586 protein-coding genes, 5 tRNA genes, 6 rRNA genes, 38 pseudogenes and 7 riboswitches (2 of these 642 only partly in view) are annotated in these 654,173 nt (G+C 39.9%); of the genes and pseudogenes, 175 read left to right on the top strand and 460 right to left on the bottom strand.

The genetic code is table 11. From position 1 onward, the window contains the following. Positions 1-1,082 carry the 3' portion of an acetyl-CoA hydrolase/transferase family protein gene (locus RCG17_RS10035; protein ID WP_308175032.1) on the top strand. Its footprint begins 232 nt before the window's first position, so 1,082 of the gene's 1,314 nt are visible here — the last part of the coding sequence; its start codon lies beyond the left edge, outside the window; its stop codon occupies positions 1,080-1,082. 122 nt (positions 1,083-1,204) lie between these two features. Here the strand turns inward: RCG17_RS10035 and RCG17_RS10040 are convergent, their stop codons facing one another. Next, on the bottom strand, positions 1,205-2,071 hold the full coding sequence (locus RCG17_RS10040) for an ADP-ribosylglycohydrolase family protein (RefSeq protein ID WP_308175033.1): 867 nt from the start codon (positions 2,069-2,071) through the stop codon (positions 1,205-1,207). Positions 2,072-2,289: 218 nt separating this feature from the next. Between RCG17_RS10040 and RCG17_RS10045 the strand changes: the two are divergent. From RCG17_RS10045 to speD, 4 genes and pseudogenes are all read left to right on the top strand, one after another. After that, positions 2,290-3,248, top strand: a pseudogene (locus RCG17_RS10045) (bile acid:sodium symporter family protein). A gap of 65 nt (positions 3,249-3,313) precedes the next feature. Beyond that, positions 3,314-3,637: an ArsR/SmtB family transcription factor gene (locus RCG17_RS10050; protein ID WP_308175034.1), complete on the top strand. Its 324-nt coding sequence runs from the start codon at positions 3,314-3,316 to the stop codon at positions 3,635-3,637. A 34-nt stretch (positions 3,638-3,671) separates the two neighbouring features. Beyond that, on the top strand, positions 3,672-3,887 hold the full coding sequence (locus tag RCG17_RS10055) for a hypothetical protein (protein WP_308175035.1): 216 nt from the start codon (positions 3,672-3,674) through the stop codon (positions 3,885-3,887). A gap of 369 nt (positions 3,888-4,256) precedes the next feature. Beyond that, the gene (gene speD / locus RCG17_RS10060; protein ID WP_308175036.1) at positions 4,257-5,513 is read left to right on the top strand and encodes an adenosylmethionine decarboxylase; all 1,257 of its coding nucleotides are present in this window, start codon (positions 4,257-4,259) and stop codon (positions 5,511-5,513) included. Between the two features lie 129 nt (positions 5,514-5,642). Here the strand turns inward: speD and RCG17_RS10065 are convergent, their stop codons facing one another. Continuing rightward, complete coding sequence (locus RCG17_RS10065) at positions 5,643-6,608, bottom strand: quinone oxidoreductase family protein (RefSeq protein ID WP_308175037.1); 966 nt, start codon at positions 6,606-6,608, stop codon at positions 5,643-5,645. A 126-nt stretch (positions 6,609-6,734) separates the two neighbouring features. Between RCG17_RS10065 and RCG17_RS10070 the strand changes: the two genes are divergently transcribed. Further along, positions 6,735-7,199 carry a GNAT family N-acetyltransferase gene (locus RCG17_RS10070; protein WP_308175038.1) on the top strand — a complete coding sequence of 155 codons (465 nt, stop codon included), beginning with the start codon at positions 6,735-6,737 and terminating at the stop codon, positions 7,197-7,199. 75 nt (positions 7,200-7,274) lie between these two features. On the opposite strand, the gene RCG17_RS10075 is transcribed toward RCG17_RS10070, so the two are convergent. After that, on the bottom strand, positions 7,275-7,982 hold the full coding sequence (locus RCG17_RS10075) for a DNA alkylation repair protein (RefSeq protein WP_308175039.1): 708 nt from the start codon (positions 7,980-7,982) through the stop codon (positions 7,275-7,277). 18 nt (positions 7,983-8,000) lie between these two features. After that, a complete protein-coding gene (locus tag RCG17_RS10080) occupies positions 8,001-8,561 on the bottom strand; it encodes a GNAT family N-acetyltransferase (RefSeq protein ID WP_308175040.1) in 561 nt (186 codons plus the stop codon). A 392-nt stretch (positions 8,562-8,953) separates the two neighbouring features. On the opposite strand from RCG17_RS10080, the gene RCG17_RS10085 reads away from it, so the two are divergent. Next, positions 8,954-9,751 carry a formate/nitrite transporter family protein gene (locus tag RCG17_RS10085; RefSeq protein WP_308175041.1) on the top strand — a complete coding sequence of 266 codons (798 nt, stop codon included), beginning with the start codon at positions 8,954-8,956 and terminating at the stop codon, positions 9,749-9,751. 29 nt (positions 9,752-9,780) lie between these two features. Here the strand turns inward: RCG17_RS10085 and RCG17_RS10090 are convergent, their stop codons facing one another. The 13 genes from RCG17_RS10090 to RCG17_RS28305 all read right to left on the bottom strand — a co-directional run bounded on the left by RCG17_RS10090 (position 9,781) and on the right by RCG17_RS28305 (position 24,263). Continuing rightward, on the bottom strand, positions 9,781-11,454 hold the full coding sequence (locus RCG17_RS10090; RefSeq protein ID WP_308175042.1) for an ABC1 kinase family protein: 1,674 nt from the start codon (positions 11,452-11,454) through the stop codon (positions 9,781-9,783). Positions 11,455-11,520: 66 nt separating this feature from the next. Next, complete coding sequence (locus RCG17_RS10095; protein WP_308175043.1) at positions 11,521-11,790, bottom strand: AbrB/MazE/SpoVT family DNA-binding domain-containing protein; 270 nt, start codon at positions 11,788-11,790, stop codon at positions 11,521-11,523. A 159-nt stretch (positions 11,791-11,949) separates the two neighbouring features. Beyond that, the gene (locus RCG17_RS10100; protein ID WP_308175044.1) at positions 11,950-12,135 is read right to left on the bottom strand and encodes a hypothetical protein; all 186 of its coding nucleotides are present in this window, start codon (positions 12,133-12,135) and stop codon (positions 11,950-11,952) included. Positions 12,136-12,692: 557 nt separating this feature from the next. Further along, complete coding sequence (locus tag RCG17_RS10105) at positions 12,693-12,926, bottom strand: hypothetical protein (protein ID WP_308175045.1); 234 nt, start codon at positions 12,924-12,926, stop codon at positions 12,693-12,695. 13 nt (positions 12,927-12,939) lie between these two features. After that, entirely contained in the window at positions 12,940-17,304 is a 4,365-nt protein-coding gene (locus tag RCG17_RS10110) for an Ig-like domain repeat protein (protein ID WP_308175046.1), read from the bottom strand. Positions 17,305-17,334: 30 nt separating this feature from the next. Further along, positions 17,335-17,973 carry a hypothetical protein gene (locus tag RCG17_RS10115; RefSeq protein WP_308175047.1) on the bottom strand — a complete coding sequence of 213 codons (639 nt, stop codon included), beginning with the start codon at positions 17,971-17,973 and terminating at the stop codon, positions 17,335-17,337. Between the two features lie 11 nt (positions 17,974-17,984). Next, on the bottom strand, positions 17,985-19,049 hold the full coding sequence (locus RCG17_RS10120) for a hypothetical protein (RefSeq protein ID WP_308175048.1): 1,065 nt from the start codon (positions 19,047-19,049) through the stop codon (positions 17,985-17,987). Next, complete coding sequence (locus tag RCG17_RS10125; RefSeq protein ID WP_308175049.1) at positions 19,046-19,672, bottom strand: serine/threonine protein kinase; 627 nt, start codon at positions 19,670-19,672, stop codon at positions 19,046-19,048. The genes RCG17_RS10120 and RCG17_RS10125 overlap by 4 nt, the downstream gene beginning before the upstream one ends. 15 nt (positions 19,673-19,687) lie before the next feature. Beyond that, a complete protein-coding gene (locus RCG17_RS10130) occupies positions 19,688-20,455 on the bottom strand; it encodes a PP2C family protein-serine/threonine phosphatase (protein ID WP_308175050.1) in 768 nt (255 codons plus the stop codon). Positions 20,456-20,473: 18 nt separating this feature from the next. Further along, positions 20,474-21,613 (bottom strand): FHA domain-containing protein, encoded by a 1,140-nt coding sequence (locus RCG17_RS10135; RefSeq protein WP_308175051.1) that lies wholly within the window; start codon positions 21,611-21,613, stop codon positions 20,474-20,476. 316 nt (positions 21,614-21,929) lie between these two features. Beyond that, positions 21,930-22,145, bottom strand: coding sequence for a hypothetical protein (locus RCG17_RS10140; protein WP_308175052.1), 216 nt, complete (start codon positions 22,143-22,145; stop codon positions 21,930-21,932). Positions 22,146-22,508: 363 nt separating this feature from the next. Continuing rightward, positions 22,509-23,633, bottom strand: a complete 1,125-nt coding sequence (locus RCG17_RS10145) for a 5-methyltetrahydropteroyltriglutamate--homocysteine S-methyltransferase (RefSeq protein ID WP_308175053.1) — start codon at positions 23,631-23,633, stop codon at positions 22,509-22,511. A gap of 82 nt (positions 23,634-23,715) precedes the next feature. Then, positions 23,716-23,818: riboswitch (SAM riboswitch) on the bottom strand. Positions 23,819-23,903: 85 nt separating this feature from the next. After that, a complete protein-coding gene (locus RCG17_RS28305; RefSeq protein ID WP_374120913.1) occupies positions 23,904-24,263 on the bottom strand; it encodes a DnaJ domain-containing protein in 360 nt (119 codons plus the stop codon). Positions 24,264-24,716: 453 nt separating this feature from the next. Here RCG17_RS28305 and RCG17_RS10155 point away from each other — a divergent pair, with 453 nt between their 5' ends. The 3 genes and pseudogenes from RCG17_RS10155 (at position 24,717) to ald (ending at position 29,139) form a co-directional block, all read left to right on the top strand. Further along, positions 24,717-26,141 carry a tagaturonate reductase gene (locus RCG17_RS10155; protein WP_308175054.1) on the top strand — a complete coding sequence of 475 codons (1,425 nt, stop codon included), beginning with the start codon at positions 24,717-24,719 and terminating at the stop codon, positions 26,139-26,141. Positions 26,142-26,717: 576 nt separating this feature from the next. Next, a pseudogene (locus tag RCG17_RS10160) lies at positions 26,718-27,913 on the top strand (PucR family transcriptional regulator). Between the two features lie 92 nt (positions 27,914-28,005). After that, on the top strand, positions 28,006-29,139 hold the full coding sequence (ald, locus tag RCG17_RS10165) for an alanine dehydrogenase (RefSeq protein WP_308175055.1): 1,134 nt from the start codon (positions 28,006-28,008) through the stop codon (positions 29,137-29,139). Between the two features lie 47 nt (positions 29,140-29,186). Here ald and RCG17_RS10170 read toward each other — a convergent pair whose 3' ends face one another. The 21 genes from RCG17_RS10170 to RCG17_RS10275 form a co-directional block, all read right to left on the bottom strand. After that, positions 29,187-29,990: a formate/nitrite transporter family protein gene (locus RCG17_RS10170; protein WP_308175056.1), complete on the bottom strand. Its 804-nt coding sequence runs from the start codon at positions 29,988-29,990 to the stop codon at positions 29,187-29,189. Positions 29,991-30,190: 200 nt separating this feature from the next. Next, positions 30,191-30,709, bottom strand: coding sequence for a DoxX family protein (locus RCG17_RS10175; protein ID WP_308175057.1), 519 nt, complete (start codon positions 30,707-30,709; stop codon positions 30,191-30,193). Positions 30,710-31,087: 378 nt separating this feature from the next. Then, the gene (locus RCG17_RS10180; protein WP_308175058.1) at positions 31,088-31,540 is read right to left on the bottom strand and encodes a hypothetical protein; all 453 of its coding nucleotides are present in this window, start codon (positions 31,538-31,540) and stop codon (positions 31,088-31,090) included. A 277-nt stretch (positions 31,541-31,817) separates the two neighbouring features. After that, entirely contained in the window at positions 31,818-32,429 is a 612-nt protein-coding gene (gene wrbA / locus RCG17_RS10185; RefSeq protein ID WP_308175059.1) for an NAD(P)H:quinone oxidoreductase, read from the bottom strand. Positions 32,430-32,518: 89 nt separating this feature from the next. Further along, a complete protein-coding gene (locus RCG17_RS10190) occupies positions 32,519-33,223 on the bottom strand; it encodes a pirin family protein (protein ID WP_308175060.1) in 705 nt (234 codons plus the stop codon). A gap of 48 nt (positions 33,224-33,271) precedes the next feature. After that, complete coding sequence (locus tag RCG17_RS10195) at positions 33,272-33,670, bottom strand: DoxX family protein (RefSeq protein ID WP_308175061.1); 399 nt, start codon at positions 33,668-33,670, stop codon at positions 33,272-33,274. A gap of 58 nt (positions 33,671-33,728) precedes the next feature. Next, complete coding sequence (locus RCG17_RS10200; protein WP_308175062.1) at positions 33,729-34,148, bottom strand: MarR family winged helix-turn-helix transcriptional regulator; 420 nt, start codon at positions 34,146-34,148, stop codon at positions 33,729-33,731. A gap of 131 nt (positions 34,149-34,279) precedes the next feature. Continuing rightward, positions 34,280-34,936, bottom strand: a complete 657-nt coding sequence (locus RCG17_RS10205) for a hypothetical protein (RefSeq protein WP_308175063.1) — start codon at positions 34,934-34,936, stop codon at positions 34,280-34,282. Beyond that, a complete protein-coding gene (locus RCG17_RS10210) occupies positions 34,929-35,477 on the bottom strand; it encodes a GNAT family N-acetyltransferase (RefSeq protein ID WP_308175064.1) in 549 nt (182 codons plus the stop codon). Before RCG17_RS10210 ends, RCG17_RS10205 begins: the two co-directional genes overlap by 8 nt. Before the next feature lie 466 nt (positions 35,478-35,943). Beyond that, on the bottom strand, positions 35,944-36,339 hold the full coding sequence (locus RCG17_RS10215; RefSeq protein WP_308175065.1) for a hypothetical protein: 396 nt from the start codon (positions 36,337-36,339) through the stop codon (positions 35,944-35,946). A 334-nt stretch (positions 36,340-36,673) separates the two neighbouring features. After that, the gene (locus RCG17_RS10220; RefSeq protein WP_308175066.1) at positions 36,674-37,843 is read right to left on the bottom strand and encodes an ABC transporter substrate-binding protein; all 1,170 of its coding nucleotides are present in this window, start codon (positions 37,841-37,843) and stop codon (positions 36,674-36,676) included. Positions 37,844-38,073: 230 nt separating this feature from the next. Further along, a complete protein-coding gene (locus tag RCG17_RS10225) occupies positions 38,074-39,234 on the bottom strand; it encodes a Gfo/Idh/MocA family protein (RefSeq protein ID WP_308175067.1) in 1,161 nt (386 codons plus the stop codon). A gap of 52 nt (positions 39,235-39,286) precedes the next feature. Then, positions 39,287-40,294 carry a Gfo/Idh/MocA family protein gene (locus RCG17_RS10230; RefSeq protein ID WP_308175068.1) on the bottom strand — a complete coding sequence of 336 codons (1,008 nt, stop codon included), beginning with the start codon at positions 40,292-40,294 and terminating at the stop codon, positions 39,287-39,289. Between the two features lie 58 nt (positions 40,295-40,352). Next, positions 40,353-41,246, bottom strand: a complete 894-nt coding sequence (locus RCG17_RS10235; protein ID WP_308175069.1) for an ABC transporter permease — start codon at positions 41,244-41,246, stop codon at positions 40,353-40,355. Between the two features lie 13 nt (positions 41,247-41,259). Next, positions 41,260-42,126, bottom strand: a complete 867-nt coding sequence (locus tag RCG17_RS10240) for an ABC transporter permease (protein WP_308175070.1) — start codon at positions 42,124-42,126, stop codon at positions 41,260-41,262. A gap of 5 nt (positions 42,127-42,131) precedes the next feature. After that, complete coding sequence (locus tag RCG17_RS10245; protein WP_308175071.1) at positions 42,132-43,217, bottom strand: ABC transporter ATP-binding protein; 1,086 nt, start codon at positions 43,215-43,217, stop codon at positions 42,132-42,134. Positions 43,218-43,252: 35 nt separating this feature from the next. Next, positions 43,253-44,083 carry a sugar phosphate isomerase/epimerase family protein gene (locus RCG17_RS10250; protein ID WP_308175072.1) on the bottom strand — a complete coding sequence of 277 codons (831 nt, stop codon included), beginning with the start codon at positions 44,081-44,083 and terminating at the stop codon, positions 43,253-43,255. Positions 44,084-44,223: 140 nt separating this feature from the next. Beyond that, positions 44,224-44,955, bottom strand: coding sequence for an AraC family transcriptional regulator (locus tag RCG17_RS28310; RefSeq protein ID WP_374120914.1), 732 nt, complete (start codon positions 44,953-44,955; stop codon positions 44,224-44,226). Positions 44,956-45,416: 461 nt separating this feature from the next. Further along, entirely contained in the window at positions 45,417-45,893 is a 477-nt protein-coding gene (locus RCG17_RS10265; RefSeq protein WP_308175073.1) for a hypothetical protein, read from the bottom strand. An 83-nt stretch (positions 45,894-45,976) separates the two neighbouring features. After that, positions 45,977-46,957 carry an alpha/beta fold hydrolase gene (locus tag RCG17_RS10270; protein WP_308175074.1) on the bottom strand — a complete coding sequence of 327 codons (981 nt, stop codon included), beginning with the start codon at positions 46,955-46,957 and terminating at the stop codon, positions 45,977-45,979. A gap of 305 nt (positions 46,958-47,262) precedes the next feature. After that, positions 47,263-47,841 (bottom strand): competence protein ComK, encoded by a 579-nt coding sequence (locus RCG17_RS10275; protein WP_308175075.1) that lies wholly within the window; start codon positions 47,839-47,841, stop codon positions 47,263-47,265. Between the two features lie 570 nt (positions 47,842-48,411). On the opposite strand from RCG17_RS10275, the gene RCG17_RS10280 reads away from it, so the two are divergent. Both RCG17_RS10280 and RCG17_RS10285 read left to right on the top strand, forming a co-directional pair. After that, entirely contained in the window at positions 48,412-48,726 is a 315-nt protein-coding gene (locus tag RCG17_RS10280; RefSeq protein WP_308175076.1) for a hypothetical protein, read from the top strand. 67 nt (positions 48,727-48,793) lie between these two features. Continuing rightward, on the top strand, positions 48,794-48,928 hold the full coding sequence (locus tag RCG17_RS10285; RefSeq protein ID WP_308175077.1) for a BA3454 family stress response protein: 135 nt from the start codon (positions 48,794-48,796) through the stop codon (positions 48,926-48,928). A 294-nt stretch (positions 48,929-49,222) separates the two neighbouring features. Here the strand turns inward: RCG17_RS10285 and helD are convergent, their stop codons facing one another. Further along, complete coding sequence (gene helD, locus RCG17_RS10290) at positions 49,223-51,523, bottom strand: RNA polymerase recycling motor HelD (RefSeq protein WP_308175078.1); 2,301 nt, start codon at positions 51,521-51,523, stop codon at positions 49,223-49,225. Positions 51,524-52,095: 572 nt separating this feature from the next. On the opposite strand from helD, the gene RCG17_RS10295 reads away from it, so the two are divergent. Further along, complete coding sequence (locus tag RCG17_RS10295; protein WP_308175079.1) at positions 52,096-53,757, top strand: ATP-binding protein; 1,662 nt, start codon at positions 52,096-52,098, stop codon at positions 53,755-53,757. 123 nt (positions 53,758-53,880) lie between these two features. Then, positions 53,881-54,333 carry a hypothetical protein gene (locus tag RCG17_RS10300; RefSeq protein WP_308175080.1) on the top strand — a complete coding sequence of 151 codons (453 nt, stop codon included), beginning with the start codon at positions 53,881-53,883 and terminating at the stop codon, positions 54,331-54,333. 76 nt (positions 54,334-54,409) lie between these two features. Here the strand turns inward: RCG17_RS10300 and RCG17_RS10305 are convergent, their stop codons facing one another. The 9 genes from RCG17_RS10305 to RCG17_RS10345 form a co-directional block, all read right to left on the bottom strand. Beyond that, a complete protein-coding gene (locus tag RCG17_RS10305) occupies positions 54,410-55,246 on the bottom strand; it encodes a sulfurtransferase (protein WP_308175081.1) in 837 nt (278 codons plus the stop codon). A 20-nt stretch (positions 55,247-55,266) separates the two neighbouring features. After that, positions 55,267-55,653, bottom strand: coding sequence for a nuclear transport factor 2 family protein (locus RCG17_RS10310; RefSeq protein WP_308175082.1), 387 nt, complete (start codon positions 55,651-55,653; stop codon positions 55,267-55,269). A gap of 180 nt (positions 55,654-55,833) precedes the next feature. Continuing rightward, complete coding sequence (locus RCG17_RS10315; RefSeq protein WP_308175083.1) at positions 55,834-56,499, bottom strand: SDR family NAD(P)-dependent oxidoreductase; 666 nt, start codon at positions 56,497-56,499, stop codon at positions 55,834-55,836. Between the two features lie 17 nt (positions 56,500-56,516). Continuing rightward, positions 56,517-57,719, bottom strand: coding sequence for a phosphopentomutase (deoB, locus tag RCG17_RS10320; RefSeq protein WP_308175084.1), 1,203 nt, complete (start codon positions 57,717-57,719; stop codon positions 56,517-56,519). A 36-nt stretch (positions 57,720-57,755) separates the two neighbouring features. Beyond that, positions 57,756-58,373, bottom strand: coding sequence for an AmiS/UreI family transporter (locus RCG17_RS10325; RefSeq protein WP_308175085.1), 618 nt, complete (start codon positions 58,371-58,373; stop codon positions 57,756-57,758). A gap of 103 nt (positions 58,374-58,476) precedes the next feature. Beyond that, the gene (locus RCG17_RS10330; RefSeq protein ID WP_308175086.1) at positions 58,477-59,658 is read right to left on the bottom strand and encodes a NupC/NupG family nucleoside CNT transporter; all 1,182 of its coding nucleotides are present in this window, start codon (positions 59,656-59,658) and stop codon (positions 58,477-58,479) included. A 74-nt stretch (positions 59,659-59,732) separates the two neighbouring features. Continuing rightward, entirely contained in the window at positions 59,733-60,128 is a 396-nt protein-coding gene (locus RCG17_RS10335; protein WP_308175087.1) for a cytidine deaminase, read from the bottom strand. A gap of 68 nt (positions 60,129-60,196) precedes the next feature. Then, entirely contained in the window at positions 60,197-60,871 is a 675-nt protein-coding gene (deoC, locus tag RCG17_RS10340) for a deoxyribose-phosphate aldolase (RefSeq protein WP_308175088.1), read from the bottom strand. A gap of 19 nt (positions 60,872-60,890) precedes the next feature. Continuing rightward, positions 60,891-62,192, bottom strand: a complete 1,302-nt coding sequence (locus tag RCG17_RS10345) for a pyrimidine-nucleoside phosphorylase (protein ID WP_308175089.1) — start codon at positions 62,190-62,192, stop codon at positions 60,891-60,893. Positions 62,193-62,659: 467 nt separating this feature from the next. On the opposite strand from RCG17_RS10345, the gene RCG17_RS10350 reads away from it, so the two are divergent. Then, a complete protein-coding gene (locus RCG17_RS10350) occupies positions 62,660-63,424 on the top strand; it encodes a TrmB family transcriptional regulator (protein ID WP_308175090.1) in 765 nt (254 codons plus the stop codon). A gap of 122 nt (positions 63,425-63,546) precedes the next feature. Here RCG17_RS10350 and deoD read toward each other — a convergent pair whose 3' ends face one another. From deoD to RCG17_RS10370, 4 genes are all read right to left on the bottom strand, one after another. Further along, positions 63,547-64,251: a purine-nucleoside phosphorylase gene (gene deoD / locus RCG17_RS10355; protein ID WP_308175091.1), complete on the bottom strand. Its 705-nt coding sequence runs from the start codon at positions 64,249-64,251 to the stop codon at positions 63,547-63,549. Between the two features lie 10 nt (positions 64,252-64,261). Then, positions 64,262-65,464: an MFS transporter gene (locus RCG17_RS10360; protein WP_308175092.1), complete on the bottom strand. Its 1,203-nt coding sequence runs from the start codon at positions 65,462-65,464 to the stop codon at positions 64,262-64,264. Positions 65,465-65,625: 161 nt separating this feature from the next. Beyond that, positions 65,626-66,960: a branched-chain amino acid transport system II carrier protein gene (gene brnQ / locus RCG17_RS10365; protein ID WP_308175093.1), complete on the bottom strand. Its 1,335-nt coding sequence runs from the start codon at positions 66,958-66,960 to the stop codon at positions 65,626-65,628. Between the two features lie 114 nt (positions 66,961-67,074). After that, complete coding sequence (locus RCG17_RS10370; protein ID WP_308175094.1) at positions 67,075-67,974, bottom strand: selenium metabolism-associated LysR family transcriptional regulator; 900 nt, start codon at positions 67,972-67,974, stop codon at positions 67,075-67,077. A 161-nt stretch (positions 67,975-68,135) separates the two neighbouring features. Here RCG17_RS10370 and yedE point away from each other — a divergent pair, with 161 nt between their 5' ends. Both yedE and yedF read left to right on the top strand, forming a co-directional pair. After that, positions 68,136-69,371, top strand: coding sequence for a selenium metabolism membrane protein YedE/FdhT (gene yedE / locus RCG17_RS10375; protein WP_308175095.1), 1,236 nt, complete (start codon positions 68,136-68,138; stop codon positions 69,369-69,371). A gap of 20 nt (positions 69,372-69,391) precedes the next feature. Then, on the top strand, positions 69,392-69,643 hold the full coding sequence (yedF, locus tag RCG17_RS10380) for a sulfurtransferase-like selenium metabolism protein YedF (protein WP_308175096.1): 252 nt from the start codon (positions 69,392-69,394) through the stop codon (positions 69,641-69,643). 50 nt (positions 69,644-69,693) lie between these two features. Here yedF and RCG17_RS10385 read toward each other — a convergent pair whose 3' ends face one another. The 10 genes from RCG17_RS10385 to RCG17_RS10430 form a co-directional block, all read right to left on the bottom strand. Then, a complete protein-coding gene (locus RCG17_RS10385; RefSeq protein ID WP_308175097.1) occupies positions 69,694-71,937 on the bottom strand; it encodes an alpha-galactosidase in 2,244 nt (747 codons plus the stop codon). A 67-nt stretch (positions 71,938-72,004) separates the two neighbouring features. Beyond that, positions 72,005-75,046 (bottom strand): beta-galactosidase, LacZ type, encoded by a 3,042-nt coding sequence (locus tag RCG17_RS10390; RefSeq protein WP_308175098.1) that lies wholly within the window; start codon positions 75,044-75,046, stop codon positions 72,005-72,007. A gap of 26 nt (positions 75,047-75,072) precedes the next feature. Further along, positions 75,073-75,897 (bottom strand): carbohydrate ABC transporter permease, encoded by an 825-nt coding sequence (locus tag RCG17_RS10395; RefSeq protein ID WP_308175099.1) that lies wholly within the window; start codon positions 75,895-75,897, stop codon positions 75,073-75,075. Next, positions 75,894-76,817 carry a carbohydrate ABC transporter permease gene (locus RCG17_RS10400; protein WP_374120950.1) on the bottom strand — a complete coding sequence of 308 codons (924 nt, stop codon included), beginning with the start codon at positions 76,815-76,817 and terminating at the stop codon, positions 75,894-75,896. The genes RCG17_RS10395 and RCG17_RS10400 overlap by 4 nt, the downstream gene beginning before the upstream one ends. Before the next feature lie 142 nt (positions 76,818-76,959). Continuing rightward, positions 76,960-78,246: an ABC transporter substrate-binding protein gene (locus RCG17_RS10405; protein WP_308175101.1), complete on the bottom strand. Its 1,287-nt coding sequence runs from the start codon at positions 78,244-78,246 to the stop codon at positions 76,960-76,962. A gap of 174 nt (positions 78,247-78,420) precedes the next feature. Next, positions 78,421-80,187, bottom strand: coding sequence for a sensor histidine kinase (locus tag RCG17_RS10410; RefSeq protein WP_308175102.1), 1,767 nt, complete (start codon positions 80,185-80,187; stop codon positions 78,421-78,423). A gap of 20 nt (positions 80,188-80,207) precedes the next feature. Beyond that, positions 80,208-81,746, bottom strand: coding sequence for a response regulator transcription factor (locus tag RCG17_RS10415; RefSeq protein ID WP_308175103.1), 1,539 nt, complete (start codon positions 81,744-81,746; stop codon positions 80,208-80,210). Positions 81,747-82,083: 337 nt separating this feature from the next. Beyond that, on the bottom strand, positions 82,084-83,466 hold the full coding sequence (locus RCG17_RS10420) for an amino acid permease (RefSeq protein ID WP_308175104.1): 1,383 nt from the start codon (positions 83,464-83,466) through the stop codon (positions 82,084-82,086). A 374-nt stretch (positions 83,467-83,840) separates the two neighbouring features. Next, entirely contained in the window at positions 83,841-84,203 is a 363-nt protein-coding gene (locus tag RCG17_RS10425; RefSeq protein ID WP_308175105.1) for an FBP domain-containing protein, read from the bottom strand. Positions 84,204-84,266: 63 nt separating this feature from the next. Next, the gene (locus RCG17_RS10430) at positions 84,267-84,611 is read right to left on the bottom strand and encodes a Na-translocating system protein MpsC family protein (RefSeq protein ID WP_308175106.1); all 345 of its coding nucleotides are present in this window, start codon (positions 84,609-84,611) and stop codon (positions 84,267-84,269) included. Positions 84,612-84,954: 343 nt separating this feature from the next. Here RCG17_RS10430 and RCG17_RS10435 point away from each other — a divergent pair, with 343 nt between their 5' ends. Together RCG17_RS10435 and RCG17_RS10440 are read left to right on the top strand one after the other, a co-directional pair. After that, on the top strand, positions 84,955-85,638 hold the full coding sequence (locus RCG17_RS10435) for a trimeric intracellular cation channel family protein (RefSeq protein WP_308175107.1): 684 nt from the start codon (positions 84,955-84,957) through the stop codon (positions 85,636-85,638). Between the two features lie 131 nt (positions 85,639-85,769). Continuing rightward, positions 85,770-86,156, top strand: a complete 387-nt coding sequence (locus tag RCG17_RS10440; RefSeq protein WP_308175108.1) for a hypothetical protein — start codon at positions 85,770-85,772, stop codon at positions 86,154-86,156. Positions 86,157-86,246: 90 nt separating this feature from the next. On the opposite strand, the gene RCG17_RS10445 is transcribed toward RCG17_RS10440, so the two are convergent. From RCG17_RS10445 to RCG17_RS10495, 11 genes are all read right to left on the bottom strand, one after another. Beyond that, positions 86,247-86,693, bottom strand: coding sequence for a hypothetical protein (locus RCG17_RS10445; RefSeq protein WP_308175109.1), 447 nt, complete (start codon positions 86,691-86,693; stop codon positions 86,247-86,249). Between the two features lie 411 nt (positions 86,694-87,104). Continuing rightward, the gene (locus RCG17_RS10450) at positions 87,105-87,995 is read right to left on the bottom strand and encodes a fumarylacetoacetate hydrolase family protein (RefSeq protein WP_308175110.1); all 891 of its coding nucleotides are present in this window, start codon (positions 87,993-87,995) and stop codon (positions 87,105-87,107) included. 189 nt (positions 87,996-88,184) lie between these two features. Further along, entirely contained in the window at positions 88,185-89,516 is a 1,332-nt protein-coding gene (locus RCG17_RS10455; protein WP_308175111.1) for an MFS transporter, read from the bottom strand. Positions 89,517-89,640: 124 nt separating this feature from the next. Beyond that, positions 89,641-91,074, bottom strand: coding sequence for an aldehyde dehydrogenase family protein (locus RCG17_RS10460; protein WP_308175112.1), 1,434 nt, complete (start codon positions 91,072-91,074; stop codon positions 89,641-89,643). Between the two features lie 163 nt (positions 91,075-91,237). Further along, a complete protein-coding gene (locus RCG17_RS10465) occupies positions 91,238-92,134 on the bottom strand; it encodes a dihydrodipicolinate synthase family protein (protein ID WP_308175113.1) in 897 nt (298 codons plus the stop codon). 96 nt (positions 92,135-92,230) lie between these two features. Next, entirely contained in the window at positions 92,231-93,697 is a 1,467-nt protein-coding gene (locus RCG17_RS10470; RefSeq protein WP_308175114.1) for a dihydrodipicolinate synthase family protein, read from the bottom strand. 24 nt (positions 93,698-93,721) lie between these two features. Beyond that, positions 93,722-94,723, bottom strand: a complete 1,002-nt coding sequence (locus tag RCG17_RS10475) for a dihydroxyacetone kinase subunit DhaK (RefSeq protein WP_308175115.1) — start codon at positions 94,721-94,723, stop codon at positions 93,722-93,724. After that, positions 94,720-95,454, bottom strand: coding sequence for a FadR/GntR family transcriptional regulator (locus RCG17_RS10480; RefSeq protein WP_308175116.1), 735 nt, complete (start codon positions 95,452-95,454; stop codon positions 94,720-94,722). Before RCG17_RS10480 ends, RCG17_RS10475 begins: the two co-directional genes overlap by 4 nt. A gap of 394 nt (positions 95,455-95,848) precedes the next feature. Then, on the bottom strand, positions 95,849-97,921 hold the full coding sequence (locus RCG17_RS10485) for a sensor histidine kinase (RefSeq protein WP_308175117.1): 2,073 nt from the start codon (positions 97,919-97,921) through the stop codon (positions 95,849-95,851). After that, positions 97,896-98,582, bottom strand: a complete 687-nt coding sequence (locus RCG17_RS10490; protein WP_308175118.1) for a response regulator transcription factor — start codon at positions 98,580-98,582, stop codon at positions 97,896-97,898. The genes RCG17_RS10485 and RCG17_RS10490 overlap by 26 nt, the downstream gene beginning before the upstream one ends. A 559-nt stretch (positions 98,583-99,141) precedes the next feature. Beyond that, the gene (locus RCG17_RS10495; RefSeq protein ID WP_308175119.1) at positions 99,142-100,056 is read right to left on the bottom strand and encodes a LysR family transcriptional regulator; all 915 of its coding nucleotides are present in this window, start codon (positions 100,054-100,056) and stop codon (positions 99,142-99,144) included. A 122-nt stretch (positions 100,057-100,178) separates the two neighbouring features. Here RCG17_RS10495 and RCG17_RS10500 point away from each other — a divergent pair, with 122 nt between their 5' ends. From RCG17_RS10500 to RCG17_RS10525, 6 genes and pseudogenes are all read left to right on the top strand, one after another. Continuing rightward, the gene (locus RCG17_RS10500) at positions 100,179-100,499 is read left to right on the top strand and encodes a thioredoxin family protein (protein ID WP_308175120.1); all 321 of its coding nucleotides are present in this window, start codon (positions 100,179-100,181) and stop codon (positions 100,497-100,499) included. 360 nt (positions 100,500-100,859) lie between these two features. Beyond that, the gene (locus tag RCG17_RS10505) at positions 100,860-101,117 is read left to right on the top strand and encodes a hypothetical protein (protein WP_308175121.1); all 258 of its coding nucleotides are present in this window, start codon (positions 100,860-100,862) and stop codon (positions 101,115-101,117) included. Then, the gene (locus RCG17_RS10510) at positions 101,108-101,431 is read left to right on the top strand and encodes a hypothetical protein (protein WP_308175122.1); all 324 of its coding nucleotides are present in this window, start codon (positions 101,108-101,110) and stop codon (positions 101,429-101,431) included. The genes RCG17_RS10505 and RCG17_RS10510 overlap by 10 nt, the downstream gene beginning before the upstream one ends. A 316-nt stretch (positions 101,432-101,747) precedes the next feature. Further along, positions 101,748-103,408, top strand: a pseudogene (locus RCG17_RS10515) (LytS/YhcK type 5TM receptor domain-containing protein). Further along, positions 103,405-104,169 carry a LytR/AlgR family response regulator transcription factor gene (locus RCG17_RS10520; RefSeq protein WP_308175123.1) on the top strand — a complete coding sequence of 255 codons (765 nt, stop codon included), beginning with the start codon at positions 103,405-103,407 and terminating at the stop codon, positions 104,167-104,169. The pseudogene RCG17_RS10515 and the gene RCG17_RS10520 overlap by 4 nt, the downstream one beginning before the upstream one ends. Positions 104,170-104,305: 136 nt before the next feature. Continuing rightward, positions 104,306-105,529 (top strand): L-lactate MFS transporter, encoded by a 1,224-nt coding sequence (locus RCG17_RS10525; protein ID WP_308175124.1) that lies wholly within the window; start codon positions 104,306-104,308, stop codon positions 105,527-105,529. Between the two features lie 450 nt (positions 105,530-105,979). Here the strand turns inward: RCG17_RS10525 and mmsB are convergent, their stop codons facing one another. From mmsB to RCG17_RS10540, 3 genes are all read right to left on the bottom strand, one after another. Beyond that, positions 105,980-107,227, bottom strand: a complete 1,248-nt coding sequence (mmsB, locus tag RCG17_RS10530; RefSeq protein WP_308175125.1) for a multiple monosaccharide ABC transporter permease — start codon at positions 107,225-107,227, stop codon at positions 105,980-105,982. Continuing rightward, positions 107,227-108,789: an ATP-binding cassette domain-containing protein gene (locus RCG17_RS10535; RefSeq protein ID WP_308175126.1), complete on the bottom strand. Its 1,563-nt coding sequence runs from the start codon at positions 108,787-108,789 to the stop codon at positions 107,227-107,229. Before RCG17_RS10535 ends, mmsB begins: the two co-directional genes overlap by 1 nt. Before the next feature lie 127 nt (positions 108,790-108,916). After that, entirely contained in the window at positions 108,917-110,128 is a 1,212-nt protein-coding gene (locus RCG17_RS10540) for a substrate-binding domain-containing protein (RefSeq protein WP_308175127.1), read from the bottom strand. A 1,538-nt stretch (positions 110,129-111,666) separates the two neighbouring features. Between RCG17_RS10540 and RCG17_RS10545 the strand changes: the two genes are divergently transcribed. Further along, a complete protein-coding gene (locus RCG17_RS10545) occupies positions 111,667-112,143 on the top strand; it encodes a metal-dependent hydrolase (RefSeq protein WP_308175128.1) in 477 nt (158 codons plus the stop codon). A 171-nt stretch (positions 112,144-112,314) separates the two neighbouring features. On the opposite strand, the gene RCG17_RS10550 is transcribed toward RCG17_RS10545, so the two are convergent. The 16 genes from RCG17_RS10550 to RCG17_RS10625 form a co-directional block, all read right to left on the bottom strand. Then, on the bottom strand, positions 112,315-112,740 hold the full coding sequence (locus tag RCG17_RS10550) for a hypothetical protein (protein ID WP_308175129.1): 426 nt from the start codon (positions 112,738-112,740) through the stop codon (positions 112,315-112,317). Between the two features lie 376 nt (positions 112,741-113,116). Further along, positions 113,117-114,673: an IS66 family transposase gene (locus RCG17_RS10555; RefSeq protein ID WP_308175808.1), complete on the bottom strand. Its 1,557-nt coding sequence runs from the start codon at positions 114,671-114,673 to the stop codon at positions 113,117-113,119. Positions 114,674-114,786: 113 nt separating this feature from the next. Continuing rightward, positions 114,787-115,143: an IS66 family insertion sequence element accessory protein TnpB gene (gene tnpB / locus RCG17_RS10560; protein WP_308171377.1), complete on the bottom strand. Its 357-nt coding sequence runs from the start codon at positions 115,141-115,143 to the stop codon at positions 114,787-114,789. Further along, positions 115,137-115,463, bottom strand: coding sequence for an IS66 family insertion sequence element accessory protein TnpA (locus RCG17_RS10565; RefSeq protein ID WP_308171378.1), 327 nt, complete (start codon positions 115,461-115,463; stop codon positions 115,137-115,139). The genes tnpB (RCG17_RS10560) and RCG17_RS10565 overlap by 7 nt, the downstream gene beginning before the upstream one ends. A 304-nt stretch (positions 115,464-115,767) precedes the next feature. Next, positions 115,768-115,838, bottom strand: a tRNA-Glu gene (locus RCG17_RS10570). Positions 115,839-115,880: 42 nt separating this feature from the next. Next, a 5S ribosomal RNA gene (gene rrf, locus RCG17_RS10575) occupies positions 115,881-115,997 on the bottom strand. 70 nt (positions 115,998-116,067) lie between these two features. Next, a 23S ribosomal RNA gene (locus RCG17_RS10580) occupies positions 116,068-119,003 on the bottom strand. A 195-nt stretch (positions 119,004-119,198) separates the two neighbouring features. Beyond that, a 16S ribosomal RNA gene (locus RCG17_RS10585) occupies positions 119,199-120,748 on the bottom strand. Together the 16S, 23S and 5S rRNA genes with 1 tRNA gene alongside form the textbook arrangement of a ribosomal RNA operon. Before the next feature lie 421 nt (positions 120,749-121,169). Beyond that, positions 121,170-121,814, bottom strand: coding sequence for a 3-oxoacid CoA-transferase subunit B (locus tag RCG17_RS10590; RefSeq protein ID WP_308175130.1), 645 nt, complete (start codon positions 121,812-121,814; stop codon positions 121,170-121,172). Between the two features lie 26 nt (positions 121,815-121,840). Further along, entirely contained in the window at positions 121,841-122,542 is a 702-nt protein-coding gene (locus RCG17_RS10595; protein WP_308175131.1) for a CoA transferase subunit A, read from the bottom strand. Between the two features lie 135 nt (positions 122,543-122,677). Next, positions 122,678-123,730 carry a hydroxyacid dehydrogenase gene (locus RCG17_RS10600; RefSeq protein ID WP_308175132.1) on the bottom strand — a complete coding sequence of 351 codons (1,053 nt, stop codon included), beginning with the start codon at positions 123,728-123,730 and terminating at the stop codon, positions 122,678-122,680. A 52-nt stretch (positions 123,731-123,782) separates the two neighbouring features. Beyond that, entirely contained in the window at positions 123,783-124,673 is an 891-nt protein-coding gene (locus tag RCG17_RS10605) for a DUF6282 family protein (RefSeq protein ID WP_308175133.1), read from the bottom strand. A gap of 16 nt (positions 124,674-124,689) precedes the next feature. Next, a complete protein-coding gene (locus tag RCG17_RS10610) occupies positions 124,690-125,598 on the bottom strand; it encodes a cupin domain-containing protein (RefSeq protein WP_308175134.1) in 909 nt (302 codons plus the stop codon). A 248-nt stretch (positions 125,599-125,846) separates the two neighbouring features. After that, positions 125,847-127,121: an MFS transporter gene (locus RCG17_RS10615; protein WP_308175135.1), complete on the bottom strand. Its 1,275-nt coding sequence runs from the start codon at positions 127,119-127,121 to the stop codon at positions 125,847-125,849. A 20-nt stretch (positions 127,122-127,141) separates the two neighbouring features. Further along, a complete protein-coding gene (locus RCG17_RS10620; RefSeq protein WP_308175136.1) occupies positions 127,142-127,909 on the bottom strand; it encodes an HpcH/HpaI aldolase family protein in 768 nt (255 codons plus the stop codon). A gap of 249 nt (positions 127,910-128,158) precedes the next feature. Further along, positions 128,159-128,839, bottom strand: a complete 681-nt coding sequence (locus RCG17_RS10625; protein ID WP_308175137.1) for a GntR family transcriptional regulator — start codon at positions 128,837-128,839, stop codon at positions 128,159-128,161. Between the two features lie 456 nt (positions 128,840-129,295). Here RCG17_RS10625 and RCG17_RS10630 point away from each other — a divergent pair, with 456 nt between their 5' ends. Beyond that, entirely contained in the window at positions 129,296-129,448 is a 153-nt protein-coding gene (locus tag RCG17_RS10630; RefSeq protein WP_308175138.1) for a YuzK family famiily protein, read from the top strand. A gap of 189 nt (positions 129,449-129,637) precedes the next feature. Here RCG17_RS10630 and rrf (RCG17_RS10635) read toward each other — a convergent pair. From rrf (RCG17_RS10635) to RCG17_RS10650, 4 genes are all read right to left on the bottom strand, one after another. Beyond that, a 5S ribosomal RNA gene (rrf, locus tag RCG17_RS10635) occupies positions 129,638-129,754 on the bottom strand. Between the two features lie 70 nt (positions 129,755-129,824). Next, positions 129,825-132,761 (bottom strand): 23S ribosomal RNA (locus tag RCG17_RS10640). Positions 132,762-132,956: 195 nt separating this feature from the next. Continuing rightward, positions 132,957-134,506: ribosomal RNA gene (locus RCG17_RS10645) — 16S ribosomal RNA — on the bottom strand. Between the two features lie 405 nt (positions 134,507-134,911). Beyond that, positions 134,912-135,283, bottom strand: coding sequence for a winged helix-turn-helix transcriptional regulator (locus tag RCG17_RS10650; protein ID WP_308175139.1), 372 nt, complete (start codon positions 135,281-135,283; stop codon positions 134,912-134,914). Positions 135,284-135,478: 195 nt separating this feature from the next. On the opposite strand from RCG17_RS10650, the gene RCG17_RS10655 reads away from it, so the two are divergent. Then, on the top strand, positions 135,479-136,699 hold the full coding sequence (locus RCG17_RS10655) for an MFS transporter (protein WP_308175140.1): 1,221 nt from the start codon (positions 135,479-135,481) through the stop codon (positions 136,697-136,699). Positions 136,700-136,886: 187 nt separating this feature from the next. On the opposite strand, the gene RCG17_RS10660 is transcribed toward RCG17_RS10655, so the two are convergent. The 3 genes from RCG17_RS10660 to RCG17_RS10670 all read right to left on the bottom strand — a co-directional run bounded on the left by RCG17_RS10660 (position 136,887) and on the right by RCG17_RS10670 (position 137,883). Continuing rightward, a complete protein-coding gene (locus RCG17_RS10660) occupies positions 136,887-137,201 on the bottom strand; it encodes a hypothetical protein (RefSeq protein ID WP_308175141.1) in 315 nt (104 codons plus the stop codon). A 64-nt stretch (positions 137,202-137,265) separates the two neighbouring features. Next, the gene (locus tag RCG17_RS10665; RefSeq protein ID WP_308175142.1) at positions 137,266-137,499 is read right to left on the bottom strand and encodes a DUF2249 domain-containing protein; all 234 of its coding nucleotides are present in this window, start codon (positions 137,497-137,499) and stop codon (positions 137,266-137,268) included. Positions 137,500-137,568: 69 nt separating this feature from the next. After that, positions 137,569-137,883: a hypothetical protein gene (locus RCG17_RS10670; RefSeq protein WP_308175143.1), complete on the bottom strand. Its 315-nt coding sequence runs from the start codon at positions 137,881-137,883 to the stop codon at positions 137,569-137,571. A 266-nt stretch (positions 137,884-138,149) separates the two neighbouring features. On the opposite strand from RCG17_RS10670, the gene RCG17_RS10675 reads away from it, so the two are divergent. The 3 genes from RCG17_RS10675 to RCG17_RS10685 all read left to right on the top strand — a co-directional run bounded on the left by RCG17_RS10675 (position 138,150) and on the right by RCG17_RS10685 (position 139,719). Further along, entirely contained in the window at positions 138,150-138,839 is a 690-nt protein-coding gene (locus RCG17_RS10675) for a Crp/Fnr family transcriptional regulator (RefSeq protein WP_308175144.1), read from the top strand. A 179-nt stretch (positions 138,840-139,018) separates the two neighbouring features. After that, a complete protein-coding gene (locus RCG17_RS10680) occupies positions 139,019-139,372 on the top strand; it encodes a hypothetical protein (RefSeq protein ID WP_308175145.1) in 354 nt (117 codons plus the stop codon). Further along, on the top strand, positions 139,261-139,719 hold the full coding sequence (locus tag RCG17_RS10685) for an aspartate/glutamate racemase family protein (protein ID WP_308175809.1): 459 nt from the start codon (positions 139,261-139,263) through the stop codon (positions 139,717-139,719). The genes RCG17_RS10680 and RCG17_RS10685 overlap by 112 nt, the downstream gene beginning before the upstream one ends. Before the next feature lie 57 nt (positions 139,720-139,776). Here RCG17_RS10685 and RCG17_RS10690 read toward each other — a convergent pair. After that, positions 139,777-140,385: pseudogene (locus tag RCG17_RS10690) on the bottom strand (C39 family peptidase); the annotation flags it as partial. After that, positions 140,354-140,659 (bottom strand): hypothetical protein, encoded by a 306-nt coding sequence (locus RCG17_RS28315; RefSeq protein WP_374120917.1) that lies wholly within the window; start codon positions 140,657-140,659, stop codon positions 140,354-140,356. The gene RCG17_RS28315 and the pseudogene RCG17_RS10690, both read right to left, overlap by 32 nt. Positions 140,660-141,005: 346 nt before the next feature. On the opposite strand from RCG17_RS28315, the gene RCG17_RS10695 reads away from it, so the two are divergent. Then, on the top strand, positions 141,006-141,872 hold the full coding sequence (locus RCG17_RS10695) for an aldose epimerase family protein (protein WP_308175146.1): 867 nt from the start codon (positions 141,006-141,008) through the stop codon (positions 141,870-141,872). A gap of 10 nt (positions 141,873-141,882) precedes the next feature. Here RCG17_RS10695 and RCG17_RS10700 read toward each other — a convergent pair whose 3' ends face one another. Further along, positions 141,883-142,347, bottom strand: coding sequence for a hypothetical protein (locus tag RCG17_RS10700; RefSeq protein ID WP_308175147.1), 465 nt, complete (start codon positions 142,345-142,347; stop codon positions 141,883-141,885). Positions 142,348-142,585: 238 nt separating this feature from the next. Between RCG17_RS10700 and RCG17_RS10705 the strand changes: the two genes are divergently transcribed. Continuing rightward, the gene (locus tag RCG17_RS10705; RefSeq protein WP_308175148.1) at positions 142,586-143,173 is read left to right on the top strand and encodes a YdcF family protein; all 588 of its coding nucleotides are present in this window, start codon (positions 142,586-142,588) and stop codon (positions 143,171-143,173) included. 246 nt (positions 143,174-143,419) lie between these two features. Next, a complete protein-coding gene (locus RCG17_RS10710) occupies positions 143,420-144,622 on the top strand; it encodes a macrolide family glycosyltransferase (protein ID WP_308175149.1) in 1,203 nt (400 codons plus the stop codon). Between the two features lie 55 nt (positions 144,623-144,677). Here RCG17_RS10710 and RCG17_RS10715 read toward each other — a convergent pair whose 3' ends face one another. The 11 genes and pseudogenes from RCG17_RS10715 to RCG17_RS10765 form a co-directional block, all read right to left on the bottom strand. Next, the gene (locus tag RCG17_RS10715; RefSeq protein WP_308175811.1) at positions 144,678-144,962 is read right to left on the bottom strand and encodes a helix-turn-helix domain-containing protein; all 285 of its coding nucleotides are present in this window, start codon (positions 144,960-144,962) and stop codon (positions 144,678-144,680) included. Positions 144,963-145,052: 90 nt separating this feature from the next. Next, positions 145,053-145,259: pseudogene (locus tag RCG17_RS10720) on the bottom strand (cyclic nucleotide-binding domain-containing protein); the annotation flags it as partial. A gap of 262 nt (positions 145,260-145,521) precedes the next feature. Then, positions 145,522-146,961: an ammonia-forming cytochrome c nitrite reductase subunit c552 gene (locus RCG17_RS10725; RefSeq protein WP_308175150.1), complete on the bottom strand. Its 1,440-nt coding sequence runs from the start codon at positions 146,959-146,961 to the stop codon at positions 145,522-145,524. A 2-nt stretch (positions 146,962-146,963) separates the two neighbouring features. Beyond that, complete coding sequence (locus RCG17_RS10730; RefSeq protein WP_308175151.1) at positions 146,964-147,476, bottom strand: NapC/NirT family cytochrome c; 513 nt, start codon at positions 147,474-147,476, stop codon at positions 146,964-146,966. A gap of 52 nt (positions 147,477-147,528) precedes the next feature. After that, on the bottom strand, positions 147,529-148,329 hold the full coding sequence (locus RCG17_RS10735) for a hypothetical protein (protein ID WP_308175152.1): 801 nt from the start codon (positions 148,327-148,329) through the stop codon (positions 147,529-147,531). A gap of 254 nt (positions 148,330-148,583) precedes the next feature. After that, positions 148,584-148,886, bottom strand: coding sequence for a hypothetical protein (locus RCG17_RS10740; RefSeq protein ID WP_308175153.1), 303 nt, complete (start codon positions 148,884-148,886; stop codon positions 148,584-148,586). Positions 148,887-149,385: 499 nt separating this feature from the next. Beyond that, positions 149,386-149,907, bottom strand: coding sequence for a DoxX family protein (locus tag RCG17_RS10745; protein WP_308175154.1), 522 nt, complete (start codon positions 149,905-149,907; stop codon positions 149,386-149,388). Between the two features lie 479 nt (positions 149,908-150,386). After that, the gene (locus tag RCG17_RS10750) at positions 150,387-150,635 is read right to left on the bottom strand and encodes a hypothetical protein (protein ID WP_308175155.1); all 249 of its coding nucleotides are present in this window, start codon (positions 150,633-150,635) and stop codon (positions 150,387-150,389) included. 44 nt (positions 150,636-150,679) lie between these two features. Next, the gene (locus tag RCG17_RS10755) at positions 150,680-150,937 is read right to left on the bottom strand and encodes a hypothetical protein (RefSeq protein ID WP_308175156.1); all 258 of its coding nucleotides are present in this window, start codon (positions 150,935-150,937) and stop codon (positions 150,680-150,682) included. A gap of 309 nt (positions 150,938-151,246) precedes the next feature. Continuing rightward, entirely contained in the window at positions 151,247-151,603 is a 357-nt protein-coding gene (locus tag RCG17_RS10760) for a nuclear transport factor 2 family protein (RefSeq protein WP_308175157.1), read from the bottom strand. A gap of 331 nt (positions 151,604-151,934) precedes the next feature. Then, positions 151,935-153,269, bottom strand: coding sequence for a glycoside hydrolase family 25 protein (locus RCG17_RS10765; RefSeq protein WP_308175158.1), 1,335 nt, complete (start codon positions 153,267-153,269; stop codon positions 151,935-151,937). A gap of 265 nt (positions 153,270-153,534) precedes the next feature. Between RCG17_RS10765 and RCG17_RS10770 the strand changes: the two genes are divergently transcribed. After that, positions 153,535-154,050 (top strand): hypothetical protein, encoded by a 516-nt coding sequence (locus RCG17_RS10770; RefSeq protein ID WP_308175812.1) that lies wholly within the window; start codon positions 153,535-153,537, stop codon positions 154,048-154,050. A 159-nt stretch (positions 154,051-154,209) separates the two neighbouring features. Here RCG17_RS10770 and RCG17_RS10775 read toward each other — a convergent pair whose 3' ends face one another. The 3 genes and pseudogenes from RCG17_RS10775 to RCG17_RS10785 all read right to left on the bottom strand — a co-directional run bounded on the left by RCG17_RS10775 (position 154,210) and on the right by RCG17_RS10785 (position 157,234). Continuing rightward, positions 154,210-154,725 (bottom strand): DoxX family protein, encoded by a 516-nt coding sequence (locus RCG17_RS10775; protein WP_308175159.1) that lies wholly within the window; start codon positions 154,723-154,725, stop codon positions 154,210-154,212. Positions 154,726-155,072: 347 nt separating this feature from the next. After that, positions 155,073-155,636, bottom strand: a complete 564-nt coding sequence (locus tag RCG17_RS10780) for a VanZ family protein (RefSeq protein WP_308175160.1) — start codon at positions 155,634-155,636, stop codon at positions 155,073-155,075. Between the two features lie 195 nt (positions 155,637-155,831). Continuing rightward, a pseudogene (locus RCG17_RS10785) lies at positions 155,832-157,234 on the bottom strand (amino acid permease). A 273-nt stretch (positions 157,235-157,507) separates the two neighbouring features. On the opposite strand from RCG17_RS10785, the pseudogene RCG17_RS10790 reads away from it, so the two are divergent. Together RCG17_RS10790 and RCG17_RS10795 are read left to right on the top strand one after the other, a co-directional pair. Next, positions 157,508-157,666: pseudogene (locus RCG17_RS10790) on the top strand (alanine racemase C-terminal domain-containing protein); the annotation flags it as partial. Positions 157,667-157,693: 27 nt separating this feature from the next. Then, the gene (locus RCG17_RS10795) at positions 157,694-158,860 is read left to right on the top strand and encodes an ADP-dependent glucokinase/phosphofructokinase (RefSeq protein WP_308175813.1); all 1,167 of its coding nucleotides are present in this window, start codon (positions 157,694-157,696) and stop codon (positions 158,858-158,860) included. 87 nt (positions 158,861-158,947) lie between these two features. Here the strand turns inward: RCG17_RS10795 and RCG17_RS10800 are convergent, their stop codons facing one another. Further along, a complete protein-coding gene (locus tag RCG17_RS10800) occupies positions 158,948-159,790 on the bottom strand; it encodes a cupredoxin domain-containing protein (RefSeq protein WP_308175161.1) in 843 nt (280 codons plus the stop codon). A 242-nt stretch (positions 159,791-160,032) separates the two neighbouring features. Beyond that, positions 160,033-160,740 carry a hypothetical protein gene (locus tag RCG17_RS10805; protein WP_308175162.1) on the bottom strand — a complete coding sequence of 236 codons (708 nt, stop codon included), beginning with the start codon at positions 160,738-160,740 and terminating at the stop codon, positions 160,033-160,035. Positions 160,741-161,493: 753 nt separating this feature from the next. Here RCG17_RS10805 and RCG17_RS10810 point away from each other — a divergent pair. Beyond that, positions 161,494-161,934: a YaiI/YqxD family protein gene (locus tag RCG17_RS10810; protein WP_308175163.1), complete on the top strand. Its 441-nt coding sequence runs from the start codon at positions 161,494-161,496 to the stop codon at positions 161,932-161,934. 60 nt (positions 161,935-161,994) lie between these two features. Here the strand turns inward: RCG17_RS10810 and RCG17_RS10815 are convergent, their stop codons facing one another. Further along, the gene (locus tag RCG17_RS10815; protein ID WP_308175164.1) at positions 161,995-163,581 is read right to left on the bottom strand and encodes a glutamate/serine transporter AimA; all 1,587 of its coding nucleotides are present in this window, start codon (positions 163,579-163,581) and stop codon (positions 161,995-161,997) included. 56 nt (positions 163,582-163,637) lie between these two features. After that, positions 163,638-163,715: riboswitch (ZMP/ZTP riboswitch) on the bottom strand. A gap of 351 nt (positions 163,716-164,066) precedes the next feature. Here RCG17_RS10815 and RCG17_RS10820 point away from each other — a divergent pair. Together RCG17_RS10820 and RCG17_RS10825 are read left to right on the top strand one after the other, a co-directional pair. Further along, on the top strand, positions 164,067-165,992 hold the full coding sequence (locus RCG17_RS10820; protein ID WP_308175165.1) for a S53 family peptidase: 1,926 nt from the start codon (positions 164,067-164,069) through the stop codon (positions 165,990-165,992). Between the two features lie 308 nt (positions 165,993-166,300). Further along, on the top strand, positions 166,301-167,209 hold the full coding sequence (locus RCG17_RS10825) for a nuclease-related domain-containing protein (RefSeq protein WP_308175166.1): 909 nt from the start codon (positions 166,301-166,303) through the stop codon (positions 167,207-167,209). A gap of 637 nt (positions 167,210-167,846) precedes the next feature. Here the strand turns inward: RCG17_RS10825 and RCG17_RS10830 are convergent. From RCG17_RS10830 to RCG17_RS10875, 10 genes are all read right to left on the bottom strand, one after another. Then, positions 167,847-169,358, bottom strand: a complete 1,512-nt coding sequence (locus RCG17_RS10830) for an SPFH domain-containing protein (protein WP_308175167.1) — start codon at positions 169,356-169,358, stop codon at positions 167,847-167,849. Positions 169,359-169,376: 18 nt separating this feature from the next. Then, entirely contained in the window at positions 169,377-169,940 is a 564-nt protein-coding gene (locus RCG17_RS10835; protein WP_308175168.1) for an NfeD family membrane protein, read from the bottom strand. Positions 169,941-170,491: 551 nt separating this feature from the next. Then, the gene (locus RCG17_RS10840; protein ID WP_308175169.1) at positions 170,492-171,013 is read right to left on the bottom strand and encodes a DoxX family protein; all 522 of its coding nucleotides are present in this window, start codon (positions 171,011-171,013) and stop codon (positions 170,492-170,494) included. A 347-nt stretch (positions 171,014-171,360) separates the two neighbouring features. Then, the gene (locus RCG17_RS10845; protein ID WP_308175170.1) at positions 171,361-172,236 is read right to left on the bottom strand and encodes a DMT family transporter; all 876 of its coding nucleotides are present in this window, start codon (positions 172,234-172,236) and stop codon (positions 171,361-171,363) included. A 464-nt stretch (positions 172,237-172,700) separates the two neighbouring features. Further along, a complete protein-coding gene (locus RCG17_RS10850; RefSeq protein ID WP_308175171.1) occupies positions 172,701-173,972 on the bottom strand; it encodes an ATP-binding protein in 1,272 nt (423 codons plus the stop codon). 300 nt (positions 173,973-174,272) lie between these two features. Next, complete coding sequence (locus tag RCG17_RS10855) at positions 174,273-174,746, bottom strand: hypothetical protein (protein WP_308175172.1); 474 nt, start codon at positions 174,744-174,746, stop codon at positions 174,273-174,275. Continuing rightward, positions 174,739-175,908, bottom strand: coding sequence for a cobalamin-independent methionine synthase II family protein (locus tag RCG17_RS10860; protein WP_308175173.1), 1,170 nt, complete (start codon positions 175,906-175,908; stop codon positions 174,739-174,741). The genes RCG17_RS10855 and RCG17_RS10860 overlap by 8 nt, the downstream gene beginning before the upstream one ends. A gap of 442 nt (positions 175,909-176,350) precedes the next feature. Next, positions 176,351-177,175: a phosphate/phosphite/phosphonate ABC transporter substrate-binding protein gene (locus RCG17_RS10865; protein WP_308175174.1), complete on the bottom strand. Its 825-nt coding sequence runs from the start codon at positions 177,173-177,175 to the stop codon at positions 176,351-176,353. 15 nt (positions 177,176-177,190) lie between these two features. Continuing rightward, complete coding sequence (locus tag RCG17_RS10870; RefSeq protein ID WP_308175175.1) at positions 177,191-178,318, bottom strand: acyl-CoA dehydrogenase family protein; 1,128 nt, start codon at positions 178,316-178,318, stop codon at positions 177,191-177,193. A 422-nt stretch (positions 178,319-178,740) separates the two neighbouring features. Beyond that, positions 178,741-179,928: a two-component system sensor histidine kinase NtrB gene (locus RCG17_RS10875; protein WP_308175176.1), complete on the bottom strand. Its 1,188-nt coding sequence runs from the start codon at positions 179,926-179,928 to the stop codon at positions 178,741-178,743. A gap of 460 nt (positions 179,929-180,388) precedes the next feature. Between RCG17_RS10875 and RCG17_RS10880 the strand changes: the two genes are divergently transcribed. Continuing rightward, the gene (locus RCG17_RS10880; RefSeq protein WP_308175177.1) at positions 180,389-181,186 is read left to right on the top strand and encodes an AIM24 family protein; all 798 of its coding nucleotides are present in this window, start codon (positions 180,389-180,391) and stop codon (positions 181,184-181,186) included. 281 nt (positions 181,187-181,467) lie between these two features. On the opposite strand, the gene RCG17_RS10885 is transcribed toward RCG17_RS10880, so the two are convergent. The 4 genes and pseudogenes from RCG17_RS10885 to RCG17_RS10900 all read right to left on the bottom strand — a co-directional run bounded on the left by RCG17_RS10885 (position 181,468) and on the right by RCG17_RS10900 (position 183,287). Next, the gene (locus RCG17_RS10885; protein ID WP_308175814.1) at positions 181,468-181,944 is read right to left on the bottom strand and encodes an EcsC family protein; all 477 of its coding nucleotides are present in this window, start codon (positions 181,942-181,944) and stop codon (positions 181,468-181,470) included. Continuing rightward, positions 181,932-182,093, bottom strand: a complete 162-nt coding sequence (locus RCG17_RS10890) for a hypothetical protein (protein WP_308175178.1) — start codon at positions 182,091-182,093, stop codon at positions 181,932-181,934. The genes RCG17_RS10885 and RCG17_RS10890 overlap by 13 nt, the downstream gene beginning before the upstream one ends. 266 nt (positions 182,094-182,359) lie before the next feature. Continuing rightward, a pseudogene (locus RCG17_RS10895) lies at positions 182,360-182,886 on the bottom strand (N-acetyltransferase family protein). A gap of 35 nt (positions 182,887-182,921) precedes the next feature. Then, a complete protein-coding gene (locus tag RCG17_RS10900; protein WP_308175179.1) occupies positions 182,922-183,287 on the bottom strand; it encodes a MerR family transcriptional regulator in 366 nt (121 codons plus the stop codon). Between the two features lie 91 nt (positions 183,288-183,378). Here RCG17_RS10900 and RCG17_RS10905 point away from each other — a divergent pair, with 91 nt between their 5' ends. Next, the gene (locus tag RCG17_RS10905; protein ID WP_308175180.1) at positions 183,379-183,504 is read left to right on the top strand and encodes a hypothetical protein; all 126 of its coding nucleotides are present in this window, start codon (positions 183,379-183,381) and stop codon (positions 183,502-183,504) included. Between the two features lie 209 nt (positions 183,505-183,713). Here RCG17_RS10905 and RCG17_RS10910 read toward each other — a convergent pair whose 3' ends face one another. The 22 genes and pseudogenes from RCG17_RS10910 to RCG17_RS11015 all read right to left on the bottom strand — a co-directional run bounded on the left by RCG17_RS10910 (position 183,714) and on the right by RCG17_RS11015 (position 204,979). Further along, entirely contained in the window at positions 183,714-184,388 is a 675-nt protein-coding gene (locus RCG17_RS10910) for an amino acid ABC transporter permease (protein WP_308175181.1), read from the bottom strand. An 18-nt stretch (positions 184,389-184,406) separates the two neighbouring features. Then, positions 184,407-185,255, bottom strand: a complete 849-nt coding sequence (locus RCG17_RS10915; protein WP_308175182.1) for a transporter substrate-binding domain-containing protein — start codon at positions 185,253-185,255, stop codon at positions 184,407-184,409. A 219-nt stretch (positions 185,256-185,474) separates the two neighbouring features. After that, the gene (locus RCG17_RS10920) at positions 185,475-187,421 is read right to left on the bottom strand and encodes an FtsX-like permease family protein (protein WP_308175183.1); all 1,947 of its coding nucleotides are present in this window, start codon (positions 187,419-187,421) and stop codon (positions 185,475-185,477) included. After that, the gene (locus tag RCG17_RS10925) at positions 187,411-188,172 is read right to left on the bottom strand and encodes an ABC transporter ATP-binding protein (protein ID WP_308175184.1); all 762 of its coding nucleotides are present in this window, start codon (positions 188,170-188,172) and stop codon (positions 187,411-187,413) included. Before RCG17_RS10925 ends, RCG17_RS10920 begins: the two co-directional genes overlap by 11 nt. 116 nt (positions 188,173-188,288) lie before the next feature. Next, positions 188,289-189,293 (bottom strand): sensor histidine kinase, encoded by a 1,005-nt coding sequence (locus RCG17_RS10930; RefSeq protein WP_308175815.1) that lies wholly within the window; start codon positions 189,291-189,293, stop codon positions 188,289-188,291. A 23-nt stretch (positions 189,294-189,316) separates the two neighbouring features. Further along, on the bottom strand, positions 189,317-190,009 hold the full coding sequence (locus tag RCG17_RS10935; protein WP_308175185.1) for a response regulator transcription factor: 693 nt from the start codon (positions 190,007-190,009) through the stop codon (positions 189,317-189,319). Positions 190,010-190,369: 360 nt separating this feature from the next. Further along, positions 190,370-190,603 carry an HAD family hydrolase gene (locus tag RCG17_RS28320; protein WP_374120918.1) on the bottom strand — a complete coding sequence of 78 codons (234 nt, stop codon included), beginning with the start codon at positions 190,601-190,603 and terminating at the stop codon, positions 190,370-190,372. Further along, positions 190,551-191,012, bottom strand: a complete 462-nt coding sequence (locus RCG17_RS10940; RefSeq protein WP_308175186.1) for an HAD family hydrolase — start codon at positions 191,010-191,012, stop codon at positions 190,551-190,553. The genes RCG17_RS28320 and RCG17_RS10940 overlap by 53 nt, the downstream gene beginning before the upstream one ends. A 75-nt stretch (positions 191,013-191,087) precedes the next feature. Next, a pseudogene (locus RCG17_RS28325) lies at positions 191,088-191,866 on the bottom strand (KDGP aldolase). Then, on the bottom strand, positions 191,808-192,914 hold the full coding sequence (locus RCG17_RS10955; protein WP_308175188.1) for a DgaE family pyridoxal phosphate-dependent ammonia lyase: 1,107 nt from the start codon (positions 192,912-192,914) through the stop codon (positions 191,808-191,810). Before RCG17_RS10955 ends, RCG17_RS28325 begins: the two are co-directional and overlap by 59 nt. A gap of 12 nt (positions 192,915-192,926) precedes the next feature. Beyond that, entirely contained in the window at positions 192,927-193,622 is a 696-nt protein-coding gene (locus RCG17_RS10960) for a DUF4310 family protein (RefSeq protein WP_308175189.1), read from the bottom strand. Further along, the gene (locus RCG17_RS10965; protein ID WP_308175190.1) at positions 193,622-194,410 is read right to left on the bottom strand and encodes a DUF4311 domain-containing protein; all 789 of its coding nucleotides are present in this window, start codon (positions 194,408-194,410) and stop codon (positions 193,622-193,624) included. Before RCG17_RS10965 ends, RCG17_RS10960 begins: the two co-directional genes overlap by 1 nt. A gap of 15 nt (positions 194,411-194,425) precedes the next feature. Continuing rightward, on the bottom strand, positions 194,426-194,770 hold the full coding sequence (locus RCG17_RS10970) for a DUF4312 family protein (protein WP_308175191.1): 345 nt from the start codon (positions 194,768-194,770) through the stop codon (positions 194,426-194,428). 7 nt (positions 194,771-194,777) lie between these two features. Beyond that, positions 194,778-195,137, bottom strand: a complete 360-nt coding sequence (locus tag RCG17_RS10975) for an SFCGS family glycine-rich protein (protein WP_308175192.1) — start codon at positions 195,135-195,137, stop codon at positions 194,778-194,780. 19 nt (positions 195,138-195,156) lie between these two features. Beyond that, the gene (locus RCG17_RS10980; RefSeq protein WP_308175193.1) at positions 195,157-195,498 is read right to left on the bottom strand and encodes a PRD domain-containing protein; all 342 of its coding nucleotides are present in this window, start codon (positions 195,496-195,498) and stop codon (positions 195,157-195,159) included. Then, positions 195,491-196,606, bottom strand: a complete 1,116-nt coding sequence (locus RCG17_RS10985; protein ID WP_308175194.1) for an amidohydrolase/deacetylase family metallohydrolase — start codon at positions 196,604-196,606, stop codon at positions 195,491-195,493. The genes RCG17_RS10980 and RCG17_RS10985 overlap by 8 nt, the downstream gene beginning before the upstream one ends. A 14-nt stretch (positions 196,607-196,620) precedes the next feature. Next, positions 196,621-198,459, bottom strand: coding sequence for a BglG family transcription antiterminator (locus tag RCG17_RS10990; RefSeq protein WP_308175195.1), 1,839 nt, complete (start codon positions 198,457-198,459; stop codon positions 196,621-196,623). A 420-nt stretch (positions 198,460-198,879) separates the two neighbouring features. Further along, positions 198,880-199,634 (bottom strand): annotated as a pseudogene (sdhB, locus tag RCG17_RS10995) (succinate dehydrogenase iron-sulfur subunit). A gap of 2 nt (positions 199,635-199,636) precedes the next feature. Continuing rightward, positions 199,637-201,399 (bottom strand): annotated as a pseudogene (gene sdhA, locus RCG17_RS11000) (succinate dehydrogenase flavoprotein subunit). Positions 201,400-201,419: 20 nt separating this feature from the next. Continuing rightward, the gene (locus RCG17_RS11005) at positions 201,420-202,034 is read right to left on the bottom strand and encodes a succinate dehydrogenase cytochrome b558 subunit (RefSeq protein ID WP_308175196.1); all 615 of its coding nucleotides are present in this window, start codon (positions 202,032-202,034) and stop codon (positions 201,420-201,422) included. 83 nt (positions 202,035-202,117) lie between these two features. Continuing rightward, a pseudogene (aspA, locus tag RCG17_RS11010) lies at positions 202,118-203,573 on the bottom strand (aspartate ammonia-lyase). 92 nt (positions 203,574-203,665) lie between these two features. After that, entirely contained in the window at positions 203,666-204,979 is a 1,314-nt protein-coding gene (locus RCG17_RS11015) for an anaerobic C4-dicarboxylate transporter family protein (protein ID WP_308175197.1), read from the bottom strand. Between the two features lie 279 nt (positions 204,980-205,258). Between RCG17_RS11015 and RCG17_RS11020 the strand changes: the two genes are divergently transcribed. Together RCG17_RS11020 and RCG17_RS11025 are read left to right on the top strand one after the other, a co-directional pair. Then, positions 205,259-206,578: a sensor histidine kinase gene (locus RCG17_RS11020; protein ID WP_308175198.1), complete on the top strand. Its 1,320-nt coding sequence runs from the start codon at positions 205,259-205,261 to the stop codon at positions 206,576-206,578. Between the two features lie 5 nt (positions 206,579-206,583). Next, complete coding sequence (locus tag RCG17_RS11025) at positions 206,584-207,498, top strand: response regulator (protein ID WP_308175199.1); 915 nt, start codon at positions 206,584-206,586, stop codon at positions 207,496-207,498. Positions 207,499-207,740: 242 nt separating this feature from the next. Here RCG17_RS11025 and RCG17_RS11030 read toward each other — a convergent pair whose 3' ends face one another. From RCG17_RS11030 to xylA, 4 genes are all read right to left on the bottom strand, one after another. Continuing rightward, positions 207,741-208,766 (bottom strand): aldose epimerase family protein, encoded by a 1,026-nt coding sequence (locus RCG17_RS11030; RefSeq protein WP_308175200.1) that lies wholly within the window; start codon positions 208,764-208,766, stop codon positions 207,741-207,743. A gap of 312 nt (positions 208,767-209,078) precedes the next feature. After that, on the bottom strand, positions 209,079-210,581 hold the full coding sequence (gene xylB / locus RCG17_RS11035) for a xylulokinase (RefSeq protein ID WP_308175201.1): 1,503 nt from the start codon (positions 210,579-210,581) through the stop codon (positions 209,079-209,081). An 85-nt stretch (positions 210,582-210,666) separates the two neighbouring features. Next, on the bottom strand, positions 210,667-212,124 hold the full coding sequence (gene xylE / locus RCG17_RS11040) for a D-xylose transporter XylE (RefSeq protein ID WP_308175817.1): 1,458 nt from the start codon (positions 212,122-212,124) through the stop codon (positions 210,667-210,669). 21 nt (positions 212,125-212,145) lie between these two features. Then, on the bottom strand, positions 212,146-213,477 hold the full coding sequence (gene xylA, locus RCG17_RS11045; protein WP_308175202.1) for a xylose isomerase: 1,332 nt from the start codon (positions 213,475-213,477) through the stop codon (positions 212,146-212,148). 251 nt (positions 213,478-213,728) lie between these two features. Between xylA and RCG17_RS11050 the strand changes: the two genes are divergently transcribed. Continuing rightward, on the top strand, positions 213,729-214,868 hold the full coding sequence (locus RCG17_RS11050) for an ROK family protein (RefSeq protein WP_374120951.1): 1,140 nt from the start codon (positions 213,729-213,731) through the stop codon (positions 214,866-214,868). Positions 214,869-215,274: 406 nt separating this feature from the next. On the opposite strand, the gene RCG17_RS11055 is transcribed toward RCG17_RS11050, so the two are convergent. The 13 genes from RCG17_RS11055 to hemH form a co-directional block, all read right to left on the bottom strand. Continuing rightward, entirely contained in the window at positions 215,275-216,078 is an 804-nt protein-coding gene (locus tag RCG17_RS11055; RefSeq protein WP_308175204.1) for an ElyC/SanA/YdcF family protein, read from the bottom strand. A 752-nt stretch (positions 216,079-216,830) separates the two neighbouring features. Further along, on the bottom strand, positions 216,831-217,067 hold the full coding sequence (locus RCG17_RS11060) for a hypothetical protein (protein WP_308175205.1): 237 nt from the start codon (positions 217,065-217,067) through the stop codon (positions 216,831-216,833). Between the two features lie 137 nt (positions 217,068-217,204). After that, the gene (locus tag RCG17_RS11065) at positions 217,205-219,568 is read right to left on the bottom strand and encodes a nitric-oxide reductase large subunit (protein WP_308175206.1); all 2,364 of its coding nucleotides are present in this window, start codon (positions 219,566-219,568) and stop codon (positions 217,205-217,207) included. Positions 219,569-220,214: 646 nt separating this feature from the next. Continuing rightward, on the bottom strand, positions 220,215-221,165 hold the full coding sequence (locus RCG17_RS11070) for a D-ribose ABC transporter substrate-binding protein (protein ID WP_308175207.1): 951 nt from the start codon (positions 221,163-221,165) through the stop codon (positions 220,215-220,217). A gap of 69 nt (positions 221,166-221,234) precedes the next feature. After that, positions 221,235-222,092 carry an ABC transporter permease gene (locus tag RCG17_RS11075; RefSeq protein WP_308175818.1) on the bottom strand — a complete coding sequence of 286 codons (858 nt, stop codon included), beginning with the start codon at positions 222,090-222,092 and terminating at the stop codon, positions 221,235-221,237. A gap of 65 nt (positions 222,093-222,157) precedes the next feature. After that, a complete protein-coding gene (locus tag RCG17_RS11080) occupies positions 222,158-222,583 on the bottom strand; it encodes an ATP-binding cassette domain-containing protein (RefSeq protein ID WP_308175208.1) in 426 nt (141 codons plus the stop codon). Beyond that, entirely contained in the window at positions 222,517-223,650 is a 1,134-nt protein-coding gene (locus tag RCG17_RS11085) for a sugar ABC transporter ATP-binding protein (protein WP_308175209.1), read from the bottom strand. The genes RCG17_RS11080 and RCG17_RS11085 overlap by 67 nt, the downstream gene beginning before the upstream one ends. Before the next feature lie 11 nt (positions 223,651-223,661). Further along, the gene (gene rbsD, locus RCG17_RS11090; protein WP_308175210.1) at positions 223,662-224,054 is read right to left on the bottom strand and encodes a D-ribose pyranase; all 393 of its coding nucleotides are present in this window, start codon (positions 224,052-224,054) and stop codon (positions 223,662-223,664) included. Further along, positions 224,051-224,962 (bottom strand): ribokinase, encoded by a 912-nt coding sequence (rbsK, locus tag RCG17_RS11095; RefSeq protein WP_308175211.1) that lies wholly within the window; start codon positions 224,960-224,962, stop codon positions 224,051-224,053. Before rbsK ends, rbsD begins: the two co-directional genes overlap by 4 nt. Before the next feature lie 216 nt (positions 224,963-225,178). Beyond that, complete coding sequence (locus RCG17_RS11100; protein ID WP_308175212.1) at positions 225,179-226,180, bottom strand: LacI family DNA-binding transcriptional regulator; 1,002 nt, start codon at positions 226,178-226,180, stop codon at positions 225,179-225,181. A gap of 165 nt (positions 226,181-226,345) precedes the next feature. Next, complete coding sequence (locus RCG17_RS11105) at positions 226,346-226,714, bottom strand: arsenate reductase family protein (protein WP_308175213.1); 369 nt, start codon at positions 226,712-226,714, stop codon at positions 226,346-226,348. Positions 226,715-226,733: 19 nt separating this feature from the next. Further along, positions 226,734-227,042, bottom strand: coding sequence for a cupin domain-containing protein (locus tag RCG17_RS11110; protein ID WP_308175819.1), 309 nt, complete (start codon positions 227,040-227,042; stop codon positions 226,734-226,736). Between the two features lie 104 nt (positions 227,043-227,146). Beyond that, entirely contained in the window at positions 227,147-228,085 is a 939-nt protein-coding gene (hemH, locus tag RCG17_RS11115; protein WP_308175214.1) for a ferrochelatase, read from the bottom strand. A 356-nt stretch (positions 228,086-228,441) separates the two neighbouring features. On the opposite strand from hemH, the gene RCG17_RS11120 reads away from it, so the two are divergent. Beyond that, positions 228,442-229,140, top strand: a complete 699-nt coding sequence (locus RCG17_RS11120; protein WP_308175215.1) for a DUF542 domain-containing protein — start codon at positions 228,442-228,444, stop codon at positions 229,138-229,140. Positions 229,141-229,196: 56 nt separating this feature from the next. On the opposite strand, the gene RCG17_RS11125 is transcribed toward RCG17_RS11120, so the two are convergent. Further along, positions 229,197-229,682 carry a QueT transporter family protein gene (locus RCG17_RS11125; RefSeq protein WP_308175216.1) on the bottom strand — a complete coding sequence of 162 codons (486 nt, stop codon included), beginning with the start codon at positions 229,680-229,682 and terminating at the stop codon, positions 229,197-229,199. 6 nt (positions 229,683-229,688) lie between these two features. Then, positions 229,689-229,733: riboswitch (PreQ1 riboswitch) on the bottom strand. Positions 229,734-230,075: 342 nt separating this feature from the next. Between RCG17_RS11125 and RCG17_RS11130 the strand changes: the two genes are divergently transcribed. Next, entirely contained in the window at positions 230,076-231,017 is a 942-nt protein-coding gene (locus RCG17_RS11130) for an NAD(P)H-dependent flavin oxidoreductase (RefSeq protein WP_308175820.1), read from the top strand. A gap of 335 nt (positions 231,018-231,352) precedes the next feature. On the opposite strand, the gene RCG17_RS11135 is transcribed toward RCG17_RS11130, so the two are convergent. From RCG17_RS11135 to RCG17_RS11160, 5 genes and pseudogenes are all read right to left on the bottom strand, one after another. After that, a complete protein-coding gene (locus tag RCG17_RS11135; protein WP_308175217.1) occupies positions 231,353-232,612 on the bottom strand; it encodes a S1C family serine protease in 1,260 nt (419 codons plus the stop codon). A 187-nt stretch (positions 232,613-232,799) separates the two neighbouring features. Continuing rightward, on the bottom strand, positions 232,800-233,561 hold the full coding sequence (locus tag RCG17_RS11140) for a CPBP family intramembrane glutamic endopeptidase (RefSeq protein WP_308175218.1): 762 nt from the start codon (positions 233,559-233,561) through the stop codon (positions 232,800-232,802). A gap of 916 nt (positions 233,562-234,477) precedes the next feature. Then, positions 234,478-234,678 (bottom strand): hypothetical protein, encoded by a 201-nt coding sequence (locus RCG17_RS11145; RefSeq protein WP_308175219.1) that lies wholly within the window; start codon positions 234,676-234,678, stop codon positions 234,478-234,480. Positions 234,679-234,856: 178 nt separating this feature from the next. Continuing rightward, the gene (locus RCG17_RS11150) at positions 234,857-236,632 is read right to left on the bottom strand and encodes a methyl-accepting chemotaxis protein (protein WP_308175220.1); all 1,776 of its coding nucleotides are present in this window, start codon (positions 236,630-236,632) and stop codon (positions 234,857-234,859) included. 170 nt (positions 236,633-236,802) lie between these two features. Next, a pseudogene (locus tag RCG17_RS11160) lies at positions 236,803-238,994 on the bottom strand (EAL domain-containing protein). Positions 238,995-239,568: 574 nt separating this feature from the next. Here RCG17_RS11160 and RCG17_RS11165 point away from each other — a divergent pair. Together RCG17_RS11165 and RCG17_RS11170 are read left to right on the top strand one after the other, a co-directional pair. Next, positions 239,569-240,726 carry an iron-containing alcohol dehydrogenase gene (locus tag RCG17_RS11165; RefSeq protein ID WP_308175223.1) on the top strand — a complete coding sequence of 386 codons (1,158 nt, stop codon included), beginning with the start codon at positions 239,569-239,571 and terminating at the stop codon, positions 240,724-240,726. Positions 240,727-241,048: 322 nt separating this feature from the next. Further along, on the top strand, positions 241,049-242,059 hold the full coding sequence (locus RCG17_RS11170; protein WP_308175224.1) for a DUF3231 family protein: 1,011 nt from the start codon (positions 241,049-241,051) through the stop codon (positions 242,057-242,059). 104 nt (positions 242,060-242,163) lie between these two features. Here the strand turns inward: RCG17_RS11170 and RCG17_RS11175 are convergent, their stop codons facing one another. The 5 genes from RCG17_RS11175 to vanR all read right to left on the bottom strand — a co-directional run bounded on the left by RCG17_RS11175 (position 242,164) and on the right by vanR (position 246,218). Continuing rightward, positions 242,164-242,643: a peptide-methionine (S)-S-oxide reductase gene (locus RCG17_RS11175; RefSeq protein WP_308175225.1), complete on the bottom strand. Its 480-nt coding sequence runs from the start codon at positions 242,641-242,643 to the stop codon at positions 242,164-242,166. Next, positions 242,630-242,745, bottom strand: a riboswitch (SAM riboswitch). It overlaps the preceding gene by 14 nt. Before the next feature lie 125 nt (positions 242,746-242,870). Further along, positions 242,871-243,347, bottom strand: a complete 477-nt coding sequence (locus RCG17_RS11180) for a VanZ family protein (RefSeq protein WP_308175226.1) — start codon at positions 243,345-243,347, stop codon at positions 242,871-242,873. A gap of 80 nt (positions 243,348-243,427) precedes the next feature. Further along, positions 243,428-244,306, bottom strand: a complete 879-nt coding sequence (gene vanY / locus RCG17_RS11185; RefSeq protein ID WP_308175227.1) for a VanY-A/VanY-F/VanY-M family D-Ala-D-Ala carboxypeptidase — start codon at positions 244,304-244,306, stop codon at positions 243,428-243,430. Positions 244,307-244,411: 105 nt separating this feature from the next. Beyond that, a complete protein-coding gene (locus RCG17_RS11190) occupies positions 244,412-245,524 on the bottom strand; it encodes a sensor histidine kinase (RefSeq protein ID WP_308175228.1) in 1,113 nt (370 codons plus the stop codon). Beyond that, entirely contained in the window at positions 245,517-246,218 is a 702-nt protein-coding gene (vanR, locus tag RCG17_RS11195) for a vancomycin resistance response regulator transcription factor, VanR-F/VanR-M family (RefSeq protein WP_308175229.1), read from the bottom strand. The genes RCG17_RS11190 and vanR overlap by 8 nt, the downstream gene beginning before the upstream one ends. Positions 246,219-246,540: 322 nt before the next feature. Here vanR and RCG17_RS11200 point away from each other — a divergent pair, with 322 nt between their 5' ends. Then, positions 246,541-246,795 (top strand): VanZ family protein, encoded by a 255-nt coding sequence (locus RCG17_RS11200; RefSeq protein ID WP_374120952.1) that lies wholly within the window; start codon positions 246,541-246,543, stop codon positions 246,793-246,795. Here the strand turns inward: RCG17_RS11200 and RCG17_RS11205 are convergent. The 20 genes and pseudogenes from RCG17_RS11205 to RCG17_RS11300 all read right to left on the bottom strand — a co-directional run bounded on the left by RCG17_RS11205 (position 246,782) and on the right by RCG17_RS11300 (position 268,457). Beyond that, positions 246,782-247,656: pseudogene (locus tag RCG17_RS11205) on the bottom strand (ROK family protein). The gene RCG17_RS11200 and the pseudogene RCG17_RS11205 overlap by 14 nt on opposite strands. A 66-nt stretch (positions 247,657-247,722) precedes the next feature. Further along, positions 247,723-248,952 (bottom strand): glycoside hydrolase family 88 protein, encoded by a 1,230-nt coding sequence (locus RCG17_RS11210; protein ID WP_308175230.1) that lies wholly within the window; start codon positions 248,950-248,952, stop codon positions 247,723-247,725. A gap of 60 nt (positions 248,953-249,012) precedes the next feature. Then, positions 249,013-249,888 (bottom strand): N-acetylneuraminate lyase, encoded by an 876-nt coding sequence (locus tag RCG17_RS11215; protein WP_308175231.1) that lies wholly within the window; start codon positions 249,886-249,888, stop codon positions 249,013-249,015. Between the two features lie 32 nt (positions 249,889-249,920). Next, positions 249,921-250,763 carry a carbohydrate ABC transporter permease gene (locus RCG17_RS11220; RefSeq protein ID WP_308175232.1) on the bottom strand — a complete coding sequence of 281 codons (843 nt, stop codon included), beginning with the start codon at positions 250,761-250,763 and terminating at the stop codon, positions 249,921-249,923. A 13-nt stretch (positions 250,764-250,776) separates the two neighbouring features. Then, complete coding sequence (locus RCG17_RS11225) at positions 250,777-251,712, bottom strand: carbohydrate ABC transporter permease (protein WP_308175233.1); 936 nt, start codon at positions 251,710-251,712, stop codon at positions 250,777-250,779. 97 nt (positions 251,713-251,809) lie between these two features. Next, positions 251,810-253,135: an ABC transporter substrate-binding protein gene (locus tag RCG17_RS11230; RefSeq protein ID WP_308175234.1), complete on the bottom strand. Its 1,326-nt coding sequence runs from the start codon at positions 253,133-253,135 to the stop codon at positions 251,810-251,812. Positions 253,136-253,152: 17 nt separating this feature from the next. Then, positions 253,153-253,281, bottom strand: a complete 129-nt coding sequence (locus tag RCG17_RS11235; RefSeq protein WP_308175235.1) for a hypothetical protein — start codon at positions 253,279-253,281, stop codon at positions 253,153-253,155. A gap of 50 nt (positions 253,282-253,331) precedes the next feature. Further along, positions 253,332-254,297 carry a GntR family transcriptional regulator gene (locus RCG17_RS11240; protein ID WP_308175236.1) on the bottom strand — a complete coding sequence of 322 codons (966 nt, stop codon included), beginning with the start codon at positions 254,295-254,297 and terminating at the stop codon, positions 253,332-253,334. 225 nt (positions 254,298-254,522) lie between these two features. After that, positions 254,523-255,050 (bottom strand): NUDIX hydrolase, encoded by a 528-nt coding sequence (locus RCG17_RS11245; protein WP_308175237.1) that lies wholly within the window; start codon positions 255,048-255,050, stop codon positions 254,523-254,525. A gap of 48 nt (positions 255,051-255,098) precedes the next feature. Beyond that, on the bottom strand, positions 255,099-256,043 hold the full coding sequence (manA, locus tag RCG17_RS11250; RefSeq protein ID WP_308175238.1) for a mannose-6-phosphate isomerase, class I: 945 nt from the start codon (positions 256,041-256,043) through the stop codon (positions 255,099-255,101). Positions 256,044-256,069: 26 nt separating this feature from the next. Beyond that, positions 256,070-256,933, bottom strand: coding sequence for an ROK family protein (locus tag RCG17_RS11255; protein WP_308175239.1), 864 nt, complete (start codon positions 256,931-256,933; stop codon positions 256,070-256,072). A 23-nt stretch (positions 256,934-256,956) separates the two neighbouring features. After that, positions 256,957-258,180 (bottom strand): MFS transporter, encoded by a 1,224-nt coding sequence (locus RCG17_RS11260; protein WP_308175240.1) that lies wholly within the window; start codon positions 258,178-258,180, stop codon positions 256,957-256,959. A gap of 69 nt (positions 258,181-258,249) precedes the next feature. After that, on the bottom strand, positions 258,250-259,242 hold the full coding sequence (locus RCG17_RS11265; protein WP_308175241.1) for a zinc-dependent alcohol dehydrogenase family protein: 993 nt from the start codon (positions 259,240-259,242) through the stop codon (positions 258,250-258,252). Continuing rightward, positions 259,243-261,738 (bottom strand): beta-mannosidase, encoded by a 2,496-nt coding sequence (locus tag RCG17_RS11270; RefSeq protein ID WP_308175242.1) that lies wholly within the window; start codon positions 261,736-261,738, stop codon positions 259,243-259,245. A 69-nt stretch (positions 261,739-261,807) separates the two neighbouring features. Continuing rightward, entirely contained in the window at positions 261,808-262,872 is a 1,065-nt protein-coding gene (locus RCG17_RS11275) for a BtaManbiosPhlase (RefSeq protein WP_308175243.1), read from the bottom strand. Between the two features lie 15 nt (positions 262,873-262,887). Continuing rightward, on the bottom strand, positions 262,888-263,826 hold the full coding sequence (locus tag RCG17_RS11280; protein WP_308175244.1) for an MTP-1 family protein: 939 nt from the start codon (positions 263,824-263,826) through the stop codon (positions 262,888-262,890). Further along, positions 263,823-265,415 carry an alpha-glucosidase gene (locus tag RCG17_RS11285; RefSeq protein ID WP_308175245.1) on the bottom strand — a complete coding sequence of 531 codons (1,593 nt, stop codon included), beginning with the start codon at positions 265,413-265,415 and terminating at the stop codon, positions 263,823-263,825. The genes RCG17_RS11280 and RCG17_RS11285 overlap by 4 nt, the downstream gene beginning before the upstream one ends. Before the next feature lie 22 nt (positions 265,416-265,437). Beyond that, positions 265,438-266,241, bottom strand: a complete 804-nt coding sequence (locus tag RCG17_RS11290) for a carbohydrate ABC transporter permease (RefSeq protein WP_308175246.1) — start codon at positions 266,239-266,241, stop codon at positions 265,438-265,440. A 12-nt stretch (positions 266,242-266,253) separates the two neighbouring features. Continuing rightward, positions 266,254-267,132, bottom strand: a complete 879-nt coding sequence (locus RCG17_RS11295; RefSeq protein WP_308175247.1) for a carbohydrate ABC transporter permease — start codon at positions 267,130-267,132, stop codon at positions 266,254-266,256. Continuing rightward, positions 267,132-268,457: pseudogene (locus tag RCG17_RS11300) on the bottom strand (extracellular solute-binding protein). Before RCG17_RS11300 ends, RCG17_RS11295 begins: the two are co-directional and overlap by 1 nt. Positions 268,458-268,841: 384 nt before the next feature. Here RCG17_RS11300 and RCG17_RS11305 point away from each other — a divergent pair. Continuing rightward, positions 268,842-269,861: a LacI family DNA-binding transcriptional regulator gene (locus RCG17_RS11305; protein ID WP_308175248.1), complete on the top strand. Its 1,020-nt coding sequence runs from the start codon at positions 268,842-268,844 to the stop codon at positions 269,859-269,861. 175 nt (positions 269,862-270,036) lie between these two features. On the opposite strand, the pseudogene manA (RCG17_RS11310) reads toward RCG17_RS11305, so the two are convergent. Further along, positions 270,037-270,980, bottom strand: a pseudogene (gene manA / locus RCG17_RS11310) (mannose-6-phosphate isomerase, class I). Positions 270,981-271,716: 736 nt separating this feature from the next. On the opposite strand from manA (RCG17_RS11310), the gene pxpB reads away from it, so the two are divergent. From pxpB to mngB, 10 genes and pseudogenes are all read left to right on the top strand, one after another. After that, positions 271,717-272,397, top strand: coding sequence for a 5-oxoprolinase subunit PxpB (gene pxpB, locus RCG17_RS11315; protein ID WP_308175249.1), 681 nt, complete (start codon positions 271,717-271,719; stop codon positions 272,395-272,397). Then, a pseudogene (locus tag RCG17_RS11320) lies at positions 272,394-273,409 on the top strand (biotin-dependent carboxyltransferase family protein). Before pxpB ends, RCG17_RS11320 begins: the two are co-directional and overlap by 4 nt. Positions 273,410-273,411: 2 nt before the next feature. Then, complete coding sequence (locus tag RCG17_RS11325; protein ID WP_308175250.1) at positions 273,412-274,173, top strand: LamB/YcsF family protein; 762 nt, start codon at positions 273,412-273,414, stop codon at positions 274,171-274,173. Positions 274,174-274,244: 71 nt separating this feature from the next. Further along, complete coding sequence (locus RCG17_RS11330; RefSeq protein ID WP_308175251.1) at positions 274,245-274,940, top strand: DUF969 domain-containing protein; 696 nt, start codon at positions 274,245-274,247, stop codon at positions 274,938-274,940. 14 nt (positions 274,941-274,954) lie between these two features. Next, the gene (locus RCG17_RS11335) at positions 274,955-275,923 is read left to right on the top strand and encodes a DUF979 domain-containing protein (protein ID WP_308175252.1); all 969 of its coding nucleotides are present in this window, start codon (positions 274,955-274,957) and stop codon (positions 275,921-275,923) included. A gap of 30 nt (positions 275,924-275,953) precedes the next feature. Next, positions 275,954-276,601: a pyroglutamyl-peptidase I gene (gene pcp, locus RCG17_RS11340; protein WP_308175253.1), complete on the top strand. Its 648-nt coding sequence runs from the start codon at positions 275,954-275,956 to the stop codon at positions 276,599-276,601. A gap of 179 nt (positions 276,602-276,780) precedes the next feature. Further along, positions 276,781-276,926 (top strand): annotated as a pseudogene (locus tag RCG17_RS11345) (PTS sugar transporter subunit IIA); the annotation flags it as partial. A gap of 241 nt (positions 276,927-277,167) precedes the next feature. Further along, positions 277,168-277,896: a MurR/RpiR family transcriptional regulator gene (locus tag RCG17_RS11350; RefSeq protein WP_308175254.1), complete on the top strand. Its 729-nt coding sequence runs from the start codon at positions 277,168-277,170 to the stop codon at positions 277,894-277,896. A gap of 139 nt (positions 277,897-278,035) precedes the next feature. Further along, positions 278,036-279,982 carry a PTS 2-O-a-mannosyl-D-glycerate transporter subunit IIABC gene (gene mngA / locus RCG17_RS11355; RefSeq protein ID WP_308175255.1) on the top strand — a complete coding sequence of 649 codons (1,947 nt, stop codon included), beginning with the start codon at positions 278,036-278,038 and terminating at the stop codon, positions 279,980-279,982. 54 nt (positions 279,983-280,036) lie between these two features. Then, positions 280,037-282,646 carry a mannosylglycerate hydrolase gene (gene mngB, locus RCG17_RS11360; protein WP_308175256.1) on the top strand — a complete coding sequence of 870 codons (2,610 nt, stop codon included), beginning with the start codon at positions 280,037-280,039 and terminating at the stop codon, positions 282,644-282,646. 92 nt (positions 282,647-282,738) lie between these two features. On the opposite strand, the gene RCG17_RS11365 is transcribed toward mngB, so the two are convergent. Then, positions 282,739-283,671 carry a hypothetical protein gene (locus RCG17_RS11365; RefSeq protein ID WP_308175257.1) on the bottom strand — a complete coding sequence of 311 codons (933 nt, stop codon included), beginning with the start codon at positions 283,669-283,671 and terminating at the stop codon, positions 282,739-282,741. A gap of 74 nt (positions 283,672-283,745) precedes the next feature. Between RCG17_RS11365 and RCG17_RS11370 the strand changes: the two genes are divergently transcribed. After that, positions 283,746-283,976, top strand: coding sequence for a hypothetical protein (locus tag RCG17_RS11370; RefSeq protein ID WP_308175258.1), 231 nt, complete (start codon positions 283,746-283,748; stop codon positions 283,974-283,976). 39 nt (positions 283,977-284,015) lie between these two features. Here RCG17_RS11370 and rfbB read toward each other — a convergent pair. The 4 genes and pseudogenes from rfbB to rfbA form a co-directional block, all read right to left on the bottom strand. After that, positions 284,016-285,000 (bottom strand): annotated as a pseudogene (gene rfbB, locus RCG17_RS11375) (dTDP-glucose 4,6-dehydratase). Then, the gene (rfbD, locus tag RCG17_RS11380; protein ID WP_308175259.1) at positions 284,997-285,851 is read right to left on the bottom strand and encodes a dTDP-4-dehydrorhamnose reductase; all 855 of its coding nucleotides are present in this window, start codon (positions 285,849-285,851) and stop codon (positions 284,997-284,999) included. Before rfbD ends, rfbB begins: the two are co-directional and overlap by 4 nt. Next, entirely contained in the window at positions 285,848-286,414 is a 567-nt protein-coding gene (rfbC, locus tag RCG17_RS11385) for a dTDP-4-dehydrorhamnose 3,5-epimerase (RefSeq protein WP_308175260.1), read from the bottom strand. Before rfbC ends, rfbD begins: the two co-directional genes overlap by 4 nt. 16 nt (positions 286,415-286,430) lie before the next feature. After that, positions 286,431-287,308 (bottom strand): annotated as a pseudogene (rfbA, locus tag RCG17_RS11390) (glucose-1-phosphate thymidylyltransferase RfbA). Positions 287,309-287,818: 510 nt separating this feature from the next. Here rfbA and RCG17_RS11395 point away from each other — a divergent pair. The 5 genes from RCG17_RS11395 to RCG17_RS11415 all read left to right on the top strand — a co-directional run bounded on the left by RCG17_RS11395 (position 287,819) and on the right by RCG17_RS11415 (position 293,178). After that, positions 287,819-288,499, top strand: coding sequence for a hypothetical protein (locus tag RCG17_RS11395; protein WP_308175261.1), 681 nt, complete (start codon positions 287,819-287,821; stop codon positions 288,497-288,499). Between the two features lie 229 nt (positions 288,500-288,728). Next, positions 288,729-289,703 (top strand): LCP family protein, encoded by a 975-nt coding sequence (locus RCG17_RS11400; protein ID WP_308175262.1) that lies wholly within the window; start codon positions 288,729-288,731, stop codon positions 289,701-289,703. Positions 289,704-290,219: 516 nt separating this feature from the next. After that, positions 290,220-291,569, top strand: coding sequence for a L,D-transpeptidase family protein (locus RCG17_RS11405; protein WP_308175263.1), 1,350 nt, complete (start codon positions 290,220-290,222; stop codon positions 291,567-291,569). Positions 291,570-291,898: 329 nt separating this feature from the next. Beyond that, complete coding sequence (locus RCG17_RS11410) at positions 291,899-292,375, top strand: sigma-70 family RNA polymerase sigma factor (protein WP_308175264.1); 477 nt, start codon at positions 291,899-291,901, stop codon at positions 292,373-292,375. 572 nt (positions 292,376-292,947) lie between these two features. Then, a complete protein-coding gene (locus RCG17_RS11415) occupies positions 292,948-293,178 on the top strand; it encodes a hypothetical protein (protein ID WP_308175265.1) in 231 nt (76 codons plus the stop codon). Positions 293,179-293,927: 749 nt separating this feature from the next. Here the strand turns inward: RCG17_RS11415 and RCG17_RS11420 are convergent. Next, entirely contained in the window at positions 293,928-294,071 is a 144-nt protein-coding gene (locus tag RCG17_RS11420; protein ID WP_308175266.1) for a DUF3789 domain-containing protein, read from the bottom strand. 240 nt (positions 294,072-294,311) lie between these two features. On the opposite strand from RCG17_RS11420, the gene RCG17_RS11425 reads away from it, so the two are divergent. From RCG17_RS11425 to RCG17_RS11435, 3 genes are all read left to right on the top strand, one after another. After that, entirely contained in the window at positions 294,312-294,881 is a 570-nt protein-coding gene (locus RCG17_RS11425; RefSeq protein ID WP_308175267.1) for a Uma2 family endonuclease, read from the top strand. A gap of 514 nt (positions 294,882-295,395) precedes the next feature. Then, entirely contained in the window at positions 295,396-295,560 is a 165-nt protein-coding gene (locus RCG17_RS11430) for an ATP-binding protein (protein ID WP_374120953.1), read from the top strand. A gap of 118 nt (positions 295,561-295,678) precedes the next feature. After that, complete coding sequence (locus RCG17_RS11435) at positions 295,679-296,368, top strand: PepSY domain-containing protein (protein ID WP_308175268.1); 690 nt, start codon at positions 295,679-295,681, stop codon at positions 296,366-296,368. A gap of 262 nt (positions 296,369-296,630) precedes the next feature. Here RCG17_RS11435 and RCG17_RS11440 read toward each other — a convergent pair whose 3' ends face one another. From RCG17_RS11440 to codY, 4 genes and pseudogenes are all read right to left on the bottom strand, one after another. After that, positions 296,631-298,604 (bottom strand): methyl-accepting chemotaxis protein, encoded by a 1,974-nt coding sequence (locus RCG17_RS11440; protein ID WP_308175269.1) that lies wholly within the window; start codon positions 298,602-298,604, stop codon positions 296,631-296,633. Between the two features lie 477 nt (positions 298,605-299,081). Next, positions 299,082-299,315, bottom strand: a complete 234-nt coding sequence (locus RCG17_RS11445) for a tyrosine-type recombinase/integrase (protein ID WP_308175270.1) — start codon at positions 299,313-299,315, stop codon at positions 299,082-299,084. Between the two features lie 122 nt (positions 299,316-299,437). Continuing rightward, complete coding sequence (locus RCG17_RS11450; RefSeq protein WP_308175271.1) at positions 299,438-300,775, bottom strand: ATP-binding protein; 1,338 nt, start codon at positions 300,773-300,775, stop codon at positions 299,438-299,440. A 213-nt stretch (positions 300,776-300,988) separates the two neighbouring features. Then, positions 300,989-301,778, bottom strand: a pseudogene (gene codY / locus RCG17_RS11455) (GTP-sensing pleiotropic transcriptional regulator CodY). A 317-nt stretch (positions 301,779-302,095) separates the two neighbouring features. Here codY and RCG17_RS11460 point away from each other — a divergent pair. Together RCG17_RS11460 and RCG17_RS11465 are read left to right on the top strand one after the other, a co-directional pair. After that, on the top strand, positions 302,096-303,130 hold the full coding sequence (locus tag RCG17_RS11460) for a tellurite resistance/C4-dicarboxylate transporter family protein (protein ID WP_308175272.1): 1,035 nt from the start codon (positions 302,096-302,098) through the stop codon (positions 303,128-303,130). Between the two features lie 355 nt (positions 303,131-303,485). Continuing rightward, positions 303,486-304,124: a PARP domain-containing protein gene (locus RCG17_RS11465; protein ID WP_308175273.1), complete on the top strand. Its 639-nt coding sequence runs from the start codon at positions 303,486-303,488 to the stop codon at positions 304,122-304,124. Positions 304,125-304,428: 304 nt separating this feature from the next. On the opposite strand, the gene RCG17_RS11470 is transcribed toward RCG17_RS11465, so the two are convergent. The 6 genes from RCG17_RS11470 to RCG17_RS11495 are packed head-to-tail and all read right to left on the bottom strand — an operon-like array spanning position 304,429 to position 307,584. Further along, positions 304,429-304,827 carry a MaoC family dehydratase gene (locus RCG17_RS11470; RefSeq protein ID WP_308175822.1) on the bottom strand — a complete coding sequence of 133 codons (399 nt, stop codon included), beginning with the start codon at positions 304,825-304,827 and terminating at the stop codon, positions 304,429-304,431. After that, complete coding sequence (locus RCG17_RS11475) at positions 304,794-305,045, bottom strand: hypothetical protein (RefSeq protein WP_308175274.1); 252 nt, start codon at positions 305,043-305,045, stop codon at positions 304,794-304,796. The genes RCG17_RS11470 and RCG17_RS11475 overlap by 34 nt, the downstream gene beginning before the upstream one ends. Further along, on the bottom strand, positions 305,042-306,136 hold the full coding sequence (locus tag RCG17_RS11480; RefSeq protein WP_308175275.1) for an acetyl-CoA C-acyltransferase: 1,095 nt from the start codon (positions 306,134-306,136) through the stop codon (positions 305,042-305,044). Before RCG17_RS11480 ends, RCG17_RS11475 begins: the two co-directional genes overlap by 4 nt. Beyond that, the gene (locus tag RCG17_RS11485; RefSeq protein ID WP_308175276.1) at positions 306,133-306,480 is read right to left on the bottom strand and encodes an AMP-binding enzyme; all 348 of its coding nucleotides are present in this window, start codon (positions 306,478-306,480) and stop codon (positions 306,133-306,135) included. Before RCG17_RS11485 ends, RCG17_RS11480 begins: the two co-directional genes overlap by 4 nt. Positions 306,481-306,508: 28 nt before the next feature. Beyond that, on the bottom strand, positions 306,509-306,868 hold the full coding sequence (locus RCG17_RS11490; RefSeq protein ID WP_374120919.1) for an AMP-binding protein: 360 nt from the start codon (positions 306,866-306,868) through the stop codon (positions 306,509-306,511). Further along, on the bottom strand, positions 306,865-307,584 hold the full coding sequence (locus tag RCG17_RS11495) for an AMP-binding protein (RefSeq protein WP_374120920.1): 720 nt from the start codon (positions 307,582-307,584) through the stop codon (positions 306,865-306,867). The genes RCG17_RS11490 and RCG17_RS11495 overlap by 4 nt, the downstream gene beginning before the upstream one ends. A 353-nt stretch (positions 307,585-307,937) precedes the next feature. On the opposite strand from RCG17_RS11495, the gene RCG17_RS11500 reads away from it, so the two are divergent. The 4 genes from RCG17_RS11500 (at position 307,938) to RCG17_RS11515 (ending at position 311,469) form a co-directional block, all read left to right on the top strand. Then, a complete protein-coding gene (locus RCG17_RS11500) occupies positions 307,938-308,588 on the top strand; it encodes a GntR family transcriptional regulator (RefSeq protein ID WP_308175277.1) in 651 nt (216 codons plus the stop codon). 91 nt (positions 308,589-308,679) lie between these two features. Continuing rightward, the gene (locus tag RCG17_RS11505; protein WP_308175278.1) at positions 308,680-309,357 is read left to right on the top strand and encodes a DUF2848 family protein; all 678 of its coding nucleotides are present in this window, start codon (positions 308,680-308,682) and stop codon (positions 309,355-309,357) included. Between the two features lie 25 nt (positions 309,358-309,382). Beyond that, complete coding sequence (locus RCG17_RS11510; protein ID WP_308175279.1) at positions 309,383-310,165, top strand: carbon-nitrogen family hydrolase; 783 nt, start codon at positions 309,383-309,385, stop codon at positions 310,163-310,165. Between the two features lie 14 nt (positions 310,166-310,179). Then, on the top strand, positions 310,180-311,469 hold the full coding sequence (locus RCG17_RS11515; protein WP_308175280.1) for an MFS transporter: 1,290 nt from the start codon (positions 310,180-310,182) through the stop codon (positions 311,467-311,469). Positions 311,470-312,136: 667 nt separating this feature from the next. On the opposite strand, the gene RCG17_RS11520 is transcribed toward RCG17_RS11515, so the two are convergent. From RCG17_RS11520 to RCG17_RS11535, 4 genes are read right to left on the bottom strand one after another with little or no spacing between them, the layout of a single operon-like run. Next, positions 312,137-314,521 carry a HAMP domain-containing sensor histidine kinase gene (locus tag RCG17_RS11520; RefSeq protein ID WP_308175281.1) on the bottom strand — a complete coding sequence of 795 codons (2,385 nt, stop codon included), beginning with the start codon at positions 314,519-314,521 and terminating at the stop codon, positions 312,137-312,139. Next, positions 314,511-314,873 (bottom strand): response regulator transcription factor, encoded by a 363-nt coding sequence (locus tag RCG17_RS11525; protein ID WP_308175282.1) that lies wholly within the window; start codon positions 314,871-314,873, stop codon positions 314,511-314,513. The genes RCG17_RS11520 and RCG17_RS11525 overlap by 11 nt, the downstream gene beginning before the upstream one ends. 10 nt (positions 314,874-314,883) lie before the next feature. Then, entirely contained in the window at positions 314,884-316,551 is a 1,668-nt protein-coding gene (locus RCG17_RS11530; protein WP_308175283.1) for a GGDEF domain-containing response regulator, read from the bottom strand. Positions 316,552-316,611: 60 nt separating this feature from the next. Further along, positions 316,612-319,245 carry an EAL domain-containing protein gene (locus RCG17_RS11535; RefSeq protein WP_308175284.1) on the bottom strand — a complete coding sequence of 878 codons (2,634 nt, stop codon included), beginning with the start codon at positions 319,243-319,245 and terminating at the stop codon, positions 316,612-316,614. 233 nt (positions 319,246-319,478) lie between these two features. Beyond that, positions 319,479-319,561, bottom strand: a riboswitch (cyclic di-GMP riboswitch). Positions 319,562-320,369: 808 nt separating this feature from the next. On the opposite strand from RCG17_RS11535, the gene RCG17_RS11540 reads away from it, so the two are divergent. Continuing rightward, a complete protein-coding gene (locus tag RCG17_RS11540; RefSeq protein WP_308175285.1) occupies positions 320,370-321,050 on the top strand; it encodes a competence protein ComK in 681 nt (226 codons plus the stop codon). A 381-nt stretch (positions 321,051-321,431) separates the two neighbouring features. On the opposite strand, the gene RCG17_RS11545 is transcribed toward RCG17_RS11540, so the two are convergent. Beyond that, a complete protein-coding gene (locus tag RCG17_RS11545) occupies positions 321,432-321,599 on the bottom strand; it encodes a hypothetical protein (protein ID WP_308175286.1) in 168 nt (55 codons plus the stop codon). A 446-nt stretch (positions 321,600-322,045) separates the two neighbouring features. On the opposite strand from RCG17_RS11545, the gene RCG17_RS11550 reads away from it, so the two are divergent. The 5 genes from RCG17_RS11550 to RCG17_RS11570 all read left to right on the top strand — a co-directional run bounded on the left by RCG17_RS11550 (position 322,046) and on the right by RCG17_RS11570 (position 324,976). After that, on the top strand, positions 322,046-322,348 hold the full coding sequence (locus tag RCG17_RS11550) for a helix-turn-helix domain-containing protein (protein WP_308175287.1): 303 nt from the start codon (positions 322,046-322,048) through the stop codon (positions 322,346-322,348). Between the two features lie 26 nt (positions 322,349-322,374). Further along, a complete protein-coding gene (locus RCG17_RS11555; protein ID WP_308175288.1) occupies positions 322,375-323,220 on the top strand; it encodes an IS3 family transposase in 846 nt (281 codons plus the stop codon). A 330-nt stretch (positions 323,221-323,550) separates the two neighbouring features. After that, on the top strand, positions 323,551-323,799 hold the full coding sequence (locus RCG17_RS11560) for a hypothetical protein (RefSeq protein ID WP_308175289.1): 249 nt from the start codon (positions 323,551-323,553) through the stop codon (positions 323,797-323,799). Between the two features lie 408 nt (positions 323,800-324,207). Continuing rightward, the gene (locus RCG17_RS11565) at positions 324,208-324,561 is read left to right on the top strand and encodes a hypothetical protein (protein ID WP_308175290.1); all 354 of its coding nucleotides are present in this window, start codon (positions 324,208-324,210) and stop codon (positions 324,559-324,561) included. Further along, on the top strand, positions 324,509-324,976 hold the full coding sequence (locus tag RCG17_RS11570) for a hypothetical protein (RefSeq protein WP_308175291.1): 468 nt from the start codon (positions 324,509-324,511) through the stop codon (positions 324,974-324,976). The genes RCG17_RS11565 and RCG17_RS11570 overlap by 53 nt, the downstream gene beginning before the upstream one ends. Positions 324,977-324,991: 15 nt before the next feature. Here RCG17_RS11570 and RCG17_RS11575 read toward each other — a convergent pair whose 3' ends face one another. The 5 genes from RCG17_RS11575 to RCG17_RS11595 all read right to left on the bottom strand — a co-directional run bounded on the left by RCG17_RS11575 (position 324,992) and on the right by RCG17_RS11595 (position 327,903). After that, positions 324,992-326,188, bottom strand: coding sequence for a YifB family Mg chelatase-like AAA ATPase (locus RCG17_RS11575; RefSeq protein WP_308175292.1), 1,197 nt, complete (start codon positions 326,186-326,188; stop codon positions 324,992-324,994). After that, positions 326,176-326,523 carry a magnesium chelatase domain-containing protein gene (locus RCG17_RS11580; protein WP_308175293.1) on the bottom strand — a complete coding sequence of 116 codons (348 nt, stop codon included), beginning with the start codon at positions 326,521-326,523 and terminating at the stop codon, positions 326,176-326,178. Before RCG17_RS11580 ends, RCG17_RS11575 begins: the two co-directional genes overlap by 13 nt. Then, complete coding sequence (locus tag RCG17_RS11585; RefSeq protein ID WP_308175294.1) at positions 326,520-326,897, bottom strand: hypothetical protein; 378 nt, start codon at positions 326,895-326,897, stop codon at positions 326,520-326,522. The genes RCG17_RS11580 and RCG17_RS11585 overlap by 4 nt, the downstream gene beginning before the upstream one ends. Further along, positions 326,897-327,121 (bottom strand): transposase, encoded by a 225-nt coding sequence (locus RCG17_RS11590; RefSeq protein WP_308175295.1) that lies wholly within the window; start codon positions 327,119-327,121, stop codon positions 326,897-326,899. Before RCG17_RS11590 ends, RCG17_RS11585 begins: the two co-directional genes overlap by 1 nt. A gap of 626 nt (positions 327,122-327,747) precedes the next feature. Beyond that, the gene (locus RCG17_RS11595) at positions 327,748-327,903 is read right to left on the bottom strand and encodes a hypothetical protein (RefSeq protein WP_308175296.1); all 156 of its coding nucleotides are present in this window, start codon (positions 327,901-327,903) and stop codon (positions 327,748-327,750) included. 400 nt (positions 327,904-328,303) lie between these two features. Between RCG17_RS11595 and istA the strand changes: the two genes are divergently transcribed. The 11 genes from istA (at position 328,304) to istB (ending at position 336,343) form a co-directional block, all read left to right on the top strand. Then, positions 328,304-329,068: an IS21 family transposase gene (gene istA, locus RCG17_RS11600; protein WP_308175297.1), complete on the top strand. Its 765-nt coding sequence runs from the start codon at positions 328,304-328,306 to the stop codon at positions 329,066-329,068. 80 nt (positions 329,069-329,148) lie between these two features. Further along, positions 329,149-329,475: an IS66 family insertion sequence element accessory protein TnpA gene (locus RCG17_RS11605; protein ID WP_308175298.1), complete on the top strand. Its 327-nt coding sequence runs from the start codon at positions 329,149-329,151 to the stop codon at positions 329,473-329,475. Next, a complete protein-coding gene (gene tnpB / locus RCG17_RS11610; RefSeq protein ID WP_308175299.1) occupies positions 329,469-329,810 on the top strand; it encodes an IS66 family insertion sequence element accessory protein TnpB in 342 nt (113 codons plus the stop codon). The genes RCG17_RS11605 and tnpB (RCG17_RS11610) overlap by 7 nt, the downstream gene beginning before the upstream one ends. A gap of 80 nt (positions 329,811-329,890) precedes the next feature. Further along, complete coding sequence (locus RCG17_RS11615) at positions 329,891-330,217, top strand: IS66 family insertion sequence element accessory protein TnpA (protein ID WP_308171378.1); 327 nt, start codon at positions 329,891-329,893, stop codon at positions 330,215-330,217. Continuing rightward, positions 330,211-330,567: an IS66 family insertion sequence element accessory protein TnpB gene (gene tnpB / locus RCG17_RS11620; protein WP_308171377.1), complete on the top strand. Its 357-nt coding sequence runs from the start codon at positions 330,211-330,213 to the stop codon at positions 330,565-330,567. The genes RCG17_RS11615 and tnpB (RCG17_RS11620) overlap by 7 nt, the downstream gene beginning before the upstream one ends. Before the next feature lie 113 nt (positions 330,568-330,680). Then, a complete protein-coding gene (locus tag RCG17_RS11625; RefSeq protein ID WP_308175824.1) occupies positions 330,681-332,237 on the top strand; it encodes an IS66 family transposase in 1,557 nt (518 codons plus the stop codon). A gap of 215 nt (positions 332,238-332,452) precedes the next feature. Then, on the top strand, positions 332,453-332,779 hold the full coding sequence (locus RCG17_RS11630) for an IS66 family insertion sequence element accessory protein TnpA (protein WP_308171378.1): 327 nt from the start codon (positions 332,453-332,455) through the stop codon (positions 332,777-332,779). Then, the gene (tnpB, locus tag RCG17_RS11635) at positions 332,773-333,129 is read left to right on the top strand and encodes an IS66 family insertion sequence element accessory protein TnpB (protein ID WP_308171377.1); all 357 of its coding nucleotides are present in this window, start codon (positions 332,773-332,775) and stop codon (positions 333,127-333,129) included. Before RCG17_RS11630 ends, tnpB (RCG17_RS11635) begins: the two co-directional genes overlap by 7 nt. 113 nt (positions 333,130-333,242) lie before the next feature. Further along, entirely contained in the window at positions 333,243-334,799 is a 1,557-nt protein-coding gene (locus RCG17_RS11640; protein ID WP_308175808.1) for an IS66 family transposase, read from the top strand. A 201-nt stretch (positions 334,800-335,000) separates the two neighbouring features. Then, positions 335,001-335,579, top strand: coding sequence for a hypothetical protein (locus tag RCG17_RS11645; RefSeq protein ID WP_308175300.1), 579 nt, complete (start codon positions 335,001-335,003; stop codon positions 335,577-335,579). After that, positions 335,576-336,343, top strand: coding sequence for an IS21-like element helper ATPase IstB (istB, locus tag RCG17_RS11650; protein WP_308175301.1), 768 nt, complete (start codon positions 335,576-335,578; stop codon positions 336,341-336,343). Before RCG17_RS11645 ends, istB begins: the two co-directional genes overlap by 4 nt. A gap of 64 nt (positions 336,344-336,407) precedes the next feature. On the opposite strand, the gene RCG17_RS11655 is transcribed toward istB, so the two are convergent. Then, positions 336,408-337,784: an MATE family efflux transporter gene (locus RCG17_RS11655; RefSeq protein ID WP_308175302.1), complete on the bottom strand. Its 1,377-nt coding sequence runs from the start codon at positions 337,782-337,784 to the stop codon at positions 336,408-336,410. A gap of 227 nt (positions 337,785-338,011) precedes the next feature. On the opposite strand from RCG17_RS11655, the gene RCG17_RS11660 reads away from it, so the two are divergent. Beyond that, on the top strand, positions 338,012-338,152 hold the full coding sequence (locus RCG17_RS11660) for a hypothetical protein (RefSeq protein WP_308175303.1): 141 nt from the start codon (positions 338,012-338,014) through the stop codon (positions 338,150-338,152). Positions 338,153-339,502: 1,350 nt separating this feature from the next. Here the strand turns inward: RCG17_RS11660 and RCG17_RS11665 are convergent. The 15 genes and pseudogenes from RCG17_RS11665 to RCG17_RS11740 form a co-directional block, all read right to left on the bottom strand. Further along, complete coding sequence (locus tag RCG17_RS11665) at positions 339,503-340,516, bottom strand: hypothetical protein (protein WP_308175304.1); 1,014 nt, start codon at positions 340,514-340,516, stop codon at positions 339,503-339,505. 816 nt (positions 340,517-341,332) lie between these two features. After that, positions 341,333-342,631: a glycosyltransferase family protein gene (locus RCG17_RS11670; RefSeq protein WP_308175305.1), complete on the bottom strand. Its 1,299-nt coding sequence runs from the start codon at positions 342,629-342,631 to the stop codon at positions 341,333-341,335. After that, on the bottom strand, positions 342,631-343,758 hold the full coding sequence (wecB, locus tag RCG17_RS11675; protein WP_308175306.1) for a non-hydrolyzing UDP-N-acetylglucosamine 2-epimerase: 1,128 nt from the start codon (positions 343,756-343,758) through the stop codon (positions 342,631-342,633). The genes RCG17_RS11670 and wecB overlap by 1 nt, the downstream gene beginning before the upstream one ends. A gap of 3 nt (positions 343,759-343,761) precedes the next feature. Then, positions 343,762-344,871, bottom strand: a complete 1,110-nt coding sequence (locus RCG17_RS11680) for a capsular polysaccharide biosynthesis protein CapF (protein WP_308175307.1) — start codon at positions 344,869-344,871, stop codon at positions 343,762-343,764. A 16-nt stretch (positions 344,872-344,887) separates the two neighbouring features. Beyond that, positions 344,888-345,945: pseudogene (locus RCG17_RS28330) on the bottom strand (polysaccharide biosynthesis protein). A 155-nt stretch (positions 345,946-346,100) separates the two neighbouring features. Further along, positions 346,101-347,297: an O-antigen ligase family protein gene (locus RCG17_RS11695; RefSeq protein WP_308175309.1), complete on the bottom strand. Its 1,197-nt coding sequence runs from the start codon at positions 347,295-347,297 to the stop codon at positions 346,101-346,103. Positions 347,298-347,534: 237 nt separating this feature from the next. After that, positions 347,535-348,572 carry a polysaccharide biosynthesis protein gene (locus RCG17_RS11700; protein WP_308175310.1) on the bottom strand — a complete coding sequence of 346 codons (1,038 nt, stop codon included), beginning with the start codon at positions 348,570-348,572 and terminating at the stop codon, positions 347,535-347,537. 5 nt (positions 348,573-348,577) lie between these two features. Then, positions 348,578-349,783, bottom strand: a complete 1,206-nt coding sequence (locus tag RCG17_RS11705) for a glycosyltransferase family 4 protein (RefSeq protein ID WP_308175311.1) — start codon at positions 349,781-349,783, stop codon at positions 348,578-348,580. A gap of 56 nt (positions 349,784-349,839) precedes the next feature. Then, a complete protein-coding gene (locus RCG17_RS11710; RefSeq protein WP_308175312.1) occupies positions 349,840-350,562 on the bottom strand; it encodes a GNAT family N-acetyltransferase in 723 nt (240 codons plus the stop codon). Positions 350,563-350,576: 14 nt separating this feature from the next. Further along, positions 350,577-351,206: a sugar transferase gene (locus RCG17_RS11715; protein WP_308175313.1), complete on the bottom strand. Its 630-nt coding sequence runs from the start codon at positions 351,204-351,206 to the stop codon at positions 350,577-350,579. Positions 351,207-351,220: 14 nt separating this feature from the next. Continuing rightward, positions 351,221-352,438, bottom strand: coding sequence for a DegT/DnrJ/EryC1/StrS family aminotransferase (locus tag RCG17_RS11720; protein WP_308175314.1), 1,218 nt, complete (start codon positions 352,436-352,438; stop codon positions 351,221-351,223). Positions 352,439-352,636: 198 nt separating this feature from the next. Beyond that, complete coding sequence (locus RCG17_RS11725; RefSeq protein ID WP_308175315.1) at positions 352,637-354,463, bottom strand: polysaccharide biosynthesis protein; 1,827 nt, start codon at positions 354,461-354,463, stop codon at positions 352,637-352,639. Between the two features lie 313 nt (positions 354,464-354,776). Further along, positions 354,777-355,541 (bottom strand): tyrosine-protein phosphatase, encoded by a 765-nt coding sequence (locus RCG17_RS11730; RefSeq protein WP_308175316.1) that lies wholly within the window; start codon positions 355,539-355,541, stop codon positions 354,777-354,779. 99 nt (positions 355,542-355,640) lie between these two features. Beyond that, positions 355,641-356,345, bottom strand: a complete 705-nt coding sequence (locus RCG17_RS11735) for a CpsD/CapB family tyrosine-protein kinase (protein ID WP_308175317.1) — start codon at positions 356,343-356,345, stop codon at positions 355,641-355,643. Further along, entirely contained in the window at positions 356,335-357,081 is a 747-nt protein-coding gene (locus RCG17_RS11740) for a YveK family protein (protein WP_308175318.1), read from the bottom strand. Before RCG17_RS11740 ends, RCG17_RS11735 begins: the two co-directional genes overlap by 11 nt. Positions 357,082-357,305: 224 nt before the next feature. Between RCG17_RS11740 and RCG17_RS11745 the strand changes: the two genes are divergently transcribed. Continuing rightward, a complete protein-coding gene (locus RCG17_RS11745; protein ID WP_308175319.1) occupies positions 357,306-358,094 on the top strand; it encodes an SGNH/GDSL hydrolase family protein in 789 nt (262 codons plus the stop codon). A 61-nt stretch (positions 358,095-358,155) separates the two neighbouring features. Here RCG17_RS11745 and RCG17_RS11750 read toward each other — a convergent pair whose 3' ends face one another. Next, positions 358,156-358,317, bottom strand: coding sequence for a hypothetical protein (locus tag RCG17_RS11750; protein WP_308175320.1), 162 nt, complete (start codon positions 358,315-358,317; stop codon positions 358,156-358,158). A 46-nt stretch (positions 358,318-358,363) separates the two neighbouring features. Next, a riboswitch (cyclic di-GMP riboswitch) is annotated at positions 358,364-358,452 on the bottom strand. A gap of 141 nt (positions 358,453-358,593) precedes the next feature. Beyond that, positions 358,594-358,749, bottom strand: a complete 156-nt coding sequence (locus RCG17_RS11755) for a YwzD family small protein (protein ID WP_308175321.1) — start codon at positions 358,747-358,749, stop codon at positions 358,594-358,596. Positions 358,750-358,975: 226 nt separating this feature from the next. Here RCG17_RS11755 and RCG17_RS11760 point away from each other — a divergent pair, with 226 nt between their 5' ends. Then, positions 358,976-360,175, top strand: coding sequence for a C40 family peptidase (locus RCG17_RS11760; protein WP_308175825.1), 1,200 nt, complete (start codon positions 358,976-358,978; stop codon positions 360,173-360,175). A 419-nt stretch (positions 360,176-360,594) separates the two neighbouring features. Here the strand turns inward: RCG17_RS11760 and RCG17_RS11765 are convergent, their stop codons facing one another. After that, entirely contained in the window at positions 360,595-360,945 is a 351-nt protein-coding gene (locus tag RCG17_RS11765; RefSeq protein ID WP_308175322.1) for a DUF805 domain-containing protein, read from the bottom strand. Between the two features lie 257 nt (positions 360,946-361,202). On the opposite strand from RCG17_RS11765, the gene RCG17_RS11770 reads away from it, so the two are divergent. Together RCG17_RS11770 and RCG17_RS11775 are read left to right on the top strand one after the other, a co-directional pair. Then, entirely contained in the window at positions 361,203-362,831 is a 1,629-nt protein-coding gene (locus RCG17_RS11770) for an SWIM zinc finger family protein (RefSeq protein ID WP_308175323.1), read from the top strand. Next, entirely contained in the window at positions 362,824-365,982 is a 3,159-nt protein-coding gene (locus RCG17_RS11775) for a DEAD/DEAH box helicase (RefSeq protein ID WP_308175324.1), read from the top strand. The genes RCG17_RS11770 and RCG17_RS11775 overlap by 8 nt, the downstream gene beginning before the upstream one ends. 300 nt (positions 365,983-366,282) lie before the next feature. Here the strand turns inward: RCG17_RS11775 and RCG17_RS11780 are convergent, their stop codons facing one another. The 8 genes from RCG17_RS11780 to RCG17_RS11810 all read right to left on the bottom strand — a co-directional run bounded on the left by RCG17_RS11780 (position 366,283) and on the right by RCG17_RS11810 (position 372,125). After that, the gene (locus tag RCG17_RS11780) at positions 366,283-366,441 is read right to left on the bottom strand and encodes a hypothetical protein (RefSeq protein ID WP_308175325.1); all 159 of its coding nucleotides are present in this window, start codon (positions 366,439-366,441) and stop codon (positions 366,283-366,285) included. 69 nt (positions 366,442-366,510) lie between these two features. After that, on the bottom strand, positions 366,511-367,704 hold the full coding sequence (locus tag RCG17_RS11785; RefSeq protein WP_308175326.1) for a Ger(x)C family spore germination protein: 1,194 nt from the start codon (positions 367,702-367,704) through the stop codon (positions 366,511-366,513). A gap of 12 nt (positions 367,705-367,716) precedes the next feature. After that, the gene (locus RCG17_RS28335) at positions 367,717-368,052 is read right to left on the bottom strand and encodes a spore germination protein (protein WP_374120921.1); all 336 of its coding nucleotides are present in this window, start codon (positions 368,050-368,052) and stop codon (positions 367,717-367,719) included. Beyond that, on the bottom strand, positions 368,003-369,298 hold the full coding sequence (locus tag RCG17_RS11790; RefSeq protein ID WP_308175327.1) for a spore germination protein: 1,296 nt from the start codon (positions 369,296-369,298) through the stop codon (positions 368,003-368,005). The genes RCG17_RS28335 and RCG17_RS11790 overlap by 50 nt, the downstream gene beginning before the upstream one ends. Next, on the bottom strand, positions 369,285-370,400 hold the full coding sequence (locus tag RCG17_RS11795) for a GerAB/ArcD/ProY family transporter (protein WP_308175328.1): 1,116 nt from the start codon (positions 370,398-370,400) through the stop codon (positions 369,285-369,287). Before RCG17_RS11795 ends, RCG17_RS11790 begins: the two co-directional genes overlap by 14 nt. Beyond that, entirely contained in the window at positions 370,400-370,627 is a 228-nt protein-coding gene (locus RCG17_RS11800; RefSeq protein ID WP_308175329.1) for a hypothetical protein, read from the bottom strand. The genes RCG17_RS11795 and RCG17_RS11800 overlap by 1 nt, the downstream gene beginning before the upstream one ends. Before the next feature lie 506 nt (positions 370,628-371,133). Continuing rightward, positions 371,134-371,475 (bottom strand): hypothetical protein, encoded by a 342-nt coding sequence (locus tag RCG17_RS11805; RefSeq protein WP_308175330.1) that lies wholly within the window; start codon positions 371,473-371,475, stop codon positions 371,134-371,136. Between the two features lie 206 nt (positions 371,476-371,681). Next, entirely contained in the window at positions 371,682-372,125 is a 444-nt protein-coding gene (locus RCG17_RS11810; protein ID WP_308175331.1) for an Rrf2 family transcriptional regulator, read from the bottom strand. Positions 372,126-372,259: 134 nt separating this feature from the next. Between RCG17_RS11810 and RCG17_RS11815 the strand changes: the two genes are divergently transcribed. Further along, a complete protein-coding gene (locus tag RCG17_RS11815; protein ID WP_308175332.1) occupies positions 372,260-373,120 on the top strand; it encodes an SDR family oxidoreductase in 861 nt (286 codons plus the stop codon). Positions 373,121-373,708: 588 nt separating this feature from the next. Here RCG17_RS11815 and RCG17_RS11820 read toward each other — a convergent pair. Together RCG17_RS11820 and RCG17_RS11825 are read right to left on the bottom strand one after the other, a co-directional pair. Then, entirely contained in the window at positions 373,709-374,176 is a 468-nt protein-coding gene (locus RCG17_RS11820; protein ID WP_308175333.1) for a UPF0158 family protein, read from the bottom strand. Positions 374,177-374,699: 523 nt separating this feature from the next. Beyond that, positions 374,700-375,722 carry a sugar kinase gene (locus RCG17_RS11825; RefSeq protein WP_308175334.1) on the bottom strand — a complete coding sequence of 341 codons (1,023 nt, stop codon included), beginning with the start codon at positions 375,720-375,722 and terminating at the stop codon, positions 374,700-374,702. An 834-nt stretch (positions 375,723-376,556) separates the two neighbouring features. Between RCG17_RS11825 and RCG17_RS11830 the strand changes: the two genes are divergently transcribed. Beyond that, positions 376,557-377,222, top strand: a complete 666-nt coding sequence (locus RCG17_RS11830) for an LbetaH domain-containing protein (RefSeq protein ID WP_308175335.1) — start codon at positions 376,557-376,559, stop codon at positions 377,220-377,222. A 63-nt stretch (positions 377,223-377,285) separates the two neighbouring features. Here RCG17_RS11830 and RCG17_RS11835 read toward each other — a convergent pair whose 3' ends face one another. Next, positions 377,286-377,885 carry a hypothetical protein gene (locus RCG17_RS11835; protein WP_308175336.1) on the bottom strand — a complete coding sequence of 200 codons (600 nt, stop codon included), beginning with the start codon at positions 377,883-377,885 and terminating at the stop codon, positions 377,286-377,288. Positions 377,886-378,070: 185 nt separating this feature from the next. On the opposite strand from RCG17_RS11835, the gene RCG17_RS11840 reads away from it, so the two are divergent. The 3 genes from RCG17_RS11840 (at position 378,071) to RCG17_RS11850 (ending at position 381,073) form a co-directional block, all read left to right on the top strand. Beyond that, entirely contained in the window at positions 378,071-378,967 is an 897-nt protein-coding gene (locus tag RCG17_RS11840) for a CPBP family intramembrane glutamic endopeptidase (RefSeq protein WP_308175337.1), read from the top strand. Positions 378,968-379,450: 483 nt separating this feature from the next. Beyond that, on the top strand, positions 379,451-380,299 hold the full coding sequence (locus tag RCG17_RS11845) for a hypothetical protein (protein ID WP_308175338.1): 849 nt from the start codon (positions 379,451-379,453) through the stop codon (positions 380,297-380,299). Positions 380,300-380,338: 39 nt separating this feature from the next. Next, complete coding sequence (locus RCG17_RS11850) at positions 380,339-381,073, top strand: SH3 domain-containing protein (RefSeq protein ID WP_308175339.1); 735 nt, start codon at positions 380,339-380,341, stop codon at positions 381,071-381,073. Positions 381,074-381,498: 425 nt separating this feature from the next. On the opposite strand, the gene RCG17_RS11855 is transcribed toward RCG17_RS11850, so the two are convergent. From RCG17_RS11855 to feoB, 3 genes are read right to left on the bottom strand one after another with little or no spacing between them, the layout of a single operon-like run. Continuing rightward, positions 381,499-381,825 (bottom strand): YnfA family protein, encoded by a 327-nt coding sequence (locus RCG17_RS11855; RefSeq protein ID WP_308175340.1) that lies wholly within the window; start codon positions 381,823-381,825, stop codon positions 381,499-381,501. Continuing rightward, on the bottom strand, positions 381,822-381,983 hold the full coding sequence (locus tag RCG17_RS11860) for a FeoB-associated Cys-rich membrane protein (RefSeq protein ID WP_308175341.1): 162 nt from the start codon (positions 381,981-381,983) through the stop codon (positions 381,822-381,824). Before RCG17_RS11860 ends, RCG17_RS11855 begins: the two co-directional genes overlap by 4 nt. Positions 381,984-381,989: 6 nt before the next feature. Then, positions 381,990-383,984 carry a ferrous iron transport protein B gene (gene feoB, locus RCG17_RS11865; protein WP_308175342.1) on the bottom strand — a complete coding sequence of 665 codons (1,995 nt, stop codon included), beginning with the start codon at positions 383,982-383,984 and terminating at the stop codon, positions 381,990-381,992. A 284-nt stretch (positions 383,985-384,268) separates the two neighbouring features. On the opposite strand from feoB, the gene yppF reads away from it, so the two are divergent. Then, positions 384,269-384,499 (top strand): YppF family protein, encoded by a 231-nt coding sequence (gene yppF, locus RCG17_RS11870; protein WP_308175343.1) that lies wholly within the window; start codon positions 384,269-384,271, stop codon positions 384,497-384,499. 72 nt (positions 384,500-384,571) lie between these two features. Here yppF and RCG17_RS11875 read toward each other — a convergent pair whose 3' ends face one another. From RCG17_RS11875 to ssb (RCG17_RS11885), 3 genes are all read right to left on the bottom strand, one after another. Then, positions 384,572-385,531 carry an HD-GYP domain-containing protein gene (locus RCG17_RS11875; protein ID WP_308175344.1) on the bottom strand — a complete coding sequence of 320 codons (960 nt, stop codon included), beginning with the start codon at positions 385,529-385,531 and terminating at the stop codon, positions 384,572-384,574. 423 nt (positions 385,532-385,954) lie between these two features. Continuing rightward, positions 385,955-386,134, bottom strand: a complete 180-nt coding sequence (locus RCG17_RS11880; protein ID WP_308175345.1) for a hypothetical protein — start codon at positions 386,132-386,134, stop codon at positions 385,955-385,957. Continuing rightward, positions 386,131-386,499 (bottom strand): single-stranded DNA-binding protein, encoded by a 369-nt coding sequence (gene ssb / locus RCG17_RS11885; protein ID WP_308175346.1) that lies wholly within the window; start codon positions 386,497-386,499, stop codon positions 386,131-386,133. The genes RCG17_RS11880 and ssb (RCG17_RS11885) overlap by 4 nt, the downstream gene beginning before the upstream one ends. 281 nt (positions 386,500-386,780) lie before the next feature. Between ssb (RCG17_RS11885) and RCG17_RS11890 the strand changes: the two genes are divergently transcribed. The 3 genes from RCG17_RS11890 to RCG17_RS11900 all read left to right on the top strand — a co-directional run bounded on the left by RCG17_RS11890 (position 386,781) and on the right by RCG17_RS11900 (position 388,405). Next, positions 386,781-387,203, top strand: coding sequence for a YwpF family protein (locus tag RCG17_RS11890; protein WP_308175347.1), 423 nt, complete (start codon positions 386,781-386,783; stop codon positions 387,201-387,203). A gap of 83 nt (positions 387,204-387,286) precedes the next feature. Further along, positions 387,287-387,574: a YciI family protein gene (locus RCG17_RS11895; protein ID WP_308175348.1), complete on the top strand. Its 288-nt coding sequence runs from the start codon at positions 387,287-387,289 to the stop codon at positions 387,572-387,574. A gap of 99 nt (positions 387,575-387,673) precedes the next feature. After that, the gene (locus RCG17_RS11900; RefSeq protein WP_308175349.1) at positions 387,674-388,405 is read left to right on the top strand and encodes a GntR family transcriptional regulator; all 732 of its coding nucleotides are present in this window, start codon (positions 387,674-387,676) and stop codon (positions 388,403-388,405) included. 192 nt (positions 388,406-388,597) lie between these two features. Here RCG17_RS11900 and RCG17_RS11905 read toward each other — a convergent pair whose 3' ends face one another. The 7 genes and pseudogenes from RCG17_RS11905 to fabZ form a co-directional block, all read right to left on the bottom strand. After that, a complete protein-coding gene (locus RCG17_RS11905) occupies positions 388,598-389,569 on the bottom strand; it encodes an SIS domain-containing protein (RefSeq protein ID WP_308175350.1) in 972 nt (323 codons plus the stop codon). A gap of 29 nt (positions 389,570-389,598) precedes the next feature. Next, positions 389,599-390,429, bottom strand: coding sequence for a sugar phosphate isomerase/epimerase family protein (locus RCG17_RS11910; RefSeq protein ID WP_308175351.1), 831 nt, complete (start codon positions 390,427-390,429; stop codon positions 389,599-389,601). A gap of 13 nt (positions 390,430-390,442) precedes the next feature. After that, complete coding sequence (locus RCG17_RS11915) at positions 390,443-391,255, bottom strand: fructoselysine 6-kinase (protein ID WP_308175352.1); 813 nt, start codon at positions 391,253-391,255, stop codon at positions 390,443-390,445. A 12-nt stretch (positions 391,256-391,267) separates the two neighbouring features. Beyond that, positions 391,268-391,989 (bottom strand): annotated as a pseudogene (locus tag RCG17_RS11920) (amino acid ABC transporter ATP-binding protein). Beyond that, a complete protein-coding gene (locus RCG17_RS11925) occupies positions 391,976-392,638 on the bottom strand; it encodes an amino acid ABC transporter permease (protein WP_308175353.1) in 663 nt (220 codons plus the stop codon). Before RCG17_RS11925 ends, RCG17_RS11920 begins: the two are co-directional and overlap by 14 nt. A 57-nt stretch (positions 392,639-392,695) precedes the next feature. Continuing rightward, a complete protein-coding gene (locus RCG17_RS11930) occupies positions 392,696-393,532 on the bottom strand; it encodes a transporter substrate-binding domain-containing protein (RefSeq protein WP_308175354.1) in 837 nt (278 codons plus the stop codon). Between the two features lie 498 nt (positions 393,533-394,030). Next, positions 394,031-394,469, bottom strand: a pseudogene (gene fabZ / locus RCG17_RS11935) (3-hydroxyacyl-ACP dehydratase FabZ). 171 nt (positions 394,470-394,640) lie between these two features. Between fabZ and RCG17_RS28340 the strand changes: the two are divergent. Next, complete coding sequence (locus tag RCG17_RS28340) at positions 394,641-395,546, top strand: lytic transglycosylase domain-containing protein (protein ID WP_374120922.1); 906 nt, start codon at positions 394,641-394,643, stop codon at positions 395,544-395,546. 28 nt (positions 395,547-395,574) lie between these two features. On the opposite strand, the gene RCG17_RS11945 is transcribed toward RCG17_RS28340, so the two are convergent. The 5 genes and pseudogenes from RCG17_RS11945 to spoIIID all read right to left on the bottom strand — a co-directional run bounded on the left by RCG17_RS11945 (position 395,575) and on the right by spoIIID (position 399,550). Then, on the bottom strand, positions 395,575-395,826 hold the full coding sequence (locus RCG17_RS11945) for a DNA-directed RNA polymerase subunit beta (RefSeq protein WP_308175355.1): 252 nt from the start codon (positions 395,824-395,826) through the stop codon (positions 395,575-395,577). 17 nt (positions 395,827-395,843) lie between these two features. After that, a complete protein-coding gene (locus RCG17_RS11950; protein WP_308175356.1) occupies positions 395,844-396,653 on the bottom strand; it encodes a flagellar hook-basal body protein in 810 nt (269 codons plus the stop codon). 25 nt (positions 396,654-396,678) lie between these two features. After that, on the bottom strand, positions 396,679-397,458 hold the full coding sequence (locus RCG17_RS11955) for a flagellar hook-basal body protein (RefSeq protein ID WP_308175357.1): 780 nt from the start codon (positions 397,456-397,458) through the stop codon (positions 396,679-396,681). 676 nt (positions 397,459-398,134) lie between these two features. Beyond that, positions 398,135-399,135, bottom strand: a pseudogene (locus tag RCG17_RS11960) (rod shape-determining protein). 142 nt (positions 399,136-399,277) lie between these two features. After that, entirely contained in the window at positions 399,278-399,550 is a 273-nt protein-coding gene (gene spoIIID / locus RCG17_RS11965) for a sporulation transcriptional regulator SpoIIID (protein ID WP_308175358.1), read from the bottom strand. Between the two features lie 379 nt (positions 399,551-399,929). Here spoIIID and RCG17_RS11970 point away from each other — a divergent pair, with 379 nt between their 5' ends. Then, a complete protein-coding gene (locus RCG17_RS11970; protein ID WP_308175359.1) occupies positions 399,930-400,238 on the top strand; it encodes an MGMT family protein in 309 nt (102 codons plus the stop codon). Between the two features lie 106 nt (positions 400,239-400,344). On the opposite strand, the gene RCG17_RS11975 is transcribed toward RCG17_RS11970, so the two are convergent. Next, complete coding sequence (locus RCG17_RS11975; RefSeq protein ID WP_308175360.1) at positions 400,345-401,967, bottom strand: mannitol dehydrogenase family protein; 1,623 nt, start codon at positions 401,965-401,967, stop codon at positions 400,345-400,347. A 69-nt stretch (positions 401,968-402,036) separates the two neighbouring features. Between RCG17_RS11975 and RCG17_RS11980 the strand changes: the two genes are divergently transcribed. Beyond that, positions 402,037-402,234, top strand: coding sequence for a hypothetical protein (locus RCG17_RS11980; RefSeq protein WP_308175361.1), 198 nt, complete (start codon positions 402,037-402,039; stop codon positions 402,232-402,234). Between the two features lie 395 nt (positions 402,235-402,629). On the opposite strand, the gene RCG17_RS11985 is transcribed toward RCG17_RS11980, so the two are convergent. From RCG17_RS11985 to RCG17_RS12140, 32 genes and pseudogenes are all read right to left on the bottom strand, one after another. Further along, complete coding sequence (locus tag RCG17_RS11985) at positions 402,630-404,597, bottom strand: penicillin-binding transpeptidase domain-containing protein (RefSeq protein WP_308175362.1); 1,968 nt, start codon at positions 404,595-404,597, stop codon at positions 402,630-402,632. Positions 404,598-404,946: 349 nt separating this feature from the next. Then, complete coding sequence (locus RCG17_RS11990; protein ID WP_308175363.1) at positions 404,947-405,735, bottom strand: stage II sporulation protein SpoIIQ; 789 nt, start codon at positions 405,733-405,735, stop codon at positions 404,947-404,949. A 152-nt stretch (positions 405,736-405,887) separates the two neighbouring features. Beyond that, positions 405,888-406,883: a nuclease-related domain-containing protein gene (locus RCG17_RS11995; RefSeq protein WP_308175364.1), complete on the bottom strand. Its 996-nt coding sequence runs from the start codon at positions 406,881-406,883 to the stop codon at positions 405,888-405,890. A gap of 479 nt (positions 406,884-407,362) precedes the next feature. Continuing rightward, on the bottom strand, positions 407,363-407,557 hold the full coding sequence (locus RCG17_RS12000; protein ID WP_308175365.1) for a hypothetical protein: 195 nt from the start codon (positions 407,555-407,557) through the stop codon (positions 407,363-407,365). A gap of 44 nt (positions 407,558-407,601) precedes the next feature. Then, positions 407,602-408,636: a stage II sporulation protein D gene (gene spoIID / locus RCG17_RS12005; RefSeq protein ID WP_308175366.1), complete on the bottom strand. Its 1,035-nt coding sequence runs from the start codon at positions 408,634-408,636 to the stop codon at positions 407,602-407,604. A 217-nt stretch (positions 408,637-408,853) separates the two neighbouring features. Then, positions 408,854-410,164, bottom strand: coding sequence for a UDP-N-acetylglucosamine 1-carboxyvinyltransferase (murA, locus tag RCG17_RS12010; RefSeq protein ID WP_308175367.1), 1,311 nt, complete (start codon positions 410,162-410,164; stop codon positions 408,854-408,856). A gap of 32 nt (positions 410,165-410,196) precedes the next feature. Next, entirely contained in the window at positions 410,197-410,940 is a 744-nt protein-coding gene (locus tag RCG17_RS12015; RefSeq protein WP_308175368.1) for a YwmB family TATA-box binding protein, read from the bottom strand. Positions 410,941-411,110: 170 nt separating this feature from the next. Next, entirely contained in the window at positions 411,111-411,359 is a 249-nt protein-coding gene (locus RCG17_RS12020) for a DUF1146 family protein (protein WP_308175369.1), read from the bottom strand. Between the two features lie 355 nt (positions 411,360-411,714). Next, on the bottom strand, positions 411,715-413,232 hold the full coding sequence (nuoN, locus tag RCG17_RS12025; protein ID WP_308175370.1) for an NADH-quinone oxidoreductase subunit NuoN: 1,518 nt from the start codon (positions 413,230-413,232) through the stop codon (positions 411,715-411,717). Between the two features lie 6 nt (positions 413,233-413,238). Beyond that, positions 413,239-414,750: a complex I subunit 4 family protein gene (locus tag RCG17_RS12030; protein WP_308175371.1), complete on the bottom strand. Its 1,512-nt coding sequence runs from the start codon at positions 414,748-414,750 to the stop codon at positions 413,239-413,241. Beyond that, complete coding sequence (gene nuoL / locus RCG17_RS12035; protein WP_308175372.1) at positions 414,747-416,621, bottom strand: NADH-quinone oxidoreductase subunit L; 1,875 nt, start codon at positions 416,619-416,621, stop codon at positions 414,747-414,749. Before nuoL ends, RCG17_RS12030 begins: the two co-directional genes overlap by 4 nt. Positions 416,622-416,732: 111 nt before the next feature. Further along, complete coding sequence (nuoK, locus tag RCG17_RS12040) at positions 416,733-417,047, bottom strand: NADH-quinone oxidoreductase subunit NuoK (protein WP_308175373.1); 315 nt, start codon at positions 417,045-417,047, stop codon at positions 416,733-416,735. Continuing rightward, the gene (locus RCG17_RS12045; RefSeq protein ID WP_308175374.1) at positions 417,047-417,556 is read right to left on the bottom strand and encodes an NADH-quinone oxidoreductase subunit J; all 510 of its coding nucleotides are present in this window, start codon (positions 417,554-417,556) and stop codon (positions 417,047-417,049) included. The genes nuoK and RCG17_RS12045 overlap by 1 nt, the downstream gene beginning before the upstream one ends. Continuing rightward, positions 417,553-417,972, bottom strand: a complete 420-nt coding sequence (gene nuoI, locus RCG17_RS12050) for an NADH-quinone oxidoreductase subunit NuoI (protein WP_308175375.1) — start codon at positions 417,970-417,972, stop codon at positions 417,553-417,555. The genes RCG17_RS12045 and nuoI overlap by 4 nt, the downstream gene beginning before the upstream one ends. A gap of 202 nt (positions 417,973-418,174) precedes the next feature. Further along, positions 418,175-419,182, bottom strand: a complete 1,008-nt coding sequence (gene nuoH, locus RCG17_RS12055) for an NADH-quinone oxidoreductase subunit NuoH (RefSeq protein ID WP_308175376.1) — start codon at positions 419,180-419,182, stop codon at positions 418,175-418,177. Then, positions 419,182-420,281 (bottom strand): annotated as a pseudogene (locus RCG17_RS12060) (NADH-quinone oxidoreductase subunit D). The gene nuoH and the pseudogene RCG17_RS12060 overlap by 1 nt, the downstream one beginning before the upstream one ends. A gap of 3 nt (positions 420,282-420,284) precedes the next feature. Then, on the bottom strand, positions 420,285-421,433 hold the full coding sequence (locus RCG17_RS12065; RefSeq protein WP_308175377.1) for an NADH-quinone oxidoreductase subunit C: 1,149 nt from the start codon (positions 421,431-421,433) through the stop codon (positions 420,285-420,287). A gap of 3 nt (positions 421,434-421,436) precedes the next feature. Further along, positions 421,437-421,949, bottom strand: coding sequence for a NuoB/complex I 20 kDa subunit family protein (locus RCG17_RS12070; RefSeq protein WP_308175378.1), 513 nt, complete (start codon positions 421,947-421,949; stop codon positions 421,437-421,439). Beyond that, the gene (locus RCG17_RS12075) at positions 421,940-422,314 is read right to left on the bottom strand and encodes an NADH-quinone oxidoreductase subunit A (protein WP_308175379.1); all 375 of its coding nucleotides are present in this window, start codon (positions 422,312-422,314) and stop codon (positions 421,940-421,942) included. The genes RCG17_RS12070 and RCG17_RS12075 overlap by 10 nt, the downstream gene beginning before the upstream one ends. Positions 422,315-422,961: 647 nt before the next feature. Continuing rightward, the gene (locus tag RCG17_RS12080) at positions 422,962-423,366 is read right to left on the bottom strand and encodes a F0F1 ATP synthase subunit epsilon (RefSeq protein ID WP_308175380.1); all 405 of its coding nucleotides are present in this window, start codon (positions 423,364-423,366) and stop codon (positions 422,962-422,964) included. A gap of 21 nt (positions 423,367-423,387) precedes the next feature. Beyond that, the gene (gene atpD / locus RCG17_RS12085; RefSeq protein ID WP_308175381.1) at positions 423,388-424,809 is read right to left on the bottom strand and encodes a F0F1 ATP synthase subunit beta; all 1,422 of its coding nucleotides are present in this window, start codon (positions 424,807-424,809) and stop codon (positions 423,388-423,390) included. A gap of 82 nt (positions 424,810-424,891) precedes the next feature. Continuing rightward, on the bottom strand, positions 424,892-425,749 hold the full coding sequence (gene atpG / locus RCG17_RS12090) for an ATP synthase F1 subunit gamma (RefSeq protein WP_308175382.1): 858 nt from the start codon (positions 425,747-425,749) through the stop codon (positions 424,892-424,894). Between the two features lie 90 nt (positions 425,750-425,839). Beyond that, the gene (gene atpA / locus RCG17_RS12095) at positions 425,840-427,351 is read right to left on the bottom strand and encodes a F0F1 ATP synthase subunit alpha (RefSeq protein WP_308175383.1); all 1,512 of its coding nucleotides are present in this window, start codon (positions 427,349-427,351) and stop codon (positions 425,840-425,842) included. A gap of 24 nt (positions 427,352-427,375) precedes the next feature. Further along, positions 427,376-427,912 carry a F0F1 ATP synthase subunit delta gene (locus RCG17_RS12100; RefSeq protein ID WP_308175384.1) on the bottom strand — a complete coding sequence of 179 codons (537 nt, stop codon included), beginning with the start codon at positions 427,910-427,912 and terminating at the stop codon, positions 427,376-427,378. Next, a complete protein-coding gene (gene atpF / locus RCG17_RS12105) occupies positions 427,909-428,433 on the bottom strand; it encodes a F0F1 ATP synthase subunit B (RefSeq protein WP_308175385.1) in 525 nt (174 codons plus the stop codon). The genes RCG17_RS12100 and atpF overlap by 4 nt, the downstream gene beginning before the upstream one ends. 116 nt (positions 428,434-428,549) lie before the next feature. Continuing rightward, on the bottom strand, positions 428,550-428,762 hold the full coding sequence (atpE, locus tag RCG17_RS12110; RefSeq protein WP_308175386.1) for a F0F1 ATP synthase subunit C: 213 nt from the start codon (positions 428,760-428,762) through the stop codon (positions 428,550-428,552). A 73-nt stretch (positions 428,763-428,835) separates the two neighbouring features. After that, complete coding sequence (gene atpB / locus RCG17_RS12115) at positions 428,836-429,534, bottom strand: F0F1 ATP synthase subunit A (RefSeq protein ID WP_308175387.1); 699 nt, start codon at positions 429,532-429,534, stop codon at positions 428,836-428,838. A gap of 13 nt (positions 429,535-429,547) precedes the next feature. Then, positions 429,548-429,931: an ATP synthase subunit I gene (locus RCG17_RS12120; RefSeq protein ID WP_308175388.1), complete on the bottom strand. Its 384-nt coding sequence runs from the start codon at positions 429,929-429,931 to the stop codon at positions 429,548-429,550. 6 nt (positions 429,932-429,937) lie between these two features. Next, positions 429,938-430,168 carry an AtpZ/AtpI family protein gene (locus RCG17_RS12125; protein WP_308175389.1) on the bottom strand — a complete coding sequence of 77 codons (231 nt, stop codon included), beginning with the start codon at positions 430,166-430,168 and terminating at the stop codon, positions 429,938-429,940. A gap of 328 nt (positions 430,169-430,496) precedes the next feature. After that, positions 430,497-431,303, bottom strand: a complete 807-nt coding sequence (locus tag RCG17_RS12130) for a S8 family serine peptidase (RefSeq protein WP_308175390.1) — start codon at positions 431,301-431,303, stop codon at positions 430,497-430,499. A 94-nt stretch (positions 431,304-431,397) separates the two neighbouring features. Beyond that, entirely contained in the window at positions 431,398-432,771 is a 1,374-nt protein-coding gene (locus tag RCG17_RS12135; protein WP_308175391.1) for a S8 family serine peptidase, read from the bottom strand. 17 nt (positions 432,772-432,788) lie between these two features. Then, positions 432,789-433,835 (bottom strand): nuclease-related domain-containing protein, encoded by a 1,047-nt coding sequence (locus RCG17_RS12140; protein WP_308175392.1) that lies wholly within the window; start codon positions 433,833-433,835, stop codon positions 432,789-432,791. A gap of 475 nt (positions 433,836-434,310) precedes the next feature. On the opposite strand from RCG17_RS12140, the gene RCG17_RS12145 reads away from it, so the two are divergent. Then, positions 434,311-435,309, top strand: a complete 999-nt coding sequence (locus tag RCG17_RS12145) for a CdaR family transcriptional regulator (protein WP_308175393.1) — start codon at positions 434,311-434,313, stop codon at positions 435,307-435,309. A gap of 12 nt (positions 435,310-435,321) precedes the next feature. Here RCG17_RS12145 and RCG17_RS12150 read toward each other — a convergent pair whose 3' ends face one another. The 8 genes and pseudogenes from RCG17_RS12150 to RCG17_RS12185 form a co-directional block, all read right to left on the bottom strand. After that, positions 435,322-436,473 carry a glycerate kinase family protein gene (locus RCG17_RS12150; RefSeq protein WP_308175394.1) on the bottom strand — a complete coding sequence of 384 codons (1,152 nt, stop codon included), beginning with the start codon at positions 436,471-436,473 and terminating at the stop codon, positions 435,322-435,324. A gap of 12 nt (positions 436,474-436,485) precedes the next feature. Next, positions 436,486-437,805 carry a GntP family permease gene (locus RCG17_RS12155; protein WP_374120954.1) on the bottom strand — a complete coding sequence of 440 codons (1,320 nt, stop codon included), beginning with the start codon at positions 437,803-437,805 and terminating at the stop codon, positions 436,486-436,488. A 228-nt stretch (positions 437,806-438,033) separates the two neighbouring features. Next, a complete protein-coding gene (upp, locus tag RCG17_RS12160) occupies positions 438,034-438,663 on the bottom strand; it encodes a uracil phosphoribosyltransferase (RefSeq protein ID WP_308175395.1) in 630 nt (209 codons plus the stop codon). Between the two features lie 159 nt (positions 438,664-438,822). Beyond that, the gene (glyA, locus tag RCG17_RS12165; RefSeq protein ID WP_308175396.1) at positions 438,823-440,064 is read right to left on the bottom strand and encodes a serine hydroxymethyltransferase; all 1,242 of its coding nucleotides are present in this window, start codon (positions 440,062-440,064) and stop codon (positions 438,823-438,825) included. 252 nt (positions 440,065-440,316) lie between these two features. Continuing rightward, positions 440,317-440,884 (bottom strand): annotated as a pseudogene (locus RCG17_RS12170) (TIGR01440 family protein). A gap of 43 nt (positions 440,885-440,927) precedes the next feature. Further along, positions 440,928-441,374: a ribose 5-phosphate isomerase B gene (rpiB, locus tag RCG17_RS12175; protein WP_308175397.1), complete on the bottom strand. Its 447-nt coding sequence runs from the start codon at positions 441,372-441,374 to the stop codon at positions 440,928-440,930. 759 nt (positions 441,375-442,133) lie between these two features. Next, positions 442,134-443,407, bottom strand: a pseudogene (locus tag RCG17_RS12180) (methyl-accepting chemotaxis protein). An 89-nt stretch (positions 443,408-443,496) separates the two neighbouring features. Continuing rightward, positions 443,497-443,910 carry a low molecular weight protein arginine phosphatase gene (locus tag RCG17_RS12185; RefSeq protein ID WP_308175398.1) on the bottom strand — a complete coding sequence of 138 codons (414 nt, stop codon included), beginning with the start codon at positions 443,908-443,910 and terminating at the stop codon, positions 443,497-443,499. 236 nt (positions 443,911-444,146) lie between these two features. On the opposite strand from RCG17_RS12185, the gene RCG17_RS12190 reads away from it, so the two are divergent. Genes RCG17_RS12190 through RCG17_RS12200 form a run of 3 tightly spaced genes read left to right on the top strand, consistent with a single transcriptional unit; the run spans position 444,147 to position 446,962 of the window. Next, positions 444,147-445,094 carry a glycosyltransferase gene (locus RCG17_RS12190; RefSeq protein WP_308175399.1) on the top strand — a complete coding sequence of 316 codons (948 nt, stop codon included), beginning with the start codon at positions 444,147-444,149 and terminating at the stop codon, positions 445,092-445,094. Positions 445,095-445,111: 17 nt separating this feature from the next. Further along, complete coding sequence (locus tag RCG17_RS12195) at positions 445,112-445,243, top strand: hypothetical protein (RefSeq protein WP_308175400.1); 132 nt, start codon at positions 445,112-445,114, stop codon at positions 445,241-445,243. A 27-nt stretch (positions 445,244-445,270) separates the two neighbouring features. Continuing rightward, positions 445,271-446,962 (top strand): DUF6044 family protein, encoded by a 1,692-nt coding sequence (locus RCG17_RS12200; RefSeq protein WP_308175401.1) that lies wholly within the window; start codon positions 445,271-445,273, stop codon positions 446,960-446,962. 128 nt (positions 446,963-447,090) lie between these two features. Here the strand turns inward: RCG17_RS12200 and RCG17_RS12205 are convergent, their stop codons facing one another. The 4 genes from RCG17_RS12205 to spoIIR form a co-directional block, all read right to left on the bottom strand. Next, a complete protein-coding gene (locus tag RCG17_RS12205) occupies positions 447,091-447,645 on the bottom strand; it encodes a manganese efflux pump MntP (RefSeq protein WP_308175402.1) in 555 nt (184 codons plus the stop codon). A gap of 61 nt (positions 447,646-447,706) precedes the next feature. Then, positions 447,707-448,750: an L-threonylcarbamoyladenylate synthase gene (locus tag RCG17_RS12210; protein WP_308175403.1), complete on the bottom strand. Its 1,044-nt coding sequence runs from the start codon at positions 448,748-448,750 to the stop codon at positions 447,707-447,709. Between the two features lie 185 nt (positions 448,751-448,935). Further along, positions 448,936-449,373 carry a GNAT family N-acetyltransferase gene (locus RCG17_RS12215; protein WP_308175404.1) on the bottom strand — a complete coding sequence of 146 codons (438 nt, stop codon included), beginning with the start codon at positions 449,371-449,373 and terminating at the stop codon, positions 448,936-448,938. 98 nt (positions 449,374-449,471) lie between these two features. Next, positions 449,472-450,416, bottom strand: a complete 945-nt coding sequence (gene spoIIR / locus RCG17_RS12220; RefSeq protein ID WP_374120923.1) for a stage II sporulation protein R — start codon at positions 450,414-450,416, stop codon at positions 449,472-449,474. A 128-nt stretch (positions 450,417-450,544) separates the two neighbouring features. Here spoIIR and RCG17_RS12225 point away from each other — a divergent pair, with 128 nt between their 5' ends. Beyond that, positions 450,545-451,003: a CBO0543 family protein gene (locus RCG17_RS12225; RefSeq protein WP_308175406.1), complete on the top strand. Its 459-nt coding sequence runs from the start codon at positions 450,545-450,547 to the stop codon at positions 451,001-451,003. Here the strand turns inward: RCG17_RS12225 and prmC are convergent. The 16 genes and pseudogenes from prmC to pduA form a co-directional block, all read right to left on the bottom strand. Next, positions 451,000-451,845 (bottom strand): peptide chain release factor N(5)-glutamine methyltransferase, encoded by an 846-nt coding sequence (gene prmC / locus RCG17_RS12230; protein ID WP_308175407.1) that lies wholly within the window; start codon positions 451,843-451,845, stop codon positions 451,000-451,002. The genes RCG17_RS12225 and prmC overlap by 4 nt on opposite strands. Then, positions 451,838-452,911: a peptide chain release factor 1 gene (prfA, locus tag RCG17_RS12235; RefSeq protein ID WP_308175408.1), complete on the bottom strand. Its 1,074-nt coding sequence runs from the start codon at positions 452,909-452,911 to the stop codon at positions 451,838-451,840. The genes prmC and prfA overlap by 8 nt, the downstream gene beginning before the upstream one ends. 537 nt (positions 452,912-453,448) lie before the next feature. After that, on the bottom strand, positions 453,449-453,709 hold the full coding sequence (locus RCG17_RS12240) for a hypothetical protein (RefSeq protein ID WP_308175409.1): 261 nt from the start codon (positions 453,707-453,709) through the stop codon (positions 453,449-453,451). 126 nt (positions 453,710-453,835) lie between these two features. After that, positions 453,836-454,753, bottom strand: a complete 918-nt coding sequence (locus RCG17_RS12245) for a glycyl-radical enzyme activating protein (protein ID WP_308175410.1) — start codon at positions 454,751-454,753, stop codon at positions 453,836-453,838. Positions 454,754-454,818: 65 nt separating this feature from the next. Further along, positions 454,819-457,365: a glycyl radical protein gene (locus RCG17_RS12250; protein WP_308175411.1), complete on the bottom strand. Its 2,547-nt coding sequence runs from the start codon at positions 457,363-457,365 to the stop codon at positions 454,819-454,821. Between the two features lie 178 nt (positions 457,366-457,543). After that, positions 457,544-458,362, bottom strand: a complete 819-nt coding sequence (locus tag RCG17_RS12255; RefSeq protein WP_308175412.1) for an MIP/aquaporin family protein — start codon at positions 458,360-458,362, stop codon at positions 457,544-457,546. 37 nt (positions 458,363-458,399) lie between these two features. Beyond that, positions 458,400-459,545: a 1-propanol dehydrogenase PduQ gene (locus RCG17_RS12260; protein WP_308175413.1), complete on the bottom strand. Its 1,146-nt coding sequence runs from the start codon at positions 459,543-459,545 to the stop codon at positions 458,400-458,402. Between the two features lie 32 nt (positions 459,546-459,577). Further along, positions 459,578-459,841, bottom strand: coding sequence for a EutN/CcmL family microcompartment protein (locus RCG17_RS12265; protein ID WP_308175414.1), 264 nt, complete (start codon positions 459,839-459,841; stop codon positions 459,578-459,580). A gap of 20 nt (positions 459,842-459,861) precedes the next feature. After that, positions 459,862-461,319 carry an acetaldehyde dehydrogenase (acetylating) gene (locus RCG17_RS12270; RefSeq protein WP_308175415.1) on the bottom strand — a complete coding sequence of 486 codons (1,458 nt, stop codon included), beginning with the start codon at positions 461,317-461,319 and terminating at the stop codon, positions 459,862-459,864. A 45-nt stretch (positions 461,320-461,364) separates the two neighbouring features. Further along, positions 461,365-462,144, bottom strand: coding sequence for a flavoprotein (locus RCG17_RS12275; protein ID WP_308175416.1), 780 nt, complete (start codon positions 462,142-462,144; stop codon positions 461,365-461,367). A gap of 16 nt (positions 462,145-462,160) precedes the next feature. Beyond that, positions 462,161-462,451 (bottom strand): hypothetical protein, encoded by a 291-nt coding sequence (locus RCG17_RS12280; RefSeq protein ID WP_308175417.1) that lies wholly within the window; start codon positions 462,449-462,451, stop codon positions 462,161-462,163. 2 nt (positions 462,452-462,453) lie between these two features. After that, on the bottom strand, positions 462,454-462,978 hold the full coding sequence (gene eutJ / locus RCG17_RS12285) for an ethanolamine utilization protein EutJ (RefSeq protein ID WP_308175418.1): 525 nt from the start codon (positions 462,976-462,978) through the stop codon (positions 462,454-462,456). A 5-nt stretch (positions 462,979-462,983) separates the two neighbouring features. Beyond that, positions 462,984-463,634 carry a phosphate propanoyltransferase gene (locus RCG17_RS12290; protein ID WP_308175419.1) on the bottom strand — a complete coding sequence of 217 codons (651 nt, stop codon included), beginning with the start codon at positions 463,632-463,634 and terminating at the stop codon, positions 462,984-462,986. 351 nt (positions 463,635-463,985) lie between these two features. After that, a pseudogene (locus RCG17_RS12295) lies at positions 463,986-464,249 on the bottom strand (BMC domain-containing protein); the annotation flags it as partial. Between the two features lie 193 nt (positions 464,250-464,442). Further along, positions 464,443-465,273 (bottom strand): propanediol utilization microcompartment protein PduB, encoded by an 831-nt coding sequence (gene pduB / locus RCG17_RS12300; RefSeq protein ID WP_308175420.1) that lies wholly within the window; start codon positions 465,271-465,273, stop codon positions 464,443-464,445. Between the two features lie 6 nt (positions 465,274-465,279). After that, positions 465,280-465,576 (bottom strand): propanediol utilization microcompartment protein PduA, encoded by a 297-nt coding sequence (pduA, locus tag RCG17_RS12305; protein ID WP_374120924.1) that lies wholly within the window; start codon positions 465,574-465,576, stop codon positions 465,280-465,282. Positions 465,577-465,938: 362 nt separating this feature from the next. Between pduA and RCG17_RS12310 the strand changes: the two genes are divergently transcribed. Both RCG17_RS12310 and RCG17_RS12315 read left to right on the top strand, forming a co-directional pair. Further along, positions 465,939-467,159, top strand: a complete 1,221-nt coding sequence (locus RCG17_RS12310) for a sensor histidine kinase (protein WP_308175421.1) — start codon at positions 465,939-465,941, stop codon at positions 467,157-467,159. A 12-nt stretch (positions 467,160-467,171) separates the two neighbouring features. Further along, positions 467,172-467,912: a response regulator transcription factor gene (locus RCG17_RS12315; protein ID WP_308175422.1), complete on the top strand. Its 741-nt coding sequence runs from the start codon at positions 467,172-467,174 to the stop codon at positions 467,910-467,912. Between the two features lie 142 nt (positions 467,913-468,054). Here the strand turns inward: RCG17_RS12315 and RCG17_RS12320 are convergent, their stop codons facing one another. From RCG17_RS12320 to RCG17_RS12355, 8 genes and pseudogenes are all read right to left on the bottom strand, one after another. Continuing rightward, positions 468,055-468,663, bottom strand: coding sequence for a thymidine kinase (locus RCG17_RS12320; RefSeq protein WP_308175828.1), 609 nt, complete (start codon positions 468,661-468,663; stop codon positions 468,055-468,057). 108 nt (positions 468,664-468,771) lie between these two features. Then, positions 468,772-468,981 carry a 50S ribosomal protein L31 gene (rpmE, locus tag RCG17_RS12325; RefSeq protein WP_308175423.1) on the bottom strand — a complete coding sequence of 70 codons (210 nt, stop codon included), beginning with the start codon at positions 468,979-468,981 and terminating at the stop codon, positions 468,772-468,774. Between the two features lie 197 nt (positions 468,982-469,178). After that, positions 469,179-470,443 (bottom strand): annotated as a pseudogene (gene rho, locus RCG17_RS12330) (transcription termination factor Rho). A 259-nt stretch (positions 470,444-470,702) separates the two neighbouring features. Continuing rightward, positions 470,703-471,665, bottom strand: coding sequence for a class II fructose-bisphosphatase (gene glpX, locus RCG17_RS12335; protein WP_308175424.1), 963 nt, complete (start codon positions 471,663-471,665; stop codon positions 470,703-470,705). A gap of 49 nt (positions 471,666-471,714) precedes the next feature. Then, positions 471,715-473,004 (bottom strand): UDP-N-acetylglucosamine 1-carboxyvinyltransferase, encoded by a 1,290-nt coding sequence (locus RCG17_RS12340; protein ID WP_308175425.1) that lies wholly within the window; start codon positions 473,002-473,004, stop codon positions 471,715-471,717. Between the two features lie 499 nt (positions 473,005-473,503). Then, a complete protein-coding gene (gene fsa / locus RCG17_RS12345; RefSeq protein ID WP_308175426.1) occupies positions 473,504-474,154 on the bottom strand; it encodes a fructose-6-phosphate aldolase in 651 nt (216 codons plus the stop codon). A 109-nt stretch (positions 474,155-474,263) separates the two neighbouring features. Continuing rightward, the gene (locus tag RCG17_RS12350) at positions 474,264-475,121 is read right to left on the bottom strand and encodes a class II fructose-bisphosphate aldolase (protein WP_308175427.1); all 858 of its coding nucleotides are present in this window, start codon (positions 475,119-475,121) and stop codon (positions 474,264-474,266) included. A 213-nt stretch (positions 475,122-475,334) separates the two neighbouring features. Further along, on the bottom strand, positions 475,335-475,706 hold the full coding sequence (locus RCG17_RS12355) for a response regulator (protein WP_308175428.1): 372 nt from the start codon (positions 475,704-475,706) through the stop codon (positions 475,335-475,337). Positions 475,707-475,850: 144 nt separating this feature from the next. On the opposite strand from RCG17_RS12355, the gene RCG17_RS12360 reads away from it, so the two are divergent. Further along, entirely contained in the window at positions 475,851-476,381 is a 531-nt protein-coding gene (locus RCG17_RS12360; protein WP_308175429.1) for a DUF2529 domain-containing protein, read from the top strand. A gap of 241 nt (positions 476,382-476,622) precedes the next feature. Here the strand turns inward: RCG17_RS12360 and RCG17_RS12365 are convergent, their stop codons facing one another. The 10 genes and pseudogenes from RCG17_RS12365 to RCG17_RS12410 all read right to left on the bottom strand — a co-directional run bounded on the left by RCG17_RS12365 (position 476,623) and on the right by RCG17_RS12410 (position 490,754). Beyond that, positions 476,623-478,218, bottom strand: coding sequence for a CTP synthase (locus tag RCG17_RS12365; protein ID WP_308175430.1), 1,596 nt, complete (start codon positions 478,216-478,218; stop codon positions 476,623-476,625). Positions 478,219-478,579: 361 nt separating this feature from the next. Continuing rightward, positions 478,580-479,206, bottom strand: a complete 627-nt coding sequence (gene rpoE / locus RCG17_RS12370) for a DNA-directed RNA polymerase subunit delta (protein WP_374120925.1) — start codon at positions 479,204-479,206, stop codon at positions 478,580-478,582. Between the two features lie 113 nt (positions 479,207-479,319). Continuing rightward, a complete protein-coding gene (locus RCG17_RS12375; protein WP_308175432.1) occupies positions 479,320-479,535 on the bottom strand; it encodes a hypothetical protein in 216 nt (71 codons plus the stop codon). A gap of 83 nt (positions 479,536-479,618) precedes the next feature. Next, on the bottom strand, positions 479,619-482,867 hold the full coding sequence (icmF, locus tag RCG17_RS12380; RefSeq protein WP_308175433.1) for a fused isobutyryl-CoA mutase/GTPase IcmF: 3,249 nt from the start codon (positions 482,865-482,867) through the stop codon (positions 479,619-479,621). A 20-nt stretch (positions 482,868-482,887) separates the two neighbouring features. Beyond that, complete coding sequence (locus RCG17_RS12385) at positions 482,888-483,505, bottom strand: TetR/AcrR family transcriptional regulator (protein WP_308175829.1); 618 nt, start codon at positions 483,503-483,505, stop codon at positions 482,888-482,890. Positions 483,506-483,810: 305 nt separating this feature from the next. Next, positions 483,811-484,950 carry an acyl-CoA dehydrogenase gene (locus tag RCG17_RS12390; protein ID WP_308175434.1) on the bottom strand — a complete coding sequence of 380 codons (1,140 nt, stop codon included), beginning with the start codon at positions 484,948-484,950 and terminating at the stop codon, positions 483,811-483,813. A gap of 72 nt (positions 484,951-485,022) precedes the next feature. Further along, a complete protein-coding gene (locus RCG17_RS12395; RefSeq protein ID WP_308175435.1) occupies positions 485,023-486,159 on the bottom strand; it encodes an acyl-CoA dehydrogenase in 1,137 nt (378 codons plus the stop codon). Between the two features lie 20 nt (positions 486,160-486,179). Next, positions 486,180-487,034, bottom strand: a complete 855-nt coding sequence (locus tag RCG17_RS12400; RefSeq protein ID WP_308175436.1) for a 3-hydroxybutyryl-CoA dehydrogenase — start codon at positions 487,032-487,034, stop codon at positions 486,180-486,182. Between the two features lie 192 nt (positions 487,035-487,226). Further along, on the bottom strand, positions 487,227-488,414 hold the full coding sequence (locus RCG17_RS12405; protein ID WP_308175830.1) for an acetyl-CoA C-acetyltransferase: 1,188 nt from the start codon (positions 488,412-488,414) through the stop codon (positions 487,227-487,229). 254 nt (positions 488,415-488,668) lie between these two features. Further along, positions 488,669-490,754: pseudogene (locus RCG17_RS12410) on the bottom strand (heterodisulfide reductase-related iron-sulfur binding cluster). A 149-nt stretch (positions 490,755-490,903) separates the two neighbouring features. On the opposite strand from RCG17_RS12410, the gene cls reads away from it, so the two are divergent. Both cls and uvsE read left to right on the top strand, forming a co-directional pair. Further along, the gene (gene cls / locus RCG17_RS12415; RefSeq protein ID WP_308175437.1) at positions 490,904-492,097 is read left to right on the top strand and encodes a cardiolipin synthase; all 1,194 of its coding nucleotides are present in this window, start codon (positions 490,904-490,906) and stop codon (positions 492,095-492,097) included. A gap of 11 nt (positions 492,098-492,108) precedes the next feature. Further along, positions 492,109-493,065 (top strand): UV DNA damage repair endonuclease UvsE, encoded by a 957-nt coding sequence (gene uvsE, locus RCG17_RS12420; protein ID WP_308175438.1) that lies wholly within the window; start codon positions 492,109-492,111, stop codon positions 493,063-493,065. A gap of 125 nt (positions 493,066-493,190) precedes the next feature. On the opposite strand, the gene RCG17_RS12425 is transcribed toward uvsE, so the two are convergent. From RCG17_RS12425 to speE, 5 genes are all read right to left on the bottom strand, one after another. Beyond that, positions 493,191-493,373, bottom strand: a complete 183-nt coding sequence (locus tag RCG17_RS12425) for an H-type small acid-soluble spore protein (RefSeq protein WP_308175439.1) — start codon at positions 493,371-493,373, stop codon at positions 493,191-493,193. Between the two features lie 91 nt (positions 493,374-493,464). Continuing rightward, entirely contained in the window at positions 493,465-495,135 is a 1,671-nt protein-coding gene (gene argS / locus RCG17_RS12430; RefSeq protein ID WP_308175440.1) for an arginine--tRNA ligase, read from the bottom strand. Further along, positions 495,135-495,548, bottom strand: a complete 414-nt coding sequence (locus RCG17_RS12435) for a YwiB family protein (RefSeq protein WP_308175441.1) — start codon at positions 495,546-495,548, stop codon at positions 495,135-495,137. The genes argS and RCG17_RS12435 overlap by 1 nt, the downstream gene beginning before the upstream one ends. Positions 495,549-495,648: 100 nt before the next feature. Next, positions 495,649-496,521 (bottom strand): agmatinase, encoded by an 873-nt coding sequence (gene speB, locus RCG17_RS12440; protein ID WP_308175442.1) that lies wholly within the window; start codon positions 496,519-496,521, stop codon positions 495,649-495,651. 68 nt (positions 496,522-496,589) lie between these two features. Beyond that, positions 496,590-497,417 (bottom strand): spermidine synthase, encoded by an 828-nt coding sequence (gene speE / locus RCG17_RS12445; RefSeq protein WP_374120926.1) that lies wholly within the window; start codon positions 497,415-497,417, stop codon positions 496,590-496,592. 343 nt (positions 497,418-497,760) lie between these two features. Here speE and RCG17_RS12450 point away from each other — a divergent pair, with 343 nt between their 5' ends. After that, on the top strand, positions 497,761-499,830 hold the full coding sequence (locus RCG17_RS12450) for a transglycosylase domain-containing protein (protein WP_308175443.1): 2,070 nt from the start codon (positions 497,761-497,763) through the stop codon (positions 499,828-499,830). Between the two features lie 272 nt (positions 499,831-500,102). On the opposite strand, the gene RCG17_RS12455 is transcribed toward RCG17_RS12450, so the two are convergent. Together RCG17_RS12455 and RCG17_RS12460 are read right to left on the bottom strand one after the other, a co-directional pair. Beyond that, positions 500,103-500,609: a YwhD family protein gene (locus RCG17_RS12455; RefSeq protein ID WP_308175444.1), complete on the bottom strand. Its 507-nt coding sequence runs from the start codon at positions 500,607-500,609 to the stop codon at positions 500,103-500,105. A 33-nt stretch (positions 500,610-500,642) separates the two neighbouring features. After that, on the bottom strand, positions 500,643-501,320 hold the full coding sequence (locus tag RCG17_RS12460; protein ID WP_308175445.1) for a site-2 protease family protein: 678 nt from the start codon (positions 501,318-501,320) through the stop codon (positions 500,643-500,645). 162 nt (positions 501,321-501,482) lie between these two features. Between RCG17_RS12460 and RCG17_RS12465 the strand changes: the two genes are divergently transcribed. After that, positions 501,483-501,668 carry a 2-hydroxymuconate tautomerase gene (locus tag RCG17_RS12465; protein WP_308175446.1) on the top strand — a complete coding sequence of 62 codons (186 nt, stop codon included), beginning with the start codon at positions 501,483-501,485 and terminating at the stop codon, positions 501,666-501,668. A gap of 24 nt (positions 501,669-501,692) precedes the next feature. Here RCG17_RS12465 and RCG17_RS12470 read toward each other — a convergent pair whose 3' ends face one another. Both RCG17_RS12470 and RCG17_RS12475 read right to left on the bottom strand, forming a co-directional pair. Further along, a complete protein-coding gene (locus RCG17_RS12470) occupies positions 501,693-502,202 on the bottom strand; it encodes a YwgA family protein (RefSeq protein ID WP_308175447.1) in 510 nt (169 codons plus the stop codon). A 33-nt stretch (positions 502,203-502,235) separates the two neighbouring features. Then, positions 502,236-503,534, bottom strand: a complete 1,299-nt coding sequence (locus tag RCG17_RS12475) for an HD domain-containing protein (protein ID WP_308175448.1) — start codon at positions 503,532-503,534, stop codon at positions 502,236-502,238. A 203-nt stretch (positions 503,535-503,737) separates the two neighbouring features. Here RCG17_RS12475 and RCG17_RS12480 point away from each other — a divergent pair, with 203 nt between their 5' ends. Next, positions 503,738-504,112, top strand: coding sequence for an SET domain-containing protein (locus RCG17_RS12480; RefSeq protein ID WP_308175449.1), 375 nt, complete (start codon positions 503,738-503,740; stop codon positions 504,110-504,112). A gap of 48 nt (positions 504,113-504,160) precedes the next feature. Here the strand turns inward: RCG17_RS12480 and RCG17_RS12485 are convergent, their stop codons facing one another. Then, entirely contained in the window at positions 504,161-504,382 is a 222-nt protein-coding gene (locus RCG17_RS12485; RefSeq protein ID WP_308175450.1) for a YuzB family protein, read from the bottom strand. A gap of 247 nt (positions 504,383-504,629) precedes the next feature. Between RCG17_RS12485 and RCG17_RS12490 the strand changes: the two genes are divergently transcribed. Further along, on the top strand, positions 504,630-505,364 hold the full coding sequence (locus RCG17_RS12490; RefSeq protein ID WP_308175451.1) for an RsfA family transcriptional regulator: 735 nt from the start codon (positions 504,630-504,632) through the stop codon (positions 505,362-505,364). Between the two features lie 59 nt (positions 505,365-505,423). Here the strand turns inward: RCG17_RS12490 and RCG17_RS12495 are convergent, their stop codons facing one another. Both RCG17_RS12495 and pta read right to left on the bottom strand, forming a co-directional pair. Further along, positions 505,424-506,248, bottom strand: a complete 825-nt coding sequence (locus RCG17_RS12495; RefSeq protein ID WP_308175452.1) for an octanoyl-[GcvH]:protein N-octanoyltransferase — start codon at positions 506,246-506,248, stop codon at positions 505,424-505,426. Between the two features lie 540 nt (positions 506,249-506,788). Then, positions 506,789-507,760, bottom strand: a complete 972-nt coding sequence (pta, locus tag RCG17_RS12500) for a phosphate acetyltransferase (RefSeq protein ID WP_308175453.1) — start codon at positions 507,758-507,760, stop codon at positions 506,789-506,791. A gap of 238 nt (positions 507,761-507,998) precedes the next feature. On the opposite strand from pta, the gene hemQ reads away from it, so the two are divergent. Both hemQ and gerQ read left to right on the top strand, forming a co-directional pair. Continuing rightward, a complete protein-coding gene (gene hemQ, locus RCG17_RS12505; protein WP_308175454.1) occupies positions 507,999-508,742 on the top strand; it encodes a hydrogen peroxide-dependent heme synthase in 744 nt (247 codons plus the stop codon). Between the two features lie 235 nt (positions 508,743-508,977). After that, positions 508,978-509,457 (top strand): spore coat protein GerQ, encoded by a 480-nt coding sequence (gene gerQ, locus RCG17_RS12510; protein ID WP_308175455.1) that lies wholly within the window; start codon positions 508,978-508,980, stop codon positions 509,455-509,457. Between the two features lie 38 nt (positions 509,458-509,495). Here gerQ and RCG17_RS12515 read toward each other — a convergent pair whose 3' ends face one another. From RCG17_RS12515 to RCG17_RS12590, 16 genes and pseudogenes are all read right to left on the bottom strand, one after another. Then, positions 509,496-509,867, bottom strand: a complete 372-nt coding sequence (locus tag RCG17_RS12515) for a DUF423 domain-containing protein (RefSeq protein ID WP_308175456.1) — start codon at positions 509,865-509,867, stop codon at positions 509,496-509,498. An 18-nt stretch (positions 509,868-509,885) separates the two neighbouring features. Beyond that, complete coding sequence (locus tag RCG17_RS12520) at positions 509,886-510,137, bottom strand: YwdI family protein (RefSeq protein WP_308175457.1); 252 nt, start codon at positions 510,135-510,137, stop codon at positions 509,886-509,888. A gap of 157 nt (positions 510,138-510,294) precedes the next feature. Continuing rightward, the gene (gene fumC / locus RCG17_RS12525) at positions 510,295-511,686 is read right to left on the bottom strand and encodes a class II fumarate hydratase (protein ID WP_308175458.1); all 1,392 of its coding nucleotides are present in this window, start codon (positions 511,684-511,686) and stop codon (positions 510,295-510,297) included. A gap of 75 nt (positions 511,687-511,761) precedes the next feature. Beyond that, positions 511,762-512,780 (bottom strand): annotated as a pseudogene (locus RCG17_RS12530) (MoeB/ThiF family adenylyltransferase). A 1-nt stretch (position 512,781) separates the two neighbouring features. Beyond that, positions 512,782-513,015 carry a molybdopterin converting factor subunit 1 gene (gene moaD / locus RCG17_RS12535; protein ID WP_308175459.1) on the bottom strand — a complete coding sequence of 78 codons (234 nt, stop codon included), beginning with the start codon at positions 513,013-513,015 and terminating at the stop codon, positions 512,782-512,784. After that, positions 513,008-513,472, bottom strand: coding sequence for a molybdenum cofactor biosynthesis protein MoaE (locus RCG17_RS12540; RefSeq protein WP_308175460.1), 465 nt, complete (start codon positions 513,470-513,472; stop codon positions 513,008-513,010). Before RCG17_RS12540 ends, moaD begins: the two co-directional genes overlap by 8 nt. Before the next feature lie 29 nt (positions 513,473-513,501). Continuing rightward, positions 513,502-515,421 carry a molybdopterin biosynthesis protein gene (locus RCG17_RS12545; RefSeq protein ID WP_308175461.1) on the bottom strand — a complete coding sequence of 640 codons (1,920 nt, stop codon included), beginning with the start codon at positions 515,419-515,421 and terminating at the stop codon, positions 513,502-513,504. Between the two features lie 11 nt (positions 515,422-515,432). Then, positions 515,433-516,665, bottom strand: a complete 1,233-nt coding sequence (gene glp, locus RCG17_RS12550; protein ID WP_308175462.1) for a molybdopterin molybdotransferase MoeA — start codon at positions 516,663-516,665, stop codon at positions 515,433-515,435. After that, positions 516,647-517,270: a molybdenum cofactor guanylyltransferase gene (locus RCG17_RS12555; protein ID WP_308175463.1), complete on the bottom strand. Its 624-nt coding sequence runs from the start codon at positions 517,268-517,270 to the stop codon at positions 516,647-516,649. The genes glp and RCG17_RS12555 overlap by 19 nt, the downstream gene beginning before the upstream one ends. 90 nt (positions 517,271-517,360) lie before the next feature. Then, positions 517,361-518,119, bottom strand: coding sequence for a twin-arginine translocase subunit TatC (gene tatC / locus RCG17_RS12560; protein ID WP_308175464.1), 759 nt, complete (start codon positions 518,117-518,119; stop codon positions 517,361-517,363). 44 nt (positions 518,120-518,163) lie between these two features. Then, the gene (locus RCG17_RS12565) at positions 518,164-518,370 is read right to left on the bottom strand and encodes a twin-arginine translocase TatA/TatE family subunit (RefSeq protein ID WP_308175465.1); all 207 of its coding nucleotides are present in this window, start codon (positions 518,368-518,370) and stop codon (positions 518,164-518,166) included. Between the two features lie 132 nt (positions 518,371-518,502). Then, positions 518,503-519,318: a formate dehydrogenase accessory protein FdhE gene (locus RCG17_RS12570; RefSeq protein ID WP_308175466.1), complete on the bottom strand. Its 816-nt coding sequence runs from the start codon at positions 519,316-519,318 to the stop codon at positions 518,503-518,505. A gap of 270 nt (positions 519,319-519,588) precedes the next feature. After that, positions 519,589-520,293 (bottom strand): formate dehydrogenase subunit gamma, encoded by a 705-nt coding sequence (locus RCG17_RS12575; protein WP_308175467.1) that lies wholly within the window; start codon positions 520,291-520,293, stop codon positions 519,589-519,591. Next, positions 520,286-521,113 (bottom strand): 4Fe-4S dicluster domain-containing protein, encoded by an 828-nt coding sequence (locus RCG17_RS12580; protein ID WP_308175468.1) that lies wholly within the window; start codon positions 521,111-521,113, stop codon positions 520,286-520,288. The genes RCG17_RS12575 and RCG17_RS12580 overlap by 8 nt, the downstream gene beginning before the upstream one ends. 2 nt (positions 521,114-521,115) lie before the next feature. Then, positions 521,116-524,094, bottom strand: a complete 2,979-nt coding sequence (gene fdnG / locus RCG17_RS12585; RefSeq protein ID WP_308175832.1) for a formate dehydrogenase-N subunit alpha — start codon at positions 524,092-524,094, stop codon at positions 521,116-521,118. A gap of 78 nt (positions 524,095-524,172) precedes the next feature. Continuing rightward, complete coding sequence (locus RCG17_RS12590) at positions 524,173-524,526, bottom strand: formate dehydrogenase accessory sulfurtransferase FdhD (protein ID WP_308175469.1); 354 nt, start codon at positions 524,524-524,526, stop codon at positions 524,173-524,175. Positions 524,527-524,942: 416 nt separating this feature from the next. Between RCG17_RS12590 and RCG17_RS12595 the strand changes: the two genes are divergently transcribed. After that, complete coding sequence (locus RCG17_RS12595; protein ID WP_374120927.1) at positions 524,943-525,293, top strand: YojF family protein; 351 nt, start codon at positions 524,943-524,945, stop codon at positions 525,291-525,293. 40 nt (positions 525,294-525,333) lie between these two features. After that, positions 525,334-525,999: a bacillithiol biosynthesis deacetylase BshB2 gene (gene bshB2, locus RCG17_RS12600; protein ID WP_308175470.1), complete on the top strand. Its 666-nt coding sequence runs from the start codon at positions 525,334-525,336 to the stop codon at positions 525,997-525,999. A 157-nt stretch (positions 526,000-526,156) separates the two neighbouring features. Here bshB2 and RCG17_RS12605 read toward each other — a convergent pair whose 3' ends face one another. Beyond that, positions 526,157-526,897, bottom strand: coding sequence for a Crp/Fnr family transcriptional regulator (locus RCG17_RS12605; RefSeq protein WP_308175471.1), 741 nt, complete (start codon positions 526,895-526,897; stop codon positions 526,157-526,159). A gap of 237 nt (positions 526,898-527,134) precedes the next feature. On the opposite strand from RCG17_RS12605, the gene RCG17_RS12610 reads away from it, so the two are divergent. The 10 genes from RCG17_RS12610 (at position 527,135) to RCG17_RS12655 (ending at position 536,815) form a co-directional block, all read left to right on the top strand. Then, positions 527,135-527,626: a cytochrome C gene (locus tag RCG17_RS12610; protein ID WP_308175472.1), complete on the top strand. Its 492-nt coding sequence runs from the start codon at positions 527,135-527,137 to the stop codon at positions 527,624-527,626. A 63-nt stretch (positions 527,627-527,689) separates the two neighbouring features. After that, on the top strand, positions 527,690-529,552 hold the full coding sequence (nosZ, locus tag RCG17_RS12615; protein WP_308175834.1) for a Sec-dependent nitrous-oxide reductase: 1,863 nt from the start codon (positions 527,690-527,692) through the stop codon (positions 529,550-529,552). 211 nt (positions 529,553-529,763) lie between these two features. Next, on the top strand, positions 529,764-530,339 hold the full coding sequence (locus tag RCG17_RS12620) for a hypothetical protein (RefSeq protein WP_308175473.1): 576 nt from the start codon (positions 529,764-529,766) through the stop codon (positions 530,337-530,339). Further along, positions 530,284-531,678 carry a nitrous oxide reductase family maturation protein NosD gene (gene nosD / locus RCG17_RS12625; RefSeq protein WP_308175474.1) on the top strand — a complete coding sequence of 465 codons (1,395 nt, stop codon included), beginning with the start codon at positions 530,284-530,286 and terminating at the stop codon, positions 531,676-531,678. The genes RCG17_RS12620 and nosD overlap by 56 nt, the downstream gene beginning before the upstream one ends. Further along, the gene (locus RCG17_RS12630) at positions 531,642-532,439 is read left to right on the top strand and encodes an ABC transporter permease (protein WP_308175475.1); all 798 of its coding nucleotides are present in this window, start codon (positions 531,642-531,644) and stop codon (positions 532,437-532,439) included. The genes nosD and RCG17_RS12630 overlap by 37 nt, the downstream gene beginning before the upstream one ends. Continuing rightward, the gene (locus RCG17_RS12635; protein ID WP_308175476.1) at positions 532,436-533,113 is read left to right on the top strand and encodes an ABC transporter ATP-binding protein; all 678 of its coding nucleotides are present in this window, start codon (positions 532,436-532,438) and stop codon (positions 533,111-533,113) included. The genes RCG17_RS12630 and RCG17_RS12635 overlap by 4 nt, the downstream gene beginning before the upstream one ends. Continuing rightward, entirely contained in the window at positions 533,110-534,012 is a 903-nt protein-coding gene (locus RCG17_RS12640; RefSeq protein WP_308175477.1) for a FixH family protein, read from the top strand. Before RCG17_RS12635 ends, RCG17_RS12640 begins: the two co-directional genes overlap by 4 nt. Positions 534,013-534,277: 265 nt before the next feature. Then, a complete protein-coding gene (locus tag RCG17_RS12645; RefSeq protein ID WP_308175478.1) occupies positions 534,278-535,000 on the top strand; it encodes an ABC transporter ATP-binding protein in 723 nt (240 codons plus the stop codon). Continuing rightward, positions 534,997-536,106: an ABC transporter permease gene (locus tag RCG17_RS12650; protein ID WP_308175479.1), complete on the top strand. Its 1,110-nt coding sequence runs from the start codon at positions 534,997-534,999 to the stop codon at positions 536,104-536,106. The genes RCG17_RS12645 and RCG17_RS12650 overlap by 4 nt, the downstream gene beginning before the upstream one ends. A gap of 52 nt (positions 536,107-536,158) precedes the next feature. After that, positions 536,159-536,815: a TetR/AcrR family transcriptional regulator gene (locus tag RCG17_RS12655; RefSeq protein ID WP_308175480.1), complete on the top strand. Its 657-nt coding sequence runs from the start codon at positions 536,159-536,161 to the stop codon at positions 536,813-536,815. Between the two features lie 180 nt (positions 536,816-536,995). Here RCG17_RS12655 and RCG17_RS12660 read toward each other — a convergent pair whose 3' ends face one another. Both RCG17_RS12660 and RCG17_RS12665 read right to left on the bottom strand, forming a co-directional pair. Further along, on the bottom strand, positions 536,996-537,853 hold the full coding sequence (locus RCG17_RS12660) for a Cof-type HAD-IIB family hydrolase (RefSeq protein ID WP_308175481.1): 858 nt from the start codon (positions 537,851-537,853) through the stop codon (positions 536,996-536,998). A gap of 54 nt (positions 537,854-537,907) precedes the next feature. Beyond that, the gene (locus tag RCG17_RS12665; RefSeq protein ID WP_308175482.1) at positions 537,908-538,573 is read right to left on the bottom strand and encodes a DNA alkylation repair protein; all 666 of its coding nucleotides are present in this window, start codon (positions 538,571-538,573) and stop codon (positions 537,908-537,910) included. A 78-nt stretch (positions 538,574-538,651) separates the two neighbouring features. Here RCG17_RS12665 and RCG17_RS12670 point away from each other — a divergent pair, with 78 nt between their 5' ends. Continuing rightward, entirely contained in the window at positions 538,652-538,807 is a 156-nt protein-coding gene (locus RCG17_RS12670; protein WP_308175483.1) for a hypothetical protein, read from the top strand. Positions 538,808-539,078: 271 nt separating this feature from the next. Here the strand turns inward: RCG17_RS12670 and RCG17_RS12675 are convergent, their stop codons facing one another. Together RCG17_RS12675 and ybaK are read right to left on the bottom strand one after the other, a co-directional pair. Further along, the gene (locus RCG17_RS12675; RefSeq protein ID WP_308175484.1) at positions 539,079-540,182 is read right to left on the bottom strand and encodes a PRK06851 family protein; all 1,104 of its coding nucleotides are present in this window, start codon (positions 540,180-540,182) and stop codon (positions 539,079-539,081) included. A gap of 132 nt (positions 540,183-540,314) precedes the next feature. Next, positions 540,315-540,800 (bottom strand): Cys-tRNA(Pro) deacylase, encoded by a 486-nt coding sequence (gene ybaK, locus RCG17_RS12680; RefSeq protein WP_308175485.1) that lies wholly within the window; start codon positions 540,798-540,800, stop codon positions 540,315-540,317. Positions 540,801-541,010: 210 nt separating this feature from the next. Here ybaK and RCG17_RS12685 point away from each other — a divergent pair, with 210 nt between their 5' ends. After that, positions 541,011-542,810, top strand: coding sequence for a TIGR04190 family B12-binding domain/radical SAM domain protein (locus RCG17_RS12685; RefSeq protein ID WP_308175486.1), 1,800 nt, complete (start codon positions 541,011-541,013; stop codon positions 542,808-542,810). A gap of 88 nt (positions 542,811-542,898) precedes the next feature. Here the strand turns inward: RCG17_RS12685 and RCG17_RS12690 are convergent, their stop codons facing one another. The 6 genes from RCG17_RS12690 to RCG17_RS12715 all read right to left on the bottom strand — a co-directional run bounded on the left by RCG17_RS12690 (position 542,899) and on the right by RCG17_RS12715 (position 548,983). Next, positions 542,899-543,606, bottom strand: coding sequence for an ABC transporter ATP-binding protein (locus RCG17_RS12690; protein ID WP_308175487.1), 708 nt, complete (start codon positions 543,604-543,606; stop codon positions 542,899-542,901). Between the two features lies 1 nt (position 543,607). Next, complete coding sequence (locus RCG17_RS12695) at positions 543,608-544,387, bottom strand: ABC transporter ATP-binding protein (RefSeq protein ID WP_308175488.1); 780 nt, start codon at positions 544,385-544,387, stop codon at positions 543,608-543,610. Further along, positions 544,384-545,337, bottom strand: a complete 954-nt coding sequence (locus tag RCG17_RS12700) for a branched-chain amino acid ABC transporter permease (RefSeq protein WP_308175489.1) — start codon at positions 545,335-545,337, stop codon at positions 544,384-544,386. The genes RCG17_RS12695 and RCG17_RS12700 overlap by 4 nt, the downstream gene beginning before the upstream one ends. 14 nt (positions 545,338-545,351) lie before the next feature. Beyond that, positions 545,352-546,230, bottom strand: coding sequence for a branched-chain amino acid ABC transporter permease (locus tag RCG17_RS12705; RefSeq protein WP_308175490.1), 879 nt, complete (start codon positions 546,228-546,230; stop codon positions 545,352-545,354). A 155-nt stretch (positions 546,231-546,385) separates the two neighbouring features. Then, positions 546,386-547,567 (bottom strand): ABC transporter substrate-binding protein, encoded by a 1,182-nt coding sequence (locus RCG17_RS12710; protein WP_308175491.1) that lies wholly within the window; start codon positions 547,565-547,567, stop codon positions 546,386-546,388. A 270-nt stretch (positions 547,568-547,837) separates the two neighbouring features. Further along, the gene (locus RCG17_RS12715; protein WP_374120955.1) at positions 547,838-548,983 is read right to left on the bottom strand and encodes an MFS transporter; all 1,146 of its coding nucleotides are present in this window, start codon (positions 548,981-548,983) and stop codon (positions 547,838-547,840) included. A 382-nt stretch (positions 548,984-549,365) separates the two neighbouring features. Here RCG17_RS12715 and RCG17_RS12720 point away from each other — a divergent pair, with 382 nt between their 5' ends. From RCG17_RS12720 to RCG17_RS12730, 3 genes are all read left to right on the top strand, one after another. Beyond that, a complete protein-coding gene (locus RCG17_RS12720; RefSeq protein ID WP_308175492.1) occupies positions 549,366-549,716 on the top strand; it encodes a DUF485 domain-containing protein in 351 nt (116 codons plus the stop codon). Between the two features lie 3 nt (positions 549,717-549,719). Continuing rightward, the gene (locus RCG17_RS12725) at positions 549,720-551,246 is read left to right on the top strand and encodes a solute symporter family protein (protein ID WP_308175493.1); all 1,527 of its coding nucleotides are present in this window, start codon (positions 549,720-549,722) and stop codon (positions 551,244-551,246) included. A gap of 170 nt (positions 551,247-551,416) precedes the next feature. Next, the gene (locus RCG17_RS12730; RefSeq protein ID WP_308175494.1) at positions 551,417-553,186 is read left to right on the top strand and encodes a DUF4153 domain-containing protein; all 1,770 of its coding nucleotides are present in this window, start codon (positions 551,417-551,419) and stop codon (positions 553,184-553,186) included. A gap of 38 nt (positions 553,187-553,224) precedes the next feature. Here the strand turns inward: RCG17_RS12730 and RCG17_RS12735 are convergent, their stop codons facing one another. The 3 genes from RCG17_RS12735 to RCG17_RS12745 form a co-directional block, all read right to left on the bottom strand. Continuing rightward, entirely contained in the window at positions 553,225-555,090 is a 1,866-nt protein-coding gene (locus RCG17_RS12735) for an ABC transporter ATP-binding protein (protein WP_308175495.1), read from the bottom strand. Position 555,091: 1 nt separating this feature from the next. Next, positions 555,092-556,819 carry an ABC transporter ATP-binding protein gene (locus RCG17_RS12740; RefSeq protein WP_308175496.1) on the bottom strand — a complete coding sequence of 576 codons (1,728 nt, stop codon included), beginning with the start codon at positions 556,817-556,819 and terminating at the stop codon, positions 555,092-555,094. Between the two features lie 172 nt (positions 556,820-556,991). Further along, on the bottom strand, positions 556,992-557,336 hold the full coding sequence (locus tag RCG17_RS12745) for an ASCH domain-containing protein (protein ID WP_308175497.1): 345 nt from the start codon (positions 557,334-557,336) through the stop codon (positions 556,992-556,994). A gap of 147 nt (positions 557,337-557,483) precedes the next feature. Between RCG17_RS12745 and RCG17_RS12750 the strand changes: the two genes are divergently transcribed. Further along, complete coding sequence (locus RCG17_RS12750; RefSeq protein WP_308175498.1) at positions 557,484-557,882, top strand: DoxX family protein; 399 nt, start codon at positions 557,484-557,486, stop codon at positions 557,880-557,882. Positions 557,883-557,921: 39 nt separating this feature from the next. Here the strand turns inward: RCG17_RS12750 and RCG17_RS12755 are convergent, their stop codons facing one another. Genes RCG17_RS12755 through RCG17_RS12770 form a run of 4 tightly spaced genes read right to left on the bottom strand, consistent with a single transcriptional unit; the run spans position 557,922 to position 561,065 of the window. Continuing rightward, positions 557,922-558,719, bottom strand: coding sequence for an ABC transporter permease subunit (locus RCG17_RS12755; protein WP_308175499.1), 798 nt, complete (start codon positions 558,717-558,719; stop codon positions 557,922-557,924). Positions 558,720-558,740: 21 nt separating this feature from the next. Then, complete coding sequence (locus RCG17_RS12760; RefSeq protein ID WP_308175500.1) at positions 558,741-559,538, bottom strand: ABC transporter permease subunit; 798 nt, start codon at positions 559,536-559,538, stop codon at positions 558,741-558,743. Between the two features lie 6 nt (positions 559,539-559,544). Beyond that, complete coding sequence (locus RCG17_RS12765) at positions 559,545-560,429, bottom strand: ABC transporter ATP-binding protein (protein WP_308175501.1); 885 nt, start codon at positions 560,427-560,429, stop codon at positions 559,545-559,547. 12 nt (positions 560,430-560,441) lie between these two features. Then, a complete protein-coding gene (locus RCG17_RS12770) occupies positions 560,442-561,065 on the bottom strand; it encodes a TetR/AcrR family transcriptional regulator (protein ID WP_308175502.1) in 624 nt (207 codons plus the stop codon). A 140-nt stretch (positions 561,066-561,205) separates the two neighbouring features. Between RCG17_RS12770 and pepT the strand changes: the two genes are divergently transcribed. The 3 genes from pepT to RCG17_RS12785 all read left to right on the top strand — a co-directional run bounded on the left by pepT (position 561,206) and on the right by RCG17_RS12785 (position 567,230). After that, entirely contained in the window at positions 561,206-562,438 is a 1,233-nt protein-coding gene (gene pepT, locus RCG17_RS12775; RefSeq protein ID WP_308175503.1) for a peptidase T, read from the top strand. A gap of 3,538 nt (positions 562,439-565,976) precedes the next feature. Beyond that, the gene (locus RCG17_RS28345; protein ID WP_374120956.1) at positions 565,977-566,594 is read left to right on the top strand and encodes a fibronectin type III domain-containing protein; all 618 of its coding nucleotides are present in this window, start codon (positions 565,977-565,979) and stop codon (positions 566,592-566,594) included. Positions 566,595-566,729: 135 nt separating this feature from the next. Next, the gene (locus tag RCG17_RS12785) at positions 566,730-567,230 is read left to right on the top strand and encodes a hypothetical protein (RefSeq protein WP_308175505.1); all 501 of its coding nucleotides are present in this window, start codon (positions 566,730-566,732) and stop codon (positions 567,228-567,230) included. A 46-nt stretch (positions 567,231-567,276) separates the two neighbouring features. Here the strand turns inward: RCG17_RS12785 and RCG17_RS12790 are convergent, their stop codons facing one another. Then, on the bottom strand, positions 567,277-567,876 hold the full coding sequence (locus tag RCG17_RS12790; protein WP_308175506.1) for a hypothetical protein: 600 nt from the start codon (positions 567,874-567,876) through the stop codon (positions 567,277-567,279). Positions 567,877-567,889: 13 nt separating this feature from the next. After that, positions 567,890-569,068, bottom strand: a complete 1,179-nt coding sequence (locus RCG17_RS12795; protein WP_308175507.1) for an Alp7A family actin-like protein — start codon at positions 569,066-569,068, stop codon at positions 567,890-567,892. Between the two features lie 983 nt (positions 569,069-570,051). Here RCG17_RS12795 and RCG17_RS12800 point away from each other — a divergent pair. Continuing rightward, positions 570,052-571,209, top strand: a complete 1,158-nt coding sequence (locus tag RCG17_RS12800) for a M20 metallopeptidase family protein (RefSeq protein ID WP_308175508.1) — start codon at positions 570,052-570,054, stop codon at positions 571,207-571,209. 84 nt (positions 571,210-571,293) lie between these two features. Here the strand turns inward: RCG17_RS12800 and RCG17_RS12805 are convergent, their stop codons facing one another. The 6 genes and pseudogenes from RCG17_RS12805 to RCG17_RS12830 form a co-directional block, all read right to left on the bottom strand. Continuing rightward, positions 571,294-572,496: a phosphoglycerate dehydrogenase gene (locus tag RCG17_RS12805; protein WP_308175509.1), complete on the bottom strand. Its 1,203-nt coding sequence runs from the start codon at positions 572,494-572,496 to the stop codon at positions 571,294-571,296. 387 nt (positions 572,497-572,883) lie between these two features. Further along, on the bottom strand, positions 572,884-573,900 hold the full coding sequence (gene iscB / locus RCG17_RS12810) for an RNA-guided endonuclease IscB (protein WP_308175510.1): 1,017 nt from the start codon (positions 573,898-573,900) through the stop codon (positions 572,884-572,886). 351 nt (positions 573,901-574,251) lie between these two features. Continuing rightward, a riboswitch (ZMP/ZTP riboswitch) is annotated at positions 574,252-574,331 on the bottom strand. A 118-nt stretch (positions 574,332-574,449) separates the two neighbouring features. Continuing rightward, positions 574,450-575,124, bottom strand: a pseudogene (locus RCG17_RS12815) (response regulator). A gap of 13 nt (positions 575,125-575,137) precedes the next feature. Further along, positions 575,138-576,280, bottom strand: coding sequence for a sensor histidine kinase (locus RCG17_RS12820; RefSeq protein WP_308175511.1), 1,143 nt, complete (start codon positions 576,278-576,280; stop codon positions 575,138-575,140). A gap of 14 nt (positions 576,281-576,294) precedes the next feature. Beyond that, a complete protein-coding gene (locus tag RCG17_RS12825) occupies positions 576,295-576,828 on the bottom strand; it encodes a CcdC protein domain-containing protein (RefSeq protein ID WP_308175512.1) in 534 nt (177 codons plus the stop codon). 523 nt (positions 576,829-577,351) lie between these two features. Further along, entirely contained in the window at positions 577,352-579,583 is a 2,232-nt protein-coding gene (locus RCG17_RS12830; RefSeq protein WP_308175513.1) for an MMPL family transporter, read from the bottom strand. Positions 579,584-579,696: 113 nt separating this feature from the next. On the opposite strand from RCG17_RS12830, the gene RCG17_RS12835 reads away from it, so the two are divergent. From RCG17_RS12835 to RCG17_RS12870, 8 genes are all read left to right on the top strand, one after another. Next, positions 579,697-580,323: a TetR/AcrR family transcriptional regulator gene (locus RCG17_RS12835; protein ID WP_308175514.1), complete on the top strand. Its 627-nt coding sequence runs from the start codon at positions 579,697-579,699 to the stop codon at positions 580,321-580,323. Positions 580,324-580,442: 119 nt separating this feature from the next. Continuing rightward, on the top strand, positions 580,443-581,972 hold the full coding sequence (locus RCG17_RS12840; RefSeq protein ID WP_308175515.1) for a vanadium-dependent haloperoxidase: 1,530 nt from the start codon (positions 580,443-580,445) through the stop codon (positions 581,970-581,972). Positions 581,973-582,191: 219 nt separating this feature from the next. Continuing rightward, complete coding sequence (locus RCG17_RS12845) at positions 582,192-582,605, top strand: hypothetical protein (RefSeq protein ID WP_308175516.1); 414 nt, start codon at positions 582,192-582,194, stop codon at positions 582,603-582,605. Continuing rightward, positions 582,562-582,909 carry a DUF2653 family protein gene (locus tag RCG17_RS12850; RefSeq protein ID WP_308175517.1) on the top strand — a complete coding sequence of 116 codons (348 nt, stop codon included), beginning with the start codon at positions 582,562-582,564 and terminating at the stop codon, positions 582,907-582,909. Before RCG17_RS12845 ends, RCG17_RS12850 begins: the two co-directional genes overlap by 44 nt. A gap of 186 nt (positions 582,910-583,095) precedes the next feature. Next, positions 583,096-584,643 (top strand): spore germination protein, encoded by a 1,548-nt coding sequence (locus RCG17_RS12855; RefSeq protein WP_308175836.1) that lies wholly within the window; start codon positions 583,096-583,098, stop codon positions 584,641-584,643. Beyond that, on the top strand, positions 584,640-585,749 hold the full coding sequence (locus RCG17_RS12860; RefSeq protein ID WP_308175518.1) for a GerAB/ArcD/ProY family transporter: 1,110 nt from the start codon (positions 584,640-584,642) through the stop codon (positions 585,747-585,749). Before RCG17_RS12855 ends, RCG17_RS12860 begins: the two co-directional genes overlap by 4 nt. Continuing rightward, the gene (locus tag RCG17_RS12865) at positions 585,746-586,948 is read left to right on the top strand and encodes a Ger(x)C family spore germination protein (protein ID WP_308175519.1); all 1,203 of its coding nucleotides are present in this window, start codon (positions 585,746-585,748) and stop codon (positions 586,946-586,948) included. The genes RCG17_RS12860 and RCG17_RS12865 overlap by 4 nt, the downstream gene beginning before the upstream one ends. Next, entirely contained in the window at positions 586,945-587,169 is a 225-nt protein-coding gene (locus RCG17_RS12870; RefSeq protein ID WP_308175520.1) for a hypothetical protein, read from the top strand. The genes RCG17_RS12865 and RCG17_RS12870 overlap by 4 nt, the downstream gene beginning before the upstream one ends. Positions 587,170-587,302: 133 nt before the next feature. Here RCG17_RS12870 and RCG17_RS12875 read toward each other — a convergent pair whose 3' ends face one another. Continuing rightward, positions 587,303-587,758: a DUF2269 family protein gene (locus RCG17_RS12875; protein ID WP_308175521.1), complete on the bottom strand. Its 456-nt coding sequence runs from the start codon at positions 587,756-587,758 to the stop codon at positions 587,303-587,305. Between the two features lie 223 nt (positions 587,759-587,981). Between RCG17_RS12875 and RCG17_RS12880 the strand changes: the two genes are divergently transcribed. Beyond that, on the top strand, positions 587,982-588,602 hold the full coding sequence (locus RCG17_RS12880; RefSeq protein ID WP_308175522.1) for an RraA family protein: 621 nt from the start codon (positions 587,982-587,984) through the stop codon (positions 588,600-588,602). Between the two features lie 91 nt (positions 588,603-588,693). Here the strand turns inward: RCG17_RS12880 and aspA (RCG17_RS12885) are convergent, their stop codons facing one another. Then, positions 588,694-590,124, bottom strand: a complete 1,431-nt coding sequence (gene aspA, locus RCG17_RS12885; protein WP_308175523.1) for an aspartate ammonia-lyase — start codon at positions 590,122-590,124, stop codon at positions 588,694-588,696. Positions 590,125-590,614: 490 nt separating this feature from the next. On the opposite strand from aspA (RCG17_RS12885), the gene RCG17_RS12890 reads away from it, so the two are divergent. Beyond that, entirely contained in the window at positions 590,615-592,060 is a 1,446-nt protein-coding gene (locus RCG17_RS12890; protein ID WP_308175524.1) for a L,D-transpeptidase family protein, read from the top strand. 119 nt (positions 592,061-592,179) lie between these two features. Here RCG17_RS12890 and RCG17_RS12895 read toward each other — a convergent pair whose 3' ends face one another. Next, on the bottom strand, positions 592,180-593,064 hold the full coding sequence (locus RCG17_RS12895) for a LysR family transcriptional regulator (RefSeq protein WP_308175525.1): 885 nt from the start codon (positions 593,062-593,064) through the stop codon (positions 592,180-592,182). Positions 593,065-593,253: 189 nt separating this feature from the next. Between RCG17_RS12895 and RCG17_RS12900 the strand changes: the two genes are divergently transcribed. Further along, positions 593,254-593,412 carry a hypothetical protein gene (locus RCG17_RS12900; protein WP_308175526.1) on the top strand — a complete coding sequence of 53 codons (159 nt, stop codon included), beginning with the start codon at positions 593,254-593,256 and terminating at the stop codon, positions 593,410-593,412. Positions 593,413-593,533: 121 nt separating this feature from the next. Here RCG17_RS12900 and RCG17_RS12905 read toward each other — a convergent pair whose 3' ends face one another. The 7 genes and pseudogenes from RCG17_RS12905 to RCG17_RS12935 all read right to left on the bottom strand — a co-directional run bounded on the left by RCG17_RS12905 (position 593,534) and on the right by RCG17_RS12935 (position 600,269). Beyond that, a complete protein-coding gene (locus RCG17_RS12905; protein ID WP_308175527.1) occupies positions 593,534-595,060 on the bottom strand; it encodes a malate:quinone oxidoreductase in 1,527 nt (508 codons plus the stop codon). 554 nt (positions 595,061-595,614) lie between these two features. After that, positions 595,615-596,631 (bottom strand): oxidoreductase, encoded by a 1,017-nt coding sequence (locus RCG17_RS12910; RefSeq protein ID WP_308175528.1) that lies wholly within the window; start codon positions 596,629-596,631, stop codon positions 595,615-595,617. 86 nt (positions 596,632-596,717) lie between these two features. Next, complete coding sequence (locus tag RCG17_RS12915; protein ID WP_308175529.1) at positions 596,718-597,629, bottom strand: PTS system mannose/fructose/sorbose family transporter subunit IID; 912 nt, start codon at positions 597,627-597,629, stop codon at positions 596,718-596,720. Between the two features lie 18 nt (positions 597,630-597,647). Then, a complete protein-coding gene (locus RCG17_RS12920) occupies positions 597,648-598,454 on the bottom strand; it encodes a PTS mannose/fructose/sorbose transporter subunit IIC (RefSeq protein WP_308175530.1) in 807 nt (268 codons plus the stop codon). 28 nt (positions 598,455-598,482) lie between these two features. Further along, the gene (locus RCG17_RS12925; RefSeq protein ID WP_308175531.1) at positions 598,483-599,457 is read right to left on the bottom strand and encodes a mannose/fructose/sorbose PTS transporter subunit IIA; all 975 of its coding nucleotides are present in this window, start codon (positions 599,455-599,457) and stop codon (positions 598,483-598,485) included. Positions 599,458-599,708: 251 nt separating this feature from the next. Beyond that, positions 599,709-599,812, bottom strand: a pseudogene (locus RCG17_RS12930) (transcriptional antiterminator); the annotation flags it as partial. Positions 599,813-599,897: 85 nt separating this feature from the next. After that, complete coding sequence (locus tag RCG17_RS12935; RefSeq protein ID WP_308175532.1) at positions 599,898-600,269, bottom strand: DUF956 family protein; 372 nt, start codon at positions 600,267-600,269, stop codon at positions 599,898-599,900. A gap of 257 nt (positions 600,270-600,526) precedes the next feature. Between RCG17_RS12935 and nagA the strand changes: the two genes are divergently transcribed. The 4 genes and pseudogenes from nagA (at position 600,527) to RCG17_RS12955 (ending at position 604,553) form a co-directional block, all read left to right on the top strand. Then, on the top strand, positions 600,527-601,726 hold the full coding sequence (gene nagA / locus RCG17_RS12940; protein WP_308175533.1) for an N-acetylglucosamine-6-phosphate deacetylase: 1,200 nt from the start codon (positions 600,527-600,529) through the stop codon (positions 601,724-601,726). After that, positions 601,723-602,459: pseudogene (gene nagB / locus RCG17_RS12945) on the top strand (glucosamine-6-phosphate deaminase). Before nagA ends, nagB begins: the two are co-directional and overlap by 4 nt. Positions 602,460-602,774: 315 nt before the next feature. Beyond that, complete coding sequence (locus tag RCG17_RS12950; RefSeq protein ID WP_308175534.1) at positions 602,775-603,497, top strand: GntR family transcriptional regulator; 723 nt, start codon at positions 602,775-602,777, stop codon at positions 603,495-603,497. 139 nt (positions 603,498-603,636) lie between these two features. Then, positions 603,637-604,553: pseudogene (locus tag RCG17_RS12955) on the top strand (Gfo/Idh/MocA family protein). A 50-nt stretch (positions 604,554-604,603) separates the two neighbouring features. Here the strand turns inward: RCG17_RS12955 and RCG17_RS12960 are convergent. Both RCG17_RS12960 and RCG17_RS12965 read right to left on the bottom strand, forming a co-directional pair. Then, positions 604,604-606,706: a GAF domain-containing protein gene (locus tag RCG17_RS12960; protein WP_308175535.1), complete on the bottom strand. Its 2,103-nt coding sequence runs from the start codon at positions 606,704-606,706 to the stop codon at positions 604,604-604,606. A 293-nt stretch (positions 606,707-606,999) separates the two neighbouring features. Beyond that, positions 607,000-607,197 (bottom strand): annotated as a pseudogene (locus tag RCG17_RS12965) (tRNA-dihydrouridine synthase); the annotation flags it as partial. Between the two features lie 170 nt (positions 607,198-607,367). Here RCG17_RS12965 and RCG17_RS12970 point away from each other — a divergent pair. The 4 genes from RCG17_RS12970 to RCG17_RS12985 all read left to right on the top strand — a co-directional run bounded on the left by RCG17_RS12970 (position 607,368) and on the right by RCG17_RS12985 (position 610,455). Continuing rightward, the gene (locus tag RCG17_RS12970; protein WP_166260834.1) at positions 607,368-607,886 is read left to right on the top strand and encodes a PadR family transcriptional regulator; all 519 of its coding nucleotides are present in this window, start codon (positions 607,368-607,370) and stop codon (positions 607,884-607,886) included. Between the two features lie 376 nt (positions 607,887-608,262). Then, positions 608,263-609,384: an ABC transporter permease gene (locus RCG17_RS12975; RefSeq protein ID WP_308175536.1), complete on the top strand. Its 1,122-nt coding sequence runs from the start codon at positions 608,263-608,265 to the stop codon at positions 609,382-609,384. Continuing rightward, positions 609,384-610,097 (top strand): ABC transporter ATP-binding protein, encoded by a 714-nt coding sequence (locus RCG17_RS12980; RefSeq protein WP_308175537.1) that lies wholly within the window; start codon positions 609,384-609,386, stop codon positions 610,095-610,097. The genes RCG17_RS12975 and RCG17_RS12980 overlap by 1 nt, the downstream gene beginning before the upstream one ends. Before the next feature lie 37 nt (positions 610,098-610,134). After that, entirely contained in the window at positions 610,135-610,455 is a 321-nt protein-coding gene (locus RCG17_RS12985; protein ID WP_308175538.1) for a heme oxygenase, read from the top strand. A gap of 223 nt (positions 610,456-610,678) precedes the next feature. On the opposite strand, the gene rlmH is transcribed toward RCG17_RS12985, so the two are convergent. The 26 genes from rlmH to RCG17_RS13115 all read right to left on the bottom strand — a co-directional run bounded on the left by rlmH (position 610,679) and on the right by RCG17_RS13115 (position 633,098). Further along, positions 610,679-611,158: a 23S rRNA (pseudouridine(1915)-N(3))-methyltransferase RlmH gene (gene rlmH / locus RCG17_RS12990; RefSeq protein WP_308175539.1), complete on the bottom strand. Its 480-nt coding sequence runs from the start codon at positions 611,156-611,158 to the stop codon at positions 610,679-610,681. 101 nt (positions 611,159-611,259) lie between these two features. Next, the gene (locus RCG17_RS12995) at positions 611,260-611,421 is read right to left on the bottom strand and encodes a CxxH/CxxC protein (protein ID WP_308175540.1); all 162 of its coding nucleotides are present in this window, start codon (positions 611,419-611,421) and stop codon (positions 611,260-611,262) included. Between the two features lie 94 nt (positions 611,422-611,515). Further along, complete coding sequence (locus tag RCG17_RS13000; protein ID WP_308175541.1) at positions 611,516-612,781, bottom strand: S1C family serine protease; 1,266 nt, start codon at positions 612,779-612,781, stop codon at positions 611,516-611,518. Between the two features lie 144 nt (positions 612,782-612,925). After that, positions 612,926-613,720: an MBL fold metallo-hydrolase gene (locus RCG17_RS13005; protein ID WP_308175542.1), complete on the bottom strand. Its 795-nt coding sequence runs from the start codon at positions 613,718-613,720 to the stop codon at positions 612,926-612,928. A 5-nt stretch (positions 613,721-613,725) separates the two neighbouring features. Next, positions 613,726-614,325, bottom strand: coding sequence for a two-component system regulatory protein YycI (locus tag RCG17_RS13010; RefSeq protein ID WP_308175837.1), 600 nt, complete (start codon positions 614,323-614,325; stop codon positions 613,726-613,728). Beyond that, positions 614,277-614,519 carry a two-component system regulatory protein YycI gene (locus RCG17_RS13015; RefSeq protein ID WP_308175543.1) on the bottom strand — a complete coding sequence of 81 codons (243 nt, stop codon included), beginning with the start codon at positions 614,517-614,519 and terminating at the stop codon, positions 614,277-614,279. The genes RCG17_RS13010 and RCG17_RS13015 overlap by 49 nt, the downstream gene beginning before the upstream one ends. Then, on the bottom strand, positions 614,519-615,829 hold the full coding sequence (locus RCG17_RS13020; RefSeq protein WP_308175544.1) for a YycH family regulatory protein: 1,311 nt from the start codon (positions 615,827-615,829) through the stop codon (positions 614,519-614,521). The genes RCG17_RS13015 and RCG17_RS13020 overlap by 1 nt, the downstream gene beginning before the upstream one ends. Further along, positions 615,826-617,649: a cell wall metabolism sensor histidine kinase WalK gene (gene walK, locus RCG17_RS13025; RefSeq protein WP_308175545.1), complete on the bottom strand. Its 1,824-nt coding sequence runs from the start codon at positions 617,647-617,649 to the stop codon at positions 615,826-615,828. Before walK ends, RCG17_RS13020 begins: the two co-directional genes overlap by 4 nt. A gap of 6 nt (positions 617,650-617,655) precedes the next feature. Next, positions 617,656-618,369 carry a response regulator YycF gene (yycF, locus tag RCG17_RS13030; RefSeq protein ID WP_308175546.1) on the bottom strand — a complete coding sequence of 238 codons (714 nt, stop codon included), beginning with the start codon at positions 618,367-618,369 and terminating at the stop codon, positions 617,656-617,658. 184 nt (positions 618,370-618,553) lie between these two features. Then, positions 618,554-619,831 (bottom strand): M23 family metallopeptidase, encoded by a 1,278-nt coding sequence (locus RCG17_RS13035; protein WP_308175547.1) that lies wholly within the window; start codon positions 619,829-619,831, stop codon positions 618,554-618,556. Positions 619,832-620,198: 367 nt separating this feature from the next. Then, a tRNA-Phe gene (locus tag RCG17_RS13040) sits at positions 620,199-620,271 on the bottom strand. A gap of 40 nt (positions 620,272-620,311) precedes the next feature. Beyond that, a tRNA-Asp gene (locus RCG17_RS13045) sits at positions 620,312-620,389 on the bottom strand. 71 nt (positions 620,390-620,460) lie between these two features. Then, a tRNA-Glu gene (locus tag RCG17_RS13050) sits at positions 620,461-620,532 on the bottom strand. 13 nt (positions 620,533-620,545) lie between these two features. Beyond that, a tRNA-Lys gene (locus RCG17_RS13055) sits at positions 620,546-620,621 on the bottom strand. A 165-nt stretch (positions 620,622-620,786) separates the two neighbouring features. Next, positions 620,787-622,076 (bottom strand): adenylosuccinate synthase, encoded by a 1,290-nt coding sequence (locus RCG17_RS13060; protein WP_308175548.1) that lies wholly within the window; start codon positions 622,074-622,076, stop codon positions 620,787-620,789. A gap of 192 nt (positions 622,077-622,268) precedes the next feature. Continuing rightward, complete coding sequence (gene dnaB, locus RCG17_RS13065; protein WP_308175549.1) at positions 622,269-623,633, bottom strand: replicative DNA helicase; 1,365 nt, start codon at positions 623,631-623,633, stop codon at positions 622,269-622,271. A 234-nt stretch (positions 623,634-623,867) separates the two neighbouring features. Next, the gene (rplI, locus tag RCG17_RS13070; RefSeq protein WP_308175550.1) at positions 623,868-624,317 is read right to left on the bottom strand and encodes a 50S ribosomal protein L9; all 450 of its coding nucleotides are present in this window, start codon (positions 624,315-624,317) and stop codon (positions 623,868-623,870) included. Further along, on the bottom strand, positions 624,314-626,287 hold the full coding sequence (locus tag RCG17_RS13075) for a DHH family phosphoesterase (protein WP_308175551.1): 1,974 nt from the start codon (positions 626,285-626,287) through the stop codon (positions 624,314-624,316). Before RCG17_RS13075 ends, rplI begins: the two co-directional genes overlap by 4 nt. Positions 626,288-626,305: 18 nt before the next feature. Then, the gene (locus RCG17_RS13080) at positions 626,306-627,250 is read right to left on the bottom strand and encodes a YybS family protein (protein ID WP_308175552.1); all 945 of its coding nucleotides are present in this window, start codon (positions 627,248-627,250) and stop codon (positions 626,306-626,308) included. A gap of 119 nt (positions 627,251-627,369) precedes the next feature. Then, entirely contained in the window at positions 627,370-627,612 is a 243-nt protein-coding gene (gene rpsR / locus RCG17_RS13085; protein ID WP_308175553.1) for a 30S ribosomal protein S18, read from the bottom strand. Positions 627,613-627,648: 36 nt separating this feature from the next. Beyond that, entirely contained in the window at positions 627,649-628,167 is a 519-nt protein-coding gene (ssb, locus tag RCG17_RS13090) for a single-stranded DNA-binding protein (RefSeq protein ID WP_308175554.1), read from the bottom strand. 71 nt (positions 628,168-628,238) lie between these two features. Then, positions 628,239-628,526 (bottom strand): 30S ribosomal protein S6, encoded by a 288-nt coding sequence (gene rpsF, locus RCG17_RS13095; protein WP_308175555.1) that lies wholly within the window; start codon positions 628,524-628,526, stop codon positions 628,239-628,241. Between the two features lie 170 nt (positions 628,527-628,696). Then, positions 628,697-629,797, bottom strand: a complete 1,101-nt coding sequence (ychF, locus tag RCG17_RS13100) for a redox-regulated ATPase YchF (RefSeq protein WP_308175556.1) — start codon at positions 629,795-629,797, stop codon at positions 628,697-628,699. Between the two features lie 137 nt (positions 629,798-629,934). Then, positions 629,935-631,920, bottom strand: coding sequence for a molybdopterin-dependent oxidoreductase (locus RCG17_RS13105; protein WP_308175557.1), 1,986 nt, complete (start codon positions 631,918-631,920; stop codon positions 629,935-629,937). 75 nt (positions 631,921-631,995) lie between these two features. After that, positions 631,996-632,196: a DUF951 domain-containing protein gene (locus RCG17_RS13110; RefSeq protein ID WP_308175558.1), complete on the bottom strand. Its 201-nt coding sequence runs from the start codon at positions 632,194-632,196 to the stop codon at positions 631,996-631,998. A gap of 14 nt (positions 632,197-632,210) precedes the next feature. Then, positions 632,211-633,098: a mechanosensitive ion channel family protein gene (locus tag RCG17_RS13115; RefSeq protein WP_308175559.1), complete on the bottom strand. Its 888-nt coding sequence runs from the start codon at positions 633,096-633,098 to the stop codon at positions 632,211-632,213. A gap of 182 nt (positions 633,099-633,280) precedes the next feature. Here RCG17_RS13115 and yyaC point away from each other — a divergent pair, with 182 nt between their 5' ends. Further along, positions 633,281-633,850 (top strand): spore protease YyaC, encoded by a 570-nt coding sequence (gene yyaC / locus RCG17_RS13120; RefSeq protein ID WP_308175838.1) that lies wholly within the window; start codon positions 633,281-633,283, stop codon positions 633,848-633,850. A 66-nt stretch (positions 633,851-633,916) separates the two neighbouring features. Here the strand turns inward: yyaC and RCG17_RS13125 are convergent, their stop codons facing one another. From RCG17_RS13125 to rpmH, 11 genes and pseudogenes are all read right to left on the bottom strand, one after another. Continuing rightward, complete coding sequence (locus RCG17_RS13125; protein WP_308175560.1) at positions 633,917-634,630, bottom strand: DUF554 domain-containing protein; 714 nt, start codon at positions 634,628-634,630, stop codon at positions 633,917-633,919. Positions 634,631-634,816: 186 nt separating this feature from the next. Continuing rightward, entirely contained in the window at positions 634,817-635,683 is an 867-nt protein-coding gene (locus tag RCG17_RS13130) for a ParB/RepB/Spo0J family partition protein (RefSeq protein ID WP_308175561.1), read from the bottom strand. Next, entirely contained in the window at positions 635,676-636,437 is a 762-nt protein-coding gene (locus tag RCG17_RS13135) for a ParA family protein (protein ID WP_308175562.1), read from the bottom strand. Before RCG17_RS13135 ends, RCG17_RS13130 begins: the two co-directional genes overlap by 8 nt. A gap of 180 nt (positions 636,438-636,617) precedes the next feature. After that, entirely contained in the window at positions 636,618-637,505 is an 888-nt protein-coding gene (noc, locus tag RCG17_RS13140) for a nucleoid occlusion protein (RefSeq protein ID WP_308175563.1), read from the bottom strand. Positions 637,506-637,602: 97 nt separating this feature from the next. Next, positions 637,603-638,319: a 16S rRNA (guanine(527)-N(7))-methyltransferase RsmG gene (gene rsmG, locus RCG17_RS13145; RefSeq protein ID WP_308175564.1), complete on the bottom strand. Its 717-nt coding sequence runs from the start codon at positions 638,317-638,319 to the stop codon at positions 637,603-637,605. A 13-nt stretch (positions 638,320-638,332) separates the two neighbouring features. Next, positions 638,333-640,220 (bottom strand): annotated as a pseudogene (gene mnmG / locus RCG17_RS13150) (tRNA uridine-5-carboxymethylaminomethyl(34) synthesis enzyme MnmG). A 48-nt stretch (positions 640,221-640,268) separates the two neighbouring features. Continuing rightward, positions 640,269-641,654: a tRNA uridine-5-carboxymethylaminomethyl(34) synthesis GTPase MnmE gene (mnmE, locus tag RCG17_RS13155; protein ID WP_308175565.1), complete on the bottom strand. Its 1,386-nt coding sequence runs from the start codon at positions 641,652-641,654 to the stop codon at positions 640,269-640,271. Between the two features lie 301 nt (positions 641,655-641,955). Further along, on the bottom strand, positions 641,956-642,582 hold the full coding sequence (gene jag / locus RCG17_RS13160; RefSeq protein WP_308175566.1) for an RNA-binding cell elongation regulator Jag/EloR: 627 nt from the start codon (positions 642,580-642,582) through the stop codon (positions 641,956-641,958). After that, on the bottom strand, positions 642,579-643,355 hold the full coding sequence (gene spoIIIJ, locus RCG17_RS13165; RefSeq protein ID WP_308175567.1) for a YidC family membrane integrase SpoIIIJ: 777 nt from the start codon (positions 643,353-643,355) through the stop codon (positions 642,579-642,581). The genes jag and spoIIIJ overlap by 4 nt, the downstream gene beginning before the upstream one ends. Before the next feature lie 118 nt (positions 643,356-643,473). Continuing rightward, positions 643,474-643,842 (bottom strand): ribonuclease P protein component, encoded by a 369-nt coding sequence (gene rnpA, locus RCG17_RS13170; protein WP_308175568.1) that lies wholly within the window; start codon positions 643,840-643,842, stop codon positions 643,474-643,476. A 357-nt stretch (positions 643,843-644,199) separates the two neighbouring features. Next, a complete protein-coding gene (rpmH, locus tag RCG17_RS13175; RefSeq protein WP_066059809.1) occupies positions 644,200-644,334 on the bottom strand; it encodes a 50S ribosomal protein L34 in 135 nt (44 codons plus the stop codon). Between the two features lie 656 nt (positions 644,335-644,990). On the opposite strand from rpmH, the gene dnaA reads away from it, so the two are divergent. The 7 genes from dnaA to gyrA all read left to right on the top strand — a co-directional run. Then, a complete protein-coding gene (dnaA, locus tag RCG17_RS13180; RefSeq protein ID WP_308175569.1) occupies positions 644,991-646,337 on the top strand; it encodes a chromosomal replication initiator protein DnaA in 1,347 nt (448 codons plus the stop codon). Positions 646,338-646,522: 185 nt separating this feature from the next. Next, positions 646,523-647,659 carry a DNA polymerase III subunit beta gene (gene dnaN, locus RCG17_RS13185; RefSeq protein WP_308175570.1) on the top strand — a complete coding sequence of 379 codons (1,137 nt, stop codon included), beginning with the start codon at positions 646,523-646,525 and terminating at the stop codon, positions 647,657-647,659. A 137-nt stretch (positions 647,660-647,796) separates the two neighbouring features. Then, a complete protein-coding gene (gene yaaA, locus RCG17_RS13190) occupies positions 647,797-648,009 on the top strand; it encodes a S4 domain-containing protein YaaA (RefSeq protein ID WP_308175571.1) in 213 nt (70 codons plus the stop codon). Positions 648,010-648,096: 87 nt separating this feature from the next. Then, a complete protein-coding gene (gene recF, locus RCG17_RS13195) occupies positions 648,097-649,215 on the top strand; it encodes a DNA replication/repair protein RecF (RefSeq protein WP_308175572.1) in 1,119 nt (372 codons plus the stop codon). 9 nt (positions 649,216-649,224) lie between these two features. Then, entirely contained in the window at positions 649,225-649,470 is a 246-nt protein-coding gene (remB, locus tag RCG17_RS13200) for an extracellular matrix regulator RemB (protein ID WP_308175573.1), read from the top strand. A gap of 120 nt (positions 649,471-649,590) precedes the next feature. Further along, positions 649,591-651,513, top strand: coding sequence for a DNA topoisomerase (ATP-hydrolyzing) subunit B (gene gyrB, locus RCG17_RS13205; RefSeq protein WP_308175839.1), 1,923 nt, complete (start codon positions 649,591-649,593; stop codon positions 651,511-651,513). Between the two features lie 188 nt (positions 651,514-651,701). Further along, positions 651,702-654,173, top strand: the 5' portion of a protein-coding gene (gyrA, locus tag RCG17_RS13210) for a DNA gyrase subunit A (protein ID WP_308175574.1). It continues 66 nt past the right edge of the window; only the first 2,472 of its 2,538 coding nucleotides appear in the window; it begins with the start codon at positions 651,702-651,704; its stop codon lies off the right edge, out of view.

Raw genomic sequence — 654,173 nt, forward strand, 5'->3', positions numbered from 1 at the left:
TTAGCGGGTATGACCGTAAAGCTTTTGCTGAGGGAAAAACGGACCTTCTCCCTAACCATTTTTCAGATATCCCATCCTTAATCAAAATTGGTACATCACATACGGAACGTGTCCTGATGGCCACTGTTTCACCGATGGATGATGAAGGTTATTTTTCTTTGGGAACAAGCGTCAGTTATCTCGGGGATTTATTGGATAGCGCTAAAACCATTATTCTCGAAGTCAATCACAATATGCCGCTTACTTTGGGGGAACAGAATAAAATCCATATCAGCCAAGTCAAGGCACTGGTTGAACATGATTTTGACTTACCTTCTGTTGCCAATCCTGTTCTCACTGAAAAAGATATGAAAATTGGCCAGACGATCGCAGACTTAATTCATAATGGCGACACGGTTCAAATCGGTTTTGGCTCCATGCCAAATGCTGTTATTGAATATTTAAGCGGGCACCGTGACCTTGGCATTCATACCGAAATGCTGCCTGACAAGTTCGTAGATTTATATGAACAAGGCGTCATCACAAATGCCCACAAGAACATTTTCAAAGGCAAATCAACGGCAACCTTTGCCTATGGCTCGAAGCGTTTATACGATTTTATGAATAATAACGAAGACATTCTCATGCTCCCTTGTAATATCACCAACGACCTTCGTAATCTCGCACAACTAGATAATCTAGTATCGGTCAACTCTACGGTTGAAGTCGATTTCTTGGGCCAATGTAACTCTGAAACCATTAATGGAACCTACTATTCTTCTACCGGAGGCCAGGCGGATTTTGCCAAGGGTGTCCGTATGGCTAAAAATGGCCGTGGGATTATTTGCCTTTATTCAACAGCTAAAAATGATACGATCTCCAAAATCGTGCCAATGCTACCAGCTGGTGCAGTGGTATCCACCCATAAAAATGATGTGGATATGATTGTTACGGAGTACGGAAAAGCGGATTTAAAAGGAAAAACGGTTCAAGGCCGAACTGAAGCCCTTATTAAAATTGCTCATCCTAACTTTAGGGAACAGCTCACATTTGATGCAGTGAAACGCGGATTCCTGCCGCAGAAGAACTTTTTTATGGCTTAACTTGGTAAGCCCGGGTCCAGTTTTGGATCCGGGCTTTTTTAATGGATATGATGCGGATATATCGGCCTTCCGTGCGGATATATACCTTGAACTCACGGATATCCCGCTCAAATAGAAATCCATCACCTCTTACTTAATTCAATGGCAATTCTCTCGATTTCCTCTTTCTCAGCAAGAACATCGACATATTCTTTTGGCAGCCCATCAAAACCGCAAGCAAGCCCCGCTAATCCGCCGGCAATTGCAGCAACCGTATCCGAATCGTGCCCTTCATTCGCTGCCCCCACGACTACTTCTAAATAAGAGTCACAGGTAAGCAGCCAATATAAAACCCAGTACATCGTATGAACCACAAAGCCATCGGGATCGAAAGCCGGCTTTTCACCTTTTAGGGCGGACTCATACATGCTGCCTTTAAGTACATCTTTGATAGCTTCTTTTAGGTTTTTTCCTCGCAAGACATGGTAAGCGATCCGATTGTAAATCGCACAGGTTTCATCCGCTAAAAAATCATAGTGAGTCATTTTTGATTGTCTTCTGGTGATGGCTTCCATTTCTTCGATATCCTTATAGACCAAAGCCACTGGCAGACAGCGCATCAACGAGCCGTTACCTGCTGATTTCTCATCAAGGTATTGATAATGGGCTTTTTGAGCCGTTTCAAACCAGTTTCCATTGTAGCTTCCCAGGACTGTGCTGATAATGATGCCAACGTCCTTTGGCCGAGAGGCATACCATTTTAAAAATTCTTCCCCAATCGGCTCTACAGGATCTTTGGGATTTTTCAAAATCCCTCTTGCTACCTGCAGTGTCATGTCGGTGTCATCTGTTGTTTCCCCTCTTGCAAGGTTCAACCAGCCCCCACCAACAATTTCCTTTACCTGACCAAACTTTTGCTTAATTTCTTCTTTTGTTAAAAATTCCGTCGTTGCCCCTAACGCATCACCAATCGCAAATCCAAATAAAGCACCTTTAATTTTATTTAACATTCTAGTCATCTCCTAAAGGCATAATACGGGGTGTGAAAAACATTTTGTAGTATCTATCAATTATTATATAAATATTTTAAATCAAGTAATAGCGGTTATGAATGTGCTTTCTGAATTTTATATAAAAACTAAATATATTGATTTTTTAAAATATTAGTTTTAATATATAAAAATATATTAAAGAATAGTTAGAAAATATTTTTTGGGGGTTTGTTGTCATGAGAGTCATCGAGAAAATCAGCACCTTTGCTGGTAAAACTTTTACGTTGTGGGTTCTGGTCTTTGCAGTTGTTGCATATCTGCTGCCAGCACATTTCACTTGGCTTAGTGCCTATATTGTTCCTTTATTAGGGATTGTTATGTTTGGAATGGGTTTAACACTCGAACTATCCGATTTTAAAGAAGTCCTTAAAAGACCTAAAGAAGTAGCTCTTGGGGTAATCGGACACTTTATCATCATGCCGCTTATTGCCTTTTTACTAGCTGTCGGCTTGCATTTACCTAAAGATGTGGCAGTCGGAGTTATTTTAGTCGGCTGCTGCCCAAGCGGTACTGCTTCTAACGTCATGGTGTTCTTAGCTAGAGGAAATGTGGCCCTTGCGGTTGCGATCGCTTCTGTTTCTACGATTCTTGCACCAATTGTCACACCGCTGCTCATTCTACTGTTTGCAAGTAAATGGGTTAATGTCAGCGTATTGTCTTTATTCATTTCGATTTTACAAGTAATCATTGTGCCATTAGCATTGGGCTTCATTATTAAAAAATTCTTTGGCAAACAAGCCAAAGCCGGGCAAAAGCAATGCCGCTCGTCTCTGTTATTGCCATCGTATTAATCGTTGCTGGCGTCGTTGCAGGAAGTGCAGCAAAACTTGCCTCGACAGGTTTACTTATTTTTGGAGTTGTCATTCTTCACAATCTTTTAGGATTCTTAATTGGCTTCTTCTTTGCTCGTCTATGCGGAATGGACTTGGCGAAGCAAAAAGCGGTCTCCATGGAAGTTGGAATGCAGAATTCCGGTTTGGGTGTTGCCATCGCGACCGCCCACTTTTCACCATTAGCCGCTGTACCAAGCGCCATTTTCAGTGTTTGGCATAACCTTTCCGGCTCGGTGCTTGCAAATATTTATAGCCGAATGAAGGATAAAAAGGAACAAAGCAATCAAGAAATTCAAATGTAATTTTCCAAGCCATCCTAAACAGGGTGGCTTGATATTTTGTTCCACCTGTAATAAAATTATTACATATGAAAGATATAAAAAATGGTGACGAACTATTAAAGTTTTTAGAGGCAATGTCCAATCCTTATCGATTAAAAATTATTGCCGTTCTTCAAAAAGAAAAGCAATATGTCAGCCAGCTTGCCAGAGAATTAGGCATCAGCAGACCTTTACTTTATTTACATTTGCAGAAGTTAGAAGATGCCAACCTAATTACTGGCCATCACGAAGTTTCTGAAAGCGGTAAAGCAATGAAATTTTATGAACTAAACCCATTTAGCCTGACCGTGGATAAGGAGCTCATTGCCGAATTAGCAAGCAGTTTAACGATAAAAAGCAGAAAGGAGTAGTTTTTTTTACTTAAAAAAGAAGGGGGATAAAAAATTGGGAGAGGCCATTTTTTCATTAATACCTTTAATTCCTGTCCTACTTATTTTGTGTATTTTCATTTTCGGAATTGGTGTCGTTCGCAGAATGGAACGCCGTGCAGAGGAACGCCTAAAATTGGATAAAGAAAATGCAGCCTTGCAGCAGCAGCAGATTCAAGAAATAAACAATCGTTTAACAAACATCGAAAAGATTTTGAAAGAAGTAGATTAATCTCATAAAAAGCGAGATGTCTGATTATGAATCCTATACTAGGGCTACTACAAACTATTATTATTGTCGCTTTCATGTTTATCTTTATCTATAAATACACAGATATCCGAACAAAAAATACTCATTTTGTCTGCCCTTGCTGTCATAGTTGCTTTAAATTAACGAAATTTAATTTTGCTTTTGCATTGAAGACTGGCGTCATCAACGAACGGGTTGTGACCTGTCCCGTTTGCGGCTACAAAGGCAGAATGACTTTTTTGAATGACTAGAAAGGCGTTACCGAAATCAACGGTAATGCTTTTTTCTTTTTCTAAGGCTGAATTTTTCCAAAAAACACTCATAAGGTTAAATAAAAAGGGGTGACCCAATTTGAATACGGATGGAAAACATGTCATCATTGATGCATTTCAATGCAATCGTGACTTTTTAAATAATAAGTCGTATTTAGAATCATTAATGATTCAAGTGGCAAAACACTTGAATATAAAGGTTTTATCCTCCTATTTCTATCCTTTTCAGCCGCAGGGGGTGACAGGAATGCTGGCATTGGCCAGTTCACATATGTCCATCCATACGTGGCCTGAAAATGGGTATGCCTCATTAGACATTTATACCTGTGGTGAACGAAATCCTCTGGAACAAGCAGAATATCTTCTAAGAGGAATTTCTGCAAAAAAGGCAAGAATTTATCGCCTTTCTCGCGGAGATACAAACCCTGGTAATTTTCAGGAATATCAGTGGCAATATCCTTCTGATCGGAATGAAACAGATCTTGAAAAAAATTTGGATGCTATTGGGCTGAATGTGATTTTAAATGGAGAGCATCGAAAAGTATTCATCGGCAATAGTGATCTTCACCATATTCAAGTGATCGAGGCCCCTGATTTAAGAATGTACCTCAATGGGCAGCTTCAATTTAGTTCTTTAGATGAACGGATCTATCATGAAGCACTTGTCCACCCAGCCCTTACGCTTGCCTCAAGCAAAGAACATATCCTTATTTTAGGAGGCGGAGACGGTCTTGCATTAAGGGAAATCCTAAAGTACCCGAACGTACATCATGTTACGCTTGTTGATGCAGATCCCTTGGTATTGGACGCAGCCAAATATGTACCAAACCTGGTAAGATTGAACCAGCACTCCCTTCACAATCCGCAGGTAACAATTCTTCAACAGGATGCTGCCGACTTCCTGGTATCTAATCGCTTTTACTTCGATGCAATCATTGTTGACCTGCCCGATCCAACCACCAGAATCTTAAGCAACCTATATACCGTAGAGTTTTATTCCCTGCTGAAACGTTCTCTTACAGATGACGGACTATTCGTCTGCCAAGCACACTCACTAGAGCTAACGCCGCTTGTCTATTGGAGTATCGGAAAAACGATCGAAACTGCTGGCTATCAAACACTTAGCTATCACACGATTGTTCCATCTTTTGGGGATTGGGGATTTCATATCGCATCGAAAAAACCTATAGTATGGGGGAATCAGCAGGTTCAGGTTCCAACGCAAACCTTACCGACTAAACTTGAAAGTTTATCTTATTTCACACCTCATATGTTAGCAAAGAAAAAATTAGCCATCGTGAATTCAATGAAAAACTCCATTCTACATATGATCTAAAAGGATAAAGTGGAAAAGGCATCCGAACTGGCTTATTCAGTAGGATGCCTTGGGTCTCAATCTAGGACGAACACCATAAGATGTTCGTAGGGAGGAATTATTTTTCTAAAAAAGTCACTAGGGCGAACTTCAGGGTATCAGTAGAATTTTACCTACACTTTGTCTGCTTTCCAGTAAAATATGGGCTTTGGCTCCATCCTTTAAAGGAAATATCGTAAGCTTTGGTACATTTATTTTTCCTTCATTTATCCAATCGAATAGTTGCTTTGAACGTTTTTTTCTTTCCCCTAAGGAAGTCAAAACATTCCACAGGTCTCCTCCAGTTAGTGTTTTAGAAGTATCCATCAGCATTCGCGGGTCCACTGGATCAGGGTCTCCTCCTGACATTCCAAAAAATACAACTGTTCCTCCAATTTTAGCGGCTTCAAAACTTTTCTCTAAAGTAGAACCCACTGATTCATAAACAACATCCACACCACTGCCGTTTGTAACTTCCTTTACTTTTTCACTCCATTCCTCTTCGTATAAAAAGACATAATCGGCTCCTGATACATAAGCAGCTTTTGATTTTTCCAAGGAAGAGGTAAGACCAATTACTTGCCCGCCCAGCAATTTACAAATCTGAATAAGATTCTGACCTACACCTCCAGCTGCTGCATGAACGAGAATCGTGTCTCCTTCTTTAATTTCATAACTGTCCTTGGTTAAATACTGTGCAGTTAGACCTTGCAATAGAATTGAAGATGCTGCTTCAAAGGAAATGTCATCGGGTAACGGAATCACTTTTTCCTCGGGAACGGCGACTAACTCTGCGTTGGCAAATGGGACATCAGCAAATGCAACGCGGTCTCCAATTTTTATGCTCGTTACACCAGTACCAACTTGCTCCACTATACCGGAGCCTTCATAACCTAATATGTAAGGTGGTTCACCAGCCAGATGGTAATTTCCCTTTCTTCTGTAAATATCAGCAAAATTCAACCCAATTGCTTTCATCTTCACCAGTATTTCGTTTTCTTTAATTGCTGGGTCAGGGATTTCTTTATATTGCAGCACATCAGGTCCGCCAAACGATTCAAAAATGAGTGCTTTCATTTAATTCTCCTTTTCTCTTAAAGAAATTTAGATAAATTTATATGATATACTCTCCAAAATACTGCGAGAAGGTTTTCCAACTATTATTATAAAAGAAACATATAGTATAAAAAAGGAAATGATATCATGATTAAATTAATTGATTTTAAAGATGATCGTCTTGTTAAGGAATTATATGAATTGCAAAGGGCAGCTTATTTGATTGAAGCGAGGCTAATTCATTTTTATGATATCCCCCCGTTGAAAGAAACAATCGATGAATTAACAGAATGCGATGAGATCTTTTTTGGATACTTTGAAAAAAATGAACTGGCAGGTGCCCTATCGTATACCATTGATGGGCATGAATTGTCGATCTGTCGGATGATTGTCCATCCTAATTATTTTCGAAAAGGGATTGCGCACGAGCTCTTGCATGCTGCTGAGAAAAGGAATGTGGATATATCTACTATTAAAGTATCAACCGGTAAAGAAAACCTTCCTGCCAGGGCCCTTTATCTGAAAAATGGTTTTCACCACATAGAAGATATTGAAATCGTTCCTGGATTTTTGCTCAGCAGCTTTATTAAAGATGATCTGTCCCAAAAATGAAAAATGAGCGCTGATCCATGTTCCAGGATTGCGCCCTTTGGGTAATCTTTTTCCCACTTCATTAGTCAAACAAAGCTAGCACCTGACATATTTGCGTTTGAAACCAAGTCTTCCTCTATCTACTTCCTTTTGGATACTTTCGGAAGCTAGCAGAATACTGCTTTTCTTCTTGTCCCTTTTGATTTCGACTGGGCCTACTTTCTTTGCGGTTTCAACCGCCTTTTCATGAAGGGGCAAATAGGAAAGCCCGACTGTGTAAATAAAATTATTCATAGAGGATTTTGTTCGATCAGGAGAATGATGAATCGTATTTTCTACCTGATCAAGCATACTGGCAATTTTATTTGTATTGAATTCGCTGTCAGGGCGTCTACCCAAAAGCCAGCAGTAGCAGCTCCAGCCTGCCGACATTTTAAGTTCTTCCCCGCTTGCGATCCATTTGTCCGCAACTGCCTTCGCAATATCGGCTTCAGACAAAGTGACTGCAACCACATAATCCGATAGCATATAAAAATAAGCCCCATCTATCCAAAGCTCAAAATCCGCCTCCATCATTGTCATTGGGTCCGCAATAATACCAGCAAAATACATGGCATCATAGTTTCCGGTGGCGTATAGCTGCTCAGCTAAAGGCTGATTTTTCTTGATTTTCTTTGCGATTGGCTTCATTGCCCCTGTAGCTACGCCAAAAAGAGGCTCGTGTGCACCATTGCTTAAGTAAGTCTTTTTCGTTCGTTCCTTACCGAGCGCTTCTAATTCCTGCATAACCATTTCGAAATCCATCGGTTTGCACTTCCTTCTTTAATTGATTTTGGCATATATACAGGTATCACGGGTTTCTTTCCGATCTACAGAAAGGCCGTCATTTTTTAAGATTCCTTCCAAGGTAAAACCTAATTTCTCCGCTATCGCCCGACTTTTGCTGTTTTTGCTATCACAACGGATTTCTACTCGTTTTGCATGTAATTCGCTAAAAGCAAATTCTGTGAGTGCCTGAGTAGATTCCGTAATATAACCCTTGCCACTATGTCTGGTATCAATCCAGTAACCTATTTCGAACTTTGGCACATCCCAGTTCATCCGATGCAAGCCTGTCCCCCCGATGAATTCGCCAGTTTCTCGATTAAATATATGAAGCCTTAGATCCTCTCTAGTTAAAAATTTAGCGTGTGCCTCACGTATAATTGTCTCGACATCCTCTTCAGTCTGTTCTCTATTTGCCCAAGGCATCCAAGGCTTCAACTCATTTAATGATGCCTTCATTGCTTCATATACCACTTTTCCATCCCCAGGCATCGGCTTACGAATTAAAAGCCTCTGGGTATAAATTTCTTCTGGAAAATCGATTAATATTGGTTTCATGCAAGTTGTACCCCTCTCTGGCTTAAATGCTTGTCCTATATTCACATCCTATTACAAAAAAACATCCTAACACAATAATTAAAAGCTAACAAAAGCCGCTTTCTGTCTTCGGACAGGGGGCTGATATTTTCGATTTCTTCTGTCCGAAGTTGACTTGACTTCGGACACGCCCCTGCTAATTTTGCGATCCACTGTCCGAAGTTGCCTTGACTTCGGACACGCCTCGGCCAATTTCGCTTTCTCCTGTCCGAAGTGGCTCACATAAACCTTTTTAAGCATGCGACTCAGTCCAATTTCAAACTGGGCCTATTTCACATATAAAGTTATACATAACACTACTATTTTTTGTAAAAAATATAATGGAACCTTTTAATATGATTGGTGGTAAATAAATGGAAACGGGTTTTTTAATTGAAGTGGAAAAGCTGGCTGCGAAAAAATTTAAAATCTTTAAGAAAAGTCTGTTCCGATACATTCTTAGAGCCATGCTAGCCAGTATGTTTATCGGGTTCGGGGTCATCGTTGCTTTTAAATCAGGGAACTTTTTTTATTTGGTACACTCCCCATTGACCTATCCAATGGCGGCCATAACCTTTGGAGCAGCTATCATTTTAATTGCCTATGGAGGGGGAGATTTATTTACAGGAAATACCTTTTACTACACCTATGCAGCACTCCGAAAAAAAATGGCCTGGATCGATGTTATGAAATTATGGGTATTTAGTTATATCGGTAATATGCTGGGTGCCGCAGCTTTTGCTTTGCTGATCTATTTAACGAATCTTTTTGCGGAGACAACAGTAAATGGCTTTTTGTTAAGTGTTGTCGAAAAGAAAATGGAAACACCAATGTTCGAGCTGTTTTTTCGAGCAATCCTTTGTAACTGGCTGGTTTGTCTCGCATTTTTTATTCCCATGGGCCTAAAAGGTGATGGACCCAAAATGTTTTCGATGATGTTATTCGTGTTTTGCTTTTTTGTTTCAGGGTATGAGCACAGCATTGCCAATATGTGTACCTTTGCCATTGCATTAGTCATACCCCATCCCGAAACCATTTCAATGGCTGGGGTCATACATAACCTGATCCCGGTGACGTTAGGAAATCTGGTTGGGGGCGTTGGGATGATGGGCTTCATGTATTACCATGCGAATAAGCCCTTTTTTGATGAAGCAGATAATCCAAGCGATTAAACCCAGGCGGCCCCCCATATACGGGTCTCTTAACGATTCTTATGAACAAACGGGTGCCTTCTCGGACCCCTTCTTCTTCCTGAACCTGTCCTGACTGCTTGAAAAAGCGTAATAAGTCCGCCAACAATCATAAATGAAATACCAACACCATTATGTTGGTTCATAATTTGTGAGCCTGCGATTAACAGCCCCGTCCCAAAGACAGCGAAAACAATCCTTCTAGTTTGATAAATTTGCATATCTGCCAAATTCTTTTCAAATGATTTTGGCGGAGCCATTCGAATTTCTCCTGATTCAAATTGATCTATTAAATTGACGGCTTTTCTGAATGTAGGAATTACATTTAAGAAAGTACTCTTTACCTGGTCAAAAACCTTTTCTTTCGTTGGACTAGCTTCCGCACTGCCCATCATCTCTTCCACATAAGGCTTTGTCAGAGCAACTAAGTCAAAGTCAGGGTCCAAACCATTGCAAATACTAAAGACCGTCATAATGGCCTTGCCTAAAAAGGTTGTTTGTGATGGGATTTGGAATGGCTGCTGGTATAAAAATTCACGCAGTTCATCAAGAAAATCTTCATTTTGGATTTTTTTAATATTAAATCCACCATCTGAAAAACTAGAAAGAATCACTTTTACATTCTTTGTAAGAGCCGCTTTATCCGTTTGTTTCCTTAAGAACCCAAGATCGTCAAGAGCTGCAACAATTCCTCCAGGATCTTTCAAATAAATGGAAAGCGATAGCTTCACGATATTTTCCTTCATTTGGTCGGACACCATGCCAACCATGCCAAAGTCAATATAAACCAATGTTCCATCGTTTTTTACCAACAAGTTTCCCGGATGTGGATCGGCATGGAAAAAGCCATCCTCCATCAATTGTTTTAAATAGGATAAGTAAAGGATTTTTGCCAGCTTTTTCTGATTGACCTTCCCTTCAAGCCTGTCAATCTCGTTTATTTTCACGCCTTCGACAAACTCCATGACAAGCACCTTGCTCGTTGAAAACTCCTTATATACTGTTGGAACCGAAACACCTGGGAAATCCGCAAACTGATCTCGAAAAGTCTCCAGATTTTTCACTTCTTTTTTATAATCCAATTCTTCGTTAATCACTTCATCAAATTCTTGGTAAACATCATCCAAGTCTACAAACTTTTCTACTTTGGTGAATCTTTGGGCAAACCGAATCAGCATTTTAAGTGTAGATAAGTCAAGAGCGACAATATCCTCAATCCCTGGCCGCATCACCTTAATCGCCACCGTGTCACCATTCTTTAGGATGGCTTTATGGACCTGCCCCAGCGATGCTGCCGCAACCGGTGTGTAATTGAAGCTTTCAAACAGGACATCAATGGATGCGGATAGCTCTTGTTCGATTCTTTTCACAACAATCTTCGTCTCAACAGGAGCTACCGAATCCTGAAGCTCTGATAAAATGTCTGTATATTCTTTTGGTAAAATATCGACTCTCGAACTGACAAATTGACCGAGCTTGATGATCAACCCACCTAATTCAACAGCTGTTGCCGCAAACTTTTTTGCCTGCCTCGTATATGCCTTTTTATACTTGGCTTCCTTTTTTTCCTTGCTTAAAAACTTTTTTCTTTTTCCAAGCCACCAGAATTGCATAAAAAAGCCAATAAACATAAAAAAGGTGATGCGAAATCTTTTATTGCGTAATAACCGTACCAACTCCCGCATTCTTGTCCACTCCTTCTGCTGCCATTTTCATTGGACAAGCCTGCGTGCTGTCCTTTTGATTATGTATTACTCTTCTTCCTCTGGGTCACTATCGGTCTTATCCAGGATTTCTTTGGCGATTTTTTCGAATTTCTTTGATTTTGCAAAGAAAAAGTTTGCAAATTTATTGAGGATTTCTGATTTCACAAGAATGACAGCACCTTTTCTGGCATCGCCAAACACGACAAACTTTTCACCTGGCTGGATATCCAACTCTTCCCTTGCATCTGATGGAATAACAACTTGTCCTCTTTCTCCCATACTGGTCGTTCCAAAAAATTTTCCATGATTCATCATCACTATGCACCTCCTGCATACATGTATGATAAATCATACTTTTCATACCTACTATACTATTCACAGAATCTACATATGGCAACTTTTTGTCTAAACCAAAAACCATCTGCTTGTACTCAGATCGCTTTTGGTTTAGCTTTCTCTTTTAATCATATGTTATTACTCTTGCATCTTTTTCTTGATGGCATCAATCACTCGTTGATCGCCCATATCCATTGCAACCTGCAAAAGTTCATTTAAACTATGGAATGAACTGTTTCGAGATTGCTTCTTGGGCGAGCTTTGTTCTGCCTGTTCAGCTTGTTTTGTTTCTTCAGTAGTCTTTTCCACTTCGTCTTTTGCCATTGTTTTCCCCCTATAAAAGAGCACTCAAGCTTAATTAATATGACTATACCTATGATTCTATGATAGTAGAAATAGAAGTAAGCGGATAGATTATTTTTGAAAATTTAAAGAATTTCACCTAAGCCTTTTGCCGTAACTTCATTTAAGTGAATACTACTCCTCACTAATTACTGATTATTAATTGAAGAATGAATAAACATAATATAACTCTATTGAAGGAGAACCCTAAATGGAATATAATCCAACCCCAATTAATACTGAAAATATAAGCTCTTTCCCATCATCACCGAGTCAGACATAGAAACCGATCACGCCATTGAAACATATAGGAAGGCAGTCCTCCATTTTTTTTAAAGGACCGAAATCCTTTGGTGCCACTTCTCTTATATTTGTTATGAGATTCGGCATCATAAGGACTCCATGGTGCCACTTCTCTTACCTTTTTTATTAGATCCGGCATCATCATATGACCTCTATCGTTCCTGGGTTACCCAAATCGAACGTAAAAGGCGGTTCCTCCCCTTTCACTAGGAAAGAGCAGAACCGCCTTCTTATAGTTATCGAGTTGTCTTGCAATGTGGACATACGTCCAATGTTGAATCAAATTGGTTTCCGCAGTTGCGGCAAAATACAATCCCTTGTACCGGACTTAGGGCTGCCGCAACTTGTAACTTTGCATCCTGCTCATCTCCCCTTCTCCTGTTGTGAGACAAGATCACTACAGCCAAAGTAATGAGGTTCACAAGCAAACAAGTGGAAACGAGCACAATGATCAATGTTTCGTGATGCATACCTGCCACCCCCCTATTCTTCTTCTTCTTTTCGCAAATTCCTAACAACCAGGTAGATCGCCAAGGCCCCCACTGCACCAACCCCGCCAATCGACCCCATAAATAAAGGAGTATCGTTATACCAGCGAACGATTGGATTTGTGGATACCAAGAAGTCATTTATATTTTTCACATATTCATTCCCTGCTGCGTCGACAGCTACAATTATTACATTCTGCTTGGAATTGGAGCTTGGTATGGTGAAGGTGTAATTCTCGCCGTCCACCTTATTGGCGAGTTTCTTACCATTCAAGTAAATTTTTGCACCCTTCAGAACAAGATTATCCTTAATCGAAACACTGACTAATTTTTTATCAACCGGGTATTCCTTTCCACTTTGAAAATCCACTGGAAGGACTACAGGCGCAGTCTTATCAATACCAAATGAAATTTCAGCTTTTTTGCTTTCATCAATATTTTCATTAATATTGCCCGCCGCATCCTCCGAATAAAGGGAAACAGAATATTTGCCATCGTCAGCAAACAGTTCCTTCTTCACGACATATTTGTACTGACTCCACATACCGTCCCCGCCAGAATGTGTAATCGTATAATCTTTTCCCTCCGTCAAATCAGATGGCGTGCCATTCTTTGTTAACTTAACCTTAACCGTTTCAGGCTTCAACGTATCAACATTGGTTTCAGTCACTACCACATCTTTTTCATGTTTGACATATTTTCCTTCGATTTGTTTCAAGGAATCATCGAAAGCATAAACAGAACCAAATCGGTTGACCGAGAACCTAATCGTTTGGGTGGTCTGGTTTCCGGCAAGGTCCACCAGATTGGCTGTCAATGTATAAATATCATCAAACTTCTTGTCCTTCACAAAATTCTTGAAGGTATAGACACCGCCGTTTGGTGCATCAGCAAAACTTCCCTCAGTCACCACCGTGCCCCGATTGGCACCAGTCAACTTTATCGATACCTCATTTTTATTAAAGTTCGTATCAGAATAATTGACAACCGGAATGACATCCCCATTATTTGCCGATTTGTCTGCCACACCTGAAATCGTAATTTTTGGTGCTGTTTGGTCAACAATGAATTGATCAGGTTTGTAATCCGCTGAAATATTACCTGCCTTATCCATGAAATCAATGTCAAAGCTGTACCTTGCATCTGCTGCATATTGGATTGTTGCGGTGTGAATATCACCGTTTGTCGTCCAGCCGCTAATCGACGGGAAGGCCACCACATTTCCATTATCATTTGCCGTACCTTCCACCTTTACACGAGCTGGGTCAAAATTATGCTCATTAATTTGAATCGTTGCGGTTCTGGCCGCTTTAAAATAATCACCATTGCTAACCGAATTGTTGTTATAGGTAACATTCACAACAGGAATCGTTTTATCAATTGTAAACTTTTGCTCATTAAATGGCGCTGCTGCATTCTCGGCATTATCTTTAACCTTAATAGTAAATCGATAATCACCATCGGAACTATATTTTACCGTTGCGATATGCTTTGTTTGGTTCGGATCCTCAGCATTTTCGACGGTTGACCAGCCAACTAATTTCGGTACGCCGCCATCCTGATTGGTGATCTCATATTGGACATCTTCAGGTCTGAAATTGCGCTCTGAAACAACGATCGTCGCCGTGCGATCAGCTTTATAGTAATCGGTATACTGACTATCTGGCGAGTTGTTATCATAAGTAACACTGATCGTTGGAACTGTTTTATCAATACTAAACGTCATATCCTGTTCCGAAGTGTTGCCTGCCCGATCGGTCAATTTTACATGTACAACAATATTGTTGCTGTCATTGTTGACAAGAACCGTCTTGGTCATTTCCGTCACCAGGTTTTGATCCGTTTTTGTTGCATTCCAGCCCGAATCCCCCGATATATTTTTCGCATTGTCGATAACAGCTGTGCCGCTTTGATTTTCGGCTGTATCATAAGGCGCAACAACCGACCATTCAATTTTTCCAATTCCTGAATACGGATCAGAAACCTTTATATTCACAGGAACATTTTTGCCATAAAGATCTAATCCATTGTTGTCTTTATAACTTGTTGGCTCTTTTTCAAAAGAAATCGAAGCCGATTTTGCATGCTGCGCCTCATTTTCGACAATCACAGAGGGTGGTGATTGATAGTTACCAGTATTTTTGACATGGTCCGTAGCTTTTACAAAAATTTGCCCTTTAAAGTTCTCCGGAACATCGAACGTTACATCAGTAGAAGTCGGAACCGCCGCAATCTTGCCGATATCGGACGCCGCAATTTCGATCAACTTGCCGTCCTCGCCTATCGCAAAGTATTTGCCATTTTCATTGTCTTTTAAATAAATCGTTTCCGATTGAACGGTACTTGCCGCATCTCCCCCCGGATCGACGGCGGTAACGGTCACCTTCGTCGGCTTTTTGAAAAAGAAGCCATAATCCGTTGGTTCAACGGAAACTCCAGAATCTCCACTGCTGCCATCTTCACTGGAAAAATGAACCTTGGTAATGGCTGGACTGGTTTTATCCAAATATATGGTTTTTTCGGATGTAAACGTATTTCCTGCATTATCAATCACATATACCTTCAAAACATAGGATCCATCGTCATTCAATTTAATTCCGCCAAGGTTATCGGTAGAAATTGAATCGATTGCTGGACTCGTTTGCAGCCCGTCGGAAAAATCGTATACCTTATAAGGAGTACCGTTCACATCAATTTTGACAGTATTGACACCAGAGTCTGGATCGGCAATTTTAACATGAAAGGTTGCGTCGCCACTATAAATGGAAATGGTTTTCCCATTTTCATCCCGCTCATACGAAGAAACCTCAGTTCCATTCGCTGTGGTGCTAATATCAGCTGTAGGTTGGTTATTCTCGATCTTAACTAAGCCGCTATCATGATCCGTAATATTAGAATTACCGTCTGTAACAGGAATGGTTTGGCTGTTCCCGACTTGATCAGTAAGTTTTACATCGAATGTTCCCGTAAAATGATCCGTATCAAGACTAAATGTTTCTGCCGCTGTTGATCCATCCGTACTGAAGGTTTTACTAACATCTTGCGGATCAAGATTTGATTGGTCGGTACTCTTTGGAATCAACAAAATCTCTTTTACCCCGAACCCTGCATCTGCAGCGTGAACCGTCACTTGAACTCCCGTTTTGAAAAAGGTGCCAAAGGTAAGAGTGTTGATGGCTTTAGCAAAAAAGTTATTATTTGTCTGTGTAAAGGTAACGGCATCATTTCCTGCAAGATTCGGTGCTGTTTTATCGATGTTTATTTTCACCGTTTTAACATCTGAGCGGTTTCCCGCCTTATCCAAAGCCCAAATACTGTATTCACCATTGTAATTTTCATCAGTTGGTGTGAAAGAATAATGAACAGGATCTGTATTGCCCCCAACAATATTTTTAGGGTCGTTTGAATCATAGGCTACTTTGGCGTTAGTTGGCGAGTATCCGCCTTTTGAATAATACACTTTATCAATGTCCGTTTTATAGGAAACGCCCTGATAGGACTGGGGATCATTGTTGATCGTCCCGGAGACGGTAACATTGCCGCTGTACCAATTTGAACCACTAACGGCGGCCAAGTTGTCACCATTTACCGCAGGATCATTGACATCAGGTTTTTGAGTATCAAATAAAAAAAGCAAATTGCCGCCATTTAAGTTCACTTCACCCTGGCTTGTGTTCCCCTGTTGTTTCACTTGTAAATCGGAAATAGCCGTAGATGAAGTGATATCTTTATACACTGCCGTCCAGTCTTGAAAACTGGAAGACCCGGATAATCGCATTCTAAGCTCGCTATATGGCGATAAGGGTGTAACACTTAGATTCGCATCCTTTGAAAATACGATGACCTGATTATTGCCGTCTGTATAAAGAGCCTTTGCTACAGACCCGGCAGTAGGCTGCACACTCACATCATTCGTCCACGGACCAGTCAAGGCTGGAATCGGTTCAAACACGACCTCGACTGACCTATCTTTCGTTATGTTGGAAACCGTGTATTTGAACGTTCCATCCCCATTATCAGTAAGCTGTTCAACATCGATCGGGGTTCCATTAATCGTAAAAGCTGAAACCCGGTAGTGATCATCCGGTTTTAAGGTGACTTCGATGTTACCATTTTGATTGACGGTCGCTTGCTCGGGTGAAATCGTTCCGTGACCGCCATTAACAGCAGCCGTAAATTGAACAGAAGCTGTCGTGCCGGACACAGCTTGTCCCGACACTGGAGTACCACCTGATGTATAGGAAACTTGGGGATTGTTTGCAGCAAACCCGGCCGTTGCTGGCATATTGTAGACAACCATTAAAACGACCAGAAAAACAGCCAATATCCTTGTTAGCTTGGATTTCTTCTTTTTAGACAACTTCCTCTCCCCTTTTTTCGTGAAAAAGGATTAAATCATTTCATTTGTATGAACGATTTTGATATCTTTCACGATCTTAAAATCAACCGTCGGGATCACTCTTTCATGTTCATCTAACTCCTCAGTCAGATATAACACGGTCTTTTGTGGTAAAACTTCCGTACCATCTACCACTATAGCATCTTCTTGTGCCTCAGTTCTGTCCAAAAGTACTTCTGTTTGTTCGTTTAGTAACGGCAGTACTTCCGTTACACTTGCCTGATCAGATGCTTCTGAAAAAAGAATGGTTGTTGGCTCAATTGAGGATAAATCTACTATTCTTTCTTTCATTGGCTTTGATGTTTCGTCGGTCTTCGCTTTTAGGTCAAGCCGCTTTGATGCATGGGCAAGGGCTTGTGCTGTTTTGCCAACTTTTCTGCCCGTCCGATTACCGCCAGTCCCCCACGTTCCCCGCTCCAATTGAAAAGCAGCAGGCTTGTAGCGCTGATGGCCTGTCATTAAATTCCGTTCACGAATTTCCTGGATCTGCCGTGCTGCTGTTTTACCAGTCAGGTCACCGATAATGGTCCGAATGTTCATTTTAAAAAACAGAATGATAGCTGCAACGAAAAATACACCCGCCAGGAAATATCCAATGAGGGAAATCATTCGCCATACTGTTGCATCCATACTAATCACTCCTACTCTTGTCTGTATGCCAGCTCAATGGCCCGCTCTGTTTCACCGAAGCGTTTGACGATTACACTTTTCATCGCTCGGGTTTTATCGGTGGTTACCGCTACATTCTTGGTACTTTTTTTAACAGATTGATAAACAGAGCGAAGGTCGCTTTCTTTGATCCCATCCAATTTAAACTTCCTTGAGTAGGTTTCAAGCGCATCCATTGTCAATTTATAGAGTTCCAATTTCACAATTTCATTTTCATTGGGGGTTTTTTCAATCATTTTGTTAAGCCTTTTGATGTTTTCCCAATATGGACGATAGAGACCATTATCCGAAGCCTCATCTATATGGAGAGTAATATCACGGTTAAATATCCCGATATCTCTATACACTGTGGCCATTTCATAAAAACTATTGCTTTTAGAACCATACTGTACAGCATCAGCAAACCATTGAATCGAACTTTTCATTCTCGTGATCTGGTTGTCGCTATTCTTGGTTCGGCCATAATCATAGTAATACCAATAGGTTTTTCCGATTTCAAAGGCAAGGTTAGCATAGTCGGGGTTTTGGCGGAAATCCATGAGATGGGGAGTAATTTTATTTTTAAACTTCGCTTCTTCGCCAACCGTAAAAGAAGCATCGCTTTTAAAAGCAGATAGCATCCCAACATAAGCTTCATTCGCAGTTGGTTTAATATCAATTGCCTGCAAATAATAGTCGATTTTTTTCGTATCATCATTCGTTTTTTCGGCCGTTTGGATGATTTGACTGTAATGATCATTGTTCGTATGGGTTTCCATTGCCTGTCCCGTAATTCCCATTAGTAAAAAGAACAAGGCTGATGCGGCCACGATACCAAAGTTGCGAAGCTTCGCTTTTTGTTTGGCCCGATACGTATCATCCACTTCTTCATAATGATGAAGGGCATATAAAACCTCTGCACATGATTGAAATCTGTCATCAGGGTTCAACTGGGTACATTTTTGAATGATTTTTTCTAAACCGCCGGATAATTGCGGATTCCAATGGCGGATTGGATATAACTTATAAGGCGGTTCGCAAGGATTTTGTCCTGTCACCAGGTGATATAACGTAACCCCAAGGCAATAGACATCGGTTCGTGCATCCGTCTGGCCTTTCCCCCGAACTGTTCTGGGGCAGCATATCCTTTTGTTCCCAGACTTACCGTGTCAGCCAGATTTTGTTCTTTGTATTCTCTGGCAATCCCAAAATCAATCAGTTTCACATTACCGTCAGGCCTTAGCATCACATTTGCAGGCTTCATATCCCGATAGATAATCGAAGGTGCACGTGTATGCAAGTAGTCAAGTACATCACAAAGCTGCTTCGCCCAATCAATCACTAAATCTTGGTGCTGGGCACCGTACTCGTCGATGATCTTACTGAGCGGTTCCCCTTCAATATAGTCCATGATGACATAAATGACTTGGCCATTGTCGATAATATCCACAATCCGCGGCAATGCAGGATGGTCAAGCTTCTTAATCAGGTTCGCTTCGGCAATCGCACTCTGAATAATGACATCCTTATGTTGATCTCTACCTCTTTTTTCAATTTCTTTTACTGCCCACTGCTTGTTAAGGCGTTTATCCATCGCCAGATAAACCTTCGACATTCCGCCTTGTCCAATCAGCTTTAAGATTTCATATTTACCTTCTATAACAGAGCCAATTGCTGCCAAAGGGAATCCCCATCCTTACAAAATTTTAATAAGCACCGCAGTGATATTATCCTTTTCCTGTCTTTGCTTATTAAGCTCAATCATCGCTTTTACCTGTTGTTCCATCACTGTTTCATTTGTTAACAGCTGCGGTGAGAATGCTTGAAAAATCTCATCTTCAGTAATCTCATGACGAAAACCATCGGAACAAAGCAGATAAACCTCACCTGGTATAGGTTTTCCATAAACAAATTGCGGCTCAACGATTTTTGAAGCCCCAATACACTGCAAAAGAACATTTCTTCGTGGATCCTTTTTCGCCTGCTCTGGAGTTAAGGTGCCGCTTCTAATCTCCCTGCCGACCACTGTTTGGTCTTCCGTTAAAATTTCTAATTGCTGGTGTATCCGATAGACTCGTGAGTCACCGACATGGCCAATCAATAGAAAATGTGAATCGATTAAGAGCAGGGCCGTTAAGGTTGTCCCAAGCTGTGCCCTTATTTTTCTTCCATAATCAGCAATTCGCTGGTTTTGTTCTTTCATCAGCCGTCCCCAGCGATACTGAATATCATCCCAATCCTTCTTTGCCAGCTGTGCCGAAAGCTCTGTTTCAAACCACTCAGAAAAAGCATGGACCACACTTGCACTGGCCACTTCCCCTTTGGAAAGTCCCCCCATACCGTCACAAATCACGGCCAAAACGACCTTTCCGACAGAGGTATCCGCAATCTTTAAACACAAGCTGTCTTGATTGGTTGATTTTCGATTCCCAACATCAGTGCATACTGCAGACAATACGTCCATTTTGGAACCTTCCTTAGGTTATAGATAAAATACGAATTCTTCATTGGCGAGCCGTAATTTTGTCCCTGAAAAAATCTCTATCTCTTTATTCGCTGGTATCGCGCGATTTTCTACATACGTTTTATTGGTTGAATGATTATCGATAATATAATAGCGCTGATCCCTTGTGATAATATCAGCATGATTGCGGCTAACCGCATTATTATATGAAACAACATAATCGCAGTGCTGCGCCTCTTTTCCAATTCGAAACGATTGTCTGTCCACAAAGATTTTTTCCTGTGTTTTTTCTCTTACCAAAAAAGGAAAGGCTGGTTCTTCAACCGCATCCGCACCAAGCACTGTTGTCCCGCTATCAGATTCTTTCGTACCTAATACAGCGGTATCACTCGTACTTTGGTTTCCTCCTATTCCCAACACCTCTGAAATGTCTAAATATTTAACTTGTGAGGTTTCAGCATCCTCCAAAGAAGAACCGCAAGCAGCGCAAAAATTAGCTGCTTCCCAAAATTCATTTCCGCAGTTTCGGCAATACAATGCTTGTTTGAGGCTTGCTTCATTCGTTGGAATCGGCCAAATGTCCCCAAGCACAGTAGAATCAGGTCTGTTTTCCTTTATTGCAGCTATTAATCTTTCAAAACGATTAATTGATAAAGGAATACTGTGTTTAAAATAGTTTAAGTAGTGTGCGACATAATCATGACTTTCATCTTTCGAAAATACAGCGTGGTATGGAAGATCTTGAAAAAATTCAGACCACACATAGGATTGTTGATTGTTGATAATTGGCCAGAATACGCAATTCACTTTTTTCGTTTCAGGATTAAAGAAGATATATCGGCAATCTAGCAAGAGATTTCCAATATTCAGCAAATTATTTTCACATTCCCTTATAATCCTGATCAATTGAGTGACCACATTCAAAAACTCGCTCTTACTGACAATACGACTCAGATAGGATTCTAATGACACCATTCCAACTAGTGTACTTTGCAATACAACCTCAGCCTTACTTTTTTCAGTACGTAATGGAATAAGACCTTCGATTAATCCATCAGAAATGGCCTTGTATTCACGTTCATTGATCGTTTCAGGATATTGTAACCGGCTCTTCACAACACATTGGCCGGTACTTTGTTCGATTATTGTTTTCATCATTGTTTTCTCCCCTATCTTGTAGGTTTGATTATTTTATATAGAAGAAACTCGTCTTAAACGGTAAAGTTGGACTATTCACTTTATACCTAATTATTAATGTCTATTTCGTTATAACCTTTTTTCTGTAACCTTCTAAATATGGCTTAATTTTACCCCATTCTCCTACAATATGTCGATGTCAGCAAAGAAATTGGGAGTATTTTCCTTGATTTTTAGACAAAACTCCAACATCACTAGTTGTCGTTCTAGTAGAATTATACTAGAAGGCAGTTAAAAGAAAGAGAAGTGCTGAAAGCACTTCTCTAAAAACGATCCATTATTGTGAAACGTAAGGTGTCATCAATACATTAGAATCATTTACAGATTGTTGGATTTCGTCTCCAAAATAAACTGCTGTACTTAAAAGAACAAGACAAATACCAATGGCGATCAACCAAAATTTATTCCGTTGCACTAATTTTTTTCGTCTGTAAGCTGCTAAGTTTGTAATTTTAACATTACCATTTAGTGTCATTTTTACGTTACTTCCCATGTTTACCGTACCAACCTTTTCTTCATATTATTACCTTAATTATGAAAATCTTAGCAGAAACGACAAAAATCACAGTAATTGGTTTAATTATACACAATTTTCCGGAATTTTTTCAATATTTTTCAGTTCGTTCTTCCTATCAAAATTTTTTATAGTTAGGTAAAAAGTTGGGTGACGCCGTTTTTGGGTATGATGCACGTTTTTTGAAGTTCTATGCAGGTATTTGGGGGTGCTTTGCATGTTTTTTATGAGGGCTTGCACGTTTTTCAGGGGGCTTTGCACATTTTGCCTTTTACTGGGAATTTTTTAAAAACTCATACGAAAAAACCTCCTTCCGCACAGGAAGGAGGTTTGCATTGCATATTAGAGAGTACCCCATACATCTTTAGCAATTTTAACGATGTGTTTGATTTTATTCCATTGGTCCTCTTCGGTTAAGACGTTGCCTTCTTCCGTGCTGGCAAATCCACATTGAGGGCTTAATGCTAGGTTTTCTAATGGAATCGATTCGCTTGCTTCTTTGATTCTAGCCTTGATGCTTTCAGAATCTTCAAGTTCAGGGAATTTAGAAGTAACTAATCCCAATACAACTGTTTTGCCATCTTTAAAGCTCTTTAATGGTTCAAAGTCACCTGAACGGTTATCATCATACTCCAAGAAAAGTCCGTCTACATTTAAGTTAGCAAAAATTGCATCGGAAATTTTATCGTATCCGCCGCTTGTAATATAAGTAGAACGGAAGTTTCCGCGGCAAATATGCATCGTGATTAATAAGTCCTCAGGCTTTTTAGAAATTGCCTCATTTAAGCAACGCACTCTTGTTTCGATGATGTCTTGTACATCCTTGCCTTCTTTTTCAACGACTACTTGGATGCGCTCATCAGATACGAAGTCAATCCATGATGTATCATCCAATTGTAAATAGCGGCAGCCGGCATCATAGAATGCTTGAATTGCTTTTTGGTATGCTGCTACTGTATCCGCAACAAGCTGCTCGGTGTTTCCATTATAATACTCATCACCTTGAATCCGAGTGAATAACATGTTAGGGCTTGGAATCGAGAACTTCGCCACTTGAGTGCCATCGCCATATTTTTCAACGGCTTGTTTTAAGAACTTGAAGTGTTCGAGCATATAATGATCATTGAAGTCCACTTTTCCGACTACTTTAATGGCTGTATTTTTTGTTTTGGCACCTTGGAAATGACTGATATATTCAGATTCAAACCAATCAACACCTTCTAAACCTGCAAGAAAATCTAAGTGCCACCATCCCCGTCTAAATTCACCATCCGTGATCGATTTAAGGCCTGATTCAATTTCGTTTTGGACAAGCTTCTCAATTTCTTGATCCTCTACATGGTTTAGGGCAGCTTGGTCAATTTCGCCGTTCGCAAATGCTTCTCTTGCTTCTTTAATTGCCTGTGTTCTTAGAAAACTACCTACAATGTCTGCTTTAAATGGTGCTTTTACGAGTGTTGTTGCCATAGATATTTTCCTACTTTCTGTTTAATTTAAAAAACCCTCTTCTAAAAAATAAGAAGAGGGGTCGTTTACGTACCAAATTCTCTTCTTATCTCCAAGCAAAACGCGCTACTGGAATTGGCACAGTACTTAATAAGTCTGCTGCCGAGGTTTCAAAGGGCCAGTCCCTCCACCTCTCTGGATAAGAATAATTCTCATATATTTAACTAAAAACAACGTTACACCTGTTCGGCAAAACTGTCAACAAATTTTCACAAAACTCTTAATTGTTGCTCACCTTTTCTTCGCAAGTATTCCAATTAAGATAATGGCAGCATTAATCGTTAAGGATGAAAGGAAAACCTTTTTGCGGCTTCTTCCCTTTATTGTTATAACAGTTGTGTTAGACGGTGGTTGTGGTTGTTGTGGGCGATTATACGTTTTGGAAAAAAGTAAATCATCATACGCTTTTCTTTTTTCACTATTTCGAAGGACTTCATATGCCTCTTTTATTCTTTTAAAAAGCTCAGCATTTCCATTTTCTTTATCCGGATGATAGGATTTTACTTTTTTTCGATATGCTTCCTTAATTTCATCAGAAGTTGCATGATATGATACGTCTAAAATATGGTAGTAATTCACAATGTTCGCCATTATTATCTACCTCTTCTGGTTTCATGTTTTCAATCCTTCCAAAATAGTATTCATCTACATATTAAACTATTCTCACTATGTATAGTATGATAATTTTATTGTTTCGTATAGAGGTATCCTTTTTCCAAAAAAAAGAGACATGAAATTTTTCACGTCCAAAATATTGTTTATCTTCTTCTTGCCGCTTTTTTTCCACAAGTAATACATGTATCAGTATAGTAGTCATACTTATGATGCCTGCGCAAAAAGCAAATAATAGCTTTTAATCTCTTCATTTTGTGATGACTCCTCTAGAACTTTAAGATATATACATCCTGAATATACCAATTAATTATTAAAAAACGATGAAAAAAACATTAATTCTATCTTTCTCTGAAAAACTCTGATCGTGCATGATGTAAGACCTGAAGGTAAATGATATAACTAAAATCAAGATCATTGGAGGCATAGCAAGTGGAGAAAATAACAAAAGCATATGTGAAGGATTTTCCAGCATATCCAACAAAGTGTATTCAGGTTGGTGAAGGTAACTTTCTGCGTGCCTTTATTGATTGGCAAATACAGCAAATGAACAAACAGGGACTATTTCAGGGCGGCGTAACAGTTATTCAACCGTTGCCTGGAGGAATGGTCCATAAATTAGCAGAGCAGGATTATTTATTCACTGTGATCCTCGAGGGAATTGTGAATGGTGAAAATGTCCAATCGCATGAAATTATTTCTTCTGTAAACAACGGAATCAATCCATATGAAGATTATGATGCCTTTTTGAAATTGGCCGAAGACGATAATCTCCGGTTCATTTTTTCAAATACAACCGAAGCAGGAATTGCCTATCATGAGGGAGATCAATTAAACGATCGGCCTCATGTAAGCTATCCGGCAAAAGTAACCGCTTTACTTTACCACCGTTTTAAAGCAGGTAAAAAAGGTTTTTATATCATCCCATGTGAATTGATCGAAAATAACGGAAAAGAATTGAAGAAAATTGTAGATCGTTATGCAAGCGAATGGAATCTGGGCCAAGACTTCATTAATTGGCTAGAATCAGAGAATACCTTCTGCTCAAGCCTTGTTGACCGCATTGTTCCTGGTTATCCAAGAGATCGAGCTCAAGGCTTGTGCCAGGAGTGGGGGTATGAAGATAACCTGATTGTAACGACCGAGCCCTTCTTAATTTGGGTCATCGAAGGACCGAAGCAGCTGGAGGACGAACTGCCTCTTAAGAAAGCCGGCCTCAATGTTGTGGTAACAGAAAACTTGAAGCCATACCGCGATCGCAAGGTGTATTTATTAAATGGCCCCCACACGACAATGGCTTGTTTGGCACGGTTGGCAGGCATCAAAACGGTTGGCGAATTAATGAACGATCCAGATTTTTATCCGCTTATTGATCATGAAATGGTCGATGAAATTGTCCCATCCCTCGATCTGCCTAGAGATGAGCTAATCAGTTACACTGGAGGCATTCAAGAGCGATTTAGGAATCCATATATCGAACATCATCTTGATTCCATTGCTTTGAACAGTGTTTCAAAGTATAAAGCCCGCCTCCTTCCGATATTGCTAAAACATGCGGAGCGTTTTAATAAGTTTCCACAAAGGATTACGTTGGCATTGTTCGGTCTCTTGGTAATCTACGGAAAGCAGGATCATGCGGACGCAAAAGTATTTGATATGCCAGAGATTTTAACAACCTTTTCAGATGCCTACAATTCTTCCAACTATGCACAAGCCATATTGTCCAATCAATCTTTATGGGGGATGGATTTGACGACTGTACCTGGGCTGTTGGATCAAGTTGTAAAAGGGATGAGATTGATTGAGTCGGAAGGTTCAAGGAAAGCTGTTCAGATGGTGAATAATGGGGAGTTCTAGAACTTGTTCAAGTGAGATTGGCAGCAATCCCACTTATTTTTTCGAAAAATTTCCCATACCTGTGATTCGATATATCTGTAAGATTGATCAGATATCCGTAACCCCCGATTTATCCGTAAACTTCATCTTTTTATCCGAACAAATCCTACTTTTATCCGTAACTTATTACCATTTATCCGCAAACCCCGATTTATCCGTAAACTTCATCTTTTTATCCGAACAAATCTTACTTTTATCCGTAACTTATTACCATTTATCCGCAAACCCCGATTTATCCGTAAACTTCATCTTTTTATCCGAACAAATCTTACTTTTATCCGTAACTTATTACCATTTATCCGCAAACCCCGATTTATCCGTAAACTTCATCTTTTTATCCGAACAAATCTTACTTTTATCCGTAACTTATTACCATTTATCCGCAAACCCCGATTTATCCGTAAACTTCATCTTTTTATCCGAACAAATCTTACTTTTATCCGTAACTTCGCATCTCTCCTCCACCACCTTAAATTAATCTTTAAATATACTCCAAATGGTTTAAAATTATAATAGAACACATCGGAGGGATCACCGTTGAATAATCCTTTTAAACGATCTTTTGAAAGCCTTGAGGAGTTTGCCGAGGCCATTAGCCAAGAACTTCAGTGCCCGATTACCATTGAGGATGCCAATCATCGGCTTCTTGCCTACAGTGAACATGATGAAAAAACGGACCCGCGCGGATTGCCACAATCATTCGCCGACGTGTACCCGAAAACGTCATCAATCAACTTTGGAAGGAAGGGGCCATTCCCGCCCTCTTGTGCACGACCGAACCCATTCGCATCAAATCCATTGGTGAAGTCGGTCTCGATAATCGAGTCGCTATTTCCATTTGGAAGCAAAAGGAACTCATTGGATTCATCTGGGCAGTGGACAACGAAAAAGAGTTCGATGAGAAGCAAATGTTCATTTTAAAAAAAGCGGCAGAGGCGGCGACAAATGAACTGCAGCAGCTTCAGGTCCGCTATCGAAAAAAGGAAGACCGTGTGCAGGAATTTCTCTGGCAGCTGCTTACTGGGCATTTGAAGGACACGCCCGAAATAGCGGAGCACTTCAAAAATTTAAACATGATCCCTTCTCATGCCTTTGTAGTGTTGGTGTTCCAGATGCCGCAAAAGATTACCAGAAAAGAAGAACAGCAAATTTCCTATCTTTTGCAAACCAACCAGCAATTAAAAACGATGCTCTATACGTTTGACGGGAATCAGCTCATTTTGCTGGGGACTCCGCCCAATACGTACAGTAGGTTGGATCATTTTATCGATACGTTAAAAAGCAATCTACATGATCGCTATCAAATATCAAACGTCCAACCGGGCGTCAGCTCGATCTATCATGATTATCGAAAAATAAAAAACGCCTACCAAGAGGCATTGACGGTGTTATCAACAAAAGAGAAATTCCCATTTTGTTCCTACTATTATCAGAAACTTGGGATCTACCAGCTTTTTGAGACGATTCGGGAAAAACACCAAAAAGACGGCTATGAAAACCAGGCGTTGAAAAAGCTTCAGGATTATGACCAAAAGCATCATTCTAATCTCGTTGAAACGCTGGAGGTCTTTCTGGACCATGATGCCAATATGGCCGAAACAGCAAAAGCTTTGGTGGTCCATCCAAATACGCTCACATATCGCCTCAAGCGAATCAGTGAGCTTAGCGAAATTGACCTCAAGGATCCCAGCCAGAAAATGATGTTATTTATTGATATTAAGCTTGGTTTGTGAAATTCCCCAAAAAGGAACAGCATCTTTCTATTTTCCTAACAAAGAATTTTTCCAATAAACATTCTATACTTAACCAAAAAGGGGGAACTAGAATGTTTATTGGTGTTCCTAAAGAGATAAAAAACAATGAAAATCGTGTAGCCCTTACACCATCAGGAGTTGTTTCGTTTGTAAAAGCCGGGCATGCTGTTTTAGTTGAAAAAGGCGCTGGAATCGGAAGCGGTTTCACTGATGAGCAGTATTCAGATGTCGGTGCACTTATCATCAACAATGCTGAGCAGGTTTGGGCCGATTCACAAATGATTTTAAAAGTAAAAGAACCGCTTGAAAGCGAATATAAATACTTCCGCCCAGGATTAATTTTATTTACTTACCTGCACCTTGCAGCGGACCCTGAACTTACAAAAGCTTTGAAAAATAGCGGCGTTACCGCTATAGGTTATGAAACGGTCACTGTGAACAGAACGCTGCCGCTTCTTACCCCAATGAGTGAAGTGGCCGGCAGAATGTCGGTGCAAACCGGGGCCCAATTTTTGCAAAAAACAAACGGCGGAATGGGAATTCTTCTTGCCGGCGTACCTGGTGTCGGCCGTGGAAAAGTAACGATTATCGGCGGCGGCGTAGTTGGGACAAACGCTGCAAAGATGGCCGTTGGGTTAGGTGCGGATGTCACGATGATCGATGTCAGCGCCGACCGTTTGCGCCAGCTTGATGATATTTTTGGCCATCAAATTACCACGCTAATGTCAAATCCCATGAATATTGCCGAGGCGGTGGCTGAAGCGGATTTATTGGTGGGGGCGGTATTAATTCCTGGGGCAAAAGCTCCGAAACTAGTAACCGAAGCCATGGTTAAAACGATGAAGCCCGGTTCCGTGATCGTGGATGTGGCGATTGACCAAGGCGGGATTGTAGAAACATGCGATCATGTTACGACACACGATAACCCAACTTTTGTCAAACATGGCGTCGTCCATTATTCGGTTGCGAATATGCCTGGAGCCGTTCCAAGGACCTCGACGATTGCGTTAACAAATGTAACCATTCCATACGCAGTTGAAATTGCCAATAAAGGAGTAAGAAAAGTAATTACTGAGAATCCTGCTTTAAAATGCGGTGTCAATGTTCTGAATGGCGAAATTACTTTTGAGGCTGTCGCCAAAGATCTTGGTTATGCTTACGTTTCTGTAGAAGAGGCACTTGAAAAATCCACGGTCATTTTATAAGAAAATGTGAAGGGGACAGCATCTTAGATACTGTCCCCTTCTTCACATTAAGCTGCTTTTTTGATTTTTTCTTTGTGAATTGTGCTTGTACCCTTATATGAGTGCCAGTAGGCCATGGCGATGAATACCGAGCCTCCTACTGCATTTCCTAAAAACACTGGTACAAAGTTGTGAAGGTATTCGATCCAAGTAAAGTGACCTGCAAAGATGGCTGCCGGAATGACAAACATGTTGGCCACAACGTGCTGAAATCCGATTGCCACAAAGGCCATGGTTGGGAACCAAATGCCGGCAATTTTCCCCATAAAGTCATCTGCCCCATATGAAAGCCATACAGCTGAAGCCACTAGCCAGTTACAGCCAATCCCGGAAAGAAAGGCCTGCAGGAATGATGCCTCTAGTTTATGCTGTGCCACACTGACTGTTTTTGCTAAAAATGGCGCTGTTTCGGTTAGGCCAACAAGATGACCAAAAACGTATGCTACAAAAATGGCTCCTATAAAATTACTGACAGTAACAAGAAACCAATTGATTAGCAATTGCTTTGTGGAAATCTTGTTTGCCATTCTTGCAAGAGGCACAGCCATCATGTTCCCTGTTAATAATTCTCCGCCTGCAAGTAACGTTAAGACTAAGCCTACAGGGAAAACAGATGCCCCTATTAAACTGCTAAGTCCGTCCAAGTTTGCTGGCAGGGCTGCTGTTACACGGATAAACAGCAAATATCCAAGAGCAATAAATGCCCCTGCTTCAAAACCTAAGATTAACGTCTGCATACAAGGATAATTTACTTTCTTCTTTCCGTACTCTACAGTGAGTTCCATAATTTTATCTGGTTTGCTATATGCCATGGTTGTCTGCTCCTACTTTAGGGTATGTGAATCTATTCACATGTTACTACGATTTCTACCTGATTTACCCCCTATCTTGTGAACCTTTCGTTACTGTTTTTAGAACGCTTTCAATCAAATAAAAAAAATAACCCACTGGCTTTATTATGGGGGGATTTTAGCCAATGGATTTTTATTTTATTAGTATAAATAGAGCCTGTTTAAGCGCTGTGTTTCATTTGGTTAACAACTTGATCTTTTCCTGCAAATTTGCGAACGAATGGGATTACCCAATGGTCCAAACCGATACGGCCTGCGTTTAAGCCAGCAGCGAGAATAATCACACCAAGTAAGATGTCTAATGGGTTACTAGAAACAACACCAGCCATTACATAGCTGAAGTTCATTACTAAACCAAAGAATGCAGCAGCAGTTGTTAAACATCCAATGATTAAGCCAAGACCTACTAAGAATTCACCATAAGGAACAAGAACGTTGAAAAGGTGTGCGTTTGGTAAGGCAAAGTGTTGTAAGAAAGAAACATATGTTGGATACTCAACTGCTTTTGCTGGGCTAAGTACTGGATTATGAATAGCCCCTGCTAAAAATCCACTTGCATCAAATTTTCCGCCAGATATTTTTTCAAATCCAGCCAGCATAAATTCATATCCAAGATAAAGACGAATGACGGTTAGAATGTAAGACGCAATTTTGTTTTCTCTTAAAAATTTGTTAAACATATAAAAGACTCCTTTCTGAAAGCAAAGTTATTATTAATGATTACACTGTAATTATAGGACTTTCATTTGAGATTTGGGGCCTTTTTTAGGACAGTTCACATACTATTCAAAAAGGATTGAACATTTATTGACAGTGGTTATCATAAAAATTTGTTGATCATAGAAACTGCCCAAATTTGTCTAGGATCATCGCTATTGGACTATCCAGATCTTTGGACATGAGGAGGTATAATTTTCACGGTCGTGTCCGAAGATAAAGCATCTTCGGACACGAGGAACTAAAATTCTCTTGGTTGTGTCCAAAGTCAATGCATCATCGGACAGGGGTAGCTAAAATTAGCAGTGTTTTGTCCGAAGTAAGCGGACGGAAAACTCTTCCTATATAAAAAAGCTGCTAGAATTAGCAACTTTATTCACTAGACAACTTTGGGAGGGTGCTTCCTCAGTAACAGGGTTTAAGAATAATTTTTTCAATTCTCGGCCCGCACCATGAATGATGATGTTTTCTTTTGGAAATTTTGTCTGGATGGAAACCGATTGCCCTAAGGCTTCATTAGTTAAAATGTCTACAACATTTTTCAAAAGTTCTTGCAAATCAACCCCATGATCATCTATTTTTAAATAATATACGGCATCTGAAATGTTATTAAACAGCTGTTCAAACTTTTCCTCACTTTCATTATGGTTCGTACTGGTTGCTCTCAAAGCATTGAGATCTGACCGTAATTTATCGTTTTCCTTTTTTAATCGAGCAAGTTCTTCAAGTATCTTCATCTTTTCATAGTCGTATCCTAAGTTGAAGGCATCCAAGCTGATCACCGACTTCTGCATTACTGCTATTTCTTATAGAAAAAATTCAGTACTTTATTATTTTTCCAGTTCTGTATTAAATTATTATTCTTTCCGCTTCCTTTGGGTTTTCTGTGCGAAAAGGAATGATTAGCTCTTATTCTTTCCTCTTCTCCCTAGCTTTCAACGAGAAGTGGAACGATTAGTCCTTATTCATTCCTCTTCACTCGGGTTTCCAGCAAGAAGTGGAATGATTGACCCAGTCCCCTTTAGGACGAAAAAAAGCTAATCGAGCGTTGTCGATTAGCTTTTGTTTTTCTTATTGATTCGCTTTCTTAACCCATTCAGCAACTGTAACGGTGCGTTTTGCTTGATGCTTGACTGCTGCTTGCACATCTTCAATCATTTTGCCGTTTTGGTCAACCGTCACACTTGTTCCATATGGATTTCCTCCAGCCGCAAATGTAACTGGGTCCGTATAGCCAGGAGCAGCGACAATCGCACCCCAATGGTACATGGTGGTATAGAGTGATAAAATCGTTGCTTCCTGTCCGCCGTGTGGATTTTGTGCAGAAGACATGGCACTAACAACTTTATTCACTAGTTTGCCGTTAAACCAAAGTCCCCCAGTTGTATCAAGGAATTGTTTCATTTGAGCTGGCATATTACCAAATCTCGTTGGTACACTAAAAATAATCGCATCTGCCCATTCCAAGTCGTTTAATGTAACTTCTGGAACATCTTTTGTTGCTTCAACATGAGCTTTCCAAGTAGGATTTCCCTCAATCACAGATTGTGGTGCAAGTTCAGGCACCTTGAGAACTTTTACCTCAGCACCCGCTTCTTTTGCACCCTCAGCAGCCCATTGTGATAATTGATGATTTGTTCCGCCCATACTGTAATAGATCACTGCTAAATTAACATTTGCCATTGTTTCCGTCTCCTTTTCGGTTGAATTCCCAAATAATTTAGATAAAAAACCCACTTTGTACACCACCTATTATTTCTTTCAGTCTCCGTTTATATCCCTTGCTTTTCCATTTCAATCAACAAGATGTGTGACGTCTCTTTTGCTTTAATAGTAATTTCTTCTTCGACAATTTCCATTCCATCCCGGTCGGATAGCTCAATGTCGTTAATGAAAGAAGTTCCTTCTATTTGAACTAAATAAGCCTGCCGACCCTCTTTAACTGGGAATTGAATGTCTTTTCCTTTTTCCAGTTCCAATGAATAAATGTTCGCATCTTGATAAATTTTAATTGGAGCATCTCCGTTTATTCCCGAAACCATATGCAACCAATGATTCTTACGGTCTTCCCAGTTGAATCGATAATCACCGTAGTTTGGCTGTAGTCCATTTTTTTCAGGGAAAATCCAAATCTGCAATAACCTGAGGAGATCTTTTCCTAGATTATGCTCACTATGAAGCACACCTGTTCCTGCACTCATATATTGGACATGTCCGCGTGTTACGGTGTTTTCATTACCCATACTATCTCGATGGGTTAAATCGCCATTTACTACATAGGAGATAATTTCCATATTTTTATGTGGATGTGTGCCAAATCCTGTGTTCGGTTCAATCAAATCATCATTGATTACTCGCAAAACACCGAACTGAATATTGTTTGGATTATAATATTCTGCAAAGGAAAAGTGAAATTTACTTTTTAACCAGCCAAGGTTGCTTGAACCCATATTTTTACTTTCTAGTTTTCTTAACATCCTAATTCCCTCCTGTCTTTAATTTAAGTATCTCCAATTCGAGATATATTAAAATAAAAATGCATCAAGAGCATATTTACCTGGACCAACTAAAGCAATACCAATTGTAACTGCCAATAAAACAAGGTTGTATTCATATCCGTTTGAAGTTGACCATAAGCCGTTGGCACCGTGAACTTTAGCGATCGCGATAACCATTGTCGCTGCAATCAAAATGCCGCCAAGTGGTGTTACTAATCCTAAAGCAAACAAAACGCCGCCAACAAGCTCTGTTAAACCTGCCATCAAGGCCATCGTTACACCTGGTTTCATGCCAATTGATTCGAACCAGCCTCCGGTTCCTTTTAAACCATAACCGCCAAACCAGCCAAACAATTTTTGCGCACCATGACCAATAAATAAAACACCAATCACTAAACGAATTAATAATAAACCAATATTTAACATTTTAAAAATCCTCCTGTTATTTTATCTCGAAATTGAGATATTATTTTTAAAAAAAGCTTTATTTTTTAATCTTATTTAATAATTTCACCAATGTATCTGCTTCATCGTTACTTAAAGCACCCAGCATGTAGTCAACTAATTCATGATGTTTCGGCATAATTGACTCCATCAACTCTTTGCCATTTTCAGTAAGTGTAACATAGATGGCTCTGCGATCTTCGGGACATGCACTTCGATGCAACAAACCCCGCTGTTCCAATTTATCAATCACATACGTCATCGAACCGCTCGATATAAGGATGCTATGACCAACCTGTTGAATCGTTTGTTTTCCTTTAAGATAAAGAACCTCCAAAACGGAAAACTCCGTGATTGTCAGATTATTTTCGCTCATTTCTAGCCTTATACGCTCTTGGACAGCTTTAGACGTTTGCATTAAAACCAAATAAGGCATATTCCTGCATTTATTCTCCATCATCTCTCCCTCCTTTTAATTAATCTCGAATTAAAATATCTTGAATACAAGATAATTGTAATGCGAATAAAGTTTTATGTCAACACTTTTTATTTAAAACATAAAAAAACGCCTCTACGATTGTAGAAACGTACCTAGTTGTTGATTTTTAATCGATTAACAACGGTAGATATAAGTGTGTCCAGTGGATTAATAATTGATCTGTCTTCAACTTTTCTGGCTGCATCGACCATGGATAATTGGGCAACAGAGATCAATCTCTTTTCCTTTTTGACGATTTGATCCAGGAAATGGGTGATTGCTTGATCATATTCTTCTTTTTTCCCCTTCATGAAAATATCAAAAGTATTGTCGATGACCATAACATCAAAATCTATAGATATCTGATAGCTATGTGCATAATGATTGAGTCGATCGATGGTCCCTTCCACCGTCGCTGGATTTGTAAAAAGGATGAGCTGAGGTTCTTTTACCCGACAAATGGATGCAAAGTACGGCTCATCAATTTTTATTATTGGCACCGAAACGGAGAGTTGCTCTTCCTGTAAAATAGCAATATAGTTTGTGCATGTAAGAAGGATGGCATCCACATTACATTGGGCAATCCACTCTATTTGTTCTTTCACTTTATTTTCCGCATCTGCTAGGTGGAAATTTTCATCGGATGTTACTCGATGCATCAACCCAGGGTCAACGAAATGGATACATTCTATGTCATAGGGAGAAAATGCTTTTTCAATATAATCGATATTCGAATAATGGGCATGCAGGCAGCCTAATCTTTTACTCAATTGATCTCCCCCCTGTTCCTTTCAACCACTCATCCTCTAAGATGCTCATTTCCCATAAATTCCAGTATTCATCACCAATTTTATTTGTATCTCTAAGTAAACCTTCTTTGACAAAACCTGCTTTTTCATAACACCTAATCGCAGGAGCGTTAAAGTCAAATACTCCAAGTGTGACCCGATGTAAGTGTAGTTCATCAAAAGCAATCTTTAGAATTTCCTTGATCATTTGCTGGCCGATCCCTTTACTTCTCGCCTTTGACTCGCCGATTAATACTTTCCCAACTCTGGCTGATTTGTTTTTGCGATTAATTTTCCCCAGGGAGATATGACCGACAACTTCTTCCGATTCGGTATCAATTACTTTATAAACCAACCTTTCGGAGTCATCGTGATTGGCATTTTCGATGTACTGCTCTAACTGAGCTTCATTTAAGGGATAGTCGAATTGAGATCCGCTCCATTGCAGTAAAAACTCTGGCGAAGCAACCCATTTAATAAGCTGATCGAAATCCGAACGATCAAAATACTTTAGTTCAACCATAACCTAAGTCTCCTTTACTACTTTAATTAATTAAAGCGTAACATAATCATTACCTTTTGTTCAACACCTGAGATCTTTTGTAAAAAATTGTAAAAACAGATTCTTACCGTGCTCCGTAAAAGTGAGTGCGCATTGGAAGAATAAGCGGTGGATTCTTCCCGTCCTCCAGAAAAGTGAATGAACACGGGAAGAATAAGCAAGGAATTCTTCCTCTCCTCTAGAAAGGTGTATGCCGCTTGGAGAGAATGATAAAACTGACTATAAGAAAGAGGCTTGATTTAGAACCAAGCCTCTTTTCTACAATCTAAGTTTTTTCAAAGCATCTAAAAATTAACGGTCTTATTTCTAATAGCGGCCGTCGGATTAAATTTGTTTGCCAAGTGTAATATGATTTTGGCGTATAACAAACCAACGATCAATGCGAACGCAAGGGTAATGAGTGAACCCGCGGTCCCAAGTTTTTCAATCATGATATGAATAATCGCTGCAACCTCCATTGCCATAATGGATACAGAATTCCAGAGAACATGGTCCCGCTCTTTGCCATCAAATCGAATGATGGCGTGCTTGTCGCCTCTTCTTTTACTACTCTGTTAATCGCTTTAAGTCTTGGGAGGTCGATCGTAATACTCGTAACCGTCATAATAATGAGCATTACGAATGAGGCATCGATCCAAGGTAGCTCCCAGCCCCATTCCGTGAAGACCATATAAAAAGAAGAAATAAGCAGCAGGATAATGCTAAACGGCAGAAACTTGCCCATTCTTACTGCCCAAGTAGAACAAAGACGCACCACTATTGTTTCCTTGGATAAAACCATCCCAATCATACTTAGTAAGTTGATCCCCACCGCCGTAAACATCAAAATGGCCCCTAAAAAATGTAAAAGGAAAAAAGTTTTATACATTGGAATTTCGACCTCCCCTTACTATTCACAGTTAAATAGAAAAACTGACACAAGCAAATGATTTTCATGTAAATATCTTGTCTATAGGAAGATAGTACCATGATAATCACTGTGATGAGCTTGCTATCTATGAATCTTATTTGACATTTTAAGAAGCTACACATATGGAAGCCAGGTGCAGCCAATGAAACCCGATAAGGTAAGGGGAGTTTTTTTAAAAATTTAAACGATCTTAACTCAAAGAGCTAAGATCGTTTAGAAAATCTGCTAGGTTAAATCTCATGAAAACCTATTTTAATGATTGGATGTTCTTTTGCCATAATTGATAATTTTGATTTACTGCATTTGTATCAGGGAATAGTATCCAGTTTCCATCAGGAACAGAAATGGCACCATTTTGGATAAATTCTTTAGGATAACCGGCAACACCTTTTTTATAGGTATCTTTATATTCTGGAAGCAATTGATCAACTGTTGCATTTTTATTTGTTGGTATTGTAATATGGGCAAAAACTTGAGATTGCGCTTTTTTATCCATTGCAAAATTAATAAAATCTAATGCAGCTTTTTTATGGTCACTAGGCAAGCCTTTTGGCATTACATACGAATGAGCATCCATAATCTGCTTGGCACCACTCATCATTACTACTCCAACATTTGGCGGTACTGTACCTGCAGCATAGTTCTGAGCATAGAACCCTGGAGTTTGTGGGACAATTTCCAATGTTCCATCATAAAGATATTTAAATGTATCATTTGTATTGGAAGGATAGTTTTGAATATCTTTATTGATTGTTTTTAAATAATCCCATGTTTTGGTTGCAGCATCAGGCTTCGTCATGTTTTCCCCTAAGTTTTGCATTAGGCCGAAGTAAAATCCGCGTGCAGGACCACTTGTTGGTACTGTTGCATACATGAATTTATTTGGATTTGCTGTAATCCAAGTTTTTAAATCTGCATAAGTCGTTGGTGGATTTTTCACTTTATCTTTATTGTACATAAGCATTGGTCCACCTGGTGAAACAAATAATGGTACCCCGTATCCATTGAAAGCTTTCACATAGGCTTGTCCAATTGTTGTTAAATCATTATAATGGATTTCATTTTTGTATTTAGGATATAGCTGCTCCCAAACACCTTCTTTTGCACCGCCAGGAACTCCGTCAACACCAGAGATCACCACATCAATATTTACATGAGATCCTTCTGCCTTAATCTTATTCACAACATCTTGCCATGTTCCACGAGCATACTGAACTTTGTATTTACCTGCATATTGTTTTTCAAACATTGGAATTAGTTTATCTTTATAGTAATCATCTCCGCCAGCGACACTATAAATTGTTAAGGTTACTGGTGAATTAGTTGCTTTAGCACCTGTATTACTTGAAGATCCACAGCCTGCTAGCATACCAATTAACAAAATACAAACAGCCAAAAATGGTAAAAACTTTTTCATAATATGCCCTCCCAAAAGATTTTCTTTTAGCATGGTTTTATCTATCAAAACCAATATTCGCAACCATGATAACTTGATGTGTAGGCGCTTTCACATAATTATTATATCAAGTATTTTATTAACTTTACTTTACGTTTATTGTTTAGTTTTTAACATATCTTGCGCGTTTTTTTATGAAGTAATTTTCACAATCTGCTAAAGATATGATAAATACGATACTATTATTTTATTTAATAGGTACCGTCAACATTTAATGTGGAACTAGTTACAGTTTGCTTTCGAAATGTGGATCTGTTAATTTTTTCTTGTAATTTTTCATAAAATAGATCTTCATCAATTGGTAGTTCTACCCATTGATCGGTCCATGATGACAAGTGCATGGCATTTGATATTGCTAAACTTTTTATCCCTTCTTCTCCAGGAGCTATAAGGGGTTCATCAAATAGGATCGTATTAACCCAGTTTTGGATGATACCATTATGGGCGGTTGCTTCACCTTTAATGGGAACCTCACACTTCCATACCTCCGGTTCTCCAAAACCACCCGTATACTCACGATTAAATTGCCTTTCTGAAATGGTTAATCTCCAAAAAGTCAACTTATTATCCTCAATCACAATTTTCCCACGGTCACCTGTCACTTCAAGGCGATTTGTACCGGGCGCATCACCAGTTGAGGTAACAAATACCCCAGTTGCGCCATTCTCATATTCAACATAAGCTGTAACATCATCTTCCACTTCAATATCATGAAATTTACCGTTAGAACAAAACGCCCGTACCCTTTTTGGAAGTCCACATGTCCATTGCCATAAATCTAAAATATGTGGATCCTGGTTGAGCAGAACTCCACCACCTTCTCCTTCCCACGTTGCTCTCCAACCACCTGAGTTATAATAGCTTTGCGGACGATACCATGCTGTCATAATCCAATTAGTTCTTTTTATTTCTCCTAATTCACCCGTTTCGATGAGCTCCTTAAGTTTTTTGAAAACAGGCGTAGTCCTCTGATTCAGCATCAAACTAAAAATTTTATTACTTTTTGCAGCAACCTCATTCATTTCTTTCACTTGTTTTGTATAAACACCCGCAGGTTTTTCTAATAGAACATGGATATTATACCCAAGGGCTTCTATTGCTAGCCTTGGGTGGTCATAATGTGGTGTCGCAATAATAACACCATCGATTAAGTTTGATTCAAATAAATCAACAGGTTCTGAAAAACAGTGAACATCCTCACCTAATGTCTCTTTTGCCCATGAAAGACGGTCGGGATTTGTATCGCAAACAGCAACTAATTCAGCATGCTCTATTTTCCCTTGAGCAATATTCAAGGCATGTTTACTCCCCATATTTCCTATTCCTATAATACCCACCCGTACTTTACTCATATCAATCACTCCAAATTTCATAAACGATTTTAATAGATTAACTTTCAATAAGCTATAAATCTTCCATTTTTATTTCTTTCTTTACCTCTGAGGATCTCCTAATCGCATCAATCATTTTAATAGAGGTTAGTGCATCCTCCACATGAACATAATTCTGTGTATTGTTTGAAATGCATGAATAGAAAAGATTGATTAATTTCGCATGGCTTGCACCATAATAGAATTTAGTTCCTAAGACTTTTTTGTCTACTAATAGTTCTTCTTTCAAACCATTTTCATCTATTCTGCTTAAAATACCATCTTTTATTGTGAATGTTTCTTTTTCGAAAATAACCTTAAGTTCTACACTGGAATTTTCAACATTTGCAACGGTTGCAAAAAAAAGTCCTTTCGCTCCATTTTTAAACTTGATATGGGCTGTTGCTGTGTCTTCAACATCAATTCCATAATCCAATAATTGGTCAATGGACCCTCTGATCGATTCAATTTCACCACCCAAGAGCTGCATTAAATCTACAGTATGAAGAGCTTGGTTAATCATGACACCGCCGCCAGCATACTTCATGCTGCCCCGCCAAGGCTTACGATCATAATACGATTTCGGTCTAAACCAAGTTACGAGCCCCTTTATTCCAATTAAATTGCCAAATTGACCGCTTTGAGCAAATTCCTTGAGCATTTCAAAGGTTTCATTATATCGGTTTTGAAAACACACACAGATTTTGATATCCTGATGTTTTTTCTCCAGCCTTACCAGCTTTATTCCCTCAATCGTATTCAATGATATTGGCTTTTCCAGAAATACATTCACACCTTTTTCGATGCATGCTTTCGTCGCAGGATAATGCAGATAGTGTGGTAAACAAATATGAACACAATCCAATGCTTCCTTTTTCAACATATCATGAAAATCACGATAAAAATTTACATGAGGTACGGATTCTCTCAACAATTCATCGCTATCACACACCGCTACTAAATCAACATTTGGATTATCTTGTATTGCAGAAATATGAGTTTTTGAAATATCTCCCAATCCAATAACGGCTATTTTTAGCATAAACAGGTCCCCTTACATCCAATAATGTTTGACCAATAGGTTAGATCAATCATACATTCTATTTTCCAGTTTTGCGTTTTGCATAGGCAGAGATCCACAGGCTAATAAATGTAAACAATAGCAGTGGAAACATGAGTGAAACTGTTACAGCATCAATCATCTGTGGCGGTTGATTACCCGCACTTGTTAGTACACTAAACACCATAACTGGTAATGTCTGTGTTTCAGGACCGGCAATCAGCAATATAATTAAAAAGGTACTAAACATCCTGATGAAGATATTAATCGCTGCGGCTGTGATCCCTGGAATTAACTGAGGGATAATAATTCTTGTAAACAGGTTCAATTTATTAGCACCCAGCGTTTGGGCCGCAACTTCCAATCTAGGATCAAGTGCTTCAATATAAGGCATCAAAATAAATATAGAAAATGGAATACCAATTAACATTTGAGCAATGACTAATCCGGGTATCGTTTCCGCTAATCCTATTGAATAAAAGATACTAGCTAGTGGGATAGCATAGGCAATTTCCGGTAACATAAATGGTAAGTTGTAAAAGCTGATTAACGCACTTTTAAAACGAAAATTCTTCCGAGCCAATACATAGGCTCCTGGAATACTTAAGATTAATGAAAGTAACGTTGAAGTGATCGTTATTTTCATACTAATCATATAGTACATACCAATTTGGTATTGATCCCACGCCTTTTTAAACCAGTCAAATGATAAATGCTGCGGCAAAATCGTTCCAAACCATTGAGTAGAAAAAGCATTTAATAAAACAGATAGTGTCATTCCAAGAATGATGATGATAAACCCAATAATTAATACCCAGAATGGCAACACTTTTAAAAATTTATAGAACTTAAGCTTTTGTTTATATTTTTTTGCAATGAGGTCTTGATTAGAAGGTCCATCCATTACTTTCGTTTTCGATACTTCACTTGCCATTTGTCGCCCCTCCTTACTTAAACGTTGATGCTGAACCAACATAGCCCAGTTTACGGATAAAGAAGATGATCCCTAAGCTTATAGCTTGTGTTAACGCCATAATCATTGCGATCGTGCTCGCCATATTATAATCAAAGTTTTTCATCGCTTCATCAAATGCTGCAACTGTCATTACACGAGTTGTTGAAGCCGGGTTTCCAACTAAGATTGCCGTTGAGAATACAGCTAGCTGCATAATAAAATTAAGAGCAAATACAGTTAATACTCCTGAACGGATCAACGGAAAGAATACTTTTCTAAATGTTGTAAAATCGTTTGCCCCAAGCGTTCTTGCCGCCTGCTCAAAACTAGGATCAATTCCTTCCATTAATCCTGTTAAGTTCGAAAACATAAAGGAAATACCCAAAATGGTAAGGCCAATAAAAGCACCCCAATAATTGTATAAAAGGTGGACTGGTTGATGGATGATTCCCATTGCCAGCAACCCACTATTCAACCATCCTGCAGGTTTAAAGAAATCTACCATTCCCACAGCAATAATCAGTGCGCCTAGTGTAAGTGGGAAAATAATTAAACTGCTTATGATTGCTTTTCCTTTTATATTTTTTCGTAAATAATATGCCATTGCAAAAGCAACAACCATCTCAAGGACAGAAGAAGGAAATACAAGTAAAAATGTTTTATAAATTGTCGTATAAAAATCGCTCTGTGTAAAAAAGCGGATATAATTAGCTAATGACCATGCTGTTTCATCTTTCTTATGAAAGGTAAGCAATATTCCCTTGATAAATGGATAAACAAAAACCAAAAGTAACGGAATCAAGGATGGCAAAAGTAATAGATAATCTGCGAATTTAGATAGGGAAGATTTCCGATTCACCACGATCACTCCTGATTGATAATTAATAGATTTTTAGGGTCAAGGAAAAGGTTGATTTCATGGCCTGCCAGATAGGATTCCAATCCAAGTACATTCACTTTTACTTTTTCTTTATACTCAGATTCGATCTCATACCCTGTCGTATTACCAACATAATCACTCACAATAACTTTCCCCTTCATGGAGTTAAATTCAGCTTGCTCTTCCATGATCTTAATATTTTCAGGTTTAATAGTTAACAAAACTTCGTCACCAATTTGATGTATTCCGTCATCTTCAACCTTTAACTTATATTTCTGTTCAGATTCAAATACTAAATAATCTCCATCCTTGCTAACAAACTTACCCTTAAAGAAATTTGTATACCCGATAAAATTAGCAACAAAATGATTTTTAGGATGAAGGAAAATTTCCTTCGGAGTTCCAATTTGTTGAACAACACCAAATGACATGACGGCAACCTTTGTTGACAGTGAGAGTGCTTCTTCTTGGTCATGGGTTACATAAATGGTTGTAATCCCTAAATCTTGGTGGAGCTTTTTTAACTGGATACGCATATCTTTCCTTAACTTTGCATCAAGGTTGCTTAAAGGCTCATCCAACAACAAAACCTTTGGTCTGACAACAATGGCCCGTGCTAAGGCAACACGCTGCTGTTGCCCACCACTTAATTCTTTTGGAAAACGGTGTGCAAGGTGCCCAAGTTGAACAAGTTCAAGTGCTTCCGCTACTCTTTTTTTCCTCTCTTCCTTTGGAACTTTACGCATTTCTAAGCCAAATTCAACATTTTTTTCAACTGTCATATGGGGGAAAAGTGCATAGTTTTGAAATACCATGCCTACATCCCGTTTATGCATTGGAATATAGTCAATTCTTGTACTATTAAAATAAATTTCACCATCACTTACATCAAGGATCCCCAAAATCATCGAAAGAAGAGTAGTTTTACCGCAACCACTTGGTCCAAGAAGGGTCATAAATTCTCCAGATGAAATATCAATATTAGTAGAATCAACAGCAGTTGTTTCTCCAAATTTTCTTGTGACATTTTTAATTAATACCCTTGTGTTTTCGGCTATAGCTTGAGCCATTTTCATGTCCTCCTCATATCAATAACAATGAACAATTATTTCAATGTAACAGTTTTAATATTTGTTGCTAAGTCCTTGAATGCCTTGACCGACAACGCAAACTTCTCTACTCCGCCACCCGGTTCACTTTTTGAAGTTAAATGTGGTTCAAACGAAAAGAAACCTTGAAAGTTATCTAAATCTAGCTGCTCTAGTAAATCAGAAAAGTTTCCATCTCCCTGTCCAGCCGGCATGACCTTGCCATCCTCTAATCGTGCATCCTTAATATGAATATATTCGATATAATCTTTCAATAAATGATACCCTTTTGGGAAAGGTTCATCTTTTACTTGAACAAAATTAGCTGTATCAAAAGTTGCCCGTAATGAAGGTGAATTCACTGATTGTAAGATATCTAAACATCTTTCAGCGGTATCACCATAAATTTCTTTTTCATTTTCATGAAGTAAAATAATTCCCTCTTGTTCTGCAAGTTCTGTGAACAAGCTTAAACGACGAATAACTTCTTCACGATATTCCGCCGTTTCCTCTTGCTTCATAAAGAAGGAAAAGATACGAATATACTTTGTGTTTAATTGCTTAGCAGTATACAGAGCCCGCTTGAATCTTTCTAAATGTTCGTCAAAAGAATCTGTCATCTTAATTTTTCCAATCGGAGAACCAATTGCAGACACGTTAAAATTGTACTTTTCGAGTGTTTCTTTAACTTGATCTAATTCGTCATCCGTTAAATCCAAGATATTTTTCCCGTCAACCATACGGATTTCAATATGAGAAATACCATTTTCACCCATTACCTCAAGCTGCGTTGCTAAATCAGCAGAAATTTCATCTCCAAAACCACTTAAAACCCAATTTTTATTCATTTTTATAATCTCCTTTTCATTAGTTCATTTATTTTAGGTTTACTATAGTAGTTTAAATTCCTACTATATTATTAAAATCGTATACTAGTATTCTGTCCTTCTGTTAAGTAGTTATAAAAAATTACTATATTGAAGGTTACTTACAGATCATTTTTATTTCTGCCATTTGAACCACTTAAATAATCAAGAATATTACCAGGATTATTAAACTTTTTTCGATACAACTGCGGAGAAATACAAACATATTGCTTAAATAATCGACTAAAATGAATTGCACTATTAAAGCCTAAGTTTTCTGAAATGTCCCCTACAGAATCGTTTGTCGTAACCAACAGGTTTTTCGCCTCTTCAATTCTGCGGTTAGCTAAATATTTATTGATTGTAAATCCTGTTACCTCTTTAAAACAATGACACATATAATGCTTGTTCACATGTAAATCTTTAGCTACTTGATCAAGTGTCAAATTTTCTCTGAAATGATTATTAATAAAATTAAGAATATACTTGGCATGTCTTTCCTTTTGTGAATACTGAATATCATGACTAGGCTGAATCGTTTCGATCGATTTTCGATAAATTCTGATTAGAAGCTGCGACAAACATGCTTTTGTCAATGATATATACCCTACATCTTTTCTTTCATATTCAATAACCATTTCCTTTAAGAGTTTCTCAATTTGTTCACGCTCTTGACCTTCCCAGTGAATACGCTGTCCATAAGGTGCATTAAATATCCCAATGATCTTGTTTAAGATATCCTCAGGTAAGTAGTTATCAAAAAGCGATGGAATAAAATTAATAAAACTCCTCTCATAATTTTCTCGATCGGTTGGATTTACTCGATGGAGGACCTTTCCGTTGAAAATAAGCATATCTCCGGGGACAATTGGTAAATTCCTTCTCCAATAATATAATTGGCTTCACCTTTAAAAAAATATAAAATTTCAAAGCCATTATGGGAGTGAAGAATCCATTTACTTCCGTGATCTCCCTTTCGATGACGCATATAAAAGAGATGCTTATCTAACTCCTGATTCGTATTAATATCAGTATAATCAACCATACAAATCAAACCCTATGCAGCAAAAATGGTTAAACAAGCCAAACAACTCCAATCAAACGCAATATTCTTTACACTAATAATTGTTAAGTTTATGCAATTTTTTTCAGAACGTTTCATTAAAACCTTGTAAAACGTTCGAATGTAAACCCTTTCTTCCGTTATTATAAACAAATCTGACTATTTTTACTTAACTTTTCTTGCTTGATATTTAACATATATTGCTTATCTTTACTTTAACCAAAAACCCCCCAGCTCGTGGGGGGTTGTTTGCTAATAGAAAAGCGTGTATCTTTTTATTTTTTCATACAAATATTGTATTCCATATAAGATATAGGCTTTATAGTGCAGATAAGCAAAAAATTGAAGGTGATTGATCCGATTTAGACTGATGATTTTAAATTTCTTAAGAATATCAATGAAAAGAAACGCAAAGAGGCCGTCAGAAACCACATTCAGTAACACATACTTTTTAAAGTTTCCGTACGAGTATTTAAGTATCCACATAGATAAAGGCATATAGGGGCCAACACTAAAAGGAAGCTCGTCTCTTATAAAAGACTTTCGCTTATCGTAAAATTTCCACCAATGCCTCTTATGTCCATATAAATGGTTGATGATTTCAAAAATAACAATAAAGATACCTGCTAAAGAATAGCGCCTTAAACTGCGCTTTCCGATAAATAACAATGATAGCCATGGAATCAATATAATCGATAGATTAAATACTTTGTGCCTTCTGGTTGCCATGAACGAGGTTCACCTCATCCTGATATTTTTATACCCTTTTATGATATCCAGATTTTAGCAATCTAACCGCTCATTTTGAGCGGTTAGATTGCTAATGTGTTCTCCTTAATTTTTATGCATTCCTCATTAAACTTTTCAACTTCTTCGTAGTTGAGGAGGTGTCCTGAATTTTCAAACCAAATGAGTTCTTTATGGGGACATTCTAAAGTATGAAAGTATTGTTCCGCTAATGGAAATGGGGTTTGATAATCATGTTTGCCTGCGAATATATAAACAGGAGTTTCAAGCCGTGGTGCTGTTTCTATTAAATTAACATCCACAATTTGCTCCCATAAAGAATCCAAAGAAAACTTTCCAGCTTTTAAATAGCGCATCCAATCTTTCATCGTATACTCAGATTGAAATAGCATAGTTGAATAAACAAGATTATACATAGTTACTCCGATGAAGGAACCGCCAAACTTGGTCAGCCACTTCCGTTGCACCTTTAAAAAGTTCATATCGGTTGGATTAAATTCTTTGCTCATTAATTCTTTTTGTGCCTTTTTATTGTCCAAATCTTTAGCTTTTCTGATCGTATAATCGAACGAAACTTTTTCGCCTTCCCTCATATTCACGACTTGGCCGATCCCTATGTATCCATAAATCAATTCGGGAACTTTTTGGGATGTTTTTACACCAAGGACCGTTCCCCAGGAATGGCCGACTAAAAAAAGTTTGGGCTGATTGAAGCGTGTTAAGAGGTGTTGAATCAGTTCAACAGTATCATTTACCATATTTTCGATCGTAAGGTCTTCCTTTTTTAAATCCTTTGAGTAGGATAAACCTGCTCCTCTTTGGTCCCAGTTCACCACGGTAAAGTATTTTTCTAATTCACGTTGAAATTTTGGGGCAAAGCCAATCTGGGCTGTTCCAGGTCCCCCGTGCAAAAAGAGCATTAACGGATTGTTGATATTTTCTCCCCTAATCAGAATGGACTGTTTAAGCCCGCCCAGCTTTACTTCTTCTAAAACTGTTATGGACTCGAATTGACTATCGATCTCCTTTGTCTTTCTACTGAACATAACCTCTCCCCCATCAAATTCCTTAAAACAGGTGAAATTATTGGCATTCCTGTTGTATATATATGTGTATTTCTGTTTTTACATTCAACCTTGAAATTCAAAAGTCCTTTAATAATTCACAGACAATTTACCTTTTCTTAATATTCACTCCACATTATTTGGTTAAGATATTATTAGTCAAGACTTAACACTCCATATAGTCTTTTGGATCCGGACCTTAGTCCGGATATTTTTTTATTTTAAAACACAAAAGAAGCAGCAGCATGTGATTCTAAAATGCTCCTGCTTCCTTTCAATCGATGAACCTATTTATCCTCTTCCGGTTCTTCATCGGAATCTTCTTTTTTAAAAACTAGTTCTTGCTCGGATTCACGTATGTAAAATCCCCTTATCTGCTCGGCGATGAAGCTTTCCGCACCCAGGCTATTTTTTGTGATATTTTCCTTTAGCTGTGCTGCCTTCTGCCGTTTATGATTGAAGGAAATTTCTTTCATCATGAGTTCATATGTATGTCCAAAACTTAAGTGCACTTCTGTTTTTTTACGGCCAACCGCTTTCGTATCTTTGATATGGGAATGAGAAAACCAGACACAGCTTTGCAGTTTAGAAGACCTGGTAGGAATCAGCCAAATATCTAGTTTGGCATTTACATGAATAGGCGGTGTCTTAACCTCTCCAAGAATATGTTTGGAACTATTGACCGCTCCCTGGAAATCAGAGCCATACTTTAACAAGGTATGGTTGATCAATTTTACTGGAGATAACATTACAACTAGCAGTTCTTCCTTATCCAAAACCTTTGACCATAGATTTGCAAACTCATCATAAATACCTTCTACTAAAACAGTATTCTCATTAATTAGATATTCCGGTACAATCCTCATCCATTCTCATCCCCTTTTAATTTGAAATTTCTTTTAAAAGGGTATACCATTTAAGTGTTGGTATACCCAACCGCTTGCCCTCGGGTACGTCTGGCCAGACTTCCGCCCGAGGGTATTGTTGTGTTCATATCCTTTTCTCCGCTAAAAAGGTTTTTCTCGCAGATTTACTCCTAAAATGTTCATGGTTAGAATAGATGAGATTCATAGGCTGGATTAACGGTGCAGGCTCTTGGCAATTAAACCCATTGCATGGTGTGATGTGGAAGTTTTGGTTAAAGGGTAAATGGTGATATTTTGGAGCAGGAAGATCTGTGTTCGCATTTTATCAGAACGGATATTCTGCAATTTAATCATACCGAAAAATGAAAGCCCTTTCAATAAAACTATTTGAAAATAATATGAACTTTCCCAAGATTCGACATATTTTACAGTTTCCATAATGATAGAATTGTTTTTTAAGGAAACTTTCAGCTAAGCTTCATGTTCAATTCAGGTTGAGAGTAGATAATACAAACATGAACAGGAAAGAAATTAAAAAAATTGATATATAAATTGAAAGGAGTTTTTAAAATGAATAAAAAGAAATGGACCTCTTGGGGTGTGAGCTTTTCCAGTATTGCTCTCGTTGCAGGAATGATAGGATATCTGGGAATCACAAATAAAGATACTTCAAGCAAAACAAATACAGTAGCACAATCGCAAGCCACAACACAAAGTTCGACTCAAACGTCTCAAAGCGGATCAACAATCAGCTATAAAATTCCTAGTCAAACTACTAGCAGTAGCAATAACTCGGCTTCGCAAACAAATTCCCAATCTTCTTCAACAAGTCAGTCATTTGAGGGCCAGCATGGAGGTTTCGATACTACTACAGGTGGAACCTGATTTTAATGATAAGTTAAGAATATAGTCATAGTATTAATATTGTAAGTTTGAAAGGAGAAAGTACATTATGTGCAACTATACAATCTATGTAACCTATAAGGGACATATCTACCAAACCAATGTAATAGCGAACAAAAACCAATCACAAGAAGAAATTTATCATATAGCAAAAGAACAAGTAGAGAAACAATGGGCAAATTAATTAATATCCAGAAATTTAAAAAATGCTCAGAGCATAAAATGTTCTGAGCATTTTTTGTGTCAAGTAACCTTTTTCATGAATATTCCTAGGCTTCGGACACAACCACGATTATCTTGCTTTTCTGTGTCTGAAGATTAGCTTTGGACAAAATCACGGTAATTTTGCTCTTCTCTGTCCGAAGAGACCCAGACTTCGGACAGAACTGCGCTAATTCTGCTTTCCTTTGTCCGAAGATGCCATGACTTCGGACACAGCCGCAGCTATTTTACCTTCTTGTGTCCGAAGATCAGATTACTAACTAATTAATCCCGAGGCACAGGAGATAAAGCCGCTCGGTTCGCCGACACTGAAAAGCTGCAGGTAATGCATCGCTCTGGTGCAGGCTGTGTAAAATAACCTGCGCAGGCTCTCATCCCCATACACACCCTCCGATGCGTCGTATATGATAACGGCGTCGAATTCAATGCCTTTTGCCAAATACGCTGGGATCACGACCACACCTTGCTCATATTCAATCGAGCCGCTTTTGACAAGCTTGATATCTTCAATACCACTCAAGGCTTCAAAAGCTGTGCTGCTTTCTGCTGCGGATTTACATAGGATTGCGATCGTCTCAAACTTCTGCGCACGCAAGTCCGCAACCTGAGAAGCAATGCGTTGGTGCAGTTCAGCATGGTCTTTTACTATCGTCAGCACAGGCTTCTCGCCGTCACGTTCAAACGGGATAATCCGCTCCCCCCTTGACACAAGGCCACGTGTAAACTCAACGAGCGGTTTGGTAGATCTGTAGCTGCGCGTCAGGTTGATGACCTCCGTTTCATCCGCTCCATATAAACTAGTAAGTATATCGAAGTCATCAGTTTCGCTGGCATGAGCGAAGATCGCCTGGTTAAAGTCTCCGAGCACAGTCATTTTTGCTGATGGAAACAACCGTTTCAAAAACTCAAATTGAAAGGGAGAATAATCTTGGGCTTCATCGATCAGCACATGTTTAATATCGTTGTTCGTCTGAAAACCTTGAATCAACTCTTTCAAAAACAAAAACGGTGTAGCATCTTCGTAAAAAAGTTTGCCATCTTCCAGCATCTTCAAGGTTAAAAGGCCGATTTCCTTCCACTTTTCCGAAGTTTCTCCCTTGATCACCAAAGAATCGGCAAATAGATGCTTATATAAACCCGCGATGTCCACGAATTGAAGCCTCCGAATCCGTTTGCGCAGCGGCTTCAACTTCCGCTGAACAATGTAACGGCCAAGATCTTTGCGATTAATCTCATAATCCTCAGAGCCACGCTTTTTCCGTAAGTAGGTATAGGCCTCATTGTACTCCTCATTTGAAAACAACTCGATTTCTTCCTCTACCCACGGTTTTGACCATTCGCGCTTCCCGAATTCCGCTACTTGCTTGTTTAGCCACTCCGCTAGCTTTTCAAGTCTACTGTAAAAACGGATCGATGTGTCATTCCCGTAAAACCTCTCAGTCATTTGCTCGGCAGTGACGATTGGTTTTTCCCTAAAAAAAATGCCCTTAAACAGCATGCCAGATGATTCCAACATCTGTCTGTAAGCTTTAATTGTTTCAAAAAATGGAACTGATGTCTTAAATCTGATGCCTGCAAGCCTAGTCTCGTATGATGGGTCCTTCCCAGCAGTCAATACATATTCCAATTGCTCATAAGGCCCCTCAACCTGAAACGTCTTTCCAAGCCGATGGTCCAAATATTCCTGAAATGTGACCTGCTGCATATTCTCCTCGCCAAGTTCGGGCAATACATTTGAAACGTAACTGTTAAACATGCGATTAGGAGAGAACAGGATAATTTGATCAGCTTTTATCCTATCCCGATACTTGTAAAGCAAGAAGGCGATCCGCTGCAGAGCGGCCGATGTCTTACCACTGCCAGCTGCACCTTGTACAATCAAGAGCCTTCCCGTGTCATGCCGAATAATCATGTTTTGCTCCCTTTGAATGGTCGCCACGATACTGTGCATATATTTGTCAGTAACTTTTCCCAGAACCTGCTGTAAAATCTCGTCCCCAATAGTGAGACTGGTATCAAACATCGATTGAAGTGTGCCGCCGCGGATGATGTATTGCCACTTCTTCTCCAATATTCCCCTGATCAATCCTTCGGGTGTCATATATTCTGCCGCCCCAGGCGGAAAATCGTAGTAAACACTCGAAATTGGCGCCCGCCAGTCATAAATAAGAATGTCCTCTCCACTTGCATCCATCAGCGTGGAGATCCCTATATAAACATTTTCAGGAGCTGAATCCCCTTCTTCAGTGAAGTCGATTCGTCCAAAATATGGAACGTCCTTCATTCGGCGAAGCGCAGATAATTTATTATAGGCATGTCTGTGAGTGCTTTGACTTACGGACAGTTCTTGAGTTTGCTGCCTTAAGCCAATGATTGTTTCAAGATAATCATCGAAAGTATCTGTGTTGACCTTGATCTCATCCCAAAAGTGCTTTCGGATATGAACCACTTCATCCCGACGGCGGCCAGTTTCCTCCTCCAACCTGCCGATTTGCTCCATGATGGTCTCCATGGTGCTATCCAATCGTCTTTGCTCCTGACTAAGCTCCGCATTCATATTTAAAGCACTCCTTTAAAAAAATAAAATTAGGGGGTTGACTCCTGATGAATCTTTGTGGTATAATTAAAATAGGGATATAATAGAATGATTTAAAAATTTGTCCACTTCTTATCTAATTTACCATAGTTTTTGATCTTTATCAATGTGCAAAATACATAACACAGGCAGAAGGACGAATGTTCTTCTGCTTTTTTATTGAAAAAAAGCTCCAAAATAAGCAACATGCAAACGCAACCAGAATACCAAAGTTCATATGCGTGACAAGCACCGAAACACCTAGTAAAATATATCTATATCAAGTAATAAGGGTACTAGTATCCTTATTGCTTTTATTTTTTTAGTTGTGTTAAAGGAAATTGTTGATTTTTTAACCCTGTTGATTGAAGCGGAGGGCACTCGACTCCTGCGGGATATAGAGGCGTCTTCCGACCCCACAGGCGCCAAGGCGCCGAGGAGGCTCCAGGACCTCCCCGCGGAAAGCGAGTGCCCGTAGCGGAAATCAACAGCCAAATTTAACACAACCATTTTTTTAAACCCCTTCATGAAAAATACGATTATGAGGTGCATCAATGAACGAACAGATCGCACAACTAACCCAAATATTAGATGTTACAAACCATGGACATATTTTATATATCTACGATAAATTGGATAGATATGTTAGAAATGCAGTTTCCTTTATTAAAACAGGTATTAAATTTGGCGGCCACGTTTTTATTATCGATAACAAGGACAGGTACGATCGCATTTATCAAGAACTCCAAAAAACACTAACATGTGGAGAATGGAGCTGTATTCATTATAATGATAATGATGATTTCTATGGCCTAAATGGAGAGTTCCATAGTGAAAACATTTTTCACTACCTTGAAAATATAATAAAACCATTTCAAGAAAAACAAATACCGATCAGAATATGGTCACATGTGGAATGGAACGAGCAAGATGAAAAATTAATCAACTTCGAAAATAAAGCAGATGAATGTGTATATTCCAATAAGGTGGTCTCTGTTTGCGCCTATAACGGCAAGCAAATTTCAGCCTCTCTTGAAAATCACTTATGCAGAAATCACGACTACTTTATGACCGACTATCAGTTGGTGAAATCCATTCTTTATAAAAAAAGACCATTACTCACCCCTTCCCTGTTGGAACAAACAGAACACAAAAAAATAGTAGAGCAATTAAGAGCAACCAAACATCAACTGAATTCCTTTATTATGCATAATCTTGATCCTATTTTAATCATTGATATGGAAGATAAGATTATCACGGTCAACCAAGCCTTCGAAAAAACCTTTGGCTGGTCTGCAGCCGAAGTATTAGGTTTAAACGCGAATGAAATGCCCCATATTCCTGATGACAGAAAGTTTGAAGTCAACCGGAATCGAAGCTTTATTTTATTAGGGGAAAACCTTGATGGATATGAATCGATTAGAAAAACGAAGGCCGGCGATATCGTCAATGTGATGGTGTCCTGTTTCCCTTTATGGGAAGAGGAAGACAAGGTTGCTGGCTGGGCTGTTATGACCAAAGATATTACTGAACAAAAGCAGGCACAAGAAGTCCTGATTAGGACTGAAAAACTATCAATCGCAGGTGAATTAGCTGCAAGTATTGCTCATGAAATTCGCAATCCGATTACAACCGTAAAAGGCTTTTTGCAGCTCTTGCAGACTGGAACGACGGAAAAGTGGAATTACTATAGCCTGATGAGTTCAGAAATCGATCGGATTGAACTCATTCTGAGTGAGCTTTTGATGCTTGCTAAACCTCAGGTGAGTCATTTTCAACAAAAGAATGTCTCGTTATTGATTCAGGATGTCGTGTCATTATTGATACCTCAGGCAAATATGAATAATGTTTTGATCGTAACTGAATTTGATTCCGACGAAGTCATTATCAATTGTGAAGAAAATCAATTAAAGCAAGCATTCATTAACTTTATTAAAAACGCCATTGACTCGATGCCTGCAGGGGGAAAAGTAGTCATCCAAATGGAAAGTAGCGATAAAGCGGAAGTACTTATCCGCATTATCGATCAAGGTTACGGGATACCGGAACATATTCTTCCAAAGCTGGGGCAGCCCTTTTACACGACAAAGGAAAAAGGAACAGGTCTAGGTTTAATGGTAAGCAAAAAAATTATTGAAAATCACCAAGGGTCGATTGCCATATACAGTAAGGAAACTATCGGGACAATCATTGAGGTGAAAATTCCCCTGGACTAGCAATAGTCCTATTTTTTTGTGCTAAAAATATATGCTTGTCCTAGTCAACTTGTCCATTGCAAAAAAGGTTCATCTAGCATCTATTATATTGTAAGACAAATATGATAGAAGGAGGTGCTCAGTGTGAGCCATCACGATGATTTTGAGAGATTTAGATACTATGTGTTACCATTCAACCAAAGTGGCAAACTTTCAATTCCACTAGTTGTTGGTACCCCAACAACCATCGCACAAATTCGAATCCACTCTGACTGCAATGATGTTGTATCATTACTTGCAAACGTAGGCTGGACAGCTCTTACAAACGGAACAGGATTATCTAGCTTGAATGTATTGTTTAAAATTTGGCGTGGACCTGCTCTTACAGGGCTACTCGTATATAGCGCCATTGATAGTTCTGAACGTGGATTTGATAATAATAAATTAACGACATTAGCTCATGTAGATAAGAACTTTCCGTTCTCTGAACATTACACCTACACTCTTACTGCAGAGCTGGTTGACGCAGGCAGCGCTGCTACTGTTATTGGACCTATCACTTTTACAGCTACAGAAATCGGCCTTGGTGAAGGTTAATTTGAAAAAAAATGACTTGGGCGTTCTTCTCGAAGAACGCCCCAAGTCATTTTCTCGTTAGTTTAAATAGTTCAACTTAAGACTCTGTCCCTTTCGCCACTGGATTCTCTTCGTATGAGACCCAATCGCTATAGCTTCCTGCATATAGTTTTACGTTTTTGTAACCTGCCATTTTTAATGCAATGTAATTAGGCGCAGCTGTGACACCCGAGCCGCAATACACGATAATCGGTTCTTCAAGATCCAGCTCAGCGAATCTATTTTTCTGTTCTTCGTTATTTAAAAATGAACCTTGTTTCAGGCCTTCTGCCCAAAATTTATTAATCGCACCTGGGATATGTCCTGGTATCCGATCGATTGGTTCCATTTCCCCTAAATAACGGGCTTTATCTCTTGAATCGATTAAGAATGGAGATTCTTTCTTATTAGCGACAATTTCCTTCACTTCGTCGTAGGAAGCCAGCATCTCTTTTTGAAGATTCACTTCAAATCTAGCTGATTCAAATTCAGGTACTTCCGTTGTCGTTGGATATCCAGCCGCCTTCCATCCTTTAAAACCCTCATTTAACACAAAGACATTTTCATGCCCTATATATGTCAAGAGCCACCAAAAGCGGGATGCAAACTGCCCATCCCCATCGTCATAGGCGACAACCGTTTTCGTATGATCAATTCCTGCTTTTTCGATTTCAAGTTTAAATTGATCAAGATCTGGAAGCGGGTGCCTTCCTCCATGTATTGAAACAGGAGATGATAATTGTTTTTCTAAATCAAAATAAAAAGCTCCAGGGATGTGGCTTTCTCGATATAGCTTTTCGCCTTTATCCGGATTTCCTAATTCAAAGCGGCAATCCACTATCTTAACGTTATTTAATTGTTCAACAAGCCATTCCTTATTCACAACATAATTCACGCCGAACAGCCCCCATTCATTTAAAACATGCCATTTTCGTTTGGAGAATTTTCCGGTATTGGTTGACCCAAATCCCATAGTTCCACAATCTTGTCATCTTGGAAGCGGCAGATATGGATTACAGCCATCCCAAGGTCCTCAGGATTCTGTTTCAGATGGGAGTGAACGACAACAAGATCATTTTCTTCGATCACACGTTTAATCTCAAATGTCTTGTTAGGACTCATGTCCTCACTCTCTTCCATTGCAAGCATCAGCGATTCTGCATCACCGCGGAAGTAGGCATTATGATGAAAAAAGCCAGGCCCTATGTGCTTTTCGTAAGCCTCGCGTACTTTTCCTGACGCTACGAGCTGCAGAAATGACATCGCTTGTTCTTTGTGAGAAAGCTTTTGTTCTGGGTTCATTTTAAACTTCCTTTCATTGTGGATCTTACTTTAAATATATCAGCTTTTTTAACACGGGGAAATGTCTGGCCTGACTGAGGATTGGAATTCCTTCAGATTATTAAAAAAAATAAAGTCATGGGCCCATCCCCCATTACGTTTTGCAGCGGGGGACAGACTCCATGACTCAGGATGAAACAATCAACCAATAATCAATTCGGCTTCATTTTCTCTTTCAAGTATATCCAATGCCACTTCTTTTGCTGATTTTAATCTTGAGCGGTCAGTCACATGGTGATTCTCATCCCAAAAAGGAGTATCCATCCCACCCATATAAACACCAGAAACAGAAATCGAAGTATTCGCTAACTCTTTCGCTAGGGCTTCAGTGAATCCCCGAATCGCAAACTTACTTGCACAATAGGCGGTTTCATGAACTTTCCCGCGCAATCCAGCTGTTGAAATAATGTTCATGATTTTTCCGGCATTTCTTTCAAGGAAGGTCGGCAAGATTGCTTTTGTTACATAAATCGTTCCTTTTACATTCGTATCGATCATGTGACTGATTCGATCAGCTGGGATTTCTTGTAGGGGACCGAAGTAACCGACCCCTGCATTATTAATCACTTGATCAATTTTTTCCGCTTCATTCAAATGGGAGAGCAATTGTTCAACACTTTTAGAATCTGCAATATCACAGGTCGCTGATATAGCACTTCCATCTGTCTTCTCTATCATTGTTCTAACTTCTTCCAGAAAGAAGCGTGTTCTTCCAACTAGAATGATCCGATTTCCTTCTTGTGCATATGCGAGGGCAAGTTCTTTTCCTAGCCCTGTACCCGCCCCTGTAATGAGGATTGTTTTCAAGCTTCACACCTCCGATTTCAGTTGTGTCCCATGATTGCTTTCAAATCTTTTAAAAAGCTTATGCCATACTCAGGCATGTTCACATTGAAATTTTCAGCTACTGTTGCACCAAGATCTGAAAATGTTTGTCGAACTTCCAATTCCACACCTTCATTCAAACGCTTGGAATAAACAAGCAACGGAACATATTCACGGGTATGGTCGGTCCCAGAATGAACGGGGTCATTTCCATGATCGGCTGTGATCATTAATAAATCATCGTCCTGCATTTTGGCAAATACTTCAGGCAATCTGGCATCAAACTCTTCAAGTGCTTTTCCGTAGCCGATTGGGTCGCGGCGATGGCCATACAAGGCATCAAAATCAACAAGATTTAAAAAGCTCAAACCAGTAAAACCCACCCCGAAAGTGTCAATAAGTTTATCCATTCCATCTTGATTGGAAACGGTCCTAATGGACTTTGTTACACCTTCACCATTATAGATATCTGAAATTTTTCCAATTGCAATCACATCAAAACTGGAATCCTTTAGCTCATTCATCACAGTCCGCCCAAATGGCTTCAAGGCATAGTCATGACGATTAGCGGTTCGTTTAAAGTTTCCTGGCTGCCCGACAAATGGTCTGGCAATCACGCGCCCAATCATATACTTTTCATCAAGCGTTAATTCACGTGCTATTTGACAAATCTTATATAGCTCATCAAGGGGAACAATTTCTTCATGGGCAGCAATCTGCAGAACAGAATCAGCAGATGTATAGACGATGATTGATCCCGTCTTCATGTGTTCTTCACCAAGTTCATCAAGAATGGCCGTCCCGCTAGCTGGTTTATTTCCAATTACTTTTCTGCCAGTGCGTTTTTCCAATTCCTGAATCAGTTCATCCGGAAAACCCTCAGGAAATACCCGAAATGGGATCTCAATATTTAACCCCATCATCTCCCAGTGACCAGTCATCGTATCTTTTCCGGCAGATGCTTCCTTCATTTTGGTGTAAACGGCCCAAGGCTTATTTGCTTTCTCGATGCCGTTCAGCTGACGAATATTGCTTAGACCAAGCTTAGCCATATTTGGCATATGAAGCCCATTCATTTTTTCAGCAATATGTCCTAGTGTATCAGAGCCTTTATCGCCAAAGGCCTCTGCATCAGGTGCTTCCCCAATGCCAACTGAATCCATAACAATTATAAAGATCCTTTTAAATAAATTTTTCTCCATTTTAAATCCCCCTCAAATCCGTCTCTTCCCAATACTTCATTGCTTTTCTGTATGGACAAACGGTATAAATAACCTTAATTTAAATAAGCTTATACAAAAATAAACGATGGATGCGATTAAAACAGTTAACCATATTTGATTGACTGCAGGTGTATTCCAGGCTCCTAAAAAATACAACAATGATGGGATCGTTAATGTTACCCAAGATTGAATAAAAGCAACCATCCCAAGATAATGGTCAATCTTCATTTTTAGTGAGTTGGATAAAAAGAATAAAAACCACAGAAATGCCCACATTCCCCATGTGATCGCACTGACAGCATCATGGAAGTGGATCACAGCTGTCAACGTATAGACAACCGCTATGATTGCCACCCAAAGTGAAAACCAGCCTAGCCCACTGCCATCAAGTCCCTTTAATGTGGTGACCCCAACATATAAATAGGTTAAACCAAATAAAAAGATAGCAGCATAATTATATAGCGACCAATGACCTTGATCAGATACCATGGTTAAATAAAATGGAATAATCACTTGAATGATTCCTACAAAAAGATTGAAGACACCGACACTTTTTGCTTCAGCTTTTCCCATTAACATCAAACTATTAAGAAATAACACGGCGCCTGAAAGAAATAAACCGATGAAACTCATGTCCTTTGTTGCGAGAAGACTTTTTCCACAACATTCCCTCCTTTAAAAGAGGAAAAAGCAGTTTTTCACCCGTTAACAGATGAAAAAATGCTTTTTCTGCAAATTATAAAACAATACTTACAATCACCGCTGATAAAACACTTACTAAAGTTGCTCCATATAAAAGTTTTAAACCAAATTTAGCGACAACGTTACCCTTTTTCTCGTTAAGACTTTTTACTGCGCCGGCAATAATTCCGATCGATGAAAAATTGGCAAAGGATACAAGGAAAACAGAAATAATTCCTAATGTACGCGGGCTAAAGGATTTCCCTACTTTTGCTAGGTCCATCATAGCCACAAACTCATTCGTTACAAGCTTCTCAGCCATAATGCCTCCTGCTTTGACAGCCTCTGAAAATGGAATTCCCATGATAAAGGCAATCGGTGCAAAGATGTATCCTAAAATCTCCTGGAATGAAATGTGGAAAATTAAATCAAAAATGTTGTTAATGGCTGCCATTAAGGCAACAAAGCCAATTAACATTGCACCAACAATGACTGCTACTTTAAAACCATCAAGGATGTATTCTCCTAACATTTCGAAGAAGCTTTGCTTTTCTACTTCTTGAATATCAAGAATATCTTCACTCGGATCCACCCTGTAAGGATTAATAATGGAAGTGATGATAAATCCGCCAAATAAATTAAGGACAAGGGCGGTGACCACATATCTCGGCTGAACCATCGTCATATAGGCACCGACAATCGACATGGATACGGTTGACATGGCTGACGCACAAAGTGTATATAAACGATTAGCTGGCAAGAGACCAAGCTGCTTTTTCACTGTAATAAATACTTCAGACTGTCCAATCATGGCAGAAGCCACTGCATTGTACGATTCCAACTTACCCATGCCATTCACTTTGCTAAGCAATAAACCAATGACTTTCATAATAAATGGAAGAATTTTTAAATACTGAAAGATTCCAATTAGTACGGAAATAAACACAATCGGCAGTAAGACATTGATGAAGAATGGCATTTCTCCTTTATTGGCAAGGCCACCAAATACGAAGGACACCCCTGCACCGGCATATTCCAATAACTTACTAAAAACACCTGCAAAGCCTTTAATTAATACCAAACCAAGTGTGGTATTCAGTAATAAGAATGATAAGATAACTTGAATAATGACCATAAGAATAATTGGTTTTATTTTGATATTCTTCCGATTATTACTCGCTAAGTAACCAAGTCCAAAAACAACAAGTAATCCGATGATCGCAATGATGTATTTCATTGTTAATCCTCCAATGGGTGTAATCTTTCTAAGTTGATGTATTCGTTTCCAATCCTTGCAAAAAATTTATTTTGTTACATCCATATCCTTCGAAGAAAAAAGCCGGGCAGCAGTTCATCAATGGTGGTCTCTACCTTTTCACCATTTAAATTTGCTAAAATAATTTTCGTGTCTTGATCACAGAATTCAGCCATTACCTGGCGACAGGCACCACAAGGAGAAACAGGACCCTCCGTGTCAGCAACAATAACGATGGTATCTATTTCTTTTTTTCCTTCAGAAACCGCTTTAAAAATAGCCGTTCTTTCAGCGCAATTGGTCAATCCATAGGAGGCGTTTTCAATATTGCATCCTTGAAAGACATGATGATCTTTTGTCAATACTGCTGCACCTACTTGGAATTTTGAATAGGGTGTATACGCTTTCTTCCTGGCTTCGATCGCTTGATCAAGCAATGTTTGCATGTCCATTGTGTCGTCATCCTTCCCAAATATTTTGAGGATCCAGGCTGGTCATGTGACCAGCCTTTAGCCTTTTTCTAGTAAGCAGATGATGATGTTTCTCCATTTACAATCTTTACACCTGAACTGGCTCCGATTCGAGTGGCCCCAGCTTTGATCATGGCTTCTGTGTCTTCAAGGCTTCTGACACCGCCAGAGGCTTTAACGCCAATTTTCGGTCCGACTGATTTCCTCATCAGTGCGACATCCTCTGCCGTCGCGCCTCCGGTGGAAAAACCAGTAGAAGTTTTGACAAAGTCAGCTCCAGCTTTTACCGCTAATTCGCTGGCTTTTACTTTTTCTTCATCTGTTAAAAGACATGTTTCAATAATCACTTTTGTCAATGCTTTCCCTTTCGCTGCATCAACCACTGCTTTGATGTCCTTTTCGACCAAATCATATTGTTTATCTTTTAATGCGCCGATATTGATGACCATATCTACTTCTGTTGCGCCATTTTCAATCGCATTTGTTGTTTCAAATGCTTTTACTTCAGACGTTGTTGCCCCGAGCGGAAAGCCAATAACCGTGCAGACCTTAACTTCCGGGGTATCCCTTAGAAATTCTGCTGCTATTTTTACCCACGTTGGATTAATACAAACGGAGGCAAATTTAAATTGTTTTGCTTCTTCAAGCAATACCATGATTTCAGCCTTTGTAGCATCCGCTTTTAATAAGGTATGATCAATCAATTGTGCGATATTTTTTGTCATGCTTCTCTTCCTTTACCGATTATTGAATTTCTGTATAGATGAGTGTAGGTTTAGCTACTTTTTCATCTGTAACTTTATAAGCCGAGTAAATTTTTTCGATTACTTCTTGAACGTTTTCTGTATTACTATGAATCGTAACCAGGGACTCTCCTGCCTTGACTTGATCCCCAACTTTCTTATGAAGGACGACGCCTACTGCCAAATCGATGACAGATTCTTTTGTAGCTCGTCCAGCGCCCAACATCATAGCGGCAGTTCCAATTGTTTCCGCCGTAATTTCAGCCACATAACCTGATGTTTTAGCCGGAACATCAATCATATAGGAAGCAGTTGGAAGTTTAGTAGGATCGTCAACAACAGATGCATCTCCACCTTGTGCCGCTAGGAAGGTTTTAAAGGTTTGTAATGCCTGTCCGTTGTGAATGGATTCGATTAGCATTTCACGCGCCTGGTTGAAATCATTAGCTTTTTCAGCCAGTACAACCATATGGCTTCCAAGGGTCAAACAGAGTTCATGCAAATCTTCAGGTCCTTGTCCTTTCAGCGTGTCAATCGCTTCTTTTACTTCAAGAGCATTGCCGACTGCAAATCCAAGCGGCTGGCTCATATCGGATATGATTGCCTTCGTTTTGCGGCCGACACCATTGCCGATCCCTACCATCGTCTGGGCTAAATCTTTCGCATCGTCAAGGTTCTTCATGAATGCTCCGCTGCCTGTTTTGACATCCAGAACAATCGCATCTGCTCCCGCTGCAATTTTCTTGCTCATGATGGAGCTGGCAATCAACGGAATGGAGTCAACCGTTGCCGTTACATCCCTGAGTGCATACAATTTTTTATCCGCAGGTGTTAAATTCCCGCTCTGACCAATTACAGCTACTTTATTTTGATTCACTAATTGGATAAATTCATCGTTTGATATTTCAACATGAAATCCTTTAACGGATTCCAATTTGTCAATGGTACCTCCAGTATGGCCTAAGCCTCTTCCTGACATCTTTGCTACTGGTACGCCGACAGAGGCAACAAGCGGTGCCAGCACAAGTGTTGTTGTGTCGCCAACTCCGCCGGTACTGTGCTTATCTACTTTGATCCCTTCAATCCCTGAGAGGTCGATTTGATCACCCGATTGAACCATTGCCTCCGTTAAGTAAACACGTTCTTCTTTTGTCATGCCCTGAAAAAACACAGCCATCGCAAAAGCTGACATTTGATAATCAGGAATATCACCTTTTGTAAACCCGTTTATCAAGAATTGAATTTCTTCTTTGGTTAATTCGTTACCATCACGTTTTTTTTCAATTACATCAACCATTCTCATTGAAGAGCACCTCTTTTTTGAAATATATTTCGTTGAGATTAGCATACGATGTTCAAAGGTAAGATGTCAGACGTCTTACGAACAACTTCATTTTACTCCTATGATACTAAAGATGTAAACCTTTTCTTTTTTGAAATTAATGGTAAGGATAATTAAAAATTTTTTCAAAAAATTAGACTAATTTCCTAATGAATTATTTAAAAATTTCCAACTCGCTCTAGCAGTTCATTCCCATACCGTCAACGCTTTCATTTCTCTTTATACTCCATCTTCGATAAAGGTCTATTTAGTTTTACACGATTACTATAACAGTGGTAATCTTCCTTGTGAATGAGTAAATAATTGGGGCTCGGTTTATGTTTTTTAACAAGTAAGTGAAAGAAAGATTGGTTTTACAAAACGTCTTATATCCAATATGATTATTCTATCCTGTAATTTTTTTATACTTTAAAAATGAGGTTGAAATCATGCTGCAAAAGTTTGGATTTTCACAATATGAAAGCAAAGTTTACGAGGTCCTATCCTCCAGCGATGAACCTCTAGATGCTACATTGATTGTAAAATACTCTGGAGTGCCTAAGGCAAAAGTATACGAAGTAATATCCCGAATGATCGAAAAAGGGCTAGTATTGGATTCCGTATCTGAAAAGAAAAAACTCTATACAGCACTGCCCCTACACCTTGTCATAGAAAAGCTGACGAAGGAATTTCAGGTCAATATCGGCCAATTGAAAAACAATCCCAGCAAAAATATCATCATGGATGATCGGGTTTGGAGTTTAAAAGTGGACTCCTCCATTCAACTGCAATGTAAACAACTTCTCGAAGAAGCAGAACATTCCATTCATATTTCGCTATGGAAAGACGAATTTTACAATTATTTGCCAATATTAATCGAAAAAGAACAAGCAGGTGTAAAAGTGGAGGCGCTAGTTGTCGGAGATGTGGAAGAGGAAGTACCGTTAACTACCTTGTATACATTATCTCCGAATCAAGAGCATCAGGCATTGGAGAAAAACCGCCTAATCATTATTGATGAGGAAACGATTCTGTTTGCAGGTGTAGAAAATAGTGCATGGCAGGCCATGGTGACCAAATCGAAACCATTTGTTAAATTTTTTGCGGAATTTTTCTATCATGACGTCGCCTTAACCACCATCACCAAGAAATATGAGGAGCAGCTAATGAAGGACGTTGAAATCAAACGTCTTTTATTGCGGCTACGTTATTAAAAAACAGGCATGGGATATTTCCCTAGCCTGTTTTTATTATTTGGCTGTGTTAAATTTGGCTGTTGATTTCCGCTCCAATCAACAGCGTTAAAAAATCAACAATTTCCATTTTACACAGCCTATTATTTTATAAGCGTCTCAAGTGCAATAACAGCCATTTCATTGAAGGTCGTTTGCCTTTCCTCTGCCGTTGTATCTTCCCCAGTAAAGATGTGGTCGCTAACTGTAAGAATGGATAATGCCTTTGCACCGTACTTCGCAGCTAGTGTGTATAATGCCGTTGTTTCCATTTCTACAGCCAGCACCCCATAGTCGCCTAATTTTTTGACGAGATCCATGTTGTCACGGTAAAAGACATCCGCCGACAAGACATTTCCGGCCTTGATGTTGATTCCTTGCTGAGATCCTATTTGATAAGCCTTATTTAACAAATCAAAATTGGCACAGGGTGAATAATCAATCCCTGAAAAAGCGAGGTGGTTCATATTTGAATCAGTCGAGGCCGTCATGGCAAGGATCACATCTCGTACATGCATATCCTTTTGAATCGCTCCACAGGAACCAACCCGAATTAAATTTTTCACCCCATACTCACGAATCAATTCGTTCACATAGATGGAGATAGATGGAATTCCCATACCGGTTCCTTGAACGGATACTTTTTTTCCTTTATACGTTCCTGTATATCCCAGCATTCCACGTACTTCGTTATAGCATGTGGCATCTTCTAAAAAGGTTTCAGCAATATACTTGGCCCGTAAAGGATCCCCTGGCAACAAAATATTCTCAGCGATTTCTCCTTGATTTGCATGAATATGAACACTCATTTAATCATGACTAATAAAGTTTATTAGTCATGTTCACCTCCCTGGTTATGGTTTTGTAAATCTCTTTATTTACAGCCTGTTTCCGTGTTATGGAAAAAATGGCACAAATCAACGCAAGAAAAACAAAAATTCCACCAATAGTTGCATTATAGAGAACAGAATACTGATTAATCACCACGCCGCCAAGGACAGAGCCTGCAGCAATCCCCAAATGCATAGCCGAATTATTCAAACTTTGTTGTATTTCAGCTGTCTCTGGTGATGTTTCAATTAAGTAATTTTGCTGTGCTGGTGTAATGGCCCAACTTAACATGCTCCAAACCATCATAACAACCACAAAAAGTATATTGAAGGTCGTTGTCTTTGGAAGGATAAAGAGAACAAGACAAAAAACAGCAACAATGGTCAGTACGCTCTTTTGGGAACCCCATTTGTCTGCCATGAACCCCCCAAGCCCGCCGCCAAAGACGGCTGAAACACCAAAAATAAAGTAAAAAATACTAATCCATGTTGAATTCAAATGCAATGACGTTTGCAAAAAAGGTGTGAGATAGGCATATAAAGTCAAATGCCCCGTTAAAAACAGCAAAGATGTTAACTGCGCAAACAAAATTTTGGGTCTCTTTAAAGTCTCCAATTGTTTTCTTATCGAAATAATCGGTCTTGGCTCTATTTTGTCCAGAAATAGCATGACACCCATCATGGAAACTAGGCTAAGGATCGCAATAAACAGAAATGGTGAACGCCAGCCAAACGTATGTCCAATAACAAGGCCAATGGGTACACCAATGACCAATGATCCGCTAACCCCCATAAAGATGATGCCAATAGCTCGGGCGCGGAATTCTTCCTTGACAATCGTGGATGCAATCGTGACTGACAAAACAACTAAAAGCGAGCCGGTCGCTGCCGAAATGATCCTTGTTAGAAGAAGAACTAGGAAATTGGGGCTGAAGAAGGCCAGAATATTTCCGCTAAAAAATATCAATAAAGTCCATAAGAATAGCTTTTTCCTTTCAACCTTGGCAGTCAAGGTCAACAATATCGGTGAGAAAATAGCAAAAACAAGGGAAAAAATCGAAATCAATTCGCCAGCTTTACTAACTGATACCCCCAAACTATCAGCAACGATATCAAGGATTCCACCAACAATTAATTCCGCCATCCCCACTACAAACGAAACAAGCGCTAATAAATAAACTTTAAAATTCAAGCAACCCAACCTCCCTTCGATACATTATCAAATTTGGTTACTACTAATATAGTAACTAAAATAACAACTTATTGCAAACTATAAAATTTTTCCTTTACAAAATAAATCCCAGCTTCTCAAAGTAAAAAAAGTGCCAGGCATTGTAATGCCTGACACTTTCTTTATGCTACTTCCTTTATAGATGTATCCTGAGTGCGTGTTCTTTTTTCATAAAAACTTCCTATTGCAAAACCAATTAACCCAGGAATTACCCAGCCAAATCCGTTATTTTGCAAAGGAACATCAGCTAATAATTTGGAAAGTGAACCGTGTAAAAATGTTGAATTCGTCACATCAATTAAGCTAAATAATCCAACTAGACCAATTGTCATGACATAAACAGGGCGATTACGATAAGGTAATCGATCATGGAGAAGACCTAAAATAATTAACGTAATAGCGATTGGATAAACTAAACTTAATATTGGGACAGAAACTTTTAATATTTGCGATAATCCTAGATTTGCGACAATACCACTGATCATACATAAAAGGATTGCCCATTTAACATACGATAATTTTGGAACAATGCTTGAAAAGTATTGGGCACACGATGTGATTAATCCGATACATACACTTAGACAAGCTAATGTAAAAATTAAGCCTAAAACAATTGCACCGCTCTCTCCAAACAATTGATGCATGGCAGCCGATAATACAATGGCTCCATTATCAACTTTCCCTGCTACCGAAGCGGTAGCACCAAGGTAGGCAATAACGAAATAACAGATTGATAAAAGCAAACCGGATATAAGGCCAAATATGGCTAAATATTTAATTCGTAAAGTTTGATTGTGTATTTTTTTACTCTTAAAAAGATTGGTAAAGATAATTCCGTATATTAATGCGCCAATGGCATCCATTGTTTGATAGCCATCCAAAAATCCTTGTGAGATGGGATTCTGTTTATAGGATAAAGTAGCTTCTTTTAAACCTGGTAAGTCTATTGATAAAGCCCTGATCAAAACAAAGATAATTAATACCAATAATAAAGGTGTTAAAACCTTCCCAAATCTGTCGATCAATTTGGATGGGGATTTTGCAAACCAAAAGACAATACTAAAAAATAGGACTGTATAAATCAAAAGTCCAATCGGTGAAGACTGAATTGTATGAGGTAAAAAAGGCTTGACTCCCATTTCATAAGCAAGGCTGCCCGCTCTTGGGATCGCAAGTCCAGGGCCTATTGACAAATAAATGGCCATCGGAAAAATTAAAGCAAAAATAGGATGAACCCGATTGACTAAATTATCGAATGTTCCTGATTTTGCGATCGCAATGAAAGCTAATACCGCAAGACCCGCATCTGAAATAATAAAGCCAATAACCGCCTGCCATACATTGTGGCCAGCCGCATGTCCCAAATATGCCGGGAAAATTAAATTTCCTGCACCGAACAACATGGAAAATAACATAAAACCAATAAATAGTATTTCTCTATTGGTTAATTTATTCAAATGGTTCACCCCTACTAAATTACTATATTAAAATACCTTAATATTGTATCAGATATTTGTTCAACATAGTATGAAATACGGAAAATCCCTCTAAATTCCACAAGATATTGTTTTTTAATTTTCGGCACTTGAAACCATATCCGTCCCATGTTTAATGAATAATTTAGAAACTAATGATTGTGTTTTGTTCTTGTTATAAGCTAGATAAAAATATCTTTCATCGTCGAAATCGTCGATTTCATACATGTTAAGTAATTGTTTTTGGGCATATCCCTTAGCAGCAATTTCTGAGATAATGGCAATCCCCATGTCTTCGATGACAAACTGGATTAAATTTTGCCCGCTTTCTGTATAGGCAATAATCTTCATTTGTTCTTTCGAGATGTTATTTTTTTTCAAAAATTGCTCAAGAATAGCGTTTGTTCCTGACCCAGAATTTCTCATAATGAATGGATATTTCATAAGCTCCCGAATCTTCACCGGTCCGTTTAGCTTTGTTTGATTCGAAGTAATGAGGACCAGTTTTTCTTTTAACAGCGCAAGATAACAAAGTTTATCGTTTTCAAATTTCTCTCCCAAAAATCCCACATCAACCGAACCATTTAGCACCTTATCGTTCACGACTTTTGAAGGAGATTGTTCAATTTGAAACACCACATTCGGATATTGATTTCTAAAGTGCTTGATCATTTTTGGAAGGATAAATTGTCCAGGAACAGAACTTGCTGCGACCCGAATCTTTCCCTGCAGTTCATTCATCCCTTCTTTTAAGTCAAGCATGGCTTCATCTTTTAAAACAAGTAATTTTAGTGCCCACTGATACAAACGGCTTCCATAAGGCGTAAGAATAATTTCCCGCCCAACCCGATCAAACAGTCTCATATTCAAGGTTCTTTCTAAAGCTTGGATATGTGAACTTACGGTCGATTGACTCAAAAATATATCCTCTGCTGCCTTAGAAAAGCTTTTATGCTCCACCACTTTTGTAAAGACAAAGAGCTGGTGTAAATCCATCCGATCATCTCCATTATTTGAATCGATTTATCGCTATAATCGATAGATAGTCATTGATAGAATCGATAAATTGAATTTATCTTCATCATACCATTTTTCTATAATGAAAAAGACGGATTTTTTTATTCTGTTCTTAACCAATTACAACAGGGAGGTCATCAATGATTTCATTTTTAGAAAAAATCCAGGAAAAATATTTTAATCGCTTTTGGAATCCATACATCGTCCTGATTTTCGCCGGCGTATTCGCCGCATTTTATTTTGGGCTTACTGGTACACTATGGGCGGTTACTGGAGAGTTTACGCGTTGGGGCGGAAATTTACTGCAATTATTTGGTGTGGATACTTCCCATTGGGCATATTTCCAAGCTATTAAACTAAAAGGTGAACCCATCAACAGAACCGATGGCTGGATTGTTATCGGGATGCTATTGGGCGGCTTATTCAGCGCTCTGATGAGTCAAAATTTCAAATGGAAAGCACCAAGGCAAAAACGCCGTTGGGTTTGGGGGTTTGTAGGCGGAATCTTAGCCGGGTTTGGGACTCGTCTTGCAATGGGCTGTAACCTTGCTGCTTTTTTTACAGGCGTGCCTCAATTTTCACTCCATTCCTGGTTCTTTATTGCTGGAACCGCATTGGGAACTTATATTGGAGTCAAATTAGCAGTTTTGCCTATTTTTAAAGGGAAAGCAAAAGTGGAATTTGGCGTTCGTCCAGCTAAAATTGGCTCCACCACTGCTCATACTCAAAATCGGCAGCTTTACACAGCTTCAGCCGTTTTTGTGATCGTAGCATTGATTGCGATCTATTATATTTCAGCAGGGCAGCCCTTGCTAGGCATTGCTGAACTGTTTGGCGCTGTTTTCGGGATGTTAATCCAGCGAGGACAAATCTGCTTTACATCAGGACTTCGGGACCTGTGGCTTACAGGCAGAGGAAAGTTGGCAAAAGCCATAATTCTCGGAATGGCGATTCAAACGGTCGGCACAGCGATTTTTATTTTTAAAGGAGCCCAGCCCGTTATCCACTGGGCAAGTCTCGGATCACTCCTTGGCGGCATCATGTTTGGTGTAGGTATTGTGATCGCTGGCGGATGTGAAACTGGCTGGATGTACCGACTGATGGAAGGCCAGGTCCAATTTGTAGCAGTTGGAATCGGAAATATTGTTGGTGCCACTGTTCTCGCTTACGGTTGGGACCATTGGGGAATATTTAATGGGCTCGTTAAAGGAGCCCCTGAAGTCAACTTAATCACTTCACTAGGGTGGAGCGGTGCCTTGCTCGTAACAGGCGCCTTCCTAGTTATTCTCTATCTGCTTGTCGTCTGGAAAGAAACCTCTTATATGAAAAAGGTCAAACGTGAGAGCATTCCTTCATCCAAAACGACTAGCGCATAACAGATCGGAGGTTCTTATTCATGGATAGAAACAAAAATGAACAGATATTGGTAGATGGTACTCTGGATGTTCGGGGAGAATCTTGTCCATATCCTGAACTATACACACTTGATGCGATTAAAAATCTGGAGTCCGGTAAAATTTTAGAAGTAATCGCTGATTGCCCGCAGTCCTTTATCAACGTACCTGAGTCAGCAACAAGACACGGCCATAAAGTGATTTCCACTTTTAAAGACGGTTCAACCTTATATTTTTATATACAAGTTTCCTAAAAAAGGAGAAGGAATGCTCAATAAAGCATTCCTTTTCTGTTTAAACACTGCTATATATTTACCCCATCTGTTCTTTTTAAATAAAAGATTTGCGATTGATAGTCCCCGCCGCGTTCGGCTATCCTACCATTTGCCCCATTAAACTCAGTCGGGAGTTGGATCCCAACCTGCATTAGTTCGTCTCCAAAGTAAAATTGCCCCTCGTTGTTCACTTCGTAAACAGTCGATGCATCCAATCCAGTTAACTTCAATGTTTGCTGTTTTGGAGGATTTGGTGTAGCAAGAACCTTATACCAACCTACCAGTGCCTCTGATTGATCCTTGCTTACGACCATCCAAGCCGTTTCATTACTGAAAAAAGGACTTAAAATACGATAAAAATTTCCATCTCGAATTAAGCAGCGATGCTTTTTATAAAATTCTACCTGTTCTTTAATCTCACTAATCTCAAGAGAAGAAAGTTTTCCGGGATCCAATTCATAGCCAAATGTTCCAAAGTAAGCCGTATTAGCCCGAGTTGATAAAGGTGTGATTCGATATGTTTGATGATTCGGAACTGTAGACACATGCGACCCCATACTGTAAATGGGAAAAACATAAGATGTTCCGTACTGGATTTTCAATCGTTCAACAGCATCTGTATCATCACTTGTCCAAGCCTGGGGCGCATAATACATCATTCCCGGGTCAAAACGGCCGCCGCCGCCCGCACATGACTCAAATAAAACATCAGGAAATTCACTTGTTAACCGCTCATAAAGCTGGTATACCCCTAAAATATAACGGTGGAAAAATTCACCTTGCCGCTCAGTACTTAGTTTTTGCGAAAACGGTTCGGTAATATTGCGATTCATATCCCATTTGATATAAGACAAACCGGTTCTTTTAATAATATCAGCCATTTTTTCATAGAGATAATCAACAACATCTGACCTTGAAAAATCAAGTACCAGCTGATTTCGCCCTAATGTATGAGGAAGATGCGGCAAGCCTACTGCCCAATCAGGATGCTCTTGGTATAAGTTACTCTTAGGACTAACCATTTCCGGTTCAAACCATAGCCCGAATTTCAGCCCAAGTGCATTAATTTTTCCAGCCAAGCCTGCTAAGCCCTCGTGCAGCTTCGTTACATTTTCATACCAATCACCCAAAGAGGTGGTATCATCATTGCGCTTTCCAAACCAGCCATCATCAAGGACAAACAGTTCGACCCCTAATTCCTTTGCTGATTTTGCGATATCCAAAAGTTTTTCTTCATTAAAATCAAAATAAGTTGCTTCCCAGTTATTAATTAAAATTGGACGCTCTTTTTTTCGCCATTGTGCAGGTATAAGGTTTTCCCTATAAAGATTGTGGAGGGCTTGGCTCATCCCATTAAGGCCTTGATCAGAATATACGAGCACGACTTCAGGAGTTTGAAAGCTGTCATCAGTGTTTAGCTCCCAACTGAAGTCATATGGATGAATACCGGCGAGGACTCGGGAGGTATCATAATGATCGACTTCTACCTGCATCAGGAAATTGCCGCTATAAATATGATTAACTGCAAAAACTGAACCACTATGCTCCGTTGTATCAGGCCGCTTTAATGCCAAAAACGGATTATGATGGTGTGAGCTCGCCCCGCGCAAACTTGAAATCGACTGGATTCCCGATTCCAATTTTCTTTCCTTTACATGCCTTTCCCGCGACCAGGTACCTGCCAAATGCGTGAAAATAAAATCCTTATCGGGAAGGTCGAGTGATGCTCCCATCATCCTGTCAATGATCAACTTTTCTTCACCGCCATTTTTCAAAGAAGCGCTTCTTGTGATCACAGGTTTATCCCGAAAAATGGTGTAATTTAAAGTTAATTCTGCTTGCAGGAATGGATCCTTTAAAATAACCTGAACGGTTTTTGCCTCGTCCTTTTCACTCGTGAATGTAGCTGGCAGCCCCTCAAGTGACGGCTTTCCTTCCAATAGTTGAAATGAATCATATTGGAAATGAGGAATATGGCGCAAATGTTCTTTCCTTAGACTGATGGCAGGTTCGCGAAAATCCGAATTTCCGTATACAGGATACTCTTGCCGCAATGTTTCCAAACAAAAGGCTGGATCATCTTCATATGGATGACAGCTGGCTGGTGTTGGCAGATCATACCGTTGCAAATGAGAAAAATCAGCCCGATGCTGCAATGCCTTTCCAAAATATAAATGGCCCAGCTGTCCATTTTTCATAACGTGGAAAATATAGCTAATCCTACCGTTTGTTAAATGAAATTGTTTTTTTTCGGAATCAACATGAATTTGCATAATTTTCTCCTTATATTTGAAAAAGAAAGAGCCCCACTATGTGAAAGACTCTTTCTCATTATCCAAGTTAATTTTTTCGAATGATAAACTCGAAGCTTAAATCTTCGTCAGCATGGAGCAGATATTTGTCGTGGACAGGTGCACCCCAACTGTCATCACCACCGACTCCCATTTGTTTGTCCGCAATGGTTACGACTGTATAGTGGACATTCGGGAGTTCATAATGATGTCTAGCCTGTTCAAGCTCAAATGCTGTATAGGGTGAAATCGTGCACTCCAGCGGTTCTGCCGTAGCGGAAATCGTGATCCCCTGTGCATTGGCATCATTAATACTAACCCTGCGGACTCCTGTGATGCCGCCGGATTCCTGCGGCATCACATAACCTGAAAGAGTTTCTGAGACACGATTTTGAAAGATACCAAGCCTTGCTCCCTTGGAACGGTCTGCGTAGTTTTCTTCTGGCCCCATCGCATACCATTCCAATTTGTCATAATCAGCGGGAATCTTAAAGGAAACGGCAAAAACTGGCAGCTGCGGCAGATTCTTTGCACCGTGATAATCAGACTTTACTCGGATACTGCCATCAGGATAGACCGTGTAGCAAATGGTCACACTAACCTCATTACTAATGGAAAAAATATAACGGAATGTAACGCTCACTGAGCCGATATCTTCTTTCACTTCAAAGCCAACACATTTCCGTGCAAGGCTCGCCGCAAACCACACTCCGGAATGGAAATCCTGGCTAAATCCTCGATCATTATCTGTAGTTGCTCTCCAAAATAATGGTGCAGGGGGAAGAGAAATCATTTCTTTTCCTGCATAGTTTAAGGATACAAGGCTGCCTACCTGTTTTGAAAAAATTGCAGAAAAGTCGCGGCCATGAACACCAATATTGACATCACCGTGCGCAACCCTTAAGTCTCCCGTAGCGCCATTTCCATCCGTCAGCACTTGCTTCTTGTTCATAAAGACAAATTGCCCAAAAGCTATTTCATAACCGGCATCTGCCCAAAGTGTTTTTTCTTTTAACTTCAATCTTGTATGAATACAATATTCTCCTGGCTCAACAACTAGATCATCCATGGAAGCAATCTCTACTCGTGCCTCACTGCCAGGCGCAACGGTCACCTGAAGTTGGTTGCGAGATACTTCCCTGCCTTCATAAAACAAAATATATTCTAGCTCATAATCATCAGCATAGGAAAACAGGCTTTCATTCGAAATCAGAACCCCATCACGGTCAGGCACGAGCTTAAAGTTTTGATACAAATACTTTACTTCCTGCATTTTCGGAGAGAGTTCCCTGTTTGCATAAACAATTCCGTCTGTACAAAAGCCATAATCAGTAGGGCGGTCATCAAAATCGCCGCCATATGCTAAAAATTCCTGACCATAACGATCTTTTTTCATAATCGCCTGATCAATATAATCCCAGATAAAGCCGCCCTGGTACATGTCATATTTCCGTTCTAAATCTGTATATTCGTCCATACCGCCTAGCGAATTGCCCATTGCATGCATGTACTCACAGCTGATATAAGGCTTCTTAGGGTTTTCCGACAGATACTTCTCAATATCTGCAGGTTTCGCATACATTCGGCTTTCCATATCGCTTGTCTCATCGTAATCGCGGTTATGGAATACACCCTCGTAATGAACGAGTCGGCCTGGATCCATTTTTTTAAAATACTTGGAAACATTCAGAATCACTTCACCCGCATATGACTCATTGCCGCAGGACCAAATCAGGATGGATGGGTGATTCTTGTCCCGTTCAAACATCGATATTGCCCGATCCATAACGATATTCTGCCATTCAGGCTTATTTCCAGGTATATTCCAGGAAGGATCGACAGCCCCCATCTTTTGCCATGAACCATGCGTTTCCAAATTCATTTCATCAATCACATAAATTCCGTACTCATCACATAACTCATACCAATAAGTCTGATTGGGGTAATGGGATGTGCGGACAGCGTTAATGTTATGGCGTTTCAGGGTTTTAATGTCAAATAGCATGTCTTCTTTCGTAATGGCACGGCCACTTCGGCAATTAAATTCATGACGGTTTACGCCCTTAAAAACAATCCGCTTTCCATTAAGGCACATTATTTTATCGACAAGTTCAAATCTTCTAAAGCCAACCTTTTGCGGAATGACCTCAACTAAACTTCCTTGCTCGTTATAGATCGAAATGAATAATCGATATAAGTATGGATCCTCTGCACTCCACAGTTTTGGTTGATCTGCTTCAAGTGCCAGAGTCCACTGGCTGCCAAGAACATTGATTGATTTTTCCGTGATCAGATTGCCATTTGCATCATAGAGCACAGCCATGACTTTTGCAGGAGCTTTTAGAGAATTCATCAACTTGGCTTTGACTTGCACCATTCCTTTTGAAAAAGAATCATCCAATTCAGTGCGGAAATAAAGGTCATTGATATGGATCTCTGGGACTGTGTATAAATAAACATCACGGAAAATACCGGAAAGCCTCCAGAAATCCTGATCCTCAAGCCAACTACCGGTGCTTCTCTGGTATACCTCTACTGCCAGTTTATTTTCTCCTTCCGTGATAAAGGGAGAGAGATCAAACTCTGCCGACGTGAAGGAGTCTTCACTGTAGCCAACAAACTCACCGTTCAGCCATACATAGAAGGCTGACTCCACCCCTTGAAAGGAAATAAAAGCAGGCTTATTTTTCATATTTTCAGGCAAAGTAAAGTACTTGATATAGCTTCCTACTGGATTATGATCCATTGGAATTTCCGGCGGACGAATTTCATTATGTCCATCCCACGGATACATGGTATTCACATATTGAGGTTTTCCATACCCCTGAAGCTGTATATGGCCAGGAACATGAATGTTCCCCCAACCTGAACACGGATAATCAAGCTGATAAAAAGACAGTGGACGACTGTCCGGATTAACCGCATAGTTAAATTTCCAATTTCCATTCAACGAATATCTCATTGCCATTGGACCAGCAATGTTTGCCTCATCCATCGTCACATAATAACGGTGGTCGGAGTGTGCTGGGAGCCGATTCACAGCAAATTTATTCAAATCGGTTAACCAGTTTAAATCAGGGACAATGGTCATTGTTCAAACTTCCTTTCAGACATTTATTACTTCACCGATCCAAGCATTCCGGCGACAAAATGTTTTTGCATAATGAAGAAGATCGCCGCTGCCGGAAGTGTTGCGATCGTAATTGCGGTCATAATCACTCCAAAGTCGGGAGAATAACTTGATCCAAGATTGGAAATGAGCAGCGGTACGGTTATATTTTCAGGAGACTGCAAGACAACTAAAGGCCATAAATAACTGTTCCAGCTGCTCATGAAGGTAATAATAGCTGCTGCTGCATAGGTAGTTTTCATGGTTGGAACGTAAATTTTAAAGAAAATACCTAGCTTGGTTTCACCATCAATCCGCGCTGCTTCAAGTATTTCTTTTGGGAACATTTTAGTGCTTTGCCTAAAGAAAAAGATGAGAAAGGCTGTTGTCACAGTCGGTAAAATAACAGCTGTTATGGTATCAATACCAATTCCTGGGGCTGCCTCTGAAATAGATGCAAACATCCTAAATAACGGCACCATTAATGCAGCAAAAGGAATCATCATCGAAAGCAAGAGAATGTTAAAAACAATGTCTTTTGCCTTGCTTTTATAGATTTCAAATCCATAACCGGCTAAAGATGCAATTAACATCGAAAGCAACGTAGTAATAATCGATATTTTTGCTGAGTTCCATAAAGCTGTGCCAAGAGGATTAGTGCTTAAAAGGTGCTGAAAGTTTTGCATAAAAAAGCTGCCTGGCATCATTGCACCCTTTGTAACGTCAACTGACTTATTTGTTGAGCTTATAATCATCCACAAAAATGGGAAAATAGAGATAATCGAAGCAACAAAAAGGAAAAGATAGCTCAATGTACTCTTTAGCTTACTCATTTTTCATCACCTGCCACTTTAAATTGAATGATTGAGAAGAACACGATTAATATGACAATGGCATATGAAACAGTCGCTGCATACCCAAAATCAGGAGTATATTTAAATGAAAGGTTGTAGATATACTGTGAGATTGTCATTGTGGCATTTCCCGGACCGCCATTTGTAATATTCTTTACTTCATCAAATAATTGAAGTGTACCAATTGTTGAAGTAATCGTTGTAAACAAGATGATAGGTTTCAATAGTGGAACGGTAATTTTGAAAAATTGCTGAATCGAGGAAGCCCCATCAATTCTTGCTGCTTCATAAATTGATTCATCGATGTTTTGCAGACCAGATAAAAAGAAAATCATATTATAGCCAGTCCAACGCCATGTAATCGCACAAATAATAACGATCTTAGCCCAAAATGGGTCTGTTAACCAAGGAATCGGATGAGAGATAAGGGAAAGTTTCATAAACATCATGTTGATCATTCCGTCTTGGGCAAACAAGTATTTAAAAATAACCGAGTATGCGACCAGGGAAGTCACACATGGCAGAAAGATCGCAGTCCGAAACACGCCCTTTAGCTTTAATTTTCTATTGTTCAGCAAGACAGAAATAAAGATAGCAAGAAGAATCATAACTGGTACTTGAATAATAAGGTAGATCACCGTATTTTTTACTGTTTCAAGGAATACAGGATCTTTAAAAAGCCGTAAATAATTGTTTATACCAACAAATGAAAGATTGGTTCCTGTTCCCGATTGAAGAGACAATAGTAACGCCTTAATCATCGGATAAAAGTAAAACAAGCAAATCATGATGATGGCGATCGCAGTAAAAGACCAGCCAATGACTGCATTTTTTGCTTTCAGGCGGCTTAACTTTGCTGGACCTGCTGGTTGTACACCTTGCGTAGCTTTTGCTTCCATCATTAACTCAACTCCTTACCCTTTTTACTTTCCTAAATAGACAGCCTCGGAACATCGCAGCGGATACTAAGTTAAGAGCTAGTATCCAATAGGAGATGGCGATTTCCGAGGCTTAATGGCTAATTCACTTATGAATTTTATCTTACTTAATTTGTTCCGCTTGTGTTTGTGCGTCTTTTAGAACTTGGTCAAGGTTTTTCCCCTTGAGATAATCTTGTGCACTAACTGCCAAAATGTCCTCTATTGCATACGTATTTAAGCCATAATTCACCTGAGGGATATTGTTGGTCCAGTTTGCAAAATCAGAAATGGTCTTTTGACCGCCAAAGAAATCATCACTGGCTTTATATGCTTCTGAATCAGCTGCTGGCTTATAAGTACCGATTGCACCAATTTGTTTTACAATATCTTGATAGAAGCTAACGTTAGAGCCAAATGTTTTTGCCAAAAAATCAGTGGCTTGGTCCTTGCCTGGAATATTAAGAACGTACCAAGAACTTCCGCCTAAGTTAGATGCATTGACCGAACCAGAAACGCCTGATAGTTTTGGAAATGGTACAACTGCCCATTTTCCAGATTGAGATGCTTGAGATTTAATCGAAGGAGTAATCCAGTTACCAGTTGGAACAGTTGCAACATCTCCATTATTAAATGCAGCTACAAATGTATTCCAATCAGAAACAGGTTTGACGATATTTGCATCCATTAATGCTTTGTAAGTTTGAAATGCTTCTTTAAGTGCTGCGTTGTTAGCTAAATCTGGTGTAGACCCATCTTTTTTCGAGTACCATGCACCAGCTGATTGAACCATCATGCGGATTAAGCCAAGATCTTTCGGATCCTGTGTCAGCATGTCTTTACCAGTAGCAGCTTTAACTTTTTTAGCAATTTCAATGTATTTATTCCAATCAATATTTTGCAGATCAGCTACAGTGTAGCCTGCTTGTTTTAAATAATCAGTTCTTACGTATAATCCAGTTACACCTGAATCAAATGGAACGCCATAGTTTTTGCCATTATATGTACCGGCAGCCACTTTATATTTAGCAAAATCACTTGCTTTAAATGAACCTGAAACATCCTTAAACTTATCTGGATATGCTTTTAGGAAACTTTGAGAACGATAGTCTTCAATCAGGACAATGTTCGGTAGTCCTTTTGTTGAACCAGAGCTTAAAGTTGTGTTTAGCTTCTGCACAATGTCGGCTTGCGCCATATTGACAACATTAATCTTAAGGTTAGAATCAGTTGATTTATAAATCTTTTTCGCAATATCCATCGCTTTAATATTAAAGTTAGGATCCCATGCCCAAACCGTTATTTCTTTTACTTTTTGATTACTACTAGAAGATTTATTCGTTCCTCCGGAAGAAGAACAGCCTGCTAATGCAAGAATGGCTACCAACAATAATGCTAATATTTTTTTCATTCTTGTCCCCCCAAACATCATATTTGTAAGCGCTATCCCCTTACAAATATGATGTTAACACTTTAGCATTACTATTCGTTAGGATTATATTTTCTTATTTTTGTAGTATTTTTAGAAAATAAAAACGCTTTCATATTTACCGATTTGTACTTTCTTTAGATTCTATAACAAATTTTAGATACCATTAATTGGGATTGTTATCCGAATCTTCGTCCCTTCACCCAGCTCACTGGAAATGGCTACACCATACAAATCTCCATAGATTAGTTGAATTCGTTCATGTACATTCTTTACACCAATTCCTGAAAATAAGTGCTGTTTCCGTTTCGTATCAGGAAGTTTTCCTCCCGTACTTACTTCCATTCCATCACCATTGTCGACCACTTCACAAATCATGTGGTTACCATCCTGCCAAATGAGAATATGGATAGATCCCTCGGGTTTATGGTTAAAACCGTGAAAAAAGGAATTCTCGACAAAGGGCTGAAGGATTAACTTTGGAATGGAATATTCCATGCAATTTGGGTCTACAAAATAGTCTACCTTAATTCGGTCACCATATCGTTTTTGATTAATGAATACATAGCTTTTCAGATTTTCAAGCTCCTGCCTTACCGTTACCGTTTCTTTGACATTGCCAATCGTATTTTGCAGGAGGGAAATCAACGCATTAATTGTTGAATCAGCGTCTTTTTTTTCACCTTGAAGTACCATAAATTTAATGGAGGCGAGCGTGTTATATAAAAAGTGCGGGTTAATTTGCTGCTGCAAAGCTTCAAGTTCGGCGTTGCGCTGTTTCTTTTGTGCCAATACCAGTCGATCTACATATTCATGAAGCTCTTCAAGCATGGAATTAAAAGCCTGGCCAATTTGTCTCGTTTCATAGGTACCAGCAACCGAAACGTAGTGGAAATCATTTTTCGAGGCATTTTCTATTTGCTTGACAAGCCGGGTTAAAGAATTTGTCAATCTTCGTGAAGCCAGAAAAACAAATACCAGGGCAAAAAACACGATTCCTACCACAATCAAGGCGATTTCCTTTGTATTAATCAAATCACCAATTGCTTCCTGCTTGTTGATTATATTGAACAAATACATATCAAAAAATGGAATATATTCCACAAGCATAATTTGATCTTTGCCCCTAAATTTTTTAATCATATATTTTTGAGGGCTCTTTTCCATCTCCTTCGCATAGCTAAGAAGCTTTGTGTCCTGCTGTCCGACGAGACTGTCCGTATTGCTGGAAACAATCGTTCCATTTCGATCAACAAGAAAGAGAGTATTACCTAACCCTGCATTGTCTGTAAAAAGACTTTTAAATTGTTTTTTTGAAATGGAAAAGTACATCGAGCCAAAGACCTTTCCAGAAAGAGGATCCATTATCCCTCTGGAAGCAATCATGTAATCTTCCCTGTTAAAAGGGTTAACCGAAAAATTATAATCATATTGATACATCAGCCTCTTGGGGTCCTTTAACGTATTAAGGGCAATAGTGCTATTTTTTAACATTCCCTCATTGATTGGCCAATTTGAATTGCCATCGGTATAAATGGTCCCGTCAGTCCCCATGATGGTAATCCCAATCTGATTGGACCCGAGAATGGAACTAATATATTCTACTTTTTTATCCCAATTATAATAGGCGTTCATTTTTTCTGTTCCAGTTGCCTTCTCCGTCAGAATACTTTTAACAACGATGCTTTGAAGGAGATTGTTTGAAGCATTGACGATTGAGTTATCAAATGTTTCAAAGTTTCCTGCTATTTTCGCCATGACCTTTGAATTCATGATGCTGAACTTTTCGATAAAAAACTTTTCGGACATGTTAATCGTTGTCCAAGTAATTGCGACGGATACAACAACAATGCTCGTTACCGTTATAAGAAACATAAAAATAAAAAAGCCGTTATGTTTAATACGTTTAAGAAGAGTATTCAATGTGCTGCCATCCCTTTATTTCATGTATTTTTTCTTTTAAATTGGCTTGGCGATAATCCTTTAACTTTTTTAAACACCTTGCAAAAATAACTATGGTCAGAATAGCCAACCATCTCACTTATTTCTGAGATCGGAATCTTATCCTTTATTAACAATTTTGATGCTTCCTCAATTCGAATCTTATTTAAATATTCGATAAACCCTTCATGCATATGGGTTGAAAAATAATTTGAAAGATAGGATGGATTAAAATGAAAATGTTTTGCCGTTTCTGTTAACGTAAGCGGCTCCGCATAATGTTCCATCATAAAATTGATTAATTTTTTCATATTAAAGTGGTCTTGAAGTTCAGGCGCAGGTGATAAATACTTTTTTACTTCTTCAATAAAAGAATCTAGTATAGCAACTGCCTCTTGGGCTGTCGCAACTTCATCAATCGATTTGAAATACGAGTATTTAGCCGTGTCTAGCTCCCTCACATCATACTCCGTGTTACTTAGAAGAATAATGATATTGAAAATAACTTTGCTGTAAAATGCTTTGTATTCAAAAGGATCAACCGTGTAACACTGTGAAAATTGGGCAGAACATTCTTTTAAATAGCCAAATGCGGAATCGAATTGTTTATCTTTTATCTCTTTAGTAAACAGATCAAGATGAAACGGTTCTTTAAGTGATGGAGGTTCTGGTAAATTTCCACTCATTAGGAGTGGCATCTCAGAAAGAAAAAACTGATAGTTCAGCAATTTTGATAGCTTGTCTTTATATACGTTTCCCATTTGTAAAAAGTCAGAGAATTCATCTGTCAAAGAAAATCTTATGTTAGGTTCAAGTACTAAAAATTGGGTTACAGCTTTAATTACATTCTCAATATTAACTTTTTCTATATTTATAAGAAGAATACTCATGTTTTTATTTGGACTGCAGGAATAATAGACTCCATCTTTAACATTTTCACGAAGTTTCTCTACGATTCTTTCTTTTACGATCGTTTGCAGATCGGTTGTTTCACTCTTACCGGAAACTCCTAGTAGGTAAAAACTCTGAAAAGGAAAAATAGTAGTTGTCTCATGTTCATTCCATGTAACTTCGTATCCAGAAATCAAATTATTCATGATTTGTTCAATGGGAGGATGCCCATCAGAATTTTGGTTACTTGCTTTGAGAGCTGGTAATCTACTTGCTGCTTTTTTCAACCCATTTAATAGATTTTCTGCATCTAACTTTGGCTTTAAAATATAGTCAACAACGCCATTTTGAAATGAAGACCTTACGTAGTCATACTCACTAAAACTACTTAAGATAATGATTTCAATATGGGGATAGCGTTCCTTTACAACTCTTGTTAGTTCTTCACCATCCATAATGGGCATGACGATATCGGTAATGATAATTTGCGGATGAACAATTTCAATTAACTCAAGTGCCTCTTGACCATTAGAAGCTTCACCAGCGACAATAAAGCCCTCCTGCTCCCAATCAATGTAGTGGATAATCCCTTTCCTTATTAATTGTTCATCATCTACAATAAGAATTCGACAAAGTTCCTCCGCTTTCAAAAAAATTCCTCCCATGCCGCATACAGAATATATACTATAATAATATATAATTTTGCATCCAATCTGAATACATATCTATGATTTCCCAAGATTCAACAATACTTCATAATGGATTTTCCTTGCTTTGACTTGTCCGAAGTTAGCTCGACTTTGGACAAGAGCCCGCTGTTTTAGCTTTGCATTGTCCGAAGTTACCTCGACTTCGGACACGGCCATGCTTTTTTAGCTTTGACTTGTCCGAAGTTGAAGTCCGCCTGCTCTATCACAAAAAAGTGCCAGGCACCGCAAAAAGACACGTCTTTTTGTGATGCCTGGCACTCAATTTTTTCAAAAAGTCTTAAGAAACCTGCTCGTTTTTGATTGCTCCCGTTTCACGCTTTCCAATACCAAAGGCGTAATAACTGATCGAAACCAAGGCCAGAAAAATAATCCCAACAACAAGCGATACACGTGTATCTTGATTGAACCACATAGCGATTAATACTAGAACCAGGAATGCGATGGTCAGATAGTTTGAAACAGGGGCAAAAGGCATTTTGAATGGATGCTTGTCCATTTGGTCACCTTTCACTTTTCTGAATTGAATTTGGCTGATCAGAATCACAAACCACGGAATCATTCCCGGAAGTACACTAGCACTATAGACATAGACAAATAAATTTTTTGGTGCAATGAAACTTAAAATAATGCCAACTACCAAACCAACTAATACACCAATCGTACTGAAAAGGGGTACCCCATTTGAAGATAATTTCGTAAAGATTTTTGGTGCTTGCCCATTTACACCCAATGTGTAAAGCATCCGGCCTGCACTGTAAATCCCGCTGTTACATCCTGACATGGCTGAAGTGATAACAACAAAGTTAATAATTCCCGCTGCTGCTGTAATTCCAAATTTTGCGAATGTGGCAACGAACGGACTACCAATGGAATGCAGCTGGTTCCATGGATAAACGGTCACAATCACAAAGATTGCTCCGATGTAAAAAATTAAAATCCGCCAAATAATGCTTTGAGTTGCTTTTGTTAATGTTTTTTGCGGATCCTTTGCTTCTCCCGCTGTAATCCCAATTAATTCGACACCTTGATAGGCCCCAATAACAAGTGATAAGGCAAAAAAGAATCCTGACCAGCCGCCTGTAAAGAAGCCGCCATGTTTCCACAGGTTTGAAAGCCCTGTTGGGATGCCTCCATTACCTATTCCGAAGAAAATGAGCCCAAATCCGGCCACGATCATCACTAAAATCGTGACGACTTTTATCAACGAAAACCAAAACTCAAATTCACCAAATGATTTAACCGAAATTAAGTTGGCTGCCCCAAGAATCACAAAAGCAACTACCCCCGGAATCCAAGCCGGGAGATGCGGGAACCAATACTGCATGTAGGCCCCAACGGCAATAATTTCGGACATTCCAACGATCACCCATTGAAACCAGTTGCTCCACGCCGTTAAATACCCTGCTAACGGATGGATATACTTATAGCCGAATGTTGCAAATGAGCCTGTGCTTGGCTCCATATATAACATTTCTCCCATTGCCCGCATAATAAAAAAGATAAAAATCCCTGCAAGGATATAGGCAAGCAATACAGACGGACCCGTCCATTGAATCGTACTTGCTGAACCCATAAATAATCCGACACCAATAGTGCCGCCCAACGCAATCATCTGAATATGACGCGATTTCAAGCCTCTCTTTAACTCTTCCTTTTCCACTTTGCTCCCCTACTCTCTCTAATGTTGGTTTTCTACCTGTCTGAATTATTATTCAATTATAATATCACTCTCCAAAAAAGACAATTGTATTTTTCAGGAAAACACTTATTTATCTAGATTTTTTAAATTAAAAACTTAAGAATATTTGTTTTTTTAAAAAATTTTAAAATAATTTTGATAGCTCAATTTTTTACTAATAACTAATTAAGGGGCAGTTTTTGGTTAAAAAAATAACACCCTACAAAAGGTGTTGGGTGAAATAATATGAAGACGCCACTATGTTAGGTTTTCATATCCCTTGTGAGTCTTTTAGAAAAGCAGTTAAATAGTCAACATTTGTTATTTTTTATTGCATTCGCTGCTGTCGGCGCAAATTAGATTGCCGATTGCTTTGTAATAATCCGCTTTTTTGGTTTTTTCGCTTTTGTTACCGTGGAAAAATAGGCCACCTCTCCAAAACTATTACAGAAGGAACAAAGGTTTTTTTTACTTGTCGGTGTAAATTCACATTCAATACCGACCATTTTTCCATCCAGCTCGTATACAATAAATTTTTTATTCGACCTGAGGTCGTTCCAGCTTAAATAGGTCAGTCGGCTGTGGTCTATATTTTCTAGATCAGGCAGCTTTAATTTTTTCTGTTTCGGAAACATTTTTTTCAGTTGCTGATCGGTGATTTTTGGAAAATCCTGCAAAGCCCCCAGCGTAAAATACTGTTTGATTGAATCGTTTTTCAAAATAAGTGCCTCTATTTATGATACGGTTCACCGTAACACAACTAAGTGAGGCTTTTCGAATTTCTACACGATCGGTTTATCGAAAATGAATACGGATACCGCCATATCCTCTTCAATCTTTGCATCCGAAAATAAATGAAGAAGTTTGGAACCGACGAGCTCCTCCATTCCTTCAGGCACTTTCTGCTTATATATTTCCCGTATCATTTCGGTTCTGGCACTATGAATAACTTTTTTACCTTCTTGGGATTGTGCGATAAATTTTTCCGTCGGCGTTAAAATACCATACATAGTGGTGACAGCCATATTCTCCACGAAATGAGTAAAAATTCGCTCTGGTCCCTTTCCAAAAATATCTTTTCGCATTTTCCGTACAATATCATTAAAGGCTGTTTCCTTTTTCCCCATGTTCTTGCCTCCTAACAATCGGATTAATTACAGCAAAGTCTGTAAAAATTTCAATGGGCAAAATTTTGTCTTGTTTTTTTTGATTAGAGGAGTATAATCAGGGCTGCTAGACACAATTTAGACAAATTTAATCAATGGAGTACTAATAAAGCATTTTGTTAGAACTCTATTACTATTCCCAATGGAATGATTCATTAGTAGGGATTGCTAATTGATTACTCCATCACAAGAAAACATCTTATCTGATGTGGCTTTGTGATGGGGTTTTTTGTTTTTACATGGCAAAAAATTATGGTGAGATTAGGAAAATAAAGCATATTTAATCAGGAGGTTTTTTACAGGAATGTCTTGGACGGTCTTACATTTTATCGGAATTATTTCATATGCAGCAAGTGGGGCATTTGTTGCTCTTGAAGCAGAATATTCCTTTATTGGGGTATACGCTTTGGGATTAACCACATCCTTCGGGGGAGCGCTGGTTCGAAATTTGATTATTGGTGTCCCCGTTTCTGAACTATGGGAGCATTCGATCATTTTAACGGTTTTACTGACGCTGACATTCATCGTTTTATTACCGCTAAAGTGGATTAATAAATGGCGACGGTGGAGTTTATTTTTTGATTCCATTGGACTTGCTTCCTTTGCTCTCCAAGGAGCAATATCGGCCAAAGAGGTTTCTTCTGGTGATTTAGGTGTGATGATTTTGGCATCGATGTTTACCGGCGTTGGAGGAGGGATGATTCGTGATGTCATTGCGGCTCGAAAACCTCTTGCTTTAAAAGAAGAAATTCATGCGATTTTAACGATTTTATGTGCTATATGTATTTGGCTGGGTTGGAACACCCCGCTACAGTTGACTCTAATTGTCCTTGTTGTTATAGCTTTACGTATGTCTGCTATTCGCTATCAGTGGAGGTTGCACCTACCCTGCAATCTTAAAAAGGATCATAAAACACAGATGCATTTTAAAATACTCCCCCTAGGTAAGAAAACGATAGGAAAAACAATTTTTGAAAAAAGTAAATAAAGGTTTAGCAGCACCATCCTTTAAACGGTCAACTTTCTACTTACTACAACCCAGTTCTGTTTCAAACTCCGCCTTGTTTCTCGTAGAAAAAGTGGAAAGCCATATGTATGTTACATATGGAGGGATGCAAAATGAACCGATGCAAAGTTTGCCGCAAAAAGCCAAAATTAGAGCGACGGGTGAATTGCGAAGGGATTGTGTTTTGTTCAGACGAATGCTACGAGAACTACGAGCATTCGCTATACGATGATAGTCATCCATATATTGATGATTATGATGCTGTTCGTTTTGAATACATGGAATGGATGAGGAGTTACGAAGCGGATCTATACAAATATGGTCCTTCCAAAAAAGAAGACTTAGTAGAAGGTATCGAGAGCGTAATTGAAGAATTTTCTGATTATATCCGATTAGAGGGAAGCGACGGGGTGTTTTCAAAAGAAATCTACCATTACTTATTGGCTCTTGAGGAATTAATAGATATCATCAATAATTGGGAACCATCGAAAAGTTTTTAATCACTTTTCTCGTCCAAAATATGGCCCAAGTATTCTCCTAGCATTTAGAAAAATGTGCCTAATTGTTCTCACAATTAGGCACTTAGGTTCTTAACGAATAATGTTATCTTGCTTTAATAATTTAAGAGCTGTTTGGTTATTGGAGACATTCAGGATGATGGAATTCGCACCACTGTAAGCAGCGAACACTACCACGTGATGGTATAATGCTTGTAAAATACGGCTTAAGACTCCTGGGGCAGGTGTTACAATAATTTGAATGACTTCCTCCTGATGGTATCTTACGCCTGCAGAACGAAGAGCATCCCGAGCTACCGAGTTAGCACGGGAACTATTCGAACTGAGAGGGCCGACAACCATTCGGACAAAGTTAACGTTACCCATGTCCAACTTATTTATTGTAAAGGCAATAATCGTTACTCCCTGAGCTGCGATATTTCTTAGAATCGTGTTGAGAGTTCCATCATTGGCATAAAAAGAAAACTCCTGTCTTAACGTGGCAGTAGTGGAATTAGGTTGGTTAGTTTTGTTGCTCATCGATTTCACTTCCTTTCTATCGGACTATAATAGTTTATTCGGGTAATCCTTAAGAGGACACGCTAATTTGTCCATCATTTAGTATTTAATTTTAAAAAAATCCGTTGGCACAACAACTAAACTATTAAGAAGAACCGATAAACGAGAAAGGTTGAAATACGGCCTATTGTTTTTCTTTATATTCGTTAATTCGATCAATTGTTTTTTCACTTTAATTTTATGCTTTGTAACTTGGATATTTTTCAAATCACAGGAATAATACGTTCTACTATTTAGTTCGAATAGAGATAATAGGCATCTTCCAAACGGAAGCACCTATTTTTGATGTATTCGGTGTTTGTTCAAAAAAATAGAGCCAGGAGAACCCTAGCTCTATTCCAATTCCAAACTAAATAAATCACAGCACTTATTTCATTCTTCAACAAATTTATTCGTTAATTTCCCAAGTTTCTCTATCTCCACTGTCACTACATCACCAGGTTTTAAATAAACCCGCTTATTTTCTGGAAGTCCGAGAACAACGCCTGCCGGGTTCCTGGTTAAAATTATATCTCCAGGTGTTAATGTCATATGATGTGAAATATAACTTACAAGTTCATCGCAATAAAAAATCATGTCCGATGTATTGGAATTTTGACGGACCTCACCGTTAACAGTCGTTTTTAAGCTTAAATTATTAGGATTCCCCACCACATCGGCTGTAATTAAATATGGTCCAAGCGGGCAAAAGTCATCGCATGTTTTTCCAAGAAGCCATTGATTCGTTCTCAACTGTAAATCTCTGGCAGAAAGGTCATTCCCCACACAATAGCCAAATACATAATCCAGTGCGTTTTCCTTGCTGATGTATTTCGCCCTTTTTCCGATCACGATGGCAAGTTCAACTTCATAATCCAGCTTATTCGTTATCTTTGGCACAGCAATATCCTTCTTATGGCCCGTAAGAGTATTGTTAAATTTGCTAAAAAGGATAGGCACATCTGGGTATGGCGCATTGGTTTCATCTGCATGTTTGCGATAATTCAAACCTACACAGATAATCTTACCTGGGTTTGTTACACATGGCCCCCACTCAAGATGGTGTTCATTTAGTACATAGTCTGAATCATTTAAATCTAATTCCTGAATAAATGTCATCAGTTGATATACTTTTTCTTGGCCGCCCTGAATAACAGACATAACATCTGTCGGAATGTCTTCTTGTGACTTAACAGCCGCAGCGGCTTTCACATCAATAATTGTCTGGTCAATTTTTACACCAAGCCTGGTTTCACCATTTTTAAAAAAAGTTAATAGTTCCATAGATTAATACCCTTCTTTATTTTTTTGTTAGTCTTCTTTATGACTCCTCCGTCAATATATAGGGAAACATCGTAAACATTGATTTATTAAAGTTTCTTAATATATAAAAAGACAGAACAAACAATGTTTAGAAAAGAAAGAGTGTGAGCCGTAATAACACTCACACTCTTTCACTATTTAAAGCAAGCATCACACCGGAATATTTTTTCTTAAAACAAACCCATACATTACAGCAGAAACTAATGAAAGGATACCTGTAACAATAAGAGCAAGCGTGAATCCGCCTTGGGTAGAAATCATAAATCCTGTGATGATTGGCGCAAATGCTCCTCCTAAGAATCCGCCAAAGTTCTGGATGCTGCCGACGGAGGCAACAAATTTAGGTGTTTCAACAACATCTGTGGCCAGTGCCCAAATTGGGGCAGAACATAGGCTGTACGTAAACATTCCGATCGTTAGTAAAGTAACAGCAACGCCAGGGCTGTGAGCAAAAGCGGTAATAAGCAGAGCAATCGCAGTCAGAAAAGCACCAAGAGAAATCGTCAACCTACGGCCGTCAAGACGACTTCTGCCACTTTTAATGATCATATCTGAAATTCTTCCACCTAAAAGAACACCTAAAGCACCCGCAATAAATGGCAAGGAAGCAAGGATACCCGTTCTGGAAATGGAAAATCCCTGGGCTTTCACGAGATACGTAGGAAGCCAAGTAATATAAAACCAAAACAAATATTGTAAAGCAAAGTTACCGACCATCATGGCCCAAATTGGAAAATGTCTGAACAATTTAAACCATTGTCCCCATGTAACAACCTCTTTTTTGGCTGCAGCTTGTTCCGCTTTCTCCTCATCGCGGTCTTTCGAAATGTAAGCCAACTCTGCTTCCGATACCCATTTATGTTTTTCAGGATCATTATAAACGATCACCCAACCTAATAGGGCAAGGAAACCTATGGACCCGATAACGAAGAACATAGCAACCCAGCCAAATGCCAGCATAAGTGCAGTACAAATTGGTGGAGAAATGGCCAAACCAACTTGTGTTCCAGCTATAAAAATACTTGTAGCAGTTCCCTTTTCATTCTTTGGAAACCAGGCATTTGTAGCTTTAATGGCGGCCGGGAACATAACTGACTCACCCATTCCCAATACAACACGAATAATGATAAAAGATGTGATGGCACGAGCAAAGCCGGTAAGAACCGATACAATTGACCAGACAGCAACCGAAATTGACATTAAAAGCTTGGTTCCAAAACGGTCGACTGCCCATCCGGCAGGTAGATTCATAATGGCATATGGCCATACAAAGGAAGAAAGTATAAATCCCATTTCAGTCGTGCTAATATGCAAATCTTTCATGATAAGCGGCGCAGCAATCGATAAATTTCCCCGATCCAGGTAATTGACTATCGAAAGCAGCGTCAAGACGGCGACAACCATCCAGCGTACATTTTTTCCCCGTGGTCTTATAATTGGTTTCTCAATTTTTGTTATTGTTTCAGCAGTTTCTAGTTTCATTGGATTCACTCCTGCACTTTAATATTGTCAAAACAATTTTATTGGCTTTTTCATACAGGGGGATGACCACTTACCAATCCTTATTTTTATTATAAAAACTGGCGTTATTTTCTAACCCTTCGAACTATTCATAGCTGATCGCACAGGTTTTAACTTGGGTGTAAAATTGAAGTGCTGCTGTTCCCTGTTCACGCGTATGGGAGCTGGACATTTTCATTCCTCCGAAAGGCGCCTGGTATTCCACACCGGCAGTTTCTAAGTTAACCCTAACCATTCCGGCCTCTGCTTCATCCAAAAAGCGAAGACCATTTTGTAAATTGCTCGTAAAAATAGATGCAGTCAGACCAAAGATTGTATTGTTGCATGCTTCCACAGCTTCCTCAAAGGAATGTACACGAATTAAAGCAGCAACCGGGCCAAAAACTTCTTCCTGAATCAACGGGTGATCAACACCAAACCCTTCGGCAAGCAGCGGTGCAATAAAATACCCCTGATTCGGATTTGCTGTAATCGTTCCTTCGGCAACTATTGCACCTTGCCTGGCCATCTCAACATATTTGGAAACGGTTTCAAATTGTTTACGAGAAGCAACCGGGCCCAGGTAGTTGGCAGAATCAAATGGATCCCCAGTTTTTAGGGTTGAAACCGCTCGGCTTAATTCCCGCTTAACATCTTCATATATTGCATCTTCGACGATAATTCTACTTGTTGCCGTGCATTTTTGCCCTGCAGAACTATACGCTCCCGATACAATTGCCGGAATTGTTTTTGACAAATCGGCATCAGCCAAAATCACAGCAACATTCTTTCCGCCCATTTCCGTTTGGAACTTAATATTTCGTTTCGCACAAGCGGAGGCGATCCACTGGCCCGTTGAGGTAGATCCAGTAAAACTGACTGCTTTGACGCCTTCTTCCTCCAAAAGGGTATTACCGATGACACTTCCCTTTCCAATAACGAGGTTTACGACCCCTGCAGGCAGCCCTGCCTCCACAAAAATTTCCACCAGTCGTGTTGCTGTAAGAGAAGCATTTTCAGCTGGTTTCCAAACAATAGTATTTCCACAGATTAGTGCCGGAGCAATTTTCCAAATAGGAATCGCAACTGGAAAATTCCATGGCGTAATCACGCCAACTACCCCCAGAGGAACGCGTTTGCTGTACTGCAGGACGTTTTTTTGAGATGCAGGGATCACATCACCGATTTCCCTCATTCCTTCTCCGGCATAATACCTTAATATATTTATTCCGCGTGTAACCTCGCCCAACATTTCATGGAGAGGTTTTCCCACTTCACTACTGGAAAGTTTTGCCAACTCTTTACGATGTGTCTCCAGCAGCGATGATATTTTATATAAAAAGTCTGCCCGTCCGACACCGGTGCGCCGGCTCCAATCCTTGAAGGCCAAACGTGCAGCATCTACCGCATGCTTGACATGATCGGGACCTGAACAATGGAGGGTGCCCACCTTACCAGTCATGTTAGCCGGATTCCAAACATCTTTTGTTGTCCCTTCGGGAATCACCCATTCGCCGTTAATCAAATTTCGCGAGTCCATGTTTAAACCTCCCTGTGAATTCTCTTTAACACGGCAAGGAACAAAATTCCTCGCCGTGAAAATAATCATGCAATCAAAATGGTAATATGATAAAATTTAAATGATAAATTTATTTTTCTTTAGCGTTTTTGTTCAGATCGGCTTCTGACAAAAACGTTTTTTTTTACACAGTTACAGTAATGCCAGCCTCAACCAATCTCTGCTGAATTAAAGCTTTTTTCTCTTCGGATGGTCCCAAAATCGGGCTTCTTGCTGGTCCAACTTTACGGCCCATTAGCTCAATTGCTATTTTTGCAAGGTATGGCATATTTGGACCTTCAATTTCTCTCCACAATGGAAGTAAGCGGTTATGAATTGCTAAAGCTCCCTGATGATCTCCGGCCTGAACTTTGTTCCATAACTCAATGCATAACTCTGGAACAACAGCAAGCATGCAGGTAATGGCACCATCAACACCAAGTGCGAATGCAGGATACAGCAGGTCATCAATTCCGGTGATAATCGTAACGTCTTCTTTCAGGACATACAGCATGTCGGCAATCTTATGCATATCTCCGCCACTTTGTTTTACACCTGCCATCCACGGAACATGATCAATGATTTGTTTCATTGCATGGACATTGATATCAACCCAAGGAACGACGTTGTAAATCAAGATAGGAAGTTGTGCTTTTTCACCAATTGCACCGAAGTGTTTTACCAAACCTTCCGTAGTAGGAGTCCATAAATAGTGCGGTGGTGTTACTTGTAAGGAAGAAACCCCTGCTTCTTTGGCAGCCAATGATTTACGGATTGCTTCAGCTGTTGAGTCGGCAATCACTCCGCCAATAACGGGAACACGGTCTTTTGCCTGATCGACGACTGCTTTGTTAAGCGTATAAACTTCCTGCTCGGATAAGCCTGCTCCTTCACCAGTGCTGCCGCCGACACAAATTCCAGTTACACCTGCCTGGATTAAATACTCTACCTCTTCATAAATGGCCTTAACATCAATCTCCTCTGTATCATGTGTGAAAGGTGTTACCATTGGAGGAATAATACCGCGAACATCAAGTTTCATTTTTCTATACCGCCTCTTCTAGTAGATTTTTATTTTGTTGCAGCTGCTGCTTCTACAAGTCCTGCATCAATTAAAGCTTGTTTAATGGTGTCGCTTTCACTTTCGGTAACCTTTTGCAGCGGGCTTCTTGGAATTCGCTGGTCTACCTTGCAAGCGAATCGCTTCCTTAATTTTTGATGGGAAGTTTGCTCCTTGGACTGATTTAAAAATATACATAAGCTTGTTATGGATGGCCAAAGCAGTTTTGGAATCGCCATCCAAATAGGCATGCCATTGCTGAACTAATAGTTCAGGAGCAATCGCAGATAATGCGACAATTGAACCTTTCGCCCCAAGCTCATATGTAGAATAGAGCAGGTTGTCAACAGCACTCATCACTTTGATTTTTTCGCCTGATTCGTGCACCATCGCTGCTAGGGCATGCATATCCCCGCCGCTTTGTTTGATTCCGTATACATTTGGGATTTCGGCAAGACGCTTAAGCAAAGCAGGGCTGATCGAGTTGGCAGGGACAACGTTGTATATAATGATTGGCAGGTTTACTGTATCTGAAATCCGCTGATAAAATTCAAAATTCCCTTCATCGCCAGGATAGTTGACATGGTAGTGAACAGGTGTAATCATAAGAGCGCTTACACCAATTGCCTCAAGTTGTTGTGCTACTTTGATGACCTGTCTTGTTGAGTTGCGGATAATTCCACCTACAATCGGCACTCGTCCGTTTACTTCCTTGACAGCAATCCCGCACAGAAGCTCCAATTCATCATCCGTTAAAACTGCTCCTTCGCCGGTGGAACCGCCGACAGAGATTCCATCCACACCAGTTTCAAGCAAATAATGAATCTCTTTAATAAATGCTTCTATATCAACATCCTCGTTTTCTTTAAATGGCGTAATCATAGTGGCAATAATGCCTTCGATATTTCCCTTCACCATACTTTCCCTTCTTCCTTTGTTTGAAAAATTATAAGATTCAAAAAATTTTTGATAGACGTTATAGCATAACCATGCTCCGCCATCCACCTCACCCAGGCCGCGAGTCCCTGTCCAGCTAGCTCGTCCCGTTTTGGGAACCAGATTTCTTGTTGCTTCGGCGCCGGCTTGTGCAGCAAGTGTTGCTTCTTTTAATGCTTCAAATGTTGTTCCGCCATCCGTAACTGCAGCCTGAAAGGCTTCAGTGGCTGGAACAAAGGCATCTAAAATTGTTCTGTCACCGACTTCGGCTTCACCGCGCTTTTTCAATTCCCTGATCATCACATCTTGGATTAAGCTGAGCGTTTCCGATGTCGCAGCGGCATCATCTGTGAGAGAGCGTCCGGCAGCACTTAATGCAAAGGAAACGAGAATTCCCATTGTTGACAGTGCCTTTTTACGGACCTTCTCACCACCTTTGGCAAACAGCTCCTTTAAGGTAACAGCTTCAGCTGTGGCTTCTTCAAGTGCAGCCGCAATCAGCTCAACGGTTACCCCAAGGTCGCCATCTCCCTGCACTCCATCAAGACGATTAAACTCCTCTTTCAGATCCTTTGCCATGTCAAATAACGGTTTCAGTTCTACAAACATGTTTTCACCTCCTTTCAAGTTTGGTTAACCTTGCTGAAAAAATGGCGTACGCACAGGTGCATCAAGGTATCCTTTTAATTCTTCATCAAGTTTTAAAAAGCTGATTGAAAACCCAGATGCGTCTAAGGAAGTTCCATAATTTCCAACATACGGTTTATAAATACGAATCTCTTTTTCTAGTAAACAGTTATATACCTCACGATAAGCAACATACAGTTCTTTAAGCGGGGTGGCGCCCATCCCGTTTACCAGTACGGAGATTTCATCATTTGGCTGAATATTCAAATCCCCCATTAAATGGTTGACCAGGTCAACAACAAGTTCCTTTGCCGATTTGACCGGAGTCCGCTCAATCCCGGGTTCACCGTGAATGCCAATCCCAATTTCAATTTCATCGTTCGGTATCATAAAAGTAGGCTTCCCTGACGCTGGAATCGTCGTTGGCGTAAAACCAACACCGATCGTCCCGACATTTTCAACTACCTTTTCAGCTGCCTGCTTGACTTCCTGGAGACCTTTCCCTTCATTTGCAGCTGCACCAGCAATTTTATAAGCGTAAAAAATTCCAGCGACACCGCGGCGTTTTTTACGGTTTTCATGCGGCTGTGAGGCAACATCATCCGTAACTCGGACGGTCTCCACTTGAATTCCCGACTCTTCAGCCACTTCCTGAGCAAGGTCAAAATTCATTTTGTCGCCAAAGTAGTTACCGTACAGGAAAAGAACCCCTTTTCCAGCGTCAATCGCCTTTGTAACCGCTAACATTGCATCGGAGCTTGGAGAACTAAAAACGTTCCCGACACATACCCCATCCGCTAGGCCTTCACCGACATAGCCAAGAAAGACAGGCAAGTGGCCATACCCACCGCCCGTGGCGATGGCAACCTTTCCCTGAATCGGCGCATCTTTACGAACCAGCAAGCGCAGGTCTTCATTTACCATTTTTAACTGGTCTGCGTGGGCGAGGACAATCCCATGCAATGATTCGTCAACAAAGTCATTTGGATTGTTTAAAATTTTCTTCACCGTAATGTCTCCTTTTCAACAGAAGTGTTATTTTTCTTTTCCAGTTCAACTGTCTCAAGCAGGCCCCGTTTGGAAATAGTTAAATGTTGAATCATGTTCTCTCTGGCCGCTTCACTGTTGTGTTCCCTTATATGCCGAAGAATCTCATCATGCTGACTCACAGCTTTCATAGCCTCTTTCGGAATCGAAAAAACTTTGCGCCGATAACTGATCAGCATTGAGTCAATAAAGGAGTGTAAATTCTCAATCAGCGGATTTTGCGCCGCTACAAAAATCAGCTTATGAAACTTTTCGTCACCAAGTGTGATTTTCACAGGGTCATTTTGCAAAATAAACTTGATAAAATCTTCATGGGCTTCTTCCAGTTTTTTAATATGCTCATCCGTCGCCCGCTCCGCGGCCAAAAATGCTGCCATTGGTTCCAGACTTAACCGAGCTTCGACCAAATGAAGAATTTCAGGTTCATACGACGTGAACCAATGCATTAAGGTGGAAGCATTATAATCTTCTTGTTGAACAATATAAGATCCTTTTGTCGGTTTGATTTCAATAATCCCGGAAGCTTCAAGAATTTTTAGTGCTTCACGAACCGTCGAACGGCTTACGTTTAACATAGCCGCAAAATCTCTTTCGGTAGGAAGTTTGCGATTAATATTTGATTCACACTTTTTTATAAATTCTTTAATATCTTCCACTGTATTTAGTACAACCGACTCTTTGTCCTCAGCCATCTATTCCACCCATTTCTTCTATTTGGTCGGACCACCAATTAAGTTATCTCTATTTTAACTCTCAATTTTAAGAAAAGTAAATAAATATTTGCTAAAAAAAACAATATTTTTTTAATTTATCAAATATTACCCACGAAGTAATGCCTTTCTTGGTCGGACCACCGACTTATACATTTATCAAAACTGCTTGATCCCCCCTGATTGCCCTAAGAAGGACATTAAATTCACCTACAGAGTTAAATAAAATTAGCAAAAAAAGTGCCAGGTACCGTAAAAGACAAATATGTGTAAATGTCTTTTCGTAGTGCCTGACACTCAATACTAAAAAATGAATACTAGCATTGTAAGTTCTATTTTTCTAACCGTAGCTTTCATTTTTATACACCCCATTTAACTAGGGTTTAGGCATATAGATCATAGATTTAAACAAATCCCCATCAATCTCAATCATAAATTTCCCCTTTTGTAAGTCAATCAGGCTTTTGGCAATGGACAGACCTAATCCGCTACCTTGACTTGCTCTGGATTCATCGCCTCTTTTAAAACGCTCCATTAACTCGTCTGCTGGAATATTCAACTCATAAGCTGAGATATTCTTGAAAGTAAGAAGGACTTCGTTCCCTAAATCTTCTATATTTACATAGACTCTTGACCCTTTAAGGGCATATTTAAAAATATTGGATAAGACATTTTCAATGGAGCGCCACAGTAATTTTCCATCGGCCATAATATATGTCTTTTCCTTAGGAACATTAAATCTAAAATCTAATTCCATTTCTTCAATCTTTTCACTTACTTCCCCAAGTCCTTGTGTGATCAATGATCCAATATCGATTTGCTCAAGTTGGACTGGGATATTCCCGCTGGAAGCTTTTGCTGCGTCAAACAAATCATCGGTCAGCATTTTTAGCCTATTCGACTTCTGATCGAGCACTTCGATATATTCTTCCATCTTTGCTGGATCCTTTTCTCTTTTTAACAAATCAACATAAGTAATAATGGAAGTTAATGGCGTTCGGATATCATGTGATACATTTGTAATCAGTTCTGTCTTTAACCGCTCACTTTGCAGTTTGCTGTCCACTGCTTTTTCCAGTCCATCAGTAATGCTGTTAATATTCGATGCCAGTTTTGCAAACTCTCCCTCTCCTGCCACCTCGATGTTGTGGTGAAGTTCTCCATTCTTGATCCTCTCAACACCGTCTTTTATGGCGTTAAATGACTGGATTTTTTTAAAAGAAAACCATGCGGCTATCCCTATGGTGATGGGAAACATAAAAAATGTTGCAAGAATTAGCAGCGGATAGCCAATCACGATGAGGATAGTCTTGACCCCAACACTTCCGCTTTCATAGACATTTCTGACAAAACCCGCTATTCCATGAATGATTAGATAAAGCAAGCTATGCTTAAATAAAGTTCTATTCTTAAAATGCCTAACCAGTGATAGAATCAGCACCAAAACAACCGCAGAAGCAGGAATGGTGATTTGATACACCCAATCAGAGATAAGATGGGAACGCACTAAAAAACCCATAATCGAAATCCAAAGCCCAAAAAGTCCTATGCAAATCACAATGTTTACATCAACAAACAATTTATCGACTGGATGCATGTGCACTTTTTCATCCTTAAATGACTTCCTGCCACTCACAATTACCAAATAGAGAAAAAGAAGAATAAATCCAGCGAAAAATCCCAGTGATCGATATAAATTTTTGGTGGCCTGTGCTTTATTTTCCTGCCACTCTTTCACTTTGGAATTTAAAAATTTATCCGTGAAAGCAATATAAACGGCCTGGCTTTTCGGATCCAATTCATTTTTTTGCTCGGTTATCAGGCTCAAATTTTTATTCGCTTCTATTTCCTTTGGATAAATTTCTTGTTTATATCCATCAAAAATCATGTAGACTGGATAGGTTTTAAATTGATTTTTGTCTGTCTTTGTACTGTTTGTATAAACAGTTGAACCGTCACTCGCATAATACAATGGATTTTTTACATCTTTTATATTTTGCAATAGCAAATGATATTCTCTCAAATCCCTATTAATCAGCCTTTCCTTTACCTTTGCAATCTCATCAGCATATTCCACATTAAACTTTTCACGGTTTGCCTCGTCCGTTAATTTGGGGTTAAAACCTGGGGAATTCCTATAATCTGAATATAAGCTCTCTTCTTCGTTTCTTAATTCATCCGCACTGATTGTATTGCCATTTAAAATATTTTCTTCACTCTTATATGTTCCCATCAGACTAGTAAGATTGCCTACTAGCTGGTCACTTTCTCTCACAAAGGACATACTGTGAAAGTAGTCATCCTCAAAGACAATCTTTACATCCCCATCCTTCACGGTAATCAGATCCGCCAATGCTTTTACGGCGCTTGAAAGAAGGACAATCATAATGAAAAAAACGATTAATTTTGTTGCCAAAGAATGGCTAAATTTTTTCGACCTTGTATCCAATTCCCCATACCACCTTTAAATATTTTGGCTCTTTCGGATTGATTTCTATTTTCTCTCTGATTTTTCTTATATGAACAGAAACGGTATTTTCCGGACTAAAGGCCGCCTCATTCCATACCTTCTCATAGATGTCCTCTATGGAGAACACTCTGCCGGCGTTAACGGTCAAAAGTCTTAAAATTTTATATTGTACGGGGGTCAGGTGTACATCCTCCCCATCGACCGTGATGGTCTTGCTTTCATCATCGATCACTAGTCCCCCCGTCTGATAGACATGGTTCTTGGTTTCAAGACTCCCCAATGTTGTATATCTTCTCAGCTGTGACTTCACTCTTGCGACCAGTTCCAAGGGATTAAAGGGCTTGGTAATGTAATCATCTGCGCCTATGTTTAATCCTAATATTTTGTCATAATCCTCCGATTTGGCAGACAGCATGATCACTGGAATGTTCTTCTCTTCTCTAATTTTCATCGTCGCTTTTATTCCATCCATCTTCGGCATCATAATATCCATGATCACTAGATGAATTTCCTGACTTTCAATTATTTCAACTGCCTCAATTCCGTTTGCAGCTTTGAAAATAGAATAGCCTTCATTTTCTAAGTAAATTCCGATTGCATCAACAATTTCCTTCTCATCATCACAAACCAATATGTTCATTAAGGTCACTCCTACTATGTATTGGATATCCGATCTACTTTTTATTATTCATTCATGCTTCAATGATACCCAACACCCTGGCTCTTTTCACCACGTTTCATTTTTATTTCTTATGAGGTTAATAGTAAAGGATAGATCTTACGAATTTACGGATAGATTTCTTAAGAAATTCTTAAGATTTAGTGCAGCTTTACGAATTCTTGAATTTAGCACAAAAAAACAGCCACAAAGGCTGCTTATATATTTAAATCATTTAATTAACCTTATACTTTACTAGTACTTTGTATAAGTATTCATAGGTGTAGAATTCCGACTAATGTATAATAGGGAGGCTTAAGAAGCAGATATAAGCGGAGGAATTCCGATTAACCTTTCTAAATAAGACAAAATCCAAAGCTTTGGATCAAATAAACGGAAAAACTCCCCCTATTCTTTAGGAAATATGGTTATTTCCCAATTTAAGCGGAATTTTTCCTTTTATTTTTCAAACACCGTAAAATTAACATTCAGTTTTAACAGGACCAGTTTACAACCTATACTATTGACTGACGGATAATCTCTATCTTTTTCTCACAATAACAGATTGGTAGCTTTTAAATAATTTGATTGAAAAATTCTTTGTGAATTCCTGCGCCTCGTGAATCAATGCATTTAGGGCAGGATTCGTGAACTCTGTAGGTCGCACCTCCAGGCCTAAATTCTGGTATACTTGCGGGCTTAAATAAGAAGCCTTGACTCTGGATAAGACTGAAGGTATGGAAAGCTCCGGGAGTATTGTATTTCCTACCCCTTCCTGAACCATTGCGATAATAGTGGCAATGTCACTGACTTCAAATTGAACATTCGGAGAGAGCCCTTGTTCCTTAAAAATTGACCGAATAACATGATTGCATTCCTTTGGCATGATGAAGGGATCACCTGCGATATCCTTTACCTGAATCGATGATTGATGGCTCATTGGATGGTTTTCCGGGACAAAAACGACCATTTTATCCTGGAGCAAAGGGATAAATTCAAATTCCCGCTTTTCCTCAGTAACCACTACAACATCCACTACGGATAATTTAAGCCAATTTTTTATCTCTTCCACATTTCCTTCATAGAGAACCACTTCTACCCCTGGAAACCGTTTCTTAAAAGAACTGATCATTCCCGGCAATAATTTTGCCGACATACCTGATATACTTCCGATTCTGATTGTTCCTGATTCAAGTTCCGTAATTCCAGTCGCTTCATTGATAATCTTGGTTTTAATCGCAATTAACTCCCGAATCAGACCCGTGATGCGTTCGCCGACTTTGGTTAAGGTAATCCCATTTCTGCTTCGGTTCAATAATTTTACATTTAATTCTGATTCCAGCGATGCCACAGCTTGACTGACAGCGGATTGCGAGAGACCAATTTGTTCACCAGCTTTGGTAAAGCTTTTTGTTTCCACTACCTTTAAGAAAACCTCTAATTGAAATAGGGTCATGGAGCACCTCAGTTTTAAATATTAGTTTTAACTTATATATATTATTCAAAGTATTAATTTTACTTATAGTATAACCCATCATATACTACATAAAAAAGACAAAGGGAAAGGTGAAGAAAATTATGAGTTTATTACAAGCCGAGGGACAGCAAATATATAAGGAAATTCAAACAAGTCAGTCTGTTCTGGTCGATTGCTGGGCCCCATGGTGTCCACCTTGCAGGTTGATTGGTTCCGTTTTGGAGGAAATTGATGTAGAATTTGATTTAAAAATTGTAAAAGTAAATGCGGATGAAAATCCGGAGTTTATCAGTGAGTTTCAGGTAATGGGATTACCAACATTATTACTATTTCAAGATGGCCAGTTGGTGAAAAGAATCACTGGTTTTCAACCTAAGGCTCTGCTTATTGAAACCCTTAAAAGTTCTGGAATAATTGAATAAGTGGGCCTCCCGAAAATCAGTTGAAACGATTCTTAAAGGGAAATTATCACTATTAATGCAGAGAATCAGCAAATTTGTTATATAGGATACTTTAAGCAATCCAGACAAAAAAATAAGCTGGCAAGATATCTTCTTACAAAAAGTGTCTTGGCCAGCTTATTTTTTTGTATCTGAAAGATTTTACATTTTTTTAATATGCTATATGACATTTTTTTATTTGTTTTTCGTAAACTTTATTGAACTCCTTTTTCTTTTTTATTCAGAAAATAAAGGATGTGATGAATTCAGAATTTAGTACTGAATTTGCCAGGCAAACGAAAGTATAGGGCCAAAAATACGCTAAAAAGAGGTGTATTCATTATGAACAAGGCATCATTTATGAAGTTTTTAGGGATATGTTCTGTGATTACCGGGATTCTTTTTCTTTCGATGGCTATTTGGGAGAGTACTTCATCAAATGAACTAGGTTCTTTTGTTAGCTTGGTTGGAACGGTTCTCCTTGTTTTCGGGCTCTTTGGGATTTATCTTCGCCAACAGACTGAATTTGGCGTATTTGGATTTATTGTTTTTGTTATTTCAATAATCGGAACAGTTTTATTGCAGGATTTATGTGGGTAGGTGCATTTGTCGTACCTGTTCTGCAAGAACGGGCACCAGAGCTTGCCAATAACGCTCCCCCTGGCCTTGCAAATGTTGGACTGCAAATTTCTTTATATATCTTTTTCATAGGCATATTTTTATTTAGCATTATGACTGCCATAAAAGGAATCCTTCCGCGGTGGGCAGCCATTCTTCTGATCCTTGTTCCCATTTTAAACTTTATACCGTATGCGGAAGCCGTTTCACAACCTCTGGCAGGAATTAGTTTTATCTGGCTGGGTATTTCGGTTTATAAAGGTGTAAATAAGGAAAGCCAGGATGTTGTTTCATAAAAATCACAAAATAGCAATTATTTTGGTACTCAATTCATAAAATTATAAATCCAAGAATGGGAAAGGATGAATGACTCCTTTCCCATTTTTCAGTCTGCATAAATATGAAACGTTTGTGCAGGTGCTCGGAAATGAATTTTTTACCAGGATTCATATTACACGATTACATATAACAAATATCATAAATGGTTTTTTGTGTGCCTGACACTCATAACTTAATATAGGTATCCCCCCCAATAACCTTAAAATAGAAACATAAGCTTTCTTGTTTTAGTATAGTACTATACTAAATAGATCATTTGGAAAGGAACGTAAGATGAATCCATCATTAGAAATGCTCATCCATATTTTTGAACGGGCAGCACTGCTGTTGATTTGCCTGTTTTTTTTAACAAGGGTTCCCAAGTTTAAGGAGTCTCTCCATAAAGGACAACATTCCCTATCAGAAAGAATGGTTATCACTCTGATCTTTTCTTTATTTGCCATTTTTGGAACCTACTCCGGGATACCAGTAGAAGGTGCTCTCGTCAATGTAAGAGTTATTGCGGTTATGTCGGGGGAATCTTATTTGGGCCTTGGGTAGGGATTATCACTGGAATTGTTTCAGGTATCCATCGTTATGTCATTGATATTGGAGGAGTTACATCCGTTCCATGCTTGATTACAAGTATTATTGCCGGGATAGCATCCGGGTTTATTCACATTAAAGTAAAAAAATCACAGCGTTGGATTTACGGGATTGTCGCAGGTATGTGCTGTGAAGCCCTTACCATGCTATTGATTCTCGCCACGGCAGAACCTTTTAAACTTGGCCTGGATATTGTGTCAAAAATCAGTTTTCCAATGATTGTAGGAGAAGTCAATGTCGGCTTGATTGTTTTATTGGTAATGAGTGTGGAAGATGAAAAAGAAATGATTGCTGCCAGACAAGCAAAGTTGGCCTTAGACATTGCCAATAAAACATTGCCTTATTTTCGGTCGGTTAATACAGAATCATTGAAAAAGATTTGCACGATTATCAAGGATGAAATAAATGCCGATGCCGTGGCAATAACTGATACAGAAAACGTTCTTGCTTATGTCGGCTTTGGCGAAGAACGTTATAAAACTGGACAAGAAATCATCAGCGATCTGACAAAAACAGCAATCCGCAGTGGTGAAATCATGATTCGAAACCGTGTCGCTGATCAACAAACTCCGGAAATTCAGTCACTCTTGATCATGCCGTTTGAGGAGCGGGGCGAAGTCACGGGATCGCTCAAAATTTATTACCGCAAAGCCTACAAAATGACGTATCCTTTGCAAACGATGGCAATCGGTTTGTCGCAAATCATTTCCACCCTCATGGAAATATCCCGTGTCGAGCAGATTAAGGAGGCTGCTAACAAAGCAGAACTTAAGGCGCTGCAAACTAAAATTAACCCACATTTTCTTTTCAATGCCTTGAATGCGATAGCGTCAACAACCCGGCGCAATCCAGAAAAAGCCCGCGAGCTGATCATTACTTTATCAAGCTATATGCGCTACAATCTGGAGCTAAGTGATGATTTCATTGATATTCATGACGAATTACAACAGGTACACGATTATGTGGAAATTGAAAAGGCGCGATTTGGCTCTAAGCTTCAGGTGGAATATGATATTGAAGAAGTAAATGTTAAAGTTCCTAGTCTCTTGATTCAGCCGCTAGTAGAAAACGCCATTATTCATGGCATATTAAAAACAAAAGGACCTGGGTCGGTCACAATTGCTGTCAAGGATTTAGGTGATAGAGTCCGGGTCAGCGTAATGGATACAGGAGCTGGAATCGCAGATGAGGTGGTAGAGAATTTGTACCACGATAATGTCCCTGCCAATAAAATCGGGTTATATAATGTACATCAGCGTGTCAAATTGATTTATGGCAAAGGGCTGATCATCAAAAGGCTGTCTCCGGGTACTGAAGTTTATTTTGATATTGTAAAGGAGAAAAAATGAAAGCAATCATTGTTGAGGACGAATTTCCCGCACGAGAAGAATTAAAATATCTGATAGAAACACATAGCAGCATTCAAGTAATGAATTGCTTTGAAGATGGATTAGATGTCCTAAAATTTTTACAAGAAAATGATACAGATGCTATTTTTCTTGATATCAACATTCCATCTCTTGATGGGATGCTCTTAGCAGGTAATATAAGTAAGTTTGCAAAAAAACCCTATATTATTTTTACAACAGCATACAAAGAGCATGCAGCCCAGGCATTTGCACTTGAAGCCTTTGATTATATCCTCAAGCCCTATGATGAAAAACGGATTGCTGCCATGTTGCATAAGCTCGAGGCTGCTTTTTTGCGTGATCAAAATCAAACGGATGGCAAAGAGGAATTGTTTTTCCAAAGAAGTGATACCATCACAGGTCTGGGAACGGATGCCCGAATTAACTTGCGGAAAAATGATAAAATCATCGTCACAGCTGTGAATGATATTTATTACGCAATGGCGAGTGAAAAGGTAACACTGGTCTATACATTGCCAGAAGAATATACCATGCCAATGAGCATAACAGAATTCCATTCCACTCTGCCACAGAACCTTTTTTTCCGCTGCCATCGCTCTTTTACTGTGAATTTATCCAAAATCAGTGAAATCGTCCCATGGTTTAACCAAACATATATGATTCGTCTTAAAGACTTTAATGCCGAGATTCCCGTAAGCCGCAGCAAGGTAAAAGAGTTTCGACAAATTATGCGATTTTGACTGCAGTTCATTCCGTTCTTTAAGCATTTGATTCTGGATACGATTTCATCTTTTTTTTTAGTGTTATGATCTTCTTGTAAACACAATCTACCAAGAGACCTGCATTGGTCTCGTACGTTAGAAGGGAAGATTTAACATGAATTCACAAACAAGTAATCGCTGGCTGATTGTTCTGGGAACTATTATTGTTCAAATGGGTTTAGGAACTATTTATACATGGAGCTTATTTAACCAACCATTGGTTGATCACTTTGGCTGGCAATTAAACTCTGTCGCAATCACTTTTTCAATTACAAGCTTTGCTTTAGCCATTTCAACACTGTTTGCCGGCAAACTCCAGGATAGGTGGGGAATTCGCCGTTTAATCGCAACTGCTGGTATCGTCCTTGGAGCAGGATTAATCATCAGCTCACAAGTTTCAGCATTATGGATGCTTTACATCATGGCTGGTGTTGTAGTGGGCTTTGCTGATGGTACTGCTTACATTACATCATTATCAAATATCATTAAGTGGTTTCCCGAGAAAAAAGGGCTTATTTCTGGAATCTCTGTCGGTGCGTACGGAACAGGGAGTTTACTATTCAAATACATCAATGGATCGCTGATTCAACATGTTGGCGTTTCTCATACATTTTTATACTGGGGTATCATCGTAATGATTATGGTTGTGGGCGGTTCATTCTTAGTCCGCGAGGCTAAGGTAACAAATCAAGCCGTGACTGTTCAAGGAATACAGACAAAAGACTACACAGTCAAAGAAATGCTCAAAACAAAAGAGGTTTACTTATTGTTTGTCATGTTCTTTACTGCATGTATGAGCGGTTTATACCTAATCGGAATTGTAAAAGATATCGGTGTACGTTTAGCTGGATTGGATGTGGCATCAGCCGCCAATGCCGTAGCATTAGTAGCGATTTTCAATACTGTCGGCCGAATTATCCTTGGTGCATTATCCGATAAAGTTGGCCGTTTAAAAGTGGTAGCAGGGGCTTTGTTAGTTACGGCAGCAGCTGTATCAGTTTTAAGTTTTGTACAACTGAATTATGGATTGTTCTTCGCATGTGTTGCAGGAATTGCTTTCTGTTTCGGTGGAAATATCACCATCTTCCCTGCCATTGTGGCCGATTTCTTTGGCTTGAAAAACCAAAGTAAAAACTACGGAATTGTTTATCAAGGGTTTGGGATCGGTGCATTGTCCGGTTCATTTATTGCCGCAGCACTCGGCGGCTTCGCGCCAACCTTCACATTTATTGCAGTGTTGAGCATTATCTCAGTGGTTATTGCCCTGTTTATCAAGGCACCAGGCCAAGGAGCTGTTCAGAGAAAAGAAAAAGGATTCGAAAAAACTCGCGCCGCATGATTCCGGCAGCAAAGATCGGTTAAACAGTTCACTGTATCAGAATGATAATGTGCTAAAAAGGTATCTCTAAAAATAGAGGTACCTTTTATTTGCATAGACCTCATTTACTTATGGTACGGTTCACCGTAACGTATCTAAATGAGGCTTCTCCTATTCCTGATTCGTTCTATCGTCGTTATTTACAGGTTTCTCTTTCATCTTCCACATTTGCACTGCAGAGTATGCGGTGTACAGAATTACAATAATAATGCACCCATAAAAAATGAGACTATACAACGACCACATTTGACCTTTTTGTCTATCTTGAAGCATTGCTTGAACTAGCCATGCGAAACACGTAATAGAGGTCAAGGCATATAAGCGCGATTTTGCTTTATCGTTCATTCTTCTCCCTCTTCAAACCCCAAATTTCTTCATTACAGGGGAAATCAAGCCCCATTCGCTAATATATTAGCGTTTTTTTCGCTTGGACATAATGTCTACCGCAACTGCTAGGAGTAGCACAAGACCTTTAATGGTTTGAATTAATGCGGAATCCACACCCATAATTGACAGTCCCTGGTTAATAACCCCCATTACAACTGCACCAACAACAACACCTGGTACAGTTCCAATACCACCTGTAACAGCTGTGCCACCAACAAAGCAAGCCGCTATAGCATCGAGTTCAAAAGAATTACCAGTTGCAGCTGATGCGGAACTCAAACGCGAGAGCATCGCAATAGCTGCAACAGCTGAAAGAAGTCCCATGTGAATGAAGAGTGAAAAATCGACACGACGAGTGTTAATACCCGAAAGAAGCGCTGCTCGACGATTTCCACCAACTGCATAGATGCGACGCCCAAAAACCGTACGAGTCAAAATAAAGTTATAAGTAAAAACAAGAACTCCAACGATAACCAACATAATTGGGATACCGCCTTGAGTGGCATTCCCAGAAGATGCAAATTCAAATGTAAGAGCAGCGATTACTACTGTTGCAATAGCAATCTTGATGTAGGTTACAGTGATAGGCTCTGGAACCAGTCCCACCTTAGATACTTTGGTACGCTTACGAAGTTGAGTCCACGCAAAAGCGACAATAGCAAGGATTCCAACAACAATACTCAAACCATCAAATGGTCCCCACCACCCAAAAATATTGGGGAGATAGTTTGCAGCAATGGCATTAAATGATGTATTGTTGACTGGGATAGATGCATTAATCATCGTGGTTGCAAGACCTCGGAAGATTAGCATACCCGCTAAAGTGGTAATGAAACCTGGAATTCCAACAAAAGCAACCCAGAACCCTTGCCACACTCCCACGAGAAGGCCAATAAGCAAACCTACAATAATTGCTAAGAACCAATTAAGGTGTGCATCCTGCATAAGCAAAGCTACGCAACCACCGATAAATCCTACTAAGGAACCAACTGACAAATCAATATGGGTTGCAATGATGACCATAACCATACCAACTGCAAGGATGATGACGTAAGCATTCTGCTGAATTAATTGAACAATGGTATTCGGCTGGAGTAAAAGTCCTCCAGTCAAAATTTCAAATACGATAATAATGACGACGAGTGCACCAACAATTCCGTATTGGCGAGCATTTGAAGCAAAAGCTGCTAACACTGCCCCTTTTTTTATATTTTCATTTTTCTGATGTGTTAAATTTTCTTTTTTCTGATGTGATAAAGATTCTGAACTCATTATTCTCCTACCTTCCTTAAATGAGTCTTTTCTTGAGTCATACCCTTCATGAGGTACTCCTGAGTAAATTTTGTCTTCGGAACGTCGTCCGTGATGACGCCCTGACTGACCGTATAAATACGATCACAAATACCAATAAGCTCAGGAAGTTCAGATGAAATAACAATGACTGCCTTGCCTTCATCAGCAAGTTGATCAATGATTTCGTAAATTTCGTATTTAGCACCAACATCGATACCACGTGTAGGCTCATCAAGGATCAAAATATCTGGATTAGAAATAACCCATTTTGCTAAAACGACCTTTTGTTGATTTCCACCTGAAAGATTAGATACCTGTTCTTCAATGCTTGGTGTTTTGATATTGAAGTCCTTGCGATACTTTTCAACGGCAATACGCTCAATGCCATCATCCATGACACCATGCTTTGAGTGCTTGGTAAGGGATGCCAACAAAGCATTTTCACGAATATTCTGCAAGAGATTGAGACCATACCCCTTGCGATCTTCAGTTGCGTATGCAATGCCTGCTTCAATTGCCTTCTGGACTGTCGATGTGTCAGTCTCTTTGCCATGCACATAGACTTTTCCAGACACACCTGAACCATAAGTATGACCAAAGATGCTCATCGCCATCTCTGTGCGACCAGCTCCCATGAGTCCCGCAAGTCCAACAATCTCACCTGCACGCACATTAATATTTGCATGATCGACAATCACACGCTGCTGATCAAGTGGATGATGGACTGTCCAATTTTCCACACGAAAGATTTCGTCCCCCATATGGGAAACATGGTCGGGGTAAAGATTGGTAAGTTCGCGACCGACCATTTTATGAATAAGTTCATCCTGATCAAGTGGATGCTCTTTTGAATTCGTCAACCAACCAACCGTAGAACCATCGCGAATAATCGTCACATTGTTTGCAATGGCTGCAATTTCATTCAACTTGTGAGAAATAATAACCGAAGTAACGCCTTGGTTATCACGCAAATCACGAATGATTTGCAGTAAATGAGACGAATCTTCGTCATTCAAAGCTGCGGTGGGCTCATCGAGTAACAGAAGTTTAACTTCTTTCGATAAAGCTTTCGCAATTTCCACGAGCTGCTGCTTACCCACACCAATATCCATAATCTTAGTGTCAGGATTTTCTTGAAGACCAACTTGCTGCATCACCTTAATGGCATCGGCGCGAGTTGCTTCCCAATCAATCACGCCATTCTTTTGGCGCTCATTACCGAGATATATATTTTCAGCAATTGAAAGGAATGGGCTCAATGCCAACTCCTGCTGAATCACTACAATACCTAGTTCTTCAGAATCCTTGATTTTTTTAAAGTTGCATTCTTTACCATCATATAAAATAGTGCCCGAGTATGAACCACTCGGATACACTCCTGAGAGTACATTCATCAATGTCGACTTTCCAGCACCGTTCTCACCACAAATTGCATGGATTTCACCACGAGCAATCTCCAAATTCACATTTGTAAGAGCTTTAACAGGACCGAAAGTTTTAGTGATGTTTTGCATCTGTAATATCATTTGGGAATTTGACATATTACACACCTCGTTTGCGTTTGCTCCTCGCCTGATAATATCTCAAGATTTAAACAAACACCTACTATTAATCTTATAGCGACTTTGCTACTCCTGTTCGCAAAGTCGCTATAGAATCTTCCATTTACTACTTAATAATAGGAGCAGCGATATCTTTCTGATATTGAGCTTCGCTGATGAATCCAACCTCAACTTCATAGTGTAAACCTTTTTGTTCACCTGTTGGGTTCTTAACTAATTCATCTGACTTCAACAGCCAAGTTGGAACTTCTGTCTTACCATTGTTCATAGAAGCATCGGTTGATTTCGGCTTCTTGCCGTCAGCAATTTGAGTCAAGATTGACGTTGTCTGATCTGCGAGTAGGGCAACATTCTTGAAAACAGTCTGTCCCTGTGCACCGTACGTGATGTTGCTGATAGCGATATCCATACCATCTTGGCCGGTGATGACTGGCCACGCAGATTTGTTCTGTTGGTTTGAAGCAGAGAATGGAATAGATGGAGTCATATCAGGACGTGCATTCTTGATTGACTTCATAATACCAAGTGAGATTGCATCATATGGAGAAAGGACAGCGGCAAGTGGCTTATCTCCAAGCTTGGTCATAAATGCATCCATTTGCTTTTGTGCTTGGGTTTGATCCCATGCGTGAACAGAAATCTTCTTCCAATCTGCATCTGTAGTGTCTTTGGTTACAAGACCTGATGGATCAACCAATTGACCTGACTGGAAGTAAGGCTTTAACAAATCCCAAGCCCCCTTAAAGAAGTAAGGTGCATTGTTATCATCATCTGAACCAGCAAAAAGTGCAATGTTCAGTGGTGTAGTCTTACCGCCGTTACCCTTTAAATCAAGCTTATCTATAATGGTATTTGCCTCGAGGATTCCAGTGCGTTCAAGATTGAAAGTCACATAATAATTAACGGCTTTGGTATTCATAACTAAGCGATCATAAGCAATGACAACGTCACCCTGTGATTCTGCCTGCTCAACAGCCGGACCAACAGCAGTGCCATCAACGGATGCAACGACAATCGCTTTTGCACCAGCAGAAACCAGATTGTTGATATCATTTGACTGCTGTGATGGGCTGTTATTTGCATACTCGAGCTTAGTCTTGAATCCTGCTTTTTTGAGATCCTTAACCAAATTGGCACCATCAACGTTCCAACGCTGATCAGCTTTGGTAGGCATTGAGATACCAACCAAATCACCTTTTTTAAGCGAGGTACTTGTTGCTGCTGAAGAACCACGGTTAGTAGTACTGCTACAAGCTGCCAACACTGCAACACTAGTAATAGTTATAAGAGCCGTATTTGCTAACTTTTTATAATTCATTTTAAATTTCCCCTTTTTTATTTAAATTTTAATATTTGAGAAATAAAAATACGTTCTAAAATTGATATGTATCTTGAAAACGTTTTAAAAAGATAATAACACTTCAGAATACGCTCAAAGTGAATGTATTCTGTCAATCTATGTTACATGTTCCTTATGGTTTAAAATTACTTGATAAAGGCTACGAATCTACTAACTTGGCTTTTATTCGGGTTGATATTTATCCGTACATATTTAGGAGCTGAATTCGGTAATCTGAAGTTATAGTTGTCCTAATTTTCTCCATATTTTATATTCTCCTTTTTTTAAAAAATTAGTAGCGCTTACAATTAATGTAGTATTTATGTACGTACATGTCAATAAAAAAATAATTTTTTCTTTTTTAGATGTACGCATAAATATTATTATACAAGAATAATGAATCTATATTACTCGCTTTAAATTTAGATTATGTAGCAAATTTTACAGAGGAATTGAACCCGAATCCACACTAGATTACTACCAAACCATCATTTCGAAGTTTCTGGAAAGGATCGGCAGTAAAGAGATCCTACCAGAGCTTATGATTAACAGTATGAAATTCCCCCAAGGAGCATTTTATAATTTAAACAGAAAAACAGAAATTTTTTTATAAATCTGCAGGTAAATTAAAAATATTACTAGAATATATTAAACCTATTGATGCACAATCATGGTTTTAAAAAAACTCGAGGGGGAATGGTGTGAAACAATTGGATAAGAGTGATAACGTTTATAAGTTTCTAATGCCCTTATTTTTTTCCAGGAGTCGTCTTCTGTTTAAGCTTTTACTTCTGCATATTAGGCGTGAACCTTTTTATGTATTCCCTTCCCATCTATGCATTTTTACTGCTCATTTCCTTGTTTCTATTTTATCAAACGGATAAAAATTTGAATGATTTGATAAAAAATGGAATAACGACCTTTTCTCAATATAGCTTTTATCATCTCTGCATTGGCATTTATATTGCATTATCATTCGTATTATTCGGGGTTTCCGCTGCATATGTACCTTTTTATTCTAACGGAGGATCTATCTTTGTTTGGTACTGCGCCCCAATGTCCTTACTTTGCTTCATTAGTTTTATACAATCCAAAAAACGAATAGACGTTCTAAATAAGAAATATCAAAATAATAATCAGAAAAAAAACGAACAATTTGCACGATAATTTCAATAGTTCAATGCTTCCATTTAAAGATATTGAATGAAACAAGCCCTATCTGAGACAGAATCGGATAGGGCTTGTTCTATTTTTTCACCATACATTTTATAAACAGTTTAGATGAATTAAAGATAAATTAAGCATATTTAGGGAATTTGGTCCGAATTCCTCTTACTTCTCTTTTTGGTTTCTGTATAATGTGTGAATGTAGCTGATCAGTTAGTTGGATTTGTGGATGAAAAGATTGAGATAACGAAACTGAAAAAATCCTTCGGTGACATATGTGGTTGATGAAGGAAGACTTCAGTCTTGTATTTTAGTATTTGAAAAAACGTTAAAAAGTATAGGGGAGAAACATGGAAGGTAAAACACATATTGTTGGGGGCTTAGCAGCTGGCGCCCTATATTTAAACTTTGGAGGAGCCGTTGGCCATGAAGCTCTTTTCTTTGGTAGTTTAGTACTTGGCGCTTTAATACCGGATATCGACCATACCGGTTCATCGATTGGCCGAAAGGTACCGTTGATTGATAATATAATCAGCTCGGTATTCGGTCATCGTTCCTTTACTCATAGTCTATTGTTTTTATTGTTAGCATTCTTCTTATTTCAGCAGACATCCTGGCCTAAAGATATTGAATTGGGTATCTTACTGGGGATGTTCAGTCACATGGTCCTGGATATGCTCACAAAAAAGGGAATTAAGTTATTATGGCCATTAAAAATTAATATAGGTATACCTGGAGGAATTCGAACCGGCGGTGCGATTGAACAAGGTTTTTTCACCGTTTTAGTCGTATATCTTTTTTATGCAGGTTACCATATTTATTTTTAAATCAAGGCACTGATTAACATATTATGCAGGGATAGCGTCAGGAAATGCAGTTTACAACGTTAAGACAATTTCAATATAAAAAGCCTAATTTCTCAATTTAATGCTGAAAAATTAGGCTTTTTTCAAAGTAACTATTAGTGAGGAAACGAAAGAACTGGCCCTTTAATCTTTTCAGACTTTTAACAGAAGTTTATCCATTTCACGTACTTGATCATATGCTTTTAATAGATATTCAGGGACCAGTGATCTGCCTAGTTCCCAAGCATTCTCTTCGATTTCTGCTAACAACTGCTCCTTTTCTTCTTTTTTACCATAAATAAGAGTCTTCATAACTCGTGTATTTTTCCTAAATTCTAAATAATAACCGAGCACATGATAAAGAATAATTTTAACAAAGTTTTCATCTGTTTCTCTAATTTTAAAGTTAATTTTTGCGTTATATCCGTTAATTTGTATATAGTTAAACTTTATCGTATTTGTCGATACGTTATAAATCATCGGTGCTTTGAGTTTATCGCTGAATTCAACATTTATATTTAGTTTAAGCCCTTGTAATGTATTTTTAATTATCATCTCAATATCCCAAATATAAAGCATTTTTCTCTATCCTTCCTAAAAAACACTTTCATCAATCGCAAGAAAACCTTTACTTGTTTCAATTTATTTTTCCTCACGCAAAAGTAGTTTAATATATAAAACATTTTATCTTTTTTTGTAATTTCTTAAGGGAGTATTTACGTAAGTTGCTGCAAATCCACACAATATGTAATTCTGATTTTAATTTTCCATATGTAATCCTCCTGATGAATTACTACATAAACCAAGAAATTATAAAATTGTCACGTTGAAGTATTTTAACATTACAATACGCTGCATAATGTAACAAGAGCCATTTATCTTAATATAATATTGAGCTAAAGGTTACGTAAGCGTAAAATAATCCCCACCTGGTTGACAGGTGGGGATCGCGTTATTATTTAGGTAAGTTTTTAAAATCTATACAAACGGTTGGGAGTGTTTTTGACCAAGGAAGTACTTTATCTAGGTCATTTTTATCTGTCAGATCAATGTTGGGTAACTTCTCAAACAGATAACGAAGATAATAATATGGATTTAAACCATTTTCCTTAGCTGTCTCCACGATACTATAGATGATTGCACTGGCCTTTGCACCTCGTGGTGTATTTGAGAATAGCCAGTTTTTCCTTCCAATCACAAAGGGCTTGATTGAGCGTTCACTGCGATTATTGTCAATCTCTAAACGCCCATCCTCGAGAAATACCACTAATTTATCCCATTGATTGAGACAGTAGGTTATTGCCTGACCTAAAGCACTTTTTGGTAACACTTTTTGCTCCTGTATTTTTAGCCATGCCAAAAAAGCATTCAAGACTGGCTTGCTGCGTTCTATACGTTGTTCATAACGTTCTTTAGGAGATACCTCTTTTAGGTTGCGCTCAATGCGAAATAGTTGGTTACAGTAATGGAGACCTTCGTTTGCTGCTGCCCCAGATGTCATTCGCTTCGAAGAAGGCAATACTTTTAATGCCTCATCGAACTTACGACGTGCATGTGCCCAACAACCGACAAGTTTTACATCAGGTACCTTATGGTACCCAGCGTATCCGTCTACCTGTAAATATCCTTTAAATCCTGATAGGAATTTCTCTGCGTTTTTGCCGGATCTAGTTTCCTGATAATCATAAAGGATGGTTGGCGGTCCTTCTTTTCCAGATCGGTAAAGCCAGAGATAAGATTTTGATGTGGCTGGTCGTTCAGGTTCATGAAGCACCTGTAAGGTTGTTTCATCCGCATGTAATACATCATTTTCCAAAAGAATTTGATGCATACGATCGTAAAGCAAAATCAGCCATTGGTTTGCTCCGTGAATCATCCAGTTGGCAAGGGTTTGGCGTGATAATATCACTCCAAGTCTGGTAAACTGCCGTTCTTGTCGATATAATGGCAACCCATCTACATATTTTTGGTTCATAATATGAGCCATTAAAGAAGGAGATGCTAAACTCCCAGACTGGACAGGTTTAGGCATTGGTGCTGTGACAATGGGCGTTTCAATTTCTTCACGCTCACAATGACGACAAGAGTAAATATACTGAACATGCTTAACCACTTTCAATTCCGCAGGAATGAATTTTAGTTCTTGGCGCATTTGCGTGCTCATCTCATGTAATTTTCCACCGCAACACGAACAAACTTGCTCACTAGAGGATAAACGATATTCAATCGTCTCTACAGGCAAGTTTTCTAACATCGTTTCACGATGTCCGCGTTTTTTACGGCGTCGTTGATAGGTGATAGATTCTAAAGTAGGTTCTGGCAATTCAGGATTTGCTTCTTTTTCAATTTCATTGAAAAGTTCCAATTGATCGGGGTTGGTTTTTTCACTGGAAAAGCTGAATCTTTTTTGCTGCAGAAGGCGAAACTGTTCTTCAAACCATTTTACTTTTGCCTCTAATTCGTTCTGCTTTTTTAGCTTCGCCTCTAATTCTGCATTATGCTTCTCCAGCATTTCCAAGCGTTGTAGAAGATCTTCAATTGTAGGGGTTGTGGTAGTTGAATTCGCTGACTTTTTCATAATTTTATTATACGACAAAACAGGCTAATTCTACGATTTTTCATTATTTAAATAACAGTTCTTGCTGTTACTACAGGGTGTGCTTGTTTTTGATCTAATGATAATCCATCAAGAAGCCATCGTAGTTGTCGTGGGCTAATTTTCAAAGGAACTGTACTACTGTCGGATGGCCAATGAAATTTTCCTCGTTCCAGTCGGCGATAATATAGCCAAAAACCATTGTGTTCCCAATGAAGGATTTTCAATTTATCTCTCCCACGATTACAAAATACAAATAGACTTGAAGAAAAGGGATCTAAATCAAATTCTTCCTTAACAAGAACAGCCAATCCATCAATAGATTTCCGTAAATCTGTACTACCTCGTGCGAGGTAGACTCGATCTACAGTTGCTTCATTTAACATAAAGATTTCAGCTTCATTACTACATCAAGAAAAAGCATCGGGTCATAACCTGGCTTCACTTCAATTGTAACTCCCGCCACCTTTACAGATAAGGAGTTCCCAGTTCCTGTTTGATCATCAATATCATCAATTGATAGCCAGTTTGAATTTGATGATACCCTAGCTTTATTTAATTCAGATGGGTTAAATTTTCTTAACCAGTACCTAAACTGGTGGATATTTAGTTCGTGATCTGCACACCACTTAGTTTGGGTTTGACCACTAGCTTTAAAATCAGTAATTCGAAGCTCCCATTCCTTACGTAAATTTAACTTATCCAATTAAAAACCTCCCCAAATTATTATTTGAGGAGATTATCTCATAGAGGTTCTTCTGTTAATAGGTGGGAGCTATTTGACGCTTACAAGGTTACAGTTTCCTCATAAAAAAAAGTTGATAGAATAGCCCTTTTAAATTGCACACGTTTGTATAGAAAGTGAAAGGAAAAGTTTTTATTATTAATTGGAAAGTTTTATTCAAATTAGATATTTTTTTATGTAAATGGATTGAAGGTATCTATGAAAGATTGTTTGGATTGGTATGCTTCTGAGGGCAATATGGTAGTAGCACTTTTTTATCATTTTATGCGCCTTAGAGGGTTCGAACCCGTGTTACCGCCGTGAAAGGGCGGTGTCTTAACCGCTCGACCAAGAGGCCATATATAATTAGGCAAAAAAAATAGCCCTTATATGGGCTTAGCCTGGCAACGTCCTACTCTCACAGGGACTTTCGTCCCAACTACCATCGGCGCTGAGAAGCTTAACTTCCGTGTTCGGTATGGGAACGGGTGTGACCTTCTCGCTATCATTACCAGACTTATTTGAGGTTCATTCCCTCAAAACTAGATAATCAAAAAGAAGTGTAAAGAACGAATAATCATTAATATTGGTTAAGTCCTCGATCGATTAGTATCAGTCAGCTCCACACGTCACCGCGCTTCCACCTCTGACCTATCAACCTGATCATCTTTCAGGGATCTTACTAGCTTGACGCTATGGGAAATCTCATCTCGAGGGGGGCTTCATGCTTAGATGCTTTCAGCACTTATCCCGTCCGCACATAGCTACCCAGCGATGCCTTTGGCAAGACAACTGGTACACCAGCGGTGCGTCCATCCCGGTCCTCTCGTACTAAGGACAGCTCCTCTCAAATTTCCTGCGCCCACGACGGATAGGGACCGAACTGTCTCACGACGTTCTGAACCCAGCTCGCGTACCGCTTTAATGGGCGAACAGCCCAACCCTTGGGACCGACTACAGCCCCAGGATGCGATGAGCCGACATCGAGGTGCCAAACCTCCCCGTCGATGTGGACTCTTGGGGGAGATAAGCCTGTTATCCCCAGGGTAGCTTTTATCCGTTGAGCGATGGCCCTTCCATGCGGAACCACCGGATCACTAAGCCCGACTTTCGTCCCTGCTCGACTTGTAGGTCTCGCAGTCAAGCTCCCTTGTGCCTTTACACTCTGCGAATGATTTCCAACCATTCTGAGGGAACCTTTGGGCGCCTCCGTTACTCTTTAGGAGGCGACCGCCCCAGTCAAACTGCCCACCTGACACTGTCTCCCACCCCGATAAGGGGTGCGGGTTAGAATTTCAATACAGCCAGGGTAGTATCCCACCAATGCCTCCACCGAAGCTGGCGCTCCGGCTTCAAAGGCTCCTACCTATCCTGTACAAGCTGTACCAAAATTCAATATCAGGCTACAGTAAAGCTCCATGGGGTCTTTCCGTCCTGTCGCGGGTAACCTGCATCTTCACAGGTACTATAATTTCACCGAGTCTCTCGTTGAGACAGTGTCCAGATCGTTACGCCTTTCGTGCGGGTCGGAACTTACCCGACAAGGAATTTCGCTACCTTAGGACCGTTATAGTTACGGCCGCCGTTTACTGGGGCTTCGATTCAGAGCTTTGCTTGCGCTAACCCCTCCTCTTAACCTTCCAGCACCGGGCAGGCGTCAGCCCCTATACTTCGCCTTGCGGCTTCGCAGAGACCTGTGTTTTTGCTAAACAGTCGCCTGGACCTATTCACTGCGGCTCTTCAGGGCGATTAACCCCAAAGAGCACCCCTTCTCCCGAAGTTACGGGGTCATTTTGCCGAGTTCCTTAACGAGAGTTCTCTCGCTCACCTTAGGATTCTCTCCTCGCCTACCTGTGTCGGTTTGCGGTACGGGCACCTTTTATCTCGCTAGAGGCTTTTCTTGGCAGTGTGGAATCAGGAACTTCGGTACTATATTTCCCTCGGCATCACAGCTCAGCCTTCACGGTGAACGGATTTTCCTATTCACCAGCCTAACTGCTTACACGCACATATCCAGCAGTGCGCTTACCCTATCCTCCTGCGTCCCCCCGTTGCTCAAACGATAAAGAGGTGGTACAGGAATATCAACCTGTTATCCATCGCCTACGCCTTTCGGCCTCGGCTTAGGTCCCGACTAACCCTGAGCGGACGAGCCTTCCTCAGGAAACCTTAGGCATTCGGTGGATGAGATTCTCACTCATCTTTCGCTACTCATACCGGCATTCTCACTTCTAAGCGCTCCACCAGTCCTTACGGTCTAGCTTCAACGCCCTTAGAACGCTCTCCTACCGCGGACACCTAATGGTGTCCACCCACAGCTTCGGTGATACGTTTAGCCCCGGTACATTTTCGGCGCAGAGTCACTCGACCAGTGAGCTATTACGCACTCTTTAAATGGTGGCTGCTTCTGAGCCAACATCCTGGTTGTCTAAGCAACTCCACATCCTTTTCCACTTAACGTATACTTTGGGACCTTAGCTGGTGGTCTGGGCTGTTTCCCTTTTGACTACGGATCTTATCACTCGCAGTCTGACTCCCACGGATAAGTCTTTGGCATTCGGAGTTTGTCTGAATTCGGTAACCCGATGAGGGCCCCTAGTCCAAACAGTGCTCTACCTCCAAGACTCTTACAACGTGAGGCTAGCCCTAAAGCTATTTCGGAGAGAACCAGCTATCTCCAAGTTCGATTGGAATTTCTCCGCTACCCACACCTCATCCGCGCACTTTTCAACGTGCGTCGGTTCGGGCCTCCAGTAGGTGTTACCCTACCTTCACCCTGGACATGGGTAGATCACCTGGTTTCGGGTCTACGACCACATACTAAAATCGCCCTATTCAGACTCGCTTTCGCTGCGGCTCCGTTTCATCAACTTAACCTTGCATGGGATCGTAACTCGCCGGTTCATTCTACAAAAGGCACGCCATTACCCATAAAAGGGCTTTGACTACTTGTAGGCACACGGTTTCAGGAACTGTTTCACTCCCCTTCCGGGTGCTTTTCACCTTTCCCTCACGGTACTGGTTCACTATCGGTCACTAGGGAGTATTTAGCCTTGGGAGATGGTCCTCCCAGCTTCCGACCGGATTTCACGTGTCCGGCCGTACTCAGGATCCACTCAGGAGGGAACGAAGTTTCAACTACAGGGTTTTTACCTTCTATGACGGACCTTTCCAGATCGCTTCATTTACCCCGTTCCTTTGTAACTCCATGTAGAGTGTCCTACAACCCCGAAAGGCAAGCCTTTCGGTTTGGGCTGTTCCCATTTCGCTCGCCGCTACTTAGGGAATCGCAATTGCTTTCTCTTCCTCCGGGTACTTAGATGTTTCAGTTCCCCGGGTCTGCCTTCATTATCCTATGTATTCAGATAAAGATACTGCTCCATTACGAGCAGTGGGTTCCCCCATTTGGAAATCTCCGGATCAAAGCTTACTTACAGCTCCCCGAAGCATATCGGTGTTAGTACCGTCCTTCATCGGCTCCTAGTGCCAAGGCATCCACCGTGCGCCCTTTCTAACTTAACCTAAAAGGTTTTTTCTTCTTAATTAAATAAGAGAGAAAACTAAAATGGCGATTACTCGGTTCTTTCTTGACTTCTTCTTATACGATTATCTAGTTTTCAAGGAACAAAAATAAACTTTGAGAGAATTATTCCCTCAAAACTAAACAAACAAAATCCGTCAAACAATCTGTGATGTCCGTTAGGACATTTTCCTTAGAAAGGAGGTGATCCAGCCGCACCTTCCGATACGGCTACCTTGTTACGACTTCACCCCAATCATCTGTCCCACCTTAGGCGGCTGGCTCCTTACGGTTACCCCACCGACTTCGGGTGTTACAAACTCTCGTGGTGTGACGGGCGGTGTGTACAAGGCCCGGGAACGTATTCACCGCGGCATGCTGATCCGCGATTACTAGCGATTCCGGCTTCATGTAGGCGAGTTGCAGCCTACAATCCGAACTGAGAATGGTTTTATGGGATTGGCTCCACCTCGCGGCTTCGCTGCCCTTTGTACCATCCATTGTAGCACGTGTGTAGCCCAGGTCATAAGGGGCATGATGATTTGACGTCATCCCCACCTTCCTCCGGTTTGTCACCGGCAGTCACCTTAGAGTGCCCAACTAAATGCTGGCAACTAAGATCAAGGGTTGCGCTCGTTGCGGGACTTAACCCAACATCTCACGACACGAGCTGACGACAACCATGCACCACCTGTCACTCTGTCCCCCGAAGGGGAACGTCCTATCTCTAGGAGTGTCAGAGGATGTCAAGACCTGGTAAGGTTCTTCGCGTTGCTTCGAATTAAACCACATGCTCCACCGCTTGTGCGGGCCCCCGTCAATTCCTTTGAGTTTCAGCCTTGCGGCCGTACTCCCCAGGCGGAGTGCTTAATGCGTTAGCTGCAGCACTAAAGGGCGGAAACCCTCTAACACTTAGCACTCATCGTTTACGGCGTGGACTACCAGGGTATCTAATCCTGTTTGCTCCCCACGCTTTCGCGCCTCAGCGTCAGTTACAGACCAGAAAGCCGCCTTCGCCACTGGTGTTCCTCCACATCTCTACGCATTTCACCGCTACACGTGGAATTCCGCTTTCCTCTTCTGCACTCAAGTCCCCCAGTTTCCAATGACCCTCCACGGTTGAGCCGTGGGCTTTCACATCAGACTTAAAGGACCGCCTGCGCGCGCTTTACGCCCAATAATTCCGGACAACGCTTGCCACCTACGTATTACCGCGGCTGCTGGCACGTAGTTAGCCGTGGCTTTCTGGTTAGGTACCGTCAAGGTACCGGCAGTTACTCCGATACTTGTTCTTCCCTAACAACAGAGTTTTACGACCCGAAGGCCTTCATCACTCACGCGGCGTTGCTCCGTCAGACTTTCGTCCATTGCGGAAGATTCCCTACTGCTGCCTCCCGTAGGAGTCTGGGCCGTGTCTCAGTCCCAGTGTGGCCGATCACCCTCTCAGGTCGGCTACGCATCGTCGCCTTGGTGAGCCGTTACCTCACCAACTAGCTAATGCGCCGCGGGCCCATCTGTAAGTGTCAGCCGAAACCGACTTTCAGCTTCACCTCATGAGAGGTAAAGAATTATCCGGTATTAGCACCGGTTTCCCGATGTTATCCCAGTCTTACAGGCAGGTTGCCCACGTGTTACTCACCCGTCCGCCGCTAACCATCAGGAGCAAGCTCCTAATGATTCGCTCGACTTGCATGTATTAGGCACGCCGCCAGCGTTCGTCCTGAGCCAGGATCAAACTCTCCATTAAAGAGTATGAGTTAGCTCATAAATGTTACGTTGGCTAGTGAATACTAGATTCACTATATTTTTATTGTTGACGTTTTTGTTTGTTTAGTTTTCAAAGAACAATCATTTGTCTTAGCGACATTTATTATCCTATCACACTAATTCGTCCTTGTCAACTTCTACGAAAAATATTTGTTTTAAATAATTTCCATTGGAAGTTGTTCACGAGTCAGCTTTAATACTATAACACTATCAATCATATACATGCAATAGTTTTCTTAAATAAATCGTCTTTTATACTGTTTTTCAATGAATAAAACTAAACTAATGCCGGAAATTTCAACATTTTTAAGCCATTTCCCTTTTTTAATAATAGAGAAGGGAATCTGGTGAGGGTCCCTTCTCTGGATCAATTGATAAAACTCGTAGTGCCAGGAACCTCTTTAACAGGCACTCGTAGCAACTTTAAACTCCGCATCTGTCTTTTCCATTATTTCTTCAACAGACACTCCTTCCTGTGCTTCAATAAGGACCATACCTTCAGGTGTAAAATCAAAAACAGCCAGATCTGTTATTAACCGGTCCACAACCCGCTGTCCAGTGAGCGGCAACGTACAGTTCTTCTTAATTTTCGATTCTCCGTGCTTATTCACATGTTCCATGATAACGACTACTCTTTTGGCTCCATTTACCAAATCCATGGCGCCACCCATGCCTTTTACCATTTTCCCAGGGATCATCCAATTTGCCAGATCACCTTGTTCCGAAACTTCCATTCCCCCGAGAATAGCGAGATCAATATGGCCGTCCCGAATCATAGCAAACGATTCAGCGCTATCAAAAAAAGAAGATCCCGCAACGGTTGTTACCGTTTCTTTGCCCGCATTGATTAAATCCGGATCCTCTTCACCATCTACAGGATAAGGGCCAATGCCTAATAAGCCATTTTCTGACTGAAGCAAGACATTAAAATCTGCAGGGATCTCATTTGCTACAAGTGTAGGCATCCCAATCCCCAGATTGACGTTCATTCCATCTTCGATTTCCTTAACGGCTCTTTTTACAATTGCAAGACGTTTATCTATCATATTGGTAATCTCCCTTCTTTAAAGAATTAAGCCTGGACAACGGTCCGACGCTCAATTCTTTTTTGATAACCTGTTCCAAGCAGCAAACGCTGCACGTAAACACCAGGTGTATGGATTTGATCAGGATCAAGTTCACCAGGTTCAACAATTTCTTCTACTTCCGCAATCGTGATCTTTCCAGCCATCGCTGCTAATGGGTTAAAATTACGGGCCGTCTTTCGGAAAACAAGATTTCCAAGTGTATCTGCTTTCCATGCCTTAACAAGCGCAAAGTCACCCATAATCCCTTCCTCAAGTAAGTAGTTCTTACCATTAAACTCTTTTGTTTCCTTGCCCTCAGCGATTGGCGTACCGACACCTGTTGCTGTATAAAACCCCGGGATGCCTGCACCGCCTGCCCGAATTCGCTCCGCAAGCGTACCTTGCGGCGTTAACTCAACTTCTAATTCGCCACTTAAAAACTGTTGTTCGAAAATTTTATTTTCACCCACATACGAAGATACCATTTTCTTAATCTGACGATTCGCAAGTAGCAGGCCTAGCCCCCAGTCATCCACACCACAATTGTTACTGACAATCGTTAAATCTTTTGACCCTTTTTCTTTCAGCGCCTGGATGAGAAACTCTGGAATTCCAGAAAGTCCAAATCCCCCAACAATGATCGTTGAGCCGTCTTTAATATCGGAAACAGCTTCTGAGAATGAAGTTATCACTTTGCTGCCTTTCATGTAACACTCCTCCTTCATATTCATAAGGTCCAAGACCTTATCAGATTTATTTAATACTAGTATTCTATTTCTTAAAAAACTGACCTAAAGGGACCCTAGTAAAGAATCTTACTCGAGGCACTGATCATGAACCCTTCACTTGGGTAGGTAGAATTTATCAATTAAAACCTGTTTATTTACAATCTCAGGTATATTTTCATTATTTAGGGCACGGATTAAATTTTTGGCAATCACGACAGTAGAATCCCTTGCGGCTCTACTGCTAATACCACCCATATGCGGGCTGACGACCACATTCTTTAGTTGAAAAAAAGGATGATCCTTTGGCGGAGGTTCTACAGTAAAAACATCGATACCTGCACCTGCAAAAAGACAGTTTTTCAATGAAACTTCTAAATCGACCTCATTGACAAGTCCACCTCTTGCTGTATTAATCAGAACGGCTGTTTTTTTCATCCGTTTAAATAAGGTGTAATCAATAAGTTTCTCTGTTTCCCTCGTTAAAGGCAGATGTAAGCTCACAGCGTCACTTTCAGAAAATACTCGCTCTAGAGAAGTGGTTAGCTCCAGACCATAGAGATCTGCGATCTGCTGCTTCTCATCTGTAATCCGCCTTACATAGGCAAGGGCCTTCATGCCAAATCCATGCACCAATATTTTTGCTGTTTTTTGAGCAACTAAACCAAAGCCAAGAAGTCCCACTGTTTTTCCGTGAAGCTCCGTCGTATAGGTTTGATTACGAATCGCAAAATTTCCTGCGCGGGTTTCTTGATTAAGCATGGGGATTTTCTTCATTACTGCCAACAGCAAGGCAACTGTATGTTCGGCTGTTGCTTGGCTGTTTATATTGGGAGCATGGAGGATCGCAATTCCTTTTTTAGTGGCATATTCAACATCAATGTTATCCAATCCGGTTCCGGCTCCTGAAATCGCTTTGACATTCTGGCAGTGATCCAATATCTCCCTGGTAATTTTGGCCGGTGAACGAAGAATAATCCCATCCACTTTATGATTTTTTAAATAATCGATTATCTTCGGCTCGTTAAATTCAGGGAGTTTCTTCACCGTTGCCAGCTCATTTAATACATGCTCCCCATCAGGGTGAATCATAGAGAAAATCTGCAGAATATGATATTTTTTCATTCCTGCCACATCCTTAAATCGGGGTTCCTGAGCTATTTTTGCCATTAACATCTTCCATCATCTCAAGAAGCCGCTTCTGCCAGGATTGAAGATTTTATCATCCTTCGGCCAGGTATGTCGTGTTTTCAACCGTCATTCTTTTAATTTCTGACTCTGTGAACCCATTCTCTGCTAAATTTTTAACAAAGGTGATCATTCCTTCATCTGGGAACGGATTTGTTTTCTGTCCGAGGTCGGAAGATAAAATCACTTTTTCAACTCCTAAATAACGAATATGCTCATAGATTTCTTCCCAGGTAATTCCATAATCTGGAGTAATGCAGCCAAAACACTCTTCCATGTATGCACCCATATCAATTAATTCTTTTTGTTCTTCTTTCGTAAAGGCGATCGATGAGAAGGTTGGATGGGTACAGACGATTTTTTTCACCTTATGATCTCTTGCAGCAGAAACTAGAGCGAAAATTTCTGTTTTGCTTAAATGGCCTGTAGCCAAAATAAGATTGTTTTCGGCAATTAAATCCAATACCTCATGTACCGGCTCTTTAAGTTTTCCTTCTTCAAGAATGGTAATCCCCGTTTGTGTCTTTCCTTGTTTTCTGCGATCAAATTGCACCTGTGCCCATGGCGGCAATTCATCATAGCCTGCCTGACCAAACGTATACTGAATCTCGTTTTCAGCATCAAAAGTTGGCATCCAGACAATCTTAGCACCATCTTTAGCCGCCATCTCTACCGCTGTTGGATTGATCCCTCCCACGGAATTGTTCAATGTGATGGCACCGATTGGGTTAATCGCCGGATAGAGTTTCTTTACAAGGCGTGCTCTTTCCGCTGTACAAAAATAGTGTGATTTGATCCCAAATCCCTTCATGCCAATTTTCAAAAGACGTTCAGCGTAGTCAAAATCATCAAGACTCCTTTGCGGGATATCCGGACCTGTATGAACATGTAAATCGTAAGCACCTTCAAGTAATTTTTCGTACATAAAACATTCCCCTCTCCTATTTATGTTTTGGCATTGGATATTCTTCTTCGTTCAGCACCCATCCATCTTTCAATGAAAAATCAACCCGCGGCGGACAAAAGATATCCACTAATTGATTACTCCCGGCCCCAACAGACTGTGATGTGTGAATAGCTCCCGGCGGGATCACCGCAACGGAAGGGCTGGCACAATGCTCATGATCATCCGAGCGCCATTTATTCATGTCTGGTAACCATGGCCAGCGAAGATGGTGAACAAATTCCCCTTCAATTGCCAGAGAGCTTTGTTCAAAGTCATCATGTGAATGCGGCGACATTTTAGACGGATCACGGGGTCCCTCAAACGGTTCCAAAAAGTTCACCATGAACGTGGAGCATCTAAAAATACGGCCAAATCTCCCTTCCTCTTTTGGAACATCAAGACTGTACACTCTTACTTTGTAACCGGATGCCGCCTCTGGCCATGGTTTAAATAAGGCGACATTCGGATGTGGTTCAGCATAGGATGATTGATTAACTGGAAGATTCTCCAAGTCGGCATTCGCTGAACTGAATAAGCGAATTACTTTACCGCCCTTGATCAGCTTAATCTCGCTTTCCCCCAGAGGAATGATTGCCAGACTAAATCCAGCTACCTCCGTTTCACTTCCATTCCAAGTGACTACAGCTTTACTTTCCTTATCAGGTAAAAGTAAAACATATTCATCTACTTGATCTTTCCGTGTAAAAACTCCGCCTTCTTCTGCCTCTGAATAGGCAATGAAGAAATTCTGTCCCCTCATCCACCATGTTTTTGACAATGGGTTTGTTTCATTTGGCGGCTGCTCATAAAACTTTTCATACTCAGCTCCGGCAAACTCAGAAAAACCAGCCTGCGAATCTTTCGGTTTTTCCAATGTTGCACGCGGATCACTTTTATCAAACATACGTACACCTCCGAGTTGTTTAGAAATAATGGTATTCCTCTATCTATATATCTCTTAGTCCCTTTTTAATAAACCGCTTACAAAAAGTCCCTGAAACACTCACAATCTCAAGGACTTTTGGTCAATTCTTTAACAATATTTCCTAGCCCTTGAAAGGTCAAATCATTTATTGTATTTTTATAATAGAGTTGTTTTATCTTTGTACCTGAAGAAATTTTTTTATTAAAAATTTTTCTTTGGGTATTTTTTTATTCCAAATCTTTACCAATTGTTTCCGGAATGATGAGTGTTGCTACAACAGCCAAGATAAACAACGCTACCGAGGAATATAATAGTGCATTTCCAACCCCGACTGTCATGGCGATTGCACCTGAACCGGTGATCGCAAATGCTGACACACCGCGCCCAACATTGTAGCATAGCCCCTGGCCTGAGCTGCGTAATTTTGTTGGATACATTTCAGCCAGAATGGTACCAAAACCACCGTAGTATCCTACTGCAAACATTCCCACGAATGCCATAAGGATTAAGAAAACCGTCAAATGACTAGCACCTGATAAGATAAAAGCTGGAATCACAATAACTGCGCCTAGGAAATAGATAGCAAAACTTTTTTTCCGCCCAATTCTATCACTGAAGAAGCCGAACAAAATATAGCCTATGATACTTCCAATATAGTAAGGAATAGTAAGTAAAGATGCTTGAACGATTGAGAAGCCGGCGCCGCCATGATCCTTTGCTGTTCCTAAATAGGTAGGAAGCCATGAAGCTATTGGATAACTAGCACCCAAACCAATCACACAGAAAATCACTCCGACAAGGGTAACTTTTAATAGATTACCGCGGAACAGATCGAGCCATGATGTCTTAACAATCTCTTTTACCTTTGTCTCTTGTTCTTTCCAAATTTCAGGCTCTTCCACATTCTTACGAATCCAGAATACAAGAATAGCAGGAATGATCCCAATAAAGAATAATGGACGCCATCCAAATGCTTGGATAATAGGACCTGCAATAAAGGAGGCAGCTAATCCGCCGACAGCGTATCCTGATTGCATAATGGACATTGCCTTCCCACGATGTTTCTTTGGCCAAGTTTCAGAGATGAGTGCAGCCCCTGCTGACCATTCCCCGCCCATTCCTAAACCAACAAGAACACGGAAGAACATCAACTGCCAAATCCCTTGGGATAAACCACTTAAGGCTGTAGCAACTGCATAGATGAGTACGGTAAGCGTCAATGCCCTCATTCGGCCAAAACGATCGGCTACCCGTCCAAAAACCATTCCACCAAGGGCAGATGCAACAACGGTAACCGAGGCTACTAACCCTGTACTAGCGGTTGTTAACCCCCACTCCTTAATTAACGTGACAATAGTGAAATTATAAAGTAAGAAATCAAAAGCATCGAGAGTCCATCCTAAAAATGCGGCAACAAGAGCTTTCCATTGTTTTTTATTAATTTCTTTATACCATGACTGCTGCCTAACTCCAGCTTCAATACTTGGTTGTATTGCAGGCATTCCATTAACCTCCATTCGATTTATACTAAGTGTAAACTCAGTTCTTCAAGAACCGACTTTGCTCCCTTTACGAAAAAGGCCACATCATTGTCGTATACTAGGTAACGTACTCCCATTTCAATTGCTCGATTTGCCTGTTCTTGGTTCGCGACAAACGTTCCCGCTACCTTCCCATTCTCCTTTGCCGCCATACATAGTCTTTTCAAGGCCTCCTGTACAAGCGGGTGATTCGTTTGTCCAGGGATTCCCAGTGAATTGCTTAGATCAGAAGGTCCCAAAAACAAGACATCTACACCCTCAACCGCTGCAATCTCTTCAACATTTTCTAATGCTTCTTTACTTTCGATTTGAACGACTACAAGTTGTTTGGAAAGTGAGTCGGCAAAATGCTCATTTTTATTTTTGAGTGTATACTTTGCAGCACGAGTAGAAAGCGATAATCCCCGCATTCCTAAAGGGCTGTATCTTGATGCATCTACCACCTTTTTCGCCATGTCTAAACTGCCTACTTCAGGAGCTTGTACACCTTGGCTCCCTGCTTCCAGCATGCGCAGGATCGGGCTTTCTTCAACTCCAGGGACTCGAATAACAGTTGATATTCCTGCAGCTTCCCCCGCCCTGATTAACACCTCTGCTTGGTTAAAATCCAAAGCGGAATGTTCCATATCAAGAATCAAGAAGTCAAAACCCAAGTAACCAAGAATTTCAGATGAGACTGGACTTGAGAACTTACTAAAGGTTCCAACAACTGTCTTTCCAGCTGATAGTTTTTCTTTTACCGTAATCATGGAAGATCACATCCTTTCTTCTTCGTATATAAATAGTGTTGTTCTCTGTTTCTTCCACTGTTCTCGTGCGAACTACCCAATTGGACGGGCAAAAGTTCTCCCGCCAATCGGAATTCCTTTTTTTGAAAACGTTTACCCATTTTGTCAAAAAAATAATGCGGTCCCAAGTGCTTGGTCATTTGAAATCTCATTATTCTTGCATGAAGAGAATAAAAGGATAATTGCTGAAACCATTTATCAGCTAAAAGATTATCGACTCTCCTCTCCACTAACAAATTTTAATTTATCTAAAAGCGCTTTAAAGGCATATTCTTTTTGCGCTCTCAAAGCCTCTTCTGCCTCTTCAGGATTTCCTTGCCTCAGGGCATCAACAATTTGTTGATGTTCCTTATTTGATTTTTCTCGGCGATCGCCAACGAGGGCAAACACGGATTTTGAGTATTGTGATCGATCCATAAGGGAAAGAATCATTTCAAATAACATTTCATTCCCTGATAATTGATAGAGCTTTTGATGGAAGGCTGTGTTCAAACGACTGATTTGTTTCACATCGTCTTCTACCAAATATTTATCAATCTCATCCACAATCTTTTGCAACTCGTCTATTCCTTTGGCATCTGCATTTGTTGCCGCCAGCCTGGTGGCAAATGCCTCCATTTCCAACCGAATGGCAAAAATCTCGCCTGCTTTTTTAATATTAATTAAACTTACACGTGATCCCACATGTGGAATATTTTCAACCAGTCCATCAGCTTCTAGTTTTTTTAATGCTTCACGAACTGGAATATCACTTACTCCAAACTTATTGGCAACTTCTCTGGCAACAATCTTTTGGCCTTGACCTAAAAGTCCATTGATGATATCTTCTTTTAAGCTTTCATAAACCATTTCCATTTTTGTACTATATTTCCTACCTGTGGATACTGCCATAACCATTCACCCCCTTTTTAAAAATATATTATATATAATATATAATATATTATATATTTTCAGTCAATATATATTTTTTAGAAAATTTTTTAAATTATTTTTATTATGGCTTTTTATTCAGGTTCCTGGACTGCTGCTTTACGATCTAGTTGATGAATATATTCAAAGCCTCTCAGCACATACTGAAGGGGTTTTTTGTTTTTGACAACTTTCAGGGCGTGACATGCACAATATGAAAGATATCCGTCAGAATTTTGCGAATAATCGAGTTGACGACTTCAGTTCGTATGTGAGACGTGTATATGGCTGAATTTACGTGTTTATCGACTTTGTGCGGACGAGAGCTAGAATGTTAACATTTTTACTGTAAAGAAGAAACATAACAGGACTCTGCAAGTAAATAAGGGAAAGGAATGATTTGTTATCAGTCATTTACGACTAACTTATACAGGTGAAATGGAAAAAGCCATGCATGGGGCCCATGGTGTGGGTTATGAGGTATATCGAAGAAGGCATGATGTGAGAATGGTGGTCGAAAAGCGCCGAGATGAGGATTACCGTAAAAGCTACATGATCATTGAGCAAATCAAGAGGCTGACCCACCGCTAAACTCTAGAGATTATTAGTGTAAAAAATACCTGATTTTAGACACAATTCTGATTTTCTTGCATTCTTCTGTTCAAAGATGCACCGACTTCAGTCTCAGTTGTGGTTATTTTGCATTCCTTTGTCCGGAGGCCCGTTCCCTTCTCCACAACGTAAAAAAAAGACAACCTCAATCAAGGTTGTCTTTTTCTTGCCTGGCAACGTCCTACTCTCACAGGGACTTTCGTCCCAACTACCATCGGCGCTGAGAAGCTTAACTTCCGTGTTCGGTATGGGAACGGGTGTGACCTTCTCGCTATCATTACCAGACTTATTTGAGGTTCATTCCCTCAAAACTAGATAATCAAAAAGAAGTGTAAAGAACGAATAATCATTAATATTGGTTAAGTCCTCGATCGATTAGTATCAGTCAGCTCCACACGTCACCGCGCTTCCACCTCTGACCTATCAACCTGATCATCTTTCAGGGATCTTACTAGCTTGACGCTATGGGAAATCTCATCTCGAGGGGGGCTTCATGCTTAGATGCTTTCAGCACTTATCCCGTCCGCACATAGCTACCCAGCGATGCCTTTGGCAAGACAACTGGTACACCAGCGGTGCGTCCATCCCGGTCCTCTCGTACTAAGGACAGCTCCTCTCAAATTTCCTGCGCCCACGACGGATAGGGACCGAACTGTCTCACGACGTTCTGAACCCAGCTCGCGTACCGCTTTAATGGGCGAACAGCCCAACCCTTGGGACCGACTACAGCCCCAGGATGCGATGAGCCGACATCGAGGTGCCAAACCTCCCCGTCGATGTGGACTCTTGGGGGAGATAAGCCTGTTATCCCCAGGGTAGCTTTTATCCGTTGAGCGATGGCCCTTCCATGCGGAACCACCGGATCACTAAGCCCGACTTTCGTCCCTGCTCGACTTGTAGGTCTCGCAGTCAAGCTCCCTTGTGCCTTTACACTCTGCGAATGATTTCCAACCATTCTGAGGGAACCTTTGGGCGCCTCCGTTACTCTTTAGGAGGCGACCGCCCCAGTCAAACTGCCCACCTGACACTGTCTCCCACCCCGATAAGGGGTGCGGGTTAGAATTTCAATACAGCCAGGGTAGTATCCCACCAATGCCTCCACCGAAGCTGGCGCTCCGGCTTCAAAGGCTCCTACCTATCCTGTACAAGCTGTACCAAAATTCAATATCAGGCTACAGTAAAGCTCCATGGGGTCTTTCCGTCCTGTCGCGGGTAACCTGCATCTTCACAGGTACTATAATTTCACCGAGTCTCTCGTTGAGACAGTGTCCAGATCGTTACGCCTTTCGTGCGGGTCGGAACTTACCCGACAAGGAATTTCGCTACCTTAGGACCGTTATAGTTACGGCCGCCGTTTACTGGGGCTTCGATTCAGAGCTTCGCTTGCGCTAACCCCTCCTCTTAACCTTCCAGCACCGGGCAGGCGTCAGCCCCTATACTTCGCCTTGCGGCTTCGCAGAGACCTGTGTTTTTGCTAAACAGTCGCCTGGACCTATTCACTGCGGCTCTTCAGGGCGATTAACCCCAAAGAGCACCCCTTCTCCCGAAGTTACGGGGTCATTTTGCCGAGTTCCTTAACGAGAGTTCTCTCGCTCACCTTAGGATTCTCTCCTCGCCTACCTGTGTCGGTTTGCGGTACGGGCACCTTTTATCTCGCTAGAGGCTTTTCTTGGCAGTGTGGAATCAGGAACTTCGGTACTATATTTCCCTCGGCATCACAGCTCAGCCTTTGCGGTGAACGGATTTTCCTATTCACCAGCCTAACTGCTTACACGCACATATCCAGCAGTGCGCTTACCCTATCCTCCTGCGTCCCCCCGTTGCTCAAACGATAAAGAGGTGGTACAGGAATATCAACCTGTTATCCATCGCCTACGCCTTTCGGCCTCGGCTTAGGTCCCGACTAACCCTGAGCGGACGAGCCTTCCTCAGGAAACCTTAGGCATTCGGTGGATGAGATTCTCACTCATCTTTCGCTACTCATACCGGCATTCTCACTTCTAAGCGCTCCACCAGTCCTTACGGTCTAGCTTCAACGCCCTTAGAACGCTCTCCTACCGCGGACACCTAATGGTGTCCACCCACAGCTTCGGTGATACGTTTAGCCCCGGTACATTTTCGGCGCAGAGTCACTCGACCAGTGAGCTATTACGCACTCTTTAAATGGTGGCTGCTTCTGAGCCAACATCCTGGTTGTCTAAGCAACTCCACATCCTTTTCCACTTAACGTATACTTTGGGACCTTAGCTGGTGGTCTGGGCTGTTTCCCTTTTGACTACGGATCTTATCACTCGCAGTCTGACTCCCACGGATAAGTCTTTGGCATTCGGAGTTTGTCTGAATTCGGTAACCCGATGAGGGCCCCTAGTCCAAACAGTGCTCTACCTCCAAGACTCTTACAACGTGAGGCTAGCCCTAAAGCTATTTCGGAGAGAACCAGCTATCTCCAAGTTCGATTGGAATTTCTCCGCTACCCACACCTCATCCGCGCACTTTTCAACGTGCGTCGGTTCGGGCCTCCAGTAGGTGTTACCCTACCTTCACCCTGGACATGGGTAGATCACCTGGTTTCGGGTCTACGACCACATACTAAAATCGCCCTATTCAGACTCGCTTTCGCTGCGGCTCCGTTTCATCAACTTAACCTTGCATGGGATCGTAACTCGCCGGTTCATTCTACAAAAGGCACGCCATTACCCATAAAAGGGCTTTGACTACTTGTAGGCACACGGTTTCAGGAACTGTTTCACTCCCCTTCCGGGGTGCTTTTCACCTTTCCCTCACGGTACTGGTTCACTATCGGTCACTAGGGAGTATTTAGCCTTGGGAGATGGTCCTCCCAGCTTCCGACCGGATTTCACGTGTCCGGCCGTACTCAGGATCCACTCAGGAGGGAACGAAGTTTCAACTACAGGGTTTTTACCTTCTATGACGGACCTTTCCAGATCGCTTCATTTACCCCGTTCCTTTGTAACTCCATGTAGAGTGTCCTACAACCCCGAAAGGCAAGCCTTTCGGTTTGGGCTGTTCCCATTTCGCTCGCCGCTACTTAGGGAATCGCAATTGCTTTCTCTTCCTCCGGGTACTTAGATGTTTCAGTTCCCCGGGTCTGCCTTCATTATCCTATGTATTCAGATAAAGATACTGCTCCATTACGAGCAGTGGGTTCCCCCATTCGGAAATCTCCGGATCAAAGCTTACTTACAGCTCCCCGAAGCATATCGGTGTTAGTACCGTCCTTCATCGGCTCCTAGTGCCAAGGCATCCACCGTGCGCCCTTTCTAACTTAACCTAAAAGGTTTTTTCTTCTTAATTAAATAAGAGAGAAAACTAAAATGGCGATTACTCGGTTCTTTCTTGACTTCTTCTTATACGATTATCTAGTTTTCAAGGAACAAAAATAAACTTTGAGAGAATTATTCCCTCAAAACTAAACAAACAAAATCCGTCAAACAATCTGTGATGTCCGTTAGGACATTTTCCTTAGAAAGGAGGTGATCCAGCCGCACCTTCCGATACGGCTACCTTGTTACGACTTCACCCCAATCATCTGTCCCACCTTAGGCGGCTGGCTCCTTACGGTTACCCCACCGACTTCGGGTGTTACAAACTCTCGTGGTGTGACGGGCGGTGTGTACAAGGCCCGGGAACGTATTCACCGCGGCATGCTGATCCGCGATTACTAGCGATTCCGGCTTCATGTAGGCGAGTTGCAGCCTACAATCCGAACTGAGAATGGTTTTATGGGATTGGCTCCACCTCGCGGCTTCGCTGCCCTTTGTACCATCCATTGTAGCACGTGTGTAGCCCAGGTCATAAGGGGCATGATGATTTGACGTCATCCCCACCTTCCTCCGGTTTGTCACCGGCAGTCACCTTAGAGTGCCCAACTAAATGCTGGCAACTAAGATCAAGGGTTGCGCTCGTTGCGGGACTTAACCCAACATCTCACGACACGAGCTGACGACAACCATGCACCACCTGTCACTCTGTCCCCCGAAGGGGAACGTCCTATCTCTAGGAGTGTCAGAGGATGTCAAGACCTGGTAAGGTTCTTCGCGTTGCTTCGAATTAAACCACATGCTCCACCGCTTGTGCGGGCCCCCGTCAATTCCTTTGAGTTTCAGCCTTGCGGCCGTACTCCCCAGGCGGAGTGCTTAATGCGTTAGCTGCAGCACTAAAGGGCGGAAACCCTCTAACACTTAGCACTCATCGTTTACGGCGTGGACTACCAGGGTATCTAATCCTGTTTGCTCCCCACGCTTTCGCGCCTCAGCGTCAGTTACAGACCAGAAAGCCGCCTTCGCCACTGGTGTTCCTCCACATCTCTACGCATTTCACCGCTACACGTGGAATTCCGCTTTCCTCTTCTGCACTCAAGTCCCCCAGTTTCCAATGACCCTCCACGGTTGAGCCGTGGGCTTTCACATCAGACTTAAAGGACCGCCTGCGCGCGCTTTACGCCCAATAATTCCGGACAACGCTTGCCACCTACGTATTACCGCGGCTGCTGGCACGTAGTTAGCCGTGGCTTTCTGGTTAGGTACCGTCAAGGTACCGGCAGTTACTCCGATACTTGTTCTTCCCTAACAACAGAGTTTTACGACCCGAAGGCCTTCATCACTCACGCGGCGTTGCTCCGTCAGACTTTCGTCCATTGCGGAAGATTCCCTACTGCTGCCTCCCGTAGGAGTCTGGGCCGTGTCTCAGTCCCAGTGTGGCCGATCACCCTCTCAGGTCGGCTACGCATCGTCGCCTTGGTGAGCCGTTACCTCACCAACTAGCTAATGCGCCGCGGGCCCATCTGTAAGTGTCAGCCGAAACCGACTTTCAGCTTCACCTCATGAGAGGTAAAGAATTATCCGGTATTAGCGCCAGACTTCCGGTGTTATCCCAGTCTTACAGGCAGGTTGCCCACGTGTTACTCACCCGTCCGCCGCTAACCATCAGGAGCAAGCTCCTAATGATTCGCTCGACTTGCATGTATTAGGCACGCCGCCAGCGTTCGTCCTGAGCCAGGATCAAACTCTCCATTAAAGAGTATGAGTTAGCTCATAAATGTTACGTTGGCTAGTGAATACTAGATTCACTATATTTTTATTGTTGACGTTTTTGTTTGTTTAGTTTTCAAAGAACAATTTCTAAAAAACAACTTTCTTAGTATACCCTCAACCGAATACTTCGTCAATCTTTTTTTAAGATTAATTTTTCATCAGCGACAAGAAAGATTGTCTCACACATTTTCGTTAATGTCAACTTCTCCGAAATATTTTTGATTTAAAAAAATTCGTTTTTTGAAGCTTTGTAACGAATCAGCTTTACTAGAATAACATCATCGGTGTTAAATGGCAATAGAAAAGTTTTTTAGTTACAAAGTTTTTATTCTTTTTTGTTTAGAGGTAACTTGATACATCGTTCTCCTTATAGAAATCTAAGATAGAATTACTTCAGATGTTCATTTAAAACATTATCTTCTAAAACGGCAAACTTATCACCATATACTCTCGTAATATGTTTTTCTCCCCAAGCACATAGCGAGTCTAAAATATCTTTTAGGCTCCATCCATACTCACTGAGTTCATACTCCACTTTTGGAGGAATTTGATTATATACAATTCTGTTAATAACCCCATCTTCCTCTAATTCACGTAATTGCTGGGTTAACATCTTTTGAGTGATATCTGGCATAAGACGTTTCAATTCACTTGTGCGTCTCTTACCGTGGGTTAGATGGCATAGAATCACGCATTTCCACTTTCCCCCGATCACTTCCAGTGTTGCTTCAACTGATATATTGTATTTCTTTTTCTTCATTTTCTATCGCCTCCATAGATAGGTACAAAAAAGTGCCTATATTACTAAAAGGTATCTATATCACTTTTAAGTGCGTACTACCCAATTATCCCTATATATCTCATAATAACACTTGCCGGTTGAAATTGCTGTATGAATTCATTTATATAATTTAAGCACTTCATTAATACAATCTCAAAATTCAGGAGGAAAAAAATGCCTACCGATAAAAAACGAAGTACATTTGCACTTCTAGCTTTAGCAATGAGTGCATTTGCAATAGGAACCACAGAATTTATTAGTGTGGGGTTATTACCACTAATAGCTAAAGATTTACACATATCTATTACAACAGCAGGCTTAACGGTTTCTCTTTATGCTTTAGGAGTAACAGTTGGGGCCCCAATCTTGACATCCATTACTTCCAGTATGTCACGTAGGTCTTTATTACTTTGGATTATGATTGTTTTTATAATCGGTAATAGTTTGGCTGCAAGTGCAGTAAGCGTCAGTGTTTTACTTGTAGCCCGTGTGATTTCTGCCTTTTCACATGGTGTTTTCATGTCCATTGGCTCAAGAATCGCAGCTGATTTAGTACCTGAGAGTCGGAGAGCCAGTGCCATATCCATTATGTTTTCAGGATTAACGGTAGCTACCGTTACAGGCGTACCACTTGGAACATTCATTGGACAACAATTCGGCTGGAGAATGGCTTTTATCCTCATTATTGCAGTTGGGGTTATTGCACTAATTGCAAACAGTATCCTTGTTCCATCTGACTTATCAAGAGGTACTCGAACAACCTTTCGCGATCAGTTCAAATTAGTGACAAACGGCCGTTTATTACTATTATTTATTATTACTGCCTTAGGATATGGAGGAACATTCGTTGTCTTCACTTATCTATCACCCATCTTACAGAATATTACCGGATTTAAAGAAGGTACAGTAGCTGTTATTTTACTCGTATATGGTATTGCAATTGCTTTTGGTAATATGCTTGGGGGCAAGCTATCGAATAACAACCCCATAAAATCATTATTTTATATGTTCATTTTTCAAGCAGTTGTTCTTTTGATTCTCATGTTTACAGCACCTTTTAAAATAGCAGGTGTCATAACTGTCTTCTTCATGGGTCTTCTCGCATTTATGAATGTACCTGGATTACAAGTATATGTGCTAATGTTAGCCGAGCGGTTTGTACCCTCTGCGATCGATGTAGCTTCAGCCATTAATATTGCCGCTTTTAACGCAGGGATTGCACTTGGAGCCTACTTAGGAGGCATGATCACAGATTCAATCGGACTCATTCACACCACTTGGATCGGATCACTAATGGTTTTAGCAGCCGTTATCCTAACGGGCTGGAGCCGAATTCTTGAAAAAAAGGATCAAAAAGAAGTTGGAATGATAGATCAAAAAATGTCCTTAAATTAATTTGATTAAAGAATTTGACCTGAATATCAAATCAACTAGAAACTATACTCTTGGAAGTACAAATAACAAAACAAACAGACGCTTTCCTTCAATTAGGTAGTGTCTGTTTGTTTTTAAAACAGCCCGAATCAATCAAGATAAAAATAAAAAAGCCTGTAGATGGTCCACAGACTTTTCAATATTCATATTAATTTTGCTCCAACATTTTCTTTCTATTCACTGATTCAACATAAAACTCCCCGTCTTCTGCAGCTTTCAGAAATACGTCGATGGGTAAAAGTCCATCCTCAGGTATCGGCTTAGGTCGGATACTTAAATATCCATCCTCTGATTCTAACAAAGCCTCCGTACCAATGAGAGAATTCACAACTGAAAGTCCCCATAACAGGGAAGGATCCTGAATATCATGTGTTTTTACCTTCTGTTTGATGTTGTACACATCCTCATAACCCATAAAAGATAATACAATCACAGATTGTACCTGATGATTAGTAGATAGCAAAAAAACTCTTCGATATCCATGAGGTATATGACAAACAGGCAGCCATCTTACAACAAGCGTTTCTTTAAACACGTGCAATTTTTACACGGAATGTTTCCGGTCCTTGTTCAAGATAATCCCATGTGAATTGATTAGGATGTTCAATTTGAAATTGGAAAAATAACGGTTTGGGATCATGATCATTGATTAATAGCATCGCTTCTCCTGGATTTAACGCATCAAAGGTTTCAAAAATAACCTTATGTTTAATTTGTGGTGGGTACTCTGTTGCATTTACTGTGGATTTAAAATTTTCCATTACATTTCCTCCTAAAATTATAATTTATACTCTATTTTCCATTCGCCTTTCGGAAATATTGCCAAACACTTATTTTGCACAGTGTTCATGATACAGTGTCGAGATGATGCCGAAGAAGGCATAATAAAATTCTTCAGGTGCAATTAATCGGAAATGACCCACCTCATCACAAGAAAAGTTAAGAGCCTTTTCTAGTAAGTGATACGTTGAGTATGCATAGAAACAAAAGTATTTATATTCAAATTTTGGCATTTTGTCATAGATGACGGCAATTTCCTCTTTATATTGTTCAATATTATTTACAGCTTCCTTAACGATTTTTTCAATATCCTCAAGGTTTGCTTCAAGTAACAATTCATTTTTTTCTATGCGCGTATTTGCCATTTATATCACCTCCATCGTTCTTATTATTATGCTTTGGCCGTATCTAACTTATAGCCGAGTATCAATGGTTGGGAGCAAACAATGTTTTGTGAACGTTTGCACCATATTAACTATCTTTAACTTGTTTCTTCTTTTTTATTGTAAAGAAAATTTTTTAGAAAATTAGTGGTCTATATCACACTTTATAGATGATTTTATGCATATAATTAATTTTAACAAATTCTACTGTTTCAATTATGAATACAGTAAATAGAGGTGATCTTGAAATGAGAAATGAGGATATTCTCAAATTGTCGGAAGTCCCCTTATTTAAAGAGTTGTCCGAAGAGGAGATGGCGCTATTCACCAAGATTGCTCAGGTACGTTTTTATAAACATAAAATGTATGTTTTTATGCAGGACGACCCTCTCGACAGAGTTTTTCTTATCCATTCAGGAAAGATAAAAATATTTAAGACCGATTATTCTGGAAGAGAGCAGATTATTTCTGTTTTCGAACAGGGTGATTTATTTCCGCTGGCAGGTTTTTTTAGGAAGGGAACGTTCCCGGCCAGCGCAGAAGTAATGGAAGATGCCAAGCTTATTGTCATCCCGCTTGATCAATTCGAGCAAGTACTACTTTCCAACCCAGAAATTTGTATTAAATTATTTAAAGTATTAGGTGAAACAATTATTGATCTGCAAAGTAGATTAGAGTCCCAGATGCTTCATAATACTTATGAACAAATCATCACGCTATTGGTGAGGCTGTGTAAATCAAATGGGGTAGAAGTGAACGGAAAGTATAAACTTACAACACATTTTACAAATCGCGAGTTGGCCAGCATGATTGGGACAACACGGGAAACAATCAGCCGTACAATCACCCAATTAAAAAAGAAAAATTACATAATCCAAGATGAGGACGGCTTTTATCTAATTGAACGTGAAGCACTTCAGCAAGAACTGATTTATTAGGGATAGATGCTTCAAATACAATTGTTTTCGATTTCCTCGAATCAGCTTTTCAATTAATTGATTTACTAATAGTAAGCCGTTATTTAACCAAAAATCTCTCCCCTAGTACCTGACAATACTATCATTCCGAATGTGATAAAATTGTAATAAGGATAGTTTCAGCGAAGGCGGAGGTCATTTTGAATATTGTCGGAATTATTGGAGGAATCGGGCCTGAATCAACGGTCGATTACTACCAAACCATCATTACCAAGTTTCAAGAAAGGCTCGGCAGTAAAGAGATCCTGCCAGAGCTTGTGATTAACAGTATCAATATGTACAAAATTTTTGAGTTGATTAGTAATGGAAAAATTACGGAGTTGGTTGAGTACATAGCAGAATCAGTTCAGAAATTAGCAAGGGCCGGGCGGATTTTGCGGCGATTTCCGGAAATACTCCACATCTTGTTTTTGAACAGGTTCAAGCAAGGGTGGACATCCCGATTATCAGCATTGTTGAGGCCACATTTGTACAAACCAAGGAGTTGGGCATAGAGCGAATCGGCCTCATCGGAACCAAGTTTACGATGGAGCACGATTTTTTCAAAAAACCCTTTGTTTCGGATCATAAAGAAATATTCGTGCCTACCCCAAACGAACAAGACTATATCCATCGAAAAATTGTGGAGGAATTGGAAAAAGGGATTGTTAAGGAAGAAACAAAAGCTAGATTTTTAGAGATCATTCAGCAGATGGTTCACCGTGATCAGCTTGAAGGAATGATCCTCGGATGTACAGAACTGCCAATGATTATCAAGAAGAACGATTTAGAGCTTCCGATATTAAACACGACAGAAATTCATGTGAATAAGATTGTTGATACGATTTTTTTGAATCAATAACAAGGATTGACGACTAGAAATTCGATTCTGGCCGTCAATCCTTTTTTTGGCTACGAATTACTTTTCAATAACAATTGCCTGACTTCCCATTTGTACCCAAGCTTTTTCAAAACTGCTGCGGTTCACCCTTTGATTTTTTTGACCATAAGGATTATTGATATAGATGTAGTTTGCGTCATAGCCTGTAATGACTACGCTATGCTCACTAAAGGTAATGCGGATGGTTCCTTGAGGAGTTTTCCACGTTTTAAAATCAGATACAGGGGCAAACGAACTGGTGGTGATAACCCATACCGGCTCTCCTTGATCCACTCTCGCCAGTAAATCAGTAAACGGATGGTTTGTAAGATTAACCACTTCATCCCCACCATACTTTCTGGCCAAATTGTAGATCGGGCCATTGTATACCGCATATCCTGGCCCGACTTCCATATTTCCTACAAATCCTACATTTGGATTTCCTTTTAGTCCGTTTTGATAGGTCAATGGGACCCTTGCAATATTATTGGCTAAATCAGTTTTCGTGACATGATATCCGCTGTAATTAAGAATCATGGCTAGACTTGTGACCTCACAGCCATTGTAGAGATTTGGGGCACTCATTTGCGTAATAAGTGGTACATCTAGGATTTTGCTAGCTTGTAGTTTTGCAGCTGCTTGGGCAGCCTGTTGTTTTGCTGCGGCCTCTTTTGCTGCTTGTTCTTTGGCAGCGGCCTCTTTTGCTGCCTGCTCCTTTGCCGCTTGTTCTTTCGCTGCTGCTTTTTTGGCTGCTTGTTCCTTTGCGGCTTGTTCTTTCGCTGCCCTTTTCTTTTGCAGTCTGCTCCTTTGATGTCACTTCTTTTACCCCAGCAACTTTTACTCGTTGTTTTTCTGTTAAAGTCGTTTGCAGTTTTTTAACAAATGAAGGTTTAATAGCTAATGGAGAATTGATGTAAATCAAAACGATATCTCCTGCGATAAAAAGTAATACTATCATCACTAAAATGAAAATTTTCTTTAGGAAAGTCTTCAAAAAAACACATCCAATTATCATGTTATCTATCTTTCTATCAATCACCCTATCTGAAATAGCTTAATTTTTACTTAACAAAACCACAGATTAAGCGCCTGCAGATTGATCAATGAGTTTCTCTGAAATATCCGTAAACTCCCCCCATTTTTCCGTAACTTTTAGCCATATATCCGTATCCTTCGGTCCATGCACCCAGAATCTTTGGAATGACCTGCAATTTAAAGTAAATGTTGGGGAATTAATAAATGATGTAAAACATTATTGGAGGATGCTAATGTATATTTACGAAAAAAATAGTGATGTCTTTGAAACTCATCGATTGTCCAATTCAAAAAATGATACGTTCATTGAGGTTGTCCCCGAGCGCGGCGGAATCATTGCCAGTTTTGTTGTAAAGGGCAAGTCTGTTTTTTACCTGGATCGGGCTACCTTGATCGATCCTAATAAAAATATCAGAGGCGGCAATCCGATTCTTTTTCCAATATGCAGCTATTTGAAAAATGACACGTATTCTCTTAATGGTCATCCATACACAATGAAGCAGCATGGTTTTGCCAGGAATTGCGCTTGGAACATTGCTGACGTGTCAACAGAAGAAGATTCAGCATCAATAAAAATAGAACTCCAGGACAATGAAAAAACCTATTCTCAGTATCCTTTTAAATTTAAACTAATTTATGAATACAAACTCAGCGGGTCGACCCTTTCGGTGAATGCGACATACATCAATCAAGACGAACAGCCAATGCCTTTCTATGCCGGATACCATCCTTACTTTCAGGTCGAGGATAAGAATCAGCTTGAGATTGAGATCCCTTCTAAAACTCACACGGAATCAATCAACAACAGCTTGGTTAATAATCGATTTAATTTTGAGCAGGAGGAAATCAATGTGTTTTTTCAGGACTTGACCGCACAAAGCTTACATATCACAGATCCTGTACAGAAGCGGAAGATTTATGTTCGCTTTGATCCCATCTACAAACATATCGTTGTCTGGGCATTGAAGGGAAAGAATTTCATCTGTGTTGAGCCTTGGATGGCTAGTACGGATGCATTAAATACAAAGGAAGACCTCGTTTATATTCAACCTGGTCAAGAAATGAAGAGCCAAGTGGCTTATGAAGTTGAAGGTTTATAAAAGAAGGCGCCTATTCAAGCATATTATCGACTGCCTTTTTCATCGCATAGATCACTGTTTTCTTATAATGTGCTGCGATTAGCAGCACTCTTATTTGATCTGCGCGCGATAAATTTTGAAAACGTGGTTCTTGTTTGAGAAAGGCACGAAAGATGGACCAGCTCGCTGGCATTAAAGGAAAATCATCCAGAGGTTGTTTTTTTCGTAAACGGTGAAACCACGGCATTATACCGGTGGAGCTAGTTTTATCTACAATACAGGGAGCATAAATACTTTTCGTGTGTTTTTTCAGGGAATCGAATCGCTCTTGCCCGCTAACAATGGTGTAGGTGCCATTCTTCCGATTTTTTTTCACAACCAAAACAAACATGCAATCCCACATTAATCTTTCAAGTTTTTTCATGTGCTCGGTGATTTTCTGCGATAAACCAGGCTTGATTTTGCTTAGTGGAATATACTGGATTGTAAATTTCATTATACTCAGCCCCCCTGTTCAGGTGCGTTGTACCCTTTATAGAATATTTTTATGAATAACAGGCATGTCACATACACAGAAAAGAATTCAATCAAACGTTTGATTAAAAAAACAAAACTGGTGGACGGGCAAGCTCCGTCTCCCAATTTTACCTCTGCCATACGATTTTGGGAAAAGTACACGATGAGGTGCGTAGTGTATAATAGGATGACAATAAGAAATAATTGGAAGTGACACTATGCGCAGGTTTTTTTACCATAAAAAGCTCCTATTGATTTTGGGTATTTTGTCTGGAACCGTCCTTGTCTATTTTGGAGTGTTACAATGGAAAATTGCTCAATACAGTCATTTGAAAGCTCCGAATCATGCGGATTACTTAATTATTCTTGGAGCCAATGTAAAAGGAACGATTCCTTCATCCACACTGCAAAGCCGCATCGATACAGCTGCCATTTATTTGCAGAAAAATCCAAAGACAATGGTCATTGCTTCAGGAGGAAAAGGTTCTGGCGAGGATATTTCAGAAGCTGAAGCGATTAAACGGGAACTGCTCAAAAAAGGGATCAATCAATCTCAAATTCTTTTGGAGAGTCAGTCTACGAATACCTATGAGAATATCAAGTTTTCAAAAAAATTACTTCCTAGGAATGCAAAGACTGGGGTAGTTGTCACAAACCGCTTTCACCTTTACCGTGCCTTAATGATCGCAAGGGATCAACATTTGAATATACATGGGCTTGCAGCAAGCACTCCGCTTCTCACCATTCCAAGATCTTATCTTCGAGAATATTTGGCGATTACAAAGTATTATTTGTTCAAAATATAAATGGAAACTTAATCGTGCCCGTGCCCGACTGTTTTCCTTGAGCACGGGCACGATTAACTCCTTTTCGTTCCCTTGCTCGCCCATTTTCCTTGAGCATCGGCACGATTAACTCCTTTTCGTGCCCTTGCTCGCCCATTTTCCTTAAACACGGGCACGATTAGCAGACAGTGCCGGGGCATCTCCAAATTTGTATTAGGATAAATTTACTTTTATTATTTTAGTTAAGAAGATCAAAGGGGTGTTTTCATGGCACGTGTTTTATTTATTAATGGAGGATCAGAAGGACATATCAATCCAACGATCGGTGTTGTGCAAGAGCTTATTTCACGTGGCGAAGAGGTAGTGTACTTTGCGGTCGAAGATTTTCGGGAACGTATTGAGAAGACGGGAGCGACGGTCCGAACATTCGACGGTCAAAAATTTATAAAAGCCTTTATTGCGGGTGGAAGAAACTATTTAACCGAAAGAATCAATGGTCTATTACATACGGCAGATACCGTCATACCAAGTGTTCTTGAGCAAATCGAAGAGGAACACTTTGATTACATTATCCATGATTCCATGTTTGGCTGCGGCTTTTTGCTCGCACAAATCCTTAAACTTCCCGCCATTAGTTCTTGTACCTCTTTTGCGCAGAAAAAAGAAGACTTCGATCAAATGTTAGAATATCTTTCAAAAAAAATTCCTGCAGAAACAGCTGCTGTCATACACGATGAATATCAGCGCCTGACAGGAGCAGTAATGGAAAAATACGGTGTAGACATTCGCTCACCTTACGAAGTTTTTTGCAATCCAGCACCACTTACGATTGTTTATACAACCAGGGCGTTCCAGCCATCGGGTGAGGAATTTGACCAATCATACAAATTTGTTGGTCCATCTATCTCTTCCCCAGCAACGAAAGATAACATCGACCTTGCTGCGATCAAGGGAAAAAGCCCGATTTACATATCACTGGGTACCGTCTTTAACCAAGCAATTGATTTCTATCAACTTTGTTTTAAGGCATTTGGGAATACGGAACATACCGTGATCATGTCGATTGGGGAAAAAGTACAACTAGCTGATTTGGGAGAAATTCCGCAAAACTTCATTGTAAAAAATTATGTTCCGCAAACTGAGGTGCTGAAACACACTAAATTATTTATCACCCATGGAGGAATGAACAGTACCAATGAAGCTCTCTATTACGGGGTTCCGCTTATTGTCATTCCGCAAGGTGCGGACCAGCCGATCATTGGTGGACAAGTTGCCAAAATCGGAGCTGGTATTACCTTACAAATGCAAAGCTTGACGGCCAATCAACTACGTGAAGCCGCAGACCACGTGTTAAACGAGCCCTCTTTCCATCAAGCAATTGCAACGATTCGGGAAGTGTTTCAAAAATCAGGCGGATCTCGCCAAGCTGCTGCTGAGATTTTTGAATTTAAAAATCAATATGATATCTAAGCAGCTATATCATGCATCAGGAGGTGAACCTAACCGGTCCGCCTCCTGTTAATGTCTAAAAAATACAATTCTGGACCCCGCATTTATCACAATTCAGCAAATTCCTGAAGTAGGTCATATCTTTAATAAGCAATGTATTGCGATGAAATTCGATAATATCTTTTTTCCGCAAGTCATTCAGAACCCTTGTCACCGTTTCTCTGGAACTTCCAATATAGGTAGCAATTTGATAATGTGTCACTTGATCGTTAATGAGAATTCCCCCAGGCACTTGAATTCCCTGTGAATTGGCGATACGAATGAGAAAAGAAGCGACAGCACCCTCTGTCCCGAACATCATAAAATCCTTAATTTTTGAACTGCTAGTTTCCAGCTTTTCCGCTACCCATTTTAGAAAAACTGATGAAATCCTGCCATTTTCCGTTAATAATTTATCGAGTAATAGCGGGTCAATTGCATAGATTTCGCAATCTGTTTCTGCGCTTGATGAACAAGAGTAAGTCTTACCACTAAAGGGGCCGATTTCTCCAAATCCATCATTCTTATCTCTTACAAAAATGGTAATCTCTTTTCCATCCTGCAAGATTTTATGAACGCGTACAATTCCTTCCTTAATCAAAAAGAAATGTGTCGGGGATCCCCCTCGATAAAAATATAGGAACCTTTTGGTTTAAATAAAACTTTTGCATGCTGAAGCAATAAATTCTGCTCTTCTTTGCTTAATCTCTCTAATAATCGCAGCCCCAACTTTTAACCCCCATAATAAAATTTTTTCTCTCTAATTTAATTTTAATCTAGCATGATCCGATTTGTTCTCAGACTTTTCTACAAAATTAGTAACTTAATCATTGTGACAAAAATAGTAAAAAGCGGTTCCAACGATGGAACCGCCCTTTGGGTTATTTTTTTACAGGCGCTGCAGCAGCAACGGGTGCTTGTGGAGGGAAATAGCTATTTACAGCATGGTCTTTTTTCTTCTCATTCACTTTCTCGCTCTCAACGGCTTGTTTCACTTTTTCAATTTGATTGTTTAACTCTTCGATATTGACACCTTTCTTGACCAGTTCTTCGGTTGCAAGCTCAATTGCTTTGTTCGAGTTCTCTGTTGAAATTCGTAACGAATCCATCGAACCTTGCGGGTTGTGGAAGCCTGCTGAGCTTTCCGCTGCAACAATATCCCAGAACCACTGACCTTTTCGTACGAATTCTTGCGCTTCCTTAATTTTTGTCTGGTCGGCACCTGAGGTAATCATCTTGTTTACATAATAATGCGACTTCACTGAGATGTCTTGAGCATCATGCAAGGCAAGCATATGTGTATCTTGAATGTCCGTTACCGTATTTTTTAACTCATCCAAGTCCCTGTCGGCATGACATTGTCCGCACGATGTTTGCATTGTCTTAAGTGGAGAAGTCCACCAGTGTGAAGAAATTTTTCTTTTTCCATCAACGCGTTCATATGGCATATGGCAGTCGGCACATGATACGCCAGCTTTCGCATGAGGGCCAGAACTAAACGTTTCAAAGTCTGGATGCTGCGCTTTTAAGATCGGTGTCCCTGAAATATTGCTAATATAGTCTTTTTCGAACCCCTGATTTTTCGCAATCGTATCATAGTATTGATACATGTCTTCAGGCTTAAATCCTTTGCTCCATGGGAAGGTGACTTCGCTTGAGCCGGAAGCAAAATAATATTCCACATGGCACTGGCCGCAGACATAACTGCGCATTTGGTTTTTCGTTGGATTGGAAACATCTACACCTTTTGCCTGCAGTGCTTTGAAAAAGCTAGGGCGGGTTACGCGTAAATCCATGGTTTGCGGGTCATGGCAGTCGGAACAGCCGATGGAATTGTGCCCCATCGCCTCGCCTTTTTTCCAAACTTCATCGAAGCTGGTATTCCAATATTTGTCGCCCAACTGCTTAATCAATTGCGGAGCAGCCGTTGATTTACATGTATAGCAGGAACCAACCGATTTATCGGTGATCCGTTTTGTGCTGCGAACATCTTCAAGTGCATAGATATGGCCGCGGTCTTCATTATACATAGTCGCAAATGAGTAACCATTGAAAAGGATCGGCAGCAGCGGTTCTTTATCCGGATCGAATTTGCTTCGGTTGATCGAGCCACCATATTTGGTGTCTTCCATTTTTTTATTTTTCAAATAGCTGTTGTATTGGAGCGGAAATAATTTTCCGAACGCAACGTTGCTGATTTCATTTTTCGATAGTCCGGTTGTGCTTTTGCTTTCTGCTGTCGTCGTTTGATTGCTGCAGCCGCTGATCAGCAAAAAGGCTGCTAACAGCAGAAGGTATATTCCGTAGCGGAACCTAGCCATGATTAATATCCTCCTTTATTTTTCAAAAGCTCGCCTGTTTGAGGCTGCTCATTAAATTGCTTCGTTTTAAACCCTTTTCCATGCGGTACAAATCGATGGCAGGACGTACAATCGTCCTTGGCATTATGCGACACATTGGTCAATGTACTCTTGTGACAGGAAATGCAGTTTTCATTGATGACTTCTTTTGTCCGGTCACTAGCATGGATCACATTTGGAATTTTGCTTGTCGCAAATGTGTTGTAATATACATGCGTCATCCCAGCTCTGCCTTTAAAAAATAAATGTCTCACAATGTTGTCGTTGGGCAGATGGCAATTATTACACGACAATTCGGAGTGAGTGGAAGCCGTAAATGTTTGATACTCGGATTCCATGTTATGGCAGGTTTTGCAAAAACCAGGCGAATCTGTGTACTCCATCGTTTTTACGGCCAGTAAGGATAGAAAAATTCCCGCTATCACGCCGATGAGAACGATTACTTTTTTATTCATTTTGAAGAATTGTTTCACCATTTTCACCTCCTGTAAAAAACTTCCCATTTTATGTATTAAAGTACTTGGTACTCTAATTCCTAGTTCTTTTTCTTATCAAAATGATAATGGTGCCAGCTGCCAACAGGCTTACTGCGCTGATCGATGCAATCATTGGATAAGAATTCTTTTTAGGTGTACTCGTGCTTTTTTCATTGATGAGTTCCATTAACGGCTTTGAATCGTTTCGGTTATAGGAAAGGGTAAAACTTTTTTCATCCCCTGCTTTTACATTTTGGAAAAAGTAGGTGGAAGTGTTGGCATCCTCATCATGACTTGTTTCCTTTGGAGCTGGAGTCAACTTTAGGTTCATTGCTTTATATGGCTGGGTAATTGTCATACTGAGCAACCCGGTATCAGCGAAACTTTTAAAATGATAATCTAGGAGTCTTTTGTTCTCTGATACTTTTAAGCTGTCAGTGTAGTACTCAATCGTAAATTTATAGCGACCCTGCGGCTTTATTTTTTCGCTGGTTGTCCAGGAAATCGTTCCTTTGGCGCTGTCGACGGTATATTCGATTTCATGTGTTTTTGACAAATCGCTAGAGTAATCAGCCACGTACCCGATTCGGAAGTTTTTTTCATTCATGGGAAGCGGAATTTCAATTCTTCCTTGGGTTGAATGATCGAGCGTATTAACAAGTGTGCCCTGGTAACCAATCAATAACGGCGGATGTGTCTTCTTATGATCTAATGGATGGAAAGCAAATTCCGGCAATATTTTAATCGAGAGTTCTTCCATTATTAGTGGATTTTTGGATGTTTCGGCCAAGCTAACGGATGGCAATAAAAGCAAGCTGATTATGCTGATGAGTGTCAGAAATAGTTTTTTCATCTTTGCTTCCTTTCAGGATTTTATTGGAATTGAAATTGGAATTGGAAGTGAATAAACTGCATTACCATAGTGTGAAAATGTATTTTATGGTGTAAAAAGGAAATTCTGCATCTTTATTTTAAAAGCTGGTAAAACCCTAAGTATGTGACAGCCATCACAAAAAAGGCAGGGACGATTTCCCTGCCTTTTTTGTCATGTTATTCATGTCATAATCTCCTAATTAACATCGCAGCATGCCAAGGCACCGAAAACGGTCATTGTCTTCCATTTTTAAAGAATATCAAAGGCTTAATGTGATCTCTGCTATGTACTAAATTTTCTTTTATATATGTAATGGCGTCATTATTGGTGATCGAGGAACAGTTATTTACCGTTATCTCCACCCCCCTCCCTCCTCGTTTATTCGAGGATAATTTACAGCCAATCTTCTCTAAGTTCGTTCCAATATCACTTTGAGTATAGTTATTCACCATTTTTGCATCCTGACTGACCGCATTCATTCCACAGCCCGCCAATAATCCGACGGCTGATAGGATAATTCCAAAAACCTTTTTCATTCTGCTCACATCTCCAGTTAGTATTTTGGTAAGACATTTTTACTATTTTTTTCTGAAGTTTATACTTTATTCACTGTGAGTGGAGAAACATTATATATGACATAAAGCTGGCTTAATTCTTCCTGTTCTCTGAAAAAGTGGATGAGCAAGGCAAATAAAGTTTTTCTTGCTCTGAAATGGGTTTCATACATTATTCTAATTTTAAAGACAGAGAATAATTTTGGTTGGCGTGACGCAAATGGCAGCGTAACAACCTTTTATTGAGTATTCCTTGGGGAGCGCTTCTTTTTTGCATTTTAAACGTAAAAAGCCCCGCAGGCGATGGGGGATTTAGCCTGCGGGGCTTTGATTAATCAATATCCTGCATTTCACTTAACAATTCAGAAATTTGATAGTGAATTGCGATATAATCGACATACTCGTATGGGTTTTCTGTTTCAACTTCAACATCTAGAATGGCTTCCATAGCATTCTACCTCTTTTATAATGAATTTTTGCATTACGCACTATGTTTAACGGAATTGATAGGATCATTTCCTTTAGCGCCAAATTTATGAACAAATGGGATCACCCAGCGGTCTAAACCGATGCGGCCTGCATTGAAACCAGCAGCAAGAATGATTACACCAAGTAAAATATCTAATGGGTTGCTAGAAACTACTCCAGCAAACACATAAGAGAAGTTCATGACTAGTCCAAAAAATGCAGCAGCTGTTGTTAAGCATCCAAGGATTAAACCTACACCAACTAAAAACTCACCATAAGGAACAAGGACGTTAAAAAGGTGTGCATTTGGGATAGCAAAGTGTTTTAAGAAACTAACATATGTTGGATATTCAACTGCTTTTGTTGGACTTAGAACTGGATGCGCAGCAACTCCTGTTAAAAATCCAGTTACATCAAATTTACCGCCTGATATTTTTTCAAAGCCCGCCAACATGAATTCATATCCAACATAAAGTCGAATGACGGTAAGAATGTAAGATGCAATTTTGTTTTCTCTTAAAAATTTGTTAAACATATAAAAGACTCCTTTCAAAAGTCAGTAAATATTATTAATGATTACACCGTTATTATAGAACTTTCGGTTGGCATTTTGTTCCGTTCCTAGGACTATTCACATAGTATTCAAAAAGAATTGAACAAATATTGACAATGATTCTCGATTAGATAGATTAGATAGATTAGATAGGTCGACAGACGCTGGGAATTACTAGGGAAATTGACTCTTTTCATTATGATTAGTTTTGCTAAGCTTAGAGCCATGGAAGAAAATATAATTATGAAAAGTAAATGGAAGATCGTAGGATATAGTTTTTTGGGATTTATTATGTGTCATTTCTCAATGCTTTTTAAGTTAATAAACATACAAAAGGTACATCACTCTCTATGTGATGTACCTTTTGTATGCCATATATCCGTGAATTTTGGTATTATATCCTCACGTTTCCTCGATATCCGCAAGTTTCGGTATTATATCCGTATCTCGCCTAAAGCATTTCATAGAAAAAAATTCTTCGGATACATTAATTGATCCCAATGGCCAAGTTGATTGGACGATGGGTCGTTACCATCAGCTGCTAAAATATCGATTTTTTCAAGTAACATTCCCGTTACTATTCTCTTTTGAGTTAGCAATCCTACAAATTTTTCAATATCTTTAGTGGTACCTAATGCAGTGACAGTTTCCAATGCCTCTGCTAAAGCTTGTTCCAAGCTTGTAAAGGCGTCACGTAATGAATCTGCCATATTCCTATCACCTTCTAATGATATGGATTCCAAGTAAGACTAGACTATTTGGGTTGGGGATTGTTGGCCAATTCCGCTGCTTGAATAATGTCTTGAAGGATAATATCAATTGCGAGTTCTTTTCTAATGGATAATGCAACTAATTTAATTAAATTGTCCGTGAAGGTTTCCAATTGTTCGGCCTTGAAATTTCCTTTACTAAGGATTCTAGTTTGAACAGTTATTGCATCTGCTAATGCATTTTCTATGTGGGCAACGGAGGAAAGAACTTCAAGAATTGTTTCTCGAGAAGATGGAGACATTCAATATCACCTTTATTTTAGACTTGTATTCTAATGTATGTACGCTCTTTACAAGTGGTGTATATCCCCTTTTATACTCGAGGAACGTTTAAAAAGTTGTCGCAGCAACATCGACAAACTTCTTCCTATATATGTGTAAAAAAGATTGTATTCTAAAGGATAAATAAAAATTCAATCAATCGATTGATTAAAATTGAAATAGTCGAATGGGGTCATAAGAATACCTTGTGAAACGGCGCAAAAGAACTTTTCCTTAAGCACGGGCAAAATAAAATACAAGTAGTTATTAGAGAATGGATGACGACCATGTTACGACTGCGTAATCGTTCCTTGATGGAAAAACATTTGCCATCTTCCGTCAATAAATTTCCAAATGGAACTTCGTAAGGTATTCTGCATGCTTGTTTCGTCTTTTATGTGATATGTCGCCAATACCGCCTCTTCTGATAAAGGATATATTTCAAAATCAGAAAGGCTCATTTTCCTTACACTAAGTCCTCCGCCAACACAATCTTTCTTATACCAAACTCTCCCTGAACTACCGAATTCAAAGAAGTCGTCTGCAAGTAACTTGTCTAACTCAGCCGGCGTTGTTCTAGTATTAGGCTCCAACAATTGCTGCTCTAATTCAAGTAAATGCTTTTTTAACACAGACAAATTTTCCATTTTAATCATCCTTTTTATGTTAATTATTGCATTAATAATGGAAGGCTGGAAGATGTACCGTTGACACCAGACCGAAAAAACTAACGATGTGTTAAATATAGAGCTGAGAGAGTTACACGCCGCTATGATGCTGCTTCTCTAACTTTTTTCATGAGATCGGGCATCATACAGATGCTATGGTGCCGTTTCTCACGCCTTTTTCATAAGATCCGACATCATACGGTCGCTATGGTGCCACTTCTCCCCCCTTTTTAGGAGATCCAGCATCATACGAAGTCTCCCCATATATATAAAAAAAGAAGCGTGATGTACACACGCTTCGGCAAAAAACTTACTTCACAACGTTGAACGTTGTGCTTGCATTGCTTGAATTGTAGTTTGCTAATGTAGTAGTTGCGGACACAGTAAATGTTCCACGCAAATTTTTGGCGATGAAGTAACTATAAGTATAATTACCATTTACATCAGTTTTACCGGTAACCGATGTAACGCTGCCTCTTGGATTTTTCACGGTCAATGCTACCGTTGCCCCGCTTAATGGGTTACCGTTAGAATCTTTAACAGTCGTGGTTAATTTGGCAGTATTGCCGCTATTATATTGGCTGCTGCCAGCTGTCACAGTGGTCACGGTTTGGGCAGTAGTTTTCGTTGTTGCTGATAGATTCACCACACTGCTTTGTCCCTGATCATTTACTGCGGTCAGAGTGTAAGAATAAGTAGTATTCTCTGAGAGTCCTGTATCTGTAAAGGTTGTTGCTGTGCCTGTATATACGATATTTCCATTACGCTGCAGCTGATAAGAAGTCGCATTAGCGGATGCGCTCCAGCTTAATTGGATCGAATTAGCCGTTGAATTAGCAGTAAAGTTACTTGGTGCAGCTGGCACAGTAGGTGCAGGAGCAGTCAGGTAACCCCTTAATGCATCGATGGATGTTGGACCATAATCTAAATCTACCGCTCCCGTTACTCCTGGGACTGACCCTTGGTCACTGTACTGCCAGGCTGTCCATTGGGTCCAGCCGCCAACTGCTGGTGGCTGCGTATTGCCATAGCGTGTCCATGCGGCGATCCAAACGGGAATATCTGAAAGCTGACCACCAAAATCGTTGTACTGCTCGACAAACCAATCACCTGTATAGATCATTACCTGACGATTCGTCAGTGACTTTACCGTATCGACAAAAACTCTTCCCCAGCTGGCTATTTCATCGGAAGTTAACGTACCAGTTGAAGCGGGTTCCTCTAAATCAAGAACAGGCATAATATCCCCAAAATCGCCCATTCCTGCATTCTGCATGACATTGACAAAATTCTGTGCTTCGGCTATTGCTTGGTCAGAGCTATAGGGTGCAGTCGGATTTGCATAGTGGTATGCACCAATAGGAAGTCCCGCTGCCCTTGCTCCCTGAACATTCGTAGCAAACATAGGGTCGGTAATGGTTGTCCCTTGGGAAGCCTTTGCATAGGCGAAGGCTATACCGGAGTTTTTAACCTGATTCCAGTCAATGGTTCCTTGCCAATGCGATACATCGATTCCATTTATATTGGCGCTTGTCGCTGGCTGCATTAATCCTGTTGCGCCAGCTACCGAATGACTCGTTAAGAAAATGCTAAACAGAAGAACTACTGAAAAAAACGGACGAATCAACTTTGCTGCATGTTTCAAAAAAATCCTCTCTCCCTTTTTACGAAACTGAAATACTAGCAATCCTTCTGTAATATACTAGTTATATTTCTATCATAATAAGGAATAACTTTGTTGTATACATGGAATTACTGGTAAAAATACACTATGAATCTTGCTTATATCGGAGCCTACGAAGTATTCAAGACTTGAGGTTCCCAATTTTAAATATCCTCTCTTTACTAATTTATAAGCCTCTACAAGATCAATCCTCCAACATACCATATTAGAAATCGAACGTTTGGAGGTGATTGCAATTTCTGATGTACATGAACATAAAATGGACCGAAATTTAAAAGAAACAATCATTGTTCCAGATCACGAAAAACGTGCGGAATCAGCAGAGTTTCGCCGATCTAAACATCGGTTAAAAGAGGATGGCCATTATAAATGCTGGGTGTGCGGAGGAACAGAGAATCTTCACGTCCACCATTTTGGCATTGAATGGTCATTAGCAACTATAGCAGATTGGGATAAAGTGAAATCATTTTGTGAGGAATGGGATCCATATGGGTATGGTCGTTTGCTTCGCAATGTTCCGATGACATCACCGGATGATGTCCGAAATATGCTTGTGCTTTGTCAAGAACACCATACAGGGGTCGATCATGAAAACAGCGGAAGCGGAACCGGGATTCACCAAATTACCTTTCCAGTATGGCTGATTCAAAAACTCGCAAAAACCGGGATTGATGCTGTTCCACAATCCGGCGAAACACTTGAGCAGGCAGAACAAACAGTTAAAGAGCATGAAGCAAATTAATATAGAATTTTCACTATTGATAGATTAAAAATTAGAAAGCCAGTTAAACTAATAAATTGATAATTTCTATAGAAAAAGGCCTGAATCCCTATATGGATTCAGGCCTTAAGCATTCCCCTGCCAGGCTAATATTGCCTGCAGGATTGTTGATTAATTTCCTTATGCACTGTGTTTAATAGATTTGACTTCTTCTTTTGCACCAAATTTATGAATGAATGGAATCACCCAGCGGTCTAGACCAATACGGCCTGCATTGAAGCCAGCAGCAAGAATAATCACACCAAGTAAGATGTCTAATGGGTTACTAGAAACAACACCAGCCATTACATAACTGAAGTTCATTACTAAGCCAAAGAATGCTGCTGCAGTTGTTAAGCAGCCAAGGATTAAGCCAAGACCTACTAGGAATTCACCATAAGGAACAAGAACGTTGAACAGGTGTGCGTTTGGCAAGGCAAAGTGTTGTAAGAAAGAAACATATCCAGGGTATTCTACAGCTTTTGCAGGGCTTAGTACTGGATTATGAATGGCGCCTGCTAAGAACCCGCTGGCATCAAACTTGCCGCCTGAAATTTTTTCAAAACCAGCCATCATGAATTCATATCCAAGATAAAGACGAATGACTGTAAGAATGTAAGAAGCAATTTTATTTTCTCTTAAAAATTTATTAAACATATATAAGACCCCTTTTCTTAAAAACATCATTAATAACTTGTTTACACTGTTATTATAGTTCGTTTTTCTTGAATTGGGAGTCGTTTGTTCATTATTTCACATATCATTCAAAAAGAGTTGAAAAAATGTTGACAACGATTATCGATTAGCCAGTTTCCAAAAGATCACACCAATCTAAAGGCTTTTGAAATGGATATGTTCCCTTCTGCAAGGTCCGTTTCGGATTTCGGGCACATAGAAAGGTTCTACGTTTCCTTCTGCAATGCTCTATTGAACTTTTGGTCACATAGAGCAGTTCTATGTGACTTCCTGCCTGATCCTATTCGGTTTTAGGTCACATAGAACAGTTAGGCTTCTCTGGTATCCAGTTTCCTGAACAATAGAAAATAAATAAGATATCCTAAAACAGCACCGACTGCATTACAAATCACATCATCAATATCAACCGAGCGCCAAAGAACGATTCCAGATAATAGTTCAAAAAGCTGAATGCATTCAATGCAAATAGACGAAAACAAACCAAGTAAGAACACATTTTTAAAACTAGTAAACTTTTTAAACAATAGTGGTGCGCAAAATCCTAAAGGCATCAAGAGCAAAAGATTGCCGCCTATATTTTTTGCAATTAATTCAATCATAAATCCAACATCACCATCATAAGCAGTACCAATATGACTAAAGTACTTGTAGATGGTTACAAGCGGTATAAGATTTAAGGAACGATATTCATTTTGAATTGTAGGATTTTGTCCGATTATGATTGGAAATAAAGTTATAGCCACAACCAAACTTAAGTAAAGAACAAATAAAAATTTAATACCTTCCCACATCCAAGTGACTGGTTTCTTATCCCTCATCCTGGCTACGATCTGCCAAGCTAAATAAACAATGACCACAAAAACGATTAACATCCTTCCACTAAGAAGAAACATTGAATCACCGCACACATATCTGTTTGATTTTTAAAAATTACTTTTCATCCATATTAATCATTTTATTTTTACTTAACTCATTCATTCCTTTTTCAAAAAATAAAAGGACAAAGTAGTAAACTCTGTCCTCTTCAAACAAGCTTAAATAGTAATGCAACAGGCTCGAACGACTACTTACTGTGCCTTTTTCCCCTCTGCTGCTGGTATAACTGCATCCCTTTTATTTAAACCTTTGATATAGTAAAAAGCAATTAAAAAAACGATGAATAGTGGCCCAATATACAAGGCAATCCTTGTATCCGGATCAAATGCCATAACAACAATGACCAGGGCTAAAAATGCAAGAGATAAGTAAGAAGAAAATGGAAATAAAGGTACTTTGAATTTTAGTGTATTCCTTTCCTCTGGCATTAAACTCTTACGATAACGAATTTGAGATAGAAGAATGATTGCCCAAGTCCAAATGGCTCCAAACGTTGAAATACTTGTGATCCAGGTAAATACTTTTGCCGGGACAATATAATTTAAAAGAACGCCAATCAGCAAAACGGCGGCAGAAACGATAACGGCTAAACCCGGCACGCCGCTTTTTGTTACTTTTCCAAATTTTGGGGTGCATTTCCATTTTGTGCAAGATTAAATAACATCCTTGCCGTGCTAAAGATCCCACTATTGCAGGAGGATAGAGCAGCAGTTAGAACAACAAAATTGATGATACCCGCAGCCCCAGGTATTCCAATTTGCTCAAAAGTAAGAACAAATGGACTTCCCTTTGAACCAAGCTCATTCCATGGATAAATGGACATGATAACGGTTAGTGCTCCTATGTAAAAAATAAGAATACGCCAAAACACATTATCAATGGCTTTTGCCAGATTTTTCTCTGGATTTTTAGTCTCACCAGCTGTTACTCCAATCACTTCAATCCCAAGGTAAGCAAACATAACCATTTGCAGGGACATTAAAATCCCCTTTATTCCATGTGGGAAGAATCCGCCATGCTGCCATAAATGATGGATCCCTGTGGCAATACCTCCATTACCAAGCCCAAAGAAAATGACTCCAGCCCCAACCACGATCATACAAACAATCGTAACAATTTTGATAAGGGCAAACCAAAACTCCAATTCACCATAAGCCTTTACAGCAAGAATGTTAACTAAGGCCATAATGACAAGTGCAGCAAGTGACCAAATCCAGCGTGGAACCGATGGAAACCAGTATTCCATATAAATACCAACAGCAGTAATTTCCGCCATACAGGTAACAACCCATAAAAACCAGTAATTCCAACCGGTTATATAACCGGCAAGCGGTCCTAAATAATCATGCGCATATTGACTAAATGAACCAGCAACAGGTTTTTGAATCGCCATCTCCCCAAGGGCCCGCATAATAAAAAACATGATAAGACCTGCTACGGCATAGCCGACCAAAATACCTGGTCCAGCGAGCTTTATGGCTGATGCTGACCCAAGAAACAAACCGACCCCAATAGCAGCTCCCAAAGACATCAAAGTAATATGTCTTTCCTCTAAACCGCGATGAAGCTCTTTTTCTAGGGTGTTTTTACTCATAATGAATTCCTCCCTGCTTGACCCACTTCTGATTTTTCATCCCATCTGAAAAAATAGTTTAAAACATTCAATGCTATTAAACCATCTTTTTCCCTTTAAATTATTTGTAAAATAGTTTTAAAACATAATAGCTAAGATTAACCTCTTCTTGCAATGATAGTACTTGATAGATTGTCATAAATCTAACTTTATATATTGTAACATTTTTTTGATTTTTCTTTCCCTTAATTTTTGGTAGTGATCTCAAAACTGGTCTAATTACATGGACAGAAATCTCCCATTAGAGGACGAATGTGCATGGACCTGACAATAGTCGGTTTTACAGAAGTTCCAAAGTCCCAAACTGGTAATGCAGTAACCATCTTTGGATACAACAAATCTTCTTTTCAATCCACTGATACCAACGCAGAATTATTGGGCAAAATGAATGATGAAGTCGTTTTATGCGAGGAGCGGGAAATGTTGAGACCCATTGCATGTGGATTTACTGCGGATATTGATGTCATTGCCAACCTTTCACAAAAGTTTTATGAAGAGATCAAGGAACATGCCCGCGGCGGGACACCAAAGGCTGTCATTCATTCGTGGGAGGATTTTTGTTCAGCCGTTGACTGGAATGTTCAAAAGGGCAGCGGAGCAGAGTATATTGTTGCGGATCAGACCATTCTGAACCGTTTAGAAAAAAATTTAATATGGAAGAATGCGATCGGCGGCGGCGGCCTACAGGCTGGTTGTGTGGCAAGCTTTGCAGGCTATCGTGCACTGGTGAATGTTCCGATACAATCGACGGAATTAACCGCATTAGTTTCAGAATATAAAGGACTGACCCTGTTATCGGACCAGGAAGGTGAAGTACCCAGGCATTATATTCTTGAATACGAAGACAGTGGTTCGCTTAACCGAATTATTTTTCGCAAGGAGCATGAATATCCATGCGATATGATTGCAACGAAGTTTATTGAAAAATTAAGGGAACAGGATATCTCCTGGATGTTAGTGGCTGGATATAATGCCGTTGATGGCAGTAAAGGAGTTAATTCTCTTTTACAAAAGACGATTCAAATGCTGGACACCCTGGGAAATAACAAGCCAAACGTTCATCTTGAACTTGCTTCAATTTGGTCTTTGGATGAACAGTGGAAAATCATCCGTACACTTGGGAGCTATGTTGATACGATTGGGCTAAATGAAGACGAATATCAAGAATTACTCGGAATAAAGGACCCGCTGTTAAGCTATGAAGATGAGGTCTTACTTAATTTCATCGGAAATGCTTGCGAAGTACTCAGTGTTTCCCATGTGATTCTACATACAAAGGAGTTTTCAGCCATTCAATCGGCTCAATATGATACATCACCGTGGGCAAAAGCATTATTAAATGGAAATCGATTTGCCTATTCCCGGGCTGTAACGGGTAAAATTTGCAACGAGGAGACCATCCGGAAAGTAACGGCTGATGCCAGCCTAAACACAAGAGGCAAGAAGCTGCACGAATTAACACGTGATCGGAGAGATATCACGATCGCCCCTGCCTATATCGGAGTAACCGTCAGTACCACCGGCTTAGGAGATACCTTTACTTCTGGAGTATTGGTGGAAGCACCAGTAATAGTCCCTTGGGGCTAAGGTATGCTGTTTTTTATTTCCCCTATGAATATATTATCCTTATTACTTTAAATAACAAAAAACCGGCAATGATCTGTCGGTTCTTTGTTATTTAACTATATTGAAATAACCCATCATATAATTATCATGTGACATTGCCCAGCCATCGGCTACCTTATCGCATGGGACCGTACAATTCCACATGAACTTCCCTTCTTTTTGTGGAGTAAAAGTGAAAGTGGAGACAGCGGGAACACCGTCTTTCTTACTCGCTTTCGCTACGAAATTGAGTCCAAGGTCTTTAGCTGTAATGGAATGCTCGTTCTGATCAAGACTATAAACTGTCACCTCTACCGCCTGTCCAGCTTTCACAGTGATGTCGCCAGTCGCAAAGGAATCATGTTTTTTTCCATCCGAGCCCAATTTATAACTATGGTTCACCACCATAGATACATGTTGAACTTGGTTACTAGCTGGAAGAACCGTAATCTTTCCTGTCATATAACCTTGCTGCGACATTGACCATTCTTCAGTATCATCGCAGGCATCCGTACAATTCCATGGGAACGTGCCTGATTTGGAAGGGGTAAAGGTATAGGTGGTCTCTTTGGGCTGACCTTTCTTAGTGGATTCTTTGATTTTTACCCCAAGTCCAAGTTTAGGTGAAACATAGGTATGTTCCGCATCATCATAATTCAAAAAGTGAAGAGTGACTGGTTGGTTTTGTGTAATTTGTATATCACCATTGATAAAGGCATCGTGCTTCTTCCCATCAGGACCGAGTTTTGCACCCGCTTCTACAACGATATACTGATTGAAAGCCGTTTTTGTCTGAGGTGTAGCAGCCTTAATTGATTTTGTCGATTGGCTTGTCCCACATCCTGCTAAAGAGAGGAAGACAAGAGAAGCCAGAGCGACTGCGATAGCACCTTTATTCGCTTTTTTGAACATGAAAAAACCTCCTCAGAAAAATTTGAACATGGAAATCATATGAAGTTTCCTGGGAATCATAAGGCAATTTTAAATTTCCTAAACTATTCCAAAATATTCCGTTTTCCCAGCCATGAGTGCGATTCCAGTTAGCAGAATTTGTTGTTATTTCCAGGGAAACATTGAAATTTGAAAAATAGTGAATCCGATAGTCGTAGTCGCCTTAGCTCTAATTAGTAATGAAAATCATTTACAGCATCATGTTACTTTCGGAATATGAAAAAAAGTCTCTCCCATCTTCCTTTTGGTTTTTGTATCGCTTCTTCTAAACGTTGATTAAAATCATTCTGTGAACGCCATACTTTTTGCTGTTCGTCCCTCAAATTTTGTATTTCATTTGATAAGAATTCGTTTACTTGTTTTTCTTGTCGCTGCAACGTTTCAAAATGAGTCTTTTGTTGTTCCGCTAATTTTTCAATTTTAGTATTCGTTTTTTGCGCTGAATTTCCAATATTGGAACTTATAGCATGATGATCTTGCTGGAGTCGGGAAACCGTTGTTTTAAGCTCCGACATATCGTTTTTCAATTGGACATTCATTTCACGTGTGGCTGCGAGTTCATTGACTAAAAACATAAATATCTCTCTTAATTGATTGGGATCTTGGGGTAAATTGGCCAATGTATCGGGTATGGCAATCACTTTTTCATTGGATCCTTCTAATTTTTCTTTTTGTTCATTCACGAGATCTTTAGCTGTATCGTCTAGAGGCTTGTCTGTATCGCGTAGCGCAATGAGCACTTTGATGTCGGATTGAACAAAGATGCGGCGATCACCATCTTTTACAAACTCATATCCATTTCGCTCTAATATTTGGCCATACTTTCGAACAGTGGGTGTTGCAATCCCCACTTCTTCTGCCACTTCCTTGGAAGAGAAAGCTCGTTCATTCGGTTGTATATCACTTCGCATATCGCTCATCCTTTTTCTCATTTCAAGTTATGTATCTTGTTTTAATGTATATCGCGTACCGTATCGTCTTGAGGCTTGTTCGTATCGCCTTCAGACAATTAGATATCATATCGTATTTTTACCTCTTTCTCTATTAAATGTGAAGGCTTTTATATGAAATTACAAGAGTCATATCACCTAGCGATACGTAATAAAACACATCCTTTTCTTGTAGAACTTCATTAAGGATGAGCCTATTCAAAAAACCGCAATAATGCGGTCTTTTTTTCAATCCATTTGAGCTCTAATTCCAATCGCTGCCAGAATTGCAATCACCGAAATAAGGACTGCTACTAATAGATTCATATAAGTTCCTCCTCCATATTTTGAATTTCTATTATACCACTTATTTCTAATATCCTTACCTTTAAAATCCAGATTGAATTTGTTTTACTGGCTTTATGCCTTTTTGCAACTTTTTCTTCCATGCCCGCTCTGGCTTCATACAGTCGCTACGGTGCCACTTCTCCTACTTTTTTTATGAGATCCGACATCATACAGCCACTATGGTGCCGCTTCTTCTGCTTTTCTTATAAGATCTGGCATCATACAGCCACTATGGTGCCACTTCTCCTACTTTTTTTATGAGATCCGGCATCATAGGCCGCAGCCGCCTCTCCTACTTTTCAATGTTATTGATTAATCGATTTGACAAAATCCTGATCTGCCGTTAATATCACTATCAATTCGAACTTATTTATGGGAGAGATAAAGATGAAGATCTATGTTGATGCAGATGCTTGTCCGGTAAAAGATATTATTATCTCTGAGGGTACGAATGCGAAAATCCCTGTGATCCTTGTTACTAGCTTTTCTCATTTTTCCAGTGCAGAACAGCCATCAGGAGTGGACACCATTTATGTTGATTCTGGCGCCGATGCTGCGGATTATCGGATTATGAAGTTGGTGGAAAAAGGAGATATAATCGTTACGCAGGATTACGGTCTTGCTTCACTAGGTTTAGCAAAAGGCTGCACAGTCCTACACCATAAAGGCTTTAGCTATACGAATGAAAACATTGACCAATTATTGCAAACACGTTATTTTAGTGCAATGGCTCGAAAAAGCGGAAAGCGTACAAAGGGGCCAAAACCATTTACAACAGAAGACAGGGAGAACTTTAGGATACTTTTTAAAAAAGTGATTTCACAATAACGCAAAAAAACATGGTCATAAACAACCATGTTTTTTCCAGCGCTGCGCAAATCGCTAGATCTACGCTACAAATTTATTAATTTCTTCCGCCTCATCCATGTATTCTGTTTTAATCCCGCTTTTCACTCCCCAATAATAGAAGCCAAGTGCCAGACAAGCGATGACCGCCATATCCCAGCCAAATGGAATGATATTTTTTCCGCCGAACTTCTCACTTCCAATATAAGAAATCAAAATCATACATCCTAAGTAAAGAAGCATCCAAACACCTGAAGTAAATTGTTTTTTGAATCCAATCCATTTATTTTTCGCTTGATAATAAAAGTAAATCGGAAGTCCAATGGCCATGATGAACACGACTTCTCCGGTTAACGGCCAGCGCGCCCAGTATAAAGTCAAGGATGCAAAAACAAATCCCAATGGTGCAATAACGGAAGCACCTTTTAAGCGAAACGGCCGATTAAATTGAGCAGCAGTACGTCTTAATGTGGTTAACGCAACAGGTCCCATGATGTACGAAATAAGAGTTGCAACTGAAATGATTTCAGCCAGAACGCCCCATCCACGGAATAAAAATAAAAAGAGATAACATACGCCTAAGTTTAAAAACATCGCAGGACGAGGTACACCGTATAGTGGATGCAAAGTACCAAAGATTTTCGGCAAGTACCCATTTTTTTGCATCCCATAAATCATCCGCGATGTTGTAGCGGTATAAGTAGACCCTGTACCAGAAGGTGATATAAATGCATCAGCATATAATACAATGGATAACCAGTTAAGCCCAAGAGCCAAGGCCAAATCGGCAAAAGGGGAATTAAAATTCAGATGATTCCAGCCGTTCACAATCATCGACGGCTCAACAGCACCGATAAACACAACTTGTAAAATAATATAGACAAAACCTGCGATTAAAATAGAGCCGATAACAGCAATCGGAATCGATTTATTCGGTGACTTCGCTTCCCCTGCCATGTTAACAGGACTTTGAAATCCGTTAAAGGCAAACACGATACCAGAAGTGGCGACTGCTGTTAACACACTTGCCCCGCCGTATGGCGCCATTCCTTGAGCACTTGTAAAGTTCCCGCTATGGAATCCAGCAAAAAACAACGCTCCCACCACGACTCCTGGAACAATTAATTTCAAAACAGTAATAAATGAATTCGCCTTCGCAAAAAGATTGACCGTCCAATAGTTGACGAAGAAATAGACTAATAGTAGTACAGCAGCGATGAACACTCCTTTGATCGTTAAGATATTGTTATGAACGAGAGAATGAGTCCATACTGCCCATTTCCAAGGCCACGTACTCATATATTGTACCGAGGCAATGGCCTCCACCGTAATCGTCGACGCAATTGAGATCCAGTTCGCCCACGCCGCTAAAAATCCAATAAAAGAGCCATGTGAATATTGAGGATACTTAACCATCCCTCCAGCTTCCGGAAACATAGCCCCAAGCTCTGCGTAAGATAAAGCAATGAATAAAATAACAACCATACCGATTATCCAAGAAAAAATAGCTGCTGGCCCAGCAATTTGAGCAGCCTTCCACGCTCCAAACAACCAGCCTGATCCGATAATCGAACCAATACCAGTCATCGTTAAAGCAAATGTCCCCATTTTTCTTTGCAAATTACCCATCCCTGCCTGCACCTCTCCCTAGAAAAATAAAAAACACTCGATCTATATATAAATCAAGTGTTTGCCCAGGCGTACGACGAATAGTCTATATGCTCCCTCATGGTAATCCATGTGCGCCAGTTACATATAGAAGTATAGTTTTTTTATTAGTATAAAGGATTTTTACACTATTCACAATACATATATTCGTTATAATAAAAACTTTATATTTCGGATTTTGGCGCAAACTTCCTAATAAAAATTCATAAATTAGGTAACTTAAGTTCAAAAAACAAACATTCCCATACATTTCTACGTATTGTAAAAACAGAATAAGTCCCATTTAAAATTATATTGACCAACCTTTAGGATTTATAATTAAATACGAAAAATTATGTCAGAAAAATAAGAATATTTTATATTGTTATTCAATGCTAGTTTGTTACATAATTTAGGTTGTACAAGAGAATTTGTACATAACTATTCCAAAAGAAAGAAGGGGTTAAATGAAAAAACTTTGGAAAAAATTTTCTGCCGTTTCAACCTTCAGTTCAATGATGCTTTTGACAGCTGTACCTTCTCTCACAAATGCAGCAACACCAACAAATGTAGCTGTCCAGCAAGGAATTAATCCTCAAGTTTTACAAAACGCCAGTGTATTTGGAAATGTTCCTGGTGATACCCCGGTTACAGTCGACATCGTGATGAAAATCAACAACAAAAATGATCTTGCAGAATTTATCAAAAATACAACTACACCTGGAAACAGAAATTACCGTCACTATCTTTCTGTTGATCAATTCAAGAAAAACTTTGGAGCCGATCCGGAATCGATTAACAGAGCCACCAGTTACCTAAATGCATTCGGCATCAAAACAAGTGTCTATCCGAACAATTTAATCATCACAGCCAATGGTACAGCCGATCAGTTTAACAAGGCCTTTTCTGTTAAATTAAAAAAAGAAAAGTATAAAGAAAAGGAATTTCACGGCACAGAAGACAATCCAAAAGTACCCGCCACGTTCGGAAAAGATATTCTTTGTATCTTAGGATTAAGCAACTATTCCAATTACACTTCCCATGCGGTTAAACAGGTGGTTCCGTTGGAGGAAAACGGGAGCACCCCAGTAGGCCCCCTAAGTCTTGATCCTAAAGATTTAATCAAGCAATACAATGTACAACCTTTATACGATAAAGGCGCCACGGGTTCAGGTCAGACAATTGGAGTCGTTAGCCTGGCTGATTTTAACCCCGAAGATGCCTATCAATTCTGGGCTAATGCAGGAATACCAGCAAAAGAAAACCGAATCACGAAAACTAATGTAGACGGCGGGTCAGGCTGGGATGGCTATGATGAGACGACCTTGGATGTTCAACAATCAGGATCGTTAGCACCACAGGCAAATATTAATGTGTATGTCGGGCCAAACAGTGACACTGGTTTTGCTGATGCTTTCGCCCAGGCCATTAATGATAATAAAGCACAACAAATTTCAGTAAGCTGGGGAGAAAGCGAGCCGACCATAAATTACCTTGTTGGCTTGCAACAGGAAACACCTCAATACGCAGAGGTGTTCAATCAACTGTTTATGCAGGCAGCTGCTCAAGGCATCTCCATGTTTGCCGCATCGGGAGACGAAGGGGCGTATGATGCCGCAAGAGAATGGGGGATTGGCTCCGGAGTTCCGAATGCTGATTCACTATCAGTCGATAGTCCGGCAGACAGCCCCTATATTACGGCTGCAGGTGGTACAACCTTACCGTTCCACTTCCATTCAACTACTTATAATGTCGATGTAAGCAATGACCAGGAACGTGCTTGGGGCTGGGATTATTTATATAATTATTTCGATGCGAGAGGATTAAATACGCCTCAAGGCTGGGGTGACAGATACCTCGTTGGGGGTGGCGGCGGTTTCAGCCAGCTGTTCAGCACACCTCTCTACCAAAAAGGGGTTAAAGGAGTCAATACCTTCACAGCAGTAAAACAATGGACTCCAAATGCAGACCAATCTTCCTTAACAAGAGATGCCGCTGCAACCATTGTGAAAGGAAAAGGAACAGGCCGGAACGTACCGGATCTTTCCATGAATGCCGATCCATATACTGGATATAAAGTATGGTTCAGCGACCCAGGTGCTCCTGGAACAAATTCAGGATATGCTGTCTACGGTGGAACCTCGTTCGTGTCTCCACAATTATGCGGCCTGTCTGCCCTAATCAACAGCGCTGACCATACGCAAGTTGGATTCTGGAATACACAAATCTACCGCTTTGCCCAGCAAAAGACTTCACCGTTACATCCATTAAACACGACAGGTGCTACTAACGATAACGGTTACTATACAGGAACTCCTGGTACCGTTTATAACCAGGCTACAGGACTTGGTGTTCCTGATATCGCAGCACTGGCAGATAAGTTCTCACGATAATTTTTAACCAAAGCCCGTCCCCATTTTTTTGCAGGATGGGTTTTGGCTTTTTTTTTGAAAAAAATGATGATGTCGGTTTAATGGGAGTTTTTAGTGCCTTCCCTGATATTGAATCCTCTTAGATGAAATATATGGTGCTGCTTATCATGCCTTTTTCCTGAAAGGTTTTCGTTGTTGCTGATCAGGTTCTGGTGCATTTATTATGGGGGGAAGAAATTGAAGGTCTGTAAAAATTTAACGGAATATTCACATTTATCTTTCTTGTATTTTTATAAAATAGGCTTAGATAGGAAGAAAGGAAGTGGCTTATGTTACTGAAAAGCAGAACTGAATCTGATGAATTACTGAAAATGCGATCATTAAACAACAGGATGGAGTTATCACTAGAAGACAAGTCCCATTATTTCAACCTCGAAAAAGGGTATGAAGGTGAGGTGAAATTTGACAGGATGGCAGAAAGTCATCAAGAAGAAAGATATCTCATTAATGACTTGCTGCTAAGAGTAGGTAATTCTTATTTTCAAATTGATACCACAATGATTTCACAGGAAATCATTCGACTACTGGATATTAAAAATTTCGAAGGTGATTTTTGCCTGGAGAATGACAGATTTTACTCCGTTAAAACCGGCCGTGAATATAAAAATCCTATCAGACAATTACAGAATAGTGCCTCCCAATTCCGCCAACTGCTCCAAATCCTCAAGCTACATTACCTCGTTGAAGCCTCTGTTATTTTTATAAACCCAGAATTCGCCTTATACAATGCCTCTAGGGACTTGCCAATTATTCTTCCCAATCAAGTTGATCGGTTTTTAAAAGGCATCAATCAAACACCTTCCAAGTTGAATGATGGGCAAAAAAAACTGGCCCACCGATTAATTTCATTGCATCAAACTAAAAATCCATTTTCGTTAGTTCCAAAATATAATTATGAGCAGCTGCAAAAGAATCTCTTTTGTAAATTTTGTTATTCCTTTTTAGTCACTTTTCAAAATCATACTTTAGTTTGCGGAAAGTGTGGAGGTCATGAAACGGTTGAAGAAGGGATTTTGCGGAATGTGAGGGAGTTTCAGCTGCTGTTCCCTGAAAGGAAGGTTACGACTTCGGGCATCTACGAGTGGTGCAACATTGGTCTATCAAAAAAGACTTTTCGTAGGGTTTTAAACAAGAACTTTGCGGCTTTTGGAAAAACGAGCGACTGTTTTTTTAAATAATTCCCGGGTCTGGTGTTGGTGTATGGTGTGATATTCAGACAATGTTCCGAAGTTATCTTGAACTTGAACTAAAACTTCGGACATGGCCACGCCTTTTTGCGTTTGCTTTGTCCGAAGTTAGCCCGTCTTCGGACACGTCCACCCTTTTTTCGCCTTGCTTTGTCCGAAGCTAGCCCGACTTCGGACACGTCCACCCTTTTTTTACCTTACTTTGTCCGAAGTTATCTTGAACTTAAACTTCGGACATGGCCACGCCTTTTTGCCTTGGCTTTGTCCGAAGTTAGCCCGTCTTCGGACACGTCCACCCTTTTTTCGCCTTGCTTTGTCCGAAGCTAGCCCGACTTCGGACACGTCCACCCTTTTTTTACCTTACTTTGTCCGAAGTTATCTTGAACTTAAACTTCGGACATGGCCACGCCTTTTTGCCTTTGCTTTGTCCGAAGTTAACCCGACTTCGGACACGATCACCCTTTTTTCGCCTTGCTTTGTCCGAAGTTTACCCGTCTTCGGACACGACCACCCTTTTTTTGCTTTGCCTTGTCCGAAGTTATCTTGTCACCGACCTTATTGAACCAATGACTCCGACTGTTTTTTTTAAAAAAGGGATCCATTTTCATAATAGATCCCAGCAAAAAAATTATTCACCATCTTTACTAATTTCTTTAATACCCTGAGCAATCGCCCCAAGTTCACCTTTTAAGTTATGTTTCCCTGAATAGTTTTCTATCAGTTCTTTCAAGTCCAATCCTGTTGTCTCTTTCAGAGATTCCTGCAGGCCGGCCATTAAACTGGTTATATTACCACTGACAGTTGAAATTCCGCTGCCATTTCCAGAGTCAATAACGGTTACCTTATCAATATTACCAATCGGTTCAGCAACGGCTTTTGCGTATTCCGGTAACATTTTAATGATCATATCCATAATGGCAGCATTGCCAAATTCTTCGAATGCCCTTGCTTTTTCTCTCAATACATTTGCTTCCGCCATCCCCTGTTTTTCAATGGCTGATGCGGTCGCTTCCCCTTCAGCAGCAATAGCCTTTGCATTAGCAAGACCTTCTAATTCTACTTTCCTCGCCTCAGCTTCGGCCTTGTTAATTTCCTGGATTTTTAAAGCTTCCGATTGATTTTGAATGCGAATCTTTTCAGCTTCTGATTCTTTAACCTTTTTATAATATTCAGCATCGGCCAATTTCACAACAGTGGCCGTGTACTCTTTTTCTTTTCTTTGAATCTCTTTTTCTTCCAACTCAATTTTCTTTTCACGTTCGACAATTTCTACTTGAATCTCTTGTTGCTTTAATTCTTGATTACGTTGCGTCGTTTGTAGTTCAAAGGCAATCGCAGCATTCGCTTTTGCTGTATCTTCGACGATTTTAAATTCGGCAAGTCTTAATTCATTATTTTTCTTCGCTTCTGCGATTTCAGCCGCTCTTTCATACTCAGCAGAAGTCGCCTCTTTTTTTGCCTGAGCAACTTGAATTCTCTGCTCCTTCTCGGCATTCGCACGAGCAACCTCTGCATCCCGTTTTACCTCTGCCGTACGCCTTTGCGCCAAACTGCTAATGTAGTCATGGTCATCCGTAACGTGGGTAATATTAAACGTAACAATTTCAATCCCGAGTTTCTGTAAATCGGTTTCACTGGTTCTTTTGACAGAGGAAGAAAAGCTATCCCGATTCTTATTCGCTTCCTCAACGGTTAATGTTGCGATGATCGCCTTTAAATGTCCCTCTAAAATCTGGCGGATTTGTTGTTCACGATGTTCCGTCTGCACGCCTAAAAAGTTTTCCGCCGCACTAATCAGATTTTTTGTATCGTTATAAAATTTCACCGTTGCCACAGCCGTAACGTTAATGGGGACATCCTCTCTAGTTACAATCCCTTTTGCTTCAACGGTTAAGTTTGAAGGCTGCAGGCTCACTGTCCCCATTTTATGAATAATTGGTAAAACTACAGCTCCTCCACCGACAACAACTTTAATTTTTTTCCCTTGTTCATCTGTTTCTACGTTTCTGTTGCCCAAAGCACTCCCTGTAATCACCATCGCCGTGTCTCTTCCTACAACCTTATACCGGCTAATGGCATAAAGGATTACGCCCAATATGACGACTACTAATACGCCGCCTATACCAATTGTTGAAGCCATGAAATCTCCTCATTCCTATTAGAATTTAAAAATATCTATTTCAGCAGTGTTTCTTTGAAAAACAACAAATCGGTTATCTTTTACTTCCCATACAATTACTTCTGCATCTAACGGAATGGCATTTCCATCCCTGCTGATGGCTGTTCGAAAAATAAATCCTAAGTCATGTTCAACTTTTACTTCACCTAATGAATCCGTTCCTTCCCCTATTCCCATTGTAATAATTCCTTTTCTGCCCACCATATCTTCTAAATCAATAGCAGAAGAATTCTCCATATGTTTTAAAGGTCGTAAGAAGAAATAAGAAATAAGAAACGTAAAGACAAGAGCTCCTAGTGCAGAAATCATTAATATTCCATTTGACGGAAACACGGAATGGATCATTTTTTGAAGAATCAACCCAACTCCGCCTAGAAAACTTGCAAACAATACGACTTCGCTCGGTCCAAAGGGCAATACATCTAGATGGCCCGTTATTGCATCCATGAGGTCGCCTAATAGTAAAACAACGATTAATAATATGACGCCTCCAATCAACAGATACCAATAAATGTGTTCCATTGTGGCTCCATCGACGTGCAAAGTCATCACCGCCTTTTCAGTTATATGAGCTTGCTTTACGGATCGTTCTTTGACTTTCCCTAAACTGAAAGCACTCTATAAACATATTTTACCAGAGCTAACAGTATTAAAGGCACCAAATATTTTAAAAAAACAGAAAGCACTCAAGTACCAGTTCACAAAAATTTCACTAAATCTCACCTGTCCTTTTGCCCCCTTTCTTCCTATATAGAAGGTGAAAGGGTGGTGTTTATGGGGGTTTTCATGGAGGAGTTGGAGCAATTGGTTGAATAATGTTGCCTTACAAGCGCTTTTAATAACTATTTATGAGCTTAGTTAAGTCAAAAAGCAGAGTTTCTCGGGGGCACAAAACGTGGAAAACCCACAGGCTCTTGGGGGATTTCACCTGTGGGTTAATCTGAATTTTTTATTCCTGGATTGCACTTAACAATTCTGAAATCTGATAGGGAATGGCAATGTAATTCACATACTCGAATGGGTTTTCTGTTTCAACTTCAACATCTAGAATGGCTTCCATAGCATTCTAACCTCTTTTATATTGAATTTTTGCATTACGCACTGTGTTTAACAGAATGGGTAGTATCATTTCCTTTGGCAGCAAATTTACGAACGAATGGGATTACCCAACGGTCTAAACCGATACGTCCTGCATTGAAACCAGCAGCAAGGATGATCACACCAAGTAAAATATCTAATGGGTTACTAGAAACTACTCCAGCAAACACATAAGAGAAGTTCATGACTAGTCCAAAAAATGCCGCTACTGTTGTTAAGCATCCAAGGATTAAACCTACACCAACTAAAAACTCACCATAAGGAACAAGGACGTTGAAAAGGTGTGCATTTGGTATGGCAAAGTGTTTTAAGAAACTAACATATGTTGGATATTCAACTGCTTTTGTTGGACTAAGAACTGGATGCGCAGCTACTCCTGTTAAAAATCCAGTTACATCAAACTTGCCGCCAGATATTTTTTCAAATCCCGCCAGCATGAATTCATAACCAACATAAAGTCGAATGACAGTTAGAATGTAAGCAGCAATTTTATTTTCTCTTAAAAATTTGTTAAACATATAAAAGACTCCTTTTTTATAAACATAATTATTAACTTGATTACACTGTTATTATAAATAATTTATCTCGAATTAAGGGCTTTTTGTTCAATAATTCACATATAGTTCAAAAAGAATTGAACAAAAATTGACAACGATTATCAATTAGCCAACCCTAAGGTTTCATGAAAAAACCGTCTCAACGGAGGCAGTCTTTACATCGAACGGTTCTATATTACCTTCTACTTCATTCTTTTCGGCTTTCGGTCATATAGATGGTTCTATGTTACCTTCTACCTCATTCACCAACGCAATCACCTAAATTTTAGCAAAACCCCTTCAGGTATAGTTGAAGGGGTTTAAAGTAACTATTTTTTCTCTTTGATAACAAATAAAACACCAGTAAGAATGAGGATAGATCCTATCCAAAACGTTACACCAATGCTCTCTCCTAAAATAAGCCATCCGAGTAATGTCCCCACCACGGGTTGAAAGAAGAAAAACAGCCCACCGCTTGAGGCGTTTAGCATTTGTAATCCACGATTCCAAAGTAGAAAGCCACCTGCTGTTGATACAATCCCCAAATACAAGATTCCTCCCCAAATGGCCGGGTGAGTCAGTTGCGAGATATGAATTGAATGTAACCTTGGCAAGACAAATGGGGTCAACACGATAAGGGCTACCAGGATGGAATAGGTTGTAACCACAATTTGTGAATATTCACTCGGCACACGCTTTACAAGTACAGACATGAGCGCCCATGTTAACGCAGCAATCAAGAGTGCAATACCACCAAGTTTACTGGACAAATTCACATGACCGACTCCAACAATGAGAAAAACCCCAATTGTCGCTAAACAAACGGAAAGTGCCTTTTTTAACGTGAATCGTTCTTTAAGAAGCAGCCGAGCAAAAATAACCATAAATGCTGGTGTTGCCGAGGTGATAATCGCACCCGTTTGTGCTGACGATAGCATGGTACCCGTTTCCTGCGTCACAATTGAAATGGCGTTACCAATGATCCCAATGGCTATGATGATTAAGAAATGCCGTTTATCAATTTGCCATTTTTGCCGTGAGATAAAGCCGATAACTAGAAGTGCGACAATAGCCACTAAATAGCGCATCCACACAAGTTCCAGCGGAGGTATGACCATTACTGTAACTTTAACAACGACGTACATACCGCCCCAAATACTGGATGCTAAGGCTAAATATATCGAACCTAATAATGTGTTTTTCATTTTTTATACCCTCCGTCTTTTTTTAGGTCGAAAATGCCCCTAACGGAGAGAGGTAGTCACCCACACTCCACTAAGAGCAGAAGTGTGCTACTGGTACGTCGTTTTCAAATAATGGGGTCCAATACATTTTGATTCACCTCTAGTCAATTTGTTTTTTATTGTAGCAGAATATTGAGATTTTTTATATCATTCCATACCAGACTCTATAATGCCGTATCTCTCTTCTTTTTTATGAGATCGGGCATCATAGAAACCTCAAAACTGAGTGAGGGTCCGCCCTCTTTTTCAAGAAAAAAACCCAATTCAAACCTTCTGAATTGGGCTCCTCATACAAGCTTTTTAAATATCACCTCAAGGTCCATTGATCTTTTTAACGTATTGTAAATAGGCCCTAAAAGCAAAAACCATCAAAATCATTGTCCTGAAGATCAGCAAATAAATAAAGGTTACGGTTATTTTTCTGATTAACGGTTCATCGGGTCGTGACGGGTACCATTCAAAGGGAGGATAATATCAACGGTTGTCCCCTTATTTATTCCACTTTCTATCATTATGGTTCCCTGATGTTCTTCGATAATTTTATAGCTGACCATTAAACCCAAACCAGTTCCTTTTTCTTTTGTTGTATAGAAGGGTTCGCCTAATTTGGGTAATAAGTCGCTAGGGATCCCGCGCCCATTATCGGTAAATTGAATCCGTACTTTATCTTCTTCCCATTTTGTGATCTTAATATCGATTTTTCCGTTTTCCCGAACAGCCTCTATCGCATTTTTAAAGATATTGATAAATACCTGCTTTATTTGATTTCCTTCACATTTAACCATCATATCCGGTTCAAGCTCTTTTGTGACCTCTATGTTCTTTACAATGGCGATAGTCTCAAGCAATGTGATGACATCTGTTAATAAAGATGTAATATTTTCAATTCGATAAGTCACCGCCTGAGGCTTGGAAAGGACCATAAACTCACTTACAATTAAATTGATGCGCTCAATTTCTGATAACATAATGTCATAATATTGTTTATCCTCCGTCTCCTTGCCTTCAAGTAATTGGAGAAAACCCTTTATTGAAGTTAGCGGATTTCGAATTTCATGTGCGACAGCCGCAGCTAATTCCCCTACAATGGAAAGCTTCTCCGATCTCCTGATCAGTTCCTCTCTATCTTTTGAATTTGTAAGATCCCTAAGTATGACGAATGTCCCAACCATCCTTTCCTCTATTACAATCGGTACACTTTTTAGACTTACAATGATACAATTTCCATTTTTGGTCAAACACCTGCACTCAATCATGAAAGACGTTTCTTTTCCTATTTCATGAAAGTGCTTTTGAACTTTATCTAAATCCTTTTCGCAAATAAGATCTTTAAAAGAAATTTCCCTTAGCTCTCCTGTACTAAATCCCGTGACTTTCGCGGTTACATCATTAACAGATAGGATGTTTCCGGTTAAATCCAATTGCAGGATGGCATCCATATTATTTTCAATAAGACTTTTTAACTGCCGCTCCCGATCTTCAATATTTTTAATATTTCTTTTAATTAATTTGTATAAAAAAATGGCCGTTATCGTAACAAACACACATGCTTTTACCGTACTTGCCCAAACAATTTGGAGATCATGAAACAAGGATAATATCCAATCGGTCGAGTAAATCCAGAGAAAACTAGATAAAATATAGAGCATCGTTATTTTAAAAGAGATTTTTTTACTAGAACTTGCATTACTCTGCATTACGGGCTCCCTTTCACATACAATCATTCATTTTTTTCTAATTAAATTTTAAATGATTACAAGCAAGTAATGAAATGGGAAAATGAACCATCTGAAACATGGGGACGGTTCGCGTGTTTCATTTTGGCGAAAAACCCATAAAAATTCAGAATGGGTTTTAACACGGTTTGGTGAATAATGCATGTGGTTGTCATTAAGCCATGATGCGAAGATTTTTGGTGATTCCCTGAGTCTTATATATGAAGGATTGAAACACTAGGTAGATTAGACTGAAACGTTGGAACCGTCCCGTTGTTTCCCTCATACAAGTTTTTTAAATATGACTTCAAGGTGCATTGATCTTTTTAACGTATTGTAAATAGGGGAATGTTTAAGCGCCCCGAAGCAAAAATCATTAAAATCATCGTCCTCAAGTTCAACATATAAAAAAGCGGTTACGGTTATTTTTCTGATAAACGGTTCTTCCTCATACCCTTTTACACCAACCAAGGATAGCGGGTTTTCCAGTGAAAGGTTCAAAACTCCTTCAATTTCTTCAATCATTGAACCTCTTTTTTTCGACTGTTCCAAGAGCGTCAATAGGATGCTGCTTAACACAGAGCCTGCGAAGTATTCGAGACTGCTGATTGGTTGGTATTCTGAATCAAAACTAATTTGCTTTTCGATCTGAAAGCTGTTTTTGTTTGTAAAAATTTTCACAGATGATAGATCATTCGACGTTCCCCTAAAGTTCATTTCGAAAATCCTGGATTCATCTAGTGGCCGCTTATTCATACTTGCTCCTTAGTATGGAAGCCGCTTCTGTTAATGCGCCTATTTTTCCAGAGATATTTTCAAGGATGTTCACTGGGCTATTTGCGAAGGTGGCAAAACCGCAGTCAGGATTGAGCCATAATTTTTCCTTTGGAAGATACGACAGGGCCTCCTCAACTCTTGAAAGGATGGAGTCCACCTTCTCCATTTCATCCGTACGTGGATTGATTACTCCTAAGCCAAGTGCTGTATGGTCTGATATCCTTAATGAACTTAGCTCCCCTGCCCTTGGCGTTGAGAATTCAAGTGTTAAAAGGTTCGGATTCACACTAGAAAATAACTCAAGCAGCGGCGTATAGGGGCCTGTCAATAATATACTTTCATCCTTGCTCCAGTTTCCTCTGCAGACATGAAGCGAAGCAACCGTCTTTTTCCTATCGATATGCTCCATAATCTGCCCAATCAACGAACTGGCAAATTCGAGTTCTTCTTTAGGATCCTTTCTCTCGGAAAGAGCGGCGCACATAAAGGACCGTGGCTTTCCCTCTGTAAAAACAACCTCGGTCAGAACGGGTTCATCAAATTGAATCACATCCACCCCAATGCTCATAAGATGGTCGATCTCATCCTTCATGATTTTGATGACATCATGCCCAAGTTCTTCCTTACTCCCATAAGCTTTACCAGAGAGATTGGGAAGCCACATCGATCTGGTCAAAAGATAGGGACCCGGCATGGTGATTTTAACGGGCTTGTTGGTGAACTTTTTCATCATCAATAGCTCATTTGCGACAATATCACCATTGTAGGTCAACTTATCCACACAAATGGCATTTTTAATACTGACGGCCGGAACATCAAGCGCAGTCAAAATGTTCTCAAAAGCCTGTTTATCATCAATATAATCAAGCATTTCACTCATGCTCATCATGCGCACACCGCCAATTCTATCGGAGACGAAGGACACATAGTTATCCCGTCCGAGTTCTCCGCTTGTGATGATATCTATCCCTAGATTCTCCTGGAGCTTAATGACCTTTTGCGTTTCACTCTCAATAAGCTTGTTGAAGTCGCTTAGTTCCATCGTTCCTCTTCTAATCATTCTGAGGGCCTTGAGAACCTCTTTTGATCTTGGCATGCTTCCTATTAAGGAAGTGGGAAAAAGCGGTAATGAGGTTTTCATGTTTGTCATCTCCCAAAGGTTAGGCTGTGTGAAATTTGCTTGTTGATTGGAGTGGAAGGACCGCTTCCACGGGTGTGCCGAGGGGGGGGCCGCTTCAATCTATGGACTACCTTCTGAGCTGTTCTTTCTTCTTCTCGGTCGTCAATAAATTTTATTGGCTACCGTGACGCCTGTTTTTTTGGCATTCTCGGTCGTCTATTAGCCCTATTGGCTACCGTGAAGCCTACTTTTCCACCATCTCGGTCGTCAATTAGCTCTATTGGCTACCGTGAAGCCTATTTTTTCCGCCTCCTCGGTCGTCTATAAGCTCTATTGGCTACCGTGAAGCCTATTTTTTCCGCCTCCTCGGTCGTCAATAAGTTTGTGAAAAAATCAACAATGTCCTTTAATAAAGCCAAAGAGAAGCATGGAAAAAACCACGCTTCTCTACTTAATTGCCCCCTTAGAATAAACTAGTCTTATGAAAAAATCTCAAATATTCATTAGCCTCACGCAACTGCTGAAATCCTGTGATTCTACCATCCACCCATTCCTTCAAACCTTCCATATCCATCATCTTTTTATGGGACTCATTGGTATAATCCATTCTATGAAGCACTTTCTGCCATTCTCTGAATCTTTCAGTTGAAAAATCAGAATGAGCCACGAAAATACAGTGGTCAAAAGAGTCCGTTGTATCGATGCATACCAATTGATTTTCATCAATGGTGCCATCCTTCTTCCAAGCGTCCCAGTTCAAATCCAGCGTGACAGAGGCATCTACCGTTCCCGCCATTAATGCCCGAATGGCATCCAGCTCTCCCCCGATGTGGTCTCCATGGAGGCCGACGCCAATATCAAATCTTTTCTCCTTGTAATCCCCACCGTACTCAAGTCCATTTTTATGCAAATGGTTGATAGGGATCAATCTTGCTTGAGGAGAGTCGATCGCTCCAAAGCCAATCGTCTTGCCCCTTAGCCCCTCGAGACCCTTGATACCGCTATTTTTTCTTACAATGAAGCAGGTCTTTCTGTCTCTGTCCGTATCTCTCATGGAACCCATCTGGCATTTTCCATCAGTTCGCAAATAAGCGTCCAGCCAGGCCAGAGGCGAATTCCAAGCGATGTCAATTTCCCTATTCATTAAACCATCAACCTGTCGTTCATAATCCTTATAGAAGGTACATTCAATTTCGAGCCCTTCTTTTTTAAAAAAATCAGCGATGATCCCCCAGATTACCGTAACCTTTGGATCATAAATAACAGCTCCCACTTTAATTCTACTCATTGAACTCCCTCCTTTTTATGGAATCATTTGACCTGTTAATGCTTTTCCAAGCCAAACAGCCAAAACGTCGGCACTCGGAGCCATAATTTGACCTGCATAGGCATCTCGCAAAAGCCTTTCCGTAGGAAGGGACTTATTGTAAGCTTTCCCGCCGCCAACTCTCATCGCCAGCCTTCCACATTCGATTGCTGCTTCTGAGGCAACGATCCTTGCCGTTAAAATTTTTGCAAGGGCATCCGCTTCGCCGTTCGCACCTGCTCTCGCAGCTTCCAAAGTGATCGCTCTAGCGGCTGCCGCATGTTTATAGATATTTCCAATATGCACCTGGATGGTTTCAATATTCGCCAAGGTAGTTCCATCAGGATATTGCCGGTCCACAGCATGGTTGCTGGCAACTTCAAACATATGCATGGCTGTACCGCTGTAAACGGCTCCCAGCCCTGTGACGAAGAATGGAGCGACCACGTTGAATACCTGCTCTTGGCCCGAGCCTTCTACGCCAATGCGGAAAGATGAATCCAAAGTGACATGATCAATATGCATTGGACCTGACGAATTCCCCCTCATTCCCAGGCCATTCCATTTAGACATGTCGAAGGATAGACCTCTTGTTTCCAGCGGGAATACCCAATTGTTTATTTTTCCTTCTTCAACAGATGGTGCCAGAACAAGATAGTAGGAAGCATAGGTGGCGGATGTTACCATGCTCTTTGTTCCAGTAAAAGTTGTGTAGTCCCCGTTCACCTTAGCTGTCATTTCGGGAATATAAAAGTGGGTTCCACTACCGAATTCGCTGTAGGCTAACGCCAGGAATTTCCCATCCTCTATAACATCTGTAAAAATCCTCCGCTTAAGTTCGTCACTTCCATGGGTTTGAATGCACATCAATGCAACGTTGTGCATCATATAGCAAAGAGCTGTTGTGGAGCAGGCCTCCGCAAATGCCAGACAAGCCTGGGCATGCTCTTCAAGACCTTTGCCAAGTCCACCATATTCTTTAGGAATCAAGAGTTTTAAAAAGCCCTTTTCACCCAGCTTCTTGAAGGATTCTTCAGGAAATCTCGACTCCTTATCAGTCATTTCAGTGAAAGGCAGTATGTAGGACTTCGCAAAATCCTTGCCCTCTTGATAAACATTGTTCAAAATATGCGCCTCCTTGTATTAGCTTTTTTTATACTTCCTATAAAAATCTATTATGCTAATTTGATATTATGTGTACTGGCGGATTATTTTTTAAAAATACAGGCCAAAAGAAAAGGAAGCCCGTAACTTACTCGGGCTTCCCAGTGAAAAATATTAAACTGATAGGTTTCGTCAGATTTTACCTTACCGCTTTTATGTTGAATTTCCTGCAGTTCCACTCATCCGTTCAGATTTACCCATGCACTACTGAAGTCCGCCGCAAGAAAAGGGGAATATATATGAACATACGGAAATGAACGGTCATCATTAAATGAAGAACTGAAAAAAATGGTTATTTTCACAAAGAGTGGCCAGTCTATACAAGCGCGCTATATTATTTTTGCAGCGGGTTATAAAGGAAGGCCCTATAGACTAAACATCTACTAATCTTTGGCAAAATCCAGAGCGTAACTTGCACCAGCATCTAAAGGAAGACTAATAGTAAATATAGATCCATATTTCGGAGTACTACTCACCTCAATCGTTCCCCCATGGTCCTGAATAATTTTCTGACATATGGGTAGCCCCAGACCCGTTCCTTCAGATTTCGTTGTAAAGAAGGGATTAAAGATTTTTTTCAAGTCTGCGCCTTCTATACCCACACCCGTATCGCGAACCTCACAAACTGCTAAGTTCCCCACTTTGAACAATCGAATCGTAATATGTCCACTTTCAACCATAGACTGAATGGCATTGTTAATTAAATTTACAAAAACCTGTACCATTTTATTGAAGTCCATTTTCACCAAAAGATCAGGATTATACTCCGTGTATACGATTTGATGTCCTAAACAGTGGGCTTCGGATTTGGTTAAGGAAATGACTCTCTTTAAACACTCGTGGATGGAATACGCTTGGTATTGAGTGACATCTGGTTTTGAAAATTGTAGGAATTCAACCGTTAATTTATTCATCCTGCTCACTTCACTAAAGATTAAATCATACCAAGGCTGTATATTATAATTAGCCTCTTTGGAATATTGCAGAAACCCTTGAATGATCGTCAACGGGTTTCTAATTTCATGGGCAAGTCCAGCAGCCATTTCTGCTATTAGCTTCCCTTTTTCCTCTTTGTGCTGTATTTCTTCACGTTTCTTCTCTTCAATAAGGGTATTTTTTTTCGTCTCCATTTCAATAATGTACTGAATGATCAGTACTACAGCTATTGAAGTTAAGAAGTCCGATCCAACCCCAAATATGCTATAGGAATTTACAGGGGAATACGTAGCTCGAATAGCGGTGTAAAAAATCATGAAAACAAAACCAAGAAAAATCCCCTTGACGGCTCCCTTGACTTGGAATAAAAATTTACTAAGTAAAATGATATAGATGGAGTAACACCAATTCAGTTGGCTGGTGAAATGAAACAATAGTAACGAAATGATTTCACTAGATGCGATTAACAAAAATAAGCGGGTATAAATTCTTTCCAAAAAAATGCTGGTTATAAAAAGAAGGCCAATTACAATCATAAAAAAAGTATTTTGAGTCTTCTCTAACGAAATCGAGGCAAAAATGACAAATACTACATAAATAGGCAAGACAATATAATACATTAAGCGATAAAACATTATTTCTCTCCATTTCATCTTTCATGGTAATCCAAGTAATTATACACAAATTTCTGCTTAAACTATTAGTTAAAGTTTACCTTAAAATAAGGAAAGCGCCTACCCGAATATACCATGTCTTTTTTCGATGTCTGACTACAAGTTAATAATTTGTTAAGGTTAATGGGGTATGATACTAGCATGGAAAATGAAACTTTTTCATTGACCCCCTTTAATAATATTAATCTTTAGCCTTCGAAAATTTTTCGAGGGTAATTTTTTGTCTAGGTGTACTTCTCACAGTCAAAAAGGAAAATCGTTTCTTATCTAGAAAGTAATTATAGAGGGATTAATTCATGTAGTTCGTTACATTCTTATCCTGACCATTGTCCGTTTCTACTACGGGCGATGTGATTGATGTAACTGGAGGAATATGGAACGCTGTTCAGTATTAAAAGGTTTGTGATAAGGAGAAAATGCGATGTCTGAAGGAAGTAAAGTGGTTAGTTTCGTTGAAAATCCAAATATTAAAATTGAGGTTTTGGAGTATCAAAATTTAGGCGGGAATGATAATTTTTCTGTTGCAGAAAAGTTATTTTTTGCTCAAAGGTCAAACATAAAATTAAGACAAGTAAGAATCACACTTAACAACAGCTCCCTTACCGCTGAATCCGGTGCCTTGCAGTTTATGAAAGGGAATATTGCATTAAAAAGTTTAGGAGGAAATGGGGCAAAGGGTTTTTTCAAAGGAATTGCCTCTAGTGTGCTAGCAAATGAATCCATGATTAAGCCACAATACCAAGGCACCGGGATCATTTACTTGGAACCAAGTTTCAAACACTATATGATCGTTGAACTAAATAATGAAGAAATCATTGCGGATAAAGGACTTTTTTACTGCTGTGAATCAAGTGTTTCTGTTTCTGTTCAGGCAATGAAAAACATTTCCTCTGCTATTGCAGGTGGAGAAGGATTATTTCAAACAAAAGTATCTGGAAGCGGTTTTTGCGTATTTGAAATTCCTGTTCCGGAAGAAGAACTTGTGGAGTTTGAACTTCAAAATGAAATGGTTCAAGTAGACGGGAATTTCACCCTTTTCCGACTCGGAAACATTGACTTTACAGTTGAGAAATCAACAAAAAGCATCTTCGGTTCTGTTGCATCCGGCGAAGGTCTACTTCAAACATTTAGAGGTACGGGGAAAGTCATTATCGCCCCAACATTGCCTGTTTATGAAAAGTTAGGTCATATCCTAAGCCCAACGCCACCATCAAAATAAAATGTAAAATTAAAATGGGGTCTGTCCCCCATTACGATAGAGTAACGGGGGACAGACCCTTGAACGCTAGTGCCCACCCCGCCGCTCAATCGTCAAAGGATTATCACATAACCACTGACTATAAACATGACGTACGGATAAGAATGAATATCTCGCGGATATATGGCTTATCAGCAGAAAGAATCTATGGATTTTAAATTGGTGCCTGACACTCAAACTAATGTTGTTACTATTGATGGATATGGCATAAAACTCCACTTCCCATGCAACTTAGATTTATGTCAACTAAATACCTTCTTAGCTGTCTTCCCAATGGTATTAGTCCCTATTCCATCAACAGCCCCTCCAATTACTCCACCTATTAGAGGAACAGCCTTTCCTAAATTTACAATGCCCTTTTGTCCAAATTTCGTTACAAGTTTAACTCCTACTGCTTTATTAATCGCCTTTATTACCTCTCCAGGTATTTTTTTTATAACTTGTATAGCTAGTGAAGTCCCTAATTTAATGCCAGCTTGTTTTAATATGTCTGAAGCAGCCTGTCCAGTCAAACACACAAATACGAAGGTTTTAACTTGATCATCTTTTAAATCATAGCCTCTCATGTTGGCAATAGTAGCTATCATTCTAATTTGAACGTACATAACAGATGCAACATTTGCCGGAATAGCCACAGGTAATGTAATTAAACCACCTAATACTGTTAGAAAACCACTTGTTATACCTTTAGCATTTTGCCATCGTATTAAGCTATCAATGGCTTTTCCTCAACAGAAGAATGCTTACTTAAATAGTTTTCCGCTAACTTTGCTGCTGTATCAGTCCCAGGTAATCCATTAACTGCCTTTTCGTAAGCCCAATCCAATACTTGAGTCATTTTACTTTCGGTTAAACTATTGGTTGACAAGATAATCTCCCCTAAGATGAAATTAATAGGTTATTTGAAAAATATGAGTAATATATACTATAATTTTACCACTAACGATAAATATCCCAATCATTTTCCACGAATTTATCCGACCTAATTCCTATAAATTGGCAATGGAGGATAAAGGATCAATTACTTTCAGTCTTTTCAACAAATAATCCGAACAATTACACCGACACGAGGGGCGAGGGCCGATGCCCTTAGTAGGTGATGAAGACAGGTTGTATTTTGCCTGGTAGCGATATTTATGTTGCCTGCCGCGAATCTTTCAGTTTTTTATAATAAATAATAGTAGCATCCAATTTTCCATTTTGAGATTTTGCATAGTCAGGGATCCGTCGGCCTGGATGTAGCCTAATGAGGTATAAAGGGAATTGGAAGGGTCCCCTTCTCTTGTATCAAGAAGCAGCAGTGACCTGCCCTCGAGGACCGCTTGCTCCTCCACCTTTTGCATGAGGGATCTACCAATCCCCTTTTTTCGGTGTAGTGGATGCGTCATTAATTTGGCGATTTCAGCTCGATGAATTCCATTTTCTTTTGTGCATAAATGCAACTGGACACTACCTACTAGTTTGTTGTTGAGCCTGGCAGCAAATAGAATCACTTCTTGTTTTAGTATGTTTCCCCAGTATTTTTTAGCCTCTGAAAGGTCCAATGGAGGTAAAAATCCAATCGATGCACCGTCCTCTACTACCTGTTTGAGCAGTTCTGAAAATTCATCCAGATGTTCATCTATTTTGTATATTTGTTCGATTTGCACTTCATCCGCCATCACAATCCCCCCCCCATTTATTTTTTAATATCTATTTATTCCTCCATCTCTTTATAGTAATCAATCTTTTTTTCAATCTCCGACAAGTTATCCTTCAACGCTTTAATTTCTTCAAGGACTTTATGTTGATGCACTTCTAATAATTCTCGTCTTGCGCTTATTGTGGATTCACCTTGACTGCGCAGGTCGGAAAATCGTTTCATGTCTGTGACCGACATCCCTGTTACCCTTAGACGGATTAAAAAATGGATCCAGGAAATATCAGCTTCCGAAAACTGGCGATAGCCATTTTTATCTCGGTTTACCTCATTAAGTAAGCCAACTTTTTCGTAATAACGCAAGGTGTGCACGGTTAGCCCTGTCATCTTTGAAATTTGCTGAATAGTAAATATATTTTCCATAAAATTCATTATATCACAAAAAATGGGGTTGCTTTCGAGTGCACTCTAAAGTGTAGCATTGGTTCAAGATCATTTTTAGGAGGTAGATGAGATGAGTAACGAACGTTACCAGCGTGGTTGGGAAAAACTTATGGAAGTAGATGGTGAAGGCGGTCAGCTTGTAGCAAAGGGAATTTTTGAAGAGCGTAAACTGATTTTGGGGAGAGATCTTGATTAGGTGAGAGTAGCTCTGATCATGTGGAAAAAGTTTCATCACTATAAGAAAGAGGCCTGGTTTCTGCCAGCCTCTTTCTTATAGTCAGCTATATGATTCTTCTCGAACTCGTTCACTTTTTCGGAGAACAGGCAGAATACACTACTTATTCTACCCGTGCCCATTCATTTTTCCAGAGAACGGGAAGAATCGCAATTCTCCTGCAATGACACTCACAACCTATTAAATTGCGAAAACCGTTTTTCCACTTGCTCTGTGATCATGGAAATGAGTATACAAATCCCCCAGTAAATGAGAGCCGCTAATAAATATAAGGTAATAGAGTCATAGGTTCTTCCTGCAACAATCTGCGCATTATACAGGACCTCTGGAACAGAAATGACAGCTGCTAATGATGAAGCTTTCACCAGATCTAAAAAAATATTTAATAAGGGAGGAATGGCAATCCTTGCTGCTTGCGGAATGATGATTCGATATAGATTCTGCCAATAGGTTAACCCGATCGCATAGCCTGCATCCCATTGGCCTTTCGAAATACTATTCAGTGATGCTCGCTGGACCTCAGCAATATAAGCCGCACTATTAATACTAAAGCCAATCATGGCTGATGTTAAGGCCGATAGTTGGATTCCAATAACAGGTAATCCAAAATATAAAATAAAAAGTAATGCAAGCATAGGGATTCCCCGCATAAACGAAATATACAGCCTTGCAGGCCATCTTAGGAATTTAGCTGAAGAACTGCGGGCAAGACAAAGGAAAAAACCAATAATTAATCCTGCCCCCATGCTTACGATTGAAATGAATAAGGTATAGCCAATGCCCCGAATCACAAACGGGAAGCTATCAATGGCTAGATGTAGGTTAAAGAAATGTTTCCAATCCAAGGTTCGATCACCTTTTGCTTATTTTACATTCACATTGACAAACTTCACATTCGGTTTTTTAGTTACATCCATGCCTACAAAGAACTCTTTAGAAAGTTTCGACAGTGTACCATCTTTTTTCATCTCATCAAGAGCACTATTAACTTTACTGATTAGTTCATTATTCCCCTTCTTTGTGACAAGGGCTGAATAGCTTGGCATATAAAATAGATTTGGATTAATTTCTAAGTTGAACTGCGGCATCATTTTTACAGCAATGGATTGTAAATAATAGTCATTTAAAATAACATCTGTACGGCCTAGTGCAACATCACGAAGATAAACATCATTTGCGACATTACCGTAAGTCACAATTTGAGCTCCATTTTGTTTCGCAATTTCGCTAAAAATAGAGGTTGCTGCCCCAGCTGCCTTTTTCCCTTTTAAATCTGCAAAACTATGAATTCCAGACTGGTCCGCTTTCCTCACAAGCATCGAGCCAAAAGAAAATTTATAGGGTTTACTAAAATCAAAAGATTTCTCTCTTTCCTTCGTCACACCAATGTCATTGGCAGCAAGATCGACCATACCGGATTCAAGGCTTGGAAGCATACCATCAAAACCCATTTCTTTAAATTGAACCTTCAGATGTAATCGTTTTGCCACCTCTTTTGCGACCTCTACATCATACCCTGTTAAGTTATTGGTTTTATCTTCATGATAGGAAGTTGGATATAATGTACCTGAAGTAGCGACCACAAGTGTGCCTTTATTTTTAATTTTGTCCCAGGCGGTTGTTGTCTTTTTTTTCGTTGTTGTTTGACCGCATCCTGCCAGGGCCACGAGTAATATGAAACTTAAAAGATAAATGAAACCATATTTTTTCATGTTTCTTCTCCTAAATGAAAGTAATTGGGAACATAACCAGGGGGGGCTATGTTCCTCTATGATAATGTTTAATTCTTTACCTAAAGGAGTCGGGGAACTCTTATCGGGCATCTTTACTTTATCCCATTATCCCTTTCGAAAAATTGATAATGGTCAATAATTGCTTTTTTTCTTTGAGCTAAAAAATCGGAGAGGTCAACTCTGTCCTCTCCGATTTTTCTAAAGCGCTTCTTCTATTAATTTTTTATAGTAACGAATGGAGAGGAGACCGAAGATGGAATAGAGTGCTGTGTATACGATCATGACAGCAATCATCGGTGTCCAAAGTTCTGCGCCGAAGAAGAACCATCCGGATTGGACGGCGAAATAGCTGTGGGACAGTCCGACAACCAGCGGGATGCCGAAGCTAAACAGCTGTTTTGCCTGGATTCCTCTCAGAAGATCTCCCTGCGTGAAACCAAGTTTCCTCAGGATGGTGTAGTTTGGCTTCTCCTCTTCGCCTTCACCCATTTGTTTAAAATAGAGAATGCAACCTGAGGTCACCAAAAAGGTTAATCCTAGAAAACCGACGATAAACATCAAAAGTCCAATATTTTTCTTTTGCTTGGTGCTCAGTGCCAGCTGTGAATCTTGGACATTGTCCCGATTAAACTTCACCTTTTTAAAAATAGCATTTGCTTTTTCTACATCTGCATCCTTATTGATATTAATCCCGATATACAATGAAGAACCCCGCTGCAGCTTTGGATCTTTATCCTTTTTCAAGCGGTCGAACGTGGTTTCATCCACAATAGCTGCCGGAAAACTTCCATTGGTAAAATACCAGGAAAGAATGTACACCTTTCTTTGTCCTGCAAAGGAAAGCGGAAATCGCTCCTTCTTCCCTGATAATTCCATACTCCCAGAACTTTTCAGCGGCATAAACTTTTCCTGACTATTACTTAAACCTGTAAAGAGTGCTTCTCCCGGACGAACATCTACCCCTTCAACGTCTTTGTCACTGATAACGGCCATCGTCGTCGCATTCTGCAGGGCTTTTTGTGCTAACTTACTTGGAACCGCAATGTGCTGTAAGTTGGCCTTTGCTTGAACCACATCAATTATTTTTTCACTGTAACCAATTTGCTTGGCCTTCAAGGCTTGTTCAAATTTCGCTGCATCATGTGTGTCCATGAAGGAAAAATGGTCGGGCACCTCTTGCTCCGCTGTTTTTTCCGCAGAATAGTAGGCGATATAGCTCAGCGACAATAATCCAATCGCCAAAGCGGACACGGTCGTAATGATGGTCAATAATAACGCATTGGATTTAATCCGAAACATGATCGAAGAAAGGGATAAAACCTCTTTAATCGTTAGATACCCATCCTTCTTTTTTCGGATCATAAAAAAGAGAAATTGAACCGATCCTTTGTAAAATAAATAGGTTCCAATGATGACCGATGCCAAGATAAAGATCATTGAACCCAGTAATACAGAGTTTGTGGTGATGTCACCTGCAAACAATTTTGACGAGATATAGTAGCCAAGGGCGATCAGTACAATGCCGGCAATCCCGATGGCGATTTCCAACCATGATATTTTTTTCGCCTTACTCTCCGTTGATGACAAGACGCGAAATAACGCTAAAATGCTTTGCTTTTTCATAAAAATATAATTTACTGCCAGGATCAAAACAAAGATCGCACCAAAAACAACAAGCGTTTGAACGAGTGCCTTCGCAGAAAAATGTAATGTGGCAATCGCATTCACGGTTGTAATTTTATACAGAATCATAATCAAGAGCTTCGAAACGGAGAATCCAATCAAGATTCCGACCAGTAGTGAACCGAAATAAAGAATAAAGTTTTCGGTGCTGAGGATGCGGAAAATCCGATTTTTCGTCATCCCGATTAGCTGAAATAAACCAAACTCTTTGCTGCGCCGCTTGAGAAAAATGCTATTGGCATAAAGCAAAAAGATGGTAACAATGGCGACCAGCAGGATGGAGCCTGCTTTCATTGCGGCAGCTCCTTTGATTGTCCCTTTCACCGCATCCATGGATGGGTCATATTGCAAGGTCACGAACGCAAAATAAAGCGCGGTGCTAAAGATTAACGCAAACACATAGAGATAATAGTTTGTTACATTCTTTTTCAGGTTGCGGAGGATAAGCTGATTAATGCTCATACTGCACCCCGCTCAGCACACCCTGCGTTTTCATGATGTCATTGAAAAATGTCTGCCTCGATTGCTCGCCCTTTGTCAGCTGGGTATAAACTTGGCCGTCTTTAATAAAAATAACCCGGCTGCAAAAGCTGGCGGCAACGGGATCATGGGTAACCATGACAATGGTGGAGTTGCGGTTTTGATTTAATTGGCCCAACTTGTTTAACAAATCAGCTGCCGACTTGGAATCGAGTGCCCCGGTTGGTTCATCAGCAAAAATAATGCTTGGTTCATGGATAAACGCACGTGCGGCAGAAGTCCGCTGTTTTTGGCCGCCTGATATTTCGTTCGGATACTTGTCTGCTATGTCAGAGATGCCGAGTTCGTCAGCGACTACCTGGAATTTCTGCAGTGCTGCCTGCTTTGGCATTTTTGAAATCGACAACGGCAGGATGATATTTTCCTTCACCGTCAGGGTGTCCAAGAGGTTATATTCCTGAAAAATAAAGCCTAAATGGTTTTTCCGAAATTCAGCGAGCTGCTTCTCCTTCATTGTGGTCATTTCATTTCCCTCGATCTTGATCGAGCCGTTGCTGACTTTATCAATGGAAGAAAGAACGTTGAGCAAGGTCGTTTTTCCAGAACCAGATGCCCCCATGATCCCAACAAACTCACCTTTTTCAATCGTTATATCAATGCCCTTAAGCACTTCTTGTCTATTAAATTTATTTCCATAGGATTTATGAATCTTTGCCGCTTCTAAAATTGGCATTTTTCGCACACTCCTTACTTTTGCATTTTAGCATTTCGTCTTCTTTATTATAAAAACAGGTAGCGGCTTTTTCCTTCGATTATCCGAACAAAAAAGAAACGCATGTGACATTTTTGTCACATGCGTGTGATCCTGGTGAAGTCATTTCTTTTTGGAAAAATTAAGGTGAAGGTTGTTCCTTCTCCTAGTGTAGAGGAAACATCGATCTTGATGAGCAGTGGCTTTGCAGCTTTTTTTGCTAAAAATAGCCCCATGCCTGTTGCTGAATGGTCCTGGTGGTTCGCTGTAGAGGTAAAGCCTTTGTCAAAAATACGCGGCAAATCCTTGGGGTCGATGCCTCTGCCAAAATCCTCAATGGTCAGTTTTGTTTGATCACTTTGAGTGTCACTTTTGATCAGGATATCGGATACTTCGCTGTATTTGACCGCATTTGTCAATAGCTGCCTGATGATAAACGCAAGCCATTTGCCGTCACTTAACACCGAATCTCCCTCTAAATCTACATCAAAACCAATGTTTTTCTGGATGCACCAGGATTGCAAATCCTTGATTTCCTTGAAGACAACGGCTTTTAAATCCACTTTTTCAATAAAAAGGTCATTCTCCATAAACGGCAGGCGCTTTTGATGAAGCTGCTGGTCAAGAAGATGGTGAATTCGCAGCCACTCCACCGTTAATTTATTTTTCAGCGTCACATCGTTCATGCTTTCAATCATTAAGTGCATCGATGTCAATGGCGTTTTTACTTCATGGATCCAAGTGAGCAGATCATCTTTTTCCTCTTCCAGGGCAATCTGGCTTTTCGATGTATCCTGTTTCAGCCTTATTGTCTGGTTGGTGATGATGGTTTCGATTAATTTTCCAAAGGGTCTTTCAGCGTGGGATAGGCTTGTTAAATCCAGGGTATTGTCCCATTCTGACAGGCTCCGATAGAATTTCGTTTCCTTATGATAACGGATGAATAGGAAAAAGATGAAAATAATCATTGATAGAAAAACGATGTAAACGATCGGACCCAAAGGGATGGCGTCATCAAGATAGGCGACAAATATCAGCAGGCCCTGCAGGCCGATAAAAAGCAGAATCCAGCTGCGCCTTTCGATTAAAAAGTTCTTGATCATATTTTCTTTGCGAACATGTTCAATCATAAAGAGTTTCCTTCTTCAACAGCGATGTAACCTTGGCCGACCTTTGTTTCGATAAAGCGGCCCAATCCAATTTCATCGAGCTTCTTCCTAAGCCGATTGACATTGACGGTTAAGGTATTATCGCTGACAAAACGTTCGTCGTCCCAGAGACTTTTGATCAGCTCTTCACGGCTGACAATCTTATTTTTCTGTTCGATCAATTTTTTTAAGATAAATATTTCATTTTTGGTCAATTCAATGGATCCAAGGTCATTCGTTACCGTATTTTGCTGATAATCGACCGTCGCACTGCACCATGTTTTCAGCAGAGGCTGCTCAGAATTGTAATTATAGACGCGTCGAAGAATCGCCTGGATTTTGGCAATCAGTACATCGGTATGGAACGGCTTTTGAACAAAATCATCTGCCCCAAGCTGCATAGCCATCACCATATCAGTGGGGTGGTCGCGGGATGAAAGAAACAGAATCGGCACATTGGAATGGGCGCGGATCATCCGACACCAATGAAACCCATCGAACTTCGGCAGCTGGATATCAATGATCACCAAATCCGGATTGATTTCGGCAAACTCCTGCAAAACCCTGCTAAAGTCCGTAATCCCAAACACCTCATACGACCAGCCCTCCAGCCGCTCCTTTAACTCACTAAACAGCGTAACATCATCCTCAACCAGCAAAAACTTAAACAACCCGTTCACCCTCTTTTAACGGTAAGCTAGATACGATATGATCATATCATTTTTTTCCTGCTATTGGGTAAATGGTTCTGATTTTTGGGATGTGGATATATTAAGGGAAGTTGCGGATATATATCAAGTAAAAAAGTAGGCACAGGCACCAGCATTTATTTGAAAAATGGCTCCTCATAAAAAATAAAAGATTGCCCAAAAAGCATAAAACTTTTTAAGGCCCCCTCCTAATGGTTGAATCTTTTTAAATTTCATAAATATATTAGTTAAATCTCCATACTAGAATTCCCATAAATCATAGAACCTATCAAACTTCTCAAATTTCGGGTGGTCTTTTAATCAACTTCCTTTTTGAATTATTCAACAGTTTTCCAACTTAATTTCCGCCAGCGAATTTACCACCTGATCTGCGATGGAAAGATCTAACCTGGTATGTTGATGCCTGATGCCGATTCCATACATGTTGGCCCTTTTGGCTGCTACCATTCCATTATAGGAATCTTCCACCACCAAACAATGTTCAGGCGGAAGATTGAGTTTTTTAGCTGCAGTCAGAAAAATCTCCGGAATTCGGCTTCCCTGAATCAATTTCATCTCCTGCAATGGTCACTATAAAATAACTTTTTAGGCCGCATTGTTCCAGGACCTCATTAACTCTTAATCTTTCAGATGATGACGCTAATGCACACGGGACCCCCAATTCCTGAAGTTTACCGAGGAACGGAATGACCTCCGAAAACAGAATACTTTTAAAGTTCCATTCATAATTGTGAAAAATACCATTTTGAAATTGAATCAACTCATCAATGCTTTGCTCCAAATGGTAATGCTCTTTTAAAATCTGCCATTTGGTCCTCTTTGTGACCCCTACGTATTGGAGTTGTACATCCTCCTCAACCGTAAGCCCCAACTGCCTGAATATTTTTTTATTCAGCATCTTGTATATCGGTTCGCTGTCAATAATGACTCCGTCCATATCGAAAATGACCCCAAATTTTTGCACCTGCTACTTTACCTCCTTACAATAAAAAGAGACTACTGCAAACATGTCATTGCAGCAGTCCCTATTTTCAGTCGATTACTCCCAACTCATTTCCAATAACTGCTTTATTTTAGAAATTTCTGTCTTGCCTGTTTGTTTGTCAATCAATGAAGTATATAAGTGAGGAATCACCGTTTCCACTCCATTGTCGAAACAAGTTTGAACAATATTATGAACATTCTCCACTGTGATTCCACCGGTTGGTTCAAAGTACTTTAATCCGGCATTGGCAGCAGCTTTAGCCATAGCAGCAACTTCGTCAAGTTTTTGTTCTCCTTTGATCGGATAAAATTTCACCGATTGAACGCCGATCTCAGCGAGCATGGCAGCAGCCATTTTGCAGGATACTTTTTCTTTATAGTCAGTACTTACAGGGCCTGTAGAGATGAATACTTGCCCCGGGTTCTGGAAGGTTCAATAACTCCGTTAATGATTGGGCTTTCCCCGAGCTCTTTTAAACGGCCCAACGTTAAACCTGCCGCAGTAAAGACCTGATTGATGTGGGCCGGCTTGGTTTGCGCCGCAACATTAGCCACTTTCTCCCACATAGCAGGATCGGCTGCACCAAGTCCCACTGATACACGAACACCATTCTCCTGATAGGTTTTGACTTGTTGAACAGCAGATTCCTCAGTTGGGAAGTTTTTCACCATCACGCCGATTAATACCCGGTCGCCACCTACTTCCGTAACTTCTTTGGCGTTTTCTACATCTTTTGCCAGTACGTTAAAAATCACATTGCGTTTCATAATATATTTACTTCTCCTTTGTAATGATTTTGATGATCTCATCGGAAATAATATCCTCTTGTCCATTTAAGAGTGGACGCGGATCCACTGATAAAATGCCGATATTTGCATAGTGATCGCGCAGGAAGATGGCCAGATTCCCGGATTTAAGCATATGGAGCAGCTCCATAGCTGAATAACCGATCTTCATCTTATCCACCTGGATTTGGGCACGATAGATTTCTCTTCCCGCTTCATCTTGTTTAATGGAGCAAGTTAACCCGTCATATTCATTCAATCGATTGCATAGTTTTGTCATCCGTTCCAATTGAAGCTCAGCTGTGCTTGTTTTGGAGGAATACAGCTTTAATGCGGTGATGAGGCCGGCCATTCCTTCCTTGCCGATCTTCATTGGGCGTCCTACACCTTTGTACTGCTTTCTGCAGGCTTCCATCAGTTCTTTTTTGCCGCAAATCAGCCCTGAGGTTGGTCCTTCCAGTGCTTTACCACCGCTGTAGATGACGATATCTGCACCCATTTTGATATATTTTTGGAAGTCCTCTTCTGCAGCCGCATCGATAATGAGCGGCAGATTGTGGCGATGGGCAACATCCAGCATCGCTTCGATCGATTGCATCCCTTTTTGCACGGCATGATGCGATTTAATATAGAAAATCGCAGCCGTTTTTTCATTAACAGCCTCTTCGATATGATCTTTTTGTACCTTATTGGCCTGTCCGACTTCGACGACTTTACCGCCGCCAATTCGAATCATTTGGGCAATGCTTGCACCAAAATTTACAACATGCCCTTTTTGAACAATAATTTCATTTTGGAGGCCTTCCGTATCCGGAATGCGTTCAATCAGGGAAAGATTTTTCCCTGCAATGACCGCGGCGGTTGCAATGGCAATGCCGGCAGATGCGCCGCAGGTCGGGCAGCCATCCTCGGCTCTTGTTATTTCTGCAATCACTTGTCCTGCGTATTCATAAAGTTCTTCAATATCGACATAATCCTGTGATGCGTCTTTCAATGCCTGCCCAATCTCATCCCTCACGGCAGATGCACCAAGAGCAGTCATTTTTCCGCTTGCATTGATAATTTCTCTTAATCCTTGCTGTTTAAAAAATCCCATTTTATATTAACCTCACTTTACTATTGGTGGAATTGGAATCGGGAAGAATGCTCCAAAAATCATGGCTCCTAAAATAGCTCCCCCAGCAATCGGCTTTTTCCAGGCATAGAAGATCGCTGCACCGATCACGGAACCAACGCCGACCGGTATAGATGCTGTACAAGCAGAAAGAATGATTAGTGGTCCAAGGAAACGGCCGGATGTATTTCCTGCACCCATCATAATATCGGCTCCGAAAGTGGAATCGGATTGTCCGACGGTAAATTTACGAATTCCAATAATGATATAACCAGTGATCAGACCTAATAACGCTCCTGTGATTAAAGCAAGAGGGAAAGATTGAATCGGGGCCGTAATCCCAGCTCCGAGCATCAATGCCGGAATACCAATCCCAATACCTGTCTGGATGGAACCACCGATATCGAGGATCCCGACAAGAGATCCTTCCAAAATACGGGCAAATAAGAAGCTAGCGCCAAATGCTGCAGCTGCACCATACCCGCCGCCTTTCATTCCTGCCGCAAGCATTGCCACAATGGCAACGTCGTTAAAAGCACCTACATGGAATGTGTAATACATATGGGTCCCAGCAAAAATACCTGCTGAAATAAAGGCCACAAAAATCGGAAAGGCCCAGTCTCCATACCAAAAACTTTTTAAATTAAGTTGATTTTGATCCGGACTTTCTACAAATTGTCTATCTATCATTACTTTTTCACCTCTAGACCCATCATTTTATGAAGTTCAACTAACCATCCTGGAATTCCCATATGGAAACCTTTAACCAGGCTGACATCAAAGCCACGGAAGAAACCGCTCAAGACAAACAGCAGAATGACAGATGTAAATAGAATCTTGGTTACCTTAGACCATCCGGCCTCATCGACACCTTTACCAATTAAAATACCAAGTACAACCCCAGGTACGGCATTTCCCATGATGAGATGAGCAGCACCGCCGAAAATGGTTCCCCAAAGACCGGACCGTTTTCCTGCATCAAGTGCAGCCAGCCAGAAAATAACCGGCATGACAGGGTTAATTAACAAGTTGGCAGCAGGAACAAGAACTTGAATGGCGACATCCTGCAAAGATTTTGGAATCGCTGCAGCAGTAGAGTTCAGGAAAGCAACCACAATTGCGCCAATAATAGCACCGGCGATTGCCATCTTTTTCGGATCGTGCAGCGTGTCTTCAGGACGTTTGCCTTTTCTTAAAAGAACAGCAGCCGACCAGTTTGGAATAATCCGATGATCCACATCCTGTGTAAATGCACCGGCACCAACCACTGATGCCCAGGCGTTAAAGAAGAAACCAAGACCGAAAGAAAAGTGGGAAGCAGCGTCACCTGCGCAGGCGTTCAATTCCCCAAGTGTACGGAATGCGCCCATCCCTTGAACGGTTGGAGCGTGGAACATTCTCGCGGCACCTGCGCCTACGGCAAAGCCGACCAAAGCCCCAATTATGATGGATTCAAATAAAATTTCTACAAAATGCATAAGGCCACCACCTAACTATTTAGTCTGATTGCCCAGAATCATCGTTTTGAACGTTTCGGGCTGCTCAGTTTTTTCAAATTGAATTTGATCTGTTTCCAGCAGAAAAACGTTAACATCAATTTCCATGACAACCTTGTATGTGGTTCTTTTCCTTGGGAAAAAGAAAAATAGAAAGCGCTCGGTGTACGTTGTTTCTTTTGCTTCGACAACTCGGATATCCTCGGGTTCAATCCGGAGAATCAAGCCTTTATAGGAGGACATGACCTTCTGTTGAATCTTGCCCAATGCCTTGTTAATCGCTTGTTCCTTTGAATTGCCAATCCCGTCAATCTCAACGGTTGTTTGAAAAGTTTTCTTCATATTCGCCTCACCCTTTTATTTTTGCGTATGCTTCGGTGATCCTCTTTCCTAACTCCTCTTTATCCATAAATCCAAATCCAAGTGCCCGCTTTCCTGCGCGAAGAGCCGTCAGGCCTTCCTCAATGGAGCGCATGCCATACTGGCAAGGATAACCGTATTTGGATTGAGCGGTAATAGCTCCAGCACCGCCGCTTCCGCAGAAGGAAATTCCGATATCGGCATTTTCCGTTTTCATAACATCTCCAAGTTTCATATCGGCGCCCATGCCTTTGATCAGAATAGCTTTCCCGCCGGCTGCTTCTACTCCTTTCGCTACATTCTGGCCTTTGCCCAAACGGTCGCCAATCACTACCACTACTTGACTCATTTAAATTCCTCCTTGTTTATTAACACATCTTTGCTGACTCAAAATGAATGGATAACAGGTATTTCTCATCATCCTGTAAGCCCTTAAGCCTGCCGCAAATTTTGGCTGCCAATTCGATGGACTCTTCTGATACCTCGGAAAACAGAACTTTATCAATCGGTGCCAACTGTTCATTGTTAATGGAACGGTAGACCATCGCGGAAAGGTGCGATGTAAGGGATAATAACTGGGAGTCGCTCAAGTGGATCTCTTGTTCCTCCAAAAGCTCCCGAGTGAATTGGATCAGTTCCTTACATGTTTCCGCGTCCCGCTCCTTTCTAGTAATCTTTCTATATCTGTGGTATTCAATTGTTTTACACAACCCTTCCATCCTTAATCGTCATTTTTGGCTGAAGTACTCGATCTGCCAGAATCGAAACACCTTCTGAATCAGTCAGCGTTGTTGGTTCCTCCACGATTCGGAATATGGTCAGATCGGCACGGGTTCCGGATTTCAGCGTACCTTGTTCCGTAAGCCCGATTCTCTGTGCAGCCCTGATGGTGACAGCCTGGACCACCTCTTCAAGTGAAAATCCTAGTTGCATGAATTTGGACATGGTCAGCATTAGGCTGCCAACTGGTTTTTGATAATTCCCCAAATAAATATCGGTACTAATAGAAAACGGTGTCGAGTATCGTTCTTTGAATTTTCGAATGGTGTCAAAGCTGAAACTGGACGTTCCGTGGCCGACATCAAAGAGTACTCCTCGTGCCAATGCATCTTCTGCTTCAGGAATTAAGGTGCGATCCTCGTTTAAAATGCCATGCTTTTTCCCGTGAAAGGCATGGGTGACAATATCCCCTTTTCGAAGCAGCGGAAACACTTCCTGTAAATAAGGAGGCGGGTTTCCGATATGGACCATAATCGGTACATCAATGGCATTTGCGAGCATCCTGGCATGTTTAAGCGGTGCAATCCCCTGCTCTTTCACAACCGATGAACTCATTCGCGCCTTGAACCCAACCAGGTTGGGTTCACGAGCAAAAATGTCCGCTGCCTCTTCCACTGTCATCAGGTTGGAGGGATCCGCCAGTTCTGATTTCCAGGTGCTTAAGCCCACATGAGAAATATTCAAGAAGCACAGAACTTCCGTTTTGCTCTTGCTAACAACGTTTTCCTTAAAAACACCATAGTTGCTATATCCCGCACTGCCGGCATCGACAATGGTGGTGACGCCCTGTTCGACTCCAACGCGGTCTGCTTCTATCCCGAGGTATGTTACATCTTTAAAAACATGGACATGAAGATCGATAAACCCCGGAGCAACATAGCACCCGTAAGCGTCAATACGCTGGATATTTTCTCCTTTCGCAAGCACTTCCTCAATCGCAGCAAGTTTGCCATCGATGATTCCAATGTCTTGCTTTTCAATCCTGCCTTTCTCAGGATCAATCACAAGACCATTTTCTACTATTGCATAGTCAGACATCTTCCCACTTCCCTTTACTTAAAATATTGTAATAAGGCGATAAGCTCTGATTCATGAACAGGCAATTCCTTTTCGTCAAGAATCTTTTTGATTTCCCTCAAGTGTTGCTTATTTTTCTCCGAGATTGAATGGCCGTTAAACATGAAGTCGTCATATTGCTTATCAAAGTAGTATCGGTGAACCATTAAGAATATGTGAAGTTGCAGGGCCTGCAGCCTTGCTTCCATAATGTCTTCCCGAAACTCCGAGAGGATTTCCTGTTGCACTTCAAATCCTTTTAAAATAATCTCCTGGCTGATATCCTCACTATCTTCATCCAACGGGTTCTGCTCCTCAAAAAGTGAATTGGACTGAGACCGTGGATGTTTTTTCATCAACCTGTCTACCGTTTCACGAATCTTTTGAATATCATGTTTGGACGGAATGGCATCCACCACGATGACCTGTATTTCCGCTTTTATCGGAAAAACACTGATAATCAGGTCGACGTTCTCTTTTTTGCATAATTCTTCTACCTTCATCATGGAGCAATGGCCCACCAGGTCGATTTCACGGATTTCTTTTTCCACCCGGCTTTTAATCAGCCTTGCAACCCCTCTGCCTGTGGAGCAGACATATAAGGCCCGAACTTTTGCCCATTTGGTAAACGTATTTTCAAACGATGCCAAAAAATGCAGGGTAATAAAGGATACAAAATATTCCTGATTAGCCATTACGGATGCTCCCAAGAATTTCTCGCATGCTTTCAAAACATGTTCAAAAAGTTTCGGGTAATGATGCTTGATCTCATCGGCAAACGGATTATCTTCCACCATATTAAACATGCCTCTTTGCAGACGGAGTGACAGATGGGCAAACAAGTTGCTGAAAAGTCTCGGGTCTCTCCGATATTCAATGCCTTCCAGTTCTCCAACATAGCCGATAATACCGTTTGTAACCTGAATTAAATCAATTCCGTTTTTCTCCGTCTTAATTTCCCCAGAGATATAAAGGAACTCGTTTTCCAATAGCGGCAATTCCAATTCGGAAAAGACACCCTCCATAAAGGAAAGAACAAACAGCGAAATATTGTCTGTATAATGTTTCTTATTCAAAACCCGGTAACCTTTTAATGCCTCTCCCAAAATTAACCGCTTAATCGAAACCGTAACCCGGATTAAAAGTGCGATCAGATCTGATTGCTGAAACAGATCGGAAACCTCAGTCCGATATAATTGACTTAAATGTTTGACGGCAACGGTATAGAAGGGAAGCAAGGAATGTTCGATCAAAAGTCCCTGTCCGTCCACCTGCTCATGATTGGTAATCATGGTCATCATTTGATAGATATCGTAATTCGTCAGGCCTGAATAAATCAGGTGTTCAAGCAATAATCGGAGATGAAGTTCCTCCCCGACAAGCCTGTACCCTCTGCGCCTTGCCCTCTCGAGCTTGATTTTCCAGGGAGCAACAAACTCATCCACCAGGTTCATATCATTTAAAATGGTATTCCGGCTCACCAGGAGACTGTCGGCGAATTCCGCCGCCGTCAGATATTCATCTTTCAGCAACAGCATCAACAAAATTTTCCTCAGACGAAAATTCGGATCGGGAATCTGATTTTGACGCTCGTTTCCCAAAATTTCATTTAAGGCCTGACTCCGTGTCTCTTCATCGCCATTTACCCAAATCCCTTTGCCTGGTTGTGAGTCAACCTCCATTTGATGGGCTTTGAACCAATCTCTTACTTGGCTGAGATCATTTTTAATCGTTCTGGTACTAATATTAAAATCCTCTGACAACTCTTTAGTTGTAATAGGCACCCTTGATTCCAAAAGTTTGGTTGCAATCTTAAGTTCTCTTTCAGTTAGCATAAACTCACCGCTCTACATGTAGTTGGAGTTGAAATCGTTTACATATTTATTGTAGTAATAAATGAATATCCTTTAAAGACCAAATACCTTCCCTCGACTTAGGGAAGTATTTTATTGTTTAACTTCAAATATTTTAAATTTTCACCCACTGTCTTTTTTGTGGAGCACACCGCCTCCACTCAATCGTTAAATGATTATTACATAACCGACAACTTTAAACGCTTTTCCGCTTTCCGTCACATAGAAGAGTTCTACATCCTTCTAAGGAAAAAAAGTGCCAGGTAGTACAAAAAGACAAATATGTCTTTTGTACTACCTGGCACTCAAACTTAAACTAAAGCAGGAGAACACGGGGGCGGTTCGCGTGTTTCGAAACAGAGGGACGGGGGTGAAACGTTGGAACCGTCGCCCTGTTCCCTTTTAGAAACTGCCGAAGAAGTTTTTAAACGATTGTACCGTTGTTTGCCTGTTTAAATGGGCAATGGAGGTTGTAAGCGGAATTCCTTTCGGGCATACCTGAACGCAGTTTTGAGAACCGCCGCAGGAGGTAATTCCTCCTTCTCCCATGATCCCTGCCAGTCGTTCTTCCTTGTTCATTTTTCCTGTTGGGTGAGAATTAAACAGGCTAACCTGTGAAATTGGAGCTGGCCCGATAAAATTGGAAGAGCTATTGACATTTGGACAGGCTTCCAGGCAACAGCCGCATGTCATACATTTTGATAATTCATATGCCCACTGCCGCGTTTTTCCGGCATTCTCGGACCAGGACCTAAATCATATGTTCCATCAATGGGAATCCAAGCCTTTACTCTTTTTAAAGCATCAAACATCCGCGAGCGGTCCACTTTTAAATCACGAATAACTGGAAACGTTGACAGCGGTGCAATTCGAATTGGCTGATCAAGCAGATCAATTAAAGAAGAACAGGCCTGACGTGGTTTTCCATTAATAACCATGGAGCATGCACCGCAGACCTCCTCTAAGCACGATGATTCCCAATTAACCGGTATGACTTTTTCCCCATTCGCATTAACCGGATGCCTTTGAATTTCTATTAATGCAGAAATAATATTCATGTTCGGCCGATATGGAATGAAAAACTCCTCGGTGTATGGAGAGGAATTGACATCTTTTTGTCTTTTAATGATTAAATGAATTTTCTTATCCTTTTCCATGATCATTTCCCTCCTTTTTTTGTTTTGGTATAATCACGTTTTCGCGGTTTAATGAGGGAAATATCAACGTCTTGGTAGGAAAGCTCAGGCTGTTTGGTTTCAGAATGATAATGGGCAATAGTTGTTTTTAGCCAGTCATCATCATTCCGGTCTGGAAACTCGGCTTATAGTGGGCACCACGGCTTTCATTACGGTTGTAGGCCCCGAGAGTAATGACTTGAGCAAGATTGATCATTCCTTCTAGCTGGCGGACAAACACAGCACTCGAATTGCTCCATTTTGCCGAATCTTCGATATTGATATTTTTATAGCGTTCAACAAACTCCTGAAGCTTATCATAGGTCGCTTTTAGTTTTTTATTTTCTCTGACGACCGTCACGTTAGCCGTCATCAACTCACCCATCTCTTTATGAAGCAGATAGGCATTTTCCGTTCCGTTCATTTTTAAAATAGATTCATATTTATGAGCATCTTCCCGTGTTTGCTTTTCAAAAACAGCCCCTGGAAGACTGTCCGTCGGCACTGCAAGTCCTTCCATATACTCCAATGCTTTCGGACCGGCTACCATTCCACCATAGACTGCGGATAATAATGAATTGGCTCCAAGCCGGTTGGCCCCATGCTGGGAAAAATCACATTCTCCTGCAGCAAATAAACCTGGAATATTGGTTTGCTGATTAAGATCCACCCATAATCCGCCCATTGAATAATGAACACCTGGAAAGATTTTCATAGGTACTCTTCGCGGATCTTCGCCGACAAATTTTTCATAGATTTCCATAATTCCTCCGAGGCGAATATCCAATTGCCTAGCATCGATATGGCTTAAATCAAGGTACACTTTGTTTTCACCATTAATCCCGAGCTTTTGATTGATGCAAACATCAAAGATTTCCCTGGTTGCAATATCCCTTGGCACAAGGTTTCCGTACGCAGGATATTTTTCTTCTAAAAAGTACCATGGTTTGCCATCTTTATAGGTCCAGATTCTGCCGCCTTCACCTCGTGCCGATTCACTCATCAGCCGATTTTTATCATCACCCGGAATCGCCGTCGGATGAATTTGAATAAATTCTCCATTTGCAAAGAACGCACCTTGCTGGTAAACCCTAGCTGCTGCACAGCCGGTATTGATGGATGAATTAGTTGATCTCCCAAATATGACTCCTAAGCCGCCGGTAGCCAATATCACCGCATCAGCTGGAAATGCCTTGATTTCCATTGTCCGTAAATCCTGAGCCGTAATCCCTCGACATACTTCGGCATCGTCGATAATTGCGGAAACAAATTCACAATACTCATACTTTTCCACCAATCCCTCGACTTCAAAGCGGCGTACCTGTTCATCAAGTGCGTACAATAGCTGCTGACCAGTTGTTGCCCCGGCAAATGCTGTTCGATGATACTGCGTCCCTCCAAAACGACGGAAGTCGAGTAGTCCTTCAGGTGTACGGTTAAACATGACTCCCATTCGATCAAACATATGAATAATTTTCGGCGCAGCTTCGCACATTGCTTTGACTGGCGGCTGGTTTGCCAGAAAGTCTCCTCCGTAAACGGTGTCATCGAAATGTTCCCATGGGGAGTCATTTTCACCCTTTGTATTCACCGCACCATTGATGCCGCCTTGAGCACAAACGGAGTGGGAACGTTTCACTGGAATAACGGAAAATAATTGAACTTTTGTCCCGGCTTCCGCAATTTTAATCGCCGCCATCAGGCCCGCAAGACCGCCCCCGACAATAATGATTTTTCCTTTATTCATTTCTTATTCCTCCTACTCTCTTATGCAAATGCCATGATGGCGCGGATTCCAACAAAAGCCAAAACGATAAACAAACAGACGGCTATGTACTCTGCTATTTTCTGAGATTTAACCGAGACGGTAATTCCCCAAGTAATCAGGAATGTCCACATGCCGTTAACAAAATGATAAATACAAGCAAGAATGCCAATCATATAGAGTACTAGTGTATAGCCATTATGTACAATGTTCCTCATAAAATCATAACCTGCTTCAGCACCGTTAAACTGGATCTGTACTTTTGTTTCCCAAACGTGCCAAGCAATAAAGATAAGGGCAATGAGACCCGCAATCCGCTGCAAGGTAAACTTCCAATTACGTACATAAGAATATTGTCTAATGTTGCTTCGAGCCTGAAATGTAATGGCAATCCCGTATATTGCATGGAATAGCAATGGTAAGAAAATGATGAAAAGCTCAAGAACATATTTAAACGGTAAATTGACCATAAATGTTGCGGCTTTGTTATATGATGCGGCTCCCCAAACCGCTGAATAGTTGATGAGCAGATGAGCGGTCATAAACACGCCGACTGGAATGATCCCTGCCAATGAATGCAGTTTTCGCAAAAAGTACTGATTGCTTTTTTGTTCCATATAGACTGAACTCCTTTGTGAGGCAAATGTTCTTTTTTTTAAAAATAAGGCGCCATGCCCTTAAGCTAGGCGCCTGCAAATGGTTAAGATAAAACTAGTTCTCTTTCTTGATGCTTTTTCGTGAGTAACTCTTTACCGGCAATACCGGGGTTTGTCATTTCAAATGGATGGAGAATAATATCAAGTTCCTCAGACGTTAGAACCCCTCTTTCAAGGACAATTTCCCGTACAGGTCTGCCAGTTACAATTGCTTCTCTGGCAATAGATGCTGCGGTTTCATAGCCGACATGCGGATTAATAGCCGTGATGACACCCACACTATTATTCACATAAGACTCCATTCTCTCTTTGTTTGCCGTAATGCCGCTGAGACAATGGGTGCGAAATACTGTGAATACATTGGTCATGACTCTGATTGATTGTAATAGATTGTAAGCAATGACAGGTTCCATGACATTCAGCTCAAACTGCCCGGCTTCAGATGCCATGCTGATGGTTAAATCATTGCCCACCACTTGGAAGGCACTTTGATTAAGAACTTCCGCCATAACCGGATTCACTTTCCCAGGCATAATAGAGGACCCGGGTTGGCGCGGCGGAAGATTAATTTCTCCTAAACCACAGCGAGGTCCAGGAGGTCATCATCCGTAAGTCATTGGCTACTTTAGACATATTCAACATACAAACCTTAAGGGCTGCTGATACTTCGATATAAACATCCGTATTTTGGGTTCCATCTACAAGGTTTTCCGATCCTCTAATAGGCAATCCGGTTCTTTGCGCCAAGTATTGAACGGCCTTTTCAATGTAATCAGGTTCTGCATTTAACCCCGTACCGACAGCTGTTGCTCCAAGGTTTACTTCATATAAGTTTTTAAAGGTACTCTTAATTCGATTGATATCTCTATTAAGTACCCTTGCATAGGCTTCAAACTCTTGGCTGAGAAGAATTGGCACAGCATCCTGTAAATGCGTTCTTCCCATTTTTAACAAGCCGTCAAACTCAAAGGCCTTTTTCAAAAACTCTCCGTGAAGCTCCTCCATTACGTTGATTAACTCTGTTAACGTCATCAAGGCAGATACATGGATAGCAGTAGGAAAAGAGTCATTGGTGGATTGGGCCATGTTCACATGAGAGTTAGGGCTAATCACTTTATAATTTCCTTTTTGTTCGCCGCAAATTTCCAATGCCCTGTTCGCTATGACTTCATTGGTATTCATATTAATGGATGTCCCCGCACCGCCTTGGATCGGGTCAACAATAAACTGGTCATTCAGCTTGCCGTCAATTACTTCATCTGCAGCTTCCATAATGGCAGCTGCAATCTTCTGATCTAATTGACCAATTTGTAAATTAGCATAGGCAGCAGCTTTTTTAACCATTGCCATTGCCTTTATTAAGGCTGGATCAAGTTTACTGCCTGTAATCGGGAAATTTTCAACAGCCCGCATCGTTTGAACACCATAATAGGCATTTGAAGGAATCTGCTTTTCTCCAAGGAAATCTTTTTCAATCCGATAATTTTCTGAAAAACTCATTTTAGTCAGCTCCAATCTATTTTTAAAAGGCTGCCTGCCTTATGAGGGGCAAGCCTTTCCTAGCAATCTTGGAATTATATTGAACAAAATGGTTACAAAACGACAAAACTTAACAAAATCCCAATAGCAACCGCTCCGAATGTTGCAATTAATCCAGGAACCATGAAACTGTGATTTAAAATATACTTGCCAATTCTTGTCGTCCAGGTCTGGTCGAAGTTAATGGCCGCGACAACAGTTGGATAGTTTGGAATAAAGAAATACCCATTTACAGCAGGAAACATAGCAATCAAGAGTGCTGGATGAATTCCAAGTGCAATGCCAAGCGGCATTAAAGTGCGAACTGTAGCTGCCTGACTGTATAGCAAGATGGATAAAGCAAATAGGGCTATGGCGAATAACCATGGAGCAGTAGTAACTAAATCAGATATCGATCCAGAAATTAATTTCAGGTTACCTTGGAAAAAAGTATCGCCCATCCAGGCAATTCCAAAAATCGCTACCACAGCCGTTGCCCCAGCTTTAAAAACACTGCCAGAGACGATGGAATCGACATTTGGTTTACAAAAAATCATCATAAGTGCAGCAATCGTTAACATGACAATTTCAATCGCCATAGGCATCGTCATTCTGGTAAAAGTACCCGCGACCATCCATCCAGGTCGTAATGCTTCGAAAGAACCTAATAAAACGACCAATACTGCGGCAATCAAAAAGAGAACGACTGAGAATTTAGCCTGTTTTGTAGCCTTGAACACCTTTTTATCCTTTTTAATCGGTGCTAACCCTTCTTCCAATCGTCTTAAATATTCGGGATCCTCATTTAACTCTTTGCCCATTTTACTTGAAACAAATGCAGCAATCATACAAGCGATAAATGTTGAGGGAATACTAATCAATAAAATATCTAGCAAATTGATCTTGAAATTGGTTAATAAAGCGAGTAAAGCAACCGTTGCTGCCGATATAGGACTGGCAGTAATCGCTTGCTGTGAGGCAATAACAGCAATGGACATTGGCCGTTCCGGTCTTACACCAGATTCACGGGAAACCTCAGCGATTACAGGCAAAACGGAATAAGCAACATGGCCTGTCCCCGCGCAAAGGGTAAATACATATGTAACAATTGGGGCAATAAACGTAATTCTCTTCGGATTTTTTCTAAGGGCCTTTTCAGCGATATAAACGAGATAATCCATTCCTCCTGATGCTTGCAATGTTCCAGCAGCTGTCACAACTGCTAAAATCATCAACATGACATCGATTGGCGCGGTAGTCGGCTGCAAGTGAAAAACGAAAACAAGAATAGCAAGTCCCACTCCGCCCATGACTCCAAGCCCAACACCACCTAGCCGAGCCCCAATAAATATACAGGCAAGAACAATGACAAATTGAATCCAAAACATGGGTGCTACCTCCCAACAATTAAGGTAATTTTTTCAAAGCTCAGTGATAGAAAAGATTAATTTTCACCTTCTCTCCATTTTTTATTGTGAAATCATTCACATAAATATTTATAATGAAATGTGAGTGATCCATTTTGCTGATTAAACTTTTGAATAATTTCTTTTTACAGGTGGATCATATCGCTGGTGCTACAAAAAAATACAAAAAACATTTCGTTACTACGGAATCTTACTGAATTTGTCATTTTTCTCAACGCAAAAATGTGGATGAATATGTTTATGATAAAAGTGGTAACAGATAGTTGGAATTTGATTGGAAGTGGTCTTATTCAAAATAAATTTATTTCCTACCTATTCATGATTTTTGCGGTACCAATTGCTGGGGAGCTGAAATTCTTCCCGATTCAAGCAGTGGATCTTCGAGTAAGTTTAGGAACACCCGTTTTTTTCTTTATCTTGTTATGGTCCCGTAAAATCCAACCAATCTTTGCGGGAATTGTAACTGGAACTTCAGTTGTTTTTTTCCGGGTTCTCTTGGACAGCTTCAAAGGGGACAGTTTTCAGTTTAAAGACTCTTTTGGGTTAAACTTTCCTGTCTTTTTTTATTATGTAGTTTTTTCAGTCCTTTTTTATCTATTTCGGATCAACCACTTTTACAACCGTCCTATTTTCATTGGTATTTTTGGAATGATCATGGAAACGGCCGCCAGTTTAACGGAATTTTTCATCCGCGATTTTACAACACATACAGGAATTACCGCAAATACCCTCTCTCTCATTGGAGGGATTGCCATTATTCGCAGTTTTTTTGTTCTGGGTTTTTTCAATATCCTGCTCCTGAGAGAAACAAGGCTTGCTGAGGAGCAGCAACGAAAGAAAACAGAGCAAATTTTATTATTCATTTCAAATTTATATATTGAAATGTTTCAATTGAAAAAAACAACGAAGAATGCGGAGATCTTAACAAATTCCTGTTACTTACTTTACCGCCGATTGAAAGAGCTCAACGAACCCGAACGGGCAAATGATGCTCTTAAAATTGCAGGGGAATTACATGAAATTAAAAAAGATAATCAGCGTATTTATGCGGGACTGTCGAAATTAATGGTGAAAGAAAAACTTAGTGATTTTATGAAGATCGAGGAAATGGTCGGAATCATTACTCGTTCCAACCAAAACTATGGAGAGATGCTTGGCAAGACAATTAATTTTGAGATTAAGATTTTAGGGGAACATCCACCCTATCACACTTTTATCCTTTTCTCGTTGATTAATAATCTTGTAGCCAATTCCGTTGAAGCAATTGATAAAGCTGGGCATGTTATTTTAACAATTGAAAGAATCAATGATACGGTAAAAATAAACATCGAAGATAATGGCAGCGGAATAGCTCCAAAAAATAAATTGTTCATTTTTGAGCCAGGCTTTACAACAAAATTTGATCATAACGGTATTGCTTCCAATGGGATCGGATTATCTTTTATAAAAAATATCATTGAAAACAACGGCGGAACCATAACACTCATCGATTCAACAAAAAGTGCTGGAGCGATCTTTGAAATTTTGTTTCCGCTTGCCAGTTTAACTGAGAAGGGATGATTACAATGAAGTTTTTTATTGTCGATGATTCAGCCACTATTCGAGGGATGCTTTCAAATATTATCGAAGAGGAAGGATTGGGGGTTATTGCCGGTGAAAGAGAGGACGGTTCGGAAGTTTACGCTGATCGTCTTGCAGTCCAAGAAATTGATATCTTGATCATCGACTTACTTATGCCAAATCGGGATGGCATTGAGACGATTAGAGAAATAGCTCCATCGTTTAATGGAAAAATTATCATGATCTCCCAAGTAGAATCGAAGGATTTGATTAGTGAAGCATACTCACTTGGAATTGAGCATTTTATTACAAAACCCATTAACAGATTGGAAGTTGTGAGTATCATTAAGCTCGTATGTGATCATGTGCTGTTGGAAAGATCACTCCGTTATATTCAAAATTCCCTACGTTTCTTGGAATCTCATACAAAAAATGATTTACCTAAAAACGAATCTCAAGGTAGTCACATTCCCATTATCACTTCTGGAAAAAGTATTCTCTTGGAGCTCGGAATAATCGGTGACAACGGTGCCAAGGATTTGCTTGATCTCTTGTTGATTTTATCAAAATTGGAGGAAGAGGGCATTCGTGAGATTCCCTCTTTTAAGGAATTGTACAGGATGGTTATTGAAAAACGGCTCGGAACCATTGTTCCCCCGCAAGAACTAACAAAAGAAATAAGAACTGGAGAACAGCGAGTTCGCCGAACCATTCATCAAGTGCTGGAGCATCTTGCTTCCCTTGGGTTAACTGACTACACAAACCCCATATTTGAAAATTATTCAGCCAAACTATTCGACTATGGGCAAGTACGGATGAAAATGCTGGAATTGGAAGGAAAACAACACCCAGATAATACGCGAATTAACATCAGAAGATTCATCCGCGCATTATTCATGGAAGCAAAAAAAGAAGTTTAATCTGCGAGGAACACGGGGACGGTTGGTGCGGGGAACACGGGAAGGAACACGGGGACGGTTCGCATGTTTCATTGGTGAATGAAGGAACCGTCCCTCTGTTCCTAGAAGAGTTCTATATTCCCTTCTAACTGCTTCTTTTCCGCATTCGGTCACATAGAAGGGTTCTACATCCTTCTAAGGAAAAAAGTGCCAGGTACTACAAAAAGACAAATATGTCCTTTTGTAGTACCTGGCACTCAAACTTAAACTAAAGCAAATCTATATTTTGTCTTCGATAAATAAACTTGATTTTTTTCCAAAAATAAAGCATCCATCATACCCGGTGGTTTCTGTGTCTCTAAGCATAGCCCCAAATGCTTTTGAGATTGCACCCCTCTTATCGAAAAATCGTCAGGCAACATATTTCCAGAATAAAACACAACGGCAGGCTCTTCGGTTTCGATTTCAAGCTTCCTTCCGCTCTCATGGTCAAACAAACAAATTGGCCTCTTTTGATTCAAAAGGAATGGGTGATCGAAACCGCCGCCAACCATGATCGTCTGTGGATCTCCTGACTCAATCCCTTCGGAAATCCTTCGACCTTTTTGAAAATCAAAAACCGTTCCTTCCACTGGGATCATTCTTCCGGTTGGCAAAAGAGCATCATCAAGCTCCAAAAAGCGATCGCTTGGCAACGTCAGCTCATGCTCCAGTATAGTTCGTTTCAAATTTCCGCTTAAATTAAAATAACTATGGTTCGTTAAATTCACAATTGTTTTTTGATCCGAAACAGCCTTGTATGTAATCAATAACTCATTTTGATCGTTGAAAGCATAGATGACGCTAACATCCAGATTGCCTGGAAAGCCCTCTTCCCCATTCGGGCTTAAGTAGGAAAAAATAATTTTCACTTCACTGTCTGTCTTTTCAACAGCTGAATCCCAAATAACTTGATGAAAACCATTCGGTCCGCCGTGCAGGTTATTTTCCCCATCATTTTTAGATAATTTGTAGGTAACGCCCTCAATTTCAAATGCTGCATTTTTGATTCGGCCCGCACTTCTGCCAACCACACAGCCAAAGTAGGGAGAGTGGTTAAGATATTCCTCTAACGTGTCGAAACCAAGAACAATATTTTCTGTATTCCCATAACGGTCAGGAAGATTGATTTTTGTAATAATGCAGCCATATTCCATACAAGTCAGCTCGGCTCCACCCGCACTTTTTAAATTATATGCTTTTACCTCTTTGCCATCCAGAGTACCCAATATCGTCTCAATGAACTCCATCGTTTTCCCTCTCTCTTGATTATTGGCTGTTGCTTTCCGCCCCAAGGACTCACTTTCCGCAGGATTGAAGCACCCTCTATGATGCCACTTCTTCGATCTTTTTAATGGGATTCGTCATCATATTGACTCTATGATGCCACTTCTCTTATCTTTTTTGTGAGATTCGGCACCATACGCCCTCTATGATGCCACTTCTAGTACCTTTTTTAAAAGATCTGGCATCATAGAGCCCCATACTCCCGCAGGACATTGAACCGAAGAACGCTAACATTTTCGAAGAGTCCAGTTTATCCGCCCCATCAATACACAGCCTTACTTTTTATTGCGCAAATCGAACAGCTGGTGATTGATAGCGACGGTATGCGGGTAGATATCTTTATATACTTGATAGTATTCCTTATAACGCTGCACGTTTTCCGGCTTTGGCTCATATACTTGCCCCGTTTGAATAAACCTATCGGCACATTCTTTTAAGCCAGTGAACCACTCCAAGCCTACTGCTGCAATCATGGCTGCACCCAGGCCGGGGCCCTGTTCACTTTGCAACTTGACCACTTTGGCATTAAAGATATCGGCTTGAATTTGGAGCCACAAATCGCTTTTGGCACCGCCTCCGATGGAAATCACGGTATCAATGGTTTTTCCATAATTGCGGAAAATTCCAACACTCTCATTGATGGAAAAAACAATGCCTTCCATGACCGCGCGGGTAAAGTCACCTTTTTTATGAGAGCTGTCAATCCCCGTAAAGGTCGCTCTAATTTTTGCATCTGCATATGGGGTCCGCTCGCCCACAAGGAACGGAGTAAACACAAGCCCGTTTGCCCCAATTTCCGAAGAAGCCGCTTCCTCTAAAAGCTCATTAAAAGATTGCCCGTCGGCGAAAGTGTCCTTAAACCAGCTCAGGCTGTAACCAGCTGCCAGGGTAACGCCCATTGTATAATAGGAATCCCTTTGTCCATGGTTGAAAAGGTGAACTTTCCCGCCAAAATTTTTATTTTTATCATTTTCGTAAGATAGGAATACGCCCGATGTTCCGATGCTGCAAAGTGCTGTTCCTTCTGATAAAATTCCGGCGCCAATCGCACCGCATGCATTGTCAGCACCACCGGCAAACACTTTCGTTGCGGGAGAAAGTCCGGTACGTTCTGCAATCTCCGCTAAAATCGTCCCAACGAAATCAGCTGTTTCCACTAAAGGTGGACAAATGGAAGCAGGCAACTCAAACGTGCGCAAAATATCGGTGCTCCACGATTTGTTAACTACATCTAGTAAAAGTGTACCTGCGGCATCGGAATAATCCATATGGATGGCACCCGTTAAGCGATAACGTAGATAATCCTTTGGAAGCAGGAAGACACTTGTTTTTTGCAAATTCTCCGGTTCGTTCTCCTTTACCCAGAGAATTTTTGGCAAGGTGAAGCCCTCGAGTGCAGGGTTTTTGGTGATTTCGAGCAGTTTTCCGCCCAATTGCTGATCAAGCTTCTTACATTGCGGGGTGGTTCTCGTGTCATTCCAAAGAATCGCATTTCGAATGACCTGATGGTGTTCATCCAGCAAAACGAGTCCATGCATTTGTCCAGAAAAACTAAGGCCCTCAATATCATCAGGAACCACGCCAGATTCGTCCACCAACCGTTTTAAGGCAACGATCGTTTTTTCAACCCATTCCTCGGGATTTTGCTCACTGTATCCTGGCTGAGGCTGAATGAGCGGATAATCCTCTGAAACGGTTGATAGTACAGTCCCTTTTTGATCAACTAAAATCACTTTCACTGAACTTGTACCAAGGTCGACCCCAATTACATATTTCATCACGATTCCCTCACTTTTTTTTTCAAAGTTGTTTGTGAAAAAACGCTACCCTTCATACTTTTTAAAGGATAGCGTTTTCATTGAATTAAGCAATCTTATTCCAAGTTCCTTCCATTTCCTCCAGCGTCTTCCCTTTTGTTTCAGGCACGAACTTCCAAACAAAAATGGCCGAAAGAACACTCATCAAACCATAAAAACCATAGGTGACCGCACCGCTATAATCCATCATCGCAGGATACGTGGAAGAAATCAGGTAGTTTGCCGCCCACTGTGCCGCAACGGCAATCGCAACAGCACGTCCGCGGATTTTATTCGGGAAGATTTCTGAAATCAAGACCCAGCAAATCGGGCCCCAAGACATCATAAACGAAGCAGTATAGACGATGATAAAAATTAATGTCCCCATGCCGATTACTTCTTTAAAAGCCATCCCTGCAACACCAAACATACCGATCGCCATTCCAATCGAGCCAACGATTAATAATGGTTTGCGTCCCCATTTATCAACCGTCACGATCGCAACAACAGTAAAGACAACGTTGACCAATCCCATGATGGTTGTCTGCATCATCGAAGCATCTTTTCCTGCTCCCATGCTTTCAAAAATCCTTGGAGCATAGTACAACGCCACATTGATTCCGACAAACTGCTGGAAGACAGAGAGAAGAATCCCGATCACAATCACTGTTTTTCCATATGTAAACAGTTTCCCTGATGAATCATTCACCGTTTGTTTAATCTGTCCCAGGATTAATTTTGCTGCCTTGGTCCCATTAATTTTTGTCAAAATACGTAACGCTTTATCATCCTGATTTTTCAATGATAAATAACGCGGTGTTTCAGGCACCGTCAACAGCAACAGCCCAAATAATAAAGCCGGAACGCCACATGAAGCAAACATATATCTCCAGCCTACATCATTCACCCAGCTTTGTGTTTGTCCATGGGAGATGGAAAAGTTAACAAAGTAAGCAACTAGCATACCAAGAATAATCATGAATTGGTTAAAGGATACGAGCCGGCCACGAACATCTGCCGGCGCCACTTCCCCAATATACATCGGGCAAACGGCTGAAGCCAGACCAACACCAATTCCGCCGATAATTCGGTAGATGTTAAAAGCAATCAATAAGCCAATGGTCGGATGTCCCTTTGAAAAAAATAAAAACTCCGGATAAGCGGCTCCCAGTGAGGAGATTAAGAATAAAATGGCAGCCATAATCAGCGAATTTTTGCGTCCAAATTTGGAGGCAAAATAACCGGAGATGATCCCGCCAATAATACAGCCAATTAAGGCACTCGAAATGGTGGCTCCATGAATAAATGGTCCCAAGTGCAAGCTATCAATCAAATAAGCCTTTAATGATTCTTCTGCCCCCGAAATGACAGCGGTATCATAACCAAACAGCAAACCGCCGATTGCGGCTACAAGCGTGATTCCAAAAAGATAAAGCGAGTTTCGTTTTTGCTCCATCGTTCTTCTCCTTTTCTTGTGTTTGGATTTTATAAAAAAAGGACCCGTTTCAGCCTTATGATTTTTCAGTTGACGGGTCCACTATGATGGTTACACTTCTAAAAGGTATTGATTTAAGGTAGCTTTTAATTGCTCTGTCCGACCGGAAACATTTTTAATATGGTCTTTATCCAGAATATAAGCCTCAAGGGTATGGAAGTTGGTGCGTCCTTCAACGATATCTTGGCCGATTCCGCTAGCAAAACTGCTGTAACGCTGCTCAATGAAATCATCAAAGACACGATCTTCGATTAGTTTATGAGCAACCTTTAAGCCTCTTGCAAAAGCATCCATTCCGGCCACATGGGCATAGAATAAATCCTCTGGTTCAAAGGAAGTTCTTCTTACCTTCGCATCAAAGTTTAATCCGCCGTGTCCAAGTCCGCCGTTTTTCAAAATTTCATACATGGCCAGAGTAGTTGAATACAAATCTGTCGGGAATTCATCTGTATCCCAGCCAAGAAGAGGGTTACCCTGATTGGCATCAACAGAGCCTAGGAAGCCACTTGTTCTTGCCACACGCAATTCATGTTCAAATGTATGTCCAGCAAGCGTTGCATGGTTTGCTTCAAGATTTAATTTGAAATAGTCCTCCAAGCCATATTGTCTTAAGAAGGAAATGGTTGTTGCAGCATCTGTGTCATACTGATGTGTAGTTGGCTCTTTTGGTTTTGGTTCGATTAAAAATTGACCGTCAAAGCCGATTTCCTTCGCATAGTCAACGGCCATATGCATAAATCTTGCCAGGTTATCAAGTTCAAGCTTTAAATCTGTATTTAATAAAGTTTCATAACCCTCGCGGCCGCCCCAGAAAACATAGTTCTCTGCGCCAAGTTCTTTCGCTGTTTCCAAGCCTTTTTTCACTTGTGCTGCAGCGTAGGCAAATACATCAGCATTGCTAGTTGTTGCGGCACCATGGACAAAGCGAGGATTACTAAACATATTGGCCGTGTTCCATAAAAGTTTTGTATTAGATGTTTTCATATACTCTTTGATCATTTCAATAATAACATACAAATTTTTGTTCGTTTCTCTTAAAGTGCTTCCTTCAGGAGCAACATCGCGGTCATGGAAGGCGAAAAATGGTACGCCTAGTTTTTCAAAAAGTTCAAATGCAGCTTCTACTCTTGCTTTTGCTAAATCCATACCAGAAAAGCGATTCCAAGGTCTTTGCATCGTCGCAACGCCAAATGGGTCTGTTCCATCTGCTGTAAACGTATGCCAGTAAGCAACGGAAAAACGTAATTGATCCTTCATTGTCTTGCCGCCGATTACTTCCTCTGGATTATAGTATTTGAATGCCAATGGATTTTTTGAATCCTTTCCTTCATAAGCTACCTTGTTTACGCTTTCAAAATAAGTACGCAATGTTGATTGAACCATGTCAATTCCCTCCTAATTTATAAATAAAAATGTTTATTGATGAGTTTTGTTAGTTAGTTTATTGCTTGGATAAACTAACTTGATTACATCTTATAAAATTAAAGCGCTTTTATCAATAGTTTTTTTAAAAATTTTTTTTACATTTATGCTATCAGTTGGCTTATAATATAAATATATTCATAACTGAAGGGTTCAACTTAATTTGTCGGGGAAACAAACGAGGTGTATAAAACTTGGTAACTGCAGATCAAATGTTAGTCAAAAAAATTAATCAAAAAGTACTTTTAGATGAAATCGTTTCCAACTCCCCTATTTCTCGGGCCAGCTTATCGGAAATAACCGGATTGAATAAATCAACGGTTTCTTCGCAAATCAGCACATTAATAGAGAAAAATCTTATTTTTGAAATCGGCCAGGGACAATCAAGCGGAGGAAGAAAACCGGTCATGCTTGTATTTAATAAAAATGCCGGCTTTTCAATCGGAATTGATATTGGTGTGGATGATCTAAATGGTATTTTAACCGATTTGAAAGGAAATATTGTCCTCGAGGATCATCAGCAGCTTGATCACCCTGATGCGGAGACCATTAAAGATCGGCTTTTTTCCATGATTAACGGCTTTATTGGCCAAATGCCGGAGTCACCTTACGGACTTATCGGCATCGGCTTAGGGGTACCGGGACTTGTCAATAATGAACACCAAATCATACTTGCTCCAAATCTCAACTGGTATAAGGATATTGACTTAAAGAAATCGCTCGAACAAGAATTTCATGTACCCGTATTTATTGAAAATGAAGCGAATGCCGGAGCCCATGGCGAGAAAGAATTTGGGGCTGCCAAAAATTTTGAAAACCTGGTATTTGTGAGTGTTGGGACAGGAATTGGGACAGGGATTATCATCCATAACGAATTATATAGAGGGGACATAGGTTTTGCCGGAGAAATGGGACATTTAACGATCGACCTAAATGGACCTAAATGCAGGTGCGGTAACCGAGGTTGCTGGGAATTGTATGCCTCTGAAAAAGCGCTGCTGAAATTCCAGCCTGATCATCTTCAAAAAATAACCAAACAGGAATTAATCAATCTCGCCAACCAAAACGACCCTGAAATCCTAAGCGCCTTGCAAAACTTTGGCTACTACTTGGGAGTTGGGCTGGTAAATGTTTTAAATACATTTAACCCGCAGGCGGTTGTGATCCGCAACGATATCATTGAGGCGCTGCCAATCGTCTTAAACTCGCTGCGAAACTCCATTTCATCAAGAATCATCGATCAATTAGCAAGCAGATATGAGTTGTTGGTGTCATCATTAGGAAAAAATGCAACTGCACTGGGAGCCTCCTCCCTTGTAATCGAACACTTTTTAGAAAACGTGAGTGCTTGAACACTGTATATTAACAGGATTACGGACAGAATTGCTGGTGAAATTGGCAATTTTGTCTGTAATAACGGTGATGACGGACAAAATCCACGGTGGAATAAGCTAAACTGTCCGCAAGAAAACCGATTACAGACAAAATTGTCGGCGGAGCTCGATGAATTGTCCGTAAGACTATAGAAAATGTATATGTTACCTTTTGCCGGGTTCTTATCAGCTTTCGGGCATATAGATCCATTCTATGTTACCTTTTGACATGTTCTATTTAACTTTAGGTCACATAGGGAGGTTCTATATTACTTTCAACCTAATCCAATTCGGTTTTCGGGCGTATAGAACGATTCTCAATGCTAATCCATTTGTTTAAAAAAGCCAATATATACAAAAATCGCAGTGGACTTTTTCATAAAAATTATTGCTTTGAAGCATACAAAGGATTGGCAACTCTCACCAAATCTGCATATTCCACTTTTAACTCTTCAAATGCTTTCAATACATTCATAGGAATATCAACGTGGGCAATATAATTTTTTCCGTTAGGACCGTATCCATTTGCATCATCTAATAATCTTGGAATCTCTCCCATCAATAAAGAAATATACCTTTCGATATCCCACATCCCCCAAATACCTGAAGGTTCAATCATTAACTTTCCATTTTTCACTTCAACTCTAACCTTATACGAAGCAAAATTTATGACTTTAACCTTTGAATCTTGGAGATATTTACGAAAACCAGCATCCATCCTACACTGCATTGTTGAGTCTTGGACAATAATCATATTGTTTGGGAAAAGGTTATTTTGTTTCATAACATCTAACGCATAAGTAATATTATTTCCGCAATTCGTTGAATGACGCTCTAGCAAAATATTGTCAATATCATATTTCCGCTTTAGATACTCACTCATCACATCTGCTTCCGTTTTCCCCGTAGTTACTATTTCGGGATAAGCATGATGTATTTCTCTTCGCAAACTCTCTGTTGTATGTCCTTCTCCACCAACAATCATAAAATTCTTGGCAATATTGTTTGAAATAGCTTTACCAACTACGTCACAGCCATATGCTATACTACCGCCGAATAAAATCAGTAAATCCGTTTGCGAAACTTGGCATTTTTCTTTTAAAGCATTACTCGACAAAGTATCAATATCTCTTTTTCCAAGAAAGTCACCTAATATATTTATGTTTTCAGCAATTTTATATAAATCCATTTAACCCGACCTCCATACATTAAAATACAAGGATTCCATTCCTTTCGCAACTTTAGATCAGCTTTCTAGAATGAAGATTGAAAAAGCGAATGAAAGACAAACAGGAACATAACCAGGGGGGGCTATGTTCCTCAATCTATTTGCTATTATTCTTTACCTAAAGGAGTCAGGGAACTCTTATCGGGTATCTTTACTTTAACCCATTATCCCTTATAAAAAATTGATATAGGTCAATAATGGCCTTTTTTCATGGCCGTGTTAAATTTTCCTGTTGATTGGAGCGAAAGGCTATTTTAATACTTTAATAGTTTACTAGTATTGATGTACATAATACAAAGTATGGAGAGAGCCAAAATTTTTTTGCGGTTCATTTTTTTATACATTTTCTATTATTATTCAATCTGTAAAAGGTAAATGAGAATCTAAAACTTCTTCAGAATCAGCTTCTTTTCTTCTGGGGATAAATAATTCGCCTTTTTGTGATGCCAGATACCAATAATAGATAGACATAATAAAAAACATACATGGGATGCTAGTCCGAACTCGCCATGACAAATAATTACTTCTGACCATTTGTTAGTGACACATGCATTATTTAAGGTTGTGGCTTTTTATGGTTGCGTTGACCCTATAAATAAAAACTGTTTGAATGGATTTGGTGTTAAAACTGCTCCTATAGTGGGACTTAAAGAGGTTTTTGATGAGGATGTCTTACTAAATATATCTCAACTCGATTGTTGGTGAAACTACTCTCATTTTTGATCTCCAAGTAATCTGTTGATTTCGTCATCATCTAATATTGGATTCTCTTCATGCAGTGCGTTCAAGAGCTGCTTTTCTTCATCCGGATCCGTTACCACATATCCATTAGGCTCTTTCACTTGGTCAATCTCAAATAAAAGAAATTTCCGATTATCAACCTGGATATACGCATCACCAGAGCAAATTGCCCTTTTAATCTCTTCGCTTTCAACTTTAATTGGCTTCATAACTCAACCCTCCTGTCTTTGGAATTACCACTATTTTAGCACTTTCACTTTCTATTGGAAACAAAATACAAAAAACAGGTGCCTGACCCCCATTGCATTAAAGTATTACCGCATTGGGGGTCAGGCACCTCAGCTATTTATTTATCATCTTTCAAAGTAAAGACCTCTGAAGGCAACTGCTCCTCTTCACCCTTCGTTGGTTTGCGAAGATGGAAGAATACCTTGATACAGAAAACGACTAAAAGGATGACACCAATTAAAAAGATTGTATCCGGTACGGCTCTGATTAATAACAAGTTATGAACGATACTCTGTCCAAAAAATAGTTTCGGATCACGTGATGCCCAATATCCTTGATTATAAGCCATTTTTAATTGGATAAAACCAATAGGCAGCAGCGAGATAAATACCATTCCTGCGAGCCCGATATTTAGCAGCCAGCAAACCCATTTTAATAATCTATCATTCCATGCCTTCGGTTCCACAATGTTTCTCAATGAGAATAGAAGCAACGAAATAGCGAACATCCCGTAAACCCCCATCATCGATGCATGGGCGTGTGCCGGTGTTAACTGCTGACCGTGCTCAAAGTAGTTGACAGCCGGAAGATTAATCAAGAACCCCATTACCCCGGCGCCGACTAAATTCCAAATAGCTGTTGAAATGAGAAACCAGAATGTTGATTTATAAGGAAAATCAATTCCGCCGTTGCGAAGCATTTTGTAATGTTCATAGGCCTCCAAAATTAACAAAGTAAGAGGGATAATTTCTAAGGCTGAGAAGACAGAACCTAGCCCAATCCAAACCTCTGCCGATCCATTATAGTAATAATGATGGCCGATCCCAATAACTCCGCTTCCTAAAATAAGGGCAATTTGAAAATATAAAGCTTTCACAGTCGAGCTCTTTGTGACAAGCTTCAGCTGCACGAGCAGGAAGCCAATGACGACAACGGCAAAGACTTCGAAAACGCCCTCCACCCATAAATGAACAATCCACCAACGCCAATAATCCGCCATCGTATAATCTGAATCTGGTTGAATGAAAAAGGCAAAGAAATAAAAGGCCGGAACAGCGATCGCTGCATAGAACAAGAGATGGACAAGACCACCTTTATCGGTTTCCCGCTTTAAGGCATTCCTAATTCCTCTAAACATAATATAGAGCCAAATCACCATTCCAATCGCAAAGATAATTTGCCAGAATCGGCCCAGCTCCAGGTATTCCCAGCCCTGGTTACCAAGTAAAAACCACTCGTTGCCTAAATACCCTTTCATACCTAGCCATTGCCCGATTAAACTTCCAAATACTAAAACAACAAGAGCCCAGAAGAGGATGTCCACCCATAAGCCTTGGCGTTTTGGTTCATGGCCGCCAACAAGTGGGGCAATATAAATACCCAATCCGAGCCAGGCAGTTGCAATCCAGAAAATGGCTAACTGCAAGTGCGCTCCTTTGGAAAAACTAAATGGGAACAGTTTCACAATCCACTTCATGCCAAAGAAACTTTCCGGTTCCGTGTAATAGTGAGCTAACAAGGCCCCAAACATGACTTGAATAAAAAAGAGAATCACGACGATGACAAAGAATTTACCTGATTTAACCTGCGAGGATGTAACCGGCATTTTACGCAGGTTGAACTTCGGAAAATTCCCAGGCGTATACGCCTCTTGCATCCCTAAATGATAACGGTAGAACAAAAATAGAATGACGGCCATAAATAATGATAAAAGAGTGATACTGACCCCGCTCCATAAAACAGAACTATAGGTTAACGTATTTCCAGCATCTTGATAATAAGGCCAGTTATTAGTATAGGAGATTTTTTTATCATTTGGACGATCTGTACTCGACAACCAGGCTGTCCAGAAGAAGAAATCGGCGACTTGCGTGATTTGACTCCCATTATCCACCCAGGCACGATTTTTCTTTGGCATATCCGTTTCTTTAATAAGATGTGGCTGTAATCCCCAGCCATCCCCCTTCGTAAAGACATTCCGATAATAGTTTCTGACCTGGTCTAAACCATAAACCTGTGCAGCCGTTAAGACCAATGTATCTGTCTTTTTTGCATAGCGGTTTTGACGTATTTCAGCGACAACTTGGTCACGTATGACCGATTGCTTATCTTTCGTGAGCTTAGCAAATGAGGTGTTCCATTGTTTGTCAGCGTAGAAATTCTGCATTCCTTCTGTATAGATTTTCAACGCCTCTGCCGTGTAATCCGGACCCATGTAGGAACCATTCCCAAGCACGGTTCCATAGTCCATTAAGGCATATTTTTGAAAAACAGCCTGCCCGCCTTCGATGGATTTCTTTGTAAATAACACTTTTCCACTTTGATCCTTAACAAGCGGCCGCGGCGCCTCTGATTTAAAAATCCAATACCCGCCTGCTAGTAATACCGTAAAAGCCAGCAGCAATACACCGATCAGGATGGATTTGATAAAACCATTTTTCGTATGGTTCTTCGAACTAATCTTTGATTGCTTCATTTCCATTCTTGTACCCTCCATTAACTTTAATTATATTTGTGAAACAAATCACAATTGTATACACAGGAATTTCTTGAGGTATCCTTCTAACGCCGTTTACCTCATCGGTCATTCACATACATTGCGCTCATGCTTCCACTCATTCAAAACGGCCTCAGCATTTAATTGCGCTTTTTTCCTCCATATTGATTCCGTTCCACCAACCTCACTACGGAGTGACCTGTAAATTGTTCGATCATAAAAGCTCCTCCTAATTATTTAATTGATAATCATTCTCATTAAAGATTATACTTGTGAGATGATTCACATATGATCACATGGTTTTTTATTTATTGGCTATGCTAATGGCCTCTATTGATTTTTTTAAGCTGATTGACGACCAAGAAGTCCAATAAAGTGAAGGCCCCTCCCCCCAGCACACCTGCAGAAATCAAGTGTCTCGAGTAAAAATCAACAGCCAAATTTTACACAGCCTATTTATTTGTTCATGATAACCAATATAACTCGAACAACATCAAGTTTACCTTTTAATAGGTAGAATAAACCTTGATTTCCATCAACCTTTTAAACTATTTGATATCAAAAAAAAGAGAAGGAAAACTGGTTAAGTTCCCTTCTCTCTATTTGATCCACAGTATATAATAATCAGATATTAGAATCCAGCGAAATCCGTTCCTTTATTTACTAATTGTAATGGAGATGGAATGGAGGCCTTTACAGTTTCCTTATTAATCAATTTTAAGGAGTTGTCCACGCCTAACACACCTTCTTGGGCTGGCTGTTGTGCAATGTCAGCATACATTGTACCATTTTGAACATTGCTGATCGCCTCTTTTTCACCATCAATTCCAATGATAGAGATATCTTTTTTATTGGAAGCTTGAACGGCTTTTAATGCACCAAGTGCCATCTCATCATTTTGTGCAAAAATTCCTTTCACATCCGGTTGGGATTGCAGAATGTTCTGCATAACATTTAACGCTTTACTGCGGTCAAAGTCGGCAGGTTGTTTAGCAACAATCTGAATTCCTTTGGCGGTTGCAATTTCCTTATCAAATCCCTGTTCACGATCTCTTTCTGCAGAAGTTCCGATTACTCCTTGAAGCTCAACTACTTTACCATTACCGTTTAATGCTTTAATTAATTGGTCAGCCGCCATCTTACCAGCCGCTACGTTATCAGATGCAATGAATGTAGCAATCTTGCCTCCTTCTACACTACGGTCAAGTGTAATCACAGGAATATTTGCCTTATTAGCCATTTGTACTGCACTTGTCAGCGATTGACTGGAAACTGGATTTAGAATGATCGCCTCTACCTTTTGTTGAATAAGATCTTGAATTTGAGATAATTGTTTTGCTGCATCATTATTGCCGTCATTAACAATTAGATTTACACCCTTGCTATCTGCTTCTTTTTGGGCTCCATCACGCATTGCTACGAAAAACGGATTGTTCAATGTTGAAACCGCAAACCCAATTGCATGCTTTGCACTACCATTACTTGAAGAAGTACTGGATTTTCCAGATTGTGAACTACAGCCAACTAGTAAACTCGTACCTAACAAACCGATTGCAACAGCTTTTACAATACTTTTTTTCATAAGATTTTCCTCCTAAGGAAATAGAATATAATAGTATTAGTTTGCAAGTTTTATATTAAAATCCTATTGCTACTTTTTCTTACGGTCCAACATAATAGCAATCAGGATAATAACACCTTTAACAGCATCTTGATAGAATGCATTTACATTCAAAAGGTTTAACCCATTATTAATGACTCCCAAAACCAGAGCACCAATAATTGTTCCAATCAATGTTCCTTCTCCGCCCATCAAGCTGGTTCCACCAAGCACTACAGCCGTAATAGCGTCCAATTCATACCCGGTGCCGGCAGTTGGTTCAGCGGATCCAAGTCGTGACGTCAAAATAACTCCCGCCAATGCTGCAAGAAAACCACTGATGACATAAACGACAACTAAATAACGTTTTACCGGGACACCTGCTAAAAATGCAGCACCTTCATTTCCACCTACCGCATAAATTTTTCGTCCTGCAGTCATTCGGTTTAAAAAGATCCATCCAAGAACGATTGCGATGATCATAATCCAAACAGGATTAGGTATGCCCGCCGTTGTACCTGTTCCCAAGTTCATGAAGGAAGCTGGCAAACCAAAAATAGGTGTGCCATGTGTGTAAATTTCCGTAAAGCCGCGGAACAATGTCATCGTACCCAATGTAACGATAAAAGCAGCAAGTTTCCCATATCCAACTAATACACCATTGAAAAATCCTGCTACAACACCGATAAGTAAACCAATAAGGGCAGCAGTCACTGGCGAAAACCCATGAGTCATTAACCCGGCAGTAACTGCACCGGATAGTGCCAGAGTGGCGCCCACAGATAAGTCAATACCACTTGTTAAAATAACAAAGGTCATCCCAATCGCCAGTAGCGCATTAATGGAAGTTTGCAAGGCAATATTGGATAAGTTACCAAATGATAAAAAGCGATTTGACGCGATTGACATAATGATCGATAAAATAATTAACCCAATCAGCGGTCCTAAATGATATTTTTTAAATAATGAAGAAATCAATGGAGTTCCCCTCCTGTCGCAATTTTCATAAATACATCCTGATCGAATGAATCTCGCTGTAATTCTCCGGCAATCGTATGATCCCGCATCACATACACACGATCACTCATTCCCAATAGTTCAGGTAAATCGGAGGAAATTAACAGTATGGCATTTCCATCGGCAACAATTTGATTCATCAGGCGATAGATCTCTTGCTTTGCCCCGACATCGATTCCCCGAGTTGGTTCATCCAGAATAAAGAGCGATGGTTCCGTTGCCATCCACTTGGAAAGAACGACCTTTTGCTGATTTCCTCCACTTAATCTGCCAGCCTGCTGTTCCATTGAATGCGATTTTATTTTTAATTTTGCAATCATTGAACTCGCCAGATTTTTCTCTTTGCCCCGAGCGATAAAACCAAGATTTGAACGCTGTTCCAATGTTGGTAATGCAATATTTTCGCCAATTTGGCAGATAAAACCAATCCTTCTTGTTTGCGGTCTTCAGTTGCAAAGGCAATTCCCTTTTTGATCGCTTCAACCGGGCTCCTGAAGTTGGACTCTTGTTGCTTCCACTTTAAGCTCCCTTTTGTTTTCCGATCCACTCCGAAGATGATACGGGCAACTTCTGTGCGGCCCGATCCCATAAGGCCCCCAATTCCAACAATCTCACCTGCACGGATATGGAGGGAAATATCCTGAACAGCTGATGACGATACTTTTTCAAGCCGAAGTATTTCCTTGCCAATAGAGGCTTCTTCTTTCGGATACCTTTCTGTGACGCTTCGTCCGACCATCAAAGATACCAATTGATCCTCAGTGGATTCTTTAATCAACCGTGTGTCTATGTACTGGCCATCTCGCAGTACCGTTACCCGATCAACTATGGCAAATAGTTCTTCCATTCGGTGTGAGATATAGATAATCCCTACATTGGACGACTTTAATGTTTGGATAATTTCAAACAGACGCTCTGTTTCACGATCTGTTAGTGCTGCCGTCGGCTCATCCATGATCAAATAACGAACATCCATCAATAAGGCTTTCGCAATTTCCACCAATTGTTGTTCACCGACACTTAATTCTTTTACGATCGTATTCGGATCTTTATTTAGCATTAACCGTTGCAGAACTTCTTTTGTGAGTTCACGAAGTTGCTTTCTGTCGATAAATCCCTTTTTAGAAAAAAGCTTTTCGTGGCCAATCAATAGGTTTTCCGCAATGCTCAAGCTTGGAAATAAACTGATTTCCTGATGGATCATTTCAATCCCATATTTGCGTGCATCATGGATGGAATGAAGGGAAAGCGGCTGGCCATCAATTTTAGCAGTCCCGCTATCAGGTGCATAAACACCCGTCAATATTTTCATTAGTGTCGATTTCCCGGCACCATTTTCACCTAATAATGCATGTACTTCTCCTGGGTAAATATCCAATTTTACATTTTTTAATACGGATACACCCGAAAATGATTTATTTATACCTTCCAGTTGTAGTAAACCACTCATTTGAATCCCTCCTAAAAGGGTACACCTGCAACCAAGATAACGTTGGCGTAAGGTGTCCATTCTCCTGTTCGAATAACCGTGACAGCCCGTTCACTCATTTTTTTAAAATCTGTATGCAGAACAAATTCATAAGGCTTGTCAACAATTTGCTGAACACGGTTCAACAACGTTGAATTTGTTTCCTTCAATTCTGTTGCCACAACATATGATTCGATGACAAGTTCCTCTGCAATGGTCTGAAGCGTATCTTCAAATGAAACAGTTCCAGGCCTCAATGCGAGGTCAATCAGGTTCACTCCTGGCGGTATTGGCAATCCATTATCAGCAATGACCAACATATCGCCATGCCCCATTGCCGAAATCACTTTGTTCAATTCACTGTGTAATAAACCTGTCTTTTTCATGGTAAATTCACCCCGATTTCAGCTAGTTCCTCACTATTTGGAAAAGAAGACTGAGCACCTTTTCGTGTTGTAGTGAAAGCAGCTGCCTGATTAGCAAAGCGGACAGCATCTAAAAGATCTGTGCCTGAGCAATAGGCGACTGCAAATGCAGCAACAAATGTATCACCCGCACCAACAGTATCAATTGCATTTACTTTCACAGCTTCAACATGACGGGAGGCATCCTGTGTATGTACCCAAACACCGCTCGCACCGCGTGTTTCTAAAATCATTTTAATCCCCAGGGTAAACAGTTTTTCCAGTGGTAATCCGTTTTCCTGTAACTTCTTTAATTCAGTTTGATTCGGTACTAAAATATCAACATGCTGCAGGAACTCAATTGGCAATTCACAAACGGGTGCAGGATTTAAAATCACTGGAACACCTGCTTTATGAGCAATTTGAGCAGCCTTTGCGACGGACTCCAGCGGAATTTCAAGCTGAAGCAACAATGCATCCGCCTGCTCAATTTTTTCAATGTGAACTTTCTCCAATACATCTGGGCTGAACCTCGCATTAGCACCCGGAATGACAACAATTTCATTCTCACTTGAATCCTCTACCAGGATAATGGCAGCACCTGTAGGTGAATCTTCTATGGTAACAAGATTAGAGGTCAATACCCCGACATTTTCTAACGATTCTCTTAACATGCCGCTATAAGAATCAGAACCTAAACAACCAAACATCGTTACCTTCGCACCAAGTTTCGCAGCAGCAACTGCTTGATTTGCACCTTTTCCTCCGGGATATACAACAAAATCATGAGACATTATCGTTTGTCCTGGTTGTGGTAACGTTTCCACATAGGCTGTTAAATCTGCATTTAAGCTCCCGACCACTGCAATATTAGGAATTTTATCTGTCATTTCTCAAATGCTCCTTTATTATCAGTCGTAACCATTTACCTAAATTGTGGTAACGTTTCCATATTGTTCATGAATCAGCTTTAAGGCTCTAAAATCTTTGTATATTCCTGATTTCATTCCTTAATGCTGCATGATTAATGTTGATTATTTGGATTAACATCTACATTTATGGTAACGTTTCCACAATGCTTAAAAAATATGTTATGAGATTCTTAATTATTCTTCTGTCATTCGTTGTGTAGACGAACGAACCAGTAATTCAAAATTAAATACCTCTTTAATACGTCGTTTGCTCGGATTTACAATCTCCTCCAATAGCAACTGACAGGCTCTTCTTCCCATTTCATAACCTGGTTGAAAAATAGTTGTTAAAGTTGGTGATGTATATGCGCCTGATCCAATTCCATCATAGCCGACAACACCTAAGTCTGTCCCACATTTGATGCCTAATTTTTCACAAGCTTGTAAAACACCAATCGCCATTAGATCATTAGCTGCAAAAATAGCATCCGGCCGATGGCTGCCTTCCTGTTCGAGAATTTTCCATGCAGCTTCATAGCCCCCGCTTCTCCTGAAATCTGATTCCACGATTTGTGGTTCGTGATGCCCAAATTCTTCAACGGCTTGCATATATCCAGCCAAACGTGCCTTTGCAGTCCTTGCACTTGTTGGTCCACTTATGTGTACTACTCTCCTATATCCCATTTCATATAAATGTTTAGTTGCAGTATAAGCCCCCAATTCATTATCAACCCATACTGAATGGCCTGCTTGAACCATTTCACGATCCACCGAAACAAACGGCATCTTGCCAATTATTTTCAGCAAATCACTTTCCAAACTGCGGCTCCCGACTAGAACAACACCTTCACATCTTTTTTCAATTAATAAAGAAATGTACATGTCTTCACGTTCAATTTTCCAATCGGAATTGCAAAGGATAAGATTATAATTGTTTTCAATTGCCTCATCCTCTACTCCCCGTGCAATATTCGGGAAAAATGGATTGGAAATATCGGGTATCACAAGACCAAGCGTATAAGTCTTACCACTAACCAGCCCTCGGGCTATATTACTAGGACGAAATCCAAGAATATCCATGGCGTTCAAAACATTTTTTCTTTTGTCATCGCTTACATAACCATTATCATTAATTACACGCGAAACAGTGCTAACAGAAACACCTGCTTCTCGTGCTACATCCTTTATAGTTGCCATGGTTTCCACTCCTAATGTGGTAACGTTTTCATAAGTATTTTAAACCTTACCTGGAATTCCTGTCAATAGTTTTTTATTTATTGGCTATGCTATTGTTTACAAGCCTATTGACGACCAAGAAGGCAAAAAAAAGCATCAAACCCCAAGGATTTGACGCACGATCTTTTACATTTTGGACGTCGTTGTGTATTTCTCGAGTTCTTCTTCTTTGAATCCAATAATGACTTTTTCTCCATCTGTTAATATTGGTTTTTTCAGTAACATTCCATCAGATGATAGCAAATCTAGTAATTCTTGATCGGTTGCTGTCTTTAATTGATCCTTGATTCCTAACTCGCGGTATTTTTTCGTGCTAGTACTGAAAAAATTCTTTAATTTCAACCCGCTTTTTTCATACAGTTCCTGTAATTTTTCTCGAGATGGAGGGGTTTTTACAATATGAAATGGCTCATATGTTACTTGATGTTCATCTAACCACTTCTTTGTTTTTCTACAGGTTTGGCATTGTGGATGCCAATATAAAGTTAATCCCATCTTATACTCCCTCCCTTGTTTATTCTTCTGTTAAGCAGCGTATTACATATATATTGGTTTCCTCATTTGCATTCACAAAACCAATCTTCTCAGTTCCCAGAACATGAATGATATTACCTTCTTTTATTTCTGTTTCTTTCCCATCAGAAATGAACGTTCCTCCACCTTTAAGAACGTGAAAAAACATCAATGAATGTGGATGATAATGTTCAGGCATCATTTGTTTTGGTAAGAAATTCAACAGAAAACCGTTGGTAACTCCATTCTTGTAAAAATCTACTTTTGCAAATCCTCTGTCTCTAAATCTCTTAAATTCCGAAATTTCCATGTTTTCCAATCCGATCCACCCCTGTGTGAGATATTGAACTGCTTTTAGTATTTTTCATTTGGTAGAAAATCATTATAAAAAGGAAGCCAATATTACCGTCTTTCCTAAATTAACTCTGCCAACTTTTTAAGTACAACCGTTGATAGGACATCAATAAATTCTTCATTTGCATTAGGCATTTTTGGGCGATAATAGGCTGTTCCCAAATCATCTGTTACTGCATAGCATTCAATATCATTATCATAAAGTACCTCAAGATGGTTACAAACAAACCCAACTGGTGCATAGACAAATGCCTTATATGGATGTTCTTTGAACAATTCTCTTGTTAAGTCCTGCACATCTGGGCCAAGCCATGGATCCGGCGTTTTCCCAGCACTCTGCCAACCAACCGTATAGTTTAGAATACCGGCACTTTCTGCAATTAAGTCCGCTGTTTCCTGCAACTGCTCGGGATAAGGATCCTGAAATTGGAGAATTTTTTCTGGCAGGCTATGTGCTGAAAAAATAAGCATCGAATCTGCTCTTTCTTCTGCCGGCATTCTGTCATAGACTTGTTGGATCATTTTACTCCAGAACGAAATAAATTTAGGCTCTTTATACCAGCTATCAATTGTAATTATGTTAGGTCCGCCTATTTTTTCCGCTGCTGCTTTTGCCCTTTCGTTATACACTTTCACACTAAAGGTTGAAAAATGTGGAGCAAGGACTAAACTTACAGCTTCCTCCATTCCATCTTCATGCATCTTTGTAACAGCATCTTCTATAAAAGGTTCTATATGTTTTAACCCCAGATACATCTTAAATTCAATTTCATCCTGGGTTTCATTTAAGTGTTTTTCAAGTTTTGCAGCTTGCTCCCTCGTAATTTTTGCTAGCGGAGAAATTCTGCCAATTGCCTCGTATCGATCTCTTAAATCCGTCAGCAGTTCAGCCGATGGCTTTTGTCCGTGTCGTATATCTGTATAATACCGTTCTAAATCCTCTTCTTTTTCCGGAGTGCCATAGGCCATGATGAGCAGGCCCATTTTCTTTTTCACCATTTTTCCCGCACCTCTTTTATATATATACTCTTTGAATTAGAGTTGATTTCCCTCGGCTTACTTTGAGCCTTAATAGAATGCCCTTGAGACATTTCTCAAGGGCAACAGGTAAACTGGGGAAGTTTACTTCTATAAAAGGGATGTAAGTCAGTAATGATCATAACTTATGATTCCTAAAAAAGTATTGACGGCCGTCAATTTTTTCTATAATTTCGTCCAAATAGAAGTTGGTTATAAATTTCCAAAAAAAATTGATCTTGGTCAAGGGAGCAATCCTCGGTATGAACTAGAATGAAGGCATAGCAAGAAGGAGCCTAAACAAATAACTTTTTAAAAATACCGAGGAGGATTTTATCATGAAACAAATTATCGCTATCAACAGCCAAACAAAACTGGGTGAACTAGTCACGTATTTCCCTGCCATTACTTCACGCCTGAATGAACTCCACATTGACTATTGTTGTCAAGGTGATCGTACACTTGAAGCTGCCATTGAAGCCGCAGGGATCACATCAGATTTCATTACTGAAGTACAGAATGGATACGACGAATTTTTAGCTAGACCTGACAAAGAAATACCTGTAACAGAGCTTTCAGATGAAGAGCTTATCGATCTCATCCTTGATACCCACCATCAACCGGAGCGTGTTCTGTTAAAGGAATTGGAACAGCTCATGAATAAGATTTTGCTTGCTCACTATGATCATGATAAAAATCTGGTTTTGATGCTGCACCGAAGCTTTAACGAATTAAAAATGGAGTTAGAGGAGCATTTCGTTAAGGAAGAAAGAGAAATTTTTCCAGCAATGCGAAAACCTAATAAAACTTCGGAAGACAGGTTGGCAATCGGTTCAATCATTCATGAATTGGAAGCTGAACACGATGGTGCCGGGGATATTATTAAACATTTAATGAAAGAAACCGACGATTTCACACCGCCAGAGTTCGCTTGCCCCACTATGATGGCTGTGTATGCGAAACTCCATGAATTGGCAGATGATATTTTCCTTCATATTGCAAAAGAAAACAGCGTTCTTTTCAAGCGTTACGAATAAAATTCCTTTATAGTAAAAATGACTGCATCCAACCTGATGCAGTCATTTTTTATCTATTAAACCATTTTTTCAAAGTGAACTCGTTTGTTGACCACGTACATGACCAGCATCCCAGCTGCCATGACGACGAATTCTCCGATCGCGGTAGTGAGCCAAGTGAACAGGAATGGCAAGTGAAAAGCCAAATTCAACTCCAAGGCAATGAAGAACATGGTAACCGTGAAGACGAGCGTATTGACGATCATTCTGGCCCACATCCCTTTGACAAAATGGGAAACAGAAATGGTAATCAGCAGGGCAATCAAGGATTGGCCGACACCGAAAATGAGGTCATAAGCTTTCATCGGCGAAAAGAATAAGTTCGTTAAAAATACACCCAGAATGATGCCGTAGAGGTATTTTTTATTAAAAACAATGAGGTGATTGAACATTTCGGAAACCCGAAACTGGATTTGTGTAAACCCAAACGGCTGAATCAGAGCCGAGACGGCAATGTACAGAGCTGCCAAAACACCATTGGTGACAATTGATTTAACTTTCATCTAAAAATCTCCTTAGTTTTTTTTCGTGGGAGGTTCTCGAACCACGTTTTCACAGATTAAAATTTTAGTATAAAGAAAGAAATAAAGCAATAACCCCCCGAGGGAAGAATCCGCTGCTTATTTTGCTTGTGCTCATTCACTTTCCCCAAGAACGGGCAGAACCGAAACTTCCCGTTTTTCCAATGCTTTTATATGTGGCATCCCCTCTCAGCTTTCCATATCTTGTATACTCTATAAACTACGTGTAAATAGGGTAATCATTCAACTTGAAAAACTAATGACAAACGTAACTATCGGAACCTTAATTATCTTGTTAAACTTCAAATGGATTGATAAATAATCATTTGAAATGGAGGAATTTCCTTGAATTTTCCACAGTTAAAAATTGGACATATGACTCCAAAAGTACCCATTCTCCAGGGAGGTATGGGTGTAGGTATATCATTGAGCAAACTTGCTTCAGCAGTTGCAAACGCTGGGGGAATTGGAATTATATCTGGTACAGGAATTTCCGTTGATGAAATGCGTACCCATATTCGCAAAGCTAAAAACTCGATCAAACAAGGATACATTGGTGTAAATGTTTTATTTGCCATGAATGATTTTGCTGAAAAAATGAAAGCCGCTCTCGAGGAAAAAGTAGATTTCATTATTTCCGGAGCAGGAATTTCAAGAGATATGTACGCATGGGGCAAACAAGCCGGGATTCCAGTTTTATCTATTGTTTCTTCTGCTAAACTAGCCAAAATTTCCGAAAGACTTGGAGCAGCTGCTGTTGTCGTTGAAGGATTCGAAGCTGGTGGACATCTTGGAACAGACAGGCCTATGTTTGATATTCTTCCAGAAGTAGTCGAAGCTGTTTCCATACCTGTCATTGCTGCAGGTGGGATTTTGACTGGCGAGGATATTGCGAAAGCTCTTGAAATGGGGGCATCTGGTGTACAAATGGGCACAAGATTTGTCGCAAGTCACGAATGTGATGCTCCTTTGGCCTTCAAGCAAAAATATGTCGATGCAAAAAAAGAAGATATTCGTCTAATTAAAACATCCGTAGGTCTGCCAGGAAGAGCGATATCGAACTCTTTCCTTGATAAGATCACTGGTCCTGACAAAGTAAAAATAAAATCATGCCAAGATTGCCTCAAAAATTGTTCATACAGCTTCTGCACAATGGATTCTTTGTTAAACGTTGTAAATGGTGATGTGGAAAATGGACTGGTCTTTGCGGGAGCGAGAGTCCACGAAATAAAAGAAATTCTTTCTGTCCAACAAATCATTGATAACCTTACTGCAGAATATCGTGAAGCAGCTGGGTTGATGCTGGCCCATGCATGACTTGAAATAGGCCGACACTATTGCCGAGTGAACTACCCACCTTTGATAGCTCAAATCATTGAAAAATAATCAATGATTTGAGCTTTCACAAGGCAATATTATTAAAAAAAGTGGGGTCTGACCCACTTTTTTTAATAATATTGAGAAATGAATAGCTTCGGACAAATGAAGGTAAAATTACCGCAGTGATGTCCGAAGTTTGGGCAACTTCGGACTAAGAAAAGCAAAATTACCACAGCCGTGTCCGAAGTTAGGGAAACTTCAGACAGAGAAAAGCAAAATTACCGCAGCCGTGTCCGAAGTAAAGCATCTTCTTACTGAGAGTTTCGTACTGCTTAGTTTACCGCTTTCGCATCAAGCTTTACCAAAATATGTAAAAACCTGCCGTTGTGGTAAAAGCCGATATTTACCTCTTCCCCGATTTTGACTTTTGTATATAAATATTTCCTTAAAACCGATGAACTGGTCATTCTTGTTCCATTCATGGATACGATAATATCTTCCTTTTTCAATCCTTTGACGGCCGCAGCAGATTGCGGGTCGAGATCAATAATCACAACGCCCTTCGTCACTTTTTTCGGGAGGTTTTTCAAATATGCTCGTGGAAAATCACTTACATCCAAAAAGTCTGCACCAAGATATGGCCGTTCGATTTTGCCATTTTGGATTAATTGGTTGATGATGGGAACCGCATCATTGCTTGGAATCGCGAAGCCTATACCTTCAACACCGAGTTTAGCAATTTTTAACGTATTGATTCCCATGACCAAGCCTTGATCGTTGAGCAAGGCACCCCCGCTGTTACCAGGGCTAATGGCAGCATCCGTCTGAATCACATTCATGCCCCAATTACCATCCAATGTTGTCTCGGAAACGGTTCGATTGGTCCCACTCACAATTCCCGATGTGACGGTTCTTGATAAGTTGAGTCCAAGCGGATCACCGATTGCAAATACCAGATCCCCGGGATGGATAGTAGATGAATCGCCAAATTGGGCAATACGGGTAATACCCTTGGAGTGAATTGCCAGAACGGCGAGATCCGATAAATCGTCCGCCCCCACCAATGTTGCATCCGTCTTTGTTCCATTATAGAGCGAGACGACAATTCTGGAACTATTCTCAATCACATGATGATTGGTTACAATGTAAACGGTATTTTCCTTTGTTTGAAAAATAATGCCTGATCCGGTCTCATCTGGCTGGGCGTTCGCTTTTATTCCATTAAAATTGCCCAAACGACCAAAGAGAGAATTTTCACTAGTTGGCTGTTGATAATTTTCAATGCTAACAATCGCTTTTGAAACATCGGCAACCATATCAGTAACCGAACCTGATGACCTGGCAAAAGCCACTGACTGCTCGCTTGCAGTGCTGCTAAGCTTATTCCCATAGCCTATATAAGGAAGAACGGTTAAGGTGACAACAGAACCAATAACCCCAGCTGCAATGATGGAAACAATAGGTTTAAAATGAAATCGTTTCAACCCACCATTATTCTTATCTCGATCTAAGTGGTTCTCCGATGGGTTTGGTGCATGCAATCCTGTTACAGTGGATAAATGTTCCTTTTTTATTGTATTGAAATCCATCATGCCACTTCTCTCTTTTTGAACACGGGGACGGTTCCTGTGTTTCATTTTTGGCGAAAAACCCATAAAAATTCAGAATGGTTTTAACACGGTTTGTTGAATACTGCATGTGGTTGTCATTAAGCCATGATGCGAAGATTTTTGGTGTATCCCCGAGTCTTATATATGAAGAATTGAAACACTGGGAAGGTTAGACTGAAACGTGGGAACCGTCCCGATGTTTCAAAAATATTTTTATATTTTTCCCACGGAGAGTCAAATACACAAAATAGAATCCAGTGATCATTATGTTAAAAGTAATAATTTCTGTGTGTGTATATCCAACCATTGATATGTTGGCAACGAAGTTATACAAAATATGAGTAATAATACAGACTGTCAGATTTCCACTAGCTAAAATGACGATCATAAACATAAAGCCTACAACAAATGCATTAACGATTTGAAGGAGTGTATCCCCTCCAGATTGGGCAATTGCTACCATACTAACGATGTGCCCGATGGCAAAGGTAAAACTAATGAAAGCAACGACTAAATAATGGTTCCACTTCTTTTCCAGTGCTTTGAACATGAGGCCGCGAAAGATGACTTCCTCCATAAACCCCACGCCTATATACATCATGGCCAAAGATGCAATTGCCGTTGCGGATAATGATGTGTTGATCCCGTAAAGTAAATTTAAAAAGGGTAATATGAGCAAAGGAATATAAAACAACATGACAGATGACTTTTCTGTAGACTTTGTCAAAAGCCCTATATTCTCAGAAATATGAGTCCTTTTTAAATAAATAAAGCAAACAACGCCTAATATCAAATTAGGAATAGCACTTACCAAGTGAAATTCTATATTCATTGCACTAGCTATATTGTCTGTAATGGTGTTAAGGACCAGATAAATTCCTAACCAAACAAGTGAATGTAAAACGGCATTTCTTTCATAAAGTTTTTTCAAGATAATTTCCTCCTTTAACGTCCTTTTTTACAAATTCAAATACCACAGACCTTCACATGGCTGAATTAATAAGGCACTCTAAGGTGGACTAAGAATCTGAAAACTCTTATGTCAAGTTTATATTACATCTAAATACCTATGATATTAATTGGAAAAATTACAAATTCGTGAAAGGATCCATTTTTAACCAATATCTGAATTTTAAAATGGACTAATTGGTGCGTTTGGCGTTTTTCAAGAATAGAGACCTAAAATGGTTATGTTCTTATTCTTCACACACACTTGATCGGTTCTTTAAAAGTTAGTTCATCCACCTCTGAAACGACCTTTTACCTATGGGTATAGATAATTTTGTTGAGAAAAAAGGAGTGTTACTTTTAAATGATTTGGGAATGTCTATTTCCTATTGAGGATATTTTTAACAGACGAAGTACAAAAAAACAAGAATATTGTCGAATAATATAAGCGTTAAGCAAAAAGTCCGATCACACTTAACTTAATAAGCAAGACATCGAGGTAATAAAGACCCACTGAAAGAGGTAAAAAGTAAACTTTCTTACGCCCCAATACGATTTCTCTATATGCCTTCAACTTACCCATACATATGTCATTACTAATAAAATGGCAAATTTTAAATTTTTTGAGGTGCGAATATGTCAAAAAATCATAAAAATAAAGTGTTAGAGAAGAAAAAAAGAAGGAAATACTTGTTCGTAGATTAGATTTGCTGTTGAAACAAAACAGAAAATTGAGAATTCATGAAAAAGAATCTAAGATGATAGATATCTTGAGCTAGATTAATGGGCTGAATTTTACTTCCAATCTTTTATGGTTTGAAACTCAAACCACCTTAATATGCAGTTCTTTTTTGCTACAAAAAGAACTGCTGGTGACAGAGGGGGGAACACGGGGAAGGTTAGACTGAAACGTCGGAACCGTCCCGATATTTCCTGTTTAGTTCACTATATCTCTTAAGATATAAATCAATTCTTTTGCAAATTTCGATTGATCTTTCATTTGAAAATCCTTTTATTGAAGCAATATCAAATAAGTTTCTCCTAAGTAATATAATCGATTCTTCAAGCTCATTAGGGGACATTAAATTTAAAAGTAACACGTTCTACACTCCATAAAAATTGTTATATTGGAAAATCAAAAAAAATATAGAAAGGTAGTTATAAAGTATTAATTAATCGTGTCTCACCTTGAGAATTTGGGAAAATCCCTGGATTTAAGAAAAAAAATAATGAATGTTAAAGAAGGAACGATGTCTCGTTCCCTCAGAATATAACAATTTAAAAACGATATTTTTTAATCAATCCATCAAGTTCTTCACTTAATTCGCTTAAATTTTCTGCTGCTCTGCTGATATTTAGAACAGCTTTTACTTGTTCCTCAACAGAAGCAGTAATTTCTTCTGAAGCCGCGGCTGTTTGCTGAGAAAAAGATGAAATGTGTTGAATTGTTTCCATTATAATGTCATTTTGTGCAGTTACTGTACTTATCTTATTATTTAGATTCTCTACTGTAGAAAACGTCAAATCTACAGCTTTCTCTATTTCAACAAAATCTTCTTCTGTCTTTGTAACTGCTTCTTTTAACTCTTTGGCAGAATTAGTTGTATTCGCCATATGTAGAACTGTTGTTTCTGTTTCCTTTTCAATTCCCTCAATCATCTCTTGAATCTTTTTCGTGGCATCATTGGACTCTTCAGCTAGTTTTCTTACCTCGTTTGCCACTACCGCAAAACCTTTCCCATGCTCACCTGCTCTTGCAGCTTCAATACTGGCATTTAAGGCCAAAAGATTTGTTTGCTGGGTTATATGTTGAATTGTATCGGTAATATGAGAAATGTTCTTTACTTTGGAATAAAGATTGGTCATACCTATACTGATACTATCGGAAGCTGTTTCAGTATCCTCATTGGCCTTTTTCAGAATAGTAACAATGTCCCTTCCATGAGCAGTCGCTTCCTTAGAAGTTTGGGTAATTTCTAATATTTCATGATTTTTTTTGTTCATCTTTTGAATGGATTCTGTTAATTGTTCCATTTGTTTAAATGCATTGTCGACATCCTCTGATTGGGCCACTGCGCTCGTCGCAATTTCACCCATCGCAACTCCAATTTCTTCACTGGTGGCGGTAGTTTCTTCTGAAACAGCGGCTAGGTCTGTAGCAGCCTCAAGCAATTGGGAGCTTGTCTTCTGTAATTTAGCCATCATTGTCCTTAACTCCAGTGACATTTCGTTAAAAGAAGATCCTAATTGGCCAATTTCGTCTTTTCCTTCCTGTAGCTTTGGTAAATTTAAATCACCATCAGCTATTTGTAATGATGCCTTTGTTGCGTGGGCTAATAATTTCATTTTTGATTTTGACATAAAATAAAAAGCAATTAAACTGATCAAAGCAATCCCAATTGAAATAAAGGTAATTAATAGTTTTAAATACTGTAAATCAGCATAGAATTCATCTGTATAGGCGCCAATTCCAATACTCCAGCCCCAAGGCTTGTAGTATAAGATATATGAAACTTTCTCTCTTTCCTTGGCTTCTCCGGGATTTTTCCAACTATATGTGAAGTAGTGTCCTTCTAAACTATCTGCATGTGAAGCTGCTAAAATCTCGCGGATAACATAAACGCCCTCATTATTTTGTGCATCATACTTATTTTCTCCAACAGCAATAGTCGGATGCATTTCTATCCTTCCTTTTTGATCATAGGCAAAAACGTATCCTTGTGTTTTGTATAAGAAAGGTGATTGAGAGAAGTCATAGCTCCTACTTTTTCCTTGTCCAGAAACTGGTCCAAGGATTTGAATACGAGCCATCTCTTGTGCCTGTTTCAAAGAGATTTGTCCATTTTGGACTTGTTTATTTAACTGGTCAAGTGTAGGAATTACTCCTTTTACAATATGCTGCAGGTCTAGTTTTCCACTATTGACCAATTCTTTTTTGGCTAAGTTATAGCTTAATGTTCCAATGACACTACTCATCAAAATAATGGTTATTGTAATAGATAATAGTAGTTTAAAAGAAATAGTGCTTGTAAAGGTTGAAGATTTACTTTTCATTAATCTTGAGCTCCTCTCAAAGGTGTACTTTAAAATTTTTTCGTATCAATTTAACTATCTTTATTTAATTTGACAAATTCAAGTTTGCTTGCTGTGCTCTTTCTCCTATATCGTCTCATTTACTTGAAAGACTTCGATTCTCCTTACCTGTCATGCGTTAATTTTAATATTTAACTGTAGATTTTCCATTTTAAACATTGGTTTCTTAAGTTTTTTTCAAATTCGATTCTTGGCAAAGGATAACTAACAAAATACCCTTGAATTTCATCACATCCTAATTGAATAAGACATTCAAAAACATCTTGATCTTCTACTCCTTCGGCAACCACTTTTAACTGCAATTCATGTGCTAGAGCAATAATTGTTTTGACAATCGCCATATCTTCTTTCTTCTTAAGTATTTCTCTAACATATGATTGGTCAATCTTTATACAATCAAAAGGAAATCGCTTTAAATAATTAAGGGAAGTGAAACCTGTTCCAAAATCATCAATAGACACTACAATACCGAATTCCCTCAATTTTTTCACATTATTTAGACATTCTTCTGTATTTTCAATAATTGTAGTTTCGGTTATTTCTAATTCAAGCAATTCAGGTGATAGACCGGTTTCATTAAGAACTTTTTCAACCATCTTCACAAAATTCGGATGACTAAATTGAATTGCTGATATATTAACAGCTATTCTTAAAGGATTGACTTGTTCTAATTCATTCCATTTTTTGTTTTGCAAGCATGCATTATTTAATACCCATTCATCTATTTGCCAAATGATCCCGTTTCTTCCGCAATTGGAATAAATTCATTTGGAGGTACATTGCCTAAAATAGGATTGTTCCAGCGAAGCAGGGCTTCCATACTTTTGATTTTATTATCTTTAACACTCAATTTCGGTTGAAAAAACAACTTTAATTCTTCATTCTCAATAGCAGTCCTCAAGAAATTTTCAATATGAAGATATTTTTGATTAGCTTGTTTCATCGTTTGATCATATATTTTATAAGAATTCTTTCTCATGCTTTTAGCTGAATACATCGCAGTATCAGCCCTCTTTATTAGGATATCAATATCCCCCCCATGATCTGGAAATATACTTATTCCAATGCTACCAGTGGTATAAAGTTCTATTCTATTGCTAAATGTAATCTTCTCTTTAAAAACATCTAAAAGATTATTGGTGAAATCAGTGAATATTTTATTATCTATAATATCTGGAAGAAGTATTATAAATTCATCTCCCGCAAATCTATATATATTACCTTTAAGGTTAATGACCTTCTGTAAACGCATCGACACAATCTTTAATAATTCATCTCCAAAGGTATGTCCCAAAGAATCATTAATAAATTTGAACCGATCTAAATCTAGAATAAAAAGTGCGAACCTATTTCCACATCCTATTAATTTTTTTATATCTTCTACAAATTTTCTTCGATTAGGCAGGCTTGTTAGAGAATCATGATAGGCCAAATACTCAACTTCTTCTTTTGCACTTATTAAATCCGAAACATCATTGCTACATCCAATCAAATTTATAATTTTTCCATTTTCATATATTGGAGATAACGTCGTTAGAATATGATGGTCTTTAAACGAATAATCATATGTCAACGTTTGTCCCATGTAAGATTTTTCATAATTTGCTTCTAATATATCAACAATTTCGCTTGGGAAAACTTCCTTAGGGCTTTTTTGATAAATATTAGGTGTATCTACCCCTAATTTATGAGCTAATTTTCCTTCCCCGAATTGATAGTTAAACTGGCCAGAGTCATCTCTCGTTACCTTAAAAACAAAATTATGCATTGTACTAATAACCGAATTGAAATCATTTTTTAAGACTTTGACTAATTTTTCTTCACTTTCTTTTCCCTTTGTGATATCCGTTCTTAGAGCAAAAAACATATAAGGCAAATTATTTTCATTACAAAATGGGACAATAGTCGATTTTACCCAATATAAGGAGCCATCTTTTGCCCTATTTTTTATATTTCCCTCCCAGATTTCCCCTTTTAGAATCGTTTTCCACATATTTTGATAAAAGCTTTTATCATGGTATCCTGAGTTTAAAATTCTATGTGTCTTCCCAATGATTTCGTTTCGACTATACTTAGAAATCTCAAAGAATTTTTTATTTGCATATAAGATTTTTCCACTTACATCTGTTACAGCCAAAATGATTGATTTATCAATTGCATATTTAACTCTTGAAAAAGTATTTAGGGTTTTATCAATAATATTAATTAATTGATTTAGTTGAACTTCTCTTTCCCTTTTTTGATTATCATTTTTCTTTATTGCAAGATCCCTTAAAGAGTTTATTAATTCATTGTAATCTTCATTATCAAATGAGTTCAACATGTCGATTTATCCCCGTTTTCTCGATGAAATATGTAAGAAAGTTATGGTTGAAAATACTAACCAAGAAGACTCGTAAATTATGTAAAATTTGTATCTAGTGGTTACAAGTGGTTCTCTCCTGAAGAATCCCCCTCAAGAGATCCATATTAGCTGATTTAATAAATGATCAGTATTTTACTTAGTTTAACAGTTTCTTTAGAAGGAAAATCAATTAAAATCCTGACGCTGAAATCATTTTTTGCTTTAACTTTTCAAATCACTTAATTAAGTCATCATCATTCACGTTAAACGCACCAAATTAATTAGAGTAATAGGACTATTTTACCAATAGAAAACGGATTCATAAAGTAGTTATATATCGACACATTTCGACAAATAAGAAAAATCTTAGCAAAAAAAAGAGCTAAGAAACCTCCTCCTGAGCGATAAGCTTCTTTCCATCCAAAAAACCTCTCTTTGTTTAATGCTATGAATAATCACATAGTGTATATGATGTTAATCACTCCAGTTAATTCCAACTATAAATATAATTGAATTGGAATTTAATAATTTAAGCTTTAAGGAGTGTTTACAAATGGAGCCTCAGGTATACGGATTTTTTATGCCAAATGAAAATTTAATTGGCATTGGAGCAGCAAAACAAGTTGGGCAAAAAGTCAAAGAACTTGGTGGAACAAATGTATTGATTGTCACCGGAAAAGTGGTTGAAAAATTGGATTTCACCCAATCGATTGCCGATTCCATTCAAAAAGAAAACATACCTGTAAGCTTTTTTTCGGATGTAGAACCAAATCCAACAGATAAAAATGTGGAAGATGGGGTCAACCTCCTAAAAAAGGAGAACTGTGACTTGGTTGTGGCAATAGGCGGGGGGAGTTCACTTGATTGCGCAAAAGCCATTTGTCTAGTTGCTGCAAATGGAGGAACCATCCATGACTATGCTGGAATCGACTTATCCTCTTCACCTATGGTTCCTCTCATCACAGTTAATACAACAGCAGGAACAGCAAGTGAAATGACAAGAATCGCTGTTATTACCAATACGCAAAGCTCGCAGAAAATGGTCATTGTCGATAAGCATATTACACCTAATCTTTCTATTAATGACCCACAACTTACAGAAAAATTACCCACCGATTTAACAGCAGGAACGGGAATGGATGCGTTAACACATGCAGTTGAAGCATTTATGTCCATTTTAGCGACTCCAGTGACCGATGCATGTGCCATACAAGCTATTCGATTAGTTGGCCAACATCTAAGAAACGCAGTGAAAAATGGGGGAAATTTAGTTGCACGTGAAGGAATGACAAATGCCCAATTTTTAGCTGGAATGGCCTTCAACAACGCCCTTCTTGGTTATGCACATGCGATTGCACATCAACTTGGAGGAGTTTATAATTTGCCTCATGGTCTTTGCAATGCCATTCTTTTACCACATATCGTAAAGTTTAACTTGGATGCAAAACCAGAAAAAGCAGCTGAGATCGCAGTTGCACTGGGCGAAAAAGTTAATGATTTATCGCCAATGGAATCAGCAGAAAAAGCGGTATCAGCAATTAAAAAACTGGCCCAGGATGTTGGGATTCCCAATGGATTATCTGAAATTGGCGTAAAAGAAGAAGATCTTCTAATGTTAGCTGAACTATCTATGAAAGACCCATGTGCATTATTTAACCCGAAAAAAGCAACACTAGATGACGTCGTTTCTATATTAAAGGCCGCATTCTAATTAAGGCAACACGGGGGCAACATGGGGACGGTTCCCATGTTGCAATTTTGGCGAAAAACCCATAAAAATTCGGAATGGTTTTAACTCGGTTTGGTGAATAATGCATGTGGTTTTCATTAAGCCATGCTGCGAAGCTTTTTGGTGTTTCCCTGAGTCTTATATATAAAGGATTGAAACACTGGGATGGTTAGACTGAAACGTCGAACCGTCCCGTGTTTTTCGATGTTTTTTCCCCCCGATGTTTTCTATTATCTGCATATTTTTGTATTCTAAGAGAAGAATAAGAATGCTAAATAATTTCGGATATACTGGAGGATGTACCTTGAAGACAAATGACTCCATTCGATTAACTGCCCCAGAAATTTCGAGTCTTTGGACTCAATACATTTTTGATACAATGTCTATTGGTTTTTTTCGTTATGCACTTGAGCATATCGATGATCAAGATATTAAATCACTCTACCAATCAGCCCTTAAATTAGCAAAAATACATGTTCAAAAAATATCTGAATTCATGCAAAAAGAAAATTACCTGATCCCACATGGGTTTACCGAAAAAGAAGATGTAAACATTCATGCACCTCGTCTTTTTCAAGACCAATTCTACATACATTATCTTTATGTCATGACTATGCAAGGGATGACCGGCTACTCGCTATCAGTTAGTAACTCTATACGCACTGACTTACGGAAGTATTACATCACCTGCATGAACGAAACGATGAAACTTTTCGATCAAACCATTGATACAATGCTTACAAAAGGACTTTACACACGCCCTCCAATTATTTCACCACCCGATTCTATCGATTTTGTCAAAGACCAAAGTTTTTTAACTGGATGGTTGGGAAAACGTCGACCGTTGAATGTTATGGAAATTGGAGATATTACTTTCAACATGGTTAAAATGCATTTACATGCTGGTTTAAAAATGGGATTTGGCCAAGTTGCTCAATCAAAAGAGGTTCGGGAACATATTAAAAGGGGGCTGGGCATTGCCAATAAACATATAGAGATATTTGAAACGGTATATCATGAAGAGCATTTAAATTTTCCCAACTCTTTGCAATCGATGATTACGAACTCTACTACTTCACCCTTTTCAGATAAATATTTGTTGTATCAAATTCAATTATCTACACAATTAACCATTTCATATTACGGATCTGCTTTAAGTGTCAACGCTAGGAGAGATCTGGGAGCTCATTACCTTCGACTTACTTTAGAACTTTTGCAATTTGCCGAAGACGGCGGAAAACTGATGATAAAAAATGGCTGGCTAGAGCAGCCTCCAACCGCAAGCGACAGGGATTCTCTTAGAAATGATAAATAATATCTCCGAAATTAAATATGGACCGATACAAATAAAGAGCGCATCTCTAGAAATGCGCCCTTTTGTTGAAGAAACTATTTTACTTATAACGCTGTTCTGAAGTTTTAAGATATTAATTTTATCTCTTCTAAGCCATTAATATGTTCATTTGCTGGAGCAATTTTTGTTATAATTCTATCTTTAAAAACTTGTTTAAGATCGTTTTTCTTTTGTATTGCCAATCTTAATTGATTTTTATTAGAGAAGAAAATCAATGATTGATTTTTAAATTTCTGATCCTCTCTAGAGGTTGGGTCATGTAGGTCAAAAAACAAGTCTAATAATTCTTTATAAGATACTTTCCAAGGATTAAACCATATTTCTACTATATCTACATTTGTCCCTGTTAGATGTCCTATTCGAACATTTTCAATACCACGAAAACCTGTTAAAAAAGCTTTTTGACTAAAAAAACCATTTGCACCAAACACTGCTCTTTCCATCCTTTTCGCTCCTTTTGAGCGATAAGCTTCTTTCCATCCAAAAAACCTCTCTTTGTTTAAAGAGAGGTTCGTATGATTACATACTTTCCTCTCATCTTTCAAAGGTTAACACCTTTGCAGGAATTAGCACCGTTCAAGACAATATTTTGACTTGATGGTTGCCGGGTTTCATAGGGCCTGTCCCTCTACCACTCTGGATAAGAAGTTATCGCTATTCATTTTTTTAATTACTTTATTATTACTGATATTAACATTCAGTTATCTAAAATTCAAGTAAAATCAGAAAAATAAATAAATGGCATAACTAAAAAGGTCCATTCCATACATACCTACCTGTGCCTTCTAAATATAAAGATAATGAAAAACATTGCACAAAAAGTTAACACCAAAGCAAATAGATTTATAAATTTATTCGTCCTGTGTTTTAGAATCTTGAAGAATAGCTCATAAATACCAATACCGCTTGCACCTCCAAGTGTATTGGCCAGTATATCAGTAATATCACTTCTTCCGATTGCAAAAACAAATTGTAAAATCTCAAATGCCAGAGTAAAACTAAGAATGGAAAGAAGTTTTTTCAAAAAAGACCACTTACTTTTCAACATGCATATATAGATACCCAATGGTACAAAAATCCTTATATTGTCATCTACCTCAGAAAAGACAGACTTATTAAGTGGAATCAGATTAATTACTCGCACTCTTTCTATATGATCAAAAGAAAACTGTAACTTAAAAAGAACTAACCAAATAAGTGCTAATACATAGATTATGAATAAAACGAATGTCAATTTTTTATTTCCCACTGTTTCTCCCCCACTTTCTTGTCACTCCAACCTGAGCCGAACAAGCCAATTCTTCAACCTGCTTCCATCGGAACTCAGTCTCACTTACCAGAATAAACGGTCACAATCACGCCACCCATATTATTTCCTGAAATTTCATACCGGCCATTCGCAGGCACAGGGATCGTTGTATTTTTAGAGATAGGATAGTAAAAGATTTTATAGACTTGGTTGTCTATTGTCGTCGTAATGGACTTCTGTTCCTTCAAAAAATCCATATATTCTTCTAGAGCGAAATTCTTTTCTTTCATAATCGCACTGTGAGGGAAACCAACATAACGGATATGCCATGGTTCATATCGAATTCCAGTAACATCCATTTTATCCTTTGGATAGCGTAATATAAAGCCGTATCTCCAGGCATTATCTTTCAGCCACGCTCCTTCAGGTGCCCGCTCCATTTTCGTTAAGCTTGATCCTACATCAAGTGATAGGCCTGAATTATGTTCACTATAACCTGCTGGCAAGGCGTAAGAAGGACCCATTTCTTCATACAACCTTTTTTGCTCACTAAATGTACGATATCCACTATCAATTAAAAAATGATTTACACCTTCCTTTTCAGCATCATTGACCATCTCTGAAAATTTTTGTGCTATTTCTTTTGACAGGTAAATGTTTTTATCAAGTAACCCGTATCCCTTTGCCAATTCATTATGTATGGATAAATTGACGATATCTAATTTCACACTCTCTTGGCGAACAGGATATTTACTGTTGATTAAGAGCAGACTTCCTTGATAAATCTGTCCCTTTGTAATGATTTGTGTTTGGGTACTCTCTGAAGTCAATCTTTTGTGATCTTTATTACTTTGAGCATAGTTTTGACTCTCTATTTTATCCTGAAAAAACAGTGCTTTATTAATGAAGGCAAAACCTAAGCACAATGAAAATAACAATAAAAAACCCCACTTCTTCATTCATCCGTTTCCTCCTTCATCTTATTTGCTTATAAGTGTAGGAAAAACTATTTAAAAAAAGAGTGGGGTAAAGTTTAAATTTTTCTTAAATCCTTTATGAAATTTTTAAACTTGGTCAATTGGAACGCTATCCTGCGGTAAGCGCACTTCAAAAATGGTACGGATTATACTACTTTCGGCCGTAATCGTTCCATTATGCTGCTCCACAATATTCTTGGCAATGAACAGGCCAATTCCGGTGCCGCCACCTTGATGTGTTCGTGCTTTGTCACCGGTATAAAACATGTCAAAGAGATGGGGCAGCTCATTCTGTGGAATGGGATCTCCATAATTCACAATCTGAACAACCACATTCCCAGAATCAATAAAGCCATTAATATCCACAAACTGGCCATCGTTACCATAGCGATTCGAATTGATTAGAAGATTTTCAAACACACGTGCTAATAGCTCTCCATCACCCAAAATAGGTAAATGTGGTGTCACATTCATTCTAGCGATCAAATCATTTTTCTCAAAAACAGGATACAATTCCTCCTTTAATTGATTAAGGAGATCACTTAAATTTATATGACTTTTTTTAATTGGCAATATGCCATAGTTCATTCGTGTTATTTCAAATAATTCATCAATCAGTCTTTCTAAGCGCTGAGATTTCGTAAAGGCAATCGTTAAAAAATGTTTGACTTGTTCTTGCGTCAAATTTTCATCCTTTAGGATTAAATCTAAATAACCCAAAACGGAGGTGAGTGGTGTACGGAGATCATGAGCTAAATTTACGACTAGCTGATCTTTACTACTTTCCGAAAAATCACCTCTTTCTATAGCTTCTTTTAACTTTTCGCTTGCCTGATTAATATCTTGAGCAATATTTTCAAATTCATCATTTGATTTTATTTGAACACGATAGGAGAAATCCCCATGAGCAAGATAACGAATGCCAGTGGAGATCTCCTTGAAATACATCGAATAGCGCTTCGTAAGTAAATAAAAAAACAAGAAAGAAAGTGGAATAAATATCAGTAAAAAGAAATTAATATCGCCATAATAGCTCAAAATTTGACGATAAAAAAACAGTGTTTCACCGAATTTAACATATGTATGATAATAAAATTTAAGTCCCTTAAAAATGGAATAGGTGATGATTCCAGACAGCAACATACTTAAACCAAATAATACGACTATTTTGGAGCGAAAACTGCGTATAATTTTAGCCATTGAATGTATACCCAACTCCCCAAACGGTTTTGATCAAATTGTTTTTCCGTTTATCTTCTCCAAGTTTTTTCCGTAAGGTACGTATATGCACCATTACCGTATTACCACCCTCAAAGTAGGCATCACCCCACACCTGTTGAAAAATATTTTCTACACTAAAAACTTTCTTTGGATGACTGGCTAATAAATACAAAATATCAAACTCTTTCGGCGTTAGCTCGATGTTTTCACCATAGAGCAAAACTGTACGTTGATCAGGAGAAATAGCTAAGCCGCCATTTTCCACGCAGGTTTTATTTCCTGTATTCGTTTTGGGTTGATTTAGCTTCATAAAACGTCGGAGCTGAGCATTTACACGAGCAACCAATTCTATTGGGGCGAATGGTTTCGTCATATAATCATCTGCACCGATTATCAGGCCCTGTACTTTATCAAATTCCGATGTTTTGGCACTCAAAAATATAATTGGCATATTATGCTGTTCCCGAATGCGGCGGGTGACTTCATATCCATCCATTTTCGGCATCATTATATCCAATATCAGCAAATCAACCGATTGAGTCTCGACAACTCGAACAGCCTCTTGTCCATCCGCTGCTTTAATCACATGGTATCCTTCTTTTTCTAAATGGATGGCAATCAGATCCGCAATCTCCTCCTCATCATCAGCAATTAAAATGGATATACGTTTCATCTATTCCACTCCTATATTAAGTTACATTCAGTATCATCAAACCTTACAAAGTTGCACGCTTAAAGAAACTCGATGTTTTTGCTGGGTATCCCTTATCAGCAGAGTCCTAACTAACGTGGTAAAATTTAGAGTTTGTATTTTATTTTCTATTATTTCCTTTTTTTATTCAAGAATGGGCCGATTGCTAAAATTTAGAGTCAGTTAGGGTTTAGCATATTCATTATACTTTAGCTAATCTTCTATTTTGTTAAATTCTATTAGGAAGGTTTTGGCGAATTGAAGGATTATATATAATTATTTATCGTTTTTTAATTTTACGGATATTACTAGAATTCATCACGATTTTGTGGTTGTGAAAACGGGGCATTTTATTGGTTTTGCTATATTTGACTTACTTCTATTCAATTGGAAAAAAAACCATAAAGTCGCCATCGCCATCGCAGTCATTTTTGCCCTCACTACCGAGGTACTGCAACTGTTTATGGGAAGAGACGGGCGACTCTATGATTTAATGATCGATTCTCTGGGTGTCATGACCGTTTACTTTTTATTAACCAAAAAATTTATTCGTGTATAGGTCCGTTGTTCAACTCTTGCTCTGCCAGAATAAAACCACCAATAACCCCGGCATTGTCCCCTAACTGTGGCAAACAAAGATATTGATCGATTGGCGGAATCTCGATGTAGTCTTTGATTGAAGCGATTAATCGTTTTTTCGTTTTAGCTAGAAGTCCCGGGCTTTTCATTACCCCTCCGCCTAAGATAATGATATTAGGACGTAACATCAGTGTATAAGTATGTAATGCCTGGGCCAGGTAATCAGCTACAAAGTCCCACACCTCATAGTTAATATCAACCTCGCTACCTTTTTTCTTCAATCTTGCTTCAATAGATGGTCCCGAAGCCATTCCTTCTAAACAGTTACCATGAAAAGGACAATTTCCTTTAAATGTGTCCATCAGATGCTGTTGAACTTTTATGTGGCCCATTTCGGGATGACTGAACCCTTCTAGAATCCGTCCACTAATAATATCACCGCCACCGATTCCAGTTCCAACCGTTAAATATAGAACACTATTTAATCCCTTACCCGCACCAATCGTTGCTTCACTTAATGCCGCAACATTGACATCTGTCGTCCATCCAATCGGAATACTGTACCTTTTTTCATTTCCCCCCAAAAATCAAAGTCCTGCCATAATTGTTTGGGCGTATTTTTTATATACCCATAGGTCTTCGAGTTGCGATCAATATCAATCGGGCCAAATGAGCCAATTCCAATTGCTTTAAGTTCATACTGATCAAAAAAATCAAATACTTGTTTTAACGTTTCATACGGTGTGGTAGTTGGAAAAGAAATTCTCTCAATTACTTGGAAATGTTCATTTCCGATTGAACAAACAAATTTTGTTCCTCCAGCTTCAATTGAACCCATCATTTGTACCTTCTCCTTTTAAAGGCTTTAACCTTTTATTAAAACAAAATAAAAAATCCGGTTGCTTGATTACCAATACTTTTGCCAATTTAATTTACACCTGGTCAAAGCTTCAAGATAAAAATAATCACCGTATAAACAAGCTTCGTTGACTCCTTTATTTTGCTTTTTAAAGTAAACACCATGCAAAAGTAAAGCATTGGTGACAGAATCATCAATTGTTGAGTAATGATCAATTAAAGAATTTAGAATATGTTGTGCTGCATTCTGATAATAATTCTTTTCCTCTTTATCGTAAAGCTCTTGTGACAGCTCCATTAATCCACATACAGCAATAGCTGAAGCAGAACTATCTTTTTCTTGGTTACTATTATCAGTGAAAATTAAATCCCAATAAACAACTAAATCCTTGGGGAGGCGGTTTAAGAAATAATTTGCTACCTTTTTTCCTGCCTCTATAAGTCGTTTATCCTTTGTATAAGCATAACTAAGTGGGAAACCATAAATTCCCCAAGCTTGCCCTCTTGCCCAACAGGAGTCATCTGAATATCCTTGAAGCGTCTCACCGTATTTTGCCTCTCCGGTTTCAGTATTAAAGTAGTATGTATGGAACGTAGAAGCATCGGGTCTGATGATATAAGTTTGCGTTTTAACGGCATGATTGAACGCTACTTTTGCATATTTTTTATTTCCTGTAATATCTGATGCCCAATATAACAATGGTAAATTCATTAGGCAATCAATAATCATCCTGCCCCTTAGCTTAGGATCATTTAGATCTCCATGTGCTTGAATAATTTCAGCTTTTGGAAAATATCTGGTCATTAGGTGGTCTGCCGCTTTTAAGGCAGCTTCCTTTGCCCGTTCGTTAGCTTGTAATTTATAAGCTGGTATACAGGAAAGACTATATAAAAATCCTAAGTCATGTGTATCTATATCTCTTTTTTTCTCGATTCTTTCAATAAAACTGTCTAAGTGAATTTCTGCAACCTTCTTGTATTTTTCATTGCCTGTTAATTCATAGGCTAACCAAAGCATCCCTGTCCAAAAGCTGGTTGTCCAGTCAAAATTATCTCCATCGTTAAAATGCTCTTTCGTAGGATTCTCATCTAATGGAGTGCGGTAATAGTATTGATTGTTTCTTGTACATGTTCCAGGAAACTTATAGGTAAACATCTCTATATTTCGATCAATTTTCTTTAAGGCATCTTCAATTGCATTATCTATCTTTTTTTCATCCAAATTTGCAGGTTCTTTAAATAAGGATATCCTCATTCCCTCATCAACAATTTTCTTCATTGATCCTCCCCGCTTCACCTGAAGTATTTTAAAAAAGAAAGGGATAATCCCTTTCTTCTTTTAAATGACATGATTCTCTACTAACACACGGTCCAGTAATACTTTTTCGTCAGCACTTAAACCTTTAAAAGGCTTTCTACAGCCATTGCATTCAATTCCCATCTTTTCTAATCCGTATTTTATTCCCTGGTTAACTCCGACTTTTATGAATGCATCAATTACATTATTCGCTTCCCTTTGGATTGCAAATGCCTCTTCTAAACTACCCTCTTGGAATAATTGATAGATTTTAACGAATTTATCAGCCATAAGGTTATAGGTGCTTCCAACTGCCCCAATTGCTCCCATATTCAACCCGCCTAGGAAAACTTCATCATGGCCATTTAATAGAAATTTTCCAGTTTCATATTGAAGTCTTTCGAGGTCATATAAATTCATCGACGTATGTTTAATCCCAATTATTCGGTCATCACTCAGTAACTCTTTGAAATGATCTAATGAAAATTGCACACCGGAATTAGCAGGGAAATTATAAACAATCATAGGTAAGTTAACACTGTTCAAAATATCTTGATAATATTCCTTTATTTCTTCAAAGCTAAATTTATAGTAGAATGGCGGTATTGCCGAGATGGCATCAACACCCACCTTTTCTCCATACTTTGCTAGCTCAATAGCATCACCTGTACTGATATTACCTACATGATAAATCAAAGTGCTGCGGCCTTTAACTTCATCTGCCACAATATCGATTAGTCGTTTCCTTTCTTCCATATTCAAAACGAATGTTTCCGCTGTACTTCCGTTTATATAAAATCCGGTTACACCTCTATCAATATTTAATTGCACAATTTTCCGAAGTGACTTTTCATTCATTTCCCCATTTTCATCATACGGCGTAACTAAAGCAGGAAAGATACCTTTAAACTTTTCCATTTAAAATTCTCCTCTTTTCGTAAAGATAAAAATTAACCTTTGACTGATCCAGCAGTCAGACCTTCTATTAAGTGTTTTTGTATTAAAGAAAATAGTATGATAATTGGTATCGTTGTTGCCACGCCTGCTGCCATAATACCGCCCCAATTGGCCTTACCCATACTATCCATCAGCTCTGCAATCCCTACCTGAATCGTTTTCGCATCAATAGAGCTAGTTAAAATCAGTGCATATTGATAATCATTCCAACCTAATATGAAAGAATACAATAGAACGGCAACTAACCCTGGTCTTACAAGAGGAAAATAAATCTTTGTAAATATCTGTAATTTATTACAACCATCTATCATAGCTGATTCTTCCAGTTCTTTTGGCAATGCTTTAAAAAATCCCATCATTAGCCATACTCCAATCGGAATGGTAGCGGTACCATAAATAAGAATAAGCACTAGTTTTGTATTCAAAATCCCCCAATTAGAAGCCATTTGATACCACGGAATCATAATTAATGGACCTTGAAACATTTGGGATAATAATAGTAAAAAGCCAATCACTTTGGAGCCTGGAAAGTTAAATCGTCCCAACGCATATCCACCAGTTGCTGAAAATGCACAAGTAATGATGGCAGTTACTCCAGAAACAAATAATGAATTATACATTAACTTTCCAATATCCAAACCATTAGAACTAAATAGCCACTTATAATGATCCAACGTAAAGGTTTTTGGAATCCAGTGTGGTACGATATTAAAAATTTCCTTGTCTGGTTTTAAACTGCTCGAAATAAGCCATAAATTAGGGAGCAAAGTAAATAACATGAGAACAATAAGGCATATGTAAATCATGATCTGGTTTGGCACTTTCTTTGAAAACATGAATTCCCCTCCCTTAATCCTGTAATCTTTTAAGTAGAATAAAATAAAAAGCAATAAAAATAATCATGACAAGCATTGAAATGACTGCTACCGCTGATCCCATTCCCATACTATAGTACTGGAATGATTTGGTATAAATGTAGGTTGGAAGAATACTAGTTTTAACACCTGGACCGCCAGCTGTCAGGACCCAGATCATTTCAAACTTCGTCCACGTTATAACTACACTAATCATGGCGGAAACAGCCAAAATAGGAGTTAATAAAGGTAATGTTACTTTAAAGAATGATTGTACTTTAGAACAGCCATCAATACTTGCGGCTTCTAATAAAGATTTATCAATACCTTGAAGCCCTGCAAGCATCATAAGAGTCGCATAGGGAAACCCTTTCCAAGTAGAAGCTAATAAAATGGCAGGCCAAACAGTCATTGAATTTCCTAACCATACGAACTTTGTTCCTAAATAATGATTGAGCAAGCCGTAGTCTCCATCATATATCCATTTCCAAATTAAACCCATAATAACAATAGGCGTAACCCAAGGGACCATCATTAAACCTCTCCATAAAGAACGAAGCTTTATTTTTTGGTTTAGAATGATCGCGGCTGGAACAGCTATTAAATATTGCAAAACGGTTGATAAAATAACCCAAATTAAACTCTTGCCTACGATCCCCCAGAAATTAGGATCATTAAAAAGCAGTTCTTTATAATTTTTCAATCCAACAAACTTCCCGCTTGTTGGAATTAAAAAGTTTAAGTTCGTAAAGCTAAGTCGAATGGATTCGATTAAAGGGTATAATTGAAACACAGCAAGATAGAGAAGTGTTGGAAAAATGAACCAGTAAGCAATACTATACTTTTGATAATTGTCCTTCATTCTTGTAAAAATGTTTATGTTTTGTTTTTGCTTTAGAGCAGTGCTATTGTAAGTTACATTCGGCTTCATTCCTTGTTTCTCACCTCTTTACTCAAAGTTCCTTCAAATGTAATGAAAAACTGGGTGTTAGGTCTGTAACCATCACACCCAGTCTTGAAAATTTTCCTTATTGTTTAAATTGCTCTTTGACTTTTTCAATACCTGACTTTATTTCATCATATGCCTGTTCAGGAGTGGCATCTCCATTAGTAAGTTTGACAAGAGCGTCTTGAACCACTTTTTCCATTGGCTGTTGTCCTAATATAGATGGTACAGGAGTACCGTATTCACTAGCCAACTTAGTCCACTTTTCATTTAAAGCCAAATGCTGCTTATATACTTCAGGATAAACAGTTTTTGCAGCATCTTCTAATATAGCTGGACTTACATAAGTTCCTGCACTAGCATTAATTGATCCGCCCCAAAGTCCCAGTACATCTGGACTCATTAATTCTTCTATTACCTTCCATGCTGCTTCTTTATTTTTGGATCCCTTAAGCATAGAAACACCAACAGTCCCAACCATGATTTTCGTTTTATCAACAGATGGACCTGCAGGGAAAGCAAATGGTTCTGTCCAATTCATAGACTTAGTTCCATTAGCTATCACATTTGGTGTAAAATAGTTACCAGTATGCATAAAACCGATATCTCCAGCTTCCCAAGCTTTAAATAGTTCAGGATATAACCATGTAACTTGAGATTTAGGCATATCACTAGATAAATCTTTGAACTCTTTTAATACTTCCAAATACTGTTTTTTGTGTTTTGGATCAACTTGATCTGGTGTAATTCCATTACTTAATGAAACCATCATCAAGTCTCTAAAAGAAAAGCGGCCTTCTCCGCCATTCGCCATGGCATATCCTGATTTCCCCAATGCCTTAATAGCATGACTTGCTTTATTAAAATCATCCCATGTTTTAAGATCATCTACCTTATAGCCAGCCTTAGCTAAAAGGTCTGTATTCGCTACATGTGAATAGATGATTGCTAGACCTGGAATACCATATTGTTTTCCGTCTTTTCCCATTGACTTCCATGAAGCCGGAAGATAGTTACTTTTCTTCACTTTATCATTTAAATTGCTATCTAAAGGCTCCAATGCCCCCATAGCTACTGGATTTGTAATATCCTGAATCAACATTAAATCCGGTGCATCACCTGACTTAACCATAACAGTCATTTTTTTCTCAATATCTGTCCAGTTGAGATACACAAATTCTATGTTAATACCTGGATAATCCTTTTTAACTTTTTCTTGTAACTTTAAAGCTACTTTCTTTTCTGGTTCACTTGTTCCAGGCCAAAGAAATCTTAAGTTTGCTTTAATGTCTTTACTTGTTGAAGCAGATTTTGGTTTTTCAGTTGAAGTTTTTTGAGTTCCACAACCAGTTAAAGCTAGAGTTAAAATTAATAAGAGTCCCAAAAACAATGCTGAAAGCTTTTTCATATGTTTTCCCCCTAGTATTAATTATTTTTTTCTATTGCGGCAGAAATAACTTTTTCTTTCTGACTACTACCTCTGACTTTCATTTCTGGTTGAATGACAACTGTTCTACTCTTAAGAACTTTTTCACCATTCATAATATCCAACAAGATATTTGCTGCTGTAAATCCTACTTCATAAGCTTTAAAGTCAATCGAAGTTAATGCTCCTGGAGGCTGTTACATATATAAAAATTATCATTATACCCTACTAAACCAATTTCAGTTCCTACCTGAAATCCAGAATTACTAATCGCATAATAAGCCCCTTGAGCAATTAGATCATCGAAGCAAAAAAAGGCATCAGGCCGATTGTCTTTAGCCAACATTTCTTTTACCCGTTCGTAACCTATCTTATTAACTTTATCGAGATTAACAGACAAGGAAGAATAATCTTCAAAATTAACAAATTCCTCATTCGCTTCAAGTCCATAATCTGAAAGAGCAGCTAAGTATCCTTGATACCTCTCAATTGAAACGGAGTAGCTAATACTGGCAATAAATGCAATATTTCGATAGCCATTTTCAATCAAATGCTTTGCTGCTAAATATCCACCATGATAGTTATTAGAAATGACTTTAGGTGATTGTATTCCTGAAATACCTCTGTTACAGGCAACTAAAGGGATACTCTTTTCCCCAATTTCATTAAAAACGCTTACATTTCCATCCTCGATAATGGAAGGAACAATAATGACCCCGCTAACCCCATAACTTATCATATTTGAAATGTACTGGCTTTGCTTTACAGGATCGTTATCCGTGTTGCAAACCTGGGTAACAATATTATTATTGCTCGCTACATCCTCTATACCTCTTAAAATACCAGGATATGTATCTTCTAAAATATTAGGAAGAATAACACCCCATTGTTTGTGACTCTGTGTGTTAGGTTCACCTTTTTCAGCAATCATTGAACCGCTAACATAAGTGCCGCTTCCATCTTTTGAATATAAACATCCTTCTCCCACCAACTCAGAGATTGCTCGTTCAATAGTGGTTCTAGTAACACCGTACTCTTTTGCTAACTGGATTCTGGATGGAATTCTCTGATCAACATCTAATGTTTTAATGTCTTCTAATATTTTCATCTTTACTTTTTCATATAAATTAATTTCTTCTCTCATTAGCCACCACCCTTATTGTTTCGTCTAACCTGACTGACCAGTTATTGAAATTTTGATAACCAGACGGTCTGATTTACTTATAATTTATAATTTTCTTAAAATATTGTCAATATATTTTGCCAAATTATTCTTGTTTGTCCAAATCTGACGGTCTGGTTTTTCCCAAGAATGCTTTTAAATTAAAAAAAGGGACGGTAGCCCATCCCTTTGTCATTTACCATTCAATTATTTTTCCAATGCCATGTACCTTAAAATTGCCGCCATACCACCGCCATGCTGAAATTCCCCTGAAGAGATCATTTTTTTGAGCTGATCCCATTCTACTCTATGAACTTCAATTTGCTCACTGCTTTCCAGTGATTGCACCGATTTTACTAAATCCATAGCTAAAAACAAATAAATTTCCTCATTTGTAGAGCCTGGTGAAGGATAAAAGCTCCCTAGTGAGGTCCACGAATTGGCCTTATAACCGGTTTCTTCTTCGAGCTCACGCTTTGCCGTCTCCAAAGGCTCACCATCCTCAGGATCAATCATGCCCGCCGGTAATTCCCATTGCCAGCTTTTTATGGCATGGCGATATTGCTGTAAACAAAGGACCTGTCTGTCTTCGGTCAATGCTAATACACAAACACCTTTTGCAAAGTCAATAAAAGCAAATGTCTTTTCTTCCTTATTTGGCAGAATGACTTCATCTTTGATAATGGTATAGCGGTCGAATTTATGAGTAGCACTCTTCTTCACTTTCCAAGCCATAACGATCTCCCATCCAATTTAATCAAACGTTTGATTAATAGATTCTGACTATGTATGTGACACGATCACATCACAGTTCCCCTCAATTTCAAAATTCCCAAACCCATAAGGAATAATGAGATGGTTGCCTTTCTCCAGCTTATACTGCTCTCCATTATGAGCAACCTTGCCCTTCCCCTTAAGAACACTAAGAAGCAGGTATTGATCATCAAATGAGAAATTTGCCTTTCCATTGATCTCCCACTTATAAACCGTGAAAAACTCCTCATCTACAAAAGTAATCACATTGACCCCTTCCCGTTGTTGAACCTTTGGACTCACATGGTAATCCTGATGAGGAACGGTCGTCACATCAATGGCTTTTTCTAGATGCAGCTCCCGTAGGTTTCCTTCGGCATCCTTGCGGTCATAGTCATACACCCGATAAGTAGTATCCGAGCTTTGCTGCGTTTCCAAAACCAATGTCCCTTCACATAAAGCATGAATCGTCCCGCTAGGTACATAGAAAAAATCACCTGGCTTAATTTTTACACGGCGAAGCAGCTCATTCCATTTTCCGTTTTGAATTTGCTCGATGAGTTCCTCTTTTGTTCCGGCATTGTGACCGAAAATCATGTCTGCATCTTCTTTACAGTCAATAATATACCAGCATTCTGTCTTTCCTAATTCACCGTTTTCATGGACCAGGGCATAAGCGTCATCTGGATGAACCTGTACCGATAGATCCATATTCGCATCTAAGATTTTGGTTAATAGTGGAAAAACCTTTTCCTTCGGATTTCCAAAAACCTCTGGATGCTCGCTCCACAATTTATCCAAAGTCACCCCGGCAAATGGGCCGTTTTCAATCACTGACGGTCCATTTGAGTGTGCTGAAATCGCCCAGCATTCACCCGTTTGTTCGGATGTAATTTCATATCCAAACTCTTTTTCCAGAGTGGTCCCACCCCAAATTCTCTCTTTAAAAACTGGCTCTAAAAATAATGGTTGCATGGTTGGCACCTCCCGCTGTTTCTATATTAATATTCTTTAAGAGTCCGGTTTGCAAGGATTAGAGCCCCAGTTATTCCGGCAGCATCTCCCAAACCAGGGCTAACAATATACTCAGAGAGTTTTGGTAAAGAAACATATTGTTGCATCAATACATTCAAATACTTATAAATAGAAGTAAAGACCTTTTGTTGGTGTGGAACCCCTCCGCCGAGGATAATTTTTTTAGGAGAAAGGATTAAGATATACTGCATAAGGGCTTGAGCAATATAATATCCTTCCAAATCCCAAACTTCTTCTTTGTTAACCAGGTTTTCTCCCTTTTCTCCCCAGCGGTCTTCAATGGCAGGACCCGAGGCCAGACCTTCTAAACAATCATGATGATACGGGCACTTTCCCTGATATGGATCATTCGGGTGCCTTCTAACGAGAATATGTCCCATTTCAGGATGGGAAAGCCCCTGTAAAAGCTTGCCTTGGATCATGGCCCCTGCCCCAATTCCCGTTCCTACTGTGATGTACAAGCAACTGTCCAAGCCTTTAGCAGCACCAAGGGCAGCCTCTCCCAGTGCAGCTACATTTACATCCGTATGAAAACCCATCGGAATCGAAAAAGCATCCTTTAATGAGTGTACAAGAGGAAAATCCCTCCATCCGTGTTTTGGCGTTGAAGTAATATTTCCATATGTCGGGCTTTCCTGATTTATATCAATAGGTCCAAAGGAACCGATTCCCATTGCTTTTATATCATATTGTTTAAAAAATGCGATCACCTGTTGAATTGTTTCCTCAGGTAAGGTTGTGGGAATCCTGATTTGATCAATGATCGTACCAAACTCATCACCAACTGCACAAACAAACTTCGTCCCACCTGCTTCAATTCCACCTAACATCTTTTCCTACCTCCAATTCATAATCAAATGATCTTTGACTGATATCCATGCTTTGGTTTTTTCCAAATAAAATACAAAGAAGGAATCATAACAAGATAAACGAGCGGAAAAATACTAAATGAAACGGGCAATAACCGCTCAAGATCAAAGTATTGCCTCATCGCCAAAAACATCGCCACCCCAAGGATTCGGCCAATTCCAAGCGGAATCTCTCTAATAATAATATAATCCAGCCGTTTTTCTTTATATTCTGGATCCTTTTCAATCGATGCATAAATCATAGCATTCATTGAAGTAGAAATCATATTCATTGAAACTGGCTGGATAATCGCAAAAAGCACCAATGTTACGATCATTGGGAAAGCAGAGATGAATACGGATCCTAATAGAATGCCAACAGCTCCAATCGCAAATATACGGATGCGATAATCTGGACCTGAATATTTGGCCAATGCGTAGAATGCCAGCAGGGAGATAATTTCTGCTGCTGTATTAAAGACGCCTAAACTGAACTCCCCGCCTGCCACTTTAAATGTCATCATCGTAATTAAAAAGGTCGTATACACTCCTGATACAATACCATCTGCGAACATGACTTTATACATTTTTCTCCATTCAGCAGACGGATGTTTGACAACTTCCCAAAAATAGCTTTTGGATGCAACAGGCTTTACTTTTACCTTTAAAGAAACAATAAAGGCTAAGATAAAAAATACACAGGTGGCAATAAAAACTACATAGTAGCCTATCATACCATCCAATTGGGAGATGATGATTCCAGATAGAAGCGGCGCTACCATTCCCCCAACCGTAAACAGAATACCTTGAACATATAAAAACTGATCCCGCTTATCATTGGTTGTTAAATCCAATACAGCCATATGCATTCCGACATAATAGAGGCTCATGGCCAACCCATTCACAACCCCTAACAGAAAAATATGCTCATTTAGGCTTTGATGAAAAATAAGCATGATCAGGTAGGTGATTAAGTAACAAACAAATCCTAAACGCATCGTAATCAATGGGCTTGTTTTCCTGGCTACCCACGCACAAATTCCGAAAAAAATAATGATCGAAAGTGACCAATACATACTAAAGTACGCCAGCAGGGAATAGGTTTTATCTAACTTCCATAAAAAGACACTTTGAAACACACCAGATAAATTCCCCCCAAATGAAAAAAGGGCATTCATCATTAAATAAAACTTTAACTCTGAAGAAAAAGACTTAAAAATAGAGTACATCTATTTATTCTCCCTTTATGAAAGGTTCCGCCATTACTCGGCAAAGGCGCTCATGGATCCTTTGCCGTTTTAGTGATTCAGAATCCCCTTTGAAACCCCAAGACGCGGATAGTCAGCCATTGTCTCAGGAAGCTCACCCAGTAAAAAGCGATGTGAGATTAATGATTGAACATCTACCACATGTTTTGCAATTAAAGAAATGGCCTCTTCATGCGTATATGGGTTAATAAACGATCCTTTGATCGAAAGTTCTTTTGAAAAAATCTCAAATGGCGAAACGGAAATGACGGTTTCTGGGGAAGCGACTCCGAAAAGAAGCACTTGTCCTCCTTTTGCAGCTGATTTCACTGCCAATTCCATACTTTCCTTCCGTCCCACACATTCAATAACGACATCTGCTTCCAATTCGGAACTGTTCAGCAAATGCACCACTTCATCAGCACCTAACCGCTCAAGAAGCTCTTTCTTATGCTCAGCCGGTTCAATAACCGTAATCGACTTAACATTCTGATGTTTGACCAATTGTAAAAACAACTGGCCGATAAAGCCGCCGCCAATGATGAGCACATGACTCAATGCGTTCAACTGAAGTTTTTTAAACCCATGTAACACACAGCCCAATGGTTCAACAAGCGCCGCCTCTTCAAAACTCATTTCATCCGGGATCTGATAGCAATTTGATTCTGGTGCCGAACAATACTCACCCATCCCTCCATCTCTTGTTACTCCGACGGCTTGAAGGTTTACACATAAATGGGCTTGATTATTTCGGCAGTACTTGCATGTTCCGCAATAAATATTCGGATCGATCGATACCCGATCCCCCGTTTGCAGACCAGATACCACCGAACCTACTTCCACGACCTCACCCGCTAGCTCATGACCAAGAACGATCGGGGGATGAACATCCGCAGAACCCGGATGGCCATGATAAATATGTTGATCCGTCCCGCAAATCCCACAGCTTTTTACTTTCACAACCACTTCAAATGGTCCTGGTACTGGTTTTTTCCAATCCAACACATCCATTTGTTTTGTTCCTTGCAACACCGCTGCTTTCATTTAAATCATCCCTTCACTATTGATCGCCTTGATTCTTAACGTCTCCCAAGGAATCTCTTTTCCTTGTGCCTGCTCAACCTTAATCACTTTCGTCTCATTCGCCAATAAATCAAAGAAATTGTCTTCGAAAATCAGCTGCTCCATATCGATTTCAATCGTGACCATGCGCGCTAGGGACTTCGTCAAGATGGTGATTTCATTCTCCCTCACATCAACCTTTAACTCCGCTTTTTCCAATCTCAAGTCCTTTTGGTCGCGGAAATAATAGATATTTTCAAAGGTTTTGGAACGGAGCACCATAACCGCCTCTTCAGGTTCCAAACCCGAGAGTGCTTCCTCTTCCAAAACGAAACCGATTTGGCTTGAAGCATTCGCCTCAATCACTACGGACCACTCTTTTGAAAAAACTTGCCGCCCATAAAAATCGTAAACTGCTAATTCAATCTCATCCTGATACGACTCTAAGCTGTCGTTCACAACCCAGACGTTAAGAGCTTCTCCTGGCTCATGATCAATCGACAGCAGAATCGGACTGTAAAATTTCCGAGCATAATGATAGGCAGCCTTTGGCAGTAAATAGTAGTCAATCACAGACCAGCTCGTTCCGGGCCAGCAATCATTTAACTGCCAAAATAACGCACCGCTTGTGTGTGGCTTATTGCGGCGGTAATGCTCAATTCCATATTTCAACCCTTCTGCTTGGGTGAGCATCGAAAAAGAAATATATTCTTCGAGATTAGTAGGAACCCCCGTGCACCCTTCCATTAACAAAATACCTTTTGGATGATGAATATCCTTGTTCCGATATGCCATCTCTTCACTTCCCCAGAAGAATTGATCCTTGGGAATATTCCGCTCCAATGTATAGCGGTTGGAGGAGGCATGCATGCCAAATTCACTCGCAAAAAGCGTTGTATCTTTTTTGAAATTTTTAAACGAAAGTCCTTCGACACTGTAATTGACCCGCTGAGTTTCCCCAAACATGCGTGGTTCCATATTTCCATGCCACACCTGCCAGTTATGGGAATCACCCTGTTCCCTAGAGTTATGGTCATTGCCGCCGAATGGGGAACTTGGCCAAAAGAGCCGTGTCGGGTCAAGCTCCGCCAAGAGTTCCGGCATTAATTCATGATAAATTTTTTCGCCATAAAACGGATGAGGAATTTCCCCTGAAGCGGACAAAGCCTCATACAACCAATCATTTTCATTGTTTCCGCACCAAATCGCCAAGCAAGGATGATTGCGCAAGCGTTTCACCACATGGACAATTTCTTCACGGACATTATTCATGAAGTTCTTATTGTAATCAGGATAAAGGGCGCAAGCGAACATAAAATCCTGCCAGACCAAAATTCCAAGCCGATCACATTCCTCATAAAACACATCTTTTTCATAGATACCGCCGCCCCACACACGGAGCATATTCATATTCGCATCCTTTGCCATCCTGATCAGATGCTTATACCGAGCATCAGGAACCGCCCCGATGAAGCTATCAATTGGAATCCAATTAGCCCCTTTGGCAAATATCTTTTCGCCGTTTAAGACAAAAGTAAAGCTGTAGTTACCTTCTTCGTCTTTCTGCTGCACTTCAATCGTACGAAGCCCGAAACTTTGCATTTTTTGATCAATTCTTTCGCCATCCACATATAATTCAATTTTTAACTGATACAGATTCGGCGTTCCGAGATCGTGGGTCCACCATAGCTTTGGATCGGCTACTTCCAATTGCACTTTAGCTTTACTGCCTTCCACCTTCACCGACCCAGAAAAATTTTCATCTCCATACGTAAGGTTTGCTTCAATGGTATATTCTTTTCCTTTCGCAAAGGAATCGATTTTCACGTCAATTTCTACACATGCTGAATCGGGTGTCATCGACGTGGTTCTGGCAAAAACATGATCGATTTTTGCAAAAGTCCTTTTCTCTAAATGGACATCCTTCCAAATCCCCGCAGCAACTAAACGAGGACCCCAATCCCAGCCATAATGGCTTTGTGCCTTCCTCGTCCAAATTCTTTTTTTGCTAAAACCGGACCAATAATACTGCACCTTGTCTTTCACATGGACATGGACAGGGTCAAATTTTACCGCTAAGATATTTTTCCCTGGCCTCAGTTCACGGGTTACATCAAATGGATGGCTGATAAACATATTCTCCGTTGAACCAAGCTCAATTCCATTTAGGTAAACCGTAGCGAAGGTATCCAGTCCTTCAAAAATCAACTCATAGCGATTTTCTTTCCCCACGTTTTCAACGAATTCAAATGTATTTCGATACCACCAAACCTTTTCTTCCACCCATTGGCATTTAAAATCGTTATGTCCATAAAAAGGATCGTCGATTAGCTTCCGTTGAATGAGGGTGGAATGAACATCCCCAGGGACAGAAGCTGTCATCCAAAAATAATCAATATATTCAGGTGAAGCGACTTCAAGGTCACGAGCAGCACCAACATCGAAATGTCGTATTTTCCAGTTATCATTTAGTTTCATAGAAGTGGCACCTTCCTGTGCAGGCAAATAACAGGCCAAAATCGAGAGAACAATTTTGGCCTGTTAATCCTATTTGATATAGATCAGTGAAGCTAAGATTTCTTGCAGGCTTAATTCAGCACAAGCCATCGAGGTATCAGCGACACCGTAGAACATTTTCACCACATCGCCTTCAACAATGGCACCGCATGAGAAGACGACATTCCCAAAGAACCCATCCACCTCATAAGGGGCTTTCGGCTCTAAAATCGGTTGATCGGTTCGGGCTAGTACCTTTGTTGGATCCTCTAAATCTAGCAAAACAGCTCCCATACAATAGCGGTCATCCTTTGATGCCCCGTGGTAAAGCTCAAGCCAGCCTTTTTCGGTTTTAATCGGCACAGCTCCGCCGCCCATACGACCGCTGTCCCACATTCCTTCGCGTAAGCCCAGTAAATATTTGTGATTTCCCCAGTGTAAAAGATTGGTGGACTCTGAAATCCAAATTTCTGGTTGACCCACACTTTTTGGTACTGGACGATTCAATGCGTAATACTTTCCATTTATTTTTTCTGGAAAAATTAACACATCTTTGTTTTCAGGTGCAAAAATCATGCCATGGTGCTCCGTTGTGACAAAATCCTTCGTAGAAACTAATGATTCACCCACACCCACAGGTGAGACCGCGCTAAAATAGATATAATAGATATCGTCGATCTTCGTGATCCTTGGATCCTCCACACCAAAAGTCTCTAATTCATTCGAAGGGTAAACAAATGGCTGATCATCAATCGTAAAATGATGGCCATCTTTGCTTCTGGCAATTCGTAAGTAAGACAAAGATGTTAAGTACTTGAATCCTTGAGTTGATCCATTTTCACGAATCACACGAGGATCGGAAAAATCATAGGTTGGATCGTCTAGATGAAATTCTAAAATCTCCAATTCTTTTGTTTTCGGATTATAAACCGGCGCTTTTACAATAGCAGGATCCTCACTAATCGGACGCTCCGCGACACGAAGCAGCATAATCGTTTCATCGAGATAGGTGGTTACGCCAGCATTAAAAGCACCAATGACCTCAAAATGATCATGGTACGGCTTTACACTTTCAGGAGTTACCAACGGGTTTTCTTCATATCTATATACATTCATTACTAACCTCTCCCTTTAACGCTCATATGGTAAAAACGGATCATCTATCACTATTTTTTGGGCTTCGGCATCACTAATACCTGCATATAAAACAGCCTTACCCTCATCAACGTTGCGAACTAAGCCTCCGCTGAAAACGACATCCACTAAATCTGGACGCTTAGCCGGCCCAGGCTGGAAATATTTTCGTGCACAAATTATTCGGATATCCGAAACTTCGGCTGTTTCGGGATCTAGCGCAAAAGCCATTGGATAATAGTGACGGTTTCCATCCTGATCGAAGGAGGCAATATGTCCTAAGACGCCCACAAGACCATTCGTTAACAAATGCGGTTCATTCGCTCCGCCCCATTCCTCATCCATAAATTGACCTGCTAATAACGGTGCATCATGGATGGCATCAATGGTTAGCTCATCTAATGAAGCGATTCGCGTCCAGCCAATTTTTCCACGGCCGCCTTTTTCCCCTTGAGGTCTCGTTAACACCCCAACGCTGCCATCTTTCAGCTCAATCAGGCGAAGGTCCTTCATTCCGTCTGGCCCTTTGGAAAATTCCTTTAACTGGTTGATGGATGTGCCTTTGTAAAAAACTGTCCGCCAGCCAAGTGCCCCTTCCTTCGTTGGATGAGGGAAAGTTTGCACTCCCCCTAGAACAAGGTCGCCTGCTATTTTTGTAAAAAAAGGATCCTGCAATTCCAAAACAGGGCTATTCTCACGCGGAACCCACTCGCCATTTCTCTCAACAAAAAAGTAGACATGGGAATGTTCACTGTCCCTCAACTCTGTCCGCCCCGCAATCACAAGTTCACCTTCATCCTCAAAGGGTGCGGTAATATTGTAAACATCCTTGTCACCAATTCCAGTGAACACAATTTTTTCAGGATTCATCAGTTTAGCGGTCATTTCTTTTAAAAGCTCTCGACAGGTTTTGACATCGCCTTTTATTAAGGTCATTTTCCTGTTTCCTCCTTTACGATTAACACTTCATTTGCAAGAATTTCTTTCCTGTTAAATGATTTCCGCTTGTTTGAAAGCAGCAAAGTTGAAAAACCATTGTCGATTTCAATTGCTTTTGCATGGTCAGCGAAGTTGAACATCACTAAAATTCTTTGGGTTTGATCGTTTCTTATGAAAGTAAGTAAGCCGTCCTCATTATTTAAATACTCATACACCCCTCTAGTGAGGCATGAGTGTTGTTTTCTAATTTTTAAAAGGTTTTTATAAAAGCTCAGCATCGAATCGGGATCATCCTGCTGGTCTTCTACATTCACCTTATTGGCATCATCTGGAATCGTCATCCATGGCTCATGCTCGGAGAAACCAACATTAAGCCCTGCATTCCATTGCATCGGGGTACGGGATTTGTCACGTGACTTTCCATTCGCAATCGCTATCGCCTCTTCATGTGACTTTCCAGCTTTACATGCCAATTGATATCCCATAATCCCTTGGACATCCTTCATTTTGTTGATGTCAGTTGTAATCCAATCCCCCATCCCAATTTCATCGCCATAGTAGAGGAATGGAATCCCTTTTGCGGTTAGCAGCAAAGCCGCTACCAGTTTAGCTCTGTCTTCATCATTTCCAAATCGAGATATGTGCCTTGACATATCATGGCTGGAGAAAAACAAAGTGGGGATTTGATAGGAATCATAGGCTTGTTCTGTCGCAAACAATTGTTGATAAAGCATAGTAAGGTCAAATCTAGCAATACTGCCAATATTAAAGTTAAACACAACATCCAGCTTATCCTGGCCCGAATACCGTTTCAGAATCTCCAGATCCTCGGAACCAACTTCACCAACAAGGAATTTATCAGGATATTGATGAACAAAGCCGGCAATTTCTTCGATAACAGCCAGAATCCCTTGTTGATCTTTATCATACAAATGGACTTGTTCTTGTTTTCCTTCATCATATGGGTTGTCTTGAAACTGATCCTGCACTTTTAAGAAATTGATGACATCCAGACGGAAACCATCAACCCCTTTTTCAAGCCAAAATTTCATCACATGGAACATGGCTTTTTTCACGTCGGGATTCGCCCAATTTAAATCAACCTGCTCTTTGGCAAATGCATGATAATAATACTGATTGGTCAACACATCATATTCCCATGCCGACCCGCCAAAAAAAGATTCCCAATTATTCGGTTGATCTCTCCAAATAAACCAATCCCGTTTTGGATGATCCTTGGCCGATCTTGATTTTTTGAACCATGGATGTTCAGAAGAGGTATGATTGAGCACTAAATCAACAATTACTCGGATCTTTCGCAGATGTGCTTCCTCTATGAATCTTTCAAAATCCTCCATCGTTCCATACGCCGGATCAATGGATTCATAATCGGAAATATCATAGCCATTATCGACCTTTGGCGATGGGTAAAAGGGAGTCAGCCACAAGCCTTCGATCCCCAAATCTTTTATATAATCGAGCTTTTCCGTAATACCAGCAAAGTCGCCCATTCCATCTCCATTGCCATCTTTAAAACTTGGCATATAAATTTGATAAAAAACCGATTGTTTCCACCATACAGCCATGACACAGAACTCCCATCTTCTACTACTTAAGCGTAAACTGCATACCTTCTTGGAACTTTTTCGAGAAAATTAAGAAAATGATAATAATCGGAAGTGTCAGCAAAACAGATGCGGCATACATTGGACCCGGGTAGCCGCCATATGGTCCAAACATTTGCGATAAAAGAACGTTCAAGGTCAACATGTTATCGCTCTTGGCAACTAACATATCCCATAATAGCTCTGTCCATCTTTCCATAAACAAGAACAAAAAGATGACGGTTGTAATCGATTTGGACATTGGCATCACGACTTTAAACATAATTTGCAGTTCACTTGCACCGTCCAATTTGGCAGCCTCAATAAATGTATCCGGTATAGCCCTGAAGAAGTTTGTATACATAAACACGGCCCATAGGCTCACTGCCTTTGGTAAAATCATGCCCCAGTAAGAGTTGTACATACCGACCTTCTGAATGACCAGGAAGGTTGGAATCAGCAAAATAATCGCTGGGAAAAACATTTGAAAAAGAATAATATTATTAATAGCATTTCTGCCTTTAAACGGGATTTTCGCTAAGGCATAAGCAACCATAATCCCCGTTACCATCATGAACAGAGTTGAAGATGCCGAGACAACAAAGCTATTGAAGAAAGCATGTAGCCAAGGACGGGGAATAACCGATTGGCCTCCACCTAAAAGCCACTGATACGATTTCAGGGTAAAATGTGTCGGAAACATCTTTTTATCCACTTGATCCCAAGTAGCAAATGAACTAAACACCATATAAAGATAAGGAAAAATCATAATGAGCAATAAAATCACGGCAATAAGGTAGCGAAACATTAATCCGCTTTTTCAGGTCCAACCATTTCGTTTACCCCACAATTCTAAAAGTTTTCGAATGATAAAAATGGAAACAAAGGTCACAACAGACGCAATAATGGCAACGGCTGAAGCATAACCTGCCTGAAGATTTGAGAATGCTCTTGTAAAGATCTCCATTTGCCAAGTATTGGTTGCAAAGTTTGGTCCTCCACCTGTTAACTGATAAACTTCTGTAAAAATACCAAAAGTTACCCCAATTGAGAGAATTAAGACCGTGTATAAAGCCGGGTAAAGCAGCGGGAAGGTAATTTTCCAAAAGCGCTGCCAAGGATTTACACCATCAATTAAGGCGGCCTCATAAACTTCCTTACTAATACTTTCAAATCCAGATGTTAAAATCAGTGCATAATAGCCAGTGAATTTCCAAGCAATAATCAACGCTACTACAAACAACGCTGCAAACGGCGTTCCTAGCCAGTTAATATCCAAGCCCAACGATTTGCGTAAAAATTCATTGAGTGGACTGTTGTAGGATAAAACTCCTTTTACAATTAGGGATGAAACAACCCCTGACGCTAAATAAGGAAGGAAAAAGCCAATCAAAAATAAGCCTTTAAATCTAGGTAAGCCATGGACAATCATGGCAACGACGATCGAAAATGCAATAACCATGGGTACAAACACAGCCATAAATTTAAAGGTGACAAAAAAGGCAGCCTGCACCCCTGGACTATGGAAAGCATCCAGATAATTTTTGAAGCCTTTGAAATTAAAGGTTGGCGAAATTAAATTCCAATCGGTAAATGATAAGTAAATGGACCAAACAAGTGGTATGGCGAAAAAAACAATGGCATATACAAGATAAGGACTGGCAAAAAGCCAGCCCAACCTCCCTTGTCTTGTTCTCATTATTTGAGAGCCCCCTCAATGGCGTTCTGCATATCCTTCCATGCAGTTTTTGGATCTTTTTCTCCTTTTACTACTGGATTGAAGGCTTGTTGTCCAATAAATGTTTGGAGATCGTTATACTTCGCATTATCCATTGGTGGAATGGCATTTGGAACTGCTGCTGCATATGGCTGTAATGCAGGGTTTTTATCAAAGAACGATTTAAAGGTGTCATTTGTTGTTAAATCATCACGAGCAGGTGGCAAACTTGTTTTTTCAAGCCATTTTCAGTCATTTTCAGGTTTCGAGTATACCCAGCTGATGAATTTCATCGCTGCCTCTTGCTGTTCTTTTGTTGCAGAAGCATAAATGACCAAGCCTTTTGTATCAGCAAATGTTTTCACTTTCGATGTATCAGCACCATCTGGAACTGGAGGCAATGCTAACGTATATGTTTGATTAAATTTCATATTTGGATATTTATCTGCCCAGTAAGGGATTGTCCAAGGACCAACGTCAATAAATACGCCAAGACCGCTTTCGAATGGATCTGTTACTTGTCTTGTTAACAAGGCATTATTTTTGCGAAGGTCATCCATGAATTGAAGTACTTTCTCGCCTGCTGTTTTATTCGCAGTAAATTTGGTTCCTTCCACAAACTTGTTACCATTGGAAGCAGCATCATATAACATGAAGAAATCAAACCATCTTTTCCATGCTGTCGGATCTGCAAGATCTGCTTTCGCCCATAGATATTTATCAGGATATTTTGCTTTCAATTTTTTGGCTACATCTATCATTTCGCTGTAGGTTTTTGGTGGTTCATTGTATCCAAGTTCTTTTAAGATATCGATTCTCCAGCCAAATAACATCGCGTTTGAATAGATTGGCAATACATATTGATGGCCATCGGCGAACTTCCAGCCTTTCATTGTATTATCCATATTCCGTTCTTTTTTAACCTGATCAAATCCTGTGATTGTATCTAATGGAACAAGCGCTTTACTGTCTGATAATTGAGCAGCAAATCCGCGGTTAATATTTTCAGACATCGTTGGTGCACTTCCACCCGCAATCGCGGATTGGATACTTGCTTCAGATGTCGGACTTTCTTTCATTGGGCTGACATTTACTTTGATTTTAGGGTTTGCCTTTGAAAATTCAGCGGCAATTTCTTTCCAATATACTTGCTGCGTTGGGTTTGGTGCTGCCCAGAATTCAATCGTTGTTACACCGTTTTTGGCAGTATCACTTTTGGTTCCCCCGCTGCCGCTCGAGCACGCTGCAAGCCCAGATACTGTTAAAGAGGCCGCAAACAATACAGATGCTACTTTTCTTATCCTCATCCTAAATACCCCCGTTTATGAAAAAATGTAAGGCAGAAATTAAAAATCCAAAATAATTGGTAACGCTATCATTAGCATTTAAAAAAGTAGTAAAATAGAGGTAATTGCGTATGAAAGTTCAGTGAGATAATCCCTCATTTCTAATGATTTCATAATTACAAATTATTTTTTCTGTTTTGTAACGCTTTCAATAACGTTACAAACCCATTATTACACCTTATTTTTAGGTTGTCAATTGATTTTTTGGATGAAATCATGAAAAAAAATACTTTATAAGTAAATTACAAAACTATTGTAATTTATTATTCCGTAACGTTACAATATAATTACAAAATGACAGTCATTAAAATGACTTTTACACCAAGTAAGGAGCGATTGATCAGAATGGCAAAAAAGGTGACAATGCAAGATATTGCCGATAAACTAAATATCTCTAAAAACTCCGTTTCACAAGCATTGTCTGGAAAAGCAGGAGTTAGCGAGGAAACCAGAAGGCTTGTGCAAAATGCAGCGGATGAATTAGGGTACTCCTACTCTAAAAACAGTAAAACCCTACAGGTTGAAAGACATACACCAAGTAACATTGCCTTGATTGCTTCTGAATATGCTTTTTCACTTAAAAGCTTTTTTGGGGCGATTTATTTAAGTATCGAAAAAGAGGTTCGAGAGCGAGGCATGAATTTACTGATTGAATCCATTGATCAAGCAGCAAAAGATCATTTAACTCTTCCTTCCTTGTTATCGAATCATGAGATTGGCGGAATAATAATTCTCTCTCATATCAGTACGGATTACATCGCAAACATCATTAAAACAGGGATTCCTACTGTTTTAATTGATCATCATGATCCACACTTGCATGTGGATGCGATTTTAACCAATAACCGTTTTGGAGCATACACAGCAGTCGAGCATTTAATCGAATTAGGACATCGTGACATTGCCTTTGTTGGGAATGTCAACTATTCCCCAAGCTATCAAGAAAGATTTGAAGGATACTTACTAGCGTTAAAAAAAGGTGGAATAGAACCAAATCAAGATTTTATCTTCGATCACGCTCATGAGGACCAAGTTGAAATGACGCAGTTCTTTGACCAGCTTTCTCAAAAACCCACTGCCTGGTTTTGTGTGAATGATGGCCATGGTTTCCTCATTTCATCCATATTGCAGCAAAATGGCTTCAAGGTGCCTGGGGACGTATCCGTCTGCAGTTTTGATAATGGACTATTGTCTCAAATATCCACACCGAAGATTACCACGATGGATATTGATTTAAATTACTATGGTAAAAAAGCCGTAGAACAGCTTTGTTGGAGAATCGACCATCAAGATGGACCGATACATGAAATCCTGCTGCCAACCAAATTAGTGATCAGAGAGTCTACTGCGGAAAGAAAAAAATGAAGTCAAAGCCAGCTTGTTTTGTGTACAAGCTGGCTTTTTCACTTGCTTCATTCCGCAAAGGCTAAAAAGCAAGATGTGCTTCACCATTACACATCCTGCCAATACGATACACTATTCAAGTTGTTCCATGGCAAGGTATCTAAATTTAATCAAACGTTTGATTAATAGATTCTGACTATGTATGTGAAACGATTACATCACAGTTCCCCTCAATTTCAAAATCCCCAAACCCATAAGGAATGATGAGATGGTTGCCTTTCTCCAGCTTATACTGCTCTCCATTATGAGCAAGCTTGCCATTCCCCTTAAGAACACTAAGAAGCAGGTATTGGTCATCAAACGAGAAGTTTGCTTTTCCGTTGATCTCCCACTTATAAACCGTGAAAAACTCTTCATCTACAAAAGTAATCACATTGACCCCTTCCCGTTTTTGAACCTTTGGACTCACATGGTAATTCTGATGAGGAACGGTCGTCACCTCAATGGCTTTTTCTAGATGCAGCTCCCGTAGGTTTCCTCCGGCATCTCGGCGGTCATAGTCATACACTCGGTAAGTAGTATCCGAGCTTTGCTGCGTTTCCAAAACCAGTGTCCCTTCACATAAGGCATGAATCGTCCCACTTGGAACATAGAAAAAATCACCCGGCTTAATTTTTACTCGGCGAAGCAAGTCATTCCATTTTCCGCTTTGAATTTGCTCGATGAGTTCCTCTTTTGTTCCGGCATTGTGACCGAAAATCATGTCCGCATCTTCTTTACAGTCAATAATGTACCAGCATTCGGTCTTTCCTAATTCACCGTTTTCATGGACCATGGCATAAGCGTCATCTGGATGAACCTGTACCGATAAATCCATATTCGCATCTAAAATTTTGGTTAACAGTGGAAAAATCTTTTCCTTTGGATTTCCGAACACTTCAGGATGTTCACTCCACAATTTATCCAAAGTCACCCGGAAAATGGGCCGTTTTCAACCACTGACGGTCCATTTGGGTGTGCTGAAATCGCCCAGCATTCTCCCGTCTGCTCGCATGGAATCTCATAACCAAATTCAGTATTTAGAGTGGTTCCTCCCCAAATTCGTTCTTTAAAAACTGGCTTTAAAAATAAAGGATGCATTCTGTTCCCTCCATCTATTTGATTGTATAAGTATCCAATACCAAGCATTATCTTTTTTGCAGAGTGGTGAGAACTCCTTTTTTAAGAAGATAGATACGCTAACTTCGGACACAACTGGGTTACTTTTGCTTTCTTCTGTCCGAAGGTGATCTTCGGACACAACTGGGTTACTTTTGCTTTCCTCTGTCCGAAGGTGGCCTTACTTCGGACACCACTTCGGTAATTTTACCTTCCTCTGTCCGAAGATACCCTGTCGTCAAACAAGTTTTTTGTACCTACCTTCTCAACAACCCGAAGAAAGACTTTTTCTTTACCAAGAATAATCGTTTTTGTAAAAAGAATCAAAAAAGTTTTTCTTCATAACTATATCTTCTTAATAATTTGTCCTTTCGTGATGCCTAACGCCAATAATTCATCTCAAAGTGAGATGGATTTCATCTAAATAATATATTGTTAGCATAATAAATTAATATTAAAATAACTTTATAAAAATATATGGGGCAATTTTATAAGTCCTTTTAATCATTTTTTTGATTATCTGACACATTCAAACAGTACTGATTGTTGTAAAAATACACGCACATCCCGAAAAGACAGAAATTTCCGTTGAATTTTAATGCATAGAAATTTATAATAATATATTATTGTGGAAATTTTCAAAATTATAGCAACTCATTTGGCCAGCCTTCGGATGACCACACCTTAATCAATTCCGAAAGGAGGCAGCTTTCCGAAAATGCAAATAGTTCCATTGGGAGATTCTGCTGTTATTATTCAATTTGGCAACCAAATTACACCAGATATACATCGTTTGGTGAGTGCTTGTGCCACCCGTCTAGAGAAAGAACCGTTTTCGGGGATGGTTGAATGCGTTCCGGCATTTACCACCATTACTGTATTTTATAATCCTTTACAACTTTCCTTTAAAGAAGTGTGTTCGGCTTTGGAACAAACGATAACCGATATGGGAGATACCAAGGTTAACACACCTCGTATTGTTGAGATTCCTGTTTGCTATGGCGGCGAATTCGGTCCGGATCTTATGTTCGTGGCCGAACATAACGGACTCACTGCAGATGAAGTGATTCAAATCCATTCAAGTGGTGAGTATCTTGTTTATATGATCGGTTTTGCTCCTGGCTTCCCTTATCTTGGAGGCATGTCCGAACGGATTAGTACACCAAGGCGTCAAGTTCCCCGATTGTCTATTCCGGCAGGGACGGTTGGAATAGCGGGGATGCAAACAGGAATGTATCCAATTGAAACACCTGGAGGCTGGCAGATGATTGGACGGACACCTGTATCTCTTTTCCGCCCAACCCACAGTACTCCGAGTTTGTTGCAGTCAGGCGATATGATCCATTTCCGTCCGATATCACCAAAGGAATTTCAGGAATGGAAGGAGGAAACCCAATGAGTATTCGGGTAATTCGTCCAGGACTTCTCACCACCATTCAGGATTTGGGAAGACATGGTTTTCAAAATCAGGGTGTTGTTGTGAGCGGCGCTATGGATCCATTCTCCCTACGGATTGCCAATCTTTTAGTTGGCAACGATGAGGCGGAAGGAACACTTGAAATCACAATGATTGGCCCTAAGCTTCAGTTTGAGGAAGATTCATTGATTGCCATTTGCGGTGGTAATTTGTCACCTGACATTGACGGGAAGCGCATTCCCGCATGGCGCCCCGTGTTAATTAAAAAAGGATGTGTATTATCATTTGGATCGGCCAAGTCTGGGTGTCGGGCTTACTTGGCTGTGGCAGGTGGGTTCGATATTCCGATCATTATGGGAAGCCGCAGCACCTATCTAAGGGCAGGGTTCGGCGGATTTCATGGACGGTCACTGAAGAAAGGGGATATCTTGCAGACACGCCCACCTTCAGACTTGTCTATAGGCAAAACTCGTTTTCTTTATAAGAAATTGGGTTCCAATCCTTATGCTGTAAGCAAGTGGTCTGTAGGTTCGAATATAAGGCCTGTCTACAACAATCCGCTGATCCGTGTAACAAAAGGCGGGGAATTTGATTGGTTCACTGAAAGCGGCAAGGAGCAATTTTTTTCGAATGAATTTCAGGTTACATCCCAATCGGACCGCATGGGGTACCAGCTTTGGGACCACAACTAGAGCTTTCCAAGCCGCAGGAACTAATCTCGGAGGCGGTGACAGTCGGGACTGTTCAGGTGCCTTCAGATGGCAATCCCATCGTACTCATGGCAGACCGCCAAACAACAGGCGGTTACCCTAAAATAGCCCAGGTTGTTACAGTGGATCTCCCTGTTCTGGCTCAGGTAAAGCCAGGAGAGAAAATACGATTCAAAGAAGTTTCATTGGAAGATGCTCAAAAGCTTTTACGGCTGCGTGAACAAAAAATTCAATTATTTAAACAAGGGGTTTATTTAAAAGAAAAAAGATATTTGGGGGGATAACGATGTTTCGGATTGATTTGAACTGTGATTTGGGAGAGAGCTTCGGTGCATATAAGATGGGGACAGATGAAGAAATTTTGAAATTCGTCACTTCGGCCAATATTGCCTGCGGTTTTCATGCAGGGGATCCAGCCACAATGCGCCAAACGGTAAAACTGGCGCTGCAAAATGGGGTTGCGATCGGAGCACATCCCGGGCTGCCTGATTTGGTTGGCTTTGGAAGGAGAAATATGGATATTTCTCCACAGGAAGCATTTGATATGGTTGTTTACCAAATTGGCGCACTTTATGGATTCGTCAAGGCAGAAGGCGGAAAACTGCAGCATGTGAAGCCGCACGGGGCCCTTTATAATATGGCCGCAAAGAGCCGTGAGTTATCAGATGCGATCGCTAAGGCCGTTTACAAAATAGATCCTGAACTTATTCTTTTCGGTCTTTCTGGCGGTGAACTAGTGAAAGCGGGAGAAATGATCGGATTGCAAACGGCAAATGAGGTATTTGCCGATAGAACTTATCAACTGGACGGTTCGCTGACACCAAGGTGTCAGCCAGATGCCTTAATTACAGATGACCAGAAAGCAGTCGAGCAAGTAATCCGTATGATTAAAGAAAGAAAAGTCGAATCACAACAAGGGGTAGAAATAGCGATTCAGGCGGATACGGTTTGCATTCACGGTGACGGGCAACATGCTTTACTGTTTGCAAGTCAAATTAGGCAGCTTCTTGCCGATTCCGATATAGCCGTACAGCCTGTAGGCAAGTAAACAAAAAAAGCAATCTTACTATTTTTTAAAGGAACTTTACAGCTTACTTCATTTACAAAGGGGATCACACTGTGATTAAACTAATTGGAATCTTAATTGTTGCGCTTGGATTTGGCTTCCGTCTGAACACCTTGCTGGTTGTAATGGCATCGGGTGTAGCAACGGGCTTGGTTTCACATATGTCTTTTAACGAGATTATGGCAAAATTCGGTGAGATTTTTGTCACCAATCGGTATATGTCTCTTCCAATCATTCTTAGTCTTCCAGTGATTGGTTTGCTTGAACGTTATGGCCTGAAGGAAGTGGCAGCGTCATTGATTAAAAAAACAAAGGGAGCTACTTCGGGAAGGGTGATCCTATCCTATCAGCTCATCCGTGAAATAAGTGCATCGCTTGGTCTGAACATCGGAGGGCATGCCCAAACGGTTCGCCCGCTTGTTGCCCCAATGGCAGAAGGCGCTGCAACAGCAAAGCACGGGGAGCTTCCAGAAAAACTGCAGGAAGATATTAAAGCCCATGCTGCCGCATCTGAAAACATCGGCTGGTTTTTCGGTGAGGACATCTTCATTGCTACCGGAGCGATTCTTTTGATGAAAGGATTCTTCGATTCAGTCGGTTTGCACGTTGGGGTTTGGAATATGGCACTTTGGGGAATCCCTACCGCCATCAGCGCCTTTTTACTCTCATGGTGGCGCCTCCATACTTTGGACAAGCGTATTGAACGGGAAATGACCAAAAATAAAAATGCGAAAAGCAAGACTGCCTAAAGGAGGAGATCCATATGAATTTCATTACACTTGATTACATCTATTATCTGCTTGGAATTATTGTTGCATTGGTTGCGATCAAAATAGCCATGGACAAAAACCACCCAACCCGTATCGGATCATCCTTGTTTTGGGGAATTTTCGCTTTCACATTCCTTTTTGGAAAAGTTGTTCCTCCGACTGTCATCGGGTATCTTGTTTTGATTATGGTGATTTTAGCTTCATTGGGAAAAGTAAAGAACGGAAACCATGCCGAGGCGCCGAAAGAAGAAAGAGAAGCACATGCGTCAAAATTGAAAGGCAAGATTTTCATCCCAGCTTTAGTCATTCCGGTTTTTACTGTCATTGGTTCTCTCACACTTGGTAAAATCCACTTTGGAAAAAATAATTTGGTTGACCCTACCAATACAGCATTAATTGCGCTTGGTATTGCTACGATTCTAGCATTTTTGGCCGCTCAAGTGCTGACAAAAGCAAAGCCTTCTGCTGCTGTGCATGAAAATACCCGATTGATGGATTCCGTTGGTTGGGCGATCATTTTGCCGCAAATGCTTGCAGCACTCGGAGCCATCTTTGCCGCAGCAGGTGTCGGCGATGTGGTATCAAAGATGGTGGGAAATGTACTGCCAACGCAAATTCCATTTGTGGCAGTAGCCGCTTATTGTATCGGTATGGCTCTCTTTACAATGGTCATGGGGAATGCATTTGCCGCATTTGCCGTCATTACAGGCGGAATTGGTTTGCCGCTGATTGTGCACATGCATGGAGGGAATCCCGCCATCATGGCCGCCCTTGGAATGTTTGCCGAATATTGCGGAACCTTAATGACGCCTATGGCTGCAAACTTCAATATTGTGCCACCAATGCTTTTGGAATTAAAAGATAAAAATGCAGTTATTAAAGCTCAGATTCCCGTAGCCATACCATTGTTCGTCATTAATATGCTTTTAATGTACTTTTTGGTGTACCATTTTAAATTATAGAAAACGAATTTGATAAAAAAGGTGATTAAGATGAAAAAAGTCCTTGTCACAGGTTTTGACCCTTTTGGCGGTGATTCAGTCAATCCCGCCCTGGAGGCAGTGAAACAGCTAAATGGAAAAGTGATTTTCGGTTCGGTGATTGTAACCAAAGAAATTCCAACCGTTTTTGGAAAAGCGATTACTTTCCTTGAAGAAGCAATTGAGGAAATTCAACCTTATATGGTGGTCTGTGTCGGCCAGGCAGGAGGACGCCCGGTGATTACGCCGGAGAGAGTGGCAATTAATTTAAATGATGCCCGCATCCCTGATAACGATCACAATCAACCGATCGACAAGGAAATTGTTCCGGGTGGCCCAGTTGGATACTGGTCTACCCTTCCAATCAAGGCAATGGTAAAGAAAATGAACGACAACGGAATCCCTGCCACTGTTTCACATACAGCTGGAACCTTTGTCTGCAACAATATTTTCTATGGATTAATGCATTTTCTTGATTCCATTGGCAATTCCATTCGCGGAGGCTTCATCCATATTCCTTTTCTCCCGGAACAAGTTATCCACAACCCTGGCCAGCCAAGTATGGGGCTCGATACGATTGTAAAAGGACTTGAATTGGCCATTGAAGCCGCCCTGATGAATGAAAAAGATATTATTGCCGTCGGGGGAGAAATCAGCTAGTTTTGGTTTCAGATAATGCTAAGGGTAAAAAAAGATCCTGAACGTAATAGATCTAACATAGTTTTTTTCGTTGTATACATCGGGTAAGAAACCGGGCAAAAAACGCCCGTTTTTTTGTTCTCTATCATCCATTAAGCCTCATCCAGATCGTGTCATGGCAGAACAAGTGGAATTACGCTCCAGAGGAAGCAGCCGGAAACAAACACCTCAAAGTTCTACAAATGCTTTCACGCAAGCTCATGAATGAGGAATATTGCGAACAATTACTTGCGATTACACAAAAGAAGAAGCAATTGAACTATTAAGTCAAATCGAACAGAACTAACAGTAAAGGCTGAAAGGACAAAAATTGTTCTTTCAGCTTTTCTGCTTAATATACAAAATGCGATGGTGCATCTTACAAACATCCTGTCATCTTCAAATGAACAATCCTCTATTTTGTCTTTTCATGGTACCGAACGCCTTATTACCTGCCAGAAGAACTTCCCCATTTGCCCTTCTTTCAAAAAAACCACTCCTTTGCTATGATAATGGACAAGAGAACCGTCCCCTATAGAGGTGAAACCATGCAATTTGAAGAACGCATACATAAGTTTGAATACAAATTAAATGACACAGATGACCAAATTATTGACTATATCTTAAAAAATAAGCAGGATTTTGTTCACCAATCGATTCAAAGCCTTGCTGCCAATTTTTTTACCGTTCCAAATACGATTACAAGGCTTTCCAAGAAACTGGGATATGATGGTTTTTCCCAGTTAAAAAACAGCATGAAAGAAGAACTCAAGCCTTCACTGCCTCCCCAAGAGGAGGGAATTTATCATCATATCCAAAAAACCTTTGAACTAATTGATATGGAACGAATCGAAACAACGGCTAAATTGATTCATGATGCCAAGCGCGCCTTGTTTTTTGCCGTTGGCGACACAACCGTTTTCTGTGAAATGATGGTTCGAAATTTACGTGTTGCAGGAAAAACCGCTGAATTTTCGGTTCATCGCCATGAAATGATTCATATGATTGATCAAATGAATCAACATGATGTGCTGTTTTTAATCAGCTTCTCCGGTGAAACCAAACAAATCCTGGAAATGGCAGAGCTGGCCAAACAAAAGGAAAGCAATATCATTTCCTTAACCCATTTTTCACGTAACTCCCTTCAAGAAACAGCGGCGATTAACCTTTTTTGCTATGCACCGAAAAAAATAAAGAACGGCTACAATATCACCGATCGGACACCAGCTATGATTGTTTTACAAACTTTATCCCAATATTATTGGGACCATTACTAAATATGTGTAAAAATACACACCAAATCGGATAGCACTAATTCCTCTGTGTAAAAATAAGAAGAATTCATTTCTTCTTATTTTTTTTGATACGATAAATCCGTAAGATGAAAACACTTACAAAACGATTACGGAGGTATAAATGATGCAGCTACAAACACTTACCTCACCAAGACTAGTCAGCACTGGAAACACATTCGATTCTAAAGCAGAAGCGATCCAGTACTTAGTCAAACAACTCGGTGAAGCTGGAAAATTATATTCTGAAGATGAATTTCTTCAATCTGTATATGATCGGGAAAAACTTTCTCCTACTGGATTTGAAGGCGGACTTGCCATTCCGCACGGAAAATCGAAAGCGGTTAAAGAAGCAGCTTTTGCAGTGGCAACACTCAAAAGTCCGCTAACAGATTGGGAAAGTATCGATCCAAACAATAGAGTACAACTTGTTATTTTGCTTGCCATTCCAGAAAGTGAAGCAGGTTCAACACACCTTACACTACTTTCGGAATTTGTCACAAGACTCGCAAACGAATCGTATAAAAATGGTTTGTTAAACGCCAAAACAAATACGGAACTATTTGAGCAGCTGGACAAGACAGAATCCGCAGCGGAAACAAAAGCTGCAGCGAAACTCAATAAAACGATCTTAGCGATTACTGCTTGTCCTGCGGGGATTGCCCACACCTATATGGCAGCAGAGGCACTCAAGCAAGCTGGAAACGAACTAGGTGTTGATGTCTTTGTTGAAAAACAAGGGGCGAACGGGATTGAAGACCGTCATACAACTGCCCTTCTAAAAAAAGCAGATGCGATTATTTTTGCAAATGATGTAGCGATAAAAGAGGAAGAACGTTTCGCCCACTTACCAGCGGTGAAAACATCCGTTGCTGCACCATTGCGTAATGCAAAAGACTTGATTAAGCAGGCGCTCGAAAAAGCGGAAAGAATTCCAAAGAAGGCCTACAATCCTTCCCAAACCGCTGCGTCTTCTTCAGAAGACAATGACAAAAAATCATTTAAAACAGAAATTAAGGACTCATTATTAACCGGTATTTCCTATATTATCCCTGTTATTATTGCCGGCGGTATGACATTAGCAGTAGCAGTATTGATCTCTCAAACGTTTGGCCTTCAAGCCGTTTACAACAAAGAAGGTTCATGGCTTTGGTTACTAAGACAATTGGGCGGCGGAATGCTTGGACAATTGATGGTCCCAATCCTGGCAGCCTACATGGCCTATTCGATCGCTGATAAGCCTGCACTCGGACCTGGTTTTGCAGCCGGTATTGCAGCGAACCTAATTGGCAGCGGTTTCCTTGGAGGGATGCTTGGCGGTTTTCTAGCCGGTTTCTTCTTAAAGTTTTTAAAGAAAAAAGTAAAGCCAAAAGGAACTTTCGCAGGATTTGTTAGCTTCTGGGTGTACCCTGTTGTTGGAACACTGGTCGTTGGTTCTATCATGTTATTTGTGATCGGAAAACCACTTGCTTTTATCAACCAAGGCTTAATCAGCTGGCTAAATGGACTTTCAGGCGGCAACGCCCTTTTATTAGGTGCCATTATTGGCGCAATGGTTTCATTTGACTTAGGTGGTCCTGTAAACAAAGCGGCCTATACATTCTGTATTGGGGCAATGGCAAACGGAAACTTTATTCCTTACGCAGCTTTCGCTTCTGTAAAAATGGTTTCAGCTTTCTCCGTTACATTTGCGACTATTATTGGTAAGAAATATTTTGACAAACAAGAGCAGGAAGTCGGTAAACAAACATGGCTGCTTGGTCTGGCTGGTATTACCGAAGGAGCCATTCCATTTATGATCAATGACCCATTCCGTGTAATTCCATCCTTGATCGCGGGTTCAGCAGTAACAGGTTCGATTGTGGCCTACTTCCATATCGGATTAAATGTTCCTGGCGCAGGAATTTTCTCCTTAGCATTAGTAAAAGGACAGCCAATCCTAGTAGCAGCAAGCATCTGGCTTGGTGCAGCATTACTTGGAGCAGTTATTTCTACATTCCTATTAATCGTAACGAGAAAAAGTAAGCTTAAAAAAAACAGTAATGACCAAATGACACAAAAAGTAGCATAAAAAATAAAGTGCCAAAGGGTCTATTCTTTTGGCACTTTCAGTTTGGAGGACATCATGAAAAAGGTTCATATCGTACCACATATGCATTGGGACAAAGAATGGTACTTTTCAACAGAAGAATCACGTATTTTACTTGTTAACAATATGGAAGAGATAATGGAAATGCTCGAGAATAATCCAGAGTATCCATACTATGTATTAGATGGTCAAACTTCGATCCTTGAAGATTATTTTGCGGTTAAGCCAGAAAATAAAGAGCGTGTCAAAAAACTTGTCCAAGAGGGAAAGCTCATCATTGGACCATGGTATACGCAAACAGATGAAATGGTAGTTGGCGGGGAATCAATTGTTCGAAATTTACTTTACGGACTAAAAGATTGTGAGGAATTTGGATCACCAATGATGATTGGCTACTTACCGGATTCGTTTGGCCAATCTTCGCAAATGCCCCAAATCTTAAATGGCTTTGATATCAAATATTCGATTTTTTGGCGTGGTACATCAGAGCGCCATGGTACAGACAAAACAGAATTTTATTGGGAAAGTACCGATGGATCTAAGGTTCTTGTTCAACTCTTGCCTCTTGGTTACGCGATCGGAAAATACCTTCCAGAGGATGAAGAAAAACTGAAAGAAAGAATCGATAAATACTTTACCGTTTTGGACAAAGGTGCGACAACGGAAAACCTGGTTCTCCCTAATGGCCATGATCAAATGCCGATCCAAAAAAATATTTTTACGATCATGGAAAAACTGCAGCATTTATATCCAGACCGTGAATTTTTCTTAAGCAAATATGAAAATGTCTTTGCCGAAATTGAAAAAAATCAAGCATTGCCAACCATTCAAGGTGAATTTTTAGATGGTAAATACATGCGTGTTCACAGAAGTATCTATTCTACCCGTATGGATATTAAAGCAGCCAATGCCCGGATTGAAAATAAAATCACGAATATCCTTGAACCATTGGCTTCCATTGCCTATTCATTAGGCTTCGATTACCATCATGGGTTGATCGAGCACATATGGAAGGAAATCATGAAAAATCATGCCCATGACAGCATCGGATGCTGCTGCTCCGATAAAGTTCATCTTGAAATCATGAACCGCTTCTTTATCGCCGAGGAAAAAACAGACCGTCTGATTGATTTCTATAAGCGTAAAATCACCGATTCAATTGAAACCGACCGGACAGAGGATCGTTTAACTGCGTTCAACCTCTTGCCATATGAACGGACTGAGGTCGTGACAACTACGGTGATTACAAAGCTGCCTTCCTTCTCTTTAGAGGATGAAGCAGGCAATATGATTCCATTTGAAGTCTTAACCAAAGAGGAATTGGACCCAGGATTGATTGACAGGCAAATTGTTCACTACGGCAACTATGATCCATTTTACAAATATACAATTCAATTAAAGGACTCCATTCCAGCGATGGGCTATAAAACGTATTTTGTTGTCGGTACAAAAAAATCGATGACCAATACCCTGGTTTCAAAGGACAGCGTTGAAACAGATTATTACACGGTAACAGTTAATCCAAATGGAACATTGAACATTTGGGACAAGAGGTTAGAAAAAGAATTTTCAAATGTACTTTTATTAGAAAACGGCGGCGATGATGGAGACGAATACGACTTCTCCCCGCTTCCTGATGAAAAGCTGATCTATAGTGATGCTGTAAACGCAGACGTCAAGATCGCTCAAAATCAGGACGAAGCCCAAATTGACATTCAATTAAAACTTGATGTACCTGGAAATCTCGAAAATAGACGCGTGCATCATGTTGACGGTTTTGTTGAAGTTCATTGGAAGGTAACGATTCCAAATCATCAGCCGATTGTAAAGGTTGAAGCGGAAATGAACAATCAAGCAAAAGATCACCGCCTGCGCACCTTGATTCCAACCGGAATAGCTTCCAGCTTCTCGGTATCTGATAATCAATTCGGACTGATTAAACGAGACGTATATGATTCAGCGATGGATGTCTGGGAAAAAGAAAACTGGGATGAGCGCCCTGATTCGATTTATCCAATGCTTTCTTTTGTTGGCTTATCAGATGAGGAACATGGTGTCAGTGTGTTAACCAATAGCACGAGGGAGTATGAAATTGTTGGGGATAATCACGATACGATTGCCTTAACCCTATTCCGCTGTGTGGGCTTTCTTGGAAAAGAAGAGATGTTAAGAAGGCCAGGACGCCCATCTGGTATCAAACTGCCTACGCCTGATTCGCAAATGATTGGGAAACTAAAGCTTAATTTTGCAGTTACAACCCATAAAGGTTCAACCATCAACGCAAATCTTGCACGAACAGCAAAAGAATACAATACACCAATCCAGACATATAATAAAATACCGTTTAATGCAATGAAACTAAATCCATCAGGGATTATGGTACCAATGCATTATAGTTTGCTGCAAGAAACTAGCCATGACACAGTCCTAAGCACACTGAAAAAAGCAGAAAAAGAAGATCGATTTGTTCTCCGTTTCTTTAACCCAACTGAAACAGAACGTCAGGGATCTTTTACCCTTAATCTTACAGTGGACAATATAAATGAAGGAAACTTAAACGAAAAGGAAATTAGTCCATTGCAAATAGAGAACAATCACTTCTCCATTCCGCTTAAACAAAACCAAGTGAAGACAGTATTATTTTAATGGAAGTTAGCAAAAAAAGCCTAATCTTTATTTTTGAAGATTAGGCTTTTTGGTTAGATCAAACAATTAGAACCGTCCCGATGTTTCTTAAACTACTTTTTATCTTTCAAGCATTTTTCAGGGTCAATTTTAATTGGTTCCCATTTATCCTCACGAGTCTTTTTATATTGAGCAAACAAAATATCTGTATCATTCGTTAATTCAATAAAGACAAAACGATATTCGTTACCATCAGTACCCACAAAATCAATGTTCTTAAAGTAGCCATCTTTCTTTGTTGGCCATCTTTTTTTCACTAGCTTACACCAACCACCATACTCAACATCTACGACTGCTTCTGCATCATGCTGCCAAAGGTGATAGGCGGCGCAGAGAAAGTCCTCTCCCGTTAAGGTAATATCCTCAATTTTATACATATTTTTTTCCTTCTTAATAGAGACATATCCATAATAATAGGCAAAATAAGTAAGGTTCTTGGAGGACCCCTCAATGGTTTCCAGCTCAATAAAAAACTGGATGGTTTGTGGATGGCCCTTAACAGGTGATTTATTTAATTTGATTAGATTCGTATGTCCGATTCCTTTGAAAGAGTGAAGATAAGAAGGATAAGATACCTTTTTCTGATATTCCTTTGTTAAAAAATTATAGGCGACAGGATAAGGCGTTCTAGCCATGCCCACTGTTCCGCAACCACCCATTTGATTTTTGGTAAGATTTTCAGCCTCTCGAAGGATACTGAAGTAATGAATAATGGTATTTTCCGGCGTATTCATAAGTGAAGCTGGAAGTACAATTTCATCATGTGGTTTTTCATCATATAGATCAAAAAACTGAAAATCCATGACTCGATTATTTAAAATAGAAAGGCAAGAAGGGCGAAAATACTTTTCAATATCCCTCATTCTATATTCACTTTTAGGTTCCTTTGCACGTGTTTTAGCAGTCTGGCTTTGAAATTTTGCTCCCATAACAAGCTTATCCTTCTTTTTGCGATGCCCCATTGTAAACTTATTAAACAACTTCACTGCTTCTCCCCATCTCGTTAACAAAGAAGAACGTTTTTAACTAAGGTATGAGGAAATTCGGTGGAAGTGCATATTTGGAAAATACCAAATTTACAATGGTTGAAATTACAGTATTCCTTTTAAACATGTTGGAAGTAGATAAAGCCGTTTTTGATGGGAAAAAGGAAGAGTCTTTTTGTGTGACTACGCTGATAACAAAGATGAAACAACAACTTGACTGCAATAGATTTCAAATACAATCTTTACTTAATTCTTGTAAAAATAAAAGGGATAGAAAGCTTTCTGATTTGATCCCAATAAAGTAGGAAAGACAAAACCTGGCTAGGAAATACAGGAAATGTCCTTCATGAGTAACCGAATTGCCCCCACCACCACTCATTGTCAAGATACCACCGAACAGTCTGAGCGATTCCTGTCTCAAATGTATAAGTAGGTTTCCATCCTAGCTTTTCCAACTTAGTAGGATCAATGGCATAGCGCTTGTCATGGCCCAAACGGTCTGCGACAAATTCAATAAGATCTTCGGACTTTCCTAAAGCACTTAAAATAGTTTTAACAACTTCTAAATTGGTACGTTCATTGTGTCCACCGACATTATAAACTTCTCCATTAACGCCTTCATGTAAAACTAAATCAATCGCTGTACAATGATCAAGTACATGTAACCAATCTCGAATATTTTTCCCATCACCGTATACTGGAACTTTCTCATCATTTAGGACACGAGAAATAGTCAATGGTATCAGTTTTTCTGGAAAATGGAACGGACCATAGTTATTGGAGCAACGAGTAATATTAATGGGAAGACCATATGTCTCATGATAGGCTCGAACCAATAAATCAGACGATGCTTTACTTGCACTATACGGACTATTTGGCTGCAACGGGGTTTCTTCCGTAAAGAATGTCGACGGATCAAAATCTAATTCACCATACACTTCATCTGTAGATACATGAAGAAACTTTGCGACCCCTATTTCTTTAGAAGCATCAAGTAACACTTGAGTCCCCATCACATTTGTTCGTACAAAAATTCCCTGATCCGTAATGGAGCAGGTCCACATGACTCTCTGCCGCAAAGTGGACAACAAAATCGAAACTTTCCTTTTGAAAAAGAGAAAAAATAGCTTCACGGTTAGCAATATCTGCTTTTACAAAATGATAATTTTCTTTATGCTCTATATCTTTATGCTTCGTTAAATCTCCAGCATACGTGAGCAAATCTAAATTAAATATTTCATATTGTGGATATTTATTCACCATGTATTGTACAAAGTTTCCTCCGATGAACCCTGCGCCACCTGTGACAAGAATCTTTTTCTGTGTCATTGTTCCACCTCATGTAATTGTTTCAAATAGTGATGTAATGAATCTTGCCAATTAGGCAATGGCTTAAACCCATTGTCAATCAACTTCTGCTTAGACAATCGAGAATTTTTTGGTCGTGCTGCTCTTGTTGGATACTCTTCAGTTGGTATTGAATTGACCTTAACCCCTTTTCCTGACAAACGAAAAATTCCTCTCGCAAATTCAGCCCAACTGCAAAATCCTTCATTCGTTGCGTGATAAATTCCATACTTTTCTGTCTGGATCATATCGACTAACAATCTAGCTAATTCATACGTATACGTAGGCGAACCAACCTGGCCTCCAACCACATTCAACACAGCTCTAGTTTCTGCCAAACGTAGCATGGTTTTAACAAAGTTGTTTCCATTCATGCCGAATACCCATGATGTCCGCACAATAAACCAATCATTTAAAATACTGTGGACAGCTTTTTCACCTTCAAGCTTTGTAAGTCCATAGTATCCTTTTGGTTCTGATTGATCCTTTTCAACAAAAGGAATATCTCCTTCTCCATTAAACACATAATCCGTACTTATATACATAAATTTTGAGTTTACATTTCTGGCTGCAATGGAAAGATTCTTTGTACCCTCAACATTCACTTTCCAACAATTATCCCTGTCTTCTTCTGCCTGATCTACTGCTGTATAAGCCGCACAATGGATGATTGCATCTGGTTTCACATTTCCAATATATTGATAGACGAAAGCTTCATCCGTAATGTTCAAATCTTTTGAACCTACACCTATCATATCAAATCCTCTGTTTAAGCCTTCACGAACAACGTCATAGCCAAGTTGTCCCGAATACCCTGTAACTAATATTTTCATAGCTTACCCTCATAAATAAAATTGTTATCTGCTTCTTCGAGAAAAGGTGCCTTTTCATCCTTACCTGATAACACTGGTTTCATATCAATGGGCCACTCGATTCCAATGGATGGGTCATTCCAAATAATACCTCTATCACACTCTGGCGCATACAGTTCATCTACCTTATACTGAACCTCCACATCGTCAGTTAATGTGATAAAGCCATGAGCAAAGCCTTTTGGAATGAATAGTTGTTTCTTATTCTCTGCAGTTAATTCTATTCCAAACCACTTTCCAAAGGTAGGACTTCCCTTGCGAATATCGACAGCAACATCAAAAATGGATCCTCTTGTACATCTAACCAATTTTGTTTGTGACTTTGGGTGCAATTGATAATGTAGTCCTCTTAAAGTACCTTTCACTGCAGAAAATGAATGATTATCTTGAACAAAATTTAGATCAATTCCAGTTTCTTTAAAAATAGCATCATTATATATTTCCATAAACCAGCCGCGATGATCACCAAATACTTTAGGCTCTATAACCTTCACTCCAGGTATACTTGTATCTAAAATATTCAACTTTAAGCACCCCAAATCAATACTTGATTTCCCCAATTGCTACTTTTAACAGATACTGTCCATATCCTGTTTTAGAGAATTTTTTAGCGGACTCAATGAGCTCTTCTTTATCAATCCACCCATTTATATAGGCGATTTCTTCCGGTGCAGCAATTTTTATCCCTTGGTGTTCCTCAACCGTTTTAACAAAGTTTGTTGCCTCTACTAAACTCTGATGCGTCCCTGTATCTAACCATGTAAATCCACGTCCAAGCAGTTCAACTTCTAATTCCCCCATATTTAAATACGCTTCAATAATCGAGGTGATTTCCAATTCTCCTCGAGCAGAAGGCTTAACATTTTTGGCAATTTCCACAACCTGATTATCGAAAAAATATAAACCAGTGATCGCGTAATTTGATTTAGGAACTTTAGGCTTCTCCTCAACACTAAGCACTTTTCCATGATGATCAAATTCAACAACCCCATACCGTTCCGGGTCTTGCACATGGTATCCAAATACGGTAGCCCCCTTTCTTTTTGAGCAGCTCTTTGAAGAATTTTTCTCATACCGCTACCATAATAAATGTTATCGCCTAATATCATTGATACTGAATCGTTACCGATAAACTCTTCACCAATTAAAAAGGCCTGACCTAGTCCATCCGGGCTTGGTTGAACTTTATATTGAAGATGAATGCCAAACTGAGACCCGTCACCTAATAACGACTTAAATCTTGGGGTATCTTCTGGAGTTGAAATAATCAATATCTCCTTAATACCTGCTAGCATTAAGGTTGAAAGCGGATAATAAATCATTGGTTTATCATAAATCGGTAATAGCTGTTTACTAGTTACCATCGTTAATGGATATAGTCGCGTACCACTACCTCCGGCTAAGATAATACCTTTCACCTTTTTTTACCTCCTATGATTATATCTAGTTAGCAATATCTTCCTTGTGAAAAGGACACGTAAGATTTGCCCCACTGTGGCCTCTACATTACATATTTAATAAACTGTCTTTTTATGTGTTTACGCTGCCAGAGCCTATATAACTAAAAAGGGATGTATATGATACTGCGATGGAGGTCTGGGAAAAAGAAAACTGGATGAGCGCTCGGATTCGATTTATCCAATGCCTTCCTTTGCTGGTTTATCATATGAAGAACATGGTGTTAGTGTTTTAAACAATTACACAAGAGCACAAAAAAGAAACAAGATCAATATTTGTAAGGTTTAACAGGGGCACTCTTTCAAAGAGTGCTTTTTTATGTTGTTTTCAACTCTTTATACCAAAAAAGCCAATTAGAATAGCCAAAATGATTAATCTCCGCAAATGTGCAGATTTTTTAAAAATTTTGTAAGTAAAAAATATGGAAATAATAGTGAATGATGTAAAATTGGAATAGAGCATGTAAACTGATGGGGGGGCATATCATGGGGTTTAAAAAGTTTAATAAAATAAATACATGGTTACTCATAGTAGAATTTGTCGTCGCTTTAGCAGTGATTCTAATAGGGCAACACACATTCAGTTCTAATAGACCTGTAAACAAGAATGATACCTTTGAGGTTAAAAAAGATAAAAAGGCTGTTGAAAATTCACAAAATGGAAAAAGCAGTGAAACTGAAGTCTTAAACAATTTAAAGGCTGACAATACAGGAAATAATCAAGACCAACAACAAAGTCCAAATGTAGCACCAAGCACTGCCAACTCAACATCTGCTATACAAAATACTGAAAAATCAACGGCTAAAACTTCATCGAAGCTTACAAGCTCTACAGGTTCGGTACATACTATTACTAAAGGAACAAAAACACCAACAGCTAAAACTTCAACTAAATCGACAACAAATGCGATTGCTTTACCAACGGAGACAACAAAACCGACAACAGAAGCACAACCAACCAAGTCACAGACTACTACCTTAGAACAACCAACACCAGAGCCGTCCGCAGCAACAAGTGATTCTAGTGTACCAAGTGACTCGAATGTATCAAGTGACTTAAATGTACCAAGTGACTCAAGTGTACCTGCGGACAAGCAATCAACAATTAACGATTCAGCCACGGTAACAACGGATCCTGCCCCAAGTAAGTAATCCTGGCCAGGGTCCTTCCCCCTCTCCTTTAATCTCATTTCCAATATTTTATCTGTTTTTCATCAAACAAAAAAAGTTTGTTTGCTATTCTGTCTCTAAATATATTAATATTTTTTATACCAAATTTTGTTTGTGTGGTGACATGCAGGAATTTTGAAGTTACACTAGGTTTAGTGCAAAAAAACTATTTTTTTGTAAAAAAATGCTAGGATTTCGTGGAGGAAGATGTATGAGGTCAGAGAAAAAACGTAAGGGTAAAGGGAAGGTAATTGGTTTTAGTCTTTTAGGAATTGTTATCCTAGCAGCGGCTGCTATAGGATTTGAATACAACCAGCTTCAACCAAAGAATCATTTTAAAACGATTCCTGTTGCTTCCAACCCAAGTGGAAAAGGTAAGACAAAATCAGAACCACAAAGCAAAACGGATAGCGTTCCGCCGTTTAATATTTTATTGATGGGGTCTGACCAGAGACCTGGCCAAACGATCGGACACTCCGATACAATGATGCTGATGCATGTGGATTTAAGCAAAAATGAGATAAATGCTGTTAGTATCCCTCGTGATACCCGTGTCCATTTAGATGGTTATGGATATACAAAATTAACAAGTGTACAATACATTTTACAAGCAAAAAAAGGAACCAAACAAGGGATCGAAGAGGCCGTTCAAGCGATTAGTAATTTAACAGGAGTGCCGATTAATTACTATGCTGAAACCAATTTTGAAGGTTTTAAATCGATGGTCGATATATTGGGCGGTATCCAAATGGATGTACCAATGGATGTCAATATTGGCTCGCAAACCATTAATACTGGCAGTCATTTTCTTGATGGAAATACGGTATTAGCACTAGTCCGTGAACGACATTCCCTTGCAAATGGGGATTATGGCAGACAGCTGCTTCAATTGGAGGCACTAAAAGGGATTGCCAAAGGCGCATTAAGCAAGGATAAAATTTCAAAATTGCCTTCTTTAGCAAGTTCCGCTTCAAGTTATATTATTGATACTAATATTTCAACTTCTGATATGGTTAGTCTGGGTCTTGCTGCCAAAAACTATGATTTTAGCAAACAAGTAAATTACCAGCAGCTTACCGGCGTTGGTGAGAAGTTGTATGATGACATTCTTAAAGCAAAAAATGATGAAATCGTGATTGACCCGCAGCAGATAAAAGATGTTATTGCAAAGGATTTCCAAAACTAAGAAAAAGAATTAAAAAACTCAATTAAAATGATAGAATCCCTTTTGTGCAGATCGCTAGCCTATACGCACAAGAGGGATTACCTTTGATTTTATTAAGTAAAAAGCCTAATCTTCTATTTGTTTTGAAGGTTAGGCTTTTTGGTGTTTACCTATTTACTTATCAACTGTACGAGTTTCTCTCAATTTTTACTATGATTAAATTAGAAAATAGATTTTCATAGAATCAGGAAAGGCAGGTTATTTGATACATGTTGAACCAAATAAATCTACTTCAACAAAAGATAACCATAAACAAATCTATAAATTTCCTGATTTTAGCGTTCTTCCATTTATCCCATGGCTTTTATAAAGTATGATAATACTAAAATAAAACGAAACTTGGTAACACATCTCGTTTGCCAAAAAGCAAATGGCTGTCAAAAGGTTAATCTTTCGAGACGCACCCTTTTGCTTATCGCAACGAATGGTTTCCTTGTTCTTTAGAGATCAAACTGACACCTATGGGAGGAGAAGAAGATGAAGAAAAGACCCTGGATCGTAACATTGGCAGGCGTGATTGTTTTAAGCGGCTGTTTCGGAGGTTATAAAGTTTATGCCAGCCATATGGAGCAAAAACACTTCCAAGAAGCACAAGCCACCATCAATGATCTATTTAAGGATAAAGAGCACAAAATTCTTGCTGCAAATGTTAAACCATCTTTAATAAAAAAAGATCAAAAGAAAATTTCACTCTTGAAAGATAAAAACGACAAAAATAAATTAATAAAAGAATTAGAGAAAGCTAGCGTTCTTTTAGACAATGAAACAACAGCAAAGAAGAACGTCAACGAATGTTTAAAGGATGGCATACTGGCTGATGGGGTAACAGAGAGCCAGTTAGACGAAGCTCAGAAATTGGTTTTAGTGCTAACAGACCCTACGCTGAAAGCCAATTTACAAAAGAAACTGGATGCAGCAAAAACACAATATACTGCTCAAGTAAACGCGGTAAAATCGGTCTTTGCTTTGTTTACCGATGGTACTCATTCTGCTTTAGCGGATCAAGTTAATAGAGATTCCTACAACGCTTCAAAAAAGCTGGCAGAAGCAGTTCAAAATCAAGCAAAGAAGAAAGAACTAACGGATCTTTTAGCAAATGTTGACACCTTGCTAACGCAAAAAGAAAAAACAGAGGCAGATGCTGAAATAAAGGCTAAAGCTGCTGCAGCCCAAACCAGCACGGCACCTAGTACTTCTTCCGCAAGCACTTCGAAGCCAACAGCACAAGCCCAACCAACGGGGTTTGCGGGAATCGTGGCGAATTCGAAAACTGCGCAGAAAACGGACCAAATTGTAACGGTTGTTGGAAGCGGCACAACAGCAAATGTAACCTTATGGGAAAAAAGCAATAATCAGTGGGGAGAAGCTTTTTCAACAAGTGGGATGGTCGGTTCCCAAGGCATTGGACAAGCCACTGAAGGCTCCGAACATACTCCAAAGGGAGCCTATACATTAGGCTTTGCATTTGGCCAATCCAATCCAGGGACCAAATTACCGTTCCGGCATATTACACCGAATAGCTATTGGATCAGCGATGTAAATAGCAATCTTTATAATACTTGGCAGGAAGGGAATTTTTCCGGCAACGGAAATGAGCATTTGGCGGATTATGAGAATCTACAATACTATTATGCGATTGTGATTAATTACAACATGAATGCGGTAAAAGGAGCCGGTTCTGGATTTTTCCTACATGTCAGCAACGGTCAGCCCACAGCCGGCTGCGTAGCGGTTCCTAAAAGTTATATGGAACAATTCATGACACGGATTCTTTCAGGCGCCTATATCATCAATGTCACAAGTGAAAATGAAGTAGCAAACTATTAAAGGTACTTATAAATGCGTTAACTTCCATAATCTATTTTTTAGTCGGCTAATGGCCGACTTTTTTTATTAATTGTTAGATTTTTTCGTTATTTTGGGATGTTTATAGTAACGTCTCCTTTTTTTTTGCCCTTTTCCGAAATTCAGCTACTTTTTGATGAAAAACGTGATTTTCTTTTCCCAAGTTCACTTTTCATCATGATTTTCTTACTGTTACTTGTTTTTTTGGCTTCAAAAGTGGTTTTGGTGAAGTCGCTGCCTTTTTCCATTCCATGTATGGTAGAGATACCCGGGAATACATTGGAAGCGCGCGATCCAGAAGGAATTCACACATGGAAAGCTTTGAGCAATTAGCAGTCCAATATCAGCCAATGATCCACAAAATTATCAACTCCTTAAATATCTATAAAAATATTGATGAATTCTATCAAACTGGTTTAATCGCACTTTGGGAAGCACAGCAATCCTTTAAAGAAGAAAAAGGCAGCTTTTCCGGCTTTGCCTACTCTACGATCAAAGGCAGAATCCTTAACCAATTAACAATGGAAAAAAAGCAAGAGGAAAGAATGGTCTATCCGGAAGAAGCTTATTGGGAAATGGTTGAAGATCACCCCACTGACCTGATTTCTGATTTAATTATGACTTATGGAAAAAACCTCTCAGAAAGGGAAACAAAGTGGTTAATTAAAGCCTGTTTCAACGGACTATCTATCAAGGAAATCGCCAAAAGTGAACATATCTCCATATCTGCCGTTAAAAATTGGCGTTCAGATGCCAGAAATAAACTGCGGGAACAGCTTTTAATATAATTCAACCCTATATAGTGTCAGATATATGGAATGAAAAATGAAGGGATAGATGAGCAGATTAGATGTTGCTACATCTATCCTTTTTTGCACTACAAATGACCTCATTTACAACAAAAACAGCTTAAAAAGATGATTGCTGCTAGTGTTTACCCTGGTCTGCGTGTGGTGCCGCCGGCCATAGGCATTCCACCTCTTATATACAGACATTGTCATTAAAAGGACATGGTTTATGTAAAAAAAAATTCAATCAAACGTTTGATTAAAAAAATTTAGTGGAGTATATATAATCTTTTATGAAGTGGTCTCTGTAGTAATCTCTGGTATTGCTCGGGTCAGCAGTGTACATTGGATCGTTCAGTTGGATACCATGGATGGAACTTCTAGATCCAATCGTCCCAAATATCAAAATCACATCCTTTTTTTAGAAATAGAAAAATTTTCATGAATGAACATGTCTTTTTTACCTTTCCAAATGTATATAAACGGTGAATGGGTGGTGCCATTTTATTCTAGCAATACAGAACACTGTGAGGCAAAATAGACTTTTGAAATCGGACTAGGAGGAGATATTTTTGGAAATTGGAAGTCTACAAGTGGAGTTTCCCGAGGAGTTTCGGCCTTGCGTCCATAGTTTAGTAGGGGCTACACTGCAGGAAAAAATAAGAATTGCCTTAACTATGGAACTATTTTTACGATCAAAGATAAATATTGAAACGGCTGTTGAGTTATCCGGTCAATCACCTGCCCATTTTGTTGAACTATCTCGCTCTATGTTGGCCCCTTGGATGAAGGAATTTTTATAATTTTAAAAGACAGTAAGGGCCCCTTACTGTCTGTCTAATCGTTCAATATCTGTTTCTACTTTGTAAACTCTTTTATTTAATACTTCAGTTTTATCATCGATATGATCAACAATTTTATCTGTGTATAATCCTAAACTATCGACAAGGTTCTTTGTAATTTTTCTTGCCCAACTTCCAGTCTGTTCTGTCCTTGTTTCAATTCATTTATGTCTACGCACATTTCTTTTAATTCATTCAAAATTTGTTTTAAGATTTCCTCTACAAATTTCTCTCCCGCCCATTTGCCTTTGGGATCCCTAAATACTCCTTCAAAGCTAAACGTACATTCTCACCCCATATTAAAAAACAATTCAAATATTGTCGAGAACTTATTTAATATAGATGACAATATCCATCAACCTTTTAATAACTTTTTTGATATAGTTATTAAAACTAGTTTGCGAACGCATTTATTTATATATTCAAGACCATCCATGAATCAACAAATTATACTCTACCACTAATATTGGGAGTTGATATGAATGGAGAGGGAAGAGAATTTCTTAGGTGGATTACTTTGGGGCATATCACTGAGTGTTCCGTTATGGATTGCGTTTATTGGCTGGTTAAAATTGATTATGGATCACATCTAAAGTTAATTGAAATACATGTATAAAGGCGCCAAAGTTCTCGAATAAAGAGGACTTTAGCGCCTTTTATTTATCTAGGAAAGGTAGATTAATCTTAGTACCCGTTCAATAATGTTTCAGCTATTTCTTATCATCTTGTTCAATGTAATTGTCTTCTAGATACTCTTCCAAATGTTGATCACCTTTTTTTGCAGCAAACATGAGACTCATGATGATAATCGTAACAAAGGAACCGCAAAATAGACCAGCTAAAAATAAGAGCATCTCCTCTCCCCCAATGCCAATTCGGTTTCACCAAGTACTCTCCTATATACTTGTATATCCAAATTCTACTTAGTTATAACCAAAACAATTGTCAAAGTTTGTTTAATGATTCTACACTACTCTGTCCCCTCCAAATTAACAAATCTAATAATTTGTCTTTTTGCGGTGCCTGACACTGATATTCCTCTACTTTTCTTTTTTCTGTTAAGATAAAAATAAAATAAAAGGGGGTGATTGATCATGGATATCCAAAGAAATGAAAGCGAACGATACACCTTTCAAGACTATCTCCAATGGGACGATGGAAAACGATATGAAATCATTGATGGCGAACCGATCCTTCTTGCTGCTCCAGGCAGGAAACATCAAGGAATTGTTTCTTTTTTAACAACCGAATTTAATCTTTATCTAAGAGATAAGAATTGCAAGGTGTACCCTTCTCCATTCTCCGTTCGTTTCTCCGAAACGGATGATTTTAATGAAGCAGACAATGTGTTTGAACCTGATTTTTCAATTGTACGCAATCCAAGTCAATTGGATGAATATGGATGCAAGGGAGCACCTGATCTTGTCGTTGAAGTCTTATCCCCTTCTACTTCCAGAAATGATCGAGTGAAAAAATACAATACGTATCAGCGTTACGGGGTGAAAGAATATTGGATCATTGATCCTTATAATGAAACGGTTGAAATTTATTCATGGCACGAGGGGACCTATCAACGATGGAATGCCTATGGACGTGAAGATACCATTACATCCCGTCAATTTAGCGATTTGAGCATTATAGCTGAAGATATGTTTTCTTATTAGAGCTGGGACGTTCCCGGCTCTATTTCTTTTTAGTGCCCTCGGCCATGGGGGATGGGGTGGGCAGGCACAACCGTGTCTGGCGTCAGCATAAACAACGTTCGGTAAATATATAATCTCACTTTTAACCTACATTATGAAGTAAAGGTTATCTAACTAACCAAGTTCTTATGTTTCATAGGCTTACGCCAAAAACCGCAAACATCCCGGATTTAGCGCAAAAGCCTTATGCAACAAACTGGCAGTTATCCTGCAAGATAACTGATTCCCTGACGTTAATATTGATCGGGGTTTACACCCCATACTATTCAGTTGCACTTCTATACAATACTATCACTTCATTCATCACTATTTATTAATCTAACAATCTTCGACTAATCTCGGGTTGTGACAGGCACGGGAATTATGAAAAAATTTATTATGAATCATTGGATTATATTTACAATGAAGGAAAACGGTTAGAGGCTCTTTCCTTCAAGCTGATGGATTTGATTCTTCTAAAAAAACAGGAGTTTAAATATTTGATCCGTTTTTTATGGTGGACAAAGCCAGATCAAGATCAAATGGAGGAGCGGGCATAGGACTAGCCATTTGCGCAGAAATTGTGAACCTTCATAATGGCCAAATAAGCGTAAGCAGTGAAGTAGGAATAGGTTCCATTTTTGAAGTAAGTCTCCCTTAAACTTTACAACTTGTTTACATGTAATCGATACTTCTAAGATATCTGTTTTCTATTATTACAAATGTAAGGTTGGAGATGGCCAGATCCAAAAAAATAACCATGGGAGGTTCCATAATTCATGATAAATTTAAAAAACAAACGAATGATTGGTGCGGCAGTTTCTACTTTGTTATTAGCTGGAAGCTTAGGAGGAACAGTTTTTGCCGCACAGAAAATGGACGTCGTAAAAAAAGATGTTCTTATGACGGAAAAGGTTGCGACTAATAATTCTATTGAAAAAACGATTAACGAGAACGAGGGGAACACTGCTTCCGTAACGGAGCAGCAGGCGGTGGATATCACTCAAAAGGCGCTTAAAACTATTTTTGATGTTGAGGTAAAAGATGGAGGGTATACACTGGAAACAGAATATTTTGATCAGTCTAAGAATAATGCGTCTTATAAGGGCAGATCTATTTGGTCAGTTTACTTCACAAAGGTACAGTCGGACAGAGGCCCTTTTGATATTAAATCTGCTTTCATAGATGCTAAGACTGGAGAAATACTCAGTATGTCCAGTCAAAACTCAACTGATGCAAAAGCTACTCAAGTATTAAGTCAAGAGGCTGCAAAGTCCATGGTTACTGATTTTGTTCAAGCAAAGGAATTAACTAAAGGTACAGCTATTAAAGACATTCAGGTAAACACTAAAAATGCCAAAAAAGTAATTGTTGTTGAAGTAAATCTGGAAAACGGAAAAGGAATAACAGTATTAATAAACAGTACAACTAATAAAATTATGGCTTGGCAAAACCGGATAGGAGAGTAATGTAAACACTGCATTGGAAGATTCAATTCTAATGCAGTGTTTTTTTTGTTATCTTATTACTATCTTTCAAATCACTCTTGAAAAACCTCATTTACTTATGATACGGTTCACCGTAACATAGCTAAATGAGGTTTTTAAAGTAACAAACAACCTTGCTAGACTATTTTTACTTTTGGCCTGCGCCCAAATATTTCGCTTAGCTCCAAATCCTATTTTTCCATTTACCTAACAGGTTATGAAGTAAATAATCCTCTATCTACTTTTAATATGAAAATTGATTGATTTCTAATTTTAATTCGTCTGCCATTTTTGAAAGGGAGCTGACAGATGCCGAAACTTCCTCAATGGAAGCTTGCTGTTCCTGGGTTGATGCCGCCACTTCTTCAGAAATAGCTGCATTGTCTCTTGCAATATTTGCAAGTTCATTTGCGGTTGCTGTCACTTCTTGAATCCCAGCAGATATTTGCTGAACGGTAGCTGAAATAGACTCAATTTGCGGAGTCATTTCCTGCATACTTTTCATAATCTGATCAAACTTACTAATTGTTTCTGCTGAAACCTTAATCCCATTGTCCACTTCTTCTGTTATTTTCCCCATAACTTGAACCGAATTATTTGTATCATTTTGTATTCCCTTGATTAATTCAGTTATTTGTTTTGCTGAGTTCTGTGATTGTTCAGCTAATTTACGAACCTCAGCAGCTACTACCGCAAAACCTTTTCCATGTTCACCGGCCCTTGCAGCTTCAATGGCAGCATTTAATGCCAGCAGATTGGTCTGATTGGCAATTTCACTAATAATATCCAATATTGAACCGATTTCGATTGAGCGTTCATATAATGAATTAATCATCTGATTAGATTTTTCTACGGAATTAGAAATAGAATTCATCTGGTTCATTGTACGATGAACAGATTTTCCCCCTTCCACTGCTTGTTCAGAAGTTTTAACGGAAAGTTCCGACACCAAACTGGAATTATCAACAATTTGAATAACTCCCTTTGAGATTTCCTCTAGGATTCTGGCATTTCCGTCCAAACCACTTGTCTGGTTCTCAGCACCACTTGCCACTTCCTGTATTACTTTTGTTACCTCTCCTGTAGAAATACTGGTTTGTTCAGTACTAGCTGCCAACTGTTCCGTATGTGAAGCAACTTGCTCAGCACTTATTTCTATTTTTTCAATAAGGGTGCGCAAACTGGACTGCATACTATTAAAAGCCTTGCTTACTTCGCCAATTTCATCATTGGATGTTATATCAATCTGTTCAGTTAAATCTCCATTACTTACTTTTAATACTTTATCCCTCAGGATTAGAATTGGTTTTATAAACGAGCCTACCAGTAGAAAAATTATTATCCCACCTAGAATAAAGGAAATAACGATCACTAATAGTGTTCGATTAAAAATAGGTTTTGCAGCATTGGCAGAATCAGATAATAGCGTAGTTCCTGCCAATTTCCATCCCGTTAATTTATTGGTTGTAAACTCCATTACATTATTTTGTCCATTTAAATTGTATTGGAACTCACCATTATCGCTTTTAAATACTTGATCAAAAAATGACTCTTTCGCTTGAGTGCCAATTTTTGCAGTTGGATGGGTTATATATAGCCGATCCTCGCTTAAAAGAAAGGCATATCCGCTTTCACCAATTTTTATACTGTTTGTCAGTTTACTAATTGAATTAAGGTTCAAATCAATCCCAATGACCCCTGAGCTATCATCTAATGTTTTGGCAATCGTAACTGTCATTTTTCCAGTAGAAGCTGCAATATATGGAGGAGTTATAACGACTTTGCCACTGTTTTGCATTGCCTGCTGATACCAACCTCTTTTTCTAGGATCATAACCGCTAGCTAACTGCCTTCTTGGGGATTCAACCATTAATCCTGTATTTGTTCCAACGTATATACCCTCTATTTCCGGATGGAGAGCAGCATATTTATCAAAATATTTTCTGACTTCCGGACTGTCTTCTCCATTATATTGCTGGGAATTCACGATGCTTGAAAAATAATCAGCATCATTCATTTTTGGGCTTATAAAGTTATCAATGGTTGAATTAAGCAAATTAATATTTGTGGATGCTGTATGCAGTATTTCACTTCTAACTTCTGACTCCGCACTATTATATCCAATAATTCCAATCGTAACGGATGGAATAATGAGAATGATAAAAAAAGCAATCATTATTTTTAATTTCAAACTAATGTTTCCCCATTTAAATTTCATAATGTCTTTATCCTCCTATAATGCCTCTTGCTAGATTAATGTATTTTTCTATATTTTTGATATCGTCTTTTTTCTCTAAGTATTGAGTTAATAATAAATTCATACTCTTTAGACTACTCTAAGCGATCCTATCCATGCAAAATTGCTTCATCAAAATATAGCCTTTTATACTTGTAAAAGACAGCAGTACAGTTCTGGGGAAATAGATATATCTTTTTGTGGTAGAAAGTATTATAAGTTTTCCGACCAACTGTAAAACAAAATAAAGGACTTACCTTAAGTCCCGATAAGTCCTTCTTTCATAAAATAAAAATCTCATTACTTATGGTACGGTTCACCCCGATTAATCCCAAATAACTTTAAATGAATTACCAATAAATTTCTTGAACTCTTCTTCAGCAATATGGCCCTATTGCTAAAAGACATGCATCAATATAAACGCATGTCAAATCCGATTAAAATCATTTTAAGCAGCTTTCAAAAATATTTGCTATAAAAATCGTGCCTCAACTTTCCACTTAGCTGCGCATATATTTTTGTGGTCTCACTCTTCTCATGACCAAGCAAACTCTGGATAACTTCAAGAGGTGTCCCGTTATTAATCATGTGGGTTGCATAACTATGTCGTAATTGATGAGGATGGATCCTCTTCTTAATTCCTGCACGACTTGAAATTCGCTTAATGATATATCTTTTAAGATCGATACTCATTTTCTTCCGATTAAGTGTGTACACCTGCCGAAGTCAACAATGAACAATAACAGAGCCAAGAAGAAAAAGGGTGTATTCGGGTTGTGACAGGCACGGGATATTTGCATGTTGATTGGCTTCCTTTACTTTGATTTCATGGGTAAGTATACCTGAGAATCTAGAAATTCAATACTACCTTCAACAAGCCGGCTGTTGGGAATACGTTTTTGTGTTAAATTTGCAATAGGGAAGTGAATCAGGAATGTCGATCCTTTACCAATCATACTTTTAATTTTTATTTTTCCATACATAGCCTTAATAATATTAAAAGCAACCATCATTCCCAGACCCGTCCCTTTTGAACCTTTTGTCGTAAAATAAGGCTCACCGAGTTTTTGAATTTGTTCATTCGTCATACCTACTCCAGTATCTGCAATAACGATTTGAACTGAATCGTTTTTGTCAATGGTGTTGATCAATAATATTCCTCCTTGTGGCATGGCTTCAATACAGTTCTTCATAATGTTCAAGAAACTTTGATGAAATTCTGATTTATCACCCAAAATTTTTGCAGTACTGTTAAGATTTTTTTCAATGACTACAGAATTCATATTTGATAGCGGTTCCAAGATAGAAATTAATTGATTTATTTCAAGATTAACATCAAGAGGTGCTACTTTTTTAACAGATGGTTTTGAGTATGAAAGATATTCATTGATAATCTTCTCTGCACGATTTAATTCGGAAATGGAAATTTGAATAAACTCCTTTCGCTTTTCCTCTTCAAAGTCGCTATAATTCATTAATTGTAAAAATCCTCTGATGGAGGTCAAAGGATTACGCACCTCATGGGATATGGACGCAGCCATGGTCGAAATAGCTTGGACTTTTTCTGATAAAATTATCTTTTCTCTTAAAATAAGGTTTTTTCTCAACGACTCAATTACATATGTACAAATTAATGTTCCAATAGTCGGAATGACGATAAGACTTAACCACAATTCGGGAGAAGTTACAGATTCCTCATTAATCATCATTATTAATATCCATAAGATAGAATTCAAGATTGATAATAGCGTACAGCAAGCAACTTTTTTCCTCGTTGTTTGATTTAAAAACCACTTATGTAAACCGATATAAATGAAGGTTTGAATTCCAAAAACAATGAAGGTAACCAATAAACCGTAATTAATTCCGAAAAAAGCCCTCAATACCATTGTAATGGAAAATAAGAAAACACCTATACCCATGCCACTATACAAGCTTCCAATAATCAAAGGAATCGACCTTAAATCAAACCTTGCATACTCACCTATTTTGATAGATAAACTTAAACTAATAATAAGGGCAATTGTGCAAAGTAATAAAATGGTCCATTTTGGAATACCTAGACTCCTGCGTCTTTCATTAAAGATCTGAAAGAAAAAAATTTGGACCAAAAAGAGAGATAAATTTAATAATAATTGTTTTGTAATTTCCAAATCCTTCACCACCTGTTAATTATGGTTTTATAATGCTCTTTGATCCATTTTAATTATTAAAAACATTAAGCTACGCTTAATGCTCTGGAAAAAAGATAAAATTATTTTGTAGATAAATTGAGTCTTGATACTGATAGGATTGCCCATCTTTAAACAGAATAAAGATTGATCGAAATGTGATTACAGTTCAGGAAACATTTTTTCTATTATTTTCTAGGCTAAAAGATTATTGCTAGATTTTAATTTTTCAAGTTTAAATAAAAATTTATCATTTAACACTTTAATATGGGTTCCCTTCTTGCCTAAGGAATGTGATTCAACAACATTTGCACTCTCTAATTTACGTAGGGCATTGACAATGACTGAACGGTTAATTCCAGCTCGATCTGCAACTTTTGAAGCAACCAATAGACCTTCTTTTCCATTAAGTTCTTCAAAGATATGTGTAATGGCTTCCATTTCACTATATGATAATTTACTAATTACCATTTGTACGATAGCTTTGCTTCGTGCTTCCTCTGCCGTCTCTTCAGATTTTTCACGAAGGATCTCCATCCCAATGACTGCAGAACCGTATTCTGCGAGAATAAGGTCTTCATCATAAAACGGCTTTTTAAATCTTGTAATAATTAATGTTCCTAAATGTTCTCCCCCACCAAGGAATAATGGTAGTTAATTCCTTTTTGGATAAATCCATATTTTCTATTGAGAATACAGAAGATTCATTGATTAAATCGAGGTTTAGATAAGTTTCTTTCATATTTAATATCTTTTTTGTATATTCTTCAGGAAATTGATGATCCTCAAGCGCTTGTTTTATTTGCTCATTTTCAATTTGATTGTTAACAGAAAATCCTAACAACTTACCTCGGAGACTAATAATAAATATATTTGCTTCCATTACATCACTTAATGTCTTAGACATATTCTTAAAATTAACCGACTTACCCACAATATCTTGTAAGAGAGCATTAATCTTTCTAGTTTTAGATAATAAATTCATTTATTTTTCCTCCTCGTATAAGGTAATTCGTTTTTGCACATCAACATTTTACATAAATTGTAATTTTCTCAAGGGTTTTGAACTCCTATAATTAACATCCATTTTAAGACAACTAGTAAAAAAGGTTAATGAAAAAAATCACATTCACTTAAATATTTTTCAATATTCAAAATATGTATAACTTTTCTGTTTCAATATTTCACTTTTACAATTGTCCAATTTACTTTCAATTTAAAAATTTTTATTTTTAGAATAATGTGAATATTATCACCTCCCTGTTAATGGAAATGTTTTAAAATTATTTTGGAGGCGATCATATGGTTTATTTTATAAAGCAAACAGCAGTTCATCTTTTTCCTGGATATTTTGCACTAGTCATGGCTACGGGAGCATTATCAACAGGAACATTTTTACTTGGTATGATGTTCATTTCAAAGATATTATTGTTTATTAATGTGATTGCTTATCTTTCTTTATGGTTTTTTACTCTTGTCCGTCTTTTTTTCTTTTTCCCTAATATATTGGCGGATTTAACAAGTCATACACTCGGACCTGGATTTTTTACATTAGTTGCAGGAACCTGTGTATTTGGTAGTCAATTAATTATTGTTTCAAACAACTATTCTGTATCAATTTATTTATGGGCACTTGCAATCTTTTTATGGGTAATAATTATGTATACTTTTTTTGCAGCAGTTACAGTAAGGAAGAATAAGCCTACAATGTCTGAAGGGATTAATGGAGCTTGGCTGATTGCAGCTGTTGCGACACAATCTATTTCGATACTTGGCACACTTATTTCATCAAAAGTAGATGCTGGACAGGGAGTCATCTTGTTTTTTTCTTTATGTATGTACTTTTTAGGTTGCATGTTATATTTAAACATCATTACTCTTATATTTTATAGATTCACTTTTCTAAGGTTAAAATACTCTGCTCTTACCCCCCCTTATTGGATAAATATGGGGGCAGTTGCCATCACTACGCTTGCAGGATCAACATTAATACTACATTCAAAGTCATTGTCTATTCTTGCTGAAATTACTCCATTCTTAAAAGGTTTTACTTTATTTTTCTGGGTAACGGGTACATGGTGGATTCCATTGTTATTTATTCTCATGATATGGCGACATCTCTATCATCGTTATCCACTTTCGTATGACCCGCAATTTTGGGGAATGGCATTTCCACTAGCCATGTATTCCACAAGTACATACCAATTGTCTCAGGCACTGGAAACCCCCTTTTTAGTAATAATCCCTAAAATTATGGTATATATTGCTATGGCTGCTTGGATATCCGTATTTATTGGGCTTATGCGTCATCTATATGCCAATTTTTCTAAATCATAAAAAGCACCAACTACATTTAGTAATGCCCCCCTAATTAATCGCAGCTATGATTCTGTGCGCTGGGTTAGTTTTCCGTTTTTACAATCAAACGATAAATGTTCGTTTTTATAACACGGCCATTAAATTTCTCTTTCCAATAGTCTTTGGTCACTATCTTCGATCGCAACAGCTGTATTGGGTTGTGCGCTGATGAATTTCCAATCTCCCGTATATATACAAATATGAACATCTCTTTTATAGATATTGAAGAATACAAGGATTTCTGGCTTAGGTGTGTTTCCTATCAGGTGCTTATGTAATTTTGAGAATATGCGAGTATTTAGAAGAAATTTGCTTTTTTGAGGGAGGAAAGTAAATGACGGAATTAAAAAGTTCCCAAGAAGAGGGACAGTTAACTTTATTTCATGCTACATCAAGTCAGGTATTGACTTGCATTATGGCTCAAGGTAAATTGGTTCCTTCTGTGGAAACTGGCATCACCAGCAACGGATTAGGGTTACAGAATTCTGGGATTCAAAAGGGAATATATTTAGCAGGAAGTGCAAGTCGTGCAGAGATTTATTATTACGGGGCAGTTGATGCTACAATGTTCGACCCCAGCATACCAAATGTAGGAGTCTTATTAAAACTTAAAGTCGATACAAAAAATTTGGTTGCAGATTATGATGATTGGGAAGGAATAAATATTGAAGGACTCCCATCTTGGCAAAAAAGCTTGGAAGATATTGAACAAGTTGTACATAGCGGTTCAATTTCAACCAATAATATTTCATCCGTTAAATTCGCGAGTATTAGGAAATCAGGAGAAACTTTACAGTATGCTAATTTGAAGGTATCACAACAACAAAAACTATTTAGTGAAACCTTAACCTTCGGGAAGGAAATGTCATTAGAAGAAGCAAATGAGGCAATCATTAAATTAAATATTAAGGTTCAAAATATTGGTCTTAAAACAGCCGTAGAAAATTTAGAAATGGATAAAGTAGACTTTTAACTAAAATTTTTTTTATAGTTTGTCCTTTTGTGGTGCCTAGACTTAGTAAGATACGAAAATGATTCAAAAAGTGATGGCTGCTCATTTTACTTTGATTCAAATGAGGTTGATTTATTCATTTCTTGCCTAACTGTATTCAAAAATAAATTATTAAATCCTAAAGAAAAAAGAAGATTGAAGAAAAGGACAGGAAACATGTAAAGTTCCTGCCTCCTCCATCAAATCTATTGAACTAGTATCTAAAAGAGATAGGATAAAATCTGATTCTGTGCTGTGTTGTTCTGTCCTCTCCAAATAAACAAAACTATTGATTTGTCTTTTTGCGGTACCTGACGCTGGTATCTTCTTCGCATATTTTCCCACGGAGGACTAGTTCCTTTCCCTTTAATCCTTGGACGATCAGGCTTGAGGCACCATTGTTCTGTTTTTTTACTGCAAAGATGTGAAGTGTATCATTTCGGAAAACTGGTTTTAAAAATTGCATTTCATATGTGGAGATCATAATCCCTTTTTCCGTAATAACGGAGGCTATATCGAGGGCCAGGCCCATGGTTAACATTCCGTGGGCAATAGGTGTAGGGAACCCAGCACTCTCTGCTTCCTTTTGATTGAGATGAATCGGATTGAAATCCCCAGATAGGAGGGCATACTCGTTAATTTTTTCCTCCGTTATTGTGAACGTGCAGTTATATCGGACACACATCGAAAACACTCGCTTCCTTCCAAGTCATAGCCAACTAGGGTTTGGGTATAAAAGGTATATATTCCTTTACTTATTTTTTTGTCAAGCGTGACGGTGCAGCGAAAACGATCCCCAACAGACAACGTCTTTAAACAGGTACATGTCTGTTTCCCGAAAATCCTTTCATAACCTTGGATCATTTCTTTTGTGATGGTCACGATCACATCTTCTGTTTTCATGCTATCGTCTCCCATAGAACAGCCATCCCGATACCTCCACCGATCCCAATCGTTGAAATCATATAGTTTACTTGATACCGCTGGACTTCATAAAATAATCTCGTCACTAAAATCGCTCCGGATGCTCCATAAGGATGACCAAAGGCAATGGCACCACCCTCCACGTTTAGCTTTTCATATGGAATGGATAATCCCCTTGCACAAGCGACAACCTTTGAAGCAAAGGCTTCGTTTAATTCGATGAGGTCAATGTCAAATATTGACAAGGAATTTCTCGACAATAGTTTTGAAACAGCTGGAATCGGACCAATGCCTGGGTAGTTTGGATCCACCCCCGTTACAATACTATCCACAAACCTTAGAATGGGTTTATACCCAAGTTCCCTTGCCTTATCCTCCGACATCACAAGGACTGCCGCTGCTCCATCATTGATGCCGCAGCAATTTCCCGATGTTACCGTACCATTTTTTTTAAAACAAGGTGATAAACGACGCAGCAGCCGTTCATAATTCATCTTTAGATTGATCCCTTCATCATTTAAAGGAAGATTTGAAATAGGCACAATTTCCTCTGAAAAATAGCCCTTTTTGACTGATTCGACAGCACGTTTATAACTAAGCAGGGCAAACTCATCCTGCATGGACCGAGAAATCCTGTATTTTTTGGCCACATTCTCAGCAGCCACACCCATATCGGGGTCACCAATCCGTTCTGGTGAAAAACGGGACCGCTGGTCAAACGGCGACAGGCTTGAACTTTCGACCCCGCCCGCTATATAGATTTCCCCTGCCCCTCCTTGAATGAGGTAGCAGGCAAGGCGGATTGCCTCCAATCCCGAACCGCACTGGCGGTCAATTGTTATACCTGGAACGGACACTGGTAGATCACTTTCCAAGGCTGACAACCTGCCCAAATTCCCTCCAGGTCCTACGGCATTTCCTAAAAGAACTTCGTCTGGTTCCTCGTGGAGATCTTTTGAAAGCTCTTCAATGACAAAAGCTGCCAATTGTTCTGGGAAATACTCCTTCAAAATGCCACCTTTCTTTCCAATTACCGTCCGTTTGGCTTTAACGATCACTGCCCGGTTCATATGAGTACTCCCTGTTCGAACATCCTTCTTATCTCCCGACGAGAAATCTTCCCGCCAGTGGTATAAGGGAAGTTCTTTACCTTTCGGAAAATTCGGGGAATTTTATAGGCAGATAAAGTTTCAAGACAGTAATGCTTTAAAACAGGGATTGACACATTTCCTATAATGCAAGCAACTGCTTTTTCTCCCCAATGCCCGTCTTTAATGCCAAATACAACCACCTCTTCCACCCCGGGACATTTTTTCAAAGCCTCTTCGATTTCCTGGGGGTAAATATTTGTTCCACCATAGAGGATCATGTCATTTTGCCGTCCTAGTATGTAAAGGTAGCCTTTCTCATCCATTTTGGCTATATCATATACCGTTGCCCAATCATCTTGTCAGTACCTTTCTCGTTTCTTCTTCATTATCTATATAACCGTCAAAAAGCATTTTACTTTTTACGTATAATATGCCTTCTTCACCGATCGGGACAGGTCCATTTTCTCCACGTATACAGATTTCAACATTATGAAAAGGCCGCCCAACAGATGCAGCATATTGCTTTTGCTGACTACTTTTTAAAACTGTGACATAACTGAGCTCTGATGTTCCGTAGAACTCATAAAGCTCAGCACTGGGAAAATGCCGTCGCATTTGTTCCTTTGATTGCGGCAGCCACTTAGCCCCGGTAGAAATAAAGGAAACAGACTTTTCACTCTTACAGCCTTCTTTTAGTAATCCCTGGATCATAGTTGGTACGACATAGGCCGTAGTAATCGGGTACTGATCCAGATTATCCATAAACCGGGTCGGGAAAACTTGGAAAGCAAATAAATGGTACCCCCTAAGAACAGCGTACTTAAAGCCCCATATAAAAAGGTCGAATTCACAAAGGAACCCGGAATTAATACATGTTCCTTGTCTGTCATCCCAAGATCTACTTGATTGCATCGAAAGCTTTCGATCCAAGAAGTATGAGATCGTACGAAGGCTTTTGGTTTGCCTGTCGATCCGGAAGTAAACCCGATATAAAATGTAGCCTCCGTATCATCCTGGATTGTTGGCAATGACAAGCCGGGATGAATCCACTTTTCGATTTCATCTGAATAAAGAACCCGTCTAGAGAACCTTTGAAACGTCAATTTCATCTTATCGTCGGCAATAATCAGATCGGGATTTGTTTGCTCAAGACGTTCTTTTATTTCTTGATCCTTCCATCTAATATCTCCAACAATACTAGCCCAACCGGCTGCACTGGCTCCGGCAAATAATTGTAAGAATAAACTTCCATTAGGTAAAAATAAGGCCACACGTTTATGAATAGAAGCCTCTTTAAAAAAGGCAACGGCCGTCCTCTCCACCAATTCTTGCCACTCTATATAGAAGACTATTTCATTTTCTGTAACGATAGCAGGTTTATATGGATACTTTTTTACAGATATGTTATACGTGCTAGTGATTCTCAACTCATACTTCAACTCCTTTTGTCAATCGGATCGATTTTTGATTTTTATATTCTAATGGCTAGAATCTTCATCAATTCTATAGTTTTATGTTAACTTATTTCTCAAAAAGTTAACACAATTATAAAACCTATCCCCGTCTCCTGTAAAGAATCAGGAGGTTCATTCGTATGACTGCATTTTGCCGTAAATGGAACAGGGGAAACTCAGGAATATAACAAATCTCGAGGAGTGCCTGAAATTCCATATCACGACCACAAAAATTAATTGACAATTCTAAAATAAAAAACTACTATAAAATCAAAACAACTGGCATGCCACATGCCAGGCTTTTTAAAATGAATTTAGGAGAAATTATGAACCTTTCAAAAGTAAAACCCATATCTCTGAAACAACAAGCATTTGAGTCAATTAAAAATGCCATTATCGAACAGTCAATTCTTCCTGGTGAAATATTATATGAGCGTCAATTAAGTGAAATGCTGGGTATAAGCAGAACCCCTGTTAGGGAGTCAATCCCACTATTAGAGCTAGAAGGGTGGGTAAAATCCGTTCCAAGAAAAGGGACTTTCGTTTGCAATATATCCGAAAAAGATGTAGAAGAAGTGATTCAAATTAGAAGGGCTATTGAATCTTTAGTCGTAGAACTATTAATTCCAGCCATATCGGATAAAGAAATTGAACACATTGAAGAAATATATGGAATACAAGCCCAATTAATACAAGATAAAAATAAGTTTATTAATACCGATAAAGATTTTCACATTTATTTAGCCCAATTGAGCGGTAATGTTCGTTTATCGAATTTAATGCAAACCATAAGTGACCAATTGCGCTGGTTTGGAGTTCGGGCCCTTGGTGCCCCCGATCGAAATGAACATACGTTAAAAGAGCACGCTGCGCTTATTGATGCTATTAAAATGAGGGATATTGAGGAGGCAAAAAAAGCCGTCATTACTCATATTAATCGTACACGTGAAGCTATACTTAAAAATTTACAATTATAGAATCTATTCATTTATGATCCTTGAAGGAGGTGGTTGCAGAATAAGAAGCCAAAATAAAAGTTTACTACTAATACTAAAGGAGTGACAAAAAATGTATCTTATGAAGTATGCTTTACAAAATGGTGAAGAGGTTACGTTTCCTGTAAAAAATTCTGCATGCATTGGCTATTCAGGGCGTAACCAGGAGATGGTAAAAAAACATATTGAAGAATTAGCATTAGAGGGAATTGCACCTCCCCCATCCATTCCAATGGTTTATCCTGCAAGCAATATTTTAGTAACTCAAGATGAAGAGATCCATGTTTTAGGTAAAAAGACTTCTGGTGAAGTGGAATTTGTTCTATTAATCCATAACGGAAAAAAATACGTTACGGTAGGTTCTGACCATACGGATCGCGAGTTGGAAGCATACAGCATCCCATATGCGAAACAAGCAACACCCAAACCGGTAGCTAAGGAAGCTTGGTTGCTGGATGAAGTGATTGATCATTGGGATGAACTGCAACTAAAATGTGAAATTTTTAAAGATCATAATTGGATCGCTTACCAAGATGGACATGTTACTGCTAATTTGGCTGTCGATGATATCCTGAAGTTTGCGGATAGTAAACAAGCGATTGATCCTGAAGGAACGATTTTATTTTGCGGAACGGTTCCGATCTTGGGCGGACAATTCATATTCGGTGATGGATTCCGTCTAACCTTAACAGATCCCGTTCTTGGACGTACGATTAAACATGAATATTGGGTTAAAGACATTACTATCTAATATTGCAGTAAGGGGATGAACGGAAATGAAAATCGCCGTCTGTCAAATGGAGATTATTCAAGGGGATAAGAATATTAATCGCGTGACAGCAGAACGAATGATTACAGAGGCTGCCCAAAATGGCGCCCAAGTTGTAGTATTACCGGAGATGTGGACATCTGGATACGATTTTGCACAACTGGATCAGCATAAAGAACCGCTTGAGGGTTCTACATATCAATTTCTTTCAGAGATAGCTGGCAAACAAAATGTTTGGGTTGTTGGCGGGTCACATCCCGTTGAATTTCCTGAAGGAGTCCGTAATACCACCCTCACCTTTAACCCTAAGGGAGAGTTACAAAATATCTATAGCAAAGTCCATCTTATCGGCTTAATGGCTGAAGATCAATATTTGGTCCCTGGAACGGACTGTCATGTATTTGATCTAGACGGCCACTTGGCAGCAGTAGAAATTTGTTATGATATTCGTTTTCCAGAGCTTGCCCGGAGTTATGCAGTTGAAGGAGCAAAAATTCTTTTTATTCCTGCTGAATGGCCCATTCAACGTGAAGATCATTGGGTAGCATTGCTCAGAGCAAGAGCCATTGAGAATCAAATGTTTGTTGTAGGGGTAAATACGTCAGGAAAGAATGAAAATGATGTATTTAATGGTCATTCCATGATCATAGATCCATGGGGGAAAACGATTGCCGAAGCTGGATCTGATTCTACTATTTTATATTGTGATGTTGATTTAGATTTGGTTACTAGTGTAAGAGAAAGAATGCCAGTTTTTAAAGATAGAAGACCATCTGTTTATAAACTTTAAAGGGGGATGATCAAATGGCTAAGCGCTCAGGTTTACGGTGGTTTTTTGCATTTTTATTCTTTATTATCGGATTAGTTGCCTATATGGATCGGTCAAACATTGCAGTTGTTGCCACTCCAATGATGAAAGATTTCGGAATGGATAAGGTTCAATTTGGATTTCTGAATTCATTATTTTCCTTAGGGTATGCTGCTTCTCAAATACCTGCAGGTTTATTAAGTGAAAAATTTGGTGCAAGATTTATTGTTACCTTTGCACTTATTTGGTGGTCGGCATTTACAATGTTAACAGCAGCAGCCAGATCCTATGGACTTTTAGGGGCTGTTCGCTTCCTATTTGGTATAGGAGAAGGTCCTATGTATCCAGGAAATGCAGTTTTTAATACCTATTGGTTTTCAAAGAAAGAAAAAGGACGTGCATCCAGTGCCCTTCTTGCAGGATCTTATTTTGGTCCAGTAATCGGCCCAGCCATTACTGTTGGAATCTTTCAAGCATTTGGCTGGCAAGCTGCATTCTATACTTTCGGTATTGTCGGAATTATAATCGCTATCATTTGGTTAATTCTTGGTAGAAACAAGCCTGAGGATCACCCTAAAATCTCTAAGGAAGAATTGGAATATATTCTTAAGGAACGCTCCGTTTCAAAAGAGGTTAAAAAAGCAGCCCCTTGGAAGCAGCTTTTAAAGAATGTTCGTTTCTGGATTTTTGGTCTAACTTATTTTGTCACCATATATATTGTTACTATTTATTTAGTCTGGCTCCCAACGTATCTTCAAGAAGCACGTCATTTAACTTTGGCAAAGTCAGGACTGTCTGCTAGTTTACCATGGTTAGCTATTTTTATTACGGTTATGTCGGGTGGAGCTATCTCTGATAAACTTTTAAGTAAAGGAAAATCAAGAATGGTAGCACGAGGTGGACTTGCCATTGGCGGACTTGTTGCTTTTGCCATCACCATGTTTTTGGCATCTAGGGCAGAAAGTACGACAATGAGTGTTCTTTGGCTAACATTATCACTTGGTTCTTTAGGATTTCCAGTAGTAACATCTTGGGCAGTTGCTAATGATTTAGGGAAAGAGTTCGCTGGCTCTGTTTCCGGTTGGATGAACATGTGGGGCAACATTGGTGCTTTTTTATCACCACTTGTATGCGGATGGTTAGCACAAACCATCGGATGGAATGCAGCACTTCTAATTAATATTATTCCTATAATAGTAACAGCCATTTTATGGTTTGGTGTTCGCCCAGATCACCCTCTTTTCAAAGATCAAAATGACAGCGCTACATTAGTTAAAAACGCATAAATGATGGTGGGATAAAGGATGAAGATATCTATAAAGTTAAAACCTAAAGCGAAAAAACCACCTCTGCCCTCGGAAGCACTAGGTGGTCCACAAGAATTCTGTTAAATACCCACCAGGCTAATGGTGAATATTTAGGGAGAAGAAAAAACTTCTCCCTTTTTCATTATACCTACACAAGAAAAAAATAACGATGATAATTCTTACTCTTGTTGTTTACTTGAGGGGGACTGCCCCCACTGACCGATTCTTTTCTCCAAAATTCCTGATAATCCTCAAGTGGTTAGCAGGTAAGCCTATAGGCTTTTATTTTAGCCAAACTTCATTTATACCAACACACGGACAAAAGCAAAGTCAATGGTGGCTGATAATGGAGTGGTTCTCTATCCGAGATTCTGGTTCAATATGTCCGTGACGATGGCTCTATTCAAGTAAAATATTCATTGTAAGATGTCCATGAAATACTTATATATCAAAATTTTAGTCCTCTTCAAATAAACAAATCTAATTAATAATTTGTCTTTTTACAGTGACTGATGCTGATAGTCGTACTATTCAGTTGCACTTCCATAATATCATTTCATCCAACTCTTTTTACCTATCACTCTTCGACAAATATCGGGTCGTGACAGTGGCACTGGAATTAATTTTGACCTTAATCTTAACCTCCCTAGAAAACTGGGAAAGTTGCTATAAAAGTACTACCACGGCCATATTCTGACTCGACTTGAATTTCTCCATTATGTGCATGTACAATTTCTTGTACGATTGATAAACCTAAACCCGTACCTCCAATTTTTCTCCGATCGGAGTTATCTACCCGATAGAACTTTGTAAATAACTTATTTATGGCATCTTTAGGAATCCCTAGACCCGTATCAATGATTGCTATTTTCACTTGGTCTTCTTCATGTATTATCCTTACTTTAATGATCCCACCATCTGGTGAATATTTAATAGCATTATTAATTAAATTCGTAAAAACCTGCTTAATTTTGCATTCATCACCTAAAATGACTGGGTCGGAATCATCAATTTCCAGGATTATTTCATGTAGTTTTGTGCTGACCTGCTGAGCCTCTATTACACTGTCTAAAATAGGAAGTAATTTAATCGGGTTTTTCTCATAGGTTTGTGCACCTGTTTCCATTCTTTGTATATCAAGAAAATCATTTATCAAATTGGTAAGTCGCTTGCTTTCACTTAAAATATTGCTCAAATATTGTTTCTGCTTTTCTGGCTTTATTTCACGTCTTAACAATAGTTCAGTAAACCCAAGAATACTGGAAAGCGGGGTTCTTAATTCGTGGCTGACAGTACTGACCAATTCGGACTTCATTTGATCAACCTCGTAATTTTTCGTTATATCACGATGAATCAGTACTTTGCCGAGCATGGTATCTGCGTGATACAGTTCTTCACAAAAGACTTTTATCATTCTCTTTGAATGAGCTAATGTATAAATAAACGAATCCTCAGATGAATCCAATATTTTAGTTAAATTTTCAACAAATTCACCTTCAATTACCTGCGATTTCATAAAGCTTGTCCATTCTCCCCATGTTCTGCCTATAAAGTAGGAGTATGAGCATTGAAATAATTCACATAAATAATGATTTACTTGTAAAACTACACCACTTTGGTCTATTAATTGAACACCTTCTTTTAGAGTATTTAAGATATCCTGATTTCTCTTTCGTTCGGCTTCAGATTTTTGATAGAGAGAGATTTTTTCCAAACTAATTCCAATACTTTTAGCAAGGGAAATGAATTCATCCATCTCTGAAACTCGGTAATGTGAAGAAAAACTCGAAAACATCATGACCGCAATCACTTCTTCAGTTGAAGATATAACTGGCAAAAAAAGGTCATTACAGTAAATTTTATCTTCGTGGTATCCTTTATCAGCAATTTCCTGCTGCCTTCTCACCGAAAAAGGCTTCTTCGTTGCTGTCAATTGTTCAAACAAGGGAATTTTCATATGGGTCAAGAATTGATTTACCCCCGAGAGCGGTACCCCATATGAGGCATAGGCTTCATCAAAGGTCATTGTAATGATCCCTTTATCTGCATCAATGATTTTGCACATATTGACAACAATGCTATCAAGTACCTCCTGTAAGTTTAATGTGTTGGAAATTTGATTGATAATTTGATTGTGGCGTTTTAATTTTTCCTTATTTTCCATAAGCTTGGTTAGTGTATCTTCCAATTCAGTCTGTTGGGCAATCAATTCTTCGTTATGGGCCAATAAATCCTGCTCCTTCTCCTGAACCTTTTCGGCCATTCTTTTAAATGTAGCAGATAACTGGCCAATTTCATCTTCCTTTGATGTGTCAAGATCAATGGTCGTGTTTTCTCCACTTGCAATTTCATCCGCAGCCATAGCCAATTTTGCCAGAGGCCGACCCAATTGTTTAAACAAATAACCTAAAATAGTCAAAAGAATAATGAAACTTAATAGCATAATAATGACAAATACTACCTGTATCTCTGTTTGCAAATCAATGAGCTTTTGAAGGTGATTTTCATTTTCCATGTCAACTTTTTGGAGTTGATTATTCATTAACTTTTGGAATGAATCAATTTTGGGAGTCACTTCTTCTTTTGCAAGTTTTACAACTTTAGCCTGATCTCCGGATTCAAAGATAGAGTTAATAGCTGGCAATTTATCATTAAAATAATAGCTGGTGAATTCTTCTACAGATTGGATGAAATCCTGATTATTTATCGGAGAATTTATTTTTTTATATTTGCTTATTAGTTTTCTTACGTTTGCTTCCTGCGCAATAGCGTTATTTTTTAAACCAACATTGTTAAATGCCAGATATCCACGCTCATTAAAAAAGGTATCATCAAAACAATTATCTAAATCCTTTGTAATTTTCTCCTCCTTGGTAAGCTGATAGCTTTCGGTTAGGTATGAATGATTTAACATATTGAGCGTTGTCAAAAAAGCCGCAGCTCCCAATGCAAAAAGGAAAAAATAGATACCCATTAATAGGACAAACCGTCTTGAGATACTTTTCTTTCTGATGTATGTGTTAATTCTCATTGAAGATCACCTTAATTTTTTCAAGCAACTCATTAGGACTAAATGGCTTGGCCATAAAATAATCTGCCCCGGTATCAAATGCTTTTTCTTGATCAGATAATTGGCTCTTAGCTGAAAGCATCAGAATTTTTACATCCTGTTTTTCTAACCTAACGATTTTAATTACATCAAGCCCTGTTAAAACTGGCATCATATAATCTAGAATAATTAGGTCATACTGATTTTCTTTGATGTAATGAAGTGCTTCCTGGCCATCCTCAGCTTCATCAATAAGATAAATTTCATCCTCAAGCGTATCCACAATCAACATTCTTAAAATTTCTTCATCTTCAGCCAATAAAATTCTTTTCATTAAAATCATCCTAAGCTTTATTTTCGACAAGGGGGGATTCAGACTCAAAATCTTGATTTTTGATGCGTTGAATTAATTTTTTCATCCTTGAATGGAGATTTTCAATATTAAAGGGCTTGGTCATATAATCATCTGCCCCAAGTTTTAGTGCTCTTTTTATATCCTCTTTGCTGTTTCTTCCGGTTAGCATCATCACAAGAACATGATTAGAAACCTTGGCTTGTTTTACTTTTTCCAAAACCTCAAAGCCGTCCATTTCAGGCATAACCCCGTCGAGAATTAAAAAGTGATCTCCACGTTGTTTAAGACGCTGGGAGGAAAGGAAAGTTGGTCCATCTTTAAATTCCTGTAAGTCAATATCATAATGGTCAATTTTAAGCGTCCGTAACTCCTGCATTAACATAGTTCTTATAATCGCAATATCATCGATAATTGAAATAAATAGCCTTCTATTCTCATAGTCTTCCCCGGGGCTTTTCATGTACTCCACTCTTGCTCTTCCGGATTCCTTTGCCCTATATAATGCCTGATCAGCAAAGTTCAAAGCATCTTTAATGGTTGTTTCAGGGCGATTGATCATATGAATTCCGGCGGAAAAGGAAACTGAAAATTCCTGACCATTTGATTCAAAACGAATTTTTGAGAAATCATCCAATAGCCTTGTGATAATTTCATATGTTTGATGATCACTTGTATTTGGAAACAAGATAATAAACTCTTCCCCGCCATACCTAAAAGCGATGTCTGTATTTCGCATACCTTCCTCCAAAAAAGTAGCAAACGCAGACAGAACCATGTCTCCTGTTGGATGTCCAAAGTTATCATTGACCTTTTTAAAAAAATCAATGTCCAGCATGGCTAAACAAAATGGCTGGCCATTACGCTTTAAATCGTTCAAACTGCGATTATAAGTAACATGTAAATAACGTCGATTATACAGTTTCGTAAGCTCGTCGATTAAGGCAGACTGTTCGAACAGTTTTTTTCTTTCCAGATGATGTTCAATACGAACAGTCAATTCCTCTAAATCAAGCGGTTTCTCTAAGAAATCATCTGCTCCAATTTTGAGAGCGTGTAACCGTGTTTCTTTGTCGCACATTTTACTAATCATGATGATTGACACAAATTGCTTGCGGCTATAAGGCCGTAACGCTTGGATGGTTTCGAGCCCAAGCAGACTGGGGGAATTCTCATTAATGATTACACAATCAGGGTTTAAATCGAGATATTGCGAAATTACTTTCTCTTCGGATGAATTCGTAACGACAATCCAACCTTTTTTTTCAAGAAATTCCTTTAAAAAAATGAGGTTTGAGATATCATTCCCGATTACCTGAATAAGTGGGGTATGATCTGTTTGTGAGAGATTCCTGCCATGAATCTCTCCAGACTCAAATGTTTCATAGTTTTCAGTAAGAATAATTAATTTATTGAGAAGTAACTTTAATTCTTCTCTTTCCCAGATTTCCTTTTTTGCCCTATTAATCTCTTCCATCAAATTATTTGATATCATATATATATCCATTAGTTCCACAGTTCCTGAAGTTCCTTTAATTGAATGGAGAAACCTGTACACTTCCGAATTGGCAATAGGCTCCTGCTCCCCCTTTTCAAACCAAAGAGAAAATTGCTTTTTTAATTTTTCCAATAATAAGTTTTTATACGTAGTTAAATTCACTTTTACCACCTTTTTCTAGTTTGTGAGCAAGCAGGTATGAAAAAAATTGAAATTAGTCGTTTATAAATCTTTTACCGTCACAAAGCTACTCCCTGGTAGGATAGGGTTTTTCTTAAGCTTAACTCCAATGGAGTTCAATAACTTTATAAGTTCTTCTTGTTCTCTTTTCTTTACTTGAAATTCTACACCATACTTATATAAACCATTATTCTGTTCTTTGGACCAAACAATGTGTCCAATTACCTTTAATTCCTTAAAAGCTATCTCTGTTAAAAATAAAAGCTGAATTTCTTCCTTTACCGGGAGATGCAGGCTGGAGAAAAAGCATAATCCACCTGGACCGATATTTTCAATAAATACTTGGGAACTTCCTAGATTTAGCTTTTTATTGCCAACTTTATCAATAGTCATATTAGCCGCCAGCAGATGCGTCTTAAATTTAATCCTGAAGTATTTCCTTTGATTTATTTTTTCTCGAGAATTTACATCATTTATTTTCTCCCATGTGTTATTCCTAAAATACTCTCTGAATTTATGTTCAGATATGGGTTTGCTATAGAGATATCCTTGAATTTCATCACAATTTAATTGCTTTAGTAAAGAAAGCTGTTCATTTGTTTCTACCCCTTCTGCCACAACTGTTTTTTTCAACTTATGGCAAAGATGTATAATCGACGAAGTAATTTCAAAGCTATCTGGGTCCTTGTGAATATTGTCTATTAGGCTTTTATCTATTTTAATTACTTGACAAGGAAACTTGCTTAAATAATTAAGCGAGGAATATCCCGTCCCAAAGTCATCCAATGCTATTGTTATGCCCGAACTTCTCAACTCATTTAATGTCTTTAAAACTTGCTCTTCCTTTTGAATGATTACCGTCTCAGTTATTTCAAATTCAATCCATTTTGGATGAACGGCTGACTCTGTTAAAGATGATAAGACCATGTCGACAAAATTAGGCTGCAGCAGCTGTAAAGCAGATAAGTTTATTGATATTTTTTTTACCGCTAAACCTTCACTTTGCCATTCTTTTATTTGATTGCATATTCTTTTTATCATCCATTCCCCAATTTGAACAATTAATCCGGAATCCTCCGCCATAGAAATAAACTCAGTCGGTGAAACAATTCCCCATTTTGGGTGGCTCCAGCGAATGAGAGCTTCTGCAGACACAATTTGATTCGTTGTAGGATCAAAGCGAGGCTGAAAGTCAATAATATACTCATTATTTATTAATGCCTTTTTTGAGTCATTTCTTAAGGTAAATTGTTTAAAGTTATATAAACTCATAGTTGGTGAAAAAATTAGGAACTGATTTTTTCCACTCTTTTTAGCACGATACATGGCAACTTCCGCATTTTTCAATAGCTTATCTTTCGTTTCCCCGGAATATGGAAAGATGCTTACCCCCATACTTGCAGAAAGATGCACTTCTTCTCCTTTAATGTTGTATGGTTCATTGTTAATTTTTGAATGGAGTTTAGATAAAACTTGAACAACTTCCTCATAGTCGTCCAGACCTTTCACAACCAAAATAAACTCATCACCGCCAGGCCTAAACATACAGACTTCGCTTTTAAGTTCATCATTTATTTTGGAAGAAAAGTCTATCAGAAGTTGATTGGCATTTTGCCGGCCAAACATATTATTCACATATTTAAAATCATCTAAATCAAGGTAGACAACAGCTATGAGAGCATTATTTTCCTTGGCGATATCTATCTCTTTACTTAAACAGACATCAAGCTGTTTATAATTAGGCAATCCTGTTAACATATCACAGTATTCCATTTTCTCATATAAAAGTTTTTGCTCAGTTATTTCTCTATGAATAAAAACAATTCCGTTTATATCAGGATCGTGTAGCATATTTTTAGCTGTCATTGCACATGAAACCCATGAACCACTTTTGCTTCTAAACTCAATTTCAAGGGTATCTGGACTTTCAAAGTTACTCTTTAGTTTTTTAAACCATAATTTAAGCTGAGGGTGACTTTCCTCCCTAACGTAATCATATCCATTTTTTCCTATTAGCTCTGAAGGACTGTAACCAAAGACTTTTTTAATTGCATAACTTACATACTTAAAGTTTCCATATTGATCAACGATGCCAACTACCTCATCCGGTGGGGCTGCCAATAGTTTTTCTTGCAGAAGTACTTGTTTTTCCTTTTCTTTCTCTTCTGTTATATCTTTTCTAATTGTTAAAAAACAAAAAGGTTTGTTACTTTGATCAGTTATAGGAAAAATAGACATGAAGTACCAAACAACTGTGCCATCCTTTCTTTTGGCGGCAATTTCCCCCTCCCATATATCCCCCATAAGGAGCGTTTCCCAAAGATTTTGATAGAATTCTTCCGAATGGAGTCCAGTTTTAAAGATTCTTGTGTGTTGACCAATTAATTCCCAATGTTCATATCCAAGCGCAGCACAGCATTTATCATTTACGTAATTAATAAAACCATTTAAGTCCGTTATAAGAATCTGTGTTTCCTTGTAAACAACATCATTTATTTTCTTAATCTTTAAATTAAGTCCTTCAGTTTCCGGAGGATTTAATTCATTTAAAACATTTACCTCTTCTTGATTCACTCGAACATTTCTATTCGAAGAATAATCGTTGCTATTTTCTTTTGTATTTACCAAATCCCAAATTTTATCTGTTTTATTATTTTTCCTGGTAAAGTTAAACAACTAAATAGCCCCCTTTTTTGATGAATAAAAAACTAGTAAGAGTCTGCAGGTTTTAAAGTGTAAATTGATTAATCTCTATTTCTCTCTACCTCTTGCATTATGGTATTTACACCATGACAATAATGAAAAATAAAAATGCAGAATCATATTGTTCTAAAACATCTTTCATCATATTTACAAAATAAAAAAAGTAAAATCACAAAAAATGGGATTTTACTTTTTTTCCCACTTCCTTCGGTAGTTCAGCCACCATAGCCATTGCTTTAGGTCTGGAACTTTGCGTCCTTATCTTTCGATAAGTTTGCTATTATCAGTAAAGTGATATATTCCGTTGTTTTTCTAATCAAATTTTAATATAAAATAGGTGAAAAGTCCGCACAATCAGACAATATTCACCAAATTTTTGATTTTTGTTCAAACTTATGTCGAAGTATTGTGTTGATTAAATATCAATTAGTTATATTTTAATAGGATTATTGTCATGTGATACTTTTAAATTATTCACGGATAACTAGTAATAAGCGCTCTTTCTAGAAGAATTTAAGTCCGATGTTTGTTAACGTCAATTAGAGGATCTCTGTCCTGCACTTACGGGCTCTGATATCCGCAGACAGGGCTTGTTGGAGCTGAAACTTTTTGAATAATTTATGAAAAAATTGTAGAATTTTGCGAAAATACAAATTATCTAGGTATAGTTATATTGAAAACGGTTACATTTTTGGGTAATATAAGTTGTGTCAGAATACTAGGGACACATCTTACATCTCCAGAACTTTAAGAAATGTTTAATACGTTGTACTGCGCCGTACCTCTTTACATTTCTTATATGCTAACAAACATACATGTAACCATCTTTGTTCAATACTTCAGATTCTCTCCATCTCTGTTTATGCCAATCAGGGCTCCATAGATTCGAAAATGCTTTAATCTACTATTTGAAAAACAACCTACCATGAATAGCGACAAACAATTACTTAAAATGAACTTCAGCCAAAGGTGGTGATGATATTTCGAGATTTAAATGTTTATGATTTCATTTCATTTCTATGGACGAAGCCTATTTACGAGCCTATTTATTGGAATCCTATTATATCAATCCTATCAAGGAGCTGAGGAATTATTTTATGAATAAACGACAAGATCGATTTAATATAATCGTTTCCAAAATGAAAAAAGCATCTTCAGTCAAAAAATCCAGAAGATATTGTGTTTCAGAAATGAAAAAGCAACAGAATCCATTGTTTGAAGAACATTATGCGGTTAATCAATTCTTCATGTATATGGCAGGCTTTTATGATCGCCGTAACAAAGCATGTACGATCGTTAGAGAAACAAACAGAATGTTTGTGGTTGAGAAGTCCCCACTGGAAATCTTGGATTATAGCATTAAAAAAGTAGGTTATACCCTAAAAGGAGCGATGGAAACATCTAGAGAACATAATGGGAAAACAATGTGTCCAATTATGGTTAATCTATTATTGGAACTTGTTCTTTTTCCTACTCAGTCAGCAAAGCATGTTGAAACGATATGGTTAAATCCAAACCAAATTCATCGAACAGATTACGCTAAATACATAGATCGAAAAACAAATATTGAGTTTAAAAATGGGAATATCATTACTGTTGATTCTAGATTATCATCCTTAAACAATAAACTAAAGAGAGCCGAACAATATCGCGATTCAACAGTCGCAGCCGCAAAACCCCCATTATCATTAATCAAGAATTCGAATATGGGAAAGTTCTTCCTACTTACTTTGGTAACAATAAAATGGTTACCAAGTATATTTGAAATAATGTATTAGTCATTCAAGGATCATACTGTTACTTTTATATACTTTTAAAGTTACCTAGAAAAAAAATTTACACATCATTGATAGATTAAATCGTTATTGCTAGCAGCAGTTTGCCTTCACACGGCACTATAGCTGTAAATGCAAGTGATAAAAACAAGAACAAATGTGTCAAAAAGGCGATTCAAAATTTGTATCAATTAATTAATGTTTAATTGGAAAAAAATGTGAGCTAAATCGTTCAAAGGTTGTCCAGATTGGCTCTAATTTTTGTCTTAAGTGGCTCTTAAATATGTCAGCGCTGTCACATTTCCATGTCTTTTTCATCTGTATGAATCGATTAAAGAATAATGTGAATCTGACTTTCCTGGGCGTTCCATATGACGCCCCTTTTTATTTTTGGCTGTCCCCCTGGATAGGAATAGTGGCTCTCAACTTTGGATATAAGTGTAATAAAAAATCTAGTTCCTTTATTGGAGTATACTCATCAGGGCGTACCTCAACTTGTACACGATAGCCCTCCAGTCCTTTTAATCCAATACTAGATACTTTTACAGTCATTGAATGACCTCCTATCATAGGACAAATATTTTGTGGGTGGCAAATCAAATCATTGGAATGAGAAGATAAATAGATACATTAAATAGGGATTTTAAATAATAGATAGTGGAGTTGAAACATGAATAGTTTGAAGACGGAATGAAGGAATACCAAATCGATTTGAATAAGAGGATTTAAAATAAATTTTCTACACATACTCTTTTCTCCAAAATTCCTGATAATCCTCCAATGGATGAAAAAATTGTTATAAAATTTTTAGTTTCACAACTACGACTGACACAAAAGATTAACCTGCCACCCTTACTATTCTGTCATTTCATCCCATCTCTATTAACCTATCAAGCTTCGACAAATCTCGTGGCGTGACAGCTGGTTGACCCCCTTATAATGGACATATAACATAGAGAAAAACACGACATATCTGGATTCTTGGGGGGATAACTGGAATGGCCAAAAAACAAACAAGTGTCGAAATTAAGATAGAAGCTGCACTACAGATTTTAGATGGGAAAAAATCAGTTATAGAAGTGGCGGACGATTTAGGACTACATCGTGATACTGTGAATCGTTGGGTTAATTCATATAAAGAGAATGGAGAGGATGGACTTAGAAATCCAAATTCACACCGATTATCTCAATCAAAAAATAATAGTCAAAAAGTTAGAGAATTAGAGAAAAAACTAAAAGAAATAGAATTGGAGAATGAGATATTAAAAAAGTTCCAAACCTTTCTCAAGGAGAACGAATAAGCAAGAAATTTGAAGCTATTTCGTACTTGAGAAAGGAATATTCAGTTCGCCTTCTTTGTTCTGTTCTTGGAGTTTCTACAAGTGGTTATTATGCTTATATTAAAAGACCAAACGTACAAGTATCAGTTGAAGATCGTGAGTTATTAACAAAAATAAAAAAGGCATACTCTCTTCACAAAGGCACCTACGGAGCAAAACGAATTGCCAAATATTTATCTGCCAAAGGGACGCTTGTTAATCATAAAAAAGTAGCTCGCATCATGAAAGAGGCCAATCTTAAAGCAACAGTACGCCGTCCAAAGACTACCAAAGAATCCAAAGGAAAAGCTGCTGGTTATGTCTATGAAAACCTCCTGAACAGAGACTTCCATGCCACTTATCCGAATCAAAAATGGGTAACGGATATGACTGAAGTTTGGGTGGAAGATAAGAAGTTTTATGTTTCAGCGTTGATGGATTTATTTAATCGGGAATTACTTGCATTACAAGTTAGCTCCAGTCCAAACAAGGAGCTTATTAAAGCTACAATCGAAACTACTCAAAAAAGGAGAAAATTAAAATCATTAGAGGGCGTTATAATCCATAGTGACCAGGGAAGTGTTTACCGATCTTTTGATCACAATAAATTGGCGAAGACACTAAAGTTTACACCTAGTATGTCACGCAAAGCTAACTGTTGGGATAACGCTGTTATTGAAAGCTTCTTTTCTCATTTTAAAACGGAGTTTCCTTGCTTCTTTGAGGTAAAACTTTGTTCCTTTATGCAAAACATAAAAGGATTTGTTCACTATTACAACGAGAAACGAATCCAACAAAAACTTGGATTCGTCTCTCCAAAAGATTATTATAAAAATTACCAAAAATTATCTTAATGTCGTATTTTAAAAGTGTCTATTTAATAGGGGCTTGACCACAGGCACGGGAATATTGAGTTTAAAAATGGAAATATCATTACTGTTGATTCTAGATTATCTTCCTTAAACGATAAACTAAAGAGAGCCGAACAATATCGCGATACAACAGTCGCAGCCGCAAAACCATCATTATCATTAATCAAACATTAAGATATTGGAAAGCTCTTCCTCAATTCTTTTGTAACAATAAATTGGTTACCAAGTATATTAGATATACTGTATTAGTCATTCAAGGAACATGCTGCTATTTCCATATACTTGTTAGGTTTACCTAGCAAAAAATATAAATTGAAAAGAGGTGTTGCTACCCTGAGCAAATCTAGAAAAAAATTTAAAAAAATAGAAATTTATTATCTGGTCGTAAAGAAAGGTTTTATCATTAATATAGAAATTTACACATCATCAATAGATTATATCGTTAAGGCTAGTAGTAGTTTGCCTTCACACGGCACGGTAGCTGTATATGCAAATGATAAAAACAAAAACAAATGTGTAAATCAGGCGATTCAAAATTTATATCAATTAATTAATGTTTAATTGAAGTATATAAAGTGTGAACTAAATTGTACAGGAGATGGCTCAAAGCATGTCCAGATTGGCTCTATATTTTGTCTTAAGTGGCTCTTAAATATGGCAGAGCTATCACATTACCATGCCTTTATTCATCTGTATGAACCGATTAAAGAATAATGTAAATCTGACTTTCTTGGGCGTTCCTTATTTCGCCCCTTTTTCATTTTTGGTTATCCCGCTAGATACGTATAGTGGCTCTCAACTTTGGATATAAGTGTTATAAAAAATCTGTTTCCTTTATTGGAGTATATTAAATCAAACTTTTCAGGGCGTGACAGGGACTGAATTCAGTTCACAAAAATTTCACATTATCCTACCTGTCCTTTTGCCCCCTTTCTTTTTATATAGAAGGTGAAAGGGAGGTTCAAAATTATGACGATAAAAGCAGGTAGGATTGAAGATTTCATTGGTTTTTCACAGTTTGATTCCTTGAAGGAATTTAATGGTCATATCGAGCAGTGGATGGTTAAACACAAGGGGGCATTTTCAAAAGGTGAACTTGTTGCATTAAAGCGGCTGGTTCGCTATTCAGCTAAAATTCCAGGTGTTTGTAATGCTAAAATTGGAACACTGCTAAAGGTGATCCACGAAGAGTACAATGGCAACGGTATTTCCCGCTCTACCTTCAAGCGGATGACACTCAAGGCAAAAGAATTAGGTATCCTCACTATCTATGAAACAGGAAGAAAAAAATGGCTCTCAGACAGCCAATCTTTATGTGTTTAATCGTTTACCTGCATATGAACTACCCAAAGCAGAAAAAATGAACCACCCAGAAACTACTAATCCTTCAGAAACTAAAAATAAAGATATAAAAAAACGTTACGAAAGATCGGTTACGTTAGACCACACCTTTACGAGTGATCGTGTGCCAAAACCTTTTGTTCAATTAGTCCATTACTTTTTTGGAGATCCCAAAACCATTGAAGAATACTGGAAAATGGTCCAGATCGCTGCCTACAAAAATACTTGTGAAGAAGACCAAGACCAAGTACTGGAAGTCGGAATTCAAGCATTTAAACAGCTAATTCGCAAGATAAAATCAATGAAAATCAGAAATCCATTTGCATACTTTTACGGAATCCTGGATCGAAAGTTCATGGGGATTTTCATGGATGAGTTAGAGCAATTAATTGAATAATGCTCCCTGGCAAGATCAACACACACCAGGCACAATTCCACCGTTTTCTTTTAACAAGGCACGATTGTTCAATTTAACAGCTTCCCAAATGCTTTGATCGGTGATTCTATCCTTTCCTTGGAGATCAGTTATAGTTCTAGCAAGACGAAGGATTTTGATATGTGTTCGATTGCTCCAGTTTTTCTTTGCTGAAAATTGATCAAGCATCCGTTGCTGTTCAAATGTCAATGGGCTTAATTTTACTAGAGTATCATAATCTATTCTCGAATTGGTTATTTCTTTTCCATAACGATCATATTGCCTTTTTCGGGCTTCCTCCACTCTTTTGCGAATAATATGTGATGGTTCACCCTCTCTTTTCTCAGTTTTAAAATCAACTGAGCTTAAAGATAGATTAATATCAAAACGATCTCTTAACGGGCCGGATAATTTATTTTGATAAGAAAGAATTTGCTTTGGAGTGCAAGTACAATAGTGGGAGTTAGAACCTGCGTAGCCACAAGGGCATGGGTTCATGGCAGAAACTAAAATAAATGATGCAGGATATTTGATGGTTGCTTGCGTGCGGCTAATCGTCACAGTACCACTTTCTAAAGGCTGTCGAAGCATATCAAGGGTTTTCTTCGAAAATTCTGCAATTTCGTCTAAAAATAATACACCACGATGTGCTAATGACACCTCTCCTGGTTTAGGATATTGTCCGCCGCCAATGATCGAGATGGCTGATGCCGAATGATGTGGATTGCGAAATGGAGGCATATTTACTTGGGGGTAAGAATTTCCGCTTAAGCTATATAAACTCATCATTTCTAATTGGGCTTCCTTTGTTAATGGGGGTAAAATGGATGGAAAGCTTTCCGCCAACATACTTTTTCCACAGCCTGGTGGTCCCGTCATAAAAACATGATGCTCCCCAGCAGCAGCGACTTCCAAAGCACTTTTAGCATAGGAATGACCAATAATTTGTTGAAAATCAATATAATTCAAAGGGACAATTTCTTCTTTCTGTTGTTGTGAGAAAAACGGTAGAATATTCTGCCCTGAAAGATGTTGAACGACTTCATGCAAGGAGGACACATAAACAATTTCAAGTTCATCAAACTCTAATAATGGAAGTCTTTCATCAAAGGGCATGTACAATCGTTTTATTCCTAATCTTTTGGCAGCCAGCACCGTTGGCAGCATTCCTTTCAACCGGCTCAATCTCGCCATACAAATGATAATGCTCCAATAAAACCTGTATGATCAGGGATCTTAACCTTGAGTTCCTTAATGCTTAATAACACACAGATGGCCATTGCTAGATCAAACATTGGTCCATTTTTCTTTTGTTCGGATGGGGAAAGGCTAATAATGATTTTTTTATCTGCCAGTGAATGGCCAAATGAGTGGAGTGCTGCCATGATTCGGTCTTTTGATTCCTTAACAGAAGCATCCGGCAACCCGACAATGACAATCGATTCCACGCCAGCAAACGCCTTTACCGCAACATTCACAAAGTATCCTTCCATGCCTTTTAAACCAATACTCGTAACCTTAATGCTCACAATGACACCCCACATTCGTTTTTATTTAGTAGGAGTTTTCCAGTATCCGAAAAAGATAATTTAGTATAGCCAGACTTTAGATATTGCTCGTAATGTTGGGATTGCGGTTCAGGAAAATAAGAAAGGAGTTGTTTCGTATAGACGAGTGAAGATTTTTCAAGGAAGATGTATACACGGTAACTGCTCCAACGGTAATCTTCTAATGCTGTTACCATATTTGCTTTCAGAGGATTTAAGTGGATATATTTGCTTAATTCTAATTCATACTCTGATGAATCTATTAGCTCACTACCATAACGTTTATCAAAAACATGTCCTATATGGTGGTATTTCGCATTAAAATACCTAGCATATTTTGTATGAATGTACTTCATTACCTCTCCCTGGGAACTTTCCTCGTTTCAATCTGTAAATGAATATGATTGGTCATTAAACAATACGCATGAAGATTAAAATTATAACGATGTTTTGCCTCTTCAACCAATGATAAATACTTATCGCGATCATCATCATGGTGAAACAGAGTCGTTCTTCTTACTCCTCTGCTTGTAATATGATATTTTGCACCAGGAAACCACGGCCGACCTTTTCTGGCCAATAGCGATCACTCCTTTTATTAATTTGTATCTTGAAGAAAATAGGAAACTTAATAAATGAAGATGCAACAAAAGGATTTTTGAGAAGAAGGATTGGGGCAAAAAATTACTTAAAATAACTATACTCCAAAAATTCGACAACATCTTAAATATTCCTGCCCCTTTTTAACAAAATAAAGAGGACAAAGCTCTGTCCCCTCCAAATTAACAAATCTGAATGTTTGTCTTTTTGCGGTGCCTGACACCGATTGTCATGGGGAGAACCCATTTCCATACTCATGGTCGGAACAGGACATCTATGAAGGAGCACGTAAAATCATAAATGAATACTTCAAGGATTAACCAGTATTTTGCACAAAACTCCTCTAATCAACGAAATAGTGAATTAGAGGAGTTTTTATTGGTTAGTTGGCTGGAAAAATATAAGAGTTCTTTGTCAGAGAACTACAATGTTGTTGTAAACTAATCTTCAGTGGTCCTCCACCCCGTTAGAATGGTTCATTTCTTCCGTGAAAAGTGCTCAATTTGTCCGAGAAAGCTGCTCTTTTCAAACGAAATATTCAGGCAGTTATCCTGCAAGATAATTGGTTCCCTGACATTAATATTTATCGGGGTGTACACACCCTTACTATTCAGTTGCACTTCTGTACAATACTACCATTTCATCCATCACTATTAACCTAACAATCTTCGACAAATCTCGGGGCGTGCCGAAATAACTTCCATGGTCAACAACACTTCCAGTTACTTGCATTGCCTTTAACAAGTTATCTAAATAATACAAGCCCCCGCCTTCTTGAAGGTGGGGGCTATTTGACGCTTACTTGCAAACTGTATTCCTTCACTATTCTTCCCATACTGACATAGGTGCCAATTAAAACTGCCACCATTTCTATTCAGTTGCGCTTCTATAATATCATTTCATCCATCACTAATATCCTATCAATCTTCGACAAATATCGGGGCGTATCGGGGCGTGACAGGCACCGCAATTAAAAACGCATGAATTAAAGGTGGATTGTTGCTATTTGATGCATACCTTACAAATCCCCCTAACCCTTTGTAAGTGCTAGACTAAAGTGAACAGTTTACGACAAATAATTTTGAACACTTATTTACTAAAATGATTCTCCACTTTATGATAGATTTTTATACTTCTATGATTAGGCGGAGGATTTGAAAAGGTGGATAAGTTTGATATGTATATAGAAATTAGAGGGATGCTAAATCAGAAATATAGTATCTCATCTATCGCTAAGAAACTAAATATTTCGAGAAATACTGTTTACAAGTATATTCGTAAATCTCCTGAGGAAATGGCAGAATGGACGGCATCAACAATGATAAGAAGTAAGAAGTTAGACATTCATAAAGAATTAATACTTCATTGGTTAAGAGAATATCCAGATCTAACTGCAGCTCAAATCCAAGACTGGCTTAAGGAAAAATATCCAGAGTTCCAGGTTGGAGAAAGTACAGTAAGAAGTTATGTAAGATCCCTTCGGGAAGATTTTCAAATTCCAAAGGAATCCAGTGCTAGAGATTATCAAGCAGTTCCTGATCCTCCAATGGGCGAACAAATACAAGCAGACTTTGGTTTTAAAACAGTAAAAAACCAATATGGTAAACCAGTTAAGTTAGTGTTCATTGTCTTTGTCTTGGCCCATTCAAGATATAAATATATTGAATTTCAAAATCGCCCTTTCACGACAAAAGATGTTATTTCAGCTCACAGGAATGCATTTAAGGAATTTGGAGGGGTATCAAAAGAAATCCTGTATGATCAGGACCGACTAATAGTAGTATCTGAGAATGAAGGCGATATTTTACTTACGGAAGAGTTTCAACAGTTTGTAAATGAAATCAAATTTGAAGTTAAACTTTGTAGAAAGGCTGATCCGGAAAGTAAAGGGAAAGTAGAAAACGCGGTCAAGTTTATTAAGAAGTAAGCGTCAAATAGCTCCCACCTATTAACAGAAGAACCTCTATGAGATAATCTCCTCAAATAATAATTTGGGGAGGTTTTTAATTGGATAAGTTAAATTTACGTAAGGAATGGGAGCTTCGAATTACTGATTTTAAAGCTAGTGGTCAAACCCAAACTAAGTGGTGTGCAGATCACGAACTAAATATCCACCAGTTTAGGTACTGGTTAAGAAAATTTAACCCATCTGAATTAAATGAAGCTAGGGTATCATCAAATTCAAACTGGCTATCAATTGATGATATTGATGATCAAACAGGAACTGGGAACTCCTTATCTGTAAAGGTGGCGGGAGTTACAATTGAAGTGAAGCCAGGTTATGACCCGATGCTTTTTCTTGATGTAGTAATGAAGCTGAAATCTTTATGTTAAATGAAGCAACTGTAGATCGAGTCTACCTCGCACGAGGTAGTACAGATTTACGGAAATCTATTGATGGATTGGCTGTTCTTGTTAAGGAAGAATTTGATTTAGATCCCTTTTCTTCAAGTCTATTTGTATTTTGTAATCGTGGGAGAGATAAATTGAAAATCCTTCATTGGGAACACAATGGTTTTTGGCTATATTATCGCCGACTGGAACGAGGAAAATTTCATTGGCCATCCGACAGTAGTACAGTTCCTTTGAAAATTAGCCCACGACAACTACGATGGCTTCTTGATGGATTATCATTAGATCAAAAACAAGCACACCCTGTAGTAACGTAAGCGTCAAATAGCTCCCACCTATTAACAGAAGAACCTCTATGAGATAATCTCCTCAAATAATAATTTGGGGAGGTTTTTAATTGGATAAGTTAAATTTACGTAAGGAATGGGAGCTTCGAATTACTGATTTTAAAGCTAGTGGTCAAACCCAAACTAAGTGGTGTGCAGATCACGAACTAAATATCCACCAGTTTAGGTACTGGTTAAGAAAATTTAACCCATCTGAATTAAATAAAGCTAGGGTATCATCAAATTCAAACTGGCTATCAATTGATGATATTGATGATCAAACAGGAACTGGGAACTCCTTATCTGTAAAGGTGGCGGGAGTTACAATTGAAGTGAAGCCAGGTTATGACCCGATGCTTTTTCTTGATGTAGTAATGAAGCTGAAATCTTTATGTTAAATGAAGCAACTGTAGATCGAGTCTACCTCGCACGAGGTAGTACAGATTTACGGAAATCTATTGATGGATTGGCTGTTCTTGTTAAGGAAGAATTTGATTTAGATCCCTTTTCTTCAAGTCTATTTGTATTTTGTAATCGTGGGAGAGATAAATTGAAAATCCTTCATTGGGAACACAATGGTTTTTGGCTATATTATCGCCGACTGGAACGAGGAAAATTTCATTGGCCATCCGACAGTAGTACAGTTCCTTTGAAAATTAGCCCACGACAACTACGATGGCTTCTTGATGGATTATCATTAGATCAAAAACAAGCACACCCTGTAGTAACAGCAAGAACTGTTATTTAAATAATGAAAAATCGTAGAATTAGCCTGTTTTGTCGTATAATAAAATTATGAAAAAGTCAGCGAATTCAACTACCACAACCCCTACAATTGAAGATCTTCTACAACGCTTGGAAATGCTGGAGAAGCATAATGCAGAATTAGAGGCGAAGCTAAAAAAGCAGAACGAATTAGAGGCAAAAGTAAAATGGTTTGAAGAACAGTTTCGCCTTCTGCAGCAAAAAAGATTCAGCTTTTCCAGTGAAAAAACCAACCCCGATCAATTGGAACTTTTCAATGAAATTGAAAAAGAAGCAAATCCTGAATTGCCAGAACCTACTTTAGAATCTATCACCTATCAACGACGCCGTAAAAAACGCGGACATCGTGAAACGATGTTAGAAAACTTGCCTGTAGAGACGATTGAATATCGTTTATCCTCTAGTGAGCAAGTTTGTTCGTGTTGCGGTGGAAAATTACATGAGATGAGCACGCAAATGCGCCAAGAACTAAAATTCATTCCTGCGGAATTGAAAGTGGTTAAGCATGTTCAGTATATTTACTCTTGTCGTCATTGTGAGCGTGAAGAAATTGAAACGCCCATTGTCACAGCACCAATGCCTAAACCTGTCCAGTCTGGGAGTTTAGCATCTCCTTCTTTAATGGCTCATATTATGAACCAAAAATATGTAGATGGGTTGCCATTATATCGACAAGAACGGCAGTTTACCAGACTTGGAGTGATATTATCACGCCAAACCCTTGCCAACTGGATGATTCACGGAGCAAACCAATGGCTGATTTTGCTTTACGATCGTATGCATCAAATTCTTTTGGAAAATGATGTATTACATGCGGATGAAACAACCTTACAGGTGCTTCATGAACCTGAACGACCAGCCACATCAAAATCTTATCTCTGGCTTTACCGATCTGGAAAAGAAGGACCGCCAACCATCCTTTATGATTATCAGGAAACTAGATCCGGCAAAAACGCAGAGAAATTCCTATCAGGATTTAAAGGATATTTACAGGTAGACGGATACGCTGGGTACCATAAGGTACCTGATGTAAAACTTGTCGGTTGTTGGGCACATGCACGTCGTAAGTTCGATGAGGCATTAAAAGTATTGCCTTCTTCGAAGCGAATGACATCTGGGGCAGCAGCAAACGAAGGTCTCCATTACTGTAACCAACTATTTCGCATTGAGCGCAACCTAAAAGAGGTATCTCCTAAAGAACGTTATGAACAACGTATAGAACGCAGCAAGCCAGTCTTGAATGCTTTTTTGGCATGGCTAAAAATACAGGAGCAAAAAGTGTTACCAAAAAGTGCTTTAGGTCAGGCAATAACCTACTGTCTCAATCAATGGGATAAATTAGTGGTATTTCTCGAGGATGGGCGTTTAGAGATTGACAATAATCGCAGTGAACGCTCAATCAAGCCCTTTGTGATTGGAAGGAAAAACTGGCTATTCTCAAATACACCACGAAGTGCAAAGGCCAGTGCAATCATCTATAGTATCGTGGAGACAGCTAAGGAAAATGGTTTAAATCCATATTATTATCTTCGTTATCTGTTTGAGAAGTTACCCAACATTGATCTGACAGATAAAAATGACCTAGATAAAGTACTTCCTTGGTCAAAAACACTCCCAACCGTTTGTATAGATTTTAAAAACTTACCTAAATAATAACGCGATCCCCACCTGTCAACCAGGTGGGGATTATTTTACGCTTACATTAAGAATAACTTCATTAATAACAGAGTATTTCATAATATCGATACGTGGAATGAGCAGTCACTGAAATGGTTAAAAAGAACGTAAGCGTCAAATAGCTCCCACCTATTAACAGAAGAACCTCTATGAGATAATCTCCTCAAATAATAATTTGGGGAGGTTTTTAATTGGATAAGTTAAATTTACGTAAGGAATGGGAGCTTCGAATTACTGATTTTAAAGCTAGTGGTCAAACCCAAACTAAGTGGTGTGCAGATCACGAACTAAATATCCACCAGTTTAGGTACTGGTTAAGAAAATTTAACCCATCTGAATTAAATAAAGCTAGGGTATCATCAAATTCAAACTGGCTATCAATTGATGATATTGATGATCAAACAGGAACTGGGAACTCCTTATCTGTAAAGGTGGCGGGAGTTACAATTGAAGTGAAGCCAGGTTATGACCCGATGCTTTTTCTTGATGTAGTAATGAAGCTGAAATCTTTATGTTAAATGAAGCAACTGTAGATCGAGTCTACCTCGCACGAGGTAGTACAGATTTACGGAAATCTATTGATGGATTGGCTGTTCTTGTTAAGGAAGAATTTGATTTAGATCCCTTTTCTTCAAGTCTATTTGTATTTTGTAATCGTGGGAGAGATAAATTGAAAATCCTTCATTGGGAACACAATGGTTTTTGGCTATATTATCGCCGACTGGAACGAGGAAAATTTCATTGGCCATCCGACAGTAGTACAGTTCCTTTGAAAATTAGCCCACGACAACTACGATGGCTTCTTGATGGATTATCATTAGATCAAAAACAAGCACACCCTGTAGTAACAGCAAGAACTGTTATTTAAATAATGAAAAATCGTAGAATTAGCCTGTTTTGTCGTATAATAAAATTATGAAAAAGTCAGCGAATTCAACTACCACAACCCCTACAATTGAAGATCTTCTACAACGCTTGGAAATGCTGGAGAAGCATAATGCAGAATTAGAGGCGAAGCTAAAAAAGCAGAACGAATTAGAGGCAAAAGTAAAATGGTTTGAAGAACAGTTTCGCCTTCTGCAGCAAAAAAGATTCAGCTTTTCCAGTGAAAAAACCAACCCCGATCAATTGGAACTTTTCAATGAAATTGAAAAAGAAGCAAATCCTGAATTGCCAGAACCTACTTTAGAATCTATCACCTATCAACGACGCCGTAAAAAACGCGGACATCGTGAAACGATGTTAGAAAACTTGCCTGTAGAGACGATTGAATATCGTTTATCCTCTAGTGAGCAAGTTTGTTCGTGTTGCGGTGGAAAATTACATGAGATGAGCACGCAAATGCGCCAAGAACTAAAATTCATTCCTGCGGAATTGAAAGTGGTTAAGCATGTTCAGTATATTTACTCTTGTCGTCATTGTGAGCGTGAAGAAATTGAAACGCCCATTGTCACAGCACCAATGCCTAAACCTGTCCAGTCTGGGAGTTTAGCATCTCCTTCTTTAATGGCTCATATTATGAACCAAAAATATGTAGATGGGTTGCCATTATATCGACAAGAACGGCAGTTTACCAGACTTGGAGTGATATTATCACGCCAAACCCTTGCCAACTGGATGATTCACGGAGCAAACCAATGGCTGATTTTGCTTTACGATCGTATGCATCAAATTCTTTTGGAAAATGATGTATTACATGCGGATGAAACAACCTTACAGGTGCTTCATGAACCTGAACGACCAGCCACATCAAAATCTTATCTCTGGCTTTACCGATCTGGAAAAGAAGGACCGCCAACCATCCTTTATGATTATCAGGAAACTAGATCCGGCAAAAACGCAGAGAAATTCCTATCAGGATTTAAAGGATATTTACAGGTAGACGGATACGCTGGGTACCATAAGGTACCTGATGTAAAACTTGTCGGTTGTTGGGCACATGCACGTCGTAAGTTCGATGAGGCATTAAAAGTATTGCCTTCTTCGAAGCGAATGACATCTGGGGCAGCAGCAAACGAAGGTCTCCATTACTGTAACCAACTATTTCGCATTGAGCGCAACCTAAAAGAGGTATCTCCTAAAGAACGTTATGAACAACGTATAGAACGCAGCAAGCCAGTCTTGAATGCTTTTTTGGCATGGCTAAAAATACAGGAGCAAAAAGTGTTACCAAAAAGTGCTTTAGGTCAGGCAATAACCTACTGTCTCAATCAATGGGATAAATTAGTGGTATTTCTCGAGGATGGGCGTTTAGAGATTGACAATAATCGCAGTGAACGCTCAATCAAGCCCTTTGTGATTGGAAGGAAAAACTGGCTATTCTCAAATACACCACGAGGTGCAAAGGCCAGTGCAATCATCTATAGTATCGTGGAGACAGCTAAGGAAAATGGTTTAAATCCATATTATTATCTTCGTTATCTGTTTGAGAAGTTACCCAACATTGATCTGACAGATAAAAATGACCTAGATAAAGTACTTCCTTGGTCAAAAACACTCCCAACCGTTTGTATAGATTTTAAAAACTTACCTAAATAATAACGCGATCCCCACCTGTCAACCAGGTGGGGATTATTTTACGCTTACAAAAGAACAGGCAATGGCAAAATTCATAATGGCACAAAAAGAAGACCCGCCGATGTGTTTCTCGTCGAAAAGCAACACATGCGACAGGTCAACTTAATAAGCAATATTAACAAACCTAGTATAACAAGAAGTGTTCGAAAGGACAATACAATCATGTATCTTTTGAACCGGTACTCTGTTCCGTTAGGAACATTTCAAAAGTATCCAGATGTTCTTATCTATGAGACTGAAGATAATAAATTAATAATCTATGTACAAGATTCAGGGGAAATACTAGCTACACATATCATTAGCACAGATAAAGGGAAACTCATTCAGAATAGATCCCATCAACGAGATAAATCTAAGGGAATAAAAGAACTTATTGAGGTCATTAGTGAGCATTTTACAAATAAAGAACAAGCAACCATGTACTTAAATGAGTTGCGAAATAAATACCCACGCTACATTCGAGACCAACTAAGCCTAATTAAAAAGTGTACCGAAATAGGATCATTAGAAGTTATAGATGAGGCACTTGCACTTTGTTTGGAGAGACAGCTCTTTAGTGCGAATGACTTTCAGGATGTCGTATCCCTCTTTAAACGACAACGCCTGGTGAACAGTGTAATCGCCAGCGACCAACAGTTTGATTCAGATTATAACGACATCGCTGAGTTAACACTCGCAAAAACTGAGGCAAATCAACGACCATTAGAAGATTACTTCACGATCATGGAGAGTGCAAAATGAAGCAAATTAAATATTTACAAGACTCACTTGTCTCACTAAGGCTGGTCGAAACCTCAAAAAAGCTACCTTCTCTACTGGAAGAGGCCGAAAAGGAGCAGCATAGTTATATTGCTTTCCTGAATAATGTAGTGGAATTTGAACGAAAAATGAGAGAAGAAAAAAACATGGAAAAGCGATTGAAACTCGCATCTTTCCCTTGTATCACTCCACTGGAGGAATTTAACTTAGATGAACAGGAATCGTTAAGTTTAAAGCAGTTCAATCAATTAAAAGAATTAGCATGGATTGAACAATTATTTAATCTTATTCTATTGGGACCGCCAGGTGTGGGAAAAACACACATGGCGGTTGGATTAGGATTAGAAGCCATTAAACGTGGTTACAAGGTCTCATTTATATCAATGGGAGACTTGGTTCATACCTTGAAAACAATGGACATAACAAGGAAGTCCCAAACTAGGATTAAGAGAATAAAAGAATCACATTTAGTTATTATTGATGACCTGATGTACGCAGCGATGGACCCACGGGAGGCTAATTTATTTTTCCAATTGATTAATGACTTGTATAACAATTCATCGATTATCTTAACTTCCAATCGTTCTCCAAAAGAATGGACTGAGCTCCTAGGTGACGTTGGTGTAGCAACTGCTATATTAGACCGGCTCATCCATAGGGCCGAAATTGTTCATTTCAATGATTCTAGTTACAGAATGAAACATCGTGAAACAATTTTTAAAGAAGAAAGTGTTCAAAATAAATAAGCGAAATTGTTCAAATGTACTTGACGGTTACACCCTTTCCCTCTTTTATTACATTATCACCAATTTAACTATTTATAACTAGGGAATCTAATTGCTTTTTTAACATTTGACTTCTGTAAAACTTCCTCAATACCCTCGGCTGTATAATTGCGTATGGAAGCAGAATTACGGCATTAACAACAACTACACTTATCCAATCCTTAAAAAAGTATGAAAATACAATAACAATAGGTATTTTTACAATTGCTGCAATTGAATAACAGATGACCTGACATCTCAAAATACCAATTCCATTTGCAAAACATGATGAGGCAATATTATACATACTAATTGCAGAAAAAAGCACGAAAATAGATGCATACCCATAATTTATATTAATTGCTTCTCTTCTAAGCCAGATGTTTATTATTGTTTGAGAAACTACCAATACTAAAACATTCCCCACTGATATAAGCAAAACTAACAAATTAATTTTTTTGTTAAGATTGATGATCCAATCATATTGTTTGTCTGCATAAGCCTTTGCAATTGCAGACCAAACAGGATTCGTAATTAATGAAAATAATGTAACAACTAAATAAAACAGTCTAAAATAGACTTGATAATCAACAACATTTTCAGGTCCGTATAACCGAGTTATTAGAACTTCATTAGTTGAATTGATAAACAAAAGAGCTATTTGTATCCAAAAAAACTCCCCACCTAATTTGAGAATGCTAAACGCAAATTTCTTTTCATAGGATCTTATATTTGGCTTGGAATCTTTCAATATAGTCGAAAAAACAATAACAGTAGCAACAAGAAGTGGAACATTAACAGTTAATATGTTTACTATTGCTAGGTTGATTAAATCAGTCTCTATATTACCTGTCTTGAAAAAAACTACATATAGTAAAATCAAAACAGAGGAAACCAATGAAATAAAATTAGATAATGCTGTTTTTTGCATAGCAAATAGTATGGACGAAATAAGATTAAGAAAAAACTGAGATACAATTCCAGTAAAAATTAGTATTAGAACCAATTTCAAAACATCATTGGAAACGACGTTAGTTGATATTTTTAATATATTATTCCAATTCAAGAAAGCTATCGAAACACTACCTAAAATCATAGTCAGTAATGAAATAATGCCTATAATAGCATATGCTGATGAAATATACTTTTTTATAATAAATCTTTCATTATTTACCAATAAAGGCACTAATTTATTTCTAAGCCCATTTCCAATCCCTAAATCAAATGTTAAGATCCATTGTAAAACCGACAGTATTGTAAACCATACGCCTAAAACGTTCTGGTCTGAAAAATACTTTAGATAGGCAGGTAAAGTAAATAAACTGATAAAAAGGGATAGCCCTTTGATAAAATATGTTCCTAAAATATTATTAATTAATAATGAATTTTTTAAATATGAACCCTTTATTTTTGTAATGAACATTATACTTTCCCCATTTGCAAATATGTCTTTATATTATATTCCAAAGTTATTTGAATATTGCCATTGATAAGTGACACACTTGCCATAATTTAGAGCCACTTAGGACAAAAATGAGGGACTCTAAGAACATTTACAGAGCCAGTATATTAAAGCCACAGCGAAGCTGCCTGCCATTTACTGAGGCGCTCGATTCTTAGCAGGCAATGGCAGGGGACTGGGACCCACCAGTGAATGCTTGGAATCAATTTGTCCGTTTTACATTTGTTGCATGTGAGCTTCAAGGCTTTAATTTAGCAAATCCGCTTTTATACCCTACACGAGCAAAAGCAAAGTCAATGGTGGCGGAATATGCGGTGATCAATATGTAGTGGCTCTCTCCGTGGCAGACCTGTCCCTAAAATTTGTCTTAAATGTCCCTATTTTATGTCATAGCTGGTCTTTTCTAATGTCTTTATTCAGTTGTTCAACTTTAAATTTGACCTTTTATTTTATTATCCTCACATTACCTTAAATAATAAGTTAAAAGCTTATTTAAATGGAAACATATTTAATAAGATGTAGAAAACTTATTTTTTGTTTTAACAGCATCCTTTAAATAATAAAACATAAAACACCAAAATCTCAATTAAAGAAGGTTCTTTATTAATCATTAAAATAATTACAACCATTATTTTCATAAGCCAATTATCATTTTTTGTGGATTTAGAAAATTCCTAATTTCCCATAAAAAGAATATTTTATCCAAAACACCAAACAAACTCAATGAAAAAGTGTTTGTTGATGTGTCAGCTACATACTTAATGTTTGCAAAAACATCAATAAAACCAATGCAAAAATAATACTGAACGAATATTATTTTTTATAGATCCAGCCTTATTAATGACAAACGAAACATAAAAAATAATAGCCCATAACAAGCAGAAGAATCAGTGGCTACTATACTTATAATATATATAAAAGGTCTAAGTGTACTTGGTCTATTTTCTATATAAATCAACTCGAAGATCATAGCTATAATTAAAAAAGTAGCAAATTTTCCACCACCCCAAAAACCCCACAATTTCTTTCGGATTTCCAAGGCAGATAAAAGAATATATAGTCTATCCCACAAGAAATTTAGTTAATGTTATCCACTATAGGGGTTTAATCAGCACATTTCCACTATTAACCATAAAATATCCAATTAAAGAAAATACTGAAACCAGGTCATTATCTTCAAAAAAATATTAATGAAATTTTCAAATCTATAAATTATAATAATTCCAAAGGCAATTGTCATCTTTAAAATGAAGGATAAAGAAATATGATAAGCTGTCATTCCTGTGGAAACAAAAGTACTAACTACCATAACTAATAATAATTGCGAAGCACTAAATAATAATATATGCAAACCTTTTGAAATTACTCTACTAATTACTTAATTCCTAATTTAATGCATTTTAACAAATATAAAACGCAAAAGGCTCTATTATTATAAATTCAAAATCAAAATAATTGAATATACTTATAGAAACATCCTTATTTTTTATTCTGATTATATTATTGTATATTATAAAAAGTAATAATATGCAAAATTCCAAAGCAATATTTTTGTCCCATCTGAGGAAATAACAGCTTTATATAAAATACATATATGATAAAAAGATATCAACTACAAATTCTCTATATTTTTTACCTTTGATGACAAATCGAACTACTTTGTACCAATGTACTTCTAATTATTTTCTAACCACCTTCAAATGGTTTTTAATTGTCTTTGTAATAGATGCATTGGATTCCATGCCTAAAATATTTTTGATCAATTTTGCAATTTTAATCTTTATTCGTAGTGAAAGTGGATAAAGGATTATATTTCCAACCTTACTTTCATACATTCTATCAAGCATTACAGTTTTAGGATGAGTAAGAGGGAATTTTAAAGGAATTGATTCCATTCCACAAAATCGTTTTGTCATAACGTTATCTAAAGAAACTCCTCCATGCTCTGAATAATTATCTACACCGATATTTTTAATTTGGTTGAATTTTGGGGAAATCCCGTAAAGGTTGTGTACACGAATAGAGTAGGCCATATGATAATCCCATGAAACATAACGCTCTCCTTTTAGCTTTCTCTCGTATTCTTGCCTCACACATTCAATTTGCTGTTTATATAATCTCTTATCCTCATACTCATATTTTACCCTCTTAACTAACCGCGTATCATTATATAGTGCTAAATCAGCATCATAATATTTTATAAATTTACCTGCCCATGAAGCCCACCCACACGGTAATAAATGCTTAGTAAATACGTAACTCGAACCATCTTCTGGTTTATAATTTTCTAGGTAATTTGTACCACAAATCCAAAGAATACGGTTATCATCTTTATATTTTTCAAGAAGTTCTTTACAAAAATAAAAAAAGCTTAGTTCTGGTAAATTATCATCTTCCAAAAAAATAGCTACAGGTTCCATAGAAAATACCCACTTAGCCCCTAACCCGATTCGATCATATACTCCACAATTTTTTTCTGCATAATTTTTAATTACTTTACAATCCCAATTAATATGTTCCTCAACTGCATTTCTACACTCATTGACTAAAATCTCTTCTTCTTCAGTTCTTCCAAAGTCAGATATTAAGTATAACTTCTTGGGTTTAATTTGTGAAACTCTATTTAAAATTTGTAATGTTGCATCCTTTCGTTTAAAAATAAACAATACAACTGGAATATCAAAGGAACCCATAATCTACCATCTACCTTCTGAAATATACTAAAAAACTCTAAATATAGTCTTTAATACAACTTTTTTTCATTACCTATTATTTTACTGAACCCTTGCATTTTTTGAATCTAGACAAGAAATTTAACACTTCAGTAAGTGATTTTACTTTTTTATTCCAATTCCCAAGTGTATACAGTATACGGATTGTTCCAATAAAATTTATCCTAATCCTTTGAACAAAATCTCCAATTGAATTGATAGTCTCCATTTCACATCACGTTAGTGTTTAAAAAGAACATACTAACTTTGATGATAGGAGTTAGTTGATATTCATAAGACCCCAATAATCCCCATAAACATAAATATCAGTTTCAAATATAAACCTCTCCTCCCACCGCTAATGCAATTTTAGAATATTACGAGATCAAAAGTACTGTCTTTAAAGAGGTTACAAAGGGGCTGTTTCTTTGATTCATTCTTTTTCCAAGGGTGCCAAGGTTTCGAATCCTTCAGAACCAATAATGGGAAATGAGTAGATTCACGTAACTGAAAAAAGATGAAACAATTGCAGCTACTTTTCAATTGGATACGGAATAAACATCCAATTAATTACATCCTAGATGATGTGCAATCTTCTATTACCTTTCCGAACAATTTAGTTATCTACTTTCCATCGATATCTCCCAAACATATATCAGCCCTCTCTTTAAAGGTGGGTAGTTTCACTTCACTCACCTTTAAAAATCACTTTTACCATCAGCACTAAAACGTGTAAGCCGAACATGATTTCCAAAAATAAAACCATAATCTATTCCTACATATTTTCATAAATAATAATTATTTAAGATTTTTTAAATTTAAAATGTCTTGTTGAAATTCTTTTCTTCTAACTTCAATGTCATGGTTTTTCTTAGCTATTAGTAGAGCATTCTCCATGTATTTAACTCTTTTATCAGGATTTTGAAAAATGTTGATTATCTTATTGTCTAAATCTTCATTTTCCATAGAGTTCATTACAAAACCTGATTCTGTTTCTAGTAAATACTCAATTGAAGCAACATCTTCAGGTCCAACAGCTAATATACAATTTGCGGATGCCATATATTCTGATATTTTAGTTGAAACTGATAGACATGTGATTTTTTTACTACTACGGTCAAATGATTCCACATGAACTAAAACATCCGATTCTTCTAAAACCTTTTTGACACCCTCTGAATCTAAAGAACCACAATATCTAGAATATTCCTTATTATTTATTTCCCTTAGTATTTTTTCATTTGGTTGGTGCTGTGAATATACTTTTAATGTGCCTTTGAAACCTTTTTTCTCTATTCTTTCTAAACTTTTTCCTATAAACGATAATACTTTCCACCTATTGCTATGCAATCCACCAACATAAACAAATTGTAAATCATTATTTTTTAATTCATTATTTAATATAATCTTTTCCTTAATTTGAACTAGATTCATTATTTTTTTAGATACTAATCCATATCTTTCTTTATACACATCAGACATTTTATCCCCTATTGTCAATATCAAGCTACTGTTCTTACACATTTTTTTAAAAACACTTTGTGTCCAATGCCGATTTATTAGGTCAAAAATATTTAATGAGAAATAAGGTAGAACATAATCATCAGTAATATAGTATACAATTTTGGCATTATATTTTTTAGATAACATCAACACATTATTATATAAATAATTTGCATTACCACCACAAAAAAATATTATTTCTGGATCAAATTTATCTAACCAGTTTTTAACACCATTTTTTTCAAAATCAAGGGACAGCCAAAATAACGATCTTATAAAACGAACTATAGCTGACTTTTTCATCTTATTATTTATTTTTTCTGGAATTAATCGTTCTTCTTTGTCTGCTCTATAGACTTTTCTACCTAAATTTTCACTTCTACTTAAAAACTGTTTAATTATATCTTCATCTGAAATTTTATAATAATTTTCACAAACATCAGAAGTAGGAATTTCTCTATGAAAGTATAATTGTGCAATACGTTCTTTAGGATAACCTTTAAAAAATGAGTCATATGTCTTGCCGTTATTAGATGTAGTTGATAATGGATTTACCGTAACTATAAGTACCCTTGGATATTTTTCTAAATCCATTATTCCCTACCCCACACCACTCTATTTACATAATGCGTATATGACAATATTATCCTGAGTACCTTATCTGATACATTTGGCACACTATAATCTTCTACCATTCTTAATGTATCGTTTTCTTGGGTTTCTAGTATCTCTAATCCTTGTAATATTCTTTCTTTTTCAAGCCCTACCATCATAACTGTTGCTTCCTCCATCGCCTCTGGTCTTTCATGAGCTTGTCTAATATTTAGTGCTCTAAATCCAAGAATAGAAGATTCCTCACTGATAGTTCCGCTGTCACTAAGAACAGCTTTTGCATTAATTTGAAGTTTTACATAATCATTAAACCCTAAAGGTTTCAATGTTTTTATTAATGGATTAAATTCTATTTTTTTAGATTTTATCATATTTCTAGTTCTAGGGTGTGTACTTAAAATTAAAGGGTTATTATATTTTTTTGCAATCTCGTTTAAACTATCAACTAAATCTAAAAAATTGGTTTCTGAATTAATATTTTCTTCCCTGTGAGCTGATACTACAAAATATTTACCTTCCTCAAGTTCCAATCTCTTTATAACGTCTGATTTCTCTATGTCATTTTTCCTAGAGTTGAGCACTTCAAACATAGGGCTTCCTGTTTTAATGATTCTATCTGATGGAAATCCTTCTCTAAGGAGATACTCTCTTGCAATATCACTATAGGTTAAGTTAATATCAGCTGTATGATCAACTATCTTTCTATTCGTTTCTTCTGGTACTCTCTGGTCAAAGCATCTATTCCCCGCTTCCATGTGGAATATTGGAATATGTCTCCTCTTAGCTGCAATAGCACATAAACAGCTATTAGTGTCTCCAAGTACCAAAAACGCATCTGGTTTTACCTCTTCCATAATAGGATCTATTTTAACTAAAATATTACCGATAGTTTCTACAGCAGTACCGGTAGCTGCATTAAGGAAGTAATTGGGCTTTTTCAGTTTGAAATCTTTAAAAAACACTTCATTTAATTCATAATCGTAATTTTGACCAGTATGGACAAGTGCATGCTCTATTGCATTTGATTCTTCTAATTTATTAATAACAGCTGACAATCTTATAATCTCTGGTCTAGTACCAACGACTGTCATGACTTTTAATTTCCTCATAAATTATACCTCCAAAAAGTAAGTGTCAGGCTTGTTTAAATCAAAGCATTCATTGGCCCACATTACTGTTACTAGATCTTTTTCTCCAACGTTAACAATTGAGTGAGTATATCCAGTAGGAATATCTACAACTTGTAGCTTTTCACCACTTACCCTATATTCAATAATTTCTTCCGAATCAATCTTTCTAAATCGAATTAAACCATCACCACTCACTACTAAAAATTTTTCATTTTTTGTGTGGTGCCAATGGTTTCCTTTCGTAATTCCTGGTTTTGACACATTTATTGAAACCTGACCTCTTTCAGGTGTCCTCATAAATTCCGTAAAAGATCCTCTATGATCACAATTCATTTTAAGATCATAGGAAAATTTATTTTCCAGTAAAAAACTTAAATAAGTACTGTAAAGCTTTTTCGTTAGAGCATCTCCCATATTAGGAATACTTAAATTGGTCCTACTTTCTTTGAAGCTTTTGATAATATTAGCCAATTCTACAAGTTTAATATTATGTGTTACAGGCACAATGCAGTAATCATCTTGCATAGTTGGATTGCCATCTAGAGCTCTAAAAAATTCTTCTAATACATCATCTATATAGCAAAGAGTAAGATCTGCTTCTGGATTATTGACCTCAATATCTAAATGTCTAGCTATGCTATGGCAGTAAGTAGCCACTACTGTATTATAGTTAGGTTTACTCCACTTTCCAAACAAATTTGGAAGTCTATAAATATAAACTTTCGCATCAGTTTCTAAATAATAATTAAATAATAAATCCTCTCCAGCCTTCTTACTTTTCCCATAAGGATTATCCTTTTCTGCCTGAATTGAGGAAGTATAAAGAATAGTAGCTTTATTACCATGCTTCTTAAGTAATTCTAGTAACTGCGAAGTTAAACAATAATTGCCTTCCATAAATTCTTTTTCATCTTTTGGCCTGTTTACACCAGCCAAGTGAAAGACAAAATCGCATTCCTTTGTATATTTTTCAAGTAATGAAATATCACTTTCTTTAGTAAACTCAAATAAATCATTATAACCTCTATTTTTTAACTCGGCGATTAGATTTTTACCTACAAAACCCTTTGATCCTGTAATTAGAATATTCATTATTACTTTCCACCTTTTAGTTCATTATATGGATTTTTTTCCGTCCTTTAAGCTCACCTTTGAACATAGTCTAATTCAGTAATTTTTATTTTATTTGTTCTATGTTAAGATATTATCCAAATTATATTCTTCATCAGCAGAAAACTTTGTATCTCCATTTCAAAATACTTATTATAGTTAAAATTCTAGGTCAGCCGAAACTCTCTAGAATCCACCTAAATCCTCTGCACCATAAATTCTTCTTTAGTAAACAGTGTTTCATACCGTTTGTCATCCTGACGTGTACTAATTAATTTAATTTCATTATCAGCATTAAAAAGTTTCTTTACAGCTTATAGCAAGGTCCCCAATAGTACAAGCAGGGGATCTTTTGCACCATAATATCTCTGCTTCAGCATTATAAAAATCAAATACCACTAACTCTACTGCTTCTTCTAAACTAATAAGAAATCTTGTCATATTAGGGACGGTGCCTGTTTGAGGATCTCCACTTTTAATCTGTGTAATAAATGGCTCAGTTAAACTTGCCTGTTCATTCCTGCTACAGGCGCTCACCTTCCGTTCCAATCAACAAAGTGTATAAGATCAACAATCAGCTTTAACACAGCCTAATAAATAATAGAATTACCGATCCACCTGGGCCCAGCAAGTTTCCATATTTTTTACCACAAATAAGAGTTCTGTCTGGTAATACCATTTTTCATTTTGCAACAAATGCATTTTCCATCATCGCTTTTGAAATTCCCATTGCATTATTTGAATATCCTGCTTTAAGGTTTGATAGACGGAATACATTTTTTACATCATAATCTATGGAAGCAGTCAGCGCATTGTCCGTTACTAATATATTAGTTTTTAAAGCTTCAAGAGAAAAAAGCTCACATGATAGAACTCGTTTAAATACCGCAACATGAAAAATATAATACACACCTTTCATAGTATTTTTAACACTGGCCAAGTTTCTTATAAATATAAAACTTAAGCTTGATCCTTTTATAATGCTTTCTCATATCATCTTGTAATTTTATCAGGTGGAAAAATTTGTATTTTTATATTATCTAGGAATCTTTTCATAACTGCATTCCCAAAAGAACCTAATCACCTAAAATTCATAATTTTTTATCTTTAAACAACCTCTCCTTTCAGAAGTGGTTCTCTGATATTTGAAAAGAAAATATCAAAACTAATTATATTTACTAAATACTTTCGTCTGTCGATTCTCACCAAAGTCATTTAGAGGTACTAAATTTTTTCTTCACAGTTGACTGTAAAAAGTAAAAGATTATACACCAACTGGTTAATATCATATAATGCGGTTCAGTATTAATGATTAGCAAAAAAACAATAGCGATCATCGTGTTTACAAGCCAATGATTGTTTTTAGAATTAATTATTCCAACTACCCAGTAAAACGTATATTGAATTCCAAAAATACCAAACACACTTAGTAAAAATGTGCTTGTTGATGTATCAGCTACGTATTTCACATTTCTAAACGCTTCAATAAAACCTACACCAAAAATAGGCTCTTTCAAAAACATACTAATGTTATAATTAATTGCTAATACCCTACTTTGATCCTTTAACTGATCTCCAAATAACTTTGCTACAATTGGGTTATCCGCTAACCCAATTAATTCAAAAATATTTGAGTAGTTCGTTATACAAATTATTGATAGAAATATGGTTAACAAAGAAAGTGCTGTTCGTATGTACTTGTTTCTAATAGAACAAGCTTTATTAACAGCAATCAAACAAAACACAAATAGTAGTAATCCATAACCTGCAGAAGAATTAGTAGTTATCAAACAAATTACAAACAAAATAATTTTTAAAATACTAGGTTTATTTTTTTTATAAAACAGTTCAAAAATCATTGCAATAATTAAAAACGTAGCAAAAAGACCTGGTTCCCAAAAAATTCCGCAATTTCTTGCAGATACAATAGGTATATAAAAGAAAATATATCCCACGCCATATAGAACAGAGTTTGCGTTTTCTACAGTTGGAAAGTTAAATAACATATTACCGCTATTGGTCATAAAGTACCCAATTAAAGAAAAAACTGAAACTAAGACCATAATTTTTAAATAAACCTTAACAAAATCGTCAAATTTATATACTATAACAATCCCAAATGCAATTATTATTTTGAAAATAAAAGTTAAATAAGTTTTATAACCTGTCATTCCTGTTGTAATAAAAGTGGAGACTAGCATTAATATTAAAAGTAAGAAGGCTGATGACGGAATATTTAACCGCTTTTTATATAGTAATTTGACAATTGGAAACATAAACAAATACGCAAGTGCTGCCTCAATATAAAAACCAAGTTTAATATATACAGTGGAAAGAGCATATCCACTGTCATAAATTACTCCAATTAAGCAAATAATTTTGAAAACTTTTGATTGAAAAATATTCAAAGGACAAATTTTCACCTTTCATAATCTATTTTTTAAGGATTAAATTTCTTTATATATTATACTTATACAGTATTTAACGTAACGCCACTCTTATTTTCATTTTATTGCCTATTTACTCTCCTAAATGAAATACAGAATCACATTCTTTTGTATACTTTTCAAGCTCTGCGGATAAGGTTTTTTCCTACGAAGCCCTAATCTCCTGTACCAAAAATATTCATCAATCTATTCAACCCTTTAGTTCATTACGTGAATTTTTTCATTCCATTCCTTTAGTTCGTTTTGAACATAGTCTAATTCAAGTAATTTTGCTTTAATTTGTTCTATATTAAGGATCTGTGTATTATCAGAGTTATATTCTTCTATAGTCGTCAGCTTTTGATCTCCTTCTGCAAAGTACTTATTATAGTTAAGATCTCTTTTGTCAGATGGTACTCTAAAGAAACCACCTAAATCCTCGGCCACTACATATTCCTCTTTAGTCAGAAGAGTTTCATACCGCTTTTCCCCATGCCGTGTTCCAATTATTTTAATTTCATTATCAGCATTAAATAGTTCCTTTAAAGCCTGAGCAAGGTCACCAATTGTACTAGAAGGAGATTTTTGAACCATAATATCTCCTGCCTCAGCATTTTGAAAAGCAAATACTACTAACTCTACTGCCTCTTCTAAACTCATAAGAAATCTAGTCATATTAGGGTTGGTGATTGTTAGAGGCTGTCCATTTTTTATTTGTTCAATAAATAAAGGAATTACTGACCCACGTGAAGCCATCACGTTACCATAACGTGTACCACAGATAAGTGTTTTTTCTGAAGACACAGTATTGGATTTTGCTACGAAGACCTTCTCCATCATCGCTTTTGATATACCCATCGCATTAATTGGATATGCCGCTTTATCAGTTGATAGACAAATTACCTTTTTAACACCATATTCTATGGCTGCAGTCAATACATTGTCAGTACCTAAGATATTGGTTTTTACAGCTTCCAGCGGAAAAAATTCACAAGAGGGAACTTGTTTTAATGCAGCTGCATGAAAAATATAATCTACCCCATGCATTGCATTTTTAACACTCGAAAGATCTCTTACATCACCTAGATAAAACTTAAGCTTGTCATTTTTATAATGTTTTCTCATATCATCTTGCTTCTTTTCGTCACGTGAGAAAATCCGAATTTCTTTTATATCAGTATCTAGGAACCTTTTCATTACAGCATTACCAAAAGAACCTGTACCACCTGTAATCAGTAACTTTTTATTTTTAAACATATCCTCTACCTCGCTCCTCTAAAATGTTTTTCAAGTATTTTAACAGAATGCTTTAATTTAAAATTATCTTCTAAATATCTACGACCATTTGCTCCCATTACAGACAATCTTTCTGATTTACCCATTTCTTTAGCCTTATCTATAAAGCTTTTTATATCACCTGACCACACCCACTCTCCACAATTGGCTTCCTCAATTAGTCCTTTAATATCAGTTACCTTATCTGTCGCTGCTAACACAGGCTTTGCATACTCCATATAGGATAGTATACGTGATGGATAATTTGGCATGGTAAATCGTGGGTCTAACAATATTAGTCCGACATCACATTCACTTGTTATCTGTTCGTACTCATTTCTTGGTAGGTTCTCAATCAAAAGGGCATTGTTGATACCATATTCTTTTATTGCCTGCTCTAACTTGTATCGATCAGTTCCCCTACCAATAAAGAGGAAAAACATATCTTCTTCATTCTTGCATCCTTTAACAACTTCGCATAAAAAATCAATATACTGTGGTTTGCCCATGTTTCCACCAAATAGAAAGACACAGGACTTTTCAGGAATTCCATACTTTTCTCTCATTGGAAACTCATCTAGGTTTATTTTATTTGTCAATTTTTTAGTATTAGGAAAAATTTCAACTTTCTCTGGATTAATCCATACATTATGTTCTAATACATACTTCTTATTAGCAAGAGACATACAACCAATAAAATCTGCGGTTTGTAATAACCTCTTTTCCTTTGCTGCGAAATATCTGTGTAAAATACTGTTTTCTTTTATAATTCCTAAATCTACTGCGTTTTGAGGGAAAATATCTTTGAGCATTAAATAAGACGGACAATTAAATTGGTTTTTTGCCCATACTACTAATCCAGCATTAGTCACTGGGGGTGATTCAAATAAGACAAAATCAAACTTTCTATTTCCCAAATACTCCTTTATACCTTTTTTCATAAGGATTGGTATTTTTAAAGTGGTTATCCCTTTTTCAATAAAACCTACATCGTAATAATTTCCTGTAACAATACGTAATACATCAAAGCCTCGTTCTTTCTTAATTTCTGTATTTTTTTTATTTCTTGCTTGTTCAGATACAGCGACTGTAATCCTATGACCAGCTTCATGTAATGCTTCAGCTAAATCAGTATATATTGTACCTCCCCTATCTGGCTCAGGAAACGAAGTAGCAATGTAAAGTACATTCAAAAATATCTCTCCTCATTTTTTTGCCACCCTATCATATCTTATTATGGTTAACACAACTAATTCCATAAATGATAAACTTGATGGCATCCTACTTGTTCACACCCAACTTTATGATAAAAGTTAATTGCACCTATATTCCTTATTTGTGTGCCAACTCTAACTTCGTTAAAACCTTGTTGATGTGTAGCATACTCTACTGCTTTGAATAACTTAGAACCAATACCGCAATTATTAAATTTTGGAGATACGGCAATTAACTCAATTACACTTGCATTATCTGCAAAAGAATAAAGTACAAAACCATTTAAATTATCATTTTCATCTTTAGATAAAGCAAAAAACTTATCTGGCATTTTAAAAGCATTTATAAGCCACTGATGATATACTTGATCTCCTCCACGCTTGGCTAATTCAAGATCCTCAGTAAACTTTGAGAATTTAAAATCTGCTAACTCAATGATTTTGTCATTTCTCTCTAATGATTGATGTATTGTAACATTTGTTGGAATCTCAGATGAGCCAACCAATTTCTTTATAAACTGAACATTAACATCTGCTAGGAAAGCCAAAGTATCCTTTCCAATTAATTGTGTGTTAACAGGATCTGAATTCTGATTTGTGATTGAGATAAATTGGTAGTCAGTAAATTTAGCCTGTAGTTTATGCCACTCATTTAATGAAAGCGGCTTGTGCAATATAGCTTTGGCACTACTCACATCAAAAAACTCTGTATCCCACTTCAGTTCGTAAAAGGATACTGCTTTTTCAATATTTTCCATGTACACTTCCTACCTTACATTCCTATACCAGTGTTATTATGTGATTTAGTACTTTTTTCAGTTATAAATACATCCTCACGTTTCAATACCGATACAGCAGTTTTAAAAAATATTTTTATATCAAGGCACAAGGAAAGGTTATCAATATAGTAAATATCATTTTGGATTCTTTCTTTCCAGGGCACAGTGTTCCTAAAATAAGCTTGGTTATAACCAGTAATGCCAGGTCTAATTTCTAACTTACGTTCTTCATTGCCCTCATATAATTCATGATGTTCAGGTAAGTCAGGTCTAGGCCCAATTATGCTCATATCACCTTTAATGATGTTTAACAGTTGGGGTGTCTCATCCAGACTTGTTTTACGTATAAACTTCCCAATCCTAGTTAATCTCGGGTCATCTTCTGCATTAAAAGTCGAGCCATCCTCATTTCTAAGGTCTGGAGCATTCATTTTCATCGAACGGAATTTACACATTTTAAATACTTTGCCGTCCTTGCCCAGCCGAGGTGCATTATAAAATATGGAACCTCGATCTTGAAAATAAATGATCGGTCCTATAATCACTAAAATAATAAACCAAAATGGTAGGGCTGTTAGAGCTAAGATTAAATCAAAAATTCTTTTAATGAAATTCTTATACATTCCCTAGCCCCACCTTAAACTTCACTCAATATCACTTTTAAATTTTTAATAACATACTCCACATCATCATCACTCAACAATGTATGAAGTGGAAGTGTAATCTCATTTTTATATACATCAAATGCATTTGGATAGTCTTTAATATCAAATTCCAAGTTCTTATAAGCCGTAAACATCGGTAATGGCATGTAATGTACGTTACATGCAATTCCAACCTTAGCCATATTAATAATTAATTCATTTCTTTCTTTTTCACTAACCCCTGGAATTCTAGCTAAATAAAGATGACCAGTCGAAGCAAAATCCCCGCCATAATGCTGCAAGCTCTGAATTCCTAACGGAAGTAATGCATTATCATACATTTCAATAATTTCTCTACGTCTTCGTAATAAAGATTCATATCTTTCTATCTGAATTAAACCAATGCTAGCCATAATATCCGTCATATTACACTTGTAAGCGGGGTAAACAATATCATACTCCCATGCACCTTTTTGTGTTTTGGCTAGCGCATCTTTCGATTGGCCATGAAGGCTATATAACATAAATTGCTTATAAACCCACTCATCATCTAAATCAAGGTCACTCCTCCAAACAACTGCCCCACCTTCTGCCGTCGTTAGATTCTTTACTGCGTGAAAAGAAAAGGAGGTAAAATCAGCAACTTGACCACATTTTTCCCCTTTTCTATCTGCTCCGAAGGCATGAGCAGCATCAGCCAATACGATTACTCTATTAAATAAACTTTGAATTTCATTATTTGCCTTAAATAAGTCTTTTTTATTTTCAACTATTTCATATATAACATCGTAATTGCACATCTTTCCTGCTATATCAACAGGAATAATAACCTTGGTCCTCTCCGTAATAGCATCAGCTAATTGTGAATAATCCATTTCAAAGGAATCTGGTGCTGTATCAACTAGAACTATCTTAGCCCCGACATGATCAATTACTGAGGCTGATGCTGTATAGGTATAGGCTGAAGTAATGACTTCGTCACCAGGTCCAACACCTAAGATCCGTAAAGTAAGTTCCATAGCTGCAGTAGCTGAATTTAAACAAACCGCTTTTTTAGTACCAACATATTCGGCTATTCTCTTTTCAAATTCCTTTGTTCTTGGTCCAGTTGTGATCCAACCAGACTTCATAGCTTTTATAACTTCTTCAATCTCACTATCTGTTATATCTGGAGGGGAAAATGATACATTTCTTAATTCGGTAGCAATCATATTTTTTTCCTCACTTTTTATTCAATTTGAAAAATTTAACTTCTCAAAATTTTTCAAGTAGCTTGCTGTTTAATTGGATTTTATGTTTTTTATTAGCTACTTTAATTCTAATTCTCTATAGTACTTTCATTAACATATAACTTCTCCTGATCGCTAAGTATACATACAGTGAGTAGGTGTCACTTAATTTCTTAGTTTTTATCCATTACTGACTAAAGAATAAATTTTATTCTCTCTCCGATTCGCCAAATTTACAACAAATTCTTTTATTTCCTCAGGAGAAAAGTTCTCAAATCGATCTAATAAAAACTCAATCTCATCTTCCTGATCTAAAACAGCCTTCCCAATAAAAATCTTAGGATAAACAGGTTCAGGATATATCTCCTTCTCATTCAAAAGCTCTTCATACATCTTCTCCCCAGGACGCAACCCAGAATACCTAATCCCGATTTCTTCTATTGTATATCCAGATAACTTAATCAAGTTCTTAGCAAGGTCCACAATCTTAACAGGCTCACCCATATCAAGCACAAAGATCTCTCCACCCTTTGCCAATGAACCAGCCTGTATAACTAACCGAGAAGCCTCAGGTATCGTCATAAAATAACGAGTAATATCAGGATGTGTAACCGTAATTGGCCCTCCAGCTTGAATCTGTTTCTTAAACAACGGAATAACACTACCACGGCTTCCGAGCACATTCCCAAACCGTACAGCAACAAACTTTGTTTTACTTTGCTGTGCCAACCGCTGAATAATCATCTCAGCAATCCGTTTTGTTGATCCCATCACATTCGTAGGGTTCACAGCCTTATCAGTAGAAATCATCACAAACGTATGAACACGGAAGGTGTCTGCTGCCTCCGCAACATTTTTCGTCCCGAAAACATTATTCTTAACAGCCTCTTGCGGATTATATTCCATCAACGGAACATGCTTATGTGCCGCAGCATGATAAATCACATGGGGACGGTGACTGTCCATCACTTCAAAAACTCGTTCTCGGTCCTGAACATCTGCAATGACTGGCACAATCTCTATTTCACTTCGATAAAGATTCTTAAGCTCCATATCTATTTGATAGATACTATTCTCACCATGACCCACCAACAAAATTTTACTAGGGGAAAATTTACAAATTTGCCGGCAGATTTCAGAACCAATGGAACCACCAGCCCCTGTAACTAGGACTGTTTTCCCTGCAACATACTCTGAAATGCTAGTAATATCTAACTCTACTGGTTCTCTTCCTAATAAATCTTCAACCTCAACATCACGGAATGTATTAACGGAAACTTTACCTGTCATTATGTCTTCTAACTTTGGAATAATTTGTGTTTTAACTTTTGTCTTCGCACACTCATCAAATATTCGATTCAATTCCTTTTGGCTTAAAGACGGAATCGCAATGACGATATGTTCAATCTTATAATCTGCAACTGTTTGTGGGATGAAGCTTGAGTCGCCAACTACTGGGATTCCTAGTATATTTAATTTAAACTTTTTGGAATCATCATCAATAAACGCTACAGGTTTTAAATCCGTGTCATTATTATGAAGCAACTGTCTCGCTACCATTGTCCCACCAGAACCAGCACCAATGATTAATGTCCTTTTGACATCTTCCTGCTTGTTCATGTAGTTATCACGAAACATTCTCCATGAAAAACGCGAACCACCAATGAGAAGAAAGTGAATCATCCACGTGATCATTAACGCTCTCACGTATGTATTACCAAAAACTGATTTTTGCATGAGCATCGTAATGATGGTTGAAATGGTTACCACCTTCGCAATTGCAACCAACTCTCCTACACTCGCATATTGCCATGCTCGGTGATAGAGTTTATAAATCGAAGCAAAAATATGATAGCATATTAAAAGCGTTACAGAGGTGATCAAAAGCATGGGGATTTTCCAAATATACCAAGTTGGATTTAGCGTCCAATAACTTATGTAGATCCCTAACAATACAATAACCGAATCAAGCAAAGCAAGTGCCGTAAGCCTTTTTCCGTATGTCAATGCGCATTCCCCCTTTTATTTATTATTGCGCTGCCTTAATAAAGTAATTTTCCCAAAAATAAATATCTAACGAAAATGCAAGTGTTTTCACACTCATCCTTTCATTAGATATTTATTGTTTTATTTTTAAATTGGGCATCTAACCCATCCTCACATCATGCTTTTGACGACAGGCGTCTAAGGAGTCAGTTCTCCTCTCCCACAGCATAACCGAGTGCCCCCATGGATAACGGACAGGAAGGCATCGCCGATAAAATCTTGTTGACTAGTTGTTCAATACATCTATCGTTGTAATCTCTATCGGTTTAGTCGGTTAGAATAGTTTAAATAGTTTTTTCTTTTTTATTCTTTCCGGCATTTCTTTATATACATTTTTTCCTTCTATTAATAACTCAGCATTTTCTTGAAACATATATTCATAGTCAGTACCAAACTTCATTGAAACCTGTTTGAATGCTTCTTGCATTCTAAAGCGTCGTTTTGTTGTATTATGGGCATCACAGGCTATGAAATGGGTCAGATTATATTCTACTAATTGCAATGAAAAACTTTTAATCTTTTTGCCAAAATCACCACAAAGACTTGCTGCAGTCACCTGTGTGAGTGCACCATTGTTCACAAAGTGATACAAAATCTCAGGGTGTTCAATGACTTCCTGGTTTCGCTCGGGATGGACAATAATTGGCGTGTATCCAAATTGTTGCAGATCATATAATAGCTTCTCAGTATACCGTGGCACATGTGCTGACGGGAATTCAATAAACAAATAGGTGGATCCTGCAAGGGTGATGGCTTTACTTTCTTCTAAATCTACTAGTAAATCGCCATCGATCCTTGGTTCTTGTCCAGGTAAAATTCGGAGGTTAATCCCTTCCGTTTTCAATGCCTCATTTAGTTCATTTGTTTTAGACAAGATTGTAGGTTTTGTATTTTCATAGACCGTTTTATGGTAATGGGGGGTTGCTACAATGGTTGTAATTCCTTCTTCAACAGCCTGTTTGGCCATTGCTAAACTATCAGACATATTTTGTGCTCCATCATCAATTCCAGGCAATATATGACAATGTAAATCCACCATTGTGCCTACCCCATTTCCAAAATCTATAAATTTTCAGGTCCTTTCTACTGTACCACCGTGAATAGAATCGGTAAATAGCAGAAAATGTCGAATCTTGTCTTATTTATTTCCATAATAATAGTAATAATTGGAACCCTGAATTTCCTTATAATTCAAGACGACTCCAAGCAGTTTCGCTTTTGCCGCAACAAGTAATTCCTTTGCCTTTACGATCAGCTCTTTCTCCGTCTTGTGGCTGTATACTACAAGAACAGTTCCATCACACTTATTGGCAAGAATTTGCGCATCTGTTACTGCAATTACTGGCGGTGTATCAAAAAGAACTATATCATACGCATTCGTTACGTCACGAAAAAACTGGTCCATTGCCTTTGATGCCAATAACTCAGCAGGATTTGGCGGAATCGGACCGCTTGTTAACACCATTAAGTTTTCCACTTCAGTTTCCCTTACAGCTTTTTCAAGACTCATTTGTCTTGTTAAGACGCTGGTAAAACCATAAGTATTTGTTGTATTAAACGTATAATGAGCTGTCGGTTTCCTCAAGTCAGCATCCACCAATAGAACTTGCTTTCCTTGTTGCGCAAAGGCTACTGCCAAGTTCGATACTGTCGTTGATTTTCCTTCTGAAGGTCCAGACGAAGTAACCATTATGGAGCGAATTTCTCGGTCCACGGATGAGAATTGAATATTGGTACGGATGGTCCGGTATTGTTCTGAAATAGAAGATTTCGGATCAATTGCTGTAATTAACTTTCTTCTATGGTCTGATGCAGTTGCTTTAAGTGTTCTCTTAAGAGCCAAGTGATTCACTCCTTACATGCTTTTTGCTATGTGTATTTCTTGATTTTGCTTCCATCTTTGAATCGGAAATCGCAGCGATTACCCCTAATACAGGAAGTTCAAGCAAGCGCTCAATATCTTGTTCATTTTTCACAGTATTATCAAAGTACTCAAGCAAGAATGCTAGACCAACACCCACCATTAAACCAACAACTAGTCCAATTGCGATGTTTAACATTGGTCTTGGTTTAATTGGTGATTGGTGGTCTGCAACAGTTGCTTTTGCAAGTATGCTAACGTTATCTACCTTCATGATGTTAACAATTTCAGTTTGGAAAACTTCCGCAGTTTTATTAGCAATTTTCGCTGCACGATCTGGATTAGGATCCTGAACAGACAAGTTAATAACCTGTGAATTAGTTTGACTGGCCACAGTTATTTCACCGTTTATTTGTTGTGCAGTTAATCCAAGCTTAAGATCTTCTGCTACTTTATCAAGAATAGCTGGACTCTTAATGATAACATTGTATGTGTTGATCAACTGCAGGTTGGTTTGCACATCACTATTGTTATATATATTTTGATCATTCTTCTTTTGGTTTACTAGAATCTGTGTTGACGCCTGATAAATTGGGGTTATCAAAAAATAACTAACCACTCCGCTGACTAGTACAGCTGTTATGGTTATGAGAACGATCAACATTAGTCGTTTTCGTATGGTTTCTAGTAGTTCTTTTAAACTAATTGTTTCTTCCATGAGATCCTCCTGATATGCATATGTAAAAACATAGGTTATTATAGCATGAAATTCTGTAAAAAATTGTAGAATTTCAAAAAAAATTGTACAATCAGTGCAGTTCTATTACATTTTAACAGGAATATTGTAGGTACATGTAGAACTTTTTTATTAATGGAATATATTACACTTTTGGGAATGAAGCACTAATTCTAAAAGTCTATTTTTGGAGGTTTACTAAAGTCATGAAGGTATTTTTTACAGCCGTTTGGGCCATCATTTGCCTAGTTATCCTTTTCTACGGGCATTCCTATTGGAGTGATCGCACTGCTGTTAAAGCAGAGATCGAAAAGAAAGCTGCGAGTCCAGCTAATAAGGCCTCGAAGCAGACAAATGAACCAAACTATGATGAGTTCCTGGCAAAAGCACAAAATTGGCCGGAAGCTGCCCGACAACAGTTTCAGCAAAAACTAAAGCAAAAAAAATCATTTAAAATCCTTTTTGTCGGCTCTACTGCATTAGGCAATAAAGATCAGGGCATGCTAAAAGATGTTATCCAGCAGCTAAACGATTCCTATGGCAGCGATCATCTTTCCATTGCCGTACATACCTATGATGTCACCTCAAGTGACTTCATAGCGAAAAACGACCAACTCGAAGTCGCAGCCGAAAAAGCACAGTTGATTGTGTTCGAACCATTTCTGCTGAATGATAATAATAAAGGAAACGTTCGTGATTCATTGAACAATCTCATCAAGGTAATCGGAGATGTGACAAGAACCAACCCTGATACTACCTTTATTTTGCAGCCATCGTATCCGTTATTTGCTGCAAAATACTATCCGATACAGGTAGCTAAATTAAAGCAATACGCTGCACAGAATCAAATTACTTATTTGGATCACTGGACATCATGGCCTGCTTCTACAGATAAAACTCTCAATGATTATCTTTTACCTGGTGGATCCGGACCAAATGATAAAGGAAACCAAGTTTGGAGCCAATATTTGATCAACTTTCTTATTCATAAGTAAAGCAAGCCAGCTGGCTTGCTTTTTATTGCAAAAAAGCAAAAGCATCCGTCGGATGCTTTTGCTAAATCAAGTCTCTTAATTTCATTGTATGATAAGTAACTTTTTGCTGTAATTTTGTTTTCATAATTGAATCCAGACAGCACTCTAGTAGTTGTTCATAATAGACGCGCATGCCCGCATGCCATCTGACCATTGCTTTTGCAAAGACCTGGTTATTGCCCATAAATATCACTCCTTCAAGATTTAGCATAAATCGTAAGAAGGTTGTATTCGGAAACTGGCGAGCATAGTTAACTAGTTAACCTTAGCCCCTATAGTTTTGCGTCACCACTTTTCAATGGCTTTGCCTTTATCGTACGATTTATGGAATATACCTCTATTATAGGTTAATTTATCCTATTTGTATATATTTTCGCATGCCAAAAGATTCAAACCTATAGATATAAAGATGTGAAAAGGGGGAAGACAACAGGCCCTCCCCTTTTATGTATTATTCTATCTAATTTGCTTTCAGTTTCAGTAAATCTAATTTAAGCTCTTCAATCATTTTTTCGACAGTAATCGTTCCATCACTAATTCCTTTTTCATACGCTCTTCGGATGATTTCGGAAAAATCAGACTGCAACTTGTATGCTTCGGCAAGTTTCCCTCCCATTTGTGATAGATCCCCTCTCATATTCTCTGATTTTCTCATTCTATTAAACATTCGAAAATTTGTAAATAGATTCCCATATGAAAATTTTGTTAATTTTTCACTGTTGGGCTTATCGAATTATATAATTCTACGGATAATTATGGTAAAATAAGAGAAACGTGCGCTTTTTCACATTAAATTCTATCAACAGAGGTGATAAAAATTGAAGAAAAAAGTCGTAACCACCATGGCTTTGGCCGCGGTTGCATCGGGAGCGTATGCGGCAAGTGCTTCCGCTAGTACATATACCGTCCAAAAGGGCGATACTCTTTCCGCTATTGCTTCCAAATATCAAACTAGTGTCGTAGATTTGAAGACGCTTAATAACCTGGCATCTGATTTAATCCGCATCAGTCAAACCTTGCAGATTCCTGATGGCGCCGCCGCACCGTCCGTTCAAGCTTCGGCACCCGCACAAGTATCCACGTACACTGTTGTCAAGGGCGACACTTTAAGTGCCATTGCCCGCCGCAATAATATCTCGCTCACTGAACTAAGGCAATGGAACAACCTGAGCGGTGATTTGATCATCCCTGGCCAGCAATTGAAGGTCGCAGGCGGAACAAGCACACAGCCTGCTGCCCAGCCGCAAGCCGCTGCTGCACCTAGTTCAACATCTGATTACGTGATCCAAAGCGGTGATACGCTTAGTAAGATTGCCATACAATTCGGCACATCTGTCACTACGTTACAGCAATTAAACGGATTAAGTTCAGATCGGATCTATGCAGGACAAACCTTAAAGGTTTCTGGGTCTGCACCGGCACCTACAGTGGCGGCCGCTCCTGCTCCAACACCGATCGTTCAAGCAAAAAGCAGTACATACACTGTTCAAAGCGGTGATACGTTAAGCGGAATCGCCAGACAGTTTAGTACAACAGTAGATACGATTTCGCAGCTTAACGGTTTATCTTCGACCCGTATTTATGTCGGACAAACATTGAAAGTTACAGGACAACCAGCAGCAGCGGCAGCACCCATACAGAAAGTCTCTACCAGCGCCGACACATCTAACTCGGCAGACGCCGCACAGGTAACATTGATTGCTAAGAGTCTTGTCGGTTCTTCATATGTATGGGGCGGCAATACAACTGCAGGGTTTGACTGCAGCGGATTGATTTATTATGTCTATAACAAAGCTGGCCTTTCGCTCGCCCGCTATTCAGCTGACGGCTATGCTAATCGCTCCTATGAAGTCGACAAGCCTGTCCCAGGCGATCTTGTATTCTTTAGCAATACATACACAACCGGTATCTCTCACGTAGGCATTTATCTTGGCGGCGACAGTTTCGTGCAGGCCGCTGATGAAAAACATGGAGTTATTATCTCAAGTTTATCCAATACTTACTATAAACAGCATTTCGATCATTTTGCGAGATTCTATTAATAGTTATTCCACCAGTCCTCTTTGGGACTGGTTTTTTATCTATATGAAACTAGCAAACGGTTTCTTTTTGATGAGTTTCTTCTATTAATAAAGTAAAAATGCTCAAAACAAGAAATATTATATTCATAAACCGCAAGGTTTCCCAGACAGCCAGAGTGTCGAGAAACAGACTTCGGACTCAGCTACGGTAATTTTGCTACTCTTTGTCCGAAGTTGTCTTGACTTCGGACAAACCTTTGAAAATTTTGCTGTCTCTGTCCGAAGTTGTCTTTACTTCGGACAGAGGCAGCGTTCATTTTGTCTTCTTTGTCCGAAGATCAGCTCAAAAACTAAATACAGTCAACTATGTAAACACGTTTATTACAGACATTTTTCAAATTAACAACAATAGACCGCCTGGTTTCCCAGACGGCCCGCTTCTACTCTATTAGTTTTGGATTTGGTCCATATTGGTTGTCGCCTTCTTGACTGTCGAGGAACATATACACGAGGAGGATAATGGTTCCAATAATCGGAATGAGCCCGATGAGGATCCACCAGCCAGTTCTTCCTGTGTCGTGCAGTCTGCGCATGCTGACGGCTAATGATGGCAGGAGGACTGCGAGTGAATAGAGGCTTGTTAAGATCTGCCCCAAATGAAGAACTCTCTGGATAACCTCAAGGATCACCGACACTACGAAACTGATGACAACAAACGTCCAGTATTCTTTTCTTCTTGCTCTCCCCTGAAAACCTACATAATTTTGGATAACTTTAATATACCATTCCATAAACGGATCCCCCTTTTCTTTTAAAAAAGGCTTTGGACTTCTTCTGTCATGTATATGAGCCAAGTGTCTTTTGTATTCATGAAACCTTATTGATTGCGGTGGGGATTGGTTTGGGGGCTGTGGCAGAGGTTGGAAACGGAGAATTTGTGGGAGGTTGGAGCCTGGGTTGATTTTTCAAAAAGGTATGTGATTCTCGAAGTTGACTTAATTGGGTATAATAAAGGAATATGGATTTTTTTGATGGGCGGGTGAGTTTGGTGGCTGTTGAGGATTTGCTTGTGAGTGTGGCGGATGGTTTGAAGGAGCAGCTGGAGCCGAATGAGACGGAGGATGTTCGGTTGTTGCAGAAGGCGATGATGTTGTATCGGCAGGGTGCGGTGCAGCAGCTGCGGATTGATGAGGAGTCACGGATGCTGCGGGCGGTGGTGCAGGATGTGATGCCGGTGAAGGTAGAGTTTGATTTGGATTTTCCGCAGATGAGTAAGTGCGGCTGTCCAGGTGATTGGCCGTGCCGTCATGTGCTGGCGGTGTTTTTGGCGGGTTATGCACAATATTATAGTGTGGCGAATTGGATGGAGGAGTGGCGCGAGCCTGCACGGGAGATGAAGCAGGTGACGCGCTTGGGGATGCAGACGGCGAAGGATTTGGTGAAGGCCAATGCGATTTTGAAGCCGGATTATGAGCGCTGGGTAGAATCGATGGCGACGAGTTTTGATGCTATTTTGCGTTCGAAGCAGTATTCGAGCCCGTATGTGGTGGCGGAGCTGTTTCCGATCTATGAGCGGCGGGTGCAGGCCGGGCGCCTGGTTGATCTGGAGTGGCGGCCCTTGTATACGTTGATCGCTAATGTCGTGGCGTTTCGGTTACTGGCTGCCCTTAGTGCAGATTTGGGGCATACCGAGGAGATGATCAAGCGGGCGTATCTTCATTTGCTGAATGGGCTGGTGGATGATGCGGAGGAGTTGACGGAGAAGATTTCGCAGCGGACGGTCCCGTTTGATTTTGATGAGTTTGTCGAGAAGTTTTCGCACGATACGACGGAGTTGCTCGTGTGTGCTCAGGGGCTTGAATATGAACGGATATATTTGTATCGGATGCTGTGGACGAATTTGTTTAAAAAGAAGGCTTGGCGTGAGGAAGAAAATGAACGGGTTGGCGGCCGGCTGAAGGGGCTGGAGGATTGGCAGAACCCACTGCCATTGTTGATTGGCGGCATTCATCAAAACTTGATGCTCGAAGAGGAAGAACGGGCCTTGGGGAAGATGAATTCGATTGAGGAACGATATTTGCTCCCCTATTTGCTTTATTGGATTGATCTGTTTACGGGGATGAAGGCGTGGAAGCGTGCAGAGCCGCTGGTTGAGGTGCTGGTAGTGCGGATGCGGCGGTATTTGGAGTTTTTGGGATCTTATCATGCTTGTACGAGTTTTACTCGGCTGGCGGTGCGGGCGATTTCACCGTATTGTGTGGAGTCGGGTCGGTTTGAACTTTATGAGAAGATGCTGTTGCAGACGCTGCCGTACAGTTTTTATGAATATGAGCAGATTTTGTTTCAGCGCGGCCAGTATGACCGCTGGGGTGAACTCTATTCGTTTGTCGGGATTCCGTTTGGCGATTTGCCGAAGGACCGTGTGAAGGTGGTCGAGAAGGAGCAGCCTGAGGCCTTGTTTGGATTGCTCCATCAGACGGTGCAGCATGAGATTGATGTGAAGAATCGTTCGAGCTATAAGGCGGCAGTGAGGCATTTGAAAAAGCTGCGGACGTTGTATAAGAAGACGAAGCGTGTAGATGAGTGGCAGTTCTTTTTGGATACGCTGTTGGAAAAAACAAAGCGGTTGCGCGCATTTCATGAGGAATGCAAAAGGAGCAAGTTGATCGATGCTTAAAACGAGGTTTATTAAATTATTTGTGTTTGGCTGGTCGGAAGGACGCTACCGGGTGGCGGTTCAGGATGAGCGTGGGCGGTTTTTGAGTGTGGCCGAGTGGAAGGATATTGTCTTTAGCCGCCATGAGGAGAGTTTTTTTGGGACGATGCTCGAGGAAGTGACCGTTGACGGGGTCGAGAGCGTTGTCTTGAGCGGCTGGGGTTTGGTGTCGTTGTTTGGCCGTGAGGCGTTTAACCGCTTCATTGAGTGGGATTGGAGCGAGGACACCGAGATTGTGCTGGCTGCTTCAGGGGCCTTGTATGAAGGGATTGTCGAGAAGGACTGGCATCCTGATTTTTCGGCCTGGGAGCATGAAGGCTTTCGCTGGAGGCTGCCAGAGCGGGTTGTGAGTGAGTTTGATCCGTCGTTTTGGGAGCAAGAGGTTGAAGGTTTGGTGCGTGTGGATGACGTTGGTGGTGCTTCGGCGGATTTGGGGCTCCGGGAAGATGGGGATGGCGATGGGGATGGCGTCGGCAAGGCCTCGTCGGCTATCTCCCAATTGTATAATGATGCACTTGATACATATTTAACACGGAATCCGTCGATGAAGGAACTGTTCGGTCCAAAGCTTGATTTTTTGAAAAAGCAGAACTTGTCGGGCCGCGAATTGGCTCGTTATTTTGATGAGGATCGCTGGCTGGAGTGGGTTGGCATTCGGGAAAGCGATGCGCCTTTCACGATTGGGTTGCGGCTGGATGAACCCGAAGACGGTGAAGGCGATTGGACGCTTGAAGTGTTTTTGCGGGATAAGAAGAACGTCGATAACATGTACGTTCTGGCGGAGGCACCTGGGCGTTGGAGGCCGCATTTGGGGCTGGTTGCTGACGAAGAGAAGCGTTGGGTAAGGTTGATCCCGTGGTTGGGTGATGAGGATGAGGCTGGTTTGGCGGCGGCTGGCGGTGGTTCGAGTTTGGGCGCGGCTGAGGAGTTGTCGGCGGCGGGACCTGGTGAGTCTGGCGCAGTTGCGGGTTTGATGGCGGAACCTGTTGAGTCGGGCGCTGCAGCAAGTTTAGCGGCGGGGCCTGGTGAACCCGACACTGCACCATTGAAGTCGGGACTTTCTGAAGAAGAGGCGTGGATGTTTTTAACAGAAGCCAGTGAAACGTTGGTGGCCTTGAATGTAGAGATCCTCCTCCCTTCTTGGTGGCAGGCGATGAAAAATGCCAACCTGAAAGTGAAGGCGGCGTTGAAAGGTACTGGGAGCCATCGGCCGTCATTTGTTGGCTTGCAGGCGATGCTTGACTTTAACTGGCGCTTTTCAATGAATGGCGTGGATTTTTCGGAAGATGAATTTAATCAGTTGGTGGAGGAAAAGCGGCGCCTCGTTTATATTCGCGGCCGCTGGGTAAAGCTCGATCCGCAGTTTATCCGCCAAATTCAGGATTTGATGAAGCGGGCTGAAAAAGAAGGCCTCCATGTCAGGGATTTACTCGAGCAGGAATTGGTTGCTGAGCCGGCGTCCGAAGAAGAGCTGGAAAATCCAGGAGCCTTTGCGCGAATCCAGATTGAGTTGAACCGCCAGTGGAAGCAAATGATTAAACAGTTGTCTGAAGTGAAGGAAATTCCTTCAGAGTCGGTGCCTGGCGGGCTGAACGGCGAGCTGCGGCCATACCAGCAGCTGGGGATGAGCTGGCTGTGGTTTTTGCGGCAGTATGGCTTTGGCGCTTGTTTGGCTGATGATATGGGTCTTGGGAAGACCGTGCAGTTGATTTCTTATTTGTTGATGGTCAAGGACCGTGAAGATGTTGAAGCTGCCGAGGTGGAGATGGCCTCGGGTGCTGAAGAAGGCTCGAGTAAGAAGCGCCGCAGCCAAAAGGTTTCGGAGGACACTCCTAAAAAGGTCCCTGTTAAAGCTTCGCTGATCATCTGCCCTACTTCGGTTCTTGGCAACTGGCAAAAAGAGTTGGAGCGCTTCGCCCCTGAGATGAACGTGTATCTGCATTATGGCTCTAGCCGCTTAAAGGGTGACGATTTTGGCGAAAAGGTTCGTAATGCGGATGTTGTGTTGACTTCCTACGGGTTGAGTCATATGGATACGGAAGAATTTGATCGCTTTTTCTGGAGCACGATTGCGATTGATGAAGCGCAGAATATTAAGAATCCCGGCACGAAGCAGAGTCGGGCCGTTCGACGGCTGCGTGGCCGCCATCACATTGCCTTGACGGGGACGCCGATGGAAAACCGCTTATCCGAGCTATGGTCGATCTTTGATTTTACCAATCACGGCTATTTGGGCAGCATCGGCCAGTTTCAGAAGAAGTTTGTGATTCCGATTGAGAAGGATGAAAGCAAGGATAAAGTGCGTGACCTGCAGGCCTTGATTCGACCCTTCCTCTTGAGGCGGACGAAAAAGGATGAAGAGGTCGCCTTGAATCTTCCTGATAAGCAGGAGCAAAAAGAGTACTGCCCGCTGACCGCTGAGCAGGCTTCGTTATACGAGCAGCTCGTGAAGGATACGTTTGCCCAGATCGAAACGCTTAGTGGGTTTGAGCGCAAGGGCTTGATTTTGCAGTTGTTAAGCCGACTGAAGCAGCTGTGCAACCACCCTGCCTTGTATTTGAAGGAAAAAGCGATGACGCATTTATTAGAGCGCTCGAATAAGATGGAGAAGCTTGTGGAGTTAATCGGTGCGGTCTTGGATCAGGAGGAAAGTGCGCTGATTTTTACCCAGTATATTGGGATGGGTGAAATGATTCGAGCTCTTGTGAAGCGGAAGTTTGGTGTTGATGTGCCATTCTTGAATGGTTCGGTGCCAAAAGCGCAGCGCGATACGATGATTGACCGCTTCCAGAATCGGGAGTTTCCCGTGTTCCTGCTGTCATTGAAAGCGGGCGGAACGGGTCTGAATTTGACCGCTGCGAACCATGTCATTCACTACGATCGCTGGTGGAATCCCGCTGTTGAGAACCAAGCAACGGACCGCGCCTACCGAATCGGACAGCAGCGCTTTGTCCACGTGCATAAGCTCATATGCACCGGCACACTTGAGGAAAAAATTGATGCGATGCTCGAAAAGAAGCAATTTTTAAATGACCAAATCATCCAGAGCGAAAACTGGATTACCGAGCTATCTACGGATGAGCTGCGGGATTTGGTGTTTTTGGGAAGGTAACCTTGCGGGGTGCCTTCCTTTTTTTGTTGGGTGATGGGTTGGCAGCGGTTGTCGGCTGGCGGGTTCGGGGTTTGCACGATTTTTGGGGTGGGTTGCTCGAATTCGGAGGTGAGTTGCACCTTTTTAGGGGTGCTTTGCAGGTTTTTGGGCAGGGTTTGCACGTTTTGCCATTTTATGGAACAAATTCACCGACCCTCTGGTTTTGGGGTGGTAACGTTATGGGCCACTTTTGCAGGATTATGAACCATTCGTGAGGGTTTTTGAACCATTTTGAGATGGTTATGAACCATTTTCAAGAAGTTATGTTCCTTTTGCCATCTTATGGAAACTATGTTCCAGTCCCCCACTGCTTTGAGCCTTTGCACGTCTTTTGAAGGGGTTTGCAGCTTTTTCGGGGTAGCTTGCACGTTTCTGGAGTGGGCTTGCACCTTTTTCAAAGCAGTTTGCACGTTTTGCCATTTAAAGGAAACCCTCACCCGCAGTCTCAGGCATCAAAAAAGACGCTTCCACAAAAAGAAACGTCTCTTGTTATTTAATCTCCGATAAGAAGCTTTTGGTGCGAATTCCTGATCGACGGAGTGTGACCGATGCCTTCACATCAATGGTTGCTCTTGAAAATTCCTGGTCCCAATGGCCTCTTACCTTTTTGTAGTACTGGTAATCGCCATGTTTCATTTCGTCACCGAAGCCAAATATATCTGACTTATAGGTTGTTTGGACTTTTTTGATGGTCGAGGCCACTATGTTTTCGATGTATTTTTGCGTTACTTTCTCTAATTCATCATACGTCTTTGTTTTGTCCATATCCTCTGCACACTGTGATCCGGTCAGCTGCGCTTCCGTATCAATGTGGATCGAAAAATGGGGTATTTGACGTTGGACTCTTGCTTTCACTTTTGTATTGGATCGAAAAACACGAACACTGACCGATTTGTTTTTTTCACAAGGAATCGAAAGCTCTGTCACTTTTATTTTGTTTTGCGTCCATAGATAATTTCTTGTATCATAGACCGAAAGATTACCAATTAATTTTTCATTCTTAAATACACCCATACCGACCAGTTCTACGATTGCAGCAGGTGCCAATAGTTTCATATTATCTACACTGTTTCCCTTTTTAGGGTTTCCCCTAATGGTGACAAGTGCCACCACCGGCTGGCGACCTTCGGATGTCCATGAAGCGATGATATCCTTTTTTCGTACATCTGGATCGGAGCCCCATTCATCGTAGGCATTTCCTAATTGCATGTGCAATTTAAGTGTAGAAGCTTTTTGAATCGGATAGGATACTTTTAGTATGTCAGAAGCCGGAACATCTTTCGCAATGACCACATTGAAATCTTCCCTTATTTCTCGATATCGCTCCAGATAATCAAAAAATTGCATGATCCCTTTTTTGGCGACTTTGTCACTGATCACCGCAGTTCTCATATGGGAGAAGATCATTTTTTTGGACAAACCCACATTCATTCGTTGCGCAATCTCTGGAATGGAATCACCTTCCAAACTATGGACCACAGTCGGTGTATTTCCTGATGACTGCTGTGGACTTAATTCCATGGAATCCAATTTTTCAACTGTCAATCGGTACCTTCTTTTTTCTCCTTTATCGATGGCCATTCCTGTAATAATGGCAACCTGGTTCAATTCTTTATAGTCCCAGCATCCGCACAATGAAAAAAGAAAAACAAAACAACATAGAAGTAAAAGACTCTTTCTCATGTCTTTCCCCCTTTATTTGAAGGGGATGGATTGACGATATCGGGTTGGGCAACCGGTGATTTCCGGATTCAAAAATTTAGGCCGCCTCTTCATATCAAATAGTGGAAGGCGAATGAGCACATCTTTCTGATCTTCAAGAATAAAGGGAGCCATTGGCGCTAGATAAGGCACACCAAAAGATCGTAAACTAACAAGATGTGTAAAAATGGCACATAACCCCAGGAATACGCCGTATAGTCCAAATACTCCTCCTAATAAAGTAAGGAAAAAGCGTAATAATCTTGTTGAATTACCAAAGCTATAAATCGGAGAAACGAAGCTCGCAATCGCGGTGATCGTCGACCACAATCACCATCATATTCGAAATAATTCCCGCTTCAACTGCTGCCTGCCCAATGACAAGCGCACCGACAATGGATACTGTTTGCCCAACCGCCCTTGGCATTCTTGTCCCCGCTTCCCGCAAAATTTCAAAGGTTAAATCCATCATCAGCAGTTCCACAATGGCGGGAAAGGGAACGAGTTCCCTTTGTGAGGCAATGCTGACAATCAAAGGGGTCGGAATTAATTCAAAATGATAGGTAATAAGCGACACAAATATGGCTGGTAACAGAAGAGCCATTAAAAACGATATATATCGGATCCAGCGGATAAAGGTACTCATAAAAAAGGGTTCGTAATAGTCTTCTGATACGGCAAAAAAGTTGGTTAAAACAACTGGCACAGAAAGAACAAATGGACTTCCATCGACAAAAATAGCAATTTTTCCAGATGTCACATGTGCAGCAATCGTGTCTGGCCGTTCCGTATTGTAAATGAGAGGAAAAGGAGTATATGTCTTGTCCGCAATCAATTCTTCGATATTGCCGGAATCTAAAATCACACTGATTTCGATACGAGCAATTCTTTTTCGTACCTCATCCAGTATTTTTTTATTTGTCACCCCTTCCATGTAGGCTATGGCTATGGATGTTTGCGAATCCTTTCCAATCGTATACCCTTCAAACCGTAAGGAAGGACTTTTAATCCTTCTACGGACCAAACTGATATTGGTACTTAAGGATTCATTAAACGAATCCTTCGGTCCTCTGATAATGGTTTGAGTCGTTGACTCGCTGATTGACCTATTTTCCAGCCCTTCAATTTGAATCGCCAGTGCTCCAGCAATTCCTTCCACAATCAAAACAGCATACCCTGTTAATAGATCGTAGGCAACTTGATGGAAGGTGTCGGAAAATGAATAGACAAGTCCCCGAAAAACATCCTTTCCAAAATCCTCCAATGCCTGCTTATTTATAATTTGGTGATCATGAATCGACGAATTTCCTAACGGATTCATGATTTTTTCTGTAATGTTTTTTGCATCTGACATGCTATTTAAGTAACAAATGAGGCCTTCCTGACGGCCAATATGAATGGAGATCAATTTTAGGTCCACCGTATTACCGAAAATACACTCCAACTCTGTTCGGTTCTGTTCTAAGATTCTCGAAATATTTTTACTCTCCCCATCTGGAACAATTTCTGGATTCGTTGTTTGATCAGGATGAGTGAATTTCTTTTTCGGTGAAAATAATTTTTTAGAAATGCGCATTAGTACCCCCCTTTCTTTGTTTCCATAAAAGAAGAATGAGAGTGAGGGCAGGAAATCCAATTTGAAACGGTAAATGCAAATACAATGGAACAAACTTTACTCCTTCTTCGATGTGTTCCGCGAAATTTTCAGAAATGGCAATCGAAAAAACCGCAACAAGCATACCCATCGGAAAAACGAGGGGACGATAGGGAATACGAAATACATGTTCTATCCCTTTAAGACCCGTAAAGAAAAAGAGACCTACTTTCACAATAATGCCCAGCATCAATAGAAAAACCACAATCGCTTCTAACCTTTCAATAAACGTGGCAATGGAGACATTCCTGATCGCACTTAAAAGCGGAAAATTAGACCTTACTCTCTGGTCAACCCCAAGCGATCCAATTTGCAAAAGGGTCGCAATGGTTAAAATAAACCCGGATATGCCAACGGCGATCATCCCTACTTTCCCGGCATATTTCTGTTTGCTTGTGTAAGCGATCACCACTGTAAACACAACCATTTCTCCAAACGGAAAACCCATTAAAGTGGGGAATATGGCTTTTACGATCGGTGCCGCTCCATCTTGGAAAGGAATTTGCAAGTTTTTGAATGTAAATTCTCCTCCCACAATAAGAAGAAAGCAAGTGATTCCAATAAATAATAGGATATAAGGTGTAAAAAGTTCGGTTAATCGGCCCAAATTCTCCAATCCCAAATAAATCATATAAGTAATCAGAAGCATAAAGGTCAGAGAAATCACTTCTAATGGTGTTTTCGGTAATATGGCTGACGTCATCAATTCTCCAAAATCCCGAAGCACACGGGATGTGATATAAAAAAAATAAATCACATAGCATATCGTAATGACGGATGAAAAGATTTTTCCAATGGCCATTTCCATGATTTCAAAAAGGTTCTTCCCAGATCCTTTTTCAAGAAGAAAAGTATATCCCCATACAAGCAAGATTCCATAAATGGTTGCAATCAAGATGGCTACCCATGCATCCTGTTTCGCTTCGTTTCCCAATCCGACAATAATGGCACTGCCCAACTCAAAATTAAGGATCAACACGAATAATTGCCATAAAGATAGATTTTCTTTTGGCTGACTCGTCATTAGGAACCACTCACAGACCTATTCTTTTTCAGACGAATATCCGCCACTATACTCATCACTAGACCACTCAGCCACATGAGCATAATCATCCATTTTCCCGACGCCACAGAGGTTTTATATAAATGAAAAAATTCACCCATTATAGTTGAATGAAGGATGATCAGATCAATGACAAAGATCAACCCAAAAATCAGCATCATAATAAAGAAGTAAAGAAAAGTAACCATATTAACCCCCCATGTTATTTCTAACATATAGGTAGTTTCCCAAATATTCCCGAACATAATCATAAGTTAAAAAAATTATCCCAGGCGCTAAGGCGGCACATCGGAACGGCCGCCTTTTTTGGGGATGGGTTGCACTGTTCTGCCATCTTATGGAAAGCAAACACTTTGGCCTCGGCCCAGCCTTCTGGGGTCTTTGCAGGTTTTTGAGGATGGTTGCATGTTTTTTGGATTGGGTTGCACGGTTTTGGTGGAGTTTTGCACGTTTTTGGGCGGGGTTTGCATGTTTTGCCATTTAGTGGAATTAATTAGCCACTCGGGCGAACAGAATCCTGAAAGGAGTTTTAGGCCTGGCTGAGGGTTATGAACCATTTTTGCAAGGTTATGAGCCATTCTAGAGGGTTTATGAACCATTTTGATATCGTTATGAACCATTTTTGAGGAGTTACGTTCCCTTTACCATTTAATGGAAACTAACGGTTATGGTGTTATCTCCTTTCCTCCGATCGTCATTTATTTAAAAAGACAGTCCCTATTGCAATAAGAAGTAGACCAATAACGGAATACATCGAAATCTTCTGCTGTAAAACTAAAATCGATAAAATGGTAACAAGTACTGCATAGACCCCGATTTGAATGCCGCCAAGCATGACCGTATTGCCAAAAATTTTACTGCCTTGAATGAAACCCCACGATAGTATAATGTTTCCCACAAAAGAAAGAGGAAGAAAATATACGTTAAATTTAACGCTGTCTTTTAATGTTGGCTGGAAATAGGATGCTGATAAAATGGGTAATAATGAAAACACAATAGAACCCACTATAATGGCACCAATGACAAGAAACTTCATACATACACCTCTTTTTGTATACTTTCTCCTAAGATGAAATGGCTAATTCTAGAGGTCTAAATTTACATCCTTTTGCTTTGTATTTTGAAAAAAGGCGATGATGACAAGTATGATCGGGATAATGACACAATTCGCACCAATATATGCCAGTCATTAATCCCATATCTGGAATGGCAGCGAAATTAAATTTTACAACCAACTCCGGATCAAACAGGCCCCTTACATTTTTCCTTTTCTTGTATACCCTTCACAATATCTTCAATCGTTACATTTCCGAGCACTTTTTCTAATGCTATTTGGGCAGTGGACAAGATTGGAATGATTGTCTCTTGAATGTTCCTGCCTACTGGGCATTGTGGATTTGGATTTTCGTGGACACTAAACAATTCATTGTCCTGGACGACATCCACCGCTTTATAGACGTCCAGCAAGGTAATGTCCGATAGTTCCCTGGCGAGCTTCGTTCCAGCAATACCTGGATGTACTTCCACTAAACCGGCTTTTTTCAGCATTCCGATGATTTTTCTGATTAAGGCAGGATTGGTATTGACACTTCCCGCTAAGAACTCCGAAGAGCTCACCCCGTCTTTATTCATTTCAATAAGAGATAAAATATGAACGCCTACAGCAAATCGACTGCTGATGGACATAATGAATCACCTTTCTTGTCATAATAATGGTCTAATTATACATCAAAAAATGATTGACAACAGCACTAATTGTAACTAATATAATTACATGTAATCAAATTAATTACAACTCATCCTAATGGAGGGATTTTTCAATGAAAATATTAGTAACGGGAGCAACAGGTAAATTAGGAAGTAAAGTGGTTGAAACATTATTAAAAACTGTACCAGCAAGCGAGCTTGCTGTCAGTGTTCGTAATCCAGAGAAGGCAGAAGCTTTACGTGCACGTGGTGTAGAAGTTCGCCATGGTGATTTTGACCTGCCGGAAACATTGGATTCAGCTTTTTCAGGAATTGATCGTTTGTTGATTATCTCTGCAGATGGGGACAATGAGACAAGAATTCGCCAGCATGCCAACGCAGTTGCAGCCGCACAGCGGGCTAGTGTGAAATTCATTGCGTATACCAGCCTCGTGAATGCAACCGAGAGCCAAAACCTATTCGCCCCTACTCATAAGGCAACGGAAGCAGCGATTGTGAATACAGGTATTCCATATTCCTTCTTGCGCAATAACTGGTACTTGGAAAATGAAATTCCAAGCATTCAAGGTGTCCAGGCTGGAGCTCCTTGGGTGACATCCGCAGAAGACGGCAAAGTTGGCTGGGCGCCTCAGCAAGATTATGCAGAAGCTGCCGCAGCGGTCCTAACTGGTGACGGTCACGAAAATTCCGTTTACGAGCTTTCCGGTCGGCTATTGAAACAGGAAGAAATTGCTGCCGCCCTTGGCGAAGTGATTGGTAAAGAGGTAGCTGTCCAGCAGGTTGATGATGCAACATATGCGGACATTATGAAAGGCGTCGGCGTACCAGATTTCCTTATTCCGTTGGTGGTCGACATCCAAAAGAGCATTCGTGAAAACACACTAGCAGTTGAGAGCAATGATTTTGAAAAACTTCTTGGCCGTCCGGCTACACCGATTAAGGAAGCTTTGAAACAAATTGTTACCCAAAACTGAGCTCCCGATCGCTAAAAAAGCTGCCAGCAATGTGCAGCTTTTTTTTGCTGGTTGTTGGGAAATGAGCTTCGGCCACAAGAAGGTAAAATTACCCTGTTAGTGTCCGAAGTCAGGTTATCTTCGGACAAAGAATGGCAAAATGACCACATGCATGTCCGAAGCCTGAGCAAATTCGGACAAAGGAAAGCAAAATGATCGCAGGTATGTCCGAAGCGTGGGCATACTCGTGCAAAGGAAAGCAAATCACCGTATTCATGAAGGACATTTCCCTTATTTCCTAACCTGATTTTATCCTTCATCGTACTCATGATGATTGTATTTTAAAATAAATCTCATTGGTCTGTGTCCACTTTTAGACTAACTTAAAAAATGATCGTGGGTATGTCCGAAGCGTGGGCATACTCGTACAAAGGAGTCTTCCGACACTCTTGAAAAAATAGCAGATGTATTAGTTCAAATTAAAAGAGTTAACGACTAAAAACATTGCATTTGTGGTGTGGTTTAGTAGAAATTCCCTGCGTAGAAGTCAAGCTCTGTACCGAAAATAAGAAAAGGTAGTTGCCATTTGTTTAAGCAATCACCTTAGTTCTATTCAACATAGTCTATTTTATTTTCCAGGCACCACTCTATCGCAATTTCCTTAAACCACTCATTTCGGTATGAATACCATTGCTTTTCGATTCCAAAATCGATAACTTTGTCCTTAAATCTTCTAAAGGCCCCTTTTCCCTTTATTGCCTTAAATAAAGATTCCTGTTTTCGTTGATCACTTACCGTCAGGCAAAAACTTTCCATGATCTCATATTCATTCAAATCAAATTTAGTAGGTAATTCTATATAATCTTCTTCGTTTTCGACCACAGCCAAAGCTGCCATCCTATTTTCTTGTTGCCATTCAGGCAAATCATCAATTGGTTCTTCATCTTCAGCCGCATCCAAGTCCTCAGATGTCAAAAAAACGAATTCACCCGTTTTCCTATTTAGAAATGAAAATGACCCTTCAAACGGTATATCCATTTCCTCGATAATATTATTCAATTTGACTGGTATACTCATTTAAAAGACTCCTTTCATATCGAACTAATAGTGGGTAAAAAAATTATTGCTTAATTTAATTCGAGACTATTTTACAATTCCCTTTTATAACTCCGAAGACCAGATTTGTAAAACAACGAGTGCCTCTTCCAATTGATGTGCCTGATCCTATCGTCTTTGACCGATTTTGAGGATGGGTTACACGAATTTAGTGGATGTTTGCACGTTTTTGTTAGCAGTATGCACGTTTTTCATGGAAAGATATACTTTTTCCAATTTGTGGAATATAAGAGCCGATCAAGTCGGCGAATCATTGGTTCTTTTAATAGAGTTTTGGGTCCGATCGGAGACGATGAGCTATTTTTCCGAGACTATGAACCATTCTAGCGTGTTTATAAACCATTTTGGACCTGGTATGAACCATTTTCGAGGAGTTATGTTCCTTTTACCTACTAATGGAAATTGGTAATTCTGTAAACAACAAAAGGGAAGCTGGCTCCAAACCACGCTTCCCGAAATCTGTTAAGAGTTAATCATAAAGCATTTATCTAGCCACTCGCGCACCGTTACTGCTTTTCATCAAATTTCTGATCTCCGCTTCTGACACTAAGTTTAGATCTCCGGAGATTGTCAGTTTTAGGACACTGGCTGCCAAACCAAACTGTACGAGTTCAGTAGGTGTGTAGTTATGTAATAATCCGTGCATCAACCCTGCACCAAAAGCATCCCCAGCGGCTACACCTTCCATCACATGCATCTTGTAAGTGGAGGTTTCGTAAAAAGTACCGTCCGTTAATAATAAGGCGGTCCATTCACTGTTTTCTACTGAATAGATGTTGCGTAGAATGCTGGCAACCATCTTACAGTTTGGATAACGCTCTTGGACTTTTTTCATCGCCACTTTGAAAGATTCCTTTTGTTCAATTCCATTGGAATCATCCCCATCAAAGGCTTTGATCCCCAACGCCGCTTCAAAATCTTCATCATGAGCGATACAAACGGTGACATACTCCATGATCTTACTCATAGCGGTTTGGGCTTGTTCTGGTGTCCACATTTTGCCCCGATAGTTCAAATCACAAACGACTGGAATCTCATGTGCCTCACAATATTGACAAGCTGTTAAAATGGCCTGTTGCAATTCATCAGAAATAGCGGGAGTGATCCCTGAAAAATAGAAATAATCCACATCTTTAAAGATCTCTTCCCAGTTAAATTCAGTAGCCTTCGCTTGTGAAAAAGCGCTGTATGCCCGATCATAGACAACATTGGTAGAACGAACACTGGCCCCTTTTTCGAAAAAATAGATACCCAGACGCCCAGGTCCAGTCAAAATCTTACTCGTATCAACACCGTATTTTCGCAATGTGCCTACCGCACTTTGACCCAAGAGGTTATCAGGAAATTTCGATAAATAAGCCACTTCATTTCCTAGCAGTGCTAAGGATACGGCTACATTGGCTTCGGCTCCTCCATAAGCTGCCTCAAATGTTTGTGTTTGTAAGATTCGTTCATTCGCTAATGGTTTCAACCGCAACATCATTTCACCAAAAGTTAGTACTTTCATGATTGTCTCCGCTTCTTTCATGACTAATTTTTATATATTGTTTGGCAATTTCAGTGACTTATTCAAAGTCTCCGGTTGCTGCTGGTGCAAGTAGATTGCCGCCAACGCCGATTTTGAACCAATCCTCCATTGCCTAAACTTACCCCACCGGTTGGCATAAATAATAAAATGAGAAATCGACGTTATGAAAAATTTGTCGATATTTGCTGTAAAGCACTACCTAAAAACATTTTGATAATGTTCCCCCCATAAGTCAAGGCCGTTTACGGATGTTAGCGGTTTCTTTAATAAAATAAGTAAGTACTGGTGCCAGGCACGGCCCGATTGCCTAATTAGCAAAGAAACAGATCGTTTAGCGCTTCTACAATTTTCGACAAAAGGTTTAAAAACAGTGTCGGATTTTATCAAAAATTCACATTTTGTACAACTTATTGTCTTGAAAACTCCTTTAAGTGCTTTTATTATAAAAGTGTAGAAAGCATTTCAATACAGCAAGAGATCCTAGATTCCAAAGTTTCACCAAATACTTATACCGATTCCCAAAATCTCATTCACTCCATGTAACGGTTTAAGTCATAAGAACTACTTCTGTTTATTCAACCAAAGAACATAGCATAGAAGAATTTTTGGAAATATCAACTTCATGGTACAGACTGACATCAATGATGGTTGTTTTCTACCTTCACAACTAGATATACATAAAATCAATTACCACCCGTTTCTTTCGGGTGGTTTATTTATTTTGCACCGAGGTTTTTTGGAAAAATTGTTCATTCCACATGCCATCTTTTTGCATAATATATTCCTGCGACATTAGATTGTAAAGGAGATGTAATGGTGGGAGGAAAAAAAGAATCTAAGCATGACTGCTGTTTTGAACCATTTATTAGCCCTAACCCTGTTACTTCATTTAATCCCGTTCAGCACTATCCAAAAATTGATAAAACGTCATTTATAAGCCAGTTTTCTAGTGTAATAGGTGATGTTATCATTCGAAATAATGTTTATGTAGCCCCAAACGTAAGCATACGTGCTGATGAAGGTACCCCTTTTTATATTGGTACAAATACCAATCTCCAGGATGGAGTCATTTTACATGGTTTGTTAAACAGAAGAGTTTCGTTTGGAGATAAAAGCTATTCCATTTATCTTGGAAACGAAGTGACGATTGCTCATAAGGCACTTGTCCACGGTCCTTGTTTTATTGGAGACAAGACGTTTGTTGGCTTCGATGCAATTGTTTATAATGCCATTGTCGGGAAAGGCTCATTCATTTCTAATAATGCGGTAATCACAAATGGGGTTCGGATCGCACCAAATCGATTTGTGCCGCCCGGAGCTCATATTGATTCCCAAGAAAAAGCGGATGCCCTATCAAAGGTACCAAGGGATAGCAAGGAATTTGCCTATGAAGTTCAAAGAGTCAATCAAGAGTTCCCTGCATCCTATCACATTTTGTTTGGGAAAAATCGCTGCTCTTGTGGATTTGCTTGTGACTAATGAGAAGCTGCTATTGATGCAGCTTTTTATTAGTCACAAAAAAAACACCGCATTTGCGGTGCATCATTGAGGAGTTCGTTTTACCCCAAGTATTGGTTTTCTTTCGAAATAGGAAGTGAGGAAATAGACGAACAACAACCCTGCGGCTGTGGCAATGACAAATCCCCCGCCATGAATCAGGATCGCTACAATCCATACATAGCTTAAATAGTAATGAACCTTTTTGAGTACTTTATTTTTCGAACGTTTAAAAATATAACCATATGCCGCAAGACAGGCTAAAATCAAGAATGCGGCAATCCCGGTGAAGGTATTGCGGTTGGAAAAGTCAGTGATGAGATAGTAGCCACCATGAATGATAACAAGAATTAAGCCAATAAATCCAAAAGTGGTATGAAAGCTATATGATTTTTTGGCAGCTATTTTAACTAGTTTCAATGGACTTTTTAATTTTTTCTTTAATAGAAACCACGAAAAACTTAGGCCCCCAAAGAGGATCGAAACGTTTCCTAGTAATTTAAAGATTCCTCCGCCCTCTTCCTCTTGTGGCGGCGGTCCTGGGTGATGTGCTGCGGACTTAGTGAAATATGAGTATCCAATTAATACGATAGCGATTAAGATCATTCCTATAGCAGGAAGATACTTCCTTACATTTGTTTTCATTTCAAAAATTTTCCTCCAAATATTTTTACTCCCTATTAGTATTGTGCACGATGAACCTAAAGTTAATATGAAGAAAACCTTAATTTTCCATTAAAATAATAGGTTAATATTGGAATTATTGTTGTAATTTTCAATTATTGTCCTATATAGTATAAAAGAAACCAACAATAGATGGGAGATTTTTCATGAAAAAGTGGTTTAAAAATGCAGATGGCCAGGTCAGGAGCGGTTGGAAAATCATTCTGGCGTTTGGGCTTATGAACATTCTTGCGGGAATCTTTATGCTTCCGGTCATCATTTTTATGTTTGCTAAGTTCGGTACGAATGAAGTTTCCGTAGATGTCTCAATGGACCGCCCTATTCCCAGCTTGCTCCTGATGCTGGCGCAGCTTCTTGGCGTCACTTTGACCGTCATGATCTTTTTGAAAAAAGAAAAGAAGAAATGGAGCGATGTTGGGGTCACATCCCTTCACTCACAGGGGAAAAACCTCTTGCTCGGCCTGTTTTTAGGGGCGGCTTCAATTGTTTTCGTGACTTTGATCATGATGGCAACGAAGCAGATCACGTTAACCCCGGCAAAGGTTCATTTAACTGATCTTGGAATCTATTTTATTAGTTTTATTTTTGTCGCTGCTAATGAGGAACTTTTTTTTCGCGGCTATGTGATTTCGGCCTTAAAGCAGACGAAATCCTTTCCCCTAATTTATCTCGTTTCTTGTTTAGTTTTTGGGGCGGTACATATTCCGAATCCCCATGTCCATCCACTAGGAATTATCAACGTATTCATGATTGGTTTATTGTTTGCCTACATGTTTATTCAGACCAAATCACTATGGATGTCAGCGGGTTATCATCTGACTTGGAATTTCATTCAGGGGAGCATTCTGGGGTTCAATGTCAGCGGAAATGCTGGAAATGGTTTTTTTCACATCAAAGGTGCCGATAATATTTGGACGGGCGGCAGCTTTGGCGCCGAGGCAAGTATATGGACGACAGTGGTTATTCTGCTTGGCCTTTTTATTACGAAAAAATTCACTCAGTTTGCTGGTGGGAGTAACATTGACATTGGGGAAAAGTTGTAATTCTGGTGTTTGTGTCCGAAGATCAGGTGTTTTCGGACACAGGAACCGCTTTTTATCCGTAAACTATCCCCTTTTATCTGTACTTTCCAGTCATCTATCCGCAACTCTTCATTTATCCGTAAATTCACACCTTTTTTCCGTAAACTATCCCCTTTTATCCGCACTTTTCAGTCATCTATCCGCAACTCTTCATTTATCCGTAAATTCACACCTTTTTTCCGTAAACTATCCCCTTTTATCCGCACTTTTCAGTCATCTATCCGCAACTCTTCATTTATCCGTAAATTCACACCCTTTTTCCGTAAACTATCCCCTTTTATCCGCACTTTTCAGTCATCTATCCGCAACTCTTCATTTATCCGTAAGTTCACACTTTTTTTCCGCACGAATGACCCATTTATCCGCAAATCCCCCATAAAATCATTTTATTCTGGGTGGCTGCATAGAATGGAGAAAAGTACAAGCTACTAGGGGGAAAAAGCGATGCAATTTATTGAAGAGGTAAAGGATGTAAAATTTAGTTTCCTGGAGAAGCAGCCGGCGTCGTCGATGAAACAAGCCTTTGTTTATGTGAATCATAACAATCAATACGTTGCGGTTAAAAATGGCGATCGTTTGTCACGAAGTGAGCTTCGGATTGGAAAATATAAACGCATTTATACCGTCAATATGCAGCAGCATACCATCGAATACAAAGAAGAGGTGCCTTCCGCTACCAGAGGGAGACGGTTTTCGGTTCATTTGTATATCGATATTGCAGTCGATCGGCCGGAACTGCTGGTTCAGCAAAATGCAGGTGAATTTGGAACCGTTGTTAACAACAATCTGCCCATGTGGGTGGAGGCGGAAGCTAGATTTTTTCCGATTGAAGAAGAACTGCGATTTGCGCGGCATATTGAGGAATTTTTTCAAACATCGGCTTTAGTCAGGGTGCTGCGCGATGCCGGCATTGCCGTAAGGGCTGTGCGTGTCTTGGTTAGGCAGGGCTTTCGGGACCAGCGCCATGATGAGGCGATTGCCGATTTGGACCGTCATGCGGAGTTGTCCTCCTATCAAGAGGCGCTGGACTTGGAGGAAGCACGCCGGATTTCCGCCACGATTAAAGAGGCCTTGGAAGATGGAGACTTTATTACGGCTGGAAAGCTTGGCGAAAAGAATGAAATGGCTAAGAGATTAGTAGAATCCGAGTTCAACCAGAATCAGACTTTCAAACACGAGGTTAACAAACAGTTGCTGAATTTGATCAACGATCACTCGATTGACCTGGGCCGAGGCCGAACAACGATTAGCCAAATTGAAGCGACTTTTTCCTTATCTCCCAGTTCAAATTGAAAAGCGCCCTACTTATTTAAATAAAGGAGAATAGCCATAGTGGAATCTATCTTCGATCAACTTTTCTGGCTCTGGGTCCCTCTTTCATTTTTGCCTGAATGGCTCCGTCTATTTGTTGTTCTCTTTGTGGTTCTTCAAGTGCTTTTAAAAATTGCTCCTGTCTTTATTCGCTTATTGTGCCTTCTTTTGAGGAAGCTTCTGTACTTATTTACTTATCCAATTATGTGGTTGATCAGCTCTCTGTTACGGAGTCGTAGAGAAGAGGAAAATGGGGACATCCCCCGCTGGATTGATGCCATTGAAGGACTTTTGGGCTGGTGCGAGAGATTTTTCAACAAAATGATTCAACTTTTTGCCAAAAAGAAACGATACAGAAGGAAATGGTCCTTTTATGCCGGCACTGCATTAGCTGTCTTGGTTACGGCTGCGGTCGTGAACAATCCTGGTGAATGGTATGCACATGATTGGAAAAAAACAGAAGATTGGCTGGCACAAGAAAAGCCGAGTGGTTATGATCGTGCGGAACCTGTGAAGATTAGTGCGGCGCCTGCGCAGAAGGAATTCGTTTTGAATCGGCAATATAAAGATGGCGGCAATATTCGCGAGGCCCCCACACTGTCGGCGAGGCGTCTATATACCATTGCTCGTGGTGAGTTCGTGCGGTTTTTAAATGAGGAGCAAGTGGATTCAAAAGGCATTAAGTGGTTAAAGGTACAAACAGCGAACGGGCGGGTCGCAGGCTGGGTTTCCGCAAATATCGTTCGGGAAAAATGAGAGTTCGCTTGATGAATTGGTTGTGAGGTGGTTATGGGCGATTTTCAATTTACAGAGTAATAGCCAGTTCCAGGACCGAGACTGCTGAACTTGGTTTGGTGCGATGCACGTTTTTGGGGGTACGTTACACGTTTTTCGCGGCGGCTTGCACGTTTTCGAGTGAGCCTTGCACCTTTTTCGGAGAGCTTTGCACATTTTGCCATTTTCAGGAAACGAAAACCAGTCGGCGGGCGGTGCGTTTGAACAATTAGGCCTACTGGAACGACTGAACTTGGTTTGGTGCGATGCACGTTTTTGGGGCGCGTTACACGTTTTTTGCGGTGGCTTGCACGTTTTCGAGTGAGCCTTGCACCTTTTTCGGGGAGCTTTGCACGTTTTGCCATTTTCAGGAAACGAAAAGCCAGTCATCCAGACTGGCTTCGAAATTAGTGGCGTGGTGCAAATAAGATAATGGCAGCACCAACCAAACAAATGGCGGCACCGATCCAATCGTATAGATCAGGGGACTTCCGATCAATCCCCCAGCCCCAGAGCAAGGATAGGATGATGAACACACCGCCGTATGCGGCATATACCCTGCCGAAGGAGGGAAAGGTTTGGAATGTGGCCATCACACCGTATATGGCTAAAATAACGCCGCCTGCAACACCCCAATACCACGGGTAACTTTCACGCAGGCACTGCCAAATGAGGTAGCCGCCGCCGATTTCTGCTAGGCCCGCCAATATGAACAAAACGACTGCCTGGATCATTTCGGCTCCCGAGGCTCCATTGTCGTACAATTGGTCTTGCACACTTTAGACAGTTCACAGGCCGCACATTTTCCCTGGCGGCTCTTTTTGATCGAGCGGTACAAAGCCCAACCTGCATAGCCGAATATTAACACGCCAATGGTGACATTAAAAATCACGATCCCTCAACCTCCAATTCCAAGCAGTTGTCCGCCTTGGTAGATAACGAAAGAAACGATATACGCAACAACCAAGCCGTACCCAATTGAAAAATACATCCATTTCCGCCAACTGGTTTCTTTTTGGATGGTTGCCACTGTAGCAAGACATGGTACGTACAATAAAATAAAGGCCATGAAGCTGTAGGCAGATAGTGGTGTAAAAACGTGTGAGATCACTTGTTGCAAGCTTCCGCCATTTGGGACAAAGTAAATCACATTCATAGATGACACGACGATTTCTTTTGCCAAAAAGCCGGTAATTAGACTTGCAGCGGCCTGCCATGTACCAAAGCCTAGCGGTATAAAAATTGGCGCAATCCAGCGGCATACAATCGACAAAAAGCTATGGTCCGCTGATACATTGAATCCGCCTGGTCCAAGGTTAGACAAGAGCCAAATCATGATCGTTCCGCCAAGGATAAACGTACCCGCCTTTCTCACAAAGCCCTTTCCCTTGTCCCATGTACTTCTCATTAAGGTTCGGAACTGTGGTACACGGTATGGCGGTAATTCAACGACAAAGAGGGAACCTTCACTTTTAATAAAGAAGGAAAAGATTTTTGCTAAAATGATTGCTACTACAACGCCAAGCACGTAAAAGGACAAGACGATCAGTGCTTGGTGGCTTTTAAAAAATGCGGCCACGAACAAGCTGTAAACGGTCAGACGTGCTGAGCAGGACATTAATGGTGTTAAAAGAATCGTCAAGAGTCTTTCTTTTGGCTGTTCAATGGTGCGTGCGCTCATGATCGCTGGAACGTTACAGCCAAAGCCGATAATCAATGGGATGAACGCCTTCCCGTTTAGGCCGACAAGTTCCATGATTCGGTCCATAACCATCGCGATTCTAGACATATAGCCTGAGTCTTCCAGCAAGGAGATGAAGAAAAACAAGATAAAGATTTGCGGCACGAAAACCAGTACTCCGCCGACGCCGCCGATGATTCCTTGAACAACGACATCCTTGATGAAGGTCGAGGCACCGACAAGCGTTAGCCCTTTTTCAGTCCAGTCTGTCAAGGGTCCTGAGAAAAATTTGTCCAGTAAATCCGATATTGGCGTTCCTAGCCAGTCAAAGGTTAATTTAAAAATCAAGAACATAAACCCTAGAAAAATAAGCAGGCCTAAATATCGATTTGTTACGATTGGGTCGATGAATTCGGTCAGTGTTTTATGATGTTTGTCTTTTATGGTGATACATTCATCAAGAATCGATTGGATCAATGCCTGCCGCTGCTTAAAAATATATTGGCGTAGCGATTTTTCTTGAATAATGGATTCTGTTCTATTGATGATTTTTTCAATTTGTTCATGATTGCCTACTTTATTTTTAACGACGAAGTTGCCTTCCAATAATTGAATGGCTAGCCAGCGGGGGTTAATGTTATTTTCCTTCGGTAGCAATTTGCTCATCTCTTGAATGGCTGCTTCGACCTCTGGGCCGTAATCAATCGTGATGGCGGATGGCTTTAGTTTCGGGTGAGCCAAGAAGTCGCCTAACTCCTGGCACCCTTTCCCTGTTCTTGCGACAATCTCTTGAACAGGTACTCCCAGACGCTTGGATAGCGTCTCATGATTAATATGTATTCCCTGTGAGCGTGCGACATCCATCATATTTAAGCCGATAACCACTGGAGCGCCAAATTCTAGCAACTGAATGGTAAGCTGAAGGTTTCTGAGCATTTGCGAGGCATCAACAATATTCAAGATTGCTTGAAAGGAACCGTTTAATAGGTATTCTGTTGCCACTGCTTCGTCTTTCGATAGCGGATTGAGCGTGTAGATTCCGGGCAGGTCGATCAGTAAATCTTCCTTATGTTTTCTCATTGCTCCTACCTTTTTCTCAACCGTGACACCGCTCCAGTTCCCTACATACTCGTATGAGCCTGTTAACATGTTAAAAAGGGAGGTTTTTCCTGTGTTTGGATTTCCAAATAATCCGATCTCCATATTGTTCATCTTCTCCCCTCCACAGCAATTCGACATTCATATATTTTAATAGATTACTTTTTCACTACGTTAATGAGAATCTTTCTCAATTAACATTTTTAGTGTATGGCAATTCCTTTTAGTAGTCAAGTGATTTTTGGGCTATACAGAATATGGTGAGCGCAGCGTCAGTTGTGATATTACGGCGAATGCTGTCGCAAGTTTGAATTTTCTAATAATATGTTCACAGAATGTTCATATGTTATACTCTATGTAAGCGAATTCAATTCTTTTAGTGAAAAGGTGGTTTAATAATGTTAATTGAGAATTTGGTACAACGTTTTACTGAAGCGAAAAACTATACACCGTCACACGCGAATGAATTACTTGATTTTCTTCAAAAGTCTTATATCTCTGGAGAACTGTCTATTGTTGAATATAAAAAGCTATTTTGTGAACTAACTACTCAGCATGATGCCGAAAAGCCTAGCGAATTTTTCATGAAAACCAAACTATTCAACTTTGAATACGAAATTGCTTTTTAAAAAGTACCTAAGGGGACGGATGAATCCGTCCCCTCTTTTATTTCGCAAGCTATGTATTTTATAGTAGCGATCCTATTTCGCAAGCCAAAGGTGGCTTGTATTGAATTGAATTTTCTCTTCTTCGATCAGGGCGATCAGTGCCTTGGCGGCGTCGGGATCGAATTGGGTGCCGCTGTTCTGCTTAATTTCATTGATGACGTAATCCGTGGTTAAAGGCCTGCTCCGATAGACGCGCTTGGAAGTCATTGCGTCGAAGGAGTCTGCTACTGAGACAATCCTGGCGGCGAGCGGGATACTGCGTTCCTTTAACCCAAAAGGATAGCCGCTTCCATCGTAACGTTCGTGATGATAACGGATGATGTCGAGGAGGCCGTTTTTTTTGAATTTGGTGATGTGATTGACCATTTCGTAGCCCCTTTGGGGGTGCTCTTTGATGCGTTCGAATTCAGCTTCGGTTAGTTGTGACGGTTTGTTTAGGATGTTTTCGGGTATGCCGATTTTTCCGATATCATGGAGGAGCGCGCCGATGTAGATGTTATGGCATGTCCTTGGTGATAGACGCATTTTTTCTGCGATCAGGGCCGCATAGTGTGCGACGTTTTCGGAATGTGAAGCGGTGTATGCATCTCGGGCGTCGAGTGTTTTTGATAGTGTGATGACGAGTGATAATGTGTCCTCTTGTTCGGTTTGGTAGCGTTCGATTAATAGTTTAATCATGAGGGTTAGTAAAAAATATACGCCCCAGTGAAATAGGTAGAAGATCAGGCCCATACCTTGAAAGGCCATCATGCCGATGTAACCGCTTAAGAATGATAGGACGCCGGTGCCGATTAAGTGGATGAAAATGCTAAAGTGGCGGAAGCCGATTCCCATAAAAATGCAGACGACAACAAAGGTTCCTTCCAGGAACAGACGTGGGTCCATTTTGAAAAAGACATGCAGCAGGATGGCTGCAAGGAGGGAAATGTAAAATAATCCCTGATAGGTTGCACGTTTCTCCAGGATGGAGGCCCTTTTTTGGAATTCGTTCATTGGGTCAGTCACCTTTCTTGATTCGCTACGGAGAAATTATAACGTAGAATCAAGGCGAATTCTTAATGGAGTTATGAACAATCTGTGAGAGCGGCGAACGAATTAAAGGGATATAAATGTTCCGTCGATTTTTTCTTTAACGAGCGATATATCCGTAAGTTCTTCGATTATAACCGTAAACTCCCACTATATATCCGTAACTTTTGACCAGATATCCGTATCTCCAGATAAAACAAAGAGACCGCTGAATCGGGTTCAGCGGCCTCATTTAAAAAAACAGGGGGTTTTGTTAAAAGTATATCCTTAAGATGGATTTTTATACATAATTGCAAAAAAATTCCGACGCGTGGCGGCGCCGGATCATAAATGAAGGTTTGTGTTCGAGGAGAGGATTGATTTTTTCTAGAGGAAATGAGGAATGTATTAGGAATTTTGGCGGGTTGCTTCAAAGAGGTTTTGACGGTTTGCTTCAAATTGGAGTTCGCGGATTAGCCATTCTAGCTGGGAGACACGTTTTTGGAGGCTGTCGACGGTTTGATTGGCTCTGCCGACCATTCGGATTAGGCTTTCAAGCAAGTGGGAGACTTCTTCGTCATGACTCAAAATGGCAATTCCTCCTCGATTTTTTGTTTCTTCGTTTCGATGTGCGGTTTGCTGCTCAAAAAGCGAACGGTATCGGCGATCACTTCGGTGATGTATATCCGTTTGCCTTCCTGCGTGTCATAATGGCGGGTTTGGATTCTCCCGGTAATTCCGACAACGGACCCCTTTCGGCAGTATTGTGCTGTGTTTTGAGCGGCTTTGCGCCAAAGCGTGCAAGAGATAAAATCCGCTTCCTGTTCACCGTTTTGATTTCGGTATTGGCGGTTGACGGCCAAGGTTACATGGGCGAAGGGGATCCCTTCTGACGTCACTTTGGCTTCGGGATCACGTGTCAATCTTCCGACAATGGTCACTTGATTGATCATTCCTATTGCTCCTTTCAGCTTGATGGCTCTATCATATCCCCCGAGAGCAGGCTTGTAAAAAAGCGAAAATCTTGTTTTCGAGCATACAACCACATTGAAAAATCGATTTTCCCTTAACACAAAATGAAGTTTCCGCACCCATTTTCGACAATATTTCTTGATTTTTCATCTTTCGGCCAATATTTTTCGACAAAATGACTTGGCCTATTTTCGAAAATAGGGCTTTCAGGTTGTCTTATGTTATAATCTTAGTAATCATTAATAAACCGAGGGGGAATGAGATGAAAACTTTTAAGTTGGTTTCATTGGCGGTAATGGAGGATGAAAAAAGTATCGATGTCCCGTTGGATCATGGACTGATTATTAATAAAGAAGACGAGCACTCAACCTGGCTGCTTGAGGCCTACACAAGAGACCTCACCCTTTACGATTATTTTAAAAAAATCAACGACGAAGATCGGGATATCATTGTGCAGGTCGTAATTACGAAGTCGGACAACGATCCTGTTTTCTTACAAACGAAGATTAGCTGTCTGCAGCTTTTTGAGGAGCATATTAGTGTGTTGCTTCAAGGACAATTGCGAAGAACAACCAAAAATCACAGTCAAATGTTGCTTCAAAGCCTCCTGCAGCAAGGATTTGCGGGCGACGCCCTGCTCTCGGAATTTATTAAGAAAAAGAACACTGTACCTCGGGTGAAGTGAATATCATGAATAACTTGTATATAAAATAAACGTTAGTCTGAGGATAAGGACTAACGTTTATTTTTTAATTTGGAGTGATTAAGATGGAATTTATCGGAACGGCAAGGCCGAAGCGTGAAAATTGGGTAGTAACGATGACATCAGATGAGCAGGCCATCATGGGACAGCATTTTGAATACATAAATAAGCTGTTTTCTGAAGGAAAAATCACTTTTTCTGGTGCGTGTACAGACGGGGCGATGGGGCTGATCGTATACAATGCTGAGTCGGCGGAGGAAGCCAAGGTTCTTTTTGAAAATGATCCTTTAACAAAGTCAGGGATTACGAATACGGAGTTGCATCCTTTTAGGGTTGGTCACGTTAACAAGTAATTTTTAAAATTAATGGGAAATATACGGAAATTGACTATACAAAGAAAGCCTATTCATTATATAATATTATATAATGACTTATAGTTTGCGAGGAATAATATGATGAAACTGGATAGCTCAATTTCAACGCCGTTATATGACCAATTGAAGCAGAAGCTACGAGAAGCGATTGTTCATGGTGAATATAAGCAAGGTGAGAAGCTTCCAAATGAAGCGGAATTATGCGATCTTTACGGTGTCAGTCGGATCACCGTGAGAAAAGCGATTCAAGAGTTGTGCGATGAAGGCTTTTTAGAGCGTAAGCAAGGTAAGGGCACCTTTGTCATGAGGAAGAAAGTTAAAAGAGAAATGGTTACGGTGGATGGATTCACGGACTTTGTCAGGCTGCTCGGGAAAAAACCGACCAAAAAGATTCTGGTTTGTGAAGAAATTAAAGCATCGCAAAAATTGGCTGAATCGCTTCAAATCGAGGCTGATGCACCAGTATTAAGGCTGCTGCGCTTAATGTATGTGGATGGACAACCGTTTACCATTGATGAAACGCACTATTCTTTGGATCGGTTCCCTAACTTGGCTACTCACTTTCTAGAGAACGTTTCTACCTATGATGTTTTGAAGAATATTTATCATGTGAATATCCATGCAGGTTCTACTCATAAAGTTATTACGGTCGATCCTGCCACAAGTCTTGAAGCTGAGTATTTAGAGTGTAAAACTGGTGAAACCTTGTTTAATATTGATAAAATTGTTTATGATGAAAACAAGGTGCCGATTCACACTTCTCATTTTAAGACACCGACGGCGGCAATTGCATTGACGATTACAACTTAAGTATTAAATGGGCTAGCTGCGAATTGCAGCTAGTTTTTTTGGGTTTGCGGGATAAGGTCAATTTTATCCGTACACTTCACTCTTTTTTTCGTAACTTTTCCCCATTTTTCCGTAAGTTTAGGTATGATATCTGGGCCCCCACTATATAGATAAAAAGGTATCATCCCAAAGGACGATACCTTTTCTATTAGATTAGTATTCTAGTTTCCACATGTATCTTCTTTTTGTAAGAGGATGGTTGCGGGCGATAGATAGTTGTTCTGCGTATGCACGGATAACGCCTGAGATTAGCATTGGGTTGAAGTAGTCTACTACTTCGCTGGCAATGACTGAGCCTAGGCCGAAATCTTTTGCGTCAACAACTGTTGTTTTTGCATCAAAGCGATTTAAGAATTCAAGGGCACGAGAATCCATTGCACGTGTACGGCCATCGTTCATTAACAATAGGAATGGTACATCTTTGTCCACGATTTCGAATGGTCCATGGAAGAATTCGCCGTCATGGAAGCTTCCAGAGTTGATCCATTGCATTTCCATTAGCAAGCAGATAGAGAATGAGTAAGCTACTTCGTGAGTTGCGCCGCTAGACATTACATAGATGACTGGCTCATCTTTGTAGCTTTCTGCGAATGCTTTCGCTTGAGGGCCTACAGTTGCTACTGATTGCTCGATTAGGTCGTAGATTTTTGCAAATCCGTCTTGCATTTTATTGTAGTGCTCATAGCCTTCGAATTCGTTTAGGATTTCAACAGCAAGGCCTAGAACGTTTGTCATTTTTTCCATTTTCGCTGCGTAATTTGCTTCGAAGCCGTGGTAGATAACATAGTCCGCATCTTTTGTGATCGCAGAATCTTCAACATGAGTTACTGCGACAACGTGTGCGCCTAGTTCTTTTGCTTTTGCAGTAGCTGTTACGGTTTCTGGAGTTGCTCCACCAAGAGAGCATGTTACAACGATACTTGTTTCATCAACAGAAACTGGAGTTGCATAGTTGAATTCATTTGCTGTATAAAGACTAGTACGAAGTTGTTTTGCGTTTCCTTCTAAGAAATATTTTGCAGGGTATAATTCAGCTTTGGATGCGCCGCAGCCTACAAAAAGGACACTCTTGATGTTTGGTTGTTTCTCTTTGATTTGTCTAACGATGTGATTTAATTGTTGCATTTTATTTCTCCTCCAAAATTCTATTTTTTTTACATGAATGCTTTAAAAGCATGCATATTGCGAATATCGTGGCTCTTTGGATCCTGAAAATATCTGGAATCCGTTATTTCTTGACCTAAAAGGCCGGTGTACCCATTTTTCTGTAAAACGGTTAAAAACTCTTCTAGGTTATGATGGCCATCGCCCCAAATCAGGTGGCCATATGGATTGCCATCGACGAAATGGGTGTGGATGATATCTTCCCCGAATACATCAAACCAATCCTGCAATGTTTCCCCAGCGACACCCATTGCGGTCGTATCCACAAGGATTTTCAGATTCGGGTGGTTGATTTCATCAAACATTCTTTTCGCACCAGAGACATTGATGACCAAATTGGATTCCTCAGGCCTTAATGCTTCCATTGCTAGGGTAACCCCTTCTTTTTGGGCAACATCGGCAAGTTTAGACAGCATTTCACGGGATCGTTTCCATGCTTCTTCCCTGTCTTCATCGTAATATCCCCAGCCTGAATTGCACTGCATGATTTCGCAGCCCAGCTCGGCTGTTGCCTTGATGCCATTGGAGAAATACTGAAAGCTTTTTTCAAAAATTTCTGGTTTGGTCGCTGCAAACTGGTATTGATACATGCAGTTTTCAGGGGTGAATACTCGGACTTCAAGGCCACGAGACTGAATTTTATCCTTTAAGACTTTACAATCCGAATAGGTCATCGGATCCAAATAATAGTGGGGAACGCCTGTCCAAAATTCGATGGATTGGATTCCTGCCGCCACTTGGGCATCCAGGAAATACTCCAACGAGTAGCGCATATAATGGATATTCATTCCCGCCACTTGTTCTCGCTTAATCAGCGCCAATGAATCTTCCTCCTTACACGTACCTTTTTCCAAAGCCGAAAGAGCCTTCGACTAAAACTTGTTTTGCCGCAAAGTCTGCAGCTATTTCTAAGCACGTTTTAATATCTTTTGTTCCATCAATATAATTCACTAGGAAACAGGTAATAAATGAATCACCGGCACCCATCGTATCAATCGCTTTTACTAGCTTTGGTTTTTGGGCGTAAAACTCCTTGCCATCAAACAGCAGCGCTCCATCTTCTCCCAGCGTGCATAAAACCAATTCAGGGCCGAGAACCGAAACCTTGATCATCAGGTCACGAACTTCGTCTTGAGTCATATGGCTGCATGAGAAAAACGCATAGTTGACAAGCGGTGCAACTTGGTTGATTTTTTCACCAGTAAAATCTGATGAAAAATCAAAGCTGATTGGTGCCTCAATCTTAGCTAGTTCGGATTCGGTATAGCCATAAAGGCCTGCATGGACAACATCGAATCTGTTGATGTATTCCAGATCGGCTGCGGTTAAATTTAGGCCAAATTCGCGCAAGACGCCGCCTTTGTTGCTTCCCAGAAATACACGGTCACCGTCTTTTAAGGTAACGCGGGCAGCACCGTTTTCGCCTTCGTAATGCTTGCAGTGACTGATGTCTAAGCCGATTTTTTCAATGCTGTCGATGACGTGGGCTGCTGCTTCATCTGAGCCGAAGACACCGAGATAGGCTGCCTCAACGCCGAGGCGCTTCGCATAGACCGCGAAGTTTAATGCGTTTCCACCAGGATACATGGTATGGATATGTTCATATTTATCGACGACGTTGTCGCCTAAACCGAGTACTTTTACCATAATCAAACCTCACTATAAAACTTTTGATAAGAAATCGATGGTGCGTGGGTGTTTCGGATTTTTAAAGAATTCTTCCGTGAATTTTGTTCTAAGATTCTTCCTTGGTCGATGAACAAAATCCGGTCGCCCACTTCTCTGGCAAAGCCCATTTCGTGGGTAACGACGACCATAGTCATCCCTTCTTTGGCAAGATCCTTCATAACTGCTAATACTTCGCCAACCATTTCCGGGTCAAGTGCGGATGTTGGTTCGTCAAACAGCATTACTTCAGGCTGCATCGCCAAGGCCCTGGCAATCGCAATCCGCTGCTGCTGTCCGCCAGATAACGAGGACGGATAGGCATCGATTTTTTCCAATAAGCCGACCTTTTTCAACAGATCAACGGCCAGTTGCTTGGCCGCATCCGGCTTCAAGCCTCTTACTTTAATCGGAGCATGCGTGATATTTTGGCAAACCTTTTTATGCGGGAATAGGTTGAACTGCTGGAACACCATTCCCATTTTTTCACGGACTTTATCGATGTTCACTTTTTTCTCGGTGATATCTTGGTTATTGACGATAATTTGGCCGCCTGTTGGCATTTCTAATAAATTCAAGCATCGTAAAAATGTACTTTTACCAGAACCGGACGGTCCGATGACAACGACTACTTCCCCTTTGGAGATTTCTACATCGATTCCATTGAGGACATTGTTTTTTCCAAAGCTTTTGTGCAAATCTTTAACGGTGATCACTTTGCTTCAACCTCCTTTCAACAACCGCTAGTATTCTCGACAAAGCGTATGTCAACACTAGGTAAATCAGGGAGGCAACTAAAATTGGCTCTATTCCTAAAGCAGTATTTCCTCTAACAATCGTTGTTTTATACATCAGTTCGGCAATCCCGATTACCGATACAATGGATGAATCTTTGATGCTGCCAATAAATTGGTTTCCTAGTGCCGGTAAAATATTTTTGAAAGCTTGCGGCAAGATGATATCGAACATCGCAATGCGCTGATTCATCCCTAAACTTCTCGCTGCTTCCATTTGTCCTCTGCTAACAGCTTCAATTCCAGAGCGAATCGTTTCTGAAATGTATGCGGCAGCGTTGAGTGACAGGGCAATGATTCCGACAACTAAATCCGGTATGTCCGATCCATTAAAGAGCATCGGGACACCGATATAAATGATGTAAACCTGGGCAAGAAGCGGTGTTCCCCTTACAAATTCGACGTAGATATCGCCTAAGAGTTTGATTATTTTAAAGCGGGACCGTCTTAAAAGGGTTAATACTACTCCCAAAATACTACCAAGTACAACCGCAGCTGCTGCCAGTACTATGGTGTAATAGGTTCCAATTAAGAAAAATTGGTAATATTGTCCAATGAATGAGAAGTTCAAATGTGTCACCCCAATGCAACAGACCCCCTATCTGGAAGACCAGATAGGAATGTCTACTTAGATGTCTTTCACGTTGTTTGTTGCTTTCTTTAACCACTCTTCGTATTGTGGTTTGGATTCTTTGATCACTTTATTAATTGCTTTCATTATTTCAGGATCTGTTCCTTTTGGCATCGCAATGGCAGCACCGGCAGATGGGTCTTCGAAGTAAACTTTACTTAAAGCAATGTTTGGATTTCCTCTTGTCAGAAGAATCGCTGTTGGAATGTCAACAAGGGCGCCGTCTACTTTATTGTTAGCTAAGTCAATGGCTTCTTCTGTTGATTTTCCTAGTAATTTAAGTTGTGCATTTGGAAGTTCTTTTTCAATAATTCCTTCTTGTACAGATGTTTTGATGGTTGTCAGTCTCGCATTAGCAAAATCTTTTGCAGTCTTATACTTGTTGACATCTCCTTTACGAACTAGCATGACGTTACGTCCTTTGTAGTAAACATCTGTGAAGTCTGCGTTCTTTGCACGTTCTGCTGTTGGGCTCATTGCCGAGATAATCATGTCAATTTTCTTGCCTTGAAGGGCCACTAGTAATCCATCGAAATCCATATCCTTGATTTCATACTTCACGCCTAATTCTTTTGCTACTTTATCTAGTAATTGGATATCAGATCCAACGATTTGATCTTTACCGCCTTGTACTAAGTGGTACTCGTATGGAGGTGTAGCTGCCATCATCCCTACGGTTATCGTTCCTTTTTCTTTTAATGCGGCAAGGCCTGTTTTTGTATCCGCTTTCTTCGTGGATGAAGCTGAACTTGATCCACATGCCGCTAATGAAAGTGCTAACGCTCCAACCAATGCTACCCCAGTAACCTTCTTCCATAATCCTGTTTTCATCATGTTTCTCCTCCGTTTTCTTTATATTTGATTATTTTGATAATTTACGATAAAAGGGCTTGTACATATTGTTTGTAGAAAAATGAAAATTAATTTTTAGGGATACAATCATTAGATGACTTTTATAAAAGCCTTTCACCCGCCCTTACCATTTTATGGGTAATACATTCCATAACGTTTAGTAATGTTATATAACATTATATTAATTGGTAGACTGAAATCTGTCAACGGAAATCTGAAAATTATCAATAATAAATTATGTGGGCGATTTCACATAAAAAAACAGTGCAGGAACCAAGTCCCTTCCTAATAAAACAGCATGCCTTGTGTTGCATGCTGTTTCGGGTAATCTTACGGACTGTTTGGCTAGTCCCGAGAGGAACTTTGTCCGTCATCGGCGGTATTACGGACAGTTTGTCCTGTTTTACCTCTGATCTTGTCCGTAATATTGCTTACTTCCTCAATAGAAAACAGCACGCCTGATTTGGCATGCTGGGTTTCTTAGTCTTCCTTTTTATCTCCAAGTGCAAAAGTAATTTCTGCTTCACAAGCAACTTCCCCGTCAACCGTGGCAACGGCTTTCCCTTTGCCGATCGGTCCGCCGCATGCGGGTCATTTCGACTTCCAGACGAAGCTGGTCGCCTGGTCGGACTTGGCGCTTAAAGCGACAGCTGTCAATGCCTGCAAAAAATGCTAAGCGGCCGCGGTTTTCTTCTTTAATGAGAACGGCTACGGCGCCAACCTGTGCGAGTGCTTCAACAATCAGGACGCCAGGCATAACCGGATAGTCCGGAAAATGTCCATTGAAAAATTCTTCATTGGCCGATACATTTTTGATTCCAACCGCTCTCTTACCTTCTTCAACCTCTAAAATTCGGTCCACCAGCAAAAATGGATAACGGTGGGGAATGATTTCTTTAATCTGGGTAACATCAAGCATAGTATTAGTACCTCCTACTAAGATTAGGTTCTTATTTTTATTATACACAAAAATTACTCCTTAAAGAAAAAAATTCTATAAATTGACATATATATTTATTTTTTCAAAAAAATAAACCTGCGAAAATATGCTAGATTGGAAGTGTAAACTAATATTTGCGAGGTATAGACCTTGAATAAAGAAAATAGTCGCAAGATCTTAATTTTATTAGGAAAATTCATCATTCTCATCGGAATGATTTTTGCGCTCGGAAAACTGAATTGGGCACCTCTGGAAAATTGGGCGATTGACCGCTTGGCCCATGCACAGCCCAGGGATCAGCAGCCGACTTTGTTATTTCAGGATAAGGTAGACATCCCTGATACTATTGCCTATAAAAAGGAAAAATATTTAATTTTTAAGACTGACATCAAAAATACCGTGCAATTGTTAGTATCCAAGATCGGGATTCAAACGAGTGCCCCTATGAAGAAGGAGCTTTCTAAAAAATTTAAGACCTTTGAGAGTAGCGATTCAAAGGTCGTGGCAATGTCTGATTGGGATATTATGAAAAACAACCTGAAGGACGGGTTTAATGCATTAAAAGACGTGGCCACGGTAAGGATCATGACTGAAGATGGCAAACCAATGATCGTTGACAGCAAAACGGTTGTCGGCGATTACGATTCCTCCGATAAAGTCATGCGATGGGGCAAGGAAATTCAAGCCGCTTCAGCAAAATATGACGTCGATCCAGCTTTAATTGCGGCTGTGATCGAACAAGAATCTGGCGGCAAGCCCGACATCATGAGTCCGGCTGGAGCGATCGGCTTGATGCAGCTGATGCCGAGAACGGCTAAAGAATTGGGAGTCAACCCTTATGACTCTACGCAGAACATTGAAGGCGGCACCAAATATTTAGCCACGCAGCTTCATCGTTTTGGCAGTGTTGAAATGGCGTTGGCCGCTTATAACGCCGGGCCCGAAAATGTGTTCAATTTCCGCTATATGTATATCGCAGAGACGCAGAACTATATCCGCAATGTCCCCGCATTGATGAATAAGTACCAGCAGAAGTTTGCGACCGCACTAAAGTAAGAAGGCTGACCCCCCGTGGCCAGCTTGTCTATTTTTTCTCAACAAGATCATAAATATGGGAAAAAGCGGACCCCTTCAGGAATTCGCTCGGTTTTCCATGGCCGATGCCACTGTATCCGACTAAGGCCCCCGCCGACGCAAAAACAATGATCAAAACGAATAAGATAACAAAACGAAGGTAAATGGGAATTGCTTGCTTTTGTTGAACAGGCTTCGCCGTCTCTCCGGCTTCTTTGAGCTTTTTAAACTCCTCGCGGGTTAGAGCGAGTTTTTCCGCCATTCGAATCATCCCCTTTGTTAACGAATTCCATTAATCAGACCCATCATTTGATCCGCCATCGTCACCGCCCGTGACGAAAATTGATACGAACGCTGCACATTCAAGAGATCCGTCATTTCTTTTGACATATCCACGTTTGATTGCTCGAGCATCCGCTGGCCAATCGAAATCTGATCCCTCGGCAGTTCGGTCAAAACCCCGTTCGGTGCGGGCACATTGTCAGGAATCCCGATCAAACTGCCGCCTTTTTGCTCAAGAAATTGCGGCTTGTTGATTTGGACAACGCCAAGGTTGAACGATTCCATCGAACCATCCGTCATCGCCACATTCATAACCCCGTTTTGGGTGATATCAAATTTTTGCGCATCCCCCGTAATAATAATCGGATTATTGTTATCATCCAAAATCGGATCGCCGTCGCTCGTTGTGAGCATCGTCTCGTTTGGCGCCACAGGTGATAAGGCGAGCGCACCATTTCGAGTATACTGAACCGAGTTTTTCACAAGCACCTTGTAGTACTGGCCCGGCACCTGAAAAGCGGTATCAAGATCCCTGTCGGTCGGCTTGAAACTTCCCTGACTCATGTTCATTTGCGACTGGCTGAGCCTGGCCCCCGTTCCTTGACGAACGCCGTTTGGCGTCTGCCGCCCTACTTCTTTTGAGGCATCAGGCTGATTATTCAGCTGCTGTGCGAGCAGGTCCGTGAACGTGGCCTGCTTGCTTTTAAACCCTGTTGTATCTAGATTGGCCAAATTATTGCTTATTATGTCCATTTGTTTTTGCAACTGACTCAGCGTGTTCGTCGCCGTAATCATCGATGTATTCATGGTTCCGACCTCCTTTTTTTAAAAATTACCCTATTTTCCCGACCTGATTGGCTGCTAAGTCCATACTCTTGTCGTACGCCTGCAATATTTTTTGGTTCGCTTCAAAAGAACGATATGCGGTTAACATGTCAGTCATCGCCTTGCTCATATCGACATTTGATTGCTCCAGATAACCTTGCTGAAGCTTAAATTGCCCATTGGCCGCTTGTGCGAGCGGTGTTCCATTTTCCGTTCGATACAGACCGTTGCCTTCTTTAATAAGCTGCTGATCAGCGTTGGCGGTGTAGGCAATTCCTAACTGCCGCTGTTCGCCATTTGGCCCGGTGATCAGGCCGGTGTCACTCACGGTGAACTGGTCGCTCGCAAGCTGAATAGGCTGGTTGTTGTTATCCAGTATGTATTGGCCGTCGCCTGTCGTTAAGTATCCTGCTGCATCAAGTGTGAAGTTGCCATTCCTTGTGTAGCGTAGCTTCCCGCTCGGGTCTTGAACTGTGAAGAAGGCGGAACCCTGGTTCAAGTTTACTAATGCCATATCGGTTTTATTATCAGTTTCTTTCGTATCACCCTGGATAAAGCGTGGGATCGCTTCCTGCATATAGACACCCGTGGAGAGTGAGCCAACTTGCGGACCGCCGCTTTTTTGCGCATTCATCCGCTCTAATAACATCTCAGGAAATGACCGCAATGTCGATTGATCTTCTTTAAATCCAGGTGTATTGGCATTCGCCATATTGTTTGTCAGCATATCCGTTCTGCGCTGCTGCGCAATCATTCCCGCCGCAGCCGTGTAAAAACCCTTAAACATCCATTCCACCTCATTTGGAATACATAGATACTCTTATTATAAAAGACTTTCGTAAATTCCACATCAACTAAACGTCGAATCCTGTGAAAAAAAATCGAAATAATGGATTTGCGGATATATTGGGGTGTTCGGATAAAGGATGAAAAAGTTCGGATAAATGGTGGATATGTTCGGAAAAGAAGGTGAAGTTTGCGGATATATCGGGGTGTTCGGATAAAGGATGAAAAAGTTCGGATAAAAGTTGGATATGTTCGGAAAAGAAGGTGAAGTTTGCGGATATATCGGGGTGTTCGGATAAAGGATGAAAAAGTTCGGATAAATGGTGGATATGTTCGGAAAAGAAGGTGAAGTTTGCGGATATATCGGGGTGTTCGGATAAAGGATGAAAAAGTTCGGATAAATAGTGGATATGTTCGGAAAAGAAGGTGAAGTTTGCGGATATATCAAGGTGTTCGGATAAAGGATGAAAAAGTTCGGATAAATGGTGGATATGTTCGGAAAAGAAGGTGAAGTTTGCGGATATATCAAGGTGTTCGGATAAAGGATGAAAAAGTTCGGAAAAGGAGCTGAAGTTTACGGATATTTCGTAGGTTCGTGCGGATATATTTTTCCAAACCAAAAATAAAAAAGCCTAACGCCTCGGAGCTTGTCCATCAGCATTAGACTTTTATTTATATCAACCAAGTCTTTTTTTAGGTAGACGATCAATGTTGTCGAGCATAACGCCTGTTCCGATGGCAACGCAATCCATTGGATTTTCCGCAACCAGTACAGGTACTTTCAACTCTTCAGCTAAAAGCATGTCGATACCATGCAGCAATGCTCCGCCGCCTGTTAGGATTACGCCGCGGTCGATGATATCTGCGGATAATTCTGGCGGTGTGCGCTCAAGAACCGTTTTAGCGGCCTGAACAATAACAGCCACATGTTCGCGTAATGCTGCTTCAACCTCTTCAGAACGAACCGAAATGGTGCGTGGAAGACCGCTGACCATGTCACGGCCGCGAATTTCCATTTCCTCGGAACGGGATCCTGGGAAGCAGGTTCCAATCTGAATTTTGATGTTTTCAGCTGTGCGTTCACCGATGAGAAGCTTGTACTCACGTTTAATGTAGTTTAAGATTTCTGCATCAAATTTGTCGCCAGCCATTTTGATAGAGGAAGAAGTAACGATGTCGCCCATTGATAATACTGCGACGTCCGTTGTTCCTCCTCCGATGTCAACTACCATATTTCCGCTTGGCTGGAATATGTCCATTCCGGCGCCAATAGCGGCTACCTTTGGTTCTTCTTCTAAGTAAATCTTCTTTCCGCCGCTTTTTTCAGCAGCTTCACGGATTGCTTTTTGCTCAACGCTTGTAATATTCGTTGGGCAGCAAATCAAGATGCGCGGTTTGGATAAAAAGCCTTTTACATTCAGCTTGTTAATAAAATGCTTCAACATTGCTTCTGTTACGTCAAAGTCTGCAATTACGCCGTCTTTCAATGGGCGGATCGCAACGATATTTCCTGGCGTACGGCCGACCATTTTGCGAGCTTCTTCACCAACAGCAAGAACACGGTTTGTATTTTTATCGATTGCCACGACAGAAGGTTCATTCAAAACAATTCCCGGCCTTTAACGTGAATAAGCACATTAGCCGTTCCTAAATCAATACCAATATCCCTAGCAAACATTCTCTTTTCTTTCCTCCTTGATAAGGAATCCACATACTGTCCTAATTGTATATTGTAACACACAACATGTAATTTTCATACAGGAAGTTGTAAATTATTGTAGAAAGATGTCTGTTCAAGGAAAAAAGAATAGATTGAAAAATTACTTTACTGTTTCGCCTTCTCTTTCTTCTTTTTGATACTTCATTTTTGTCGCTTCCCCGCCTCTGAGGTGGCGGATCGATTTATGGTAATCTAAGATTTCTTTTACTTCATTTGCCAGGTCAGGGTTAATTTCAGGAAGTCTCTCAGTTAAATCCTTATGGACTGTACTTTTGGATACGCCAAACTCCTTCGCTATGACGCGAACCGTTTTTCTCGTCTCCACGATATACTTTCCAATCTTGATAGTTCTCTCTTTGATGTAATCGTGCACACCACTCGCCCTCCCTAAATTGGATGTGAGAAGTGTGAAATGAGACCCGCTTATCACTCCGATGAAATAGTGCTTACCTCATGCTGAATAATCATGTCCCCAACTGAAACCCCATTGTCCTCAAACGACTCCTCACCTCAAACACTCTCTTTATAAAGGTTTTTTACAGTTTATTAGCTTGGATAGTGGATTATGCAATAAATACAAGGTTTTTCTAAACTTTTTTTGAAAATTCAGCAATTAATTTTATGCATGATTATGCATTGTTCATGGTTCGACATGCTCTAAGCCGCGCCATTCCTGGATTTCTAAATTATTTCCTGAGAAATTTGTCAAATGGAATTATAATGATAATAGATACGATGGAAGGACCAACAAGATGACAGATTTTACTAAAAAGGTGATTTCAATTATTAAAAATATTCCAGCGGGCCAAGTGATGACTTACGGACAGGTTGCCGGAATGGCAGGCAGTCCGCGTGCTGCCCGTCAGGTTGTTCGGATTCTTCATTCGCTGAGCCGCAAACATCAGCTTCCCTGGCACCGTGTGATTAATGCAAAGGGGGAAATTGGCTTGAAGGACATCGGTGAACAAAAGTTTCTTCTTGAAGCGGAAGGTGTGGAGGTGAGCCAATCAGGCAGCATCTCCCTTGAAAAATATCAATTTAAAAAGTCGGAGAATGACTAGCAGTTTATTTAGCGAGGAATGATCTGCTTTACCATTTCGTAGACGTTTTGAACAATTTTCCCGAGGTTAATTCGTACAAAAAAGGAGAGTGATTCCACTCTCCAATCTACTCTCCTAATTGTTGATGCAATGTGGCTCTCACTGCACCTTTTTCTTTAATTAACCTTTTGAAAAACTCTTCTATTTTTTCGCCTAAACCAGCTTCATACAAATCAACACCGAAGATTTTTTTATTTGAGAGAATCGGCCGGAGGTTGTCGCCAACCGAGTCTGGCCTGCCAAACTTTATGTTTTTCATATATTCCTGTAATTCTTGTAAAAGTGGGTCCGGACTGAGCTTCATCTCTTCACCCTGATCATTGACGCCCAGCAAATATCGGCACCAAGCGGCAATGGTTAAGGGAATAAACGTCAAATCGTTCACGTCCAGGTCAGCTCTTTGCATATAAGCTTTGATCGTTTCCCCAAAGCGAATCGCTAGTTTTTGTGATGTATCAGATGCAATCCGCTGCGGCGTATCAGGATTATTCGGATTTGGAAAACGCACTTCGATGACTTCTTTAATAAATTCAGACGGCTTAATGATACCAGGGTCGGTCACCGTTTTCATGCCTTCCACATAACCAATTTTTTCAATCAATGCTTTTAAATCTTCATCCTGCATTTCAGCGGCAATCGACCGATAATCGAGCAAGCAGCCAAAGACGGCTAATGCGGTATGAAGCGGGTTCAAGCAGGTGCATACCTTCATTCTTTCAACCTGGTCAACGACTTCCCGATCGGTAAAATAAACACCGACCTTTTCCAAAGCTGGCCGCCCATTTGGAAAACGGTCTTCAATCACGAGGTATTCGGCCTCTTCCCCATTTACAAACGGAGCAATCGGCGCACGATTTGGTTTCGTGCGGATTAATTCGGCGCTGCCATAACCTAGTGTTTTTAGCCGCTCTGAAACTTGTTCCGAAGGCACTGGCACAATTTTATCGATCATACTCCATGGAAAGCTGAGTTTGACTTCATTTTTCAAATAATCAAGAAAACCTCTTGCAACAAAGCCAAGTTCGTTCCAAGCCGTAGCCACTGTTAAGACGGCAGCTTTCAGCTTATCGCCGTTATGTGAAAAATTATCTGTGCTGACTAGCGCTAAAGGAGCCTGTCCCGTTAGATAGCGATTATGTAAAAGCGCAGCGAGCATGACCATTGTGTGTTTTGGATGGTCGAGCCCCTGCTCAATTTCTTCTTTCACAGCTGTGCGGATTTCGCCATCCAGATCTTTTAGGTCGTAACCTTTTTCCGTGATCGTAAAAGTGACGAGCTGAAGCGACGGTTCCGCAACGATTTCTTTTAGGCGCTCCCATGCATCGGGACCGCTGCCTGTGGCAATACTTTCGGCCACACTAGCAATGACCTCCATATCCAGAGTGCCATCTGTTTTCATCACGACACTCAGACTTAAGTTATCATGCGGGTGATAGACTTTTTCCACCAAATCCACATTGTTGGTAGAGACAACAATAATCCCTCTATCTGTTTCGGTTTTTTCGATTAAATGCTGCTGGAGTACTGAGTGGTGGGCCCTAAACAAATTTCCTCCCCCGAAATGCAGCCAGATGGGAGATTTCTTGGTCGCTTCCCAAACCTTTTCAAAGTCATATTCTGGTGTTTTGATCCCCAATGCTGTAAATTGATCTTTCTTTCCTTTGAGTTCTTCTTTATTTAATTGCAGCAATTTTTTTACCCCTTTTCCTTTCTTAATGCATTTTCCATTATAAATTATAATAGGAGGAATTTCTCAAGTTTGAACCATTTACTGCATAGTTTGAACTACTTTTCAGTTGTTATGTTTCGTGCGGATAAAAGGGAGATTTGTTCGGAAAAGAAGGGATTTGTTCCGTTATATCGAGGAGTTCGGATAAAGGATGAAAAAGTTCGGATAAAAGGGGGATTTGTTCCGAAAAAAAGGGATTTGTTCCGTTATATCGAGGAGTTCGGATAAAGGATGAAAAAGTTCGGATAAAAGGGGGATTTGTTCCGAAAAAAAGGGATTTGTTCCGATATATCGAGGAGTTCGGATAAAGGATGAAAAAGTTCGGATAAAAGGGGGATTTGTTCCGAAAAAAAAGGATTTGTTCCGTTATATCGAGGAGTTCGGATAAAGGATGAAAAAGTTCGGATAAAAGGGGGATTTGTTCCGAAAAAAAGGGATTTGTTCCGTTATATCGAGGAGTTCGGATAAAGGATGAAAAGGTTCGGATAAAAGGGGGATTTGTTCGAAAAAAAAGGGATTTGTTCCGTTATATCGAGGAGTTCTAATAAAGAATGAAAATTCCCAGAAATATAGAGCATTACCCCTTTTTCTGTAAATAAAAAGCCAGGGTTAGAAAACCCTGGCTACTTCATTCCCTCAATAATCCCTTTTACAAGTTTAACAGGAATGGACGATCCGCCGCGATTCTGGACATTTTCCACCATCATCGCAACCATTAGATTCGGCGAATTCACATTATACGTAACAAACCAGCCATTTTCCGTCCAGGTTTCGCCCTGTTTCTGCTTGATTTCCGCCGTACCCGTTTTTCCTGCCAGCGGATAATTCGCCATATCAGCGGCATGCGCCGTCCCATCCGCATCACCAACAACCTTGCGAAGGTCCGCAGCAATCAACGCTGCATCTGCGCTAGATACGACCTGCTGCTTCCAAACTTGACTTTTAGCGTCGGACATCAGCAACACTGGTTTAATCATATTGCCACTATTCACAAACGGCGTATAGGCAGACATCAAATGAACAATGCTCATTTGGACCTGACCTTGCCCATAGCCCGAATCTGCAAGCGAAATATCGGTATCCAATTTGCCAAATGTCGATTTGGTTAATGGGAATGGATACTTCATATCCTCCTCAAAACCAAACTTTTTCAGACCATCACTAAATGCCTGCTTGCCAATTTTCAACGCTGTTTGCGCAAAATAAATATTATCCGACAAGACTAATCCCCGTTCAAGGTTGACCGGACTTGACTCATGCACCCTTGTCACAAAATAATTGCCCCACGATTGATCCTTCTGCCATTTCGGGCCGCTAATCGCAATTCCCTCATTCGGATCAAACGCCTTTGCCGCAAGCCCTATAGCGGCCGTAATCGGCTTCATCGTTGAGCCTGGAGCATAGGTTTTATTAAAACGTGTTGCTAACGGCTCTTGAGGGTTACTTTGCAGCTGGTTCCAGGTATCTGAAGAAAAGCCTAGTACAGCCTGGTTCGGGTCAAACGACGGCGAACTGACAAGTGCGAGCGTTTCCCCTGTCATCGGGTTCATCGCCGCAGCCGTCCCTGCTTCTCCGTTCATGCCCGCAAACACTTTTTGCTGTGCATTCGCATCAATCGTCAACGAAACGTCCTTCCCATTTTCCACTTGTTTTTCGGCTAACACCTTCTCGGTACCGTCGGCCTTCTTAATCGTGACCTTCACGCCCGATGTGCCGCGCAGCTGGTCCTCATACACCTGCTCAAGGCCTCTTTTTCCAATTACGTCACTGGCCGAATATCCTTTATGCTTTGACAGTTCATCGGCTGTAATCGTGCCCACATAGCCGATCAGCTGGGCTGCTGCATCCTTGTACGGATAAATGCGGGCTGGCACCTTCTTCGTCTGCACGGGTGCCAGGGCAATTAACTGCTGAATCCGCGCCTGGTCATCCAAAGCAACCTTCTTGAGCGGAACAAAATAATCAGGCTTCACCCAGCTTGCTGTAATCGCTTTGTTGATTTGGTCAGGCGTCATTTGCAGCAGGCTCGATAGCTGCGAAATCACTAAATCCTTCTGGTCGCCCATTTTTCCAGGAACAACGCCCACCTCGTAGGCCTGGCCATTCACCGCCATGCCGTTACCATTGCGGTCCACGATCTGCCCACGCACTGGATCTGTTGTTGCGAAGCTGATCTTGTTACCCTTTTTTAGGTCAGGAAAAATATACGTCGAGTTCCAATCCAAGTACCAATTTTTGTCTTCCTGCACCATATGAGCCGTCTTAGAAAACTGAATCGGCCCGGCAATCGAGTTCATTTTTACCGAAAACGGCAGCTGTGCGGTTTCCTTCTCCGACTTCTTATAACTTAACTTAAGGTCGGAAACCTCCAAATCACCGTAAATCTTCTTATACCGGTCCACAAACTCGGTCTTGGTGATCGACTTCTTCGCATCCTTCGATAAATACCCATACATGCTCGAAAACTTTTGCTGCTTCCACAAATCTATGTATTCCGAAAATCTATCCTGCGCCGTCGGTCCCCGATTGCATCCCGCAATCACGAAAGTTAAAACCACTGCTGTAAAAAGGAACCCAATCCATTTTTTCAACTAGTATCCCCCCTAAACCTTATTTATCTTTATTTTTACAGTTTTCCACCGGAATGGCAAAGAATAACATCACTTTATTGTGTTTCGACTCACAATTGTTGATTTTTCAAAGGATGATCCTGGGCAGAAGTTAACTTTTTCACGAACTTATTTTTCTGCGGAAGTTATCTTTTACACGAACCTGTTTTCCCGTGGAAGTTATCTTTTACACGAATCCTTTTTTCCACAGAAGTTATCTTTTGCACGAACCTATTTTTCCACAGAAGTTAACTTTTACACGAACCTACTTTCCCGCGGAAGTTATCTTTTACGCAAAAAAAGAGGAAGGTTACCCCTCCTCCTTGATTCATTATGAGTTTGTATCGCTAGAAGAGCTGTCAGGTGTTGTGCTCTTCGTTTTTGAATCGTTTGTCGTTTTATCTTTAGTCGTATTAGTCGTTTTATCTTTAGTCGTTGAATCTGACTTTTGGTCACTAGTAACACTATCTGTTTTTTGTGTGGCAGAAGATTTCGTTTGCTCATCGGTCACTGCGTTTAACGGTTTGTTAAAGTAGTTTTGCGGATTGACTGCAACGCCATCTTTGCGGATTTCAAAATGTACATGTGTTCCAGCTTTTTCATTGAACAAGCTTTGTCCAGCCTCTGCAATAACTTGTCCTTGATCAATTTGGTCGCCAACCTTGACCTTCATATCTTTAACAGATTCATATTGAGTGACAACACCATTTCCATGATCAATTTCAATAACATTACCCAATAGAGAATCTTCTTGAACTTTTGTTACATTACCACCCATAGCAGCCACAACATCAAAGGATTTACCATCTTTCATGCCAATGTCGATACCAGTGTTTGGAACATACGTATTTTTGTAAACAACTAACGCAGCTTCCTGATCGGCCTTTTTACCAGAGAAATCATAGAATTTCTTTTCGATCACGACTTGCTCGGCATCTTTTACAGGCATTTGGAAGTTTTCCATTTGCTTGTTAACTTCAACTGCTGGATTATCTTTCCCTGCAATATCACTAGAATTATAAGTGTATTTTTTCGTGTCGTTGTTGTGACTAGCTTGATACCAAAGGACCCGGTCAAAATGATTGCTGCACTTGCGATATAAATGGCTGGAAATACCCAACGCTTTTTCATAAAGCGTCTAAAACGAGAAGATTGTTTGTTTTCTTCCTCTCTCATGATCATCACCTCAGCAATCATTCTGAACAGATCGGTAGAATAATATACACACCCTCAAAAAATTTTTTGGTTTATTTTTCGACAAAGTGATTTATTTTATTCATCAAATGGGAAATTTTTTTCAGGTCTATAATAAATACGACCTTTCTTGGATCCGGTGAAAGGCAAATTTAGGGATTTGAGGATGTAATTTGCAGCATCAGAGGAGGATATTTGGAGAAACCAGCGCAATTCTGCGTTTGTGATTGTCGGCTTGATTAGTAGGAAATAGTCGTTGATCGTTGGGATATAAGCTGTTTTTGATTGATAATTACAATGAAGGCAAATCCATAGACCGTACTTATTAAATTGCATTGCTAGCAAATTACATTTGGGACAATGAACACCTGTACTGACGTCTTTTGGAGGGATTTCATACATTTTCTGGATATTGTACTTTAGAGGAGTATGTGCCGCTAACAAGGCATCTTCTATATTTTTTAAACTAGATTTTGTGAGGGAATTGGGGAGTGGAGCAATCTGGTTGATTTTTTCAATTAAGGTTTCACCAGTACACACCTTTTTAAAAATATGTTCATATCCAGGATCAGCAGTAATAATCGATTTTTCATTACTGTTTGCGAATAAATACTCAATTGGGAAATGACCAAAACCATTTTGCGCTAACCACATTCCTAATTGCAGTGCCTGTTCTCGAGCTTGTAATACTGGATTTTGCGTACGCTCCCGTTTATTTTTATCGGGATATATTTTTATAACTTGGTCAAGGTGTTTATCAAAATGAATATCACATTTCCAGTTTTTCACTTCAATGTTTAATGGGAGAATGAAAGTGGATAGGACTAGTTTATCAATTTGAAAAAAATTGTCACTATTGGGGCATGGTAATCGAAGTCCATGTATAATATCGAATTGATCAGGGGCCAGCTTGTCCAAAAAATAAGAGATTTCCTTCTCACCGCGGTATCCAGTCATTCTACGATGGTAGTCTTCTTCAATCTCACCTCGTTTCGGGTGGAATCTTTTGATTCTCCTTTTGTATGCTTCGTCAATTAGGACTCTTTCTGGAATTTTGAGGTGGTTCAAATCCACAAGCATCACTCCTTTTTTACTTTCACGTAGATATTCTATTTTTTCTTTTCTCTTCCTTCTCTTATTTCAAGATATTTGTTACTAAATTATGAATTTACTCCGAATGCTTTGTGGTATTTCCGAACATATCCACCTTTTATCCAAACTTTTTCCTCCTTTATCCGTACAACCCGGTATATCCGCAAACTCTCCTTCTTTTCCGAACATATCCACCTTTTATCCGAACTTTTTCCTCCTTTATCCGCACAACCCGATATATCCGCAAACTCCACCTTCTTTTCCGAACATATCCACCTTTTATCCGAACTTTTTCATCCTTTATCCGTACAACCCGGTATATCCGCAAACTCCTCTTTCTTTTCCGAACATATCCACCTTTTATCCGAACTTTTTCATCCTTTATCCGTACAACCCGGTATATCCGCAAACTCTCCTTCTTTTCCGAACATATCCACCTTTTATCCAAACTTTTTCCTCCTTTATCCGTACAACCCGGTATATCCGCAAACTCTCCTTCTTTTCCGAACATATCCACCTTTTATCCGAACTTTTTCATCCTTTATCCGTACAACCCGGTATATCCGCAAACTCCTCTTTCTTTTCCGAACATATCCACCTTTTATCCGAACTTTTTCATCCTTTATCCGTACACCCCAATATTTTCGTAACTCCACACCATCTCCTCCAAAAAAATAACCAGTCCCCCCACGGGGACTGGTTATTTTTTCGCCGTAATCATCGCGAGCATGTTGTCGGTAGAAGTGATGGCGACGCCGGTATAATAGTGTTCCACGATATCCTTGTATGTTTTACCTGCGGCGGCCATTCCATTCGCACCATATTGGCTCATGCCGACGCCGTGACCGTAACCCTTTGTACTAATAACGATGTTACCGCCTTTACGTACCCAACTGAAGTCGGACGATTTCAATCCGAGTTTCTCGCGAATGTCCTTCCCCGTCAACGTTTTACTTCCGAACTTCACAACCCCGACACGCTTGCCAGCTGTTCGCTCAGTGATTTGTCCGATCTGTGAACCATTCCCCAAACGGACCCCAAGTTTCGCCTCAATATCCGCAACCGTAAATGTCTGCTGGTTACTGAATTTGGGTGAGCTTTTATCCCATGGGCTCGTGACACTCCGTAGATAAGGAAGTTTACTTGGCCAGTAATCCTCGGAATTTTCGGTGTAGCCATTGCTGGTGGAGAAGAAGGTAGCCTGGATGGGCTCACCGTTGTAGGTTAAAATTTGGCCGCTCGTGGCCCTTACGGCATCGAGGACCTTTTTCCTTTTCCAGCTGTAATCCGCTCCCCACTCCTTGCGCAGCTGATCGTCACTGGAGTAGACCTGATCCATGGTCGTGTCACCGACTTGGGCACCCTTTGGCAATCCGAGATGATTCTGCTTGCTCATTAATTGTTTGACGATATAGGTTCTCGCTGTTAACGCCTGTGCTTTTAGGGCCTCTTCATTAAAATCAGCCGGCATTTCCGATGCCACGACACCAACGAGGTAATCTTCTAGGGGAACTTCCTCAATCTTGGATTTGGAAAAACGGTACACACCCACTTCCACACCTGCGTCTGCCGTTACGGTTGATGTTTTCGTTTTTTTCGAAGTCTGGTTGAGACTTTCACCTAATTTTCCGCTAACCTTTCCTTCTGAAAAAGGTATGACCAGGATGGCTGGAACGATTAAGGTTACGGCAAACAAGAGTGATAAGAGTACGATGAGTGGTTTGTATTTTTTCATGAATGGGCCCTCCCGTATGAAGTTTTACCATTCATACATATGGGAGAGGACAAGCATTTATGACTAAACTTTTGGAGAAATTCGGGGATAAAAAAGTAGTATAAATTAACAAAATCTTTCATATTAAAAAAATGTGGAGATCCCACACGCTGAAAAAAAATAAAACCGAAGAACGCAAGTATGCTACACTCTTCGCAGGCTCTTAATATAAAATTAATTAGGCATTTAAATCAGATACAAGTGGTTCTACGACTGTAAATGTTTCTTCTTCTTCTTTAACGCGTTCAATATCAGCGCCGAGCATTGCTAACTTTTCATGGAAATTTACATAACCACGATCCAAATGCTTCAATTCTGTTACACGCGTTACGCCATCAGCAACTAATCCAGCAAGAATAAGTGCCGCTGCGGCACGAAGATCCGTTGCAGCTACTTCTGCGCCTTGAAGATTTGATAAGCCATTAAGGATGACTGAACGTCCTTCAATTTTGATGTCAGCATTCATGCGGCGAAATTCTTCGACATGCATGAAGCGATTTTCAAAAACTGTCTCGGTAATCATGCTTGTTCCTTCGGCGCGAAGTAAAAGAGCCATCATTTGTGATTGCATATCCGTTGGGAAACCAGGATGTGGCATCGTTTTAATATCAGCTGCTTTTAGCTTTTCAGGGCCAATTACACGAACACCGTCATTTTCTTCGATAATTGTGACACCCATTTCCTCCATTTTGGCAATGAGGGAAGATATGTGTTCTGGCACTGCGTTTTTTACAAGGACATTACCACCTGTAATCGCTGCAGCTACCATAAAGGTACCAGCTTCAATTCGGTCAGGAATAATCGTATGGTCTGCACCAAATAATTGCCTTACTCCTTCAATTCGAATTGTACCTGTACCGGCGCCTTTAACATTTGCGCCCATTTTATTAAGGAAATTAGCAAGGTCGACGATTTCAGGTTCTTTTGCGACGTTTTCAATAACGGTAGTTCCTTCTGCAAGTGAAGCAGCCATCATGATATTTTCGGTTGCTCCTACACTTGGAAAATCTAGATATATCTTGGCCCCTTTCAAGCGGCCGTCTACTTCCGCTTCAATGAAGCCATTCCCTACCTTAACCTTTGCACCCATTGCTTCAAAACCTTTAAGGTGCTGGTCGATAGGGCGGGATCCAATAGCACATCCTCCGGGAAGCGCAACCCGAGCTCGCCCATTGCGAGCGAGCAGTGATCCCATTACAAGGACGGAAGCACGCATTTTTCGAACGTATTCGAATGGCGCTTCTTCTTTCAACTCTCTGGATGCATTAACGGTAACTGTATTATTTTCAAAAACCACTTCTGCGTTTAAGGTTCGTAATACTTCATTAATTGTGTATACATCGGAGAGAGTTGGCACATCTCTTAATACACTTTTTCCATCACTTGCTAATAATGTTGCAGCGATAACCGGCAGCACGGAATTTTTTGCGCCTTCAACTCTAACCGTACCATATAGCCTTTGTCCGCCGCGGACGATAATCTTTTCCAAGAGTATTCCCCTCCGCGTCCATATTCTCTATATTAATATTCAATCGTTATGATTGGTGTGCCAACTACAACGGTAGTCTTAGCGCCCAATCCTTCTGAGCGAACACCGATTTGCAAATTACGATTTTTGATCGAATCCGCAAAACTTGGTGACTCTGCCGTAACCGACATGAAATTATCCTCTTTTAAGGCTTCTATCTCTTTCGCATTAAAAATTTTCAATAAATGATTCATTGCTTTTGGCAAAGACGTATACATCTTATCACCGAATTCACCTTTTATACAAGAGAAAATTGTTGGTATACCGTGAAATATGTCGTTTAGCCTATTTTTGTACTGATCCGATGTAAAAAAGGACTCTGACGCTTCATTCCACTTATCCCCGCTGACCCGATAAACGATATAGGCATCGACAGGTTTGTTTGTGTGGGTTGCCATAATTTGAAGTAATTCCTGGTGGTGTTTAGAAGTTGGAGATTTTGCTGATACTTCCCATTTTTGGCTGGTATTTGACTCGGACCATTCCCAGTTGGGATATCTTTGCTTAAGCTTTTGCGCATATTCCTTTACTTCATCCGCACTCTTTAGGTTTACCAAATGCTCTCTTGCATAGAAAGACCATTCTGTGAGTAAAATATTCTCGTTTTTCAATGCCGTGACTAATTTTTTTAGGTCAGTATCTCGCTCTCCCGCTGAGACTACTGTCCGATTCCCAATTTGGAAAATAATAAAACCAACCATTAAAAAAAGAACAATATACATTGTTTTATTTTTCATCTCTACACTCCCCTTATCTTCATTGTTACCAAGAAGAGGGAGAGCATACTTGGGAAAAGTCGTCACTATTTGACAATTGCTATTTTCCTAATTTATTCATCCGTTATGTTCAATACCACACAAATTGAATTTTACTCAAAATCCTAATAAATAGAAACATGTACAAGGACCTATATTTGTATGTATTGTAAAATTAACGGCAGCTGTTTTGACCACTGATAGTAATCCAGGAAAAAATTACTGACGGATGAACCGATGATAATCGCTAATATTATATACAGCAACCTAGCTTGAAAAACATGGTTTGGTTTTATTAGCTTGTCTAAGCGAACTGCCTGCAATGCCCACCAAGATATGGCAATAAATACCAAATGGGATAATAGGCTTAACAAGGCATCCTGCCCAAAATCATTTACCATCCTGTCACCTCACTTTTTTAACCATGATTATAGTAACACATTGAACGCAAAAAAGCAGAAAAGATTGTCCCTTTTTTGAAAAAAATTTGACATATTATTTTAATCAAATATATTGATATAACAAGGTTTTCGAGGAATTTGATTTGTTAACGTTTACATTAATTTCAGGTTTTACAGATGTTTATTAGATAGCACACGTTTCTTTTAGAAATTAACATGTTATTCATAAATATATCCTTAAATAATGTCATAGATTACAAAATTTTGTAATTTTTGTCGCATTTTTTGTTAAAAACTTTCCACATATAAAAAAAAGCCAAGTACCCAAATCGGGCACTTGGCTTTTTACGTTCCATTACTTTAAGAAGTCCTGGAATTGATTGAAATGGTTGTGCAGGAAGTCTAATGCTGTGTTTGGCATGATGCCAAGCCAGATTGACCCGACCACACCGATGATGATGACTAACAAGATTCCAAATGGAATGTTGCCCAATTTTGAATCGTCTCCAGTTTGGCGGAAGAACATTTGCTTCATTATGCCAAAATAGTAGAAGTACGAAACAACGGTTGTGGCAATCATCACGGAAGCTAAAACATAATGCGGGCTTTGATCAACGAATGCACCCATGAAAATGTTAAGCTTTCCGATAAATCCTGCGGTACCAGGGAAACCTGCCAATGAAAGAATTAAGATTCCCATTGAAACGGCCAAGACTGGTGACCGTTTGTAAAGACCTGCATAATCTTCAATTTCTTCTGAACCTGTTTTTTCTGCAATTAACTGAATGACTGCAAAGGCACCAAGGTTCATGAATAAGTAAGCAGCTAAGTAAAACCAAATCGTATCAAACATGAAGTAGTTCATTGTAGTAAGAGCAACTAAAATGTAACCTGCATGTGAAATACTTGAATAGGCGAACAATCTTTTGATGTTCTTTTGCTTTAAGGCTACCAGGTTTCCGATAATCATTGTTGCGCCGGCAACCACGGCAAGGTAATTCTGCATATTCAAGAGTATTGGTGTTGAGCCAGGACCTTGGGTGGCAGCAACGCCAAACACGGAAATAAGAACGCGAATGACGATGATGAAACCGGCTGTTTTTGAAACAACACTCAAGAATGCTGTTACAGGTGTTGGCGCTCCTTGGTAAACGTCCGGTGTCCACATATGGAATGGCGCAGCGGAAAGCTTGAAGGCCAAACCAATAAATACCATTAAGAATGACAAACCAAGCATATAGACATGCTGTGGGTCTGATGTTGCCTGCAGTTTTGCAGCAATCTCTAATAAATTCGTTGAACCTGTTAAACCGTAAACATAGCTCATCCCAAATAGTGTGATTGCTGTTGCAATTGAGCCATTAATGACGTATTTCATTGCTGATTCATTGGATAGTTTATTCTTTTTGCGTAAACCAGCCAAAATATAAGAAGAAATTGATAACGTTTCAAGGCCAACGAATAATGTAATCAAGTCGCCGCTTGAAGCCATCATCATCGCACCTAGCAAGGCCGTTAAGAATAAGTAATAAAATTCACCTGTATATTTTTCAAGTCCCTCTTTCGCTTCGTAGCTGACAGCTAAGAGAAGAACTAATACTGAGCCGCCAAGCAACAGGAACTTAAAGGCTTTGCCAAATGAATCAAGGCGGAATGTATCATACAGGATTGATGTTGTTCCACGATCGACTAAGCCAAAAAGCGAAACAAGTGCAGCTAATACGCCGACAATGGCGATCCAGCCTAAAATTTTTCGGTCTTGCTTATTTGGCATAAATAAATCAACCACAGTTAGTATTGCAGCAACCCCAAGGATGATAAATTCCGGCGCCATTGTGCTCCAGCTATATGATAGTAATGTATGAAGACTCATCCTTGATCACCCTCCTAACCCAAGCAATGTGGCATGAAGCGGTGAGCTTAGAACACTTGGGCAAACACCGATTAAAACAATTAGAAGCATAAGTACAAGAACTGGCACGTACTCTCTTCCTTTTAAATCTGTTACACCAGTAAATTCACGATTCGCCTGCCCGAAGGTCATAGCGAGTACGGCGCGCAGCATGTAAGCAGCAGTCATGATAATACCAAGTGTACCTACAGCAGCAATGACTGGCATTGCTTGGAACAAGCCTAAGAATGCGGAGAATTCGCTAACGAATCCTGACATCCCTGGCAAACCAAGGTTACCCATGGCAGTTGCCAGCAAGAATCCGCCGATTAACGGCATGCCTTTTGCCAAACCGCCTAGGCTGGAAATTTCGGTCGTGCCTGTTCTTTCGTAAATGACACCTACTAAGAAGAACAATAATGCCGAAATTAAACCGTGTGAAATCATTTGGAAAATAGCACCTTGAATTCCGGCTACATTTAATGCGGCAAGACCCATTAGGATAATTCCCATATGGGAAACCGAAGAATAAGCAAGCATTAACTTGAATTCGGTTTGAACGAACGCAAGGAATGCACCATATAATAGGTTAATAACGCCAAGGATCGCTAAAAGCACAGCCACTGATTTAAATTGCTCTGGGAAAATTCCTAAGCCAAAGCGGATTAAACCGTAGGCACCGATTTTCAAGAGAATACCAGAGTGAATCATAACCACTGGAATTGGTGCTTGGGCGTGCATCCGAAGCTGCCAGCTATGCAATGGAACAATCGGTAATTTAATGCCGAATGCAATTAACAGTGCAAAGAACAGTCCGAACTTCGCTGCTTTTGAAATTGGTGCAATCAATTGTACATTTGGATCATTAATGAAATGATACAAGGCATCAATATTGGTTGTACCTGTGCGAGCAAATAAGATCATGATGACGATTAATAGAATCGCTGAACCTAATCCGTTATAGATTAAGAAACTCCAAGCTGCTTTTTCTTTTTCGTAATAGCCCCATTTTCCCGTTAAGAAGAAGGTTGGGACAAGGGTTGCTTCGAAAAAGATAAAGAATAAGATCAAGTTTTGTGCTGTGAAGACGCCAAGCATTCCTGTTTCAAGAATAAGGAAGAGCATAAAGTAGCCTTTCCATTCCTTTTTGATATACAAGGAAACGGCGATCGCAGCTAAAGATGAAACCACTGCAGTTAGGACAACTAACAGTAAGGTAAATCCATTTACACCTAATTCATAGTAAACCGAAAACAAATGCGGATCTGTTTTTTCAAAACCGCCAAATTGAATCCAGTGTTTTGAAACGGAAAAAACAGATAAACTTTTTCCAGCAAGCTGATGAAAATAAACAGCTAAAGCCAGCACCAATGACGGAAGGGTAAAGATAAAGCCGACAGCTTTCAAGGCTTTTCCTTGGGTCTTTGGCATAAATCCCAAAATCAAGACGCCTAGTAAAGGGGAGAATACTAGGAACGTTAAAACAGACGATAAACTCATTTTAAGTACCCCCCTGTTAGAGCATAGATGACTACTAAGACGGCAAGACCGACAAAGGCCATTGCCCCATATGTTTGAACCTGTCCACTTTGCAGTTTAGAACCTGCTCTGCCAAGACCTTGAACAATAGCAACCACTAAAGCCACTAAGCCCTCGACAATATAACGGTCAATGAATTGAGCAATATAGCCGATGCCTTTTGCCCAGCTCATGAAGGTAAATTGATAAAATTCATCAACATAATATTTGTTTAATAAAATCGTGTGTAAGGTACTGCCCTTGCCGCTGAGCCAATCGCGGGAAACCGAACGTTTACCGTAAATTAGCCATGCAAGGTAGATACCTAACAAGGAAACGACTGTTGCTGCAAGCATGATCCATACTGGTTCGCCTTCATGATGTCCTTCAAGGACTGGATTTCCTTGTGTGAGCCAGTCACCTAAGAATGAACCAAACCAAGGTGTATTGACGTAACCGGCAATAATTGCCATTACGCCAAGAACAATCATTGGGAATGTCATCGATGATGGTGACTCATGTGCATGGTCAACATCTTCGCTGCGGCCTTTCCCGGTAAATACCATAAAGAACAAACGGAACATATAGAATGCCGTAAAGAATGCTGCGATTAGAGCAAGCAAGAAGAGCACTGGATGTCCGCCATTCCATGCTGCTGCTAAAATTTCGTCTTTACTGAAAAACCCTGATAGAAGTGGAACACCGCTGATTGCTAATGTACCAATTAAGAATAATGGACCAGTAAAGCGAAGCTTTTTCCAAAGACCGCCCATTTTTTCAATATCCTGATTGCCGCCGACAGCATGGATAACGCTACCTGCTGCAAGGAAGAGCAATGCTTTAAACATAGCATGTGTGAACAAGTGGAATACTCCTGCTACATAACCGCCAGATCCTAAGGCAAGCATCATATAACCAAGCTGGCTGACAGTTGAGTAAGCGAGCACTCGCTTAATGTCTGTTTGGACCAGACCAATGCTGGCTGCGAAAATCGCTGTAAATCCACCGATTACGGCTACAGTCATTAATGCTGTTTGACTTGCTAGGAACAGCGGGAATAATGCTGCAACTAAGTAAACACCGGCAGCAACCATTGTTGCGGCGTGAATTAATGCTGAAACTGGTGTCGGACCTTCCATAGCATCCGGTAACCATGTGTGCAATGGGAACTGACCTGATTTACCAACGGCCCCAATAAAGACTAAGATCGCTGTTAAAGTGATCATAGTTTGGGAAACGTGACCATTCTCAACAGCTTTAAAAATCACACTGTATTCGAAGCTTTTGGTCTGCCAGAATAGTAGAATCATTCCGATAAACAAGCCGACATCCCCGATACGGGTCATGATGAAGGCCTTTTTGGCAGCTGCCTTTGCTTCTTCTTTGTAAAAATAGAAACCGATTAACAAGAAGGAACCTAATCCAACAAGTTCCCAGAATACATAGGTTTGCAATAAGTTTGGCGAAATAACGAGTCCAAGCATTGCAAATTGAAATAATCCAAGGTAAGCAAAGAAGACCGGGAATCGCTCATCGTCATGCATATACCCTTTTGAGTAGGTTGTAACTAAGAAACTAACAAGCGAAACGATAAATAGCATTAATGCATTTAATTGATTCACTTCAAAACCCGCTGTTAAATGAAGATCTCCTATGGTGAGCCAGTTAGCCTTGACTAGGTAGGTTGGCCCAGAAATGCGGGCAACCAAGACCATAATCGAAAAGACAAGTGATAGGAACGTTGCTAACATCCCTACATATGCACTCGCTTCCTTTAGCCGCTTACCAAATAGAAGAAGGATCAAAAACGATAATAGCGGGAAAAGCGGAATGAGCCAGGCATTTTCCATCATTATCAATATCCCCTTTTTTTCACGCGCAAACCGTTGATGGCGCGTCAGATTGGGCCCGCAAAATGCGGAACGTTCCTTTTTATATTAGGAAGTTATTAATCAAACGTTTGATTAATGTTTCATCGAATTAATCTCGTCGATATTAACGGTTTTACGGTTTTGGTAAAGCGAAATCAAGATCGCAAGTCCAACCGCTACTTCCACCGCTGCTACGGCCATTGAAAATAACGCAAAAACCTGACCGGTAATCGATGGAACTACACCATACTTACTGAAGGTAACTAAGTTAATATTTACTGCATTTAGCATCAGTTCGGTAGAGATTAACACGATGATGGTGTTTCTTTTCGTTAGGGCACCGAATAAGCCTATGCAGAAAAGGATTAGTGCTAATGCCAAGAAGGCAGATGCGGGAACGGAACTCATTAGTTTTCGCCCTCCTTGTCATCTTTTTTCGATAAGACAATGGCACCGACAAGACCGACTAGCAAGAGTACGGAAGCCAATTCAAATGGAATTGTATATTTTGAATAAAGTGCTTTACCGATTTCCAATGTATTGTTTACATGCAGATTGCTTGGAACTTGAGGAACATCGTAATTGTAAATTCCAAGGTAGACTGCAAAGGCAAAGCCAAGTACGCCTAAAAATACTAGAAACTTTCGCAGTTTATGTCCTGTTTCTTCACTTTCGGCATTGTGCTGGGTGAGCATGATTCCAAATAGCATGATAATCGAGATGGCACCGGAGTAAATCATAACTTGAACCCCTGCAACAAATTCAGCTGACAAAAGGATATAAATACCAGCGATGCTGATAAAGGTAAACGATAGCGCCACAATGATTTGTACTACTTTTGTCAGGTTTAATAACAGTACGCCTCCAATGATTGCGACTAACGCGAGACAAATGAAAGCTAAGAATTCACCGGTCACGGTTTATTCACCTTCCTCACATTTTCGTCGTTCTCGTCCAGCCATTGAAGATTTTTGAATAGATCGTCACGGCTGTATTCAGCCAATTCAAAGTTGTTCGTCATGATAATGGCCTCAGTTGGACAAACCTCCGTACACAAGTCACAAAGGATGCAAATTTCAAAATTGATATCATACGTATCGATTATTTTACCTTTTTTCGTTGGGTCCGGATGCTTTTTACCAGTTAGGTTAATACATTGAGTTGGGCAAATGTTCATACATTGATTACAAACAATACATTTTTCCGGATAAAATTTCTGGATGCCGCGGAATCGGTCTGGCAGCGGCAGCGGTTCATTCGGATATTCGTATGTAACCTTTTCCCGCGTTAAGTTTTTAAGGGTATATTTTAAGCCTTTTGTAAACCCAAGCACGTTTTTCACCCCTTTTTGTTTAATTAAAAGTTTATATTTTTGAACTTTGATAATCGTCTAGCTCCAACTCCCAGCGACTAGTGTACTTCGCCCCCCTCCCTACGATAAGTCAACATCGAATCGCTATGCTCTTCGTGTTTCCTTTATCTCAGTCGGTGTGCTCCAGTCCATACGTCGCTAAACGGTCGCTTCCGCTTTGGATTTATGAGAAGAAAATTGTTTTTACTAATGCAGTAATAAAAATGTTTAACAATGCGATTGGAAGCATTACTTTCCAGGCAAATTCCATTAAGTGGTCTGCTTTTAAACGTGGCATCGTTGATTTTAACCACATGTACAGGAAGACAACGAAACAGAGTTTTAAGGAGAACCAAACAGCTCCAGGGATAAAGCTTAAGAATGCGAATGGAGCGAGCCAACCGCCTAAGAATAGTACAACAATTAAAGCAGACATTGCAAATAGGTATACATATTCTGCAAGCATGAAGAACGCCCAGCGGAAACCGGTATATTCAATGTGGTAACCGGCGACAAGTTCATTTTCTGCCTCTGTTAAGTCAAATGGTGTACGGTTTAATTCTGCAATGGAGGCAATGAAGAAAATAATGAAAGCTACAGGCTGAAGTAAGATAAACCAGCCATGCTTTTGCTGCAGAACGATATCATTTAAATTCAAGGACCCTGTGATTAAGATGATTCCAAGGACAGACATAACAAGCGGAATTTCATAGGAAATCATTTGGGCTGCTCCACGTACGCCTCCTAAAAGAGCGTATTTGTTATTGGAAGCCCAGCCTCCTGTTACAATTCCCAGAATCGTGATACCTGAAATTGCCATATAGTAGAGCAATCCAATTCCGATATTGGCAAATTGGAACTTGTCTGTAAATGGAATGGTTGCCAATACCATAAAAGATGGAGCGAAGGCAACAACTGGTGCAATGATAAATAACGGTTTATCGGCAACTGCCGGGATAATATCTTCTTTTAATAAAAGTTTTAAAACGTCCGCCATTGTTTGTAAAAGTCCTAAACGGCCGCCAAGCTGGTTTGGACCATAACGAAGCTGCATGAAACCCATTACTTTCCGTTCGGCTAGGATGGCATAACATACGAAGGCTAACAAAATGAACAGAAAGAGCAATGCTAATAAGAAGAATATGACGAAATTTAACAAGCCGGGACTTGATTGCAGTAAATTCTGGATCATTAGCCATCGACCTCCCCAAGGACAATATCAAATGCCCCTAAAATAACAACCAGGTTTGCGATATTTTCTCCTACTAAAAGTTTTGAGAGAATCTGCAGGTTATAGAAGGATGGCCTTCTTAGTTTTAAGCGATATGGTTCTTTTTTGCCATCGCTGTAAATGTAAACTCCCTGTTCTCCGCGTGTTGATTCAATCCTTGTGAATGCTTCACCTTTAGGTGCTTTGATAATCTTAGGCACTTTCGCAAGAATCTCGCCACTAGACGGGAACTGTTCAGCTGCCTGTTCGACGATCTTTAATGATTCTTCAATTTCCAATAAGCGCAGATGATAGCGAGCTAAGCAGTCGCCCTCTTCCCTTACCGGAATATCGAAGTTAAAGCGATCATAGATTGAGTATGGTTCATCCTTACGAAGATCCCATTTTACCCAGTTGACCGGAGTGCGACACCACTTAAGCTGTAGGCAATGGCTTCTTCTTTTGTATACTTTCCAACACCTTTAACCCTGCTGACAAATATTTCATTTCCGTCGACAAGGTCGTGATACCCTGCGAGCTGTTCGCGCATATATGGTACAAATTGTTTTACTTTTTCAATCCAGCCCTCTGGTGCATCCCATTTCACGCCGCCAACCCGCATATAGTTGAAGGTCAATCGCGCTCCGCACAATTCGTTGAACAGGTTAAGAATCATTTCCCGTTCGCGGAATGCATAAAGAAATGGACTTACTGCTCCAATATCCAAGAGGTATGTTCCCCACCAAACAAGGTGACTGGCAATTCGGTTTAATTCCATGCAGATAACCCTTAAGTATTCAGCCCGCTCTGGAACTTGAATGTCCATCATTGTTTCTACCGTATGGACTAACGCATAGTTATTAAGCATTGCAGATACGTAGTCTAAACGGTCTGTGTATGGAATGATTTGAGTGTATTGCAGGGCTTCAGCTAATTTTTCTGTACCGCGGTGCAAATAACCAATAACCGGTCTTGCTTCTTTAACTATTTCTCCGTCAAGCTTAACAATCAGACGGAAAACACCGTGTGTACTTGGGTGCTGAGGACCTACGTTCAATAGCATTTCTTCCGTTCGTATCATCGGTTACACCTCCACATCGTGCGGCTCATAATCTTTTCTTAGTGGATGGCCAACCCAATCTTCTCCAAGCATTATCCGATGCAGGTCAGGATGTCCTGTAAACTTAATGCCCAGTAAATCATATGCTTCACATTCAGGCCAGTTGGCTCCCGGCCAGATCGGCACTAGTGATTCGATCGTTGGTTCATCACGGTCTATCTTAACTTTTAAATCGACGGTTTGACGATTTTTGTATGAATAGAAGTGAGCGTAAATTTCCATATGTGTTTCAAAGTCGGTTCCATGAAGCTCTACGAGATAATCAAAGCTTAATAGCTCATTATATTTCAAAAATTGAGCCAGCTTGAAATATGTATCGAGCTTAGCCACTAGAGTTGGAACATCTTTTGATAGTTTGTTGATATAAGAGTCTTCTAGTACATCTGTTCCAAGGTTTTCTTCGATGACTTTACGGTATTTATCAAGGAAAGGCTGTTTTGGAGAAACATCTTCTACTTGAGCTGCTGGTGCTGCAGGAGCTTGATCTCCACCTTTCTTTCTGGCAGCTGCTGCTGCGGCTGCTTTCGCTTTTGCGGCGGCTACTGCTTTTGCCTTTTCATCGTCACCGCCAGCTGCTACGCCTCCTGCTTTTGCTTTGGCTGCTGCTGCTGCGGCTGCCTTTGCTTTTGCGGCAGCAATGGCTTTGGCTTTTTCATCATCACCTGCGCCTCCTGCTTTTGCTTGAGCAGCGGCTTTTGCCTTTGCTGCGGCGGCTGCTTTCGCTTTTGCGGCAGCTGCGGCTTTTGCCTTTGCATCATCGCCAGCTGGTTCTGAAGCTGCTGGTGCTGTCGGAGCTTCTCCACCCTCACGCTTCGCTTTGGCTGCTGCGGCTGCTTTCGCTTTTGCAGCGGCTGCGGCTTTCTTCTTGGCTAAATCAGCATCATCCTCAGTGGCTGGTGCATCCTGTGCTGCTTTCTTCGCCAGGGCAGCGGCTTTTGCGGCTGCGGCTGCCGCTTTCTTTGCATCAGCGGGATCTTCAGCCTTTGGCGGTTCTGCAGCTGGTTTTGGAGCTTCTTCACCGGCCTGTTTTGCCTGCTTTCTTGCTAATGCGGCCGCTTTTGCTTTTTCTGCAGCCTCACGCTTTAATTGATCGAGATCTTTTTCCCCGCTCATTGGTTAGATCACCTTCTTCCCAGTTTTCGCTTCATAGCGAATTTTTTCCTTTAATTTATTGATTCCATATATTAAAGCTGCTGGGTTTGGTGGACATCCTGGAATATAGACGTCAACAGGAACAATCTGGTCCACTCCCTTAACTACGGAGTAGGATCTTACATACGGACCTCCTGCAGTAGCACATGAACCCATCGCAATGACCCATTTTGGTTCAGGCATTTGATCGTAAATACGGCGTAGCAAGGGCGCCATTTTTTTCGTAACAGTACCCGATACGATCATGGCATCTGATTGACGTGGTGATGCCCGGAAAAATGATCCAAAACGGTCCAAGTCATAGTGGGAAGAACCAACACCCATCATTTCGATCGCACAACAAGCAAGACCAAATGTAACAGGGTAGATTGATGCACTTCTAGCCCATGCTTTCACTTGCTCCAGCGTTGTCAAGAATACATTTTTTCGCAATTCTTCCATTTCTTGTGGTGAAATATTGTCTAAATTTAGATCCATTTTAACACCTTCTTCTTCCAAGCATAAGCTAAGCCAATGATCAGCATCACAACGAAAATTAACATTTCGATTAATGCAAATACGCCCAAATGATTGTAGGCAACGGCCCATGGATATAAAAACACTGTTTCTACATCAAATACTACGAACATCAGGGCAAAAATATAATAGCGGACATTGAACTGTACACGTGCATCGTGAAATGGTTCAAGACCGCTCTCATATGTGGAAGCTTTCATCCTACTTGGCTGCTTTGGACGCATAAGCTTCCCTAAAAATAGTGCAATTGTAGGCAACAACACCCCGAGACACAAAAACGCAAAAACTATCAGATAGTTATTCTGATATACATGCAGTAGCCCCATGCCTTTTTCCCTCCATCGTTGTAGGATATATATATAATGAAACGTGTAACCGAATACATTATAGCATTGTTGTAAATCGGTGTCGATAAATGTTCGATAAAATTGGAAATTCCGACAATGATATTTTTTGACAATTCTGTAATTGTTAAAAACTGAACAAACATCGTTTTTCTCGGATGAAGCGAGGACGGGCGACACCGCCCCGAACCCCGCTAGGTCTATTTACTTATTTTTCGGTCCTGTTTCATCAACACAAGCATTATCATTTAATAATAAAAAAATGGGTCTGTCAGTGAGAATTGTCATTAGTTTTTATGAGTTTGTTTTTTTTTCACAAAGTCGCGGCTCATTTTAACTTATGCACGTCTTTTCTATTTTATGAAAGTTTTGGCAAGTCAAATTGTCCGCTTGGACCGGGCTTAAAGTCGACCGCTTTTATGACAGCGTCTACATGATGTGCGGGAATTCCTGGCCTGTTTCGTGGATGTCTTTATAGACGATTTGGGCTTTTACTTTGTCTTATTTAAGGTAAAATTCTTTTGGTTTAGTATAGTAATTTTTTACTAGAAACTCATAACCACTTTTTTTAATTACAAAATCCAAAAAAGAGCCCTCCCAAGTGAGAGGACTCTCTTCTATTATAAATACTATTTTTTGTTTGCTACAGTTAAGCGGTTGATGGCCCGTTGAAGTGCCATCTCGGCACGGCGGAAATCGATATGTTCCTGTTGTGCCTTTTGCAAGCGCTGCTCTGCACGCTCTTTTGCTTTAAGGGCACGTTCCACATCAATATCAGTAGCAAATTCTGCTGCTTGGGCTAAAATCGTTACTTGATCGTGACGAACCTCTAATAAACCACCGCTGACAGCTACCAATTCTTCCTTACCATCTTTCTTTAAGCGAATGGCGCTAATTTCTAGCGGAGCAACCAAAGGTATGTGGTTAGCTAAAATTCCCAGCTCTCCACTCTTTGCTCTTGCAATAACCATTTCCACCTCAGAATCATACACTGGGCCATCAGGAGAAACAACACTGACTTTAAATGTCTTCATTTTTTACCCTCCTGGCAGGAATTAGACCTCTACACCCATGCGTTTTGCATTCTCAACAGCTTCTTCGATGCGGCCGACTAAGCGGAATGCATCTTCTGGAAGGTGGTCGTATTTACCATCAAGAATTTCTTTAAATCCACGAACTGTTTCTTTAACAGGTACGTATGATCCAGGCTGGCCAGTGAACTGTTCAGCAACGTGGAAGTTTTGTGATAAGAAGAATTGGATCCGGCGGGCACGGGCAACGATTAATTTATCTTCGTCAGAAAGCTCGTCCATACCAAGGATCGCAATGATATCTTGCAATTCACGATAACGTTGTAATGTTTGCTGTACTTGACGTGCTACATTGTAATGCTCTTCACCAACGATTTCTGGTGATAAAGCACGAGAAGTTGAAGCAAGTGGATCCACCGCAGGGTAGATACCCATCTCAGAAAGTTTACGCTCAAGGTTTGTTGTTGCATCAAGGTGAGCGAACGTTGTAGCCGGAGCCGGGTCAGTATAGTCGTCGGCTGGTACGTAGATTGCTTGGATTGATGTAACAGAACCTTTATTAGTAGAAGTGATACGCTCTTGTAATTTACCCATTTCGGTAGCAAGTGTTGGCTGGTAACCAACGGCAGATGGCATACGTCCAAGTAACGCAGAAACCTCTGAACCTGCTTGTGTGAAACGGAAGATGTTATCCATGAAGAACAACACGTCTTGTCCTTGCTCATCACGGAAAAATTCAGCCATTGTCAAACCAGTCAAGGCAACGCGCATACGTGCACCTGGCGGCTCGTTCATTTGTCCGAATACCATCGCTGTTTTCTTGATAACGCCTGAATCTGTCATTTCATGATAAAGGTCATTACCTTCACGAGTACGCTCACCAACACCGGCGAATACAGAAATACCACCGTGCTCTTGGGCGATGTTATTGATTAATTCCTGGATTAATACGGTTTTACCTACACCGGCACCACCGAATAGACCGATTTTTCCACCTTTAATATATGGTGCAAGAAGGTCAACTACTTTAATACCAGTCTCAAGAATTTCTACTTCTGTAGAAAGTTCCTCAAATTTTGGAGCTTCTCGGTGAATTGGATCACGGCGAGCTTCTGCTGGAATTGGGTTATCAAGGTCAATCTTCTCACCCAACACGTTAAATACGCGACCTAATGTTACATCACCAACTGGTACAGAGATTGGAGCACCAGTATCTGTTACTTCTACTCCACGAGTTAAACCGTCTGTTGATGCCATTGCGATTGTCCGTACGGTATCATCACCTAAATGAAGGGCAACTTCAAGGGTTAGGTTGATATCAACTTCTGATTCACTACGCGCTTTGTAATTAATTTTTAATGAGTTATAGATCTGTGGAAGCTGGCCGCTTTCGAACTTAACGTCAACAACCGGACCCATAATCTGCAGAACGCGTCCTACGTTCATCTTTTTCCCTCCTAACTTACTGTGTAAATCATGGCAGGGAAGGCGAATCTCTTCTCCCTGTCTTCACTGTTCTTATTTATTCCTATTCAAGTGCGGCTGCACCGCCGACGATTTCGGTAATTTCCTGCGTAATGGCTGCCTGACGGGCACGGTTATATGCAAGTGAGTAATTACGAATTAACTCATGTGCATTATCGGTTGCGTTTTGCATTGCCGTCATCCGTGCAGCGTGTTCACTTGCCTTACTATCTAAAAGAGCACCAAAAATTAAGCTCTCCGCATATTGCGGTAAAAGGACTTTCAATATTTCTTCAGGCGATGGTTCAAACTCATAGGAAGTTAATTTCCCAGAGGGACTAATATCCGTTAACGGTAACAGTTTTTTCTCTGTTACGGATTGACTAACCGCACTGACATAGTGTGTATAGAATAAATGAAGTTCATCAAATGTTCCATCCGCAAACATACCGACCGCGCTTTTGGTTACATCTGATATATCTGCAAATTTAGGTTGATCTGGTACCCCGGTAATTTCAAGGGCGATACTAACCCCACGTTTTGCAAAAAAGTCGCGGCCAACCCGGCCAATTGCGATCACTGCATATTCATCGGGTGATTTATGGTTTTCTCTAATCATTTGGTGAACGCTGCGAAGGACGTTACTGTTGTATGCGCCCGCTAATCCGCGATCCGAAGTGATTACGATATAACCGGTTTTCTTGACTGGGCGTGATTTCAGCATTGGATGGGATAGACCACTGCTGCCTTTTGCTACCGCAGCGGTTACTTCCTGGATTTTCTCCATATATGGAACAAAGGATTTTGCATTCAAAACCCCGCGGTTCCAGTTGGAAGCAGAAACCATTTGCATTGCCTTTGTAATTTGGCTTGTTTTTTTGGTTGAACTGATTCGGTTTTTAATTTCGCGTAAAGATGCCAAAGATTCTCACCACCCGTTTTCAAAGAATGTTCAGGCGAGCGCTCGCTCAAAAATTTCAGGAGCGCTTACACCCTCAATTTATTAGACCTATTATTTTTCAGAAACAGCAAACGTCTTTTTAAAGTCGTTGATTGCAGACGCCATATCGTCGTCAGCAGGAAGTTCTTTCGTTGTGCGAATATGGTCTAATACTTCTTTGCGGTTGTGGTCTAACCATGTATAAAATTCAGCTTCAAAACGATTGATATCATGTACTGGGATATCATCAAGGAAGCCGCGTGTTAAGGCATAAAGAATCGAAACTTGCTTTTCAACAGCGATTGGCTTATGAAGATCTTGTTTAAGAACTTCAACAGTCCGAGCACCACGGGCAAGCTTTGCTTGTGTTGCTTTATCAAGGTCTGAACCAAATTGAGCAAATGCTTCTAGTTCACGATATGATGCAAGATCAAGACGCAATGTACCAGCAACTTTTTTCATCGCCTTAATTTGCGCAGAACCTCCAACCCGTGATACAGAAAGACCTGCGTTGATCGCCGGACGAACACCGGAGAAGAATAGGTCAGATTGTAAGAAGATTTGTCCATCAGTAATGGAGATAACGTTTGTTGGAATATACGCAGAAACGTCACCTGCTTGTGTTTCAATAAATGGCAATGCTGTGATCGAACCAGCACCTAATGCATCACTTAACTTAGCAGCACGCTCTAAAAGGCGGCTATGCAGATAGAATACATCCCCTGGATATGCTTCACGACCTGGAGGACGGCGCAAGAGCAAGGAAAGCTCACGATATGCTGAAGCTTGCTTAGTAAGATCATCATATACGATTAGGACATGTTTGCCTCTGTACATAAAATCCTCTGCCATTGATACACCGGCATATGGTGCCAAGTATAGTAACGGAGCAGGCTGTGATGCAGATGCTGTTACAACGATTGTATAGTCTAGAGCACCATATTTACGAAGCGTTTCAACCGCATTACGAACCGTAGATTCTTTTTGGCCGATTGCTACATAAATACAGATCATATTTTCAGACTTTTGGTTTAGGATTGTATCAATGGCAACAGAAGTTTTACCAGTTTGGCGGTCACCAATGATTAACTCCCGCTGGCCGCGGCCGATTGGCACAAGTGCGTCAATCGCTTTGATCCCTGTTTGAAGCGGCTCATGAACTGATTTACGAGCCATAACGCCTGGTGCGTTATATTCAATAGGTCTTGTTCTTGTTGCGTTAATTGGACTTCCACCATCGACAGGTTGTCCCAATGGATTTACAACACGTCCAATCAACTCGTCACCTACAGGAACCTCCATGATACGACCTGTACGGCGAACCTCGTCACCCTCACGGATTTCTGTGAAAGGTCCAAGGATAATAATACCGACGTTACTTTCCTCAAGGTTTTGAGCCATACCCATAACGCCGTTTGAAAATTCAACAAGCTCTCCAGCCATGGCGTTGTCCAGGCCATGAACACGAGCGATACCGTCACCGACTGAAATAACTGTACCTACATCGGTCACTTGAATTTCTGCCTGATAACTTTCAATTTGCTTTTTTATCAGTGCACTGATTTCTTCAGCTTTGATGCTCACGAGTTTCACCCCTATCTTTCAAACTTAGCCTAATAATGTACGTTCAAGACGATCCAGCTTGCCGCGCAAACTGCCGTCAAATATCCGATTTCCAATTCTAATTTTAATGCCGCCCAATAAATCAGAATCAACTATATTTTCAATTTGAAGTGATTTCTTGCCGATTTTTTTCGCAAAAGATACAGATAATGCTGTTCTTTCGTCATCGGTCAAGGGACGAACACTAAATACGTTCGCAGCCTCAACGCCACGTTCTTCATTTGCTAATTCACTGAACTCATTTGCCACATCGATGATTTCATTCTCACGATGCCGATCAACCAAAAGCATCAATGTATTGAGTACAAGCGGGTTTACCGCTGCAAAAGCAGTGGATAAAATTGCTTTTTTCTTTTCCCTTGAAACTTTTGGAGACTGCAGTACAGCTTTTAAATCTTCATTTACAAAAAAGACTTCTTTGACTACGCGAAGTTCTTCTTCTACTGTATCAATAAGCTGCTGCTCCTTCACGAGTTGAAAAAGAGCTAACGCGTAGCGCCTTGCTACCATTGAGCCCATCATCGCTCTTCTCCTGCCTCTTGAATATATTCGCTAATCAGCTTGTCTTGATCTTGTGCAGTTAATTCCTTTTCAATTACCTTAGAGGCAATTAGTACAGATAAGGAAGCCACTTGCTCACGAATAGTTGCCACGGCTTTTTCTTTTTCTTGTTCGATTTCACGTTTCGCAGTATCTTTAATACGATCCGCTTCCGTGCGGGCCACTATAATAATTTCTTCACGCTGAACATCGCCTTGCTTCTTGGCTGCTTCGATTAAGCTGTGTGCTTCTTGGCGTGCTTGGTTTAAAACAGCTCTTTGTTCTTCTAGTAATTTTTTCGCTTCTAAACGGCTAGCTTCTGCCGTGTTAATTTCGTTGGCAATATGCTCTTCACGCTTTGTCATGATGCCCATTAGCGGTTTCCAAGCGAATTTTTTCAGCAATGCTAACAAGATTAAAAACATGATTAATTGGAAGAGTACATCTCCACCATTGAAATGAACAGTTTCAGCTGCTCCTAATACTAAACTGCTTGTTAACACCCCGGGTTCACTCCCTTCAAGAGTTGTTTACGTTAAATAAACGCTTCTTTTCCGTTACATAAATGAATGGCGAAGTTTTTTACATTACCTCTTCGCCACTTAAATTTTCGCTAATTTTATCGGCCCAATACCATGAACGCGACAACGACACCGATGATAGGCAATGCTTCTACTAAACCAATACCGATGAACATGTATGTTTGAAGCATTCCACGTGCTTCTGGCTGACGACCAATACCTTCTACTGTACGTCCTACTACAAGACCGTTACCGATACCTGCGCCTACTGCTGCTAATCCAGCTGCAATTGCTGCTGCTATAAGATTCATTTTAATGTTCCTCCTTTAAATTGGTTAAAAATATATTATTTTAATAATTTGCTAATAATGAGTCAGGAATATCTTAGTGATCATGACTTACTTTGTGTGACATATAAACCATTGTCAGCATTGTAAATAAATATGCCTGGATTGAACCGACAAAGATTGAAAACGCCTGCCAAGCCATTGTTACTGGTACAGCTGCTATTGCACCAATAACGCCTGTATGCGCTAAGCCTCCAACTAAAAGCGAAAGCAACAATTCACCTGCGTAAATGTTACCGTAAAGCCGGAGACCAAGTGTTAAGTTGTTCGCAAATTCCTCAATGATTTTCAATGGGAATAGGAACGGAAGCGGAGTAAAAAATCCTTTTCCATATTCTTTTGCTCCTTTTAGCTTAACACCATAGAAGTGGGAAAGAACGATTACTGTTGTTGCCAATGTCATCGTAACCATTGGGTCAGCAGTTGGTGACCTCCACCATTCATGCCCATTGAATTCAATTAAGAATGGAAGACCAAGCATGTTTGACACAAAAATGTACATAATTAAAGTGATTCCCAGTATGTGGAAACGCCCGCCATCTTTCCAGTCCATCGTGCTGTTGATGATTGATTTGACGAAATCCATTATCCATTCTAAAAAGTTTTGCATCCCTTTTGGTTTCATGGCCAATTGTCTAGTTGCAATCACAGCAATAATGAACACAATCAGACTTGCAACTGTGATCATTACAACGTTTGTTAAATTAAAATAGAGGCCAATGAATTTCACTACCATATTAAAACTCACCTCACTTCCTGTTCTTTATATGAATTGATGAATGGAGTAAATAATCTATCATAATGACAAGATAATTTGTCATTAGTCCCACTATAACAAAGATGATATTAAAATAATGTGGCCATCTGATGGCAATTACCGCTGAAAGCGCTGCAATCGTTAAACGGGAAATTGAGCCTACACTGCGGACTTTTTTCCCATTTGTGACGGACTTATCAAACTTCCGCATATGCTTAAACAGCATTAATAAATTGATATAACTTAATGCTGTTCCGAGTAATAATCCTAAAAAAGCGGCCTTGTAAGTTGTAAAACCCCAGCCAAGGACATAAATAGACATCAGATAGAGCATCCATTTACGTGCTCGATTATACATTTCGATAAATTCTGGCATAAATGTTCAATCTCCCGAGTTAAAGTTGCGGATTGATATGATCATAGAATACGTTCCTGCTGCTAAACCAATTAACAGTCCGATTATTAAAAAAATTGGTTCGGTACCCCATTTATGATCCAGCCAGCGGCCGACAAAAATACCTATGAGGATGCACCCGACTAACTGGGAGACAATTTGCGACATTAGTGCCATTGCCCGAAACGGGTTTCGCTTATTTTTATCGTGTTGGCTCATATTTTCACATCCTCACTGGAAGAGAATGAGAGTCAAGTTGAGGAAAATTTATGTATAAAATTCTTGCCCTCTGTGATAAATATCATTGCATTTCTTAGTGTGAAAACCCTACCAAGCAATACCCTCGTTTAGCATACAATAGGCATTTGACAATGTCAATTGATTTGGGGCGATAATATTCACAAAAATGACAAATTTTTTACTTGGAAATATTATACATAAATGTAATTGACGTTCATCGGTAACTGTATGGTGAAATAAGTACATTTTTGTCATTTTACCTATCCTATTATATAACAAAAGGCAGCATAATGCTGCCAAATTCTACTTATTTTTTTAAAATTGTAATAACTGTTTCGATAAAATCTTCCTTTTGGTATTTTTTCGCAAAAACTTTTGCAATATATGTACCTTCTGGAGGCAGCAGATCAGATGCTATCTCTTTCTTCAACAACCCTTTTTCGACATTCCTCCCACTATCCAAAAATCCGACAAACCGATAGTCCCGTGCATCAAATAACGCAATCCCAAATTCATCGGCACCTCCAGGTAAATATACCTCATACCGATACGTCCCTGGCTTGTCCCCGGCGCCGAAATCAAATCCCATTACTCGTGGATAATTGGGTTCTTCCAGCACATAAATATAGGGCAGCTGAATTTCTTCCGATCCCTCCTGTAATGTAAGGTAGCCATCATAAAGCTTTTGCTTAAAGTGTTTCGGATCGACGGCCAGTTCAATCTCTACTTCCTTCTTTTCTTTTGGTTCAAGTGTAAACGAGAGCGGAAACTTCCACATCAGTCCTTCTGTTGGGGCTGGCAGCTTGAACGAATAGCTTTGTTGATGGTCGCTTGTATTTTCAACCGTTATATAGGCTTTATGACGATTCTCCTGTCCTACCAGTTGAAACTTGCCAAATTGCAGCGAACTAGGGGTAACTAGTGAATCCGCCTTCATTGCCAGGTCCACCCTAATACGCCCCGCCCCCTGTTCATAGGTCCGATAGGGTGACTGATCCTTTTTTACTAGTGGCTGAGCAGTATTCATAAGTGCTGCCTTTATTTGAGCAGGTGACCAATCTGGGTGTGCCTGTTTTATAAGTGCGCAGGCCCCCGCAACATGCGGCGCAGCCATGCTCGTCCCTCGAAGTGCCAGGTATCCCCCGGAATTGTCGAATTAATGGCAACGCCCGGTGCCACTGAATCCGGCTTAATCTCCCAAGAACCTGTCACCGGCCCCGCGAACTAAAGTCGGCCAGTTGATCTTTTTCTTCTATTATATTAAGTCGTGCTGTGTGACTCTGTTTTTTTTGTAAAAATTGGCCTTCCCGCTTAGATAGAGCACCAACGGGAATCGGTAATGAGCGCTCAAGGTTCCCGCTAAAGCTCCCAGCCGTATTGTTGTAGATCAACACTGCAATCGCTCCCGCTTCCTGGGCGTTTTTGGCCTTCTCGGTAAATGTTAAGCCCCCCCTTTGGATAAGGGCAATTTTACCTTTAATATCTTTAAAGTCGGTCTTTCTTCCCATTCCTGCTGGGACAATATCCAGAGGATGGTCGAACTCCCATTTTTGCGAGCCATCCATCGGGTCGATTCTGATTTGGCGGTCAGGTTCTACTTGCAGGTAGGGAACCTCCAAGGATGGCGTTGAGGCTCCGACAGAAATTGCCTTCGATGCTGTTCCTGGCGCCCCAACGGTCCAGACATTCGGTCCGGAGTTGCCTGCAGCAGCCACGGCAACAATCCCTTTATCCACAGCACGATTTAAGGCTAGTGATATTGGCATGTCAGGTCCGTTGACATCGTCGCCAAGTGACAGGTTCATTATGTCGACTTTGTCCTTAATCGCCTGCTCGATAGCAGCGAGCACCTGCTCGGTCGTCCCCGCCCCGCCCGGGCCAAGTGCGCGGTAGGCAATGATCGTTGCTTCTGGCGCAACACCTTGTATTTTTCCATTGCCCGCAATAATGCCGGCCACATGTGTACCGTGGAGTGTCGCTTTCGACGGGTCTTTAAGATTCTTCGTTTCCATCGGGTCGCTGTCATTATCAACAATGTCGCGGCCGCCCCCATAACTTCGCAAGAGATCGGGGTGCGTGTAATCGATGCCTGTGTCAATGACGCCAACTTTTATCCCTTTTCCCGTTAATCGGTTATCTTTTTGATCAAAGTATCCGCGGATTTTCTCTCCACCGATAATCTCTACGTTCTGTTCCATTTCGGCATGGTATTCGTTGACCCGTGAGACTGTGATGATTGGTTTTTCTTTTGTTAGGTTTGAAATCGATGCCGGCGGGCCTTCCACTGAAAACCCGTCGAGTGCCTCGTGGAAAATGGTTCGCAATTTGATGTCAGGATGTGCTGCGATTAATTTACGGATCTCCCTTTCCGTCTGCGGTTTTTGCAATTGAACAATCGCAACGGTATTCGAGGTATCTGGCGGGAGCGGCGGAATGCCAAGAGTATATTGTGTTCGTGAGGATATTTGTATTTTCGGTATTTTAATGATTGGTACGTTATTAACTAGTCCGTTCGCTTTCGAAGGGTTTGGTGGGGTTAGTACTATTACTACTGTTGATACTATCAATAAAAACATTCGCATCACGAAATCCCCCTTTTTTAGATAGGTTTTTCCGTGGGTAGGGGAATTATGCCTTTGAGTTGCTTGCTTTTTGGTAGGAGGAAGTATTCGTTGGGATTTTTAATTAACTCTGAAAGTTGGTAAGTGCTTCCGCCCTTTGTACCAATCAATGGGAGGTCAGATAATAATCCTAAGGCAATACTTCGAGTAGGTATATGGAGAAACTCCCTGCATTGGCGGTTGGTAATGGTAGATTGATTTATGAGGAAATAATCATATAGCGAAGCAATATGCGCATTTTTTGAGTAATGATTGCAATTTGGACAAAACCAGTTGGCGGGCACACGCAGCATAGGCACGTAGTTACAGATAGCGCAGCGTACACCTGTCTTGATATCGATTTGGGGTATTTCATATTTTTGAAGAATATTCGTTAAGTGAGGGGTATTTTCTTTTAATAGAAGCCGATTTAATCTTTTGGAGTCCGACTTGTCTAAGATTGGAGTTGTGTACTTTGCTTCTAGTTCTAGAAGTTTTTCTAAAAGCAGAGGGGTATGAATAACTTTTTGGAAGATTTGTTCGTTTCCGGGGGTTGTTTCAAGGATCGTTGCCGGATTGCTAAAGACCACTAGCCATACAATCGGGAATGGAGGAATTTTATGTTTGTTAAGCCAAGCCTGAAAATGATATTGATGCATTTGCGCTTGTAGCATCGGGTTTTGGAAGCCTTCTCTTTCACCGTTCCAGGTTCTGATCATTTGTTTGGAGTATTTATCAAAATAGAGGGTGCCAAGGATATTTTTGATTTCGAGGATGAGGCCAAAATATGAGGTGTAGAGAAAGGTGTCAATTTGAAAAGGGTCATCTTTTTTTGCTTGAAGATTTAAATCTGTGATGATGGTATACTTATTATTCGCGAATTTTTCAAGCAGTCTATCTACCGTTCGCTCTCCATGATAACCAGCCCAGCTTTTCAGTTCAGATTTTTCAAGCCTTGGCTGTTTAGAGTGATTTTTTGAAATTCGCGACCTTACTGCAATGATCTGTTGAAGGTTGAGCGGAATGGTCCGTTCGTTTAAAAACATGCATTTTCCCTCCTTTTTTGTATTGCACTCCTAAAATGTTCGCTTCATTTGCAAAAATCCCTGCAATAACTTTTTGACATTTTTGTTGCGGGTGATCGAGGGTGGATGGCTTGAGGGTTTTTTGGGGAGGTTTGCACATTTTTTGGGATGCCTTGCACGTTTTCTCGGTTGGCTTGCACGTTTTTCGAGGGGCCTTGCACGTTTTGCCTTTTTCTGTAAATTCCTTTTAATTAAGGGTTGGAGCGGTGAATTGATGTTTGCACGTTTTCCATGGGCGCTTGCACGTTTTTGAGTTCCGCTTGCACTCTTTTTCCGTTGGCTTGCACGTTTTTCGAGAGGCCTTGCACGTTTTGCCTTTTTCTGTAAATTTCACCCATCTTTTTTAGCTAGATTTCTCATAGAGAATGACTCATGCATGTTTTGCTTATTTCTACAAACCATGAACAAGAACTGAACAAAAAAGGAGCAAATAACTTTGACCAAATATCTAACCCTCGAGCTAGCGCAAGAGATTGTGGATAAAATGATGCAGGATATCCCTTATAGCATCAATATTATGGACGAAAAAGGAATTATCATCGGGAGCGGAAATAAGGCCCGTGTCGGGACCCTTCATAAAGGAGCGGTGAGAGCACTGGAATTCGGGACTATGGTGGAAATTACTCAAAACGATCGGTACGAGAAAAAAGGCACAAATGAACCGATTGTGATTGGAGACCAATTTATCGGCGTAGTGGGCATTACCGGAGAACCTAACGAGGTCAGGCCCTTTTGTAAACTAGTTAAAACCACCGTTTCGCTATTAATTGAACAAAGCATTATGATTGGGAACCGCGAAGCAGCAAGAAAAAGAGAATCCGCCTTTCTCGATGCGTTATTGAATGAAAAAAAGGAATACTCCGAGGAACTGATCGACGAAGCGAAACATTTCCAAATCAACTTACATAGTGATACAACCGTCCTGCTCATCAAGAATATGGAGGAGCTCAAAACATCATTACCGTATTTCAAAAAACAAAATGAAAATTTTTTGATCGTCATGCTGCAAAATCCCAATGAATTGGAAAAACTGGTCAACAGTATACTAAATGCCAGCCAGCTTTCCGTCGTCGTTTCGGCAGGCCTGCACCAGGCTAATATCGCAAAAAGCTACCGCCAAGCCTACCTATGTATGAAAATCGCCGAAAACCTCAACCTGGCTGACCGTTTTCTAACTTATAAAGACTTTCACTTTTTAGCAGAACTTTCGCAAATAACAATCGAGGCAAAACCACTCAATCTAACCGATATCCTTTTGGAAACGCTAAAAACTTATATCAACCAGAATGGCAATCCTACGGATACAGCGCAGGAACTAATCATCCACCGCAATACCCTATATTATCGGCTCGACCGTATTAAGCAATTAACCGGAAAAGACCCTACCAAAATCCTCGATTTATTTGAATTAACGTACATATTATTGCAACAATGAAAAAGCACAAAACTAAACGTTTTGTGCTTGCGTCATCATCAACAAACGAGCGATGTTTTCAGCTGTTTTTTCAATATTTTCCTGACCAGTAGCCAGTGCTTCTTCCAAGCTCGTGGCTTTTGGCAGTATTCCAAAAATGGCATCAATGCCTTTGTCATAGAGCACATCCACTTCGCCCACGTATCCAGCTAGGGCAATGACGGGTTTCCCGTATTTTTTTGCCGCTTGGGCTACACCATATGGCGTTTTTCCATATTGTGTTTGAAAATCGATGCCGCCTTCACCCGTCAGCACAAAATCAGCCATTTTAACTTTATCTTCTAGTTTGGTAAAATCAATGACTAATTCAATGCCTCTTCTTAATTCAGCACTCGTAAACGCCAGAAGACCTGCACCCAAGCCGCCAGCTGCGCCAGCGCCCGGAAAATCGCTTAAATCCTTGCCCAGTTGTTCCTTCAATACTCCTGCATAATGAGCGAGGTTCGCATCTAAGGTTTGCACCATTTCCGGTGTTGCCCCTTTTTGCGGACCGAAAACATGGGAAGCTCCTTTTTCGCCGCATAACGGATTCGTTACATCTGATGCGACATAAATTTTCGTATCTTTTAAACGAGGATCGATGCCAGTAACGTCCACCGTTGCTAAACGGCCGAGTACGCCGCCGCCAAAGCCAAGTTCCTCGCCATTTTCATCCAATAACCTTACACCCAGCGCCTGAGCCATTCCAGCACCACCATCATTTGTGGCACTGCCGCCGATCCCGATAATTATTTTCCTGACACCTTGATCTAAGGCAGCTTTGATTAATTCACCCGTACCATAGGTAGTCGTGACTAAAGGATTCTTCGTTTCTTTGTTGACAAATTGAATCCCACTTGCGGAAGCCATTTCGATCGCCGCTGTTTCGCCATCACCGAGAATGCCGAAGCTCGCATCAACAGGTGTCCCAAGCGGTCCGGTTACCGTCACCGGATAGATTTTTCCTTCTGAAGCATCAACGAGTGATTGAACGGTTCCTTCACCTCCATCGGCCATTGGCACTTGAATGCACACCGCTTCTGGCAGCGCCTTTTTAATTCCCTTTTCCATTGCCATACAAACTTCTTTTGCTGTCATGCTTTCTTTAAATGAATCTGGTGCTAACACAAAAACTGGACTTTTCACGTGCCCCACCCCTTATTTCAAAATAAATCCATATAAAATCGTTGCCACTATCATCATCGTTCCCCCGACAATCGACTCAAACGGAACAACGCTCAATCGTTCTTTAATCGACATCTTCATTCCGCTTGCTGTTACATGGAAATAGTTCCCTTGCGGCAAGTGGTCAATCACCGTCGCACCAGTGTGTACCATGGCTGCAGCAGCAATTGGAGCTGTACCCATATTTAAGATTGCCTTGCTAAATGAACCAGTTGCCAAAATAACACCTGTAGATGTGGATGCAGTCGCAGCCGCCATCAAGATCCCTGAGATTGGTGCCAAGAATGTACCGGAAATTCCAGACGCCTTAATCAACGCCACAACTTCCACAGATAGATTCGAAGCCGAAATTAACCCGGCAATCGCCCCTGCACCAATCAAGATTAGCACAGTGGAAGTCATGTTTTGCAAACCTGCAGCTGTGTACGACAATATCTGGTTTCTTTTTCCCATTGCCAGCATTCCTAAAACACCTGCTATTGGTAAAATGTACATAGCGTCTACTTTGAACGCAGCTAACGCTGGGATGTGGATAATCTGTCCTATTGGGCTGATCATCAGTAAAACAATGGCTACAACTGGCGCCACGATTGCTCTTCCAATTGTAGGATATTCGCGACCTGTTTCGTTACTTTCAACAATATCTGTGTCTGCAACCTTTACGCCTTTATACTTAATCATCGAAGCCACGATAACGGTTACAATTAAGCCAAAAATAGCTGGAATAAAGTCATAAATCATCACTTGGCTTAAATCAACATTAAAACCACGGGCAGCCGCAATTGTATTTGGGTTTGGAGAGATAACGTTACCTGCTTTACCACCGCCGGAAAGAGCTAAAAGTAAGGCAACTTTCGAGATTCCTGTTTTCTTCCCTACTGATAATGCAATTGGAGCAACAATTAAAACGGCAACTGGAATAAATACTCCAACGGCGGTGATTATCATTGTTGCCAATGCTAGAGAGAAGATGGCCTTTTTTTCACCAAATTTATTCACAATCGTTTGGGCAATCGTTTCAGCTGCGCCCGACTCCATCATCGCACCCGCCAGAACGCCGGCAGCTAAGACGCGGAGGACGGTTCCCATAATACTTTGTGTTCCTGTTACTAATATATTTAAGGTTTGGTCAAGATTCGCTCCCCCGATTAATGCCCCAATGATAGCACCTAAGAAAAGTGAGTAAACCGGATTTAACTTTTTCAAGATCAGAATAATAGCAATCGCCAGTCCAATAATGGCTCCGACCCAACTGATCGTAATTGGATTCACCATGATGTAACCTCCTAAGATTTGTTTTGATTACGTTTTCATTATAGGGCGATATTTTTTGAAAAAATATTGACGAATGGGAGAAAATTATTGTGCAAATGCACAATAAATGAAAACGAAACCATTAAAACAAGGTTGTTCCATCAATAAGTCGATTTTGAACTTTTTGTGAAATCATACAGTTTGGGAGTATTTTCAGGAACTCTATATAAAAAGACTGAACCAGATTGGTTCAGTCTAGGGCATACATTATTTTGTGCCGAATAGGCGGTCGCCCGCATCTCCAAGACCAGGAACGATATAGCCATGGTCGTTTAATTTTTCATCAAGGGCAGCGATGTAAATATCGACATCAGGATGGGCCTCTTCAAGAGCTTTAACGCCTTCTGGAGCGGCAATTAAACACATGAACTTGATGTTTTTGGCACCGCGTGTTTTTAAGGAGTCAATCGCTGCAATGGCAGAGCCGCCGGTTGCCAGCATTGGATCGACAACGATAAAGTCTCTTTCCTCGACATCGCTAGGGAGCTTCACGTAGTATTCAACTGGTTTTAATGTTTCTGGGTCGCGATATAAACCGATATGGCCCACTTTCGCCGCTGGAATCAATTTGCGCATGCCATCAACCATACCGATACCGGCACGGAGGATTGGGACAAGGCCAATTTTTTTCCCTGCTAATACTTTTGCCTTTGTCTTTGTAACAGGTGTATCAATTTCTATTTCTTCAAGCGACATATCGCGGGTGATTTCAAACGCCATCAGGGTCGCAACTTCGTCAACGAGCTCACGGAAGTCCTTTGTTCCTGTCTCTTTATCGCGTATGTATGTTAGTTTGTGCTGAATAAGTGGATGATCGAAAACGTAAACCTTTGCCACTAGAATCGCTCCTTTTAAAAAATTTGTCGTAAAATCTCACTGCGATTAATTTTACAGAAAAAAATTCCTAAGGGCAACTTGAAAATAGGAATGAATATTTTACCAGAAACTTTGATCCTAAAAAACGGCCCTTTGAGTCAAGGGCCGTTTCTCGATGTATTAATATTCAGGGTACAATGTGAATTTGCCAGTTAGTGCTTCAACGCGGCTGCGTGCTTGGGCAAGCGCTGCTTCGTCTTCATGGTTTTTCAAGGTAAAGGCAATGATCGATGCGATTTCGTCCATATCTTCTAAACCAAAACCGCGGCTTGTTACTGCAGCTGTACCAATGCGGATACCGCTTGTTACAAATGGTTTTTGTGGATCATATGGGATTGCATTTTTGTTAACGGTAATACCGACTTCATCAAGAACGCGCTCGGCTACTTTACCAGTTAATCCAATGCTTTGGAGGTCAAGCAAGAGCAAATGGTTGTCTGTTCCGCCAGAAACAAGGTTTAAGCCCTCTTTTTTAAGACCTTCTGCCAAGCGGCTTGCGTTGTTGATGATATTTTGGGCATAGTCATTAAAGTTGTCTTGCAGTACTTCACCAAAGGCAACAGCTTTAGCCGCAATTACGTGCATCAGCGGACCGCCTTGGATTCCAGGGAAAATCGATTTATCAAGCGCTTTGGCGAACTCTTCTTTGCAAAGAATCATACCGCCGCGTGGGCCGCGCAATGTTTTATGAGTCGTTGTTGTCACAAAATGCGCATATGGAACTGGGCTTGGATGCAGGCCTGCTGCAACTAATCCAGCGATGTGGGCCATGTCCACCATTAAATAGGCGCCAACTTCGTCAGCAATTTCACGGAACCGTTTAAAATCGATTACCCGTGGGTAGGCGCTGGCACCAGCAACGATTAGCTTTGGTTTGTGCTCGCGTGCTTTTGCTAAAACATCCTCATAATCGATGTATTGTGTTTCTTTACTAACTCCATATTCTACAAAGTTGTATTGAACACCGCTAAAGTTAACTGGGCTTCCGTGTGTTAAGTGGCCACCATGTGAAAGGTTCATGCCGAGAACCGTGTCACCTGGCTCAAGGATGGTAAAGTATACAGCCATGTTCGCTTGGGCGCCGGAATGTGGCTGAACGTTTACATGCTCTGCTCCAAAGATTTGTTTTGCACGTTTGCGTGCTAAATCTTCAACGATATCCACATATTCGCAGCCGCCATAGTAGCGTTTGCCAGGATATCCTTCTGCGTATTTGTTTGTTAAAACAGAGCCTTGTGCCTCCATAACAGCTTCACTGACAAAGTTTTCAGATGCAATTAACTCAATTTTAGCGCGCTGGCGGCCTAGTTCTTGTTGAATCGCTTGATAGACTTGCGCGTCTTGATTCGCCAAATTTTTCATCATTATCCCCCTTAGAATATTAAAAACGACACGTTGTTAGAAAATTCATTTTAATTTTAGCATGTTCTTTACTGAAAAACAAAGAAAAAAGTAGCGCTAAATCGCTTTCAGCACTACTTTTTTCTTGAAAACGGAAACATTTTCAGGAATATCAGCATTTTTGTTCGTGTTGGTATATTTCGGCAAATTTCTTCTTTTTCAAAGTATGTTGATTTCCGCTAGGAGGTCCCGAAGCCTAGACTTTTTCAAAAATCACGAACAGCTAGCGTTTTCATCTGTTCGTTCATAAACGGCTCTTGCCCCGCCAATTAATTTTGGTCGTGCTTTTGCCATGGTAACAATGGCGTGGCCCACTTGTTTTTGTTTAACGCGGATCGGAACGGCAACATGTTTTAAATGCATGCCAATTAAGGTAAGGCCGATGTCGATGCCGGCATCTGCTTTGATGAACTCGACCACTGTCGGGTCATCTAGGTTTCTGTAGGCATACGTTGCCATCGCCCCGCCTGCTTTCCGGAACTGGGACAACGCTTACCTCCTCAAAATGGCGGTGATTGGCGGTTGTTGTTTCGACGACAAGGGCCCTGTTCAGGTGTTCACAGCATTGGAAGGCGAGCTCGACACCCGTTTCTTCCTGAAATTTTTTAAATTGACCAAAAATCATTGCAGCAACCTCGAACGTCCCCGCTGTACCGATTTTTTCGCCGATCACTTCACTTGTGCTGCAGCCAACAACAAGCAGCTGACCTTTTCTTAAATCTGCTTGTTCCTGAAATTCTGTCAGGATGGTTGCTAATTGCGATTCCCATTCCTCAATCATATTAAGGCTTCCTTTCAACGTGGTGCCTGGCACCATCTATCTTTTACTGATGGGTATTTTCATATTCAGTAATTTTGCCAATTCTGTTTGCGTGGCGTCCGCCTTGGAATTCTCCTGTCAGCCAGATTGCAGCAATTTCTCTTGCCAGGCCAGGGCCAATGACCCTTTCACCCATTGTTAATATATTGCTGTCATTATGCTCGCGTGTTGCTTTGGCGCTAAAAGTATCGTGAACAAGTGCTGCACGAATTCCTTTTACTTTATTGGCGGCAATGCACATGCCAATTCCTGTTCCGCATATTAAAATTGCGCGGTCAAATTCACCGTTTGCTACTTTTTCTGCTGTAGGCAGGGCATAGTCTGGGTAGTCAACGGATGTCGTGCAATCGCAGCCAAAATCGACATACTCAATCCCTAATTCATCTAGTAATCCTGCAATTTCCTTTAGGATATTAACGCCACCATGATCTGATGCTATTGCTACTCTCATATATTTGCCTCCTCATATGTATCTACGTTTATTTTGACACAATAGGGAAAAATTATCTATCTTCATATATCCGTAAATTCCTCCTTCTTTTCCGAACATTCCCCTCTTTTATCCGAACTTTTTCATCCTTTATCCGTACTCCCCGATTTATCCGTAAATTCCTTCTTCTTTTCCGAACATTCCCCCCTTTTATCCGAACTTTTTCATCCTTTATCCGCACTCCCCGATTTGTCCGTAAATTCCTCCTTCTTTTCCGAACATTTCCCTCTTTTATCCGAACTTTTTCATCCTTTATCCGTACTCTCCGATTTATCCGTATATTCCTTCCTCTTTTCCGAACATTTCCCCCTTTTATCCGAACCTTTTCATCCTTTATCCGCACTCCCCGATTTATCCGTAAATTCCTTCTTCTTTTCCGAACATTCCCCCCTTTTATCCGAACTTTTTCATCCTTTATCCGTACTCCCCGATTTATCCGTAAATTCCTCCTTCTTTTCCAAACATTTCCCCCTTTTATCCGAACTTTTTCATCCTTTATCCGTACTCCCTAATTTATCCGTAAATTCCTCCTTCTTTTCCGAACATTTCCCTCTTTTATCCGAACTTTTTCATCCTTTATCCGTACTCCCCGATTTATCCGTAAATTACTTCTTCTTTTCCGCACCATTTCCCCTTTTATCCGCAACTTCTCCCCATATATCCGCATCCTCCCCTCTAAATATAAAAAATGCACACGAATAATCGTGCGCATTGAAAACTTTAAATCGAAAATCGCTTGATCGTTTCTTTGAGTTTTTCCGCTTGGACTTTCAGTTCAAGGGCTAGGTTTTCTACTCCGTCAATCACACGGACCTGGTCGGCGGTAGAGGCCGCAACCTCCTGGGCACCTGCAGAAGTTTCTTCAGCAATGGCTGCCACTTCCTGTGATTGGGATGAGGCATGTTCAATTTTTTCCATTTGCCTGTCAACAAGTTCTGTAATCGACTTCACCATGTCTTCCATGTTGTGAATGGCTAATGTCATTGCTTCGATAACTTCGTTCATTTGACTGCCCTTTTGTGCTTCATTATTTGCCCGATCTACCTGGGCTTCCATTTGCTTAACAACATTGTGGACTTCCATTTGGATATTTTTAATCAGCTCTGAAATTCCTTGGACCGCTTTTGAGCTTTCATCCGCCAGTTTGCGGACTTCCTTAGCCACTACTGCAAAGCCTTTGCCATGCTCCCGGCGCGTGCTGCTTCAATTGATGCATTCAAGGCCAATAAATTGGTTTGTGTTGCAATGTCACCAACAAGCTGGATGATTTGTTCCACCTTTGTGGCATTCGATTCTAACCGTTTGACGGTGTCCATTGACTGACGATTATCGGTCACAATCCGTTCCATCCCCGAAATGAGTGATTGGATTGCATCCTTTGACAGCTGCAATTCTTTCACCATATTTGCGGAAACGGTCTCCGAGTTTTCCGCTTTTTCTTGAACTTCCTTGGCAATTTGGGTTACTTCATCAATCGACTCGACCATCAACATGACTGAATTGGCCGAGTTATCGGCACCGCTAGCAATCTCACCGATCGTTCTTGAGACGATTTCGGCTTGACGGGCGGCTTGCTCAGACATTTCCGAAATCGAAACGACTTTATTGTCGGTTTCCTGAAAGTTTTCCTGGATTTGCGAAACCATTGTCCTCATTCCAGCGAGCATATGATTAAAGGCCACGCCAAGAGAGCGGATTTCATCATCGGAATCTGGTACCGCTACATCTGTACATATTTGCCCTTCAGCGGCCTTCAGGGCACCGAGTTCAATGATTTTCAATGGCTTCACAATAAAGCCTGCCGCTACAAATGCTAAAATTCCCGACCAGACAACACCCAAGAGCAAGATCAAAATCATGTATGTAGTTTGATCCATATAATTTTTCACAAATGGATATAAAACATAAATAAAGACTGCACTGGAGGTATAGGTAATGGCTGCTAATATGACCGTGAACAGAACAAGTTTCTTTCTTAAACTAAATTTATACACTTACTTCCCACCTTATTTGATACCGATGCAATTGAAGCGGTTCCACTTTTTAGACTGATGGATTTTCATTTAAACGCTTTATGGCGGCATCAATTAATTTCCTCTAGTTCTTTAAATGTTTCTCGGTAAACATCGACGTTGCCTCCAAACGGGTCGCTGACATCTAAATTCTTCTCTTCGCCAATAAATTCTTTCAGCGTGTAAGTTTTATGTGCAGCTGCTGGAAAGTTTACAGTGATTGCTGCCTTATGGGAGCCTGTCATTGTTAAAATCAATGTGGCCCATTCCACTTCTTTATTGGTTAATGAGTTCGATTGGTGATGGTGCTCAATCTTATTTTCCACAAGAACCTGCTTGGCATTTGTAGAAGCATCACTGCCGTTGATCGCAAAAATACCCGAGGACTTGACCTCTACACCATGGATGTTTTTACTTTTTAAAATCGCTTCTGCCAATGGGCTTCTGCAGGTATTTCCCGTACAAACAAACAATATGCGCTGCATTGAAGTTTGCCTCCTTTTCTAATATTATAAGTTAAAATTCGTTGAATCCAATACCTGCCGCTAAATGTTCGAATATTTTTAAAGATGTTCTTTATCGAAATGTAAAAAAACTATGAACAAACTATTAAGTAATCATTAAAATTAATCAAAAGTGAACTTTTTTTAAACTTTTCCTATCTTTTTATAGCGTAAGAAAACAAGCCATATATTTGATAAAATCGGAAGTGAGTTAGAAAATGAGAATTGCTATTATTACAGACACGTTTTTACCATCGACAAATGGAATTGTTACACGTCTCTGTCAATCCATACACTGGCTCAAAGAAGATGGGCATGAGGTTTTCATTATTGCTCCCGACTTAGGGGTTTCAGAGTTTGAAGGGACCCCCATCGCTGGTATTGGCGCCAATATTTCATTAAGAAAAATAAAAATCTTTTTGCAGGATTTTCAGCCTGATCTTGTTCATATCGTGGACCCTACGGTGCTAGGGATATCAGGAATCCAGTATACAAAACGCTTGCGTCTGCCGTTAATTGTCTCGTATCATTCCCAAATGCCAAAATACTTGGATTATTACCATCTGCCATTCTTGAAACCATTTCTGGGATTATACTATAAAACACTTTATCACCGTGCTGACTTGAATTTGTGCACATCTGAGCCGATTATGAAAAGGTTAAAAGAAAGCCATTTTAAGAATATACATCTTTTGGATCATGACATTGATACAAATCATTATCAGCCCATCCGCTTTGATGCAGCGATGCGTGATCGTTTAACGGGCGGCCAGAAGGATAAAAAATTACTCCTTTATGTGGGAAGATTAGCTTCGGATAATAGGATTGAAAAGCTTCGTGAGGTATTTGAAAAATCCAATGAATTTTGCCTGGCCATTGTCGGTGATGGCCCTCATAAAGCCTTTCTTGAACAATATTTCAAGGAGACCGATACAGTGTTCACAGGCCGCCTTTATGGTGATGAATTGGCCAGTGCCTATGCTTCTTCGGATATTTTTGTCTTTCCGTCAACCACCAAAACGGCTGGTCTTGTTTTATTAGAAGCCATGGCTTCCGGTTACCCGTTTTGGCGGCTAAATGCGGTCCAACCTGCGAGCAGGTCAATCATGGCATTACTGGCTTACTATATGATCCTGCTTCTTCAGATGAACTTTTTCAAAATCTAATCCTATTAAAGGATGACATGTTTCGTTTACAATTAGCGGACCAAGCTCGGACTGTCAGTCAAATGACCAGCTGGGGCGGCACTTCTGATCAATTGCTTCATTTATACAAAGAAACATTACAGAAGCACTCTGCCACAGCAGGAGCTTAATAAAATTAACTAAGGATTTGTTTACCTATGTTCAAAATTTTTAAATGGGAAAAAACGTATACCGTTCTTGCCCTCTTGATGATCGCAGCCTGGGTTGCACCGTACTTTATTCTTGGTGACCAGGCCCATTTGAGGGTCCATGATAATATGGATTCAAATATCGCCTGGTACCAGGTTTTAAACAACAGCGGCCAGCTTTACGGTTCTCTAAGTTCGAACATTCCTCAAATCATCAATGGACACCTATCGCGAAATGCACTTTATTCCGAGTTTTATGGGATTGTTCAATTGTTTCACTTTTTCCCGTCCGTTATCGCTTATGGGCTGAATCAAACCATTTCTCGTTTGATTGCCTTCTTGGGCATGTATTTATTGTTAAAAAAATATGTGGTCAAGGACGAGAAAGCAGGCGTTATTCGTGTTGGGGCGGCTTTAGCCTTTGCCTTGACACCATTTTGGGCCAATGGGATGGCAAGTACATTAGGGATGCCCTTCGCATTATGGGCGTTTTTAAATATTCGCAATCGTGAACAAACCCTGGCGAGTGTGATCACCATTACGCTCTTGCCATTTTACTCAACTTTTATGTTAGGCTTTTTCTTTTTCCTAAGCGCATTAGGCGTTTTTTGGCTTTTGGATGTGATCAAAACGAAAAAACCACAGTGGCGTTTGTTCTTTTCGATCGCCTATATGACCGTTATTTATTTAGCGATTGAGTATCGGGAGTTTTTGTCACTGATTCTATCAAAAGAAAAAACAAACCGCTCAGAATTTTTGGAATCAAAGAGTAGTTTAGCCGCAACATTTCGGTTAATTTTTAAAAATTATATAATGGGCCATAACCAGGACCAGACTGTGTATCAGTATGTCATCCTGCCTGTGGCCTTGCTTGCTCTTGTTGTGGTGATTGTGCAAAAACGCTGGAAACAAGAAAAACTATTTATTTGGCTGCATCTGGCTAACTTCTTGTTATCGGTTTGGTATGCTTTTTGGTGGTATAAAGGCTTGGAGCCAATAAAGGCAAAAATTTCGCTCTTAAGCACCTTTAATTTTTCCCGCTATCATTATATGCGGCCGATGATTATCTACATTCTGTTCGCGGTATCGTTACAAATCTTGTGGCGTTTAAATAAAAATTGGTGGCGGGCCTTAGTGGCTGTATTGGTTGTCCTGCAGCTTGCGGTATTGATTCCGAAAAACGAGCAGATTTATTATAAAAATTCACCGTCATTTGGGCAATTTTTTGCTGTTAACGAGTTTAATGACATTAAAAAGTTCATCGGCAAGCCAGTTCAGAATTATCGAGTTGTCAGCATCGGCCTTCACCCGGCGATTGCTCAATATAATGGGATGTATACCCTTGATACGTATAACAATTTTTATCCATTGTCCTACAAGCATCAATTTCGAAAAATTATTGCCCCGGAGTTGGATAAAAGTAAAACATTAAAAAGCTATTTTGATGATTGGGGCGGGCGGTGCTATATTTTTGTCAGCGAATTAGGGGAGCATTATCTTTTTTCTAAACACTCAAAGAAGGTCATTCACCATCTCAATCTGAATACACAGGCCCTAAAGAAAATGGGCGGTGATTATGTGCTTTCAGCGGTTCCAATTGAGAATGCTCAGGAAAATCAACTCACATTGGAAAAAGTTTTTACTGACAAAAATGCTTATTGGAAAATATATTTATATAAAGTAGAGGGCGCTCCCGTTTAACGGACCGCCCTTCTAATAATTTCGCAAAAAAACGCAAATGATTTCGCCGATTTTTCATTTAATTCGCCAAAGCCGCCAACTATTTCGCCAAAATCAAGCATTATTTCGCCAAACGCCAACCCACCCCGCTAAAAAGGAAGCAAAAGCTTCAGCCCAAACGCGAGCAAGATGCTGCCGCCCAGTGCTGCACTATAGGCGCCAAGCCAGCCTCGGACCTTCCTACCCACCAACAGACCGCTCCAGGTCATGATCGTGGCTGCAATTCCAAAACACAAAATAACCATAATGGCCCTCGCTTGATAGATTCCTAGCGTGAGTCCGACTGATAAACTATCAACACTGACACTAAAGGCAAATAAAAGCACCCCAAAGCCCACAGGGGTGATGATCTTTTCATTGTCCTTTTTCAGACTGGACCAAATCATCTGCAGACCGAGGAGAACTAGTAACAGCCCACCAAGAAAACTTGCCACCGTTCCAAATTTTTCAGATAAAAAATGGCCCGCTGCCATGCCGACTAACGGCATCCATACATGGAAGAAGCCGATGATTAACCCGATTTTAAAAATTTGTCTTAGTCTTAGCTTGTACATACCCATGCCAAGCCCGACAGAAAATGCATCCATTCCTAATGCTAATGCCATTATAAATAGCGTTAGGAACTCTCTCATTAAAGCTGACATTCTGCTGTTCCCCCTTGGACTTGCTCCGTACAGCTTATGCACGTCCAAAAGGGTTTAGAAGTTATTCCTGAATCAATTTATTCCCGGCAGCTTTTTGCAGGCGATTCATGATTGCATGGCCAACGCCGCTATTGGAAAACATTTCACTAAAAATAATGTCCACTTTTTCATGGTTAAAATTGCGGAGCACGCCGTAGAGGCTTGCGGCAACGGTTTCCGGCTCCGCCCTTGTCCCACAGGCCAGAACGACGTCCGCTTGATAATCGTTTACACTTTCCTCCGTTGTCAGAACGCCAACACGTAAGCCTTCCTGCTGCTTATCCTTCACAAGCTGCTGGAGGAAAGCATGACTTCCCGCTACTAAATAAAGCGGTGCATTTGGGGCGTAATGCTGGTATTTCATTCCCGGTGCCTTCGGCTTCAGATCAGTTTCCGTCAGAGCACGGTCAACCCTTACCTCCCCAACCACTTCTTCAAGCTGCTCTTTCGTCACCGCCCCTGGCCTTAAGATAACTGGAATATCCTCCGTACAATCGAGTACAGTGGATTCAACACCAACGCCAGTCGGTCCACCGTCGACAATGCCAGCAATTTTTCCTTCAAGATCTTCAAGAACATGCTGAGCGGTTGTTGGACTTGGCTTTCCAGAGCTGTTTGCACTCGGTGCCGCAATCGGCAAGCCGCAAGCTTTTAACAACGCCAACGCTACAGGGTGGTCGGGCATGCGAACGCCAACCGTTCCCAGGCCTGCCGTAGCTTTATCAGAAAGAATGCCTTCTTTGATTTTTAAAATAATTGTCAATGGCCCAGGCCAAAATGTTTCTATTAATAATGAGGCTTTCCGAGGGACTTCTGCTACAAACTCATTTAATTGATTTTGTTCAGCGATGTGAATAATTAACGGATTATCCACAGGCCTTCCCTTGGCTGCGAAAATTTTCGACACAGCCTCGTCATTTTTCGCATTTCCACCGAGGCCATAAACGGTCTCTGTTGGCAATGCAACCACTTCATTTTGCCTTAAAACTTGGGCTGCATCCACAATCTGTGGATTACTTTCTAGGTTATCCACATACTTATCCACTTTCCATACGTTTGTCTTCATTTTTTTCACCTTTATCCCCAGCCTAACCACTCTTGCGAAATTTGCCGAAACTAGGCATTTTCTAGTAGTTTTCCATTTAAGTACGTTTGAAAGTATAAAAGAACCTTGTTGAAAACACAAGTGTTATCCACAAATTGTGAATAACATTATTTAAAAAGTGGATAACTTTGTGGATATACCCACAATTATAATGAATATTTCAAAAATATCGAGTTATCCACATTTAAAATGTGGTTAATGTGGGCAGATTGTGATAATTCTTTCGGGAGTTCCCCTTTATCCACTTTTTCAAATCCCAGCATTTGAAACAATGGCACAGCCACACTCTTTTTTGTCGCTAAAAATAAATGTTGGATCTTTTCTTCTTTAGCCAGCAGAAACGCTTGCTGAAAAAGCAGAAAGATATCATTTTCCACCTGCCCTGGTGTCACAACAAGCGAGCGCAACAATCCATTCTCCTCGTACGGCTCAATTCCTAATGTTCCCCGACATGTTTGGTCTTCATTCTCAAGCAGCAAAAAATATTCTGCTGTTTCCTCCGTCAACCCTTCCGTTCCAAGCCCAGCCCTCGTGAGAAAATCCTTTAAACCTGCTAAATCCTTGCCACTTGCCCGCCGTATCATATGGTCCACCTCATTTTTTAGATTAATTCTATTTTCTATTACTATGAATTGCCAGAAAAAATAGAACGCAAAAAGACTTGGCGTTTATTAGCCAAGTCTTAAAAAATCTTATCCCATAATTCAACTACGAAAAATTTCACTTTGATTGGTTCCTCATCTTGTGAAGTGTATACTGGAGCCTGTTTTTTAGGTTCTTCTTTTTTGACTGGCAGCACAGCCGCTGTTTCTGTTTGTGTATCTTCCAGTAGCTTTTCTTTCTCCGCACGATTTACCACAGCCGGCTCTTTCTTCGCTGCTTTCACAATCGTTTTTTCAACGGTTGCTGCTTTTGATTTAACCGTCTCTTCAACAGGTGCAGCATTTGATTTCGGTTCGTCCGTGCTCACAGCCACACTTGTCTTCGCCTCTGGCTTTTTGAGGTCAACTTCGGACTTTGGATTAGCTTCGAACTGCGACTGGTCTTCTGTACTAGCCTTCGTCTCAACATCAGCATCCTTTGTAGCCGCCTCTGCTGCTTTTTCATCAAATCCCTTGCTTACGGCAATTCCATTTGAAAAATCAAGGAAACATAATGGCGGGAAGAGCACGCACCACCAGTTGGCCCCCTCGCCTTTGCCCAAGGTAATCAAAATAGCTTCATATTCCCCTGCAGGATATAAAAATTGACCATATAATTTCGTCGGAAACTGAACCTTGCCAAACTTGACGTTAACTTTTTGCTCGGACCCTTCTTCTTTCACAACTGCTTCTGCCGTTGTTTGAATCTCAGGAAGCTTTGATTTAATGACCTTGCGCGCTTCCTTGATCGACGTTAAATCCTTCACCCAAACTGATATTTTAGCGTTAACCGCATCACGGACCTGTCTTTTTAATGCTTGATCGCTTTCCAAATCACTATTTGCCAGAATTCGCAAGCGGATCGCCTGCCCTGGAATCACAACCGCATCTTTAGCGGCTACTTCATTTTTTGGTATATATAAACTTAATATAGTTCCTAAAGATAATAAGATTAAATAAGTCCATACGATTGTTTTTTTCCTCATCCCTGGCACCGTCCCTTCGATATCCTCAGTTTGGACAAAATGCCAGTATCTTAAACTATTAAAATTAAAAAAAGTTATTGGATGACTTTACAGTTAAATGGACAATCTAAAATAAAAGGAGGTGCGGAATGATACTGTTGGTGGTGACAACCATTGTTCTGCTGTTAGCAATGATTTTGGTGATCCGTAAACCAAAACATGTAAAGTTATCCGAACTTTATGCTACTTCTTTTTTTGCCACCTGCTTTGCCGTAATAGCTGACATCTATTTAGATCTGAAGCTCGACCTATATGGCTTTTTTCAAAAAGGTCCAGATTGGGCCTACATACTGATTTTTATCATCGACTATCCTGCGGCCAATATCCTCTTTTTACGATTTTTCCCCTATGAAAAATCGCTCGTCAAAAAAGCGGTCTATCTTTTGGGCTGGTCCTTCGGCACACTTGCCATGGAACTAATATCCCTCCGTACAGACCTCTTTTATTATAATGGCTGGAAATGGTGGTATTCCGCCATCGCCTATCCATTTATTTATTCTCTGCTATTTCTTAATCTAAAATTTATGCGCAGGCTCGACTCGATTTAGAGCGCAGCAAACACCATTCGGTCCTTGCCATTAATATCATTCACAATTTCCACCTTTGCACACGGGAACGTATTTTGCAAAAGCTCCGCTACCCTTACACCCTGTCCGGCCCCAATTTCAAAGCCAATCAGCGCTTGGGCCTTCGCTACTAAGGGCAGTTCTTCCATAAACCTTCTATAAAAATCAAGCCCGTCTTCACCTGCAAACAATGCTCGGTGCGGCTCATGTTCCGTCACCACTTCAGACATCCACATCTTGTCTATTAAGGGGATATACGGAGGATTCGAAACCACGACATCAAACTTTCTTTTCTGTTCAATCATCGGCTTGAGAAGATCGCCTTGGCAGAACTCAATCTCTGCTCCAAGCTGTTTCGCATTTTCCTTTGCCGTATTGAGTGAATCCGCTGAAATGTCTGTTGCCGTTACTTGTAATACAGGGTTTTCCAGCTTTAAGCTGACGGCAATTGCCCCGCTCCCTGTTCCAACGTCAATCACATCCAAGGGTGTTTCCCGCTTGATCCTCTGCAAAATGCCAAGAACAAGCTCCTCTGTTTCGGGTCTTGGGATCAGTACCGACTCGTTTACCATGAATGTGCGCCCGTAAAATTCCTCCGAGCCAATGATATATTGAATCGGCATCCCTTCGACATGTTCGTGGACGGCTTTTTCAAATTGCTCTAGGATCGCTGGGTCGAGCTCATCCCTCATATTGGCATATAGCATGGTGCGCGACATGCCGCTAAAGTGCCGCAGAAGGAGTTCTCCCGCATTTTGATCACGATTCTTTTTTTCTAAAAAAGAAGAAGCCCATTTAAGAGCTTCGTAAATTTTTTTACTCATTTGATGCATTTTCAAGCTTGCGTGATTGATCTTCAAGGATTAACGCATCGATGATCTCATCAAGCTTGCCTCCCAAAATAATATCAAGCTTTTGCAGGGTTAAACCGATCCGATGGTCGGTCACGCGGTTTTGCGGGAAGTTGTAGGTCCGAATCCGCTCTGAACGGTCGCCGGTTCCTACTGCCGATTTCCGCGCTTGGTCATATTCCGCTTGAGCTTCCTGCTGAAATTTATCATAAACTCTCGCGCGCAAAACCTTCATCGCTTTGTCCTTGTTTTTATGCTGGGATTTCTCATCCTGACAGGTAACCACGATACCGGTTGGAATATGAGTTAAACGCACCGCTGACATCGTTGTATTAACACTCTGTCCACCTGCACCCGTTGAAGCATACGCATCAAAGCGGATATCTTTATCATGGATTTCGATCTCCACTTCTTCTGCTTCTGGCAAACAGGCAACGGTTGCCGTAGAGGTATGAATCCTACCGCCTGATTCCGTTTCCAGGACGCGCTGTACACGGTGTGCGCCATTTTCATATTTTAATCTCGAGTATGCCCCAGTACCATTAATCATAAAAATAATTTCTTTGAAGCCGCCCAGGCCTGTTGGACTAGCATCAATAAGTTCCATTTTCCAGCCTTGTGCTTCGGCATAGCGGGTGTACATCCGGTAAAGGTCGCCGGCAAAAAGGGCTGCCTCATCCCCGCCCGCTGCTCCGCGGATTTCAAAGATAACGTTTTTGTCATCGTTCGGATCCTTCGGAATCAAGAGGATGCGCATCCGCTCTTGTAATTCCTCAATTTGCGCTTCGAGGTCGCTCAGTTCTTCCTTGACCATTTCACGCATTTCCGCATCGAGTTTTTCTTCCAACATTGCTTTGGCATCCTGAAGCTGTTCACGGGCTTGTTTATATTCACGATAAGTTTGTACTGTTTCTTGTATATCAGATTGTTCCTTCGAATATTCACGAAGTTTTTTAGAATCATTAATTATCTCTGGGTCGCTTAAAAGCTCATTGAGCCTTTCATAACGATCCTCGACTGATTGTAGACGATCAAACACATTATTCACCTCATAAATTAGTCCATACCATTCTAATTATAGTATAGGTGAAAAGCCCCGTCAAAACCAACCAAAAGCAGAAAAATATTTTCAGGCAGGATGCTTTGAACCAATTATTCTGGTGAGGGATTATGAGTTATTAGGACCTATTACAATAAAGCGGCCAGTCTCCTGACTGGCTCCGTTAGCGGCTTTACACGATTTTATTAGGGGCATGCACCTTTTTCGAGGACCTTTGCACCTTTTTCCGACCAGCTTGCACGATTTTTAAGGTCCTTTGCACGTTTTTCCATTTGTTAGGAGACTACCAAGGGATAGCACCTGTGAGTTATCAATCCTCCCGAACCGTAACATCAATCTTGTAGCGTGGCAAAGCGGCTGTTAACTTTTTCTGAAGGTATTTCTCGGCGTTCAATCTTTCCCGCTCTGTTAGTTTGCCTTTTTTATATGCGGTCACCCGCATGTGATTTCGACCGTCAATCCATACTGATCCAGGCCGATACCCCTTGGTCATCCCGATTACCTGCCGTGCTTTATCTACGTCAATTCCCGTGTTGCTCGTCCCCTGCTCCGTTCCGTTACCAGTCCGGTTAAATCAAGGAAATTAGGATTTTGATTGGTAATATCCTGCTCAACTAAATGCGGCTTATCTCGCCCCGCCGAGCGATTGGACATATATTCTGATGCACTCTTGTCTTTGCGCAAATCATAGTTCGACGTATTATTCGTATCATTGGTTCCTTCACAGCCACTGATCAAAAGTAACGTTAAAAATGAGAACAGTACTAACTTTTTCAAAGTTTACACCTCCATTTTCTATCGTGCCCTTGTTAAAACCGCTCTTTACAAGATAATTTTTCCCATAATCATTAGAACACACATAAAAAGACTACTCCCTTAAAATGGGGTAGTCTTCACCTATGTTTATCCTCCAATTTTACAAACGAGCCCTTTTGCCTCAACAGCCTTTTTCAAGGAATGCATTGTTTCATTGGCTGGCGGCTCAATCCCTTTCATCCGGTAATCATAGTTTAGGTAACTGTATTTATTTTCACCAAGACGGTGGTAAGGCAGCAAATGAAGTTCTTTTACTCCCTTAATGCTTGCCGCAAAAGAAGCAATGCGTTCTATTTCATATACTTCACTATTAAAGGTTGGAATGACAGGAACCCTAATAATGATCGGAACACCAAATTGCCCGATAAACTTGGCATTTTGTAAAATACTTTCATTTGAACGGCCTACAAATTCTTGATGTTTACGGTCATCTACATGTTTAATGTCCAACAAAACAAGGTCAAGCCAAGGTAAAACTTTTTCAAGTACTTCTTGGCTGGTAAAAGCAGTCGTTTCGACAGCAGTATGCCATCCCCTTGCTTTACAGGCTTTTAACAGGTCTACAGCAAACTCAGGCTGTGCGAGCGGCTCTCCGCCGGAGAGTGTAATGCCGCCTCCGGACCGTTTATAATGAATTTGGTCTTTTTTCAATTCTGCTAACACTTCTTCGACCGATTGCTGATGACCTGAAAAATTCAGTGCCTCTGGATAGCAAACATCCAAACATTTACCACATAAGTGACATTTATTATCGTCCACGTGAAAGCTTGGGGTAAAACTTAAAGCTCCCGTCGGACATGCCTCCGTACAATGCTTGCAGCCGATACAGTTTTGATCGATAAACATGATTTGCGGTTCTTTATGCTGTGATTCCGGGTTACTGCACCAGCGGCACCTTAACGGACAGCCTTTAAAAAAAACAATCGTTCGAATTCCCGGACCATCATGAACAGAAAACCGCTGAATATCGAAAATAACACCTTGGTTGACCATGCTGGTTTCCATTTATAATCCTCGCTTTCATAAATAAAGGAGGAGTAAGTACAACCACTCCTCCTTTATTTCAATTCTTAGAATGCTTGCTCTGTCCGGTTAATAATGTCATCCTGGATGCTCTTATCCAGTGATGTGAAGTGAGCACTGTAACCAGCAACACGAACAACAAGATTTTTAAATTTATCAGGATTTTTCTGAGCTTCTAACAAGGTTTCCCGACTTATTACGTTAAATTGAACATGCATGCCTTTTTGGTCAAAATAGCCGCGAACCAATGCAGAAAGATTCTCCAGGCCTGTCTGACCAGAAATTGCAGATGGATGGAACTTTTGATTAAATAATGTACCATTTGATGCAATATGATGATCTAATTTAGCAATTGAGTTTGCTGCAGCTGTTGGCCCTGTTTTGTCTCTGCCTGAAACCGGAGATACACCATCTGCTAAAGGCTGGCCAGCTTTTCTACCATCAGGTGTTGCCCCTGTTTGAGCACCCATTGGTACGTTGGCAGATACCGGATATAGGCCTGGCTGGAACGTACCTTGGCGAGGGTTACGGTATTTTTCAACTTCACGGCAGTAAATCAAAGCAGCTTCACGGGCAAGACTATCTACCTCTTCAATATCGTTACCAAATTTAGGTGCACGATTTTCAAGCATTTGACGAATATATTCCTGGCTGTCCGCAGAACCTAAATCCACTTTAACATTCGACATCTTTGTTAAATCATTTAAAGAAATATTGTTGCCTTCAAGGATCAGCTTCTTCAAAACTTCGACTAACGTTTCTTGAGTAAGCTGGTTAAGACCAATATTTTGTTGTGGAGCTTCTAGTTCACCAAAATTGGTATCTAAAGCATTTTTTAGTTCAGCTAAAGTAATCTTCTTTTCTTCAAAAACAAGCTGTTTAAGAGCCATTAAGGAATCTCCAACGTTTGCTACGCCTACTCCCTGTGGTCCTGTGAAGTTATAAACTGCACCGCCTTCTTGAAGTGATTTCCCTCTGCCGATACAATCTTCTACCATGGAAGAAAGGAATGGCAGCGGTGCACGTTCTCCGTGAGCCAAGTCTACAGAGTTATCTGCATTCACCAGCAGTTTCACGAAATATTCCATTTGCTGTTGATAGGCGTTTAAAAATTCCTCAAAGCTTGTGAAGGAAGTAAACTCGCCTGTTTGTAAGCCAAGTTGTTTACCATCAATAAAACCATTATTAATCGTAATTTCCAATACTTTGGCCATGTTAAAGAATGCTGCATCATGCCAGCCTTCCGTTTTACCGCCTTTTTGAGGTTCGACGCAGCCAATAACACCGTAATCCCGAGCGTCACTTAAAGATACCCCGCGGCTGACCAATGATGGAATAATTACTTCGTCATTGTAATAAGCAGGCATTCCAAGTCCAAGGCGTGCTACTTCCCCAGCTTTAAACATTAATTCGTCTGGTGTCTTATTCCAAGAACGAATGGAAATCGATGGCTGTGGCAGTTTTGTATGGGCAGTGGCCTCTAAACATGCGAAGGATAATTCGTTGGTTGCATCCCTTCCATCAGGAGTTTGACCGCCGACAATTAAGTTTTGGAACATTGGATAACCGCCAAAGGCCTTGGTTGATCCTTCATCACGAACTTTATTAACATCGTTAAACTTAACCCATAAACAATCTAGCAGCTCCTGCGCTTCTTCTACTGAAAGAGTACCGTCAGCAAGATCCTTTTTGTAATATGGGTACATGTATTGATCAAAACGTAACGGCGAAATGGAATGTCCATTTGATTCCATCTGGGTAACGGCTTGGACAATCCAGAAGGCTTGTAAGGCTTCATGGAAATTCCGGGCAGGATTTGCTGGAACCCACTCACATATTTCTGCAATCTTTAATAACTCATTACGGCGGTTTTGATCAGATAAGTGTCCGGCAATGGTTCTTGCTTCCTCTGCCAATCTGTTAGCATAACGAATTACTGCCTTAGAAGTAATGAGAACTGCATTTAAAAAATGTTCCTTCTTAATATAATCAGGATCCGTCTTATCGGCATTCGCTTTTGCAGCTTCTGCTTCTGCGATAATGCCGTTAAATCCCTTTTCCAGTACTTTGGCATAATCGACACCGATATGGCCTACACCATTGAAGTAATAGTTTCCTACTGTAAAGACACCGGCATCCATGGCCTCTCTTGTTTCCGGAAACATGTATTCGGTTGCCAATTCATTAGTTGTTTTCCCGCCCCAATACTGGAATGCTTCTCTCAATTGAGTTTTTGTGTTTTCAGAAATTAAGAAGACATCGCCTGTTCTTTTAGCAAGGGTTTCAAATTCATCTAACAGCCATTTATTTGAAAATTCCGGGAACACCTGGCATGCTCTTGGCTTCGTTGTAAGGTTCCCTACGATCAGCTCTTGATCTCGGATGACAATATTCATTTTTCCGAGGATATTTTCAAGTGCTCTTGCTCTTCTGATAACCGTTGGAAATGCTTCGGTTTCTTTATAGGATTCTGTAATTAGTATTGCTCTTTGTGCTTCAATTTCTGGAGTTACAGAGTAAAGATCATCAATTAACTTTTGAATACGTGAAGTTGGTTCACATTTAACAGGTTTTACTTCTAGCATTGTTGGCATAGTTTGGTTCCCCTTTCAAAAATTAAGTTAGTTTTATTGTATTTCGTTATCATTCTATTAATCTTTACTATTTCGACTAGTTTTTGTATTATAAAGATAGGATTACTTGTAAAATTTTGACTTAATTCATCATATTTTTTTGAGAAAATCTACTTGAAGATTTTCTCTTTTTTTTATCTTAAGATACCTTCTTAAAGTCTTTTCCATGTGGTTCCACTTGAGGTTTCGGGAAGAACGGCACAATTAATTTCTTATAAACGCCTCCCCCGAATAAAGCTCCGATAATCGGTCCAAAAATTGGAACAATGAGTCCGTACATATGTGGTCCTAACACATTTGTCCCCCAGCCAGCTGCTATTAAAAACAATCGTGGACCGAAGTCACGGGCCGGATTCATGGCAAACCCTGTTAGAGGGCCAAAGGAAATACCGCAAATCGCAATCGTAATGCCAATTGCCAGTGCTGGAAGACCAGCTTTTGGTGCAGCTCCATTATCATTATCTGTTACAGCAAAAATAACGATCATAAGTAAAGCCGTAATCGCGAACTCTACACAAAATGCTTCAAAAGTAGTTAAATAAGATTTTGGAAACGTACTAAAAATCCCCGCAGAAGCCCAGCCACTGTCAGCAGTGCGAATAATTCCTTTTGTTTTTTCAAAAATTTTAATGGCTTCCTGATACAAGCCATATACAACTGCTGCGCCCAGAAAGGCTCCAATTATTTGTGAAATGATATAGGGGATTACTTTCTTTTTATCAAAGCCGCCCCAGACAGCAAGACCAATTGTGACTGCAGGATTAATATGTGCACCGGAAATGAACCCGGCAACATAGATGGCAATGGTAACCGCCAGTCCCCAAGCAATTGATAATTCCCAGAAACTCATGGTAATACCAGCTGTCACCATCGATGCTACAGTTCCTACTCCGATGAAGATCAAGATAAATGTGCCAATACCTTCCGCCAAACATTCGCCCCATAAAGCCTTTTTCATTGAGAACTCTCCTTTTCTCTATTGAAAGGTTTTTTTGTTATTCACCAAATGCAACCATAAACAAAACTGCGATTTCCTCTTTATTTGTCTGCCTTGGATTCGTAGTGGTGCAACGGTCATTTAATGCCGCTTCACTCATAGAATCTAACTTTTGGATAAATGTTTCCTTAGCAATGTTTAATTCTTTTAAACTCGTAGGAGTGTGCGTTTCCAGTAATAGAACCTTAACTGCAGCAATTAAATTGTTCACACCTTCACAAATAGTAGTTGCAGGTAATCCTAAGACCTTTGCCAACTCTGCATATCTTCTGGCTGCTCTTGTTTCGGTGCCATCATTACAGAAGGCATTGTAGCGAATAACAAAAGGAAGTAAGATGGCATTTGCCCGGCCATGAGGGATATGGAAGGCTCCCCCTAAAGCATGGGCCATACTATGATTAATTCCCAGATAGGCATTGGTAAAAGCCATTCCTGCCAAACATGAAGCATTGTGCAGTTTTTCCCTTGCTTGAATGTTATTACCCTCCTTATATGAGGTTAACAAGTAGTCAAAAATCATTTTAGCTGCTTTTTCCGCCAATGCATCTGTATAGTCGGAGGCCTGTGTCGAAACAAACGCTTCTATTGCATGTGTTAAGGCATCAATGGCAGTATCTGCCGTAATTTGCGGCGGTACTGTTTTAACAAACGTTGGATCAATAATCGCAACATCAGGAATGAGTTCATCACTGACTAATGGAATTTTTTGATCCCCCATTGTGATTACTGCAAATGATGTCACTTCAGAACCTGTTCCACTAGTGGTTGGAATAGCGATAAATAGCGGCTTTTGTTCAAGCTGACCTTCTTGTCTCTTTACGATCTTTTCGTAAAACCATAAAATACTTTTTGCCGCATCAATTGTCGAGCCTCCACCCAAAGCGATCACAACATCCGGCCGTATTTTTAACATCTGCTCAATTCCGTCTGCGACAACTTCGATTGGAGGATCGGGCTTGATATTGGAAAATACGTCCAAATCAGATACAGTATTCCTCAAAACATCCAGCACTTGATCGGTAAAACCCACTTGCATCATAAAGGGGTCCGTAATGACCAATGCCTTTTCTTTGTCGATGGTTGTTAGATACTCAAGTGCGCCAACCTTAAAATAAACTTCCGGCTTAATTGTAAAGCGTTCCATTAACATCCCTCCTTAAAAAGAGATACGTCCCATTACTGATCGAGCTGGATTTCATCAATGATTCCCACAATCGCCATATCAACCGATAATTTTGAATTCTCATAGAGTGAGTCTCCCCAGTCAACGAGAACAATATCATCGATCCCGGCGCCAACCCCATCAACGGCAACTAAAGCGTTATTATCAGCGAACTCTTTATGCTCATTTAATTCTTTAATCACTAACAATTTAGAGCCAATAAGTTTTTCGGATTTTTGAGTTGATACGATTTTGCCGATTACCTTTGCAATAAACATACAATCAGGCTCCTCTTGTCTTAGCGAATTAATTGCTGCAGCAAATTCCTGATTACATTCTCAACATCTGTTTCAGATATTTCCTGAACAGGAGCTGCTGACTGAGTTCCTCTGAGGTCCTCGATTTCTCTTAATCCATATGCCACCCTACGAATATTAATAAGGTTTAGCGGACCGATATTATCAGATGTAGAGCTGCCTCCAACTGCTCCACAGCCAAGAGTCAAAGCAGGAACTAGGTTTGTCGCACCGCCGATCCCGCCAAGAGCACCAGGAGTATTCACAAGCATTCTCGACACTGGTTTTTTCAAAGCAAATTCTTTAATGATTTCCTCATTATTGGAATGGATGATTAAGGTATGGCCTTTTCCTTCGTTGTAAAGCAACTCCATACAACGCTCACACGCCTTTTCCCAATTTTCCTCACAATAAAAGGCCAAAATAGGGGCAAGTTTTTCACGTGAATACGGATTTGTTTTGGAAACACTGTTTTGCTCGGAAATTAAAATTTTTGTTCCCTCAGGAATTGTGATACCAGCCAGTTCTCCAATCACCTTTGCGCTTTTTCCTACGATTTGTGGATTCATTGTGCCATTAGACCGCAACAGCCATTTTCCAAGTTTCTCAGAATCTTCTTTTGAAAGGAAATATGCACCCTGCCGTTTCAGTTCTGTAATCACTTGATCCTTACTTTCAGTCTCGACAACAATGGATTGTTCGGAAGCGCAAATAACACCATTATCAAATGTTTTACTGTCGATAATTCTTTTAACAGCTAACGGAATATTCGCTGATTTCTCAATAAACGCCAGCCCATTGCCAGGACCTACTCCAATTGCCAGTGTCCCGGAACTATAGGCTGCCTTCACCATTGCTTCTCCGCCTGTAGCCAAAATGAGGGAAACATCTTTATGTTTCATTAGCTCATTTGTAGCCTGAAGGGTCGGATTACTGATACAGCCAATGATTCCTTCTGGCGCTCCTGCTCCCAGGGCAGCATCTGTTAAAACCTTAACCGTTTCTAAAATACAGTTTTTAGCAGTAGGATGTGGCGAAAAGATAATCGCATTTCCTGCCTTAAGTGAAATTAATGCTTTGTAAATCGTCGTGGATGTGGGATTTGTTGAAGGGATTAATCCTGCAATAATTCCGACCGGAACCGCTACTTCCATGATTCTGTTTTCATGGTCATCCTTCAGGATCCCTACGGTCTTGATTTCCTTCATATGATTGTAAACGGTGGTACTGGCAAACTTGTTTTTAACCACTTTGTCCTGCCATTTTCCAAATCCCGTTTCTTCATGTGCTTGTTTCGCCAGACTGTCTGCTGCAAGTTCTGCAGCTTCCGTCATCTTTTTTACAACCCTGTCAATTTGTTCTTGGGAAAATTGACTGAATTGCTTCTGGGCCTTTTTGGCTTTGGCAATCAAGTTTCGTGTTTCTTGTATGGAAACTAAATCCTTATCCCAAACTTCCATGTTTTTTCCTGCCTCCTGTAACGGCAAAGCTTGATGAGAGTCATTCTAATCATGGATCCATTCAAGCTTTACTCTATTACTATTAATAAAGTCTTTCGCTAGCGGTGTGATAATAGTCTTTGCTTTCACTTGAATAATCTCTGCATTCTCGCAACCTCTTAAGTCACCAAGCGTAAGAATTGATGAATCTAATTTTACTTTTCGATTCGCTGTTACTGTCTCTGTTGCCTGCTCGGCCGCTTTTAGTGCGGGGCTTTTTTTCAGTGGAAGATCAGTATCTCTTTTGTTCTGGATCACCGTTTTAAACTCTTCCAATTCAATGAATTTTAACCCAAAGGTTTCAAGTTGATATTCATAGCTTTTTAGCATGGAATTATAGGCAGTATTATGGGCTAAATCCATTGCTCTGTTAATAGGATGTTCGCTGCTAAAGCTGTCTTTTACAGCAAACACTTCTTTATTGCTCATTAATGCCCTGGCGATTCCAGTGGTTACAAGGTTATCTTCAATACCCAAGGCCGCTTTGGCAAGGGTGTTGCGCGTCATCACTGGGATTAAGATAAAATCGGCCTTTTTCAATGCATCTTTAAGCTCTGAAAATGAATTCAGCCTATTTCCCTTTAAAGCCTCAACAGCTGCTTCACTCAGGCTCTCTCTTCCGCTTTCACTGATCACAATGTCATATTGATGTCCATCATAGTCAGCTAATATGTTTAATAGAATTTCGGCATTCACTGTTCCGCCGGTTAAAAAGATTAAGATCCGTTTATTTAGGTTAGGAACGATTGTTTGCAGCATATTCTTTACAAGTTCCTCGATGTTCAATGGCAGCCCCTCCCATTTATCCTGCATACATCGCAATCCCAATTGGAGTTACAAGTAAAGGATTATATGGTTTTGTCGTTGTAATGGCTGTATACTTTTGAAAAACTTCTTCGATTCCGTCTAAGCAGGATGTTCCTCCTACCAGATAAATGTGCTGAACATCTCTTAGAATGTTTTGTTTCGTAATCTCCGCCATTTTTTCAACAACAGGACGAACAACTGGGAAAATATAGCGATAGTTCTCCGGTTGAAGTTTAAATTTTTCAGCTTCATCATAATCTACGTCCATACTGCCTGCAACGACCAATGTTAAGTGAGTCCCCCGGTTGGTTCATCAACGGAATATAAAACTTCGCCATCTTTTAAAACCGAAATCCCGGTGGTCCCGCCTCCAATATCAACTACAGCTCCTTCCTGGATGCCCAGCACCCTGGCTGCTGCTACAGGCTCCTCGACTACATTTGTAACAGTAAAGCCTGCCGCTTCTACTACATTTTTGATCACTTTAATATTCCCATTGATAATTCCAGGTGGTATTGCTGTGGCTGCCTGTTCCAGCCTGATGCCAAGCCGCTGTTCAATTTTTGCTTTCAGCCTGCTGACAATCTTGACTGCACCGATAAAATCAACAACGATTCCATCCCTTACCACTTTGGCCGATTCCATTGCCCCTGTGATTGGTTTATTGTTCTTATCTAAAACGATTATGACAATATTGGAGGTACCGAGATCTACTCCAACCTTGAGACCCGCTGTTAAATCACAATTCGGTTCTATTTCCTCCGATAATATTTTCGTTTCCATATCCTTGATAATGGCATTTGCAGACTCCATTCTTTTCACCCGTTCCGACCTGAGATTCGAACAAAATCACTATTTTTCAGTTCTGTTGCATTGGCTTCATCCGTATCAATATGGAGTTCCAGTGAAGAATTCGTTGTGATCCTAACCAAAACATTGTTTAGAATTGCTTTTTTCTCGCCTATGGTCTCGACTTCCACTAAATCGCCGTCCTGCACACCGTAGCGTTCTGCATCAATTGGAGCCATATGGATATGCCTTTTAGCACAAATAACTTTTTCATCAAAGACCATCATTCCTTTTGGCCCAATAACGCACAGGCTGGCGGAACCGCTTATGTCCCCGGAGACACGAACTGGCGGACGAATTCCTAAAGTGTAAGAGTCTGTTCTTGATAGTTCGATTTGGCTATTCTTTCTTACTGGCCCGAGAACCCGAACATTTGTAAAGCAGCCTTTTGGGCCGGCAATACAAACAGTTTCCTTCGCCGCAAACTGCCCCGGCTGACCTAATGCTGCTTTTATTGTTAGTTCATACCCTTTTCCAAACAGGATGTCGAGATCTTCTTGGCTCAGGTGAATATGCCTATTTGAAACACCAACTGGTATGGACTGACTTCTGTCTTTAATGCTTATCTTATTGACAAGATCGGTTGCAAAACTCTTGATAAGCGTTTCGTCTAGCTTCATATTTCCAAACTTCCTTATTTATTTATTCTCCTTGTAATGAATACATAAATTTCTTGGCATTCCTTTTTCCCTTGTACATTTCGGATCGCCGCACAGATTACAAGTATAATTGGTTTCTTCCCTGCCTTTAGTTAGAATAATCTGATCCACACTTTCGGTATGATCCTGTGAAAGCTCTTCCGATTGTGGTGTTGAAACCTCTTCATTCACAATTTCTTCTTCTGTCTGGGCAGGAAGGAAGGGATCTTCCGCAACTTCTATCATTTCTTTTGCAACAGCAACTTCTGACATTGATAGAGTTTCAGCCTGTTCATGTACCTGCTGCTCGGTTAAAACATCTTCTGAAGAATGAATGAAGGATTGAATTCCTAAAGCAGGCCTCGGAATGACTAATGTTGAAATGACTGTTCCGATTCTGGCCGCACTCATTTTTCCCGCTTCAACCGATGCTTTCACGGCTCCTACATCACCTTGGATTTTGACCGTAACCAACCCTCCGGTGACGGTCTCATAACCGATTAATTTTACATTGGCGGATTTTACACATGCATCTGCTGCTTCAAGAGCAGGAACGAATCCAATTACTTCTATTAAGCCAAGGGCCTCTTGAATCATGACCAACACTCCTATATCCCTATTCCTTTGAATAGAAGCTAATATCTTCTTCTCCAAGTAAACTTTTGTTTTGCCAATCGAAGCATTGTTCACTTACCTCTTTGGTGGTAATGCAGCAGAGCTAAAAGGACATAATGAGCCAATTGAACCACTTTCCCTTTAGCTCAAAATGGCTGCATGATGCAACTGCATATTATAGATTTGGAGTAGTAACAGATTGTGGGTTCTGACCCATTGCCTTTAAAATATTTAAACCTACTTCCCTGGCGGTTAAAAGAGACTGTCTTACTGCCCAGGAATCACCTGTAATGGTTACAATGATTTCATTAGAATGGGCAGTTCCTTTATCAGGGCTGGCATAGGTAACGATATCAACATTTGCTGTTTTAAGTGCTGCGTCTGCCATTACTAAACCAACTGCGGCAGGAGCCCCAACGATAATTCCAAAAGATTTGCCAACCGGAGCTCCAAATGCTTTTTCAATCGCAAGGCTTGCTCTTGCTGTGTAATGAAGTTCAATATGTCCGGCATCACAGCCATAAACATCGCCAAATGTACGTTCAATTTCTTTTAAGGTTACTTCTACTGCTCTTCTTGCATCAGAAACATCTTCAGCCGCAAAAATGATGGTAGCCCCGTGACCGGCTTCGCCTTTTGTATCTCTTGCCATTTCAATCGAAACGATCTCCGTATTGGTTGCTTTAACAGCCTCATCTGCTGCCATAATATGTGGTCCGCCACCGGTTCTTGCACTCACGATCCCGATCGAACGATACTTAGGATCCAATCCTACACCTGCAAATAGATTTCTATCTAAATTGGCAATCACCAATCCGACTGTATCGCCAATTCCGGAACCAACAAATTCAGTAATTGCCGGCATATCAACTGTCATGGTTTCAACCCTCTTTCCTTGGACTTGTTCAACTTGAGATTCTTGATTTATGGGAAGGTTTACATTTTGATCTGCACTTAATTGCCTCTGTGCCTCCTCCAATACCTTTTGAAGCAAAGCTTGATCCATTTATACTCACCTCGTTACTTGTAACTCAGGAAGTTTTGGCAAAATTCTTTCAACATCAACATGTGGTCTTGGAATTACGTGAACAGAGATGACTTCACCTACACGTTTAGCGGAAGCAACACCTGCGTCAGTAGAAGCTTTGACAGCGCCAACGTCACCGCGAACCATTACCGTTACCAGTCCAGAACCAATTTTTTCATACCCAATTAAATTGACATTTGCTGCCTTAACCATTGAATCTGCAGCTTCAATCGCTGCAACTAATCCTTTTGTTTCAATCATTCCTAATGCTTCTTGTCCCACAATAATACACCTCCAAAAGATTTGGTTTGTTCAACCTCATTCACATCTTACTATCTAAACTACTCTTTGGAATTTGACTTTCTTGACTAAAACTTGCAAAAAACGATCATTTAAACCTATATTTTTTTGACCATGCATGTGTGAGATTACAAGAATAGTTAACCACCTTAGAAACAACCTTTTTATTAAAAAACCAAATTTTCCAGTAATAATAAGGAATTTACGGAAATGTCATTAAAAAGTAAACTTTCAAACCGTTCTACTATGTTAAGATTTAATTAAAATGATTTGTTAGGGTTTTCACAAAGTAAAATAGCTTTATTTTTCAATCCTTCCATTTTGACTCATCTGGGGGTGTTCGTATGAACGTAGCTGAATATGCAAAGCTAACAGATTTCATCGATATTCATACATTGAATAGTGCTCAAGAAAAGCTTGCGAAGCTGGTCAATATTCCTGTCATCACTGTGGATTTTGAGGGAAAACCAATTGGACAAAACAATTTCACATCATTTTGCAATCTCATCCGTTCATCAAAGAAAGGTGTCGAACATTGTATTAATTGTGATTTTGAAGCGATGAATTTGGCAGTTAAAGATCGGCAGTCACGAATCTATAATTGCCATATGGGTCTCAAGGATTGTGTAGCCCCTATTTTCGTTAATGATATCTTTCTGGGATCTGTGCTGGGTGGACAAGTTTTAATTGAAGGTGAACAAACGAGGGATTCCATTGATATTGAAAAAATTGCAAAGGAATTTGACATTCCTCTTGACCAATTAAGCAAAGCAGTCGAACAAATTCCCCTGGCCTCTCAAGAATTTTTAAAAAATTGCCTTGACTTCTATAACTTCCTTGCGAGTTATTTCGCTGAAATGGGAATGTCGAGAATTACACATGAAAAGTTATTAAATGAAAGCCGAGAAAAGCTTCTTCTTGAACAAAAAGCTAAGAAAATGGAGTTAAAAACAATTGAGGCACAGATTAATCCGCATTTTCTGTTTAATACGCTGAATTCTATTGCCAGAATGGCTTTAATTGAGGATGCGCCGCAAACAGAAGAGCTGATCTACAATCTATCGGATCTTTTAAGATATAATCTTAAAAATATTGAAGAATTCCCTAAAATAAGAGATGAAATGAGCAATATCAAACGATATCTTTTTATCCAAACACTACGATATAGTGACCGAATCAGTTATTCTATGTCCATTGATGATTCAATTCTTGATTTTCGAATTCCAGCCATGACGTTACAACCTTTAGTTGAAAATTGTTTAGTACATGGGCTGGAGGCAAAAAAAGAAGGTGGAACGGTTGAAATTACCGGAACGTTATCATCCGACAGCGAAATCGTTTTAAAAATATGTGATAACGGAGTGGGCATTAATCCTGAATTGGTAAAAGAGTTCAATGAAAAACGCCATTCACCTAGTGATGCGCTAGGGATTGGGATATTAAATACACAAGAAAGGCTCCGCCATTATTTTGGTAATAATTATGGGCTGACATTCGAAAGTTTAATTAATGAAAGAACCACTGTCTATGTCCATATTCCTTGTATTAAAGACTTTCCTAGATAGGGGCGTTAAAGAATGATTAAATTAATGATTGTTGATGATGAACCCTTAGAAAGACTGGCTTTAAGAAAAATTATTAATAGAGAATTATTTCATATTGAGGTTTTAGAAGATGCAAAAAATGGAACTGAGGCATTTGAAAAAGCTAAGTTACACCGTCCTGATATTATTTTAATGGATATAAGAATGCCAGAAATATCAGGCATTGATGCACAAAAGAAAATCATCAAATTTCTTCCCAATGTTAAAACCATTATTATTACTGCTTATAGTGATTTTAGCTATGCCCATGAGGCTATTAAGTTTGGTGTAGTGGATTACTTGTTAAAGCCTGCAAGGCCAGAGGATGTAAAAAACGCCATTGAGAAAGCAATTTCTTTAATGAATAAAACTCATACCGACTTCCCTGAGCATCATGAACATTCAGGAGAGCATACGCTAGCTGAGGCAATCAGATACATTGAAAAAAATTATCAAAAAGAGCTGCGGCTGACGGATGTTGCTGATTTTGTTCATTTAAATCCTCAGTATTTAAGCAGGCTTTTTAAAAAGGGCCTTGGGACAACATTTACCGATTACCTCACCAAACTACGTATTGAGAAGGCCAAAAGGCTACTTTTAGAGACGAATATGCCGATTTACAGAATTGCCGTTGAGCTTGGTTTTTCGGATGCTGCCTATTTTAGTAAGGTATTCTTAAAATCAGAAGGAAAATCCCCTTTCGAATTTAAAAAAGTAGCCAGCCTTTCCGTATAGCAAATTTTTGGCTTGATTATTCGGCTGTTGATATCCGCTCCAGGCACTTGCCTTCTACCATTTATTAGGACACCATTACAGATCTTCTCGACCATTTACCACCATTTTGTTACGAAAAAAACGTCTGGGTGCTCCCAGACGCTTATTTATTGGTTTGTTCGATATAACGATGTGCTGATTGAGGAACTTCGTGGTGATGGCGGCAGCGAGGCTCGTATGCTTCTGCGGCACCCACCAGTATAACTGGGTCATAGTACGAAGCAGGTTCACCATCAATCAAGCGCTGGGTGCGGCTTGCAGGCGATCCGCAAACGGTACACACGGCTTGTAGCTTCGTAATCTGCTCTGCAATCGAAAGCAATGCCGGCATCGGACCAAACGGCTCACCACGGAAATCCTGATCAAGACCTGCAGCAATGACACGATAACCCTCATCAGCCAGCTGCTGAATGACACGAACAATTCCTTCATCAAAAAATTGCACTTCATCAATCGCAATTACGTCTATTTCTGCTTCAACATGATGCAAGATTTCGATGGAATGGGATATAGGCTTCGCAATAAACGATAGACCATTATGGGATACAACCGCCTGCTCGCTGTAACGATTATCAATTTTCGGTTTAAACACAGCTATTTTCTGTTTCGCAAACTGGGCCCGCTTCACCCGTCGGATTAATTCCTCCGACTTACCGGAAAACATACTGCCACAGATAATCTCTACCCAACCGCTTTGCTTCATCACATACATAAAACGGGGTCTCCCTTCCATATACGAAAACTTTTCATAAGTAGTATCTTGAATTATTTGCAATAAAAAACAGGCAAGCCATATTCCCTCTTGCCTGTTCCTAAGCAATTATTGTTGTTGTTTAATGCCGTATTTTTTATTGAAGCGGTCAACACGTCCGCCAGCTTCAGCAAATTTTTGACGACCAGTATAAAATGGATGACACTCAGAACAAGTTTCAACGCGAATTTCGTTTTTTACAGATCCGCCTTCAAACGTGTTGCCACATGCACATGTGATCGTTACTTTTTTATAATTTGGATGAATTCCTGCTTTCATTCTTTTCAGCTCCTTTACGCCCTGAGTCTTTCGAAACAGAGTTATATGAATGCCCGCATAATGCGGACAAGGTTTACTAAAAACACACTGGTAATATTATAGCAAGCCCCTACCACTTTGGCAAGCGGCGCTTACATCCTTTTTTTTACAAAAATGAACCAAGTCGGCGTCACCGAGACAACTTAGCGTTGTCCACTTTAACTGCGGCGCGCCTTTAATTCTTCTCCGAGCTGGGCGAAGAACTCTTCATTGGATTTGGTTTGTTTTAGTTTTTTCAAGAAACGTTCGGCAAAGTCTGGTGAATCGGTCATCGATTTGCGAATTGCCCATAATTTATCAAGCTGATCTTTTGGCAGCAAGAGTTCTTCCTTCCGTGTTCCGGAACGGCGAATGTCGATGGCCAGGAAAAGCGGCGCTCTGCAAGCGAACGATCGAGATGAAGCTCCATGTTACCTGTTCCTTTAAATTCCTCATAAATCACGTCGTCCATCCGTGATCCTGTATCCACAAGGGCTGTTGCCAAAATCGTTAAGCTGCCACCCTCTTCAATATTACGGGCAGCACCGAAGAATCGTTTTGGACGGTGGAACGCAGCAGGGTCAATACCACCTGACAAGGTCCTTCCGCTTGGCGGAATCACAAGGTTGTAAGCACGAGCCAGACGAGTAATACTGTCCATTAAAATGACAACATCGCGTTTATGCTCCACAAGACGCATGGCACGGTCAAGCACAAGCTCGGCCACTTTAATGTGGTTTTCCGGCACTTCATCAAATGTTGAGCTGACAACATCACCGGCTACGGAACGCTCAATGTCAGTTACCTCTTCCGGACGCTCATCAATCAATAACACAATTAATTCTGCTTCAGGATGGTTAGTTGTGATGCTGTTGGCAATTTCTTTTAACAGCATGGTTTTACCTGCTTTTGGCGGTGCCACAATCAATCCCCGCTGACCAAAGCCAACAGGTGCCAAGAGATCCATAATTCTGGTTGATATGCCTTTAGGTCCTGTTTCAAGCTTCATTTGACGATCAGGATATAGCGGCGTTAAAGCTGGGAAGTGAACGCGCTCTTTTGCAGATTCCGGGTCGTCCCCGTTTACTGCCTCAACATGCAAAAGACCATAGTAGCGCTCATTTTCCTTTGGAGGTCGAACCTTACCAGAAACTTTGTCACCATTGCGAAGGTCAAAGCGGCGAATTTGTGATGCAGAGATATAAATATCCTCGGAGCTTGGGGAGTAATTTATTGGACGTAAGAAGCCAAAGCCTTCCGACTGAATAATTTCGAGTACGCCTTCCATGAAAAAATAACCTTGCTGCTCAGCACGTGCTTTCAAGATTGCAAAAATTAATTCTTTCTTAGTCATTTTGCTGTAATAGGACACTTTAAATTCACGGGCAAGCTCATAAAGTTCCTTTAATTTCATATTTTCTAAGCCTGATATTGTTACTTCCATTTGTACACCACTCTTTGATATTTTAAATACTATCCATAATTTTGGAGGAAAGATTCTATATTTTTACAGAAGATATTGTGAAGTATTAGGAAAAGGAAAAAATGTAGAAAAATTCACAATTTCTATTTTACCCTCTATAACCAACATTAATCAATAAATTTTTAAAATTGGAAGAAAAATCAAGGAAGGAGCAAAATTGTGGAGGAGAGAATGTCTCAGGATGGGCAAGCCCTCCCAAGACATCCTTTCACTTTTTTGCTTATTTCATAACAAGATTTGGTTTCTTTTTCAAGCTGTGTGAACCGTCAACAAAGCGGACTGTTCCTGATTTAGCACGCATAACAATGGAATGCGTTTTGGCCCTTGGTCCTTTAAACTGTACACCTTTTAATAGCTCACCATCTGTTACACCGGTTGCTGCAAAGATCGCATCATCGCCTCTAACAAGGTCTTCCATGCGTAATATATGGTTTACATCAAGTCCCATACCCTTACAACGCTCGAGTTCTGCTTCGTTTTGCGGCAGCAATTTACCAATCAGTTCGCCGCCTAGACATTTAAGTGCAACCGCTGCAAGCACGCCTTCTGGTGCGCCACCTGATCCGAACAGGATATCCACACCTGTAAAGTCAAATGCAGTGTTAATTGCACCGGCAACATCACCATTTTCTATTAGCTTGATTCTGGCGCCTGCGTCACGGATTTGACGGATGATTTCTTCATGACGAGGACGGTTTAAAATTGTTGCCACGACATCTTCAATATCCTTGTTTTTGGCTTTGGCGACTGCTCTTAAGTTGTCGATCACAGGTGCATTAATATCAACCTGTCCAATCGCTTCCGGACCAACCGCAATTTTGTCCATGTACATGTCTGGCGCATGGAGAAGATTGCCTTCATCGGCAATGGCAATGACAGCCAGCGCATTCCAGCCTCCTGCGGCAAGAATTTCGGTACCTTCAAGTGGGTCTACAGCCACGTCAACATGCGGGCCCCAGCCTGTCCCAAGTTTTTCACCGATGTATAGCATTGGTGCTTCGTCCATTTCGCCTTCCCCGATAACAACGGTTCCTTTCATTGGGACTGTATCAAATACACGACGCATCGCCGATGTTGCTGCATCATCGGCCTCCATTTTTCTCCCGCGGCCCATCCATCTTGCAGAGGCAAGGGCAGCAGCCTCTGTTACACGGACAAGTTCCATTGTTAAACTTCTTTCCATTTGTTTCAATCCCCCAATTTCTCCTCATTTTACGCCAAATCTTGATGTTTTATATATTTTTTAAATGCTCTACTTCTTCTTTTGTTAATGATTCGCGCCATACTGTGGCACCAAGGCCGGTTAATTTTTCAACAAGATTGCTGTAGCCTCTGTCAATATGTTCGAGTCCCGTAACTTCAGTCACTCCATCAGCTAAAAGTTCGGCAATGACAAGTGCCGCTCCAGCACGGAGGTCGCTTGCTTTCACCTTTGCCCCTTGCAGCTGAATAGGTCCATTGATAATGGCGGTACGTCCTTCGACTTTTATGTTGGCATTCATTCTTCTTAACTCATCAATATGTTTAAAACGGGCACCATAAATAGTATCAGTAACCATACTTGATCCAGCCGCTTTTGTCAGCAAGGTCGTAAATGGCTGCTGCAGATCTGTCGGGAACCCAGGATAAACAAGCGTTTTAATATCAACCGCTTTCAATGGATTGGGACCTGGTTCAACATAAATCTGATCATCACCAGATTCAACATTGACGCCCATTTCACGAAGTTTGGCAGTAAGTGACTCTAAGTGCTGCGGAATGACATTGTCAATCAGCATGCCTTGTCCAACTGTAGCGCCCATGATCATAAAAGTTCCTGCTTCAATTCGGTCAGGAATAATTGTATGTCGGCAGCCATGCAGACTTTCGACACCGTCAATACGAATAACATCTGTACCTGCACCTTTAATTTTAGCCCCCATATTCGTTAGCAATGTGGCGACATCGATAATTTCAGGTTCCTTTGCGGCATTTTCGATGACCGTCCGCCCTTTTGCCCGAACTGCTGCGAGCATAATATTGATCGTTGCCCCCACACTGACAACATCCAGATAGATGCGGGCACCATGGAGCTCGTCCGCCCGTAAGTAAATCGCTCCTTGCTCATTGGTTACATTTGCTCCAAGTGCTTCAAAGCCTTTAATATGCTGGTCAATTGGCCTTGGCCCAAGATGGCATCCGCCAGGGAGGCCGATCACTGCTTTTTTAAAGCGGCCAAGCATCGCTCCCATTAAATAATAGCTGGCACGCAGTTTTTTGACTTTTCCATTTGGCAAAGGCATCGAGATCATTAAGGAGGGATCGACCGTCATTTCTTCATCAGAAAAATTGACCTTGCCGCCAATTTCCTCAAGAAGACCCTTTAGGAGCAAGACGTCCGATATATCTGGTAGTCCCTCTATTGTTACAGGAGAGTCCGCTAAAATTGTCGCTGGAATTAAGGCTACTGCACTATTCTTAGCACCGCTAATCCTTACGGTTCCTTTTAACGGATCACCGCCAGCAATCATAAGTTTTTCCATTTTCTACTCCTTTCTTGCCTTAAGCTGTACCATGAATGGTTTATATATGGGCAATAAGTTGCTCTATTTAGATATTTTTTCCAATAAAAACAGACATATTCCGACAATCGTCTAATTTATAGTTTACACGATAAACCAAATTTCATGTATGGTATTTAAAAAAAGTTAACAGAAAATGAAAAAACTTTTTTGTTTACTCAAACGTTTAAAGGTGTGGAATTTGTCAAGTGGATGCTGGTTTTTTTGTGGAAGTAAGGGCTTGTCTGGGTTTTAATCTTTCCCATAAAAGCCCTTAAATGGAATTAAAAATTGGCTGTGTAAATTAGCATGTTGATTTGCGCTCCAGGCGCTTCGCTTTCCGCGGGCGTGCCGGGGAGCCTCCTCGGTGCTAACGCACCTGTGGGGTCTCCCCTGCCCCGTACTCCCGCAGGAGTCTCGCGCCTTCCACACAAATCAACAGAGCAAAAAATCACAAATTTTACTCAACACAGCCTATATATTATGCGTTTGGACGGTTGCTCCAGTCTTTTAGGAAGCTTTCTATTCCTTTGTCTGTTAATGGATGTTTTGTTAATGACATTAACACTTTAAATGGAATGGTGGCAATATGTGCTCCTCTTAGGGCTGCTTCTGTTACGTGCATTGGGTGGCGGATCGATGCTGCAATAATTTCAGTTTCAATGCCATGGACTGCAAAAATTTCAGCAATCGTTGAAACTAAATCTAAGCCCTCTTGACCAATATCATCTAAACGGCCAAGGAATGGTGAAACATATGTTGCGCCAGCGCGAGCGGCAAGCAATGCTTGGTTTGCATTAAAAATAAGCGTTACATTTGTTTTGATGCCTTCCTGTGATAATGCATGTACAGCTTTTAAGCCATCTGGAGTCATTGGTACTTTAACCGTAATGTTTGGAGCAATTTTTGCAAGCTCTTTACCTTCTTTGATCATTCCTTCGGCATCAAGGGCAATAACCTCTGCACTTACTGAACCAGGAACAAGGTCAGTGATTTCTTTTAAACGGTCATGAAAGGATACGTTTCCCTCTTTCGCCACAAGCGTTGGATTGGTTGTAACACCTGCTAAAAGTCCAAGTGCATAGGCTTCACGAATTTCTTCAATATTAGCTGTGTCAATAAAAAATTTCATTTTTCTTCCTCCAAAATTCAGTTTATTTCAACAATTCTATCATTTTTTAGAAGACATGCTGAAACCGTCCTCTCGAGAAGGACGGTTCCATTTGTTATTTTTTCGCAAATTACGCTTTATTAGAAGAACCAAATTCGCGGATTTTGCCGATAACAGTTTGTTTAATTACTTCGCGGGCAGGTCCTAAGTATTTCCGTGGATCATACACGTCCGGATCTGCAGCCAGAACTTCACGAACCTTTTTGGCTGAAGCAATTTGGTTTTCTGTGTTTACATTAATTTTTGCGGTTCCAAGCGAAATCGATTTTTGAATATCATTTGTTGGAATTCCTGTGCCGCCATGAAGTACTAATGGCACACCAGTAATTTGCCCGATTTCTTCCATTTCCTTAAAACCTAAATTTGGCTCACCTTTGTATGGACCATGGACAGATCCAAGTGCTGGAGCAAGGCAATCAATGCCTGTTTCCTTTACAAGTCTTACACATTCTTGTGGGTCCGCATAAATAATGCTTTCACCGATCACATCATCTTCTTGTCCACCGACTGTGCCTAATTCTGCTTCAACTGAAATACCTTTAGAATGTGCATAATCGACAACTTTTTTGGTGATTTCGATATTTTCTTCAAATGGATGATGGGACGCATCAATCATTACAGATGTAAATCCGGCATCCACTGCTTCTTTACATTTATCAAAACTTGAACCATGGTCAAGATGAATAGCTACAGGAACTGTAACTTTCAAATCTTCCATTAGCCCTTCTACCATTTTTACAATTGTTTTAAAACCGGTCATATAACGACCTGCGCCTTCAGAAACACCTAGAATAACTGGTGACTTTTCTTCTTCAGCAGCCTGAAGAATTGCTTGTGTGAATTCTAGATTGTTGATGTTGAATTGACCAACAGCATAGTGGCCCGCTTTCGCTTTATTCAGCATCTCTGTCATTGAAACTAATGGCATTTCTTTTCCTCCTTAATATCGGCTGACATCCTCTCAAAAAAACAGGGATTTCCATATAAAGAATTTCCTTTACATTTCAAAATTATGTATCCTTTTAGACCTTGTAGAAAAGATTGACAGCCACTCAAAGTTCATCTGTAATCATATCAAAACAGCTAAAAGAAAGCCATAAAAGGTACTTACATTTGCAAACAATTCCAATGAAAACGCTTATTAATTGGTGTTTTGCGGGAGATTGTTTTTAACAGCTGTGCGGATATCATCAATATCAAATGGCTTGGCAAAATGAGTGATGGCACCCAGGTCTTTTGCTTCTTGAATCATGTCGAGTTCGCCATAGGCTGTCATAATGATGACGCAAATGTCCGGCTCAATCACTTTCATTCTTTTTAAAATTTCAATGCCATCCATTCCGGGAATTTTCATATCAAGCAAAACGAGGTCAGGCTTATTGTTTTTTACGACTTCAAGTGCTTGAAGACCATTTGCTGCCTGGAAGGTGTCATACCCCTCTTTTTGAAAAACTTCATTTAGCAAAATTCTGATCCCAAATTGGTCATCCACGATTAATATTTTCTCTTTCATCTTGCCACCTCTTTCTATGTATCCTATCTGTATTATATACTTCTATTTTATTTTGCATTTTCCTTCCTTTGACATGTGTCAATTTATGCATTTTCCTTTGTCGGGTATAATAAACACGTAAAAAGTGTTTTTCAGGAGGTTTTTATGTTAAAAATGTTTTCCACCCAAATAACTGGTTTATTCCGAAAAATTGCCGAAGAGGAAGAGTACCAAATTGAGGATGCTGCCCGCCTTCTCTCCCAGGCGCCTGCCGGAGATGGCTTTATTTACATATTGGGAACCGCTGAAATGAAAGGGATCGCTTTTGAGGCAGTTTACGGGCTTGAGCCCCTTCGTTATACAAAAATAATTTCTGACCCTCACTTGGCGGCAGTTTCCGCTGCCGACCGCGTCTTGCTCTTGTCACGGTTTTCAACAGATGAAGAAGCGGTAAGGCTTGCTTTTCTGTTAGCGGAAAAAGGAGTTCCATTTGTTTCAATATGCTCGGTTTTAGATGAAGATGACCCTGGCCAACTCGCAACCTTAGCTGATGTCCATATTAATCTGCATTTAACCAAGGGGCTGCTGCCTGATGATGAAGGCAACCGCTACGGCTTTCCATCCGCAATGGCTGCTTTATTTATCTATCATGCCCTGAAGTTTACCATTGATGAGATCATGGCAGAGTATTTGTAGGGTTGGGCAGTGCACGTTTTCAAAGGTGGGTTCCGCAACTTTGAGGGGCCTTGCACGTTTTCAAAGGCGGGTTCCACAATTTTGAGGGGCCTTGCACGTTTTTGATAGTGGGTTGCACGTTTCCGAGGGGGTCTTGCACAATTTTGAACTGAAGATGCACGATTTTCGAGGACCTTTGCACGTTTTGCCATTTACTGTAAAAAGGCCAGTCCCTCAAATAAGAGACTGGCTTTTTTATACTCTATTTATTTAAGCTAGCGTTAATAAATTCACGGAATAGCGGCTGTGGACGAAGTGGTCTTGAAACAAGTTCAGGATGGAATTGTGAGGCCACAAACCACGGATGGTCTTTAAGCTCGATAATTTCCACTAAACGTCCATCTGGGCTTGTCCCTGAGAAGACAAAACCAGCACTTTCCATCGCCTGACGGAATTCATTATTAAATTCATAACGATGACGGTGGCGTTCGTACACCACTTCTTCACCGTAAGCTTCGAATGCTTTCGTGTTGTCCGCAAGGCGGCATGGATATAAACCAAGTCTTAGTGTTCCGCCTAAGTTTTCAATATCCTTCTGCTCTGGCAAGAGGTCGATGATCGGATACTTTGTATCTGGATCGATTTCAGCAGTATGGGCCCCATTGAGTCCAAGCACATTGCGAGCATATTCGATGGTAGCCAGCTGCATGCCGAGGCAAATGCCCAAGAATGGCTTTTTATTTTCACGTGCATATTTGATCGCATGAATTTTCCCTTCAATACCACGGTCACCGAAGCCGCCAGGAACCAAAATTCCATCAGCATCTTCAAGAAGTTCACCCACATTTTCCGCTGTTACATCTTCGGAATTAATCCAGTTAATTTCAATATCTGTATCATATTTATATCCCGCATGACGAAGGGCCTCAACGACAGAAATATAGGCATCCTGGAGGGAAACGTATTTACCGACCAAAGCAATTTTTGTTAGCTTTGAAAGGTTCCTGACTTTATTGACTAATTGTTTCCACTCTGTCATATCAGCTTCTTGTGTGATCAATTTTAGGTGGTCGCAAACAATTTGGTCCATATTTTGCGCTTGTAGGGCTAATGGAATTTCATAAAGCGTATCAGCATCCGCACATTCAATCACTGCATTTTTATCAATATCGCAGAATAACGCAATTTTATCCTTCATATCTTGAGAAATCGGCATTTCTGTCCGAAGCACGATAATGTTTGGTTGAATTCCAATGCTGCGCATTTCTTTCACACTGTGCTGGGTTGGTTTTGTTTTTAACTCGCCGGCAGCCCTGATATATGGAACAAGTGTACAATGTATGTACATCACATTGTCACTGCCCAAATCACCTTTAAGCTGGCGGATGGCTTCAAGGAACGGCAATGATTCGATATCTCCAACGGTTCCGCCAATTTCTGTGATGACAACATCCGCTTTTGTTTCCTTGCCGGAGCGAGTTACTCGTTCCTTGATTTCATTTGTAATATGCGGGATTACCTGAACGGTTCCGCCTAAATAATCACCGCGGCGCTCTTTTTGCAGAACACTTGAGTAAATTTTTCCAGTTGTTACATTGTTGAATTTGGTTAAATTGATATCAATAAAACGCTCATAATGGCCTAAATCTAAGTCGGTTTCTGCACCATCGTCGGTAACAAATACTTCACCGTGCTGATATGGGCTCATTGTTCCTGGGTCGACGTTAATGTATGGATCAAATTTTTGGATGGTTACGGAGAGGCCGCGATTTTTTAAGAGTCTTCCCAGTGATGCAGCTGTAATCCCTTTTCCAAGAGATGAAACAACACCGCCTGTTACGAATATATACTTTGTCATTATTTATTCCCCCTCTAATACAGTTTGTGCATTATCTAGTTTGTTAAAGGCACTTTTTGAAAAATTTATTAATCTGCCCTTCAGGCATGGAAGTGAAACGATACATAAATAAATAAGGCGGTGGAGCGGAGCTAGGAATATTCAATTCGATGAATACACCTATAATTTCACGAAAAATATTTTCTCGTTTCTTACCTCGCGCAGCTCCGCCCCTTTTCCACTCAAATAAAAAAGCGCCCCACTTACACTAAGTAAGGGAGCGCTTATTAGCTATTGTAAATCGTTCGTTCCTTTTTAAGGAGCCCAAAAAGTATTCTACAAGTGAGAATCTAAAAAGTCAAGCCGACTTTTTATAAAAAAATTAGCGGTCTTTCTCTTCGTCTTCGTCTAATTCTTCTTCCCCGTCATCGTCGACGTCTTCGTCTAATTCGTCTTCGTCGAGGTCAAAATCTTCTTCCTCCACAATGGCAGCTTCGTCGTCTTCAAGAAGCTCTTCGTCGACGTCGTCTAAATCTTCGTCAAGATCTTCTTCATCGAAGCTTTCGTCGTCATCTAGAAGATCATCGTCGTCGTCATCTTCTTCAAAGTCATCAATGTCGTCCTCTTCATAGTCGTCAAAGTCGTCCTCGATATCATCAAAGTCGCCAAGATCAGCCTCGTCTTCATCCACGACTTTCTTCGCCTTCTTCTTCTTAGGCTTAACAGCTGAGACAACTTCCTCTTCCTGGGTATCAACAGGATACCAAACGCGAAGTCCCCAGCGGTTCTCTCCTAAAGTCAAGAAACGGCCATCTATATTCAGGTCAGTATAAAATTGCGCAATTCTTGCTCTTACTTGCTCATCTGTAAGGCCAAGAGCGGCGGACATTTCATTCATTAAATCATTGAAGGAAATCGGTTGTTTACTATTTTTTAAATAATCGAAAGTAATTTCAATTAAAGACATTTCTTGTAATTGCTCTTTGGAGTATAGCTCCTGTAAACTCAATTTCGGCACTTCCTTTCTCTAATCGCACCCACTAACAGGGTGCAGGGCTGGGAAATCCTATCCCAGAATGCATATTCTTCATTATAAACAATTTTTTACCGTTTATGCTAGCTCTATCTGTTGTTCTGCTTGATTTTTTCTTTCTTTTCCATATTTGTTTTTGTTGGATCATGCCTTGTAAACCGTCTAAATTGCTTCACCGTCAGGTAAAAAAAGAAAATGGCAATCAGTAAAAATGGAATGGCACCTAATTGGCGCTGATAAAGATAATAAGCAGGCCAGGCAAGAATGATTAAAACCAGCAAAAAAATTAAGTATGTTTTCCTCAAAGTACTTCCACCTGCCTGGTTACATGAATTCAAGTAGAATTATATACGAACTCTACAAAAAAACAATGGCAAAGCGCCATTGTCTACATATTTCTTCGGTACTGACCGCCTACTTCATAAAGGGCCCTAGTAATCTGCCCGAGGCTTGCCACCTTGACAGCATCCATTAATGCTTCAAAAATATTACCGTTCTGGACGGCTGTTTCTTTTAACTTTTGCAGCACTTTTTCTGCCTCTTCTTCATGCTCTTGTTGGAATTCCCTTAAATGATGGATTTGCGATTCTTTTTCTTCCTTGGAAGCTCTGGCAATTTCCATCGTGTCGATTTCTTCTGAAGATGGCGGATTCGGGTTCAAATACGTATTGACGCCAATAATCGGCAGTTCACCCGAGTGTTTTTTCATTTCATAATACATCGATTCATCCTGAATTTTACCGCGCTGATATTGTGTCTCCATCGCTCCAAGCACACCACCGCGATCATTGATTCGTTCAAATTCCTGAAGAACGGCTTCTTCGACAAGGTCTGTCAGCTCTTCAATGATAAATGAACCTTGCAAGGGATTTTCATTTTTCGTTAAACCATGCTCCTTGGTAATAATCATTTGAATCGCCATCGCCCTCCGAACTGATTCTTCGGTCGGCGTTGTAATCGCCTCATCATAAGCATTGGTATGAAGCGAATTACAATTATCATGCAGGGCCATCAAGGCCTGCAAGGTTGTACGGATATCATTAAAATCAATTTCCTGGGCATGCAAGGAGCGGCCCGATGTTTGGATATGGTACTTAAGTTTCTGACTGCGTTCATTTGCTCCGTATTTATCGCGCATCACCGTTGCCCAAATTCGGCGGGCAACTCGGCCAATCACCGTATATTCAGGATCAAGCCCATTGGAGAAAAAGAACGATAAGTTTGGTGCAAAATCATCAATATGCATGCCGCGGCTTAAATAATATTCCACATAGGTAAAGCCATTTGACAACGTAAATGCCAGCTGTGAAATGGGATTAGCGCCGGCCTCAGCGATATGATAACCAGAAATCGAAACAGAATAGTAATTGCGAACCTGGTGATCAATGAAATACTGCTGGATATCTCCCATCATCCGCAATGCAAATTCTGTTGAAAAAATACAAGTATTTTGGCCTTGGTCTTCTTTTAAAATATCAGCCTGGACTGTGCCCCGTACTGTTTTTACCGTGTAGGCCTTTACTTGTTCATATTCATCTGCAGTTAATGGGCGGCCGAGCTGAGCCTCTCTTTTTTCCATCTGCTGTTCAATCGCCGTATTCATAAACATTGCCAGGATGATTGGTGCCGGACCATTAATCGTCATCGAAACAGATGTGGATGGATGGCATAAATCAAATCCTGCATACAATTTTTTCATATCAGCAAGGGAACAGACGTTAACCCCGCTTTCCCCTACTTTTCCAAAAATATCCGGCCGATAGTCGGGATCCTCACCGTAAAGGGTTACGGAATCAAACGCTGTACTCAGGCGTTTGGCATGATCGTCCTTTGATAAATAATGGAAACGGCGATTCGTCCGCTCCGGTGTGCCTTCACCGGCAAACTGTCTTTTTGGATCTTCCCCTTCGCGTTTAAATGGGAAAACTCCAGCCGTATATGGGAAACCTCCAGGAACATTTTCGCGGTATACCCAGCGGATGATTTCTCCGTAATCCTTAAATCCTGGCAGGACCACCTTTGGAATATCAATTCCTGACAGGGATTTTGTTTTTAACACGGTAATGATTTCTTTATCACGGACCCGTGTGACAAATTGGTCACGCTTATAGTCGGCCTTCGTTTGCTCCCAGCCGGCAAGGATTTTTTTTGTTTCAGGAGTTAGTTTCTCTTCTGTTTCCTGCTTGACTTTTTCCAACGCTGCGAGTACCTCGGGGGCCTGTTCCTTGACTAGCTCGATTGCCCCTTCAAGCTGGAAAAGCTTCCGAGCTAGATCCGCCTGCACTTCTGCCTTTTTATGATAATTCCTGACGGTATCGGAAATTTCGCGCAAGTAGTAGCGGCGTTCATTCGGAATGATCACATTTTGCTTTTCGACTTTTGCATTGCGACGATGGGAAGTCTGCCAATTGGCGGCGGTTTTTTCATTGATTTTTTCAATCAGGGCTGCAAACAGGGCATTTGTTCCCTGGTCATTAAATTGACTGGCAATCGTGCCGTAAACCGGCATATCCTCGAGTTCTTTTTCAAAAAGCATCTGACCTCGCTGGAATTGCTTTTGGACTTGACGCAATGCATCTTCTGAGCCTTTACGCTCAAATTTGTTGATGACAATCAAATCGGCAAAATCGATCATATCGATTTTTTCCAACTGGGTTGGGGCCCCAAATTCGCTTGTCATGATGTATAGGGCAACATCACAGATTTCGGTGATTTCGGCATCGCCTTGGCCAATCCCGCTCGTTTCGACGATAATCAGGTCATAGCCGGCCGCCTTCACCACCGCCACTGCATCCTGGATCGCTAACGATAATTCACTTTTGGAGGAACGTGTGGCAAGACTGCGCATATAAACACGAGGGTTAAAGATCGCATTCATTCGAATACGGTCGCCTAAAAGAGCACCACCCGTTTTTTGCTTTGTTGGATCGACGGATAAAATAGCCACTTTTTTCTCAGGAATTTCGTTGATAAAGCGGCGGATCAATTCATCGGTTAAGGAACTTTTTCCAGCACCACCTGTTCCGGTAATCCCAATCACTGGAGCAGCCCCTGCTAAGCTTCTAACTTTTTCAATCGTCGATGCAGCTTCCCGTACAAGCTGGACGTTTAGTTCTGCGAGGGTAATCAGTTTGGCAATCGCAACTATGTCACCGTTTTTTAGTTTTTCAATTTGTTCTGTCGCATCTACGGTAACCGTTGAAAAATCACATTCCGCTAGCATTCGATTAATCATGCCCTGAAGGCCCATGACCCGGCCATCTTCCGGTGAAAAAATCCAAGCGATTCCGTACTCGTGAAGCTCGTTTATTTCCCGGGGAAGGATTACACCGCCACCGCCGCCATAAATACGAATTTGGGATGCCCCTTTTTCCTTTAATAAATCATACATATATTTGAAATACTCCATATGTCCGCCTTGATAAGACGAAATGGCAATGCCTTGGACATCCTCCTGGATAGCGGCATTGACGATTTCCTCCACGGAGCGGTTATGGCCGAGATGAATGACTTCTGCGCCGCTAGCCTGCAAAATTCTTCTCATAATATTGATGGAGGCGTCATGTCCATCAAACAAACTGGAAGCTGTTACAAAACGAATGTGATTTTGCGGCTTATACCTTTCAGTTGTGCTCATCCTTTTCCTCCTTCCAAAAATTACCTGATTCCAGAAAACAACAGGTCTGTTTGCAGATCAATATACTCCTGTAGTGTATATTGTTTTTGCAGGGCCCAACGGCGGAATCCCCACATTTGTCCTAAAACAAAAATATTATGGGCCATCATATTTACTTCTCGCTCGGACAAGTGCAGCTCGCCATTGGCAACACATTTGGCCAGCACATTTTCAAACATGCCAACCATTTCTGTTTCCTTTTCAATAATATAGTGCTTGGCATCCCTTGAAAGGGACTTCGTTTCCTGATACAAAACGAGGAATTCTGTTTGCATTTCATGAACGATATTGAAATAGTAGGCGATCCCTAATTTAAGGCTTTTTAATGTTCCTTTTTTTTCAGCGAGGTCTTTACCGAGGCGTTCGCTAACATTTTCGTAGATGCTGTCACAAACAAGGAACAGAATATCTTCCTTGGTGCGTATATATTCATATAGTGTGCCAATGCTGAATCCTGCAGCTTTGGCAATTTCTCTAGTAGTTGTACCATGGAAACCTTTTTGTTTAAAAAGAGTGACAGCCCCCTTAATCATTTGATCCCGCCTTTTTTGAATCAGGCGTTCATCTTTAACAGAGGTTTCAACCTGCCTCTTTGTCATGATTGTTTTTTCCAATGGTCCATCCCCCCTTTTACTTTTTGTTACGTTGACCATTACTTTTTGATAGCAGTATTCGTTATCGGCCCACTGGGATTCTGGTTTCTTGTTTCGTTACCTTTCGAGCCGATTTCCCGCCTTCATGGGCACGATTTGCGGCTTTTCGTTACCTTCAGAGCCGATTTCCCGCCTTCATGGGCACGATTTGCGGCTTTTCGTTACCTTTCGAGCCGATTTTCTACCTTCATGGTCACGATTTGCGGCTTTTCGTTACCTTCCAGGCCGATTCTCCGTCTTCATGGTCACGATTATTTCGTGAGCATTCGTGAGATGACGAGGCGCTGGATTTCTTGGGTGCCTTCGTAGATTTGGGTGATTTTGGCGTCGCGCATAAAGCGTTCAACAGGATAATCCTTCGTATAACCGTAACCACCAAAAATCTGTACGGCATCGGTTGTGACCTTCATGGCTGTGTCTCCAGCAAATAGCTTTGACATCGCCGACTCCTTGCCATATGGCTTTCCGCTCGACTCCAGCCATGCTGCCTGGTAGGTTAATAGTCTTGCGGCCTCAACGCTTGTTGCCATATCGGCCAGTTTAAAGCCAATGCCCTGATTGGCGGCAATTGGTTGGCCAAATTGATGGCGCTCACGGGCATAATCAACCGCTGCATCCAATGCCCCCTGCGCAATTCCAACCGCTTGGGCAGCGATGCCGTTGCGGCCGCCATCAAGGGTCATCATCGCAATTTTAAAGCCTTCACCTTCTGCTCCAAGACGATTTGCAACAGGAACCTTGCAATCTTGAAAAATAATTTCCGTTGTCGGCGAGGAACGAATCCCTAGTTTCTTTTCTTTTTTGCCAACAGAAAAGCCTGGAAAGGCCGCTTCGATAATAAAGGCGCTTATGCCTTTTTGTTTTTTGTCTGGGTCAGTTAAGGCAAACACGACATAAATGTCAGCAACTCCGCCGTTGGTGATAAAAATTTTGGAGCCATTTAATATATAGTGGTCACCATCTTTACGGGCCGTTGTTTTCATCGCACCTGAATCAGAGCCGCTGCCAGGCTCTGTTAAGCCGTAGCCACCGATTTTTTTTCCTTCAGCCATTGGCCTTAAGTATTGTTGCTTCTGCTCTTCTGTGCCGAATTTAAAAATTGGCCAGCCGGCCAAGGATGTATGGGCAGAAAGAGTGACACCTGTTGAGGCGCAAACTCTTGATAGTTCTTCGACAGCGATGCAATAGGCGAGATAATCGCTGCCGATGCCGCCGTACTCTTCAGGCCATGGAATCCCGGTTAAGCCGAGCTCCGCCATTTGGTCGAAAATTTCGCGGTCAAAGCGTTCGTTTTCGTCGCGCTCAGCAGCAGTTGGGGCAACTTCGTTTCGGGCAAAATCTCGAACCATTTTCCGAATCATTTCATGCTCTTCCGATAATTGAAAATTCATCAGGGTACTCCTCCTATTATTAAGGTGGCTATGTTGGCGATGTCCGCTTCAGGCGCTCCCATCATCATAGCCCTAAGAAAGTAAACTTTTACTGATCACAATCCGCTGGATTTCACTTGTTCCTTCGTAAATTTCGGTGATTTTGGCATCGCGGAAGTAGCGTTCGACTGGATAGTCCTCGGTGTAGCCATAGCCGCCAAAAACTTGAATCGCCTCGATTGCGGTTTCGACGGCGGTCTTTGAGGCAAACAGCTTCGCAGTGGAAGCTTCAAAACTGCATTTTTGACCTTGCTGCCGTAAATGTGCGGCCCTATAGAGTAATAGCTTGGCGGCCTCCACATTTGTTGCCATGTCAGCAAGCTTAAAGGCTACTCCCTGTTGAGCTGCGATCGGTTTACCAAACTGTTGGCGCCCCTTGGCATAGGAGGTTGCAGCATCGAGTGCCGCTTCGGCAATACCCATTGCCTGGGCCGCAATCCCAATTCTCCCCACATCGAGGTTGGCCATCGCAATTTTAAAGCCCTCGCCTTCAGAACCAAGTATATTTTCGACAGGTACCCGCATATTCTCAAAGGAGAGCTGGACAGTTCTTGAGCCGTGCAGTCCCATTTTTCGCTCATCTTTGCCAACAATGAAGCCTGGTGTGTTTTTTTCCACAATAAAGGCAGTAATGCCTTTGCTTCTCAACCCTGGATTTGTCGAGGCAAATACGATATAAACGTCAGCCGCACCGCCATTGGTAATAAACATTTTGGAGCCGTTGATGATATAGTCATTTCCATGCTTTACGGCTTTTGTCTTTAAGGCAGAGGCATCTGAACCCGAGCTTGATTCAGTCAGGCAAAAAGCACCTAAATATTCGCCTGAAGCAAGTTTAGGTACGTATTTTTGCTTTTGTGCATCTGTTCCAAAATAAAGGATTGGATTGGTACATACAGAGGTATGGACAGAGAGGATGACCCCGATGGTTGCGCTGACCCGAGAAAGTTCATGAATGGCCAGGATATAAGAGATAAAATCCATCCCTGCCCCACCATATTTTTCAGGCACTGGGATCCCCATCAGGCCCAGTTCTCCCATTTTGCGAAGGACCTCGGATGGAAACTGGCCTTGTTCCATTTTTTCAATAAAAGGGACAATTTCACTTTGAGCAAAATCTCGGACCATCTTTCTGAGCATTTCTTGTTCTTCCGTAAATGTTAGCTTCATCCATGACGCCCCCTCATGTATTATTTATCATAGGTGTAAAAGCCACGGCCCGTTTTGCAGCCTAGCCAGCCTGCCTTAACATACTTCCGCAGCAAGGGGCATGGACGGTACTTGGAGTCACCGAAGCCTTCATGAAGGACCTCCATGATATACAAGCACGTATCCAGACCAATAAAATCGGCTAACTGAAGCGGCCCCATTGGATGATTCATCCCAAGCTTCATGACTTGATCGATGGCTTCCTTCGTTGCGACACCTTCATAAAGGGTATAGATGGCTTCGTTAATCATCGGCATTAGGACCCTGTTTGAAACGAAGCCAGGGAAATCATTAACTTCGACGGGAACTTTATTCAAGGATTTCGTCATTTCAGAGATCGTTTCATAGGTTTGATCAGCCGTTGCCAAGCCGCGGATGATTTCAACCAGTTTCATGACAGGAACAGGGTTCATAAAATGCATGCCAATTACTTTATCCGGCCGCTTAGTAACCGCAGCAATTTCTGTGATCGGCAGTGAGGATGTATTGCTTGCCAAAATGGCATGGGCAGGAGCGATATTATCCAGCCTTTTAAAAATTTTCGCTTTGATTTCCATATTTTCAACTGCCGCTTCGATGACAAGGTCAACATTCGCAGCATCATTGATATCGGTAGAGGCTTGGATCCGTCCAACGATTTCCTCTTTTTGCTCGGAAGACAATCTTCCTTTCTCGACTTGTCTGCCAAGGTTTTTATTGATGATCCCTAATCCGCGATCAACGAATTCTTGTTTGATGTCATTTAAAAAAACTTGATAACCGCTTTGAGCGCAAACTTGGGCAATCCCCGATCCCATTTGACCTGCTCCAATGACCATTACCTGTTTCACCTGCATGATTTCTCCCCCTATAGTTAAAAAAATCTATTAATCTAGGTTTCACGCTTATGACCCTACGATGCGGATTCCGCCAATCCGGGCGATTATTCATCTGAATTTTAAATTATTCCGCCATAATTAACGTTAATTCCGCAAAATATTAGATTATTTCGCCGAAATCAACGTTAATTCCGCCAACCCCATTTGGACTTATTGCTTCGGCACTTCAATCATAATTGCGTCTCCCTGGCCGCCGCCGCTGCAGATCGCCGCAATGCCAACACCGCCGCCGCGACGTTTTAGTTCATGCATCAACGTAATAATGATGCGGGCGCCGCTTGCACCGATTGGGTGCCCAAGCGCAATCGCTCCCCCATTTACATTTAGTTTTTCAGGATCAAGACCAGCAATCTTTGTGCTTGCTAAGGCAACTGCCGCAAAAGCCTCGTTGATTTCAAACAAATCAATTTCACCCAGAGTTTTACCCGTTTTTTTCAACAGTTCCTCAATTACAATTCCAGGCGTTTTCGGGAAATCCTTCGCTTCCGTAGCGATGGCTGCCGATCCAAGGATAACCGCCTCCGGTGTTCTTCCCTCTTTTAGTGCACGCTCTTCGCTCATCAACACTAACGCCGCCGCACCGTCATTCACCCCAGGAGCATTTCCTGCAGTAATGGTGCCATCAAAGTTAAACACCGGAGCTAGCTTGGAAAGCCGTTCAATTGAAGTGTCAGCACGGGGTGATTCGTCACGGTCAACAACGATTGGATCACCTTTTCGCTGCGGTACGCTAATTGGAAGAATTTCTTCTGCCAGCTTACCGTTTTCGATAGCAGCAACGGTAAGCTTGTGGCTTCTCAACGCCCACTCGTCCTGCTCTTGGCGGGTAATGCCCATTTCCTTAGCGGTTGCGTTTCCATATGTGCCCATATGAACACCGGTAAAGCTGCAGGTTAAACCATCATAAACCATTAAATCTTTCACAGATGTGTCGCCCATTCTTAAGCCCCATCTGGCTTTTGGAAGTATGTAAGGTGCATTGCTCATCGACTCCATCCCGCCTGCAACGATAACCTCTTCGTCGCCGAGTCTTATCATTTGGTCTGCCATCGTGACACTGCGCATTCCCGATGCACATACCTTGTTGATGGTTTCTGTTTTCACTTCCCACGGAAGTCCAGCTTGAACAGCTGCCTGGCGGGATGGAATCTGCCCTTGTCCCCCTTGCAAAACGCTACCAAGAATGACTTCTTGAACATGTTCTGATTCAACCTCAGCGCGTGATAAAGCTTCTTTGATCACCATTCCGCCTAATTGTGAAGCCGTAAAACTGCTTAATGCTCCCCCAAGTTTCCCAAAAGGTGTTCTAACTCCACTTAAAATGACTGTTTTCATCATCATCCATCCCTCTCCTCTAGTTGTCCTTTTTGAATGTCATCGATGCTATTGTCTGGACTTACATTAAAAGTGCCCGAATATGGGCACCATTACTTTGTTCATGACTGAACGCTCACTCAAGCCCTGCTGAGAGCGTTTTCTCACTTTCTATATTTGCACAAAAAAAGCCGGAAGTCGATATTATAATATTTACAATATTCAACACATTCCGACTCCAATTATTATTTAGTTTTTTTATTTTACAAATTCCGACTTTAATCGCCGCAAACTGCTTTTTCAAGAAGCTCGGCGACATCATACGTCTTGACTTTATCTTCCACTTCTTTTGCTTTTGTTCCATCAGATAGCATCATTAAACAATAAGGACATCCAGAGCTAATGACGGTTGGATTTACAGCAAGAGCTTGCTCAGTGCGGGCTACATTGATGCGATGGCCTGTTTCTTCCTCCATCCACATTAAGCCGCCCCCTGCCCCGCAGCACATGCCTGTTTCACGGTTTCGTTCCATTTCCACAAGCTTGACCCCAGGAATGCTTTTTAAAATTTCCCTTGGCGGATCAAAGACTTCGTTATAACGGCCCAAGTAGCAGGAATCATGGAAGGTAATGGTCTCATTGACCTCGTATTTCGGTACGAGCCGCCCATCCTTCACAAGCTGGGCCAACAGCTCGGTGTGATGGTAGACTTCTGCTGTTAAGCCAAAGTCAGGATATTCATTTTTAAAAGTGTTATAGGCATGCGGGTCAATCGTCACAATCCTTTTGACCTCACTTTTTTCCATTTCCTCAATATTTTTTGTAGCTAGCTCTTGAAAAAGAAACTCATTGCCAAGCCTGCGAGGTGTGTCACCGGAATTTTTCTCCTTGTTGCCCAAAATGGCGAATTTCACACCTGCCTCGTTTAACAGTTTGGCGAAGCTGATGGTGATTTTTTGGCTGCGGTTATCATAGGAACCCATCGAACCGACCCAAAAGAGGTATTCGAACTCTTCATCGGCCTTTTTGGCTTCTTTGACCGTTGGAATGTGGACGCCTTCTGCTGCTTCACGCCAATTTTCCCGTTCTTTCCGCTTAAGCCCCACGGGTTGCCTTGGCGCTCAATATTTTGAATGGCCCGCTGTGCATCGGAGTTTATTCTTCCTTCTGTTAAAACAAGATAGCGACGCAGGTCGATAATTTTTTCGACATGTTCATTCATCACCGGACACTGGTCCTCACAATTGCGGCAGGTTGTACAGGCCCAAATTTCTTCTTCGGTAATGACTTCACCAATCAGGCTTGGATTATAGACAGCCGTTGCGGCCGCTTCTTGGGCCCCGCTTGCTGCGGCGGCAAGCGCTAACTTATTGCCTTTTGTATGGGCGAAGGCAAACGTTGGTACCCATGGCTGCTTTGACGTTACGGCAGCACCATGGTTCGTCAAGTGATCCCGCAGTTTAATCATCAGGTCCATCGGCGACAGCATTTTCCCTGTCCCAGTCGCTGGGCACATATTCGTGCAGCGGCCGCATTCAACACAGGCATATAAATCGACAAGCTGCAACCTTGTAAAGTCTTCAATTTTTCCAACTCCAAACGATTCTTGGGTCTCATCTTCAAAATTGATGGCTTTTAGCTTGCCCGCTTTTCCAAACGGTTTAAGTAAACGTTGGCAGGACCGGCAATTAAGTGCGCATGCTTGGATTGCGGTACATAAACTAAAAAGGATAATAATAAGAGCAAATGCAGCCACCAGGCAATATAAAAGATAAAAATTGCCGCCGTCTTTCCAATCGCAGCATAGGATATCAGGGATGCCACAGGTTCTGTCCATGTCGGGGTCTCCCCATGCCAAATGAGCCCCATGCCATTGCCAATCAACACAGAAACCATTAAGCCCCCAATAAAAATCAATACAAGTCCCGATTTAAAGTTTCGTTTCAAGCGGACTAGCTTTTCAACATAACGGCGGTAAAACGCCAGGATGACCGCTGCTAAAATCAAGAGTGTAACGATTTCCTGGAAAAAGGTGAAGCCTGGATAAAGCGGTCCCAGCGGCAGATGTGTTCCAGGCTTGATTCCCTTCCAGATAAAATCAATCGCTCCAAATTGAACAAGAATAAAGCCGTAAAAAAACATCACATGCATGATGCCGCTTTTTTTATCTTTCAAAAGCTTTTTCTGGCCGAAAACATTGATCCAAATCTTTTCGAGCCGTCTTTTTACATCGTTATCAAACTCCGTTTGCTTGCCCAGCTTAATGTATTCAATCCGCGTTTTTACAACATAAACAAATAGACTAATCCCGTAAGCAGTTACGGCTAAAAACGCAATTAAGTTAATCCATAACAATCCATTCATTGCCTCGCCTCCTCTATTTTTTAAAATTTTCAGAATAGTATTCTTATCTCTATTATAAATTGTGTGAACTTTCAGTCAAACATTTTGTGATAAATAGGACAAGCTGTTTCTGGTCATCCTAATCCATATGCTAGGAGGAGATGAGCAAAATGAAGGTTTTATTGGGAATCATAATCATTATTCTAATATGGATTTTTTGCGATTTTCTTCTTGGCCGAAAAAAGCACATGAGGATCGCCAGAAAGGAAGAGTCTACATTTTTGTATGGAAGTTTGGACATTTTCCCACATGGCCCGGAATTAATGGCTGATTTTTTCAATGAGCTAAAGCAGGCCAAAGCCCATATCCACGTGTTATTTTACATTGTGAAAAAAGACCAAATCAGCAAAGAATTCCTATCTATTTTAAAAAAGAAGGCCCAGGAAGGTGTTCAAGTCCGGCTTCTTCTCAGCCGGCTTGGGAGCCACAAGGTATCACGGGATACAATTTCAGCACTAAAGGAAGCGGGCGTCGAGTTTGCCTTCAGTAATCGGCTGCGGTTTCCCTTTCTGTTTTATTCCTCACAAGTACGCAATCATCGGAAAATCACAATCATCGATGGGACTATTGCCTATCTTGGCGGCTTTAATGTTGCCAAGGAATATGTTGACCAGGACCCGAAACTAAGTCCTTGGCGAGACTATCATTTAAAAATAAGCGGCGAATCTGTGCCCTTTATTCAGCGGGTGTTTTTAAAGGATTGGAAGGAATATGGAGGCGTTGATTTGCTAGGAGACGATGCCCTTTTTTCAAAAAATGCCCCAGGGGATTTTTTGCATCAACTTATTCCGACAGAAGCAGGACAGCTCGAGGAAATTTTTGTCGAACGAATTAAGGCGGCAAAGACATCGATTTTGATTGGTACACCCTATTTTATTCCCAGTAAAAGGGTGTTTGCTACACTCTTGGAGGCAATTCACCGCGGTGTTCGGCTCCGTGTCATTGTCCCTGCCAAATCGGATCATATTTTAGTCCAGGAGGCATCCTTCCCCTACTTGCGCCGTTTATTAATCGCAGGTGCTGAAGTTTTTGAATTTAAAAACGGATTTTATCATGCAAAAACATGTATTTTTGATGAAAAAATATGTGATATCGGCACAGCCAATTTTGATAAAAGAAGCATTTTTTTAAATAAAGAAATTAATTGCTATATTCATGATCCTAAGTATATTTCAAGGGTCGAGGATATTATTAATAAAGATTTGCTTGATTCAAAGCCCTTGTTATTAGCGGACCTGACCAAACCAAACTTCTTCCGTTCATTTAAAGAGAGCATCGCTGGGGCAATATCGTTGTTTTTATAAGGGGGGGCTTTATGAAAATTCGTTTTGGTTATGTTTCTCATGCGGTTAGTTTGTGGGATGCGAGCCCTGCTAAAACTGTGACCTTTACCCGCTATCAGCAGCTTGGTGCGGAAGAGCGAAAAGACAAGCTCTTGTTTGTCACAAAGGAAAATTTGAAGCATACGTTGCGAATGTTATATTACAATCTTGGCCATGAAATTGAGCTGTACCGCTTATCGAGTTCGATTGTACCGCTTGCCACTCACCCCGACATTCTCTGGGACTTTGTCACTCCGTTTCGCCAGGAATGGCTGGAAATTGGCGGCTTGGTGAAGAAGAAACGGCTGCGGGTTAGCTTTCATCCTAACCAGTTTACCCTGTTTACTTCTCCACAGAAAAAAATAACGAAAAATGCAGTTGTCGATATGGAATATCACTATAAGATGCTTAAAGCAATGGGGATTGAAGCATCAAGTCTGATTAATATCCATATCGGAGGTGCATATGGTGATAAGGAAAAAACGATCAAGCGGTTTTATGAAAACCTCAAGACGCTGCCTCTTGACATCAAAAAAGTGATGACGTTGGAGAATGATGATAAGACCTATAATGCCGAAGAGACACTTGCTGCATGTGAACGTGTTGGTGTGCCATTTGTGTTTGACTACCATCATCATATGGCCAATCCTTGTGCAGCACCGCTCGAGGACCTGCTGCCAAGAATGTTTGGAACCTGGGCGGGGCGGACGTTTCCTCCAAAGGTACATATTTCTTCGCCAAAAAATGAGAAAGAATTCCGTTCCCATGCTGACTTCGTCAGTGTGGAGTTTATGATGCCATTTTTGAAGCTCCTTCAAGAATATGGGCAAGACATCGATTTTATGATTGAAGCCAAAGCAAAAGACCAGGCGTTGTTAAAACTAGTCGATGATTTGAGCAAAGTGCGCGGGATCAAGCGGATCAGCGGCGGGGCGCTTGAGTTGAAATAGGTTCTGGGATTGGGACTTGCACGTTTTTAGCCGAGGGTTGCACGTGTTTGCCCCGAACTTGCACCTTTTTCGAGGAGCTTTGCACGTTTTGCCTTTTTTTGTAAAAAAAATAAAGAGCCTCATCATCAAGACTCTTCAATCAGATTTAACACAGGGACATCTTTTTCTTCTTCAGGGTTTTTTCGGTAATAGATCCTTGCCATTTTTGTTGCTTCATCCACATGTTGAATGATCACGGGGTCTCCTTGGTAACTCACATGGATCATATCGGAAGAATCCACGATTTCTTTTGCACGTCCAACGTTCATTCGATACCCACTCCTTCTCAAATACCCAATTTAATCTTTGCCAAAATAACCCGTAAAAATACCCCTTTTCAACGAAAAGGGGCTAGTCAAACTACATTTTTTCTGGAGCAGAAACGCCAATTAATAATAAGGCATTTTTCATCGTGATTTGCACTGCTTTCACCAAGGCCAAACGGGCTTTTGTACGCTCAGGATTGTCGCTGTCGAGCACTTTCGCCGCATTGTAAAAGCTGTGGAAAGTTGAAGCCAATTCAAAAATATAGTTAGTGATGCGGTGCGGCACCCGTTTTAAGGCAGCCTCAGAAACTGCCTGAGGGAACTCACCTAATTTTTTCAATAAATCAATTTCCTTTTCGGAGTCGATTCCAGAAAGATCAACACCTGCATCAACCGTCACGCCCTGCTCTTCGCTTTGGCGTAAAATACTGGAGATACGAGCATGAGCATATTGCGCATAATAGACTGGGTTTTCGTTTGATTCAGATACCGCTAAATCAAGGTCGAAGTCTAAATGGGTATCAGAGCTTCGCATTGCAAAGAAATAACGAGTAGCATCGAGGCCGACCTCATCGACGAGATCACGCATCGTAACAGCTTTTCCAGTCCGTTTACTCATCTTCATTTTCTCGCCGTTTTTATACAAATGAACAAGCTGGATGATTTCCACCTCAAGCGCATCCTTATCATAACCGAGCGCCTGAATCGCCGCACGCATTCTTGGAATATAGCCGTGATGGTCTGCACCCCAAATATTGATCAGCTTTTCAAAACCACGGTCAAGCTTATCTTTATGGTAGGCAATATCCGGTGTTAAGTAAGTGTAGGAACCGTCTTGTTTAATTAACACGCGGTCCTTGTCATCACCGAAATCGGTGGAACGAAGCCATGTTGCTCCATCTTGCTCGTAAATATAGCCGGTAGCTCGCAGTGCATCTAAGGCCTTGTCAATTTTGCCATTTTGATATAGAGAGGTTTCCGAGAACCAAACATCAAAGCCGACGCGGAAATCTTCCAAATCCCTTTTCAATTTAGCCATTTCTTCATCTAAACCGTACTGGCGGAAAAGTTCAAAACGTTCCTTCTCATCCATTTTGACGTACTTATCGCCAGATTCTGCTGCTAATCTTTTTCCGATTTCAATAATATCCGCACCATGATAGCCATCCTCCGGCATGTCTTTTTCCATGCCAAGTGCCTGGAAGTAACGGGCTTCCAATGATTTTGCCAGATTGTTAATCTGATTGCCGGCATCGTTAATATAATATTCGCGGGAAACGTCGTAGCCTGCTTTTGCTAAAATATTGCAAAGGGAATCGCCAACAGCGGCACCGCGGGCATGGCCAAGATGCAGGTCCCCAGTAGGGTTGGCGGACACGAATTCCACCTGAACCTTTTGACCGCCGCCGACAGTCGTTTCCCCGTACTTCTCATCTGCCTTTAAAATAGTCGGGATGAGGTCCGTTAAATAGCTGTTGTTCATGTAAAAATTAATAAATCCCGGGCCAGCTAATTCAATTTTTTCAATCGATGCTTTGGAACGATCAAAATGGGCGATTAGCTCCTCGGCAATCGCTCTTGGTGCCCGCTTGGCCACCCGTGCAAGCTGCATTGCCATATTTGTGGAATAGTCACCATGTGCTTTTTCCTTTGGAATTTCAAGAACCACATCGGGAATTTGCTCTTCAGCTGCAAGGCCTGCCTTTAAAACCGCAGCTTTGATTTCTTCCTTTAACTTCGTTTTTACCTGTTCAACTATGTTCATTATTCTTCCTCCTGAAAGGTTATCTCTAAATGGTATGTACCGACGCTGGGTGCTCCTTGCATCGAAAAATCATATCGTAAGTCGATCTTCCCTTTGTTATTGTCGTAGCAAAGGTCGATGTTTTTAGCAACTGTCGTGGTTTCAAATTTGCCGAACGGCACTTCATAATTGCCGCTCATTCTTTGATTGAGCTTGAATGGCAGCTTCATTTTCACGGCACCAGATCGTAAAATGAGCGCTTCGTCTTCCGCTATTTTGAGAATCGTGTGAATGCTCCCCTGATCACTAATTTCATCGTACTGCAGGTAGGAGCTTTTGGCTTTTTGGATAAAATCACCTTGTGCCGTGCCCTCAATGATTTCTTCCTGACCGTCCTGAAAAATAGTTGTTTTTACGTTGATATTTACAGTCATATTGAAGGATGACTCCTTATAAGCATTTCTATTTATTATACCGTATTATACCAAAATTTCAAAAGAAGCCTGCCCTACTGCAGGACAGGCACCTAAAAGATTATTTGACGAAACCAAGAATCATTTCGCGGATCATTTTGCTTGCTGTATTAACCGTTTGCTCTGAATTGTCATAAATCGGTGCCACTTCAACAAGGTCGGCGCCGACTACTTTGACATCGGAGCGGGCAATTTCATGAATCGAGGCCAAGAGCTCTCTTGATGTAATTCCGCCGGCATCAACGGTACCAGTACCTGGTGCATGGGCCGGGTCCAAAACATCGATATCGATCGTGACATAAACAGAACGACCTGAAAGTGTTGGTAAAATTTCTTTCAATGGCTGGTGGACATCGAATTTAGAAATGTGCATGCCATTTTGCTTTGCCCATTCAAATTCCTCTTTCATGCCTGAACGAATGCCAAACGAGTACACATTTTTCGGACCAATATGCTCAGCAATTTTACGAATCGGTGTTGAGTGGGATAGCGGCTCCCCTTCATATTCGGTGCGCAAATCGGTGTGGGCATCAAAATGGATAATGGCTAAATCAGGGTATTTTTTATAAACAGCTTTCATAACTGGCCAGGCAACTAGATGCTCTCCGCCCATACCAAGTGGAAACTTGCCTGCTGCAAGAATTTGGTCAACAAATTCTTCAATCATATCAAGGCTGCGTTGGGCGTTTCCAAACGGCAGCGGAATATCTCCAGCATCGAAATACTTTACCTCTTCCAGTTCACGGTCTAAATACGCACTATATTCTTCAAGTCCGGGAGAAACCTCGCGAATGCGGGTAGGACCAAACCGTGATCCAGGACGATAACTGACTGTCCAGTCCATCGGCATTCCGTATAAAACAGCTTGAGCTTCCTCAAAATTTTGGTGGCTTTTCATAAACAAATTGCCTGCATAGGCTTCATCAAAACGCATAATCTTTTCTTCCTCTCTTTCGGGGGTCTGACCCCCATTGCTCTAACATAGCGGGGGCCTGACCCCTCCTATTTCAATAAATCTCCCACAAACTTCGGCAGCACAAAAGCTGCTTTGTGAAGCTCTTTTGTGTAGTATTTTGTTTCAATTCCATGGAAGCGGTCTTCAGATACCGCTAATGGATCATATTTTTTTGAACCAATGGTGAATGCCCATAAGCCGCTCGGGTAGGTTGGAATATTCGCCACATAAAGCCTTGTTATTGGAAAAATCTCACGAACGTCACGTTGAACATTACGAATTAAATCCGCTTTAAACCAAGGATTGTCCGATTGAGCAACAAACAGGCCGTCCTCTTTTAAAGCTTTTGAAATTCCGGCATAGAAGCCTTTTGTAAAAAGATTAACTGCCGGGCCGACTGGTTCAGTGGAATCAACCATAATGACATCATATTCATTCTCGCTATTGGCAATATGCAGGAACCCGTCATCTACTCTTACATCCACCCGCGGGTCGTCCAATTTGCCAGCAATTTCAGGAAGGAACTTTTTCGAATACTCGATCACTTTACCATCAATATCGACAAGGGTTGCTTTTTTTACACTGGGGTGCTTGAGCACTTCACGAATGACTCCGCCATCGCCGCCGCCGACAACCAGGATGTTTTCCGGTTTTGGATGGGTAAACAATGGCACATGGGCGACCATTTCATGGTAAACAAATTCATCCTTTACCGATGTCATGACCATGTCATCTAGCAAAAGCATATTGCCCCATTCTTCTGTTTCGATCATGTCAAGCTTTTGAAATTCGGTTTGTTCTGTATGTAAGGTCTGATTCACTTTCATGGTAATTCCGAAATTTTTCGTTTGGTATTCTGTAAACCAAATTCCCATTTCGTTCATCCTTTCATCCATTTAATCCTCTGAACTTTGAGAACAGTCTAGCTCCAGCTCCCAGCGACTAGTGTACTTCGCCCACCTCCCTACGATAAGTCAACATCGAATCGCTTACGCTCTTCGTGTTTCCTTTATCTCAGTCGGTTGGCTCCAGTCCATACGTCGCTTAACGGTCGCTTCCACTTTAGGATTTACAAACACGAACAAAAGTATAGAGGAATCTAGCAAAATTTCAAGAAAAATTTTCTTTTTTATCCACAAATGTTTAAAAAGGACTCTTCTTTTTCATACTAATACTATTGCAATTTTTTATAGAGAAAATAATTAGGGGGTGATAGCTTTGGAGATCATGACTAATCATGGGTTTCGGAAAACAATTAAGTATTTACGGGCGTTCATTTTCATCAGTTTGATAGGCATGAGTCTTGCGCTGCTGCTCTTTTTAGGTGTTCTCACCTATGCCAAAGTATTAGGGGCACCACCGCTGGCTGTTCCCCAATCTACTTTATTGATGTCTGATGACGGTAAAGTGATCGGTGAAAGCAATAATGGCCAAAAACGCTATTGGGTTCCGCTAAAGGATATCTCCCCAGACTTAGTCAATGCAACGGTTTCGATTGAAGATAAAAAATTCTATTCCCATCATGGCTTTGATTTTAGTCGGATTGCAGGTGCTGCGCTCGCAGATATTCGTGCGTTTGGCAAGGTTCAGGGTGCGAGTACAATCACACAGCAATATGCCCGCAATCTATTTCTTGAATATGATAAAACATGGGAACGGAAATTATTAGAGGCTTTTTATACCATTCGCCTTGAAATGAATTATTCGAAAAAGGATATTCTAGAAGGCTACTTAAATACAATTTATTATGGAAATGGTGCATATGGTGCGGAAGCTGCCAGTCAATATTATTTTGGCAAAAAAGCTTCGCAATTATCTTTAGCAGAGGCATCGATGTTAGCGGGAATCCCTAAAGGGCCAGGAATATACTCCCCGCTTGTTTCTGAAAAAAGAGCCAAATTTCGGCAACAGGATATTCTCGATTCAATGATTGATAATGGCTATATTTCCAAAAAACAAGCCAAGATTGCTGCAGGCAAGCCTTTGAAATTTTCCGGGAAATATCCAAATCCAGAGAAAAGGATCGCTCCATATTTCCAGGACGCTGTCAAAAACGCTCTAAAATATCAGCTTCATCTCGATGATCGCACCATTGCGCTCGGCGGCTTAAAGGTTTATACAACCTTAAATATTAAAGAACAAAAAGCTGCGGAAGAGAAGATCAAAAAGGTGATTGCCAGCGGCTCGCAAATTCAGACTGCCTTAGTTGCGATGGATCCGAAAACAGGGAATATCAAAGCAATGGTCGGTGGCAGAGATTATCAGCAAAGCCCATTTAATCGCGCTGTTCAAGCAATCAGACAGCCAGGATCAACCTTTAAACCAATACTGTATTATGCAGCACTTGGACAAGGTTTTACGCCTTCCACAACGATGCGCAGTGAATATACGACGTTCCATTTTGATGATGGCTCGAGCGATTACACGCCGCATAACTTCAATAACAAATATGCGGATGGAGAAATCACGATGGCCCAGGCTTTAGCTGTATCCGATAATATTTATGCTGTGAAAACCCATTTATTTTTAGGGGAAGAAACCTTAGTGGACACTGCCAAAAAATTCGGTATTTCAACGCCAATGTCAAAGGTGCCTTCACTTGCACTTGGTACTTCTGGAGTTCGCGTCATTGAAATGGCAAATGCATATAGCATGTTAGCTAATGACGGAATCAAAGTGGAACCAACACTTATTACCAAAGTGGAGGATTATAGCGGAAAAATTATTTATGAGAAGCCGGCTGAAAATGACAGAGTACTAGACCCTGCCAAGGCATTTGTCATGACCAGTATGATGGCAGGAACTTTTGACCCAAAGTTAAACGGATATACGACTGTTACCGGCAACTCTGTTGTCAACGAACTAACTCGGCCCTATGCAGGGAAATCCGGCTCAACCGACACGGATAGCTGGATGATTGGCTACACGCCACAGCTAGTCACTGCCGTTTGGTGCGGCTACGACAAAGGTGAGCCAATTGATTTGTCGGCAGAAAAGTCGTATTCCAAACAAATTTGGGCCCAATTTATGGAGGATGCCTTAAAAGGGAAAGCGGTGAAGAAGTTCAAGCCGCCTAAGGATGGGGTTGTTGGTGTCTACGTGAACCCGGCAAACGGCAAGCTTGCGACAAGTGATTGTCCAGTGAAGCGGATGACGTACTACTTAGAGGGAACGGAGCCAACTGAATATTGCACAGAGCATTTAAGACATAATCAAGACTCGCCAGTAAAACCGCAGCCAGAACAAAAGAAGCCATGGTATAAGCGGATTTTACCTTGGGAGCATTAAACCGGGTGCTTTTTGCGCCTGGTTTTTTGTGTTTGGTGAAATAAATGGTTATTTTGGCGAAATAATCCCCAGTTTCGGCGAAATGGCTGTGATCACTTCAAGTTATTTTCCCGCAAAAATGAAAAGCCCCGAATCAGATTCGGAGCTTTTCGTGTCCTAGTTCTACGTGTTTGCGCCGTAGTAGTTCTAGTTTACTTTTTTTAACTATAAACAACAAGGGTATGTTATATAATTTTTGAAAAATTGTCACATATATTGAAGTTTTTTACAATTCATCCAATTGATAGCTTCTTTTTGAGTTCCTCTGAGGAGTTATTCCATAGGTCCGCATTATGATTCATGAGGAATTCTTTTAAAATCCCTTTTGATTTTTCGTCCATTTGATCAACGATAATATACCGTTTGAGTGCTTTGTCCAAGTAGTTTACATGCTCTGGAAGCGATTTATAGCCGCGGCGGATTTCACGGTCAATAGTCATTTCACAAGCAGTTACGCCTGCATAGTATGGCCCTTCTTCTTTTCGGTCAACGGTTACCCAAACGAGCCAGTATGGCTTTGCGTTTGGCGCTTCATTTTTATTGGGAAGAAATTTGATCCCTTTTTCAGTTGCGCTGCGGGCATGCATGGCACCGACATCGATGACGGCTTCTCCTGCCTCCACGTCGATAATTACAGGTGATACGTTATCAAGGCTTAAAGCACCTTTCCCAAACCCGCGGTGCCCGTCGGTAGGATCATTTTTAATAATATTAAACTGCATTTTTTTCTTTTCTGTCATAGGTTCTAAAAACGCCTCCTTTCATTCATAAAATCAACTTAGCTTAAATAAGTGAATAAAGAAATTATTCATACCACCTAACACATATGGGACAGTATGATTAAAAATCGGCCCAATGGTGTAGCTGGAGAGCGTTGGGATCAGGACAAGGATAAAAAAGATTAATGACCCCCACGATTCATACTGAGTCATTTTCGCTCTTGCATTGTTAGGCAACAGGTCCTCAATAATCCGATAGCCATCCAATGGCGGAAATGGTAGTAAATTAAAAATAAACAGAACGATATTTAACTGAATAAAGAGGTTAAAGAAGTCAGCAATGGCGGATGGGAGATGAACAACCGCTCCTGTTTTTACCAAACTATACCAAATTATAAATGCAAGCGCCGTTAAAATGAGATTGCTGAGTGGTCCTGCAACGGAGACAAGTACTCCTGCCAGGCGTGGCTTTTTAAAAAAGAAGCGATTGACTGGTACTGGTCGGGCCCAGCCGAATCCTGCCACAAAAATCAGAATCGTTCCAAACGGGTCAAGGTGCTTCAGTGGGTTTAGTGTTAGCCGGCCTTGATTCTTTGCCGTCATATCCCCAAACTTATAGGCAACATAAGCATGGGACAATTCATGAAAAGTAAAAGCAATAATCAGTGTGATGGCAACGTACGGAATCTCGCTTAATGGATAGGCAAGAAATTGCCCAAGTCCTTGATCCATATTGTTTCTCCTTCCTCCATGCCTTTATTGGAGTCTTTTTGTTTATTTTAAGTATACAGAAATCCCGTTTAAAAATAAAATAAAGGATTTTTCGCCACATCTTGCACTTTTCTACAATTAATGGGAAACTACAATCAGTCATGTTAAAAGGAGGGAAAACAAATGCCAATCGTTACAGTAAAAATGCTTGAAGGTCGCACTGATGATCAGAAAAAAGCGTTGGTTGAGAAGGTTACAGCAGCTGTTGTTGAAACAACAGGGGCATCTGTTGAAGCGGTTTCAATCGTCATTGAAGAAATGAAGAAAACTGATTACGCTGTTGCCGGCGTTCGTAAGAGTGATCTATAAAATAATAAAAGCTAAGCCCCAATATTATTGGAGCTTAGCTTTTTGTTTGAGTGTGCCAATATATTGATAGGCTTCGTCGATTTCTGCTTCTGTGTAGCGCTGGCTGCTTTTTAAGGTAAATACCTTGTTTGTGACTTCCTCTTTTGGAAGGTTATCAAAATATAAAACCGTCGAAACTAATTCGAGAAATCTAGCGTTTTGGTCATTCATGTCCACAAGGCAGCCGTCAAGCATCGGCATTTCCACCTCATTCAAACTTAAAAACTCTTTACCAGAGTCTGTTAAGGTATAACGGTATTGATAGTAGCCGCCCTTTTTTTCCTTCACTTCATTTAAAAATCCCATATTGCAAAGCTCTTCCACTCGGAGCGTTAATTCCTCCGAGTACGGACCGTAAAAGTGAAATTGAAATCTTTCTTGAAATGGAAAATCCATCTTTTTCGCAATATAGATCATCTTTTGCAGCTTTTTCCGTCCAATAATTTCACCCGCAGCCAATACTGCCTGCATCACTTTAGCGTGATCATTCAACAAATTTTGTCATCTCCTACAATTAGCCAATTTCGCTTATAGATCCAAAAGGGATTGTATCTGTTTTTTTATCGTCTTGTTTTTAGACATATCATAAATAAGATCAGCCGGATAATAGAGTTTGTGGTCCGTTCTTCTTTTTCCAGATATCGCATCAACAATCTCTGAGCCGCGCGATAATTCCTTTAACTCGCCATTTTTCATCAGCAAATGGATCGGGAGCCGTTCGCCCTCTTCGCCTGGACGGTAAAAGTCATAAGGCAAATCTGAGGATGAATCGACAACCAAATAGTAGTCCGGGTCAATTCCTGCTTTTGCAAAAAGAAGATTCAGTTCGCCCAGCTTTTTGTATTCCTTTGCCGGGTCAAATTCAACGTATTTATACAAATTACGATTCACAAAGCGGCTGCAAAGATCTTTTAAAATCGGATCCTCTTCATCTTGCCAAATTTGAAAATAATATAAAATCACAGACTCATCCAGCTTTAAATAGTCTGCTAATGAAACTTTTTCCTTAAAAAAAGAATAAAAGTGATGGGGATCAAGTTTGAAAGAATAACCACGTTCGTACAATGCTTTTGCACGGTGGAGAATTTTAATCAGGATCACTTCAGCCCCGCGTGATACAGGGTGGAAATAGACCTGCCAGTACATTTGGTAGCGGCTCATGATATAGTCTTCAACCGCATGCATACCTGTCTGTTTAATCACAACCTGATCCTCGCGCGGACGCATAACGCGAAGGATTCTCTCCATATCAAATTGACCATACGAAACCCCAGTATAATAGGCATCACGCTGCAGGTAGTCCATGCGGTCAGCATCAATTTGACTTGAGATCAAACTAATAATGAGCTTTTTCTCTGAAGTTTTGCCAATGACATCTGCCACTTTTTGCGGAAAGTCCGGGGCAACCTTTGTCAGAACTTTATTAACCTCGGTATCTCCGACTACAATTCTTCTTGTGAAATCTTCATGGTCAAGGTCAAAGACTTTTTCGAAGCAATGGGAAAAGGGGCCGTGTCCAAGGTCGTGAAGCAAGGCTGCACATAATGTTAGCATTCGGTCTGCATCATTCCACTCCGGTCTTCCGACGAAGACGTCATCGATGATCCGACGGACAATTTCATATACTCCCAGTGAATGGTTAAATCGGCTATGCTCTGCCCCGTGAAAGGTAAGAAACGTAGTTCCGAGTTGTCTAATTCTGCGCAAGCGCTGAAACTCTTTTGTGCCGATTAAATCCCAAATCACCCTGTCACGGACATGGATGTAGCGATGAACGGGGTCTTTAAACACTTTTTCTTCACTAAGTTTCTCTGTCGAATATGCCATTTGTATCCTTCTTCCTCATGTGCTTGTTTCTATTATATCCTCTATTTCTACGAGATTCATCCAAAATTCAACAAAATTCACCTAATGTTTTCGACACAGGCAGCAAGAACTTTGAAAAATGGGCAATTATACAAACAACAAAGACAAGCTGTCAATATAATAGTGTAACTTCTTATAAAACAGGGAAAGGAGGAACGAATGCAATGTCATCCATATATATAAAAGACACTCGAAAGTACGGCAGAGGTATATACGCAAAACAGGATATTAAAAAAGGTGAGCTGATTGAAGCTTCACCTATTATTATGATTAGTAAAAAAGATTGGGAGAAATACTTGGAAAAGACCATACTCTATAGTTATTGCTTCTATTGGGACGAAAATTTGGCACTTGCTTTAGGGTACGGCTCATTGTTTAATCATTCATACCAACCAAATGCGAGATTTCTTAATAATAAAGCAAATCTATCAATCGACTTTTATGCGCTCAGAGACATTAAAAAGGATGAGGAGATTACGGTAAATTATCATGGAGATCCTGAAGATGCTTCTCCCTTATGGTTTGACGTCATTCAGTAAACCTCTCCGCCGAATTTTTTGCAGAAAAAAATCACCTAAAATAGGTGATTATTTAATCTTTTTAGCTACCTTTTCCATTAATTCCTCTTCGGTTAAAGCAGCGACCGAACGGTTATTGACGAAGGCAAACGTCTTTTTTCGGCCGGGACCGCAGTAAGATTGGCAGCCAATCTTAATTTCTGCATCTGGATCGATCTCTTTTAGATGAGGAATTAATGTCTTTAAGTTAACGGCTTGGCAGTCGTCACACACACGAAATTCGTTTGACATTTTTTACAGCCCTTTCAACTTCTTCATTATATCTATATTATCCAACTTTTTAGTAAAAAATAAATCTACTTTAACTCCTTTGGTATTTTACATTTTCTTTCGAATGAAATCAAGCTGGACTAACTCTCTTATTTTCCCAAAAAAACTACTATCCTTCTATTCATTTTGGTATAAAGTGTGAATTTATTGGTCATCCTTAGACTAGAACTTTGAAAAACTAATGTAAATTGCAAGAGGAGTTGAAATTATGAAAGTTCGTCAAGATGCTTGGACAGATGAAAATGATTTACTTTTAGCGGAAACAGTTCTAAGACATGTCCGCGAAGGCAGTACGCAGTTAAATGCCTTTGAGGAGGTTGGGGATAAGCTTAATCGTACTTCTGCCGCTTGTGGATTCCGATGGAACGCAGTTGTGCGCCATCGCTATGAAAAAGCGTTGCAGCTAGCAAAAAAACAGCGGAAGCAAAGACAAAGAATTCTAGGAAAAGATCAAGGTGGCAAGAAAAAATTGCTTTACAGTCCACCAGTACCTGTTCAAGAGGAAATTGAGACAATCGTCGAACCTGCGAGTGTTGAGGTAATGGCAGAGTCGGCACCTGAGTTAACAATGGAAATGGCAACGGAGTCCTTTGCGGGATCATTGATGCAATCTTATGCGAATCAGTCCAACGGTAACATGACCCTTGATTCAGTCATTTCCTTTTTGGAAAACTTCAATCATTCCAATCTGCAAAACAATGCGTTAAAAAGCGAGAATGAAAGATTGAAGCGGGAAATAGCGGATTTACGGAAAGAAAATGAGCAGCTGGCCGCAAAAGTCAGTGACCTAGAACAAAATTCAGTTACCATTCAGGAAGATTACGAGACATTGATGAAAATCATGAATCGTGCTAGAAAACTGGTTTTATTTGAAGAGGAAGAAAGACCAGCTACTAAGTTTAAAATGGACCGAAATGGTAACTTAGAAAAGGTAGCGGAGTAAGGGTCAAAAGAGGAAAATTGGCAGAACATCCATTAAAAAAGCCGTAAATCGACTATGATTTACGGCTTTAATTTTTCGTTCCGTTCCACTACCCGCTGGTAATAGCCAGGGAAGATTTCCAGCTCGTACTCATTAAATGAACCAGAATATAAATGGCTGCTGAATTTTTTTAATTGCATGAGCAACCTTAGCATGATGTCAGAGATGGTAAACGGGATTTCGTACAGTTCTGATAGAGAAGCCATGACCTCCGGGACCACTTCAGGCGGGGTATACTTTATCAGCTCTCCTTGTTTGGCAATCTCGTAAAAATTTTTAATGAGCCGTGCACGCTCTTTGCCGCTGCCATTTACACATAGATAAATTTGGACAGCCACACCTTTTTTTAAACGGCGCTGAGAGATACCGGCGAATTTTTTTCCATGAATGCTTAAATCATAGCTTCCGGGACAATAGGAGCCAACGATTTCTCTTGCCTCGATTTGTTGCGGATAGTCAGTAAACATATTTTGAATTAACTGCCACATCGTGTCGTAACCGCGGTTGATGTCGATCCCTTTTTCTAATTTCGGCAGGATCAACGATATATTTAAAACCCCTTCATCCAATACGACCGCTAAACCACCTGAATTTCTGACAATAACCTGGAAGTTCTGTTCGTTTAAAAACTGAATGCCGGTCTCTAAGTTGGGCAGTTTCGTATCTTGGATGCCGAGGACAATGGTATTGTGATGGACCCACGTTCTGGCCGTAGCGGGTGCTTGTCCAGAACCAACTGAATTGCATAAGGTGTCGTCGGTACCGAATGATTGCAAGGCTTGAAAGTGGATGCCAACAGCGGATTGGTCGATGATGCGCCACTCTGGCTGGTGAAGCAATCCCATGACTTCAGCTCCTTTTTTTGGTTTATTATATCATTTATTATTTGGTCATTGGAAATGGACGGGATTTTATCCGCAAGATCTACGATTTTATCCGTAACTCTATTTTTATCCGAACTTTTTCCTCCTTTATCCGTACACCCTGATATATCCGTAAACTCCACCTTCTTTTCCGAACATATCCTTCTTTTATCCGAACTTTTTCCTCCTTTATCCGTACACCCTGATATATCCGCAAACTCCACCTTCTTTTCCGAACATATCCTTCTTTTATCCGAACTTTTTCCTCCTTTATCCGTACACCCCGATATATCCGTAAATTTCACCTTCTTTTCCGAACATATCCTTCTTTTATCCGAACTTTTTCCTCCTTTATCCGTACACCCTGATATATCCGCAAACTCCACCTTCTTTTCCGAACATATCCTTCTTTTATCCGAACTTTTTCCTCCTTTATCCGTACAATCCGATATATCCGTGAACCACCTCCATTTATCCGTAGAATCAAAAAAGCCGGCCGCAAAGGACCAGCTCCTAAACCTATTATAAAGTTTGTCCAGCCGTAATTAATGCCAGCTTGTAGACATCTTCTTCATTACAACCGCGTGATAAGTCGTTCACAGGCTGGTTTAAACCTTGAAGGATTGGGCCAACTGCTTCAAACTTACCTAAGCGCTGAGCAATTTTGTAGCCAATATTTCCTGCTTCTAGGCTTGGGAAAATAAAGACGTTCGCATCGCCTTGAATTGGTGAACCAGGTGCTTTGCTTTTTGCTACAGATGGAACAAATGCAGCATCAAATTGGAATTCACCATCAAGCACAAGCTCAGGTGCGCGGCGCTGTGCTTCCGCAACTGCAGCAGAAACCTTTTCTGTTTCCTCAGATTTTGCTGAACCCTTTGTTGAAAAACTTAACATTGCAACGCGTGGATCGACATCAAACATTTGTGCAGTTTTTGCACTTTCAATCGCGATTTCAGCAAGGTCGTTGCTGTCTGGTGCAATGTTGATGGCACAATCAGCAAACACATATTTTTCATCATCGCGAACCATGATGAATACACCAGAAGTTTTAGTCACGCCTTGTTTCGTTTTAATAATTTGGAGCGCAGGGCGAACCGTATCAGCTGTAGAGTGAGCCGCACCGCTGACTAAACCCTCTGCTTTTTTCAAATAAACAAGCATCGTTCCAAAGTAATTTTCGTCAAGCAGGATTTTACGCGCATCCTCTTCAGTCGCTTTTCCTTTACGGCGATCAACGAATGCAGCAACAAGTTCATCCATTCCAGCATAGCTTTGTGGATCATAGATTTCTGCATTATCAAGGTTCACACCTAGTTCACTTGCTTTTGCTTGCACAGCTTCGATATTTCCAACCAAAATAGGTGTTAAAAGTCTTTCTGTTGCCAAACGGCCGGCTGCTTTTAAAATCCGCTCATCCAATCCTTCTGGAAAAACAATTTTCACATTGCGACCGGAAATTTTTTGTTTTAATCCTTCAAATAAATCACTCACAATAATTCCTCCTTGCATTCGGTATGTATAAGTTTTTCTCCCTTTAATAGCATACTTTACCTATTTGATAATTCAAGCGAAAATATCGCTTCTACTAAAATTTTTTCTTTTCGAAAAATTTGTATCCTCGCACATGATAAGTTTTCGCTTAACGATGAGGTTTTATTCTCATAACTAATGGTGAAACTATGGTATAGTATGTACAATGAGCACAATTCTTATATAGGAGTGATTATAAATGAGTGAAGCAGCGCAAACACTTGATGGTTGGTATTGTTTGCATGATTTCCGCACTGTCGATTGGACAACCTGGAAGATGCTTTCAAGTGATGAACGCCAATCTACCATTCACGAGTTTTTAAGTCTGATTGAAAAATGGAATACGACCCAGGACCGTAACGAAGGCAGCCATGCCTTATATACAGTTGTTGGCCAAAAGGCTGACTTTATGATGATGATTATGCGTCCAACAATGGAAGAATTAAATGAAATTGAAACGGAATTCAACAAAACGAAGTTAGCAGAATTCACGGTTCCTGCTCATTCTTATGTATCCGTTGTGGAATTAAGCAATTATTTGCCGGCAACAGAGGACCCATATCAAAATCCGCAAATTTTAGCGCGCCTTTATCCTAAATTACCTAAAGCAAATTATGTTTGTTTTTATCCAATGGACAAGCGCCGTCAGGGAAATGATAACTGGTATATGCTTCCGATGGAAGATCGCAAAAAGCTGATGTACAGCCACGGGATGATTGGCCGCCAGTATGCCGGCAAAGTGAAACAGATCATTACCGGATCTGTTGGCTTTGATGATTACGAATGGGGCGTTACTTTGTTTGCTGATGATGTCCTCCAATTTAAAAAGCTTGTCTATGAAATGCGCTTTGATGAAGTAAGTGCACGCTACGGCGAGTTTGGTTCTTTCTTTGTTGGCAACATCCTAAAAGAAGAAAGAGTCTCAAGTTTTTTACAAGTATAAAATGAATCAAATCAAGCTCTTAGCCACAGGCTGGGAGCTTTTCTTTTCCCGGTCATATTCACCCCCTCGCCCACATACTATTTAAACAGTGATTGTTTCCAAATACTTCATTTCTTTTTCCCTAGCAAGATAGGTCCTCATTTAAAGAGAGGTGAGAATGTTAGATCTTACTTACCTGAGACCATTGTCCTTAGAAAAAGAGAATAACATATAGTTATTTTTAGGAGGGATCTTCATGAATCAGTATTACAATCCACAAGGATATCAAGGATATCCTAATGCACAGCGGCAACAAGGAATGCCATTTCCGAGCCAATCTGGCGGCTTTCCGCCAATGCAGCCCCAAAGCGGCGGAATGCCTGGAGGAGGAATGGCCCGCGGGATGCCAGGCGGTATGGGTGGCGGCGGTGCGGCTGGCAGCGTTCCAGGTATGCTGCCGCTTGAGCAGTCCTATATTGAAAATATTTTAAGGTTAAATAAGGGAAAATTAGTTCATGTCTTTACCACTTTTGAAAACAACAATCAGTGGAATGCAAAGGAGTTTGTGGGGATTATTGAAGCTGCGGGACGGGACCATTTGATTTTGAGTGACCCGCAAACCTGCGAACGGTATTTAATTCCGATGGTTCATCTAGATTATGTTACTTTTACTGAGGAAGTCGAATATGAGCAACAGTTTGGCGGAGGCGGTATGGCTACTTATCCGCCAAGATAAAGCAGGAGGATGACCACAATTGGTCATCCTCTTTTTCATTAAAAATGCTTTACAGCCCCAATGATCATCAAAATCCAGGCAGCTAAGAATGATACGCCGCCAAGTGGGGTGATGGCGCCTAAGATGCTTACTTTTGTCAGGCTTAGCAGGTAAAGACTTCCGCTAAATAAAATGATGCCAATGAGCATCAGCCATCCTGACCAGGTAAATAGGGAACTCGTCGCTGCTTTACCAAGAAGCATGGCAACCGCTAAAATGCCAAGTGCGTGGAACATTTGATAGGTAACACCTGTTTTCCAGATGTCCAAATAATGAGCATCCAGTCGATCCTTCAATCCATGTGCGCCAAACGCCCCCAGTGCCACGGCCAAAAAGGCATTGATCGCTCCAACAATAATAAAAACCTTCATTTCTCTTTTCCCCTCTCACTAAAAATCAAATAACGAATCACCGTTCGATTCTTCATCCACCACTAATTTTTTTGGAATCATTGGCTGCTGAATAAACCCCTGTGTTGTTACTTGTAATGGGGCTGGTGACTCCCTTTTTATCTGTTTTTCATCCAAAATGAGCTCGCACAATGTTTTAATCGAGTAAACCTTTTCCTGCAAGTTTTCCTTCTTAACAGTTGCGAGTTCTTCTTCCATTTTCGCTAATAATTTTTGAACGGAAATATTCATTCATCAGGCACCCCTCAATCTCCATTTTATTGTACATGATATGGACGAAACGTTCGAATGATATGTATTAGCCGACAATATTTTCCTGTTCCACGTGAAACAAGTCGAAATGTGCATGAAAAAGGCTCATTTCCTTGGGAAATCAGCCTTTACGTCCTTACTCCCCTTCAGGACGAATCATTTTTTCCGGTCTTACCATTTGATCAAATTCCTGCTCCGTCAAAAAGCCACTCTTCAATGCTGCTTCTTTTAGCGTTGACCCTTCTTTGTAGGCTAATTTAGCAATCGTTGCTGCTTTTTCATAGCCAATATGAGGATTAAGCGCTGTCACAAGCATCAGCGAGTTTTTGAGATTTTGTTCAATCACGCTCAAATTTGGTTCTATTCCTTTTGCACAATGATCATCAAATGAACGAATAGCGTCAGCCAATAAGGTCACAGATTGAAGAAAATTATAAATAATGACGGGTTTAAAAACATTTAACTCAAAATTACCTTGGCTTGCCGCAAAGCCAATCGTACTGTCGTTGCCCATGACTTGACAAGCGACCATCGTCATCGCTTCCGTTTGCGTTGGATTGACTTTACCGGGCATAATTGAACTTCCTGGTTCATTTGCTGGAATTTTAATCTCTCCGATGCCGCTACGCGGCCCGCTTGCCATCCACCTCACATCATTTGCTATTTTCATAAGGTCTGCGGCCAATGCCTTCAAGGCACCATGTGTAAACGTGATTTCATCATGGCTTGTTAACCCATGAAATTTATTGGGGGCAGAAATAAATGTTTTGCCAGTTAAAGAGCTAATTTCCGCCGCAACCTGATCACCAAAATGAGGAGGTGTATTTAATCCCGTCCCAACTGCCGTTCCCCCAATGGCGAGCTCTTTCATGAAATGAACACTTTGCTTGATCATTTCCTCATTCTTTTCAAGCATTCGCTGCCAGCCGCTAACCTCCTGGCCAAGTGTCAATGGAGTTGCATCCTGGAGATGGGTTCTGCCGATTTTAATGATATCTTTAAAATCAGTCACCTTTTGCTGCAGCGTCTTTTTTAAACCTTCTAAAGCAGGCAGCAAGCCGTCCTCTACAGCCAGGACAGCGGCAATGTGCATCGCGGTTGGAAAGGTATCATTGGAGCTTTGGGAACGATTGACATCATCATTGGGATGAAGCTTAAGGCTCTTGCCCTTTTCCGCTAATAACTGATTCCCGCGATGGGCAATCACTTCATTTACATTCATATTGGTTTGGGTCCCGCTTCCTGTTTGCCATACAGCAAGAGGAAATTGATCGTCCCATTTTCCTCTTGCAATTTCATCTGCCGCAGCAGCGATGGCATCCGCTTTATCTTTTTCTATCTTACCCAATTTTTGATTTACAGAAGCGGCGCACCTTTTAGTCATGGCCAAGGCATAAACGACTTGTAGGGGCATTTTTTCGATGCCAATCTTAAAATTTTGGAAGCTGCGCTGTGTTTGCGCCCCCCATAATTTGTCTCTTGCCACTTCAATCTCACCAATAGAATCTTTTTCAATTCGAACATTCATATATTCACCTTCGATCATATTAGGCTAAACTAATGAGGATGCCCCAATAGACATCCTCTCTAGTTTATGCTTTTCTTACCCTAATATTCGTTGATAGACAGATTTCGCATGGGTTAAATCCTTTGTACCGTGGATCAGGGCGCGGCCATCTTTAAAAATCACGATACGCTCGGGATCGATATCGACTGACAAGAGATAAGGGTTCCCTTTCACCTGAAGTCCAAGGCCCCCCAGTTGCTGTGCCAGCTGTTCAAGCGAAATCTCTCCAGGACTCGACGGACGAATTTGCACCGTATCACGGCCGCACAGCACCGTGGTTTTCGTCATATTTTCATAATCCAGGTATGGATAGGTTGGGTTTTCCCCACAAGATAAACAGCCAGCAAACTTGGCCTTGGACATTTTCATTGTTGTATATTGATTACGCCATAGATCAAAACTGACAAAGGTCGAGCGCACTGCATCCCAGTCCTCGGCTAGAATTTTCAAGCTTTCAGCCGTTTGATGGGCAATCACCATTTGGACGGCAGGGCCAATAATCCCACCCGTATCACATGTCATTCCTTGAAGCGGAATCGTTCGCAGCAAGCAATTTAAGCATGGTGTTTTTCCAGGGATAATCGTAAAACTCATGCCAAAACTTCCAACACAGGCACCGTAAATCCACGGAACCTTGTACTTTTGCGAGACATCGTTGATCATCATTCTTGTTTCAAAATTATCGGTGGCATCTATGATCAAGTCCACATCAGAGACTAATCCTTCTAACACTCCAGGGGTGGCATCGCCAATGATCGCCTGCACTTCAACCTCAGAGTTAATCACCGCAAGGCGCTTCTTTGCCGCTGCTGCTTTCGGAAGCTTTTCAGCCACGTCCTCTTCGGTGTACAGCTGCTGGCGCTGCAGATTGCTCTCCTCGACATAATCACGGTCAATGATCGTTACTTTTCCCGCACCTGCGCGTACAAGTACCTCGGCATTGCCTGAGCCAAGTGCCCCGGCACCAACGATCAGCACATGTTTACTCTTGATTTTTGCTTGACCCTCTTTCCCAATGCCGGAAAAAGAATCTGCCGTGAATAACGCTCGTTCATCTCAACCACCACTGACTGGCGGGATAAAAGCAATGGTGTCTCCCTCGTTGATGATTTCATCATCTTGAGCAAATTCCTCATTGATGGCCGTCATAACCGTATCCATTTTCGCCAGTTTATAATTTTCCGTGACTTCTGCCTTCAATGCTGCGACTGTTTTACCTGCAGCATCCATTTGCACTTCTTCCGCACCAACAGCATCGCGCAAGTGGGCAAAAAATAATACTTTATTCATGTAAATTCTCCTCTTGAGGCTTACCGGTCGGGTAACTGACTGTTTCCAGCTGATTGCCAATCCAGCTATCGCCGTTTTCCCAATGTTCTTTTTTCCAGATTGGCACAATTTGTTTGATTCGTTCGATCGCATAACGGTTTGCTTCATAGGCATCAGCGCGGTGCGGCGTTGAAACAGCAATGACAACAGCAACATCGGTTATGTCCAAATGGCCGACACGGTGGGTAATGGCCACCTTGGCATCAGGCCAGCGTTCGCCGATTTCTTTACCAATTTGCTCAAGCTTTTTCACGGCCATACTTTCATAAGCTTCATAGATTAAAAATAACGTCTTTTTGCCGTGCGTTAATTCGCGAACCGTTCCAATAAAGGTGGTGATCGCACCAGCTTCACGTTCCACTACCTTATCTATGACCGCTTGAATATTAATTGGCTCTTTTGAAATTTCATAGTTCATAAGATCCCGCCTTCCATTGGTGTATCATACTATACCGACTTAGGAATATCTGTTGCGACAACCTCGTAGCCGCCAATCCTTTCCACACTGCTTTTAAAGGAATCTGACAAAATCACATTTCGGAGTATTTTCCCTTTTTCACTTTCAAAAAAGGCTCTTGTCATGATCAAATCATATTCCTCATCTGCAACTGGAATAAAGGAAAGCCCCATTGCCTTTGCAGCAGGATAAATTCCGAGGCCGGCTGCTTCCCGGTCACCATCCACTTCAGCAGCAACCGCTAAGTGAGAAAACATTTCCCTTCTGTAGCCATTGATTTGGTCTGCCTCTAGCTCCGCCTCATTTAGCAAGAGATCAAAGAGAATTCTTGTTCCTGCCCCTTTTTGGCGGTTAACAAAATGTGCCGCTTTTTCAACGAGGTCCTGGACCTTTTCAATTCCAAGTGGGTTGCCTTCAGGGACCATCCAGCCTTGTTTTCTTTTTAAAAATGGATAAAGGACAACGTCCATACCTGCCATTAGTCTTTTTACATATGTAACATTATATTGCTTTGTTTTCGGATCGAGCAAGTGAATACCCGCTACATGTGCTTCGCCTTTTCGGATTGCCATAAGCCCCGCCATACTGCCAACGTGGGAAGAAACAATACTCATTTCATGCTTTCTTTCCTTGAGCTCAACCGACAATAAATCGATCGTTAAATCGTGGCTGCCGCAAAACACAATCGCATTTTTGATTTCCTCTAATGGGCGCAACAGCTCGATTTCTACTGTTTCCCCTTGCTCATAGCCAATCAAGTCTGGTGGTACTACGAGCATGCCGTCCGCACGAACATATGACATCGTTACGCCTGCTGCCCTTGTTAAGGGATTTGCAATATATTGTCCATTTACATAGCCAATGGTCATCCGTACCCAATCTTCTTGGCCCATCGTCGAAACAATTCTCCGTCCCAATGTAACGGGAACGGTCTGCCTTTTTGGCTCAGGAATTTGTAAATAATCACAAATCAAGGGACGGACGAACCATTCCAAGGCAAGATAGGCTGAAACCGGATAGCCTGGAACACCAACAATAATTTTGCCATTTATTTTTCCTAAAATGGCTGGTTTACCTGGCCGTGCGGCGACACCATGGGTATACACCGTGCCTAATTCTTCAATCATATGTACCGTATAATCCTTTGAACCTGCAGATGAGCCGGCATTGATGACCACAATGTCAGAGCTTTCAGCTGCCTCGAGCAATGCTTGTTTAATATGCTCAGGCTGGTCCAAAACAATATCATGAAGCTTTGGCTCCCCGCCCCAGTCTTTGATGAAGTTAGCAAAAACTGTGCCATTAAATTCAACAATCTTTCCATCGGCAAGCTGCTCTTCTGGTGTAATAAGTTCACTCCCTGTTGGAATAATCGTCACAACTGGTTTTTTAATAACCGAAACGGATGTTGCCCGTGAGGCCAGCAGCACACCTAGGTCAGCAGGCCTTAATTTATGACCCTGCGGAAAAAGCATTTCTTCCTGGACAATATCTTCGCCAATTGGGCGGATATGCTGCCACGGCGTTGCTGGTTCAATAATTTCAATCGTATGTTCGTCAATCATATTAACATGTTCAATCATAATAACCGCATCAAAAGGTCGTGGAAGGGCGTTGCCTGTATTCACATAGACGAACTGGTCTCCCAAGGTTAGGTGCAGCGGATGCTGTTCGTGTGCACTGTAAGTGTCCTCCGCTACGACCGCAATTCCGTCCATTGCCGATGCATGGTAATGCGGAACGGAAATTGCTGCAAAAATCGGCTCCGCCGTTACCCGGCCAAGTGCTACTGTGGTCGGGATGTTCTCTATTCCAAAGGGCAAATCGAAGGCTTTTAGCAATTCTTGTTTTGCTTCCTCCCGGGGTTTGTCCTGCAAGTAAATTTTGCGTTTATAGCGTTCTTCAATCATATATGCTCCCCCTATCGTGACAAAATAACTGGGACGTATTCGCCCTGTAAAATACCCTCTTTTTCTGAATGGATTTCGACAATCCCGTCACTTTTGACAAGTGTTGTTATCAGTCCCGACTTTCCGATAATCGGCTCTGCCCACCACTCGCTATCCTTTTCCAATAATTTCACTCGGATATAATCAGACCTGCCTGGGGCGGACGGAATATTTTTCGTTATTTTGGCAAAAACACGGTCAGGCTTCTTTTCAAGCGTTTGGCCCGACAGCTTTTTCAAAATTCTTTCACCAAACAAACGGAAGATAATCATCGCTGAGGCTGGGTGTCCCGGTAAACCGATGACTGGCTTACTGTTTGCCAATGCCAGAATGGTTGGCTTTCCTGGTTTAATCGAAATGCCATGAACGAATACTCCCGGGTCACCAAGTGACTGAATCACTTCGGTGGTATAATCTTTGGCACCGACTGAACTTCCGCCTGAAAGGATTAAGCAGTCAACCTCATTATAGATTTCCTGTGCCTTTTGTTGGAAGATCTTGTAATCATCTTTCACAATCCCGCCATAAACAACATCGATGTCCCACTCGTTAGCCAGCCCAGCAATTGTCAGATGGTTGATATCACGAATTTGCCCAACTTCAATTGTTTTTGTTTCAAATGGGACAATTTCATCCCCGGAAGATAGGTAGCCGACCTTTAAGCGGCGAAACACGGTAACTTCTGTGACTCCCAATGCTGCGATAGCCCCTAATTCCTGCGGACGCAATTTTGTTCCGGCTTCAAGAAGAACTTCGCCTTCTTTTATATCTTCACCTTTACGGATGACATTCTCACCAGGTGCTACTTGTTTGTATGTATTTAGGAGCCCATCAATATCCTCGCAATGTTCGATCATGATAACGCTGTCACTTTTAGGAGGTAGCATTCCTCCTGTTGGAACATAAATCGCCTGGCCTGATCCAACTGGATGGCTTGCCATTTCTCCCATTTTTACTTCGCCAACCATGTTTAAAAACCCTGGCATGGATTCTGATGAGCCATAGGTATCACTTGCTCTAACCGCATAGCCGTCTACTGTGGAGCGGTCGAACCCTGGAACGTTCTCGGTGGCGATGATCGGCTCTGCTAGAATATAGTGAAGCGCGTTTTCCAACTTCCTGACTTCTGTTTTTTGGGTTACCGGAATTAGTTCATCAATCATTTGAAATGTTTCTTCCACTGTTTTCACTTTAAAAAATTGCATGGTGTTAATTCCCCCTTTCCCGAGTGTTTGTCTTGAGCTAATTGTAACGCTTCTTCATACTCATGTGGTTGGTTCATATTAAAAAAAATCCTCTCAAAATTGTCATCGACCTTTAATTCCTGTTCAGTTACGTAAAGGACGTTCACCTCATTGAGCAGATCTTTCATACGAAGTTTATCATTTTTAATCTTTTCTTCAATTACATCAATTAATGTCTTTTTATACACGGCAAACAAGGGCTGCTGCTTGCCGCCAATAACAGGAATAACCGCATCGTAATGATGGCTTTTTTCGATGAGGACCCTAGCTAGTTCTGCTGAAACAAATGGCATGTCACAGGCTGCACTAACATTGACCTCATAAGGTGAGGCAATTAATCCGGCATGTATTCCGGCGAGGGGTCCTTTTCCAGGGAAATAATCCTTGACGGTTTTTATCCCTAAAAAATGATAATGATCGGGGTCATTGGTAACGAGAACTGGATGGGGAAAATCAGGGCGTAAAACATTTACGATTCTTTCCACGTTGGGCGTATCCTGAATTTTTAATAATGCCTTGTTTGTTCCCATTCTTGTTGATTTTCCGCCGGCTGAAGATGATGGCACCTGCGTTCATTTTTGCGCCCTCCTTATTTAGAGAATCCGTGAAATGTCATAAAATAGTTCCCAAAGCGGGAACTATTTTATGGGAATAAATTAAGCTTGAACAGAAGGCTGGTCATCTTCTTCCTGTTCCTCGAGGCTTTGTTTTTTTAGTTTTCTCTTATAAACAATTTTTGAGAGCAATGCGCTTATTTCATAGATTAGAATTAATGGTATCGCAACTGAGATATGAGAAATAAATTCAGGCGGTGAAATCAGAGTTGCAATAACAACCAAAACAAAATACGCATATTTTCTTAACTTCGTCAACGTATACGGATTAACAATCCCTAAAGAAGTCAGAAACATCATCACCAATGGCAATTCAAAGGCGATCCCAAACGGCAAGGTAATGTTCATTAAAAAGCCAAAGTAATTCTCAGCAGTAAAGCTTGTCATCATCATATTTGAAGCAAGGTTTGTCAGGAATCTTAAAATATTAGGGAAGATGAAGAAGTATCCAAATGAGATTCCACCAATAAACAAAATAAATAATGCTGGGATATAGGCTAATGCTACTTTTCTTTCCTTTGGGTGAAGGCCGGGTTTAACAAATAACCAAATTTGCCAAGCTGCAACCGGAATGGTTCCGGCAAAAGCAACGACTGCGGCAAGTTGAAAATAAATCCGAATCACATCACTGGGTCCTAATACAAGGAGCTTTTGATGCAGATTTCCCATAAAGAATGTATAAATATCATTTACATACATAAAACCGATCACGAGAAAGATCACAAAAGCAACACCAACAATAATAATTCTTTTACGTAATTCATCTAAGTGGTCGACAACATTAAGATTTTTTTCTGTCACTTTTGTCACCCCCTTCCTTAATCCCAAATCAGATTAGAGTTGCTTTATTTTGCTTTTTGGTCAGGTTCTGATTTTACAATTTTTACAACGTTGTCTTTTTCATCTTCAATTAATCCTGCTGTTGAATTTTTAAATTCTCTTAATGTTTGTCCTACAGCTTTTCCAAGCTCAGGAAGTTTTTTAGGGCCAAAGACAACTAGTGCAATAACTAAGATGATAACTAATCCAGGAACACCGATATTTGATAACATATTCATTCACTCCTCAACATTTATTTAGATTGTTGATTTCCGCTCCAGATGCGAGCGGTTCGCGGGCGTTCCGGCGAGCCTCCTCGGAGTCTTCGCACCTTCCGCTCCAATCAACAATGAGCTAAAACTAGCTTAATTTTTATTTAAATCCTTTTTCTCGACTGCTGCCAGATAGCCGTTTTCCTGGGCAATAAAGTCAAGATGGAGGGTTGTCAAGTCCAGCATGTAGCTTTCCGGCTTAGCGAGATATTGTCTTGTATCAATCATTTTTGTATAGCCATGGCATTCTTCGCACACTTGAATTTGCGATGCTGGATCTTCTTCAATCGTAAGAAAGCGAATGGTCTCGTGGTTTTTATTTCCACAATGACAACAAGTCAAACGATTTACGTTCCAGTGAAAAAGACAGCGCGGACAATGGACAACCTTTTTGCCCTCTCCTTCAAGCTGCGATAATCTTACGGGTTCGCCGCAGACAGGACAGCCTGATCCCGGCAGCCAATCGTCAACTTTACTTTGAACTTTATCAGCAAGAACTTGTAAATATGGGCGAACAGCCATTTCAGCCACAAATGGCAGAAACCATTCATCTATCTGATTTTTCTCGGCAAATTCATGAAAATAGATATGGTTACATGAGATTGCCGCTTCGATCCAACTCTTGGCCATTTCTTCATTCATTATACTATTTACTATTTGTTCACTGCTAGATGAACTCTGACTATTTGGATACAAAAATTTGGCTAATTCCTTTATCCATTTTATATATAGGGGAAAATCAAATTGAAAGGAAGTTAGCGATACAACCGGTATGCCTGCTTGAAGGGCAGCTTTGTCCAATTTTGGTTGGACCGCTTCTGGGTTTAATTCCTTTTTCCATTCTTTTTGTAAGTCCTGGATTGATTGATGAAGTGCTTTATACTCCTTCGAAACAACAGTTGTTTTCATCGCACTAAATCCTTTCTGGTAGTTTGGCTGCGTTAAATGGGTGGTTGATTTCCGCTCCGGGCACTTGCTTTCCGCGGGGAGGTCCTGGAGCCTCCTCGGCGCTTTGGCGCCTGTGGGGTCGGAAGACGCCTCTTCATCCCGCAGGAGTCTGCGCGCCTTCCGCTCCAATCAACATCGCTAAAAATCAACAATTTCCTTTAACACAGCCTAGTTTTAAAGGAACGGCTGCGCAGACTTATCAGCCATTCCTTTAGATACTATTTTACTAGCTTAAGCGCCTTTTTCTTTTTTCTTTGAGCCTTTGTCGATTTTAGGGAAGTTTCCTTTTGCTACTTCTTCATCGTACCAGTCTGTGTGATGTTCTCTTGCCCACCATGCAGGGACCTCACCAGTGATTACTCCAGTATATCCTGGTCTTGAGTTTTTATGAACAACACTCAAATAGACATGGCCAACAACGACTGCAATCGCAAGACCAAAACCGATATCATGGAAAAGGTATCCCCACTGAACAACCGCTCTTGGGAAATATTGCGAGAACCACATTGTGATGCCTGAGCAAATAATCATCAGTGCACATAAAACTTGAAGCATTGAGTTCACTTTTTCACCAGCATTGTAAAATGTTTGGCGGACATGTTTAAATTTAAACCCGAAAAGATCCTTCACAAACTCAGTGAAAAATTGAACATCACGTTTTTTCCATGTGATTAGCTCTTTCATCCAAAGGGCTAATCCTTTAGGATCCATAATTAAATAAATTATTGTTGGTGTCACAAAGATGCATGCAAAAATCCGATGAAGCAATCTAGCATTTGCCGGTCCGCCAAGAACAGGAAATAACCAGCTAAAGGAATGGGCGTACATTGGCAAGGCCGTAATATAGAGTGCTAAAAATGAAATAGCATTCACACCATGCGCAACAACAAACCCTTTAGAAAAACGACGTACTTTCACTCCGCTTCTATTACTCATCACTTTCACCTCCGTCTTCCACCTGACTATTTGCTGCTTTATTAAACAGCCTGTTGGTAATAAACGCACCGACAACAGCCATTGTAGTAGCCCCAAGCATCATCTTTCCAATTGGCTGTGCATAGTCTTTCCAGGCTAACGCAGACATTGGAACCTTTGGATCTTCAGGCAGACCATAAACGGAAGGTTTTTCTGCTAAAACATAGATTGTATTCGTTCCACCTACACCTGATGGATTATAAATTTGTGCATTAGGGAAACGCCCCTTTACTTCCTGCAAGCGTTGCTGTGCTTTTTGAAGCATGGCCGTTTTTTCACCAAACTGCAGCGAACCTGTATGACAAGTCGTAACGCACGCAGGCTGCAGGCCCTCTTCAAGACGATCCGTACACATTGTACATTTTTGTGACTTGCGATATTCCTTGCCATATTGATCCTCGTATGTTTTCAAGGATATCACTTCAAAAGGACAGTTGTTCACACAATAGCCGCAGCCAACGCATTTATCATGATCGATTACAACTGTGCCAAATTTTGTATAACTGATGGCATCTTCAGGACAAACCTTTTCACACGCAGCATCATGACAGTGGAAGCAGGTTGAATGGCGGAATAAATATTCCAGACTTCCTGATCCATTTACATGCTCAATGTATTGCAGGTTATTCCAGGTATCTGCTGTAACATTTTTATGGGCTTGGACACTGCCAAGGAAAGCCTCAGGTTCTGCTGGAAGGTCATTCCAGTTTTTGCAAGCAACCATGCAGGCACGGCAGCCATCACATTTGGTAACATCAACAAATTTTGCATATTCCGGCATCCTTAGGCCCTCCTTACGTCACAGAGGAATGCTTTAAATTCCGGAATGAATGAATTTGCATCCCCAATATGTGGTGTCAGTCTGTTTGCTGAATCCCCGGTAGCATAGCCCTTGAAGCCGAAATGCCATGGCATACCGATTTGATGAACTGTTTTACCATCCACCATGAAAGGCTTAAAGCGTTTTGTTACCATTGCAAATGCTCTGATTTCACCACGTGCTGAGCTGACAATGACTGTATCTTTATTTTTAATGCCTTTTTCTTTCGCCAATTCTTCACTAATTTCAATGAACATATGACCGGCAAGCTCTGAAAGCCACTGCTGGTTCCTTGTCATTGTACCTGATTGCCAATGTTCACTGACACGGTAGTTCGTAGCGACAATCGGGAATTTATCATTATCCCCTTTTAAATTAAAGTCGCCCTGAATCACGACAGCTGCAGGGTTCAGTTTCTGGCTTGAGAAAGGATTTGTATTAACAGGGCTTTCAAATGGTTCATAATGCTCAGGGAATGGACCATCATTTAAAGTTGGCGCAAACATTAAAGCCACTCCGTCTTTATTCATCATAAAGGCACCTGTTCCTTCTTGCGCGGATGGTGCAGTGTCGGCTTTAAAGTCAGGAACGTCGTTTCCAACCCACTTATTCTGTAAGGCATCCCACCAAATAACTGCTTTGTCTTTGCTCCATGGCTGTCCACTTGCGTCTGCTGCCGCACGGTTGTAGATGATTCGGCGGTTCATCGGCCATGCAAATGACCAGTTTAGGAAGTTGGCATTGCCTGTGTCTTTATTATCACGGCGCTGTGAAAGGTTTTTGCCTTCTGCCGGATAGAAACCGGAATAAATCCAGCAGCCACTTGATGTTGAACCATCAGCTTGCAGAGCTCCAAAGCCAGGAAGCAATTTTCCAGTTTTCAGGTCGTAACCGTTGATTTCTTTTGCGACAAGGTCAATATCAACTTCGTCACCTTTTCCAAAGTTCCAAGTTAGGGCCTGAATTGGCTTGTCAGCTGTTTTAGTGCTGTTTGTATATAATTCTTTGATCCGAAGTGCAAGCTCGTGAATAACTTCAAGGTCAGGCCTTGCCTCACCTCTTGAATCAATAGCTTTCCAGCGGTATTGCATCCAGCGTCCGCTATTAGAAATACTTCCTTCTTTTTCATACGAGGATGATGCCGGAAGGAGGAATACTTCGGTATTAATTCTGTCAGGAACACTGCCTGCTTCTTTTTGCCAGAATGCAGATGTTTCTGTTTCCCAAAGGTCAATTGCCACCATCCACTTCAGGTTTGCCAGGGCTTCCTTCTCTTTTCCGGCGTTCGGACCGCCGACGATAGGATTTGTTCCAAAAAGGAATGCTCCCTCGATCTGTCCCTGGTACATCGCATTAAATAGATTAATATGTGAATAGTTTTTATTGCCTTTTGGCATGAATTGATAGCCAAACTCGTTGTCTGCTGTTGCATTATCGCCATACCATGCTTTCAAGAGGCTGACAATGAATTTTGGTTTATTGCTCCAATAACCGCTTGTTGGTGTTTCTTTTGTGATAAAGCCTTGCAGCGTCGTATGCTCCGGTACTGTTGCTTTTGGTGTTGGCAGGTATCCCGGAAGGTTATCATATAACAACGCAAAGTCTGTTGAGCCTTGTACGTTTGATTCACCGCGCATGGCGTTAATTCCTCCGCCAGGAAGGCCAATGTTACCAAGTAATAGCTGAAGAATAACGTATGCACGAACATTTTGCGTTCCAACCGTATGCTGGGTTGTGCCCATTGCATAGAGAATCGTACCTGATTTCCCTACCTTGCTTGTTGCACAGAAGGTTTCGCAAACTTTTAAGTAATCTTCTTTTGGTGTTCCTGTTACTTTTGTAACGGTATCAGCATCATAACGGGAATAGTGCTTTTTCATTAATTGGAATACTGAACGCGGATTTTCCAGCGTTTCATCAATCATTGGTTTGCCATCCGGAGTTGTTTGCCATGCCCAACTCGTTTTATCATAGGCACGTTTAGCTGAATCATAGCCAGTAAACAGGCCATCCTTGAAGTCGAATCCATCCTTAATAATGAACCCGGCATTTGTATATTTAGCGACATACTCTTTATGAATAAGATTGTTATTAATTGCATAATTAATCATCCCGCCAAGAAACGCAATATCCGTTCCTGAACGAAGCTTGGCATATACGTCAGCTTGTGAGGATGTTCTCGTAAAACGAGGGTCGACAGAAATAATTTTTCCGCCCTTTTCTTTGGCTTTCGTCAGCCATCTAAAACTGATTGGATGGTTTTCAGCAGGATTTGCACCCATAATGAGCGCAACATCGGTATGCTGCAAATCATTCCAGTGGTTTGTCATTGCTCCACGTCCAAACGATGGTGCCAGACCGGCAACCGTAGAACTATGTCATATTCGTGCCTGGTGCTCTAAATAGGTGACACCAAGCCCTTTCATTAATTTAGCCAACAAGTAAGTTTCTTCGTTATCAAGGGCTGCACCGCCAAGACTTGCAATTTTCTCCGTCTTGTTTACAGTTACCCCGTTTTCCACTTCTACAAATGACGCATCACGAGTTGCTTTTGCCCGCTTGGCAATCGTTTCAAGCATCCAATTCCAGGACTTTTCTTCCCACTTGCTGCTTCCTGGCGCACGGTATAGTGGCCTTGTTAGGCGTTTCTCAGATGTATATAACTGTCTAATTGTTGTACCTTTACTGCAAAGTGTTCCCTCATTAATTGGGTGATCGGGATCACCCTCCGTATAAACGACGGTGTTGTTCTTGGTGTGGACTAAAATCCCACAGCCCACGCCGCAAAAGCAGCAAATCGTCGGTGTCACTGTTGCTTTTGCAATTTTTAACTCTTTCGTCTGGGCATATGCTTTCTTTTCATTGAAGCCAAGCTCAGCAACTGCCAAGGTTGCAGCTGCAGCACCGGATAGTTTCAAAAACTGCCGGCGGCTAAGATTCATTTCCTCCATCTCTCGTAGCTCCTTCCCATCTTTGGTGTAACTCTCTTTCTAATCCATTTTTAGCTGTCTCTTTTTGAATCACCCTAGATAACTAAGGGAATAGACGGCGCTCGAAGTAACGGGCGTAAAGTTTTTTACATCCGTCATTGAAAAAAAAGTGACGCCTCGGCCACACCCTGCGGTATAATGCTTCTTTTTTGCAAACCATTGTTCAACGTCAAATTCACCTTTCAGGACAACATCAATTCGGCCCATTTCTTCATGGATCATGATGGATGTAATATCATCGATGCCTTGGATATATCCTTCTGAATATAGATATCCATAGGCCCAGTCCTCTAAATCTTGTTTTGTTAATTGAAATACAGCAATCTCAAAGCCATTTACTACTAAGGTGATCGGATATTCATCAGGAATTCCTCTGTTGTTCATTCTGAAGTCCCTCCTTGTTGAGGATTTGTCCACTTGTCTGATACAAGTAACTTTCCCACGGTTGCAATAGGTTCATGACGTGACTAAATACCTATAAAATAGAGAATGAAAACACAATCCGATTTTGGATTGTGTTTGTTATTATCATTGCGATGTAAGCACTTACAACTATTAATTTTTTCTCATGTATTTTTTCTTCTTTGTAGTAAAAATACTACTACCCTTAGGTAAATTTTCATAGTAACATTTATCACGAAAATAAAGCTAATTATGATTAAAATGTGAACTTTTTTATACGAATATTTAGTATCTCGAAATTCAAGCATGTACTTCGCTTTTTCGAACTGATTTTAGTATGATAGTAATGTTCTTTATGAAAGTATACAGGTACTCTGAGTGACGGAAGGGAGGTAAGCATGTTGGAGAAAATTGACCAAAAAGCGGTCCAGGCAGAAATAGACCGATTTGCTAATAAGGATGTTTATTTACATCTAGAAACGACAAACGGCGCCTATGCAACACATCTAGATGGTAAACCCTATTCTGCGGGAGCCTATATCCGCAATGCCCTTGTCCGTTATGAGCATGGGAAAATCATCGGCTCTGGTCCCTATCGCGTTGGCTTAAAGCTACAGATTGGCTGGGTTTACGCTGAGGGAATTACTCATTTTGAGGTAGATCAAGAGGGACGGCTTTTGCTTGCCGGACATGATCCGTTAGGGAAACTGGCTGTTGCCCTGGAAATTAGTACGAATCCATTTGAATAGAAGTAGACGGATATATACCACATAGAAAGGAGAATCTCTCATGGAAAAAGAGCGACAAGTCCTGGTTATCTTTCCACACCCGGATGATGAGGCATTTGGAGTATCCGGCACGATTGCCACACATACTGCAAACGGAACCCCTGTCACATATGCATGTTTAACATTAGGGGAAATGGGCCGAAACATGGGGAATCCCCCTTTTACAACAAGGGAAGGGCTGCCGAAAATCCGCAGGGAAGAATTGAAAAATGCGGCTGCGGTTCTAGGAATCCAAGATTTAAGAATGCTTGGTTTTCGTGATAAAACGATTGAATTTGAGGATGATGAAAAGCTGATCGGCATTATCACCGATATGATTGAGGAATTAAAGCCATCACTCTTGATCAGTTTTTATCCGGGATATGCCGTACATCCTGATCATGATGCCACTGGTGCAGCAGTTGTTGCAGCGGTCAAGCGGCTGCCTGCAGAAAAGCGGCCAAAGCTCAATCTTGTTGCTTTTTCAGCTAATTGTGTTGATGAACTCGGGCCGGCTGATATTGTTCATGACATTAGCCCTATCTCTAACAAAAAGCTGGATGCTATCAAAGCACATCGGTCACAATCGGAGCAGTTGTTTAAGGATCGGCTTGATCTGATCGAAAAAAAGGATCCCGAAGTGCTTGCTTGGTTAAATAATGAACGTTTTTGGACGTATAAGTTTTAAAGAGGGTTGGCCTTTATTGGCTAACCCCTTTATTTTTTTACAATAAATGGCTAAACGTGCAAAGCCTATTGAAAATCGTGCATAACGATTCGAAATTCGTGCAAAGCACCCTAATAATCGTGCATTGTCTAAGGAAAATCGTGCATACCCAATCTACTTAGTACTCCTTCTGCATCAATGCACAAAGCATGCATGAATCAACAATCATAATCTTTCGCGGCTTAATCTCGATGATTCCTTGTTTTTTCAATTTTCCAAAAACACGACTGACACTTTCTCTCGTTGCCCCGACAACTGTTGCAAATTCCTGAGTTGATAATGGAATTTCAATATCCCATCTCGTGTTGTCATGATTAAACTTCCGACCGAGCCGTTCAAGTGTTTTGACTGTTTTTGAAAAAACATCCAATAAAGCGACATCCCTTAGTGTCGTTGTCATTTCTCGCAGTTGGTCACTCATATATCCGATCATTTGCAAGGCCAGTTCAGGATTGTGATACAATTCCCGTTCCAATTCTGCTCTACTCAAAAAATAGAGCATTCCATCAGTTAGTGCTGTCGCTGTTGCAGGATAGACCGGGTTGGTATTGGTGAACAGGCAGGCTTCGGCAAAAACATCACCTGATTGTTTAATACAAACAATAATTTCATTGCCATCGACATCCTGCTTAGTCAATTTCACTACTCCTGATTGAACAAAAAATACGCCTCCTGCCTCATCTTCCTCAGAAATAATCCGCTCACCCTTTTTAACAGGAATAGATTGGATTTTACTTTCAAACTCTTTCTTCGTCTGCATTGATAAATCCCTGAAAAAAACTAGCTTTTGCAAAAAGTCCTCCATCCTAAACGGATGTGATGTTTGGCGAAGCTTTAGTGCATGCTCAATTTGACTCACCTTTCTCACTCCCTTTGCATTTGGCAGTTTTCGTTTCCACTACCATCATCATACAAAAATCTCAATTAATAGGCAGTGACGAGATTCACAAAAAGTTCAATTTTTCAAAACGTTTATCTGTAAGGACCCTTCACAAAATTTTCACATACACAAAAAAAAGTGTGGCAAACATCACAATTCTAACCCTGATTCGGGTTTACGATTTATTTGTTGAAAACAAAAAAAGGAGGGTGAAAGATGAATAAGGCTATTCTTAGCTTTGTCATTAGTGCAATCGTGGGTCTTATGTTTGGGTATGTTCTCTACGATCTCGCAGGAGGAAATGGTTTTTCAAACCAGGAAAAGACAGCTACCGCTCAAACTGCAAGTCCCAGCACCAATGCAACAGCTGACCAAAGCAGCTCCAGTACAAAAACAGATACAAGTACTGCCACAAAGGACACCGCTTCAAAGGCAACAGCGGTTGACCAAGACAACATCATTGCCAAAAGAGGCTGTATCCAATGCCACTCCGTTGGTTCTTTAAATATTAAGGGCGGACAAGTGGGACCAGACTTATCACAGGCCTATACAACGGTGGAAAGCAAACACGGAAAACCAATTGAGGAATTTCTGAAACAGCCAACATCCGCTGTCATGTCGGGCGTTCTTGGAAAAGATCCATTAACAGACGATCAGCGCCAGCAAGTGTTGGACCTGCTCAAAAAAGCATCTGAAGCAAAACAATAATGGTAAAGGTGGTGTGAACGAAATGATAAACAAGAAAATGCTGGTACCGATTGTTTCCGGCTAATTTTCGGCTTTGTTGCAGCGACTGTTGCCTTCGGAAATATCTCGCCAGGCCAGCAGCAACAGAAAACTGCCGCCGCCAATGGAGGCACTACAGTAGGTAGCGGAAACACGGATGCTGAAAAAGTATATGTTCCGTTAGGGAAAAAAGACGAATACTATTTATTCGCTTCTGGCGGTCACTCTGGACAATTATTTGTTTACGGTGTTCCATCCATGCGCGAAATTCGGACTGTTCCGATCTTCTCTCCTGACCCAGCAACTGGCTACGGATTTGATTCGGAAACGAAAAAAATGCTTGGCGGGCTTCAAATGGGTGACTTTCACCATCCAGCCCTTTCGGAAACAAACGGTGACTATAACGGGAAATACTTATTCGCAACCGATGTTGAGAACAGCCGCGCCGCAGTTGTTGATTTGAAGACCTTTACAACAAAGGACATTATTAAAGTACCAAATACAAGCGGACCGCACTGTGCCGCGTTTGTCACTCAAAATACTGAATATGTATTTTTACCAACCCGTTTCGCTGTGCCAATTGGCCAGCAGTATACATCACTTGATGAATACAGCCAAAAATACCGCGGTGTTATGAGTGCCTTAACGCTTGATCAGCAAAATGAAAAGTTAAACATTGCCTACCAGGTTGCCTTGCCACCATGGTCCTATGATTTATCCGATGCTGGTAAAAAGGGCTCGGGGGACTGGGCTGTTATGACAACTTACAATACAGAAGAAGCAACATCAACACTTGAAATCAATGCCTCAAAGGCTGACCGCGACTACGTCGTCCTTTTCAACTGGAAAGAGCTTGCGCAAATGGTGAAGGACGGCAAGTACGAAGAAGTGAACGGGCAAAAAATGATTTTTCCTGAAAAAGAAAAAGGCGGCATTTATTTAATTCCAACCGCAAAGTCGCCGCACGGTGTTGACGTCACTCCGGATGGTAAATACTTTATTGCTTCTGGAAAACTTGCACCAGCGATGACCGTTTTCTCGTTTGAAAAAGCATTTGAAGCCATCAAAAATAAAGAGTTTGCCGGTGAACGTAATGGTATTCCAGTTCTTCAGTATAAAAAGGTATTGGTAAAAGAAGTAAACCCTGATAATGCACTTGGACCGTTGCATACAACATTTGATGATAAAGGAAATGCCTATACTTCGATGTTCATTTCTTCTGAAGTCGTTAAATGGAAATATGCTACAGGCCAAGTTTTAGACAGAATTCCTGTCCAGTATTCTCCAGGACATGTTACAGCTGCAGAGGGTGATACGGTTTCACCTGATGGGAAATATTTGGTATCCCTGAATAAGCTGGCGAAGGATAACTTCTTATCCGTGGGGCCATCACATCCTGAAACGATGCAATTAATTGATATCAGTGGACAAAAAATGCACCTGCTTGATACCGTTCCAGCTAACCCAGAACCGCACTACGCACAAATGATCAAGGCGGATAAAATTCATCCGATCAATGTTTATCCGAAGGATCCGAACAATAAAGACGCTGTATACAAACAGGATGATACAAAAATTGTCCGCACTGGTAATCGCGTTGATGTCTACGGTACGGCGATGCGGTCAAGATTTACCTTTGACCACACACAAAAACGCCCTGATGAGATTGATGTAAATCAAGGCGACCATGTTTATATCCATTTGACAAACATTGACTTTGATGAAGATATTACGCATGGTTTTGCAATCAACGGCTATGACATTAATATGGAAGTCCAGCCTGGTCAAACCAATACGCTTGATTTTGTTGCTGATAAAGCCGGTACCTTCCCGCTTTACTGTACAAACTTCTGTTCAGCATTGCACCAGGAAATGACAGGTTATTTCCTAGTTAAACCTAAGCAATAAGGTGTTGATTTCCACTCCAGGCGCACGCTTTCCGCGGGCGTTCCGTGGAGCCTCCTCGGCGCGAAAAGCGCCTGTGGGGTCTCCCCAGCCCCACTCCTGCAGGAGTCGGCGCCTTCCGTTCCAATCAACAATGGCTTTAACTTAGTACAAACAATAAAGTTGGGTCGGGTATCAGTGGAATCATTGGTACCCGACCTTCTAAAAATAAGGTGTGATTAACTTGTATGCTAAAAAACTATCAATCTTGTCTTCATTGTTATTAGCAGCTTCAGCGGTATTAATTGGTGTTTCGATCCTGTTTCCATGGTGGGAGCTCTTGCTGTATGCACCGCAGTATCCAGAAGGGCTAAGTATTATTGTTTATCCTAATAAACTCGATGGAAAACTTGATATCATTAATAACTTGAACCATTACATCGGCATGGCGAACTTTAGTGAAAAAAGCTTCCCCGAGCTTGGTTATCTTAGCTATTTAATCGGCGGACTTGCCGTGCTTACATTGATTGTTGCCTTATTGCGGCGCAAGCTTTACTTATATATTTTAATAGGACTGTTTGTCATTGGCGGCGGACTTGGAGTATTCGATTTACTTCATTGGTTAAATACATTTGGAACCCAACTTAGCCCAGATGCACCAATTAAAATTAAACCATTTGTACCGCCGGTAGTCGGTCAAAATCATTTTGCTAACTTTACCACTTACAGTTACTTGGGAAAAGGGGCCTATCTGATTGTACTCTCCTTTATCCTTACACTCATTCCGCTATGGAAGGATCGAAAACAATGAAAAAAGTAACGCTCTTTCTCTTCATTTTTTCTCTTTTTTCATCATGAAGCCTGAGAAAAATATGGCAGCCGAAAACTTGCAGCAGCGAATCGACTCCATGAAAGAGGGAGCGGTTGTAAAACTGCAAGATCGAACCTACGAGGGAAATCTTGTCATTCGTAAAAGCATCACAATAATCGGTTCAAAAAATACCGTGATTAAAGGAAACGGACACGGTAATGTGATTTCCATCAAGGCTCCCCATGTAAAATTGAGCCATCTTACCGTTGAACACAGCAGCATGAGCCGCGACTCTGAAGAGGAATATGCAGCGATCAAAGTTTACACAAACGGCAATACGATTGATCACATTAAGATCCGTGATTCCTTTCATGGCATTTATCTAAGCCAGGCCCATCATAATACGATTTCGGACAATGAAATCCACGGGATGGGCAAAGGGGAAATTGCGGGTCAAGGCAATGGTCTCCAAATCTATTATTCTAATAATAATCTGCTTTCTCATAATACAATCGAAGGCACCCGCGACGGGATGTTTTTCACCTATGCAAACAAAAACAAGATCGACGAAAATCATATCAGCAATACTCGTTATGGACTACATTACATGTATTCCGACGAAAACACTTTTAAAAACAATATATTCACAATGAATATAGGCGGCGCAGCCATCATGAATTCAAACCATCTTACACTCACAGGCAACCAATTTATCTTTAACTATGGAAACCAATCGTTTGGGTTACTGCTCTTGCAGGCAAATGATAATCATATAGACAAAAACACTTTTTACATGAATCAGCGAGGAATTTATCTCGATCAAGCAACCAGAAATCTTTTTCAAAAAAATAAGATCATGCAAAATCAAATTGGCATTGAGCTTTGGGCCAGTTCCAACGAGCAAACATTCACACAAAACCAAATTGTTGAAAACAACTTTCCTGCCATTGCTGTGGCAGGTCAGGGAACAGGCAACGCCTGGAGCAAAAATGGCAAAGGTAATGATTGGGGCAGTGCGTTCCCGCTTCCTGACCTCAACCAAGATGGGATTGGCGACTTCCCGGTTACCTATCAATCTTCGCTTCATGGGTTGATTGAGGACCAGGAATTAACCAGCTTATTTTTAAAAAGCCCTGCCATCACCATCTATGAAAAAATGAACGCCCTTCTCGGCCATAATGAGAAGATGTTCACGGACCGTTACCCATTGGTAACAAAAACCAAGAGCCACTTGCCACTGTATATTGTCATAGTGTTAATCGGTTTAGCACTGTTGATTTTGATAAAAGGGAGACATCGACTATGCATTACATTTGGAAGGAATGGAAAGAAAATTTAAGAGGAAAAGGGCTTTGGCTTTCTTTAAGCATTATTGCATTGATTTCCGTCAGCATCTTATTCCGCTCTACTGCCCTTTCATTTGATAAAGGCTTTTATGTCCTCTTAATTAATTTATTTGATTCGTTGATTTACTTTATCCCAATCCTTTGTTTGTTCATCGGAGCGTTTTCAATTTTTCAAGAAAAAGAACAGAAAACATTGATCATGCTGTTAACAAAAAAGGACAATTACCAGAGCTTCTTATGGAAAAAGAGCCTTGCACTTTACACCATTGTTCTCGCCCCGCTCTTGGCATGGTTTTTCGTTTATTTAGCTTTTTTAAAGTTTAACTTTGTGATTGATGGAAAAGGCTATCTTGTTTTCGTCTTGTCGATTGCTCTTTTGGCGATTGTCTTCTTGCAAATGGGGGCATGCATTGGTTCATTCTGCCGTTCACGGATGCAAATCGTGGGGGCGGCGGTTTTTGTTTGGTTTTACTTCTTTTTCATGCATGACTTTATTCTTTTGTCCGTGCTTCCAAACGTTACCGCTGACAATGTTATCTGGTTTTCACTGGCCTATTTTTTAAACCCGCTCGAAGCAGTTCGAATGTTTCTAGAAACGGGCATGGGCGTCTATTCGTTTGGCCATATGTCAAGGCTCCTGCAGGCCTTTATGTGGACGAAACCCGCATATTTTCTGATTGGCAATCTAGCTTTCTGGCTGATCGTATCCTACTTAACAGCGATATTTTTTCACCGTAAGGAGGGAAATGAATGATCTCGGTAAAAAACCTAAACCAATCCTTTGGGAAAAAGGTAGTTTTAGACGATGTCAATATTGAGATTGAACCATTTGAAATTTGTGCATTGGTTGGCCGTAACGGGGCGGGAAAATCAACCTTTATTAATAGTTTGCTAGGTTTGCTTCCTGCACATGAAGGAACGATTTCCATAAATGGATGTCCGGTTAATGCTAAAACGCAGGAATGGAAAAAATCAATTGCCTACCTACCGGAAAAATTTATGCTTTACCCGCTCCTAACGGGGTATGAAAATATGAAATTTTTTGCTGAAGCAATTTTTAAAAAAGCAGACGAGAGCCGAATTGAGTCGATGCTGCGGTCAGTGCGCCTATGGGATGACCGCAACGAGCCCATCAAAAAATATTCAAAAGGCATGCTGCAGCGCCTCGGCCTTGCGGTCACCCTGTACCAGGATGCAAACATTCTCATTCTTGATGAACCAACTAGCGGCATTGACCCGATTGGACGGGTGGAAATCCTAGAGGTTCTGAAGTCATTGCATGATAAAACGATTTTACTTTCTTCGCATCATTTGGATGAAATTAAACAGATTTGTACGCATGTTGCTTATTTGAATGAAGGAAAAATGACGAAATACACAGTTGCTGAATTTTTAGCAGCACAAAATCTGGGAGGGACAGGTTCATGAAAAAAGCGATAATCGGTGCGGTACTCTTGATGGTAGCCCTACTGTCAGGCTGCAGCTCAAGCCCGAATTATAAAATAACGATGACCAAGCAGCTTTATTTTTTAAAGGATCATGCGACTTCATTTGAAATAAAAGTAACCGAAAATAAGAAAGCTGTCTCTGGGTTGGCAATTTCCGCCGACGTATCAATGGCTAATATGGACCATGGCACAATGTCTGTTAGCTTAACAGATGAAAAAAACGGCAAGTATTCCGGGAAAGTAAAGCTTCCGATGGATGGGAAGTACGAACTTACCTTTAACATGAAAAAAGATAACAGTAAAACAGAGAAAACAATTGATTATACCGTTAAAAAGGCAGCTGGCGTTGCAATGATAAACGGTCAATGGATCAAAAATGAGGATTTGCAATTTTATCAATTAGTCAATAAACTGCAACTGGAAATTAATCGTGAGAATGCCAAGAAAACTTATACGGGCAGCCAGCTTGAAGATGAATTAGCATATATCGATTCGCAGGAAAAAAGTGCGAAGGACCAAAACCAGCTGTTAACCCAAATCATCCGCATTCGTTCCATGGCCTTACTAGCGGAGGAGCGAGGCCATCAAGTAACAACTGATGCCATCACGGGTGCAATTGCCAAAGACCATGCTCAATATGATCAATATCCCGCTGTAAAAAGCTTAATCACCAGCTTTGGCGATAAAAAGTTTAGCTCTCTAGAGGAAAAAGAATATAAATACACCATCCTTGCCGATCAAGTTATGGCTGATGTGACCGCACAGGCAAAAAAAGATAATCCAAATGTAAATGATCAAGAAGTCAACTACCAAGCCCAGCAAAGCTATGAAGACTTACTTGTTTCACAGATGGACTCGTTGAAGATTCAAATATTGTAAAGACCGAACTTGTGTCGGTCTTTATTTTTGTTCATTAACTGCTCCAACGCGGCACTATTTTTCCAGTAAATGGCTAAACGTGCAAGCCTCCTCGAAAAACGTGCAAAGCCAAGGCAAAATCCTGCAAACAAGGGCTAAAATCGTGCATCAAATGTTGAAAAACGTGCATACCCCTCTAATCGATCCAAAATGTTCTTGACCGATAATCAAAATCGCGTATAATAAAAGTGAGTAATCACTCACTTTTATAAGAGGAGGCTTTTCAATGACGCCATCCATTGTTGTAAACCAGGTTAGTAAAAGCTTTGGAAAAAAAGAAGTGTTGCAAAATGTTGATTTAACTGTCGTTCCAGGACAGATTTACGGCTTAATCGGACCATCAGGCTCTGGAAAAACAACCTTAGTTAAACTGATTGTCGGTATGGATCGCCCGACGAAAGGGGATATCCAGGTACTGGATACTGCTGTGCCAAACCTAAAATTGCTGCAAAAAATTGGCTACATGGCCCAGTCCGATGCCCTATATAACGACCTCACCGCCCGCGAAAATCTCGCCTTTTTTGCTTCGCTTTTTAAATTAAAGAAGCAGGAACAAACAAAACGAATCGAGTATGCGGCCGATTTAGTCAACTTAACCTCTGAATTATCGAAAAAAGTTCAGGCCTTTTCCGGCGGAATGAAGCGCCGCTTATCGCTTGCGATTGCCTTAATTCAGAATCCACAGGTGCTTATTTTGGATGAACCAACAGTCGGGATAGACCCGGAGCTGCGGTTATCCATTTGGAAGGAGCTTTACCGTTTAAAAGATGAAGGTAAAACAATCTTAGTGACCACACATGTGATGGATGAAGCTGAAAAGTGCGACCAGCTTGCGATGATTCGTGACGGCAGGCTCATCACCAGCGGTTCACCCTCACAGCTTAAAGAGCAATATGGAATTCAAAGTTTGGAAGAAGTATTTTTAAAAGCGGGGGGCAGCGGCCAATGAGAACACTTGCCTTTGTTAAGCGGATAATTCAGCAAATGTTCCGTGATAAACGGACACTTGGATTGATGATGGTGGCTCCGCTTGTGATTATGACTTTAATGCATTTTTTGTTCACGAGCGATACGCCCAATCCGAAGCTGGGGGTCATAAACAATGATGCTGCCCTCATTAAGGATTTGAAGAATAAAGACATTGATGTAAAAAAATATACCAAGGTTGACAATTTAAAAACGACCATCGTCGATGATCAATTGGATGGCTTCCTCACGAAGAGCGGAAGTACCTATAAGCTTACACTTAAAAATACCGACCCTGCGGCCGCAAAAGGTCTGCAAATGAAGGTCCAGCAGACGATTGCAGCCCAAACTGCCGAAAAACAAAAAGAAGGCCTCTCTTCATTTATGAAGGTCTTGCAAACAAAGCTTCATGGCGGCCCGCCGCTTAAGCTGGAAACAGTCAATGTACCAAAGGTCAATACATCCTATCTTTATGGCAGTAAGGACACTAGCTTTTTTGATTTATTGGGACCGATTCTTGTCGGATTCTTCGTATTTTTCTTTGTGTTTCTTATTTCTGGGATTGCTTTATTGCGTGAGCGGACGACAGGTACGCTTGACCGCCTCTTAGCAACTCCCATCAAGCGCCACAACATTGTCTTTGGATATCTTGCCGGATATGGGTTATTTGCGATCGTTCAAACCGTGATTGTTGTCTATTACGCTGTAAAAGTTTTAGATATTGTATTGGTTGGTTCGATTGGCTATGTTATTTTAATCAATCTGATGCTTGCCCTTGTTGCCCTGTCGCTTGGAATCCTCTTATCCGCCTTTGCTAACTCGGAATTCCAAATGATGCAATTTATTCCAATTGTGATTATTCCGCAAATCTTTTTTGCAGGGATTCTCCCTGTTGATGGGATGGCGAACTGGCTCCAGGTGATTGCAAAATGTATGCCAATGTATTACGGCGGCGATGCCTTGCAGACGGTGATGTACAAAGGCTTGGGCTGGAGTGACATTCAGTACGATATTTATGTTCTCTTCGGCTTTGCTGTTATTTTTATCGTATTAAATGTATTTGCATTGAAAAAGTATCGGAAAATATAAAGAATGATGGCCGCAACGCCGACACTATCCATATAAAGGTGATGAGACAAAATTGCCAGCTAAAAGTTTGCTTGAATTAGCTTTAGCTCAAGCGAAAAGCACTGAAAAAATGACTGAGAAGCAGCAAAAAATCGTTGAAACGGCCATTCAAATGTTTGCTGATAAAGGCTATGCATCGACGTCAACGGCGGAAATTGCCAAAGCAGCCGGTGTGGCAGAAGGGACCATTTTCCGTCATTTCGGTTCAAAAGAAAACCTGCTGCTGTCTGTGATTTTACCCTTTTTGCTGAATGCTGTTCCAGTGGTTGCCGATGAATTTATCCAAGAGGTTTTAACGAAACCATTTAACAGCTTTGAGAGCTTTTTAACCACATTAATCAAGAATCGCTTGGAATTTGTTCGAGAGAATAAACAAATTTTTAAAATACTTGTCGTTGAGCTTTTGCACCGCGATGATTTAAGGGGTCAGCTCGTTTCCTTTTTCCAAAAGGTCCCTTATCAACATGTGACTGTGATTTTGGATACATGTAAACAGCGCGGTGAATTACTGGACCTGCCTAATCCCGTCTTGATGCGAACAATGTTGACACAAGTTTTTGGTTACTTTATGGTCCGCTTTGCATTGTTTCCCGATTTAAATTGGGACGATTCACTTGAAGTCGAGCAGCTTGTTCAGGTTATTTTAAAAGGAATTGGAAAAAGAGATTAAAAACGAGGAAGACATCAGTTGTCTTCCTCGTTTTTTTACATTCGTATGAAGTTGATTTCGCCGATTTTGCCAATTATTTCGCCAAAATCATTGTTTATTTCGCTAAAATTTCATTTATACCGCCAAAAATAGGAATTATTCCGCCAATTAACATTTCCAACTAACAATCATTGACAAAAGCTATACTCGCTCCGACTTTAAAACTTCCCAAATGGCCTTTGCAACGCCGCTTTCATCATTGGGTGCTGTGACAAAATCGCATTTTTCCTTAATCAAGTCATCTGCATTTCCCATTGCAACCGCTCTGCCGGCCTTTTCAAACATCGAAACATCGTTATAGCTGTCACCAACAGCCATCGTTTCTTCTAAGGAAATACCTCTTGAAGCAACAAACCTTTCAAGCGCTATACCTTTTTGCGCATGGATGTGCGTTATTTCCATGTTCCTGTGTCCAGAAGAGCTTACGGCAATATGGGCAACCCCTTCCAACGACTTCGCAGCTTGGGCTAGTTGGTTATCATCAAAGGAAAAAGCAAGGAGTTTATATACCTTGTTATCAAACAATTGATCGTAGCTAGCAATTTCCTTAATTCTTTTCGCTCTTTCCCGGGCAAATTTCTTTGCTTCCTCAACATTGGCTTTATCATTGGCACTTGCGACGATGTTAAGAATAACTTCTACTGATTTTTCACGATCATGGGTAAACTTCCCTTGGTCTGTGTAGACTTCGAAGTAGATTCCATTGTCAGATAATATTTTTGCAACTTCCAGAACCTGTCCCTTTGTTAACGGATTGGTTGAACTGATATCCCCATCCTTTGAACGCGTTTCCGCTCCATTGACGAGAATCATCGGGCACTCAATTCCTGCTTCCTCGAGAAGATAGTTGACCTCATCATAGCTGCGTCCTGTAGAAATGACTACCTCGATTCCGTGTGCCTGAGCATCAACGATCGCTTGTCTATTTTCAGAAGTTATTTTTTTAGAAACAGAATCCAACAAGGTTCCATCCATATCTGTTGCAATACATTTAATCATGCTGTTCACACCCTTATCCATTGTATTGCCATTTTACCATACTAGTTTTGCCTATCATATATACTTGCTTCCCTCGCGATAGCTTAACCGAGAAACCTCATGATCTTGCAAAAATTCCTTTACTGAAGCGGGATTTGTCTTTGAATACTCCCGCAATGCCCAGCCAATTGCTTTTTGGATAAAAAATTCTTTGCTGCCAGCGTTTTTCAAGATATATTGATACAGCAGCCTTTCATTTGTATCTTGCTTGTGTTTTAGCTGAAAAAGGATGGCCGTGCGGCGAAGCCACATGTTTTCAGAAGTACTCCACCCATCAATATGCTCTTCAATCACTTCAGGAAACTTCCTGGCAATCGCTCCAACAGGCTTTGCGGCCAAGGTATCAACCGTATCCCACCATGATTTAGTGACAATGAAATGCTCCATCAACTGCAAATCAGGCTTCTCCAGTTTTTTCAATGATTTTTCTATGTATATTAATGCGGTATATTGATATTCTCTCTCATCCTTCTGCCACAATTCTTGAACAAATGTAGGATTAAATGGTTCCTTTAAAATCTCCATCTCTTTGAAAAACTGTTTTTCAAGTTCATTTCTTAGAGGTTTTTTAATTCCTAAAAAAGGAAAATGATCCTTCATATACTTTTCCATTGGCCCTGCAGCGGCATCATTTCGGTTTTCTTCAAATATTTTGGTTAGGAAATCGACTGCTTTTACCATAAAATCCACCCTTTCCAACATGCATAAAGCCCTTTTACCTTGCCATACTAATTTTAGCTTATTGAAAGGAGCAATGAAATGACCAAGAAATACAACAAGGGCAGCAATAATCAAAACTCACCGAAGGCAGGTCACGCCGAGTCAGAATTTGCAACAGAGTTTACGAGCGGGGATAGCAGCAAAGGGAATAAGCGCAATAAAGGCCAACAAAGCAAAACCAATCCACACACATAAAAAACCGCAAAAAAAAATGTCGAGAAACCCAATGGCACGAGTAAGCCCAGGGTTCGGACACAACTATGGAAATTTTGCTTCCCTTTGTCCGAAGATATCCTGACTTCGGACACACCTGTGCTATATTCGGCTTCCTCTGTCCGAAGATACCCTGACTTCGGACACAACCGCGATATTTTTCGATCTTTGTGTCCGAAACCAGATTTCTAACTATATACTTGCATCAATAACCGCAAAAAAAGAATGCCACAAAAATGGCATTCTTTTTCGATTATTCCTGATAAACACCAGCTAAATCACTAATTTCTTCTTCAATTCTTCTTCCGATTTCTTCCACCTTTGAAAAATCCATTGCTGCCACATAAATAGTTTCAAGCTCATCATGATATTGTTTTGCCCGTGCTAACCAAGCTGTAGCCATTTCCATTTTATTTTTATAGGAAGTAGCAATATTTTTTAGTGTGTCTTCGTAAATTTCATCGGTTCCCTGGGTGATGAGCAGTTCATACATATCAATTATTTCATCGCCATCGCAGCTTGGGAAATATTCATGCGGGGCGGTGCTGTCAAAGATGGCAATGCCGAGTTCACGGAAAATTACCATATCAAGGCTATGTGGGTCAAAGCCACAGTGATAAACTTCAACATCAATGCCTCGTTCTTCTGCGGCAGAAGCCAGCTTTTTGAGTAATGTTGATTTTCCAGAACCAGGGCGTCCTTTGATAAAATATCTTTTTGGAATTTCCTCGGTTAAGTTAGGGACAAAATCAACAGCGCCTTTTGGTGTAGCCGCACCAAGGAAACGGTGGCGGATATCAGACTGTTTATTGATTTTGATTTTTCCAAAGAATTTTTCGATTAATTTCTTGGTTAATTGGTCAGCTTTCTTAAAGTCCATATTGCTGATATAAATTTTTTCCCAATCATCATGAATTTCCAGCGCTTCCTTAAAGGTAGCATAGGCTGTCTGAAATGATCGACTGATTTGTGTTGTTAAGCTTTGGATCCTGTCTTTTTGCAGCTTTAAGGCTTTGGTATCCCATGCAGCGCCAAGGTTAATATATTCTTCTACTGCTCCTGGTGCTTTTGGTTCAATAATATGCGGCGCTGTTCCATCAACAATACCCACTTTTAAGGCAGGGATCAACACACCATCAATGGAATCGTTATCAGATGAACAGTGGAGAAATTCAATGTCAAAGCCTCTTTCCACCCATTGTCTGCCAATTTTTTTCATTAAAGAGGATTTACCTGTTCCAGGTCCTCCTTTTAAAATAAACAATCGCTCTAGACCTTGAAGGTTTGATTCATACAAGCTATGAAAACCTCGGGCTGTATTTCCGCCAGCAAAGTAATTTCTGATTTTCTCTGTCACTTGCTTGCACTCCCTTTTTGCGTTATGCCTTTGTCAGTACTTCTTACAAACCTATCGTATGCATAACGGCAAAAATAGGTGAATGCCTATTACCATTTCGTTGGCTGTGTTAACTTTGGCTGTTGATTTCCTTTAACACATCCTTTTTGTTAGATCTGCAAAAACAGCATCACTCACATCTTTCAGGCTTTGCGGACTAACAACAATTTGTACGCCGATTTTGCCGCCGCTAACGACAATTGTCTGCAGCTCCTGGCTGCTTTCGTCAAGGAAGGTTTTGTATTCTTTTTTCATCCCAACGGGCGAGCAGCCACCGCGAATATAGCCTGTCCATTTCTGAATATCTTTTACCGGAATCATTTCAACTTTCTTTTCGCCCGCAAGGTTTGCGCATTTTTTCAAATCTAACTCTTCTTCAACCGGGATCACAAAGACAAAAAGCTCCTTACTTGCTCCTTGGGTCACAAGTGTTTTATATACTTCATGCGGTTTTTTTCCGACTTTGGCAGCAACGGAAACACCGTCAATTTTTCCATCCTTGTTATCGTAGGTCAAAACCTCATAAGCAATTTTTTTTGCATCAAGAATGCGCATCGCATTCGTTTTAACAGTTGCCATGAACATCATCCTTCCATCAGTCTTCTATCCTTGATTGTACACTTCTTTTCCATCAATTTGTCACCCGTTTGTCACTCTAATTCAAAAGACATATTGTACACTATAGATAATTGGTATTATTACCCTAATTTACATCTTTTTTCAATTAATTAATGTTATCAATTTATAAATAGTGAATAAATTCACAAAGAATATAAGAGGGTGTTACAGATGAAATACGATCTCGTTCTTCTTCATGCACCAAGCGTTTACGATTTTCGAAAAAACTCTTTACTTGCGGGTCCGATTAGTGATGTTGTTCCTTCATCACCAGTGTTTGAGATGTATCCGATTGGTTTAACGAGCATTGCTGATTATCTGGAGCGGTACGGTTTAAAGGTAAAAATCATCAACATTGCCAATCGCATGTTAATGGACCAAAGCTTTGACGTTGAAGGCAAGTTGAGGAATATTCGGACCAAGCTATTTGGTATTGACCTGCATTGGCTTCCCCATTCACATGGCAGCATTGAGCTTGCTAAAATTGTCAAAAGGCTGCATCCAGATATCCCGATTATTTTTGGAGGCTTATCATCATCCTATTTTCATAAAGAGTTAATTCAATATCCGTTTATCGATTTTGTGATGCGCGGTGATTCTACCGAAAAGCTGATGCTTCTTTTGATGAATAAATTGGAATCGGGCAGCACCCATTATGCTGATATTCCAAATTTAACTTGGAAAAAAGGGAACGAAATTGGCTATAACCCCTTGACATATGTGCCGAAGAATTTAGATGAATTTGATGTGCCAGGCTACCGCTATACGATTCGGTCTGTTTTTAAATATAAAAATTTCCTTGATCCACTTCCCTATAACGGCTGGCTTCAATATCCCAACACCGCACTGTTGACCGCAAAGGGTTGTACTCAAAACTGTTTGATTTGCGGCGGTTCAAAGGATGCCTACTCGCAAAACTGTAATCGAAACTCGATTGCCTTAAGGTCTCCGAGCAAACTGGCTGAAGATATTCAGTTTATCCAAAGGTTTAGCCGCGCGCCTATCTTTATTCTGCATGATATTCGCCAGGGCGGAGCTGAGTATGTTGATGAATTTTTAGGATTCTTGAAAAATATGAAACTCAAGAATGAACTTGTTTTTGAATTATTTCAGTACGCCGATGAGTCCTTTTTCAAAAAAATAAACGAAGCTGTTCCGAAATATAGCATTGAAGTTACGCTTGAAACTCATGAAGAGAAGCTAAGGAAGTTAAATGGTAAGTTTAGCTGCACAAATGAAAAGATAATCGAAACCATGAATTCTGCCCTTAGACACGGCTGTAAAAAGATTGATTTATTTTTCATGGTTGGTGTTCCTGGACAGACATATAAAAGTGCCTTGGAAAACATCGATTTTTGTGAAGAAATACACATTAGGTGTGGAAATGATCCAAGACTTTTTTATTTTATCTCACCGCTCGCACCGTTTCTCGATCCTGCAAGCCCAGCCTTTGAGCATCCGGAAATATACGGATACAAAAAGTTCTGTCATAGTTTGGAAGACCACCGTGCGGCGATTACACAGCCAAGCTGGAAACATATGCTCAGCTATGAAACCAATGAAATGACACGGGATGATATTGTGAATGCCACATATGATGCAGCAGAATTATTAAATGAGTTTAAGCTAAAATATTCGCTGATTGAAATTGATGCATATGTCGATATTCAAAAAAAGATTGAAAAGTCGAAGGCATATATTGAAAGAATTGATCAACTTTTAACTCTTCCGCCTGAGGAGTACAACAGGGAATTAGCTAAAGTGAAAAAGGAAATAGAAGAGTTGAATCGATATAGTATTTGTGGAAGAAATGAATTAAAGTGGGAAGTTAAGAACAATTATGCGAATTTCTTTTCGCTTGCTTTAGTCGGTTTAGAGCAGCTATATGAAGACTATGCTATCAAAGTGCGGCATCAGCTAAGTCCGAAAAAACGTGAGCAGGTTGAGCTTGAGGTTGCGAAAATTAAGTAATACACAAAAAGGGTATCCGATTTATTATGATCGGTACCCTTTTTTCTGTTGATTTAACTTGTCAGCGGCAGTGTGTGACTTTATCATCTTAGTGACCGCCCAGGTAGGCATTTCTGATTTGGTCGCTTTGGTTCAGTTCTTCGGCAGTTCCTGAGGCGACAATTTTGCCTGTTTCGATGACATAGGCACGGTGTGCAATCGATAATGCCATGTTGGCATTTTGCTCAACTAATAAAATCGTTGTTCCCGTTTGGTTAATTTCACGGATAATATCAAAAATCGTTTTAACCAACAATGGTGCGAGCCCCATCGATGGTTCATCCAGCAGAAGCAAACGAGGCCTTGCCATTAACGCCCGCCCCATTGCAAGCATTTGCTGTTCACCGCCGGATAATGTTCCAGCTTGTTGCTTTTTCCGCTCAAGCAAACGCGGGAATAACTGATACACTTTTTCAAAGTCCTCACGGATCCCTTGTTTATCCTTGCGTAAATAAGCGCCTAATTCAAGATTTTCCTCAACGGTCATCCCCGCAAAAATCCGCCGTCCTTCGGGAACATGAGAAATTCCTTTTTTCACAATTGCCTGGGCAACTTTCCCGGCAATCGATCCTCCTTCAAAGGAAACCTCGCCTTTCTTTGGCTTTAGTAATCCAGAAATGGTTTTTAACAATGTACTTTTACCGGCGCCATTTGCTCCAATTAAGGTCACAATTTCCCCTTCGTTTATTTCCAGGGAAACACCTTTTAGGGCATGGATATTACCATAAAAAACATCAATATCATTGATCTTTAACATTTTATGAAACCTCCTCGCCCAGGTATGCTTCGATAACCTTAGGATTGTTGCGGATTTCTTCTGGTGTACCTTGGGCAATCAATTGTCCATGGTCAAGAACATAGATGCGTTCACAGACGCCCATGACTAGCTGCATATCATGCTCAATCAGCAATACCGTTAATGAAAATCTTTCCCTGATAAAAGCAATTAACTCCATTAATTCATGAGTCTCCTGAGGGTTCATCCCTGCAGCAGGTTCATCCAGCAGCAAGAGTTTTGGATATGCCGCTAATGCCCGAGCAATTTCGAGACGGCGCTGCTGCCCATACGGCAGGTTTTTTGCCTTTTCATTGAGAAACCCTTCAAGCTTAAATATTTTTAAAAACTCAATTGCCTTTTCTTCCATTTCCTTTTCTCCAGAAAAGTAAGAGGGAAGACGAAGAATCGAACTTAACATCGAATGCTTGGCAAGTGAATGATAAGCAACCTTAACATTATCAAGCACTGACAATTCGCTGAACAAACGGATGTTTTGGAAGGTACGGCTGATTCCTTTTCGCGTAATCCGATGTGGCGGTAACCCATTTAATTTTTCCCCGCTTAAAGAAACCGTTCCTTCCGTAGGGACATAAACACCGGTTAACAGGTTGAAAAAGGTGGTTTTTCCGGCACCATTCGGACCAATTAAACCAACAAGCTCACCTTGTTTTAATTCCATATTTAAGTCGGAGACTGCTTTTAAGCCGCCAAAGCGAATCCCGACCTGATCGACTTTTAGCAATGGAGTATTCTCTGTCATTGTATATTTCCTCCTTTAGCGGAGTTTCGTCCTTTAAAGAATGAAGTTAATTCTTTTGTTCCCATCAAGCCTTGTGGACGGTAAAGCATCATGATAATTAACACCAAGCTGTAGATAATCATCCTTGTTTCAGGGTAATCTTGCAGGAAGGTGGAAATAATCGTCAACAGGATCGCAGAAATGACCGCACCTGATAAACTTCCTAACCCGCCAAGAACCACAAAAATTAAGATATCAAATGATTTCAAAAAGCCAAAGTTGGATGGTTGAATAATGTAGAAATTATGGGCATATAATCCGCGGGCAATTCCTGCAAAAAATGCGCCAATCGCAAACGCTGCTACCTTATAAAAAGTAGTATTAATTCCCATTGCATCTGCCGCAATCTCATTTTCACGAATCGAGATACAAGCTCTTCCGTGAGTTGAATTCGTAAAATTGTTGATCACAACAATCGTAAAAAGCATACAGCCTGCAATCCATGGCCAGGTTGTTAAATGGGAAACTGACAATCCGCTTGCTCCGCCGACATAATCAATATTAAGTAAGATAATTCTGAGTATTTCACCGAAACCAAGAGTGGCAATCGCTAAATAGTCACCTTTTAATCTTAAAGTAGGAATACCAATAATAAGTCCTGCTACTGCAGCTGCTAATCCGCCGACCACTAATGCAAGTCCAAATGGAAGCTGCAGCTTCATGGTGATAATTGCTGAGGCGTAAGCACCAACTGCAAGAAAACCAGCATGGCCAATTGAGAATTGACCTGTAATTCCAATAATCAAGTGCAAACTTACTGCAAGAATAATATTAATGCCGATAAAAAACAATGTATTGACATAGAAGGGATTTAAGCTGCCTCCAGTAATTAAAAACTGGACGACTACTGCAAACACCACAGCCAAAACGATTGAGGACCAGAAGCCCTTGGTATGTTTGATTGTATTCATCGCTTTAGCCCCCCTTAAACTTTTTCCCTTATATTTTTACCAAATAATCCAGATGGAAGGAAAATTAAAATTAGGATTAAGACAACAAATGCCACAGCATCACGCCATAAGGAGTAACCTAGGGCACTGACAAGTGCTTCAATCACACCAAGTAATAATCCGCCGACCATCGCACCTGGGATATGACCGATTCCACCTAATACTGCTGCGACAAACGCTTTTAATCCAGGAATGATCCCCATTAATGGTTCAATTTTTGTATAATACACCCCAAAAATAACTCCGGCAGCACCGGCAAGCGCAGAGCCGATGGCAAATGTCGCTGAAATCGTATTATCGACATTGATCCCCATCAATCTAGCTGCATCCATATCCTCAGAAACAGCACGCATGGCCTTACCTGTTTTGGTTTTATGAACGATAAATTGCAAAATCACCATTAATATAACTGAAACGAGTAAAATAAATAATGACTGGCTGTTAATTTCCACCCCGAAAATTTTTAAAGCCTTCTCTGGAAGTACATTGCTTGGATAGGCCTCAGGCTGGGCACCGCGAAGATAAATTGTACCATATTCAATCAATAACGATACTCCAATTGCTGTAATCAAGGCAGCAATTCTTGTTGCATTTCGTAGCGGTTTATAAGCAATCCTCTCAATCACCACTCCTAATATTGCACAAATGACCATGGAAAGGATTAATGCAGGGAAAAAGCCTAAATGAAATTTAGCGATTGCAAAGAATCCAATAAATGCCCCAACCATAAATACGTCACCATGGGCAAAGTTGATTAATTTAACGATTCCATATACCATCGTATAGCCAAGGGCAATCAAGGCATAGATACTGCCAAGTGATATACCGTTAACCAACTGCTGGATAATCTCCATTTTCTCACACTCCTTTAATTGGACAAATAATGGGCAATAGGGAGAATAGATTCTCCCTATTAATTTATGAAACTATTATTTTGTCCAGTATGACTACTTTTATGCTTGTCCAGCTCCAGCCCATACGTCGCTAAGCGGTCGCTTCCGCTTTTCTATTATGGATTAACCTTTGTTTTGAATTGAGCTTGTCCGTCTTTGTACTCTAGAATAACTGCTGATTTGATTGGGTTATGATTTTTGTCTAGCTTTAAGTTACCTGTTACTAGTTTCAAATCGCTTGTTTTAGCCAAGGCTTGCTGAATTTTTTGCGGGTCGCTGCTGCCGGCACGCTTGATGGCATCTGCAAGCATATATGCAGTATCATACCCAAGGGCGTTAAAGGTATCAGGTGATTTCCCACTATATTCAGCTTTGAATGCTTTAACAAAATCTTGAACCTTTTGATCAGTATCTTGAGAAGAATAATGGTTTGTGCTGTACGTATTATTTAAGGCCTTGGCACCGGCAAGTTCAACGAGTTTTGGAGAATCCCAGCCATCGCCACCGATAATTGCTCCAGTAAATCCTATCTCACGAGCCTGCTTTACAATTAAGCCTGCTTCTTCATAGTAGCCTGGCAGATAGATAAAATCAGGGTTTGCTGCTTTAATACGTGTTAATGTTGCATGGAAGTCTGTATCCTTTGCTACATATGCCTCTTCAGAAATAACTTTACCGCCATTTTTCTTAAACTGTGTTTTAAATGCAGCGGAAAGTCCTTTTGAATAGTCGCTTGCACTATCGATTAAGACTGCAGCCGTTTTTTGTTTAAGATCTTTTGAAGAAAAGTTTGCTGCAACTATTCCTTGGAATGAATCAATAAAGCATGTACGGAACACAAAGTCATTTAATTTGCCATCTTTAACCGTAATATCTTCTGCTGTACCAGATGGAGTAATCACCGGCACTTTATTATCTGTGGCAATTTGTATTTCCGCCTTTGTATCTGTACTTGTTGCTGGTCCGACAATTGCTGAAACTTTATCCTGGCTGATTAGTTTAAGAGCAGCATTTGTTGCCTCAGCAGCATCTGATTTATTATCAACTTTCACTATTTGAATTTTGCTACCGTTGATCCCTTTTTTATTGATTTCATTTACACCCAATTGAAACCCGTCTGTAAGTGATTGTCCGTATGAAGCAACCCCGCCAGATAATTCCATATTGACACCAATTTTGATTGTTTTACTGTCTCCGCTGCTGCTGGAACTGCCTTGGCCTTGTGCGCTACATCCAGCCATTACGCCTGCCGCTAACATAAACGACATCATGGCTCCTGCTACTTTTTTCTTATTCATTGTTTACCCCCCATTTTTGTTTTTAAAAGAAACAGTCGAAACTTGTTGAAAGCCATCGAATATTTCTAATAAAATTTAATATTCTGACAATATTGTACAAAACAAATCTTGATTCGTCTAGTACCGATGTCGTTATTTTAATATAATTAAAAATTTTTGTAAATATATTTTTTTACAAATTATTTAAACTATTCTAATTTCCATATAATTTAGAAATTCCTTTATTTCAAGGCATAAGAAAAGGTCCACACAAATGGGGACCTTTAAAGGTTATACTAATTCTTTTCGCTTTGTTTCTTTTCCAGCAAATAATACTGTGAACGCTCCTACTAAAACGGCGATACAGAAAATTGTAAAAATCATGGAGATTGATGTCTTTTGGGCGACAAGATAGCCGACCAATAATGGTCCAAATACACCGCCAATGCGGCCAATGGCGGCTGCAAGGCCGGCACCGCTGCCGCGGATATTTGTTGGGTATTGCTCCGGTGTGTAGGCATACAATGCGCCCCAAGCACCAAGGTTAAAGAATGATAACAAGATTCCAGATGTCATAAGTAATGCTGTTGAAGCCGCTGTTCCAAATAAATACGCGCTAATGGCTGTACCAATTAAGTAAACAACCAAGACAAATTTACGGCCGAATTTTTCAATAAACCATGCAGCGGTAAAATATCCCGGCAGCTGGGCAAGAGTCATAATTAAAACATATTCAAAGCTTTTAATTAAGCTAAAGCCCTTCATAATCATAACGCTTGGCAGCCACAAAAACATACCATAATAAGAGAAAACTACACAGAACCAGAGAACCCACAGGACAACGGTCTGCCTGGCATTATCTTTCGAAAAAAGCTTTGCGATACTTTCAAATACAGATGCTTTTTCCTTTGGCTGTAAAGAAGTATATCGAGGTGAATCAGGCAAGCCCATCCTTAAATAAATGGTATACAGGGCAGGAAGGGCACTGATCAGCATCGCTACCTGCCAGCCAAATTTCGGAATAATAAAATACGATATAACAGCAGCGACAAGCCAGCCAACTGCCCAAAAACTTTCCAAGAGGACAACAATCCGCCCGCGGCTCTCTGTTGGGACAGATTCCGAAACAAGGGTAGAAGCCACTGGAAGTTCCCCGCCTAAACCCATTCCGATTAAGAACCTTAAAACAACAAAGATCGTCAATGATGTCGAAAATGCGGATAAACCGCTGCAAACTGAAAAAAGTAATAAAGTAAGAATAAAGACATTTTTGCGGCCAATGCGATCAGCCATTAAACCAAAAAGTAGTGCTCCTACAGCCATACCGATGGAATTGATACTACCAATCCAGCCCATCTGCTCAGTTGATAAATTCCACTCAACCTTAAGTGCTGCAATAATAAACGAAAGCATTCCAACATCAAGTGCATCAAACATCCAGCCTGTTCCGGCGATACCCAGCAGCTTGCCCGTTGAAACTTCTTTCTTTCTTATGATGTGTGCCCTTTGCTCGTAAACACTCACAATGAATTTCTCCTTTATAAAAAGAATAAAAAACTACTACACTTATTCTATCAAGTGTCTTGACAGTTGTCACGACTTTGGAAAACTTTCCTCTTTTCTATACAAAAACTTCCATTGATTTTTAATTATCCCACAGTGTCTAACATTTTATGACAATATAACTGTCGGAAAAAAGAGGAAAAAAATAACAATATCTGAATTTACAGATTATTTACATAAATGTATAATTACACTTGTATTCAAACGAAGGGGGGACAGTTCTTCTTGTAGTTTCACTTTAAGGGGGGTATATTTATTGAACAATAATGAAAACGCTTTACAAGATTCATTACAGGACGGTACTGAAATCGATTACTCAAAGATTGTGCAATCATCTTCATTTCAAAAACTTCTTCGTGAAAAACGCAATTTTATCATTCCTTGGTCCATCTTCTTCTTGGTCTTTTACTTTACACTTCCAGTCCTGACATCATACACATCTATTCTTAATCAAACAGCATTCGGGTCGATTAGTTGGGCATGGGTGTTTGGCGCCGCTCAATTTATTATGACATGGGCATTATGTATCATTTATACCAATCGTGCTTCAAGGTTTGACAAAACTGTTGAAACGATTAAAGAATCAGCTGCAAAGGGAGGTTTTTAATCGTTGAATACAACGGCCTTTACACTATTTCTAATTATTGTCGCACTAACACTCATCGTAACGTATATCGCTTCGAAACGGACAAAAACCACAAGTGACTTTTACACGGCAGGATCGAGCCTGACTGGCTGGCAGAATGGCCTTGCCATCGCAGGTGACTATATGTCAGCAGCATCCTTTCTCGGAATTGCTGGAATGATCGCTCTTTCTGGTTTTGATGGTTTCTTTTACAGTATTGGTTTTTTAGTTGCCTATTTAGTAGTCTTATATATTGTAGCTGAACCGCTCCGAAATCTTGGTAAATTTACCGTTGCTGATATGATTGCGGCCAGGTTTAAAGAAAAAAATGTCCGCGGTGTTGCAGCTTTAAATACAATTACCATTTCGATTTTCTACATGATTGCCCAGCTTGTCGGTGCTGGAGCATTGATAAAGCTTTTACTTGGCTTGGACTATATCTATTCTGTTTTAATTGTAGGCGTATTGATGACTGTTTACGTTGTGTTCGGCGGGATGATGGCAACTAGCTGGGTACAAATTATCAAGGCCTTATTGTTAATGGTGGGTACAATCATCATTTCCTTCATGGTATTCGCGAAGTTTGATTTTAGCGTGATGAAGATGTTTGACCATTTAAAAACAGCCACACCGCTTGGAACTGGATTTTTAAATCCTGGTAATAAATTTAAGGATCCATTGGATACGATATCCCTTAACCTCGCATTAGTATTGGGTACAGCGGGACTTCCTCACATCCTTACTCGCTTCTTTACCGTAAAAGATGCAGTAACTGCCCGCAAATCAGTTGTATTCGCAACATGGATCATTGGTATTTTCTACGTTATGACGATCTTTTTGGGCTTTGGCTCTGCCGCTTTTGTTGGTTATGATAAAATTGTTGCCGCGAATGCTGCTGGCAATATGGCTGCGCCGCTGCTCGCCCAAGCATTAGGCGGAGATTTCTTATTTGCGTTAATTTCCGCTGTTGCGTTTGCCACCATTCTCGCGGTTGTTGCCGGGCTTGTTCTGTCTGCCGCTTCAGCATTTGCCCATGACTTTTACAGTCAAATTCTTCGTCACGGCAAAGCTACGGAAAAAGAACAGGTTGTTGCCGCACGTTGGGCATCGATCGGCGTTTCCGCTTTATCGATTATCTTAGCTTTGTTTGCGCAAAAAATGAATGTGGCATTCTTAGTAGCGTTAGCTTTCGCCGTTGCTGCTAGTGCCAATCTGCCAATTATTCTGTTCACGATTTTCTGGAAACGGTTTAATACAACGGGTGCAGTTACCGGAATGGTGGTCGGGCTTCTCAGTGCACTGGTCCTTGTGGCTATCAGCCCGAATATTTGGTCTCCTGAAGCAGGGAAAGCGATTCTTGTCGGTCAGCCTCGCTTCCCGCTCGGCAACCCAGGAATTGTCTCGATTCCCTTAGGCTTTATTGGAGCCTATCTTGGAACTGTGTTTTCTAGTAAAAGGGTTGATGAGAAGAAATTTGATGAAATCCTTGTTAAGGCTAATACAGGGTTATAACTGAATAGCAGAAAAAGACGTATGCCAAAGGGGGCATACGTCTTTTTCATGACTATAGGATTAAATCGACATCAGCTTTTTCAAGTGGTATGCTTTAAGTAAGCTAGGACCTCATTGTCGGAATAATTATTTGAATTTTTAAATATTTTAAAAGAAGGGGGTTGTAGAAGATGAAATGGATCAAAAAGCTTAAAGATAGGATCACTGGATTAACTGATGCGATCGCCCGCTTTCCATTAACGACTGTTTATCTCTTGGCAGCAGTGATTATCAATGCTTATGACATCAATACTGAACAGAGCATATCTAAATTATTGTTAACCTTTTTGGTAGGTGCCTTTCTTAGTGCTGTTTCTCAAGTTGCCTATGAACGCTTTTTTACTAAGATATCCTCCCGCTTTGTTTTAATGGGTTTAGTTGTCTTGCTGACAGCATGTTACGGGCTCATCATTCGACCAGCGCCAAAATTAAGTATGGAAATTGGAGTTAGAACAGCCGTTGCCTTGTTTGCCCTCTTTATTGCCTTCATTTTGGTTCCCGTCATAAAAAGTAAAGTGAATTTTAACAAGAGCTTTATGATAGCCTTTAAGTCCCTTTTTAATACCCTATTCTTTTCTGGCGTCATTTTCGCAGGCATCAGCATTATTCTCACAGCCATAAACTTGTTGATTTTTGCAGTGAATTACAGGGCTTACCCACACATGGCAAATCTAATCTTTGTCCTTTTCGCACCGATGTATTTCTTATCACTCATACCCAAATATCCTGGAGCAAAAACGCTTGAGAATCCACAGCAAATAGAAACGGTCAACACCATTTCAAAGTGTCCAAAATTTTTACAAATACTAATCTCCTATATTATTATCCCCTTAGTAGCCGTATTCACCTTGATCTTAGTGATTTATATTATTAAAAATATCAGCGGTACGTTTTGGACTGATAACTTGCTAGAACCGATGCTTGTTTCTTATGCCATCACCGTTATTTTAGTCTATATTTTAGCTAGTGAAATCGAAAATAAGTTTACGGTCCTTTTTAGAAAGATATTCCCTAAAGTTCTTGTGCCCATTGTCCTTTTTCAGATTACAGCCTCGATTCTAAGTTCAGCTGATACAGGGATCACACACACCCGCTATTATGTAATCTTGTTTGGTATATATGCTGCAGCTTCGGGTGTACTTTTGAGTATCCTGCCTATACGAAAAAACGGCGTGATCGCTGCGTTATTAATTGTGTTTGCGACAATATCGATTGTTCCTCCAGTTGACGCATTCACCATCAGCCGCAACAGCCAGACTCAGACACTAAAAAATGTGCTTGTGAAGAATCACATGCTTAAAGATAAGATTATCAAGCCGAACGGCTCCATTTCTGATAAGGATAAAAAGACAATCACAAATGCCGTATATTATTTAAACAGAATGGAATATACCAAAAAGATTAAATGGCTGCCAAAACGTTTTAATGCAGATGCTGACTTTTATCAGACTTTTGGCTTTAAAGAATACCAGGACCAGCGAATGATTGATCAATCGGTTTACCTTAATCTTGAACCGTCCTTTTCGGTATCGATCAGCGGCTATGATAGCTTTGTGCAAGCCGGAATAAATTCGTATGGGAAACCTGGCAATGGAACAAATAGTGTGATTGATAAAAGAGGCCAAAAGTACACATTAAATCAGGATACTTCGAACGGCCAAATTGAGCTTAACTTAATGGGAGCGAATGATCGAAAGTTGATTAGCTTTAATACCCAGGAAATATTTGATCGATTTTCCAATTATCAATCCACAAAAGGGCAAATGTCCGTAAAAGAAGCAACCTTTACAAAGGAAAATGATCAGGCCAAGATCACGATTGTCGTACAAAGCCTCGGAATTGACAAACAAAGTAAGCAGAATAATAACGCATCAGTATTTGTTTTTGTTCAGATTAAATAACATTAAAGCCACGCAGGCTATCTGCGCGGCTTTTTCGATTAATCCAATGCCCCTTCGACATTCTTAAATTGATTAAAAAACATATTGTAGTATCTTCCACGCTGAGCTATTAGTTCATCGTGGCTGCCTTTTTCAATAATTTGGCCATGATCAATCACCATAATATTGTCAGCATCACGAATCGTATTTAGTCGATGTGCGATGATAAAGGTCGTGCGGTCCTTCATGATCGACAACAGGGCATCCTGGATATGAAGCTCTGTCCTTGTATCAATACTGCTTGTTGCTTCATCCAATATGAGCAATGCAGGCTTAGCAAGAATCACGCGGGCAATCGCTAAAAGCTGACGCTGACCTTGGCTTAGATTACCTCCATTTTCTGACAGCATCGTATCGTAGCCATTGGGGAGCCGCTTGATAAACACATCAGCATTCGCCATCCTTGAAGCGGCCACTACTTCATCATCGGTTGCTTCAGGTTTACCGTATTTAATATTTTCCTTAATTGTTCCCGAAAACAAATACGTATCCTGGAGTACAAAGCCAAAGCTTCTCCTTAAGCTATCCCTTGTATATTCACGAATGTCCCTGCCGTCAATCAGCACCCGTCCCTCCGTTACGTCATAAAACCTCGTCAACAAGTTCACAATCGTTGTTTTTCCAGCCCCTGTCGGCCCTACTAATGCCGTACTCGAGCCAGGACTTGCATCAAAGCTGACATTTTTTAAAATCGGTACATCGGCACGGTAGCCAAAGCTGACGTTTTCAAAAACAACATGCCCCTTTGGACTTTCTAACCGCACCGCCCCATTCATATCTGCAGGCTCTTCTTGTTCATCGATAATTTCAAACACACGCTCAGCTCCAGCCACGCCGGACTGCAAAATGTTAAAAATATTGGCCATGTCATTTAAGGGTCTGCCAAATTGACGGGAATACGTGAGAAAACTGGCAATTATTCCAATCGTAATGATGCTTTTAACAGCCAGAATACCGCCGACCACTGCTACGACTGCAAAGCCAAGGTTATTAATAACGTTCATAATTGGCATCAGGAAACCAGACCAGATTTGCGCCTTAAGGCCGACCTCACGCAGCTCTTTATTCACCGTTTCAAATTCTTCAATTGCTTTTTCCTCATGATTAAATGCTTTGACAACCTGTAATCCTGAAATCGTTTCCTCGATATGACCGTTCAATTTTCCCAGCTGTACCTGCTGGTTTTTAAACAAAACACTCGTTTTCCGGGCAATGGTTTTCGTCAACAAAAACACGAGTGGAACCGTAATTAAACTGGCCACAGTGAGAATTGGACTTAGTACCAGCATCATGATGAATGAACCTACCAAGGTAATCGCCCCTGACATCAGTTGGGTGGTAGATTGTGAGACCGTACTGCTGACGTTATCGATATCGTTCGAAAGCCGGCTCATCAATTCTCCATGTGTTCTTATATCAAAGAAGGCGACTGGTAACCTTTGCAGTTTTTGAAAAAGATGACTTCTCAGGGTCTTGACAATCCGCTGGGAGACGCCAGCCATTAGCCAGCCCTGTAAAAAAGTAAGCAAGGCATCAAACAAATAGGCCCCTAATAAAATGAAGATAATCAATTCAAGAATAGAAAAATCAACGCTTCCCTTATGAAGATGCATCGCATCCACTGCTTTACCCATCAAATACGGTGCTAATAAGGTAAGCGCTGCATCAATGACAATAAATGAAAAAATAATCGATAACATTTTTCTTTCTCTGCCAAAATAAACCCACAGCCTTCTCAAGGTCCCTTTAAAATTCTTTGGTTTTACGACGGGGCCGCGAAATCGGCCGGCACCGCCACCAGGACGTCCGGGACCTGGAATATGCGGTGCTGCACTTTTTGTTTCTTGCTGTGATTGACCTGCCATGTCAGCGCACCTCCTTGCCCATCTGCGACTGATAAATTTCCTGGTAAATCTGACAGTCTTTTAATAATTCCTCATGCCGTCCTAATCCCGCTACTTCACCATGGTCTAAGACCACAATTTTATCGGTATCCATAATAGAGGTAATTCGCTGGGCAATCAGCAGACAGGTGAGGCCCTTGGCGTATTTTTTCAATGAATCTTTGATTCTTGCTTCGGTTGCGACGTCGACTGCACTCGTACTATCATCAAGAATTAAAATTTCAGGGTTCCGTACTAAGGCACGAGCAATGGAAATTCTCTGTTTTTGCCCACCAGAAAAATTGACGCCGCCCTGACCAATCCTTGTATCATAACCTTCAGGGGCAGCTTGGATGAAATCATTAGCCTCTGCCATCTTTGACGCCTTCTCAATTTCCTCTATCACTGCTTTGTCATTTCCCCAGCGGACGTTCTCGGCCACGCTGCCAGTAAATAAAATATTTTTTTGCGGAACAATCGCAATTTTTTCTCTAAGCTTCTTGGGGCTTAACTGTTGAATATTCACGCCATCCACCTTTACAACACCAGAGGTAACATCATAAAAGCGGGGGATCAGGTTCACCAATGTACTTTTTCCTGATCCGGTAGAACCGATGATTCCTACCGTTTCGCCAGGAAGGATGGTCAGGTTAATTTTCTTCAAAACAGGCTCGCCTGATGTTCCTTCATAGGAAAAGGTTACGTCTTCAAAGTCGATTCTGCCTTTTTCAGTTGTTTCTTCAGTTTGGACATTGCTCCATGTGATATTTTCCTCGATGGAAAAAACTTCAGCAATGCGGCCTGTAGAAGCTTTGGCTCTAACAAAGATATTAAATACCATGGAGACCATCATCAACGAGAAAAGGATTTGGGTCATATAATTGATGAAAGCAACAATATGGCCGACATGCATGCTGCCATTGTTTACGCCAATGCCGCCAAGCCAGAGAACACCGACAATCCCCAAATTGACTGTCAGCATGATGGCCGGGCTAAATACAGACATATTCCGATTAGCCCTTATTGATTTATTCTGAAGCTCTTCATTGGCTGAGCTAAATTTTTCCACCTCAAAATCGAAACGATTGAAGGCTTTAACCACTCTGACACCTGATAAATACTCTCTCATCACACCGTTTACACGGTCAAGTGATTTTTGAACTTTAAGAAAAAGGGGAAAGCCTAACCTTATATTCACCATAATGAGGATGGCAACAACAGGAACAACTACAACAAGAACGACGGATAGGGGGGGATTTAAACGGACCGCCATCACCAAGGCACCGATGCCAACAAGTGGTGCCTTTACAAACATCCTCATCAAGCCATTGACAAAAACCTGTACTTGGGTGACATCATTGGTAAGTCTTGTAACAAGTGAGGCGCGGTCAAATTTATCGATATTTTTAAAGGAAAGGGATTGAATTTTACGGAACAAATCAGATCTTAAATCGGAGCCAAAGTTTTGCGATACGATGCTTGCCAATACGCTCCGAAGTGAGGCAGCCACTGCCCCAAAGGCTGTAATTAATAGCATCACACCGCCCATTTTTAATACATAGGATAAGTCTCGGCCAGCAACCCCAACGTCAATGATTTTTGACATAATCGTTGGCTGCAGTAGGTCACAAAGGGCTTCACATGCTAAAAATAAAACAGCGGTACTAAATAGCTTCCAATATTTTCTCACGTACTTTCTTAGGAAATGCATTTTTATTCCACCTTCATGGCCGATCTCTGTGTGTCCTGGATGGTGCTGATCCCATCCAAGTGCAGGCTCCTATATTATAATTTTGGCGGGGGGATTAAACAAATTAAAAATCTTAAAAGAACCAAAGAAAAAGCAACCGTTTTCAATTTAACGGCTGCTTTTTAATAAATATTTAAGCTTTGCGGAATTCGTGGACCCATACTCTCATTTGCGGTACCCATGGCATGCCCGGATGAATGGAGAGGATGGATTGTTTGTAGTCTTCCAGGCTATCGAAGCCTTCCTGGCGTGCATTTTCATCCGTCAACTCTCCAAGTGATTGGGAATAGACACGCTCGACAACAAAGTCTTGTCCTTCCAGTGTCATCACTTCGCCGACATCCGCATATCTACCATTCCTGCGTGTGGCTGTTTTCTTTCCTTCAAGTACCTTTTGAACATCTTCCTTTAAGGTAACTAACCGCTCAACACTGCATGTTTTTGGCGGCAGTTCGTTATTTTGCTGTACATTTGTCATTTTACTCTTCCTCCTTCTTCAACAGGTGTATTTTACCATATCCATGTTGAAAATAAAAAAAACATGTTTGAGCATGTTTGTATAAAATAACAAGGGTTGTTCATATAATGAGCCTATTAGAGATCGTTTCTGAAAGAAGGGTGTTATGTGGCAAGTTTAGGATTATTAATGATTCGCTTGGTTATTGGTTTGACATTCGTCGGGCATGGGGCTCAAAAGTTATTTGGCTGGTTTGGAGGCCCTGGTTTAAGCGGATTCGGAGAATGGCTGGGGACGATTGGAATCAAAAATGGCGGAAAAACTTGGGCCTTACTCGCCGGATTGTTTGAACTCATCGGTGGTTTGCTGTTTGCTGCGGGGCTCCTTACCTGGGTTGGAGCGATTCTCATTACCATCGTTATGATTGATGCGATTGCCACCGTTCATGGCAAAAACGGTTACTGGCTGACCAATGGCGGATTTGAGTATAACCTTGTTCTCATTGCAGTTGTCATAGGAGTAGCTTTAATCGGGCCGGGAGACTTTGTATTATTATATAAACCGTGAAGAAAGGCCGACCTTAAGCAGGATCGGCCCGTTTATATTCTAAACATTCAAATCTCTCTTTTTGTAAAATACATAGGTTACGGCCGTCAGCGCAATAATTAAAGAACTTGCCAGGATAATGTACACTGCATCCAGCCCGCTACCGGACATGATATTTTTTGCTTCAAAATACTTAAATGGAGTTAAGTATTTTAATGGTTCAATATGATCATTTAAATCAACGATGATCGATAATAAATAGGTGATTAAAAGTATTCCTGTCGCTAATGATGCTGCTGTTTTTGGTTTCTTTTTCACAGCTGCGATTGCACTGCCAATGACCATAAACAAAAGCTGTAAAATAAACATTCCGATCATTAAAACAGCAATTTCACCGTTAACCGATTCGCCCTTGTTGTATTGTCCAACGAGAATTACCGAGGAAATAAAAGTTACCAGATTAAAAATAACGATATTTACTAATACAGCCAGCAATTTCGCAGTAATGATGGCCGTTCTTGAGACTGGCTTTGCGAATAAAAATTCAAACGTTTTATCACGCTCTTCTTTGGCAAAAATTGCAGCTCCCAGCATCGCAGCGTGGATCGTCGCCATTAACAGCAGATAGAGATACAACATTCCGAAATAGACACTGGCCTTTGATAAATCCCCTGAATTAAAACCCAGTACAACCCTCATTGATTTTGGCAAGCTTGCTGCGAGTTCATTGATTGATTGACCAGAGGAAGAATACGCCGAGTACTTTGCCATCCCTGATACAACCATTAGGAAAACTCCAATACTCCAAAAAATAAGCGATTTTCGATGGGCCTTTAATTCTCTTAAAAATACATTCATCACGAAACCCCTCCGTTTAGTTTAAACAGCATGGATATCCTTTTTGGTGTAAATCATGAAACTTGCTGCAACTGCTGCAATAATAATGATGGCACCGACAACTAAAAAGGAAGCTTCAAAGCTTGCGTGTTTCAAAATATAAGTATTGTCAAAGTACTTAAATGGCGAAAAGTAGCGTTTTACTTTTTCTCCTGTTGTATCACTGAACATACCCAGAAAATAGAAAGCAAAGACAACTGCAAGCGAGACGCTGAGCACTGATTTAAGTTTCAATCCACTCACAGAAACAATAAATCCCAGAGCCAGGAATATCAGTTGAACAAAAAACATCGTAAGTGAAAGCATAATAAAGATTTTAAAACTAAAATCATCGGTCTTTACTTGAAATGCCATAATACTTGCAGCTGCAATAAAAATGATGTTTGTAATCACAATCGAAGCAAATGCAGCGAACATTTTAGCTGTTAAAACGGTTGTGCGAGTGACCGGTTTTGTTAACAAAAAATCTGCTGTTTTTTCACGGACTTCCTTGCTGATAATGGACGTACCAAGATTCATAGCCTGGATCGCACCGCAAAGGGTAATAAATGACAAAGGAAAACAGTAGAATCCCAGAATAGAGACGAGATTACCTAGATTAATCCCCAATGCATTTCTGATTGCTGGCGGATAATTCTCCATTACTTTTTTAAAAGCCTCTGTATCCTTTGAAAAACCAGGATAAAATGACATAAACAGCATAACAATTGCTACTAAAGATATCGTCCAAATGATGGTCGACTTCCGGTAAGCCTTCAATTCATGATAAAAGATATTCATAGTCTATCAGGCCTCCACTTCATAATAATGCATAAAGATCTCCTCAAGGTCTGGTTCTTCAATCCAAAGATTCGTAATCTCAATTTCTGTTATCTTTTTCAAAATATCATTAATATTTCCTCTAAATAAGAAGGTGATCACGTTATCCTTTACTTCTAATTTATTGATGCCTTCCAGATTAAAATAATCCAGGCCCAGCTTCGTTTTTGTCTCAATTTTTATCTTTTTATAGTTGTTTTCCTGTAAAGTACTGATTTTTTCAACGGTAACAAGCTGGCCTTCTTTAATGATGGCCACCCGATTACATAACTTTTGAACTTCACTTAAGATATGAGATGAAAATAGAATCGTTGCGCCTTTTTTATTTTCTTCTTGAAGTAATTCAAAGAACTTTTGCTGCATTAAAGGGTCCAACCCGCTTGTCGGTTCATCCAAAATAATTAATTTGGGTTCATGCAAGAGTCCTTGAACAATTCCGACTTTCTTTTTGTTCCCCAATGACAGGTCTTCAATTTTTTTATTAAGATCAAGATTCATGATTTCAGCCAACTCATGAATCCGCTTCGTGCAATCCTTTTTATAAAAACTGGCTGAGTATTTTAATAGATCTTTTACTCTCATATTGTCGTAATAAAATACTTCAGATGGCAGGTAGCCAATTTCTTTTTTGATTTCAGGAGCATATTTAACAGAGTCTTTTCCAAAAATCGTTGCACTGCCCTTAGTTGGATAAATAAGCGATAAAAGGGTACGAATAGTCGTCGATTTACCGGCTCCATTTGGACCGATAAAGCCAAAAATTTCGCCTTCTTCCACATTGAAGCTAATATCAGAGATTCCTCTTGCCTTTCCATAGGTTTTCGTCAAACTTTTGATTTCAATGACATTCATGCTTACAACCCCCTATTTATAAAAGCAATTTTTGAAAATTGTAAAGTACTCATTTAATTCCTTTAAGATCCTGTCATAGTCAAAATCATGCTCTGGTGATAATTTTGCCTTCGCCGATTCTTCAGCAGCAAATTGCTCAGCCGTCCACATGATAATTTTTATCGCTTTACTTGCATCAACATCCTCTCTAAACAGGGATGTATCAATACCTTCGAAAGCCTTATTGATATTTACTGTTGTCATTTCCATTTTCCAACTGTCTAAATCTTCTTTTACCTCTTTTGAATCTTCCAGGTAAACGTTGGTGATGAACTTAAAAATATCAGGGTATTGTTTTCTTAACTCCATTTTGATGAGCGTTGCTTGCTCAATTCTCATAAAAATATCAGGGTCTGTAAAAGTAACCTTTTGATAAAACACCTTTGTTAAAAGGTCCATAAAATGATCTTTTAAAAACAAATAAAGCTGCTTTTTATTTTTAAAATAATGAAACAAGGATCCTTTCGAAATTCCTGCTTCTTTTACAATTTCATTTGTTGAGGCATTATCATAGCCTTTCTGGGCAAACTCCTTAATGGCTGCATTGAATATTCTGTCTTGTTTTTCTTGATCAAGATTAAAGAATTTTTCAATCATTGAATGGTAGCAGCCTCCTTCCAACTAAGTTGACCACTCTGGTCAATTTTATTATATTCTTATTGACCACACTGGTCAATATCAATCTTTTTAGCTAAGTGTTAAGATAGATGGTGAACAAATAAAGGAGTTGAATTGCTTTGAAAGATGAGATTATTAAACGATTTACTACTTATGTAAAAGTAGATACCCAGTCAAACGAAAGCAGTGATACTTGTCCATCCACACCGGGACAGCTAGAGCTCCTTCGTATCCTTGTAGAAGAATTGAAGGAAATAGGGATGGAAGAAGTAACATTGGATGAAAGTGGTTATTGTTTTGCCACACTTCCAGCTAATACAAATAAAGATGTTCCGACCATTGGATTCTTATCCCATGTAGATACGGCTACCGACTTCACAGGAAATAATGTAAATCCGCAAATCATTGAGAACTATGACGGGAAAGATATCGTTTTAAATGAATCCTTACATATCGCATTAACCACAAAGGACTTTCCGCAGCTGGCCAACTATATTGGACATACATTGATTGCAACAGATGGGACCACTCTGCTTGGTGCAGATGACAAAGCTGGTGTTGCTGAAATTATGACAGCAATGAACTATCTTAAACAACACCCAGAAATCAAACACGGGAAAGTAAGGGTTGCTTTTACCCCTGATGAGGAAATTGGAAGGGGACCACATAAATTTGATGTTGCGAAATTCGGTGCTAAGTTTGCCTATACGGTGGATGGCGGCCCGTTAGGTGAGTTGGAATTTGAAAGCTTTAATGCTGCTGCTGCAAAAATAACCATTAAGGGTCGAAATATCCATCCAGGCTCTGCAAAAGGGAAGATGGTCAATTCTGCAAAAATTGCAATGGAATTAAACAGCATGCTTCCTGTTGAGGAATCACCAGAAATGACAGAAGGCTATGAAGGTTTCTATCACTTGATTTCATTCCACGGGGATGTAGAACAAACAAACCTTCACTACATTATTCGTGACTTTGATAAAAATAATTTCAATGACAGAAAAGCAAAAGTCGAAAGCATTGTTGCTGACTTAAAGAAAAAATATGGTGAGAACAACATCATCCTTGAACTAAAGGATCAATATTACAACATGAAGGATAAAATCGAACCCGTTAAAGTAATCGTTGACATCGCCCATCAAGCTATGGAAAACTTGGATATCAAGCCAATTGTCCAACCAATTCGTGGTGGTACGGATGGCTCACAGCTCTCTTATATGGGACTCCCGACACCAAATATTTTTGCTGGTGGAGAAAACTTCCACGGAAGATTTGAGTTTACATCTGCGGAAAATATGGAGAAGGCTGCACGAGTCATTGTTGAAATTACCAGATTATTTGAGGAAAAGGCCTAAATCTACACTATTTTACAAATTCATTAAAAAACTAATCCTATGTGGGTTAGTTTTTTTTATGTGAATATTTCATATTAGTCATTTTTTCTTATTTTCATTAGATAATAAGTAGCATAATCGGATTTTTTAAGGACTTTTTAAAATATTTAAATTTCGACAATAAACGTTCTTTACCAAGAATAATTCGTTCTTTATAATGGATAGTACGGAAGGAAGTGTTTGCCATTAAGAGAATAAGATTATGTTAGTTAGAAAACGTTGCGGGGAGGATTTGACTTTTAAAGGTAAATGGCTTTTGCAGCAGTAGGCATTAGGACCTACATACGTACATCCTGTTGTTCGTTATTTCGCACAAATTTTGGGGGAGAGTTGCTGATGAGAAATGGGTAGGATAGATAAAATAAAAAAATTTAAGTCTGTTAGTAAAAAGGTGAAATTAGGTTTACTAGCAGGAATGCTGGTCGCGGTGTCCGTACCTTTTAGCGATATGGCAATGCTAGACACTGCTAAAGCTGCCACAGGAACACCAGGCGGCACGCCGGATTACTGGACAACGCCAAACTATGCGAACAGTCCGCTTCCTGAAATTGATGCGAATGGAAACGTTGTTCCTAAAACAGGGATGCGGAAATTCGTTGACGGGTTGCCTGGTTTGGGAGACAAAAATAAAAACAATCTTGGACAGTATATTCCGATAGCTACTCCTGATACGACTACGTATCCAGGTTCAGACTACTATGTCATTAAAGTAGTCGAATATTCAGAGCAAATGCATTCAGATTTGCCGGCCACAAAGCTGCGAGGGTATGAACAACTTTCCACAGATGAAAAAACGGTAGTGAGCCCTCCAAGCTATTTCGGCCCATTTATTACTGCACACAAGGACCGTCCAGTGCGCGTAAAATTTATCAATGGACTTCCTACGGGAAGTGGCGGGGATCTTTTCTTGCCAGTTGATACATCCTTGATGGGAGCCGGTATGGGACCAGATGGAAAAACGATGTACACGCAGAACCGTGCTACTCTCCATTTGCATGGTGGAATCACTCCGTGGATCAGTGACGGAACACCGCACCAATGGATTACGCCTGCGGGAGAGAACACTCCATATCCAAAAGGAGTAAGTGTTCGAAATGTCCCTGACATGCCAGATCCTGGCCCTGGGGCAATGACCTTCTTTTACACAAACCAACAGAGTGCCAGATTAATGTTCTATCATGACCACTCTTACGGGATTACACGATTGAACGTTTATGCTGGTGAGGCGGCAGGTTATCAGATTACAGATGATGTTGAACAAGATCTTATCAATAGAGGTGTTGTTCCGGATACTAACCACACAATGCCTTTGATTATCCAAGATAAAACTTTTGTTCCTACTGATAATCAGTTAGCTGCAACCGATCCAACCTGGGATAAAACGAAATGGGGCGGATTGGGAAATCTTTGGTTCCCGCATGTTTATATGCCGAACCAGAATCCTTATGATATGTCAGGTGCTAACCCAATGGGCCGCTGGGATTATGGTCCGTGGTTCTGGCCACCAAATACTGGCCTTAAATACGGAGCAGCTAAAAATCCTTTATACACTGGTTCAGGTACTAAAGTAGACTCTAATGGACAGGCGCCAATGAATCCTGGTGTACCAGATGTTTCTACTACCCCTGAAGCATTCATGGATACTCCGGTCATCAACGGAACAGCGTATCCAGTTTTAAATGTTGATCCAAAATCCTATCGATTCAATATCTTGAATGCTTCCAATGATAGAATGTGGAACTTGCAGCTTTATAAGGCTAAGGATCAAGGAACTGATATGTGGAATGCCGACGGTACCTTAAAAGATGGTAATGCTGGTGAAGTCAATATGGTTCCTGCTGTTACCACACCTGGATTCCCTGGAACCTCGACTGGTCCCGCAGGTGATAAACGAGTATGGCCAACTGACGGACGAGATGGCGGAGTGCCAGATCCAGCAGCAACAGGTCCGGATATGATCCAAATCGGTAATGACAGCGGCTTTTTACCAAACCCTGTTGACTTGCCAAATCAACCGGTTGACTACGAATATGGACGCAGAAGCATTACCGTTCTAAACGTATCAAGCAAGAACCTGCTATTGGGACCTGCTGAAAGAGCAGATGTTGTCGTTGACTTTAGTAAATATGCCGGTCAGACACTCATTCTTTATAATGATGCACCTGCTCCAGTTCCAGCCTTTGACCCGCGTTACGATTATTACACGGGCGACCCTGACCAATCAGCATCCCCAACCGGAAATAATACAGGTGGAGCACCAACCACTCAAGCTGGATATGGTCCAAATACTCGCACGATGATGATGATTAAAGTTGCTCCCGCTGCTGCTGGAACGACCGTAACAGATACAACGCAACAAACATTGGATACATTGAAGACAGAGATACCTAAAGCTTTCGCTGCAGGTCAAAATAAGCTCATTTACAATAATAATGTATATAAAGACCCGACGGATCCTCGAAACGATCCAAATGGAAAATGGGTAAATATTCAAGATAATTCTTCAACCTTTAATTCTCCGGCAACTGGTGGATCAGTGACAATGAACTTAACACCGAAGGCAATAGCCGAAGAGTTTGAACAAACTTACGGGCGGATGAATGCCACCCTGGGAACAGAGCTGCCGAATACGAACTTCCAGAATCAAACGACGGTAATGTTGGGATATGTTGATCCTACCACGGAAAACATGACGGATTCAATAGCCCCAATTGGCCAAACTGGTGATGGAACACAGCTATGGAAAATCACCCATAATGGGGTTGACACGCACGCAATCCACTTCCATCTGTTTGATGTTCAGCTTATCAACCGCGTCGGCTGGGATGGTTCGATCCGAATGCCTGACGATAATGAACGGGGCTGGAAGGATACAGTGCGGATGAATCCACTTGAGGACTGTATTGTTGCTTTAAGACCGGTTGCGCCGAAATTACCGTTCGGTATACCGGATAGTATCCGTCTATTAGACCCGACAATGGCGGAAGGTTCAAGTGGACAATTTGCCAACATTGACCCATTAACAGGAAATGCGCCTACAACTCCTGTTACAAACCAATATACAAACTATGGTTGGGAGTATGTATGGCACTGTCACCTATTAGGCCATGAAGAAAACGATATGATGCGTACCTATCACTTCACGGTCAACGTAGCTAAACCAGATGCTTCTGTATTAACAGCCGCAAGAACAAACGGCGGCCCAGTAAGTCTGACTTGGACCGACCCTACACCGGTGAATTACAATAATATATCTACTTGGGAAACTGACCCAACGAAAATCAAAGATGAAGTCGGCTACAATGTGATGCGCGCAACGATCACTAACGGCAAAACAGGAGCATTTACAAAAATTGCTCAAATACTGGCTAACACTACAACCTACACTGATTCAACAGCTGATCCAAATACAAGCTATAGCTACCGTGTAGATGCCTTTAACGCTGCAACTGATCCATCACATACGGCAACAAAACTAGATGCTAATTCACCTAATACTATGTACAACAGCGGAACACCATCCAACACTGTGACAGCCAACGGAAATGTATTAGTAGCACCAGCAGCACCAACAAATCTACAAGGAACGGTCCAAACCGGTCCAAAAGTTCAATTAACCTGGAAGGACAATGCAACAAATGAAACCAGTTATGTGATTGAACGGTCTACGAACAATGGTGGAACATATACTCAGATTGGTACCGTAAATGCGAATGTCACAAGTTACACCGATTCAGCGGTAACTCCTGGCAGCAGTTACACTTACCGTGTGAAGGCATTAAATGGAAACTCATCATCAACCTACTCAAATAGCGTGAGGATAAGTGTTCCTAATGCTCCTAGTGTTCCTGCTACACCAACCAATTTCAGTGGCCAAGGATTTAGAGGTACTGCCTTGTTATACTGGAATGCAAGCAGTAACGCAACAAGTTATACCATTCAATATTCGACCAACTCAGCGTTTCCAACAAACGGTAGTACAAAATCAACGTCAACTACCAAAACATACACAACAATAACAAGTTTAACAAGAGGTACAACATATTACCTTAGAATCCAGGCCGTAAATGCGACCGGTTCATCACAGTGGTCAAATCCAATAACTGTAAAACCTTAATCAATTGATTATCAGAAAACGTATAACATGTATCATCAGGTTCATGTACGGGGCAGCAATCCTCTTTATGAGGATTGAACCCCCTATGCATGGATTTTTCGAAAGGTTCATTTTAACAGAAAAGGAGGCATATGAATGAGAAAAAAATTTCTCACGGGTATAGTACTTGCCAGTGTGATAGCAATTGGGGCAACGGCGGCCGTGTCCTATAATACCTCTGTTGAAGCAAAATCGCAGCCAAAGCAGCCGACACCTGCAGAACGGATGGCTAAATACTCAGCACCAAAACAAAAAAATTCAGCAAAAACGATCGTTCGTGCAAGCCGTTTAAAGCAACAAAATATTGTTTCTGAAGCAGCAAATGTCCTTAATGTTTTACCAATTGACATTATTAAAGAAATGGAGAAAGGGAAAACATTAGTACAGGTTGCGAAGGATAAAGGATTAACAGAAGCAGAATTTAACAAAAAACTAACTGATTTTGATGCCATGACGGTTAATGCAGCTGTCAAAGATGGTACGATCACAAAAGAACATGGTGATGCCATCAAGGCAGGCCGTGCAGACCGTATTAAAAATGGCATGAAGGAAAAGGCTATGAAAGCTAAAACAATGATGGATATGGGCAGCAACTAAGCTCAGAACTGAAGAAACCTCCACCCCAAAAAGGTGAAGGTTTCTTTTATTTATTCATACTGGCCAAGAACCCTCCAAGAAGGTCCTCTACCTCTTCTTCTTCACTTTTCTCCTCATCTTGCTCTTTTGGTGTATTTCTTTCAGCTTGAATTGCCGTTTCCCAATCAAAGCTGCTTAAATCGTCATCACCAAGATCCAGACTGTTATTTTGAATTGGATCCTCACTTTTCGGCATTGCTTTGCTTTCGAATTCAATACCTGCACTTGTTTCCTGAAGGTACAAGGCTTCATCAATATCAATCGATTGGCTGTTTAAGGTCGCCAAGATCGATGTTGAACGAATCGGGTCGGAAATGAGCTGATAAACAATGCTTCCCAATAAGGCCTCAGAGTGCTCATGTTTGAGCCAGTCGCGCTGTGCCTTTGTCAGCTTATGCGGAAGGGGAATCGTAATCGTTTCCCGATCCCGCTCGTAGGTCTGACTAAGTCCTTGGATGACGAATTCGGCAATTTTACTTGAAAAGTTTCTTCTTTCCTTTTCCTTTAGCTTTTGCAACTGTTTTACTAAATGGTCTGGGGTATCCGATGGAACCCGAAAGGAAATAGCTTGACCCCTTTTTACCTCATTGGAGGAGGATTTGTTCATAACATCACCTTATTTAGCTTTTTACAGGCTTCTTCTCTTGGTCAGGCTTCTGCTGCTTATCTTGTCTTCTCGCAAAATCTTTGATCAACTTATAATAAGCATTAGCCATCATCCAAATGCTTTCTTTTTCATCTTCAAAAAAGTCAATATTATAGCCATCCAAATTATTATTTAATGTTTTCAGATAGTCCTTCAGCACGTTGGCTCCGCCGCCAACAAAATAACAAATTTCTGTTTGTGAATTTTTTTGCCAAACATTGCGTAATAAACGATATTCTTTTTTCGCCAATTCCATTAAAATACGGTCAGTTATATCATGAACACTTGTCCTGCTGCCTTTTACCATAATATGATTGCGATCGTGTTTTTTCGTCAAAATTTCCACGACGTCTCTGCGGCTGTCTAATTCAACCCCATGCTTTATACGGATTTCCTCACGAATTGCCTCTAATGATTCTGAAACACCTAAATTAAATCCTTGGGCTTTGTCGTCGTCTACATTACGGTTCTTAATAACAGCAATATCGGTAGAAAGTCCGCCAATATCTTGGATCAGGATCCGTTTGTCAATGAGTTCCTTATTGATAATGTTTAAATTATTATCCATTACTAGGTTTATATAAGCTGCAAATCCTTCTGGGTAGACCTTCACTTCATTAAATTTGATATTAACCTTAAGACCTTGGTATTTTGGTGTAATTAAGAATTCTACTTGATGGACAGAGCCAAGAAGTTTCGAACGATAGCCGGCATCCTTACCTTCCTTTACTTCACGAAGCGGAAGCCCTGTGCCTAAAGTATATGATGCGTCAATAACGTTTCCTGAGCGTTTAAATACGTTAGTATTTTTATCTCTAACAGCATCTAACGCCAACGTAGTAAACAGCATGACCAATGTTTGATCTTCTTCCGACTTGCTGCTGCCTGGATCCAATTCTGTTGCGTTATCAGCTTTTGTTGCTAAGTGACCTACACGATAGATCGCATTATTCTCTTTCAGGGCAGGGGAGTGGACTTTAACGTGAATCCCTTCAAGCGGATTCTTGTCATCCAATTCTTCTATTCCGATTACAGGCCTGTCCTCAACATCTCTTGCAATGATATTCGGAATATTTAATTCATAATCCAATTCTCCGAAAATAGATTTAACTGAGTCATTTCCTACATCAATAGCAGCGATTCTATAGTTCATACATTACCATCCTTTTTGTTCTTATATTTACGAGTCTATGTATCTTGTAAGTATACCTTTAGAGTATATAAGATTCTTCCAAACACTCAATGATTCCTGCTAAAAAGTAACAAAAGTGTAATTCTGTAAACAACTCGTAAACTTATTCGGTATTTGCATACAGTTTGTAAACATGTATAACATTTTTGTATATTTCCTTGTTTTAACGGATGTGTACATGTACGTAAACACGTTTACTCTATTGTATACAATTGTTTACAAATCGTAAACACGTATACGTAATATGTTTACAATAGTAAACTTGTATACATTTTTGTAGACGAAAAATGAGACGAAAAATTTATCTTTGGAAAAATCATTTAATACTCACAACTTGGGATAAAAAGAAACACCGAATGAAAGTACACATACTTGTATACACGTTTACTATGTTGTTTACGATTGTAGACAAACCCGTAAACATGCATACCGCTATGTTTACAACATCATGACGGCAATAAAGACCTATTTATATTTGTAAAGGAAGGAATAACCTCAACCCTTCCTCTCCCTTTTAATACAGATTTTTGAATAAACGTTTTATACTTTCCATCTTTAGTCGGGGTAAAATTCAGCAGCATTAGAAACCTAATGAATACACTGATTCTTATAAGAAGTGAGCTTTGTTTTTTCGAACTAAACTTGATCAGGAATATGGCAAGATATCGATTCTTTTGCAAAGTGAGTGAAAAGCTATTCATCAAAGGATGTGCACACATTTGTTTACATGTACACATTTTCGTTTACAAAAGTATACAATTCGTAAACATGCAAACATTTATCGTATACTTGTCTACATATTTGTACACAAAATAATGGACACTGATTTTGTTGTGGGATCATTTCTCTCCTCCTCTTATATTTAAGTTGTACTTGCAATATTTTTGAATATGGATTACAATTTAATGCATAAATATACAAATCTATTATAGGGGATATTCATCATGTTACAAATAAGATTCGTAGATTCGGAACTAAAAAAATGGGCTATTGCACAGCGCAGACATTTTCATATGCATCCAGAGCTTTCTGGACAAGAACACAATACATCGCAATATGTAAAAGAAAAGTTGTCGGAATTTGGCATTCCTTTAGATGCACGTTTTTCGGCACCGAATGTGATTGGCTTTCTAAAGGGAACGGAAGGACATAAAACGATCGCCCTTCGTGCAGACATGGATGCACTGCCGCTTAACGAGGAAGGTGACAAGCCATACCTTTCGACTGTTCCTGGTGTCATGCATGCTTGCGGCCATGATGGACATACCGCCATTTTACTATCTGTTGCAAAATGGATGAGCAGCAATCAACACTTAATTAAAAATAATATTATTTTTATTTTTCAAAGCTCTGAAGAAGCCTCACCAAGCGGCGCACAGAAACTTGTTCAAGAAGGCGTATTGGAAAATGTTGATGAGATTTATGGCATTCATTTAATGTCTAACCTTGAGCTTGGAAAAATAGGTTTTCCGACTGGCCCGGCGAAGGCATCATGCAATGATTTTGACATCATCATCAAAGGAAAAGGCGGACACGGCGGCGTTCCGCAGGATACAGTGGACCCCATTTACATTGCCAGCCATTTGATTCAAGCTTTCCAATCGATTGTCAGCCGCAATTTAAACCCATTGCATGCTGGGGTAATTTCCTTTGGGGGGATGCAGGCAGGCAACTCATATAACGTTATTCCTTCGGAAGTAAGGCTGCAAGGAACCATTCGGGCAATGACTTTTGAGGCTGCAGAAATGATGCAACAAAAAACAGCTGGGTTGACTGAAGCGATTTGTGCAAGCTTTGGTGCCAAAGGAAACTATACATTTATTGAAGGTACACCGCCATTGTACAATCATCCTGAGGCATGTGAATTTGCCAAAGGAGTGATTGAAACCACATTTGGAGAGGGAGTTTTTACCCCGATGGATCCGGAATTAGGTGCTGAGGATTTCGCCTATTATTTGCAGGAAAAGTTTGGTGCATTCATTCATGTAGGGATGAAAAGTGAAAAGAGTCAATATCCGCACCATCATCCAAAATTTGATATCGACGAAGAGTCCATTCCAGCTGCCATTGAACTGATGATTCAATTAGCATTAAACGCATAGGTTATAACGGCACGTTTCTTTTTAAAGAAACGTGTTTTTTGGTTAAAAAAAAGCCCCAAACTATAAAGTTTGGGACTCTCTAAATTATTTAATAATACGAACGTTAACAATACCACTAATTTGACCGATTTTTTCTTCTAAGGCTGGAATTACTTCACCATTTACTTGATCTTCAATATCAATCATCGTATAGGCATATTCTCCACGGCTTCTGTTCACCATGTCAGCAATATTCAAGTTGTAGTTCGAGATTGCAGAAGTGATTTGACCAACCATGTTTGGAACGTTTTTATGAAATGCAGCTACACGTGTTTTTCCTGCATACTCCAAGAATGCATTCGGGAAGTTTACAGAGTTTTTGATATTTCCTGTTTCAAGGAAATCTTTTAATTGGCGTGCTGCCATAATCGCACAGTTTTCCTCTGACTCTTCTGTAGATGCTCCAAGGTGTGGAATTGGAACAACGTTTTTCATTTTTATAACTTTTGCATTTGGGAAGTCGGTAACATACTTGCCAACTTTTCCGCTTTCAAGTGCTTCACCCATATCATCTTCGTTAACTAGTTCACCGCGAGAGAAGTTAAAAATGTTTACTCCATCTTTCATGATCGCAAACGTTTCTGTGTTAAACATTCCTCTTGTGTTATCCGTTAATGGGACATGTACGGTAATATAATCAGAGTTAGCAAATAACTGTTCAATCGTCATTGCTCGTTGAACATTGCGAGATAAATTCCAGGCAGTATCAACAGAAATAAATGGGTCAAAACCAATAACATCCATATCCAATTCAAGCGCATCATTGGCAACGCGTGCACCAATTGCTCCTAAACCAATTACACCCAGCGTTTTACCTTTAATTTCTTTTCCAACGAATTGTTTCTTGCCTGCTTCTACTAGTTTAGGAATTTGGTCACCTTCACCATCTAACGCCTTAGTCCAAGTAATACCATCAAAAAGGTGACGAGATGAAGCCATTAAGCAAGTTAAAACAAGTTCCTTAACAGCGTTAGCATTAGCTCCTGGAGTATTGAAAACAACAATTCCTTGCTCCGTGCATCTTTCTACTGGAATATTGTTAACACCAGCACCTGCACGTGCAATTGCTTTTAGATTTTGATCAAATTCCAAAGAGTGCATGTTAAAGCTGCGAAGCATAATAGCATCAGGAGTTTCGCTGTTATTGTCGATCGTGTAATGATCTTGATTAAATACATTCAGCCCAGATTTTGCAATGTTATTTAAGGTCTTTATAGTTTTTACTTGGTCTACAGTAATTGTGCTCATTTTTGTTTCTCCTCTTTATTTTTAATGTGAAAAAATTAACAAAATCTCCTAAACTGGGATAAAACAAGAAAGTTCCTCGTTTTGAGCTATCCACTGGTAACAAAAACTGTAATAAAGCGTACACTAACCTAATTTTGGTACCAGTATTTTTTCCTCTATAATTACTTATATTTATAACCAATAAATTTTATTAAAGCGCCATATTAATGTAAGCCTAGAAAGGCCATACCTTTTCAAAATCTTTCCCTCTATTGTTGTCATGTTACATTCATTCTTATCTGGATATAGTGCGGTAATATACGCCAAATACCTCTCTCCATTACGTTTCGTATACTTAACAAAATCTCGGTGATAAAAACCATAAATCGTGTCGATTTTCTTTTGGGATCATTTTCTCATTGGTTTTATAACCCAATTTTTGATATCACATTGTTTAGGCCTAACAATTGAGCCAGAAATAACAATCGCATCATTGGCATGTGTCTTTTCAACTCCCCAATCAATGCGTTTATTTGCGGTATCCCCACCTGTAGTCTGAGAAACTGGAGCTATATTTTTTAACTTAGTTTGGAGAAAAGTTTTTCCTTGCATCACATGCATTGCATCAGCAAAAATGATTTTTCTGCTTTTTATTTTTTGGTAGAATCTCTTAGTATGAGCTAACTCATCACTTGTAACCTTTTCATGACAAACAGAACACAGGGTGATTAAGTTATGAACAGAATCGCTCCCACTTAATCTTCTTGGAATAATGTGATGTACTTCTAGTCGAGTGTTTGTCAATCCACAATCCTGACAAGTATTTTGATCACGAAGTAACACCGCTTTTCGAATATTTTCATCTAAGCGATTGCTTTGTTGATATTCCCATCTGTATGGTTTATAGCCTTTTTCCAATGCGCGAATATCAATGAAAACATCTTCTAAATAAATATGGTCGATTCTTATCCATTTCTGAAGTTGTTTGACCACTCTTAAAATAGAATACTTCTTTTGTTTGATACTTGTCGGAATTCGTCCCTCCCGTTTGGAGGAAGAACGATTGTCAAATCGGGCTTGTCTGTATTTTTTATGCTGTCTTCTGTATCGACGGTATCCTTTCCTTACAGACATTTTTTCTTTTACATCTGTCCGTAGTTCAATTGTTCCTTTTAATACAGGTTTATTTCTGGTCTTACACTTTTGTACTAAAGCGATCCCTACAAATTTCGATCCATCATCAATCCCTAGATGCACTTGTGAAGTGTCGATTTCATCTCCAGGGATCTCTTTTTTTAGTTGAATCACCATAGGAAATTTACTTTTCAATACAGTTTTTTGTTTTCGGATTAAGTACCATGCACGATTTTCTTTTGTTGGAGATAACTTGTTGCCTTGTGAATCTACCACAAAACAATAGGTCATTTCTGACCAACCTCCATTATGGGATTTTTCCTCCTTGCCAAAGTCAATGGACAGGACATGTTATTTCGGTGTTGGGTTTCCAAACCCTAGGAAACGGTCTTCCTCATAACTAACAGAGCAGCAGACTGGTGGACACATCCACAGGTGTTTCTTTACCTTATCCACTAACGTAGTTCATCATGCTATTTCCTTTTCAGGAAACTACACTCACTTAGGCTTGAAAGCACGAAGCAGTCTCATACAAAATGACTGGGTTTCATTTTAATACGATTTAGATGTATTTGATATGGTTTTTTCTTAAACTGATTCGAGCTCCTATTAAACATAAAAAGGTAAGGAGTACTGCTTCCCTACCTCTGCCCAGGCGAACGGCTTTCGACACTATATGCTCCCTCGCGGTATTCCGCGTTTCGCCAGTTACATATAGTCTTTTAAATTTATTTCATTTTAACAAATTTTCTATCAATATACAACTTTTTAATCCTCTTAATCTGAATTTTTTGTAAAAAAATGCGGTAGTAATTTTTGGATTTGATGTGAGCCTTTTTGTTACTTCACCATTCCATTGCGTAGAGCCGTTACTACCACCTGTGTCCGATCTTCACAGCTAAACTTTTGCAGGATCCGATGCACATGCGACTTGACGGTGCCCTCGGTGATCATTAGTTTCTTGGCGATCTGATCATTTCTTAAACCATAAGCCATTTCTTGCTAAATTTCCTGTTCTCGTTCTGTTAAAGACTCAAATGACGATGGAGATTGTTTTTCTTGAAAAACAAAGTACGTTCCCGTTGCAATTCTTGATAGAGCAGAAGCAGCTAAGCTCGTTCTATATACCGCCTCACCGCGAAATGCCGAACGAATCGCATCCAACATATCCTCTACATCCGCATCCTTCAACAAGTAACCCACAGCTCCTGTGCGAATTCCTTGGTATATGTACTCCTGATCATCAAAGGTCGTTAAGATAACAATCTTTGTTTGTGGCAGACGCTTCATGATTTCTTCTGTCGCTTCAATTCCTGACATGGATGGCATCTGGATATCCATTAGAATAACATCTGGCTGGGATTTAAGCGCCATTTCAACCGCTTCTTTTCCATTTGTTGCTTCACCGCTAAGCTTCATATCATTTTGTAATCCAATTACATATCCAAAACCTTGCCGAATCATCACCTGATCATCAACGAGCAAAACATGTATCCTCTCTTCAGCTGGCAAAATGAATCCCTCTTTCCTATTGCGGAATCGCTGCAATTATTTTGAATCCATGTGGTTCAACAGTCGAGTATTTTAGCTGTCCGCCTTTTTCTTCAAGTCTCAGCCTCATGCCCTTCAATCCGAAGCCCTCGGTAACTTTTTGACCTTTTTCCAATTTACCATTATCTTGAATGCTCAGTAACACAAGATTTGACTCCTTTTTTAGCATGACATTCACCTCAGTGGCTTGGGAATGACGAATAATGTTGGTGAGAGCTTCCTGAAGTACTCTAAACAAAATTCCATAGACCTCATCATTTATATCCTCTTCGTTTATTTCTGATTGAAATTGATATTGAATAGTGGAAGTTGACTCCATGCGCGAAAGCAACGCTTTTAATGGGATGACTCCTGAACTGGACTGGTCATCTGCTAAAGAATGTACAGAAATGCGAATATCGTGAAGGCCCTGACGAGCAACAGCCAACATTTCTTCAAGTGATTTTTCAGCTTTCTCGGGTTCTTTTTTTAACATAAATTTTAATGCCTGCATTTGAACGATTAACGATGTCAAGCTATGTCCAATAGCATCATGAATGTCTCGGGCAATCCGCGTCCTTTCCTCCAAAATGGCATATTGCATGGCAGTCATTGAGGCCTCCTGTAGTTGATTATAAGCCTCTTGAAGTTCCGCCAGATGCTGCTTGTCCAATTCAATCATTTCATTACGCTGCATTCTGGTACGGATTAAAAAGTACAAAATGATGGAGAAGAGAATGAAAGATAGGATACTAAAAAAATTATCACTTCCAAAGCGGATATAAAGCATGGCTGTGACAAACATGGCAGCCATGCCCGTAATGGGGGACTTTGATAAAGATAATTGCATCGAAATGGAGATCATCACGATCGTTAGAAAATAAATCAGTTTGACGTCATGATTCCAAACTAATCCTGCACTGACTTCAATGGCAACTGCTGATGCTGCGATAATTAGACGTGAAGTAGTCCACTTTGATTTAGGAAAAGTCAGGATGACGGTAAATGTTATCCCAATCAAGATGTTTAAAAGAACCTTTGGCATGGAGCCGTAAAAAAGATGGTTCACGTACATTAGGATTAAGATAATGAGGCTGCTCACTAGCTTTCTTTTAAATGATTGGTATTCTATTATCGACATCCTGATTCACTCCATTAATCTGTCTGTAACATACGTTTTTGCTTGCGCAGTAAGAAAATATAATAAATGACATAGTAGGCGAACATGATTAGCATAAGTCCGGCTGTCCAGGAATTTCCCATCGCCCCACTCATATTTTGGAAACTATTCGCCTGTCCTTGCTGGTAACTGGATAAACCGCCTTGGGAATATAAAGAATAAAAGCGGTAAAAAAGCCGTGCTAGAAAAATAACCGTAACAGTGCTGCCAATCCAAGTGTTTGGACGGTAATACAGCCGTCCATCCCGTTGTTCAAAGTTGGTAATATTAGCGCTATAGTAAGCCAATACAACTCCAATCAGAATCCCGATTATATCGGAAATAAAGCTTATTGGGTGGGAAATCGAACCTGTTGTAAATAATAGGCCAACGACCAATAATAATATTGTCCGAAACACTAAATTCCCTTTTCTAAGCTCCTGCCAGCCGATATTGCGGCGAACACGCCGATAGATACTAAAAATGATGGCTGCCGCTATGATAATAATGCTGTAAAAATGTTGATTCATTTTGGTTCCTCCCCCAAAACAATATTTTTACCTAAAGTATTATCCAATTATTACCTTAATACCTTTTTTCTCTCCAAATAAAGCAATACTTTATGCTCATTTTCATAAAGCATCTCCTTTTGTGAATCGACTAACTCTAGATAGATTTTTTAATAAAACATATCTATCTAGAGTTAGATATCTGCTGAACCAATTCAATTACCATTGGGCTGTTTTTTTCTTCTTCTCGGGTATTGATAAACATTCTCTATTCCCTTGGGTCTGTGATTTTCTCTTCCTCAGGCATCGATGAGCCTTCTCAATTCCCTTGAGCCTAATTTTTTCTCCTCATCGGGCATTGATGGACCCTCTCGATTCCCTTGAACCCGAATTTTTCTCTTCATTGGGCATTGATAAACTTTCTCAATACCCTTGAACCTGAGTTTTTCCGTTCTTCGGGCATTGATGAGCACTCTCAATTATCATTAGTCCTCCCTAAAAAAGGCAGTCTCCGCTCATTAAAGGAGACTGCCTTTCATCTATTCTATAAACCAATTTCCTTATTCACTTTTTCTTCCTGCTTTTTCCACAGTTTTCCCGGCCAAAATGCATATCGGCCAAGGACGGTTGTGATGGCTGGAACTAATAGTGGACGCACCACAAAGGTATCAAGAAGAACACCAATGGCAGTTACGAGCCCGAATTGCAGCAAGACTTGAATAGGCAGAGTTGCTAAAACAGCAAAGGTTCCTGCTAATATTAGACCAGCGGAGGTAATGACACTGCTCGTTTCACTAACGCCATTCGCTATTGCTTGTCGGTGCGGCTGGGTACATTTGTTTTTCCATATACTTGAAATCATAAAAATATTGTAATCCTCGCCCAGAGCGACCAAGAAAACAAAGGCATATAACGGAATCAGAGCTGATATTGCTGGCTGCCCCAGCCCATTATGAATTAAGAGCCATCCTGCTCCTAGAGCAGATAAATAGGATAGTAAAACAGTAATAATCAGATAAACCATCGCCACTACCGAACGTAAATACATGAGCAATAGTGCAGCAATAATCACTATCACGACTGGAATAATTACCTTCATATCATGATTAGTTGCCTGTTGTGTGTCATAGAGTTTTGATGTTTCCCCGCCGATCCAATAATGTTTTGGGGGATCAATGCCTGATTTAGATAAAGTGTCAGAAACCCTTTTTGAAATAACTGCGATTGAGTCGACTAATTTTGTATCGTACGGATTTCCTTTTAAAACAACGTTATAGGATTGATAGTTTGCATCTTTCTTTCCTTTTACCGGGTCCTCAACATGGTCCACGAAAGAAAGTTTGCTAATCTGCTCTTTTATTTGAGGATCCTTACCCTCCGAATTGACAATGACTTGAACAGGCGCTAAATCGCCAGGAGCGAAATGCTTTGTCATTAATGTAAATCCTTCAAGTGAGGGCATATCCTTAGGAAATGAATCTAACAAGTTTTGCGTATATTGAATGTTTGGAACTGACAACGCCAATCCACCCAGAATGACAACACTCAAGATGATAACTGTCCATGGCTTTCCAACCACAAAGTTCCCTAATTTCCTGCTAAATTTACTATGTGCCACACGTCTGCGATATTTCTTGCCTTTCTTAGCCTCCAATTCCGCCAACATTTCCTCTGTTCTTGGAATAAACGGGAAAAACGATACTCTTCCAAAAATCGCGAGCAATGCCGGGAGCAAAGTTAAGGCAGTAATGCCCATAATAAGAATGGCTAAGCTAAAAGGAACCGCAAATCGCTGAAATGACCCAAACTGCGCTAACAATAAGGTACATAAGCTCAATACAACTGTAATGGCGCTCACCATAATGGCGCCTCCTGAATGCCTGATTGCCTTCTGAAGAGCGATAAATTTATCTGATTCCTCAAGCAAGCATTCTCTGTATTTTGATACTAAAAATAAGCAATAGTCTGTTCCCGCGCCAAATAAAAGCACGGTCATTATCGAGGTTGCCTGGGAATCAACGGTAATAATGCCCTGTTTAGCTAAAAATCCAAGAACTGGTCCTGCCAATCCATTTGCGAATACTACTCCAATAAGCGGGATAATAGCAAGAATGGGTGAGCGATAAAGCAGAATCAACAAGATTAGTACAATTAGAATTGTCGATATTAATAACGTAACATCCGCTTTGCCAAAAAGCGCTGTTGCATCGGTTGCAATCGCTACGGGCCCTGTAAAACGAACATGCAAGCCAGCATCACTTAAATTTTTTTCAAAATTGAGGTTTGATTTCTGCGCTCTTAAATAGCTTTTTAAGTCAGTCTGATTGGCAGCCAAATCATCTGTACTGGCTTTCTTTTTCATAAAAATAGGAGTCACAATTGCTGTTCCATCTTTAGAGGCATTTGATTTCAAAACTTGACTCGGTACATTGCCGAGCGGCGGAATAAAGTTTTGGGCTGACAATGGGTCTTTATCCAAATGTTTATAGAGATTAGTTATTAATTGATAATCCTGATCCGTTAATCCGCCATCACGGTACCAGACAAGGAGCAACGGTGTCCCTGTATTATTTGGAAACTGTTCTTTTGCCACTTTTTCTGCTTGGACAGAAGTGACATTGCTTGGTAAATCTGATGCCCCATTATTCAACACTTTATTTACATTTGGAAAAATGGAGGAAAGCAAGCCGACCACAATAATCCATACAGCAAGTGTTACCCATCTTCCTTTGCGGCTGGAAACAGCCTCAACAAAATGAATGAGAATATTTTTCACTATTCTTCCCCATTTCCTTCTGGAATTGTTTTTTAGCTAAAATTTTTATATCATTAATTATATATACTGGTTAGTTAATTTTCAAAACTTATTTCTTAAGGCGGGCAGATAAAATGGCAAAGGAAAAAACACGCCGAGCACTCGGCAGACCGAAAGCATCAGGAAATGAAAGACCAACAAAAGAAATCATCCTGCAGACAGCTACCCACCTCTTTTTAAGGGATGGCTTCCAAAAAGTTTCCGTCGATGATATTGCCAAAGAGGCCGGCATGACCAAAGCCACTGTTTATTATTACTTTGAAACAAAAGCAGAGCTGTTTAAAGAAGCCATGGTAAGCTTAATGGAGCGAATTCGGGGGCATATTGTTCAATTTCTAAGGACTGACGAACCTTTATATGACAGACTTTACGATGTCATACTTGCTCACTTGCAGGCAACAAACACGTTTGACTTGGAAGGCTTTATGCGTGAATCGAGAACTTCCCTTTCAATGGAACAAATTCAGGAAATAAAAATTGCCGAGGAAAATATGTTTGACAGTATTGAACAAGCATTCATAGAAGCCATGGAAAAGGGGGAAATCCCCAGCATTCACGCAAAGTTTGCCGCACATTCCTATATGGCCTTAGCCAAGGTTGGAAATTACAAACAAGCGGATGGCACTTCTTTTTTTTCAAGCATTGAGGAAACAGCAAAGAACATCTTACATGTTTTTTGGTGCGGATTTTTTGATCAATAATCCTCTCAATAAAATCAAAATAAAATAAATTGTTTAAGCGAATCTGCCTGTTTGTCCATTCTTTTGATTTTATCTTTCATACAATATTGTAAAATCATAGAGAAAGGATGTACCCTTAATTGTTTATTATTTCTTGCTTAATCGGTCCTATTTCACTAGCAAAACGTTACTTAAAGGCATTTAGAATTCGAGAGAAAGCTGCTAAATATTATAAACAACTTCCTCTTTACTCCCATGCTTGTAATGGTGATGATATAAGATATTCAAATAAAATGGCAAGTTTTTCAAAAGCACTGCCACATAACAAACATGGTGAAGTTGATTGCCATGCGTATAAAAAATACATGGAGGCCTTAAAAACAGGAAACCATAATGATTTTGAAAAAATACCACTTGGGGGAACTAGTAAATTTGTTAATCCACAAGCCGCATATTCATATGAGTTAGTCGGACCAGATAGTCATCAATTAGTGATCCCGCCACCACCTTCCTTCCATAGTGCGGAAGCAGCCTCTGAAATGGTGGAGTTATATTGGCAGGCCCTCACACGCGATGTTCCTTTTAGCGAATATGCTACTGATCCTTTAACAATCGCCGCAGCCAAGGAACTTTCTAGTTTAACCGAGTTTCGGGGTCCAAAGTTCAATGGAATCGTCACTCCAAACCTTTTATTCCGTGCTAACCTTCCTGGGGCTATAGATGGGCCATACATTTCACAATTTCTTTGGATGGACATCCCTTATGTTGCTGCGACAATCAAACAGCAGTATCGCTCAACCCAATCGGGCGATAACCATTTAACCTCCTATCAGGATTGGATGGATGCGCAAAACGGCACATTAGTTCAACATGATGTTGATTATTCCACGCCTCGATATCTTTTAGATGGACGGGCTTTAGCAGAATATGTTCACCATGATTATTCTGTTGAAGATGGCTTAACGCCATGTTTAATCCTCTTGAGTTATGGCAGACAGGCATTGGCCCCTTCAAAACCTTATCATCATTCTGACACCCAAGTTGGATTTGCTGATTTTGGATCCCCTCATATTTTAGATTTTGTAACTAGAGCAGCACGGCCGGCACTGGAAGCAGCATGGTTTCAAAAATGGCTCGTCCATCGCCGTCTCCGTCCAGAGGAGTTTGGCGGAAGAATCCATCACAAATTAACGGGTGCTGCCTTTTATCCAATTAATCACGAGGTATTGAACTCAGAAGCTGTCTTTCGGGTGTATAACAAATATGGCACCTATTTTCTTCCACAGGCCTATCCAGAAGGCTGTCCTCCTCATCCTTCCTATCCTTCAGGACATGCAACCTTTATTGGGGCAATGGTAACCATGCTAAAGGCATTCTTTAATGAGGAATTCGTCATTCCAAATCCAGTGATCCCCTCTAAAGATGGAATGTCCCTAATTCCTTATAAAGATGCGCCGCTTACCGTTGGCGGAGAGTTGAACAAGCTTGCCTATAATATTGCTCTTGGACGGGACACAGCTGGGGTTCATTATCGCAGTGATGGGGTTAATGGGTTAAAGCTCGGTGAAATGGTTGCTATTGGCATCCTAAGAGATTATCGGGAAACCTATCATAAAGAATTTAAAGGGTTCTCTCTAACCACATTCGATGGGGTTAAGATTACTATCTAAAAATATAACTGCCCCTTAGACATTGCCAAATGATCACAGCCAAAAACTAAAATAGGTCTTAAGTCTTAAGAAAATTCCTTCCAGAGCCGTTTATACAACTTTATTGATTTCGGTACAATATCTTTATCGATTAAAGTTTTTAATTGTACATTGAAACTTTTTTCGCGGGAAGCCGTATATTGTATTACCAATATAGATAAAAATAGAGGAGAATTTTCGATGAAAAAATTAATGATTGCTTTTGTTTTACTTTTCACCTTGATTGTTCCAAGTATGACGGAAGCAAGAGGATTTAGCGGGGGACATAGTTCGATTAGCCATAGTTCTTCTTTTGGGACTCATTCTTCTACAACAAGATCAAGCAACACATACCGCTCTGGATACAAATCACCTTCGAGCAATGTATCGAGGTCAACATATAAAAGTACTCCAACTTCCAAACGAAGTAGCTTTTGGAGCCATGCAGCGGCATTTGGAGCAGGAACATTTTTTGGAAGTATGTTTCACCCCTTTGGCGGACATTACTACGGACAGTCCTATGGTTTTTCTATGTTTGGGTTACTCTTTGACATCCTGATGATTCTCGTTATTGTTTGGGTCATTAAAAAGATTTTCAGAAGAAGAAGGTATTAATACAATGGAATTACTATTTAATGAACAGGATCTCGTGGATAGTGTTTGTGTGTATACTGCATCAAAGGAATACACCCATCCAGAAAACATCGATGTTGAGTTGGCCTTTAATCCATCCTTTGGATTTTCTGCAACGGCTAGAATACACGGCCAGGCACGAACCCTACATGAACAAGATCTGATTGACGCGGTATCCTATTACTTACATGACTACCATAACTTCGATCCAGATCGGCTCTTGATAGACATGCGATTCAGCGAAACTGAAGGCGTCACTGCATCCATTCAAGTAAGGAATTTTTAAAAGCGTAAAGCATTGGGAGCAAAATCCCAATGCTTTTTTATTTGTTCATTCGTAAATAAAATTGAAAAATAGTGAAAGACTAAAGTCTGACTACCAAATATTTCAACTATTACCTTATTTACCAAAGAGGACATAATGATGGATTGGAAAAAACGGATGCGAAGGGCCTTTCCTAAGAAGGCGGATATGGATTTTCCGCAAGAAAAAGAAGTTGAGAAAAAACGGAATGTACAAGACACTCTTTCCAAAAATCTGCAGGAGAATACCACTTTCCTGCAATCCATCTACAATAATTGTCCAGATGTTATTTTCCGAACGTTTTTAATCGGAAATTCTTTAAGAGCTGTTCTTATTTATATTGAGGGTCTCTCAAATGTTGAAGAAATCGATAAGAATGTGCTGAGCCTGCTTATCAACCTGGAAGTAGGAATGGTATTAGATTTTTCGACTCTTGGAGAGAAACTCCCTGTTTCAAAAGTAAAACAAGTAGTTAAGATTCAGGAGGTCATTGAACAAATTTCCGTAGGAAACCCTGTCGTTCTCATCGATCAGCAATCACATGGGCTCTCGATGGGGTTAGCCAAATTTGAAAAACGCTCTATCGAAGAACCAAGTGCAGAATCCGTTGTCCGCGGGCCAAGAGATGGTTTTACGGAAACATTAAGCGTCAATACGGCGATGTTGCGCCGAAAATTAAAAAGCCCTAATTTAAAAATGAATACCATGAGCATTGGCCGCTATAGTCAAACACAAGTTGCCGTTATGTATATTGATGGGCTTGTTGACCAAACACTCTTGGAGGAGGTCAACAACAGATTAAGCCGTATTGATGTTGATGGTGTTCTGGAGAGCGGTTATATTGAAGGGTTTATCGAAGATTATCCTTATTCTCCTTTTCCACAGATGTTAAACACTGAACGGCCCGATGTGGCGGCAGCACATTTATTAGAAGGCCGATTTGTTATTTTAGTGGATGGGACACCATTTGTCATTATTGCACCCATTACCTTTTACTCTTTTTACCAAGCTGCTGAGGATTATTACCAACGGTTTTTGATGGGTACGTTAATTCGCTGGCTGCGTTATCTGTTTTTACTGATTGCTTTGTTGCTGCCGTCTACCTATGTAGCGATCCTTACCTTTCATCAGGAAATGGTCCCAACAATCCTTTTATTGAGCGTTGCCAAATCTAGAGAGGAGATTCCTTTTCCAGCCTTGGTTGAGGCACTTATTATGGAAATTACATTCGAAGCATTAAGGGAGGCTGGACTCCGCTTACCAAAGCAGGTTGGTTCAGCGGTCAGTATTGTTGGGGCATTGGTAATTGGACAAGCAGCTGTGTCGGCAGGACTTGTCTCAGCACCAATGGTAATGGTTGTTGCGATCACAGGGATTGCCTCCTTTTCAATCCCCCGTTACAATGCGGCGATTGCGATTCGAATGCTTCGTTTCCCGATTATGTTCATGGCAGGAACATTGGGGCTCTTAGGAATCATGCTTAGTCTCATTACGATCATTATTCATTTAAGTACGATTCGATCATTTGGCGTACCATACTTATCACCGATGGCACCAATGAAAGGGAAAGAAATGAAGGATGTATTGATGAGGGCGCCGTGGTGGTCTCTGAAAACACGTCCTCGGTTAACAGGGAATCAGAACACATATCGGCAGGCAAACGGGCAAAATCCAAGTCCAACCAGAGAAACAAAACAGGAGATGAACAAAACATGATCGAAAAAGGAAAAATTTCCGGCTCGCAAATGGCGATTATGATGAACCCTGCTATTTTTGCAACTGTTCTGCTATTAGTACCTGCCATTACAGCGAAACATGCTCGTCAGGACATGTGGTTATCTCCCATTTGGGCTTCTCTTGTTGGATTTACGGCTGTTTTTTTAGCCTATAAACTAAACAAGCTTTATCCCCAACAAACACTTGTCGAATATAGTGAGTTAATCTTAGGAAAGGTCTTTGGCAAGATTATCGGGGCATTGTATTTATTTTTTTATTTACATGTTTCCGGCATTGTTGTTCGTGAATATGGGGAATTCGTTGCTGGCACATTTCTTCCGCATACTCCTATGGTATTTGTTTTTGGGACCATGCTTTTAGTTTGCTCCTTTGCGGTTTATGGCGGACTGGAAGTAATCGGTAGATGCTCTGAAATTATTGTCCCAGTTGTCCTTCTTTTGTATCTGATGATTTTTATCATGCTGATCAAGGATTTACATATTCAGAACATGTTTCCCATGATGGAAGATGGGCTCACACCTTCCTTTTTAGGATCAATTGTTCCGCAAAGCTGGTTCAGCGAGTATATTCTGATTACTTTTTTCTTACCTTACTTAGCTGATCAAAACAAAGGGCTTAAATGGGGAATGATCTCAGTCGCAAGCGTCATGTTCTTTATGGTTTTAACCAATTTCACTTCCCTACTATTATTCGGGAATTTATCATCTAGGTTAACCTATCCCGTTATGGTAGCAACACGATATATTAGTATTGCTGAGTTTTTAGAACATCTGGAGGCAATTGTAATGGCAATATGGGTCGCAGGAACATTTATCAAAATTACAGTCTTTTATTACGCCTTAGTTCTTGGAACTGCCCAGTGGCTGAAGCTAACGGATTTTCGGCCGCTCGTTTTTCCAATTGGATTTTTACTCATCGTTTTTGGTATTTGGTCAGCACCCAATTTACAGGAACTTGCCCATTTTCTTAGCACTTCAGCAGCGTTTTATTTTCTATCCATCCAAATTATCTTCCCGATCATCCTTCTGCTAATTGCGTTAATCCGAAAAAAATTTCAGCAGAAGAATGAGATGACAGCAGGATGAAGTCCCCTAAAATATCCCGCTGGCTAACCTTTTTATTCATAAGCATTATCGTTCTGCTTTTGTCTGGCTGCTGGGACAGAAAAGAAGTAAATGATTTGGGTTTAGTTACAGCAGCAGGCATCGATAAAATATCGGATAAAACGATTGAGCTTTCCGTTCTCGTCTATATTCCAAAAAGCGCAGGCAGCCAGCAAAGTATGGAAGGCGGCAGTGGCGGCGTCAGTTCTCAGACTTTAGTGCGCTCAGCAACAGGTGTTACGATAGCCGATGCCATGTCAAAGCTCCAGGAAAAATTGCCGCGTCATATCTTTTGGGGCCATACAGAAGTATTTATCTTCGATGACAAATTAGCCAAGATGGGGCTTGCTAAACAAGTTGATTTTATTATCCGCCATCCTCAGCTTCGTGAGCGGTCACAAATCTTTATTACCCATCAAAAAGCTAAAGAAGTTTTGGGTTTGCTTCCCCCTTTGGAACGAGATTTAGCTACCGTTCTCCGTGAGTTAGAATCACTCAGGATGGGAATGGAAGTAACTGTCAAAGATTACGCTGAAAAGCTAATTAGTGATTCCAAGGATACAGCCGTTCCATATATTAGGATGTTACCTCCACAAGAAGGAAAAAAGAAAAGAGAAACAATTGCCTACATTTCTGGAACCGCTATTTTCAAGAAAGATAAAATGGTCGGCAAAATTGACGCATCCGTTACCAGAGGGGTATTGTGGCTGCGAAATGAAATTCAGCTTGCAACCGTTACGGTAAAACCAAAAGAAGCCAATGGATATGTCTCCTTAAGTTTATTAGAAGCATCATCCGAATTGGTTCCTAGTTTCGAGCATGGAAGATGGAAAATGGTCTTTAGAACCGATGCAGAAGCTGATGTCGTTCAAAATACAACACAATTAGATATGACCAATCCGAAAGTAATCAAAAGCCTGCAGCGACAATTAAAAAAGGTCATTGAAGACAAAGTGAATTTAGCACTGACAAGTGTACAAAAAGATATGAAAGCAGATATTTTTGGTTTTGGAGATGCCTTCCACAGAAAATATCCCGCCTTATGGAAAAAACAGAAAAACCGCTGGAATGAAATTTTCCCAAATATTGATGTAACAATCGATTCAAATATTAAAATCCGCAGGCAGGGTATGAATTCTGTACTATCTTCCATTTTTCCAAAAGAGGTGAATGAAAAATGAGAATGGTGCCTTTATTTTTTAGTACTGTTATTGTCATTTTTATGTTTCTTTTCCAATGGCCGAAAATAAACCAAAATCAAAAAAAAGAAAAGGCAGCATTTATCACCCTGACCCTATTAGGATGGCTGCTTATTAATTTTCTTTTCATTTTTCCAAATACACCAGGGCCGACGGAATTCATTGATTTCATGTACAAGCCGCTTGGACGACTTTTAGAGTAGAAAAAGCATTTTTACAGGAAGTACGGAAAGAAAATGTTTCATGTGAAACATATTTAAGCAAAAAAGGATCATTTCAGAAGGTTAAATAAAAAAACAACATGTTGCAAAGGCATGTTGTTTTTGCTTATTACCATTAAAATGGTTTAGTAATCATTAGAGTAATGATGATGATAAAAATGAAGTTTTCAAGGTATTCACACCTGAATAATCTTTTTGCTAAAGGATAATACTCTTGTGGAATTTCTTCCCCCTGATAGGAATTTAATAGAGATTTAATCGGTATTGACCTTGGTGATAATGCCAGCGGGCCTAACGCAAGGGAGATTAAAAAGAGAATAAGACTTGTTACATACCATCCCATATGGAAAAGGTATTGGTTGATTGAACCCATGATCAAACCTGTAATCAGTAATAGAGTCCCGCCTATCATAACGTAAATATGGAGCTTATTCCTGATCGCATAGGCATGCCTTAATTCTGTCATTGTTTTCCCTGATTTTACAACTGTCGTCAGTATAAAGCCCGGACCCATTCCAATAATCGCCGAAAATATATGGATAAATACAATCACATTATAAAAAAGACTCACGTATAACCCTCCTCACTCTATCGCTATCATTTTATCATAACCCTATTTTTTATAGTAAAATCAGTGGCGATATTCATAAAATATTTAAAAGTTATGGATTGTTCATAAACCTAAATTTTAATAAATAAAATTTTGTTATCAAAGTTGATAACTTTTTCTGATTATTCCTATCAAAGAAACAACTGTATAATTTTGTTAAAAATAATATTGTAGGGAGATTAATATGGAATCCATTATTAAACAATTTAAGGAAATTCCGACGACTTGCATTTCAGATGCGATGGATGGGCTAAATAACATGAATGCAGCAATCAAACCGCTCAGAGAAGAATACAAGTTTGTGGGAAGAGCTCTAACCGTTAAGATGCCTGTTGGTGATAATTTAGCTGTATTAAGAGCCATCAGAGAAGCCCAACCAGGGGATATTATCGTTGTAGATGCTAAAGGAGACCAGTATCGAGCCATAGCCGGAGACTTTGTTGTGGGGATGGCACAAACACTTGGTGTGGGTGCCATAGTCGTTGACGGTGTGATACGTGATATTGAAGGAATCAAAAAACTAAATTTCCCTGTCTTCTCCAGAGGGACGACTGTGGCGGCAAGCGGAAAAGCTGGTACAGGTGAAATTGACGTTCCCATTTCCTGTGGAGGAACAGCCGTTAATCCTGGAGATATTATTGTTGGTGATGCGGATGGAGTAGTGGTGATCCCACAATCTGAAGCAGAACCGATCCTTAGAAAATCATTGGATAAATTGAAAAAAGATGAAGCAAGAGAAAAGAAAGTCTCAGGAAATATTGAGGCGATTAAGGAATACTTAGATAACATGCTCAGTAAATATTGAGGCGATTAAGGAAAACTTAGATAACATGCTCAGTAAATAATTGTACAAAAAATAGGAAAGGGGAGCCCCTTTCCTATTTTTATAGTCAATCTTAATCTCTTTCCAGCAAAGAAGCGCCTGCAATTCCGGGATGTGTCATTTCATATGGGTCCAAAATTAAATCTAGTTCCTCTTCTGTTAAAACATCATATTGCAAACAGAGTTCCCGAATTGGTGCCCCTTTTAGAATCGCCTCTCTTGCAATTCGTGCAGCAACTTCATAGCCAATATGCGGATTAACTGCTGTAATTACCCCTGCACTTTTTTCCACATACTCTTTTAATCTATCCTCATTTGCTTTGATTCCTTTTACGCAATGGTCCGTAAATACCCCGAAAGCATTATTCATAATGCTGATTGATTGCAGCAGATTAAATACGAGGACAGGTTCCATTACATTCAATTCAAGTTGGCCTGCTTCTGATGCAAGACAGATCGTATGGTCATTCCCTATTACTTGGAATGCTACCTGGTTAATCACTTCCGCCATCACTGGATTTACTTTTCCAGGCATGATCGAAGAACCAGGCTGTCTAGCAGGCAAGGTAATTTCCCCAAGCCCTGCTCTTGGACCTGATGCCATTAATCGCAAATCATTGGCTATTTTCGACATATTCATCATACAAACTTTCAATGCAGCAGAAACTTCTGTATAGGCATCTGTATTCTGTGTTGCATCAACAAGATGTTCAGCTCCAACTACCGGGAGCCCGCTGATGTCTTTAAGATGCTTTACGACTAATTCTATATAACGAGGGTCGGCGTTTAATCCCGTTCCGACCGCTGTTGCACCCATGTTCAATTCATATAAGTGCTGGCGGGATTGTTTAATCCGCTTAATATCACGTTCAATGACTCGGCTATAGGCTTCAAACTCCTGGCCAAGACGGATCGGCACAGCATCCTGAAGATGGGTGCGCCCCATTTTAATCACATGATCAAACTCTTGCCCCTTTTGTTTAAAAACTGAATGCATCGCTTCCATGGTCACTAATAATTTTTCCAAAAGCTTTAGGACTGCAATATGAATGGCTGTTGGAAATGAATCATTCGTTGATTGGGACATATTGACATGGGTATTCGGGCTACAATGGTAGTAGTCCCCCTTTTCCTTCCCAAGTATTTCAATCGCACGGTTAGCAAGAACTTCGTTTACATTCATGTTGATTGAAGTTCCTGCTCCGCCTTGTATCGGATCGACAATAATTTGGTCATGCCACTTTCCTTCTATCATTTCATCGGCTGCCTTGACAATCGCTTCCCCAATGCCGGAATAGAGACGTTTGACATCCATATTTGCAAGTGCTGCGGCCTTTTTCACAATGGCCATAGCTCTAATTAATTCTTCATGAATTCGATACCCTGTAATTGGAAAGTTTTCAATTGCACGTAATGTTTGAACTCCATAATAGGCTTCAGCTGGAACTTCCTTTGAACCTAAAAAGTCTTTTTCTGTACGCATTTGGTTCTTGTTGGTTGTCATATACATTCTCCTCTGTTTTGCGAATTCTTGGATTTCGCCCCATTTATGAAGCGCTTACATGCAGTGCTTTCCTCCACCACTGCAATTGGTCATCCTCATAAACCTCATCCCCCATTTATTTCCTCAAAACGCGTATTTCTAATTATTATTATAGAACTAAATTGGAATAAATCAATACAATGTATTCGTTTCGCGTACTTTTCCTGTTGAAATTTTAATTGTCATAAAAGGAATTTTTTAAAATTAAAATAATACTTATGAAAAGGGGAAAAAATCTATTTACTTTTATAAAAAACAATATAATATTAGGTTGGTTTCAATTTATTACAAAATCATTTCAAAAAATTTGATATATTTTTACAATCTTGCAAATACCGACAAATTTTGACTTTACTATCTATTAAAATAGTAGTAATAACTAAAATTGGAATAAATTAGAGACAGCGAGAGATTTTCACTTTTGGATTTTAGGTAAGCGGGAGGAAGTCTTATGGAAACAATGGCGAATGAATCAGTTGAAGAATTGAGCAGAAAAAGGGGGAACCCACCCAAGTGGTTTGCAAATTGGAAAATTATCACTCCTGTTATTCTCATTATTGCACTCGCATTTGCAGGAATCTACTATTATCAGTCAACTCGATTCAATGCGCACATCACGATCAACCATATAAATGTTGGCGGCCTAACTGCTGACAATGCGATTGAAAAATTAGCATCAGCCGATTTAATAAATGATGTCTATATTGGAGAAGAGCAAATATACAACGGGGAAAATACAAAAATGGGATTTTCAAACAAAGACCTTTCGGAGGTTAAAAAGCTTTTAAAAAAACAGTGGACCTTTTTCCCTTCCTCAAAGGCAAGCGATTATTCGCTCGTACCAGCTGAAATAGACGGAAATCGAAGCCAAACAATAAAAAAAGAAATAGAGGATAAACTCACTTCCATAAATAAGGGCTTACAAGCTCCACAAGATGCGGAGGCGCAATTAGTCCAAGGGAACATTACTGTCTCTAAAAGCATAGGTGGGAAACAGTTAGATACAGTCCGTTTACTAAAGGAATATGAGAAGCAGGCATACAGCAGTGAGGTCCATCTTAAACCCGTTTATATCCAACCTATTAAAGAAGATAGCCAAATTGTAAAAAATGAGCAAAAAATACTGCAGGAGCTGCTGCAACAAACCGTGGATTATAAGGTACAAGAGCAAGTTTACTCTTTAAAAGCCAGCGATTTAATTAAAAATGCAACTGTGTCCAAAGATATGAAGGTTACGATTGATCCGACTGAAATCAAAAACAAGCTTACGGAAGTTAACAATTCTCAGTCAACCTTAAATAAAGATTTCCAATTTAAAACCCACACAGGTGCGGTTATATCGGTAAGAGGGCAAGGTTATGGCTGGGCAATAAAAGTGGATAAAGAAGTGCCGCTTATTAAGGAAGCTTTTGAAAAAGGGACTAAATCTATTTCTGCTACGAATATTTACGGAAATGGCTGGAGTAATGAACAGATCGGCTATGAAACAACAGCGAATAATGGCATTGGTGATACGTATGCAGAAGTATCGATTGCCGAGCAGCATATTTGGATCTATAAAAATGGCCAATTGGCAGTCACGACAAATGTGGTGACAGGCAGACATAACACCCATGAAGATACACATACTGGCGTTTATTATATTCTTTTTAAACGATCACCATCCATACTCAAAGGAACGTCCGTAGGCCATGGAGGAGCATATTCGGTTAAGGTAGATTATTGGGCCCCATTTACGAACGATGGCCAAGGCTTCCATGATGCTAGCTGGCGTACTAACTGGGCAAGCAATGCCTACATTGGAGCAGGATCAGGTGGCTGCGTCAACACTCCGCCAAGTATTATGAAAACTGTCTATGATAGTCTTAGTACCCACGAGCCGGTTATCATTTATTAATAAAGAAAACTCGCCGATTGGCGAGCCCCTTAGGGCGAAGACAGAGGCGTAGTTGCACTTTCTTATTAGCCCAAAAACGGCTGGCCTAATTATTTTGGGCCAGCCATTTTTACTATTCATCAACCACGCTTTGACTCCAATGTCTCAATAAAGTTCACAAATGCCTTCACAACATTCCAGTCCAACGACTCCTTATGGTAATACATCCATGTTCGGCGTAAGATCGGATTGCCCTTTTGGTCGGTTAAATCTATTTTATATAAGTCTTCTATATCCCTGAGCATACCGCTGGACAAAATCCCATAACCCAATCCATTTAAAACCATTTCCTTACAAGTTTCAATATGGTCTACATCAATGCTGATATAAGGCCGGTGTGTATAGTTTTCGGCCCACCAATGATCGATTAATTGTTTTAATAAGAAATCCCCACTATGGTGAATTCTTGGGAGATTAGGCAAATCAGCCATATCAATCGGTTCCCTTGAAGCAACGGACATGGTTTCTTCAAACATTATATGTTTCTTTAGACCTTTATTATTATAATCTCCCCGAACAAAGCCGATGTGGACATCCTTATTGTGTATAAGTTGAGCTATATCTTTGCTCCAGCCTGTCGTAATTTTGAATTCAACATGAGGATACTGTTCTTTAAATAATTTCAGAATATGCGGCAGTTCATAATTAGCAAAAAAATTGGATACACCCAATTTCAACGTACCCGTAACTCCATTTTCTGCGTCGTTACTCATACTTTGGACACGCTCTTTGATTTTATGATAGCGAGATAGAGTTTCATCAGCACATTGAACAAGAAACTCTCCCTGCGGTGTAAAATGAATTCCTCTGCTTTCACGAGTTATGATTTGAACGCCTAATTCCTCTTGCATATGCTTGATACGATTTGTTAATGCAGGCTGCGTAATGAACAAAAGCTTGGCTGCTTTCGTAAGGTTTTTCTTACTATGAAGGACCTTCAGTATTTCCCAATCACGGTAATCCACTTTTCTCTCTCCAATTTCATGATATAAAAAATATTTATATTTCGATATAAAAATTAAGCATTTTATTTATTTCTATTATTGCACTATCATAAGTATGTAGCAATTAACAATTACTTCTAGAAATCCTGGAGTACTCTCCAGAAAAAAATAAACGAGCATAAGAAGATTATAAAAATTGGAGGAATTATTATGTGGATTATCACTCAATATTTGGATTCTAATATTTCTATGTTTGAATTTGAAACGGAAGAAGAAGCAAGAGAGGCACTTAAAAACCTGAATGGCTGCAAAATTCTTTCTGAAGTCATCTATTTCAATGATCCTTGTTTTCAGCAGGAAGCAGCTTAAGATATTCGCATTCTAATAGTTCAGTAGAATTTTATCAAAAAGACTTCCCACTAATAGTGAGAAGCCTTTTTTTGATATAATCATAGAACATTTATTCTATGATTATTATATTGGCCTGATCTTAATGCGCACCTACTAATTCAAGGCTTCTATCTTCAACCTGTATCGGTTGGTGATCGCTGAGACTGAGCGCTCGTTCTGTTGAAGAGTGAAGTTTATGGAAAAGCTCTGGGTTGTCCACTAATGATAGACCATAAGAAGGAATCATTTCCTTTATTTTTGGTTCCCATGCTTTTAAATGTTGCGGGAAGCATTTCTTCATTACCTCAAGCATGACGGAAACAGCCGTTGAAGCACCAGGAGAAGCGCCAAGTAATGCAGCAATCGATCCATCTTCGGCACTAATAACTTCTGTACCAAATTGAAGGGTTCCTTTGCCTGCAGCAGTATCCTTAATAACTTGTACACGTTGACCTGCTACCACAATATCCCAATCTTCGCTTTTAGCACTAGGAATAAAATCCCTTAATTCTTCAATACGTTGCTCTTTCGAAAGCATCAGTTGCTGGATCAAGTATTTTGTTAATGGCATGTTTTTGGCTCCCGCCGCTAACATTGTTATCACATTATTCGGTTTCACAGAACTTATTAAATCCATATTAGACCCTGTTTTTAAGAATCTCGGTGAGAATCCTGCAAACGGTCCAAATAGTAATGATTTTTTGTTATCGATAAATCGTGTATCAAGATGCGGCACTGACATTGGCGGAGCACCTACTGCAGCTTTGCCGTATACTTTTGCATGATGCTGCGCAACAACCTCCGGATTGTTACATACCAGGAATAGTCCACTTACAGGGAACCCTCCAATATGTTTACTTTCAGGAATGCCCGTTTTTTGCAGTAATGGCAAGGAGCCGCCGCCGCCGCCGATAAAGACAAATTTTGCAGTATGTCGTTCGACATCGCCGCTGGCATTACGCACTTTTAATTCCCATAGGCCGTCACTGGTACGCTTAATATCATCCACTTGATGTTTGTAATTGATAGCAACATTTTTATTTTCTAGGTGGTCAAATAATTTGCGAGTTAAAGCGCCAAAGTTAACATCCGTTCCAGAGTCAATCTTGGTAGCCGCTATTGGTTCCTTCGATGTACGGCCTTCCATAATAAGCGGAATCCATTCCGCCAATTTTTTCGGATCCTCTGAAAACTCCATCCCTTGAAACAAAGGATTGTTTGAAAGCGCTTGGAAACGTTTTTTCAAGAACTCTACATTTTTATCCCCTTGTACCAAACTCATATGCGGCAATTGTTTGATAAACTCATTCGGATTACCGATCAAATTGTTGTTTACAAAATAGGACCAAAATTGTCGAGAAACCTGAAACTGTTCATTAATTTTAATTGCTTTACTAATATCTATAGACCCGTCTTGCTTTTCTACGGTGTAGTTTAGTTCACACAGTGCCGAATGCCCCGTTCCCGCATTATTCCACTCATTGGAACTTTCCTCTCCCGGGTTTGCAAGTTTCTCAAACACTGTAATTTTCCAGTCCGGTACTAATTCCTTCAGCAGTGATCCCAAAGTTGCACTCATGATACCGGCACCAATTAAGATAACGTCTGTTCCTTGTCTGTTACTCATTTTCCCCATCCTTATCCCCTAGGTTTGCAGAAAGGATGCAGTGCTCCTGCTTGGGCGTTATAGCAAGCCAGGCGGGACCTATTCAACACCTTTTCTGTATTAAATATAAACATTTCATAGTATATCACAAATTTTTAAAATATTAAAATATTTACTAATTTTGTAGATTTAAGGCGAATTGCAAATATTTAAAATACCAAAATATCAGATGTAAAAATGAGTCTAGATGTTGTACATATTTATAGCGATTAAATACCTTGTCACAAATTGTACAAATTTGTTGCCTACTATATATAATGAACCCTAATTCACAAATTTGCAACATTTTTAGTTTTTTTATTTAAATTTTATTTAAATTTGTTCTTTACTTTGGTAAGATAAAGAGTTTTTACTTAACACTAACTCTTAGATTTTCATTGAATCTAGTTCCAAATGCTTATTGGTATTCACTTTAGCAGTAATGCAGCTATTGATGCTATTATTTATTAAATTTAATCAAAAAAAAACTGCCAATCTGGCAGTGAAATACTATTGAATTCTTTTATGCCCCAACCTTATTTCAAGTCTTTAACTCCAGTTTCTAATATTTCCATTTGCAGCAGTGTCTGTTCGTCTGTAATCGTTTTATCTTTACCATTTATGATGGCTTCATACAAATCATCATATACTCTTCCATAATCACCATTTACGGATTTCACTTTTTCTTCGTGGATTGTACCTTCTTCATCGATATTGGTCAGTACACCGTAATGATTTATTGTATCTACACCAAAGTCTTTGTTATCAGGCATGTAAAATAACTTTAAATGTTCTTCCTGACGATCTTTGGAATGTTTCACAAAGCATCCCTTTTTGCCATAAACGACAAAGCTTGGTCTTTCTTTAAGCCTAAAATAACTGGATTTTACAGATACCTTTAACGTGCCATAATATAAATCTAAATCAAAATAATCATTCATTCTTCCTTGTCCTAATAATTGCCTTACATCATAATGTATATGATCCGGCTTGCCAAAATAGCTGATGACCTGATCCAGTGTATGACAGCCATGTCCATATAAAAATGATTCAACAGGATTAAAAGAATGAACAGACTCAGGTACTTCGGGACGAAAATAGTCATAATGCATTTCCACTTCCAGCAAGTCTCCCAGTTTGCCCTCTTCAATGACTTTTTGAACCGTTAAAAAATCACTATCAAAACGTCTGTTTTGATACGTCTGAACAATTAATTCTTTCTCTCTAGCCATTGCAAATATTTCTTTTGCCTGTTCTGTGGTTTCCATAAAAGGCTTTTCAACCAAACAGTTTTTATTATGTTCTAATACTAATTTTGTGTATTCATAATGACTGTCTAGTCTTGTGCAAACCACAATGAGTTGAATGTCCTTGTCATTTAATAACTCATCTAAATCAGAAGTATAATTCACTCCTGTAATCCTATCCCAACTTTCATGCTTAGGATTTCTTTGATAAATTGTTTTTACCTTTATATTTTTTCTTTGCAGTACGAACGGCAGATGATATCTATTAGTGCTTTTCCCGTTTCCAATATAACCAATAGTAAGCATAGCAGCCCCCTTAAAATATATTTACAAAGATGTAAAGCACCTCCTAAAATGATAGGTTTATCAGATCAGAAGGTGCTGCTTATTTATTACATTAAGTGTATTAGGTGGAAAACGATACCAACCGCGAATAATCCAAGAATCATAACGATTGGAGAAACTTTCTTCTTAAGCAACCACATACAAAGGAATGTGATTAGCAATCCAGCTAAACCAGGAATTAAGCTGTCCAAGTTGCCTTGTAAAGTAGTTACTTTAACTGGTTCTAATGAAAGACCGCCAGCTTGCTGTTCTAATGCAGTTTTAATCCCTTGTGCTCCAGCAGGTAAGTTAGTCCAGTCGATATAAGCACCTTTGGAAAGTTTAACTGTGGATACAACTGGCGTGAATTTTACCGATACCCAACGGTTAACGAGTGAACCAAGGATAAACATACCCAGGATGGATGCACCTTTTGTAATATCTTGAAGTAATCCCCCAGATAAGTCATCAGTAATTTTTGAACCAGCTTTGTAACCAAATTCTTGCGTATACCACGTGAAGCCCATCCGAATGAGATTCCATAAAACGAAGAAAATAATCGGCCCAAGGATGTTACCGGTCAAAGCAAGAGAAGCACCTAACGCACCAAGGATTGGTCTAACCGTGAACCAGAAAACTGGATCCCCGATACCTGCTAAAGGCCCCATCATACCGACTTTAACCCCTTGAATGGCTGTGTCGTCAACCGGCTTACCATTTGCACGTTCTTCTTCAAGCGCTAAAGTTACGCCAATAATAGGTGAAGCTACATATGGGTGAGTATTAAAGAACTCCAAGTGACGCTTTAGTGCAGCAGATTGGTCTTCTTTTGTTTTATATAATTTCTTGATTGCGGGAATCATTGAATATGCCCAGCCACCGTTTTGCATACGTTCATAGTTCCAAGAACCTTGAATGAAGGTTGAACGCCACCAAACAGAAATACGATCTTTTTTTGATAATCTTAATTCATTTGCCATTTTTATGCGCCCTCCTTCTTAGTAACTATCAATAATATCGCCTAGTGGATCACCAGAGTTTGAGCCTCCGCCATTACCTGAACCGCCTTGTTTCGAAAGCGCTAAATAGATAAGGGCAAGAGCCACACCGATTGCACCAAGACCGATAAGTGTAATTTGTGAAATACAGGCTAGTACAAAACCAATCACGAAGAATGGCCATACTTCTTTTGTAGCCATCATGTTAATAACCATTGCATAACCAACAGCTACGACCATTCCCCCACCGATTGCTAAACCGCCCGTCAACCAAGTTGGCATAGATGAGAGTAAGTGACTAACCGGACCTGCACCAACGGCTACGATTAATAAAGCTGGGATGGCAATACGTAACCCCTGCATGCAGATCGCAACTATTTGCCAAAATTCAACTTTCCTGATGTTTCCTTCTTGAGCTGCAGCATCCATAAAGTGGACGATTGCTGTTGCAAGAGTACGAACGATGATTGTCAATAAAAGGCCAGCAACTGCAAGCGGAACAGCAATCGCAATCGCAGAAGCCACACCAGCCTTACCTTGTCCACTTAAAACTAAAATAATTGCAGATGCAACTGATGCTAACGCAGCATCCGGAGCTACGGCAGCTCCGATGTTTGCCCAACCTAAAGCAATCAGTTGAAGAGTACCACCTAAGATAAGACATGGTACTAAGTTTCCTGTAACTAAGCCAATTAACGTACAAGCAACTAGTGGTTGGTGGAATTGGAATTCATCCAAAATCCCTTCCATACCAGCTAAAAATGCTACGATAAAGACTAATATTATTTGAATCACATTCAAATCCATGATTATTAATCCTCCGTTTTCTCTGGATTTATTTTTGTTTTTTTAACTCTACTTGGGCCTTCTTGATAATTTCGCCCATGTCGCCTTTTGAATCGTTCGGAACTTTACGTACATCGAAGTTCAAACCAAGTTCTTTTAACTTTGCGAAAGTATCAATATCAGCTTGGCTAAAGGCCAACACTTTATTCGGTTGAACTTTACCAGGTGAGTGTGCCATAGAACCAACGTTAATTGTCTTCAATGGAACGCCACCTTCAACCGCTCTAAGCGCATCTTGCGGGTTTTCGAAAAGAAGTAACGCGCGCTGGCCACCGAAGTGTTGATCATCATTGGCAAGTTCGATCATTTTACTAATAGGAACAACGTGTGCCTTTACACCTGGAGGAGCAGCCTGCTGAATTAATTTCCTACGAAGTTCATCCTTAGCTACCGCATCAGATACAACGATAATACGTGTAGGCTGTGTAGTTTTTGTCCAAGCAGTCGCTACTTGTCCGTGAAGTAAACGAGAGTCAATACGTGCTAACACGTATTCAAATTTACCAGGAGCGCCTGCATTTGATGGTTTTGCAGCAACTGGTGCAGTTGATGCTGTTACTGGTTCTAATGCTTCTGGTCTTACTTTAACCCCTTCTTTAGCGGTTCCCAAAATATTTGCGGCAATTTCATGCGCTGTGTTCATCGAGAAGCGTGATGCAAAAGCTTCAATCAACATTGGTAAGTTCAAACCAGCAACGATTGCCCATTTATCTTTGTGTTCTTCAAACAAGCCGTTGGCTTGGTTGAAAGGAGTTCCACCCCAAAGATCGACTAAGAATAATACTTCGTCTTGGTTGTCGAATGAGGCGATTGCTTCTTCCATTTTTGCCTTTACATCATCAGGTCCTTCGCTCGGCATTAATGTAACAGCTTTTACATTTTCTTGTTTTCCAAAGATCATCTCTCCAGATTGCAAGATACCAGTGGCAAATTCACCGTGAGTAGCAATGATAATTCCTACCATCTTTTTACCTCCTGTTATTATTGTTACAGCTTTTTCAGCTCACCTAAAGCGGTTACAGTTTCAACAAAAAAACAACAAAAAAGGCATGAGCAAAAAGTCGATTTAATGAAGGTTTGGGTATAGAATGCCCCTAATACTTCATTTCAATCAATACTTTTCACTCATGCCTGATCGAATCAGTAACACGTAAAAAATAATGGCTATTCAAATTTATTTTGCAAGCGCTGTTAATGAAGTGCTAAAAAAACAGCTTATGCATCAAAAACAATCTTCTTCAGTGTTTGCTGCATCACCTTAATGAGCTTACATGAGTGATTGTAGCACACGGATATTCCTCTTTCAAGAGGAAAGTTATTGTTCTTAAATTTGTAACAGTATAATAATTTTGAATTTTTCCCAACAAAAAAAGACAAGTTCCACTTGTCTTGTATGTAAAAACATTACTTTTTAAATTTACTGGTAAAACTGCGTTTGATTACATCAAAGAAGCTTAATGATTGGACCATATGATTTGGATCAACGTATTCACGAATTGCTCGCAAAACTTTTTTCTGCTCTTTAGATGAAAATGTATACGTCCCATTTCGCTTAGTTTGGATAGCATAACGTGGAATCCATTTCCCTTTGAACATGACGGATGCGATTACGTAATCAACTTCTTCCCAGGGGATTTGAATAAACTTACGAGTATCACGACTATTGAAGAATTCAAATCCCTTGTCCCCGATCATGATCTTACCGTATTCTGCTATTCCCATTTGTGAGATCGCATCAATAACTAAATCAACTTTTGTATTGATTGATTGGACCATTTGCTTTACTCCATTTCATTCTTTTAATAAATAATTATTATACGGCGTTTTGTCACTTTAAGCAAAAAGTATTTAGGACAAGGATGATTGTTAAATTGAGGTAGATGTCTATACCAATAAATAGAATTTATTTTGGTAAATTCTTTGTTATACCGTAAGTTTTAAGATAAATCCTTTTTTACCAGCTAAAAAATGGTATAGACAACTATATATCACAAATGATAATATTTAGAGAGTCTAGAAAGGATGTAATCACAATGACTTCAAATTTTAAGGCTATTTTGCTCAAGGGCATCCAAATATATTCTGAAGGTAAATGGATTGAAAATGGCTACATAAAAATAAAAGATCAAAAAATAGTGGAAGTAGGGCGGGCAGAAAATCTTTCCTTGCAGGAAGAGTTTGAGGTTCTTGACCTTCCATTACAATATAAAGTTGTTCCTGGCTTTATTGATGTTCATATTCATGGAGCAAACGGAGCAGATACAATGGACGCTACGAGAGAAGCTCTAGATATAATGACGCAAGCACTTCCGGGTGAAGGTACCACAAGCTTTTTGGCAACAACAATGACACAGGAAGAAAAGCAAATTGAAAAAGCTTTAGTGAATGCTGGTGAGTATATCAAGGATCATCAAACACCCGGAAAAGCAGAAATACTGGGAATCCATCTCGAGGGTCCCTTTGTGAATCCAAAAAAGGCTGGAGCTCAGCCGATTCAATATATTATTGAACCAAATCTTGAGCTGTTTAAAAAATGGGAACAACTTTCAGGACAAACCATAAAGCTGGTAACACTTGCACCTGAACAGTCAGGCGGCCTTGAGATGGTCCGATACTTAAAAGCAAACGGGATGATTGCTTCCATCGGCCATACTGATGCAACTTATGAAGAAGTGCTAAACGCCATTGATGCCGGAGCAAACCATGTTACTCATTTATACAATCAAATGAGGGGTTTGCATCATCGGGAACCAGGTGTTGTTGGAGCAGCCTTTTTAAAAGAAGAGCTAAAAGCAGAATTAATTGTAGACGGGGTTCATGTTCATCCGGAAATGGTGAAACTGGCCTACAAGCAAAAAGGAAAAACAGGGCTCATTTTAATTACCGATTCCATGCGGGCCAAATGCTTAAAGAATGGACATTATGATTTAGGCGGTCAAGATGTTACGGTTCAAAATGGAAAAGCAGTCCTTAGTGACGGAACTCTTGCAGGAAGTATCTTGAAATTAGGCAAAGGGGTTAAAAATATTATGGCATTTACAGGCTGCGGGCTTGAAGATGCTGTTGAAATGGCGGCTGTAAATCCAGCGAAGCAATTGAATGTTTTTGATCGAAAAGGAACCATTTCCGAGGGAAAAGACGCAGATCTTGTAATTCTAGACGAAAACTATGACGTCTATATGACGTTATGCCGAGGGCAAGTGGCTTATTCAAAGGAGGAAAACACAAAATGAGGATTATTGAAGCCAAAGATTACCAAGATATGAGTAAGATTGCTGCCGACTACATGATAAAAAAGGTATGTAGCTTTCCAAAACTGAAACTTGGCCTAGCAACAGGCGGAACTCCTATTGGCATCTATTCAAATTTAATTGCTGACCATCAGAAAAATGGGACTTCCTATCATGATGTTACCACTTTTAATCTGGATGAGTATGTTGGACTCTCAGCTCATGATCCAAATAGTTACCGCTATTACATGAACCATAATTTATTCGATCATATTGATATTCAAAAAAACAACACATTTGTTCCGCATGGAGATGTGGTCGATATTCAAAGAGAATGTGCTGTTTATGAAGATTTGCTTCAAAAACATAAAGGAATTGATTTACAGATTCTCGGAATTGGTAAGAACGGTCATATTGGATTTAATGAACCGGGAACATCCTTTGAATCTGAAACCCATGTGGTGGAATTAACTCCTTCAACTAGAAAAGCCAATGAAAGGTTTTTCAACAGCTTAGAGGAAGTACCGACAAAAGCAATTACAATGGGTATTGCCACCATCATGAAAAGCAAAGAAATATTGTTACTCATTTCCGGGGAACAAAAAAAGAAGCACTCGAAAGACTTTTGACCGAAAATGTGGATGAAAGTTTTCCGGCATCAGTGCTTAAAAAACACCCATATGTTACAATAATTGCAGATAAGGCGGCTATTGCTGGTTTAAAAATTCACAGTTGAGGTTCTTCCTCTCTGTGTCTTTTTAAAAGAAACGAAATGCTGGTTTGTGAAGGATAGACATATATTTTTCACATTGGAAATGGTCTTTTACTTTGGCTGTGTTAAAGGAAAATTGTTGATTTTTTCACTCTGTTGATTGGAGCGGAGGGCACTCGACTCCTGCGGGATATAGAGGCGTCTTCCGACCCCACAGGCGCCAAGGCGCCGAGGAGGCTCCAGGACCTCCCCGCGGAAAGCGAGTGCCTGGAGCGGAAATCAACAGACTAATTTAACACAGCCTTTACTTTAAATAGAAAGGATGCAGTGGAGAGGAAAATGATTAAAAAGGATTCCCCCATCCCGATCTATTATCAACTTCAAGAGCTCCTAAAGGCTTTAATTGACAAGGGTGAATTAATGCCCGGAGATGTAATTCCTACTGAAAGAGAGTATGCTGAAAAATTTCATATCAGTCGGATGACAGTAAGACAAGCTTTAACCCAGCTTGTTAATGAAGGATATTTACATCGAATTCAAGGAAAGGGCACATTTGTATCTGAACGAAAAATTGAACAACCCCTTTACCGTTTAAGAAGCTTTACAGAAGATATGGAGTCCAGAGGACTAAAACCTGGCAGTCAATTAATTTCTTTTGAAATTATTCCCGCAACCAGCCAAATTGCTTCACAGCTTGGCATTCAGGAATATGCGCCCATTTATGAAATTAAACGGATTCGTTTGGCTGATGATGTTCCAATGGCCTTGGAATCCAGCTATATCTCGGCAAACCTTGTGAAAGGCTTAACGGAACAAATTGTTAAAGAATCTGTTTATTCATACATTGAAAACCAATTGAACCTTGAAATTGATGAAGCTTCACAAATCATTGAAGCATCGATTGCCAATCAAGTGGAAGCTAAATTTTTAAAAATAAAAAAAGGCTCTCCCATCATGCTCATTCAACAACAAACCTTTTTAAAGGACGGAACTCCTGTTGAATATGTTAAATCCTCATATCGAGCTGATCGGTATAAATTTATGATCAAAATGAAACGGTGAAATAGAGGGGAATAAGTTTTTCTTTGACTTTCCCCTTTTGTATTTCTTAAAACATTGGGTTTCATATTCCACTTGATCTCCCCCTTATTTTTATCCCCTTTACTATGAGTTTACTATTTGCTTTTTGGAGGAATGAGGCATGAAAAAACTGAGGATTGGTATTGTAGGGTTAGGAGATATAGCTCAAAAGGCTTATTTACCCATTCTCTCAAAGGAACAGAATTGGACGATATCTGGAGCATTTTCTCCAAATGAAAAAAAACGAAATTCCATCTGTTCCCAGTACCGAATCGATCCCTTTCAAAGTTTAGAAAACTTGTGTGACCAAAGTGATGCATTATTTGTTCATAGTTCAACCTCATCACACTTTGAGGTTGTGCGTTATCTTTTGAATAGGGGAAAAGATGTCTATGTTGACAAACCTCTTGCAGAAACAGTGGAACAAGCCGAAATTTTAGTGGATTTAAGTCAAAAGTATAACAGAAAATTAATGGTTGGCTTTAATAGAAGATTCGCACCGATGTATGTAAAAGCAAAGGAAGACTGTCAAGACATTGCTTGGGTCAGGATAGATAAATACAGGAAAAATAATATTAGTAATAGTTTTTATGCAGATTCACTTTTGGACAGTTATATCCATCTCATTGATACAGCAAGATGGATCGGTGATGGCCAAATTAGCTTAAAAGATGGGCATGTTCATCAAAATGAAAATAACAATTTGGTCTATTCCCATCATAGTTTTCAAGCAAAAAGTGGCATGCAGATATTCACAGGGTTTCACCGAAGTGCAGGTACAGGATTAGAGCTTTTGGAAATAGTGAATATGGGAAAAATTATTAGGGTTAAAGACCTTCATACCTTTGAAATTGAAGAAAGTGGCGAATTAAAAATAACAGAAACCGGTTATGGGAGACAATCCTTAAAGAAAAAGGTTTCGAGGGAGCCATAAATCATTTTATTTTTTCGATACTGGGAGATACTGCTCCAATTGTTGACGGCTTAGAGGGCTTAAAGAGCCAAGAGTTAATGAGGAGCATTATAGAACAATCCTGATTATGTTTAAAGCGGTAGCAATGCTACCGCTTTTTTCACACGCTTCAGTTTTATAAAGAAACATTATTTACAGAGGTCTGTAAAAAGTTTACAAAAAAAGTACTTCCCTCTACGCTCGTTTGAATTTCAATTTTTGCATTATGACGGGCAGCTATCGCATAACTTACACCCAGTCCCAACCCAGTCCCTTTTTCCTTGGTAGTAAAGAAGGGAGTACCCAACTTTTCTAATACTTCTGGCTTTATACCTTCCCCTTGATCCACAAATGCAAGAATCACACAACCATTTTCCTTGTACGTTCTAATGGTTAGAGTTTTTCCCTCTTCCATTGCTTCTAACCCATTACGGTATAAATTTATAATTAATTGGCGTATCTCATTTCGGTTTAATAATAATTTAGGGATTGTCTGAGTATCAATTTTTACATATTTATTTTGGTTAAACGCATCAATCTCAATTAACGGAGCTATATCATATAAGATTGAATTTAAACTCAACTCTTGTAAATCTGACGTCCTCGTATTACTCATCGAAAGGAATTCCGTTATGATGGAATTTGCACGGTCCAGCTCTTCAATCATTATGCCTATGTATTGTTTATATTTCTCAAAGTTATTTGCCTCCTTTAAAAGCTGCAAAAAACCTCTTACGGTAGTCATCGGATTCCTTATCTCATGGCTGATGCCCGCTGCCATCTGTCCTATTAACTGCAGGCCAGATAACCTTTTTAATTCCTTCTCATACTTCTTTTTCTCTGTAATGTCTTTAATAAGGGCGCAAATGCCATCGCCGTCCGGGTAAGCAACTATTTCATACCAAGACCCGTTTAAAGTGGAGGTAAATTCAAAATGCACAGGTATGCGTTCCATCATAACCTTATTCAATTCTTTATAACTTGCTGTACCAACAACCTTTGGAAAAGCCGTCCAAATATTCTTGCCTAATAGATCTTTTGCAAGTATTTCAGAGTGTAAAAAATGCTGTTTATTTATATTGGTAATTCTCCACTCTTTACTAAAGGAAATAAAACCTTCAGACATACTTTCAATTACGTTGTTTTTATTCTTAATAACTTCTTCCAGTTGCTTTGTCCGCTCTTCTATCATATTTTCCAGTTCATTCATATAAAGCAGACTTGATAGTGTGGATGCGGTTGCATCAACGATTGATTGTGACAACCGAATTTGAGATTCTGTAAAAGATTGTTCCTTTTTTTCAAGATTGGCAATGGCTATGATTCCTAAAACATTTCCCATTGAAACCAATGGAATCAAAAATAAACTTTTAACAGAGTGTTTGCGGCAAATTTCTTGATTAAACCTTTTATCTGCCAACACATCAGGGATAAAGATAGATTTCATTGTTTCAATTACCAATTGAATCCCAGCATCATAGCATTTGTTTAGGTTTATCGTTTCACTTTTCTCACGCCAGCGCTCTTTATCATCGTCGTTACTTGATTCTATCTTAATAGCGTTATCGGCTAAAGAATTGAACAGTTGAAACTCTATACAATCATTGTTCAAAATTTTTCTTAAGTATAGAAAACATTTATCAATACTTTCCTGTATGGAGGAGCACATGGAAAGATCCCGTGTCACATCAAGTAACAGCTGCTTTTCTGAAATTAGATTTTCCTTTTGCTTTAAATAATTTGCATTTCGGATGGCCACTGCTGCCATATTCACATAAGCTTCAACACTTTGAATTTCAAATTTTGTAAGAACCATTACGGTTCCATAATTAAACAAAAAAGCGAGACCATACAACTCTTCCTCAAATGATATGGGAATGGCTAGTATAGACTTAATTTGAAAGGCATGAACAGGTATGGGGTCGGGCCGACTATCCTTTGAGGTATCAGATATGTAGATTGTTTTCTTCGTTGTAATCACTTCTCTTGCTAGTAAATCAATTTCAGGATCAATTACCTGCGAGTCAAGCTTCACTCCATTCATGGTATCCGGCTTTCCAACATATCCTCTGAATTTCCCATCTCCAATTGGTAAAAAAATACCTACTGCATCGCATTGGACGATTTCTTCAGATATTGCCGTCGTTACATGCTCCAACACTTCACGTAATTCCAGCTTGGAATTAATTAATTTTGTTAGATTTGCTAGTCGTGAATACCTCGTATGATCCATAGACATCTCCATTTTCCCCAATCCTCATCTATTACCAACTTTTCGTCTCTTTTACGATACAATAAAACTATGTCTATTGTCTTCTTATTATTGTAATCTAAACTTACTAACAAATTAACTATATTTTTTTAACTCTATTCCCGTTTTCCCTTATTTTTATACATTAAGGAAATTGGTTATAGGGAAATGTTGTTACGTAATAAAGGGATGTCTCAAAAGGGTTTAGCCCCATCGTGACATCCTCCAAATGTTTATTATAAACGGGTAATGCCTCTTGATTAACTTGATCAAACTTTCTTTTATTCTGAAATTTGTGCCGCAAACCGAGCCGTAATTTGCTGCGGACGTGTAATCGCGCCTCCAACAACTGCAGCATATGCCCCTATTTCAAGTACTCTTTTTAGCATTTCAGGGGTTATGATATTGCCTTCAGCAATAACTGGAATTGACACTTCTTTTAAAACTTCTTTTAAAAAGGCAAAGTCATTATCATAAATAAAAGAGAAGTTCTAATTAAAACGATATTTTAGATATATTCCCCCTTCCTTTTACTCCAATCCCATCACCACTAATGGTTGTAGCACTTTTGGTGGTAATCCCTCAATTGACTACAAATAAAATTTACGAGAGAATATATAAATAATGCATGAAAGAAAGGGGGATTTCAGTGGAACATCGCTCACTAATTCTGCTTGGGTTACTCATGGGACAAAGTCAACACGGATATCAAATTAATGAATTTATTGAAAGAAACTTAAGTACAGTTACAGATATGAAAAAGCCTACTGCTTATGCTACTCTGGATAAGCTAAATCAAAAGGGATATATAGATATTCAGTTAGAACAAGAAGGAAATAGACCCACCCGAAAAGTGTACTCTATAAATGAAAGCGGCCGAAACTATTTTTATCAATTACTATTGGATAATCTGTCTTCTTCGGAAAGTGTTAATTACCAGGGAGATATAGGGTTAATGTTTATTGATTTTCTTCCGATGGATAAAGCAATACCGGCCTTGAAGGAAAGATTAAAGAAAAACAAAAAACTAATAGATCTATTTAACCAAACTCCTGTACATGGAATACGAACTGGTGTTAATCTTGCAGTCAAACATAAAATTACAATGTTAGAAGCAGAAGTTGCCTTTCTTGAAAAGAATATTCAACATCTTCTTCATTCGGATTAAATTTTATATGAATCAAAGGAACCGACCGTGGGTTCCTTTTTTATTTGAATCTCAAGAACAAAAGGCGCAAGCGCCCGTTTAGCTACGTATGGGCTGGAGTGCTCCAACTGAGATAAAGGAAACACGGAGAGCGTTAGCGCATTCGTGCTTGACTTATCGTAGGGCGGAGAGCGAAGCCCACTAGCAGTTGGGCGCTGGAGCTGGATTCAGAAAACTATTTCAAGTTATCCACAACAAGTAATTTTAAAATTTCCTAATCAATAAAAAATTATTATATTTTAACCATATAGTCACAATTGACTAATCAATAACAAACTAGTATACTTTTAATAATCACACGTGATTAATCGTGTTTACATTAAAGGAGTGACGTACATTGTTTCTTGCTATAAAAGAGTTAAAGCATGGTAAATTACGGTTTCTGATGATTGGCGTTATAACAGTCCTGATTGCTTGGCTGGTATTCATTCTATCTGGGTTAGGAAACGGCCTTTCCACTCTTAGTGCGGCAACATTTAAAAATATGGATGCCAATTATGTGACTTTTGAAGATGGATCAAGATCCTCTATGAGTCGATCGTTATTGAGTGAATCATTGGCAGAGAAACTAGAAAACCAAGCTAATGTTTCAGCTGTATCAGCAATGGGTGCGACCATGGGAACCGTACTTAATAATTCTGATTCTGATGATAAGGAAAAAGTAGATATTGCCATATTGGGAATAACACCAGGTAGTTTTCTGGAACCCAATGTGATTGATGGAAAGCCACTTCAAGCTAAAAAATCTTTGGAAGTTATCGCTAATGATACTTTAAAGAAAAAGGGCTTTAAGATTGGTGACACGCTGAAGATCGAAGGATCATTAGAAAAAATGAAAATTGTAGGGTTTGTTAAAAATGAAACATACAATCATTTACCTGCCGTTTTTACTACCCTGGATAAATGGCGCTCTATTCAATTTGCAGCACCTGGTTCTGATAAAGGAATTGAGAAACCTGTAAATGGGATTATGCTCCAAGGGGAAAATGTCGACTCAGTGAAAATAAAACAGCTATTCAAAAATACCGATACAGTAACCAAGGCTGCAGCCATACAAGGAATGCCTGGTTATAAAGAAGAAAATGGCACGATTACGATGATGCTTGCTTTCCTATTGGCCATCTCGGCATTTGTACTGGGTGCATTCTTCTACGTACTTACCTTACAAAAGTCAAATCAATTTGGCATATTGAAAGCCATTGGCGCCAGCAATCGTTTCCTTGGAAGAGCCATTGTATCCCAAGTATTTCTACTATCCTTTATTAGTATTGTAGCAGGAATCTTGTTAACCTACGGGACAGCCCTTATTCTTCCGGATGAAATGCCATTTTCACTCGATCTTAAATTAGTTGTCCTTTATGCCCTACTATTACTTGTGATTTCAATTTTAAGTTCATTAGTTTCCGTTCGAAAAATCACAAAAATAGACCCACTTCAAGCGATCGGGAGGATGGAATAATGTCAGGAATACAATTTAAAAATGTCTCAAAACTGTATCAACAGGGTGAAAATCAAGTTCTTGCCCTTGATGAAATCTCTCTAACGGTGGAACAAGGTGAGTTTATTGCCGTCATTGGCCCATCAGGTTCAGGAAAAAGCACATTTCTAGCTATTGCAGGAGCATTGCTTCATCCATCTAAAGGTGAGGTCATTCTTAACGGTAAGAACCTTAATGAATTAGAACCTAAGGATTTAGCGCAATTGCGGCTGGAGGAAATAGGATTTATCTTACAAACTAGTAATCTTGTCCCCTATTTAAATGTTCTAGAACAATTACTTGTCGTGAAAAGAATGGCAGGGAAACTTGCAAAAGAGGATAAGGAATATGCAAAGGAATTATTACAAAATCTCGGTTTAGCAGCAAAACTGGAAAAATTACCTGAACAGCTATCTGGAGGAGAACGACAGCGTACTGCAATTGCTCGTGCTTTTATGAACAATCCATCAATTATTCTGGCAGACGAACCAACAGCTAGTCTTGATTCAAAAAGGGCTCATGAAGTGGTTCAACTCATAGCCAACGAAGCAAAAACAAGAAACAAAGCAGCGATTATGGTTACCCATGACGAACGAATGCTAGAATACTGCGATCAAGTGTATCGAATGGAAGATGGCAGACTTAAACATGATGATTCTTTCAGTCATGAAAAGTTGAAGACAAATTTATACTAGATAAACATCTGCATAGAAAATTAGGGAGGAATAATCCATGATAATTGTAACAAACAAAATTAAAATGAAATTAGGTTTCGCTGCAAAGATGGCCCCAATGTTCACAAGACCAGGTGCTTTACAAAAAATGGAGGGTTTTGTAAAAGTCGAAGTTTTAATTACTAAAAATCTCACAGAATATGATGAGCTGAATGTAAATATGTATTGGAACACTATTGAAGACTTTACCCAATGGAAAAATAGCGATGCTTTCAAAGAAGCACATACAGGACCAACTAAAGCTGAACAAGATTCACCTATCTTGGGAAGTGAAATCATTATTTCTGAGGTTGCTTCGACTTTAGAATCAAATGCATGATTACTTTCTTTGGCAACTTGTGGTCAGTTCTTCTGGTACACTAAAGATTTCACGCATATTACTCTAATTCAGTTAACCACACAATTTGTTATATGAATTTATAAAGCACACTAGACAAAAAAGGTAGGCTAAACAAATGTGTCATAAATAATATATCTTGTTTAGCCTATACTTTTGTACAAATTTTCTGACCTATAAATGGAATTCGTGTGAAAAACTGCTTCTATTTATGGTACGGTTCACCCCGATTAATCCGAAAAGCACGATAGATCTGCTCCACAAGAATGAGCCTCATGAGTTGGTGGGGGAAGGTCATTTTTGAAAATGAAAGCTGATCATTTGATCGTCTTAAGACTTCATCACTAAGTCCTAATGATCCGCCAATTACAAACGCCAACTTACTTTTGCCGTAGGTTGCTAACTTATCCAGCGAATCTGCCAACTCCTCGGATGATTGCATTTTTCCATTGATCGCTAAGGCAATCACATGGGTATCCTGGCTGATCTTGGCCAAAATTCTCTCGCCTTCTTTTTGTTTCACCTGCTCCATTTCTAATTCACTTAATTCTTCTGGTGCCTTTTCATCAGCAACTTCTATGATTTCCACTTTTGCATAGGAGGTTAATCGTTTCAAATATTCCTCAATGCCTTGTTTCAAATACTTTTCCTTTAGTTTTCCGACCGTAACTATTGAGATATTCACAATTCACAGCCCTTTACATATGTTTTACAAACAATTTACAAACAACTTATCCACAGGATTTATCCACATATCCACATTTTCTATCCACATTTTGTGTCAGATCATTCGTTCGCCACAACATATGTAGCAGGTTTTGGGCAATATTCACAGGTTGTTGATAAGTTATCCACATCTAATTTTGTGAATATCGGAAATGTCTCGCACTTATCCACAATTGTATCTAAGGCAATCTCTACACACTCTTCACAGCAATAAATCTTCATCTTTGTTTCACCCTTCTATTCATGACTCTTCATGTATCATATCAAAAAAAAAGCAGGAATGTCTCTATTAATAACATTCCGCTCTTTATCTTTGCTATTGCGTAGAATCCGAGGTCAGTTTTAATGTTGTTTCTTTTAGTTTCCCGTCTCTGTAAAACTTCACAGTCATTTGGTCACCAATCTTCTTGTGTTGGTACAAATGCTTCCTAAGATCAATCACATCGTTGATTTTTTTACCATCCAATTCAACAATAACATCCAATTCCTTTAACCCAGCACGGGCCGCTGGCGAACCTGAAACAACCTGTCTTAATGCTACCCCATAGGTTACATTGCCTGGAAGTTTCAATGCCTCTTGTTGATAATAAGCAGGGATTTCCGCAACTGACTTTAAATCAACACCCATATATGGGCGTTTTACACTTCCATACCTTTCAAGATCATTAATGATGGGTTTCGCAGAATTAATCGGAATAGACAATCCAATCACTTCGACGGCTTCCTGGGATATTTTCATTGAATTAATACCGATTACTTGACCATCAATATTAATGAGGGCGCCGCCACTGTTCCCCGGGTTAATGGCGGCATCCGTTTGTAATACCTCTGATTGCCAATCAACTACTCCATCTTGGTTAATATCCATTGGAATGGTTCGGTTTACATCGGAAATAATCCCTTGAGTTACCGAGCCAGAGAAGGTTGGTCCTAATGGATTTCCAATCGCAATCACTGGTTCCCCAACTTTTAATCGGTCAGAATCACCAAATTCCGCAACCTGTTTAATTTTACTGCCATCGACCGTAACGACCGCTAAATCAGTCCAAATATCACTTCCTAACAGCTTGGCAGGGAGCTTTGTCCCATCATCTAATGTCACCTCAAGCTTTGTGGCGCCCTCAACAACATGATGGTTTGTCACAACATATGCTTGGTTTCCATCATTTCTATAAATGACTCCTGAACCTGTTCCAGTTGCTTCCTCACCGCTACTATTTTCGCCAGTACTTCCATTCCCGCCATTTTCACTGTCAGACCAAAAGTTAGAGGTATTGGATTGAATATTGGTAATTCCAACAACAGCATTGCTGGTTTTTTGAACAGCTTTGGTTGTACTTGTATTCACATCGACAGTGACTTGCTTTTGAATTACTTCATTACTTGTATTCGGAGCCTTATTCGCAGTTGCATTATTGCTAGTTTGGTTATTCGGGATCACATCATGGTGTGTGAAAGAAGGGAGTGCAATAATCATCAGAAACGCACCTAAAATAGCTCCAACTAATCCAGCTAAAAAGTATCCGCTCTTTTTTCTTTTTGATTGATAGCGTCCTTGAGCATGGTCATCATAATAACCCAAAGTAAACCATTCCTCTCTCAAAAGATTGCTATTTATAGCTTGGCTTAATAAAAACGTTTATAGTCTTCTTATGCATAAAAAAGAGTGAAATTGCTAAATAAGCAACCTCACTCTTTGTATTTCCGATATTCATTTCTTATAAACCTAAACTGCCGTTAAAACGGTTGGTGTTTTGGGATCTGTATCATAGACCTCAAACTGTTCACCGACGATAATGCCTCGTCCGGCAAGTGTCTGAGTTACTGACATTCTTGCCAGCTCTTTCATATTATTATCAAGACTCAAATGGGCGAGGTACACTCTTTTCGTGTTATCACCAATTACATCACTCATTGCAATGGCAGCATCTTCGTTGGAAACATGACCTACATCGCTTAAGATTCTTTGTTTAATATTCCAAGGGTAACGTCCCATTCGTAACATCTGGACATCATGATTAGACTCAAATATATAGATATCTGCATTTGAAATAATCCCTTTAACCCGATCACTGACGTAACCAGTATCGGTAATAAGGACAATCTTTTTACCGGAATTATGAAAGACGTAGAACATTGGCTCTGCTGCATCATGGGATACTCCAAATGACTCAATATCCATTGATCCAAAACTCTTTACATTTTCCATATTAAAAATAAACTTCTGCTCGGTTGGAATTTCACCAATATGCCCTTCCATGGCACGCCATGTTTTTTCATTTGCATAGATTGGCAGATTGTATTTACGGGCGATGACGCCAATTCCTTTAATATGATCACTGTGCTCGTGGGTGACAAATACACCAGATAGCTTACTAATATCCCGATCAATTTGCTGAAAAAGTGCTTCCATTTGTTTACCGCTAAATCCGGCGTCAACAAGGAAGGAGTGCTGTCCATCTTCTACAAAGAACGCATTTCCGGTACTCCCGCTCGCTAGCACACTAAACTGTAATGACATGTTATTCACTCCACTGCCTTATTTTCATCACTATTAAAATCAATGACTTGTCCTTCAAAAGCATTAACGAAAAGGTCTTCTTTATCATTCACAACAACCCGCCAGGTTGGTGTTAATACTTGTGAAGCAGCAAGCTGGACCAAAGTTGAATATCCTAATTCAATATTGGTAATTTTACTTTTTGCTTTAAGCAAACCCTTTTGATGCAAGGTTTCGATCGCATTTAACGGAGGAAGTACTTCCTCATTCGTTGCCATCTTGTCCAAACCGGTCAAATAGGTTTGTTCATATGAAGTAATCCTATTATCTTTACTGATATTTAACGTGACCGTTCCACTTATATCTTTATAGAATTCTTTATTTTCATATTGCTGATAAAACGTAATCGTACCCTTTTTATCATTTTTGCTAAAAAATTGATAATGGTCACCATAGAGAATATTTTCCCTTAAAAAAGAAGTGACCTCTCTAACACTAAATTTCGAGCTTAATTGGACTGGCTTTGCAAAGGCTGCCTCAATCGTTGTGGCATCTTTAAGATAAGCCATCTGCCCCTTTAATTTATCAAAATCCTCTTTGGTAAAGATTTTCGGCTTGGCGCTGATATACTGCTCTTTTGCCGGGTCTTTGGAAGCTCTATATACTTAATTTCATCTGCTTTCAACTTATCCTCAAAGGTTGCTTCGGTTGCAAATTCATATTTATTATTATCGCGAATTTTTATGAACTGATAGAAGAGATAAACATCTAAAATCAGGAAGGTCAAAATAAAGATCGTTTTAATCTTACTCCAATCCATTATTCAGTCCCCTCCATTTCATCCATTGGAAGCTGTTCCCACTGTTTATTGTATTGATAAAACCAGACGGGCTCCATGAGGATTATTTTAGACTCCTTTGTATCTCTTTCAAGTTCATAACCTAAAACAATATTTCCTAACATTTCTGGTTTAAAGCCTGGCAGGCTTTGCAGATACTGTAAAACAGTATGGCCTGATGGACGGGTGACCTTTTGCATTTCTGTCTTAAGCGGGACCTCTAATGAAATATTCGAACGGACATACTTGTTAATTTCATTTTTTCCCCAAGTTTCTTTAATTTCTGAGAGTCCATCTTCATTAAAAGCCGGATACCCTTCTTCACTAAACAAACGAAAGGTAACATGATGAGAAGTATCCTCTTTTTCAACATACCTGTAAGAATCTATCCATCCTCCATGTTCATTGACAAAGTCGATGCTTCGTTTCAATAGGCTCTTTGAATTTTCCATATAATACCCTGCTGCTGTCGGGTTTACATACAAGAGCATATTGGTATTATAGTCAATGGTCATTTTACTAGATCCATTTGTATACTCTTCACTATTTGAGAGTATGGTTTGTTTGACAAAGCTAGGATCAGTGAATAAGGCGTCTTTAAACTCCTCGGAATTCAGGGTTACAGGTAAATATTTATATACCGTCATTTCCGTTGGATCCTCAGGTAAGAATATGGTGCGTTTATCTGGGAGATTATAGCTAAAATAACTTGGGTATCTACTGGCATCTTTATAGAAATCTTTATTAAAGTCATTGAGTGATGAAGATGATATATGACTGGAGTAAACCTGCTGATTGGTAGTTGAAACAAAATATACAACTCCATTTCGATTGTCCAGACTTTCCGCATTAATAATAATTCGATCAAAATCAAATGATGGAATTTTCTTCCCAGAAAAACTTAAAACATTTCGGTATAATTCAATTGGAACACCTGCTGGAAAAATAATTTCTACATTGCCATTTTCATGGATCCATTCATTTAAATTGTTTGGCCGATCAGCAAAGATTTTTACGTCAGAAAAACTCCAGCGGCTTACCTCTTTAATTAGTTTATCAAGCTCATCTGTTCTTGTTGTTCCATAGTTTTTGCCTTGCTTGTGATACAATACCATATCAGGTCTGACAATTTTTTTAACCTCTTGTTTTTCACTCATGGTTACTTCGGCAACTGTATTATTTTTTTCCATAGTGGCGTAATTAGGCTGGTAGGTCCAAAGATTCCAGGTTAATAAAATACTTAACAATACCAATATTGACAATATGGCCGTTTTGATTGTTTCGTATCTCATACCCACTCATCCTCTTCTGAAGGCTCGTAGGGAAGAGAGAATAAAATTTCAGTTCCCTTTCCTTCTTCACTTTTCACCCAAATACTTCCGCCATGTGCTTGGACCATTTCTTTCGCAATGGCAAGACCTAAGCCTGTTCCGCCTAATTTTCTTGACCTAGCCTTATCAACCCGATAAAAGCGGTCAAAGACTTTTCCAATATTCTCTTTTGGAATTCCGATTCCCTGGTCTTTTATACTAACAATAATTTTATCTTCCTCTTCTTTAACGAAAAAGGTTATTTGTCCGCCTTCAGGTGAATACTTCATCGCATTTGATATGATATTATCCAGAACCTGTGTTAATTTATCTTCATCAATTTCAATCAAAATGGCTTCCTTTGGAAGACTTCGTTTAAAGGTAACATGCTGCTCCTTTGTCATTTCAAAGCGGTCGATAATTCGATCAAAAAACTCGACAAAGTTTACCCACTCTTTGGAAAGCTGATAATCAGGACTATCCATTTTGGAAAGCTGGAGGAGGTCGTTAACGAGACGAATCATTCGCTCTGTTTCATTGCGTGTCACTTCTAAAAAGTTCGGTGCAACTTCTTCATCCTTCCAAGCACCATCTTCTAAAGCCTCTAAATAACTCCTCATCGTTGTTAAAGGCGTTCTTAATTCGTGCGACACATTGGAGACAAATTCACGTCTTTCCATGTTGATTTTTTCTTGCTCCGTAATATCATGAAGGACCGTAATTAATCCGTTGACAAATCCTGTTTCCTTTTGAATAACGGAAAGGTTGGCCCGTAAAATATAAGGCTTGTTTTTTGTACTATAATCTAAAATAAGCGAATCATTTACCTCGATGAGCTCTTCGAACGTATAGGTGTCGCTCAATCCTAACAAGGTAACAATCGGCTGAGAGACGACTGTTTCACGTGAAACATCCAGCATCTCTAATGCTGGATCATTGATTAAAATGACTCGGCCCTTCCGATCGGTTGCAATCACTCCATCCGTCATATAGGACAAGACAGAAGAGAGCTTTCTTCTTTCACCTTCCGTCATTGCCTGGGCTTCCTGAAGTTTTTTTGTTAAATTATTAAACGTGATCGCCAATGTTCCAATTTCATCATAGCCGTAAACTTTCACTTTCCGTGAAAAATTTCCTTTTGTCATCGCTACGGCTTGCCTTCTCATATCCGATATCGGCCTGGTAATCGTTCTTGCCAATAAGATTCCCAACAACGCAGTAATGGAGAGAGCAATACCAGTACCTGTGGCAAAAATTCCATTAATGGTTTTCATTTGAGCAAATACACTTTCAATTTTAGCAACAAGATAAATCGATCCGATCACTTTTTTACCAGATTTAATTGGTGATGCTAGCACCCAGATGCGATGCCCGGTCTGCGGGTCAATTAAGATACTGCTTTGTTCTTCCTCTAAAGCAAGCGAACGTTTCACTTTGAGTTCCGTTGTTCTTTGACCGACGACTCCCTGATTGTTTGGGTCGGAGGTTCCTAGAATCTTTAGTGATCGATCAATAATCCGAACTTCGGAAATATCAACAGCTGAAAAATCCCTTAAGACCTTTTTTATATCCTCTTCAAGGGTTGGGTCCTGTGGATTCCTGTCTTTATCCATTTGTTCGACAACATTATAGGCAAGTAAATTGACCCTTTCTTTTATCGAAGTCTGAAAGTTTGTCGTTAATGTTGCTTGCAGCTGTTTCACAAAATAAACTCCGATTATTTGCATGGCTACCAAAATAAGCAATACATAAATAATGACAAACTTCACATGTATTGATTGAAAAAATCCTACCTTTCTCATCAATGATTACTCCTGTTCTGGATTCCTTAAATAGTAACCAACTCCCCTTCGGGTAACAATCCATGTAGGATGACTCGGACTATCCTCAATTTTTTCCCGTAATCTTCGAACGGTAACATCTACTGTTCGAACATCACCGAAGTAATCATAACCCCAAACGGTCTGCAGCAAATGTTCCCTTGTCATAACTTGCCCAATATGCTTGGCAAGGTAATGAAGCAATTCAAACTCACGATGAGTTAATTCGATCGTTTCACCCCGTTTTGACACAATGTAAGCATCCGGATGTATCACAAGTGAACCAATTTCAATTTCATTCGTATCTTCTTCTTCTGTTGGTGCAGGACCTGTCAAGGCCTGATGTCGCCTTAGGTTTGCCTTCACCCTGGCAATTAATTCTCTTGTGCTAAAGGGCTTGGTGACATAATCATCTGCACCCAATTCAAGACCAAGCACTTTATCAATTTCAGAGTCCTTCGCAGTCAACATGATAATGGGCATATCATATTTTTTACGAACTTCGCGGCAAACTTCCATTCCATCTCGAAGCGGCAGCATGATATCAAGCAAAATGATATCTGGTTGAACTTCTTCGACCATGTTTAACGCTTCATTTCCATCATAGGCACAATAAACCTCAAAGCCCTCTTTTTTTAAGTTAAACTGCAAAATATCTGCAATTGGCTTTTCATCATCAACAACTAAAACTCTTTTATCCATCGTATCAGTCCTTTCATAAAAAGGTATTTATTCAGCGGATCTTTGCGCTTAAAATCACACTCATACTATTTTACTTTACCATTTTATAGCGTGTAATTCATCTTTTAGAAACAATTGGCTTTTATTTTTGTAACTTATTGGAAAATCAGAAAAGCCTCTAGTACACCTAGAGACTTTGTCTATGTTATTTTTTAATATAGCTTAAGGGATCTTGGAGGGCTCCATTTTTGTATACTTCAAAGTGTAAGTGAACACCCGTTGCATCGCCTGTTGCCCCCATTACGCCGATGGCTGATCCTTTTTCTACCGTTTGTCCTGTTTTTACACCAATCGAGGAAAGGTGGGCATATACGGTTTGATATCCATTTTGGTGATTAATCACAATTTTATTTCCATATCCGCCGTTATCCCAGCCCGCGGATACAACGACCCCATTGTCAGCGGCTTTAATGGTTGGATTACTTGGTCTTGCTATATCGATTCCTTTATGCAATTTCCCCCAGCGATAACCCATTGTACTGGAGATATATCCACCTACAGCAGGCCAAGCAAAACTGCCTTCACCACGGGATGGAATGACTTTTGTTCCTTTCACAACAATTTGGTTAACTGGCTGTTTGATGATATCTTGCTTCGTAACATCCTTTTTAACCGCTGTTCCATTTTGCTCTATTACGTGATAGGTAACACTTTGTAGTCCAGCCTGTCCTGTTTGACTAACTTTTGATTCACCATTTGCCACATTGGGATCTTCTTTAACTTCTGTCTGGTATGGAATTTCCTCTTGCTGATTAAACTCCTTTTCAACAACGACTTCCACAAATGGCTTTGGAACTGTTACGTTTAGCTCCTGGTCAATCTGTAGAACGGAATTTTCTGTTAATCCAGGGTTTAAAGCAATTAAATTGGTGATTTTTAATTGATGTTCACTGGCAATGGTGCCAAGAACATCTCCTTGCTTAACCTTGTATTTTGTTTCTTCCAAGGTTCCTTTTTGTAAAAAACTTACTGCTTGATCAAGTGACAGTATTTGATCAGGTTCAGCTTTTACCTCTTCAATGGCAGCATCTGCTGAAAGATGAAGATCAAGAATGCGGGTTTCGTTTTGCCCTAATGGCTGTTCAGATGTACTTTTTGCTTCAACCGCTGTTAATTGGTCCTCATTTACATACTGAAGTTTTAGTTTTTTGATTACATCTTGTGCAGTGTTTTTACTATCTAAATAGACAACAGGTTTTCCATCAATAACAATGGCTGCTGCTTGCGCTTTATGATCAATGGCCTTTGCAGTCTTTTTTACTTTATGTGAGTCGTTCGCTGTTGAGAGTTTTGAATTGTTTGCTAAGGCGACTGGATTTGTGTGGAAAGCTAATGCTGCAATGGTAACAGAAATGATTATAGATTTTTTGAATGGGGAATTAATTAGTTTCATTGCCTTGTTCGTGAAATTGGTAAACCTCATTACATATCCTCCTGAATCTCGGGAAACAAATCTCTAAGAATAGCATTCTATGAGAAAGCGTTTTATTTGACTTTTTTACTTTACCATAATTCAGCAAAAAATTATGGTAAATTCAGAGAATGTAACATAATTGTATAAAAACTGACATTTTACAACAATTATTAGGATTAAATTGGTAATTAATAATTAAAGGGGATATAGGATAAACCTTATATATCAGTAGTTAAAGGGATCTATAAATAAAATCTAACATTCTACAAACTGTGACAAAAGCGCCAATCTTTTGTAAGAAAAAGGATGTAATATTACGACAACATTACAATGAAGGCAAAATAAAAAGAGCCTGCATTTGCAAGCTCCCTTGAGATGGCTCGGGACGGAATCGAACCGCCGACACAAGGATTTTCAGTCCTTTGCTCTACCGACTGAGCTACCGAGCCATAATTTAATTAATTCACTAATCTTTTACTTATGTAAAAGTGGCGGTCCAGGACGGGACTCGAACCCGCGACCTCCTGCGTGACAGGCAGGCATTCTAACCAGCTGAACTACCGGACCACTTTATTTTATTAATGGCAGTCAGCAAGGAGACCGTCCTTGCCAGTCACTTGCCAACCACCAAATGCCGATGACCCCTACGAGATTCGAACTCGTGTTACCTCCGTGAAAGGGAGGTGTCTTAACCGCTTGACCAAGGGGCCACCATGATAATAATGGTGAGCCATGAAGGACTCGAACCTTCGACCCTCTGATTAAAAGTCAGATGCTCTACCAACTGAGCTAATGGCTCGTACTTAAGTAATATTCGTATCGTTCTTGACGACGTTTTTAATATTACCATAGCTATTTCATAAAATGCAATAGCTTTTTTAATTTTTTTTATGAAATAAAAAAATAAATGTAAATTTTAAAGATAATGCCCTCCAAATCGGAGGGCATTTATATTCCGAAGTCCTTACAGTCTCCAAGGGTTGCTTACGATGTTTGTTTGTTCACGTGCAGGTCCAACAGAGAAGGTTGATAAAGGAATCCCTGTAAGCTGAGAAACACGTTCTATATAGTGGCGGGCATTGGCAGGAAGCTCATCTAATGACTTGCAGCTTGTAATATCCTCTGTCCAGCCTGGAAGCTCTTCGTATACAGGCTCACATTTTTTCAAAATATTTAAGTTTGCTGGATATTCATCAATTAATTGACCATCGTAGCGGTATGCTGTACAAATTTTAACTGTTTCTAATCCAGTTAATACGTCAATGGAGTTAAGAGATAGGTCCGTAATTCCACTAACACGGCGGGCATGGCGAACCACGACACTGTCATACCAGCCAATGCGGCGTGGACGTCCGGTTACTGTTCCATACTCACGGCCAACTTCACGAATCCGATCGCCGATTTCATTATTTAATTCTGTAGGGAATGGACCGTCGCCCACACGAGAAGTGTATGCTTTGCAAACACCCACTACATGATTAATTTTTGTTGGGCCTACACCGGAACCAATCGTTACGCCGCCAGCTACAGGATTGGAGGAAGTAACAAACGGATAGGTACCCTGATCGATATCAAGCATTACACCTTGTGCACCTTCAAAAAGTACACGGCGGCCTTCATCCAAGGCATCATTAAGGATAACGGATGTATCGAGAACATATTGCTTAATTTGCTGGCCATATTCAAAATACTCTTCCAAAATTTCTTCTTTTGTAAAGCCGGTTGTTTCATAAACCCGTTCGAGCAAACGATTCTTTTCTTTTAGGTTTTTTTCAAGCTTTTCTTCAAATACTTCACGGTCCAACAGGTCAGCCATCCGAATACCTACACGTGCTGCCTTATCCATGTAGGCAGGGCCAATTCCCTTCTTCGTTGTTCCGATTTTATTTTCACCTTTATTTGCTTCCTCAACCTCATCCAATTTTAAATGATAAGGGAGGATGACATGCGCACGATTGCTGATGCGAAGATTATCAGTTGTAATACCTCTTTCATGAAGACCTGCAAGTTCCTCTACAAGTGATTTTGGATTAACAACCATACCGTTGCCGATCACACAAATCTTTTCCTTATTAAAAATCCCTGATGGAATCAAACGCAATTTATATGTTTCACCGTTAAATTTTATCGTATGGCCTGCATTATCTCCACCTTGATAGCGGGCAACAACCTCAGCATTTTCCGAAAGAAAGTCGGTAATTTTACCTTTTCCCTCGTCTCCCCATTGTGTACCAACAACTACTACAGATGTCATTTAGAGCACCTCCAAGTTTATTTAAACATATATGTAATATCATTTTTTAACCCAAAAACAGTTTACCAATTTTACTACACTAAAGTCAATCTAAACACGAACAATTTATATTAAACTATTAATTTATGTTCGTAAAATATTAATATACTAAAAAAGGATTAACCTATTAAACTGGTTAATCCTTTACGAATTCTATGCGCCCGCAGGCACCATGGAATCGTCAAAACGCCTTTCGAGGTTGACGAATTTATTATATTCCTTTACAAAAGCAAGCGAAACCGTTCCTGTCGGACCATTACGCTGTTTTGCTATAATAATTTCAATGATATTTTTGTTCTCTGATTCTTTATCATAATAATCATCGCGGTAGAGGAAGGCTACAATATCGGCATCCTGCTCAATACTACCTGATTCACGAATATCGGACATCATCGGCCGCTTATCCTGACGCTGCTCTACACCACGGGAAAGCTGTGAAAGGGCAATGATAGGCACTTGAAGTTCACGCGCCAGCTGCTTTAATGACCTTGAAATTTCTGATACTTCCTGCTGGCGGTTTTCACCTGATCGGCCGCTTCCGAGAATCAACTGTAAGTAATCAATTAAGATCATTCCTAAACCATGTTCCTGCTTTAAACGGCGACATTTTGCACGGATATCATTCACCCGTATCCCAGGAGTATCATCAATAAAAATCCCGGCATTTGACAAGCTTCCCATTGCCATTGTCAGTTTACCCCAGTCTTCATCCGTTAAAGAGCCTGTCCTTAATCGCTGGGCATCAATATTTCCTTCGGCACAAAGCATACGCATGACTAGCTGCTCCGCACCCATCTCAAGACTAAAAATCGCAACATTTTCACCTGTTTTTGTCGCAACATTTTGGGAGATATTCAAGGCAAATGCTGTTTTACCAACAGATGGACGGGCTCCAACGATAATTAAATCGTTGCGCTGGAATCCTGCCGTCATCTTGTCTAGTTCGGTAAAACCTGTGGCGATCCCGGTAATCTCACCAACACTGGCATGCATGGACTCAATATTATCATATGTCCGAACAAGGACATCTTTAATGTTATGGAATGCACCGGCATTTTTACGTTGTGCTACCTCTAAAATACTTTTTTCAGCTTCACTTAAAACTGTTTCTACTTCATCCTCACGAGTATATCCATCCTGAGCAATGTTTGTAGCCGTTCTGATTAATCGGCGAAGCAATGATTTTTCTTCTATTATTCTAGCATAATACTCCATATTCGCTGCTGTTGGCACTGAAGCAGCAAGTTCACTTAAATAACTAACACCGCCAGTATCTTCTAAAAGTTTGGCGGCAGCAAGTTCTTCAGTAACCGTAATTAAGTCAACAGCTTTGCCTTCATCATTTAATTTTAACATCGCATTAAATATCTTTTGATGGGCAGCACGGTAAAAGTCTTCGGGTATTAAAATCTCAGAAGCTAATGTTAGGGAAGATGGTTCCAGAAAAATGGCACCTAAAACAGCCTGTTCTGCTTCAATATTTTGCGGGGGAATGCGGTCTGCAAACACATCACTCATATAAAAACCTCCATTCTAAGAGGAATAATTAATCAAAAAGGCGGCGCGAGCGCAGCCACACTATCCAAGTCATCTAAATGAATCTATTTCTTTAACAAGAGCTGGTTCAGCAACTGCATATTTGCGAAGCTCCGCCCCTTTTCCTTTGGAAAAGAGAAAAAGTGACCAGCTACAACCGATCACATTTACCTCTACTATCATATCATGTTTATTTTAAAAGTGAATGGGTAAAAATTAGTTTCCTTCTTTGACATGTACATCCAAAACAGCCGTTACTTCATGATGCAGCTTAACTGGTACCTTTGTATGGCCAAGTGTACGAATCGCATCTGCCAATTCCATTTTCCTTTTGTCGATTTTGATACCGTGTTTTTTTTGTAATTCTTCAGATATTTGCTTTGTTGTAATCGATCCGAATAACCGTCCGCCCTCACCAGCTTTTGTTATCAACTCAACGGTTACTTTTTCGACAGCTTCTTTTAATTTTTTTGCTTCAGCAAGTTCTTCAGCTGCTAGTTTTTCCTCTTTTTTCTGTTGAGCTGAGAGTAAGCTCATGCTAGATTGATTTGCCTCAATTGCCAAACCTTGTTTTATTAAGAAGTTATGGGCATAACCATCCGCTACATTTTTCACTTCACCTTTTTTACCTTTTCCTTTAACATCCTTTAAAAAAATAACTTTCATCCTTTTTTTCCTCCTTCAATGTATTCGTCAATTGCTTGTTTAAGCATCTCTTCAGCCTCTTCAATGGATACACCTGAAAGCTGTGTAGCCGCATTTGTGAGATGGCCGCCGCCTCTAAGGTGTTCCATTATGACCTGAACATTGATATCCCCGAGTGACCTGGCACTAATTCCAAGCTGCTCTTCGTTTCGTTTAGCAATGACAAAAGAAGCTACAACACCATCTAAAGTTAACAAGGTATCCGCTGCCTGCGCAATTAATACCTGATCATGAATTTGTTGATCACTTCCAGTGGCAATAGCAATGCCATCTTTATAAAAATCGACTGTTTCAATTAACTTCGACCTCTTTAGATAGGAATCAATATCTTCTCGCAGGAATTTTTGAACAAGAACGGTATCAGCACCCTGCGCCCTTAAGTACGATGCAGCATCAAATGTTCGTGAACCCGTTCGCAATGTAAAGCTCTTTGTATCCACAATGATCCCTGCTAAAAGGGCGGTTGCCTCAAGCATATCGATTTTTCCGCGCTTTGGCTGATATTCCAAAAGTTCTGTCACCAATTCAGAGGTAGAGGAGGCATATGGCTCCATATAAACTAACAGCGGATTTTTAATAAAGTCTTCACTGCGACGGTGATGATCAATGACAACAACCTTATCAATCCTACTAAGGAGCCGTTCCTCAATAACAAGACCTGATATATGTGTATCAACAACAACAAGTAACGTTTTATCGGTGGCGATTTCTAATGCTTCCTCAGGGCTTATAAAATAGGAAAGTACCTCTTCATTTTGACGAATTTCCTTCACAAGCCGTTTGACACCGGTATCAATTTCTTGAAAGTTTACAACAATATAGGCATCTTTCTGGTTCATTTGGGCAACCTTATAAATCCCAATTGAAGCACCAATTGCATCCATATCAGGGTTTTTATGCCCCATGATAATAACCTTATCACTCTCAGTAATTAATTCTTTTAACGCATGAGAGATAACCCTTGCCCGCACTCTCGTTCTCTTTTCAATTGGATTTGTCTTGCCTCCGTAAAACTTCACCTTCCCATCTGCCTGCTTAATGACAACCTGGTCGCCACCGCGGCCCAGTGCTAAGTCGAGACTCGATTGAGCAAGCGTTCCTAATTCAGGAAGGGAAGAGACCCCTGTACCCACACCAATACTTAGAGTAAAAGAAACATTTTGTTTCGATGTCATTTCTCTCACATCATCAAGGATGGCGAATTTTCTTGTTTCAAGATTTTGCAGAATACCTTCATTAAAAACAGCAATAAAGCGTTCTGATGAGATCCTCTTAAAGAAAATACCATTTTCTTGGGCCCATTTATTAAGAATGGAAATAACCAGGTTATTTAAACTACTGCGCATCTGGTCATCCATTCCTTGTGTCAGTTCATCATAGTTATCCAAAAAGATGATCGCAATAGCCGTTCGCTCATTACGATACATTTTTTCAATCTCTGCCTGTTCCGTTACATCAAAAAAGTAAAGAAGTCGTTCATCCCGTTTTAAAATTACACGGAATTTCCGATCATGAAGCATAATAATTTCCGTTTCCACTTCCTGTTTGATCAATGGGATAAGCGATTCAGCCACATTATAGAGGGATCTCCCGGCTAATGTATCCTCATCAAAGCATGAAGCAAGAAAGGGGTTTGTCCACTCAATAACATACTCATCGTTTATCAGCATAATCCCAATTGGCATCTCTAACAGAGCTTCCTCGCCAACTCGCTTGATTCGATATGACAAGGTTGCAATATATTCTTCCAATTCTTTTCTCTGACGTCTGTCAATGGAAAACATATAGTAAATCGGCAATACCATTGCCAGCAACCCTGCTAAACTTAATATCCAATTATACATGAACAAGATGATCAGAAGCACTACTGTAATGCCTGTTAACCCGTAAAAGGGATATCTAATCGATCGCTTTTCTAAAAATGTAGGCATCGTTTATCGCTCCTATTGTTACACTTGTTTTTCATTACGCTTTCGCAGTCCGAAACCTAAATCAATTATACCTAATATCCCTATAATATAAAGAAGAATTGGCATGATGAATGAGACCACAACGATTATGATAGGCAAGGACTTGGATGCACCTCTTTGATAGAAATAATAAAAGATAAAGGTTAACCCTTGAAAAAGCATAAATAACTGCAAAATATAAGAAAGATTGATTAACGCTGTGCTCAAGTATGTGCCGGTTTGCGGATGAAATACCATCTGTAAGAGCATGACTATTAGATAGTACCATAGAAGGCTCCTTGGGAGGCTAATTTCTCTAAAGGGCTTCCAATTCTCCATATTGATTCCAAATCTTTTCAATACAGGCAACGCCAGCAACTGAATGAAGAAAACAGCAACAAACGATGAAATAACAAATAAACTTGGAACTAGTGTTTTAATTAAATCTAATGCTTGCTCAAATTGTTTTAGAACCTTTTGGCTTTCTTGTTGTTGACCAAATCCCTTAAGAATATCCGATGAAGTTGATAAAGAGTCACGCATTGTTTTAATTAATTCATCGATAAAGTTAAAATGGAAGAGAGCAGCACTTACTACATATTGAATAATTAAGCTCAGTAAAAAAATAAACGAGCCTGCAATTAGTATTGCCGTTCTGCTTTTGTTTTTTTGGATTAAATAACCCATTACTGCCCCGGTAATACCGTATGTAAGTGTAAGCGGCAATGCAACAATCGTACCTGCAATAAATGAGATCAGAAGCCCAGCAACCGTAAAAACAAGGATGCTTTTCAAATCATTTTTTGCAGCAAATAAAATAAACGGCAATGGTAAAACAAAGTTAACGATCATACCAATTACTGGTGCATAGATGGTAATTAATAATAAAACAGTAAAAGCTGCTAAAAGGATGGCTCCTTCGGTTAATTTACGTACATTATTCAACTCTTCACCCCATAATTCATTAAACCCTTATCCCTATATTGTAGCTAGTTGAGAACTTTGATTCAACTAAAAAAGAAAAAGGCAGCAGGGACATGCCCTGACTGCCTTCTTTCTACTTATTATTCACCTGCAACGAATGGTAATAATGCCATCTGACGTGCACGTTTAATCGCAACTGTTAATTTGCGTTGGTACTTTGCGTTTGTACCTGTTACACGACGAGGTAAAATTTTTCCACGCTCAGAGATGAATTTTTTTAGTAAATCAACATCTTTATAATCGATATGAGTGATTCCGTTTGCTGTGAAATAGCAAACTTTACGACGTTTAGCACGTCCACCTTTGCGTCCTCCTGGAGCCATGTGAATACCCTCCTTTAATTTTAGATAAAGGTTTTATTAAAATGGTAGATCATCATCGGAAATGTCAATTTGACCGTTTCCTGCGAACGGATCCTCATCCACTCTGGTAAAACCCTGATTGTTATTATTGTTATTGTTATTGTTTTGTCGTTGATTCTGATTGCTGCCGCCATATGGATTTCCTGATGGTTCCATAGGTGGGGCACCATAATCGTTGCCTCTTCCGCCGCCTGCGGATCCTTTAGGCTCAAGAAACTGAACATTGTCTGCTACAATCTCGGTAAAATATTGACGTTTTCCATCTTGCTCGTAAGTACGAACCTGAATTCTTCCGTCTACACCTGCCAAGCTTCCTTTTTTCAGGAAGTTTGCAACATTTTCTGCTGCCTTGCGCCAAACGACAATATTAAGGAAGTCTGCTTCTCGTTCACCTTGCTGATTTGAAAATTGACGATTTACAGCAAGTGTGAAGGTAGCAACAGCAACACCATTTGGTGTGTATCTTAATTCAGGGTCTTTTGTTAAACGACCAACAAGTACACAACGATTGATCATCAGAATCAACTCCTTTTCTCCAAGTAATGTTTCATACGAAACATTTTTTTCGAAAATATTTATATCAAGTTCTATTCTTCTTCTTTAATTACGATGTGGCGAATGATATCTTCGCTGATCTTTGCTAGACGGTCAAATTCTTGAACCGCAGCTGGTGTAGATGTTATAGTTGCGATTTGGTAGTAACCATCACGGAAATCATTGATTTCATATGCAAGACGGCGCTTACCCCAATCTTTTGTTTCTACTGTCTCCGCACCGTTATCTTTAAGAATTGTGCTGAAACGCTCAACTAGAGCTTTTTTCGCTTCATCTTCAATGTTTGGGCGGATGATGTACATAACTTCGTACTTTCTCATCACTGTCACCTCCTTTTGGTCTAAACGGCCCTTATCGGGCAAGGAGCAATTGTTCATTACTCACAAGGTAAAAGTATAGCACAGCTCTTCCTGAAAAGCAATGCCCATCACTATTTCCCGGACAATAAAATACAAAATGCTCCACAGAAATCTGCGGAGCAAGTGAAATATTAAACATTAAAACGGAAGTGCATGACGTCTCCGTCTTTTACTTCGTACTCTTTACCTTCAAGTCTTACTTTACCTGCTTCTCTGGCAGCGACCATGTTTCCGCCTGCTAATAGATCTTCATAGGATACAGTTTCAGCACGGATGAATCCACGTTCAAAGTCAGTGTGAATAATTCCTGCACATTGTGGTGCTTTCATTCCTTTGCGGAAGGTCCATGCGCGGACTTCCTGAACACCAGCAGTAAAGTAAGTTGCTAAACCAAGCAAATGATAGGCAGCGCGGATTAATTGATCAAGACCTGATTCCTTAATGCCAAGCTCCTGCAAAAACATTGCTTTTTCTTCACCTTCAAGTTCAGCAATTTCCTCTTCAATTTTTGCACAAACAACAATCACTTCTGCTTGCTCAGCAGCAGCAAATTCACGAACCTTTTGAACATATTCATTTGCAGATGGATCGGCCACTTCATCTTCACCAACATTGGCTACATAAAGAACTGGTTTGATTGTTAATAGGTGAAGTCCTTTCACAATCTTTAATTGTTCATCATTAAATTCAACGGTACGAGCTGGTTTCTCTTCCTCAAAAGCATCACGAAGCAAGGAAAGAACTTCATATTCAGCCATTGATTCTTTATCTTTTTGTTTTGCTAACTTCTCAACACGAGCAATTCGTTTTTCTACAGATTCCATGTCGGCCAAGATTAATTCGAGGTTAATCGTTTCAATATCAGAAATAGGATCAACTTTACCGGCAACATGGGTAATGTTTTCATCCTCAAAGCAACGGACAACCTGGCAGATTGCATCTACCTGGCGAATGTGGGAAAGAAACTTATTCCCTAAACCTTCTCCTTTGCTTGCACCTTTTACAATTCCGGCAATATCCGTAAATTCAAAGGTAGTAGGAACTGTTTTTTTTGGCTGAACAAGCTCTGTCAGCTTGTTTAAACGCTCATCAGGAACCTCAACAACACCTACATTTGGGTCAATCGTACAAAAGGGATAGTTGGCAGATTCTGCACCTGCCTGGGTAATTGCATTAAACAATGTAGACTTACCGACATTTGGTAAACCAACAATACCTGCAGTTAAAGCCATTCCTATGTCACTCCTCTAAAAAAATATCTATCCATAAGTTTTTCATTATGTCAAAAATAAAAAAGTCTCCCACAATTATAGTTATTAAATGAGGAAAAGACAAGTTTCCAAAAGAAAACAGCCGCTTATGCAGCTGCTTAAAATTTTTCAATATTGACGAGACAATCATATAATGTGCTTCCTAGTCCGTTGTCAGAAGCCCGACTGGATGTCAGCGAATTAATCGGACCACCGAATTTGCTCCAAATTCCTTCATCAATATTGATTGTATTAGGATGAATTTTTATATTTAATGAAGCAATACCTGTTACTTCACCGCGATCGTTCCAAACTCTTATATTATCTCCATTATTCAACTGAAGATTGTTAGCAATGTTTTCTGCTATCTCAACCTTAACAACAGGGTTATTTCCCCATAGTTGATAATTCTGCGAGTGATTCGATCGCAATGGATGGATCGTTAGCAAATGGTAGGGATATTTATTTGCCAGTTCCGAGTCTGACCATTTAGATTCCATCGGAAGAGAAAGCTTTATACGACCATACTTGCTGGATGTGAATTCGTACTTTCCAGTAGGCGTCTGAAAATGATAATCCGACCAAGGAACCTTTTTAACTGGTAATTCCAAGGTATGCTCATTTTTCAGCTTTTGAAGAGTTAAACCTTTTTCAGCGAGTGGCTTTAAACACATCTTGAGCCATTCCTCTCTTGAAAAATCAAAGTCCTTACCAAATCCAAGCCTGTTTGCAAGCTGCGTCCAAATCCACAAGTCTGATTTTACTTCCCCTGGTGCTTCGACAAGTTTGGGACCATAATTAATATAATGATGGTACATGGACGAATAATATAAATCTTCTTCCTCAAATGCGGTTGTTGTTGGCAAAACATAATCAGCCAGTTGGGCAGTGTCTGTCATATATTGCTCGATAACAACAAGCGTAGAAATAGAAGAAAAAGCCTTTTTGACGACGGATGAATCCGGAACCTGGGTAAGCGGATTGCCACATGTAACAAAAATCATCTCGATACTTGGATTACTAGCTGTTAATATTTCCTCTGCTTGTTTCATGATTGGAAAACTTCTTTGTGTATCTTTACGTTCTGGTAGGGTCAATTCCTCAAAAGCAAAACTCTGACCCACTTGAAGGTTGGCGTAATTGGCTCCGCCCCCAGGAATGCCAATGTTTCCACTTACAGCAGCCAAAGCATCAATGAGACGAATCGTGTTGCCTCCATTGCTGTAACGTTGCATGCCAAGGCCCATATATGTTCCTGTCGGCTTCCCGGCATAAACTCTAGCTAAAAAAGTGATCCTTTCGATTGGAACTTCCGTTATTTCACTGATTTTCCCAAGGGAAATTCCATTAAGCAATTCTGCTAAATCTGAAAAACCGTAAGTATGATCCTCTATAAAGTCATGGTCCTCTAACCCTAAGCGAAGAATTTCCTTTATAATACCCGCAGCAAGCAAACCGTCCATTCCAGGCTTTATCGAGATATATTGGTCCGCAATTTTCGCTGTACTATTATAGATCGGGTCAATGACATATATCTTGGTACCACGTTTTTTTGCTTCGAGGAGCTGCTCATAAAAGTGCATGTTAGTACGGGCAACATTTCTTCCCCAAATAATAATATTTTTACTATTTATAAGGTCTTCCGGAGCATGTGCGCAGGCATTCCCGAAATCCCATTTTTGTGCTTCAATTCCTGAACCCCAGCAGAGTGAACCGATTAACTCTGTGACACCGCCATAAAGGTTAAAAAAACGCTGATCAAGGTTTTTCAATATACCATTATTTGCATAATCATGACTATGAAGGACAGCGGTGCTTCCATATTTATTTTTCACTTCTACTAATCTATCAGCAATTTCATCCAGAGCCTCTTGCCATGAAATAGGTTTAAATTCGCCCTTTATCTTCTTTAATGGCTGGAGCAGCCGCTGAGAAGAGTTTGCCCTCATTTCCAGCATGCGGCCACGGCCGCAAATTTTGCCCATTGTTATTGGGTGGGAGGGGTCACCATCAATTTTTATGACTTTTCCATTTTCGACTGTAACTTGAAAGCCACAGCTATCCCAGCAGTTTAATGGGCATGCTGATTGAAATCGTTCAGACAAGTTTCACACCCCCAATTCAACCTTTTTATTTTAGCATAATATAAATAAGTCAAAAAAAGAAGCATGATGCTGACATCAATCAGCTTCATGCTTAACTAAGACTTTCTTCATTTTTCTTGAAAACTCTCTTCTTGGAATCAAGACGCTATGTGAACAGCCTTCACATTTAATTCTTACATCCATACCCATACGTATTATTTTCCATCGATTGGTCCCACATGGATGCTGCTTTTTCATTTCAACAATATCATTGAGTGCAAACTCTTTTTCTTCCATTTATATACACCTCTTTATACACTTGGTTCTTTTTGTTGTTCACCATCTCTTGTGTACATAACAACACGTGGAAATGGAATTTCTATCCCATTTTCATCAAGTTTCAGTTTAATTTCTTTTCTGATTATCCTAGCAATATAAAAGTGTTTCATCGGCAGGGTTTCAGCAACGATTCTTAAGACAATTTCAGAAGGGCCAAGATTTTGAATTCCTAAAAGATCTGGTGTCTTAACTAAATCCTCATATTGCTCTGGAAGTTTTTCAAGTAGTTCTTGAATAACTCTTTCAGCTCTTTCAATATCCTCTTCATATGCTATTGCAACATCTATAGCTGCAACACTGTTATTTAAAGAAAAGTTTGTTACTTGGTTGATTGACCCATTTGGTAAAATATGTAGCTCGCCTGTCCAACTTTTTATTTTGGTTGTTCGTAAACCAATTGCTTCTACATCCCCTTCAAATTGGCCAACACGAATATGATCTCCGACAGAAAATTGATCTTCAAAAATAATAAAAAATCCTGATAGTATATCTTTGACCAAACTTTGAGCTCCAAAACCAATTGCTAAACCTACAATTCCCGCCCCAGCCAACAAGGCCTTTACGTCAATTCCTAAAACGGAAAGAATCATCATAAATACAATAAAGTAAATGACATACGAAAGCACATTATCTAATAGCTTTGAAAGTGTCTCTTCACGACGTTCAGATGTTCTCAATGGAGAACGGTCCCTAATTTTAAATATATTGTGGATTGTTACTTTTCCAATGCGGATGATAATGTTCGCAACTGCAACTATGATGATAATTTTAATGATTCCTGTACCAATAGTAACCCATGTTTTCTCATCTAAAAAATCAGTTATCAGCTTTTGAGAAACACCGATTTGAGAAATATTCATTATTATTTTCCCCCTGCAACCTACTATTTCAAAATCTATTTTAACAATTTTTTTTTAGAGATAGAAGTTTTTAAAGAAAATGTATAGATTATTTAAAATGTTCGTATACTGGTAATACTAATATTAGGGAGTGGACTGAATGAATCTAAAATCCCTTTTCTGACAGGAGGGCAAGTACCAGGATTTTCCATGAAGAAGATCAAGCTGCAGACAACCTGGCTCAAGAATTACTTTCTTTTTTCCCGGTAATGACAAGGCGCCCGATTGTTTTTGTCTGTATAGGAACTGATCGTTCTACTGGTGATTCATTAGGACCACTTGTTGGGACATTACTACAAGAGAAAAAACTTCCGTCATTTTATATTTATGGTACATTAGATGACCCTATACATGCTGTAAACCTAGAAGAAAAATTAAAAGAAATTAACGAAAAGCATTTTCACCCCTTTATTATTGGTATTGATGCCTGCTTAGGCAGATATAAAAGTGTAGGTTTTATTGAGGTAGGAAATGGGCCTGTAAAACCAGGAGCAGGTGTAAACAAGGAACTGCCTGCTGTTGGTCATATCCATGTCACAGGGATTGTAAATGTAAGTGGCTTTATGGAGTTTTTTGTCCTCCAGAACACACGACTTAATATCGTCTTGAAAATGGCAAAAACAATTGCAAACGGAATCGATCAAGCAAATCGACATTACACAAAGAAGTCCGACTGGCTAGATTTTGAGGAAACTTCTGTAAATAACAATTAAAAAAAGGCAAGTATCTTTGATTGACTATACACATTATAACAATTCAAAGATACTTGCCTTTTTATTTTAAAGGAACCGATGATAGTAATATAAAATCGTAACAATTATGGCTGTAACGACAATACCCGGTAAAAAATTGGCTACTTTTATTTTGATTTTCCCTGTTAGATTTAAACCGATCGCAAAAATCATGATACCGCCAACAGAGGTCATTTCATTAATAAATTGAGTCATTAAGGCATGTGGAATAACTTGATTGATTTGAGTAGCAAATGCAGCGATGCTTCCTTCATAAATCAAAACTGGAACTGCAGAGAAGATGACACCAATTCCAAGGGTTGTTGTTAAAATAAGGGCCGTAAATCCATCAATAATCCCCTTTGTATACAAAACAGCATGATCACCGCGAATCCCGCTGTCCAAAGCACCAATGATTGCCATAGCACCAATGACAAAGATGAGCGTTGCCGTAACAAAACCCTCAGATATACTTCCTGTTCCATTTGAACCAACTTTCTTTTCCAGCCATCCGCCGAGATCATTTAGCTTCTCCTCCAGCTGCATCAATTCACCAATGACTGTACCTATGACCATACTCAAAATCACGATTAGAAAATTGTCACTCTTCAATCCCATTTGTAATCCTAAAACCATAACCGTAAGGCTGATCGCAAACATAACGGTTACCTTCATGCTCTCTGGAATACGATTTAGCCATTTGCCAAGCAATGAACCAATAATAATTAACACACCATTTACTAGTGTTCCTAATAAAAACATTTACCTGTCACCTGTTTTTCCAATTGTCGAATTTTATCAATAATCCTAACCTATCATGATTATATTAAAAGTGCAAGATTTGTAATTGTATTGTTAGGTATCTGAAGCACTTGAACAGAGTCAACTGTGTACGAAGGTAATCAGATTAGCATTCTGAGAGCAAAAAAATAAACCATCCTTGATGGCTTAGAAGGATGGCTCTTCATCTAGAAGTTCTAAAATTCGCTCTAAATCCTCTTTAGAGAAGAATTCAATTTCAATTTTACCTTTATTTTTTGTTTGTTTAATATTGACCGTTGTCCCAAATCTTTCTCGTAAGGAACTTTCACGTTCCTTTAAAAAGAGATCCGCTTTAAGCTCAGGCTTTTTTGTTTCACGTGAAACATTTTCGTTTAATTGCTGGATTAACTTTTCAAGCTGACGGACATTTAAATTCTCTTTTACGATCTTTTCCACCAAAGAAGGGAGTTTATTCTTCTGCCTAAGACCTAACAGAGCACGGCCATGTCCCATTGAAATGGTTCCCGCTGAAATGAGCTCTTGAATTTTAGCTGGCAATGATAGGAGGCGGATATGATTGGCAATGTGCGGTCGGCTTTTTCCCAACCTTTTTGCCACTTCTTCTTGCGTCAAGTTCAGCTTTTCCATTAATGTTTGGTAAGCCATACCTTCTTCAATCGGATTTAAATCTTCCCTTTGCAGGTTTTCCAGTATCGCTAATTCCATCATTTGCTGTTCAGAAAGTTCCCGTACAATCGCCGGAATTTTATCCAGTTTTGCTTCCTTTGCTGCACGGTAACGTCTTTCGCCCACAACAATTTCATAACCTTTAATGCTTTTTCTCACCACAAGCGGCTGCAAAATACCATGTTCAATAATGGATGCTTTTAACTCTTCGATTGCCTCTTGATCAAAGGTTTTCCTTGGCTGATAAGGATTAGGCCGCAAATCTTTCAAGCTAAGTTCCTGAATCATCTCATCATTACTAGCATCAATAGCAGGAAGTAATGCATCCAGTCCTTTTCCTAAACCCTTTCCTAAACCTTTAGCCATTCGATACCACTTCCTTCGCCAATTCTACATATACTTCTGCACCACGTGACTTAGGATCGTAGGTAATAATCGGTTCTCCATGACTTGGAGCTTCACTGAGTCTGATATTCCGAGGAATAATCGTTTTGTATACTTTATCCTGAAAATACTTTTTCACTTCTTCAATAACTTGAATACCTAAATTTGTTCGTGCATCTAACATCGTTAACAATACGCCTTCAATTTTCAAATCATGGTTCAAATGTTTTTGAACCAGACGTACTGTATTCAAGAGCTGACTTAACCCTTCCAATGCGTAATACTCACATTGAACTGGGATCAATACTGCATCTGAAGCAGTTAGAGCATTAATTGTTAATAGTCCTAATGATGGAGGACAATCAATAACAACATAATCATAGTTGTCTTTCACTTCTTCAAGCGCCCTTTTTAAACGGACTTCCCTTGAGATCGTCGGAACCAATTCAATTTCAGCACCTGCTAATTGAATGGTTGCTGGTATGGCATACAAATTCTCAATGGTTGATGATTTAATAACATTTTTGGCTTCCACATCATCTACTAAAACATCATATATACATTGATTTACTTCTGCCTTTTCAATCCCAATCCCACTTGTTGCATTGCCCTGTGGGTCAATGTCAACAAGCAAAACCCGTTTTCCTATATATGCTAAGCAGGCACTCAGGTTAACAGCGGTTGTCGTTTTACCGACTCCCCCTTTTTGATTCGCGATTGCAATCACCTTGCTCACGAGATCACCTACCTTTATCTACTAGACTAGTATCCATAAGAATAGCCATGTTATTTATTTTATCACGAAACTGAATCGATGGAGTTTTTTTTCTAAAAATTAAATCATAAGTTTCAAAAAATAAGCGGAACCTAATCGTACTTTAGGTTCCGCCTATTCCTATATTTGCCAAATCTATTTTTATTTTTTCTTTGGAATTTTAATCGTAAATTGGTAAAAATCTTCAAACTCCTCTTCTTCAGCAGCAAGATTAATGCCACTATTCGACACCATTGTTAATGATTGACGAATGGTGTTGACTGCAATTCTCATATCTTTACTAAATGCTTTTCGTTTCGGCTTTGGTTTCCCTGTCTTTTGCTCCAATAAACGAACAACACGTTCTTCCGTTTGTTTTACATTAAGGTTCTTTTCAATAATCTCCTCTAAAAGCTTTATTTGCTTTTCTGAATCTTTTAGCGGGATAAGGGAACGAGCATGACGCTCCGTAATTTGTTTATTCAGTAATGCAGTTTGTACTTTATCTGGTAACTTTAGGAGCCGAAGCTTGTTAGCAACAGTAGATTGTCCCTTGCCTAAACGCTGTGCAAGTGCCTCCTGTGTCAAGTTGTGAAGCTCCAATAACTTTCCATATGCAATTGCTTCTTCAATTGGCGAAAGTTCTTCACGCTGAAGGTTTTCAATTAAAGCTACAGAAGCCGTTTCAGTATCTGTTAAATTTTTGATGATAGCTGGAGCAAGATCCCAGCCAAGTTTCTTCATTGCTCTCCATCGCCGTTCACCAGCAATAATTTCATATTTACCTGCTTCAAACTCTCGTACAACGATTGGTTGAATAATACCATGAATATGAATCGTTCTTGATAATTCTTCAATTTTAGCTTCATCAAAAACAGTTCGAGGCTGAAAGCGGTTTGGAACAATATTTTCTATAGGAATCTTTTTAACTTCATCTTTGTCATCTATAGCTTCGATCTCATTCAGCTCATTCAGCTCAACCTGCTCAACCTGCTCAACCTGTTGTTCCTTTTCGCCGAGGCCAAAAAAGCGTGTAATTGTATGCTTCATCCCCAACACCACCTTTACGAAACTCCCTATAACTTATTCTCTATATAATTGACAAGTTCCTGCATCTAAAAAACAAGAAAAAACAAAATTGCTGTCACTACTCTATTGGTACTTTATTTGGTGTACCCGGTTTCCGTGGATACTTTTTCGGTGTATTTTTTGTCTTTTTTATGACAATTATATTTCTTTCGCTTTCTTCAACTGGCAAGGTAAACGTGAAGGTATCTTCAACCACTCCACCTAAAAGTGTGATAGCCTTTTTGCCCAAATCTAATTCTTCCTTTGCTTGGGCTGCTTTCATAGCAATAAATGTCCCGCCCTGTTTGACAAGAGGAAGACAAAGTTCACTTAAAACAGACATCCTAGCCACTGCTCTTGCTGTTACCACATCATATTTTTCACGATAATCAGGATTTACTCCAAAGGTTTCAGCACGATCATGGATAAAATGAACATGGTCGAGATTTAACTGACTTGCAAGATGATTTAAAAATGTAATCCGCTTATTTAATGAATCAACAATCGTTAATTCAATTGAAGGGAAAATAATTTTAAGCGGAATACTAGGAAATCCTGCCCCAGCCCCAACATCGCATAACTGAATGGGTTTAGAAAAATCGAAATAAAAGGCAGCTGAAATAGAATCATAGAAATGCTTCAGATAAACTTCATCTTTATCCGTGATCGCGGTTAAATTCATTTTTTCATTCCACTCAACCAATGTTTGATAATATATTTCAAATTGCTCTAATTGCTTGGGAGTAAGATCTATTCCTTTTTCTGCTAACATTGCAACAAATTGTTCTATTTTCATAGGCGTCGTCCCCTTAATTGGCAACCCGAGCAATTTTGCCGGTTTCCAAATACACAAGAAGAATTGAGATATCAGCTGGATTTACACCGGATATCCTGGATGCTTGGGCAATGGACAATGGCTTGATTTTCTTCAACTTTTGTTTTGCTTCCGTAGCTATTCCGGTAATGGCATCATAATCAATATTCTCAGGAATCTTCTTATTTTCCATCTTTTTAAGCCGATCAACTTGCTGCAACGACTTTTCGATGTAGCCTTCATATTTAGTTTGAATTTCCACTTGTTCTTTGACATCTTGATCTAGTGGAACATCACTTGGTGTTAATGCTTCAATATGATCATAAGTCATTTCAGGTCTTTTTAAAAGATCGCTTGCGCGAATTCCATCTTTTAACTCACTTCCACCAAGGCTGCGAATCAATTCCTGGACTTGCTGTGATGGCTTGAGGATCGTGGCTGTTAGCCGTTTCTTTTCATCTTCAATGGCTGCCTTTTTGGTTAAAAATTTCTCATATCTTTCTTCGGAAATAAGTCCAATTTGATGGCCATATTCAGTTAAGCGTAAATCAGCATTATCATGTCTTAGCAAGAGACGATATTCCGCTCTTGATGTTAGCAATCTGTATGGCTCATTTGTTCCTTTTGTAACCAAATCATCAATAAGTACACCAATATAGGCATCAGAACGACTAAGAACAAGCTGCTCTTTCCCTAATGCGTTTAGACCAGCGTTAATTCCGGCCATAATTCCTTGACCCGCTGCCTCTTCATATCCGGATGTTCCGTTTATTTGACCAGCAGTGTAAAGATTTTTAACAACTTTTGTTTCAAGTGTCGGCCAAAGCTGTGTTGGAACGACCGCATCATACTCAATTGCATAACCCGCACGCATCATTTGCGCTTTTTCAAGTCCTGGGATCGTTTCAAGAATTTGCTTTTGAACATCTTCTGGCAAGCTAGTTGAAAGTCCTTGGACATAAACTTCCTTTGTATTTCTTCCTTCAGGCTCCAGGAAGAGTTGATGTCTTGGCTTATCGTTAAAACGAACAACTTTGTCTTCAATAGATGGACAATAACGTGGGCCTGTACCTTTTATCATTCCAGAGTACATTGGTGAACGATGAAGGTTATTATCGATCAATTGATGTGTCCGTTCATTTGTATATGTCAGCCAGCATGGAAGCTGATCGGTGATGTATTTGGTTGTTTCGTAAGAAAATGCCCTTGGGACATCGTCGCCAGGCTGAATCTCCGTTTTACTATAATCTATCGTGTTGCTGTTAACCCTTGGCGGTGTTCCCGTTTTAAATCGGACCAGCTCAAATCCTAATTCTTTAAGATGATCAGACAGCTTGACTGAAGGCTGCTGATTATTTGGTCCGCTGGAGTATTTTAATTCACCAATAATAATTTCACCGCGAAGGTAGGTTCCTGTCGTAACAACGACTGTCTTGGAACGGTAAATTGCACCTGTTTTGGTGACTACACCTTTACAGACTCCATCCTCAACAATTAATTGCTCAACCATACCTTGAATTAAGGTAGCATTTTGTTCTTCTTCAATTGTATTCTTCATTTCATGCTGATAAGCAAATTTGTCAGCCTGAGCCCTTAAGGCACGAACTGCCGGGCCCTTACCAGTATTAAGCATCCGCATTTGAATATAGGTCTTATCAATATTGCGGCCCATCTCACCGCCAAGTGCATCAATTTCCCTAACAACAATTCCTTTTGCCAGGGCCACCGACAGATGGGTTGCATGGCATAAATGCCACCATATCAAGATTGATTGTCACGATCAGTGTTTTTGCGCCAAGTCTTGCAGCAGCAAGGCCTGCCTCACAGCCGGCATGACCGGCACCAATGACAATGACGTCATATGATCCTGCTTCGTAATCCATTTTGCTCCTCCTTGTAAAACGATAAATCTAAAATAATTCCGTATTATATTATTTTCCTAAACAAAACTGTGAAAACAGTTGATCAATTAAGCTTTCATGTACACTATCACCAATTATTTCGCCAAGGAATTCCCAAGAACGTGTCAAATCGATTTGAACAATATCAATTGGTGTTCCCAATTCTATACCTTCGATTACCTCTTCGATCGCCTGTAATGCCTGTGTCAATAAGGCAATATGGCGGGTGTTTGAAACATAAGTTAAATCGCCTGCTTCAATCGTACCTGAAAAAAATAGCGAGGAAATGGCTTCTTCAAGTTCATCAATTCCGCGATCTTCAAGTAATGAAGTGGTTACAAGCTTATGTTCACCCGATAATTCCTTTACCTGATCCATGTCGATCTCCTGCGGCAGATCTGTTTTATTGACGATCACAATCACATCCATGCCTTCAACCGCTTTAAAAAGATTCTCATCTTCTATTGTTAATGGATCTGCCGAATTTAACACAAGCAAAATTAAATCTGCTTCTTTTAACACTTGGCGAGAACGCTCCACACCGATTCGTTCAACGATGTCTTCAGTCTCCCGAATACCCGCTGTATCCAATAGTCGAAGTGGAACACCTCTTACATTCACGTATTCTTCAATAACATCACGTGTTGTTCCCGGGATATCCGTAACAATAGCCTTATTTTCATGAACAAGGCTATTGAGCAATGAAGACTTTCCAACATTTGGCCGACCAATGATGACGGTTGACAATCCTTCACGAAGGATTTTCCCTTGCTGTGAGGTTTGCAAAAGTTTTTTTAATTCCTCTCGAACAAGGGTTGATTTTTCCATTAACATTTTATGGGTCATTTCTTCTACATCATCATATTCTGGATAATCTATATTTACTTCGACATGTGCCAATGTTTCTAAAATCTCTTGACGCAATTTGCGGATTAGTGTTGAAAGTCGCCCTTCCATTTGTCCTAAAGCAACATTCATGGCACGATCTGTTTTTGCCCTTATTAAATCCATAACTGCCTCTGCTTGAGACAAATCAATTCTTCCGTTCAGAAAAGCCCGTTTTGTAAATTCCCCAGGTTCCGCCAGCCTTGCACCATTTTTTAAAACTAATTGCAAGACACGTTTGACAGAAACGATTCCACCATGGCAATTGATTTCAATTACATCCTCTTTCGTAAAGGTCTTTGGTCTTTTCATGACAGACACCATGACTTCTTCTACTACTTGTCCTTCGTGTGGGTCGATTAAATGCCCGTAATGGATTGTATGTGTCATGGCCTCAGCTAGCCGTTTCCCTTTTACGCTCTTGAATATTTTATCAGCGATTTTGACAGCATCTTCTCCACTTAATCGAACAATCGCTATTGCTCCCTCCCCAGATGGAGTCGATATCGCCGCAATTGTATCTAATTCCATGTCTTTTCACCTCACTTAAAGCCACTATCTATATAAAATAAAAAAGCTTTTGTCCCAAAAGATTAGAATACCACAATAAAAAATAAGTTTATAGTCTTACACCACTATTTATCCACAGCGAATATAAACATTCCATATTATTTTAACTTATCCACATGTGAATAACAACAAAGCAAGTATTAGTCATTATCCACAGAAAGAATATTTATAAACTTGCAAACACCTTTAAGGTCAAAAAGGAGGGACAAATCCCACCAAATAAAAAGACATCCAGCCGAATCTCGGCTGGATGTCTTTTTATTTATTTTTTATTTGGAGAAATCACTATATACCGATGTGGTTCAGATCCATCGGAAAATGTTTTGATTTTTTTATTGTCCACTAAAGCAGTATGAATAACCTTTCGCTCATATGAAGGCATTGGCTCGAGTGATACATCTTTCCCTGTTTTAAGTGCCTTTTGGGCAAGCCGATGGGCAAGATGTACCAGGGTTTCATTTCTTCTGTTTCGGTAATCTTCAGCATCTAAAATAACTGTCAAGTACTGTTCAGCGTGTCGATTGATCACCAATTGGGTCAGGTATTGAAGAGAATTCAAAGTCTGGCCTCTTTTTCCGATCAAGAGGGCAATTTTATCACCTTTCAAATAAAGCTGTACCAGCTTTCCATCCCTTTTCACTTCAATTTCGATTGAGGCTCCCATTTGCTCACTAACTTGATACAGGAATTTTTTTGCCTCTTCAATCGGATCTTCCTTCTTTACGGTTACCTTTACAATCGCAGGACGTGATCCAAAAATACCAAAAATGCCTTTTTTTCCTTCATCAATAATAGAAACTTCTGTAAGGTCTTTCGTTGTGTTTAATTGAGCTAAAGCTTGTGCTACTGCTTCTTTGACAGTTTGTCCTGTAGCAGTTACTTGTTTCACTTTTTCGCTCCTCCCGCTTTTCCGGTCACTGCTGTTTTCTTCAGTTCCGGTCCTTTAATAAAGTAGGTTTGAACAATCATAAAAATATTTCCGACTACCCAGTATAAAGATAAAGCAGCTGGGAAATTGAAAGCAAAAATCACAATCATAATCGGCATCATCCAGGTCATCATCGCCATCTGCGGATTCTGTTCCGTTCCAGCCATGGTCATTTTTTGCTGGATAAAGGTTGTAATACCCGCAATAATTGGCAGGATATAATAAGGGTCTTTTGTCCCCAAATCAAACCAAAGAAAACTATCCTGTGCAATTTCGCGGGTACGAGAAATGGCGTGATAGAAACCGATTAGAATTGGCATTTGAATGATTAATGGCAGACAGCCAGCCATTGGATTGACACCATGCTTTTGAAATAGAGCCATCTGTTCCTGCTGCATCTTTTGTTGGGTTTTTTGATCTTTGGAACTGTATTTTTCTTTCAGCTTTTGAATTTCAGGCTGCAGTGCCTGCATGGCCTTGGCGCTTTTCGTTTGCTTAATCATTAGAGGCAGGATGACTAAGCGAATCAATACCGTTACGACAATAAGCGACCACCCATAACTTCCCCCGAGCAGATGGGCCACTTCTTTAAGCAGCCAGGATAATGGGTAAACGATATATTGGTTCCAAATCCCTTTACTTTCAGGTGTGATCGGTTGTTTAATTTCACTGCATCCAGCTAAAAGTAAAAACAAAGAGAGGATCCCAATCCAAACAATGATTCTTTTCTTCAACCGAATAGTCCTCCTAACTTGATTATATATAAATTATTAAATTTTTTTGGCAAATTTTATGTAGATTTTTTAAAACATATTTTATCATTATTTTTCGGGAAATAAATACCAGTACTTATTAAATTCGTTTTTGATTGCCGTTTTCCTCTTTCCGAAAAACCTTTCCTACCTTTAGAACGTGTGTCAGGCTTTTTTTCAACTCAAAAAAGTCCATTTCTACCAAAGGTTTTCTGGCAATGATTACATAATCTAAATCTTGCTGCATGGATTCTTTTACTTCAAATACAGCTTGGCGGATATATCGTTTAATTTGGTTTCTTGTAACGGCATTTCCGAGTTTTTTGCTGACGGAGAGACCGATCCTAAAAGAGGTTTGTCCTTCTTTTTGAAGGACATAGACGACAAATTGTCGATTTGCAAATGATCGCCCTTTTTTAAAGGCTTCTTGGAAATCTTTATTCTTTTTTACTCTTAGTTCTTTTTTCATGGAAAAACACCTTCAGTTTATATAATGACGAATATTTTTCCCCATTACAAAATCTTTTTATGTAGAGCTTTGTACCTTGCCTGTTGATTTCCGTTCCGGGTGCTTCGCTTTCCGCGGGCGTGTCGGTGAGCCTCCTCGGCGCTTTGGCGCCTGTGGGGTCTCACCAGACCCGTACTCCCGCAGGACATTGAATAGCTTCTTTGAATCCGCTCACGCACGAAGAAAATGCGTTAGCATTTTCGAGGAGTCTTCGCACCCTCCACTCCAATCAACAGTGGGCTTTAACATTATTTTATGTGAAAAATGAAGCCACTTTTACATATTTGTAAAAAAAGACCACTGAGGAATTTCAGTGGTCTATGCTGATAATACTTTTCTTCCTTTACGACGGCGACGAGCTAATACTTTACGACCGTTTGCACTGCTCATGCGGCTGCGGAAGCCATGAACTTTACTATGTTTACGTTTATTTGGTTGGTAAGTTCTTTTCATATATGACACCTCCCTGAGGAATAGCTGTTAAAGACAGTCTTAATTATTATAAAGACCACTGGTGGATATGTCAACTGCCCCTATATTTATTATCTCCTATCCTATAGTTTAAATCAGAACTTTTTCTTACGCAAAAAATAAGCCATCAATCGCTCCAAAATTCAATGGCCTTACCAATTTTTTGCCCTGTGGATAAAATTACACGTTATTTTTTCTGTCCACAATCCTTATCGACAGGTTTTTCACAAAAACATAAACTGTGGACAATCATTATGCACAGAATGTTACAGTTGTGGATAAACTTCTAAAAAGCATTGCACCGCTTCGTTAAATTTGTTATTATATTTGTGTTTTCACTCTGGATAACCGATATTGCGGGGAATGTTATCCACAAACTGTGGATAACATGTGGACAGTTATTCATAGTGCTAAAATAAACTTGTCCACAGCAAGTGGATATTGTCGAAACCCCACTTATTTTCCTTATTATATATTTTTCCACAACCATTTTTTCGTATATTTATAGATTTATAGGTTTTAGCCATTGTATAAACATACAAAATGGCAACAAAACTATATACGACTGCAAAATGAAGATCTGAAAAATACAATGGTTATATAAAACGGTTTAAGAAAATGAAAAGGAGGGATACTAGTTGGAAAATATTGCGGATCTTTGGAGTGCTGCTTTAAACAACATAGAAAAAAAGATAAGCAAACCGAGTTTTGATACTTGGCTAAAATCGACAAAGGCCCATTCTCTAAAGGGAGACTTGCTTGTCATAACAGCTCCAAATGAATTTGCTCGTGATTGGCTGGAAGAACGCTATTCTCAATTGGTTGCCGGCATCCTATACGAAATAACAGGTGAGGAACTTGCCGTAAAATTTATCATTCCACAAAACAAAAGTACCGAAGATGTTGATCTACCAGTTCCTCCTAAAAAAAACAAAAGGGATGACGATCATACCGATTTTCCGCAAAGCATGCTAATTCCTAAATATACATTTGACACTTTTGTTATCGGCTCTGGCAACCGTTTTGCCCATGCTGCATCACTTGCTGTTGCAGAGGCGCCGGCAAAAGCCTATAATCCTTTGTTTATTTATGGTGGTGTTGGATTAGGAAAAACGCACTTAATGCACGCTATTGGTCATTATGTATTAGAGCATAACCCTTCAGCAAAGGTCGTTTATTTATCATCAGAAAAGTTTACAAATGAATTCATTAACTCGATTCGTGACAATCGAGCAGAAAGCTTTCGCAACAAATATCGAAATGTCGATGTGCTCTTGATAGATGATATTCAGTTTCTGGCCGGAAAAGAATCAACGCAAGAAGAATTTTTCCATACATTCAACACTCTTCATGAAGATAATAAACAAATTATTATTTCGAGTGACCGAACACCAAGAGAAATCCCAACCTTGGAAGACCGTTTGCGTTCCCGATTTGAGTGGGGATTGATTACCGACATTACACCGCCTGACTTGGAAACAAGAATCGCTATTTTACGAAAAAAAGCCAAGGCAGATGGTTTAGATATTCCAAATGAAGTGATGCTTTATATTGCTAATCAAATTGATTCCAACATCCGTGAACTTGAAGGAGCACTAATTCGCGTGGTTGCTTATTCTTCATTGATCAATAAGGATATTAATGCAGACCTGGCAGCTGAAGCATTAAAAGACATCATTCCAAGCTCAAAGCCAAAAATGATTACAATCCTTGATATTCAAAGAGCTGTCGGCGAACAATTTAATATAAAGCTTGAAGACTTTAAGGCAAAAAAACGAACAAAATCTGTTGCTTTTCCAAGACAGATTGCGATGTATATGTCACGCGAATTAACAGATTATTCGTTACCGAAAATAGGAGAAGAGTTTGGCGGGAGAGATCATACTACCGTTATTCATGCTCATGAAAAAATTTCTAAGCTTTTGCAATCTGATTCACAGCTGCAAAGGCAAATAAAAGAGTTAAATGAATTGTTGAAAGTTTAAATAATTTGTTGATAAGTGAACCTAGTTTATGCACAGTCTATCCACATGTGGATAGACTGTATTTCCGTTAATAAAACGGGTTATCCACAAATTCACAGGGCCTACTAGTACTTCTACTATTTTTTTTAAAAAAATAATATTATATGCTAGCAATAAAAAAATATGCTTAAACGGAGGATTTTTACATGAAATTTATAATCCAACGAGATCATTTAGTTCAGAGTGTTTCTGATGTTATGAAGGCAGTAACATCCAGAACAACGATTCCCATTCTAACCGGAATAAAGATTGTTGCATCTAATGATGGAGTTACATTAACAGGTAGTGATTCTGATATTTCAATTCAGATCTTCATTCCCAAAGAAGAGAATGGTGATGAAATTGTTGAAATTAAAGAAACAGGAGCCATTGTTCTAAATGCCAGGTTTTTCAGTGAGATTGTAAAAAAATTACCTACAGATACAGTTGAAATTGAAGTATTAAATCACCTGCAAACAGTGATTCGTTCCGGAAAATCGGAGTTTAGTTTAAATGGACTAGATGCAGAAGAATATCCACACCTTCCACAAGTTGAGGAAAATAATAAATTCCATATTGCAGCTGACCTATTAAAAGCAATGGTCCGCCAAACAGTATTTGCAGTGTCCACGTCAGAAACACGGCCAGTGTTGACAGGTGTAAACTGGAAAGTGGAAAATAACCAGTTAACCTGTATTGCAACAGATAGCCACAGACTTGCACTCCGAATTGTAAAAATAGAATCGGAAAATGGCGAAAGCTATAATGTGATTATTCCAGGAAAAAGTTTAAATGAATTAAGTAAAATAATCGATGACTCAAATGATGCCATTGATATTGTTATTACTGAAAATCAAATTTTATTTAAAACCAAACATATATTATTTTTCTCAAGATTGTTGGAAGGGAACTATCCTGATACATCAAGACTTATTCCAAATGAGAGTAAAACGGATATAGTCTTGAATACAAAAGAATTCCTTCAAGCAATTGATCGTGCATCATTACTAGCAAGGGAAGGAAGAAATAATGTAGTCAAATTTTCTACAATCGAAAATAGCCTAATTGAAATTTCCTCCAACACTCCTGAAATTGGTAAGGTTATTGAAGAAGTTCAAAGTGAGTCAATTGAAGGGGAAGAATTAAAAATTTCTTTTAGTGCTAAATTTATGATGGATGCCCTAAAAGCTTTAGAAGGAACGGATATAAAGATAAACTTTACTGGGGCTATGCGCCCATTCGTCATCCGTCCGCTTCACGATGAAACTATTTTGCAATTGATTTTACCTGTAAGAACTTACTAAAACAGTCACAAGCTGCCACTAATCGGTGGCTTGTTTCAGTTATAGGATTAAATTTTGGTTACAAAGGATGTTTGAATACTTATTAAATGTTTAGTAAAATAGAACTTTAGAGACCATTTCAGAAATGAGTGAATGTAATGCCGAAAGAAATAAAAGTCGAGACTGAATATATTGCACTGGGACAATTTCTTAAATTGGCTGATATCATCCAAACTGGTGGAATGGCCAAATGGTTTTTAAGCGAAAATAAGATTTTTATCAATGGTGAACAAGATCAAAGAAGAGGTAGAAAACTTTATCCTGGTGATAAAGTAAAAATCCCCGACTTCGGGGAATTCTTGATCGTGTAGTGTACATTCATTGAAACCGACCCATGTATATTAGGAAAAAGGGCCAAGGCAAGGCATGCCCTTCCCTTTTTTAGTGAGGATACTTACATGTATATTGAGCAGTTATCATTAAGAAATTATCGGAATTACCAAGAACTAAATATTTCTTTTGAAAATAAAGTCAATGTTATTTTGGGTGAAAATGCTCAAGGAAAAACAAACGTCATGGAATCCATCTATGTTTTAGCAATGGCTAAATCTCACCGCACTTCAAGCGATAAAGAACTTATTCGTTGGGATGCTGATTATGCTAAAATAGAAGGTAGAATACAAAAACAATACGGCCCTTTGCCAATGGAGTTGCTCATTTCAAAAAAAGGAAAAAAGGCAAAGTGCAATCATATTGAACAGCAAAAGCTAAGTCGGTATGTCGGGAATTTTAATGTTGTGATGTTTGCACCAGAGGACCTTTATTTAGTAAAAGGCAGCCCCCAGGTAAGGCGTCGTTTTATTGATATGGAAATTGGTCAGGTATCCCCAATTTATTTACACGATATAAGCCAATATCAGAAAATCCTACATCAACGAAATCAATATTTAAAACTACTGCAAATGAAAAAGCAAACGGACCAAACTGTACTAGAGGTCCTAACGGAACAGTTTATTCAAATGGCAGCTAAAATTGTGATCAAGCGATTCGAATTTCTTCGTATGCTTGAAAATTGGGCACAACCGATTCATTCAGGCATTTCCAGAGGGTTAGAAACGTTAAAAATTGAATATAAACCGTCAGTGGATGTATTAGAAACACAAGAAATGTCGAAAATGGTAGTGTCCTTTGAGGAAAAATTTAATAAAGTTAAAAGTCGAGAAATTGAACGAGGAACAACTTTGTTTGGACCACATCGTGATGATTTGCAGTTTTTTGTCAATGGGCACGATGTTCAAATATATGGGTCACAAGGTCAGCAACGGACCACTGCCTTGTCTGTTAAACTTGCTGAAATTGAATTAATCCATTCCGAGATGAGAGAATACCCCATTTTATTACTTGATGATGTCTTATCTGAATTAGACGACTATCGCCAGTCCCATTTACTCAATACGATTCAAGGAAAGGTTCAAACGTTTGTAACAACAACAAGTGTGGATGGTATTGATCACCAGACACTAAAAGAAGCATCAACTTTTAAAGTGGAATCAGGAAAAATGGAACAAGTTCAATGAGGTGGGTTCATGTACATTCATATTGGAGAAGATCTTACGATTCGTTCGAGGGATATTATTGCGATCGTAGATAAACAAAGTGGAGATTCGTCCCTTTTGAACGATGAATTTTTAAAAAGACATAAGGGGAATTTAAATAATTTGGCAAAGAGCTCGTTTAAATCAATTATTATCACAAAAGACCAAGTATACTTATCCCCCTATTCTTCAAGTACGTTGAAAAAGCGCTCAAATTTTATGAATGTACAAGATTAAAGCAAATAGCGGCTGTTTAAACGCCGAAGCTGGATCGTTCTCAAGGTTATAAATGATACTTTCTTATCATGTTAAAATAGATTATTTGAGTAAAGAGAGTGCAGGTGAACTTAATTGACTATGGAACAGAAAGAAGTCCAGGAACAAGCATATGATGCTAATCAAATACAGGTTCTTGAAGGACTTGAAGCAGTAAGGAAACGCCCTGGTATGTATATTGGGTCTACCAGCGGCAAGGGTCTACATCACCTCGTTTGGGAAATTGTCGATAACAGTATTGATGAGGCCCTAGCAGGTTACTGTGACAAAATAGTGGTTATTATTGAAAAAGATAACAGTATTACGGTTAAGGATAATGGACGTGGTATTCCTGTTGGTATTCAGGAAAAAATGGGTCGGCCAGCCGTAGAGGTAATTATGACTGTGCTCCATGCCGGAGGGAAATTTGGCGGTGGCGGATATAAGGTTTCCGGCGGACTGCACGGCGTTGGTGCATCAGTTGTTAATGCATTGTCATCCGTGATGGAGGTTTTTGTTCATCGTGACGGGAATATTTATTACCAAAAATATCATCGCGGTGTTCCTGCTGAAGATTTAAAAGTCATTGGAACGACCGATTATACCGGTACGACCACTCACTTTGTACCAGACGGTGAAATTTTTACAGAAACATTAGAATTTGAATATGATACACTCGCAACAAGAATTCGGGAGCTTGCCTTTTTAAATCGCGGCATCAATATCTCTATTGAAGATAAGCGAGTTGAAAATAAACATAATGAATACCACTATGAAGGCGGAATTAAATCATACGTTGAACATTTAAACCGTACTAAAGAGGTTGTTCATGAAGAACCAATTTACTTAGAAGGTGAACGGGATGGGATATCCATTGAAGTTGCTCTTCAGTATAATGAAGGCTATACCGAGAGTATTTATTCGTTTGCCAATAACATTCATACCTATGAAGGCGGAACGCATGAATCTGGCTTTAAAACAGCTTTAACGCGGGTTATCAATGACTATGCGCGGAAAAATGGCCTTATTAAAGAAAATGATGCCAACCTTTCCGGTGAAGATGTCCGTGAAGGAATTACAGCGATTATTTCCGTTAAGCACCCTGATCCACAATTTGAAGGCCAAACAAAGACAAAGTTAGGTAATTCTGAAGTCAGAACGATAACAGACTCTGTTTTCTCCAGTCATTTAGAAAAATTCTTATTAGAAAATCCTGTGGTAGGTAAAAAGATTGTTGAAAAAGGATTAATGGCATCACGTGCGCGTCTTGCAGCTAAAAAAGCCAGGGAGTTAACAAGAAGAAAAAGTGCTCTTGAAGTATCAAGTTTACCAGGTAAATTAGCGGACTGTTCTTCAAAGGACCCTTCAGAAAGTGAAATTTATATTGTTGAGGGTGACTCAGCTGGCGGTTCTGCAAAGCAAGGACGCGATCGTCACTTCCAGGCAATCCTGCCGCTCCGAGGAAAAATTCTGAATGTAGAAAAAGCACGTTTAGATAGAATCCTTTCCAACAACGAAGTTAGAGCCATGATTACAGCAATTGGAACTGGAATCGGAGAAGATTTCGATATTGCAAAAGCACGTTATCATAAAGTTGTTATCATGACAGATGCCGATGTTGACGGTGCCCATATCCGAACACTTCTGTTAACATTTTTCTACCGCTATATGCGGAAAATTTTAGAGGCAGGATATGTTTATATTGCTCAGCCGCCTCTTTATAAGGTCCAACAAGGAAAACGAATTGAATACGCCTATAATGACAAAGAACTCGACCGAATTTTCCAAGAGTTGCCAAATTCTCCAAAGCCCAATATTCAGCGTTATAAAGGTTTAGGTGAAATGAATCCTGAACAATTATGGGAGACAACGATGGATCCGTCGACTCGAACCATGCTCCAAGTTAATCTTGAGGATGCGATTGAAGCAGATGAGACCTTTGAAATGTTAATGGGTGATAAGGTAGAGCCTCGTCGGATTTTTATCGAAGAAAATGCAAAATACGTAAAAAATCTAGATATATAAGTAAGGTCACAGGCGCTTAACCGATGTACAGTCCGCCGCAAGGCAGACCCTAACACAGCTTTAAGCATCAAATTTAGACAGTTCGAAAAAACGGGTAGAGGGTTGACCGCTATCCCCTTTTTTCTTTTTAACAAGATCAATTAATGATGAATCCAGGCTTACCTGAAACCCTATAGGAGGTAATAAATATGGCTGAAACACCAGAATCTCATGTGAAAGAGATTAATATTAGTCACGAAATGAAATCTTCATTTCTTGATTATGCGATGAGTGTTATCGTTTCCCGTGCCCTGCCAGATGTACGGGATGGATTAAAACCAGTCCACCGTCGTATTCTTTATGCTATGCATGATCTTGGAATTCATGCGGACAAACCATATAAAAAATCAGCTCGTATTGTTGGTGATGTAATCGGTAAATATCATCCCCACGGTGACTCGGCTGTCTATGAAACGATGGTCCGAATGGCCCAAAATTTCAACTATCGTTATATGCTTGTAGACGGCCATGGCAACTTTGGTTCCGTTGATGGCGATTCCGCCGCCGCAATGCGATACACAGAATCAAGAATGTCAAAAATCTCAATGGAACTCTTGAGAGATATTAACAAAGATACAATTGATTACCAAGATAACTATGATGGTGAAGAAAGAGAACCAGTGGTTTTACCAGCAAGATTTCCTAACCTATTAGTCAACGGGACAACAGGAATTGCTGTTGGAATGGCAACAAATATTCCGCCGCACCAGCTTGGTGAAGTCATTGATGGTGTACTTGCGGTTAGTCATGATCCGGAAATTACTGTTCAAGAGTTAATGGAAATCATTCCAGGACCCGATTTTCCGACAGGTGGGCTAATCCTTGGACGGAGCGGGATTCGTAAGGCATACGAAACAGGTAGAGGATCCATAACCCTTCGAGCTAAAGTTGAAATTGAACAAAAGGCAAATGGGAAAGAAACAATTCTTGTTCATGAGATTCCATACCAAGTAAATAAGGCAAAATTAATTGAAAAAATTGCTGAATTGGCTCGTGATAAGAAAATTGAAGGGATCTCAGACCTTCGGGATGAATCAGACCGTAGAGGGATGCGCATTGTCATTGAGGTCCGTAAGGATGCAAACGCCAGTGTTATCTTAAATAACCTTTATAAGCAAACAGCCTTGCAAACAAGCTTTGGTATCAATACCTTAGCCCTTGTAGATGGACACCCGCGGGTATTGAATCTGAAGCAATGTTTAACCTATTACCTTGAACATCAACAAGTCATTATACGCAGACGTACTGAATTTGAACTTCGTAAAGCCGAAGCGCGTGCCCATATTTTAGAAGGCTTACGAGTTGCCCTTGACCATCTTGATGAAGTTATTACGTTAATTCGTAATTCGCAAACAACAGATATTGCCCGGGAAGGTTTAATGACTAATTTCAATCTTAGCGAAAAACAAGCCCAGGCAATTTTGGACATGCGTTTGCAGCGTCTAACAGGTTTGGAAAGAGAAAAAATTGAAGACGAATATCAAGGCTTAGTGAAGCTAATTGGTGAATTAAAGGCAATCTTGGCGGATGAGGAAAAGGTTTTAGAAATTATTCGTGAGGAATTGACTGAAATTAAAGAGCGTTTTAACGATAAACGTAGAACCGAAATTATTACAAGCGGAATTGAAAATATTGAAGATGAAGATTTAATACCAGTGGAAAATATCGTCATTACACTTACCCATAATGGCTATGTTAAACGTTTGCCTGTTTCAACCTACCGTGCGCAAAAACGCGGAGGACGTGGAATTCAAGGCATGGGTACAAATGATGATGATTTTGTAGAACATTTAATTACCACTTCGACCCATGATACAATCTTATTTTTTACAAATAAAGGAAAAGTATACCGTTCAAAAGGTTATGAAATTCCTGAATACAGCCGAACAGCAAAAGGAATTCCAATTATTAACCTCTTAGGGGTCGACAAAGGTGAATGGGTGAATGCAATTATTCCTGTTGAGGAATTTGTCGATGATTGGTTCTTGTTCTTTACTACCAAGCAAGGAATTTCAAAGCGTTCGCCGCTTTCTTCTTTTGGCCACATAAGGAATACTGGTTTGATTGCTCTAAACCTACGTGAAGATGATGAACTTATTTCTGTTCGTCTAACGGATGGCAGCAAAGAAATTATTATTGGAACGAAAAATGGGATGTTGATCCGTTTCCCAGAAACGGACGTGCGTTCAATGGGAAGAACGGCCACTGGTGTAAAAGGAATCAACTTGGGTGAAGATGATGAAGTGGTGGGCATGGAAGTCCTTGAAGAAAGAACGGACATACTGATCGTAACAAGAAATGGTTATGGCAAGCGTACCCCTGCTTCGGAATATCGTGTTCAAGGCAGAGGCGGAAAAGGAATCAGAACTTGCCATATTACCGATAAAAATGGTGATTTAGTCTCTATGAAGGCTGTAACGGGCGAAGAGGATTTAATGCTTATTACAACTGGCGGTGTGTTAATTCGGATGGCGGTTGATGGGATTTCTTCAATGGGCAGAAATACAATTGGTGTTAAACTAATTACCATCAAAGAAAATGATGAATTTGTCGCTACCGTTGCAAAGGTAGAAAAAGAGGAAGAAACTGAAGAAGAAAATCTAGAGGAAAATGACGAATCA

The sequence above is a fragment of the Neobacillus sp. PS3-12 genome (assembly GCF_030915385.1).
Lineage (GTDB): Bacteria > Bacillota > Bacilli > Bacillales > Cytobacillaceae > JAEVLT01.

Coding starts and splice junctions, on each gene's coding strand:
- RCG17_RS10535 (WP_308175126.1), bottom strand. CDS start 108,789: ATGTCAAATTCCCAAATGATATTACAGATGCAAAACATCACTAAAACT.
- RCG17_RS10760 (WP_308175157.1), bottom strand. CDS start 151,603: ATGGAAAATTTGTCTGTGTTAAAAAAGCATTTACTTGAATTAGAGCAG.
- RCG17_RS10855 (WP_308175172.1), bottom strand. CDS start 174,746: ATGAATAAGCGGCCACTAGATGAATCCAGGATTTTCGAAATGAACTTT.
- RCG17_RS10665 (WP_308175142.1), bottom strand. CDS start 137,499: ATGGAAAATTTTAAATCCACAGTAAATGCAACAGAGTACCCACCACAA.
- RCG17_RS11165 (WP_308175223.1), top strand. CDS start 239,569: ATGGAGCCTCAGGTATACGGATTTTTTATGCCAAATGAAAATTTAATT.
- RCG17_RS12310 (WP_308175421.1), top strand. CDS start 465,939: ATGAACGTAGCTGAATATGCAAAGCTAACAGATTTCATCGATATTCAT.
- RCG17_RS12665 (WP_308175482.1), bottom strand. CDS start 538,573: ATGGTAAAAGCAGTCGATTTCCTAACCAAAATATTTGAAGAAAACCGA.
- hemH (WP_308175214.1), bottom strand. CDS start 228,085: ATGGTGAAAAAGAAAATGGGCCTGCTCATCATGGCCTATGGCACTCCG.
- nuoK (WP_308175373.1), bottom strand. CDS start 417,047: ATGAGTTCCGTTCCCGCATCTGCCTTCTTGGCATTAGCACTAATCCTT.
- RCG17_RS11120 (WP_308175215.1), top strand. CDS start 228,442: ATGAAACAAATTATCGCTATCAACAGCCAAACAAAACTGGGTGAACTA.
- RCG17_RS11405 (WP_308175263.1), top strand. CDS start 290,220: ATGAAGAAAAGACCCTGGATCGTAACATTGGCAGGCGTGATTGTTTTA.
- RCG17_RS11680 (WP_308175307.1), bottom strand. CDS start 344,871: ATGAATATTCTAATTACAGGATCAAAGGGTTTTGTAGGTAAAAATCTA.
- RCG17_RS12100 (WP_308175384.1), bottom strand. CDS start 427,912: ATGATGGGCTCAATGGTAGCAAGGCGCTACGCGTTAGCTCTTTTTCAA.
- RCG17_RS10245 (WP_308175071.1), bottom strand. CDS start 43,217: ATGGCTCAAGCTATAGCCGAAAACACAAGGGTATTAATTAAAAATGTC.
- deoD (WP_308175091.1), bottom strand. CDS start 64,251: ATGAGTGTTCATATTCATGCAAATCAAGGAGAAATCGCTGAGAATATT.
- RCG17_RS12925 (WP_308175531.1), bottom strand. CDS start 599,457: ATGGTAGGAATTATCATTGCTACTCACGGTGAATTTGCCACTGGTATC.
- RCG17_RS10175 (WP_308175057.1), bottom strand. CDS start 30,709: ATGTTTAACAAATTTTTAAGAGAAAACAAAATTGCGTCTTACATTCTA.
- RCG17_RS11465 (WP_308175273.1), top strand. CDS start 303,486: ATGACGGAATTAAAAAGTTCCCAAGAAGAGGGACAGTTAACTTTATTT.
- RCG17_RS12640 (WP_308175477.1), top strand. CDS start 533,110: ATGAAAAAAGCGATAATCGGTGCGGTACTCTTGATGGTAGCCCTACTG.
- RCG17_RS10710 (WP_308175149.1), top strand. CDS start 143,420: ATGGCACGTGTTTTATTTATTAATGGAGGATCAGAAGGACATATCAAT.
- RCG17_RS11745 (WP_308175319.1), top strand. CDS start 357,306: ATGAAGGTATTTTTTACAGCCGTTTGGGCCATCATTTGCCTAGTTATC.
- RCG17_RS28345 (WP_374120956.1), top strand. CDS start 565,977: ATGTACAACAGCGGAACACCATCCAACACTGTGACAGCCAACGGAAAT.
- RCG17_RS12590 (WP_308175469.1), bottom strand. CDS start 524,526: ATGAACAACAGAGGAATTCCTGATGAATATCCGATCACCTTAGTAGTA.
- RCG17_RS11060 (WP_308175205.1), bottom strand. CDS start 217,067: ATGAAGCCAATTAAAGTTGAAAGCGAAGAGATTAAAAGGGCAATTTGC.
- RCG17_RS10050 (WP_308175034.1), top strand. CDS start 3,314: ATGAAAGATATAAAAAATGGTGACGAACTATTAAAGTTTTTAGAGGCA.
- RCG17_RS11395 (WP_308175261.1), top strand. CDS start 287,819: ATGGGGGGGCATATCATGGGGTTTAAAAAGTTTAATAAAATAAATACA.
- RCG17_RS11855 (WP_308175340.1), bottom strand. CDS start 381,825: ATGATCCAGGCAGTCGTTTTGTTCATATTGGCGGGCCTAGCAGAAATC.
- RCG17_RS11215 (WP_308175231.1), bottom strand. CDS start 249,888: ATGGAAAAGTTTAAAGGTATCTTTCCTGCTTTAGTTACGCCGTATGAT.
- deoC (WP_308175088.1), bottom strand. CDS start 60,871: ATGACAAAAAATATCGCACAATTGATTGATCATACCTTATTAAAAGCG.
- RCG17_RS12760 (WP_308175500.1), bottom strand. CDS start 559,538: ATGAATATCTTTTATCATGAATTGAAGGCTTACCGGAAGTCGACCATC.
- RCG17_RS10135 (WP_308175051.1), bottom strand. CDS start 21,613: ATGATGAAAACAATAATCGAACAAAGTACCGGCCAATGTGTTGTGAAG.
- RCG17_RS11820 (WP_308175333.1), bottom strand. CDS start 374,176: ATGAGTATACCAGTCAAATTGAATAATATTATCGAGGAAATGGATATA.
- RCG17_RS11410 (WP_308175264.1), top strand. CDS start 291,899: ATGGAAAGCTTTGAGCAATTAGCAGTCCAATATCAGCCAATGATCCAC.
- RCG17_RS12080 (WP_308175380.1), bottom strand. CDS start 423,366: ATGAAGACATTTAAAGTCAGTGTTGTTTCTCCTGATGGCCCAGTGTAT.
- RCG17_RS10210 (WP_308175064.1), bottom strand. CDS start 35,477: ATGGTTGAACTAAAGTATTTTGATCGTTCGGATTTCGATCAGCTTATT.
- RCG17_RS12710 (WP_308175491.1), bottom strand. CDS start 547,567: ATGAATAAGAAAAAAGTAGCAGGAGCCATGATGTCGTTTATGTTAGCG.
- eutJ (WP_308175418.1), bottom strand. CDS start 462,978: ATGGAGTCTGCAAATGCCATTATCAAGGATATGGAAACGAAAATATTA.
- RCG17_RS12980 (WP_308175537.1), top strand. CDS start 609,384: ATGTCAGGAATACAATTTAAAAATGTCTCAAAACTGTATCAACAGGGT.
- RCG17_RS12200 (WP_308175401.1), top strand. CDS start 445,271: ATGTTCAAAATTTTTAAATGGGAAAAAACGTATACCGTTCTTGCCCTC.
- RCG17_RS10590 (WP_308175130.1), bottom strand. CDS start 121,814: ATGATAGATAAACGTCTTGCAATTGTAAAAAGAGCCGTTAAGGAAATC.
- RCG17_RS11030 (WP_308175200.1), bottom strand. CDS start 208,766: ATGGAGTTCATTGAGACGATATTGGGTACTCTGGATGGCAAAGAGGTA.
- RCG17_RS10540 (WP_308175127.1), bottom strand. CDS start 110,128: ATGAATTATAAAAAGTTAGCAAATACGGCTCTTATAACTATTACTAGT.
- RCG17_RS11440 (WP_308175269.1), bottom strand. CDS start 298,604: ATGAAATTTAAATGGGGAAACATTAGTTTGAAATTAAAAATAATGATT.
- RCG17_RS11565 (WP_308175290.1), top strand. CDS start 324,208: ATGACGATAAAAGCAGGTAGGATTGAAGATTTCATTGGTTTTTCACAG.
- RCG17_RS12395 (WP_308175435.1), bottom strand. CDS start 486,159: ATGAAGCTAACATTTACGGAAGAACAAGAAATGCTCAGAAAGATGGTC.
- rbsD (WP_308175210.1), bottom strand. CDS start 224,054: ATGAAAAAGACAGGTTTATTACACAGTGAATTGAACAAAGTGATTTCG.
- RCG17_RS12960 (WP_308175535.1), bottom strand. CDS start 606,706: ATGTCTATGGATCATACGAGGTATTCACGACTAGCAAATCTAACAAAA.
- RCG17_RS12120 (WP_308175388.1), bottom strand. CDS start 429,931: ATGCCAGAATTTATCGAAATGTATAATCGAGCACGTAAATGGATGCTC.
- atpE (WP_308175386.1), bottom strand. CDS start 428,762: ATGAATCTTATAGCAGCAGCAATTGCAGCTGGATTAGCAGCAGTAGGC.
- RCG17_RS11950 (WP_308175356.1), bottom strand. CDS start 396,653: ATGAATACATCGATGATTACGGCGACGAACACGCTGAGTCAGTTGCAA.
- RCG17_RS11500 (WP_308175277.1), top strand. CDS start 307,938: ATGAACCTTTCAAAAGTAAAACCCATATCTCTGAAACAACAAGCATTT.
- RCG17_RS10250 (WP_308175072.1), bottom strand. CDS start 44,083: ATGAATAAAAATTGGGTTTTAAGTGGTTTTGGAGATGAAATTTCTGCT.
- RCG17_RS10170 (WP_308175056.1), bottom strand. CDS start 29,990: ATGGCATATAGCAAACCAGATAAAATTATGGAACTCACTGTAGAGTAC.
- RCG17_RS10070 (WP_308175038.1), top strand. CDS start 6,735: ATGATTAAATTAATTGATTTTAAAGATGATCGTCTTGTTAAGGAATTA.
- RCG17_RS12770 (WP_308175502.1), bottom strand. CDS start 561,065: ATGATTGAAAAATTCTTTAATCTTGATCAAGAAAAACAAGACAGAATA.
- RCG17_RS12065 (WP_308175377.1), bottom strand. CDS start 421,433: ATGAGCGGGGAAAAAGATCTCGATCAATTAAAGCGTGAGGCTGCAGAA.
- rpiB (WP_308175397.1), bottom strand. CDS start 441,374: ATGAGAGTAGCAATAGCATCAGATCATGGTGGCGTTAATATCCTAAAG.
- RCG17_RS10455 (WP_308175111.1), bottom strand. CDS start 89,516: ATGAAACTAGAAACTGCTGAAACAATAACAAAAATTGAGAAACCAATT.
- RCG17_RS11055 (WP_308175204.1), bottom strand. CDS start 216,078: ATGGATTTATATAAAATTGCTGAAAACATAAATATATTAGGTGACTTT.
- RCG17_RS12915 (WP_308175529.1), bottom strand. CDS start 597,629: ATGGCAAATGAATTAAGATTATCAAAAAAAGATCGTATTTCTGTTTGG.
- nuoH (WP_308175376.1), bottom strand. CDS start 419,182: ATGATCCAGAATTTACTGCAATCAAGTCCCGGCTTGTTAAATTTCGTC.
- ssb (WP_308175554.1), bottom strand. CDS start 628,167: ATGATCAATCGTTGTGTACTTGTTGGTCGTTTAACAAAAGACCCTGAA.
- RCG17_RS10820 (WP_308175165.1), top strand. CDS start 164,067: ATGAAAAAACTTTGGAAAAAATTTTCTGCCGTTTCAACCTTCAGTTCA.
- gerQ (WP_308175455.1), top strand. CDS start 508,978: ATGAATCAGTATTACAATCCACAAGGATATCAAGGATATCCTAATGCA.
- RCG17_RS10925 (WP_308175184.1), bottom strand. CDS start 188,172: ATGCCAATTTTAGAAGCGGCAAAGATTCATAAATCCTATGGAAATAAA.
- pcp (WP_308175253.1), top strand. CDS start 275,954: ATGAAAAAAGTCCTTGTCACAGGTTTTGACCCTTTTGGCGGTGATTCA.
- RCG17_RS11570 (WP_308175291.1), top strand. CDS start 324,509: ATGAAACAGGAAGAAAAAAATGGCTCTCAGACAGCCAATCTTTATGTG.
- RCG17_RS10215 (WP_308175065.1), bottom strand. CDS start 36,339: ATGTTTACGGCGGTGGGGATCAACTTACTAAGTATGATTGGGATGGTT.
- RCG17_RS11515 (WP_308175280.1), top strand. CDS start 310,180: ATGGCTAAGCGCTCAGGTTTACGGTGGTTTTTTGCATTTTTATTCTTT.
- RCG17_RS11875 (WP_308175344.1), bottom strand. CDS start 385,531: ATGAACGAATTCCAAAAAAGGGCCTCCATCCTGGAGAAACGTGCAACC.
- RCG17_RS12400 (WP_308175436.1), bottom strand. CDS start 487,034: ATGCAGGTGAAACAGGTAATGGTCATTGGAGCAGGTCAAATGGGATCG.
- RCG17_RS11755 (WP_308175321.1), bottom strand. CDS start 358,749: ATGGGAGGGAAACTTGCCGAAGCATACAAGTTGCAGTCTGATTTTTCC.
- RCG17_RS12135 (WP_308175391.1), bottom strand. CDS start 432,771: ATGCGAATGTTTTTATTGATAGTATCAACAGTAGTAATAGTACTAACC.
- RCG17_RS12935 (WP_308175532.1), bottom strand. CDS start 600,269: ATGGTCCAATCAATCAATACAAAAGTTGATTTAGTTATTGATGCGATC.
- RCG17_RS11710 (WP_308175312.1), bottom strand. CDS start 350,562: ATGGAAAATATTGAAAAAGCAGTATCCTTTTACGAACTGAAGTGGGAT.
- recF (WP_308175572.1), top strand. CDS start 648,097: ATGTATATTGAGCAGTTATCATTAAGAAATTATCGGAATTACCAAGAA.
- RCG17_RS12570 (WP_308175466.1), bottom strand. CDS start 519,318: ATGAAAACAACTGTTGTTTCGAAGGAGTATAAAGCACTTCATCAATCA.
- spoIID (WP_308175366.1), bottom strand. CDS start 408,636: ATGAAAAAATACAAACCACTCATCGTACTCTTATCACTCTTGTTTGCC.
- RCG17_RS13020 (WP_308175544.1), bottom strand. CDS start 615,829: ATGAGATACGAAACAATCAAAACGGCCATATTGTCAATATTGGTATTG.
- bshB2 (WP_308175470.1), top strand. CDS start 525,334: ATGGAAAAAGAGCGACAAGTCCTGGTTATCTTTCCACACCCGGATGAT.
- RCG17_RS12405 (WP_308175830.1), bottom strand. CDS start 488,414: ATGATGAAAACAGTCATTTTAAGTGGAGTTAGAACACCTTTTGGGAAA.
- rpsF (WP_308175555.1), bottom strand. CDS start 628,526: ATGAGAAAGTACGAAGTTATGTACATCATCCGCCCAAACATTGAAGAT.
- hemQ (WP_308175454.1), top strand. CDS start 507,999: ATGAGTGAAGCAGCGCAAACACTTGATGGTTGGTATTGTTTGCATGAT.
- RCG17_RS10345 (WP_308175089.1), bottom strand. CDS start 62,192: ATGAGAATGGTTGATGTAATTGAAAAAAAACGTGATGGTAACGAATTA.
- RCG17_RS10085 (WP_308175041.1), top strand. CDS start 8,954: ATGGAAACGGGTTTTTTAATTGAAGTGGAAAAGCTGGCTGCGAAAAAA.
- RCG17_RS13110 (WP_308175558.1), bottom strand. CDS start 632,196: ATGGAAGAAAAAGAGTTTGCACTCAATGATATTGTTGAAATGAAAAAG.
- RCG17_RS12835 (WP_308175514.1), top strand. CDS start 579,697: ATGGCAAAGGAAAAAACACGCCGAGCACTCGGCAGACCGAAAGCATCA.
- RCG17_RS12865 (WP_308175519.1), top strand. CDS start 585,746: ATGAAGTCCCCTAAAATATCCCGCTGGCTAACCTTTTTATTCATAAGC.
- yppF (WP_308175343.1), top strand. CDS start 384,269: ATGTTAATTGAGAATTTGGTACAACGTTTTACTGAAGCGAAAAACTAT.
- walK (WP_308175545.1), bottom strand. CDS start 617,649: ATGAGAAAGGTAGGATTTTTTCAATCAATACATGTGAAGTTTGTCATT.
- RCG17_RS12225 (WP_308175406.1), top strand. CDS start 450,545: ATGATACTGTTGGTGGTGACAACCATTGTTCTGCTGTTAGCAATGATT.
- RCG17_RS11285 (WP_308175245.1), bottom strand. CDS start 265,415: ATGGCTGTATGGTGGAAACAATCGGTTTTTTATCAAATTTATATGCCA.
- speB (WP_308175442.1), bottom strand. CDS start 496,521: ATGCGTTTTGATGAAGCCTATGCAGGCAATTTGTTTATGAAAAGCCAC.
- RCG17_RS12190 (WP_308175399.1), top strand. CDS start 444,147: ATGAGAATTGCTATTATTACAGACACGTTTTTACCATCGACAAATGGA.
- RCG17_RS12185 (WP_308175398.1), bottom strand. CDS start 443,910: ATGCAGCGCATATTGTTTGTTTGTACGGGAAATACCTGCAGAAGCCCA.
- RCG17_RS10930 (WP_308175815.1), bottom strand. CDS start 189,293: ATGATCAAGAACTTTTTAATCGAAAGGCGCAGCTGGATTCTGCTTTTT.
- RCG17_RS10430 (WP_308175106.1), bottom strand. CDS start 84,611: ATGGGGAAAAAGGAAACAGCCTTTAATGATATTGTACGGAAAATGCGA.
- RCG17_RS10795 (WP_308175813.1), top strand. CDS start 157,694: ATGTTGAGACCCATTGCATGTGGATTTACTGCGGATATTGATGTCATT.
- RCG17_RS12690 (WP_308175487.1), bottom strand. CDS start 543,606: ATGTTAAAGATCAATGATATTGATGTTTTTTATGGTAATATCCATGCC.
- RCG17_RS11945 (WP_308175355.1), bottom strand. CDS start 395,826: ATGGCGGAAAAACTCGCTCTAACCCGCGAGGAGTTTAAAAAGCTCAAA.
- RCG17_RS11625 (WP_308175824.1), top strand. CDS start 330,681: ATGCTGGAGAAGCATAATGCAGAATTAGAGGCGAAGCTAAAAAAGCAG.
- RCG17_RS11275 (WP_308175243.1), bottom strand. CDS start 262,872: ATGAATGTATATAGATATGAAGAAAACCCGTTGGTAACTCCTGAAAGT.
- tnpB (WP_308175299.1), top strand. CDS start 329,469: ATGTTAAATGAAGCAACTGTAGATCGAGTCTACCTCGCACGAGGTAGT.
- RCG17_RS13125 (WP_308175560.1), bottom strand. CDS start 634,630: ATGTTTTTATTAGGAACACTAGTAAATGGTGTGTTAATTATTATTGGT.
- RCG17_RS12465 (WP_308175446.1), top strand. CDS start 501,483: ATGCCAATCGTTACAGTAAAAATGCTTGAAGGTCGCACTGATGATCAG.
- RCG17_RS10840 (WP_308175169.1), bottom strand. CDS start 171,013: ATGTTTAACAAATTTTTAAGAGAAAATAAAATTGCTGCTTACATTCTA.
- RCG17_RS12645 (WP_308175478.1), top strand. CDS start 534,278: ATGACGCCATCCATTGTTGTAAACCAGGTTAGTAAAAGCTTTGGAAAA.
- RCG17_RS10965 (WP_308175190.1), bottom strand. CDS start 194,410: ATGCATTTTGTAGAAATTTTATTTGAATCCATCATAATTGGGGCTTTG.
- RCG17_RS10505 (WP_308175121.1), top strand. CDS start 100,860: ATGAACAAGGCATCATTTATGAAGTTTTTAGGGATATGTTCTGTGATT.
- istB (WP_308175301.1), top strand. CDS start 335,576: ATGAAGCAAATTAAATATTTACAAGACTCACTTGTCTCACTAAGGCTG.
- RCG17_RS12320 (WP_308175828.1), bottom strand. CDS start 468,663: ATGTATGTGATGAAGCAAAGCGGTTGGGTAGAGATTATCTGTGGCAGT.
- RCG17_RS10825 (WP_308175166.1), top strand. CDS start 166,301: ATGTTACTGAAAAGCAGAACTGAATCTGATGAATTACTGAAAATGCGA.
- RCG17_RS10100 (WP_308175044.1), bottom strand. CDS start 12,135: ATGGCAAAAGACGAAGTGGAAAAGACTACTGAAGAAACAAAACAAGCT.
- RCG17_RS10975 (WP_308175192.1), bottom strand. CDS start 195,137: ATGAGTCAAGTAGTGGTAGTGATTGGCGACCGTTTGGGCAAAGGCCAG.
- RCG17_RS11550 (WP_308175287.1), top strand. CDS start 322,046: ATGGCCAAAAAACAAACAAGTGTCGAAATTAAGATAGAAGCTGCACTA.
- RCG17_RS12695 (WP_308175488.1), bottom strand. CDS start 544,387: ATGACAGAGAATACTCCATTGCTAAAAGTCGATCAGGTCGGGATTCGC.
- RCG17_RS12820 (WP_308175511.1), bottom strand. CDS start 576,280: ATGTCGATAATAGAATACCAATCATTTAAAAGAAAGCTAGTGAGCAGC.
- RCG17_RS10810 (WP_308175163.1), top strand. CDS start 161,494: ATGAAGATCTATGTTGATGCAGATGCTTGTCCGGTAAAAGATATTATT.
- RCG17_RS10610 (WP_308175134.1), bottom strand. CDS start 125,598: ATGTTTGATAAAAGTGATCCGCGTGCAACATTGGAAAAACCGAAAGAT.
- noc (WP_308175563.1), bottom strand. CDS start 637,505: ATGAAGCATACAATTACACGCTTTTTTGGCCTCGGCGAAAAGGAACAA.
- RCG17_RS10815 (WP_308175164.1), bottom strand. CDS start 163,581: ATGGGTAATTTGCAAAGAAAAATGGGGACATTTGCTTTAACGATGACT.
- RCG17_RS10220 (WP_308175066.1), bottom strand. CDS start 37,843: ATGAAAAAGTTTTTACCATTTTTGGCTGTTTGTATTTTGTTAATTGGT.
- RCG17_RS10695 (WP_308175146.1), top strand. CDS start 141,006: ATGTATATTTACGAAAAAAATAGTGATGTCTTTGAAACTCATCGATTG.
- RCG17_RS13130 (WP_308175561.1), bottom strand. CDS start 635,683: ATGGCTAAAGGTTTAGGAAAGGGTTTAGGAAAAGGACTGGATGCATTA.
- RCG17_RS12495 (WP_308175452.1), bottom strand. CDS start 506,248: ATGGGATTGCTTCACCAGCCAGAGTGGCGCATCATCGACCAATCCGCT.
- RCG17_RS12480 (WP_308175449.1), top strand. CDS start 503,738: ATGTCATCCATATATATAAAAGACACTCGAAAGTACGGCAGAGGTATA.
- RCG17_RS11240 (WP_308175236.1), bottom strand. CDS start 254,297: ATGAGAGAAGAAATTAATTTATATGAAAAAGTAAAGATGAAAATATTA.
- RCG17_RS10650 (WP_308175139.1), bottom strand. CDS start 135,283: ATGAAGAAAAAGAAATACAATATATCAGTTGAAGCAACACTGGAAGTG.
- RCG17_RS11210 (WP_308175230.1), bottom strand. CDS start 248,952: ATGAAGAAAATTGTTGATGAGGGAATGAGGATATCCTTATTTAAAGAA.
- RCG17_RS11775 (WP_308175324.1), top strand. CDS start 362,824: ATGCTTAAAACGAGGTTTATTAAATTATTTGTGTTTGGCTGGTCGGAA.
- RCG17_RS12920 (WP_308175530.1), bottom strand. CDS start 598,454: ATGGATTTGAATGTGATTCAAATAATATTAGTCTTTATCGTAGCATTT.
- RCG17_RS10615 (WP_308175135.1), bottom strand. CDS start 127,121: ATGCCTGCAATACAACCAAGTATTGAAGCTGGAGTTAGGCAGCAGTCA.
- RCG17_RS11270 (WP_308175242.1), bottom strand. CDS start 261,738: ATGAAACTAAATGATAACTGGAAAATACGACATTTCGATGTTGGTGCT.
- RCG17_RS12355 (WP_308175428.1), bottom strand. CDS start 475,706: ATGAAAGAGAAAATATTAATCGTGGATGACCAATTTGGGATCAGAATT.
- RCG17_RS10845 (WP_308175170.1), bottom strand. CDS start 172,236: ATGAAAAACACATTATTAGGTTCGATATATTTAGCCTTAGCATCCAGT.
- RCG17_RS11225 (WP_308175233.1), bottom strand. CDS start 251,712: ATGAAGCCGAATGTAACTTACAATAGCACTGCTCTAAAGCAAAAACAA.
- RCG17_RS12075 (WP_308175379.1), bottom strand. CDS start 422,314: ATGGGGCTACTGCATGTATATCAGAATAACTATCTGATAGTTTTTGCG.
- RCG17_RS12890 (WP_308175524.1), top strand. CDS start 590,615: ATGGAAACAATGGCGAATGAATCAGTTGAAGAATTGAGCAGAAAAAGG.
- RCG17_RS11005 (WP_308175196.1), bottom strand. CDS start 202,034: ATGGAACAAAAAAGCAATCAGTACTTTTTGCGAAAACTGCATTCATTG.
- RCG17_RS12020 (WP_308175369.1), bottom strand. CDS start 411,359: ATGGTAAATGATTTTGGGCAGGATGCCTTGTTAAGCCTATTATCCCAT.
- RCG17_RS12215 (WP_308175404.1), bottom strand. CDS start 449,373: ATGATACGGCGGGCAAGTGGCAAGGATTTAGCAGGTTTAAAGGATTTT.
- RCG17_RS12630 (WP_308175475.1), top strand. CDS start 531,642: ATGCATTACATTTGGAAGGAATGGAAAGAAAATTTAAGAGGAAAAGGG.
- RCG17_RS12860 (WP_308175518.1), top strand. CDS start 584,640: ATGATCGAAAAAGGAAAAATTTCCGGCTCGCAAATGGCGATTATGATG.
- RCG17_RS10985 (WP_308175194.1), bottom strand. CDS start 196,606: ATGTCTGACTATGCAATAGTAGAAAATGGTCTTGTGATTGATCCTGAG.
- RCG17_RS10705 (WP_308175148.1), top strand. CDS start 142,586: ATGCGCAGGTTTTTTTACCATAAAAAGCTCCTATTGATTTTGGGTATT.
- RCG17_RS10800 (WP_308175161.1), bottom strand. CDS start 159,790: ATGTTCAAAAAAGCGAATAAAGGTGCTATCGCAGTCGCTCTGGCTTCT.
- RCG17_RS12255 (WP_308175412.1), bottom strand. CDS start 458,362: ATGAAAAAGGCTTTATGGGGCGAATGTTTGGCGGAAGGTATTGGCACA.
- RCG17_RS10630 (WP_308175138.1), top strand. CDS start 129,296: ATGGAAAAAGCCATGCATGGGGCCCATGGTGTGGGTTATGAGGTATAT.
- RCG17_RS10755 (WP_308175156.1), bottom strand. CDS start 150,937: ATGTCTCCATCTTCTCGAGAAACAATTCTTGAAGTTCTTTCCTCCGTT.
- tnpB (WP_308171377.1), top strand. CDS start 332,773: ATGTTAAATGAAGCAACTGTAGATCGAGTCTACCTCGCACGAGGTAGT.
- RCG17_RS12900 (WP_308175526.1), top strand. CDS start 593,254: ATGTGGATTATCACTCAATATTTGGATTCTAATATTTCTATGTTTGAA.
- RCG17_RS12700 (WP_308175489.1), bottom strand. CDS start 545,337: ATGAATACAATCAAACATACCAAGGGCTTCTGGTCCTCAATCGTTTTG.
- RCG17_RS11930 (WP_308175354.1), bottom strand. CDS start 393,532: ATGATGAAAACAGGATTATGGAAGAAGGTTACTGGGGTAGCATTGGTT.
- xylB (WP_308175201.1), bottom strand. CDS start 210,581: ATGAAATATGTAATTGGGGTCGACCTTGGTACAAGTTCAGTGAAAGTG.
- RCG17_RS11665 (WP_308175304.1), bottom strand. CDS start 340,516: ATGGGTTCCTTTGATATTCCAGTTGTATTGTTTATTTTTAAACGAAAG.
- RCG17_RS12250 (WP_308175411.1), bottom strand. CDS start 457,365: ATGCCAACAATGCTAGAAGTAAAACCTGTTAAATGTGAACCAACTTCA.
- RCG17_RS11280 (WP_308175244.1), bottom strand. CDS start 263,826: ATGACCTTAATAAAAGGCGATGTCAAAACCTGTCGAGAGCTTTTAAAA.
- RCG17_RS11670 (WP_308175305.1), bottom strand. CDS start 342,631: ATGGATTTAGAAAAATATCCAAGGGTACTTATAGTTACGGTAAATCCA.
- speE (WP_374120926.1), bottom strand. CDS start 497,417: ATGGGAATTTGGTTTACAGAATACCAAACGAAAAATTTCGGAATTACC.
- RCG17_RS10500 (WP_308175120.1), top strand. CDS start 100,179: ATGAGTTTATTACAAGCCGAGGGACAGCAAATATATAAGGAAATTCAA.
- RCG17_RS12660 (WP_308175481.1), bottom strand. CDS start 537,853: ATGATTAAATGTATTGCAACAGATATGGATGGAACCTTGTTGGATTCT.
- RCG17_RS10390 (WP_308175098.1), bottom strand. CDS start 75,046: ATGACCATTGTCCCTGATTTAAACTGGTTAACCGATTTGAATAAATTT.
- yaaA (WP_308175571.1), top strand. CDS start 647,797: ATGCCGAAAGAAATAAAAGTCGAGACTGAATATATTGCACTGGGACAA.
- RCG17_RS12715 (WP_374120955.1), bottom strand. CDS start 548,983: ATGTTTGATGCACTTGATGTTGGAATGCTTTCGTTTATTATTGCAGCA.
- argS (WP_308175440.1), bottom strand. CDS start 495,135: ATGAACATAGTTGAACAGGTAAAAACGAAGTTAAAGGAAGAAATCAAA.
- RCG17_RS11485 (WP_308175276.1), bottom strand. CDS start 306,480: ATGGATGAGAAAGGCTACCTTTACATACTAGGACGGCAAAATGACATG.
- RCG17_RS10450 (WP_308175110.1), bottom strand. CDS start 87,995: ATGGAACTATTAACTTTTTTTAAAAATGGTGAAACCAGGCTTGGTGTA.
- RCG17_RS12670 (WP_308175483.1), top strand. CDS start 538,652: ATGACCAAGAAATACAACAAGGGCAGCAATAATCAAAACTCACCGAAG.
- RCG17_RS10735 (WP_308175152.1), bottom strand. CDS start 148,329: ATGAAAAAACTATTTCTGACACTCATCAGCATAATCAGCTTGCTTTTA.
- mngA (WP_308175255.1), top strand. CDS start 278,036: ATGATGCAGCTACAAACACTTACCTCACCAAGACTAGTCAGCACTGGA.
- RCG17_RS12950 (WP_308175534.1), top strand. CDS start 602,775: ATGATTAAAAAGGATTCCCCCATCCCGATCTATTATCAACTTCAAGAG.
- RCG17_RS10190 (WP_308175060.1), bottom strand. CDS start 33,223: ATGTTAAGAAAACTAGAAAGTAAAAATATGGGTTCAAGCAACCTTGGC.
- RCG17_RS11520 (WP_308175281.1), bottom strand. CDS start 314,521: ATGAGAATTAACACATACATCAGAAAGAAAAGTATCTCAAGACGGTTT.
- RCG17_RS10435 (WP_308175107.1), top strand. CDS start 84,955: ATGTCTTGGACGGTCTTACATTTTATCGGAATTATTTCATATGCAGCA.
- RCG17_RS11480 (WP_308175275.1), bottom strand. CDS start 306,136: ATGAACCGGGCAGTGATCGTTAAAGCCAAACGGACGGTAATTGGAAAG.
- RCG17_RS10080 (WP_308175040.1), bottom strand. CDS start 8,561: ATGAAACCAATATTAATCGATTTTCCAGAAGAAATTTATACCCAGAGG.
- RCG17_RS10275 (WP_308175075.1), bottom strand. CDS start 47,841: ATGAGGATTGTACCGGAATATCTAATTAATGAGAATACTGTTTTAGTA.
- RCG17_RS10095 (WP_308175043.1), bottom strand. CDS start 11,790: ATGATGAATCATGGAAAATTTTTTGGAACGACCAGTATGGGAGAAAGA.
- RCG17_RS10850 (WP_308175171.1), bottom strand. CDS start 173,972: ATGCAGAGTAATGCAAGTTCTAGTAAAAAAATCTCTTTTAAAATAACG.
- RCG17_RS11130 (WP_308175820.1), top strand. CDS start 230,076: ATGACTCCAAAAGTACCCATTCTCCAGGGAGGTATGGGTGTAGGTATA.
- RCG17_RS12755 (WP_308175499.1), bottom strand. CDS start 558,719: ATGAATGTATTTTTAAGAGAATTAAAGGCCCATCGAAAATCGCTTATT.
- nagA (WP_308175533.1), top strand. CDS start 600,527: ATGACTTCAAATTTTAAGGCTATTTTGCTCAAGGGCATCCAAATATAT.
- RCG17_RS13005 (WP_308175542.1), bottom strand. CDS start 613,720: ATGTCATTACAGTTTAGTGTGCTAGCGAGCGGGAGTACCGGAAATGCG.
- RCG17_RS12910 (WP_308175528.1), bottom strand. CDS start 596,631: ATGCTTACTATTGGTTATATTGGAAACGGGAAAAGCACTAATAGATAT.
- RCG17_RS10445 (WP_308175109.1), bottom strand. CDS start 86,693: ATGAGCAACAAAACTAACCAACCTAATTCCACTACTGCCACGTTAAGA.
- RCG17_RS10970 (WP_308175191.1), bottom strand. CDS start 194,770: ATGAAGAAAACTTTTCAAACAACCGTTGAGATTGACGGGATTGGCAAT.
- RCG17_RS10285 (WP_308175077.1), top strand. CDS start 48,794: ATGTGCAACTATACAATCTATGTAACCTATAAGGGACATATCTACCAA.
- pxpB (WP_308175249.1), top strand. CDS start 271,717: ATGCAAATAGTTCCATTGGGAGATTCTGCTGTTATTATTCAATTTGGC.
- RCG17_RS10905 (WP_308175180.1), top strand. CDS start 183,379: ATGAGTAACGAACGTTACCAGCGTGGTTGGGAAAAACTTATGGAAGTA.
- RCG17_RS10280 (WP_308175076.1), top strand. CDS start 48,412: ATGAATAAAAAGAAATGGACCTCTTGGGGTGTGAGCTTTTCCAGTATT.
- RCG17_RS11790 (WP_308175327.1), bottom strand. CDS start 369,298: ATGCGCATTTCTAAAAAATTATTTTCACCGAAAAAGAAATTCACTCAT.
- RCG17_RS11645 (WP_308175300.1), top strand. CDS start 335,001: ATGTATCTTTTGAACCGGTACTCTGTTCCGTTAGGAACATTTCAAAAG.
- RCG17_RS11830 (WP_308175335.1), top strand. CDS start 376,557: ATGGTGGGAGGAAAAAAAGAATCTAAGCATGACTGCTGTTTTGAACCA.
- RCG17_RS10200 (WP_308175062.1), bottom strand. CDS start 34,148: ATGATGGAGAATAAATGCAGGAATATGCCTTATTTGGTTTTAATGCAA.
- RCG17_RS10550 (WP_308175129.1), bottom strand. CDS start 112,740: ATGCTTTATATTTGGGATATTGAGATGATAATTAAAAATACATTACAA.
- RCG17_RS10775 (WP_308175159.1), bottom strand. CDS start 154,725: ATGTTTAATAAATTTTTAAGAGAAAATAAAATTGCTTCTTACATTCTT.
- RCG17_RS13060 (WP_308175548.1), bottom strand. CDS start 622,076: ATGACATCTGTAGTAGTTGTTGGTACACAATGGGGAGACGAGGGAAAA.
- RCG17_RS10140 (WP_308175052.1), bottom strand. CDS start 22,145: ATGGGAAGTAACGTAAAAATGACACTAAATGGTAATGTTAAAATTACA.
- RCG17_RS11245 (WP_308175237.1), bottom strand. CDS start 255,050: ATGGCTTGGAAAGTGAAGAAGAGTGCTACTCATAAATTCGACCGCTAT.
- RCG17_RS11150 (WP_308175220.1), bottom strand. CDS start 236,632: ATGAAAAGTAAATCTTCAACCTTTACAAGCACTATTTCTTTTAAACTA.
- rbsK (WP_308175211.1), bottom strand. CDS start 224,962: ATGACAGATAAAATTCCTAATATTGCAGTGGTCGGGAGCTTAAATGCA.
- RCG17_RS11800 (WP_308175329.1), bottom strand. CDS start 370,627: ATGGTTACTTTTCTTTACTTCTTTATTATGATGCTGATTTTTGGGTTG.
- helD (WP_308175078.1), bottom strand. CDS start 51,523: ATGAATGCGGAGCTTAGTCAGGAGCAAAGACGATTGGATAGCACCATG.
- RCG17_RS11970 (WP_308175359.1), top strand. CDS start 399,930: ATGACAGATTTTACTAAAAAGGTGATTTCAATTATTAAAAATATTCCA.
- RCG17_RS11845 (WP_308175338.1), top strand. CDS start 379,451: ATGCAATTTATTGAAGAGGTAAAGGATGTAAAATTTAGTTTCCTGGAG.
- RCG17_RS12545 (WP_308175461.1), bottom strand. CDS start 515,421: ATGATTGAAGAACGCTATAAACGCAAAATTTACTTGCAGGACAAACCC.
- mmsB (WP_308175125.1), bottom strand. CDS start 107,227: ATGAGTTCAGAATCTTTATCACATCAGAAAAAAGAAAATTTAACACAT.
- RCG17_RS11700 (WP_308175310.1), bottom strand. CDS start 348,572: ATGTTTAAAAATAAAAAGTTACTGATTACAGGTGGTACAGGTTCTTTT.
- pduB (WP_308175420.1), bottom strand. CDS start 465,273: ATGGATCAAGCTTTGCTTCAAAAGGTATTGGAGGAGGCACAGAGGCAA.
- mnmE (WP_308175565.1), bottom strand. CDS start 641,654: ATGGAATTAGATACAATTGCGGCGATATCGACTCCATCTGGGGAGGGA.
- RCG17_RS10350 (WP_308175090.1), top strand. CDS start 62,660: ATGCTGCAAAAGTTTGGATTTTCACAATATGAAAGCAAAGTTTACGAG.
- RCG17_RS10225 (WP_308175067.1), bottom strand. CDS start 39,234: ATGAGTAAAGTACGGGTGGGTATTATAGGAATAGGAAATATGGGGAGT.
- RCG17_RS12070 (WP_308175378.1), bottom strand. CDS start 421,949: ATGGATCTAAATTTAGACAATATTTCACCACAAGAAATGGAAGAATTG.
- RCG17_RS11760 (WP_308175825.1), top strand. CDS start 358,976: ATGGCTTTGGCCGCGGTTGCATCGGGAGCGTATGCGGCAAGTGCTTCC.
- RCG17_RS12385 (WP_308175829.1), bottom strand. CDS start 483,505: ATGACAAAGAGGCAGGTTGAAACCTCTGTTAAAGATGAACGCCTGATT.
- RCG17_RS10270 (WP_308175074.1), bottom strand. CDS start 46,957: ATGTTCAGTAGAAAGACAAAGGAGATCGATAGTCAATTCGAGTCCATA.
- RCG17_RS10900 (WP_308175179.1), bottom strand. CDS start 183,287: ATGGAAAATATATTTACTATTCAGCAAATTTCAAAGATGACAGGGCTA.
- fumC (WP_308175458.1), bottom strand. CDS start 511,686: ATGAATGTTCGAATTGAAAAAGATTCTATTGGTGAGATTGAAGTGGCA.
- RCG17_RS11460 (WP_308175272.1), top strand. CDS start 302,096: ATGGTTTATTTTATAAAGCAAACAGCAGTTCATCTTTTTCCTGGATAT.
- RCG17_RS12015 (WP_308175368.1), bottom strand. CDS start 410,940: ATGAAAAATAAAACAATGTATATTGTTCTTTTTTTAATGGTTGGTTTT.
- yedF (WP_308175096.1), top strand. CDS start 69,392: ATGGATAGAAACAAAAATGAACAGATATTGGTAGATGGTACTCTGGAT.
- RCG17_RS10370 (WP_308175094.1), bottom strand. CDS start 67,974: ATGGATTTACACCAGCTCTTTGTCTTTACAAAAGTGGTGGAGCATAAA.
- RCG17_RS12565 (WP_308175465.1), bottom strand. CDS start 518,370: ATGTTATCAAATATCGGTGTTCCTGGATTAGTTATCATCTTAGTTATT.
- RCG17_RS10620 (WP_308175136.1), bottom strand. CDS start 127,909: ATGATTACGGTAAAAGAAAAACTATCAGCTGGAAAGACAGTTGTTGGA.
- moaD (WP_308175459.1), bottom strand. CDS start 513,015: ATGAATAAAGTATTATTTTTTGCCCACTTGCGCGATGCTGTTGGTGCG.
- RCG17_RS12195 (WP_308175400.1), top strand. CDS start 445,112: ATGTTTCGTTTACAATTAGCGGACCAAGCTCGGACTGTCAGTCAAATG.
- RCG17_RS11350 (WP_308175254.1), top strand. CDS start 277,168: ATGCAATTTGAAGAACGCATACATAAGTTTGAATACAAATTAAATGAC.
- RCG17_RS11125 (WP_308175216.1), bottom strand. CDS start 229,682: ATGAAAGTTAAATCAATTGTCACCAATGGTGTTTTGGCAGCTCTGTAC.
- RCG17_RS10265 (WP_308175073.1), bottom strand. CDS start 45,893: ATGGCAACCAGAAGGCACAAAGTATTTAATCTATCGATTATATTGATT.
- RCG17_RS12785 (WP_308175505.1), top strand. CDS start 566,730: ATGAGAAAAAAATTTCTCACGGGTATAGTACTTGCCAGTGTGATAGCA.
- RCG17_RS12265 (WP_308175414.1), bottom strand. CDS start 459,841: ATGTTTATTGCAAAGGTAATCGGCAAAATCGTATCAACTCAAAAATCC.
- RCG17_RS10105 (WP_308175045.1), bottom strand. CDS start 12,926: ATGCATCACGAAACATTGATCATTGTGCTCGTTTCCACTTGTTTGCTT.
- RCG17_RS11290 (WP_308175246.1), bottom strand. CDS start 266,241: ATGTTTCGCTACCTTATTGCCGTGATTTTATTGCTCATTATGATTTTT.
- RCG17_RS11470 (WP_308175822.1), bottom strand. CDS start 304,827: ATGTGTGTCCGATATAACTGCACGTTCACAATAACGGAGGAAAAAATT.
- rplI (WP_308175550.1), bottom strand. CDS start 624,317: ATGAAAGTTATTTTTTTAAAGGATGTTAAAGGAAAAGGTAAAAAAGGT.
- RCG17_RS10405 (WP_308175101.1), bottom strand. CDS start 78,246: ATGAAAAAAATATTAGCATTATTGTTGGTAGCCATTCTTGCATTAGCA.
- RCG17_RS12520 (WP_308175457.1), bottom strand. CDS start 510,137: ATGAATATTTCCGTTCAAAAATTATTAGCGAAAATGGAAGAAGAACTC.
- RCG17_RS11825 (WP_308175334.1), bottom strand. CDS start 375,722: ATGAAAGTACTAACTTTTGGTGAAATGATGTTGCGGTTGAAACCATTA.
- RCG17_RS12650 (WP_308175479.1), top strand. CDS start 534,997: ATGAGAACACTTGCCTTTGTTAAGCGGATAATTCAGCAAATGTTCCGT.
- RCG17_RS12140 (WP_308175392.1), bottom strand. CDS start 433,835: ATGTTTTTAAACGAACGGACCATTCCGCTCAACCTTCAACAGATCATT.
- RCG17_RS11400 (WP_308175262.1), top strand. CDS start 288,729: ATGAGGTCAGAGAAAAAACGTAAGGGTAAAGGGAAGGTAATTGGTTTT.
- RCG17_RS11575 (WP_308175292.1), bottom strand. CDS start 326,188: ATGGCGAGATTGAGCCGGTTGAAAGGAATGCTGCCAACGGTGCTGGCT.
- RCG17_RS12800 (WP_308175508.1), top strand. CDS start 570,052: ATGTTACAAATAAGATTCGTAGATTCGGAACTAAAAAAATGGGCTATT.
- RCG17_RS28320 (WP_374120918.1), bottom strand. CDS start 190,603: ATGAAATTGATTCAGGGAAGCCGAATTCCGGAGATTTTTCTGACTGCA.
- RCG17_RS11050 (WP_374120951.1), top strand. CDS start 213,729: ATGTTAGTCAAAAAAATTAATCAAAAAGTACTTTTAGATGAAATCGTT.
- RCG17_RS12740 (WP_308175496.1), bottom strand. CDS start 556,819: ATGCATTTCCTAAGAAAGTACGTGAGAAAATATTGGAAGCTATTTAGT.
- prmC (WP_308175407.1), bottom strand. CDS start 451,845: ATGAGTAAAAAAATTTACGAAGCTCTTAAATGGGCTTCTTCTTTTTTA.
- RCG17_RS12575 (WP_308175467.1), bottom strand. CDS start 520,293: ATGAGTAATAGAAGCGGAGTGAAAGTACGTCGTTTTTCTAAAGGGTTT.
- RCG17_RS11795 (WP_308175328.1), bottom strand. CDS start 370,400: ATGACGAGTCAGCCAAAAGAAAATCTATCTTTATGGCAATTATTCGTG.
- RCG17_RS11545 (WP_308175286.1), bottom strand. CDS start 321,599: ATGACTGTAAAAGTATCTAGTATTGGATTAAAAGGACTGGAGGGCTAT.
- RCG17_RS11765 (WP_308175322.1), bottom strand. CDS start 360,945: ATGGAATGGTATATTAAAGTTATCCAAAATTATGTAGGTTTTCAGGGG.
- rnpA (WP_308175568.1), bottom strand. CDS start 643,842: ATGAAAAAAGAACTAAGAGTAAAAAAGAATAAAGATTTCCAAGAAGCC.
- atpD (WP_308175381.1), bottom strand. CDS start 424,809: ATGAACGTAGGACGCGTTCTGCAGATTATGGGTCCGGTTGTTGACGTT.
- RCG17_RS11900 (WP_308175349.1), top strand. CDS start 387,674: ATGATGAAACTGGATAGCTCAATTTCAACGCCGTTATATGACCAATTG.
- remB (WP_308175573.1), top strand. CDS start 649,225: ATGTACATTCATATTGGAGAAGATCTTACGATTCGTTCGAGGGATATT.
- RCG17_RS11105 (WP_308175213.1), bottom strand. CDS start 226,714: ATGGGATTAACTTTATATTGGCATCCACAATGCCAAACCTGTAGAAAA.
- RCG17_RS13035 (WP_308175547.1), bottom strand. CDS start 619,831: ATGAGGTTTACCAATTTCACGAACAAGGCAATGAAACTAATTAATTCC.
- RCG17_RS12735 (WP_308175495.1), bottom strand. CDS start 555,090: ATGGCAGGTCAATCACAGCAAGAAACAAAAAGTGCAGCACCGCATATT.
- RCG17_RS12745 (WP_308175497.1), bottom strand. CDS start 557,336: ATGACAAATGTACAGCAAAATAACGAACTGCCGCCAAAAACATGCAGT.
- RCG17_RS12845 (WP_308175516.1), top strand. CDS start 582,192: ATGAAAAAATTAATGATTGCTTTTGTTTTACTTTTCACCTTGATTGTT.
- RCG17_RS12245 (WP_308175410.1), bottom strand. CDS start 454,753: ATGGAAACCAGCATGGTCAACCAAGGTGTTATTTTCGATATTCAGCGG.
- RCG17_RS12130 (WP_308175390.1), bottom strand. CDS start 431,303: ATGGCTGCGCCGCATGTTGCGGGGGCCTGCGCACTTATAAAACAGGCA.
- RCG17_RS10955 (WP_308175188.1), bottom strand. CDS start 192,914: ATGGGATTTTTTAAACAGCAAGGATTAAGAGAAATTATCAATGCAAGC.
- RCG17_RS10295 (WP_308175079.1), top strand. CDS start 52,096: ATGAACGAACAGATCGCACAACTAACCCAAATATTAGATGTTACAAAC.
- RCG17_RS10805 (WP_308175162.1), bottom strand. CDS start 160,740: ATGCGAAGTGATATACAACCGAATGAACGAGCTTTCTCTTCCAAGGAA.
- RCG17_RS12985 (WP_308175538.1), top strand. CDS start 610,135: ATGATAATTGTAACAAACAAAATTAAAATGAAATTAGGTTTCGCTGCA.
- RCG17_RS10670 (WP_308175143.1), bottom strand. CDS start 137,883: ATGGCAAATACGCGCATAGAAAAAAATGAATTGTTACTTGAAGCAAAC.
- RCG17_RS11815 (WP_308175332.1), top strand. CDS start 372,260: ATGAAAATATTAGTAACGGGAGCAACAGGTAAATTAGGAAGTAAAGTG.
- RCG17_RS11230 (WP_308175234.1), bottom strand. CDS start 253,135: ATGAAAAAGCTTTCAGCATTGTTTTTGGGACTCTTATTAATTTTAACT.
- RCG17_RS10480 (WP_308175116.1), bottom strand. CDS start 95,454: ATGGCTGAGGACAAAGAGTCGGTTGTACTAAATACAGTGGAAGATATT.
- RCG17_RS10780 (WP_308175160.1), bottom strand. CDS start 155,636: ATGTTAATCGTTTTTGTGGTCATTGTTTATTTAGCTTGGCAGATCGTA.
- RCG17_RS11325 (WP_308175250.1), top strand. CDS start 273,412: ATGTTTCGGATTGATTTGAACTGTGATTTGGGAGAGAGCTTCGGTGCA.
- wrbA (WP_308175059.1), bottom strand. CDS start 32,429: ATGGCAAATGTTAATTTAGCAGTGATCTATTACAGTATGGGCGGAACA.
- RCG17_RS11810 (WP_308175331.1), bottom strand. CDS start 372,125: ATGTCCATCAGCAGTCGATTTGCTGTAGGCGTTCATATTTTATCTCTT.
- RCG17_RS11750 (WP_308175320.1), bottom strand. CDS start 358,317: ATGGGCAATAACCAGGTCTTTGCAAAAGCAATGGTCAGATGGCATGCG.
- RCG17_RS12205 (WP_308175402.1), bottom strand. CDS start 447,645: ATGTCAGCTTTAATGAGAGAGTTCCTAACGCTATTTATAATGGCATTA.
- RCG17_RS12360 (WP_308175429.1), top strand. CDS start 475,851: ATGTTAAAAATGTTTTCCACCCAAATAACTGGTTTATTCCGAAAAATT.
- ald (WP_308175055.1), top strand. CDS start 28,006: ATGTTTATTGGTGTTCCTAAAGAGATAAAAAACAATGAAAATCGTGTA.
- RCG17_RS12270 (WP_308175415.1), bottom strand. CDS start 461,319: ATGGAAGTTTGGGATAAGGATTTAGTTTCCATACAAGAAACACGAAAC.
- RCG17_RS10600 (WP_308175132.1), bottom strand. CDS start 123,730: ATGGCAAAAATAGCTCAGGAACCCCGATTTAAGGATGTGGCAGGAATG.
- RCG17_RS10195 (WP_308175061.1), bottom strand. CDS start 33,670: ATGTTAAATATTGGTTTATTATTAATTCGTTTAGTGATTGGTGTTTTA.
- RCG17_RS10400 (WP_374120950.1), bottom strand. CDS start 76,817: ATGGAAGCAAAAGCTACGCAAGGTGTACAACCAGCAGGTCCAGCAAAG.
- RCG17_RS12030 (WP_308175371.1), bottom strand. CDS start 414,750: ATGAGTTTATCGTCTGTTTTAACGTTCCTAGTATTCTCCCCTTTACTA.
- RCG17_RS11905 (WP_308175350.1), bottom strand. CDS start 389,569: ATGCAACAATTAAATCACATCGTTAGACAAATCAAAGAGAAACAACCA.
- RCG17_RS12880 (WP_308175522.1), top strand. CDS start 587,982: ATGGAATCCATTATTAAACAATTTAAGGAAATTCCGACGACTTGCATT.
- RCG17_RS10730 (WP_308175151.1), bottom strand. CDS start 147,476: ATGGTGAAACAATTCTTCAAAATGAATAAAAAAGTAATCGTTCTCATC.
- RCG17_RS10520 (WP_308175123.1), top strand. CDS start 103,405: ATGAAAGCAATCATTGTTGAGGACGAATTTCCCGCACGAGAAGAATTA.
- cls (WP_308175437.1), top strand. CDS start 490,904: ATGAAGGTTTTATTGGGAATCATAATCATTATTCTAATATGGATTTTT.
- xylA (WP_308175202.1), bottom strand. CDS start 213,477: ATGGTTCAATCAACATTGCGTACTTATTTTGAAAGCGTAAACAAGGTA.
- rfbD (WP_308175259.1), bottom strand. CDS start 285,851: ATGAAAATATTAGTTACAGGGTATTCGGGACAACTTGGCTATGACGTT.
- RCG17_RS10145 (WP_308175053.1), bottom strand. CDS start 23,633: ATGGCAACAACACTCGTAAAAGCACCATTTAAAGCAGACATTGTAGGT.
- RCG17_RS11835 (WP_308175336.1), bottom strand. CDS start 377,885: ATGAAAACAAATGTAAGGAAGTATCTTCCTGCTATAGGAATGATCTTA.
- RCG17_RS12390 (WP_308175434.1), bottom strand. CDS start 484,950: ATGAATTTTCAATTATCGGAAGAGCATGAAATGATTCGGAAAATGGTT.
- RCG17_RS10990 (WP_308175195.1), bottom strand. CDS start 198,459: ATGCTAACTGAAAGAGAACTTAAGATTGCAACCAAACTTTTGGAATCA.
- RCG17_RS13075 (WP_308175551.1), bottom strand. CDS start 626,287: ATGCCTACATTTTTAGAAAAGCGATCGATTAGATATCCCTTTTACGGG.
- RCG17_RS13015 (WP_308175543.1), bottom strand. CDS start 614,519: ATGGATTGGAGTAAGATTAAAACGATCTTTATTTTGACCTTCCTGATT.
- RCG17_RS11715 (WP_308175313.1), bottom strand. CDS start 351,206: ATGTATAAGAATTTCATTAAAAGAATTTTTGATTTAATCTTAGCTCTA.
- RCG17_RS11425 (WP_308175267.1), top strand. CDS start 294,312: ATGGATATCCAAAGAAATGAAAGCGAACGATACACCTTTCAAGACTAT.
- RCG17_RS11640 (WP_308175808.1), top strand. CDS start 333,243: ATGCTGGAGAAGCATAATGCAGAATTAGAGGCGAAGCTAAAAAAGCAG.
- RCG17_RS10115 (WP_308175047.1), bottom strand. CDS start 17,973: ATGGATGCAACAGTATGGCGAATGATTTCCCTCATTGGATATTTCCTG.
- RCG17_RS11070 (WP_308175207.1), bottom strand. CDS start 221,165: ATGAAAAAAAGTATTGTAAAAGCTGTTGCAATCGGTTTGTTAGGTACG.
- RCG17_RS11295 (WP_308175247.1), bottom strand. CDS start 267,132: ATGAGAACAAGACAAGGGAGGTTGGGCTGGCTTTTTGCCAGTCCTTAT.
- RCG17_RS12635 (WP_308175476.1), top strand. CDS start 532,436: ATGATCTCGGTAAAAAACCTAAACCAATCCTTTGGGAAAAAGGTAGTT.
- RCG17_RS12455 (WP_308175444.1), bottom strand. CDS start 500,609: ATGACAGAAAAGAAAAAAATGCAGTTTAATATTATTAAAAATGATCCT.
- RCG17_RS11015 (WP_308175197.1), bottom strand. CDS start 204,979: ATGTTTTGGATTCAATTTGTCATTGTTCTTGCCTGTATATTTATTGGG.
- RCG17_RS11220 (WP_308175232.1), bottom strand. CDS start 250,763: ATGTTTTCAAAGAAAGTGCCAAACCAGATCATGATTTACATATGCCTT.
- RCG17_RS12790 (WP_308175506.1), bottom strand. CDS start 567,876: ATGAACAAATCCTCCTCCAATGAGGTAAAAAGGGGTCAAGCTATTTCC.
- RCG17_RS11525 (WP_308175282.1), bottom strand. CDS start 314,873: ATGAAAAGAATTTTATTGGCTGAAGATGAAGAAATTTTAAGAATGTTG.
- RCG17_RS11445 (WP_308175270.1), bottom strand. CDS start 299,315: ATGAGTATCGATCTTAAAAGATATATCATTAAGCGAATTTCAAGTCGT.
- RCG17_RS11135 (WP_308175217.1), bottom strand. CDS start 232,612: ATGATGGATTTCAATACAATAAAAAAGGAACATTTATCCACTGTAACA.
- rpmE (WP_308175423.1), bottom strand. CDS start 468,981: ATGAAAGCAGGAATTCATCCAAATTATAAAAAAGTAACGATCACATGT.
- RCG17_RS10490 (WP_308175118.1), bottom strand. CDS start 98,582: ATGAACATATTGGTTTGTGATGATGAGAAGGAAATTGTTGATGCAATC.
- RCG17_RS11075 (WP_308175818.1), bottom strand. CDS start 222,092: ATGTCAATCGCGTCAAATCGCTTTTTATCATTTGGTAACTTATCCAAT.
- ssb (WP_308175346.1), bottom strand. CDS start 386,499: ATGATCAATCAAGTGACCATTGTCGGAAGATTGACACGTGATCCCGAA.
- RCG17_RS10330 (WP_308175086.1), bottom strand. CDS start 59,658: ATGAAATACATCATTGCGATCATCGGATTACTTGTTGTTTTTGGACTT.
- RCG17_RS11020 (WP_308175198.1), top strand. CDS start 205,259: ATGATAAAAGTGGTAACAGATAGTTGGAATTTGATTGGAAGTGGTCTT.
- RCG17_RS12730 (WP_308175494.1), top strand. CDS start 551,417: ATGAAATGGATCAAAAAGCTTAAAGATAGGATCACTGGATTAACTGAT.
- RCG17_RS11510 (WP_308175279.1), top strand. CDS start 309,383: ATGAAAATCGCCGTCTGTCAAATGGAGATTATTCAAGGGGATAAGAAT.
- RCG17_RS10860 (WP_308175173.1), bottom strand. CDS start 175,908: ATGAAAACCTCATTACCGCTTTTTCCCACTTCCTTAATAGGAAGCATG.
- RCG17_RS11585 (WP_308175294.1), bottom strand. CDS start 326,897: ATGAAGTACATTCATACAAAATATGCTAGGTATTTTAATGCGAAATAC.
- glyA (WP_308175396.1), bottom strand. CDS start 440,064: ATGAAAAATTTGGCGAATCAAGACGCGCAAGTCTATCAAGCGATTCAA.
- RCG17_RS11265 (WP_308175241.1), bottom strand. CDS start 259,242: ATGAAAGCAGCGGTGTTGCAAGGAACAAAACAAATGGATGTGTTGGAT.
- RCG17_RS11255 (WP_308175239.1), bottom strand. CDS start 256,933: ATGTTAGGTGGAATTGAAGCAGGTGGGACGAAGTTTGTTTGTGCAGTT.
- RCG17_RS11655 (WP_308175302.1), bottom strand. CDS start 337,784: ATGTTCATTACAAAAATAAAGGGTTCATATTTAAAAAATTCATTATTA.
- RCG17_RS10740 (WP_308175153.1), bottom strand. CDS start 148,886: ATGAAAAAGGTTTTTGGAATTATCCTATCAGCCGTCGGATTATTGGCG.
- RCG17_RS12610 (WP_308175472.1), top strand. CDS start 527,135: ATGAATAAGGCTATTCTTAGCTTTGTCATTAGTGCAATCGTGGGTCTT.
- RCG17_RS10325 (WP_308175085.1), bottom strand. CDS start 58,373: ATGAGTTTCATCGGTTTATTTCTTTCAGGCGCCGTGTTATTTCTTAAT.
- wecB (WP_308175306.1), bottom strand. CDS start 343,758: ATGAGGAAATTAAAAGTCATGACAGTCGTTGGTACTAGACCAGAGATT.
- RCG17_RS11740 (WP_308175318.1), bottom strand. CDS start 357,081: ATGGAAGAAACAATTAGTTTAAAAGAACTACTAGAAACCATACGAAAA.
- RCG17_RS10675 (WP_308175144.1), top strand. CDS start 138,150: ATGAGAAATGAGGATATTCTCAAATTGTCGGAAGTCCCCTTATTTAAA.
- RCG17_RS11915 (WP_308175352.1), bottom strand. CDS start 391,255: ATGGTAAAAGTACTCGGTTTAGGCGACAACGTCGTCGATAAATATGAA.
- vanR (WP_308175229.1), bottom strand. CDS start 246,218: ATGAAACGTATATCCATTTTAATTGCTGATGATGAGGAGGAGATTGCG.
- RCG17_RS12905 (WP_308175527.1), bottom strand. CDS start 595,060: ATGAGTAACAGACAAGGAACAGACGTTATCTTAATTGGTGCCGGTATC.
- RCG17_RS12805 (WP_308175509.1), bottom strand. CDS start 572,496: ATGAGCACAATTACTGTAGACCAAGTAAAAACTATAAAGACCTTAAAT.
- glp (WP_308175462.1), bottom strand. CDS start 516,665: ATGCAATTTTTTAAAGTGAAAACAGTGGAAGAAACATTTCAAATGATT.
- RCG17_RS12595 (WP_374120927.1), top strand. CDS start 524,943: ATGTTGGAGAAAATTGACCAAAAAGCGGTCCAGGCAGAAATAGACCGA.
- RCG17_RS11890 (WP_308175347.1), top strand. CDS start 386,781: ATGAAAACTTTTAAGTTGGTTTCATTGGCGGTAATGGAGGATGAAAAA.
- RCG17_RS11305 (WP_308175248.1), top strand. CDS start 268,842: ATGGCAAAAAAGGTGACAATGCAAGATATTGCCGATAAACTAAATATC.
- atpB (WP_308175387.1), bottom strand. CDS start 429,534: ATGGTAGTGAAATTCATTGGCCTCTATTTTAATTTAACAAACGTTGTA.
- RCG17_RS10750 (WP_308175155.1), bottom strand. CDS start 150,635: ATGGCAGATTCATTACGTGACGCCTTTACAAGCTTGGAACAAGCTTTA.
- RCG17_RS10395 (WP_308175099.1), bottom strand. CDS start 75,897: ATGAGTAAGCTAAAGAGTACATTGAGCTATCTTTTCCTTTTTGTTGCT.
- RCG17_RS10180 (WP_308175058.1), bottom strand. CDS start 31,540: ATGCAGAAGTCGGTGATCAGCTTGGATGCCTTCAACTTAGGATACGAC.
- nuoL (WP_308175372.1), bottom strand. CDS start 416,621: ATGATGGAAAATGCCTGGCTCATTCCGCTTTTCCCGCTATTATCGTTT.
- RCG17_RS13115 (WP_308175559.1), bottom strand. CDS start 633,098: ATGAATATTTCTCAAATCGGTGTTTCTCAAAAGCTGATAACTGATTTT.
- RCG17_RS11805 (WP_308175330.1), bottom strand. CDS start 371,475: ATGAAGTTTCTTGTCATTGGTGCCATTATAGTGGGTTCTATTGTGTTT.
- RCG17_RS10700 (WP_308175147.1), bottom strand. CDS start 142,347: ATGAAATTTACAATCCAGTATATTCCACTAAGCAAAATCAAGCCTGGT.
- RCG17_RS11025 (WP_308175199.1), top strand. CDS start 206,584: ATGAAGTTTTTTATTGTCGATGATTCAGCCACTATTCGAGGGATGCTT.
- RCG17_RS12580 (WP_308175468.1), bottom strand. CDS start 521,113: ATGCCGGAATATGCAAAATTTGTTGATGTTACCAAATGTGATGGCTGC.
- RCG17_RS10915 (WP_308175182.1), bottom strand. CDS start 185,255: ATGAAAAAATATGGTTTCATTTATCTTTTAAGTTTCATATTACTCGTG.
- RCG17_RS12705 (WP_308175490.1), bottom strand. CDS start 546,230: ATGGAGATTATCCAGCAGTTGGTTAACGGTATATCACTTGGCAGTATC.
- RCG17_RS10960 (WP_308175189.1), bottom strand. CDS start 193,622: ATGATAGATAGACAATTTGTAGAAAGTCCGGATCAAAATCAACTTAAT.
- fsa (WP_308175426.1), bottom strand. CDS start 474,154: ATGAAATTTTTTATTGACACAGCTAATATTGAAGAAATTCGTGAAGCC.
- RCG17_RS12685 (WP_308175486.1), top strand. CDS start 541,011: ATGAAATACGATCTCGTTCTTCTTCATGCACCAAGCGTTTACGATTTT.
- RCG17_RS12350 (WP_308175427.1), bottom strand. CDS start 475,121: ATGCCATTAGTTTCAATGACAGAGATGCTGAATAAAGCGAAAGCGGGC.
- RCG17_RS10830 (WP_308175167.1), bottom strand. CDS start 169,358: ATGGCTTCAACAATTGGTATAGGCGGCGTATTAGTAGTCGTCATATTG.
- nuoN (WP_308175370.1), bottom strand. CDS start 413,232: ATGAGTCTTCATACATTACTATCATATAGCTGGAGCACAATGGCGCCG.
- RCG17_RS10065 (WP_308175037.1), bottom strand. CDS start 6,608: ATGAAAGCACTCATTTTTGAATCGTTTGGCGGACCTGATGTGCTGCAA.
- feoB (WP_308175342.1), bottom strand. CDS start 383,984: ATGAACAATATGGAGATCGGATTATTTGGAAATCCAAACACAGGAAAA.
- RCG17_RS12870 (WP_308175520.1), top strand. CDS start 586,945: ATGAGAATGGTGCCTTTATTTTTTAGTACTGTTATTGTCATTTTTATG.
- glpX (WP_308175424.1), bottom strand. CDS start 471,665: ATGGAAAGAAGTTTAACAATGGAACTTGTCCGTGTAACAGAGGCTGCT.
- RCG17_RS10385 (WP_308175097.1), bottom strand. CDS start 71,937: ATGCAAATTCATGTTGATTCCGAAAAAAAACAATTTCATTTAACAAAC.
- RCG17_RS28305 (WP_374120913.1), bottom strand. CDS start 24,263: ATGGCGAACATTGTGAATTACTACCATATTTTAGACGTATCATATCAT.
- RCG17_RS12540 (WP_308175460.1), bottom strand. CDS start 513,472: ATGAACTATGAAATTTCAAAAGAGCCAATTAATATTCAAGCGGTCATA.
- RCG17_RS10130 (WP_308175050.1), bottom strand. CDS start 20,455: ATGGACGTATTGTCTGCAGTATGCACTGATGTTGGGAATCGAAAATCA.
- RCG17_RS11420 (WP_308175266.1), bottom strand. CDS start 294,071: ATGCTCTTATTTTTAGCTGGTCTATTTTGCGGTTCCTTTGTTACGATT.
- RCG17_RS10335 (WP_308175087.1), bottom strand. CDS start 60,128: ATGGACATGCAAACATTGCTTGATCAAGCGATCGAAGCCAGGAAGAAA.
- tnpB (WP_308171377.1), bottom strand. CDS start 115,143: ATGTTAAATGAAGCAACTGTAGATCGAGTCTACCTCGCACGAGGTAGT.
- RCG17_RS12340 (WP_308175425.1), bottom strand. CDS start 473,004: ATGGAAAAACTTATGATTGCTGGCGGTGATCCGTTAAAAGGAACCGTA.
- RCG17_RS11895 (WP_308175348.1), top strand. CDS start 387,287: ATGGAATTTATCGGAACGGCAAGGCCGAAGCGTGAAAATTGGGTAGTA.
- spoIIR (WP_374120923.1), bottom strand. CDS start 450,416: ATGAGGAAAAAAACAATCGTATGGACTTATTTAATCTTATTATCTTTA.
- rpsR (WP_308175553.1), bottom strand. CDS start 627,612: ATGGCTCCAGGAGGACGCAAAGGTGGACGTGCTAAACGTCGTAAAGTT.
- RCG17_RS10075 (WP_308175039.1), bottom strand. CDS start 7,982: ATGGATTTCGAAATGGTTATGCAGGAATTAGAAGCGCTCGGTAAGGAA.
- RCG17_RS10605 (WP_308175133.1), bottom strand. CDS start 124,673: ATGTACGAAAAATTACTTGAAGGTGCTTACGATTTACATGTTCATACA.
- RCG17_RS12490 (WP_308175451.1), top strand. CDS start 504,630: ATGAAAGTTCGTCAAGATGCTTGGACAGATGAAAATGATTTACTTTTA.
- RCG17_RS11955 (WP_308175357.1), bottom strand. CDS start 397,458: ATGTTTAAGGGTTTTTACACGGCTGCGGCGGGAATGATTGCGCAGCAG.
- iscB (WP_308175510.1), bottom strand. CDS start 573,900: ATGACCTATTGTTTTGTGGTAGATTCACAAGGCAACAAGTTATCTCCA.
- RCG17_RS10510 (WP_308175122.1), top strand. CDS start 101,108: ATGTGGGTAGGTGCATTTGTCGTACCTGTTCTGCAAGAACGGGCACCA.
- mngB (WP_308175256.1), top strand. CDS start 280,037: ATGAAAAAGGTTCATATCGTACCACATATGCATTGGGACAAAGAATGG.
- RCG17_RS11730 (WP_308175316.1), bottom strand. CDS start 355,541: ATGGTGGATTTACATTGTCATATATTGCCTGGAATTGATGATGGAGCA.
- RCG17_RS10545 (WP_308175128.1), top strand. CDS start 111,667: ATGGAAGGTAAAACACATATTGTTGGGGGCTTAGCAGCTGGCGCCCTA.
- RCG17_RS11110 (WP_308175819.1), bottom strand. CDS start 227,042: ATGGAAATTTCGGAATTTAAGAGATTTAGAGACAGAGGATTTGCAAAA.
- RCG17_RS10440 (WP_308175108.1), top strand. CDS start 85,770: ATGAACCGATGCAAAGTTTGCCGCAAAAAGCCAAAATTAGAGCGACGG.
- deoB (WP_308175084.1), bottom strand. CDS start 57,719: ATGGAGAAAAATTTATTTAAAAGGATCTTTATAATTGTTATGGATTCA.
- RCG17_RS12435 (WP_308175441.1), bottom strand. CDS start 495,548: ATGACTGTAAATATCAACGTAAAAACAACTATTTTTCAGGACGGTCAG.
- RCG17_RS10745 (WP_308175154.1), bottom strand. CDS start 149,907: ATGTTTAACAAATTTTTAAGAGAAAACAAAATTGCATCTTACATTCTT.
- RCG17_RS11475 (WP_308175274.1), bottom strand. CDS start 305,045: ATGAAAACAGAAGATGTGATCGTGACCATCACAAAAGAAATGATCCAA.
- ychF (WP_308175556.1), bottom strand. CDS start 629,797: ATGGCTTTAACTGCAGGTATTGTTGGTTTACCAAATGTCGGTAAGTCT.
- RCG17_RS10715 (WP_308175811.1), bottom strand. CDS start 144,962: ATGATGTTCGGGACAGAGGGTGCTGTCGCTTCTTTTCTCATTCGTATC.
- dnaB (WP_308175549.1), bottom strand. CDS start 623,633: ATGAGTGATGTGTTTGCAGACCGCATTCCCCCGCAAAATATTGAAGCA.
- RCG17_RS10470 (WP_308175114.1), bottom strand. CDS start 93,697: ATGTTTGTAGAACTGAAACCGTTATTTGACATGGCAAAGGATCTGAAA.
- RCG17_RS11435 (WP_308175268.1), top strand. CDS start 295,679: ATGATAAATTTAAAAAACAAACGAATGATTGGTGCGGCAGTTTCTACT.
- RCG17_RS10040 (WP_308175033.1), bottom strand. CDS start 2,071: ATGTTAAATAAAATTAAAGGTGCTTTATTTGGATTTGCGATTGGTGAT.
- RCG17_RS10880 (WP_308175177.1), top strand. CDS start 180,389: ATGTCTGAAGGAAGTAAAGTGGTTAGTTTCGTTGAAAATCCAAATATT.
- RCG17_RS12485 (WP_308175450.1), bottom strand. CDS start 504,382: ATGTCAAACGAATTTCGTGTGTGTGACGACTGCCAAGCCGTTAACTTA.
- RCG17_RS11840 (WP_308175337.1), top strand. CDS start 378,071: ATGAAAAAGTGGTTTAAAAATGCAGATGGCCAGGTCAGGAGCGGTTGG.
- RCG17_RS12260 (WP_308175413.1), bottom strand. CDS start 459,545: ATGGAACGCTTTACAATTAAGCCGGAAGTTTATTTTAAGGTTGGCGCA.
- RCG17_RS10655 (WP_308175140.1), top strand. CDS start 135,479: ATGCCTACCGATAAAAAACGAAGTACATTTGCACTTCTAGCTTTAGCA.
- RCG17_RS10465 (WP_308175113.1), bottom strand. CDS start 92,134: ATGAAACTTGATGTTCGCGGTATTATTCCTCCAATGGTAACACCTTTC.
- rpmH (WP_066059809.1), bottom strand. CDS start 644,334: ATGAAAAGAACTTACCAACCAAATAAACGTAAACATAGTAAAGTTCAT.
- RCG17_RS10495 (WP_308175119.1), bottom strand. CDS start 100,056: ATGACCCTATTTCAATTAGAGGTTTTCTTAAAGGTAGTGGAAACAAAA.
- manA (WP_308175238.1), bottom strand. CDS start 256,043: ATGCAACCATTATTTTTAGAGCCAGTTTTTAAAGAGAGAATTTGGGGT.
- RCG17_RS12365 (WP_308175430.1), bottom strand. CDS start 478,218: ATGACAAAGTATATATTCGTAACAGGCGGTGTTGTTTCATCTCTTGGA.
- RCG17_RS10725 (WP_308175150.1), bottom strand. CDS start 146,961: ATGGCTAGGTTCCGCTACGGAATATACCTTCTGCTGTTAGCAGCCTTT.
- icmF (WP_308175433.1), bottom strand. CDS start 482,867: ATGAGCACAACTGAAAGGTATAAGCCGCAAAATCACATTCGTTTTGTA.
- RCG17_RS11065 (WP_308175206.1), bottom strand. CDS start 219,568: ATGGAAATGAAGCAATCAAAGATTAGTTCGAAGAACCATACGAAAAAT.
- RCG17_RS10230 (WP_308175068.1), bottom strand. CDS start 40,294: ATGCTAAAAATAGCCGTTATTGGATTGGGAGATATTTCAAAAACTCAT.
- RCG17_RS12995 (WP_308175540.1), bottom strand. CDS start 611,421: ATGAAGATTTATTGCTGTGAAGAGTGTGTAGAGATTGCCTTAGATACA.
- RCG17_RS11780 (WP_308175325.1), bottom strand. CDS start 366,441: ATGGCAAAACGTGCAAACTGCTTTGAAAAAGGTGCAAGCCCACTCCAG.
- RCG17_RS11085 (WP_308175209.1), bottom strand. CDS start 223,650: ATGAGTGGTTTACTACAACTGGAAGGTATAAATAAATCATTTTCGGGT.
- RCG17_RS10460 (WP_308175112.1), bottom strand. CDS start 91,074: ATGGACTCGCGAAATTTGATTAACGGCGAATGGGTGATTCCCGAAGGG.
- RCG17_RS10310 (WP_308175082.1), bottom strand. CDS start 55,653: ATGAACCCAGAACAAAAGCTTTCTCACAAAGAACAAGCGATGTCATTT.
- RCG17_RS10090 (WP_308175042.1), bottom strand. CDS start 11,454: ATGCGGGAGTTGGTACGGTTATTACGCAATAAAAGATTTCGCATCACC.
- RCG17_RS10625 (WP_308175137.1), bottom strand. CDS start 128,839: ATGGCAGTATCCACAGGTAGGAAATATAGTACAAAAATGGAAATGGTT.
- aspA (WP_308175523.1), bottom strand. CDS start 590,124: ATGACAACCAACAAGAACCAAATGCGTACAGAAAAAGACTTTTTAGGT.
- RCG17_RS12515 (WP_308175456.1), bottom strand. CDS start 509,867: ATGAAGGTTTTTATTATTGTTGGAGCGATCAATGCCTTTTTGGCCGTG.
- tnpB (WP_308171377.1), top strand. CDS start 330,211: ATGTTAAATGAAGCAACTGTAGATCGAGTCTACCTCGCACGAGGTAGT.
- RCG17_RS11100 (WP_308175212.1), bottom strand. CDS start 226,180: ATGGCAACTATAAAGGATGTAGCACGAGAAGCAGGTGTTTCTGTTAGC.
- ybaK (WP_308175485.1), bottom strand. CDS start 540,800: ATGGCAACTGTTAAAACGAATGCGATGCGCATTCTTGATGCAAAAAAA.
- RCG17_RS11190 (WP_308175228.1), bottom strand. CDS start 245,524: ATGGCTAAAATTATACGCAGTTTTCGCTCCAAAATAGTCGTATTATTT.
- RCG17_RS10875 (WP_308175176.1), bottom strand. CDS start 179,928: ATGTTTTATCGCTTAATGTATTATATTGTCTTGCCTATTTATGTAGTA.
- yycF (WP_308175546.1), bottom strand. CDS start 618,369: ATGGATAAAAGAGTTTTAGTTGTTGATGATGAAAAGCCAATTGCAGAT.
- RCG17_RS10555 (WP_308175808.1), bottom strand. CDS start 114,673: ATGCTGGAGAAGCATAATGCAGAATTAGAGGCGAAGCTAAAAAAGCAG.
- RCG17_RS12475 (WP_308175448.1), bottom strand. CDS start 503,534: ATGGCATATTCGACAGAGAAACTTAGTGAAGAAAAAGTGTTTAAAGAC.
- RCG17_RS12825 (WP_308175512.1), bottom strand. CDS start 576,828: ATGAATCAACATTTTTACAGCATTATTATCATAGCGGCAGCCATCATT.
- RCG17_RS10525 (WP_308175124.1), top strand. CDS start 104,306: ATGAATTCACAAACAAGTAATCGCTGGCTGATTGTTCTGGGAACTATT.
- RCG17_RS11335 (WP_308175252.1), top strand. CDS start 274,955: ATGAATTTCATTACACTTGATTACATCTATTATCTGCTTGGAATTATT.
- RCG17_RS12460 (WP_308175445.1), bottom strand. CDS start 501,320: ATGGATCAAGGACTTGGGCAATTTCTTGCCTATCCATTAAGCGAGATT.
- RCG17_RS10235 (WP_308175069.1), bottom strand. CDS start 41,246: ATGGCAAGTGAAGTATCGAAAACGAAAGTAATGGATGGACCTTCTAAT.
- gyrB (WP_308175839.1), top strand. CDS start 649,591: ATGGAACAGAAAGAAGTCCAGGAACAAGCATATGATGCTAATCAAATA.
- vanY (WP_308175227.1), bottom strand. CDS start 244,306: ATGAAGAAGTGGGGTTTTTTATTGTTATTTTCATTGTGCTTAGGTTTT.
- RCG17_RS10595 (WP_308175131.1), bottom strand. CDS start 122,542: ATGAAAGGCAGCAAAGTGATAACTTCATTCTCAGAAGCTGTTTCCGAT.
- RCG17_RS12425 (WP_308175439.1), bottom strand. CDS start 493,373: ATGAACGTTGGACGTGCAAAAGAAATCGTGGATTCTTCCGATATGATC.
- RCG17_RS11785 (WP_308175326.1), bottom strand. CDS start 367,704: ATGAGAAAGAGTCTTTTACTTCTATGTTGTTTTGTTTTTCTTTTTTCA.
- RCG17_RS12290 (WP_308175419.1), bottom strand. CDS start 463,634: ATGAAGCTAGACGAAACGCTTATCAAGAGTTTTGCAACCGATCTTGTC.
- RCG17_RS12765 (WP_308175501.1), bottom strand. CDS start 560,429: ATGAATGTCATTGAAATCAAAAGTTTGACGAAAACCTATGGAAAGGCA.
- RCG17_RS12855 (WP_308175836.1), top strand. CDS start 583,096: ATGGATTTTCCGCAAGAAAAAGAAGTTGAGAAAAAACGGAATGTACAA.
- RCG17_RS12795 (WP_308175507.1), bottom strand. CDS start 569,068: ATGAACTATAGAATCGCTGCTATTGATGTAGGAAATGACTCAGTTAAA.
- RCG17_RS11720 (WP_308175314.1), bottom strand. CDS start 352,438: ATGATTGCTACCGAATTAAGAAATGTATCATTTTCCCCTCCAGATATA.
- RCG17_RS11540 (WP_308175285.1), top strand. CDS start 320,370: ATGAATAAACGACAAGATCGATTTAATATAATCGTTTCCAAAATGAAA.
- RCG17_RS12210 (WP_308175403.1), bottom strand. CDS start 448,750: ATGAAGACAAACGTATGGAAAGTGGATAAGTATGTGGATAACCTAGAA.
- uvsE (WP_308175438.1), top strand. CDS start 492,109: ATGAAAATTCGTTTTGGTTATGTTTCTCATGCGGTTAGTTTGTGGGAT.
- RCG17_RS11505 (WP_308175278.1), top strand. CDS start 308,680: ATGTATCTTATGAAGTATGCTTTACAAAATGGTGAAGAGGTTACGTTT.
- RCG17_RS10920 (WP_308175183.1), bottom strand. CDS start 187,421: ATGAGCATTAATCAGCTTATCCTCCGCAACCTGAAAAAGAATGTAACA.
- RCG17_RS12125 (WP_308175389.1), bottom strand. CDS start 430,168: ATGAGCCAACACGATAAAAATAAGCGAAACCCGTTTCGGGCAATGGCA.
- dnaN (WP_308175570.1), top strand. CDS start 646,523: ATGAAATTTATAATCCAACGAGATCATTTAGTTCAGAGTGTTTCTGAT.
- RCG17_RS11260 (WP_308175240.1), bottom strand. CDS start 258,180: ATGTACTCTATTTTTAAGTCTTTTTCTTCAGAGTTAAAGTTTTATTTA.
- RCG17_RS10865 (WP_308175174.1), bottom strand. CDS start 177,175: ATGAGTAGAATTAAAGTGGGAGCTGTTATTTATGATCCAAAGGTTACG.
- RCG17_RS11490 (WP_374120919.1), bottom strand. CDS start 306,868: ATGATCCAGGGATTACTAAAAGAAGGCTGTAAGAGTGAAAAGTCTGTT.
- rsmG (WP_308175564.1), bottom strand. CDS start 638,319: ATGAAAATAGAACAATTTGTTGCAATGTTAGCAGAAAAAGGAATAGAT.
- yedE (WP_308175095.1), top strand. CDS start 68,136: ATGATTTCATTTTTAGAAAAAATCCAGGAAAAATATTTTAATCGCTTT.
- RCG17_RS28310 (WP_374120914.1), bottom strand. CDS start 44,955: ATGCTTATTTTCAACGGAAAGGTCCTCCATCGAGTAAATCCAACCGAT.
- RCG17_RS12315 (WP_308175422.1), top strand. CDS start 467,172: ATGATTAAATTAATGATTGTTGATGATGAACCCTTAGAAAGACTGGCT.